The organism is Sphingobacterium sp. WM (assembly GCF_029542465.1).
GTDB classification, from domain to species: domain Bacteria; phylum Bacteroidota; class Bacteroidia; order Sphingobacteriales; family Sphingobacteriaceae; genus Sphingobacterium; species Sphingobacterium cellulitidis.
In genome coordinates this window covers 3,056,592-3,979,337 of record NZ_CP120709.1, presented here as the reverse complement: position 1 = coordinate 3,979,337, position 922,746 = coordinate 3,056,592, and the positions used below count along the sequence as shown (strand labels likewise).

The 922,746-nt window shown below is 37.7% G+C and carries 745 protein-coding genes, 10 tRNA genes, 6 rRNA genes, 5 pseudogenes and 3 riboswitches (2 of these 769 running past the window's edge); of the genes and pseudogenes, 472 read left to right on the top strand and 294 right to left on the bottom strand.

The genetic code is table 11. From position 1 onward, the window contains the following. The 13 genes in view from PZ892_RS16900 to PZ892_RS16840 are tightly spaced (at most 31 nt apart) and all read left to right on the top strand, a layout consistent with a single transcriptional unit that may run on beyond the window. Positions 1-317: the 3' portion of an NADH-quinone oxidoreductase subunit B gene (locus PZ892_RS16900; RefSeq protein WP_093099582.1), read on the top strand. Its footprint begins 238 nt before the window's first position; 317 of the gene's 555 nt are visible here — the last part of the coding sequence; its start codon lies beyond the left edge, outside the window; it ends in the stop codon at positions 315-317. Next, positions 310-813: an NADH-quinone oxidoreductase subunit C gene (locus PZ892_RS16895; RefSeq protein ID WP_277711654.1), complete on the top strand. Its 504-nt coding sequence runs from the start codon at positions 310-312 to the stop codon at positions 811-813. Before PZ892_RS16900 ends, PZ892_RS16895 begins: the two co-directional genes overlap by 8 nt. A gap of 11 nt (positions 814-824) precedes the next feature. Continuing rightward, positions 825-2,060, top strand: a complete 1,236-nt coding sequence (locus tag PZ892_RS16890; RefSeq protein WP_179221525.1) for an NADH-quinone oxidoreductase subunit D — start codon at positions 825-827, stop codon at positions 2,058-2,060. After that, complete coding sequence (locus PZ892_RS16885) at positions 2,053-2,580, top strand: NAD(P)H-dependent oxidoreductase subunit E (RefSeq protein WP_277711653.1); 528 nt, start codon at positions 2,053-2,055, stop codon at positions 2,578-2,580. The genes PZ892_RS16890 and PZ892_RS16885 overlap by 8 nt, the downstream gene beginning before the upstream one ends. 4 nt (positions 2,581-2,584) lie before the next feature. Then, entirely contained in the window at positions 2,585-3,940 is a 1,356-nt protein-coding gene (nuoF, locus tag PZ892_RS16880; protein WP_094282131.1) for an NADH-quinone oxidoreductase subunit NuoF, read from the top strand. 24 nt (positions 3,941-3,964) lie between these two features. Further along, positions 3,965-4,981: a 2Fe-2S iron-sulfur cluster-binding protein gene (locus PZ892_RS16875; RefSeq protein ID WP_094282132.1), complete on the top strand. Its 1,017-nt coding sequence runs from the start codon at positions 3,965-3,967 to the stop codon at positions 4,979-4,981. 10 nt (positions 4,982-4,991) lie between these two features. Next, entirely contained in the window at positions 4,992-6,029 is a 1,038-nt protein-coding gene (gene nuoH / locus PZ892_RS16870) for an NADH-quinone oxidoreductase subunit NuoH (RefSeq protein ID WP_094282133.1), read from the top strand. A gap of 12 nt (positions 6,030-6,041) precedes the next feature. Next, entirely contained in the window at positions 6,042-6,566 is a 525-nt protein-coding gene (locus PZ892_RS16865) for an NADH-quinone oxidoreductase subunit I (protein ID WP_094257428.1), read from the top strand. A gap of 3 nt (positions 6,567-6,569) precedes the next feature. Further along, entirely contained in the window at positions 6,570-7,076 is a 507-nt protein-coding gene (locus PZ892_RS16860) for an NADH-quinone oxidoreductase subunit J (RefSeq protein WP_094282134.1), read from the top strand. Next, the gene (gene nuoK / locus PZ892_RS16855; RefSeq protein WP_094282135.1) at positions 7,069-7,398 is read left to right on the top strand and encodes an NADH-quinone oxidoreductase subunit NuoK; all 330 of its coding nucleotides are present in this window, start codon (positions 7,069-7,071) and stop codon (positions 7,396-7,398) included. The genes PZ892_RS16860 and nuoK overlap by 8 nt, the downstream gene beginning before the upstream one ends. A 31-nt stretch (positions 7,399-7,429) precedes the next feature. Beyond that, positions 7,430-9,352 (top strand): NADH-quinone oxidoreductase subunit L, encoded by a 1,923-nt coding sequence (nuoL, locus tag PZ892_RS16850; RefSeq protein ID WP_277711651.1) that lies wholly within the window; start codon positions 7,430-7,432, stop codon positions 9,350-9,352. An 18-nt stretch (positions 9,353-9,370) separates the two neighbouring features. After that, positions 9,371-10,819, top strand: a complete 1,449-nt coding sequence (locus PZ892_RS16845) for an NADH-quinone oxidoreductase subunit M (protein WP_277711650.1) — start codon at positions 9,371-9,373, stop codon at positions 10,817-10,819. Positions 10,820-10,839: 20 nt separating this feature from the next. Next, positions 10,840-12,225 (top strand): NADH-quinone oxidoreductase subunit N, encoded by a 1,386-nt coding sequence (locus tag PZ892_RS16840; RefSeq protein ID WP_277711648.1) that lies wholly within the window; start codon positions 10,840-10,842, stop codon positions 12,223-12,225. 65 nt (positions 12,226-12,290) lie between these two features. On the opposite strand, the gene PZ892_RS16835 is transcribed toward PZ892_RS16840, so the two are convergent. Continuing rightward, positions 12,291-12,761 (bottom strand): hemerythrin domain-containing protein, encoded by a 471-nt coding sequence (locus PZ892_RS16835; RefSeq protein WP_277711647.1) that lies wholly within the window; start codon positions 12,759-12,761, stop codon positions 12,291-12,293. 74 nt (positions 12,762-12,835) lie between these two features. Continuing rightward, positions 12,836-14,044: an NO-inducible flavohemoprotein gene (hmpA, locus tag PZ892_RS16830; protein ID WP_277711645.1), complete on the bottom strand. Its 1,209-nt coding sequence runs from the start codon at positions 14,042-14,044 to the stop codon at positions 12,836-12,838. 154 nt (positions 14,045-14,198) lie between these two features. Between hmpA and PZ892_RS16825 the strand changes: the two genes are divergently transcribed. From PZ892_RS16825 to PZ892_RS16810, 4 genes are all read left to right on the top strand, one after another. Next, on the top strand, positions 14,199-14,648 hold the full coding sequence (locus tag PZ892_RS16825) for an Rrf2 family transcriptional regulator (protein WP_277711644.1): 450 nt from the start codon (positions 14,199-14,201) through the stop codon (positions 14,646-14,648). Between the two features lie 100 nt (positions 14,649-14,748). Continuing rightward, positions 14,749-17,268 (top strand): DUF5686 family protein, encoded by a 2,520-nt coding sequence (locus tag PZ892_RS16820; protein WP_277711643.1) that lies wholly within the window; start codon positions 14,749-14,751, stop codon positions 17,266-17,268. 1 nt (position 17,269) lies between these two features. Beyond that, the gene (locus PZ892_RS16815; protein ID WP_094282142.1) at positions 17,270-18,040 is read left to right on the top strand and encodes an enoyl-CoA hydratase-related protein; all 771 of its coding nucleotides are present in this window, start codon (positions 17,270-17,272) and stop codon (positions 18,038-18,040) included. A gap of 595 nt (positions 18,041-18,635) precedes the next feature. Continuing rightward, positions 18,636-19,715: a HAMP domain-containing sensor histidine kinase gene (locus PZ892_RS16810; RefSeq protein WP_277711642.1), complete on the top strand. Its 1,080-nt coding sequence runs from the start codon at positions 18,636-18,638 to the stop codon at positions 19,713-19,715. Between the two features lie 52 nt (positions 19,716-19,767). On the opposite strand, the gene PZ892_RS16805 is transcribed toward PZ892_RS16810, so the two are convergent. Then, entirely contained in the window at positions 19,768-20,502 is a 735-nt protein-coding gene (locus PZ892_RS16805; RefSeq protein WP_277711641.1) for a class I SAM-dependent methyltransferase, read from the bottom strand. A gap of 986 nt (positions 20,503-21,488) precedes the next feature. Between PZ892_RS16805 and PZ892_RS16800 the strand changes: the two genes are divergently transcribed. Next, positions 21,489-21,659 carry a hypothetical protein gene (locus tag PZ892_RS16800; RefSeq protein ID WP_277711640.1) on the top strand — a complete coding sequence of 57 codons (171 nt, stop codon included), beginning with the start codon at positions 21,489-21,491 and terminating at the stop codon, positions 21,657-21,659. Between the two features lie 573 nt (positions 21,660-22,232). Here the strand turns inward: PZ892_RS16800 and PZ892_RS16795 are convergent. Both PZ892_RS16795 and PZ892_RS16790 read right to left on the bottom strand, forming a co-directional pair. Then, entirely contained in the window at positions 22,233-23,828 is a 1,596-nt protein-coding gene (locus tag PZ892_RS16795) for a RagB/SusD family nutrient uptake outer membrane protein (RefSeq protein WP_094282394.1), read from the bottom strand. 17 nt (positions 23,829-23,845) lie between these two features. Then, the gene (locus PZ892_RS16790; RefSeq protein WP_094282395.1) at positions 23,846-26,797 is read right to left on the bottom strand and encodes a SusC/RagA family TonB-linked outer membrane protein; all 2,952 of its coding nucleotides are present in this window, start codon (positions 26,795-26,797) and stop codon (positions 23,846-23,848) included. Positions 26,798-27,207: 410 nt separating this feature from the next. Between PZ892_RS16790 and PZ892_RS16785 the strand changes: the two genes are divergently transcribed. Next, positions 27,208-28,257, top strand: coding sequence for an AI-2E family transporter (locus PZ892_RS16785; RefSeq protein WP_094282396.1), 1,050 nt, complete (start codon positions 27,208-27,210; stop codon positions 28,255-28,257). 22 nt (positions 28,258-28,279) lie between these two features. Here PZ892_RS16785 and PZ892_RS16780 read toward each other — a convergent pair whose 3' ends face one another. The 5 genes from PZ892_RS16780 to PZ892_RS16760 form a co-directional block, all read right to left on the bottom strand. Further along, positions 28,280-28,918, bottom strand: a complete 639-nt coding sequence (locus tag PZ892_RS16780; RefSeq protein ID WP_277711638.1) for a 4'-phosphopantetheinyl transferase superfamily protein — start codon at positions 28,916-28,918, stop codon at positions 28,280-28,282. A 190-nt stretch (positions 28,919-29,108) separates the two neighbouring features. Next, entirely contained in the window at positions 29,109-30,980 is a 1,872-nt protein-coding gene (locus PZ892_RS16775; protein ID WP_094282398.1) for a RagB/SusD family nutrient uptake outer membrane protein, read from the bottom strand. A gap of 11 nt (positions 30,981-30,991) precedes the next feature. Beyond that, positions 30,992-34,339 (bottom strand): SusC/RagA family TonB-linked outer membrane protein, encoded by a 3,348-nt coding sequence (locus tag PZ892_RS16770; RefSeq protein WP_277711637.1) that lies wholly within the window; start codon positions 34,337-34,339, stop codon positions 30,992-30,994. A gap of 53 nt (positions 34,340-34,392) precedes the next feature. Continuing rightward, positions 34,393-35,541, bottom strand: coding sequence for a FecR family protein (locus PZ892_RS16765; protein ID WP_277711636.1), 1,149 nt, complete (start codon positions 35,539-35,541; stop codon positions 34,393-34,395). Between the two features lie 47 nt (positions 35,542-35,588). Further along, positions 35,589-36,122, bottom strand: a complete 534-nt coding sequence (locus PZ892_RS16760; RefSeq protein ID WP_179221544.1) for a sigma-70 family RNA polymerase sigma factor — start codon at positions 36,120-36,122, stop codon at positions 35,589-35,591. A gap of 217 nt (positions 36,123-36,339) precedes the next feature. Between PZ892_RS16760 and dcd the strand changes: the two genes are divergently transcribed. After that, on the top strand, positions 36,340-36,876 hold the full coding sequence (gene dcd / locus PZ892_RS16755; protein ID WP_094282401.1) for a dCTP deaminase: 537 nt from the start codon (positions 36,340-36,342) through the stop codon (positions 36,874-36,876). Between the two features lie 124 nt (positions 36,877-37,000). On the opposite strand, the gene prfB is transcribed toward dcd, so the two are convergent. Beyond that, positions 37,001-38,084 (bottom strand): peptide chain release factor 2 gene (gene prfB / locus PZ892_RS16750; protein ID WP_144043765.1). Its coding sequence is split into 2 segments (ribosomal slippage): positions 37,001-38,023 and positions 38,025-38,084, totalling 1,083 coding nucleotides; the frame shifts between segments, so codons are not numbered across the junction. A 73-nt stretch (positions 38,085-38,157) separates the two neighbouring features. Here prfB and pgi point away from each other — a divergent pair. Continuing rightward, entirely contained in the window at positions 38,158-39,807 is a 1,650-nt protein-coding gene (pgi, locus tag PZ892_RS16745) for a glucose-6-phosphate isomerase (RefSeq protein WP_277711634.1), read from the top strand. 237 nt (positions 39,808-40,044) lie between these two features. Next, the gene (locus PZ892_RS16740; RefSeq protein ID WP_277711633.1) at positions 40,045-41,646 is read left to right on the top strand and encodes a M20/M25/M40 family metallo-hydrolase; all 1,602 of its coding nucleotides are present in this window, start codon (positions 40,045-40,047) and stop codon (positions 41,644-41,646) included. Positions 41,647-41,695: 49 nt separating this feature from the next. Here PZ892_RS16740 and PZ892_RS16735 read toward each other — a convergent pair whose 3' ends face one another. Then, positions 41,696-43,813: a carboxy terminal-processing peptidase gene (locus PZ892_RS16735; protein WP_277711632.1), complete on the bottom strand. Its 2,118-nt coding sequence runs from the start codon at positions 43,811-43,813 to the stop codon at positions 41,696-41,698. 201 nt (positions 43,814-44,014) lie between these two features. Further along, entirely contained in the window at positions 44,015-45,118 is a 1,104-nt protein-coding gene (locus PZ892_RS16730) for a tetratricopeptide repeat protein (RefSeq protein WP_277711630.1), read from the bottom strand. A 219-nt stretch (positions 45,119-45,337) separates the two neighbouring features. On the opposite strand from PZ892_RS16730, the gene PZ892_RS16725 reads away from it, so the two are divergent. The 4 genes from PZ892_RS16725 to PZ892_RS16710 all read left to right on the top strand — a co-directional run bounded on the left by PZ892_RS16725 (position 45,338) and on the right by PZ892_RS16710 (position 49,051). Beyond that, a complete protein-coding gene (locus PZ892_RS16725) occupies positions 45,338-46,618 on the top strand; it encodes a replication-associated recombination protein A (RefSeq protein ID WP_277711629.1) in 1,281 nt (426 codons plus the stop codon). A 24-nt stretch (positions 46,619-46,642) separates the two neighbouring features. Beyond that, the gene (locus PZ892_RS16720) at positions 46,643-47,167 is read left to right on the top strand and encodes an exonuclease domain-containing protein (RefSeq protein ID WP_277711628.1); all 525 of its coding nucleotides are present in this window, start codon (positions 46,643-46,645) and stop codon (positions 47,165-47,167) included. Between the two features lie 3 nt (positions 47,168-47,170). Further along, on the top strand, positions 47,171-48,160 hold the full coding sequence (locus PZ892_RS16715) for a sugar phosphate nucleotidyltransferase (protein WP_277711626.1): 990 nt from the start codon (positions 47,171-47,173) through the stop codon (positions 48,158-48,160). Between the two features lie 105 nt (positions 48,161-48,265). After that, complete coding sequence (locus PZ892_RS16710) at positions 48,266-49,051, top strand: CpsB/CapC family capsule biosynthesis tyrosine phosphatase (protein WP_277711625.1); 786 nt, start codon at positions 48,266-48,268, stop codon at positions 49,049-49,051. 637 nt (positions 49,052-49,688) lie between these two features. Here the strand turns inward: PZ892_RS16710 and PZ892_RS16705 are convergent. From PZ892_RS16705 to PZ892_RS16695, 3 genes are all read right to left on the bottom strand, one after another. Next, positions 49,689-49,883 carry a cold-shock protein gene (locus PZ892_RS16705; RefSeq protein ID WP_094257399.1) on the bottom strand — a complete coding sequence of 65 codons (195 nt, stop codon included), beginning with the start codon at positions 49,881-49,883 and terminating at the stop codon, positions 49,689-49,691. A 31-nt stretch (positions 49,884-49,914) separates the two neighbouring features. After that, positions 49,915-51,024, bottom strand: coding sequence for a DEAD/DEAH box helicase (locus PZ892_RS16700; RefSeq protein ID WP_277711623.1), 1,110 nt, complete (start codon positions 51,022-51,024; stop codon positions 49,915-49,917). A gap of 347 nt (positions 51,025-51,371) precedes the next feature. Next, positions 51,372-52,433: an acyl-CoA desaturase gene (locus tag PZ892_RS16695; RefSeq protein WP_277711622.1), complete on the bottom strand. Its 1,062-nt coding sequence runs from the start codon at positions 52,431-52,433 to the stop codon at positions 51,372-51,374. Positions 52,434-53,339: 906 nt separating this feature from the next. Here PZ892_RS16695 and rfbB point away from each other — a divergent pair. The 25 genes and pseudogenes from rfbB (at position 53,340) to PZ892_RS16570 (ending at position 80,590) form a co-directional block, all read left to right on the top strand. After that, a complete protein-coding gene (gene rfbB / locus PZ892_RS16690; RefSeq protein WP_277711621.1) occupies positions 53,340-54,395 on the top strand; it encodes a dTDP-glucose 4,6-dehydratase in 1,056 nt (351 codons plus the stop codon). A gap of 20 nt (positions 54,396-54,415) precedes the next feature. Further along, positions 54,416-54,970 carry a dTDP-4-dehydrorhamnose 3,5-epimerase gene (gene rfbC / locus PZ892_RS16685; protein ID WP_277711620.1) on the top strand — a complete coding sequence of 185 codons (555 nt, stop codon included), beginning with the start codon at positions 54,416-54,418 and terminating at the stop codon, positions 54,968-54,970. Positions 54,971-54,983: 13 nt separating this feature from the next. Further along, a complete protein-coding gene (gene rfbD, locus PZ892_RS16680; RefSeq protein WP_277711619.1) occupies positions 54,984-55,850 on the top strand; it encodes a dTDP-4-dehydrorhamnose reductase in 867 nt (288 codons plus the stop codon). 28 nt (positions 55,851-55,878) lie between these two features. Next, on the top strand, positions 55,879-56,748 hold the full coding sequence (gene rfbA / locus PZ892_RS16675) for a glucose-1-phosphate thymidylyltransferase RfbA (protein WP_277711618.1): 870 nt from the start codon (positions 55,879-55,881) through the stop codon (positions 56,746-56,748). 505 nt (positions 56,749-57,253) lie between these two features. Further along, positions 57,254-58,957 carry a hypothetical protein gene (locus PZ892_RS16670; protein ID WP_277711617.1) on the top strand — a complete coding sequence of 568 codons (1,704 nt, stop codon included), beginning with the start codon at positions 57,254-57,256 and terminating at the stop codon, positions 58,955-58,957. Between the two features lie 319 nt (positions 58,958-59,276). Continuing rightward, positions 59,277-59,789 carry a winged helix-turn-helix domain-containing protein gene (locus tag PZ892_RS16665; RefSeq protein ID WP_277711616.1) on the top strand — a complete coding sequence of 171 codons (513 nt, stop codon included), beginning with the start codon at positions 59,277-59,279 and terminating at the stop codon, positions 59,787-59,789. Positions 59,790-59,834: 45 nt separating this feature from the next. Beyond that, the gene (locus PZ892_RS16660; RefSeq protein ID WP_277711615.1) at positions 59,835-61,214 is read left to right on the top strand and encodes a nucleotide sugar dehydrogenase; all 1,380 of its coding nucleotides are present in this window, start codon (positions 59,835-59,837) and stop codon (positions 61,212-61,214) included. A 20-nt stretch (positions 61,215-61,234) separates the two neighbouring features. Next, positions 61,235-61,720 (top strand): adenylyltransferase/cytidyltransferase family protein, encoded by a 486-nt coding sequence (locus PZ892_RS16655; protein ID WP_277711614.1) that lies wholly within the window; start codon positions 61,235-61,237, stop codon positions 61,718-61,720. An 18-nt stretch (positions 61,721-61,738) separates the two neighbouring features. Continuing rightward, a complete protein-coding gene (locus PZ892_RS16650; protein WP_277711612.1) occupies positions 61,739-62,707 on the top strand; it encodes an SDR family oxidoreductase in 969 nt (322 codons plus the stop codon). A gap of 18 nt (positions 62,708-62,725) precedes the next feature. Further along, a complete protein-coding gene (locus PZ892_RS16645; protein WP_277711611.1) occupies positions 62,726-64,012 on the top strand; it encodes a nucleotide sugar dehydrogenase in 1,287 nt (428 codons plus the stop codon). A 5-nt stretch (positions 64,013-64,017) separates the two neighbouring features. Further along, the gene (locus PZ892_RS16640; protein ID WP_277711610.1) at positions 64,018-65,268 is read left to right on the top strand and encodes an oligosaccharide flippase family protein; all 1,251 of its coding nucleotides are present in this window, start codon (positions 64,018-64,020) and stop codon (positions 65,266-65,268) included. Beyond that, complete coding sequence (locus PZ892_RS16635; protein ID WP_277711609.1) at positions 65,255-66,712, top strand: asparagine synthase-related protein; 1,458 nt, start codon at positions 65,255-65,257, stop codon at positions 66,710-66,712. The genes PZ892_RS16640 and PZ892_RS16635 overlap by 14 nt, the downstream gene beginning before the upstream one ends. Continuing rightward, entirely contained in the window at positions 66,712-68,004 is a 1,293-nt protein-coding gene (locus PZ892_RS16630) for a hypothetical protein (RefSeq protein ID WP_277711608.1), read from the top strand. Before PZ892_RS16635 ends, PZ892_RS16630 begins: the two co-directional genes overlap by 1 nt. After that, the gene (locus tag PZ892_RS16625; RefSeq protein WP_277711607.1) at positions 68,001-69,356 is read left to right on the top strand and encodes a hypothetical protein; all 1,356 of its coding nucleotides are present in this window, start codon (positions 68,001-68,003) and stop codon (positions 69,354-69,356) included. The genes PZ892_RS16630 and PZ892_RS16625 overlap by 4 nt, the downstream gene beginning before the upstream one ends. 22 nt (positions 69,357-69,378) lie before the next feature. Further along, on the top strand, positions 69,379-70,470 hold the full coding sequence (locus PZ892_RS16620) for a glycosyltransferase (RefSeq protein WP_277711606.1): 1,092 nt from the start codon (positions 69,379-69,381) through the stop codon (positions 70,468-70,470). Position 70,471: 1 nt separating this feature from the next. Further along, positions 70,472-71,635: a glycosyltransferase gene (locus PZ892_RS16615; RefSeq protein ID WP_277711604.1), complete on the top strand. Its 1,164-nt coding sequence runs from the start codon at positions 70,472-70,474 to the stop codon at positions 71,633-71,635. After that, positions 71,636-72,958, top strand: coding sequence for a polysaccharide pyruvyl transferase family protein (locus PZ892_RS16610; protein WP_277711603.1), 1,323 nt, complete (start codon positions 71,636-71,638; stop codon positions 72,956-72,958). Between the two features lie 11 nt (positions 72,959-72,969). Further along, positions 72,970-74,091 (top strand): glycosyltransferase, encoded by a 1,122-nt coding sequence (locus PZ892_RS16605; RefSeq protein WP_277711602.1) that lies wholly within the window; start codon positions 72,970-72,972, stop codon positions 74,089-74,091. Positions 74,092-74,094: 3 nt separating this feature from the next. Then, on the top strand, positions 74,095-75,009 hold the full coding sequence (locus PZ892_RS16600) for an NAD-dependent epimerase/dehydratase family protein (RefSeq protein WP_277711601.1): 915 nt from the start codon (positions 74,095-74,097) through the stop codon (positions 75,007-75,009). A 3-nt stretch (positions 75,010-75,012) separates the two neighbouring features. Further along, positions 75,013-75,987, top strand: coding sequence for a UDP-GlcNAc--UDP-phosphate GlcNAc-1-phosphate transferase (locus PZ892_RS16595; RefSeq protein ID WP_277711600.1), 975 nt, complete (start codon positions 75,013-75,015; stop codon positions 75,985-75,987). Then, positions 75,980-76,405, top strand: coding sequence for a WxcM-like domain-containing protein (locus PZ892_RS16590; protein ID WP_277711599.1), 426 nt, complete (start codon positions 75,980-75,982; stop codon positions 76,403-76,405). Before PZ892_RS16595 ends, PZ892_RS16590 begins: the two co-directional genes overlap by 8 nt. A 132-nt stretch (positions 76,406-76,537) precedes the next feature. Further along, entirely contained in the window at positions 76,538-77,296 is a 759-nt protein-coding gene (locus PZ892_RS16585) for a polysaccharide biosynthesis/export family protein (RefSeq protein WP_277711598.1), read from the top strand. Between the two features lie 14 nt (positions 77,297-77,310). Continuing rightward, on the top strand, positions 77,311-79,707 hold the full coding sequence (locus tag PZ892_RS16580; RefSeq protein ID WP_277711597.1) for a tyrosine-protein kinase: 2,397 nt from the start codon (positions 77,311-77,313) through the stop codon (positions 79,705-79,707). Between the two features lie 241 nt (positions 79,708-79,948). Then, a pseudogene (locus PZ892_RS16575) lies at positions 79,949-80,278 on the top strand (transposase); the annotation flags it as partial. Positions 80,279-80,305: 27 nt separating this feature from the next. After that, complete coding sequence (locus PZ892_RS16570; RefSeq protein WP_182498347.1) at positions 80,306-80,590, top strand: IS66 family insertion sequence element accessory protein TnpB; 285 nt, start codon at positions 80,306-80,308, stop codon at positions 80,588-80,590. 915 nt (positions 80,591-81,505) lie between these two features. Here the strand turns inward: PZ892_RS16570 and PZ892_RS16565 are convergent. Both PZ892_RS16565 and PZ892_RS16560 read right to left on the bottom strand, forming a co-directional pair. Next, positions 81,506-81,985, bottom strand: a complete 480-nt coding sequence (locus PZ892_RS16565; RefSeq protein WP_277711596.1) for a hypothetical protein — start codon at positions 81,983-81,985, stop codon at positions 81,506-81,508. Between the two features lie 203 nt (positions 81,986-82,188). After that, the gene (locus tag PZ892_RS16560; protein ID WP_277711595.1) at positions 82,189-82,323 is read right to left on the bottom strand and encodes a hypothetical protein; all 135 of its coding nucleotides are present in this window, start codon (positions 82,321-82,323) and stop codon (positions 82,189-82,191) included. 496 nt (positions 82,324-82,819) lie between these two features. Here PZ892_RS16560 and PZ892_RS16555 point away from each other — a divergent pair, with 496 nt between their 5' ends. Genes PZ892_RS16555 through PZ892_RS16545 form a run of 3 tightly spaced genes read left to right on the top strand, consistent with a single transcriptional unit; the run spans position 82,820 to position 89,039 of the window. Further along, complete coding sequence (locus PZ892_RS16555) at positions 82,820-86,116, top strand: SusC/RagA family TonB-linked outer membrane protein (protein ID WP_277711594.1); 3,297 nt, start codon at positions 82,820-82,822, stop codon at positions 86,114-86,116. Between the two features lie 5 nt (positions 86,117-86,121). Next, a complete protein-coding gene (locus PZ892_RS16550; RefSeq protein ID WP_277711592.1) occupies positions 86,122-87,498 on the top strand; it encodes a RagB/SusD family nutrient uptake outer membrane protein in 1,377 nt (458 codons plus the stop codon). A 23-nt stretch (positions 87,499-87,521) separates the two neighbouring features. Then, positions 87,522-89,039, top strand: coding sequence for a TlpA disulfide reductase family protein (locus PZ892_RS16545; RefSeq protein ID WP_277711591.1), 1,518 nt, complete (start codon positions 87,522-87,524; stop codon positions 89,037-89,039). Positions 89,040-89,118: 79 nt separating this feature from the next. Here PZ892_RS16545 and PZ892_RS16540 read toward each other — a convergent pair whose 3' ends face one another. Next, the gene (locus PZ892_RS16540) at positions 89,119-89,454 is read right to left on the bottom strand and encodes a hypothetical protein (RefSeq protein WP_277711590.1); all 336 of its coding nucleotides are present in this window, start codon (positions 89,452-89,454) and stop codon (positions 89,119-89,121) included. A gap of 30 nt (positions 89,455-89,484) precedes the next feature. Then, entirely contained in the window at positions 89,485-89,964 is a 480-nt protein-coding gene (locus tag PZ892_RS16535) for a MauE/DoxX family redox-associated membrane protein (RefSeq protein ID WP_277711589.1), read from the bottom strand. A 714-nt stretch (positions 89,965-90,678) separates the two neighbouring features. On the opposite strand from PZ892_RS16535, the gene PZ892_RS16530 reads away from it, so the two are divergent. The 8 genes from PZ892_RS16530 (at position 90,679) to PZ892_RS16495 (ending at position 102,129) form a co-directional block, all read left to right on the top strand. Further along, entirely contained in the window at positions 90,679-90,906 is a 228-nt protein-coding gene (locus tag PZ892_RS16530) for a hypothetical protein (protein ID WP_277711588.1), read from the top strand. A 105-nt stretch (positions 90,907-91,011) separates the two neighbouring features. Next, entirely contained in the window at positions 91,012-91,968 is a 957-nt protein-coding gene (locus tag PZ892_RS16525) for a hypothetical protein (protein ID WP_277711587.1), read from the top strand. 107 nt (positions 91,969-92,075) lie between these two features. Beyond that, positions 92,076-93,101 carry a histidine kinase gene (locus PZ892_RS16520; protein WP_277711586.1) on the top strand — a complete coding sequence of 342 codons (1,026 nt, stop codon included), beginning with the start codon at positions 92,076-92,078 and terminating at the stop codon, positions 93,099-93,101. A gap of 19 nt (positions 93,102-93,120) precedes the next feature. Beyond that, a complete protein-coding gene (locus PZ892_RS16515) occupies positions 93,121-93,870 on the top strand; it encodes a LytTR family DNA-binding domain-containing protein (RefSeq protein ID WP_277711585.1) in 750 nt (249 codons plus the stop codon). A gap of 70 nt (positions 93,871-93,940) precedes the next feature. Further along, positions 93,941-95,110, top strand: a complete 1,170-nt coding sequence (locus tag PZ892_RS16510; protein ID WP_277711584.1) for a hypothetical protein — start codon at positions 93,941-93,943, stop codon at positions 95,108-95,110. A gap of 789 nt (positions 95,111-95,899) precedes the next feature. Next, positions 95,900-97,834 carry a nucleoside-diphosphate sugar epimerase/dehydratase gene (locus tag PZ892_RS16505; RefSeq protein ID WP_277711582.1) on the top strand — a complete coding sequence of 645 codons (1,935 nt, stop codon included), beginning with the start codon at positions 95,900-95,902 and terminating at the stop codon, positions 97,832-97,834. A 928-nt stretch (positions 97,835-98,762) separates the two neighbouring features. After that, complete coding sequence (gene dnaG / locus PZ892_RS16500; protein ID WP_094280744.1) at positions 98,763-100,745, top strand: DNA primase; 1,983 nt, start codon at positions 98,763-98,765, stop codon at positions 100,743-100,745. Positions 100,746-101,076: 331 nt separating this feature from the next. Beyond that, the gene (locus PZ892_RS16495; RefSeq protein WP_277711581.1) at positions 101,077-102,129 is read left to right on the top strand and encodes a glutaminyl-peptide cyclotransferase; all 1,053 of its coding nucleotides are present in this window, start codon (positions 101,077-101,079) and stop codon (positions 102,127-102,129) included. Here the strand turns inward: PZ892_RS16495 and PZ892_RS16490 are convergent. Both PZ892_RS16490 and def read right to left on the bottom strand, forming a co-directional pair. Then, positions 102,126-102,761, bottom strand: a complete 636-nt coding sequence (locus tag PZ892_RS16490; protein ID WP_094257349.1) for a response regulator transcription factor — start codon at positions 102,759-102,761, stop codon at positions 102,126-102,128. The two genes, PZ892_RS16495 and PZ892_RS16490, sit on opposite strands and share 4 nt — an antisense overlap. A gap of 107 nt (positions 102,762-102,868) precedes the next feature. Further along, positions 102,869-104,089 carry a peptide deformylase gene (gene def, locus PZ892_RS16485; protein ID WP_277711579.1) on the bottom strand — a complete coding sequence of 407 codons (1,221 nt, stop codon included), beginning with the start codon at positions 104,087-104,089 and terminating at the stop codon, positions 102,869-102,871. A gap of 97 nt (positions 104,090-104,186) precedes the next feature. On the opposite strand from def, the gene ruvX reads away from it, so the two are divergent. The 4 genes from ruvX (at position 104,187) to PZ892_RS16465 (ending at position 107,338) form a co-directional block, all read left to right on the top strand. Further along, the gene (gene ruvX / locus PZ892_RS16480) at positions 104,187-104,600 is read left to right on the top strand and encodes a Holliday junction resolvase RuvX (protein ID WP_094257347.1); all 414 of its coding nucleotides are present in this window, start codon (positions 104,187-104,189) and stop codon (positions 104,598-104,600) included. 1 nt (position 104,601) lies between these two features. Continuing rightward, positions 104,602-105,036, top strand: coding sequence for an rRNA maturation RNase YbeY (ybeY, locus tag PZ892_RS16475; RefSeq protein WP_179221463.1), 435 nt, complete (start codon positions 104,602-104,604; stop codon positions 105,034-105,036). Between the two features lie 249 nt (positions 105,037-105,285). Next, positions 105,286-105,516, top strand: coding sequence for a hypothetical protein (locus tag PZ892_RS16470; protein WP_277711578.1), 231 nt, complete (start codon positions 105,286-105,288; stop codon positions 105,514-105,516). Next, positions 105,506-107,338, top strand: coding sequence for a Xaa-Pro dipeptidyl-peptidase (locus PZ892_RS16465; protein ID WP_277711577.1), 1,833 nt, complete (start codon positions 105,506-105,508; stop codon positions 107,336-107,338). Before PZ892_RS16470 ends, PZ892_RS16465 begins: the two co-directional genes overlap by 11 nt. Positions 107,339-107,983: 645 nt before the next feature. Here the strand turns inward: PZ892_RS16465 and mobC are convergent. From mobC to PZ892_RS16445, 4 genes are read right to left on the bottom strand one after another with little or no spacing between them, the layout of a single operon-like run. Continuing rightward, positions 107,984-109,957, bottom strand: coding sequence for a conjugal transfer protein MobC (mobC, locus tag PZ892_RS16460; RefSeq protein WP_094257343.1), 1,974 nt, complete (start codon positions 109,955-109,957; stop codon positions 107,984-107,986). A 20-nt stretch (positions 109,958-109,977) separates the two neighbouring features. Beyond that, positions 109,978-111,069, bottom strand: a complete 1,092-nt coding sequence (locus tag PZ892_RS16455; protein WP_347176394.1) for a relaxase/mobilization nuclease domain-containing protein — start codon at positions 111,067-111,069, stop codon at positions 109,978-109,980. Continuing rightward, complete coding sequence (locus PZ892_RS16450) at positions 111,057-111,413, bottom strand: hypothetical protein (RefSeq protein WP_094257341.1); 357 nt, start codon at positions 111,411-111,413, stop codon at positions 111,057-111,059. Before PZ892_RS16450 ends, PZ892_RS16455 begins: the two co-directional genes overlap by 13 nt. A gap of 18 nt (positions 111,414-111,431) precedes the next feature. Then, complete coding sequence (locus PZ892_RS16445) at positions 111,432-112,340, bottom strand: toprim domain-containing protein (protein WP_094257485.1); 909 nt, start codon at positions 112,338-112,340, stop codon at positions 111,432-111,434. A gap of 329 nt (positions 112,341-112,669) precedes the next feature. Between PZ892_RS16445 and PZ892_RS16440 the strand changes: the two genes are divergently transcribed. From PZ892_RS16440 to PZ892_RS16375, 14 genes are all read left to right on the top strand, one after another. Further along, on the top strand, positions 112,670-113,095 hold the full coding sequence (locus PZ892_RS16440) for a hypothetical protein (protein ID WP_141202103.1): 426 nt from the start codon (positions 112,670-112,672) through the stop codon (positions 113,093-113,095). A 124-nt stretch (positions 113,096-113,219) separates the two neighbouring features. After that, the gene (locus tag PZ892_RS16435) at positions 113,220-113,567 is read left to right on the top strand and encodes a DUF4134 domain-containing protein (protein ID WP_094257339.1); all 348 of its coding nucleotides are present in this window, start codon (positions 113,220-113,222) and stop codon (positions 113,565-113,567) included. Between the two features lie 2 nt (positions 113,568-113,569). Next, on the top strand, positions 113,570-113,911 hold the full coding sequence (locus PZ892_RS16430; protein ID WP_094280737.1) for a DUF4133 domain-containing protein: 342 nt from the start codon (positions 113,570-113,572) through the stop codon (positions 113,909-113,911). Continuing rightward, positions 113,902-116,379, top strand: coding sequence for a TraG family conjugative transposon ATPase (locus PZ892_RS16425; protein WP_182499177.1), 2,478 nt, complete (start codon positions 113,902-113,904; stop codon positions 116,377-116,379). The genes PZ892_RS16430 and PZ892_RS16425 overlap by 10 nt, the downstream gene beginning before the upstream one ends. A gap of 38 nt (positions 116,380-116,417) precedes the next feature. Next, positions 116,418-117,077, top strand: a complete 660-nt coding sequence (locus PZ892_RS16420) for a conjugal transfer protein TraI (RefSeq protein WP_277711576.1) — start codon at positions 116,418-116,420, stop codon at positions 117,075-117,077. Continuing rightward, entirely contained in the window at positions 117,074-117,739 is a 666-nt protein-coding gene (locus PZ892_RS16415) for a hypothetical protein (RefSeq protein WP_094280734.1), read from the top strand. Before PZ892_RS16420 ends, PZ892_RS16415 begins: the two co-directional genes overlap by 4 nt. Next, positions 117,736-118,377, top strand: coding sequence for a hypothetical protein (locus tag PZ892_RS16410; protein WP_094280733.1), 642 nt, complete (start codon positions 117,736-117,738; stop codon positions 118,375-118,377). Before PZ892_RS16415 ends, PZ892_RS16410 begins: the two co-directional genes overlap by 4 nt. A gap of 21 nt (positions 118,378-118,398) precedes the next feature. Continuing rightward, positions 118,399-119,601, top strand: a complete 1,203-nt coding sequence (gene traJ / locus PZ892_RS16405) for a conjugative transposon protein TraJ (protein WP_094257333.1) — start codon at positions 118,399-118,401, stop codon at positions 119,599-119,601. A gap of 30 nt (positions 119,602-119,631) precedes the next feature. Further along, on the top strand, positions 119,632-120,240 hold the full coding sequence (gene traK, locus PZ892_RS16400) for a conjugative transposon protein TraK (RefSeq protein ID WP_229678319.1): 609 nt from the start codon (positions 119,632-119,634) through the stop codon (positions 120,238-120,240). 6 nt (positions 120,241-120,246) lie between these two features. After that, complete coding sequence (locus PZ892_RS16395; protein ID WP_277711574.1) at positions 120,247-120,609, top strand: hypothetical protein; 363 nt, start codon at positions 120,247-120,249, stop codon at positions 120,607-120,609. Between the two features lie 23 nt (positions 120,610-120,632). After that, on the top strand, positions 120,633-121,952 hold the full coding sequence (gene traM, locus PZ892_RS16390; protein WP_277711572.1) for a conjugative transposon protein TraM: 1,320 nt from the start codon (positions 120,633-120,635) through the stop codon (positions 121,950-121,952). 10 nt (positions 121,953-121,962) lie between these two features. Next, positions 121,963-122,799 (top strand): conjugative transposon protein TraN, encoded by an 837-nt coding sequence (traN, locus tag PZ892_RS16385; RefSeq protein ID WP_094257330.1) that lies wholly within the window; start codon positions 121,963-121,965, stop codon positions 122,797-122,799. A 14-nt stretch (positions 122,800-122,813) separates the two neighbouring features. Then, positions 122,814-123,578 carry a hypothetical protein gene (locus PZ892_RS16380; protein ID WP_182499174.1) on the top strand — a complete coding sequence of 255 codons (765 nt, stop codon included), beginning with the start codon at positions 122,814-122,816 and terminating at the stop codon, positions 123,576-123,578. Then, positions 123,575-123,934: a hypothetical protein gene (locus tag PZ892_RS16375; protein ID WP_094257328.1), complete on the top strand. Its 360-nt coding sequence runs from the start codon at positions 123,575-123,577 to the stop codon at positions 123,932-123,934. Before PZ892_RS16380 ends, PZ892_RS16375 begins: the two co-directional genes overlap by 4 nt. A 638-nt stretch (positions 123,935-124,572) precedes the next feature. Here PZ892_RS16375 and PZ892_RS16370 read toward each other — a convergent pair. After that, entirely contained in the window at positions 124,573-124,992 is a 420-nt protein-coding gene (locus PZ892_RS16370; protein ID WP_094257327.1) for a nucleoside-diphosphate kinase, read from the bottom strand. 785 nt (positions 124,993-125,777) lie between these two features. Between PZ892_RS16370 and PZ892_RS16365 the strand changes: the two genes are divergently transcribed. Then, positions 125,778-126,266, top strand: coding sequence for a nicotinamide-nucleotide amidohydrolase family protein (locus PZ892_RS16365; RefSeq protein ID WP_094257326.1), 489 nt, complete (start codon positions 125,778-125,780; stop codon positions 126,264-126,266). 219 nt (positions 126,267-126,485) lie between these two features. On the opposite strand, the gene PZ892_RS16360 is transcribed toward PZ892_RS16365, so the two are convergent. From PZ892_RS16360 to PZ892_RS16340, 5 genes are all read right to left on the bottom strand, one after another. Beyond that, positions 126,486-127,064, bottom strand: coding sequence for a DUF1801 domain-containing protein (locus PZ892_RS16360; RefSeq protein ID WP_094280763.1), 579 nt, complete (start codon positions 127,062-127,064; stop codon positions 126,486-126,488). A gap of 16 nt (positions 127,065-127,080) precedes the next feature. Then, positions 127,081-127,452: a DoxX family protein gene (locus tag PZ892_RS16355; protein ID WP_094280762.1), complete on the bottom strand. Its 372-nt coding sequence runs from the start codon at positions 127,450-127,452 to the stop codon at positions 127,081-127,083. Positions 127,453-127,856: 404 nt separating this feature from the next. After that, entirely contained in the window at positions 127,857-128,147 is a 291-nt protein-coding gene (locus PZ892_RS16350) for a winged helix-turn-helix domain-containing protein (protein ID WP_277711568.1), read from the bottom strand. Positions 128,148-128,314: 167 nt separating this feature from the next. Then, positions 128,315-128,692, bottom strand: a complete 378-nt coding sequence (locus PZ892_RS16345; RefSeq protein WP_277711567.1) for a response regulator — start codon at positions 128,690-128,692, stop codon at positions 128,315-128,317. Continuing rightward, on the bottom strand, positions 128,661-131,174 hold the full coding sequence (locus tag PZ892_RS16340) for a PAS domain-containing protein (RefSeq protein ID WP_277711566.1): 2,514 nt from the start codon (positions 131,172-131,174) through the stop codon (positions 128,661-128,663). Before PZ892_RS16340 ends, PZ892_RS16345 begins: the two co-directional genes overlap by 32 nt. Positions 131,175-131,883: 709 nt before the next feature. Between PZ892_RS16340 and PZ892_RS16335 the strand changes: the two genes are divergently transcribed. The 3 genes from PZ892_RS16335 (at position 131,884) to PZ892_RS16325 (ending at position 135,118) form a co-directional block, all read left to right on the top strand. Beyond that, on the top strand, positions 131,884-132,732 hold the full coding sequence (locus PZ892_RS16335) for a 4-hydroxy-3-methylbut-2-enyl diphosphate reductase (RefSeq protein WP_277711565.1): 849 nt from the start codon (positions 131,884-131,886) through the stop codon (positions 132,730-132,732). Between the two features lie 93 nt (positions 132,733-132,825). After that, positions 132,826-133,860, top strand: coding sequence for a ferrochelatase (gene hemH / locus PZ892_RS16330; protein ID WP_094280724.1), 1,035 nt, complete (start codon positions 132,826-132,828; stop codon positions 133,858-133,860). A 1-nt stretch (position 133,861) separates the two neighbouring features. Then, the gene (locus tag PZ892_RS16325) at positions 133,862-135,118 is read left to right on the top strand and encodes a metallophosphoesterase (RefSeq protein ID WP_277711564.1); all 1,257 of its coding nucleotides are present in this window, start codon (positions 133,862-133,864) and stop codon (positions 135,116-135,118) included. 11 nt (positions 135,119-135,129) lie between these two features. Here PZ892_RS16325 and PZ892_RS16320 read toward each other — a convergent pair whose 3' ends face one another. Continuing rightward, on the bottom strand, positions 135,130-135,840 hold the full coding sequence (locus tag PZ892_RS16320) for a FadR/GntR family transcriptional regulator (protein ID WP_277711563.1): 711 nt from the start codon (positions 135,838-135,840) through the stop codon (positions 135,130-135,132). A gap of 127 nt (positions 135,841-135,967) precedes the next feature. Between PZ892_RS16320 and PZ892_RS16315 the strand changes: the two genes are divergently transcribed. The 16 genes from PZ892_RS16315 to PZ892_RS16240 all read left to right on the top strand — a co-directional run bounded on the left by PZ892_RS16315 (position 135,968) and on the right by PZ892_RS16240 (position 159,976). Beyond that, positions 135,968-139,255 carry a SusC/RagA family TonB-linked outer membrane protein gene (locus PZ892_RS16315; protein ID WP_277711562.1) on the top strand — a complete coding sequence of 1,096 codons (3,288 nt, stop codon included), beginning with the start codon at positions 135,968-135,970 and terminating at the stop codon, positions 139,253-139,255. Positions 139,256-139,265: 10 nt separating this feature from the next. Then, entirely contained in the window at positions 139,266-140,837 is a 1,572-nt protein-coding gene (locus PZ892_RS16310; RefSeq protein WP_277711561.1) for a RagB/SusD family nutrient uptake outer membrane protein, read from the top strand. A 66-nt stretch (positions 140,838-140,903) separates the two neighbouring features. Further along, positions 140,904-141,827, top strand: coding sequence for a dihydrodipicolinate synthase family protein (locus tag PZ892_RS16305; RefSeq protein ID WP_094257317.1), 924 nt, complete (start codon positions 140,904-140,906; stop codon positions 141,825-141,827). Beyond that, positions 141,827-142,948 carry a hypothetical protein gene (locus tag PZ892_RS16300; protein ID WP_277711560.1) on the top strand — a complete coding sequence of 374 codons (1,122 nt, stop codon included), beginning with the start codon at positions 141,827-141,829 and terminating at the stop codon, positions 142,946-142,948. Before PZ892_RS16305 ends, PZ892_RS16300 begins: the two co-directional genes overlap by 1 nt. Positions 142,949-142,952: 4 nt before the next feature. Next, positions 142,953-144,179 (top strand): MFS transporter, encoded by a 1,227-nt coding sequence (locus tag PZ892_RS16295; protein ID WP_094257315.1) that lies wholly within the window; start codon positions 142,953-142,955, stop codon positions 144,177-144,179. Beyond that, a complete protein-coding gene (locus PZ892_RS16290) occupies positions 144,163-146,241 on the top strand; it encodes a GDSL-type esterase/lipase family protein (RefSeq protein WP_277711558.1) in 2,079 nt (692 codons plus the stop codon). Before PZ892_RS16295 ends, PZ892_RS16290 begins: the two co-directional genes overlap by 17 nt. A 6-nt stretch (positions 146,242-146,247) precedes the next feature. Further along, a complete protein-coding gene (locus tag PZ892_RS16285) occupies positions 146,248-147,441 on the top strand; it encodes an AGE family epimerase/isomerase (RefSeq protein ID WP_182499164.1) in 1,194 nt (397 codons plus the stop codon). Then, on the top strand, positions 147,434-149,377 hold the full coding sequence (locus tag PZ892_RS16280) for a family 20 glycosylhydrolase (protein WP_277711557.1): 1,944 nt from the start codon (positions 147,434-147,436) through the stop codon (positions 149,375-149,377). Before PZ892_RS16285 ends, PZ892_RS16280 begins: the two co-directional genes overlap by 8 nt. Positions 149,378-149,396: 19 nt before the next feature. After that, positions 149,397-150,554, top strand: a complete 1,158-nt coding sequence (locus tag PZ892_RS16275; protein ID WP_182499162.1) for a sialidase family protein — start codon at positions 149,397-149,399, stop codon at positions 150,552-150,554. A gap of 117 nt (positions 150,555-150,671) precedes the next feature. Beyond that, positions 150,672-151,778: a family 43 glycosylhydrolase gene (locus tag PZ892_RS16270; protein ID WP_229678321.1), complete on the top strand. Its 1,107-nt coding sequence runs from the start codon at positions 150,672-150,674 to the stop codon at positions 151,776-151,778. Positions 151,779-151,787: 9 nt separating this feature from the next. After that, a complete protein-coding gene (locus PZ892_RS16265) occupies positions 151,788-152,867 on the top strand; it encodes a glycoside hydrolase family 43 protein (RefSeq protein WP_277711556.1) in 1,080 nt (359 codons plus the stop codon). Between the two features lie 40 nt (positions 152,868-152,907). Next, positions 152,908-153,960 (top strand): UDP-glucose--hexose-1-phosphate uridylyltransferase, encoded by a 1,053-nt coding sequence (locus PZ892_RS16260; RefSeq protein ID WP_094280715.1) that lies wholly within the window; start codon positions 152,908-152,910, stop codon positions 153,958-153,960. Next, positions 153,957-155,114 (top strand): galactokinase, encoded by a 1,158-nt coding sequence (galK, locus tag PZ892_RS16255; protein WP_277711555.1) that lies wholly within the window; start codon positions 153,957-153,959, stop codon positions 155,112-155,114. Before PZ892_RS16260 ends, galK begins: the two co-directional genes overlap by 4 nt. Positions 155,115-155,133: 19 nt before the next feature. Then, entirely contained in the window at positions 155,134-156,306 is a 1,173-nt protein-coding gene (locus PZ892_RS16250) for a galactose-1-epimerase (protein ID WP_277711554.1), read from the top strand. Between the two features lie 5 nt (positions 156,307-156,311). After that, a complete protein-coding gene (locus PZ892_RS16245) occupies positions 156,312-157,970 on the top strand; it encodes a sodium/sugar symporter (protein WP_094280713.1) in 1,659 nt (552 codons plus the stop codon). A 68-nt stretch (positions 157,971-158,038) separates the two neighbouring features. Further along, positions 158,039-159,976 carry a beta-L-arabinofuranosidase domain-containing protein gene (locus tag PZ892_RS16240; protein ID WP_182499156.1) on the top strand — a complete coding sequence of 646 codons (1,938 nt, stop codon included), beginning with the start codon at positions 158,039-158,041 and terminating at the stop codon, positions 159,974-159,976. 57 nt (positions 159,977-160,033) lie between these two features. On the opposite strand, the gene PZ892_RS16235 is transcribed toward PZ892_RS16240, so the two are convergent. Continuing rightward, the gene (locus PZ892_RS16235; protein ID WP_277711553.1) at positions 160,034-161,230 is read right to left on the bottom strand and encodes an aminotransferase class I/II-fold pyridoxal phosphate-dependent enzyme; all 1,197 of its coding nucleotides are present in this window, start codon (positions 161,228-161,230) and stop codon (positions 160,034-160,036) included. Positions 161,231-161,343: 113 nt separating this feature from the next. Here PZ892_RS16235 and PZ892_RS16230 point away from each other — a divergent pair, with 113 nt between their 5' ends. After that, positions 161,344-163,839 (top strand): M14 metallopeptidase family protein, encoded by a 2,496-nt coding sequence (locus PZ892_RS16230; protein ID WP_277711552.1) that lies wholly within the window; start codon positions 161,344-161,346, stop codon positions 163,837-163,839. Between the two features lie 190 nt (positions 163,840-164,029). Here the strand turns inward: PZ892_RS16230 and mfd are convergent, their stop codons facing one another. After that, positions 164,030-167,365 (bottom strand): transcription-repair coupling factor, encoded by a 3,336-nt coding sequence (gene mfd / locus PZ892_RS16225; protein ID WP_277711551.1) that lies wholly within the window; start codon positions 167,363-167,365, stop codon positions 164,030-164,032. A gap of 59 nt (positions 167,366-167,424) precedes the next feature. Then, positions 167,425-167,979 (bottom strand): hypothetical protein, encoded by a 555-nt coding sequence (locus PZ892_RS16220; RefSeq protein WP_094257301.1) that lies wholly within the window; start codon positions 167,977-167,979, stop codon positions 167,425-167,427. A 172-nt stretch (positions 167,980-168,151) separates the two neighbouring features. On the opposite strand from PZ892_RS16220, the gene PZ892_RS16215 reads away from it, so the two are divergent. Both PZ892_RS16215 and PZ892_RS16210 read left to right on the top strand, forming a co-directional pair. After that, a complete protein-coding gene (locus PZ892_RS16215) occupies positions 168,152-169,012 on the top strand; it encodes a helix-turn-helix transcriptional regulator (RefSeq protein WP_182499152.1) in 861 nt (286 codons plus the stop codon). A 125-nt stretch (positions 169,013-169,137) separates the two neighbouring features. Beyond that, a complete protein-coding gene (locus tag PZ892_RS16210) occupies positions 169,138-169,440 on the top strand; it encodes a DUF983 domain-containing protein (protein WP_347176393.1) in 303 nt (100 codons plus the stop codon). Between the two features lie 110 nt (positions 169,441-169,550). Here PZ892_RS16210 and galE read toward each other — a convergent pair whose 3' ends face one another. Both galE and PZ892_RS16200 read right to left on the bottom strand, forming a co-directional pair. Beyond that, on the bottom strand, positions 169,551-170,579 hold the full coding sequence (galE, locus tag PZ892_RS16205) for a UDP-glucose 4-epimerase GalE (RefSeq protein ID WP_094257298.1): 1,029 nt from the start codon (positions 170,577-170,579) through the stop codon (positions 169,551-169,553). Between the two features lies 1 nt (position 170,580). Beyond that, entirely contained in the window at positions 170,581-171,555 is a 975-nt protein-coding gene (locus PZ892_RS16200; protein WP_094257297.1) for a UDP-glucuronic acid decarboxylase family protein, read from the bottom strand. Positions 171,556-171,611: 56 nt separating this feature from the next. On the opposite strand from PZ892_RS16200, the gene PZ892_RS16195 reads away from it, so the two are divergent. After that, on the top strand, positions 171,612-172,865 hold the full coding sequence (locus PZ892_RS16195) for a glycosyltransferase N-terminal domain-containing protein (RefSeq protein WP_308419488.1): 1,254 nt from the start codon (positions 171,612-171,614) through the stop codon (positions 172,863-172,865). 3 nt (positions 172,866-172,868) lie between these two features. Here PZ892_RS16195 and PZ892_RS16190 read toward each other — a convergent pair whose 3' ends face one another. The 4 genes from PZ892_RS16190 to PZ892_RS16175 form a co-directional block, all read right to left on the bottom strand. After that, positions 172,869-173,918, bottom strand: coding sequence for a ThuA domain-containing protein (locus PZ892_RS16190; protein WP_277711550.1), 1,050 nt, complete (start codon positions 173,916-173,918; stop codon positions 172,869-172,871). Positions 173,919-174,016: 98 nt separating this feature from the next. Beyond that, positions 174,017-175,276 (bottom strand): MFS transporter, encoded by a 1,260-nt coding sequence (locus PZ892_RS16185; RefSeq protein WP_182499150.1) that lies wholly within the window; start codon positions 175,274-175,276, stop codon positions 174,017-174,019. Between the two features lie 61 nt (positions 175,277-175,337). Then, complete coding sequence (locus tag PZ892_RS16180) at positions 175,338-176,192, bottom strand: sugar phosphate isomerase/epimerase family protein (RefSeq protein WP_182499149.1); 855 nt, start codon at positions 176,190-176,192, stop codon at positions 175,338-175,340. 28 nt (positions 176,193-176,220) lie between these two features. Further along, the gene (locus PZ892_RS16175; RefSeq protein ID WP_220476773.1) at positions 176,221-179,301 is read right to left on the bottom strand and encodes a PVC-type heme-binding CxxCH protein; all 3,081 of its coding nucleotides are present in this window, start codon (positions 179,299-179,301) and stop codon (positions 176,221-176,223) included. A 376-nt stretch (positions 179,302-179,677) separates the two neighbouring features. On the opposite strand from PZ892_RS16175, the gene PZ892_RS16170 reads away from it, so the two are divergent. Beyond that, complete coding sequence (locus tag PZ892_RS16170; RefSeq protein WP_094280701.1) at positions 179,678-180,343, top strand: hypothetical protein; 666 nt, start codon at positions 179,678-179,680, stop codon at positions 180,341-180,343. Between the two features lie 38 nt (positions 180,344-180,381). Here PZ892_RS16170 and PZ892_RS16165 read toward each other — a convergent pair whose 3' ends face one another. The 4 genes and pseudogenes from PZ892_RS16165 to PZ892_RS16150 all read right to left on the bottom strand — a co-directional run bounded on the left by PZ892_RS16165 (position 180,382) and on the right by PZ892_RS16150 (position 185,045). After that, a complete protein-coding gene (locus tag PZ892_RS16165) occupies positions 180,382-181,830 on the bottom strand; it encodes a glyceraldehyde-3-phosphate dehydrogenase (protein WP_094280700.1) in 1,449 nt (482 codons plus the stop codon). 197 nt (positions 181,831-182,027) lie between these two features. Further along, positions 182,028-183,155, bottom strand: a complete 1,128-nt coding sequence (gene hemW / locus PZ892_RS16160) for a radical SAM family heme chaperone HemW (RefSeq protein ID WP_182499147.1) — start codon at positions 183,153-183,155, stop codon at positions 182,028-182,030. Between the two features lie 56 nt (positions 183,156-183,211). After that, positions 183,212-183,907 (bottom strand): annotated as a pseudogene (locus tag PZ892_RS16155) (hypothetical protein); the annotation flags it as partial. 133 nt (positions 183,908-184,040) lie between these two features. Continuing rightward, on the bottom strand, positions 184,041-185,045 hold the full coding sequence (locus PZ892_RS16150) for a type IV toxin-antitoxin system AbiEi family antitoxin (protein ID WP_094280697.1): 1,005 nt from the start codon (positions 185,043-185,045) through the stop codon (positions 184,041-184,043). A gap of 590 nt (positions 185,046-185,635) precedes the next feature. Here PZ892_RS16150 and PZ892_RS16145 point away from each other — a divergent pair. Further along, a complete protein-coding gene (locus PZ892_RS16145; protein WP_277711547.1) occupies positions 185,636-186,721 on the top strand; it encodes a hypothetical protein in 1,086 nt (361 codons plus the stop codon). 69 nt (positions 186,722-186,790) lie between these two features. Here PZ892_RS16145 and PZ892_RS16140 read toward each other — a convergent pair whose 3' ends face one another. Then, complete coding sequence (locus PZ892_RS16140; protein WP_094257280.1) at positions 186,791-187,951, bottom strand: VCBS repeat-containing protein; 1,161 nt, start codon at positions 187,949-187,951, stop codon at positions 186,791-186,793. 163 nt (positions 187,952-188,114) lie between these two features. Here PZ892_RS16140 and PZ892_RS16135 point away from each other — a divergent pair, with 163 nt between their 5' ends. The 3 genes from PZ892_RS16135 to PZ892_RS16125 all read left to right on the top strand — a co-directional run bounded on the left by PZ892_RS16135 (position 188,115) and on the right by PZ892_RS16125 (position 189,279). After that, positions 188,115-188,273 carry a hypothetical protein gene (locus tag PZ892_RS16135; RefSeq protein WP_179221461.1) on the top strand — a complete coding sequence of 53 codons (159 nt, stop codon included), beginning with the start codon at positions 188,115-188,117 and terminating at the stop codon, positions 188,271-188,273. Between the two features lie 96 nt (positions 188,274-188,369). After that, a complete protein-coding gene (locus tag PZ892_RS16130) occupies positions 188,370-188,663 on the top strand; it encodes a hypothetical protein (protein WP_277711545.1) in 294 nt (97 codons plus the stop codon). Position 188,664: 1 nt separating this feature from the next. Continuing rightward, entirely contained in the window at positions 188,665-189,279 is a 615-nt protein-coding gene (locus PZ892_RS16125) for an OmpA family protein (protein WP_094257278.1), read from the top strand. Between the two features lie 43 nt (positions 189,280-189,322). On the opposite strand, the pseudogene PZ892_RS16120 reads toward PZ892_RS16125, so the two are convergent. Further along, a pseudogene (locus PZ892_RS16120) lies at positions 189,323-189,598 on the bottom strand (SusD/RagB family nutrient-binding outer membrane lipoprotein); the annotation flags it as partial. Positions 189,599-189,821: 223 nt separating this feature from the next. On the opposite strand from PZ892_RS16120, the gene PZ892_RS16115 reads away from it, so the two are divergent. The 6 genes from PZ892_RS16115 to PZ892_RS16090 all read left to right on the top strand — a co-directional run bounded on the left by PZ892_RS16115 (position 189,822) and on the right by PZ892_RS16090 (position 196,758). Continuing rightward, positions 189,822-190,310 (top strand): hypothetical protein, encoded by a 489-nt coding sequence (locus tag PZ892_RS16115; protein ID WP_094280692.1) that lies wholly within the window; start codon positions 189,822-189,824, stop codon positions 190,308-190,310. A gap of 209 nt (positions 190,311-190,519) precedes the next feature. Continuing rightward, a complete protein-coding gene (locus tag PZ892_RS16110; protein ID WP_094280691.1) occupies positions 190,520-190,939 on the top strand; it encodes a hypothetical protein in 420 nt (139 codons plus the stop codon). A 57-nt stretch (positions 190,940-190,996) separates the two neighbouring features. After that, a complete protein-coding gene (locus tag PZ892_RS16105) occupies positions 190,997-192,067 on the top strand; it encodes a hypothetical protein (RefSeq protein WP_277711543.1) in 1,071 nt (356 codons plus the stop codon). A gap of 35 nt (positions 192,068-192,102) precedes the next feature. Beyond that, entirely contained in the window at positions 192,103-192,657 is a 555-nt protein-coding gene (locus PZ892_RS16100; protein ID WP_182499137.1) for a GNAT family N-acetyltransferase, read from the top strand. Between the two features lie 220 nt (positions 192,658-192,877). Further along, complete coding sequence (locus PZ892_RS16095; protein WP_277711542.1) at positions 192,878-195,136, top strand: GH92 family glycosyl hydrolase; 2,259 nt, start codon at positions 192,878-192,880, stop codon at positions 195,134-195,136. 110 nt (positions 195,137-195,246) lie between these two features. Next, the gene (locus PZ892_RS16090) at positions 195,247-196,758 is read left to right on the top strand and encodes an arylsulfatase (protein ID WP_277711541.1); all 1,512 of its coding nucleotides are present in this window, start codon (positions 195,247-195,249) and stop codon (positions 196,756-196,758) included. Positions 196,759-196,869: 111 nt separating this feature from the next. Here the strand turns inward: PZ892_RS16090 and PZ892_RS16085 are convergent, their stop codons facing one another. The 3 genes from PZ892_RS16085 to PZ892_RS16075 are packed head-to-tail and all read right to left on the bottom strand — an operon-like array spanning position 196,870 to position 200,614. Beyond that, a complete protein-coding gene (locus tag PZ892_RS16085) occupies positions 196,870-198,738 on the bottom strand; it encodes a M1 family metallopeptidase (RefSeq protein ID WP_277711540.1) in 1,869 nt (622 codons plus the stop codon). Positions 198,739-198,779: 41 nt separating this feature from the next. Then, on the bottom strand, positions 198,780-199,208 hold the full coding sequence (locus tag PZ892_RS16080; RefSeq protein WP_277711539.1) for a hypothetical protein: 429 nt from the start codon (positions 199,206-199,208) through the stop codon (positions 198,780-198,782). Positions 199,209-199,216: 8 nt separating this feature from the next. Continuing rightward, entirely contained in the window at positions 199,217-200,614 is a 1,398-nt protein-coding gene (locus tag PZ892_RS16075) for a WG repeat-containing protein (RefSeq protein WP_277711538.1), read from the bottom strand. Positions 200,615-200,741: 127 nt separating this feature from the next. Here PZ892_RS16075 and PZ892_RS16070 point away from each other — a divergent pair, with 127 nt between their 5' ends. Together PZ892_RS16070 and PZ892_RS16065 are read left to right on the top strand one after the other, a co-directional pair. Continuing rightward, the gene (locus tag PZ892_RS16070; protein WP_182499133.1) at positions 200,742-202,265 is read left to right on the top strand and encodes a sulfatase; all 1,524 of its coding nucleotides are present in this window, start codon (positions 200,742-200,744) and stop codon (positions 202,263-202,265) included. Positions 202,266-202,279: 14 nt separating this feature from the next. Further along, on the top strand, positions 202,280-203,809 hold the full coding sequence (locus PZ892_RS16065) for a sulfatase (RefSeq protein WP_182499132.1): 1,530 nt from the start codon (positions 202,280-202,282) through the stop codon (positions 203,807-203,809). A 45-nt stretch (positions 203,810-203,854) separates the two neighbouring features. Here the strand turns inward: PZ892_RS16065 and PZ892_RS16060 are convergent, their stop codons facing one another. Further along, positions 203,855-204,715 (bottom strand): M23 family metallopeptidase, encoded by an 861-nt coding sequence (locus PZ892_RS16060; RefSeq protein ID WP_094257268.1) that lies wholly within the window; start codon positions 204,713-204,715, stop codon positions 203,855-203,857. 128 nt (positions 204,716-204,843) lie between these two features. Between PZ892_RS16060 and mutY the strand changes: the two genes are divergently transcribed. The 17 genes from mutY to PZ892_RS15975 all read left to right on the top strand — a co-directional run bounded on the left by mutY (position 204,844) and on the right by PZ892_RS15975 (position 220,798). Continuing rightward, a complete protein-coding gene (mutY, locus tag PZ892_RS16055) occupies positions 204,844-205,887 on the top strand; it encodes an A/G-specific adenine glycosylase (RefSeq protein ID WP_182499131.1) in 1,044 nt (347 codons plus the stop codon). A 25-nt stretch (positions 205,888-205,912) separates the two neighbouring features. Then, on the top strand, positions 205,913-206,365 hold the full coding sequence (locus PZ892_RS16050) for a single-stranded DNA-binding protein (RefSeq protein WP_094280683.1): 453 nt from the start codon (positions 205,913-205,915) through the stop codon (positions 206,363-206,365). A gap of 61 nt (positions 206,366-206,426) precedes the next feature. After that, on the top strand, positions 206,427-207,467 hold the full coding sequence (gene pheS / locus PZ892_RS16045) for a phenylalanine--tRNA ligase subunit alpha (protein WP_182499130.1): 1,041 nt from the start codon (positions 206,427-206,429) through the stop codon (positions 207,465-207,467). 91 nt (positions 207,468-207,558) lie between these two features. Beyond that, on the top strand, positions 207,559-208,140 hold the full coding sequence (locus PZ892_RS16040; RefSeq protein ID WP_094257478.1) for a TetR/AcrR family transcriptional regulator: 582 nt from the start codon (positions 207,559-207,561) through the stop codon (positions 208,138-208,140). A gap of 45 nt (positions 208,141-208,185) precedes the next feature. Further along, positions 208,186-209,595 (top strand): 23S rRNA (uracil(1939)-C(5))-methyltransferase RlmD, encoded by a 1,410-nt coding sequence (gene rlmD, locus PZ892_RS16035; RefSeq protein WP_182499129.1) that lies wholly within the window; start codon positions 208,186-208,188, stop codon positions 209,593-209,595. After that, complete coding sequence (locus tag PZ892_RS16030; protein ID WP_182499128.1) at positions 209,596-209,997, top strand: hypothetical protein; 402 nt, start codon at positions 209,596-209,598, stop codon at positions 209,995-209,997. 56 nt (positions 209,998-210,053) lie between these two features. Then, positions 210,054-210,809 (top strand): hypothetical protein, encoded by a 756-nt coding sequence (locus PZ892_RS16025; RefSeq protein ID WP_182499127.1) that lies wholly within the window; start codon positions 210,054-210,056, stop codon positions 210,807-210,809. Positions 210,810-210,931: 122 nt separating this feature from the next. Next, entirely contained in the window at positions 210,932-211,627 is a 696-nt protein-coding gene (locus PZ892_RS16020; RefSeq protein WP_094257261.1) for an OmpA family protein, read from the top strand. Positions 211,628-211,774: 147 nt separating this feature from the next. Continuing rightward, on the top strand, positions 211,775-213,208 hold the full coding sequence (gene miaB / locus PZ892_RS16015; RefSeq protein WP_094257260.1) for a tRNA (N6-isopentenyl adenosine(37)-C2)-methylthiotransferase MiaB: 1,434 nt from the start codon (positions 211,775-211,777) through the stop codon (positions 213,206-213,208). 27 nt (positions 213,209-213,235) lie between these two features. Continuing rightward, positions 213,236-214,504, top strand: coding sequence for a sigma 54-interacting transcriptional regulator (locus tag PZ892_RS16010; protein WP_094257259.1), 1,269 nt, complete (start codon positions 213,236-213,238; stop codon positions 214,502-214,504). Between the two features lies 1 nt (position 214,505). Continuing rightward, entirely contained in the window at positions 214,506-215,036 is a 531-nt protein-coding gene (locus PZ892_RS16005; RefSeq protein WP_182499126.1) for an LptE family protein, read from the top strand. A 22-nt stretch (positions 215,037-215,058) separates the two neighbouring features. Then, entirely contained in the window at positions 215,059-216,150 is a 1,092-nt protein-coding gene (locus PZ892_RS16000) for a hypothetical protein (protein WP_182499125.1), read from the top strand. Positions 216,151-216,164: 14 nt separating this feature from the next. Beyond that, entirely contained in the window at positions 216,165-216,545 is a 381-nt protein-coding gene (gene secG, locus PZ892_RS15995; RefSeq protein ID WP_094257256.1) for a preprotein translocase subunit SecG, read from the top strand. A gap of 221 nt (positions 216,546-216,766) precedes the next feature. After that, positions 216,767-217,042, top strand: a complete 276-nt coding sequence (locus PZ892_RS15990; RefSeq protein WP_094257255.1) for a co-chaperone GroES — start codon at positions 216,767-216,769, stop codon at positions 217,040-217,042. A gap of 96 nt (positions 217,043-217,138) precedes the next feature. Then, the gene (gene groL, locus PZ892_RS15985) at positions 217,139-218,776 is read left to right on the top strand and encodes a chaperonin GroEL (RefSeq protein ID WP_094280675.1); all 1,638 of its coding nucleotides are present in this window, start codon (positions 217,139-217,141) and stop codon (positions 218,774-218,776) included. 151 nt (positions 218,777-218,927) lie between these two features. After that, positions 218,928-219,725 (top strand): M90 family metallopeptidase, encoded by a 798-nt coding sequence (locus PZ892_RS15980; protein WP_182499124.1) that lies wholly within the window; start codon positions 218,928-218,930, stop codon positions 219,723-219,725. 89 nt (positions 219,726-219,814) lie between these two features. Beyond that, entirely contained in the window at positions 219,815-220,798 is a 984-nt protein-coding gene (locus PZ892_RS15975) for an aldo/keto reductase (protein ID WP_094280673.1), read from the top strand. A 51-nt stretch (positions 220,799-220,849) separates the two neighbouring features. Here PZ892_RS15975 and PZ892_RS15970 read toward each other — a convergent pair whose 3' ends face one another. Continuing rightward, on the bottom strand, positions 220,850-221,230 hold the full coding sequence (locus PZ892_RS15970; RefSeq protein WP_094280672.1) for a nuclear transport factor 2 family protein: 381 nt from the start codon (positions 221,228-221,230) through the stop codon (positions 220,850-220,852). Between the two features lie 213 nt (positions 221,231-221,443). Here PZ892_RS15970 and PZ892_RS15965 point away from each other — a divergent pair, with 213 nt between their 5' ends. The 3 genes from PZ892_RS15965 (at position 221,444) to PZ892_RS15955 (ending at position 226,494) form a co-directional block, all read left to right on the top strand. Continuing rightward, the gene (locus PZ892_RS15965) at positions 221,444-223,750 is read left to right on the top strand and encodes a tetratricopeptide repeat protein (RefSeq protein ID WP_094280671.1); all 2,307 of its coding nucleotides are present in this window, start codon (positions 221,444-221,446) and stop codon (positions 223,748-223,750) included. 188 nt (positions 223,751-223,938) lie between these two features. Next, positions 223,939-225,063, top strand: coding sequence for an acyltransferase (locus PZ892_RS15960; protein ID WP_182499123.1), 1,125 nt, complete (start codon positions 223,939-223,941; stop codon positions 225,061-225,063). Positions 225,064-225,366: 303 nt separating this feature from the next. Continuing rightward, positions 225,367-226,494 (top strand): acyltransferase, encoded by a 1,128-nt coding sequence (locus PZ892_RS15955; protein WP_182499122.1) that lies wholly within the window; start codon positions 225,367-225,369, stop codon positions 226,492-226,494. 20 nt (positions 226,495-226,514) lie between these two features. On the opposite strand, the gene PZ892_RS15950 is transcribed toward PZ892_RS15955, so the two are convergent. Next, positions 226,515-227,228, bottom strand: a complete 714-nt coding sequence (locus tag PZ892_RS15950) for an NUDIX domain-containing protein (RefSeq protein WP_277711532.1) — start codon at positions 227,226-227,228, stop codon at positions 226,515-226,517. Between the two features lie 332 nt (positions 227,229-227,560). On the opposite strand from PZ892_RS15950, the gene PZ892_RS15945 reads away from it, so the two are divergent. The 5 genes from PZ892_RS15945 (at position 227,561) to PZ892_RS15925 (ending at position 235,403) form a co-directional block, all read left to right on the top strand. Further along, on the top strand, positions 227,561-228,004 hold the full coding sequence (locus PZ892_RS15945; protein ID WP_182499121.1) for a c-type cytochrome: 444 nt from the start codon (positions 227,561-227,563) through the stop codon (positions 228,002-228,004). Between the two features lie 310 nt (positions 228,005-228,314). Then, positions 228,315-230,675, top strand: coding sequence for a PSD1 and planctomycete cytochrome C domain-containing protein (locus PZ892_RS15940; RefSeq protein ID WP_277711531.1), 2,361 nt, complete (start codon positions 228,315-228,317; stop codon positions 230,673-230,675). Between the two features lie 36 nt (positions 230,676-230,711). Continuing rightward, the gene (locus PZ892_RS15935; RefSeq protein WP_094280666.1) at positions 230,712-232,190 is read left to right on the top strand and encodes a DUF1501 domain-containing protein; all 1,479 of its coding nucleotides are present in this window, start codon (positions 230,712-230,714) and stop codon (positions 232,188-232,190) included. 13 nt (positions 232,191-232,203) lie between these two features. Next, positions 232,204-234,354 (top strand): c-type cytochrome domain-containing protein, encoded by a 2,151-nt coding sequence (locus PZ892_RS15930; RefSeq protein ID WP_277711530.1) that lies wholly within the window; start codon positions 232,204-232,206, stop codon positions 234,352-234,354. Positions 234,355-234,377: 23 nt separating this feature from the next. Further along, positions 234,378-235,403 (top strand): 6-bladed beta-propeller, encoded by a 1,026-nt coding sequence (locus tag PZ892_RS15925; RefSeq protein WP_182499119.1) that lies wholly within the window; start codon positions 234,378-234,380, stop codon positions 235,401-235,403. Positions 235,404-235,409: 6 nt separating this feature from the next. On the opposite strand, the gene PZ892_RS15920 is transcribed toward PZ892_RS15925, so the two are convergent. Beyond that, positions 235,410-235,712 carry a hypothetical protein gene (locus PZ892_RS15920; RefSeq protein WP_182499118.1) on the bottom strand — a complete coding sequence of 101 codons (303 nt, stop codon included), beginning with the start codon at positions 235,710-235,712 and terminating at the stop codon, positions 235,410-235,412. A gap of 449 nt (positions 235,713-236,161) precedes the next feature. On the opposite strand from PZ892_RS15920, the gene PZ892_RS15915 reads away from it, so the two are divergent. From PZ892_RS15915 to PZ892_RS15875, 9 genes are all read left to right on the top strand, one after another. Further along, complete coding sequence (locus tag PZ892_RS15915; RefSeq protein WP_277711528.1) at positions 236,162-239,320, top strand: TonB-dependent receptor; 3,159 nt, start codon at positions 236,162-236,164, stop codon at positions 239,318-239,320. 10 nt (positions 239,321-239,330) lie between these two features. Beyond that, positions 239,331-240,785 carry a RagB/SusD family nutrient uptake outer membrane protein gene (locus PZ892_RS15910; protein ID WP_277711527.1) on the top strand — a complete coding sequence of 485 codons (1,455 nt, stop codon included), beginning with the start codon at positions 239,331-239,333 and terminating at the stop codon, positions 240,783-240,785. 10 nt (positions 240,786-240,795) lie between these two features. Then, the gene (locus PZ892_RS15905; protein WP_094280654.1) at positions 240,796-242,451 is read left to right on the top strand and encodes a sialidase family protein; all 1,656 of its coding nucleotides are present in this window, start codon (positions 240,796-240,798) and stop codon (positions 242,449-242,451) included. Positions 242,452-242,479: 28 nt separating this feature from the next. Beyond that, positions 242,480-243,178, top strand: coding sequence for a GntR family transcriptional regulator (locus PZ892_RS15900; RefSeq protein ID WP_094257229.1), 699 nt, complete (start codon positions 242,480-242,482; stop codon positions 243,176-243,178). 4 nt (positions 243,179-243,182) lie between these two features. Further along, the gene (locus tag PZ892_RS15895) at positions 243,183-244,127 is read left to right on the top strand and encodes a dihydrodipicolinate synthase family protein (RefSeq protein ID WP_094257228.1); all 945 of its coding nucleotides are present in this window, start codon (positions 243,183-243,185) and stop codon (positions 244,125-244,127) included. Then, positions 244,103-245,170, top strand: a complete 1,068-nt coding sequence (locus tag PZ892_RS15890; protein ID WP_277711523.1) for a hypothetical protein — start codon at positions 244,103-244,105, stop codon at positions 245,168-245,170. The genes PZ892_RS15895 and PZ892_RS15890 overlap by 25 nt, the downstream gene beginning before the upstream one ends. Positions 245,171-245,183: 13 nt before the next feature. Next, positions 245,184-246,407 carry an MFS transporter gene (locus tag PZ892_RS15885; RefSeq protein WP_094257226.1) on the top strand — a complete coding sequence of 408 codons (1,224 nt, stop codon included), beginning with the start codon at positions 245,184-245,186 and terminating at the stop codon, positions 246,405-246,407. A gap of 112 nt (positions 246,408-246,519) precedes the next feature. Continuing rightward, positions 246,520-247,128, top strand: coding sequence for an outer membrane beta-barrel protein (locus PZ892_RS15880; protein WP_094257225.1), 609 nt, complete (start codon positions 246,520-246,522; stop codon positions 247,126-247,128). 119 nt (positions 247,129-247,247) lie between these two features. Continuing rightward, entirely contained in the window at positions 247,248-248,258 is a 1,011-nt protein-coding gene (locus PZ892_RS15875) for a LacI family DNA-binding transcriptional regulator (RefSeq protein WP_094257224.1), read from the top strand. Here the strand turns inward: PZ892_RS15875 and PZ892_RS15870 are convergent. The 4 genes from PZ892_RS15870 to PZ892_RS15855 all read right to left on the bottom strand — a co-directional run bounded on the left by PZ892_RS15870 (position 248,255) and on the right by PZ892_RS15855 (position 252,671). Continuing rightward, positions 248,255-249,544, bottom strand: a complete 1,290-nt coding sequence (locus tag PZ892_RS15870) for an MFS transporter (RefSeq protein WP_277711520.1) — start codon at positions 249,542-249,544, stop codon at positions 248,255-248,257. The two genes, PZ892_RS15875 and PZ892_RS15870, sit on opposite strands and share 4 nt — an antisense overlap. A gap of 84 nt (positions 249,545-249,628) precedes the next feature. Beyond that, entirely contained in the window at positions 249,629-250,423 is a 795-nt protein-coding gene (locus tag PZ892_RS15865; RefSeq protein ID WP_182499112.1) for an alpha/beta hydrolase-fold protein, read from the bottom strand. Positions 250,424-250,431: 8 nt separating this feature from the next. Continuing rightward, positions 250,432-251,547 (bottom strand): alcohol dehydrogenase catalytic domain-containing protein, encoded by a 1,116-nt coding sequence (locus PZ892_RS15860; RefSeq protein ID WP_277711518.1) that lies wholly within the window; start codon positions 251,545-251,547, stop codon positions 250,432-250,434. Beyond that, positions 251,544-252,671, bottom strand: a complete 1,128-nt coding sequence (locus tag PZ892_RS15855; RefSeq protein WP_277711515.1) for an alpha/beta hydrolase-fold protein — start codon at positions 252,669-252,671, stop codon at positions 251,544-251,546. The genes PZ892_RS15860 and PZ892_RS15855 overlap by 4 nt, the downstream gene beginning before the upstream one ends. A 122-nt stretch (positions 252,672-252,793) precedes the next feature. On the opposite strand from PZ892_RS15855, the gene PZ892_RS15850 reads away from it, so the two are divergent. Next, on the top strand, positions 252,794-253,639 hold the full coding sequence (locus PZ892_RS15850; RefSeq protein WP_094257219.1) for an AraC family transcriptional regulator: 846 nt from the start codon (positions 252,794-252,796) through the stop codon (positions 253,637-253,639). 4 nt (positions 253,640-253,643) lie between these two features. On the opposite strand, the gene PZ892_RS15845 is transcribed toward PZ892_RS15850, so the two are convergent. Continuing rightward, entirely contained in the window at positions 253,644-255,236 is a 1,593-nt protein-coding gene (locus PZ892_RS15845; protein ID WP_277711513.1) for an alpha-amylase family glycosyl hydrolase, read from the bottom strand. An 11-nt stretch (positions 255,237-255,247) separates the two neighbouring features. Further along, the gene (locus PZ892_RS15840) at positions 255,248-256,063 is read right to left on the bottom strand and encodes a phytanoyl-CoA dioxygenase family protein (RefSeq protein WP_094257217.1); all 816 of its coding nucleotides are present in this window, start codon (positions 256,061-256,063) and stop codon (positions 255,248-255,250) included. A gap of 429 nt (positions 256,064-256,492) precedes the next feature. Here PZ892_RS15840 and PZ892_RS15835 point away from each other — a divergent pair, with 429 nt between their 5' ends. The 6 genes from PZ892_RS15835 to PZ892_RS15810 are packed head-to-tail and all read left to right on the top strand — an operon-like array spanning position 256,493 to position 266,927. Beyond that, entirely contained in the window at positions 256,493-259,456 is a 2,964-nt protein-coding gene (locus PZ892_RS15835; RefSeq protein ID WP_277711511.1) for a SusC/RagA family TonB-linked outer membrane protein, read from the top strand. 17 nt (positions 259,457-259,473) lie between these two features. Beyond that, positions 259,474-261,054, top strand: a complete 1,581-nt coding sequence (locus tag PZ892_RS15830; RefSeq protein ID WP_277711510.1) for a RagB/SusD family nutrient uptake outer membrane protein — start codon at positions 259,474-259,476, stop codon at positions 261,052-261,054. A gap of 18 nt (positions 261,055-261,072) precedes the next feature. Further along, entirely contained in the window at positions 261,073-262,089 is a 1,017-nt protein-coding gene (locus tag PZ892_RS15825) for a SusE domain-containing protein (RefSeq protein ID WP_277711508.1), read from the top strand. Positions 262,090-262,102: 13 nt separating this feature from the next. Further along, positions 262,103-263,938, top strand: coding sequence for a glycoside hydrolase family 13 protein (locus PZ892_RS15820; RefSeq protein ID WP_277711506.1), 1,836 nt, complete (start codon positions 262,103-262,105; stop codon positions 263,936-263,938). A gap of 7 nt (positions 263,939-263,945) precedes the next feature. After that, positions 263,946-264,596 carry a beta-phosphoglucomutase gene (pgmB, locus tag PZ892_RS15815; RefSeq protein ID WP_094257212.1) on the top strand — a complete coding sequence of 217 codons (651 nt, stop codon included), beginning with the start codon at positions 263,946-263,948 and terminating at the stop codon, positions 264,594-264,596. A 21-nt stretch (positions 264,597-264,617) separates the two neighbouring features. After that, positions 264,618-266,927 carry a family 65 glycosyl hydrolase domain-containing protein gene (locus tag PZ892_RS15810; RefSeq protein WP_277711504.1) on the top strand — a complete coding sequence of 770 codons (2,310 nt, stop codon included), beginning with the start codon at positions 264,618-264,620 and terminating at the stop codon, positions 266,925-266,927. Between the two features lie 80 nt (positions 266,928-267,007). On the opposite strand, the gene PZ892_RS15805 is transcribed toward PZ892_RS15810, so the two are convergent. The 6 genes from PZ892_RS15805 to PZ892_RS15780 all read right to left on the bottom strand — a co-directional run bounded on the left by PZ892_RS15805 (position 267,008) and on the right by PZ892_RS15780 (position 278,818). Next, entirely contained in the window at positions 267,008-268,132 is a 1,125-nt protein-coding gene (locus PZ892_RS15805) for a DUF4998 domain-containing protein (RefSeq protein ID WP_094257210.1), read from the bottom strand. 5 nt (positions 268,133-268,137) lie between these two features. Next, positions 268,138-269,373 (bottom strand): DUF4959 domain-containing protein, encoded by a 1,236-nt coding sequence (locus PZ892_RS15800; RefSeq protein WP_169715189.1) that lies wholly within the window; start codon positions 269,371-269,373, stop codon positions 268,138-268,140. A gap of 20 nt (positions 269,374-269,393) precedes the next feature. Further along, positions 269,394-271,346, bottom strand: a complete 1,953-nt coding sequence (locus PZ892_RS15795; RefSeq protein WP_094257473.1) for a RagB/SusD family nutrient uptake outer membrane protein — start codon at positions 271,344-271,346, stop codon at positions 269,394-269,396. Between the two features lie 14 nt (positions 271,347-271,360). Further along, positions 271,361-274,471 (bottom strand): TonB-dependent receptor, encoded by a 3,111-nt coding sequence (locus PZ892_RS15790; RefSeq protein WP_277711501.1) that lies wholly within the window; start codon positions 274,469-274,471, stop codon positions 271,361-271,363. A 610-nt stretch (positions 274,472-275,081) separates the two neighbouring features. Then, positions 275,082-276,323, bottom strand: a complete 1,242-nt coding sequence (locus PZ892_RS15785) for a DUF4374 domain-containing protein (protein WP_277711500.1) — start codon at positions 276,321-276,323, stop codon at positions 275,082-275,084. A gap of 8 nt (positions 276,324-276,331) precedes the next feature. Then, entirely contained in the window at positions 276,332-278,818 is a 2,487-nt protein-coding gene (locus PZ892_RS15780) for a TonB-dependent receptor plug domain-containing protein (protein WP_277711498.1), read from the bottom strand. A gap of 126 nt (positions 278,819-278,944) precedes the next feature. Here PZ892_RS15780 and PZ892_RS15775 point away from each other — a divergent pair, with 126 nt between their 5' ends. Beyond that, positions 278,945-280,003, top strand: a complete 1,059-nt coding sequence (locus tag PZ892_RS15775) for an AraC family transcriptional regulator (protein WP_277711496.1) — start codon at positions 278,945-278,947, stop codon at positions 280,001-280,003. Here the strand turns inward: PZ892_RS15775 and PZ892_RS15770 are convergent. Next, positions 279,963-280,622: a hypothetical protein gene (locus PZ892_RS15770; protein ID WP_277711495.1), complete on the bottom strand. Its 660-nt coding sequence runs from the start codon at positions 280,620-280,622 to the stop codon at positions 279,963-279,965. The genes PZ892_RS15775 and PZ892_RS15770 overlap by 41 nt on opposite strands. Positions 280,623-280,908: 286 nt before the next feature. Between PZ892_RS15770 and PZ892_RS15765 the strand changes: the two genes are divergently transcribed. Beyond that, on the top strand, positions 280,909-281,934 hold the full coding sequence (locus PZ892_RS15765; protein ID WP_182499106.1) for a LacI family DNA-binding transcriptional regulator: 1,026 nt from the start codon (positions 280,909-280,911) through the stop codon (positions 281,932-281,934). Here the strand turns inward: PZ892_RS15765 and PZ892_RS15760 are convergent. After that, entirely contained in the window at positions 281,924-283,492 is a 1,569-nt protein-coding gene (locus PZ892_RS15760) for an MFS transporter (protein ID WP_182499105.1), read from the bottom strand. The genes PZ892_RS15765 and PZ892_RS15760 overlap by 11 nt on opposite strands. A 291-nt stretch (positions 283,493-283,783) precedes the next feature. Here PZ892_RS15760 and kduI point away from each other — a divergent pair, with 291 nt between their 5' ends. Genes kduI through PZ892_RS15745 form a run of 3 tightly spaced genes read left to right on the top strand, consistent with a single transcriptional unit; the run spans position 283,784 to position 286,523 of the window. Beyond that, complete coding sequence (gene kduI, locus PZ892_RS15755; protein ID WP_094280642.1) at positions 283,784-284,629, top strand: 5-dehydro-4-deoxy-D-glucuronate isomerase; 846 nt, start codon at positions 283,784-283,786, stop codon at positions 284,627-284,629. A gap of 1 nt (position 284,630) precedes the next feature. Next, entirely contained in the window at positions 284,631-285,746 is a 1,116-nt protein-coding gene (locus tag PZ892_RS15750; protein WP_277711493.1) for a DUF4861 family protein, read from the top strand. Between the two features lie 12 nt (positions 285,747-285,758). After that, entirely contained in the window at positions 285,759-286,523 is a 765-nt protein-coding gene (locus PZ892_RS15745; protein ID WP_179221466.1) for an SDR family oxidoreductase, read from the top strand. 58 nt (positions 286,524-286,581) lie between these two features. Here PZ892_RS15745 and PZ892_RS15740 read toward each other — a convergent pair whose 3' ends face one another. From PZ892_RS15740 to PZ892_RS15715, 6 genes are all read right to left on the bottom strand, one after another. Then, on the bottom strand, positions 286,582-287,823 hold the full coding sequence (locus PZ892_RS15740) for a glycoside hydrolase family 88 protein (protein ID WP_094257202.1): 1,242 nt from the start codon (positions 287,821-287,823) through the stop codon (positions 286,582-286,584). 11 nt (positions 287,824-287,834) lie between these two features. After that, positions 287,835-289,109, bottom strand: coding sequence for a DUF2264 domain-containing protein (locus tag PZ892_RS15735; RefSeq protein WP_094280640.1), 1,275 nt, complete (start codon positions 289,107-289,109; stop codon positions 287,835-287,837). 4 nt (positions 289,110-289,113) lie between these two features. After that, positions 289,114-291,030: a heparinase II/III family protein gene (locus PZ892_RS15730; protein ID WP_277711492.1), complete on the bottom strand. Its 1,917-nt coding sequence runs from the start codon at positions 291,028-291,030 to the stop codon at positions 289,114-289,116. Between the two features lies 1 nt (position 291,031). After that, positions 291,032-292,732, bottom strand: coding sequence for a RagB/SusD family nutrient uptake outer membrane protein (locus PZ892_RS15725; protein WP_094280638.1), 1,701 nt, complete (start codon positions 292,730-292,732; stop codon positions 291,032-291,034). A gap of 10 nt (positions 292,733-292,742) precedes the next feature. Beyond that, positions 292,743-295,949: a TonB-dependent receptor gene (locus tag PZ892_RS15720; RefSeq protein ID WP_277711490.1), complete on the bottom strand. Its 3,207-nt coding sequence runs from the start codon at positions 295,947-295,949 to the stop codon at positions 292,743-292,745. A gap of 323 nt (positions 295,950-296,272) precedes the next feature. Further along, positions 296,273-296,344, bottom strand: a tRNA-Glu gene (locus PZ892_RS15715). Positions 296,345-296,458: 114 nt separating this feature from the next. On the opposite strand from PZ892_RS15715, the gene PZ892_RS15710 reads away from it, so the two are divergent. Then, positions 296,459-298,945, top strand: a complete 2,487-nt coding sequence (locus PZ892_RS15710) for a family 20 glycosylhydrolase (RefSeq protein ID WP_277711489.1) — start codon at positions 296,459-296,461, stop codon at positions 298,943-298,945. Between the two features lie 66 nt (positions 298,946-299,011). Here PZ892_RS15710 and PZ892_RS15705 read toward each other — a convergent pair whose 3' ends face one another. Beyond that, positions 299,012-299,725: a class I SAM-dependent methyltransferase gene (locus PZ892_RS15705; protein ID WP_169715242.1), complete on the bottom strand. Its 714-nt coding sequence runs from the start codon at positions 299,723-299,725 to the stop codon at positions 299,012-299,014. 88 nt (positions 299,726-299,813) lie between these two features. Between PZ892_RS15705 and PZ892_RS15700 the strand changes: the two genes are divergently transcribed. Next, entirely contained in the window at positions 299,814-300,686 is an 873-nt protein-coding gene (locus tag PZ892_RS15700) for a LysR family transcriptional regulator (protein ID WP_094258451.1), read from the top strand. A gap of 48 nt (positions 300,687-300,734) precedes the next feature. Here the strand turns inward: PZ892_RS15700 and PZ892_RS15695 are convergent, their stop codons facing one another. The 4 genes from PZ892_RS15695 to PZ892_RS15680 all read right to left on the bottom strand — a co-directional run bounded on the left by PZ892_RS15695 (position 300,735) and on the right by PZ892_RS15680 (position 304,924). Next, positions 300,735-301,454 (bottom strand): hypothetical protein, encoded by a 720-nt coding sequence (locus PZ892_RS15695; protein WP_277711486.1) that lies wholly within the window; start codon positions 301,452-301,454, stop codon positions 300,735-300,737. A gap of 142 nt (positions 301,455-301,596) precedes the next feature. Further along, the gene (gene ribH, locus PZ892_RS15690; RefSeq protein WP_094258453.1) at positions 301,597-302,085 is read right to left on the bottom strand and encodes a 6,7-dimethyl-8-ribityllumazine synthase; all 489 of its coding nucleotides are present in this window, start codon (positions 302,083-302,085) and stop codon (positions 301,597-301,599) included. Between the two features lie 153 nt (positions 302,086-302,238). Further along, complete coding sequence (locus PZ892_RS15685) at positions 302,239-302,916, bottom strand: tetratricopeptide repeat protein (RefSeq protein WP_094258454.1); 678 nt, start codon at positions 302,914-302,916, stop codon at positions 302,239-302,241. Between the two features lie 82 nt (positions 302,917-302,998). After that, entirely contained in the window at positions 302,999-304,924 is a 1,926-nt protein-coding gene (locus PZ892_RS15680; RefSeq protein ID WP_094280597.1) for a nucleoside-diphosphate sugar epimerase/dehydratase, read from the bottom strand. 128 nt (positions 304,925-305,052) lie between these two features. Between PZ892_RS15680 and PZ892_RS15675 the strand changes: the two genes are divergently transcribed. Next, a complete protein-coding gene (locus tag PZ892_RS15675; protein ID WP_094280596.1) occupies positions 305,053-306,264 on the top strand; it encodes an alanine dehydrogenase in 1,212 nt (403 codons plus the stop codon). 2 nt (positions 306,265-306,266) lie between these two features. After that, on the top strand, positions 306,267-307,133 hold the full coding sequence (locus tag PZ892_RS15670) for an alpha/beta hydrolase (protein ID WP_094280595.1): 867 nt from the start codon (positions 306,267-306,269) through the stop codon (positions 307,131-307,133). A 4-nt stretch (positions 307,134-307,137) separates the two neighbouring features. Here PZ892_RS15670 and PZ892_RS15665 read toward each other — a convergent pair whose 3' ends face one another. The 6 genes from PZ892_RS15665 to PZ892_RS15640 all read right to left on the bottom strand — a co-directional run bounded on the left by PZ892_RS15665 (position 307,138) and on the right by PZ892_RS15640 (position 312,423). Then, the gene (locus tag PZ892_RS15665) at positions 307,138-308,184 is read right to left on the bottom strand and encodes an ABC transporter ATP-binding protein (protein WP_094280594.1); all 1,047 of its coding nucleotides are present in this window, start codon (positions 308,182-308,184) and stop codon (positions 307,138-307,140) included. 60 nt (positions 308,185-308,244) lie between these two features. Beyond that, the gene (locus tag PZ892_RS15660) at positions 308,245-309,045 is read right to left on the bottom strand and encodes an outer membrane beta-barrel protein (protein WP_220476769.1); all 801 of its coding nucleotides are present in this window, start codon (positions 309,043-309,045) and stop codon (positions 308,245-308,247) included. Position 309,046: 1 nt separating this feature from the next. Then, on the bottom strand, positions 309,047-309,835 hold the full coding sequence (locus PZ892_RS15655) for a hypothetical protein (RefSeq protein ID WP_094280593.1): 789 nt from the start codon (positions 309,833-309,835) through the stop codon (positions 309,047-309,049). Then, positions 309,832-310,380 carry an RNA polymerase sigma factor gene (locus PZ892_RS15650; protein ID WP_094280592.1) on the bottom strand — a complete coding sequence of 183 codons (549 nt, stop codon included), beginning with the start codon at positions 310,378-310,380 and terminating at the stop codon, positions 309,832-309,834. The genes PZ892_RS15655 and PZ892_RS15650 overlap by 4 nt, the downstream gene beginning before the upstream one ends. Positions 310,381-310,447: 67 nt before the next feature. Next, the gene (gene tsaE / locus PZ892_RS15645) at positions 310,448-310,858 is read right to left on the bottom strand and encodes a tRNA (adenosine(37)-N6)-threonylcarbamoyltransferase complex ATPase subunit type 1 TsaE (RefSeq protein ID WP_094280591.1); all 411 of its coding nucleotides are present in this window, start codon (positions 310,856-310,858) and stop codon (positions 310,448-310,450) included. Positions 310,859-310,869: 11 nt separating this feature from the next. Beyond that, a complete protein-coding gene (locus PZ892_RS15640) occupies positions 310,870-312,423 on the bottom strand; it encodes a response regulator (protein ID WP_094280590.1) in 1,554 nt (517 codons plus the stop codon). Positions 312,424-313,067: 644 nt separating this feature from the next. On the opposite strand from PZ892_RS15640, the gene PZ892_RS15635 reads away from it, so the two are divergent. The 7 genes from PZ892_RS15635 to PZ892_RS15605 all read left to right on the top strand — a co-directional run bounded on the left by PZ892_RS15635 (position 313,068) and on the right by PZ892_RS15605 (position 319,534). Then, the gene (locus tag PZ892_RS15635; RefSeq protein WP_182499098.1) at positions 313,068-314,330 is read left to right on the top strand and encodes an HD domain-containing protein; all 1,263 of its coding nucleotides are present in this window, start codon (positions 313,068-313,070) and stop codon (positions 314,328-314,330) included. 17 nt (positions 314,331-314,347) lie between these two features. Then, positions 314,348-315,385, top strand: a complete 1,038-nt coding sequence (lpxD, locus tag PZ892_RS15630; protein WP_094280588.1) for a UDP-3-O-(3-hydroxymyristoyl)glucosamine N-acyltransferase — start codon at positions 314,348-314,350, stop codon at positions 315,383-315,385. A gap of 39 nt (positions 315,386-315,424) precedes the next feature. Then, positions 315,425-316,819 (top strand): bifunctional UDP-3-O-[3-hydroxymyristoyl] N-acetylglucosamine deacetylase/3-hydroxyacyl-ACP dehydratase, encoded by a 1,395-nt coding sequence (locus PZ892_RS15625; RefSeq protein WP_179221451.1) that lies wholly within the window; start codon positions 315,425-315,427, stop codon positions 316,817-316,819. Between the two features lie 11 nt (positions 316,820-316,830). After that, a complete protein-coding gene (lpxA, locus tag PZ892_RS15620) occupies positions 316,831-317,625 on the top strand; it encodes an acyl-ACP--UDP-N-acetylglucosamine O-acyltransferase (protein ID WP_094258466.1) in 795 nt (264 codons plus the stop codon). Between the two features lie 19 nt (positions 317,626-317,644). Beyond that, positions 317,645-318,265: an ATP-binding cassette domain-containing protein gene (locus PZ892_RS15615; RefSeq protein WP_094280586.1), complete on the top strand. Its 621-nt coding sequence runs from the start codon at positions 317,645-317,647 to the stop codon at positions 318,263-318,265. Positions 318,266-318,331: 66 nt separating this feature from the next. Continuing rightward, entirely contained in the window at positions 318,332-318,892 is a 561-nt protein-coding gene (gene efp, locus PZ892_RS15610; RefSeq protein WP_094258468.1) for an elongation factor P, read from the top strand. Between the two features lie 72 nt (positions 318,893-318,964). Beyond that, entirely contained in the window at positions 318,965-319,534 is a 570-nt protein-coding gene (locus tag PZ892_RS15605) for a 5-formyltetrahydrofolate cyclo-ligase (RefSeq protein ID WP_094280585.1), read from the top strand. Between the two features lie 299 nt (positions 319,535-319,833). On the opposite strand, the gene PZ892_RS15600 is transcribed toward PZ892_RS15605, so the two are convergent. Continuing rightward, positions 319,834-321,129, bottom strand: a complete 1,296-nt coding sequence (locus PZ892_RS15600; protein WP_094258470.1) for an HAD-IB family phosphatase — start codon at positions 321,127-321,129, stop codon at positions 319,834-319,836. A 21-nt stretch (positions 321,130-321,150) separates the two neighbouring features. Further along, positions 321,151-322,119: an NAD-dependent epimerase/dehydratase family protein gene (locus PZ892_RS15595; RefSeq protein WP_094258471.1), complete on the bottom strand. Its 969-nt coding sequence runs from the start codon at positions 322,117-322,119 to the stop codon at positions 321,151-321,153. 111 nt (positions 322,120-322,230) lie between these two features. On the opposite strand from PZ892_RS15595, the gene PZ892_RS15590 reads away from it, so the two are divergent. The 4 genes from PZ892_RS15590 (at position 322,231) to cydB (ending at position 327,328) form a co-directional block, all read left to right on the top strand. Then, entirely contained in the window at positions 322,231-323,418 is a 1,188-nt protein-coding gene (locus tag PZ892_RS15590) for a formimidoylglutamase (RefSeq protein ID WP_094258472.1), read from the top strand. Positions 323,419-323,439: 21 nt separating this feature from the next. Beyond that, the gene (locus PZ892_RS15585) at positions 323,440-324,762 is read left to right on the top strand and encodes a DNA recombination protein RmuC (protein ID WP_094280582.1); all 1,323 of its coding nucleotides are present in this window, start codon (positions 323,440-323,442) and stop codon (positions 324,760-324,762) included. 151 nt (positions 324,763-324,913) lie between these two features. After that, the gene (locus PZ892_RS15580) at positions 324,914-326,254 is read left to right on the top strand and encodes a cytochrome ubiquinol oxidase subunit I (protein WP_094258474.1); all 1,341 of its coding nucleotides are present in this window, start codon (positions 324,914-324,916) and stop codon (positions 326,252-326,254) included. Positions 326,255-326,257: 3 nt separating this feature from the next. Then, entirely contained in the window at positions 326,258-327,328 is a 1,071-nt protein-coding gene (gene cydB, locus PZ892_RS15575) for a cytochrome d ubiquinol oxidase subunit II (protein WP_094258475.1), read from the top strand. 90 nt (positions 327,329-327,418) lie between these two features. Here cydB and ggt read toward each other — a convergent pair whose 3' ends face one another. Beyond that, a complete protein-coding gene (gene ggt, locus PZ892_RS15570) occupies positions 327,419-329,113 on the bottom strand; it encodes a gamma-glutamyltransferase (RefSeq protein ID WP_094258476.1) in 1,695 nt (564 codons plus the stop codon). A 64-nt stretch (positions 329,114-329,177) separates the two neighbouring features. Here ggt and PZ892_RS15565 point away from each other — a divergent pair, with 64 nt between their 5' ends. Further along, positions 329,178-329,933 carry an endonuclease/exonuclease/phosphatase family protein gene (locus PZ892_RS15565; protein ID WP_094258477.1) on the top strand — a complete coding sequence of 252 codons (756 nt, stop codon included), beginning with the start codon at positions 329,178-329,180 and terminating at the stop codon, positions 329,931-329,933. A 327-nt stretch (positions 329,934-330,260) separates the two neighbouring features. Here the strand turns inward: PZ892_RS15565 and PZ892_RS15560 are convergent, their stop codons facing one another. The 3 genes from PZ892_RS15560 to PZ892_RS15550 form a co-directional block, all read right to left on the bottom strand. Then, a complete protein-coding gene (locus tag PZ892_RS15560) occupies positions 330,261-330,596 on the bottom strand; it encodes a nucleotide pyrophosphohydrolase (protein ID WP_094258478.1) in 336 nt (111 codons plus the stop codon). Between the two features lie 11 nt (positions 330,597-330,607). Continuing rightward, positions 330,608-331,066, bottom strand: coding sequence for a D-aminoacyl-tRNA deacylase (dtd, locus tag PZ892_RS15555; RefSeq protein WP_094258479.1), 459 nt, complete (start codon positions 331,064-331,066; stop codon positions 330,608-330,610). 132 nt (positions 331,067-331,198) lie between these two features. Further along, positions 331,199-333,652 (bottom strand): TonB-dependent receptor, encoded by a 2,454-nt coding sequence (locus PZ892_RS15550; protein ID WP_277711472.1) that lies wholly within the window; start codon positions 333,650-333,652, stop codon positions 331,199-331,201. 57 nt (positions 333,653-333,709) lie between these two features. Further along, positions 333,710-333,840, bottom strand: a riboswitch (TPP riboswitch). Between the two features lie 167 nt (positions 333,841-334,007). On the opposite strand from PZ892_RS15550, the gene PZ892_RS15545 reads away from it, so the two are divergent. The 3 genes from PZ892_RS15545 to PZ892_RS15535 are packed head-to-tail and all read left to right on the top strand — an operon-like array spanning position 334,008 to position 336,978. Next, complete coding sequence (locus PZ892_RS15545; protein ID WP_094258481.1) at positions 334,008-335,171, top strand: amidohydrolase family protein; 1,164 nt, start codon at positions 334,008-334,010, stop codon at positions 335,169-335,171. A gap of 35 nt (positions 335,172-335,206) precedes the next feature. Further along, positions 335,207-335,488 carry an acylphosphatase gene (locus PZ892_RS15540; protein WP_094258482.1) on the top strand — a complete coding sequence of 94 codons (282 nt, stop codon included), beginning with the start codon at positions 335,207-335,209 and terminating at the stop codon, positions 335,486-335,488. A gap of 2 nt (positions 335,489-335,490) precedes the next feature. After that, the gene (locus PZ892_RS15535; protein WP_229678352.1) at positions 335,491-336,978 is read left to right on the top strand and encodes a polysaccharide biosynthesis C-terminal domain-containing protein; all 1,488 of its coding nucleotides are present in this window, start codon (positions 335,491-335,493) and stop codon (positions 336,976-336,978) included. Between the two features lie 32 nt (positions 336,979-337,010). Here the strand turns inward: PZ892_RS15535 and dusB are convergent, their stop codons facing one another. The 5 genes from dusB to trmD form a co-directional block, all read right to left on the bottom strand. After that, positions 337,011-338,006 carry a tRNA dihydrouridine synthase DusB gene (dusB, locus tag PZ892_RS15530; protein WP_094258484.1) on the bottom strand — a complete coding sequence of 332 codons (996 nt, stop codon included), beginning with the start codon at positions 338,004-338,006 and terminating at the stop codon, positions 337,011-337,013. A 220-nt stretch (positions 338,007-338,226) separates the two neighbouring features. Further along, positions 338,227-339,009, bottom strand: coding sequence for an indole-3-glycerol phosphate synthase TrpC (trpC, locus tag PZ892_RS15525; protein WP_277711471.1), 783 nt, complete (start codon positions 339,007-339,009; stop codon positions 338,227-338,229). 24 nt (positions 339,010-339,033) lie between these two features. Beyond that, entirely contained in the window at positions 339,034-339,612 is a 579-nt protein-coding gene (locus PZ892_RS15520) for an aminodeoxychorismate/anthranilate synthase component II (protein WP_094258486.1), read from the bottom strand. A gap of 1 nt (position 339,613) precedes the next feature. Continuing rightward, the gene (locus PZ892_RS15515) at positions 339,614-341,017 is read right to left on the bottom strand and encodes an anthranilate synthase component I family protein (RefSeq protein WP_277711470.1); all 1,404 of its coding nucleotides are present in this window, start codon (positions 341,015-341,017) and stop codon (positions 339,614-339,616) included. 246 nt (positions 341,018-341,263) lie between these two features. Beyond that, the gene (gene trmD / locus PZ892_RS15510; protein ID WP_094280576.1) at positions 341,264-341,941 is read right to left on the bottom strand and encodes a tRNA (guanosine(37)-N1)-methyltransferase TrmD; all 678 of its coding nucleotides are present in this window, start codon (positions 341,939-341,941) and stop codon (positions 341,264-341,266) included. 399 nt (positions 341,942-342,340) lie between these two features. Between trmD and PZ892_RS15505 the strand changes: the two genes are divergently transcribed. The 8 genes from PZ892_RS15505 to PZ892_RS15470 all read left to right on the top strand — a co-directional run bounded on the left by PZ892_RS15505 (position 342,341) and on the right by PZ892_RS15470 (position 358,866). Continuing rightward, positions 342,341-345,589, top strand: coding sequence for a SusC/RagA family TonB-linked outer membrane protein (locus tag PZ892_RS15505; RefSeq protein ID WP_277711469.1), 3,249 nt, complete (start codon positions 342,341-342,343; stop codon positions 345,587-345,589). Between the two features lie 11 nt (positions 345,590-345,600). After that, entirely contained in the window at positions 345,601-347,040 is a 1,440-nt protein-coding gene (locus PZ892_RS15500) for a SusD/RagB family nutrient-binding outer membrane lipoprotein (RefSeq protein WP_277711468.1), read from the top strand. A 10-nt stretch (positions 347,041-347,050) separates the two neighbouring features. Continuing rightward, positions 347,051-348,058, top strand: coding sequence for a DUF1735 domain-containing protein (locus PZ892_RS15495; RefSeq protein WP_277711467.1), 1,008 nt, complete (start codon positions 347,051-347,053; stop codon positions 348,056-348,058). A 135-nt stretch (positions 348,059-348,193) separates the two neighbouring features. Continuing rightward, positions 348,194-348,364 (top strand): hypothetical protein, encoded by a 171-nt coding sequence (locus PZ892_RS15490; RefSeq protein WP_277711466.1) that lies wholly within the window; start codon positions 348,194-348,196, stop codon positions 348,362-348,364. Positions 348,365-349,360: 996 nt separating this feature from the next. Next, positions 349,361-352,528, top strand: a complete 3,168-nt coding sequence (locus PZ892_RS15485) for a TonB-dependent receptor (protein WP_094258493.1) — start codon at positions 349,361-349,363, stop codon at positions 352,526-352,528. Positions 352,529-352,535: 7 nt separating this feature from the next. Further along, positions 352,536-353,930 carry a RagB/SusD family nutrient uptake outer membrane protein gene (locus PZ892_RS15480; protein WP_094258494.1) on the top strand — a complete coding sequence of 465 codons (1,395 nt, stop codon included), beginning with the start codon at positions 352,536-352,538 and terminating at the stop codon, positions 353,928-353,930. Between the two features lie 439 nt (positions 353,931-354,369). After that, positions 354,370-357,444: a TonB-dependent receptor gene (locus tag PZ892_RS15475; RefSeq protein WP_182499092.1), complete on the top strand. Its 3,075-nt coding sequence runs from the start codon at positions 354,370-354,372 to the stop codon at positions 357,442-357,444. 12 nt (positions 357,445-357,456) lie between these two features. Then, a complete protein-coding gene (locus tag PZ892_RS15470; protein ID WP_182499091.1) occupies positions 357,457-358,866 on the top strand; it encodes a RagB/SusD family nutrient uptake outer membrane protein in 1,410 nt (469 codons plus the stop codon). 56 nt (positions 358,867-358,922) lie between these two features. Here PZ892_RS15470 and PZ892_RS15465 read toward each other — a convergent pair whose 3' ends face one another. Next, positions 358,923-359,984 carry an Mrp/NBP35 family ATP-binding protein gene (locus PZ892_RS15465; protein WP_094258500.1) on the bottom strand — a complete coding sequence of 354 codons (1,062 nt, stop codon included), beginning with the start codon at positions 359,982-359,984 and terminating at the stop codon, positions 358,923-358,925. A 112-nt stretch (positions 359,985-360,096) separates the two neighbouring features. Here PZ892_RS15465 and PZ892_RS15460 point away from each other — a divergent pair, with 112 nt between their 5' ends. Then, complete coding sequence (locus PZ892_RS15460) at positions 360,097-362,175, top strand: transglycosylase domain-containing protein (protein ID WP_182499090.1); 2,079 nt, start codon at positions 360,097-360,099, stop codon at positions 362,173-362,175. Positions 362,176-362,178: 3 nt separating this feature from the next. Next, complete coding sequence (locus PZ892_RS15455) at positions 362,179-362,730, top strand: phosphoribosyltransferase family protein (RefSeq protein WP_094258502.1); 552 nt, start codon at positions 362,179-362,181, stop codon at positions 362,728-362,730. Here the strand turns inward: PZ892_RS15455 and PZ892_RS15450 are convergent. Continuing rightward, positions 362,723-363,289 (bottom strand): DNA-3-methyladenine glycosylase I, encoded by a 567-nt coding sequence (locus PZ892_RS15450; RefSeq protein WP_182499089.1) that lies wholly within the window; start codon positions 363,287-363,289, stop codon positions 362,723-362,725. The genes PZ892_RS15455 and PZ892_RS15450 overlap by 8 nt on opposite strands. Positions 363,290-363,336: 47 nt before the next feature. On the opposite strand from PZ892_RS15450, the gene PZ892_RS15445 reads away from it, so the two are divergent. The 3 genes from PZ892_RS15445 (at position 363,337) to PZ892_RS15435 (ending at position 366,211) form a co-directional block, all read left to right on the top strand. Then, positions 363,337-364,311, top strand: coding sequence for a DUF4271 domain-containing protein (locus PZ892_RS15445; protein WP_277711465.1), 975 nt, complete (start codon positions 363,337-363,339; stop codon positions 364,309-364,311). Between the two features lie 10 nt (positions 364,312-364,321). Next, positions 364,322-365,089, top strand: coding sequence for a uroporphyrinogen-III synthase (locus PZ892_RS15440; protein WP_094258505.1), 768 nt, complete (start codon positions 364,322-364,324; stop codon positions 365,087-365,089). A gap of 252 nt (positions 365,090-365,341) precedes the next feature. Continuing rightward, entirely contained in the window at positions 365,342-366,211 is an 870-nt protein-coding gene (locus PZ892_RS15435; protein WP_094258506.1) for a cupin-like domain-containing protein, read from the top strand. Positions 366,212-366,268: 57 nt separating this feature from the next. On the opposite strand, the gene PZ892_RS15430 is transcribed toward PZ892_RS15435, so the two are convergent. From PZ892_RS15430 to PZ892_RS15405, 6 genes are all read right to left on the bottom strand, one after another. Beyond that, positions 366,269-367,177, bottom strand: coding sequence for a substrate-binding domain-containing protein (locus PZ892_RS15430; protein ID WP_182499087.1), 909 nt, complete (start codon positions 367,175-367,177; stop codon positions 366,269-366,271). A 37-nt stretch (positions 367,178-367,214) separates the two neighbouring features. Beyond that, complete coding sequence (locus PZ892_RS15425; RefSeq protein ID WP_182499086.1) at positions 367,215-367,685, bottom strand: DsrE family protein; 471 nt, start codon at positions 367,683-367,685, stop codon at positions 367,215-367,217. A gap of 5 nt (positions 367,686-367,690) precedes the next feature. Continuing rightward, a complete protein-coding gene (locus PZ892_RS15420; RefSeq protein ID WP_182499085.1) occupies positions 367,691-368,734 on the bottom strand; it encodes a c-type cytochrome in 1,044 nt (347 codons plus the stop codon). A 72-nt stretch (positions 368,735-368,806) separates the two neighbouring features. After that, the gene (locus PZ892_RS15415; RefSeq protein WP_094258509.1) at positions 368,807-369,706 is read right to left on the bottom strand and encodes a LysR substrate-binding domain-containing protein; all 900 of its coding nucleotides are present in this window, start codon (positions 369,704-369,706) and stop codon (positions 368,807-368,809) included. A gap of 22 nt (positions 369,707-369,728) precedes the next feature. After that, positions 369,729-372,626, bottom strand: a complete 2,898-nt coding sequence (locus PZ892_RS15410; protein WP_182499084.1) for a PD-(D/E)XK nuclease family protein — start codon at positions 372,624-372,626, stop codon at positions 369,729-369,731. Between the two features lie 9 nt (positions 372,627-372,635). Next, a complete protein-coding gene (locus PZ892_RS15405) occupies positions 372,636-376,007 on the bottom strand; it encodes a UvrD-helicase domain-containing protein (RefSeq protein WP_182499083.1) in 3,372 nt (1,123 codons plus the stop codon). 232 nt (positions 376,008-376,239) lie between these two features. Here PZ892_RS15405 and PZ892_RS15400 point away from each other — a divergent pair, with 232 nt between their 5' ends. From PZ892_RS15400 to PZ892_RS15380, 5 genes are all read left to right on the top strand, one after another. Beyond that, positions 376,240-376,776: a 30S ribosomal protein S16 gene (locus PZ892_RS15400; RefSeq protein ID WP_094280570.1), complete on the top strand. Its 537-nt coding sequence runs from the start codon at positions 376,240-376,242 to the stop codon at positions 376,774-376,776. Positions 376,777-376,910: 134 nt separating this feature from the next. Then, positions 376,911-377,438, top strand: coding sequence for a ribosome maturation factor RimM (gene rimM, locus PZ892_RS15395; RefSeq protein WP_094280569.1), 528 nt, complete (start codon positions 376,911-376,913; stop codon positions 377,436-377,438). Positions 377,439-377,570: 132 nt separating this feature from the next. After that, positions 377,571-377,669, top strand: a riboswitch (SAM riboswitch). 47 nt (positions 377,670-377,716) lie between these two features. Beyond that, on the top strand, positions 377,717-378,673 hold the full coding sequence (gene metF, locus PZ892_RS15390) for a methylenetetrahydrofolate reductase [NAD(P)H] (protein WP_094258514.1): 957 nt from the start codon (positions 377,717-377,719) through the stop codon (positions 378,671-378,673). 136 nt (positions 378,674-378,809) lie between these two features. Further along, entirely contained in the window at positions 378,810-380,159 is a 1,350-nt protein-coding gene (locus PZ892_RS15385) for a DUF2723 domain-containing protein (RefSeq protein ID WP_277711464.1), read from the top strand. Beyond that, positions 380,108-381,826, top strand: coding sequence for a hypothetical protein (locus tag PZ892_RS15380; protein WP_277711463.1), 1,719 nt, complete (start codon positions 380,108-380,110; stop codon positions 381,824-381,826). The genes PZ892_RS15385 and PZ892_RS15380 overlap by 52 nt, the downstream gene beginning before the upstream one ends. Positions 381,827-381,888: 62 nt before the next feature. Here PZ892_RS15380 and PZ892_RS15375 read toward each other — a convergent pair whose 3' ends face one another. Continuing rightward, a complete protein-coding gene (locus tag PZ892_RS15375; RefSeq protein WP_182499082.1) occupies positions 381,889-383,559 on the bottom strand; it encodes a glutamine--tRNA ligase/YqeY domain fusion protein in 1,671 nt (556 codons plus the stop codon). A 93-nt stretch (positions 383,560-383,652) separates the two neighbouring features. Here PZ892_RS15375 and PZ892_RS15370 point away from each other — a divergent pair, with 93 nt between their 5' ends. Then, positions 383,653-384,987, top strand: a complete 1,335-nt coding sequence (locus tag PZ892_RS15370; protein ID WP_144043691.1) for a hypothetical protein — start codon at positions 383,653-383,655, stop codon at positions 384,985-384,987. Between the two features lie 84 nt (positions 384,988-385,071). Here the strand turns inward: PZ892_RS15370 and PZ892_RS15365 are convergent, their stop codons facing one another. From PZ892_RS15365 to PZ892_RS15355, 3 genes are all read right to left on the bottom strand, one after another. Next, positions 385,072-385,719 (bottom strand): carbonic anhydrase, encoded by a 648-nt coding sequence (locus PZ892_RS15365; RefSeq protein WP_094258518.1) that lies wholly within the window; start codon positions 385,717-385,719, stop codon positions 385,072-385,074. 66 nt (positions 385,720-385,785) lie between these two features. Then, entirely contained in the window at positions 385,786-387,366 is a 1,581-nt protein-coding gene (locus PZ892_RS15360; protein WP_094280565.1) for a SulP family inorganic anion transporter, read from the bottom strand. Between the two features lie 109 nt (positions 387,367-387,475). After that, a complete protein-coding gene (locus tag PZ892_RS15355) occupies positions 387,476-387,820 on the bottom strand; it encodes a hypothetical protein (protein WP_229678353.1) in 345 nt (114 codons plus the stop codon). Positions 387,821-388,026: 206 nt separating this feature from the next. On the opposite strand from PZ892_RS15355, the gene PZ892_RS15350 reads away from it, so the two are divergent. The 5 genes from PZ892_RS15350 to PZ892_RS15330 all read left to right on the top strand — a co-directional run bounded on the left by PZ892_RS15350 (position 388,027) and on the right by PZ892_RS15330 (position 392,066). Next, on the top strand, positions 388,027-389,574 hold the full coding sequence (locus tag PZ892_RS15350; protein ID WP_220476767.1) for a helicase HerA-like domain-containing protein: 1,548 nt from the start codon (positions 388,027-388,029) through the stop codon (positions 389,572-389,574). 56 nt (positions 389,575-389,630) lie between these two features. Next, positions 389,631-390,542 carry a sugar phosphate nucleotidyltransferase gene (locus tag PZ892_RS15345; protein ID WP_094280563.1) on the top strand — a complete coding sequence of 304 codons (912 nt, stop codon included), beginning with the start codon at positions 389,631-389,633 and terminating at the stop codon, positions 390,540-390,542. Positions 390,543-390,626: 84 nt separating this feature from the next. Next, the gene (locus PZ892_RS15340; RefSeq protein WP_094280562.1) at positions 390,627-391,313 is read left to right on the top strand and encodes a TIGR02117 family protein; all 687 of its coding nucleotides are present in this window, start codon (positions 390,627-390,629) and stop codon (positions 391,311-391,313) included. 89 nt (positions 391,314-391,402) lie between these two features. Beyond that, positions 391,403-391,864, top strand: coding sequence for a hypothetical protein (locus PZ892_RS15335; protein WP_094280561.1), 462 nt, complete (start codon positions 391,403-391,405; stop codon positions 391,862-391,864). A 1-nt stretch (position 391,865) separates the two neighbouring features. After that, complete coding sequence (locus PZ892_RS15330; protein ID WP_094280560.1) at positions 391,866-392,066, top strand: helix-turn-helix transcriptional regulator; 201 nt, start codon at positions 391,866-391,868, stop codon at positions 392,064-392,066. A 92-nt stretch (positions 392,067-392,158) separates the two neighbouring features. On the opposite strand, the gene dnaK is transcribed toward PZ892_RS15330, so the two are convergent. Further along, positions 392,159-394,081 (bottom strand): molecular chaperone DnaK, encoded by a 1,923-nt coding sequence (gene dnaK / locus PZ892_RS15325; RefSeq protein ID WP_094258525.1) that lies wholly within the window; start codon positions 394,079-394,081, stop codon positions 392,159-392,161. A 191-nt stretch (positions 394,082-394,272) separates the two neighbouring features. Here dnaK and PZ892_RS15320 point away from each other — a divergent pair, with 191 nt between their 5' ends. Further along, positions 394,273-394,830 (top strand): thioredoxin family protein, encoded by a 558-nt coding sequence (locus tag PZ892_RS15320; protein ID WP_094258526.1) that lies wholly within the window; start codon positions 394,273-394,275, stop codon positions 394,828-394,830. A 107-nt stretch (positions 394,831-394,937) separates the two neighbouring features. Further along, positions 394,938-395,297, top strand: a complete 360-nt coding sequence (locus tag PZ892_RS15315) for an MmcQ/YjbR family DNA-binding protein (RefSeq protein WP_094280558.1) — start codon at positions 394,938-394,940, stop codon at positions 395,295-395,297. Positions 395,298-395,300: 3 nt separating this feature from the next. Here the strand turns inward: PZ892_RS15315 and PZ892_RS15310 are convergent, their stop codons facing one another. From PZ892_RS15310 to PZ892_RS15300, 3 genes are read right to left on the bottom strand one after another with little or no spacing between them, the layout of a single operon-like run. After that, a complete protein-coding gene (locus PZ892_RS15310; protein ID WP_094258528.1) occupies positions 395,301-395,984 on the bottom strand; it encodes a response regulator transcription factor in 684 nt (227 codons plus the stop codon). Further along, the gene (locus PZ892_RS15305) at positions 395,977-397,047 is read right to left on the bottom strand and encodes a histidine kinase (RefSeq protein WP_094258529.1); all 1,071 of its coding nucleotides are present in this window, start codon (positions 397,045-397,047) and stop codon (positions 395,977-395,979) included. Before PZ892_RS15305 ends, PZ892_RS15310 begins: the two co-directional genes overlap by 8 nt. 41 nt (positions 397,048-397,088) lie before the next feature. Beyond that, positions 397,089-397,316 (bottom strand): hypothetical protein, encoded by a 228-nt coding sequence (locus PZ892_RS15300; protein ID WP_144043690.1) that lies wholly within the window; start codon positions 397,314-397,316, stop codon positions 397,089-397,091. Between the two features lie 228 nt (positions 397,317-397,544). On the opposite strand from PZ892_RS15300, the gene PZ892_RS15295 reads away from it, so the two are divergent. Beyond that, on the top strand, positions 397,545-398,675 hold the full coding sequence (locus PZ892_RS15295; RefSeq protein ID WP_094280556.1) for a PCMD domain-containing protein: 1,131 nt from the start codon (positions 397,545-397,547) through the stop codon (positions 398,673-398,675). After that, on the top strand, positions 398,675-399,442 hold the full coding sequence (locus PZ892_RS15290) for a porin family protein (RefSeq protein ID WP_229678354.1): 768 nt from the start codon (positions 398,675-398,677) through the stop codon (positions 399,440-399,442). The genes PZ892_RS15295 and PZ892_RS15290 overlap by 1 nt, the downstream gene beginning before the upstream one ends. Before the next feature lie 125 nt (positions 399,443-399,567). Here PZ892_RS15290 and PZ892_RS15285 read toward each other — a convergent pair whose 3' ends face one another. Further along, positions 399,568-400,530 (bottom strand): 2-oxoglutarate and iron-dependent oxygenase domain-containing protein, encoded by a 963-nt coding sequence (locus tag PZ892_RS15285; RefSeq protein ID WP_094280555.1) that lies wholly within the window; start codon positions 400,528-400,530, stop codon positions 399,568-399,570. Positions 400,531-400,795: 265 nt separating this feature from the next. On the opposite strand from PZ892_RS15285, the gene PZ892_RS15280 reads away from it, so the two are divergent. The 10 genes from PZ892_RS15280 (at position 400,796) to PZ892_RS15235 (ending at position 412,305) form a co-directional block, all read left to right on the top strand. Continuing rightward, positions 400,796-401,242 carry a MarR family winged helix-turn-helix transcriptional regulator gene (locus tag PZ892_RS15280; RefSeq protein WP_094258575.1) on the top strand — a complete coding sequence of 149 codons (447 nt, stop codon included), beginning with the start codon at positions 400,796-400,798 and terminating at the stop codon, positions 401,240-401,242. Positions 401,243-401,264: 22 nt separating this feature from the next. Beyond that, positions 401,265-403,691, top strand: a complete 2,427-nt coding sequence (locus PZ892_RS15275; protein WP_277711462.1) for a 3-hydroxyacyl-CoA dehydrogenase/enoyl-CoA hydratase family protein — start codon at positions 401,265-401,267, stop codon at positions 403,689-403,691. Positions 403,692-403,815: 124 nt separating this feature from the next. Then, a complete protein-coding gene (locus PZ892_RS15270) occupies positions 403,816-404,172 on the top strand; it encodes a four helix bundle protein (RefSeq protein WP_094280553.1) in 357 nt (118 codons plus the stop codon). A 37-nt stretch (positions 404,173-404,209) separates the two neighbouring features. Beyond that, positions 404,210-405,382 (top strand): acetyl-CoA C-acyltransferase, encoded by a 1,173-nt coding sequence (locus tag PZ892_RS15265; protein ID WP_094280552.1) that lies wholly within the window; start codon positions 404,210-404,212, stop codon positions 405,380-405,382. Positions 405,383-405,455: 73 nt separating this feature from the next. Next, positions 405,456-407,249: an acyl-CoA dehydrogenase family protein gene (locus tag PZ892_RS15260; RefSeq protein ID WP_094258537.1), complete on the top strand. Its 1,794-nt coding sequence runs from the start codon at positions 405,456-405,458 to the stop codon at positions 407,247-407,249. 113 nt (positions 407,250-407,362) lie between these two features. Beyond that, positions 407,363-408,790, top strand: a complete 1,428-nt coding sequence (locus PZ892_RS15255; protein WP_306427046.1) for an NAD(P)/FAD-dependent oxidoreductase — start codon at positions 407,363-407,365, stop codon at positions 408,788-408,790. 8 nt (positions 408,791-408,798) lie between these two features. Further along, positions 408,799-409,719: a TIGR01777 family oxidoreductase gene (locus PZ892_RS15250; RefSeq protein ID WP_094280550.1), complete on the top strand. Its 921-nt coding sequence runs from the start codon at positions 408,799-408,801 to the stop codon at positions 409,717-409,719. Positions 409,720-409,726: 7 nt separating this feature from the next. Further along, positions 409,727-410,980 carry a putative sulfate exporter family transporter gene (locus PZ892_RS15245; protein ID WP_094280549.1) on the top strand — a complete coding sequence of 418 codons (1,254 nt, stop codon included), beginning with the start codon at positions 409,727-409,729 and terminating at the stop codon, positions 410,978-410,980. A 156-nt stretch (positions 410,981-411,136) separates the two neighbouring features. Next, the gene (locus PZ892_RS15240; RefSeq protein ID WP_094258541.1) at positions 411,137-411,673 is read left to right on the top strand and encodes a sigma-70 family RNA polymerase sigma factor; all 537 of its coding nucleotides are present in this window, start codon (positions 411,137-411,139) and stop codon (positions 411,671-411,673) included. Next, positions 411,673-412,305: a hypothetical protein gene (locus PZ892_RS15235; protein ID WP_094280548.1), complete on the top strand. Its 633-nt coding sequence runs from the start codon at positions 411,673-411,675 to the stop codon at positions 412,303-412,305. The genes PZ892_RS15240 and PZ892_RS15235 overlap by 1 nt, the downstream gene beginning before the upstream one ends. A 55-nt stretch (positions 412,306-412,360) precedes the next feature. Here PZ892_RS15235 and PZ892_RS15230 read toward each other — a convergent pair whose 3' ends face one another. The 3 genes from PZ892_RS15230 to PZ892_RS15220 form a co-directional block, all read right to left on the bottom strand. Next, positions 412,361-412,927, bottom strand: coding sequence for a nitroreductase (locus PZ892_RS15230; RefSeq protein WP_094258543.1), 567 nt, complete (start codon positions 412,925-412,927; stop codon positions 412,361-412,363). Between the two features lie 28 nt (positions 412,928-412,955). Then, positions 412,956-414,209, bottom strand: coding sequence for a peptidase T (gene pepT, locus PZ892_RS15225; protein WP_094258544.1), 1,254 nt, complete (start codon positions 414,207-414,209; stop codon positions 412,956-412,958). Between the two features lie 127 nt (positions 414,210-414,336). Continuing rightward, positions 414,337-414,957, bottom strand: a complete 621-nt coding sequence (locus PZ892_RS15220) for a DUF4197 domain-containing protein (RefSeq protein WP_256962532.1) — start codon at positions 414,955-414,957, stop codon at positions 414,337-414,339. Between the two features lie 352 nt (positions 414,958-415,309). Between PZ892_RS15220 and PZ892_RS15215 the strand changes: the two genes are divergently transcribed. After that, positions 415,310-416,125, top strand: a complete 816-nt coding sequence (locus PZ892_RS15215; RefSeq protein WP_094258546.1) for a PKD domain-containing protein — start codon at positions 415,310-415,312, stop codon at positions 416,123-416,125. 74 nt (positions 416,126-416,199) lie between these two features. On the opposite strand, the gene PZ892_RS15210 is transcribed toward PZ892_RS15215, so the two are convergent. The 5 genes from PZ892_RS15210 to PZ892_RS15190 form a co-directional block, all read right to left on the bottom strand. Then, entirely contained in the window at positions 416,200-417,036 is an 837-nt protein-coding gene (locus PZ892_RS15210; protein WP_094258547.1) for an endonuclease/exonuclease/phosphatase family protein, read from the bottom strand. A gap of 1 nt (position 417,037) precedes the next feature. Continuing rightward, complete coding sequence (locus PZ892_RS15205) at positions 417,038-417,799, bottom strand: glycerophosphodiester phosphodiesterase family protein (protein WP_094258548.1); 762 nt, start codon at positions 417,797-417,799, stop codon at positions 417,038-417,040. Positions 417,800-417,814: 15 nt separating this feature from the next. Then, the gene (locus PZ892_RS15200) at positions 417,815-418,660 is read right to left on the bottom strand and encodes a phosphodiester glycosidase family protein (protein ID WP_169715245.1); all 846 of its coding nucleotides are present in this window, start codon (positions 418,658-418,660) and stop codon (positions 417,815-417,817) included. 63 nt (positions 418,661-418,723) lie between these two features. Then, positions 418,724-419,395: an HD domain-containing protein gene (locus tag PZ892_RS15195; protein ID WP_229678355.1), complete on the bottom strand. Its 672-nt coding sequence runs from the start codon at positions 419,393-419,395 to the stop codon at positions 418,724-418,726. Then, complete coding sequence (locus tag PZ892_RS15190; RefSeq protein WP_094258551.1) at positions 419,373-420,536, bottom strand: class I SAM-dependent RNA methyltransferase; 1,164 nt, start codon at positions 420,534-420,536, stop codon at positions 419,373-419,375. The genes PZ892_RS15195 and PZ892_RS15190 overlap by 23 nt, the downstream gene beginning before the upstream one ends. A 65-nt stretch (positions 420,537-420,601) precedes the next feature. Between PZ892_RS15190 and PZ892_RS15185 the strand changes: the two genes are divergently transcribed. Next, complete coding sequence (locus PZ892_RS15185; protein WP_094258552.1) at positions 420,602-420,976, top strand: DUF3127 domain-containing protein; 375 nt, start codon at positions 420,602-420,604, stop codon at positions 420,974-420,976. Positions 420,977-421,198: 222 nt separating this feature from the next. Here PZ892_RS15185 and PZ892_RS15180 read toward each other — a convergent pair whose 3' ends face one another. The 4 genes from PZ892_RS15180 to yiaA all read right to left on the bottom strand — a co-directional run bounded on the left by PZ892_RS15180 (position 421,199) and on the right by yiaA (position 424,243). Beyond that, complete coding sequence (locus tag PZ892_RS15180) at positions 421,199-421,684, bottom strand: GDYXXLXY domain-containing protein (RefSeq protein WP_094258553.1); 486 nt, start codon at positions 421,682-421,684, stop codon at positions 421,199-421,201. After that, positions 421,671-422,738, bottom strand: a complete 1,068-nt coding sequence (locus PZ892_RS15175; RefSeq protein WP_094258554.1) for a DUF4401 domain-containing protein — start codon at positions 422,736-422,738, stop codon at positions 421,671-421,673. Before PZ892_RS15175 ends, PZ892_RS15180 begins: the two co-directional genes overlap by 14 nt. Continuing rightward, entirely contained in the window at positions 422,728-423,681 is a 954-nt protein-coding gene (locus PZ892_RS15170; protein ID WP_094258555.1) for a DUF2157 domain-containing protein, read from the bottom strand. The genes PZ892_RS15175 and PZ892_RS15170 overlap by 11 nt, the downstream gene beginning before the upstream one ends. Positions 423,682-423,775: 94 nt before the next feature. Further along, entirely contained in the window at positions 423,776-424,243 is a 468-nt protein-coding gene (gene yiaA, locus PZ892_RS15165) for an inner membrane protein YiaA (protein ID WP_094258556.1), read from the bottom strand. Between the two features lie 131 nt (positions 424,244-424,374). Between yiaA and PZ892_RS15160 the strand changes: the two genes are divergently transcribed. The 3 genes from PZ892_RS15160 to PZ892_RS15150 all read left to right on the top strand — a co-directional run bounded on the left by PZ892_RS15160 (position 424,375) and on the right by PZ892_RS15150 (position 427,885). Next, complete coding sequence (locus PZ892_RS15160) at positions 424,375-425,892, top strand: hypothetical protein (protein ID WP_094258557.1); 1,518 nt, start codon at positions 424,375-424,377, stop codon at positions 425,890-425,892. A 99-nt stretch (positions 425,893-425,991) separates the two neighbouring features. Then, positions 425,992-426,777 (top strand): hypothetical protein, encoded by a 786-nt coding sequence (locus tag PZ892_RS15155; RefSeq protein WP_094258558.1) that lies wholly within the window; start codon positions 425,992-425,994, stop codon positions 426,775-426,777. Between the two features lies 1 nt (position 426,778). Continuing rightward, complete coding sequence (locus PZ892_RS15150) at positions 426,779-427,885, top strand: toxic anion resistance protein (RefSeq protein ID WP_094258559.1); 1,107 nt, start codon at positions 426,779-426,781, stop codon at positions 427,883-427,885. 55 nt (positions 427,886-427,940) lie between these two features. Here PZ892_RS15150 and PZ892_RS15145 read toward each other — a convergent pair whose 3' ends face one another. The 3 genes from PZ892_RS15145 to PZ892_RS15135 all read right to left on the bottom strand — a co-directional run bounded on the left by PZ892_RS15145 (position 427,941) and on the right by PZ892_RS15135 (position 430,573). Beyond that, entirely contained in the window at positions 427,941-428,474 is a 534-nt protein-coding gene (locus PZ892_RS15145) for a fumarate hydratase (RefSeq protein WP_277711461.1), read from the bottom strand. A gap of 4 nt (positions 428,475-428,478) precedes the next feature. Continuing rightward, entirely contained in the window at positions 428,479-429,876 is a 1,398-nt protein-coding gene (fumC, locus tag PZ892_RS15140) for a class II fumarate hydratase (RefSeq protein ID WP_094258561.1), read from the bottom strand. A 130-nt stretch (positions 429,877-430,006) separates the two neighbouring features. Beyond that, positions 430,007-430,573, bottom strand: a complete 567-nt coding sequence (locus PZ892_RS15135) for a hypothetical protein (protein ID WP_094258562.1) — start codon at positions 430,571-430,573, stop codon at positions 430,007-430,009. A gap of 137 nt (positions 430,574-430,710) precedes the next feature. Between PZ892_RS15135 and PZ892_RS15130 the strand changes: the two genes are divergently transcribed. Next, a complete protein-coding gene (locus tag PZ892_RS15130) occupies positions 430,711-432,315 on the top strand; it encodes a S41 family peptidase (RefSeq protein ID WP_094258563.1) in 1,605 nt (534 codons plus the stop codon). 6 nt (positions 432,316-432,321) lie between these two features. Here PZ892_RS15130 and PZ892_RS15125 read toward each other — a convergent pair whose 3' ends face one another. From PZ892_RS15125 to PZ892_RS15100, 6 genes are all read right to left on the bottom strand, one after another. Continuing rightward, positions 432,322-433,422, bottom strand: coding sequence for an endonuclease/exonuclease/phosphatase family protein (locus tag PZ892_RS15125; protein WP_094258564.1), 1,101 nt, complete (start codon positions 433,420-433,422; stop codon positions 432,322-432,324). Then, positions 433,422-434,297, bottom strand: coding sequence for a rhomboid family intramembrane serine protease (locus tag PZ892_RS15120; protein ID WP_094258565.1), 876 nt, complete (start codon positions 434,295-434,297; stop codon positions 433,422-433,424). Before PZ892_RS15120 ends, PZ892_RS15125 begins: the two co-directional genes overlap by 1 nt. A gap of 16 nt (positions 434,298-434,313) precedes the next feature. Beyond that, positions 434,314-435,030: a rhomboid family intramembrane serine protease gene (locus tag PZ892_RS15115; RefSeq protein WP_094258566.1), complete on the bottom strand. Its 717-nt coding sequence runs from the start codon at positions 435,028-435,030 to the stop codon at positions 434,314-434,316. A gap of 15 nt (positions 435,031-435,045) precedes the next feature. Then, entirely contained in the window at positions 435,046-436,911 is a 1,866-nt protein-coding gene (mutL, locus tag PZ892_RS15110; protein ID WP_094258567.1) for a DNA mismatch repair endonuclease MutL, read from the bottom strand. 229 nt (positions 436,912-437,140) lie between these two features. Further along, positions 437,141-438,433 carry an L-lysine 6-transaminase gene (gene lat, locus PZ892_RS15105; protein WP_094258568.1) on the bottom strand — a complete coding sequence of 431 codons (1,293 nt, stop codon included), beginning with the start codon at positions 438,431-438,433 and terminating at the stop codon, positions 437,141-437,143. A 23-nt stretch (positions 438,434-438,456) separates the two neighbouring features. Continuing rightward, positions 438,457-439,986, bottom strand: coding sequence for an aldehyde dehydrogenase family protein (locus tag PZ892_RS15100; protein WP_094258569.1), 1,530 nt, complete (start codon positions 439,984-439,986; stop codon positions 438,457-438,459). Between the two features lie 157 nt (positions 439,987-440,143). Between PZ892_RS15100 and PZ892_RS15095 the strand changes: the two genes are divergently transcribed. Continuing rightward, complete coding sequence (locus PZ892_RS15095; RefSeq protein WP_094258570.1) at positions 440,144-441,295, top strand: acyl-CoA dehydrogenase family protein; 1,152 nt, start codon at positions 440,144-440,146, stop codon at positions 441,293-441,295. On the opposite strand, the gene PZ892_RS15090 is transcribed toward PZ892_RS15095, so the two are convergent. Next, complete coding sequence (locus PZ892_RS15090; RefSeq protein WP_144043783.1) at positions 441,296-442,573, bottom strand: hypothetical protein; 1,278 nt, start codon at positions 442,571-442,573, stop codon at positions 441,296-441,298. A 1,342-nt stretch (positions 442,574-443,915) separates the two neighbouring features. Here PZ892_RS15090 and PZ892_RS15085 point away from each other — a divergent pair. The 11 genes from PZ892_RS15085 (at position 443,916) to PZ892_RS15035 (ending at position 459,147) form a co-directional block, all read left to right on the top strand. Further along, a 16S ribosomal RNA gene (locus PZ892_RS15085) occupies positions 443,916-445,445 on the top strand. A 114-nt stretch (positions 445,446-445,559) separates the two neighbouring features. After that, positions 445,560-445,636: transfer RNA gene (locus PZ892_RS15080), tRNA-Ile, on the top strand. Between the two features lie 6 nt (positions 445,637-445,642). Further along, positions 445,643-445,716: transfer RNA gene (locus tag PZ892_RS15075), tRNA-Ala, on the top strand. Positions 445,717-445,918: 202 nt separating this feature from the next. Further along, positions 445,919-448,807: ribosomal RNA gene (locus PZ892_RS15070) — 23S ribosomal RNA — on the top strand. Positions 448,808-448,952: 145 nt separating this feature from the next. Further along, a 5S ribosomal RNA gene (rrf, locus tag PZ892_RS15065) occupies positions 448,953-449,064 on the top strand. Together the 16S, 23S and 5S rRNA genes with 2 tRNA genes alongside form the textbook arrangement of a ribosomal RNA operon. A gap of 979 nt (positions 449,065-450,043) precedes the next feature. Beyond that, on the top strand, positions 450,044-450,661 hold the full coding sequence (locus tag PZ892_RS15060) for a response regulator transcription factor (protein ID WP_094257943.1): 618 nt from the start codon (positions 450,044-450,046) through the stop codon (positions 450,659-450,661). A 123-nt stretch (positions 450,662-450,784) separates the two neighbouring features. Further along, positions 450,785-451,846 (top strand): efflux RND transporter periplasmic adaptor subunit, encoded by a 1,062-nt coding sequence (locus tag PZ892_RS15055; protein ID WP_094257942.1) that lies wholly within the window; start codon positions 450,785-450,787, stop codon positions 451,844-451,846. A 10-nt stretch (positions 451,847-451,856) separates the two neighbouring features. Then, positions 451,857-454,952: an efflux RND transporter permease subunit gene (locus tag PZ892_RS15050; protein WP_094280921.1), complete on the top strand. Its 3,096-nt coding sequence runs from the start codon at positions 451,857-451,859 to the stop codon at positions 454,950-454,952. Between the two features lies 1 nt (position 454,953). Next, on the top strand, positions 454,954-456,258 hold the full coding sequence (locus PZ892_RS15045) for a TolC family protein (RefSeq protein ID WP_094257956.1): 1,305 nt from the start codon (positions 454,954-454,956) through the stop codon (positions 456,256-456,258). Between the two features lie 265 nt (positions 456,259-456,523). Continuing rightward, positions 456,524-457,933 (top strand): Gfo/Idh/MocA family oxidoreductase, encoded by a 1,410-nt coding sequence (locus PZ892_RS15040; RefSeq protein ID WP_094257940.1) that lies wholly within the window; start codon positions 456,524-456,526, stop codon positions 457,931-457,933. A 134-nt stretch (positions 457,934-458,067) separates the two neighbouring features. Further along, positions 458,068-459,147 carry a formylglycine-generating enzyme family protein gene (locus PZ892_RS15035; RefSeq protein ID WP_094257939.1) on the top strand — a complete coding sequence of 360 codons (1,080 nt, stop codon included), beginning with the start codon at positions 458,068-458,070 and terminating at the stop codon, positions 459,145-459,147. A gap of 152 nt (positions 459,148-459,299) precedes the next feature. On the opposite strand, the gene carB is transcribed toward PZ892_RS15035, so the two are convergent. After that, positions 459,300-462,119 (bottom strand): carbamoyl-phosphate synthase large subunit, encoded by a 2,820-nt coding sequence (gene carB, locus PZ892_RS15030; RefSeq protein ID WP_094257938.1) that lies wholly within the window; start codon positions 462,117-462,119, stop codon positions 459,300-459,302. Between the two features lie 274 nt (positions 462,120-462,393). Beyond that, on the bottom strand, positions 462,394-464,646 hold the full coding sequence (locus PZ892_RS15025; RefSeq protein ID WP_094257937.1) for a family 20 glycosylhydrolase: 2,253 nt from the start codon (positions 464,644-464,646) through the stop codon (positions 462,394-462,396). Positions 464,647-464,789: 143 nt separating this feature from the next. Between PZ892_RS15025 and lipA the strand changes: the two genes are divergently transcribed. Beyond that, positions 464,790-465,671 carry a lipoyl synthase gene (gene lipA / locus PZ892_RS15020; protein WP_094257936.1) on the top strand — a complete coding sequence of 294 codons (882 nt, stop codon included), beginning with the start codon at positions 464,790-464,792 and terminating at the stop codon, positions 465,669-465,671. A gap of 76 nt (positions 465,672-465,747) precedes the next feature. Then, on the top strand, positions 465,748-466,626 hold the full coding sequence (locus PZ892_RS15015; protein WP_094257935.1) for a hypothetical protein: 879 nt from the start codon (positions 465,748-465,750) through the stop codon (positions 466,624-466,626). 12 nt (positions 466,627-466,638) lie between these two features. Here the strand turns inward: PZ892_RS15015 and PZ892_RS15010 are convergent, their stop codons facing one another. Together PZ892_RS15010 and PZ892_RS15005 are read right to left on the bottom strand one after the other, a co-directional pair. Then, positions 466,639-468,285, bottom strand: a complete 1,647-nt coding sequence (locus PZ892_RS15010; protein ID WP_220476809.1) for an amidohydrolase — start codon at positions 468,283-468,285, stop codon at positions 466,639-466,641. 123 nt (positions 468,286-468,408) lie between these two features. Next, complete coding sequence (locus PZ892_RS15005; protein ID WP_094257934.1) at positions 468,409-468,819, bottom strand: BrxA/BrxB family bacilliredoxin; 411 nt, start codon at positions 468,817-468,819, stop codon at positions 468,409-468,411. A 162-nt stretch (positions 468,820-468,981) separates the two neighbouring features. On the opposite strand from PZ892_RS15005, the gene ahcY reads away from it, so the two are divergent. Further along, on the top strand, positions 468,982-470,298 hold the full coding sequence (gene ahcY / locus PZ892_RS15000) for an adenosylhomocysteinase (protein ID WP_094257933.1): 1,317 nt from the start codon (positions 468,982-468,984) through the stop codon (positions 470,296-470,298). Between the two features lie 137 nt (positions 470,299-470,435). On the opposite strand, the gene PZ892_RS14995 is transcribed toward ahcY, so the two are convergent. The 5 genes from PZ892_RS14995 to upp all read right to left on the bottom strand — a co-directional run bounded on the left by PZ892_RS14995 (position 470,436) and on the right by upp (position 474,326). Then, positions 470,436-470,969 (bottom strand): ATP-binding protein, encoded by a 534-nt coding sequence (locus PZ892_RS14995; protein WP_094257932.1) that lies wholly within the window; start codon positions 470,967-470,969, stop codon positions 470,436-470,438. A gap of 12 nt (positions 470,970-470,981) precedes the next feature. Beyond that, positions 470,982-471,584, bottom strand: coding sequence for a nicotinamide riboside transporter PnuC (pnuC, locus tag PZ892_RS14990; protein WP_277711460.1), 603 nt, complete (start codon positions 471,582-471,584; stop codon positions 470,982-470,984). A gap of 8 nt (positions 471,585-471,592) precedes the next feature. Next, a complete protein-coding gene (locus PZ892_RS14985; protein ID WP_277711459.1) occupies positions 471,593-472,876 on the bottom strand; it encodes an erythromycin esterase family protein in 1,284 nt (427 codons plus the stop codon). 229 nt (positions 472,877-473,105) lie between these two features. After that, positions 473,106-473,579 carry a ribonuclease H-like YkuK family protein gene (locus PZ892_RS14980; protein ID WP_277711458.1) on the bottom strand — a complete coding sequence of 158 codons (474 nt, stop codon included), beginning with the start codon at positions 473,577-473,579 and terminating at the stop codon, positions 473,106-473,108. Positions 473,580-473,681: 102 nt separating this feature from the next. Next, on the bottom strand, positions 473,682-474,326 hold the full coding sequence (gene upp, locus PZ892_RS14975; protein ID WP_094257928.1) for a uracil phosphoribosyltransferase: 645 nt from the start codon (positions 474,324-474,326) through the stop codon (positions 473,682-473,684). A 117-nt stretch (positions 474,327-474,443) separates the two neighbouring features. Between upp and uvrB the strand changes: the two genes are divergently transcribed. Further along, entirely contained in the window at positions 474,444-476,477 is a 2,034-nt protein-coding gene (gene uvrB, locus PZ892_RS14970) for an excinuclease ABC subunit UvrB (protein ID WP_094257927.1), read from the top strand. A 126-nt stretch (positions 476,478-476,603) separates the two neighbouring features. Here the strand turns inward: uvrB and PZ892_RS14965 are convergent, their stop codons facing one another. The 7 genes from PZ892_RS14965 to PZ892_RS14935 form a co-directional block, all read right to left on the bottom strand. Then, a complete protein-coding gene (locus PZ892_RS14965) occupies positions 476,604-478,622 on the bottom strand; it encodes a hypothetical protein (protein WP_094257926.1) in 2,019 nt (672 codons plus the stop codon). Positions 478,623-478,773: 151 nt separating this feature from the next. Continuing rightward, positions 478,774-479,937 carry an alpha-hydroxy acid oxidase gene (locus PZ892_RS14960; protein WP_094257925.1) on the bottom strand — a complete coding sequence of 388 codons (1,164 nt, stop codon included), beginning with the start codon at positions 479,935-479,937 and terminating at the stop codon, positions 478,774-478,776. Positions 479,938-480,049: 112 nt separating this feature from the next. Next, positions 480,050-480,574: a DUF4833 domain-containing protein gene (locus PZ892_RS14955; protein WP_094257924.1), complete on the bottom strand. Its 525-nt coding sequence runs from the start codon at positions 480,572-480,574 to the stop codon at positions 480,050-480,052. 65 nt (positions 480,575-480,639) lie between these two features. Then, entirely contained in the window at positions 480,640-480,822 is a 183-nt protein-coding gene (locus PZ892_RS14950; protein WP_094257923.1) for a hypothetical protein, read from the bottom strand. A 167-nt stretch (positions 480,823-480,989) separates the two neighbouring features. Further along, positions 480,990-483,299, bottom strand: a complete 2,310-nt coding sequence (gene metE / locus PZ892_RS14945) for a 5-methyltetrahydropteroyltriglutamate--homocysteine S-methyltransferase (RefSeq protein ID WP_094257922.1) — start codon at positions 483,297-483,299, stop codon at positions 480,990-480,992. 71 nt (positions 483,300-483,370) lie between these two features. Then, positions 483,371-483,469, bottom strand: a riboswitch (SAM riboswitch). 234 nt (positions 483,470-483,703) lie between these two features. Further along, positions 483,704-484,393, bottom strand: coding sequence for a response regulator transcription factor (locus PZ892_RS14940; RefSeq protein WP_094257921.1), 690 nt, complete (start codon positions 484,391-484,393; stop codon positions 483,704-483,706). A 15-nt stretch (positions 484,394-484,408) separates the two neighbouring features. Then, positions 484,409-486,280 (bottom strand): HAMP domain-containing sensor histidine kinase, encoded by a 1,872-nt coding sequence (locus PZ892_RS14935; RefSeq protein WP_094257920.1) that lies wholly within the window; start codon positions 486,278-486,280, stop codon positions 484,409-484,411. Positions 486,281-486,406: 126 nt separating this feature from the next. On the opposite strand from PZ892_RS14935, the gene PZ892_RS14930 reads away from it, so the two are divergent. Then, positions 486,407-486,823: a hypothetical protein gene (locus PZ892_RS14930; protein ID WP_094257919.1), complete on the top strand. Its 417-nt coding sequence runs from the start codon at positions 486,407-486,409 to the stop codon at positions 486,821-486,823. Positions 486,824-486,850: 27 nt separating this feature from the next. Here PZ892_RS14930 and pyk read toward each other — a convergent pair whose 3' ends face one another. Next, a complete protein-coding gene (gene pyk / locus PZ892_RS14925) occupies positions 486,851-488,284 on the bottom strand; it encodes a pyruvate kinase (protein ID WP_094257918.1) in 1,434 nt (477 codons plus the stop codon). 111 nt (positions 488,285-488,395) lie between these two features. After that, the gene (locus tag PZ892_RS14920; protein ID WP_094257917.1) at positions 488,396-488,896 is read right to left on the bottom strand and encodes an IPExxxVDY family protein; all 501 of its coding nucleotides are present in this window, start codon (positions 488,894-488,896) and stop codon (positions 488,396-488,398) included. A gap of 265 nt (positions 488,897-489,161) precedes the next feature. On the opposite strand from PZ892_RS14920, the gene PZ892_RS14915 reads away from it, so the two are divergent. From PZ892_RS14915 to PZ892_RS14700, 44 genes and pseudogenes are all read left to right on the top strand, one after another. Next, positions 489,162-489,398, top strand: coding sequence for an acyl carrier protein (locus PZ892_RS14915; protein WP_079643602.1), 237 nt, complete (start codon positions 489,162-489,164; stop codon positions 489,396-489,398). A gap of 27 nt (positions 489,399-489,425) precedes the next feature. Beyond that, positions 489,426-490,679 carry a beta-ketoacyl-ACP synthase II gene (fabF, locus tag PZ892_RS14910; protein WP_094257916.1) on the top strand — a complete coding sequence of 418 codons (1,254 nt, stop codon included), beginning with the start codon at positions 489,426-489,428 and terminating at the stop codon, positions 490,677-490,679. Positions 490,680-490,759: 80 nt separating this feature from the next. Then, on the top strand, positions 490,760-491,497 hold the full coding sequence (gene rnc, locus PZ892_RS14905) for a ribonuclease III (protein WP_094257915.1): 738 nt from the start codon (positions 490,760-490,762) through the stop codon (positions 491,495-491,497). 426 nt (positions 491,498-491,923) lie between these two features. Further along, a complete protein-coding gene (gene hisS / locus PZ892_RS14900) occupies positions 491,924-493,303 on the top strand; it encodes a histidine--tRNA ligase (protein ID WP_094257914.1) in 1,380 nt (459 codons plus the stop codon). A gap of 200 nt (positions 493,304-493,503) precedes the next feature. Next, positions 493,504-494,499, top strand: a complete 996-nt coding sequence (pdhA, locus tag PZ892_RS14895; protein ID WP_094257913.1) for a pyruvate dehydrogenase (acetyl-transferring) E1 component subunit alpha — start codon at positions 493,504-493,506, stop codon at positions 494,497-494,499. Between the two features lie 42 nt (positions 494,500-494,541). Further along, positions 494,542-496,188 carry a pyruvate dehydrogenase complex dihydrolipoamide acetyltransferase gene (locus tag PZ892_RS14890; protein WP_094257912.1) on the top strand — a complete coding sequence of 549 codons (1,647 nt, stop codon included), beginning with the start codon at positions 494,542-494,544 and terminating at the stop codon, positions 496,186-496,188. A gap of 310 nt (positions 496,189-496,498) precedes the next feature. Next, on the top strand, positions 496,499-497,683 hold the full coding sequence (locus PZ892_RS14885; RefSeq protein ID WP_306427048.1) for a serine hydrolase domain-containing protein: 1,185 nt from the start codon (positions 496,499-496,501) through the stop codon (positions 497,681-497,683). Positions 497,684-497,700: 17 nt separating this feature from the next. Next, the gene (locus tag PZ892_RS14880) at positions 497,701-498,060 is read left to right on the top strand and encodes a CoA-binding protein (RefSeq protein WP_094257910.1); all 360 of its coding nucleotides are present in this window, start codon (positions 497,701-497,703) and stop codon (positions 498,058-498,060) included. A 516-nt stretch (positions 498,061-498,576) separates the two neighbouring features. Continuing rightward, a complete protein-coding gene (locus tag PZ892_RS14875) occupies positions 498,577-499,809 on the top strand; it encodes a glycoside hydrolase family 88 protein (RefSeq protein WP_094257909.1) in 1,233 nt (410 codons plus the stop codon). Between the two features lie 179 nt (positions 499,810-499,988). Continuing rightward, positions 499,989-500,606: a 50S ribosomal protein L3 gene (gene rplC, locus PZ892_RS14870; protein ID WP_094257908.1), complete on the top strand. Its 618-nt coding sequence runs from the start codon at positions 499,989-499,991 to the stop codon at positions 500,604-500,606. Between the two features lie 5 nt (positions 500,607-500,611). Next, the gene (gene rplD / locus PZ892_RS14865) at positions 500,612-501,241 is read left to right on the top strand and encodes a 50S ribosomal protein L4 (RefSeq protein WP_094257907.1); all 630 of its coding nucleotides are present in this window, start codon (positions 500,612-500,614) and stop codon (positions 501,239-501,241) included. 1 nt (position 501,242) lies between these two features. After that, the gene (gene rplW, locus PZ892_RS14860; protein WP_094257906.1) at positions 501,243-501,533 is read left to right on the top strand and encodes a 50S ribosomal protein L23; all 291 of its coding nucleotides are present in this window, start codon (positions 501,243-501,245) and stop codon (positions 501,531-501,533) included. A 6-nt stretch (positions 501,534-501,539) separates the two neighbouring features. Next, entirely contained in the window at positions 501,540-502,364 is an 825-nt protein-coding gene (gene rplB / locus PZ892_RS14855) for a 50S ribosomal protein L2 (RefSeq protein WP_093100410.1), read from the top strand. Then, complete coding sequence (gene rpsS / locus PZ892_RS14850) at positions 502,364-502,630, top strand: 30S ribosomal protein S19 (protein WP_002997495.1); 267 nt, start codon at positions 502,364-502,366, stop codon at positions 502,628-502,630. The genes rplB and rpsS overlap by 1 nt, the downstream gene beginning before the upstream one ends. Positions 502,631-502,636: 6 nt before the next feature. Then, complete coding sequence (gene rplV / locus PZ892_RS14845; protein ID WP_094257905.1) at positions 502,637-503,068, top strand: 50S ribosomal protein L22; 432 nt, start codon at positions 502,637-502,639, stop codon at positions 503,066-503,068. A gap of 11 nt (positions 503,069-503,079) precedes the next feature. Beyond that, positions 503,080-503,862, top strand: a complete 783-nt coding sequence (gene rpsC, locus PZ892_RS14840) for a 30S ribosomal protein S3 (protein ID WP_094257904.1) — start codon at positions 503,080-503,082, stop codon at positions 503,860-503,862. A 51-nt stretch (positions 503,863-503,913) separates the two neighbouring features. Further along, positions 503,914-504,336, top strand: coding sequence for a 50S ribosomal protein L16 (gene rplP, locus PZ892_RS14835; RefSeq protein ID WP_094257903.1), 423 nt, complete (start codon positions 503,914-503,916; stop codon positions 504,334-504,336). A gap of 91 nt (positions 504,337-504,427) precedes the next feature. Next, positions 504,428-504,646, top strand: a complete 219-nt coding sequence (gene rpmC / locus PZ892_RS14830; protein ID WP_094257902.1) for a 50S ribosomal protein L29 — start codon at positions 504,428-504,430, stop codon at positions 504,644-504,646. A 13-nt stretch (positions 504,647-504,659) separates the two neighbouring features. Next, entirely contained in the window at positions 504,660-504,914 is a 255-nt protein-coding gene (rpsQ, locus tag PZ892_RS14825) for a 30S ribosomal protein S17 (protein WP_013665010.1), read from the top strand. After that, complete coding sequence (gene rplN, locus PZ892_RS14820) at positions 504,914-505,282, top strand: 50S ribosomal protein L14 (protein WP_037498951.1); 369 nt, start codon at positions 504,914-504,916, stop codon at positions 505,280-505,282. Before rpsQ ends, rplN begins: the two co-directional genes overlap by 1 nt. Positions 505,283-505,284: 2 nt before the next feature. Further along, entirely contained in the window at positions 505,285-505,629 is a 345-nt protein-coding gene (gene rplX / locus PZ892_RS14815; RefSeq protein ID WP_094257901.1) for a 50S ribosomal protein L24, read from the top strand. Next, on the top strand, positions 505,629-506,198 hold the full coding sequence (gene rplE / locus PZ892_RS14810; protein WP_094257900.1) for a 50S ribosomal protein L5: 570 nt from the start codon (positions 505,629-505,631) through the stop codon (positions 506,196-506,198). Before rplX ends, rplE begins: the two co-directional genes overlap by 1 nt. After that, positions 506,191-506,460: a 30S ribosomal protein S14 gene (gene rpsN / locus PZ892_RS14805; RefSeq protein WP_093100399.1), complete on the top strand. Its 270-nt coding sequence runs from the start codon at positions 506,191-506,193 to the stop codon at positions 506,458-506,460. The genes rplE and rpsN overlap by 8 nt, the downstream gene beginning before the upstream one ends. A gap of 139 nt (positions 506,461-506,599) precedes the next feature. Then, positions 506,600-507,001: a 30S ribosomal protein S8 gene (gene rpsH / locus PZ892_RS14800; RefSeq protein ID WP_229678329.1), complete on the top strand. Its 402-nt coding sequence runs from the start codon at positions 506,600-506,602 to the stop codon at positions 506,999-507,001. Between the two features lie 18 nt (positions 507,002-507,019). Next, positions 507,020-507,574 (top strand): 50S ribosomal protein L6, encoded by a 555-nt coding sequence (gene rplF / locus PZ892_RS14795; protein ID WP_094257899.1) that lies wholly within the window; start codon positions 507,020-507,022, stop codon positions 507,572-507,574. Positions 507,575-507,579: 5 nt separating this feature from the next. After that, a complete protein-coding gene (rplR, locus tag PZ892_RS14790) occupies positions 507,580-507,933 on the top strand; it encodes a 50S ribosomal protein L18 (RefSeq protein WP_094257898.1) in 354 nt (117 codons plus the stop codon). A 12-nt stretch (positions 507,934-507,945) separates the two neighbouring features. After that, the gene (gene rpsE, locus PZ892_RS14785) at positions 507,946-508,464 is read left to right on the top strand and encodes a 30S ribosomal protein S5 (protein WP_277711457.1); all 519 of its coding nucleotides are present in this window, start codon (positions 507,946-507,948) and stop codon (positions 508,462-508,464) included. A gap of 4 nt (positions 508,465-508,468) precedes the next feature. After that, complete coding sequence (gene rpmD / locus PZ892_RS14780; RefSeq protein ID WP_094257897.1) at positions 508,469-508,648, top strand: 50S ribosomal protein L30; 180 nt, start codon at positions 508,469-508,471, stop codon at positions 508,646-508,648. 109 nt (positions 508,649-508,757) lie between these two features. After that, positions 508,758-509,204 (top strand): 50S ribosomal protein L15, encoded by a 447-nt coding sequence (gene rplO, locus PZ892_RS14775; protein WP_094257896.1) that lies wholly within the window; start codon positions 508,758-508,760, stop codon positions 509,202-509,204. Between the two features lie 6 nt (positions 509,205-509,210). After that, the gene (gene secY / locus PZ892_RS14770; RefSeq protein ID WP_094257895.1) at positions 509,211-510,557 is read left to right on the top strand and encodes a preprotein translocase subunit SecY; all 1,347 of its coding nucleotides are present in this window, start codon (positions 509,211-509,213) and stop codon (positions 510,555-510,557) included. A gap of 6 nt (positions 510,558-510,563) precedes the next feature. Beyond that, complete coding sequence (map, locus tag PZ892_RS14765) at positions 510,564-511,346, top strand: type I methionyl aminopeptidase (protein WP_094257894.1); 783 nt, start codon at positions 510,564-510,566, stop codon at positions 511,344-511,346. Positions 511,347-511,419: 73 nt separating this feature from the next. Further along, a complete protein-coding gene (gene infA, locus PZ892_RS14760) occupies positions 511,420-511,638 on the top strand; it encodes a translation initiation factor IF-1 (RefSeq protein ID WP_021071231.1) in 219 nt (72 codons plus the stop codon). Positions 511,639-511,681: 43 nt separating this feature from the next. Beyond that, positions 511,682-511,798: a type B 50S ribosomal protein L36 gene (ykgO, locus tag PZ892_RS14755; RefSeq protein WP_013665024.1), complete on the top strand. Its 117-nt coding sequence runs from the start codon at positions 511,682-511,684 to the stop codon at positions 511,796-511,798. A gap of 26 nt (positions 511,799-511,824) precedes the next feature. Further along, the gene (rpsM, locus tag PZ892_RS14750) at positions 511,825-512,202 is read left to right on the top strand and encodes a 30S ribosomal protein S13 (protein ID WP_094257893.1); all 378 of its coding nucleotides are present in this window, start codon (positions 511,825-511,827) and stop codon (positions 512,200-512,202) included. 10 nt (positions 512,203-512,212) lie between these two features. Beyond that, positions 512,213-512,602, top strand: a complete 390-nt coding sequence (rpsK, locus tag PZ892_RS14745) for a 30S ribosomal protein S11 (protein ID WP_094257892.1) — start codon at positions 512,213-512,215, stop codon at positions 512,600-512,602. A gap of 66 nt (positions 512,603-512,668) precedes the next feature. Further along, positions 512,669-513,277, top strand: a complete 609-nt coding sequence (gene rpsD / locus PZ892_RS14740; protein ID WP_094257891.1) for a 30S ribosomal protein S4 — start codon at positions 512,669-512,671, stop codon at positions 513,275-513,277. Between the two features lie 77 nt (positions 513,278-513,354). Beyond that, positions 513,355-514,347: a DNA-directed RNA polymerase subunit alpha gene (locus tag PZ892_RS14735; protein WP_094257890.1), complete on the top strand. Its 993-nt coding sequence runs from the start codon at positions 513,355-513,357 to the stop codon at positions 514,345-514,347. 99 nt (positions 514,348-514,446) lie between these two features. After that, a pseudogene (rplQ, locus tag PZ892_RS14730) lies at positions 514,447-514,875 on the top strand (50S ribosomal protein L17); the annotation flags it as partial. A 57-nt stretch (positions 514,876-514,932) separates the two neighbouring features. After that, positions 514,933-515,178 carry a helix-hairpin-helix domain-containing protein gene (locus PZ892_RS14725; RefSeq protein ID WP_229678328.1) on the top strand — a complete coding sequence of 82 codons (246 nt, stop codon included), beginning with the start codon at positions 514,933-514,935 and terminating at the stop codon, positions 515,176-515,178. A gap of 133 nt (positions 515,179-515,311) precedes the next feature. Further along, on the top strand, positions 515,312-516,445 hold the full coding sequence (locus PZ892_RS14720) for an aminotransferase class III-fold pyridoxal phosphate-dependent enzyme (RefSeq protein ID WP_094257888.1): 1,134 nt from the start codon (positions 515,312-515,314) through the stop codon (positions 516,443-516,445). Between the two features lie 15 nt (positions 516,446-516,460). Beyond that, a complete protein-coding gene (locus PZ892_RS14715; protein ID WP_094257887.1) occupies positions 516,461-517,429 on the top strand; it encodes an acetylornithine carbamoyltransferase in 969 nt (322 codons plus the stop codon). Between the two features lie 6 nt (positions 517,430-517,435). After that, entirely contained in the window at positions 517,436-518,224 is a 789-nt protein-coding gene (gene argB / locus PZ892_RS14710; RefSeq protein WP_094257886.1) for an acetylglutamate kinase, read from the top strand. A 10-nt stretch (positions 518,225-518,234) separates the two neighbouring features. Then, a complete protein-coding gene (proC, locus tag PZ892_RS14705) occupies positions 518,235-519,035 on the top strand; it encodes a pyrroline-5-carboxylate reductase (RefSeq protein ID WP_094257885.1) in 801 nt (266 codons plus the stop codon). Further along, positions 519,028-520,092: a M20 family metallo-hydrolase gene (locus tag PZ892_RS14700; RefSeq protein ID WP_094257884.1), complete on the top strand. Its 1,065-nt coding sequence runs from the start codon at positions 519,028-519,030 to the stop codon at positions 520,090-520,092. The genes proC and PZ892_RS14700 overlap by 8 nt, the downstream gene beginning before the upstream one ends. 64 nt (positions 520,093-520,156) lie before the next feature. Here the strand turns inward: PZ892_RS14700 and PZ892_RS14695 are convergent, their stop codons facing one another. After that, positions 520,157-520,627 carry an Lrp/AsnC ligand binding domain-containing protein gene (locus PZ892_RS14695; protein ID WP_093100366.1) on the bottom strand — a complete coding sequence of 157 codons (471 nt, stop codon included), beginning with the start codon at positions 520,625-520,627 and terminating at the stop codon, positions 520,157-520,159. 378 nt (positions 520,628-521,005) lie between these two features. On the opposite strand from PZ892_RS14695, the gene PZ892_RS14690 reads away from it, so the two are divergent. After that, on the top strand, positions 521,006-522,049 hold the full coding sequence (locus tag PZ892_RS14690; protein WP_094257883.1) for a hypothetical protein: 1,044 nt from the start codon (positions 521,006-521,008) through the stop codon (positions 522,047-522,049). Here PZ892_RS14690 and ruvC read toward each other — a convergent pair. Continuing rightward, the gene (ruvC, locus tag PZ892_RS14685) at positions 522,046-522,609 is read right to left on the bottom strand and encodes a crossover junction endodeoxyribonuclease RuvC (RefSeq protein WP_094257882.1); all 564 of its coding nucleotides are present in this window, start codon (positions 522,607-522,609) and stop codon (positions 522,046-522,048) included. The genes PZ892_RS14690 and ruvC overlap by 4 nt on opposite strands. 87 nt (positions 522,610-522,696) lie before the next feature. On the opposite strand from ruvC, the gene PZ892_RS14680 reads away from it, so the two are divergent. Together PZ892_RS14680 and PZ892_RS14675 are read left to right on the top strand one after the other, a co-directional pair. Then, positions 522,697-523,671, top strand: coding sequence for a lysylphosphatidylglycerol synthase domain-containing protein (locus PZ892_RS14680; RefSeq protein ID WP_094257881.1), 975 nt, complete (start codon positions 522,697-522,699; stop codon positions 523,669-523,671). 16 nt (positions 523,672-523,687) lie between these two features. Next, entirely contained in the window at positions 523,688-524,788 is a 1,101-nt protein-coding gene (locus tag PZ892_RS14675; protein ID WP_094257880.1) for a glycosyltransferase, read from the top strand. Here the strand turns inward: PZ892_RS14675 and PZ892_RS14670 are convergent, their stop codons facing one another. After that, positions 524,789-525,535 (bottom strand): lysophospholipid acyltransferase family protein, encoded by a 747-nt coding sequence (locus PZ892_RS14670; protein WP_094257879.1) that lies wholly within the window; start codon positions 525,533-525,535, stop codon positions 524,789-524,791. Positions 525,536-525,670: 135 nt separating this feature from the next. On the opposite strand from PZ892_RS14670, the gene PZ892_RS14665 reads away from it, so the two are divergent. Genes PZ892_RS14665 through PZ892_RS14650 form a run of 4 tightly spaced genes read left to right on the top strand, consistent with a single transcriptional unit; the run spans position 525,671 to position 528,368 of the window. Then, positions 525,671-525,934: a DUF2089 family protein gene (locus PZ892_RS14665; RefSeq protein WP_094257878.1), complete on the top strand. Its 264-nt coding sequence runs from the start codon at positions 525,671-525,673 to the stop codon at positions 525,932-525,934. A 4-nt stretch (positions 525,935-525,938) separates the two neighbouring features. Beyond that, entirely contained in the window at positions 525,939-526,406 is a 468-nt protein-coding gene (locus tag PZ892_RS14660; RefSeq protein WP_182499417.1) for a hypothetical protein, read from the top strand. Further along, positions 526,396-526,995 (top strand): hypothetical protein, encoded by a 600-nt coding sequence (locus tag PZ892_RS14655; RefSeq protein WP_094257876.1) that lies wholly within the window; start codon positions 526,396-526,398, stop codon positions 526,993-526,995. The genes PZ892_RS14660 and PZ892_RS14655 overlap by 11 nt, the downstream gene beginning before the upstream one ends. Positions 526,996-527,003: 8 nt before the next feature. Next, a complete protein-coding gene (locus PZ892_RS14650) occupies positions 527,004-528,368 on the top strand; it encodes an alpha/beta hydrolase (protein ID WP_277711456.1) in 1,365 nt (454 codons plus the stop codon). Positions 528,369-528,441: 73 nt separating this feature from the next. Here PZ892_RS14650 and PZ892_RS14645 read toward each other — a convergent pair whose 3' ends face one another. From PZ892_RS14645 to PZ892_RS14625, 5 genes are all read right to left on the bottom strand, one after another. Beyond that, entirely contained in the window at positions 528,442-529,815 is a 1,374-nt protein-coding gene (locus tag PZ892_RS14645) for a RagB/SusD family nutrient uptake outer membrane protein (protein WP_094257874.1), read from the bottom strand. An 18-nt stretch (positions 529,816-529,833) separates the two neighbouring features. Continuing rightward, entirely contained in the window at positions 529,834-532,842 is a 3,009-nt protein-coding gene (locus tag PZ892_RS14640; protein WP_094257873.1) for a TonB-dependent receptor, read from the bottom strand. Positions 532,843-533,089: 247 nt separating this feature from the next. Continuing rightward, positions 533,090-533,800 carry an SDR family oxidoreductase gene (locus PZ892_RS14635; RefSeq protein WP_182499415.1) on the bottom strand — a complete coding sequence of 237 codons (711 nt, stop codon included), beginning with the start codon at positions 533,798-533,800 and terminating at the stop codon, positions 533,090-533,092. After that, the gene (locus PZ892_RS14630; RefSeq protein ID WP_094257871.1) at positions 533,800-534,720 is read right to left on the bottom strand and encodes a lysylphosphatidylglycerol synthase transmembrane domain-containing protein; all 921 of its coding nucleotides are present in this window, start codon (positions 534,718-534,720) and stop codon (positions 533,800-533,802) included. The genes PZ892_RS14635 and PZ892_RS14630 overlap by 1 nt, the downstream gene beginning before the upstream one ends. Before the next feature lie 17 nt (positions 534,721-534,737). Continuing rightward, positions 534,738-535,097, bottom strand: coding sequence for a hypothetical protein (locus tag PZ892_RS14625; protein WP_229678326.1), 360 nt, complete (start codon positions 535,095-535,097; stop codon positions 534,738-534,740). Between the two features lie 27 nt (positions 535,098-535,124). Between PZ892_RS14625 and PZ892_RS14620 the strand changes: the two genes are divergently transcribed. The 3 genes from PZ892_RS14620 (at position 535,125) to PZ892_RS14610 (ending at position 538,073) form a co-directional block, all read left to right on the top strand. Continuing rightward, the gene (locus tag PZ892_RS14620) at positions 535,125-535,691 is read left to right on the top strand and encodes a lipocalin family protein (protein WP_094257870.1); all 567 of its coding nucleotides are present in this window, start codon (positions 535,125-535,127) and stop codon (positions 535,689-535,691) included. Positions 535,692-535,872: 181 nt separating this feature from the next. Then, positions 535,873-537,024, top strand: a complete 1,152-nt coding sequence (gmd, locus tag PZ892_RS14615) for a GDP-mannose 4,6-dehydratase (RefSeq protein WP_094257869.1) — start codon at positions 535,873-535,875, stop codon at positions 537,022-537,024. A gap of 107 nt (positions 537,025-537,131) precedes the next feature. Continuing rightward, positions 537,132-538,073, top strand: coding sequence for a hypothetical protein (locus tag PZ892_RS14610; RefSeq protein ID WP_094257868.1), 942 nt, complete (start codon positions 537,132-537,134; stop codon positions 538,071-538,073). Between the two features lie 276 nt (positions 538,074-538,349). On the opposite strand, the gene PZ892_RS14605 is transcribed toward PZ892_RS14610, so the two are convergent. The 5 genes from PZ892_RS14605 to PZ892_RS14585 form a co-directional block, all read right to left on the bottom strand. After that, positions 538,350-542,108 carry an ATP-binding protein gene (locus tag PZ892_RS14605; protein WP_094257867.1) on the bottom strand — a complete coding sequence of 1,253 codons (3,759 nt, stop codon included), beginning with the start codon at positions 542,106-542,108 and terminating at the stop codon, positions 538,350-538,352. Positions 542,109-542,192: 84 nt separating this feature from the next. Continuing rightward, entirely contained in the window at positions 542,193-542,969 is a 777-nt protein-coding gene (locus tag PZ892_RS14600; protein WP_179221475.1) for a succinate dehydrogenase/fumarate reductase iron-sulfur subunit, read from the bottom strand. Positions 542,970-543,016: 47 nt separating this feature from the next. Then, on the bottom strand, positions 543,017-544,951 hold the full coding sequence (locus PZ892_RS14595) for a fumarate reductase/succinate dehydrogenase flavoprotein subunit (protein ID WP_094257866.1): 1,935 nt from the start codon (positions 544,949-544,951) through the stop codon (positions 543,017-543,019). Between the two features lie 49 nt (positions 544,952-545,000). Next, positions 545,001-545,780 (bottom strand): succinate dehydrogenase cytochrome b subunit, encoded by a 780-nt coding sequence (locus tag PZ892_RS14590; RefSeq protein ID WP_094257865.1) that lies wholly within the window; start codon positions 545,778-545,780, stop codon positions 545,001-545,003. Positions 545,781-545,941: 161 nt separating this feature from the next. Beyond that, complete coding sequence (locus tag PZ892_RS14585) at positions 545,942-546,526, bottom strand: porin family protein (RefSeq protein WP_094257864.1); 585 nt, start codon at positions 546,524-546,526, stop codon at positions 545,942-545,944. Positions 546,527-546,597: 71 nt separating this feature from the next. Here PZ892_RS14585 and PZ892_RS14580 point away from each other — a divergent pair, with 71 nt between their 5' ends. From PZ892_RS14580 to PZ892_RS14550, 7 genes are all read left to right on the top strand, one after another. Beyond that, positions 546,598-546,813 carry a hypothetical protein gene (locus tag PZ892_RS14580; protein WP_094257863.1) on the top strand — a complete coding sequence of 72 codons (216 nt, stop codon included), beginning with the start codon at positions 546,598-546,600 and terminating at the stop codon, positions 546,811-546,813. 9 nt (positions 546,814-546,822) lie between these two features. Further along, positions 546,823-547,164 (top strand): tRNA-binding protein, encoded by a 342-nt coding sequence (locus tag PZ892_RS14575; RefSeq protein ID WP_094257862.1) that lies wholly within the window; start codon positions 546,823-546,825, stop codon positions 547,162-547,164. Then, complete coding sequence (locus PZ892_RS14570; protein WP_094257861.1) at positions 547,164-547,640, top strand: nucleoside deaminase; 477 nt, start codon at positions 547,164-547,166, stop codon at positions 547,638-547,640. Before PZ892_RS14575 ends, PZ892_RS14570 begins: the two co-directional genes overlap by 1 nt. A gap of 91 nt (positions 547,641-547,731) precedes the next feature. Continuing rightward, positions 547,732-548,343: a superoxide dismutase gene (locus tag PZ892_RS14565; RefSeq protein WP_094257860.1), complete on the top strand. Its 612-nt coding sequence runs from the start codon at positions 547,732-547,734 to the stop codon at positions 548,341-548,343. Positions 548,344-548,810: 467 nt separating this feature from the next. After that, positions 548,811-550,445, top strand: coding sequence for an L-glutamate gamma-semialdehyde dehydrogenase (gene pruA, locus PZ892_RS14560; RefSeq protein WP_094257859.1), 1,635 nt, complete (start codon positions 548,811-548,813; stop codon positions 550,443-550,445). Between the two features lie 169 nt (positions 550,446-550,614). Further along, positions 550,615-552,096, top strand: coding sequence for a DUF5687 family protein (locus tag PZ892_RS14555; protein WP_094257858.1), 1,482 nt, complete (start codon positions 550,615-550,617; stop codon positions 552,094-552,096). Between the two features lie 26 nt (positions 552,097-552,122). After that, entirely contained in the window at positions 552,123-552,821 is a 699-nt protein-coding gene (locus PZ892_RS14550; RefSeq protein ID WP_094257857.1) for an ABC transporter ATP-binding protein, read from the top strand. 43 nt (positions 552,822-552,864) lie between these two features. Here PZ892_RS14550 and PZ892_RS14545 read toward each other — a convergent pair whose 3' ends face one another. The 5 genes from PZ892_RS14545 to PZ892_RS14525 all read right to left on the bottom strand — a co-directional run bounded on the left by PZ892_RS14545 (position 552,865) and on the right by PZ892_RS14525 (position 558,060). Beyond that, positions 552,865-554,052 carry a metallophosphoesterase gene (locus tag PZ892_RS14545; protein ID WP_094257856.1) on the bottom strand — a complete coding sequence of 396 codons (1,188 nt, stop codon included), beginning with the start codon at positions 554,050-554,052 and terminating at the stop codon, positions 552,865-552,867. Between the two features lie 199 nt (positions 554,053-554,251). After that, a complete protein-coding gene (gene recA / locus PZ892_RS14540; RefSeq protein WP_094257855.1) occupies positions 554,252-555,277 on the bottom strand; it encodes a recombinase RecA in 1,026 nt (341 codons plus the stop codon). 141 nt (positions 555,278-555,418) lie between these two features. Continuing rightward, entirely contained in the window at positions 555,419-556,081 is a 663-nt protein-coding gene (gene nth, locus PZ892_RS14535) for an endonuclease III (RefSeq protein WP_094257854.1), read from the bottom strand. Positions 556,082-556,180: 99 nt separating this feature from the next. Further along, positions 556,181-556,372: a hypothetical protein gene (locus PZ892_RS14530; RefSeq protein ID WP_144043707.1), complete on the bottom strand. Its 192-nt coding sequence runs from the start codon at positions 556,370-556,372 to the stop codon at positions 556,181-556,183. A gap of 65 nt (positions 556,373-556,437) precedes the next feature. After that, a complete protein-coding gene (locus PZ892_RS14525; RefSeq protein WP_094257852.1) occupies positions 556,438-558,060 on the bottom strand; it encodes a S8 family peptidase in 1,623 nt (540 codons plus the stop codon). A gap of 124 nt (positions 558,061-558,184) precedes the next feature. Between PZ892_RS14525 and PZ892_RS14520 the strand changes: the two genes are divergently transcribed. Then, on the top strand, positions 558,185-560,341 hold the full coding sequence (locus PZ892_RS14520; protein ID WP_094280936.1) for a S9 family peptidase: 2,157 nt from the start codon (positions 558,185-558,187) through the stop codon (positions 560,339-560,341). A 70-nt stretch (positions 560,342-560,411) separates the two neighbouring features. Here PZ892_RS14520 and PZ892_RS14515 read toward each other — a convergent pair whose 3' ends face one another. Further along, positions 560,412-560,603: a hypothetical protein gene (locus PZ892_RS14515; RefSeq protein ID WP_229678325.1), complete on the bottom strand. Its 192-nt coding sequence runs from the start codon at positions 560,601-560,603 to the stop codon at positions 560,412-560,414. Between the two features lie 563 nt (positions 560,604-561,166). Between PZ892_RS14515 and PZ892_RS14510 the strand changes: the two genes are divergently transcribed. The 3 genes from PZ892_RS14510 (at position 561,167) to argC (ending at position 564,225) form a co-directional block, all read left to right on the top strand. Continuing rightward, positions 561,167-561,883 (top strand): GNAT family N-acetyltransferase, encoded by a 717-nt coding sequence (locus tag PZ892_RS14510; protein WP_094257849.1) that lies wholly within the window; start codon positions 561,167-561,169, stop codon positions 561,881-561,883. A gap of 41 nt (positions 561,884-561,924) precedes the next feature. Next, positions 561,925-563,112, top strand: a complete 1,188-nt coding sequence (gene argG / locus PZ892_RS14505; protein ID WP_094257848.1) for an argininosuccinate synthase — start codon at positions 561,925-561,927, stop codon at positions 563,110-563,112. 93 nt (positions 563,113-563,205) lie between these two features. Further along, positions 563,206-564,225, top strand: coding sequence for an N-acetyl-gamma-glutamyl-phosphate reductase (argC, locus tag PZ892_RS14500; protein WP_094257847.1), 1,020 nt, complete (start codon positions 563,206-563,208; stop codon positions 564,223-564,225). A gap of 222 nt (positions 564,226-564,447) precedes the next feature. On the opposite strand, the gene PZ892_RS14495 is transcribed toward argC, so the two are convergent. The 3 genes from PZ892_RS14495 to sucC form a co-directional block, all read right to left on the bottom strand. Next, complete coding sequence (locus tag PZ892_RS14495; RefSeq protein WP_277711455.1) at positions 564,448-565,260, bottom strand: hypothetical protein; 813 nt, start codon at positions 565,258-565,260, stop codon at positions 564,448-564,450. A 68-nt stretch (positions 565,261-565,328) separates the two neighbouring features. Beyond that, the gene (hemL, locus tag PZ892_RS14490) at positions 565,329-566,642 is read right to left on the bottom strand and encodes a glutamate-1-semialdehyde 2,1-aminomutase (protein ID WP_094257845.1); all 1,314 of its coding nucleotides are present in this window, start codon (positions 566,640-566,642) and stop codon (positions 565,329-565,331) included. A 306-nt stretch (positions 566,643-566,948) separates the two neighbouring features. Continuing rightward, a complete protein-coding gene (sucC, locus tag PZ892_RS14485; protein WP_094257844.1) occupies positions 566,949-568,148 on the bottom strand; it encodes an ADP-forming succinate--CoA ligase subunit beta in 1,200 nt (399 codons plus the stop codon). Positions 568,149-568,293: 145 nt separating this feature from the next. On the opposite strand from sucC, the gene PZ892_RS14480 reads away from it, so the two are divergent. The 6 genes from PZ892_RS14480 (at position 568,294) to PZ892_RS14455 (ending at position 574,003) form a co-directional block, all read left to right on the top strand. After that, on the top strand, positions 568,294-568,947 hold the full coding sequence (locus PZ892_RS14480) for an ABC transporter ATP-binding protein (RefSeq protein WP_094257843.1): 654 nt from the start codon (positions 568,294-568,296) through the stop codon (positions 568,945-568,947). Between the two features lies 1 nt (position 568,948). Beyond that, positions 568,949-569,419: a hypothetical protein gene (locus tag PZ892_RS14475; RefSeq protein WP_094257842.1), complete on the top strand. Its 471-nt coding sequence runs from the start codon at positions 568,949-568,951 to the stop codon at positions 569,417-569,419. Then, positions 569,419-569,979, top strand: coding sequence for an HAD hydrolase-like protein (locus tag PZ892_RS14470; protein ID WP_094257841.1), 561 nt, complete (start codon positions 569,419-569,421; stop codon positions 569,977-569,979). Before PZ892_RS14475 ends, PZ892_RS14470 begins: the two co-directional genes overlap by 1 nt. Then, positions 569,976-571,457 carry a S41 family peptidase gene (locus tag PZ892_RS14465; RefSeq protein WP_094257840.1) on the top strand — a complete coding sequence of 494 codons (1,482 nt, stop codon included), beginning with the start codon at positions 569,976-569,978 and terminating at the stop codon, positions 571,455-571,457. Before PZ892_RS14470 ends, PZ892_RS14465 begins: the two co-directional genes overlap by 4 nt. Positions 571,458-571,527: 70 nt before the next feature. Continuing rightward, positions 571,528-572,961: a S41 family peptidase gene (locus tag PZ892_RS14460; RefSeq protein WP_277711454.1), complete on the top strand. Its 1,434-nt coding sequence runs from the start codon at positions 571,528-571,530 to the stop codon at positions 572,959-572,961. Between the two features lie 31 nt (positions 572,962-572,992). Further along, positions 572,993-574,003: a LacI family DNA-binding transcriptional regulator gene (locus PZ892_RS14455; protein WP_094257838.1), complete on the top strand. Its 1,011-nt coding sequence runs from the start codon at positions 572,993-572,995 to the stop codon at positions 574,001-574,003. Between the two features lie 4 nt (positions 574,004-574,007). Here PZ892_RS14455 and PZ892_RS14450 read toward each other — a convergent pair whose 3' ends face one another. The 3 genes from PZ892_RS14450 to PZ892_RS14440 all read right to left on the bottom strand — a co-directional run bounded on the left by PZ892_RS14450 (position 574,008) and on the right by PZ892_RS14440 (position 577,082). Next, positions 574,008-574,424: an OsmC family protein gene (locus PZ892_RS14450; RefSeq protein ID WP_094257837.1), complete on the bottom strand. Its 417-nt coding sequence runs from the start codon at positions 574,422-574,424 to the stop codon at positions 574,008-574,010. A 116-nt stretch (positions 574,425-574,540) separates the two neighbouring features. Continuing rightward, positions 574,541-575,842, bottom strand: a complete 1,302-nt coding sequence (locus PZ892_RS14445) for an SGNH/GDSL hydrolase family protein (RefSeq protein ID WP_094257952.1) — start codon at positions 575,840-575,842, stop codon at positions 574,541-574,543. 19 nt (positions 575,843-575,861) lie between these two features. Continuing rightward, positions 575,862-577,082 carry an outer membrane protein transport protein gene (locus PZ892_RS14440; protein WP_094257836.1) on the bottom strand — a complete coding sequence of 407 codons (1,221 nt, stop codon included), beginning with the start codon at positions 577,080-577,082 and terminating at the stop codon, positions 575,862-575,864. A gap of 194 nt (positions 577,083-577,276) precedes the next feature. On the opposite strand from PZ892_RS14440, the gene tpx reads away from it, so the two are divergent. Then, positions 577,277-577,774 carry a thiol peroxidase gene (gene tpx / locus PZ892_RS14435; RefSeq protein ID WP_094257835.1) on the top strand — a complete coding sequence of 166 codons (498 nt, stop codon included), beginning with the start codon at positions 577,277-577,279 and terminating at the stop codon, positions 577,772-577,774. 58 nt (positions 577,775-577,832) lie between these two features. Here the strand turns inward: tpx and PZ892_RS14430 are convergent, their stop codons facing one another. Then, positions 577,833-579,005 carry an aminotransferase class I/II-fold pyridoxal phosphate-dependent enzyme gene (locus PZ892_RS14430; protein ID WP_094257834.1) on the bottom strand — a complete coding sequence of 391 codons (1,173 nt, stop codon included), beginning with the start codon at positions 579,003-579,005 and terminating at the stop codon, positions 577,833-577,835. 324 nt (positions 579,006-579,329) lie between these two features. Between PZ892_RS14430 and PZ892_RS14425 the strand changes: the two genes are divergently transcribed. The 4 genes from PZ892_RS14425 (at position 579,330) to PZ892_RS14410 (ending at position 586,357) form a co-directional block, all read left to right on the top strand. After that, positions 579,330-581,210: an alpha-L-fucosidase gene (locus PZ892_RS14425; RefSeq protein ID WP_277711453.1), complete on the top strand. Its 1,881-nt coding sequence runs from the start codon at positions 579,330-579,332 to the stop codon at positions 581,208-581,210. Then, positions 581,211-583,538, top strand: a complete 2,328-nt coding sequence (locus PZ892_RS14420) for a glycoside hydrolase family 95 protein (RefSeq protein WP_277711452.1) — start codon at positions 581,211-581,213, stop codon at positions 583,536-583,538. A gap of 207 nt (positions 583,539-583,745) precedes the next feature. Further along, positions 583,746-585,182, top strand: a complete 1,437-nt coding sequence (locus tag PZ892_RS14415; protein ID WP_094257831.1) for a hypothetical protein — start codon at positions 583,746-583,748, stop codon at positions 585,180-585,182. A 77-nt stretch (positions 585,183-585,259) separates the two neighbouring features. Next, positions 585,260-586,357: a hypothetical protein gene (locus PZ892_RS14410; protein ID WP_094257830.1), complete on the top strand. Its 1,098-nt coding sequence runs from the start codon at positions 585,260-585,262 to the stop codon at positions 586,355-586,357. Between the two features lie 104 nt (positions 586,358-586,461). Here the strand turns inward: PZ892_RS14410 and PZ892_RS14405 are convergent, their stop codons facing one another. The 4 genes from PZ892_RS14405 to PZ892_RS14390 are packed head-to-tail and all read right to left on the bottom strand — an operon-like array spanning position 586,462 to position 590,771. After that, the gene (locus PZ892_RS14405) at positions 586,462-587,931 is read right to left on the bottom strand and encodes a glycine--tRNA ligase (RefSeq protein WP_094257829.1); all 1,470 of its coding nucleotides are present in this window, start codon (positions 587,929-587,931) and stop codon (positions 586,462-586,464) included. A gap of 32 nt (positions 587,932-587,963) precedes the next feature. After that, entirely contained in the window at positions 587,964-588,425 is a 462-nt protein-coding gene (gene bcp / locus PZ892_RS14400) for a thioredoxin-dependent thiol peroxidase (protein WP_094257828.1), read from the bottom strand. Between the two features lie 11 nt (positions 588,426-588,436). Further along, a complete protein-coding gene (locus PZ892_RS14395; RefSeq protein ID WP_094257827.1) occupies positions 588,437-590,158 on the bottom strand; it encodes a M23 family metallopeptidase in 1,722 nt (573 codons plus the stop codon). A 1-nt stretch (position 590,159) separates the two neighbouring features. Continuing rightward, complete coding sequence (locus tag PZ892_RS14390) at positions 590,160-590,771, bottom strand: fumarylacetoacetate hydrolase family protein (protein WP_094257826.1); 612 nt, start codon at positions 590,769-590,771, stop codon at positions 590,160-590,162. 496 nt (positions 590,772-591,267) lie between these two features. Here PZ892_RS14390 and PZ892_RS14385 point away from each other — a divergent pair, with 496 nt between their 5' ends. The 6 genes from PZ892_RS14385 to PZ892_RS14360 all read left to right on the top strand — a co-directional run bounded on the left by PZ892_RS14385 (position 591,268) and on the right by PZ892_RS14360 (position 600,423). Continuing rightward, the gene (locus PZ892_RS14385) at positions 591,268-591,927 is read left to right on the top strand and encodes an HAD family phosphatase (RefSeq protein ID WP_094257825.1); all 660 of its coding nucleotides are present in this window, start codon (positions 591,268-591,270) and stop codon (positions 591,925-591,927) included. 52 nt (positions 591,928-591,979) lie between these two features. Next, positions 591,980-592,459: a gluconate 2-dehydrogenase subunit 3 family protein gene (locus PZ892_RS14380; protein ID WP_277711451.1), complete on the top strand. Its 480-nt coding sequence runs from the start codon at positions 591,980-591,982 to the stop codon at positions 592,457-592,459. 3 nt (positions 592,460-592,462) lie between these two features. After that, entirely contained in the window at positions 592,463-594,178 is a 1,716-nt protein-coding gene (locus tag PZ892_RS14375; protein ID WP_094257823.1) for a GMC family oxidoreductase, read from the top strand. A gap of 137 nt (positions 594,179-594,315) precedes the next feature. Continuing rightward, positions 594,316-595,494, top strand: coding sequence for a glycoside hydrolase family 76 protein (locus PZ892_RS14370; protein WP_094257822.1), 1,179 nt, complete (start codon positions 594,316-594,318; stop codon positions 595,492-595,494). Positions 595,495-595,753: 259 nt separating this feature from the next. Then, positions 595,754-598,777: a TonB-dependent receptor gene (locus PZ892_RS14365; protein ID WP_277711450.1), complete on the top strand. Its 3,024-nt coding sequence runs from the start codon at positions 595,754-595,756 to the stop codon at positions 598,775-598,777. An 11-nt stretch (positions 598,778-598,788) separates the two neighbouring features. Next, entirely contained in the window at positions 598,789-600,423 is a 1,635-nt protein-coding gene (locus tag PZ892_RS14360; protein WP_094257951.1) for a RagB/SusD family nutrient uptake outer membrane protein, read from the top strand. Positions 600,424-600,662: 239 nt separating this feature from the next. On the opposite strand, the gene nrdF is transcribed toward PZ892_RS14360, so the two are convergent. The 4 genes from nrdF to PZ892_RS14340 all read right to left on the bottom strand — a co-directional run bounded on the left by nrdF (position 600,663) and on the right by PZ892_RS14340 (position 604,480). Beyond that, on the bottom strand, positions 600,663-601,649 hold the full coding sequence (gene nrdF / locus PZ892_RS14355) for a class 1b ribonucleoside-diphosphate reductase subunit beta (protein WP_094257820.1): 987 nt from the start codon (positions 601,647-601,649) through the stop codon (positions 600,663-600,665). Between the two features lie 103 nt (positions 601,650-601,752). Then, the gene (gene nrdE, locus PZ892_RS14350) at positions 601,753-603,858 is read right to left on the bottom strand and encodes a class 1b ribonucleoside-diphosphate reductase subunit alpha (protein ID WP_094257819.1); all 2,106 of its coding nucleotides are present in this window, start codon (positions 603,856-603,858) and stop codon (positions 601,753-601,755) included. Further along, the gene (gene nrdI / locus PZ892_RS14345) at positions 603,818-604,225 is read right to left on the bottom strand and encodes a class Ib ribonucleoside-diphosphate reductase assembly flavoprotein NrdI (protein ID WP_179221476.1); all 408 of its coding nucleotides are present in this window, start codon (positions 604,223-604,225) and stop codon (positions 603,818-603,820) included. The genes nrdE and nrdI overlap by 41 nt, the downstream gene beginning before the upstream one ends. A gap of 21 nt (positions 604,226-604,246) precedes the next feature. Then, on the bottom strand, positions 604,247-604,480 hold the full coding sequence (locus PZ892_RS14340; protein WP_094257818.1) for a glutaredoxin domain-containing protein: 234 nt from the start codon (positions 604,478-604,480) through the stop codon (positions 604,247-604,249). 471 nt (positions 604,481-604,951) lie between these two features. On the opposite strand from PZ892_RS14340, the gene PZ892_RS14335 reads away from it, so the two are divergent. Further along, entirely contained in the window at positions 604,952-607,354 is a 2,403-nt protein-coding gene (locus PZ892_RS14335; protein WP_277711449.1) for a prolyl oligopeptidase family serine peptidase, read from the top strand. 53 nt (positions 607,355-607,407) lie between these two features. Here the strand turns inward: PZ892_RS14335 and PZ892_RS14330 are convergent, their stop codons facing one another. The 16 genes from PZ892_RS14330 to atpD form a co-directional block, all read right to left on the bottom strand. Then, entirely contained in the window at positions 607,408-607,929 is a 522-nt protein-coding gene (locus PZ892_RS14330) for a DUF2911 domain-containing protein (RefSeq protein ID WP_094257817.1), read from the bottom strand. Between the two features lie 465 nt (positions 607,930-608,394). Beyond that, positions 608,395-609,648: a threonine ammonia-lyase IlvA gene (gene ilvA, locus PZ892_RS14325; RefSeq protein ID WP_094257816.1), complete on the bottom strand. Its 1,254-nt coding sequence runs from the start codon at positions 609,646-609,648 to the stop codon at positions 608,395-608,397. Between the two features lie 55 nt (positions 609,649-609,703). Then, positions 609,704-610,864 carry a 2-isopropylmalate synthase gene (locus PZ892_RS14320; protein ID WP_094257815.1) on the bottom strand — a complete coding sequence of 387 codons (1,161 nt, stop codon included), beginning with the start codon at positions 610,862-610,864 and terminating at the stop codon, positions 609,704-609,706. Between the two features lie 34 nt (positions 610,865-610,898). Next, entirely contained in the window at positions 610,899-611,972 is a 1,074-nt protein-coding gene (gene leuB / locus PZ892_RS14315) for a 3-isopropylmalate dehydrogenase (protein ID WP_094257814.1), read from the bottom strand. Positions 611,973-611,975: 3 nt separating this feature from the next. Continuing rightward, positions 611,976-613,439 carry an ATP-binding cassette domain-containing protein gene (locus PZ892_RS14310; RefSeq protein WP_179221477.1) on the bottom strand — a complete coding sequence of 488 codons (1,464 nt, stop codon included), beginning with the start codon at positions 613,437-613,439 and terminating at the stop codon, positions 611,976-611,978. After that, entirely contained in the window at positions 613,439-614,023 is a 585-nt protein-coding gene (gene leuD / locus PZ892_RS14305) for a 3-isopropylmalate dehydratase small subunit (protein ID WP_094257812.1), read from the bottom strand. Before leuD ends, PZ892_RS14310 begins: the two co-directional genes overlap by 1 nt. 12 nt (positions 614,024-614,035) lie before the next feature. Then, positions 614,036-615,433, bottom strand: coding sequence for a 3-isopropylmalate dehydratase large subunit (leuC, locus tag PZ892_RS14300; RefSeq protein WP_094257811.1), 1,398 nt, complete (start codon positions 615,431-615,433; stop codon positions 614,036-614,038). Between the two features lie 96 nt (positions 615,434-615,529). Then, positions 615,530-617,011 carry a ketol-acid reductoisomerase gene (gene ilvC, locus PZ892_RS14295; RefSeq protein ID WP_094257810.1) on the bottom strand — a complete coding sequence of 494 codons (1,482 nt, stop codon included), beginning with the start codon at positions 617,009-617,011 and terminating at the stop codon, positions 615,530-615,532. Between the two features lie 41 nt (positions 617,012-617,052). Next, positions 617,053-617,523: a DinB family protein gene (locus PZ892_RS14290; RefSeq protein WP_094257809.1), complete on the bottom strand. Its 471-nt coding sequence runs from the start codon at positions 617,521-617,523 to the stop codon at positions 617,053-617,055. Between the two features lie 5 nt (positions 617,524-617,528). Continuing rightward, positions 617,529-617,900 carry a glyoxalase superfamily protein gene (locus PZ892_RS14285; RefSeq protein ID WP_094257808.1) on the bottom strand — a complete coding sequence of 124 codons (372 nt, stop codon included), beginning with the start codon at positions 617,898-617,900 and terminating at the stop codon, positions 617,529-617,531. A gap of 9 nt (positions 617,901-617,909) precedes the next feature. Next, positions 617,910-618,500: an acetolactate synthase small subunit gene (gene ilvN, locus PZ892_RS14280; RefSeq protein ID WP_277711448.1), complete on the bottom strand. Its 591-nt coding sequence runs from the start codon at positions 618,498-618,500 to the stop codon at positions 617,910-617,912. A gap of 2 nt (positions 618,501-618,502) precedes the next feature. After that, positions 618,503-620,245 carry a biosynthetic-type acetolactate synthase large subunit gene (gene ilvB / locus PZ892_RS14275; RefSeq protein ID WP_182499412.1) on the bottom strand — a complete coding sequence of 581 codons (1,743 nt, stop codon included), beginning with the start codon at positions 620,243-620,245 and terminating at the stop codon, positions 618,503-618,505. 176 nt (positions 620,246-620,421) lie between these two features. Further along, positions 620,422-622,122 (bottom strand): dihydroxy-acid dehydratase, encoded by a 1,701-nt coding sequence (gene ilvD / locus PZ892_RS14270; protein WP_277711447.1) that lies wholly within the window; start codon positions 622,120-622,122, stop codon positions 620,422-620,424. Further along, on the bottom strand, positions 622,106-622,996 hold the full coding sequence (locus tag PZ892_RS14265; protein ID WP_094257804.1) for a branched-chain amino acid transaminase: 891 nt from the start codon (positions 622,994-622,996) through the stop codon (positions 622,106-622,108). Before PZ892_RS14265 ends, ilvD begins: the two co-directional genes overlap by 17 nt. Before the next feature lie 369 nt (positions 622,997-623,365). Beyond that, complete coding sequence (atpC, locus tag PZ892_RS14260) at positions 623,366-623,614, bottom strand: ATP synthase F1 subunit epsilon (RefSeq protein ID WP_094257803.1); 249 nt, start codon at positions 623,612-623,614, stop codon at positions 623,366-623,368. A gap of 170 nt (positions 623,615-623,784) precedes the next feature. Then, entirely contained in the window at positions 623,785-625,287 is a 1,503-nt protein-coding gene (gene atpD / locus PZ892_RS14255) for a F0F1 ATP synthase subunit beta (RefSeq protein WP_094257802.1), read from the bottom strand. 406 nt (positions 625,288-625,693) lie between these two features. Here atpD and PZ892_RS14250 point away from each other — a divergent pair, with 406 nt between their 5' ends. Then, positions 625,694-627,316, top strand: a complete 1,623-nt coding sequence (locus PZ892_RS14250) for a M14 family zinc carboxypeptidase (RefSeq protein WP_094257801.1) — start codon at positions 625,694-625,696, stop codon at positions 627,314-627,316. A 14-nt stretch (positions 627,317-627,330) separates the two neighbouring features. Beyond that, positions 627,331-629,112 carry a M14 family metallopeptidase gene (locus PZ892_RS14245; RefSeq protein ID WP_094257800.1) on the top strand — a complete coding sequence of 594 codons (1,782 nt, stop codon included), beginning with the start codon at positions 627,331-627,333 and terminating at the stop codon, positions 629,110-629,112. 612 nt (positions 629,113-629,724) lie between these two features. Here PZ892_RS14245 and PZ892_RS14240 read toward each other — a convergent pair. Beyond that, complete coding sequence (locus PZ892_RS14240; RefSeq protein ID WP_094257799.1) at positions 629,725-630,288, bottom strand: hypothetical protein; 564 nt, start codon at positions 630,286-630,288, stop codon at positions 629,725-629,727. Between the two features lie 478 nt (positions 630,289-630,766). Here PZ892_RS14240 and PZ892_RS14235 point away from each other — a divergent pair, with 478 nt between their 5' ends. The 13 genes from PZ892_RS14235 to PZ892_RS14175 all read left to right on the top strand — a co-directional run bounded on the left by PZ892_RS14235 (position 630,767) and on the right by PZ892_RS14175 (position 653,719). Beyond that, on the top strand, positions 630,767-631,489 hold the full coding sequence (locus tag PZ892_RS14235; RefSeq protein ID WP_094280946.1) for a CoA transferase subunit A: 723 nt from the start codon (positions 630,767-630,769) through the stop codon (positions 631,487-631,489). After that, positions 631,482-632,663: a thiolase family protein gene (locus PZ892_RS14230; protein WP_094257797.1), complete on the top strand. Its 1,182-nt coding sequence runs from the start codon at positions 631,482-631,484 to the stop codon at positions 632,661-632,663. Before PZ892_RS14235 ends, PZ892_RS14230 begins: the two co-directional genes overlap by 8 nt. 63 nt (positions 632,664-632,726) lie before the next feature. Next, positions 632,727-633,356: a 3-oxoacid CoA-transferase subunit B gene (locus tag PZ892_RS14225; protein ID WP_094280947.1), complete on the top strand. Its 630-nt coding sequence runs from the start codon at positions 632,727-632,729 to the stop codon at positions 633,354-633,356. Between the two features lie 370 nt (positions 633,357-633,726). Next, the gene (gene rhaT, locus PZ892_RS14220; RefSeq protein WP_094257795.1) at positions 633,727-634,803 is read left to right on the top strand and encodes an L-rhamnose/proton symporter RhaT; all 1,077 of its coding nucleotides are present in this window, start codon (positions 633,727-633,729) and stop codon (positions 634,801-634,803) included. A gap of 17 nt (positions 634,804-634,820) precedes the next feature. Next, positions 634,821-636,929 (top strand): bifunctional aldolase/short-chain dehydrogenase, encoded by a 2,109-nt coding sequence (locus PZ892_RS14215; RefSeq protein WP_094257794.1) that lies wholly within the window; start codon positions 634,821-634,823, stop codon positions 636,927-636,929. A gap of 29 nt (positions 636,930-636,958) precedes the next feature. Beyond that, positions 636,959-638,233: a TIM barrel protein gene (locus tag PZ892_RS14210; RefSeq protein WP_094257948.1), complete on the top strand. Its 1,275-nt coding sequence runs from the start codon at positions 636,959-636,961 to the stop codon at positions 638,231-638,233. A 9-nt stretch (positions 638,234-638,242) separates the two neighbouring features. After that, positions 638,243-639,598 (top strand): FGGY family carbohydrate kinase, encoded by a 1,356-nt coding sequence (locus PZ892_RS14205; protein WP_094280948.1) that lies wholly within the window; start codon positions 638,243-638,245, stop codon positions 639,596-639,598. Between the two features lie 430 nt (positions 639,599-640,028). Further along, positions 640,029-643,226: a TonB-dependent receptor gene (locus tag PZ892_RS14200; RefSeq protein ID WP_277711446.1), complete on the top strand. Its 3,198-nt coding sequence runs from the start codon at positions 640,029-640,031 to the stop codon at positions 643,224-643,226. 10 nt (positions 643,227-643,236) lie between these two features. Next, a complete protein-coding gene (locus PZ892_RS14195; protein ID WP_169715208.1) occupies positions 643,237-645,150 on the top strand; it encodes a RagB/SusD family nutrient uptake outer membrane protein in 1,914 nt (637 codons plus the stop codon). A gap of 19 nt (positions 645,151-645,169) precedes the next feature. Then, positions 645,170-648,295 carry a SusC/RagA family TonB-linked outer membrane protein gene (locus PZ892_RS14190; RefSeq protein WP_094257790.1) on the top strand — a complete coding sequence of 1,042 codons (3,126 nt, stop codon included), beginning with the start codon at positions 645,170-645,172 and terminating at the stop codon, positions 648,293-648,295. Between the two features lie 38 nt (positions 648,296-648,333). After that, positions 648,334-650,094: a RagB/SusD family nutrient uptake outer membrane protein gene (locus PZ892_RS14185; RefSeq protein WP_094257789.1), complete on the top strand. Its 1,761-nt coding sequence runs from the start codon at positions 648,334-648,336 to the stop codon at positions 650,092-650,094. 14 nt (positions 650,095-650,108) lie between these two features. After that, positions 650,109-651,917 (top strand): hypothetical protein, encoded by a 1,809-nt coding sequence (locus PZ892_RS14180; protein ID WP_218823971.1) that lies wholly within the window; start codon positions 650,109-650,111, stop codon positions 651,915-651,917. 41 nt (positions 651,918-651,958) lie between these two features. Beyond that, positions 651,959-653,719 carry a hypothetical protein gene (locus PZ892_RS14175; protein ID WP_144043708.1) on the top strand — a complete coding sequence of 587 codons (1,761 nt, stop codon included), beginning with the start codon at positions 651,959-651,961 and terminating at the stop codon, positions 653,717-653,719. Between the two features lie 83 nt (positions 653,720-653,802). On the opposite strand, the gene PZ892_RS14170 is transcribed toward PZ892_RS14175, so the two are convergent. Further along, positions 653,803-654,447 (bottom strand): outer membrane lipoprotein carrier protein LolA, encoded by a 645-nt coding sequence (locus PZ892_RS14170; RefSeq protein WP_094257787.1) that lies wholly within the window; start codon positions 654,445-654,447, stop codon positions 653,803-653,805. A gap of 3 nt (positions 654,448-654,450) precedes the next feature. Then, on the bottom strand, positions 654,451-657,054 hold the full coding sequence (locus PZ892_RS14165) for a DNA translocase FtsK (protein ID WP_094257786.1): 2,604 nt from the start codon (positions 657,052-657,054) through the stop codon (positions 654,451-654,453). A 219-nt stretch (positions 657,055-657,273) separates the two neighbouring features. On the opposite strand from PZ892_RS14165, the gene PZ892_RS14160 reads away from it, so the two are divergent. Then, complete coding sequence (locus PZ892_RS14160) at positions 657,274-657,963, top strand: DUF4397 domain-containing protein (RefSeq protein ID WP_094257785.1); 690 nt, start codon at positions 657,274-657,276, stop codon at positions 657,961-657,963. 64 nt (positions 657,964-658,027) lie between these two features. Here the strand turns inward: PZ892_RS14160 and tyrS are convergent, their stop codons facing one another. Beyond that, positions 658,028-659,311, bottom strand: a complete 1,284-nt coding sequence (gene tyrS / locus PZ892_RS14155; RefSeq protein ID WP_094257784.1) for a tyrosine--tRNA ligase — start codon at positions 659,309-659,311, stop codon at positions 658,028-658,030. Positions 659,312-659,396: 85 nt separating this feature from the next. On the opposite strand from tyrS, the gene PZ892_RS14150 reads away from it, so the two are divergent. After that, positions 659,397-660,080, top strand: a complete 684-nt coding sequence (locus PZ892_RS14150) for a hypothetical protein (RefSeq protein ID WP_094257783.1) — start codon at positions 659,397-659,399, stop codon at positions 660,078-660,080. A 41-nt stretch (positions 660,081-660,121) separates the two neighbouring features. Continuing rightward, positions 660,122-661,825 (top strand): amino acid permease, encoded by a 1,704-nt coding sequence (locus tag PZ892_RS14145; RefSeq protein ID WP_094257782.1) that lies wholly within the window; start codon positions 660,122-660,124, stop codon positions 661,823-661,825. A 34-nt stretch (positions 661,826-661,859) separates the two neighbouring features. On the opposite strand, the gene PZ892_RS14140 is transcribed toward PZ892_RS14145, so the two are convergent. After that, positions 661,860-663,800, bottom strand: coding sequence for a KUP/HAK/KT family potassium transporter (locus PZ892_RS14140; RefSeq protein ID WP_094257781.1), 1,941 nt, complete (start codon positions 663,798-663,800; stop codon positions 661,860-661,862). Positions 663,801-664,006: 206 nt separating this feature from the next. On the opposite strand from PZ892_RS14140, the gene PZ892_RS14135 reads away from it, so the two are divergent. Continuing rightward, entirely contained in the window at positions 664,007-664,450 is a 444-nt protein-coding gene (locus tag PZ892_RS14135; RefSeq protein ID WP_277711445.1) for a T9SS type A sorting domain-containing protein, read from the top strand. Positions 664,451-664,604: 154 nt separating this feature from the next. Here PZ892_RS14135 and PZ892_RS14130 read toward each other — a convergent pair whose 3' ends face one another. Then, positions 664,605-665,894, bottom strand: a complete 1,290-nt coding sequence (locus tag PZ892_RS14130) for a citrate synthase (RefSeq protein WP_094257779.1) — start codon at positions 665,892-665,894, stop codon at positions 664,605-664,607. Between the two features lie 313 nt (positions 665,895-666,207). Here PZ892_RS14130 and PZ892_RS14125 point away from each other — a divergent pair, with 313 nt between their 5' ends. Both PZ892_RS14125 and PZ892_RS14120 read left to right on the top strand, forming a co-directional pair. Beyond that, the gene (locus tag PZ892_RS14125; RefSeq protein WP_094257778.1) at positions 666,208-666,570 is read left to right on the top strand and encodes a BlaI/MecI/CopY family transcriptional regulator; all 363 of its coding nucleotides are present in this window, start codon (positions 666,208-666,210) and stop codon (positions 666,568-666,570) included. A gap of 4 nt (positions 666,571-666,574) precedes the next feature. Beyond that, on the top strand, positions 666,575-668,557 hold the full coding sequence (locus PZ892_RS14120; RefSeq protein WP_094257777.1) for a M56 family metallopeptidase: 1,983 nt from the start codon (positions 666,575-666,577) through the stop codon (positions 668,555-668,557). A gap of 90 nt (positions 668,558-668,647) precedes the next feature. On the opposite strand, the gene PZ892_RS14115 is transcribed toward PZ892_RS14120, so the two are convergent. The 3 genes from PZ892_RS14115 to pth form a co-directional block, all read right to left on the bottom strand. Beyond that, positions 668,648-669,433 (bottom strand): prohibitin family protein, encoded by a 786-nt coding sequence (locus PZ892_RS14115; RefSeq protein ID WP_094257776.1) that lies wholly within the window; start codon positions 669,431-669,433, stop codon positions 668,648-668,650. An 18-nt stretch (positions 669,434-669,451) separates the two neighbouring features. Further along, complete coding sequence (locus PZ892_RS14110) at positions 669,452-669,634, bottom strand: hypothetical protein (RefSeq protein ID WP_094257775.1); 183 nt, start codon at positions 669,632-669,634, stop codon at positions 669,452-669,454. Between the two features lie 71 nt (positions 669,635-669,705). Beyond that, on the bottom strand, positions 669,706-670,269 hold the full coding sequence (gene pth, locus PZ892_RS14105; protein WP_094257774.1) for an aminoacyl-tRNA hydrolase: 564 nt from the start codon (positions 670,267-670,269) through the stop codon (positions 669,706-669,708). A 241-nt stretch (positions 670,270-670,510) separates the two neighbouring features. Between pth and ric the strand changes: the two genes are divergently transcribed. Beyond that, positions 670,511-671,233: an iron-sulfur cluster repair di-iron protein gene (gene ric / locus PZ892_RS14100; protein ID WP_094257773.1), complete on the top strand. Its 723-nt coding sequence runs from the start codon at positions 670,511-670,513 to the stop codon at positions 671,231-671,233. Positions 671,234-671,288: 55 nt separating this feature from the next. Here the strand turns inward: ric and PZ892_RS14095 are convergent, their stop codons facing one another. The 3 genes from PZ892_RS14095 to PZ892_RS14085 form a co-directional block, all read right to left on the bottom strand. After that, positions 671,289-671,885, bottom strand: coding sequence for a 50S ribosomal protein L25/general stress protein Ctc (locus PZ892_RS14095; protein WP_094257772.1), 597 nt, complete (start codon positions 671,883-671,885; stop codon positions 671,289-671,291). Positions 671,886-672,056: 171 nt separating this feature from the next. Then, positions 672,057-673,013 carry a ribose-phosphate pyrophosphokinase gene (locus PZ892_RS14090; RefSeq protein ID WP_094257771.1) on the bottom strand — a complete coding sequence of 319 codons (957 nt, stop codon included), beginning with the start codon at positions 673,011-673,013 and terminating at the stop codon, positions 672,057-672,059. Between the two features lie 201 nt (positions 673,014-673,214). Beyond that, a complete protein-coding gene (locus PZ892_RS14085; RefSeq protein WP_094257770.1) occupies positions 673,215-673,847 on the bottom strand; it encodes a response regulator transcription factor in 633 nt (210 codons plus the stop codon). Between the two features lie 504 nt (positions 673,848-674,351). Between PZ892_RS14085 and PZ892_RS14080 the strand changes: the two genes are divergently transcribed. Both PZ892_RS14080 and PZ892_RS14075 read left to right on the top strand, forming a co-directional pair. Continuing rightward, the gene (locus PZ892_RS14080; protein WP_094258934.1) at positions 674,352-674,705 is read left to right on the top strand and encodes a transposase; all 354 of its coding nucleotides are present in this window, start codon (positions 674,352-674,354) and stop codon (positions 674,703-674,705) included. Next, positions 674,698-675,681 (top strand): transposase, encoded by a 984-nt coding sequence (locus PZ892_RS14075; RefSeq protein WP_233449869.1) that lies wholly within the window; start codon positions 674,698-674,700, stop codon positions 675,679-675,681. Before PZ892_RS14080 ends, PZ892_RS14075 begins: the two co-directional genes overlap by 8 nt. A gap of 98 nt (positions 675,682-675,779) precedes the next feature. Here the strand turns inward: PZ892_RS14075 and PZ892_RS14070 are convergent. Beyond that, positions 675,780-675,850 (bottom strand) — tRNA-Gln (locus PZ892_RS14070). A 264-nt stretch (positions 675,851-676,114) separates the two neighbouring features. Here PZ892_RS14070 and PZ892_RS14065 point away from each other — a divergent pair. The 11 genes from PZ892_RS14065 to PZ892_RS14015 all read left to right on the top strand — a co-directional run bounded on the left by PZ892_RS14065 (position 676,115) and on the right by PZ892_RS14015 (position 692,360). After that, on the top strand, positions 676,115-679,138 hold the full coding sequence (locus PZ892_RS14065) for a DUF2723 domain-containing protein (RefSeq protein WP_094257769.1): 3,024 nt from the start codon (positions 676,115-676,117) through the stop codon (positions 679,136-679,138). Positions 679,139-679,350: 212 nt separating this feature from the next. Then, positions 679,351-681,018, top strand: a complete 1,668-nt coding sequence (locus tag PZ892_RS14060; RefSeq protein ID WP_182499661.1) for an Ig-like domain-containing protein — start codon at positions 679,351-679,353, stop codon at positions 681,016-681,018. Positions 681,019-681,169: 151 nt separating this feature from the next. Continuing rightward, positions 681,170-681,715, top strand: coding sequence for a bifunctional pyr operon transcriptional regulator/uracil phosphoribosyltransferase PyrR (pyrR, locus tag PZ892_RS14055; protein ID WP_094257767.1), 546 nt, complete (start codon positions 681,170-681,172; stop codon positions 681,713-681,715). A gap of 20 nt (positions 681,716-681,735) precedes the next feature. After that, the gene (locus PZ892_RS14050; RefSeq protein WP_094257766.1) at positions 681,736-682,671 is read left to right on the top strand and encodes an aspartate carbamoyltransferase catalytic subunit; all 936 of its coding nucleotides are present in this window, start codon (positions 681,736-681,738) and stop codon (positions 682,669-682,671) included. Positions 682,672-683,143: 472 nt separating this feature from the next. After that, positions 683,144-686,173: a tetratricopeptide repeat protein gene (locus tag PZ892_RS14045; protein WP_094257946.1), complete on the top strand. Its 3,030-nt coding sequence runs from the start codon at positions 683,144-683,146 to the stop codon at positions 686,171-686,173. A gap of 12 nt (positions 686,174-686,185) precedes the next feature. Further along, a complete protein-coding gene (locus PZ892_RS14040) occupies positions 686,186-687,901 on the top strand; it encodes a TonB-dependent receptor (protein WP_094257765.1) in 1,716 nt (571 codons plus the stop codon). Between the two features lie 37 nt (positions 687,902-687,938). Beyond that, positions 687,939-688,997 carry a hypothetical protein gene (locus PZ892_RS14035; RefSeq protein WP_094257764.1) on the top strand — a complete coding sequence of 353 codons (1,059 nt, stop codon included), beginning with the start codon at positions 687,939-687,941 and terminating at the stop codon, positions 688,995-688,997. A gap of 38 nt (positions 688,998-689,035) precedes the next feature. Next, positions 689,036-689,734 (top strand): MotA/TolQ/ExbB proton channel family protein, encoded by a 699-nt coding sequence (locus PZ892_RS14030; RefSeq protein ID WP_094257763.1) that lies wholly within the window; start codon positions 689,036-689,038, stop codon positions 689,732-689,734. Between the two features lie 29 nt (positions 689,735-689,763). Beyond that, positions 689,764-690,171 (top strand): biopolymer transporter ExbD, encoded by a 408-nt coding sequence (locus PZ892_RS14025; RefSeq protein WP_094257762.1) that lies wholly within the window; start codon positions 689,764-689,766, stop codon positions 690,169-690,171. A 55-nt stretch (positions 690,172-690,226) separates the two neighbouring features. Then, positions 690,227-691,048, top strand: coding sequence for an energy transducer TonB (locus tag PZ892_RS14020; RefSeq protein WP_094257761.1), 822 nt, complete (start codon positions 690,227-690,229; stop codon positions 691,046-691,048). 10 nt (positions 691,049-691,058) lie between these two features. Beyond that, positions 691,059-692,360 (top strand): folylpolyglutamate synthase/dihydrofolate synthase family protein, encoded by a 1,302-nt coding sequence (locus tag PZ892_RS14015; protein ID WP_094257760.1) that lies wholly within the window; start codon positions 691,059-691,061, stop codon positions 692,358-692,360. Here the strand turns inward: PZ892_RS14015 and PZ892_RS14010 are convergent. The 5 genes from PZ892_RS14010 to PZ892_RS13990 all read right to left on the bottom strand — a co-directional run bounded on the left by PZ892_RS14010 (position 692,347) and on the right by PZ892_RS13990 (position 699,071). Then, the gene (locus PZ892_RS14010; RefSeq protein ID WP_094257759.1) at positions 692,347-693,369 is read right to left on the bottom strand and encodes a type I asparaginase; all 1,023 of its coding nucleotides are present in this window, start codon (positions 693,367-693,369) and stop codon (positions 692,347-692,349) included. The genes PZ892_RS14015 and PZ892_RS14010 overlap by 14 nt on opposite strands. Before the next feature lie 3 nt (positions 693,370-693,372). Further along, on the bottom strand, positions 693,373-694,167 hold the full coding sequence (locus PZ892_RS14005; RefSeq protein WP_094257758.1) for a TatD family hydrolase: 795 nt from the start codon (positions 694,165-694,167) through the stop codon (positions 693,373-693,375). 109 nt (positions 694,168-694,276) lie between these two features. Next, positions 694,277-695,269: an FKBP-type peptidyl-prolyl cis-trans isomerase gene (locus tag PZ892_RS14000; RefSeq protein WP_094257757.1), complete on the bottom strand. Its 993-nt coding sequence runs from the start codon at positions 695,267-695,269 to the stop codon at positions 694,277-694,279. 28 nt (positions 695,270-695,297) lie between these two features. Further along, on the bottom strand, positions 695,298-696,305 hold the full coding sequence (locus PZ892_RS13995; RefSeq protein ID WP_094257756.1) for a DHH family phosphoesterase: 1,008 nt from the start codon (positions 696,303-696,305) through the stop codon (positions 695,298-695,300). Positions 696,306-696,422: 117 nt separating this feature from the next. Then, positions 696,423-699,071, bottom strand: coding sequence for a PQQ-binding-like beta-propeller repeat protein (locus PZ892_RS13990; RefSeq protein WP_094257755.1), 2,649 nt, complete (start codon positions 699,069-699,071; stop codon positions 696,423-696,425). Positions 699,072-699,203: 132 nt separating this feature from the next. Between PZ892_RS13990 and PZ892_RS13985 the strand changes: the two genes are divergently transcribed. Then, positions 699,204-699,593, top strand: coding sequence for a DUF423 domain-containing protein (locus PZ892_RS13985; protein ID WP_094257945.1), 390 nt, complete (start codon positions 699,204-699,206; stop codon positions 699,591-699,593). Between the two features lie 181 nt (positions 699,594-699,774). After that, a complete protein-coding gene (priA, locus tag PZ892_RS13980) occupies positions 699,775-702,255 on the top strand; it encodes a primosomal protein N' (protein ID WP_094257754.1) in 2,481 nt (826 codons plus the stop codon). A 4-nt stretch (positions 702,256-702,259) separates the two neighbouring features. Here priA and PZ892_RS13975 read toward each other — a convergent pair whose 3' ends face one another. Together PZ892_RS13975 and PZ892_RS13970 are read right to left on the bottom strand one after the other, a co-directional pair. Continuing rightward, on the bottom strand, positions 702,260-702,910 hold the full coding sequence (locus tag PZ892_RS13975; protein ID WP_277711444.1) for a DUF6266 family protein: 651 nt from the start codon (positions 702,908-702,910) through the stop codon (positions 702,260-702,262). Between the two features lie 102 nt (positions 702,911-703,012). Further along, positions 703,013-703,870: a DUF4886 domain-containing protein gene (locus tag PZ892_RS13970; RefSeq protein WP_277711443.1), complete on the bottom strand. Its 858-nt coding sequence runs from the start codon at positions 703,868-703,870 to the stop codon at positions 703,013-703,015. A 177-nt stretch (positions 703,871-704,047) separates the two neighbouring features. On the opposite strand from PZ892_RS13970, the gene PZ892_RS13965 reads away from it, so the two are divergent. Genes PZ892_RS13965 through PZ892_RS13955 form a run of 3 tightly spaced genes read left to right on the top strand, consistent with a single transcriptional unit; the run spans position 704,048 to position 706,981 of the window. Beyond that, a complete protein-coding gene (locus tag PZ892_RS13965) occupies positions 704,048-704,704 on the top strand; it encodes a protein-L-isoaspartate(D-aspartate) O-methyltransferase (protein WP_094257751.1) in 657 nt (218 codons plus the stop codon). Positions 704,705-704,736: 32 nt separating this feature from the next. Further along, positions 704,737-706,557 (top strand): DNA mismatch repair protein MutS, encoded by a 1,821-nt coding sequence (locus tag PZ892_RS13960; protein ID WP_094257750.1) that lies wholly within the window; start codon positions 704,737-704,739, stop codon positions 706,555-706,557. A 22-nt stretch (positions 706,558-706,579) separates the two neighbouring features. Continuing rightward, a complete protein-coding gene (locus tag PZ892_RS13955) occupies positions 706,580-706,981 on the top strand; it encodes an acyl-CoA thioesterase (protein ID WP_094257749.1) in 402 nt (133 codons plus the stop codon). 4 nt (positions 706,982-706,985) lie between these two features. Here the strand turns inward: PZ892_RS13955 and PZ892_RS13950 are convergent, their stop codons facing one another. The 3 genes from PZ892_RS13950 to PZ892_RS13940 all read right to left on the bottom strand — a co-directional run bounded on the left by PZ892_RS13950 (position 706,986) and on the right by PZ892_RS13940 (position 710,136). After that, positions 706,986-708,062 carry an NADH:flavin oxidoreductase/NADH oxidase gene (locus tag PZ892_RS13950; RefSeq protein ID WP_094257748.1) on the bottom strand — a complete coding sequence of 359 codons (1,077 nt, stop codon included), beginning with the start codon at positions 708,060-708,062 and terminating at the stop codon, positions 706,986-706,988. 123 nt (positions 708,063-708,185) lie between these two features. Beyond that, complete coding sequence (locus PZ892_RS13945; protein WP_094257944.1) at positions 708,186-708,560, bottom strand: DUF779 domain-containing protein; 375 nt, start codon at positions 708,558-708,560, stop codon at positions 708,186-708,188. 73 nt (positions 708,561-708,633) lie between these two features. Next, on the bottom strand, positions 708,634-710,136 hold the full coding sequence (locus tag PZ892_RS13940; RefSeq protein ID WP_094257747.1) for an aldehyde dehydrogenase family protein: 1,503 nt from the start codon (positions 710,134-710,136) through the stop codon (positions 708,634-708,636). Between the two features lie 176 nt (positions 710,137-710,312). Here PZ892_RS13940 and PZ892_RS13935 point away from each other — a divergent pair, with 176 nt between their 5' ends. Further along, a complete protein-coding gene (locus tag PZ892_RS13935) occupies positions 710,313-711,236 on the top strand; it encodes an AraC family transcriptional regulator (RefSeq protein WP_094257746.1) in 924 nt (307 codons plus the stop codon). Here PZ892_RS13935 and smpB read toward each other — a convergent pair. After that, a complete protein-coding gene (gene smpB / locus PZ892_RS13930) occupies positions 711,223-711,678 on the bottom strand; it encodes an SsrA-binding protein SmpB (protein ID WP_094257745.1) in 456 nt (151 codons plus the stop codon). The two genes, PZ892_RS13935 and smpB, sit on opposite strands and share 14 nt — an antisense overlap. Before the next feature lie 298 nt (positions 711,679-711,976). Here smpB and PZ892_RS13925 point away from each other — a divergent pair, with 298 nt between their 5' ends. The 10 genes from PZ892_RS13925 to rrf (PZ892_RS13880) all read left to right on the top strand — a co-directional run bounded on the left by PZ892_RS13925 (position 711,977) and on the right by rrf (PZ892_RS13880) (position 722,515). Then, positions 711,977-713,188, top strand: a complete 1,212-nt coding sequence (locus PZ892_RS13925) for a pyridoxal phosphate-dependent aminotransferase family protein (protein ID WP_094257744.1) — start codon at positions 711,977-711,979, stop codon at positions 713,186-713,188. Between the two features lie 12 nt (positions 713,189-713,200). Then, positions 713,201-714,322, top strand: a complete 1,122-nt coding sequence (locus tag PZ892_RS13920; RefSeq protein ID WP_094257743.1) for a hypothetical protein — start codon at positions 713,201-713,203, stop codon at positions 714,320-714,322. Beyond that, positions 714,319-715,317 carry an NAD(P)-dependent oxidoreductase gene (locus PZ892_RS13915; protein WP_094257742.1) on the top strand — a complete coding sequence of 333 codons (999 nt, stop codon included), beginning with the start codon at positions 714,319-714,321 and terminating at the stop codon, positions 715,315-715,317. The genes PZ892_RS13920 and PZ892_RS13915 overlap by 4 nt, the downstream gene beginning before the upstream one ends. 13 nt (positions 715,318-715,330) lie before the next feature. Next, positions 715,331-716,029 carry a CDP-alcohol phosphatidyltransferase family protein gene (locus PZ892_RS13910; protein WP_094257741.1) on the top strand — a complete coding sequence of 233 codons (699 nt, stop codon included), beginning with the start codon at positions 715,331-715,333 and terminating at the stop codon, positions 716,027-716,029. A gap of 3 nt (positions 716,030-716,032) precedes the next feature. Beyond that, positions 716,033-716,419 (top strand): GtrA family protein, encoded by a 387-nt coding sequence (locus PZ892_RS13905; RefSeq protein ID WP_094257740.1) that lies wholly within the window; start codon positions 716,033-716,035, stop codon positions 716,417-716,419. A 960-nt stretch (positions 716,420-717,379) separates the two neighbouring features. Next, positions 717,380-718,909: ribosomal RNA gene (locus tag PZ892_RS13900) — 16S ribosomal RNA — on the top strand. A gap of 111 nt (positions 718,910-719,020) precedes the next feature. Next, positions 719,021-719,097 (top strand) — tRNA-Ile (locus tag PZ892_RS13895). Positions 719,098-719,103: 6 nt separating this feature from the next. Beyond that, positions 719,104-719,177 (top strand) — tRNA-Ala (locus tag PZ892_RS13890). A gap of 204 nt (positions 719,178-719,381) precedes the next feature. After that, positions 719,382-722,266 (top strand): 23S ribosomal RNA (locus PZ892_RS13885). 137 nt (positions 722,267-722,403) lie between these two features. Beyond that, positions 722,404-722,515 (top strand): 5S ribosomal RNA (gene rrf / locus PZ892_RS13880). A 439-nt stretch (positions 722,516-722,954) separates the two neighbouring features. On the opposite strand, the gene PZ892_RS13875 is transcribed toward rrf (PZ892_RS13880), so the two are convergent. After that, a complete protein-coding gene (locus tag PZ892_RS13875) occupies positions 722,955-723,095 on the bottom strand; it encodes a hypothetical protein (RefSeq protein ID WP_169715261.1) in 141 nt (46 codons plus the stop codon). A 992-nt stretch (positions 723,096-724,087) separates the two neighbouring features. Here PZ892_RS13875 and PZ892_RS13870 point away from each other — a divergent pair. From PZ892_RS13870 to putP, 5 genes are read left to right on the top strand one after another with little or no spacing between them, the layout of a single operon-like run. Beyond that, positions 724,088-727,327, top strand: a complete 3,240-nt coding sequence (locus PZ892_RS13870) for a SusC/RagA family TonB-linked outer membrane protein (RefSeq protein WP_277711442.1) — start codon at positions 724,088-724,090, stop codon at positions 727,325-727,327. 12 nt (positions 727,328-727,339) lie between these two features. Next, positions 727,340-728,863 carry a SusD/RagB family nutrient-binding outer membrane lipoprotein gene (locus tag PZ892_RS13865; RefSeq protein ID WP_094256250.1) on the top strand — a complete coding sequence of 508 codons (1,524 nt, stop codon included), beginning with the start codon at positions 727,340-727,342 and terminating at the stop codon, positions 728,861-728,863. Between the two features lie 43 nt (positions 728,864-728,906). Beyond that, positions 728,907-730,379, top strand: a complete 1,473-nt coding sequence (locus PZ892_RS13860) for a carboxypeptidase (protein WP_094256249.1) — start codon at positions 728,907-728,909, stop codon at positions 730,377-730,379. A gap of 52 nt (positions 730,380-730,431) precedes the next feature. Continuing rightward, the gene (locus PZ892_RS13855) at positions 730,432-733,305 is read left to right on the top strand and encodes a tetratricopeptide repeat protein (protein WP_094256248.1); all 2,874 of its coding nucleotides are present in this window, start codon (positions 730,432-730,434) and stop codon (positions 733,303-733,305) included. A 24-nt stretch (positions 733,306-733,329) separates the two neighbouring features. Then, positions 733,330-734,826 carry a sodium/proline symporter PutP gene (gene putP, locus PZ892_RS13850; protein ID WP_094256247.1) on the top strand — a complete coding sequence of 499 codons (1,497 nt, stop codon included), beginning with the start codon at positions 733,330-733,332 and terminating at the stop codon, positions 734,824-734,826. Positions 734,827-734,898: 72 nt separating this feature from the next. Here putP and PZ892_RS13845 read toward each other — a convergent pair whose 3' ends face one another. Next, positions 734,899-735,747, bottom strand: a complete 849-nt coding sequence (locus tag PZ892_RS13845; protein WP_094256246.1) for a TraB/GumN family protein — start codon at positions 735,745-735,747, stop codon at positions 734,899-734,901. Between the two features lie 120 nt (positions 735,748-735,867). Continuing rightward, entirely contained in the window at positions 735,868-737,751 is a 1,884-nt protein-coding gene (locus PZ892_RS13840; protein ID WP_094256245.1) for a CocE/NonD family hydrolase, read from the bottom strand. A gap of 83 nt (positions 737,752-737,834) precedes the next feature. On the opposite strand from PZ892_RS13840, the gene PZ892_RS13835 reads away from it, so the two are divergent. From PZ892_RS13835 to PZ892_RS13815, 5 genes are all read left to right on the top strand, one after another. After that, on the top strand, positions 737,835-738,329 hold the full coding sequence (locus tag PZ892_RS13835) for a DinB family protein (protein ID WP_094256244.1): 495 nt from the start codon (positions 737,835-737,837) through the stop codon (positions 738,327-738,329). A 221-nt stretch (positions 738,330-738,550) separates the two neighbouring features. After that, positions 738,551-739,057 carry an RNA polymerase sigma factor gene (locus tag PZ892_RS13830; RefSeq protein ID WP_218823938.1) on the top strand — a complete coding sequence of 169 codons (507 nt, stop codon included), beginning with the start codon at positions 738,551-738,553 and terminating at the stop codon, positions 739,055-739,057. Beyond that, complete coding sequence (locus tag PZ892_RS13825) at positions 739,035-739,694, top strand: hypothetical protein (RefSeq protein ID WP_094256242.1); 660 nt, start codon at positions 739,035-739,037, stop codon at positions 739,692-739,694. The genes PZ892_RS13830 and PZ892_RS13825 overlap by 23 nt, the downstream gene beginning before the upstream one ends. Positions 739,695-739,707: 13 nt before the next feature. Beyond that, positions 739,708-740,178: a DUF4252 domain-containing protein gene (locus tag PZ892_RS13820; RefSeq protein ID WP_094256288.1), complete on the top strand. Its 471-nt coding sequence runs from the start codon at positions 739,708-739,710 to the stop codon at positions 740,176-740,178. 26 nt (positions 740,179-740,204) lie between these two features. After that, a complete protein-coding gene (locus PZ892_RS13815; RefSeq protein WP_094256241.1) occupies positions 740,205-740,750 on the top strand; it encodes a DUF4252 domain-containing protein in 546 nt (181 codons plus the stop codon). A gap of 82 nt (positions 740,751-740,832) precedes the next feature. Here the strand turns inward: PZ892_RS13815 and sucD are convergent, their stop codons facing one another. Together sucD and PZ892_RS13805 are read right to left on the bottom strand one after the other, a co-directional pair. Beyond that, complete coding sequence (gene sucD, locus PZ892_RS13810) at positions 740,833-741,705, bottom strand: succinate--CoA ligase subunit alpha (protein ID WP_093098465.1); 873 nt, start codon at positions 741,703-741,705, stop codon at positions 740,833-740,835. 73 nt (positions 741,706-741,778) lie between these two features. After that, positions 741,779-742,318 carry an RNA methyltransferase gene (locus PZ892_RS13805; protein ID WP_094256240.1) on the bottom strand — a complete coding sequence of 180 codons (540 nt, stop codon included), beginning with the start codon at positions 742,316-742,318 and terminating at the stop codon, positions 741,779-741,781. A 118-nt stretch (positions 742,319-742,436) separates the two neighbouring features. Here PZ892_RS13805 and rpsT point away from each other — a divergent pair, with 118 nt between their 5' ends. After that, on the top strand, positions 742,437-742,691 hold the full coding sequence (gene rpsT, locus PZ892_RS13800; RefSeq protein WP_093098462.1) for a 30S ribosomal protein S20: 255 nt from the start codon (positions 742,437-742,439) through the stop codon (positions 742,689-742,691). A 167-nt stretch (positions 742,692-742,858) separates the two neighbouring features. Here the strand turns inward: rpsT and PZ892_RS13795 are convergent, their stop codons facing one another. Beyond that, the gene (locus tag PZ892_RS13795; protein ID WP_094256239.1) at positions 742,859-743,716 is read right to left on the bottom strand and encodes a DUF1080 domain-containing protein; all 858 of its coding nucleotides are present in this window, start codon (positions 743,714-743,716) and stop codon (positions 742,859-742,861) included. 10 nt (positions 743,717-743,726) lie between these two features. Beyond that, the gene (locus PZ892_RS13790) at positions 743,727-744,536 is read right to left on the bottom strand and encodes an AraC family transcriptional regulator (RefSeq protein ID WP_094256238.1); all 810 of its coding nucleotides are present in this window, start codon (positions 744,534-744,536) and stop codon (positions 743,727-743,729) included. 354 nt (positions 744,537-744,890) lie between these two features. Here PZ892_RS13790 and PZ892_RS13785 point away from each other — a divergent pair, with 354 nt between their 5' ends. Continuing rightward, on the top strand, positions 744,891-746,378 hold the full coding sequence (locus tag PZ892_RS13785) for a succinate CoA transferase (RefSeq protein WP_094256237.1): 1,488 nt from the start codon (positions 744,891-744,893) through the stop codon (positions 746,376-746,378). A gap of 99 nt (positions 746,379-746,477) precedes the next feature. Here PZ892_RS13785 and PZ892_RS13780 read toward each other — a convergent pair whose 3' ends face one another. The 5 genes from PZ892_RS13780 to PZ892_RS13760 all read right to left on the bottom strand — a co-directional run bounded on the left by PZ892_RS13780 (position 746,478) and on the right by PZ892_RS13760 (position 750,443). Continuing rightward, the gene (locus PZ892_RS13780; protein ID WP_094256236.1) at positions 746,478-747,065 is read right to left on the bottom strand and encodes a hypothetical protein; all 588 of its coding nucleotides are present in this window, start codon (positions 747,063-747,065) and stop codon (positions 746,478-746,480) included. Positions 747,066-747,220: 155 nt separating this feature from the next. Next, positions 747,221-748,174 (bottom strand): glycerophosphodiester phosphodiesterase family protein, encoded by a 954-nt coding sequence (locus PZ892_RS13775; protein WP_094256235.1) that lies wholly within the window; start codon positions 748,172-748,174, stop codon positions 747,221-747,223. After that, positions 748,164-748,694, bottom strand: coding sequence for a shikimate kinase (locus PZ892_RS13770; protein ID WP_220476827.1), 531 nt, complete (start codon positions 748,692-748,694; stop codon positions 748,164-748,166). Before PZ892_RS13770 ends, PZ892_RS13775 begins: the two co-directional genes overlap by 11 nt. Continuing rightward, positions 748,691-749,896, bottom strand: a complete 1,206-nt coding sequence (locus tag PZ892_RS13765; RefSeq protein ID WP_277711441.1) for a BT_3928 family protein — start codon at positions 749,894-749,896, stop codon at positions 748,691-748,693. The genes PZ892_RS13770 and PZ892_RS13765 overlap by 4 nt, the downstream gene beginning before the upstream one ends. A 7-nt stretch (positions 749,897-749,903) precedes the next feature. Continuing rightward, a complete protein-coding gene (locus PZ892_RS13760) occupies positions 749,904-750,443 on the bottom strand; it encodes a DUF1599 domain-containing protein (protein WP_094256286.1) in 540 nt (179 codons plus the stop codon). Positions 750,444-750,850: 407 nt separating this feature from the next. Between PZ892_RS13760 and PZ892_RS13755 the strand changes: the two genes are divergently transcribed. Genes PZ892_RS13755 through cysM form a run of 4 tightly spaced genes read left to right on the top strand, consistent with a single transcriptional unit; the run spans position 750,851 to position 753,718 of the window. Continuing rightward, the gene (locus PZ892_RS13755) at positions 750,851-751,636 is read left to right on the top strand and encodes a HipA family kinase (RefSeq protein ID WP_094256285.1); all 786 of its coding nucleotides are present in this window, start codon (positions 750,851-750,853) and stop codon (positions 751,634-751,636) included. Further along, a complete protein-coding gene (locus tag PZ892_RS13750) occupies positions 751,626-752,009 on the top strand; it encodes a DUF3037 domain-containing protein (protein WP_094256233.1) in 384 nt (127 codons plus the stop codon). Before PZ892_RS13755 ends, PZ892_RS13750 begins: the two co-directional genes overlap by 11 nt. 27 nt (positions 752,010-752,036) lie before the next feature. Continuing rightward, positions 752,037-752,846, top strand: coding sequence for a serine O-acetyltransferase (locus PZ892_RS13745; RefSeq protein ID WP_141202059.1), 810 nt, complete (start codon positions 752,037-752,039; stop codon positions 752,844-752,846). Then, on the top strand, positions 752,846-753,718 hold the full coding sequence (gene cysM / locus PZ892_RS13740; protein ID WP_182499651.1) for a cysteine synthase CysM: 873 nt from the start codon (positions 752,846-752,848) through the stop codon (positions 753,716-753,718). The genes PZ892_RS13745 and cysM overlap by 1 nt, the downstream gene beginning before the upstream one ends. Before the next feature lie 51 nt (positions 753,719-753,769). On the opposite strand, the gene PZ892_RS13735 is transcribed toward cysM, so the two are convergent. After that, the gene (locus PZ892_RS13735) at positions 753,770-754,459 is read right to left on the bottom strand and encodes a hypothetical protein (RefSeq protein WP_094256230.1); all 690 of its coding nucleotides are present in this window, start codon (positions 754,457-754,459) and stop codon (positions 753,770-753,772) included. A gap of 196 nt (positions 754,460-754,655) precedes the next feature. Between PZ892_RS13735 and PZ892_RS13730 the strand changes: the two genes are divergently transcribed. The 3 genes from PZ892_RS13730 to PZ892_RS13720 all read left to right on the top strand — a co-directional run bounded on the left by PZ892_RS13730 (position 754,656) and on the right by PZ892_RS13720 (position 757,550). After that, the gene (locus tag PZ892_RS13730) at positions 754,656-756,092 is read left to right on the top strand and encodes a DUF3943 domain-containing protein (protein WP_094256229.1); all 1,437 of its coding nucleotides are present in this window, start codon (positions 754,656-754,658) and stop codon (positions 756,090-756,092) included. A 97-nt stretch (positions 756,093-756,189) separates the two neighbouring features. Further along, on the top strand, positions 756,190-756,861 hold the full coding sequence (locus PZ892_RS13725) for a hypothetical protein (RefSeq protein WP_094279872.1): 672 nt from the start codon (positions 756,190-756,192) through the stop codon (positions 756,859-756,861). A gap of 50 nt (positions 756,862-756,911) precedes the next feature. After that, on the top strand, positions 756,912-757,550 hold the full coding sequence (locus PZ892_RS13720; protein ID WP_094256227.1) for a hypothetical protein: 639 nt from the start codon (positions 756,912-756,914) through the stop codon (positions 757,548-757,550). Between the two features lie 64 nt (positions 757,551-757,614). Here PZ892_RS13720 and PZ892_RS13715 read toward each other — a convergent pair whose 3' ends face one another. Further along, positions 757,615-758,949: a trigger factor gene (locus PZ892_RS13715; protein WP_094256226.1), complete on the bottom strand. Its 1,335-nt coding sequence runs from the start codon at positions 758,947-758,949 to the stop codon at positions 757,615-757,617. A 71-nt stretch (positions 758,950-759,020) separates the two neighbouring features. Next, positions 759,021-759,102 (bottom strand) — tRNA-Leu (locus PZ892_RS13710). Positions 759,103-759,487: 385 nt separating this feature from the next. On the opposite strand from PZ892_RS13710, the gene PZ892_RS13705 reads away from it, so the two are divergent. The 4 genes from PZ892_RS13705 to PZ892_RS13690 all read left to right on the top strand — a co-directional run bounded on the left by PZ892_RS13705 (position 759,488) and on the right by PZ892_RS13690 (position 764,263). Beyond that, positions 759,488-760,111 carry a hypothetical protein gene (locus PZ892_RS13705; protein WP_094256224.1) on the top strand — a complete coding sequence of 208 codons (624 nt, stop codon included), beginning with the start codon at positions 759,488-759,490 and terminating at the stop codon, positions 760,109-760,111. Continuing rightward, positions 760,108-760,410, top strand: a complete 303-nt coding sequence (locus PZ892_RS13700) for a transcriptional regulator (protein ID WP_094256223.1) — start codon at positions 760,108-760,110, stop codon at positions 760,408-760,410. Before PZ892_RS13705 ends, PZ892_RS13700 begins: the two co-directional genes overlap by 4 nt. A gap of 112 nt (positions 760,411-760,522) precedes the next feature. Beyond that, on the top strand, positions 760,523-762,016 hold the full coding sequence (gene creD, locus PZ892_RS13695; RefSeq protein ID WP_094256222.1) for a cell envelope integrity protein CreD: 1,494 nt from the start codon (positions 760,523-760,525) through the stop codon (positions 762,014-762,016). 138 nt (positions 762,017-762,154) lie between these two features. Further along, positions 762,155-764,263: a S9 family peptidase gene (locus tag PZ892_RS13690; RefSeq protein ID WP_094279875.1), complete on the top strand. Its 2,109-nt coding sequence runs from the start codon at positions 762,155-762,157 to the stop codon at positions 764,261-764,263. Positions 764,264-764,382: 119 nt separating this feature from the next. Here PZ892_RS13690 and PZ892_RS13685 read toward each other — a convergent pair whose 3' ends face one another. From PZ892_RS13685 to PZ892_RS13655, 7 genes and pseudogenes are all read right to left on the bottom strand, one after another. Continuing rightward, positions 764,383-765,627, bottom strand: coding sequence for a DUF255 domain-containing protein (locus tag PZ892_RS13685; RefSeq protein ID WP_182499652.1), 1,245 nt, complete (start codon positions 765,625-765,627; stop codon positions 764,383-764,385). A 3-nt stretch (positions 765,628-765,630) separates the two neighbouring features. After that, positions 765,631-765,855, bottom strand: a complete 225-nt coding sequence (locus PZ892_RS13680; RefSeq protein ID WP_141202058.1) for a trypsin-like peptidase domain-containing protein — start codon at positions 765,853-765,855, stop codon at positions 765,631-765,633. 245 nt (positions 765,856-766,100) lie between these two features. Then, positions 766,101-766,754 (bottom strand): annotated as a pseudogene (locus PZ892_RS13675) (IS3 family transposase); the annotation flags it as partial. A gap of 356 nt (positions 766,755-767,110) precedes the next feature. Further along, a complete protein-coding gene (locus PZ892_RS13670; protein WP_094279877.1) occupies positions 767,111-767,344 on the bottom strand; it encodes a helix-turn-helix domain-containing protein in 234 nt (77 codons plus the stop codon). An 86-nt stretch (positions 767,345-767,430) separates the two neighbouring features. After that, positions 767,431-768,378 carry an MlaD family protein gene (locus tag PZ892_RS13665; protein ID WP_094256217.1) on the bottom strand — a complete coding sequence of 316 codons (948 nt, stop codon included), beginning with the start codon at positions 768,376-768,378 and terminating at the stop codon, positions 767,431-767,433. A gap of 54 nt (positions 768,379-768,432) precedes the next feature. Then, a complete protein-coding gene (locus PZ892_RS13660) occupies positions 768,433-769,299 on the bottom strand; it encodes an N-acetylmuramoyl-L-alanine amidase (RefSeq protein ID WP_277711440.1) in 867 nt (288 codons plus the stop codon). Between the two features lie 48 nt (positions 769,300-769,347). Then, the gene (locus tag PZ892_RS13655; protein ID WP_094256216.1) at positions 769,348-770,241 is read right to left on the bottom strand and encodes an N-acetylmuramoyl-L-alanine amidase; all 894 of its coding nucleotides are present in this window, start codon (positions 770,239-770,241) and stop codon (positions 769,348-769,350) included. 208 nt (positions 770,242-770,449) lie between these two features. Between PZ892_RS13655 and PZ892_RS13650 the strand changes: the two genes are divergently transcribed. From PZ892_RS13650 to PZ892_RS13640, 3 genes are all read left to right on the top strand, one after another. Further along, positions 770,450-773,062, top strand: a complete 2,613-nt coding sequence (locus PZ892_RS13650; RefSeq protein ID WP_094256215.1) for a putative LPS assembly protein LptD — start codon at positions 770,450-770,452, stop codon at positions 773,060-773,062. A gap of 22 nt (positions 773,063-773,084) precedes the next feature. Beyond that, positions 773,085-774,335 carry a competence/damage-inducible protein A gene (locus PZ892_RS13645; RefSeq protein WP_094256214.1) on the top strand — a complete coding sequence of 417 codons (1,251 nt, stop codon included), beginning with the start codon at positions 773,085-773,087 and terminating at the stop codon, positions 774,333-774,335. Between the two features lie 107 nt (positions 774,336-774,442). Beyond that, a complete protein-coding gene (locus tag PZ892_RS13640) occupies positions 774,443-775,846 on the top strand; it encodes a dihydrolipoamide acetyltransferase family protein (protein WP_094256213.1) in 1,404 nt (467 codons plus the stop codon). Positions 775,847-775,891: 45 nt separating this feature from the next. Here PZ892_RS13640 and PZ892_RS13635 read toward each other — a convergent pair whose 3' ends face one another. Next, a complete protein-coding gene (locus PZ892_RS13635; protein ID WP_094256212.1) occupies positions 775,892-777,268 on the bottom strand; it encodes an MATE family efflux transporter in 1,377 nt (458 codons plus the stop codon). A 459-nt stretch (positions 777,269-777,727) separates the two neighbouring features. Between PZ892_RS13635 and PZ892_RS13630 the strand changes: the two genes are divergently transcribed. The 5 genes from PZ892_RS13630 to PZ892_RS13610 all read left to right on the top strand — a co-directional run bounded on the left by PZ892_RS13630 (position 777,728) and on the right by PZ892_RS13610 (position 783,268). Beyond that, a complete protein-coding gene (locus tag PZ892_RS13630) occupies positions 777,728-777,874 on the top strand; it encodes a hypothetical protein (protein WP_169715155.1) in 147 nt (48 codons plus the stop codon). Between the two features lie 15 nt (positions 777,875-777,889). Beyond that, positions 777,890-779,614, top strand: coding sequence for a fimbrillin family protein (locus PZ892_RS13625; RefSeq protein WP_094256211.1), 1,725 nt, complete (start codon positions 777,890-777,892; stop codon positions 779,612-779,614). A gap of 411 nt (positions 779,615-780,025) precedes the next feature. Next, a complete protein-coding gene (locus tag PZ892_RS13620) occupies positions 780,026-780,571 on the top strand; it encodes a twin-arginine translocase TatA/TatE family subunit (protein ID WP_094256210.1) in 546 nt (181 codons plus the stop codon). 75 nt (positions 780,572-780,646) lie between these two features. Further along, positions 780,647-782,899, top strand: coding sequence for a Tex family protein (locus tag PZ892_RS13615; protein WP_094256209.1), 2,253 nt, complete (start codon positions 780,647-780,649; stop codon positions 782,897-782,899). A gap of 81 nt (positions 782,900-782,980) precedes the next feature. After that, positions 782,981-783,268 (top strand): hypothetical protein, encoded by a 288-nt coding sequence (locus PZ892_RS13610; RefSeq protein WP_094256208.1) that lies wholly within the window; start codon positions 782,981-782,983, stop codon positions 783,266-783,268. On the opposite strand, the gene PZ892_RS13605 is transcribed toward PZ892_RS13610, so the two are convergent. Beyond that, positions 783,261-787,670, bottom strand: a complete 4,410-nt coding sequence (locus PZ892_RS13605; protein WP_229678359.1) for a translocation/assembly module TamB domain-containing protein — start codon at positions 787,668-787,670, stop codon at positions 783,261-783,263. The two genes, PZ892_RS13610 and PZ892_RS13605, sit on opposite strands and share 8 nt — an antisense overlap. A gap of 59 nt (positions 787,671-787,729) precedes the next feature. Between PZ892_RS13605 and tsaD the strand changes: the two genes are divergently transcribed. Beyond that, on the top strand, positions 787,730-788,731 hold the full coding sequence (tsaD, locus tag PZ892_RS13600) for a tRNA (adenosine(37)-N6)-threonylcarbamoyltransferase complex transferase subunit TsaD (protein ID WP_094256207.1): 1,002 nt from the start codon (positions 787,730-787,732) through the stop codon (positions 788,729-788,731). A 40-nt stretch (positions 788,732-788,771) separates the two neighbouring features. Here the strand turns inward: tsaD and PZ892_RS13595 are convergent, their stop codons facing one another. Both PZ892_RS13595 and PZ892_RS13590 read right to left on the bottom strand, forming a co-directional pair. After that, on the bottom strand, positions 788,772-790,070 hold the full coding sequence (locus PZ892_RS13595; protein WP_169715154.1) for a carboxypeptidase-like regulatory domain-containing protein: 1,299 nt from the start codon (positions 790,068-790,070) through the stop codon (positions 788,772-788,774). Next, positions 790,063-790,623, bottom strand: a complete 561-nt coding sequence (locus tag PZ892_RS13590; RefSeq protein ID WP_220476828.1) for a sigma-70 family RNA polymerase sigma factor — start codon at positions 790,621-790,623, stop codon at positions 790,063-790,065. The genes PZ892_RS13595 and PZ892_RS13590 overlap by 8 nt, the downstream gene beginning before the upstream one ends. Before the next feature lie 93 nt (positions 790,624-790,716). On the opposite strand from PZ892_RS13590, the gene PZ892_RS13585 reads away from it, so the two are divergent. Further along, positions 790,717-792,561 (top strand): von Willebrand factor type A domain-containing protein, encoded by a 1,845-nt coding sequence (locus PZ892_RS13585; RefSeq protein WP_094279880.1) that lies wholly within the window; start codon positions 790,717-790,719, stop codon positions 792,559-792,561. 94 nt (positions 792,562-792,655) lie between these two features. Here PZ892_RS13585 and PZ892_RS13580 read toward each other — a convergent pair whose 3' ends face one another. Then, on the bottom strand, positions 792,656-794,041 hold the full coding sequence (locus PZ892_RS13580; protein ID WP_094256203.1) for a LutB/LldF family L-lactate oxidation iron-sulfur protein: 1,386 nt from the start codon (positions 794,039-794,041) through the stop codon (positions 792,656-792,658). Positions 794,042-794,218: 177 nt separating this feature from the next. Then, complete coding sequence (gene aspS / locus PZ892_RS13575; protein WP_094256202.1) at positions 794,219-795,973, bottom strand: aspartate--tRNA ligase; 1,755 nt, start codon at positions 795,971-795,973, stop codon at positions 794,219-794,221. 411 nt (positions 795,974-796,384) lie between these two features. Here aspS and mraZ point away from each other — a divergent pair, with 411 nt between their 5' ends. The 15 genes from mraZ (at position 796,385) to PZ892_RS13500 (ending at position 813,712) form a co-directional block, all read left to right on the top strand. Further along, a complete protein-coding gene (mraZ, locus tag PZ892_RS13570; protein ID WP_094256201.1) occupies positions 796,385-796,858 on the top strand; it encodes a division/cell wall cluster transcriptional repressor MraZ in 474 nt (157 codons plus the stop codon). Then, the gene (gene rsmH / locus PZ892_RS13565) at positions 796,851-797,762 is read left to right on the top strand and encodes a 16S rRNA (cytosine(1402)-N(4))-methyltransferase RsmH (RefSeq protein WP_094256280.1); all 912 of its coding nucleotides are present in this window, start codon (positions 796,851-796,853) and stop codon (positions 797,760-797,762) included. The genes mraZ and rsmH overlap by 8 nt, the downstream gene beginning before the upstream one ends. A 12-nt stretch (positions 797,763-797,774) precedes the next feature. After that, complete coding sequence (locus tag PZ892_RS13560) at positions 797,775-798,185, top strand: FtsL-like putative cell division protein (RefSeq protein WP_094256200.1); 411 nt, start codon at positions 797,775-797,777, stop codon at positions 798,183-798,185. A 15-nt stretch (positions 798,186-798,200) separates the two neighbouring features. Beyond that, positions 798,201-800,327, top strand: a complete 2,127-nt coding sequence (locus PZ892_RS13555) for a penicillin-binding protein (RefSeq protein ID WP_094256199.1) — start codon at positions 798,201-798,203, stop codon at positions 800,325-800,327. Between the two features lies 1 nt (position 800,328). Next, entirely contained in the window at positions 800,329-801,786 is a 1,458-nt protein-coding gene (locus PZ892_RS13550) for a UDP-N-acetylmuramoyl-L-alanyl-D-glutamate--2,6-diaminopimelate ligase (protein ID WP_094256198.1), read from the top strand. A 5-nt stretch (positions 801,787-801,791) separates the two neighbouring features. After that, entirely contained in the window at positions 801,792-803,036 is a 1,245-nt protein-coding gene (gene mraY / locus PZ892_RS13545; protein WP_094256197.1) for a phospho-N-acetylmuramoyl-pentapeptide-transferase, read from the top strand. Positions 803,037-803,042: 6 nt separating this feature from the next. Further along, a complete protein-coding gene (gene murD / locus PZ892_RS13540) occupies positions 803,043-804,416 on the top strand; it encodes a UDP-N-acetylmuramoyl-L-alanine--D-glutamate ligase (protein WP_094256196.1) in 1,374 nt (457 codons plus the stop codon). 13 nt (positions 804,417-804,429) lie between these two features. Continuing rightward, positions 804,430-805,623, top strand: a complete 1,194-nt coding sequence (locus PZ892_RS13535; protein WP_094256195.1) for an FtsW/RodA/SpoVE family cell cycle protein — start codon at positions 804,430-804,432, stop codon at positions 805,621-805,623. Positions 805,624-805,635: 12 nt separating this feature from the next. Then, entirely contained in the window at positions 805,636-806,736 is a 1,101-nt protein-coding gene (gene murG / locus PZ892_RS13530) for an undecaprenyldiphospho-muramoylpentapeptide beta-N-acetylglucosaminyltransferase (RefSeq protein ID WP_094256194.1), read from the top strand. Positions 806,737-806,739: 3 nt separating this feature from the next. Then, positions 806,740-808,098 (top strand): UDP-N-acetylmuramate--L-alanine ligase, encoded by a 1,359-nt coding sequence (murC, locus tag PZ892_RS13525; protein WP_094256193.1) that lies wholly within the window; start codon positions 806,740-806,742, stop codon positions 808,096-808,098. After that, on the top strand, positions 808,088-808,918 hold the full coding sequence (locus PZ892_RS13520; protein WP_094256192.1) for a cell division protein FtsQ: 831 nt from the start codon (positions 808,088-808,090) through the stop codon (positions 808,916-808,918). Before murC ends, PZ892_RS13520 begins: the two co-directional genes overlap by 11 nt. A 33-nt stretch (positions 808,919-808,951) precedes the next feature. Continuing rightward, a complete protein-coding gene (gene ftsA, locus PZ892_RS13515; RefSeq protein ID WP_094256191.1) occupies positions 808,952-810,334 on the top strand; it encodes a cell division protein FtsA in 1,383 nt (460 codons plus the stop codon). 141 nt (positions 810,335-810,475) lie between these two features. After that, positions 810,476-812,182, top strand: coding sequence for a cell division protein FtsZ (ftsZ, locus tag PZ892_RS13510; RefSeq protein ID WP_094256190.1), 1,707 nt, complete (start codon positions 810,476-810,478; stop codon positions 812,180-812,182). Between the two features lie 131 nt (positions 812,183-812,313). Continuing rightward, positions 812,314-812,499 (top strand): histone H1, encoded by a 186-nt coding sequence (locus PZ892_RS13505; RefSeq protein ID WP_094256189.1) that lies wholly within the window; start codon positions 812,314-812,316, stop codon positions 812,497-812,499. Between the two features lie 76 nt (positions 812,500-812,575). Then, positions 812,576-813,712 (top strand): sugar phosphate isomerase/epimerase, encoded by a 1,137-nt coding sequence (locus PZ892_RS13500; protein ID WP_182499655.1) that lies wholly within the window; start codon positions 812,576-812,578, stop codon positions 813,710-813,712. Positions 813,713-813,751: 39 nt separating this feature from the next. Here PZ892_RS13500 and PZ892_RS13495 read toward each other — a convergent pair whose 3' ends face one another. Next, positions 813,752-814,396, bottom strand: a complete 645-nt coding sequence (locus PZ892_RS13495) for a response regulator transcription factor (RefSeq protein WP_094256187.1) — start codon at positions 814,394-814,396, stop codon at positions 813,752-813,754. 309 nt (positions 814,397-814,705) lie between these two features. On the opposite strand from PZ892_RS13495, the gene mscL reads away from it, so the two are divergent. From mscL to tsaB, 5 genes are all read left to right on the top strand, one after another. After that, positions 814,706-815,113 carry a large-conductance mechanosensitive channel protein MscL gene (gene mscL / locus PZ892_RS13490; RefSeq protein WP_094256186.1) on the top strand — a complete coding sequence of 136 codons (408 nt, stop codon included), beginning with the start codon at positions 814,706-814,708 and terminating at the stop codon, positions 815,111-815,113. A gap of 171 nt (positions 815,114-815,284) precedes the next feature. Next, a complete protein-coding gene (rpmH, locus tag PZ892_RS13485) occupies positions 815,285-815,443 on the top strand; it encodes a 50S ribosomal protein L34 (protein ID WP_093098370.1) in 159 nt (52 codons plus the stop codon). Positions 815,444-815,503: 60 nt separating this feature from the next. Then, positions 815,504-815,917 (top strand): ribonuclease P protein component, encoded by a 414-nt coding sequence (locus PZ892_RS13480; RefSeq protein ID WP_094256185.1) that lies wholly within the window; start codon positions 815,504-815,506, stop codon positions 815,915-815,917. Further along, positions 815,880-816,134 (top strand): membrane protein insertion efficiency factor YidD, encoded by a 255-nt coding sequence (gene yidD, locus PZ892_RS13475; protein ID WP_277711439.1) that lies wholly within the window; start codon positions 815,880-815,882, stop codon positions 816,132-816,134. Before PZ892_RS13480 ends, yidD begins: the two co-directional genes overlap by 38 nt. 5 nt (positions 816,135-816,139) lie before the next feature. Continuing rightward, positions 816,140-816,850: a tRNA (adenosine(37)-N6)-threonylcarbamoyltransferase complex dimerization subunit type 1 TsaB gene (gene tsaB / locus PZ892_RS13470; RefSeq protein ID WP_094256183.1), complete on the top strand. Its 711-nt coding sequence runs from the start codon at positions 816,140-816,142 to the stop codon at positions 816,848-816,850. On the opposite strand, the gene PZ892_RS13465 is transcribed toward tsaB, so the two are convergent. Then, entirely contained in the window at positions 816,845-817,750 is a 906-nt protein-coding gene (locus PZ892_RS13465; RefSeq protein WP_094256182.1) for a CorA family divalent cation transporter, read from the bottom strand. The two genes, tsaB and PZ892_RS13465, sit on opposite strands and share 6 nt — an antisense overlap. A 130-nt stretch (positions 817,751-817,880) precedes the next feature. After that, positions 817,881-818,492, bottom strand: coding sequence for an OmpH family outer membrane protein (locus PZ892_RS13460; protein ID WP_094256181.1), 612 nt, complete (start codon positions 818,490-818,492; stop codon positions 817,881-817,883). Positions 818,493-818,693: 201 nt separating this feature from the next. Between PZ892_RS13460 and gyrB the strand changes: the two genes are divergently transcribed. From gyrB to PZ892_RS13430, 6 genes are all read left to right on the top strand, one after another. Further along, a complete protein-coding gene (gyrB, locus tag PZ892_RS13455) occupies positions 818,694-820,652 on the top strand; it encodes a DNA topoisomerase (ATP-hydrolyzing) subunit B (protein ID WP_094256180.1) in 1,959 nt (652 codons plus the stop codon). Between the two features lie 188 nt (positions 820,653-820,840). Beyond that, positions 820,841-821,599 (top strand): helix-hairpin-helix domain-containing protein, encoded by a 759-nt coding sequence (locus PZ892_RS13450; RefSeq protein ID WP_277711438.1) that lies wholly within the window; start codon positions 820,841-820,843, stop codon positions 821,597-821,599. Positions 821,600-821,623: 24 nt separating this feature from the next. Continuing rightward, positions 821,624-822,901 (top strand): hypothetical protein, encoded by a 1,278-nt coding sequence (locus PZ892_RS13445; RefSeq protein WP_182499657.1) that lies wholly within the window; start codon positions 821,624-821,626, stop codon positions 822,899-822,901. Next, the gene (locus PZ892_RS13440; protein WP_182499658.1) at positions 822,901-824,946 is read left to right on the top strand and encodes a ComEC/Rec2 family competence protein; all 2,046 of its coding nucleotides are present in this window, start codon (positions 822,901-822,903) and stop codon (positions 824,944-824,946) included. The genes PZ892_RS13445 and PZ892_RS13440 overlap by 1 nt, the downstream gene beginning before the upstream one ends. A 2-nt stretch (positions 824,947-824,948) precedes the next feature. Further along, on the top strand, positions 824,949-826,847 hold the full coding sequence (locus PZ892_RS13435; protein WP_094256176.1) for an ATP-dependent DNA helicase RecQ: 1,899 nt from the start codon (positions 824,949-824,951) through the stop codon (positions 826,845-826,847). Between the two features lie 142 nt (positions 826,848-826,989). Then, the gene (locus PZ892_RS13430; RefSeq protein WP_094256175.1) at positions 826,990-829,236 is read left to right on the top strand and encodes a sodium-translocating pyrophosphatase; all 2,247 of its coding nucleotides are present in this window, start codon (positions 826,990-826,992) and stop codon (positions 829,234-829,236) included. A gap of 80 nt (positions 829,237-829,316) precedes the next feature. Here the strand turns inward: PZ892_RS13430 and PZ892_RS13425 are convergent, their stop codons facing one another. The 3 genes from PZ892_RS13425 to PZ892_RS13415 form a co-directional block, all read right to left on the bottom strand. Then, positions 829,317-835,022, bottom strand: a complete 5,706-nt coding sequence (locus PZ892_RS13425) for an alpha-2-macroglobulin family protein (RefSeq protein WP_277711437.1) — start codon at positions 835,020-835,022, stop codon at positions 829,317-829,319. Between the two features lie 160 nt (positions 835,023-835,182). Further along, on the bottom strand, positions 835,183-840,978 hold the full coding sequence (locus PZ892_RS13420) for an alpha-2-macroglobulin family protein (protein WP_094256173.1): 5,796 nt from the start codon (positions 840,976-840,978) through the stop codon (positions 835,183-835,185). Between the two features lie 146 nt (positions 840,979-841,124). After that, on the bottom strand, positions 841,125-842,024 hold the full coding sequence (locus PZ892_RS13415; protein WP_094256172.1) for a LysR family transcriptional regulator: 900 nt from the start codon (positions 842,022-842,024) through the stop codon (positions 841,125-841,127). A 78-nt stretch (positions 842,025-842,102) separates the two neighbouring features. Here PZ892_RS13415 and hutH point away from each other — a divergent pair, with 78 nt between their 5' ends. From hutH to PZ892_RS13390, 5 genes are read left to right on the top strand one after another with little or no spacing between them, the layout of a single operon-like run. Continuing rightward, complete coding sequence (hutH, locus tag PZ892_RS13410) at positions 842,103-843,671, top strand: histidine ammonia-lyase (protein ID WP_277711436.1); 1,569 nt, start codon at positions 842,103-842,105, stop codon at positions 843,669-843,671. 2 nt (positions 843,672-843,673) lie between these two features. Next, complete coding sequence (hutI, locus tag PZ892_RS13405) at positions 843,674-844,927, top strand: imidazolonepropionase (RefSeq protein WP_094256170.1); 1,254 nt, start codon at positions 843,674-843,676, stop codon at positions 844,925-844,927. Between the two features lie 4 nt (positions 844,928-844,931). Then, positions 844,932-846,950, top strand: coding sequence for a urocanate hydratase (locus PZ892_RS13400; protein ID WP_094256169.1), 2,019 nt, complete (start codon positions 844,932-844,934; stop codon positions 846,948-846,950). A 1-nt stretch (position 846,951) separates the two neighbouring features. Then, entirely contained in the window at positions 846,952-847,932 is a 981-nt protein-coding gene (gene hutG / locus PZ892_RS13395; RefSeq protein ID WP_277711435.1) for a formimidoylglutamase, read from the top strand. 38 nt (positions 847,933-847,970) lie between these two features. After that, complete coding sequence (locus PZ892_RS13390; RefSeq protein WP_094256167.1) at positions 847,971-848,843, top strand: pirin family protein; 873 nt, start codon at positions 847,971-847,973, stop codon at positions 848,841-848,843. 334 nt (positions 848,844-849,177) lie between these two features. Here the strand turns inward: PZ892_RS13390 and PZ892_RS13385 are convergent, their stop codons facing one another. The 7 genes from PZ892_RS13385 to PZ892_RS13355 all read right to left on the bottom strand — a co-directional run bounded on the left by PZ892_RS13385 (position 849,178) and on the right by PZ892_RS13355 (position 857,714). Beyond that, positions 849,178-849,993, bottom strand: coding sequence for a sulfurtransferase (locus PZ892_RS13385; RefSeq protein WP_094256166.1), 816 nt, complete (start codon positions 849,991-849,993; stop codon positions 849,178-849,180). A gap of 209 nt (positions 849,994-850,202) precedes the next feature. Then, entirely contained in the window at positions 850,203-852,137 is a 1,935-nt protein-coding gene (rpsA, locus tag PZ892_RS13380; protein WP_094256165.1) for a 30S ribosomal protein S1, read from the bottom strand. A 105-nt stretch (positions 852,138-852,242) separates the two neighbouring features. After that, entirely contained in the window at positions 852,243-854,402 is a 2,160-nt protein-coding gene (locus PZ892_RS13375; RefSeq protein WP_094256164.1) for an ATP-binding protein, read from the bottom strand. 82 nt (positions 854,403-854,484) lie between these two features. After that, complete coding sequence (locus PZ892_RS13370) at positions 854,485-855,456, bottom strand: YihY/virulence factor BrkB family protein (RefSeq protein WP_094256163.1); 972 nt, start codon at positions 855,454-855,456, stop codon at positions 854,485-854,487. After that, positions 855,457-855,867: a thioesterase family protein gene (locus PZ892_RS13365; protein WP_094256162.1), complete on the bottom strand. Its 411-nt coding sequence runs from the start codon at positions 855,865-855,867 to the stop codon at positions 855,457-855,459. Between the two features lies 1 nt (position 855,868). Next, positions 855,869-856,912 (bottom strand): endolytic transglycosylase MltG, encoded by a 1,044-nt coding sequence (mltG, locus tag PZ892_RS13360; RefSeq protein ID WP_094256161.1) that lies wholly within the window; start codon positions 856,910-856,912, stop codon positions 855,869-855,871. Between the two features lies 1 nt (position 856,913). Beyond that, complete coding sequence (locus PZ892_RS13355) at positions 856,914-857,714, bottom strand: PASTA domain-containing protein (RefSeq protein WP_094256160.1); 801 nt, start codon at positions 857,712-857,714, stop codon at positions 856,914-856,916. A gap of 140 nt (positions 857,715-857,854) precedes the next feature. On the opposite strand from PZ892_RS13355, the gene PZ892_RS13350 reads away from it, so the two are divergent. Next, complete coding sequence (locus tag PZ892_RS13350; RefSeq protein ID WP_094256159.1) at positions 857,855-858,859, top strand: D-alanine--D-alanine ligase; 1,005 nt, start codon at positions 857,855-857,857, stop codon at positions 858,857-858,859. Positions 858,860-859,173: 314 nt separating this feature from the next. Here the strand turns inward: PZ892_RS13350 and PZ892_RS13345 are convergent, their stop codons facing one another. Continuing rightward, a complete protein-coding gene (locus PZ892_RS13345; protein WP_094256158.1) occupies positions 859,174-861,837 on the bottom strand; it encodes a M14 metallopeptidase family protein in 2,664 nt (887 codons plus the stop codon). 185 nt (positions 861,838-862,022) lie between these two features. On the opposite strand from PZ892_RS13345, the gene PZ892_RS13340 reads away from it, so the two are divergent. After that, entirely contained in the window at positions 862,023-862,883 is an 861-nt protein-coding gene (locus tag PZ892_RS13340) for an N-acetylglucosamine kinase (RefSeq protein ID WP_094256157.1), read from the top strand. A 14-nt stretch (positions 862,884-862,897) separates the two neighbouring features. Then, positions 862,898-863,410, top strand: a complete 513-nt coding sequence (locus PZ892_RS13335) for a glutathione peroxidase (RefSeq protein WP_094256156.1) — start codon at positions 862,898-862,900, stop codon at positions 863,408-863,410. Positions 863,411-863,624: 214 nt separating this feature from the next. Here PZ892_RS13335 and PZ892_RS13330 read toward each other — a convergent pair whose 3' ends face one another. After that, complete coding sequence (locus PZ892_RS13330) at positions 863,625-864,200, bottom strand: thymidine kinase (protein WP_094256155.1); 576 nt, start codon at positions 864,198-864,200, stop codon at positions 863,625-863,627. A 211-nt stretch (positions 864,201-864,411) separates the two neighbouring features. On the opposite strand from PZ892_RS13330, the gene PZ892_RS13325 reads away from it, so the two are divergent. Further along, positions 864,412-865,503, top strand: coding sequence for a hypothetical protein (locus PZ892_RS13325; protein WP_094256154.1), 1,092 nt, complete (start codon positions 864,412-864,414; stop codon positions 865,501-865,503). 63 nt (positions 865,504-865,566) lie between these two features. Here PZ892_RS13325 and PZ892_RS13320 read toward each other — a convergent pair whose 3' ends face one another. Continuing rightward, positions 865,567-866,058 carry a hypothetical protein gene (locus tag PZ892_RS13320; protein ID WP_094256153.1) on the bottom strand — a complete coding sequence of 164 codons (492 nt, stop codon included), beginning with the start codon at positions 866,056-866,058 and terminating at the stop codon, positions 865,567-865,569. 111 nt (positions 866,059-866,169) lie between these two features. Between PZ892_RS13320 and PZ892_RS13315 the strand changes: the two genes are divergently transcribed. Both PZ892_RS13315 and PZ892_RS13310 read left to right on the top strand, forming a co-directional pair. After that, complete coding sequence (locus PZ892_RS13315; protein ID WP_094256152.1) at positions 866,170-866,484, top strand: YbaB/EbfC family nucleoid-associated protein; 315 nt, start codon at positions 866,170-866,172, stop codon at positions 866,482-866,484. Between the two features lie 13 nt (positions 866,485-866,497). Then, positions 866,498-867,181, top strand: a complete 684-nt coding sequence (locus tag PZ892_RS13310; RefSeq protein WP_094256279.1) for a metal-dependent hydrolase — start codon at positions 866,498-866,500, stop codon at positions 867,179-867,181. Positions 867,182-867,250: 69 nt separating this feature from the next. Here PZ892_RS13310 and PZ892_RS13305 read toward each other — a convergent pair whose 3' ends face one another. Further along, complete coding sequence (locus PZ892_RS13305) at positions 867,251-868,111, bottom strand: N-acetylglucosamine kinase (RefSeq protein ID WP_094256151.1); 861 nt, start codon at positions 868,109-868,111, stop codon at positions 867,251-867,253. Positions 868,112-868,355: 244 nt separating this feature from the next. Continuing rightward, the gene (locus PZ892_RS13300; RefSeq protein ID WP_094256150.1) at positions 868,356-870,071 is read right to left on the bottom strand and encodes an MFS transporter; all 1,716 of its coding nucleotides are present in this window, start codon (positions 870,069-870,071) and stop codon (positions 868,356-868,358) included. Positions 870,072-870,393: 322 nt separating this feature from the next. On the opposite strand from PZ892_RS13300, the gene rho reads away from it, so the two are divergent. Further along, positions 870,394-871,887: a transcription termination factor Rho gene (rho, locus tag PZ892_RS13295; RefSeq protein WP_094256149.1), complete on the top strand. Its 1,494-nt coding sequence runs from the start codon at positions 870,394-870,396 to the stop codon at positions 871,885-871,887. Between the two features lie 56 nt (positions 871,888-871,943). Continuing rightward, complete coding sequence (locus tag PZ892_RS13290) at positions 871,944-872,633, top strand: CDP-alcohol phosphatidyltransferase family protein (protein WP_229678369.1); 690 nt, start codon at positions 871,944-871,946, stop codon at positions 872,631-872,633. Here the strand turns inward: PZ892_RS13290 and PZ892_RS13285 are convergent. Continuing rightward, positions 872,620-872,976, bottom strand: coding sequence for an Hpt domain-containing protein (locus PZ892_RS13285; RefSeq protein WP_094256147.1), 357 nt, complete (start codon positions 872,974-872,976; stop codon positions 872,620-872,622). The two genes, PZ892_RS13290 and PZ892_RS13285, sit on opposite strands and share 14 nt — an antisense overlap. Positions 872,977-872,978: 2 nt before the next feature. Continuing rightward, entirely contained in the window at positions 872,979-873,458 is a 480-nt protein-coding gene (gene folK, locus PZ892_RS13280; protein ID WP_094256146.1) for a 2-amino-4-hydroxy-6-hydroxymethyldihydropteridine diphosphokinase, read from the bottom strand. 74 nt (positions 873,459-873,532) lie between these two features. On the opposite strand from folK, the gene sppA reads away from it, so the two are divergent. Both sppA and PZ892_RS13270 read left to right on the top strand, forming a co-directional pair. Continuing rightward, complete coding sequence (gene sppA / locus PZ892_RS13275) at positions 873,533-875,302, top strand: signal peptide peptidase SppA (protein ID WP_182499737.1); 1,770 nt, start codon at positions 873,533-873,535, stop codon at positions 875,300-875,302. A 179-nt stretch (positions 875,303-875,481) separates the two neighbouring features. Then, entirely contained in the window at positions 875,482-876,672 is a 1,191-nt protein-coding gene (locus PZ892_RS13270) for a phosphoglycerate kinase (protein WP_094256144.1), read from the top strand. A 57-nt stretch (positions 876,673-876,729) separates the two neighbouring features. Here PZ892_RS13270 and PZ892_RS13265 read toward each other — a convergent pair whose 3' ends face one another. Further along, positions 876,730-879,570 (bottom strand): hypothetical protein, encoded by a 2,841-nt coding sequence (locus PZ892_RS13265; protein ID WP_277711434.1) that lies wholly within the window; start codon positions 879,568-879,570, stop codon positions 876,730-876,732. Between the two features lie 606 nt (positions 879,571-880,176). On the opposite strand from PZ892_RS13265, the gene mgtE reads away from it, so the two are divergent. Together mgtE and PZ892_RS13255 are read left to right on the top strand one after the other, a co-directional pair. Continuing rightward, positions 880,177-881,553 carry a magnesium transporter gene (mgtE, locus tag PZ892_RS13260; protein ID WP_094256142.1) on the top strand — a complete coding sequence of 459 codons (1,377 nt, stop codon included), beginning with the start codon at positions 880,177-880,179 and terminating at the stop codon, positions 881,551-881,553. Positions 881,554-881,660: 107 nt separating this feature from the next. Continuing rightward, positions 881,661-881,734 (top strand) — tRNA-Asn (locus PZ892_RS13255). A 117-nt stretch (positions 881,735-881,851) separates the two neighbouring features. Here the strand turns inward: PZ892_RS13255 and PZ892_RS13250 are convergent. Continuing rightward, the gene (locus PZ892_RS13250) at positions 881,852-883,234 is read right to left on the bottom strand and encodes a DUF1080 domain-containing protein (protein WP_094256141.1); all 1,383 of its coding nucleotides are present in this window, start codon (positions 883,232-883,234) and stop codon (positions 881,852-881,854) included. A gap of 358 nt (positions 883,235-883,592) precedes the next feature. Between PZ892_RS13250 and PZ892_RS13245 the strand changes: the two genes are divergently transcribed. The 4 genes from PZ892_RS13245 (at position 883,593) to PZ892_RS13230 (ending at position 887,619) form a co-directional block, all read left to right on the top strand. Further along, positions 883,593-885,068 carry an FGGY family carbohydrate kinase gene (locus PZ892_RS13245; protein WP_094256140.1) on the top strand — a complete coding sequence of 492 codons (1,476 nt, stop codon included), beginning with the start codon at positions 883,593-883,595 and terminating at the stop codon, positions 885,066-885,068. A gap of 13 nt (positions 885,069-885,081) precedes the next feature. Continuing rightward, positions 885,082-886,410, top strand: coding sequence for a xylose isomerase (xylA, locus tag PZ892_RS13240; protein ID WP_094256278.1), 1,329 nt, complete (start codon positions 885,082-885,084; stop codon positions 886,408-886,410). Between the two features lie 157 nt (positions 886,411-886,567). Continuing rightward, positions 886,568-886,641: transfer RNA gene (locus PZ892_RS13235), tRNA-Asn, on the top strand. Between the two features lie 57 nt (positions 886,642-886,698). Then, a complete protein-coding gene (locus PZ892_RS13230) occupies positions 886,699-887,619 on the top strand; it encodes a PfkB family carbohydrate kinase (RefSeq protein ID WP_094279899.1) in 921 nt (306 codons plus the stop codon). Between the two features lie 109 nt (positions 887,620-887,728). On the opposite strand, the gene PZ892_RS13225 is transcribed toward PZ892_RS13230, so the two are convergent. Both PZ892_RS13225 and murB read right to left on the bottom strand, forming a co-directional pair. After that, complete coding sequence (locus PZ892_RS13225) at positions 887,729-888,244, bottom strand: sigma-70 family RNA polymerase sigma factor (protein ID WP_094256138.1); 516 nt, start codon at positions 888,242-888,244, stop codon at positions 887,729-887,731. 278 nt (positions 888,245-888,522) lie between these two features. Continuing rightward, positions 888,523-889,539, bottom strand: coding sequence for a UDP-N-acetylmuramate dehydrogenase (gene murB / locus PZ892_RS13220; RefSeq protein ID WP_094256137.1), 1,017 nt, complete (start codon positions 889,537-889,539; stop codon positions 888,523-888,525). Positions 889,540-889,641: 102 nt separating this feature from the next. On the opposite strand from murB, the gene PZ892_RS13215 reads away from it, so the two are divergent. Further along, on the top strand, positions 889,642-890,253 hold the full coding sequence (locus tag PZ892_RS13215) for a TetR/AcrR family transcriptional regulator (RefSeq protein WP_094256136.1): 612 nt from the start codon (positions 889,642-889,644) through the stop codon (positions 890,251-890,253). Here the strand turns inward: PZ892_RS13215 and PZ892_RS13210 are convergent. Together PZ892_RS13210 and PZ892_RS13205 are read right to left on the bottom strand one after the other, a co-directional pair. Continuing rightward, a complete protein-coding gene (locus PZ892_RS13210) occupies positions 890,250-891,218 on the bottom strand; it encodes a YpdA family putative bacillithiol disulfide reductase (RefSeq protein ID WP_182499689.1) in 969 nt (322 codons plus the stop codon). The two genes, PZ892_RS13215 and PZ892_RS13210, sit on opposite strands and share 4 nt — an antisense overlap. After that, positions 891,211-893,400 carry an FUSC family membrane protein gene (locus PZ892_RS13205; protein ID WP_094256134.1) on the bottom strand — a complete coding sequence of 730 codons (2,190 nt, stop codon included), beginning with the start codon at positions 893,398-893,400 and terminating at the stop codon, positions 891,211-891,213. The genes PZ892_RS13210 and PZ892_RS13205 overlap by 8 nt, the downstream gene beginning before the upstream one ends. A gap of 231 nt (positions 893,401-893,631) precedes the next feature. Here PZ892_RS13205 and PZ892_RS13200 point away from each other — a divergent pair, with 231 nt between their 5' ends. From PZ892_RS13200 to PZ892_RS13175, 6 genes are all read left to right on the top strand, one after another. Then, positions 893,632-896,208 carry a phosphoenolpyruvate carboxylase gene (locus PZ892_RS13200; protein WP_094256133.1) on the top strand — a complete coding sequence of 859 codons (2,577 nt, stop codon included), beginning with the start codon at positions 893,632-893,634 and terminating at the stop codon, positions 896,206-896,208. Positions 896,209-896,286: 78 nt separating this feature from the next. Continuing rightward, positions 896,287-896,907, top strand: coding sequence for a hypothetical protein (locus tag PZ892_RS13195; RefSeq protein WP_094256132.1), 621 nt, complete (start codon positions 896,287-896,289; stop codon positions 896,905-896,907). A 10-nt stretch (positions 896,908-896,917) separates the two neighbouring features. Continuing rightward, on the top strand, positions 896,918-897,940 hold the full coding sequence (locus PZ892_RS13190; RefSeq protein ID WP_182499688.1) for a Gfo/Idh/MocA family oxidoreductase: 1,023 nt from the start codon (positions 896,918-896,920) through the stop codon (positions 897,938-897,940). Positions 897,941-898,018: 78 nt separating this feature from the next. Then, a complete protein-coding gene (locus PZ892_RS13185; protein ID WP_094256130.1) occupies positions 898,019-898,906 on the top strand; it encodes an exopolyphosphatase in 888 nt (295 codons plus the stop codon). 45 nt (positions 898,907-898,951) lie between these two features. After that, positions 898,952-899,035: transfer RNA gene (locus tag PZ892_RS13180), tRNA-Leu, on the top strand. Between the two features lie 194 nt (positions 899,036-899,229). After that, positions 899,230-900,942: an FAD-dependent oxidoreductase gene (locus tag PZ892_RS13175; protein ID WP_094256129.1), complete on the top strand. Its 1,713-nt coding sequence runs from the start codon at positions 899,230-899,232 to the stop codon at positions 900,940-900,942. Between the two features lie 76 nt (positions 900,943-901,018). On the opposite strand, the gene PZ892_RS13170 is transcribed toward PZ892_RS13175, so the two are convergent. Together PZ892_RS13170 and PZ892_RS13165 are read right to left on the bottom strand one after the other, a co-directional pair. Beyond that, positions 901,019-901,813 carry a (Fe-S)-binding protein gene (locus tag PZ892_RS13170; RefSeq protein ID WP_094256128.1) on the bottom strand — a complete coding sequence of 265 codons (795 nt, stop codon included), beginning with the start codon at positions 901,811-901,813 and terminating at the stop codon, positions 901,019-901,021. A gap of 11 nt (positions 901,814-901,824) precedes the next feature. After that, positions 901,825-903,120: a (Fe-S)-binding protein gene (locus PZ892_RS13165; RefSeq protein WP_277711433.1), complete on the bottom strand. Its 1,296-nt coding sequence runs from the start codon at positions 903,118-903,120 to the stop codon at positions 901,825-901,827. Between the two features lie 290 nt (positions 903,121-903,410). Between PZ892_RS13165 and PZ892_RS13160 the strand changes: the two genes are divergently transcribed. Then, a complete protein-coding gene (locus tag PZ892_RS13160) occupies positions 903,411-905,102 on the top strand; it encodes a GMC family oxidoreductase (RefSeq protein ID WP_182499687.1) in 1,692 nt (563 codons plus the stop codon). A gap of 69 nt (positions 905,103-905,171) precedes the next feature. Here PZ892_RS13160 and PZ892_RS13155 read toward each other — a convergent pair whose 3' ends face one another. The 6 genes from PZ892_RS13155 to PZ892_RS13130 all read right to left on the bottom strand — a co-directional run bounded on the left by PZ892_RS13155 (position 905,172) and on the right by PZ892_RS13130 (position 911,781). After that, positions 905,172-905,723: an OmpH family outer membrane protein gene (locus PZ892_RS13155; protein ID WP_229678364.1), complete on the bottom strand. Its 552-nt coding sequence runs from the start codon at positions 905,721-905,723 to the stop codon at positions 905,172-905,174. 106 nt (positions 905,724-905,829) lie between these two features. Further along, positions 905,830-906,363: an OmpH family outer membrane protein gene (locus PZ892_RS13150; protein ID WP_094256277.1), complete on the bottom strand. Its 534-nt coding sequence runs from the start codon at positions 906,361-906,363 to the stop codon at positions 905,830-905,832. A 57-nt stretch (positions 906,364-906,420) separates the two neighbouring features. Then, a complete protein-coding gene (gene bamA, locus PZ892_RS13145; protein ID WP_094256124.1) occupies positions 906,421-908,994 on the bottom strand; it encodes an outer membrane protein assembly factor BamA in 2,574 nt (857 codons plus the stop codon). A gap of 120 nt (positions 908,995-909,114) precedes the next feature. Continuing rightward, complete coding sequence (locus tag PZ892_RS13140) at positions 909,115-909,852, bottom strand: isoprenyl transferase (RefSeq protein WP_094256123.1); 738 nt, start codon at positions 909,850-909,852, stop codon at positions 909,115-909,117. Positions 909,853-910,182: 330 nt separating this feature from the next. Continuing rightward, positions 910,183-911,088, bottom strand: coding sequence for an NAD kinase (locus tag PZ892_RS13135; RefSeq protein WP_229678363.1), 906 nt, complete (start codon positions 911,086-911,088; stop codon positions 910,183-910,185). A gap of 30 nt (positions 911,089-911,118) precedes the next feature. Further along, positions 911,119-911,781, bottom strand: a complete 663-nt coding sequence (locus PZ892_RS13130) for a CBS domain-containing protein (RefSeq protein WP_094256121.1) — start codon at positions 911,779-911,781, stop codon at positions 911,119-911,121. Between the two features lie 177 nt (positions 911,782-911,958). Between PZ892_RS13130 and PZ892_RS13125 the strand changes: the two genes are divergently transcribed. Together PZ892_RS13125 and PZ892_RS13120 are read left to right on the top strand one after the other, a co-directional pair. After that, entirely contained in the window at positions 911,959-912,792 is an 834-nt protein-coding gene (locus PZ892_RS13125) for a 1-acyl-sn-glycerol-3-phosphate acyltransferase (protein WP_094256120.1), read from the top strand. A gap of 3 nt (positions 912,793-912,795) precedes the next feature. Continuing rightward, entirely contained in the window at positions 912,796-913,761 is a 966-nt protein-coding gene (locus PZ892_RS13120) for a GNAT family N-acetyltransferase (protein WP_094256119.1), read from the top strand. 52 nt (positions 913,762-913,813) lie between these two features. On the opposite strand, the gene PZ892_RS13115 is transcribed toward PZ892_RS13120, so the two are convergent. Genes PZ892_RS13115 through PZ892_RS13105 form a run of 3 tightly spaced genes read right to left on the bottom strand, consistent with a single transcriptional unit; the run spans position 913,814 to position 915,490 of the window. Then, complete coding sequence (locus PZ892_RS13115) at positions 913,814-914,260, bottom strand: GNAT family N-acetyltransferase (RefSeq protein ID WP_094256118.1); 447 nt, start codon at positions 914,258-914,260, stop codon at positions 913,814-913,816. Between the two features lie 7 nt (positions 914,261-914,267). Beyond that, positions 914,268-914,717, bottom strand: coding sequence for a GatB/YqeY domain-containing protein (locus PZ892_RS13110; protein WP_094256117.1), 450 nt, complete (start codon positions 914,715-914,717; stop codon positions 914,268-914,270). An 11-nt stretch (positions 914,718-914,728) separates the two neighbouring features. Then, positions 914,729-915,490, bottom strand: coding sequence for an SDR family NAD(P)-dependent oxidoreductase (locus tag PZ892_RS13105; protein WP_094256116.1), 762 nt, complete (start codon positions 915,488-915,490; stop codon positions 914,729-914,731). Positions 915,491-915,974: 484 nt separating this feature from the next. On the opposite strand from PZ892_RS13105, the gene dnaB reads away from it, so the two are divergent. Next, positions 915,975-917,570, top strand: coding sequence for a replicative DNA helicase (gene dnaB / locus PZ892_RS13100; protein WP_182499685.1), 1,596 nt, complete (start codon positions 915,975-915,977; stop codon positions 917,568-917,570). Positions 917,571-917,632: 62 nt separating this feature from the next. On the opposite strand, the gene PZ892_RS13095 is transcribed toward dnaB, so the two are convergent. After that, the gene (locus PZ892_RS13095) at positions 917,633-918,316 is read right to left on the bottom strand and encodes a M15 family metallopeptidase (protein WP_277711432.1); all 684 of its coding nucleotides are present in this window, start codon (positions 918,314-918,316) and stop codon (positions 917,633-917,635) included. A 136-nt stretch (positions 918,317-918,452) separates the two neighbouring features. Here PZ892_RS13095 and PZ892_RS13090 point away from each other — a divergent pair, with 136 nt between their 5' ends. The 4 genes from PZ892_RS13090 to murA form a co-directional block, all read left to right on the top strand. After that, a complete protein-coding gene (locus tag PZ892_RS13090) occupies positions 918,453-919,082 on the top strand; it encodes a chloramphenicol acetyltransferase (protein ID WP_182499683.1) in 630 nt (209 codons plus the stop codon). Between the two features lie 114 nt (positions 919,083-919,196). After that, positions 919,197-921,485 (top strand): UvrD-helicase domain-containing protein, encoded by a 2,289-nt coding sequence (locus PZ892_RS13085; RefSeq protein WP_182499682.1) that lies wholly within the window; start codon positions 919,197-919,199, stop codon positions 921,483-921,485. A 57-nt stretch (positions 921,486-921,542) separates the two neighbouring features. Next, the gene (locus tag PZ892_RS13080; protein ID WP_094256111.1) at positions 921,543-922,265 is read left to right on the top strand and encodes a DUF4290 domain-containing protein; all 723 of its coding nucleotides are present in this window, start codon (positions 921,543-921,545) and stop codon (positions 922,263-922,265) included. Positions 922,266-922,384: 119 nt separating this feature from the next. Continuing rightward, positions 922,385-922,746, top strand: partial view of a UDP-N-acetylglucosamine 1-carboxyvinyltransferase gene (murA, locus tag PZ892_RS13075; RefSeq protein ID WP_094256110.1) — the 5' end (the start) only. It continues 964 nt past the right edge of the window; only the first 362 of its 1,326 coding nucleotides appear in the window; it begins with the start codon at positions 922,385-922,387; the stop codon falls past the right edge of the window.

The following is a 922,746-nucleotide window of genomic DNA, read 5'->3' as shown; positions in this document are numbered from 1 at the left end:
TGGGGACAATTGCCAAAAAGATGGCGCCGGTTTTAAAACAGGTGTATGTTCAGATGGCAGAACCCCGCTGGGTAATCGCCGTTGGTGCTTGTGCATCAAGTGGTGGGATTTTCGATACTTACTCCGTATTACAAGGTATTGATGAGATTATTCCTGTCGACGTCTATGTTCCAGGCTGTCCGCCACGTCCTGAAGCAATTCTGGATGGAGTATTGAGACTTCAGGATATTGTAAAGAACGAATCTTTGAACCGAAGAAATACGCCGGAGTATAAAGCCTTATTAGAAAAGTACGGAATTGCAACAGATAATGGATAAGTTGACTAATCAAACGGTTATTGATAAGCTGAAGTCACAATTTGGCGATCATCTAACCCATATATCAGAACCTAAAGGACTTTTAACAGTCGAAACCGATACGGAACATATCATTGACTTGCTATCCAGCATTAAGAATGATGAATTCATGCAGTTTATTTATTTGACTGATATTACTGCTGTTCATTATCCGGAGAAAGAAAAACCTTTCGCTGTTGTATATCATGTGCATAGCCTGGTTCATAATGTTCGTATTCGGGTTAAGGTTTTCTTAACAAAGGAGAATCCAAGTATTCCTAGCGCCACGGTATTGTGGAATGGGGCAAATTGGATGGAGCGTGAAACTTATGATTTCTTTGGGATACAATTTGAAGGCCATCCAGATTTAAGAAGGATTTTAAATATGGATGATCTAGGTGTTTTCCCGATGCGTAAGGAATATCCACTAGAAGATCCAAATCGTGTGGATAAGAAGGATTTTTATTTTGGACGATAAGAGCGGATATCATGAGTAAATCAATTTCAAGAATATCACATAATGCACCAGTCTTTGATGATAATGATCCTCAAGATGAATTGGTGACCTTAAATATTGGCCCTACTCACCCGGCAACACATGGTGTATTCCAGAATGTTGTACAGATTGATGGGGAGCGGATAGTCAATGCTGTTTCCACCATTGGCTATATCCACCGTGCTTTTGAGAAAATCGCAGAGCATAGACCTTTCTATCAAATTACCCCATTGACAGACCGATTGAATTATTGTTCCTCACCGATCAATAATATGGGTTGGCATATGACAGTGGAAAAGCTGTTGGATATTGAGATTCCAAAGCGGGTTCAATATATGCGCGTCATCGTCATGGAGCTTGCCAGAATTGCCGACCATATTATCTGTAATGGTATTTTGGGAGTAGATACCGGGGCGTTTTCAGGCTTCTTGTATGTGATGCAGGAGCGTGAATTCATCTATGAGATCTATGAGGAGATCTGTGGAGCACGATTAACGACTAATATTGGTCGTATTGGTGGTTTTGAACGTGATTTCAATGATGTAGCTTTTGAAAAGATCAGAGAATTCTTAAAGAGATTTCCTCCAGTATTGAAGGAGTTTCAAGAATTATTTGACAGAAATAGAATTTTTATCGAGCGTACCTCCAATGTCGCGGCAGTTACACCTGAGGAAGCTTTAAGTTATAGCTGGTCCGGACCGATTCTACGCGCCACTGGAGTGGATTATGACGTTAGGGCGCATTCACCATACTGTTCATACGAGGAATTTGATTTTGATATTCCAGTAGGGACAAATGGGGATGTTTATGACCGCTTTATGGTCAGAAATGAGGAGATGTGGCAATCCCTTCGCATCATTGAACAAGCGCTGGAGAAGATTGACAAGGAGCCAAAAGGCATTTTCCATGCAGATGTTCCTGATTTTTATCTTCCGCCAAAAGAACAAGTATATACAAGTATGGAGGCCTTAATCTATCATTTTAAAATTGTGATGGGAGAATGGGATGCTCCAAAAGCTGAGATTTATCATTCTGTTGAGGGGGCAAATGGGGAGTTAGGATTTTATTTGGTTCATGATGGAGGTAGAACTCCATATCGTCTACACTTCAGACGACCATCTTTCATCAACTACCAGATGTTTGCACCAATGACCAGTGGGATGTTAATTTCAGATGCGATTATCAATATGAGTAGTTTAAACGTAATAGCTGGTGAATTAGATGCTTAGTGTTAAAGAAAATATGATTGTCGAGTTTTCGACAGAGCTTTTGGGGAAATTCTCCGAAGTTGTAAGTCGTTATCCTGAAGGAAAGCAAAAATCAGCATTATTGCCCATCCTTCACTTGGTACAAGAGGAATATGGCTGGCTAAGTGTGGATGCTATGGAGAAAGTAGCAACCTTCCTGAGCATTGAGCCTATCGAAGTATTTGAGGTTGCAACTTTCTATTCCATGTATTTTTTACAGCCACAAGGAAAATATGTTCTTGAGGTATGCCGTACAGGTCCATGTTGTTTGGTAGGTGCGGAGAAAATCATGGCACATATTGAGGATAAATTAGGTGTGAAAGAAGGCGAAGTAACGGCTGATGGTCAATTTTCATGGCGTGGCGTGGAATGTTTGGCGGCATGTGGATTTGGACCAGTGCTTCAGATTGGTCCGAGTTATACTTTTTACGAGAACCTTACTCCAGAAAGTGTAGACCATTTGATCAGTGATTTAAAGAATAAAACAAAAAGCGAGGCTTAGTAATATGGGACGTAAGTTATTATTAGAACATATCAATGTGCCGGGTATCAATACCTTCGCTGTATATCGTGAGAAGGGTGGCTATCGTGCTGTAGAGAAGGCATTGAAGAGCATGTCACCTGAGGATGTTGTGGAAGAAGTGAAGAAATCAGGACTTCGAGGTCGTGGTGGAGCAGGATTTCCTACAGGAATGAAATGGAGTTTTCTGGCAAAGCCGGAAGGTGTTCCACGCTATTTAGTATGTAATGGTGACGAATCAGAGCCTGGGACGTTCAAGGATCGTTACTTGATGACTTATATTCCGCATGCTTTGATTGAAGGTATGATCGTTTCCAGCTATGCTTTGGGAGCAAATACATCTTATATCTACATCCGTGGAGAGATGATGCCACAAATCCGAATCATGGAGAAGGCGATCGAAGAAGCAAAAGCAGCTGGCTTTTTGGGTAAGAATATTCTAGGGACAGGATATGATCTAGAGATCTATGTGCAACCAGGTGGTGGTGCATATATCTGTGGTGAAGAGACTGCCTTATTGGAATCCCTGGAAGGAAAAAGAGGGAATCCAAGAATAAAACCTCCATTTCCTGCAGTGTCAGGGTTATATGGCTGCCCTACGGTAGTTAATAACGTGGAGTCCATTGCTGCAACAGTTCCTATTGTCAATGATGGTGGTGAGGAATATGCTAAAATTGGAATTGAAAGAAGTACAGGTACCAAATTGATTTCAGCATCTGGGAATATTGCAAAACCAGGGGTTTATGAAATTGAAATGGGAATTCCGGTAGAAGAGTTTATCTTTTCTGATGAATATTGTGGCGGAATGGCTAATGGAAAACGATTGAAGGCTGTTGTAGCTGGAGGTTCTTCTGTTCCTATATTACCAGCGAACCTGATTGTGAAGACCATTAAAGGAGATCCACGATTGATGACCTATGAGTCATTGGCAGACGGAGGCTTTGTGAGTGGTACGGCGATGGGTTCAGGTGGTTTCATTGTATTTGATGAAGATCAGTGTATTGTTCGCAATACCTATAATTATACCCGTTTCTATAGACATGAAAGTTGTGGACAATGTTCGCCATGTCGTGAAGGTACGGGTTGGATGGAGAAGATCTTGAATAAGATTGAAACAGGACATGGAGATATGTCGGATATTGAATTGTTGTGGCAGGTACAGCAAAAGATTGAAGGAAATACGATCTGTCCATTGGGAGATGCTGCAGCATGGCCTGTTGCCGCTGCGATTCGTCATTTTAGGGATGAATTTGAATGGCATATCCTACATCCCGAAGAAGCACAGAAGAGAAACTACGGTTTAGCACATTATGCAGATCCATTGGTTCCAGTAACCGAATAAGGATCATATTAATTAAGAGCAACGATGGCAGAAGAAGTTCAAAATTTTAAAGTAACGATAGACGGAATAACAATTGAAGTTGCTCCGGGTACTACGATATTAAATGCTGCTCGGCAGATTGGTGGAGAGATTGTTCCTCCGGCAATGTGCTATTATTCTAAGCTAGAAGGTACTGGTGGAAAATGCCGGACCTGTTTGGTGAAAGTAAGTAAGGGTTCTGAAAAAGACCCGAGACCAATGCCGAAGTTAGTAGCATCTTGTCGTACAACTGTAATGGACGGAATGGAGGTGTTAAATATCACCTCTCCGGAAGTAGTTGATGCAAGAAAGTCAGTGGTGGAGATGTTGTTGATCAATCATCCATTGGATTGTCCGATTTGTGATCAGGCAGGGGAGTGTAAGCTTCAGGATTTAAGCTATGAGCATGGAGCGGAGAAGACCAGATATGAATTTGACCGAAGAACATTTGAGAGAATTGATATAGGAGAGAAGATTCAATTGCATATGAATCGCTGTATACTATGCTATCGTTGTGTATATGTTGCGAATCAATTGACAAACAAGCGTGAACATGGAATATTATTCCGTGGAGATCATGCTGAGATTTCAACCTATATCCATGAGGCATTAGATCATGATTTCATAGGGAATGTCATTGATGTTTGTCCGGTTGGAGCATTGACAGACAAAACCTTTAGGTTTAAAAATAGGGTTTGGTTTACCAAGCCAGTAGATGCGCATCGGGATTGTCCAAAATGCTCAGGAAAGGTTACATTATGGTATAAAGGGCCAGATGTCATCCGTGTAACAGGCAGGAAAGATGAGTATAATGAAGTTGAAGAATTTATCTGTGATACCTGTAGATTCGAGACCAAGCGTACAGATGATTGGGTTTTAGAGGAGCCAACGAAGATCAGCGATCAATCGGTAATTGCTTCGAACCATTATCATCAATTTGATCCACCGAGTGTAATCCAAGATAATCCGGTATTACAGGAGGCGAATGTGGAGCAATTGGCAAGATCTGAAAAATTAAAATAGCAAAAGGAAGATGGAAACGACCTTTATTTTAGAGAAATTAATCTTAGTTGTCATCATATTTGTGGTTACATTGGTTATTGCCATGTATTCCACTTTAGCAGAACGTAAGATTGCAGGATTCATGCAGGACCGACATGGCCCTGATCGAGCTGGATTATTTGGGATCTTACAACCCTTATGTGATGGTGGAAAATTCTTTTTCAAGGAAGAGATTATTCCTGCAGGAGCTCACAAAACCTTATTTATTCTAGGACCTACCATAGCAATTATTACTGCCTGTATTAGTTCTGCGGTAATTCCTTGGGGGCAAACCTTAACGATTGGTGATAAAGCCATTAGTTTACAAGTTGCAGATGTGAATATCGGGGTTTTGTATATCTTCGGCGTTATTGCCTTGGGAGTTTATGGAATTATGTTAGGAGGCTGGGCTTCCAACAACAAGTTCTCCCTGATGGGGGCAATTCGTGCTGCTTCACAAAGTATCAGTTACGAAATTGCAATGGGTTTGTCGTTGATCGCTTTATTGATGGTTACTGGCACACTATCCATTGGTGAAATCGTGGCTCAACAGTCAGGCTTTGTAAACTGGAATATCTGGGTTCAACCTCTGGGATTCCTGATTTTTATGACCTGTGCATTTGCAGAATGTAATCGGGTTCCATTTGACTTACCAGAATGTGAAACCGAGTTAGTGGGTGGATATCATACAGAGTATTCTTCCATGAAATTAGGTTTATATATGTTCTCTGAGTATATCAATATGTTTGTTTCATCATCCTTGATGGCAGCATTATATTTCGGAGGATACAACTTCCCGTTCATGTATGACTTAGGTCTATCTGAGAATTGGATTACAATAATAGGGGTATTGGTATTTTTCCTTAAAATATTTGGGTTTATCTTTTTCTTTATGTGGGTAAGATGGACATTGCCACGATTCCGATATGACCAACTTATGAATTTAGGTTGGAAAATGTTGATTCCATTGGCGATTGCAAATATTGTACTGACGGGAATTATTACCATTGTTAAAGACACTTACTTTTAATCGGGAGAGGCCATGCAGTCGTTATCAAATAGAAAAAAAGTATTAGAACAAAAGCCGATGAACTTTTGGGAGCGCATTTACTTGCCTGCCATAGCAAAGGGTTTATCGATTACCATAAGACACTTCTTCAAGAAGATTCCAACGGTAAAATATCCAGAGGAAATTAGACCTTATTCGAAGAATTTTAGGGGTCAACATTCCTTAAAGCGTGATGAACAAGGTCGAGAGCGTTGTACTGCTTGTGGTCTATGTGCATTATCATGTCCAGCGGAAGCCATTACGATGACCGCCGGGGAGCGTAAAAAAGGAGAAGAGAACCTTTATAGAGAGGAAAAATATGCAGTAGTGTATGAGATCAATATGTTACGTTGTATATTTTGTGGTCTTTGTGAAGAGGCATGTCCGAAAGAAGCAATTTATTTGGATGGTACGCATGTTACCGCAGATTATTTACGTAAAGATTTCATATATGGGAAAGACAAATTGTTGGAACCAAAATTTGATATCACCAAATTATCTCAAAATCAGCAAGCATAACCTATGAGCATTTTTTATTTTGTAGCGTTTCTATCTATCTTTTTTGCGTTGATGACTATCTTCACGAAGAATCCAGTACATAGTGTACTCTACTTAGTCATTACTTTTTTCACCTTTACGGTTCATTATATTCTTTTGAATGCACAGTTCTTGGCGGTGGTGAATTTCATTGTATATATGGGTGCGATTATGGTTCTGTTCTTATTTGTATTGATGTTATTGAACCTCAATAAGGAGACGGAGCCAATGAAGTCCCATTTAGTGAAATTTATGGGCGTTATTGCGGGAATGTGTTTGTTGGTGACCTTTTTAGGGGCATTCCGAGTATTGGAAACAAACAATGAATTTGTAAAGAGTCAAGAGGAGATTGGTTTAGTGAAAAACTTAGGAAAAGTATTGTTCCGTGATTTTTTACTTCCATTTGAGTTATCATCCATTTTATTGTTAACAGCCATGGTAGGAGCAGTCTTATTGGCTAAGAAAGAAACACGAGCTAAACAACATGGGTAGTTTAATGGAATATATGCAGGGTATTCCCCTGAATCATTATTTGATCTTCTGTAGCATTATTTTTTCAATTGGTGTTATTGGAGTATTGATCCGTCGGAATGTCATTATTATTATGATGTCCATCGAGCTGATGCTTAATTCAGTGAATTTATTGTTGGCTGCATTTTCATCATACCGAGGCGATGCCAGCGGACAGGTTTTTGTATTTTTTATTATGGCTTTGGCCGCGGCAGAAGTTGCCGTTGGGTTGGCCATTATAATTATGGTTTATAGGAATACCAAATCAGTGGATATTGATTCCCTGAATAAGCTGAGGTGGTAAAAATAAATAAGAATTTAAGAGAGAATTGGATATGAAAGAATTCATTTGGATGCTCCCATTAATTCCGTTATTAGGATCTCTAATGATTGGATTGCTTAGAAAAAGCACACCAAAGCCATTGGTATCAATAATAGGTTGTGGAACGATCCTCATTTCATTTTTACTTAGCTGTGGTATTTTCAAGGAAGTTTATGATGCAAGACAAGCAGGGGGTGATGGCATAATTTTCCAAGAAGTTTACAATTGGTTTTCAGTAGGAAACTTTAGTTTCAATATTAGTTTTTTAGTCGATCCATTGAGTTCGATTATGCTATTAATCATTACCGGAGTAGGATTTCTGATCCATTTATATTCGGCTGGTTATATGTCCAATGATGAAGGGTTCGCGAAATACTTTTCATATTTGAACCTGTTTATCTTCTTTATGTTATTGTTGGTATTAGGTTCAAACTACCTAGTGATGTTTATCGGCTGGGAAGGTGTCGGATTATGTTCATACCTGTTGATTGGATTCTGGTTCAAGAACAGCAATTATGCAAAAGCTGCAAAAAAAGCTTTTGTAATGAACCGTATCGGGGATTTAGGATTCTTGATTGCGATGTTCTTTATCCTAGCAAACTTTGGCTCCTTGGAGTTTCAAACTGTATTCCCTGCAGCAGGTAAACTAGCGATGGGTGATACGAGTTTGTTGATTATAACTTTATTACTCTTTGTTGCTGCTACTGGTAAATCTGCTCAAATACCATTATTTACATGGTTGCCAGATGCAATGGCGGGTCCAACACCTGTTTCGGCATTAATTCACGCTGCAACGATGGTTACTGCAGGTATTTATATGATCGCTCGTTCGAACATCATGTTTACCCTATCGCCAGTTACCATGGAAATTATCGCAATTATTGGTATTGCAACCGCATTGATTGCAGCCTTTATTGCAATTACGCAAAATGATATTAAGAAAGTTCTGGCCTATTCCACTGTATCTCAATTAGGCTATATGTTTTTGGGATTAGGGGTTGGTGCTTTTACCGGAGCGTTTTTCCATGTATTAACACATGCATTTTTCAAAGCCTTATTATTCTTGGGAGCAGGTTCTGTGATTCATGCTATGAGTGAGGAACAAGATATGCGACAAATGGGGGGCTTGAAGAAATATCTTCCAATTACCTATGCAACGATGTTGATTGGCACCATTGCTATTTCTGGGATTCCGCCATTATCCGGGTTTTTCTCTAAAGATGAAATATTAGCACATGCCTTTGTTTCAAGTCCAGTGTTTTGGGTTCTAGGCTTTATTGGCGCATTATGCACAGCTTTCTATATGTTTAGATTGCTATATATGACCTTCTTTGGAGAATTTAGAGGAACAGAAAGTCAAAAGCATCATTTACATGAATCACCAACTTCCATGACGATTCCATTAATTGTCCTGGCTGTTTTATCTGTAATTGGTGGTGCTATTAATATTCCTGAAGCTTTACATGGAGGAGCATGGTTAGCGAACTTCCTGAGCCCAGTATTTGCTCAGACCAACCAAGTGGTTGAGCCATTTCATTTATCACACAGTACAGAGTTTATCCTGATGGGAGCTTCTGCCTTAGGTGCGATTATCATGGCATTTGTTGCTTACAATAAATACGTTAAGAAATCTGATATTCCACAAGCTGATGGTGCTACAAACCAAGGCGGATTATATAATCTTTCCTACCATAAAATGTATATTGATGAATTATATGATACAATAGTCGTACGTCCATTAAGTGGATTATCGAAATTTTTGCATCGTGTAGTTGATAAGACAGGAATTGATGGTTTGGTCAATGGAATCGGGGAATTGTTTGTTTCTTCTGGAAAGGGCATTCGTCAGATCCAGAGTGGAAACGTTGGGTTTTATATTTTTATGATGGTGATCGGAGTTATTGCTTTCATGCTTTATGGGTTATTTACAATCTAGATCAGAATTTAGGAATCAATGGACAACCTTTTTATACTGCTAATTTTACCTGTAATAAGTGCTATCATTTTAGCCTTTATCAAGAACAGCTCTGCGAAATGGGCTGCATTGGCCTTGTCACTTATTCAATTAGGCTTAACAATTCCTTTCATCTGTAATTTTGTGCCTGATGCAAGTGTTCAATTTTCACAAAGTTGGAATTGGATTTCTGCGTTAAGTATTCAATTTCATATTGGTTTAGATGGAATCAGCCTTCCTCTGTTAATTTTAACCAATGGATTGATTCCTTTGATTATCTTGGCCAGTTTTGGTCATGATCAAAAGGGAGGATTCTATGGTCTGGTTTCGTTTATGCAAGCCGGATTAGTTTTGGTTTTTATATCCCTAGATGCATTTTCATTTTATGTAGGTTGGGAAGCTGCTTTAATCCCAATTTATTTTATCTGTGCCCTATGGGGAGATGGAAACCGCATCAAAATAAATTTGAAATTCTTTGTTTACACCTTCTTTGGTAGTTTGTTGATGTTGATTGCTATCATTTACCTATACCAACAAACAGGAGAACGGGATATGTCCTGGACAGCATTAACGAATTTAGATTTAACAGCTGCTGCTCAAAATTGGATTTTCTGGGCTTTCTTTATTGCTTTTGCCATTAAGATTCCATTGTTTCCATTCCATTCTTGGCAGCCAGATACCTATACACATGCGGCGCCAGCTGGTACGATGTTGTTATCCGGAATTATGTTGAAAATGGGTCTTTTCGGCTTGCTGAGATGGTTATTGCCATTAGCACCAGATGCGGTTTCAAGATATGGGAATATCGCATTGATCATGGGGATTATCGGAGTTGTTTACGGTTCGATTATCGCATTTAAGATGAAAGATGCAAAACGTTTGGTAGCTTATTCATCTATTGCCCACGTAGGTTTGATTGCAGCAGGTATTTTTTCCTTAACTCAAGAAGGCTTACAAGGAGCAATCCTTCAAATGATCAACCATGGTATTTCTGTAGTAGGTCTATTTTTTGTGATTGATATTATTCAAAAAAGAACAGGGAGCAGAGATTTATCTGAATTAGGGGGGCTTGCTCAAAATATGCCGATTCTAGCCATTACGTTTTTGGTTATTATTATGGGAGCAATAGGTCTTCCGTTGACAAATGGTTTTATTGGCGAGTTCTTGTTATTAAAAGGAATCTTTGCAAGTCCTGAGAATGGCGTTTTATATGCTGTTCTGGGAGGTACAACTTTGATTTTTGGTGCAGTTTATATGCTAAGATTTTATCAAAATACCATGCTTGGTCAAATCAATGATAACCAAGTTCAAGTAAAAGATATTTCCGGATATGAGGTAGTCTTATTATCGATTATCATTATGCTCGTTATATTGATAGGTGTTCTTCCAAATGGATTGTTACATCTTTCAGAAGCTTCAGTTTCACAGTTATTACAACAAATTAAATAGTACAAGTTTAAGGATATATTATGGGTGCGATTATTACGCTTTCTTTGTTAGGTATTTTGATTTTGTACATAGGCTTGTACAAAGCGAAAAATGCATTATTACCTGTTAGTATATTAGGCTTGTTGATTGCCTTTGGTTTCGAAGCTTATTATTGGAATGTGGAGGCGGTGCCTATGTATAAGGGAATGGTTATTTTCGATCATTTTTCCCTATCCTTTTCCATGATATGTATTGCTCTGACCATATTGATTCTATTATTGTCGAAAGAGTATTTCAAGGCCATTTCAGATAATATTGCTGAATATTATACACTTATTTTATTCTCACTCACCGGAGCCTTAATTGTTTGTGCTTATCATAATTTCGCCATGTTATTTATTGGTTTGGAGATTATGTCGGTTGCACTCTATATTTTGGCCGGTATTAGAAGAACGGATAAAGTTTCCAATGAAGCCTCATTGAAATACTTTTTAATGGGAGCATTCTCCACAGGATTTCTATTATTTGGTATTACCTTGTTATATGGTTCTACGGGTTCTTTTGACCTAGCGGTAATCAAACAATATATCATAGAAAATCCAACTGGAGTTTCCTCTATGTTTTATGGAGGTATTCTACTTTTATTGGTTGGATTATGTTTCAAGGTCGGAGCAGCTCCGTTTCATTTCTGGACGCCAGATGTTTATGACGGATCTCCAATTTTGATCACAACTTTTATGAGTACTGTAGTCAAGATCGCTTCATTTGCAGGTTTCTTGAAATTGTTCAGTACCGTCTTGGTACCATTGAATGAGTTCTGGACTCCAGTTCTATTAACTGTTGTTATCATCACCTTATTTGTAGGAAACGTGACTGCCTTGATGCAGACCAGTTATAAAAGAATGCTTGCTTATTCAAGCATTTCACATGCTGGTTATATGCTTTTTGCAATTTTATCAATTGGTCCTAATTCAGCCTCCGGAATCCTTTTGTATTCAGCAGCCTATGGATTAGCATCTATTATTTCATTTGGAGCATTAATCCTTGTCAAACGTCAGGCAGGTTCTGATAGCTTTGAATCTTTCAATGGACTAGGGAAGAAAAATCCTTGGCTAGCATTCACTATCACCATATCAATGCTTTCATTAGCAGGCATTCCATTGACCGCAGGATTTATTGGTAAGTTTATGATGTTCTCAAATGTTATGAATGATTACCATACGGTCCTTTTGATCCTTGCCGCTATCAATGCTGCGGTGGGTATCTACTATTACTTACGCGTGGTAGTACATATGTATTTCATGAAGGCAAATGATGAGGAAAAAGTATTCATGCCAATCAACTTCCAGATTGTATTTGGTTTAGCAGTTATTTTAACCTTTGTTATTGGAGTATATCCAGATGTTTTATTACTATTCGGAATGTAATATGGCAAATTAATTACACAAGAAATTTAAGTCAGGCTAACAACCTGATTTTTTTTTAGATTGTTCTAGGATTTTCTGACCCAAAATTCATCTTCCCAAGGAAGTTCATCAATCGGTTGGTCATGTTTTAGTTTAATAAAATTCATTTGTTCAGGAGTAGCAATCTGTTGAATTATTGGAAAGAGCTTCCTCTCTTCCATCCTTATGTGCGCTTCCAATTTTTCTTCAATTCTATTAAGAGCTTTGATGGTACATGGACCAGATAATATTAATTTTTTAATTGTTTTATGGTCTAATAGAGCCTTTTTAATCAATTTGTCGTCTTGAGAGATAATTGTGAATACATAATTTTCTTCAATGTAAAAATGATATGAGAGTTGTTTTTCCCATGATCTAACTAGATAGTCTTTAATTCTTTTTGGATCGATTCCAAGTTCTAACCCTCTTCTTATTTTCCAACAGAGGAGCAAAGAATAATGATGTTCTTTGCTTAGGGGGATTAATGCTGGGTGTCTTGTCAATGCTTTGTTTAACATGTTGCCAATTTAATTGCTTATTTTTGCAATTTCAACATCCAGATGGTCTGGATGCTGAAATAAAAGTCTATGTATTAATTTAGTGACAAGGATGCTGGCCCAAATTCTTCGTAATAAATTGCTTCGATGTCAACTCCTGAATCTTTTAAGAATTCATAGTGCTTCCTTATAAACCCTGAAGGGCCACATATGTAATATTTTGCTTCATTTAGTATCACTTTATCTTGGATTTTTTCAAGATTAACCACTCCTGATGTTATTCCATGTTCTGCTTGTTCAAGTTGTTCATAGAATAAATGATTTTGTAGAACTGGGCTTATTATTGAAAGTTCCGTTAAACGATCTTTGAAAGCGTGGACCTGTTCATTTCTGCATCCATGAACCCAAATTATTGGCTGAGTGGGTTTGTTATTCAATATTAAATCTTCGAGCATTGCTAATAAGGGTGTCTGTCCAATCCCACCACTAATGAACACATGTGGTTTATTGTTTTCTTTCTGATTTAATACAAAGTTTCCTGATGGGGAGGTTAGTTCGATTCTGTCGCCTACTTGTATATGATCATGCAATCTATTGCTAATCATACCATCTGGGTGTTTCGTGTGTTTTTCCCTTTTAACAGAAATTCGGTAAAATGTTCCATTTGAGGAACTTGATATGCTGTATTGACGGGGTTGAATTAAGTTTAATTCTGGTAAAAATAACCTCACGCTTATGTATTGGCCAGGTAGATGAGAAGCAATGCTTCCGTGATCTATTGGGTATAAATAGAAAGATGTAATTTCTTCTGATTCTTTCACTTTTTCTCTAACTTCAAATGGTCTCCAGCCGGTCCACCCGCCAGGCTTATTGACTTTTGCATTGTATAATGAAGTTTCATGATTACTCATGATATCTGCCAGCTGATTATAAGCAATATTCCAAGCTTCTAATAATTCATTTGTCGCAGCCTCTGCCAATACTTCTTTAATTGAGGAAATTAGATGGTTGCCCACGATTTGATAATGTTCTGGCCGGATGTCTAAACTGGTATGTTTATGGCCAATGTGATCAACTACATTTAATAAAACCGAAGGGTTTTCAATATTTTCTGCATAAGCTAGTACGGCCATTGCTAAGGCAGTTTGTTGTTTTCCTGATTTTTGATTCCCCATGTTAAAGATATGTTTAAGTTCAGGATTGTGATTAAACATTCTGTCATAGAAATATTTCGTTAGTAATATTCCATTTTCTTTTAGAACTGGTATGGTACCTTTTATTAATTTAATTTGTTTTTCGGTCATTTTTGTGATTTTTATGTTGAAAAATTAAATAGTTACAAATGTAAAAATAATAAAAGATAAATATATCTTTTATTAGAAAGTTTGACTTCATGGTGTTCTTATCACTTCAATGTTATAGCAGATGATTGTCAAATTTTATAACTAATTTTGGGGGATGGGAATGTTTTCAAAATCAGCGGAATATGCGATTCGGGCGGTGTTTTATATAGCGAAGTCAACACAGCTGGGGCGGAAAGTAGGTATTAAGGAGATTGCTAGCAATATTCAATCTCCGGAGCCATTTTTGGGAAAGATATTGCAGGAATTGAGTAAAGGAGGCATTGTTAAGTCGATAAAAGGGCCTAATGGTGGTTTTTATTTAACGGAGGTCGAGATAAATAAACGGCTGTCTGAGGTTATAAAAGCCATAGATGGAGATGATATCTTTACTGGATGTGGAATGGGATTGCTACAATGTTCTGAGAAGTTTCCTTGTCCCCTGCATAATGATTTTAAAGCTATTAGATCGGAACTCAATCGAGTTCTTAATAGTATTACCCTTGGTCAGTTCAATGAAGAATTGATTTTAGGGAATTTAAAATTAAATAGGATTGAAAATAAATAACATAAAAATCATTATAAAGCAATATAATCGACAGACTTTTTTTATTAGATAATTTGAACTTTCACAACAAATTGTATCTTTATAAAGTTCTGGTTTAATTATGAGAAGTGTCCCTTTCTTCTATTCGTGCTGTGCATTAATTTTAGTTTTTAGCTTAACGGTAAGCTTTTCGTTGGCCCAATCATTTATTTCCGGTAAAGTCCTTGATCAGGAGAATAATCAAGGAATTGCAGGTGCTACGGTTGTAGACTTGTTTACCAAGAAGGCAACTTCGACTGATCGAAATGGACTCTTTAACCTTCAGCTTGACAGTTCTTCAAGAAGAATGGAAATTAGGGCTTTTGGGTTCAAGAGCCTAGTTGTTGATATACCGAAAGAAACCAGTAATTTAGTCTTTGAACTCTCCCATGAGTCCAATAAAATAGAGGCTGTTTCCATTAGCCATAAAGGCAAATATAGCAATCGGAATAATAAAGCAGTAGAACTTATAGACCTGGTCATCAGGAATAAGCATAAAAATAAATTGTCGGGTAAGGATAGCTTAGAGTTTGATCAATATGATAAGCTCAAATTTGGAATGTTGGATCCGGAAGTCTCCAATAAGCAAGGGATGCTAGGTTTGAATTTTCTTTTTAGGAATATCGATACGGTTAGTTATCCTGGTAAAAAGCTATTATCCCTATACTTAGAAGAGAGCAATTCCAAGGTTTACGGCAAAAGAGACCCATCGAAATTCAAGAAAATTATTACTTCGCAGAAGAAGACTGAGTTTGATAAGCGATATATTAATAACCCAAATATTCAGGAGTTCTTAAATTATATGTTTCAACAGGTAGATGTTTATGATGAAAGCATTTATATCCTGAATAAGCAGTTTTTAAGTCCTATCGCGGATAATGGAAAATTATTTTATAAATATTATATCACCGATACGATCTTCAATTCAGAAGGTTATTTTATCCAATTGAAATTTGAACCTCGGAATAATACAGATTTATTATTCACGGGTGTCCTGCAAGTCAGCATGGATGGAACTTATGCGGTTAAGAAAGCAGATCTAAAAATCAACAAAGAAACCAATTTGAATTGGGTCAAGGAAGGAAGTATCAATTTCCATTATAGCAAGGATAAAAGTGGAGTTATGTTGATGGATAGTACCCATACCTTTTTAACTTTTGGTATTCGGAAAGGGGAGTCTATTTTCGCGGATAGGGTCAGCGTCAATAGCAATTATGAATTAGGGACTAAGTTCTCTGGGGATATTTTTGTTGGTCCACCCACAGAGGTATTACCACATGCAGGGATAACCATTCCTAATCGTCCGATTGCCTTAAACGATGCCGAACAAAATACCTATAGCAATATTGAGACGCTCAATAATAAAAAAAGCTTTAAAACCATATTGGCTGTTGGATATCTTCTCTCTCAAGGATTTTATAATCTCGGTAAGTTTGAGATTGGACCGCTAGAATATTTATATAGCCAGAATAATATAGAGGGGAATCGATTTAGGATTGGTGGTAGGAGTACTCAAGCATTGACTGATAAGGCCTTTTTTGAAGGGTATATGGCCTATGGGACGGATGATTCGCATCTGAAGTATTATTTGAAGTCAGCGATTACTTTAAACGGAAAATCTGTTGTTACATTTCCGGCACACTATATAGAAGGATCCGTGCAGAGTGATATCATGGAGCCTGGTCAGCAAATTGGTTTTCTAAAAGGAGATAGTTTTTTTCGTTCTATCCGAAGAAATCGGCCCACTAAATGGTTCGACACGCAGGCCTACCAATTTCAACATGTTATTGAGTTTGGAAATCATTTGAGTGTTACCACCGGATTTACCCATAGGAATCAGAATACAGTGGGGGATCTTCGATTAATAAACTCAGGGGATCCTGATCAATTACTTACCCAAATTCAAAGTAATGAGGCACATATCGACTTCCGATGGGCTCCATTTGAGAAGTTTTACTATAGAAATCTGACACGAAAAACCATTATTGAGAAATATCCGGTTTTTAATGTTACCTATACCCACAGTCTTGATGGTTTTTGGAATACCACCTATGCCTATGAAAAATTGGCTGCTGCAGCTTCCAAGCGATTTTTCTTAAATCAACTGGGGTTTGCTGATGTCAGAGTGGTAGGAGGAAAGATTTGGGGGACTTTGCCTTATACGATGTTAGAGTTACCAAATGTAAAACAACGCGAAGATCGTCATAAGATTGATTTCGATATGATGAATCCAATGGAATTTGCAGCGGATCAATATGTAAAAGTTGGGTTTTATCACCAAATGCAAGGATTCTTATTCAATAAGATTCCATTGATCAATAAGTTGAATCTGCGTGAAGTTTGGGGTGCTCAAATGTTTTATGGCCACTTAAGTGTTCAAAATAACCCGTATATTAGTAATAATGTGGTTGAATTTGACAGAAATAAGGAAGGCGAAATCCTAACGTATGTTCTAAATAGGGAACCATATTGGGAAGGAACTGTAGGGATAGACAATATCCTCAATGTGTTGAAAGTTGAATATGTAAAAAGACTTTCTTACAAAAACCTCCCAAATGTTAGAGATGACCGTTTTCGATTTACCATAAACATTAATTTTTAATATGAGCTACCAGAATATAATCCTTGAAATCAAGAATCAAACTGCTTGGATAACTATTAATAGGGAGAGCAAACTGAATGCCTTGAACAAAGAAACCATTGGAGAATTAAAAGATGCAGTTAGTTCTATTGAATCTGATGATTCTGTTCGTGGAGTTATTCTTACCGGTGCTGGTCAAAAGGCATTTGTTGCTGGAGCGGATATTCAAGAGTTTTTAGGGAAAAGTAAAGAAGAGGCGATGGACCTATCCAAATTTGGACATGAACTGATGGATAAATTGGCTAATTTTCCTAAGCCTGTCATTGCTGCCATCAATGGTTTTGCATTAGGAGGAGGTCTTGAACTTGCATTAGCTTGTCATCTTCGAATTGCTGCCACTTCTGCAAAAATGGGATTGCCTGAAGTATCCTTAGGCTTGATTCCGGGATTCGGTGGAACGCAAAGATTAACAGATCTGGTTGGTAAAGGCAAGGCGCTGGAAATGATTCTTACTGGGGACATGGTTGATGCAGAAGATGCTTACCAATGGGGTTTGCTGAATAAGGTTGTTGAGCTTTACGAGCTTGAAGAAACTGCTCAATATATATTGGATAAAATTTATACTAGGTCTCGTTCGGCCGTTGCTGCTGCGATTGAAACCGTAAATAGTAGTTTTGATAGTAATACCAATGGCTATCAAATAGAGATTGAGAATTTTGGGGAATGCTTTGGATCAGACGATTTTGAAGAAGGTGTAATGGCTTTTATTGAAAAAAGGAAACCAAAATATTAATTTCAATCTTATAGATATAGATGATAAGTTCATTATTTTTTTATTAATGATTCTATTATAAAAATTTCACCAGTTCTTGAATTAAGTTAAAATTGAAGAAGAAATCTTATGGTCAGCCAGTTTAAGGATTTAGAAGCTTATGCTTTTTGTATGCATGAATTAAACCGCGGAATCTCGGTCAGATCGTCCCTTTAAGTCAGATGTTGAATTTTTTGAAAAGAAAGATAATTAAAGAGCTTGCGAAGAACAAATCAATTTGGATGGCACAAAGGACATAAACTTTCCGTTTTACTTGATCACCGTGAATGTTAGAAATGGAATACGATTGGATTCAAAAAGTGAATCAACTATTCGGGATGAGAAGAAATAGTTAAACCAAGAGATTATCCCCAATCCATTTTCAATATTAGTTTACGATGTTATAATATCCTTTTAAAGCAAGTTTTGAGTGTTATCTGAACAATATTCTGGCCATTGAGTAAGATTCCAAGTATTTCTGAATATCAACGATTACCTTTACCTTAGCTAGTAGTCTGTCGCCAATTAAAATTTTAAAATGGATATTTTGTAGAAGCAGATTTTATAAACTTTTCATATGGACAAAATTAATAATGCTCTGCGGGTATTATCAGAAAATTCTTTTTTAATGGTTTTCACTTTCGATCCTAAATCAGGAATTCTCGGGTATATGAATCATTCATTTAGATTTTTTTCGAAATTTCTTAAAAATTCGATTAATTTTTGGGAAATTTTAAAATATGCTGACACAGAAGAAAGCAACCTTCTGAGGCGGGATATTTTAAATATTTCGGAAAGCCCCATTGAGAAGCGGGTAATAAAGATTTCATTTGAAGGAAATATTAAATATTTAAAAATGTCTATTTATCAATATAATATTTCTAAAAATCAAATGAATGTTGGATATGCGGAAGATATTACAGATGAGATTGAATTTCAGCAAAATATTCTCTTACATAATGCCAAGAAAAATGCCATTTTAAATATTCTAAGTCATGATATTTCAGGTTCTCTTGCAACAGTTAAAAATCTAACGAAGCTTGCATCAGAGAAGGTCCAAAAAAATGACTTTAAATCAATTGAATTAGCTTTGGCTAGCATTAATGATATATGTTCAAGTAATATGTCACTAATTAGCAGTTTTCTTAAAAAGGAGTTTATTACATCTCTGTCCATCCCTCTTAATTTGGTCAGAACTGATCTGGTAGTTTGTTTGAAAAACTTAATAAAGCAGTATTCTGCAATGGAATCTTCTACTGGCATTAATTTTATCCTTCAATGTGAAAGCTCATCTCTTTTTTTATATGTGGACGAGGATAAATTTATTCAAATTATGAATAATTTGATTTCCAATTCTTTAAAGTTTACGCATAAAGGCGGATATGTAATAATTTCAGTAAGAGATTTAGGAGAGACGATAAATATTTCTGTAAAAGATACGGGAATTGGTATTCCACAAGAAATGAAATCCCAAATATTCAATAAATTCAGTAATTCCAAAAGACCTGGAATAAATGGGGAGTCTTCCAATGGTATTGGGTTATGGGTTGTAAAAACAGTTGTAGAGTGGATGGGAGGAGGAATCAAGTGCGAGAGTGTTGAAAATCAAGGTTGTGAATTTATTATTGATCTTCCTAAAAGGGGAGGCATTAGTTAAATCTTGAAGTTGAATAAATTTCAAATATAGATAATTCAAATTAGGAATAATTTTAGCTGTTAAATATACTTTTTTTATTAATATTGATGAATAAATAATCCCCCAAATCGCTTAGATATTGTTTTTTGATTCTTTCAAAATGACCACTTAATAAGTCTTGCTTCAAATTTATCAAACCACTATTTATTTCATTCAGGTTAGATAATGTGGAAAAGGATGATATACCATTGCGAATTGTTTTATCAAAATAAATTTCAGGATTATTTTTTCCAACATACAGAAAGCAATCTTTTAAATCCTCTTTAATGAAATATTTTACAGTTTCTTTGATTTGAAGATTTGTTCCTTTAAAGCTTTCTTGGATTTCAGTAATTGAAGGCATTTGAGAAATTGAATTATTCATCATATTTGGAAAATAGTTATTTAACCAATAACTTTTCATTTGATCTGGAGTCGATGTAAATAAAATCAGCCTTCCATTTTTACGGAGTACACGGTTGATTTCAGCAAAAGATTTTTTTAAGTTTGTCCAATGGTGAATCGTCAATGTGCCAATTATTCCATCAAAAGAACCATCTTCTGCAGGAATAGCCTCTGCAGCCCCTTGTCGCCAATTAACATTACTCTTTATTGATTTTGCTTCCATAAGCATTTTTTGAGAAGGGTCCACGCCTACAAAATTGAACCCTCTTTTTGCCAATGGAATGGTGTAATTACCTGTTCCACAGCCAATGTCAAGATATAATCGATCTTTTTTTGGGGCCAAAAAGTTAAGAAGCATTTCCATTAAGTATGGATCCGCTTTTCGGGTGGCATTATATCCAACCCCAATTTTGTCATATTTGTATTTCCCCATTTTCCCTGATTAATTCTCTTTTTTTTTCTAAAAAAGAATAGAATTTAAGCTATTTGTGTGTATGTGCTAGATAACATATACAATTATACAAAGCCCAATATGACTTTCAGAACCTAATTTATGAATTACGTAATTATACGGATAGACTTTCTAACTGTAAACCCTCTATTAAGGATTTGTCTTTCAGGTATTCTTTTAATTTTTCAGTGATATAGATAGTGTTATATTCTTAGGCAAGGTAATTTTTATCTATATATTTTACGATATAAAAGTTTTTAGACCCTTTCTAATATATTGTTAAACCGGCATTTTGATAGATTTACAATTAACTTAGATAATTCTAATTTTAACTTAATTGTTTAACAAATTACAGAACTACTGATTCCTATAAAGTAAAGTTTAAAAACCCAACTTAAAACTTTGGTCGTAGAACAGGATTTACTTGCTGCAATTTTATAATAGTTTATTTTAGTGCATTTTAGCTTGGTTAAAAGCATATGGTTATAAAATCTTGCCTATTTACTTCGAGATATAAGTGGGATTTGAATAAATTCATCCAAAAACATTGTTTTTATAGCATTTTTTAATTTCCATTTTTAAAAAGAAAGCTTTAATTTTTATTTTTAATGAGAGTAAATTTAGATGGTCAGATTAGACTTAGGATCGGATAAATAATTTATGGATTTTATTTCAATCCTTATTTTTAATTATGAAAAATATTTCTCCAAATATTAAACAGGAAATAGTTGAAAAAATACAAGCATGGAAAAAAAAGAAATCTTATTTAAGATCGGATTACTCTTTGAATGCTTTTTGTGGTGAAATCGGTTATAATTATAAGTATTTATCTTTTATAAATAAATCAAGAATTCAACTGTGATTTTCCTACATTTATTAATAATTTAAGATTCTTGAATATGATTGAAATAGTGGATGCTCTGGAAGAAAATCAGTTTTATAAACTCGAGGCTGTAGCAAAAGTATCTGGCTTCTCAACTTATGCGAAATTCGCACATTTTATTCGTACCAATATGGGATTAAGTCCTAAAGATTACTTTTTAATTCGGAAAAAAAAACTAAATTTCTAATAAGTCTTGGTTCTTTACCTTAAAATATTTTCCAAATTTTTTGACGCCTCCAAGCTATTTTAATTCTATTTTATAGGGAATAAAAATTGGGCCATTCTTTGGATAATGGCCCATGCTAACTATTAATTAAAACCCAATGATTTGGGTTTCTGAATGGTCATTTTAAACTTTAATTTTACAAGAGTCCCTTTTTTTAATCTTTTCTAGAAATAATCTGCCTTGAATATTCAAGATAAGTTTTTAATGAGAATGATATTTATGTAAGCTGTTAATATTAGATTGCACTCCATTTAACTTTTAATGTGTATAAGAATTGAATTTAAGAGATTCTATAGAAATTCGCAAATTTTATAGATTTATCTCAATCTTGCTTTATTTGATATACAAATAGAAAATCTTCATAATTTTAATTTCCATTTCCATACACGTTATTTACCGGTGATTATTGTTTGAAAAAGTGAAATTTTAGATGCTAATGTTTGCAAACATGCTCTATCTAATAATCTTAAAAAATATTGATCATTCATGATTTGAGGCTGTAAAATCAATTGATTTTACAGCCTCGTTTAATTTTTAGTAACCTTGATTTTGTATAAGATTTGGTTCAACCTTTAAGCTGCTTTCGTGGAAAGGCCATAAATATTGATTTTTAGTAAATCTACGATCTTCAATTTTCAGGGATTGAAGGCTGTTGTTTAATTTTCTGGTATGACCCATTGCTGGTTGGTTCAAAACCTGGTCAGCAATTTTCCAACGGATAATATCATCATATCTCAGACCTTCCCCTGCAAACTCTACTCTTCTTTCGTTACGAATCAGGTCAGTCCATTGTTGTTTAGTCTTTGTAACTAAGTTAACATCTGCAACAGTCATATCTAATCCAGCTCTTTTGCGAATATTGTTGATACAGTCTTTCGCTAGTTGATCAGGTTCTCCTGACATAATTTTGGCTTCAGCATAAGTTAACAATACTTCAGCATAACGAATTAACGGGAAGGTCATGTTTCCTCCAGATCTAAAGGCATCGGCTTCATCTACAAATTTTTTGAACCAATATCCAGATTTGCTTCCTCTTAACTGTTGATAGTACATGGGACTATTTACATTGTAGATATCAATTACCTCGCCCGAGAAGGTGTCCCCATGTCCAAAAATACTTTGAGCATAACGTGGGTCCCTATTTAGTTTAGGGTTCAATTCGTATTCTTCTTTAGTATGAAGCGGACAATTGTCAATACTTCTACCTTGTAAGGTCCAATAACTATCTACCAACGATTTGGTAGGAACCATGTACGATTGACCTTTGCCTGTTCTATAATGTGGTCCCAAGTGTTCAAAAGAAGCTGTTGCAGAATTGTCATGGCTTTCCATGTCAAATTTTATTATAAACTCTTTGTTGGTTTTATCCGCTTTGTAACCAAACATATCACCATATTTGGCATGTAATTGAAACCTTCCAGAGTCCATAATTTCCTTGGCTAATTTTGCTGCTAGATCATAGCGTTCATAGTATAGCGCATAGCGCATTATGATAGCCTTAAAAGAATATTTATTGAACATGTAAGCATTGGTGGTACCTTCGTCTTCAGGCAGTCTATTTGCAATTTCTTCCGCCATAGGGAATAATTTTTCCAGGATTTCCTTTTTAGGAGTTGAAGGTTGTTTTGCTGTTTCCAAATTTGCAGGTTCCAGTACGAAAGGGACATCCCCCCAATGGCCAACAATTCTGAAATAATGCCAAACCCGTAAGGCTTCCAGAACCCCTTTGTATTTTTGACGAACTGCTTCGTCCTCAACATATGGGATGTCGACATTTGCGATAAAAGTATTTAGACGACCAACATGTTTATTGAACAAGGTCCAATAATATTCAGCGGCTCTGGAATTACTATTATAATTTCCATTGGCCATAATGCCATGATGGTCAGTTTCAATTCGTGCATAACCATTATCAGATCTTCCATCCATCATGTAAAAAACCAATCGTCTCTCAGTGGGATGTGTAAATACGTCGCGGTAGGAACTGTAAACTACTCTTCTTAAGTCTTCCTCAGTATTGAAGAATTCTTGAAAATTAGTTGCTGTAGGATCTCTTTTGTCAAGGAACTTTTCACAGCTGGTAGTTCCTAGAGAGGTTATCAATGCTAATGCAAATATTGTTTTTTTCATTTCGGTAAAATCAAAGATTAATAGATGGTTGCTCTAATACCAAAGCTGTATGTTGCCATTCTAGGATATACACCATTTCCTTGGTTTTCAGTTTTGGATTTGTCCAAACCTCTTTCCGGCTCTAAACCTTCCCATTTTGTGAAAGTAAATGCGTCTTGAGCATTTACATAAAGTCTAATATTTTTAATGCTTTTTCCGATTCCTGGGAATGTATATCCTAATTGGATCATTTTAATCCGGAAGTAGGAAGCATCACTTAACCATACATCACTCAGGTAAGCATTGGAACTGTTTCCACTCCAAATTCTAGGAAAACGAGCATTAGGGTTCGATTCAGTCCAGCGGTTGTCTGCGTATTCCTGACGTGGAGTACCCAGTGAATTGCTGCCACCATCCACATATACAGGATATCCTTCCATTCCAACCAATCGACCATTCCTTTTACCAACACCTTGTCCCATAACTGAGAAATCCCATTTTTTATAGTTTAATCCTAGGTTAATGGAATAGTTCATATGCGGGAAAGGATCGCCTAAATAGATTCTGTCCTGATCATTGATGATACCATCAGCATTTTGATCTTTGTATTTAATATCACCTGGAAGGGTATTAGGTAGTTTTGCTGAAGTATTCTCAACTTCATCTGCGTTTTGGAAATAGCCATTACTTTCAAAGCCATAATAGTTGTCGATTGAAGAGCCGTTGTACCAAATTTTGTCACTGTCACCCTTAAAGATTAGGGTATCGTTCTTGCTATATCCAGCTTTTAATACCTTATTGACATTGTCGAAAAGCATCGCCCCAACATTGTAGGAAACATTTCCAATTTTGTCTGACCATTTCGCAGAAAGCTCCCAACCTTTATTTTGTACTTCACCGATATTTACAGCAGATTCCAAATTGTTTGACCCCGTTAATGGAGGGACAGGAAAGTTGTTGTAAATCAAATCATAGGAGAATTTGTCATAGACTTCTGCAGTTAATGAAAGTCTATTTTTCAATGCTGTTACATCGACACCGATATTCCATTGTTTTTGTTTTTCCCATGAGAAATCCGGATTTGGAACCCTAATAGTCCATCCCCAGTTATTGACAATTTCCTGCCATAAGTATGGGTCAACATTCTCATTTCCAATTAAACCATAAGAAGCACGGACTTTTAAGTTGGTTATTGCTCCACTTTCGCGAATAGAACTGAAGAAAGATTCATTGTGCAAATTCCAAGCTAGTGCGGCAGAAGGGAAGAATCCCCATTTATTACCTGGCGCAAATTTACTGCTACCGTCCGAACGTCCAGTTAACTCAATCAGATATCTGTTGTCAAAAGAGTAGTTTAATTTTCCAAAGAAAGAGGCTTTATTTTCTTCTCTATAGTCAGTGTATGTATAGCTCATCATCTCTGTACCTAAGGTCAAATAAAGTTTGTCTTTATTTGATCGTAAGTCTTTCGTGTAATTGGCTAATGCTCTGGCAGTCAATTGACTTGAGCTTACTCCTTGTTCAGCGGTTACGGAATTTTTCCAGATCGTCACGGGAGCTCCATCACCATCAAAGAATTTAAAAGTACTTCTTTGCTCTTTATTTGCTGATTTGTTGATCATATATGAGACATTACCTTCAATATTCAAGTTTTTATTGATGTTATATCTTGGTCTCAAGTTGATCGTACTTCTATCATACAAATAGTTTTTTGTTCCGCCTTTAGCAATTGAGGCCAATGGGTTCATATTATTATGCAAGATATAATGATCAGGAATATCCGTATTATCATAGAAGATTTGTTGGGTAGGGTTCATTCTCCAAGCGATCTGATAAAGGCCATGACCATTATCATTTGCCATTAGACGATCTACCTGAAGACGATGCGCATAAAAATCTGCCAATAGCACGAATTTATCGGCAATATTAATGTTAGTATTGAAGCGAGCAGAGAACTTTTCGGTTCCTTCAATATCATTTAGGCCTTTTTCTCCAATATGTCCAAGCATCAAATTGAACGTACCGACACCCCCACCACCGGAGATGCTGGCCGTAGTGTTATTAGCGAATGGTTTGCGAGTCATGATTTCATCCAGCCAATTTACACTTGGGGTTTCACCAGTTTCAGCTTTTCTAATATCCTCATCAGAGAATAAAAGGGTTTGATTTTGATGGGTTCTGGTTTCATTGTTCAACTTCATGTATTGCGCTGCATCCACCCAATTAGGAAGGTCAATAGGATTACTATAAGCACCCCATGCATTAAGGTCTACCTTGAATTTTCCAGTGTAACCACGTTCAGTTTCGACAATGATTACCCCGTTTGCACCTCTAGAGCCATACATGGAAGTTGAAGCTGCGTCTTTAAGAACGGTAATGCTTTTTATTTGATTGGGGTCTAAGTCCGTAATTGATTGCTCCATTCCATCGACGATAACCAATGCATCAGCATTTTGAAGGGTACTTATTCCGCGAATCGAAATAGTCCCAGGAACGGCGCCTGGAATATTGGATCCTTGAAGCATAGTTACACCTGGAATAGTTCCAGAGAATGCCTCTTGCATTTTGAAAATAGGCCTGGTCTTGGTGGACTCCATATCCATGCTTGCAACAGAGGAAGCAACGTGTTGTTTTTCTACTTGGGAATATCCCATTACAACTACTTCATCGATTGCTTTATCATCGGTTTCTAGGATAACATTGATATAATTTTTCCCTTTTATTTCAGTTTCTTGGGTTAAATAGCCGATACTTGAGAAAATCAAAATTCCATCATTGGGGACAGTAATTTGGAATTGACCATCATTGTTGGTTTGAGATCCGATGTTTGTTCCTTTAAGTAGGACCGAAACATTGGAGAGTGGAACATTGTCGGCGGTTCTTACTTTTCCACTAATTGTTCGTTGTTGACTAAAAGCTGAGATTGTCCAGAATACGCCGAAGAGCAATAAAAGGAAAGACCTCGCTGTAGTTTTCGAAGTTAAGTTCATGAATAATTAAGGTGTTTATAGATTATAAAATGTGTTAGATAAGAATTTTAACAAAGGTGTTTTGCATAAGGTTAAGTTTTAGATTTCGCACAAAGGTTGGTTTTTAATATTAAAAAAAGGTTAACAAATGGTTGCTAAGATATTAATAAAAGTTAAAATAGCTTTTGTTTATTTTTTAAAAACAGCTGTAATAATTTTGTTATGTTATTTTATATTGATTTTTACGTAATAAATATGTTTTTTATCAATTGCGAAAAATTTGAACTAAAAAGGGAATTATTGGCGGTTTTCATTAAAACAAGGGTGTTTTCAAAAGAGAATAAGGGCTATTGAGTTACGCTAATTTAAAATATTATTAAACTTTTTAAACCAAATTGGGTAAATGTTGTTATTTAGTTTTAAAATCAATTATGAGTAACAACGATGTTTTTTCGCAGAAGGAACGGAATATCATCATCCTAATTATCGTCATCATATTAGGGGGTATTATCCTTTATGCTACATCAGGGATATTTGGGGCGTTCCTGGGTACAATGGTCATGTATACCTTATTTCGGAATTTGAATATTTTTCTCATTGAAAAATGGCATTGGCCTAAACCGGTATCTTCGATTTTTATTATTATCCTCTCCGTATTTATTATCGTCTTACCCTTTGTAGGAATTGGTAAGATGTTGTTCAACAAAGCAATTGAACTTCAACAGAATCCGCATTGGATTAAGAAAATCATGGACGCGATCAACCATTTTGTCGGAGATAAGCTCGGTCAGCCAGACCTGATAGAAAAGCAGTTGGAAGCGAGTTCGACTTATCTAGGTGGATTATTAACATCCGCATTGAGTGGTGCCGCAAATGTTTTTCTGGAAATTACGGTGATGTACTTTTTGCTGTATTTCCTTTTTGTGAATTATAAAGGTTTTGAAGGAGGCCTGGTGCATTATTTACCTTTCGATGATGAAAATGCAGTTGCCTTTGGTGAGGAATTAAAGAATATTACTTATTCCAATATAATCGGGCAAACTATTATCGCCATTATTCAAGGTGCCTGCTTAGCACTGGGATTTTGGATGTTTGGAGCGAAAGATCCTTTGTTTTGGGGGGTAATATGTGCCATATTATCCTTTATTCCATTATTAGGCCCACCGCTGATATTTGTACCTGCAGCTGTTATTTTATTAGCGGATGGACACAATTGGCAGGGAATAGGAATGCTAATTTGGGGCTTCGGATTGGTCATCAATATAGACAATGTATTAAGACTTATCATTGCTAAAAAATTAGGGGATATTCACCCCATTATCACTGTGGTTGGGGTTATTATAGGATTGCCATTGTTCGGATTGATAGGTTTGGTCTATGGCCCTTTGTTATTGGCCTATTTTCTAATTGCTGTAAGAATCTATAAGTCTAATAAACGCTTGTCGTTGAAAGAAGGTACTAGGGTGGTAGTTGATGAATAGAGATAAAGTGAGTTAATTCAACCTAAATATTTACATAACCCAACATATATTCATTGAACCTTTCGTAAAATACATTGAAGGTCTGGATTTGGTTGTTCTTTATCAAATCAACCTTCATCACCCCTTGAGGACTGTAATGAAAAGGATGAATCGTCATGTTTTCATAAAAGGACACCCCTTTGTTTCCTTGTAATTTATAGACAGCCTCCTTGGCGCACCAACATGCATATAGCTGATCTACCATATTTTCTTCCTGCATGAATTCTAGTTCATTAGGCTTCAAAAACTTGTTCTTAATCCTCACGACCTTATCTTTTACAATCTCCAAGTCAATTCCGCAAAGGCCTGAGGAACTCAACATCACGCCAGCATAGTCATACGAATGGGTCAAAGAAATTTCATAAGGGAAGTCAGGCAGATAAGGCTTACCATTGGAATCAGAAGGACAGCTTATAAACTCGGGCGTTTGCAATAAATAACGCAATAATACACGCGTTGCCAGCCAATGTAAAGTTCTTTTTCCCTTAGTTAAACTTCCAAGCTTCGCTAATTCAGCTTCATCAAGCTGTAACATTGAAACCAATTGTTCCTCAGTTTCTTCGATTTTCCATAGCGCAATGCGACTCTGCGCATCCAATTCTTTGAGATAAGCTAATGACATAGTCAAATATAGTATTAATCTAGTATTTAGTAATTAGTATTTAGTATAGAGACGCCTGCAAAGCGGCTGTAGAACGTTGATTTTTTTATATGGAGTATGTCCGATAAGATTAGAAGATGTCAAAATTGTGCTGTTTGAAACACAAAAGCGGACATCTATAGTCCGCTTTTGTGTTTTAGCATATTATTAATTATTCCCAAAAAGGGTTTTGTCTTAGATTCGGGTTTTTATCAATTTCAGATTGAGGTACAGGGAACCAGTAGTTCTTCTGGTTGAATACTCTTCTTTGATAAGTTGATCTTTTGAAAAAAGCTTTAGGATTACTTTCAGTATCATCTTTTTCAGTTCCAGAGAAGTTCATTCCCGTAAAATTTCCATTAAGAGTTTGTTCTCCAATTTTCCATCTTCTGATATCTCTATAACGGATTCCTTCATTATTTAATTCTACCCTTCTTTCGCGATGAATAGCATCTCTCATTGCTTGTTGAGAAGCAGGAGCAGGAAGGGGGTTGGTTCCTTTTCCAAATTGGGGGATTCCCGCTCTTTCACGGATAAGGTTTAAATACTTAAGAATATCTGGATTATTTGGACTTGATTCATTCAAGGCTTCTGCGTAATTCAGATATGCTTCACCTAAGCGATAAAGAATACCAGGGCGATATGGATTGGTTCCATTTCTTGGATCATGGTCAGGGTGCACTTTTTTTCTCATTAGATACCCATTTTGGGGAGCATCATGCGTTGGACCACCGTCCCAGTTTCCATAATAGAATTCTGTAGTTCTGTTTTCGCGTTTAAACCAAGCCCCATTATACAAAACAGAAATATAGAATCTAGGCTCTCTATGTGTGTACATGTTATAAGTTCCTGCAAGAGTGACTTTCCCTCCACCTTTTGAGTCTACCCATTTTGTATTTCTTACTTCATCAGAAGTAGAGAAACCTTTTTCAACATAACCGGAGTTCGGGTCAGTGATTGGTAATCCATTTTCCATCATGAAGGCATCCACTAAAGATTGAGTCAGGCCTAGACCACCGTTTCCTCCAGTTCCTCTAGGTTGCGAATGTTTATCATACTCCCAAATATTACAATCCGGACGAGCGAATAGTATTTCATTGTTTCCATCTTGCGGTCTTCTAAACATCATGTATTGATAAGATAAGAAAGGATCTATGCTACCATCAGTATTATATTCATAATATAATTTATGGCCAGCTGCTTCTGCTCTATCAATTAATAGCTTAGAAGCATCTGCCGCTTTTTTCCATTTATTCGCATCAAAATTCGAATTGAATATTTTTTGATCTTTGTCATTTACAAAATTAGCATAGGCAGGATTCCCATTCACCAAAGGACTTGCAGCAAATAAGAGTAATCTTGCTCGTACTGCTAAGCACATAATAGATGTTGCACGACCATATTTTTGGGCGGCAGCATATTTATCGGGGAGCAATGTTGATACCTCCATTAGTTCTTTGTCTATCCAATCAACGATTTCATCAAATGGGGTTTGCCCAATCATCAACTCTTCTGTCGTGGCGTTTGGATCCGTCAATCCCAGATTGAAAGGGATTGCTCCATATGTATCTAAAAGCAAAGAGTAATAATACGCGATCATAAACCTTGCTTCAGCCTTCATTAGATTTACTTCTTCATCCGTTACAAGTTGGGATGCGTTTGGTTTAACATTATCAATGAAGATGTATGCTGATCTGATTCGTTTTGGGAGTTCCACCCAGTAATTAGGTCCCCAGCCTGTACTTGGGTTCCAATTTCCAGTTTGTTTGCCGATTACATCCCAGCCAAATTGTTCCCATCCAGTTGAAGGAGCCATATCGTCTGATAGCGCATCAAGACCTACATCTTTGGCAAAGCCAAAATAAGGGTCAGGAATATTGCTGTAAATTCCCGCTAGCCAATCCTCAGTTCTTGTTTTGTCTTCGAAGACCATTTCCAAGGTAAGTTGGTCATCAGGCATTTTATCTAAGAACTTGGAACAAGAACTTAATGATAAGATACCTATTAAGGAGGTTAAAAATATCTTGTTATATTTCGTTTTCATATTGGTCAATTTTATTTGAAGTTTAACTCTAAGCCCATCGATACTGATTTCATAATCGGGTATCTCATTCCATTATTTACTCCTAATTCAGGATCCCACAAATCGAATTTTGAAAATGTTAGAAGGTTATTGCCTCTTAAGAAAATTCTAACATTTTTTAATTGCATAGGGTCAATCCATTTCGAAGGCATACTAAATCCTAGTTCAACATTTCTTAAGCGGATGAAGCTCATGTCTCTGAGCCACCATGTTGAGGCTAAATTATTATTGGAACTTTGGTAATCTGACAATCTAGGATAGAACACGTCTTGGCTAGGGTTATCTACTGTCCATCTATCTGTGACATTGCTGAAAATATTTCCCATAGATCCATTTGCACTGCCTGGGATGAAATTAGATCCTCCAATAATTCGATAAGTATTCGTTAGACCTTGGAAGAAAAACCCGAAATCGATAGCTTTATATCTCATATTTGTTCCGAATCCAAAAACGACGGTTGGATCCTCGGTACCACCAATGGCCGTAACATCTAATGCATCCACAACGCCATCTTGGTTTAAATCCTGATACTTTATGTCACCTGGTCTGATTACTCCAAATGTATGTGTTGGGATGTCATCGATTAGAATTCCGTTTTCAACATCTTTAAAATCAGATTCTTTAAATAAACCATCCGCTATTAGTCCAAATTGTTGGCCTATTGGTTTACCTGTTGAAGACCTTGAGGTTCCAATAATAGCACTAGGTTCGTCTTGTTCCATGATTTGGTTTTTAGCATAGGTAAAAGTTCCCCGAAGTGATAAGAAGAAGTCTTGAGATAAGTTTTTGTTAAATTCTAAGGACATATCTATACCTTTATTCTTGACAGCACCATAGTTAGCCCAAGGAGCATTGGTGAAACCACTAGAGCCAGGGATTGATCTGCGTTGCATGAAAATATTTTTTCTATCTTCATGAAAGAAATCGATTTGGAAATCTAGCGCATTCCACAACCCTAATTCAAGTCCTATGTTTGATTTTGCTACGGTTTCCCAAGTAAGGTTGGAATTACCTTGGTCACCTTCGAAACGTCCGGCTCTATAGAAGTCATTGTTTAATCCCCATCTATAACCTCCAGTTTCATTGATAGTGGTGATATATGCAAATCTTCGTCCATCTAAGCGATCATTTCCAACAAGACCATAAGAACCTCTCAGTTTTAATTTAGATAAAGTTTCTTTGTAGTTTTCCATGAATTTTTCTTCCGAGATATACCATCCGAGAGCGAAAGAAGGGAAGAAGCCATATCTTTTACCTGGAGCAAAGTTCTCTGACCCATTATATCCAAAGTTGAATTCGGCGATATAGCGGTTATTGTAATTGTAAGAGAATCTAGCTGCCATACCTTGATTCCTGTAGGGAAGAAGATCACCATTATCATAATTTCGTTGATTATACAGCACCATTCCTTCCACATTGTGCTTGCCAAAGAATTTACTATAATTTAAAGCACCTTCTAGGTAGACGCTTTTATCACCCCAGTCAGACCCTTTAGAATATCCCAAGAAATCTTGACCGTATTTATCAATAACCAAAAGTAGATTACCTTGATCATCCCGTCCGATTGCAGGGTTAAAATAGTCAGGATCTTTACTCCTAACTACAGAGGTATTAGAATAACGGTCGAATGAAAATAAGCCTCTGGCTTTCAGTCCTGGCAGGAAAAATTTTAAATCTTGTTCCAGGGAAAATAAAGATTCAAGTTTACTGGCACTAATTCTTTCGTAGCCCCTTTGAGTTGCCAATGCCCAAGGGTTTGTTCTTTCAGGAGTTCTTGGAATTTCGCCAGAAGAATAAATGGTTGGGTGGACATAAGGAGGTATTGTAAAAGCTTGTTGGAATAAGTCGTCCACACTTTGAGGAGCACGACTACGATCCTGTAAATATCCACCAATATTTAATCTGAATAGAGTTGTAGGACTAATATTGATATCAACATTTGATCTTACGTTATATCTATTCAGTTTTGAGGAAGAATCCCAAGCTTGATTTTTATCTCTTTCGATAATTCCGCCTTCACCATAATATGAAGTCACCAATGAATATCTTAAAATATCCGTTCCTCCATTAACGCTAAGGTTTGCTCTGGAATTTCCGGCTTGATTTTTTAGGATAGCATCCAACCAATTTACATCAGGGTATAAATCAGGGTCAACATTGTTTCGGATGTTATCAATTCTTTCTTGAGAATATAGAGGAGCATCTCCACGTTCTTCTCTAATGCTATTCATTACTTCCAAATAATCGGCGGCACCTATGAAATCAGGTAATTGGATTGGGGAAGTAAACCCTTGTTCATATCTTGCAGATACGGTTGGTTTTCCGACTTTTCCTCTTTTGGTGTTAATTAGAATCACTCCATTCGCTCCTCTTACCCCATATACAGCACTCGCCGCTGCATCTTTTAAAATGGAAAAAGACTCAATCTCCTCAGGGTCCATATTATCAAGTGATCTTTCAACACCATCAACTAGAATCAATGGATTTCTATTTCCACCGAATGTACTGATACCACGAATCCAAAAGTTGGAGTTATCATATCCGGGTTCCCCAGATCTTTGTACAGCAATTACTCCGGCTAGTTGTCCAGCCAAATTATTACTCATTGATCTTGTCGTACCACTTTTTAATCTTTCCGGTTCGATACTGGAGATTGCCCCCACCACTGAAGCCTTTCTTTGTGTTCCAAAACCTACCACTACGACCTCGTCTAATGCATCAGTGCTATCTTTTAGGATAATTCTATAATCATTAGCCGATTTAATTTCAATTTGACGAGATACATAACCAATGGAGGTTACTGTAATATAAGTGTCTTGTGATTGAACATTAATTTCAAAATTTCCATTTTGATTAGTTGAAGTTGAACGATTCGAAAAGCTAGTTTGAATAGTGGAATTTGGAATAGGAGCATTACTTTCATTTAAGACCTGTCCTTTAATGGTTCGTTCCTGATTTAGCCTTCTTTCATTGGTCTTTTTGACAATAATTGTGTTGTCCTTAATTTCAAAAGGGACATTTATTGTCGAGAAAATCTCAGTAACAACAGTTTTAATGGGGCTGTTTATCAGTTTTAGTGTGATCCTTTTAGTTTCGTCCAAATCTTGATTGGAATAAATGAATTGAATTCCTGCTTCTTCATTTAAATTTTTGAAGACTTGCTTAAGGGGTGTGTTCTGATAATTAACAGTAATTGTTTTTTGAGGATCGATCAAGGATCCAAAAACCGTTTGACAAGTGAACATAATTCCGAGGATAGACCAATAAACAGGTCTATTTAGATGAACTTTGAGCGATTTAAAAAATAATTTAAGCATCATAAGTTTAGTTAGTTATTAAAATTGTTTTCAATACAATTTTGGTTAATTGATTATTAGTACTTTTTGTTAATATAGATTTTTCCATTCATAGTGTTTGATTTGACATTGTTAGTTAATTCTATTAATTCCAAGACTTTTTCTATTTTTTCAGAGCGTTTGATCATTGCTGTTATTTTCAAGGACTTTATTTCTGGAGAAATAATTACAGGTATTTCATACCATAAGGAGAGTTCCTTACCAATAGCTTGAAGGCTTTCTGAGTCAAAGTAAAAAAGACCTTTTCGCCAAGCTTTTGCCTTTTCTTCAGAATTTGAATTGGTTATTAATATTTTATTTGAGTTGTCTTTAAGAAATGCCTTTTGACCAGGAATAAGTAGCGTTTTAATCTTTGAGACATTATGAGAGAGTCGAATACTTCCTTCTAATAATTCAACATTCTCTTCGTCAGGAGAAGTTGTATTAACATTAAATTTAGTACCGAGAACTTCAATGGTTTGTAATCGGGTTTTTACTTCGAATGGGACACTAGAATCATTATTCGTTATTTTTTTAACATCGAAAAAAACTTCACCAATGATATTAGCCAGCCTGTGATTTTTTTGAATATCATATTCGAATTCAAGGCTGGAGTTAAAATTCAACCAAACTTGGGATCCATCATTTAATAAAACTGATATTGGTTCCTTACAGGGGTTAATAATTTTTATGCTTTTGGAGGTTTCATTTGAGGTTAATGCGGTTAAATCCAGAACTTTTTCATCATCAATGACTTGATATTTTGTTCCAGGAGGTGTTGTAATTTTAAGATTATAAAAGTTTTTATCATTTAATGAAATAGTGGGACTCTTAAGGGTAGTTTCGAGGTGATGTACAGTGGGATTGTCAAGGATGTTTGTATTTTCCTTAGAAGTTCGAAAAATATAGTATCCAAAAGCTAAGCATATAAGTATTGCAGCAGCTGAAGGATAGTACAATTTACGGAAAACACTGGAAGATTTTTTCTTTGAAATTTTATGGTCAATTGAAAACTTAATTTCATTTTTTATTCTTTCAAGGTCCTGATTGGTTTCTGGTTTTCCCAGATCGATAGAATCATATATTTTTTCTACTAATTCCCTTTCATTCTTGCCTGAAATTCCTTTGGAATACCGGGTAAAGAGAATTTTTATCAACTGTTGTATTTTATTTTTTCTATTAGACATTTTTAGGTTAATAGCTTTGGCTACCTATATAGTCGTAGAAAACACTCTTATGTCCTAAAGAAAAAAACAAAAAGAATAAAAAGAATTTTTTGAAGGACTCCTTTTAAAGATGATTTGCTGCTAATTAGCTGATTTTGAACGGTCTTGATTGAGAGTTGCAGGGTTTCACTGATTTCCTTTGTGGATTTATTTTCGAAATAATAGAGTTCAAAAATCTTCCTTCTTTTTAAAGGAAGACTCTTCATCCAATAATTAAGTATTGTGTTAAGCTCGCGTTCAATTAAATATTTATCAGAGCTTGTTGATTCGATTAGAATATTTTCAATATCATCCAGAGTTTCAAAATCAAGTTTTTTTGATCTATAGATATCAATAATTTTAAATCGAAGAGTTTGATTGAGGTAGGCTTTAACATCCTTAATTTCTCTAATATGTTTTTTGTCCCAAAAATCAATAAAGATATCCTGGATTAATTCCTTAGCTAGACCTTCATTATTCGTTTTTGCTCTAGCCGTAAGATATAGTTTTTGCCAAGTACGATCATATAATTCATTGAAAGCAGTTTCATCTGAATTTTTCATGAGAATAAAAAGTTCTTCTAAGCTATATGAACTATAACAGAGCATTTTTGAGAATTAGGTGTTGGTTAGTTTACAATTGTAAATGCAATATAAAAAATCTTGAATGAATATTCTAAGTTTACCCATGAATCCTCTGAATAAACTTAAATAGCTTGTAGTAGCGCAAAAAATATGTATTTTTGAATCCTGCTAATCAGCAGCATATTAGGTCCATACTATGATATTATCAGACAAGAGAATTTTAGAGGAAATCGATAAAGGAATGATCGTTATTGAGCCATTCGACCGTAAGTGTTTAGGGACGAATTCCTACGATGTACATTTAGGAAAGTACTTAGCACGTTATAAGGATGAGGTTTTAGATGCGAAGAAACATAATGAAATTGAGCATTTTGAGATTCCTTCCGAAGGCTATGTTCTTGAACCTGGGACTTTGTATTTAGGTGTAACTCTTGAATATACGGAGAGTCATGGTCATGTTCCGTTTTTGGAAGGGAAATCGAGTACGGGTCGTTTGGGTATCGATATCCATGCAACTGCCGGAAAAGGTGATGTTGGCTTTTGTAATACCTGGACTTTGGAAATTTCTGTAGCACAGCCTGTGCGTGTATATGCAGGAATGCCTATTGGACAGTTGATTTACTTTGTGGTGGAAGGTGATATTGAAACCATGTACAATAGTAAAGGCAATGCAAAATATAATAATAAAACCATCAGACCTGTGGAGAGTATGATGTGGAAAAATGCATTCTAGATAGAAGACTTGGATATTTGAAATTTCAAGTTTCAAATAGAAATGAAAAAAAATAGAAAAGGTCAGCTAATTATTAGCTGACCTTTCTTGTATAATGTTACTCTTAATACTTCATAGGATTATTTTATCCACCGAATTCCATCAGGTAAGATTTCAGGAATTCATCGAGATCACCATCCAATACGGCTTGGGTATTTGAAGTTTCCGTATTCGTACGGAGGTCCTTGATCAGTTTATAAGGATGTAGGACATAATTTCGGATTTGAGATCCCCATTCGATTTTTTTCTTGGAGCCTTCAATCGCAGCTGTTGCTTCCTGACGTTTTCTCATTTCAATCTCATACAATTGAGATTTCAATAGTCGTAAAGCATTTTCTTTATTCTGAAGCTGGGACCTAGATTCCTGGTTCTTTATAATAATGCCGGTTGGTTTGTGGTGTAAACGAACTGCGGTTTCGACCTTATTAACATTTTGTCCACCAGCACCACCAGCGCGGAAGGTATCCCATTCAATTTCTGAGTCCTTAACTTCAATTTCAATATTGTCATCCACCAATGGGTAAACATATACAGAGGCGAAGGAAGTATGCCTTTTAGCGTTTGAGTCAAATGGTGATATGCGTACTAAGCGATGAACTCCATTTTCACCCTTGAGATAACCATAGGAGAAATTTCCTGAGAATTGGAGGGTTACAGTTTTTATACCAGCGACATCGCCTTCTTGATAATCCTGTTCAGTTACTTTGCAACCATGTTTTTCTCCCCACATGATATACATTCGCATTAGCATTGCTGCCCAATCGCAAGATTCGGTACCACCTGCACCCGCAGTGATTTGAAGGATAGCGTCCAGCTGATCCTCTTCGGCACTCAGCATATTTTTGAATTCCAGTTCTTCAACAACATTCAAGGCGATTTGGTATTGCTCTTCAAGTTCTTTTTCAGAAGCATCCCCTGATTGGAAAAATTCATATAATACACCGGTATCTTCGACTGATGAATAGACTTCGTCGAATTGGTCGGTCCAGATTTTATGGTTTTTTATGGAGTGCAGGATTTTTTCTGCGGCTTTGGGGTCATCCCAAAAATCAGGTTGCAGTGTTATTTGGGTTTCACGTTCGATTTCAGCTTTTTTGACATCAATGTCAAAGATGCCTCCTCAGGGAAGTAATTCTGTCCCTCAAGTCTTGAATTTGTTCTTTGGTCATAAGAACAAAGATAATATAAAATTAAGGATTGATTTAGCTGTAATCCTTATATTTGAACAAAAGTAAAAAATATATGTTACCGAAAATTGATTTTACAACAACCCAAGCCTTCAAATATTTAGCCGATCATTTTATAACGATAAACCAATCCAGCATCAAGGATTTATTTGCAAAGGATGCGGAACGTTTCGATAAATTTTCCATTTATTTGGGCGATATCCTATTAGATTATTCAAAAAATAGGATTAACGAAGAGACTATTGCATTATTGATTCAATTGGCTCGCGAATGTCAATTAAAAGATGCCATTGATGCGATGTTCAATGGAGAAAAGATTAATGAGACAGAGGATCGTGCGGTTCTACATACTGCATTAAGAAATAGATCTGGAAAACCTGTACTTACCGAAGGTAAGGATGTTATGCCAGAGATTCAGGCTGTATTAGACAGAATGAAAGATTTCTCGAATCGTGTTATTTCTGGGGAGTGGAAAGGATTTACGGGCAAGGAGATTACTGATGTTGTGAATATAGGTATCGGAGGTTCTGACCTAGGTCCAGTTATGGTAACTGAAGGGTTAAAGGCCTATAAGACTCGGTTGAATATGCATTTTGTCTCCAATGTTGATGCGACTCAAATTGCGGAGACCTTGAAGACCTTAGATCCACAGACTACCTTGTTCTTAATTGCTTCGAAGACCTTTACTACACAAGAGACCATGGCAAATGCCAATAGTGCGAAAGAGTGGTTTTTAAAATCGGGAGCTAATCAAAGCGATGTAGCGAAGCATTTTGCTGCCTTGAGTACCAATGAATCCGGGGTATCCGCATTTGGGATTGACACAAAGAATATGTTTGAGTTCTGGGATTGGGTAGGTGGTCGATATTCATTATGGTCTGCAATTGGATTGTCAATATGTTTATCAGTAGGTTATGATCATTTCGAGGAGCTATTGACTGGCGCCTATGAAGCAGATGAGCATTTTAGAAATGCAGGATTTGAGGAGAATATTCCTGTTATCATGGCCTTATTAGGAATTTGGTATAACAATTTCTTCGAGGCAGAGAGTAGCGCGATATTACCGTATGATCAATATTTACATCGATTTGCGGCATATTTCCAACAAGGGGATATGGAGAGTAATGGAAAGTATATTGACAGAAATGGAAATAGGGTTGATTATGAAACAGGACCGATTATTTGGGGTGAACCTGGAACCAATGGTCAGCATGCATTTTACCAGTTGATTCACCAGGGGACTAAATTGATCCCATGTGATTTTATTGCTCCAGCGATTTCACATAATCCACTTGGAAAACATCATCAGATGTTACTTTCAAACTTTTTTGCACAAACTGAAGCATTGATGAATGGTAAATCGGAATCTGAAGTTGTTGCAGAATTGAAGAAAGCAGGAAAGTCGGAATCTGAGATCAAGGAATTGACGCCATTTAAAGTATTTGAAGGGAATAGACCCACGAATTCATTTTTGATCAAAGAAATTACTCCAAAGACCTTAGGTACTTTAATAGCCTTATATGAGCACAAGATTTTTGTTCAAGGTATCATTTGGAATATTTTCAGTTTTGATCAATGGGGTGTTGAGCTTGGCAAGCAGTTGGCTAATAAGATTCTACCGGAATTAGAAGGTAATAATTTGGTTGAGTCTCACGATTCATCAACAAATGGATTAATCAATCAGTATAAAAGCTGGAGAAGTTAAAGTTCGATATACTTCATTTAGGGAATAATGTTCTTGACTAAATGAAAATTTTAATAGCCTAGGTTTACGCCTAGGCTATTTTTTTTGAGTATAAGATAATCATAAAATCGGGGGTTTCGAGAGTCGGCAATAGCTGATATGGACAACGTTTGAATTTGAGTTATTAGGCTAAAAAAGCGGGATAATTGACAAATTTTGCCGACATTCGAGTTTACCTAAATAATAAAATATATTACTATGAAACTCAATGGAAACAGAATTTGTCAATTCAAGAAGATTGCTTTTTTGGTATTGGCAACAGGGATTTCTTATTCAACGGTTTATGCGCAGCGTATGGGAGGTGCGGCTTCAAAGCCTGTAGATCCTGTTGTTGAGCAGATTGTCAATGAGGCAAAGAATAATTCAGAGCTAGAGTTATTGGCTTTTGAATTGTTAGATGTTGTTGGACCACGTTTAGTAGGTACGCCTCAGATGACCCATGCGAATGAATGGGCATTAAAGACCTTTCAACGTTGGGGAATTTCCGCAAAGAATCAACAATTTGGAGAATGGCATGGCTGGGAACGCGGGATTTCTCATATTGATATGACCTATCCACGGCAGAAGACACTTGCCGGAACACAATTAGCATGGAGTCCGACTACCAAAGGAAAAGCAATTGAGGCAGAAGTTATTGCATTACCAGATATTAAGGATTCAGTATCGTTCCGTGCATGGTTGCCAAAAGTAAAAGGGAAATATGTGATGGTTTCTATGCCACAATTAACAGGACGCCCAGATGCCAATTGGAAAGAATATGGAACTCCGGAATCCTTTGCGAAGATGCAAAAACAGCGAGATTCCTTAGGAGCGGTATGGAATGAAAGAATCAAAGCAACTGGATTAGCTCCGAACTCTATTCCTTCTGTTCTAGAAGATGCAGGTGCAGTAGGTGTTTTGAGTAGTTATTGGTCAGGAGAATTTGGTGCCAACAAAATTTTTGGTGCAAGAACCCATAAAGCGCCATCATTAGATATTTCCCTAGAAGATTACGGGATTCTGTACAGACTAGCCGAGAAGGGTTATGCGCCAAAAATTAAAGTTGAGACTTCTTCCAAACATTTGGGCAATGTTCCATCGTTCAATACGATTGCAGAAATTAAAGGTTCTCAATTCCCAGATGAGTATGTGATATTATCTGCGCATTTGGATTCCTGGGAAGGTGGTTCTGGAGCAACAGATAATGGTACCGGTACGATTGCCATGATGGAGGTTGCGCGAGTTCTAAAGAAAGTTCTGCCTAATCCGAAGCGGACGATATTGGTGGGCTTATGGGGAAGTGAGGAGCAAGGCTTAAATGGTTCACGTTCCTTTGTCCTGGATAATCCAGAAGTTATTGAAAAGACACAGGCGGTATTCAATTTGGACAATGGAACCGGTCGTGTTGCAAATATCAATGGTTCCGGATTTGTTCATGCCTATGATTTTATGGGACGTTGGTTAGAAGCTGTTCCAAGTGAGATAACCAAGGATATCAAGACACAATTTCCAGGTTCACCTGGTGGCGGCGGATCAGACCATGCTTCATTTGTGGCTGCTGGCGTACCAGGGTTTATGTTCAGTTCCTTGTCTTGGGGTTATTTCAGCAATACATGGCATACCAACTTAGATACCTATGATAAAATAGTATTTGATGATTTGATGTCGAATGTAATATTAACAGCGATATTAACGTATAAGGCATCCGAGGAGCCAGGATTGGTGAATCGTGAGAAGCGTGTTTTACCAACGGATGCAAGTGGTAAGCCAGGAACCTGGCCAGCAATTCGTCAGCCGAGAAGAACCGGTGTAGGATATTAAGAGGGGTAGGAACAAAAAAAGGGGAATAATTAATTATTCCCCTTTTTTGTTATTTTTTCAACCGGATATAATCCGTTAGGACGTTAGCACTTTCATCGAGGACAAAATCGTAATCCAATTTTGGTTGCGGTTGTCCTTCTTTCCATAGGGGTTCACCTAGGAAAGCTAGTTGTTTATTGATGCGATCGCGTTGTTTTTGTCTGATTTTTTCGCGTTCAGCTTTCAATTTGGTTTCATTTAGAGAGATAGCAGGCATGGTTTCATTTTTATTGAAATCAGCGATGTCTTCTAAAAGGAATTGATAAGCTGGTGATTTTTGCATTCTTTTTTTGTGAATTTCTTCCAATTGAGCATTGATATCTTTCAAAGAAGAAACTATAGCAAATTTCGTTGGTTTAATCTGGTCCCAAGGCAGCGCAGAAGGTTCTGAACTTTCGCCAAATTTCTCCGCTGAATATTGGGTTGGGAATACTACATCAGGAGTTACACCCTTATGTTGTGTACTGCTACCAGTAACACGATAGAATTTTCCCATAGTAATATTGATTTGTCCGAATTCAGGAGCACCATTAGGAGTGTCAGGATCTGCTTCACCTGATGCTTTGATTAACAATTTGTTAGTTGCACTTATAAAGCGAGACATATCTACAGCATTCTGAACAGTTCCTTTACCATAACTAGTAGATCCCAGAATAATTCCACGGCCGTAATCTTGGATTGCACCAGCAAATATTTCAGATGCCGAAGCGGAGAAACGGTTGATCATGACGCCAAATGGGCCATCCCATGCTAATCCAGTTTCCTCATCACTATCAACCTGAACACGGTTTCTAGAATCTCTAACCTGAACTACCGGACCTTGGTCGATAAATAAACCTGTCAATTCGATAGCCTCTTGAAGAGAGCCACCACCATTATTTCTCAGGTCCATAAGTACAGCATCAACGCCATCTTGTTTTAAACTATCCAATAAAAGCCTAACATCTCTGGTTGTACTTTTGTAATCTTTATCACCACGTCGTACAGCTTCGAAGTCAATATAGAATTTAGGAAGGTTGATAACCCCTATTTTATAGTTTTTTCCATCTTCACCTTTGATGACCTTGGTTTCACGTTTCGCTGATTCTTCCGCCAATATAATTTTTTCGCGGGTTAATTTTACGATTTTAGGAGCTGCTGAAAGTTCAGCACCAGCAGGAAGGATTTTAAGTTTTACCACAGTTCCTTTTTTGCCTTTAATTTTTGCTACTGCAGCATCTAATCTCCAACCGATAATGTCTTCAAATTCACCATCATCACCTTGAGCCACCGCTACGATACGGTCATTGATGTGCAAAGATTTATCTTTGAACGCAGGCCCACCCGCGATGATCTGCTTGATGGTTACCATTTCATTTTCCATTTGAAGCTGAGCCCCAATACCTTCTAAGGTATTTGACATACTTTCATTAAAAGCTTGCGCAAATGAAGGATTGTAATAGGTTGTATGCGGATCAACAGCATCAGTTAATGCTGTCATAATCATTTGGAAAGCATCATTCGCATTGGTTTTCTTTGCTTGAGAAATTAGGTTGTTGTATCTATTTCTCAGGGTTTCCTTATTTTTCTCTTCATCAACTTTTGAAGAATCAGAAGCAGTTAATCGAAGGTTTAGCAGATCATATTTCACACGTTTTCTCCATTGATCTTTAAGTTCAGCTTCGGAAGTGAACCAATTTTCCTTTTCACGGAAGCTGGTATAAGATTCATCTTTTGTGAAATCATGTTTCGCGTCGATTTGTTCCAATGCAAAATTCATGCACTGCAAGTATCTATTCGTGTATTTATTGAAGATATAGAATGCGCTAGAAAGATCACCTTGTTTAAAGTCTTGACTAATCGTGTTTTTGAATTGTTGGAAATCGTCGACATCCGATTTCAACATGTAATTTTTTCCTTGGTCAACTCCTTCCAATAAATTATTAAAGACAATATTAGATAGGGAATCACTCATAGGGACTTTCTTATAGCTGAAGTTTTCCAAAAGATTGGCTACTTCCTTAGCTATGATTTCATGTTGCGTATTAGGTTTTAATTCAAGACCTTCTAGGTCTAGGTTGATGCGTGGTTTGGCACCACATGCTACAACAGAAACTACTGCAAGACAGAAAATGAGATGTTTAAACATATATGTATAGTTCTTGAATTTGTTCATTAATTATTCTACGGCGAATTAGATTTTGTTATTAAGTGAGCGCGCTTTATAATTAGCGCTAAATTTAGTTAAAAACTAAATCACTATATGATTGTGAACGTAAAATATTCATTTCAATTATGATTTAGTTGTTTATTAGCAGTTTCAAATTTTTCATTTATAGAAACCCTGGTATTAATTTATGGATGAAAACAGTTCGTTTCTAAGCCTCCAATAGTCAGATAATTCCTGTTCAGCATCTTTAAAATTTCCCATCATCAGATAAATATCACCAAGTTTATCATGAATGGCTAATTGCAAAACTTTATTGTTTTCAGAATCCGCCAATGTTCTGGCATTTTCAAATTCCAGTTGAGCAATTTTATAGTTTTGCTGAACATATTTAGAGAAAGCCAACATGTATTCAATTTCAGGGAGTTGATTTTGGACTCTATTGGCAGTAGCCAGATCTTTTGCCTGAATCAGGAACCATTGGGCCTCTGTATGTTTGTTTTGCAATTGATATATTTTTGCAAGGGAAATTAAGGCATTAACCTTGCCATAATGATTCTTTGTTTTATTAAATAAAGGGAATGCGCGTCTGATAATAGTGTTTTCAGCGGCTTTAAAGTTTTTTTCATGGGCTTGCACCAAGGCAATTCTTACCAAAGTATTTGCCTGGTCGACGGTTTCCTTATTATTGATTGCCGATTGTAGGAAAGTTTCTTGCATGGCAAAGGCATCTGAGAAGTTACCATTATATAGGTATGCATTTGCCAGATTGTATTCCATGATAAATTTTTCCTCAGATCCAGAATTTCTAGCGGCATTTAATCCGCGGATAAGCAGGGCTATGGATTTATTTATATCCCCTTGTTTCAACAGTTGGAAAGCATATTCATTAGAAAGACCAGCTGCAAGCGGGAAATTCTTATTGGCTTCTAGTTTAGAAATCAGGGTATTCCAATCCTGTTCGTTTGTTGGTAGGGGATTAAAATTTTGTTTTAGGTAAGCCGCATTGGAAGAAGGTTTATAATCTTCGATCAAGATTTGATAGTCCAATTGTCTGGCAATGGAGTCAAAGAATCCACTTTTCTCTTTATAGGAGTCCACCAATTCCTCCTCCTTTGTTCTGGGAGCAGGTAAAACGTATACCTTCGGTCCAATTCCAGCGAAGGAACTGTCGTATTTTGTAACAAACCCAGCTGGGTCTAGTAATTTATCATTGTTCTGCGCTTTTAAGCTTGATAATGGAAAAATTAGGCTTAAAGCGAATATAACACGCACTTTATCAATCATTCGCAAGTTCATTTTTTCAAAAGTATTAAATAATTTGAAATATAAGATAAATGAAAGGCCGTATAAAGCAGAATAAAATATTAAATAATGTTAAAATAAATTTTGTTGTAATTTTTATTTATTGAAAGAAGGGTTAATATATAGCGGAAATGCCACATTAGTATTACTAAACAATATTTACATTGGCTTTGCTATGAAAAATCGATAGCTTTGTGAATTATGGCAACACGAGTACCATTGGCAGAGCGCATGCGACCCAAGAGTCTAACAGAATATGTTGGTCAAAAGCATATTATTGGGGAAGGTGCAGTTTTATGGAATGCCATAGTTCAGAAGTCCATACCCTCGATGATCTTTTGGGGTCCTCCGGGAGTTGGCAAAACCACATTAGCTTTATTAATTGCAAAATCTTTAGATCGTCCATTTTATAGTTTAAGTGCTATTCAATCTGGGGTTAAGGATGTTCGTGAAGTGATCGATAAAGCGGAGCAAATGCGTCAATTTAATCAGGAACAGCCGATCTTATTTATTGATGAGATCCATCGATTTTCAAAGTCACAACAAGATTCGTTGTTGGGTGCCGTTGAAAGGGGAACTGTTACATTAATAGGTGCAACTACGGAGAATCCATCTTTTGAGGTGATATCAGCTTTATTATCTCGATGTCAAGTTTATGTTCTAGAGGGGCTAAGTAAGGACGAGTTGGTTTCAATAGTTGATCAAGCCTTACAAGAAGATGAGTTTTTGAAGTCTGAGAATATTGTCATCAAGGAATATGAGGCTTTATTACAACTTTCTGGTGGGGATGCTCGGAAGCTATTAAATATATTGGAATTAGTTAGTCAGGCTGCGGTCCATAGTGGTCAGGAGATTACGAATGAATTTGTTGCGAAGCATGTTCAACAGAGTAGGGTTCGATATGACAAGTCAGGAGAGCAGCACTATGATATTATTTCAGCCTTTATCAAGTCCATTCGGGGGAGTGACCCTAATGCGGCAGTATATTGGTTGGCAAGAATGATTGAAGGGGGTGAGGATCCAAAATTTATAGCAAGGAGATTATTGATTTTGGCTTCAGAGGATGTCGGAAATGCAAATCCAAATGCATTATTGTTGGCTAACAACTGTTTTCAAGCAGTGAATGTGATAGGCTGGCCGGAGTCGAGGATCATTTTGTCGCAAACAGTTGTCTATTTGGCTTGTTCTGCAAAGAGTAATGCTTCTTATGAGGCTATTAATAAGGCTCAGGCAATTGTTCACCGGACTGGGGACTTATCTGTTCCTCTACATTTGAGGAATGCTCCGACAAAATTAATGAAGGAGTTGAACTACGGAACGGAATATATGTATGCTCATGCCTACAGTGGAAATTTTGTTGAGCAGGAATATATGCCTTCGGAGTTGCAGTCAGAAAAAATTTATGAACCGGGGAAAAATTCGGCGGAAGAGAAGATGAGAGCTACGCTTCGAGAAAAGTGGCGAGGTAAATACGGATATTAAGTTTAGATAATACGATAATAGAAAATGTCGAAAACATTTACAACTATAGACTTTGAACTTGCAACCGCCAAATACAGCAGTGTTTGTGCAGTTGGAATAGTAGACGTTGTTAATGGGCAAATTGTTGATGAATTTTACAGTTTGGTTCAGCCACCGCAGAATAAATATATGTGGCAAACTTCCAGGGTTCATGGGATCAAGGCGAAACATACGGTAGATTCACCTACCTTTATCGATATTTTTCCGAAGATAAAAGAGTTAATCCGTTCCAAACATATGGTTGCACATGATGAGTTATTGGATCGTTCAGTATTAAAAGAAACGATGCAATTTTATAATTTGCCCTTTGAAGAATTGGGATTAGCACCGATGTGGGAATGTACAAGTAAGATCTATCGATCTTTAGGTTTTGAGCGCACGAAGTTGAGCATTTGTTGTGAGCTAATGAGTGTAGAGTTAAAGCATCATGATGCTTTATCCGATGCCCGTGCGACAGCAGAATTGTATTTAAAAGTAGACAATGCAATTGAAATGAAGAAATTAGGATAGGTCATGGGGAAAATAATAAATGTGATATTATCAGGCGGTGTTGGTTCAAGGTTATGGCCATTATCGCGGAAGTCCAAGCCGAAGCAGTATCTTCCTATCTTTGAGGGAAAAACCTTATTTGAATGGACTATTGCAAGGAATCAGGAGATTTCATCAAAAGTTATTTTGGTTGGATCTTCACAGAATAAAACGATTGCAGAGCCATATTTAAAAGGCCTGAATCATGATATAATTGCCGAGGCGGCACCAAGAAATACAGCGGCGGCAATTGCTTTTGCTGCCTTTCATGCTGATCCGGATGATATATTGATTGTAACTCCCTCTGACCACCTTATTGAAGGTCTTAGTAATTATAGAGAAGCTATAAATCAAGGTGTGATGTATGCCCAGGAGGGGTTTATTGCCACATTTGGAATAATTCCTACAAGGCCCGAAACCGGTTATGGATATATAGAGCATGATGGAAATACAGTTCTTTCCTTCCGGGAAAAGCCCAATGAAGATACAGCCAAGGATTTTCTAAAAAAGGGTAATTTTTTATGGAATTCTGGTATCTTCTGTTTCAAAGCTGGGGTATATCTTGAGGAGTTGATGCGATTTGAGCCTAAATTATACAATGCTGCGGAGGTCGCCTTTGAATATGCAGAAGATTTGGTACTGGATGAAGAGCATTCAAAATTAATTCCTTCAAAAAGTATTGATTACGCGGTCATGGAACGTAGTGATCTCATAAAGGTTGTTCCGGCACGATTTCAATGGTCCGATATGGGGGCGTTTGATTCATTATTTGAATATTTTAAGAGTAAGGGACATCCAGTTGATGAGAATGGCAATATTGTTGTAGGAACCAATAAACCTACTGTGTTTGTAGGATTAACTAACTGTATGCTAGTTAGTACTGAGGATGCGGTACTCGTGTTGGATCGTAGTAGAGCACAGGATGTCAAACAGGTTTATGAGCAGTTGGAGAAGGATAATTCGGCTTTAATATAAATTTTCTGTAGCAAATAAGGTTATTCACACGTATACATTAAACCTTATTGCGAATTAGGTTGTCTATTGAAATAGCTAACAACCTACTTAATAAAATTAAGAAATATGGGATTTTGGAGTAACTTATTTGGAGGGAAAAAAGAAGAGCAAGCGGCTTATCTTAATCGATTGGATTGGGTGGGTTGGGATATTCATAATCATATTCTTCCGGGAATTGATGACGGTAGTCCCGACCTTGAAGAATCACTAACGTTGATCAATGGATTAAAGTCATTAGGTATTCATAAGAGTGTTTCCACCCCGCATGTAATGGCAGGCGTTCACAATAATACCCCCGAAACAATTAAAGAGGCATATAATAAATTAAGTGATTATTTAAAATCCAATGCTGTTGATTTTAAATTGAACTATAGTGCAGAGTATATGATTGATGATCAGATAGAGCAGTGGATCCAAGCTGATAAACTATGTCTGATTGCTGATAAATATATGCTGATTGAAATGTCGTATCTTTCGGAATCCAGAGCATTGTTTAAAACAATCAAGGATATCCAAGATAGGGGTTATCAACCCATTTTAGCCCACCCAGAACGTTATAACTACTATCACAATAATTTTAAAATTTTCGAAGAGATTAAACAAGCTGGTTGTTATTTGCAGTTGAATCTACTATCAATAAGCAAATATTATGGTGAAAATGTAAAGACTTGCGCCTTGACTCTAATACGTGCTGGAATGTATGATTTTGTTGGGACAGATATGCATCACACACGTCACTTGGAGGCTTTAAAATCTGTTGTTTCAAAATATGATGTTAAAGAACTTTTGAAAGACAATCCCATTAAGAACTCAAAAATATTTGATGCACAAAAGGATAAAAAAATAGCATAATTATTTTTGTGTGGATTATCACAAATGCCTCCCGGGCAACATTCTTCAGATTGATGTTGCCAGATTTTAGTAAGATCGTAACCGGTTTCCTAGTTCTTCATAGCGATTAGTTGAAATTTATGCCTTCAGAGTTCCCTTAACTCAAGGATTTGTTGTGGAGATAACTGGTACTCTTTTATTTTAACGCAAAGGATGCTTGGTTAACCATTCGTTGATCTTGATCTTGCTTTATTGACCTGAAAATCTTTTGATTTGACTGGCCTTTCCCAATAAAATTTCAAATTAACCTGTCGAATATTTATGTAAAATGGTAGCTATTAGCTACTTGTGTGTCAATTGCACCTTTGTAATTGAATAGGCATTAAAGTCTACTATTAAATAAATGAATTAATTGTTTTTTGTTTTCATTACTTGTTAAAATAGAGAAATCTTTTAACTTTCTTAATTGATGAATATGGGGTTGTTCTTTCTGGAGATTAATTCTTTACAACAAATTTAAACGTAATGGATTTCTTTTATCTAAATTACGCTTATCACGCTTTACTATTTTAGAACTAATGATTGTGAGATAAAAAATGCGGATTAAATTAATTTAACCCGCTTTAATTAAATATGGAATTTTTTTAATGGCTATTTTTTATCGTACTACACGTACATTGGTCGCATTGAGACCTTTTTTTCCATTTTCAACATCAAATGTTACTGAATCATTTTCACGGATGTTGCTCATAAGTCCAGTTGAATGGACAAATATATCTGCACCGCCATTTGTGGGTGTGATAAATCCGAAACCTTTAGTTTCATTAAAGAATTTTACTGTACCTTCTTGCATTTTATTATTGTTTTATTAAAATTTATTTGATTTAATGAGCTATGGGTACTGAAAACCCTAAGAGTTTTTGGATTTTCAGTAGTATTGGTTTTTCCTCTTGGCTACAGAAAGAAATTGCTTTGCCTTCATTCCCAGCACGGCCTGTGCGCCCTATTCTATGTACATAGGTTTCAGAATCTGCAGGTAAATCGTAATTGATGACCTGGGGAAGTTCCTTAATATCTATACCGCGAGCTGCGATATCTGTTGCAATAAGAACATTAATCTGCCCGTTTTTAAAAGATAAGAGAGCCTTTTCTCGGGCATTTTGAGATTTATTTCCGTGGATACAAGCCGTTGGAACACCGCTTTTTCCTAGCGATTTTACTAATCGGTCGGCACCATGCTTTGTGCGTATAAATACCAGTGTCTGGGTGTTTTTTTCATTTAGTAATATGCTAGTCAATCGTTTTGCCTTTTGACCTTTTTCTACGAAGAAAACTGATTGTCTTATTTTTTTTGCGGTGGAAGAAACTGGTGTCACATAGAGTTCAACAGGTTGTTTCAAGATTTCTCCTGCAAATTTAAGTATCGGATTGGGCATTGTTGCAGAAAACAATAATGTTTGCCTTAAGTGGGATATCGATTTAAGAATTTTTTTTATATCGTTGACAAATCCCATATCAAGCATATTATCTGCTTCGTCCAATACTAACCGACGAACCAAACTTAGATCTAGTAGATTCTGATTTAAAAGGTCTAATAATCTTCCTGGAGTTGCGATAATTATATCCACACCTTTACGTAACCTTTCTAATTGTTTTACCTGGGAAACCCCTCCATATATAACTGCGTGAGTTATCGAGAGGTATTTACTATAATCCTCAATATTTTGTGCAATCTGTAATGCTAATTCCCGAGTAGGGACCATTATTAGTGCCCGAGGCTTTTTTTGGGAATAGCGCTCTGAAGTTAGTAATTGTAAAAGCGGAATAGTAAATGCTCCTGTTTTTCCTGTCCCAGTTTGTGCGCAAGCAATGATATCTTTTCCTTCAAGGATGAAAGGAATGGATTGTTTTTGTACTTCTGTAGGAGCAGTGTGTCCTAATTCCTCTATAGCTTTTAAAATTGGCGCTATAAGCCCGATGTTTTTAAAATTCATTTTTTCTGATTAACTCTCATCCTGATCTTTCATTTTTGAAAGCCAACAAGATTATTATTTACAAGGCATTTCTTGCCCTTTAGCAAGACAATTGTCTTTTTGTTAACAGAAATATAATGGAGACTTAAAATCGGAACTTCAATGTCGCTCAGCACGTATGCTGTATACCGTTGATAACTTAAATTGGCGCATAATTAACTGATCTGAAAATATTGTTTGACCAAACTGCTCAGAAAAAATATCCTTGCAACGCCTTGTTTATCAGCGAAGATACTATTAATTTTTTAGAAATAGTCTTTTATTTTTAACCTTTATCTGAATTATAACATGTTAATTATTATGTCTGATTATTTAGACATGGCATGAATCACTCTTACGTGAGACTTGAATGCGTTCCAAAATGACGTATATTCATTATATTGTATATTAAACTCTATACAAGTTTCTCGAACAATAAGATTTAGTGCAGGATAATGGACATGACTAACTTTGGGGAAAATATGGTGCTCCACTTGATAATTTAGTCCTCCAAGTAACCAGGTCAGAATTTTACTTTGAGTTGCGAAATTGGCAGTCGACTGTATCTGGTGGATCATCCATTCTTCTTCAATTCGAAACTCTTTTAAAGTTTTGAATTTAGTCCCATCCACCACGTGAGCAAGTTGAAAAACAGTAGCCAAACTCATTCCACAGACTATTCCGGAGATTGCTATACCTACAAGTGTCGGTATCAAACCGACAGTCCATACTGGTATGATTATAAAAAATAAAAAATGAAGGATTTTGGAAATCCAGAATATAAATTTTTCTTTTAAAGGAAAATGGAAAAGGTCTGATGTTTGTCCCATTCTCTTTCTAAAGTACTTTTCATAATCCTGGTAAAATATCCACGCTAAATAGGAAATTCCGTATAATATAGGGAAGTAAAATCGCTGGAAGTGATGATGCTTCTTTATTTTTTGGTCATGATGTATACGCATAAACTTGATCTCGATGTCATGATCTTCACCATCGATATTCGTATATGTGTGGTGTGCGATATTATGTTTTAGTTTCCAGAAGTATATATTGCCTCCTAGCAGATTAAGAGAATAGGAAAGTACATTGTTAAGCTGTTTGTTATCGGAAAATGAGTTGTGTCCTGCATCATGCATGATGTTAAAGCCGATTGCTGCAAGATTTACTCCAAATAATATACATAGGAATATTCCAACAGTCCAGTGTATAGGCACAAATACTAAAATAGAATATAATATAAAAAAGGTACTTAATAAGAGAACGGCTTTAAAAAAAAGCTTTCTATTGCCTGTTTTTTTCTGCGATGTATTTTTAAAGTAGTCTGAAGTTCTTTGTTTAAGGGATTTAGAAAACAATGTGTTTACATTGTTGAATTTGATAGAATGATTCATTAATTAAAAATTAAAAGGAGGGAGTGTTGTTTGAAAGGTGTTAAAATATTATTTTTTTTATAACCAGAATTTTAAACTCTAATATATAAATTATTTTATTTTTGCAGAACAATATTTTGTTAAAATATTGTTAATTCGATTAAGGGATGTTATTTTCAATATCAAAATCTATGATTTCTTTTTGTTCCAGCTTTAGGTACTATCATTCATAGTTAATATTGTACCCCCCGCCCCCCTGAAGATAGTTTGAAGATATCTATTTCAATTAATAAAACTGACTCCAACTTTCCGATCAAGGCCTGATTTAACAGCGTAAGAATTGTGACGACTTAACTTATGACAAATGTGGTTAAAATCACCTTCGAAATTTTTTTAAAATTTCTGGTCTATTTAAAAGGGTTCTTAGATTCTTTTGAATATTGTTTTGGTCATCTTCTAATTGGCTGCTCTTTCAATAATATTTTCAGTTGTTATCTTCTGTAGTGCTGCCAGAAGAGTTTTTATTGTTTTGGGGAAATGCCCGAGTTCATACTTGTAAAATTAGCACCCATTCTTAATAAACCATGTTTTTTCACAGTCTCTTATTAGATGCTACTGATTAAATGGAATCCAGTCCATGAGATAAATAGAACCTTACAGTTTTATAAATTATTCAGATTATCCTCATGTCAAATCTCTATTAAAGAAATTTTCCAGGGTAGTGAATTGAAGACTCATAATATTTCCGAATTTAATAACTATTTCTATGTTTAAAAATTGGGTTAATAGGTGCATATTTTGGAATATTTTTTTATCAATCCAAATATTAATAAAGTTAAAACCAGAATACTTAGATTTTCTACTACAAATTGGCTGAAAATAATCAGTTGATTTATTGGGTAAGGTTTAAATTGTTTATTTTGTGATATGAATAAAACAATTGTAATCACAGGAGGTGCAGGTTTTATAGGGTCACATGTTGTGAGACATTTCGTGTTGAAATATCCTGAATACCATATTTTGAATTTGGATGCATTGACCTATGCTGGAAATTTAGAGAATCTCACAGATATTGAAGCTTTACCGAATTATACTTTTGTGAAGGCAGATATTTGTGATTTGCAATCCATAGGATCTATTTTTTCAGATTTTCGTCCGGATGCTGTAGTTCATTTAGCTGCTGAATCACATGTGGATAGGTCCATTAAGGATCCCCTCGCTTTTGTGAATACGAATGTAATTGGAACAGTGAATCTATTAAATGCTGCAAAGGATTTATGGGGATCTGATTTTGAGGGGAAGCGGTTTCACCATATCTCTACCGACGAGGTTTTTGGCGCATTGGGGGATACTGGGCTTTTTACAGAAGAGACGAGTTATGATCCGCATTCACCTTATTCGGCCTCAAAAGCGGCCTCAGATCATTTTGTTCGTGCATATCATGATACCTATGGTCTACCTGTGGTAATTACAAATTGTTCAAATAATTATGGTCCAAACCATTTTCCTGAGAAATTAATTCCACTTTGTATCTTAAATATTATCAACAATAAATCGCTTCCTATATATGGAGATGGTAAATATACCCGAGATTGGTTGTATGTTATTGATCATGCAAGAGCAATAGATACAGTATTTCATGAGGGAAAAAATGGTCAATCCTATAATATTGGTGGATTTAATGAATGGAAAAATATAGATCTAGTTCGAGAGCTGTGTAAGCAAATGGATGAAAAGCTTGGTCGTGATCCAGGAACTTCAGAAAAATTAATCACCTTTGTAAAAGATAGACCTGGTCATGATCTAAGGTATGCCATTGATGCTAATAAAATAAAGAATGAATTAGGATGGACACCAAGTGTTACTTTTGAGCAAGGCCTTTCGCAAACTATTGATTGGTTTTTAGATAACCAAGATTGGTTAGAAAAAGTTGCTTCTGGGAACTATAGGAATTATTATGAAAAACATTATAATAATATTTAGGAGGTAGGTTTTAAAGATTTATGGAAGCCTTTTTTACAGGTCTAAAAGACTGTTTTATTTTGGAACCCCGGGTGTTTGGAGACAATCGCGGTTATTTTTTTGAGAGTTACAATGAATCTATTTTTAAGGATAAAACCGGGTTAGATGTGTCCTTTGTTCAGGACAATCAATCATTTTCATCAAAAGGCGTTTTACGAGGTTTACATGCGCAAGCTGGAGAATTTGCTCAGGCTAAATTGGTAAGAGTGATTCAAGGAGAGGTTTTGGATGTTGCAGTAGATGCCAGGGCAGGTTCTGAGACCTTTGGTCAACATGTTGCGGTTTTGTTATCCGCTGAAAACAAAAGGCAATTATTTGTTCCAAGGGGATTTTTACATGGTTTTATCGTTTTGTCAGATACAGCAGAGTTTTTTTATAAGTGCGATAACCTTTATAAAAAAGAAGCTGAATGGGGGGTTATATTTAATGATCAAGATCTGAATATAGATTGGAAATTGCCATATAATGAGCTTACAGTCTCTGAGAAAGATCAATCTCTTCCAACATTTAAGGAAGCCATAACTGCACTGAAATAAAGGAGATCCCATTTTGAAAACCACTCGGATATTAATAACAGGTAGTTCAGGACAATTAGGATCGGAACTTAAAGCGATATGGAAATCAGATTCCAGATTTGAATTGCTCTTTTTAGATCGTCAGGATTTAGATCTTTCCATGACCACTTTAATACAAAGTAAACTTGAGAGTTTACATCCAGATATCATCATTCATTCTGGGGCATATACATCGGTAGATCTTGCTGAGACGGAAATAGAACTAGCAGATAAAGTCAATCATTTGGCTACATTGGAGATTGCTAAATATTCGAGATCCAATTCTGTAAAGTTAATCTATATTTCAACTGATTATGTTTTTCAGGGGAATGTTGATAAGGCATTAGATGAGAATTGTCCCACAGATCCGATCAATGTATATGGCGCTACAAAGCGAAAAGGAGAATTGGCCGTCCTAGAGTATTGTCAGGATGCTATTATCATTCGTACAGCGTGGGTCTATTCAACTTTTGGGAAGAATTTTGTGAAGACGATGCTTTATTTAATGAGCAGTAGAGAGGAAATTAATGTTGTCTCAGATCAAATAGGTTCACCAACTTACGCACGTGATTTAGCTGGCTTAATTAAAGAAATTATTACAGAAGGAAAATGGGTGCCTGGCATCTATCATTATTCAAATGAGGGAAGAGTAAGTTGGTTTGATTTTGCCGTTGCGATACGTGATATATCGAAATTAGAGTGTAAAATAAATCCGATTCCAACCTCGAGTTTTCCAACAACTGCAAAGCGACCATCATATTCATTGCTAGATAAGAATAAGGTAAAAGCCACATTTGGAGCACATGTTTCCAATTGGCGGGATAGTCTTGAATTGATGTTAGGGAAACTTTCTAGAAATTAAATAGAACAATCAATAAGAACACAAAATTATGAAAGGAATAATTTTAGCTGGAGGATCAGGTACTAGACTACATCCATTGACACAGGTCGTTTCCAAACAATTGCTTCCAGTATATGACAAACCTATGATATATTATCCATTATCGGTATTAATGTTATCAGGAATTCGTGAAGTTTTAATTATTTCTACACCTCAAGATCTTCCAAACTTCCAAAGGTTATTTGGTAATGGCGAACAATTGGGCATATCGATAATTTATGCAGAGCAACCCTCACCAGATGGCTTAGCCCAAGCATTTATTATTGGGGAAGATTTTATTGGGGATGATGATGTTTGTTTAATTCTAGGGGATAATATTTTTTACGGTGCTGGTTTACAACAGCAGCTACTTGATGCCAGAAGGAAAGTTGAACAGGATAAACAAGCCGTTGTTTTCGGTTATTATGTGGATGATCCTGAGCGATATGGAGTTGCCGCGTTTGATGAGTCAGGTAAGGTTTATGATATAGAGGAGAAGCCAAAAAATCCGAAATCTAATTATGCCATTGTAGGACTTTATTATTATCCAAATTCGGTAATAGGAATTGCCAAAAATGTCCAACCCTCAGATCGTGGAGAATTAGAAATAACTACTGTGAATCATGAGTATTTAAATAAAGATATTCTTCAATTACAATTATTGGGAAGAGGTTTTGCCTGGTTAGATACGGGGACACATGAGTCTTTGTCTGAAGCCACGGAATTTATTAAGACGATTGAGAAAAGAACTTCTTTAAAGGTTGCTTGTTTGGAAGAGATTGCATTATCGAAAGGATATATTCAAAAGGCCGATTTATACAATCGAGTTAAGGATTTGAAGGGTGTATACTTCGAGTATTTAAAGAAAATAAGTAGTTAATGAATAATTCTTTAAATATTTACTAACCACTTCAGTAGTTATCGAATAGAGTTTTTCTGATTTTTTGTTGATTAACAAGATACTTTAGAAAAACTTGATTGATTCTTTGTCTAAAATAAATTGAGATTTAGATTGTAATACGATCTACTCATTAAAAATAAACGAGTTAACCTAATCCAAACATTTGGAGTTTAAAAAAAATGGATTGTCCCATATGATGTTTGGAAAAATATCGTTAATGAAAAATGGTAACATTGTTTATTATTGATAAATAATAAACAAAAAGACGTTTCTAATCTATTTTTTAGAATGCTTTGGTAAACAGGATATAGCATTATTTTTCCTTAAAAATATCCCTTCACTCTAATTTCCATGTTCAAATTAATTTACCATAGAGTTCATGAGTTCCTTGTAAAAATTTTGATTGATTTTTGTCTTTGAGGTTATTTGTTTGTTGGAACTTCTATTATGTCAATTTTTCCTGTAATTTAGGGAGAATATTATCATGCCAAACAATTTAACTTTATTCTCATTTGCGGTTCTTTTGGTTTTAAGTTCCTTTTTGAATCAATTAATGGGCCAAAACCAAATTAAAAATTCTCTTTTAGAATTAGAGAGGATATTAAAAATTGATGTAAATTTTCAAAGGGATACATCAGCATTAATTCTAAGATTAGATTCTGTAAAAAAAATTGCTGATGAGCGCCGTAGCATTCCTTTAAAATGGGCGTATTATATGCTGATGGCAGATGGTTTCTCTATTGCATTTGACAATGTAAATAAACGGAGCAATTTTTACTTCCAACAGGCTCATAACTTGGTTTCCATGGGAAATGAACAAGAACTGTATCATGTTGGTTTGATTAGACAAGGATACTATTACTTTGTTTATCGAAAGATGCGAGAAGCTTTTCCTTATTTTCTTCAAGCAGATGATTTAAGCCAATCGATTAATCTCAATAAAATACCAAGACTGACTTTGCATTATAGTTTTATTGCGAGTTTTTGCAGTTATATCGGTAATCAAAAAAAGGCGACCGAATATTTAGAAATTGCTCTACCCTATACTGTACCATTGAGCCGAAATCGTATAGACATGGTCAATGCCATGGGTGTTTATTCTAAAAAAGATTCTTTATACTCAAAGGCTACTGATTATTTTAATCAGGCCTTACATGTGGCTGGATTGGCCAAGGATTCTGTATGGATAGGTATTATTTCGGGAAATTTAGCTGATCTTTATTGGAAAGAGGGTAAAAGGTCCCATGCCATTGATTTGGTAAAGAAGAATATTGAATATTCAGTAAAATTTAATGAATCCTTAGATGCCATGCGTGCAAATTTAGCATTAGCTAGCATGTATATGGAGGAAAATGACTTAAAAGCCGCAGAAAATTGTGTTAATGAGGCTAATAAATTAATGCAAAATAAACCCTACTTTCTTGAATATCAAGTCGAAGCTTATCTACTATTATCTAAGATAGTTAGAGGAAAAGGAGAATATAATCAAGAGCTAAATTACCTTCGAAATTACATAGTTTTGAAGGATAGTTTGGATAAGAATGATGATTATGAGAAGCTAAATCGGGCATCTTGGAAATGGGAGGCTGAGAAATATCAGAAAAACCTTGAAAATTATGAGCTTAAAAGGAAACAAACAAACCAGACTTATATCTATTTTGTGATATTCTCTATCTTATTTTTTCTCATTATTTTGTTACTAGTAAACCATTCTAAAAACAAGATTCTATTTAAGAATGCCCAATTAGAAAAAGAACAAATGGAGCTCTCATATGAAAAACAAACTTTGGATAGAGAACTTCTTCTTTTGAATAATTCATTAAAGGAATTCACCTCTACAATTAAACAAAATGATTTGACCATCCAGCGATTACGGAATGAAGTTATAAATAATTTTGACCACTTTCCGGACCGTCAAGAAGAGGTTAATGAACGTTTGAATAAAATGCTCGAAAATCATGTGATGACAGAGGAGCGGTGGGTTAAATTTAGTAAAATATTTGAACGAGTTTATCCAGGTTATTTATCTACTCAAAAGGAATTGTACCCCAAGTTAACAGAATATGATTGTCGTCTATTATCCTTGATGAAATTAGGGTTAAATAATAGAAGTATTGCTGAATTATTGGGCATTTCCCTTGAAGGCGTTAAAAAAGCTAAACAAAGGTTAAAGAAGAAATTTGAGTAAAAAGACAAGTTGTTTCCTAGAAGTCGTTTTTGATTGATGAGATTGAGTTAGAATAAGCAATTCGAACCTCATTAATCCAAATGTTAGGCAATGTAATGTAAATAACTTTTTGTTAAATATTCTAGGGGCATTGGCATCTTATGCTTTTTTTCCTAAAAAACCTTCTTTAAACATTCAGTTTGAACAGCAAGAAAACCAATTATTCCTTGATGCTTAAACCGAACTCACGTTAAATTTAAGCATAGTTAATAATTTGTTAACAAAGATTTTTTGTTAATAATAAAAAAGTTGAGTACTTTTGTTGCTCACTTTTATTATTATGTTGGATTCATTGATAACATCCAAAACCCGGTTAAAGTTGTTGATCAAGTTTTTTGTAAACTCGAACAACAAGGGGTATTTGAGAGGTATCGCTGAAGAGTTCAATGAATCTACCAATTCTATCCGAAAAGAGTTGAACCAGTTGTCTGAAGCTGGTTACTTAATAAAATTTCAAAATAACAACAAAATTTATTATAGCGCTAACGTAAATCATCCGCTTTTTCAAAGTTTACAAAACTTAGTCCGTACTTTTTTGGGAATCGATCAAGCTGTTGATCATGTTCTTTCCCGAACTGGCGATGTGGATCAAGTGGTTTTATTGGGAGACTATGCTAAGGGCATAGATTCTGGAGTTATAGAGGTCTTAATACTTGGCAATACTATTGATTCGGCATATTTATTGCAACTAAGCGGAAAAACCGAGAAGTTGCTTGGAAAAAGGATTAAGATATACTTTGAAAAGCCTAATGAAGTGAATGGGCAGATTATTTTATATCAAAAAGAAAATTGAAAATTGTAAATTGGTGTTAAGCCAATTATTACTCGGTAAATCAAAATGGATATCACAAAGATTGCATGTATTGGAGCAGGATATGTTGGAGGGCCAACCATGTCTGTTATTGCTCAGAAAAATCCACATATTCAAGTTACTGTCGCAGATTTAAATGCTTCAAGGATAGAAGCTTGGAATTCAGATAATCTGGAGGAATTACCAGTTTATGAGCCAGGCTTAGATGCGGTTGTTGCTGAAGCGAGAGGGAGGAATTTGTTTTTTTCTACCGAAATTGAAAAGGCCATATCTGAGGCAGATATGATCTTTATCTCCGTGAATACACCGACCAAAACGTACGGAAAAGGCAAAGGGCAAGCTGCAGATTTGAAGTTTATTGAGTTATGTGCCCGTCAAATTGCGGATGTCGCGACTTCCTCGAAGATCATTGTTGAGAAATCTACCATTCCCGTAAGAACTGCCGCTACGATTAAAAGTATATTGGATCATACTGGTAGAGGGGTCCAATTCCATGTTTTATCCAATCCAGAGTTTCTAGCGGAAGGAACAGCAATTCCTGATTTACATAATCCAGATCGGATATTAATTGGAGGTGAAGATCCAGAAGCCATAAATGCGCTGAAGTCTATTTATGAGGCATGGGTTCCTTCGGAGCGTATCATAAGTACAAATTTATGGTCTTCTGAACTTTCCAAACTAGTTGCCAATGCATTTTTAGCACAGCGTGTTTCCTCGATAAATTCGATTTCTGAATTGTGTGAGGTAACAGGAGCGAATGTAGATGAGGTGGCACATGCGATTGGACAGGATTCAAGGATAGGTTCCAAGTTTCTAAAAGCATCTGTAGGATTTGGGGGATCATGTTTTCAAAAGGATTTACTAAATCTTGTATATATAGCCCGTTCCTATAATTTGAATGAGGTCGCTGATTATTGGGAGCAGGTAATTATAATTAATGATCATCAGAAGACCCGATTTGCTGAAAAGATCATCCGATCGATGTATAATACGGTTAATGGCAAGAAAATTGCTTTCATGGGATGGGCATTTAAGAAAAATACAAATGACACCAGAGAATCAGCCGCCATTTACGTTGCAGACCATTTGCTTGATGAACAAGCACAAGTTGTAGTTTATGATCCAAAAGTACAAGAGCATCAAATCTTTAAAGATTTGGATTACCTTGCTACAAGGACTGCAGATGAAAACAAGGAGCTACTAAGTGTTGTTGATAATCCATATAAAGCCGCAAAAGATGCGCATGGATTAGCCATACTAACTGAATGGGATGAGTTCAAAGATTTAGATTGGAAAAGAATCAAAGATTCTATGAAAAAACCAGCATTTGTGTTTGATGGTAGAAAGCTTTTGGATAGGGAAAAGATTGAGAATCTTGGTTTTATATATTATGCAATAGGGGAATAAGATTAAACTATTAACCATATATGAAAGAGAAAATTAAAGAGGTAAAAGAGTTCAAACATCAGGATTATAATCCTGGACCTCGAGTTGGTATAACATTTTCAACCTTTGACCTGCTACATGCCGGACATATCATGATGTTGGCTGAAGCTAAGCGTCAATGTGATTATTTAATCTGTGGTCTTCAGATGGATCCTACCTTGGACCGTCCTGAAAAAAATGCACCAACTCAAACCGTAGTTGAAAGATATATTCAGTTGAGGGGATGTGTATCCGTAGATGAGATCGTTCCTTACTCAACCGAACAAGACCTGGAAGATATTTTAAGATCCTTTAAGCTTGATGTAAGAATTGTGGGTGATGAGTATAAGGATAGGGATTTTACAGGAAGAAAATATTGTGAGGAGAAAGGGATTGAGCTATATTTTAATAGTAGAGATCATCGCTTTTCAAGCTCTGGCTTGAGGAAGATAGTGGCGGATAAAGAGAATCAAAAGAATATTAAGTAAAAATTATCAATAAATATAATGAGTAAAATTTTAATCACAGGCGGAGCAGGCTTTATTGGCTCTAACTTAACAGAGTATTTTTTAGGTAAAGGGCATCAAGTAGTAGTACTTGATAATTTTGCTACCGGCCATCGTCATAATCTTGCTCAACATGAGGGGAATCCTAATTTTACTTTGATTGAGGGGGATATTAGGAATACTAAAGATTGTGAAAAGGCAGTTCAAGGTGTAAATTATGTTTTACATCAGGCGGCATTAGGATCCGTTCCTAGATCAATTAAGGATCCTCAAACTTCCAATGAGGTAAATGTTTCAGGTTTTTTAAATATGTTAGTTGCTGCAAGAGATGCAAATGTGAAACGCTTTATCTATGCAGCTTCTTCATCGACTTATGGTGATTCAGAAAGTTTGCCTAAAGTTGAAGATAAAATTGGTAAACCTCTATCGCCATATGCAATTACGAAATATGTAAACGAATTATATGCGGAGATATTTTCCAAAACTTATGGAATGGAAACCATTGGTTTAAGATATTTCAATGTGTTTGGTAGAAGGCAAGACCCCAATGGAGCATATGCTGCTGTAATTCCATTATTTGTAAAGAAATTTATGAACCATGAGAGTCCAGTGATTAATGGTGCTGGAGATTATTCAAGAGATTTTACATACATAGATAATGTGATTCAAATGAATGAAAGTGCGATGTTGACTGATAATCCAGAGGCGGTCAATACCGTTTACAATACAGCAGTAGGTGATAGAACCACTTTGAATCAGTTGGTGGGATATTTGAAAGAATTTTTAACAGAATATGATTCAGAAATTGCCAATGTAGAAGTTGTACATGGTCCTAATAGACAAGGGGATATCCCTCATTCTCTTGCATCAGTTGAAAAAGCTAAAAGACTATTGGGTTATGAGCCGAGTCATGTGATCAAAGAAGGTTTAAAAGAAGCTACCAAGTGGTATTGGGATAATTTAAAATAAAATAGAAAATTACATAAAATGAAAAATATTGCAGTTATAGGTTTAGGTTACGTAGGATTACCCTTAGCAAGATTATTTGCTACAAAATATCCTGTTTTAGGATTCGATATCAATCAAAAAAGAATTGATGAATTAAGAAAAGGGAAGGATTTAACTTTAGAAGTAGAAGATGAGGTTCTTCAAAGTGTTTTAGTTTCTGAAAACCCATTTAATCAGGAAGGGTCTACAGGGTTATTCTGTTCCAATCAATTAACTGATATTGAAAACGCAAATTTTTATGTAGTTACAGTACCAACGCCAGTAGATAAAAATAACCGTCCTGATTTAACTCCTTTATACAAAGCATCTGAAACTGTAGGGAAGGTTTTAAAGAAAGGTGATATAGTGGTTTACGAATCAACAGTATACCCAGGAGTGACAGAAGAAGAATGTATTCCTGTTTTGGAAAAAGTTTCTGGCTTAAAATTTAATGTAGATTTCTATGCTGGGTATTCACCTGAGCGAATTAATCCAGGAGATAAACAGCATACTGTTGAGAAAATCCTTAAAGTAACCTCAGGTTCAACGCCAGAAATTGGGCAGGAAGTTGATGCAATTTATAAATCAGTAATAACAGCAGGTACACATTTAGCACCGGCAATTAAAGTTGCGGAGGCTGCAAAAGTTATTGAAAATTCTCAACGTGATATTAATATTGCATTTGTCAATGAACTAGCTAAGATATTTAATCTGCTAGAGATTGATACTCATGCGGTATTAGAAGCGGCTGGGACAAAATGGAATTTTCTTCCATTTAAACCTGGGTTAGTTGGAGGTCATTGTATTGGGGTTGATCCTTATTATTTAGCACAGAAGGCTCAAGAACATGGATACCATCCTGAAATTATTTTAGCAGGCAGACGATTAAATGATTCTATGGGGGAATATGTTGCCTCTCAGGTTGTAAAAACAATGATTAAAAAAGGCATAAATGTAAATGGAGCAGAGGTGTTAATGCTAGGAGTTACATTTAAAGAGAACTGCCCAGATGTTCGTAATACCAAAATTGTCGACGTTATTAAAGCATTGGAGGATTATGGAATAAAAGTTACCACCTTTGATCCTTGGGCTAACCCTTCTGAAGTTAAACATGAATATGAAATAGAAAGTGTTTCAGAATTACCAAATAAAAATTTCGATGCTATCGTATTAGGAGTGGCTCATAATGAGTTTCTAAATGTAGATTTTAAATCATTGCAGAAAGTTAAATCTGTTTTGTATGATGTTAAAGGCATTCTCCAAAATCAAGTAGATGGTAAGCTTTAAATCAAGTGATAAATAAAATAAAGAAAATTATTTCCACCAAAGATGGAAGGGCAATAGCTGAAAATTTAATTTCACTTTCTGCCCTTCAATTAGTTGGGATAATATTACCATTAATCACTTTGCCATATGTACTAAGGGTCATTGGGTTTGAAAATTATGGAGTAATAGTTTTGTCTGCATCATTAATAACTTATTTTCAGTCATTAACAGATTTTAGTTTTAGAATTACAGCAACAAGAGATGTAGCAATTAATAGAGATAATAGAAACAAATTGAGTGAGATTTACAGCAAAGTCATATCTGTAAAAATTATTTTTTTAATCATTTCTTATATAGTAATATTTTTTCTTATCAATTTCGTTCCAAAGTTTGAAACTAATAAAACGGTTTATTATTTAAGTAGTTTAATGTTATTTGGATATGCATTGTTTCCTGAATGGTTTTTTCAAGGAGTTGAGAAAATGAAATACATTACCATTTTAAATATTGGTGTGAAGGTTTTTTTTACGATTATGATATTTGTTTTTATTCGTTCAGAGGAAGACTATTGGAAATACCCATTATTGCAGGCCTTAGGATTTATTGGGGCAGGTGTAATTGGTCAATTTGTTTTGGTTAAGAAATACAATTTAAAGTTTAAGTTTATCTCGTTAATTGGGCTATTTACAACTATTAAGGAAAACACACCTATTTTTATTAATCAATTTATTCCAACTCTTTACAATAATTCTTCTGTATTTATTTTAGGGCTATTAACTAATAATACCTTGGTTGGTATATATAATGCGATTCTTGTTGTCATAAATTTAATAATTACAATTTTAGAGATTTTCTCAAGGGTATTTTTTCCATTTTTGAACAGACGAAAAGATAAATTTCCAGATTATTTAAGAATGACATTGACAATTACTATACTTATGTTAATAGTAATATTATTGTTGAATAAATTGGTGTTCTGGTATTTAAATGTTAATTATGATAATTCATTTTATATTTTATTAATTCTTTCAATCGGAGTAATCGGTTATTCAATGTATAATGTTTTTGGGACGAATTATTTTTTAGTTCATAGAAAAGATAAAATAGTTATGTGGAATACTATTTTCTCTTCAATAGTTGGTGTGTTAATAGTTTATCCTCTCATCCATTTTTTTGGAATTCTTGGGGCTGCCATAAATTTGACTTTCTGTAGGTTATTAATGGGGGGGGGATTGTTTATTAAATATTTAAGAATACAGAAAAGTGAAACAATTTAATTTTTACAATCATCTAGGATTTCATAATCCTTATTATATTTTTGAAGATGGACAATTAATTATTGAATCTGATTTTGAAAATATTCTTTCTAAGACGAGAGAGGATAAAGTTTTAGATTTTACTTCTTTAGTAGAGGTTTTTTCAACTGGTTTTTGTTTTGGAGATAGAACTTTAATAAAAGGGATTAATAAAACACCTTGGATGGCAAAACCTAATTCAGGTTTAAATAATTGGGATTTCTTTGAAGTTCCAACGCACGCAGAAAATCATCTACCTAAAATTGAAATAGTAAAAACTTTCTATTCGTTATTAGAGGAGGAATTATTAACATATATAACACCCTATAAAAGAATAGGTATTCTTTTAACAGGTGGGATGGATAGTCGTATCGTTGCATGTGTTCTAAATAATTTGAAATTAGATGGGAGGTTAGAAGATAAACAAGTTTTTGCATTTACTTGGGGGCTTGAAAATAGTCGAGATGTTGTATATGCAAGAAATATTGCAAAATTATTTAATTGGGATTGGACGCATTTAATGGTTGATGAAACACAAATGATTGAAAATTGTAATATAGCAATTGAAAATGGTTGTGAATTTACCCCAATCCATTTACATGCGATGTCACAAGTAAGTTTACACGAAAATATTGATTGTGTTTTGGCGGGTAGTTTTGGAGATAGTGTTGGAAGAGCAGAGTTTTCAGGTCGTAATGTTCAAGAATTAAAAAGTTTGGAAGGAAAAATTGGTAATATTGGAGGATTGTTAAGAGATGATTTTCTAGGGTTAGCTTTAGATGATATTAAATCAGATTTAAAGCATTATCATGAATTATTCCCTCAAAAATTTCTTTATCAACAATTTGAACAGGATCAACAATTGCATTATATGAGAAGAATGTTGAATTCATGTATGAATATCATTAATAAAAAGGTGCCGTTGTTTCAAATGTTCTCTTCTCCTTTGGTATTTGGATTTATGTGGTCTTTGGATCCAAAAATACGAGATAATTCTATCTATTTTGAGTTATTGAAAAATTATGGTCCTGAGTTGTTAGAAATTCCATGGGCGAGGACAGGGATTAAATATAATAGTTTAGAAGGAAATCCAGATAATTATTTAAAAAAACATCATGATTATGGAAAAATGATAAGAACGAATTTTTTAGAGTATGTAGAAGATTCCATTGAAAGTAACATTAATCTAGCTGATAAAATTTTTGATGTCAAAACTTGTAGAAGTCTAATAAATAATTTAAGAAATTATCCAATTAATGGAGGGATAGTTTTTGAAGACAGAGTTCTGTATATTGGACAAGTATTAAACTTCTTAAATAAATATAATGTAGAGGTGAAATTACCTAAAGTAAAAAGTTCTTTATTAAAAAATCTTAAAGATGATTTATACTATAAAGGTAAATTCCTGTATAAAAAATTAAAGTAATGCTATACTTTGTTTCTAACATATTACTATTCACTGTATCAATTTATAGTCTTTATTATATTATTAAGAGTTTTATTGTTAATTCAGTAAATGGATACTCCTTTTTTCTTCCAGTATTCTTAATTTTTTATGTTGGTCCGATTTTATTAGATAAACTTAGTGGTTTAGGATTCAACCCCGCTTATAGATACGTAGTAGAAGCGATAGAAGATGAGACAGTTAGCTTGTTCTATAATTATTATATTTCCATACTATTAATTTTTTTTATTTGGCATAGCAATAAGTTAATTACTAAAGGTGTTAAAGGGTACATAAAAAGAGATAATCAAACTGATGTTGTGATTTCTAAATTTATTAAATTTTATAATAAATATTTTAACTTAATTTTTTTGGTCTTAGTATTCCCAATTTTATTAGTTTTTATTATTGGAGACTTAGGTTATTATAGTTCCTACAATGATAGGAAAAATGCTTTTAATGATTTACCAGAGGCTCATTCACTGATAGTTAAATTTATTTTATTAGGTGTTGTTTTAATTGCATTCTTAATAACTTGTATTATTTTGGAAAAGAAATACAAAAATAAAGATCGGACCTTTTTAATACCTGTTTTAGTCATCGTTTTAGCGATCTATTTTTGGATTCATGGGAAAAGAAGTATAGTGGCAAATTATTTAATAATCCAATATTCCTTTTTTATTATTTCAAAGGCTATTTCTTCCAAAAATATTATTCGTCAACTTATCATTGCTATAATTGGTTTTATATTTTTTCTTATTGGTTATGGGAAGAATATAGCTGATGAGGCATTTAGAACATATTGGGGGCTAAGATTGGATTTTTCTAGAGATTACGGGTTGAAATTTGTTATTAATAATGATCTCCTTTTGAACAGACATATTTTACCATTTGATTTTGCCTCCTTCTTATTTAATATATTCTTCTATATTCCGAGAACTATATGGGAAGCAAAGCCTCAACCTTATGCTGTATATTTTACTAACTCTGCCTTTGGCGATTTTGGAAATGATGAACTTTATGGATGGGGGTTAACTACTTCAATTTTTTCTGAACATATTTCAAACATTGGTTGGATAGGGTTAATAACTGCTCCATTGTTTATTTACTTTATTTTTGAATATGAAAATAAAAGTACAAACCCTTTATTTAAATTACTATCAATCTTAATTGCAATTTTGTTAATTGTTTTACAGCCGATTTCTTTTATGGTATTAATATTGCTTTATTTGGTTATATTAATTAAAGGTGATAAAAAATATGTGTTTCGATGAAAAAATTCCTTACTATAATTTTAATGTTCTTTCCATTTTTGATTTTTGCGCAAAACAATCTTCAAGACATAATTAATCAAGCAAAATCTAAAGGTAATATTACTTTACCCCAAGGCAAAACATATACGTTGAATCATCCACTAATATTACCTTCAAATTTTATTTTGAATGGGAATGGATGTATAATTAAACCTAATTCAAATTGGAGAAATCAAAATTCTAAAGATTCACCCTTAATTGAAATAGTAGGTGGAAGTAAAATAAATATTTCTAATTTGACTTTAGATAATATGGCTTCAAGGGGTGTAAATGGAATGCCATCTTATTCGATTTTAATTTTAAAATCATCCGAAGTTAATATCTCCTCAGTTACCTTCAAAAATTTGGGTTTAAAAAAGACAAATCAAAATGTAGGAGGATTTCCTTTTATCTTAATAGCAGCTCAAGAAGCTCCAAATGACTTTACCTATCTACCTAAAAAATATAGTTCAACTTTAGGCTCTGTTAATGATGTTGTTATTACTAATTGTAAATTTGTAAATATTGATTATGTAAATTCTTTTGCCATTAGGTTGTTGACATTATGGACAAAACAACGAAAGAAGGAAAATATTAAAAATATGATAAATGGTGTCATATTAGAAGGTAATACTTTTCTAGGAGAGTATGACTGGAACACAATAGAAATGGCAGGTCCTGCTACAAAGAATATCAAAGTTTTAAATAACATTTTAGAGGGGCCTTCTATTAATAATATTGATGTAGATAAGGGAGCGAGTGAAATTGAAATTAAAAACAACATTATTAAAAATGCAGGATTGCCCTTTAGACACAGGTTAAATAAGAATGTTAGGGTTAGTCCGATTATGGTTCATGGAAGTAAAAATGGGTATATATCAGAAAATGTCGTTGTAATAAATAATGAAATTTCTGGCGTAACTAACCCGAATGCTAATAACTCTAGATATTTGTATTCATCTGGTATTGGAGTAGCGTATGCTAACAATGTTGTAATTAAAGGTAACAAACTAAATAGCATATTTCCTGATAAAAATTATGGGGCTGCTATATGCCTTGATCAATCAATAAAAAATATTGAAATAAATGGAAATTATGTGAGAAATGTAAATTGGGGAATAGTTATAACACCAAATACCCTGTCTTTTAATTCAGTGAATATTACTAATAATGATATACAATCAAAATCTGAATCTATGTTATTGTTAAATGGAAGTTCGGGAGAATTCAGAGGATTAACTTTAAAAGGAAATAAAATAGAGTCTAAAAAAAATATTAATAAAATAAAAGTCGGTTCAAAAATTAGAAGTATTGATTCTGATGTTAGGCAATAATTTCTAGCAATAAAAAAAAATAATGGGGAAGAATGTAATTTTTTTTGTTACAAGTTTACAAAGTGGTGGAATCGAGAATTATTTATTACGTTTCATTGAAGAAACTCATTTAAGATTTGATAATATTATAATATTTTGTAAAAGTGGTATCGGTGGGCAACTGGAAACTCAATATTTACGTTTTAAAAATTTACAAATAGTAAAACATAAAGTTGGAAATTTTTCAATTCGAGATTTAAAATTTATTGATAATTTTTTTAAAAATAATTCTTTTTCTGCTGTTTGTGATTTTACTGGTAATTTTTCTGGTTTAATTCTGTATTTAGCGAAAAGGAATAACATTGAAAAGCGGATTGTTTTTTATAGAAACTCTTCAGATAGATTTAATAAATCGTTTTTGAAAAGTTTATATAATAATTGGATTAAAGGCTTAACTTATAGAAGCTCTACTAGAATATTAGCTAACTCAAATGCAGGGTTTAGCTATTATTTTCCAGAAATTTCCAAAAATAATTCCAAATTTTCTGTAATTTATAATGGAGTTAACTCTAAGAAGATTAATTCAGTAAAAATGAATTTAAGAGCAGAATTTAATATTCCTTCTAATGCTTTTGTTGTAGGTCATACAGGTAGATTTAATCCCGCAAAAAATCATAAAACCATCCTTGAAGTTGCAAACAAATTAGTTAATAAATATCCTGATATTTATTTTATTTTTTGTGGAAATGGAGTCAAAAAAAATTTAAACAAATTTATTATAGAAAAAGGAATAGAAAACAGGGTCCTACTGTTTGAAAATAGGGAGGATATTCCAGCTTTTCTAAATACCATGAATTGTTATTATTTTCCCTCCCTCACTGAAGGACAACCTAATGCACTCTTAGAGGCAATGGTTAAAGGTTTGCCTATTATTGCTTCCAATATTGAACCAATCAAAGAGTCCGTCCCACAATATTTTCATAAAGAATTGTTAAATCCGCTAGATATAGACGGTGCTGTTGAAAAAATTTCAAATTTTTATTTGCAAAGAGAAAATTATGATGATTTAAAAGAATGGGCAATAGCAAAATTTAATGCTAAAAATCAATTTGAACAGTTTTATTTAGAATTATAAAATGAGTATTGTATTTATTAACGACCATCCTTTTTTCGTGGATAAAAATAATAATGTATTTACATCTGGAACATTAGATTCTTCCATTTGGTCAAGGTTTACTGATAATTTCGGGGATTTAACAGTTATTGGAAGAGGCATAAGTTTAGATGATAATAATCATAAACATAAAAGTTCTTCATGTCAACAAGTTTCATTTGATTTATTCATGCAGATTAAAGGTGGAATAGATTATTATAAATATCGAAGAGAAATAAGGGAAAAATTGACGCTTTATATTCAAAATTCGAAATATATTGTAATTAGGCTTCCGTCAAGTATTGGAGTTATGGCTGCTGAGATTTGTGTGACATTAGGTAAAAAATATTTTGTTGAAGTTGTTGGTTGTGCTTTTGATAGTTTATGGTATTATGGAGGTGCTTTAAGTAAGTTATTAGCTCCAATTAACGCTAATAAAAATAAGAAGGCCATAAAATCTGCAAATGCAGTAGTGTATGTTACAAAAGAATATTTACAAAGGAAATATCCGAATCAAAACGATCAAATAAATGCTTCAAATGTAATAATAGAGGATTTTCCTATATCTGTTTTGCAAAATCATATTAACTTTTTAAAGAGATCAACAACAAAAAAGATATTTGGAATGATTGGAAATGTTGAAATTCCATATAAAGGATACGAATATTTATTTAAGGCTTTAAGTACTATTCCTGATCCATTTGAATTGCATATTGTTGGAGGAGGCAAGCAAGATTGGATAAATACTTTAATCGTTAAATATAAATTGTTAGGAAAAGTAATTCTAAGAGGAAGAATAAATAATAAAGATGATATGTATAATTTCCTTGATGGATTAGATATTTATTTTCAACCATCTTTAACAGAGGGGTTACCTAGAGGAGTAATTGAAGCTATGTCCAGAGGTTGTCCAGTTATTGCTACTAATGTTGGCGGGATTCCAGAACTAATTCAATCTAATAAGACCTATAATTCTAAAGATTATATGAAATTAGGAAATTTAATTTCGGACAATATTAATAACATAAACGAATTGATTAGTATGAGTGTGATTAATTTTAACAAATCAAAAGAATATTCTTTTGAAAAAATTAACGCAAGAAGAAACACTTTTTTTAATAAAATAAAAGATAAAATAAAAAATTAGATGAAGGCAATTATTGTACCTGGAGTAACAGATTTAAATAAAGGTGATCAGGCTTTAGTATGGGAAAGTCATAGATTAGTTCAAGATACTGGTTTATTTAAGGAAATATTAATATTAAATTCTGGAGATACTCCAGAAGAAAGAAATTTACTATGTAAACAATCAATGGATCATGGATATAAAATGATTGAAAACATCTTACAACATCCTCGAAGGGGAAAACATAATAATGAAGAGCATATTAAGGAATCAAAGATTGAATTGTTTAAACAAGTAAAGAACGCAGGTTTTGATTTTCTAACAACTAAGTTGTTGTTAGAGGTATGCAATGACCTTAACTTGGTTAAAAAGTTATTTTCCCGTAAAATTTATGATACTGTTAAAGAGTTCTCTGAATCAGACGCGATTTTTGTAAAAGGTGGAGGATTTATTCATGCATATGGCGAAAGAACAGCACCCTATTTGATGTGGTACTTTTTATTCTATGTTCGGTTAGCTTTGAAATTGAATAAAAAGGTAGTTTTTTTTCCGAATTCTTATGGTCCTTTTGATGGCTTAACCGTGAAAAAGCAAGTCAAAACTGTATTTAATAAAATGGATTTGGTCTATGCTCGGGAACACGTTTCCGCAGAAAGTTTGAGTAAATTGTTAGAAAAAGAGATACCTCTTGAAATGGATTTAGGTTTTTTCTTACAAAAAGGAAATCAGGAAACAGCTGAAAATATTTTATTAAAATATAATCTAAATAAAAATGATAGGATTGTTGGAATAACAATTCGTCCATGGCGTTTCCCTGGCTTAAAGAATCCTGAACAATTATATAAAAAATATATTGATTCTGTTTGTGAGCTGACAGAATACATCTTAAGCAAAGGTTACAAAGTAGCGCTTTGCAATCAATCCTTAGGCCCAAACTCTCACGAAGATGATAGAAATGCAATCCGAGAAATTAGTAATAGAATTACACATTCAAACCTTGTTTGGATTAATGAAAATTTAACTTGTGACGTGTTAAAAGCAGTTTATTCTAATTTTTATTTTTTTGTAGGAACTAGGTTCCACTCTATTATTTTTTCTTTAACTTCTATTGTTCCATCAATTGCAATCGGTTATGGAGGGAACAAAGCAAAAGGAATTATGGGTGATTTTAATTTAAATGAATATGTAGTCCAGATCCATGAAGTAGATTTTTTAAAATTGAAATCAATGTTTGATTCTGCAATTAATAATTATGATGACATTCAAAATAAATTAAGATTAAGTATGCGTTTAGTTGATGAAAGTCGGAAAAGAATGATTCAAGACATTAAAACTCTTTATTAATCCAAGGTTAAATGAAGAAAAAAGCCTTACAAGTTGTAAATATTCCATTTGTTTTGCCGTATTATTTTGGTGATCAAATTTTATTCTTAAAACAAAATGAGATAGAAATTAGTATAGCCTGTTCGCCTGGACCAGAATTAAATAATTTCTGTTCAAAATATAATATAGCTGGATACCCTGTTGATATTTTGAGAAAAATCGACTTATTAACAGATATTTTGAGTCTATTTAAGTTAATTAAGATTATTAAAAAAGAAAAGTTTGATTATGTAATTGGACATACTCCAAAAGGAGCATTATTATCAATGTTGGCTGCGAAAATAACAGGAGTAAAAAATAGAATATATTTTAGGCATGGCATTGTGTATGAAACATCTTTTGGATTAAAAAGATCGTTGATGGTTTGTCTCGAAAAAGTTACAAGTTGGTGTTCTACTAAAATAATATCAGTTAGTAATTCCGTTCAGAAATATTCAGAAAAAGAAAGGATTAATTCAATTGACAAAAGCATTGTTTTAAACAAAGGAACTTGCAACGGAGTTAATTTAGATAGGTTTGATAAATCAGTACCTACAGATATTAATTTTGATTTAAGTTTAGAAGGTAGCTTTGTAGTTGGTTATGTTGGTAGATTAGTAAATGATAAAGGAATAAAAGAATTGATTGAAGCTTGGGACCTTGTGAAAAATAAGATACCAAAATCCAAATTATTATTAGTTGGACCATATGAAGAAAGAGACTCATTGCCTGATATGATTAAGGATAAAATAATAAATGATATTTCAATAATACATACAGATTTAGTAAATGACACGGTTCCATTTTATAAGGAAATGGATGTGTTTATTTTGCCTTCTTATAGAGAAGGCTTTCCTACTGTTGTATTAGAAGCTTCAGCAATGGAATTGCCTGTAATTACTACGAAATCTACAGGTTGTATAGATTCAATTATTGAGAATGAAACAGGTGTTTATGCAAATATAAATGCTCTATCTATTTCGGAGAAAATTCTTTATTATTTTAATAATCCTGCTGTAAGAAGCTTCCACGGGAGGAATGGACGGAAATGGGTAAAGGAAAACTTTGATCAGAATATTGTATGGCAATTTATCTTAAAAGATATATTTAATTAAAATATGGAAGTAATTCTGACAGGAGGTACAGGCTTTGTAGGAAAAAACCTAGAAGCTTATTTAAACAAAAATAAAATTCAAGTTCGATTACTCTCATTAAGGGATACTAAGTGGTATGAATATTATGATTCTTTTGATTCAGATGCCATTATACATTTGGCTGGAAAGGCTCATGATACTTCTAATAGTTCAAATCCAGAAGAGTATTTTATAGTCAATCGAGATTTGACTATTAAATTGTTTGATGTTTTTTTAAGAAGTAATGTTAAAGATTTTTTCTTTTTCAGTTCAGTAAAAGCAGTTGTTGATACAATTGATGGGAACTTAACTGAAGATTTTTTATCTAAACCATTAACTCCTTATGGTAAGTCGAAATTCGAAGCTGAACGATACTTATTATCTAAAAATTTACCAATTGGAAAGCGATTATTTATTATTAGACCTTGTATGATTCATGGCCCTGGAAATAAAGGAAATCTTAATTTGTTATATAATATTGTAAGAAAAAACATTCCTTGGCCATTAGGAGCATTTGTTAATAAACGGTCATTTTTGAGTATTGATAATCTCAGTTTTTTAATTATGGAGATGTTGAAAAAATCGGATTTAAAATCAGGTATTTATAATTTCTCTGATGATTTTCCGCTTTCTACAAATGAATTAGTCTCATTAATTTCAAAATCTCTTGGTAAAAAAAGAAGGATTTGGAAAATAAATAAAAAAATTGTTGAGAAATTTGCTCAAATTGGTGATTTTCTGTCATTACCTCTAAATTCAGAAAGATTAAAGAAGCTTACAGAATCTTATGTGGTTTCTAATCAAAAAATCAAAAGTAATCTAGGTATTAAAGAACTTCCGTTATCAGTTGAGGAAGGATTGGAAATAACTATTAAGTCCTTTAATAATGAAGAATTTTAATTTATGATTTATATACTATTATTAGTGACTTTATTTGGGTTGGAACTTTTGTATTTTAAAGTTGCAGATCATTTTAATATTGTTGATAAACCTAATTTAAGATCTTCACATAAAGATATTACATTAAGAGGTGGAGGAATAATATTTTATTTTGCTGCAGTAATATATTTTATTTATTCTGGGTTTGAATATCCATGGTTTTTTTTAGGATTAACCTTAATGGCTACTGTCTCTTTTTTGGATGATATTTGGACACTTTCTAATAAAATTAGATTGTTTGTGCATTTTGGTGCGGTCTTGTTAATGGCATTTCAATTAAATGTTTTTTCTTTTCCTTGGTATTATTTGTTTGTTACATTCATAGTGGTGGTTGGAGTTATTAATGCTTACAATTTCATGGATGGTATAAATGGAATTACTGCATTATATAGTTTAGTCGTTGGTTTATTATTGATGTTGGTTAACAATATTATCGGATTTATTGATCAAAACCTTTTAGCCTTTTCAATGATTGGCATATTAATTTTTACTTTTTTTAATTTCAGAACTAAAGCAAAAACTTTTGCAGGGGATGTAGGATCTGTTGCTATTGCATATATTTTATTATTTTGTTTAGGTTCATTAATTATTAAATCTGGTAATGTAATTTATATACTGTTTTTAATGGTATATGGCATTGATGCTATTTGGACTATTCTCCGACGTTTAAAATTAAGAGAAAATATTTTTGAAGCCCATAGATCTCATTTGTACCAGTATTTAGGTAATGAAGCTGGTTATAACAAATTGATTATTTCTTTCATTTATGGATTTATCCAATTGATTATTGGTTTATTAGTAATTTGGATTACTCAATTTAGTAGTAGTATCCAGATTATTTTTTCAATTAGTCTTCTTTTTACTTTTAGTCTTCTTTATCTAATAATCAAAAATAGGATAATTAAAAAATTTGTATTAAAACAACGTGGAGGTGTATAAATTTATTCAAGGCGGTATTGCCAAAGATTCAAGGGGACAGATTAGATTTGTCAATGACTTTGATATGAAGGATGTTAAACGATTTTATATAATAAAGAATTCTGATTTAGAGTTAATTAGAGGTTGGAGAGCCCATAAAATTGAACAAAGGTGGTTTTATGTTCTTTCAGGATCTTTTAAATTAAGTATTGTAAAAATAGATAATTGGGAAAATACTGATCCAAGATTAAATGTTGAAAATATCATAATTTCTTCAGGAGATAATAGGCTAATTCATCTTCCCGCGGGTTTTGGTACTGCTTTTAAGGCTCTAGAAAATAGTAGTGAATTACTTGTTTTTGCTGATCATTATTTAGAACATTCGGCATTTGACGATTATACCTATCCATTGGAGTATTTTGTTAATCTTTCCATTTAAGGAATCATCATTATACAAAAGGTATTGTATTATATTTAAATTATTAGAATATTAAGATTAATACATTATTTTTGTGGTCTATTGTAAAATTGGACTAGTTTTTGTTTAATCTGACCAAATAATTATTTTTTTATGAGAACATTTCTCGGGTTTTTAATTGCTTTTAGTTTATTAACTTCATGCGCATCAAGGAAGGATTTAGTATATTTTCAACCTGATTCTGCCGAATTAAATACTTCTTATGAGTTGAATGCACCAAAGCTTCAACCAGGAGATATTTTGGCTATTTCGGTCACTGCCGATGATGTTAGAGCCACTGAGCCATTTAACCAAATATCTCCATATAATAGTTCCGGAACACTTCAAAATACTAATCCGTTTATTCCAACTTATTCTATTGATGTTAATGGAAACATCGAATTTCCAAAACTAGGAAATGTCAAATTAGGTGGCAAAACTAGGACTCAAGCAATGGAATTTTTAAAAAGTCAAATTTCAAAATATATAGTTAATCCAGGGATTAGCATGGAGGTTAGGAATTTCCGTGTTACTGTTTTAGGGGAAGTAAAATCCCCTGGTTCTTTTCCTATTAATAATGATCGTATTACTATACTAGAAGCAATTGGCATGGCTGGAGACCTAACAATTAATGGAGTTAGGCACAATGTGATGGTAATAAGAGAACAAAACGGAAAGAAAGAAGAATATAGGGTAGACCTGACTAAAAGAAATGCTTTGAATTCACCTGTATATTACCTTTCGCAAAATGATGTAGTTTATGTAGAGCCAAATGGGGCAAGAATTCAGTCGTCAAAATACACTCAGAATACCTCAATTTTTGTTTCAATTGCAAGTTTAATTATTACTATCGTAGCAGTTGTTGTTAGGTAAATTAATTTTTTTTCATGGATAATTTTTCAAATACAGTTTCTACTGATAATAAAGAGCACGAGGTTAATATTAAGCAATATTTTGAACAATATGCCTATTATTGGAAATGGTTTATACTTTCTTTTATTTTATGTTTAATTTTTGCATTTATTTATTTAAGGTATACCAATAAGGTTTACAATATTTCTGCAAAAATTTTATTGCAAGATGAAAGTAAAGCCACTGGTGAATTATCAGGATTGTCAGAACTTGCGAGTTTAGGAGGTATAGGTGGTCCAACTTCTGCTTTTGTTTCTGACCAAATTGATGTCATGAAATCAAGAAGAATTTTTCAAAAAGTTGTAGAAATTAATAGATTAAATGTCACCTATCTTAATAAAGGAAATGTAAAATCTTCTGAATTATTGGAATCTCAATCCCCATTGAGACTTGTAGTTTTGGAGCCGAATAATTTAGCCTTAGATTCTGTTAAATATAATTTTTCGATTCGGAAAAAAAGCAACAAATATTTTTTGGAAGATGAAAATGGCTCTAGAGAATTTTTTTTAGGTCAGAAAACAATAAGTCCAATTGGAAATATTATGATTTTACCTCAAGGGAAAAAATCGTTTGATTCGGAATTGTCGATATCTTATCTTCCAATTGATTTATCAGTTGATGCATTGTTGAAATCAGTTCAAATTTCTCCAAATAAAGAGAAACAGTCCTATGTTGTTAGCTTTTCCATGAATTCTGGAAATGTTGACAAAGCCGAATTAATTTTAAATTCTTTAATAGACCAATATAATAAAGATGTTTCTGATGATAAATCCAAGTTAAGTAAAGCCACAATTGCTTTCATAGATTCTAGATTGGATTTAATTTCTAAAAATTTAGCAACTGCAGATTCAAAAGTTGCTGATTATAAGGATCAGAATAATCTTATAGATATGAGTTCTGAAGTTCAATTATATATGCAAAATGCTTCTGAAAACGAAAGAAAATTGGTTGAATTTCAAACGCAACTTAGACTTGCAGATTTGATGGTATCATCTGTAAATACAACTACAGGAGCTTTATTACCTACTAATATCGGATTACAAGATCAATCCATACAAACTACAATAAAAAGTTATAATGATTTGGTGCTGGAACGGGAGGATTTATTAAAATCTGCTACTCCTGACAACCCTATAGTTCAAAATTTAAATAAGAATATTAATGAATTAGGCTCTAATTTAAAAACATCTCTAAATAATTATAGACAAGTTTTGCAAAGCAATGTAAATGCCGTCGAAAATCAAAAAAATAAATTTGAAGGTAAGCTTAATCAATTACCCAATCAGGAGCGTGGATTTAAAGATATTAGCAGAGAACAACAAATTGTTGAATCTTTATATTTGTTTTTATTACAAAAAAGAGAAGAAACAGAAATTAAGGCTTCAGCGACTCCTGCTATTTTGAAGGTAATAGATAGTGCGTATGGATCAAAAACTCCGGTATCACCTAGAAGATCAATAATATTGTTGAGCGCAATAATTGCAGGTTTCTTTATACCTTTTGGAATTTTATATTTAAAGTTCTTAATGGATAACAAGGTTCACTCTCGCAAAGATATTGAGGAGAAATTTAATGCACCTATTTTGGGGGAAATACCTGCTTCTGATGATCCGGTTGTTAAAGACAATGATAGATCATCCTTGGCAGAAGCTTTTAGAATTTTGCGTACCAATATTGCCTTTATGTTGGGAGCAAAGAAGGATTCAGCAGTAATTTTTGTGACTTCAACCACCTCAGGTGAAGGTAAATCATTTGTTTCGACTAATCTTTCCAGAATTTTAGCGATGTCTGGTAAAAGAGTCTTATTAATCGGAGCGGATATTCGTTCTCCAAAAGTATTAGATTATTTAGGCTTATCCCATTTACAGCATACTAATATTGGTATTACCCAGTATTTGATCAATCCCGAGATGCCGGTCGATAATATTATTATTAGAAAACCAGCCCCATACGATTTTGATATTATTTATTCTGGTTACATTGCTCCGAATCCAGCTGAACTATTAATGAATGGTCATTTTAAGGAGGTGATTGAATACGGCCGTGAAAATTATGATTTTGTAATTATAGATACTGCTCCCGTAAGTTTGGTGACTGATACCTTATTAATTTCAGAATTTGCGGATTTAACGATGTATGTAACTCGGGCTAATTATCTTGATAAGCGATTGTTAAATGTTCCTAAGGAATTATATGAACAAGGTAAATTGCGTAATATGGCAGTAGTCTTAAATGATGTTGACTTCGCAAGAGGATATGGTTATGGCTACGGTTATGGCTATGGTTATGGCTATGTTGATGCGAGTTCTGTTTCGCTAAGGGCGAAGTTGAAAAAGCAATATCGAAAAATGTTCAAAAGTAAAAAGAAATAGATAAAAGGAGAGCGAAAGCTCTCTTTTTTTTTCTGAAAGTTATTATTGTTTTTTTTAAGTAATCCAATAAAATGTTAGACCAGTGATTATTCAAGGGTCTATTTTTTGTCCGGATAATTTTGTTTCTGTTTCTTATGTATGATTATTTATGATGAAATGACTTGATTAATAAAAACAAGAGTATAATTTTTTCTACGAGCTCTAAAGGCATCAACTGTTGGTTCTTAACGTCTGATACACACTTCCCAAAAGTCAGATCGGAAAAGCAATGGCTTATACCTATGCCAGATGGGATGCGCTATCAGCATACCTGAATGATGGAAATCTGCTTATTGATAATAATCTTGTCGAGAATGCCATTCGCCCGGTAGCGCTCGGCCGCAAAAACTACCTATTTGCCGGAAGTCATGAGGCTGCTCAGCGTGCAGCTATGATCTATTCTTTCTTTGCTATCTGTAAAAAGCCTGGTGTAAATCCTTTTGAGTGGTTAAAGCATACGCTCGAAAACATAATGTCGATCAATCATAAGAATCTAAAAGGTATCCGGCCTATCAAGTACATATTTAAATAACGTTTTTTAGGTTCTACATTTGCTTGCATGAATTTATCAATAAGTAAACGCGAGCGGATGCTTTCCTTAGTGGATCAGTGGCGCAGAAGTGGTCAGACACGGAAGGACTTTTGTTTATCTCATGGGCTCAAGGTATGCACTTTGGGTTATTGGATCATACGTAGTGATGAACAGAATAGCGACCCTGGGTTCAAGGAAGTTCTACCGGCTCCACAGCCTTCAGGGCGTATTGAAATTGTATATCCGAATGGAGTTAAAATCAATGCCGGTGGAGATCTTAATATGATTTCCAGACTTATCCATCTTTACTAAGGTGTTTTCACTAGGATCTTCTCATCGTTTCTATCTCTATGATGGTTTCTGCGACATGCGGAAATCATTTGATGGCCTCTGTGGACTGGTCAGCTCAGCTCTGCTATGAAACGGCAAGCTACCAGCGGAGAAGTGTTCGTGTTTTTGAACCGTAGCCGCAGGCACATGAAGCTACTGCACTGGGAAAAAGGGGGCTTTGTGTTATACTATAAACGTTTGGAAAAGCGGAACTTTTGTAGCACCCCATGTAAAAAACGGAGAGTTGTCCTGGAGTGATCTGGTACTCATAGTTGAAGGGATACAGGTTGTAAAAAGTATCTGCATAATCCGACACATATACACCCAAAATCCGGTGAATAATCCAACTTAAATGAGGTGTTATATCTGAGACATTCCGGCAGATGTACACCCAAAAACAGTATAAAAAGGGTTGTTTTTGAAACGATTTATGTCTAGATCCGTTGGAATTCCGGAACAATGCACCCATTCAAGTGGTTTCGTTAGGAACCAAGGCATATTCCGGGGCATATGCACCCAAAATGGGTAAGGAAAACTACATTGAGGCATGCTTGGATATTGATTCCGGAGTATATGCACCCAATGTTGTTGTGATATTTTCTGTGCTTTTTGTTTTTTTATTTCCTTTATTATGGAAAGCTTTCCATAAGGAGGGAGAAAGTCTAGGAAAAAAGAAGTAAATTTGTCAGGCCATTTGTAGGCAATCCTGAAAACCAAAAATCAGAGGGTCAATATTGCCAGAAAGGGGTCAACATGACCAGATTATCCAGATTTTTAACTAGTTCTAGTTTTTACAAATTTAATATAGGTTTGGATTCATTAATAAATTACAACTAATTATTTGTAATTAAATATTTTTATCAAATCTTCTTTTATGTCTATCAAAATCCAAGAATCCTATTGTTTTAACGTCGGAATTAAGTCTGCGTATAAATCTTTGAATACCAAAAGTGGATCTAATTCTAATCCTTCAGAAAACATTATTATTTCAACGGCTAATGCTCGTTTTGTAATATCCGAAAAATATTTGCTCAATTTACCATTTGCTATTCCAAGTTTATTTTCTATTTCGTTTTGTGGCAGGGTGTATTTTTTAAAAAACCTAGCTTCAATTGACAAATTTTTATACTCGTCAAGTAAGTCAATCTTCTCTCGATAAGGAAATACTTCTTCAATCGCAGTTTTGAATTGACATTCTTCAAGATTAGCAATGTTATGGGCAATAAAAATAATTTTGAAGAATTCTTCCGAATAAATTTTTGACTGAAAGTCATTACACAAATCACTTAACCTTGAGAGTTTAATATCTGTTCTGTCAGCAATAGTTGATTGACTAACTTTTAGTGTTTTAAGGTATTTTCCTAAAAAAGTACTCATTTAAATATTTATTTAAGTATTTCGGATAAAATATTTCCATATCCCTTTATTTTTTCTTATTTTTGTTATCAATTAATAAGCGACAAGAGTAATTAGGATATTATTTTTCCTAATAGATGTCACTTACGCACGAAAGCCGTCAATTTTCCACGTAAGTAGACATGAGGTTCGCTCTCCATTGAAAAATGTATCTTTACAAAATATCAATGGAGCGAGCTTCCTGTTAGACTTTGTGGAACTGCAATATTTTGTAGGGTTCTTGACGGCACCACGTGCAAAGCTTGGAGGCTCGTTTCATTGATTTTATTTCTCTCCTCAGGCTTCAGTGTCATCATCATAATTATAAATTGTAAATGATAACAATCGTGCAAGCTAACAATCCAAAAATGCGGTTCCAGGATCCGGATTATTGGTTTTCTGAAACAATTCTGTATATGAACATTTATTGTTCACCGGAATAGTTTTCATTCATATCAACAGGAAACAAATGGGCCCTTCGAATCGTAGTTTCAGGCAAAATCCCATTAGTTATCCAGTTTCCCAGTCATCCTTAAAAAAAGAACAAAGGTTCACTTCTACATTGTTAGGATTAGTAACAAGGTTTATTTCTAGACAATCTAAATCTAGGCTAATTTTTCTAAAGTGTCAAGTAACTCTTGTGAATTTACGGAAGTAAAAATCCGTGAGGCTGGCTGGTATTTTTTATTAAATCCTGAAAATCAATTAGTGTGAACCAATTATAAATCCTCTTTAAACCAAATTGATTTTTAAGAAATTTTTCACCCTAGGGATTCTCAAAGCCTTTTTAAAGAATTCTTGCATTTATCTTAACCAATGAAATCAAATTATCAAAACAGAACATCACCCCCATTTAGCCCCCACCCTATTTTTCTAAGTAAAACGGATATTCATGGACATTTAATAGAGTCAACAAAGAAATTCATAATCCTATTGTTTTTATGTTGTTTCAGTTTGTTTAATAATCAGTTAGAAGCCCAGGAGCCCCACAATAGTGGGGCAAAAGGGCAAACTGGAATAACCGGAACAGTCAAGGATTATTACACCAATACCCCCTTGGTAGGCACAAATCTCAAAATTGGCACCTTCAAGACCAAAACGGATAGCAAAGGGACTTTTATCCTATCAGAAAATTTTAAGGCAAAAAAACTAATTATTACGCATCAAGGATACCGGGATACCATAATCACCATTTCTTCCACCTCAGTCAATCTTGAAATCAAATTGAAACCTTCCCAAAATCAAATCCAGGAAGTTGAGGTGGTTAGTACAGGATACCAAGAGATACCAAGGGATAGGGCAACGGGTAGTTTTGCCTTTGTGGACTCCAAGACGATCCAGCGTTATCCTGGGATGAGCCTCCTATCTCGATTGAATGGAGTTACCAATGGATTGCTCCTTGACCGAAACACCGGCAATCCCGATGGATTGAGCGTCAGGGGTAGGAGCACCTTATTTTCCAGTACACGTCCTTTAATCGTTGTTGATAATTTTCCTTATGAGGGAGACTTAGACAACATCAATCCAAATGATATTCAGAGTGTCACAGTGTTAAAGGATGCGACAGCTGCTTCGATCTGGGGTGTTAGATCCGCCAACGGGGTGATCGTGGTCACTACCAAGAAAGCAAGGGACAAGTTCAATGCTGATTTTTCGTCTACTTTTTCAATTTCCAATCGTCCCGATGTTTTCTATCAGAAACAGATGAGTTCGGCAGAACTTGTGGAGGTGGAGAAGTTCCTTTTTGACAAAGGCGAGTACAACGGTGACATCACTCTTGGTTATCAGGATATATCACCCGTGGTGGAAATCCTCCAAAAGGTCAGATCTGGGAACCTCTCACAAAAAAGTGCACATGAATTGTTAGAGGAGTTTGCAAGGACCGATAACCGTAGTGATGTTTTGGAATATTTTTATCGCCCTAAACTAGAACACCAGCAATACCTTGGGATATCATCCTCATCAAATTCAGTGAACACTAGGGTGAGCATAGGTTACGATGAGTCCCTGAAGGAGGCAGTAGCCGCAAATCAGAAGAGACTGAACCTTAGGGTGTCCAGCCAGTGGAAAGGGCTCTCAGACCGCCTTGGCGCACAGATGAACTTGTGGTACTCAGGGAATAAAAACGCCAACGGTAATGCAAGGGGAGGCTCACCAAAGTTTCCTTATGAGCACCTAGCTGATCAAAATGGAGAGCCACTAGAGGTCTCAGGGTCAGGTACATTACGTAAATCTTACACGGATACTGCGGGTTCGGGGTACCTGCTTGACTGGAAGTATCGTCCATTGGAAGAACTTCGGGGAGGCTGGAACAGATATTCCAATGACAACCATCTGATGCGATATGAACTGGGTGCCAACGGCAGAATATACCGGTCATTCAACCTGAAACTGAACTATCTTTCCAGCATCGGATCGGATGACTGGAGCACATTATTTGATCAAAATTCTTTCTTTGTGAGGAACATGGTAAACCAGTTCTCAAGTATAGATCATGCTATTGGTATCGTCAATAGACCTGTGCCCTTGGGAGCTATCCTGGACAGGGGGACGGTTAGATCGGTATCCAGTTACGGCAAGGTTCAGCTCGATTGGAATGAGTCCTTTGGGAAAGATCATAACCTAAGTGGATTATTGGGAGCTGAATGGCGACAGGACCGCACGAATATTGATAATCCTGGATACCTTTATGGATATGATCCTGACTTGGAGAGCTACTCCGAGGTGGACATATTCAGTTTTTTTCCAATTTTCCACAACGGGGACTATCGGAGGATTGAACGATATGGAACTCGGCGCAGGCAAGTGGACAACAACAGGTCCTGGTTTGGACTTTTCTCATATACCTTCAGGGACAACCTGACCGTGACTGCAAGTGCAAGGAAAGACGCCTCGAACATTTTCGGTGTTTCGGCGAATCAGAAAGGGGTTCCATTATGGTCAGTTGGAACATCCTATTCATTCCAAAAGCTCCTGGGATGGGAAGCCTTAGATAGGCTAAAGGCTAGGTTGACCTATGGATACAACGGCAATGTGGACAAAAGCACCACGGCATTCCTCACCTCTAAACTCTACCAGAACAGGAATCTTTGGGGCAGCCCATCGGATCTGATTACCAATCCACCCAATAGCTCTCTGAGATGGGAAAGAGTCTCTAATCTTAATCTTGGAATCGATTTCCAAGCGCTGAGTGGTAAGGTGGGCGGATCAGTGGAATTTTACCTCAAAAGAGGTAAGGATTTGATGGGAAACAGTCCAATAGCGCCCCAGACTGGTAAGACAGAATTTTATGGAAACGTTGCCCAGACCTCCACAAGGGGCCTCGATATCCAATTGTGGTTCGATTGGCTCAAGGGTAGTGAGATTGGTTTTCGTACGGACTTCATCTTCAACCACAACAAAGATCGTATAGATCGCTATTATACACCCCTGCTTACCAATACTGATATAATCTCGGCATCGGGTATTTTTCCCATTGTTGGAAACCCGATCAATTCATTGGTTCTCTACCGATCGGCTGGGTTGGATCAGAAGGGAGACCCTTTGGGTTACCTGAACGGTGAGAGGTCAGATGATTACAGTGCGTTGATCAACGGGATTGACAGAGATGCCATTCAGGTCATGGGTTCCATGGTTCCTACGCAATTCGGTAGCTTGCGAAACACCTTTTCCTATAGGGGTTTTGAATTTTCCTTTCTAGTGTTCTATAGATTCGGAAACTATCTGCGAAGGGCCAATTCAATGAACTCCTTTCAGCTTATCGGTGGGAACTATAAGTTCTCTGATTACCACCTCCGTTGGCAGAATCCCGGCGACGAGGCTACAACCCAAGTGCCAAGGTTTGTATATCCAGGGGATATAAATAGGGAGGAGTTTTATCAATATTCCACTGCTCTGGCATACAGTGGAAGCTTGGTGAGACTCCAGGATGCAAAGCTAGCCTATTCCCTGAAACCTTTTTCTACCCACACGCAAACCGATCTGCAATTATTCATGCATGCTGGAAATCTGGGGATTCTTTGGAGAAAAAATAAAGAAGGGATTGACCCAGAAGTTGGCTTTGGTATTCCGTCGCCACTTGAACTCACATTTGGAGTAAAACTAAACTATTAAAAGACATGAAAAGAACTATTATATATATTATCGTATTGCTTGCTTTGGTGTCCTGTTCTAAGGAATTTTTGGAAGAAAGGTCAAGTAGCGACATCATTGTACCCCGCTCGGCTGAGGATTTTCAGCGTTTACTTGATAATTCAGCAGAGATCGGGTATACCAGCGTGCTCCCTCACCTGAGTGCCGACGAGTATTTCATTCAGAAAGAATCTGATTGGGTTTCAAGTAGAACGGCAACCGAACGGAATTCTTATATCTGGGATAAGGACGTCTTTGGCGGTGAGGTGGATATTCAAGATTGGAACGCTCCCTATAGGACGGTCTTCTATGCTAATAGCATCATCAAGGGGGTAGAGGATGCAGTTGGCAAGCCTCTTGCTGGAGACCAATTTTCTGAGGTGTATGGCCAGGCTCTCTTCCATAGAGCAAGGGCAAATTTCGATCTACTAAAAAACTTTTCGGTTCCTTTCGATCCTCTTACACAGGCTTCGGACCAAGGAATACCCCTTCGGATGGATCCCTCAATAGATGATCTACAGGGAAGGGCGAGCGTACAGCAAGGCTATATGGCCATCTTCGGTGATCTTAAGGCCTCCCTGCAATACCTCAGCCAAACAGGTCCAATCCCACAAAGGAATCGGCCCACTAGACTGGCAGTCTTTGCGCAGTTATCACGAATCCATCTTTACCGTGGGGAATATGATTTGGCAGAGGACTTTGCCGATAGTGTGCTGAACAGATATAACTCGCTGATTGATTACAACACGGTTTCCAAGGAATCGAACAGTCCGTTCTCCCTGACTAATGAGGAACTCATCATGTACGGTAGCACCACAAGTTACAACAATGCCTACCAACTCAATCAAGCTGGGGCCGTATACCTTGATACGGTGCTCATTTCCATTTATGATAATGACGACCTTCGCCTATCGGTTTATTTCAAAAAGCTATCACCTGGCAGGTATATCATGAAAAGGGGCTATAACGGTAGTGGTCTGGCACCTTTCAATGGACTTGCCGTTGACGAGGTCCTTCTTAATAAAATGGAATGTTTGGTTCGTCGGCAGCAGTTAGTTAAAGCCTCGGAACTCTATAACAGGCTTCGCCGTAATCGATACCGGACCGGGACATTTAAATCAGTCACCTTCTCCCAAAGGGCATCCGCCCTTGAGCTGGTCCTGTTGGAACGTAGAAAGGAATTGGTTTGGCGTAGTTTGCGGTGGGACGATATAAAACGACTGAATAGGGAAGGTGCCAACATCGTTCTCACCCGGATATTGAACGGCAAGGTCCACACCCTGGAACCTAATTCTAGCCGATATGTATTCAATATTCCTCAGGATGAGATAAATAGAAGCGGGATTTCTCAGAACCAACGATAAATAATTTAAAACCAATAAAAAACATGATAATATTAAGACTAAAAAAAGATCAGTTCCTATTAACGGTGCTATCTGTGATCTTCTCAACTTCGCTAGCATTCGGTCAGACGGTTTTCAAAGGCAAGGTGGAAGGTCCGATTCAACTTGATTCCATTGAATTCAAGTTTGCTGGAGATATCCTTGGAATGGGAAGGGTATTCTCACAGGCCAAAACCTACCAGGTTAAACTAGATTCTGGAAATTTCAGTTTTCAGCTTCCACAAACTTCTGATTTTTCCTATCTTCTGATCCTCAATCCAAATACATCATTGAATGTGACCAAATTGTTCATTCCGATTTCACAAAGACCATTTTTGATCGGAAAGGGGGATACATTGGACATCACTATCAGTCAGAATGGCGTCATCTCTAGTAACTCTTCGACACCTGCCATGCGACTCCAAATGGAGACACTGGCAATAAACGAGCGGTATGGGGAAAAAATGATTCAGTTGGCCAGGGACTTTAACCCTTTGGACACCGTAGGACTCGCAGCCCGAACGGCTCCCTACCTTTTAAAGAGAGGGGAACTCTATGGGCTTTGGGAGAAGGAGTTGATGGATAATGTTGATAATTATAGTAATCAAATGGATTCTGCTTACGCCCAATTGATAAAGTACGAACATATGGGCATGGTCCGTAATCATGAATTGTCGATGTTTCGATTTATGATGGATCTCGCGCCAGATGTTGTCCATCCCATCACTTCTCGTCAATACCTGGACCAGCTAATTGATACAGAAGATCGGCAGGCACGACTGTATGAGGGAGGCTCACCTGAATTTGCCTCTTATCTGAATATGAAGGTAGTGACCGATCTTCTTGCGGCTTTCAACTTGATCGAGGGCAAGGTGTCCATAGAGATCCCGACGGTCCTGGATATTATCGGAAGACGATACCAGGGAAAGACCTATGATGAAGTAGCCTTTTCGGCGTTCTTAGACCGTGGTTCCCGTAAGTATTTGGATCAGAAAACCTATTCCATCCTAACATCCAGGATTCAGGATCCTTTGCGTAAGGAATTCATCATCAAGCAATGGAGTAAAACAGCCTCAGAGCAGGAGTTTTTCAAATTTGAACTAATAAACCATGAAGGATCCAAGGTAACAAACTCAGACTTTGCTGGCAAGGTCGTAGTCTATGACTTTTGGTATACTGGCTGTATTGCTTGTGCACAACTCCACAGGGCAATGGCTCCGGTAAAGGAACGATTCAGGAATAACCCCAACGTGAAATTCGTAAATATATCCGTGGACCTCAGCCAACAAAGGTGGTTGGAATCCGTGCAAAGTGGCCTCTATTCGGATAAAGATGACGTGAGCCTTTGGGTGGGAAAGAATGGTGAACACCCTATCATAACAGAATTGGGAATCAACTCTTACCCCACTCAAGTGATTGTGGACGCTCGCAATAGGATCGTAATGATGAATCCCCCTGACGTGCGCATCAAAAGTGAGTTGGAGGGTTTTATTGGGGTTGTGGAAAGGGCAGTTAATCAATAATTGTTGAGAGGATTTTTATGGAATCGAAGAATTGTTCCAATAACAGGGACTCCGAAAATACCGGAGTCCCCATTGGATGTTATTGGACATAAAGTCCATGTTTGGAGTCCATCTCCACAATCAATCCTTGGGCTTTTAGATTAGCCGCCTGAGTTGAATTGAAATTACTGGGAACCGTACCTGTTTTGTCGGTTCTTTTCCAAGCGCAAGTGTTGGGACTGGTGTCCTGACAGTTGTTAGGGTCATAAGTTCCTAGGAGCTGCTCATATTCCCCAGAGGCATAATTGATGTAAACCTCTCCAGCAAACTTGTTCTTTGATGCCTTATTTTGAGTAAAGGCACTTGCCGAGAATGCCAATCCGATCACGGTCAAACCTAATAGGAATGATCCGGATAATTTTTTAATAAAATTCATGATGTTTTGTTTTATGTTTAAAAATCAGTTTTATTTCTTTCGAATGGTCCAAATTCCTAGGGCCAAAATAATCACATTCAATACGAGGTGTTCCCACCAACCAAGAGAACCGATCACTCCACCGCAGTGGCAAAGTTTCTCTCTCACCAGGCTGACCATCAATAAAAGGTACAGCGTAAAGATGCTCATCAGGATAACTGATAGCTTGAAAGAAGCTCGCTGGATACGTTCTTTTGGAACGATCATTCCTAAGGCCAGTGTCAGTTCCAGAATGGGTACGCCCCATCCCAGGAGTTCTGAAAAATGGCCCAAGACAGGAACTTTACTTAATCCCTTGGTGAAGGAAGCATGATCAAAAAGCTTGCTATAACCCGTGTAAGCAAACAAGAAGACGTATAGAATCCTGACCATTGCTTTAACCAGAGGGGAGGTTAAGGTAAGGGATCTTCCTGCTATGGAATGTTGGTCTTTATCCTGAGTTGAGTTGGTACTATCGGAACTGTGTTGCATGTTTGATGATTTTAGATTTTGAAATTTGATCCATTAATCGCTAAAACCCAAAGGATCTGATCCCTGGGTTCACATATCTTGATCTTTCCCCCAAACCGGGGGGAATACAGCATATTTTTTTGGTGATCGAATCATAGTTGATTTTTTTATTGCTCTTTGAATTAAATAATCTCAGGCTAAATAGCCAGGTGTTAAATCGAGATCCTGAAATCTTAGATAAGCTGGGATTTCTCTGGGCTATTAGTTATTATAAGGTCTATCTGGAAAGTATCGGCTCATAAAGGCTCCAAGCGTGCTTGAGAATCTTTCTGTACAAGGTCGGGTCTCCTTTTTCCAGTAGCATCAAGCATTTAAAATCGGTTATGTAAAATTCCAAAAATCGGTTGGAAATTTAAACTGAAATATCCTAGGATAGTACACTTGAGTATCTGGAAATAACTTTTGAGACCTCCAGTTGATGTTAACAAGGATCTGAGGATAAATAGTTGAACAGGAAACTAAAATGAAGGGTCAAATGATTTTGAAAAATGGCTTGAATATAGTTTTAGCCTGTTTTACAAACTTCTGTTTATCAGTCAGTTGTCGCTTTTTACTTGACCAAGCTGTAGGTTTTAATGTCCGAAATACATTTTTAAAGTATTTAATGTTGATTTTTAAATTCCAACCTCTCAAAGTCCCACTTCAAGCCTTTCTATTTGCAAACTTCCATAGGTAGTGTCAACTTTAGCTCCAGATAAACAAAAGTCTTCAAGTTCTGAAGCCGCTGATCTGGTGCGAGACCAGAGGAATGTTATAATTAATTCGGAGGACCCAACCATGGAATGTAACATGCGAGAATTTCACTTCGGTCAACCCTCAAACCTTCCCCTTTCCAAACAAGAAGTGAAGGAACTGACCGAAGTAAGAGGTGAAGACCCGAAATGCAACATTGTATTTCCTTAATCTCTTGAGTTTTGCGCGCGGCAGGCACCGCGCGCATTCTTTTAAATCAACCTATCTTCACTTTTAGCATTATTCCTCCTTGGATCCTAATGGGAAACCCTAAACATGGAAAAACAAATTCAACAATCAGACCAAAACAATTTCAATAACAGGCACCTTTCGCCCATCGGTAAAGAATTCGCCTATTTTACAGCAAACCTCGGACACATATTTCCGGGACTTGATCTCCAGGAACAGGTAATCCTCTACAAAAAGCTCAAAAACTACTCCTCTCGACAGGCTCATTTAAACCTTAGGGGTGGACTCAAACCATCTTCCTGCCCATCCCAATTGAGATATCTCGCCTCTGGGCGACCATGTATGTTCGTCAGCTTTCATTTTGGATCATACCGAAGTCTTCCACTTCAGATTTTGGCCCAAGGCCGTTCGGTATGCGTGCTGCTCTCAAAAGACGTTTTTGATCTTTACCAGAAATATTATTGCAGATTGTTAGGTAGTGGCCAGCCCAAGGAAAGCTGCCCTAGACTGTATTTATTAAGGGCAGAGGATTCTACCTTGTTTTTTAAACTGAGATCCATGCAGAAAGCTGGTGTACCACTATTTATATATGCAGATGGTGATCGAGGTGCACTAAAAGATCCTAGTGGGAAGGGGCTCAGCAAAATTCAGCTCGGTAGCGCTGAGATGATGGTCCGTTCGGGATATTTGGAAATTGCCCATTTATTGAATATGGAAGTACATCTGCTCCTAGACCACTCTCCTGACCCACTATCCCAGGACCAGCTTGATGCCAGGATATTTTGTTACAAATTAAAAAAATACGATTCCAAAAAAGATTTCGTTCAAAATGGCCTGAAGGGAATCTATGAAAAATTTCATGCTTCACTAAGGAAAGCTCCGGCACTTTGGGAGGCCTTATTATACCTACACCGCTATAACTTGCCAAAATCCTCGATTAATCAATGGAATACCAAGGAGAGGTTATTGGGTTTTACCTCAGATTCAAAGTCTTATGCTCTGGATAGATTCACTTATCGAAAGTACCCCTTGGGGGATTCATAAGGGACAGGAAATCTGGTCATTCCACCCTGGTTCTAAAATATGTTTTATAATTTAAAGGATTATCCAAGCTGGTACTGACCTGTTTGAATTAAAATAAACCTGCGATAATGAAACAAAAAAGATTCTTATGGCACGCTGGTGCATGGACATTATATGGTATTTATTTTTTTATCGTTAACGCACTTGGAAATAATGATCTCAGGGTAATAACCGTGCTGTATACCTTGCCTATTTTTATGCTAGTCTATTACGGGATATCCTTTGCCCTGAATAATTTACTCTTTAACAGAAAATATTTCTTCGCCTTACTGATGGCTATCGGAGTATATGTCCTGGTATGGGTATTGGTTTACCAGCTTACCCAACCACAATCCTTGTTTGCTTGGATATACAAAGATTATAGGACCTCCGCGAATGTTTTTGAGTTAAGGATGTTCATCCAGACTTATTTGAAGTTGGTAGGAAATTTTACCATTTTGGCACTACTCAAATACCAATTCAAACTTCGTGGAATTTGGGAGAAACGAGAATCTCAAGAAAGGTCCAATAGGAGAAAATATGAATATACCGCTCTAGCTCAGCAGATTCCTTCACATCTTCTTGCCAATGCCTTTCAGTCCCTTGAGGGTCAATTTGCCCTGGTCTTTCCACAAATGCGCCATGACCTGCTCCAAATGTATTCCCTGATGAACCATTTTATGATTTCAAATAATCCTCAAGGTCCAAAGACTATAATTCTTGCTGATGAGATCAAGGCAGCAAAACAGTTTATTGCCATCCAGAAAGGATTCTCGGGGTATTCAGATGAAATTATGTGGAAGATTAAAGGAGATACAGAAACGGTAACCATTCCATCAACGACCTTGATCACCTTGGTGAGCAATGTGTTCAAGCATGGAGGAGTTTCAGATGTCCAAAGTCATGCTCTAATTGATATTTGGGTGAGTAAAGATGAATATATTATCCAGGTAGAAAACCCCTTGCCAAAGCAGGGTGAATCAAAAACAAAAAGTCACGGTATTGGACTTGTGAACCTAAAGGCAAGGCTCGAATTCGTATTCGGAGATAATGTGGAGTTTAGCCATGGAGCCACTTGGGGAACTTACAGTGTATATATAAAAGTTAAATTATAAATTCTAAAAACCTAAAATTATGAGGAAATACCATGCCATCATTGTTGACGATCAGCAAGCTAGTATTGATTTACTTCTGAGTTATTTTGCAAAGACTGAACAGGTTCAGGTAGATGCTCACTTCACGGATCCCATTAAAGCACTTACTTACGTGAGAGAAAATGCCATAGATCTGGTGATCATTGATATCGATCTTGGTGGGAGAATGGATGGATTCGATTGGATGACGGCTTCCCCCAAACGTAAGATCAAATTTATTGTCTATACTGGCCTTCATAAATTCGAGGATAAGGGGTATCTGATGAATGCTGTCGATGTTTTATTAAAGCCTGTGAGCCAGCAGAGATTTGCAATCGCCCTGAATCGTCTTGATGATCGAATCCGCTTAGAGGATACCCCGGCCGGTGATTTTGATTCTCTGGAACACTGGTATGATTATATCAATATCAAAAAAGATGGAAAATTCTGTGGCCAATTGATCTGGTTTAAAAATATTCTATATATGGAATCGAGCAAAAAATATGTCTTGATCTATCAGGCTAACGATCCTGAGGTTCTTTTCAGCAATTCCACACTGGCCCATATTTATAGCAAATTGCCCAAAAACTGGTTTAAACAGTGTGCCAGAGGGACCATTGTTAACGTGAAGTTTTTCCATTCCTATACAGGCAAACAAGTGAAATTGATAAACCATAAGAAGCTTCTCCCGGTTGGAAATTTAGCGACTTTTTACGAATTCAAAAATTTTCTGATGTACAATCAGGTATAATGACGACGTTCCTAGTGGTATTGCGGAATACTACTTCTTCCAAAGGGTCCTCCACTAGAACACAAAAATAATGAAAAGATTAAATTTCAAAGAGTTAAGGTATATTGATGAATTATTAAATGGAAAAGAAAAAATTGAAGACATATTGATGAAAGGTTCAAAAGATCCAGCAGATTTAAACCGAGAAATTGTTTTGAAAACAAATCAATTTCTTGCTAAAATACGAAGGTATGCTATGAACAATCTTTTGGACCAAGAGTTTTCTAACAGTATAAATACCTGTTATCAGCAGGCAATGATCTTAATGGAAAGCTCGCAAGAAGAAACAATTAACGACAATCCTGATTTTAGGATAATCCAAAAAAACATTTTCTGTAGTATGGAATCTATTTTGAAAAATCTCGAATCAAACTATTCGAAAGTTCTGGAAGGGGATCAGGATCTTCCACTAAGCTTTAAAAGACATAAATTAGCTGATCTGCAGGAAAGATTCACAACATTAAAGAAAGAACTACCCCAAGAAAATATTTGTGAAATTTTTGTTCAAAAGGTTCTTGCCTTTACAAAACTTGAAAATGCTGTAAACCTTCCAATTACTCGCCGGTCAGTCGGTTATATGGAGGAACTTATCCGTAGACTGGGTGATTGGGATCTTCAGAGTGAACAAGGGTACTTCACGGCCTTGGAAAAGTTCTTGGTTTATGTGAATTTCAATAGTAAACAGTGCATGGATATCATTCTTTCAGGGATCGCCTTCAGGGTTAGGGGACTTCCTGAAGGAGGCAGAGAGGCCTTGATTTGTCTTCTGGACATTCAAAAAGATTTTATTAAGCTTCACCACCGATTAGACATTGCCTTGAATCCGGATTATACTTCCATTCATCAATTTTTACTTAACTTCTTGGAAAGTGAAATTTCCTTTTGTCTTACAGCAATTCAGAGCAGTAGTGATCCCTCATTACCGATTTACCAAAAGGCTCGTAATATCAAGAAGCTCACCTGCAATCTTTCGGTAGATCAAATTTCGATTATCCTTCGGCTTCTGGATGAGGAAAGAGTGGTTGATGCTCGCTCCTTAAATCAGGTCTATTCAACGATCATCCCTTATCTCAACACAACAAATAGAAATGAGTTATCTCCAAATTCAGTACGTATAAAATCCTACCATCCAGAAGAAAGGGATATTAAACGAGTGAAAGAGACCCTGCAAGGATTATTGGAAAGAGCCAACCGTTACTAATGCTGAAAATTATAAAAGGAGTTAATGATTGGATTGCCTATTTAATATGGAATTGATCCTCCAATTATATTCATACTATCGAAATTGAGGATTCAGATTAATTTCGCAACCCCAAATTCCTAGTAACTCCACAAATCTCAGGTCCTGTCGACATTTTTTATTATCTGCTAGAGGACTATTAATTTTTGTTAAATATGCTCTTTGAAGATAATTTTAACATAACATTCTGCTTTTTCAATGGTTATATTGCCCCTTATCCAAATGGCATGAGTTGAAATGAATTTTCCTATATTCAATTGTCCTGATCTGTTCATGTTTTATGGATGAACATTTTAAAAACAAAATGTTTGTATTTTATTTGGAAAAACAAGGGTAGAAATTTTGCTAAAATATCTTGATTCCATAAATCCATTCCATGCTATATAATCCCACCGCAATTTTTTCCCTCGTTTAGGACGCTACAGATTTTTAACAAAAAATTCACCTGATTTTTCTAAGAATTATATACTTATTTTGAATAGAAAGAATATTGTTATATTGTTAATTAGGTTTTATTAACGTGTTAACTTTGTGTAAATGGATTGTGACATGAGATTATTAATTATATATTTGCAATTGGAATCAATCTAACAAAATAATTAGTAAGTACCCTAGGACTAATCAAAGGAATCCTATTCTCAACATTTCAGGTCAAGTTATGGCACCAACTTTGTAGTTGGTGGTCATCAAAGAGGCATTCCTAAATCAAACCAAAAGTTTGGTGAATTATTTTAGAAAATATTATAGTAAATGAATATTCTGTTATTAAGGAAGTATTTTAAGAAAGATAGCCCTAGATGGGTAATCTTGTTGATAGATATGTTTATAGTGTTGTTTTGTTATTATTTATCAAACTTCGTTATTAACAGTTTTAAGGGGAGATTTGCTATAGATTTAATGGTTAAGAAGTCCGTTATTGTTTCCCTAGTATATTATGCGTCTTTCCTATATTATAAAACATATAGAGGAATTGTAAGGCAAACAGGATTTCGGGATGCTTGGGCTATTTTTAAGGCAGTTTTTGCTGCATGGGCTTGTTTGATGTTTATTTCTACCATTGTCAGGTTGAATTTTGAGCAAGGAGCATTAGTAAGTAATTATCTTAGACCTTCCTATGCTGTATTATTTACCCATGCATTCTTTACAACAGTTTGTTTGGTTGCCGCTCGGGTTTCATATCGCACCGTTTATGAGAATTTCTTTTTTGGGGGACGGGAAGTTGAGAATGTATTAATATTTGGCGCTGGAAATATGGGTAATATCACATTAAACCTTTTAAGAAATGATACCCGCAGGAAAGTAAAGATTGTGGCTTTTGCTGATGATAATCCCAACCGAATTGGAAAGTTAATTAATGGATATCAAATCATTAATTTGAACCAACTTAATTCTCAGTTTGTTGAAAAACTTAAGATTGATAGTATAATAATCGCATTAGATGATAACAATAAAGATCGCCTATCTAGGATATCCTCTATAATAGAACCATTACCTGTTAAATTGAAAATAATGCCCACCTCAGCAAAATTATTGAATGGAAAAGTCGCAACCAGACAATTGAGGACTTTGCAAATAGATGATTTATTGGGAAGAGAGGCAATAAAGCTGGAGAACCCAGTAATTCATGAGATGATGAGAGAAAAGGTAATTCTAATTACTGGAGGGGCTGGATCTATTGGTTCGGAATTAGTTCGTCAGATTAGTTTTACGGATTTTGATAAGTTAATTGTAATAGATCAAGCAGAATCTGCACTATATGATATCCAACAGGAATTAAAAGGTAATTGCCATAAAGATACAATGTTTATTGTAGGAAATGTTCGGGACAGGCAATTCATGGAATCTATTTTTGAGTATTATAAACCTCAGATAGTATTCCATGCAGCAGCATATAAACATGTACCTTTGATGGAACAGAATCCTTATGAATCTATTTTAACCAATGTTTGGGGGTCGAAGAATCTTGCGGATATGTCCGATAAATATGGCGTTGAAAAATTCGTCATGGTTTCAACGGATAAGGCAGTGAATCCCACCAATGTGATGGGGGCAACCAAAAGAGTTTCAGAAATATATGTATCTGCCTTAAATAAAATCAGTAATACAAATTTTATAGTTACACGTTTTGGAAATGTTCTTGGATCCAATGGTTCAGTGATTCCATTATTTGAAAAGCAATTGAAAAGAGGCGGCCCTTTAACGGTTACTCATCCAGATATTACACGTTATTTTATGACGATCCCTGAGGCCTGTCAATTGGTTCAAGAGGCAGCTGTAATGGGGCAAGGTGGAGAAATTTATGTCTTTGACATGGGGAAACCAGTGAAGATAATGGATCTTGCAATACGTATGATTAGGTTGAAGGGTTATAATTACCCTGATGATATAGGAATTGATGTGACTGGATTAAGGCCTGGGGAGAAGATATATGAAGAGTTATTGGCTGATAATGAAAACACTACTAAGACTCACCATGAAAAAATAATGATTGCAAGGGTTAGGACTGAAGATCTGGAACTGAATAAAAACAGGATCGATAACCTTTGCTCACAGGTTGCATCACAAAATTCTAATCACAGCCCTATGGCTCTTGTAGAATTGATCAAAGAGATTGTACCAGAGTACATTTCAAAAAATTCCGTATTTGAACAACTCGATGAAAAAAAAATATCAATTAATAGCTAATAGTTTAAAATTTAAATAAATTTAAGCAACTCCTTTATACAAAAATATTTCATAGCTCATTTTAGCAAATTAACCTGAAAGCAGATGCTGTCCTTGATGTTCTGGAAGGACGGTCTCAGGAAGTCCGAGAGTAAGAATAATATTAACATTCATTTTTTGACACTATTCGCCAGTTTAATTTCTTTAATGTCTAAGATTCTTTTAATAAATGAATTAAAGCTATTCATTGGATATTCCTTCAACTAGAACATAGCCTTGAACCATGAGAGAGGTGTTCCTTGGGGGCACCTCAAGACCTTGCTAGTAATTGTTTGCCTCAGGATCTTAAGCCCATGGTTATCCGGTATAATAGACCTGAAATCGCTCGTAGGCACTAAAATTTAAATCTTACTAGTTAACCCCAACCTTTTTGCACTCAATGTTCACTCATGCGTATGATCTGGAACTTTTAGGTAGCTTGTTCTTAAAGCATAAAAGCATCATTTTATTAGCAGCTCTGGCAACCTGATGAAAAAACAGGTCTTAATTAGGGTATAATAAAATAAGCATCCAATAAATGAAGCAGGCTGGGGGAAAGAGAAAAACACTAGGAGCTTGAGCTTTTAGTCAGATCAGATCACGAGATCTCCTTAATGGATCCAAATGTGGCTGTTCTTTGCATTTGAGCTAGAATTTCTTGAGGATTAGGAATGTTTTTTTATTTTTCATTCCCATATTAGTGATAGGTTATAGGGTTGAGGTCTTTCCATCAGATTGCCTACATATATGTTTGCTAATTTTTACCTATAAGGGTGTTGATCCACCTATTTTGATTCATTATCGAAAAATAGCAAAAACTTTTTAGGAACGTAGCAGCTCTTCTTTTTTTGTTGGTGTCATGATTTTGGATTGAGGATTAAGCCCGAGTATTAGTATATTTGTTGCTGGGATGATTAAAAATGAGACTATAGAGAAAGTACTGGATGCTGCTCGTATCGAGGAGGTGGTCGGCGACTTTGTGGATCTCAAAAAAAGAGGAACATCACTTATAGGAAACTGTCCTTTTCACAACGAGAAAACTCCTTCTTTCCATGTTTCGATATCTAAAGGAATCTATAAATGCTTCGGATGCGGAGCAGGGGGAGATTCCCTAAAATTCGTGATGGAGCATGAGAAGTATGCCTATCCTGAAGCCATCCGTTATCTTGCAGGAAAATATAATATTCCCATAGAGGAAGTAGAGCGAAGTCCCGCGCAGCTGGCAGCACAAGATAAAAGAGAAAGTCTATATGTGCTGAGTCAGTGGGCAGCAAGGTATTTCAAGAGCCAACTATGGGAAACCGACATGGGCAAGAGCATTGGCCTGAGCTATTTTCGGGAACGCGGATATCGGGAGGAAACCATCCAGAAGTTTGACCTAGGCTATTCCCCAGAAGCTTGGACAGGGCTGGTGGATGCAGCTTTGACCGAAGGGTTTAGCAAAGAATACCTTACAGAGGTAGGTCTTGCAGTAGGAAGAGATGATGGCTCACTTTATGATCGATTCAGAGGGAGGGTCATTTTTCCAATTCACAACCTGACTGGGCGAGTTATCGGTTTTGGTGGAAGGACCTTAAAAACCGATAAAAACGTCCCAAAGTACGTGAACTCCCCAGAATCTGAAATCTACCATAAATCAAATGTCCTTTACGGCCTTCATCAAGCGAAGAAAGCAATTTCTGAGAATGATTTATGTTATTTGGTAGAAGGTTATGCCGATGTACTATCTTGTCATCAAGCGGGCGTTGAAAACGTAGTATCTTCCTCAGGAACATCCCTTACAACTGGGCAGATTAAGCTGATATCACGTTATACCAAAAATGTCGTCATTCTTTACGATGGTGATGAGGCAGGCATAAAGGCTTCATTGCGTGGAACCGATATGTTATTGGAAGATGGACTGAACGTGAAGGTCCTTCTGTTTCCAGATGGTAATGACCCTGATTCTTATGTTCAGAAATATGGAGCCTCTGCTTTTAAGGATCACATAGCTAAACACCAAGAGGATTTTGTCTTTTACAAAACCAACATTCTATTGCGTGAGGCCAAAGAAGATCCCATCAAACGTGCAGAGGTAATTCGTGAAGTGGTAAACAGCATCGCTCTTATCCCTGATGAAATAAAAGTATCAGTTTACCTTCGGCAATGTAGCGGACTATTGGATATAGAGGAACGTGTCCTGCTAACCGAACTGAACAAGATCCGAATGGAGCGGGCTAAGGCCAAAGACCGGAAGGTTACTAGTGCTAATCCGGTTTCTAGCCAAGATTTTGCAACTGATGATTTTATCCCAGCGGAGATGCTGGCGGCTATGGCGGCCGAAGGAATAGCAATTCCGGAACCCCAAGAACAGCAGATGACATCCGAAATCCTGATGGAAAGAGAACTCGTGCGCGTTCTGTTAAACTATGGGCGTGAGCTAGTGGTTTGGGAAGGGGATGGCGATATCCCAGTAGCCCCGTACCTTTTGGCGAGTATGGATGATGTCAAATTTGAGGACAAAGCCAGCCTCAAGATAATTGAAGAGTTCAAAAAGCAGGCTGAGAATTTTGTAGTTCCTGAAGCAAAATCCTTTTTCTCCCATGAGGATGAAGAAGTTTCTAGGTTAGCTGTCGACAGTATCGCAACAAAATACGAGATCAGCCCTAATTGGAACGACGATAAGCGCAAGATTTTCGTTCCAGAAGAAAAAGATCAATTGAAAGACTTGGTCAATCAGTTGATTTTTAGGGTGAAGAAGAATAAGATTGAACAAGAAATGCATCGGATCCGGGAAGAACTTAAAACATGTAAGGACTCTGATGATATGTTAGTTCTGATCACTAAATACCAGAAGCTCAAAGAAGGTGAGAAGCTGTTGGGAGATTTTTTAGGAAATACTATTGTTAAATAGTAATAATGGACTTCAAGGCAACTTTTGGAGGAGGTTAAGAGTAGACCTTTAAGCATACATAACTGGTCTGCCACAATTTATTATAGGATTATATTGATGTTTTTTAGAATCAGCAGTCTACCTTATCTATTTAGTAGAGTAAGGTCTGGTTTTTGTAGTAGTAAAAAATAGGTCAACTACAACATTTATCCATAAAGTGACAGTACGCAAAGAAGAACTTGCCTAAGCCTTGTGTTGCCTAGTCAATCAATCTGGGGAACAGGTTAGTAGGTATTTACCTTTATTGATTGAAAATATATTTATGTAAAAGACTCATTTTGGAATTATACATATGAACAAAAAAATAAAGCTTAGCATTCAGGCATTGGCCATATTTACCATTTCATTGGTCATTGGCTGTAAGACCCAACAGAATAAAGTAGAATTTGTAAATCCAACCAATAATAGCAAGGTCCTCAAGGGGGAGAAAGTTCAAGTTAAGTTGAAATTTCCGGATGCCGGAATAGACTCCGTTGTCTACTCCGTTGATGGCAATGTATTTGGACGTATGACCGACACTACCGCTGTAATATTTGACACCGATTCTTATAACTATGGCAATAAGAGATTAAGTGCAAAGGTGTATTATCAAGGCAAAGAGGAGTTCGCATATAGCGAAGTTTTGGTTGTTCCGCCTGCTCCAAAACAATACGCTTTCGAGGTGATAGGTACCTATCCGCACGATCAGGGAGCTTTTACTCAAGGGCTATATTATGAAAACGGCACTTTATTCGAAACCACCGGCCAATTGGGTGAGTCCACCTTAAGGAAAGTGGAATTGGCATCGGGAAAGGTCCTGCAAAAAGCTGATCTCGCCGCTGATGAGTTTGGTGAAGGGATGACGGTAGTTGGAAATAATATGTACGTGTTGACCTGGCAGAACAATAAAGGCCATGTTTATGACAAGAACAGCTTTAAATTATTGAAGTCATTTAATTACCAAAACAGCAAAGAAGGTTGGGGTCTGACTTATGATGGTAAACAGTTCATTAAATCCGATGGTACCAATAATTTGTATTTCTTAGATCCGAAAACATTAGCTGAAACAGGCGTTATGCCCGTTTTTGACGATAACGGGCCTGTAGAAAAATTAAATGAGCTGGAATATATCGATGGTAAAGTCTATGCAAATCTCTATTATGGAGACAGGGATGAAATGGTAATCATCGATCCTAATACAGGAATTGTTGAAGGTAGAATCAATTTTGTAGGTCTTTATAGCGATAAACGCGCTCCTTATGATAATGAGATGAATGGTATTGCTTATAAAGCTGATTCTAAAACCTTATTGGTTACGGGAAAACATTGGACCAAATTATTTGAAGTCCGAATAAAAGAACGCTAGATTAATTTGTTCTCGGTCGTTATTTTAATCAACGACATCATATTTTTTGTTTTAAACTTACTCATCATCCTTTTCCTATGGGTTTCGATGGTGAGCGGGGATAGGAACAATTCCTCTGCAATCTGTATTGAAGTCTTACCTATAGCTATCAGCTTCAGGATCTCGATCTCTCTTTTGGTCAGTTTTGGTAACAATGGAAGATCTGTACTGATGGGATTCGCAATTATTTCCTGTACAGCCGAGCTGAATACCAACTGCTTGTTAACAGCCTGATCCAGGCATTTTTCCAACTCAAAGATATCTATGTTCTTGAGAAGATATCCTGATGCCCCATTCTGCATAAGCTGTAAGATAACACTTCGCTCCGTATGGTTGCTCAGGCCAAGGATGATAACATTGGGTGCAATACGCTTTATCTCCAGGCAAAGATCTATTCCGTTGATATCTGGAAGTGAAATATCCAAAAGAACAATGTCCACTTGATCCGTTTTAAGATATTTCAGTAATTCAGACCCCTTGGTGAAAGTTGCGGTAACCTCATAGGATTTTATGCGGTCCAAAAGGCTCACCAGCCCTTGTATGATTAATGAATGATCATCAACAATAGCTATGCTATAGGCTGAATTGTACATGGTTTTAAGGATAGTTGTCGAATAATAATAAAGATAACCAAGTTTTTAGAAAAAAAATGGTCAATGTGAAATATCCCTGTTTACAGGTACAGTGATCAGGCATCAATTTAAGGCCTAATACTATCTTTCTGAATAAAGAAATCTAATTCACCTTTCACAGGTATATACTCTTTCTTGTTTGCTTCCTCAATTCGATCAGGAAATAATATTCCGTAAAGATGGTCTACTTCATGTTGGAAAATAACAGCTGTAAAACCTTCTATCAACTCCTCCTTTACATTCCCTTTGCGATCGATGTGTTGTAATTTAATCGCATAACTACGTTTTACATTTTCTTTTAGATCTGGAATTGACAAACAACCCTCTGTCCCTTGGCGAGTTAGCTGTGAGCGCCAAATGATCTTGGGATTCAAATAGAATTCAAAAGGTTTATCATTCTTATCCAAACGCTGCACCCAAACAACATTTTTGTTGATGCCTACCTGTGGACCAGCTATTCCTACTCCTGGATGGTCAGGATCCCTGACCGTTTGCAACATCCTAGAGGCTAGTTTATCCAACAAAGGGTCATCAAATTTGATGTCCTCAGATGGTTTTTTCAGGACAGCCAGCTCCTTCTTATCTGTAATTTGGTATACATGCATCAATTTGTTTTCATCTCCGTCATTGATTAATGATCTCTCATGATCATTGAAATTCTTTGTTGTTTTCATATTAACCTTCCTTTGGTTTTTAGGGCCAATATATTTTTTCTCCCCAGCTTCTATGGCAGCACTCATTATATTGTTCTTCGGTGGTTGTGGGCACCGATATCCATTGCTGTAAGCACAATAAGGATTATAAGCCCTGTTGAAATCTATCCTGATTTTTCCATCTTTTATATCCGTAATGCTTAGATCCAGGTACCTCCCCCCTTCATAGGTCGTTTCTCCAGTCGTACTGTCCATAAAAGGCACAAAAAGATGGTTTTTATAGATCGCATTCTGAAATAGTGATACACTTTGGTAGGCAGTTAAACTATATATTTTTCCATCCAATTCAAATGTTAGTAATCCATACCTCTTGTATTCGTTAGAAGTTCCATCATAAGTGGGCATCCTGAAGGTCGGTTCATTGAAAACCAGCTCTATTGATGCTGTCACCACATAATCTTGCTTTGCAGGGTAGAAGGTCACATATTTGACCTGATCTTCTCGAAGTGGACCAAATTCATCCTTTACCATTTCATGGATCTGATTATCCCGATAGGATTGAATTTCCTGTTCCAAAGATTGGCCCATTATAATTAACGGTGCAAAGAAGCTGATTAAATAGATAAATGCCTTCATTTTTATAATTAATATCTATCAAATGTATAGATATTTTGCGATTTTCGGATAGGGCTAATCTAAAGTTTAATTGTAATTTTGTAAAAAATGCAGTGACATGAGATTAATGGCTTTTGATTATGGGACCAAGAGGATTGGAATAGCTGTTTCCGACAGCATGCAGATAATTGCAAGCCCATTGACTAACATCCATCCAGAAGAGATCTGGAAATTTCTTTCTGAATACCTTGTTGAAGAACAGGTAGAAACCTTCATCATTGGCAAACCAAAGAAATTAGATGGGACGGCTTCTGAATCCGATCAGCATGTGGTTGGTTTCAGCAGGAAGCTACGTAAAACTTATCCCCATATTCCAATAGAAGAGGTGGATGAAAGATTTACCTCCAAGATCGCCTCGCAGGCCATTTCAGTATCTGGAATGAAAAAGAGTAAAAAACAGGATAAGGGATTGATTGATAAAGTTTCAGCAGTATTGATTCTGCAGAGTTATATGGACAGCAAATCTTTTTAATATGGCATTGAAGGATATACAGTTTTTTTCCCAGGACATCGATTTTACACTCAAGGAAAAACAAAAGGTAAGGCAGTGGATTGGAAAAACCATCAAAGAAGAAGGTTACAGTCGCGTTGGAGAAATGAGTTTCGTTTTTTGTTCAGATGCCTACCTTCTTGATATTAACAAGCAATATCTTAACCATGATACATTCACGGATATCGTGACCTTTGATTCATCTGAAAAGGAGGATCTCATTGCTGGAGATATCTTTATTTCCGTAGAAAGAACCATGGAAAATGCTCAAAAATTCAATGTTTCCAATCGTGATGAGTTGCATCGAGTAATCATCCATGGTGTACTCCACCTTTGTGGCTATTATGACAAGACAAAAGAGGAAAAAACCTTAATGACACAAAAAGAGGATTACTATCTCGCTAAACGGGATTTCTAAAAATTCCTTTTTCTGCTTATGCTCATAAACTCTTGGTAAATTTTTGAAAGACGGCAATAGGATGACCTTCACGTAATTTTTCTCCAGAGCGGGAATGACTCATCAACAGGCAAGTGAAGGCTCTAATATCATCAGTAACCAATTATGGCTCTCTCCAGAAGGGACCAGTCTGGAAGACCGGAATCCATTGGCCGGTAGTTGTTATCGGAGCTAAAAACGGATCCCAAAACTATTGAAGAATTATATACTATGGGTTATTCCATTCAAGTAGGAGGTAGAACCAGTGGTCTTATCAATGCAATATACTTTGATCCCAGGCAGGTTAGCCCCTGGAGAGGGAGTAGAAACAATTGGGAAGACGAAGGTATTGCTGGTAGTTATACATTAAATGAGAAAATGTTTATTATTGTAGGGATTTTAAAAGTTAGGAAGGTTTTCCTAAAAATTAATTATGAAAATTATTATAACAATGATAAATAAAATAATTACTTCTGTACTTCTTTCAACTTGTTTTGTGGTCTGCTCAAATAATCTTTTTGCTCAGACACTGCCTGTCATCAAAGAAGGCGAAGCCCAGATAGTTGAGGGGTTCAATACCCCTGATAAATGGATACGGGAGGACCTTTGGGTGGAAACTGATTTTGATACTGACGGTGATGGAAAACCTGATAGGATGCATGTCGATGTAACTCGCCCTTTCCAAACACAAACCGAAAACCTTAAACTTCCAGTAATTTACGAGACTAGCCCATACTATGCTGGAACTGCTCAGATGGTCGATGGGATCATGTGGAACGTGAAACATGAAATTGGTGAAAAGGCCCCAAACCCAAGGATTCATCCAGAGGTTCAGAGAACAGGAAAAAGACCTGTTATTTCCAATAGCCTTATTCATGAATGGATAAAACGTGGATTCATAGTTGTTCACTCTTCTTCACCAGGTACTGGTCTTTCGGATGGTTCCCCAAGTATAGGTGGCCTTAATGAATCTCTTGCTCCTAAAGCAGTCATTGAATGGCTGTCTGGTAAGGACAATGGATATACCAGTCGGGAAGGGAATCAAAAGGTTAAAGCCTATTGGTCCACAGGAAAGGTAGGGATGACCGGAACATCTTTTAACGGTACCCTACCATTGGCCGCTGCCACAACTGGAGTTGAAGGCCTGAAAGCCATTATTCCCATTGCTCCCAATACTTCATACTATCATTATTATAGATCCAACGGTTTGGTTCGCAGTCCCGGTGGTTATTTGGGGGAAGATATCGATGTACTTTATGATTTTGTCCATAGTGGGGATGAAGCTAAACGTGCATACGGAAATAAGTTAATTCGCGATACCGAAATGGCAAAAGGGTTGGATCGTGAATCTGGTGATTATAATGATTTCTGGAAAGGTCGAGATTATCTAAACCAAATGTCAGGGATGAAAGCTGCCCTTTTGATGTCCCATGGGTTCAATGATTGGAATGTAATGCCTGAACATAGCTACAGAATTTATAAAGCTGCTAAAGAATTAGGTATTCCAACCCAGCTCTATTATCATCAAGATGGACACGGAGGTCCTCCTCCCATGAAAATGATGAATCGCTGGTTTACACGGTATTTATTTGGTGTCCAAAATGGAGTTGAAAATGAACCCAAAGCTTGGATCGTGCGTGAAAATGAAAGACAAATGAATCCTACTCCCTATGCAGATTACCCAAATCCGTCTGCACTGAATGTGAAACTTTTTTTAGTTGCAGGTGCCCCTAAACATGGTGCTCTATCAACTAAACAGAAATCAGTAAAGGCCCTTGAAACCTTGGTTGATGACGTATCCATCAGTGGAGATTCATTGGCCCAATTGGAAACGTCCAATCATAGGTTGCTTTATCTAAGTCCAAAACTGACAAAAGATCTTCATATATCCGGATTGCCCCGTATTAATCTGCGTTTGGCGAGCAGTAAACCTGCAGCAAACCTATCTGTTTGGTTAGTTGCATTGCCTTGGGAAAAGGGTAAAGATGTAAGAATCACTGATAATATCATTACCCGTGGGTGGGCTGATCCCCAAAACCATGAATCTTTGACCAAAAGCAATCCACTGAAACCAGGGAAGTTCTATGATTTAGCATTCGACCTTCAACCAGATGACCAAATTATTCCTGCAGGACAACAAATCGGACTGATGATATTCTCCTCTGATCAAGATTTTACCCTATGGCCAGAGCCCGGTACTGAACTGACGATTGATCTTGATGGATCTCATTTGACCTTACCGGTGGTTGGTGGACTTCAGGCATTTGATTCATCTTTAAAATAGATAAATCCCTAAAAATTTCACATAGTGCCTACTTGTGCAAGATCGGCAGTTTTGTATGTCTGGACAATTTCACTTGATTCTTACCAAAACTATTTGCGATATTGGGACATTGAATACCTGCCTAGGAATGATAATTTTGATCATATATCTTCCTTGTGTTGGATAAAGTGGAACTCCTAAAGATACTGGCCTGATAAACTAGGCAGGCCATTTTTAATTTTTCCTTCGTGGAATTCTCTTCCATTCCCTTAAAGTTGTAATTGAAAGTCCTTGTCATTTCTAGGAGTAATTCCTCATTTTACTGGCATTCTAGCATGAGGGGATATGAATAATACAATTGATTTTCATCTATCTCTAAAGCTCGAAGAGTTGCTCATGAACGTTAAACCTGTTTTGGCCAACATAAGTAAATATGAAGTTGAAAATAACGAAATGTTCTTAGCAATAGCCCTAATTGGGCAGAGCAGTAAGACGACCTTCACGAGCAGCTTTGTAGTTTATGGTCCTTTGATTTAGCGTGTTCTGACTAAGAGATTAATAACTTGGAAAGCCTTTCTGATATTGCCCTGCAATTAGGAGTTTGTTTGATATGAATGTCCACAAAGGAGGCCTATGGAATAAAAGGCAGCAGATCCGGTTAGAGCATCATTTTTTGGGGATGACTAGGTGCCGGGTAGATGGATCCGATATCAACTTGTCCATTTCAGAATAGGTGATGTCCTGGATGTCTCGCTTGATCTGTTGATAATTTCTGACTACCATCCCTTGTTGGGGTTGGGTGACCTCTTTGGGCTGCTGGTAACTGGACTGCTCCTTTGCGATCGCCCGATGGTTGTTTATCACCTTGCCATGGAATCCTTTCAGAGAGATAGGTAATTGAGGGTCATCAGCTACCATCCCCACGAATTCACCGGAGGATAGGCTTGAGATCACCGAGGGCGGAATTGCTGCGTCCAGTTGGCTCGATAAGCCAATGGAAGTGTCGCTGGAATTGATCGATAGGCTCTGCCTGTCTTGCATGATCTTCCCAAATCTCTCAGAAAGTTGTTTTGCTGTCTCTCCGGAAACCTGCCCGCTGATTACGTTTCCTACTATGTTCAGTATGACATCTGCCTGGTCTCTGCCATAATCCTTACGGAGTTGGGAAATGTCTTGCACGCAGAGGGTGGTGGCAACTTTGTTGCTTCTGGCAGTAGCAATCAGGCTATCAATGTTGTTTAAGTAGATCGTTGGAAACTCATCGAAGATCAGGCTGCATTTAAGCATATCCTTTTTGTTGACCTGTTTAATCAATCTGTTCACGAAAAGTGAGATCACGGCCCCATAGATCTGGATCTTCTGAGGATTATTGCCCATGCAAACAATCTTGGGTGATTTTGGGTTGTTGATGTCAAGGGTGAAATCATTTCCCGAAAGAACGTAGTAGAGTTGGGGTGAGGACAGGCGGGCCAGCGCTATCTTTGCCGATGCTACCTGACCTTCGAGCTGTTCCATTACATTGTTCAAATAGGCATTGACAAATGGATTGATCAAGACCTGTATTTCTTCCTGACTTCTAAGCAATGTGAAAAGTCGGTCATAATCCTGCTGCATAAGCTCAATCACGTGAGGTAAGGTACAGAATTCTCCGTCCTGGTAGCACCTTAGATACCAGATCACTGCAGTTAGGAGGTTAATTGCCGATTCCACGAAGAAGTCCCCCTGTCGCTTAACCCACTCCCTGTTTAGGCCCAATAGAATGGTCCTGGCTGATTCTGCAGCATCAGTGATGTCATCCATTGCCGAGGGCTCCAGGGGATTGCACCTGTGGGTCCTGGAAAGGTTGTCAAAATCTATCCTATAGAAATTCATTTTCCTTTCCCCCATCATCCAGTGATGGTATGCTATCTTTGAGAGATCATCGTACTTAAAGTCGTATACTAACATGGAGAAGCCTTTTTTTATGTGTTGGGAAATAATATGACGTATCACGTAATAAGATTTACCCGAGCCAGGGTTACCCAAGACCAGGGTTGCTCTAAATGGGTTGATGATGTTGATCCAACCAAATCGCTTTCGGTTTCTTAAACGGTACTCGAATGGAAGGTTTATCGAAAAATCGTTTTCCAGTAGGTCTTCCTGCTGTGGAAAGGTCTGGTTCTGAAGGTTGAATATGTCTTGGTCTGCTAGTTGGGTCCAAAGGATTCTGGATATAATCGTGGTTCCTTTGATGACAGCAAGCATGCCCCATGTACTCAGCGTATAATATACCAATAGTACCGAAGGTGAAGCTGGTAGCACATTAAAAATGAGCCCACTGGAAAAAAAGAGACCGAACCCCAGTAAAAACCAGACTAATGCTCTGTTCATATTGAATTTTCTTTCCTTTTTACCATTTATTCCAATCATGGAAATCAGCAGGAAAAGTAGACAAAACCACTTGCAGCGGTTAAAGGTGTTCAGGAGCCCAGTTCCTGAAATGGATTGGAGAATCCTATCGGTTAGTTGCCATGTCATACCCAGCTTAATGAACCAATGGTAGCCCACATGGTAATAATGCAAGGCCAATAGGAACACCGCTATAAGCCGTCCCATGTCGGATATTTTTTTCAGAGCTTGAGCATTTTCGGTATTGTTCATTTTCGTTCTGGTTTATGTTATCATAATTTAATGGTCCTATGTTCGGCTATCTGAAGATCCTTTCCCATTTTGCATTCGGCGCTATGGCCAAGCTTGAATGAATTGATATCAAAGCCTAGACCTAGCTTTCTTTCGTGTATTGCGCAATACAGCATGTGATCGATCACAACGGTTTCACTTGAAGCTTTTCCTTTTCCAGGCAATTGAATGAGTTCAATGCCCTGGAACAATAGTTGTTTGGCATCCCACCCCTGGTTTGAGGAACTCATTTTTTCTTGCTGAATGACGGTCCGGAGACGAGTGATGGAAGTCTTTTCCCTTTGTGCTACATGAAAAAAAGAGAGTGGAAATTGGCCTAAATCTGGGGAAAGATTGGCTTGAGGAATCCCTTTGGAAACGGTTCTGTAGGACTTGTCTGTCAAGTAATAGATCAGTCCTTTTTTTTGATCATTTGTATGGGCCTTTGGCCTTAGGGCCAATATATTGAAAGGTTTGAGCAGCGCATTCCATTCCTGTAAATCCGAAAATGAGTATGTACGCTGAAGGTAGAGTAGGATGTCACGGAGGCTTTTATTGAGAGGCTGAGCAGCCTGGATAAGTTCCCTTATAGGGGTTGGCCTTTCGTTTTCTCCAAGTAAATTTTCCTGTGCAGGAACCAGGTCAAAATCAGCCTCTAGTTTTTTTGCTGCAGGAATGGAAAGTCGCTGTCCCAGCCTGTGCGTGTAGATTTGGCTTCCATCACTCCGGATATTCGTTGATACGATGTGCATGTGCGGGTGGTAGGTATCTGAATGCCGGTAAACTAGAAATGGCTGTAGACCAAAACCGATCAGCTCCATGTAACATTCGGCGATCAAGCGGAATTGAGAATTGGACAGTCTTCCATCAAGAGGGTGGAAACCCAAAATGGAATGCAGACAGGGGAGCTTGATGTTTGCGTTTAGGGTACAGCGGTTGACCATGTATGAGGTCTTTTGTTGTATGCTAAGATCCTTAGATGATAGTGGCATGTTTCCCGCCATTAGACATTCCGCGATTCCAGAGGCAACCTTTTTCTCATGGTAGGCAATTATCCTAGAAACACTCGCCACGTCGTAAGTTAGTGCAACCATTCCTTGAGAAGCTTTTTTATTAATGAAGTCTGTATGTACATTTCCTGCTCGATACGCTTGAAGATCCCTAATAAGTCAGAACTCTCGCTTATGTCCCCTAATGCTTCAACCATATGGACCTTGGATCTCTCCATGCATTTTCTAGAACGGGAAAGTTCCTCTAGGACATCATCCTGTGAGCGATTCCTTATTGTTGTTACGATTTTTCGGGAAAACAATCTTTTTCTGAGATAAAGGGCCATGTTTGGGCATGTACTGTTTTCTTTTTCTGTCTTTAGCTGGGAATATTCCTTTTCCGTAAAATTAAGGGTGACGGCCTTATTTCTTAGTTTGTTGTTTTTCATGTTGAATTTTTTGAGTGATTATTTGGATATCCTGCGGGCAGGAAGAGGTATTTTCAATTTACCTATATTCATTGCCCAATCATTTAAATCTTTATGATTCTGGTACAATGCGCTCTGGTCTCGGTATCTATTGTCCAATGATAAGGCGTATCTGGTTAATTCTGTGCCGGCCCTGTCACGGTCAAGGTATAGGGAAATCTGCTGGTGAGACTCCATTTTTTCTCGTGCCCTTTCAAAGAAGGATACGGAGTTAAGGACCATGAAATCCACCTTTGATTCGTCTAAATTAGGATGGAGGGTTCTGAAGGTCAGGAAATCCATAAAGCCTTCAAAAACAAGGATTTCGTTGTGGCCTATTCCAACACTGGAGATGTCTTTTGGAGAATTACTCAACTTATAATGGGGTGTTCGGATTTCAAAACCTCCTCCGTCATTGGGAAAGCCAATTCCAAGATAGCTATTCCCAGAAATTTCATATTTGAGCTCTCTACAATATTGATCTGCCAAGTGCACAGAGATGCGACGTTCTTGAATGTATTTGATAAGATGGTCTGACCTCAGGGAGCTGTTCTGGATTAAGGTGATTTTGTTTTCATGCTGGTGTGATTTCTTGGGGAATGCCATTTTGGAGGATACCGTGACCGGTAATTCCATTCTAAATCCTTCAATGAATTCGGAAATGCTGCAACCTTGATAAAGAATTGCAAAATCGATGAGGTTGCCTCCCTTGCCTATGCCGTGGTCATACCAGCGGTTGATCCTGCGGTTTACCTTAAAGGAAGGTACGGTTTCTTTTCGAAATGGGGAAAGGTACCAAAAATCATTATTCCTGATTTTGGAGGGTTCATGGCCAAGATTCGCCAGGTAGCTTACCAGGTCCATTTCACGGATTTCCTGTAGGGAAATATTTCTATTGTTATTTTCCATATCCATGCTTTGAGTTATTAAAAAATTATCCTTCGATCCAAATTTAAAGAGGTGTGCTCCATTAAAACGAGCCTAAAAAAAATCGTATGTACCTCAAATCCTTAATGTTACTCCAGGATCGCTCTAGGGCAATAAGGTGAAAAGAGTCAAGTAACGTCCCATTGAGGGTACAACTTATTTACAGGTAATTGTTGTACTTGTAGTAAGAAAACCTTCCCTGTTTCTTTGTAAAACAATTGAACGGGTGACCATGCTGCTTTCCATAAGTATTCACCTGATTGTATTCAAAAGTAAAAAAGGAGAAAATAATGTTGCAAAATTTAACCTGGATGCAAATCTTACTACTACTAACCAGTGCCTTAGCGGTTTACTACGTATGGGCCCTATGGAGACTATATGGGAGGAAATTCCTGGATAACTTCAAAAACGTTGATTCCAATTCTGGTTTCGAATGGGAGAAAGGAAATAAGTCGTTCTTCGGCCCGCCTAGTGGGGCCCAGGAACATCCTACTCCCGTTTATGGGGGTGGACAGGAATTCCTTGATCAGTTGCGCCTATATCTTGTTCCCTACAGAAATGCCGGAGATAATCCGGTAATACAATGGGATACCCTCAAGGAATTATTGCAGAAGTACAATCCTTCAAATGACAGAAAACTCCAGAAAATCATGGTGGAAACCTTGGTAGTAGAGCTGGAAGATTTTGGAATTGATATTTCTTTTTCCACTATAAAGGAGAAAATTGGTTGCTCGTAGAATTGGTTGAAAGTTGGCCGGCGCTCCCGGATCCTACCTGGTGAGAGCACCTTGATAATACCTTTTTTCAGGTATCGCGGGACCGCAAGCCATCTATCCTTAAAAAATAAAATCCATTTGTTTTATGATAAATAATATAGATAAAGATCATCAGGCGACAGCTAGGTTGAAACTGCGCTCTGGAACGGTGATTTTAACGGTTTACTTTCTACTGCCTTTAATCTGCAATGGACAGGATGGAAATGCAGGAATAGAAGCGGCAAATACCCAGATAAGGAGTTATTTCAGTGCAGGGACACAGCTCATGTATGGAGTGGGAGCCCTATTGGGGCTCATTGGGGCTGTAAAGGTCTTCCAGAAATGGAACAATGGAGACCCCGACACCGGAAAGGTTGCCGCCGCTTGGTTCGGCAGCTGTGTTTTCTTAGTCGTGGTAACTACTGTAATTGAATCGTTCTTTGGAATACGTTGAATATGGCAAATTCAATTTATCGTATCCAACGTGACATCAACAGGCCTATTGAATTCTTTGGGCTCCAATCACAGTACATTTGGATGCTTGTTCTCGGGTTTGTTCTCTTGATGACGATTTTCCTGACACTATATTATTCAGGGATTTCAAGAATCTTTAGTCTTTCGGTTATGGTCGTTTCAGGAATTCTGTGGACAGTTGTAGTTCATGGATGGAATAGGCGATATGGTAAATATGGCTTTTTAAAGTCATATGCACGGGGAAAGCTGCCTAGTTCCCTTCGAATCAGGGACAGAAAACAATTTATTTACTTCAAGGATAGGGAGGTGAAAAAATGGATGTAGAATTCAATAAGATATTCCCTTTGTTGGACGTTGAACAAGATTGCATCCTTAGTAAAAGCGGTGATGTAACGCTTGTCTTTCGAGCCGATATACCCGAGATATTCAGTTTGTCGGATGCAGAGTTCGAAGCATTCCACCAGGGCTGGATCAGTGCCATAAAGGCCCTGCCACATGGGAGTATTATTCATAAACAGGACTGGTTCGAGAAGAAAAGATATCGTGCGGAGCTTTCCGACTTAGAAGTCGGTTTCCTTGAAAGGGCAAGCGAACTTCATTTTAACGAAAGGAGTTACCTTGAACATCATTGTTATGTGATGTTGACCAAATCTCCTAATTCCAGAAAAGGAGCAAGTAGCCTTTTCTCTACCTTGATACGAGGACAGCTGGTTCCCCACGAGACCATTGATCATGAAGGCTTCAAGGAGTTCTTTGTAGCCTGCGGACAGTTCCAGAGGATACTTGAGGACTCTGGTTTAATCCAACTCGTAAGATTAACCGACGATGAGTTAAAGAGCACAAGTGGCCGTCACGGACTCATTGAACGCTATTTTAGGCTAGGAGGGTCAGAAGAATGCCCATTGATAAGGGATATAGATTTTTCCAAGGGGATACAAGTTGGTAGCCGGCACTGCCAGTTGTTTACACTTAGCGATGCCAATGATCTCCCCAATCTTTGTGGTAGTAGGATTGATTACGAAAGATATTGTACTGAAAGAACACGCTTCAGTGTTGGATTCAGTTCCCCATTGGGACAACTTCTTAATTGTGACCACATCTATAACCAGTACATTTTGATCTCTGACCATCAGGAGGTGATTAAGCGGTTGGAACGTAAACGCCTGAGGTTACAATCGCTTTCTGCCTATAGTCGAGCAAACAAAATTTCCAGGGATGCCACGGAAAGTTTTCTGAATGAAGCCCTTGTCAATCAACGTTTGCCTGTAAGGGCTCATTTCAACGTGCTAACTTGGACGTGCGATCAAAAGGAAATAAATTCTATCAGGAATATGGTTTCCTCGGCCTTGTCCAAGATCGATGCACTTTGCAAGGAGGAAACCGTTGGTGCTCCCCAAATTTTCTGGGCAGGAGTCCCCGGAAATTCTGCAGACCTCCCACTAAATGAGACCTTTGAGACTTTTGCTGAACAAGCAAGCTGTTTTCTCAACCTAGAGAGCAATAGTGAAACTTCTGTGAGCCCAACAGGCATTCGCCTTGGGGATCGCCTTTCGGGAAGACCCCTCCATGTCGATATTTCTGATGAGCCAATCCTGAAAGGGATATGTACCAACCGTAACAAGTTTATTCTTGGCCCGACCGGTAGCGGCAAATCCTTCTTTACTAACCATATGCTCCGGAGCTACCATCAACAGGGTAGTCATGTTGTACTTGTGGATGTGGGGCATAGCTATAGAGGTTTGTGCCAATTGATTGGAGGGAAGTATTTTACCTATAGTGAAGAGGAACCGGTCAGTTTCAATCCATTTTTCATTAGTAAAGGGGATAGCCTTGATACCGAGAAAAAGGAAAGCATCAAGACCTTGCTACTTGCCCTGTGGAAAAGGGACGATGAGGTTTTCAGACGATCTGAATATGTTGGACTCTCCAATGCCATCTCCGGCTATTTTGCATTTCTCGGTTCACGGCCCCTGATATGGCCATGCTTTGATAGTTTTTATGAGTTTTTAAGGGAATTGTATGTTCCATCTCTTCAGAGGGATGGAGTCAGGCAGAGCGATTTTGATATTGAGAACTTCCTGTATGTGTTAAGGCCATTTTATAAAGGGGGCGAATTTGATTATCTGCTCAATTCTACTCAGGCGCTGGGCCTGCTGGAAGAGAGGTTTATAGTTTTTGAGCTGGACAGCATCAAGGAACATCCAATCCTGTTTCCGGTGGTTACCATAATTATCATGGAAGTCTTCATTGGAAAGATGAGAAAGCTTAAAGGAGTTCGTAAGATCATCTTGATAGAGGAGGCCTGGAAAGCCCTGATGAAGGAAGGTTTCGCCCAGTACATAAAGTATCTGTTCAAGACAGTGCGCAAATTTTTCGGAGAGGCAATTGTAGTTACTCAGGATATTGAGGACATCATTTCTTCGCCCGTAGTCAAACAGACAATTGTCAATAACAGCGATTGCAAGATCCTATTAGACCAGCGTAAATTCATGAATAAATTTGACGAGATACAGGCAATGTTAGGATTGACAGACAAGGAAAAGGCCATGGTGCTCTCGGTTAACCGAGACAACGATCCTACCCAGAAATACAAGGAGGTTTTCATTTCCCTAGGTGGGGTTCACTCTAGGGTCTACCGTACGCAGGTATCCCTGGAAGAATATCTATGCTATACCACAGAGGAATCAGAACGGGTTAAGTTATTGGAATATACCCGCAGCCACGGAGGAAACTTTTCAAGAGCAATTGTTGCGATGGCAAGGGACATCAAAAATGGATTGCTAAAAATATAAATAGTATGAAAAGAGATTTTAAGAGAAGGATCGCCCTTGTGGGACTTGTCCTTACATTGGGCAGCTGCCAGCTAGCACATGCACAAATCGGCATAGCAGAGGTAATTAAAGCAGGGATAAAAAGGGTGGTAAGAGCCGTAGATCTAAAAGTCCAGAGGTTACAAAACCGGACCATCTGGCTTCAAAACGCACAAAAAGTACTGGAGAATTCTCTCAGCAAGTTAAGGCTCCAAGAAATCTCTGAATGGACAAACAAGCATACGGAGCAATATAGAGAACATTATCAGCAATTTAGCCAGGTAAGGTCGGCGATCACAGGTTTCAGGAAAGTCCGCCAAGTTGTCCAAATCCAGCTGGATTTGGTCCAGGAATACAGCAAGGTTTGGGACCTATTGAAAGGTGATCCGGTATTTAGTCATGATGAGAGCGTCCACATGGAAAAGGTCTATGCATTGATCCTTGATAGAAGCCTTAAAAATCTTGAACAAGTTCAATCTATAGTAAGATCGTTCCACCTTGCGATGAGCGATCTGCAACGAATCCAACTGATAAATGAAACAATCAATGATCTATATGGGAATTACAGGGACCTTAAGGCCTTCAACCGGCAAAACTTAATCTTGAGGTTCCAACGGTTATCCCAGAAAGAACAGGTTGGAAAAGTAAGAGAACTTTATAATCTATCCAAGACACCATGAAAGCAAAACTGATTTCCCAATTCATCTTTTGTTTCGTTTTCCAACTGCCACAAGCCGGTCAATGCCAGATAGTGAAAGAATGGATCCGTCAAAAAAAGACCCAAAAAGAGTACCAAATCCAGCAAATTGCGGCTCAGAGTGTCTATTTAAATCTGGTGGATGAAGGAAAAGATCTTTTGCAGTCCGGACTGGGTTCAATTCAGGAAGCAAAGAAAGATGTATTTTCCTTACACCAACTTTTCTTCAAGTCCATGGGTATTGTCAACCCGCATCTGAAAGGAGACCCGATAGTGTCTATGATATTGGACATGCAGGCCATCGTTGTTAAGCATTGTATTTATGCCAAGGAACTACTAAAGTCGACTGATAAACTACCTGACAAAGAAGGGCAGTACATTAAGGATATCTCCTCAAACATCCTAGTGGTGAGTGTCGAACTGCTTGAAGGGCTTACATACATAATGAAGAACGATGAGGTACAGCTGGACGATGGTCAGCGATTGCAACGCCTTTGGGTGCTCCATAAAGAGATGGTTGAACTTTTGGCCGTCTCCAAGAGATTGATAGAGGATTCTTTCCAAATCTCCATTTTCAGGAAACGCGATCAAAGGGATCTGTGGGTACTTTTTGAAAAATCGGGAACAAAAAAAAGAATTAAATGAAGATATGCAGATTGTTGTTACTTACCGCCCTTTGGTTAGTGTTGCCTGGACAAAGGCTCTTGGGACAAAGCACTGAGATTTCCCAATTGATCTTAAACGTCGAGAAATTGGCACAAATGAAGAAAATCCTTTCTCAGATGAAGCAAACCTATTCCGTACTCAATAAAGGTTACGGTATAATCAGGGATCTTAGTAAAGGTAATTTTGACCTGCACAGGTTTTTTTTACATGGGTTGTTTGAGGCCAGTCCATCGGTTCGAAGGTACCACAAGGTAAAACTGGTTATTGACCTTCAATTACAGGTGGTTTCTCTGACCAAAAGGTCCATTCAGAGGTTTCGGAATTCAGGTCTCTTTTCATTAGAGGAACTTCAATATCTGTCCCTGTTCCAGGAAAAAGCCCTGGAGGAAAGCTTAATGATCCTACAGGAGTTGATCGTCTTGGTGGTGGACGGACAGTTAAAAATGAATGATGGGGAACGCCTGTTGGCCATTGACCTGCTTTACAGAAAAATGGAACGGTCAGTTGAATCCCTCCGCGCTATGGTGAACTCTACAGATATCCTCCGGTACCAACGGATGCGTGAGAGCAGGGACATCGACAGGGTGGAAGAGCTGATCCAGAAGGGACCAGATTAATGTTGATAAATATACAAGAACATGAAAACAATTATAAAATATGGATTAGCCTTGTTGTCCCTAATCGGACCAATACGAGCCTCCGCTCAGGATCTATCCGAGAACTTTAGCAATTTCCAACTTGTCTTAGAGCAACTCTATGATGAAATGATGCCGTTATGCTCCAACCTTATGGGGGTAGGCCAGGGTCTTGCAGGATTTGCAGCCCTGTGGTTCATTTCTTCAAGGGTATGGAAACATATTGCAGCGGCAGAACCCATAGACATTTTCCCACTCTTGCGCCCTTTTGCCATTGGTTTTTGCATTTCTATCTTCCCATCCGTAATGGGGCTTGTGAACGGAGTACTTTCTCCAACTGTCCGGGCTACCTCGGCAATGGTGGGTGATTCTAACCAGGCCATTTCGGAACTCCTCATGCAAAAGCGCAAAGCATTGGAGGGGACTGAACTCTTTCAGATGTACGTAGGTCTTAACGGGCAAGGTGACCGAGACAGGTGGTACCGATATACCAATCAGGGTGAAGATCCGCAATCAGAGGGGTTTTGGGAAGGCCTTGGCAATGATTACAAGTTCGCGATGGCCAAGGCGGCCTATAATTTTAGGAATTCCATTAAGGAATGGATGAGCGAAGTGTTGTCGCTATTGTTCCAGGCGGCGGCACTTTGCATCGACTGCTTGAGAACCTTCCAGTTGGTAGTCCTCTCTGTTTTGGGTCCGATTGTATTTGGTTTATCGGTCTTTGACGGATTTCAGCATAGCCTTGTCATTTGGTTGGCTAGGTACATAAATATATACCTATGGTTGCCAGTGGCCAATATTTTCGGAAGTCTAATCGGAAAAATCCAACAAAATATGCTCAGGTTGGATATATCCCAGATTGAGGAAAGTGGATATACCATGTTCTCTCCTTCAGACGGTGCTTATCTGATATTCCTGATCATAGGAATCGTTGGCTATTTTGCAGTCCCTACAATCGCCAATTACATTGTAAACGCCTCGGAAAGCGGTGCATTTGTAAGGAACGTTACCAACATTTTCCTCGGAACCACTACTAGTCTGCCAACCCGTATGATGCAAAATGTATCAATGTCAGGTGATGCAATGGGAGATTCAGCAGCAAGGAACTCTAGTAACATGGTCCAAAGATCCCAGAGTGAACCTTATTTCAAGGATTCAGCTCCCAATGACAACTATATGCAAGAGAAATTGAAGGGAAACCCATAAAGATAGAAAACAAAGAATATGTTCAGGAAAATGAAAAATATTGATTCGGCCTTTCGCCTTATTAGGGGGTTTACGGCGCTTGTTGTTGTTTTTAGCGGGGTGACCTGTTGTCTGTGCATTTACTGGAGCTTGGGGACAATCAGCCGACATCAGCAACAAATTTATGTACTGGCAAATGGACAGGCTTTCCTCGCCCGATCGTCTTCCCGACAAGACAACCTTTCGGCCGAAGCCAAGGAACATGTCAGGCGTTTCCACGAGCTATTCTTCACGCTTGACCCTGATGAGTCTTCCATCCGTGAGAAAACCACCATTGCACTTTACCTGGCGGATCAGAGCGCCAAGAAAGTTTATGACAATCTCCGAGAGAGGGATTTCTATTCACAGCTGGTCGCAGCCAATGTGAACCAACGCCTGATTGTGGATAGTATCCGTGTGGACCTGTCAGAATATCCCTACAGTTTCCACTTCTATGGCACTCAACTGATTACTAGGCCTACCACTCAGACCACGCGGAACTTAGTATGTCGTGGGATGCTTAGAGAGGTTTCCCGAAGCGAGAATAATTCCCATGGTTTGTTAATCGAAAGGTGGGAGATACTTGAAAATCGGGACATAAGGACTAGGAATCGTAAATAAATTACAATGGAAAAGAAAATAACAAATAAGCTACTGGAACACCACAAGATATGGAGATTCAAAGTAAAGGTTAGAAGAAGACGCTCTTCTAGGAGGATCCGGATAATCTGGCTCTCAATCTTTATAATATTGGCCGGATGTTGTTGCATTTTCCAGGTCTACAGTTCGATTTGGGGAGTCTCAGGATTAACCATATCAATGCCAACATCCATTAAATTACCTACTATTCAGCCTCCAGGCACTCATGAAGGTCAGGAGCCTGGTCAACCTCACCCAGATTTCCAAGGAGAATTAAATCAACAGAAACTTGAAGAAAAAAATCCCGGGATAGGGAAAGAAAAAAAACATTCATCGTGCAGAAAAAAATAATGGATCAATGAAAGATAATTGTCATGAAAACAAGTAAAATAATAAATAGGAAAAAATTTAGCCATAGGTTCCTTCTATTAGCTCCAGTGGTTGCCATACCCTTTTTAATTCTGATGTTCTGGAAAATGGGGGTAGGAAGTGGAACTCCACCCTACCTTAAGAATGTTGAACAATCTGGTTTTCCAGCCGAACTTCCACAGTTGGGTGAAACATTAGGGGAAAAGCTCAATAAGCTTCAGCTTTATGAAAAGGCGGATCGTGATTCTTTAAAGCTTAGAGAGCTCATCAGGAACGACCCTTATTACTTGGACCCACAGGAACCTGAGGGATTTTCTTGGAAGGATCTAAGGCAAGCAGAAGGAGAAGACGGCAATGATTTTGAGCCCGAGGAAAGTGAATCTGCAGAGGATCTTTCCAAAGAGATCCTTAGTAGACTCTCCGTGCTTCGAAAGGAGCTTGATGATACTGAGATCAATGATACTTCCCAGACCAACTCTCAGTATAGGAATTCAGTGGCAGAGGTCATGCCTATTATAGAAGGTAAAAAAAAGGGTAAGATTGAAACAGATTTCCTGGATGTATACAGATCACGCTTGGATTCGCTGACCCATGATCCAGAACAGGACCTAGAAATCTCTCAACTCAATGACATGCTCGACAAAGTTCTAGACATCCAGCACCCCGAGAGGTTAAGGTCCAGGATAGATAAGGATAAAAGCAAGGCAAGTGATAACGTGTTACACGTAGAACCCTCATTGGAGCATGGAGACATCTCAATTTTAGAAAACCATGGACAAAAGTTGGATTCCTTTAAACGAGCGGTCAGGTTCTATTCAACCATGGTGCAAGACGAACTTCCTATTGAGAAAGGATCTATCCTTGCCGCTGTGCATGATAGGCAAGAGGTTACGAACGGTTCGTCCATTAAACTTCACCTGCTACAAAACGTAACCATTGCTGGCAATGAGATCCCAAAGGGAACTTTGGTATTTGCAAGGGTAAACCTTACCTCCCAGAGGATGGACATCAATGTCAGCAACATTCGAGTAGGGAATGTGATTTTACCTGTCGATCTGCAGGTGCATGATCTTGATGGAATGCAAGGTGTCAATGTCCCCGGAAACGTTGTACAGCAAGGAATTCAGGAATCATCCAATAGGTCCATCCAAGAGTTAGGTTTTACTGCACTGGATCCCTCATGGGAAACCAAGGCTGCCACTATGGGGATACAGGCAGCAAAGAGTTTGATTTCTAAAAGGATAAAAGTGAAAAAAGTAATTATGCCCGCAGATTATCGCGTGCTCTTATTGGATAAAAAAGGATCAAAATTTACTCAACCTTAGATAAAAATTTATGATGGATAATCAAATACAAAGCTTTTTATTTTCGCTCTTTCTCCTTCTGGCTTGGACTGGTGCTCAAGGGCAGGCTGAAAACATGCCACAGCGATTAAATGTCAGTGAACAAATGACGACTAATCTTATATTTCCAAGCCCAATCCTTAGCGTAGACCTGGGAAGCTTGGAACTTCTTGCCCAGAAGGCTAACGGAGTACAGAACATCCTTCAGGTCAAAGCCGCAAAAAGAGAGCTAGAAAAAACAAACCTTACAGTAATAACTCAAGATGGAAAGTTATATACTTTCTTGGTTAGTTATGCGGAATTTGCAGATCCAATAAATCTTATGGTCAAAGATTTATTGGGGCCTCCTACAGTTCGCGCGATCGTGAATGGAAAGAATGTCCCTCCGCACAAGGTAAGAAAAGGAATGGATTGGGCATGTAGAACCGACCTTGTTCCCTTTCTTATAAGAAAGCATTCGTACGGGATCTCCTTTAGCCTCGATGGTGTCTTTATACAGGATGGTAGGATGTACTTTCGATTCAGATTCTACAATAATTCTAACGTACCATTTCAACCTGACCAACTCAGGTTCTTCATTAAAGATAACAAAACGACAAAAAGAACCCCTTCACAAGACCTTGAGGTCACCCCCGAGTTTGTGGTAGGAGAGCATGGTAAGCTCATTGAATATGTTATGCATACATTGGTTTTCAGCCTCCCAAGTTTTACCCTCCCTAAGGGTAAACATCTAAGAGTGGAACTTATGGAACTTTCTGGTGGTAGGAACCTCGTACTGAAGGTACGAAATAGGCATATCCTAAAGACCCTTCCAGTTCCAAATCTTTAATAAATATTACGATTATGAATATAAAAAACTATGAATACCTCAAAGAACAGCTGTTTTATTCTGGATTTGGTCACCATCTAGAAGATTCACTGAAATCAAAGATTGCAAAGGGTACCCAAGAATTCCAATTGCAGTTCAATACACAGATCGAATCTGAGCCGGTAAAGGCTGAACTTCAGTTCTCCAAAAGCAAACAGACAGAAATGTATTTCTTCAATTCCTTTCGAATCGATCTTCCGCAAAATGGTGCACGGTTAGCAGACTCAAGAAGATTCAATATCAATGGAAACTTCAAGTTTACGTTAAAGGAAGCTTATAACTTGCTCAATGGCAGGTCAGTGTTAAAAAAAGTGTCCACCCCACAAGGTGACCTCTATCGTGCATGGTTTCAGCTCGATTCTAAAACCCTAGACATAAATGGCAATCATAAGATGCTCCAGTTCCACGAGAACTATGGATATGACCTAGAAAAACAGTTAATGCGCTATCCTATTATGGAACTTAGGGATGAGCAAAACAAAAAGATACTGCTGGATTCACTAGGAAGAGGCAACCGCCACCTTGTCACCTTTGAGCTAGGTTCAGGTCCAGAGAAACTTTACCTGGAGGCTTTGCCAAGATTCAAAGCTGTTTGCATTTACAATGAGATGGGGATTCGGCAGGAATTTATAGATGATCGTTCAAAACTTCACCAGAAACCAAGCGCTAAAAAACAGGAACAACAGCGGCAAATTCAGATAAGGAGCAGTCGAGGGGGTAATGGAGGACACAATCTATGAGACCTGAAACCTTCTATGCCTTAGCAAAGGTGTTGCCCAACTTCTTTGAGGCCATGGACCGAGACCCCAGGCTTTCAAGTACACATGTTTCGCTCTATTTCTCCCTGATTAGGCAGTGGGCAAGCTCAGAATTTAGTGATTGTATAAGAATTTATGCCAGACAGGGCGCCTTGAAGGCCAAGATCTCGACAGTGAGCTATACCAGATGCCTTAAGGACCTACATGCATTTGGCTATCTACATTATGTACCTTCTTATAACAGTGCAATAGCAAGTTCTATTTATCTTTGCTTTGAAGGAAATTTTAGAACAAGTGGTTTGAAGGAAATACCTGCGGATGGATTAACCCTTGACTAAATTGAAACCTAACTGTTACACAGTGTAATATTGGGATTGGTCGTTGTATTTTTTAGTGAATATATTATTTAGATTGGCACCATTGAGTTTAACGCAAACATTTTGTATGGATAGCGATTTTTTATCAATTCATAGTCTCATGGGTTGGCTATGAGGAATAACCCCTTATTGGAAGCGCAAAACTCTGGTGCAATCTTTATTGATAGCATAAACGCTGTTACCATTTGAATAATTCCGATAGAGGGTAGGGGCAGAGTTCTCCTGGTGAAAAAGAACCAATATAAAGGCTCTTACATATTCTTTGTATAAATAGTTGGGTTAATTGGAATAATTAATTGATTTTCTCAATTACCTTTCATTTTCTATGCAGACCTTCTTTGACAATTTTTGAAGAGTCTATGATAATTGCTCCAATTGAATATTGCCCAAACCCATACCAGGAGAATTACCTTTGCCGGATTTTTTTAGATTTCATCACTACTTCTTGATTCTTATTAGGTCTTAACAAACGAATTAGTAATGTTAGATAAAAGAGGATGGCTCTATATTATTAAACAAAATCCTTGTCACTTTGCTCGCAACAAGGATTCGATGGAACTAATTGAGGAAATGCTATTTCCTAAAGCCAATTGAAGAATTTAATATCGCTCAAATTGAGAGAAGAAAAAGCTGCCCTCAATCTCCGCGTTTTCGTTAGAGTCAGAACCGTGGATAGCGTTAGCATCGATAGATTTAGCGTATTTGTTACGTATTGTTCCTTCAGCAGCTTTTGAAGGATCGGTAGCACCGATTAACGTACGGAAATCTTCAACAGCATTATCTTTTTCTAAGATAGCTGCGACGATTGGTCCTGATGTCATAAAATTAACCAAGTCTCCATAAAAAGGACGTTCTTTATGAACCTCGTAAAACTTGCCCGCATTTACTTCGCTTAGCTGAATGTATTTCATTGCAACGATCTTGAAGCCGCCATTTATGATGTCATTCAAGATGGCGCCAGTGTGACCATTTGCAACTGCATCTGGCTTGATCATTGTAAAAGTTCTGTTTGTTGCCATTATACTCTAAAATTTTTTGCAAAGTTAATAAAATTAAAACAACTTGAAAAAGTTTTGGACAGAGGTTACTTTTCTAAGATTAGCAATATAATTCTCTAATTTAATATTTATATCAGACACCTGTAAGAAAGTCGGGGTTTATGGAGGTCAGAAATAATTGTCTTTCATTGCCTACATCAAAACGTTTAGATCTGCATTCGAAATTGTTTTTATTCCTTTTAAAGTGTGCCAAAGTCTACTTTTTCTTGAGATTGGAATTTTTTAAGAATGTTTGATTCCTCTCCTTTTGAAAGAATAGAGGTAAGGTTTCTGAGTCCTTCCTTTCATCAGTTATTTTCCTTTTCTTATTAGCTCCCTTATCCCCTTAGAGCATTCTGTTTTTTTGTTATCCAATTTCTTATTTATAGAATTTGTTGTTTTCCCCTAAACAAACATATTTAAATAAGGCCCTTCATTATTATTTATAATAACAGTATATAAAATATATTAAACATGATATTCCAAATATCACTTTGGACTTAATTTCAATGGACGGAGTAGGTATACTTTCTGAGGTATAACTTTTGATGCTGGGATTTCATGTAGCCTTGGATGAAAAGAACTTTGCCACTAGCTAAACAGGATGTTAATCCATTTATTATTTGGGGATAGATGGGGGTAATTTAATAGGTTTATCTGTTCATATGGAAAGGAGAAAGGAATATTTTTATAGCAATATCACAGGCCTTTTTCAACAAAAAGTTTTATGGATTGTTCTAGGATTACAGCTATTTTAAAGAATCCTTATGAAAATAAATGAAAAGAAATTAAATCGAATTGGGGAACAGATAAAGCTAAAGGGGTATAAAATGTCGTTGGCAGAAAGCATGCCAGCAGGTTTTTTTACGAGTATATGGAGCTTGCAGACTGAATCTGGAAATTATTTGCATGGTTCAATAGTATGTTATGCTGAAAAAATTAAAAAAGAAGTCTTAAAGGTTCCAGGATCCTTGATTGACCAGTACTCTGCAGAGTCCAAGCAGGTGACCGAGGCAATGTTGGTAGGTTTGGCAAAAGTAATACCAGCTGATATTCATATAGCTGTGACGGGTAAGGCTTTTAGTGATTCAGAGGAGAATTCTAATTCCATTAGAGGTGACGTATTTCTCTGTATTTCTTGTAAGAATAAAGTGATATCGCAGAAGTTTCAATATTCCTCTCGTAATGCCGCACACATATTTATATCAGCATTTAACACGAGCCTCGATATCTTAGAGTCCCTTCTTTTCAAATAAACAGGGGTTACCATAATCTTAGGTCTCTCTACATTGATTAACCGAAGGTCTTGTCTTATAAATTCAAAAAACACCTAATTTTTTGATTACTTCCTATTTTATTATAGAAAATAGAAACCTTCAATTTGATCCATTTTAATTTTGCTTATTACCCATAATTCATTTTTGATCTCCTATGTTTCTAATTTATTTTTTGAATTAAAGTTTCTACAACCAAACCTATTTTTCATTGAACCCTTTTCCGTCAATGATTTTCTGATAATGTTTTTGAATTCTAGCTTCTCTAGTTGTGGATCGCTTAGCTTGATTAAAATAAAATAAATATCCATTTTGGCGTCCAGGTGTCAAGGAATAAAAAGCTTTTGTTAGCACTGGGTCTTCATTTAATACTTTGTAAAATTCCTCAGGTATGGGATAGTCGCATGGTTTCCTCAACACTACCTCTTTTCCTGAATTTTCAATTGCCTCTTCTATAAAATGCTTAATACTAACATGGAGCTCCTTGATCTGTTCAATATTCTTAAATCGAATCTGCCTTGCTGATTGTACGTTTTTAGTTTGCTGAATTAGAATGTTTTTCGGATCCTTAAGCAAGGAACCTTTGTGAAAAAGTAAGGCACAATAATCTTTGAATCCGTGGATTAGTACAATATTCTTCCCTTGAAAAGTATAACATGGGTGATTCCATTTGTAAGATTCTTCAAGTGAGTTGTTTTCACGAACAATCTCTCGAAGTAATTGAATTTCGGCTTTCCATCTAACAGCATTGGCAAAATAATCCTCTATTCTTTGTTTCATAGGAGTTTCTTTAGTTTTAATTGAGAACAATTTTTCTTTCGGGTGGCATGAGGAACCATGACAAAACCTTTGAAAAAATCAATATCAATAAAGGTACGGTTTCTGCGAATGAATGTCCAACTGCCAAATGTGAAATAAAAGCCCCGGACCTCGCAAAGAAGAATCCTACATAAGCCCATTCTTTCAATATCAGAAATTTCGGAATTAGTAATACCAAAACACCCAATAATTTCCAGGTTTCAAGGATGTTCAATAGATAAAAGGGATATCCCAAAGAGCTTACAATTGAATTATAGCCACCGATCTGTAACAATTGTTGAATACCTCCTGCAATCATCCCAATTGACAAGAATATAGTCGCTGTCCAATAAATAATCCTGTAATGCATTTTCAACAATTTTACTTCCTTAAGTAATTCTTGGAGTCTGTTATGCACGAAATTAAGGCCATTTGCAAACGGTGTTTGTATTAATTGGTTTCTGAATTCAACTTTCCTTAATATTATTTGCATGTTCAGCTTGCTAGTTTCGTGGGTAAGTTTTTTATTATCCAAAAATTCAAGTTGAATGGGAAATTTTGGTTTTCCCATTTCAAATGTTCGTGTGATTCTCTAGATGGGAATACACTCATGAATAGTTCCGTTGGCACGAAACACCACATTTCCGTTATACGAAGTTTCTAATGCATAAAATCCATGCTTCTTGATGTCCATTTTCAGAACTTAGGTACTCATCCAATGTTCAAAAAGATTTGGGTCTTCATATGCTTTAAAAAGCAGTTGCCAGAGGCAAATCAAAAATCTTTGAGGTGAAAAATGAATGAGAGCCCAGGTAGGCAGTTGCTTTGGTATTTTGTATCATTTTTATTGATTTTGTCCCACATTTGCCGGAATGGTTCTATAAAATATTCGACCTCCTTCATCTTGTCTGCACTAGCCAGATAATAAATCTCCCTCCCACGATGTTCTTGTGTAAACAATTTACATTCGACCAGGATTTGTAGATGTTTGGAAACTGGTGGTCTTGACGTGCCAAAGTTTGAAGCGATTGCACCTGCAGTCATTGCTTGTGTAGCTACCAACATTAAAATTGCTCACCTGGTTGGATCAGAAATGACTTGAAAAACGTCCCGCCTTAAATTCATTATGAGTAATTTAACTCAATATTTCTGCTTTTTTATTAAATAATCAAAATTAATACATTGTTTTTCAAGGCATTAACTTTTCGAAATAATAATAAAATTACTGGCCCTCACATTGATGACCTAAGGTTTAAAATAGTATCTCGATTAAGTGGTTTGGTCAGGTATGATTTAACGAGTTCATCTTTTGAGGACTTCTCTATGTCCCGAGAGTCAATTGAAGAGGTTAGGATGTGGATGGAAAGGTCGAACTTTTCCTTTTGGGACCTTATGGCATCCAAGAATTCCCACCCGTTCATAACGGGCATATTTATGTCTAGGAAGATTAGGTAAGAACTATTAGGATTATTCCTGATGTGTTCTATTGCCAACTCCCCGTTCTCCACAGCTATGATCTTGTTGTGAGAGAAAACACTTGAAATGATTGTTCTATGAATGAAGTTGATGACTGGATCGTCATCGACCAGAAGTATCGTTTTTTGTTCCATGTTGTGTTGAGTTTGACTTTTCTGTCATTGACCTAATAATTATGTCCAATTCCTCAGCTGATTCCTTGATGAGTTCCATGATCCGTACCTGAGATAGACCACCACCTCCATATTGTAGCGATACTTCCGCAAGTCCTAAAAGTCTTGTTAGAGGAGCCCTGAGTTCATGAGACTGAGCCCATGCAATCTCCCTTAGTAGCCGGTTCTGCTCCTCAATCATCTCCAGGTGCATACGGGATGTGGTCACGTCAAGCGCTGCACCGACTAATTGAATTGCATTTCCCTCGTCGTCTCGCAGTACTTGACACCTGTCCTCATAATGATGGAGGCAACCATCTGCTGAAACTCTTCGGTATTCGGCAGACCATGAACTCTTATATTTGTCGTCAATCACCTTCCAGAGAGAGTCCCATACCTTTTGTCTATCGTTAGGTAAAATGGTGGAAAACCATGAATTTGCTATGGTAAACTCTTCGGAATTCTCTGGCTCTAGTGGTTGCTGCCCCCCCTTTCCCATAGTGAAAGTATTGACTGAGAGGTCGACGTGCCAGATCATCTCATTGCTCGCTAGCATGGCGAGCCTAAAAATTTCATAACTTATATTTAACCTTTCCTCATAAGTTTTCCGTTCCGTAATGTCCTGGATAGTCCCCTCGACCTTCACAGGCGTTCCGTCATCTTTGGTGACCAACAGTACTTCCTGTCTTACCCATTTAATTCTTCCTGAAGGGGTAATGATTCTATGCTCAAATCCCCTAGCGACATTTGGTGAGAGTAGTAATTCAGGTTTTTTTTCGATCAGGTAACGGTCATCGGGCAAAAATGTTTGTTTTAGGTTTTCCATGGTGGGAAGGAAGTTGCTGGAGGAGCGTTCATAGATATTGTAAGTCTCTTCGCTCCATACAGAAATTTGAGTGTCGATTGGCCTATACCAATACCCCAATTTAGCGATCCTCTGAGCATTTTGGAGCCTGTGGAGCGCGCCATGGAGCTCTTGCTCTGCTTTGTCCTGTTCGGTAACATCTTTTCCCACAACGATGATTCGCATAGATTCCCGAGATACGGCTGCTGACCAGAGCAGCGTTCGCAAATTGCCCTCTACATTTGCTATCCTGCTGCGGAATGGACCAATGTTCCATCCGTTGACCATGGAAATAAAATCCCGAATTGCACGACTGATGTCCTCAGGGTGTACAATTTGGAGAATGGAAGTGTTTGGTGAAATTATACCATTTCTCGATACGAGTGCGGCAAATGCCCTATTGTATCTATCGATTTGACCGTCCCTGCCGAGGATACAGTGTGGGTCAGGAGAAATGTCGAAAAGCATGAGATATTCACTCTCTTTCATTTCGTGAGCAATCGGTGTTGCGATTTTTAAAGATACTCTCTCCAGAAATGAGGTAGTTGTATCCAGTTTGTCCAACGACTTTATTGAATAGCAAATGAAGCATCCTAGGAATTTTTCTGCGGCAATGATAGGGATTCCAAAGGCGAATCCAAGTTCTGGAGAATCCATTCTTGTAACGACAATGCCCCTTTCCATCCATACCTTTCCTGGAAGACCTTCACCCTTATTGCAAGTGAAGCGTGGTGAAAATCCCTTTAGCAGATTTTGACCATCCCGCTTGCTAGCCCTACCGCTAAGGCTAAGAGATGTAGAATCCATTGATGCAAGCCAGATCTCTGACGTTCTTATATCTTCGAGCCCCAGGATAACCTGGATGGCCTTTTCCACGAGTATCTCTAGTGATGGAGATTCAGCAATCACTTTCTCGATTTGCTGGAGGGCTTGGTCACAAAGATCCCTTTCGGTCATTTCAGTAACGTCACAAAGCCCAAGCCTGACTGCCTTTCCTTTTCCTTCGAGGGTCACAACTGAAAGATCAAAATCTAACCATCGTTTTTCACCGTTTTTACGGATGATGGCATATACCCCCTCAGAGAGGGTTTGCTCCCTCAGGGTTCTTTTCAGTAGGTTAGTGATTAGTTCCTTGTCCTTCCCTTGAACAAAATTGAAAATATTATTCTCGGATAGCTCCTCTGGCTCGCAACCTAATAAACTGCTGTGGAGCTGAGAAACGAAAATGAATTTGCCTTCCTCATCGAGGACCGAATAGTGGGCAAAGTCCATGTTTTGCCCTGTTCCTTGGATACTATCCTGTTCGAGCTCCACTGCGTTTACTAATAACGCTTTCCTACCAGAATATGTGATTGGGGTTATGAATAGTTTCACCAAAAAGCTACCTCCTCCAGCGTTCCGGTGCCTCTGGATTACTTTGTCGGCTATATCGACCATATGTTCTTCTATCCTATGTTTTGGATCAGCAAGAACATCCTCTAGGGTCATACCCATGAGCTGGGTTAATGAAAATCCGTAGATCCTTTGAGCACACTTGTTGATGGCAAGGAAAGAGTGGTCGGAACTATCTAGTACCATCATGGGGATGGGGGAAAGGTTAAAGATATCGTCATGTTCCATCTTTTATCGAAATAAGTGTCTGGCTTTTATTTTGCCCAATAGAACAATGACGCCTAAAGGGAACCGAATTTACGTTTTTTTTCTAAGTCCCATGACACCGAACTGGGATTTTGTGGTTTTAACAGAATGGAAATTTTAAGTGATGCGTCCCAAATAAATTTGCTTTATATTCTAAAATGTTAAAAAAGTTGAAGATTCTCATTCCTCCTATCTTAGCTACCCCGAGTGGGTTAGTAAGGTTATGGGTTGGGTTCTGAGTAAATAATCAGCAAAAGCTAATTTGCCCTTAGTAGGTGTTTTTGTACCAAATCAATCCATAAATGATTTCAAGTTATAGTTGCAGGGGCAGCTCAAAACATTGCGCCAGATGTAGTGCATTCGAACGGTATGGAAGGGGAAGTATTAAGGAAGATCTTTGGTAAGTGAAGAAATGTTGACAAGAAGCCAATAATTATTGTTCTCTTTCACTATTGGAGGATTGAGTGAGGTTTCTCTTGCTCTCCCTTTTTTTTATGACAGTTATCCATTTGTTCTTTCCATGGCTTGTAGAGTTACTTCATAGTGAGCTATCGGTGTAACAAACCCATGATACAAATCTCTAAAGAGCCATTAGTATTCCCATTTTGCTCGGGGAGAGTCCTTGTTGGGACTATGTAAAAACTGGCATTTAAAACAAACAGGGTTTAACAAAATTACCTAACTTTGTACTATGTCAAAGAACCTGCAAGTAACAATAGATAAGGACTCGGGCTTCTGCTTTGGGGTCGTTTATGCGATCGATATGGCAGAAGAAATCCTGGACAGGGATGGCTATCTGTATTGTCTTGGTGACATCGTGCACAATGATGAAGAGGTCGCCAGACTTAAAGCCAAGGGTTTACGCATTATTTCTCATGAAGAATTGCACGACCTCAAGGACGAAAAGGTGCTGATCCGTGCTCATGGCGAAGCTCCTGAGACTTATAGGACGGCATTAGAAAATAGTATTACGTTGATCGATGCTTCTTGTCCTGTTGTGTTGAAGTTACAGAACCGCATTAAAACTTCGCATGATGAAAATGAGAAGATATTGATATTCGGTAAGCATGGGCATGCTGAGGTCGTTGGTTTACAGGGACAGACCAACAATGAAGCCCTCGTGTTTCAAGATCTCCAAGAACTCGATGGAGCAAACTTGCCAGCGAAATTTACACTTTACAGTCAGACCACAAAAAGTGTCGATCGTTTTTATGCGATCAAGGAAGAGCTTATTAATAGAGGTTATGAGGTAAAAGCTAATGATACCATTTGTAGGCAAGTATCAAACAGGTACGAGGATTTAGGTTTATTTGCACAGCAATATGATAAGATCATATTTGTTTCGGGAAAGAAGTCTTCAAATGGGAAAGTTTTATTTGAAGTTTGTAAGCAGGTAAATCCTAATACTTATTTTATTTCCGATCCAGCAGAATTGGAGTCTGACATCTTTTCAGACAATGAAACTATTGGAATTTGCGGAGCTACCTCCACCCCGATGTGGTTAATGAAGAAAGTAAAGGAAACTATCGAATCTTATTAATCGTCATTTTAATTTAAAATTCATTGATTCAGGCCGTTGAAATAAACCATTGCGCCTGTTTTGCTATAAATATTGCCTAATTTTGTGTTTAGTATGAGTAAAAAAGCTAAAAAGGGTGTGTTGTTGGTTCAGTTGGGTACCCCTAATTCACCTACTACAGGTGAAGTGAAAAAATATCTAACTGAGTTTTTAATGGATCCAAGGGTAATGGACATTCCTTATGTATCTCGGACTTTGTTGGTAAAAGGGATTATTGTACCAAAAAGAGCTTCAAAATCAGCTCATACCTATTCCACTATCTGGAGTTCAGAGACCGGGTCTCCATTAATGTATTATAGCGTTCAACAGCAAAAAATGCTTCAGGAAGAACTTGGAGAAGAATATCATGTTGAATTAGCAATGCGGTATCAAGAGCCTTCTATTCCGAATGCTTTAAAAAATTTGGAAAGAATGTTTTTGGATTCGTTGATTGTCATTCCTTTATTTCCGCAATATGCATCTGCTACCACTGGTTCCGTTATCGATCGTGTAATGGAATTGATGCGTGGATGGCAATACTTTCCTAAGGTAAGTTTCGTTAGTAGTTATTGCGATAATCCTTTAATGGTTGATGTAATTGCGGAACATGCTCAAAAACATGATTTGAATGATTATGATCATTTTCTGTTCAGTTATCATGGACTACCTGTTCGTCAATTAGGTAAAGTCGATCCTACGGGGGAATTAAAGTGTCCAGATTTTGGTTGCGATTCTTGTAAGAAAGAAATTAATTCTTTTTGTTATTTATCGCAGTGTTATGCAACCACACGGGCTATTGTTGAAAAATTGAATATTCCAGAGGAGAAGTATACCGTTTGTTTTCAGTCAAGGTTAGGAAAAACCCCTTGGATTCAACCATATACTTCTGATACACTGCATGATTTGGCGAAGTCCGGAAAAAAGAAATTATTGGTGTTCAGTCCTGCTTTTGTTGCTGATTGTATTGAAACATTAGATGAGATACAAGTAGAATATGCAGATGAGTTTAAAGCGTTAGGAGGGGAAGAAGTTCATATGGTTGAGAGCTTGAATGAAAACCCGAAGTGGATTGAAGCATTGAAAAGAATGGTGTTGGAAAACGGAAATTAAGATGTTAAAATTAAATGCAGTAATATTATTTCTATTAGATTTTTATATATTCTTTGCCTTACGAGCAACTAATATTAAGTTTATTAAGACAAAATGGTTTAGCATCCTTTGGTGGGGTTATTCCTTGTCCTTGCTAATAGGCTTATTTATTTCATTTCAATATAGCATTCCATTATCTGTTCGTTCCATTATTTTAGTTGCATTCTTTCTGACAGCAGTCAGCAAATTTATATATGCAATTGTTTTGATCATCGATGATGTTCGTCGTGGCGGGATCTGGATTGGTCGATTATTTTCAAGCAAGAAAGGTGAGGATCTTGAGGATCGACTAGAAAGACTTGAAGAACCGTTGCCAGAAGTATCTAAAAAAGGAATATCTCGATCTGACTTTTTATTAAAATCAGGGATTATTGTAGCTGCCTTGCCAATGGTCCCATTAGCATGGGGGGTAATTTCCACGGCCTATGATTATCGAGTAAGACGTCAAAAATTAGTTTTGCCAAATTTACCCAAAGAATTTCATGGGATGACCATTGGTCAAATTTCTGATGTCCATTCAGGTTCGTTTTATAATAAAAAGGCCGTTATGGGCGGGGTTCAAATGTTATTGAACGAAAAGCCTGATGTCATCTTTTTCACGGGAGATTTAGTGAATAATGTGGCTTCTGAGATGAGAGATTACCAGGATATCTTTGCACACGTTAAAGCGGATCTAGGAGTTTACTCAACTTTAGGTAACCATGATTACGGGGATTATTATTTTGGTCCTGGTGATTCTCCAGCGAAAAGAAAAAATCTTCAAGACTTGATTGATACCCATAAAATCATGGGTTGGGATCTCTTAATGGATGAGAATCGCGTCTTGAAAATGGGTAATGAGGAAATCTCAATAGTGGGTGTACAGAACTGGGGAACTGGAAGATTTCCGAAAAAAGGAAATTTAGAGAAGGCATTGTTAGGTACCGAAGATAAAGCCGTTAAATTGTTGTTATCGCATGATCCATCACATTGGCGTGCCCAAGTACTAGATACTGATGTGGATGTTATGTTTGCGGGACACACCCATGGTATGCAATTTGGCGTAAGAGGAGAGAATTTCCAGTGGAGTCCAGCAAAATATATTTATAAAGAATGGGCTGGTTTATACAAAGCGGGTCCATCTCAATTGTATGTAAATACTGGATATGGGTTTTTAGGTTATCCTGGTAGGGTTGGTATTGCTCCTGAAATTACCATTTTTGAATTAGTAAAAGGATAATTTATCCTCTTCTAACCAATTATCCTTGCAAAATGATTGTTTAAATGCTTTCTGATTGCAGATCTATATGCTTCTGGATCTCTTAGTTTCAAAACCTGCACTAGTTCCTTGTGAGAAATAAAATCCCCCTTTATTATATCTTTTTCCAATAATCCGCTTTGATGAACATATTGAAATATTGGAAACAGCATCTCTTGTAATTCTAAAAGAATTCTGTTTTTGGATATTTTATATAATTTCCCATGAAATCTAATTTCATCTTCTACATGCCAAGGATTAGCAGTATCTCCGGATACAATCTCATTTGCAATTTTTCCCAATTCTGCTATATCTTCATCAGTAATATTATTGACAATGAAATCAGCCATTCCAACTTCCAAGGCTAACCTCATTTCAAACATATCTTTCAAAGTTTCATTATCTAGAATTGAGGGGTGAAATACCTTCCTGAGAGAACCAAGAACATCTGGATTTCTTAATACAGCTCCTTTATGCTTTATGGATTCAATTAATCCAATTGTTTTCAATCGAAGTAGTGCTTCTCTAACAACAGTCCTACTAACCCCAAAGCTTTCTGCCAAATCCAATTCTTTAGGCAATACATCGCCAATATTCAATTTATTTTCTTGAATAAATTGAATAATTCTTTCTTCTGCTTTATCTACAAGGCTGGAAGTATCAATACTGCCCAATTTTTCCATTGAAGGGGTATTCTGGTCCATAGGTTTTCTATGAAGGTTTAATTTAATGTTACAATAATATTAAAAAAATGTTTGGATGTAAAATATTATGTATTACATTTGATTAATTATTATGTATAACATAATCCAATTTAATTATTCATTTATTATGAAAAACCTTTATTATCATTCTTTGCGAAAGGTCCTATTAATGGCCTTTATATGCTGCCTGAGCCTAGCAGCGTATTCGCAAACCGCATTAAAAGGAACTGTTACTGACCCACAGGGAAGTCCACTTGAGGGAGTAACTGTAACTAATCAAACACAGGGTCAGGTTACAAAAACCGATGAACAAGGGGAATTTAGCATTCAAGCTAAAGTGTCGGATGTTATAGCATTTTCTTCATTGGGCTACCAATCCCACAAACTAACCTTAGAAAATTTGGGTTCATTAAGAATTTCATTGAATCCAACGGGAGAAGATTTAGAGGAGGTGGTTGTTTTAGGTTATGGTAGTATTAAGAAATCTAACTTAACAGGTTCAGTTTCCCGATTGGATAAAAGAGTACTAGAAACTGGGGTTCGATCAAATCCAGCATCTGCATTGGCAGGAACCATCCCTGGATTAAGAGTACAACAAACTTCAGGTCGTCCAGGTTCAGTTCCTAATATTGTTCTTCGTGGAGGAACAACTTATGGTGGCGGAGGTTCGCCATTGGTCATTGTTGATGGACTGATTCGCTCAGGTTTCTCAGATATTAATCAAGATGATATTGAATCGATTGATGTATTAAAAGATGCTTCTGCAACCGCAATTTATGGAGCTAGAGCTTCTAATGGTGTTGTATTAATCACCACAAAACGTGGTAAAGATGGAGTGTCCAATATCTCATTGAAGTCCAAAATTGGGGTCAATTCCTTGAATATCCCTTTTGAATTTCTGGATGCTAAGGACTATTTATATTGGTCAAGAAAGGGTGTGCAGACTTCCGGGATGTATCAACCCAACCAATTGAATCAATTGACTTCTGTTGGTCCATTCGGTACAGGTAATAAATATAAGGATGCTGATGGCAATATCTTGGATGGTAACAAAGTTAGTAATGCTGTTTGGAGTACCATGTTCTTAGATGATTCCAACAGAGAATTATTAAATCAAGGCTATCAAATTATGATAGATCCTGTAACAGGAAAAGAGTTAATCTATAAGGATTTTGATTATACAGACTATGCTTTGCGTAAGAATGCTATGACTCAAGACTATAACTTGGCTGTTCAAGGAGGAAATGAGAAAAGTAAGTATTATGCAAGTTTAGGGAAATACTATGAGCAAGGAGTTCCAATTGGAACCAACTATGACCGGTTAACCTTTATTCTTAATGGAGACTACAAAATAAAGCCATGGATTACATCTAATTCAGGGTTGAATTTCGCAAATACGAAATGGAGAGATGCCATCAATGGTGAAGGAAATTACATGACGCGTGCTTTGGGTGCTCCTCCAACCATGCGCGGATTTAATGCAAATGGGGATTTATTGGTAGGTCGTGATTGGCAGGATGGGAACCCAGCGGTTAATAATGACCGTTTTATCCGCAATAACCAGAATCAGAAATTTACGATGTCCCAAGCTTTTGTCATTGATTTATACAAAGGATTGAGTTTAAGGACAAGTGGTAACTGGTTTATCAACCAAACGAATAATGAATCATTCAACCGTGACTATTTAGCAAGTCCAGGCAACTGGGTTAGGACTCGTAATTCATCAGCTAGCTATGATAAGATATTAAATCAAACCTATAATGCCGTATTAAACTATAAAACTACAATTGCTGAAAAGCATAATGTTGATGCTATGGCGGGTTGGGAATTCTTTGATTCCTATAACACAGGGTTTTCTGCATCTGGATCAGGTGCCCCATCGGATGATTTTATGGATTTGGGCTTGACCAGTACAGAAGCTAACCGTCGTGGTATCGACTCTTACCATGTCCGTAACAGGATTACTTCCTTCTTCGGACGTCTTAACTATGATTATGACCAACGCTATTTAATGACTTTGACTTTGCGTCGTGATGGTTACTCGAATCTATTGAATAATCGTTGGGGAACATTTCCAGGAGTTTCATTAGGTTGGAATTTGCATAATGAGGAATTCTTTGCAAACAGCATAGGGGCAGACAATTTTATCAATACTTTAAAATTGAGAGCTAGTTACGGTGCGAACGGAAATATTGGAGGTATCGGAGCATATACCTTGCAAGGAACATATGGTACTTCAAAATATGATGGAAATGTTGGCTATGCTATGACTAGTTTAAGTATTCCTAATCTGAAATGGGAAAGTTTGATTACCAAAGAAGTAGGTTTAGAAACTAGGTTGTTTAACAGACTAGATCTATCCGTTGCATATTATCATAGAACGACTTCGGATAAAATTGCAACCTTATTATTGCCAGCCTCAGCAGGGTTTACTTCAATTACCACCAATAATGGTGATATGCAAAATCAAGGGGTTGAGATAGACTTAAATTATCAGGCAATCCGTGCTAATGACTTCACATTGAGTTTCAACTGGAATACTGCCTACAACAAGAACAAGATTTTAAAGCTGCCATATAACGGTGTTGAAAATAACCGTCAGAATGGTTTCCAAGTATATAATCCAAGTACAATGGAATTAGAATGGGTTGGAGGTTTACAAGAAGGGCAAGATCCTAATGTGGCTTATGCATATGAGGCATTAGGAATCATTCGCACCCAACAAGATTTGGATAATTATGCTCTTCAATTAAAGGATTTGATTGGGTTTAGAACATTAGTGCATCCAGATGTATTCAATGCAATGACCGCTTCAGAGAAAGCCTTGCATTATCCATTAGCCTTAGGAGATGTTATGTGGAAAGATGTTAATAATGATGGTATTATCAACTCTTATGATAGGGTTTATATGGGAAATACTGTTCCGCGTTGGACTGGTGGATTTGGATTGTATTCAACCTATAAGGATTTTTCATTAAGTGCAAGATTTGACTATGCACTTGGATATGTTGCTTATGATGGTCCGAGAGCTTGGTTTTTGGGTATGATGCAAGGAACATTCAATACTACAAAAGAAGTGTTGGATACTTACAGCCCTGAAAATACTAATGCGAAATACCCAACTTATTATTGGGCAGATCAATTGTTTAAAAACAATACAAGTCGTGAAAGCAGTATGTTCTACAATAAAGGTAATTATTTGGCATTCAGAGAGATTTCTTTAGCATATCGTTTACCAAGATCTTTGGCTAATAAAATGAAAATGGAAGATTTAAGTATTTCAGTAACAGGGCAAAACCTTCAGTATTGGACTGCCAACACCTTATTTTCTGCAGAAAGCGGATCGATAGGACAAGGTGGTGGTGGTTACCCATTGCCAAGAACGGTCATTTTTGGTCTTCAATTAACCTTTTAAAACTTAAGTCATGAAAAAGATATTAATAGCCTTAGCAATAGCGGCAACTAGCATAACCTTTTCCTCTTGCAGCAAGATGGAATTAGATTTAACCCCAGAAGATTATTTTGCAAGCGGGTCTTTTTGGAAAACTCCGGATCAGGTAAAAGGGGCAATGGTTGGTATCCATAGCCAATTAAGAAATGCACAGCAAACATTATGGAGTTTTGGAGAATTAAGAGGAGGAACGTTGAGAGACGGGACCAGTTTTACAGGTACAGCCTCTTTAAATTCAAGCTCAATTATTATTCAGGATATTCGGGAAAGCAGTCCAGGCTTTAGTAGCTGGGCGAATCTTTATGGGCAGATCTTTCAGATCAATAACTTTATATATCAGGTGGAATCTGCTACCTACCTTTCAGATTCTGAAAAAGGATATTATTTAGGTCAGGCTTATGGTCTGAGAGCATTTTACTACTTTAATCTTTTCAAAACTTGGGGGAGGGTTCCATTAGTAGCAGAAGCCAAGGTAGCGAATCAAGCGCCGAGCTCAGCAGAAGAGCTATATACAGCCCGCAGCAAAACAGAGAAAGAAACCTTAGATTTTATTAAAGCTGATTTAGAGAAATCGGTTTCAAGCTTCAATAATGATTATAATATTTTAAATCAGAAGGCACAGTGGTCATTAGCGGCTACCCAAATGCTGAAAACAGAAGTGTTCTTATGGTCAGCAAAGGTAAAAGTTGATGGTAATGCACCTGCAAGTACTTCACAAGATTTGCAAACGGCGAAAGCTGCGGTAGAAAGTATAATTCCAAAGTTCTCTTTAGTTGGTGATTTTGCAAATGTATTTGCTACAGCAAGTTCTGCCTCCAATAAAGGGAATTCTGAAACTATTTTTACCCTGAGGTATCAATATGGAGAGGCAACCAACTTCTTCAATAATTTTCTTTATGCGCAGAGTGATGATATTTCAGGCTATGTTGATGATAAAGGAAATGCAATTCCTGCGGATCCATTGAAGATTTCAAATACTGGAATTATTCGTTATGAATATAAGTATAACCTTTATCAATTATTTGATGCTGCGGATACAAGGGCAAATGCAACTTTTTTAAACTTTAATAAGGGCGATGTACATGCAGTGGTTTTCCGTAAATTCTTGGGATCCATCGTCGAAGGAGTGAGGAGTTATTCCGATGACTATCCGATTTATCGCTTAGCTGATGCTTATCTTTTATTGGCAGAAATAAAAAATAAATTAGGTCAAGATCCTACCAATGAAATTATGTTGGTGAGAAACCGTGCCTACAAAGGGTCAGCCCCACAATTTGTAAACGGTAGCTTTGAATCCAATGAGCTTGCTATTTTCTACGAAAGAACAAAAGAGTTTGTATCTGAAGGAAAACGTTGGTTTGACCTTCGACGTATGCAAGATGCCTCAGGAAATCCATTAGTTTTTCGAAAAGACTTGAATTTGGTTGGTGTATTGGATAACAACGATTCCCAAAAACATAAAATTCTTTGGCCTATTGATCTTGGAACCCTATCGGCGGATCCAAAGTTAAATGGAGACCAAAATCCTGGATATTCAGGAACTTAATGCTAAATTTAATATTAACCTATCCTGAACCACAGGATAGGTTATCTAGTTTTTAATAATTTGTATATGCTAAACAACAAAATAGAAGGATTAATTGCTGCTCCATTTACAGCTTTTGATCAGAATGGTGAACTGAACCTAGACCTTATTCCAACTTATTATCAGTCCCTAAAGAAAAATAATGTAAAAGGAGCTTTCATCTGTGGATCTACAGGAGAAGGTGTGTCCTTGACTTTTGACGAAAAAGTTCAAGTCTTGAAGGCTTGGACAGCATTGACCAAAGCAGATCCGGATTTCGCCTTGATTATGTTTTTAGGCGGTACGAATGTTAAAGAATGTAAGCAATTGGCGGTAATCTCGGAGCAGGAAGGAGCAGATGCTATTTCCTTTACTTCCCCATATTATTTTAAACCTGCAAATGTGCAGCAATTGGCTAAATGCTGTCAAGAAATAGCTGCCTCTGCACCAAATACTGCATTTTATTATTACCATATCCCGGTTTTGACAGGCGGGAACTACAATATGATTGACCTGTTGGAAGCAGTGGATGATTTGGTTCCGACCTTCAAAGGCATCAAATATACGCATGAAGATTTTATGGATTTCTTGTCTTGTTTGAATTATAAAAACAGGAAGTACGATATGCTTTGGGGACGTGATGAAAACATGTTGTCCTCTTTGGTATTAGGGACTAAAGGAGCTGTAGGAAGTACCTACAATTATGCTGCTCCATTATACAATGATTTAATGGCAGCCTATGAGCAGGGTAATTTTGAGGAAGCCAATAAATTGCAACAGAAATCCATTGATATGATCCGTTTGTTAGGCAAATATGGAGGTATTGCGACTGGAAAAGCTTATATGAAATTGGTGAACTTGGATTGTGGAGAATTTAGATTGCCAATAGCCAATATGTCAAAAGAGAATTTTGAGTTGTTCAAGGCTGATGTTGCGGCATTGGGTTTTGAATCCTTTAAATCAATCAATTAATGCGGATTAAGACAATATTATCTATGGCGGTTTTAGTGGTTGGTTGTTCTGGTTCGCAGAGCAAGTCTGGATTAGTATGGGAAGAAGCAAGTCAATTGCCTGCGATTTCTGGGTCAAAAAATATAGGTGTCGCAGGACCGATAGCCGGTATCATTCAAGATAAACTGATTGTGGCAGGAGGAGCTAATTTTCCAAATGGATTGCCTTGGGACGGAGGGAAAAAGTTTTATCAATCTCAAGGATTTATCTATTCCATTTCAGGGTCAAGAATAAAACTGGATACGATATTTAACCTTCAAGACAGGATTGCCTATCCCGCCAATTTGAGCTATCAAAATTCGATTTTTATTGCAGGTGGTGAAAATGAAAATGGGCCATTGAAACAAGTTTCAAAATTTGAAATAGCGGAGAATGGTGATATAATAAAAAAGAATTTTCAGCCTTTGCCGATAGCATTAACCAATGCTGGTTTAGCAGTAGGAAATAACGAATTGTTCTTCGTAGGCGGTGAAAATGCTGAATCTGTTTCTGACAAGGTTTATTCCCTGAAATTGGATGACTCGACCTCAAATTGGATTGAATATATTCAGTTGCCTTATCCAATTAGCAACGCAATTGTAGTTGGAAACCAAAAGGATAAAATCTACATAGTTGGTGGTAGGAAGAAGAACCTGAATAGTATTAGTGAAATCTATGATGGAGTACTGGAATTGGATATCCCATCAAAAAGCGTAAAAGAAATTTCTAATTTACCTAAACCTTTAGCTGCTGGAACTGGACTTTATAAAGATGGAAAGATTTATGTTTTCGGTGGCGATGATGGCGGGACATTTTCAAAGGTAGAGCAAGCAATTGTTGAAATTACCCAAGAAAATGATCCTGACATCAAAGGACAACTAATTTTAGCCAAGAATAAACTTCAAGAAAATCATCCAGGATTTTCTAAGGAGAACTGGGTTTATGACTTGAAGTCTGATTCATGGTCAAAATTGGAACCTATGCAAACTGAAAGTCCGGTAACAACAACAGCATTAATTAAAGAGAATCAATTTTTTATTCCATCAGGAGAGGTTCGAGCGGGGGTTCGTACTGGTCAAATTCTTGTTGGACAGATAAAATAAACCTATGAAAAACAGTAATAAATATCCTTGGATCGTTGTAGGCTTGTTATGGTTTGTGGCACTCCTAAATTATATGGATCGCCAGATTTTATCAACCATGCGACCTGCAATGGCCATCGATATTTTGGAATTGGAAAGTGCTGCGGTATTTGGTAACCTGATGGCTGTATTTCTGTGGATATATGGCTTTATGAGTCCAGTAGCCGGAATTGTGGCCGATAAATGGAACCGAAAATGGTTGATTGTAGGGAGTTTGTTTGTATGGTCTGCAGTTACTATGGCTATGGGTTATGCCAATACTTATGAACAGTTATACGCTCTAAGAGCAATTATGGGCGTAAGTGAAGCCTTGTATATTCCTGCAGGTCTTTCCTTGATTGCGGATTACCATTCGGATAAATCAAGGTCTTTAGCCGTTGGGGTACATATGACCGGGTTTTATTTTGGGCAGGCATTAGGTGGCTTTGGGGCTACTGTGGCTGCTTCTTACTCCTGGCATTATACCTTTATCTTGTTTGGATTGATCGGAATCATCTATTCCATTGTCCTTATTCTGTTTTTACATGAAACTGATCATCGATCTGATGCCAAGAAGTTGGTGGAAAACAAGGTTCCCTTATTAAAAGGGCTTTCCATCTTGTTCTCCAATATTGCATTCTGGGTCATCTTATTATATTTTGCTGTTCCTAGTTTGCCAGGCTGGGCAACCAAGAACTGGCTACCTACCTTATTCTCTGAAAACCTGCATATTCCTATGGAAAAGGCAGGTCCATTGGCGACTATTACCATTGCCCTTTCTTCATTCTTTGGAGTAATCCTAGGAGGAATTATTTCGGATAAATGGATACAAAAGAATGTCCGCGGAAGAATCTATACCAGTGCTATTGGCTTGGCATTGACCATTCCAGCGGTAATATTGATTGGATATGGGCACAGCGTCTTTGCAATCGTTGCTGCAGGCTTGATGTTTGGATTCGGTTTTGGGATGTTTGATGCAAATAATATGCCGATCCTGTGTCAGTTTGTGTCTTCAAAATACAGGGCTACAGCCTATGGTATCATGAATATGGTCGGTGTATTTGCGGGAGCATATATCACCAAGATCCTTGGTGCCTCTGCAGATGAAGGTCAATTGGGAAGTGATTTTGCTTTATTGGCGGGAATTGTGTTGATCGTTTTGATCATTCAATTGGCCGTTTTAAAACCGAAGGGGAATGAGGCTATCGATTAAAATACTTTTCTTATTTATTCTATCTATTAACTTTCTTTTTGCCCAACAAAAGAAGAAGGTAGCCTGTATTGGTGATTCAGTGACTAAAGGCTCTAATTTAGCCAAAGGGAAAACCTATCCTGAGCAATTGCAGCAATTGCTTGGCGATGGTTATGAAGTACGCAATTTTGGGAGAAATGGTGCAACGCTATTGGAAAAAGGGCATAACCCTTACCTGAAATCAGAAGAACTAGAGGCTGCGTTAGCCTTTAAACCTGATATGATTGTCATTTCCTTGGGCTTGAATGATACAGATCCAAGAAATTTGCCTAACTACCAAATTGACTTTCAAAGGGACTACAATAAACTAATTTCACTTTTTGAAAACGAAAATCCGAAAGTGGAGGTGTTTGTCTGTGAGATAAGCCCAATCTTTAGTGGTCATCCTCGGTTTCTATCCGGAACTCGGGATTGGTACTGGGATATCAAAAAGGAAATAGAGGCAGTAGCGGTGATACATTTCCACAAGCTCGTTGATCTCTATTCGCCTTTAGCTTTTCGTATCGATCTATTTGATGATTATTTACACCCTTCTGAACAAGGCGCCGAAATTATTGCAAAGACCATTTTTGATAGAATTGTTCCTGTAAGGCAGAAGCTTTCCGTACATGAAAGTATAGGTTCGCATATGGTATTGCAACGTAATCAAACTAATCGAATAAAAGGAAAGGCGAATGCTGGACAGACTGTATTTATTGAAATGAAGGGTGGAACTACCTTATCCAATGCTGATAAAGAAGGGGAATGGGCAATGGATGTGGATGCCATGCCCGCTGGTGGACCATATAGGATGAAAATCAGGACCGATCAGGATTCGATAATCTTAGAAGATATATTGTTCGGAGATGTGTTTTTAGCATCAGGACAGTCCAATATGGCTTTTCCATTAAAGGAGGCCAATGGATCAAAGGAATTGATTAAAGAGGCATCTAAACACAATAATATTCGAATTTTTAAGAACAAGGTCCTTAAGGAAACAAATAATGAAGAGTGGGATGAAGTTACTTTAAAGAAAGTAAATGATTTGGAATATTTCTCTGGAAACTGGGAAAAGTTAACAGCAGAAAATGCTGCCAACTTTTCCGCCATTGCTTTCAGTTTTGCAGAAGCATTGGAACAGGAAATGAAGGTTCCGATCGGTATCATTGAACTAGCCGTAGGTGGTTCGAATACTGAGTCTTGGATTCCGAGAAGAAGCTTGGAGGAAGACCCTCTTTTGGCGACCTATATCCACGGGTGGCGAAAATCTGATTTCATCCAGGATTTCTGCAGGAACAGAGCTGAGGTTAATCTGAAGAAATCTAAGGTCAAGAACCAAAGACATCCCTATGAACCGGCCTATAATTTTGAAGCTGGCTACAATAAGTGGAAGGATACTTCATTAAAAGGGGTACTGTGGTATCAGGGAGAAAGTAATGCACATAACGTTGAATTACACGAGCACTTATTCAAGACTTTAATAGATTCTTGGAGGGCGAATTATAAGCCTTTTTTGGGTAAACGGGAAAGGTTGCCATTCTATACGGTTCAACTTTCCAGTATAGATAGGCCATCTTGGCCAAAATTCAGGGATAGCCAAAGAAAGCTTAGCAATGAATTGAAGGATGTCTATATGGCAATCAGTTCTGATGTAGGTGATTCCTTGGATGTACATCCAAGGGAGAAGTTAATTATAGGAAATCGACTGGCAAATCTGGTCTTGAAGCATCAATTTGGGAAAGATAATAATGCGGACAGCCCGCAACCCATATATTCTTATCGCAAAGAAAGACAACATGAAATAAGGTTCAGTCATGCCAAGCAATTAAGGGCAGTGGGATCAAAAGAAGTTATAGGTTTTCAGGCTAAGGATGAAAACGGAAACTTGGTAGATCTCAGGGTGGTCGAAATAAAAGGGAATTCGGTTATCCTGGAAAATCCTAAAGGTTTAACAGAAATATATTATGGATATAAGCCTTTTTCAAGGGCTAATTTGGTGAATGAGGAGGGAGTTCCTGTTTCCACATTTTCGATTAAAAGATAAAAAAGAATGTACAATAACGAAGAGCTTACTGCATTAGCAGATTTTTATAAAGATCAATTGGTCAATGATACGGTTCCTTTTTGGTTTCCGAGATCATTTGATCATGAGTATGGCGGGTACCTATTAATGCGAGACCAAGATGGTTCGTTGATTGATACCGATAAGGCCGTTTGGATTCAAGGTCGTGCATGTTGGTTGCTTTCTACTCTTTACAACACAGTGGAGCCACGCGAAGAATGGTTGGCAGGTGCGCGTTTGGGCTATGAATTCTTAAAAAATAAATGCTTTAATGCAGAAGGGAAAATGTATTTCCATGTGGATCAGGAAGGCAATCCCATCCGTATGCGCCGTTATTTTTTCTCGGAAACCTTTGCTGTCATTGCCAGTGCTGCTTATGCAAAGGCTTCGGGTGATGAGGAAGCTGCTCAGTTGGCTCGTGATCTGTATGGGATTTGTTTGGAGTATGCCAGTGCTGAACGGAAAATGGAACCAAAATTTGAGAAAACTCGACCAAGCCGTGGAATAGGTATTCCAATGATTATGTGCAATACAGCCCAACAACTTCGGGAGACTATTGGGGACCCTCGATGTGATGAGGCAATTGCAAATTGGATTCAAGAGATAGAGCAGTATTTTGTGAAGGATGATATCCGCTGTGTGATGGAGCAAGTAGCTCCTGATGGCAGTATCATCGATCATATTGATGGACGGACGCTCAATCCTGGTCATGCTATTGAAGGAGCTTGGTTTATTCTCCATGAAGCTGTTCATAGAAATATGGATGAGAAATTGATCAACCTAGGATTACGGATGTTAGACTATATGTGGGAAAGAGGTTGGGACAAGGAATTTGGGGGTATTCTGTATTTTAGGGATGTTTATAATAAACCTGTTCAAGAGTATTGGCAAGATATGAAATTTTGGTGGCCGCAGAATGAAGCAATTATTGCAACCTTATTGGCTTATTTGATAACTAAGGATGAGAAATATGCTACAATGCATAAGTTGATCCATAAATATGCCTATTCTCATTTCCATGATAAAGAACATGGAGAATGGTTTGGTTATTTACATAGGGACGGGGGAAGAGCCCAGTCTGCTAAAGGGAATCTATTTAAAGGGCCTTTCCACTTGCCTAGACAAGAATGGTACTGTTGGTCTATTATCAACCAATTTAAGAACAAGGATAACCATGAATAGAATAGCTCAATATATTTTATTGTGTATCAGCTTTTTTGCTGTGAATAACCTGAGCGCTCAGGATGCTTTGATTCCAATGCCTCAAAATATACAGTGGTCGAAAGATAAACTGGACTTGTCTAAGGGGGTGCGTCTTGAAATTGGCAAAACAATTGAAAAGAATGAGGTTAATCTTTTAAGAAGTATTCTTCAAGAGCATTCTCTAGACATTAAAGAAAGGAGCAAAGGTCCAACCATTTCCTTGAATACTGTTTCAAGCCTAGAAAACATAGTTTCAGATGAAGGATATGAATTGAATATCGATTCTAAAGGTATCTATATTCAAGCCTTAGCTAGTAAAGGGATTTTCTATGCCCTTCAGACTTTAAGGCAAATGGACTATCATGATAAGCAAGTAGCCTTAGTGAACATAAAAGATCAACCTTCTTATTCCTTTAGAGGATTTTTGCTGGATGTGGGAAGGAATTACCAACCTATGTCCATGTTGAAGGAGCAGATCGATGTGATGGCAATGTATAAGCTCAATGTTCTGCATTTCCATTTTACCGTGGATATTGCCTGGCGTTTGGAAAGTAAAAAATATCCAGGGCTTACTGCTGCAGAGAACATGACCCGTTGGGCTGGGAAACATTATACGGTTGCTGAGTTTCAGGAGTTGATCGATTATTGTAGAGATAGGCATATCTTATTCTTGCCTGAGATTGACATGCCGGGGCATTCTGCTGCTTTTGAGCGGTTCTTTAAAGTCAATATGCAGAGTGAAGAAGGCATTGTTTACATCAAGGAACTGCTTAAGGAATTTGCAGATACCTTCCCAACTTTGAAGCATTTGCATATTGGAGGTGATGAAGTAAAGATTAGTAATAAGCAGTTTATGCCTGAAATCACAAAATATGTAGAATCCTTTGGCTTCAAAACATATGGTTGGGATCCGGGAAGTAATCTTGAGTCTTCCACTGTCCGTCAAATGTGGATGGGTGGTCCAAAAGCAATTGATCCAAATGCCAAACTTCAGTATTTAGATTCCAAGCATCTTTATATCAACCATATGGACCCTTTAGAGACGGTGACAACTTTGTTTTTCAGGAGGTTTGCAGAACAAGAAAAGGAAAGTTCACAATTGCCAGGAGCTATACTCTGTTCATGGCCAGACCGTGCAGTTGAAAAACCAGAAGACATGTTTCTTCAAAGTGCATTCTATCCAGGGATGATAACATTTGCTGAAAGAATATGGCGCGGTGGAGGTGAATTAGGATGGAAAGCCTTTTTACCTGATAGAAAATCGGAATCTTTTAGGCAGTTTGCTGATTTTGAAAAAAGGCTATTATCACATAAATCTAAATATTTTGCTAATCTACCATTTCCATATCAGCAACAAACTGAAATGTTTTGGGATATGATTGGTCCATATGATAATGCAGGCGATTTAACGAAGGGTTTTGCTATTGAAAAAGATCCTTTTGGAGAGCATTACCCCGTTTATAAGAACCAAGTAGGGGGGACCATTGTCTTAAGGCATTGGTGGGCAGACATTATTCCGGGAGTTATTGATGCTCCTAAACCCAACAGTACATTTTATGCGAGATCTAGGATCTGGACAGATAAAGCGGAGGAGAAGGCTTTTTGGATAGGTTTTGCAAACCTTTCCCGATCTTATGGCAGTGATTCACCAGCAGAAGGAGCTTGGGATGATCTGCACAGCCAGGTATTTGTAAATGGGGAGAAGATTCCTGCTCCAAAATGGAAACATCCAGGACAGAAAGGTGGTCTGGAATTGCCATTGACCGATGAAGGTTATTCTTTTAGGGAGCCAACTAAGATCCAGTTGAAAGAAGGTTGGAACGATATATTAATCAAATTGCCAGTCGGAGATTTTAAGGGTAAAGATTGGCAGAATCCGGTGAAATGGATGTTTACATTTATCCCTTATCAATAGAAATCAATACACACTATATATGAAAAAACTATTTTTATCAGTATTTGCCGCATGCTTATTGTCAGCAGTTTCAGCTCAGGAAACAGTTGTTTTTCGCTCTGGGGAGGATGGTTATGCTAGCTATCGTATTCCTGCACTTATTAAAAATAAAAATGGCGACTTAATCGCATTCTCTGAGGGTCGAGTAGATCATGCCGGTGATTATGGCAACGTAGATATTGTTTATAAGATCAGTAAAGACCAAGGCAAAACTTGGGGGAAGTTGAATGTTGCAGCCGATTATGATAAGCTGCAGGCAGGAAATGTTGCACCAGTAGTAGATTTAATGGATCCTGCTTATCCGGCCGGAAGGATATTTCTTTTCTATAATACCGGAAATAATCACGAAGGAGAAGTAAGGAAAGGCAAAGGATTACGTGAAGTATGGTACATAACTTCAACTGATGGCGCAAAGACCTGGTCCGAACCAGTGAATATCACGACCCAGACTCATAGGCCAAACCAGCCGGAGGCTAATTCTGCTTATACCTTTACAGAAGATTGGAGAACTTATGCCAATACTCCTGGACATGGATTTCAATTTGTTTCAGGACCTAAGAAGGGTAGGATTTATATCGCAGCGAACCATAGTGCCGGGGATCCTAATTCTCAAGGAAAGGATTGGAATGCACATGCTTTCTATTCAGATGACCATGGTAAAACATTTCAGTTGAGCCAAAATGTTCCTTATCCAGGAACTAATGAGTCTACAGCTGCTCAGGTTGGGGAAAATGAGGTGTATATGAGCTCCCGAAATCAGCAATTAAATCCTAAACAACGTGTTATTTCGATATCTAATGATGGCGGAGAAACTTGGCAGAGTTCAGCTCCAGACTCAAATTTGCCCGATCCTATAAACCAAGGTGCAGTTTTATCATGGAAGAAGGGAAAGAATTTCATTCTAGCGCATATTAATGCTGCTGATGAGAAAAATAGAGATAACCTAACTTTAAAACTTTCAAAGGATAAAGGCAAGACTTGGTATTTTACAAAACTGATTGCTAAGTCGCCTGAAGGTTATAAAGGGGCATATTCGGCCTATTCGGATATAGTCTTGATGAAACCTAAGCTAGTTGGTATCCTGTATGAAAAGGATAATTATAAAGACATCGTTTTTCTAACAGAAAAAATTAAATAGAGGTAAACCCTAAGTCTAATAAGCTTAGGGTTTTCTTTTTTAATCCCTTAATTCTCAGAAAATTCCTGTAAATTTAAATTTATCTACTTGTTTAACCTGTTTAAACTCAATCAAATTATGTTTCTGAAAAGTGTGGTCTATATAAAAACATTGATCTGTGTGCCTGCAGTTCGCAATTCAATGCTCATGTCTATTTTATTGCTGTCGGCTTCAGTTCTTGATTCCTGTGCAAGGAAAAATTCGGTGCTAACTACTTCATCTAGTCATATTTATCAGAACCCGGTTTTTGAACCAGTCCTCGCAGACCCTACGGTTATCCAAGATCCAAAAACGAAACTGTTCTATGCGTATGGCACTCAGGATAATTGGGATGATGGAAAAGGATCTCGCCTTGTGCCCATCCTTGAATCAAAGGATATGGTAAATTGGTCCTATGTTGGGCCAGCATTTCAAACGAAACCAAGTTGGAAGGAAGCCGGAGGAATATGGGCTCCCGATATTAATTTAGTTGATGGCAAATATTACCTTTATTATTCTTTTTCTACCTGGGGTGATAAAAATCCCGGATTAGGTCTGGCGATCTCTGATTCGCCCAAAGGACCATTTATTGATCAAGGAAAATTATTGGATTCCAAATCTGCTAATGTTCCAAATTCTATTGATCCCTTTTATATTGAAGAGAAAGGTAAAAAATATATTTTTTGGGGCAGTTTCTCAGATTCTCCCGAACAAGGAACATTTGCTTTGGAATTAACAGCAAATGGAAAAAATGTGCTAAATGGTCAAAAACATAAAATTGCCGCCGGTGATTTTGAAGCCGTTACTATCTTTAAAAAGAATGGATATTTTTATTTTCTAGGTTCAAAGGGGAGTTGTTGTGAAGGAGCTAATAGTAAATACCATGTATTAACAGCTCGCTCAAAAAACCTATTGGGTCCCTATCTAGATAAAGAAGGGCGTGATATTAAAGAAAGAAATTACGGCACTCTGGTTTTGGAGGGTTCAGATTCTATTGTTGGACCTGGTCATACCTCTGGAGTTATTACAGATAAAAAAGGGAAAGACTGGATATTATATCATGCAATTGATAAAAATAATGGTAAACTCAAAAATGGGACTAGTAGAAGGATGTTGATGTTGGATCCAATAAATTGGAAAGAGGGTTGGCCGTTGATTGGTTCGGGGAAACCGGAAAAAAATAACCTTCAAAAACCTATTATTTAATTTTTAGAAATGAACATACGATTTTTACTATTAGGTTTACTTTTCTTGTTCGGCATAGAAAGCATGGCACAAGAATTACCAGGAAACCCATTGTCAGTTGCATTGGGGGATCCATACATCATTTATGATGATCAGAGTGACCTCTATTACTTATATGGCACAGGTGGAACCAAGAATGGTTTTGTTGTTTATTCTTCAAAGGATTTGAAGGATTGGAAAAATGAAGGTGTAATCTATAATAACCAACAAGAAAAGTCATGGGGGACCAAAGATTTTTGGGCTCCAGAGGTTTATAAATGGGATAATAAGTTCTATTTATTTTACAGCGCCCATTGGAAAGAAAACCCAAATAATGAATTAGAAAACTATAAGATTGGGGTCGCTGTTGCAGATCAACCAACAGGACCATTTATGGATATAGATTCAGTGCCTTTATTTGATCCCGGCTACCCAATTATAGATGCGAATGTATATGTTGCTGATAATGGTAAGAAATTTCTCTATTACTCTAGGTGTTGTTACAAACATCCTGTTAAGTCAGAAATTGCAACTTGGGCAAAAAAGAATGGAATTTATGATGAGATAGAAGAAAGCTGGGTCTATGGAATTGAACTGAAATCTGATTTAAGTGGGGTTATTGGAAAGCCAAAATTATTGCTAAGGCCTCCTGTGAAAATGAATGACAAACAAGCAGAATGGGAAAGTAGGTCTGTCAACAATAAGGAGATTAATCGTCGCTGGACTGAAGGATCATATTTATTTAAACATAATGATCTGTACTACATGATGTATTCAGCTAATCATTATGCTGGGCCATTTTATGCTGTAGGTTATGCCACTGCAAAGAGCCCATTGGGTCCTTTTGTAAAATCCGAGTTTAATCCCGTTTTGCAAAAAAATACAGAAAGTGGAGGAGATGTAACAGGAACTGGCCATAACTCAATTTTTGTTGGTAAAGATGGTAAAATGTATTGTGTCTATCATGGTAGGACAACCAAAACAGAAAATGATAGAGTTGTTTTCATCGATCCTATTGAAATTGATTCTAAGGGTGTGTTAAAAGTACACGGACCCACTACAATTAATTGATGGAATTTGTATATTAGGTGAACTAATATAAACGCAACCTATGCCTAATTTTGCAATTAACGACGTGCCACACAGGCGTTTGAACCTCTTAACAGGCGAAAGTATTCTAGTTTCACCGCATAGGAGCAAGCGTCCATGGCAAGGTCAAGTAGAAGATTTGCCAGCAGATAATCGACCTCAATATGATCCTACCTGTTATTTATGCCCTGGAAATTCAAGAGCCGATGGAAGCGTAAATCCTGATTATAAGGATAGTTTTGTTTTTGTAAATGATTTTTCAGCTTTATTGAAAGATTCAGAAGAAGGGGAAATAAATGAGGAAGGTTTGTTGGTTGCTGAAACTGAACGAGGGATTTGTAAAGTAATAGCCTTTACACCTAGACATGATTTAACATTGCCCGAAATGGATATTCCTTCAATCAAAAATCTAGTTGATGTATGGCAAAATGAATTTATTTCCCTTTCTCAAAATGATTGGATAAAATACATCCAGATCTTTGAGAATAAAGGAGCAATTATGGGATGTAGTAACCCACATCCACATGGACAGATTTGGGCTGAAAGTAAAATCCCAATGGAAATCCAAAAAGAAGAAAAGCAACAAAAGGAATATTTTGAAAAAAATAAAAGATCCCTTCTTACTGATTACATAGCCCTTGAATTGAAGAAAAATGAAAGGATTATTGTTGATAATGAATATTTTGTTGCCCTAGTTCCTTTCTGGGCAGCATGGCCTTTCGAAACGTTAGTCATCAGTAAAAGACAAGTAAAGGACATCAGAGAATTTACCGAAGATGAAAAATTAGACCTAGCCAAAACTCTTCAAGAATTAACAATCCGTTACGATAATATTTTTTCCACTTCATTTCCATATTCTGCAGGAATGCATCAAGCGCCTGTAAACTCCAATGATCAAGATTTTTGGCATTGGCATATGCATTTTTATCCGCCATTATTGCGGTCGTCAACCGTGAAAAAGTTTATGGTTGGTTATGAAATGCTAGCCAATCCCCAAAGGGATATTACAGCAGAAAAAGCTGCGGAAATAATTAGAAATCAACCTACAACACATTATAAAGGAAATATCAAATGATTGATAAACATCAGATTAGTATTCGGTTTAAAGAATTGTATGGATCTGAGCCTACATTAATTTCGAAATCCCCGGGGCGAATTAATATTATCGGAGAACATACTGATTATAACGAGGGATTTGTTCTCCCTACTGCCATAGACAAGGCAGTTTATGTAGCCCTTTCTAAACGTGATGATTCTGAAATTCATCTTTTTGCTGAAGATTTTAATGAAAGCTTTAGCATTGACTTGAAAGATATAAAACCTACTGAAAAAGGTTGGCCGAACTATATTTTAGGCGTTGTTAACCAGATATTATCAAGAGGATTGAAGATTTCAGGTTTTAACCTGTATATAGATGGAGATATTCCCGTAGGTGCCGGACTTTCCTCCTCTGCTGCGGTAGAATGTGCAACTGGCTTTGGATTGAATGCCTTGTTCGACTTAGGGTTAGACAAAGTAAGCATAGCCAAAATAGGACAATTGGCAGAACATACTTATGCAGGAGTGAAATGTGGAATTATGGATCAATTCGCTTCAGTTTTAAGTAAAGAAAATCATGTGGTTCGCTTAGATTGTCGTGATTTGAGTTATACCTATGTACCCTTGGAATTAGGAGACTACGAAATTGTATTACTGAATACCAATGTTAAGCATTCTCTTGCTTCATCTGCTTATAATGATAGAAGGCATTCTTGTGAAAGAGCAGTTTCATTGGTTCAGGAAAAATATAAAGATGTCAATAGTTTAAGAGATGTAACCTTGGATATGCTTGTAGAATTGGTGAAACCTGTTGATGAAGACAGTTTTGTTAAGGCAAAATTCGTTGTTGAAGAAAATAAGAGACTTGAAAAAGCATGTTCAGCAATGGAAAGTGGCGATATAGCAGAAATGGGAAAGCAAATGTTTCAAGCACATAAAGGATTAAGTCAAGAATACGAAGTTAGCTGTAAAGAACTAGACTTCCTTGTCGATAAGGCAAAAGCCTTTCCTGAAGTTTTAGGTGCGAGGATGATGGGAGGTGGCTTCGGTGGTTGTACCATTAATATTGTGAAAAAGGGCTTTGGTCATGAATTAGTTGAGGCATTGGCTCCAGCTTATAAAAATGAATTTAATCTCGAATTAACGCCAATATTTGTAAAAACTGATAATGGCTCAGAATTAGTATATTAGAATCAATTATAAACAGAAAATGAAAAGATCAATTTTTAAACTAATGCTTGCCTTAGGCTTGTTGGCAGTTGTTGGCTGTCAGCAAAATTCTAAGCAGGAAAGCAGTCAAACCGCAGATTCTAGCATAAATAATACGCTTACTTTGGATTCAAATACTTTTACAGGTGATATTGATGGAAAAGTAGCAAAATTATATATGTTGAAGAATTCTTCGGGATCCAAAGCATACTTCACCAATTTCGGTGCCCGAGTAGTTTCACTTCAGGTTCCTGATAAAAATGGTACTTTGACTGATGTAGTTTTAGGCTTCAATAAAGCTTCTGACTATAATAACCCTAAAGAACCCTTCTTCGGGCCTATTGTTGGTCCATTTGGAAACCGAATTGCCAAAGGAAAATTTAGTTTAGATGGAGAGACTTTCACTTTACCAACTAATAATGGCCCTAATACCTTACATGGTGGCTTAAAAGGTGTGCATTTTGCAAATTGGGAGGTTAAATCTGCAAATGATAAGGCAATTACATTTGCTTATACTCTACCTGATAAGCAAGAAGGATTCCCAGGTCCAATCCATATGGAGGTAACCTATAGTTTGTCTGATAATAATGAACTTGGAATTTCGTATAAAGCGACTGCAGATAAAGCGACTGTAATTAATTTAACCAATCACGCATATTTCAATTTAAATGGGGAGGGAAGTGGTACTATCACTGATCATAGTTTACAACTGTATGCAGATAGGTTTACGCCAGTGGATAGCACTTTAATTCCAACGGGAGAATTAAAAGATGTAAAAGGGACTCCATTTGATTTCACTGTTCCTAAGGCTATTGGAAAGGAAATTGAAAACGATGATGAACAATTGAAATTTGGTAAAGGATATGACCACAATTGGGTGCTGAATGGAACTAAAGTTGATGGATTAAATCATGCTGCTACTTTAACGGGTGATAAATCAGGAATAGTAATGGATGTATATACCGAAGAGCCTGGTATCCAGTTTTATAGTGGTAATTTTATGGCTGAGAATGTAACGCTTAAGGGTGGAGTGAAAGATAGCTTCCGTACGGGTTTATGTTTAGAAACCCAACATTTCCCAGATTCCCCTAATCAACCGAGCTTCCCTACAACGAAGTTGAAACCTGGAGATACCTATACAAGCAAATCAATTTATAAGTTTACCGCTAAATAAAACCAATGGAAATCAAAGACTATATTGTATTCCTGTGTTACTTCGTCATTGTTGCAGGATATGGACTTTACATTTATTACAAAAAGAAATCTGCTTCCGGAGATTCTAAAGATTACTTCTTAGCGGAGGGGTCTTTAACTTGGTGGGCAATTGGAGCCTCTTTAATTGCCTCCAATATTTCTGCTGAGCAATTCATCGGAATGAGCGGATCTGGCTTTAAGATAGGTCTGGCAATTGCCACCTATGAATGGATGGCGGCAGTGACCTTAGTTGTCGTCGCGATATTCTTCCTTCCGGTATATCTTAAGAACAAGATATTTACCATGCCACAGTTTTTAAGTCAACGATATAATGGTACTGTAGCCATGATTATGGCTGTATTCTGGTTGTTATTATATATCGTTGTTAACTTGACCTCAATCTTATTCTTAGGAGCATTGGCAGTATCTAGTATTTCGGGATTGGACTTTCAGGCCTGTATGATTGGATTAGCCGTGTTTGCCATCTTTATCACCCTTGGTGGTATGAAAGTAATTGGTTACACCGATGTTATTCAAGTATTCTTCTTAATCTTAGGAGGTTTGGCTACAACCTATCTGGCTTTGAATTTAGTATCAGACCATTTCGGCGGAACTGGTGTACTGGACGGATTTGGAATCGTACATAATAAGGCTCAAGACCATTTCCATATGATTTTGAAACCTGATAATCCTAATTATATTGACCTTCCAGGCCTTTCAGTATTGATTGGTGGTATGTGGGTTATTAACTTAAATTATTGGGGTTGTAATCAATACATCACACAACGAGCATTAGGAGCAGATCTTCCAACAGCTAGAAATGGATTATTGTTCGCTGCTGGATTAAAATTATTAATGCCTCTAATTGTTGTATTGCCAGGTATTGCTGCCTTTGTACTCTATAATGATGGATTGTTTCAACAAGAGATGTTAGCTGGAGGGGAATTGAATCCGGATAGAGCCTATCCTGTATTATTGAACCTTTTACCAACTGGATTAAAAGGCTTATCCTTTGCAGCATTAACCGCTGCCGTAGTGGCTTCCTTAGCTGGAAAAGCAAACTCGGTTGCCACAATTTTCACCTTGGATATTTATAAAAAAATCTTTGATAAGGATGCTACTGAAAAGAAATTAGTAAATGTGGGTAAAATCACCATTATTGTTTCCATGATCTTAGCCATTATAATAGCACCTTACCTTGGAATTGATAAAAAAGGAGGATTCCAATATATCCAAGAATATACTGGATTTGTATCTCCTGGGGTATTTGCTATGTTTTTACTAGGTTTCTTCTGGAAGAAAACAACTTCCAATGCAGCCTTATTTGCAACAATAGGTGGATTTATCCTTTCCATTCTGTTGAAAGCCTTACCTAATTACATGGATCTTTCTTTCTTGGCTTCAACTGGTTTTTCAATACCTGTTGATGGCGTATATGAAATTCCATTTATTGACCGTATTGGCTTTGTCTTTATCTTCTGTGTTATTGGTATGTATATTATCAGTATGTATGAACATAAAAAAGGAGTTGTTACCAAAGGACTTGAAATTGATGCTACAATGTTCAAGACTAAAACAGGCTTTGCAGTTGGTGCCTTATTAATAATAGGTATTACTGCCGCATTATATACCATTTTCTGGTAAATAGAAAAGCTAGAAGGGTTAATTTACCCTTCTAGCTTTATTTTTTTCTCATCCTGAATCCCCAAATTATGAAAGGTTTATTTATCTGTTCCTTAGGGCTGTTGTTCTCTACACATCTCTTAGGACAATCTCCTTCTCAAAAGATTTTCCCGATTAATTTTTCTAAAGTTGCTATTGAAGATAATTTTTGGTCTCCTCAACTGGAAAAAGTTGCTACCTCTACTATTGATGCTTGTGTAAGTTATACTGAGGAAAAAACTGGTCGCATTAGAAATTTTGAAAAGGTTGCTAAAGGATCTGGTCAACATGAAGGGATTTATTATGATGATTCCGATGTTTATAAAGCTATCGAAGCAATAGCCTATTCCCTAAAGAATTATCCAAATCAGGAATTGGAAGCCAATACCGATCAATGGATTGATAAAATAGCCGCAGCTCAACAGCCTGATGGTTATTTGAACACCTATTATACTTTAAATGGACTCGAGAATCGTTGGAAAGATATGGAGCGGCATGAGGATTATTGTGCAGGTCATTTGATTGAAGCAGGCATTGCCTATTACAATACAACGGGTAAGGATAAACTTTTGAAAGTTGCAATTAAGTTTGCTGATCATATTGATAACTATTTTCGAATCCCCAATAAGCCTTGGGTAACTGGACATGAAGGAATTGAATTGGCTTTGATGAAATTATATCATCAAACAAATGAAAAACGATATTTACAGCTGGCAGATTGGTTTGTAGAGCAACGTGGTAAAGGTCATGGTGTTGGAAAGATATGGGATGAATGGAAAGCTCCTGAATATGCTCAGGATGATATTCCAGTACGTGATCAAAGAAAAATAACAGGTCATGCCGTCCGAGCGATGTATTTATATAGCGGAGTGGCGGATATTGCTTCTGAAACAAAAGATGTTGGTTATGTAAAAACAATGGATGCAATATGGGACGATGTAGTAAATAAACATTATTATATCACTGGTGGCATCGGGGCTCAAGGCTCCAATGAGGGCTTCGGAAAACCCTATGACCTCCCAAATGAATCTGCCTATTGCGAAACTTGTGCCTCGGTGGGTATGGTATTCTGGAACCAAAGAATGAATATGCTTTCCGCTCAATCGAAATATATCGATGTATTGGAAAGAACTTTGTACAATGCTGCAATAGATGGCATCAGTTTAACTGGAAACCGATTCTTCTATGGAAATCCTTTAGCTTCTGACGGGAATTATGAACGTAGTGAATGGTTTGGAACAGCTTGTTGTCCCTCTAATATTGCTAGACTAGTTTCTTCCTTAGGATCATATATTTACAGTCGCTCTGCAACAGATCTATATGTCAATTTATTTGTAGGTAGTGAAACTACAGTGGACCTGAATAAAAATGAAGTTTTTGTAAAACAATCAGGGAATTACCCTTGGAATGGAAATGTGTCTATTGAGATTAACCTTAAAAAAGCAAAAGCATTTGCTGTATTTCTTAGAATTCCAGGATGGTTAAAAGAACCAGTTCCAGGTTCATTGTACCACTATAAAAATAACAAAACCAATAATTATACAGTTACTGTAAATGGAAAACCAATCAAAGCTGCCCTTATTGATGGCTATTTAAAAATCAATAGAAAGTGGAAAAAAGGAGATAAAATCGATTTGAATATGGATATGGAAGTCCAAAGGATTGTCTCCTCGGATGCTATGAAGGCGAATAAAAATCGTGTTGCACTGCAATATGGTCCTATAGTTTACGCCGTTGAAGATATTGATAACCCTAATGCTAAAGATGGTTTAATTATCCCTGAAAACACGGAATTCAAGGTGAGTTATAAACCAGATTTATTGGGAGGAACAAATGTGATTCAATTTAGAGCTCCAATCATTTCTAATAACCTTCAGGAAGATAAAGAAATCACTGCGATTCCTTATTTTCTTTGGAATAATAGGGGTAAAAGTAAAATGCAGGTCTGGATACCAGAAGAAATCACAGATATAGGTAGGAACAAATAATATTCATAAACAAACATGCTTCGAGAGTTTCGAAGCATGTTTGTTTTAAGAGATTCTTCACTCAGTATGTTGTAATCCTTTTAGCGCATTGTCAAAATCTGCGATCAAATCGTCAATATGTTCAATTCCAACCGATATTCTTAGCATTCCTGTCGTAATTCCAGAAGTTGATTTTTGGGACTTATCATGGTGGCTCCCCCACATACTTGCAGGATGGACAACCAGAGATTCAACCCCACCTAGACTTGCTGCATTTGCAAAAATCTTTAATTTATTTAGAACTGATTGAGCATTCTTATAAGCTACATCTTCATTGTCACCAATAACCTCAATACATAACATCCCTGTTCCACCACGCATCTGTTTTTGGATGAGATCATATTGTGGATGTGATTTTAAACCAACATAAGCAACATGTTTGATGGCTGGATGATTCTCAAAAAACTCAGCTAATGTCAAAGCATTTTGGTTAATTTGATTCACCCGCATTGATAAAGTTTTTAATCCTCTCAGCAATAACCAGGAATCAAATGGACTAAGTGAACCTCCCAGCATCAAGGATCTTTTCCAAACTTTCTCAATATAATCTTTTGTCCCACAAACAACTCCAGCAGTAAGATCACTATGGCCGCCTAGATATTTTGTGGCTGAATGTACAATGACATCAATTCCAAAATCCTTAGGGTTTTGGTTCATCGGTGAAGCAAAAGTATTATCTGCCATGGTCGTCAAATTATATTTCCTACTAAGGCTTCCAATAAATTGTAAGTCGGTTACATCAAGATTTGGATTGGAAGGTGTCTCTACATAAATAAGTCTTGTGTTCTCTTTAATTGCATTCTCAAATGCCGCATTATCCTTTTGATCAACATGGGTTACTTCTACAGCATACTCCGTTAAAAAGTTCTTGAAGAAGAGCATTGCTCCTGAGTATAAAGAATTTTGCGTGATAATATGATCACCAGCTTTAACCACTGATAATATCGCTGTACTGATCGCAGCCATTCCAGTTGCAAATACCAAAGCATCCTCAGTTTTTTCTAAGCTTGCAACAATTGCCGCAACCTGAGAATTTGTTGGATTACCATGTCGATGATAGAAATTCGGGTTCTTCGTTTCCGTGGCAGCAATAATATATTCATGCAAATCCGCATCTGCAAAGTAGGTGGATGTTTGATAAATAGGGGTCACAACAGCTTTGCTGTTGTTGAATTCATGGCCTTTATGGATCAGGTCGGTTTCTAAATGAGACATATCAGGTTGTTTTAATAAAATAAAGGACTGAAAATTAAAAAAATAAGTTGTAAATCCTTAATTTCAGCATCGAAATAATTAAATGTAATAAATCCTAATTAACCTCATATACTATGAAAAAAATGCTTGCCATCTTGGCTTGTTTTATTTCTACACTTACCTTCGGACAAATTAAATCACCAGCTGAATTCCTGGGATATCAGGTCGGATCAAAAGTGACACCTCATTGGAAAGTATTGGAGTACTATCAATATCTGGCCAATCAGGTGCCTAATCAAATAAAAATGGAATCCTATGGTGAAACAACTGAAGGAAGGCCTCTTCGGGTTTTTTACATTTCCTCAGCCCAAAACATCGGAAATCTAGAAAATATCCGGACGAATAATTTAAAATTAGCTCATGCCTTAGAAGGTGAAGGAAATAGTAGCAGCCCTGCAATCGTGTGGATAAGTAATAATATCCATGGTAACGAGACTTCTTCCATTGAAGCATCCATGATGACATTATTCGAATTAGTTAATCCCAACAACTCTAAAAGTAAAACTTGGCTAGAAAATACCCTGGTAATTATTGATCCATGTTTAAATCCGGATGGAACAGAACGTTATAATAATTGGTATAATTCTGTAGTTGGAGTAAAATATAACCCTGAATTGTATGCTAGAGAACATCGTGAACCATGGCCGGGAGGACGATATAATCATTACTACTTCGATATGAATAGAGATTGGGCTTGGCAAACCCAACGTGAGAGCACTTTAAGAGCCGTAATTTATAATAAATGGTTGCCACATATTCATGTTGACTTCCATGAACAAGGAATTAATTCTCCTTATTATTTCCCCCCAGCTGCCGAGCCTCTACATGAAGTGATAACTCCATGGCAACGTGAGTTTCAAACCACAATTGGAAAGCATAATGCTAAATATTTTGATTCAAAAGGCTGGTTATATTTTACTAAAGAACGCTTCGATTTGTTCTACCCTTCATATGGAGATACCTATCCAATTTACTCGGGTGCCATTGGTATGACCTTTGAAAAAGCAGGAAATGGATCAGCTGGTTTAGGGGTTTATACAGATGATAAAGATACTTTAACCTTAGTAGATCGTGCTATTCAACATCATGCATCAGGATTGAATGTCATTGAAATAGTTTCTCAAAATGCCGCAAAAGTGGTCTCAGAGTTTAAAAAATTTGGAGATGAAGCCGCTTCAGGTAAATTGTCATCTTTCCAAAGCTATATCATTAAATATGATAATTCACGAGATAAAAGTATTCGCGCCTTATTAGAACTATTGGATAAGAATAAAATCAACTATTATTCTTCTTCTGGATCAGTGAAAGGCATGGATTATTTCTCCAAAAAAGAACAAAATCATTCACTTACAGATAAAGACGTTGTCATTCCTGGGAATCAATCGAAAGCAGCATTGATTAGAGTGTTATTTGAGCCTGAAGCAAAACTTACAGATTCAGTTACTTACGATATAACAGCTTGGTCTTTGCCTTATGTATATGGATTGCCAGCAATTGCTAGTCAATCTAAAATCTCAAATCTAAATCCTTATCAATTAGAAAAAATTAATAATACAACAGGCTCTAATTTTGGATATGCTATAAAATGGGATGGCTTTACATCCGCAAAATTATTAGCTGCCCTACTCCGCAATAAAATCACAGTAAAGGTATCGGATCAAAGTTTTAAGATAGGTTCTGAAGATTTTCCGAAAGGATCTATTCTGGTGATGAAGAACGGCAATAAGCAGACTAATACTGAAAAAATATTGAAAGAGGAAGCTGATAGGCTTCAAGTAAAGACCTATGCTATAGCATCTGGAATTGTAGAAGGCGGCAAGGATTTAGGTAGTTCTGATGTTAAGACCATCAAAGCTCCTAAGGTAATGATGATGGCGGGAGAAGGAATTCGTGCAACTAATGTAGGTGAGGTATGGCATTATTTTGATCAGCAATTAGAATATCCTATTGTATTAATTAATCCTACTGACTTTTCAAGGGTAGAGTGGGATGAAATTGATGTGTTTATTATGCCTAATGGTAGTTATTCCTTTTTGAAAGATAAGACACAAAGTGATGAATTTTTTAATTGGATAAAAAAAGGAGGAAAGGTAATTGCTTTGGAAAGTGCTGTTAGTCAATTGGCTGGTCAAACTTGGTCAGGCTTAAAAACTGTGAAGCAAGATAGCTCCTCTAAAACCAAACCTAGTCCGTTGAAAAAATATGGAGACAGAGAACGTGGAGCATTGGAAAATTATACTGCCGGCGCTATTTTTAGGGTAACATTTGATGCTTCCCACCCGTTGATGTTTGGGGTAAAAGATTATTTTACCTTAAAGCAAGATGAAAACTTATTTCAATACTTCGAACCTGGCAAAGGTTGGAATGTTGGATATATTACAGAAAACTCAAAAATGAGCGGTTTTGTCGGTCATAGCTTGGCAAAAAAATTAAAGAATGGATTGGTCTTTGGAACCGAAAATATTGGAAGAGGATCAGTTATTTACCTGACAGATAATGTGCTTTTCAGAAACTTCTGGGAAAGTGGTAAATTGATTATGGCCAATGCAACCTTCTTTGGAATAGAATAAATACCCAATTCTGGGGATTGATTTCAGTCCTAATGCTTATTAATTTTGATAATAAGTATTAGGACTTTTTTTATGCAGAGAAATATATCAGTAAATAAAAAGAAATCGAGGCGAATACGTCATTATATAAAGTTTTTCTTATGTTATTTTGTGTTTTTATACAATACAGCCATTAGACCCCAATATTAGATTAACGCATTTGTTTCAATAACTCAATAGCATATTCTATACTATTGACATTATTGATAGCAATTCTTAATTGACCTTTTACCTCTTTCATATTTGAATTGCTCGAATGCTGTTGGACAAAGGTTAATACCTTCCCAAAACTATCTGACTGATAATAACTGGACTTCGGATTATTAACAAAATAGCCCTTTAAAACATGCTTCTTGTAGGATATCTTCTCCAAGCCAATTTCTTTCCCAAGCCATTGTAGTCTAAGGGTATTAAACAATTCAAATACTTGTTCAGGAATGGGACCAAATCTATCAATTAATTCCTTTTCGAATTTTTGTAGTTGTCCCTCATCCTTTAACTTCGAAATATCGTTATATAGGTTATATCGCTCCGGAACATTGGTCACATATTCATCGGGAATCATGACCTCAAGGTCAGTGTCAATTTGTGTGAAGGTCACATATTTTCTGTTTTCCTCATCAGCGAATAACTCTCCAAATTCATCATCTTTTAACTCCTGAACCGCTTCATCGAGGATTTTATTATACATTTCAAAACCTATCTCAGCGATGAAACCGGATTGTTCTGCTCCTAATAAATTTCCAGATCCACGAATATCTAAATCACGCATGGCTACATTGAATCCAGATCCTAATTCAGAGAATTCCTCAATAGCAGAGAGACGTTTATAGGCCTCACTCGTCAGGGTAGATAATGGCGGACTTAGTAAATAACAGAAGGCCTTCTTGTTGGATCGACCAACACGTCCACGCATTTGGTGCAAATCACTTAATCCAAACATATGTGCCTGATTAATAATGATCGTATTTGCATTTGGAATGTCTAACCCTGCTTCAATAATAGTAGTAGCAATTAACACATCATATTCATGGTTAATAAACTTTAACATTACATCTTCTAGGTCATCACCTTCCAATTGACCATGCGCAATCCCAACTCTAACTCCAGGAACCAATTTTCGAATTAACATCCCTAATTGTGGAAGGTCAGCGACCCGATTGTGGATAAAGAAAACTTGACCCCCACGATCAACCTCAAAGCTAACTGCTTCTTTGATCAGGTTCTCATTGAAAACATGAAGTTCCGTTTGAACAGGTTGTCTGTTGGGTGGCGGAGTTGAAATAATACTCAAATCTCTCGCGCCCATTAGGGAAAAGTGTAATGTTCTTGGAATAGGTGTGGCTGTTAATGTTAAGGAGTCTACATTTGCTCGCATTACTTTTAATTTCTCCTTAACAGAAACCCCAAACTTTTGCTCCTCATCAATGATCATCAAGCCTAAGTCCTTAAACTTAACATCTTTACTTACCAACCGATGAGTTCCGATAATAATGTCGATTTTCCCCTCTTGGAGCCTTTTAAGGGTGTCCTTAATTTGTTTGGAAGTCTTGAAACGATTGATGTAGTCAATATTTACTGGCATCCCTTTTAAACGTTCAGAAAAGGTTCTGAAATGTTGAAGGGCTAAGATCGTCGTAGGAACTAATACCGCAACTTGCTTGCTGTCCGCCACGGCCTTAAAAGCAGCTCGAATCGCAACTTCTGTCTTGCCAAATCCCACATCTCCACAGACTAATCGATCCATTGGATGCGGTGACTCCATGTCTTTCTTAAAGTCTGCAGTAGCTTTTTCTTGATCAGGGGTGTCTTCATAAATAAATGAAGCCTCTAATTCTCGCTGTAAATATGTGTCAGGACTAAAAGCATTACCTGTCTGAGCCTTACGCTTCGCATAAAGCATAATCAAATCACGGGCAATATCCTTTACTTTTTTCTTTGTGGTTTTCTTTAGTTTTTCCCAAGCATCTGTTCCTAGTTTATTCATTTTAGGAACTGTACCCTCTTTTCCAGAGTATTTGGAAATTCTATTCAAGGAGTTGATATTGACATACAATAAATCATTGTCGGCATAAACCAACCTGATCATCTCCTGACTTTTTCCATTGACATCAACTTTCTCCAATCCCGCATACTTTCCAACTCCATGGTCAATATGGGTGATATAATCTCCCGGTTTAAGCTCACTTAACTCCTTTAAGGTAATCGCCTGTGAGCGTTCATAACCCTTTCGACGCTTATATTTATAATATCGATCAAAGATTTGATGGTCAGTATAACAAGCCACTTTAAGCTTATCATCCCTAAAACCTTCTCGTAAAGCCTTGTAAATAGGAGTAAAGGTGACAGTGTTGTCCAAATCCTCTAGAATAGCATAAATCCTTTCAATTTGCTTGGTAGAATCCGAAAAAATGTAATTATGTATCGCATGTTTTTCGTTTTCATTGAAATTGTGGATTAGCAAATTGAAATCCTTATTGAATGAGGGTTGAGGATGAGTATCAAAACTAAGTTCCAGATCCGGCTTATAGAAAAATTGTTTTCCAAATTCTACAAGCGGATACTCAAAAAGCATGGCGCTGAAGTTTTTATCATCCGTAAAAGTAAATCTGGGATCTACCCAATCAGGATTATCCTTAATATCTTTCTCAGTTAAGGCTTTCCAATATTTGGATGCCTTTTTATACCCCTCGCTAATAATGTCTAATGTGAATTGCACATCCTTGATCCATATAACAGAATCTTTATCGATGTATTCTAAAAGAGAGATATGATTGTTGGTCAAAAATTTCGCTTGAACATTCGGTACAATAGTAACCGAATTTATCTTATTCACAGAAAGCTGTGATTCAATATCAAAGGTTCGGATACTCTCAATTTCATCCCCAAAAAACTCAATCCTATACGGTAAATCATTCGAGAATGAAAAAATGTCCACAATACCACCACGGATGGCAAATTGTCCCGGTTCATAAACAAAATCTACTCGCTCAAAATCATATTCATAGAGAAACTCATTTATGAAATCAATGCTTAATTTTATGCCAACCCGAATTTCTAACGTGTTTTTCTCAAGATCTTGTTTATTGATTACTTTCTCTGCTATAGCCTCTGGATAGGTTACCACAATTTTTGGTAATTCTGAATTCCGATTTAAGGAACTCAACGTTTCAGCACGCTGTAGTACATTCGCACTATCCAATATCGTGAAATCAAATGCTTTTCGATAAGAGGAAGGGAAAAACAATATTTGAGTATCAAATAAACTCTCTAAATCGCTCAAGAAATACGATGCATCCTCATGAGTAGGCAAAATAAATACGTTTAATTTTTTCTCCTCTGCATAACAAGCAGCAGCAAACATAGCATCTGATGAACCTACTAATCCTTTTAAATGAATTTTTGGTTTCCCATCTTGAATACTGTTGCTAAAGCGCTTGACTTGTTCGGATTGGATGTATTTATTTAATATTTCTTGGATATTCACGTTAGTATATTTTTGCAAATTTACAAAAAATGCTTGGGGATTTTATTTAGTCTATAGACCTATAAACCTTGATCTAATTTGTGATTGTGAGCAAATTCTAAAACATAATCCATTTGATCTTTAAGGTCAAACTGAAAATCCTCATGTAAGGCATCAAAGATTTTAACAACGTTCTTTATTCGTGCACTGATATACTTATGTAATTTGAATGCAGGGGATAGAGCTGAGGGGCCAAAAAGAGAAGGGTATCGATCAAATGCCTCCTGAAGTATTAATAATCGACATTCTACAACTGAGAACTTATCTTTTGTGATTTTTTCATGTTCATTAATCATTCCACTGGCCTGCCTAAATGTACTATTCAAACTCTTATAGTTTGAATATTGAGGCAGATTTTTTGTCTTATTATTGTTTATCTCAAACAAGGACTCCAGATTCTTCTTTAAATCAAAAATTCGATCTTCAAGGTCAGTTTCGTCTTCAAGTAATTCATAATGCAATTGTTTCAATAGCATTTTATCCTTATTTATTAACCTTACGAGGAGTTTATCTTTTTCTTTTGAAGGTAGATTGAGGACAGCTTCCTTGAGTTCTTGATCTTTGTGTAATGACATGAATAAAGATAAGTATACATCTATAATAATACAATAAATACCATATACGTTCCTGGCAATGGTACTATTTCAATCAAAATTAAGTTGATTTAATTTGTTATAAGTAAAAAACACCATTGATAATGGGTATTATACCATTCCTCATGGTAGTTATTGTTTACCTTTGTATTGTATGCACAAGATACCTGTTTTAGAGCAATGTACAGTATCCTATAAAGAGGATAAACACTTTCTGGCGGATCGTCTTGAGGTTTATTTGGGAAAGAATAATAACCTAGTATTCCCTCATCGACACAATTTCTACCAAATGTTGTTATTCCTTTCAGGGGCGGGAATGCATGAAATAGATTTTAAGCAATATAAGATCGTGCCTGGTCAGGTTTATTTTATGGGACCTGGACAAGTTCATTCTTGGATGTTTGAAGGTGAAATGAAAGGCTATATAGTCAACTTTGATATTGATTATTTTAAATCTTTATTAATTCAACCTGATTACGTCGAAAATCTGGATCTATTTTCATCTTTGAATGATGGGGTATTTGTTTTAGAAGAGTATCAAGTGAAGGAAATTTCACAATTGTTTGATCAATTAATAGAAATTAACAGTCGAACCGTATCGATCGACTTAAAACGATCTCTATTATTATATATCTTGTTGAGATTTGATCAAGCATATATTCCGAATTTTCCGGCAAAATCAATTGATTATCACTTGGTTTTAATCAAGAACTTTATTTCATTGGTAGATCAGAGATATAAGGAATTGCATTTGCCAAAGGAATATGCAGAATTATTATTCGTAACTCCCAATCATTTAAATTCCGTATGTAAGGAATATTTGGGCTTACAAGCAGGGGAGGTAATTAGGAATAGAATCATGTTGGAAGCTAAGCGCTTATTGATATTGCCTGATTGGACAATATCTCAAGTAGCTTATGAGTTGAGCTTTAATGATAACTCCTATTTTACTAAGTTTTTTAAAAAAGTAGAGGGTAAAACACCCGAAGAATTCAGAAAATCACAATGGACGTAAATATTAATATGGAAACAAAATATACCATTCCTTCCGAATTGAAAAGCGCGATCGAAGGGAAATGCCCGAGGTGTAGAACAGGAAATATGTTCGCTGCTCCGCTATTAAGTTTTAAATCAAAAAAAATGTTGGAAAGATGTCCAGCATGTGATTTGAAATTTGAAAAGGAACCCGGTTATTTTTATGTCGCTATGTACGTTAGCTATGCATTAAGTGTGGCTGAGTTGGTTACAGCTTGTGTGGCTACCTATTTATTGTCAGGAAATCTAGAAAGTCCCTGGTTATACGTAATAGTGGCATTGGCCGTAACTTTGATTATGGCACCTTTTAATAATCGTTATTCTAGAATCATCCTATTGTATTTGATGACTCCTTCATTTAAGTTCAATCCGAAAATATTTGAAAGAGTAAAAGAAGAAGGAAAATAGAATCTGCAATCAAATAAAGAAGGCTCTTGAAATTATCAAGAGCCTTCTTTGTATTTAAAATGAGATATTAAAATTGACAGTCTTTCTATCTCTTTATTGATATCTAAAAATTACTGAATAGGATTTTCCTTCAAATATTTTTCCCATTCCCAAGCAGAGGACATCATTTCATCAATTCCTAATTCTGCTTTCCATCCTAGTTCCTTCGTAGATTTTGTAACATCTCCCCAAACCTTGATGATGTCTCCTTCACGACGTGGTCCAACCTCATAATTTAACTTTTGACCTGATGCTGATTCAAATGCTTTGATAGCTTCTAATACAGAATATCCATTGCCAGTACCAATGTTGAATACATCATAATTACCGTTTGGATTTCCTTTTTCTAACAATTTAATCGCAGCCACGTGCGCTTTTGCTAAATCTACAACATGGATATAATCCCTAACTGCTGATCCATCTTCTGTCTCATAATCATCCCCAAATACAGTTAATTTTTCGCGCTTCCCAATGGCCGTTTGAGTGATGAATGGTAATAGATTCTGAGGAATTCCAATAGGCAATTCTCCAATAAGTGCAGAACTATGAGCACCAACTGGATTGAAATAACGTAAGGCTACAAATTGATAGTTTTGATTTGCCTTGGCTGTTTCTTCAAGAATTTCTTCAGCAATCTGCTTCGTGTTGCCATATGGTGAGGTCGCCTTTTTTACTGGAGCACTTTCCGTTACAGGAAGCGCATCTGGCTCCCCATAAACCGTACAACTTGAGGAAAATACAAAGTTGATTGGTTTATCGCGATATGCCTCTAATAAATTGATTAATGAGAAGAAATTGTTATGATAGTATTTCAAAGGGTTCTGAACTGATTCTCCTACTGCCTTTGAAGCAGCAAAATGGATAATACCTGAAATATCTGGATTTGACTTTACAAATTCATTTACTTTCTCAGTGTCGCATAGGTCAAATTGATGAAATTCTGGCTTCACACCAATGATTTTTTCAATTTGATCCAAGATTTTAATATTTGAATTTGAAAGATTATCAACTAGAACAGGAGTATAGCCTGCATTGTGAAGTTCTACAACTGTATGTGATCCAATAAATCCGGTACCACCGGTAACTAGTATTTTACTCATTTTATTTCGATTTTATCGTTGCTTGTTCTTTAAATAATGTTTTATAGTATTTAATTGTTTTTTCAAGTCCTTCTAGCCTTGAAATCTTCGGCTCCCAATTTAGAATTTCCCTGGCCTTCGAAATATCAGGACGCCTTTTTTTAGGATCATCTACTGGAAGGGCCTCAAAAATAATATTTGAACTACTTTCCGTTAATTCAATGATCTCTTTTGCCATATCTATTAAAGTCATCTCATCAGGATTTCCTATGTTGATTGGAAATTGATAATCACTGAATAATAGCTTACAAATCCCTTCCACTTGGTCAGAGACATATATAAATGATCGGGTTTGTTGGCCATCTCCAAAAACAGTTACATCTTGGTTCTGTAAAGCTTGGGAAATAAAAGTCGGTAATGCTCGACCATCCTCAAGGCGCATCCGCGGGCCAAAGGTGTTGAAAATCCTGGCTATTCTAGTCTCAAGTCCATGAAAATTATGATAGGCCATGGTCATCGCTTCTTGGAACCGCTTCGCCTCATCATAAACCCCTCTTGGTCCTACAGGATTTACATTCCCCCAATATTCTTCATTTTGTGGTGAAACCAAAGGATCTCCATAAACTTCAGAGGTTGAGGCAACAAGGATTCTAGCGTTTTTACTTTTGGCTAACCCTAATAAATTATGTGTTCCCAATGAACCTACCTTTAAGGTTTGAATCGGAATCTTCAGATAATCAATGGGGCTTGCCGGTGAAGCAAAGTGTAGAATATAATGGAGTTCCCCCGGGACATGTACAAATTTGGAAACATCATGATGGTAAAACTCGAAATTCGGTAGATGGAAGAGATGTTCGATATTTCTAAGGTCTCCCGTCACTAAATTATCCATCCCTATGACATGAAATCCTAATTCAATAAAATGGTCACATAGATGGGATCCTAAAAATCCAGCCGCTCCAGTGATTAATATTCGTTTGCGCTTGTTTTCTTGCACAATAGTGAATTTGAAAAGGTTTAAATATCTTTGACGAATATAAGTAATATTTTAACATGATGCGTTTTCTTTACGACTTGGGGATTTTAATTTACGGCTTGTTGCTACGGGTCTTTGCTCTCTTTAATGCCAAAGCAAAGCTCCTCCTAAACGGTCGTAAGGATCTGCTCCAACGTATTGAACAAACGGTTGAAAAAGATCAAGAATACATTTGGTTCCACTTCGCATCCTTAGGAGAATTTGAACAGGGTAGAGCCGTAATGGAGCAAATCAAAATACGTTATCCTAACGAAAAAATAATTGTAACATTTTTCTCGCCCTCAGGTTATGAAATCAGAAAAAACACAGCCTTGGCAGATTATGTCTTCTATTTACCAGCAGATACTCCTAGGAATTCACGTAGATTTTTAGATTTGATAAACCCAAAATTTGCCGTGTTCACAAAATATGAATACTGGTACCATTACTTTAAGGAATTAAATAAGAGAAAAATTAGATTATTAATGATATCAGCGATCTTTAGAGAAGACCAGGTGTTCTTTAAGCAATACGGTGGTTTCTTTAGGTCTATTCTCAAAAATGTGTCCTTCTTTTTTACCCAGAATAACGAAAGTGTTCATATGTTAAAATGGATAGGAATAACGAATGCCGGATTAGCCGGTGATACTCGATTTGACCGTGTTGTCGAATTGCCAAAACAACATAAAGATATTCCAGAAGTTCAAAGATTTGTAGGTAAGGATTCTGTTCTAGTCGCTGGAAGTACATGGCAACCTGATGAAATCCTGCTAAAAGATTTATTGGAAAAAAATAAAGATTTGAAAGCAATTATTGCTCCTCATGAAATTCATCAAGAGCATATTGACCAAATCTTAAAGCTATTCCCGCATGCCTTATTGTTTTCAAAATTCAATACCTATACCGACCAACAAATTGCTGCATCCAGACAATTGATTATCGATAATATTGGCATGTTATCCTCCTTGTATTATTATGGAAGGATTGCTTATATCGGCGGTGGATTTGGGGTAGGGATTCATAATACCTTGGAAGCGGCTACTTATGGAATGCCTGTCATATTTGGTCCTAAATATGAGAAGTTTCAGGAAGCAATAGATTTATTGGAAATAGGTGCTGGATTCTCGATCGCAAATGAAAAAGAGCTTAATGAAGTCTACCAAGCTCTGTCAAATTCTGAGAAACTATTGAAAGCCAGTTTGGCTGCAAAAAACTATGTCCAACAACGTTCCGGTGCAACCCAAATTATTATGAAATATCTGGAAACTGAAAAATTGTTGAACAAAGTATAATTCTTATTGATAATCCTTAGGATATTTTCCCTTTTTATGAGTCCCAAATCCAAACATAATTGGTTGGTAATCTCCAATTGGGTCTACATTAAAATCTGCTTTAATTTCGTTTTCTAATCCTACTGCCCAATAACTCGCATTCACTATTAATCTTCTTAGATTTTGATCTAAAAGATCAATCGAAGATCCCATTGTGGTTGTAAAAACCTTTCCTTTTTTTCCACCTGGAATTTGATAATCTTTTGTCCAGGCAACCGGCATTATGGATTTCTTTCTATTTACAGGGCTTTCTGCAGTCATACCCAAAGTTGGTTGACCAAAGACAAGGATTTTTGCCTGTTGAAGATTATTCTTGATTCCATATACATCTGATGGAACCCAAATATCTTCAACCCCAATTAAAATAGGGTTTTTTGCATTTACTTGAAGACCATTGGTCAAACCTAATGAACCTTCTGTGCCATGGTCTCCATGATGGTTAATCCATGTTTCACCAAGTACAAAGCCTCCAAAACCACCTTTCCATTCACCCTCCTGATTGCTGAACCCATAATGCTTATAGGCACTTTTGGACTCCTTTGGGAAATTAAAGGCATGGGTCGCAGTGCGAAGCCCAATGACTGGTTTGCCCGCTTTTAGAAAATTGTCGACAAATTTCATTTGGTCATCAGGCAATTCCCTAAATCGACTTGCAATAATCATTAAATCCGCATTTTGTAGATTCTCCAAACCTGGAATGTTTTTCTGATATTCTGGGTCAATCTCCTTAGTGTCTGGATTTATGGCAAATAAAACAATAGTTTCAAAACCATGTTTTTGTGTCAAAATTTTCGCCAGCATGGGTAAACTCTCCTCAGACCGATATTCTTCATCCCCAGAAATAAGAACCACTTTTTTACCTTTGGAAATAGATTTTTCAGGGCTGTAGTGTAGCCAGTTTGACTGTTGAGCAATACAAATATGAAATCCGAAACTTATCGATAGAAAAGCTACCAATAAGATTTTTCGGCTCCAAAATGAAAGAATTCGGTTAGGTTTGAGTTGATTTTTCATTTTTGTGTTGGAAATTTTTGATATTAATTCAATAGAACTTTCATGGACTTTGGAGATTCCAAGATTTCATGAAAGTTCTATTACGATTTTTTGCTTAATTAAATGGTTTCTACTTGTGCGTCAGAAGTACCATATGCTGTTTCTTGATGACCTTTGTATGTTCTTTTTTGCCAGAAAAAGAAAAATAAGAATAGAACAATTAATATCCCTGGGAAAATAGCCAATTTAGCTAAGGTTATTTGTCCTACAACTAAATCTAAATTTTCAACAACCTCTCCCGTTTGTTGTACAGCTGCTTTAGATTGATCTATCCATCGGCCTATGATAGGTTGGAATATTGAAGTCGAAAACATTCCTACACCTCCAATTACTGACATACCTATTGCACCGCTCAAAGGTACTCGCTGAGCCGTAGTTGAAATCATTGTTGGCCAGAAATAACATACTCCAATTGCAAATAATATTGCCGCAACGTAGACCATGCCTCCTGTTGCAATCGAGAATAAATATACTCCAATGGTAGCAAAAATCGCTCCTCCGAGTAAAACCCCGGTTTGACCCAATGCTTTCACTACTGGTCCGGCAAAAAACCTTCCTACAGCCATTAATCCAGTGACTAATGCTAACACTAGCATCGGACTGGCACCGCTATTTGCCATAATAATCCCTACCCATTGTTGTGGGCCAAATTCTGAAATAGCTGTTAATGCCATACAACAGAATAAGAAGATAAAAATAGGGGAAAACATTGCCTTTACATTATTTGAAAGCGAAGTGGCACTTTCTTCCTTTGGCTTCGGAAATGCTTTGCCGTAAAATAGAATAGCATATAAAATGGTTGGAATCATAATTACCCACATCTGTGTTTGCCAAGATGCTCCCCATTTGGTCATTACTAAGGAAATCAAACTACCCAATACAATTCCTCCCGGAAACCACATATGGAATCTGTTTAGCATTTTGTCCATCTTCTTGCCGGAATATAAATCCGCAATAAGTGGATTACAGGCTGCCTCAGTACATCCATTGCCTAAACCAATAAATAAAGTGGAAATTAATAAAGTTGAATACCCGTTCGCAAAAATCGTCAACAAAATTCCAAGGGTATGGGAGATAAATGCAAAACGCATAATGTTGCTAGGCCCAATTTTGTAATAAAATATTCCCCCCAGAATCATCGAAATAGGGAATCCCAGAAACCACATGGAATTGATAAATCCCAATTGTTCTGCTGATAAATTAAAACTTTCACCTAGCTGAGGTAAAATCCCAGCACGAATGGAAAAGGTAAGACCTGTTGTAATTAGGGCTAAACAGCTTCCTAAAAACAAGGCACTAGGGTTAACTTGTTTACTCATAATGTGGTTTATTTGTGGTTAAATTATTATGTGTTGATTACAATTCAATCAACAAGATAACTTATTTTTTTTCAAATTTCGTTAGATTATTTTTGATAAAATGATAACCTTCTTCCGCAATCTCCCATGGATCAGAATATTCGCGCCAAACATTTATTGCATTTGCAAAGTCTGGATCCGCTCTAGAAAAGGATTCAATAGTATACCAACCTGAATAATCAATGTCACTCAATGTCTGAAAAACTTCGTCCCAATGCACTAAACCTTTCCCAGGTGTACCACGATCATTTTCACTGATGTGAACATGTGCTAATACTGGTGCTATCTTTTGAATTGAACCTTTTACACTTTTTTCTTCTATATGGGAATGATGGGTATCATACATCCCCCGAACATTCGGATGGTTCGTTAGCTCGATTAAATGCGAAAGATGGTCTATACAACTTGCTAAATAGTTCTCAAAACGATTTACAGCCTCTGGCGTAAGAATTATACCCGCTTGCTGCGCATGGTCACCAGCAATTCTCAATGCCTCAGCAGCCCACTCATATTCCTGTTCCGTAGGAGCTGCTCTTGAAAAATAACCATGTGCCGAATGAAAAGGCCCGCAAAGGATCTCTGAACCCATATCATGTGCCCTATCAATAACCCATTTAATACGGTCTATTCCTCGATTCCTAACCGATTTATCTGTTGAAATAGGACTTTCATTCTCTGCAAGAACAGTTACGGCATTTACCTCTAAACCCAAATCATGGGCATGTTTGGCTAAGGCCTTGTATTCTCCCTCATCTGGAGAACCTATGAAAACCTCAACACCATCATAGCCAATCTCTTTCAATCTATCCAGTAAAGGAAATGCCTTCGCCGAAACTCCGGCAGTCCATGGTAAAATGTTAAATCCTATTTTATTCATTCTATTTTCGTTATGTATTCTTTCTTTTTTATTTCTCCAATGGATGTGCTTTCAAAAGTTCCTCTGGCGAATAGAAGCCTTTCTTATCCTTAATGGATTCTCTAATTTCTTTCACTTTAGAAGCAGAAATCGGGCTGGCTTCATTCCCAAAGGTATTTCTTACATAAGTTAATACATCAGCTATTTCCTGATCATTTAACATCATGCCAAATGGTGTCATCGGTACTTGTCCTGGATATTTTTTACCATTAACCTCAATGGGTCCTAATAATCCATTTAATGTTAATTTAATTAATCTATCCTCATTCCCAGTTACCCATTTGCTAGCATGTAATGGTGGGAAGCCTGAAGCATCTAATCCTTTACCATTTGGTTGATGACAGGTAATACAAAATCCCTCTTTGGAGTAGATAACAGAGCCTCGCTTAAACTGATCTAATGCAGGTCCTGATAATTTACTAACCGTTTTACTTGTTTCCCTATTCTCTTTAACTGATTTATTATTTAAGTGAGCTAAAGAAGTTAAATATGCTGGTTTATTCCACTTGTCAAGACTACTTGTATCTATGGCATTCATCAAATCCAATCCTTCAGCTGGTTTCATCCATGATGCCGCAGCAATCAGTTCTAATTTTACTCGACCACTTTCATCCTTCGTCGCTTTGGTCATCATCTCCTTGTAGTTTTTGATCTTGTCAGTATTATAACGCAGGGCATGTATAGCAGCTGCTCTTGCATGATAGTCATTAGATTCCAAGAGCTTTTGTACTAAGTCCGCATTGATTTTATCTGCACCCCAAGTTACCCACATTGCCTCTACTAAATTGTGCAAATATTTAGGGTCTTTTTGATCTAGATTATTAGCCCACTCTGTTGCTTTTTTAGCAACTTCATTGTTGTCACGCATTCTTAATTCAGTACGTGTTCTATAGCGAGTTCTAATTTCATGCAATTTTAAATTCTCAAGCAATTCCTCAATTGATGCTCCATCTATCTTGGCAGGTTTTACCAATGGCCTTGAAGGATAGGTTACTCGATAAATACGACCATGAACATGGTCACGAAGTGGATCCCTAGCGTTATGCTGCATGTGGCCAATCAACATATTATGCCAATCAACAATATACAATGAACCATCGGGTGCAATTTCTGCATCTACGGGACGGAAGTTTTTGTCATCCGACCAAAATAAATCCTGACGATGTTTTGATTTATAACCAGTTCCATCATCTTCAAATGTATGTTGCTTACCTCCTAAAAATCCAATCGTATTATTTAATAAATAATCGCCTTGAACAGAGTCAGGGAAATGACTAGACGATATAAATTCCAGTCCTGAAGTAGGACGAACTCGGTGGTTTTCATCAACTAAACTGAAAGATTTATCATTTGATTCCCCATATCTAGGTTTTAAACTTCCTGGCAACATCCACCTTACATCTGGTCCTGATGTCTCTAAGTAAATAGTTTGTCCCCAGTCATCTGTTGCAATTCCCCATGGATTTGGAATAGAAACCTGTGCTACGCGCTCTAACTTTTTAGTTTGAGGTGCATATCTGTAAAATCCACCATTAACTCCTCTAACAGGGCCATATGAAGTCTCTACATTGGTATGAAGGAAAACTCCTTCTGCCATTAAAATAGCTCCCGACGGATCCATGCTGTAAGCACTATGTGCATGATGGGTATCATGATCATCAAATCCGCTGAGTATTACCTCTTTTTTATCTGCTTTGCCATCATTATCCGTGTCCTTTAACAGCACAAGATTCTTTCCTTGGGATAAATAAACCCCCTCAGGTGCAAATTCAAAACCAATTGGCAAGTGTAGATGATCGGCAAATATTGATTGTTTATCCGCCTTGCCATCACCATCAGTATCCTCAAGAATAATAATTTTATCATTTGGCTTACCATCTCCAGCTTTATAATGCGGATAACTAGGCATCGTTGCTACCCAAAGTCTTCCTTTTGAGTCAAAGGATATTTGAACAGGGTTGGCTAGGTCTGGAAACTCTTTCTCCGAGGCAAATAAATCAATTTTATATCCCGGAGCAGTATGAAATTTCGCAAGCGCTTCTTCCCCATATAAATACCTGGAATTAGGGTCTTGACCAAAATCAACATTGGTTTTTACTTCAGGAAGTGTCAATGTGTTCTTATCCATTGCCGCTAAATCGTAAGATTCCCCTTTCGCAGCCTTCCAAATTGCTGTATCTCGAATATAACCCATCTCACGAAGCTTTTTGATCTCAAATGGATAGTTCTCCGGACCGAATGGATTAAACCTACGACCGTAAGCATGTACGCCATTTGGAATTTTAAAATCCTGCGTCCAAATCCAGTCTTTCTCTAAAACTGCCTTTTTTATCTCTTCTTTATGACTCGAAGCTGCTCCCTCACCTTTACCAAAAATGCTAGTTACTAAGTAGTCAGCAAATTTCTCGTATGATTTTTCTGATAATTGAGAACCATCTATGGTGAGATAATCTGAGTTTTGATCATACCACTTCTTCGTAATATCAAAGACATCCAAAAATGTTGTGTTTTTCTCTTTCGCAACTTGCTCCATAGCATCAGCATATAATTGAATGTTCTTGTTGAATTCCTTGCCATCTGGCAGATCAAACTTGTCCGTAAGATCCTCAAAAGCAATAGGAGAGATCAAAACCAATTTGGTGCCTTTACCTCCATTATAGTCTGTGCTATTGGTATGATCGATGAATGCTGCGATTTCACCCTTGAAATCCTCAAGGCCCTCTTCTCCACGAAAGGATTCGTTGTAACCGAAAAACCCTAAGATAACATCAGGTTTTAATTCTGTTAACCATTCATCCTCGGTAGGAAAATGACCTTCACTACCCGTATTTATATCAAATTCCGGATTGAATTTCTCAGCACCCGGAAATGCCCATGGCGAATTCCTCGATGGGTGAGGCCTGAATCCAGCAGTGTTTCCCGGATTACAGATATTACGGATAAAAAGATTGTAATCTGGAAACCGAGTTTGGAGTTCAGTGTCAAAATCCCCATATTCCATCATTCTGGAACCCAGGTTATTCCCTATTAATACTATTCGTGAATCCTTTTGGATTTTTATTGGCTCCATGCTTGGTTTATGTGTACAACCAAATAGGAGTAGAACCAATGAAATTATAAAAAATTGCCTTAAGCGGTTCATAATTATTGTTGTAGGTTTAGATTAGATTTACGGAAACCGTGCGCATTGGTAATACGGCCCCATTAAACCAAATATAGGCTTATATTTTAGTGGAGGTATCCTGTACTGTCCTGAATAATAAAATTTTTACATTCAAGCCCTTACTATACTAATTCAATTACCAGATTCAACACTGATTGTCAACGATATTATTACAATATGTTCATTTAATCCGATAATTTTATCCAATCATAAACAAACAAGTATGCCAATCCAACAAACTTGTTTGCTCGGCCAGTAAAACATTATTAACCAACCAATCTTTATGAAAAATATAGCTGAAATTATTTTTGATAGCTCCTATCTGATATTAATAATTAGTATGGGAGTTGCAATGATAATAAAATCAAGAAATCGAAAGTTAGTCCTCTTGTTTGGAATTATGGCATTAGTTCTAGGAATTGGTGATTCTTTTCATTTGATTCCTAGAATTTATGCCTTAAGTAAAGATGGTCTTCAAAACCATAAACAACTACTGAGTATAGGTACATTCGTTGCCTCGATCTCAATGACGGTTTTTTATGTAATTCTATTTCATATTGCAAAAATCAGGTACTCATTCCAAGGAAAACAATTAGCCTTCTGGATTTATATCTTGGCAGCACTAAGGATTCTTCTTTGTTTATGCCCAGAAAATGGATGTCTGGATGAAAACCCGTCATATGAATGGGAGATTTATCGAAATATTCCTTTTCTAATACTAGGAATATTGATGATAATATTATTTGGTCAAGAAGCTAAAAGGTCTAACGATGTGGAATTTCGTTGGATGTGGCTAGCAATTACTTTAAGCTTTGCATTTTATTTGCCGGTCGTAATATGGTCGCGCTTCTATCCACAAATCGGATTTTTGATGATACCTAAAACTCTTGCTTATGTTTGGATCGTTTGGATGGGATTTAGATTGATTAAATCTGAAAAAGAAGTATAAATAAAAAGGGATTCGTTATTGAATCCCTTCTTATCTTATTAATAATAGGTATATCTCCTAACACCGGCGATATGTCTCGCTAATCGCATGACTTGGTGGGAATACCCGTATTCATTATCATACCATACATAAATAATTGCGGTTTTACCATCATCGGAAACAATATTGGCTGGTGAATCAATAACCGAGGCTGCCGAAGTTCCGATAATATCCGAAGATACCAATTCGGAGTTATTTGTATAAGCTATCTGTTCAACCAGATCCCCATTTAATGCTGCGGCCTTCAAGATATTATTTAAATCATTCAATGTAGTCTTTTTCTTTAATTCTACATTCAATATTGCTAAAGAACCATTTGGAACTGGCACGCGAATGGCATTGGAGGTCAGCTTTCCAGCTAATGATGGCAATACTTTGGCAACAGCAGAACCAGCTCCCGTTTCAGTTATTACCATATTTAAAGCCGCTGCACGTCCTCTTCTGGATTTCTTATGCATATTGTCTACCAAATTCTGATCATTCGTATAGGAGTGGATAGTTTCTATATGTCCTTTCTCAATTCCCAATTCTTTTTCCAATATGGCTAAAACTGGTGATATTGCATTGGTGGTACAGGAGGCCGCTGAAAAAATATTGTCCTTTTTAGGGTCAGCATCTAATTCATTTACTCCATAAACTATATTAGGAACTCCCTTTCCTGGAGCTGTTAATAATACCATCGTTGCTCCCTTTGAACTCAAATGTCTTGAAAGCTCCTTGTCATCTCTAAAAGCACCAGTGTTATCAATAACTAATGCATCTTCAATACCATACTTGCTGTAATCAATTTCCTCAGGGCCTTTCGCAGAAATTACATAAACAGGAATTCCATTGATAATTAATGCATCATGCTCGGTATCTACTAAGACTTCACCATCAAAATTTCCATGTATCGAATCTTGTCTCAATAAACTTGCTCTTTTCTCCAATGATTTTTCATCAACCAAGTCACGGGTGACAATCGCTCTTAATCTCAGCTGTTTCCCCGCACCAACCTTGCTGACAAGTTCTCGAGCTAATAACCTTCCAATCCTACCAAAACCATATAGAACAACATCTTTCGGTAAGAACGTTAAATGCTCCTTTGCAGGCTCTAATTCTTTCTGAACAAATTCTTGAATGTCTACAGCCTTAATTCCTTCATTACGGATATTCAAAGCTAATTTACCAATGTCAAGCCTAGATGGTTTGAAATCTAATGCATGAATGGCCTCTGCAACAAGCAAGGTCTCCTGAATGGTTAATTCAATACCCGCATATTCCTTCGACTGCTGATGTAAATTTAAAATAAAACTAACTCTGCGATCAATTAATTGATTCCTAAATAGCACAAGCTCAATCGATTGGTTGAACCATAAATCGCTAATCAGCTGGATAAGCTTAACGCAAGCATTTTGGTTTGATTTGTAACTTTTGATTTGGTCCTCAAAAGTAGAAGTGTGTATCATAATTATTGATTGTAGAAATTTGATGCAAACTTAGAGCTTTTGTATTGCTAAAAAAATAAAAATTGAAAATTTGATAAAACACGCCGCTAATTTTGGGGCTGAATTTTTATAATAATAATTCTTTAGCTGTATTGTTGATAATTTATCAAACGTTTAAAGAGTGCTAAACGCTTTTTGCTGATTTTTATCCCAATTTCTTATTCTACAATAAATAAATCGGCAGCAATCTGATCTGCCAATAATTTCCCTGAGGGGCTCAAAGTAATTATGCCTTCTTCTGAAATTAGGACCTCTTTGTTATAAACATATTGTTCAATTGTTTTTAGGATGCTGTTTAAGTAATCATCCCCAAACTCTTGTAGAACATATTTCTTGTCAACTCCCCATTTGGTTCTTAAGGAAGTCATGACATATTCATTAAATCGATCGTTTTTCCTTAGAAGCTCTGTTTTTAATGCTAACTCCTTTAAAAGTATACCCTTTATATACAAGGCATTATTTGCAATATTCCACGATCTCGAAGCTCCATTGAATGAATGTGCAGATGGTCCAATGCCTAAGTAGGATTTACCTTTCCAATAATTGCTATTATGCCTCGCATATCTGCCTGGTTTAGCAAAATTTGAAATTTCATAATGTTCATATCCTGATGATGTAAGAGTATCTATCAGCATGAGCATTTGTTCAGCACTTTGATCCTCATTAAGGGCTGCGGTTTTTCCTGTATTGATGAGATGAGCTAATGCTGTTTTCTTTTCAACTGTCATCGAATAAGATGAGATATGCGGAACCTCCAAATTGATCAATTCCTGCATATTTGATCTCCATTTATTATTGGTCAATAAAGGGTAGCCATAAATTAAATCACATGTAATGTTTTCAAAACCCGCATCTTGAACTCGCATAATAGAAGATTTAGCCTCCTCCGAATTATGTGCTCGATTCATCCATTTCAAATCCTCTTCGTAAAAAGATTGAATACCAATACTAAATCTGTTAATCTCAGTACCCTTTAATTCCTGAACCTTTTTTCTATCTAAATCATCTGGGTTAGCCTCTAAGGTAATTTCCGCATCTGAACTTATTTCAAAGTATTTGGCAACTTGCCCAATCAAAGAGTCTATTTCCTTCGCCTGAAGAATGGATGGAGTTCCACCACCAAAGTAAAGTGATTCTACCTTCTTGTTTTCAAGGTAAGATGCCCGAAGTTCAATCTCCGAAAGCATAGCCTGGAGCAACTCCTCCTTGTACTTTAAGGAAGTACTAAAGTGAAAGTCGCAATAGTGACATGCTTGTTTGCAAAATGGAATATGAAAGTAGAACATGGGTGCCCGTTGAGTTTTGAAAAAGTAAAGTTAAGGAATTAAGTATAAAAAGATATTTATATAGAATTATTAAAACCTTTATGTATATCTTTTAACGTGTCTACAACACTTTCAATAGTTGAATCATCATTTGATGGATTAACCATTAATCGTACAAATGCACTATTTTCACCCTCTTGTATATGCTTTTCTAAAATGTTATTAAGTCTTATTACTAAACCCACGTTGCTATTTGCAATTTTTCTCATTTCTCTCCCTAATACAATAGGCCCAATACTTTCGAAAACGATACCTTTTGTTTCATCAAATAAATCGTTATGATGTTCATATATCATTTCATCATTTAATGTAAAAAAATGGACAACCAGATTCGAGATATCAGTAGCATCTTTTTGACGCTGTTCTGGTCTATCATCGTAAGCAATGAACTTGAGTAAGGCTATTGCAGGTAATGTTGCTACTTTGAATGAATGTCCAGTCTCAAAATCTACATCTTCTATCCCATTATTATATACATCTATTAATCCATCTACACGAATACTGGTCATGCCTTGTCCTTTAACAGTGACACTTCCATCATCTTCAATTTCACCAAATGGTAATATGTCCACTTGCGTACCATCTGGGGCAATTAGAACAAATGCATTACCTCTATATGGTGTGAATTTTTCTGTATCTATTAGATACTCTCTGATCCGCTGGTATTCATCTTGATTACTCACCAATACAGCATAATCAACATCTTTTGTTGTTCTAAAACTTAAGTTACCTTTTTCGTACTATATCTGTCTAGCTAATGCACCTATTAAGTAAAAGTCTATATTTAATTGATTAAAGCTGCGCTCCAATACATCAAATATATGTTTAAGTTCTCCGTGTCTCATATTAGTAAAAATCAGTTTTTAAATAACTGTTAAAAATAAAATCTGCAACCTCTATATTTCTTGGATCTTGACTAAGGATTAAATCAGCATAAATTAATATTGGCGGAGCACAGTTTTTCTCTAAACTATCCGCTTCTTGCCAAAAATGCTGTATGATTTCAATATCTCCTTTAGAGTCCGGTACAAGCATCATTTTTGTCATAAGCTCCATCTTCGATAAATTGGTGTAAAGTATTTTTATTTCGGGTTCAATATAATTTGATATTATGTTCGCACCAGCTTCTCCTCCCCAAACATCACCAGGCGCAAGTTGTTGCTCTTTCCAATACTTGTTACTTTTTAAAAATCGATATCGCCCTACCTTTAGTTTTGGTTTTAAGGTCTCACCATAGCCTGTGATCCAGCGGTCTAGTAGCTCTCGTTTACGAGTTATTATATATTTATTTCTATTTTTGGCGATTAGATAACCGGCTTCTTGTAAGTTATTTATAACTAAAGGAACGTTGCCTAATGCTACATTTGCTCGATGAGCAATTTCCCTATAAGACAAATTTAAAGCATTCTTTTCAGTAAGCAATAAAAACACTATTTTCAGTCCTGTAGGAGTAAATGCTCTGTTAGGTTTTTCTTTTTCCACTGTTGGTATTTTGTTTCCCTCAATAAAAATATAGTAGTTCTCATTGCGGAAATAGAAATTTCCAGCTATATCTAAATACGCTATATTCTCATTTCTTAGCATTTCCTTAGCTTTAGGGAAAATATTTTTCGCCAAAAGCAAAAACATATCATTTACGTAAGCTCGAGTTCTAATTCGCTCTAAATGTGTATGGCGGATTTCGTTCTTAACGTCCGTTTTAAATTTAATTCGATTTTCGCCTAAAGTAATTGTCAATATTCCATCTATCTCTGTATTATCAGTATGTTCCCACTCTCCATGTATACCCGCTACATTTTCGAGATTGTTCAATGCTTTATTTACCGTCTTGATTTCCTGTTGAGTCACCATTTGTTCATTTTTTTAAACTGTTCACGTTACGTGAACAAACGAATTTAGTGAACATTGTTTAATAATCAAAGAGATATTATAATAATTAATAAAAAAATTGAATTAAATATATAAAAGTGTACCTAGTACATTGTAAAACAAATAATGGTTCTATTCTCCGGATATTATCTAGCGTTATATAATCCAAATGTCAAAAAACACAGATAAATCTATGTTTTCCATTTGTTACTTTAAAAATGCAACTATCTGATTTTTAAAGCAATTAAACATTCTGGGAACCGTTTTGAAAAGGCAAAGTTAAGGAATTAAGCATAAACGGTAATTAAAAAAAGAATTGATTCCTTTGATGTGATATTCCTAACTTCTTTAGACGATGTAATAATTTTAGGTGAGGCGTCCCGAAAAAAAATTGGACGACACTTTTAAAAAATCATCTTTGAGCATCTTGCGGAATCCAACAACCAGTTCGTTGGTTATTCTTTTAGCTACTTTCCTGCTTTCTATGCCTAAATTATATAATTCAGCCATTCCTAAGTTTTGTTCACTTTTCTATATTATGTTATTTCGGATATTCATTTAATTAAAAAATTATGAACAAGCGATTTAATATTACTATCCTATTCTTCCTTGCAGCATTGTTTGCCAGTCTTTTATCTTGTAAAAAAGAATCAAAGAACCCCGATTCAGAAACAGAATCAGGCTTTGAAGAATATGCTGGAACTGAAGTCTATGTTGCGGGGGATTTGAAGACTGATTCACCGGTGTTATGGAAAAATGGTATACCGAAATATATTTTAGATAACGGCAAACTTGGAATGGCTAACCATATTATTGGTTATGGAAATGATATCTATATCGCCGGAATGACCCAGGAATTTACCGATGCTAACCCTTCCAATTTTAGGTCTGCAATGTATTGGAAAAATGAGGAGAAAATCCTCGTCGATAAATCAAATGATACCGAGTTGGAACAGATCCATAGAGCCGAAAGTGGAGATATATACCTATATGGATATAGTTATGGCGTTGACCCAACATGGGATAGTATCTGGAAAAATGGAAAACCATATAAATTGGAACCCGTGGGGTCTCGATGGGGGATGGGTAATATGCTGACCATTGGAAATGATTTTTATATGGCAGGAAGTGCTTTGGCAAATAATAAATGGAATGGAATTGTGTGGAAAAATGGTAAGCTCTTTAAACGTTTTTCTTATAATTCATCGGTAGATATTGCAACTAATGGAACCGACTTGTTTTATTATGTCTATGCTACAGAAGATCCTCAAACAAAAAAGAAAAGTTTTAAAGTTTATAAAAATTCAAGCCTATTTTACAGTATTAATTTTGCGGAAAATGAATGGAGCTTTGCTGGAAATAGAAAAATATTTCATGAAGGGAATAATAGCTATGTCGCATGGATAACCAGTACAAATAATAATACGGAATTAAATAATGTCAAAGTTTGGAAAAACGGAAAGCAAATGAATATCAATATCAGAAATGTTTACACTGCAACAGCTTTGTTTGTGAAAGGAAATGATGTCTATTTGGCTACTCTAAAGGAAGATCCTGACTTTGATCTTAAACCTGAACTCTATAAAAATAATAAACTTATGCCAATGGACTACGAAAATAATAATAGAGCGAGATTCAATTCTATCTATGTGAAATAATTTAATTAACTCTAACCTAAGCAGTAAAACTTTACGAGTTATTGCTGAAATATTCTTGTTCTTTTATTCCTATTTCTGGCCCTCGTTGTAGAAAATATATAATCCATCTTTTCCAGCGACAATAACATCCTTCCTTCCGGTATTCCGAAGGTCGGTTACAGAAAAATATATCCCTGCCCCTTTACCTTCATCCAAGGGGCCATAGCTTATTATATTTTTCGTAAAAGACTCTCCATTCCATTTGAAATAATACAAACCCACTGGGTCATTCGCCCCAGGATCCTTTCCGTTATGAGCTCTATATCGCTTGCCCGTAACTAGCTCTTGTTCTCCATCAGCATCGATATCAACCCATTCCATAGTATGATATTGAGAATTGTTCAAATCTATGGGATGTTCTATCCACTCCCGTTTGCCTTGTGATGAAACCTTCTGTTCATACCAATGCAGCCCATAGGAATGCCCTTGCCCAACAATAAGATCGTTTTTCCCATCCTTATTGATATCGAAAACCAAAACTGGAATACTTGCATCTCCAAAATCAAATTCCTGATGTAAAATCCACTTCCCTTTTGCGTCTGAGGGAGCTTCCAACCAACCGTTGTTGACAATGATATCCATTCTTTTATCACCATTCACATCTCCAAAACCCATTCCATGACCTTGAGTTGCTGCTACATCTACCTTATCAAACTTCCCTGTTCCTTTGCCATTGCCATCCAAGACCAATTTATAGTACTTTAGGGGATGGCCTGGATTGTTTGGAATAATTTCTAGATGACCATCGCCATCCAAGTCAAATGCTCTGGCAGTTTCAATATTGCCCGTTGAATCAATACTATGTTTCTTCCAAGCACCATTGTCCCCAGGATTTTCCATCCAAAATAGCGTTCCAGCAAACCATCCGCCTGTTATATAATCCATCTTTCCGTCTCCATTGACATCCATCGGTATATGCATGAACTCGTCCCAGTATTCATCAACTCGCTTTACTTCTGCAATAAAATGTCTTTGAACATAGTCGGGACCTTCATACCAAAAAGCTCCAGAAACCAAGTCAGGCTTTCCATCCCCATTTACATCAAATACCCCTACAGATTCATAGGTCTCCGATGAAACTTTTACCTTCTTAAAGTGAACTGGACCAATGAATTTAGCTTGTTTCTGGTCCTGGCCAGAAGCGGAATAGGTTATCCCTAAGCTAATTAAAAGCAAAATGGTTAGACGCATAGTTCAAGTTAATAAACTCCTTTAGTTTATCCATCATGTGGTGTCATGTGCCCAAAAATTGATAAGTTCTGGATTCAATAGAATGCCCACAATGTTCTTTTGGTATAAAAATTGAGTATTCTTTCCTGAGACCAACTATAAATTTTATTTAAAAAAAACTACTATGAAACACAAATTAATTATTTCCTTTGGTATGGGTCTGGTATTAGCAACTTCTTGCTCTAATTCCAATAAGGAAAATACTAGCCAAAATGATACCGATACAATTGTAGAAGTTGTACCCGAAACTAAATTAATTGTAGAAGAAGTCGAAAAAAACTGATTCTGCCAAACCTGAAACCCCCGTTATTGCTACTAAACAAGTAAATGATGGTACTTTGAACGTAACTAAAGTAAGTGTCGTTGGCAGTATTTTGAAGTGGAATTAATCTTAGATAATTCCGAGAAAAACGCCATAAATATTAATTTCCCTCCCTCAACAATTTATTATATAGATGATGCAACAGCAAAGAAAAACAGCCTTCTGAAAGATGATGCCGGTCAATTTATGATTACTCCAACTAAAGCAGACGGTCAAAAATTATGGTATCTCGGATCGGATAAAATCGTTTTGATAAGTTTAAAATTTGCTGTCCCTGCTCTCGATTCAAAAACTATTAGCTTAACGCTAGGAGATTACGGAAGTTTTGACGCATTACCAATTACCAGATAGTATGAGGAAAATAGGTTTATGGAATGGACTCGCTCTAGTAATTCTGCTCGGAGCCTGTAATAATGATGGGAATAAAAAAAATGTTCAGCAGACTTCTGAAACTTTATCAACCAGTGACTCTGTCCAAATAACAGAAAAGTCGCCGGATTCTTTGTCTCAAGAACACAAAACCGTCAGCGTTGAAAGTAACACATTAACTACTACTGGTAGTAATTTATCTGCTGACCAAAGTAACCTTAATGTGGATGTGCAACTGGGAGCTGACCAATTGTTCGATTTCAATAAATCAACATTAAAACCTGAAGCCGAGCAAGTGTTAGGTAAATTAGCCGCAAATCTGGAAGCAATGGGAGGGGAGCCCGTGAAAATTACTGGACATACCGATTCTAAAGGGGAGGATAGCTACAATAAAAAACTATCCTTAGAACGGGCAAATTCCGTAAAAGACTGGCTGCTTAAACACGGTTTGGAAAATAAGTTTATTACGGAAGGTAAGGGTGAAGATGAACCGATTGCTGAGAATACCACAGCTGATGGTAAAGATTCTGAAGAAGGTAGAGCAAAAAATCGAAGAGTGGAAGTCAAATATCTTGGTACCCAAAGTATCAGTAAATAGAAATTATTATAAAATTAAAAGGTCGGAAAATCAATTTCCGACCTTACTCTAGATAATTTATTTGGTAATATTTTAACCACCAAGGTTTAGCCGTAATTACATCAGATCCAGAGTATTGACTTTGAATCGCTGCAGCAACATTGGTAGGATTTGTTAAATATTCCGATTGTGGATACATCCATCGGTATGCAACATGATTGGGATTGGTCTTTGCAAAACTTGGATATCCTGTTCTTAAATGACCATAATATGCTGACCATGCACCCTGATGAAAGGAACGAAGGTATTTCTGCATCAAGATTCTCTCAATCTTTTGATCCTTTGAACTTACAGCGGATAGTTTATTATTTTATTAGTTTATTTATGTTAAATAAATATAAAGTAAAAGTCGGTTTGTTTAATATTGTTTGTAAACTAAAAATCAGCTTTAATTATTTGTTTAAACAGGTTTTCTTGTGAGTGAAGAAGATTTTCTTTCTATTGAAATCATGGAACGGCTTTTGAAATATTTGTTAAAAATCAATCACATAAAACTATTTCACATGAAAAAATTATTATTTGCTGGAGCCATGCTACTATTTGGCTTAGGTGCCAATGCACAAAGCGCTGGACAATTTAAAATTGGAGCCAATGTGGGTCTTCCGCTAGGAGATATTAAAGATGCAACTTCTTTCTCAGCAGGGGTAGATGCTGCTTATCTATGGAATATTAGCGATAAATTCCAAGCTGGTGCAACCGTAGGCTTTCAAAATTTCTTCCTGAAAAAAGAATGGAAAGATGAAGGCTTTTCTGATTTTAACTATATCCCTGTCGCAGCTTCTGGACAATATTCTATCGTACCTGAATTCTTTATCGGTGCCGACTTAGGATATGCCATTACTACCTCTGGTGGTGAAGATGGCGGTGGCTTTTATTACTTGCCAAAAGTAGGTTATCAACAATCAAAATGGGAAGTCTTCGCTGGTTATCGTGGAGTGTCTAATGATGCAAATTTTGGCGCTGCTAACTTAGGTTTTAACTTCAAATTCTAAATACTAAGATTAATTTAAGACAGCAATTTTATTGCTGGCTTTTTTGTCTCCTAATCCTCTGATTATTTCTTTTTTACAGAATATTTTTCGCCTAATTCACTCAACTCTTTTAATAATTAGCTTGTTATATTATTGTTAAGTTATTGCCATTCCTGAAAATATTAATAAATTTAGTCTATATTTTATCCAAACTTATTAACATAAATACTATGAGTAATATCAAAGAAAGGGTGCTCCTAATTGCTGAATCTAAAGGAATCCATAAAGTGGAATTTTTTAAAGGGTTGGGTCTTTCCTATGCCAATTTCAAAGGAGTACAAAAGAACTCCGCCTTGGGTTCTGATGCAATAGCCACAATTTTATCTAGCTATGCCGATATATCGCCAGAATGGTTGATCTCTGGTGCTGGTGAAATGCGCCGTGAAGATAATCAAGAACTCCACGAAGTCGCAATAACACTCCCCTCTAAAATAGATAAACCCGTTGATAATGGCTCCCTAGCTGCAGCCCTCGAAAAAGTAATTAATGCTCAACAAGCAACAATACAATCTCAAGAAATAACTATTGCTGCTTTGACCGCCCGAATAGATCAACTTGAAAAGAAAAAGAAAAGTAAGAAAAAACGTTAATGCATTTTTAATAAAGTCCCTGTCATATAAAGCTGACTTTTTGCTAATCTTTAATGTATGAAACTACTATTAATTTTATGTGCTTTCTTGCTTCCTAACGTCCTTTTCTCGCAAACCAGTAGAAACCTAAAAGCATTCTATAATGCCGATTCGACTCAGGTCGGCTATCATGACCAACAAGGAAAAGTTATTATTCCTCTCTCCCTAAAACCAGTCTCCGGTATCCCCAGTTCTTTTGAGAATATCATTTCAGTAATAGAGCAAAACGATCAGGAAGATTTTGATTATTATTTCCTGACCAAGACCGGGAGAAAGCTTGGGTATGACAGCCTCTATTTTTTCGACAATGTTCCTGATTGCGAAAATGAAGGCTTTATCAGATTCTATGATCGTGAAAACGATATGGTAGGCATGCTAAACGCCAAAGGCGAAATCCAAATTCCAGCAATCTATAATGATCTCGGACATGTCAAAAATGGATTTATTAATGCACTAAAGGGAGCCCAAAGGAAAAGAGATACCCCAGATGATGAACACTCCTATTTTGTTGGTGGGAAAAGCATGTTGATCGATACAAATAATCAAATAATTATTGAGGATTTCCCTTACAATGATGACCTGAATTTTTACCAAGTGAGTATTAATGGTTCCATTCCTGAAGATAGCACATGGATAAAATTTAATGGAATAGATGGGAATACATATGGATTTATGGACTATAATAAAGAGTTTGAGCAGCTCTTCCCTAAACTTTTCCCCTTAGGAATAACAGCAGAACAGTTGATCGCCAATTCCTATGACAGCATCGCCTTTTGGGATGACGACCAAAGTAAATGGGTATTTGAGGAAAGCCCTAGATTTATCAACCGTCATGTTGATAAATTAAAGGAACTGTTCGAATCTGTTATAAACGGGTCGAAAAAATTCAGCATTTATAAATCCAGCTTAAATTATTTCATATTTGAGGGCGAGTCCTATGGAAGGTTCCTGGATCAATGTGGTGATTCATTAGATGTAAAGTATCCGGTCATTACCTTGTCTTTTTACGGTGAATTTCCTTTTGCAGCGGAATCATTTGAATTCCTGCGGACTGATGACGGATATAAACTCATCCTCGTCAATTTTTAGATTAATCTTTATCTTAGGGCAAAAAATTTATAACAATGATTATTAGAAGAGGATTAAAGGAGGATTCAGAACAGATCGCAGAATATTTATTATTGGCAATGGAAGAAATTGCTTACCGTTTTATCGGAAAGCAGGATAAACAACTTGCATTGGAATTTTTAACTGATCTGGTGAAGGAGGAAGGAAATCAATATTCTTATAACCACAATTGGGTGATTGAAGAAAATGGAACCGTGGTAGCAACTGCCCTTGTTTATGATGGTGCTAACCTTTACGAACTTAGAAAACCTGTGGCAGACTTAGTGGAAAACAAATATCAAAGGAGTTTTAACCCCGAAGATGAAACTCAAGCTGGTGAATTTTATATTGATTGCATTGCAGTAAATCCTAATCAACAAGGAAAGGGCTTGGGATCGATTATTATTAAATATTTAATTGATGAATATATCTTGAAAAAAAAGGCTGTCCTAGGTTTGTTGGTCGATGAAGATAATCCAAAAGCGAAAAAATTGTATGAAAGATTAGGTTTCAAAGTTGTTGGAATGAAAAGCCTAATGGGTAAGAACCTTGAACATATGCAATTGAAATAATTTAATATTTATATATACATCAAAATCCCATTTTCCTAATGGGATTTTTTTATGTGAAAATGTTACTTAAAATTATAGCTAAAACCTTTTTACCATGACTGTTATTAATAATTTTTTTTATTAAATTTGAGTGTTGCCCTATTGTAAACCGATAAGAAATCCCTTTCTATAAAAGTTTTTATAACGGTAATGCTAAATCTAAAATTTAAATCAAGATCAAATGCTGAAAATTAAGATCCCTCAGTTTACTAGGATTTGGAACAAAGGAAGAAACTTTGCAACCGTTGCTATGATTTTTATTTCTGTCGCTCAAGTTCAAGCACAAAAAACAGAAGTAGACTATGTAAACCCCTATATGGGAAATATCTCCCACCTATTGGTACCAACTTATCCAACAGTTCACTTGCCAAACTCATTATTGCGAGTTTATCCCGAAAGGTCAGATTATACTTCCGATAGATTGCGTGGTTTACCTTTGATTGTTACCAGTCATCGCGGAAGCTCTGCCTTCAATCTTAGCCCTTTAACTGCCGGTACTCGAGATTTAAAGCCGATCTTGAACTATAGCTATGACCAGGAAATCATAAATCCTTACAGCTATTCTGTTTTATTGGATGAGGATAACATTGATGTCAAATTTGCCGTATCGCATCAAGCAGCCATATATGAATTGGATTTTGAAAAATCAGGACAAAATCAATTAATCTTTAACAGCCGTCGGGGAGAGGTTAAATGGGATAACACTGGGATTTCAGGTAGCCAAGATATCGGCAATAATACTAAAGTGTATATCTATGCTGAAATTGATCAAAAACCTACTTCTGTTGAAAGTATCGTCAATGGCCAACTTAATAAAGCCTCTGATGCTACTGGTGAACAGGCTAACCTGATTTTGACTTTCCCTAATTCTGCACAGAAATTAAAGGTCCGCTATGGAATATCTTTTATTGATGCCGCACAAGCTAAGGCAAATCTTAATCGCGAAATTAAAAACTTTGACCTGGCAAAAGTTAAAGAAAATGGAAAAGCAATTTGGAATAAAGCTTTAGGAAAACTTAAAGTGGAAGGGAATAATGAAAATGATAAGAATATCTTTTATACCTCTCTTTATAGAACTTTTGAAAGACCTGTAAACATCTCTGAAGATGGCCGCTATTATAGCGCATTCGATGGGAAAATTCATACAGACGAAGGTGTCCCCTTCTTTACTGATGATTGGATTTGGGATTCTTATCGTGCTCATCACCCTTTGAATGTCCTTATTGATACCAAAAAGGAAGGAAATATTCTGCAGTCATTTGTCCGGATGTCTGAGCAAATGGATAATTTCTGGCTTCCCACTTTCCCTGAAATTACTGGTGACAGCCGTAGAATGAATTCTAATCATGGTGTAGCTGCAATCTTGGATGCATATGAAAAAGGAATCCGTTCCTTTAACATCGAAGAAGCTTACCGTGCTGCAAAAGGTGCTATAACAGAAAAAACATTAGCCCCATGGTCAGGAAAACCTGCCGGAAAACTAGATCAATTCTTCTATGAAAAGGGATACATTCCTGCCTTACATCCAGGTGAAAAAGAAACTATCCCCGAAGTAAATGATTTTGAAAAACGTCAGCCTGTAGCAGTTACACTAGGAACTTCCTATGATCTATGGTGTCTTGCGCAATTAGCAAAACAGCTTGGAAAAACTGAAGATTATGAGAAGTTTATCAAGCTTTCTCAGAACTATAGAAACCTGTTCAATCAGGAAACTAAGTTTTTCCACCCTAAGGATGAAAAAGGTAAGTTTATTGAACCTTTTGATTATGTTTTTTCCGGAGGTCAGGGTGCTAGAGAATATTATGGGGAAAACAATGCCTGGATTTATCGCTGGGATGTACAGCACAATATTCCGGATTTAATCCAATTAATGGGTGGAAATGAACAGTTCGTCAATTACTTGGATGAAATGTTTATTCAACCTTTGGGAAGATCGAAATTTGATTTTTATCAACAGTTGCCTGACCATACTGGTAATGTCGGCCAATTTTCAATGGCAAATGAACCTTCCTTACATATTCCTTATTTGTATAATTATGCAGGACAACCGTGGAAAACGCAAAAAAGAATCAAAACCCTCATAAAACAGTGGTTCAGAAATGATTTAATGGGTGTACCAGGTGATGAAGATGGAGGAGGCCTTTCTTCTTTCGTGGTTTTCTCCCAACTTGGTTTTTACCCTGTTACCCCTGGCTCTGCGCTTTATAGCATTGGTTCCCCTTTCTTTGATAAAGCAGTCATTCAATTGGAAAATGGTAAAACATTTACGGTAATCGCCAAAAATGCTTCTGATAGAAATAAATATATTCAATCCGCAAAATTAAATGGCAAACCTCTAAATAAAGCTGAAATATCACATAAGGATATATTAAATGGCGGAACCCTCGAATTTGAAATGGTCGATAAAGCCAATAAAAACTGGGGAATATCGTCCAAATAATCATTGGAATTTTCGAGAGCTATCAATTTGATAGCTCTCGTTTTTTATCCTTGATTTACTCTTTCAATAATTTCAGTATCTTCGAATAAAATCTAAACCCATTCAATTCTATGAAGATCAATTATTTTAAGCTGAAGGATGCTTTATTATTTCTGTTTTTGTTGCCTTTGATATCATTCGCACAAAATAAACCTAATGTAGTCATGATATATGCCGATGATTTAGGATATGGTGATTTAAGTGCTTATGGCGCAGATAAAATAAAAACTCCAAATATTGATGAACTTGCTAGTGCTGGAATTCGTTTCACCAATGGACACTCCTCGGCTGCAACTTGTACCCCTTCCCGTTATTCCTTGATGACCGGGAAATATCCCTTCAGAAAAACCGGAACAGGTGTTCTTCCTGGTGATGCTGCATTAATTATTGATACTGCCCAAATGACCTTGCCAAAACTTTTTAAACAACAGGGTTATCAAACCGCAATTATTGGAAAATGGCACCTTGGATTAGGGAGTCAGATAGAAAAAAATTGGAATCAGGAGGTCAAACCTGGACCTATAGAAGTGGGCTATGATTACTCCTATATTTTCCCGGCAACTGCTGATCGCGTTCCTACAGTATTTCTAGAAGGACACAAAGTAGTTGGAGTAGACCCAAATGACCCTATTCAAGTTTCATATAAACAAAAGATTGGTACTGAACCTACAGGACTTGAAAACCCTGAATTGTTGAAAATGAAAGCTAGTCCCAACCATGGACATAATCAAACCATTATTAATGGAATCGGTAGAATAGGATGGATGACAGGAGGATTACAAGCAAGATGGGTAGACGAAGAAGTCACCATGACTTTTGCGGATAAGGTTATCCAGTACATTCGCGAAAATAAAAATAAACCATTCTTCTTGAGCTATCATGCTACCGAACCCCATGTCCCGAGAATGCCTTCCACAATGTTTAAAGGAAAAAGCGGTTTGGGGTATCGTGGCGATGCAATCTTACAGTTGGACCATACCGTTGGTGAAATAATTCAGACCTTGAAGGATAATGGTCTCTTCGAAAATACAATAATAATTTTTACCAGTGATAATGGGGCCGTTTTGGATGATGGTTATGTCGATGGAGCAGTTACCCAGCTTAATGGTCATAACCCTTTCGGAATTTACCGGGGCGGGAAATACTCTGCATTTGAAGGTGGAACCAGAGTACCATTTATTATGAGCTGGCCTAAAGGAATTAAAAAGAATCAAGTTTCCGACGCATTGCTGTGCCAAATGGATTTGCTCTCTAGTTTTGCAAGTTTCTTCGGAAAACCTTTGCCAGCACAATTGGAATTAGATGGCGAAAATATTTGGTCGGCATTCATTGGAAAAGATAAAAAAGGAAGAGAGTACTTAGTTCAATCAGCTGGTACATTTTCAATTACCAGAGGTAATTATAAATACATCAAACCAAGTAAGGGGCAAGCCATGAGTAAGCTGACAAATACTGAACTCGGAAATAACCCTGAAGATCAACTTTACAACTTAGCATCAGACCCGTCTGAAAAAACAAATATCGCCAAACAAAACCCTGAATTGGTTGCCGAATTGAAAACTTTATTGGAAAGCATCATGTAACTATTTGATGTGATTCGAATTAATATTAATATCAGGATGACTCCTGAACAAGATATCAAAAAAAAGGCTATTCTCAACCGAGAATAGCCTTTTTCTTAAATCCTTACAATTCTATAATCCATATGAATTATCATCGTAATTAATATCTGCTAAACGTTGCGTAGGATCAATCCAAGCTTTTTTGACTTTCTTGCTCACAGGAACAGAGTAATTAGGTTTTGTCCAAAACCAATCCGTTAATACCGTTCTTTTTACCCCATTGTAAATCTCAAAATTCTCAACAGGTTTTTCTCCACGCATTTCACGTAATGGAATATAAAACAATTCCTTGCTTCCATCTTCATATTCTACCAATAAGTCAATTGGCATCGCAAAGTTGGACTTATTCAGAATTTCTATATTTTGATCAGTAACATTGCTGATTGCATAATCAATAGTTCTGGTCGTATTGATAAATAAATTAAAATACCATTTTAAATTCAGACCTGATGTTTCTTCCGCTACACGTTTAAAATCATTAGGAGTTGGATGTTTAAATTTCCAAATATCATAGAAGTTCAAAAAGGTCTTTTGTAAATTCTGCTTTCCAATTATATAGCCCATTTGTTCAGCTAATACGCCTCCTTTGCTATAAGCTTCTATGCTGTAGGCAAAGTTTGTGTTATAGTAATCCGCCAATAAGCTCATAGGTTCTTCTTTGCCTGATTTCGCTAGGCGATAATAGGAATTATATGCTGAACCAATTGGATTAAGGGCTCTGACATTTGGCTTCTCGAATAACTCCGTATAGGCTAATTCCTCAATATAACTTGTAAATCCTTCATCCATCCACTCATCAACGGTTTCATTGATGCCGAATAATTGTTGATACCAGGAATGCGCTGCCTCATGGAAAATAACCCCAACAAGTCCTTTTAAATTTCTTCCACCTGTAATAAGTGTTGCTGTACCATATTCCATTCCACCATCACCTCCTTGAACAATGGAATAGGTTTTCCAAGGATAGGCTCCGAAATTTTCACTGGTGAAATCAAAAAACTCAGTAGCTAGACCTAAGGCTGTTTTCCAGTTATCTGTAACCTCTTTGTCCGTAGGTAAGAAAATCGTATAAATACTGGTTCCATTTTTTGTTTTTGCTGAATCTACAACAAACTTAGGGTCTGCTGCCCATGCAAAATCATGGATGTTCTCAGCTTTATAATGCCATGAGGCCTTGTTGTTTTTGGACTTTATCTTCGCATTCTTTACATATCCTTTTACCTCAGAAGGGTTTTGTAATTTACCAGAAGAACCTATGACATAATCTTTGTTGATATGGATCGTAACATCAAAATTTCCAAATGGAGCAATAAATTCTCGACCAATATACTCATCTAAGTGCCATCCAAACTCATCAAATTGAGCCATCTTTGGATACCATTGCGTCATGGAAAAGGCTACACCCTCCTTAGAATTACGTCCGCTACGACGGATTTGCTCAGGTACCTGTGCCTGCCAAGTTAAATCAAATTCAACCGTGCTTGCATCTTTAATTGGAGTGGGTAAAATAACTTCCAAAACTGTCCCATCTTCCTTAAATGTTACCTCGCTGCCGTTGTACTTCACAGATTTGATCTTCTGAAATCCAATTTGATCGGGACTTAAAGCCGAAATCCGACTCTGACGAATGGGCTTTTCTTTTGTCCCAATATTGCTAACCATTCTCGCATCTGGGTCTGGAATATTCTTTAGACGTTCGTCCATCATACTTCCTGGTTGGAAAGCATTGAAATATAAATGAAAGTATACTTTGTTCAATTCCTGACCAGAATTATTGCTGTATTTAACTTTCATTTTGCCATCATATTGAAATGTCTTCTCGTTGACATCAATATCCATGGTATAATCGACTTTCTGATCCCAATAAGACTTGCGTTGTGCAAAGCTCGTCAAGGAACAAAATGCCAAGACTAATAAGCCAAGGGTGTTTTTTAGATTCATAATGCCAAATATATAAAATTTAACACTCGAAAATCATAGCCTTAGCCAATCACAATGTCGATGCCTAGTTCTTTTATGACTTGAATTAGATCATCAAATTGATCATTACTGGCAAATATCTTGTTCCGCCATACTCGAACTGTACCCGATTTTCCCTTTGTATGAAAAGCTAAAAGGTTTCCTCCTGAACGAATGTGATTTTTTAAATAAGAAATATCTGCTATGGGAATAGTCGTTGCCTTTCCAAATTTGGTAATGCTAATGTTACTATTGTCAACTTCCCAAGTGGAGATTTGTTTACTCAATTTAACCGCTGACCACATGATCGCCGGTATACAAAATAATAATATCAGAATTTTATAAATCTCCTGAAAATTGCTAATAGAAAGTAAATACCCTACAAAAAATAATGAACCTAATAGGATCCAGATGAACCTACCTCGGTGTAAGGTATTAATTTGAAATATCATGTCTGCCTTTATTTTTTTGGATCTATATGTATTGTCTTTACGTCCGTTTCTCCTGTTTTAACAACCGAAACTTGTCCATCCCCTGAAACATCAATTAATTCATATTCGAATGGTAAGATAATCTTTCCTGTTGAATTAATAAGTCCATAGGTTTCACCATCCGAAGATGCTAAAAACACATCGTCCATTTCAGTGGTAAATAAAAACTTGTAAGCATCTGTAACCAATTTATTTCCTATAATTTCATAGATGGCAGATTTGTTATTTTCCTCTACTACAAAATATTTACTATTGTTGGAACTAATACTACTGTAGGTCAACGGAACGATGATCTTTCCGGTTTTATCAACCAAGCCATATTTATCACCATTGCTCACAATAGCATATTGCGATGAAAATGGATTTATATTATCAAATTCAGTGGACCAGATGGTTTTTCCATGTTCATCCATCACAGTCATTTTATCTTCTTTTGAATAGATATAAGCGTTCAATTCTGAATCATATGTGATAAAATCGTAGATATATTCCGTTATGTTTTTCCCTTTTTTATTGATCAAGGCGGAGGTATTACTTTCATCTATCGCAATAGAAACTCCATCGTTAAAGGCTGTTAAGCTCAAAAAATTTGGTTCAGTAATGATATCTCCAGAAATAGTCTTCAAGCCATATAAAAAACTGATGGAATCGTAATAAGCGACCATGTCTTCCCCTAATTCAATGTTCTCAGGTCTGTAATCAATAGGATCTAGGTCTGCTACGATACTGTAGTTTTTTGGAACTTGAAAATAATCATTTGAAACCTTCAACTTCTCAATATTCTTGGCATAAAATGCAACCCCTTGCGTCGAAATCTTTAATGCTGCCCCAGGAATTTGATTCAGATATTGATAATTCCCCCAAAAAATTTGTGGTATCTTTTCAGTGTACCATATTTCTACCTTTCCAGATTCATCAGAAGAATCCTCTGAAAAAATTTCTATAACGGCCAATTTACATGGAAAGCCTAAGATAGTCGCACTCTCCTCAGATTTGAAGGTAATTGGATATTCCTCAATATTCTCTGGTAAATAGTCCATCTCAGAATAGCGTTTGGTAGTGGTATCTATTCGGAATAAGGTTTTTGCCTCTGTATCGCGCATATAAACCCAATCTTGAAATAAATTTGACTTAATTTTATTAGCGCTTTTTCCAATCCATGCTTCTAATACAATTTCACCCTCCATGTCTTCAAGGATTGTCCTGAATAAATCTGAAGGATCTGTCTCGTTAGCCTCTAATTCTTTTAATTTTTCCTTGAAGGATTCTTCGATTGAGATGCTGTAATCGATCTTATTAATCTCTTGTTGTGCAAATGAAATCTGGAATAAACAAGCTGTAAAAATGAAGGTGAAAATCTTTTTCATGTAATGAAATTATTACGCAAAAGTCCTCATTTTTATTGATTCCTCAAATATCAAGGGCTAATATTTTATGCTAATTTCCAATATTTTTTACCTACAAGTATTAAGGATGGATTTTGTATATTTATTTATGATTAAATACTTGACCTACTTCTTGTTATTCTGCATCGGGATTTCATCAGCACTGGGACAAAAATCCCCAAATATCATAATTATTGTTTCGGATGACCATTCTTTCCAAAGTATTTCTGCTTATGGATCTAAATATGGCCATACCCCAAATATCGATCGCATTGCGAATGAAGGACTGCTTTTCAACCGCTCCTACGTGAATAATTCCCTATGCGGGCCGAGTCGAGCAAGTTTATTGACTGGAAAGTATAGCCATAAAAATGGGTATAAGGAAAATGAAAACTCCCACTTCGACCATAGCCAAAATTCATTTATTAAAGAGTTGCATAAAGCCGGATATACTACATCCTGGATAGGAAAACAACATTTAGGGGATACCTTAGAAGGCTTTGATTACTACGATATTTTGATCAATCAAGGCCATTACTTCAACCCTGACTTCAAAAATCAAAATGGAACTATGATCCGTGAAAATGGCTATGTATCCGATATTGTAACCAATAAAGCCCTTAATTGGATGAATACCTTAAATAAGGAAAAACCTTTTTGTCTGATTCTTGGCCATAAAGCTACCCACCGAGAATGGGATCCTGACCCTCAGGATTTTGGTAAAAATGACCATAAAAAATTTAAAATACCTAAAAATTTCTATGATAATTACGTCGGAAGAGAAGCCGCAAAAATTCAAGAAATGCAGGTCAGTAAGGATATGTTGCTAACCTACGACCTTAAAATGTTTAAGAACGATGAAGAATGGATGAAAGAATCCAATTTCTTTAGAATGGATGAATCTGATCGTGAGAAATATAGAAATTACTACGCGAAAGTAAAGGAGGATTTTAATAGCAGAGACCTTTCTGATCCTAAAAAATTGGCAGAATGGAAATTTCAACGCTATATGACCGATTACCTCAATACCGCAGAGTCAATGGACCGAAACATTGGGAAAGTTCTGGACTATTTGGACCAAAACAACTTGACAGAAAATACCATCGTGATTTATATGTCTGATCAAGGGTTCTATATGGGAGAACATGGATGGTTTGATAAACGATTTATGTATGAAGAATCCTTTAGAACACCAATGATGATGAGGTTCCCAAAAGAAATTAAGAAATCAAGAAAAGTCAATGATCTATTGATGACTATAGATATTGCTCCAACTTTATTGGAGTTGGCAGGGGTATCTGTGCCTGAGGATGTTCAAGGTCAATCCTTTACTCCAATTATACATGGTCAGAAAGGTGTTCGAAAAGACCTTTATTACCATTATTATGAAGATGGGGTGCATAATGTAACTCCACATTTTGGAGTCAGCGACGGTCGTTATAAACTGTTCCGTTTCTATAATAAAGTGAACTCTTGGGAACTTTATGACCTGAGTAAAGATCCTCAAGAAATGAGAAACGTCTTCGACAATCCTAAATACGCCGAGAAACAAAAGGAAATGATGAAAATGTTGAAAGATGAAATTGTAAAACAAGATGATTCCGAAGCATTGCGTATATTTGAGGCTTCCTAAACTTAAATATTATCATGCGCATACTAACAATTATTTGTTTTTGCTTAATTAGCTTAATTTCTCAGGCTCAAAAGAAGCCAAACATTGTAGTCATTATTTCCGATGACCATTCCTATCAAACAATAGGTGCCTATGGTTCCAAAATTGCACATACTCCAAATCTGGACCGAATAGCCAAGGAAGGAGCCCTGTTTACCAAAGGTTATGTCACGAATTCTATTTGTGGACCAAGTCGGGCTAGTTTATTGACTGGAAAATACAGTAATAAGAATGGCTTTAAGGATAATGAAACCTCTAACTTTAACCATGGACAGAATTCATTTGTTAAAGAATTGCACAACAACGGATACAAAACAGCTTGGATCGGAAAAATTCATTTGGGAAGACAGTTGCAAGGTTTTGACTACTATAGCATCCTAACTGGTCAAGGACATTATTTTAATCCTGATTTTATTTCCAGTAAAGAAGGTGAAAAAGAAGTGGTAGCAAGAGAACAAGGTTATGTGGCAGATTTAGTTACTGATAAAGCTCTGAATTGGTTAAAGGATCAAAATAAAGAAGAACCTTTCTGTTTAATCATTGGCCATAAAAATACCCATAGAACCTGGATGCCTGCTATTGAAGATTTTGGTAAGAATGATAGTAAAACAATCCCACTGCCTGAAACATTCTTTGATGATTATGCCACGAGAAAAGCAGCAGCTCTGCAAGAAATGAGTATTGACAAGGATATGCAAATGGGCTATGATTTGAAGATGTTCGAAAATATCGAAAAAATGCGCGCTGATGGGAACTTCTCAAGAATGACCGACCAGCAATTTCAAGCTTACGTTGATTATTATAAACCAATTTATGAAGAATTAAAAAAATCTAACCTTTCTGGAAAAGCTTTAGCTGAATGGAAATACCACCGCTATATGGTTGATTACCTTAATACTGCTGAGTCAATGGATAGAAATATTGGAAAGTTATTGGATTATTTGAAAGAAAATAATTTAGAAGATAATACTTTGGTCCTTTACTTATCCGATCAAGGTTTCTATATGGGTGAACATGGATGGTTTGATAAAAGATTTATGTATGAAGAATCTTTCCGTACACCGATGTTGATGAAAATGCCAGGCTTGATCAAACCTAATTCTAAAATTAATGGAATGGTTTCCAACGTGGATATTGGACCAACGTTTTTAGAACTTAGTGGAATTAAAGTGCCACAAGATATGCAAGGTAAATCTTTCTTGAGCTTATTGAATGGAAAGAAAAAAGATATTCAAGACCAAATCTATTACCATTATTATGAAAACGGTGAACATGCCGTATCTCCACATTTTGGAGTAAGTGATGGTCGATATAAATTGATTCGTTTCTATAAAAGAGTAGATGGATGGGAGTTATTCGATATGAAAAAAGATCCTAGAGAATTAAAGAATATTTATGGAGAGCCCAAATACAAGAAAATTCAACAAAGATTAGAAAAAACTCTAAAGCAAGAAATAGACCGTTTAGAAGATGAAGATGCAAAAGCAATCTTAGCAAATCAGTAGACATAAAAAAACCTTTCTGTTTTCAGAAAGGTTTTTTTATTCTCTTTAGTTAAAGATCAATGTTTTTTCAGGATTGATCTTTCTACCATAGCTCAGTAATTCATAGTGCAAATGCGGGCCTGTAGATCTTCCGGTACTCCCTAGCTTTCCAACTAATTGTCCAGCTTCTACCTTCTGTCCCTTTTTTACTTTTGTGCTCGAAAGGTGAGCATATCTCGTTTCCCATCCATTGGTATGTTCTACAATCACAACTTTCCCGTACTGACCCTTATAACCTGAAAATACTACTTTTCCAGCTGCGGTTGCAGTAATAGGCTCGCCAGTTCTTCCGCTGATATCAATTCCTGAATGCATCTCAATACCTCTATTGGTAAATGGATTTCTGCGGTATCCAAATCTCGATGTGATCTTTCCACTATGCGGAGTGCCCAATGGAACACCTTCTAATTTTTTATCTAATCTCTTTACAGTTGCCTCATAGTATTTGATTAATTCAGGTAAATTAACCTCTTCCTCAACAGGTCCACCAGCATTTTTTAGCTTCGGTGCAAATTCTTTTAAACCTCTTTTGCGCATTTTGGCATTAATTTGGTTTACTGCACTATCAATAGCATCAAATGATTTTTGTATTTGAACAGTACTTAATTGGTTGGACGCCTCTTCTAAAGCTAGATTTTGTCTCGCTTCTTCCAATGCCTCAATCTTTTTTGTTAACTGTTCCTCGTAATGATCGCTTGTTGTTTTTGTAGCAACATAGACAATAGTTGCACATATTAAACAAATACAGAAGATCCCTCCAGCTAGGATATATTTCCAGTTCTTTAAAACAATAGTTGGAATTTGAATCTTCAAATTCGAATCGCCGTTTGAGTCTAGAATTTCAACGGCAGTCTTCTTTTTTGTCATAGTATTTTACTCTCCCACTTTATGTTAGCCGGGCGTAAAAATAGAAGATGTTAAAATAATTGCAAGAAAATTTAACATTTTATAACTATTTGAGAGTTGGAAAGCTACAAAATCATCATCTTTGTATTATGTCATTTTCGGAACGTATACTCAACTGGTATGCTGAGCATAAAAGAGCACTACCATGGCGTGAGACTAAGAATCCCTATGTAATTTGGTTATCAGAAATTATCCTTCAACAGACAAGAGTTGAACAAGGAATGCCTTATTTTTTTCGGTTTTTAGAAACTTACCCGAATGTAACAAAATTTGCAAATGCAGAAGAAGCTGAGATCTTGAGACTTTGGCAAGGACTGGGTTATTATTCCAGAGCCAGAAATATGCATAAGGCTAGTAAGCAAGTGTTAGAGCTGCATAATGCTAAGTTTCCTACTGATTATCAGTCGCTATTAAAGCTGCCGGGAGTAGGAGAGTATACTGCTGCTGCAATTTCATCCTTCTCTAGTAACCATGCCCATGCTGTTTTAGATGGTAATGTCTTCCGCGTTTTAGCCCGATATTTTGGCATTGAAGAACCTATTAATAGTTCCTCAGGTAAAAAGATCTTCTCCAAATTAGCGGAGGAAATGCTCGATCGGAATCAGCCCGCAGAATATAATCAGGCGATCATGGATTTTGGTTCTCTTCAATGTAAACCAAAAAATCCTAACTGCGCTGAATGTGTATTAAGGATAGACTGTAGAGCTTATGAAAGTGGTTTAGTCAATGTGCTCCCCGCAAAAATAAAAGGTAAAAAGAGTAAAGACCGATTCTTTCATTATTTTATAATTGAACATGATGGAGCCGTACTGATGTCCCAGCGTTCTGAAGGTGATGTGTGGGCAAATTTGTTCGAATTCCCAATGATCGAAAGTGATGCTGATTTGAATGTAGCGGAATTGGTACAAATGGAAGAATTTCAGAAAGACTTCGGATTATCTGTTCCAACGCAGATTAAAGGACAAATAAAGCATATTCTAAGCCATCAGAACATATATGCAAGGTTTTATAAGCTGGAAATCAACGCCTCTAAATTGCCCAAAAAATCCCATTGGAATTATTTTATATTAGAAAAATTAGATACATTAGCTAAACATAAACTGATTAGTTCCTTTGTGGAACATTATTTTTAGTGCTCACTAAATCCTAAATTATTGTATGTCAGGAGTAAATAAAGTTATTTTAGTTGGTCATCTTGGTAAGGATCCAGAAATCCGCTATTTAGAAGGAAATGTAAGTGTTGCCAGTTTTCCATTAGCAACATCGGAGACTTTCAACAAGGATGGACGTCGTGTAGAGCAAACTGAATGGCACAATATCGTGTTGTGGCGTGGTTTGGCAGATGTTGCTGTAAAATACCTCAGCAAAGGTAAATTGGTCTATATCGAAGGGAAATTGAGAACCCGTTCCTATGAAGATAAAGAGGGAATCCGTCGATATACCACCGAAATCGTAGCGGAAAGTTTTAATTTATTAGGGCGACGCTCGGATTTTGAGCCGCAAAATCCTCAACAAACGAATACTGCCGCAGGTCCTGTTAACCCGGATTCAAAAGAACAAACCGTCGACTTTACAGAAAACGATGACGATAATGATGGTCTACCTTTTTAATCTACCTAATTAAATACTGTACCATTTCATTTATTTTTTAAAATTGCTGTATCTTTGACACATGTTGCAAGATAAGATAACGCAGTATACTGAAGAGATTAAGGCATTTGCCCCAAGTTCAGCTCAAGAAGTTGAAGCATTTAGGTTGAAGTTTCTAGTGTCGAAAGGCATCTTGAAAAACCTTTTTGAAGAATTTAAAACCGTATCCTCTGATGAAAAGAGAGTACTAGGAAAAGTATTAAATGAATTTAAGCAGTTAGCTGAAAATACATTTAAAGATGCTTCTGAGAAATTCTCAAATCAAAATGAAGGTCAAACCGCTAATGCTGAAGGTGATTTAACATTGCCTGGACAAGGATTTTCCTTAGGCTCTAGACACCCTCTTTCGCTAGTTAGAAAAGAAATCGTTGAGATTTTTAAGAAATTAGGGTTTGTCGTGGCTGAAGGAAACGAAATCGAAGACGATTGGCATAACTTTTCAGCATTGAACTTTGCGCCTGAACATCCTGCAAGAGATATGCAAGATACCTTCTTTATCAAAAAACAAGATGGTAATGAAATGGTATTACGGACGCATACTTCTTCCGTACAAGTAAGATTAATGGAAGCCGGAAAACCGCCCTTCCGTGCGATTATGCCTGGAAGAGTATATCGTAACGAAGCTATTTCGGCTAGAGCCCATTGCTTCTTCCATCAGATTGAAGGTTTGTATGTGGATGAAAATGTTTCATTCGCTGACTTAAAACAAACCCTTTATCACTTCGTGAAAGAATTATATGGTGAAGATACTAAGGTAAGATTCCGCCCATCGTATTTCCCGTTTACTGAACCTTCCGCAGAAATGGATATTTCTTGTACAATCTGTAAAGGTGCAGGCTGTCAAATGTGTAAATACTCTGGATGGGTTGAAATTCTAGGTTGTGGTATGGTCGATCCTAACGTATTGGATAACTGTGGTATTGATAGTAAAAAATACTCCGGTTTTGCATTCGGAATGGGAATCGAAAGAATCACAAACCTTAAATATGAAATCCGTGACCTTCGTTTGTTCTCAGAAAACGATGTCCGATTCTTATCTCAGTTTGAAACAGAAATTATTTAAACCAATTGGTTAATATTCCACCCGAATACCAGATTATTTGGGTGGAATCTATAAATTACTAGTTGAATCCCAAATTCAAAACTTGCCTTGCATGGAAGATAAAATTGTCATAGCTATAAAGAAATCCGCAAGAGATCTATTTAGAAAATATGGCTATAATAAAACTAGCGTAAATGAGCTAGCAAAAAACGCTTCCATCGCCAAAGCTACCTTCTATAAACATTTTGCCAGTAAAGAATTAATATTACACGAAGTCCTGATGGATTATATCCAGGATAATGTATATGATATTCTGAATAAAAATGTTAAAGAAAAAGACCTGGCATTATTTCTCGCAAATACCATTCTTAGGGTCAGCCGCGTAACTTATACCGTCTGTAATGAATTTGTTGGCTGGGAATTTATCCGTGAATCTGTCAATGCGCAGGAATACTTAAAACTCCTTTCCGATGACCTGGAATTTCTTTTATTGCGCTCCTTTATGCAAAATGAAACCATTGCCAGCATGATTCCTGAAGAAAGATTAACCTTCCTTATTAAAACTTCCAAAAATATCGTTTTCTCATTCGCTTTCACCGCTGTCTCTGAGGCTGATGTCCGTAAAAATTTTATTTCCTTCCAAAAAGAAATGCTCCCTTATCTTGTGGAAGCAACTTTATTGGAGAGTAGATAGCATCTAGCTACCTTCTATTAATTTTTTCCGTATTTTTGCGCCAATATGGGAAGAAGAATACCTCAGGATAAGAAGTTTATTTCCAATGTCGAAGTGATTGACATCGCGGAAGAGGGCAAGGGAGTTGCCAAACATGATAACTTAGTGTTGTTTATCGAACGTGCTGTACCCGGCGATATCGTCGATGTGGAACTGATGCGTAAGAAGAAGAATTTTGCAGAAGGTAAAATTGCCGAAGTAAAAGTTGCTTCTGAATATCGCATCGATCCGTTCTGTGCTCACTTTGGAGTATGTGGAGGTTGTAAATGGCAACATATGACCTATGATTCCCAATTAAAATTTAAAGAACAGTATGTAGGTAATGCCTTGTCCCGTATTGGGAAAGTGGATGTATCTTCCATGGAACCAATTCTAGGTTCAGCACAAACTGAATATTATAGAAATAAATTAGAATATACCTTCTCTAATAAACGGTGGTTAACAAGTTTGGATGAAGTTGAACCCGGTGATTCCATGGATGCATTAGGCTTCCATGTTCCAGGTCGCTTTGATAAAATCCTGACGATTGACCATTGTTTCCTACAGCAAGCCCCATCAAACGATATTAGAAACAGTATTTTCGATTACGCTAAGGAAAACTTCATGTCCTTTTATGATTTGCGTGATCACGAAGGTGCCCTTCGTAATCTAATCATCAGAACCTCTTCAACAGGCGAATTGATGGTAATTGTCGTTTTTGCTTATCCTGAAGAAGGGCAAGTCGATTTGTTGATGTCCTATATTAAAGACAAATTCCCTGAAATTACATCCCTATTATATATTATCAATCAAAAAAGAAATGATACCATCTTTGATCAGGATATCCATGTTTATGCTGGTCGTGATTTTATCTATGAAGAGATGGAAGGCTTGAAGTTTAAAGTAGGTCCGAAGTCTTTCTATCAAACCAATTCAAAACAAGCTTATGAACTGTATAAGATTACTCGTGAATTTGCCGATCTGAAAGGGGATGAATTAGTATATGACTTATACACTGGGGCTGGTACAATTGCAAATTTCGTGGCTCGATCAGCTCGTGAAGTAATCGGAGTGGAGTATGTACCGACAGCAATTGAGGATGCCAAAATAAACTCCCAGACCAATAACATCCATAACACTAAATTTTATGCCGGTGATATGAAGGATGTATTAACAGCAGATTTTATCCAAGAACATGGAAAACCTGATGTGGTTATCACTGACCCTCCAAGAGCAGGTATGCACCCAGATGTTGTTCAGCGTATCTTGGAAATGGAAAGTGATAAAGTAGTCTATGTAAGTTGTAATGCTGCAACTCAGGCACGCGATTTGGAAAGTTTAACCACGAAGTATGAGGTAGTGAGGATTAAACCGGTAGACATGTTCCCGCATACTCAACACGTTGAAAATGTAGTACTATTAAAATTAAAGAAATAAATGGATTTACAAGAACTCTTAAATAAAGGACCCGAAGAAGAAGGAAAACAAGGTAAAGGACAAAGTCCATTAGTGAGTTTAAAAAAGGATCTAGATTTCTATAAGGAGTCCATTCAAGAAGTATCTTCAGAAATGATGGCTGAAGGTTATACCTTGTATCCAATTTTTGTCGCTCACCAATTAACAGTGGATTTGGGTGAAATGATCTTGGATAGAGATGAATTAAACACCCAGTGGAGCATTCAAGCAAGTTCTCTCGAAGAATTTGTGGAAAGAGGTATCATAAAAGAGGATAAAAAGGAGTTTTTTGAGAAAAATTTTAAACCCGCAAATGACTTCATGTGTCTATTTGTAGTCGTTCCGGAAGGAGCTAACTTCGTTTTTTATCCTTATAACAACTAGTGATTTAAAACTTTTTAACATTTCCTAGTCAAAAGTATTATTACCTTTAAAATTGGATGTATAATAAAGTAAAATATATTGCCCTACTATGTTCTTTCTTTTTCCTGACGCTTGCTGCACATGCTCAGGACCAAGATAATATAGTCTCTGGATTAGTTCTTGAGAAAGGGACAAGCACTAGGATTAGTGATGCGAATGTAGTCAACCAAAGGACTAAACAAACGGTGAGAACCAACTCTTATGGCGTATTTAATATCGAGGTAAATGTTGGTGATACCCTTTCTGTAAGTAAGGTCGGTTACGGACCAATCAAAACTAGAATCAATACTTTAGAAGATATTTTATTAGATCTTCAAGCTGGTAATAGGATTGAAACCGTCGTGGTAACCAGAAGTACCAAAGAAATGGAGATGAAGGAAATGTTGGAAGACTACGAAAGTAAAGGCGTATATAATGGGGGACAAAATAAGTTTGGAACCTATATCTCCAGCCCTGCAACAGCTCTTTACAATCTCTTTGGTAAGGAAGCAAAGAACGCAAAGCGCTTTGAAAAATTCATGAATCAGGAACTTGAAGAAACCAAGGTGGATCGAATTTTTAATAAAACCATTGTTTCTAAGATCACCAAACTCGAAGGTGAAGAATTGCAATCCTTTATGGATATCTATAGACCTTCTTATGCTACCGCAGAAAGATGGGGACAATATGATTTGATGAATTATATTAATTCCTCATATAAAACATGGAATGCCCAAGGACGCCCAAAATCACAACGTTTGCCGAAACTAGAAATTCCTCCGCAAGAAAAATAAACTGCTGATAATTAATTTGTTATAACTTGTATCGTAGCGGAAAAAGCTTTTGGCATTGGCTTTGCAAATAACAGTTCTATTAGTTAGACAATTAGTTAATATAAGAGTAAAAGATAAACAATTTGATTATGAAAATGAATAAAAGACTAGCGGTTTATGGATTGACAGTAGCAACATCAGCTATGTTATTTGCTAGCTGTTCAACCATTCAAAATACTAGTAACACAACAAAAGGTGCCGTAGTAGGTACTGCAGCTGGTGGTGCAATCGGTGCATTAATCGGTGGTAAAGCAGGTAATACTGCAGTAGGTGCTATCGCAGGTGCCGTAATTGGTGGCGCTGCAGGTACATTGATCGGTAAAAAAATGGATAAACAAGCCAAAGAAATTGAAAATACTGTAGCCGGTGCTGAAGTAGAGCAAGTAGGTGAAGGTATCTTGGTGAAATTCGATTCAGGAATTTTATTCGACTTCAATAGTACTGCTTTAAAACCTTCTGCGAAAGAAAATATCGCAAAATTGGTGGAAACATTAAATAAAGAACCAAATACTGATATCCTTGTATTGGGTCACACTGATAATATTGGTACTTTACAAGCTAACCAAAAAGTATCAGATGGTCGTGCAGCATCAGTAAAATCCTTCGCAGTTTCTAAAGGATTAGCAGGTAGCCGTATTAAAACCGAAGGTAAAAACTATTCTGAACCTATCGCATCTAATGATACTGACGCAGGTAGAGCAGAAAACCGTCGTGTAGAAATCGTTATTGTTGCTAACAAAAAAATGCAAGAAGAAGCGAAACAAGAAGCAGGTCAATAAGACTTCTAGAAATATTCGAATAGGGGTTCCAAATTTTTGGAACCCCTATTCTTTTTTCAAAAGTTTTGTTAAATTTTATACAACTGCTGACAAACTGTCATTTGTTTAATAGATAATTACTAACTTTGTAGTCTTTGAAAATTGACTATGTTAGAGTTATCGCATACAACAAAAACACACGATGAATCCCGTCAGGGTGAGGCACTGGATATGATTCCGACTGGACAATCTACCGGTCGTAAACTATATATTGAAAGTTACGGATGTCAGATGAACTTCTCCGATAGCGAGATTGTTGCTTCTATTCTGATTGAGAAAGGCTTTGAAACAACAAAGGATTATAAAGAAGCCGATGTGGTTTTTATTAATACTTGTTCCATCCGTGAAAATGCCGAACAGCGTGTTAGAAATAGATTGAAAGAATTTGAATCCGCAAAAGCCAAAAATCCAGGAATGGTCGTAGGCGTTTTGGGATGTATGGCAGAACGATTGAAAGCTAAGTTCTTGGAAGAAGAGAAGTTGGTAGATGTTGTTGTCGGACCAGATGCATACCGTGACCTTCCTAATCTGATTGATAAAGTAGATGAAGGTGGTCGTGCTGTGAATGTATTGCTATCCCGTGAAGAAACTTATGCAGATATTAGCCCTGTTAGATTAAATTCAAACGGTATCTCTGCATTTATTTCTATTATGCGCGGATGTGATAACATGTGTTCTTTCTGTGTTGTTCCTTTCACTCGTGGTAGAGAGAGAAGCCGTGATGCTGAATCCATCGTCAAAGAAGCACAAGACTTATTTAATGCTGGCTATAAGGAAGTAACCTTGTTAGGGCAAAATGTCGATTCATATAAATATTCAGCTCCCGTAGCTGAAGGAGAAGAACCTAAGCCTTCCATTAATTTCGCGCAATTACTAGCCTTAGTGGCTGAGGTGAGCCCTGAATTGAGAATTAGATTCTCTACTTCTCATCCGAAAGATATCACCGATGAAGTCCTTCATACTATGGCGAAATATGAAAATATCTGTAAATATATTCACCTACCGGTGCAATCGGGTAACTCCAGAGTATTGGAATTGATGAATAGAACTTACGATAGGGAATGGTATAAAGATCGCGTTGATGCAATTCGTCGTATTATTCCTGAATGTGGTATTTCTACAGATGTTATAACTGGATTCTGTACCGAAACAGAAGAAGAACATCAGGAAACATTATCCATGATGGATTATGTGAAATACGACTTCGCTTATATGTTCGCTTATTCAGAACGTCCAGGTACCCTTGCTGCCAAACGGTATGAAGATGATATTCCTGAAGAAGTAAAAAAACGTAGACTTACGGAAGTGGTAGATTTACAAAGAGAACATAGTCTATATAGAATTGAAAATTTTGTTGGTAAAGTTCATAAAGTATTAATTGAAGGAACTTCTAAACGTTCAGATAAGGACTTCTGTGGAAGAAATGACCAAAATACAATGGTTGTTTTCCCGGTAGACGAACGCTATAAAGTTGGAGATTATGTTAATGTACTTGGTGAAACTTGTACATCTGCAACATTAATCGGAAAGATAGTTGATTAATATTAATCATAACACTAAATATTAATAATGGATCATCAAGATATTAAGAGCAGGTTTGGGATTATTGGGAATTCTCCATTACTAAACCGTGCAATCGATATTGCACGTCAGGTAGCACCTACCGATATATCGGTTTTGATTCAAGGGGAAAGTGGTTCTGGAAAAGAGGTCTTCTCGCATATTATCCACCAACTCAGTGGACGTAAGCACGGACCTTTTATCGCTGTTAACTGCGGTGCCATTCCAGAAGGTACAATTGATTCTGAATTGTTCGGACATGAAAAAGGATCCTTTACGGGAGCTCACGAAGCTCGGAAAGGATATTTTGAAGTAGTGGATGGTGGAACCATTTTCTTGGATGAAGTGGGGGAGTTACCTCTGGGTACTCAAGCTCGCCTGTTGCGTGTCTTGGAATCCGGAGAATATATTCGAGTAGGATCATCCAAAGTGCAAAAAACAAATGTTCGCGTAGTTGCTGCAACCAATGTGGATGTGTATGAGGCCGTTAAAAAAGGAAAATTCAGAGAAGATCTTTACTATAGGTTGAATACCGTTCCTTTGAGAATTCCACCGCTTCGTGAAAGAAAAGAAGATATCGTTCTTTTGTTTAGAAAATTTGTGGTTGACTTCTCTGATAAATATCGTTCTCCAGGCATACAACTTACTGAAGATGCACAAGAACTGCTCAAGAATTACTCTTGGCCAGGAAATGTTCGTCAACTGAAAAATATTGCCGAACAAATCGCCGTTCTAGAAAAGGAAAGGCTGGTGAATGCCCAAATCTTAAGTCATTACCTTCCCGTGGAAACGCAAAGTACATTGCCGATGCCACTAAAAGAGCAAGCAAAGGATAATTTCTCGGAAAGAGATCTTTTGTATAAGGTACTCTTCGATATGAAAAAGGATATGGTAGATTTAAAGAAATTGGTCGTGGAATTGATGCAAAAGGGTTTCAATCAAGGAACAATGGAGCAAAACTCCCCATATATCAATCAATTGTACCAAGAGATCAGACCTAGTTCTGCTGCAATTGGTACAGAGGAATACCCTGTAAATACCAATCCAACCATTACAATTCATAATCCGAATCAGCCGAATGGAAATGCAAATGATTATTTGTATGACACCCAAGACGTAGAAGAGGTGGAAGAATCATTATCTTTACTCGACAAAGAGTCAGATTTGATTAAAAAAGCGTTGAAAAAGCATAAAGGAAAACGTAAAGCTGCTGCGCAGGAACTTGGAATTTCAGAGCGTACTCTTTATAGAAAGATTAAAGATTTGAACTTAGATTAATATGTCCAATTTTAAATATAAAAGCAATTTTATTACCTATATTATTGCGGCTTTCCTGCTTTTTACCTTCCACGGTTGTGGAGTAAAATACAGTTTAGGAGGTGGTACAATCCCAGAGAATATGAAAACATATTCAGTGGAAATCTTTGAAAACATATCACCATTTGTATCAGCAACTTTAAGCCAAACTTTTACAGAAGGATTAAAAGAACGCATCCGTACGCAATCAAAATTAAGTCAAGTCAATCAAGATGGTGATGCCATGTTCTCTGGTGTAATTACAAATTACGCCATTACTCCCGCAGCCGTTGAAGCAGGGACAGACATGGCTGCTTTAAACCGTTTGTCCATTACTGTTAAAGTGAAATATGTCAATAGAAAGGACGATACCGGAGAAAGCGATTTTGAAGACTCTTTTACTCAATTTAAGGAATTCAGAGGGCAAATTAGTGCGAACGAATCTCAATTAAATTCTGAAATTGTAAAGATGTTGACTGAAGATGTTTTTAACCGTGCATTTAATAACTGGTAAAATATAAGAGCCTTTGAATAACATGGATCAAGTATATATTTTTAGAAAAGCGTTAGAGAACCCTGTCGATGTAAGTTCAGCTGAATTTGAACAGCTCTTATCGAAATATCCCTATTCTCAGCCAATAATATATGCTTTTGAACGAAAGAAGTTTCTCGAAGGTCAGAATATTGATAAACAACGTACCTTAATTTACGCGAATAACCCTTTTTGGCTGCGTGATTATTTACAGAAACCTGTTGAAATTATTCCTGAATTGGAAGTGGATTCTGATGATTATATCTCTTATGAGGAAGTCGATGAACAAGTAGTAGCTGAAGATACTGAAGTGGAAGCAGTGGATGTGGAATCCATTCCTGACCTGGAAGAAATCATTCAGGAACCTGCAAATGACTTGGATGAAATCGTTGAAGAAACTGAAGATTTAGAATCAGAACCCATTGAGGAGGAACCTGCATTTGATTTTCCAAGTGGGTATAATATTGAAAAGGAATTCGCAGAAGAATCCATCGAAGAAACAATACAAGATACTACAGAGGTTGAGGTAAATGTTCCTGAAGAAGAAAGTCCGCGTAGTTCTGAAGAGGATATTAGTTTATATAATGATGAGCTAATGCCTTATAGTTTTAGATGGTGGTTGTACAAAACCAGATTGGAGCATGCAGAAACTTACCAACCTTTTTCTTCTCAAGTATTACCAAGACAACAAAAAGGTCAGTTTGATCCTAAAAAATTAGATGAAGCTATCTTGGATCAGCAAATCCGTGAAAACATCTTTCACTTGCAAGACCCATCGGATAAACTTAGTGATAAACATAAAAAAGAAACAGTGGAGTTTAAGTCTACTGAAAAAATGGATGAGGTAATTGAGAAATTTATCCGCGAAGAGCCGCAGATTCAACCTCCAAGTGCCGAAGCCATCAATACAGAAAACAAGGCTAGAAGTAGCTCTGAAGACCAATTACAGGTGGTTACAGAGACCTTAGCCAATATTTACGTGTCCCAAGGAATGTATGAAAAAGCGATATCTGTATTTAGAAAATTAATTTCGGATAATCCAGAAAAAAAATCGTACTTTGCGACCCGAATTAAAGAGATTGAACAAAAGTTATAATTGAAAATATAGAAATGGAAATTTTATTTATTATCCTAATTATTCTAGTAAGCTTATTATTAGCGTTTTTTGTATTGATTCAGAACCCTAAAGGAGGTGGTTTATCTTCTGGATTTTCTGGCGGTGCAAATTTAATTGGTGTGCAACGTACTGGGGATATCCTGGAAAAAGGAACTTGGATTTTTGCAATCGCCCTAATGGTATTTTGTATTGCAATAAATATTATTGGCCCATCAGCTTCAAATAGAGGCGGTCTAGGTGATCAAATTGAAGCACCTATTTCTGCTCCTAATTTGAATCTAAACCCGTCTGCAACTCCTGCACAAGGAAATCCTGCTGGAACAAATCAAACTCCTGCTACGCAAACCCCTGCAGCTACGGATTCTACAAAATAAGTAAGCTCAACAATCAAAAAATATAACCCTGTCTGAACAAGACAGGGTTTTTTGTTTTACAGCAACGCTGGTGTCATCATGACATTAAGATGATGGCCAACTGACATGAAAAATGACAGTTAATGCAAAAATGGCAAAAAAAAAATGCTTAATTTCAATTGGCATAGTTCGTGATACCTTTGAGGTACGTAATCGAAAAAAAATAAAATTCTTATACAATTATGGCATTAAGTATTAAACCTATCGGAGACAGAATAGTAGTTGAACCTGCTCCAGCAGAAGAAAAGACAGCATCAGGTATCTATATCCCTGATACAGCAAAAGAAAAACCATCCCAAGGAACAGTGGTAGCTGTTGGTGCTGGTAAACCAGATGAACCATTAACTGTAAAAGTAGGTGATAAAGTATTGTATGGTAAATACGCTGGAACTGAAATTACCTACGAAGGTAAAGAGTATTTAATTATGCGCGAAGCTGATATTTACGCAGTCCTGTAATTTATAATCAACAATAAAATTTAAAAAATACAGTAGGTTCTTGCTGTCCAATTATCGATTGAACAACCAAAACCGAAGATCCAATTTCATAATAAAATGGCAAAACAAGTAAAATATAATGTAGAAGCACGTGACGCCCTGAAAAAAGGTGTTGACACACTTGCAAACGCAGTAAAAGTAACTTTAGGCCCTAAAGGTCGTAATGTAATTATTGAGAAAAAATTTGGCTCCCCAGCGATTACTAAAGATGGTGTATCGGTGGCTAAAGAAATCGAATTGAAAGATGCTTTAGAAAATATGGGTGCACAAATGGTAAAAGAAGTAGCATCTAAAACTGCTGACCAAGCAGGTGATGGTACAACTACCGCTACTGTATTAGCGCAAGCAATCGTTGCTCCTGGTATTAAATCTGTAGCCGCTGGTGCTAACCCAATGGATTTAAAACGTGGTATTGATAAAGCTGTTGCAGCTGTGGTTGAGAACCTAAGATCTCAATCTCAAGTTGTAGGTGCTGACAATAATAAAATTAAACAAGTTGCTTCTATCTCTGCTAACAATGACGAAATTATCGGTTCATTGATCGCTGAAGCAATGGAAAAAGTAGGAAATGACGGTGTAATCACAGTTGAAGAAGCAAAAGGTACTGAAACTGAAGTGAAAACAGTAGAAGGTATGCAATTTGACAGAGGATACCTTTCTCCTTATTTCGTAACTAACTCTGATAAAATGGAAGCGGAACTTGAAAGCCCTTACATTTTAATCTATGATAAGAAAATCAGTAACATGAAAGAATTGTTGCCGATTTTAGAAAAACAAGTACAAACTGGTAAGCCTTTATTGATCATTGCTGAGGATTTAGACGGTGAAGCATTAGCTACGCTTGTTGTAAACAAAATCCGTGGATCATTGAAAGTGGCTGCAGTTAAAGCTCCAGGATTTGGGGACCGCCGTAAAGCGATGTTAGAAGATATCGCTATCCTAACTGGTGGTACTGTAATCTCTGAAGAAAGAGGTTTCAAATTGGAAAATGCAGAATTGTCTTACTTAGGACAAGCTGAAAAAGTAGTTGTTGATAAAGATAACACAACTATTATCAATGGTGCTGGTAATGGAGATGATATTAAAGCTCGCGTTGCTCAAATCCGTTCTCAAATTGAAACTACAACTTCTGACTACGATCGTGAAAAATTACAAGAGCGTCTAGCTAAATTATCAGGCGGTGTTGCTGTTCTTTACGTTGGTGCTGCTTCTGAAGTTGAAATGAAAGAGAAAAAAGACCGCGTAGATGATGCACTTCACGCAACTCGTGCTGCGGTAGAAGAAGGTATCGTTGCTGGTGGTGGTGTTGCTTTCATCCGTTCTACTGAGGCTTTAGTAAACCTGAAAGGTGAAAACGAAGACGAGCAAATCGGTATCGATATTATCAAACGTGCTATCGAAGAACCTCTTCGTCAAATCTGTGCTAACGCAGGTATCGAAGGTGCAGTAATCGTTCAAAAAGTGAAAGAAGGAACTGCTGATTATGGTTACAACGCACGTACTGATAAGTTCGAAAACCTGATCTCTGCTGGTGTTATTGACCCTACTAAAGTTTCTCGTGTTGCATTAGAAAATGCTGCATCTGTTGCTTCAATGTTATTAACTACAGAATGTGTTCTTGCTGATGAACTAGAAGATAATCCTGTAGGTGCTGGTGGCCCTCCAATGGGTGGCGGCATGGGCGGAATGATGTAAAATTTCCCCTCAAAATATTAAAAGAGCTATTCATGAGAATAGCTCTTTTTTTGTGTCTATTTTTTCTGAAATCTCTTTCGATTTCCTCTGATTTCACAAACATGCCCACTTAATTTGTATCTTAGTTTAAGAGCTAATCTATTCTGTGTATATGGACACTTACAACATCATCGTACTCCTCATTATATTTGTGCTAGGGATTATTTTAAGTATTTATATCTGGAAAAAGGTAGGCAACAAAAAGATTGTCAACAAAGTAATTCCTGATCCTCCTGAAATCAAAAATGTCCTTCTGGAAAAGGTGAATTTTTTCAAGCAATTGAACCCCGCTCAACAAGAAAAATTTATCAACCGTGTATCTTATTTTTTGTCGACCACTAAAATTTCTCCTGAAAAAGGTGCTGCCATAAACGATGAACATAGAATATTAATTGCCGCCAGTGCTACCATCCCTTTATTTCATTTCGAAAACTGGTCCTATGAAAATTTAGATGAGGTACTGGTCTACCCCGGGACTTTCAATGAAAAGTATAATACGGAAGATGAAAAAAGAAATATTTTGGGAATGGTAGGAGATGGGGCTATGCATCGAAAGATGATTTTATCTTTATCAGCACTTATGGCTGGCTTCAATCAAAATGGTGAAAGCAATACAGCAATTCATGAATTTGTCCATTTAATAGATAAAGCGGATGGGGATGTGGATGGTGTTCCAGAATATCTAATTCCTAAAAATTTAATACAGCCTTGGCTAGAAGAAATGCACGAAACCATTTCTGCTATCCGAAGGGATAAATCGGATATCCGTGATTATGCAGCTACAAATCCAGCTGAATTTCTAGCCGTTGTGTCCGAATATTTTTTTCAAAAACCTAAGCTTTTAGCTGAAGACCATCCAGAATTATATGCCATGCTCAATGAAATTTATAATGGCAATAAAAATGAATAATCTTAAACTTTTTTAGTTAATACACTGTTATTTAGAGTAATAAACATTTGAAAAAACAACCTTATAGGTTTCAATAAAATTTATTTATCATGGAATATAGATATTTAGGAGATAGTGAAATTAATGCTTCCGTCATAACTTTTGGTGCTTGGGCTGCAGGCGGTTGGATGTGGGGTTCTACAGATCGTAAAGATGCAGTCGAAGCGATTATTGCTGCTTATGAAGTTGGAGTAACTTCAATTGATACTGCCCCAATTTATGGACAAGGAACCAGTGAAGAGATTGTAGGGGAGGCTCTAAAAGACATACCTCGTGATAAAACCCAAATTCTGACAAAATTCGGAATGCGGTGGGATCTTGCTCAAGGTGATTTCGCCTTCCATAGTAAAATGAACAATGGTGAGGATATTGAAATCTTCAAATTCGCCGGTAAAGAAAGCATTATTCATGAATGTGAGCAAAGTTTAAAAAGATTAGGTACTGATTATATTGATTTATACCAAATTCACTGGCCAGATTCTACAACTCCTCTGGATGAAACTTTTGAAGCCGTAGCCCAACTTATTGAACAAGGAAAAATAAGATATGCAGGGGTATGTAATTATAATGCTCAATTGATGGCAGAAGCTGAAAAAACCTTGCCATTGGTTTCAAATCAAATTCCTTTTAGCATGGTTAATCGAGGCGTGGAAGAAGAAACTATTCCTTACTGTATAAAACATAATAAAGCAGTCTTAGCCTATAGCCCTTTAGAAAGAGGACTCTTAACAGGAAAAATTCATGTTGGACATCAATTTCAAGAAGGGGACCATCGAGCAAAACATCCCCATTTTCAACCGGACTTTATTGAACGTACGAATGTCCTTCTTGAAAGAATTAAACCTTTGGCAGATGATAAAGGGGTTACTCTCGCTCAATTAGTATTACGTTGGACCGTTGAAAGACCTGGTATTACCATTGCCCTTGCTGGTGCAAGAAATGCCGAGCAATCCGTGCAAAATGCCAAAGCAATGGATATTCTTCTAACTGAACAGGAAATAGAATTCATAAATGCTGTTGTAGATGCATTTTAAAGCATGGTTAAGATTGAAAGTTATTTCCAGAAAATGGAAATAACTTTCAATTTAACTGAAATCTTTAATCACTGTTATTTTATTTTCAGGACTAAATTCAAAGATTGAATGCCCCTTCATCCTAATCTTGTCTCCAATTTTTAATTCTTCTGAAAACTCGATGGCTAAGGTTGCCTCATAATCTATATTTACCTCCGAATAGTTTTCAAAATGTTCCATGGAGGTGATCGTTTGCTCTCGCTCCGAGAAAAAAGATTTTGCTTGCTCTGCCTGTTCTGAAAATGCATCCTTACCCTCAAGGGAGTCCGTAATCTTCCCGTTTGATATATTCTCAAAAATTAAATTATCATCCAAATCTGCAATCATCTGCTCAACATTAAACCGATTGTAACCTTCAATATAATTTTTAATTATTTCAGCTCTATCTTTCATTTTTTTGCAATAAATCTTATAAAACCTAATTTAATAAAATCCTGTTGGATATGAATGAGTTGTAATACTAATGTTGTTTATAAACTCTTCTTAACAAGAAAATTGATATTATTAAAATGTTAAGGTTATTACAAATGAACATTAACTTTTGTATTTTGCTGTAAGAATCAATTTTAAATTAAATTAAGTGCTGATAGCTTAAACTTATACTCGATGAAATACGAAGAATTAGAGCAATTGTTTTATGCAGGTGAATTGGATTTATGTATTAGTCAAGGCGAAGAATATCTGTTAGATCATCCTACCGACACAGATGTTTTATTTCTAATGGCTATTGCATATCATGACCGAGCTATTGAAGAAGGTCATGAATCTGCGTATGTTGCAATTCAAGAGTATGTCATCCCATATCTGAAGAGAGTATTAAAATATGAACCCAATAATCCTCGGGTTATGTACAATCTGTTGAATTATCAACTCGGTAATCAATATGTATTGGAAGAGATAGCAAAGCCCAAGAAACATCTCCGGGAAGATAATAAAGACGAATTCTTAGATTATGCCAATAGACTAAAAAACGATAACCTGAATAAGGTGTATGGTTTGGAGTTTGAAATTAAGATTTATGAAATCCTAAAGGATGATGAATCTTTATTAAGAAGTCTGGATGAAGCAATAGCTTTCTTCGAAGAGGAGTTTAAGGATAGTCGCGAGTTAAGGGATCGAAATGTCTCCATTTGTTGGGTCAAGAAGGTCTATTTGTTGGACAGAACGAATCTGGTGAGTAAGGTGGATCTAATCGAATTGATCGACAAGGGCATCTATAGATTTGTCAGTCCTTTGGATATTGATTACTTGAATTTGGCAGAAATTGCCTTCGATGGGGCTGCCCTTGATGTTTCCCTCAAGGTTCTCTTAAAGTTAATAAAAGGTGATAATCATGAACCTGAAATACTAGAAGGATTTATAAAATGGCATCATCGCTTTAAAGAACAAATTGATTTGGGCTATCAAAATGCCAGTGTCTTCTATTTTCAATTGATAATTGAACGGAATTATTTTGAAGCCTTAGGCCTTCCTGAAGATTATTATTATAAACATGGTCTTGAAATCAAGGAAAAGTATCCAAATAATTTTGCGGCACATCATTTTGCAGGTACTTACTTGTATGAAATGGGCGATTTTGATGAAGCATATTTGCTATTGAAACAAGCCGTGGCAATAAATCCAGATGTTACCTCTTGGAGACGTATGGTGGAATCCCAATTCCTATCAACAGGTCTCGTGGAACAAGATATTCCAGTATTTAATAGCTTGCCTCGAGACATATACAATGAAGGAGTGAATCTAGATGATTTTCTGAGAAATATGGCCGAAGATGCTATCAAAGATTCCTTGCGTAGTCTTGATGTTCGTTTGTACCAATATTCCTTCGATGCATTCCGAAGATATTTTGAAGATTTTGAATTTGAAAGTGATTTTTATGGGGATGAGCATTGTTGGGCCATGTGCTGTAATAATTTAGCAATTGTGTACTCAACTCTTGGGAATTATCCGATGGCCATCACTGTATGTGAAGAAGGTTTGCTTCATTCTGAGTTTCCGGAATTGCATCATACCCTAATTGATGCTTTGATAAAAAATGAAGACTTCTCGGCTGCGCAAAAAGCATTGGAAATCTACTTCGGAATCTACGATGAGTTTACGGCGTCATTCTATAGGCATTTACAGCATAAAGCAGATTTAGTCGTTGTAAATCATAAATTAGAACTCTCCGAGGATATCAAATCTGAAGCGCAGGAATTGTTGTTTGAAATCTATGAACATTATCAAGAGAACCCTGATATTTCGGATTATGATTTTAGGGACTTTGAAGCCGCCAAAAATACTGTTGAAGGAGTACTGTATCATGAGTATGAACATAAATCCCCATATGAACGCCGAGATTATTATTTAAGTCTTGCTTCAAAATATCCTGATGAGGCTAATCCTCAATATAACCTAATGCAGGCCTATAATGAATTGGAAGATTATGAACATGTGAATTCTGCTGCACGATTGTACCTCGAAAATAAACAGTCCTTCCTCCTGAATGATTTTGATAAGGCCAAGACCATCTATCTGATTGTGAAAAGCCATTATTTGACAACCCAATTCCGCGAAGGTGCTGCCATGTTTACGGAGTATAACCAATTCTGTTTTGAAGCGATGGAAGCCAGCGAATATGTGCTCTGGTTAAGCTATGGGGTTAAACTGTATGATAAATTAAATGACCTGCCACAAGTAAATGGGTTGGTAGCGCGTTTTCAAGAAATTTATGAACAGGAAGAATGGGCTTACGATAGTTTATCTGAAGAGGTTTTATTGGCAAAAGCCCATGTTAATTATCAACAAGGTTATCTCAAAGAAGCCCATAAGATTTTAGACTACATCCTTTCTTATGATGATCATAATCCTATTGCTGAGCAATTTAAACAAACCTGGAAGAAGCCTAGCATATTTTCTAAACTCGGATTTTAATTTTTGTATGATTTAATCGACAAATTCAACTTTATAATAAAAAGCCTAATTTATTATTCTAAAGAATTTTTTAATATTGACTCACTATTAGCGAAAGGCTTAGTAACGTGGGTGTTGTAAGTGATATCAAACCAATTTCTGCTATTATAGTATTTTTTATTTCACACAATTATTAGCAATTCTAATAAATGAATAATGAGAGGTTGTCGAAAGTAATCGACACAATGCGATTGCCATTAATCTTCTTGGTGGTTATTGCTCACATCGCCCCATTCTCATACCCACTGATTAAGTTTTCTTTTTCGGCGAATCACGTCTTTGTGTTGGTCTCTGAGATGTTTTCACACCATATTGCAAAATTTTCTGTACGATGTTATTTTCTGGTTTCTGGATTTTATTTCTTTAATAAGTATGCTGGAAGTTTGATGGAATTCTATAGAAAACAATTCAAAAGCCGTTTAAAAACAATCGTCCAGCCTTATATTATCTGGAATGTATTGGCGATTCTAGCCGTTCTCTCCAAAAATTACCTTTTCCAAAAATTAGGTGGCAATACGGATAATGATTATACCAATTTATTTAATGGAAATTTCATCAAACACTTTTGGTTAGTACCTATTAACTTCCCATTATGGTATTTAAGAGACTTAATCTGTATGATTCTTATCTCACCTTTAATTTTTTATGCCATCCGGTATTTGAAAATTTATAGTTTAATTGCCTTTGGGATTTTTTACTTCTCTTGTCTTGATGATCCATTGCCTGGATTCAGTAGTACAGCACTTTTCTTTTTTAGTTTTGGAGCATATTTCTCCCTGGAAAAGAAAGACCTCCTACAGTTTTTTAATAAAATAAAAATTCCAGCATTACTCATTACTTTGATTTTCTTGGCTCTTTCCCTTAAAGCCAGTGGCTCCGATATCCACGAATATTACCTTCGCGTTTTTATTATGTCTGGTGTCATTTCTGTATTTAATTTATTTGCCTTTCTGAACGATAAATTTAAGTCTATGAATCGACTTACTGGATTTAGTTCCCTGACCTTTTTTATCTATGTCGTCCATGAAATTTATATAATTGAATGGATAAAAGGATTCTTTTATAATCATCACTTATTTCAAACTGGTTGGGAACGCTTCTATGCCTATTTGATTATTCCTTTTCTATGTGTTTTGGTTTGCTGTGCACTCTATTATGCTTTAATGAAAGTGATCCCAAAGATATTTGTATTCTCATTAGGTGGAAGAACTCCAAAATTTAATAAAATTAATCAACCTCATGTAGTGGAAACCTTACATATTAAAACAGATTAATTCTCAATTTTCTCCTCTTTATTTGAATTGAATCAGCTATCATCTTGATTCTCAAGGGCTTGTGTTGCTATTTTAACTTCACAATATAATTTAATAAATAAAAAATAGTTTAATAATAAAATTTATATTGTTAACATTGTTTATAATAAATTTTGTAATTATTATACTAAATGTTGCTCTTAAGGCTTTATAACCAATAATTACAGATCGGAATTTGATTTAAGGCCTATCCTTGAATTAATTCATAATTAAAGTTAACAGTTTGTGAATCAAGATGCTAGGTTGTCGAAAGTAATCGACACAATGAGACTACCATTAATTTATTTGGTAGTGATTGCGCATTTAGTGCCATTTACCCTAGAAAAAGTTAATTTCAGCTTTATTGGGGATGATTTTTTTGTGTTGGTCTCTGAGATGTTCTCACATCATGTCGCCAAACTCTCTGTAAGATGCTACTTTTTAGTGTCCGGCTATTATTTTTTCAAACACTATGCTGGCAATTTGCGCTCCTTCTTGAAAAGGCAGTATAAAAGTCGTTTCAGAACATTGTTGAAACCTTATTTGATTTGGAATTCCATTGCATTCCTGGCCTTTATATTCAAAAATAAAATTTTTATTTCGATGGGTTTATCTGCTGAACCAGAATTTGCCACATTGAAAGAAAGCTCCCTTCTCTATATGTTTTGGTCAGGACCCTGGAACTTCCCCTTGTGGTTTGTCAGAGACCTGATTTGCATGATTCTTATTTCACCCTTGATATTGTATTTTATCAAATACTTGAAGCATTATGGAGTTATTTTGCTGGCAATTCTATATTTAACACAGATTGGTAAAGATATTCCTGGTTTCAGCTTGACCGCAATTTTCTTCTTTAGTTTAGGGGCATATTTCTCACTGGAGAAAAAAAATATGCTACAGTTATTTTATCAACTCAAAATTCCAGCTTTCATCCTTGCAATTGTTTTCCTTTTTACGGCACTAAAATATAATCCTGAACCTTCCCATGAATACTTTGTCAGGTTATTTATCTTATTTGGAGTAATTACAACATTTAACCTATTCGCATATTTGAATGATAATTATCCTTTTATGAATAAATTGACGGGGTTTAGTTCCTTATCATTTTTCATATATGTTATCCATGAGGTATATATCATTAATTGGTTAAAAGGCTTTTTCTATAATCTTTCACTCTATGATAATTTGTTGATGAAATATTTGGCTTATTGGACTATTCCTGTGATTTGTATTGCGATTATTGCGGCGATCTATTATTCCATGATGAAACTCACTCCAAGATTGTTTGTAAGCTCTTTGGGAGACCGTATACCTGAGTACAATAAGGTGGAAGAAGTTTTTAAGAATGAAAAAAATACCGTATTGGAAAGTACAGCTTTGAAGGAACCTCAAATGGAGAAAAGCAGAGTTTAAGGCTTTTTGCCTGCCTGAAATTATTTATCCAGATCTTGCTCGGACCAACTTGGTAAATATCTCAAGAAGGACATGATTTGATCTTTATAGATTTCTTTGTTTAATATGTAATAAAAAGCTCCTTTTTTCGAGTTTTCCTTATCCTTTTCATTGAGTTTAATCAACAGGTTTGATGATAATAGTTTACGGTTGAAATTTCTTTTATCAATCACTATATCATAAACTGCTTCATATAAACTTGAAATTTGTGGTAAGGTGAATTTTTCAGGTAATAATTCAAATAGGATGGGGTATAGGGCTGCTTTACTTCTTAATTGCCTTTTGGCAGTATTGATCATTTCAACATGATCAAAGATTAATTTCGGATAATCTGTGATCGGAAACCAATTTGCCTGATACTTATCTGAGAGAATTTGTTGGTATTTTTTGCTGTCAATCAAGGCAAAATAGGTAATACTGACCACCCGTCCATGTTTTTCCCTATTAGGTTTTCCAAAAACTGCTGATTGTTCCATATAGACATTCGCTAAACCAGTTAGGTTATTTAATATTCGGGCTGCTGCCTCATCAGGACTTTCCGATGGTTGAATAAAACCTCCCATTAAGCTCCATTTATTAATTTCTGGTTCAAAACCACGCTTAATTAGTAGGATCTGCAAAGATTCTCCATCAAACCCAAAAATTATACAATCTACGGCTAAAAGTAAGCTTGGTTCATCTTTATAATATTCCATTTTATGTTTTCTAAGTGCGTTTTTGAGGTTATTTTTAACAATATATCAAATTGATATTGATACAAAATACAAATTTTAATTAAAAATTAATATTCAATTGAAGAGTTATTTTCTTGCTTACTGTAAAAATGATTTTGTATGACTTTAAGCTTTATTTAACTGCGATTTATTTTAAATATCTTTTAAGAATTAAATTACCATTAAGCTGGCTTATTTGTGTTTTAAATTCTATTTGACGATATTTTTTTGTGGAATAAATCTTAAATTGGTTAACCAAATAAGCTAAACCGTATCCTTTGGGGATCCATTAATTTTTTTCTCAAATCATTTCGATGCAAAAATTATCAGTGTATATTTTATTATTGATTTCTGTTATATTATGCCTCACTGGCTGTAATCACAGAAATCCTAATACTGCCCAAAACCTTCCTGATATCGCCGAGAACTCCAAGGAAAGCTACATCCGTGCAATCCCAGGTGAGGATGAAGATGTTGATTCCGCTTTGATTGAAAAAGGTAAAGTGTTGCTTTCTGATTCTGATTGTTATACCTGTCATCGCCCTGATAAAAAAGTCCTTGGACCATCTTTTCATGATATTAACCGTAGGTATCCCCGCAAAGAAGTGTTTATTAAGATCTTGGCCCAAAGGGTTATTCTTGGCGGTAGTGGAGCCTGGGGTACTGTAATTATGAAACCGCATCCTAAATTATCTACGGCCGATGCTGAAGCCATGCTTACCTATATACTTTCCCTTTCTCCAGATAATCAGTCGTAATTTCTCCAGATTTCAAGAGGTATGTAACAGAATAATTACCCCGAAATTCCACTCATTTTACTTTAATCCTCAATTTGTAAAAAAAATATACTAACTTAATTCTTTAACCAGTTGATTTTGAGTTATTAGTTTGAACACTGAAAATTCAAAAGATACTTAAACCTTATACTACACCCTCAAAAAACTTATTCCCAAGGACGACTATTGTCAAGTTCTGGATATGGAGCATAATCAATACGGTTGAACGGTGATTCAAGTTTTGGATTTGTGCCTAGTTTATTAAAATAAATTTGACCTAACATAATTTAAGATGTGTAGAAATAACTCAAAACGGATTTTAAGCATTATCGCTGTATTTTCAACGCTCTGCCTGTTGATGGCCTTCTTCACGATGTGCAAATCTGGAAATGATTCTTCGGGTTCTGAGGGAGGGAATTTCGTTTTGCCGAAATACGTAGATTATAATTATGATATAAAACCCATTTTGTCGGATAAATGCTTTGCCTGTCATGGTCCTGATAATAATGCCAGGGAAGCTGGCCTACGATTGGATACCGAAGAGGGAGCTTACAAAGCATTGGCTGAAAGCCCGGGTAAGCATGCAGTCGTACCAGGAAAACCACATATTAGTGAAGCTTTTCTTCGAATTAAATCCGAGGATGAATCCATTCGGATGCCTCCGATTGCTTCAAATTTGCCACTAAGCAACTATGAAATCGACCTTATCGAACGCTGGATAGAGCAAGGAGCCGTTTATAAACCTCACTGGGCTTTTACAGCACCTGTAAAACCAGAAGTTCCACAACCAAAAGATAAAAGTTGGAGTAAAAATGATATTGACAAATTTGTCCTCGATAAAATGACCAAAGCGGGATTTAAACCAAATCCCGAAGCGGATAAAAATAGATTGTTACGTCGGGTAAGTTTAGATCTAACAGGATTGCCTCCTGATGAAAAGCTGATGGAGAAGTTTCTGAATGATACTTCTGCTCAAGCTTATGATCGACTAATTGATGAGCTCATGGCTTCCCCAGCTTATGGAGAACAAATGGCTCTGCATTGGATGGATGTAGCCCGGTATGCTGATTCTTACGGTTATCAAGATGATGATATCAGAACGCAATGGCCATGGAGAGATTGGGTGATACATGCCTTCAATGAAAATATGCCCTACGACCAATTTGTTACTTGGCAACTCGCAGGTGACTTATTGCCAAATCCCAATAAAGAACAGTTATTGGCAACTGCCTTTAATAGAAATCATAAGATTACTGAAGAAGGTGGTGTAGTGGAAGAAGAATATCGAGTAGCCTATGGATTGGATAAAACCAACACCTATGCAAAAGGTATTTTGGGGATTACCATGGAATGTGCGCAATGTCATGACCATAAATATGACCCCTTTACCCAGAAGAATTATTATGGGATGTATGCATTTTTTAATAACTCCTTGGAAAAGGGACTTGAAGGATTGGTAAATTCTGGACCTTCCAAGACCCCGCGACTAACCATTACGGCCGAAGATCGTCAAGGCATCTTGAACTTTATTAATAATACGGCTGATAATGCCGATGTCAGCGTTTCAGTAATGGGAGAGCGGGATAGTATTCGACCGACCTTTATTTTGGATCGTGGAGTCTATGAAGCTCCGACAGTGCGGGTATATCCGCAAACGCCTGAGTCGGTATTGCCTTTTGATAGTACGAAATATGCATCCAATCGACTGGGACTCGCTCAATGGACTTTTAGCAATAAAAACCCATTGACCGCAAGGGTCTTTGTGAATCAAATGTGGGCAATGGTATTTGGCCGTGGATTGGTGGCTTCGGTTGCAGATTTTGGTAATCAAGGGGATTTGCCAAGCCACCCTGAATTGTTGGATTGGTTGGCAGTTGATTTTCAGCAAAATGGCTGGAATATCAAACGCCTATTGAAACAACTGGTGAGTACTGCTACCTATAGGCAATCCTCAGAAATTAATACTAAACACCTCGAAAAGGATCCAGAGAATATTTATCTGGCAAGAACAAAACGCCTTAGATTACCAGCACAAATGATACGTGACCAGGTCTTGGCAACCAGTGGTTTGTTGAACCGGGACATTGGTGGACCAAGCATTAAGCCTTATCAACCCGATGGTATTTGGGAGGTAAGTAGTTCTGGGCGTGGAACACTCGCGCAATATGTACAAGACCATGGCGATGATCTCTATAGAAGAGGTTTGTATGTCTTCTTTAAGCTGACTCTACCACCTCCAAATATGTTGATTTTTGATTCCAGCAATCGAGATGCTTGTGAAGTGCAACGACAAAGAACAAATACTCCTTTGCAAGCCTTGGTCATGTTGAATGACCCCGCGATATTGGAAGCATCCCGGATTTACTCTACAAAACTTTTGCAGGAAGCTCCAAATCTAAAACAAACTGATTATATCAATAAAGTATTTAAAAGGGTGCTTTGTAGAAATGCTTCAGAAAAAGAATTGAAGTTATTGGCAGATTATTACCAGGATGAACTAACCCGTTTTACGAAGAAAAAAGAAGATGCAGCCGCCTTTTTAAAAGTCGGTGAAGCACCGACGGATAAATCCATTCCTCAAGAAAAACTAGCGGCATTAATGTCAGTGGTACATGCCATCTACAATCTGGAGGAAACCCTCAATAAAGGATAAGAATAGACTTTTAAGATTAATTTTTTGCTGATTAACATGAAAAAGAAGGTAGATAACAACTTAGATAAAGAAGTTAAAGAAGCGCAGTTGTTTCAGAATCGGAGACAATTTTTATCAAGTTTGAGTATTGGAATTGGAAGTATCGCTTTGGGTTCTTTATTGATTCCTGATTTGTTTTCTGGTAAACCGGGAAGTCAGGAAGCTTTTGAAAGGGCTTTGCCTCATTTCGCACCAAAAGCGAAACGGGTGATTTATCTGTTTCAATCCGGAGGTGTATCCCAGCTGGAGTCCTTTGACCATAAACCTAAATTAAGAGAAATGTTAGGCCAGGATCTCCCGGAATCTATCCGCGGTGGGCAACGTCTGACCGGAATGACCGCAGGTCAAGCTAATTTCCCTTTGGTGGGCTCTTATTTCGATTTTGCCCAATACGGACAAAGTAGAGCATGGGTAAGTAGTTTATTCCCACATATGGCAAAGGTTGTAGACGACCTTTGTATTATCAAATCCATGCATACGGATGCTATTAATCATGACCCTGCCATCACCTTTTTTCAAACCGGATCCCAACAAGGAAGCCGTGCGAGCATGGGTGCTTGGTTGAGCTATGGACTTGGTAGTGAAAATCAAAACCTCCCTGGATTCTGTGTTTTGGTATCCAAAGGCAGAGGGAATGGGCAAGGGGTATATTCTAAGTTATGGACCAATGGCTTCCTAGATTCAGTGCATCAAGGGGTTCAATTTATGGGTGGACCAGATCCAGTTCTCTATTTGAATAATCCAGACGGTACTGATAAAGTCAGCCGCCGGAAATTACTTGATAAGCTTGCCGAATTAAATAGCATGCAATTCGAAACCTTCAAAGATCCCGAAATTACAGCCAAGGTTCAACAATATGAAATGGCTTATCGCATGCAAACTTCGGTTCCTGAAGTTACTGACCTGTCCAAGGAACCTGATCATATCATCAAAATGTATGGCCCAGAATGTCTTGTCCCTGGTTCCTATGCCGCAAATTGTTTGTTGGCACGGAAGCTTTCTGAAAATGGAGTTCGCTTTGTGCAACTGTACCATCAAGGTTGGGACCAACATGGCGGATTACCCAATGAAATGGCATTACAAGCTAAAGATGTGGATCAAGCTTCCGCAGCGCTAATCTCCGATCTTAAACAAAGAGGATTGCTCGATGAAACGCTGGTAATTTGGGGCGGTGAATTCGGAAGAACTAATTATTGTCAAGGTGGATTGACCGTCGATAATTATGGTCGTGATCATCACCCTCGTTGTTTTAGCATCTGGATGGCAGGTGGTGGTATTAAGCCCGGAATGGTATATGGTGAAACCGATGAATTGGGTTATAATATTGTTAAGAACCCTGTCCATGTACATGACTTTCATGCAACCATTCTTCATACCCTTGGCTTAGATCATGAAAAGCTAACTTTTAAACACCTGGGTAGAAGATATCGCTTAACAGATGTAGCGGGAAATGTTGTTAAAGATATATTAGCATAAAGAGGATCGCTAAATGACCATCAAGAATTTTCATTTCAATATATTGATCGGGCTAAATAGCTTTATCATATTCTTCCTCTTATTTGAAGGTAGTATACAGATCCCAGCTTATTTACAAGTAGTCGGTAGAATGCACCCATTATTATTGCATTTTCCAATAGTTCTGCTGATTATTTCTTGGATCTTATTCCTATTTAGGAATAGATTGGAAAAGGATGTTCCTACATTACAATCCGTTGTTAATTCCCTATTATTTATTAGTTCCCTTCTTACTTCAATAACGGTCATAATGGGGCTCCTACTTTCAAAGGAAGGAGGATTCGAAGGTACTACCTACGAACTGCATAAGTATACTGGAGTGGGATTATCGTTGTTGACACTAGGATTAATGGCTTATATACGGTTTAATCCTGCCAAAAAATTTAAGAATCTGTTTGCTATAGGACTTAATATTTCAATTATTCTGCTTCTTCTGGTTGGGCATTTTGGGGCTTCATTAACCCATGGTGAGGATTTTATTATGGCACCAGTCATGCAGAAGGAATCCAAGGAGTTGGATCCTGAAAATACTTTGGTTTTCGAAGATGCGGTTTTACCTATCCTCAAGGCAAAGTGTGCAAGTTGTCATAATTCCGATAAAGCTAAAGGTGGTTTGATCTTAACGGATAGTTCTTCCATTTTAAAAGGTGGTGAAAACGGAAAGGTATTTACTGCTGGAAATGCCTTGACCAGTTTAATGATTGAACGAATTATGCTGGATATTGAACATGAGCATAAAATGCCACCTAAAGGTAAACCTCAATTGAGTATTGATGAAGTGGCCTTACTGAAATCTTGGATTCAGAGTGGTGGTAAGTTTGATGTACCATTGTCCTCATTTGCTGTTCAGGATACATTATACCAATCTGTGAAGTCCATTTATGGTTTTATTGGCGCCGAAACTTATGATTTCGCTAGCGCAGATGAATCGGAAATTAAAAAATTAAACACGGCATATCGTATAATTACTCCTCTGGATGCAGGCTCACCAGCATTGGACGTTAATTTTTACGGTAAAGACTTCTTTACTGATAAATCCCTGGAAGAACTTCAACCTATTGCAGAGCAGATTGTATCAGTCAATTTAAGTTCCATGCCTATTAGGAAAGAAGATATTCAGACCCTTAAAAAATTTAAAAACCTTAGAATTCTGAACTTAAATAATAGTAAGATCACGAATGAGGAATTAACGCAGTTGAATGATCTCCCAAATCTAAAAAGTATAAGTTTGATTGGTACTCAAATCACTAAGGACGGTTTGTCGAAATTGCTGAAGATGCCTAAGGTTCGAAAGGTTTTTGTTTGGAATACAGCATTAAAGCCTGCTGAAATCGAGGCTCTTCAAAAGGAATTTCCAAGCATTAAAATTGATCATGGATTTAAGACGGACGATTCACAAAAGTTGGCTCTCACCCCTCCAAAAATAGACCCTGGTAGAAGCTTTTTCCAAAAGGAAATTGACGTAGCGATTACCCATCCTATCAAGGGGGTACAATTCCGCTACACCTTGGACGGCACGAATCCGGACACCTCAACCGCTTTAACCTATAAAGCACCTTTTAAAGTTAATAAGAATGCTACCCTACGAGTAAAAGCAAGCAAAGAAGGATGGTTACCTAGTAATGAAGTTCGACAGAATTATTTCGCTACCATCTATACCCCGAAGAAAGTGACTTTGGACTATCAACCTAATCCACAATATAAGGGAAGAAAGGAACAAAGCTTCTTTGATCTGGAAAGTGGGGGTTCGAATAATGCTGATGGAAAATGGTTGGGCTTTCAAGGGAATGACCTCTCTACCAACATGTTTTTTGATCAACCTGTTCAACTGGATACGCTTGCCTTAAGTATCAAACAATCATACAATGAACATATCTATCCCCCTGAATTTATTGAAATCTGGGCAGGAACAGATTCTCTCAATATGAAACTAGTCAATAAGGTGAAACTGGATCTTGATGAGGTTGGTAAATCGAGGTATAAACGAATTATTGCCTGCCATGTCCCTAGTCAAAAATTTAGCTTTATTCGATTGAAAACAAAGCATTATTCTAAAATCCCGCAAGGATTCCCAGGTGAAGGCAACCCACCTTGGCTTTTTGTCGACGAGATTATTTTAAAATAAAATTACCCTACAACCATCAGACTATGAATAGAAAATCATTTATACAAAAATCAACGCTATTAACAGGAAGCTTATTGATCATGAAGGATCTATTTGCCAGACCCAAGCAAACGGTTTATGGACATAACAACATGAAATATAGTTTGGATACTTCCTGGGCTACGAAGCATTCCCCAAGTTTAACGGTAAATGATTGCCATGAGATGGTTCAAGATAAAAAGGGAAGATTGATATTGCTGACCAATGAGGTGAAAAACAATATTATTATTTTAAATAAAGATGGTAAAATCTTGGATAGCTGGGGCCATGATTTCCCGGGTGGACATGGTCTTACCTTGCATAATGAAAATGGAACTGAATTCCTATATATCACCGATACGGATAAACATCAGGTCTATAAAACGACACTTTCAGGTGAGGTACTATTGACTATTGACGCTCCTTTAGGCGTCGGACTCTACAATAAAAAAGAAGAATTCGTTCCAACGGAAACCGCCGTTGATGAAAATGGTGATATCTATATTGCTGATGGCTATGGTGCGCAGCATATCCTGAAGTATGATCAACAAGGTAAACTCATTGCACATTTTGGTGGGAGAGGTGAAGGAGATCCGCATTTAGATAATGCCCATGGCATAACCTTCGATACCCGCGACAAGAAAAAGACCTTACTGGTTACAGACAGGACCAGAAATTGCTTTAAGCGATTCGATACCTCAGGAAGACTGCTTGATATTATCCAACTTCCTGGAGCTTGTGTATGTAGGCCTGTTATCCATGGAAAACATATCTATGCAGCCGTCCTCCGATCTCCAAATATGGATCTTGCCGGCTCAGGATTTGTTACCATTCTCGATAAAAAGAATAAGGTAATCAGTAATGTAGGTGGTACCGAACCTATCTATACCAATGGCACTCTAGGAACAATGCAACAAATGGATAAAATCTTTGTCCACCCTCATGATGTATGCGTAGATGATGATGAAAATCTATATGTGGCTCAATGGGCTTCTGGAAAAGTTTTCCCTTATAAATTGAATAGAGTGTAAGATAAATCAATCCTTCTTATACATCTTTCTAAACTTGATTTTTTCGGCTTCTCTTTCTAACAATAACCTAGCTAAAGTATGTCCTGCTGATCTAATTCCAGCCTCCTCTGCCAATGACCTTCTAGCCTTATCTTCGGAAACATCAATTCTATAGAGGATACTAATCAGCTTATTGAAATCATGAGAAACCAAATAGTCTAGGTAATTCGCTAGCTTTTCGAATTGCTCCTTTTCGGATTGCTGTTTTAACACTTCCTCCAATTGAAGTTTATCTGCAATTATTCGAATGGGATAGTTCTTTTCCTCCATGTCTACCTATTAAGATTCCTGAAGTAAATGTAGTTCTTATTGTCTAGAATAATAGTATTCCAAGATTTTAAATCCATTGGCATTTAAAAGATATTATTCGAGTTTTGACTTTATTTAAAATAGCCTTCCAATACTATAGTCATTCGCAATTACTTAAGCCCAAATTTTACCCAACACCGCATCTTCGTCTGATTTCCTCCGGACCTTGTCAGAAAATTTTCGAACAAAATCCGACTGATGTCCGAAGAAGGTCCGGCGAAAGTCCGGTAAAATTGGGAACTTGAGTAGGGTTTTTATTGGTTTAAAGTAAAATTAGTTCTCTAAAGGTAAATTGCTGGCTTCTTCTAAGTTTTGAGAAAAAAGTATAAAATTAATTGGTAGATAATATAAAAGTTTTATATTTGTCTTTATGTAGTACATAAATACTAATCAATATAAACTCAATTATTATGAAAACCATGTTAATCAGTTGCTTAAGCTGCCTTATTTTGCTTCTTACTGGTTATCCATCTTATTCTCAATCAAAAATAACTGGGAAAATTTTGGATGATAAGGATCAAGCATTGATGGGAGTGACGATTGGGATAAAAGGTAGCCAAACACAAGTTACCTCCAATGATTTAGGGCTGTTTGAAATTGAAATTAATTCATTTCCGAGCACATTAATTTTTAGCAGTGTAGGATATGAAACTCTTGAGCAGCAAGTTTCCGCTGGTCAAAATAATTTAACGATTCAATTAAAGCCTTCAGATACTAATATAGATGAGATTGTAGTTGTTGGATATGGAACCCAAAGCAGGAGAACACTAACAACAGCTATATCCAAAGTAGATGGGAAAGTCCTAGAGAATATACCAATCAGCACAATTGGAGAAGGTCTTCGAGGTAAAGTTGCTGGAGCTCGAATTTATCAATCTAATAATACTCCTGGAGCAGATGCGGTTTTTAGAATCCGTGGAGGGTCGTCTATCAATAAAACTAATGATCCATTAGTGTTAGTAGACGGTGTTGAACGTGCATTTTCAGGAATTAATCCAAATGATGTTGAATCAATTGAAGTATTAAAAGATGCTGCTTCAACAGCAATTTATGGATCCAGAGCTTCCAATGGGGTTGTTTTAATTACCACAAAGAAGGGAAAAGATTCCGGTTCAGCTAGAATTACTTTTGATGCGAATTATGCATATCAGACACCTGAGTCATTGATAGATTTCATGAATTCAAGAGATTATATATCAACGGTAAGACCTGCTGTTGCATTAAGCCCAAATAAAAATTATAATTTTAATTCAGGTTATTCAGCAAGTTCTGGAAATGATCTTACTTCCATTTATTCAACACGATATTTAAAAGATGGAGAAAGTATTCCTGCAGGTTATCAGAGTATGGCTGATCCATTGGACCCCAGTAAAACCATAATTTTTCAAGATAATGATTTTCAATCCTTATTGTTTAGAAATACCAATTGGCAAAACTATTACATTGGTTTAGATGGCGGAAATCAGACTGTCCGATATGCAGGAAGTACAGGTTATACCAAAGATGATGGTGTTGCATTAGGAACAAATTTTGACCGTTTTACAGCACGAGGGAAAGTCGATGTCAGTATCAATAAAAAATTGACTTTTAACACCATGTTTGATTACTCAAATACTCTGTCATCGGCATTTGAAAATCAAATGAATGTTATCGCGAGAGGCTTAGCAACACCACCAACACAAAAAATATATTATGATAATGGAAAGCCTACTCCGGGATATAATGCTAGCTCGCCAAATCCAGTGTGGTGGGATGCTACAAGAGATATTGGTAATAAAGATAAAAGGTTTTCCCTGTCTGGGGGGCTAGATTATCAGGTATTGGAATCGTTAAAAGCCCAAGTTGTGGTTTCTAACTTTTCACATACCAACAACTATAGTTATTTTGAAAAAGCCCATGAATTTAGTGGTTTAAGAACAACAAGACAAAGCAATGGGCAATTAGATCGGTTGAAATTTGATGGATTATTAAATTACTCCAAAAACTTTGCTCAAAATCATGATTTGTCAGCTATGGTTGGTTATTCCTACCAACAAACGGATAATTCCAATTTTTCGGCTGCAGTAAATGGAGCTAGTTCAGATAAAGTACCTTCATTATCTGCAGGTCCGAATAAAACTGATGCGGATAGTGATAAATGGAGACAGGTTCTGATAGGTTATTTTGGCCGTGCAAACTACAGTTATAAGCAGCGGTATTTATTGATGGGTACATTTCGTTATGATGGTTCGTCTTTATTTGCTAAACAAAATAGATGGGGGTTTTTTCCGGGTGTATCAGCTGGATGGATTGTGTCTGAGGAGGATTTTTTCAAGAACCAAAATGCCATAAATTACATGAAATTAAGAAGTAGTTTTGGTCAAACAGGGAATAATTCCATTGGTCTGTATGATGCCTTAGGAAGGTATGTCGCTGATAATCGTTATGATGGTAATGCTGGAATAATGCCTTCCATTATGCCAAACCGAGATTTAACATGGGAAACCTCTACCCAATTCGATGCAGGAATTGATTTTACTGTATGGAATAACAGGTTAAGTTTCCAAGTTGATTACTTTAATAAAATAACAGATAACTTATTGTTCAGTATGGATTTACCCAATACATCTGGGTATTCTACAGTGCAAACGAATGTAGGCAAGGTGAAGTTTCATGGTTTTGATTTTGAGATTGGTTCCCAAAATATTAAAAGAGAGAATTTTAGTTGGGACTCTAAATTAACTTGGAGTTTTGTTAAAAATAAAGTTCTTAAGTTACCAACCAATGGTCGTGAAAATAACAGAATTGGAGGAATTCAATTGGCAGATGGATCGGCATTTGGTGGGACGGCTGAAGGAGAATCTCTATACAGATATTATGGTTATCAAGTTGATCATATCATTCAAACGAAAGAAGAGGCAGCCAATGCGCGATATGATGAATCAGCTAGAGGGTGGGATCCAGAAGATGGTAAAAGTATAAAAGGTAGAAAAATGCCCGGAGATTATGAATGGGTAGATCGAGATGGCGATGGAGTAATAACCAGTAAGGATCAATTTGAACTTGGGGTGACTGTTCCACATAGTACGGGAGGGCTTCAGAATACCTTTACTTATAAATCTTTTAGTTTAAACGTATTCGTTGATTGGGCACTTGGTCATAGTATAAACCACAATGCCTATATGCGCTATTTCATGAACACATTTGCAGATAATTATACTTTGGTTAATGATGTGAAAAACACATGGAAACAGCCGGGAGATAATGCTCAGTATGCTAGATTCTTTGCAAATGATCCTGATGTTGGAAATTCAAACTTTTCAAGGACTTCATCAGCATTTAACTATAAGGGAGATTACTTAGCAATAAGAGAGGTCACATTCCTTTATAACCTACCAGATAATTTGATTAAGAAAATTGGGGCATCAAATCTCCAAATAGCTTTGTCGGGTCAAAACTTAATGTATTTCTGGGAAGGTGCTGGTAAAGGAATTTCGCCAGAGGTGGGTACAAATTCAACTTATAGCGGTTCCTATTTTAACTACCCAGCGATTCGCAGATATTCTCTTGGGATTAAACTAACCCTTTAATTGATTGATTATGAAAACAAGATTTTTTTACAGCATATTATTTCTAACAACAAGTTTATTAATGCCTAGTTGTTCAGATAAATTAGAAGTGGATTTGGAAAGTGCTATTACAGCAAATTCAATGTGGAAAGACGAAAGTGATGCAAAAGCAGCAATTTATGGTGCTTATGTTAGGATGCGTTCTACCTTTTCAACAGCTTATATATTTTGGGGAGAATACCGAACTGGTCTATGGGGTAAAGGTTTAGAGACCAGTGCTGGATATAGCAATGCTTTCTCAAATCAAATTAACAGTACACATGCTCAAGCAAACTGGAAGGATTTATATACAACGATTAATGATTGTAATCTAATATTAAAATATGTTCCTGAAATTGCATTTACCTCTGATGAAGAAAAAAACAATGTCCTTGGACAAGCTCATTATATCCGAGCATTTTGTTATTATTGGATTGCTCGAATTTGGGGAGACGCACCTATTGTGTTGAGTGGATTTGAATCAAGTACTCAAGAAGATTTATATCCAACAAGAAGTCCGAAGCTAGAAGTATTTAGTCAAGTGGAGAAAGATTTAATTCTTGCAGAAGAATTGATTCCAGAAGGAAATAATAAAGCCCAAATAGCAACAAAATCAGCAGTACAAATTCTGAAGGCAGACTATTATCTATGGATAGCTAAAGTAAACAACGCTGGGCAGGACGCTTTGAACAAAGCGAAAGTTGCGGTAGATAAGGTTATCAGTAGTGGTAAATTTTCATTGTTGCCCAATTTTGCAAATGTTTTCAAAACAGAATTAAATCCTGAAATTATCTTTTGTTGGAGAATGGTAATGGATGAAGCAACGGGTGGATATCCAAGTAATTATTTGGTTCCACTTCAATATGTTTCAGCATCCGTTATAGAAAATCCGATTAAGGTTGGATCACATCAGCAATGGGTTTTCCTTACCAATGAATACAAAGAATTTCTAGCTGTAGAACCTACTGATCAACGGACGAAAGTTAGTTATGAAACGTATTTTGATGTTGGAAAACAGTCAACATTTCAATGGATTAATAAGTATTCTGGAACATGGGAAAATGGAACAAGGATTTTTGATTCTGATTTAGTCATTTACCGTTACGCTGACGCATTATTATTGAGTGCAGAAATAGAAAATGCATTAAATAATCCTACATTGGCACTGCAAAACCTGAATCTAATAGCAAGAAGAGCGTATGGTATTGAAAATAAATACGTTGGATTAGGTAAATTACAAATTGATCAGGCTATACTTTTGGAAAGAAAACGTGAGTTTGTAGCGGAAGGTAAATTATGGTGGGATTTTATTCGTATGGGTGTTGTCTTTACTGAGGTAGAATCTTTGAAATCGCAAAAGGATAAACCTAACGTACTTCTATGGCCAGTGCATGATAGTTCGATAAATACTAATCCAAATATTAAACAAACAGAAGGTTACAATTAATAGAAACATTATGAAAAGGTTAGGCATTTTTATTTTATTATTATTTGTTTGTAGTTCTGTATTTGTACATGCATCAGATATTGAAATACGGTATTATCAACTTCCACTTTTATTAGGAAAGAACAATAATCCGATTGCTAGAATTACTCTTGAAGCAAAGAAGGAGGATGTTGGAAAAGAAATTGGGAAACTATCAATTTCATTGGAAGGGAGTACAAACTTCAATGATTTAACAACTATCAGTTTGTATACATCTAAGATGGACTCTTCGATTAAACCAAACTTAAATAAATTAGACCAAATTGTTAGTATTGAGCCTACTAGTTCCAAAATTATTATTCCATTAAATTATAAAATCCAAATGGAGGGCAAACAATATTTTTGGATTAGCCTAGGTTTAAGACAGGATGTTGATTTGTTAAATAAAATAGTATTTCAGGTTAATTCAATTTCTACCAATAAAAATAGAATTGCTGGAAATTATAAAGAAAAAAAAGTTTTTAGACCTGCATTTTCAGTTCGCAACCATATGCAAGATGGGGTTCATACCTCTAGAATTCCTGGTTTAGCAACATCCAAGAAAGGTACGTTGTTAGCGATTTACGATGCAAGATATGAGAGTTCACGGGATTTGCAAGGGCACATGGATATAGCTGTCCAACGTAGTTTTGATAAAGGTCAAACTTGGGAACCAATTCAAATAGCATTAGATATGAAAACTTGGGGTAGTTTACCTGAAAAGTTTAATGGAGTATCAGATGCTTGTATTTTGGTAGATCAAAATTCTGGAGATATTTATATTGCAGGATTATGGATGTATGGTGTCAAAAATAAAGAAGGAGAGTGGGTTGAAGGTTTAACGGACACCAGTAAGACCTGGAATCATCAATGGCTTACAAAAGGTTCTCAACCTGGATTCGATGTTAAACAGACTGCCCAATTTTTAATTACCAAGAGTACTGATGATGGCAAAACATGGTCGGAGCCTGTGAACATTACTAAGCAAGGGAAAAAGGAAGAATGGTGGCTTTGGGCACCTGCACCAGGTCAAGGAATAACTATGGCTGATGGAACCTTAGTGTTTCCTACCCAAGGTAGAGATAAAAATGGTAATCCATTTTCAAATATCACCTATAGTAAGGATGCTGGAAAAACATGGCATAGTTCTTCCGAAGCAGTGTTAATAGAAAAGGGAACCACGGAATGTGCTGTAGTAGAATTAGAACCTGGTGTTTTAATGTTAAATATGCGAGCGAATCGGAATAGAGGGACTGCAATACCAAATAATGGAAGGGCAGTTGCTACTACAACCGACTTTGGAAAAACCTGGAAAACACATCCGACCTCACTTAATGCCTTAATTGAGCCTACTTGTATGGCTAGTTTACATAAGCATCAATTTAAAAATAGTGGCACAACAAAGGAAATTTTATTCTTTTGTAATCCACATTCTATTGCAAATAGAGACCATATTACTTTGCAAACAAGTTTTGATTATGGTAAAACTTGGCCTAATGAAAAACACATTTTGCTAGATGAATGGAGCGGCAGAGGATATTCTTGTATTACTTCGGTTGATGACAAAAGCATTGGGATTTTGTATGAAGGCAGTCAATCAGACATGGTTTTTCAGAGGATTCCTATAGGTGAGGTAATAAAAGATTAAATAGAAATTATTGCACTAATTGAAATAAATGAGCACAAAAGAAACAAGCATGGGCTTTAAGCCTATTGAAGCTACATCTTTAACAGATTTAGTAGAGCTTAAACTGAGAGATTTCCTTCAGGAGAAAAAACTCAAGGCTGGAGATAGTCTGCCAACAGAAATGGAGATTGCAGAGGCTTTAGGGGTAAGTAGAAATATTCTTAGGGAAGCCTTAAGTCGATTGAGAATGCTTGGAATAATAACTTCCAAAAAGAAAAGAGGAATGGTTCTTACGCATCCCGATGTATTGGGAAGCTTAGAGAAAGTTTTGCAGCCCCAGCTCGTAGATAAAAATACGCTACATGACATTTTTGAACTTAGACTTGTTTTAGAATTGGGGATGGCGGATTTGCTTTTTATGCGAATAGAGGAAAAACATTTGGAGGAATTAGATAAGATTGTTAAAAACGATGATTCCACCAATCCCTCATTTCGAATAAAAAATGAGATAGCCTTCCATGGGAAGTTATATGAAATTACAGGAAATCAAACCTTAAAGCGATTTCAATCTATGCTCATGCCTTTATTTGATTTTGTGCTAAAGACGGAGAAGCGGGTAGTAACACCTAAAGTTAGTCACGCAGATTTGGTTGAACTGATCCGAAAAGGCAATATTGACGAATTTAAAAAGGGAATGGAAGAACATTTAAGACCACATTTAGATGCTCTTGCCAATATAAATAAATAACAAAATGAGATTTCAATCTACCTACAAAGTTAAAGGACTATTAGCCGCGGCTTTTACAGCATATTATCCCACGAGAGAAGTTAATTATGAATACATTCCAAAGATAGTTGAACATTTAATTGATATTGGGATTTCAGGGATTTTTGTTTGTGGCACCAATGGAGAAGGTTTGAGCCTCACTATTGCAGAGCGAAAAAAAATTGCATCAGAATTTGTGCGAGCAGCTCAGGGGAGGGTTAAAATTATTGTCCATGTTGGACATAGCTCGATTGAAGAGGCTAAGCATTTGGCCAGTCATGCACAAGAAATAAATGCTGATGGTTTCTCTTCAGTTTGTGCATTTTATTTTAAGCCCGCCAATGAAACAGTGTTAATGAATAGTTTGGCGGAGATAGCAAATGCTGCTCCTAAATTACCATTCTATTACTATCATATACCACATATTACGGGTGTCAACATCAATCTTGAAAATTTTATTCCAAACTTTTCAAAGTTGGCAAATAATTTTGCCGGCATAAAATTTACATCTTCTGCCATTCACGAATATCAAGATGGAGTTCAAATTTGTGGTGATGATTTCGATATGTTATTTGGTTTTGATGAGTTATTGCTACCTGCATTATCAGTTGGGGCTAATGGAGCTATCGGAAGTACTTATAATTATGCTGCACCGATTTACTTGAAAGTCATAGACCTGTTTTCATCTGGCCAGATTGAATTAGCACAACAATTTCAATATGAAGCGGTCAAAATGATTAAGTTAATTATTAAATATGGACCAATTCCTTCCCAAAGGGCAATTATGCAAATGTTGGGATTTGAAATGGGACCTTCGAGACTGCCATTGCAAACTTTGTCAAATGAAGAATATGATGGATTGAAAAAGGATTTAGAGGATATTGGTTTCTTTAAAACATTGGAATCATGCAGAAACTCTGGAAAAGCTTAATCATTTTTTCACTTATGATGATTGGTTTAACAAGCAAAGGCCAGGAAAATCATTTGGAATTATTAGATACTATTCCGGATAAATTAGGGTTTGCAGGGTCTTTTGCCGGGAAATTAGGTAAAGGAATCGTTAGCGCAGGAGGAGCACAATTCCAAGACGGTATCCCACCTTGGGATTCGGGTGTAAAAATCTGGACAGATAAGCTGTTTTACCTTGAAAATGAAAAATCTAGATGGGTGGAAATAGGAAAACTTCCCTATAAAGTTGGATATGGAGCTTCAGCAAGCTTTAATGGTAAATTCTATATAGCTGGAGGAAGTAATCAGCAGGAGCACTTCAATAAGGTTCTTGAGATTTCAATTGATAATCAGAGAATTAAATTTATTGAATTGTCAAATCTGCCGATTACCCTTGCTAACTGTTCCTTTTCTCAATACGGGAGTTATTGGTATGTGGTAGGTGGACAAGAAAATGTTGATTCAAAAACTGCCTTAAATCGAGTTTTTAAACTTGATTTTGAAGATCTTGAATCAGGTTGGGTTGAGTTGCCTCCGATTCCGGGTAATGGTAGGATACTTTCTGCTTCTGCTGCAAATGAATTAGGTTTATATGTATTTTCTGGAGCTTCATTGAACGATGGGAAGAGAACATATTTAAAAGATGGTTTCATGTTCAATGGGAGTAAGTGGGTTGGGATTGAAAGTTGTCCAGTAGCTATAACTGCTGTCTCAAACCCTGGAGTTGAACTTCAAAAAAACCAATTTATATTTCTCTCCGGTGATAGTGGAGAATTGATTGATTCCGATTTAAGAGAAAATCATCCTGGATTTTCGAGAAAAGTATATACCTATACAGCCGATAAAAATTCTTGGGAAATTACATGTGAAATTCCTTCTCAAATAAAAACAGAAAGAGGAGAAATAAAAGAGATAATTGCACCCGTTACTGCTACAGCTATTCATTGGAATAATAGTGTTATTATTCCAGGAGGAGAAGCTCAGCCAGCTGTTAGAACCAATCAGGTGCTAAAGTTTAAGAAATAAATCAAAATAAATTATGAAAAACCAATTGAACAAATCATTTTATCCATGGTTGGTGGTTGCCTTATTGTGGGTAGTTGCTTTCTTAAATTACTTTGATAGGTTATTGATCACCTCTATGCGAGATCCAATAGTTGCGGATTTTGATATTAATGATGCTCAGTTTGGGTTATTAACGTCAGTATTTCTATGGTCTTACGGTTTGGTGAGTCCATTTGGGGGCTATTTAGCGGATAAGTATTCGCGAAGGATGGTCATAATTTTTTCAGTTGGTGTCTGGTCAGCAGTAACTCTTTGGACCGGATACACACAATCATTTTCAGAAATGCTATTTACTCGGGTACTTATGGGAGTTAGTGAGGCATGTTATATTCCAGCTGCATTAGCATTAATTACTGATTACCATTCTGGAAGAACACGTTCTCTTGCGACTGGTCTTCATATGTGCGGATTATATACAGGTTTAGCTTTAGGAGGGTTAGGAGGATATATTGCTGAATTATGGGGTTGGAGATATGGGTTTCATGTCTTTGGTGCTTTTGGGGTTCTGTATTCATTCTTGCTTCTGTTTTTATTGAAGGATAAAAAGAAAGAAGAACGGTTTGTACAGGAGGATATCAAGGATTCATTTAGTTTGAAAGAAGCTTTAGGATCATTGTTTAAAATTCCCTCATATTATATTATTTTAATATTCTTTTCGGTTCTAGGAATGGCAAACTGGTTAATTAATGGTTGGTTACCTACTTTCATAAAGGAGCAATTTCATCTTGGGTTAGGAAGTGCGGGGATTTCAGCCACTGGATATATGCAAGTTGGGTCATTCATTGGTGTAATAATTGGAGGGATCTTAGCAGATAAGTGGGTGCAAAAGAATCCAAAGGGAAGGATGAATGTTATTTTACTTGGTTTTTGTATTGGAACCCCATTTTTGTTTCTGTTATCTTCAACCACGGTTTTTGGTTTAGCTATTTGCGGAATGATAATTTTTGGCTTAGCAAGAGGTTTCAATGATGCAAATCTGATGCCTTTGCTGCGTCAAGTAATCAATCCTAAATACATTGCAACAGGATATGGATTTCTAAACTTCCTGAGTACAATTGTTGGAGGAATAATGGTCTATGTAGGTGGCGCATTGAAAGATGCGAATGTAAGTCTTGCAATAACTTTTCAAGTTGTTGCAGTTTTATTGCTTATTGCTACTTTGTCTCTTAGATTTATTAAAATTCAGAATAAAGATTAAGGATTTAACTTGAAATAATTTATTAATTTTTACTGAAAAGAAATCTGTAAAATCCTTAGCTTTATCCAACATTTGAATTAAATAACCAACCAATATTATTAACGAATTTAAGATGAAGAAATTCTTTTTCAGTTTTCTCTTTGTTATTGCTGGTGCCAGCATGTCATATTCACAAGATACCTTTGGTATTAAAGCCGGATTAAATTTGGCGAGTCAATTCATTCGGATTGATAACCAATCTGCGAAGACAAAAATTGCTCCTACCTTTCATGTATCAGCCTATTATGATGCACGTATTTCACCTGGTTTTTCAATTCAGCCGGGAATTTCATTGGAAGGAAAAGGAGGTCGATCAGAAATAGATGGTCAGAAATTAACGGATAGGTTTTTATACTTACAAGTTCCGGTCAACTTCTTGGGCAGGGTGCCTGTTGGGACTGGGGATTTCTTTTTTGGCGGAGGACCTTATGCTGCTTATGGGGTTGATGCGAGAGTAACTTCGGGAAGAGAGGCGATTCATTTGCAATGGGGTGATGGAATGGAACAGTTGAATCCTTGGGATGCTGGATTGACAGCTGTATTTGGCTATCGTCATATAAAAGGGTTTGTATTTTCTATTTCAAGTTCAGCAGGATTTATAAATATTTCTAATTCTAGTGAAGCAAAATATTTAAATCGAGTGTCCTCAATTGGTGTTGCGTACGAGTTTGGAGTAAGATAGATTCTCTTAATTGAATAATAACAAAATTGTTATATTAGTGACAGAAATTATAATTGTTTAAGCTCTGCAAAAGGAGTATTTCTTGGCTGAAATAGAACAAAAAAATTATAGACGCTGATATGGCAAAAGTTGATATTATCCAAATTGCAAAGGAGCTTAATATTTCAAAATCAACGGTATCTCGAGCATTTCGGGATAGCAGTGATATCAATCCGAAAACTAAAGAACGGATTCTGAAGTTAGCCAAAGAACTCAACTATCAGCCGAATTATTATGCTAGCAATCTAAAGGAACAAAAGAGTAAAACTATTGCGGTTGTACTTCCGGAGTTGGCCAATAACTACTTTACCCAGATTATTCAAGGTGCGGAGCGAGTGGCGAAGGAACAAGGCTATCACATTCTGATTTTTGTGACTGATGATGATATTACGAAGGAGCGAGAATTTATTCGCAGTTTGGCGAGCGGAAGGGTAGACGGAGTTATTATGTCTGCCTCTGGAGAATCAACTGACCATAGTTATTTGGAGTCCATAAATTATGAGCATCTTCCTATTGTTTTGTTTGATAGGATTTACGATGATATTGAATTACCAAAAATTGTCACGGATGACTATCAAAGTAGTTTCATGGCAACGGAACATTTGATTCAAAGTGGATGCCAGCGGATCGCCTATTTTGTAATCAATAAGGATCTTTCCATTGGTAAAACCCGTCTTCAGGGATATGAAGATGCTTTAAAGAAGTATAAAATCCCATTACGTAAGCGATTAATCGTAGATTGTTCAAACTCTTACGAAGAAAATAATGTGATTATAGAAACCGCTATTGAGAAACAAAAACCAGATGGAATTTTGGCTTCTGTGGAGCGTTTGGCTTTTTCGACCTATTACGTTTGCCAACGTATAGGGGTTAAGATTCCGGAAGACATTAAGATCATAGCCTTTTCAAGTCTTGAAATCGCAGGATTATTACAGCCTGGCTTATCGGTTGTCAGACAACCTGCCATTCAGATTGGGGAGAAAGCCGCATCGACATTATTGAAGCAGCTTTCAGGCGAAGAATTATTGGATGATGAAATGTTTGTGACCATGCAATCTGACCTTGTGATTCGGGACTCTTCCAAAGGTTAAGCTTTTTCAGTTTTGACCGACAAAACCGACAGTGCTGCCAACAGCATAAATACACCCGCCATTGTCAAGCAATAAACTGCCTGATGTTGAAAAACATATTTAACTAATACCGACCCAATTACTCCGTTGACCAATTGAGGGAGAGTAATAAAGAAATTAAATAAACCCATATAAAGCCCCATTTTTTTAGGAGGCACTACTCCAGATAGAATCGAATATGGTGTTGCAAGGATACTTGCCCAAGCAATTCCTACTGCAATCATCGGAATAAAAAGCAAATTCGGGTTTTGTATAAACAGAATAGATATTAGGCCAATTCCTGAGATTCCCAAGGCAAACATATGTGTTTTTCTTTTTCCAATGGCATTATAGAACTTTGGTAAAATCAAAGCAAAAAGCGTTGCTACCAAGTTGTATACACCGAATAGCACACCTGTAAGATTTCCAGCATCAGAATAGGCTACTGAGGAAGTGTCAGAAGGACTAAGATGATAAATATGCTGTGCAATGGCAGGAGTGGTGAAAACCCACATTGAAAATAGGGCGAACCAAGAGAAGAACTGAACCAAGCCAAGTTGTTTCATAGCCTTGGGCATGTTTTTGAAATCCTTGAATATTGAACTGAACTTAGTATTATGAACCTCCTGTTCATCGTCAGACTCTTCAAAAGATTTGAGTTCCTCATTGCTATATTCCTTAGTTGTGATGACGGTCCATAATAGGGAAAGTACCAAAACGATAGCACCAGCATAGAAAGACCAGATGACATTATCAGGGACATGACCTTGTTCAGCGACTTTACTCACCTGAAAATATTCTGAAAGCACATAAGGTAAGAATGAACCAACAATAGCACCAGCGCCAATCAGGAAGGTTTGAACGGCATATCCGTAGCCATGTTGTTCTTTAGGAAGATTATCGGCTACCAATGCGCGGAAAGGTTCCATGGATACATTAAAAGCAACATCCATGATCATTAACATTCCGGCACCAATCAACAATGGCGGGAGGAGTAAGGTGAGGACAGAGGCATTAGGCATCAATGCAAGAGCAGCAGCAGCAACTAATGCACCACCCAGGAAGAAAGGTCTTCGTCTTCCTAAACGAGTCCATGTCTTATCAGAAAAGTAACCAATGATAGGTTGTATCAACATGCCCGATAATGGAGCAACCAACCAGAATAAGGATAAATGCTCAACATCAGCACCAAATGTTTGGAGGATCCGTGAAGCATTGCCGGTTTGAAGAGCAAAACCAAATTGAATTCCAAAAAATCCAAAACTCATGTTAAATATTTGAGCACGAGTAAGCCTAGGCTTCATTCTTTTTGACGTTTGTTGCATGCTGTATAGATGTTAATAATTGGTTTTTCAAAGCTGTAAATTAAAAAATAATATTGTTTTCAAAATATTATTTTTCCAATAGTCCCAACTGTGGCCTCCCTCAAACTCCTCATAAGTGTGATTAATATTAGCTTCTAATAGCTGTGAGTGAAGTTTTCTATTGTATTCTATCAATATGTCATCTTTTCCACAATCAAATCTAAAAGGCTGTAAATTCTTTCTATTAGCAATAAAACTATCTATTAAAGCTAAATCTTTGTCCTCTTGATAGACTTCCAAATTTTCCTCGACAAAATGTTCAAATTCAGGTATGGATGTGATGCTTGATAGGCCAGAGAAAGCGGAGAATAATTCAGGATGTCGGATTCCAAGTCGCATGGCTCCATAGCCTCCCATGGATAATCCGGCAATAAAGAATTTTGATTTTCCTGTAATGTTCTCTGGCAAAACTTGCTTAGCTGCTTGAATACAATCTTCAACAATCCATTTTTCGAAATTTAATTCCTTGTGTTTTACATATCCAGAGCCATCCCCCCATAATCCGTCAGAAGGCATCAATAAAACCATGGGTTTGATTGTTCCAGCTTTAATCGCATTATCCACTTGTTCATGAACTCCTGAACTGAGTGGCCAGCTCCATGCACTACCATACACCCCATGAAGTAAAATTACAACAGGGACATCCACTGGACATTGCTCAGGGACATACATACAGATATCGCCACGACCTTTTAAGTTCTGGGATTTGACCGTGATAAACCTTAAGTTTTTAGTTCCAAATTCGGGGTTTGATTGTTCAATTGACCTAAATTTATTTTCCATTTTTCTTCTTAAAAAATTATGACCCCTTTTGCATTCTTACCAGTTAACATATCTTCAAATGCTTTGGGAAGATCATCTAAGGCATACCGTGCACTGATCATTTCATCTAATAGCAATTCTTTGTTTTGATAATGATGAATGATTTTATTGAAGTCTTCAAATGGGTTACATTTACCATATAAGGGGTTCAGATAGAGCTTGTCCCATTCGAACAAGTTCATATCGAAATTAATTTCCTGTTCAATTCCACTGATCTGAATAGCGGTTCCGGCATTTCTTACCATTGCCAATGGAGCTGCTCCCAATTCAGGTCGGGCAGTGCATTCAAAGGCATAATCAGCACCACGGCCAGCACAAAGGGCTTTTACCTGTTCTGCTATCCGTAATAATCCTTTATCCTGTGGGTCGGCCAATAAGCAATGGGTAGCACCAAATTGTTTTGCCATTTCCAATCGTTTAGGATTTATATCGATGGCAATAATCTTTTCTGCCTTGCTTATTTTGGCTCCTTGTATTACACTTAATCCTACACCTCCCGTTCCAAGGACAACAACAGAACTGCCTGGTGTAACTTTCCCTGCATTCACAACAGAACCGTAACCTGTCATTACTCCACAACCAATAATGGCTGCACATTCAAATGGGAGTTGATCCGTAGTGATTTTAGTAACTGCTGCAGCTTTAACAAGGGAATATTCAGAAATGGTCCCGATATTAAAGGAGCGTTCAATTTGCTGATTCTGCCATAGACAGCCTGCAGCATGGGCATGGCCCAAGTTTGTCTTATGGCCTTGACCTGTTACTGGCGATGATTTTTCACAGATATGATAGTTATGAAGGTTACATTGGAAGCAGGTCATACATGGGATTGCCCAATTCAGAAGTACTGCATCTCCCGGTTTGATATCTTTTACATCAGTACCAATTTTTTCGACTATTCCCGCTCCTTCATGACCAAGAACAAGGTTCTTATTCCAATTGAGAGAGTCATAATCAGTATGGCAAATTCCAGCGGCTTTAATCTTTACAAGAACCTCATCAGCTTGAGGTTCTCCCACTTGAATCTCATCAATAAAAAAATCGCCTTTGCCATTGGTTATGGCGGCTTTGCATGTTATCATCATTTTTTGGGAAATAGAAATTTAAAGGGGATATCCAATCTTTTTGACCAAGCGACCTCATTATGAGGGTCTTCAGGAAACTCCTTGTATAATACCTTCATCTGTTTATCTTTTTGCAATAATTCGTTAACCTGTTGATTGCTAGGTAGAAAGTCGTAATCAAGGTCTTTTCCACCACAATCTAAATAAACCATACTGTTATGTAAAGGTTTGAGGTCGGTTTTGATGCTATTCATGATATTGCCATCATCAAAGAAAAACCCACTTGAAAGACATGCTGCCTTTGAAAATATTTGCGGATAGTTATAGGCTGCGTAAAAGGAAATTAAGCCGCCCATGGAAGAACCAATAATCCCTGTATTGGCACGATCAGTTTTTGTGCGATAAGTTTTGTCAATAAAGGGTTTCAATTCGGTGACAATAAATTTCAGATAGTTTTCACCTTCAGGAGTACCATTGTATTCTATCCAGCGATCCTTTGTATTTGCCATGGCGACAATGATAAATTCTTCGATTTCACCTTTTCGCATGAGGCTATCTGCAATTTCATCCATTCTCCATTCACTTCCACTTAGATTGGTATGATCAAAAAGGTTTTGACCATCATGCGCATAGAGTACAGGATATTTCTTGTTTGTGTTTTCCAGATAGGAAGGTGGCAGCCAAACAACCACATTTCGGATACTTTTCAGATACGTACTTCCAAAATTATGATGGTATCGGACAGTTCCTACAATACTACGTTGGTAAATATCATTCCAATTACTAGGGTTCAACACGATGGTTGTATCTTTTGTGATCTTTAGTTTTATGGGCTGGGCACTTTGGCCATTTCCATTGTATAAGGCTTCTTTAAAATAAGATCCACGCGTAATTTTAAATTCCAGGTCGCTATTCAAAGGAAAAGAATAAGTGCTTTCCCAAACATTGTTTCCTAGGGATTTGAGGGCATTGCTCTTAGGATAAATCCAAAACCCCCAAATACCTTGATTTCCAATTGGGATAATTGAATCTTGCGCTGGGGTGGTAGCAGGGGCATTCACACGAATGGTAAGCTTTGCTTCTTGTGCAAATGCAGTCAATGAAATCGCTAGAAAAAGAGCTACTGCGATAATTTTATTCATCATATCGTTTATTAATTGGTACTACTAAGATATTAGTTTTTATAGCTTAGTCAGCGTGTTATTTTATTCTTAATATGGCTTATTTTGGATTTTTGTAGTAATTTAAAGCATAAAAAGTCCATATCATGCAAAAAGCAAAGCCAGAGATATTACAAAATGGGTTACAAGAGTCATTCTTGATTCGGACCTTCGGTCATGAGGCATTTTTGGCACCCTATCATTATCATCCGGAATATGAGCTGACCTATATCATACATGGTAAGGGCAAGCGATATATTGGAAATCGGCTAGATGATTTTAGTGATGGTGACTTTGTCCTTATTGGTCCTAATCAACCTCATTGCTGGAAGTTGGATCAGGAGGATTCCAAGGCAAGTGCTGTTGTAATCCAGTTTACCCATGAGTTTTTGGGTGCTGAATTCTTTGAAAAACCTGAGTTTTCAAATATTAATGCATTGCTTAAAGAAAGTCAGGCAGGTCTTTCCTTTCATCAGCCCAAAAAATTGACGAAGTACATCTTGCGCTTACGTAAATCCCAGGGGGTTGAAAGAATTCTGAATTTTCTGGAACTGTTGAATGAGCTTGCCAGACAGAAATATCATCCCATCCATGTAGGTGCTTTAGAAAATGGAAATAGCAGTCTGACTGATACTAATCGGATCAATGTCATCATGGCCTATATTGTCGAGAATTTTAAGAACGATATTAGTTTGGATGATGTTGCCAATGTAGCGAACCTGACACCCAATGCTTTTTGTAAATATTTTAAAAAGTTAACCCGAAAGACCTTTGTAGATATGGTGGTACAGTATAGAATGAATTATGCTGTTCAGCAATTATTGCATACAGATGAACCCATTAGCTCCATTGCTATGGCTTCCGGTTTTAATGATATGTCCTATTTTTATAAAACCTTCAAAGCCAAAATGGGCATGAGCCCATTGGCTTATCGAAAGAAATTTATGGATTAAGATTTCAATTCAAAATCCACACTTGGGTTCCATATCCTGGAACTGCAATCTGAAGATTATTTGCTGTTGATTGTCCTTTATTATCGCCAAATACCAATTTAGGTTTGCCTTGTTCCATAGGAAGATCTATTTTTTCTTCCTGTTCAGAGATGTTTATGAAGACCATGGCTTTTTCCTTGCCATTATCTCTATAAAAACTGACTATGTTTTTGCTTGTATTGGCCAAGGATTGGTATTTACCATTGATCAAGACAGGGAAATCAGATCTCAGTTTGATGAGTGTCTTATAGGTACTCAGCAAAGAGTTCGGGTCATTTTCTTGTTCCTCGACGGATATGCCATCGTTGCTTTTTACGGTGCTGGTATTCCACCATGGTCCAGAATCTCTGTACCAATAAGGCATTCCTGGGCTATCCTTGTCCTTTTTCCATTCGAAAGCTTCGCGATATGGAATTTCATTTGCATCCGTTATGCCGCCATATTTTCCAAAGAAACTATCGCCTAGCATTCCGATTTCCTGACCATAATAGATGGAAGGAACTCCAGCCATTAGTAGATTTAGGGCAGCACCAACTTTCTCTTTTCCTATATCCTGTTTTACGACACTTGAAAAACGTGGTATATCATGGTTTTCAATAAAAATGATTTGATTTCTACCTTCTGGCGTATCGCGGAAAGTAGTATCAGCGAAAGCCATGATCTTCTCTTTATTCATGGTGCGAATAGCCTGTTGGATTCGGAATCCAAATACCCAATCCACTTTTGCCTGGGTTAAATAATCTATTCCATAGGATCCCCAATCAGCTTGTTCAGCCATAATATGGATTTTGGGATTTACAGACTTTAAGGTATCAATCAATGGAACCCAGAAGTCTCCAAAAAGATTGGTTAATCTACCTTTATTATCTAGGTCGTCCATCATATGGTCTAATCGAAAGCCATCCACTCCATCATCAAAGTTGCCATCCTTATTTGGGTCTAGCCAATAGCTGAATAGATCTTTGTTGTATTTTATGACGTCTTTATTAAGCAGATTAACTGTGGTTATCTTTCTTCTTTGGCCATCGAAACCAAGTAAATCATAGATATCAAATACAATGGAGGAAGGTTTCAGTTGTTCCTTATCATCATACAGGATATAATCCGAATAAGGAGAAGACGGATTTCCATACGAATCTTTATACCAGAGATGGTCTTCAGTGACGTACTGCGTTTCCATATCCATATAAATTTTCATCCCTCTTTTATGGATATCTCTAACCAGGGATAGGTATTCCTCCTTAGTTCCATAAGTAGAATCAATTTTTTCAAAATCACTGGAATAGTAATTATGGTAATAAACCGATTCATATAATGGAGTCAATAAAATAGAAGTAACTCCTAGATCTTGCAGGTAATCCAATTTTTGTTGGAGTCCTGCGAGATCGCCATTTTGGTCAGCATTGCTATCATAGAAACTACGTTGAAAAACATGATAGATAATTTCATCTTTGACGATTTCCTTATCTGTTGGTTTTTCCTGACAACTGGTCAGCGCAAGTACACTATAACAGGCAATGAGCGAAAGATTGAATAATTTTCTTTTAAGCTTAGCCATACCTGTTTTGATTACAGTACAGGATTGATTTCAGAATCTGCCAATGTACCGGCTTCTTTTCCCATAAGCCATTGTTGGCGATCGTTCTCTTGCCATTTATGTTTGGGTTCAGTGACTTTAGCACCATCTGCGTAATAAATAATGGTCATTACTGAACGCATTTTATCTGAGGAGTTACCTGGAGCATTATGGATGGTATAGCCATAATGGAAGGTTGCATCGCCAGCATTCATGTACTCTGGACTAGAGATTTTAAAGTTGTTCTCCTTTACATATTCAGAGAATGTTTTTTCAGACTCATCAGAGATAATGATTTCGGAGACATTGTTTTGTTTATGAGAGCCCGTAGCGAAGGTCAACATTCCCATTTCAGGGTTAGGGATATCTACTAAAGGCATCCACATGGTGATGGTGTTATTGGTGTCCAAAGGCCAGTAATTTTGATCTTGATGCCAAGGAGTTGGACCACCGCCTGCTTCTTTGAATAATGCTTGGTCGTGGTACAATCTTACCTTTTCAACGCCTAATAGGTCGGCTGCGATTTTTGCGAATCGTTTTGCAAGGACAAAACGCTTTACTTCTTCGTCTACTCGCCATAGGTTCATGATTTGTAAGAAGGCTTTGCCATAGGTGTCACGATCTTCCAGTTTTCTTTTCTCTTCATTATGCTTATCTACAGCATTGCTGATTACTTGGCGGAAGTGCTCGACCGTGTCTTTGTCTAGTACTTCGCGGATTAAGATATGTCCATTGTTTTGGAATTCGGAAGATTCAGCTGCAGTAATAGGTTTTACCTGATCTAATATCTGATTCGATGATGTGCTCATGATTTATAAATTTGGTTTACATACAAAGTTAATAGAGAAAATCATCATACTTTCGGGGGAATATAGGCATCTATATGGTTTATTTTATCCTTAATGCAATTAGAGGTTCTTAAATTGATAAAATAAGCACTACAAATATTGGGTGATTAAATGTTAAGTTTTTTCTGTAAAAGGTAGGTTTTAAGAAGAAAAGGGGTGTTGAAATCGGGAACGGTTTCGGTAATTCGATAAATTATAGCAGGCTTTTAGTTCTTATTTTGTTTTATATATAATTGATATATAGGTTTTTAAATAAAAAATTGCTTGATTTTTTGCTAAAAATAAAAAAAGTGAAAAAGTATTTTTTTTATAACATTTCTATAATAATTTAGTAACAAACCAATAGGGGGGCAATGAATGCCTTGCCGATTATAAACAAAAAAACAAAATATGATTAGGGATTTTTACAATTGGCAGTTTCGGCTAATAATTATCTTCATCTTCAGTTTTCAAATTGTTTCGGGTCAGCAGAACTTACAACTTTCGGGTAAAGTAATGGATGAAGCTGGGAAGGAACTTGCTGGGGCTACGGTAAGGGTAAAGGGTACAAACAAGCAAGTTTCTACCAACGAGTCGGGACAGTATGTGTTGGACGGATTGTCAGCAGGGAGTATGGTAGTTGAAGCAACTTATGTAGGTTATGGCAGCTCCGAACAGAATGTGAACTTGACTTCATCACAGACATTAGATTTTACATTGAGTTCCAATGCGTCGGAGATCGGTGAAGTTGTAGTGATTGGATATGGATCGGTAGAGAAGAAGCATGTGACGGGAGCCGTATCGAATGTACAATCGAAGGATTTTCAAAAAGGAGCTATTACATCGCCGGATCAATTGATACAAGGTAAGGTTTCTGGGGTTTCCATTACTTCGAATGGAGGTTCTCCAGGTGCTGGAAGTACTATTCGCGTACGAGGAGGAGCATCATTATCAGCGAGTAATAATCCATTAATTGTAGTTGATGGAAACCCATTGAGTGGTGCCGGAATTACAGGGTCAGCCAACCCTCTTTCCCTAATCAACCCAAATGATATTGAGTCCATGACTATCCTGAAAGATGCGAATGCAACTGCAATTTATGGTTCCAGAGCATCAAACGGGGTAATTATCATCACGACTAAAACAGGTAAAATCGGAAGGCCAAAACTTACCTTATCTACCGTAAATTCCCTTTCTACCATAGCTAATCAAGTAGATGTGTTGACAGCAGATCAAGTTCGTTCATTTGTTAATGAAAGTGGAACAGCTGCTCAAAAAGGACTTTTAGGATCTGCAAATACCGATTGGCAAAGTCTAATTTATCAGAATGCATTTACCACCGATAATAATGTAACCTTAGCGGGAGGTTTAAAAAATATGCCATATCGTTTTTCTATTGGACATCTAGAGCAATCTGGTATTTTGAAGAATGATATGTTAAGAAGAGGAACATTAGGGGTGAATATTTCGCCACGTTTCTTTGATAACCACTTGAAATTAGATGTTAATTTCAAGGGAACATTGACCAATCAGGATTTTGCAAATACAGGTGCCATTGGTTCGGCGATTGTTTTTGATCCTACCCAAGAGGTATATGATTCATCTAGCCCTTATGGTGGATTCTTTGAATGGCAAGAAGGTGCAGTTCCAAATTCATTGTCACCAAGAAACCCAGTTTCATTATTGGAAAATTACGCCAATAGAGGTGATTCAAAAAGAAGTATCGGTAACGCACAATTGGATTATTCATTCCATTTCCTTCCTGAATTACATGCTAACGTAAATGTTGGTTATGATATCGCAGTAGGAAAAGGAGCGACAAGTATTCCTGATTTTGCAGCATCTAACTTTGCTAATAAAGGATTCTTCCAACGTTATAAAGGAAAGATGAACAATACTTTTATTGAGGGTTACCTGAGCTATGTAAAGGATATTGAAAGCATCAATAGTAATGTCAATGTAACTGCAGGTTATGGATATTACGATAATAAAGAAACCCAGTATAATTTCGAGTCCATGAATGCACATAACGATGTGTTGACAACTCCGAATTTTCCAGATAATGTACAGCAAAACAGATTGCTATCCTACTATGGAAGGTTGATTTATTCGTTCTCAGACCGTTACATCTTATCAGGTACTGTACGGGCGGATGGATCGTCTAAATTTAGTCCGGATGGACGTTGGGGAATTTTCCCATCTGCGGCATTTACCTGGCGTATTAAAGGTGAGAATTTCTTGAAAGACAATAACAGTATCTCAGACCTGAAACTTCGTTTGAGTTACGGTGAAACCGGAAATAAAGATGGTATTGCTAACTATGGATTTATTCCAAGCTATTATTACAGTACCAATGAGTCGCAGTACCAAGTTGGCAACCAATTTTACCATGTTTATTCACCAATTGCTTATGATGAAACTCTTCGTTGGGAATCTACAACAACTGCTAATATTGGTTTGGATTATGGTTTTTGGGGAGGTCGTATTTCTGGTAGCATCGATGCTTATCAGAAGAAAACAAAAGATCTATTGGCAACTATTGAAATTCCAGTAGGTACCAATTATAGTAATCAATTGTTGACCAACGTTGGTAACATGGAAAACAGAGGTGTTGAGGGTAGCATCAATATTCAGGCGATTAAATCAGAGAACTTCAATTGGGATTTAGGTTTCAATATGACCGTCAATGAGAGCAAGGTTACTAACCTGACTTTAAGTGATAACCCAGGTTATCAATTGGCGGCAGGCTGGATTACAGGAGGTACTGGGAATGTTATCCAATACCATACTGTAGGATTGGCTCCTTTCCAATATTTTGTTTACAAACAAGTTTATGATCAGCAAGGACAGCCTTTGGAGGCAGTTTATGAGGATTTAAATGGAGACGGTGCAGTTACACCTGCTGACCGTTATTATTATAAAAAACCAGCTCCGGATTATTTTATGGGTTTTACAACTTCCATAAACTACAAACGCTTGACCTTGAATACAGTATTGAGAGCAAGCTTCGGAAACTATGTGTATGATAATATTTCTTCAAATTTTGGAGTAGGACGTAATATTTTAAATCCATCAAGATTTATCAATAATGCGACTACAGATGTTTATAATACCAATTTCAACAACAATCAATATTATAGTGATTACTACATCAACAACGCTTCATTCTTAAGGATGGACAATTTAGGGTTGATTTATAATGTAGGTCATTTGGATAAGGAAAAGACTGTGACGATGACTGTAAATGCGAATGTTCAGAACGTTTTTATAGTTTCAAAATATAAGGGTGTTGATCCGGAATTATTCAATGGTATAGATTATACCTTGTATCCAAGACCGAGAGTGTATTCACTAGGTTTAAACTTTGGGTTTTAATATTAAATAGGAAATTCATGAAAAGATTAATAAAAAATACGATTTGGGGAAGCATGCTCATCTTATCCATTTCTTCATGTAGTGAGGACTTATTGGATTTGACCCCGAAGAATGATATTACAGCCGATCAGGTTTACAGTTCGGAGCAAGGATATAAAGAAGCCTTTCTAAAAATCTATGGAAGTTTATCGATGACTTCTGGTGGAGGTGAAGGAGCGAGTGACTTAGCGGGTATTGATGCGGGTCAGTCGGATTTCTTTCGCTTGTATTGGAATATTCAGCAATTGACTTCAGATGAGACTTTATGTGGTTGGAATGACCCGGGAGTTCCCGATATGGTTTATGGTACACCAGATGCGGATAATATTATGGTTAAGGGTTTATATACTCGTACGCTATATACCATTACGGTTGTCAATGAGTTCTTAAGAGAGAGTACTCCAGAGAAGCTTTCGGCACGAGGTATCAGTAATACTGCGGAAATCGAAGCTTATCGTGCGGAAGCGAGATTCGTAAGAGCCTATCAATATTGGGTATTATTAGATTTATTCGGTAATCCTCCATTTATTACTGAGGAAAATACCATTGGAAAGGTTTCTCCAAACCAGATTAAGCGTCCAGAATTATTCAGTTATATAGAGAAAGAATTATTGGCGATCGAACCGATTATCAAAGCAGCGAAAACCAATGAATATGGACGTGCAGATCAAGGCGCAGTTTGGACCTTATTGACCAGATTGTATTTGAATTCTCAAGTTTATACCGGTCAAGGAAAGTATACAGAAGCTATTACTTATGCCAATAAAATCATCAATGGCGGGTATACATTAGCAAGTAGCTATGCAAACTTGTTCTTGGAAGATAATTATGTAACCAGTAAAGATGAAATAATCTTTTCCATCAACTATGATGGTGTGAAAACCAGAAATTTTGGAGGAACAACCTTTTTGATCAATTCATTGATCAACGGAGATATGACACCAGCAAACTATGGAGTTCCTACAGGTGGCTGGGGTGGTAACCGTTCAACCAAAATGGTTCCATTAGCTTTCCCTGATTACAGTGGTAATACAGATAAGAGAGCGATGTTCTTTGGTGATAAAATTGAAAATGATGAGTTGGGTGAGTTCAAGGACGGATTACGGATTACGAAGTTCAAGAATATGAAATCTACAGGTACTCCGGGGGCATCACAAGGTGGAACGTTCAGCTCTTTGGATTTTCCATTATTCCGATTGGCAGATGTTTACTTGATGTATTCAGAAGCTGTATTGCGTGGAGGTGCTGGAGGTTCAACGGCTCAAGCGTTAAATTATTTTAACCAAGTTAGAAGAAGAGCCTATGGTAATACCAGTGGAAATGCTTCAGCAATTTCCTTAGATGATATCTTAAATGAAAGAGGGAGAGAATTATACTTCGAGGGATACCGCAGAACGGATTTAATTCGTTTCGGAAAATTCACTGGAAGTAATTATATATGGCCTTGGAAAGGTGGGGTTAAAGATGGAAGATCCATTGAAGACTTTAGAACATTGCTTCCATTGCCAGCATCAGATGTTATTGCCAATACGAATTTGACACAAAACCAAGGCTATTAACATTAATACTTAGAACTTATGAAATTATTAAATAAACTTTTGGTTTTATTTTGTCTGAGCAGCATCATGCTGACTTCATGCGAGAAGGATGAAGTAAGGACAATTGCAGGGGAAGGACAGTCGGGAAGCTTGAAAAGCACCGCGACTACCATCAACCTGACGAAAGAAACATTGAATAGTAAGGTTGTGGAATTTACCCATACGGAATCAGATTTCGGGTATAATGCTGGGATAACCTATTCCCTACAATTTGGATTGAAGGGTAGCAATTTTACTCCTGCGAGAGAAGTTGTTTTCGCAAATGGTGTAACGAGCAGAAGCTATACAGGATTAGAGTTAAATAATCTTTTATCAGCGATGAATCTTCCATTTGATGCGAATTCTGATGTTGAGGTAAGATTGAAATCCAGTATCTCACCTAATACTGCTGTCTACAGTAATGTTGTAAATATCAACACAAAACCAATTCCATTGACTTCTTGGATTTACCTTCCTGGAGATTATCAAGGTTGGGATCCGGGGACTGCCGATAGTTTAATTTCTCTTACTGGAAATGGAATTTATACGGGTGTTATCAACTTCCCAGAGGGCAAGTTTGGATTCAAGATTACGCCAGCTAAGAATTGGAATGTGAATTATGGTGATGGTGGAAGTGGTACAATCAGTCCAACTGGCGGTAATTTCCAAGCACCTGCTGCAGGGACCATGTTGTTGACCATGGATATGAATAGCAATACCTGGACCATTGAGCCAACTGCAATTTGGGGAATGATTGGCGATGCGGTTCCAAATTCAAATTGGTCTGTTGATGCCGATATGAAGTTTGTAAATGATGGTAAAGGGAATTGGGTGCTAAAAACGAACCTAAATACTGGGGAATTCAAATTCCGTAAGAACCATGATTGGGGAACCAATTTAGGTGGAAGTAATGGAACGCTATCCTTAGGAGGCGCAAATATCAAGGTGACTGAGGCTGGTGCTTATACCATCACGATGAACCCGACAGATTTAACATTCACCATAGTAAAGAACTAAACAATAAACAGATATGAGATACGTTATTGCCATAATTTTCATTTTTATAAATCTTGTTTCAAACGCTCAAGTAGAGAGAATTGAACCCTTAAACTGGTGGGTTGGAATGAAAAATCCAAATGTGCAATTATTGGTTTATGGCAATAATATCTCGAAGAAGACAGTTTCGGTAAACTATCCAGGGGTTGAAATCCTAAAGCAAAATCAAGTAGAAAACCCTAACTATCTGTTTTTGGATTTAAAGATTCATCCGGAAGCGAAAGCAGGAAAAGTATCCTTGATTTTCAAAGAAGCTGGTAAAAAAGACTTTACAAGGTTATATGATTTAAAGGAAAGAGATGCGGCTAAGCATACTCTCCAAGGGGTAAACTCTTCAGATTTCATATACTTGATTATGCCAGATCGCTTTGCCAATGGGGATACCTCCAATGATAGGATCAAAGGAATGGCGGACCAGACTTTGAACCGAGATAGTATGTATTATAGACATGGTGGAGATCTGCAAGGCATTATCAATAATCTGGATTATCTGCAAGAATTAGGAGTAACCGCATTATGGTTGAATCCGGTATTAACCAATGATCAGCCATTAACTTCCTACCATGGTTATGCCAATACTGAAAGTTATTATGTAGACCCTAGGTTCGGAGGGAATGATGCTTATAAGAAGTTGATCGAGGAATGTCATAAACGCGGAATCAAGATGGTTCAGGACTTGGTGCACAATCACTTTGGAACGGAACATTTTACAGTGAAAGACATGCCGATGAAGGATTGGGTGCATCAGTGGGACACATTTACCAAGACCAATTATCGGGAGCAAATACATATGGATCCCTATGCAACGAAATCGGATAAAGATATCATGATGAATGGTTGGTTCGATAAGCATATGCCGGATATGAACCAGAATAATCCGTTTGTGAAGAATTATATCACTCAAAGCCACATCTGGTGGATTGAGGAAATGGGGGTAGATGGATTTAGATTGGACACCTATGCCTATAATGATCTAGGATTTATGGCAGAGTGGGGCGAGGCAATTGACAGGGAGTATCCGAAGATGACCTATTTTGGGGAGACTTGGGTGCATGGAGTTCCAAATCAAGCTTATTTCACTAAGGGTGATAAAATCAATCAAGGCATCGACACCAAGTTACAAGGAGTTACTGATTTTCAAGCTTATTGGGGAATTATTGAGGCATTGAATGGTAAGTTCGGATGGATGGACGGTGTAGTTCGATTGTATAATACCTTCGCAAATGACTTTATGTATGAAGATCCGTATAAAAATGTAGTGTTTTTGGACAATCATGATTTAAGTCGCTTTTTGTCGGTTGTTGGAGAGGATATCAATAAGTTTAACTCAGGAATTGCCTGGTTATTTACGACCCGGGGAATACCGCAATTGTATTATGGTACAGAGATTCTGATGAAGAATTTTGCCAGCCCCGATGGTTTGGTGCGGGAGGATTTTCCAGGTGGATGGCCAAAAGATAAAGCGAATAAATTCACTGCTAAAGGGCGTACAGAAAAGGAGAATGAAGCCTTTAATCTGGTAAAAACCTTAGCCAATTATCGTAAGAATAATCCAGTATTACAAGATGGCAACATGTTGCAGTTTATTCCGGAGGATGGGGTTTATGTGTATTTCCGCTACAATCAGGACAAAAGGGTGATGGTGGTGATGAATAGTAAACAAGAAAGTATAAAGTTGAATACGAAACGATATCAGGAGGGATTTGGACCCCATAAACAAGCTTTGAATATTATTAGTGGAGCAACATTAAGCAATATTGAGGAGATTGAGATTCCGGGTATCAGTACACAAGTATTTGAATTAAAATAAATATTGAATGGGTTTAGAGGCGTGTTTATTTGATCTTGACGGTGTATTAGTGGATACTGCGAAATACCATTATTTAGCATGGAAGCAGTTGGCGAATACATTGGGTCTTGATTTTACAGAGAAGGAAAATGAGCAATTGAAAGGGATTAGTAGGGTGGAGAGTTTGCGTAAGATATTGAATTGGGCAGGCATGGAAATGCCGCAGGAGAAGCAGGATGAGCTAGCAAGTTTGAAGAATGGCTGGTATGTGGAAATGATTTCAGGGATGACGCAGAATGAAGTATTGCCGGGAGCCCTAAAGTTATTGGATGAATTAAAAGCGAACCATATCAAAATCGGATTGGGATCAGCGAGCAAGAATGCGAAGCTTATTCTAGACAATACAGGTTTGAAGCCTTATTTTGATGCTTTGGTGGATGGTAATATTGTGAGTAAATCAAAACCAGACCCTGAGGTTTTCTTAAGAGGAGCCGAATTGCTAGGCGTATCTCCGGAATATTGCGTCGTATTTGAAGATGCGAGTGCCGGCGTTGAAGCAGCCATAAAAGGAAATATGAAAGCTATAGGAATTGGCAATGAGGAGGAGTTGGGTGAAGCACAATTAGTGGTAGAAGATCTTACTGCGATTGATTTGAGGACTATTCAAAATCTATTTTAGCAACTAACTAACAATTATTTTATGAAAAATTATATCCAAGCCGATCCTTGGAATATTATCGAAGAAGGTTTTGATCCGAAACTTAACAAGATTTCTGAAAGTCTTTTCAGTATAGGGAATGGTAAGATGGGGCAGCGTGCCAACTTTGAAGAACATTACTCAGGAGAAACGCTTCAAGGGTCCTATGTTGCAGGGATTTATTTTCCGGATAAAACTAGAGTAGGCTGGTGGAAGAATGGTTATCCGCCAACATTTGATAAAGTAATTAATTCCACAAATTGGATTGGTATTGATATTTATATCAATGGTCAGTTACTTGATCTAGCGACTTGCGAGGTAAAGGATTTTAAACGGGTCCTGAATATGCAGGAAGGCTATTTACAAAGATCTTTTGTAGCAGTGCTGGCGGAAGGATCTGAGGTAAAAGTAGAAGCGCTTCGTTTTTGCAGTATTGCAGATGATGAAATCGGCGCCATAAAATATCAGATTACTCCTTTAAATTTTGATGCGGAACTCAAAATTGTATCCAAAGCGGATGGAGATATTGTCAATGAAGATAGTAATTATGATTTCAAGTTTTGGGAGGAAGTAGGAGATAAATTCTCGGATAAAGGGATCTTCCTACAGACTAAAACTTTAAAAACAGGTTTTGAGCTTTGTGTAGGGGCAAACACTAAAATTTACATTGCTGATCAGGAAGCAGAGCTTCTTAATCATCAGCTAGTTCAAGAAATAAAGTTCTGTGCAGAAGAGTTTCAAGTGGCTGCTCAAGCTGGAACGGAACTGACAATAATAAAAATTGTCTCGGTACAATCGTCTTTGAATTATCCTTCAAATGAGTTATTTGATAGTTGTGAGCATAAGTTGTGGTCAGCAGTAGAATTGGGATTCGATAAATTGTTAGAAGACCAAAAAAATGCATGGGCAAGAAAATGGGATCAGAGTGATATTCAGATTGACGGCGATGTAAAGGCGCAACAAGGAATTCGATTCAATATTTTTCAACTGTTTCAAACTTATACAGGAACTGATTCTAGATTGAATATTGGTCCGAAAGGTTTTACTGGGGAGAAATATGCAGGTGCTACCTATTGGGATACTGAAGCCTATTGTATTCCATTTTATCTTTCAACAGCAGAACAAGAAGTAGGAAGAAACCTGTTGGTTTATCGCTATAACCATTTGCAAAAAGCTATTGAGAATGCAGAGATGCTGGGCTTTAGAAATGGTGCGGCTTTATTTCCAATGGTAACCATGGATGGTACTGAGAGTCATAATGAATGGGAAATTACCTTTGAGGAGATTCATAGGAATGGAGCTATTGCTTATGCGATTTACAACTATATCAATTATACACAAGATTGGGATTACCTACCGCAATATGGCTTGGAAGTTCTAATTGGGATTGCTAGATTCTGGGCACAGCGGGTGAATTGGAGTGGGGAGCGGGAGAAATATGTGATTCTTGGTGTAACTGGTCCTAATGAGTACGAGAATAATGTGAACAATAATTGGTATACCAATTATTTAGCGGTTTGGTGTTTGAAATATGCCCAGGAAGCCATTGAATTTGTTAAAGACTCCAATCAAAGCAGATTGGATGATATTATTAACAATTTGGATTTGGAAACTGAGGAGTTGGAATTATGGAAAGAAATCGCTGAGAACATGTATTATCCTTACCATGAAAAGCTAAAAATATATCTACAGCAAGATGGTTATATGGATAAAGAGCAGTGGTTGGTAAAAGACCTACCAGCATCTGAGCGTCCATTGAATCAAAAATGGAGTTGGGATAGGATTTTAAGATCCTGTTTCATCAAGCAAGCAGATGTTTTGCAAGGCATGTATTTCTTTGAGGATGATTTTGAATTGGATGAAATCCGTCGGAATTTTGATTTTTATGAGCCGCGTACGGTTCACGAAAGTTCCCTTTCACCTTGTCTACATAGCATCATCGCTGCCAAACTTAATGATGAAGCGCGAGCTTATGAATTCTATCTGCGTACAGCAAGATTAGATCTTGATGATTATAATAATGATACGGAAGACGGACTTCATATTACCTCAATGGCAGGTACTTGGATGAGTATCGTCCAAGGTTTTGCCGGAATGCGCATAAAAGAAAATAAATTGTTTTTCAATCCATTCCTTCCAGAACAATGGGATTCCTTTACTTTCCGAATCGGATTTAGAGGGGTTATTTTATCCATAAAAATCAATAAAGGATTTATGGAAATTGAGAATAAGTCTGATAAAGGTATTGAGGTAATGGTTAAGGCTGAAGATTTTGGAATTGAAGGAGGCGAGAAAGTTAGAATAGAATTGTAATTAGGTTGATTATATTATTAGTGAAAAAAGCTACTCTTTGGAGTAGCTTTTGTTTTGAAGATATTTATGTTGTTTTTGTTTTAATAACCATATGCTTCTAATTCCATGAAACTGACATAGGTATTTCCGGAAGAGGAATCGAGGAAAACGATTGCGAGGTATCTTCCTTTTTTGACCGAGTCAAATTTAATTGTGAAAGCATCTTGCCCTGAATATGTTGCGGAAGCTATCGGTTTTCCCCAACTAGGAGAAGGCGCATCAGCAGGTAGTGGAGTGTCTGATAAGTAAATATCTACATTTTTAATATACCTCCAGTTAGTTTGTGCTGGTGGATAGATGATGATATTATCAAGTTCTAATGATTCATTAAAATCAGTGACTACCACCTGTGGTAGAGGTGCTCCAACAGATGAATGCCAGCCGGTTGCTTTATTTCCATCAAATAATAGAGCTGGTTGTCCGCCGCCACCATCACCCCATGGGTGATTTCCATTTCTTGCCGTTGCAACCCATTTTGTGGTAGGGAATTTATACATGAATGGTTTTTCAGAAGTTTGCCAATCCCTAGCAATAGAATCAATACCATTTCTTGGCAGAAAGACTGAACGATATTCAAAGAGTTCGCCAGGCTTAATATCAGGATAAGTCATTTTGTCCTGATCAAAATCAACTCTTACAGTTTTCTTTGTTCCAGAACTAGTGGTATATCGTACCTCTGTATATACTAAATCTGTGGTCTTTGGGCCCCAGGTAATAGTACCTTTTTTATCCGAATCCCTTGTTGCCAAAATGTATGTTCTATCAGTTGCACCCAATAGATAATTATCACCGTAAGGGGTTCCTGTTCCATCTACTGGTAGTGAGATGTTTCCAAATTCATCATAATTTTTGATGAAAAAGGTATAGGATGTTTCTGATAATTTCGGAATATCAACAATGATGCTATCCTGATTATCTTTCCACTCCACCTTCAACGAGTCATTGTAATTATTCCAATGGACCATAGCGTATTTGACAGTTGGCGATTTTGGTGTTCTCCAAACCAACCTCAATTTGTTGAATCCGGGATAAATTTTTAATGAATCAGCTCTTTGAGGGTATGTATAACCATTAGGGACGATAAAGTCTTTGTATTCACTATCCATTTCCTTACAAGAGGATAATGCAGATAGGATTAATATCAAATATAAAATATGTTTTTTCATGCTTATTATTTCTTTATTTGTCCCCAAAATGCTAATTGAGCAATGATAACTTGACTTCTACTGGTTTCAGTTCCATATGTTTGGAACGTCGAGGTTACTCTAATCCTGATATGTGTAACTGGTCGATATGGATCCGTAGCACTTTCAGTTGGCACCACATCAAACTCTGTTTTATTGTACCAATAATCTTCATCTTCAGCGGTTACTGGTCCTACCTCTCTACCTTCGCCGTATCCAGAAGGTTTGAATTGTTCAAACTCGCCAATCAAAAACCAGCTATTGTCGAAACTTCCATCTGGATTAGGATTGTCACTTCCCCAAACTTCAAAAGTTCTTGGTGCAGTACTGGAATACAATTCATATCCTTGGCGTGGCCACTTTTGTATCCTGCTTATAGAAACTTTTTGGCCGAGTTCAATGGTAAACCATTGAGGAATAGGAGCACTGTGAGAGGTTGCATAGAAATCCCCTGCTGTTGAAGCGTCAGCTCCTAACCACAGTTGCTCTAAACGATATCCGGAGTTATTTTCAGCCGTTAAGAAATAATCTGTTGGTAATGCAGCGTTTCTAAATAATTCACTAGGAATTCGGACTTCTTCAACTGGAGTAAGTGTACGGTAAATTGTGTCAGAAACATTATTCCATCGGTCTCTGAGGTACATTCCGAATTTTGTAGGTTTTATTTTTAATCCTCTTCGGGAGAATTTTATTTTTCCCGATTTAGTGTGGAAGGTTTGGATGTCTAAGAATGTTCCATTTCCCAAGGTGTCAGCTAAAAGGATCAAGGATAAATCTGCATTTGTTTTATTTTCATCAATACCTAATACAACACCACCAAATCCGGCTTCAACATCAAATTTTACAACTTGAACAGGTGGAGGAAGTGGGTTAATTGTGACTGAAACAGGCGCAGATAATTTTTCATTTCTGCCAATTCCAAATAGTTCAATTTTTTGTTCAGCAGAACTTCCAAACCCTTCAACCATTAAGGTGTCTACATATATTGAACCTTTGGTCTCCACGGTTTTTCCATTTCTGGTGTATACTGCTTTTACTCCCAAAAGATTGGGGTCTGCAGGCACCTTATAAGTGATTATTGCACCACCGGAAGTATTTCGGACAGCCTTGACTTCTACTGAAGATGGTGCAGCACCTTGACCATCAATAAAATCTAGTCTTCCTTCCTCTTTACATCCTATAAGTGCAAAAAGTATTATCATACTATATATTATTCTTTTCATAGCTTTAGAATTCAGATTAATTACCATCCAATGTTTTGAATTAGGTTAGGATTTTGTTCGATCAATGAAATTTGTATTGGCCAGAAGTAATCTCTGCTTGAGAATTTTTGTGTGGTCATCAAAATCTTTTGATAGTATTCTTCGGGCTTGCTGGCAGTAACCTTGAAACCATACATGCCTTTTTCATATTCAGCAGGAGCGGTTTTCCATCTTCTGATATCCCAATAGCGGTTGCTTTCGAAGGTTAACTCAATCAGTCTCTCTCTTTGAATAATTTCTCTCATATTTTGCTGATTGGCATATCTTCTAGGACTGTTTGAATATTTATCCCAAGCTTCTTTAACCCCAGGAAGACCTGCTCTTTCACGAACTAAATCTATGTATTTAAATAAGTCGCCACTATTTGCACCTGTTGGGCCTTCCGATTCATTAATTGCTTCTGCGTATAGTAAATATAAATCAGCTACTCTGAGCAATGGCCAAGGATAGGTAATTGCATCATATCCAGTTGCAGAGGATTGGCGATTTTGATAATGGATTACTTTTTTCAGGTAATAACCAGAGACAGGTCCCCAATCATGGCCTTTTTTCTGTTGATTTCCACCGACACGACTAGCTACCCAAAACATATCTGCAGGGACGGGGTCATTTACCTCTGGTTTTTGACCGTACCACTGTCCACCATCAAACCCTAACCATGCGTAAAACCTTGGTTCTCTGTTGTAATTCATTTCTGCCGTAACGTATCCTGGGCGTATGTACCAACGATCTTTTTCGGCACCTGCTCTTAGGGCTAACTGATTTTTTCTTAACCATTCCAAATCGTTTTGAATAGGAATACCATGGTTTGTATAGAATTGATCAACAATTTTTAAAGGGGGTTGGATATGATTGTACAAGCTTGGCATATCCGGATATTGTTCCCATTGTAAGTTGGGAGAGGATGCTAACTGTAAATTTCTGTTCGCTCCTAATGAGGTATGAACATTTGCCCAAATAACCTCTGAGTTCCATTTCTCCGTAATAGCATTTCTGATATCCAATTGAAGTTTGATGGTGTCATTTACACGTACTCTTCCTTGATGAGTGTAAAGGATATGGCTTGCCTCATCACAAATCTTAATTGCTTCTTTACAGGCAATTACCGCATCATCCCATCTTTTCTTTACCTCTGCAGGAGATTTGTCAGTTTTGAAGAGTTTGGTTCCATTTTTATCGATCAGGTTTGCTTGATCTTTATTGTTGTTGAATAATGGACTTGCAGCATAAACCATAATCTTTGCTTTCATTGAAGCAGCAATAGGTCTAGTAATTCTACCGAGTTCATCTCTACTTTGAACCTTTAATGGCAGATTAGGAATGGCCTCATTCATTAATTGAATGACATAATCAAAGCCTTCATCGATAGGTTGACGAAAAACCCTAATCTCATCCAAGCTAGCATTGATGGATAAATTTTCTTTAACCAACGGAATTGGTCCCCATTTTTTCAATAGATGAAAGTGGTAATAAGCTTTCAGGAATTTTGTCTCTCCAATCCATTGAATTTTTTCCCATTCAGGTAGATCAGGCACCTTATCAATGTTTTCAAGCATGATGTTACAAGCACGAATTCCTTCATATATACCTGACCAGTCATCACCATAAGGATTTGAGGCAGTTTGAAATCCTCGAGCCATGTTAAACATAATTCCATTCCAAATTCCTTGGCTTTCTCGACGATCAATTACTGACCACAACTCGTCACCAGACATATATCCATGGTCGCCATCAAGATTTCCTTCGGAAGTCATAAACCCATAGCATGTGTATAGGTACCTTATCGCTGTAGATCTTAAAGTAAATGCGCTTTCTAATGTTGCAAGACCATCGTCAGGTACAATGTCTAAGTATTTATTGCATGAGGTTGAAAGAGTTATCAATGAAATAAATAGCGCAAATTTTAATTTTATGTAGTTGTTAATAGTTTTCATATTCCAAAGTTTCATTAGTTAAAGGATAAGTTAATTCCTAGGTTAAATACCTTTTGCAAAGGATAACCTAATCCATTTCCACCCATTTCCACATCCCATAATTTGAATTTGCTGAACATGAGTAAGTTTGTTCCACTGAGGTATACCCTAAAATTATTGAGATGAATTCTTTCCTTCCATTTTCCTGGAATTGCATATCCAATTTCAGCTTGTTTTAGACGGAGGAAAGTTCCGTCACGCATAAACCAAGTACTGCTTTGGATATTATTGTTTACTAAATTGCTGCTCAATCTAGGCCATAAAGCATACATATTTTGGTTGTCTTCAGACCAATGCGAATCAGCATAAGCTTTTAATAATTGTGTTTGATTCTGAAAAGGTGATGTTTTTACAGGGTCTATCCAAAAGGATTCATTTGCTAATCCTTGGAAAAACACAGATAGGTCGAATCCCTTATATCCAACAGATGTACCAAATCCATAAATTATTTCTGGGGATGTAGGATTACCAATTGGCACCTGGTCAGCCGAGGTTATCTGTCCATCCTTATTTACATCTAAGTATTTGATGTCTCCACCGCCATATTGACCACCAAAAGTTTGAAGTGGTGAGTTGTTGGCTTCAGCATCATCGAGGAATAATCGCTCTGCAATATAACCCCAATTTTGGGTCAATGAATGACCAACCCTTGATCTATATGCTTCACTGTAATCAGGCTCTTCATAGATTTTGAATTTACTGGTGGAATAGGTGAAATTTGCTCTTGCGGATAACCATAAATGCTCATTTATGTTGTGAGTATAATCCGATTGTATATCAATTCCTTTGGCTGTTGCTTCACCAACATTTGCACGGATAGGTGCTTGTAATCCCATGGTTGAAGGGATGGCTGCTCTGGTCATTAAAATATCTCTACGATGTTCAGTAAAGTATTCCGCGATGATATTTGCCTTATTGAATAAACCCAGTTCTATTGCCACATTTTGTTTGGTGGAATTTTCCCAAGTAATAGCTTCATTTGCATATCTATTTATCCGGATACCTGGACCACCTTTGTCTAAGTTTTCCCCAAAATAACTCCCTCTACCACCGTCTTGCATATTCACTTGGGACAAATAGAAGAATCTGTCATAACGATCCCCAATTTGATCATTCCCTACTAATCCATAGGTATACCTAAGTTTTAAATTATGGATAGCAGATTTATATTTTTCAAAGAAGTTCTCGTTAGACACAACCCAGGCAACCCCTGCAGAAGGAAAGAAACCCCAGCGATTGTTTTTGGCAAAACGCTCGGAACCGTTGTAACCAAAGTTGAATTCAAAGAAGTATTTATTGTCGTAATTATAAGTCGAACGACCAGCTAAACCTACGTTTCTAGAAGGTAATGAAAGTTGTAGATTTCCTTGGTTTGCTGCAATCCATTGCCTAGTTGTAAATACCAATAGACCACTCACGCCGTGTTTTCCGAAAACATTATTATAGTTTAATCGGGATTCAGAATAGGTTGTTGCATCTACGGTTTTAGGACCTTCGCGATAATCTAGATATTCAGTTCCATCTTCATTAAAGCGTTCTAAGTGATATTCTCCTGTAAATGCATCATAGTTTCCACGCAGTTGATACCAATAAGGATTGTAAGCCCGATTTACGAAATACTCTGATAACCTGGATAAATTGAGCATGGTCATGAATTTTAAACCAGGGACAACAAAATCTAAATTCTGATTTAATTCTACACTTGCCAGCATTTGGGATCTGGTTCTATCTGTATATCCTCTCACCATCTCCGCATAAGGGTTTCTATAGTTTCCTTGGTAATTACCGAACATGATGTGTTTGACATAGTGAAAGTCTTCGTCAATAGGATAATATGCTGGGAACATCACAGGATTCGAATGCATGACATAGTTATACATGTCTTGACCAGAAATATTTGGACCGGTATAGTCATCAAAATTCCCTGAAAGCCTAACGGCTAATTGAGTTTTTTCAGTTATGTTGATATCAACATTGGCTCTTAGGGTATAGTTTTTAAAGTCGATGTTGTTGTTGAAACTATTTCTCTTGTCGACCTTTAGAATTCCGTTATCATTTGTAAAAGCCGTTGACACAAAGTATCGCGCTACTTTTCCACCACCCGTGACACTTAGGTTTCCTCTTTGAGAGGTAGCATAATCATTAAATAGCATTTTATACCAATCATTGGCGGGGTATATGTATTCATTAGAACCTGGTTTTAGTGTATTTTCTATCTTATCTTGACTATAGGGAAGATCTCCCAAGGGATTTCTTGTTAGAACCGACTCATTATGTAGTTTCATGTAAGTAATCGGGTCTGCTAATTCTATATTTTGAGTAGGTTGGTTCATGGACATTTCGGAGCGGAAGGAGATTTTTGCTGGCCCTTCGACCCCTCTTTTGGTGGTTACCAAAATAACACCATTTGCCCCCCGTGCTCCATAAAGTGCTGTAGCCGTGGCGTCTTTCATGATTGAGAAGCTTTCGATATCATCGGGTTGTAATCTTGCTAGATCTGTTGTTGTTAGTTCGATGTTGTCAATCAGGATTAATGGCCTTGTGTTAGCACCGAAGGTGGTAATTCCCCTAACGAAGAAATCAGCATTATCAGCACCGGGCTCACCGCTTCTTTGGTAAGCGATCATACCTGCCACATTACCTGCGAATGCAGCTGTAAGATTACTGGCAGGTATTTTTAAGTCTTTCGGTTTTACTGATGTGACGGATCCAACAACTTCGGTTTTCTTTTGGGTTCCATATCCTACCACAACTACCTCCTCCAAGGAACTTGAATCTACCTGCATCTGAATGTTTAAGGACAAGGCATCCTGAACGAGTACCTCCTGACGCAAGTAGCCCACCATACTAAATACAAGCGTATTGGGGATCTTGTCCAATTCAATAATGAAATTTCCGTTGGGGTCAGTTTGGGTTCCTCGTGCAGTAACTCCCTTCACTTGGATCGAAACTCCGGATAAATTTTCATCACCATCTTTGACATTTCCCGTCACTTTGGTGGTCTGACCATATACCATGGTCTGAAGAGCTAAGGAAAAGCAAATAAAAAGCGTGATCTTCAAAAAATGAAACTTAGTTTTTGCCATAATTTATTTTTTTATTGGTTTTAAAAACAGGTTTAATTGGAGATTATTAATAAAAGGGTTTATTAATAATCGACGCTAAAATTTATCAATAGAAAAATATATTGAACAATTGTTAACAAATAGTCAATATGGATTCAATGCACAAATAATTGTGCAGGGATGATTTTTTTTGAAAAATCTTAATGATTATTCGGTTGAAATTTGATTAGTTAGTTTTGGTTAATTGTGTTGTCTTTTTCTTCTAAAATTTAATGGTTAGAGTTTAATTTAGTTTGATTAGTTATATGGTTAATTGTGATATACAATTAAAGATATAGGTAATAAAAAGTTAATGCATCCTGTGCTGTCCTGTAGTTTTCAAAAAGATATATGGTTGATTATTAGTAGGTAATTAATTTTTGTTGGTTTATTCTTAATAGTATTTCCTTGTATAATTTGGCGAAATGAAGTTCATGTTTTGGGTGTATACAGGTTCGTTTATGGGTAATAAATTTGTGGTTTTTAGGGAAGGATTAGTAAGGGTTCATACAAAAATTAGGTGAAGTAATTACACAAAAAAGCCAAGTCAGATCTTCATCCAACTTGGCTATTAAAAAGCGAATAAGAATACTTATTTCTTTTCTACAAATGTAGCTGCTTCGATCTGACTAGCATTTTTTACTACCAAACCTTTTTTAGCATTACCTGTATTTGGATCTACCACGTAGAATTGAGGGAATTTATCCAATGCTGTAATTCCGAGGTAAGCTTTTCCTCCGAAAACATATGGCCAAGATACGCCATTAGGGATATCTCCTTTGGCAGGAATTCCGTTGATCCAATTGAATTTTTTGCTTTGCATATGAACGACTGCATATTGTGTTGAACCATCAAGTCCTGGTTGTTCATTAGCTGCATATTTTTTGTTATAGAATTCGATTAGGAATACATCGTCTTTCAAGTGCCATACTTTTTTGAAACGGTAACCTCTTGATGCGGTTTCAAGGTCATAGGTATAGCTTTTGTCGAATGTTGTAGCACCTTTTTTAATCACTAAAGCACCTGGTTTCTTGGTTCCGAAGTTATTTCCAGAGAACACATAGATATCGCCATTTGAAGCGGCACCAATTTGCGAGTAACGTGCAGAACGATAAAATGCTCCAGAGATTGACAAACGCGAGTCTGAGAATACAGCTTCAGTTTTTAGAGTTCTTGCATTAATCTTAGCGACAACAACATCGTCAATTTCCTTGTTTTCATGGAAGTGAAGACTGGTATAGAATGAACCATCTTGTCCATCTGCAAGTCCAATCAAGGCTGCATTTTTACCTTCATATCCTTTGAATTCGTTTACCTTGAAGGTTAAGAATTGGGGTTCGCCCGCTGATAAACCGATGCGGTTCATGGTACCGACTGTTTTATCAGCAGCTCTATAACCACTCATGATTGTATAGGCGTAATCACCTACTGTACCTGCTGTTACAAAACCATTTTGAATTTCAAATTGGTTTCCAATGGTTGTTGCAGCCCCAGCTGGATTAATCGTGAACCGTTGTCCAACGTGAGCATCTCCACGACCATATTTGATAGCCACAAATCCTTCGTAACCATAAGACATATACTGAGAGAATGTATTGGTGAACTCTAATCCAGCGCCCTTTGGTGAAATACTGTCTTTTTCATTTTCCAATGAAGCGGCAGTCAAATAGTATGTTGCATTGTTTACATCAGGGACCAAGGTCGCAATAATGAAATTACCTTTCGGGTTTTTCTCTACCGGAACTGTAGGAATTGGGTTTTCATCTTTACAGGCAACCATTGCGCATGCTCCCAATACTAAAATCCATGATTTTTTAATGAATTGATTTCTCATGTTAATTATTATTTGTTGTTAATATGTTTGTTTGTGTTTCGCTTAATGATGTAGTATCTCAGTTTTACAGAGAAACTTCTTCCAGGTTTTTGAAGGCTGAAATTGTCATATAACATTGCATTCGTCAGGTTTCTTGATTCTATGCTGATGTTATACTTTCCGTTTTCCAGCATATAGGTTGCTGAGAAATCCGAATACCATTGTTCTGGAACGATAGCTTTCGATGCTTTATCAGCATAGGCATAGGAGTGTAGATAAATCTGATCGACATAGTTTAAAGACCAGTTTAAATTCAGGGTATTACCTTTTCCTAACAGGTTGTGGAAATAATAAGAAGCATCAGCATTCCAGAAGAAATATGGAAGGTTAGGCATTCTATATCCATAATTTCCATTTACTTGAGTTTGGGCAAGATTCGAAAATGGGGCCTTATCTCTAATATTCATGTAAGTAAAGGTTCCACCAAGAGTAGCCTTGTTTTTATAGTAAATTCGAGCTTCAAGGTCAATACCCCATCTAGTTACTCGACCATGATTTTTGTTTAGAAAAACGGTCTCTCCATTTAATGCATCACCTCTTCTGCCTGCCATGCGTTGAATAAAATTGTAAGTATCACGGTGATAACCTGACCAATCAATATAGAGGTTGAAGGTTGGGTTTAACTCCTTGTTAAAGGTAATTCCGAGGTTGTAATTGTTTGATTCTTCTGGTTTTAAAGCAATATTTCCTTCGTCAAGAATTTCATCTCCGAATAGTTCTCTATCGTTAGGAAGTCGATAGGCTTTCTCTGCGGATGCTTTAAATTGCAGGTTTTTCAGAAAGTAGGTTGTCGCTATTCCGTATCCTGTTTTAGAGGCATCTTCATTTCTTCGGAAAGTAATATTCTCTTCATTGGTATATGGGCCACTCGCTTTGTTGAGATAATGTTTTGCAAATACAATGGTGTTCCATTTTCTATTGAAAGTATAGCGATATTCGAGTCCTAGACTGTTTTTTAAACTTGTGCGGGACATGCTATCTGAGGCTGCAGGTAATTCTGGATAAAGACCATTGGCGATACTTTCCAAATTTGGCTTACGCACGTAATAAGACATGTTGTTGTTCAGGTTGATGGAATGATTTTTATTGATTCGATAGCCTATGCCCAGGGATGCAGATTGATTGCTGTTCGAGTATTCTGACATCCCCAAACTAGCCTCTCCATAAGATGCATTGACTCCACGTAGATCGGCCATTAATTTCCTTGTGCCATCCCAACTATATTTATATGCTGAAGTATCCACGCTGCCTGCCCTTTCATAATTGTAGTTTCCTGTAGCTCGAACACTCAATCCCTCCACAAATAAATTCCGTTTGTCATAGACAAATGATGGTAATATCGATTTACTAAAAGCCGTTCTTTCGCCAAATACATATCTCATTTCAGATCCATTCTGTATATCGCGATGTACTTGTCCCATAGTCAGACCCAATAGCATTCGGTCTGCCCATTTCTTACCAACTATACCGACTTTGGCAATTACAGTTTCATTCCGGTAATTATCATGGAATCTTCTAAACCAAGACGAATCAGACGACCATGAAGAACCTGATTGCCAGTTATCACCTTCCTCTGTTGAGTTTCTATCCTTAGCAAAAACTCTATATGAAGTTTTAACCTTATAATCGTTGTCTGAATAATTCTGGAAGGCATTTAATTGGAATGAAATGCCGGATTTGAAGGTATGGTTAAGACTAATATTGCTTTTATGCGTGTTGAATGAACCGTAGGAATAAGAGGCGTCAATGGAGCTATTGGCGGATTGGTTGGTTACAATATTGATTACACCTCCTAATGCATCGGCACCAAATTCGATAGGAACCACCCCTTTGTAGATTTCAATCCTTTCCGCAGCATTCACTGGAATATTATTCAATTGGAAGGCTGATCCCATTCCTTCCATGGGAACACCATCCATAAATACGCGGATATTCCGACCAGTAAAACCATTCAACGTAATGTTCATATCAGAACCAATACCACCAGTCTCTCTAATTTTTACCCCTGATGCTTTATCCAATAGGTGGGCAAGGTCCAATGTAGAATTGTATTGAGATTTTGCATCCAAGGCAACCACATTGAATGGAGTTTCTCTGACTTTTTGAATCGCATTTTTCCCTTTTACAACGACTTGGTCTATATTTGTTCTGGGATCAATTTTCAAATGATAGTTTCGAATGATTTTATAATTTGCCTTGATTTGTATTCTTTCATATCGGCTGATGTAACCGACAGCTGAGATAATAATTTCGTATTCCCCCGGATGAACATTGAAAGAGAAATCTCCATTTTTATCGACTTCACAATGACTATTGGAATGCTTGATTCTTGCTGTTGCGTGTTCAATGATATGATGGTTTAAATCTTCGATATGTCCATTAATTTTTGCTGTTTGCGAAAGTGCGTAAGAAGAAAATAAACCAATGAGAGTAAATAGTAATAAATATTTTTTCATTTATGATTAAAAAAATTGATGTCATTATTAAAGAATGCCCTTATTGCTATTTAGAATAATTATAAATAACTTTGCAAAGTTATAGTTACAAACAGAAGTATTTAGCGAAATCTGGGACAAAAAGTAATGAAAAAAGGTATGTGGGTTAGGTCAGAAATTCCCGAAATAAATAGGGTGATTTACGATCAAACAGTGGAGGATAATACATCGAAAGATGATAAAATAGTTAACGATAAAGAGTTTTTATATAACGGAAATGGGGTATCAGTTAGTTGTAAAACGCAATATGCGCAAGGACTTCATATTGCAGAAGTCCAAATGGATACTACAAAAGAATTAACCAATACTTGGATGACTGAAAAACCGCATGTAAGGTTTTTCTTTTATTTGAAAGGGCATTCACGAGTAAGGAATGGGGCAGGCGATGAAAGTTATGACCATCAGATCGGAATGTTGCAGAGAAATTTCTTAGATAACAATGGTGCTGGTGGGATCATAAATATTGACCCAAATGACTCGATTCATTATGTAATCATTAAAATGACTCATTCTTTTTATTTAGACTTGGTGAAGGATGAAGAATGGATTTCATCGGACAGTTTTCATCAATATATTTTGAAGGGGATTCCTGAAAATCGACCCAATGAAACGCGTTATATGGATGTCAATATTTTCAGAGTTTTAAAGGAGATTATTGGCAATGAGAATCTGGTTCAGCATCGGTATCATTTTCTCAGAATCAAGCTTAAGGAACTGTTATTTGTTCTATTCCAAAATACTAATTACGGGACTTCCATACCTGAAAAGGCTTCTATAGAAAGTGTAAGCTTAGAAAAGGTGAAATCTTATCTTTTTCTACATCTTGAAAACCCACCTAGCAGCTCCGAATTGGCTAAGATATTTATGCTTAATGAACGCAAATTAAAACAGGATTTTCAATTACAATATGGCACTACGATTTATGGAATGGTAATCCAAATGCGGATGCAAAAAGCGAAAGATCTGCTGTATGAACAACATAATGTCAATGAGATCGCCTGCATTCTAGGATATAGTAGTGTCCCACATTTTATTAAGGTTTTTAAATCTTATTTTGGGGACACTCCAAAGCAGTTTATGTTAGAAATTCAGCATTTAACAGCTGCTACTCCTGTGACCAAGCCTTTACATAGTCATATTCAATAACAGTAGTTTGGCTATTGTTGCTGTCATAATTGGCAGCCCCTAGACCAATTCTGTCCAAGGTGGTAATCCCACTATTCTTCCAAGAATATATGTTTGTATTATTTATAAAGAATTCAATGTTTCCATTTTCATTTTCTAATCGTAGGATATTAGTTTTATCGATGGGCTGGATGGCTGAGTTTTCCTTCCAGTTTTGAATTATTTCCAATTCTCCATCTTCATGATTGAAGATGGTAAAATGTCCAGATTGTTCAATAACTATCCAAGATTTATTATCAGAATCCCTGCGGTCAAAAATAATTCCTGCATCACCTTTTCCCCCTGTTTGTTTAAAACTAATTTCAAGAATTTGTTTTTTTCCTTGTCCAAATATATTTACGGGACAATTAAAGCCATTTACAAAGGTCCCATTGATGCTATAATTAAGGATATACTTACCATTATTTATTTCACTCCTTAATAGGTTGTCTGTACCGACAAACCATTTGCTATCGTCATTGAAATTCTCCTCATAGACAAGAGTTCCATGCTTTTCACCTTCATCCTTACTACATGAAACCAATAGTAAGATGCTCAAAATTGCCAGGAATATATTCCCATTTAATGATATTCTTTTCATAGATAAGTGTTTTTAAAAATTGAAATGTTGTTACTAAAATTTATTCCTTCAAATTGATTTAATGTTGATAGGATAAAGTTAGGAGAGGTTGTTTTTCAATACAATACTAGAAAACCATTATATTTTTGGTCTTCAAAGAATCGTTTGCAGTTATCCAAATCCAATAATTAAGTCAGATTATTGGCCTAATCCTACAATTATTAGTCTTAAAATCCTTTATTATTAAATTAATGCTATTTTAGTAGGGTTACTTTTTTGAACCACAGCATCATTATTTCCATTCATCATGAGCAACATTACATTAAAAGAATTAGCTTCAAAATTGGGGTTATCGGTATCTACTGTATCGAAGGCCTTGAATAATAGCTTTGAAATTAGTGATGAGACTAAGCTTCGAGTGAGGAAAATGGCTCAGAAATATAATTATAGGCCGAATATATTAGCTAAAAGCCTAAAAACTGGGCGTAGTAATTCCATTGCAGTAATTATTCCATATTTAGGAAATCCATTTCAATCCCAGCTTTTGGAGGGTGCCCATAAAGCAGCTTATGAAAGAAATTATAAGTTAGTATTTATGCAAAGCCATGAAAATGCTAAACTAGAACAGGAATCCCTAAAAACCCTACAACAGCAGAATGTGGATGGTGTTATCATCACCCCATCTGCTAATAGTAACCTGAAATATTTAAAACAGTTCCATCAAATTTGCCCGCTTGTACTGGTAGATCGTATTGATTTTGATCTCCCAACTTTTAAAATTGGGGTTAATAGTGAAAAAGGAGCTTTTGATGCTACCCAACATTTGATAAAGTCTGGTCGAAAAAATATTCTGGTTTTATGTGGAATGAACATTGGTATCAACCAAAAGAGGATTTCAGGTTACAATAAGGCGCTCATGGCCAATTTTATCCCTGAAAATAAAGACAATATTATCCAGGTAGACTATGGCCAATCCAGAGAAGATTTAATCGAGAACCTCACACATATCTTGAAGGATAAATTGAGTAAAACTTCCGAGCCAATGGGAATCTTGGGGACCACTGATACCCTGACAGTTTCAACCTTGGGGATTCTTTCTAATTTAGGAATAAAAGTGCCTGAGCAAGTTTCTGTAATTGGTTTTGCCAACACTGAAATTGCAGAGTCCTTAAACCCTTCCTTATCTACGATTATTCAACCTGCCTTTGAAATAGGAGTAAAGGGTGTAGAAAAACTAATACAATTAATAGAGTCTAAGGATAGGTTCAAAATGGATTATGACACAACTATCCTTGACACATTTATTGTTCCTCGCAATTCAACTAAAGTTTAACTGGTTTCATTTTAGGAACCAAAATCTTCATAATTATCCAAGCAACCAAATAGGCGAGTGCACAAAAGGTAAATACGATCATATATCCTTGGTCAATCCCATTTGCAACAGTATCCCCTTTTGAAGCAAGTTGTTTTAAAAACTCCTCAATATTTGCAACACCATGCTGTTCGAAGAACGCTTTTTTAGAGTCTATATTGGCAATTTCTGGAAATCTATTTAGTACATTCTCTCCATTGACAGTACTCCAATTTGTCTCTGCATAATCAAATAATTTACCTGAATATATATTGATAAAAAAGGATCCCAATCCACCTGCTAATCCGCCAATACCAGTCACTGTTGCAATCGCTTTCTTAGGAAACATATCACCAACAGTTGAAAAGATATTTGCCGACCATGATTGATGTGCTGCAGCGCCAATACCAATCAATATAGTAGGAATCCAGAAGGAATAATGTCCAAATGGTTGTGCCAATAGAACCAATAATGGGAAAAATGCAAAGATTAGCATGGCTCTCATTCTGCCAGCATAAGGATTCATGCCTTTGTTGATAAAATAGGTTGGCAACCAACCTCCAATCAAGGAGAACATCGTGATGCTATATAAAACAAACAGAGCTAATTGCCCATTCAAATCCGATGATTTTACCCCATAAACAGAACTTAAATAAGCCGGCATCCAGAATAAATAAAACCACCAAACCCCATCGGTCATAAATTTTCCAATGGCGAAAGCCCATGTTTGATTATGTCTCAAACAATTTAGGATACTAACTTTCCCTTGTACTACAGGAGGGTTTAATTCATTTTGTTGAGCTTCAAGGACATCGTCTTGCTGAATATATTCCAATTCGGCTTCATTCACTTTTGGGTGTACCTCAGGCTTATCATACATGAAGATCCAATAGCCCATCCATATAAATCCCAATGCCCCAATTATGATAAATGACATTTCCCAACCCCAGTATTTTGCGATAACAGGGATACATAAAGGTGCAATCAAGGCACCAATGGTAGATCCTGCATTAAATATACTGGTAGCAAAAGCTCGGTCTTTTTTAGGGAAATATTCGGCTGTTGTTTTGATGGCTGCAGGGAAGTTCCCAGCTTCACCAATTGCCAAGACAAAACGCGCAAAAATAAATAAGACTACACTGACATTGATGACCCTTGAAAAATCATGAACATTTCTTATAGCTTCTTTAGCACCTTCAAACCCTACGAACCATTCGCCGGCAACAATACCAGAAGTCGCGATTCCACAGAATGCATGGAGAATAGCACCAACAGACCATACCGCAATAGCCCATAAGAACCCTTTTTTGGTGTCCATCCAATCAATGAACCGACCTGCAAACAACATCCCAACCGCATAGAATATAGAGAATAAAGCAGTGATTAGTCCGTAATCATTATTGGTCCAATGAAACTCCGGTGAAATAAAATCTTTCCAAGTAAGGGAAAGCACCTGCCTGTCTAAATAATTTATGGTGGTGGCGAAAAATAAGAGGGCACAAATGGTCCATCTGTATTTACTAGCTTTTTGGTCGGTCATAAAATCGTTTATTGGTTGTTTTGCCTCAATTCGATAAAAATATTGCCAAAGGTTTTTTCCTTATCCAATGATGATGTGCTAAATTGAGATTAACGGTTTACAATTATTTATAAGTATCCTAATAATTGGTAGGAAATAAAAGAAATTTTTACTTAAACGTTTTCGAAGATTTTGAAATTAACTCTTGGATAATTGAATTATTAATGTCGAAAAGTCGAAATCGATTTCGCAGATATTAAACTTTTTCTTCTCAAACTTGTGTTACCTTATGATTTCTAAAAAAATAAAAAAATGAATTTAACCTTTGAAAATCGATACGCTATCGGACCTAATGAAACAAAAAACCTAGATACCGAAGGTTTGAGAAAGAACTTTCTTATCGAAAAGTTATTTGGAGAAGATAATATTCACTTTACTTACAGTCATTATGATCGTTATATGGCAGGTGGAGCAATGCCTGTCAACCAAAAGTTAAAGCTTGAAACAATTGAAGCTCTATTGAAAGAAGAATATTTTTTAAGCAGGAGAGAGTTGGGGATTATCAATGTCGGCGGAGATGGCAAGGTTGAAGCCGATGGAGAACTCATTGATCTTAATTATAAGGAAGCATTATATATTGGCAAGGGAACTATGGAAGTGTACTTCATCAGTAATGACCCAGCGAAACCTGCAAAATTCTATCTGAATTCTACACCTGCTCACCATTCATATCCAACAAAAAAAGTAACTAAAGAACAGGCTAATAAAATTGAATTGGGATCCTTGGAAACTTCAAATCATAGGGTTATCAATCAAATGCTATTGCATACGGTTATTCAAACTTGTCAGTTGCAAATGGGCATGACTGAATTGCAAGTAGGTTCCGTATGGAATACCATGCCTGCGCATACCCATGACAGACGTATGGAAGTTTATTTTTATTTTGATCTTCCTGAAGGACAGTCAGTTTCTCATTTTATGGGACCTGTAAATGAAACCCGTCATATCTGGATGCAAAATGAACAAGCAGTAATTTCTCCACCTTGGTCTATTCATGCTGGTGCAGGAACTAGTAACTATACTTTTATCTGGGGAATGGCCGGTGAAAATATGAATTATGATGATATGGACAAATGTCCAATTACAGAATTGAAATAATATGAAAAAGATTTGGCTTTGTGTATTCACAATTGCAGTAGCCGTTCAGGCATATGGACAGAAATATATCCAAGTAACGAACGCTTCAGGAAATAGCAGGAATGAATTGATATCCATTCCTTATGATAAGTTTACTTCACACTTTGCCCTTGATAGCATATTCACGGTAAAAGATGAAAATGGAAATATCATTCCTCATCAATTGGAAAAGCTTGGTGCAGATCAACCTATCAATGTGCTTTTACAAGTAAAGTTGGAGCCAAAATCAAAAATAAGGCTTTCGGTTGTTAATACTGCGAGTCCAGCTATTGCCAGGAAAACCTTTGCCAGATATGTTCCTGAAAGATTTGATGATTTCGCGTGGGAAAATGATGTTCTAGCTTTTAGAATGTATGGGAAAGCATTGGAAGGTAGGGCGGATGATGCGCAAGGTTTAGATGTCTGGGCTAAGAGAACCGATCAATTAATTATTGATAAATGGTATAAGACCGAAGATTACCATAAAGATCACGGTGAAGGTCTTGATTATTATTCTGTGGGGCAAACACTGGGTGCAGGTGATATCGGACTTTATCTCAATGGAAACTTACAGTTTACCAAGCATTTTAGAAGATATAAGGTATTGGATAATGGTCCATTAAGAACCACTTTTCAGTTGGAGTTTGATCCGGAGAATGTAGAAGGACAAAATATTACTTTCAGTAAAACATATCGTTTAGATGCTGGAAGTAACTTTAATAAAGTCACTTTACAATTTGAAAATCAAAAGGAGGCGACTACGCCAATCGCTATTGGAGTGGTAAAAAGAAAAGAGGAGAACCCTAAGTTAACTTATTCACAAAAACCAAGCTCTTTGGCTTATTGGGAGCCAGAAATTAATTCAAGTGGTCATATTGGGGTTGCTGTTATTGTTCCCGAAAAAGGCGTACAGTTTGTGAATGATAGACCTGAACAAGCATTATTAATCACTCAGGTTAAAAATGATAAAGACTTTGTTTACTATAATGGAGCTGCCTGGAATAGAGCTGGTAAAATAACAGATGATAAGGAGTGGAATAAGGCAGTGGAAACCTATAAGGAAAATTTAAAGAAACCTCTGAAAACAGTATTAAAATAAAAAATGATGTCAATTTTAAGTTCATTTGATCTAAAAGGGAAATTGGCCTTAGTAACGGGCTGTAAACGTGGAATAGGGAAAGCTATGGCTGAAGGCTTAGCAGAGGCTGGAGCCGATATTATTGGGGTTTCAGCTAGCTTGGAATTAGAAGGTTCTGATGTTGAAAAATCAATCCAAGGATTGGGTAGAAAATTCTATCCATACCAATGTGATTTTTCTAAGCGTGAAGAACTCTATGCCTTTATTGAAAAGGTAAAATCCGAACATCCTCAAATCGATATCCTGTTCAATAATGCCGGTAATATTTTGAGGAAACCTGCTGTTGAACATCCCGACGAATATTGGGATCAGATTATAGAAATCAACCAAAACTCTCAATTTATCTTAACCAGAGAAATAGGGAAGGAGATGGTAGCTCGAGGATCCGGAAAGATAATCTTTACCGCTTCATTGCTATCTTTTCAGGGCGGGGTAAATGTACCTGGATATGCAGCGTCTAAAGGGGCAATTGCTTCATTGACCAAAGCATTTGCTAATGAATGGGCAAGCAAAGGAGTAAATGTCAATGCCATTGCTCCTGGTTATATTGCAACCGATAATACCGAAGCATTAAGGAACGATCCTAATCGTTCTGCATCTATCTTGGATAGAATTCCTGCAGGAAGATGGGGAGAAGCTGAAGACTTTAAAGGACCGGCTGTATTCCTTGCTTCTCAAGCCTCCAATTATGTACATGGAACCATTCTTACCGTCGATGGCGGTTGGATGGGAAGATAATAAAATAGGGGTTATCAACCGATAACCCCTAAATCTATTTACTTGTACTATCAACTTTTTATTTTAGTTCCTTAAGTCTGGTTAAAGCCTCCAGGTAATAATAATCAGCATATGTTAGCGGCCCATCCACTTCTGAGTTATGTGGTAAACTCCCTACGCTATGTTTCAAAAGGAATCCTCCATTTGTTTTATAATCTGCAAAATAGGCTGGACTTGATAAAGATTTTAAACTTTCTTTCGCAAAGTCCAAAAACTGCTTTTTATCCTTGCCTTCCGAAAATTGAGAAAGCTCTATAAGCGCTGAAGCTACAATTGCAGCAGCAGATGCATCTCTAGGAATTGGAGAAATATTTCTACCTGTAAAGTCTACATCCGAATTATATCCTTTTTGATGGGCATTAAAATCCCAGTAAGGAATTTTATCCTTCGGTAAGTTGGAATTGTTCATGTAGAACTTCGCGGCCTTTTGAGCAGTTGCTAGATAATCAGCTTTCTTGGTTTCTCGGTACATCATGGTAAATCCATAGATCGCCCAAGCCTGTCCGCGAGACCAAGTAGAATTATCCGCAAATCCTTGATTGGTTTGTTGGTGAATAGCTTTTCCATTGGCATCATAATCCACCACATGGTAAGTGCTATAATCAGAACGGAAATGATTTTTCATCGTTTGATCTGCATGGCTGATCGCTACTTCCTTATACTTTGGATCACCAGTAATGTCAGAAGTATAACAAAGCATTTCCAGGTTCATCATATTATCAATAATAACAGGGTATTTCCAAACCGTTTTGTTGTCCCAAGATTTCTTCTCGTTCCATGATTTGATCACACCTACCTTGGCATCATAGCGCTTCAAGGCAGTATTGGATGAATGAATAATAAGGTCTTTATATTCCTTTACTTTCGCAGGATCATTCAGGTATTTGATTGCATTTCCATAAGAACAGTACATCACAAAGCCAATATCATGGTGTTGGTCCAAGTCCTTTGCTTTTTCCAGTTTTTCAGTCCATTTAATTGCTTCTGCTTTAGTTTCTTCATTGGCGGTTTGATGATAGATATACCATAAAGATCCCGGGAAGAATCCCCCGGTCCAATCCCATTCATCTGTACCAATCAGTTTGCCGTCTTTGGTCGTTCGAGGGAACTTATTTAAAACATCGGCTTCTTTGGCGAGATACTGATATTGCTTGTCTGCTTTCTTAAAAATTGCCGGAATAAAATCTTGTTGCTGCGGTTTCATGCTAATAAATAAAACTGATGCTGCTGCAGCAAACAAGGATGTAATCTTGATTTTCATATATAGGTGTTCTAATAAGTTACGTAATAATCTTTAGGAAATTTCTCTCCCGAAAATGCTTTTTGTGAAGTCCATGGTTCAGGTTTACTGCTCCAAAATTCATCGCTCTCAGGCAATCCCAATGCAATAAAGGATAATGATGCCTCATAAAGGGATCCGGTATTCGTGTAAGAGTCTGCAATGTTTCCCTGTTTTGCAGAAGTTAATCCCAATACCAACCAGCCATATTTATCATAAATATCATGAACATAAATCTTCTTGAGCATAGCTGTCATGGCTGCGCGAACCTGTCCTGGTTTTAACGTTTCTGGTAATTTCTTGTCCAGGGCAACAGCTGCCAAGGGTTGAAAACCTCCATTTCTATAAGTAGAACTTCGACCAATAACTGGGTAATATCCTTCCGGAGAAATCATCCTCTCCTGATGCTCGGCATACCTTTGCATCCGCTTATAGGCGCGCTTGTATTTTTCTTCATAGTCAGCTGAAACTTTCGCATTATGCTTTAATGTTTCAACCAGCATACAATGAATCACATACCCATTATAATAATCAAAACTGAATCGAGCTCCATCACTATACCAACCATCCCCAACATACCAATCCTTATCAAATTTTTCGATGGCATGATCAATCTTCTGTCTTTCAGGTTCAACCCCAACACTGAATAAAAATGTTTCAGTCATAGAAGCGAATAGAAGCCAGTTGCTTTCATTTGGAACTATCCACCTGATATGCATAAATTCGGCTATCACCTGCTTCTTGGTTTCCTCGGGAAGTGGTTCCCATAACGCTTTAGGAGCACGTAAAAAGCCTAAAGCCAGGTGTGCCGCATCAACCAAGGTTTGTTTGGAATTATCTCGCCAAGCAAAATAATCCGGAGAATCTGGATTTACGCCATTTTGAATACCCAATAAAGCTTGCTTAAGGAATTTCTCCCTTAACTTACCTTCTGAACTTCCATCGGAGGGAAGGGCTAGCCATGGCGCAATTCCAGCCAATAAACGTCCAAATGCCTCCAAATATCCTACCTTAGGATTTCTTCCATCAAAGGATTCTGAAACCACCATGGGCATGTTTTTTTGAAAAGTTCCCTTACTGATATTCTCCAAGATTGGCGAAGCCATTTTACTGATGACCTCCACCCAATAAGCTCTGTCGTTCAAAGACTCTTTATCCAAGACTGCTGTATCTTGTGGTTTTAAATCAGAAGCTTCCACATTGGTTTTTGCCAAAGTCATTCCCCCAATGAATAGCCCTGCTTTTTGAATCCACGCTCTCCTTTTCATAATTTTAGTTTATCGTAAATGTATAACTGCCCTTTGAAGCCAAAACTTTTGCTTTTAGATTAAGCCTGTAGATTTTTGCGCCCCAGACATTGCTTAATCTAGTATCATCCTGTTCAATCACATCAATGGATGGCTCAAATAACTTTGCATCAAATGTTAGCGTATGTGTTCCATTGTTTAATGAAATCTTACCGTTTTCAATTTTAGGTTCTGATGCCAATAAGAAATGTACAATGTTTTCCTTATTAGGATTCTCAATATTGAAATCATCCGTAATGATTAATGCCTTATTGTTAATCTTGTATTTTCTGACCCATGTTTTAATCTTTGCTTCTGCAGGATATGCACCTGCGATATCCAATTTGAACTCATTTTTCTTAGCGTCAAATGATGCATCTCTTGATTTATACTTGGCTCCATAAGGTTGGTCAAACCCATTTATCTGAGGCAAGTTATGGTATGCACTCTGCATGGTCCAGATATCATAACGTTCATTACTGAATGTTTTCTTGTTATAGGTTCCTACCCCTGCATCAATAAATATAGGTTTTTCATCCATGTATAAGATGAAAGTACCAACATCGCTATGATTGTGACTTTCATTGTTGAATCCTCCTTTGGCAGCAAAGAATAAATCAGGAGTCCTGATATATAAAAACTCTGTCTCAGGGTACCATTTGTATGGATTGTTAGGCAATTGAGCAATTTCTCCATGGATTCCTTCTAAGGTTCTTAAATCTTCAAGACTTCTAAATGCATCCCGAGTTATAGAAACCTTATTTGGCTTTTTCTCCATAAGGTATTTTGCAAATTGCTTCATTTCTTTACTGTCAACGGATTCTCCATAACGATAGATCAATAATGGATCTCCACCACCTTTGGCAGATGCATCTGCAAAGTTTACCACCCATGAATCACCTCCAATATAGGATTGAGAAATATATTCCCCCATATCCTTGATAACTTTCTGGTCAAATAAGTTAATCTTATTGCCAGTGGAAAGCGCTAAGATTTCAAGGTAATCATACAACTTACCTGCTGCGTGTCCCCAATAAGATGGCCCTTCTTCACAAGCACCGTCTTTTTTAACATAATTGATAAATTTATCCACCGATCTCATGGTCTTGTAGATGCCTTCAATTTTAGCATTCTCATTATCTTCAATCAGTAATAAGGAGGTCAATACATTGAAATTACACCAAGGATTCCAGTTGTTGACAATAGCATTGTCTTTCAGTTCCAAAGCCTGCCACCACATATCATTCCTTTGCATATAGGGCTCAATAATTCGTGAATGAATATGACTCTTTAGTCTGCTGCTAATCTCAGGATTGACTTTGTTCATCTCGTCTTTTAAGAAATAATGAATCCAAGAAAGAAATGATCCCATATCTCCAGCCATTAAATCCACAACATGAACGCCCGACTGGGGTAATGTCCTTTTTGAAGATTGATAAGCTGGTACATGAGCTGATAATGACCAGGTGCTCATCTCTGTGAAATACCAAACACCATTGATGATCTGATCCATAAATCTGCCTTTTCCTTCCGCCAATTCTGCAAAAAATAAACTACTCAAAGCTGTGGCATTTTCATTCATCGGTTTCTCCATAATCACCCTTGAGCCATCTCGTTCATAGGCTAAGTAATCAGTTGCTTTGACGACCTTCCATTGATATGTTAATGCCTGTTCACCTTTTTCAATAATATTTGCATAAACTGGTGCCGTTAGCTGTTTCCAACCTTCACGGTCTGAATAGCTAGGATATGGAACCCATTTCTGATTGTCCAACAGACTGCTTTTCACTTCTGTCTGACTGAAATTCTTGCATAATAAATCTAAAGAGGGATCAGTTTTTCCGCTCGATAGAGCAGAAAAACTGATAAAGATTAAGAATGTAAAACCGATTAAATGCTTCATGTTACCAATCTTGATTTTGTGTTAAACTTGGATTCATTTCTATTTCAGCACCCGGGATAGGCCAAATGGTATGGCGGGTTTGATAGCCACGGGTCAATAGATTATCTCCAACAATACTTTTTTCAATAAAATTATTCGAAACTTCTGTAAGCTGGTTCCATCTTTTTAAATCAAAATATCTATGACCTTCAGCTGCCAATTCAACTTTTCGCTCATGTGAAATTCGCTTTTGCATATCCTGTTTGCTGGAAACCGCTAAAAATGCGGCACCCGAATTGATACCTGGCATGTTGGAACGTGTTCTAACTTTGTTCAATTCCGTAATCGCCTTATTTAATTCTCCATTCTCATTATAGGCCTCCGACAACATTAATAGGACATCAGCAAATCGAATCAATGGGAAGTTGATCGGTGTATGTGCGCGGTCTGTAAGAGCACCTTTTAAATTGCCCTCAGGAACAAATTTACGCCACATATAGGTTAACCATCCTCTGTTGTTTCTGATCTGACCGAAGTTTTCATTTACACCAGTTGCTAGAACTAGTTTCATGTTTCTTTCCTGATTGGCATTCCAACCTAGGTAGTCCGAATAGGGAACTATCAAGGATTGATTCATTCGAGGATCCCTGCCAGCATATATTTTTCTGATTTTTGCTGTATCTGGAAGATGAGTGTAATTACCATTGTTATGGGTTGCCATCATAGCTTCTTTTTTAACCGCATTGTCAGCATTATAATTCGCATAGTGATCATCCCAATTAAATGGAGACCCATCCTTGTTCTCGTAACTATCCGCAAACCTCGTGCTTGGCATTACATTGTTCCAGCAGCTTCCAAAGGTAGATCTTGATCCCATATAGAATGCCATCGGCATACCGTATGGGAAGCCTGTTCCGCCCATGTTCTGAATAGAAAAGATGGACTCAGCACTGTTGTCGCCTTCCATTTTAAATAATGAACTGTAATCCGCACTTAACGAATAGTTGTAGGCATTGGTTTTATTGTAAACAATATCCTCAAAATCCTTGATCGCATTTGCCCAATTCTTTTGATATAAATACACTTTTCCACGCAAGGCTACAGCTGCTCCCTTCGTCACTCGTCCTAGATATTTATCGTCATATTTGACTGGTAAATTTTGAATAGCAAAATTTAAATCCTCAATAATGAATTTTTGAACATCTTCAACCGATGACCTCGGATTTTTTAAATCAGCAAAATCCTTGTTTAGATCAACCTGCTCATCGTAAATTGGCAATCCTCCAAATAAATTACTTAGCTGGAAGTACATCAGACTACGTAAAAATTTAGCCTCCGAAATCATGATGTTTTTCTTTTCAGCATCAATTTCCATCTTTTGAATATTGCTGATGGCATGATTTGCTCGTTGAATTAAATCATAACCGCTTTTCCAACGACCAGTCACTGTTCCAGATCTATCCGTGAATGCACCGGAGATAATATCTCCAAAGCCAATATCATAGCCAATCCCTACATCCGTTAAGTCATCATAAGCGAACTGAAGCCCAAATGTGTTTTCCTTTTTTAGGTCATTATATACGCCTAGAACACCAGCCAAGGCTTGATCTTCTGTTTGCCAAAAAGTGTTGCCACTAACTTGGCTATATGGTACAGTATCCAACTTATAGCAAGAACTAAATGCCAAACAAGCCGAAATACATATTAAAGTTATCTTTTTCATTTTAAAATAATTAGAAGGTTAATCCTATTCCAAATACAACTTGTTTCATGGTAGGGTAGTTGGTTCCACTTACCTCTGGGTCAAAGCCTTTATATTTGGTAAAAGTCCAGAAGTTTTCCATCGACCCAAATACACGTAAATTTTGAACAGCGATTTTTTGAGTTAATGCATTCGGGAAGGTATAGCCTAACTGAATGTTTTTAATACGCATGTATGCTTTATTCTGTAACCAGAAATCACTGTTGATTACATTTCGTGTATTGTTATAAGGTAATAACCTTGGATAGGATGCATCTGTTCTTCCTTCTGTCCATCGTCCATCTATGATTTCTTGGTTCAATTGGTATCCCCATCTCACTGTTGGAGTATAATGTAAATCTGTATACACTAACTTGTTTCCAGCACTTCCTTGTAGAAAGACATTGAAGTCAAAGCCTAAATAATCAAAACCTAAGTTGAATCCATACGTAATTCTTGGCGCAGTACCATGTCCCATGGCTACTCGGTCCAAATCATTGATGATACCATCATTATTCGTGTCAACATATAAGATATCGCCTTTCTCAGGTTTTCCGTATGCCGCAAATGGATTTACTTGCTGATTGGTTTCAGGATTAATAGGAGCATTTTTGATCATATCTTCCACCAATTGTAGGTCAGCATCCGTTTGGATAATCCGGTCTGCTTTTAAAATGAATTGTGTATTGATGGCATAACCCTCTTGTAGTAAGTTGGCTCCTGAAATTGAACGATCCTCACCTTTGAATTTGATTACCTTATTGTCAATAAAAGTGAAGTTTCCACTAACGTTAAATTTAAAGTTCTCACCAATTTGACCGCGATAAGCTAAGTTGGTTTCAATACCTCTATTTCTAACTTTTGCCGCATTAGTTCTTGGAATTGATGCATCTCCAACCACCATTGGCGCAGGTAAGTTGATCAGAATGTTATTTGTAGTCTTATCAAATACATCCACACTTCCACTTAATTTGTAGTTCAATAAATCAAAATCCAAACCTAGGTTGAGAACATTGGTGCTCTCCCAGGTCAGTAGGCTATTGCTCAATCCTGTTTGTGCAAATCCTACATACAACTGGTTGTTTAAGATGTAGTTCGCAGAAGAATATAGGGTTTGATATTCATAGTTGTTAATACCTGAACTGTAGAAAAATACATCATCTACCGTTCCGTTATTTCCTAATGAACCATAAGAGGCTCTGAATTTTAAAGTTGGCATCCAACTTACGTCATAGAATTCCTCTGAAGAGATTTTCCAACCCACTGATGCTGAAGGAAATGTTCCCCATCTACTCTTGCCACTCATGAACCTTGATGAACCATCCGTTCTTAAGTTTGCCTCCAATAGATACTTATCATCCCAAGACAAATTCAAACGACCGAAATAAGAACGCATAGTCCAGTCTGTAATGTTTCCAGAAGCGGAAGCATCCAGCGTGGCAGCATTTAATACGCTCAAGGATGGGTCAATTAAATCTAATTTAGACGCAGCGAACCAGCCATCTTTTAGATATTCCTGGCTGGCACCCACCATTACTTCATATTTTAGACGATTATCAGCGGCGGAGTTTTCATACTTGGCAATACCATCCATGTAATAACGATAGGTTTTTACAGATTGATTGGTCACCGAGCTTCTTCCTGTTCCTGCTGTAGCAACCGAATTGGTCAAGAAATTCCAACGATCGTTAAATACGGGTTGTCGATAAATAAAGTCATCATTGTAGGTATAGGTATAAGATCCTTCAATGCTTAGTCCTTTGATAGGTTTTAATTTGGCAAAGAATCTACTAACAAATCTATTCTTGTTGATATCGCCTTTTTGAGCATATAATCGATGTAGGATATTGTTAGATTGAGGATCGTCTTCCGGGTTGTTTGGAGATCCAAATCTGCCGTCAGGTGCACGAAGAACCATGCCTGGTGTGCTTGCTGCAGCATATAAAAACACATCGTTGATCACATTTGTACCTATCATGGTTTTCGAAACAACTCCATTGATGTTTGTCCCTAAAGTCAACCAAGGCTTGATGTCAGCTTCTAAATTAATCCGACCTGTATGCCTATTGTAAGTCGCCTGTTCAACGATTCCTGGATTATCTAATAAACCATAGGAACCGAAAAACTTAATTTTTTCACTTCCTCCAGTAAAGGATAAATTATGGTTTTGTGATATTTTGTTTTGGAACAGCGATTCCACCCAATCTACATTGGGATACATTAATGGATCGCCGTTTTCATTGGCACGCCATAGATCTATTTTCTCTTGAGAAAAGATAGGTTTTGCATTGGCATCCCCATTTTTATAACCTTCATTCACCAATTCCATGTAATCCGCATAATTGGAAATCATGGTCATGACATTTGATGGCTTTTGAGATGAAAAGTAATTGTTATAGATTACTTTGAAATCATCGTTTTTACCCTTTTTTGTCGTAATTAAAATGACTCCATTTGCCGCTCGAGATCCATAAATGGATGCCGAAGCCGCGTCTTTTAATACCGAAATACTCTCCACATCTTGTGGGTTGATTAGGTTCATATCCCCAACAACACCATCGATTACAACCAAAGGATTGGCATTATTCAGTGTTCCTTGTCCCCGCACTCGTAAAGAGCCACCATCAGCACCCGGACGACCTGAACCCTGTGTAACGGATAAACCAGGGGCTTGACCTGCTAATCCTGATGACAAAGAGGTAATCGGTCGGCTACCTACAACATCTGACATTTGAATCGATGATACCGCTCCAGTAAGGTTCTCCTTCCTTTGAGTACCAAATCCGACTACGACAACTTCCTCAACATCTGTAGATGAGGCCTGCAATGTGATTGTTAAAAACCCAGTCCCTTGGAGCGCAACATCCTTGGTCCCATAGCCTACAGAACTAACCTGAAGGACAGAATTAGCCGGAACACTCGCTAATTCAAAATTTCCATCAGCATCTGATTTGGTGCCAATATTTGTTCCTTTCAGTTGGATGGTCGCCGATGAAATTGGATTCCCATTCTCATCAACAACCTTTCCCTTTATGCTTTCCTGGGATTTGGTAATTACTGATTCAAGAACATCATATTTAATTTCATGAGCCTGGATTTGTTGGACTGAAGCCAAACAAATGGATAGCAATAGGGGCCAGCTCACCTTTGGCTTGAGCTGCCATACTCCCTTTTGCAAAAGAGTAAAATTACGTTTCATTTCGTTGATAGTTTATATATGGTTATCTTAATAAATTGGATATAAAATCCAAGATAATCCACTCTATAGCCTATTCAATAAAAATTTCACGAAAACGATTTCTTGAAATCAATCGAAATCCAATAAAAAGCCAAAAGAAAAAGATATTAAAAGAATAAGAATACTTCCCCCACATCACGACAAGAAATTCATTCTGAGTGGCTAAAAAAAAGAGAAAAAAATTGGTAAACTTTATTTAGGAATGGACAGCCCCCATAGGTCTTAATACTAAATACTAACTACTAAATACTAAAAAAGCGACTTATTTGAGTCGCTTTTTTCTGTAGCCCGTAGGGGAATCGAACCCCTGTTTCAAGAATGAAAATCTTGCGTCCTAACCCCTAGACGAACGGGCCGGTTTGTTTTCCGGTGTGCAAATATAGAATTTACTTTTTGTAACACAAAATATTTTTTATAAAAATTGCTCATTCCCATTTAAGATGCTATTTTTAAGCTGTAAATAACAACTTATGAAACTAATTAAAACCCTAAGTATCTGTGCTATTCTTTTGGCGTCCTTCCATGCGAAGGCCCAACAGAAAAACCTGGAAGTAAAATGGGATTTCAATGAAAATTATAACCCAAAGGATAATCTCGCCCTGAAAATCATCGTTAAAAACAATGATTCGCAGACTTTGAACCTGAAAGGAAAAAACCTTTGGTTCAATTCCATGTATCCTATTGAAGAGAAAAATACCGGCGATTATTCCATTCACAACCGAAATGGTAATTTATATTCCATTGATTTCACAGATCAATTTAGCATAAAGGGCAATGATTCCTTAGTCATTGACTATAAATCACCCTATCCAATTACACACACTTCCTTTACTCCAAATGGTTTCTATTTACAGGACCGTAACAATCCTAAGGAAGTAATCAATATTGGACATCCTCAAGTTTTGCCTTTGCAACTTTCCGTGGAAGAGCAAAACAAATTCCTCAATGAGTTATTCGAGAAGAATGCATCCAGAATTTCGAAGGGATCTCAATTGATTCTGCCTACACCTGCTCATATAAAAGTTGGAAAAGGACAATATAAATTCGATACGCAGGCAACTTATTATGTACATGAACATTTCAATTTTGCATTGCAGCCATTCCAGGAATTAGCTGGACAATTAAGTCAGTTGACATTTGTTGGCGGAAATGAGAAAGATGCAAACATTAAAGTTCTTTATAAGGAAGGGTTAGGGGCAGAGGAGTATAGCTTAAAAATCGATGCCAAGGGCATTAGCATTGAAGCTACGGAAGCAGCAGGAGCATTCTATGCCTTACAGTCAATCAAGTCCTTATTGACGGCTGATCAACTCAGAGCCAATGGAGCGGTGAGTCTCCCATATTTGGAGGTTCATGATAAACCAAGGTTTGAGTACCGTGGATTCATGATGGACATTGCCAGAAACTTTAAGGGTGTCGAAACTATCAAGAAATACATTGATGTGATGGCACAATATAAGGTTAACAAGTTACATCTGCATTTTATTGATGACGAAGGCTGGCGATTGGAAATTCCTTCACTGCCAGAACTTACGGAAATAGGTTCTAAGCGATCTCCTTTCTATCAGGATGGTTCGAGCATTCAACCTGCCTATGGTTCTGGAACTGAGGTTACAGAGGGTCACTTCTTAACCAAGGCTCAATTTCAGGACTTGCTGAAATATGCGGCATCAAAATATATTACCATTATCCCAGAGATTGAAACGCCTGGACATGCTCGGGCAGCGATCAAATCCATGGAGACACGATATAATCGCTTGATGAAAGCGGGCAAAACTAAAGAAGCGGAAGAGTTTTTATTGTATGAAGCAGCTGATAAATCTGAATATAGCTCGGCCCAATATTGGGATGACAATGTGATGAATCCAGCTTTACCTTCTGTTTACCACTTTTTAGATGTAGTCCTGGACGATATTAAAAAGATGTATGATGAAGTCGGCTTGAAGCTTGAGGTAGTTTCGTTGGGTGGTGATGAAGTACCTGCTGGTTCTTGGGAAAAGTCTCCAGCAATACAAGCCTTGATGCAGAAAGAAGGTTTCAAATCTGTTTATGAAGTATGGCCATATTACGTGAAGAAAATCAATGCGATTTGTGCTTCTAAAGGCCTGACCATGGCTGGATGGGAAGAATTCGGAATGGTAAACAAAGGCTCAGGAATGGTTGTGAATGATGAATTGGCTCATTTAGGAATGCACTTGGATGTCTGGAATAATGTGATTGGAGGAGGGCATGAAGATCTAGTTTATAAATTAGCTAATGCTGGATATAAAACTATCTTTATCAGCGCCGCCAATTTTTATCTTGATATGGTTTGGGATCGTGATTTTAGAGAACCTGGCTTGAAATGGGCAGCAATTTCTGATCTGTACCATTCTTTCTCCTTATTGCCAGAGAACTTCTTCTCCAATATGGTAATCACAGAACCTGGAAAGAAATTAGAACCTAAATATATAGCTTCCAAAGTGCGATTGACAGAAAAGGGAAAATCCAACTTGTTAGGAGTTAAAGCTGCATTATGGGCAGAAACCGTCTTAACACCTGAGCGAATGGACTATATGCTATTCCCTAGGATGTATGCACTTTCAGAACGCGCTTGGGCACCCAAAAGAACCTGGGAGGATGATTCTAAATTCAATAAAAAAGCATTCGCAAAAAGCTATTCTGATTTTGTAAATAAAGTCGGGTTATTGGAACTTCCTAAACTTGACTTGATTGCTGATGGCTTCAATTATAGATTGCCTTCAGTAGGTGTGGCTCAACAAGGGAATCTACTGAAAGCAAATATTGAATATCCTGGTTTTGATATCTATTATACCTTGGATAGTTCAACCCCATCGGCCTCTTCTCAAAAATTCCCAATCAAGGGATTGAAACTAAAGAAAGGCGACAAGATCAATCTTGCAGTAGTGGATGATAAGGGTAGAGTAGGAAGAGTATCCAGCTATCTGGTTCAATAAAATTAAATCTAAAGAATCCAGTTTTTTCGCGGAAAAACTGGATTCTTTATTTCAATCATCTTCATTCTATTTAAATCCTATAAATGAAGCAAAACACAGGTGTTTATGTAGAACATCCACCATCTTAAACCCAACTTTCTCCAATAATTGCAATTGGTAAACTAGGGGTCTGGGTGAATCCTCTTTTTCTATATATGCAAAAACATGTTTTTGGTATTCTTGATCCTTCAAGTTAATCAGAAAGTCCCCATAAAGATCTTGATAAATAAACTTTTGTATCGCGGGGCTATTTTGTTCAACCATATCAAAAATCCAGATACTTCCACCGGGGCCTAACAGCTTATATAGCCTCGCAAATGATGTTTCCCAATCGGCATCATCTCGTAAATGGTGTAAAACCATGGTCGCAATAATTACATCATATTTTCCTTCTGTAAGTTCAACCGTTCTAAAATCACCCTTGAAAATTTCTACTTTGCCTTCAGTATGTTCCTCCACTCTTTGTTTTGCTCTTTCCAACATGGGCAAACTCAAGTCTACAAGGTCTACATTCACTTTCGAATTGGTCTTCATTAAGGTTTTTACTGCATAATTCCCCGCGCCACAACCAATATCCAATATATACTCTAAATCAGGGTAAAGGTTCTTTATTCCGTCTGTAATCAGCTCCATATTTAATACAGCATCGATCGTATTGGCTTGACTCGTCTCTAAATTGGAAAATCGTTCTACATCCGCATCAAATCGTTGTTCAATCTCTTCTAAACTTGATTTATTCATGATCTATTTGTTTGATACTCAAATTTATCTCTTTCAGTTATACCTGAAAAATACTATTTTTATCATAAGATAATACCTTACAGGTATCATGGAACTAAGACATTTACATTATTTTAAGACCCTAGCCGAAGAATTGCATTTCGGGCATGCTGCGAAAAGATTATTTATTTCACAGCCACCTCTAAGTCGACAAATCAAGGAACTTGAACTCGAGCTTAAAGCTGAACTCTTTATTAGAAATAATAAAAAAGTGGAACTCACTGAAGCTGGAAAGTATTTCTATGCTCAGGTTGATGCCATGATCAGTCATTTGGAGCTAGTCAAGAATACAACCCGGTTGATTCATGAACAGGTTTCTGGAGAAATCCGCCTTGGTTATATTAGTTCCACACCAAAGCAATTTATCGCCAATATTCTAGAGGATCTAAAAATTACCTTTCCCTTGCTTCAGGTAAATCTGATTGAAGCTTCAAGTATGGTTCAGGTAAAATCTTTGCTTAATGGTAAGCTGGATCTAGCCATCATTCGTGGCAAGATCCCTGAAAATAATATTCAAATGAAATTATTGTTTAAGGATGAATTATGTGTGGTTGCTCCATTGAAAAACTTTGGAAAATTCGCCCTTGATGAAATTAAATCCATGGATTACATTTCATTTAATAATGACTATGCACCAGATTATTTTAAGTTGAGTGAGGAACTTAGCCAAAAGCTGAATTTTGAACCTAAAATAAAGCATCAATGCAATAATATGAATGCTATCCTGGAGCTGGTGCGGTTAAAGGTAGGCTATGCTATTGCCCCATTTAGTATTGTTCAATCCAATAAGGATTTAACGATTATCAAATCTTCCGAAATTCAGAAAAAAATTGAAAGTAATGTTTATCTGGCTTATCATGCGGATAATTCCAGCATGGGGATGAGGCAAATCCTGGATAGGATAGGCAAACTACAAAAATAAAGGTCTCCCAAATTTTGAGAGACCTTTAATATTTATCTATATTTTACCTTAGAACGTTTTAAATTTCTCAGGTTCCATTTCCGTAAATGAGGCTACTTTTTGATAATTGATACTGTCTGCATTCGCCTTAAAGGTAGTAGGAAGGATCAATCCATTCCCGATATCCTTATAGCCATTTACTAAATAACTTTTATTATCCATATCCAAACGTTTTACCAATCCAGATTCTTCGCTGACATAGAAACTTCCAGAATTACCCAAGAAATTTGAAAAATCTAATTTTTGAAGCTTCTCCGCATTGATAATCTTATTGCTGGACTGGGAACTGATATTGGAGGAAAGAATACTGATAGGTAAGGATAATACCTTTAAATCAATATTATATTGTCCAATCAAATCCTGTAAAACATTTCTAAAGTCTTGAGCTGATATTTCAGCACCATTTTCATTATAGATATGATTTAACTTCTGGCTTTGAACATTCAACAAGGCAACTACATTTTCATTGTTCAGGGTGCCTTCAAAACGTACATTCCCAGATTGTTTGTCCAATAAGAACGTCCTGTTCCCGCTAATGGATGGATATTTACTATTTCCAGAAACGGTAAACATAATATATTTGGTGCTTTCCCATTTCGATTTGCCCCCAACACCATTCCAGATCTTGTCCATGATATTGTCAGACTGTGCTGAAAGCATTGCTGGCGAAATTGTAAGTGCAGCAAATATTAAATAGATATAGAAAACTATATTCTTCTGTTGTTTCATAATACTGAATTTTGTGATAATATGAGAGGAATTCACTACGTGCATAATTCTGCAACCCCAAAATCAAATTGGGAATGATTGAGTTGCTTTGTTCGTATGTGTATTTTGTATCATAACCTCCTAGTTATCAAAAACAATACCATTAATGATTTTTGTGGATTAGGCCCATTTGAATTGCCGTAATGGCAGCTTCTTCACCTTTATTTCCATGTTTACCTCCAGCTCTATCCAAGGCTTGTTGCTCATTGTCTGTGGTCAACACCCCAAAGATTACCGGTTTATTGTATTTTATCCCTACTTGCGCAATCCCGTTTGCTACCGCATCACAGATAAAGTCAAAATGACGGGTCTCCCCTTGAATAACACAACCTAATGTGATCACGGCATCTAATTCTTTATTGCGTAAGGCAATATCACTGCCTGAAATCAATTCATAGCTTCCAGGTACTTCAATCAATTCAATGTTCTCTTCCTTCGCACCATGGTTCAATAAACCTTGATATGCTCCATTTAATAAGGCTCCTGTAATTTGTGCATTCCATTGCGATACTACAATCGCAAACTTTAAATTTTCAGCATTACCCACTGCTAAGTGCGAAAAGTCAGAGAGATTCTTTAAGGAACTTGACATACGTATATAATAAAAATAAAGGGCTACCTTTTGGTAGCCCTCAAAGATAATTAAAATATTTTTGGTATCTGTTGAAGCTTGATTGGTTGTAGACCAACCTTGTCAATTTCTTCAATAAGGTCAAACCTAAATCCTAATTCCTAAATCCTGAATCTATTGTTGCTTTGCTTGAACGCGTGCAAGAAAGCTGTCAATTGTAGTGGATTCAGCACTCTCAGGAAATTCATCTCTGATACGTTGGTATGAGATTTCAGCATTTTTGTAATCCTGTAATTCTTCATATACCAAACCTAATTTCTTTAAGAAAATTGGAGTTGTGTAAGCGTTGCTGCTCTTGTCAGCTGCTTTCTTATAATAGTTTGAAGCTTTATCGTAGATCTTCTCTTCCGAATAAGCATCGCCTAATAATCCAATTACCAATGGATCTAATACTTCACTTCCTGTTTCAGTATATTGTTCCAAATATTTGATTGCCTCTTTGAAGTTTTTCTGACGTAAGTATAAACCTCCTAGATAAGCATTCGCAATGTTCGCTGATTTTGTGTTTGAATACTCATCAGCAATTTCTTTAAATCCTGGGAATGAACCATCACCATCGATTGCTTTCTTCTGTAATGAATCAATCGTAGCATAGTGTTCTGCTTGGTACATTTGGTTAGCTGCCTTCTCTGCTCTTGGCGCTAGATAAAAATTCTTGTATCCGAAATAAAGGAGGATCAATACAATGATACCTGCAACTATAAAGATGATACTCTTTTGATTTTCTTCGAAAAATGATTTCTTCGGCCCTGTTTTAATCGCTGAAGAACCGTTTTGATTATTTTGTGACATTCTTAGTTTTAATAGATTACGGAACGCAAAAATACACTTTTAAAGAATACTTGCAATAATTTAGGAAAAATATTTAACAGCATTAGGAGTTCGCATTCACCATGTTTTCTTTATCCAATTGTTCATAAATCGAGTTCTGGCTTTTGAATTCCGGAACCATAACCTTCATCTGACGAACAATATTCAGATTATTATTGCCTTCCAACTGTTTGGAAAGAACTTGGATTTCATTTTTAACCAAATTGAAATCGTTCTCGCGCACCTTCGCAATCATGATTTTTTCATGGTGCGTAGGCATTGTGTTCTCCAAGTCATTCAATAATTCTTCGTATAATTTTTCACCTGGTCTTAAACCCGTGAACTTAATATCAATATCTTTGAATGGGGTGAAACCAGATAAGCGGATCATTTTCTTGGCCAGATCCACAATCTTAACAGATTTACCCATGTCAAATACGAAGATCTCACCGCCATTCCCCATATTACCAGCTTCAATCACGAGTTGACAAGCCTCTGGAATAGTCATGAAATATCGGGTGATATCTGGATGGGTAACCGTTACTGGACCTCCCTTTTCAATCTGATCCTTAAACCTCGGAATAACCGATCCATTCGAACCCAAGACATTCCCAAATCGCGTGGTAATAAAACGTGTCGCTTTGATTCCATTTACTGAGGATAAGTATTTGTTCAAGGATTGAACATACTTCTCCGCAATTCGCTTCGTCGCCCCCATAACATTCGTAGGGTTGACCGCCTTATCTGTAGATACAAATACAAATTTTTGAACCTCAAACTCTACAGCTAAATTCGATAGGAGATAGGTGCCGAATACATTCGTCTTAACACCCTCACTTGGGTGATTCTCCATCATTGGAACATGCTTATAGGCCGCCGCATGATAAACATAATGCGGTTTGAAGGTCTCGAAAAGCAAACGCATCCGCTCCTCACTACGAATATCAGCAATATAAGTATGGTAGATCTGATTCTTGAATTGATCTTGAAGATCTAGCTGTAGATTATGTAATGGTGATTCCGCCTGATCACATAAGATGATCATCTGCGGTTCGTATTTACCCAACTGTTTTGAGATCTCACTCCCAATTGAGCCTGCCGCTCCTGTCACCAATACCCTTTTGCCACGCAATTGATCCATTAATTTCTCATTCGAAATCTGAATTGGAGCACGCTCCAGTAAATCCTCAATTTTGATTTGCTTGATCTGTGCTGGAGATAAATCCCCGTTGATGATTTTACTTACCGGCGGCAAGGTCAATACCGTAATATTATGCTCTAAGGCTTGGTCGATTATATTGTTTTTAACATCAATATCAATATTGGAGGAAGCAATGATCAATTCATCCACCCCGAATTTATGGGCGGCACGAGAGAAATCCTTGGAACCATAGATTTTTAAACCATCGATGGATTTTCCAATTTTCTCCTCATTATCATCGATATATGCTACAATAGTTTTCTCTGAACGAAAGTCATGCTCAAAGGTTCTTTTTACTGCGATTCCTAAATCCCCAGCACCATATACAATTGCATTCTTACGACCGTTCCGGGTTGATTTCGTGTATTGAAAGAAAATCTTGATACAGGTTCTATAAGTGGTCAATCCGGTGAATGCAAATAAGGCATAAATAATAATCAGGTTTGTAGGAATATTGATATGTATTTGTAACGCAATAAAAATCAATTTCGCAATAAACATGATGATGGAAGTAAAGACAATCGTCGATAAAATCCGAATGGAATCTACCGCAGAAGTGTACCTCACAATACCACTATAAAGCTTGAAAACCAAAAATGAAATGGCGGTCAAAGTCATGCAAAATAAGAACTCAATAGAGAAGTCCGTTTTAGAGAAAGAATCAACATTAAAGTTGTTGTAGAGGGTAAATGCCAATAAAAAGGCACAAGCGGAAACTGCTATGTCGAACATGAAGATAATCCATCTAGGAACAATCTTGATGTGATTCAACGGCTTAATTATTCTCATCCTAACGGGTTAGTTTGTAAACGTACGATTAATATAGTTTATATATTTAATTTTAACCAAATATAATCCTTAACCTTTATTTGTTGAAATATAATTACGTATTTTTAACATGCATTATATTTACATAAATGATAAATGTATCAAAATTAGCGCAAGAAGGCATTTTACAACCTAAGGAAGCATTGCTGTCAAAAGACAGAAAGAAGGGAAGTCTAACAATTGGTATACCTAAGGAAAATACATTCCAAGAAAATCGTATTGCATTAACTCCACTTTCTGTTGGCCTATTGGTTGAAAATGGTCATGATATCTTAATTGAATCGGGAGCAGGGGATGCATCCAATTTCTTGGATCATCATTACAGTGAACAAGGGGCACGTATTGTTTACGACATAAAGGAAGTCTATAAAGCAGACTTGATCATCAAAATATCAAGCCCAACCCTCAAAGAGGTGGAATTGATGAAAAACAGGCAAGTCCTGTTTAGCTCGCAACAACCTTCCTTGATGAAACTGGAAGTGTTGAAGGCATTGATGAAAAAACAAATCACCGCTTTATCCTTTGAATATTTACAGGATGAGGGTGGACATTTGTCGGTGGTTCGTGCCATGAGTGAAATCGTTGGGGCTACTTCCGTCCTTATTGCTGCCGAATACCTGTCGAATGTATTTGATGGTAAAGGCCTGATGTTAGGTGGGGTGACGGGTGTTCCGCCAACTGAAATGGTAATTATTGGTGCGGGTACTGTCGGTGAGTTTGCCGCCCGAACGGCTATCGCATTGGGAGCCCAGGTAAAGGTATTTGATAGTTCAGTATATCGCCTGCGTCGCTTGCAGAGTAATGTCGGAAGCCGAGTATTTACTTCCGTCGTCCAACCTATTGTCCTCAATAAAGCCGTTCGAACCTGTGATGTGGTCATCGGTGCCGTAAGAGCTCGTAATGGTCGGACGCCATGTTTAATCTCTGAAGATACGGTCTCCAAAATGAAACCTAATTCCGTGCTGATTGATGTCAGTATTGACCAAGGTGGTGTTTTTGAAACCTCTGAAGTGACCAACCATGATAAACCTACCTTCAGAAAATACGATGTCATTCATTATTGTGTTCCCAATATCGCCTCTCGGGTGGCTCGAACAGCAACCTATGCGCTGACCAATATCTTTACGCCGATCTTGATCGAGATTGGTGAAGCAGGTGGAATGAATAATATGATCTGGGCTAATCAAGGTATTCGAAGTGCTATTTATTTGTATCACGGTAATCTAACTAATAAAGACATGAGTGATAAATTCCAAATCCCTTGTAAGGATCTGAATCTTATCGTCATGGCGAATCTCTAATTATGAAAAAATTTGTATTCCTTTTTATTCTAAGCATGATTGCATGGCATTCGAAAGCCCAAGATACTGGGCAAATGAGGTATTTATATGGCAAGGCCGAAATACCTAAATCTACGGTGAAGTTTGATTCCCTTGATGAATTTGATAAACCTAAAATTTATGTTCATAAAGCAGAACATGAAAAAAATGACTTGGTATTTTTGGTAATTCCAGGTGGTGGATACGCTGGCGTGGCCATCAATCACGAAGGTCATGATGTCGCCAAACGCTTGAATGACATCGGCTATTCGGCTTATGTTCTTTTTTACAGACTTCCTAAAGCTGAATTTATGGAAGACAAACGCTTTGGTCCTTTACAGGATGCTCAATACGCACTAGCACAAATCCGAGCAGAAAATCCTAAAAAGAAAGTCGTGGTTATTGGATTCTCTGCGGGAGGACACCTCGCTGCAACCCTTTCTAATTTGTATGATCGTCCGCAAACCGATGAACTAAAGAAGTCAAACCTTAAACCTGATTTCTCAGTGCTTTGTTACCCGGTAATCTCCATGGACGCTGCAATTACCCACCAAGGTTCTAAAAACAACCTTATTGGTCCGGATTTTAAAGATGAAGATGTGGAGTTGTTTTCTTTGGAAAAACAGGTCGATAAAAATAATCAACCTACTTTCTTAATGAGTGCCAAGGATGATAAAGCAGTTCCGATTGAAAATAGCTATAACTATAAGAAGGCTTTGGATCAGTATAAAATTCCAAATATGATCTTTACCTATGAAGAAGGTGGTCATGGATTTGGCTTGATCAATAAAACTGACTCTAGAGATTGGTTTGCAGCCATGATGGATTGGCTAAAAACCGTCAATAAATAATTTATTACTGAAATGAATGGTAGGAAGATACGAGAATGTTTATTCTCGTATTTTTTTTGACCTGAGCTTTTGGAAATTGAATCATATGCATGGTCAATTCCTCATCACCCAAGATAATTTCATTATAAAATCCTCGGAACTTAACATCTTTTATCCAAAATGGACCGTTTGGATCTTCCTCATAGCTGACATGTTCTTGTAAAATGGAAATAATGTTATTACTCTCGATGTTAATTCGTTTTGCCAATTCTGGGGTCAAAACATTACTCTTTGCCAAAAGTCTTGCAGTATAGGCCGTATGTGGCGTATTATATAACTCTTTAGGATTGCCGAAGTCCGCGATTTCACCAGCTTTCATCACCAATAAATAATCTGCCATAGCCAAAACTTCTGCCGGATCATGGGATACCAAGATCACTGTTAAACCAGTGTTGCTAACAATATTTTGGATGTCCTGCTGTAGTTCATCCCTGAATGCCGCATCAACCTGATTAAAGGGCTCGTCCATTAACAAAACCTCCGGATCATTGATCAAGGCTCTTGATATAGCAACCCGCTGTTTTTCACCTCCACTCAGATCCGCAACGCGTTTCTGAGCTAAATGATCAATCCGCAATTGCTCCAAGACCTCCTGGGTTCTTCTTGCTTTCAATTCCAGATTGGTATTGGATAATTGAGAAGCCACATTATCCCAAACCTTGGCATATAAGTTTAAATCATCAAAGCCCTGGGATACTAATTTCATGGCATCATGCCCCGGAATCAATTTGTCCTTCCGCGTCGGAACCAACCAGCCTCTATATCTTATTTCACCTGAATTCGGTTCCAATAAACCATAGATCAATTTCAATAAGGTACTTTTTCCACTTCCTGACTCCCCAATAATGGCCGTAATTTTTCCTTCCTCAATCCCAAAATTGACATGCTTTACAGCCGTAACCGTTAAATTGCCCTCAAAAATTGCGGATACATCCTCTCCATGGATCAAGGGAAGATCAGGCTTTTGGACATCAGAAAATATATATTGACAAGAGTTAGATTGTTGAGCCATAAAAAATGTCGGGCTTTTTGAACCCGACACAAAAATACAGTTTACGAATCTATTTTTCTATTAAAAACCTAGAGTCAAGCCAAAAGCCAAGTTTCTTACACCTTCTTGAGCGGGACTTTTCTCGAATAAATCGTTGACATAATACTTCGCAAATAATCCGAAATCATCATATCCTATCCGAATAAATGGACCATATTGAAAGGTTTGTAAGTTATAAGTGTCCTTGAATTTTTGTTTTCCATTATTATCACTTTTCAAACGTTGGGTTCCCTTTAATAAAACCCCAGTCATCGCTCCAAAAGCTAGTTTTAAGCGCTTGCCATTATGCAATTCTCTACTTCTTAACTCAAATGATAAAGGTAGGCGAAGGTAGGTCGATGTAAAAACATTCTTGGAATAATTCGCATCCGGATCCAATGGTTCATAGGTCAATGGCGATACATTCTCCTGCAAAAGTACATTCTGTTTCAATCTCCAATAATTCCATTCAAAGCCGGCAGAAAGATAAACTTTAAAATTATCATTAAAGCGAACCCCAAATTGGGCAATATCAAAACCAAAATTGGATGCTTTTTTATAACTCAGAAACTGGTTTTCCTCCGATAAGGTAAAACTTCCATTGTCAGATAGTCTCGAAAGTCCCCAATCTATACGGGTGAAAGTTATTCCACCGTAAGTGCGTGGATAATGGATTTCTTTTCCATCATCCTCCTTGTTCTCGTCTTCTTTACCAATGGTAATCGAGTAGCTTGAACGTTTGCTGGAATCCCTTTGTTCTTTTTCCTCAACCTCTTGAGCAAATCCTGTTTGGCTAAAATAACCTACAGCTAAAATTAGTAGTGAAATAGTTTTTATATTCATGTTATCTTCTGGTTTTTGCAATGCTATTAAATAAATCTACGGTAATCGAGCCTTCTTCATCGGAATTGAATTTCACCGGTTTGGTCGAAGGATTCAAATTTTCCGAAAGGGTATTTAAGATATTTGTTAAAATGGTTTGCTTTTTCTTGGGTTGTTTTTTAGCCTCCGCATACATTAGCTCTTCCTGCTCGATAATGTTTACCAAAGGTTGAATCGGAGCCACCTCAGCGGCAGCCATTTCCACCTGCTTCTCTTGATCCACTTCCTCTAATTGGATATTCGATAAAACCTTCATCTCTTCCATTGGTGTTAAGACCAGAATAGGTTCATCTTTCTTTGAAGACGTTTTTTCTTGATCTACGGCTTTGATGTTGCCTTCTATATCTGATTTTACCTGAATTGGAGTCTTGCTGGACGCAATTTGATTCTGCGGTTTAACGGTATTCGAAGCCTCTGAATTTGATTCTACTTTCGAAATTTCAGCCGAAGCTTGTTCTTGTTGCGATTCTATAGGTTCTTCCGGGATGATAGCTGGTTTATGTTCTGCTATGATACTTGGTTGAGCTGAATCTTCATTTTCTTGAAATAAGAATAACTTGCTGCTGATTCCTAGGGCAAGCAGAACACTCGCCGCGATAAACCAAACTTGTAGGTTGTTCTTCTTTTTCAAAGACACAATTTTTTCCGCCTCCAGATTGTTTTCTATGCCTTGCCAAACTGATGCTGGGGGAGTAATTTCCTGATCTTTGAGACCGTCTGAAAATAACTTGTCTACTTCTTGACCTTTCATATTCCTAATTCCTCCATTTTTTGAATTCGTTCTTTTAACCAGGATCTCGCTCTTGATAGTTGAGACTTGGAACTGCCTTCACTGATTTCTAGCATCTCCGCAATTTCCTTATGGTTATACCCTTCGATCGCATAGAGATTAAATACTGTACGATATCCCATCGGGAGTTTCTTTATTAATGCCAATAAATCTTTGTAGTCTAAATGGGTTAAGGAAAAGCTACCCGCTTGTTCGATTTCATGACCTGTCAATTCTTCCGTTGACAAGAAACGAACCTTGTTTTTGCGATGACTTTCAATGGCCGTATTGACCATCACCTTGCGAATCCATCCTTCCAAAGACCCTTTACCTTCAAAGAGCTCACATTTTTTGAAAACCTTTATAAAACCATTCTGAAGTATATCTGCAGCATCGTCCTGGTCTTTTGCGTATCGGATACATAAAGCATACATTTTAGCTGAAAAGTATTGGTACAGCTCGGATTGAGCCTGCCGATCCTGCGACTTGCATCTTTCCCATATTTGTATAACTTTATTAGGCTCCAATTTAATGTGATCTGGTTTTAATGTAAAGACGCCAACCAGCCTAAAAGGGTTGCAATAGAAATATAAATTATTTTAAAATTATTGTTCTACTCTGATCATCAGAGACTTCTATTTTTACCAAGGCGGCATCTTCGGGAATCAAATTAGGGATTTTCTCCGGCCATTCTATAAAACAATAGTCCCCTGAGTAAAAATATTCTTCATATCCTAAATCAAAGGCCTCCTGTTCTTGCTTCAGCCTATAAAAATCAAAATGATAAATAGGTCCATGTTCAGAACGGTATTCATTGACAATGGAAAAGGTAGGACTGGAAGTGCTGTCCTCAACCTGAAGATGTTCGCAAATTGCTTTTATAAATGTAGTTTTTCCAGCTCCCATAGGCGCTTGGAAAACAAAAACTCTCTTGTTGCCCGCTTGGTCAATCAGCCATTTCGCAGCATCTGCCAAACCCTCTGGATTCGCAACTTTAAACTCCATCTCTTAATCTATTATTTTGGACTGTATGTAATAAAAGGAATAATCATCTCCTCCAAGGAAATACCCCCATGCTGAAAGGTGCCATTGAAGTAATGGACGAACTTATTGTAATTGTTCGGATAAACAAAATAAGTATCCTCCTTCGCAAAAACATAGGTAGAACTCATGTGTACACGTGGTAATTGGGCATCTACAGGGTTCTTGATTACAAAAACTTCCTTGTCGATATAATTCAGGTTCTTTCCTTGTTTATAGCGTAAGTTGGTATTGGTGTTTCGGTCACCAATGATCTTACTAGGTTTTTTAACGCGGATAGTCCCGTGGTCGGTAGTCATAATGACCCTTACATTTTTTTGCGACAACCACTTCAACACATCCAGAAGTGGGGAATGTTCAAACCAAGATAAGGTCAAAGAACGGTAGGCTGCTTCATCGTTCGCCAGCTCCCTGATCATGGCCATGTCGGTCCGTGCATGGGATAACATATCCACAAAATTGTAAACCAGAATATTCAGGTCATTCATCATGAACTTATTGATGTTTTCCAAAACATCCTTCCCTTGTTCCATGGTTATAATCTTACTGTAGCTATGCTTGATATCTCGGCGGTAAACTCTTTTAATTTGGTCGGCCAGGAATACATCTTCGTAAAGATTCTTGCCACCCTCATCGTCATCATTCTGCCACTCATTAGGAAATCGTTTTTCCATTTCCAAAGGCGTTAATCCGCTAAAGATTGCATTTCGTGCATATTGAGTTGCCGTTGGCAAAATACTATAGTAGCTGTCCTCTTCCTCTACCCGATAATAATCGGTCATCACTTCATTGATGACTTTCCATTGATCATATCTTAAGTTATCAATCAAAAAGAAAAAGGTTGGTTTATCAGCTTCCATCTTCGGGAAGACTTTTTTCTTAAATAATTGATGGGATAGGGTAGGACCATCTTCAGGGTTCTTGATCCAGTGTAAATATTCTTTTTCTATGAATTTTGAGAATAACAAATTGGCTTCTGATTTTTGCATGGTCAGAATTTCATGCATTCCGGCATCTTCCAATTTCTCCAATGATAATTCCCAATAAAGGAGTTTCTTGTAGGCATCTACCCATTGTTGGAAATTGAGGTTATCGTTCATGCGCATACCCAATTCCCGGAAATCTTGTTGATAGGCCATTGAGGTACGTTCGGAAACCAATCTTTTGTTTTCAGTGAACTTTTTAATGGTCAGCAAAATTTGCTTAGGATTAACGGGTTTGATTAGGTAATCATCAATTTTGGCACCGATTGCATCTTCCATCAAGTGTTCCTCTTCATTTTTGGTCACCAAAACGGTGGGAATGGAAGGATTGATGGCTTTAAGCTTGTCAAGAGTTTCCAAACCTGTTAATCCAGGCATATTCTCGTCTAAAAATACCAGGTCAAAAGGTTCGTTCTGAAATGCTTCAACAGCATCAGAACCATTATTTACCGTTTTTACCTTATAGTCTTTTTGTTCTAGGAGGAGGATATGAGGTTTTAAAAACTCAATTTCATCATCAGCCCAAAGTATGTGAATTTTCTGCATGCTTTATTCCTTAGGAAAGCTAATTTACGGCTTTTCAAAGGATTTGTCCTGCTCTTTTCGTTTTAATGTTGATGGTTTGAGGAAATATTTCACAATAATTCTGTTCTCGATTCGATAAGGATATAAAGTAGGTGAAAATTTTAATCAAGTTATGGGATACGCCGGACAAGAATCGGATCTTCCTCGGACCTTCTTCGGACCTTAGTCGGGTAAATTCGAACAAGGTCCGGAGTAGGTCCGATGTAATTTTGAATTAAGTCCTTATTTAACACGATTTTTAAATAAAACGTAGGTTAAAATGTTGTTTTGTGACAAAATTTGTCAATTTCTTTAATATCGATACTGGTTTATGTTTAAACGTGAAATAAAAATACTGTGATTCGATATTAATGCTTGATAATCTGGTTGTTGTGTGGGGTTTAGTGGGGTTTTCGATTGGGTATTAGGGCTAGGTTTTAATGGATAAGTGGAATAAAATTAAAAATGTTGTAACTGATTGTCGGTATTTAGGTTCAATTTCAACCTTTTTGGTTTTTTTTTAACATTAATTAAGTACCATGTATGTATCTTTGCCCGTATCTTAGCCATAATATACAATGTAGTACATATGGATTAGGCTGGGTTTTTAACTCTATTTTAGGCATTTGAACAAGAAGAAAATAATAAATGATCCTGTTTACGGTTTTGTTACGATCCCGTCGGGGTTTATTTATGACCTCATCCAACATCCATTCTTGCAAAGACTTCGCTACATCAAGCAGGTCAGCATGACTCATTTGGTTTATCCCGGAGCATTACATACTCGATTTCAACATGTTGTAGGTGCAATGCATCTGATGAGCTTAGCCATTGAAACTCTGCGTGGAAAGGATGTGCCGATTTCCGAAGTGGAAGAAGAAGCTGCTTTAGCGGCTATTCTCCTGCACGATGTAGGGCATGGTCCGTTCTCACATTCCTTGGAACACACCCTGGTGGAAGGCGTTTCGCATGAGCTTATCTCTGAATTATTAATGGATAAGTTGAATGAGGAGTTTGCAGGGAAATTAAATCTGGCAATTACCATATTTAACGATCAATATCCCCGTAAATTCTTGCACCAACTGGTATCGAGTCAATTAGATACAGATCGGATGGATTATTTGAATAGGGATAGTTTTTTTACTGGTGTTTCCGAAGGAGTGATATCCTTTGATCGGATTATCAAGATGCTGAATGTGAAGGATGATGAACTGGTCGTTGAAGCGAAAGGGATTTATTCGGTAGAGAAATTTTTGATTGCCCGGCGATTGATGTATTGGCAGGTTTATCTTCATAAGACAGTGATTACTGCCGAACAGATGTTGATTAAAGCATTAGCCAGAGCCAAGGAGTTGAGTAATAGAGGGGTTAAGTTGTTTGCAACACCTGCCTTGGATCATTTTTTGAATAATAAAATAGATAAGCAAACTTTTCTTTTAGATGAGTCGCATTTGGAATGGTTTACTCGTTTAGACGACACGGATATTTTATCGGCAATAAAAATTTGGGCCAACCATGACGATCAGATATTGAGTATGTTATGTTCCAAATTAGTGCGACGAGAGCTATTCCGAACTGAATTAAGCAATACGCCATTTTCAGAAGAATATGTGTCAGACTTGAAAGCAAAAGTGAAGTTGAGATTTAATCTTTCTGAAAATGAATTGGATTATTTATTTTATCAACAGGTGATTGGAAATAATGCATACGACTCTTCGGTCAGTAAGATTTGTGTCTTGATGAAAGATGGGCAACTGCTGGATATTGCAGAAGCTTCTGATTTATCAAACATCGAGTCTTTATCTAGACGCGTTGAAAAATATGCCATTACCTACCCTAAGGAAATAGGGTTGATTTCTTCGAGCCCACAAATGATTATTAACAATTAAAATACAAGTATTACTTAATGCAATTTACCGCGGAACAAATAGCGACATTATTAAAAGGAAAAGTAGAAGGGAATCCTGAGACCTTAGTGGACCAGCTGTCTAAGATTGAAGAGGCTGGTGCTAAGAGTTTGACTTTTTTGGCGAATCCGAAGTATGAACACTATATATATGATTCAGGTGCAGGGATTATAGTTATCAATGAGGATCTTCCCTTGCAGAAGCCTGTAAAATCAACCTTAATTCGTGTAAAGAATGCTTATTCGGCCTTTACAGAGTTGTTGAAATTATATGATGCCATGAGAAATGAAAGAAGTGGCATCGATGAACAAGTTTATATCCATGAAAGTTCTAGTATTGGTCAAGAACCATATATTGGAGCATTCAGTTATATCGGAAAGAATGTGGTTATCGGTAACCATGTGAAAATCTATCCTCAAGTTTATATTGGGGATGATGTGAAAATTGGAGACAATACGGTTTTGTTGCCGGGTGTTAAGGTATACAAAGATTGTGTTGTAGGAAATCGCGTGATTATTCATGCCGGTTCAGTGATTGGAAGTGATGGATTTGGGTTTGCTCCAAAAGAAGATGGTTCCTATGATAAAATCCCACAGATTGGGAATGTTATTATTGAGGACGATGTTGAAATTGGTGCTAACACTGTGATTGACAGGGCGACCTTAGGTTCGACTCGCATTTTGAAAGGGGTTAAGTTAGATAACCTTATACAGATTGCACATAATGTTGAGATCGGGGCGAATACAGTAATTGCGGCACAGACCGGAGTTTCAGGTAGTACCAAAATTGGTGAGAATGTGGTGTTAGGTGGTCAGGTTGGTGTTGTTGGCCATATTAATATTGCCAAAGGAAGTCAGGTGCAAGCACAGTCAGGTATTAATCGTTCCATCTTGGAAGAGAACAAGAAATGGGGAGGCAGTCCGGCATTTCCATACAACAATGAGCTTCGTTCCCAGGTGTTATATTCCAAGCTTCCTGAGCTTGAAAAACGCATTGCGGAGTTAGAAAGGCAATTAAATGATAAAAATAATAGCTAACTTTACAGGATAATTTTTTGCAAAACACGAATGTTAGATATGAATGTAAAACAGAGAACCATTAAATCTGATGTCCATTTTTCGGGCGTGGGTCTTCACACGGGTAAACAAGTAAATGTGACGTTAAAACCTGCTGCTGAAAACCACTGGTACAAGTTTAAACGAGTAGATTTAGAGGGTCAACCAATTGTAAATGTGGATGTTGATAATGTGAGCAACACCGCAAGGGGAACTACAATTTCTCAAAACGGCGCTTCTGTAAGTACCATCGAACATTTGATGGCAGCATTGGTAGGTTTGCAATTGGATAATATATTAATTGAAATTGACGCTCCTGAGGTTCCAATATTGGACGGGAGTTCCGCAATATTTATTGAGAAAATCCAAGAAGTTGGATTTCAAGATCAGGATGCAGATCGTGATTTTTTTGAAGTAACAGATAATATCCACTATACCGATCCTGAAAATAAGGTTGAGATCGTAGCGATGCCAGTTGATGGCTATCGCATTACCTGTATGATTGATTTTAATTCCCCAGTATTGGGAAGTCAACATGCTTCCATTAGTGATTTGGATGAGTTCAGCAAGGAAATTGCAGGCTCACGTACCTTCTGTTTCTTGCATGAACTAGAAGCTTTGGTTAGTCAAAATTTAATCAAAGGTGGCGATTTGTCGAATGCGATCGTTATAGTAGATAAGGAAGTGTCTGAAGGCGAACTGGATAAGCTACAGGATTTGTTCCATAAACGTGTTGAGGTTGCTCAGGAGGGGATTTTGAATAATATCTCCTTACGTTATCAGAACGAGCCTGCACGACATAAGTTGTTGGACATGATTGGTGACTTGGCCTTGGTAGGAAAGCCAATAAAAGGACATATCATGGCAGCGCGTCCTGGGCATGCAGCGAATGTTGCCTTTGCGAAACGCATCAAAGGACAAATCAAACGTGAAAAGAATAAAAAGAACGTAAAGGTATATGATCCGAATACACCTCCGGTTTATGATACTGTTCAAATCATGAATATACTTCCACATCGTCAACCATTTTTGATGATTGATAAGATTTTGGAATTATCGCAGACCCATGTGGTTGGTTTGAAGAATGTCACCATGAACGAGGATTTGTTTATGGGTCATTTCCCAGGAGCACCATTGTTTCCGGGTGTCTTGCAGATTGAAGCAATGGCACAAACAGGCGGTATTTTGGTGTTAAATACAGTCCCTGACCCAGAAAACTGGTTGACTTTATTCTTAAAGATTGAGAATGCAAGATTTAAGAATCAAGTGGTGCCAGGAGATACCGTAATCTTCACTTGTGAGTTGTTGGAGCCAATCCGTAGGGGGATTGCCAGAATGAAAGGCGTTGGTATGGTAGGCGACAAGGTGGTAAGTGAAGCAGAATTAATGGCCCAGATTGTAAAGGTCAAAGGATAATTTAATAAAGAATGATTCAACCATTATCATACATACATCCTGAGGCAAAGATTGCACAGAATGTGGTTATTGAACCCTTCTCAACCATTCATAAAGATGTAGAGATTGGTGAAGGAACTTGGATAGGCTCGAATGTAACCATTATGAATGGTGCACGAATCGGGAAAAATTGTAAGATTTTTCCAGGAGCTGTTATTTCAGGAGAACCTCAGGATCTTAAATTCGAAGGTGAAATCACAACCGCGGAAATCGGTGATAATACCACCATCCGTGAATGTGTTACCATCAATAGAGGTACAAAAGACAGATACCGCACAGTAATTGGTAAAAACTGCTTGATTCAAGCTTATAGCCATATAGCACATGATTGCTTTATTGGTGATAATTGTATTTTCTCCAACTCCAGTACCTTAGCAGGGCATATTACAGTAGGTGATTATGTCGTGTTGGCGGGAATGGTTGCGGTACATCAGTTTTGTAAGATTGGATCACATGCTTTTGTAACCGGTGGTACATTGGTTAGAAAAGATGTTCCTCCATATATCAAAGCAGCTAGAGAGCCTATTTCCTATGCAGGTATTAACTCCGTAGGGTTAAGAAGGAGAGGTTTCTCGAATGAGCAAATCAACGAAATCCAGAATATTTATCGGGTTTTGTTTGTTCAACATAGTAACTTAGGAAAAGCCTTGGATATTGTGGAAGCTGAATTTGAGGCAACAGAATTAAGAGATGAAATCCTAGGATTCGTTCGAGCATCAAATCGAGGAGTAGTCAAAGGATTCGGACAAGGTAAATCGAGTATATAACAATAAATTATTCGACTATTTGAATATAATTTTACAAGATATTGGTAGGAGGTATAATAGAGAATGGATTTTTAGACATCTCGATTATACCTTTTCTTTTGGAAACAGCTATGCTATCCTTGGTCCAAATGGATCTGGAAAATCCACCCTCATCAAAGTATTAACAGGTGCCCTGACCGCAAGCGAAGGAAATCTTCGGTATGAGGAGAATGGAAACGAACTAGCCATAGAACAAGTATTCCAAAAGATGAGCCTTGCTGCGCCTTATGTTGAATTGATTGAAGAGTATTCCTTGAATGAAATGTTGGCATTTCATTTTAAATTCAAATCCTATTTGGGAGGTTTTGACTTGGAACGAGTGAAGGAAACCCTAGGATTTGCCAAGAATACCTTCGAAAAGGATATCCGACATTTTTCATCAGGCATGAAACAACGGGTAAAATTGATTTTAGCTTGTTGTTCTCAAAGTAATTTGTTATTCTTGGATGAACCTACAAGCAATTTGGATCGAGAAGGAGAAAAATGGTATCGGGATTTATTGAAACTTACCAATAGTGAACGGATTTTGATCATTGGATCCAACCAAGAACATGAATATAGTTTCTGTAATGAACAATTGCAGATTCTTGATTATAAGTAATGGGCAAGGGCATGTTTCAGGTGAAACATGATTTTTTTATATTTGCGAAAGAAATAAAATAATAATATGGCAAAGGCTTCAGACGTAAAGAGTGGAAATATACTTCGTTTTAATGGGGAGTTAGTATCGGTAGAGGAATATATTCATCGTACCCCAGGAAACTTACGTGCATTTTATCAAGCTAGAATGCGTAACGTAAAGACTGGAAAATTAGTAGAATACAGATTCAGAACAGATGAAGAGGTAGAAATTGCTCGTGTAGAGACTAATGACTATCAGTATTTATATGAGGATGGCGAATTTTTCGTAGTGATGGATAATGAAACTTACGAGCAATTCAATATTCCAAAAGCACTTTTCGGAGATTCAGCAAGATTCTTGAAAGAAGGAATGAATGTTATTGTTGCTTTTGAAAGTGAAGAAGCAATTATGGCACAAACTCCTGCAAGTGTGGAATTAGAAATTACGTATACCGAACCTGCAGTAAAAGGTGATACTTCAACGAATGCATTGAAGAGCGCGACTGTGGAAACTGGTGTAGAAATTCGCGTTCCGTTATTTATTAATCAAGGTGATCGTGTAAAAGTAGATACACGTACTGGTGATTATATGGAGCGTGTAAAATAAGATCTTAGGTTTAGGTTGATTATTCGGTCTTGTTAGCTCCCAAGCTTCAAGGCCGATTTTTTTTATCTGCAGATGAATAAAACAACATTAAGGACCCTCTATAAACAGAAACGCAATGATCTGGATCTGGAGGAGGTGATTTCATTAGATAAATTGATTTTTGAAGAACTAATCCGATATGATTGGTCCTCCATTCAATTCTTGCATTGCTATTTGGCCATAGCAAAGTTTAAGGAGTATGATACGTTAAAGTTTATTCATTGGATCTGGGCTAAGCATCCCCATATTAAAATTGTGATCTCCCGATCCGATTTTGAGACGCATGAACTCAAACACTTTATCTTTGATAAAGAAACCGAGTTAGCTTGTAATGCTTGGGGAATTCCAGAGCCTGCAAATGCCCTAGAAGTAGATGTAGAAGCCATTGATGCGGTATTGACACCATTGTTGGTGCTGGACAAGTCTGGTAATAGAGTCGGCTATGGCAAAGGATTCTACGATCGTTTTTTTGCAAGCTGCAAGTCTACGGTAATGAAGGCTGGTATTTCTTACTTTCAACCTGTGGATAAGATTGATGATATATCAGAATGGGATGTGCCAATTGACATGGTTTTTACTCCCGGAAAAACTTTTTACCTGTAGGGGTTTAAACTATTCTTAATAGAAAAATTAGCCAAAAAAATACAATTTATTAGATATTAAAGGCGTTAGTTATTTAGTATCCTATGATTGGTTTCAAAAACTGGTTAAGGATAAACCGGAAATGGAGTAAACAGATTTCCAATTTGAGAGGTTGGAAATTTCAAAAATAAAAGAAAGTTTGTCTAAAAAGCTAAATAAACAATTTTCGTTATTTACTCCCTATACATGCTATTGTCGGCATAGGTTTTGGCTCAAACCAAAACATTAGTTTATCCATGCTTTTTAGACAAAAACTTTCTTTACTTATATAGTATTCTGAATTTAATGGTATGATCTACCTGTTTTAACTGCTTTAACATTTGTTTATCATATGCAGCATCGATATCGGTGACCGCATAACCTATTTCTCCACGAGTCATTAAGAACTGCGAGAAGATATTGATATTGTTTTCTGCGTAGATTTTGTTGATCTGAGCCATAATCCCAGGGACATTATTATGGATATGCAACAATCTATGGGCGCGAGTTAAGTTTGGTAAAGTTAGATTAGGGAAATTCCTGCTTTGATCGGTGTCGCCATTATTGATGAAATTTGCCATCCGACGAGGAATATATTCTGCATTTCTCTTTTTATTCTTTTTATCGTCAAAAACCACGATTCCCTTTTCATTACAGATGGCTTTAGAAAGATGTCCTTTCACATCACCTAGATAACCAATGGTTTTCAATTTATCAGCACGCGCAAGAACCTCGTCAGAAATTGTCTCTCCATGTCCTAGCAAAAGCATACCAACATCCTTTACATATTTTTCTTCCAAGGTCTCCTTGATGCGGATTGAAAAACCATCTCTTTTAAGGATGTGTGCTGCAATTTCAGGAACATCCCCTACAATAAGACAAAGAATTCTGTTTTTAGGATAGGAGATTGCGCGAGGAAGGTCATTCACATACAGGAACTCATCAAAGCTAGGTGCAATATGATCGGCTTTATCCGTAACAGACTGTCTTGAGATGTTTTCAGTAAAAGCATAGAACTTCTCAATCAGGCCGGATTCTTTTAATTGGAAGTCTGAGTAACCATCCCCAATGCCGAAGATTTTGCCGTTGATATTCAGTTGTTTTAAGAGCTTTACTTTTCCACCTTCGTCCGATAAAGGATTTTCTTCATCGTAACCGATAATATTTCCTTCAGTATCGAATTTAAAGGTGTTTGCATAGATGTTTTCCTTTCTAATATGATAAGGACTTACTACGGGTGTAATAAACTCTTTAAAACCGCCAGAAACGATCCATGCAGTGTCTGAGTGTTCTCTGAAGAACTCTTTATTTCTACTAAATGATTTAGAGACTTTCTTTTTTAAATGGGTAATTAATTTATCCAAATGTTCCCGATTCGCCTGTAAAAGACTTACGCGTCCAGCAAGACTTTCACGGAAAGAGATCTTTCCTTCCATGGCAAGATTGGTGAAACGCTCAATTTCTTTATATATTTTCTCCTGATCGGGATGATTTTCTAAAGAAATCCTGGCTAATTCGTCTAGGGCTTCGACTTGGGTGAAAGTGCTATCGAAGTCTATGATGTAATAATTTTTCACTGTATGATTTTGTTTAGATTGTTACTTTATATAATATGCTTCACAGACTTCCTTTAAGGTTTGATCCAATGGTTTAAAAGTATAACCCAGTTTTTCCCTTATTTTGGAGTTGTCATATTGTAATTTACTATTTGCTGCACGAGCAGATTCTGCGGTCAAAGTAGGTTTTTTACCACTTAACAAAGAACCGATTTTGGATAGTCGCCAAGCAAGGGACAACATCAATGGGGTGGCTTTGATATGTGGAGCCGGCTTTTGCAAATACCCGCTGATCTTGGTCAGTAAATCCTGATTGCTGATGTTTTCCGCATTCAGGATGTATCGCTCTGCCGTAATGTCGCTGTTCATCAACTGAATCATGATCTTTGCGACATCGCTTACATCTACGATTCCAACCGATCCTAATGGATAGATTTTATTCCCTTTATTTACCAGATTGAAAATTGCTCTTGAACCCTTTTCACCCCAACCAATTCCCATGATGACAGAAGGATTTACAATTACGGCATCCAAGCCTTCTGCAATTCCCCGCCATACCTCCATTTCGCTTTCATGTTTCGCTAATGAATATTTGGAAATTTTGGGATTGTATTCCCATTTATCTTTTTCCGTAACAGCTAGTCCTTTTTTACTAAATCCCAATGCTGCAATGGAACTCACATGCAGGAGTCTCTTTTGATGTTCAAGACATAGATTGACAATATGCTTGGTACCTTCAACGTTGGTTTTTATGATCTCTGCGGCATCTTCTTTTTGGTAAGATACTTTTGCGGCGCAGTGATAAACCTGATCGACTTTAGGGATAATTTCTTCCAAGCTGAAGTAATCAGTGATTTCGGCATCAACCCATTGGATGAGCGATGAAGATTTTAAGGGGTCGGGAATAACAGAGCTTGTTCTTTTTAATGCAATAACACTATGCCCATCATCAATGAGATACTGCAATAACGTAGACCCTAAAAAACCTGTTCCTCCAGTTACTAAAATCACTTCCTAACTTATTGTTGAAAAATTATGTAGCTCAAAAGTAAGTTAATAAATGCATATTTGCTAAATACAATAGGATAAACTCAATAAAATTTGAGGATTTAGACAATCAATATGACTTTAGCTGATTTTTTATCACCCATTTCTCTTCAAGAATTAGGACTTCCGACAGATTATTATAATTCACAATTTGGTCATTCCATTCAAAAATATATAGATGATTTTCCAGTTTGGGATGATGAAACAGGATATCCTCAAATTGCGATTTTCGGTATTGAAGAGGGAAGGGCTGCAGTTAATAACAATGGCACGCAAAAAGGGCCTAATCTAGTCAGAAAGCACTTGTATGATCTTTATCAAGGGGATTATACCGTGAAGATTGCCGATTTGGGTAATATTAAAGCTGGAGCAACAGTAAAGGATACTTATGTTGCGGTGAAAATGGTCATGGAGGAATTAATGAAAAAGGATATTCTTCCCATATTGATTGGTGGTGGTCAGGATTTAACCTATGCGCAGTATACCGCATATGAAAATCTAGAGCAGAGGGTTGATGTTGCCATCATCGATTCCAGGTTTGACTTGGACCAGGACAATGCAGAAGATATGGCCTTGAATTCCCAGACTTATCTAAATCATTTAATCCTTCATCAACCGGATTACTTATTCAATCTTAGCAATATTGGCTATCAAACTTACCTGGTGAGTAAGGAATCTATCAATATGTACGATAAATTATTCTTTAACGCCTTGCGATTGGGTAGTTTTTCGGGGAAATTAGATCAAGCAGAACCTATTATCAGATCGGCGGATATGGTAAGTTTTGATATCGGTGCGATTCGTGCTTCGGAGGCCTGTGGAAATGCAAATGCCGGACCGAATGGTTTATATGGTGATGAGGCTTGTCAGTTAGCGCGGTATGCGGGGATGTCAGATAAGTGTAGTTCCTTTGGAATTTATGAGTATAACCCAACTTTTGATCCAATGGGTCAGACAGGGATGTTGATTGCTCAAATGATCTGGTGTTTTATAGATGGCTATTATAGTCGTAAAAAGGATGCTCCTATGTATCCGAAATCAAATTATATTATTTACCGGACCACCTTGGAGGCCGAAGATTATGAGCTTGTATTCGTAAAAAGTAAGAAATCTGACCGATGGTGGATGCAAGTCCCTTATTTTGGGTCTAAATCGGTGAATGAACGTTTTTATCTTGTACCATGCCGATATGAAGATTATCAATTAGCAGTGGCCGGAGAAATGCCTGATCTATGGTGGAAAACACACCAAAAACTACAATAATTTTCTAAAAATCTCAACATAGTGGAAATTATCTACCTCGTATTATTAGTACTCAGTATTGTTGGTTGTGCCTTCTTGATTTGGCGCAATGCCAGTTCTGTTTCACGTGAAGAGTTTAATAGGTTACAGGGTAGTTCCAAAGATTTACAGGTTGAATTTGCTAAAATTCAAGAACGGGAGAAGCTATTGATTGCAGATCGGGAACGGTTAACTCGAGAGCTTCGGGAAGAAAGCTTGGCTAGACAGGCGGTTGAACGGAATTTAGAAGGTTCAAATGCTTATTTGAATGCGCAACAGGAACGGCTAAAGGAACAAAAGATTGAAATGGAGAATATGAAGACCCAATTCAATAATGAGTTCCAGGTCATGGCCAATAAAATTTTAGAGGAGAAATCCTTTAAATTCACCCAACTTAACCAACAGAATATTTCTCAGGTCTTGGATCCTTTGAAGGAGAAGATCAAGATGTTTGAGGAAAAAGTTGATAAATCCTACCAACAAGAATCAGCTGAAAGAAATGTGCTCAAAGGAGTCGTTGAGCAATTGATGCAACAAAGTATTCAGATTAAGGATGAAGCCAATAATTTGGCCAAAGCCTTAAAGGGAGATAATAAGAAGCAAGGAAATTGGGGCGAGGTAATTCTTGAACGTGTCTTGGAACGTTCGGGATTGATTAAGGATCAGGAATATAAGCTGCAAGCCTCCGTTGTTGAAGCCGATGGGAAAAGATTTCAACCCGATGCAGTTATTTATCTTCCCGATGAGAAACACTTGATTGTAGATGCCAAATTATCCTTGGTAGCTTATGAACGTGCCGTGAATGCTGATACAGAGGAGGATAGATTACTCTTTGTCAAACAACATGTTCAGTCCATTGAAAACCATGTCCGTGAGCTATCCGCAAAGGATTACCATTCTCTTTATGGGATTCAATCCCCAGATTTTGTGCTATTATTTATTCCCATAGAATCCTCCTTAAGCTTAGCTGTTAATTATAAAGCAGAATTATTCAGTGAGGCTTGGGATCGACGCGTAGTTATTGTGAGTCCATCGACCTTGTTAGCTACACTAAGAACGATTGCAAGTGTTTGGAAACAAGAGCGGCAGAATCGTAATGTGTTGGAAATAGCGAAGGAAGCCGGACTGTTATATGATAAGTTTGTGGGTTTCTTGCAAGACATGGATCAGCTGCAGGGCATTATTCAGAAAGCTTCGGACAAGCACGAAGATGCCATGAAGAAGCTAAGTATGGGGCCTGGGAATGTAATTCGCAAAATTGAACAACTCAAAACCTTGGGTGCCAAAGCCAATAAACAACTCGGAGATAAATATTTGGATGAATAAGCTTCCAAACACCTAATTTACCCACGGCGATATCAAATTTTCATCATTAAGCCTTATTTCAGTTAAATATGGTAAAATATCTTTATTAGTTTGATTTTCAGTTGCAATGACCTAATTTTAAGGAAAGTTCGACCACAAAACAAAATGTCTTATGGAAGATATGATCCTCTACAACCGCTTGCAGTTCGCCTTTACCATTACCTTTCATTACCTTTTTCCGCAATTGACCATGGGCTTATCGCTGATGATTGTCTATTTTAAGTGGAAATTTCTGCGCAGTAATAATATCATTTACAATGATGCCGCCAAATTTTGGATGAAGATCTTCGCCCTGAACTTTGCCATGGGCGTGGTTACAGGAATTCCCATGGAATTTCAATTTGGTACCAACTGGGCAAAGTTTTCGGAATTGACCGGAGGGATTATTGGTCAAACTTTGGCTATGGAGGGGATGTTTTCCTTTTTTTTGGAGTCTTCATTTTTAGGCATGTTTATTTTCGGGGAGAAGCTCCTGGGGCACAAGCTCCATTTTGTGGCCGGTCTGCTCGTGTTTATAGGTTCCTGGGCATCGGGATATTTGATTCTCGCGACGCATTCCTGGATGCAACATCCTGTAGGCTATGAGATCTTGGAAAATGGTAAGTTCGTTTTGAATAACTTCTCTGCACTATTTAGCAACCCTTGGCTGTTGCCTTCATATTTACATAATCAAGCAGGGTCCTTAGTGACAGCCTCCTTTTTTGTTTCCGCCGTCGGCGCCTTTTATATGCTGAGCAATCAACATACTAATTATGGAAAAGTATTCCTGAAGACCGGTGTTGTATTCGGATTGATTGCATCCATTGCTGTAGCCTTTCCGACTGGCGATATGTTAGCCAAGAATGTGGTAAAACATCAACCAGTAACCTTTGCTGCCATGGAAGGGATTTTTGAAACAGAAACCGGTGGATCTGAAATTGTGTTGATCGGTCAGCCTGATATGGAAAACAAGAAACTGGATAATAAAATTGCAGTTCCTAAATTATTAAGCTTTTTAACCCATCAACGTTGGGATGCGACCATTCAGGGGTTAAACGAATTTGATGAAGATATACATCCTACCAATGTTCCTGGATTATATTATAGCTACCATATTATGGCAGGATTGGGAACCATCTTTATAGGTATAATGATCCTTGCTGCATTTTTCTTATGGAAAGATAAGTTGTATCGAATTAAATGGATTTTGTGGGTTCTGATGTTTATGATTCCCTTTCCCTACATTGCCAATACAGCAGGCTGGTATACGGCAGAATTAGGTCGCCAACCTTGGTTGGTTTATAATCTGATGCGAATGGTTGATGGGGTTTCGCCGACCGTTTCTTCCGGAAATACTTTGTTTACACTATTAGGTTTTGTGGGCCTCTATATTTTACTCGGATTATTATTCTTGATGTTGGTATTGAAAATGATTAGAAAAGGACCAGCAACTAGTTTAGCACTAAATTCATAGCTTATGGAAATGTTTTGGTATATCGTTTTGGTTTTTATGTTAGGCATGTATGTGGTGTTGGATGGATATGACTTTGGGGCTGGTATTGTGCATCTATTATTTGCAAAAACTGATGTTGAGAAGAGTGCCATCCGAAATGCAATAGGTCCATTTTGGGATGCCAATGAAGTATGGTTGATTGCTTCAGGAGGGGTTTTGTTCTTTGCCTTTCCAACCCTATACGCTTCTGCCTTTAGTGGCTTTTACCTACCCTTGATGTTGGTATTGTGGTTCCTGATTTTCCGCGCCGTTGGCTTGGAATTGAGAGGTCAAATCCACAATAAATTATGGGAAACCTTTTGGGAAAAAGCATTTGGTATTGCCAGCTTATTCCTAGCTATATTTTTTGGTGCAGCATTGGGAAATGTTGTTCGTGGAGTTAATCTAGGGATGGTGGAAAATGGTGTATCCACCCAAGAACCACATTATTTCTTTTTACAATTATGGAATCCTACGCTAGACCCCATGTCTGAAGTTCATGGTATTATCGATTGGTTCACCATATTACTAGGAGTAGTTTCGGTTATTACTTTAACCATTCATGGTGGGAACTGGATTATCTTGAAGACCTCCACTAGCCTGAACGATAGGCTGAAAGGTATTATCTTCAAGTTGAATATCGCACTTTCCATTTTGGTGCTGGTTACTGCTGGCTTATGGCAATATGTTAAACCTTTTCCATTAAATAGCCTGATGGGACATGCCTGGCTATGGATCTTTCCCCTGATTGCCGGCATTGGATTGGTAGGACAATTCTGGATTAAGAAATTCAAGAAAGATGGAATGGGATTCCTTTTCTCAACCATGTTTATCCTGGGAAGCTTCGCCACTACAGTAGCCTCCTTATTCCCTAATGTATTACCTTCCACCAATAGCATCAACCCTTCTCTGACGATATATAACGTCGCCGCACATGAATACGGCCTCTCAGTAGGCTTATATTGGTTTATAGTAGCCTTTATCCTAGTCGTAATCTACTTTATTATCCAGTTCAGAGTATTTAAAGGAAAGTTGGATGATGTGGGGTATCATTAGGGGAGATAGGAGAAATCAAATTTGATAAAAATGAATAAAAAAATATGAGATTTATAATAGTCTGACTATCACAAATCTCATATCTACTATTTAGTAGCCCACCGCTTTATCATCGCCTCTTGGGTCGGCTCCGGTTTGGAGTTTGCCGTTTTTGAGGATGACGATATTTTCTACGCGGCCGATAGGGCCTCTTTTATTGATTTTGAAGCCATCTTCTTCCAGGCTAATTCGTGTTGTTGAGTCGATAGCTTTTGCTTCTACGTCGATTACGTCAGGTTTCCATTGGTGGTGGAAGCGGGCCGCTGATACGGATTCTTGAGCCGTCATGTCGAATTCCAATACATTTAAGATGGTTTGGAATACCGATGTGATAATAGTTGAACCTCCCGGGGTACCAACAACCATTTTCAATTTTCCATCTTCCTCAATAATGGTTGGCGTCATAGCGCTCAACATTCTTTTTCCAGGCTCAATGGAATTTGCTTTACCACCAAGAAGGCCATACATGTTCGGTGAACCAGGTTTTACAGAGAAGTCATCCATTTCATTGTTCAATAGGAATCCTGCACCAGCTACCCAAACACAAGATCCATAAGAACCATTAATGGTAGTAGTTAAGGAAACAGCATTTCCGTCTTTATCTACAATGCTATAATGCGTGGTTTCTTCTGATTCATAGCCTGGGAACTTTGCCGCTTTTACCTGATCACTAGGAGTTGCCTTGTCCAAACTTACCATTGCCATTCTCTCTTGATTGAATTTAGCATCTGTTAAGTTGGCTACAGGTACCCGGTAATAATCAGGATCTCCTAAATGGGTCGCTCTGTCAGCGTAAATGCGGCGTTCCGCTTCGACCATCGCACGAACAGTGCTATCATGTTGAAAGCCCCATTTTGCTAAAGGATATTTTTCTACAGATTGAAGTAATGCCATTAATGCCACACCACCACTGGATGGAGGCGGCATTGAAATTACTTTATAGTTTTTATACATGCCTACGATTGGATCTCTCCATGAAGCTTGATAATCTTCTAGGTCCTTTAAACTCATGATCCCATTGCCTTTTTTCATTTCAGCAACGATAAATTCTGCCGTTTTACCTTTGTAGAATCCATCTCTACCTTGTTCTGCAATACGTTTTAGGGTTTCAGCGAGTTCTGCTTGTATAAAGTTATCACCGGTTTTCCATTCTGCATCACGAATGATGGCAGCACCCTCCGGATTGAATTTTTGAAAGCGTGCTTTGTAACGGTTGAATTCACCAGCTTGTTGTTCAGTAATTGGGAACCCTTTTTCAGCAAGTTCAATAGCTGGTTGTACAAGGTTTTTCCACGGTAAACTACCATATTTTTTGTAGGCTTCATCCATTCCGGCAACCGATCCTGGTACGCCTGATGCCAATTGGCCATATAAGCTTAAATCTGTAATAGGGTTACCATCTTTATCGAGGTACATGTCACGGGAAGCTTTTGCTGGCGCTTTTTCACGGAAGTCTAAAGAGGCTACTTGGCCATCTTTACCACGGTATACCATAAATCCACCGCCCCCAAGGTTTCCTGCATTCGGATAGACTACTGCCAACGCAAATTTTACAGCAATTGCTGCATCAACAGCATTTCCGCCCTTTTTTAAAATCTCTACTCCCACCTCGGATGCTATCGGGTGAGCCGTCACAACTGCGCCATTCTCAAACTCTGTTTGATCGGTTGCAGTTTGTTGTTTTACTGAGCATGAACCCAGAAAAAAGACGATTAAGAATAAATAAATCAAATTAGGTTTTTTCATGCCGCTAAGATAATAAATTGGTATTATTAGATGAATTATATTAACTTGACTCAAAATTAATATTATGCGATTTTTAAGCCTATGCCTATTGCTTTTTGTTGCAGTTCAATTAAAAGCACAAACCGTTAAGATTCTTACCTATAATATCCATCACGCCAATCCACCATCAAAACCAAATACGATTGATATCGAGGCTATTGCCAAGGTGGTGAATGACTCTAAAGCTGATATCATTGGTATTCAGGAGGTGGACATCAATGTGTCCCGTTCTGAACTCATGAATCAAGCTGAAAAGCTTGCTGAACTTACTGGAACGGAATATTTTTTCTCTAAAGGTATTGATTTGGAGAAAGGATACTACGGGATTCTCATTTTAAGCAAACATAAAATTGTTGGAAAAAGACGCTATGACTTGCCAATGCCTGTGAAAAGTGAAAATCGTTCTCTGGCAATCGTAGATGTGGAACTTCCAGGGGGTAAAACTGTTTCCCTTGCCAATACACATTTGGACCTTAAAGAGGAGAACCGAATTGCGCAAGCTGAATTTATTAATGAACTCGGGGAGTTGTATAGTAAGCCATTGATTCTAGTGGGAGACCTTAATGCTAAGCCGGAATCAAAACCTATTCAGATCCTAGAAAAGTATTTCGTAAGAAATACCAAAACTAATCAACCTACTTCGCCAAATGTGAATACCAAGAATGAGATTGATTATATCATGGTGTTGAATAATAGGAAATTCAAGTGGAAAACTTATCATGTGATCAAAGAGGAATATGCTTCTGATCATTTACCGCTGTATGCGGAGATTGAGTTTTAATAGGATAGATGTGAGATATGAGATGGGAGATGTGAGATAGTAAATGGGATAGACCGCTGACGGAGTGGGGGTGAAGATGGGCTATGGTTAGTTCTATTAGGTTTTTGTAGGGGGTAATTTGGTTGAATACGAGCTTGCTTTTTGTATCGGATTATAAATGTAGATATTGGAGGGGCAGGGAATAAACTCCAGAGGAGTTTATTTGTAGAAGGATATGTAATATGAAATAAGCCCGGAGCAATTGCAATCGCTAAAGCGATTGCAATTGCTCCGGGCTGTTTGTTACTAATATTGAACCCCTCTGGGATTCTTGAGAACATTGTTGATTTATTCCTTTCCTTTGAGTTTTTCGTTGTTTTTATGGCGGTCTGCGTCGCGTATATTTTTCTTATCGAGGTTTTTCTCCAAGGCGCTGGTGAGGTCGATGCCTGTTTGATTTGCCAAGCAAATCAAGACGAATAATACATCTGCCATTTCATCGCCGAGGTTGACCTCTTCATCTGATTTTTTGAAGGATTGTTCGCCGTATTTTCTGGCCATAATACGCGCAACTTCACCAACTTCTTCCATTAGCATGGCGGTGTTGGTTAATTCATTAAAGTATCGAACACCTGTTGTTGTTATCCATTGGTCTACGGTTTCTTGAGCTTCCTTGATAGTCATGTGTATTGGGTCTAGAAGTTGTCTTTGTCTTTGGTATTCATGATGATGGTCACGGGGCCATCGTTGCGAAGGTCAATCTTCATGTCTGCGCCGAAAATTCCCATTTGAACCGTCTTACCCAATCCATCGGATAGGAATTTTCCCATTTCTTCATACATAGGCTTTGCCTTGTCTGGTTTTCCCGCACGAAGAAAGGAGGGACGATTCCCCTTTTTTGTTTGTGCAAAAAGTGTGAATTGAGAAATCAATAGGATATTGCCCTGAATGTCTTGAATCGACTTGTTTATTAAGCCCTGCTCGTCTGAAAAGATTCTCAGATTGATTAATTTTTGACCCAACCATTGAAGGTCCTCAGAGGTGTCTTCTTCTTCAACACCTAACAAAACTAGTAAGCCATGTTCTATCTTTCCAGTGATATGATCGTCAACTGTGCAAGAAGCATGAGTTACCCTTTGGATTACTGCTCGCATGGATTAAAAGTATTAAGTTAAATTGATTTTGACAAAAATGAATCTGGAATTATCAGTTCTAAAAGGTCATAAATGGAAAATGCCCTTCCGAATGAACGGAAGGACATCTTCTTATTGAGGGGTTTGGTACTATTAAAAACGGATATTCAAGCCCAACATAGCATTGGTTTCTGCCTGTGGGTAATAGAAATTGAAATAGTCTCTCTTTCCTACAGATTGCATGATCGAGCTATAGGTAAATCCTGATGTTGCATATTTCTCATTGAAGATATTGTTCACCATCAAGTTTAAATCAATATTCTTCACTCCGAAAATGGAGAAAGAATAGATCGCCTGGAAGTTGTTTACAAATGAAGGATCAATACTTCTCTTAACTTCATTCGTGTTATCCAAATAAATTCTAGAAATGTACTTGGTCAAGAAACTAAAGCTTAAAGACTCGATTGGCTTATACGTGAAATTGTTTGATAAAACTGTTGATGGAGATTTCGCGATTTCAGTTAATTTATGAGTGATTTTTTCGTATTTATCTACTTCAAAGTTATCGTCGTAAATAGGGATGTTTTCTATAAAATTCTTGATTCTATTTTGGCTTAAAGCAGCGGTTGCTGACCAAGTAAATTTAGGATGTATTCTCCAGCTGGCATCCATTTCAAGACCCATTCTATAACTATTATCCACATTAATACGAACTGCGCTACCTACATCATTTAATGCGCCTGTAGGAATTAGCTGGTCCTTGTACAACATCGCATAAGCATTCGCTCCAATAGTTAGGAATTCATTTCTAAAACGATATCCTGTTTCGATGTCCTGCATTTTTTCAGTCTTAGGAAATGCTCCAATTGGGTTCTCAACATAATCATTCCGAGTCGGCTCTTTACTTGCAAAAGCATATGAAGCGTAGATGTTGGAATTATTATTTAGAAAATAGGTAATACCAGCCTTAGGATTTACGAAATTATGGTTGTCTTCAAAGGAGAAGTCTTTTATCTTGTCATCATCACCTTTTCCATTGTAGATATTATTTCTATACTGAACATCTAGATTAAAGAGAAAGTTGTCCATTCTATAATCTGCTTTTGCATAGAAATTAAAGTCATTCTTATTGGCATGACTGAAGTAATATTTATCCTTTATTTGGCTTTGAGGAACTAGGTTAGCCCAGATGACTTCACCATAATGGTCACCTTTATATTGATTATATGCACCTCCGAAAGTGAAATTCAAATTTGTTGACGGCTTGTACAACAAGGAGTAAGTTAAGCCATAGAAATGGTTATCCAACCATCTTCTTCTAATTAAATCGGTGTCTTCAATAGGTTTACCATCGGATTGAACTGGGGCAATTCCATAGTGCTCCAGATTGTCCATTGGTTTGAATTCTTCATAATAACCTGCTCCACGAGTGTAATGTAAAGCTGTATTAAATATCATCTTCTCAGATTGACGATAAGAATAATTTAAATGAGCATGTGTTTGGGTATAGTTATCAGTCTGATTATCGTAAGTATAGTAATTGTATTTACGATTGCCATTTAAGAATCTATCGCGTTCAGTACCGGAGAGCCAAAGGTTTTCAGCATATTCTTCGATTCGGTAACCATTTTCTTTGAATAAAGGTTCAGCTACGCCATACCAAGCTTGATAGGTCTTCTCTTTACCTGAGAAAACAGTCGCTTTTAGGCTGTGTTTGTCAGTGTAAAGGCCCGCATCAACATACATGGATTTCAGGTTTGAAGAAGCGCGTTCCACATAGCCGTCTGATGAGATCCTGGAGAGTCTGGCATTAAAAGCGAATTTATTGTTAATTAAGCCAGACCCAGCCTTAATAGTGTTTTTCCAAGAGTTGTATGATCCAAATGAGTTATTCAGTTCCAGATAAGGCTTAGTTTCCAAAGCGTCGGTTTGAATATTTAGGGATGCTCCAAATGCGGAGGGGCCATTTGTAGAGGTTCCAATACCACGTTGAATCTGAATACTTTCCGTGCTGGATGCAAAGTCAGGCAGGTTAACAAAGAAAGAGCCCATAGATTCCGGGTTATTCAACGGAATACCATTGAGGGTGACATTGATACGTTCGCTATCAGACCCCCGGATCGTCATACTGGTATACCCGATACCAGCACCTGCATCGGATCCAATAACCACTCCAGGTGTTTGATCCAGTAAATAGGGGATATCCTGACCTAGATTATTTTTATTGATATCTTCCTTGGTTATGGTTTTATATGTTGTTGCAGAATTCTCCTTAGCGCGGGTTGCTGAAACGTAAACTTCTTCAAATTGGAGGACTTGGTCTTTTAATTGAATGGAAAAATTAGCTTGATTTACGGGATTAATTCTTGAAATCTCGGATTTATAACCAATAAAAGAAATTTTTAAGTTATAGAATTGGTTGTTTAAGTTGTCAAAAACGGCGATTCCGTCCTGATTTGTGGATTTAGCCTGGCCATCAATAGCGACGGTTGCACCATTTGCAGAGGCTCCAGATTTGTCTAAAACCCTTACAGTTAACTTTTGTTGAGCAAAGCTCATTAATACAATCAAACATAAGGCTAAAGATGCCCAAAGCTTGTTAAACATAATAAAAAAAATGTTTTAAAGAGTTAAACTTTCTTGTTGAAAGGGGTTACAACAAGTTCTATTTAACCGCCCTATCCCTACGCTGGCATTATCCAGATCAGGTATGTATTTCATGTAAGTTATTGAAATACAGGGTATAATCTCAGCCTGTTTTTGTGTTTATTAACAAGGCACCCCTAATCGATAGGGCAAACATAGGCTTTTGGCTAAATAAAACAAAATTTAAATATATTTGTAACAAATTCGTAATTATTATTTTATTAGTTAAACTCCTAGTATTTTTTTGTAAATTGCCAACATTGCCTCCAAGAGGCTAATTACGCTAACTTTTAAAAAACGGAACTATTAATTTCTTATGAAGTATTACGCTGCTGATGTCGTGTTTCCTGTTGCAGGTCCTGCCATTAAAAAGGGGGTTGTTGCGATGGATGATCAAGGAGTTGTGAAAGGTGTTTTCAATCCTGGTGAAATTGATGAAAATTTGGTAGAGCAATTCAAAGGAGCATTAATCCCTGGGTTTGTGAATGCACATTGTCATCTTGAATTATCCCATATGCTTGGTGTAGTGCCTCGAAATACGGGTTTACCTACTTTTCTTTCTACGGTTATCAATGAACGTGGAAACCATGAAGAGAAGGTTGAAGCTGCGATGGAAGAAGCAGATAAGTTGATGTATGAGAATGGAATTCAAGCCGTTGGAGACCATGTAAACTCAGCCGTAACAGCAAAGATCAAAGAAACAAGTCCTATTAAGTATCATACTTTTGTGGAAGTAATGGCAACGAATAAAGAAGATGTTGTTACTCGAATCGATAATGCCAAAGAAATTGAGTTTCATTTTGATTATAAACACTCCTCAATTACTCCACACGCGCCGTATTCAGGTTCAAAATTCTTATTTAAGACCTTAAAGAAAGCTATTAGTGAAGATAATATCATCAGTATCCATAATCAGGAGAGTGATGAAGAAAATAAATTGTTCCGCTATAATAAAGGAGAGTTTTTAGAATTCTTTAAGAAAATGAATTTAGCAATGGAGGACTTTAGAGCGCAAGCTAGAAATTCATTGCAATCCTTTCTACCTTATATTCCTAGTAAAAACAAATTAATTTTAGTTCATAATACTTATACTTCGATTAAGGATTTGGATTTTGTGGATAGAATGGGTAGGTCCGTATATTTCTGTTTTTGTCCGAAAGCCAATTTATATATTGAAGATAGAATTCCAAAAATTGACAACTTCCTATTAGGTGGTCATGATATCGTTATCGGTACAGATAGTTTGGCATCTAATGATACCTTGGATATTTTAGAGGAATTGAAAGTGATTCATCAGGAGTATCCGGATTTGGATTTCAATGAAACCATCAAATGGGCAACTTTAAATGGGGCTAAGGCATTAAACTTAGAGCATGAGTTAGGTTCATTAGAAGTGGGTAAGAAACCCGGTTTGGTGTTATTAGAAGGTATGGATACTTTCAAATTAAATCCAAAAGTTAAGGTTAGAAGAATTAGATAGTTTCTAATTCTATTTCTTCTTTTACCTTTGTATCCATGAAACATTGGAATATAAGGGTTCGAGGGAAAGTTCAAGGGGTCTTTTTCAGGGCTTCCACGAAGGCCGTTGCTGATCAATTAGGGGTAAAAGGTTTTGTTCTGAACGAATCGGACGGATCTGTCTATATTGAAGCAGAAGGAGATTCCTTTGGTTTAGAGTCCTTACTTGGGTTTTGTCAAGAAGGGTCTGAACATGCCGAGGTCAGCCAAGTTGAGTATCAGGAATCTGATGAAATCAAAGGGTTCCGGAATTTTGAAGTCAAAAAGAAAATCAAATAAGCGTGTCGGTAGTTAAGAAATTTGTCAGCGATACGATGATTTATGGTTTCTCAACCATCTTATCACGAATGCTTGGGTTCTTGATGACCCCTTTCTTTACAGCAAGATTCAACACCTCCATTTACGGAGTTTTCACTAATCTTTTTTCTTATGCGTCCATGCTGAATGCTATTATTGCATTTGGGATGGAGACGACATTTTTTCGGTATCTCCAAAAGGAAGATGTCGATAAAGATCGGGTATTCGACAATAGTTTCTTTATTACCTTAATTACGACAGCCATATTTTTGTTGTCCGTATTTACCTTTACAGAGCCTATAGCATCCTTCATCAGTACGGGTGACAATATTCCAGATTACATATTATACGTCAAGTTTTTTGCCTTAATAATTGCTGCGGATGCCATTGCGGTGGTACCTTTTGCGAAATTGCGAGCAGGGGGGCGGCCAATTCGGTATGGACTGGTGAAATTGATCAATATCTTGGTGTTTATAGCTGTCAATTTTATTTTATTGGCATGGTTGCCGGAATGGAACAAAAACTCTGAATTTTTTAGAGAAATCAGTTCGGGATGGTTTCGTGAAGGTTGGTTAGGCAATGTTTTTATAGCCAATTTAACAGCAAGTTTGGTTACTCTACTCTTGTTGATCCCTCAAATAATAGGCTTTCGATTCCGTTTGGATAACAAGTTGATTAAGAGTATGCTAAGCTATTCTTTTCCAATTTTAATTGCCAATATTTCCTATATCATCAATGAAAATCTGGATAAGATCATGTTTCCGAGGTTGCTTCCGGGTGAACAAGGTGATATGGATCTTGGAGTCTATGGAGCAGTTGCGAAAATTGCCATATTTTTAAATCTTTTTGTTACTGCATTTAGATTAGGGGCTGAACCATTTTTCTTTTCATATTCCAAAAATGAAAATGCAAGAAAAACATATGCCATGATCATGGAGTATTTTGTGATAGTAATGGTTATCGTTATGATAGGAATTTGTGCCAATTTGGATTGGTTAAAAGGCTTTATTCGTGGCGGTGCATTAAATCCAGAGGCTTATTGGTCGGGATTATATATTGTCCCAATTTTACTTTTCAATTACGTGTTATTAGGGGTGTATATGAATCTATCGATCTGGTACAAGCTTTCCGATCAAACCCGATATGGTCTTTATATTTCCGGAGTAGGTGCCATCATAACCATTATTCTGAATCTAATTTTGATTCCCAGGTATTCGTATGTTGGAGCAGCCTTATCCACTACAAGTGCTTATTTGGTGATGGTAGTCCTTTCCTATTTCTGGGGGCAGCAAAACTATTCTATTCCTTATAATTCCAAGAAAATTACAGCTTATTTATTGATGGGACTGATTGTATCCTGGTTTGCCTATTTCGGGCATTTTTGGATAGGAAATTTGGTATTTCTACTGTTTTTGGGAGTAGCATTTTATTTGGAGAAAAATTCCCTTTTAAAAATCCTAAAAAGGAAATAATCAATATCCTGAGGCATAAAAAAGTCGCTTATTTAAGCGACTTCTTCTGCAAAATTAAATCTTATTTCCTCTAGTACTTCCAGGATTTCATTGACATCCTGAAGGCTTACTAGTTTCATTCTATATTCTTTAAAATTCGGGATACCTTTGAAATAGTTGGCGTAATGACGACGCATTTCAAATATTCCGGTTTTCTCGCCTTTCCATTCGATAGATTTGGTCAGGTGAGTGTAGCAAACATCGACACGTTCTGAAACCGTAGGTCCCTCTAAACGTTCCCCCGTATTAAAGAAGTGTTTCACTTCTCTAAAGATCCAAGGATATCCAATGGACGCTCTACCAATCATGATTCCATCGACTTCATATTCTTGTCTCCAAGCAGCTGCTTTTTCCACGGAATCGACATCTCCATTTCCGAAAATCGGAATTTTGATTCTTGGGTTTCTTTTTACATCCTTGATCATTGACCAATCTGCTTGGCCTTTATACATTTGAGCACGCGTACGACCGTGAATCGCTAAAGCCTTAATGCCAATATCCTGCAAGCGCTCAGCTACCTCATATACATTTTTCGTGTTGTCATCCCAGCCTAAGCGAGTTTTTACTGTCACAGGTAAATGAGTTGCTTCTACGACTGCTTTCGTCATAGCCACCATCTTGTCGATATCTTGCAATAAGCTTGCACCAGCACCCCGACATGCCACATTCTTGACAGGACAGCCGTAGTTGATATCAATCAAGTTTGGATTTGCTGCGGTACAGATTTCAGCAGATTGACGCATATGTTCAATGTCAGATCCAAAAATCTGAATACCAATGGGTCTTTCGTACTCAAAAATATCAAGCTTTTGGCGTGATTTAGCAGCATCACGAATTAATCCTTCGGAAGAAATAAATTCAGTATACATCATATCCACTCCATTTTGTTTACATACGTAACGAAATGGTGGATCACTGACATCTTCCATTGGAGCCAACAATAACGGAAACTCCCCTAAATCAATATGTTCGCCTATCTTTACCGACATTTTGTTGAAATTTTTACAAAGATAGCGATTTAGTATTTAGTAGTTAGTATTTAGTAGTTAGACCTATGGCGAGCTAACCGTTTCAAAGCCTAAACTCGATAAACAAAGCGCTCTAAATACTAAATACTCTATACTAAATACTACAAAACGAAGCGTTCTAAATACTCTATACTAATTACTTACTACAAAACAACGCGCTCTAAATACTCTCTACTAAATACTAAATACTACCAGAGAATTTTTTGATGGCTTCCATTGGGTTTTGGGTTTTCATAAAGTTTTCGCCGATTAGGAACGCATTAAAACCAGCTTTTTTGAGTGCTTTAATGGTTTCTGGGTCGGAGATTCCACTTTCAGAAACTTTAATATACTGGCTTGGTATTTTGTTGACCAGATCATAGGAGTGGTCCAATGAAACGCCGAAATCCTTTAGATTTCTATTGTTTACTCCGATTGCGTCAATGCTAGGGAATATGCTTTTATTTAATTCCTCTTCATTGTGTACTTCTAACAATACGTTAAGTCCCAAAGATTTGGCGTATTCAGAAAGCGATTTAATTTCTTCCTTTTCCAAACAAGCAGCAATCAAGAGGATGATGTCAGCTCCATAAGCTTTAGCTTCTGCTATTTGATAAGAATCAACAATAAATTCCTTTCGTAATAGTGGGATTTGAAGAACGTTTCTGGCAGCTGTCAAATCCTCCAATGAACCTTGAAAAAAATCATGGTCGGTCAAGACCGAAATAGCGGAAGCACCAGCGTCTTGATAGCCTGCGACTACCTCTTCTACTGTTGAAGTGCCATTTATCAAGCCTTTTGAAGGAGATGCTCTTTTATACTCAGCGATAATCCCCGTTTTATTAGGATCCAGGATGCTTTCCCTCAGGTTGTAACAAGTCCTTTGAAACAAAGGCATTGCTTCCAATTCCGCCAAGCTAACTTTTGTCTTGGCCGCTGCGACTTCCTCCTTTTTCCTGATTACTATTTTATCTAAAATGGTCATAATACTAAAAGCTGTTGATGAATTTTATTGAGTTCCTTTAATCCAGTTAGCAATTAATGTTTTTCCATTATCCGTTAGAATGGATTCAGGGTGGAACTGCATGCCCTTGACATCATATTTACTATGTGTTAAAGCCATAATAACACCATTAGGGTCTACAGCAGTAACCTTCAGGTCCTCAGGTAAGGTATTCGGGTCAACCGCCCATGAATGGTATCTACCGATTTTAGAGTCCTCTGGGAAGTTTTGAAACAAAGGTTCGCTTGGATCCGTGATATGGATTGAAGTTGCCACGCCATGTAAGGGTTTAGGCATGTTGAACAATTTTCCGCCAAAAACCTCCGCAATCGCTTGTTGTCCTAAGCAAATACCTAGAATGCTTTTAGTAGGAGCATAGGTTCGGATGACATCGAGTAATAAACCGGCTTCTTCAGGAATCCCTGGTCCAGGAGACAGGAGGATCTTATCGTATTTATCTACGTCTTCCAGATTGAATTTATCATTTCTAACGACTACATAGCTTTCCTTCAATTCTTGAAGGAGATGTACCAGATTATAGGTAAAGGAGTCGTAATTATCGATTACTAATATGGGTTTGCTCATTTTATAATGTTTCCGCTAATTCTAAAGCCCTGCGAAGAGCTGATATTTTATTGTTTACTTCTTGTAATTCTTTTTCAGGATCGGAATCTAATACGATTCCTGCTCCAGCTTGATAATGGAGGAAGTTTTGTTTACTCAGGAAAGAACGAATCATAATGGCATGATTAAAATCGCCATTGAATCCCATGAATCCTATTGCTCCAGAATAGAAAGAGCGTTGCAGTCCTTCATAACGATCAATTAAGTTGATTGCCATGTGTTTAGGTGCTCCAGAGAGCGTTCCAGCAGGGAAGGTATCACCGACTACATCAAATGGGTTTGTGTTTGGGTTCAATGTACCGCCGACCTTGGATACTAAATGGATAACATGGGAATAATATTGTGCCTCCTTGTAGGATTTTACCTGAACATGATTGCAATGTCTACTCAGGTCATTTCTAGCTAAGTCTACAAGCATGACGTGTTCGGCACTTTCTTTTGGGTCGTTTTTCAAGTCTTCGGCAATCTTTTCGTCCAGATCCATGTCCCCCGTTCGTTTAAAAGTCCCGGCGATAGGATAGATGGTAGCTTGATCTTTTTTAATGGTCAATTGAGCTTCAGGCGAAGATCCAAAGAGTTTGAAATCTCCATAATCAAAATAGAAGAGATAAGGAGAAGGATTTATGGAGCGTAATGCCCGATAAACGTTGAATTCATCACCTGAGAATGGGGTTTCAAAGGCACGAGAAGGCACAATTTGGAAAACATCACCACGTTGGATATGTTCTTTCATTTTGTTTACCAATGCTTTGAAATCCTCGTCTTTCATATTCGAAGATTCTTCACCTTTTAATTGAAAGCTGTATTCCGGAAAGTTTTTATTCTGAATCAAGAACTGCATTCTTTCTAGGTCAGAGGTTTCTTTTTCCAATAAATTTTCAAAAATGAAGAGTTGGTTTCTGAAATGATCTATGGCGATCACATATTTGTATATATGATATTGAAGAATAGGGATGTTTCTTCTATTATCCCTTTTGGCAGTTAGTTGAATATCCTCATAATATTCAACTGCTTCGAAGGTGAAATATCCGAATAAACCATTTGTAATGACCTTAACATCCGGGATTGGGTCAGAATGAAAAGATTGCCTAAAATTGGAAACTTCCTCTCGGAGGTTTATTTCTGAGGCTTTTTTAGTGATTTTCTTTTCATTGGGAAGACTAATCTGAAGTTCATCATTTTCAAGGATGATACTTGCGACAGGTTGACAACAGATATAGCTGATGTTATTGTCGCGACTATGGTATTCGGAACTTTCAAGCAGCAAGCTATTTGGGAAGGTGTCCCTTAGCCTTAAGTAGATACTTACAGGGGTAGTGGTATCAGCTAAGATTTTCTTATAGTTAGTATTAAATTTATAGTTCATATGTGTTTAATAATCATATGTAAAAGTATAAAAAAAGCCCGACGAAATTCGTCGGGCTACCATTCTGTGGTTTTGGTTGATTATGAAAAAATTTTTATCTAAAATATACCACGCTCCCGACTTATTTAGTCAGAAGCCACCAACGGTTGGTATATTGAATTATAGTCTTCATTATCTCACAAAATTAATAGAAAAATTGAATATTCAAACTTTATTTGTGAAAAAAGCAAAGATTAGGCAAGATTTTTAGTCATTTAGCAAATCTGGTCTTCTTTGTTTTGTTCGGATTAGTTGTTGTTCATGACGCCATTCAGTTATTTTGGCTTCATGTCCACTTAATAAGATATCAGGCACTTTGTGTCCATTCCAATCGACGGGGCGGGTATAAATTGGGGCATCCAACAGGCCATCTTGAAAGGAATCGGAAAGGGCTGAGGTTTCGTCGGATAGCACTCCGGGAATTATTCTGACGATTGCATCGACTAAAATTGCAGCGGGTAATTCACCACCAGACAGGACATAATCACCAATTGAAATTTCTCGGGTTACATAAATATCCCGGATCCGTTGGTCAATACCTTTATAGTGACCACATAAGATGATGATATTTTCTGCAGAACTGAGTCCATTAGCAATTTCCTGATTGAGGGTCTCTCCATCAGGGGTCATATAAATTATTTCATCGTAATTTCTTTCAGCCTTTAATTTTTCGATGCATGCTGCAAATGGAGCGATTTGCATGACCATTCCGGAGCCACCCCCATAGGGATAGTCGTCTACTGATTTTTGTTTGTTTACTGCATAATCTCTAAGGCTATGTATATGAATAGATGTTAGGCCCTTTTTCTGCGCTCTTTGTAGAATAGAGTGGGCAAAAGGGCTATCCAATAACTGAGGTAAAACAGTAATAATATCAAATCGCATATGCAAATGTACGGGATTCTAGTCTATTTCTTGTCCAAAAAATGAGATAGAAATGTGAATAAGTAAAGGTTAAAAAATTATAATGAGATTGTTATTGTGTCAAATTTGTGACATTAAATTTAATTACAGCAAATAAGTCTAAAGTAATTTAATTTTTAAAACTATAAGATGTTGCCCAAGGGTTAAATAAACACAAAATTAGCGAGCTGAATATTATCCTTTTCGATAATAATTAAAAGATTATTATTTATTCCTAATACAGGTAGAAATAAATGAAAATAAAATGGGCTTTTTTTGCTAAAAATGTTGTGTAATAATAGATTTGGCGCTAGTTTAACAATTACTAACTTTTAGCCAATAAAGATTAGAACCAAATTTATTTAACTAAAAACAACAAACATGAAACAAAGATTACTCAGTGTTCTGCTGCTGTGTACTATGCTAATTGGTGTAGTCTATGCGCAAAATCGGCAGGTGAGGGGGAAAGTTACGTCTGCTGCTGACGGGAGCCCAATCGGTGGAGTTTCCGTTCTCGTTCAAGGAACGAATGCAGGCACGCAAACAGATGGTAGTGGAAATTACTCTGTTCAGGTGGGCGACAATGCTACTTTAACTTTCAGGTATATAGGATATGCCTCACAAACCATTTCCGTTGGTTCACAATCTGTGATCAACGTTCAGTTGATTGGTGATGATAATGCCCTTGAAGAAGTTATTGTAACTGGTGCTTACGGTATTAGAGAAAATACCAGGGCATCCGTTTCCTCAGCCCAGACATTGACTGCTGAAAAAGTAAATGTCACCAGACAGCCAAATTTAAACAATTCTCTTGCTGGCCAAATTAATGGTCTACAGGTTAGGTCTCAATCGGCGGCAGCTTTGGGAAGACAAACAGAGATACGATTAAGGGGAGCTTCGGGCTTTTCAAGTGGAGCAGGTGCAATTTACGTTGTAGATGGAACTATTTTGCCCAACTCTGATGACATAAATATTGATGATGTTGAATCGGTTTCAGTTCTTCAAGGACCTGCAGCATCTGCTCAATTTGGATCTCAAGGTGCCAACGGTGCTGTAGTCATAACTTTGAAAAAGGCTTATAGAGGAGATTATCTCGGTGTAGATGTAAATGTTGGTGCAAACTTTGATAATGCCTATATAATGCCGAATTACCAAAATTCATATGCAGGTGGTTCTTCACAAGCAATGACTCAATATGTTTGGCAGTCTAATCATCCCGCGGAATGGAAGGCTCTTGATGGTAAATATTACCATGATTATTCCGACGATGCTTCATGGGGTCCTAGAATGGTAGGTCAGGAATATATTCCATGGTATGCTTGGTACGGAGGCCATGACAGATCCTTTAAGACAGCTTCTTTGACACCGCAACCTGACAATGCTCGCGATTATTTCGAAACTGGGGTGGTGTTAAATAATGGAATTTCAATCTCCAAAGGAGGTGATAATTATGCAACAAGGTTTTCATACAATAATCAAAACGTTAACGGTTTAATCCCTACATCTGGACTAGATCGCCATCTATTGAATTTTTCTGGAGAATTGGACTTAAATGAGAAGTTCAAGGTTGGTGCGAATATTAATTATATTTACCAAAACCTTAAGGGTGAGATTGACGATGCCTATTCCAATCAGTCAACTGGTTCATTCAGTCAGTGGTTTCATAGAGACCTAGATATAAACATTCTTGAGGAATTAAGAGGACTGACTACCCCGGATGGAATCTATGCATCTTGGAACAAAGCAAATCCAACCGCCTATAATCCAGCTAATGAGAGAGGTTTTTATGCAGCAAATTATTGGTACAATCCATATACCTATTACGATTTGATAAATAGGTTCAATCAAAGAGACAGAGTATATGGAAATGTTTTTGCTAGATATCAAATTTATAGCGATTTGAGTATACAGGCTACCTATAGAAAGCAACAGAATACAACTTTTTGGGAAACGAAATATAGCTCAGACCTGAATAAAAGCGGTCTCCAAACAACAGGTAACAATGCTCTAGCAAAAGGTTATTATGGTACTGGGAATACGTATTCCAATAGGAGAAATATTGAGTTTTTGTTAAACTATCGCAAGGAAATTAACGACTTTAGTGTAGATGCTAACTTAATTGCTGATTTTTACCGTTCTAAAAACAATGAAAACTCAGGGAATACTGTTGACGGTTTAACTGTTGATAATCTTTATACCTTGGCCAACTCAGTAAGTCAGGCTAACCAGTATAACTGGCGTGAACAGGAGGCATATAATGCTTTGATGTTCAGGGGAACTTTTGGATACAAGAACTATTTATTTGCGAACCTAACTTTAAGGAACGATTGGTTCTCTACATTACCCCAAGACAACAATTCAGTTCTGTCTAAATCATTCGGAGCATCTTTTGTGTTTTCTGACCTTATTAAGGAGTCTACGCCTTGGTTAAGTTACGGAAAGTTACGCTTCGCATGGGGAGAAATACCTAAGGCTTTGGGTGTCAATTCAACTACATTTGGAGCTTACAGATACCCAGGTTCTGAATATGGTGTTGGCCAGTTTAAATGGAACGGGAATTCCTTGACCTCTACACCTGATGTAATCGTGGATCCTGATATAAAAGGATCAGTTGTTACACAAAAGGATCTAGGATTGGAATTACGTTTCCTTAAAGATCGCATTGGAGCCGAATTCACATATTTTGACGGTACAGAAATTGGGTTTCCTCAATCCATCACCATCAATGGCGCAACAGGCTATTCAACGTTGTTAACCAATGTTGGAGAAATCGTTAAACAAGGGGTTGAATTTAGGGTTTTTGGTGAGCCTGTCCAAACCCAAGATTTTAATTGGAGGATTGGAGCAACTTATTCAAACCTTGTCAAAAACGATGTAAAGGAGATTAGTGCCAAATATGATATTAATAGGCTGAATGTGGCCGGGGTTTGGGGTTCTACAATGCCATACTTGGTTCACAAAGAAGGGATGAGATGGGGTCAAATCTACGGAAACGGAATCAAACGGAATGACCAAGGGGTTCCTATATTGAACGCTGAAGGTCTTTATGAAAATGATCCAGCCGTATTTTTTGGTTCAGTTCTACCTAAACATACAGGCGGGGTTCAGAATACTTTTCGCTATAAAGACTTTTCTCTTTCTGCAAATATTGACTGGTCGATCGGTGGAAAGTTTGTTTCCCTTTCAAATATGTTTGGGTCATATTCAGGACTAACGGCAAGAACTGCTACAGTTAATGATAAGGGTAATCCAATTCGAGATGATGTTAATGACGGAGGAGGTGTCCGTGTTGACGGTGTTGATAAGGATAACAATCCTGTTACCCACTATGTTGGTGCTCAAGATTATTACCACTGGTTGAACGACAATAAAACTTATGATGATTTCATTTATGATCTAACATTTGTAAAACTGAGAGCGGTTTCTATAGGTTATAATATACCTGTTAATAAATTAGGTTGGAATAAGGTTCTTCGAACTGCTAGCATTTCAATCGTTGCTAATAACCCATTGTTGCTATATGCAAAAACCAAGGATTTTGATCCTTCAGAAGTTTCAGCTCTTCAAGGTGAAACTGGTCAGTTGCCAGGTACTAGGGGGTTCGGTTTTAACCTACGTTTTGGCTTTTAATTGTAGAAAACATGAAAAAGAGAATTTTATATATTTTATTATCTGTTAGCGTTTTAGCTACCAGTTGTGATTCGTTATCTGATTTCGGAGATACCAATGTTAACCCCAATGCGACGACTGATCCTAAATCAGAGGCTCTGTTGACAAATGTGCTGGCGGGGATGGGAGGTTATGCATCAAATACCCACTATCAGCCTGGGCTCTATGCTCAGTATATTTCAGAAACCCAATACACTGATGCGTCTATGTATTCACTTGCGCAGAATGCATTTGTAGGGTTCTATTCTGGACATTTAAATGATTTAAAGGATTACGCTACAAGGAATCCCGACAATGTGAATGCAAATGCTGTTGCTACAATTCTGCAGCAGTACATATTTCAGTACTTGACCGATTGCTGGGGTGATCTACCTTATTCTGAATCTTTGAAAGCAATGGAGATTGTCACGCCGAAATACGATACCCAGGAACAGATTTATAAAGGAATGATTGCTGCTCTAAAAGATGCCGAGGGCAAACTGTCCTCCAATGCTGGTGCAATCGTGGGAGACATTGCGTATGGTGGGAATGTAGGTTCTTGGAAGAAATTTGCCAATTCTCTCCGCATGACAATGGCAATTCAACTGTCAAAAAGGTATCCTGGTGCTACTGATTATGCAGCAACTGAATTTAAGGCAGCATTAGGTGATTCTGATGGATATATCAAAACTAACGCAGACAACTTCAAGTTGAGCTATCCTGGAGGCAATTTCAAGAACCCTTGGCGAAATACATATGACGGTCGTAAGGATTATGCAGAAAGCAAGACTATGACTGATATCATGGCTTCCTTAAATGATAGTAGACAGAACGCTTTTGGCGGTGCGAACGACGATTTAACAGCTTCAGATGCCTTTACGACTTCAAATGTTGGTTTTCCCTATGGTTTGCAACGGCCGGATGCTGAAGCGTTTGCAAGTGCTAATACAAACTTTGCAAGAGTTTTGAGGGGAGATTTCAGGACCGAAACTGCACCCTACGTAATCCTTAGCGCCGGCCAAGTTTCCTTGGCTAGGGCAGAGGCAGCAGCAAGGGGATGGACCAATGAAAATGTCAACACAGTATACCGTGAAGGGATTACACTGAGCTTCCAACAATGGGGAGTTTCTGTGCCATCTTCTTATTTTAACCAGAGTTCTGTAGCACTTTCTGGAGGAGCATCGGATTTGAATAAAGTTATTCTTCAACGTTATATTTCTCATTATCCAGATGGAAGGATGGGATGGAATATTTGGAGAAAATCTGCTGTGCCTACACTGACACCAGCTCCGGGGGCACCGGCCGGGACAACAATTCCTAGAAGGTTTGTGTTTACAACTTTAGAATACTCTACAAATCCCAATGTTAATGAGGCAGTTTCGCGTCTAGACGGAGGTGATAAGATGTCTTCTAGAATATGGTGGGATAAATAATCGTAAAGAAATGAAAAAATCAATTTTTAACTATATAATTTTCATTCTTGGAATAGTATTACTATTTCAAGGATGTGTGAAAGAATCCTTTGAAGGTGATGATTTGGGTGATAAGGGTACAACATTCCTTAAGACACCAGATGGTGAAGTGGTTGTTCATTGGTTGTCCCCCTTCTCGGGTAAGAAAAAAGTGAACCTCTTCAACCTATTCAAAGATGCTCATAATTCAGCAGAATTAAATGCTTCGAATACAGTGAAATTACTTGTTAATCCTAATATCATTGAAAAATATAATGAGGAGAATGAAAGTGATTTCGAGGTTCTTCCCGCTTCATTTTATACATGGGCCCCCACAGAAATAGTTACGTATTCTGGAAACAATGTAAGTATAGCTTTTGGGAATGGCCAATTGTATGGAGATATTGCGATTAATTTAGATGGATCCAAATGGACCAATTTAGCCCAGAAATATGCCTTAGCATTTGAAGTCAAAGAGACAGGGGGAATTTCTGCAAGTTCTGCGATGGCAGATACAATTGTTGTTGAACTAGGTCTTAAGAATAACTGGGATGGTGTTTACCGTTGGACTGGCACATTAAATGATAACGTTAGTGCAACTATTACCCATATTTCTGGTCCTTACGGTGAGCAGTATGGTGATTATGAAATTGAATTGCAAACAGTAGGTGAAACCAAAGTTGCAATGTTTGACCCAATATTATGGGGAGATTTCATGTATCCGATGTATTCTGGCGGTTGGTCGGGATATGGGTCTTTTGCACCTGTTTTTGAATTTGACAAGGTAACTAATAAAATTATTTCTGTCACCAATTACTATGGACAGCCGGCTGGAAATACTCGGTCAGCTCAGTTAGACCCATCTGGGGAGAACTTCTATGATCCACAGACTAAAACCATTAAAGTTAAATACTTTATGATTCAACCATCAGTGGTTCCTGCCGCTCCCCACATTCGTTCGGTAATTGACGAGGAATTTGTGTTTGTGAAAGGTAGATAGATTAATTGTATTTTACTTTTCTTTTCATATTATCCGGTCATTTAATGACCGGATATTTTTGCTACACGATTGTAGCTTTGTTGGCTTTGTTTTTTTGATGAAATTATTAGATTGATAAATGGTCCAACAATAGAGATGCTGAATTTGATTTATGGAGATCCGACAAATATCAAGCTAGAGGACGATCCGGGTTATGAACTTGCTGATGCTGCTATTCGAGCATTACGAAGAGCAGGAAAGTGGAATCCGGCAAAAGATGTTGATGGGAAGGATTTAAATAATAGGACTACCTATAATTCACTTTAAGCATTAAGGAGTTTAGGACTCGGATTTTCTAAGATTAGGAAATTAATAAGAATTTTTTGTGTTTGTAAATAGGTAGTTATTGCTTAGCCCTAAGCTAATTCTACCTTTAATATTGCTAGGGGATTGAACGTTGTTCAATCCCTTTTTTAATGCTAATTAATTCAAAAGAACACTTCTGGTCCTGCGGTATTCGTTAGCAGGAATTCTGAATTATAGCAGTGATTTTAAGAAGATATTTGGTCCTATTATAATAAATAGAATATTTCTATCGCAATTGATTTTCAGTCTATTATAGTTTTTATTTCATTGCTATTGAAATGACAATATATTTCTTGTGAAGAAATAGTTTGAAAGTTTCATAATTTCTTTCATTTTTCTGTTTAAACATAGATTTCATGTTGGTTTATCAAATAGTAACGTTTGTGTATCATTTATTTTACATTAAGTAAATACTAGAACAATTTGCTGACATGTTATGCAGGCTGTTTGTTAAGAAATGTTTGATTTATTGTGAATGATTCGAAATAATATTCTGACAAATGCTGTTAGGTGTTTGTGTTGTTTTGAATAGGTCTATTATTATATTTTAAAGTTCTGTTTTTGGGGATAGTTTTTAAGATAGTGGTTTAAGTAGGGTAATATTCCATTTCAATTAAAAGGTGTTTAAACAAGGAATGAGATAGAAATATTAAGAAAATTGCAATAGAATGTTCTAAATAACTGTAATATAATAATATAAAGGAAAAATTATCTCTGTTTTAGTAATAAAATCTTATTCATTTACGTCATTTTTATATTAAAAAACCACACTTTACTAAATAATATTGCTATCAATTATAAATTAGTTGAATAACTAACTTATTTGTTATTTATTTGATAAAAATTGGATGTTTCATGAATATGTTTGTGAAATATTTAAGGGAAATATATATTTGTCAACTGTTTAACAATTTTTAACAGACTCTGTTTTAAAACTTTTAATTAATAGCAAAATTTATGAAACACAAATTACTCAGCTTAATTTTTGTGTTAACCTGCATTGTTGGTGTAGCGTTTGCGCAAAATCGTCAAGTGAGTGGTAAAGTAACTTCGGTTACCGATGGAGCCCCGCTTGGTGGCGTGTCAGTATTAGTTGTGGGTACAAGTTCAGCTACTCAGACTGATGGATCAGGGAATTATAGTATCTCTGTTGAAGGCAACGCTACATTAAACTTCTCTTTTGTAGGCTATGCATCAAAGAGAGTTAGTGTTGGAAGCAACACAACCGTAAATGTTCAGTTAGAAACTGATGAGACTTCTTTAGAGGAGGTTGTTGTTACAGGTTATGGTGTTCGTTTAATCAAAGATTTAACAGGATCTCAAAGTAGAGTTTCTGGGGATAAATTAGCGAAAGAGCCAAGTTTGAGTTTTGACCAAGCACTATCAGGAAAAATGGCTGGTGTTCAAGTAGGATCATCAGGTGGTACCTTAGGAGATGGTGTATCCGTTCGTATCCGTGGTATCAACTCCATTTCATCAAGTTCATTGCCATTATACATTATTGATGGAGTTCCAATGAATACAGTTGAGAACACCAACGTATTTAACTCAGGAAACGGAACACGTTTTAACCCATTAGCGATGATCAATAGCAATGATATTGAATCTATTGAGGTGTTAAAAGATGCGAGTGCTGCAGTTCTTTACGGTTCACGTGCTGCGAATGGTGTAATTTTAATTAACACAAAACGTGGTAAAAAAGGAACTACAAACATTGCATTTGATTCCAAAACAACGTTTAGCCGTCCAGCGAAGATGTTGGATATGTTAGGTGCTGAGGACTTCATGAAAATCAGTAATGAGAAGATTTCCAATGCTTCTAAGTATTTTTCTGGTGTAACAGAAATTGCGAAAGAATCAGATGTTGATGGTGATGGAGTAAATGATAGAACAAATTGGTTAGATGAGGTTTACAGAAATGGTATTGGATATGATAACTCTGTATCGATTTCAGGTGGACAAGAGAAAGCTAACTACTTTGGATCGGTTCGTTACTTAGATCAAAAAGGTATTCTAGAGAACAACTCATTAAAAACTGGACAGGTTCGTTTAAATACAGACATCAATCCACTTAAATGGTTGAAGACTGGAATTTCCCTTTCATACTCAAAAACTTTAAATAATGGTGTATTAACTGACCGTTATGTAAATGGTGTTACTGTTTCTGCATTACAAGCATTCCCTACAATGGCCTTTTCAAATCCTGCAACTTCTACAGGATATAACTTAGGATCAAACGGATACTTAACATACGGAAATAATACACGTGTAGTAAATGGAACAAACTTAGTTGGTGGAAACATCGCGCATCCATATGCTGCATCTGCATTACAATTTAACCAAAATACACCTGAGCAATTATTAGGTAATGTTTATGCTGAGATTTCTCCAATCCAAGGATTGAAAATTTCGACAAAATATGGTATTGACTACTTAAATAACTACGAGCATCAATATGCTCATCCATTAATTGGTGGATTAGGTATGTCATACAATGGTATGGTTCAGGACAATATTCGTTACAGAAATCAATGGGTTTGGCAAAACTACGCGAACTACGATAGACAATTTGGGGTTCACCGTATTTCTGCAACCTTAGGTATGGAATCACAGTTCACGAAAGAGAAACAAGTATATGCTGGTGGTAATGACTTCAGTGATACATTCTTTACTGATTTGATTGATGGAACTTATACTGGTTCAGTACCAGGAACATCAGATGTAATGTTATGGTCAGGTGGTACATTATTCTCAACAGGTTTACAGTCATATTTTGGACGTGTTGGATATGTATTCAATGATAAATACTTAGCTGAAGTTGCTTTCCGTTCAGATGCATTCTCAGGTTTTGGATTGAACTCAAGATGGGGTAGTTTCCCTTCAATGTCATTAGGATGGGTTGCTTCAAATGAAGACTTCTTAAAAGATGTTGAGTGGTTGAACTATTTAAAAGTAAGAGGATCATACGGTAAAGTAGGTAACTCTCGTGGAGTTGGAGCATACGCTGCGCGTACATTATACGGTGGTGGAGCATATACTACATTAAATGGTTTCTCTGCTTCACAAATGGGTAATGCTGATTTAAGATGGGAATCATCAACAAAATTAGATGTTGGTGTTGATTTCACTATTTTGAATGACCGTTTGAATTTCGTTGTTGATTATTACAAGAATGATATTTCAGGTTTAATCTTGAATGCTAACCCACCATCAACTGTTGGTGTACCGGGTGGTGCAATTGAGACGAACATTGGTTCAATGAAAAATAGTGGTATTGAATTCTCAGTAAATGCTAAAACCATGACTCGTGAAAACTTCACTTGGAATACATCTTTGAACTTTACAACAGTTAACAACGAAGTAACTTCATTAGTTACAGAAGGTGCTGACATGGTTGATGGATTCTCAGTTGCAAGCGTTGGAAGAAGATTAGGTACTTACAAGTTGATCAAATGGAGAGGTGTTGATAGCCAAACTGGAGATCCAATGTGGTACACTGCTGATGGTGGTTACAAAACTTACAATCAGGCAGATAAATCATGGACTTATACAAATACTGATGGAGTTACAACAGCTGCAGGTTCAGGCGTTGGAGGTGGAGATGCTCAATATTTAGATGAGTCAGGTTTACCTAAATACTATGGTGGTTTAGATAACAACTTTACTTACAAAAATATTGATTTTGGATTCTCAATGGTCTATACTGGCGGATTCAGCATCTATAACTCAACAAGAGCATCTTTATTGTCAAACTACTTTGTAAACAACGGATCAGAAATTTTAGACAGATGGACTACACCAGGTCAACAAACTGACGTTCCGAAATTATATATGACAGAAACTACTGCTAACCAAGCGTCAACTCGTTTCTTGGAAAAAGGTGATTTCTTGCGTATGCGTACGATCAGTTTAGGGTATACATTCAATGATTTATCTAGATGGGGTATCAGTAGCTTAAGATTGTATGGTCAAGTTTACAATGCATTTGTAATTACTGGCTATACAGGTCAAGATCCAGAGGTTAGTTTGAACAGAAATAACTCAAACATCGCGATTGGTGTTGATAACAGATCTGTTCCACAACCTAGAACTTATACACTTGGTTTAAACATTTCATTACAATAAGAACAAGATGAAAAACATTAAGAAATATTTTGCATGTATCTTAGTTGCTTCAGCGACATTTGTATCATGTGAAAAGCAAATATTTGAAGAACCATATGCAAACTTGTCACCAACTGAGATCTTCAAAGATCCAAGTCGTGTTGAGAAAGCTGCTGTGGGTATGTATGATGCATTGCAAAATGCAGAGTACTTAGGTGGACGCGTATTGATTTATGCTGATATCAGAGGAATTGACTGTGGGAACCCAACATATTTTGGTGATATCCCTAGCTTTACCGCCTTAAATTCCAGCAATGGTATAGTAGGATTAGCATGGACAGCAGGATATAGAACAATTAACGAAGCAAACTTGTTCGTTAAGAATATTACTGCAAATCCAGGTGTAGTAACTGCGGATAAAGAGAAGCAATTTATTGCTGAGGCTAAGTTTATCAGATCCTTATCTTACTTCTATTTGGTTAACCTTTGGGCTCAACCTTATGGATTTACATCTGGAGCTACACATTTAGGAGTTCCATTGGTGTTAACAGCTACTGATGCGCCATTCGCACCAGAGAACCAAGTGCCAAGAAACACTGTAAAAGAGGTTTATGATCAAATGATCAAGGATCTTGAAGAAGCGGCTGTAGATTTGCCTAATTCAGGTGGTACTCCATCGATCAATAATGTTGGTCGTGCAACAAAAGGAGCGGCTTACGGATTGTTAGCAAGAATTAACTTGTATAAGAAAGATTATGCTAAAGCCTTAGAATATGCTAATAAGGTAGAGGCGTTAAAAGTATATAAATTAAATGCTTCACCATTAGAAGGTTTTGATACCTACATTACTCCTGAGAACATTTTCTCAGTAGCTCATAATGGTGGTGATAACCCGAATACGAATAATGCATTAGGTCAACATTACGGTCCAACACAAAGAGCGGATATCCAAATCGATCCTAAATATGTTGCATTAATGAGTGCTACCGATTTAAGACGTACTGAATTAATTACAGAAGCAAACGGTGCATTTTGGACTGCGAAATATACGAAAGTATCTGATTGGGCTCCAATCTTACGTTACTCTGAGATTTTATTAATCAAAGCAGAAGCTTTAGCAAATATTGCTTCAGGAGTTGATGCGAATGCTATTGCATTAGTTAACCAAGTTCGTACAAGATCAAAAGCTACAGCAGTTGCTCCAGCAAGCAAATCTGATTTAATTGCTGCGATCTTAAATGAGAGAAGAATTGAGTTAGCATTTGAAGGACAAGGATTATTCGAATTCCTACGTACTGGTAGAAACCTACCTGCGCATAGTGTTGTTCCAGAATACAAATGGGGTAACGGAAGATTGGTATTCCCATTACCTTTGAATGATATTCAAAGAAACCCTCAGTTAGTTCAAAACGACGGATACTAGTCTTGAATAAAATATAGACTCTGACGAATTAGTCAGTCACAAAGGTCTAAATAGGCGACCGAAGAATTTTTCTTCGGTCGCTTTTTTTGTGTACAATTGTTAACCTCCTTGATTTTTGGAAGCTCTCCGTTCAGATTTATTTTATTTGAAGTTCAGGAAAAAAATCTCCAAAAATTATTCTTCTGTTTTTATTAAATTTTATTTGAATACCAGTAAAACTATATAGGGCTAAAACCTTTTTCTTTATGATTTTTATGTTGCCTATTGATATATAAAGTATAATCAAAAATTAATAAATTATTGACAATCACTTTGAAATATTAAATAAATTAATCAAATTTATAATAATATAATCTAAAGCGGATTTAGGAGCCAATTTAACTTCGCTTACTTAACATTTGTTAAGTATATATAAAGAAATTTACTAAACAATTAAATTATGAAACAAAGATTACTCAAGTTTATTTTTGTGTTTGTCTGCCTGTTAGGGGTGGCCTATGCGCAAAATCGGGAGGTTACTGGGAGGGTAACATCTGCGAGCGATGGAAGTCCTATTGCTGGGGTTTCAGTGGTTTTGGTTGGCACAACCGTAGCTACTCAAACCGATGGGAATGGAGATTACTCAATTTCAGTAAGCAATCAATCTATTTTAGCTTTTTCATTTGTTGGCTATGCGAGTCAGCGATTAAATGTAGGGACAAGGACCAGGATTGATGTTCAATTAATTAAAGATGTTACAGCCTTGGATGAGGTCGTTGTTACCGGTTATGGTACGACTACGCGTCTAAAGCAAACTGGGTCGAGTACCGTTGTGAGTTCAAAAGAAATTGCACAAACGCCATTTCCATCTTTAGATAGAGCTATGCAGGGAAAGGTTGCGGGTTTACAATCGACAGGTGGTTCGGGCCAGCCAGGTTCGATGCAGAATATCCGAATTCGTGGATTGGGTTCCATTAGTGGCTCTTCACTTCCTTTGTATGTGATTGATGGGGTTCCAGTGAATTCGGGGGATCTTTCCCGTGCTACCCCAACTGCCAATGTTTTAGCAGGTATCAATCCGAATGATGTGGCGAATGTGACGGTATTAAAAGATGCGGCCTCTACCGCAATTTATGGTTCTCGGGGGAGTAATGGTGTTATTTTGATTACGACGAAGTCAGGTCTATCGGGAAAAACAAGGATTTCTCTGGATGCAGATTATGGTTCAGTGCAACCGGGAGTTAGTCCGGGACGCGCTAGACCTCTTACCACAGAGGAAAACATCATGCTAATTGGGGAGGCTTTATTAAACAATGCTGGGATGGCGGCAAATTATGGCTTAAACCAAGGAAATATTCGTGAATTCGTGACTGGGGAAAATGGTTTTGGCATCGATCCGAATGTGAATACGAATTGGTATGATGTCGTTACACGTAGAGGGAATCAACAACAATATAATTTGGCTGCTGATGGTGGGAATGATAAGACGACATTTAGTGTAAGTGGGGGATATTTTAAACAAGAAGGAACCATTCCAAAGTCTGATTTTACAAGGTATTCTGGGAAAATCAATTTGAAACATAAGGCAAGTGATAAATTCACTTTTGGGGCTAATATTTTGGGTTCCAGTTCAAATTTAAGAGGACTATTAAATAGTGGAGCATTCGGGAATCCAGTTTTGACGAGTTTTTTCTTAATGCCTAATTTTCGGGCAAGAAATGATGATGGATCTAATTTTATTTCCGGTCCCTTAGCTGCGGGCGCCGGACTTTATAATCCCTTAGAGATTTTGGACAAGGATAGCCGTAATAATAATACGCAAAAAGCTATTGGTAGTTTCTATGGAGAATATAATATCCTACCGAATTTAAAAATTTCCAGCAAGTACGGTATAGACTATAATAATATCGAAGAGGACTATTATAATAATCCAAATTATGGTGATGGTCGTAACGTTGGAGGTCGTAGTTATCGGGATTATACTCGATATTTCAATTGGGTTTGGACAAACTTAATTGATTATAGATGGGATATAGATCAAGCAAAGGATTGGGTAGCTAATGTTAAAGTGGGTTATGAGGCTCAAAAATCTCAATCCTACTATTCTTCGGTTGCTGTTTATAAAGTTCCATTAAACCCGAAATACACTGTTCCATCCGTTGGAGCTACTCCAATTGGCGCTTCGGGTTCCAATGATGATTATTCCTTTGCTTCATTTTTAGCTTTAGGGGACTTTTCATATAAAAACAAGTACGTTCTCTCTTGGAGTTATCGTAATGATGGTTCTTCTAGGTTTGGTGAAGAAAAGCAATTTGGTAATTTCTGGTCCGCTGCAGGTAGCTGGAATATGGAACAGGAAGATTTTATCAAGGATATATCCTTTATAAATGCTTTGAAGTTACGTGGTTCCTATGGTGTCACAGGTAATGCTGGTATTGGTAATAATACTTGGAGAACCTTATATGGGTACACCCGTACAACCTACAATTTTGTTTATAATGGCAATATTGGTAGTGGTCCTATCCAATATGGATTACGAGATTTGACATGGGAAAGAACGAATTCATTTGATGTAGGTTTGGATGCGACATTTTTAGATAATCGATTATCTGTCGTATTTGATTTCTATAATAGAGAATCGAAGGGCTTATTATACCGGGTTCCAATTCCTTTATCGACCGGATTTCCGGATTATGTTTCAAACTTTGCTGGTTTAAGAAACAGGGGTATTGAGTTTACTGCCAATGGTACTCCGGTTCGTACTGATGATTTCAGGTTGGATTTAAGTTTCAATATATCTGCGAATAAAAATACAACGACGAGTTTGGTTCGAGATGATTTAGTTGAGAGTCCATATCGTAGAAAAGTTGGGGAGGATTATTTCTCATTTTTCTTACCACAATGGGCAGGTGCTGATCCAGAGAATGGAGATCCAAAATGGTATATCGACGAATCAAGAACGGAAACTACGAATGACTATCGGTTAGCGAAGCGGGTTGATTTAGGAAAATCTTCAATGCCTAAATATTTTGGAAGTTTTGGAACGAACATGAATTATAAAGGCATTGGTCTAGATGCATTTTTCTATTACAATTTTGGAAATCATATTTATCAAGGATTTTATAGCTATCAGAATAGTGGTGGAGCCTATTATGGTAGTTATAACCAAAGTGCGATGGAATTAGAGAGATGGCAAAAGCCAGGGGATCAGTCGAATGTTCCGAAGCCTGTTTTTGGAGGGAATAGGAACTCGTTTGCTGCATCTGACCGTTTGCTTAAAGATGGAAGTTTTATTCGTTTAAGAGATATTACATTGAGTTATTCCTTGCCGTCATCTATTATTAACAATTGGAAGGTCAGTAATTTACGGGTTTATTTCCGTGGTTCTAATCTATGGACATGGGTTAAGGATGACACTTTACCATTTGACCCGGAATCAGGAAGTTCGGAAGTTGCTGGAGGAACACAAGGTATTACCAATTTTGATGTATTTATTCCAAAGACATACACATTTGGTATTAATGTAGGATTTTAAAAATGTAAAGACATGAAACTAAATATAAAATCTAGTTTATTAATCGGATTCCTTTGTTTGACCATATTAGGCTCATGTAAGAAGGAGTTCTTAAATCTGCCTCCCTATACTGCGGTGGATGAAAAGGAGGCATTATTGACGGATACAGATTTATTATCTGCCGTTACGGGAACTTACGCTGGGATGAGGGTATTTGATTTATATGGTCGCAGTATTCCATTGATGGGAGATCTTTGGGCAGATAATGTGACTTTATCGACTCGGAATGCAGGACGATATACGGAAATTTTCAATTTGAATTTTGTCATTAACAACCAGTGGTATACGGGTATATGGACTAACGCCTATCGCGTCATCAACCGTGCGAATAATATTATTCATTCAACACCCACTGGTAATGAGGTAAATATAAACCAATACAAGGGAGAAGCCTATGCCATTCGGGCATTAATGTATTTTGAATTGGTTAGGTTTTTCGCTAGGCCCTATACGGATAATCCAAATGGCATGGGAGTTCCCTTGGTATTGAAGTTTGATATTGAAGGAATGCCTGCTCGGAATACTGTTGATGAAGTTTATAAGCAAGTTTTAGCAGACCTAGGGCAGGCCTATACTTTAATTACGACAGGAACAAATACCAGTAGATTTACGAAATATGCTGTTCGAGCGTTAGAAGCAAGGGTTAATTTACATAAAGGCAACAATGCGGCATATCAATTGGCTTTGAATGAAGCAAAGGAGGTTATTGATAATTCAAAGGTGACTTTGGTTCCTGCCTCAGGCCTAGGTGCCTATTGGAATGCCACAGGATCAAATACGCTAAGAACCGAGACTCTCTTTGAACTCGTTTCCGATCAAATTGACAATGCAGGCTTTGATGAACTTGCTTATTTCTTTGGCCAGCAGGGTTATGGAGATGGTTTAGCTTATAAATCATTGTATGACTTATATTCAGCTACCGATGAGCGAAAAAAATTAATTGAGGTAGGAGTTAGGGCAAATGCGGAGAATCCAGCTTTTATCATCAAAAAATATCCAGATTTGGAAAAATACGGAACTAAGAAAATCTTAAGGATTTCCGAGATGTATTTAACTGCTGCGGAGGCGGCTTATAATTTGGGTCAAGAAGGAGTTGCGAGAGATTATTTAGCAGCCTTATTAAAGGAACGTGATGCAGCAGCAACAGTTACAGAATCAGGTGCGGCATTATTTGAAAGAATAATATTGGAAAGAAGGAAAGAATTGGCATTTGAAGGTGACAGGTATCATACTTTAAACCGACTAAAACGCGAAGTTACTGGCCGTGAAAGAAGTCAAGCGCCAACTATTCCTTATAGCAACTTTAGGAGAATAGCCCCAATTCCACAAACTGAGTTAGATCGAAATCCGGAGCTAAAGCAGAATGATGGCTGGGAACAATAAATTAAAAAGAGAATGGTCAACATATAGTTGACCATTTCTTTTTTATATCTTTAATATTAAGCCTTTGCGGCCAATATACTCAGTTCTTGTGCTACGCGGCCAGCGATTTCTGCAAATGCTGCTGCCACAGGCTCGTCCTGATCCAAGGCGATTGGAAACCCATTATCACCAGCATCAGCAACTGACTTCACCAAAGGAATTTCCCCTAAGAAAGGTACATTATTATCTGTCGCCAATCTTTTTCCACCATCCTTACCAAAAATATAGTATTTGTTATCAGGTAATTCAGCAGGGGTAAAGTAGGACATATTTTCAATAACACCGACAATAGGAACTTTTACACCTTCCATCTGATACATGGCCATCCCCTTAATTGCATCTGCCAGAGCGACCTGTTGAGGGGTTGTTACAATTACTGCTCCTGAAATAGGGTAGCCTTGCGCCGTTGTAATATGGATATCACCAGTACCAGGAGGCATGTCTACGATCAAATAATCGAGATCACCCCAATCCGTGTCTCCAAATAATTGTTTAATGGCAGAAGTTGCCATTGGCCCTCTCCAAGGAATCGGTTGGTTAGGGTCCGTAAAGAATCCTATTGATAATAGTTTTAATCCGAATCTTTCAATCGGGATGATTCTATTTTTTCCATCAGGACCTTGAGAAGATTGTGGTTTAGCGTCTTCCACTCCGAACATTAATGGCACCGAAGGGCCATAAATATCTGCGTCAAGAAGACCAGTTTTAGCACCTGTATTTGCCAATGCTAATGCTAAATTTGCTGCCACCGTAGACTTACCAACACCACCTTTACCAGAAGACACCAAGATAATATTCTTGATATTCTTCAATTGGGATGTTTCTACGGCACGAACTCTCGCGGTCATATTAATTTCCACTTCAACTTCTTTGGAAATAAAAAGTGCAATTGCATTCCGACAAGCATGTTCAATATGGCCCTTCATTGGGCAGGCAGGAGTGGTCAAGACCACATCGAATTTGATTTTATTGGGTAATATTTCGATGTTTTCGATCATATTGAGGGTTACCAGGTCTTTTTTTAAATCTGGTTCTTCAACATTCCCTAAAGCATCTAAAATCTGTTCTTTAGTAATCATGGATTTAAATTAATTTAACAAAATTAAAGAAAGAAGCTCAATATCTTGTCATAATGATGTTTTTAATGATTTTTGCATATTTTTACTTTAATCATCGGATTTCTATTCATATATGTTAGATAAAAAAAGATTCAAGGTTCCCGATTTCAGTTTCGTAAAGAAAAGATGGTTCATAATTTCTGCTGCTTCGGTATTGGCTGTGTTGTTGATTGGTTTTATTTGGGCGATGTCGATTCGCGGAGATATGTTGAACAAGGCTGTTGCCAAAGTTCAAAAAAAGCTGAAAGAGGATTATCAATTGAATTTCGAGGTTCAGAAGTATGAATTTGCGGGTCTGACGACAGTAGATTTCCAAAAAGTTAAGATTTATCCAGACAGTGCGGAGCAGTTAGCTGCAATCGACCAGTTTAAAGTTTCAGTAAAGCTTTTTCCCTTATTGTCAGGGACTGTTCAATTGGATGAGTTAGATCTTAAAAATGCTGATATCACTCTTGTCAAGCATGATAGTACCTCCAATTATGATTTTTTATTCCGCAAACGGGTTGAACAGGATAGTACTGAAACGAAACAGGAGGCCAAGACTTTAGCAGAAACGATAGATAATCTCTTAAAGCGTGCCTTTCAAGCCGTTCCAGACAATTTAAATCTTGAAAATGTGAGTCTTTCTTTTCAGGATTCAGCCTCCACACAGGTGGTTAGAATTCCAGAAGGATTGATTGATGATGGGGATTATGATATTGATGTTTTCCTAAATGAGCAGGAGGCGAAGTGGAACTTTAAAGGAAATATCAATTCCAGCAGACAGACGATGAATGTCATTATCTCCTCAGATAATAAGGAGGCAAAAATTCCTTTTATAGGCCGGAGGTTTGGATTGAATGTAAGTTTTGATGAATTAAGTTTTCATCTGGATAATGTGTCTAGAAAGGGCAAGGAGAGTTTGGAGATGTTGGGAGGGGTTAGTGCTAAAAACCTACGGGTAAATCACAAGCGATTATCATTGGAAACCATAGTGTTGCCGGGTGGTTCTGCAAATGGTGGGTTTTTAGTGTCTGAGAATACAATTGAACTGGTGCAAGGAACCAAAGTGGAGGTCAAGGATTTTTCATTCGAGCCGAAGTTAAAGTTCAGTCGTAAACCAAAGAAAATATTAGAGATGGCCGTTCATACCGGCATGTTTAAGGCTCAGGATTTCTTTGATGCCCTTCCGGTAGGGTTATTCGAAACCTTGGATGGAATTCAGGTTGAAGGAGATATCCAATATGATATGAATTTTAATGTGGATTTAGATGATCCTGATGAATTGAAGTTTTCCTCCAAGATCAATGATCAAAATTTAAAAATTAAGAAATGGGGTAAGGCCAATATTGCGGATTTAAATGGTCCTTTTGTCTATGAAGCCTATGAGGACACCTTAAAGATGCGCGATATTAGGTTGGATGCAACTAATCCTAATTTTGCGCCATTGGGTCAGATTGCGCCAATTTTAAAGAAAACGGTATTAAATACGGAAGATCCATTTTTCTATAAGCATAATGGCTTTGAATTAGAGGCTTTTGAGTTGTCTATTGTGACGAATATCAAGGAAAAGAAATTCAAACGCGGTGCCAGTACCATTTCCATGCAATTGATCAAGAATCTTTACCTCAACAGGAACAAGACGATGATGCGGAAGTTCGAGGAAATCCTATTGGTTTGGTTGATGGAACAGTCTAAGCAGGTGAGCAAGGATCGTTTATTGGAGATATATTTGAATATCATTGAATGGGGCAAGAATGTATATGGGATTTCAGAAGCTTCAAAGTATTACTTTGGTAAAAAACCATCTGAGCTTACGATTGGGGAGAGTCTTTATCTATCAAGTATTATCCCTAGGCCAAAAACTGGGCTTTCTTCTTTTGATTATACAGGACATTTAAAACCTTGGGTATTGAAGCATTTTAATACATACGGTTATATCATGAATAAACTGAATCAGTTGGAAGGGGAGAATGTTCCTGCGAATTACGGTTTTTATCAAGTTGAGTTGCAATCAAGCCTAAGACCACCAAGACCGAAAGGAATTCCAGATTCCATGATGACGCATGACGATATTAAGGATATTGTGGATGAAATCGATAAGGAAGAACAGATTCGGAAGACACTATTGGAGAAATTGTTTGGTAAGAGCAAAGAAGAAGAAAATAATTAAGTCATGAGGAATATATTAATAGATGGTTTGGAATTTGAACTTATGATTGATTATGAGCAAATTCAGAAAAGGATCCGTTTGATAGGGATTGACATTAATTTGAGGTATGAAGATAAGCATCCGGTATTTGTAGGAGTGTTAAATGGATGTTTTATGTTTATGGCTGATTTGATGAAGCAAGTCCATATTCCGTGTGAAATGTCCTTTGTAAAGTTAGCTTCCTATGCGGGTACCAATCAGGGTGAAATACATGAGTTGATAGGGGTGGGGATGTCGCTGGAAGGTCGACATGTTGTTATTGTCGAGGATGTTGTGGATTCTGGTAGATCCTTGGTTCATACGATTGAGGCTTTGGAAAGATTGGGTGTGGCAAGTATTTCTGTTGCCACCTTATTACTTAAGCCAGAATGTTTACTTTATTCGTTTGATAATATCATGTATGTTGGGTTTGAGATTGAACGGGAGTTTGTTGTAGGCTACGGATTGGATTACAATGGACAATGCCGTAACCTACAGAATATCTATAAAAATATCCCCCTTACAAGTTCTATCTAAAACTACAGGAGACCAAATGGTCATTCACCATTCCGATTGCCTGCATATAGGCGTAACAGGTTGTAGAGCCAAAAAACTTAATCCCCCGTTTTTTAAGGTCTTTTGCGATTTTATCCGAGAGTTCAGTTTTGGCAGGAGCATCTTTTAAGTCTTCTAAAAAGTTGACAATAGGTTTTTGATCAGGCAGGAAGCTGTAAAGATAATTATAGAAACTGCCGAATTCCTTTTGAATTTCCATGAATATCTTAGCATTATGAATGCTGCTTGCTATTTTTAATCTATTTCTTACAATTCCGGTATCCTCCAATAAGCGGTCCACATCTGCGTCAGAATATTTTGCTATTTTTTTATAGTCGAAGTTGGAGAACGCTTTTCTATATCCTTCCCTTTTTTTGAGGATGGTAATCCAACTTAAGCCAGCTTGGGCAGATTCCAGGATTAGAAACTCAAACAAGATTTTATCATCATTAGTAGGTTTACCCCATTCCTTGTCATGATAGTCTTGGTACAATTTATCAGTTCCACACCAGCCGCATCTTACTATTTCTTTTTTACTCATTTTTTCAATTTATAAAGCGATTAAATTATTCTAACTTTACGACTTTCATGAAGCATAAAATTACTATTGGGTTTTTCTTATTACTTGTTTTCAGCAGCATATTTATTGCTCCTAAAAGTTATGGGCAAAATTTGCCAGTAGATTCTGTTTCTGTTGTTGATTCAGTAGCAGTTAGAGACTCATTAGCTCGAGTTGCTTTATTCGAATCCTTGGACAACAATCTTAAAAATAGTCAAATTATTCTTTCTCCCTACAAAGAGTTGAACTATTTAAAAATAGAATTTGATTCTACCCTAAAAAGAGGGAGTCAGGATTTATATTTTGGAATTGATGATATTGGCTACCAACAGAAGCAATCCTTGCTTCAGGATGGGTTAGAGAAGGATAATCGGCCAGCTTGGGTATTATTGATTGTATTTTTGTTGTTTCTGGTATTAGGTGTTCTCAGGATTGTCTTTCCGGTAGAATTAAAGATAATTGTTGATGCCTATTATAAGGAGCGATTGCTCTTACAGGTGAGTAAGGAAGATAACCTTGCGACGTCTTGGCCCTATATATTTTTATATGCCGTATTCAGTCTTTCCTTAGGATTGTTTGTGGTTGTGATTGTGTCAAGTTTCGGCGACAAAAATTATCTTACTTTCGAAAATTTTCTAAAAAATTCTGGCCTCATTGCTTTACTATTTATAGCGAAAATTTTACTGATTCGATTTGTGTCATTTGTTTTTCAATTGGACAAAATTGTACGGGAATATATTGCAATTCTTTACCTAGTATATTTTAACAGCATGTTTTTCCTCATGCCATTTTTACTAGCAGTTGTCTTTATTCCGGCAAATTATTTTCAATTGATCTCAATCATCTACATTGTTATTGTAATTATTTTATTCTCGTATAGGTTTATTCGAACTGCATTTCATCTATTCGGACATTTCAAATTTTCTATTTTTTATTTAATTCTTTATCTTTGCAGTCTCGAATTAGCACCAATTTTGATATTAGTGAGGTCACTAAGTAATTAAGAAAGAGTATATGCAGATTGATGTAGAAAGATCCAAAAAAGTAAAGAGCATTTTAGTTACTTTACCAAAACCTGAAAACGATAAATCTCCCTATTTCACACTAGCAGAGAAGTATAATTTAAAATTAGACTTTAGAGGATTTATACATGTAGAAGGCGTTTCGGCAAAAGACGTCAGAAAAGAGAAGGTAAATTTTGCAGATTATTCTGCGGTCATTTTCACGAGTAAGAATGCGGTTGATCATTTCTTTAGAGTATGTGAGGAAATGCGTTTTGAAGTATCGGCGGAGCTCAAGTACTTTTGTATTTCAGAAACGATTGCACTGTATCTTCAAAAATATATTCAATATCGCAAGCGCAAAATTTTCTTTGGAAAACAAACAGCGCAGGATTTAGAAGATGTTTTGAAGAAACATAATAAGGAGAAATTTTTATTTCCTTGTTCTGATGTTGCCAATGAAGAAACACAGCGATGGTTGCAAGAGAATGGATATGATTTCACGCCTGCAGTTCTATTCAGGACAGTGATTTCAGATATTAAGGATCTGAAGGATGTTTTTTACGATATCATTGTGTTCTTTAGTCCATCTAGTGTTCAGTCCTTATATGAAAACTTCCCAGATTTTGTTCAGAACAATACTCGCGTAGCAGCTTTTGGTGCTACAACTCAGCAAGCCTTACTTGAACATGGATTGATACTGGATATTCCAGCACCGACTCCAAATGCCCCAAGTATGACGATGGCGATCGAGCAATATATTAAACAAGTCAATAAATAGGCATTGTCCTAAAAAATATAAAGACTATCCCAAACAGGATAGTCTTTTTTTTGTTGTTTTTAGTGAGAATTTACTGCGAAAGAAATCGAAATAATCAGAACATCGACAAATTTGATTTTTATCATTTTTTAATAAATTATTTCTCCCTAAATTTCGGAAAATAAGACATAAAATTAACACTGTATTGGGTTAGGTATATTTATTGTAGAAATATTTTTTTTATGTTTGCATTAACTCAAAAATGGGAATATTGTGAAATTAAAACCTGTTAATAGTATATCTGGAATAGCTACAAAGGACTTTATTAAGGACTATCTTAATAAGGGTCAGCCGGTTATCATCAAGGATTTTATCAGTAAAGATAGCCCTTGTTGGTCCAAGTGGAGCTACGACTATTTCAAGGAAATAGCGGGTAATGAGAAAATCGACGTTTATGGTCGGGAAGAGGAATCACAAAACCATGCTGCCAGCCCTCCTGTGGGTAAAATGACCTTTGGAGAGTATTTAGACACTATACAGAAAGAGCCTACAGAGCTACGATTATTCTTGTTTAATCTAATGAAAATACGTCCTGAATTAAAGAAGGATGTTATTTTCAATGATGTAACAGGCGGAAAAGTAATTCAATGGTTACCTTATATGTTTTTTGGAGGCGAAGGTTCCGCTACGAGGAACCATTTTGATATCGATATGTCGCACGTCTTCATTTCTCAGTTTCAAGGATCAAAACGTATTTGGTTGTTTCCGAACAATCAATCGGACTTAATGTATAAGTTGCCATATAACTTTCATAGCATCGCTAATCTGAAGAAGAGTGATGTCAAGGATTATCCAGGTTTGGAATTCCTTGATGGATACGAAGCCGTAATCAATCCAGGCGAGACTTTATATATGCCTGCTGGATGGTGGCATTATATCCAATATGAAACAGAAGGTTACTCCATTTCTGTTCGCGCATTGGCGAACTCTTTGAGCGAGAAATTAAAAGGTGCAAGGAATTTATTCGTGACTCGTCATTTCGACGATACCATGCGAAAGATATTTAAAGATAAATGGCTAGATTATAAAATCAACACGGCTACCAAAAGAGCTAACAAGGCCATCAAGAAAATAAAAAAGTAAATTAAAAAAGGGATCCAAATCAAGACTTGGATCCCTTTTCAATTTTAATTAAACAAACTATGGTGTTTCAAAACCATATTTCTTATAAATTGCTTTTGCTTCCGCCGACTTCATGAAATCTACAAAATCCTTGGCAGCTTGTGCTCTAGGTGCATCCTTCATTTCAGCAATCATGTAAGTAGCTTTGATATTTTCATTATTAGGTATTTCTACCATTTCTACCGGATGCTTTAATAGTTGTTGGTAAACTACTTCTGAATACCAAACAGGTGCAGCATCGACTTCTTGATAAAGAATCTTCATCGGACTTTCCCTATGGTGAATTTTGGTCAAATAGGTTGAGCCATTATCTACTTTTTCCTTCATGATGCTATTTTCTAATTCAGCACCACCCAGTTTTTTATATACTGAGACGATTTGCCTTCCGATTCCTTCCCATGCAGGATTAGGCATTGCTATCTTCACATCCTTACGGGCAAGGTCTTGGACTTTCTTTACTGATTTAGGGTTTCCCTTAGGAACCATAATAGCCAATTTATTGTATGCATAGACCTCAGTTCTGGCAAATAGGTTTTGCATACTGTCAATTCTATTTTTACCAGCGGCATATACATCGGGTTTATGGGTTATTTTCATATTCCCAATCGTAATTGATCCGCCTTCAATTTGTTTGGCTAAAATTCCAGGCGGCAAGGTTTCAACGAATATTCGTTCGTAATTCGGATGTTTCTTTTTAAAAGCTTCCAGCAGATCATCCATCACCATAAACTGATTTCCAGCAAAGAAAACAACGAGTTGCGGATCTACAATATCTCCAAATAAATCCGGGACATTATCAATTCCAGGAACTGTAAAGTTCACTGCAGATTGTGGAGGAGTATTCCAAGGTGGATCATATTGATATTTGTCCTGTGCATTTACTTTATTCATCATCAATATAACAGCTAGTAATAGTAATCGTTTCATGTTCTTCATTATATATCAATATTTTTTTAATGGGAAATTAAGGTTTGACAATCACCCAACCTTCAGATGCGCGAATAACCAATTCTCCATTTCCACTAGGAACATAGCCTATGAAATCAAAAAGTTGTTCTTTTTTCAGATTACGTTCATGTAAGGAATTGGTGCATTGTGCTACTCTAACACCTTTGGCTATCAATTCTTTTAGGGCATCCTCATATCCTGAGTCTTTTAACATGACTTCAGTGCCTCCAGAGAATGTAATCAGTTCTACCTCGATTTTTCCTTCCAACCTAGGGTCATTAAGGACATTCTTTATGTTTCTAAATGCCTTTTTAATGATATCAGGGTTGTTGGAATCTAATTGATAAATAGCTTTGTAATGTTTGTTGTGAGCTACAGCACCAGTAAACTGGGCGTTTTCTTTGAGTTTGTTTTCCATATTGTTGCTTTGTGCCTTAAGGCTAGTGCTTAATAAGATGATACTACAAATTAGAATGATATTTTTCATGGGTATTAAAAATTAAATGGTCCGTATTTATGTTGTTCTTCTGGTATATTATCGGCGAAAGGAGGGTAAGGACTATCCTTAGGTTTCTTGCTTAAATCGGGGTAGTCTTCTTCCTTATTCGCTTTTGAAGGCCTTTCAAAGGAGTTTATATAAGCTGCGACATCATAGGCTTCCTCATCGGATAAAATTGGTGATTCAGCGCTTGCGCCTAATGGCATGTTTCCTTTAATAAATTTGGCTGCGGTTAGCATTCTGCCCATTCCGGCGCCATCGTTAAAAGAATCTGATCCCCATAATGGCGGATACATATAACCTTCATCTGGTGCATCAGCTTTTTTAGGTAATCCCAAGCCATTCGGTTGATGACAACTTACGCATTGGGTTTTAAAGACAGATTCACCATGTTGCAAGTCGGCTCTTCTGTCTGGCGCTTTTAATTCGACAAAGCCTTGGCCTTCGATTCTGCCGCCAACTTTTACATCCTTGCTGAGGTGTTTGATATAACTCACAATAGCAATCATTTCAGTGCTTTCAAATGGGAGTTTTTTGCCGTTCATGCTACGTTCAAAGCATCCGTTGATTCTTTCTTCCAAGGTTGCCACCTTGCCTTCACGTCCGCTGTAAATCGGGAATAGAGCACTCAAGCCAATATAGGGCGCGGCATATTCCTTTGTTCCGCCATTCAAATGACAACTTCCACAAGCTAGATTATTACCTGTAAAAACTGCGCCATGTTTGTTGTTCGGGCCTAGGTATTTCGGAGTTTCAATGATCAGCTTTTCTCCTAAAGCTGCCATTTTACCTTCCTCTGTATCTGGGAATGGAGCAACTTTAAAATCCTTTATATGAATTAAGGAATTAGAGTCCGCTTTGTTTTCAGTTTTATTTTCATCAGCCTTAACATGGAATATTTTAGTATTTACTCCCAGCGCTTGTAATATTATTAAAGCTACAATGAAAACAAATAAAGCCGCCACAATTTTTGTTTGTTTGGCGATCTTATTTACTTCCTTGAGAAGGTTCTTAGATTGGTTTAAATTGTTTTCCATATGAACAAACTTAAGCTTGTTAATGGACTTGCTAAAACGGTAAAATGTTATAGCCTATAACCTCAGGTTATGCTAGTTTATAAGTGCTTGATTAATAAAGCGTATAAACTGTTTGGGGAGGCCTGAAAGCTCGCCATGCAGGTGAACTAAATAGAGTTCCCGATTGATTTCAAAGTTTTCTACGTCAATTTGTTTCAATATTCCGTTTTCAATTTCAGTTTGAACAGCATATTTAGACAATATTCCAATACTATTACTATAGCGGATATATTGCTTGATAGATTCAGAACTCGACATTTGAACCCGATTGATTAAATCTCGGGCCGTAATGTTATTTTCGCCGAATTTTTGAAATACAATATCATTGGTTCCAGACCCATGTTCCCTGAAAATAAATTCTTGTTTTTTGAGCTCGTCCAAACCAATGCTCGTCTGTTTAAATAATGGATGGTCATGTCGTGCAACCCAGATTAGCTGATCATCGAGGATCTTGTTGTATTTTAAGGATTGATCCACTGCAATTCCTTCCACAAAGCCTAAACCAATCTTTCTTTCATATAACCAACGGTCCACTTGTGCGGTATTCCCGGTAAATAACTTAATATTTATCAAAGGGTTTTCTTCCGAAAATTGGGCAATAAGTTTAGGAAGGATATATTGGGCCAAGGTGGTACTGGCTCCGATAACTAAATTACCACGGATCTGATTATTTAGTAGTCCAAGTTTATAATCAGCCAATTCATATTCATGGATTATCACCTTGACCGACTCCATTAATGTAGCGCCAGCTTCAGTCAATAAAATTCGACTACCATTTCTTAAAAATAATGCCTGGCCAATTGTGTTTTCAAGTTCTTGAATATGTTTAGATACCGCAGGCTGGCTGATATTTAGTTCACGGGAGGCCTTAGTGAAACTTAAATCCCGCGCTGCATGATAAAATACCTTGACCCTAAAACTAACTTCTAACATGAGTAAAATTGATTTCTATTTGTTAAACTTCTTCTTCTGCCTTTTCAGAAATACTGTACCGGTAAAATAATCCATAAGGATCAGAAGGATAGACTTGTGCGTCCGGATTATGTTTAAATGGTATTTCCGGATTAAATAATTCTTCCAATTTTTCTCTTAAGAATTCAACGAACACCTTTTTTTGATCTTCAAGTATCAAATCCTCAAAAACCATACTACCACTTTTATTTCTGAATAAGGTTCCGTCTTCCCGCATCCTTCTCGCAACATATAGATGAGGTTCCAAGCCTTGAATTCCTGACTTTTCCTCATATACATAAGCATAGAACAAGGTTTGTAGCAAGGCTTTGTTCTCTGTGTTTTCAGCGAATACCTTTTCAAGGTTACCAAAAATTACTTGGTCAGAACCTGTTTTATAATCGACAATTCGAAGCTTACGGATTCCCTGCTTCGTGATAACCTCATCCACACGGTCAATAATTCCATATAATTTCACTTTTTCAGGTTTGCCATTCACTTCGATTTCAAAGTCCAATAGGTAGTCCTTATCATTTTCCAGTTCAACAATTTTTATCGATTCATATTGATCCATATCATATTGAAGGTACATCCTGATATATTCTGAGGAGATCTTATGCATAATCCGTTGAAGACTGTTGAGGTCTTCCAATTTCTGGAGTTCGGATTCGTATTGCTTCGCGATTTCATCAATGACCACAGAGTCTACAAGATCAAGCGCAGATTGAAGTTCTGAAGTTGGCACAAAATCATTTTTGGATAATAGAGGCGTTAGCAGGCGTTCCATGCATTCGTGAATCACTGTTCCCAACTTATTCATTTCAAATTCCTGGGAAATTGTTGGTGGCTCCTTAATCTCGGCCACATATTTTAAGAAAAATTGCAGCGGTGACATCAGGTAGCTTGTAAATGCGGAAGCGGAGATAGGCTTTTGAGAGCCAATATAGGAGTTGAATAGTTTATCCCATATTTCGCCTTTTTTCTCAATTAGTAATTCTTGCGGTTGTACTGGAAATAAAAGTGGTTGAACCTGAGCATGCTGGACAAAATTGAAATTTGTTTCATAATCCAATTGCTTGATAAACCTACTTTCTTCACCTGAGCTGCTTTCATCCACAATGCCGTTGAAAAACAGATGGATATCATCGCTATATTGGAAATGTCTGTAGAATAAGTATGCGGAGAGCGCATCTTGATTTTCAAGAACTGGAAGTCCATATGCTTTTCTCAGGTTATTTGGGAGAAATGTTGCTGAGCTTGATGTTTTAGGAAGAATGCCTTCATTTGCACCCAAGATGTAAACATGGTCAAAGTTAAGACAACGACTTTCTAATAGTCCCATAATCTGAATTCCGTAAAGCTGATCACCTTCAATTGCTGAATTGATCGGTGACAAGGCTTTTTTGATCAATCCACTTTGGAACAAAACACTCAAGTTACCTAGTTTTTCAAAACCTAGATGCAATTGATTAAGGACCTTCTTTGCCTCAATCAATAGGTTCGATTCGATAAGTCGGGTTCTTCCTTCCAAGGTCAAGCTACTAAGCAGATCATCAATCAAGCCAATCATCTTAGGGATAAGATCTTGAGGGTTTTGCAACGGTTTAAAGAAACTTCCTAAGACGGAGCTACTGACATTAATCTCAGCTACAGGAATCTCGAAGAGTTGTTTTTTTGAAGATTCAAGTTGAATTTCCTGTTTTTGCTTCCAACTTACCTTGGTCATTGGATGGCTCAAAAAGGTTTCCAATAACTGGTAAGGAATTTTATCTTTTTTCTGTTGCGATACTAAAAGTTGAACTTCAAGCCATAAATCTAGTATTCCATAAATTGGAGATTGAATTAATGGGTAGCCGGTTGTGATATTGAGATCAATTGGAGGCAAACTTTGCAATAAAGGAACCAATAGACTTTCATCGGCTAATAAGATAGCTGCAGTTTCATTCTTGAAATCGAATTCATGTTTTTGTAAAACATTATGAAGCAATTTTGCTTCACTGTTTTTACCCAAGGATTTATATAAATTGACTTCATCATTCCGGTTGCCAATAATGTTAGGGGATTCCCCCAATGCATTCTGAAGTCCTGTTTGGAATAGGTTTCTTCTAAGGAATAAACCAGCTTCTTGAAGGTTATCATCCAGATAATGGGCATCAACGTCAAAGTAAAATAATGCTAGATCTTCATCCTGCCATTTTTTAAATAGTGTGGCTTCAGCTCTATTTAGGGCGTTGAATCCAACAAACAGGACTTTTTTATATTTTTTGATGAAACTTTGGATCTCTGATTTACCTTCAGCAAGTTCGCGGTAGATCGTTGGAAAGTTTGTTTGTTTCTCTTGTTTCAGCTTTTCTTTGAAAGCGTTGTATAGGACAGGTAGTCTTTTCCAAAGCGCAAGGAACCGCTGTTGAACCGCCGTATGGCCTTTCATGCTGAATGATTTCCAGAATTGTTTGATAAAAGACTGTTGTTCTTCAGTGAAGTGCTGAAAAGTGATGTCAATTTCTGTTGTGTCAAACAACTCCATGTAGAGTTGGTCCACTGGTACCAAGTCATAATCTATCTGACCAAAATCACTCAAGATGATTTCCGCGATTGGATAAAATTCCTCTAAGGATTCAGGATCTCGACCTTCTTTAATCAAAAGCTCATTGTGCAATTCAAATAAATAAAAGAACTGGCTCAATGGGGTTGCTTGTAACTCATTGCTCGATTGACCAAAGAATTCCTGAATGGTATAAAATTGAGGTGACCAGATTGCCTTTCCATAAACATCTACCAAATGTTTCTTCAAATAGGTAATTGGTCTTTTATTGTTGAAAACAATGGCGATATCTGATATTTCCTGTCCAAACCTCGTTTGGATATCTTCTGCTACTAATCTTAAGAATGCTTTTTCCATAAAATCTAATTATTTCACCTCTACTAATTCCTTGGATTTCGCATAATATAAATATCCTTTGATATTGCTGTAGCCAACATTGCTTAATGCGTTCATATATCGTCCTACCTGTGTTTTATGATTGATATAATCTCCTTGTGTGAATTTAAAATCCAAGACAATAGTCTCGTTATCCTTTGTAAATACTTTATCAGGTCGCTGTGTGCTTCCGTCTTCAAGGATAATGCTGGATTCATTCCATATTTTATAATCTCCGGTTAACCATTGATTGATTACAGGATGGTTCCAGATCTGTTGAATTTCTTCTAATAACAGGTCTTTCTCATCGACAGCCAAAATGCCCTCTGCTATGTATTGATTGACCAGAGGATCAATCTCGGACTCCTCTTTAACCAGCGAGATGATCTCATGAGCTAAAACCCCATATTGAGCGGCTTTTTCCAACATCAGTATTGTGTTGATGGTTCTGGAAGTAGATTTCTCAAGGGCACTTTCTAAAGCCAAGGATTGCGGATAATAATCAAGGGAGATTTTTTTGATTTCCTGATCAGAATCTTTCTTGGACTTCACCTTTGCTTTTCCCTCAGGATCAATGAGGGAAAGTGAATTATTCTCTAATTGAAATGAAGAATGGGTATCCGATAAAGCCTGAATCAGCAAGTCACTAATAAATTCATTTTTAACTTCTGCGCCTAAGATTTCTCCTGTTTTTTTATCCACAGTTTCTTTGAACTGAGGTGCGGAAATATATAGGTGACTTTTGGCACGTGTGGTCGCTACATAGAATGTATTTAAGGCATCCATATAATTGAAAAGCATCTCCTCAAAGTATTGCTTGTAGAAGATGGATTTTCCTAAGGTCTGGGTATATTTTACAGGTATTTTTCCGAGGTCTGAAAATGGACTCTCTAGAACATTGATCCAGAAATCGCCGTTTGTCAATCCATCCAATTTCCATGATGAAAATGGAATCATAACCACCTCGTAGGCTAAGCCCTTTGATTTATGAATAGTGCTGACCTCAATAGCATCGACCTTATCATTGGAAGGTAGGACAGCTTTTTCGCCATCTTCATCCCAGTACTCCAAGAATTGAATAATACCTCTTTCACCTTGTGTTGAAAAAGCAGTAACCTGGTCTTTAAATGCTAACAAATAGGGAAGATGAATACTACCAGCATCGCCTAAATGATAGGTTTCAATTAGTTTTTCTACTAAATGAACCAAAGGCATTTTCTGCAGCTGACTCCAGTTTTCGATTAATGCTGTTGGTAATACGGACGAAAGTTCATTCAGTTTATTATTCTTGAATTTTAGCCAGTTAGACTCTTCAAAAAAGGATTTGCCTTGAGCCAACTGATACAGGTAAGCCATATTTGCATGGTGCAAAACATGTTTTTCAGATTGAAAAACTAATGCTCTCAAGGTTTCAATAATCAGCCCAACCGCATGGTTGGAGATTAAACTCAGGGCATCACCGGAAATAACTTCAAAATCTAAGTTTTCCGAATTTTTATAGCGCATAAGTTCTTGGATGACCAATTTCGCCTGCGCATTACTTCTTACCAAGATGCCTAAATCGGCTGGTTTATATTTTCCAGAACGGATCCACTCGGCAATCTTTTGACAAAGTGCTTCCACCGATTCTTCCATCACCTGGTTGTTTCTCGCTCGACCATCACTAACCGGGAAGAAATTGATTTCAATATTCCCTTGTGGTAGTCCCGTTTCAAGTTTTTCTTGAGGAATTAGTTGTTTGCTGTTTTCGTAGGCTTTAATCAGTAAGTTGTTGTTGCCTGTTTCATTCCACCATATCAAACCCTCTTCATTCAAGCTTTCAGCAACCTTGTCGTTCAGTACTTGTTGAAGGAGAGAAGGGATTTTTTCAAATAAGTAATTATTGAAATTAATAATGTTGGGGAGGCTGCGGAAATTAGTGTCCAAAGTTCCGTTTTCAATAAACTCCTTGACATTCTGAGCATCAAGATGGAAATTACTAGAAACCTGCTGGTCTATTTGTTGCAATAAAATCCGCCAATCACCATTTCTCCAGCGGTAAATACTTTGTTTCACATCACCTACAACGAGGTGCTCTGATATTTTTCCAGTAGCATCCGCCAAGGCATTCAGCAGGAGCGGGCTGTAATTTTTCCATTGTATCCTGGAAGTATCTTGAAATTCATCGAATAGGAAGTAATTGTACTTATTGCCGATTTTTTCCCAGATAAAAGTGGGGTCGCTATGTTCATCGAGTCCTAATTTATTTAATAGAATTTGAGCATCAGATATCAGTTGGGCCGAGTTGTCTTTTCTCCACTGACTCAGGAGGTCACTCATTTCTTTTAATAAACGAAGGAAATATAAGTTGGTCTGTACCGATTGGTAGGCAATATAGAGTGCGAAATGCTGTTCTAATGCCAGAATAGCATCTATCGCCGGACGAATTCCCTGCATATAATCATATCGTACCTCTTTATTCCCATCGGTAAAGGCATCTTCATTATCTATTAGTTCAGCGAACTTATCGAAAATCCTGCCCTGAATGTCGGAGATTGATATTTTTCGGAGATCTACATTGATCTTACTCGCAGACACCAGTTTGTTTCTGGATTTGCCCTTCATTTCCGATTCATCGATATTCAGACTTCGATAAACTGCTTTAAAAGCTTCTAGGCCTTGATTCAATGCATCCAGAAAAGTCTTTGTTTTTTCTTCAATCTCACTATTCAACAGGTTGAAGATTTTGTGAGTATCTGCAGAAATCATATAGCTGTCAAACTCTTGGAAGTTCTCCGAAAATATGAGACTTGCCAAGCTCATCAATTGATGCCTGTAATTCCAGTTTTCATTGTTATTTATCTTTTGCTCGGCATAGTTGATAATCCATTCAAGCAAATCTGGTCGTTCATCCAACAATTGGTTTAGCATGACGGTTAAATCACGTTTTACCTTGTTGCTATTCATTTCTATTGCATAAGCTGAATCCAGATTCAGTTCGTAAGTAAAGCTGCGGATTACCTTTTGGGAGAATCCATCGATTGTGCTTACAGAGAAGTGGCTATAATCATGCAGGATTCTGCGATAAATGCGATTGGCTTTTTCTTGAATCAGTTGTGGATTCCAATTAGCGTTTTGTGCTAATAGTTGCTTCCTATATTGTTCGATTTCTTTTTTGGGATCAGCAATAGCAAGTCCATGCAATACGGTCATTATTCTACCTTTCATTTCGGCAGTAGCCTTATTGGTAAACGTAACGGCGAGAATTTCACGGTAACTACTTTCTTTAGATAGCAATAAAGTCAGATAGTGAACAGTCAGACTAAATGTTTTTCCGGATCCAGCAGAAGCCTTTACAATCTTTAAGGGAGCAATTCTTTGCATAAGATGTCAATGGTTTGAAGTATTTGAATATCGGTATTCTATTGAGATTACTAAAATATTTTAATGAATTAGTCGGTTTTGGGGTGGTTTTTAAGTTGATAGCTAGTTTGTTTTTGGAGAGAAAAAGGCTATTAATTATTCTATTGTATTAATTAATAATACTTTGTATCTTTGCGTCCCCTCCTGCATGTAGCAACGGGGGATATGTTGAATACATAAATAAAGAAAAAACATGGCAACTAAAATCAGATTGCAAAGACATGGTAAAAAAGGAAAACCTTTTTTCCACGTAGTAGTAGCAGATGCACGTGCTCCACGTGATGGTAAATTCATCGAGCGTTTAGGTTCTTACAACCCAAACACTAATCCAGCAACTATCGTTTTGGATTTTGAAAAATCATTAGACTGGATAAACAAAGGTGCTCAACCTACTGACACTGTTCGTGCTATCCTTTCTTACAAAGGTGTTTTATACAAAAAACACTTACAAGGTGGTGTGAAAAAAGGTGCTTTCGATGAGGCTAAAGCTGAAGAACTTTTCGCTACTTGGGCTGAAGGTAAAGATGCTCAAATCGAAGGTAAAAAATCAGGCTTAGCAAAATCTAAAGAAGAAACTAAGAAAGCTGCTTTAGCTGCTGAAGCTAAGAAAAAAGAAGACAGAGCTGCTGCTATCGCTGCTAAAAATGCTCCTGTTGCTGAAGAAACAGCTACAGAAGAGGCAGAAGAAGCTGCTGAAGCTACTGAAAACACTGAAGAAACTGAAGGATAATCTCTTCATAAAGTATTCAAATTGGCCGGACCATTCTATGTTCCGGCTTTTTTGTGCCTGAGGAGCAAATAATATCTATTCCCAAACCGATGAAAGGAAAAGTTTTCCGTATTTTTGACGATTAATTTTATAGTATGACAAAGGATCAATGTTTTTATATCGGTTATGTCAGTAAAACCCGAGGATTGAAGGGCGAGCTGCAATTGTTTTTTGAATTTGATAACTATATGGACCTTGATCTGGATGTAGTTTTCTTGGAAATGGACAAGAAATTGGTTCCTTTCTTTGTGGAGAAAATTAAAATGCAGAATAACAGTACTGCCTATGTCAACTTTGAGGATATTGACCATATTGACAAAGCTCAACCTTTGTTAAGAAAGCAAATCTATCTTCCTAACGATAAAATGCCAGTTCGTGACCCGGATGATTTTACCTATCATGATTTAGTGGGTTATCTGGCGATCGAAGAGGATGAAGGTGAGTTGGGGGAAATTACCCATGTTCAAGAGATGCCGCAGCAGTTTATTGCAACCGTCAATATTGATGGACAAGATGCGATGTTTCCTTTAAATGAGGATTTTATCGTTGGAATAGATCCTGAAGAAAAGATCATAGTCTTGAATTTGCCAGAAGGCTTGATTGATATGTACTTGGAGCAATAAGGATTATTATGACTAAAATATTATTGAAAAAGGATGCTGAAAAGCGTCCTTTTTCTGTTTATCATCAGGCTGTTCAAGAAAGTTTTTTGGTAAAGATTTTGAGATTAACTTGCTATTCACGATATTAGCCCTCGCTTATAGAGAAAGGCAGAGGGACTAGACCCGCTGAAGCCTTAGCAACCTGACACCAGTCAAGGTGCTACATTCTACCCCAAATGGGAAAGATAAGCCAAAGAATCAGTATTCACTGTGTTCTCTCTAAGCCTTAATATATTTTTATGAAAATCGTAGATCATATCAAAAACGCTAAAGGCAGAACCTTATATTCTTTTGAGCTGTTACCACCTGCAAAGGGACAGGGAATTCAAAGTATCTTCAAAACCATGGATGAACTAATGGAATTCAAACCGCCCTTTATTGATGTGACCTATCATCGTGAAGATTACTTGTATAAACAACATGCCAGTGGTCTATTAGAAAGGGTTGCTTACCGTAAAAGACCTGGAACCGTTGCTATTTGTGCCGCAATCATGAGTAAGTATAAAGTGGATGCTGTTCCACATTTAATCTGTGGTGGCTTTACGAAAGAAGAAACAGAAAATGCTTTAATCGACCTGAATTTCTTGGGAATTGATAATGTTTTGGTGCTTAGAGGGGATGCTAGAAAAGGGGATGCAGATTTTATTCCTACGGTTGGTGGTCATGCATATGCTACGGACTTATTGCAACAAGTTGTGGATATGAATCAAGGGAGTTACCTGCATGAGGATATTGGTTCTTCGGAAAAAACGGATTTCTGTATCGGTGTTGCTGGCTATCCTGAGAAGCATTTTGAGTCACCAAACTTTAATACCGACTTTAAATGGTTGAAAAAGAAGGTGGAAATGGGTGCAGAGTTCATTGTAACCCAGATGTTTTTTAATGTTGAGAAATATAAGGAGTTTGTGAACAAATGCCGTGAAAATGATATTCATGTTCCGATTATTCCGGGATTGAAACCACTGACCAGCAAAAAGCAGTTAATTACCTTGCCACGTATTTTCCATTTGGATATCCCAGAAGATTTAAGTGATGCGGTTGAGGCTTGTAAAACCAATGCTGATGTTCGTCAAGTTGGGGAAGAGTGGTTGGTTCAGCAATGTAAAGAATTGATTGATTTTGGTGTGCCGGTATTGCATTTTTATACCATGAGTAATCCTGGACCCACAAAAAATATCGTAGAAAAACTAGTTTAATAGACTATAAAACTTAGAAATTAAAAGACGAATGCAAAGCATTCGTCTTTTTTATTGCCCTGTGTTAAAATATGTTAACGGCAATTTTTACTGTTTCTAGTTTCTTATTTTTAAGTATCTATTTATACCTATTTCTATGAATTATAATAAAATCAACAATCTTCTAGGCTGGCTTTGTGGATTCATTGCTTTTCTCGTTTATTTTATGACGGTAGACCAAACGACAAGCTGGTGGGATACGGGTGAATTTATCGCGGCATCGGATAAGCTTGAAATTGTCCATCAGCCTGGGGCACCTTTATTTCTTTTGATTCAAAACATCTTTTCAAATTTGGCTTTTGGGAATAAGGAATTGGTTGCTTATTGGATGAATATTGGAGCGGCCATTTGTTCTGCCCTGACTATTGTCTTTCTATTTTGGACCATTACTGCTTTGGCCAGAAAATTACTGATTGGGAAGAATGAAGGAAATAAACTTCAATTTATTCAGATCTTTGCAGCAGGAATCGTAGGCTCATTGGCCTACAGTTTTACCGATTCATTTTGGTATTCAGCCGTAGAGTCCGAGGTATATGCCATGTCTTCTTTATGTACCGCGATCGTATTTTGGTTAGCGCTGAAGTGGGAGAGAAGGGCAGATGAACCGGATTCAAATAAATGGTTGTTATTGATCGCCTATGTAATGGGACTTTCAATTGGGGTTCATCTACTGAATTTATTGACCATTCCTGCATTGGCATTGTTGGTTTACTTCCGAAAATCTAAGCAGGTTACCTGGGGTGGTGCTGCCAAAACATTAGGTTGGGGAGTGTTAATTCTAGCATTTATCCTTTGGGGAGTTATCCAATATTCCGTAAAAATTGCCTCTCAATTTGACCTTTTCTTTGTCAATTCACTAGGATTGCCATTTGGTTCGGGAATAATATTCTTTGTGTTATTGTTGGTTACAGGCGCTGTTTTTGGGATTGTATACTCCATTAAAAGAAATAAACCGATTTTGAACCTCCTAATCCTTGGAACTTGTCTTGTGTTTTTTGGGTTTACCTCCTTTAGCATGTTATTAATTCGTTCACAAACGAATATTACATTGAATAATAATGATCCTGATAATGTTTTTTCTTTTTTAGGCTACCTGAGCCGGGAGCAATATCAATCAGAACCTCTTTTTAAAGGTCCGACCTTTAATTCTCAAATTACTGATGTGATTCCCTCTGTAGGATACAGAAAAGATGAAACAAAATATAGTAAGTTTGAGAATTTTAAAGGGTATGAATATAATAAGGAAGTCCTATTTCCAAGGTTGTATAGTTCCAAGCACGCATCTTTCTACAAGCAATATCTGCATTTAGCGGATGGGGAAGATCCGACTTTCCTGGATAATATGAAGTTCTTTTTCAATTATCAGGTGGGACATATGTACTCGCGATACTTCATGTGGAATTTTGTAGGAAGACAGAGAATGATGTACCTAGTCAAGGTGAATTGACCGCAGGAAATTGGATCTCGGGAATTAATTTTATGGATGAATTGCGACTTCCCGGTGTGAATTCCATTTCCGACAGCATGCGGAAAGACCCAAGTAGAAATACCTATTTCTTTTTACCCTTATTGTTGGGGATTGCAGGCCTGATCTGGCAAGCAAAACGGAATCAGCAAGATGCAACCATTGTGGGGCTTCTGTTCTTCTTTACTGGTCTTGCCATAGTTTTATATTTAAACCAGACGCCATTGCAACCAAGAGAACGAGATTACTCTTATGCGGGTTCATTCCATGTTTTTGCTATTTGGATAGGCTTGGGTGTTCTCGGTATCATTGATTTCTTGAAGAAAAGATGTAAGGCTTCAATGAAAGTAATAACCTATTCATCGGTTGCATTTTCAATGTTTGCTGGACCGGTCTTGTTGATCAAGGAAAATTGGAATGATCATGACCGTTCTGGTCGAAGAATGTCAAGGGAAGTCGCTCTGAACACCTTGAACTCATGTGAACCCAATGCTATACTTTTCACCTATGCCGATAATGATACCTTTCCTTTATGGTATTTACAAGAGGTAGAAGGAGTTCGGACTGATGTTAGAGTACTCAATTATGGCTATTTAGCCTCTGATTGGTATGTCAAACAAGCTTTGGAAGATGTCAATCAATCTAAGGCCTTGCCGATTGGATTTGATTTTGATAAGGTGAAGAAGGGAGTTCGGGATGTGATTCAAGTGGTGGATTTGGGCATTGAAGGCTATTCGGATGTTGAAGAATTATTGGCTGTTATGCTTTCGGATGATAATAAAAATAAATTGCAAACCAATTCAGGGGAGTTTATTAATGTAATGCCTAATAAAAAGTTGCAACTCAAGATCAATAAGGAGAAGGCTCTTGAAAATGCTAACATACCTGCAGAATGGCAAGAATATATTCCTGAATATATACAATGGGAATTGAAGGATAATATGGTCACGAGAGCGGATCTAAGTTTAATGTCCATTCTGGTAAATAATGAATGGAAGAGACCCGTATATTTTGTTTCCATTAGTGCGCCAATAATTTCAATGGGAATGGAAAAATATCTGGCATCAGAAGGTTTGGTCAGCAAATTAATGCCGGTCGACATGGGGCAATCATCAAATGGCTCAGGGTTAATCAATGCCGATAAGATTTATGATAATGCAATCAATAAATTCCAATGGTCGAATATAAATAGTTTAGAACATTTTGATGTAGACTCCAACCAGTATTATGAAAATTGGATTTTTCCAAATGTGTATACGGACGGAATGCAGGCCTTACTAAATCAAGGCAAGATGAAGGAGGCAAAGGCATTGGCATTGCAAGCCTATGATTTCCAACCTAAAGAAACCAAAAGCATGCGCCAAGCCTACTACAACTCTGTCCTTTTGGATACACTGGTCAAAGTAAAAGAAGTGGATAGAGCAAAATTATTGGCAGGTAAGCAATTGAAGGCGATCCAAGAAAATTTGGATTATCAATTAGCGATATATGAAAAGGTATCTTCCGGTTATGATCAGATAGCGATTCAACTCGGTTTGTTTGCTTTGGATCAATATGTACCAATCCTAAAAGAATTGGGGGATGAGAAACTCCTTGCTGAAGCCAGCAGAATGGATAAAAAGTATAAGAGCATTTGGATGAAGAGTTAATCCAAAAACATAAAAAGGTCGGAAGAGAATTCTTCCGACCTTTTTTGTAAGCGAATGCTTTATTATTTTTTAGATTCTTTAGCCCAAGAATCTTTTAATGTTACTGTTCTGTTGAATACTAACTTATCTGCTGTCGTATTTCTACTATCCAAATTAAAGTATCCTAATCGGATAAATTGATAACCTTTCCCAAGTTCTGCATTTGCTAAATCTGGTTCAACATAGGCTTTCTCAATAATCTGCAAACTGTTTGGATTAATGGAGGCTTTGAAGTCCTCAGCAGCAGCTGGATTTTCATCTTGGAATAAACGATCGTAAAGACGTACTTCAACTTCTTTGGCATGAGGTACAGAAACCCAATGGATGGTTCCTTTTACCTTCATTCCCGAGGTATCCTCACCTGATTTAGAATTAGGAACATATTCACAATGTACTTCAGTGATATTTCCATTTTCATCCTTTTTGAAATCGGTACATGTCACGATATAACCATGTTTCAAGCGAACTGAAAGCCCAGGTCCTAATCTGAAGAATTTTTTAGGAGCATCTTCCATAAAGTCATCGCGCTCAATCCATAATTCATTGGAGAATGGAATTACTCTATTGCCTTCACCTCCTTCAACCTCTGGATTATTCTCGCCAACTAATTCCTCAACCTTGCCTTCAGGATAATTTGTGATAATCAATTTGATTGGATCCAAAACTGCCATTCTACGCCAAGCGGTTTTGTTTAAATCCTCGCGAATACAGAATTCCAATAAGCTGACATCGATCATGTTTTCACGCTTTTGAATACCGATGCGCTCACAGAAATTGCGAATACTCTCTGGAGTATAACCACGTCTGCGCAGACCTGAAATTGTAGGCATTCTAGGATCATCCCAACCTTCAACAAACTTCTCGTTTACTAATTGCAATAATTTACGCTTGCTCATCACTGTATAGTTCAGATTCAAACGAGCAAATTCATATTGCTTTGAAGGGAAAATTTCCAATCGGTCAATCAACCAATCATATAATGGACGGTGTGGAATAAATTCTAATGTACATACTGAATGTGTGATTTTCTCAATGGAATCAGATTGACCATGAGCAAAGTCATACATTGGATAGATGCACCATTTATCGCCAGTACGGTGGTGATGCGCATGTTTGATACGATAGATAATCGGATCACGCATATGCATATTTGGACTAGCCAAATCTATCTTAGCACGTAATACCTTTTCTCCATCCTTATATTTACCATCGCGCATTTCTTCGAATAATCTTAAGTTTTCTTCGATGGAACGACTGCGATAAATGGTTGGAGTTCCAGGAACGGTAGGTGTGCCTTTAGATGCTGCAATCTCTTCAGAGGTACTGTCATCTACATAGGCCAATTCCTTTTTGATCAATTCTACAGCATAAGCGTATAAAGTGTCAAAATAGTCTGAAGTATATAATTCATCAGCCCACTGGAATCCTAACCATTGAATATCTTTCTTGATGCTATCTACGTATTCCACATCCTCAGTAACAGGATTGGTGTCGTCAAAACGTAGGTTTGTCTTGCCATTGTATTTCTGTGCTAAAGAAAAATTTAGACAGATTGACTTAGCATGTCCAATATGAAGATAGCCGTTGGGCTCAGGTGGGAAACGGGTTAACACACGCCCATCATTTTTCCCATTACGAAGATCCTCTTCGATAATCTCTTCAATAAAATTCAATGATTTTTCTTCTTCTACCATGTAGCAAAGTTAGCTATTTCATCGATATTATGGATAATAGCATAACGAATACTTAATTGATTTTACTTATTTTCGAATTAAAATTATGAAACAATGAATTTGAGAGTTATAACCCTCCTCTGTCTGCTATTTCCTCTAATAGTTTTCGGACAGAAAAAGGAAAAACCAAGGATGTTGATTTATGGGGATAATTATGTCGCCCGGAAGATCGCAGATCAAGCAATCCTCTCTAATATCCCCGTGCTAGTAGTTTTAAGTGGGAAAGATGAAATGAGTGATTTAGAAAAAGAACTGCAACAAAATTCAAAAATTGACAACAATCCATTAAATGAAAATAAACCAATTAATGAACTTGGTTCTTTGGAAGCAGGTGCAAGAGTGATTCAAAATCATATGCAATTGAAAAGTAATTTATTAACGCTATTTGAAAATACACAGGTCAACAAGATTACGAAGGGAAAGAGAAATTGGGAAGTGGTTTTAAGCAATAAGCAGAAATTCTCTGTAATCTCAGTTTTAGACGCGAGTTCTGATGCTGCATTAACTAAATTGAGCAATATTAAGTTTGATTCCCCTGAAATAAAAGAATACACCGCCGCGAAAGACATGAAATTGGCTGAGAGTCGAACAACTTTAGCCAGCATGGAAATGCATGGTCAAATGTCTGTAGTCTTTTTAAAAGATATTCTACAGTTTGAAAAGGATAATTTCTTTGATTTAGGATCTGCTCGTTCTGTTGTATTTAATGAGAAAGATACCCTTAATCAATCTTTTGAATTATGTCAGGCTTTAGCTGCAACAGTTGGGTACTTAGCATTTTTTAAAACAGATTCTAAGAAAATTGATATTCGAAAATTGCAAGCTGAACTACTTAGTTTATTTAGCGATATAATTCCTTATCAGGATATCCTTCTGAATATAAATGAGGAGGTAGAAACTGAAGGCGGAGTGATACTTCCTGAGAAAACTGCGGATTCAGTAAAGACAACTTCAAATGTAATTGCGAATACAAAGCCTTTTAAAGCAAATCCTCATTATAAAGCTATTCAAAAATGTTATTTAACAGGGTTTTTCTTGGGCAAATCTGATGGGAATAGATATATATTCGATAAAGATTCTCCAGTTAGATTTGCGGAAATTAAAGATGTTTTAAACAATATCTATACACGGAGTCAACTTTGGTTTTTGGATAATTACAGGGATGAGGAGCTTACTTGGAAAGACATGATTAGTTTAATAAAATTTATATCCTTTAAAGGTGATGAGGTTGAAAAGTACATTGCAAAAGAATGGTCCAATAAATTGAAATTTGAGGGTGAATACAAACCTGAAAATAAAGTGACCAGAGAACAGTTTGCCGTGGTTACGGATTTGTTTTCAACAGCCTTTTCAAAAGCAATAAATCTGGATGGAAGCTTTGTGAAATAAGCATAATGTCATATCATAAAAAGGCCCACCAACAATTTGTTGATGGGCTTTTTTGTATTTATGGTAATTGTCCTTAGGGAACTATTATTTATAAGCAAAGACTTTAGCCATTCCTTCGTTGTTCGTGAAGGTAGTATCCAGGTCGATCAATTGACCTGTACCAATATTGATTACCATTCCATGGATTGCTAAGTCAGCACCGTTTTTCCAAGCATTCTGAACAATCGAAGTGGATGTCAAGTTGAATACTTGTTCTTTAACATTCAATTCAACCAACTTATTAGCTTTCTCTTCTACATCCTGGATTTGATCGATTTCTTCAGCATGCAAACGATAAACGTCTTTGATATGGCACAACCAGTTGTCGATGATTCCATATTGTTGTGAACTCAATGATGCCGCAACACCTCCGCAACCATAGTGACCAGCAACAATAATATGTTTAACTTTTAATACATTGACTGCATAGTCCAAAACTGCAAGCATGCTCATGTCCGAGTGAACACACATGTTCGCAATGTTACGGTGTACAAAAACCTCCCCAGGTTTTTTTCCAGTCAATTCATTTGCAGGAACACGACTATCAGCACACCCTATCCATAAGATTTCCGGACTTTGACCCTTTGATAATTGTTGAAATCTACCGGTAGTATCTTTCTCAACAAAGTTCATCCAATCCTTGTTACCTTCTAAAATCTGATTAAATCCTGTTTCTAATTCTTTTTGTCCCATTATATGTGATTTTATGTATGGTCTCCTGAAAGACCATACAAGTTTCTGTATTATTTTTTAATTTATTTAAACTACTTTTTTAAGTTTTTGTTTTTTTACAAAACCATTTCTTTTGTATGTAACATCATTTAGCTCAATTTCCAAGCCTTTGCTGATCGCATTTTGCTCGAAATCCTTGATCACATCAATTACATCCTTATCAATAAACTTACTCTTTTGCCCATTGATAATAATGGATTTTACACTTTTCGGTAAGTTGTAAAGCTTTTGCTGAATAGGTGCCTTATTTAAAAATGTTACCTCCTCAGCCAATGTGATCACCGCAGTTTCATTCTCGGAATGATCATTTGAATTGATCTTCAAATGGTATGCATTGTGCATGTTTGCACGTAGGATGTAGAATGTCGCAACCAAGATTCCTATTCCCACACCTGTTAACAAATCAGTAAATACAATCGCTACAACCGTAACTACGAATGGAATAAATTGATCTAAACCTTTTCTTAGCATTTGTTGGAATAAAGCTGGTTTTGCCAATTTATAACCTGTGTGCAATAGAATTGCTGCTAAACCTGCCAAAGGAATTAAATTGATGATACTTGGAATTGCTAATAAGGCTACCAATAACCATAAACCGTGTAAAATAGCGGATTGTCTTGTCTTACCACCTGCATTTGCATTTGCAGATGAACGTACAATTACGGAGGTCATTGGTAAACCACCTAAGAAACCACTCGTAATATTACCAATACCCTGAGCAACTAATTCTCGGTTTGTTGGTGAATTACGCTTTAATGGATCTAACTTATCAACAGCTTCAATGCTTAATAAGGTCTCCAAACTTGCAATAATAGCAATGGTGATTGCTACGATCCAAACTTCCTTATTCAGGATTTGGGTGAAATCAGGGAAAATAAATAAGCCTTTGAACTCCGCAATGGATGAAACCACTGGAATGCTTACAAAATGATCCGGGTTAAGCGCAAATGAGGTGCCTTGGAATAAAAATCCCAATCCTACTCCCAATAACACAACTACTAAGGGAGCCGGTATTTTATTAAGTTTCTTGATGTTGGGCCAAAAAATTAATACCGCCAAGGAAAGGAAACAGATTATCGTAGCACCCCAATTGACACTTGTTATTATGGTGTTTGTAAATGCAGTAATACCACCTCCGTTTTCAAAATCAAACGCATTTGTTTCTGATAATCCGAAGGCTAAAGGAATTTGTTTCAAAATAATTGTAATACCGATAGCAGCTAACATTCCTAAGATTACAGCCGATGGAAAATAATTTCCAATCATACCAGCCTTGATAATTCCTAAGATTAATTGGATAGCTCCCGCGATAAGTACAGCTAAAATAAAGGTCTCGTATGCACCTAATTTCTCAATGGCTCCTAATACAATTACAGTTAGTCCAGCTGCTGGACCACTGACAGATAAGGGTGATCCTGAGATGGATGCAACCACAATTCCCCCAATAATTCCGGTTAATATACCGGCAAATAATGGCGCCCCTGACGCCATGGCAATTCCCAAACATAATGGTAATGCAACTAAAAAGACTACAATACTAGAAGGGAAATCATATTTTAAGTCCCTTTTTGAAAGTTTCAAAAAAGCGGACGTTCGTGTACCAAACATAAACTTACGTTTTAAATTTTTTAATTCAACAATTGATAATAAAGCTCAATTCGCCTATTAAGACAGCATTATTTGCCGTCAGAACAGAACAATTTCTCGGAATGTTGAATTAACAGTTTGGAGGTGGAGTCGGAACGGAAGCATGAAAGGCACAAATACTCTTTTCGTTTTTCAGGTAGTGTTTGATGCCTGCACTATTTTCTACAGTGGGGTTGTAAAGCTTGAAATCGAGATCTCCAGGTCTAAAGATCTTTATCCCCGTCTCGTGCAAATCCTCATTATTGCTGTTCGCACCTTTCGCAGTATTCTCGATTTCTAATTGCATGACTACTTGAAGGACTGTACCTTGGTCCAGTACATCCACAAACATAGGGGTAATGGAAATTAGCATCTTCGTGAAGAAGATAAAGAAGCAAAGCTTTGCCGCTAAAATCCTATATGCCTTTGTAAACATGTGGGTCCTATTAATCATAAACTGAACAAAAATAAAATTTAATTTCAAAAAAAATGCTTTTTTGAAATTTTATTATGAAAAAATTACAAAACTCGCCTCTTTAATCTGAATTCTTAATATTGTGTTAACATCAAATTGTTGAAAATCTTAAATTGAATAATTATATCTTTATTCATAAATTCAATTAGCGCTTTAATGCTATAAATATGAAGGAACAATTTATCGCAAAAATAACCTCTTCTTATAACCCGAAGGGGCCATTTATACAATTGGGTTCTGGAATTCTTGCCGGAGAAATTGTAACGGATGCCAAAGTGAATTTGGCCCTTAAAATGATGAACCGCCATGGTTTGATCGCCGGTGCTACCGGAACTGGTAAAACAAGAACCCTACAGCTAACTGCTGAACAACTCTCCGATGCGGGAGTACCAGTTTTTATGCTCGATGTCAAAGGTGACCTCTCCGGACTCGCAGAACCTGGGAAAACAAACGATGCCCTGATAGAACGTGGAAATGCCGTCGGAATCCCTTTTGAACCCGCTAGCTTCCCAATCGAGCTGTTCTCCCTCTCTGGAAATCTCGGCGCCCCAATGCGGGTTACTGTTGAAGATTTTGGACCTGTTCTCCTGGCGCGGATCCTTGATCTAAATGATACCCAGGCAGGCGTACTAAGCGCAATCTTTAAATATGCCGATGATAGCCAACTCCCAATCGTTGATTTCTCCGACCTTAAAAAACTATTAAGCTATTTGTCGGATGGTCCCGGAGCTGAAGAAATAAAAAGCGATTATGGGAAAATTTCTACCGCAAGTGCCAATACTATCCTACGTAAAATCGTTGCCATCGAGCAACAAGGTTTAGCACATATTTTCGGTGAAAAAGAATTTGATATCCAAGATCTGTTTTCTAAAGTCGATGGAAAAGGAGTCATCACGCTTTTGAATATTTCTGATATTCAGGATCAACCGCTTCTTTTTTCTACCTTCTTATTAAGTCTTCTTGCGCAACTTTTCAAAAAATTACCGGAGGTAGGCGATTTAGATAAGCCTAAATTGGTGTTTTTCTTTGATGAGGCACACTTATTGTTTAATGGTGCATCTAAAGCCTTTCTTACGCAGATTGAACAAATCGTTCGTCTGATTCGTTCTAAGGGCGTAGGGGTGTTCTTCTGTACGCAGGCGGCGAACGATATTCCTGAATCTGTTTTGGGGCAACTGGGAAATAGGGTGCAACATGCCCTGAGAGCTTTTACACCTAATGATGCAGATAACCTGAGAAAGACAGTGAAAACTTATCCGACTTCGGAATTCTACGAAATTGATAAGGTGCTGACTTCCTTGGGTACTGGACAAGCTTTGGTGACCGTCTTAAATGATAAAGGTATTCCTACGGAAGTGGTTGCCACACATTTAGTTCCCGCAAGAGCTGTTATGGGGCCATGTTCTGCAGATTTATATCAGGAACTTATACAGAATTCTGATTTTCGAGCGAAGTACCAAGAGCGTGTAGAAAGACAGACTGCTTCTGAAATCTTGGAAGAACGTCAGCGTACTTTTGAAGCTAAGCAGGAAGCCGAAGTAGCTAAAAAAGAAGCCGAAAAAGCAGCTTCCAGATCAAAAACGACAAGCTCCCGCAGACAAACTCCTATGGAAGCCGCACAAACGCAGGCAAGCAGAACGCTGGCAAGAGAAGGAGCGAAGTTATTGGGTAAGATCGCTAATGGGATTCTTAACTCCATCTTCAAAAAGAGATAATATTAAAATACTATATTTGCAAACGAAAAATCGAGTACTAAACAAAAATTTACATTATGGGAAAACCAACTTTGGTGGTTCTAGCAGCTGGTATGGCTAGCCGTTACGGTGCATTAAAACAAGTGGATGGTTTTGGTCCACACGGCGAAACAATTATTGATTATTCCATCTTTGATGCTATCCGTGCTGGTTTTGGAAAAGTAGTTTTCATTATCCGTGAAGAATTTGAACAAGTAATGCGCGAGAAATTTGATGCTAAACTTGCTGGAAAAATTGATGTAGCCTATGCTTTTCAAGATTTTAACCTTAGAAAATTTGGAGTAGATAGAGATATTGAACGTGTTAAACCTTGGGGTACAGCACATGCTGTGATGAGTGCAAAAGATGAAGTAGATGGTCCTTTTTGTGTGATCAACGCCGATGACTTCTACGGTTATGACGCCTTCAAAAAAATGGCAGACTTCTTAACAAATGAAGCTGACGAAAAACATATGTCTTTGATGGGTTTTGCTCTTGGAAATACAATGTCTGATTATGGCTATGTTTCCCGTGGGGTGTGTGAAGTAACTGAAGAAGGACATATGGCCTCAGTGACTGAAAGAACAAATATTTATTACGATAAAGAAACTGCAGATAATAAAATCGTATTCGAAGAAAATGGGGTGAAAAATGAATTGCCGGCAGATGCTCGTGTTTCCATGAACTTCTGGGGTTTCACGCCGAAGATCTTTGACGTAGCATTGGAAATGTTCCCTAAATTTGTGGAGGAAAATGCTGATAATCCTAAATCTGAATTCTTTATCCCTTCTGTTCCAGATTATATGGTGAAGAATGGTTTAGCTGATTTCAAAGTAATTCCCACTTCTTCGAAATGGTTCGGGGTAACCTATATGGAAGATAAACCAATCGTACAGGAAAGTATTTCTAAATTGGTAGAATCTGGAGAATACCCACAAAAGTTATTCTAAGAAATAATTTACAAATGATAATAATGGCAGGTCTTGACCTGCCATTTGTTTTTTCTGTATATTGATACTTTTATTTGTCGATCTATGATGAAAAAACTTATGATAGGCCTTCTCTATATATTTATCGGACTAATTGTATTTGCAGGGCTTTATTTCGGTTCAGATTATATTCTGTCTAGAATAAATGCAGATTCACCAGAAAATGTAAAAGGCCCAAAAAATATCACAGCCTACATCCTTTCCAATGATGTACATACCGATATTGTATTGCCAATTAAAAATGACCTCCAAGATTGGACCCAAATCTTCCCAATTGATAACACCAAAGGCAGGAATCCTGATCAAAATTATGTTTCAATAGGTTGGGGGGATAAAGGCTTTTATCTTAATACCCCTGAATGGAAGGACTTAACCTTAAAAACAGCTTTGGTGGCTGGTCTAGGCATTGGCGAAACTGCCTTGCATGTGACTTATTATAAAAATATGATGGAAAATGAACTTTGTTATAAAGTTCAAATCGACTCCTCTCAATACCTAAGTTTAAAAAATTATATCCTCAATGCCTTAGACAAAGATGAGGAAGGAAATCCAATCTTAGTTCAAACTGATGCCCAATACGGTATGGATGATGCTTTTTATGAAGCTAAAGGTGCATACAGTCTCTTTTACTCTTGTAATACCTGGACGAATGCTGCCTTAAAAAATGCTAATATGCCTTCCGGAGTTTGGACCGTCTTTGATAAAGGTGTTTTAAGACATTATAAAGAATAGAAATGACAAATATTTCTTACATAATGTAAAATATACTTGTCATTTTGTAAAACATGTTTTACATTTGATTTGCTAATTTGTAAATCAAAATGAAAACTATTCCATTATTACCTCGTCATTTTATTTGGATTGGAACCATTTTGTGTGTTCTGAGTCTAATTGCTTACTTCTATCAAAGCATTGTTCATTTGGATGGGATTTTTATTAAGACCTTTGTTTTAATCAAGGATGTTCCATTTGAAGAAAAAGGAGTTTTGAAGTGGATGGAAACTGATATCTTGCTCACAGTTCTATTAATAACCTTTTTAATTGGTCTTTCCTTTATAGCTTTTTCTAAAACAAAAATTGAAGACGAAATGATAAGTTCTTTGCGATTATACAGCTGGATGTGGGCAATAATTATCATGTTAATCATTAGTCTATTCTTTACATTGTTTGTTTATGGGATGACATTCTTAGCTTTCTCTTGTCTTTTCGCTCATCTGCTTTTGGCGATTTATTTAATAATTTTTTACATTAATTTCTTGAAGTTGAATAGGAGGGAAGGTTAGCATGAAAAATAACATTAAGGTTCATCGGGTAATAAAAGGCCTTTCTCAAGACCAACTTGCTGGCTTGGTCAACGTCAGTAGGCAAACTATTAATGCTCTGGAAGCAAGCAAATATGTTCCCTCTACGGTTCTTGCTTTGAAAATAGCCAAGGTCCTTGAAAAAAATATGGAAGATTTATTTGAACTGGAAGCTGAGGATTAATAGATTGATCCCTTCAGATTGAACGTAAATAAAAAGAGCTGCTTAATTAAAAGCAGCTCTTTTTTTTGATATAAGGGGGTAAACTTATGTTTTTATTTTACCTCTTCGAAATCTACGTCTTGAACATCATCAGCTCCACCGCCTTGGTTTCCGCCGTTGTTGTTTGCTTGACCTGCATCACCTTGTGCTTGTTGTTGACCTGCACCTTGTTGTGACGCTGCGTACATCTCTTCTGAAGCAGCAGTCCATGCATTGTTTAATTCAGTAGATGCTGTTTCAATTTCTGCAAAGTTCTTATCAGCATGTGCTTTTTTCAATTTCTCTAATCCTGATTCGATTGGAGCTTTTTTATCAGCTGAAATTTTATCGCCATATTCTTTCAATTGTTTTTCAGTTGAGAAGATTAAGGCATCTGCAGAGTTTAATTTATCTACTTCCTCTTTTACTTTTTTATCAGCTTCAGCATTTGCTTCTGCCTCTTGTTTCATTTTCTTAACTTCTTCGTCAGATAAACCTGAAGAAGCCTCGATACGAATGTTTTGCTCTTTTCCTGTAGCCTTATCGATCGCTGATACCTTGATGATACCATTGGCATCGATATCAAATACTACCTCAATTTGAGGAATACCACGAGGTGCCGGTGGAATGTCTGTCAATTGGAAACGTCCTAATGTACGGTTCTGCGCAGCCATTGGGCGCTCTCCTTGTAATACATGGATCTCAACAGATGGCTGATTGTCCGATGCAGTAGAGAAAACCTCCGATTTACGGGTTGGAATAGTTGTGTTGGCCTCAATTAATTTGGTCATCACACCTCCCATAGTTTCGATACCTAATGAAAGTGGAGTAACGTCTAATAATAATACGTCTTTAACCTCTCCTGTTAATACACCACCTTGGATCGCAGCACCTAATGCTACTACCTCATCAGGGTTAACTCCTTTTGAAGGCTCTTTTCCAAAGAATTTCTTAACAGCGTCTTGGATCGCTGGAATACGGGTTGAACCACCTACTAAGATTACTTCATCAATATCTGAAGTGCTAAATCCTGCATTTTTCAATGCTGTACGGCATGGCTCAATGGTACGCTCAATAAGTGGACCTACTAAGCTCTCAAATTTAGCACGTGATAATGAACGTACTAAGTGTTTTGGACCAGATCCGTCTGCAGTAATATATGGTAAGTTGATTTCTGTTGATGTAGTGCTCGATAATTCAATTTTCGCTTTCTCAGCAGCATCCTTCAAACGTTGTAAGGCCATTGGATCTTTTCTTAAATCCAATCCTCCGTTTTCATCAGCAAACTCATCTGCTAACCAGTTGATAATCGCGTTGTCAAAGTCATCACCACCTAAGTGAGTATCACCGTCAGTAGATTTAACCTCAAATACGCCATCTCCTAATTCTAAAACTGAAACGTCATGAGTACCACCACCACAGTCAAAAACAACGATTTTCATGTCTTTGTCTGCTTTCTCTAAACCATATGCTAATGCTGCTGCAGTTGGTTCGTTGATGATACGTTCTACTTTTAATCCTGCGATTTCTCCAGCTTCTTTCGTAGCTTGACGTTGTGCATCATTAAAGTATGCCGGTACAGTAATTACTGCACGTGATACTTCTTGACCTAAGTAATCCTCAGCTGTTTTCTTCATCTTTTGAAGAATCATCGCCGAAATTTCTTGTGGAGTATATTTACGGTCGCCAATTTCTACTCTAGGAGTGTCATTGTCGCCTTTTACTACTTTATAAGGAACTTTATCAATCTCGCCTTTCGCCTCATTGTACGTTACCCCCATAAAACGCTTGATCGAATAGATCGTGTTTTGAGGATTAGTGATGGCTTGACGTTTTGCTGGATCTCCAACCTTGCGTTCCCCGCCTGCTACAAATGCAACAACTGAAGGTGTAGTACGCTTTCCTTCGTTATTTGCAATAACTACCGGCTCATTACCTTCCATAACGGCTACACATGAGTTGGTAGTTCCTAAGTCGATTCCTATAATTTTTGACATATCTTGTTGTGTTATTCTATTAATGTTTAAATGATTTCTTATTCTATTAACAACGCTTATGCCAAACGGTTTTTCCTGCCTTTGTCATTCCAAAGTCGGAAATACTTGCAAGGAATTGTCATTTGAACGTGACAATCTGTCATTTTTTCTCAAATATTGGAATAATATGTATTTTTGAAAAAAAATCCAACATGACTTTTGACGAATACCTGAGTTACTTCGAGGATATCTTAAACAATACTGAGAAACACGAAGCATACTCAACAAACACTGACTACTTAAGTTATACTAAACTCAATTGGTCCAGAATGAACAGATGGTTGAAAAAATTTGAACCTTCTCAAGAAATGAAAGTATGCATCGAAAACATCAAAGATCCTCAACATTGGATCCTGATTACTGAACCTTGGTGTGGTGATGCAGCGCACTCCGTGGCGCAAATCTATCAAATTGTGAAAGATAACTCCTTCATCGATTTAGATATTCAATTGCGTGATACCGAGCCTTTCCTAATCGATGACTACCTAACCAATGGAGGGAAATCAATCCCTAAATTGATCATCAGAAATGATGTAGGTCACGATAAAGTAGTGTGGGGACCAAGACCTGCTGCCTTACAGGAAATCTTTGAACAACAAAAAGCTGATGGCGCATCAATGGAAGAAATTAAAGAACTTATCCAAAGATGGTATAACGAAGATAAAGGCCATGAAATCCAAAAAGAATTGATAAAACTTTTATCTGAATAATAAAAAGCTGCATTTGCAGCTTTTTTTATGCTTAATATCCTATCCCTAAAACTATTTCATCCCCAAAATGGTTAATTTGCATGAATTCATACTAAAAATCACTCCAAATGAATATTGAAGAACTCCGTGATTATTGCATCTCCAAACATTTAAGTACCGAAGAAACACCCTTTGGACCCGATACATTAGTGTTTAAAGTCCTTGGGAAAGTCTTTTTGCTCGTGGGATTGGACCAAGTTGATCAACTTACTTTTAACGTGAAATGTGATCCTGAATATGCCGTAGAACTCAGAGAAAAATATGAACATACCGTCCTTCCGGGCTATCACATGAATAAAAAACATTGGAATACCGTACATGCTAATCGCCAGCTCCCTGACCAAAAACTAAAGGAATTGATTGATCATAGCTTTGATTTAGTGGTACAATCTCTGCCAAAAAAAGAACGTGAAAAAATCCAGAACTAATGATTAAACCCTGAATCTTTCCTTCACCTCCTCCAAATAGCTACCACCAATAGGGATTTCCATATCCTCCACCCAGATCGTATGCCGATCAATCTTATTAATCCGATTGATATTGATTATATAGGATCGATGAACCTGAAGAAAGGTATGATCCGCCCATTCCGACAAGAATTCCTTGATCGTCATCCTCGCTAAAACTTCCCTTCCCTGAAAAATAAACCGAATGTAATTTCCCAATGCCTGTAACGCTAGAACTTCCTTTAAATCCACTTTGATCATTTGATAGCCATCCTTGACAAATAGGGTAGGGTTATTGTCTAAGATCCCCTTTAATTCCAACAACTCCTTGGCCTTTAAAACGGCCTTCTCAAATCGCTCAAACGTATAGGGTTTCAAAAGATAATCTAGCGCATCTAACTCAAAGCCTGATAATGCATATTCCGAATATGCTGTTGAGAATATCACCAGAGGCTTTTCTTCCAAATCTTTGAACAAATCAATCCCATTGATATCGGGCATCCGAACATCCAGAAATAATAGCTGAACTTCATTGTCCTTCAAATATTCCTTCGCCTCAAGTCCGTTGAGGAATTGCTTCTCTAAATTTAAATAGGGTATCCTTTCAGCAAATCTTTTGATGATATCCAATGCAATTGGTTCATCATCAATGGCAATGGCTTTAATCATGGTTTTGCTCGTTTGTTTCAAATTCTGAATGAGGACTGCTATCTAATTCAATCGTTAAAAAGACAAAATACTCCTGTTGATTCTGTTCCATAACCAACATATAACGATCTGGATAACTCAAATCAAGCCTTGATTTCACATTTTCTAATCCTATTCCCGATTTTGTCCTTTCAAGATCTGTCCCGGTGCTTTTATGAATACTATTGTAAACAGAAAATTTTAATTGACCATCCACAACATCCGCATTGACCTTGATCCATGACGGTTTATTCATACTGATACCATGTTTGAAGGCATTTTCAACAAATGGAATCAATAACATGGGGGCTATAAATAAATTATCAATGCTATCAACGATATCTTGCTCGATCTTGACATTCTCAACATTCTCTGTTCTCAAACTCTGAATTGTGATATATTCTTTCAAATAACTCAGATCCCGAGATAGCGGAATCTGATCTTGTTGGTTTTCAAAGATTAAAAAACGCATCATCTGACTCAACCGCTGAACCGAATCCGCTGTACGGTTCGCATTTTCTTGAAGTGCTAAACCATAGATGCTATTCATTACATTAAACAAAAAATGTGGATTTACTTGCGATTGCATCAACTTGTATTCAGCTGCAGTCTTCCCTAAATCTTTCTTAAGAAAATCAATGGTTCTTTTATTGGCTTTGAAACGGAAAAAATATAAATAAGTGATAGGTAAAACGATAATGGCGCAGATAATGCCCAACCATATTATTTTATTGCTATACCTTCCATGAATTGCTTGAATCATGAAAAAAAACGGAATAAAGAGTAAAACCGCACTTAATAATGCAACCAAAATATACTCTATCATGGATATGGTCCTTTTAATCAATAATTCTAGGAAGAAGTATTGATTTACCGCAAACAATAAATATGCATAAGGAACATATAATATAAGGATACCAAAATGTCTATGAATATTAATGCCTATTATAAAGCATATAAAGGAAAGCCCAAGGATTAAAGCAAATTCTGCAAAGAACCTACGAAAGTTGCTGGGTGGGTTAATTTCTTTAGTTTCTGATTTCATGTGTCTTCTATAAAATTATAAAAAAGGCTAAGAGTTTGGGTTTAAATTGATATAAAATGATTTTCTATTTGCGAATAGTTGCCAAAATTATCCTTCGAGACCTTTGCAGCAGATCCGATCTGGGAGTTCAACTGAATAAAACTTCCTGGATACTGCTCCTGAAATGAATAATAGGATTCCCAGGAACTGCTAATCTGACTTTGTTCTTTGTGAACCAAATTGTCCTCTAATTGGCAACTCAATAAACGAATGAAAAAATAAAATATCATAACCTTACTGTTTATTCTTAAGGCAATATTATTCAAGAATTTATTGCTGAATAAATTTTTGTGATGAACCCTAGGAAGGAAATGATGAATACTGGTTTGATTGTAAAAAAGCTGAATCAAAAGCAATATTAGCTGGCAGAATTAGTCGTTTTGCTTCTAATAATTCTATCTTTGCCAATTCTTTGGAGTTCTACCCTCCTGATTAACATTTTTATTAAGATATTTTAAATGTCACACACGAAACTATTATGGTCCCTTCTGGGACTTGTGTTCTTTATTTCAAGTTGTATTAAAGACGAAGCGAAAAACATGGAAGCTGATATTACGCAGGTTTCAATCGCCGATAGTTTGATTAATGTCAAACCTATCATCAACAACAGAAATGTTGTTATCTATGTCAAACCTGGAATGGTCAACCTTAAGGAGTTTGCCCTAGATTTTGACCTAACCCCCGGAGCTTCTTCTGTGCCCGCTGCTGGTTCTGTACAGGATTTTTCTGCCCCTGTATTCTATGAAATCACTTCCGAAGACGGACAATTCAAAAAGCAGTATTCCGTTACGCTACTGGAATCTTCAGTTCCTGAAACATTTGACTTCGAATTGTTTAAACAGGATGAAAAAAAGAAATGGATCTATTATTATGAAGATGTGGAAGGGGTTCATCAAGAACTTTGGGCTTCCGGAAACTCTGGTTTCGCATTGACCGCCGGATCCAACCCAACTGAAAAATCTTACCCTACTCAAGCTACTGATGATCCTGCCTATGTGAAATCTGGAAAATATGCCGCTTATCTGGAAACGAAATCTACCGGATTCCTAGGTTCCTTGGTGAAAAAACCTATCGCTGCAGGAAATCTATTCATCGGCTCTATGTACACCAAGAGTATCATCGATATTCAAACTAGATTCGGACTTCCTTTCAATAAAATCCCAATGTCCATGACAGGCTATTACATGTATGAACCTGGAGCTAAGGTAATCGATATGAATGGTAAAGAGGTGAAGGTAACAGATGAATGTGATATCTATGCGGTGCTGTTTGACCGCGTGGCTTTAATGAAAGGTACTGCCAATGATGAGGTGGATCCAGGAAGAACTTGGTTGAACGATAAGGATGTTCTGACCAGCCCTTATATCATAGCTCTCGCTCAGTTAAAGGATACGGGTGCCACCAAAGGCGAAGGATTAGTGAAATTTGACCTCCCATTTGTTTATAAGAAAGAATACAATCAGATCGATGCCGATGCTTATCGCTATAGCATTGCCTTGGTTCTTTCTTCAAGTAAGAACGGTGCAATTTTCCAAGGTGCTGTAGGTAGTAAATTAATTGTGGACGAAGTGAAAATCAACGTAAGATAATGAGATTAAATATTAACATGATAAAATATGCTGTTCTTAGTGCAATGGCTTTATTTTTTACCTTAAATCTAAATGCTCAAGCACTGGAACAAGGTAAATTTAGAATCGATGCTGAATTAGGAACAAAAATCGGTGGAGCATCTCCGCTTGGCCTACCGGTCGAAATTAGAGAAATAAAAAGCTTTAAACCCGCACTTCCATTTTTTGTGGGGGCAAAGGTTTCCTATGGAATTGATAATAAATGGGGAGTCCGCTCAGGTTTGATCCTTGAAGGTAAAGGAATGAAAACTGAAGCCAATGTAAAAGCTTATAAAACGACTTTTAATGCAGACGAAGATCCTTCCCAAAATGTTAGAGGATACTATTATGGCGATATTACAACCAACGTAGAAAACTTGTACTTGACAATTCCTGTCTTGGCAACCTATCAACTAAGCCCTGCGTGGAGCCTTCAAGCTGGTCCTTATGTCTCTATGGCGCTTCAACGTAAGTTTTATGGACTGGCTACCGATGGATATATCCGTGATGAAGAACCAACAGGTGAAAAGGTTGGAATTGTCGATGCAGCCTATGATTTTAAAAGCCAGATCAGAAAAGTTGATGTAGGAATGACTGTGGCTGGAAAATATGATTTTGCAAAGAGATACTATGCAACGGCACAATTTGACTATGGCTTCAATAGCATAATGAAAACTGGTTTTGAAAGCATCAGTTTCGATATGCACAACATATTTATGAATGTAGGGGTAGGAATAAGGCTGTTTTAGAAGAGATTAATAGATATGAGATGTGAGATGTGAGATATGAGATATGAGAAATTTGAAATGTGCCCATCCCTAAATGGGATAGGCCGTTTTCTATCTCAATACTCATATCTCAAAAATATCTCTCCTTACATCTTAAGACCGATTTCTCTCAATCGTTCATCCAAATATTCTCCTGCTGTATAATCTTCATACGCCTTTGGATGTTCCGCATCAATACAAGAATCTAGGGAAGCCAGGCTCATGCTTGATTTCGGATGTAGAAAAAACGGTACTGAATATCTTGAAGTTTTCATTAACTCCCTTGGTGGATTGACAACTCTATGCGTGGTAGACTTCAACTTATTGTTGGTCAATCGTTGCAACATATCACCTACATTGACAACAATATCTTCACCTTTTGCCTTGATCGCAAACCATTCGCCATCTTTTGTCAATACTTCTAGGCCATCAGCACTTGCGCCAATCAATAAAGTAATTAAATTGATGTCTTCATGTGCTCCCGCTCGTACCGCATCCGCTGGAATGGAATCCGGATTTTCAATCGGGAAATAATGGATAGCACGTAAAATCGAATTTCCATTGATCACAAATTGCTCAAAATAATCCTCTGGTAACTCTAGATAAGTGGCAATAGCCTTCAATAAATTACGTCCTGCATCTTCCAATTTTTTATAGATCTCAGCAGTAACCGCATTAAATCTTGGTAATTCACTCACTTGTGGATTGTCCGGGAAATCAGCTTTCGAGTATTCTTCGCCGACAATCGTCTGGCCTCTTTGCCAAAACTCCTTTAAATCTGGGGTCTTTGAATCTTTTGCCTTTTCCTTACCCTTGGAAGTATAGCCTCTTTGTCCTGCTAATTCAGGAAATTCGTACTTATCCTTGGTCTCTGCAGGAAGATCAAAAAACTCCTTCACAACTTTATATAACTCATCTATAAGCTCATGTGAAAGCCCGTGATTCGAAATAGTAACGAATCCAGTCTCATTAAATGCCTTACCTATATCCGCTACGAATTGCCCCCGTAGCTCAGCACTACCCTCAGTATAGTGCGTCAAGTCTAATCTTGGAATATTTACTAATGCCATGTTATTTTAGTTTGATGCAAAGTTAATGTAATAATAATATGCAAGACTAAAAAGTGTTTATAACCTCAAATTTTTCCAATGCAATCCGCTGATTGTCAGTTTTTAAAAGTTTTCCACAATTTTATTTTTGAGATTTCTCGCCTTTTTATTGAATAATAATCTATTTGTGTCAACTATTTATTAAAAATTCACAAAACAGTTTGATTTATCAATTCAATAATTTAAATTTGTTATGCTTGCATAATAAATGTTAGAAGACCCGAATATGAGCCAAGATAATACCATCGACTATTTCTTAAAAACGGCATGGCAAACTGTTGCCAATAAATATAATGTGATTGCCTCACAACACGGTTTTACTCAGGCCGCTGGATATATATTGATCAATATTCACCGAGATGGAACGCCCGTCTCCCAAATTGCAAATTCTACCGGCGTAAAAACAACTTCTTTGTCCAGGGTCCTAAACAATTTAGAAACCCTAGGCTTTATATATAGAGAAACCAGTGATACCGACAAACGTTCCGTCAAAGTGTATCTCACAGAACTCGGTCACGAAAAAAGAAAAATCGCTAAAGATGTAGTCAGAGAATTTAATGATTATCTCAATACTTCTTTCTCTGAAAAAGAAAAAGCAACCCTCGTCAAATTCCTAAAGAAAATAAACGAAGTTGCCACGAATTACACTCCTGTTATTCAAATAGAACCATAGAAAATTAGAAAATATACGTGATATGAATAGAAATATTAAAAAAGTAGCTGTATTGGGATCCGGAGTAATGGGTTCTCGAATTGCTTGCCACTTTGCTAATATAGGTTTAGAGGTGTTGCTTTTGGATATTGTTCCAAAAGAATTATTGCCCGCAGAACAAGCCAAAGGCTTAACCCTGGAAAGTCCAGCTGTCCGTAATAGAATTGTGAACCAATCCTTGGATACGGCAATTAAATCTAACCCCGCGCCTTTATATAGCAAATCCTTCGCAACGCGTATTTCAACAGGTAACTTCGATGATGATATGAACAAAATCGCTCAGGCTGATTGGGTAATCGAAGTCGTAGTTGAACGCTTGGATATTAAAAAATCTGTTTTTGATAAAGTTGAACAATTCCGTAAACCTGGAACTTTAATAACAACTAATACCTCTGGTATTCCAATCCACCTGATGGAAGAAGGTAGATCTCAGGATTTTAAAGAAAATTTCTGTGGTACACACTTCTTTAATCCTCCGCGATATCTCCCTTTATTGGAAATTATCCCTACGAAAGACACCAAAAAAGAGGTGGTGGATTTCTTAGTAGCATACGGTGATAAAATGCTGGGTAAAACAGTCGTGTTATGTAAGGATACTCCTGCCTTTATCGGTAATAGAATCGGTGTTTATTCTATGTTAGCTGTAACCCACCTGGTGGAACAACTTGGTCTAACAGTAGAAGAAGTCGACAAATATACAGGACCGGCAATGGGACACCCTAAATCGGCAACATTCCGTACTGCGGATGTAGTAGGTTTGGATACCCTAGTTAATGTCGCAAAAGGTCTTGAACAAAATGCTCCTGATGATGAAGCTAAAGGTGTTTTTGTCCTGCCAGCTTTCATCAGCAAAATGGTGGAAAATAAATGGTTGGGTGAAAAAACTAAAAAAGGCTTTTATGAAAAGGTAAAGGATGATAAAGGAAACTCTGAAATTCTTTCCTTAAATCTGAAAGACCTGACTTATGGTCCTCAACAAAAAGTGAAATCTTCAACCTTGGAAGCAACTAAACCTGTTGAAGATATTCGTAAGAGAATGAAAGTATATGAACAAGGAACAGATAAAGCCGCTGAGCTTTTCCGTGCGATGCACTATCCTTTGTTCGAATATGTTTCTAACCGTGTCCCGGAAATTACAGATGATTTCTTCCGTATCGATGATGCTATGCGTGCTGGATTCGGTTGGGAAATTGGTCCTTTCGAAGTATGGGATGCCTTAGGGGTGAAAGAAACTTTAGAGAAAATCAAAAACGAAGAAAAGCGTCTTCCAGGTCAGACTGGTGAAGTTGCCCAATGGGTTAAAGATATGTTGGAGGCTGGTTTTGATAGCTTCTATAAAATTGAAAACGGAGTGCGTCATTATTATGACATCGCTTCGAAATCCTATAAACCAATTCCTGGAACAGAGGATTTAATCGTTCTTGACCATATTCGTGAATCAAAAACCATCTGGAAAAACTCTGGTGTATCTATCATTGATTTAGGTGATGGAATTATCAACTGTGAGTTCCATACAAAGATGAACACCATTGGTGGTGATGTGATTCAAGGTTTGAATAAAGCTATTGACCTTGCAGAAAAAAAATACCGTGGATTGGTGATTTCTAATGATGGGAAGAACTTCTCTGCAGGTGCAAATATCGGAATGATCTTTATGATGGCTGTCGAGCAGGATTATGATGAGTTGAACATGGCAGTGAAGATGTTCCAAGATACATCGATGCGCTTGAGATATTCGGCAATACCTGTAGTTGCAGCACCATTCCAATTGACATTAGGTGGTGGTTGTGAGTTCTCCATGCATGCTGACTTTGTGCAGCTCCATGCAGAAACTTATATGGGATTAGTAGAATTTGGTGTTGGTGTTATCCCTGGTGGAGGTGGTTCTAAAGAGTTTGCGTTGAGAGCATCGGATGATTTCCGTCCAGATCAAATCGACCAAAACTTCTTGAAAGATCGTTTCTTGACCATCGGTCAAGCCAAAGTATCGACTTCAGCGGTGGAAGCCTTTGAATTAGGTTATCTACAAGAAGGAAAATACGCAATCAGCATGAATCGCGCGCGTCTATTGGCAGATGCTAAAGCTAAAGCATTAGAATTGGCAAATGCAGGTTATGTACAACCAGCACACCGGAAAAATATCAAGGTACTAGGAAATCAAGGATTAGGAATTGTCTATGTCGGAGCATCCTCAATGGAAGCCGGACATTACATCTCCGAACACGATAAACTAATTTCCGAAAAACTAGGCTGGGTAATGTGCGGCGGGGATCTTTCCGCACCATCCGAAGTCGACGAGCAATACCTTCTAGACATGGAACGCAAAGCTTTCTTAGAGCTCTGCGCAACCCGCAAAACCCTAGAAAGAATTCAAGCAATGTTGACAACAGGAAAGCCGTTGCGAAATTAGTATTTAGTATTTAGTATTTAGACAGGCGAGCGACTTTATTTAAGGTTAACAATATCGTAAAATACAGGTTAACCTCCTTATAGAAAAGTTCAATACCTTTTTTAAGTACCAATACTTAATACAAATGCATAATTATAAAGAGTTGAAGCTTTGGATGAAAGCAATTGAATTAGTTTCAGATATATATAAAATTACATCTGACTTCCCCGATAAAGAGAAGTTCAATTTAGTTAATCAGATTCAAAGAGCAGCAATTTCAATTCCTTCAAATATTGCTGAAGGAGCTGGAAGAAACACCAATAAATCATTTGTTCAATTTTTGGCAATTGCCCATGGTTCAACATATGAATTGGAAACACAATTAATAATATCAAAAAATTTAGGTTATTTATTAGATAGCGATTTAGACAGATTAAGCAACAAAATATATGAAGTCCAAAAAATGAGTTTTGTCCTTCAGAAGAAATTGTCACAGGTCTAGGTCTAACTACTAAATACTAACTACTAAATACTAGAAAATGGAAGCATACATTGTAGCAGGATTTCGTTCAGCAGTGGGAAAAGCTCCGAGAGGAGGATTCCGATTTACGCGTGCTGATGACTTGGCGGCGGATGTGATTAAACATTTAATGGCATCGGTCCCAAATGTAAATAAAGAAGATATTGACGACGTCATCGTTGGTAATGCAATGCCTGAAGCAGAGCAAGGACTAAATGTCGGTCGTTTTATTTCCCTAATGGGATTAGATACAGATAAGGTGCCGGGACTGACCGTAAACCGATACTGTGCCTCTGGATTGGAAACTATTGCAACTGCAGTAGCAAAAATTAAAACCGGAATGGCTGATATCATTATCGCCGGCGGAGTAGAGGTGATGTCTGGAATGCCTTTCGGTGGATGGAAAATCGTACCGAACCCCGTAGTCGCTAAAAACCACCCCGATTGGTATTGGGGAATGGGACTTACAGCAGAAGCCGTAGCTAAAGATTACAACGTTTCTAGAGAAGACCAGGATAAATTTGCCCTAAAATCCAATGAGAAAGCCGTAGCAGCAATCAAGGAAGGTAAATTCAAAGATGAAATCGTGCCTATTACCATAAAAGATAATTATATCAAGGATGGCAAGATGGCTACGAAAGAATATGTGGTAGATACGGATGAAGGTCCTCGTGCCGATACTTCTTTGGAAGCATTGGCTAAACTGAGACCAGTGTTTGATGCCAAAGGTTCAGTAACTGCAGGTAACTCTTCACAAACTTCCGATGGAGCAGCATTTGTGTTGGTGATGTCGGAACAGAAAATGAAAGAGCTAAACCTAAAGCCAATTGCAAAATTGGTAAGTTATGCGGTAGCGGGTGTACCACCAAGAATCATGGGTATTGGTCCTATTTATGCCATTCCTAAAGCACTTAAGCAAGCTGGACTAAAACAAGAAGATATCGACCTATTTGAATTGAATGAAGCTTTCGCTTCTCAATCTTTGGCCGTAATCCGTGAACTGGGATTGGATGAAGAAAAAGTCAATGTGAATGGTGGAGCAATTGCATTGGGACATCCACTGGGATGTACCGGCGCAAAACTAACTGTACAAGTCTTGCACGAACTGAAACGTCGTGGTAAGAAATATGGAATGGTAACCATGTGTGTGGGTACTGGACAAGGAGCAGCAGGAATTTTCGAACTCCTGTAAATAAAATTGAACTAACAAAATATAAAATCAGAAGAAGGTGCTTGTTCACTTATTCTAAATATTAAAGAATATCATGAGCGAATCAGTAAAAAATAAAGCAATTAAAGGTGGTGAATTTGTAATTCGCGAAACTCATTACAATGATATCTTCATCCCTGAAGAGTTTGATGAGGAAGCAAGAATGATCCGCCAGACCTGTATCGATTTCTTGGATACAGAGGTGTTGAATAAACTCGATAGAATTGATGGACAGGAGGAAGGCCTCATGCAAAGTTTAATGGATAAATCCGGTGAACTAGGCATGTTGGGAGTTTCTATTCCTGAACAATATGGTGGTTTTGGAAAAAATTTCAATACCTCGATGTTGGTTGCTGATGCAGTAGGTGGAGGATTCTCCTTCGCAGTGGCTTTATCTGCGCATACTGGAATCGGAACCTTGCCAATTCTATACTATGGAAATGATGCCCAAAAAGATAAATATATCCCAAAATTGGCTACAGGGGAATGGAAAGCAGCTTACTGTTTAACTGAACCTAACTCTGGATCTGATGCAAACTCCGGACGTACTTCTGCAAAATTAAATGCTGAAGGAACCCATTACTTGATCAATGGCCAGAAAATGTGGATTACCAATGGTGGTTTTGCAGATGTATTTATTGTCTTTGCAAAAATCGATGACGATAAAAATCTGACTGCATTTATCGTTGAAAAAGACTTTGGCGGAATTACCATGAATCCTGAAGAACATAAATTAGGTATCAAAGGATCTTCAACTCGTCAGATTTTCTTCAATGATTGCCCGGTTCCTGTTGAAAACATGCTTTCTGATAGAGAAAACGGTTTTAAAATAGCAGTGAACATCTTAAATATCGGACGTATAAAACTTGGCGCCGCTACAATTGGTTCTTCACGTGCTGTTTTAAGCACAGCAATCAATTATGCGAATGAACGCGTACAGTTTAACTTGCCAATCTCTAAATTTGGAGCTATTCGCTATAAATTAGCGGAAATGGCAACTCGCCTTTTTGCTAATGAATCCGCAGCTTACCGTGCTGGACAAAATATTGATGATGCCTATGAAGCTTTAATCGCTTCCGGAATGGATGAAGCGAAAGCTAAATTGAAATCCGTGGAATTATTCGCCATTGAATGTGCCATCATCAAAGTTTGGTGTTCTGAAATGTTGGATTATGTCGTGGATGAAGGTGTTCAGATCTACGGTGGAATGGGATACTCCGCAGAAGCTCCAATGGAAAGAGCTTACCGCGATTCCCGTATCAATAGAATTTTTGAAGGAACCAATGAAGTCAACCGACTATTGGTGGTGGATATGCTTTTGAAACGTGCGATGAAAGGTGAATTAGATTTAATGGGCCCTGCTCAAGCGGTAGCGGGCGAGTTAATGTCTATTCCTGACTTCGGACCAGAGGATGAAACACCTTTCGCAGCAGAAAAGAAGATTGTTGCCAATTTAAAAAAAGCTGGTTTGATGATCGCAGGTGCTGCGGTTCAAAAACTAATGATGTCATTAGCTAAAGAACAAGAAATATTGATGAATATTGCTGACATTATCGGTTATGTATATGTTGCTGAATCTGTATTGTTACGTGCTGAGAAATTACAGCATACCCAACCAGGTGAACATGCAGACTACGCAGCAGACATGGCGAAAGTATATTTATACGGCGCGATTGATAAAGTCAATGCTGCTGGTAAAGAAGCCATATATTCTTTCGCTGAAGGGGATGAGTTGAATATGATGTTGGTTGGTTTACGTCGTTTTACAAAGGCGCAACCGTTCAACCTGAAAGATGCTCGCCAAAGAATCGCGAAAAAATTAATAGAAGAAAATAAATACTGTTTCTAAGTATTAAGGTTGATTATGAGTAAAAGCCCCATTTTTGGGGCTTTTTCGTTTTTAATCCCTTCCCTTCGCTATTCAGCGACCTTATGCTTAACTTTAAGTCTCATTCACGGAATTTGAAAAGTTACGACGCAATAATTATAGGGTCTGGCCCAAATGGGCTGGCAGCAGCCATAACCATGCAACAGCAAGGACTCAGCACCTTATTGATTGAAGGCGCTGATACAATAGGAGGTGGTATGAGAACCAAGGAACTCACGCTTCCCGGATTTAAACACGATGTCTGCTCTGCAATTCATCCTATGGCGTTGGGATCCCCATTTATGCGGTCACTGCCTCTGGAGCAATATGGATTATCATTTGAATTCGCCGATTATCAAGTGTCTCAACCGCTCGATAATGGCAAATCTGTAAATCTCCATCAGGATATTCAATATATGAAAGAGGAATTAGGAGTGGATTTCAATAAATACCAATCGCTCCTTGAACCTTTTGTTAAAAATTGGGATCAGCTTTCCAACGATATTCTTGGCCCCTTGAAATTTCCCAACCATCCACTGCTGATGGCAAAATTCGGATTGTCAGGACTACGCAGTGCTCAAGCTATCGCCTCGGAATTTCAAACCGTAGAAGCTAAGGCATTATGGGCAGGAATGGCAGCACATGGAATAATGTCCTTTAATAAACTCTCAACCGCTGCTATTGGATTGGTTTTGGCAACTCTTGGACACAAAGTGGGCTGGCCCATTCCAAAAGGTGGATCTCAGGCAATCGCCAATGCAATGGCTGCTTATTATGAATCCCTAGATGGTGAAATTCAACTTAATTACTGGTTTGAAGACCTGCAAGATCTTCCGAAACATAAGGTTCTCATTCTGGATATGACCCCGCAACAGATTCTTAAATTGAAAGGCCTCCAATTGAATGAAAATTATAAAAAGCAACTTGAGGAATATCGCTATGGAATGGGAGTGTTTAAGATAGATTGGGCTCTTTCTGAGCCAACTCCGTTCTTAGACAAAAGAAGCCAGCTGGCAGCAACTGTACACTTAGGAAATACTTTCGAAGAAATCGCACAAACGGAGTTGGATACCTTCAATGGTAAATTGGTTGATAACCCCTTTGTATTATTTGCGCAACAAAGTAGATTTGATTCTTCCAGAACTCCAGAAGGAAAACATACAGGTTGGGCTTATTGCCATGTCCCGCATGGTTCATTTGCAGACCGTACTTCTGCTATTGAAAATCAAATCGAAAGGTTTGCACCTGGATTCAAAGATACCATATTGGCAAGATCTAGCATGAACAGTCAACAACTTGAACAGTATAATCCAAACTATATAGGTGGAGATATTAATGCCGGTCAAATGGATATTTTTCAACTATTCACAAGGCCAACAAGGTCTTTTACCCCATATCGGACTTCTAATCCCAATGTATATATCGGTTCTTCTTCCACACCTCCCGCTGGTGGGGTACATGGAATGTGTGGTTTTCACGCAGCTAGAATTGCATTAAAGGACCATTACAATATCAAAATTTAATCTCAACTATGGCAAAGATCGTATTAGCAGGTGGAACAGGTAATTTAGGTAACTTATTGATCAGCCTATTTAGGGAACAAGGCCATGAAATTATTGTATTGAGCAGGCAACGCATGGTCAAATCTCATCCCAAAATTGAATTTGTGTTATGGGATGCTGAAAACCTGGATACATGGCAGAAGAAATTGGAAGATGCCGATGTATTGATCAATCTCTGCGGATTATCCATCAATCGAAGATTCACCAAAGAAAACCAAAAATTGCTGCGTAGTTCTCGATTGACCCCAACTAGATTGTTGGGTGAGGCTATTGCTCAATTAGAATCTCCAGTTAAACTTTGGATTAATTTCTCAGGTGTTTCTATTTTTAATGGCCAAACTGGCCTACAAGACGAAACCTCACATCTATATGCAAATGATTTCCTCGGACAACTCGCTCAGGATTGGGAAAAGATCTTTCTGGAGGCCAAAACTCCGCAAACCGAAAAGGTAATCCTCCGGATGAGTCCCTTGTTAAGTAAGAAATCGGGGATGTTTGCTGAACTCTATCCATTGACAAAAATGGGTTTGGGCGGAAAAGTAGGAACTGGAAAGCAAATGGTTTCTTGGATTCATGAAACAGATTTCGTCCGATTAATGGATTGGATCATACAATCCCAAAATAGGGAAGGAGTCTATCACGCTTGTAGTCCTAATCCTGTGAATAATAGTGAATTTATGAAGGCATTGAGAAAGGAAGCCGGAGTTTCGATAGGTTTACCCCTACCAACGTTTATGGCAAAAATTGGGGCCTACGTAAAAAATGTGGATCCGGTACTCTTACTGGAATCGGTTCCCGTAACAACTTTATTAACGATAAAAAATGGCTTTCAATTTAATTTTCCCTATATTCAGCCCGCATTTAATCAGTTAATTAAATCATCAACTTAAACATTTTATGTCTGCCAAATCACTTGTACTTTCTGAGGACTGGGTCGTTGTTATTCTTGGTCTTGGGATTATTGCTCTAGCTTTATTCGGAATTGTAGCTCCTGTTCCATCCTTTGGATGGTCTGATACCAATGAACTTTCTTCAAAAGTTTTATCCCTAGGAAACCTCGGTGCAATGGGACTTCAGTTTATTTTAGTATATGTAACAGCGATTATCGGTGCAATATTGCTCGGTAAAAATCTCAAAGCCTTACTTGTTGTATTTCCCTTGGTTTATTTTCTAACCCTATTTGCACTAGTTCTCGCAGGAAATGCAGGGGTGAAAAGCTTTAACCTGGAAGCCGTAATATTCAGTTTAGTAATCGGTTTGGTCATTAGTAATTTCTTCAAATTACCCGCTTGGTTCAAAGAAGCTTTAAATACTGAAATGTATGTCAAAATCGGATTAGTCCTCTTAGGAACTACCGTAATTTTTGGAGATATCTTGAAAGCAGGTTCGCTTGGATTGATACAAGCATTGGTGGTTGTTGTATCGGTTTGGTATTTCGCATTCTGGATCTGTAAGAAATTGAAAATAGATAAAGAAATGTCTTTAATGCTTTCCAGTGCGGTGTCAATATGTGGTGTTTCTGCTGCTATTGCAACCTCTGGTGCGATTGAAGGGGATAATAAAAAACTATCTTATGTAATATCCTTGGTCCTGGTTACAGCCGTCCCAATGATGATCTTCATGCCTTATCTAGCAGAACTTATGGGTTTATCCCAAGAAGTAACTGGAGCTTGGTTGGGGGGAAGTATCGATACGAGTGGTGCTGTTGCCGCTTCGGGAACCTTAGTAGGAGAGGAAGCCCTAAAAATTAGTACCATCGTCAAGTTTTCCCAAAATGTACTTCTAGGTATTGCAGCATTCTTCATCAGTATTTATTGGACTTACTCTAAATCTGTAGATGATCAAACTAAAAAGGATAAACCTACCTTGAAACTAATCTGGGAAAGATTCCCGAAATTTGTTGTGGGTTTTGTGTTCGTCTCATTGATGTTCTCCTTTGTAGTTCCTGCTGAAACTACGGCTCAAATCAAAGATAGCCTGAAAAGCTTACAAGGCCTGTGGTTTGCACTCGCATTTACCTCCATCGGATTAGAAACAAATTTTAAAGACCTCTTCAAACAGGATAATAAAAAACCTTTATATGCTTTCCTGATTGCTCAAACATTTAATATTATCGTGACTTTGATCCTCGCAATTACCTTATTTGGTTAATTAATAGGTCATATCCAGAGATATCTTAACGTATTTTTTTGAACCTTGCCTCGAATATATCATTCGAGGCTTTTTTGTGTCCTCTTTATCTAAATTATTGAAATAATTTATGCAATTTGAGAATTGAATTCATCTTATATATGAAGAGAAAATAGCATGGACGAAAAACAATTGTTGCAATACTATAAACAATCAGGAAATCTGGATGCACTTGGAAAAATCTATGCTCCTTATATGTCCTTGCTTTATGGGGTATGCTATAAATATCTTCAGGATGCTGAACACAGCCAAGATGCAGTGATGCAAATTTTTGATGAACTCATCGAGAAACTGCGAATTTATGAAGTTGATAATTTCAAAAGTTGGGTATATGTCTATGCACGTAACTTTTGTTTGATGCAACTCCGTAAAAACAAACAAGTCACCAAAGTCGATATCGAAGATAATCTCTTTGAATCTGAAAAAGTGCTCAATCTGGAAGATGAAAAAAAATGGAATGAGCAGGATTTTGAAAAACTTGAAAGCTGTATCGCCGGCTTAAATGCCGAACAGGAACAATGCATCCGAATGTTTTATTTAGAACAGAAATGTTATAAAGATATCGCTGACATCACAGGCTATGACATCGCTAAAGTCAAAAGTTATATCCAAAATGGACGCCGAAATCTGAAAATTTGTATGGAGAAAAAGTAATGGAAAATAATTATCAATTAACGCGAATTCACAATTACGTCATGGGACTTATGAGTAAGGAGGAAATGTATCAGATGGAACGTGAAGCCTTAAATGATCCTTTCTTACAAGATGCTATCGATGGCTACAAGCTACAAAAAGGTGTAGACTCGCAACAACTGAGTATTCTTCAACAACGCTTGGCTAAAAAAATTGCCGCGAAAGCCGAAGATAAAAAACGAAGATTCTACAGCTGGCATAGGTTGACCATCGCTTTGGTAGCCGCTGTATTGTTCCTAGTAGCTTGTTCGTTAATCTTCTTCAAATACATGACTAACCATAAAACTGAAAGAAATAATGAGGTTATTTTGATGGAACAGCATATGCATGTGCAATCCTCAAAATTGGAACAAACGGATGCGGAACCTTTAGTGGGTTGGGAACAATTTAATGAAGAACTAAATTCTGAACTAAGAGATATTGATGGAAAAGGAACTGTTCAGGTAATTTTTAAGGTGTCGGATGGGAAACCTCAAAATATTCAATTCTTAGAATCCAGCAATACAGAGTTAAATGCGATTATCTCTACTTTTATTGAGCAAAAAATAAGTTGGAAAGGTGAAAAGGGGGGAGTCTCAATTGTCGTAGAGTAATAAGTATAATTGGGTAGAAGTAAAAAGGTCTGAGAGATTTCTCAGACCTTTTGTTTTATTCTTCCCAACGGATTTTATCCTCGATTGGACTCCTAACAGGTTCTCTAGGTTCTGAATCATGATGACCCATATAGAAAAATCCTATACAACGTTGATTCTCTTTTAGGTTTAGGAATGGACCAATATGATTGATTAATCCCGGTGTAGCCCAATACCCACCAATACCAAGTGAGGCACTCGCTAACCACATGTTTTCAACAGCACATGCTGTCGCTGCTAATTCTTCCCATTCAGGTAGATCACCAGAATAGTCCACAATAATAGCTAAAGCAGCCTTAGATTGGGTTGCCTTTTTCGCCATGTTCTGCTCTGTAACCTCAGTGTATTTCTCCGCTGGAGTAACTGACTTATAAATCCTTGCTAACTCATCACCTAAGCGAATTAATCCCTCATTGCGGAAAATAACAAAACGCCAAGGTTGTGTGCGTTTATGTGTTGGAGCAGCATTTGCCGCCTCCAAAATAGTCATAATGTCTTCGCGACTAACTTCCTGATCCGTGTAATTCGCCTGGAATACCGCTCTTCTGTATTGAATGTTCTTTAAAACTTCGTTCTCTTGCATATGGTCTAAATTTCTTGTTAATGTACTTTTATGATAGTTCCTCCCAAAGGGCTGAAATGTGTAAAATGGTCAATACTGCCTTTTGCATATCCTGAATAGAAACCCATTCTTGCTTGCCATGGAAGGCATGGCCGCCGGCAAAGATGTTTGGACATGGTAATCCCATAAAGGATAATCTCGACCCGTCGGTTCCGCCACGGATACTGCGCTTCTCAACCTTCATCCCTGCTCGCTCAATACCCATCATCGCGATCTCAACTACTTTTGAATGTTGATCCAATATCTCTTTCATATTACGGTATTGTTCGCTGACCTCAAATGTGTAGCTTGCACCCTCATACTTCGAAAGGACAGTCTTTACAATCGATTCTAATTCCGCTTCATGCTCTGCCAATTTCTTCGTGTCATGATCGCGGATTATAAAATTCAAGGTCGCTGCCTCTACTGTACCCTCAATATTCGTCGGGTGAACAAAACCTTCCTTAGCATAGGTAGTTTCTGGGGATAAGCGATCTTTAGGTAAATGCTCGATAATATCAGAAGCTACTTTGATGGCATTGATCATTTTTCCCTTTGCATAACCTGGGTGAATAGAGATTCCATCAATTTTAATCTTTACGCCATCCGCAGAAAAGGTCTCATCCTCAATCGTGCCTGCACGTTCCCCATCCATTGTATAAGCATAGGTGGCTCCTAATTTCTGTAAATCAACATGGTCTACTCCGCGGCCAATCTCTTCATCCGGAGTAAATAAAATCTTAATGTCGCCATGCTTAATCTCTGGATTACTCATCAAAATACGAGCAGCATCCATGATTTCAGCAACTCCTGCTTTATCATCCGCACCTAACAAGGTCTTCCCACTAGCCGTTACGATGTCATTTCCGATCTGTTCTTTAAGATCCGGATGCTCAGACATGCGAATTACGATCTTGGAATCGTCTGGAAGAATCAAATCCTGACCTTGGTAATTCTGATGAACAATAGGCTTAACATTCGTTCCAGATGAATCTGGCGAAGTATCCACATGGGAACAGAAACAAATAACAGGAACTTGTTTATCTGTATTGGAAGGTATTGTGGCATAAACATAGCCTAGATCATCCAAATGTGCATCCGCAATACCAATAGACTTCAACTCTTCGACCAAAATTCTACTTAGATCCTTTTGGTTCTCTGTGGATGGTACGGTGCTAGATTGTACATCAGATTGGGTATCAACCTGAACATATTTGATAAAATTCTCAGCTACCTGAAAATCTTGTATTTGATTAATTTCCATCCGACAAAACTACAAATTAATTACTCGCTTCCCCTAAAAAAGACAGCCATTTATTCGTAATAAATGGCCGTTATATTCTAATTGAAAATTTTTACCGTATCGCACTCATCCCTCATCTCATTGTTATTTACTGTTTGTCAACCCAGCCAAATACCTTGTCCAAGATGCCTGAATTACGAGCACCACCAATATTTTTACGAATTTTAAGCTCTTGATCCGCAACCTTTACAAATAACCCGTCAATAGCCTTTTGAGTAACATAAGCCGTTAGGTCAGTTTCAATTTTATTCCCTAATGGTAAGTTGTTATAGGCTGTGGTTAATTGATTCCAATATGTTGAAACATTGTTTTTCCCCATCGCAGTTTGAATAATTGGACTAAATTTAGTCGTCAGTTCTGCCGAAGTAGATCTCTTGAAAAAATTGGTTGCCGCATCCTGCTGACCACTCAATAAAATATTGAAAGCATCATTAACCGTCATTCTGGATAATGAATTGATAAATACTGATGAAGCTTCTTTAACAGCAGATTCTGCAGCATGGTTCATGCTGGCAATAAATTGATCACATAATTTATTCATTCCTACCGCTCGTAATGCTGATTCCACCTTCTTCGCTTCTTCAGGCATCAAAATCTTGACCGCTGCATCCCCTAAAAAACCATTCTTTACCGAAAGCGTTTTGATACTTTCTTGAAGTCCATTATTCAAGGCTTGTTTAATCCCTGTATTGGCTTCTGCTTGGGTAATGGTTCCAGAGCTAGACTGACCAGTTCCTGAACCACCAGTATTGCTCCCCGTTGTCCCTGTCCCTTGCGGCGGAAGGGTGATTCCGGCTTGATTTAAGGTTCACAACTGCTGAAAAATAAGCTGGAACCAATTAAACCAACTAGGGCTATGCTTTTGATTTGTTTCATAAATCAAAATTAAGAATTTCATTTAAGTAATTGTTCAAACGACCATAACTGATTTAATGTTAATTTAATGTGAAATAATTTATTTCTACATTAAATACCTATGCTTATTTTGTAAATTTAACCACAGTTAGAGATCAAACTCTAATTATGACTAATTATTATTTTCTGTTTAACATTTATAGCTCATGAAAAAGTTGTTTTATCTGTTGATTGCATTTCAATTCGTGCTAACCTCTTGTGAAAATAAAGACCTATTACCAGTTGCACCCGGTGAATTTAAATCCGAAATAAAGGTTAAGGATAAAGAATTGGTTGATGGAATGAAAATTCCAACAAATTATCCTATTTATGGCCAGGCCAAAACATTGGATTATTATTTCTTTGAATGGGATTTTGGAAATGGAAAGAAATTCCGAGATGAGAATTTTTCCTATGCTTATGATAAACCCGGAAAATATACCATCAAACTCCGTTATAAAGGTGCCGACCAAAAAGAACATCTTCAAAGCTGGAACGTAGAGGTATTTGATTCTTATATATTTAAAGCCGAAATCGAAACCTTGTATCCGGTGTATTTTGTTCCTTCCTTAAAACAAGGTGATGAAAGAGAAATCGAAGGTTTCTTCTTAAGAATATATGAATTTGTACCTCCGATAAATAAGTTTGATGAAAAGTCAATGACATACAATGGAAAACTTTTGTATGAAAGTAAACCGGTCCTTAGAGGAACGAATCCAAATGTTGACTTTACTAAGAGTACACTGGACTTTTCAGACACCAAAGTGCCAACACCGGCAAACTTCTTTAAAGATCCTTATGCAAAAGATAATGTCTATGCCATATATGCAATTTATAAAGGAAAAAATTATTTGATTTCTTCCAATTTATTAACTCAGCAATATTCCGCCAATGTTTTAAAAGTTACTGATAAAGTGGATCGTTTGGAGTTCTCTTCTACTTCTAGCTTGGTAAACTATTTCTTCTTTAATACTCCACAATAAGGATCAATCAAAATATAAAAAAATGCCCCTTCATTTTTGAAGGGGCATTTTTTTTAACCTTGTGTATGATATCGTTATTTCCAGCTCAATTCTGCTAATACCGGAAAATGATCTGACGGGAATTTACCCATGTAGGTGTCCGTTAAAATACCATATTTTCTAACCTTAAAGGGTTTGGTGATAAAGATATGATCAATCCTTGCCTTTTCTACTAAGGATTTGCCCCAGCCATTGAAAGATGAATTTGGCTCATATTTAATCTTTGCCAAATCATAAACATCCTGCACAACACCGCTCTTTGCTAAAGTAAAGTAGGCTTCATTGGTCTCATCAATGTTAAAATCTCCTGTTAAAATCAGTGGAAGATCCTTTGCAAATTCCTTGGCCTTGGCCAAAATCAACTTAGCACTCTCACGACGGGCCTCAACTCCAATATGGTCAAAATGTGTATTCATAAAGATAAATTTCTTTCCATTGGATTTATCCTTGAAAATACCCCAGGTACAAATTCTCGGTAAGGCTGCATCCCAGCCTTTATTAGGTTTCTCAGTATCCGTAGGGGATAACCAAAATGTACCATTTTTGCTCACCTCAAATCGCTTAGTGTCATAAAAAATAGCTGAATGCTCACCCTTATCCGCGCCATCATCCCGACCCACTCCAATATATTTGAAATCAACCAGCTTCGAAGACATGTCGTTCAACTGCTCCTTAAAGGCCTCCTGAACACCAAAAATCTCAAACTCATGGTATTTGATTAAATCCGTTAAATGAGTATAACGATCTGCCCATAGATTACCAACATCACTATTGGTTTTCATACGGATATTAAAGGTCGCTACATTCATCTTTTGTGCATAGCTAAATACCATGCATAATAATAAACTTAAACTGACTAGTAGTTTCTTCATATTATTTTTTCAATACTGTTTTTAATAATTCTGGCTCATCGGTGGTGATAAAGTCAATCTTTTGATCAATCAAGAATTTCATGTCTTCTTCCTTATTCACAGTCCAAGCATTCGTTTTTAACTTTAAAGCCTTAAATTCTTGGATTAACGATGGATTCTTTTGGAAGATACTAAAGTGATAATCAACTCCTGATAATTTCGCAGCCTTTACCTCTGCAGGAGATTTGTCGCCATTCAAATAGTGAACTTTGACCTTCTTGTCCAATTCCCTGAATTTTAAACAGGCATCCCAATCAAAGGCTATAAACTCAACCAATTTCTCTGCTTTTAGTTTTTTGACCATGGCTAAGGAAAGCTCCACAGTTTTCAAAGTTCTCTCTTTTCCTAATTTACTAGTCTTAAGTTCATAAATTAACTTGGTGCCTTTTTGTTTTAGGCCTGCTTTCAAATATTCCTCAACGGTAGGAATTGACTCACCATTATCGTGTTTCTTCGCCAGTAACTCCTGATACGTTAATTCCTCAATTTCTAATCCATGAAAATCATGATCGTGATTTACTACTAATATATCATCTTTCGTGAGATGAACATCAAACTCACTCCCCCAAACTCCTTGTGAAATTGCTGAATCTAAAGATGCAATCGAGTTTTGTGGAACTTTGCTGTTCTTCCATGCACCACGATGCGCAATAATGGAAGTTTGAGCAAATAATCCTGCATGAATCATCATTGTAAATACTATTAATAATACCTGTTTTTTCATTTTATTTGATTCTTATTATTTTAAATATATAATATTTGCAACAGATCGTTGACCTTCATGGTCAAATTTCTTGTTGTCTGATGGATAGTTTATGATTGAATTGGAACTACCATCTTTTACATAAAGGGTGCTACTGCCCCCTCCATCTAGGTTCATCGCATCTTTCGCACCAATCCATTTTAATACCTGGCTCAATTCCTTCAAATTCATCCCGTTGGCTTGATTACTTCTTCCATCGATCACCATGAAAATCAATTTATGCTTGCTGCTGATGGCAACTGCGGTACGTGGATGACGGTTATCATTGAAAGCGTTTTTTGACAACTCATAATAGGAGTGGTCTTTCAGCAACAAGGGGCCTGCAACCAAAATGGAATGCGCATTGGAATTTTCTACATGTTCAGGCGTATTTTCTAAAATACTTACCTTCTTTTTTGAAATACTAAATGCTGCATTTGCTCGGGAATTAGGTTTTTCTTTTGCTCTGCTCATGACCTGCTGGTCAACCTTAAGGTAATCTACTGATCCTCCATTTTTCATATCAAAAAAGGAAGCATTGATCGCAACTAAGGCTTGGTATTGTTCTGCAAAATCCGAGGTCGTTAATAATTTATTGGCCTCTGCAGCAATATGAATGTCTTTGCGGTATTTTTTCAAATCAATTTCTACCCAATTGATTTCTTGAACAGAATTAAATAGATTTTCGAAATGACCCTGATGCGTGGTTACTCCCTTTTTAACCTCTCTTGAGTTCCACTTGGCTTGTACAATTTGAAGTGAATCCTGGTCTTGTGAAAAGACTAAGTTTGGTAGGAAGAATAGGCAGAATAAACTAATTGGAATTAGTCGGTTGTTTTTCATTGAGAACATGTTTTTGTGAAACATGTCCCCAATTTACCCAAATAATATTAAGATATTATTAATTTATCGCTCCCCATTCCATTCTCCATAAAATTGTTGCAAAAAAGACTCCATAAATTGATGGCGTCCAGTAGCAATTTTTTGAGCAGTCTTACTATTCATTTTATCTTTTAATAATAACAGCTTCTCATAGAAATGGTTGATAGTAGGAGCAGTGGTATTTTTGTAAGCTTCCTTGCTTTGATTCTCTACGAATGGAATCTCTGGATTGTAAATTTCTCGGTTTTTATAGCCACCATAATTAAAGGCCCGTGCAACTCCTATTGCACCAATAGCATCTAATCGGTCCGCATCCTGAACAATTTCCAATTCCTTGGAATGAAAAGTCAACTCGCCTAAGGATGCTTTAAAGGACATGTTCAAAATGATTTGTTGAACATGAGCTATGACTTCCGGGTCTACTGCAATACTCGTTAAGAATTCTGCAGCAACCCTGGGACCTATGCTCTCATCACCGCCATGAAATTTACTATCTGCAATATCATGTAATAGGGCAGTAAGCTCACAAACAAATGCGTCACCTTCTTCTTCCTGAAGAATCAGCTTGGTATTATTCCACACGCGAAGAATATGCCACCAATCATGACCTGATTCTGCGTCCTTCAATCTTTCTTCCACAAAAGCTGCAGTCTGCTGTATTTGTTCTTCTTGCTTATTTGTCTTTTGACCCATCATATAACTCATATTGCAATAACCTACAATCCAACTTCCCATTGAAAAACTCAAACCTTCTAGAAGCGCGTAATCCAATTTTCTTCGCTAGATCCGGGTTTCCCGTAAAGATATAGCCGCGATATCCTTTACAATCTTTCTTCATGAAGTCTCCAATGCGGGAATAGGTAATCTCCAATTTGCTGTGAGTTCCTAGGCGTTCTCCATACTCTGGGTTAAACATAATCACACCATCGCCTTCCGGAACGGTGGTTTCGGCAAAATCACAGGTCTCAAACTCGATTAAATGTTCTACTCCAGCCGTACGTGCGTTCAACCTTGCAATCTCAACTGCATCCCCAGAGATATCTGATGCTATGATATGAGGTAAATTTGTTTTGTCGGTAATATCCTTTAATATTCGGCGCTCCTCAAAGAAGACCTCTTCATTATAGCCTATAAAGTGCATAAAAGAATAGTTCATCCTTTGCAAACCTGGTTTCCGGTTTTGACACATCAGGGCAGCCTCGATTGCCAAAGTTCCTGAACCACACATCGGATTAATAAATGGACTCTTGCCATCCCATTGGGTCGCCATGATGGTGGCTGATGCTAATGCTTCCAACATTGGCGCTTTCCCCGGATGTTTTCTATAGCCATGTTTGGCCAAAGTCTCCCCAGAAGTGTCCAGGAAAATCTCCGCACGCTCATCAATCCAATGCAGATGGATAACCGCACGATTTAAATCCGGACCTGAATTCGGACGCATTCCTTTCTTGTCTTTAATACGATCTACAATCGCATCCTTAACTTTTACATTCGCAAATAAAGGCGTTGTAATCGTCTCATTATGTACATTCGATGTTACTGAAAAATAACCATCGATCGGAATCAAATCTTCCCAGGCAATACCCAGTAATTGCTTATATAATTCATCAGCATTCCGAGCCTTAAATGATTTTAATTCATATAAAACCTGACTCGCAATACGTAAGTTTAAGTTTAACTTGATGCATTCATTTACAGAGGCTTGTAGTTCTACACCTGTATTAAATGCACGCTTGATATCAAATCCCAATTCACGGATCTCTTGTTCCAAATAAGGTGACAACCGACGGTTGCATGTAACGATTACCTTATTCTGTTTGTTGAAAACTTCTGCCATATTTGTGCAAAGTTACTTATTCTCTTAGCAAAAAATGTTTAATTTTACGGTTTAATAGATAAGTTATGGAAATAAGAGGAAAAGTTCATGAAATAGGGGCGACACAAAATGTAACTGATACTTTCAAAAAGAGAGATTTGATCGTTGCCTATGCTGAAAACCCACAATTTGTAGAGTATATTCGTTTTGAAGCAACTCAAGACCGCGTGACTATTTTTGATAATTTAGCAGTTGGTGATGAAGTAGAAGTTTCATTCAACCTTCGTGGTCGTCCGTGGACGAATAAAGATGGTGTAACAACTTATTTTAACTCCCTTGTGGCGTGGAGAGTAACAAAAGTAGCAAATACTGCTCAAGCAGCTCCAGCACCAGGTTATGCAGATATGCCGCCAGTCGATATATCAGCAAACTCATCCGATGATGACGACTTACCATTCTAGTCATAAAAAAAGGGTTTCATTTTGAAACCCTTTTTTTATGACTAGCCCTCGCACATCCCTTTCTACAAATATGCCGCCCCGCTGGGGCTGAACTCCTTCATATCAACCTTTCTACAAATATGCCGCCCCGCTGGGGCTGAACTCCTTCATATCAACCTTGCTACAAATATGCCGCCCCGCTTTCTATCTCAAATCTCACATCTCAAATCTCACATCTCCCTTCTAAATCTCTTTCCGCTCCCCATCATACAATCCAATCAACAGGCTATTTCCGTGCTCATCAATCTTCAAGCCTCCATATTTCGCTTTCTCATATCGTTCACCGGTTCCTTCCTCAAAAAAGAAAGATTCAGCTCCAATATTAAGTTGCCAACTATTGGGACTGGTATATTCAATTAAGAACTCCCCAGAATTTAATGGCTCTCGATGTTGTTGGTAACGAACTGGATGACCCACTTGGTTTTTATCCAAGGTCAAGACGATAAAACCACGCTTTGGAATGCTGTCTACTGGAAAGTTTTGAGCAATCTGGTAGGAAAGGTTCATATAATCTCCTTGCATCAATGAACGTGGATCCACTGGTGCTAAATCCAATAAAACCAAGGTGCCATCTTTTAAAATTCTTTCCTTTTGACGGATACTATAATTGAAATATATCAATAACCCAATCAGGTTAATAACGATAATGACTATACTAAACTTTTTCATGGGAATTCGATTTTTTGAAGATCACGAAATACAAAAGCAAAAAGAAAACTCCGGAAACAAACATCGCAATGGATTTCTTTAATAAGCTTAAATCAAGGTCATAATAAAATAGACCTATGAAGTATATAAATGCTAGCACCCCTAGGGAAATTCCAGTTTTATAATTCACTTTGAAACTAATCAAAAGCAAGAATAGCGATCCTGATATCGCAGGATTCATTGCCGTAAATCCTAGGCAGATTAGGATTAGCAAAGAGATGAATATCTTTTTCCCGGTTTCTTCACATAGAAAGCGATTTAATAAACAATTGATTAACCAAAGAATCATTCCTATGAATATGCCAGAAGTAATCCAATCAATTAACCAAGCGTCAATAATAAAGGTAGGCTCACTGGTATAGTAAAGACAGATCATAAATGAAAATACAAGTCCAGTGCGCAAGGCTAAGTATCTCTTGCCTTGAAGACTTTTGATCTTCATTAATTTTCCTTCATTGAAAGTGAAATAAATAATTATGGCAGCAAGGGAAACTAAAAGAACATGGTTGAGCTCTGCTAATTCCTTGGTGAAAAATATCGCCAAAAGGCTCCCCGTTGTAATTAATGTCGCAACAAAAGTTAAGATATAGCTTCTACTGATTAGAATGGTGAGCAATGCTAATCCTAAAAAACAGAAATAAGGAATAGTCGAAGATCTATTCAATTCATCAAAGACAATACCTAATGAAGCAAAACTCAATAAGTACATACAAACTGAAATTGTATCCAAAATTACCTTATCAAATCTTTTGTTCATCGCGATGGAGGTTACGAAAAATAACCCCGACAGGATCGACATAAAGATTGAATTAGCATTGAGTCTCGTGATGAAAATAAATCCAACAAATGCTACTGAAGCCAAGATCCCTCCGAGAATCGATAATACCTTTATGGTCATCGATTGTTCTTGACGATCATTAAAATAATCCTTCTTTAGAGCTTCCTGATCTACTTGTAGTTCCCTTCCTATGTTCGTTTGAACAGATTGAAGTGCTTCATGAAAGTTATTTTCCATGTTTGTACCTCCTTTGCATTTTGACAAGGTTCCAGATCACTAAACTGACAGAGACCACAATAAATAAACTGACTGCTAAAAACATGGACCCTTCTTCGTTAATTTTTAACAATCCGCCCACAATAATGATAATCATGCTGAATGGAATCACACCCAAATAAAATAGATTCCGTCGCTCGTATCCATACCAAAGGCCTAAACCATAAAAGAGGAGGGTAGAAGAGAGGATAATTGGCATATCCTGATAATGATTATTAAAGATCCAATTGATATTACTAAATATGGACCAAACAGCAGCCCCTAATGCAATAATGTTAGTGAAATAAGTAGGTACCTTCCCTTTTCCTTTTTCATTGATCCAAATACAAGCCAAAAGAAATGCTGCGTTCAGAATAAACAAACCTGAACTCAAATAAATAAAGTCCCAATGTCGAACAACTTGCTCATAGTATAGGAAAATAGTTAAGTTCCATAAACCAAGGTAGAGGAGCCACAAAGGTGGAAACTTGGAAATCCAAATCCATAAACTGATAAAAATCGTCCATGCCAGGAAAAAATCATAGGCATTGGCACCTGTTTGATAGACTTGGCCGAATACGGCAAACATAACCCCGACGAGCAAAGAAGCTGCCGTTAAAATAATGTCTTTGAATAATTTATTGGTCTTTAAAGTTAAACTTAGGACTGTTGCGAGTACTACTAAACCTTGGACGATACCTAGCTTGACAAATTTGTCTAGGTTGTCCCAGTTGTAGGCAAAGAAAAATACGATTCCCGCAGCCATAAATCCAACACCAAATGTCAGGAGGGTAATCTGAATAAATTTTGCCCAAGTATCTTGATTAGGATAGATATATTCTTCCAAGGATTGCTGAAGTTCTTTTTCGTTGATATCCGAATGAATCGATAGCAATTCAAGGTCTTTTCTTTCTAGATCTTTCATGCGAAATGATTTAAGATGTTTTTCACGAGAGAATAAATTAGCAAAAATCCCTGCAGGCCCAAAATTTAGAGAGCACTGCAGGGTAACCGCTAAGTTATATGTTTTCTTCCTTAAATAATTTAGCGTCACGGGTGTTTTTCTGCACGGCAATTGCAGAGAAAACGCTTAGTATAAATGACATTCCGTAAAATCCTTTTTCACTTAGAAATAAATCAGCATTCCAAAGTCCGATGATCAATAAAATGATGGATGCCATACTGGCAAACCAGCTGATACCATAATAGAGTTCAGTGACTGCCAAGCCTTCAGCTCGATCTCGAACGCTTTTTTGAACTGATATTACTGCGAACAGTCCAAATAAGAGGATGACAAAGTAATATCCTTTTTCATTGAGCTCCATGCTGGCATTCCATAAACCAACACAATAGCCTACGATACCTGTTAACAAGGCGATCCATGATGCGCCTACAAAGGCAGCAGTAGGTTTGAATGAATTCTTGTTTTCTTCATTTTGTTTTACTGGAGTTAGAATCTCCTCTGTTTTTTTATTTAGCGGTTCCATATTTTTTTGTTTTAATGATTAATACTAATCCAAAGATCGCTCAGAAAATCTAGCCAGCAAACCAAAAAAATGTTGAATACTGATGATATAAAATGTAAATTTATATTGGTAATTGATAAAATATAGGTCCTATGGATTCCATAAGTGAATTGATAAAACTGCTTAATGATCAAGATAAAAATGATTTTAAGCTATTCCTTTCCAAGAAAAATAAACGAAATGATGTGAAAAATATCAAATTGTTCAATTTGCTAGAAACTGACGATATAAAATCAATAAATTCCTTATATAAAAACTCCAAAAATAAAGATGCTTACCATGCTTTAAGGAAAAGATTGCATGATAACCTCTTACTTTTTCTTTCCCAAAAGACTTTTGAAAGCAGTACCGATGCTTCTTATGATATATTGAGAAACTTTGTGGTCGCCAGATACCTGCTGGAAAATAATTTGGAGAAAATTGGTTTTAGAACCCTGGAAAAGGCAGAGAAAGTTGCGGTAGTTCAAGAGCAATTCAGCTTATTGAATGAGATCTTTCTCCTGAAACTCCAATATTCCCATTTGGACCCCCAAATATCCTTGGATGACCTGACTGAAAAGTTTCGTATCAATCAGAATCATATGCAAAGGGAGGCCAAATTAAGACTTGCTTATGCTGCCTTAAGGAAGGAGTTGAATGAAATCCACCTCAAGGCAAAGGTGATTAACCTCACCGAGTTGATTGAAAAAACAATTAAGCAGTATCAAATTAATATGTTGGATCTGATGAACTACAAGTCGCTTTATCAAATCCTCTTTATTGCCAATGAATATGCTGCAATCAATCAAAATTATTCATTGGTCGAAAAGTATCTGGTGAAAAGCCATAAATTCATTGAAAGTCAAAAATTATTTCAACCTTCTCAGACTTTTTATCACATCCATATCCTTTATTATTTGGCAAATTTCAGTTTGCGGAACAAAGCATTTGAAGAAAGTCTAAAGTATTTGAATGAGATGGAAGAACTGCTGGAAAAGAATAAACAGTATAAAGGGACTATTTGGAATCGAATCCTCTTGTTGTATAGCCTAAACTTTTTCTTTTCTGGTCAGGCTGATAGGGCAATCCAGGTAGTGGATGATGCCTTGCTGAATCTTTCCAAACACAGTTCCCAAGTTGATATTGATGATTTATTGTTAAGTAAAACCATGTTTTTGGGCCAATTGAACGATAGTAAAGCCATTCGTTCGCTTTCGAAACTGACACATTCGGATGCTTGGTATGAAAAAAAATTAGGCATGCTGTGGACGATCCGGAAGAACCTGATGGAAATCATTTTACATGCCCAATTCGATAATATCGAACTGGCATTGTCGCGATTGAAATCCTTTAAAAGAAGATATAAGCAGTATTTACTGCAGGTAAATGAAAAACGTGTATTGGATTTTACGGCTATGCTGGAAAAATATTTCGCTATTCCGGATATAGTTTATCAACAAAGCTTCCAACAAACTGTTTATTCTATGTTGGAAATTGACGAGAATAAAGATATTTTCAATCTGAGTTTCATCGCTTGGATGATTTCCAGATGGGAAAAGAAGATTCCCTATGCCATAACATTGAAATTAATCAAAACTGGGTTGGAACATTCACCGACAAAAATGACGTAATGGCAGGCGTTTTTACGCCAATTACCTAATACTAAGGTGCAATCCTTACATTGGAATAAGAATTGGTGTATTTTTACAAATAATAATTAAATTTATAGAATGGGCTGGGCAACGAAAAAAAGTAGACCTTGGGAGGTTAAACAATTAGTATGGACTTTTCTCTCCATCTTAATGTTTCTTCCTTTGCCGATACATGTACACCCTTTGGTGATGATGTCGCAGGCAAAGAAAGCTAAGGTAAGGTCTTGGATGGTTACGGCTTGGTTGCTATTGGCAATCGAGATCGGTCTCCTTGTTTCTTTCGTCGTGTTTTTTGGAACCTTAAGTCAGGCGATGCTATTGACTCTTGGTGGTTCCGTATTATCATATGTCGTTGGAAATGCAATTCTTTTGAATCAAGTGAAACCTTATCTGCAACGATTGGAACTCGCTGAAGTCCGCGATTTATACTGGATTTCTAATGTCAATTCTCAAAAACGTCTTGAATTAGCAGCTCCAACAATTGATACCCCACAGCTTTTTGTGGAAAGACTCTTACACTGGCGCAAGGAAATTGATAATAATAACATCCATAAAGACATTGATAAAATCCTAAGGTTGTTTCAACTTTTGGAGAAAAAGGATAAAAGAGAAGCTGAAAAATTCTTGGTAAGACATTCAACTATTGTAAATGTATTAATGCAGTATGATGAATTGGAAAATGCCAATCTGAATAATTCGGTAACCTACGAGTCCAAAAGAAAACTCGAAGATGTAATCCGACAAGCGGCAGTCGCGGTAGAACAAGAAGTAACGAATCAATTTAAAATGGGAATGTTGGATGTATCCGCAGAAACTGATGTATATATTCAGACCCTGAAAAGTAGAAACCTTTTAAAAGAATAATATGGCAAATTTAGATTTGACAAATCTGGATGACGATCAAAACCAGAATAAACCCTCGGAAGTGAAAGTCAATTTCTCGGAAGAGGAAAAACAAGTAATCAAGCAATACAAAGATAAAATCAACCTGACATCAACTACTGATATTATTCAATTTGGTGTGGGCGCTCAAAGCAATGTAAGCAATTTCTCCAATGAAATTCTGAAACAAGTGCGTACAAAAGATTTAGGCGGGGCAGAGGATATATTAGTAAACTTGAGATCTGAAATCCGTGAATTTGATGATAAAGTCAATAAAAAACCGCTAATTCCTTTCTTTGATAATATCAAAAAGAAAATCGGAAGAATGCGCACGGAGTATGCTTCGGTTGAAAAGAATATTCATTCGATTGAATTGAAATTAGAAGGTCATTATAAAAATCTGGCCAAGGATGTTAATATTTTTGACAAGCTTTTTGTTCAGAACCAACAATATTTCAAAGACCTTTCCTTACATATTCAGGCAGGAGAGGAGAAGCTTCAAGAGGTATTGACGACTACCTTGCCAGCATTGAAGGCAGAGGCTGAAGCAACTGGCGACCAACATAAAGTTCAAGAGTATAAAGACATGGAACAACATGTCGTTCGTTTTGAACGTAAGGTTCATGATTTGAAACTTACTCGGATGGTGGTGCTACAAACTGCGCCTCAAATTAGAATGATCCAAAGCAATAGTAGTTCACTTATGGAAAAAATTCAATCCAGTATCGTGAATACACTACCATTATGGAAAAATCAAATGGTCTTGACTTTGGGGATTGCGCATGCACAAAGTGCATTGGAAGCTCAAAGAGCAATTACGGATGCAACCAATGAATTGCTGAAAAGAAATTCTGAAATGCTAAAAGATGCTACGATTAATGTAGCGAAGGAAACAGAGCGCGGAATTATTGATATGGATACCATCAAAAAAGCAAATACCGATATTATCACAACCATTGAAGAGGTATTGCGTATCCAACGTGAAGGTCGTGAAAAACGTAAGGTTGCTGAAGGTGAATTGCTCCAAGCAGAAACTGAACTGAAAAATCATATCCTAAAATCGTCTGATGATACTAGGTTGATCAATTAAGATTTATATAAAGCATAAAAAAGCGCCAAGGATTTCCTTGGCGCTTTTTTGTATTTTATAATTCCCAACGTTTCTTTGGTACACAGGTCACGTCCATGACTTTGCGAAGGACGATAGGTCTGCTGTCAAATTTGTTCTCTAGGACCAAGCTATCCTTACTTTTGGATTTGATTAAATACCTAGGAACATAAGGGCCATGTTTGTAACAACCTGATATTTTCTGCTTGCCGTTTTCTCGGGTATAAACTCCTTCTACGATCATGCTATCAGCGCGTATGGAATAAACAGCCTTCGCGTATTCCTTCCACTTTCCTCCTTGATAACAACTATCCGGAATACTTTGAACGGAGTTCTTAACATCCATCTCCACATAAACTGAATCACAGATGAATCGTACTTTATGTAAAGTATAGTTCAACATTTGTTCTTGTCCAGGAATACTGTCCTGAACCCAAACTCCCTGTAAATATGCCGCCCCTTCGCCTTGCATGTCCGAATGTCGTTGACAAGCAGGTAAAAGAAAAAGCATACCTAGCAATATCGGTAGGCATGCTTTTAATTGAAAATATGTTTTATTCTTTTCGTTCACTATCTTATTTTAAGCTACCAACCATTTCCTCAGGTTTAACCCATTCGTCAAACTCTTCAGCAGTCACATATCCTAATCTGATAGCGGTTTCTTTCAATGTTGAATTGGTCTTATGTGCTGTTTGAGCAATTTCTGCAGCCTTGTAATATCCAATTTTTGTGTTTAATGCCGTAACTAACATTAATGAGTTATCAACTAATTGTTTGATACGATCATAGTTTGGCTCAATACCAATTGCACAATGTTCTTCAAACGAAATACATGCATCTCCAATCAATCTTGCAGATTGTAAGAAGTTAGCAGCCATCACTGGTTTGAATACATTTAATTCGTAGTGTCCTTGTGTACCACCAATCGTAATAGCAACATCATTCCCCATTACTTGAGCAGCAACCATTGTTAATGCTTCACATTGTGTTGGGTTTACTTTTCCTGGCATAATCGATGATCCTGGCTCATTTTCAGGAATCAAAATTTCTCCAATACCTGAACGTGGTCCTGAAGCTAGCATACGGATGTCATTTGCAATTTTATTTAAGGAAACTGCCAGTTGCTTTAATGCACCATGAGTCTCAACAATCGCATCGTGAGCCGCTAATGCCTCAAATTTATTCTCAGCAGTGACAAATGGTAATCCTGTGAATTCAGCGATATATTTAGCAACTAATACATCATATCCTTTCGGAGTATTTAATCCAGTACCTACTGCTGTACCGCCTAATGCTAATTCTGAAAGATGGGCCAACGTGTTTTTTACAGCTTTGATACCATAGTTCAATTGTGCCACATATCCTGATAATTCCTGACCTAAAGTAAGTGGTGTCGCATCCATTAAGTGAGTACGTCCAATCTTTACTACATTCATGAACTCCTCAGATTTTTTCTTCAAAGTATCACGTAATTTCTCTACCCCAGGGATAGTCACCTCAACAACAGCTTTGTAAGCTGCAATATGCATTCCTGTAGGGAATGTATCATTGGAAGACTGTGATTTGTTTACATCATCATTTGCTTTCAACACAGGTTCTCCTTCACCAATCTTGCCACCAGCCAATACCTGAGCACGGTTGGCAACAACCTCATTAACATTCATGTTGGATTGCGTTCCTGAACCTGTTTGCCAGATTACCAATGGAAATTGATCATCAAGCTTACCCGCTAAGATCTCATCGCAAACTGCTGCAATGGCATCGCGTTTCTCTTGTGATAAAACACCCAATTCACAGTTCGCATAAGCAGCTGCTTTCTTTAAATAAGCAAAGCCCTCAACGATTTCATGTGGCATAGATGCTGCCGGACCAATTTTAAAGTTGTTTCTTGAACGTTCAGTTTGTGCACCCCAGTATTTATCTGCTGGTACCTGAACTTCACCCATAGTATCTTTTTCTATTCTGAATGACATAATTACAAATTTTGTGATAGGCAAATTTAGGACTGTTGCCTATGATAAGCAAATCTTTTCCATCCCTATCTGAAATTAGATGGAATTATTGCATTAATTCTACGCAAAGACGCTACAATAATTAATAGATTTAGGACAATCTCCGTTGAAGGTGTTCTTCAATATGATGATAAACTTGTTTGGGCTTTAGGGTTCGCCAAGGAAAATTATTCAGATACTCCCCAAAATTGATATAATAGTCAATATGATTGTCCTGGAATTCTTTCACAACATGGTCCCGAAAGTTAATTCCAGCTATCCAGCCGTCCTCTATATCATGAAACCACTCCTCATAATAAGAGTCATCAGAGGAATGGAAATTTAAGATATTCTCGCCAATCAAGATGAATTTATTGATTCCCTCATCAATCAATAAGTCTATCAGTTCCCTCTTCAGGACCATGATGTCATTATAAATGGCATCGTTCCATTCTCCAATAAATTCAATAATGCAAAAACCCTTATCATAATCTGCATAGATAATTTTCAAATAAAGAGTCTGTGATCCAAAGTAGTCCCACTGTGGATGAAGCAGATAATTATAGATCTTTTTATCGTATTCAAACTCACTGTAGATGGTCCCAAAAAATGGACTCCGCTCATCTTCTGAGGCGATATAATAGTCTCGCCAGTTGTAATATGGTTCTAATTCATGCATCTAACTGTAAAATTATTGAAAATTGCGGAATTATTACCCTTGACCCGCTCTTTTGGACTGTTAATTGTTATAAAATATTTATTATAAATTTCTTTTAAACAATTGGTTATTCATTAATTTTGCGGACCAGACCGTAAATGCAAAAAGGTAGAAAACGAAATATTTTTGTCGCAGCAACGTATGCTGCCACACTTCTTTTGGGATTAATCCTCGGACAGAACTACTCTGACCAAACAGGATTCAATTCCGGAGGATCCTTGGTGCCTATTGGTTTGTCGGATAATTCCTATAAAATCCAACAGGTCGTCGACTTGATCTCCAATAGGTATGTGGATAGTATCAATATGGACTCCGTCCAAAATGGAGCTATTAACCATATTATTTCTCACCTCGACCCTTATTCTACTTTTTTGAGCCCCAATGAATCCAAAAGTCAAACCGAAGTATTGGAAGGTACTTTTGAGGGAATTGGAATGGAATACTTCAGCCTGAACGATACACTTCTTGTCGTTGGCGTTATCACTAATGGTCCTGCCGATAAAGCCGGCTTTAAAGTTGGTGACCGAATCCTGAAAATTGGTAAAAGAGATGTTTCAGGAACCTCAATTAGCAAAGATGAGGTGGAAAAACTGATGCGTGGAAAAAGAGGATCTACAGTTTCGATGATTGTAGAAAGAGATTCCATGAAAATGCCAGGACCTTTAAAAGCCATTCGTGATCAAATCAATGTCAGTTCTCTCGATGTTGCTTACCTGATCAAACCTACCATTGGCTTTGTCCGGATTAGACGATTCTCCTTAAAAACAGCGGAAGAATTTAAAAATGCTGTCATCGACCTGAAAAAACAAGGCGCGAAAAGCCTGATATTGGATTTAAGGGATAATGGTGGCGGATATTTCCATATTGCCATAAAAATGGCCAGTGAGTTCTTTCCTGACCAACGCTTGATGGTGTATACCGAAGGTGCGCATGAAGCTAGACAAGACTACCTTTCTGAAGGAAAAGGTAGCTACAATCATGGTAAATTGGTGATTCTGGTAAATGAAAGGACAGCTTCTGCCAGCGAAGTAGTCTCTGGAGCCGTTCAAGACTGGGATAGGGGAACGATCATTGGTCGTAGAACTTATGGGAAAGCAACGGTACAAGAACTGTTTGACTTTTCGGATGGTTCGACCATCAACCTGAGTATCGCTAGATATTATACTCCGCTAGGTCGTAGTATTCAACGAAAATATAGTCCGAATTGGACCATCATGAATGATTATGTAAATATGTATAAAGGATTATGGTCCTTGGATACAACTTATGCACATGCTCAATCTTATCAGACCAAATTAGGAAAGAAATTATTCAGTGGTGGTGGAATTGTGCCTGATGTCATCATTCCTGTCGATTCCAATGAAGTGAGTTTGCTCTATAAAGATCTGGTGCAATCCAGCCTTATTGAACAATTCGTGTACAGCCGTTTTACCAAGAAATTACCAGCATACTCCATAGAAAACTTCTTGCAAGGATATAACCTTCCAGATTCAGAATATAATAGCTTTATTAAATACCTGACCGACTTGGGTTGGAATATCTCCCCTCGGAAACAAAGGGATTTGCATGACTTGATTCAAAGTGATATTGAAGCTCTATTAGGACGATATTATTTTGGAAGAGAAGCCTATTTTAAAGTAAAAAATAGATACGACGCATTTGTTGAGGCTGCCCTCAATCAATTCGGTGAAAATAATTCCTGATAATTGTTAGTTGATGCGGAGATCCGCATAAATAGGATAGTGGTCTGAAAGCTTTCTCTTCAAAACTTGATAGTTATTGACCGCGAAATTCTTTTCACAAAAGATATAATCAATCTGTAAAATTGGTAGAAGTTCAAAATGTGTCACACCCCAACCATTCCCTCTTTCCTGAAATGCATTTTTCATATCCTTTCCGATTAGATTAACCGAATAAGACATTGGCGTATCATTAAAATCTCCCATCACAATCTTAGGGATTTTGGTCTCCTGCATATGGGCAAACAAGGATTCTGCTTGATCACTGCGTTGTTCAAATGCCCATTTTAGCTTGCGGCCAACACGTTTTGTTTTGGTTTCCTCACTACCATCATTCGTTTTTGGGTTCTGAATAAATTCCTTGTCCTCATTCTGTAGCCCAAAGGAACGAAGGTGGACATTATAAACCCTAACCGTATCCTCATTCTTTACGATATCAACATAGATGATGCGGTTGATGCCATATTCATTCTTCTTGATTAAGCCTGAATTGATGATGGGGAACTTGGAAAAGATAACCTGACCATACGCATTATATTCATTCTGTTGAGAAGGGGCAAAGTAATAACTGTCAAAATTTATCTTTGATTTTATCTTTTCGCTGAATTTTTTATTTCCCTTAATGGTACTGCTAAATTCCTGAAGGCATAACACATCGGGATCTACCTCCTTGATAATATCGGTGAATTCATCCTTAGCCGGTTTGTCGGTTTTTTCAACGGGCTCCAACATATGGACATTGTAGGTCATTACCCGCAAAGATGAATCATTCCTTGCATGTGTTTGTTCACTGTTGAAAGTCACATGTTTGGTCATCAGATTCCAACCAATCAAAATGGCAATTAAAGAAAATAAGGAGTACTTGGGTTTGCGTAAGATCCAATAAAAGATAAAGCCCAGGTTGATCAATAAGATTGGAAGGTAGCCTAGGCCTAAAAATGAAATGGGCCAGAAGGATTTCGGATTGATAATTGAGGCAGAATAACATAAAAAAAGAGCAACGATGGCCGCCAAGTTGGCCAACATAACGGTCTTGCTAAAAAAACCTAAATTCTTTTTCTTAATTAACATTATTCTTGCTCTTCTCTACTTACCCTAAACAGGATTTCTTTTTCCCGTGAAGATAGACTTTCATAACCATTTTGAGAAATTTTATCCAAAATTTCATCGATTACCTCTTGATTTGGTAAATCCCCTTTATAGCTTTTATAAGTAGGTGCTTTCTTGACCGTATGGACCACACGGAGCTTCTTTTTCGGGCTGAATACAAATAGCTTGCTCAAGTCTCTTCCAGCTTGTAATTGATACATAAATGTTATACCCCACAAGATGGCCAATGGGAAGGCTGCAGCAGCTGCCCGGTTGGCAAATACATAAAATAACAATTGCAGCGCAAAGAATATGATTGCTATTGTCCGAAACTTGACGATCCCAAAAAGAAATAACCTGATTTCCATCTTGGGAATCAAAACCAATAAGCTTGCCACCACGGCAGCTAAACCCATGGAGTTAGAAAATAAATAGGGAATCGGACCTACAGCCAAAAAATTTAATTCGGATAATGCCAAAAAGCTAATTCCTGATATTACAAATGCACCCAGAAAGACAGTCAGAAATTGTCTTTTATTCAAGAAGTTTAAAAAAGTGCTGCCCATCCAATATAACCAGAGGCAATCAAAAACAAAATTGAACAAGCCTATGTAAACAAAGGGATAGGTTATCAGTGTCCATGGCCTCACAATAAAATCTGAAAAATTATTGGGTAGGGTAAGGTTGGTCAGCATCCAATCATAAAGCGGAAATTTAATAACCTCAAGGTCTACTAATAAATCCGCAATATGGATGAGTATAAATAAAAAGATTTGAATGGATAGAATATAAGGAATAGGAGAACCTGTTTGATAGGTAGTCCTTAAGAACGTCTTTATTCCGTTTTCCTTTTTCATATTCTAGGATACAATCTTAATAATAATTTGTTCGTTTAATCCCCCACATTTTTAACAGGATAAATCCAAATAATGCACCTCCAACGTGTGCTAGATGGGCAATGGATCCACCTGTATTGGAGAAGCCTAAAAACAATTCAATAACAATTAAAATCGGAATAAAATATTTCGCTTTAATTGGAATTGGTAAAAAGATCAACATCAATTCTGCATTAGGGAATAAGAAACCATACGCTAATAATAACCCATAAATTGCTCCAGATGCTCCAACCATTGGCGTTCCATAAATCGAAAGCAAAGTTCCTAATTGATCTTGCGTAATTGGCAAGTTGGTAGAAACCATTCCAGTGGTATAATTAAAGTTTAAGAATTGGGAGGCCTTGATGGTTCCTGCAATATTGTATACTTCGAAGGCTTGGATTCCATATTGTAAAATCAAAGCTCCTAATCCACAAATGATATAATAATTTAAAAAGCGTTTTGGCCCCAATATTCTTTCTATTACAGAACCAAACATCACTAAGGCAAACATATTAAAGAAAATATGACCAAAGCCGCCATGCATAAACATGTAAGTAATAACTTGCCAAATCTTGAAAAATGGGGAGTCCGGATAAAATACACCAAAGAATCGTGTGGCATTATCAAAAATCATGGTCCCAATAAAACAGACGATATTGATGATCAAAAGGTTTTTGGTGACTGTTGGTAAATTTCCAAAGAGGTTATTCATATATTTTTCTCAATCTTAAATAATTCTGCTAAAGCGTTCTGCAAGCTCCTGCAAGGTGTATGTTATAATGACAGGTCTTCCTGATAGGGAAATGTTTGGCGATTCACAAGCAAACAGCCTATCAATCAAATCTGCCATCCCTTCATTCTCTAATTTCGTGCCCGGTTTTATAGCCGCATTCTTCGCTAAACTTTTTGCCAATCGTTCGCGTTTATTCAAGCGTAAATCGCTCTGATTCTTGAAATCTTCCAACAACTTCTCAATAATCTGCCCCTCATTGATGTTTTCTAAATCCGCAGGAATTCCATCTACAATATACGTAGTTTTCCCAAATGCTCGCAACTGAAATCCTAAGGCATGAATCTCCGGTAGAATTTCTTGAACCAAAGCAAAGTCGGCTGAGTTTAATTCCACTGTTTGTGGGAATAAACTCTGTTGACTGGACCCTTGATTCTGTTGCAATTGTTGCTGAAACTGCTCAAATAAAATTCGCTCATGAGCTGCCTGCTGATCAATCAACATATATCCCGAATGAATTTGGGACACTATATAACGATTATGAAGCTGAAAAAATTGCTTCTTCGGCTGGTCTGAGGCCTGTATAATTGGGGACTCTGCCCTCGCTTCAGGCTCTTCTGGCAATAAACTCAGTTGTTCTGAATCCTCTGATTCTGTGATTTCGTACAAGCTATCCCAATTTTGTGGAATACTGGTCTTGCGTTCGATCTGCTCCGGGAAGTTGTATTTCCGCGGTTGCTTCGGCATGCCATCATCAAAGGGATTGAAATTCGGATTGAAATTAATGGTCGGAGCCTGAATTTCATCCAATGGCTTCGGCGTAATCAAATCATTAAAACCAGTTTCTTGTTCAAAGTCCAAGGATGGCGCAATATTATATCGACCAATACTACGCTTTACGGCTGAACGTAAAATAGCATAGATGGCTTTATCATCTTCATATTTGATTTCCGTCTTGGTAGGGTGCACGTTGATATCTATCTTGGAAGGATCGATGTCAATGAACAATACATAGAGTGGGAAGGTATCTGCCGGTAGAATTTCCTCATAGGCATTCATGACCGCATGATTCAAATAGGGGTCCTTGATATATCGGTTGTTGACGAAGAAAAACTGTTCTCCGCGGGTTTTCTTGGCAAACTCTGGCTTCCCAATAAATCCCTTGATATTAATGATCGTCGTGGTTTCTTCGACTGGAACCAAGCGTTGGTTGTAATTATTGCCAAATAGATGAACAATGCGTTGTTTCAAGGTTTCCTTTGGAAGATGAAACAGTTCATTGCCATCACTATGGAATGTGAAGAAAATTTCGGGATGCGCTAAGGCTATTCGTTGAAACTCGTCAATGATATGTCTTAACTCAACGGAATTGCTTTTTAAAAAGTTCCTTCGCGCTGGGATATTATAAAATAGGTTCTTCACGGAAATGCTGGTGCCAGCAGGTGCCTGATCTGGATATTGTTGAATCACTTCCGATCCTTCGATCTCAATCACTGTACCGAGCTCATCCTCAATCCTTCTGGTCTTAAGTTCCACGTGGGCGATTGCCGCAATGGAAGCCATGGCCTCCCCACGAAATCCCATCGTTCGAATGGCAAATAAGTCTTCTGCTTTCCGAATTTTAGAGGTAGCATGGCGCTCAAAGCATAGTCGAGCATCCGTCACACTCATTCCACAGCCGTTATCAATAACTTGAATCAACGACTTTCCAGCATCCTTTATAATTAATTTTATATGATCCGCTCCCGCATCAATAGCGTTCTCCATTAACTCCTTAATTGCTGATGCAGGGCGTTGAACAACCTCACCCGCCGCAATCTGATTTGCTACTGAATCTGGAAGCAATTGAATAATATCCGACATAATCTACAAAGGTACAAAAATGACTCCAATCGACCGGATTTTCAGTGCCACTCTTTACCCAATTTTTTGTTAAAAGTTGCATGATTTTGAATTGTCTAAAAGATATAATTATAACCTGTTGGAAATAAGGTCGGAAGAAATGTTATGGGAACATTTTTTATCTCCCCCGCAAGGGAATCAGCTTAAAAAATAAAATCCCGACCTTTCGACCGGGATTTTATTTCTTTTATTAATCAACCACTTTGTCTACGATAGAAATCGCTTTATCTAAGTCTTCTTTGCTCACGGTCAGGTGTGGTCTGAAACGAATACTACGCTCTCCACATCCTAAAATCAACATATTTTCTTTCATCGCTGCATCCACAAATTTATCTCTTGCCTCTGGCGTTGGTAAATCAAATGCTACTAATAAACCTTTTCCTCTGACATTGCTGATGGATGGATGTTTTTCGGATAATTCCAACAATTTTACCTGTAAGTATTCTCCTAATGTTTCAGCTTTATTCACCAAGCCTTCTTTTTCAATAATTTCCAAGATGAGTTTAAAACGGATCATATCCACTAAATTCCCACCGAAGGTCGAATTAATACGGCTGGATTCTTGGAAAACATTCTTTTCTACACGATCAAACTTCGTCTTGTTTGCCAAAATACCACAAACCTGAGTTTTCTTGCCAAAGGAAATCACATCCGGAACAATGCCATAATGTTGATAACACCACATTTTTCCAGTCATGGCAATTCCTGTTTGGACTTCATCCAATATTAAGATAATATCATTTTTATCACAAATCTCTCTTAATTTAACAAAGAACTCCTTGCGGAAATGATTGTCACCACCTTCGGCTTGAATAGGTTCAAGGATCAAGCAGGCAATATCATTAGGGTTGTTGGCAATTGCAGTTTCAATTTCTTGGATCGCTTGTTTCTCTAATTCAATGGTGTTGGCAACCGACTCTTCCGTTAATGGGAAGGTTAATTTCGGATTGCTGATTCTTGGCCAATTGAATTTTGGGAAGTACATATACTTCCTTGGATCTTTCGTGTTTGTTAAGGATAGGGTATAACCTGTTCTTCCGTGGAATGCTTGTTTGAAGTGAATCACCTGGCTTGCCTCTTGTTCGATTCCTTTTGAAAGATTTAAGCGGGTCTTCCAATCAAAAGCTGCTTTTAGTGCGTTTTCAACTGCCAATCCACCACCATCAATGAAAAAACAATAGCTTAATTCCTGTGGAATGCCCACGCGTTCAAAAACATCCATGAAATCTGCATACTCATCTGGATAGATATCCGATAAAGCTAATTTATTAATGGATACTTTCTCCAATTGCTTCTCATTGGCTAGTATATAAGGATGGTTGTATCCTACTGGTGATGATGCGAACATGCTGAACATGTCCAAATATTCCTTGCCATCAATGTCAACAATGTATGAACCATGAGATTTCTCTAGGTCCATAACCACTGGAAGTCCATCGGCTAAGATATGTTTTGCTAATCTTTTATGTGTTTCTCTTATCATAATCGTTTATAATTCAATTCTGTTTATAGGTCAAATTTAATTCCTTGCGCCAACGGTAGGCTCGTCGTATAATTAATGGTATTGGTTTGCCTACGCATATACACTTTCCACGCATCCGATCCGGATTCACGGCCACCGCCAGTATCTTTTTCTCCTCCGAAAGCGCCACCAATTTCAGCACCTGAAGTTCCGATATTGACATTGGCAATACCACAATCCGAACCATTCTGGCTCAGGAATAATTCAGCCTCACGAAGACTGTTCGTCATGATCGCTGAAGAAAGCCCTTGTTTAACGCCATTTTGTAAGCTGATGGCTGCATCAACTTCACCACTGTATTTTATTAAATATAAAATCGGGGCAAAGGTCTCATGTTGAACGATTTCATAGTGGTTCTCCACTTCAGCAATCACCGGAGTAACATAACATCCGCTTTCATAGCCTTCGCCTTTTAATAACTCGCCTTTGGTTAATAATTTACCACCTTCTGCTTTGATCTTATCCAAGGCATCCAAGTACATGTCTACTGCCGCGGTGTCAATCAAAGGTCCCATGTGATTTTTGCTATCCAAGGGATCTCCAATCTTGATTTGCTTATAGGCATCAACCAATGATTTTTTCACTTTATCGTAAATACTTTCATGGATAATTAAGCGTCTGGTACTGGTACAGCGTTGACCTGCAGTTCCTACCGCGCCAAATACAGCACCAATAATGGTCATTTTAAGATCCGCACTAGGACTCACAATGATGGCATTATTTCCACCTAGCTCCAATAAGGATTTTCCTAAACGCTTCGCAACTACTGTCGCTACTTCCTTGCCCATTCGGGTTGAACCCGTTGCGGAAATTAATGGAAGTCGCTCATCCTCGGATAACCATTTGCCAACCTCAGCATCACCAACAACCAAAGAAGAGATTCCTTCTGGTAATTTGTTTGCTTTTAAAATCTCAGCAATAATATGTTGACATGCTACGGCACATAAAGGTGTTTTTTCGCTCGGTTTCCATACCACAACATCTCCACAAACTAAAGCTAAAGCCGCATTCCAGGACCAAACGGCTACTGGAAAGTTAAATGCAGTAATGATTCCTACGATTCCTAGTGGATGATATTGATCATACATCCGATGGCCTGGACGCTCCGAATGGATGGTATTCCCGTATAATTGTCTTGATAGTCCTACTGCAAAATCACAGATGTCAATCATTTCCTGAACCTCGCCCATTCCTTCCTGATAGGATTTCCCCATTTCATAGGAAACTAATTTCCCAAGGACTGGCTTTAATTCACGTAATTTATCACCTAATTGACGGACAATCTCACCACGCTTTGGTGCCGGAATATCCCTCCATAATAATTTTGCCTTTTCAGCCTCTTGTATAACTTTTTCGTATTCTTTCTCTGTTGTGCTCCTAACCTTTGCGATTAGCTTCCCATTCGTTGGAGAATAGGATTCAATCAACTCACCCTTTGCAAACCATTTGTTACCCGTAGAGGTTCCTAGGTTCTCTGCTTCGATTCCAAGTGCTTTTAATTCTTTTGATGTCATAATATGGTTTATATTATTCGAAATTTTTATAAATATAGAGAATATCTTTTGTTTTCGAATGGATTTGGTCGAATTTATTTTGTAATTTGGGACTGTATAAAAAGTTAATAAATAACCATTAAATTTATTTTCTCAAACCTCAATTTCAAATCTAGTTATGGACTATTATCAAATAGACGAATTACTAACACCTGAACAAATTCTTGTTCGGGATTCCATCCGTAATTATGTGAAGGCGGAATTTGTTCCCAAGATGGATTATTATGCGCAGGAGCATCAGGAGATTCCTGATTTAATGCGAAAGTTGGGGAGTATGGGTGCTTTGGGGACCTTTATTCCTGAAAACTATGGGGGCTTAGGATTGGATCAAATGACCTATGGCCTGATCATGCAGGAGCTTGAATTTGCAGATTCGGCAATCCGTTCTGCAGCATCTGTTCAATCTTCATTGGTGATGTTCCCGATTTATAAATTCGGCTCCGAAGAACAAAAACAAAAATTCTTACCCCGATTAGCAACAGGGGAATTAATAGGAGCTTTTGGTCTAACGGAACCAAATCACGGATCCGATCCTGCCAGTATGGAAACCAAACTTGTTAAGGATGGCAATGGCTATCGTTTATCGGGTTCTAAAATGTGGATCACGAATGCGCCTATCTGTGATATTGCTGTTGTTTGGGCTCGGGATGAAGAGAAGAAAATCCGTGGCGTTATTGTCGAACGTGCTTTTGAAGGCTTTACTAGCCCCGAAACTTTAAACAAATGGTCTCTTCGGGCATCTAAAACTGGCGAGCTTGTCTTCGACCAGGTATTTATTCCTGCGGAAAATGTTTTGCCAGAAGTCAGTTCGATGAAAGGACCCTTGTCCTGCCTGAATTCAGCAAGGTTTGGAATTTCTTGGGGAGCCATTGGGGCGGCGATGGACTGTTATCAAACGGCATTGAATTATGCCAAGGAAAGAAAACAATTTGGGAAACCCATTGCTTCCTTTCAATTGCAGCAGAAGAAATTGGCGGAAATGATTACTGAAATCACCAAGGCGCAGCTGCTTTCATGGCGATTGGGACTCTTGAAAAATGAAGATCGGGCAACACCTGCCCAGATTTCCATGGCGAAGAGGAATAATGTGAACATGGCTTTGCAGGTAGCCCGCGAGGCTAGGCAGATTCTTGGCGCCATGGGAATCGTCGGTGATTACTCCATTATGCGCCACATGATGAACCTGGAATCGGTGATAACCTATGAAGGAACACACGATGTTCATTTATTGATCACGGGAAATGATATCACCGGATTCAACGCATTTTAACTACCTATTATGAGGATATTCATTTATCCAGCGGAATGTTCGGGTTTTTAAATCAATATTATCCATATCTATCTTCTCCAGGAAGATAGATGTGGAATCCGGAGAATGGATATTGCGTAGGGTAATTCCCGTATTTTCGAGGTGATATTTCATTTCAAGTACTACACTCTTGTCTGAATCTATTATTTTGATCTCCTTTTTCTTCGGATCCTTGATGTATTCATATCGAATAACATCCATTTCCTCATTTCTAATGTTCAACGTTTTTTCAGTTGTAATGATAAGCTGATGCCATTCATCAGGGATATTGTTCTTCGCACGGTTTTTATATTCCCTATTAGGTATATAATAGGCACCATAAAGTTCGGCTTCTGGATCAAAGTACGGTTTGAAGTAATCAATTGGTGAGATTAATTGCCGAATATGCCCCGAGAATACCAAGAGTAGGAGTAGAACCTTAATGCTGATCATGGTGATTTTTTTCCAACGTTTATTGTATATCGGTGCAGGGAGCGGAATTAGTTTAACTGTTTTCTGCGCAATTAATAAGCCCATCAATCTTTGGATATTCGGTGCCAGTAGAAATAAACTCAATAAGGCTAGTGCTGTAGAAACCAATTTTACAGGTACATCAAAGAAATAATTGGTTGCCATGATATTCACGCTGACGGCAAAGGTGATGATGGCACCCAGGGTGGTGGTTTTTCGGAATAATAATAGTATACCCATTACTTCAGCAATACCCATGAATATATTATAAGGATTGGAGGCGCCATAAAATGTCCATGCCAGCCCCATTGGTGAAAACTTGTAGAGCGGTTCTGTTAATCGTAGTAAAGTGGGAAATGGAAATTGACTATGTGTCAATTTTACCATACCATAATTCAGCAACATAAAGGCTATATAATAACGTAACATGACGGTAAGCCAATAATATAATCTTGGATAGCTTTTGTTTTTACGGTCTAATAAGCTCCAGATCAATGTGCCAACAGCTGAGAATATCAATATTAATAAGAGTTGTATCCATTGCATGGCTGTGTCTCCACTTCCATTTATGTAACTGGCATTGGAGCTCAAATCAAAAAAAGTTTTACCAAAGGTTCTAATCAGATCAATCAAAAATGGTCGGATGAGAACTAATAGATGTTGGAGGAAAAAGAAGGTTCCATTATTGGCCAGTAGTATAAATGTCAGGATGAAGATGAAACAAAAACGGAAAAGGATTGGATTTTCTGGGTAGCTATAGTTTTGGTCTTGCGTATCGTTCAATTTCATAGGTCTTTTATTGGATTTCATTAAATATAGTCAATTCTAATCTTATGTCCTCTCTATTGTAGCTTTTGAGTATTGTTAAATTTAAAGCATATGAATATTGTAATAGTGTAGGTATTTAAATATTGGAATAAAGTTGATTTTGATTTCAGTAATAATGTGGATTTTGAATACTATAATAATGTAGGTTCTATATACTGTAATAAGGTAGGTTTTATATATAGTAATCAAGGTAGCCTTTATATCCTGTATAAAGTTCGATTTTGAATTTAGTATTTATGCAGTTTTGATTGAAGCAATAATGCTGTTTCGAATTCACTAATTGCACAGTTTTGAATTCCACAAGAAAGTCGATTTTGAATACAGTAATACTGCCGTTTCGAATACAGTAATACTGCCGTTTCGAATACAGTAATACTGCAGTTTCGAATACAGTATTACTACAGTTTCTAATTCAGCGATAATTCTGTCCATCTTTTGGACAAATCAGGAGCTCCTCCGCACCTTGGTCGGACCTTCTTCGGATCTTTTCCTGACCTCGGTCGAAAAAATTCGGCCGAGGTCCGGCGGATCTGCGGGGGATCTGCGGTACTGATGCGCCGGAATGTCGAATTTTGTATGGCCTGCTCCCAAAGTATTTCCGATAATGATTGGGTAAATAGATAGCCTTTGAAAAGGAACGACAAGGAATCCCCTCCAAAAAACACACATCCATGATCCCAACCTGTCCATATCGCCCGACCTCCCTTTTCTACCGTTCATGCCCCCGGAATACCTCCTGGGCAATGAAAATGCAACCTTCCTGAAAATTTATCGTGCAATGTGCTAGCGAGTTACGGTATGCTGCCAAAAAATGTTGCTGTGATGTCTTGGAAGTATGGATGTTTTGTCCCTATCTTTGCACCACTCCGCAAGGGAGGGACGGCTGAAAGGCCACTGACAACAGGGAATGGAACACGGTAAAAAAGGGGTCACACCCGATGCGCCGTATCTTTTGAAAAAAGCGCCTCAAAATTATTTTAAAATAAATTTTGCGGAATCAAAAAAGGTTTCTACCTTTGCAGTCCCAACCGAGGGAAACAGCAATGAGCGCGATGCTCGGAGCGACAAGAAAATGACAGATTGTAGCCTTCAGCGATGAGGGATCCACAACATAAAAAGCCGAAGCGAGATGCCCAGGCGATAAAGTTCTTTAAATGATCATGTAGCGCAGCGACTCGTACGAGAGTACGATAGCTGAACAAAGATTTCAAGAAATCAATTCAGATATCCCGGAGCGGGAGGAAAACATTAAAACAAGACAATTCTATTTATTATAAATAGTCTTGATCTTACACTTCATTTTACAATGGAGAGTTTGATCCTGGCTCAGGATGAACGCTAGCGGCAGGCCTAATACATGCAAGTCGGACGGGATCCAGCTGGTAGCTTGCTACCGGTTGGTGAGAGTGGCGCACGGGTGCGTAACGCGTGAGCAACCTACCCATATCAGGGGGATAGCCCGAAGAAATTCGGATTAACACCGCATGACACAAATTGACCGCATGGTCGATTTGTCAAATATTCATAGGATATGGATGGGCTCGCGTGACATTAGCTAGTTGGTGGGGTAACGGCCCACCAAGGCGACGATGTCTAGGGGCTCTGAGAGGAGAATCCCCCACACTGGTACTGAGACACGGACCAGACTCCTACGGGAGGCAGCAGTAAGGAATATTGGTCAATGGGGGCAACCCTGAACCAGCCATGCCGCGTGCAGGATGACTGCCCTATGGGTTGTAAACTGCTTTTGTTAGGGAATAAACCCCACTACGTGTAGTGGGCTGAATGTACCTAAAGAATAAGGATCGGCTAACTCCGTGCCAGCAGCCGCGGTAATACGGAGGATCCGAGCGTTATCCGGATTTATTGGGTTTAAAGGGTGCGTAGGCGGCACTTTAAGTCAGGGGTGAAAGACGGCAGCTCAACTGTCGCAGTGCCCTTGATACTGAAGTGCTTGAATGCGGTTGAAGACGGCGGAATGAGACAAGTAGCGGTGAAATGCATAGATATGTCTCAGAACACCGATTGCGAAGGCAGCTGTCTAAGCCGTTATTGACGCTGATGCACGAAAGCGTGGGGATCGAACAGGATTAGATACCCTGGTAGTCCACGCCCTAAACGATGATGACTCGATGTTTGCGATATACCGTAAGCGTCCAAGCGAAAGCGTTAAGTCATCCACCTGGGGAGTACGCCCGCAAGGGTGAAACTCAAAGGAATTGACGGGGGCCCGCACAAGCGGAGGAGCATGTGGTTTAATTCGATGATACGCGAGGAACCTTACCCGGGCTTGAAAGTTACTGAAGGATGCAGAGACGCATCCGTCCTTCGGGACAGGAAACTAGGTGCTGCATGGCTGTCGTCAGCTCGTGCCGTGAGGTGTTGGGTTAAGTCCCGCAACGAGCGCAACCCCTATGTTTAGTTGCCAGCACGTCAAGGTGGGGACTCTAAACAGACTGCCTGCGCAAGCAGAGAGGAAGGCGGGGACGACGTCAAGTCATCATGGCCCTTACGTCCGGGGCTACACACGTGCTACAATGGATGGTACAGCGGGCAGCTACACAGCAATGTGATGCCAATCTCGAAAAGCCATTCACAGTTCGGATCGGGGTCTGCAACTCGACCCCGTGAAGTTGGATTCGCTAGTAATCGCGTATCAGCAATGACGCGGTGAATACGTTCCCGGGCCTTGTACACACCGCCCGTCAAGCCATGAAAGCTGGGGGTACCTAAAGCATGTAACCGCAAGGAGCGTGTTAGGGTAAAACCGGTAATTGGGGCTAAGTCGTAACAAGGTAGCCGTACCGGAAGGTGCGGCTGGAATACCTCCTTTCTAGAGCCCGCTCTGGGATCGCTGCGCGACATACATGATCGTATAGAAAAAAAAAGACATTCAGAAGAAAGTGCCCACACCCTGTGGGGGCCTGAGAGATGAGAGAGATAAGCTAGTCCCGTAGCTCAGTTGGTTAGAGCACTACACTGATAATGTAGGGGTCAGCAGTTCAAATCTGCTCGGGACTACCATCACACGGGGAATTAGCTCAGCTGGCTAGAGCACCTGCCTTGCACGCAGGGGGTCAACGGTTCGAATCCGTTATTCTCCACAGGTCCGAGTCCTTATAGAAGGTTTTAGCTTAGAGCAATGGTTCTAAATACTAACTACTAACTACTAGGTACTCAGATAAAGAGTTCTTTGACATATTGGAAGAAAAGAGATTAACAAGAGAAGACAACAGAGGCATGTCGTCCATTTATGGATGGCGGCCAATAAGCAACCTATCACTTAGCAAAAGGGGTGATAGCGTGAAGAAAGTAAACAAGGGCACACGGGGGATGCCTAGGCTCTCAGAGGCGATGAAGGACGTGATAAGCTGCGATAAGCCACGGGGATCGGCAAATGCGACTCGATCCGTGGATTTCCGAATGGGGCAACCCGGCATGTTGAAGACATGCCATCAAATGAAGCGAACGCGCTGAACTGAAACATCTAAGTAGGCGTAGGAGGAGAAAATAACAATGATTTCCCAAGTAGTGGCGAGCGAACGGGAAAGAGCCCAAACCAGTATTGTTACGGCAATACTGGGGTTGTAGGACCACGCCATTGGACTGTGCTATGAACTGGAAGCAGGTGGGAAACTGCGCGATAAGGGTGAGAGCCCCGTACAGGTAAAGAATGCAGCCATAGTGGTATCCTGAGTACCGCGGGACCGGAGAAATCCTGTGGGAATCCGCCAGCACCATCTGGCAAGGCTAAATACTCCTGAGAGACCGATAGTGAACCAGTACCGTGAGGGAAAGGTGAAAAGAACCCCGAACAGGGGAGTGAAAAGAACCTGAAACCGTGTGCTTACAAGCGGTCGGAGCGGAGTGATTCCGTGACGGCGTGCCTTTTGCATAATGAGCCTACGAGTTACTCTTGTCCGGCAAGGTTAATGGCTTAAGGCCAGGAGCCGAAGCGAAAGCGAGTCTGAACAGGGCGTATAGTCGGACGAGGTAGACGCGAAACCTTGTGATCTACCCTTGGGCAGGTTGAAGGTGCGGTAACACGTACTGGAGGACCGAACCGATAAACGTTGAAAAGTTTCCGGATGACCTGAGGGTAGGGGTGAAAGGCCAATCAAACTGGGAAATAGCTCGTACTCCCCGAAATGTTTTTAGGAACAGCGTCGGCATATGAGTCTAGCAGAGGTAGAGCTACCGATTGGGTGCGGGGGAGTCAAATCCTACCAAATCCAGACGAACTCCGAATGCTGCTAGATATGGCCGGCAGTGAGGCTTTGGGTGCTAAGGTCCAAGGCCGAGAGGGAAAGAACCCAGACCATCAGCTAAGGTCCCCAAATTCGTTCTAAGTTGAACTAACGAGGTCCGGTTGCCCAGACAGCTAGGATGTTGGCTTGGAAGCAGCCATTCATTTAAAGAGTGCGTAACAGCTCACTAGTCGAGCGGCCGGGCGTGGATAATAAACGGGCATCAAGAACGATACCGAAGCTATGGATTGCAATTTATTGCACTGGTAGGGGAGCATTCCATCGGGGGTGAATCCGCGGGGTGACCCGTGGTGGACCTGATGGAAAAGCAAATGTAGGCATAAGTAACGATAAGGCGGGTGAGAAACCCGCCCACCGAAAGACTAAGGTTTCCTGATCAACGCTAATCGGATCAGGGTTAGTCGGGACCTAAGGCGCATCCGAAGGGAGGCAGCCGATGGCCAACGGGTTAATAATCCCGTACTATTGATAACTGCGATGTGGTGACGGAGTAGTGACACTGCCGCGAACTGACGGAATAGTTCGTTGAAGGGCAAAGGTATTGGACCGGTAGGCAAATCCGCTGGTACAGCTGAAGCCCGATAGTACAGCAAACCCTCGGGGGCGCTGATAGCGCAGGTAAGCAGACTTCCAAGAAAACCCGCTAAGCTCCAGGTTATCAATACCCGTACCGTAAACCGACACAGGTAGTCGAGGAGAGGATCCTAAGGTGCTCGAGTGAATCATGGCTAAGGAACTCGGCAAAATGGCCCTGTAACTTCGGGAGAAGGGGCGCTTCCTCCACCTTCGGGTGGAGAAGCCGCAGTGAAAAGGCCCAGGCGACTGTTTAGCAAAAACATATGGCTTTGCGAAATCGAAAGATGAGGTATAAGGCCTGACACCTGCCCGGTGCTGGAAGGTTAAGAGGGGATGTCATCCGCAAGGAGAAGCATTGAATCGAAGCCCCAGTAAACGGCGGCCGTAACTATAACGGTCCTAAGGTAGCGAAATTCCTTGTCGGGTAAGTTCCGACCTGCACGAATGGTGTAACGATCTGGGCGCTGTCTCAGCCATGAGCTCGGTGAAATTGTGGTATCGGTGAAGACGCCGGTTACCCGCAACGGGACGGAAAGACCCCATGAACCTTCACTATAGCTTAACATTGAAATTGGGTACAGGATGTGTAGGATAGGCGGGAGTAATTGAAGCGGTTTCGCCAGGAATCGTGGATACGACCTTGAAATACCGCCCTTTCTGTATTCGGTTTCTAATCCCGCTAAGCGGGAGACATTGTTTGGTGGGTAGTTTGACTGGGGTGGTCGCCTCCAAAAAGGTAACGGAGGCTTTCAAAGGTAAGCTCAGTACGCTTGGTAACCGTACGAGGAGTGCAATGGCATAAGCTTGCTTGACTGTGAGACCTACAAGTCGACCAGGGTCGAAAGACGGACATAGTGATCCGGTGGTTCTGTATGGAAGGGCCATCGCTCAAAGGATAAAAGGTACTCTGGGGATAACAGGCTGATCTCCCCCAAGAGCTCATATCGACGGGGAGGTTTGGCACCTCGATGTCGGCTCGTCACATCCTGGGGCTGGAGAAGGTCCCAAGGGTTGGGCTGTTCGCCCATTAAAGTGGCACGCGAGCTGGGTTCAGAACGTCGCGAGACAGTTCGGTCCCTATCTGTTGTGGGCGCTGGAAGTTTGAGTGGATCTGACCTTAGTACGAGAGGACCGGGTTGGACGGACCGCTGGTGAACCTGTTATGCCGCCAGGTGTACGGCAGGGTAGCTACGTCCGGGATAGATAAGCGCTGAAAGCATCTAAGTGCGAAACTAGCCACGAGATGAGACTTCCTCATAAGGGTCGTTGAAGATGACAACGTTGATAGGTCACAGGTGTAAAGGTTGAAAGACCAAAGCCGAGTGATACTAATAGCCCGAAGCTTTCCAATGCGGATAGTTCTGTTGTCCTCTCTCTTTTTAACATCCTTTCTTCCAATAACATGTCAATATGGAGTACGAAGTACGCCGTGTTTGGTGGCAGGCCCCGGGTCTAACTGCTAAATACTAACTACTAACTACTACCAAAAAAGATATTCAGGTGCCTATATCGGCGGTGTCCACCTCTTCCCATTCCGAACAGAGAAGTTAAGCCCGCCAGAGCCGATGGTATTGCCGTAACAGGTGGGAGAGTAGGTCGGTGCCTAATTTTATACGGAAGCCCGTTGTCAGATGACAACGGGCTTTTTGTGTTTTCTGGGGCCTGGGTGAATGGAACGGATGGACCGGTCGGTAGGGGCGTATCGCATATGCCCTTTTGTATTGTTGTTGGGTCATGGTTTGACAAATATGTCGCCCCTACGGGGCTTTATCTTGTAATATGATTCTTTCTATAAACATGCCGCCCCTATGGGGCTTTATCTTGTTTAATGTCTTTTTCTACATATATGTCGCCCCGATGCGGCTTGATCATCCAGGTCGCGAAATGGCTATCGGATAAATGAAACGCATTGTACGGGCGTATCGCATACGCCCTTTTATTTATTATTTGGTCATGGTTGGACAAATATGTCGCCCCTACAGGGCTGTATCTTCTTATACGTCCCTTGCTACAAACATGTCGCGCCTCTGGGGCTTACTAATTATCATCATACCAATTTTGACCTATGCGTAATAGTTTTATGGAATATATATCTTGTTACAAAAATGGAGCTAATAAAAAATAGTTACATTTCTAAAGAGTTAAAATTATATATGCGTTATTACGCTAATCTTTCCGTCTTGGATTAATCTTTATCTTTAAGAATACTTAATATTATCTTAATGTAGTTCTGAAACGGTTTTGTTATTTTTTTTATAGATTGAGTGGAAGCAATGGCTGAAATTCAGCCAATTTATTGAATTTCAATCTTTAATTTCTAAATTTTACCTATAACTTAAGAGTTGTAGTCTATTTTTGTCAGCATTTGACGTTGTTTTCACTTTTAGTGGGGGTATTTGGGGATATTGTTTTTATGGAAAAAAATTATCCATTGTTTTTATAAATTAATTAATCTATAAAATACATTCCTACTTTTATATATAGTTTCTTTCTGATTTTCAATACATATTGTATATTTATACTGAAACAAGGATGTTTTAATGCTTGATTATCCCATGATCAAGGGTGTGAATTTAAGATAATAGTTATGGATTGCATTAAATTAGGAATAATTGATGATAGTGTCTTTTGCAGGAACTTGACTAAATTTCAGTTATTGAATATGAAATCAATTTGTTTTGATTTTGTAATCGAGGCGGAATCCATAGTTGATTTTCAAAAGAAAGCCAATTCATCGGTTAATCCAGAAGTGATTCTTCTAGATATTATGATGCCAGATATTGATGGTATTAGTGGTATTCCTATTATTAAGGAACGATACCCTGATGTGCATATTATTATGCTTTCTGATGTGGATAATCCTGCTATTATCCGACAAAGTATTCTTGCTGGTGCTTATGCCTTTGTGAAAAAAGGTACCAAAGCTTCTGATTTATTAAAGATTATTCGTGATGTCCTTGCTGGATCTTCCTATGCAAGTCCTGAATTGACGAAATCCTTATTCATGGGTATCCAACAACCACCACAATCGAGAAGGAAACTTTCCCGTAGGGAATTAACCATTGTTCACCGCTTGTTAGAGGGTTTTAGTTTGGATCGAATTGCTACTTCCTGCGAAATTACCGTGGATAAATTGTGGGAACTTATTCGCGGAATCATTAAAAAACTAAATATTGCCGCACAAATAAAAATCAAAGCGCACTAGTAAACTTATAGTTTAAGCATTGCTAATAATAGTATAATAACATTATTACACTATCCTATTCCTTTTTTTTCTATTTTTCAGGATAATTAAACTTGATTGATTTAAGCAATTTGCTAACCTGAAATGAAGAGAAAATCCATTATTATATTATTAGTTGGGGTCCTACTTGTAGGCGGAATGGTCTATTATAGGATTACCAAGAACAAAGAAAAAGCGGAAGCTCAGAATGGTCCTAGGGGAAGTCGGAGTGCTGCCAAGGTATATGGGGTGATAGTTAAGGGGCAACCTTTTTCGGATTTCCTATCTCTTTCAGGCGCGATTGAAGCAGATGAGCAGATCGAAATTCATACTGAGGTTTCCGGGATTGTAGAATCCATTAATTTCTCTGAAGGCGGACGTGTTAGTCAGGGGCAACCTTTGTTAACGATCAATGATGCAGAGTTACAGGCACAATTAGCACAGGCGCAAACCCGTAATAACTTAGCTGCTGAAAATGAGCGTAGAGCTAAATTACTATTAGAAAAAGAAGCCATATCACAAGAAGAGTATGATATCGCGAGTGCCGACTTTCGAACAGCACAATCGCAGATCCAATTGATAAAGGCACAACTGAGTAAAACCGTGATCCGAGCGCCTTTTTCTGGCCGGATAGGATTAAGAAGTATTTCAAAAGGGAGTTATGTTACTCCAACAACAAATATCGCACAACTAGTTAATACCAATAGACTTAAAGTATCATTCTCTATTCCTGAAAAATATGCGAACAAAGTTCGTGTTAATAATCAGATTAAATTTTCGGTTCAGGGCGTAGAAGGTGAATTTACGGCAAAGATTTATGCAACGGAGCCAGCTGTAGAAGCAAATACCAGGACCTTATTGGTAAAAGCCATCACCTCGAATAGTTCTGATAATATTATTCCGGGGACTTTTGCCAACATTGTGTTTCCATTAGAGACCTTGGAAGAAGGATTATTGGTGCCAGCAGAGGCATTGATTCCAGTTCAGAACGGTAAGAAACTATTTGTATTAAAAGGAGGGAAGGCAAATGAAGTTATGGTGGAGACTGGTGCACGCACGGATGAGGATGTATTGATCACGAGCGGTATCGTGGCTGGGGATACCGTATTAACTTCTGGAGTAATGTCCTTACGGAATGGTTCAACAGTACAGGTTGTCCTGCAATAATTCAGAATAGATGAGTTTATCAACACTAAGTATTAAACGTCCGGTTCTAACGATCGTCATGAACCTTATCCTGATTCTCTTTGGAATCATAGGATATACATTTTTGGGCGTGCGAGAATATCCTTCTATCGACCCGGCACAGATTTCTGTGCGAACGAATTATGCAGGCGCAAATGCCGATATCATCGAATCGCAGATTACTGAACCCTTGGAGAAATCGATCAACTCCATTGATGGCATTCGGAATATTTCCTCTTCATCCAATCAGGGATCCAGTAATATTACCATAGAATTTAACCTGAGTAAGAACTTAGAAGAAGCTGCAAATGATGTTCGGGACAAAGTCTCCCAGGCTTTAAGAAGTTTACCCCAAGATATTGATGCTCCACCGGTGGTGTCGAAAGCAGATGCTGATTCCGAGCCTATTCTGACCATGACCATGCAAAGTGCTACAAAGAATGTGTTGGAATTGTCTGATTATGCAGAGAATGTGATCGCACAACGGTTACAAACCATTCCGGGAGTAAGTTCTGTTCAAATCTGGGGGCAGCGGAAATATGCCATGCGTTTATGGATAGATCCGGTCAAACTAGCCTCTTATGGGTTGACGGTGTTGGATGTTCGGACTGCATTAACCACGCAGAATGTGGAACTTCCTTCAGGAAAGCTGACTGGTGCAAATACGGAGTTAGCTATTAAAACCATTGGTAATCTAGCCACAGAAGAAGAGTTTAGTAATATCATTATCCGTTCTGACAATAATCGTATCGTAAGGTTTTCAGATGTTGGAAAGGCAGCATTGGAGGCGGAGAATTTTGAAACCAAGATGTCAGATTCGGGATATCCGATGGTGAGTTTGGCGATTATTCCACAACCGGGAACCAATTATTTAGATATTGCGAATCAGTTTTACAAAGAATATGACCGTTTACAAAACGAATTACCAGATGGTTTTGAATTAAACATTGCCATTGATAATACGATGTTTGTGAAAAAAGCTGTCTTTGAGGTTGTGGAAACTTTATTGATTGCGATTGTATTGGTCGTTTTGATTATTTACCTATTCTTTAGAAACTGGTCGATAGCCTTTCGTCCATTGATTGATATTCCAGTTTCATTGATTGCCACCTTCTTTATCATGTATTTATGTGGATTCTCGATCAATGTATTAACGCTTTTAGCCATTGTATTGGCAACCGGCTTGGTAGTGGATGATGGTATCGTCGTGACGGAGAATATTTTCAAGAAGGTAGAAGAAGGAATGCCACCTATCCAGGCGGCGATTAAAGGTTCCAATGAGATTTTCTTTGCGGTAATCTCGATTTCCGTAACCTTGGCGGCAGTATTCTTACCTGTTATTTTTTTGGAGGGATTCGTTGGTCGATTATTTCGAGAGTTTGGAGTCGTCATTGGAGCAGCAGTATTGATTTCTGCATTTGTATCCTTGACCTTGACGCCAATGTTAAATGCCTATTTAATGAAAGGTGGGGAGCAGAAAAGGTCTAAGTTCTATATGCGCACAGAGCGCTATTTTGAGATGATGAATTCAGGTTATGCCGATTCCCTAAAAAGCTTTCTAAATGTGAAGTGGTTAAGTTTTGTGACCATTTTGGCATGTTTTGCCTTGATCTATTTCTTCTATCAATTATTACCAAAAGAGACAGCGCCTTATGACGATCGTAGTTATATCAGTTTAAGAGCAACAGCTCCGGAAGGGGTGTCCTATGATTATATGGATAGGTTTATGACTGATCTAACCATGTTAATCAATGATTCCGTTCCAGAGAAGAAAGTTAGTTTGGTGATCACTTCACCAGGATTTGGGTCTGCATCTTCCAATTCAGGTTTTGTCCGATTGGGTTTGGTACAACCGGATGAAAGAGAGAGATCGCAGCAAGAAATTGCAGATGATCTTTCCAGATTAACCAGTGGATATTCGGAAGGTCGGGTTTCAGTTTCTCAGCAACCTACGATTTCAGTAAATAGAAGAGGTGGATTGCCAATTCAATATATTATTCAGGCCCCAAATTTCCAGAAATTGGAAGAAAAGATTCCCGAATTCATGGATGAGTTGGCGAAGGATAATACCTTCTCCATTACGGACGTGAATCTGAAATTCAATAAGCCAGAAGTATATGTAAGCATAGATCGTGAAAAAGCACAATCCTTGGGAGTATCCGTTCTGGATGTTGCCCAAACTTTGCAGATGTCGCTTTCAGGACAGCGATTCGGTTATTTCATGATGAATGGAAAGCAATATCAGGTGATGGGTCAGTTTGATCGTAAGGATCGTTCCACACCGATGGATTTAGCTTCGATCTTTGTGAAGAATAGTCAAGGGCAATTGATTCAACTAGACAATATTGTAGAAATAGAAGAACGCAGCAGTCCGCCGCAATTGTTTCATAACAATCGGTATATGGCGGCAACAGTATCTGCAGGTTTAGCACCGGGAAGAAGTATGGGAGATGGGATTGCAGCGATGGAGGCTATTAAAGAACGAGTTTTGGATGATACGTTTACCACAGACCTAGGTGGTGAGTCCAGAGACTTTGTGGAGAGTGGATCCAATACCATGTTTGCATTTGGATTAGCTGTATTACTGATCTTCTTGATCCTTGCGGCCCAATTCGAAAGTTTCATCGACCCGATTATTATTATCATTACTGTTCCGATGGCGGTTGCCGGGGCGATGTTCTCACTCTGGTTATTTGGACAATCATGGAATATCTTTTCCCAGATTGGTACCATTATGTTGATTGGTTTAGTGACGAAGAACGGTATTTTGATTGTGGAATTTGCCAACCAGCTCCGAGAGGAGGGATACAACAAATATGATGCTGTAGTAACGGCTTCGGAGGCACGTTTAAGACCAATTTTAATGACCTCCTTAGCAATTGCTTTAGGAGCATTACCAATTGCCTTGTCTTTAGGAGCGGCATCTACAAGTAGGATAGGTATGGGGGTTGTAATTGTAGGCGGAACCATTTTCGCATTGATATTGACACTATTCGTGATACCTGCCTTCTACCTGATGATGTCAAGAAAGAAAAATCTTCATCCTGAATTGGAAGAAATAAAAAAGCTTGAAGAAATTGAACAATAAAATGAAGAAACTAGTCTTAGTAGGCTTTTTAATCCTGTACACAGGGATAAATTTATTTGCACAGGGCTTATTGACGGCAAAAGATGCTGTTCAGATTGCACTTGAGAATAATTTTGAAATCAAATTATCACAGAACGATCTACGGGTTGCCAAAGAGAATTTGACCTATGGGAATGCCGGAATGCTTCCGAATGTGACGGGAAATTTTACGCAGAACAATAGTGTGATGAATTCCTCGCAGGTTCAAGCGAATGGGGATAAAAGATCCTTAAGCAATGCGAAGAATAATAATATGAGTTATGGAGTCAGTATTGGTTGGACGATATTTGACGGTTTTGCCATGTTTTCAAGGTATGAGCAATTAAAGGAATTACAGAAGCAAGGCGAATTTGAATTAAAGAAAACAATCTTGGCGAAGGTTTCGGATGTTATATCCACCTACTATACGATAGTAGAACAACAGAATCTATTAAATGCCATTGATTCCAGTATCAATATATCGATGGAGAGATTGCGCACTGCTGAGAATCGCTTTATGATTGGGAAAGCTTCCAGATTGGAAGTATTGAATGTTCAGGTGAACTTAAATGAAGATGAATCGAGTCGGTTAAGACAGGCCAATGTAGTTAAGAATTTGAAAATTTCCTTGAATAGTTTAATGGCTCGAGAATTAAATATTGAGTTTGATGTTGAAAGGGAGGTGGAGTATGATGACTCCTTAATTTACGATGATTTGTTATCCAAGGCCAAGGAATATAATCCAGATCTTCAAATTATTGCGATCAATAAAAGAATGGCAGAATTGGAGGTCAAGCGAATAAAAGGGAATAGGTATCCAGTTGTTCGATTGAATACGGGCTATAATTTTTCAGAATCAGAATCTAGTTTAGGCTTCGTGTCCAGTTCCAACTCCCGAGGTTTGAATTATGGGATAACTGCATCCATCAACCTTTTTGATGGATTCAATCAACGCCGGAACGAACGTGTGGCTAAAATACAATTGGAGAATTCTGGAATTATGATAGACCAGCAGAACTTATTCATTAAGACAGCGATGTCTACAGCTTATGAATCCTACCAGACGAATCTCTCGTTAGCCCGTTTGGAGGAGAACAACGCGGATATTGCACGTCAGAATTTAAATATCACTTTAGAGAAATATAAGATCGGAACGATATCGGCGGTTGAGTTTCGGGATGCCCAAGAAAACTTTATCAATGCGGTTTCTCGATTCAATTCATCGCGTTTACAGGCGAAATTATCTGAATTGGCTTTGAAGGAAATGATTGGAAACATCAATTTATAACCCTATTGTCTCAATATTTTGACATAAAACAAACGGTTGTGCAAATTGGACAAACGTTTGCGTTCTTAAATAGTTTTTGTTTTATCAAAAATCGTATTATAATTGTATTAGTGGTTTGATAATCAAGCCCCTTGACCAAATTATTCCTTCCCATAATTTGTGATAAATCGAATTTAGACTGTTTAGTTTGTTTTAAAATAGGTGATTTATAGGGGGACAAAGTCCCCCTTGATTTTGTAACTTAGTTAAGTAATAAATTTATACTATGAATAACTCACGTAGAGATTTTTTAAAGAAGGCAGGATTGTTATCGAGTGTTGCGATTACATTACCGTCTTTGCAGAATGAAGTGTTTGCAAGTTCTGCAATCAATATGTCCGGATTTGCTGCGCCGAAAATAGATAAAGTAAAAATTGCCGTTATTGGATTAGGAATGCGTGGTCCAGGTGCTGTAGATCGTCTTTCTTATATTGAAGGAGCAGAGATCGTGGCATTATGTGATAAACATGCTGACCGTGTTGCTAAGGCTCAAACGATCCTTACTAAAAAAGGATTGAAAGAAGCAAAAGCTTATTCAGGTGAAGATGGTTGGAAGTCTATGTTGAAAAATGAAGAACTAGACTTAGTATATATAACTACACCTTGGGAATACCATGCTCCAATGGCCATTGAAGCAATGAAATCTGGTGCTCACGCAGCAACAGAAGTACCAATGGGATTAACAGTTTCAGAAATCTGGGAAGTTGTTAAAACATCAGAAGCAACGAAAAAACATTGTATGATGTTGGAGAACTGTTGTTATGATTTCTTCGAAATGTTAACCTTGAATATGGTTCGCCAAGGGTTATTCGGCGAATTAGTACATGCTGAAGGTGCATATATCCACGATTTATTGAGTTTGAACTTCGCTAAGAACGGATATGATAATATGTGGAGATTACGTGAGAACATTAAAATGAATGGTAACTTATACCCAACTCACGGAATTGGCCCAATTGCTCAATGTATGAACATCAACTGTGGGGATAAAATGAACCACTTAGTAGCGATGCAATCCAACGATTTTATGATGGCTGATAAAGCTAGGGAGTTAGCAGCTACTGATGACTTCTACAAAGAGTTTGTTGGCAAGCGCTTCAGAGGAAACATGGATACTACCTTGATCAAAACTGAAAAAGGAAAAACCTTGATGGTACAACATGATGTTACTTCTCCGCGTCCTTATTCACGTATTCACTTATTAAGTGGTACTAAAGGATTCGCTCAGAAATATCCAGAAGAAGGAATTGCATTTGGACACAGTTTCATTAAACCAGAAGAGTTAAAGCAATTATATACTCAATATACCCCTGATTTAGTTAAGTTCATTGGTGAGCAAGCTAAAGAAGTAGGTGGTCATGGTGGTATGGACTTTATGATGGACTGGAGATTAATTGACTGTCTACGTAATGGTTTACCATTGGATCAAACAGTTTATGATGGCGCGGTATGGAGTGCAATTGTTCCATTAAGTGTTGAATCTGTATCTAAAAACAGTAGAACTGTTGATATTCCAGATTTTACAAGAGGAAACTGGAAAACGAACAAACCTCATGATATGACTTTGAATGGTGGTGGTAACACGAAGATCCGTCCAAAAGTTAATGCTAAGGATGTTCAATTAGACGTGAAATAATAAAATTCCAATAATTTCATAGAAAGCTGCCCTTCATGGGGCAGCTTTTATTTTTTCTGCAGCTGAGTAGCATGGATTTTCAATTTTAAATTACTCTGTTATCTTTGTAATAAGAGATATCACAACCCTAGACCATGAACGTTTTCAAATATATTCCCTATACCTTATTATTTCTTATAGCCTGTCAATCTTCTTCCAAGCCTAAAACAGAGGTTGGTTTTTCAGATTCTGTGGCAGTATGTAATACTTCTTCAATTCCTTCACGTTTTGCGAATTTAAAAAAGGATTCGACATCCGTGGATAAGATCGGGGAGGATAAGGCAGAAATGGTCAAGATAGAAGGAGGGAGTTTTGAGATGGGGAGCAATAGTTTCCCAGATGCTCAACCTATCCACAAGGTGACGGTGAATTCTTTTTACATGGATGTTCATGAAGTTACGAATGCGCAGTTTGCGGCTTTTGTAAAAGCTACGGGATATGTAACGGTTGCAGAACGACCTTTGGATCCGAAGGACTTTCCTGGTGCAGACCCGGCATTGCTGGTTCCTGGTTCGGCAGTCTTCACTACGCCAAAGCAAGTTCAGGGATTACAGAATCACCTGCAATGGTGGGAATATGTCCCAGACGCAAATTGGAGGCATCCTGAAGGTCCTAATAGCTCCATAAAAGGGAAAGAGAATCACCCTGTGACTCAGTTGGCTTATGAAGATGCGGCAGCCTATGCGAAGTGGGCAGGAAAGCGCTTACCAACGGAGGCAGAGTGGGAATATGCAGCAAAGGCAGGGAAACATCAGTCTGAAACCTATTATTGGGGAACCGAGAAATTGGAGAATGGCAAATGGTTAGCCAATATTTACCAAGGAGAATTTCCGACCAAGAATAGCATGGAGGATGGCTTTGAAACTACAGCACCTGTAAAATCATATCCTGCGAATGCCTATGGTTTATACGATATGGAAGGAAATGTGTGGGAATGGTGTTCAGATTATTACCGTCCTGATTATTATCAGCAGAGTCCAAAGGACAATCCGAAAGGACCAGCCGATTCATATGATCCGCAAGAGCCAGGTACGGTGAAGCGAGTACAACGTGGAGGATCCTTTTTATGTAATGATGAATATTGCGAACGCTATAAAGCGGGTAGCCGCGGGAAAGGTGAAATTAACTCACCAACCAATAATGTTGGATTTCGATGCGTTAAAGATGCTGTCTAGTATCTAGTATCTAGTATTTAGTAGTTAGTATAGAGTATTTAGACTTTGGGGTCTGATAAAAAAAGGTCTGAGAATTAATTCTCAGACCTTTTACTTATGTTAGTATTTAGTATCAACCATAGGTCTAAATACTAAATACTCTCTACTAAATACTACTGCGCATTTAAGAACATAGATTTTTTGCTATAAAGTTCTCTGAAGTGAGGATCATTTAAGTCTTTGATAAAGCGGATAGCTTCACCAGTAGATTTCATTTCAGGGCCTAATTGTTTATCAACTTCTGGGAATTTTGAGAAGGAGAATACAGGTTCTTTAATCGCATAACCATTTAATTTACGTGTGATGGTGAAATCTTTCAATTTGTTTTCACCTAACATCACTTTAGTAGCGATATTGATATAAGGAACATCATAAGCTTTTGCGATGAAAGGCACAGTACGTGAAGCACGAGGGTTGGCCTCGATTACAAATACATTTTCATCTTTAATTGCGAACTGGATGTTCAATAGACCAATTACGTTCAATGCTTTTGCCAATTTAATGGTGTATTCTTCCATTTTCTTCTGAACAGTCTCAGATAAGCTAAATGGAGGCAATACTGCTGATGAGTCACCAGAGTGGATACCTGCAGGCTCAATATGCTCCATCATTCCGATGATGTGAACATCTTCGCCATCACAGATTGAATCTGATTCTGCTTCTTCAGCTCTATCCAAGAAGTGGTCAATCAGGATATGATTTCCAGGAAGGTTTTTCAATAGGTTCACTACTGCTTTTTCCAAGTCTTCATCGTTGATCACAATACTCATTCCTTGTCCACCCAATACATATGAAGGACGAACTAATACAGGGTATCCAACTTCATTCGCTACTTTGATAGCTTCTTCTGCTGAAGTAGCAACACCATATTTAGGGTAAGGAATATCTAGGTCTTTCAATAAATCAGAGAAACTTCCACGGTCTTCAGCTAAGTCCATGTTTGAGAAGTTTGTTCCGATAATTTTAACACCTTCAGCCTCTAAACGTTCTGCCATTTTTAGGGCAGTTTGACCACCTAACTGAACGATTACACCTTCAGGTTTTTCAAGTTCGATGATTTCACGAACATGTTCCCAGAATACAGGCTCGAAGTAAAGTTTATCAGCCATGTTAAAGTCAGTAGATACCGTTTCAGGGTTACAATTCACCATGATAGCCTCGTAGCCACATTCTTTAGCTGCTAATAATCCGTGTACACAAGAGTAGTCAAATTCAATACCTTGACCGATACGGTTTGGTCCTGAACCTAGCACGATAATTTTTTTGCGGTCAGATGCTGTGGACTCGTTTTCATCCTCGAAAGTCGAGTAGTAGTATGGAGTTTGAGCAGGGAATTCAGCAGCACAAGTGTCTACCATCTTGTAAACACGACGGATGCCTAATTCTTTACGACGCGCATAAACTTCATCTTCCGTTGTATTACCCAATAACCAAGCGATTTGAATATCAGAATAACCTTTTTGTTTCAAGGTCATGAAGAAGTCGCGAGGGATATTATTTAATTGGTATCTGCGTAATTCACCTTCTAATTGAACAAGTTCTTGAATTTGTACTAAGAACCATTTGTCGATTAAGGTTGCTTTACGAATGGATTCCAAAGGAACGCCTAATTCAAAAGCATCTTTGATATGGAAAAGACGATCAGCACTTGGATGCTCCAAGCTGTGCATGATTTCCTCTAAGTTTCTAGATTGACGGCCATCTGCACCAAGACCAGCGCGGCCAGTTTCTAATGATTGAGCTGCTTTCTGAAGTGCTTCGATGAAAGTACGGCCGATTGCCATTACTTCACCTACAGCTTTCATCTGTAAGCCTAATTCTTTATTTGCACCTTTGAATTTATCAAAGTTAAAGCGTGGAACTTTAACGATGACATAGTCTAAAGTAGGTTCAAAGTATGCAGAAGTATTTTTAGTGATTTGATTTTGTAATTCATCAAGGTTGTATCCGATTGCTAATTTCGCAGCGATTTTTGCAATTGGGTAACCTGTAGCTTTAGATGCTAAAGCAGATGAACGAGATACACGAGGGTTGATCTCGATAGCGATAATTTCTTCGTTTTCTGGGTTAACAGAGAACTGAACATTACAACCACCTGCAAAGTTACCGATAGAGCGCATCATTTTAATCGCTTGATTACGCATGTCTTGATAACATTTATCAGAAAGCGTCATTCCTGGAGCAACTGTAATCGAGTCACCCGTATGAATACCCATTGGGTCAAAGTTCTCAATGGTACAGATGATAATTACGTTGTCATTGGTATCACGTAATAATTCTAATTCAAATTCTTTCCAACCCAATACTGCTTGTTCAACCAATACTTCGTGAGTAGGGGATGCATGTAAACCTCTGTTTAATGCCGCATCGAATTCTTCTTTTTTATGCACAAAACCACCTCCGGTTCCTGCTAATGTATAAGAAGGACGAATTACTAATGGGAATCCGATTAACTGAGCTGCCTCTTTACCTTCTAAGAAGGAGTTTGCGATTTTGGAGTTAGCTACTCCAACACCGATATCAATCATTAATTGACGGAACTCTTCACGGTTTTCTGTTTTTTCGATAGCAGCTACATCAACTCCTATCACTTTAACATTGTATTTGTCCCAAATACCACGGTTAGAAGCTTCAATACAAAGGTTTAAAGCTGTTTGACCACCCATTGTTGGAAGGACAGCATCGATTTGACGTTCTTGTAAAATCTGTTCAATGCTTTCGCAAGTCAATGGAAGTAAATACACGTGATCTGCTACAACACTATCGGTCATGATTGTAGCTGGGTTTGAATTAATGATGGATACTGAAATTCCTTCTTCTTTTAGAGACAATGCGGCTTGTGATCCTGAATAGTCAAATTCACAGGCTTGTCCAATAACAATAGGTCCAGATCCAATGATTAATACCGAATTGATGGAGGTGTTTCTAGGCATTATTTTTTATTTCAATTGTTAAATACAAATAATTAAGTGGACTGTTGCAGACAGAAGTTGCCTTAATGGGAGGTGATATTCCGACTGCTTTGTCGGAGTGCAAAGTTACATTTTTATTTTATAAATGAACGAATTATTTCATTGAAAAATTAGTGACAACTTTGTACCCTAATTAAATATTCTTCAAACCTTCCATCCCATTAACATCAGGACGCTTCAAGAGGTTTTCTGTTTAATAAAAAAGGGAACTCGATAATTTGAATTCCCTTCATTGTTAATATATTACAATCTCGTCAGCAAATAAATACCCTTTCATGGGGTTGGTTGCCTTTATTTGAACATACCTCGCCATAACCGGTTTGTCCAGCTTGATTTCAAATTTTTGGAACTTTAATGCAGGGTCAGTCGTACTGACTTGGTTTTTAACTGTTCCTAATTCCCGATAACTTTTTCCATTGTCAGATACCAGAACGGTAAATTCACCAGGGAAATAGACTCCTGGTGCTGGGATTTGCATAAAGTCTAAGGCAACAGATTTTATTTCCTCGCGACGTTCAAAATCCACAATTACATCTACTCCCTTCGTAAAGCCTTGCCATTGTCCATCTTGGTAGGTTAAGGTTCCTTTGATTCCGTTGGTCAAGGTTCTATTTCCTTGAGCAGGATAACCTTCCCATTCTGTTTTATAAATGACTTCTTTGCCAATGGCTTTATGGATATCCAGTTCAATGGTTTCAACAGGGCTTACCCTAGCGGAATCCAAGAATGAAGCAGCTTTAATAACGGCCGATTTGGATAATTCAACAGGCAAATTATATATCGTAGAGGTTCTATTCGGGTCAGATCCATCAATGGTATAGCGAATATTAGGTTCGTACTGTTCTGAAGTTAGAACCACGGTATTTTTCACATTTGTAGAATCAAAATTGACTTTACTGATAACATTATAGGAAGGACGATAATAATTCACTTCCATTTTTTGCAGAATTTTATAATGTTGTTGAAGTCTTTTTTGAAAATCCTTCCATGATTTACTTTCTTGATCGGTCCAAACGACTTCCGAAAGTGCTAATGCCCTTGGGAAAGCCATATATTCCACATGTTGATAAGTCGGGATATGCTCGGTCCATAAGTTTGCTTGTGCTCCTAGGATATGTTTCTTTTTATCTTCTTGGATGCCTTCTGGGATAGGATTATAGCTATATACTTTTTCCAATGGCAAAAATCCACCGAGTGCTTCAGGTTGGGTTCTAGGGTCAGTCTGATAGCCGTCAAAATAAAGATAAGCCCCTGGAGTCATAATTACATCATGGCCAGCATTTGCTGATTTAATTCCGCCTTCTTCGCCTCTCCAGCTCATCACCGTCGCACCTGGACTTAATCCACCTTCCAATATTTCATCCCATCCAATTAACTTTCTGCCTTTGGACTGCAGATACTCATCCATTTGTTTGATGGCATAGGCCTGCAGTTCATCCTCAGATTTTAAACTGTCCCTTTCCATCAATGCTTGACATTTAGGGCAATTTTTCCAATGTGATTTATCCGCTTCATCCCCACCAATATGGATATATTGAGAAGGGAAAATAGTCAATACCTCATCCAAAACATTCTTTAGGAATTTGTAGGTATCTTCATTGCCTAAACAAAATTCACCTTGAGTGTATGGTTTTCCGGTACATGATAATTCAGGGAATACCGCCAATACCTCTTCGGAGTGTCCTGGCATCTCAATTTCAGGGATAATGGTAATTCCGCGTTGCGCAGCATAGGCCACTAATTCCCTTGCCTGATCCTGCGTATAATAACCACCGCTAGCATTTGGAGTTCCTTCATCAACATATTGTCGCCCATTATTCCACCAGTCTTTCCATAAAGTATGGGTTCTCCAAGCCGCCTTTTTCGTTAGTTCAGGATATTGTTTAATCTCTAATCGCCAACCAGCTCCATCCGTCAGATGCCAATGAAAGTAATTGAACTTATATAGTGCCAACAAATCAATATATTTTTTGAGAAATGAAAAGGGCATAAAGTTTCTGGAGACATCCAAATGCATACCGCGGTATTGGAATCGGGCTTTATCCTCGATTCGGACATAGGGCAGTGCATTTGAATTATTCAGGTAAGCCAATTGAACCAAGCTATAGATTCCAGGGATCATGGCCTGTGGTGTATGCGCTTTTAATAAAATTCCTTTATCATCGATTTCGATAAGATAGCCATTGGGGTCCACACGATCGAACTCAGTTGCCTTAAATAATCGGACACCTATCTGGTTTTGTTTTTTAACTTTTTTGACCAATTCAGAATTTCCGACTTGTAAACCTGGGATTTCGTTTAATAGTGGGAGTATTTGTGAAAAATCTTCAGTGTAGAAAAGGTCGAATTTTTGGTTTAGAATTAATTCGCCTTCATGGCTGATGACTTTTGAAGGGCGAGGTATGATTGCTATTTCCTTGTCTTGCGCTTGTGTCAAGAGGGGAAAAAAACAAAGGAGTACCAAGAGTTTTTGCAGATGATTAACCATATTGGGGAATAAGGGTTTGATTTAAAAACAAATATCCTTAAAAAAATATTATTTAAATAACAATAAATTACAGTCATAGTTTTTATGAGATTATCCTAACATTCATTTCTAAGAAATAATGTAAATATGATTAACTTTGTAGCATGATTGAACTTCCTGTAATTCCAGTAAATCAAACTCAGCGCAAACCAGACTGGTTACGCGTGAAGCTACCAGTTGGAAAAGAATACCGACATGTTAGGAGTTTGGTTGATGAACATAAGTTGCATACCATTTGTGAGAGTGGTAATTGTCCAAATATGGGAGAGTGTTGGGGAGCAGGTACTGCGACCTTTATGATCCTAGGAAATATCTGTACGCGTTCATGCTCATTTTGTGCAGTTGCGACGGGTCGCCCATTGCCGGTAGACCTGGATGAGCCAAACCGTGTAGCGAATTCAGTGAAGTTGATGCAGGTTAAACACTGTGTGATTACCTCTGTTGACCGTGATGATCAGAAAGATGGAGGTTCGCAGATTTGGGCTGAAACTATTTTAGCGATCCGCAGAGAGAGTCCAGAAACTACTTTGGAAACTTTAATTCCTGATTTCAAAGGACAATGGGAGAATTTAGATCGTGTATTAGCGGTTCGTCCGGAGGTTGTTTCGCATAATATTGAAACAGTGAGGAGGTTGACACGTGAAGTTCGTATTCAAGCGAAGTATGATCGTTCATTGGAATGTTTAAGAAGAATTTCAGAAGCTGGATTGCGTACTAAGTCAGGGATTATGCTTGGATTGGGAGAGACAGAAGAGGATGTAATTGAAACAATGCAAGACTTATTCAATGTAGGTGTTGATATATTAACCATTGGTCAGTATTTACAACCAACCAAAGCGCATCACCCGGTAATTGATTGGGTTACTCCTGAGCAATTTGAAAAATATAAAGAAATTGGTTTAAAAATGGGATTCAAATATGTTGAATCTGGACCATTGGTAAGATCCTCTTACCATGCAGAAAAACATTTATTCGATATGCAATAAAATTAAATCCTTAGAATTTCTAAGGATTTTTTTTTGAAATACATTATTTTTAGGTTGAAACTAGAGGTGAAGAATTATGTTTTTCAAAAGGATTTTTTTTCCATTATTTATTTTAGAGCTTATTCTGCTTCTAGTTTGCAGCTTATTTTACTACCTCATCATTTCCAGTTGGAATATAAATCCTCCCGAGTGGTTAGCTTGGGTCATACCAGTCATTACTAGTATTGCTGCGGTCCTTCTGATCCGCAAGCCATTATTCGAAAGATTCTATTCTGATATATCCGAGATAAACTATGCTCCACTGATTGTTTGTCTGATCATCCTTCCTGTGCTTACAGCCATCTTATTTCCTCCCTTATCCAAATCAATACGTTATAATTTTGGAAGTGTCATTAGGCTGAATAGTGTCAATCAAGTCAAGCCCCATAAGAGTTCAATTTTTTTAGAATTAGATGATTGGTATGTGGATCGCTTGCAAGTAATTCCATTGCGGACCATTAGTGAACCCAATATATTCAGCTTTGGGAAGTATAAGGTGAGTATTTTATTTATTGTCCCAATCTTTGCTAGTGCAGATCCCTATAGGTCGCATGCGAAAGCTTGGTTAGCTTTTGATTATCATAAAGTATTCAGTAGGGAGGAGCTGAATAATCATTTGGATGATGAATTTGCAAATAATACGCTAATTCATTTTAAAAGGATGGATGTTCGAGCGTTTAAATATTTAGAAGCCTTTCCCAGAGGTCAAGAATACAATGTACTTATTCAAATGGCACAAGCGCATTCCTATTTTAAATCTGGTTTCAGTACTGTTTATAAAGGGCAGGATGTAGACCGGGATCTTTTAGCAATCCATTCGTTGCAGTATTTTCTATTTTTGCAGGTCATCTTTGGAATTCCAATGTTGCTGCTGGCAGCAGGATTATTGACCTATTTCAGACCCATCCAATATTAAGTGCTATAGGATTTATTTTCGCAAGTATTCTGTTTGACCAGCAATAACGGTTCTCAGGGTTTTGATATCGCGCAATTTTTCATTTTCTGCGGTCATAATATCATCTTCGAGAATAACGAAATCGGCATCTTTTCCTTTTTCAATGCTACCACGTTTCTTTTCCTGGAAGCAGGAATATGCTGCCCAAATGGTCATTCCTTTCAGGGCTTGTTCTCTGGAGATAGCATTTTCCATTTGGAAGCCACCTTTAGGGAATCCGACTTTGTCTACCCTTGCCACAGCGGCATGAAACCCATAAAGCGGATTATAATGTTCCACGGGGAAATCACTTCCAAGTGCCAGTAAACCATATTCTTCCAATAGTTTTTTGTAAGCATAGGCACCTTTGATTCTTTCCGGTCCGATCCGATCTTCTGCCCAGTACATATCTGAGGTAGCATGTGTAGGTTGAACGGAAGGAATAATCTGAAAGTCTTTGAATTTAGCGAAGTCATTAGGGGCAATGATTTGCGCATGTTCAATCCGCCAGCGACGATTCTTGCCATCTTTTAAATATTTTCCATAGGTATCCAGAATTATTCGGTTGGCTGAGTCACCAATAGCATGGGTGTTCACCTGGAAATTGCTGTTGGCTAATTTTTTAATGGTCTTATCGAATTCCTCAGGGCTTTTTAATAAAAATCCACTGGTTGGGGCATCATGGTAAGGATGTAAGAGACAAGCACCACGAGAACCCAAAGCACCGTCTGCCATTAATTTAAAAGAACGAACGGTTAATCTGTCAGATTCAAAAGTTCCTGAACGAAGGTATTCTTTAATGCTTTCGTCAGTTGCCATCACCATGGCATAATCGCGGATAGCCAATGAGTCTTCATTATAAAAGATTTTCAATGATTCAATCTGGTCTTTATTCAGTCCTGCATCGACAATGCTGGTCAAGCCCACCGATAATAGAGAATCCTGTGCTCTTCTTAGAATTTTTAATAATGCCGAGTTCTGTTCTTTTGGGATATGGCTCTGCACTAATCCCATGGCATTATCAATTAGAATACCATCAGGCAATCCTTCTTTATTCACAGAAATTACGCCTCCTTCAACAAAGTAAGCACTATCCAAGGCTGCTTTTTCAAGTGCTTTGCCATTGGCTAGAGCGGCATGATAATCTACTCTCGTTAAATAAATGGGAATATTGGGGAAGTACTTGTCTAATGAATCACGGGTAGGGAAATTTTTGTCTTCCCAAAGGTTTTGGTCCCAGCCATTACCAACTATCCATTTCTTATTGGGGTTCGCTTCAACATAAGTCTTTAGGCGTTGGATAACCTCCTCATACGATTTTGAGCCGACTAAATTGACTTCATCCATTGCTTCGGCAAGCATAAAGAAATGAGCATGAGCGTCGTAAAATCCTGGATAGATGAATTTACCTTGTACATCGATTTTTTCTTTAGCATCATACTTATTCAATAGGCTTTGGGATTCGCCGGTTTCAACGATGACACCATTATTCACAGCAAATGCTTCCACTGTTGAGAACAAGGAGTCCACGGTATAAACTTTAGCGTTGTAAACGATTAGGTCTATCTGTTTGTTGGTGGTGCAGCTAAAGAATAAGCTAATAAAAAATAGAAATATCAGGTTTGTTTTAATATTCATCATATTGTTAGGATGATACAAAAACAAATGTACTAAGAAAAAGCCGAAAAAGGCTTGAAATGAAAAAGCTTCTTTTACGGATAAAAGAAGCTTTTTCGATATTCAAAAATCAAAATATAATGAATGTTAGCAGTACTCGTCGAAAGCAGCAACTAGGTTGTCCGCGATCATTTGAGCAGGTCTGCCTTCAATCATATGTCTTTCTATCATGTGAACCAATTTACCATCTTTGAATAGGGCCATTGCAGGCGAAGATGGAGGGTAAGGCAACATATACTGACGAGCTTTATCTACTGCATCTTTTTCCATTCCGGCAAAAACAGTAACTAATTTGTCAGGATGTTTTTCATTTTTCACTGCGAATTTGGCAGCAGGGCGAGCATTTGCAGCCGCACAGCCACATACAGAGTTTACTACCACAAATACAGTTCCTTCAGAAGGAATTGCAGAATCCACTTCAGCTGCGGATTTAAGTTCTTGAAATCCAGCATCAACTAGTTCTTGACGCATTGGAGCTACTAAATATTCTGGATACATAGTTTTATTCTTAATGATTTATGCAAATATACTTTTAAAAGAGGCGATAGTCAAGATGATATCCTCAAGAAAATGTCAATTTATGCCGAATAATGTCACAATGTTTTGAATTGATTTGACTATCAAGTAATTTTGTGCTTCGAAAAAACAAAAAGGAAAACTATGTCATCATTAGAAACTACTTACGTTCCATACAAAGTGAAAGATATTTCTTTAGCTGAGTGGGGTCGTAAAGAAATAGAATTAGCGGAGGCTGAAATGCCAGGTTTAATGTCCTTACGCGCTGAATTTGGAGCTACAAAACCTTTAAAAGGAGCACGTATTGCAGGATGTTTACACATGACCATTCAAACTGCGGTATTGATTGAAACTCTTGTAGAGCTTGGTGCTGATGTATCTTGGTCTTCATGTAATATCTTCTCGACTCAGGATCATGCTGCTGCTGCAATTGCTGCTGCAGGAATCCCAGTTTATGCTTGGAAAGGTATGAATGAGGAAGAGTTTAACTGGTGTATAGAACAAACTTTATTTTTTGGTGAAGATCGTCAGCCATTAAACATGATCTTGGATGATGGTGGTGATTTAACAAATATGGTGTTTGACCAATTCCCTGAATTAATTGATGGAATCAAAGGTCTTTCCGAAGAAACTACAACAGGTGTTCACCGTTTATACGAGCGTATGAAGAATGGAACACTACATTTACCAGCAATCAATGTGAATGACTCTGTTACAAAGTCAAAATTTGATAATAAATACGGATGTCGTGAATCTTTGGTAGATGCTATTCGTCGTGCTACTGATTTAATGTTAGCAGGTAAAGTAGCAGTTGTTGCAGGTTACGGAGATGTAGGTAAAGGATCTGCAGAGTCATTGCGTTCTGCTGGTGTTCGTGTTCTTGTTACAGAAATTGATCCTATCTGTGCATTGCAAGCTGCAATGGAAGGATATGAGGTTAAGAAAATGTCTGATGCTATTAAAGAAGCAAACATTGTAGTAACAACTACAGGTAATAAAGATATCATCCGCCCTGAACATTTCAAAGCGATGAAAGATAAAACGGTGGTTTGTAATATCGGTCACTTCGATAATGAAATCGATGTTGCTTGGTTAAATGGAAACTACGGTGATTCTAAAGTTGAAATTAAACCGCAGGTTGATAAATACACTATCGATGGTAAGGATATCATTTTATTAGCTGAAGGTCGTTTAGTAAACTTAGGATGTGCTACTGGTCACCCATCATTTGTAATGTCGAATTCATTTACAAACCAAACTTTAGCGCAATTGGAACTTTGGACAAATACTGATCAGTACAAGAAAGAAGTTTACACTCTACCTAAGCATTTGGATGAGAAGGTTGCTCGCTTACACCTTGCACATATCGGTGTGGAATTGGATGAATTGACTCCGGAGCAAGCTGAATATATCGGTGTGACAGTGGAAGGTCCTTATAAGCCAGAAGCTTACCGTTACTAATAGTAGTATTTAGTAGAGAGTATTTAGTATTTAGTAGAGAGTATTTAGTATTTAGACCTATGGCTATTAGACTTTATACCTTGCTGAATGCTGAAAATATAAATAAGAAAGCCGAGAAATTTTTCTCGGCTTTCTTATTATAGATATTTTTTTACGGCTTGAAGACCGTTATGTAGTCGTTGTTGATCCAGTCCGGAGATGACTTCATAATTCGCCTTTAGGTTGGCTAATTCATCTTTCCAGACTTGCATAAAATGGGTTCTTTCGGTTGGGAAATCTCGTAAAGGATCATCCTCCCATGGAAGGTCAATGTCCATCAGTAAATAGAGGTCATATTTCCTCGTTTTAATGTCCTCAGTTACTTCATTTGGGGTATGTCCGAACAAATGGTCAGACCATATTTTTACGGTCAGTATGGTTGTATCACAAATTAAAACTCCATTCTTCGCAGTAGGTGTTAATGCTTCCTCCAAAGCAATCTGTCCGTAGTACATATTGACTTCGTCCTGCAAGGTATATTGATTGTTTAAGTTTTTACAATAAAATCGAGCGTATTCAGGAACACAAACTGTTCCTAATTCTTTTGCTAAATAGTTTGCCATGGTTGATTTACCCGTTGATTCAGGTCCAACTACAGCAACTTTAAGCAACTTACCACTTTCCTTTTCCATAGATTGGCAATATTACTGAAATTTTTGATAGGTTTTTTTCCAATCTCGGTATCCATTCCAGGCAATTATTGCCAAGGCCAAGTACAGTACTGCTGTTAGAATAAGGTTTTTATGTAAGTAAAGTGGGATATAGCATATGTCGACAAAGACCCATAATAACCAGTTTTGTAATACCTTTCGCGTCATTAAAAACTGGGCAACAAAACTTGTTGCGGTACAGAAACCATCAGCATAAGGAACATCGGTATCAGTAAATCTATCCAATAATAATCCAATTATGCCTGCCAGTACTGCGATTGCCAAAATGGTGATCAACATTTCTTTCGTCTTAAATGAGCTGATTGGTTTTTCATCCGAATGAGCTCTTTTATTCCAATAATACCAACCGTAAATGGCTGTACTCAAGAAATAAATCTGTAGAATAGAGTCACCGTAAAGTTTATTGTGGTAGAAAATATACAGATAGGTGAGGACCGAAATAATACTGATTGGCCAGTTCCAGATATTCTGTTTAGCCGCTAGATAAACACATAAGAAGCCTGTAATGGTAGCTAGCCACTCAAGGCCTGAAGTAAGAAGAAATTGTTGATATAATTCCTGAAGATATTCCTGCATCCTTTGACCTACTTGACTTTAAATAAATTTACTCTTCCCATCTCATTATTAAATATGACTGCATCAAAGATATCAGTCCAGTTTTTATTTTGCTCCATATAACCAAATGGACGCATGTCTAAATTATTATTGAGCCATTTTCCTTTTTTTGTTTTCTTAAAAGATTTGAAATCCAGGAAGAAATTTGGCACCTCTGTTTTGGAGAAAAGGTATTCCAATGTATTTTCCTTTGCCGGTTCTATGGGCCTGCTATTTTGCATCTGAACGGTGCCCATTTCACCTTTGTTGGCGACAAAACCTATGGAATATAGCTCATCTTTATATTTTCTGTAAATATAATCACCCATTGTGGTTTTATATGGAGAACCTGCATTTCTTGCATTATGTAAATTTGCTGCCCAAATGATTATTTTTTGATTCGGGTATCTTTTTTCTTTTAGCCAGATAATATTTTCGGCCATAACGGAATCACGAGTATATTCATTGAATCGGGAATCATTAACTTTTCTATATACCGCATTCGTCGCAACAGCTAGTTTGTTCCTCATACTTTGTGTAAGCAGTTCCATATCCTTTCCTTCCAACTTTTCCAGATCAGCAAGGATTCTTGCACCGGCATTGTTAAATGTAGACAAAAAGTAGTTTAAGGAATCAAGAGTTAGGTTTTCATTCCTTCCATAGAATTGGCTAGATAAAAGAGCATAAAATTTGAAAAAAGCATTTTGTTCCTCTTGGTCTTTAAAATTAATGTTCTCTTTCTCCATGCTGTTGTATAATTCAAATGGAAAAGTCTCTCGATCTGTTTGGGAGATTTCTTGATGATCAAAACCTGATACAATTAGCGGATGGGTAGATTGTTTTTGCTCATCTATATAGTTGATCAATGGTTGAACTTCAACTGCCCATCCCCATAAAGGAGTAATCGAACGTCTCAGTTCCAGCTTTGCATCTTCCTTATTTTGGATATTTTGAAATGATTTCTCCGCTAAGTACATGCTACTTTCAAATGCAATAACATTAAAACCTAGCTCTTGATGAAGAAACTTGACCAATTCAGATTTCGTCTTAAAGGCAGTGCCATCACCATGGGATTCCTCACCGAGTAGGACAATACTTGCATCAGCTATGTACTGCTTTAGTTTTTTCTTGTTTTGAATGAACTCAGAATTCTCATTAAGGTTCAAAGGAATGATTTCAGATTTTAAAGATTTTATCTTAGAAAGTTCTTCTTTGTTTTGAGCAAACAGACCAGAGCAAATTAAGAGAGAGGTTAGAATCAAATATATCTTCATAATTGGTTCAATACGATTGGTTTTAATGAATTTACTAAAAAATTAGCAAGGAGATAAAAAGGAGGTTGAATAAATTAAATAATTGAATGTAGAATATGGATAAATTAGGGGAGAAGATTTTTAGAGACCTAAGGAATTAGATCCTAAATGAGAGAGTGAGTTTTACAACCTTCAGTTTTTGGGGTTAACTAAAGATGGTATTTAAAGGGAAATAGAACTTTTGTAGGACTTATTGAACCAGTTTATTGGCGCAATTTGTACTAGCAAAAGATTCGGGTTTAGCCTTAAAAATAAAACCCATACCTAGGATATAGCCCATGGCTTCCTTAAGTGCAGTATTGGATTGAAAATTAGGGTTTGTATTGATGTCGGCATGGACTTCTAGATCGATTTGATATTGATCTAACAAGGGGCAAAGTTCATAAGCTGTTTCGATGGAATGCTGAACTTCTAAAAGCATTCTTTCTTTGATGGTCATGTTGTGGTTTTTTCTATCCTTATGGATAAACATGAATCCACTGCGGTGTTCCCTGAGGAAGACCACTACGGTTGCAAACTCGACAGTTCCACGTTTTACTTGAGAATCTGTACCAATGTAGACTTTAAGTTTGTTACCTGCGTTCTTCTCCTTGATGATGGTCTCCTCAACTGCAGACCATAAAGGAAGTTTTATTATCTCTCCGTTGTATTTTTGCCATTCCATAGTATGAAAATTTGTTTATTAAATTTACGGATATGTGTTTCATTATCTTTGTGTTATATATTAAGTAATTGCTAAGTATTTGTTTCTTTTTATTCTTTTAACCTATTCTTTATTTCCAAATGCAAGGTCTCCGGCATCACCTAAGCCAGGAACAATGTAGGATTTACTGGTCAATTCATTATCTACAGCACCGACCCAAATTTGTACTTCAGGAAGAAATGCACGTACATGTTGCAAGCCTTCCTCGGAAGCTATCACTGTTGCAATATGCAACTCCTTGATATCATAATCGCTCAATAAATCCTTGCAGCAAAGCACCAAACTACGTCCTGTCGCTAACATAGGATCAGCCATTATCACGATTTTGCCATCTAAGTTTGGCGTGTTTTGATACTTCTTATGGATTTCAAACTCCCCACTCTTTTTGGTATGTCTGAATGCCGCAATAAAGGCGCTATCAGCTGAATCAAAATAATTCAAAAAGCCTTGATGAAAAGGTAAGCCCGCACGAATTATGGTGGCAATAACAGGTTGATTGCTCATCAAATGCGTGTTGGCAACACCAAGAGGGGTGTCTACCTCGGAATATTTATATTCGAAAGTTTTAGATATTTCATAGGCCATAATCTCGCCCAGGCGTTCCAGATTTCTCCTGAATCGCATTCTATCTGTTTGAACCCCAACATCCCTTAGTTCCGCTAAGAAATGGTTTGCAATGCTGTTTTGCTTCGTTAGAATTGTGACCATGACAAAAAGTCTTGTTAACTACCAAAATAATAATAATTTTTTGGATTCTTTTGTTTGTAGCTCAGATATCTAGAAAGGGAATAAAATTTGATAACTTAGGTTAACGAAAGGCAATCTATGAAATTTCAGTTAACATCAGAATATAAACCCACAGGTGATCAACCGGGAGCAATCGAACAATTGGTAGCCGGCGTTGATCAAGGTGAAACCTATCAAACTTTATTAGGGGTAACAGGGTCCGGAAAGACATTTACCGTTGCGAATGTTATTCAGGAAACGCAAAAACCTACGCTTATTCTAAGTCATAATAAAACCTTGGCTGCCCAATTATATGGAGAATTCAAACAGTTTTTCCCAAATAATGCGGTGAATTATTTTGTATCCTATTACGATTACTACCAACCCGAAGCTTTTATCGCTCATACCAATACTTATATCGAGAAGGATTTGGCCATCAACGAAGAAATTGAAAAGTTGCGTCTGGCAACTACCTCTTCATTGATGTCGGGTAGAAGGGATGTAATTGTTGTTTCTTCAGTATCCTGTATTTATGGAATGGGAAATCCAGAAGATTTTTCTAGATCTATTTTTCGTTTTGGAGTAGGGACTACCATCAGTAGGAATGCTTTTTTACATAAGCTTGTTGAGATTTTATATGCACGAACCACCGCTGAATTTAAGCGTGGTACTTTCCGGGTGAAAGGGGATACCATTGATGTTTATCCTGCATATTTGGATGTTGCTTATCGGGTTTCTTTCTTTGGAGATGAAATTGATGAATTGAGTGAGATTGATCCTGTATCTGGAAGGACCCTAGAAAAGCATGAAACCCTTGCTTTATTTCCTGCCAATCTATTCGTTACACCGAAAGATAAGTTTACTCAATCGATTTGGTCTATTCAGGATGAATTAATGGCCAGAAAGGTGCAATTGGAGGATGAAGGCAAGATGTTGGAAGCAAAGCGCCTGGAAGAAAGGGTAAACTATGATCTGGAGATGATGCGTGAATTGGGATATTGTTCAGGAATTGAGAATTACTCCAGATTCTTTGATGGTCGAGATCCAGGAATGCGTCCCTTCTGTTTGTTAGATTACTTTCCAGAAGATTATCTGTTGGTTATCGATGAAAGTCACGTGACCATTCCACAATTGCGTGCGATGTATGGTGGTGACCGTTCTAGAAAGATCTCCTTGGTAGAACACGGTTTCCGATTGCCTGCCGCATTGGATAATAGGCCTTTGAATTTCCCAGAGTTTGAATCGCTGACTAATCAAACTATTTATGTATCTGCAACACCTGGAGATTATGAATTGCAACAAACTGAAGGTGTTGTTGTTGAGCAGGTTATTCGTCCGACAGGCTTATTGGATCCTGTGGTAGAAGTTAAGCCAGCTATCAATCAGGTGGATGACTTCCTTGAAGAAGTGGATAAAACCATTAAAGAAGGAGGAAGAATCCTGGCGACAACATTAACCAAACGTATGGCTGAAGAGCTAACGAAATATATGACCCGACTGAATATTAAAGTAAGATATATCCATTCAGAAGTAAAAACTTTAGAACGGGTGGAGATTCTTAGAGGTTTGCGATTAGGGGAGTTTGATGTCTTGGTAGGGGTGAACTTGTTGAGGGAAGGATTGGATTTACCAGAGGTCACTTTGGTAGCTATCTTGGACGCTGATAAGGAGGGATTCTTACGCTCTGAGAGATCCTTGATCCAGACCATCGGTCGTGCGGCAAGAAATGATAAAGGCCGGGTGATCATGTATGCCGATAAGATGACAGATAGTATGCGGGTGACCATCGAAGAAACCAATCGAAGAAGAGATAAGCAAATTGCGTATAATTTGGAACATGGTATTACACCAAGAACCGTAGGCAAAACGAAAGAAGAGATTTTGGAACAAACCTCTGTTGCTGACTTCAAAGGTGAACCTAAGGCTTATATTGAACCAGAGGCCGGTGCATCTGTAGCCGCTGATCCTTTAATCGAATACATGAGTGAGAAGGAAATGAAGAAAGCCATTGAGACTGTTAGAAAACGCATGGAAAAAGCTGCTAAGGAAATGGAATTCTTGGAAGCTGCTAAATTGCGTGACGAAATGTTCTCCTTAGAGAAAGCATTTGAAGAGAAATTCGGAGGAAAATAAGCATATGTTTAAATCTGGGGGATTTTTGTAGGTCTAAATACAAAATCCTCCAGTATGAAATTGATTAGGCAATTAGTCATATTCGCAACATTTAATACTCTTTCACTACGAGTCTAAAGGCCAATATTAATCCAATTTGAATATTTTCGCGCCTATGCCTTCAAATTCTATATTGATAGTTGTTTCCACATTACTTTCTTGATTATTCAGCATATCGGTCATTTTACTAAACCTTTTCAATTCTAAGTTCTTAGGGTCTATTTGAAAGCTGCTAGGCTCCTCTTTAAAATTAAAGCTTATCAAATAACTGTTATCCCCATCTTGCTTGAAATACACATTGCTGGTCTTATTATCCTTCATAATCGGCAATGGGCGAAAGCTTTTCCCATTTTTAATAACTTTTAATATCTCCTTGTTTTGAAGGATTGGTTCCATTTCAGTGTGCCATTCTTCTTTTATGGAAAAATCATCACCTAAAATGATTGGTCCAGCAACCACACCAGATAAAAACCTAGCCAAATTGGTAGGGTGGGATTCTCCAATAAAGACCAAATGATCGGCGTCGATGTAATCGTATAGATAAGTTTGCCACCAGCCAAAGGTTACTGAGTTTAAAGTGTATGCTGTTTGGTCAATTGTTTTCCAAGCATCACAAGCAATTCTACGCATATGGCTGTATTTGTAAGTCGCGATGGAAGGGGAGATAGCCGCATAAATTAGCATTTGGTTATCCAAGATATCATTGAGAAGTTTCATGCCAACAGCATAAGCTTGCATGCCGGTTTTAACATTTGGATTGTAGAACTTACTAGATTCAATTGCTCCATGCGAAAGGAAATCAATTTTTATCATCTTGAATCCACATTCTTTCAGTTTTCCAAGAATAAACTTCATCCTTGCCTGAGTACCCGGGTGAGTAGGGTCCAATGCACGCCCACCATCTAAATCATGATAGCCGGCTGCGGTTTTAGTCCACATCTCCCCAAAAGTATAATCTGAACCTTCTGCCTTACGATCAGGACCTGATCCATGCCCCCAATCAGTAAAAGGCGCCCAATATACCCCTGGTTCTAATCCAGCCGCCTTACAGTAAGCTACAAATTCTTTCAACTTGCTGTAATCACCAGACATACCTCCTGGAACCATATTGTCCCAAAAAGAATCCAAATCAATATAAGCCTTGCCATTTTCGTTTCTAAATTCTGGAATGTTATTCTTGAAATAATCAACTGTTTTTGTCGCATTTTCCCAGGATAATTTTGTTTGAATGACGCCCCAACTATTCCAACCCACTGGAGTTCCCTGATTCCAAGCTTTCAAATGGGGTTGATTCAGCTTTCTTTGGAACTTCGCGTATTCCTCCAAACCTTCTTGCCAATTTTTATGATAGGAGATTAATACCTTGGATGAGCGGATTTCATTTCCCGACAGATAACCATGCTCCATAGAATCGCGTGTAATGCCCACATTGGTATATCCATTTTTTAACGAAAGGTCAGTCTGTTTATTCTCTTGTTTGGCCAGGATACCAGACTTCCAGTTTGATTGATCGATGGAAGCGAGGATAAATCCAGATTGATCTTGTTTGTCATATAATATTCCGACCTCAGAACTCTGATAAAGGTTACTATCAAGGTCTTTCTGCTCATAAGAAATGAATGTATCATTATCAAAAGGCACAAAAACAGAGCTAAGGCTTTTATTTGATAGAAATGACCCATTGCTTAAGAGGAATGGAGTAATTGAATTAGAGCTGATATTTCGGCCTTTTAAAACCACTTCCATGACGATGAAGGAACTGCCTTCATAAAAATAAAAGTTTTGAATTGCCTTCGTCCCATTTATTGCAGGATGTTCGATGGAATAACATATTCCTATTCCAGCAGAATCTTTGAATTTTTGTTTTAGTGCCCTTCCGTTCTTGGATGTAATGGATAGCTGATCGACACCCTTTAATTGATAAGCAGATATGGCGTTCTCAAAAACAGGACGTTTGTCTTCAAACAAGGAGAAACTTCCTTTTTTCAAGTCATATTTGAATTCCTGATGTTCATTTAGTTTTACAGCGATTTGGGCGTGTAGAGTAAGGTTTGATAAGATAAATAGGCAAATGAGCCATAATTGATTTAGGTTTTTGAATAACATGATGATTAGGTTGATACAGCAAAATTTAAGAATAGGTCAATTCCTGAATTTCGGAACAATTTACAAGAATAAATTGACATCGATGAAAATATTACATAAAAAAATGAGGATTAAAAACCTCTTTAATCCTCATTTCTAATAACTTATCGAATTACAATAACCTCGAAGGAAATTGATGGATGTTTTCAATACTTAGTTGTTGCATCACTTGATATAATTGGGCTTTGAACATATTAATGGTATGATCAGCACCTTCATCACCTAATGCACCCACTCCATACATAAAAGGTCTACCCATAAAGTTAAAATCAGATCCAACTGCGTAGGCTCTTCCTAGATCAACTCCTGAGCGAATACCACCATCCAACATAATTTTTAATTTACTAGCATAACTGCTGTTCTGAGTCAAACGAATCAAAGAATGAATGGATGACTCGCCAGCATCAATCTGTCTACCGCCATGATTCGAAACAATAATCCCATCGACACCAATGGATATTGCGGCTTCCATATCCTCCTGAGTAGTGATTCCTTTCAAAACTAAAGGTCCTTTCCAAATATCACGGATGGCCTTTACCTTTTGGATATTCACTTTTCCGGTGAAAGTCTTATTCATAAATTGACCTAGTTGGGAAAGATCAAGTCCTTTTTCCATATATGGCTTCAAGGTTGCAAAATTAGGAATACCATGTTGCAATGTTTTTATTCCCCATTCTGGACATACCAGTGCCTGTAGGATGTTGCTGATATTCATCTTTGGCGGCATGGAAAGACCACTCTTGATTTCCCGATAACGTAGTCCAAAGGATGGAACATCCACTAGGACAACCAATACTGGGCATTCCACAGCTTTTAATCGATTTAATATATCATCACGCAGACGGTCTTCCGTAGGGTGATACAATTGAAACCAGGCTTCGCCTTCAGAAACTTCAGCAATCCGTTCAATACTACTGGTCGAAACTGTACTTAAGATATAAGGAACATTGTTTTTCGCAGCTGATTTAGCTAATATCTCTGGTGCATTTGGCCACATTAATCCTTGCAATCCGATTGGTGAAATCCCAAACGGTGCAGAATATCGCTTTCCAAAAAGTTCAACAGACATGTCTATTTCTCCAGAAACGTGGAGGTATTGAGGTTTTAGAAGAATGTCATCAAAATCACTTTCGTTTCTAGCCAAATTGAGTTCTTCATTACATCCACCTTCCAGATAATCAAAAGCAAACTTCGGAATTCGCCATTTTGCTTTGCGTTTTAAATCTGCGACTGATGGATAGCCTGATTTATAAGGATATTTTATCTTAACACTCATTTTTTTAAGATTTAGGTTGTGTTGGCGAAAGTACGGTTAAAAAAATGAAAAACCCATCCTGTGCTATATGCCTTTGAAGGAATTATCGCTTAGAAAAGTAAAATTTTAGTTATTAATCGATGAGCAGCTTTTGAACAACCGCACCGTTTTTCGATGTGCCATAAAAAAGAATGTAATCTACCTTCGTATTCAAGCCTGAAGTCCCGTCCCTTTGTTGGATGAAGATTCGATTGACTTTAAGTTGAACCCCATTAACCGTGGTTTCCACATAAGGATTGCCCTTACTGGGAATATTGAGATAAAATTTTTGACTAGGTAGGGATACTATGGATGCCTCATATCGATTCTTGTTGACAGGAATTGATTCAATACCATAGGCAAAGTTCTTTTGAATAACCGATAGAGGCTTGATTTCCCCATTCTTATCAAATATTTGGCGGTAAACTTTAATAGGATTATCCTCATCCAGTTTATTGTTCTCCAAACGGTTTAATGCATAGATAAAGGTGTTTTTTCCGCGATTATGCTGAATGTAGAATAAAAGGCCAGTTTTGTCGGTTGGCTTTGGATACCCTTCTTGGGCAAAAGCAATGTGGGTACTAACGAATATCAGTAATATCAAAATGAACTTGGTCATCCTAGTAATTTTGATGGGAAGTTACTGATATTCGCATTAATTGATAATGAAATTTAAGTTAAGGATTAATTTGTTCCTCCACGTCCTCCGAATAGTTTTGAAATTAACCAAATCACCAAAACGACTGCCCCTACAACTAATATAATTCCCCACCACATTCCGGCTTTAAAAATCCCTTCTATCAATGAACAACTACTAAAAAGTGATGTTGTCAATGCGAGTGCTAAAAATCCAATATATCTGTTCATAGTTCTTTTTATTTTACTAAACAATAAGAAGTCATAAAAGTTTGGTTTATCCTAACTCCAGATAAGATTTTTGCAGATTTTATCCCTTTTTTGGAAAGAGTTGATTCGATAAAATGAGAAGGCCGAGCTAATTTAGCTCGGCCTTCGTAGTTTATATTTTATAATACTTATTCAGCTCTTAAAATTTTGGCAGCTTCTACCATTGATTCTAATGCTGCTTTAGTTTCTGGCCAAGCACGAGTTTTCAAACCACAGTCAGGGTTTACCCATAATTGCTCTGCAGGAACTACAGCTTTAGCTTTACGTAATAAGTTAACCATTTCTTCTGTGCTAGGAACACGAGGAGAGTGGATATCATATACCCCAGGACCGATATCGTTAGGATATTTAAAGTCAGCAAATGCATCTAATAATTCCATTTGAGAACGTGAAGTCTCAATGGTAATTACATCGGCATCCATTGCTGCGATATCTTGGATAATATCGTTGAATTCAGAGTAACACATGTGTGTGTGGATCTGCGTATCATCATCAACATTTGAAGAAGAAACACGGAATGCACGAACTGCCCAATCCAAGTATTCTTGCTGATCAGCTTTACGTAATGGAAGACCCTCACGAATTGCCGGCTCATCAATTTGGATGATTTTGATACCTGCTTTTTCCAATGCTTGAACTTCATCCAAGATTGCTAATGCAATTTGGTAAGTTGTTGTTGAACGAGGTTGGTCGTTACGTACGAATGACCATTGTAAAATCGTAACTGGACCTGTCAACATTCCTTTTACAGGACGGTTAGTCAATGATTGCGCATATGCAGACCAACGAACAGTCATGTCTTCAGGACGGTAAACATCACCAAAAATAATTGGAGGTTTTACACAACGAGAACCGTATGATTGAACCCATCCATTTTGCGTGAATGCGTATCCAGCTAATTGCTCACCGAAATACTCAACCATGTCATTACGTTCGAACTCACCATGTACTAATACATCGATGTCTAGATCTTCTTGTAAACGAATAGTTCTTTCAGTTTCAGCAGCGATTTCTTTATCGTATTCCTCTTGAGAAATAGCACCTTTTTTCAAGTCAGCTCTCCATTTACGAACATCTTTCGTTTGTGGGAATGAACCGATTGTTGTAGTTGCAAATCCAGGAAGGTTGAATTTAGCTTGTTGAGCTTCTTTACGAGCATTGAAAGTAGAAGTACGTTTAGCATCTTCATCAGTGATGTTGCTAACTCTGTTTTTTACTTCTGGTTTGTGGATCAATGGAGAAGTACGACGGCTTTCAGCAGCATCTTTGTTTGCTTCAAAACGTTTTTGAGTTTCCGCATCTACTTCACCCTCAGCTAATACTGCTAAGTCTTTTACTTCAGCTAATTTTTGTTTAGCGAATGCTAACCAGTTTTTCACTTCAGCAGGTAAAGATTCTTCATTGTTTTCATTGTCTAAATCAAATGGAACATGCAATAATGATGAAGAAGGAGCAACCCAAACACGGTCTTTTCCTAAAGCATCAACGGCTTGTTTGATTTTTTTCAATGAGTTTTCATAGTCATTTTTCCAAATGTTACGGCCTTCAACAACTCCTAATGAAAGAGTTAATGATGCAGGAACTTTGGATAATATAGTGTCAAGTTGGTTTTCACCACGAACTAAGTCAAGGTGTAACGCATGCACAGGAAGGTTTACAGCGATATCTTCGTTGTTTCCTAATGCCTCGAAGTAAGTAGCAACGATTAATTTGATGCCTTTAGCAGCTGCAGCTAACTTTTCGAATACTTTTCCGTAAAGTGCTTTTGTAGCATCATCGATATCTAATGCCAAGAAAGGCTCATCGATTTGTACATATTGTGCGCCAGCATCAGCAAGTTTTCCAAGGATCTCTTCGTATACAGGAAGTAATTTGTCGATAAGATCGATGCGGTTAAAACCAGCTTCTTTTTCTTTACCTAATAATAAGTAAGAAATTGGACCAATCAGAACAGGTTTTGTTTCAATGCCTGATTGTTTTGCTTCATTGTATTCACTTAAGAATTTCTCTGAAGTAAGTTTGAATTCTTGATCTTTTACGAATTCAGGAACGATATAGTGGTAGTTGGTATCAAACCACTTTGTCATTTCCATAGCAGTTACATCAACACCATCTTCTTGGAAACCACGTGCCATCGCGAAATATAAATCTAAGTTATATTGGCGATCGATTTTGTTTAAAAGGGAGTTGTAACGAGCAGGAATTGCTCCAACAGTTAATGATAAGTCAAGGACTTGGTCATAAAAAGAAAAATCATTTGATGGGATCAATTCGATACCAGCATCCTTTTGAGTCTTCCAATTGCTTTCACGGATTTTCAGTCCAGCCTGCAATAATTCTTCCGCGCTGATTTTCTTTGCCCAGTAAGCTTCATTAGCTTTCTTCAGTTCACGGAATGCACCCACACGTGGGTAGCCTAAATTGTTTGTTAATAGCATATAGATCTCTACTAAATTAAAATGTTTCAAAAAGTCTTTGCTAAGAGAAGGCTACTAAGGTACCTGTAACCAGCTTATCTTTCCCAATCGGGGTAGAATGTAGCACCTTGTCAAGGGACAGGTTGCTAAGGCTTCATCGGGTCTAGTCCCTCTGCCTTTCTCTATAAGCGGTGGCTAAGTTATGGATAAGATTTATATTTTGCAAAAAAAAGATTTGTGACCAGAGATTTCTCCCCAGTAAAAACAAATTATTAGCCATTTTAATATGTCTCCATTCTATAATAATCTGGCCTAAAGCAATAGTGTAGAGGGAATACCAAAAAAATAGGGACAAAATTAATTTTGTCCCTATTCATTTTATTTTTGTAATCATTCTGAGAAGAACTCTTCCCAAAAATCTGATATTAACTCACTAATAATTTATATCCTTTACCATGGACATTCACAATCTCTACATTCGGATCTTCCTTCAAATATTTTCTTAACTTACTTAAAAAAACATCCATACTTCTTCCGGTAAAGTAATTGTCATCATGCCAGATCTTGATCAATGCTTCCTCTCGGGTCAATACATCGTTCTTTTTCAAACATAAAAGACGTAGTAATTCGGCTTCTTTGGTTGAAAGCTTTTGCTGTTGTCCCTTGAATGAAATAATCTGACTTGTATAATCGAAGAAGTAATCACCGATTTCAAATTTATCAGAAACTTCTTCTTCTTTATCTTTCGATGCTCTTTTGAGCAAGGCATTTATTCGTAGCAATAATTCCTCCACACGGAAGGGTTTGGTGATATAATCATCACCTCCCAATTCAAATGCCTGGGTTTTATCTTCCATCATTCCCTTTGCTGTCGCGTAGATGATAGGAACTGTTTGATTTATTTTTCGAATATCCTTTCCTAATGAAAAGCCGTCTTTCTTGGGCATCATGACGTCTAGGATACAAAGATCAAATTCCTCTTTTCTGAAGGCATCCATACCTTCTTGACCATCCTTACATAATACCACATCGAATTTACCCTTTAGTTCTAGGTAATCCTTTAATAACTCGCCCAAATTAGGATCATCTTCTGCTAATAATATCTTTTGATTCATAATTTCTTTTATTTATTATGCTACTTCCTTGGAGGCGTCCTTCAAAGGAAGAGTTACTTCAAATTGTGTGCCTTTATCTTTTTCGCTTTTAACTGATATTTTGCCGTTTAGTCTTTTGATGATATCATTGACATAACTTAGGCCTAGTCCAAAGCCTTTTACGTTGTGAATATTTCCCGTAGGAATCCTATAAAATTGATCAAAAATCTTTTCTTGTTGATCCTTGGTCATCCCCATTCCTTTATCTGCAACGGAGATTACAATGTTGTTCCCTCTATTAAAAGTCTTGAAAGTGATTTCTGGTTTTTCTTGAGAGTATTTAATTGCGTTATCAACCAAATTAAACATGACATTGGATAGGTGAAGTTCATCTCCAACCACCAAGTCATTAACTGCAGCCAAGTCGATATTCAAGGTTCCTTCTGCCTTATCCATTTGCAGGCGCATACTCTCCAAAACGGCATTCGCCAGAGAGTTGATATAAACATTGACGCGTTCAATTTTCAAGTTTTCCTTTTCTAAACGCGCAATATTCAAAACCCTTTCAATATGAGAACCCAATCTGACATTCTCATCATAAATGATATTTGCGAGTTTATTTACCCTTTTGCCATCAGCCGAAATTTCCGGATCCCGCAAGGACTCACTCGCGATCATAATAGTAGCCACCGGAGTTTTAAACTCATGCGTCATATTGTTGATGAAATCCGTTTTCATTTCGGAAATCTTCTTTTGCTTGAAGATAATGCTCAGGGTATAAGCGAAACATCCAATCAATAGAGCAAGCAAGGCCAAGATGGTCGGGAATAACCAATATCCCATGGTTTCCGCAATAATCCCGCCTTTATTTGGGAAGTGAATACTTAATTCACCCGGCGCATTGCCTCGGTCTCCTTGGAATAATCTTGCTGTATAGATCAATGGGTTGCTAACCTCCTTTAACTCTTCGTTATTGAATTGATACACCCCCTGAAATACCGGCATCTTATTGAAATCCTTGATTTCCATGACGAAGGATGATTTTATCCCGCGCTCAGAAAGCTCATGAATCAATAATTTCACCGTCTTTTTTCCATTGATACGTTCTGCCAAGGGTCTTTTGGATAATTCCATACCCATGGCCACATCAGCAATGACAGAGCTTTTTTTGCCACCTAAAATAGCAATCGTATCGTATAGGGTAGCAGCTTCTGTTAACTTCTGATTTCTTAAATTATTTAGTTTGATCTCCAATTCCTCAATTTTCCCAATGGATCTCGAGTCAATTCTTGGAGGTAATGTTCGGATTTGATAGGCAATGGCTTCCGTAGCTGGAGGTGAAAATACTGGAATTAAATACCGAGTACTATCATCCTTCTGAGCCACCCTTGGAATAACTTTTATGGCCTCAACATTCGTGAATTCACCAATGGTGTTATCAGATGTAAGCCCCTGTTCTAGAGTGATTCTGACTAAATGTTTATAATCTTTCCTTCGTAAATAGGTCTCGTAGAACTCATTACTAATGGGGACAGCTGGGAATTGCTGATTTAATTGACGCTCTAGATAATTGAAGTGGGTCGTATGTGCAAAAGCTCTTCTTTGCAAGGTTTTGATACTATCCTGATAACTTAACTGAAGCGCTAGTATTTTTTCATTCTTCTGAATTCTTTCCTGATCAATTCTAAACTTCTCCTGATTCAGACGTTCTTGTTCCCTAGCAAAATCATAGATCTCTTGGCGTTCGATTTTGTTGGCTACTGCTGATAGGGAGGCTTTAACCTCCTCATCGAATAATTTTGACTCCTTGATAAAGGACTCCCGCACAAAATAATATTGCATAGCCATTACACCTATAAGCGCAATGGACATCAGCCAAATAATCAATGCAATACTTCTTTTCTTCATTTGTTACAAAAGTAATAAGGGAAAACAGCTAATTTTCTCATTTAACACATTTTAACAGCGAAATTTTAGCTTTTTTAGCAGAAATGGATTTGTTTTGTTATAGAATTATGACTTAAGATACTGATTATGAAAAATTTCATCCTAATTTCCATGCTGCTTTTGATTTGGGTACTTCCTTCTTCTGCTCAAAATAATCAAAATTTTCAAAAAATGAAACCATTGGAACTCAAGTTGGATAAATCCAAGCAGGATAGTTTAAAGGCTTTCAAAATACCATTATTTGATTCTCTAAGTTCTACCATAGAGATCCCAAATGCATACAAAGGAAAGAAATTAAATCTGCAGCAAACACCAAATCAAGGGGCTATGGATGACAGTGTAATTCTAGAAAAGAAATTGACTGGCTCGGAGAGTGTAATGATGCCAGGAACCAAAAAACTGGGCAATAATTCCCAAAAGGATAAGTTTGAGTCCAAAGACGTTTTAAACTCCCTTATTCAGAAGTTGTTTCAAAAATATATAAACAAGAAAGCCTCATGTTAAATGAGGCTTTCTTGTTTTATTTCGTAATTATCTTACTTCTGAAACACGGATTGTATTTGTTCTACCTTTTTCATGTAATGGGGTAGAAGAGGTGTTGATAACAATCTGACCTGGTTCAACCAAGTGACGCTCTCTTAATAAGCCGTTTACATCTTGGATTGTACCATCTGTAGATTCGTATTTTTCGTAGATAAATGCTTTCACACCCCAGCATAAGCTAAGCGTACGCAATAAAGTTTTATTACCAGTGAAAACATAGATATCTGCATCCGGACGGTAACTAGAAATTTCCATGGCAGTATATCCTGAAGAAGTCATTACTGCGATTGCAGATGCATGAGTTTTTTCAGCCAAGAAAATAGAAGAACTACAAATAGCATCTGGAATTCGGGTTACAGGTACTGTTCCTAATTGTTCTTTGTCACTATAGTATGGATAAGAAGTCGCTTCAACATGAGTAATAACTTTTGCCATTGTTTCGATAACGATCTCAGGGAATTCACCAACTGAAGTTTCGCCACTTAACATCACAGCATCCGCACCATCAATTACCGAGTTCGCAACGTCATTAACCTCTGCACGTGTTGGACGTGGAGTAGTAATCATACTTTCCAACATTTGGGTAGCAATAATTACTGGTTTTGATAGGTTACGACATTTTTGAGCAATAATCTTTTGAAGGCCTGGTACTTCTTCCATAGGAAGTTCAACACCTAGGTCACCACGAGCAACCATGATCGCGTCTGTTGCTTCAATAATGCTGTCGATATTATCAATCGCTTCAGGCTTCTCGATTTTTGCAATCACTTTTGCGTGAGAACCTTTTTGCTTGATGATTTCTTTACATTGCTTGATGTCTTCTGCTGAACGTACGAATGACATCGCGATCCAGTCAGCACCATGGTCAAGAGCAAAGTTTAAATTATCTAAATCTTCTTCCGTTAATGAAGGAATTGAAACTTTGGTGTTTGGAAGATTAACTCCTTTTCTAGAGGTTAAAATACCACCATGAACAACTTCACAAGTAACTGTGTCTAAGTGGTTTGTTGATAAAACGCGCAATTGAAGTTTACCGTCATCCAATAAGATGATTTCATCTTCTTTTACGTCATTCGGAAAGTTGTCATATGTGATGTAGATTTTCTTTTCGTCACCAATTAATTCGTGCGTAGTCATCTCTACAGTACTTCCATTTACAAGAATGGCACCACCTTCTTTCATTTTTCCGATACGAATTTTCGGACCTTGTAAGTCAGCTAAAATACCTACGTTGAAAGGGTGTTCTTGGTTGATTTCGTTGATAGTGTTGATCACTTTTAGGTGATCTTCCTGAGAACCGTGTGAGAAGTTAAGGCGACAAACGTCAACTCCTTTAGCAATCATACGGGTTAAAACATCTTTTTTTGAAGAAGCCGGACCTAATGTGGCAACAATTTTGGTCCGCTTTTTTAGTTTATCCATTTAAATTAAATTTTAAATTTATATTCTTTTTTAAGTCATTTTCTGCTTTATTCTCCCCTTAAAGCAGTCGATTAGGTTTATGTGTATTAGTTACACTATCTTAATAATCCGCTAAAATATCAGATTTTCTTTAGATTTCAATATTGTTGGGTCTATTTCTTTTACCAAGAGTACTTCAGGAATAGACTTGATGTTTTCTAATAATGCGTCCAGATCTTCCTCATCGATATAATGTTTGATCATCAGGAAGTAATCAAAACTACTAATTTCAGGGATTAGGGCTGCGCCTTCCACCGACCGATTGCTCAATAAATAAAATTCAAACTCGAAAGTTTGATTATGGTACCTGAAAATATTAAAGTGATTCCGAAGGACGGGTTTATTTTTTTTTGATTCAAATATGATGTGATAGTCCAATTCATCCTTGGGTTTTTCTTTACTATTTCCATTATGGTCCAAATAATCTTCTTTCCCATAAACGAATTGCAAGCCGGTATGTTTGTTGATGAAATGGCAAAGTCGATAATCTCGCAGGACAGAACTGATGCCAATAAGGATAAAATCCAGTTCAAGGTCAAAGTCAGTTTCGAGTTTAAAGGTTATTTTGCTCAAGCCAATTTTATTTGATGATTTACAAAATTACGTTTTTGGTTCATTTAAGTTTGATGATTAAGTAAAAATATCATTAAATATGCATTAAGTTTGTAAAACTTTATTTGTTTTAGTATTATTGAATTAAGGTTAATTAATAAGGTGTTAAAACTTTATTTAGGATAACTTTGTTCTTTATTTAGTTTCAAAAGTCAAAAAGATTTGATTTTTGGGAATATTTATTTTTTCTTTGCACAGATTTATTAAACAATTAAACTAGAAAATCATGTCAGATATCGCATCAAGAGTAAAAGCAATTATCGTAGAAAAGTTAGGTGTAGACGAAAATGAAGTGACACCAGAGGCTTCTTTCACGAATGATTTAGGTGCAGACTCACTTGATACAGTTGAGTTGATCATGGAATTCGAGAAAGAATTCAACGTTGCAATTCCTGATGACCAAGCTGAAAACATCAGTACTGTAGGACAAGCAATCGCTTACTTAGAAAAAAACGTTAACTAACTAATTTTATTAGGCCAAAAATCATAAATGGAGCTTAAGAGAGTAGTTGTAACAGGATTAGGCGCACTTACACCTATTGGTAATTCCGTATCAGAATACTGGGAGGGATTAGTAAATGGTGTAAGTGGAGCCGCTCCTATCACGCATTTTGATGCGTCAAAATTCAAGACACAGTTCGCCTGTGAAGTCAAAGGTTTTGATCCGCACGTCTATATGGACCGTAAAGAGGCCCGTAAGATGGATCCTTTTGTGCAATACGCCATAGCATCTACCGATGAAGCCGTAAAAGACGCAGGTTTAGATTTCGATAAATTAGACAGAACGCGAATCGGTGTAATTTGGGGGTCTGGAATTGGAGGATTAACAACTTTCACTGAGGAAGTTGCTCAATACTCTAAAGGAGATGGTACTCCTAGGTTCAATCCTTTCTTTATTCCTAAAATGCTTATCGACTTAGCACCTGGACATATTTCTATGCGCCATGGCTTGCAAGGTCCTAACTTTTCTTCTGTTTCTGCTTGTGCATCGGCTACCAACGCAATGATCGATGCCTTTACGTATATCCGTACGGGAAGGTCCGACATTATTATTACTGGTGGCTCTGAAGCAACAATCAATGAAGCTGGAATCGGTGGATTTAATGCAATGCATGCCCTTTCAACGCGTAACGATGACCCTAAAACAGCCTCAAGACCATTCGATAAAGATCGGGATGGATTTGTATCTGGTGAAGGTTCTGGTGCCATCGTGTTGGAAAGCTTGGAACATGCCTTAGCGCGCGGAGCAAAAATTTACGCGGAAGTTGTCGGTGGTGGAATGAGTGCTGATGCGTATCATATTACTGCATCCCATCCTGAAGGATTAGGCGCTAAGTTAGCCATGACTATGGCGATCAAAGATGCCGGAATGGATTTCTCCGATATTGATTATATCAATGTTCATGGAACTTCAACGCCTGTAGGAGATGTGAGTGAAACAAAAGCTATCGTTGACCTTTTTGGTGAACACGCTTATAATTTAAATATCAGTTCTACAAAATCCATGACTGGTCACCTGCTAGGTGCTGCTGGTGCTGTAGAAGCTATTGCCTCTATTTTGGCAGTTAAAAATGATATTGTTCCTCCAACGATCAATCATTTCACTGATGACCCTGAAATTGATAGCAAATTGAACTTTACGTTCAATACTGCACAAAAAAGGGTTGTAAACGCTGCTTTGAGTAATACTTTCGGGTTCGGAGGTCACAACGCAACAATTATTGTGAAAAAGTATAATGGTTAAGATGTATTCATTTTTTCCATGCTAAACATTTAGAATAGGTAGTTGCATTTTCCAACTACCTATTGTTATTTAAAGTAATTATGCCCATCACACAGGTTTATAATCTTTATCTGTCCCCTAATCGCAATTACGTTCGGAAACTAAAGAACTTGCTTGGTTTCGTACCTGGCAATGTACGCCTTTACCAAATGGCATTCCGCCATAAGTCCGTAGCTGTCCTCATCAAAGATGGGGTCAAAAATAGCAATGAACGATTGGAATTTCTGGGCGATGCAGTATTGGGGTCGGTGGTCGCTGAATTACTTTTTAAACTTTATCCCTACAAGGATGAAGGCTTCTTGACCGAAATGCGATCTAAAATCGTATCTCGTGCCAACTTGAACCAGCTTTCCCGTAAGCTTGGATTTAATGAGATGATTGAGTTCGATGCTCGAATGATCAGTTATCCCAACAAACAAGGTTCTCTACTCGGAGATGCCTTTGAAGCTTTGGTTGGAGCGGTCTATCTGGATAAGGGATATACCTTCACCCGAGAGTTTCTTCTTTCCCGAATTATTAAACCCCATGTCGATATTCAAACCCTTGAAGTAACAGAAACAAACTTTAAGAGCCGCTTGATCGAATGGTGCCAGCACAACAACAAAGAAATTAGTTTTGTTCAGGTTGATAACCCAGAAGGGGAGTCCAACAAAATGTTTTCTGTAGTTGCCGTGGTCGATGGTGAAGAATGTGGCTTAGGTCGCGATTTCAATAAGAAAAGCGCGGAAAAAATAGCTGCAGAAAGAGCCTGCGAATTCTTGAAGATATTTGAAGAGTAGATTTGAAGAGTAGATTTGGGATATGAGATATGAGATTTGAGAAATTTAGTCTCAAAAGCATGATTATTAATCATATTTTTCATTCCAATTCCTCAATTCTTATTTCTAAAATTTCAAAATTCACATCCCAATATCACAGCAAATTTCTCCCATTTCCACACACCTTTACTTTTCCGTTTTCTATCTCAATTGTCACATCTATTTCTAATATCCCACATCTCACATCTAATCTAGCCCATTTCTTTACACCTATACTTTTCCGTTTTCTATCTCAATTCTCACATCCCACATCTCACATCTATTTCTAATATCCCACATCTCACTTCTCACATCAAATCTAGGCCATTTCTTCACACCTATACTTTTCCGTTTTCTATCTCAAATCTCACATCTCACTTCTCACATCTAATCCCTATCTTTGCGGCTATGGCATCAATAAAACCATCATTAGCTAAGGGTACTCGTGATTTTTCTCCATTGGAAATGGATAAGCGTAATTTTATTTTTAATACGTTAAAATCTATTTTCAGAAAATTTGGATATGCCGAGATCCAAACCCCTTCATTTGAAAACCTTTCAACCTTAACTGGAAAATATGGTGATGAAGGTGATAAATTAATTTTCAAAATCTTAAACTCCGGAGATTATTTGAGCAAGGCTCCAGCAGATTTGTTGGAAAGCAAAAGCTCGAATCCCTTAATTTCTCATATTTCAGAGAAAGCATTGCGTTATGATTTGACAGTTCCATTTGCGCGCTATGTGGTGATGCATCAAAATGATATAGCCCTACCTTTTAAGAGATTTCAGATTCAGCCAGTATGGCGAGCTGACCGTCCTCAGCGAGGAAGATATAGAGAATTTTACCAATGTGATGTAGACGTGGTAGGTTCAAGCTCATTATTGAATGAAGCTGAGTTTATTCTGATCTACAATGAAGCCTTGCTGAAATTAGGATTGAAGGATTTTAATATCAAACTGAACAATAGAAAAATCTTATCAGGAATTGCGGAAGTTGTGGGTAAGCCAGAGTTGATCGTGGATATGACAGTTGCTATTGATAAGCTTGACAAAATTGGTTTGGATGGAGTCAATAAGGAATTGTTGGAAAGAGGTTTTACGGAGGCTGATTTAGCAACCCTAAAACCAATCATCGAGCTTCAGGGTTCTAATTTGGATAAAATAGCATCCATGAAAACAGTCCTTTCAGATTCTACAGTTGGGATGCAAGGGATTGCAGAGATTGAAGAAGTTTTTGCTTACGTTGAAAAGTTCGGTCGTGCGGACCTATTAGAAAAAGTGGTTGAAGTAGATATCACTTTAGCGAGAGGTTTGAATTATTATACAGGATGTATTTTTGAGGTGAAGACCAATGAGGTTCAGATGGGAAGTATTGGTGGTGGTGGTCGCTATGATGACCTGACAGGAATGTTTGGGTTGAAGGACCTGACAGGTGTGGGGGTTTCATTTGGAGCAGATCGTATCTATGATGTCTTGGAGGAGTTGAATCTATTCCCACAAGGAGGTTCAGAAAGAACAAAATTACTGATTGTCAACTTTGATTCTGCGATTGAGGATTTCACTTTGCCATTGATGTATAGATTGCGTGAGGCCGGGGTTGCTGTCGAATTGTATCCTTCGGCGGTTAAGCTCAAAAAACAAATGAGTTATGCTGACTCCAAAGCAATACCTTATGTTCTTTTGGTTGGGGATGAGGAAGTGAGTTCTGGACAATTATCCTTGAAGAACATGGAGACTGGGGAGCAGGAAAAATTGAACATGGATGAATTAATCGAAAAATTGAAATAAGTAAAGCGACCTTTTTAGGTCGCTTTTTTTTATTGGGACAGATTTTAAAGGAGCAAGGGAAAGGATAAGAAGGGAATTGAGCGACGATAATTTTACATAAACCATATAAAACCGAGAAATGTAAGCTAAAAATTATCCGAAATCTCGTTAAAATTGATTAAATTTGTGGTCAGTTTAGTAAAGAAATTCAATACTTAGAAATGAGTTCAACACCTATAACAAAAGAAACCTACCTAGAGTGGTATGAATCCATGCTGCTCATGCGCAAATTTGAAGAGAAATCTGGACAGCTTTATGGACAGCAAAAAATTCGTGGATTTTGTCACTTATACATTGGACAAGAGGCCGTAGTTGCTGGTACAATGTCTGTGATTAAACCTGAAGATTCTTTGATTACAGCCTACCGTGATCACGCCCATGCATTAGCAAAAGGGGTATCGGCGGATGCTTGTATGGCAGAATTATTTGGTAAAGTTACGGGTTGTTCAAAAGGTAAAGGAGGCTCTATGCACTTCTTTTCCAAAGAGCATAAGTTCATGGGTGGTCACGGTATCGTAGGAGGTCAAATTCCTTTAGGTGCTGGTATTGCTTTTGCTGAGAAATATTTGGGAACAGATAATGTAAATATCTGTTACATGGGTGACGGTGCTGTACGTCAAGGTGCTTTCAATGAAACTTTGAATATGGCGATGTTATGGAAATTACCGGTAATCTTTGTTTGTGAAAACAACGGCTATGCAATGGGTACTTCTGTAAAACGTACGACTAACATGCAAGATATCTATAAAATGGGTCTTGGATTTGATATGCCAAGTGCACCTGTAGATGGAATGGATGTTGTTGCTGTTCACAATGCAATGGATGAGGCGGTACAACGTGCTCGTGCTGGTGAAGGTCCTACTTTCTTAGAAATTCGTACTTACCGTTATAAAGGTCACTCCATGTCCGATCCTGCAAAATACCGTACAAAAGAGGAATTGGAAGAGTACAAAGAAAGAGATCCAATAATCGCTGTGAAACACGCTATTGTTGAAAATAAATATGCAGATCAAGCTTGGTTTGATGAAGTAGAAGCGAAGGTTAAGAAAATCGTTGATGATTCAGTGAAATTTGCTGAAGAGTCTCCATACCCTGATGCCGCGGATATCTACAAAGATGTTTATGTTCAAGAGGACTATCCTTTTGTCATGGATTAATTAATGATAATTACTTTAACTTAAATAGAAGAATCCTAAACGATGGCTGAAGTAGTAAAAATGCCAAAAATGAGCGACACCATGACTGAAGGTGTGATCGCTAAATGGCACAAAAAAGTTGGTGATAAAGTAAATTCAGGAGACCTTATTGCAGAGGTTGAAACTGATAAAGCTACAATGGACTTTGAATCTTATCAAGAAGGTACATTGTTATATATTGGACCGAAAGAAGGCGAAGCAGTTCCAATTGATTCAGTAATCGCGGTGTTGGGTGAAGAAGGCGAAGATTACGAAGCATTATTGAAAGGTGATGCAGCTGGCTCTTCGGAGGATAAGAAAGAAACTAAAACTGAAGAAAAAGCTGAAAAATCTACTGAAGAAGCTCCTGCAGCGGATTCAGGAAGTAATGTAACTGCTGAAGATCTTGGCGTTACAGTGATTACCATGCCTTTATTGTCTGATACAATGACTGAAGGGGTGATTGCACAATGGAATTTTAAAGTTGGAGATACCATCAAATCGGATGATGCTATTGCGGATGTAGAAACTGATAAAGCGACTATGGAAGTGACAGCTTATGCTGATGGTACTTTATTATATGTAGGTGTTGAAGCTGGTCAAGCTGCAAAAGTTAATGATATTATTGCGATCGTTGGCCCTGCAGGAACAGATGTTACACCTCTATTAAATCAAAAACCTGCTGCTGCAAAAGCTGAATCTAAAAAAGAAGAAGAAAAACCAGCGGTTCAGGAAAGTAAATCTGATGCTCCAGTTGCTGCATCAACTTCTAGCGACGCTAGAATCAAAGCTTCTCCTTTGGCAAAGAAAATTGCTAAAGAAAAAGGTATTGATTTAAGCCAAGTGAAAGGTTCAGCAGAAAATGGTCGTATCGTAAGAAAAGACGTTGAAAACTTCACTCCGTCTGCAGCTCCTGCAGCAGCAGCGGCTTCTGCACCTGCGGCAGCGTCTGAAGCGAAAACAATCAGTTTACCTCAATTTGTTGGTGAAGAGCGTTTCACTGAAAAACCGGTGAACCAAATGCGTAAGACGATCGCTCGTAGATTGTCTGAGTCATTATTCACTGCACCACATTTCTACTTGACAATCAGTGTAGATATGGACAATGCAATGGCTGCTCGTGCTCAAATCAATGAGGTAGCTCCAGTTAAAGTTTCTTTCAACGATATCGTTGTGAAAGCTGTAGCTGTTGCTTTGAAACAACATCCTAATGTAAACTCTTCTTGGTTAGGCGACAAAATCCGTTATAATGAACATACAAATATCGGTGTTGCAATGGCTGTTGAAGATGGTTTACTAGTTCCGGTTGTTCGTTTTGCTGATGGTAAATCTTTATCACACATCTCTGCGGAGGTTAAAGATTTCGCTCAAAAAGCTAAAGCTAAGAAATTACAACCTTCTGATTGGGAAGGATCAACTTTCACTGTTTCTAACTTGGGTATGTTTGGTATTGATGAATTTACATCTATTATCAACTCACCTGATGGAGCGATCTTGTCAGTTGGTGCTATCCAACAAGTTCCTGTTGTGAAAAATGGAGCAGTTGTTCCTGGAAACATCATGAAATTAACCCTAGGTTGTGACCACCGTGTGGTGGATGGTGCTACTGGTGCTCAATTCTTACAAACATTAAAAGGATTAATCGAAGCTCCGATTCGCTTATTAGCATAATCTGAGTATTCCATAAAATACCAAAAGCCAGCATTATTGCTGGCTTTTGTTGTTTGATATAGTTTCTATTGAATGGATTATTTGCTTCCTCAAGATTTAGATCTTAATATTTTTGTTGAATCGCAATAAGTGGATTTCTGAACCGTTTTCTAAATGTCGAGATATTCTTGGGAATTATGCGGAATAGCTAATTTGTAACTATAGTTTTATCAAAAGAAAGCTAATATTTATTGTAATTTGTCACAATATATAGTAATTTGTCAAGAATTCATCAGACATAATTAGTAAGAAAAAGATTCAGATTAGAAGCGTGTCAATAAAAAAATTATTATTCGTATTGGGGTTAGGGACATTTACGATGTTCTCTTGTTCTTCGCCAGAAGCAAAACAAAAAGAAATTAAGATAGATCAAGCAAAGAAAGATAGTGTTGCATTGATTTATGATTCTACGAAAGCCGATAAACAGATCGATGCTTTTATGCAGAATCTTCATAAAAAATCAGCCTTTAATGGGAATGTTTTAGTCGCCAAAAAAGGAAAGATCCTGTATCAAAATGCCTTTGGATGGGCTGATTATCTTTTAAAAGATAGTTTGAATATCAATTCGCAATTTGAACTTGCCTCTGCCTCCAAGCCTATCACAGCCTTGGCCGTCATGAAACTGGTTCAAGAGGGGAAATTGAAAATGGATAATACCGTGAACGACTTTTATCCTAATTTCCCGTATCCTGGAATTAGTATCGCGCAATTGCTATCCCACCGTTCCGGATTGCCCAATTATGTTTATTTCTCTGAAGAAGCATGGCCAGACCGCAAAAAACCGATGTCCAATCAGGATGCAATGAACTTGTTGATAGAAAAACATCCGAATCGCTATGGCGCACCGGATGGTCGGTTCCATTATAACAATTCCAACTTTATGGTCTTAGCTTCCATCATTGAAAAAGTGACCGGCCAGGATTTTGCTGTTTACATGAAGGAAAATATTTTCGATCCTGCAGGCATGAAACATACTGCGGTATATTCTACAGCCGTGTATGAAAAAACGCCTTCCAATGTTATGGGGCATGATAAAGTTTGGCGCCGTTCGGTCGTTCGCAACTACCTGGATGGACCAGTTGGTGATAAAGGTATCTACAGTACCGTACAGGATATGTATTTATTGGACCTAGCTATCAAGGAAGGTCGTATCGTGAGTCAGACTTCTTTGGACTCGATGTATATGCCAAGAAGCGATGCGAAAAGAAGCTTATTCAGTTATGCTTATGGCTGGCGGACATTTAGTCCTCCGGGCAATCCTATCGTATATCATACCGGATGGTGGCACGGCTTTAAAAGCTTATATGTCCGCGATTTGAAAAACGATGTCACGATTGTTTTGTTGACAAATATGGCAAATGGGAGTTTGAATCATTTAGATGATTTGTATAAAATCTTAGAAATGCCTATTTTGAGACAAAATGCATATAATGCAAGTGGTGAATTAGTAAATTAAAATCCTAATAACAATATATGAAAAAGACCTTGATTTTAGGTGCGAGTACCAATCCGGCAAGATATTCGTATTTGGTAGCCAATAAATTGGTTAGAAAAGGCCATCCCATCGTCAATGTAGGGCGTAAGGTTGGCAAAGTAGCTGGAGCAGAAATCGAACCTGCAGAGGAGATTCATACCGATATAGATACAATGACCTTGTATGTAGGTCCTCAGAACCAGCCTCAATATTATGACTATATTTTAAAGACAAAGCCGAAACGTATTATTTTTAATCCTGGAGCTGAAAATGCTGAACTTGCTGAAAAGGCAAGAGAAAATGGGATTGAAGTCGTTGAAGCATGTACTTTAGTTATGCTTAATACAGGACAATTTTAATAATCCATTCACAAGATTTTCTGAAGGAGCTGTCAAATGACAGCTCCTTTTTTTATTGCCTGAATTTTTTCAGGTTTAATGAGCATGCTTAAGCTGGTATAAATTCAAGAATCGGATGCCTTGTTATGGAAATTGAGGCAGGGGTTGAATTCGGGTTTTGACCAAAAAATCTTTTGTTCAAACTAACTGTTCTACCGGACTTTCTCCGGACTTTCGCCGGACCTTCTTCGGACCTTCTTCGGATTTTGTTCGAATTTTTTCGAACAAGGTCCGACGCAAATCCGATACAGCTGAGGCAGAATGTAAAATTTGATTCCTATTATTCCAAAGTTAATATTGAATTAGAAACAGGATTAAATGAGAATTATGAATGTGCACTTTATTCAGGACCTCATGTCAATTTATTCTGGGAATGGAAATTTACTGAAAACGATATCGTAGATTTTTGTATTGTTTTTCTTTTTATATCCTTATTTTGTTTATTCCTAAATTTTATCAATTTAAAAAACCACAACAATGAGGCGAATTTATTCTACCATCACCCTTTGTCTGATTTCATTGCAGATTTCATTTGGCCAGAAACAGGACCTAAAATTAAGTTCTGATTTTATCAATGGTCAATTGGAAGCATCGGCAAAACAGTATCAACATTTAGTATCAGTAGTTCCTGCCAATAAATTTCCAAAAACCTTTGAAGCTGGGGAACAGAAGTTTTCCAATTCTTCGTGGTGGTGTTCTGGATTTTATCCGGGCACTTTATTGTATTTATCCGAAGGAACCGGGAATTCAACCTTAAAACAGGCTGGCCTGGATAAATTAAAGGAATTGGAAAAGGAACAATTTAATAAAGGAACACATGACTTGGGTTTTATGTTGTTTTGTAGTTTCGGGAATGCCCTGCGTTTGACCGGTGATAGCAGCCAATATCAACCTATATTAAAAACAGGTGCAGAATCACTTACAAGTCGTTTTAACCCAACTACGAAAACCATTCGTTCATGGGATCATAATGTTTGGAAATTTCCAGTAATCATCGATAATATGATGAACTTGGAGTTTTTAATGGAATTATCAAAAACGACAGGGGATAAGAAGTATGCTGATGTTGCCATTACGCATGCCAATACCACGATGAAAAATCATTTTAGAGCAGATAATAGTTCTTTTCACGTGATTGATTATGATCCAAAAACGGGGGAAGTATTGGCTAAGCAAACCGCTCAAGGGGCGGCAGATGAATCTGCATGGGCTCGAGGACAAGCTTGGGGCTTATACGGCTATACCATGATGTACCGAGAAACCAAGGATAAGGCTTATTTGAAACAGGCGCAAAAAATTGCCGATTATATTTTGAAGAATCCGAATTTACCGGCTGATTTGATTCCATATTGGGATTTTGACAAGGATAAGATTCCATCGGATAGTAAGACTTATTCGCGTAGGAGCTTGCGGGATGCTTCGGCGGGAGCAATTATTGCATCGGCCTTATTGGAGTTGTCGCAATATAGCAAGGGCAAAGTAGGGAAGGAATACCTGCGAAAAGCGGAGGAAATGCTTAAGAGTTTGTCTTCAGAGACTTATTTCGTGAAGGATGGAAGTAATGGTGGATATTTGTTGGCTCATAGTGTTGGGGCATTGCCATTGAACTCGGAAGTAGATGTTCCATTAACCTATGCGGACTACTATTATGTGGAGGCTTTGATTAGGTATCAGCGGATGTTGGCGGGGGAGCCGATAATAAAAATTTAGACACATATTTTGATCTATAGGAAAGCCTCGAAAAAAATCGGGGCTATTTTTTTAAAAATAATTGACTAACTATTTGATAGTTATAAAATTGTTTGTACTTTTGCAGTCCCTAAATGGGGAATTGTGTCTTGAGCGAAGCCCTACTGCTTCGATGGACGTTTAATTAATTAATTTATAACATGTCAGGAATTATTGGTAAAAAAGTAGGAATGACCAGCCTGTTCAATGCTGAAGGGAAGAATATCCCTTGTACAGTAATCGAGGCTGGGCCGTGCGTGGTTACGCAGATACGTACGGAAGAGAAGGATGGTTATTCGGCAGTTCAACTTGGCTATGATGATGCTAAGGAAAAGAACACGAGCGCTCCTCTAAAAGGACATTTTGCAAAAGCAGGAGTTAGTCCTAAGCGTAAACTAGTTGAATTCAAAACTTTTACAGATGCGAAAGAACTAGGAGACATCGTTGATGTTACTTTATTTGAAGAAGGCGAGTACGTAGATGTAGTTGGTACTTCCAAAGGTAAAGGATTTCAAGGTGTAATGAAGCGTCATGGCTTTGGTGGTGTAGGTGGTGCGACTCACGGTCAGCACAACAGACTACGTGCACCGGGTTCATTGGGAGCTTCATCTTGGCCTTCAAGAGTATTCAAAGGAATGCGTATGGCGGGTCGTACAGGTGGCGAGCGTGTAAAAGTTCAGAATTTACAGATTTTGAAAGTTTACCCAGAGCAAAACCTAATTGTTGTTAGTGGTTCCGTACCAGGAGCTAAGGGTTCATATGTAATCGTAGACAAATAGTAGAGATGGAAGTTAAAGTATTAAATTTATCAGGAAAAGAAACAGGTGCCAAGGTGCAGCTTCCTGAGTCGGTATTCGGTGTTACACCAAGCGACCACGCAATCTATTTGGATGTGAAACAATACTTAGCGAACCAACGCCAAGGTACACACAAATCAAAACAACGTAATGAGATTGCGGGTTCAACTCGTAAATTACACAAACAAAAAGGAACAGGTGGTGCTCGTGCGGGTTCTATCAAATCTCCATTGTTTAATGGTGGTGGTCGTGTATTCGGTCCTCAACCTCGTGACTATAGCTTCAAATTGAACAAAAAATTAAAGCAATTAGCACGTAAATCAGCATTATCTTACAAAGCACAAGAGAACAATGTTGTTGTATTGGATGAAGTTAACTTTGATTCAATCAAAACTAAAAACTACTTAGCTTTTGTTAATGCATTAAACCTTGCTGACGAGAAAACTTTATTAGTATTGCCAGCATACAATAACAATGTTTATTTATCAAGCAGAAACTTGAAGAAAGCAAAAGTTATCGTAGCATCAGATTTAAATACATATGATGTATTGAACGCTACGAAATTATTGTTAACTGCAGATTCTGTTAAAACTTTGGAGGAAGCATTCGCTAAATAATATGGAAATTATTAAAAAACCTATTTTAACTGAGAAAGCTTCATTATTAACGGAAAAATTAAACCGTTATGCTTTCAAAGTAGATCATAGAGCAAACAAGATTCAAATCAAAACAGCGGTTGAGCAAATGTTTGGTGTGACTGTAGTTGCAGTTAACACAGCAGTTGTTGCAGGTAAGGCGAAAAGCCGTTACACTAAAGCTGGATTTGTATCAGGCAGAAGCCCTAAATATAAGAAGGCCATCATTACAGTTAAAGATGGTGAAACTATTGACTTTTACAGTACACTATAATAAGAAATGGCAGTTAAAAGATTCAAACCGGTTACCCCTGGTACTCGCTTCAGAGTAGGTGCTGATTATTCAGACGTTACAACTAACGTTCCTGAGAAATCATTAGTAGTTAGCATCAAGAAGTCAGGTGGTCGTAATAACTCCGGTAAAATGACTATGCGTTACATCGGTGGGGGACACAAAAAATCATACCGATTAATAGATTTCAAACGCGATAAAAAAGATATCCCTGCAAAAGTTGCTACCATTGAGTATGATCCAAATCGTACTGCACGTATTGCATTATTGCACTACGCAGATGGAGAGAAACGTTATATCATTGCTCCAGCTGGATTAACAGTTGGTCAAACAGTGATTGCAGGCGAATCAGTAGCCCCAGAAGTAGGTAATACTATGCCATTGGCAAACATCCCATTGGGTTCTATCATTCACAACATTGAATTGAATCCAGGACAAGGTGGTTCCATTGCACGTTCAGCAGGTACATATGCACAATTGTCTGCACGTGATGGTAAGTATGCTATTATCAAATTGCCTTCAGGCGAGACTCGTATGATTTTATTGACATGTGTTGCTACCATCGGTTCCGTATCGAACGCAGAGAAAGCAAACCAAGTATTAGGTAAAGCAGGTCGTAAACGTTGGTTAGGTCGTCGTCCTAGAGTTCGTGGTGTTGCGATGAACCCGGTTGATCACCCTATGGGAGGTGGTGAAGGACGTTCATCTGGAGGTCACCCACGCTCACGCACAGGTGTATTAGCTAAAGGCTACAAAACACGCTACAAGAAGAAAACATCGAATCGTTACATCATTGAGAGAAGGAAAAAATAATGGCTCGTTCAATTAAAAAAGGTCCTTATATCGATCACAACTTAGAAAGAAAAGTTCTTTCTATGAATGAAACAAACAAGAAATCAGTAATCAAGACTTGGTCACGCAGATCAATGATTTCACCTGATTTTGTTGGTCATACCTTCGCAGTGCACAACGGGAATAAATTTATTCCAGTTTATGTAACAGAAAATATGGTTGGTCACAAGCTTGGTGAATTTGCGCCTACGCGTACTTTCAGAGGCCACGCAGAAAAGAAAAAATAATAGGTAATGGAAGCAACAAAAAAACTCAAAAAGTCTGTTTTAATTAAGCAGCGCAAAGAGCAGGAAAAAGCTCAAGTAGGAGGAGCTTCTACTGCCAAGTTATTGAATTGCCCTACTTCACCACGTAAGATGCGTCTAGTAGTGGATCTTATCCGTGGACAGAAAGTAGAGAACGCACTTTACATTCTAAAACATACAGGTAAAGAAGCTGCCATTCGTGTTGAGAAATTATTATTATCAGCAATCAAGAATTGGGAGTCTAAAAACGAAGGTTCTTCAGTAGAAGACGGCGGATTGTATGTTAAAGAAGTATCTGTAGGTGGAGGTCGTCAATTAAAGAGATTACGTCCAGCACCACAAGGTCGTGGTTATAGAATTCGTAAGCGTTCAAACCATGTAACTTTGGTAGTAGATAGTATTAATAACGTTAACAACTAATAATATTAAGAATGGGACAAAAAGCAAATCCAATAGGTAGCAGATTAGGAATCATCAAAGGATGGGATTCTAATTGGTTCGGAGGCAACAACTATTCTGATAAGTTAGTTGAGGACGAAAAAATAAGAAAATATCTTTCGGTACGTATCGCAAAAGGCGGTGTAGCAAAAGTTGTTATTGAGAGAACGTTAAAACGTATCACTGTAACAATCCACACAGCACGTCCAGGAATCGTAATTGGTAAAGGTGGTCAGGAAGTTGATAAGATCAAAGAAGAGTTAAAGAAATTAACTAAGAAAGATGTTCAGATCAACATTTTCGAGATCAAACGTCCAGAGTTAGATGCGAAACTAGTTGCAGAAGGTATTGCTAAGCAATTAGAGGCACGTATTTCATTCCGTCGTGCAATGAAAACTGCGATTGCATCTACAATGCGTATGGGAGCAGAAGGTATCAAGGTAATGTGTTCAGGTCGTTTAGGTGGCGCTGAGATGGCTCGTACAGAGCAATACAAAGAAGGAAGAACTCCTCTACACACATTGCGTGCTGATATTGATTATGCATTAGCAGAAGCATTGACAACTTACGGTAAGATTGGCGTAAAAGTTTGGATCTGTAAAGGTGAAGTTTACGGTAAGAGAGATTTATCTCCAAACATTGGTCAAGCGTCAGGCGTTAAATCACGTGGTGGCAACGAAGGTGGTGACAACAACAACCGTCGTGACAACCGCGGAGGTCGTGGTGGAAACCGTGGCGGACGTCGTGATAACAACCGTGGAGGTAAAAGAGATTAATTAATAACAAGATTTAGATTATCTGTTTAACAGATTTAAAAAAATACGAACATGTTACAGCCAAAAAGAACGAAGTTCAGAAAGATGCAGAAAGGCCGTATGAAGGGTAATGCCACTCGTGGAGCGGAATTAGCTTTCGGATCTTTCGGTATCAAATCAATGGAACCAGCATGGATCACAAGCCGTCAGATTGAGGCAGCTCGTATTGCGGTTACTCGTTATATGAAGCGTGAAGGACAAGTTTGGATCCGCATTTTCCCTGACAAACCTGTTACGAAGAAACCTGCAGAGGTACGTATGGGTAAAGGTAAAGGTGCTCCAGAATATTGGGTAGCGGTAGTGCGCCCAGGCCGTATGTTATTTGAAGCAGAAGGCGTTCCATTGGAAATCGCGAAAGAAGCATTACGCTTAGCTGCGCAAAAATTACCGGTTCAAACGAAATTTGTGATACGTAGAGATTACGTTGAAGCATAATAATCGTCGGTAATGTCAAGAGATAAGCCTTACTGCCGTTACCAGTAAGGCGGTTTTAACCTCGCGATAACCCGGCACAACAAATTGAAAAATGAAAAATTCAGAAATCGTAGAATTATCAACTGAGGATTTAACAGCACGTCTTGTAGAAGAGAAAGCTGCCTTAAACAAATTGAAATTTGCACATGCTGTTTCTGCTATTGAGAATCCAAACGTGATCAAAGCAGCTCGCAGAACTATCGCTCGTATCTCTACGGAGATTTCTAAGCGTACTAATGCAGCAAAATCTGAAACAGCCTCTGAGGCATAAAATTAAAGTCGAAATGGAAAGAAATTTAAGAAAAACAAGAATCGGCTTAGTAGTTAGCAACAAGATGGACAAATCTATCGTAGTGGCTGTTGAACGTAAAGTAAAACACCCAATTTACGGTAAATTCGTTAAGAAAACTACTAAATTTAAAGCTCATGACGAACAAAATACCTGCGGTATCGGCGATACGGTATTAATTATGGAGACACGTCCGCTGAGTAAAACTAAGAACTGGAGATTAGTAGAAATTTTAGAAAGGGCTAAATAATGGTACAACAGGAATCAAGACTAAATGTAGCTGACAACAGCGGAGCTAAAGAAGTTTTAGTAATCCGTGTGTTAGGCGGAACGCGCAAGCGTTATGCATCTATCGGTGATAAAATTGTTGTTACCGTAAAGAGCGCTATCCCTTCAGGAAACGTGAAAAAAGGATCAGTTTCTAAAGCAGTAGTCGTACGTACGAAGAAAGAAATCCGTCGTAAAGATGGTTCTTACATTCGTTTTGATGACAATGCTGCAGTATTATTAAATAATAATGATGAGCCACGTGGAACACGTATCTTTGGCCCAGTTGCTAGAGAGTTGCGTGAGAAACAGTTCATGAAAATTGTATCATTAGCACCGGAGGTTTTATAATTATGGCACAAAAAACAAACAAAACTACTCCCAAGATTAAAATCAAGAGAGGAGATTTAGTGAAAGTTATCGCTGGTAACTCTAAAGGTAAGCAAGGTACAGTATTAGAAGTTATTGCTGATACTAACAGAGCGATTGTTGAAGGCGCTAACAAAGTGAAAAAACACACTAAACCAAGTGCAGCAAATCCTAACGGTGGTATCATCGAGAAAGAAGCTGCAATTAACATCTCAAATTTAGCTTTAATCGATCCTAAGACTGGTAATCCTACTCGTGTTGGACGTAAAGTTAATGCAGATGGCAAAATAGTTCGTTACGCAAAAAAATCAGGGGAGGAAATTAAATAATGACTTACGTACCAAGATTAAAAGCGAAATATGCGGAAGAGATCCGTACAGCGCTTAAGGAAAAATTCCAGTATAAGAGTGTTATGCAAGTTCCTAAGCTAGAGAAAATCGTAGTATCTCAAGGTATTGGAGCAGCTACAGCAGACAAGAAATTAATTGATAACTCAATCACTGAGTTAACAACAATTACAGGTCAACAAGCTGTATCTACAAAATCTAAGAAAGATATTTCGAACTTCAAATTGCGTAAAGGAATGCCTATTGGTGCTCGCGTAACATTACGAGACAACAATATGTTTGAATTCTTAGATCGTTTAATCGCGGTTTCTTTACCACGTATTCGTGACTTCCGTGGAATCAACGATAAAGGATTTGACGGACATGGTAACTACAACTTAGGTATTACTGAGCAGATTATCTTCCCAGAGATCAACATTGACAAGATCAACAAGATCCAAGGTATGGATATCACTTTCGTAACTTCAGCTAAGAATGATATCGAAGCTTTAGAATTATTGAAACAATTCGGTTTACCATTCAAAAACCAAAATTCGAATAACAATGGCTAAAGAAGGATTAAAAGCACGCGAAGTTAAGCGTCAAAAATTAGTGGCTAAATTTGCTGAAAAACGTGCGGCATTAAAAGCAGCAGGTGACTACGCAGCCCTAGATAAATTACCAAAAAATGCATCGCCAGTAAGATTGCACAATCGTTGTAAATTAACTGGTCGTCCAAAAGGATATATGCGTCAATTTGGTATCTCACGTGTAACATTCCGTGAGATGGCCTTAGACGGAAAAATCCCGGGAGTGAAAAAAGCTTCTTGGTAATCAAAAAAATATAATTACTTTTGCCCGGATAAACCACGAACAGTGGTTTATCGGGTTTTTTTTGCATTGCAATATTTTAACCGATAAAAGGTCTGTGGCTTCGGTTAGTCATAGAAACCATTATCATAATTTTTATACAATAATGAATACAGATCCAATAGCGGATTACCTTACCCGAGTAAGGAATGCCATTAAGGCCAACCACAGGGTTGTTGAAATTCCTGCATCGAACCTTAAAAAAGAAATCACAAAAGTTCTTTTCGACAAAGGTTACATTGCTAACTACAAATTTATTGAAGAAGGTCCTCAAGGTTCAATCAAGATTGCTTTGAAATACCACCCAATTAGCAAAGTACCGGCTATTCGCACATTGACACGTGTGAGTAAACCTGGTTTAAGAAAGTATGCAAGTGTTGACAGCATCCCTCGTGTATTAAACGGTTTAGGAATTGCGATTTTGTCTACTTCGAAAGGAGTAATGTCAGACAAAGAAGCTGCCGTTCAAAACGTTGGTGGAGAGGTTTTATGTTACATTTATTAATCTAGGAGAAAGCACAGAATGTCAAGAATTGGAAAAGCGCCTATCGCTATACCTTCTGGTGTAACGGTAACAGTTTCAGATAAGAATCTGGTAACTGTTAAAGGCCCTAAAGGTGAATTAACACAACAAGTAGACCGCGACATTACCGTTTCACAAGAAGAAGGTAATATCGTTGTGTCACGTTCAACAGAACAAAAGAAACACAAAGCATTACATGGTTTATACCGCGCCCTATTGAACAATATGGTTGTAGGTGTAACCGAGGGATACAAAACTACCCAAGAATTAGTTGGTGTTGGTTACCGTGCTGCAAACAACGGTAATACGCTAGAGCTAACCTTAGGTTTCTCTCACCAGATTGTATTCGTATTGCCAGAGGAAATTAAAGTAACAACAACTGCTGATAAGGGTAAAAACCCAACTATCACTTTAGAATCTATCGACAAACAATTGATCGGTCAAGTAGCGGCGAAAATCCGTAGCTTCCGTAAGCCAGAGCCATACAAAGGTAAAGGTATCAAGTTTGCAGGTGAAGTATTAAGAAGAAAAGCAGGTAAATCAGCTAAAAAATAATAACCATGGCAGGAATTAAATCAACTCGCAGAGAGCGAATCAAAAAAGGAATTAGAAAACACCTGGCTGGATCAACTGAACGTCCTCGTTTGACGGTTTTTAGAAGTAACAAAGGTATCTACGCTCAGATTATTGACGATACTACTGGTAAAACATTAGCATCAGCATCAACTTTATCAAAAGAATTTGCTGGTTCAGGTAACAAAGTAGATCAATCGAAAGAAGTAGGTAAATTAGTTGCTGAGAAAGCGGTTGCAGCAGGAATTAGCAAAGTAGTTTTTGACCGTAATGGGTACTTATACCATGGCCGTATCAAATCATTGGCTGAAGGTGCTCGCGAAGGCGGTTTAGACTTTTAATTAAAGAAAAAAATGGCATTAAGCAATATTAAAAGAGTAAAATCAAGCGAAATTGAAGTAAAAGATCGCTTAGTAAGCATCCAACGCGTAGCCAAGGTGACCAAAGGTGGTCGTACTTTCAGTTTTTCAGCTATTGTAGTAGTTGGAGACGAAAATGGTATCGTAGGATACGGATTAGGAAAAGCTAAAGAGGTTACTGAAGCTATCACTAAAGGTATCGATGATGCAAAGAAAAACTTAGTAAAAGTTCCTATTATCAAAGGTACAGTACCTCATGAGCAATACGGTAAATATTCAGGTGGTTCAGTTTTAATTAAACCAGCTGTAAGTGGTACCGGAGTATTAGCAGGTGGTGCTATGCGTGCGGTATTGGAGTCTGCAGGCATTACAGACGTATTAGCAAAATCATTAGGTTCTTCTAACCCACACAACGTGGTAAAAGCAACGATTGATGCATTAGCTAATATGCGTGACGCTTATACAGTAGCACAAACACGTGGTGTCGATTTAAACAAAGTATTTAACGGTTAATATCATGGCAAAAATTAAAATCACCCAGATAAAGAGCGTTATCGACAGAAGCGAGCGCCAAAAGAAAACTATCGAAGCATTAGGTTTGAAAAAAATCAATCATTCGGTAGAAGTTGAAGCTACAGCAGCCATCATTGGTATGGTTCGTAAAGTGAACCACTTAGTCGCTGTAGAGACTATTTAATAAAATAGATGGAAAGGATGCTCACTTCCTTTCCATTCTTTGTTAATAAATTTATGGAATGCTATGGCCTGTTTAGTGAGAGCGAAGGCGTAGCACAATTTGATTAAAAATGAACTTAAGTAATCTAAAACCAGCATCTGGTTCAATTAAAACTAAAAAACGTATTGGTCGTGGACAAGGATCTGGCCGTGGTGGTACCTCTACTCGTGGTCACAAAGGAGCAGGATCTCGTTCAGGAAACTCTACGAAAATCGGTTTCGAAGGTGGTCAAATGCCTCTTCAACGTCGTGTACCTAAATTTGGTTTTAAGAACATCAACCGTGTAGAATATGTAGGTGTTAACTTAGATGTTTTACAAGCTATCGTTGAGAAATTCAGCTTAACCACTGTAGATTTCGATACTTTGAAAGAGCACGGATTAGTTTCAAAAAATGACTTAATCAAGATCTTAGGTCGTGGTGAGTTCACCGCAAAAGTAGAAGTAAAGGCCCATGCATTTTCAGCTTCAGCACAAAAAGCAATTGAAGCAGCAGGTGGTTCTATCGTTAAATTGTAATAATACATGAAGAAACTAATCACAACCTTAACCAATATATGGAAGATAGAAGAATTACGTAATCGTATTCTTAATACGATTCTATTTCTTTTAATATACCGCGTTGGTTGTCACGTGGTTTTACCAGGTGTCAATCCAGAAGCGTTGGTAATAAACAGAGAAGGTGGTAATGACATCATGAACTTGATCAATATGTTTGCGGGAGGTTCCTTCTCGCGTGCTGCGATCTTTGCTCTTGGTGTAATGCCTTATATCTCGGCATCTATCGTAGTTCAGCTATTGGGGATTGCTGTTCCTGCTTTTCAAAAGATGCAGAAAGAGGGAGAATCTGGCCGTAAGAAAATGAACAACATTACTCGTTACTTAACCGTTGCGATTACTTTAGTTCAGGCAGTAGCTTATGTTAAGACCCAAATTGGTCCAGAAGCGAAAACCATTGCGGATCCGATGTTCTCTATCCTATCTGCGGTCGTATTGACAGCGGGTACATTGTTTGTGATGTGGCTAGGTGAAAAGATTACCGATAAAGGAATTGGTAATGGTATTTCATTAATCATTATGGCTGGTATTATTGCTCAGCTTCCTGCAGGTATTACTGCAGAATGGGCATCCAGAATGAGCCCAAGTGGTGGTGGTCCTATTCCATTGTTATTGGAGTTTGTTGCCTTATTCTTCGTTGTGATCTTCACGATTTTAGTTGTACAAGGTGTTCGTAAGATCCCTGTACAGTATGCGAAGAAAATTGTAGGAAACAAACAGATTGGTGGTGTGCGTCAATACATTCCTTTAAAGGTAAATGCGGCGGGTGTAATGCCAATCATTTTCGCGCAGGCGATTATGTTTTTACCGATGTCGTTGACACAATTCTTCCCGAATGTTCAATCTGACTTTCTGAATTCATTGAGTAACTATACTTCCGTAACGTATAATGTTGTATTCGCATTATTGATTATTGCGTTTACTTTCTTCTATACGGCGATCATGGTTAACCCTCAACAGATGTCAGAGGACATGAAGAAGAACGGTGGTTTTATTCCAGGTATCAAACCAGGTTATGAGACCAACATGTTTATCGACAACGTAATATCACATATTACCTTCCCTGGTGCTGTATTTGTGGCGATCATTGCGATTTTGCCAGCAATTGCAACATTATTTGGAGTAAATAATCAATTTGCACATTTCTATGGTGGTACCTCTTTATTAATTTTAGTAGGTGTTGTTCTAGATACAATTCAGCAAATTGAGAGTCATTTGTTAATGCGTCATTATGATGGATTGATGAAAACAGGTCGTGTAAAAGGTAGAAGCACTGCTACTACTGTTGAAGGCTATGATCAATCCGCATTATAATTTTGAATGTCTAAAGTATATTATAAAACAGCAGATGAAATTGAGCAAGTGCGAGAGTCAGCAAATGTACTCTCGCAATTACTTGCTGAAATTGCAGGATTAGTAAAGCCGGGGATTACGACTTTATCATTAGATAAATTTGCCTTCGACTTTATTAAGGACCATAAAGGAACCCCAGCATTTTTAAATTACCAAGGATTCCCATATTCATTATGTATTTCAGTGAATGACCAAGTTGTTCATGGATTTCCAAGTGATTATGTTTTGAAAGATGGGGATATCGTTACGGTAGATGGTGGTGTGAATTTGAATGGTTTTATTAGTGATTCTGCATATACGTTTGCTGTCGGTGAGATTTCTGAAGAAGCGAAACAATTGTTAGAAGTAACAAAAGGATCTTTACAAGCAGGAATCGAACAAGCAATCGCGGGCAAGCGAATAGGAGATATCTCGGCTGCCGTTCAAGAATATGTAGCACCATATCGTTATGGTATTGTTCGGGAACTGGTTGGTCATGGAGTTGGATTTCATTTACACGAGAAACCGGAGGTTCCGAATTACGGCAAACGTGGTTCAGGGCCGAAGTTGGAAGAAGGATTGGTGATCTGTATTGAGCCAATGATCAATGCCGGCAAGGCAGGGGTTAAGTTTTGGGATGACGGATGGACAGTGAGTACAGTTGATGGAAAGCTTTCAGCACATTTCGAACAGATGGTTTCGATTCAGAAAGGTACTCCGGATGTGTTATTGAATTTTGACGCGATTGAGAAAGTTTTAAATAAAAAGTAGTTGGTATTCAATTATTTTATTTATCTTTGCACTCCTGTTTGCGGGTATATCATCATTTAAAATACGAGATTATATGGCTAAACAAGCCTCGATTGAACAAGACGGCATAATCAAAGAAGCGTTATCTAACGCGATGTTTCGCGTAGAATTAGAGAATGGGCATGAAATTATTGCACATATTTCTGGTAAGATGCGCATGCATTATATCAAGATATTACCAGGTGACAAAGTGAAGTTAGAAATGTCACCATATGATTTAACAAAAGGAAGAATTACATACCGCTATAAATAAACGTAAGTTTCTTCAATAAAATAGCTTTTAAAAAATTACTGTAATGAAAGTTAGAGCATCAATAAAAAAACGTAGTGCGGATTGTAAGATTATCCGTCGTAAAGGAAAAGTATTTGTAATCAATAAAAAGAACCCGAAGTTTAAACAACGTCAAGGTTAATTTTAAATAATCGCTTAAAATATTATATGGCAAGGATCTCAGGTATAGATTTACCTAAAAACAAAAGAGGCATCATTGGCCTTACCTATATTTTTGGTATTGGTCGTTCTACTGCTGCTTACATCCTAGAAAAAGCAGGCATCAGTCAAGATGTTAAAGTACAAGAATGGAATGATGATCAATTAGCAGCTATCCGTACAATCATCAATGATGAGATTAAGGTAGAAGGCGCTTTGCGTTCAGAGGTTCAATTGAACATTAAACGTTTAATGGACATCGGATGTTACCGTGGCCTACGTCACCGTAAGCATTTACCAGTTCGTGGACAACGTACGAAGAACAATTCACGTACAAGAAAAGGTAAACGTAAAACAGTTGCAAACAAGAAAAAAGCTACTAAATAATAAGTAAGAAATGGCTAAAAGTAAAAAAGTTACTAAAAAACGTATCGTAGTTATCGAGCCTGTAGGACAAGCTCATATCAACGCTACTTTTAACAACATTATCGTAACTTTGACTAACAATCAAGGTCAAACAATTTCATGGTCATCAGCTGGTAAAATGGGCTTTAAAGGTTCTAAAAAGAACACTCCATACGCTGCATCACAAGCTGCATCAGACTGTGGTAAAGTTGCACATGATTTAGGATTGCGTAAAGTTGAAGTATTCGTAAAAGGTCCGGGAGCAGGTCGTGAATCCGCTATCCGTTCATTGCAAACAATTGGTATCGACGTAACTACCATTAAGGATATCACTCCACTTCCACACAATGGTTGTCGTCCTCCAAAACGCAGAAGAGTTTAATAACAAATTTGTTTAAGATAAGATTCATCAGTTATAGGCTGATAGATACTTCAAACAGAATCAGAAATGGCAAGATATACAGGACCTAAGTCCAAAATAGCTCGTAAATTTAGAGAGCCAATTTTCGGCCCAGATAAGGCATTAGAAAAAAAGAATTATCCTCCTGGTCAACATGGACCATCAAAAAGAAGAGGAAAACAATCTGAATACGCAATTCAGTTGTTAGAAAAGCAAAAAGCAAAATACACTTACGGTGTATTAGAGCGTCAATTCGCTAACTTATTTGCTAAGGCTGCAGCAAAACAAGGTGTTACAGGTGAAAACTTCTTGAAATTATTAGAAGCACGTTTAGATAACATCGTTTACCGTTTAGGCATTGCTCCTACACGTTCATCTGCACGTCAATTAGTTTCGCACAAGCATATTACTGTTAACGGACAAGTAGTTAACATCCCATCATACAGTATCCGTCCAGGCGATGTAATTTCAGTTCGTGAGCGTTCTCAGTCGTTAGAAGCGATTGTAACTTCAGTAGCTGGAAGAAAAATCAACAAATTCAGCTGGTTGGATTGGGATTCAGACAAACTAACAGGAACTTTCGTAAGTTACCCTGAGCGTGCTGATATTCCAGAAAACATTAAAGAGAACTTAATTGTAGAGTTGTACTCTAAATAATAATTAATAACAACATGCATTGTCATAGATGCATGTTGTTGTTTTCATAAATAGTAAATAAACTTAAAAGAACATAAATGGCAATTTTAGCATTTCAAAGACCGGATAAAGTTATCATGCAGAAATCAACTGATTTTGATGGTACCTTTGAATTTCGTCCACTAGAGCCAGGTTTTGGAGTTACTATTGGTAATGCTTTACGCCGTATTTTATTGTCCTCTTTAGAAGGATATGCAATTACGTCGGTAAGATTTTCAGGCGTTTCGCACGAATTCTCTACGATTAAAGGCGTGGTAGAAGACGTTACTGAAATCATCTTGAACTTGAAACAAGTTCGTTTTAAGAAATCAGGTGAGCAAGGCGATAGCGAGAAGATCTTTGTAGTTATCAATGGTCAAGATCAATTTACAGCTGGTGATATAACGAAATTTTCCAATAATTTTACTGTATTGAATCCTGATTTGGTGATCTGTAACATGGATAGTTCAGTGACTGTAGAAGTTGAATTATCAGTTGCAAAAGGCCGTGGATACGTAAATGCAGAAGAAAATAAAGTGGTTGATGGTCCTGTTGGAGTAATCGCGATTGATTCAATCTATACTCCAATCAAGAATGTAAAATATACCATTGAGAACTACCGTGTAGAACAAAAAACTGACTACGAGAAATTGTTGTTAGATATTTCTACTGATGGTTCTATTCATCCAGAAGATGCTTTGAAAGAAGCAGCTAAGATTTTGATTCAACACTTCATGTTGTTCTCAGATGAGAATATGTTGTTAGAGTCACAAACTAAAGAAGAAACTAAAGTTGTTGATGAAGAGATTTTACACATGCGTAAGATCTTGAAAACAGAATTAGTGGATTTAGATCTTTCAGTTCGTGCATTGAACTGTTTGAAAGCTGCTGACATTCGTACATTAGCTGAATTAGTTACATACGATGTAGCTGATATGTTGAAATTCCGCAACTTTGGTAAAAAATCATTGAGCGAAATTCAAGAGTTAGTGAAATCAAAAGGTTTATCATTTGGAATGAACTTGTCTAAATACAAGTTGGACGAAGAATAATAATTAAATAATAATAAGCGACCTGTTGCGTAATTCCTCCGAAGTATATGACATTCGGTCACTAGAAAAAGAACGGTACGCACAAAATCAAATTAAAAAATGAGACACGGAAAAAAAGTAAATCACTTAGGCCGCACTGACAGTCACCGTAAGGCGATGTTAGCTAATATGGCGACTTCATTGATCAAACACAAACGTATTACAACGACTTTAGCGAAAGCAAAAGCATTGCGTACTTATGTGGAGCCTTTGATTACAAAATCTAAAAACGACACTACACACTCACGTCGTACGGTATTCGCTTACTTGAAAGACAAAGATGCAGTGACAATCTTGTTCCGCGAGATTTCAGAAAAAGTTGCATCACGTCCAGGAGGTTACACTCGTATCATTAAATTAGAGAATCGTTTGGGTGATAACGCAGAAATGGCATTTATCGAATTAGTTGATTACAACGAAATCTACGGTAAAACTGCTCAAACTGAGAAAAAATCTACTCGACGTCGTGGTTCATCTAAGAAAAAAGCTACTACAACAACTGAATCAAAAGAGGCAAAAGCTGAGAAAGCTGGCGATGATTTAACTATTGTTGAAGGTGTTGGTCCTAAGATTGCAGAAGTATTAGCAGCTGCTGGTATTGCAACTTACGCTGACTTAGCTAAAACTGATGCTGAGAAAGTTAAAGAAATCTTAACTGAAGCTGGTTCTAACTTTAACACTGCAGATCCAACTACTTGGGCTGAACAAGCACAATTAGCTGCAGATGGTAAATTTGAAGAATTAGAAAAACTTAAAGCCGAATTAGACGGTGGAAAAAAAGTTGATGAATAATCTTTAAACGAATCATAGAAAAGTCCTCTTATCCAAGAGGACTTTTTTATTTTATAGCGTTTTTAAGTAAGTTCAGCTCTTTATTTATTTGTACATTTGAAAAACTAAACTTTAGCATAATTATTTTCATTACATGGAACTGTTTAATGTATATCCTGTAACCCCAATCAATATCGTGAAAGCGCTAGGCTCCACCGTTTGGGACGAACAAGGAACAGAATATCTAGATTTATACGGAGGGCATGCTGTAATTTCTATTGGTCATACACATCCCCACTATGTTAAGAGTCTTACCGAGCAATTGAACAAGATTGGATTTTATTCCAACTCGGTATTAATTCCAATTCAACAACAATTAGCAAAACAATTAGGGGAAGTATCTGGAAAGGCCGATTACACCCTTTTTCTTTGTAATTCAGGTGCTGAGGCAAATGAAAATGCCTTAAAATTAGCATCCTTTCATACGGGTCGTAAAAAAATAATTGCCTTTTCAAAAGCCTTCCATGGTAGAACCTCTTTGGCAGTTGCTGCTACAGATAATCCTAGTATCGTAGCTCCAGTGAATGAGACAGACAATGTGATCTTCCTTCCATTCAATGATGAAGAAGCCCTGGAGAAAGCTTTCAAAGAATATGCTGAAGAAATCGCGGCTGTCATCATTGAAGGTGTTCAAGGTGTTGGTGGTATTCGTGAGGCTTCCATTCCATTCTTGAAGTTGATCCGTAGTTTGTGTGATCAATATGGCTCTGTATTTATTGCAGACTCGGTTCAATGTGGATATGGTCGTACCGGAAGTTTTTACTCACATGACTATTCAGGAGTAGAAGCAGATATCTATTCCATGGCAAAGGGTATGGGGAATGGTTTTCCAATTGGAGGAATTGCTATTTCGCCTAAGTTCAAGGCATCCTTTGGATTATTAGGGACCACCTTTGGTGGAAACCATTTAGCATGTGCTGCTGCAGTTTCAGTTTTAGATATTATCAAACAAGATAATCTTATGGAAAATGCTGCAAAAGTTGGAAATTATTTGATTCAAGAGTTGAACAAATTTGATCAAGTTTTGGAGGTGAGAGGAAGAGGGTTAATGATCGGGATTGAATTGCCTACCGAATTAGCGCATGTTAAGAAAGATTTATTGTTAAAAAATAAGATATTTACAGGAGAGGCTAAGCCAAATGTTATTCGTTTGTTGCCGGCCTTGAATATAACACAAAAGATTGCTGATCAATTTTTAACAGCTTTTGAAGAGAGATTAAAAGCATAAAAATCATAAGATTAAATGAAGAAGTTTTTTTCCGTAGCAGACGTAGATAATCTGAAGGGTATTGTGTCCGAGGCATTAACGTTAAAGGCAGATCCCCATGCTCATGAATCATTAGGAAAACATAAAATGCTGGGATTAGTATTTTTGAATCCTAGTTTACGAACTCGTTTGAGTACGCAAAAGGCAGGTATGAATCTTGGCATGAATGTCATGGTGATGAATATGGATAAGGATGGTTGGGCATTAGAGACCAGAGATGGTGTGATAATGAATGGTACCACTGTAGAACATATTCGTGAAGCTGCCGCTGTAATGGGAGAGTATTGTGATATTTTAGGATTACGTTCCTTTCCAACGTTAAAAGACAAGGAAGCGGACTACTCTGAAGATCTATTCAATAAGTTCATCAAATATTGTGCAGTTCCAGTAGTATCCTTGGAAAGTGCAACCAGGCATCCATTACAAAGTTTGACGGATTTGATTACGATCAGCGAATATAAAAAGACTGAAAAGCCAAAAGTGGTATTGGCATGGGCACCGCATGTAAAAGCTTTGCCTCAAGCGGTTCCTAATTCATTTGCAGAGTGGATGAGTCGTGCTCAAGCAGAAGGCTTGGTTGATTTTACAATTGCTCAGCCGGCAGGATATGAGTTATCTGAAGAATTTACTGAAGGCGCACAAATCACAACAAATTTGGATGAAGCCTTGCAGGGGGCGGATTTTGTATATGTCAAAAACTGGTCTTCCTATAAGGAGTATGGCGCAGTTTATCCAGTACAGGAGAATTGGTTGATGGACAATGAAAAACTTAAATTGACCAATGATGCAAAGGTGATGCACTGTCTTCCAGTTCGTAGAGATCTGGAGTTATCATCGGAGATTTTGGATGGACCAAATTCACTAGTTATTAAAGAGGCTAGTAATCGAGTTTGGGCAGCCCAAGTAGTATTAAAAAGAATGTTAGAAGAGCTGAGGGATAGTTAAGGACATATGTCGGTATTAAATATTATTAAGATTGGCGGGAATGTAATAGACAACCCGGAGCAGTTAGAGGAGTTTTTAGAGAAATTTTCAGCCTTGCCTGGTCGAAAGATCCTGGTGCATGGTGGCGGCAAGATTGCTACCCGTATCGCTTCTGATATGGGCATCGAAGCAAAGATGGTTGAAGGACGTCGGATTACCGATGCAGCAATGCTGGATGTGGTAACCATGGTATATGCTGGATTAACCAATAAAAACATCGTTGCCTCACTTCAAAAACATAACTGCAATGCTATTGGATTATGTGGAGCGGATGCGAATGTTATCAAAGCTATCAAGAGACCTGTCAAGGAAATTGACTATGGTTTTGTAGGTGATATCCTTGCGGATTCAATTGATTCATTAGCAATCAAAAAATTGTTGGAAGCAGAGTTTATCCCTGTATTTTCAGCAATTACCCATAATGGAAGTGGTCAGCTATTGAATACCAATGCAGATACGATTGCTTCGTCCCTAGCCGTGGCTTTGACCAAGTTATATGAGGTGTCTCTAATTTACTGTTTTGATAAGAATGGGGTTTTATTGGATGTGAATGACGATCAATCGGTAATTGAAACCATCCGAGCAGGAGAATTTGAGCGTTTGAAAGAAAGTAAGACCATTCATGATGGTATGATTCCTAAATTATACAATGCTTTTGAGGCAATTTCAAGAGGTGTAAGCAATGTTTATATTGGACATGCAAGCAACCTTCATTTGTTTCAACAGCGTAAATTTGGGACTTGTTTAATAGCCTAAACGAAATACAATGAATAAGATAACAATTATTGGAGGCGGGAATATAGGTTTGTCACTAGCAAAAGGCTTGGTGCAAACTTCATATTGTAAGTCTAATGAAATAACCATTACACGGAGAAACCTAGCATCTCTGACTTCAGAGAAAGAAACAGGTTATAATGTAAGTGATTCCAATCCTGATGCTATTCAGGGAGCGGAATTTATTGTTTTGGCTATTTTGCCACAACAGATCCGTAAAGTTATGGATGAGCTTGCTCCCGTTTTGTCTCCAGAACAGACTATTATTTCGGTTGTATCCGGGGTTTCTTGCCAGGATATCAAAGATGTATTAGGTCAAGATAAAATTGTTATCCGTGCCATGCCAAACACTGCCATTGCGATTGGTCAATCTATGACTTGTATTGCAAGTGACAATGCACCCGAGGATAAGGTTCAGGAGGTTTCGGTCATCTTTGAATCCGTTGGTTCGGTCGTTGTTATCAATGAAGATCTGATGACTTCAGCAACTGCCTTATGTGCTTGTGGAATAGCCTTTTTTCTGAGAAGCATTCGTGCAGCCTCACAAGGAGGCGTAGAAATTGGGTTTCATGCGCATGATGCCTTAAAAATGGCGATCCAAACCGCTAAGGGTGCTGCAGACCTTTTATTGCAGATGGAAACACATCCAGAAAGTGAAATAGATAAAGTAACCTCTCCAAAAGGATGCACCATTGCCGGATTAAATGAGATGGAGCATAATGGCTTTAGTTCTGCATTTATCAAAGGCATCAAGTTATCAGCGAAAAAAGCTGGAGGTTTATATAATGACTAATATTGAGCAATTGATAGAGGAGAGTACCTCCTTATTGAAGAGTTTGATTGAAACCCAGTCTTTCAGTCGGGAAGAAGATCAAACGGCTCTATTATTATCCATTTTTTTACAGGACCATGGTATAAGTACCGAGCGAGTAGGGAATAATGTGATTGCCTATAATTGTTTTTCGGACCCTTCCAAGCCTTATGTTCTGTTAAATTCCCATCATGATACCGTTAAGCCTAATCCAGGCTATAGCAAGAATCCATTTGAGGCTGTTGTCGAGGATGGAAAATTGTATGGCTTAGGGAGTAACGATGCTGGCGGTTGTTTAGTTTCCTTAATTGCTGCCTTTCGCTATTTCTATGAAGAACAAGATCTTCCGTTCAATCTCTGTCTGGTAGCATCTTCTGAAGAGGAAGTATCAGGTAAAGGAGGGTTAGAAGAGGCATATAAACATATCCAACCTTGTGATTTCGCTATCATCGGCGAACCCACTTTGTTGAATCTGGCCGTTGCTGAAAAGGGGTTGATGGTTTTGGATTGCGAAGCGATCGGAATATCGGGACATGCAGCTCGTGAAGAAGGAGAGAACGCTATTTATAAGGCAATCAGTGATATCAATTGGTTTCAGACTTTTCAATTTCCAAAACAATCTGAGTTTCTTGGACCAGTGAAAATGAGTGTAACCATGATAGAAGCTGGTTCCCAACATAATGTAGTTCCAGCAAGTTGTAAATATGTGGTTGATGTTCGGACTACGGATGTTTATCAAAATCTGGAGGTTTTGGCGATCATTCGTGAGCATGTAAGGTCAAGTGTGGAGCCTCGATCCACACGTTTGAATCCATCCTCGATTTCGGTTGAGCATCCTATTGTACAATCGGGCATTCGATTGGGTAAGGAGTTATATGGAAGTCCAACGATGAGTGATCAGGCGATATTATCCATTCCATCGATAAAAACAGGTCCCGGTGATTCAGCAAGGTCACATACGGCTGATGAATTTATATATTTAGATGAAATAGATGCTGGAATTCGGTATTATATTGATTTATTAAAAGGTATTATATAAAAAAAGCGGGTTAAACCCGCTTTTTTTATGTTTAATTCGTTGTTTTAAAATAGATCGACTTTTATTATAAAGTGATCTGTCTTTTGATGCTCTCTTCTAGTGAAATAATGGTTTCCGTACGTTGGATACCTTTCAATCCTTGGATGTCTTCATTCAAAACCTTACGTAAGTGAGAAGTGTCTTTACAGATGATTTTAGCAAACATACTATATTGACCAGTACAATAGTGTAATTCTACTACCTCTTTTACTTGTTTTAGTTGTTCCACGGCATCTGCATACTGAGAACCCTTCTCTAAATAGATTCCTAAGAAGGCTGTGATGTCAAAACCCACCTTTTGAGGGTTAATTATTAGGTTTGAACCTCTAATTATCCCCAATTCTTCCATCTTTTTCATGCGAACATGAATGGTTCCGCCAGAAACTATAAGTTTTTTAGCGATTTCGGTGTATGGAATTGAAGCATCTTCCATTAAAATGGATAAAATTTGAACATCAAGGTTGTCTAAATCGTAATTTGAATAGTTTTTTTCCATAAAAATGGTATTAATGTATTAATTTGTGTTATGATTTTTAAAAATATCTAAAAAAATCAAATAAATTTCTATTTATTTCCAATAAAAATTAAATTTGTTTTAACAAACGAAGTAAAAAACAATAAAATTTGCAAATTACTTCCCTCAAAATAACATAGGTTTATAATTGGTTAGCGTTGAAGTTCCTCGCCCGGGGAACTTCTTCCATTTATAAGCCTTTCAAATAAAATATTCTATTTTCTAATTTTTCAAAAATAACAACAATTATTGTTAAATTAATAATCAAATGGTAAAATTACGTCATTTTTTTTAACATTTTATCATTGATGTATAGAACGAGTATTTTTCGTACTTTAGATTTCGAACAGAAAGCATGTTATGAAAGAAGAAGATGTAAAGATTTCCCGTAAGAAGCCTATATTTCCAGTGGGTCCGGGATTGCTGAAATATTTAAAAGCTTATCAACGTGATGGCAAATTGCCTTTGGCGTACTCCGATCTTTTAAGTTTTCAGGAAACTATCCCATCTTTAGATAAATTTGGCAATGATACCCTTTGGGAAATACCATTGTATCCACCACATGTTCAGGATACCTTGTATGATCAGTTGAAAATAGTATATGCCCAGTTAAAAGCATCTGGAAATACGAGGATTGTTCAGCATAAAGTCATTGAGAAAATCGAGTTTTGTGCTTTTGGGAATACACACCCCTTTCGAATCAAGATTGTCAATCGCTTAAATGATGTTTATGATTATTTCTATATCAAGCAAGCGGATGCCTCTCGAATCTATGGATTGGAGTTGGAGGAGATTCTATCACCCAATCAGGTAAATTATTTATATGACCGAGAAACACTAGTAGAGGAACATATTGTTGGTATTCCAGGGGATACCTTCGCCAAGACCAGAATGGATACGGAGGATTATAATCAAACGCGTATAGCCAAGGAATTTGTGAAATTTAACGAACGCTGTGTTATCTCGATGTTGGGGGATATGCGAGCTTATAATTTTGTAATGCAAATCACCCCGGATTTTGATGATTTCCAATTTAGGATCCGTGCCATTGATTTTGACCAACAATTTTATGAAGGAAATATCAAAGTTTATCTTCCTCAGTTCTTTAAGGAGAATTTTCCTTACGTCAAGCTTTCGATGGAATATTTAAATGAAAAGACGGTCTTACAATATCAACAGGAGGAACGTTCATCCATTGTACATCGAGTAAGAAGTGAAAGACATCGGATTAAGGATCTTCGGGATGCCTCCAGTACGCAACAATTATCTACTCCAGAGAATATCGACCGATTAAAAGATGGTTATGCAAAATATTATGAAAACGATTTGTATTATAAATGCAAGAGCATGACCGATATCATAGAGTTGAATGTGAAGAATGTAATTCGTCAGGTTCAGCTTTAACGGATTCTTTTTTGGTTATCTTTTACAAAAGCTTCCCATCCGGAGTAACTTTTTCCGGCTGCCGCAAGGTTTTGTTGAAAGGCATGACAAACAGCAACGGCTAATCCGTCGGTTGCATCTAAAAATTCAGGAGTTTCTTTGAATTTTAGGAGGCTTTGTAACATGGCCGCCACTTGTTCCTTACTTGCGTTACCATTTCCTGTTACAGATTGTTTAATTTTTCGAGGCGAATATTCAAAGATTGGAATATCGGCATTCAATGCTGCGGCCATGGCCACACCTTGTGCACGACCTAGTTTTAGCATGACCTGAATGTTTTTTCCATAGAAAGGTGCCTCCAACGCCACACAGTCGGGCTTGTATTCCTCAATCAGGGCAGAAGTTTTTTTGAAAATCCGTTGAAGTTTCAAAGCATGATCATCCAAGTGCCCCATTTTTATTACGCCCATACTGATCAAAGAGATTTTTTTATTTACCTCCTTTAAAATTCCATACCCTAAAACGACGGTTCCGGGGTCTATTCCCAAAATAATTCTCTCTTTTACAGCTTCCTTTTGCATACTGCAATAATACGATTTTCTAAACATTGCATCGTAAAAACGGTTATTTATTAAAAAATTATTAAAATTGTGCTTTCTTAAATAAAATTGACGAAGACACAACGAAAATATCTCAATTTACTGATCAAGGTAGCCATTGTTGCACTAGCGATGTGGTTCGTAGTCAGCAAGGTTAATAATCAAAAGAATTTATTAGAATTTGAACATCTTATCAAGGAGATTGATCCTTTGGTAATGCGTTTGGTTTTGGCTTTGGTGGTATTTCTTATGTTTGTCAATTGGTTTTTAGAAGTTAAGAAGTGGCAGTACCTCAGTCGACGGATTGAACCCTTAGGGTTATGGAAGGCTACGAAATCGGTTTTTTGCGGATTGACCTGGGCTATTTTCACGCCTAATAGGATTGGAGAGTATGGGGGTAGGGTGATGCTCCTGAAGCCAAAAAATCGGGCTACCGGAGCGGTTGCCATGGGTGTAGGTTTATTTGCTCAATTGGTTTTGACCAGTATATTCGGGTCATTGAGTATTGCATGGTTTGTCACAACCTTTCTAGAAACACCAGCTTCGGTAGATTTTGGGGTTTGGTTGATTGCCATAATATATGCCATCGCGTTTTTAGTCCTCTATTTCAATGTTTCCTGGGTGGATTATTTGGTTGGCAAGGTCAAGTTCTTAAGGAAAATTAAGCCATTTTTTGCTGTTTTGGAAGACTTTTCTGCTAAAGAGTTGGGCTATGTTCTATTATTGGCAGCATTTCGCTTTGCGATTTTTACTTCACAATATATCATCCTGATGTTGGTCATCTTACCTGAATTACCTTTTGTTTCCATGGTATTGATGATTTTCATTATGTTTTTTGTTCAATCTGCCGTTCCTACCTTAGATATTTTTGACTTTAGTGTTCGTAGCTTTGTAGCTAGCAATTTGTATGCGTATATTACGACCCAAGAAATTGCAGTGATGGCTATTGTATCCTGTGTTTGGTTTGTTAATATCATATTCCCAGCCATCATCGGGTCGATTTTTGTATTTAATGTGAATTATATCAGTGATAATAAATCTTAGTTTTTTTCTTTTCATAATGACCATTATCTATGTGGTATTGGTTCTTTATATGCGGAATGGTTGGATGAAGCTACCTACCATTCACTTGGATTCTGTAATGCCGGTTTCCAAAGTCACCGTTATAATTGCAGCTAGAAATGAAGCAAACAATATTTCAAGAACATTAAACTGCCTTGTAGATCAAGAATATCCAAAGGAACTATTAGAAGTAATAGTTGTCGATGACCACTCTACTGATAGAACGGGAGAGATCGTAGCGAGCTATTTTGATCAAGGCGTGAAGCTGATCACCTTGAACGAGGGGAATAAGTTGAATTCCTATAAGAAATTTGCGATTAATAAGGCGATTCACGCTTCTTCAGGAGATATTATTATTACCACGGATGCGGATTGCAGAATGGGATCCAAATGGATTTTGAGCATTGTTCAATATATGGAAAGTCAGGATAAGCTGATGGTGTCCTCACCAGTTTGTTATGACGAGGAGAAATCTTATTTCGAAAGGTTACAAACTTTGGAATTTCTTTATTTAATAGGACTTGGTGCAGCGGGAATTGGGAATGGGAATCCTACAACCTGTAATGGTGCGAATTTGGCCTATCGGAAATCCTTATTCTTTGAAATGGGAGGGTTTAAAGGGATTGATGAGTTAGCTTCTGGAGATGATGAACTATTATTGCATAAAGTAGCTGAGCAATATGCTGACCGAATAGGATTTTGTAAATCCAGGGAAGCAATCGTGTATACCGATGCCAAGGAGAATTTAAAATCATTTCTGAGCCAAAGAAAAAGGTGGGCTTCAAAAAGTACGAAATACAAGGATAAGAAAGTTGTGGTATTAGGGGTGTGCATCTGGTTATTCAATCTTTCATTTTTCTTAAGCATTTTATTCCTATTTGTGGGAATCTATGATGCCAGCGAGTTAGTGATTACCTCGTTTATGATGAAATTTTTAGTGGAATTAGCTTTTCTATCTCCCATAATGAGCTTTGTCAATCGCAAGGAATTACTGTGGAGTCTACCTTTGTTGACCATAGTCCATTCGCTATATTTTGTCTATATAGGTGTGGTTGGGAATATTGGTAAATATGACTGGAAGGGCAGAACGGTAAAATAATTACAGGTTTTCTTCTTTCACCTTTGCGCGGATCATATCTTCCGCTTTCTTTACAATTTCTTCTGCATTTAAACCAGTAGTGTCAATAGGATCCAGTACTTCCCAGGACATATGCGTAAATGGTCTTAGTGGAAACATTCCCCATTCCACCATTTTATAAGAGCCATTAATAGCAATTGGAACAACTAACGCTTCAGGATTCTTTTTCAATAAAGTTGCTATTCCCCCCACAGAGAATGTTTTCATTTTGCCTGTTTTAGTTCGAGTACCCTCAGGGAAAATAAAAGCAGACCAATTATTAGTTTTCATGTTATTCGCAAGTTTCAGAATTTCAGCAATGGATTGCTTTGGATCCTTGCGGTCAATATTGGCTGCTCCACCGTGTTTCAGGTTAAAGGAAATAGATGGAATATTAGCGGTCATTAATTCGATCTTGGAAATAAACTTACCGTGAAATCTTCTTAAGAAGTAAATCAAAGGCGGGATATCGTATGTACTCTGATGGTTTGCAATAAAGACTACAGGTTTTCCAACCGGGATGTTTTTGTTGTCTATGAATTGAGTCCTGTTGAATAAGGTATAGTTACAAGCAACCAAAAGACCATTCAACATATCCACGCTTTTTTTATGTGCTGCATATCCGCCCAATTTTAAGCATAGCCACTGAATAGGATGGAATATCAATAATGATAATGCAAAACAGATATAAAATATTGGGGTAAGGATAATTCCTAATAACTTTCTCATGTGTAAATTAAAATTGAGCAAATATACGAATTAGTATATTCTGAAAGTTTTTGCAGAAAATAAATAATAAAAATTCATTTTTATTTTAATAATATTAAAATTGTATTTAACTTTATTAATAAACTTATTTAATATATGAAATTTCCGATTCAATGTCCGGCCTGTGATACAGAGATGACCGTTGTAAAATTACACTGCAGCAACTGTGAAACGGAGGTAGCAGGAAAATTTAATTTTCCCTTATTGATGCGATTGGAACCCGAGGAACAGGAGTTTATTATTGAATTCTTACTGAACTCAGGGAGTTTGAAAGAAATGGCCAATAAAATGGGTAAAAGTTATCCAACGGTACGGAATAAGTTAGATGAATTAATAGAAAAAGTTAAATCCTATCAGTAATAAAATGAGAAATTTTAAGGAAAGTCAAAACATGGTTGCCAATTGGATGTTGCTCATTGTTTTAGTTATTATTGGATATAATCTTTATCGCGTAAGTCCGGACTATAAGGCCATCTTAGAAATCACAGATTTATGGATTTTCTTAGGGTTGGTTGTTATTCTTTGGTTAATACGATTAAAAACAAGATATAATAAAGATGGAATTCAAATAGTATTTATTCCATTTATATGGAAGAAATTTATTTCATGGGAAGATATAGGCTATGCTTATGTTCGATCCTATTCGATGATGGATTTTGGAGGTTGGGGTTATAGATTTGGAAAGAAACAAGGGAAAGCTTATACAACCAAAGGCGATCAAGGGCTTCAATTAGTTCTCAAAGACGGTAGTATGCTTATGATTGGAACTCAAGAACCTGATGAGATCCAGAAAATATTAAACCAATATAAACCTTATAAAGATGAGTTCTAAAGATTTTGTGAGTTTTATTCTAAATCCCTTTGAGGATTTAACAACCCGTAATCAATTAATAATTGGTATCGTTGGGTTTATTCTTTTATGTGTATTAAGCTATTTTTTCCATTTTATCAATGATGGGATCATTTCCCTTCACTTTAGGGAGCAACAAGCATTTTGGACTTATTTGGTTAATGGATTGATCAACACTGGCAGTTTGACCATTTTGATGTTTTGTTATGGGAAATTCAACTATTCGAAGACCAGGTTTTTGGATGTTTTAATAACCGTATTAATAGCACAGTGTGTTCTGGTTTTGATGGGATTGTTATTACTGAATCCGTATTTAATGCGTGTCATGGAAGACTTACAAGTTCAGATTGAGAGTGGAAATATCAATAAACTTAAGCTTTCACCATTATCCTTGGGAATTATCACGTTAGCAGGCATTTTCAGCATTTTTGCGATATACTATTTTTTCCATTTATTGGTAAAAGGAATGAAAATTGCCATCAACAGTAATAAGTTGTACCATACGATTGCGATTGTATTGTTGACTTTAATTTTAAACAGCGTTTTGAGCGCTTTTAAACCTTATTTTTAAAAATGTGTATGAAGAATTATTTTTTGATTTTGGTTTTATTCTGCTCCTGCTCATTAGGGTTTTCACAATCCTTTGAGGGGAATTGGAAAGGGAGCCTGCAAGTTTCAGGAATGGAATTGCCATTGATATTTGAGTTTAAATACAATGGGGGTTGGGAAGGAAGCATGCAAAGTCCTAAACAAAGCACGAACCGATTTCCATTGAGCAGTATTACAGCTTCGGGAGATTCTATTTATGTAGAATTAAAGAATATGGGAGTTAAATACCATGGAAAGATTGGTTCTGATCGTAATGAGATCCATGGGACCTTTCAGCAAGGTGCAATGAAGACTAACTTAGTTTTACAGCGATTAACGGCGGATGAAGCTTCAAAAGAAGGAACTTATAAACGTAGTCAACGTGTTAATCCTCCATATTCCTATGATACGGTTGATGTAACATTTGAAAACTCAATTGATAAGGTAACTTTAGCCGGTACGATTACCAAGCCGAAAGAGCCAGGAAAATATCCTGCAGTAGTTTTGGTTAGTGGAAGTGGACCTCAGGATCGAAATGAGACCTTGATGGGACATGAACCCTTCAAGGTATTGTCCGATTACCTTACAAAAAATAATATTATTGTATTGCGCTATGATGATCGAGGAGTAGGAAAATCCACTGGTAATTACAGCAAAGCAACCACGGGAGATTTTGGAAAAGATGTTCTGGCCGCTTTAGGATTTTTAAGAAAACAAGCTCAAGTAGATCCTAACAAAGTAGGTATTATTGGACACAGTGAAGGGGGCTTGATCGCGAGTATCTTGGCTGGCCAGCAAACGAGTGGATTAAATTTTATTGTGACTTTGGCTGGTCCAACGATTCCGATGGATTCCTTAATGTTATTGCAAAATGCTGCGGTGATGAAATCACTAGGGAAGACTATTTCTCCTGATGAATTGGCCATGATAAAAAGGAATTATGAGATTATGGCTTCTGATTTACCGAGTGACCAAGCCTTTGATGCGATTCGTAATAATTTAAAATCGGTGAATGGTAGTCAGAATATGGAAGGTGCAGACCAAATCGGAGCATTGGTTACTCCATGGTTTCGACATTTTATCAAAATAGATCCTGTTCCATTTATCCAGAAAATAAAGATTCCAGTATTTGCTGCTTTTGGGGGCAAGGATATTCAGGTTCCGGCAACAGAGAATATGGAAAGTTTGAACAAGAACCTTCCAAAAAATAAAAAGGACCACTTGAAGATTTACCCAAGTTTCAACCATTTATTCCAAAATGCTAAAACTGGAGCAGTAGGGGAATATTCAGAAATTGAAGAAACAATAAACAGTGAATTAATGAAAGATTTGGCAAGCTGGATTAAATCATTGTAAAAGCATACTTAGAATTAAACAGAAACGGCATCGATTCTTATCGATGCCGTTTTATTTTTAATGGCTATTTTGATTAATATCCAGGGTTTTGCGTCAATGCAGAGTTCACAGAAATCTCGCGATATGGGATAGGATATACCAGTTTTGGAGAATTATATGGCATGCTACCAATATTTCTCTTCGTTCTTTTTAGATCATGCAATCTATATCCTTCGAAAGCTAACTCCTTGTCTCTTTCAGCAAGAACACTAGTGATATTTACCGATGTTAGATCCTCTAATCCGGCTCTTTCGCGAATAGTATTGATATCGTTTAAAGGAGTGTCTCCAATTGCTGTTCCTAATCTCACATTACATTCTGCTCTCATCAAGTATAAATCTGTCAAACGAACCACTGGGATATTATCGAAGTAATTATACCATTTTCTTGTGAACCATCCAGATTTTGCACCATCTCCTTTGTAGATCATTTCCGTTCTACGTTTATCATTTTCATCAAAGCTTAAGTAATAAGAGTTTAAGACACTCAAGTCACCACGACCAACATCACCACCTGTCTTATTGACATAGCTAGAATAGAAGGTTGCTAAACCATCGTTTGAAGAACCAGCGTTACTTTGTTCACTTTGTTGAATTTCAAATACCCCTTCTGATGAATTTGGGGTTCTGAAAGGTTCTTCAAGGGTTGCGGTCAGTTCGAAGTCACCACTTTCGATGATGTCATTTGCTAAATCGCGGGCTTTGTCATATTTACCTTGCTGTAGGTATAATCTGGCTAGCATGGCTTTAGAAGCTGCGAGATCCGAAGGGTAGTCTGCTAATTTAGAAATGGAAGCCAAGAGGTCTTTTTCTGCTTGTGCATAGCTATCCGCTACGGAGCTTCTGGTTATTCCTTTGATAAGGTCGTCAAATTTAGTAACCGCTTTTAAGGCGATTGGAACACCTGGGCTAGAATTTGCTGCACCGGCTTCATACGGTAGTCCGTAGAGTCTGACCAATTCAAAGTACATGATTCCACGGATGAAAAGGGCTTTCCCTTCGATTTCCGATTTCATATCTTCATCAGTAATAATGGGTAGAGCTTCCAATACCGTATTGGCGGCATTAATAGCTTGGTATGCTGTGGTCCAGGTCCGGGTTACATCTTCATTAGTTGAAATAATATTTTGATTGGAGATGTCTCTATAGGTAGAGAAAGTACCGGTCCAATTCAAATAGCCAGGGCTAGCATATAAATCAGGAACCATCACTAGGTTAGTTCCGTATAAAGCACCTTTGGCAATGATGGTATATGCGCCAGTTAAGGCATTGTTTACATCTGATGGCGTTGAGAGCGCTTTTTCTGCTGAAATATCGTCAACAGGCTCAATATTTAATTTATTTGCGCAGGATCCTAAGGTCAATACGACTGCTACTGCGGGAATACTTATATATTTAATAAAGTTCATGATAATTCGCTTATTGGATTAAAAACCTAAATTGATTCCGAATGTGATTGTTCTTGGTTGAGGCGATGTATAGAAATCTGTCCCCAATTGGTAACTTCCAGCGAAAGTGGTGTTGATTTCCGGATCATAGCCATTGTATTTTGTGAAAGTGAACAAGTTAGTAGCGGAAACATAAATACGAGCATTTTGCATATAAGCTTTGTTAGCAATGCTATGAGGTAAGTTGTAACCAAGAATCACATTTTTCACACGGAAGTAAGAACCATCCTGAATATAACGAGAAGAAGGACGAGTACCATTTCCTTCATCAAAACGAGGTTGAGGAATCATCGTAACATCACCTGGATTTTTCCAATAATTCATTTGATCCAGGGTTTGGTTATCAAAATAATCACCGTTAGTAGATTGGAATCCTCCGGCAGCATTATAGATATCATTTCCGTAGACAAATTGAGTCTGAATAGCTAAGTCAAAGCTTTTGTAGGAGAAGTTATTCCCAAAGCCACCATAAAACTTAGGATTCGGGTCACCAAGCCATTGGTTTTCAGCTTCAGCATAGTCATTTGTTGTTGCCGTTCTGCTATCATCCTTATAGTACAATGCATCTCCATTTTCAGTATCTACCCCAGCATAAGCTTTACCATAAAAGAATCCATAAGGCATTCCTTCTTCAATTCTACCTAAGTATCGACCACCTGGATAAATTGGTTGACCATCTACCAATTTCAAGATTTTGTTTTTGTTGAAAGAAATATTGAAAGATGTGCTCCATTTGAATTCGCCGACAAAGTTTCTAGAGTTTAATGAAATTTCCATACCTCGGTTTTGCATATCGCCGACATTTTGTAGGATAGAAGTGAAACCATTGGTAGATTCAATTGGAACATTCAATAACAGGTCTGTTGTTTTTTTGAAATAGGCATCTACAGTACCGGATAAGCGATCATTAAAGAACCCGAAATCGAGACCAAAGTTACTGGAAGCTGTATTTTCCCAGGTTAATTTTTCATCACCTAATCTCAAAGGAACGGTACCTGGTACTCCAGCATAGTTAGCACCAGTGTACAAAGTTCTAGATCCGAAGTTATCAATTTCAGCATTACCCGTACGGCCATAACTTGCTCTTAGTTTTAAGAAGGAAAGCGTAGGATTTCCTTTTAGGAAGTCTTCTTCAGAAATTACCCATCCAATTGAACCTGCAGGGAAAGTTCCATAACGTCTGTCTTTACCAAATCTAGACGAACCATCTGTACGTACGGTGGCTTCCAACAAGTACTTGTTTTTGAATTTGTAATTTACCCTCGCAAAATAAGACAAGAAGGAGAAGCGAGATTCCGAAGAACTAGCGTCAGATTTCAAGGCTGCCGAGATGATCTTAGTAAATTGATCCGAAGGGAATCCTTTACCTTCAGCCATGGTATACCTAAATTGGCCTTCTTGATAAGCCATACCTAGCATTGCACTGAAGTCATGGACTTCATTAAATGTCTTGTTATAGTTTAAGGTATTGTTTGTATTAAAGTTTATTGAACGGGCTTGGTAATTCCATCCATATCCACCTACATCACCACCATCTTGCGTTCTAGAACCTAAAAATATTTCTTCTTCAAGGTTTTGGAAATCCATACCATATTCCGAACGGAAGCTTAGGTTTGGAGTGATTTTCGCGGCTGCATAAGCTGTTGCGAACGTACGGTAGGTGTTAGAAAGATTTTTTCCGTTTTCAAGGTCGATCAAGTTGTTATAATAAACGGTGTATTTATTTAATTCACCATTTTCATCTCTAATCGGTTGAATCGGAGGAAGAGCATTTAGTTGAAGAGGGTTTGAGAAGGCATTATCACTACTTACACGATAGTTGTCAGTTTTGTTGATATTGATTGTACCACCTAAGTCTAACCATGAATTAGCAGTATGATCTAAGCCTAAGCGACCCGATGTTCTTACGAAGCGGTTTCCTACGATAATACCTTTATTATCATTGTAACTACCCGATGCAATAAATCTGGTTTTAGCATCACCGCCTGATGCAGTTAAGTTTATTTGTTGGATGCTACCTCTCTTTAAGCCTTCATTTACCCAGTTACTATTGTAGTTTTTATCCCAGTCATCCGTCCCGGTCCAGTCTTGCCAGAATTCAGAAAGAGTTGGGTATTGGTCTGGTCCATTTCCAATATATCCACCGTTGTTAAGTGCAGTACCAAGGAGTTCTTTGTACTGATCCGCATTAAGGAATTCACCTTTTTTTGTTGCATCACTAAATCCAGCAAAATATCCGAGGTCAAAATTAGTACGGCCAGCTTTACCTTTTTTGGTTGTAATAATAACTACACCATTAGAACCGCGAGCACCATAAATAGCTGTAGCGGCAGCATCTTTTAAGACATCCAATGATTCGATGTCTTCAGGGCTAATTGCAGCTAATGGGTTATCAGGTTCATCATAAGTTCCCATAGCAGTAGAAATAATAGGAATCCCATCAATAACATAAAGTGGTTGAGTTCCTGCAGATATAGAAGAAATACCTCGTACTCTAATTTGAAGGGCCTGGCCTAATTTACCAGAGCTTGAATTTACAAATACCCCGGGTGCTCGACCTTGGAGAGCACTTTCCACAGTTTGCAAAGGCACATCTTCCAGATCAGACATCTTAACGGTGGCCACAGATCCAGTCATATCTTTTTTTACCTGTGTACCATAACCAACAACGACAATTTCATCCAAGTCAGCAGCAGCTTGCGATAATTGGATGTTGATTACGGAGTTTCCCTGAATATTTACTTGTTGGGAGCTATAGCCTACATAGGAAAAATGTAGGGCTTTAATGGCGGAGTTTACACCGATTTCATATTTACCATCCGCGTCGGATTGAGCGGCAGAATTACTGCCTACAGCACGAATTGTTACTCCTGAAATCGGTTGATTGGTTACAGCATCGGTTACTGTACCTGTAATAACTTGATTTTGTCCGAAGGCCACAATGTGGAGGAGACAAAATGTTATGAAAAATAGTACTTTTCTTTTCATAATTTGTTTAGTTTCAGTTAGATTAAATATTCAATCAAAGAGGAGTTGTTCGAGCTCCTTTAGGCTTTTTTAGTTAATTAAATATAGAAAAATTTCATTATCTATATGATTTATTTCATATATTTTTAGTGAATCTCGATAAGATGGATGGAAAAATTTAATAATCTTTAGGAAAGGTTTAAAAAAATAAACGGCTAACCTATTTCAATAGTTTAGCCGTTTTCTTGAATAAAATTTTTATTATTTATTAAGGGGTTGTATTAGCTACCGGTAAAATTTTGCCATTGTAATATTTGTGTCCATTTTGTGCAAACTCTGCGATATATCTTCCCATCTCAAAAGCCAGAGTTCCGGCTTGAGCACCAGGGAAAGCGGCTTCAAACATTTCAGTTTGTGAAGATCCAAGAGCAAGGCAATTGACTTTGATATTTTTATCTTTTAACTCTTCCGCCAAGCATTCTGTCAAAATCGCTAATGCGCCTTTACTGGCTGAATAAGCAGATAAACCAGGGAACTTAGAAGATCCTTGGAATCCACCCATGCTGCTGATATTAACAATATGTCCGGACTCCTTCATTAAAGGGACGATATGTTGGATCATTTGAACATGGCCTAGGAAATTAGACTGAAACATTTGAGAAACATCCTCTAGGCTGGTTTCCATAAAGGGTTTGTTGATCAATGCCCCTGCATTATTTATCAGGATATCAACTTTGTCAAATCTAGATTGAATGAAAGGGACTAATGATTCAGGATAATTATCAAATACGATATCAAATTGCGCTGGATATAAGGTGCCACCATCATGGTTTAATGAAGATGCGATCTCATGTAATTTTCTAAGTTTATCAGCTGATCTAGCCAATGCGATAACCTTATTCTCTTTATTTGCTGTTAAGTCTAGTACAGCTTCAAATCCTATTCCGCTGCTAGCTCCTGTAATGATGATATTAGCCATTATTCTTCCTCTTCTTTTTCGATTTCTTCTTCCACTTCTTTTGCTGAAGGTAATTTATCTGCTCCGAGACGTTGCGGTCTAAAGATGTAATAAATTCCGCTTGATGCTACTAACAAAGAAATGATATAGAAGATCAAGCTGATTGTAACAGCTATATGTGGGTCTAATTTTAAATAGGTTGCCAAGCTGAATATAACGGATTCTCTCAGTCCAATTGCTCCACCGATAGAAGGGACAATGGCTACGAGAGAGGATACCATAAATATCAATAAGAAAGGTGCGAATTTGCCGTCAAAATTCATGGCATATAGAATGCATATTGCGGTCAGGGTTTGAAAACCTTGAACACATAAAGCCTTAAAATGTGTTGTGATAAAATTCTTCAGGAATTGCTTAAAAAAGAGGCGCAAGACATAGAGATAACTGATTGTTCCAATCAATAGAGTGGCAATTGTTACGGCATTAGGAATTGCTAAACGGGGCATAAAGATAATCAGCGCACCGATGATAATACAAAGAGCCCATAAACCTGAAAGTCGGTCAAAAAATACGGCACCCAAGACTTTTCTTCTAGAGATTTGAAAATTCTTTTTGAGGAAGAATATTTTATAACCATCACCACCAATTCCACCTGGCAAAAAGAAGTTATACAAGAGTCCCAGCTGGTAAAGTCTAAAATTATAGCGTTCTGTCAATTGCAGACCAATAGCTTTAAAGAAGGAATTTAGGCGTGATGAAGCGACCAAGATGGATCCAATATACGCTAATAGGGCAAAGAATAAGTATAGAGGATTGCTATTTTTAAGTACTTCAGTAAGTTCCTTGAAGGATATTTTTGTGGAAACCCAGTACAGTGCAGCGACAGTGATGAGTACTTTAAAAATATTTTTAATGATTTCCCAAATCTTTGATTTTTCCATTTAAATATTGCTGTAAATTATAGCATTGGATATATGCGGGAGTAGAATAAAATCAGATAGATCAGTAAGAACCCACCACATAAGCTAAACAACCAATTAAAATCAATTCTGTTGTATTTTTCCTTTAACATCATGAACATCAAAATGATAAAGATGATAAACAAGGAAATGGGGGCAAATATAGCCCATTTGTTTGGAAAATTTAAGGAAATATTCTCTAGTATTTTAGCATCTTTGCTAAAAGCGAAAACGATTCCAACGATTAGAATGATCAATACAAGTCTAAGAATAGCTTTGGCTACGATTTTGCTTATGGTATGATTTTTGGAAGTATTGTTCATCAATGAAAATTGAGTTTTTTGTTTACTAATATACATTTATTATACTATTTTAAAATTTGTAATATGCATAAACGTATTATTTCGTTTTTATCTTTATTAACAGCATTGTTAGTATTAGGTAGTTGTGGAGCTCCTAGAAAAGGAACTTCAGGGGGTACAGAATCAACAGGTACGACTTCTGCTGAAGGTCCGTCTGCATCGCAGTGGCGTTCTGGAGTTAAGGGTACATGGATTTTAAATTCCGTAACTCGCGAAAATATTCCGAGCAGCTATACGGTGAAAAATATGTTTGATGAGGCACCAGTAGATTGTTTCATTGGTTCACAATGGGATTTACCGGGTGGCAACCAACGTGGTAGCATTACATTTAATGCCGAAGGAAATCTATGTGCAAGTGGAACCGTTCGTACAATTGTTTGGTCAATTTTCAATCCTGGAAAAACAGGTGGTCAACCATCTTTCCAATTCAAGAAGATCTACGCAGGAGATAAAGCATCTAACGTAACTAGTGGTTACCGTTTGGATTTGTCGTATGCTGATGAAAACTCATTGGAAATGCGTTTACCAGTTGCTTTAAATGATGGTAAGAATGGGAATTTGGTGTTGAAATTTAGCAGAGCTGGGGAGTAATTCCATTAAAGAATTTTTGAATGCAAGCCGTGGAGAAATCCATGGCTTTTTTTGTTTGGAATTTTAAGCTCCAAGAAAACTCAATAAATTGAGGATTACCGTATTTAAAATAGGATTTGCATACGGATTTTATTAATGGTTTGTTTGAAATCTATATATTTGTCCTGTTATAACATTTAGAATGAGTCAAGAAAACAATAAAGTTGCTCTAATTACCGGGATAACGGGTCAAGACGGAGCATATTTAGCGGAATTTTTATTAAAAAAAGGCTATATCGTGCATGGGTTGAAAAGAAGAAGTTCTTTATTTAATACCGACCGTATCGACCATTTATATCAAGACCCACACCAATTGGGTCGGAATTTTGTCCTTCATTATGGTGATTTGACCGATTCCACGAATTTGATTCGTATCATTCAAGAGACGAAGCCCCATGAAATCTATAATTTGGCGGCACAATCCCATGTAAAAGTAAGTTTTGATACCCCTGAATATACTGCTAATGCAGATGGATTAGGAACTTTAAGGATATTAGAAGCTGTAAGGTTATTGGGATTAGCAGAGCATACCCGAATCTACCAAGCATCTACATCAGAATTATATGGTTTGGTACAAGCTGTTCCGCAGAGTGAAACCACTCCATTTTATCCACGTAGCCCATATGCAGTTGCTAAATTGTATGGATATTGGATTACCGTGAATTATAGAGAAGCCTATGGCATGTACGCTTGTAATGGTATTTTATTCAACCATGAAAGTCCTGTCCGTGGTGAAACATTCGTAACTAGGAAGATCACAAGAGCCGCTGCGAAAATTGCATTGGGACTTCAGGATAAATTATATTTAGGTAACCTTTCTGCACAAAGAGATTGGGGGCATGCGAAGGATTATGTAGAGGCGATGTGGTTGATATTACAACAAGAGACCGCTGAAGACTTTGTGATTGCGACAGGTGTGACGACTACCGTAAGGGAGTTTGTAAGAATGTCTTTTGCTGAATTAGGAATCGAAGTAGAGTTCTCGGGGAAAGGCGAGGCAGAAAAAGGAGTCATCATCGACCGGGATGATGAAAGAATAAAAGCGTTAGGTCTTGATCCTGAAAAGATTAAGCTTGGTCAAACGATTGTCAAAGTAGATCCAAGTTATTATCGACCTACAGAAGTTGATTTACTAATCGGAGATCCGAGTAAAGCGAATACAAAACTAGGTTGGAAACCCAAATACGACTTAGAAATGCTTGTTAACGAGATGGTATTGTGTGACCTGAAGTTAATGCAGCGGGAGGAATATTTAAAAAAGGGAGGCTTTGATATTCTAAATTATTTTGAATAACAGTAAGTTGGAACAATTTTTGCTTTCAAAGATTAATTAAATATTAAATATTCATTTTGAAATTGTTTAGTAAATATTACTAATCAATTATTTGGAGAAAAAACGGAATGAAAACAGACGTTAATAAGATAGATTCACAAGAAGCGCAAGTCGCCCCGGTAGTAAAACGGGATAATTCTAAGATCTACTTTTTCGTGATTGCAATAGCAGCATTACTAGCAACCAACATATATTTTTATGTGAAGTATAAGTCTTCTGGAGAGAAGCTTTATACCGTGACTTTGCAGAAAGAGAATTTACAGATTGAGATTGATCGTATCGAGGCAGAACTTGATAACATCAAATCAGAAGGTATTTCGAGCACTGCTGCCTTAGTATCAGCTGAACAGTCAGCAAGACAGAAAATTGAGGAATTGCGAAAAGGACTGGAAAACAATGAGATTTCAGGTCCTCAAATTGAGACAGCTAAATTAGAAGTTTCCCAATTGAAGGATCAGGTTTCAAAAATGAAGGATGATGTCACGGCCTTAAAAATCAAGAATCAATTGCTGGCAGAAACTAATTCCCAGCTGGATAAGCAGGTAAAGGAATCTGAGATTAAGACTAATCATCTCATCTCTGAGAGGAATGAGCTAACTGATAAGATTGCGAAAGCATCTTCAATCAAAGTTTCTAATGTGCATATCAATGGTATCGAAGAGAAGAGAAATGGTTCACTGGAGAATGAGAATAAGGCTAAACGCATTGATAGATTACAAATAGACTTTACGATTGCTGACAATCCACTTGCTAGCATGGGTAAGAAAGAAATCTATGTAAGAATCATTAATCCTAAAGGCAATTTGATTGCGAATTCTGAGGATTTATTCCTAGTTCATGGTGAGAAACTTCAGTATACTTTCAAAGAAAGTATTGAGTTCAATAACAATGGTCAGGAATATCAATTTATGTGGTCAGATCCTAATCATAAGTTCCAAAAAGGAGCCTATACGATTTTACTATATGCAGATGACGCCATTATGGGTAGATCTTCTGTGGTTTTAAAATAAAAAGGTTATTATTTTTAAACGAGGAAGGAGTTGATTTATTCAGCTCCTTTTTTTTGTGGGTTTAAGTGGGAGCTGAAGTTTCTATACTCAAATAAGAACACATTCATATTGATCAGCAGGTTCAAAGAATCTTGGTATCATTAATGAAGGCAACTTGGATTCTACATCTCCAGAGAATGATGACTAAGGTAAGTTTTGCTGACCGGGAGTGAATACTTTGGAGATAACAGATATTATCTAAATTGTTTCGTAAATAAGTTCTATTTACGAAACAATTTATTTTTCTAAGTCACTCTCTTTAAACTTAGGTAGGGTAATCGTAAAGGTTGTCCCTATGCCTTCGAAGGTGACGAAGGTAATATCTCCATGCATAGATTCGACTGTTTTCTTCACAAATGCTAATCCTAGACCAGTTCCAGAGCTCTTCGTAGTGAAGTTAGGCTGGAAGATTTTCGGGATAACGTTTGCTGGGATTCCCATTCCATTGTCTTTGACAATGATTTTTATCTTGTCTTCATCAACATACTCGATTAGAATGCTGATAAGGTGTTTTTTACGCCCTATAGAGGCTTCAATTGAGTTTTTTATCAGGTTGTTGAATGTTCGCAAGAGCTGGTCTCTATCGCCTAATACATAGACATTTTCATCATCTGTATTGTTGATGATCTTAATATAGGTATTATGGTTATTGTGATAAACATTCGCTGATTTATTGATTTTTTCAATCAGATTGATCTTAGCAAGATTGGTATCCGGCAGCTTGGCAAAGTTTGAAAATTCCGTTGCAATCTTACTCAAACTATTGATCTGTTCAATAAATGAATTCGATATTCTAAAGAAACGTTCTTCAAAACGGGGGTCATTCTCGGTATAACTTCTTGTTAATTGCTGTATACCCAATTTCATTGGAGTCAATGGATTTTTGATCTCGTGGGCAATTTGCTTGGCCATTTCACGCCATGCATATTCCCTTTCCGCATTCATCAACTGTTTTGCATTTTCTTCCAACTTAACAATCATGAAATTGTATTCCTTGACCAATGCTCCTATCTCATCATCACGTTCCCAATAAAGTGGCTCATTGGGTTTATTACTAAAAATAGTCTGGGATAGTTTTCTTCCGATTAGATTTAAAGGTTTGGTAATGGAATTTGCAACCATAACCGTTAAGAATCCCAGTCCTAGGATAATGATGGTATAGATATTTAATAAAGTGTTCAATAATAAATTCTGACTCTCATTTTCCTCTTCTACGGAAGTAAAATAAGGAATGTTCAGAAAGAGGATATTATTGTATTCATTATTCTTAATGGTGGCATAACTTGAATTATACTCAAATGAGACCACATTTTCCTTGATAAATGAATCCGATTTTTTAAGCACATTCAGGTTATTGAATGCTATGGGATTGATAAACTTGGAAACCAATGCCATATCATAGATTTTGGGTTGGGAAGTGAAGATCAACTTACCGTTTTTGTTATATAGGTTGATATCCGTAACGGAAGTTTCAGAAAATTCCTTTACAAAATCTTGGATCTGCGATTCTGTTAGATTATCTGATGACTGGATCTTGCTTTCAATCTTTTTCACCACATCCATGATGTAAGTCAGGCGTTGTTGGACTTTTGTTTTTTCAAGTTGGCCCGAAATACTGATAAAGGAGATGAATCCGGAGATTACAATGGCAAATATCACCACCCCGATAATCATGGTTTGGATACGAGTACTATATTGGATGCGGTTTAATAATAATTTAAAGTGGTATTTAATACTTCTGAAATTAAATGATTTCTGGGTGATGGTACTGAAGAAGTACTTGATACTATCAAAAATCAAGAAGTAAATGTAAAGACAGAGGAACAGGAATGAGAATACAGCCACCGATTGCCACAAACTCAGTTGCGGTGTACTGACGACGAGGGTTGTATTTGCATCTGGTTTATAAACCACATTGAAATAGCCATTGTAATCATCCAGGTTGACATATTGTTGGACCTTGCCACCGAAGGCATCATCCTTATTGGGATAGGTGAAAGAGCCATTCTGCGTAACTAAAGAGCCATCGCGATATAGGGCAAAGGAGGTTGAATTACTTTGGTATCCACGGATAAACTCCACCTTGCTATCAGACAATATTTCAGGATATGGCATTGCAGTACCATAAGCCCTATTTTTTAAGTTCAAGAAAACTTGTACTACTTTGTCCTCAGCTGTATCAATAGGAATATCGAATTGGAGGAAATATTCATGCGTTCCTAAATCACTTCTAACTCTATAGAAATGTTCAGTCTGTTGAACCTTGGTTGATTTATTGATTACTTTTTCCCGATATTCATCAATTTTATTGTTATCGTAATTTCCTAAAGGAATATCATTGTAATAATAAAAGCCGCTATACTCAAACTTGGATAAATAGCCTGCGAAATAAGTATTCTTGATATAATCATTAATGATATCAATTTGAGTATTCGGTAGGCTTATTGCGAATGATTGTCTCAGTCCTTCATCAGCAATTATCTTTTTTTCCAGCTCCACGAATAATGCGGTAGCATTCAAGTCATCCTCTGCTTCCAATTGATTCACCGTTACCCGCATGTCCCTTTCAACTTTGGCTTCAAGGCTTCGGGTGTAAACCGAAGTAGTCATAAAGGCAAGGAAGATCAAGGTTAGAATAAAGGTCGACATGGCAAGATTCACCTTGAGCTTGCTATATGCCCTAAGCATAATAATACCGGCCAGGAAGATGTTAAAAAAGGTATTGTCGCCAACTAATATGGCATTCAAGATTATCGCCGATACTAAAGCGATCAATTGAATGTTGAGGAATGAAGTTGTATTAGGAAGAATGGACTTTAAGATATTAACCAGCGTATCGATAAAATACAGGAGAATGACCATATTGATACACATGATCAATATATTCAACCAACTGTAGGAGTTGAAAGATAGTAGGTTTGTTAAATCTAGAGTGACTTCTGTACTATTCGTAATCAGGGTCGATAAGTGGAAAAATAGGAGATTACTAATAAAATATATTCCTAATATCGAAGTTAAACCAATTATGGTGGCCACATTAGGTGACAGCTTTCTTAGATTGATTTTCAAATAAGGTTGAATTGCTCTAAAATAGAATACCAACCAACCTACAAGGAGGGTGGTCATAAAGAAGCCCCACAGGTTTGGTAGGAGAGGACTATAGGCATAATACTTCGGGTCGAACAACCCAATACTGGACGAAGAAGCCAGCCAGTTGGTATTGAGGTCGACATATCGGGTCAGGACCAAGGTAAAAGCAAAGAATGCGAGTGAAAACCAAGGTTTTCCGTTTTTGGCAATCATCAAACAAATGTTGTTTACCAAAATCAGGAAGCATATCGAAGCGAAGATCCAACAGATAAATTGGATATCCATAAAGATATTATCATGCTTGCCTGGATTAAGTTTTACAGAGAAGAGGTAGGAACCGTTCTTACTGTAAATGTTCTTAATATTTTCCGTATCTGTATAATCTGCAATTGTAAGGTTATTGGTTGAAAGCAATTCGGTGAAGAATTGATTGACCAAGTATTCATTACTGATTGAGAAATGGGTTTTTATGGGGATCAGGGCAAGAACGGAAGTGTTTGAGGTTAAAGCTTTCCGTTTGATTATAAAAGATCTATTGTCCTCGCGGACAAATACAACATCGGATTGGATTCCGCTATCGGTTAGAGGGACATAGATGTTATTACTCCAAAATATTGGTTTATGATCTTTATAGATATAAAAGAATATCTTGTATTTATCGCCATATTTCTTTGTGACATCGAGTACCTGGGAGGGGTAGACTTCAACATTCACAAAAGCCTTCATAAGGTTAGAATCCGCATAAATGTGGTCTACTATTTCCTCATAATCATGAATGTTATTTGAAAGTGTTCTGGTATCCAATTCTAACATATCATCCTTGGTTACCATTTTATTAATCATGATGGCTGTAGCAAGGAAAGATACGGTCAGGATAAGTAAGAGTATTCTTATTTTGTTACCCATTTATCTACAGTTACTAATGGGTAAATATAAATAAAAAACTCCTCGCAAATAATTTTACGAGGAGTTTTATAGAGAAATTCGACCTTAGTGTTGGTGAACGTCTTCTTGACGGAAGAATTTGGCCGTAAAATACTCACGGTTCATTCTTGCGATGTTAGTTAATTTAATTCCTTTAGGACATTCTGCTTCACAAGCTCCTGTGTTTGTACAGTTACCAAAGCCTTCAGCGTCCATTTGGTCTACCATTGCTTGCGCACGTTCGTAGCGTTCAGTTTGACCTTGAGGTAAAAGGGCAAATTGAGAAATCTTAGCCGATACGAATAGCATAGCAGAAGCATTTTTACATGCTGCTACACATGCTCCACATCCGATACAAGTAGCTGATTCGAAAGCTTCGTCAGCAATTCTTTTCGGAATTAAGATGTTGTTAGCATCTTGAGGACCACCTGTATTGATATTGATATAACCACCAGCTTGTTGAATTCTATCGAAAGAAGTTCTATCTACAGCTAAATCTTTCAATACTGGGAATGCAGAAGCTCTCCAAGGTTCAATTACGATTGTTTGTCCATCGTGGAAAGAACGCATATGTAACTGACAAGTAGTGATACCATATTTAGGTCCGTGCGGACGTCCATTGATCACTAGGGAGCACATTCCACAAATACCTTCACGACAGTCATGATCAAAATAGATAGGGTCTTCCCCATTACGAGTTAGGTCTTCGTTTACAACGTCAAGCATTTCTAAGAAAGACATATCATCAGCGATGTCTTTAGCTTGGATAGTCACGAATTGACCTTTGTCATTTGAGTTTTTTTGACGCCAAACTTTTAGCGTTAAATTCATATGTGCACTCATGATATTAATTTTGAGTATCAAATGGCCTCACAAGAAGCCATTTGGCATTATTTATAACTTCTTTGTGTTAACTTAACGTTTTCGAATACTAAAGGCTCTTTGTGCAAGATCTCCGGTTGGTTATCACCATTGTATTGCCAAGCCGCAACATATGTGTATTCATCATCATTACGTTTTGCTTCTCCTTCTTCGGTTTGTGATTCCACTCTAAAGTGACCACCACAAGACTCATTTCTGTTCAAAGCATCGTCAACCATTAATTCTCCTAATTCTAAAAAGTCTGCAACACGACCAGCTTTTTCCAAAGACATGTTCAACTCTTCATTTTGTCCCAATACTTTTGTATCAGTCCAGAATTCTTTGCGAAGATCTTGGATTAATCCTTTTGCTTTTTGCAGTCCTTCAGCTGTACGAGCCATTCCACAGTATTCCCACATGATGTGGCCTAATTTTTTGTGGATATCATCAACAGTTTTACTTCCTTTAAGGGATAATAATTTGTTAACTCTTTCTTCAACTTCTTTACGAGTTTGCTCAAAAGCAGGATTGTTTTTATCTACTGGTTTGAAGTTTCCGATTTTCGCTAAGTAATCACCTACAGTGTATGGAATTACGAAGTAACCATCAGAAAGACCTTGCATTAATGCAGATGCACCAAGACGGTTAGCACCGTGGTCAGAGAAGTTAGCTTCTCCAAGACAGTATAAACCAGGTACAGTAGTCATCAAGTTGTAGTCAACCCATACACCACCCATTGTATAGTGAACAGCAGGGTAGATACGCATTGGTTGTTCATAAGGATTTTCGTCCGTGATTTGGTAATACATGTCGAACAAGTTACCATATTTCGCTTCAACTACATCTTTACCAAGACGTTGGATAGCTTCTGCGAAATCCAAGAATACTGCAACACCTGTTTTACCAACACCGCGTCCTTCGTCTACCATTTCTTTGGCGTTACGAGAAGCTACGTCACGAGGTACTAAGTTACCAAATGAAGGATATTTTCTTTCCAAGAAGTAATCTCGATCATCTTCTTTGATATCCTTTGGCTTCAATTCTCCTTTACGAAGTTTTTCAGCTAATTCAATTGTCTTAGGAACCCATACACGACCATCATTACGTAAAGACTCTGACATCAAAGTCAATTTAGATTGGTGGTCACCTGTTACAGGGATACAAGTAGGGTGAATTTGCGTATAACAAGGGTTAGCGAAGTAAGCACCACGTTTATGAGCTCTCCAAGCAGCAGTAACATTACATCCCATTGCGTTTGTAGAAAGGAAAAACACGTTTCCATATCCTCCAGTACACAATAATACAGCATGTCCTTCGTGTGCTTCGATTTCGCCAGTTACTAGGTCACGAGTAATAATACCTCTAGCTTCGCCATCGATTTTTACTAGATCTAGCATTTCGTGACGCGTATAGGATTTTACTTTACCAGTTTCGATTTGACGGTTAAGTGCGGAGTAAGCACCTAACAATAATTGTTGTCCAGTTTGACCACGAGCGTAGAATGTACGGGATACCTGAGCACCACCGAAAGAACGGTTGTCTAAAAGACCACCATATTCACGAGCGAAAGGAACACCTTGCGCCACACATTGGTCGATAATATTAACTGAAACTTCCGCTAAACGGTAAACGTTTGCTTCACGAGCGCGGTAGTCACCACCTTTGATGGTGTCATAGAATAAACGGAACACCGAGTCACCGTCATTTTGGTAGTTTTTCGCTGCGTTGATACCCCCTTGAGCTGCGATTGAGTGTGCGCGTCTTGGAGAATCTTGGTAGCAGAAAGTTTTAACATTGTAGCCTAATTCTGCTAATGCAGCGGCAGCAGATGCACCTGCTAACCCTGTACCAACAACGATAATAGTGAATTTACGTTTGTTGGCTGGGTTAACCAGCTTCATCTCAAATTTATGTTTTGACCATTTTTCGGCCAAAGGGCCAGAAGGTACTTTTGAATCTAACATATCCTTTATTTATTTATAAGATCTTGCTATTGCTTAATCTGTAAATAACCTATTTAACAAAATAAAAATACAATGGCATTGATGCGAATAGGATAGGGATAATAATTCCGAATACCCATACACCGATGGTTCTGATAATTCCATTGTAACGTCTGTGATTGAATCCAATGGTTTGGAATGCTGATTGGAAACCATGGATTAAGTGGAATGCTAAAGCAGCCATTCCTAAGATATACAAACCAACTAGTAAAGGATTTTTGAAAGTCACTTCTACTTGTCTGTATAAGTCTTTAGATTTTATCACTTCATAAGCACCATCCTGATATTCAGTATATCCAACGTAGTCCGAAGGCATATCATCAAGTTTAAGAACTTCCTGATTACCAGTCGCTACTTCTGTACGATACTCTACATACGGCGTTGTTCCGAATTTGTATTGGAACCAGAAGTTTTGCATGTGCGTAACAATGAAAATTAATAGAACAGTACCTAAGATTCCCATGTTACGAGAATTCCACGCGCTGTTCGCTTTTCCGTCGTACTGATTGTAGCCAATTGGACGTGCTGCCTTGTTTTTCATCGTTAAGATCAAGGCGTAAACTGCATGGACAATGATTGAAAGATAAAGTAAGTAAGAGACTACTTTAATTGGGGTAAAGTGGGTCATGAAATAAGCGTACTTGTTGAACGCATACCCCGCATCATCTTTAAATAGTTGTAAGTTACCAATCAAGTGAACAATTAAGAAAGTACATAAGAACAATCCCGTCAAGCTCATGATTAGTTTCTTCCCTAATGAAGATGTTAATACTGGCTTTGATTTACTCATTATTACTATGAATTTAATTTAAGTACGCAAATCTATCTATTTGATGACATATAAATGAGATTTATGTATAAAATAGGGCTAATTTAGAATGGTTCTAATGTGAGACAAAAAAATAGGCCTGATTTTTATCAAATCAGGCCTAAAATTTTTATTAAAGTCTCTTATAAAAAGGCGTATCCAACACCGATTGACCACATGCTAATTTTTTGAGATTGAGAGCTTTCCTTGCTGATATTATTCAAGCCATGCTCATATCTTAAGTCAATTGTGAATTTACTGATGTCAGCACCTACACCACCAATAATACCTGTTGAAGATTTTTTATAGCTATCTGCGTCAGTTACAGAATTGAATGTTACTTTTCCATCTTGTGCAAATGAAAACACTGGACCTGCTTGGATGCGAACTCCAACTGGACCTAATCCTATTTTAGTACCCAAAAGGATAGGTAAGTCTAAACTTTTGAAAGTTGCTTCACCATTTCCGCCGTCTTCAGTTTCATATCCTGCTTTCTTTTGTGCATAATATAATTCTGGTTGAACGTGGAAACCAGCTACACCAACACGACCCCAAAGACCTGCTTGGAATCCAGCTTTAGTATCTGAATTCAACCATTTACCTTCTGACTTTAAGCTCGAGAAGTTTACTGCGCCTTTAATACCTAGTTTAAAGCTTGGTAATAATTGTGCTTGCGTGGCCTGAACGCAAAAGAATAAGGCAGCTAATCCAAGTAAGATTTTTTTCATATCAAAAATTTATATATTTACTAATTGCAAACACTAAATTAGGAGTTTTTATTCAATAAGCGCATATTAATATGTATAATTTCAAGATCAGTGCCACTGAATGGCCTATACTAAAACTTAAACTTAAGAGAAAATATAACCATCTTTCCGAAGAAGATTTACAATATAGCCCTGGACAAGAGGAAGAACTATTGGAACGCTTAGCCAAAAGGTTACATCGTAATAAGGACTATGTGATTTTTACCCTTTCAAAAGAGTTGGCAGATTTGGAATCAAACAGCTTATAACTTGTAAACATGGAGAAATTGATTAGCTGGGACGAATTTGAACAAGTAGATCTGCGTGTTGGTACCATTCTAGAAGTCGCTGACTTTCCAAAAGCCAAACGACCTGCCTATCAGATTTTAGTAGATTTTGGGCCTGAGATTGGAACGCGGAAATCATCTGCACAAATAACAAAGCATTATTCCAAAGAGGAACTCCTTGGTAAACAGGTGGTCGCAGTTGTTAATTTTCCAAAGAAACAAATCGCCAATTTTATGTCCGAATGTCTTGTAACAGGGTTTGAGGATGAGAATGGAGATATTATATTAACAACTGTAGAACGTGGGGTGCCAAATGGCGCAAAATTAAAATAATGAAGGTTTATAATTTTGAAGATGATCCAAAGCAACCTCTAGCTAATATTGATGAGCAATATATGCAGGAGGCCTTAAAATTAGCAAGAAAGGCTTTTGAGGAAGATGAAATTCCAATTGGGGCAATTATAGTATCCAATGGGAAAATCATTGGCAAGGGATATAATATGACAGAGCGTTTAAATGACGTTACAGCACATGCTGAAATGCAAGCTTTTACTGCAGCGGCCAACTATCTAGGCGGGAAGTATTTGAAGGATTGTACGCTGTATGTCACCGTAGAACCCTGTGTCATGTGTGCCGGAGCGAGTTATTGGACTCAAATCAGTAAAATAGTGTATGGGGCAAGGGATGAGAAGCGTGGTTATTCCAGTATCCATGAAAAAATCATTCATCCTAAGACCATTATACAATCAGGGGTCCTGGAAAAAGACTGTGCAGAACTGATGATGTCTTTTTTTCGTAATAAACGTTGAGTTATCCACAAATTGGAGCTGAATCCAAACAAAAACGGTCATAAATTGTTATATTCGTATATTGATAATTAATAAATAAAATATAAACGTTATGGCATTTGAATTAGAGGCGTTACCTTACCCAGCAGACGCATTAGAACCATCTATCGATAAAGAAACAATGATCATTCACCATGATCGCCATCACCAAGCATATGTAGACAATTTAAATAAAGCTATTGCCGGCACGGATGCTGAAAACCTTAGTTTAGAAGAAATTCTTAAAAACGTAAGTAAATATCCTGCAGCAGTAAGAAACAATGCTGGTGGTGTTTGGAACCATGATTTGTTCTGGAAAGTATTAGGTCCAAATGCAGGTGGTGAACCTACAGGAGATCTAGCAAACGATATTAATGCAACTTTCGGTTCATTCGCAGACTTGAAAAAGAAACTTCAAGAAGCAGGTGCTGGAAGATTTGGATCAGGTTGGTCTTGGTTAATCGTTGGTGAAGACGGTAAATTGGCAGTTGTATCAACTCCTAATCAAGATAACCCATTGATGGATGTTGCTGAAGCTAAAGGTACTCCAATCTTTGGTATTGATGTATGGGAGCATGCTTATTATTTGAAATATCAAAATAAGCGCCCAGCCTACTTAGAAGAGATCTTCAATGTAGTAAATTGGGATGATGTTGCTAAACGTTATCAAGCTGCTAAAGGTTAATCCCAATAAGATTGAAAATATTGAGCGGTGGTCAGATTCTGACCACCGCTTTTTTATTTTACTGAAATTTGGATTGATCTCCTTTTGTAAGAATGAACAAAAGTTAAGTAGCCGTGTTTATTCAAAAATAAATTAGAGGTCTGTTTTAGAAGTTGTTGTTGATGAGTGATTGCCTGGAAAATATGCTTTAATGATATTGTTTTAACTGTTTTGAGCCTAATTTAGGTCAAAATAGGTAAACGTTTATTTGGTTACTTTTTTATAATTATTTTAAAACTGGACAAAATATGTTTACAATCGGTTGAGATATGTTGTAATAATCCATACAATATTGATTAACTTCGAAAGAAATAAATTAGTTGAAGTATCTGCCTTAAAACCTATTTTAAGGAGTATTTTACTAAAAATTTATAGCTATACTGTTTGAGTTTAGCGTATTATATGAATCAAAAAAATAATTTTTAATTATGTTAAAAGGATTTTTTAATGTTCCAACGCCAACAAATGAGCCAGTTTACTCATATGCACCTGGAACAAAAGAGAGAAGTTTGTTAAAAGAAGCTATTGCTGCTGCAAGGGCAACAGAGCTAGATATTCCAATGTACATTGGTGGAGAAGAAGTTCGTACGAACAAGAAAGTGAAAATTACACCTCCTCACGATCATAAACATGTATTGGGATATTTCAACCAAGGTTCAAAGTCTGATATTAAAGACGCAATCAATGCTGCTTTAGCTGCTAAGAATGATTGGGAAAACCTTCCTTGGGAGCAAAGAGCTGCTATCTTCTTGAAAGCTGCAGAATTGATTTCTACGAAATATCGTTACAAGTTGAATGCTGCGACTATGTTAGGTCAATCGAAAAACCCTTATCAGGCAGAGATAGATTCAGCATGTGAAATCGCAGATTTCTTACGCTTTAATGTTAAATACATGAGCGAGATCTATCAACAACAACCTCCTATTAGCCCTAAAAATGTTTGGAATAGAGTAGAACAACGTCCGTTAGAAGGATTTGTATTCGCTTTAACTCCTTTCAATTTTACAGCGATTGCGGGTAATTTACCAACAAGTGCTGCTATGATGGGAAATGTGGTTGTTTGGAAACCAGCCAATACACAGATTTATTCTGCAAATGTATTGATGGAGATTTTCAGAGAAGCTGGTGTTCCTGCCGGTGTAATCAACTTGGTATATGTATCAGGTCCAGATGCTGGTGATGTTATCTTTAAACACCCAGATTTTGCTGGTATCCACTTTACAGGTTCTACAGGTGTATTCCAAGATATCTGGAAAACTATCGGAGAAAATATCCATGTTTATAAAACATATCCTCGTATCGTAGGTGAAACAGGTGGTAAAGACTTTATCTTAGCTCACCCATCTGCTGATATCGAAGTATTGAACACAGCATTAGTTCGTGGAGCATTTGAGTTCCAAGGACAAAAATGTTCAGCTGCTTCTCGTGCTTACATTCCAAAATCATTATGGAAAGAGTTGAAGCCAATGATGGAACGTGATATCAAATCATTCAAGATTGGTGGAACTGAAGATTTCAGCAACTTTATCAATGCTGTAATCGATGAAAAAGCTTTCGATAAAATCACTAAATATATCGATAGAGCAAAAGAATCTAAAGATGCAGAGGTTGTAATCGGTGGTGATTATGATAAATCTAAAGGATATTTCATTAACCCTACTGTAATCGTTGCTAAAAAAGGTGATTACGAAACTTTATCAGAAGAATTGTTCGGTCCAGTATTGACAATTTATGTATATGATGATAAGAAATGGGAAGAAACCTTAAAACTAGTAGATACAACTTCAATCTATGCATTGACAGGATCTATCATTGCTCAAGATCGTTATGCTATTGAAGAAGCTACTCATTACTTACGTAATGCAGCTGGTAATTTCTATATCAATGATAAATGTACTGGTGCAGTAGTAGGTCAACAACCTTTTGGTGGAGCTAGAGGTTCTGGTACGAATGATAAAGCAGGTTCAATGATTAACTTATTACGTTGGGTGTCTCCAAGAACAATCAAGGAAACATTCAATCCAGATGTAGATTATCGTTATCCATTCTTATCTGAAGAATAATCTTCGGATATAATAAAAACTTAAAACGCCTTAGGGATTTCCTAAGGCGTTTTTCTTTTTATTTTTTCTTCATTGCTGAAAATTTTATTAATTTAAAGAAGCATAGAAAGTTGTATTTAACTTGAAAGCTAACCAAAAATGTAAACTTTTTCATTCCTCATACTAGTATATGTTTAAAAGATTGTTTGTTTTAGAATGGAGGTCCTTTTTTAGATCAGCTAATTTAGGAAAAGGATTATCCGTTAAGATTTTGCTGGGATTTCTAGGATTATATTGCCTCGTATCCTTTCTTACCCTTGGGATCTCTTTGCATTTTATGGTAAAAGAATTGTACCCAAATGAAGAACCTATTTATTTTGTCAACAAATTTCTCTTAGTCTGGTTCTGCTTCAGTTTTTTTATCAGACTGATGTTTCAGAAATTACCGCTATTAAACATCAAGCCGTTATTGATTCAAAATATCCCTAGAAGCAACATTGTAAATTATACTTTATTAAAAGCTTCTTACTCTTTTTGTAATTGGTTGTTGTTGATAAGTAGTGTTCCTTTTTTGATCATTACTTCCAGGGTAACTGATTTTTCAAATACGCAACTTTTTGCATGGTTTATTGCCGCACAAGGATTTGAATATTTTGTCAACTATTTTAACCTATATATCCAGAAAAACTTTAGCACGAATTTCAAGAAGGTCATACCTTTTTTGATCGTTGTCCTCATATTATTTGGATTAGACTATTTCAAGATTTTCTCAATAACAGATCTCTTTGGCCAACTCTTTAATAGTATTCTGGATTATCCAATCCTTTGCATTATTCCGGTTATTATTGCTGTACTGAGTTATTTTCTCCTGTATTTTGATGTTAAGAAAAATCTATTTTTAGACGCTTACCTTCAGCAGGAAAAAACTGTTTACAAGGAATATGATCTATCCTGGACCAACCGCTTTGGCGCATTAGCTCCATTCCTTCAATTGGACTTGAAGTTAATTTGGAGAGCTAAAAGAGCGCGTAAAGTGACTCTGGTTTGTTTGATCTTCCTGGCTTATGGTATTATTTTTTATCCCAACCCTCAATTTGAGAATTCCTCCATGCTAGTTTTCGTTGGGATCTTTATCAGTGGAATCTTTATCATCAATTTTGGACAATTTGTTCCTGCTTGGGATAGTAGTTATTATTCCATGTTGATGACCCAGGATATGCCGATTAAACTCTACTTAGAATCTAAGGCCTTGTTAATGATGATATCAGTAGCCATATTATCGATATTGAGTACGCCATATCTTTATTTTGGATGGACTATATTTTGGATTAATATTTCATGTGCGATTTATAATATTGGAATTAATATTCCCATTATTTTATATTTCGGGTCCATGAATAAGAAGAGAATAGATCTTGACAATGGGAACTATTTCAATTACCAAGGGACTGGAGCAGCCCAGTGGTTAGTGGGCTTACCCTTGTTGTTTATCCCGATTATTATTTGGGCTGTAGTCAAAACATTTGCAGGAATCCCTGCAGCCAATATTGTACTCGTTGTACTTGGCTTAGTGGGTTTTGCATTAAGAAATGTTTTTCTTAACTGGATTGCTCAAAAATACCGTGATAATAAGTATAAGATGCTTATTGGCTTTAAGGAAGTAAATAATTAATTGTTAGAATTGAAATCATAAATTACATGATCGAAATAAAAGATATTGTTAAAAGCTATAATGGAGTTCAGGTATTGAATATTCCACATTTGCAAATTGGAAAAGGTGAAAGTATAGGTTTGGTTGGAAACAATGGTGCTGGGAAAACCACCTTATTCAGCTTGATCCTTGACTTGATTCAACCTGATTCAGGAATGATAGCCTTGAATGGGATTCCAGTTCATGGCCATGATGGATGGAAGAAGTTTACCACAGCTTTTGTCGATGAAACCTTCTTGATTGGATATTTGACTCCTGAAGAATATTTTTATTTTCTAGGCGAGTTGAGAGGAATGAATAAGAATGATGTTGACTCCACCATTGAAGAATATGTAGAATTCTTTAATGAGGAGGTGTTGGACAAGAAAGTTTATGTTCGGGATTTATCTAAAGGAAATCAGAAAAAGGTAGGAATTGTGGGGGCTTTGATTGGGAATCCAGAGCTCATTATTTTGGACGAACCTTTCGCTAATCTGGATCCCAGCACGCAGTTTAGACTCAAAAAGCTTATCAATAAACTAAAGGATGAAAAGGATGTCACAATCTTAATTTCCAGTCATGATTTATCTCATACTGTCGAAACTGCCGATCGAATTATAGCTTTAAATAAAGGACTCATTGTTAAGGATAGCCTTAAAACAGAGGAAACCTTAAGCGAATTAAACGCATTTTTTTCAATCGAATAATAACAAAAGCGGGCGGTCATTTTAAGACCGCCCGCTTTTGTTATTATCCATTCTTCGAAAATCTATTGATTGTACTTCCATCATCAAGATTTAAGGAAACTAACAGATTTTTTCCAGTAGCAGAGATATCCACATAAGTTCTATTGCCAGCCTTAGGTCCTCCACCAATAATAACATAATAATTATGGGTATTATCGGGTGGATGGAAGCTGTATTTATGTGTATGTCCCGAGATAACAGCGTCAACCTTGTTATTATTCAATATTTCATGAAAACATTCAAAGTTATGTTTCGTTCCATGCCAATCATCTGAATGGTGAAAAGGGATATGTGTTACCACTAAGGTATGTTTAGCCTCTCTTCGTTCTTTTGAATTCAGAACCTTGATTAACCAGTCTTTCTGTTCTAATCGATAATTATCGTAATCTACCGTTCCACCATAAACCTCATGGTCGTCAGGTTTGTCTTCACCACTATCCAATACCACCCAAAAGATGGGGCCCATACGGAAAGCTTGATAATACTTATTCTCAGGATAATCAAAATACTTTTTATAATCCCTTGCGAAACTACCTCTGGTTTCATGATTCCCACGAACCATGACAAATGGAGTCTTACTTGCAAACTTATTACCAACTGGCTTCAATAATTTCTCAGTTAGATCTGCTTGATTGGTTACATAGTGAAAGGAGTCACCATTCAGAAAAACCAAATCATTTTTGCTTAGCTGACTTTTATCGTACAGATAGGCATAACTGTCTTTATCCTCATGAATATCATTTAGAATTAGACATTGGATACTATCCTGTTTTGGTTGAGGCACTGCAATTTGAATAGGATCCGATTGAATGGTTCCAGCGTATTCAATTTTATAAGGTTCAAATTTTGTGATTTCCTTGGCTACCACCTTATAATTTAATTCACCATCTGGTATACCCACCTTGAACTTGAAAAGTTCCGTATTGGCATTTCGCATTCCATCTTCAACCTGATAAATGGATTTTACTGTATTGTTATTTGCATCCAAAACTTCCACCCATGCTAAACATGGTTTATTGAATATAGCACAAACTGTAATGGAATTGGCGCTAAGGTTTTGTAAGTAGGGGGGACAAGCAAATGAAAAAGCTTCATTTTGATTAATCAGCACCTTTTCAGCATAAGCTGGGGTACTTGCGCCCAATCCGATTAATCCCAGGCCTTTTAGAAAATTTCTTCTGTTAAAACTCATGGTAACATTTGGTTAGATGTAGTTGATAGGTAAATTTATGAAAAATCATCCTTCTATTCATTAAGATTCTGGATTGTACAGCCATTTTTACATTGCTTGAATTGAAGGCACAAAAAAACAGCAACCCTTTGGGGTTACTGTTTCAATATGTACTCCTTTTTTTGAAACCTAGAGGAGTTATTGTAAAAAATGATTCTAATTAATCTTCGTCTTTGATAGCTGCCTGATCTAAATCAACCCCACTAACTTCAGCTCTGATTTTTGTCTCTAATTCATCCATTAAATCAGGGTTATCCAACAATAAAGTTTTTACAGCATCACGGCCTTGACCTAATTTAGTGTCACCATAGCTAAACCAAGAACCTGATTTTTTAATGATGTTATATTCCACACCAAGGTCAATGATTTCTCCAACTTTAGAAATACCTTCACCGAACATGATATCAAATTCTGCAATACGGAATGGAGGTGCTACTTTGTTTTTAACAATCTTCACTTTCACACGGTTACCAGATACCTCATCAGAATCTTTGATTTGTGATGTACGACGAATATCTAAACGCACCGAAGCGTAGAATTTTAATGCATTACCACCAGTAGTTGTTTCTGGGTTACCAAACATTACACCGATTTTCTCACGTAATTGGTTGATGAAAATACAACAACAGTTTGTTTTTGCAATAGTACCTGTCAATTTACGTAAGGCTTGAGACATCAAACGAGCTTGAAGACCCATTTTAGATTCTCCCATTTCACCTTCAATCTCGCCCTTAGGAACCAATGCTGCTACCGAGTCAATTACAATAACATCAATTGCTCCTGAACGGATTAGGTTATCTGCAATTTCTAAGGCCTGTTCACCGTTGTCAGGTTGTGAAATCAATAGATTTTCAATATCAACCCCTAGTTTTTGCGCATAATATTTATCAAAAGCATGTTCAGCATCGATAATTGCTGCAATACCACCTTTTTTCTGAGCCTCAGCTACGATATGAGTAGCCAAAGTAGTTTTACCAGAAGATTCTGGACCATAGATTTCAATGATACGACCCTTTGGAACACCACCAATACCTAATGCGATATCTAAACCTAATGAACCAGTAGAAATAGCTTCAATTGGTTCTACAGCAGAATCACCTAACTTCATGATGGTTCCCTTTCCGTAGCTCTTTTCTAATTTATCTAAAGTAAGCTGTAATGCTTTTAATTTGTCTGAGTTGCTCATATTTTTAGTATAACGTTGTCAAAAATAATTTATAATATTGAAATCTACAAATAAAATGCTAAAAAAATTAGTTATAATATTTTAATCTCTAAAAATAATAGTTTTTATGGGCTATTGAATCTAAAGTGTGAATTGATTATGTTAATTTTTTAGGATTGCTTTTGCTTTTTTGTTCTTTTCAAAGTATTTGCAGAAGTAGCTGATAGGGCAGATGTCACATTTAGGACTTCTAGCTAAACAAATATAACGACCATGCAGGATCAGCCAATGATGCGCAACAGCTATCGTATCTTTTGGCAAATGTTTTACCAATTGTTTTTCTGCAGCCAAAGGCGTCGTTGCTCGACTTGTTAAACCAATGCGGTCCGCAACACGAAACACATGAGTATCAACCGCCATCGCTGGATTATGAAATACAACCGATGAGATAACATTGGCAGTTTTTCTTCCAACTCCAGGAAGCTTGACTAAATCTTCCACCTTTTCAGGGATTTCACCATTAAATTCACTTAATAGCTTTTGAGCCATTCCAACCAAATGCTTCGCTTTGTTATTTGGATAACTAACCGATCGAATGTAAGTAAATACCTCGTCGGGTGAACTAGCAGCCAATGATTCCGGATCTGGATATCTTTCGAAAAGGGCAGGAGTGACCTGGTTGATTCTCTTATCAGTACATTGTGCCGATAAAATTACTGCAATCAGTAATTCAAAGGGATTACCGTAATTCAGTTCAGTTTGTGCATCCGGATTATGGGTAGAAAAATATTCAACAAAAGCCTTGTAACGTTCTTTTATTAGCATAAACAAAGATACTAATATTCCAAGTACAGGCGAAAGGTTTAAAGCTGAAGAATGCTGGAAAAGAGACGAAGCCACTCTTTTCTAAGAATGGCTTCGTTATTATAAGTTACGTAAGGTCTTTGAATAATTGAGGATATTTTCTATTGTTCTGTCTTCTGGATCTTTAGACAACTGCTGTATGCAACTTTTGATTTTTTCCTCGAATGATAACTCAAGATTTGCGTCTTGCATGATACCTGAAATTTGACCTTCGTAATTTACTTCTTTTGTTTTAGTAGAGTTTTCGACCATAAGCATCTTGTTTTTCTAATTAAACGCAAGATACTTAGCAATATTGTGAAAAATTTAACATTTTTTTACTTTTTTTTCGAAACTAATTTATTAGCCTCTACAATTGCATTATAAGCATTCACAATACCACCACTAACACTAATCTCATCCAGATAAACACGCTTAGTAGCACCGTCTTTTTTAACTTTTACTTTTTGGTCTACCTTAGTCACGCTCTTCATAATCACCTCTTTAACTTGTTCTGCAGTCAAAGATGGATAATAAGCACGAATCATGGCAGCTAAACCAGCAACAACTGGTGCAGCCATACTTGTACCTTGATTCTCTTTGTATTTAGACTCAGGAATAGTTGAATTGATTTTTACACCAGGTGCAAAAACATCAACACTGCGGTAACCATAGTTTGAAAAATCTGCTAATAAATCAGCGTCTTGTTTCAAACCTGTAGCACCAACTGTAATCCAGTTTTTTGCTTCACCAACTACTGCATCTACACTATCGGTAAAGTATTTGGTTGGGAAATTCTTCTCAATATCATTGTCTTGTGAGTCATTTCCTGCCGCATGTACTAATAATACATCTTTAGATTCTGCATACTTAACAGCCTCATCAACAGCTTTCTTATTGTAAGCATAACCTTTACCAAAGCTCATATTAATAACTCTAGCACCGTTATCCACTGCATAACGAATACCATTTGCAACATCTTTATCGCGCTCATCGCCATTAGGTACCAAACGAACTGCCATAATTTGAACATTATCAGCAACCCCATTTACACCAAGGTTATTATTACGTTTTGCACCAATTATACCTGCAACGTGCGTACCGTGCTCAGCATCCGGTCCTTTTACATCTGGATTTCCATAATTACGTTCGTTCGCATTTTCATAATCATCTCCAACAATACCTCTTGGATCAAATTCTTTGTTTAAATGAAAATCTGCTTGATCAGTGAAATATTTAACAGCATCAGAGATGTCTGTATAGAATTTTTCAAATGTTCCAGTGTCAAGTTCTTTCTTCGCAATCCGAATCGCCATTTTCTGACGATCACCTTCTGGTTGGAAAGCATCTAAATCTGCTTTGTTGATATCCTTTGGTTCTTTACCAATTTTCTTAACCACTGCATCAACTTCTTCTTTCAGCTTTCCATAGTTTAACTTTCCGAAGGAGGCTTCTTCCATTTTGGAGGTATAGTCAGTAATCATTTTTTGATATGCCACAAACTCTCTTCTTTCTTTTTCTGAAAGTGGGGTAGTAGGTAATACAGAAATGTATTTCGGCTCATAGATGCGAATTAACCGAGTTACCTCTAAATTATCTTGATCCACATTTTTTCCGTCTTTACCGCCGATAAAGTTCCAACCATGTACGTCGTCGATGTAGCCATTGCCATCATCATCCTTTCCATTTCCAGGGATTTCTTTTGGATTGGTCCATAATACATCTTTAAGATCTTCATGTTGAATATCGACACCGCCGTCCAACACGGCTACCACTACTGGACTTGCTTTCCGACCTTTTAAAAGCTCTTGTGCTTTTTCGGTACTAATCCCCATATATCCATCTTTTTGAAAATCTAGATTATACCAGTTTGCAGGTGGGGGAGTTTTATCTTGGCTAAATCCAAGGGTTGGAAGAATTCCTAACGCCAAATAGCACAGAAATTTGTTTGTTCCTATCATACTTTTATAGATTATAATTCGACAAATTTAATATTTTCAACTAGATGCTTTTGTTAATTAATCTAAAATCACAAAAATTTTATCTTATTTTGAGTCAATTATTAACCGTCATTAACTAAATTATATGAAAGATAAAATTGTAATTGGTTTAATATTGTCTATCATGATTTCTTCTTGTTCTTCAGATAACAAAACAACAAAAGAGGCTGTGAAGTGGCCTGATGCTACGGCACCCGTAGCTGAATTAATTCCCCATAATCGTATTATCCATGGTGACACTGTTTCTGACCCCTATTATTGGATGATAGATTATTTCAAAAAAGGACCTGACTCTTCAAAGGTTATATCTTATTTGGATGCAGAAAATAAGTATTACGAAGCGATGATGAAGGATACTGAACCTTTCCAAGATCTACTTTTTAAAGAAATGAAGGGTCGTATTAAAGAAGCTGATGAAAGTGTGCCTTATTTAAAGAATGGATATTATTATTACCAAAGAACAGATGAAGGAAAGCAATATTATAAGCTCTGCCGTAAAAAAGGAAGCTTGGAAGCTCCTGAAGAAATTCTATTGGATGTCGATAAATTAGCTGAAGGTTTCCCTTATTATGCTCTTGGCGGAGCATCAGTCAGTCCAGATAATAAATTGCTGGCATATTCGGTTGATACCGTTTCTAGAAGAGAGTATGTGATCCATATCAAGAACCTGGAAACAGGTGAATTGTTAAAAGATAAAATCATTCGTACTTCTGGTCCGGCGGTGTGGGCATCGGACAATAAAACAATCTTCTATACCTCGAAGAATCCTGTAACCTTATTGAGTGAAAAAATAAAGCGTCATACCCTTGGTACTGCAAGTGAGTCAGATGCTGTGGTGTATGAGGAAAAAGATAATACCAATTACATTGGTGTTTCAAAGTCCAAGAATGATAAATACATATTAATTTATTCCGGTGGAACATTAAGTTCGGAGACTAGATATATTAAAGCTGATGAACCTAATACTGATTTCAAAGTATTTCAGCCGCGGATGAAAAATGTATTATATGATGTAACTCCTTTGGAAGATAAATTCCTCATAGTTACAAATGATAATGCGCAGAATTTCAAAGTGATGGAGACTCCTTTGGATAAGACCGGAAAGGAAAATTGGAAAGAATTTATTCCGCACAGAGCCGATGTCTTGGTTGAAGGAATTGATGAATTTGCAAATTATATTGCAATTGCTGAGAGGAAACAAGGCTTAACCCAATTGGCAATCCGTAATCTAAAAGATAATTCTCAACATTATTTAGATTTTGGCGAAGCAGCTTATACCGTTTACCCAAGTACCAATGCAGAATATAATACGGATACCTTGCGCTATGGATATACCTCATTGGTAACTCCTTCTTCCACTTTTGCTTATAATATGAAGACCAAGGACAAAAATCTTCTAAAACAGCAAGAGGTTGTAGGTGGTTATGATCAGGAAAATTATGTGACAGAAAGGGTAATGGCAAAGGTTACGGATGGAACAGAGGTTCCAATTTCCATCGTGTATAAAAAAGGAATCAAGAAAGATGGTTCAGCGCCATTGCTATTGTATGCTTATGGGTCTTACGGTAGCTCTATGGATCCTAGCTTTAGCTCCTCGCGTTTATCTTTATTGGATCGTGGGTTTATTTATGCGATAGCGCATATTCGTGGTGGTGAAGAAATGGGAAGACAATGGTATGAAGATGGTAAAATGATGAAAAAGATAAATACTTTTACCGACTTTATCGATTGTGGTAAGTATCTGATTGCTAAGAATTTTACAGCCAAAGAGCATCTTTATGCAAATGGTGGTAGTGCTGGAGGTTTATTGATGGGTGCAGTGATAAATATGGCTCCTGAAATTTGGAATGGTGTTATTGCACAAGTACCTTTTGTAGATGTTGTAAATACCATGTTGGATGAAAGCATACCTTTGACAACGAATGAATACGATGAATGGGGGAATCCTAATAATAAGGATGCTTATGATTATATGAAATCTTATTCTCCGTATGAAAATATTGAAGCCAAAGAATATCCAAACTTATTGGTTACAACAGGTCTTCATGATAGTCAGGTGCAATATTTTGAACCAGCGAAATGGGTGGCTAAATTGAGAGCTACCAAAAAGGGAAGCAATGTTATCCTTTTGAAAACAGATATGGATTATGGCCATGGTGGTGCATCTGGTAGGTTCGACTTTCTGAAGGATGTTGCCTTAAACTATGCTTTCTTATTTAAATTGGAAGGTATTACCAAATAAGAAATTTAGGTATAAAGTAAAAGGGCAATAGAATTTCTATTGCCCTTTTACTTTATATTCGAAAAATGAATTATTTCTGTTTTAAGCTATCTGCTCTTTCTTCAGCTTCGATTTCACGTGCATCGATCTGATGTTGTTTATAGTTTTCTACAGCAATCTTGCTCGCACGTTGAGAAACTACCAAACCAAAAATAGCAACAACTGTAATCACAATAACTCCCCATATGTATTTCTTCTTATCCTGCTTCACTAGCCAATACATAAAAAGGATATACGGAATAACAAATAATGCGTAAAAAAAGATACTTGGACCAACCATGATTTTTTAATTTGATGCAAAATTACGCTTTTATTTAAATATTGTAGCAAATACCTCATGCTCAATTCAAATCTTACAAAACAATGAAAGATTTTAAACGTTTCAATAATTGGAAAGTCTGATTGAAAGGTTTTCAATGAAGTTTGGACCTATTTGTTTTATAAATAAAAAAACTACAATCATATTGCATAAAAGAAAAAAATAATTGTTTACTTTTGCGCAGTCTGATCACTAAGTATATAAAGACAAAAAAGAGATGTATTGTAACAAGTTATATATGAATTCTATGGTTCAAGCTTGCATAAAGCTTGGCATCAGAACATATTGTGCAATGCGCCGCTTTAATTGTCCAGTTCTTCGATTCCGACGACCTATTCTGCCTCGAGCTTGATAACGAGGCAGGCAAACTTCCCATTTTGTCATTCATCCAGCTCGGTGAGTGATATTCAATTTAGATTAGTTAGTTCAAATACTTTGGTATTTATTTTTTAGGTCGACATTATTAAATGACAATCTCAGATTTTTTAATTATTCCAGCAACGGCAAACCATGTGAAGTATGCCGAAGAGGTTTGTAATGAAATGTTCGAGTCTGCAAAGGCTCGTGGAACGGGTATCGCACGTAGAAAACCAGAATATGTGGCGCGTAAGATGGAAGAAGGCAAGGCTGTAATCGCTTTACATAAAGACGGTACTTGGGCTGGATTCTGTTATATCGAAACCTGGAGCCATGGTGATTATGTTGCTAACTCTGGCTTGATCGTGAGCCCAACTTACCGTAAAGTTGGTTTAGCTAAAGCTATTAAGAAAAGAGTTTTCGAATTGTCGAGAGAGAAATATCCAAATGCCAAAATATTTGGCCTTACTACCGGATTAGCTGTCATGAAAATTAATTCAGACCTGGGTTATGAACCTGTAACCTATTCTGAATTGACCCAAGATGAAGAGTTCTGGAAAGGTTGTCAATCTTGTGTTAACTTTGACATCTTAGTCTCCAAAGATCGTAAAAACTGTATGTGTACAGCGATGCTTTGGGATCCAGTAGAAAAAGAAAAAGAATTGAAAGAAAAAATCCTGCGTAAAGCCGAAGCTAAAGAACGCCTGGATAGAATCTCCAAAAAACAATCCCTGCTTAAAAGAATTGAAGCTAAGCTTTGGAGATCAACTAAAAAAATGGTCGCTGCGGTAATTCCTGTCGGGATTAAACCAGTGAAAGGTTTTTAATTTATTATTTTTGTTGTCATCAGCATATTAATCGTTATAAAATGAAAAAAGTAGTTTTAGCATTCAGTGGAGGTTTAGATACATCATTCTGTTGTATTTATCTTTCACGTGATTTAGGATTAGAAGTACATTCCGTAATTGTAAATACAGGTGGTTTTTCCGAAGAAGAATTAAAAAATATTGAAAAAAGAGCCTATGAATTAGGCGTTAAATCGCATACTACGATTGATGAAACTGAAGACTATTACCAAGATACTATCAAATACTTAATCTTTGGTAATGTATTGAAAAATGCAACCTATCCACTTTCAGTTTCTGCTGAACGTGTTTGTCAAGCTACTGCTATCGCAAACTACGCAAAGAAAATAGGTGCTGAATGTGTAGCACATGGTTCAACTGGTGCTGGAAATGATCAAGTTCGTTTTGATATGATCTTCCAAACTTTGATTCCTGGTGTGGAAATTATTACTCCAATCCGCGATTTACAACTATCTCGTGAAGCGGAAATCGATTACTTAAATTCACACGGAGTAGAGTATTCAGCAGATAAAGCAAAATATTCAATCAATAAAGGTTTATGGGGTACTTCCGTTGGTGGTGCTGAAACATTAACCTCCAATGAATACTTACCTGAGTCAGCTTGGCCAACCCCTGTTACCTCGACTGAACCTCGTAAAATCACTGTTGATTTTGAACAAGGTCAGCCAGTAGCATTGGATGGAGTTAAAATGGATCCGGTGAAAGTGATTCAAGAACTTCAAGCTATTGCTCAACCTTATGGAATCGGGCGCGATATCCACGTAGGTGATACTATTATTGGTATTAAAGGTCGTGTTGGTTTTGAAGCTGCAGGTCCTGTGATTCTAATCAAAGCTCACCATGCATTGGAAAAACATACCTTAACCAAATGGCAACTTTCTTGGAAAGATCAATTGGCCGCTTTCTATGGTAACTATATGCACGAAGGTCAAATGCATGACCCTGTTATGCGTGACATGGAAGCTTTCTTACAAAGCTCTCAAGATACAGTTTCTGGACGCGTTTTCATTGAACTACACCCATACCGCTTCACGATCCTAGGTATCGAATCTGAACATGATTTGATGTCCAATAAGTTCGGATCTTACGGTGAAATGAACAAAGGCTATACTGGTGATGATGTAAAAGGTTTCTCAAAAATATTCGGTAACCAAACCATCATTTGGCACAAAGTAAATAACAAAGGCTAATCGCCCTTTACATATTTAAAAATCTTTTTGCAAACCAAGGTAGCATCACTAGGCTCCTTGGTTTTTTGTTTAATATTGACTGATTATATCATAATGGAAAAAATTAAAGTTGGAATTATTGGTTCAGCAGGTTATACCGGAGGTGAATTGCTTCGGATTTTAATCTATCATCCAAACGTGGATATTATTTTCGCTAATAGTGCCTCTAATGCAGGTAACAAACTATCAGATGTACATAATGATTTATTCGGAGATACTGATTTAACTTTCTCTTCCGATTTTCATTCGGATATCGATGTTTTATTTTTATGTGTTGGACATGGCGATGCACGCAAGTTTTTGGATGCAAACCCAATTGATTCTGCTGTCAAGATTATCGATTTGTCCCAAGACTATCGCTTAAAAGCTAATACAGAATACCAAGGTAAGAATTTTGTCTACGGACTGCCAGAATTGAATAAATCTGAAATAGTTTCTGCTCAATATATCGCCAATCCAGGATGCTTTGCAACCAATATTCAATTGGCTTTATTGCCATTGGCTAGTAAAGGATTGTTGCCAAATCAAATTCATGTAAATGCAACTACGGGGTCTACAGGAGCAGGTCAAAAACCGTCTGCAACCTCTCATTTCTCTTGGAGAAATAATAACTTGTCAGCGTATAAATCATTCGAGCATCAACACCTTCAAGAGATCTCTGAATCCTTGAATCAATTGCAGTCGGATTTTCTTCCTGCTGGCACTGGCTCATTGCTTGAAAGAGCAGCACAGAAGATTAATTTTATCCCGCAAAGAGGAGCATTTCCAAGAGGAATATTCTCGGCTATCTACGTGGATTCTGATCTGACGGAGGAGGAAGCTTATGAGCTTTACGAGTCTTATTATGCCGGACATCCTTTTACCCATGTATCAAAAGCAAATATTGATATCAAACAAATCGTTAATACCAATAAAAGTATCATCCATTTGGAAAAACATGGAGATAAATTACTTATTCTAAATATTACAGACAACTTACTAAAAGGAGCATCCGGCCAAGCAGTTCAAAATATGAACCTAATGTTCGGACTCGACGAAAAAGCAGGTTTAAACCTGAAATCCGTAGGCTTCTAGTGAAATAGATTTGAGATATGAGAGTATAGATTTGAGATGTGAGATATGAGAAGTTAGATAGTAACCATCAGACCTAACAAGTCGAATATCCTGAGAAATCAATAATAGGTTTCAATGTCTTTCTAATATCTCAAATCTCATATCTCAATACTCAAATCTATCATACAAAAAAGGGGATAAATCTTAATTTATCCCCTTTTTTGTATGATATGGTATCTTCAACTATTTTTCAAGTAAGTTGATTTTTCTTTCTACTGAAACATTATCTCCAGTTACTGCATTACCATCTTTATCAACTAAAGTTAATTTAACAGTAGCTTCACCTAGAGGTAAGTTAAGGATTTCATAAGGAACCCATTGATCCAAAGTGAAATCTTGACCGTTGATGTTTGCTTTAACTTTGTAGTTGTCAGCACCTAATGTTGCATTAGAAACAAAGAAGTCTAACAATAAAGATTTAGTTTCTTCACCTTTATAGTCACCTTTTGGTCTGCTATAGAAAATTGATGGTTCAGTTGGATCAGGAAGTTCCGTGATCTTACCATCAGCTTCAACTTTAAATTTAACCAATTTAGAAGCATCTGCAGTTTTCAATGACTCATGGAATGAACGAGACAAGAAAGACATTAAATAATGCTCAGAATTTACAGGAACTGTAAATGTATGTTCTGGTTTATATAAAGCTACATAAGGTGTGTTATCCAAAATAAAGTGGATATGTTGACCATCATGTGAATTAGCCATGTGGTGAGTATGCTCTGTTTGCTCTGTCAATTTGAAGTTTTGAACATCATATTTAACTGTGATCTTCGCAGAGTCTGTTCCCAATTTTTCAGAAGTCAATGAAGAAATTTTCAAGGTAGCACCAGGAAAATCTTTCGCATGTTGAAGTGGGTTTACTGCAATTGCACCAACTGAATCCGCTAATGCTGTTGAGTCTTTAACTTCTCCTTCTTGATTTTTTGTAGGAGTATTACATGATGCAAGTACCGCTGTTGCAGCTAATACTGCCAATGCTGATTTGATTGTTCTCATCTCTTAATTAATATTTAGTCGAATTTGTTATAATATTTAAACAAATATAAAGGTAAATTGTTTAGCTTTTATTGAAAAACAATCTGTAACGCTTCTTTTATAGCAACTAAAGTTTTTTTAATGTCATCTTCTGTATGTGCAGCAGAAATAAAGCCTACCTCGTATCCTGAAGGTCCAAAATAAATCCCTCTATTCAATAATTCTCTGTGCATGACTTTATATTTTTCCATTGAGGCTGGATCGATTTCATCCGCTCTTTGGATTTTTTCCTTAGCTGTAAATGCGAACCAGAAAATGGAACCTATCGTGGTTATGCTTACTTCAAATCCATTCTCTTCAATGAATGAACGTAACTCATTCACAAAAGCTTGAGTTGTTTTTTCTAATTTCTCATAGAACCCTGGTTGAGCTAGAATTTGTAAGGCTGCAATACCAGCTGCCATAGCAACAGGATTACCAGATAAAGTTCCAGCTTGATAAACAGAACCATCTGGAGAGATACATCCCATTAATTCTTTAGAAGCTCCATAAGCACCTACTGGCATTCCGCCACCGATAATTTTTCCATAAGTCAAAATATCCGGTTGAATGTCATAATACTTGGATGCTCCTTCAAAGCCTAAACGGAAACCGGTGATCACTTCATCCATAATCAATAAAGTTCCGTTCACCTTGGTAATATCTCTTAGGAAATGAATGTAATCCTTATCTTGAATTAATAACCCGTTATTGGCAGGTACTCCTTCAATAATTACAGCTGCAATTTGATCTTTAAAGTCTGCAAAAACTTTCTTTAAAGCTTCCTTATCATTTAATGCAATTACAATGGTTTCATCAGCAAATGCCTTTGGAACCCCTGCAGATGAGGTTTCGCCAAAGGTTACTAATCCTGATCCTGCCTTCACCAATAGGGAATCGGAGTGACCATGGTAACAACCTTCAAATTTTACGATTTTATCTCTTTTGGTATATCCACGCGCTAAACGAATCGCAGACATCACCGCCTCTGTTCCTGAACTTACAAAACGAATTTTCTCAATCTTTTTATTATTGCTCAAGATCAATTCTGCTAAATCATTTTCCAGGGCAGTAGGGGCTCCAAAACTTAAGCCTTTACCTAATTGCTCTTGAACGGCTTCACGAATCTCCGGAGTGTTATGCCCTAGGATCAATGGACCCCATGAACAACAGTAATCAATAAATTCATTCCCATCAGCATCCCATAAATGTGCCTTATCACCACGCTCGATAAACAATGGCGTTCCATAAACAGATTTGAATGCGCGTACGGGAGAGTTTACACCGCCAGGAAAATATTCCTTAGCCTTTTCAAATAACTTGCCCGACTTCTCCCGAGAAATATCTGAAGTAGATGTTGTCATAATCATTTCTTTTTGTCTGTTACAAAAGTAGTATTTACTGGGTAGTATTTAGTATTTAGTATAGAGTATTTAGACCTATGACGGAAAAATGATAGTTGAAGAAACTATATTAAAGTCTAATAATCTAAATAGTATTTAGTATTTAGTATAGAGTATTTAGACCTATGACGGAAAAATGATAGTTTAAGAAACTATATAATAGCCTAATAATCAACTATAGGAAAGTCTAACTACTAACTACTAACTACTAAAAAAAAGAGCGGGCTTCCTTTTGAAAAGCCCGCTCTTTTTTTTGTGTGGAAAGAATTATTTTCCTTCTTCTAATACTTTAGTTACAAGTTCTGCAGCTTCTTTCAATAAGATTGCAGAGTACACTTGCAAGCCTGAATTATCGATTAATTCTTTAGCTTCTTTAGCATTTGTACCTTGTAAACGAACGATAATTGGAACTGGAATATTTCCGATTTCGTTATATGCATCGATAACACCTTGAGCAACACGGTCACAACGAACGATACCACCGAAGATGTTAATCAAAATAGCTTTTACGTTAGGGTCTTTTAAGATAATGTTGAAACCAGCTTTTACTGTTTCAGCATTTGCAGTACCACCAACATCTAAGAAGTTTGCAGGCTCACCACCAGCGATTTTAATGATGTCCATAGTAGCCATCGCTAAACCAGCACCGTTTACCATACATCCTACGTTTCCATCAAGTTTAACGTAGTTTAAGTTGAATTCTCCAGCTTCTACTTCTGTAGGATCCTCTTCTGTAATATCACGTAATGCAGCAATTTCTGGATGACGGTATAATGCGTTCTCATCCAAGTTTACTTTCGCATCTACTGCAAGAATTTTATCGTCTGAAGTTTTTAATACTGGGTTGATCTCAAACATGGAAGCATCAATTGAATCGTATGCTTTGTATAAGGCAGCAACAAACTTAACCATATCCTTGTGCGCAGCACCTGATAAACCTAAGTTGAATGCAATCTTACGTGCTTGGAATCCTTGAAGTCCTACTTTAGGATCAATCTCTTCCTTGAAAATTAAATGTGGAGTTTTCTCAGCAACTTCCTCGATATCCATACCACCTTCTGTAGAGTACATAATGATGTTACGACCTGTTGCACGGTCTAATAAAACAGACATGTAGAATTCTTTAGTCTCACTGTCTCCAGGATAGTAAACATCCTGCGCAATTAAAACCTTATTAACTTTTTTACCTTCTGGACCAGTCTGTGGAGTCACTAACTGCATGCCAATGATGTCTGTTGCACGTTGCAATACCTCATCTTGGTTTTTAGCTAATTTAACACCACCACCTTTACCACGGCCACCCGCATGGATCTGTGCTTTTACCACAACCCAATCCGAGTTGAATTCTTCTTTCATTCTCTTTGCAGCCTCAACAGCTTGCTCTGGGGTTTCAGCAACAATACCTTCTTGTACTCTTACACCGAAACTCTTAAGTATTTCTTTTCCTTGATATTCGTGAATGTTCATTGATAAAAAAATTTGCTGTAAAAATAGCGTATTTATTCGGAAGGGACAAGTTATTATTACGATTAAATTGTCATCTCTTTTTTGATTCCCCGATATTATCTGCCCTTTGCAACCACATGTTTTTGTTTTTTATTATTTTCGCATTATGATCTTAAAGGCAAATAATATTTTTAAGTCCTATGGCGACCTCGAAATCCTAAAAGGCGTTAGTATTTCTGTCCGTAAAGGCGAAATCGTTTCCATCGTAGGAGCCTCCGGCGCCGGAAAAAGTACCTTACTCCATATTATCGGAACCCTCGACAAACCTGATCAAGGAACCGTCCTGATCGAAGGAGAAGATGTATTTGCCCTCAATGAAAAAAAACTAAGTGATTTTAGAAACCAACATATAGGCTTTGTGTTTCAATTCCACCATCTGCTACCTGAATTTACGGCTCTGGAAAATGTGTCTATCCCAGGATTCATCGCTGGTCAGGATAAAAAAAATGTCGAAAAAAGAGCCATGGAACTTCTCGATATTTTAGGAGTAGCACATCGCGCAAATCATAAGCCAGCAGCGATGTCTGGTGGTGAGCAACAAAGAGTATCAGTCGCAAGAGCACTTATTAATAATCCTACACTGATTTTAGCTGATGAACCTTCGGGAAACCTGGACTCTGAAAATGCTACAGCACTACACCAGCTGTTCTTTGACCTGCGAGATAAAATGCAGCAAACCTTTATCATTGTAACCCATAACGAAGAATTAGCAAGAATTTCCGACCGTACCATTCATATGCGCGACGGACTAATCTATTAATATGCAAAAGATGTTAATCACTTTTGGAACCAGACCTTTGGCACAAAGGCTGTCCAAAATCTTGAATACCCATTTTGAAATTATTTTCGCAACCTCTGAAGAGGTGCCAAGTTTCCTTGCCGCAAATTACAATACCATTCCAACGGCAGCTAATCCAACTTTTGCCCATGAACTATTGAAGTTATGCCTTGATAAACAAATTGACTTTCTATTACCTCTTGGCCTTGCAGAAATCAATGCTTTAACCGAAGCTAAAATCCTTCTGGAAGAGTATGGTACAAAATTATTAAGCCCAAGCAAGGAAGAACTAGAAGAATTATTTGTTCTGGAAAATCCACCTTCAAATATCGATTTAATTCTATGTGAAAAAGGCGTAAACCTTATCTCTGACTCTAAATTGGAGATAGAAATGACCGGTCTTTTCGCTGTTTCTGATGAAGGTGATGATTTAGCGCTTTGTACAATTAAATAATGATGGATTTCGCAAATATTCCCACTGATAAAAAACTTTATTTATTTGAAGTAGATGACGTCCTTTTTCCTAAAAAGGACTATTTATTACAGATTTATTATCTGTTTTCTCAATTCGTGGAATTTACCGAAGGTAGACCAATTGCTACTGAAATGGTGAATTTTATGAAGGAAACCTATATGGAAAGTGCTGAGGAAAATCTTTACAATCTAACAGCCAAGAAATTCAATTTTAAAAATGACTACAAGGAGAATTTTGAAAGACTGATGGTCAATGGACACCTTCCATTGAAACTGTTTCTTTTTAATGAAACCAAGCTATTATTTGCCTCTATTCTCGAAAAAGGAGGACAGATAGGAATTTTGACCAAAGGGAACCCTGCATTGCAATTAAATAAAGTCAAACACATTGATTGGCAGGGCTTTGATAGAAATGTAAAAATTTATTTTATCGACGAGTTAAATTTCCGAAATATTGATCCATTTACCTATATTGCTTCTGAAAATCAAGTCCAAAAAAGCGACTTATTTTTCATTGAAGACAATATAGCTAAATTATGAAAAGAAAATTTTTACTCCCATTCTTATTGTTTTCGTTGCTCCTAGGGGCAAGCTGTAAGAAAGATGCCGTTAATCCTGATACGGATAAAGAAAATTTACTTAAAGATTCAACGTATTATTATTCCCTGGCAGTTTCTCTTTGGGAAGATAAAATCCCTCAACCCAAGGCAGGCTCCGATGGAAAACTAGATTTACGATCCTTCACCAAATCCTATTCTAATGCCGAATCGGTATTAGAAGCCATAAAAAAGTACACCGTAGTGGACCGTTATAGCTTTATTGATAGGGAAGGGGTAGTGAGTGAAGAAATTCAAGAAGGTGTACATAAGGAAACTGGTTTGACTCCAATTTTCATTAGCACTGTCGATCCGAATAAAAACAGAGTTACCAATCTTTATGTAAAGATTGTTCAGAAAAATTCCCCAGCAGAAAAAGCTGGGTTAAAACGGGGAATGCAGATCGTTAGTGTTAATGGAGATACTAAATTCAATTACGACACCGATCAGAAAAAAGCAATCGCTATATACTATAAGCTAATTGAAGGTAAAGAACCGATGAACCTGGTCGTTAAACCCGTAGGTGAATCTCAAACAAAAACAATTGCGTTAAATGGTGCAGCCTATAGTATCGACCCTATTTTGATCAATAAGGTATTCACAATCAATAATAAAAAAATAGGCTACTTTTTCTATACTTCCTTTGTGAATGTATATGGCAAGTCTGGGCCAAATGAATACTATGAAGCAATGGTCAACGCTTTCAAAGAATTTGAAACCGCTAATATTGATGAATTGATCGTTGATTTAAGATATAATAGCGGTGGTTCTACAGCTTCTGCCGAATTATTGGCTAACCTTATTGTTCCGACTGCAGGGGCTAAGGGAAAGATGTATGACTATAAGGTCAATAAATACTTCGAACAAGAAGGCTACACCGATAATAATAATCCTAAAGCTCCATTTAAATCCGTTTTTTACAACAAAAAGAATACTTTAAATATTCCTAGGGTTTACTTCTTGGGAACTCCTGGTACAGCTTCTGCCAGTGAATTGGTCATGAATGTTCTGAAACCTTATATGGATGTTGAAATTATCACCATCAATGGTAAAGGAACTTACGGCAAACCAGTAGGTTTTTTTGGGTTACCAGTTGTCAATGGCTTTGCTGATTTATATATCACCTCTTTCCAGACCATCAATAAAGATGGTTATGGGGACTATTTCAACGGCTTAACTGGCCGAATTACCAATGCCTCCGATGGGTTCTTTTCTGAACTAGGAAATACGGATGAAGCATTCTTGAACACTGCAATCAATGATATCATGAAACCGAACGACTGGGCGAAAGCTAGCAGCCGTAAAACAAAAGATGGATTGAACCGCTTGGAAGAGATGGATATACCTGAGAAAAAAGGCTATCGTAATAACATGTATAAGTTCTTAGATCAGAATTTTAATACATTGCCACCGTTGGATTAATCTTTTTAAAGAAATCACTGTCAATAAATGGAATCACTTTTGCATGTGGTGATTTTACTTAATTATGCTAATGAGAAATACTTTAATTGGAAAACTACTGATCTTATTGACCTTAGTTTCCTTGTTCGGATGTAAAAAGGATACTACCAAAATAACTCCTCCACCAAGACCTGGAGGGGATACTAGAACCGTTGCTCAACAAGTCCTGGATAGTGTATATTCAAAATATAAGTATTTATCTTATTGGGAATCTTCTATTGAAGTAGCAAATCCTATTTCCAAATTAACAGATAGGTTTAAGGATTCTGATGACCTCTTATCTTATTTGATGAACCAGACTCCGCGTAAAACTGATTATAAATTCCATCCCGATTATGATGGACCAATGGATCGATTTTCATGGTTGGAGGATATCAGCTCGGATGCAAAAGCATTCGCCAAGGCTGATTTAGCTGATGGCTATGGCCTGTACATGGCTTTTGATGGTAACCGTGGTGATAGTTTGTTTGTTTATTTCGTTGAAGGTGGTTCACCAGGCCAGGTTGCTGGAATAAAAAGAGGGGATAAAGTAATCGAAATGGAAGGGGATAAAAAGATGGTCTTTAGCAATAAAACCAGAATTGACCAGTACATTGAAGGACAAACCTTAAGTATTACTGTTGAAAACCCAAGGAAGGTGAAAACCTCTTACAATTTAGAATACAGCTCCTATGATATCCAACCATTTCAAATCGGTCGTGTATTTACAGAAAATGGTAAAAAAGCCGGTTATATTGCTCTTTCTTCCTTTGAAGAACTTTCCAATAGAGGGGTGGATTCTAAAATGAAAAAAGGAATTGATTCTACTTTCGCTGCATTTGGTAGAGATAATATTAGCAACTTAATCGTTGATTTAAGATATAACGGTGGTGGATATGTTAGTTCTGCCATTTATCTCCTGAATAAAATCATTAATTCCTCTGGGGATGGAAAGGTAATGTTTAAATATGATTTGAATAAAAACCTGAAAAAAGAACGCGATCAGGGTAGCAATGATTTTATCGATGAAGTTTTTGTAAAAAGCAATACTACTGAAATTAAAAACGTTGTTTTCTTGGTCAGTGATTATACCGCATCGGCAAGTGAAATCGTGATTGCCGCACTTAAACCGTATATGAACGTGAAAATCGTTGGATACGATGCAGCAACTTATGGTAAACCGGTAGGCTTCTTTAGAGAGGATATCTTGGAGGATGTGGGGCTTTGGGCTGCTTCCTTTAAAATTATAAATGCGGCAAACTATACGGATTATTGGGATGGTATCCCTGCAGATTATCCTTTTATAAATGATAATTTTTACAAACAATTTGGCGATGCATCCGAAGACATGACCCGAAAGGGTTTGGATCTCTTGTTGGGGTCAAATGCTAAAACCTCGAGTAGAATGTCAGTAAGCCGTAGCTCTTCTACTAGAACTACGAAAGAACTGAATAAAATCCCTCGTCGGAATATGCTAAAGGACTAATTTATCATTATTAAATTATTAACTTTGAAGTATGGCAGGAAATAAACCAACTACTATCAAAGAAATTGCAAGGAAATTAAAAATTTCTCCTTCTACTGTTTCGCGTGCATTGAATGACCATCCTAGTATCGGATTGGTAACAACTATGCGTGTTAAAAAGATGGCAGAAGAAATGGAATATGAACCTAATCAAACTGCAATATTCTTTAAACAACGTAAAACTTTTACGATTGGGGTGATTCTGCCTAAACTATCTGAACCATTTTTCTCTGAAGCTATCAGCGCTATTGAAAACGTGGCCGAGGATAAGAAATATACAGTGCTCCTTGGGCAGTCCCTAGATGATGAAAATAGAGAATTAAATATTATTCAAACCTTTAAAAAACATCGGGTGGATGGTATTTTGATCTCCATGAGTAAAAATACGGGTGATACTGATTTCTTTGAATTACTCGCAAAAACAGAGATTCCTATTGTCTTCTTTGACTGTGTTCCTGATCTTCCCCATGTCCATAAAGTATATAGCGATCTTGCCTCTGGGATGATCGAAGCTATGGCAGCTTTTGTGGACCGAGGACATCGAAATATTGCTTTGATTAATGGTCCTGAAGGCTTATTGGCGTCGAAAGAAAGGGCAGAAGCATTCCAAAGTGCTTTGGATAAATATGGTATCCCTGCAGATGCTAGTTCTATTGTCAATACGGACCTGACGGAACAAGGTAATGAAGAAGCAATGGAAAAGATTTGCTCACTTCCTAACCGCCCTTCTGCAGTCGTATCCTTTAATGACTTCGTTACATTAGACCTTATCCGCTATGCTAAACAACGCGGAATTGTCTTGAATCAAGATATGTTCTTTATTAGCTATGCGAATTATCCGCTTTGGAAATACATGGATAATCCGCCGATGGGAAGTATCGAACAATATCCTGATAAACAAGCTCAGAAAGCCGCTGAGATATTGTTCGATTGTATAGATAAGAAAGAATATACCGAAACACCGCAAGATGTGGTATTCCCTTCTAAATTAGTACTCAAATAATAAATTAATTGATCTGTAGGCTGTAGGTAATTTCAATACCGCCATTCGCAAGCATATCATGTACTGAACAGTATTTCTTTACTGCTAATTCGGCTGCTTTTTGTGCTTTGGCCTCGTCAATGTTGCCCTTTAGTTTAAAGGAAATGTGAATCTTGGTGAAGATATTGGGTACTTCCTCACGACGCTCCCCTTCAACCTCTACATCCATATCCTGAAGATCCTGACGTTGTTTCTGTAAAATTGTAGTCAAATCAAATGCACTGCAAGAACCTAAGGCCATTAAAACCAATTCCATAGGTCTTACTCCTTTCCCTTCTCCTCCAATTGACTCTGGTCCATCCACATTTACTTTTACTGAACTCAATTCGCTTGATCCTTCGAAATGTACTGCTTGATTCTGTCTTTTAATATGTACTTTCATGTTATTTGATTTATAGGTTTAAAGTTAACTAAAATACATGCAATAAGTCGGTCATACCACGGTAGAAAATATAATCCATAAAAAAAGCCCTCAACTTGAGGGCTTTTTTTATATGATTAATTCGGGTATTTGACACCTCGATATTTACTGATATCTACTTTAGTCACATTTGCATCATACTTGGAGTTGATGGCATCTATAAATAGATTCGCAACAATCGCATTTCCCATAGGAGTCAAGTGAACCCCATCTAATGAAAATGCATTCCCAGTGATAAAGGCTGCTGAAATATGAACACCATTATAGTTATAACCAGCTTTCACTTTATTCAAGAATGAATACACATCCGCAACGGCTAATTGCTTCGCTTCTGCAATTGATTTAATCCTTTCGTTAAATGCTTTTACTCTTCCGGAGACTTCAGCAATCTCGGCCTTATCCAAAACAAACTGATCATCAATTGGATTCAATGGATGAACTCCGTAAGGAATTTGCTGAGCATTTGGTTTTCCCAATAAAGAAGTAGGGAAGGTCAGGATAAATAAATCTGCATCTGTAGCTACTCTAGGTCCAGTTTTGGTTGCTATGTAAACATTTTTTGCCTCTCCTCCTGTTTCTGCTTCAACTGCTGCATTTAATCTGGCAGTTGTAACTGTGTTAAAGAATGGAATAGTCGTCACATCTGGAATTGTTGCCACAACTCCTTTTGATCCACCTTTTGTTAATTCATTAATAAATGTATTATAGGTGAATTCAAATGTTGGAATATCCAATAATTTCTTGGTTGGATCGTCTGATGGAGCCGCACCATTTGTGGCATAGCCCAATACGTCATTGTTTCCTAACCAAAAAGTGAAAAAGGTATGCTCATGAGAAACAGCGTATTCGATATATTTCAACTTAGCAGGCGTACCTTCTGGTAATAACCTTTCGAAATAAGGGTTTCCATATACGGTTCCAATATTTTCAGCAAAAGCCATGTCTAAACGCATGCCCGGAACTCCTAAGTTTTGAATAGGATCTGTATGTTTAGTGTATAAAGGTTTGCCTAGTGGATTTGCTCCTCTAATGGCTAAATTCGTAGTTACTGGCTCCATTACGGGGTTGCCATCAATTAAGGATTTTAATTGAATATAGCCCGATCCATTCGCTTGTGCCTCTGTAAAGAATGGGGAAGTGAATTCACCACCGCCTACAGCTTTTAATTGCTCCGCGATTAAATTTGGAAATGCTACTTTTTGACCTTCTAAATATAGCCCATTGTCCGCGTACCCTGAGGTTAACGAATTACCTACAGCAATAAACTTGGAGAAATCCGCGGATCCCTTACTGGTCTCCATTTCATCCAAGGAAGGTGCACATGAACTTGCAAATCCTAAGATGGCAAGTCCGATATATAGTTTGAAATTCTTTTTCATTGTTTTCATAATTTAAAGCCTACCAATAATAAGAAACTGAAATTCCAGGAGCATGAATGTTGGTCTCATAGGTTCCTCTTAATTGTGTTTCTGCATTTGTGGTTGTTCTCTTTAATATTTTTTGGAAAACATATGCAGCTGACATCTGCCAGTTTGGTGAGAATTTATAAGTTAATCCTCCTGCTGCCATCACACGGTTATTATCTGGAGTCTCTGGATAAACATATTTACCTTGAACCGGTGTGTAAACATAACCAGCTCCCAAACGTAAATCTAATTTATCATTTACCTCATAATTCAAACCTGCTTTTCCTGAAAATGCATTTTGGTATCTCTTCTCTGAGCGGGTGTCTTGTAACACTGGAGTGTTGTTTTCGTAATCAAATACCAATTCTTTGTATATACTGTAATTGATAATGGATCCGTCAATCGCTGCATCAATTTTCTCAGATAATGGGAAAGTGATGCCCAAGTTGAAGGATGCTGGTAATGGTAATTCAGCATCAAACTTTCCGTTAGGGAAATTCGCCGCCAAGGAACCAGGGACCTCAAATGTAGCATCTCCATCTTTTAACTTCGTAATAACTTTTGAACGGTAATTTAATGATAATGCAAATGTTTCATCAAGTCTGTAATGAACACCTAGGTTATATCCCATCCCTGTTCCAGTACCTTTCAAGGTAGCTTGTCCAGTACTTCCGTCTGGATAAAATACAGGAAGTGCTCTGCCTAAATCTACTAAACCAATGTTGTAAACAAATCCACCACCAACACTAAATTGATCAGTCAGTTTAAAACTTACTGTTGGTTGGATATAGATAGCACGCATGGATAGGTGAGTTAAAGAGAATTTTCCAGGCCAATCTGTGCCCCAGTCTACACCACCACCAAATGGAGTGTAAACACCGATACCCGCTTTCCACCAAGCCCCTTTAGGACCAAAAGTCGCGTATGCTCCGAAGGGAGGGGATACTTGGAATTTTGTATGATGAACATCTGGACTGCCCGCTTCTCGAAAGGCAGATCTGTACATGATGGCGCTACCACCTATCTGTACCCCATTATTCTCCATCTTTACTAATGCTCCAGGGTTATAAACAATGGATGATTCATCAATAAATAAGGCCGATCCGGCACCGGCCATACCCACAGCTTTTTGACTTTGGGTATTAACTTGAGAACCCTGTGCAAACAGCAGGGTAGGGGAAGCTAATAACAAACTGAGTAATAATCGTTTCATAGTAATTATTGATTAGCGTTTTTCAAATTTAATTTGATATGCTAACATAGTAAAATTCTGTTAATAATTATAAATTTATTGATAATTAATTATAAAATAATTGTCAAGATTGGATAAAAGAGCAGCAATCGTTTTTATTCAAAACATAAATAAGGTATATTGGTTTTCAATATAAACAGATAAAAATTTTATTTATGGCTCAAGTATCATTTAAAGGGAATGCAGTGCATACCAGTGGAGATCTACCTAGAGTAGGTGATGTAGCTCCTGATTTTACACTTACAGCTGGGGATTTATCCCAAAAATCACTGAAAGATTTTCAAGGTAAGAAAGTTATCCTTAATATATTTCCAAGTATTGATACCGGAACTTGTGCAATGTCAGTACGTCAATTTAATGAAAAAGCTTCCGGATTAGATAATACTGTCGTTTTATGTATTTCTAAAGATCTTCCTTTTGCTCAAAGTCGTTTTTGTGCTGCAGAGGGTCTTGAAAATGTCGTAACACTTTCGGATTTTAAAGATGATAACTTCAATAATGCTTATCACGTGAAATTTACAGACGGACCGCTTCAAGGTTTATTGAGCCGTTCGGTTGTGGTGTTGGATGAAGATGGAAAAGTGAAATATACCGAACAAGTTGCTGAAACAACGGAAGAACCTAATTACGAAGCTGCTTTAGCTGCGGTATAAGCTGAAAAAGATATTAAATCAATAAAAAAATGGGCTTAACAAGCCCATTTTTTATTCCTTATTTCGAAGCTTCTAAAGCTTGTAAGATATCTTCAATGATATCTTTTTGATCCTCAATTCCAATTGATAATCTGACAGTACCTGGTCGGATTCCCAGTTTTTCTCTTTCTTCCTCCGTTAATTTTGAATGTGTTGTCGATGCCGGATGCGTAGCAATACTTCTTGAATCTCCTAAATTGGAAGTATAAAGAATCATCTTTAATGCGTCCAGAAATTGAAAAGCTCTTTCTTTTCCACCTTTTACCTCGATAGTCACAATTCCTCCTCCTGCTTTCATTTGTTTTTTGGCAAGTTCATATTGCGGATGAGAAGATAAGAATGGGTATTTCACATCCAATACTTCCTCGTTTTTCTCCAACTCTTCAGCTAATGCCAACGCATTTGAACAGTGTCTGTCCATCCGTAATCCCAAGGTCTCGATACTCTTCGAAAGAATCCAAGCGTTAAATGCAGACATTGCAGGTCCAGTATGACGAATTAAAAACATCATCTTATCAATTAACTCCTGTTTTCCTACAACTACACCTCCAAGGACACGACCTTGACCATCCATATATTTCGTCGCAGAATGGATGGATAAATCAAAACCATAAGGAAGAGGTTTTTGTAAATATGGGGTGGCAAAACAATTGTCAATGGCAAAAATAATATTCGGATATTTCTTCTTTAATCCGCCAAGCCATTCCAGATCTACTAATTCCAAACCTGGGTTAGATGGCGACTCCAAGAATATAAACTTAGTGTTCGGTTGAATAGCTTTTTCCCATTCCTCTGGGTTTATGGCATCTACATACGTTGTCGTCACTCCCCAACGTGGGAATAATTGAGTAAACAATTGATGGGTTGAACCAAATATGGCTCTGGATGATACAATATGATCTCCTTGTTCAATAAATCCGGCGAAGGTCGCAAAAATTGCCCCCATTCCTGATGCAAATGCTAATCCGGCTTCCGCCTCCTCCATCAAACAAACCTTATTGATAAATTCCGTTGTATTCGGATTTGCATACCTCGAATAGACCATCGCCTCTTCTTCATCTGCAAATACCGCTCGGCCTTGCTCAGCACTGTCAAAAATAAAACTAGAAGTTAAATATAAAGGTACAGAGTGCTCTCTTAAAGAAGAACGTTTGGCCTGCTCGCGTATGATTTTGGATTGTTCGTTGTTCATGATGAACAAATTTATTCACTTTTCAATAAAAAGCACTAATTCAATAAGATAATTTTAAGCTTATTTTGAAAATATATTTATGCAAACCTTTGATTTGACTCTTTTATTACATCTTTAGCTTTTTACCCGATCCTTCTCGGTGTAGCGGAATTGACAGCACTTTCTGGCTACATAACAATTTTACGAAATCGATTGATTCGCCTTAAATTGAATATTTTTCAGGGTTTTTCCCCCTAATCCTCAATTTCATTCCTGAATATTTATGCTTTTCTGTATCTTAAGAATTTATTAATACTCTTTATGAAAAGATCTAAACTACTAAGCATGGCATTATTATGCCCTCTGTTGTCATTTGCTCAATCTGAGCCAAAACCATTTGGCGCATTACCCAGCGAAAGACAATTGAAATGGCATGAAATGGAAATGTATACCTTGATTCATTTTACACCTACTACCTTTCAAAATAAAGAATGGGGATTCGGAGATGCTGACCCCAAAATATTTAACCCCACAAAATTCGATGCCAACCAGATTGCTAAAGCGGCAGCTGCAGGTGGATTCAAAGGATTGATCTCTGTCGCTAAACATCATGATGGATTTTGCCTTTGGACCACTAAGACCACCGATTATAGCGTGAAAAGCTCACCTTGGCGTGATGGAAAAGGAGATATGGTAAAAGAATTTATGCAGGCTTCCCATGATAATGGGCTTGAATTTGGGGTTTACCTTTCTGCATGGGATAGAAATGATACGCGCTATGGTTCCAAAGCTTATGCAGATGCCTATCGTGAGCAATTGACCGAACTGATGTCCAACTATGGTCCTTTATTTACATCCTGGCATGATGGAGCAAATGGTGGAGATGGTTATTATGGGGGTAAGAATGAAAAACGAACCATTGACCGTACAACCTATTATGAATGGACCGAAAAAACTTGGCCAATCGTACGAAAATTGCAGCCAATGGCGATGATTTTTTCTGATGTTGGTCCCGATATGCGTTGGGTTGGCAATGAGCATGGCTTCGCAGCTGAAACGAGCTGGGCAACCCTGACTCCGAAAAGTAAAACCCCAGGTAAACCAGCAGTACCAGGGGAGGTCGATGATTCAAATCTCCCAGGTGGTGATCGCAATGGTGAATTCTGGATTCCGGCTGAGTGTGATGTTCCGCAAAGACCCGGATGGTTTTATCATGAAGACCAAAATGCAAAAGTTAAAACTCCAAATGAGCTATTTGAAATTTATATGAAGTCTGTAGGTCGTGGTGGAAATATGAACCTTGGACTTGCACCTATGCCGAATGGATTACTCCATGATAATGATGTTAAATCATTGGCCGCTTTTGGTGAAAAAATTAAAGCTACTTTTTCCGATAATTTAGCCGCGGGTGCAAAAGCTAAAGCAACTAACGTTCGGGCTAATAGTGCTAAATTCTCTGAAAATAACCTTTTCGACGCAGACCGCTACTCTTATTATGCTTCTGACGATAATGTCTTGAACCCAGCAATTGAAATTAATCTTGCTCATGATCAGGAATTTGACCTTATCAGATTACGCGAAAATATCAAATTGGGGCAAAGAATTGATAGTGTGCAGGTTGAAGTTTGGTCTGATGGAAATTGGCAACCATTGGCAAAAGCTACCAGTATTGGAGCTAATCGCTTGATTAAACTGGATAAACCTATTCGTGCTAGTAAATTAAAAGTAAAACTATTTGCTCCAGTAGCGCCCACACTTAGCGATTTTGCTTTATTCAAGGAAGCAAAATCTGATTTTAAATTTAATAGTGCTGATCGCAACAAAATTGCCAAAGATCAAATTATAATAACCAGTGCTGATAAAAATGTTAAAAAAGCTTCAGATAATGACGATAATACAATTTGGGAAACCATCTTGAGTAATCAAAAGTTTGTCGAAATCAGATTGCCTAAAACTGAAAGTGTCGTAGGATTGGGATACATGCCACGACAAGATCGCCAGCTTAAAGGAGTTCCAACCAAATATGAAATCCAGGTTAGTAAAGATGGTAAGGAATGGAAGACCGTAGCAATGGGAGAGTTCTCTAATATTAAAGCGAATGCCACAGAACAAAATATCAATTTCGATATCGCCCATGATGCGCACTATATAAGGTTTATTCCAAAGGAAATTCTAAGTAATGATAAAGAGTTTTCAGTTGCTGAGTTTGATGTTTATTTAAAATAGATGAAGAAGTTAATCGTAATTATGGTTGGCCTGTGTACTGCAGGAAACCTCCTGGCGCAGGATTTAAAATTGTGGTACAAAAACCCAGCAAAGATTTGGGAAGAAACTTTACCCCTTGGCAATGGCTTGATTGGGATGATGCCAGATGGAAAGATCAATGATGAATCTATTGTTCTGAATGAGATTTCAATGTGGTCTGGATCACCTCAGGATGCAAATAATTATCAAGCATTTAATTCAGTCGGAGATATTCAAAAATTATTATTTGAAGGCAAAAATGATCTTGCTGAAGCTCTTGTCAATAAAAATTTCGTTTGTGTGGGTGCAGGGTCTGGTCAGGGAAATGGCGCTGAAGCTCCTTATGGATGTTTCCAGAACTTTGGCTATCTGAACTTTTTGTTTTTCCACCAAGGTGAGACAACGGATTATAAACGCTGGTTGGATATTGGAGAAGCAAAGGCTGTAACCAGTTTCAAAAACTCCGGTATCAACTTCAAAAGAGAGTATTTTACTTCTTTTGATAAGAATGTAGGGGTCGTTCGCTTATCTGCCGATAAAAAGAAATCCATTGAATTTGCAATGCATTTCTATAGAGATCAAAATATTGAGAATTATAAAGTCAATGGAAATGAAATTACCATAAATGGTAGTCTTCCTGATGGAAAAGGTGGTCGTGGAATAAAATTCGCGGCTAAGTTCATGGTCATTGCCAAAGGTGGAACATTAAAGGATCATGATAATCAAATCATCGTGAAAGGTGCAGATGAAGCCTTGGTTCTATTCTCTGCCTCCACAAGTTACTATGATCATAACCCTGAAGAAAATGTAAATTCTGAAATTTCAAAGGTCGAAAGAAGTAGTTATGCTAAGTTGTGGAAAGCTCATGCCGCTAAATATGAGCCTGTATTTAACCGAGTATCTTTGCAAATTGCTGACCAAGAATCTAAAGCATCCGTACCTACGGATGAGCGATTAAAAGCTTTTTTTAATGACCCAAGTCAAGATAATGGTTTGGCATCTTTATATTATCAATTTGGTCGATACCTGACTATTTCAAGCAGTTCTCCAAATACTCCTAAGGCCCTACCGCCTAATTTACAAGGTTTATGGGCACATCAGATCCAAACTCCTTGGAATGGCGATTATCATTTAAATATCAATGCGCAAATGAATCATTGGGGGGTGGAAGTGAGTAACCTTTCGGAATATCATAACCCATTTATTGAAATGATTAAGAATATTGCGAAAGAGGGGACAAAAACAGCAAAAGCATATTATAATGCACCAGGTTGGGTAGTTTATATGATGACTAATATTTGGGGATACTCTGCTCCAGGGGAGCATGCTTCTTGGGGATCAAGTACAGCCTCTGGTTGGTTATGTAACCATCTTTGGGAACATTATCAATTTACAAAAGATGAGGCCTATTTAAAGGAAATCTATCCCGTATTAAAAGAGGCTGCTGTATTCTACAAGGCTACCATGGTGAAAGATCCTAAAACTGGATGGTTGGTGACCTCTCCATCGGTTTCTCCTGAAAATGGTTTTAAACTCCCTAATGGAAAGAGAGCTGCCGTGGTAATGGGGCCTACAATTGATAATCAAATTGTTAGAGAACTGTATGAATCTGTAATCAAGAGTAATGAAATATTAAACCTCAATGATGAGTTTGCTGTTCAGCTTCAATCTGATATCAAACAATTAGCTCCAGCGGTAGTTGTAAGCAAATCTGGACGCGTGATGGAATGGTTAGAGGATTATGAAGAAACTGAACCTAAACATCGCCATGTTTCACATTTATATGGCTTGTACCCGGCGAATTTTATTTCACCAATTACAAGTCCTGAATGGGCAGATGCCGCAAAGAAAACATTAGAAGTACGTGGTGATGAAGGAACGGGTTGGTCTAGGGCTTGGAAGATTCTTTTCTGGGCAAGGCTTCATGATGGAGACCATTCCTTAGAAATATTAAGACAGCTTTTGCAACCTGCATTCGGGAATAGTACAACCTATCAAGGTGCTGGGGCTGGAACTTACCCTAACCTGTTCTGTGCTCATCCTCCATTTCAAATTGATGGCAATTTTGGAGGGTCAGCAGGTATTGCTGAAATGTTAATCCAAAGCCATGATGGCTACATTCACCTATTACCTGCCTTACCGTCAGCATGGAAAGATGGGAAAGTGACTGGATTAAAAGCCCGCGGTAACTTCACTGTTGATTTTGAATGGAAGGATGGAAAAGTTACAAATCTCAAAATTAAAGGGAAAAAGGGTACTGAGGTGCCATTGATTAAAAATGGTGAAAAAATTAACTTTAAAGTTTCATAAAAAGTTTTTTTCGATCGTTAAAGCAATTGTAGCAAGTTAGCATTTTGGCCATTCAATAGGAGCGGGGATTATTAATTTTTTAATGATCCCCTTTTTCTTTTCTGTTAATCTTTAAAAATTAAATTGAAGGAAAAATAATTTTATTCACTTTAATTTTTAACTATTATGAGTTTATTTATTTGCCGATCAAAAATTCTGTTCATTTTTATGCTAGTTGCTGCATTTTACTTCTCTTGTAAAAAAAAAGAAGTAGCGATGCCATTTGAAGAAGGTCCTTTGAAAAAAGTGACTTTTAATTTTACTAATTTTCAATCTGAAATCAAGCCCTTTCATTCTTCCATAAAAACCAGATCAGGAAATGTATCTGATGAACAGAAGGTGCATCCTGAACAACCTGAGTTACTCGTATTATATGACTTCAATAAGAAGGACTTGTATGCTAAAATATCCCGATATTTTACATACTTAAATATTATTGCAATAATAAAAACATCTGATGTTGTGAAATTTATAAATAATCCATTTTCTCGACAGAAAGATGATCACATTCTGGAAATTAAAGGCCAAACCTATTTTGGGATTGCGTTTAATCCTTCAGACGAGATCCATATGGAGCGGATTGAAATGGATATTAGCACCAAAAGCCCTCAAAAATCCTTCTCTACATATATAGAAAAAGACGAAGCTATAATGGGAGAATCAATTCAAAAATTTAAACAAAAAACTGATGATTCAAATAATAGTAGATTTGAGACTATTACTTATAATTTCCCAAATTCAGCTCAAGGAAATAATATGTTAAGATTATACGTGGATACACGCGAACAATTAGGAAAAGGAGAGAAATTTGTGGAGGGTGTAGAAATTAAAGTTGACAATATTAGGTTTTATGGTAAGCCCAAAAAGAAAGCAGAAATTAAATCTAAGTTAAATCAAATGCCTTATTTCATATTTGATAAGAAAAAAGGAGATTTAGTGAATAAAGGAACCTTTAGTCCAAAAACTGATAATGAACAATTGATGGTTGAACTTCCGTTAGGTAATTACTATAATATTATGCTTTATCATGAGTCTAATGAACCTTTAGTACTTCCAGAAACCATCAAGAATAAAGATGACTTTTATACTGCTACTTCATTTTCGGATAAATTTGCTCGTTCCTTCGGTGTCGTGGATTCCTTTGAGCTGAAGGAAAATATGTCCAAACCAATTACTCTGAAACGCTTATATAGTTTAGTAACCTTCAATTTTAGAGATATAAGAGATCTATCAGACGTTAGTAAAATTAAAATAAAACCAATTTCTCCGAATTATTTTTGGAAACCTTTTAACCCTAAGTTAGAAGGTAAGTTCCCTATTGGTAATTCAAATGAAATAGAATTTGAACAAGATTTTAATGTGGATAAAGAGGTGGTATTTAGTCATTTCTTAGGACATACCGATGTGGAATTGCCTGTAAACTACGAAGTCGAGGTGTGGAGCAAAACAAGAATTCTTCGAAAATTTAAGTTATTCTCCAAAGTTAAAAATAATATCAAGTTAAATTTTGTCGGAAACCTGTATCCAACTGGTTTTTCCAATCGAGTATTTGAAGTTATCATTGATGAAAAATGGGCTGGAACAAAAACAATACTGTTTAATTAACTAAATCCTAGTGGTTAAAAAATTAAACTTAACGAGACCTTTTTAATTTCTTAATAATAGTGTCTTATTATTGTTATATGGCTTATTTGCTAGCGCTAACTGTTATTCAGGTACTGATTATCCTTCTTTATCTTCAGATAAGAACTATCCGAGATGAACGAGGCGAAATACTTCGTATCCTCACCTGTACTTCAATCGTAGTATTATTAATTAAATATTGGGTATCCCCATTTGAAGTGCATGTTAATCAGTTGTTTACCGCCACTAGCAGCCTTTGCCTTGTATCATTGTCCTCATTGTATTTAAGAAATATTGTCTTAGAAGTTCGGACCTCAGGATATTTGATTTTGTTGGCATTTTTTCCCTTTCTCCTGTTCTATGTCTTTTATGTATTGCTCAATATTTATTCCGCGCAAATTCAAGAAGGAATGATTTATGATTACCTAGACTTCTTTAATCAAAGATCTAGAACAATCCTATTTACCATTACTTTAGTGTATGATGTTTATCTTTTATGGCCACTGCGAAAAAAAATATCCCATCTCTGCAATTCGATTGATGGTCAGTTGGCAGTCTTTCTATGGGCTTCTAAAGTAATTCTTTTTGTTTTTATCCTTTTTCGAGGATTAATAGTTGAAAAAGGACTCTTATTGGAATTTCCAGACGGAATTTTCACCTTCTTTGTCCTTTTTATCGTGGTATATTTCAGATATTTTAATTCTATCCATTTGTGTCTTTCCTATTTATTCAGAACAAATGCAGTGATTAGAATTCATGAAACTGAGTATATTCAAAAGAAAAGTGAAGATCTGATGTTTTATGTGACAGCAATTGACCAATTGCTGGACCAAGAAAAATTATTTAAAAACCCGGAATTAAAACTGGAGGACCTTCGCAAATTTCTAAGCCTGACAGACAAAGACCTGAAAGAAATAAATCGAAAATTTTGGAATTACAATTTCGAAGAATATCTCAACACTAAACGATTCCATTATTTTATTGATCATCTAAATATTGAAAATGAAGAACCAGCTCAAATTAATAAATTAATCTATGAATCTGGATTTAGAAATGAATGTGAATTTAATAGAGCATTCTACAAGGAAATGGGATGTACGCTCTGGAAGTATATGGAGAATAAATCAATATCCATCCTTCATTCAAGATTTAGCTAGATAAAACAAATACCCAAGAGGATTTCGCAGAAACTAACCCTTTTCATATCAATAAAAAAACCTGCCTTTTCGAAGGCAGGTTTAATTTTTTATGGAATATAATCCTAGATGAGCTGTTTTAATAATTTACTCATACTTACTAAGTCTCCAATAATATTCTCTAATTCATCAATTTTAACACGCTCTTGTTGCATGCTGTCACGATGACGAATAGTTACCATATTATCTTCCAAGGTTTGATGATCTACAGTGATACAGAATGGTGTACCAATAGCATCTTGACGACGATAGCGTTTACCAATTGAATCCTTCTCATCATATTGGATATTATAGTCCAATTTCAATTTCGACATGATTTCTCTAGCCTTCTCTGGTAAACCATCTTTTTTGGTTAAAGGAAGGATAGCTGCTTTCACTGGTGCAATGGCAGGGTGGAATTTTAATACCACACGAGAATCTTGTTTTTCCTCAGTAGATAGATCTTCCTGAACCAGGCTGTTCGCTAATACTGTTAGGAATAAACGATCTAGACCAATGGATGTCTCAATGACATATGGAATATAACTTTGATTAATTTCTGGATCAAAGTATTGCATTTTCTTTCCAGAGAATTGTTGATGTTGTTTTAAGTCAAAATCAGTACGGGAGTGGATCCCTTCTACCTCTTTGAATCCAAATGGAAATTGATACTCAATATCAACTGCCGCATTCGCATAATGAGCCAATTTAACATGGTCATGATAGCGATACTTGTTTTGATCTGCACCAAGTGCTAAGTGCCATTTTAAACGGTTCTCCTTCCATTTTTGGTACCACTCTTGGTCTGAACCTGGACGAACAAAAAATTGCATTTCCATTTGTTCAAACTCACGCATACGCATGATAAATTGGCGAGCAATAACTTCGTTACGGAATGCTTTACCAATTTGAGCAATTCCAAAAGGAATTTTCATTCTTCCTGTTTTTTGAACATTAAGGAAGTTTACAAAAATACCTTGTGCAGTCTCTGGACGTAAATATACCTGCTCAGCTCCATCAGCCATCGCACCCATTTGCGTAGCAAACATTAAGTTGAACTGACGTACATCCGTCCAATTTTTTGTGCCTGAAATCGGACAAACAATATTGTGCTCTTCGATAATAACTTTTAAACGCACTAAATCATCCGCATTTAAGGCATCATCTAAATCTTTTTGTAGTTGTGCAGCTTTATCGGTCTTGCCGTCCTTCTCATAACGATCGATTTTATCCTCAATCAATTGATCCGCACGGTAACGCTTTTTAGAATCTTTATTGTCAATCATCGGGTCATTAAACCCATCCACGTGACCGGATGCTTTCCAGGTCGTAGGATGCATGAAAATTGCAGCATCAATGCCCACAATATTCTCATTTAACTGTACCATGGATTTCCACCAATAGGTCTTCAGGTTGTTCTTTAACTCCGAACCTAATTGACCATAATCATAAACGGCACTTAATCCGTCATAGATTTCACTTGAAGGAAAAACAAATCCATATTCCTTCGCATGCGAAATAATATTCTTGAAAAAATCGTCTGTTTGCTTGCTCATAAGGGGCAAATATAATGTATTCGTTTGATTTATTATGCCAATAAATCTCTTATTTGTTGACTCGCGTTTTTATTGTCAACTTTTTTAATAATATGTTGAATTGTACCTTTTTCGTCAATGATGAAGGTCCTTCGGGCAGTTCCCATATATTTCTTCCCATACATGTTTTTTTCTACCCAAACTCCGTAGGATTCCACTATCTTTTTGTCCTCATCCGAAACCAGGTTAAACGGCAACTCAAACTTCGAAATAAACTTCTGATGGGATTGCTCACTATCAATACTCACCCCTATAACCTCAAACCCATCCTTCAATAAACTTTGGTAATTATCACGGAAATTACACGCCTCCGTCGTACATCCAGGGGTATTGTCTTTCGGATAAAAATATAAAATCACTTTTTTCCCTTTGAAATCCGATAAACTTAACTCTTCTCCGTTTTGATTCTTCGCCTTGAAGTTTGGGGCTTTATCCCCAACTTTTAATTCTGCCATAATCTTCCTTTTTATCTAATAAATGTTGCCTGGTATACCTTTTCATTATCCTTCCAATCCTTTACAACAAACTTAAAAGTATGTTGCCCTTTGCTCAGGGATGGGTCAAAACGATGCCAGACATGTCTGTTCTTGGAGTCATACTCCATCAAAACCCACTTGTCATCAATATAGGCATTAAAGGACTGAATACCCGAGAAATTGTCCGAAATCGTAAAATCAATTTTCGATTGGCCACTAACGTTTTTCCCATTACTGAAATTCCTCGCTACAATAGTTGGTGCAATTGTATCCACCGTCACATAAAAAGAACCAAATATTTTAGTGTTCACCGAAACCCATCCGTTCTCAAATTTACCACCCACAGATCCGCCTTCAACAGAGGCTATGATAGCCTTACTTTCTAGATTTTTTGGCAATGAAGTCGGTTTAATACTTAGTTTATAAGTCGAAAATAATGGTGTTAAATTATTCTGAACATGATGAACTGCTGAATAACTATTTGGCCGCTCCGCACTATTGGAGTAAATAAAATCTAGATCCGTATATAATGCTCCCTTTGGAATCTCCACCTTTACTGCATCTGTTGTAAAGGTATTATCCTTAGTGTAAGGAAATAACTCGCCTTTATTTGGGTTTTTCTTTGCCACATAGGATGGGTTATTTCGCACCTTGAAATCAAGTTCACTACAATTTCCATGAACATCCTTAACGACATATTTAACATCGTGAACAGCATCATCCTTCAGTTCTATTGTTCCATCTTTATCGAGGTATTTAAAGATCTCAATCGGATTCCCTGGATCCTTAAAGCTCTTTTGAACCTTTACCTTGGTTCTTTTGAATTGAGGAAAGTCTAAATAGGAATGTATGGCGCTGGAAGTATTGAAATCCAGTTCCTCGAACAATACGGTGGATACTGCTTTTCCATCCAGGAATAATTCAATGGAATATACTCCATTTTGGAAACCTCCAGCACGGTGCCTGTCAATCGTATTGATCCCTAGACCGAATTTTCCATTCACTGAAATTGGAGCAGCAGAAGCTAATGTATAACGCCCTGAACCCAATGCTTTCAGTTGTTGATATCTGCGACCCGTGTTTTCATTGAATAAAGGGTCTGCTAAGTCATAGACCATAATTCCATTGATGGTTGGTGCGAAGTTATCCGTAAAACGTAAGCCAAATAATTGCGGATTCAAAGGATGTTGTGATTTTGTATCCCGGATTTCCAAGTGCAGATGCGGTCCTGCTGAACCACCCGTATTCCCAGCATTCCCAATAAACTGACCTTTAGTTAATTTTACTTGTCCAGGCTTTAGCTCCATATCCACATCAAAACGTTGTTGTTTATATTGTTCTGCGCGGATAATATTGGTCAGAGCATCATTAAAACTGTCCATATGTAAATATACCGTAGTAAAGCCGTTGGGATGTGCAATATAAACGGAGTTTCCTCCGCCACCAATTTGCACCCGTACACGTGAAACATATCCTTCTGCTGCTGCATGTAAAGGGAGCCCAATGCGTTGCTGGGTCCTATAATCATCCCCTGCATGGAAATGGGTAGACCTTAATTCTCCAAATGTTCCCGAGGCATCAGGAATGATATTCAAAGGGTTCCGGAAATACCCTTGTGGGTAAGTCCTGGATTTAATAATATTTTTGCTTTGTGCAGAAAGATTTCCCGCAATAGATACTGCTAATAAAAGGGATAGCGTTAGTTTCTTCATATTATTTTATTTGGCATGTGAACATGCTTTTGTCCTCCAAAAATCCTTCCAATTTGTCCCCAATTTGTATCGGACCGACTCCAGCTGGAGTACCTGTATAAATCAAATCTCCTTTCCTTAGCGTAATATATTTGGATACAAATGTGATTAAGCTGTCAAAGTCGAAAATCATATCTGCACTATTTCCTTGCTGCACTGTTTCTTCATTTTTTAACAACGAAAAGTTTATGTTCTCCAAGTTCTCAATGTTTTCCTTTGGAATGAATTCACCAACAACTGCAGAATGATCAAAAGCTTTGGCAAGTTCCCATGGTAAGCCTTTGGACTTTAACTCAGACTGTAGGTCGCGAGCAGTAAAATCAATGCCTAGGCCAATCGCATCATAATATTTATGCGCAAACTTTTTTGATACATGCTTGCCTTCATTACAAACCCTGAGGACCAATTCAACCTCAAAATGAACATCCTTACTAAATTCAGGATAATAGAAATCCTTGTTGTCTTTTAAAACTGCAGTATCTGGTTTAAGAAAGATAACTGGTTTTTCTGGGACCGGATTGTTTAACTCTTTGGCGTGGTCAATATAGTTTCTGCCGACTGCAATTATTTTCATATAATTCTGAAGTTTTATGGTAGTTTAATTCTTGCTTCAATAATTTCTAATCACCCTATCAACTCATTTAAGGATCAATCATACTAACATTGATCCGAATGCTGAATAAGGGACAAAGCAAACTTAAGAAAAGCCAAAAGGTCTAGCAAATTATGCTGAATAATCCACAATGAATTTACATTGACTTTTAGAATGGGTATCCATTTTGTTTCAATAGTACTTATCCCTTAATATGGACCTAATTAATAATTCATTCACACTTTACCCGGAGCATCGTCGGACCTTGTTCGAAATTTTACGACCAAGATCCGACTGATGTCCGGAGGAGGTCCGAAGAAGGTGCGGCAATAAGCATAATTTGACCTAAAGTATTTATGAATGAATATGGAGAAAGCTCCTGTAAATGCGATTGAGAAAAATTCTCTTTCAGGATAACTTTATTGTTAAGCCAATGCTATTTAACATTGGCTTAATGTTAATTGGTTAAATTTGTAGCATGAAAAATATAAATGCAGTTCTATTTGATTTGGATGGAACATTAATTGATTCCGAATTTTTTTATTTCAGTACTTGGGCTCCAATTTTGGAGAATGATTATGGTTTGAAAATTGACTTTGATGAGTGGATCAGCAATTTTGCAGGCCATACCTTGAACCATAATGTTCAAATGCTGAATCAAGAATATAAATTGAATGTGGATGAGGAGGATATGTGGTTTGCTACACGTGCAGGATATAGCAAAGCGAATATGTCTAATATTCGGTTGATGCCGCATGCTAAAGAGATTTTAGAAGCCATCCAAGCTTCAGGAAAAAAAATAGGTTTAGTGACTTCGAGTTATCAAACTACCGTAGACATTGTCTTGGGTGAACATCAACTATTGGATTACTTTGAGTTTTTTGTAACCCGAGAACAAGTTGAAAATCCTAAGCCCGATGCTGAACCCTATCTGTTGGCAGTCAATAAATTATCCATTCCAAAGGAAGAGATTGTAGTTGTTGAGGATACCAGTACGGGCTGTACGGCGGCAAAAAATGCGGGTTTATACTGTATAGCGGTCACTAAACAAGAGGTTGAGAAAAGTCGTTTGAAACATGCCGATGAGTTATTAAACGATTTAGCAGAAGTAAAAAAATCGTTGCTTTCCTTAAATTAAGCGGTTTTCTATCCCTTAAATTTGTAATTTAGGAATCTAGATTATGAATCTTATGGACAGACGGACCGCATTAAAACATATGTTTATCGTTGCAGGAGGTATGATGATTGCTACTTCCTGTGATTTTAGTTCGAAATCTCCTTCCATTCAGTTGAATAATGTGAAGCTCGATTTAGAGGATGAACAATTGTTAGCTGAATTGGTAGAGGCTATTATTCCTAAAACGGATAGCCCTGGAGCCAAAGAATTGAACCTACATCTTTTTGTAATGAAAATGCTGGACGATTGCACAAGTCCGGAAGATCAAAAGAAATTTATAGATGGCTTAGCAGCAGCGGCCAAATTAAAAGGTAAACCGCTGGAAGAACAGCAGGCTTACCTTTTGGTATTACCTGAAGGTGATGTTTTCTTCCGAGTTCTGAAAGGAAGGACTATTCAAGGGTATAAAAACTCGGAATATGTTATGAAAAATAAATTGGTTTACGAATTGGTTCCAGGAAGATACAACGGAGCTTTAAAAATGAATGCATAATCAATGGCAAACTTAAATATTGATTCAGAAAAAAATCGTAGTTACGATGCCATTGTGATTGGCTCAGGTATTTCTGGTGGCTGGTCCGCTAAGGAATTATGTGAAAAAGGATTAAAAACATTGGTTTTGGAGCGTGGTCGCGATGTGCAACATGTGAAAGATTATCCTACAACCAATCTTTATCCTTGGGAATTTGAGCATCGTGGCGAAATGCCATATGCGGTTAAACAGGATAATCCTATTGTGAACAGATGCTATGCTTTTCATGAAGATGCAGCGCATTTCTTTGTAAAGGATAAGGAACATCCCTACGTTCAGGAAAAACCATTTGACTGGATTCGAGGCTATCAGGTTGGCGGGAAGTCATTGCTATGGGCGCGACAAACGCAACGTTGGTCGGATTTTGATTTCGATGGCCCTGCAAGGGATGGTTTTGCCGTGGATTGGCCAATTAGATATCAAGATCTGAAACCTTGGTATGACCATGTGGAGCGATTCGCAGGGATTGCAGGTGATAAAGATGGTTTGGCGGAGCTTCCGGATGGTGAGTTTTTGCCTGGTTACCCATTAAACGTGGTTGAAAAATACTTCAAGCAACAAGTAGAAGGGAAATATCCAGGTAGGAAAGTAATTTCTGCTCGTTGTGCGCACCTTTCAAAACCGAATCAAATTCATTTGGATCAAGGCCGGGTGCAATGTCAAAATCGTACCTTATGCCAAAGAGGCTGTCCTTTTGGAGGATATTTCAGTTCAAATGCCTCAACCTTACCTTGGGCTGCCAAAACTGGAAACTTGACGGTAAGACCAAATTCAGTGGTGCATTCTATTCTGTACGATGAAAATAAAGGAAAGGCCGTAGGAGTGAAGGTTATTGATCGCGAAACCAAAGAAGAGATGGATTTTTATGCCAAAGTCATCTTTGTAAATGCAGCTGCCTTGAACTCGACCTTATTATTGTTGAACTCTAAATCCAATAGGTTCCAGAATGGATTAGGAAATGATTCAGGAACATTGGGTAAATATGTAGCTTTTCATAATTATAGCGCCAGAATCAGTGGAGAATACGAAGGGATGCTGGAATATAAAACGGATGGTCGAAACCCTGCGGGTGGTGGATATATTCCAAGATTCCGGAATCTTCATAAGCAAGAAATGGATTTCTTAAGAGGCTATGCTGCTGGCTTTGGAGCATATCGTTCTTCTTGGTCGGATGAATCGGGTATGGGCACGGATTTAAAAAATTCTATTTTAACCCCGAAATATGGGAATTGGGGAGTAGGCTCGCATATGATGGGGGAAACTATTCCAAAGGAATCAAATTATGTGGCATTAGATAGCCAACAAAAAGACGAATGGGGAATTCCATTGCTGAAGATATCAGTTGATTACGACGATAACGATGCAAAAATGAAGAAGGATTATCTGGATACCATGGAGGAGATGTTTACAGCAGCTGGTTTTAAAAATATCCAGCGGAATGAAAGTTCGCAAGCTCCAGGATTGGATATCCATGAAATGGGTGGTGCACGAATGGGGAAAGATCCGAAAACTTCTGTTCTTAATAGTTGGAATCAGATTCATGCCTGTCCGAATGTGTATGTCACGGATGGGGCATGTATGACTTCGACATCCACACAAAATCCTTCCTTGACCTATATGGCATTCTCCGCAAGAGCTGTGGATCATGCAGTCAATGAATTGAAAAAAGGAAATATATAATATCTTTATTCATTGCGGGTCAACTTCGCGGTTGCCCCACAATGAATTTCTAAACCTTTCAGGATTTTACCTGAATTAATCAACCTATGGAAACCTAGTTTTCCGATTGCTTTTTTATTGTTAATATATCTTAGGCCATGAAGAAATCATTCATTCTAACTGTAATTTGTCTATTGGGGATCATTGGAGTTTATGCTCAGAAAAAGAAAATAGAACCTACATTCTCGGCGCAAGCTTCCATAACATTGGATTCGATTTACAAGCATTATGGAATCAAGAATGAGGTTTTGCTCAGGGAAAATTACCCTTATGATGATTCATATGAGGCTAGTTACCTAGCCAATCCGAGTCAAGGTAGAAAAGGGAATGCTTATTCCTATTTATGGCCGTTTTCAGGATCATTATCTGCTCAGGTGGCGAGGTATGAGGAAGACAAAAATCCAAAAATCCTAAAAGATATTAAAACGAAGGTATTGCCTGGCTTGGAACATTATTTCGATAAAAGAAGCCCCGTAGGTTATGCTTCTTATGTTAATTCTGCTGCTCTGTCAGATCGGTTCTACGATGATAATGTGTGGCTAGGGATCGATTTTGCGGATTTGTATCTGACGACCAAGGATAAGTCTTTTCTAAATAAATCGGAAGAAATCTGGCGTTTTGTGGAAAGTGGAATGGATGACAAACTTGGTGGAGGTATATATTGGTGTGAACAGAAAAAAGAATCTAAAAATACCTGTTCTAATGCTCCGGCGGTCGTTTATTTATTGAAACTTTATCAAGGGACAAAAAATAAAGAGTATTTAGAAAAGGCTATAAATCTTTATCAGTGGACCAAAGAAAATTTGGAAGACCCGACGGACCATCTTTACTATGATAATATTTCACTTACGGGGAAAGTGAACAAAACAAAATTTCCATATAATTCGGGGCAGATGTTACAATCGGCTGCCTTGTTATTTAAAATCACAAAGGATCAAAAATTCCTTCAAGATGCGCAATTGATTGCCGCATCGGCACATGATTATTTCTTCCATTCCAAAGCCCAACATGGAGGGAAGGAATTTCGACTTCTAAAGAACTCTGATGCCTGGTTTATTGCGGTCATGTTAAGGGGTTTTGCAGAGTTGTATCCATTGGATAAAAACCCTGTTTATCTGAATTCATTCAAGGATAATCTGACTTACGCATGGTCTAATCTTCGGGACGAAAATGGTCTTTTCAACAAAGATTGGAAAGGGGAGCGTAAGAGCTCGAAAAAATGGCTTTTGGACCAATTAGCGATGGTGGAAATGTATGCGCGTATAGCTTCCTTCTAACTTTTTGAATTGCCTAAATGTTTTAGCTTATTATATTATAAGTTTTACTAAAATCATGGTTTAATTTTCATTTATTAAACTTAAAATTCCTATTTTTCCTTAATATCAATAATCGCATTGACAATATTTAACTAATTTTTACGTTATTACTATTGTGTCAATTGGGATTATTCTGATTCAACACGTGTACTAAAACGTTTTAGTATTTTATTTTGTTTGTAAACCTTTTTAAATTATTTAATCATTAACGTTAATTAACATGCCAAACATTTACAGTTCAAAAATGTATCGGAAAGGCTTTGTCAGAGGGAGCATATTGTGCTTTGTTTTGCTGGCCAGCAGTTATGGAAATGCTGCGACGATGCCGTATTCGGAAGCGACTAGAATGGAGAAGGTTGAATTTCAACAGACAGTGACAGGAACCGTTAAGAATGCAAGCACAGGGGATGTACTCTCAGGAGTAACCGTTCGTGTCAAAGGAAAAGAGGCTGCCGTCCAAACCGATGATGCCGGTAATTTTAGCATCGCCGCAGAGAATGGAGATGTCCTTCAGATTACCTACCTAGGTTATAAATCGCAAGAATTTCCCGTAACCTCTGCAATAGCCAATGTAAACTTAAGCCCCGATGAAGAAGCACTTGATGAAGTCGTTGTAGTCGGTTATGGAACGCAAAAACGTAAGGAGATTACTTCTGCCGTGGCATCTGTAAAAGAAAAGGACTTTAACAGAGGGGGAATGCGAAACCCAATGGAATTGGTACAAGGTAAAGTTGCTGGTCTGAATGTTACCAGGACTCAAGGAAGTAACCCGAACTCGGGAACCAATATCCAATTACGTGGTATGGCATCCCTAAAAGGATCCAATAGTCCATTGGTGGTAATCGATGGTATCCCTGGTGGTAGCCTGGACCTGATCAAACAAGGGGACATCGAGTCCATCGACGTTTTGAAAGATGGTTCTGCTGCGGCAATCTATGGTACGCGAGGAAATGGTGGGGTAATCTTGGTTACAACGAAAAAAGGTAAGGCTGGAACTCCTCAGTTTGAATACTTGACCTATGGACAGACTGAAATCGTAAACCGCAGACCAAGCATGTTGGACGCGGCTCAGTTTAGAGATAAAGTTGTCGTAGGTTTGAATAGACCAAAATCTGATTTGGGTGCTACAACTGACCTATATGATGAATTGATCAATAAGGATAACTTTTCGCATTTCCATAACTTCATTGCTAGTGGCGGTGGAGAAAACTCAACATACCGTGCTTCCTTCAACTATGAACAGGCAAAAGGTGTGGCGAAGGAAAATGGTAAAGAGCAATTTGGTGGCCGTATCAACTTCAGTCAAACAGGATTGAAGGATCGTTTGACCTTGTCAGCTAACATTGCTGCCAACTTTAATAAAGCTAATCTATTGGGTGGACAAACAGGTGATTTTGAACAAGCCATTCAACGTAACCCGACTGCGCCCTTGGTGAATTCTGATGGAACTTTCTTCCAAACCCAGGAATACAATAACTATAACCCGATGAGCCGATTGGCTTATAGGATAAATGAGCGAAACCAACAGACATTCTCTGGAGATGCTCGTTTGAAGTTCAAGATCTTGGACGAATTGAGCGTTTCGGCATTCGGATCTTATGTAAGAGACAACTGGAATGGTCGTGAATTCCGTTCTAAATTAGATTGGGACCAAAGAGAAGACTCAAACTACCAAGGAATGGGATATGCGTATAAGCGCAATGAACTGAACTGGACAAAAACCTTTGAAAGTACGATTGACTATAACAAAACCTTCAACGAGAAACATACCGTTACGGGCTTATTAGGCTATAGTTATCAATACTCAACTTTGGAGTGGTTTGACATGAACAATAATGGTTTTACCACCGACGGATTCCTAGATTGGGATTTTAACTCCGGTACTGCCATTACTAATGATAAATTACCTAGACCAGGATTGAATTCATTTAAAGAAGACAACACCCTGATTGCATTCTTTGGACGTGTAAACTACAATTATGCGGATAAGTACTTTGTTACTGCAATTTTGCGTCGTGAAGGATCTTCAAGATTTGGTGCCAACAACAAATGGGGTAATTTCCCAGCGGTTTCAGCAGGTTGGAATATTTCAAACGAAGACTTCTTTAGCAACAAAGAAGTGGTTAATGACCTGAAATTACGTGCTGGTTATGGGGTTACTGGTAACCAAGGTATCCCTAACTACCTATCGTTAGTTACCTTAGGTACTGGTGGTGTATATCCGCAGAACGGAATCTATTACCAAACTTACGGTATCTCCACAAACCCGAATCCAGATTTGAAATGGGAGCAAAAAGCAGAAACCAATATCGGGGTTGACTTTGGTATGTTCAATAATCGATTGACGGGTGCTATCGATGTGTACCACAGAAAGACTACCGATTTATTGTATGAATACAATGCGCAGTTGCCTGCTTACGTACAGCCATCGATTTGGTACAACGTAGGTGAAGTGGTGAACAAAGGTATCGAGATCCAATTGACCGGTACACCGATCGCCAATGATAACTTTACATGGCAAGTTGATTTTGCCGGAAACTACCAAAAGAACAAGTTGACCAAACTATCCAGTGATATCTTCAAGAGTAACTGGTTAGAGTTCGGAGGTTTGCCTTCGCCAGGAAACTTGGGTAATGCTATCCGTCTGGAAGAAGGTGGCGAGGTAGGGTCATTCTACGGCAAGAGATTCGCTGGATTTGACGATGCTGGAAAATGGTTATTCTACAAAGCTGATGGTTCTACAGCGCATGCTGGCGAAATCAACAATGATGACCTGTCCTATATCGGGAATGGTATTCCAAAATTCCAGGCTTCCCTAGGAAACCGATTCAGTTATAAAGGATTTGACCTGACCGTATTCTTAAGAGGTAAATTCAAATATGACATCTTGAACACTGCAGATATGTATTTTGGAAACCAAAAATGGTTGCCGAACAACGTATTAGAGTCTGCATTCGGCAAACATGCTGCCTTGAAAGATGACCCGCAGTACTCAGACTACTATTTGGAAAACGGTTCATTTGTTAAGATCGACAATATTACCCTTGGATATACTTTCAACCTTAAGAATGACTATTTGAGGAATTTATATGTGTATATGACCGCAAGAAATCTTGCAACCATTACTTCTTATTCTGGAATTGATCCAGAATTGCAAGATACTGGATTTGATGGAGGTATCGATTCTAGAGGATTCTACCCTAGAACACAATCATGGTCATTGGGATTAAATATTGGTTTTTAAAGAAGCAAATTATGAGATTATTAAATAAACGTACGATACGATTTGCAGCTGTTGCAGTAATAGCGACAGCTGGACTTTCCGCTTGCACCAATTTAGATGAGAATCTATATAGCAAATTAGAACAGGAAAGTTTCTATAAGAATAAATTGGAAGTAGAGCAGGCCGTATTAAGACCATTCACGCACATGCAGGCTTGGTTGGCCCCTACAGGAGGTTCTGGATTTTATTATCATTCCGAATTGGCAGCTGATCAAGTAGCTTGGCCACAAAAAGGTCGCCATGGTTATGATGGGGGAGACCACTTCCGTATGCACTACCATACCTGGACAGTAAATGAAAATAGACTGAAGAATGCGTGGGATTTGATGTGGACCGGTGTAGGTTTTATCAATAATGCCATTGGGGATATCGAGAAATTGGATTTTGCAAGCATCGGGATGACCCAAGAAGAGATTAATACCGCTGTTGCACAATTGAAAGTATTAAGAGCATACCACTACATGCGCATAATCGATATGTGGGGTAATGTTCCGATTGCAGTTGAGGTGGCTGATAAGCCATTGAACCCAGAGACCAAGACCAGAAAAGAGGTTTTTGATTTTATCAAGACCGAATTGGAGGCTGAGGTTCCGAAGTTGCCAGACCTGACTGCTGAATCAGTGGGTAAAGTAAACCGAGCAGCGGGTTATGCCATGCTTTCGGAGTTATATCTGAATGCACAGAAATGGTCGGGCACTGCCATGTGGGATCAAGCAATTGCTGCATCGGATAAAGTTATTTCAGGTGCTGGCGGCGGAATCGGTGGTACACCCAAGCTTTCTGCTGACATCAATGCTGCCTTCAGCAATACGAACTCGGCAAATCCAGAGGCGCTATTCCAATTCCAGTTCAGCCGTAAAGGTGGTTGGGCTTTTGATTGGGGCGGATTCTATTTCGGATATGATTATATGAAAGAGTCCTTAAACGTAGGTTACGGAGGTTGGAATGCATTCGTGGTTATTCCTACTGCGTTTGACGCTTACAATGCCAAAGACTTAAGAAAGAAAGATTGGTTCTTGTTCGGTCCTCAATATAAATATGGCACTAAAACCCCTGTTTTGGGAACAGAAGAGTATTCTGAACAACCTTTAGTATTCGTTAATTCCATTCGTCGCGAGAGTGAAGGAGATAAAACTTCACAGGGATCGATGTCAGAAGGAGAAGAAAACTCAGGAGCAAGGTTTAACAAGTATAAATCAGGTCGCTTATCGGATGATAACTACCAGGAGAATGATTACCTGATCTACCGTCTGAGCGAGGTTTACTTTAACAAGGCTGAAGCCATCATGCGCAAGAATGGTGGAACGGCAAACCAAGAGGCTGTGAAGTTAATCAATGAGTCTAAGAAGCGCTCATTCGCAGCAGCAGATTGGGCTGCCAACCAATATACTACAGCTACCTTGACCCTAGATGAACTATTGGCTGAACGTGGCCGTGAGTTTATCTTTGAAGGTAAGCGCAGAACCGATCTTATCCGCTTCGGAAAATACACAACCGGAGCATGGTGGGATCATAAAGCAACCAACGATGTCAACAAGGAATTGTTCCCAATTCCACAACAACATATGGCCATCAACCCTAACCTGAAACAAAACCCAGGTTACTAGGAGAGATATGAGATGTGAGATATGAGAGAGTGGAAAGGAAAAATCGTGGCTATTAATACCTTATAGGTATATTTCAAATATATCCCGGTTGATATCCCAATACTCATATCTCATTACTCATATCTAAAAAAAGACATTTCACGGTTGATATCTCAAATCTCACATCTCAATACTCATATCTATAAAAAAAACTCCCCTCAGTTCAATACTGAGGGGAGTTTTTTTTATAACAAAGAATATTAAATCTCTACGGTAGCATCTAGAATGAAATCTTCATTTTTTAAATGCACGATTTCAGTTGCTTTTTCGTAGTTAGTTGATTTTTTGGAGAAGAAGTCGTGTTGTGTTGTTTCTGTGTTCAGACCGTTCAACACGATTGGGTTTACTTGTTTTACTTCGAAGATTGGATCAAAGCCTAAGTTCATTAGGGCCTTGTTTCCGTTGTAACGCACGTATTCTTTCACCTCAGCGGTTAATCCTACTACAGTGTACAATTCTTCGGTGTATTTAATTTCGTTCTCATACAGCTCGTTTAACAAGTCTAAGAAGCGTTGTTTAACTTCTGCTTTGTTCTGTAATCTTGCGAATACTTCTTGTCCGATCAATCCTACGAAAACACCGTGGATAGATTCATCAGCAATAATCTTTTTGATGATATCGGCAGAAGCTACCATTTGTCCTTGACCACATAACCAAAGAGGAAGGAAGAATCCAGAATAGAACAAGAAAGATTCCAACAATACAGACGCACCAAGAGCCATAAACAATTCCTCATCCGATACATTTTCTTTATCGATTGCACGGTAGTATTTATCGATTGTTGAGGCTTTATATTGTAAGAATTTATTTTGAGATACCCATCCGAATACATCGTTGATTTCATTGGTTGTAGAAACCGTTGTAAAGATGGTAGAATATGATTTTGCGTGGATTGCTTCCATCATACACATGTATGAAAGAACTGCTTTGTTTTGCAATGAGTCGATATGATCGATAATTTTCGGCATACCGGTGTGGCTTTGCAAGGTGTCTAAAAGAGTTAGTCCGCCCAATGCTTTCTTATAACACTCTTTCATGTCCCAACTTAGGCCTTTCCAGCTGTCAATATCTTTGGAAGGGATATATTCTGTATCAATCCAGAATTGTCTGATATTCTGTTCCCAGAACATCAAGGCATAATCGTTGTCTGGTGTATTCCAGTTTACCGCTGTAAATTGTTTGCTCATTGCTATTCTTGTATCTTTTAGTTAAAGAAGCTGAACTGGTTTTATTTCAATTTCCAGTTCAGCTTCTTTGAATTTATAGGTCTTATTTCTTAAGGATTCTGTATTATGCTGAACATGAAATACATTCCTCGATAGTTGATTTACGCGTACGAGTGTAGTATAGAGATTTCAATCCTAACTTGTGCGCGTAGATATAATATTTCGCCAGGTCACGAGTGGAGTCTTTAGAATTGGTGTGAAGGATGGTCGATACACCTTGGTCAATATGACGTTGGATAACCGAGATCAGTTTCAACACTTTCATCTGATCCATATCATAAGCTGATTTGAAATAGAAGTAGTTGTCATTTGTCAAGTACGGCATTGGGTAGTACGTTGTACTATCTCCGTACTCTCTCACTTCGATAATGTCTACAATAGGCATTACAGATGCGGTTGCATTCATAATGTAAGAAGTAGATTGGTTCGGAGCGATAGCCAAACGGTAAGCGTGGTAAACACCATGCTCAGCAACTTGTGCTTTTAGGTTTTCCCAATCTTCTTTTGTAGGGATATGAATTCCTTCGAATAATTCCTTTACTTTTTCAGTTTTCGGACTGTATTCTTGAGAAAGATATTTATCGAAATAAGTTCCATCAGCGTAAGCTGATTTCTCAAATCCTACGAATGTTTGCTGACGTTCTTTTGCGATTTCCATGGAAGCTTCGATCGAGTAGTAGTTCATTGCCATAAAGAAAATGTTGGCAAAATCTAATGCTTCAGTCGATTCGTACATGATAAAGCTTTTCGCTAAATAACCATGTAAGTTCATTGCGCCCAATCCTACAGAGTGTAACTCGCGGTTTGCTTTTGCAATGGAAGGAACCATTTCAATATTGGTCACATCAGATACTACAGTTAAAGCACGCATAGCGGTTTTAACAGTTTCTTTGATGCGTTTGTTGTCCATTACAGTTGCAATATTCAAGGAACCTAGGTTACAAGAAATTCCGTAACGGATGGTATCTTCTTTACCGTAGATATTGATATCAGAAACTTCTGATACTTGCATGATCTCAGTACAAAGGTTAGAGAATTTCACTTTACCGATTCCATTTAATGCATGGGCACGGTTGGTGTTCTCCTTGAAGAAGATATAAGGGTATCCCGACTCTTTTTGTGTTTGAGCAATTTTCACCAATAGGTGACGGGCATTGATTTTTTTCTTTTTAACGTTTGGATTCGTGATTAACTCATCGTACATCGCATCCATATCGATTTCGTCAAGATACTGACCATACTCTTGCATTACTGTATGCGGGTAGATCAAGTAGCATGGCTCATCTTTCTCAGCAAGCTCCATGAATTTATCAGGAACGATAATACCGATTGAAAGTGATTTGATACGCACTTTCTCATCTACGTTGATTTTCTTACAATCCAAGAATTCTTCGATATCCGAGTGGAAGATGTTTAAATATACAGCACCAGCACCTGGGCGTTGACCCAATTGGTTTGCATAGGAGAAAGTATCCTCCATGATTTTCATGATTGGTAATACTCCTCCAGCACGTCCTTCTACACCTTTAATCGCTTCACCACGAGCACGGATTTTAGAGATATTGAATGATACCCCACCACCGATAGAAGAAAGCTTCATCGCTGAGTCAACCGCATAACCAATCCCGTTTAGGTTGTCACCAATTTCATCTAAGAAACATGATACCAATTCACCGGAACGTTTTTTTCCAGCGTTCAAGAAAGTCGGGGTAGCGGGCTGATATTCTTGATTGATCATGATTTCGGCATACTCGATAGCTTTTTGCACACCTTCTTCTCTAGCTAGGAATAAGGAAACAGCAACAACGCGGTCTTCATAGCGTTCCAAGAACTTCTCACCAGAGTCATCACGTAGTGCGTAACTTTGGAAGAATTTGAATGCAGCCATAAAAGATTGGAAACGGAATTTTTTGGCGAATACATAATTGTATACCTCCTCCATTTGCTCGAACGTAAACCATTGATAGAAATCGATGTAATAATTGTTTTCTATCAAATAGTCGATTTTTTCCTTTAATGTGTAAAAGAACACCGTGTTCTTATTTACATATTCCAGGAAATAGGCGCGTACAGCCTCCTTGTCTTTATGCAAGCTGAACTCGTCATCATGTTTGATCATGATTTCGTTGTTAAGCAATATCCAGTTTTTCGCTACCTCGTTTGCTATCATAGTACTGATTTTTTATGATGTCAATAAATTGATTAATATCTTCCATTGTGCCTGAAAGTTCGAATTTCATCGCCGTAGGGATGTCGAACAATTCAGATAATTTGTCTGCAGCAATTGCAAAGTTTCTTCCCCAGTTTCGGTTTCCGCTAGAAGTAACTGAGCTAATCAGATGATTTTTATCTTTCATAAAAGCATCTGTTTTCTCAGGAACTTTACCAAAATTAGTGGTATACGTAATTAAATGTCCAGCTTCTTTAATTTCCACACCTTCTTGGATGCGGATGGCTGTCCATCCGGTAATTTGAACCACTTTGTTAATAAAGCGCTCCACATTACCTGTTCGAGAATCATAGTATAAATAAATCATAATTCCTCCGGTTTATGATTACTATAATGCGATTTGATCTAATTCAACAGGATTAAACCCGATAATACGATTTTTGATTTCATCGTTCTCCAATACGATCACAGTAGGTACGGTACGAACTTTAAACTTAACTGCTAATTCAGGCTCGTCGAAAGGGTTAATGGTTTCATAGGCTATACCTTTACTGTCTAGGTATGCCGATACTTGTGCGCATGGCGCACAGTCATTTTTTTCGAATTTAATGATTCTTGCCATGATATATTAAGTTTAAAAGAATTTTAGCTATTTTAAGCTTTGGTCCTTTGATAAATAAAAAAACGTTGATACTTAAGAAGGTTATTTTCTTAAGTAGAACAAATATCCCTTATTTTTCCTCGGTTCGTTAACGATACTTTTCCACATTGATTTTTAAAATCAGGTTAAAACAGGCTTGGTAACATTCGCTTTTTAGTAAAGTGTTGTTTTACAGCGCTGTAGCTATGTTGATAACTTATGATGGATAATTTTTTCCTTTAAATCGTTCCTCTTTTTATTGTCAAATTAGCCCTCATTTTTTGTTAATATTAACCAAAATCGTTATATATTTTTAAAACTAAATTAATAAATAATATATTGTTAGTTTTGTGTAAATCTTAAGCTTGACTTTATTAACAATTGTTAAGAAGTAAGCCCCCGAACCAAGGGTGCCCAATACGAATTATTAAAAATGTTTATGAAATTATGATTATGAAATGTAGATTTTTAGTTCCATTTCTCTTGTTGTTTTCAAGTGTGTCTGCCCAAGAGAATGTGACCTTCCAAAAACCATCCGCCGAAATACTTCAATTGGCTGACTTCAAAAGACCTCCCAGTATTCAAATGAGTAGCGACAAAAAATGGGTGCTTTCCATGTATCGTCCTACTTATAAAACCTTATCTGAATTAGGCCTTGAAGAGACTAAATTGGCCGGATTAAGGATCAATGCTAAAGCTCATATCTCCAGTACGGAGACTTATTTCGATGCTTTAAGCCTTAGTCCAGCAGGGTCAAAAGAGGTAATCGAAATTGCGCTGCCTGAAAATCCACAGATTTCGAATGTCTCATTCTCACCCGATTCTAAGAAATTAGCTTTTACAAACACCCAAGAGACTGGAGTAGCCTTGTTTGTCTATGATCTTGAAAAAAGAGAATTGAAAAAGTTAACCGATTATAACTTGAATGCTGTCATGCATCAGCCATTTATGTGGTATAAGAACTCTGATCGTTTATTGCTGAGTGTCATTGAGGGTTCTGCGGAAGATAAAGTAAGAAACCCAGATGAATTACCAACTGGTCCGGTGGTTTCCAGTTCTTCTGGACAGGTCTCTCAATTGCGTACCTATCAGGATTTATTAAAAAACCCACAGGATGAACGTCAATTTGAGAATTTGGTGAATTCAAAACTTGTGTGGTTAAGTTTGGATGGAAGTCAAGATCCGTTTAGAAATGCTGATCTCCACATGTGGTCTTCGGTTTCTCCTGATGGTCAGTATGTTTTGGTTACGACCTTGAAGAAGCCATTTTCATATGTGGTTACCTATGGTAGCTTCCCAAGTGAAACCAATGTTTATGATTTGAAAGGAAATCTGATTAAACAGGTGAATGCTACTCCATTGATGGAAGTTATGCCTAAAGGATTCTCTTCGACTCGTCCGGGCAAACGTTCTTTATCATGGCGTACGGATAAACCAGCTACCTTGGCTTTTGTTCAGGCATTGGACGGGGGAGATGCGAACAAGCCTGCAGAATTCAGGGATGAATTATTTGTTTGGGATGCACCATTTAACGCCGAACCTAAATCTTTGATTAAGATCAAGGACCGTTATGCTGGAACGCTTTGGGGTAATGATCAATATGCATTAGTCTATAGCCAATGGTATGACACCAGAAATGGAAAAACCTACTTGTTGGATCCTAGTACGGGTAAAAACCAAGTGATTTATGATTTGAATGTACAGGATATTTATTCTGATCCAGGAACTCCTTACCGTGATAAAAATCAATATGGTGCTTACAGCATGTATATTAAAAATGGTAAGTCCTATTGGATCGGTGATGGATATACTAAAGAGGGAGAATTTCCATTTATTGATGAATATGATTTCAAGACACAGAAGAAAAAACGTATTTATACGGCTAAGGAATCGAATATGCAGGAACGAATTTCATCGGTTATCGACATAGATAAAGGTGATATATTGGTTTCCTTGCAGTCACCTACGGATTTCCCGAATTATTATTCCAAGAATATCAAATCTGGAAAGCAGAAGGCTGTTACTGAAATTGCTAATCCTTTTCAATCCTTGGATAAAGTTCATAAGGAGGTGTTGAATTATAAGCGTAAGGATGGTGTAGATCTTTCTGGAACTTTGTATTTGCCTGCTGGTTATGATATGAATAAGAAGGAGAAATTGCCGCTATTAATCTGGGCATATCCTAGAGAATATAAGGACAAGAACACCGCTGGTCAAAGCACCAATAATCCGAAGTTATTTACATTCCCAAGTTATGGGTCATTTATTTATTGGGTAGCAAAAGGATATGCAGTATTGGATAATGCGGCTTTCCCGATCGTAGGCGAGGGGACACAGGAACCAAATGACAACTTTATCGAGCAATTGGTTGGTAATGCTGAAGCAGCAATCAATGCGGTAGATGAACTAGGATATGTTGATAAAAATAAGGTTGCGGTTGGAGGCCACTCCTATGGTGCCTTTATGACGGCGCATCTTTTAAGTAATTCGAAGTTATTCGCTGCGGGGATCGCTCGTTCTGGCGCATACAATCGTACTTTAACACCATTTGGTTTCCAGAGTGAGCAAAGGAATTTATGGGATGATCCTAACTTATATATAACGATGTCTCCATTCTTCAGTGCTGATAAGATGAAAACGCCAATGTTATTGGTGCATGGTGCTGCTGATAATAACCCTGGAACATTTACTCTTCAAACAGAGCGTTATTTCCAGGCTTTAAAGAACCTTGGAGCGCCTGTGAGAATGGTATTATTGCCTCGTGAATCTCATGGCTATGCTGCAAAAGAGAATATCTTCCATTTGCTTTGGGAACAAGATCAGTTCTTGGAAAAGTATGTGAAGAACAAACAATAGGTTACTATTGATTTAAAAAGAAGGAGTCCTTTGTTGAAAAGGACTCCTTTTGTTTATTTATCTGCTTTGACATTCATCGACAAGGCATAATTACCCCAAGCCAGATGGATTTTTCCATCTTTATCGGCAGTGATTTTTAGACGTTCCAAATTATCGGCGTTCTCTTCATTGTCGACAACAATTCGCAATGCGTCGTCTTTTTGGTCATATTGGGTTCCCCATTGCTTCCAGGTTTTATTAAAGATAACTGTAGTTTGCTCCTCTCCGGGAATAGAATAAAGACTATATTTTCCGGCAGGAAGCTTTTGACCATTTACCTGAACATTTTTATCAAATTCAACAGTAGTTGCTTCATTAGCGCCGGTTCTCCATACTTCGCCGATTTTGGCAAGGTCTACACCTAATTTTCTGCCCTTAAGGGAAGGGCTGCTGTAGTTGATAGCAATATTTACTCCATCCGAAGTGGTGACTATTGCGCTATCGGGAGGACTTGCTTTTGGTTTTTTTTCTTGTGCTTGCGTTAATGAAAAACTGCAAAGCAAGGTGAAAATTAATAAGATAGTTGATGCTTTCATTGTGTGTGTGATTTTGGTTTATAATATTATAATAAACTGAAAATAAGCAATTTTGTTGTGAGTTGGGCTGAGAAAAAACGCTTGAAAAGTGTTAGAATTAAGAATTTAAGAAAACATTAGGATTTGTTTACACTTCTTAACAGTTAATCTTTATAATATTGAGAATACTTTGCAAGTTATGGAGTATGTTTTTAGTTAGTTTATTAAGTAAGATTAACAATCTTTTTTAGAACATCAGTTTGAATGGCGCAACGGGAAATATGCTTTCAAATTGATGTTCTAATCTTTTATGGAAATAGGATGGTAGGAATTCCAAACTTTTAACAGTCCAGTTGACTAAATATTTATTTCTTGTTTTGTAACAAATAAGTCAAAAAATTGATAATATCTGTAAAATAAAAAAGCAACGACCATAAGATATAATAGCCGTTGCATCTACTTTATTTTGGAGGGTTAGTTGCGTTTTTAGACCAAATACTCAAATAATGTCTGGTCTTTATTCACTTCGATAAAGTCAAATTTGTAAGACTTTAATCGTTCTATAAAGGTAATATAGTCATTTGGATCATTTAATTCAATACCAATTAACGCAGGACCTCTTTCTCTTTCTGTTTTTTTAATGTACTCAAAACGAGTGATATCATCCTTCGGACCTAATACCTCAGTTACCAATAACTTCAATGCCCCTGGTCTTTGTGGGAAACGAACGATAAAATAATGTTTGAAACCTTCATATAATAAGGAAAGTTCCTTGATTTCACTCATTCTATCGATATCATTGTTTCCTCCGGAAACAATACAAACGACCTTTTTACCTTTGATTTCCTCTTTATGGAAATCCAAAGCAGCAATGGATAGAGCACCAGCAGGTTCTGCAACTATCGCATCCTTGTTGTATAATTCTAGGATAGTTGTACAGATTTTACCTTCAGGAATGGATTTAACGCTATCCAGCAATTGCGAACTGATATCAAATGTAATTGCACCAATCTTTTTTACCGCAGCACCATCTACAAACTTATTGATATGCTCTAGTTCGATAGGTCCTCCGTTTTCTAATGCAGCTTGCATCGAAGGAGCTCCTTCAGGTTCTACCCCATAGCATTTTACATTTGGAGCATACTTACGCATATGATAGCTTACTCCGGAGGATAATCCTCCGCCTCCTATTGGAATGAAAACAGCATCCACATCTGGAAGGTCTTCTAAAATCTCTACTGCAACAGTCCCTTGGCCTTCAATAACCTTCAAGTCATCAAAAGGAGGGATAAAGGTCATGTTATGTTCCTTGGTAAACTCTAATGCTGCTCTTTGACAGTCATCAAAAGTATCACCAGTAAGAACAATCTGAATATTTCCATTTCCCCACATCTCAGTTTGTGTGATTTTCTGTCTTGGGGTAGGACCAGGCATAAAGATTACGCCTTTAATATCTAATTTTTTGCAAGATAGAGCCACGCCTTGCGCGTGATTCCCAGCACTAGCACATACAACACCTCTTTCTCTTTCTTCTTGTGAAAGACTGCAGATTTTGTTGAATGCACCACGAAGTTTATAAGATCTTACAACTTGTAAGTCCTCTCTTTTTAGATAGACTTCTGCTCCGTATTTTTCAGAAAGGTGAAGGTTGTACTGTAATGGAGTACGGGTAACCACATCCTTGATCTGCTCTTTAGCCGCTATCGAGTCTATGGTCAATGTTGATAAATCCAAGCTCATTCTATTCCGTTCGTTTGTTTAGGTGGTTAAAAAGGCTGGTTAACCAGCCTTTTTATTAATTTTCTTTTACTAATATCAACAAATCATCATCGCAGATTTCCTTTTTAGCATCCGCTAATACTAGGAATCTTTGATAGCAATCCGCTAATTTATCTTTGTCTAGATTATATCCTAGACGTTCTAAGTGATGTTTTAAAGCATGTCTTCCTGAGCGAGCTGTCAAAATGATATCCGCTTCCGCTAAGCCTACGTCCTCAGGACGGATGATCTCGTAGTTCTCACGATGTTTTAAGAATCCATCCTGATGGATACCTGAGCTGTGTGCAAAGGCATTACGACCAACGATAGCCTTATTCGGTTGAACAGGCATATTCATCATCTCGCTTACTTTTCTAGATAGATAAGTAAACATGGTGCTGTCAATGTTTGAAGATAATCCTCCGAATGCTTGCTTGTGAACTTTCAAGATCATGGCAACTTCCTCTAAAGAGGTATTCCCAGCACGTTCACCAATACCATTGATGGTACATTCTACCTGACGAGCTCCATTTTGAATCGCTGCAATAGAATTCGCAGTAGCCAAGCCTAGGTCATTATGACAGTGGGCAGAGATGATTGCTTGATCAATATTCTTAACATTCTCTTTAAGATATTTAATCTTTGAACCGTATTGATCTGGTAAGCAATAGCCATTTGTATCAGGAATATTGACTACAGTAGCACCTGCAGCAATTACACCTTCAATCATTTTCGCTAAGAATTCTAAATCCGCTCGGCCAGCATCTTCAGCGTAAAACTCTACATCTTCAACATAAGATTTAGCATGTTTTACAGCAGCAACAGCACGTTCTAGGATTTCTTCACGAGTACTATTGAATTTATATTTAATGTGCATGTCTGAAGAACCGATTCCAGTATGGATACGCGGTCTTTTCGCATATTGTAATGCTTCAGCGGCCACATCGATATCGTTCATGTTAGCACGGGTAAGCGCACAGATGATCACATCATTAACAGCCTTAGATAGTTCGACTACCGATTGGAAATCTCCAGGGCTAGAAACAGGGAATCCTGCCTCAATAATATCAACCCCTAAGCGTTCCAAATCTTTGGCAATTTCGATTTTCTCAGGAGTTGTCAATTGGCAACCCGGTACTTGCTCACCGTCACGTAATGTCGTATCGAAAATGTATAAGTGATTAGGATCGTGTAACATATTGTTTCAATTTATGTTTATACCTTGATTAATTCTATTTTAAAAATTCTAAAACTTTAGCACCCATTTCTTTGGTGCCTAAGATCTTGTCAGATGGAGTATTCGCATTCGCGATATCGCCAGTTCTCCAGCCTGCCTTTAAGGTCTCCGCAACAGCATTGGTTACCTCTTTTGCTTCTTCTTGTAAGCCGAACGCAATGTCCAACATCAATGCTGCAGAAAGAATAGACGCCAATGGGTTTGCTTTATTTTGTCCAGCAATGTCATGTGCAGATCCGTGAATTGGTTCAAAGAAGCCAGTACCATCACCTACAGATGCAGAAGCTAACATTCCCATTGATCCAGCAATTTGAGAGGCCTCATCCGTTAGAATGTCACCAAATAAGTTTGCTGTCAATACAACATCAAATTTCTTCGGATTCTTTACCAATTGCATTGCTGCATTGTCGATAAACATATGTTCTGTTTCAACATCTGGATATTCCTTGGCAATTTCCTGAACGACCTCTCTCCAAAGTCTTGAGGTTTCCAAAACATTGGCTTTATCCACCGAACATAACTTCTTACTTCTCGTTCTAGCCGCATCAAATGCTTTGCGAGCAATTCTATCAACTTCATAACGATTGTAATTCATCAAGTCTGAAGCGAAAGTATTATCCTCATTACGTTTCTTCTCACCAAAATAAACATCACCAGTCAACTCGCGGAAGAATAGAATATCCGTTCCACGCAATACTTCTGGTTTTAAGCTAGAAGCATCCAATAACTCATCGAATAATAGGATAGGACGAAGGTTTGCATATAAACCTAATTCCTTACGGATCTTCAATAAGCCTTGTTCAGGACGTACCTTTGCCGAAGGATCATTGTCATACTTGGCATGACCAATCGCACCAAATAGAATCGCATCAGAAGCCTTAGCTTTTTCTAATGTTTCATCCGGAAGTGGATTTCCAGTTGCTTCGATAGCAGTATGGCCCATGATTGCCTCGTCGAAAATAAATTCGTGATTATATTTCTCAGCAATTGTATTTAGAACTTCTTTTCCCCAGCTGGTAACTTCTTGTCCGATACCATCACCGGGAATAATAAGAATGTTTTTCTTCATGTGTTATAAAACGTTTTCTATTATGTTTTCTAAGGCAATTACTTCGCCTTTTTCTAATATTATTCTTTTTTCGATGCAGCTTGGAAGCTGACTTTCATAATGACCGACATAGATTAATGTTTTGCCGTGCTGGCAAAGTTCATCAACTACATCATTGAAATATTTAGCTTGTTGAGCATCTAATCCTTGACAAGGTTCATCCAGCACCAATAATGGTGGATTCTTGATAATACTCCTTGCAAGCATTGCCAAGCGTTGTTTCCCTAATGGCAAAGTATGTAGCAATTGGTCCTTATGTTCTGTGAGATCAAAAAATGCCATCAGCTCCTCAATCTGTTTCTTCTCCTGAAATTTTACGTCAATAAACCAACCTATACTGTCGTAAAATCCGGAAGCCAAGGTATGCCAAACTGTTGCATTCTGATCAAAGTACCAATGCATCTCAGGTGATATCATTCCAATTTTTTGTTTGATATCCCAGATGCTTTCCCCTGAGCCACGTTTGTTTCCGAACAACTCAATGTCCAAGCCATAAGATTGCGGGTGGTCACCATTTATTAAACTCAATAATGTTGATTTCCCCGACCCATTAGGCCCTTGCAACAACCATTTTTCCCCTACATCTACGCGCCATGATACTTTATTTAACACCACCTTGTCACCATATCTGATAATGATATCTTTTAGGTTCGCAACGGTGTCATAATTCGTTACAGGCACTTTATGCAAAAAGGAAGGTAATTCCTTTTTTATTCTTTTTTCATCTTGAATGATTTCATCAAAGGAACCTAAGGTTTCAATTTGACCATCTACTATATGAGCGTATCTATTGATAGACTTTGGTAGTTGTTTATCATTCGAAATGATGATCAACTGCACTCCCTCTTCAACAAGCTCATCCAACCAGATGTTCAATTCCACTCTTGACTGCTTATCCAAACCCGTATAAGGTTCATCAATAATCAAAAGCTGCGGTTTCAACCAAAGGAATTTCAATAATTGAAGCTTCTTATGCTCACCACTTGACAATTCAATCAATTGCGAATCCATGTTATGTGCAAAGCCCATGGCTACAATCTTGTCTTGAATATCTTCAAGGTTTAATGCTTCTTTATTTGCGAAATGAAGTAATTCAGCCTTAACAGTAAGCGTATCATTTCCTTGATGACGATTATAGCGTTGTTGGTAATAAAAGTTTCTATCGCCTTCCAAATTGGTAAACTGGTACCAGTTGGATACGTAGATTACTTTTTCCAACAGGGGCGAGTTTCCATCAAATATTACCTTAATGTCGCCAGAACCACTGATTAAACCAGCAATTGCTTTTGCCAAGGTCGTTTTTCCAGAACCACTTTTCCCTGCTAACACATAATTCTCAGATGCGGATATAGTCCAAGACAAATCGTTCAACACGGTGGTTAGACCGTATGAAACTGATAGATTTGATATTAGGACCTGAGTTGCCATTATCTGTTAAGTTCGAAAGCTTCGATATCACTTTTTTGACTCAAGATATAATCGATATCATCATAGCCATTGATTAAGCATGATTTTTTATAAGGATTAATCTCAAATGAATAAGTCTCATCCGTACCTTCAATCGTAATGGTTTGTGCTTCTAAATCCACTTGTAATTCAGTATCTGGATTAGCAAATACCTTATCAAAGATTTTTTCCAAAAAGCTTTCCGGTACAGTGATTGGCAATACTCCATTATTTAATGCATTGCCTTTGAAGATATCTGCGAAGAATGAACTCACTACTACATCAAATCCATAATCCTGAATAGCCCAAGCAGCGTGTTCACGTGATGAACCACAACCGAAGTTCTTACCAGCAACTAAGATTTTCCCTTTATAAGTAGGGTTATTCATAACGAAGTCCGCTTTCGGATGGTCTTCACTATCGAAGCGCCAATCACGGAATAAGTTGTTTCCAAATCCTTCACGGGTTGTTGCCTTTAGGAAACGCGCCGGGATAATCTGGTCGGTATCAATATTTTCAATCGGTAGAGGAACTACACGAGAGGATAATTTTTCAAATTTTTTCATGATTCTAATTCTTTACACTAATTCTCTAACGTCTACAATTTTACCAGTTACAGCGGCTGCTGCTGCGGTAAGCGGGCTTACCAGCATTGTGCGTGCATTTGGTCCTTGTCTTCCCTCAAAGTTTCTGTTCGAAGTAGAAACACAATATTTACCAGCAGGGATTTTATCTTCATTCATACCTAAACATGCCGAGCAGCCAGGTTCACGAAGCATAAATCCAGCTTCTTCAAAAATCTTGTCTATTCCTTCTTGTTTCGCTTGTGCTTCCACCTGTTTTGATCCTGGAACAATCCATACCTCTACATTATCAGCTTTATGCTTACCTTGTACAAAGGCAGCAACCTGACGTAGGTCTTCAATACGTGAGTTCGTACAGCTTCCGATAAATACATAATCCACCGGTTTGCCGATTATTGACTCCCCATCCTCAAAGCCCATATATCCTAAAGCTTTTTGATAAGATGGACGTTCATTCTCAGGCTGAGAACTAGTCGTAGGAATAGATTCTGTAATGCCGATACCCATTCCTGGATTCGTACCATAGGTAATCATCGGTTGGATATCCGCAGCATCAAATGTTAATACCTCATCAAATTGAGCATCTTCATCTGAATATAATGTTTGCCAATAAGCTAAAGCTTTATCCCATTCTTCACCTTTCGGAGCAAACTCTCTGCCTTTGATATAATCAAATGTAGTTTGGTCAGGAGCGATTAAACCACCACGAGCACCCATTTCAATACTCATATTACAGATGGTCATACGACCTTCCATACTTAAAGAACGAATTGCAGATCCTGCGTATTCAACGAAATAACCAGTCCCACCTGCAGCAGAAATCTTAGAGATAATGTATAGGATAATATCTTTCGCTCCCACACCTTTCCCTAATTCACCATTCACTTCAATTTTCATGGTTTTAGGTTTTTGCTGCAATAAACATTGAGTAGCAAATACCTGTTCTACCTGAGAAGTACCAATACCGAACGCAATGGCACCAAATGCACCATGAGTGGAGGTATGGCTATCACCACATACCATTGTTTTTCCTGGCAAAGTGATTCCTAATTCAGGACCTATCACATGCACGATCCCTTGGTAAGGATGTCCTAGACCATAAAGTTCAATACCGAATTCCTTACAGTTTTTGGTCAGCATGTCTACTTGGTAGCGAGAAAGTTCTTCTTTGATTGGCAAATGCTGATTTAATGTTGGGACATTATGATCGGCAGTTGCTACAGTTTGATTTGGACGGAATACAGGCAATCCTCTTTTGCGCAATCCATCAAAGGCCTGTGGAGAGGTCACTTCATGAATTAAGTGGGTGTCGATATATATAATATCAGGGAACCCTTCTTGACGCTTGACGACGTGTGCATCCCAAATTTTTTCTACTAATGTTTTTCCCATTTTTCTCTTTATCTCTTGTTGGTTTGAAATTTTAAAGGGGGTAAAATCAAAATTTGACAATTTTACCCCGAATAAAGCTATCTAATTTACGAAAAATTAAACAGTTTGAATAGCTTTCATTGCAGTCATCGCTTTACGTAATCTCTTACCCACGATTTCTACTTCATGATTTCTTAAAATTTCATTTACCTGTACTAATTTGATGTTATCTACTGACCCATCTTTTCCTTCATTGAAGTTCTTTCCAACAACATCTGTGTCGATTTTCTTCATGAAATCTTGTAATAATGGCTTACATGCCTGATCAAATAAATAACAACCATATTCAGCTGTATCAGAAATTACACGATTCATTTCAAATAATTTCTTACGAGCAATAGTATTTGCAATTAATGGAGTTTCGTGCAATGATTCATAGTAAGCAGACTCTGGTTTAATACCAGCTTCAACCATGGTTTCAAAAGCTAGTTCAACACCTGCTCTAACGAAAGCAACCATTAATAAATAGTTGTCAAAATATTCTTGTTCTGAGATTTTTACATCACCAGCTGGAGTTTTCTCAAATGCTGTTTCACCTGTCTCTGCTCTCCATTTCAAAAGGTTTGCATCGCCATTTGCCCAGTCTTCCATCATCGTCTTGCTAAATTCACCTGACATGATATCGTCTTGGTGTTTTTGGAATAATGGACGCATGATATCTTTCAATTCTTCTGACAATTCAAAAGCTTTGATTTTTGCAGGATTGCTCAAACGATCCATCATACCGCTTACACCACCATGTTTCAACGCTTCTGTAATTACTTCAACACCATATTGAACCAATTTAGAAGCATAACCTGCATCAATTCCTTTTTCTACCATTTTATCAAATGAAAGAATCGATCCTGTTTGCAACAAACCACAAAGGATAGTTTGCTCACCCATTAAGTCAGATTTAACCTCTGCTACGAATGATGATTTCAATACCCCAGCACGGTCACCACCTGTTCCAGCACAGTATGCTTTTGCTTCTGCCCATCCTTTACCTTGAGGGTCATTCTCTGGGTGAACCGCGATTAAGGTCGGAACACCAAATCCTCTTAGGTATTCTGCACGAACCTCAGAACCTGGACATTTTGGAGCTACCATGATAACGGTAATATCCGGACGGATTTGCATACCTTCTTCCACAATGTTGAATCCATGTGAATAGGATAGGGTAGCACCTTCTTTCATCAATGGCATAACGGCATTGATTACTGAAGTATGTTGTTTATCTGGTGTCAAGTTGATAACAAGATCTGCCGAAGGAATTAACTCTTCGTAAGTTCCAACTTTGAAATTGTTGTCAGTTGCATTTTTCCAAGAATCTCTTTTTTGTTCAATAGCTTCTTTACGTAATGCATAAGATACGTCCAATCCGCTATCTCTCAAGTTTAAACCTTGGTTCAAGCCCTGCGCTCCACAACCTACGACTACGATTTTTTTACCTTTTAGAGCTTCAACGCCTTCATTGAATTCCGATGAATCCATGAATTCTGCAACGCCTAATTGATCTAATTGCTCTCTAAGAGGTAATGTGTTGAAATAATTTGCCATTGTAATACTGATTAAATATTTTTTTCGATTAAGGTTTCTTACTATTTGTTGTTGATTATTCTTTTTTGTGCTGTGGCATAGCCGTAGTGCAGGTTATCATGACCTACTGAGGTAATCAATACGTCCTCGATGCTGTTCAGGCTTGCTCCGTAGGTAGCCGTTTCATACGGAGTTGTGATTTTAAAGACACCCGCATTGTAATCTGCTTCAATTGCTTGAATCGAACGCAAAGCGATTTCCTTTAAATCATCAACTTCCTCTTGGCTAACATAATATGTTGGCTTTGTGCCTTTCGCATAGGCATCAACATATTTTACCCAACTTACTCCTTCGCGGATTCCTGTACGGGTATAGCTCAATGTTTGAGTACTCACTACGATATGACCAAAATTCCAAATGATGTTATTATTGAATCCTTCTGGAATTTCGTTCAATTGGTCCAGCGACAATTCATCAATTAATCTGATAAAGGCTTTACGACCGTCGATAATGAATTTGAAGACTTTCTCCATTTGTATTATCCTTCTTTTATAGGCTCATTGAAAGAAATTCTATTGCCAAAGGGGTCAATTACTTGAACGCAATAGCAATTATAGAATGTTTCCTCAAAGCCGGGTTTATTGTATTTATAATTCTTTTGAATCAATTCCTCATGATAGCCTTTTAACTCTTTGCAATACACAAAAGCTTGGCTACCTGGAGTGGCATCGCCATGGTGTTCACTCAAGTGGAGGGTCAATCCCTTCCCAGATACTTGCATGTAGATCGGTGCATGATCATCAAATCGATGTTCCCAATCAATTTGTAAACCAAGCCAATCGATGTAAAACTCGACTGCCTTGTTATAATCAAATATTCTGAAAATCGGGATAACCTGTTCTACTTGCATGCATTTGAATTACATGGTGAAAACATCGTCGCGTTGATCCAAATACTCGTTCTCTACGATATCTGGAGCAGGCTCATTGATCTCAAATTGTTTCAGTTTCGTATGGAAACCAGCACTGTCTTTAATGATAGCAATGCGGGCACCACGCACAAACTCGATTAAGCTGTACTTGCTCAACTCTTCAGTCAGTCTGTCGATTTCTTCACGATGACCAGCTGTTTCAAAAACAATATAATCATTCCGGATCACAACCACATTTGCTCCGTATTGACGCAATAGGCGCTCAACCAATACTTTCTCTGCGATAGCCTCTGCTGGCACCTTGTACAAGGCTTGTTCTTGCCAGATCAACTCTTCATTTGTGTTGAAATATGCTTTTAAAACTTCTACTTGTTTTTCTACCTGACGGCATAATTTGCGCACTACTTCTTCTGATTCTGTAATCAAAATCGTGAAGCGGTGAATTCCATCTACCTCAGAAGGAGAGGTGTTTAAACTTTCGATGTTGATTTTACGTCTTGAAAATATCCCAGATATACGGCCTATCATCCCGATAGAATTCTCTGTATAGATGGTTATGGTATATTCTTGTTTTTCCATGATTACTTCAATCTAATTTCTGACACACTAGTTCCTTGCGCTACCATTGGGAATACATTGTTCTCTTTACCTACCATTACTTCCAATAGGTATGAGCCATCATGATCCAACATGGTCTGAAGAGCATTTTTCAAATCCTTACGCTCTGAGATTTTATTTCCATCGATATAATATCCTTTCGCCACCGCCACGAAGTCAGGGCTGGTGATATTTACGAAGGAATATCTTCTGTCGTGGAATAATTGTTGCCATTGGCGAACCATTCCCAAGAACTCATTGTTCAGGATCAAGATTTTTACTTTCGCGCCGAACTGCATGATGGTTCCCAACTCCTGGATGGTCATCTGAATTCCGCCATCTCCAATAATGGCTACGACATCACGGTGTGGAGCACCATACCAAGCACCAATTGCTGCTGGTAAACCAAATCCCATCGTTCCTAATCCACCTGATGTTACACTTGATTTGGAACTGTTGAACTTCGCATAGCGACAAGTTACCATCTGATGTTGACCAACATCCGTTACGATTACTGCATCGCCTCCTGTAAGCTCATTTAATACCTTGATCACCTCACCCATGGTCATGATATCAGTTGTAGGGTTCAGCTCATCTTGAATTACTTCTTTGATTTCCTCTTTTTCCAATTCTCTGAATTGTCCCAACCATTCAGCATGGTCTCCTTTTTCGATCAATTCAGTAAGCATTGGAAGAGTTTCCTTACAGTCTCCCCAAACAGGGAAATGTGCTTTGACATTCTTGTCGATTTCCGCAGGGTCAATGTCCAGGTGAACAACCTGAGCTTGTTTCGCATATTTGTCCAAACGTCCAGTCACGCGGTCATCGAAACGCATTCCGATTGCGATCAAGACATCACATTCATTGGTCATCACGTTTGGTGCATAGTTACCATGCATTCCTAGCATCCCTACATGTAGCGGATGGTTGGTTTCCAAAGCGCTTAATCCCATAACAGTGGATGCAGATGGAATTCCCGCTTTCTCAATAAAAGTTTTGAATTCCTCTTCAGCCTTACCTAAAATAACACCTTGACCAAATAAGATAAATGGCTTCTTAGCCCCATTGATTGCTTTGGCAGCAGCTTCGATATATTCCTTACGGATGATCGGAGCAGGACGATAACTACGAACATGCTTACAAGATTCATATCCATGGTAATCGAATAATTGAAGCTGGGCATTTTTGGTAATATCAATTAATACTGGCCCCGGTCTTCCGGTGCTAGCGATATAAAAAGCTTTAGCTAATACACTTGGAATTTCATTGGCATCAGTTACCTGGTAGTTCCATTTGGTTACTGGGGTTGTGATGTTAATGACATCGGTTTCTTGAAAAGCGTCGGTTCCCAGAAGTGAAGCAAAGACCTGTCCGGTAATACAGACAATAGGGTTACTATCAATCATCGCGTCAGCCAAACCTGTGACTAGGTTTGTAGCACCCGGACCGCTTGTTGCAAAAGCCACACCCACACGTCCTGATGTACGTGCGTATCCTTGTGCAGCATGAATTCCACCCTGTTCGTGACGTACTAAAATATGCTTCAACTGATCAGTGTAATCATACAATGCATCATAAATCGGCATAATAGCACCCCCTGGATACCCGAATACGGTATCCACTCCCTCGTGGATTAAGGCCTCCATCACAGCCTGCGAACCGCTAATCTGCGTTCCAGCTGCCTTAGTCGTGGTTTCCTTTGTTTCCGTTTTTTCAAGTGTACTCATTATTAATAGTATTTAGTATTAAGTATTTAGTATTTAGACCGCTGGTCTAATCCTAGTATTTAATGTTCATGATTTATAGTACTTAGTATTTAGTATTTAGTATTTAGACCTGGAACTCTGCTATAATTAACAGGTTTAACTGTCTAAATACTAAATACTACCTACTTAATACTTTTCTACATATCCGTCACACATCCTTGCGATGCGTTGGCTACGGATTTTGCGTATTTGTAAAGAACTCCTTTGCTTACTTTAAGAGCTGGTTGTTGCCATGCTGCTTTGCGGTTTGCGATTTCTTCTTCGGAGACCTGGAGGTTGATGTTGTTGTTGACAGCGTCGATTTCGATGATATCATCGTCCTGTACCAGTCCGATTAAGCCACCTTCATATGCTTCCGGTGTGATGTGGCCTACTACGAAGCCGTGAGTTCCTCCGGAGAAACGACCGTCTGTAATCAAGGCTACAGAACTACCTAAACCTGCACCAATGATCAATGAGGTAGGTTTCAACATTTCAGGCATTCCTGGAGCTCCTTTAGGACCTTCATTCTTGATAACAACGACATCACCTCTCTTGATTCTTCCAGTTTCAAGGCCTTTTACCAAATCATGCTCTCCATCGAAAACACGCGCAGGACCTGTGAATTTCTCACCTTCCTTACCTGAAATCTTCGCCACAGAACCTTGCTCTGCTAAATTTCCATAAAGGATCTGAAGGTGTCCAGTCGCTTTGATTGGATCATCCAACTTGTGGATGATAGGTTGATTGTAGTCAATGATAGATTTTACATTCGCTAGGTTCTCAGCAACAGTCTTACCAGTTACTGTGATACAGTCGCCATGTAACAATCCTTCATCCAATAAATATTTCATTACTGCAGGAATACCACCATACTGATGTAAGTCTTGCATTAAGAATTTGCCCGAAGGCTTAAAGTCTGCCAATACTGGAGTTTCATCCGACATACGTTGGAAGTCATCTGGCGTAACATCGACGTCAACAGATTTTCCCATGGCAATAAAATGCAATACTGCATTTGTAGAACCCCCTAAGATTACGATGATACGCATCGCATTTTCGAAGGCTTTACGAGTCATGATATCGGAAGGCTTAATGTCGTTTTCCAAAAGGATACGCATGTATTTACCAACCTCTAAACATTCCTCTTGTTTTTCTTTAGAAACAGCAGGGTTTGAAGAGGAGTAAGGTAAGCTCATTCCCATTGCTTCAATTGCCGAAGCCATGGTATTTGCAGTATACATACCACCACATGCACCTGCTCCCGGACAGGTATGACGAATCACGCCATCATAATCCTCGTCAGATATTGTTCCGGCGATTTTCTTACCTAGGGCTTCAAATGCGGATACAATATTTAATTCTTCACCTTTATAATGACCTGGCGCAATTGTTCCGCCATAAACCATAATTGCAGGACGGTTTAATCTTCCCATCGCCATAATAGCGCCTGGCATGTTTTTATCACAACCTGGAATGGCAACTACTCCATCATAATATTGACCACCACAAATGGTTTCAATACTATCCGCAATCACGTCACGGGATACCAAGGAATAACGCATTCCATCAGTACCATTGCTCATTCCATCACTAACACCAATAGTTCCAAAAGTTAATCCCACTAAGTCACTGTTCCAAATACCTTTTTTGACGACCTGTGCTAGGTCATTCAGGTGCATGTTACAGGTGTTACCGTCGTAGCCCATGCTCGCGATACCCACTTGCGCCTTTTCCATATCTGCATCGGTCAAACCGATACCATATAACATGGCTTTTGCAGCTGGTTGTGTCTCATCTTGTGTAAAGATGCGGCTGTACTTGTTGATTCCCTTTTGGTTATCAGATGATGACTTCATAATTCTCTTGCTCTAATACTAAGTTTTTATATTTTCTTTGGATAGATGCGCCGATACTGTCTTCCCATTCTTCAGGGAATACAACATCGTCGATTTGTTTGATTCCTATAATTCCTGCAGCAGTCCCGCTTAAAAAGGCGCTGTCAGCTTGATAAATATCTTTGATGCTAATTCTCTTTTCGATGATCTCGAAATTCAAACGCTTACAGATGTCAATTACTGTTGCCCGTGTAATCCCTGGGAAGATGTTTCCCAATGGCGGGGTGTAAATTTTAAAATCCTTTTCGATAAATAAATTCTCACTTGAAGCTTGTGCAACAAACCCATCTTGGTCTAATAGCAAAGCCTCATCAAATCCTTTTTGGATAGCATCGCTTGTCGCCAGGATAGAATTGATATACTGTCCTGAAACCTTCGCATCGATAGGGAAGGACTTCGGATTAGGGCGTTCAATTCTGGAGATATTCACCTTTAATAGGTTTTGACCTAAATAAGGTCCCCATTCCCAGGCAGCGATCATAATATTTGCAGATTCTGATGCTGTCAAGTGCATATTGGATCCCGAATAGATTAAAGGACGGATATAGGCAGATCTCAAATTATTTGCTTCCAGGAGTTCATACGTCTTTTCGATCAACTCTCTGTTGTCCCATCGATAGGGAAGACCAATTGCTTTACAAGAATGCTGTAAGCGGTCGAAATGTTCTTCAGCCTTAAAGATCCGAGTTCCATTGTGCGTGCTGTATGCACGAAGACCTTCGAAGGCACCATAGCCATAGTGTAATGACTGTCCGAACATATCAACGCCAGCATTATTTGCTTTCACAAATTCTCCATTTAAATAGATAAGTGTGTTTTGATTGTAATACTGCATAATATCCTGCTGAATTTGTTGTAATACTTGTTCGAAAAAATATCGTTTAGGATTCCCTTCTTTCTGTTTTGTTAAGTTAGCTCGAATTAAAATTCTTTACAATAGCCCCAGAATTTTTTTTGATAAAGTTTTTTATTTCGAATAATTGCAATGGTAAAAATTTTATTTTGTAACAATGCGTAATTTTAGTGTTTATATTTTGTGGTCAGTAGACTAAAATTAAAATTGGTATATTCTCATAATTTTCAAATTTTTAGTGAACTGTCCAAATTTCTTCTTAAAATGGGCTTTTATCACAAATAAGTTGCAAAAAAATAGCCCTTAGAACTTGAAGTTTTAAGGGCTACTTTATCGTAATATTTTGTTTATCTATTCTTCCGCAATTCCTTCTGCTAAAACGATGATATTGTTGTCCTTTACTTCTACTACACCACCTTTAATAATAATGACATGTTCATCATTATTATTTTTAATAATGACTTTACCATCTTCTAGCGTAGACACAATAGCCGCGTGGTCTTTCAGAATCTGAAAAGAACCCGCCGATCCCGGAACTGTAACTGCTGTTACATCACCTTCGTAAGCTAATTTGTCTGGAGTTATGATTGTTAATTTCATTCTTTTTTCTAAGTATTTAGTAGTTAGTATTGAGTATTTAGAACTTTCTAAAGCCTAATTAGTAGGTGTTCTAATAAAACTACTAAACTAATTATGTATTCAGAATCTAATATTTTGTAATTAGTAGTCAGTGTCTAATTACTAACTACTAATTACTAAATACTAATATTTTAAACTGCTTCTGCTAATAGTTTTTTACCTTTCTCGATAGCGTCTTCGATTGAACCTACCAAGTTGAAAGATGCTTCTGGGTATTCATCTACTTCACCATCGATGATCATGTTGAATCCTTTGATAGTGTCTTTGATGTCTACTAAACAACCTTTCAAACCTGTAAATTGCTCTGCTACGTGGAATGGTTGTGATAAGAAACGTTGTACACGACGTGCGCGGTGTACTGTTAACTTATCTTCTTCAGATAATTCGTCCATACCTAAGATGGCGATGATATCTTGAAGTTCTTTATAACGTTGAAGAATTTCTTTTACGCGTTGTGCTGTATTGTAGTGCTCATCACCTAATACTGTTGGAGAAAGGATACGTGAAGTAGAATCCAATGGATCCACTGCAGGATAGATACCTAACTCAGAGATTTTACGTGATAATACTGTTGTTGCATCTAAGTGGGCGAAAGTTGTTGCCGGCGCAGGGTCAGTCAAGTCATCCGCAGGTACGTATACCGCTTGTACTGATGTGATTGATCCATTCTTTGTTGAAGTAATACGCTCTTGCATTAAACCCATCTCTGTTGCTAGAGTAGGTTGGTAACCTACTGCTGAAGGCATACGACCTAATAATGCCGATACTTCAGAACCCGCTTGTGTAAAACGGAAGATGTTATCAATAAAGAATAAGATATCACGACCTTGTCCTTCACCATCTCCATCACGGAAGTATTCTGCAATTGTTAATCCAGATAACGCAACACGAGCACGTGCACCTGGAGGCTCATTCATCTGTCCGAAAACGAATGTACATTTAGACTCTTTCATTAACTCTAAATCTACAGTGTCCAAAGGCCATTGACCTTTTTCCATTTCTTCCATGAATTTATCACCGTATTTGATAATGCCTGACTCCAACATCTCACGAAGTAAATCGTTTCCTTCACGAGTACGCTCGCCAACACCAGCAAATACAGAAAGACCACCGTGTCCTTTTGCAATGTTGTTGATTAATTCCTGAATCAATACCGTCTTACCAACACCAGCACCACCGAATAATCCAATTTTACCACCTTTTGCATAAGGCTCTAATAAATCGATTACTTTGATACCTGTAAATAATACCTCAGTTTCAGTCGATAAGTCTTCAAATTTTGGAGGTACGTTGTGAATAGGACGACCATTCTCCTTGTTTAAAGCTTGAATACCGTCAATTGGATCTCCAACAACGTTAAATACACGACCTTTGATCTCTTCACCAATAGGCATTTTGATCGGAGCACCAGTATCAACTACCTTCATGCCACGAACTAAACCTTCGGTAGCATCCATTGCAATCGTACGAACTCGTTCCTCACCTAAGTGCTGTTGAACCTCTAATATAACGCGTTGTCCATTGTCTTTCTCAATGATCAAGGCATCATAAATCTTAGGAAGATTTTCATTGTCGGCAAAGTTGACGTCAACCACTGGGCCGATAATCTGCGCTATTTTACCAATATTGGGCATATTATAGGGACTAAAATTTATTAATCAATTTAAATACAGACCGTTTTACTACCTGTATTTTGGAATGCAAAAATAAGTTTTATCTTATTAAAACCAAAAAGGATATGCATATTTAATTTTAATTTTTTTTAATAGCCTCAATTTCCCCGAAATTCCTTATTTATTTCCGCCTCCTATTTATCTCCTATTCCCTATGTAAACATTCTTATTCGCTACATCTGAACATATTAACCCCCAGATAATGAAACGTTCTAAAAATTGTTGAATTCCCTATACCTTATTATTATGTAATAGTCAAAACTTCCGATTTTAAGGAATTTCCGATTTTCAGTGAGTTTATCTGTTTATTACCTTTCAATTATTAACCTAATTCATTAGTTTCGTGACAGACTAAATACCTAATTATATGAAATACTGGATCATGATGCTGCTCCTTGGCGGCATGCCATTCTTTGTGCATGCGCAATGGAATTATCCGAAATTCGACGCCTTATCTAAACAAATTCAAGAGGTATCTTCCAACAAACTCGTAGAAAGATCTTCCATCGGCAAATCCTTTGGAAATGAAGATATCCCCCTGATAAAAATTCAAAATGGTAAAACAGCAAAACCTACCTTATTAATTGTTGCTGGTGCAGATGGGAAACATCCTGCCGGAGTGATTAATTCCATCAATGTAGCCAAGCAAATCCTAGCACTACCTGCTGATCAGTTAAATGATCTATTGGCCAATAAATCTATTTGGATTGTTCCTGTTCTGAATGTAGATGCCTATATAAGGAATTCAAATTCGGCGAATTTAAATTCTGGAAATGGTAGAACTATCGATAATGACCGTGATGGTCGCGTTGATGAGGACCCTGATGTGGATTTAAATAATGATGGCATCATTTCTCAAATGCGTATCAAGACTCCAGCAGGACCTTATAAAACCCATGCCATCAATCCTGATTATCTATTGCTGGCGGAAAGAAACAAAGGTGAATCGGGAACTTATGAATTATATACGGAAGGTCGGGATGCTGATCAGGATGGCGCAATTTCCGAAGATGGTAAATCTGGGGTGAATATCGATCGGAATTTTACTTTCGATTATCCGTTTTTCGAACCAGAATCGGGCGACTATGCTGCTTCAGAACCTGAAACCAGAGCCTTGATTGACCTGATCTTTAACAATCCACAAATTGCTGCGGTACTACATTTTGGTCTTCAAAACAACCTTTCTGTAGCAGAACAATTTGACCAAAATAAAGCTTCTCAAAGAATTACCAGGTCCTGGACCAATAATGACGCTCAAGTATCTGCTTTCGTCAGTAAAATCTACAATGATGCGGTGAAGCCATTGGGGGAAGCTCCTAAAATGGCAGCAGGAAAAGGAAACCTAAGTCCGACTATCTATTATCATACTGGTAAATTTAGTTTTGTAACTCCATCATGGTGGATTCCAAGTATTTCAGATACAACCAAAAATAATAATGTAAAAGTGCCAGCCACAAATGGGGCCGACCGATTCGTGAACTGGGTAAGAAATCAAGGAATCCAAGGTGCAATCCTACCATGGACAAAAGTGAATCATCCTGATTTTCCAAATCAAGAGGTGGAAGTTGGAGGAGTGGTAGACCGTTTCGTGAATAATCCTCCAGTTGCACTGTTGGAAAATTCAGCCAAACTGCATAGCAATTTTGTGGTTGAATTAACACGCTCCTTAGCCAGCCTCGAATTCTCAAATCCTAAAGTGACCAATTTGGGTGATGATATTTATCGCATTGAAGTCAAGGTTTTCAATACGGGAGCAATGCCGGTTTACCCTGAAATTGCCGATAAAATCAAGCATGTTTCGAAAATGAAATCTATTATGGAATTGCAGAAAGGGCAATCATTTTTAAGTGGTAAACGCTTGCAGCTTTACCCAACCTTGCAAGCCGGAGCATCCAATACCTTCTCTTGGTTAGTAAAAGGGAAAGGTAAAGTACAATTGACTGTTGGATGTCCTACAGCCGGAGAGAAAACACTTGATATTAACCTTTAAAAACCTGCTAAGAAATGAGATTATCTTATAAAATATTATCGCTTGCCTTAGCACTAAGTGTTACGGCAGCATTTGCCCAAAAGAAAAATGAAGAAGTCGGCAAAGAGATTGCTGGGCTTCGTGCCATCGGCTCACCTTCCAATCCGAAAGTTCAAATGAACTGGAGCCGCTACCATGACCTGAAACAAATGGAGCAGTTCTACAAGGATTTGCAAAAAGCATATCCTAACCTGATTAAATATGAATCCATTGGAAAGAGCTTTGAAGGTCGGGATATATTCGTTTTAACCGTGACTGATTTTAACTCAGGAAAACCTGAGCGTAAACCAGCCATGTGGATTGATGGAAATATTCATGCCAACGAACTCCAAGGTTCTGAAATCTCCATGTACACCGCGTGGTATTTATTGGAAAACTATAATACGGTGCCTTTTATTAAGGAATTGCTGAAAGATAAGGTGTTCTATATTGCACCTACCATCAATCCGGATTCTCGAGAATATTTTATTTATCAGCCGAATACCATGCACTCTTCTCGTACTGGTCGTCGACCGTTTGATAATGATGGTGACGGTTTAGTGGCTGAGGATTTATATGATGATTTGGACGGAGATGGCGAAATCGTCATGATGCGTCGTAAGTCCAAAACTGGCAGGTACAAGGTAGACCCGGAAAACCCAAACCGTATGCTGATGGTCAAACCCGGTGAAGTAGGTGAATATGAGATGTTAGGTTTTGAAGGAATAGATAATGATGGCGACGGATTGGTGAATGAAGATATTACGGGAACCTATGATCCAAACCGTGATTGGGGATGGAACTGGCAACCAAACTATGTGCAAGGAGGCGCTTTATATTATCCAGGCACCTTGCCGGAGACGCAGGCCGTAAAGAAATTTGTCTATGCCCATCCTAATATTGCTGGGGCACAATCCTATCATAATTATGGCGGAATGATCCTTCGAGGTCCAGGGGCTGCCGATGATGAAAGGTTCTATTCGAGAAAAGATGTTCAGGTATATGATGCCTTGGGTAAGACTGGTGAAAAGATGTTGCCAGGCTATGATTACATCGTCATCCATAAAGATCTATACACCGTTTTTGGAGGCGAAATTGACTTTTTAGCCCTAACCCGTGGGATTTTTACCTTTTCCAATGAGTTGATGACGACCTATAAATTGTTCAATGATAAAGGGGAAGGTGGATTACGGAATAGCGATGAATATTATGAGTTTGATAAATTGCTGATGTTTGGAGATGCTTATGTGCCATGGAAAGAATTCGATCATCCTCAATATGGAAAAATCGAAATTGGTGGAGCCAAGAAAAACTATACCCGAAACCATCCTGGTTTCTTATTAATGGAGGATGCTCACCGAAATGCAGCATTTACCATTTATCATGCCTACCACATGCCTAAACTGGAGGTGATGGAATCCAGTATCAAGCCTTTGGGCGGAAACCTATATGAGGTGAATGCCACCATTTGGAATACTAGGATTGTCCCAACACACTCGGATCATGATGTAAGACATAAGATCGAACGTCCAAATCATATCCGATTGGAAGGTGCTCAGGTGGTAACCGGCATGCAAGTCCTGAATTCGGACTTCAATGAAACCGTCGAACAGAAATATCAACCACAGACGATAGAAGTTCCAACCATTGATGGCATGAGCTCGGTGAAGGTACGCTGGATTGTAAAAGGAAATCCTAATTCAGCGAAGCTTATTGTAGATAGCCCTAAAGGAGGGTATCTGGAATATAGCCTGAAAGATGCGGCTGGAAAATCTTAAACCGCTATCGGGTTTTTAAAACGAATTGTAGGGGCATATTGCATATGCCCCTTTATTATTTTGTGGTTTTTATTGGTCTTATTGGGTGTTGGAATTGCATGGAGGGCGTATGCGATACGCCCCTACCTTTTGGCTGAATAGAAAATGCTCCTTGCTACAAATATGTCACCCCCATGGGGTTTGATAATGCAGGGCGAAATGCCGATCGGATAGATGAAACGTATTGTAGGGGCATATTGCATATGCCCTTTTATTATTTTGTGGGTTTAATCGGTGGTATTGGGCATTGAGGTTGTAAGAAAGGCATATCGCATACGCCCTTTATATTATATTTTATTCTAATACAAGAGTAGTTTTGGATTAACTCTGCATTCTACCCTATTTTCATCGGATCTCCTTCTCAGATCTCTCGGACCTTGTTCGGATTTTTTCGGCTGATGTCCGAAGGAGGTCCGGGGAAAGTGCGATAGTAGGCATAATTATTACCATATTAATTAGGGTGGAAGGTAGAATATGTTCCCCAAAAAAAAGAGGCTGTACTTTCAAGTACAGCCTCGCTAGGATTTATCTTTTTGATACAATAAATAGGATATCTATTGCATGCTTATTTTATTAAGAATTTCTTTTCAATTGCTCGTCCAATAATTGGCGTTTCAATTGTTGTTCACGTTCCATAGATTTTTTTCTCAGGCTTTGTAACTCTTCCTGAAGTTCATCTACGGTATGTTTACTTTCATCGGTATCCACTTTAGCTTTTCTAAATGCTGCTAAAATTCCAAATAATGCAACGGCAAGGACGATGATAATCACCCATACCATGGTATGGTAGGAGCTTTTTGAAAATTGAATGCCTAGAAAAGAGATGCTATCCGTTTTCTGTTGTTCAGTTTCTAAAGCGGTACTTAGGTTTTTTACCGAATCTTGAAGGCTTTGAATACTACCTTCGGAGGAAGAAGCGTCACCTTTTAATCCCGAGATTTGTTTTTTGTAAATGCTCAATGAATCTTTAACATTTTGACGAATAATATCCAGGTTCGTTTTGCGGATAATTTTGAAGTCTTTGTCCTGATTTCGTGATTGCAGGTTCAAGTAGACGAACTGGCTGTCTAGTGGAGCTGTTTTTAATTTTTGTTGTAGGGTTTGTCCAAATAGTGAGGTGCTAAATACCCAACACATTAGAATAAGTGATAATAATCGCATAGTATAAGGTGTGTTTCTTGCTTTTCATGTCAAGTTTAGCAATTTAATTAGAATTACAAAAGAAATTCTAAAAATTGATTGCAGAATATCGGAATCGCTTTATTTGATTAACCTTAAGTTAATAATTATTTATTCTTCCACTCCAGTTCGGGATAGAATTTTATAATATCCACGTTCAAAAGTTCAAACTCTTTCATCATTTGTAAAATACTTAGGGTTTTACTAAAAAGGTTGAAACATTCCTGAATTCTTGTTTCAAGATTGGTAAAAGTTGTTAGGAATTAGAGGATTAAGATAATTTCGTTAATTTTATCTTGATTATAAACTTAAGGGCATAGCGAAAATTATTACCAAAAGATATTTTATCAAAGTGATGATTTCAAGTTGATTATTTGGTTGTCCTTAATTCTAAGAATTTATTTATTCCCAATAGGGAGCTAATGCAAAAAAAGATATGATTGATAAGACAGTATCTAATGCGCAAGAGGCAATTTCCGGAATCGAAGATGGCATGTGTATTTCTTTGGGTGGCTTTGGATTGTGTGGAATTCCTGAGAATTTAATTGCAGCATTACTGGAAAAAGGGGTCAAGAATTTGACCTGTATTAGTAATAATGCGGGTGTTGATGATTTTGGGTTGGGTTTGTTATTGCAGAAGAAGCAGATCAAGAAAATGATTGCTTCCTACGTTGGTGAGAATGCGGAGTTTGAACGGCAAATGTTAAGTGGGGAGTTGGAGGTTGATTTGGTTCCTCAGGGCACATTGGCGACGCGTTTGATGGCTGGTGGATACGGTTTACCGGTAATTTTCACACCTGCTGGTGTGGGGACTGAGGTAGCTGAAGGCAAGGAAGTACGCAAGTTTACTTTCCATGGCGTTGAAAAGGATTATTTGATGGAATATGCCTTTGAGCCAGATTATGCTTTTGTGAAGGCTTGGAAAGGCGATACAGCTGGGAATCTGGTTTATCGCGGGACCGCTCAGAATTTTAACCATGCGGTTGCGATGTGTGGAAAAATCACCATTGCCGAGGTGGAAGAGTTGGTTGAAGTTGGGGAGTTGGATCCCAATTATATCCATACTCCGGGGATTTTTGTGAATAAAATCTTCCAAGGCGAGAAATATGAAAAAAGAATCGAACAAAGAACAGTAAGAAATAGAGAAGAAAATGAATAAAAAAGTATATATCGTTGCTGCAAAGAGAACCCCAATGGGGAGTTTTGGATCTTCCTTGGCTACCGTGTCAGCAACAGATTTAGGAGCTACCGTAATAAAAGCATTATTAGCAGATATTAAATTGGAACTGCACCATATTGACGAGGTTTATATGGGCTCAGTTCTACAAGCCAATTTAGGTCAAGCTCCGGCGAGACAAGCTTCTAAAAAATCAGGTATTCCGGATCGCGTACCAGCGACCACTATCAATAAGGTATGTGCCAGTGGGATGAAAGCAATTTCCATTGGGGTACAACAAATTCTTTTGGGAGATGCCCATGTTGTTGTAGCTGGGGGTATGGAAAACATGAGTCAGGTACCATACTATGATGCAGCTGCAAGATGGGGGGCCAAATATGGCGATCAGAAATTGACAGATGGAATTCAGAAAGACGGATTGACTGATGTTTATTCAGATCAAGCGATGGGTAATTGTGGTGAGTTATGTGCTGAAAAGTATGAGATCAGCCGTGCTGATCAGGATGAATATGCGATTCAATCCTATACCCGAAGTAAAATCGCTTGGGAAAGTGGAAAATTTAAAAATGAGGTTATTCCTGTGGAGGTAAAATCTCGCAAAGGGACGGTGGTCGTTGATGAGGATGAGGAATACAAAAACATCAATTTTGAAAAGGTTTCTCAATTAAGGGCATCGTTCAAAACTGATGGAACCATTACAGCTGCCAATGCATCCACCTTGAGTGATGGTGCTGCTGCTGTGATCCTGATGAGTGAAGAAAAGGTCAATGAATTAGGCATAAAACCATTGGCGGAAATTATTGCGTATGCAGATGCGGAACAATCTCCAGAATGGTTTACGACGACTCCTGCTGCTGCAACTCAAAAGGTATTGCAGAAAGCTGGGATGACCATTGATGAAATTGATTATTTTGAGTTCAATGAGGCTTTTTCGGTAGTAGCATTGGCCAATGCTAAACTATTGGATATTTCTTCGGAGCAAATGAATATATATGGTGGAGCGGTAGCCTTGGGACATCCTCTAGGTTGTTCTGGTGCGAGAATCATCGTGACATTAAATAGTGTTTTACATCAAGAAGGCGGACAATTGGGACTTGCAGCAATATGTAATGGTGGGGGTGGAGCAAGTGCCATGATTCTGAGGAAAATGCCATAAGGCTTTTCTGATGGATTCAGGTATTCTTGATATCATAGAATTACTTTCAATAAATTTTGATATATGTTAGATAAATATGGCATAGCAAAAAGGATTGCTAAAGAAATTAAAGATGGCTATTATGTTAATCTAGGAATCGGGATTCCCACTTTGGTGGCGAATTATATTCCGGATAATATCAATGTTGTCTTACAGAGTGAGAATGGATTATTAGGAATGGGGCCTTTTCCCTATGATGGGGAGGAGGATGCTGATTATATTAATGCTGGTAAGCAAACGATAACCACATTGCCGGGTTCCGCATTTTTTGATTCAGCGATGAGCTTTGGCATGATTCGTTCTCGAAAGATTGACTTGACCATTTTAGGTGCGATGGAAGTTTCGGAGAATGGGGATATTGCAAACTGGAAGATTCCTGGGAAAATGGTAAAAGGCATGGGTGGTGCAATGGATTTGGTGGCAAGTGCAGAGAATATTATTGTTGCGATGCAGCATGTGAATAAAGCTGGAGAATCCAAATTATTGCCGAGTTGTACCTTGCCCTTAACAGGGGTAAAATGTGTTAAGAAAATCGTCACTGAACTTGGTGTTTTTGAGGTAATGCCAACAGGAGGTTTCAAAGTCTTGGAGCTTCATGATGGAGTATCCTTGGATATGGTAAAACAGAGTACGGCAGGAAAACTATTTTACTAGGGCAGTGAAAAAGAAATGAAATATATGCATCAAAAGAAGCGGACTCCTGGTCCGCTTTTTTTATTTTTTTATTAAAAATATGGAGGTCAAATAAAAATTATATTTCGTGCTATTTCAGGTCGCGAATTGATTTATATTTTTTGATTGATTCCTGTGAAATTGGCTTTATTATCCCTAGAAAGAAGTTTTTGTTAATAGATTTTTCCTTTCCAAAATGAAGAATGTTTAAACTTATTTTTCTAAATTATGGAGGAATATTAACTGTTATGTGACATAAGTTACAAACAGCATGACAGTCCATAACAGTTGAATGAAAGAATTAAAATATCTTCGAAATAACTTATAACCTAAATCAATTTTAAGATCACGTATGAATGCACTAGCAGGAGTAATATTTCATTTTATTGGTGGCTTTGCGTCGGGTAGTTTTTACGTTCCATATAAGAAAGTAAAGGGCTGGTCATGGGAGGCGATGTGGATTTTAGGGGGATTATTTTCATGGATAATCGTTCCACCTATTGCAGCCTGGCTGACCATTCCTAATTTTTGGGACATCATTGGCAATACCGATTCAAGCATCTTGGGTTATACCTTTTTATTTGGGATTCTTTGGGGAATTGGAGGCTTAACCTATGGTTTAGGGGTACGTTATCTAGGGGTGTCCTTAGGTAGTAGTGTGATACTTGGCTTAAGTATGGTCTTTGGATCATTGATGCCCGCCATCTATTATTTTTTCAATAAAACCGCAGGTAAACATGGGATAGATTATTTCTTTACAGACAAGGCTGGGATTTGTGTGATGATAGGCTTAATTGTTTGTATAGTAGGGATTTACCTTTGTGGAAAAGCAGGGGTTTTAAAAGAAAAGAATCTAGGTCAATTATCTAGCGAAGCGAAGGCTGATTATAATTTTGGGCTTGGAATCGTGGTAGCCATAGTTTCAGGAGTATTGAGTGCTTGCTTCAATTTTGGTATTGAATCCGGGAAACCGATGGCAGAAGTTGCAAACCAACTTTGGAAATCTGCCAATCCAGGGCAAGGGGAGTTTTTATACCAAAATAATGTCACCTATATCGTGATTTTATGGGGAGGATTTACCACCAACTTTATCTGGTGTCTATACTTGTTGATGAAGCATAAAACCTTTGGAGATTATAGTAAGTCGGAAGCTCCATTAGCCAAGAACTTCTTGTTATGTGCTATAGCCGGCACGACCTGGTATTTACAATTCTTTTTCTATGGGATGGGCGAGAGCCGTTTAGGAAATGGTGCAAGTTCATGGATTCTACACATGGCATTTATCATTTTGATATCAAATGCATGGGGGATCGCATTGAAGGAATGGAAGGGAGTAAGTAAACCAACATATACAGCAATTATTGCTGGGATAGTCACAATCATATTGTCGATATGTATTGTGGGATTTGCAAAAACATTAGAATCATAAACTAAATTCATATAACTGTGAGAACATACAAACACGTTAATTATTTATGGGACGATGAGTACGCTCAACAGCTTGCGGGTGATGAGGTAGCTCTATTATTATACCGTTCTAACATTTTAGGTTCGGATTTAAGGATTACCAATTATGGTGGTGGAAATACCTCCTGCAAGGTAATTGACAAAGATCCCTTGACAGGAGAAGAGGTAGAAGTTATGTGGATCAAGGGTTCTGGAGGAGATATTGGGACTTTGAAGAAGTCGGGTTTAGCGGCATTATATGTCGATAGGCTTCGAGATCTGGAAAAGGTTTACCGTGGGATTGAGCATGAGGATGAAATGGTGGAATTGTTCAACCATTGTATCTTTGATCTTGCTTCCAAGGCTCCGTCCATTGATACGCCATTACATGGGTTTTTACCATTTAAACATATAGATCATTTGCACCCAGATGCAGCCATTGCCATTGCTGCGGCCAAGGATGGAAAGAAAATTACACAAGAACTTTTCAATGGAACCATTGGCTGGGTAGAATGGCAAAAACCAGGTTTCGATTTAGGTTTGCAATTGCGCGAATGCTTGGAGCAAAATCCAGGAATCCGTGGCATCATGCTTGGATCACATGGTTTATTTACCTGGGCTGATAATGCTAAAGATTGTTATATCAATTCTTTGGATGTCATTGAAGCTTGTGCAAATTACCTTGAGGAAAATTATGGAAAAAACAGAGCTGTTTTTGGTGGTCAGAAACTAGAAAGTTTAGACCCAAAAGGCAGACAAAGCCAAGCAGCGAAGATTGCTCCAATTTTGAGAGGGTTTTGTTCCAGTGAACGACATATGATCGGACATTTTACGGATGATCATCGTGTTTTGGAATATATCAATTCCAATGATCTAGAGAAATTGGCTCCTTTGGGAACAAGTTGTCCTGACCACTTCTTGAGAACCAAGATTCAACCTTTGATTTTGAACCTGGACAAAAATGAGGATCTAAGTGATGTAAAAGCATTAAAGGAAAAATTAGCACCGCTATTTGAAGATTACAGACAGATGTATACGGAATATTATGAAGCCTGTAAACATCCAAATAGTCCAGCAATCCGAGATCGTAATCCGGTAATCATAATTTATCCGGGAGTAGGGATGTTTGCTTTTGCAAAAGATAAACAAACTGCTCGAGTGGCGGCAGAGTTCTATACGAATGCCATCAATGTGATGAAAGGCTCCGAGGCGGTAAGTGAATACACTTCATTGCCTAGACAAGAAGCATTTAATATTGAGTATTGGTTATTGGAGGAGGCGAAGCTGCAAAGGATGCCGAAGCCGAAATCATTATCTGGCAAGATTGCCTTGATAACAGGTAGTGCTGGTGGAATTGGAAAAGCTATAGCGAAGAAATTTGCTGAAGAAGGAGCCGTCATCGTATTGAATGATTTAAATGCCGAACGATTAGCAGGAGCGAAGAAGGAGTTTGAGGCAGCATTTGGAATGGACAATGTGATTTCAGTACCTTTAGATGTAACCAATGAAGATCAAATCAAGGTCGCATTTGAAAAAGCATGTTTGAACTATGCAGGTATTGATATTGTTGTCAATAATGCGGGACTATCTATCTCCAAGTCAATCGAGGATCATACCGAAAAAGATATAGACTTGTTGTACGATGTTTTGGTGAAAGGGCAGTTATATGTTACCCAGCAAGCGGTTCATGTGATGAAATCACAAGGAGTTGCTGGCGATATCATTAACATCGTAAGCAAGAATGCCTTGGTTAGTGGTCCAAACAATGCCGGATACGGAAGTGCAAAAGCTGCTCAATTACATTTAAGTCGTTTGAATGCTGCAGAACTGGGACCGGATAAAATCCGTGTCAATGTTGTGAATCCGGATGCGGTCATTTCCGATAGTAATATCTGGGCAGGTGGCTGGGCAGAAGGTCGCGCAAAAGCTTACGGCGTAAAAGTAGAAGAATTACCTGCTTATTATGCAAAACGCACTTTATTAAATGAAGTCATCTTACCAGAAGATATAGCCAATGCATGTTTTGCATTTGTTGGCGGATTATTGAATAAATCAACTGGAAATGTATTGAATGTGGATGGCGGTGTTGCTATGGCCTTTGTTAGATAAGTTGGTTGCAAACAAAAAATGCAGATACGATGAGATTAGAGAGAGAACAGATTAACAAGCATAACAGTAAGTTGGAAAGTAAGCATCAGCGAGCTTTCCAATTCTTAAGAGAAGATTTACCAGGAATAGAGTCGGTAGTTTCGAAGCTGGAGAAATTTCAAATTGCGATTCCTAGTTGGGCATTAGGCACAGGTGGGACTCGTTTTGGAAGGTTTTCTGGCCGTGGAGAACCGGGGACTTTAGAAGAGAAAATTGAAGATGTAGGCTTATTGCATGCCTTGAACAGATCAAGTGGTGCTATATCCTTACATATTCCTTGGGATATCCCTCAAGATGCCCAAAAAATAAAAGACTTAGCAGCTTCATTCGATTTAAAATTTGATGCAGTAAATTCAAATACCTTTCAAGATCAGAAAGATCAAGAGCTAAGTTATAAGCATGGATCATTGCATCATGTGGATCCAAAGGTTCGAAAACAAGCTGTAGAACATAATAAGGAAGTGATAGATCATGGGATTGCCTTAGGCTCCAAGGCTTTGACAGTCTGGTTAGCTGATGGATCATCCTTTCCGGGGCAACTTAACTTCCGAGAAGCTTTTCAGAATACTTTGGAGAGTTTGAAAGAAATTTATGCCCATCTTCCAGAGGATTGGAAGCTATTTGTTGAATACAAAGCCTTTGAACCTTTTTTCTACTCCATGACGATTGGAGATTGGGGGCAATCCTTATTATTGGCAAGTAAATTAGGACCGAAAGCTTATACCTTGGTAGACTTAGGGCATCATTTACCCAATGCAAATATTGAGCAGATTGTTTCTTTGTTATTGATGGAGGGCAAATTAGGCGGTTTTCATTTTAACGATAGCAAATATGCCGATGATGATCTAACTGCCGGTGCGATCAAACCTTATCAATTATTTTTGATTTTTAATGAATTGGTAGAAGGAATGGATGCTCGGGGAATGGACCATGTCAGTGATTTAGGTTGGATGATTGATGCATCGCATAATCTAAAGGATCCTTTGGTCGACTTATTACAATCGGTAGAAGCGATTATGATCGCTTATGCACAGGCATTATTGGTAGATCGGGAAGCATTAAAGGCAGCGCAAAAGCAAAATGATATTGTCAAAGCGCAGAATATTTTACAAAATGCTTTTCGGACAGATGTTCGACCGATTGTTGCCGAGGCAAGACTTCGTGCCGGTGCAGCCTTAGATCCATTGCAGTTGTTTGAGGATTTATCAGTTCGTGATCAATTAGTAAAAGAAAGAGGAGAGAATTCAGTGGCTACTGGATTATAGCTTAAATAAATGGGACAAAAAAAGCGTATATCTGTTGTTGCCATTTTTGATGTTGGCAAAACCAATAAGAAGTTGTTTCTATTTGATGAGCACTACCAAATTGTATTTGAGAAATCGGCTCGCTTTTTAGAAACAGTGGATGAGGATGGTGATCCCTGTGAGAATATTGAGAGCCTTCGGCTTTCCGTATTTGATTCCCTACATGAGATTTTCAGGAAAACGGAGTATGAGGTTAAGGCAATCAATTTTACGGCCTATGGCGCTAGTTTTGTCCTAATCCGGGAAGATGGCCAACCCTTGACGCCATTATATAATTATCTCAAGGAATATCCACAGGCATTGAAAGATGAGCTGCATAATCAGTATGGTGGATTAGAGCAATTTAGCTTGGATACGGCCTCTCCAGATTTAGGGAGTTTGAATTCTGGCTTACAACTATATCGCGTAAAAAAAGAAAGACCATCGGTATTTGCCGAAATACATAGTGCCTTACATTTGCCCCAATATTTAAGTTTCTTATTATCGGGAAAATTATATTCGGATCAAACGAGTATAGGATGTCATACGGCACTTTGGGATTATAATAAACAGGCTTATCATCAATGGGTGAAAGATACGGGGGTTGAAGAAAAGTTGGCTCCAATAGTACAGGCCGATGAGGTATTTGCGGCAAATTTTCCTGGCAGTACATTTCTGATAGGATCTGGTTTACATGACAGTTCCTCCGCTCTGATTCCCTATTTGTTGAATTTTCATGAACCATTTGTTCTAATTTCAACAGGAACCTGGTGTATCTCCTTAAATCCATTCAACCATGATTCTTTAACCAAATCTGAATTGGAGCAGGATTGTTTGTTTTACCTTTCTTATGCGGGGGATCCAGTGAAGGCATCCCGATTATTCGCAGGGAATGAGCATGATGTACAGACCAAAAGGATTGCTGATCACTTTGGGGTGACGACGGCGAAGTTCCGGAATATGGAAATTGATTGGAGCATGATTGATACATTAAGTAAGGATGTTCTATCCGATGAGTTATCTGCATTTTCAAAAATTGATTTGAGCAGATTTGCGGATTATAAAGAAGCCTATCATTCGTTTATGTTGCATCTAGTGAAATCACAGGTCAAATCGACCAATTTGATTATGAAGTCAGGATCGGTCAGTAGAGTTTTTGTGGATGGAGGATTTAGTAAGAATTCTATCTACATGAATTTATTAGCAAGGGAATATCCGGAAGTGGAGGTTTATGCTGCTTCGATGGCCCAAGCGACGGCTGTAGGTGCGGCCTTAGTCATCCATAAACATTGGAATTCCTTACCTGTTCCGAATAACCTGATTGAACTCCGATTTTATAGAGCATAGAAGAATTTTCAATTTCATATTTAGTTAATAATAAAAATAAAAAAGTTACACAACAGTGTAGCTTTTTTTTGTGTGCTAAAATCCCGAGAAATTGAATTTTGGTTAATTGATTTAGCAAGGCTGAATGGATGATTTTGTTCAAGAAATTTAGTCAACAAACCTAGTCAGGATAGTGCAGGACGCATATTAATAAGGTTAAGTCTATTTTTGATATTGAAAAACAAATTAATAAACCATAGCAATCAGAAGGATTTGAAAGTTATTTAGGAATGATAATATTTCCTTTTTTTCAATTGCTAGTCGTTAAAAACAACTTGAATCACTTCAACTTAATCCTTCCCCAAAACATCTCAGGAAATTAAGTATTTCTTTTCATTTTGTTTTAACGAGAAATTATATACTACACCTATAACTAACTAACCTTTACAAGATGAAAGGAACGGCTTTTCGAAAAAGATCTTTTATCAGATCATTGGGTATTTTGCTTTTCTTGTTTATTCAAGGAAACCAACTCTACGCCCAAACCAGCATTCAAATTGAAGGTACTATCCGGGACACTGAAACAAAAGAAGTTTTAGTGGGAGTAACTATTCGATTTTTAAACAGCAATATCGCTACTTCCACAGATGATCAAGGGAAATTTTCCATTGAGGTTCCTAAGGCGGGCACTTTGACCTTTTCCCTATTAGGGTATCAGAATCAACGTGTTGCAGTAGATGAGTCCAAGAGTATTGATGTTGAATTATTAAAACAAGGAGAGGCCATTGATGAAGTTGTGGTCGTTGCCTACGGACAACAGAAGAAGTTATCCGTAACTGGGGCGGTGTCGAGTGTTAGCAGTGAAGAGCTGAAGAAAACACCTTCTGCAAGTTTAGCGGTAGCATTAGCAGGTCGCTTACCGGGCTTATCGGCGATGCAACGTGGTGGTGGACAACCCGGTCGGGATGATGCAACCATGTTTTTACGTGGTGCTGCAACCACCAATGGGCAGACTCCATTAATCTTAATCGATGGAGTTCCGAGGGACAATATCCGGACCTTAGATGCCAACGAGGTCGAGACTGTAACTGTTTTGAAAGATGCCTCTGCAACGGCGGTTTTTGGGGTTCGCGGAGCGAACGGCGTTGTATTGATTACGACGAAAAGAGGAAAAATAGGAAAAATGGATCTGAATGCGAGTTTAGACCAAAGTTGGACCTCCTTTACGCGTGAGCCAGAAAGATTAACTTCCTTGGAATACCTAAATCTTAGAAACCAAGCCTCCATCAATGATGGACTAGAACCTGCTTTTACGCAGGAGATTATTGACCGCTACAGCAATCCTTTAGCAGGTTTGGATCGCAATGATCCCGATTATGAGCAAAAGGCTTTGGTTTTAAATTACATGTATCCGGATCATGATTATTACCGAGAGTTTATTTCAAAAAATACGCCTCAGACGAGATTAAATATCAATGGTTCTGGAGGTACAGAAAAGGTGAATTATTTTGTCAATGGAGCATTTTTAAGACAGGGTGGGAATCTGAATACGGAGCCCAAGGATCAATTAGGCTATGATCCTTCTTCTTGGTTAAGACGGTATAACTTCCGCTCGAATCTAGACTATAACATCAGTCAGTATGTCAAATCCTTTTTAAATATCGGAACTTATATAGAGCAGGTGAATATGCCATCTGCAGGTTTATACGGTGGAGATACCAATTGGATGATGCGGGATTTAATTTATCAGGCCCAATCTATTTTGCCTATTACACCGGGACCAGTGACCATTGATGGTTTCGGGGTTGCGCCGGGACAAATTGTTGATCCAGGATATATGGACCGATCTGCCTTCGAGATCATGAATAGAATGGGGTATAGAAATGAGGTAAGGTCGAATTTGAATTCATCCTTAGGGATTGATATCTCCTTGGACAAGTTTGTGAAAGGCTTGAGTGTAAAGGGGATGGTTTCCTACGATACGAAGGCCACCACTGCTGCACAAGGTTATAAAAGAGAGCGTCTTTACTTAGCGGAGATTGTTCCAGAGAGCAATTCTATGACTTATGCTGTGAAGCGTTCGGAAGAAGAGTTATTGAGTTTGGCGAAAGGTGCAGATTCAAGGTATAATATCAATCTTCAGGGAACCATTAACTACAACCGGACTTTTTCGGAAAAACATGATGTTGGCGCGATGATTTTGGCTCAACGGGATTATTGGGAAACAACGGCAGGAGATTTCCCATTCAATGTGATTGGTGTAGCGGGGCGTTTTACCTATGGATATGATAATCGATACTTAGCTGAGGTTAATATGGGTTATAATGGATCCGAACAATTTTCACCAACGAAGCGCTTTGGTTTTTTTCCAGCATTTTCAGTTGGTTGGATTGTGAGCAACGAGAGTTTTATGCCTAAAACGGATTGGTTGAACAATTTGAAACTAAGGGCATCCTATGGAGAAGTTGGAAATGATCAAATGGGGGGCACGCGATTCCTTTATCAAACCAAGAATTATTTAGGAGCTGGTCCTTTGGGTAGTTTGGCGACTATTCCGGGAAGTAACTCAACCGCAGGCCAAGGGATTATTCAGGGATTGATTGGTAATCCTTACGTCACTTGGGAGCTAGCGAAAAAGCAAAACTATGGGGTAGACCTAAGTTTATTCAATGATCTGAATGTTGCTTTTGATTATTACATCGAAGATCGCAGTCAAATTCTGATTCAGCGTCAATCTGTACCATCTTTTCAAGGGGTTCCTTTAGGAAATATTCCAAGGGTAAATATGGGAATAGTAAATAATAAAGGATTTGAAGTTGAGCTAAGTTATAAGAAAACTCTTACAGATAAGCTTCATTTGACTTTCAATGGTAATTATGGTGAAAACAAGAACATGGTTAAGTTTATGGATGAGCCCATCCGGGATGAAAGCTATATTCATCGCTATAGACAAACTGGATTTCCACTAGGCCAATCATTCGGATATAAGATTGATTATAGTAATGGAAATGGAATGTTCAATAGTCAGCAGGAGTTAGATGACTATTTAGCTACAACCAGTTATGGATTTGGGGTTCCACGTGTAGGATATTTTAAATATACGGATTTGAATGAGGATGGTGTTGTGGATGATAAGGATCAAGTACCCTTACATGCTTCATCGATTCCTGGAATAACCTATGGATTTGGATTGACTGTTTCTTATGCGGGCTTTGATGCTTCGGTATTTTTCCAAGGAGTTGGTCGCTATGCGAGTCCTTGGGGAGGTACACAAGGGGTTTATGAAAACACTTATCGCGGGACCTATTTTGGCTACCATAAAACGGCATGGACCGCAGAGCGTTTCGCAAATGGGGAGGAAATTACCTATCCAGCATTAAGTACACAGAGCAATACGAACCATGTAAATAATGATTTCTTCATTATGAATAGATCCTATTTACGACTACGAAATATTGAGCTTGCCTATACCTTACCTGCAAGGTTACTACAACCAATTGGAGTAAATGCATTTCGGGTTTATGTGAGTGGTCACAATCTTTTCTTATGGGATAAACTTCCGATGGACCATTTGGATCCGGAGAATGTTGATCCGATTGGATATCCGGTGACCAAGATGTTGAATATGGGCGTCAATGTTTCATTTTAATTTTTGGGTTATGAAATTTAGAATCAAAAGATATATAAGTAGGATTATTCTTGCCAGCGCATTGGTTGCGGGAGTAAGTTCATGTAATAAGGAGCTAGATATGGCTCCGGATGGATATTTTTCTATCGATGAGATCTTTCAGGATAATCTGAAGGTAGCGGCATTTCTGAATAGCTGTTATAATCAGATTCCAGTGAAGGGGACTCGATATTTTTTCTGGATGCGGGGTCCGGTGGTATGGAGTGATGAAGCCTGGGATACGGACGCGGAGTCTGAACCCACCTTGATGTCAGGCAGGCTTTATAATGGAGATGCATCCTCTGCCAATCATCCAATTGTGAATGTTCATGAAGATGGGGGCAATGGTAATTATTGGAATCGCTATTGGTCAGGCATCAGAAATTGTGCAGTGATGATCAAGAATATTGATGCAGCACAAGTAAATAGTGAAAGCGATCGCAAGAGATGGAAAGCAGAAGCACACCTGTTAAGAGCCTATTATTATCATGAATTATTGAAATGGTATGGAGCATCTTTGCCGATTATGCGTGAACCGATGGAGTTCGATGCTGATTTTTCTGGAACAGAAAAGCCGACCTATTATGAATTGGTAAAATTCATCATTGAGGATTGTGATGCTGCGCTGGCAACCGCAGAATTACCTTGGACCATTACCGATGCTGGAGAACAACATCGGATTACGAAATCCGTGGCTGAGGCAATAAAATCCAAGATGATCTTATTTGCTGCCAGTCCATTGAACAATGATGGGAAAAACTTGTGGGAAGAAGCCTATCAGATCAATAAAAAATCCTTAGAGAATCTTCGCAGCCATGGCTATGAGCTGTACAATAAGGTCAACTATCCGCAGACCTATCTTTCAGATATCTCCTTTATTGGTCCTGAAAATAATGAAAAAGCATCTTTATATAACGAATACTTTACCCAAGGAATGCAATTTTCAGGTACTCGGATTGATAAGGAAACGATTTGGCAAAGTCGGGAAGGTCAGGGTAATATTTGGAATATTGATGGGATAGGTTCTCAAGATGGTTATAAAACAGGTACCTGTCCAACCCAAGAAATGGTTGATGCTTATGAAACCATTGATGGGCAAACAGTATTGGATTTAAGTAATCCATATCTGGATGAAAAGCATCTTCAGCCGAATTATAATAAGAATAATAAGACCTACAATCCCAATGACCCCTATGCTAACCGAGATCCACGATTTTATGCGAGCATATATTATAACGGATCGAAGCGCTATGCATTTTGGAATTTTGCGGAGGTGAAGGAATCCCCGGAGAATTATCCGGCAGCTATTGGTGCGAGGACTCGGATCATTGCAACGTACGAAGGAGAGCCGCAAACGGGGATTAATCGAACCGTTCGTAAAGCTACGCGTACGGGGTATTATCAAAGAAAATTTTTACACCCGAATTCGGCAACGAATAATCCGGTAGGAGGAGCGAATACGAAGTTATTTCGTTTAGGCGAGGTGATTTTAAATTTTGCGGAGGCAGCAGCGGAGGCAGGTCATTTGGATGAAGCCCGTGCGGCGGTCAATGAAATCAGGAAACGTGTTGGCATGCCGGATATTCCAGCCGGCTTGAATAAGGAGCAATTAATTCTCAGAGTACGTCATGAACGAAGAGTGGAATTGGCCTTTGAGGAGAACCGATATTTTGATGTTCGCAGATGGGCAAGTCCTCAAGCAGACCTTTCAAAAACGGATCGTTGGTTAACAGCTGCGAATATTAGTAGAAAGGCAGATGGTACTTATACCTATGCTCGTCGTCTGATTCGTGATGTGGAAAGACGTAATTATACCAATAGATTTCTTTGGTTGCCTATTCCATTGGAAGAGGCCAACCGATTGAAATCAATTACTGGTGAAAATTGGCAAAACCCTGGATGGTAGAATTTAGAAATCAGAAAAAATGAAGACAATTCAAAAATATTGGAAAATAAACCTCTTGCTGATTTTCCTGATGTCAATCAATATTTACGTCAAAGCACAAGAGCAGAATGCAGAAATAATAGGGATTGTGGTTGATGAATTTCAAAAGCCATTAAAGGATGTCATAATTACTTCCGTTGCAACAAAGAACGGAACATCCAGTGATTTTGATGGCAATTTTGTTTTGAAAACATATAGTTCCAAGCAAAAGGTACGCTTCGAGCTAGAGGGATACCATAGTATAGAGGTAGATCTTGAACCTGAGCGGGAGGATTTGGTTATTTTACTCTTGAAGGATAACCATGAGTTGGATAAGGTCATTGACCTGGGCTATACCACGACCACTTTTAGAAACCTGACAGGAGCAGTATCATCGGTTAGTGGTTCAGAGTTGGAACGACATCCGGTGGCCAATTTAAGTCAAACCTTTGCTGGAAGATTAGCAGGATTAACGACTCAGGAGACCTTTTCAGAATTATCCAGAGTGAATACCGACTTGTTCATTCGGGGGGTATCAGCAGCGAGAAAAGGTGACCCATTAGTGATTATCGATGGAATTCCGACTTCCTATAACAGTGGTCAATCTTTAGAATATATCTCACCCAATGAAATTGAGTCCATCAATATATTAAAAGATGCCTCAACCCAAGCAATTTATGGGATTCAAGGGGCCAACGGTGTAATCGTTGTTAAAACAAAACGAGGAAAGAAAGGAGATGTTGAAATAAAAGCGAGATTAGATCAATCCTTTCAACAAGTTACAACAAAGCCTTTGATGCTAAATTCTCTACAGTATGCAGAATTAAGCAACCAGGCTGGAGTAAATGACGGATTAGGAGCTTTTAGTCAATTTTCAGAAAACACGATCAATCATTATCGATCTGGGGATTCCCCGGAATTATACCCAAGCAATAACTGGTATGATAAGTATTTTAAGGACTTTGCTTCCATGCAAAGGGTAGGGGTGAATGTGACTGGAGGAAATGATAAGATCACTTATTTTTCAAATCTAAACTTTATGCATCAGGGGGGATACTTCAATACAGATACCAAGGAGTATAATCCTAATCCGAAGAATGTATGGGTAAATTATCGCTCTAATGTTGATGTACAATTCAATAATTACCTGAGTGGATATTTAAGGTTGAGCGGAAATGTGAAACGGGAAAGAGTTCCTGGCGGAGGATCCAATGAAGGGGTTTATGGTAGTATGTTTTTGATGCCGCCAACAACATATGGTCCACTGACGCCAGAGATACTGGATCCGCAAACTGGGGAAGTTATGATTCCTGGGGGACAAGTGGTAACTACTGATCGGATCAATAATCCAACCTATGGAATATTAAATCGGTCTGGTTATATCAATCATACCGTAACGAATATCAGTTCTCAATTTGGGCTGAATCTAGACATGAGTTTTTTAACGGAAGGGCTTAAATTATCGGGTGTTTTTGCCTATCAAACGAATTCTGTAGGAAGCTTAAGTAATACGCAGAGTTTTGAACGGTATATGCGATCCGAAAATTGGGATAAATTGGAATTCACCAAAAAAGGAGAGGAGCAGAATTCACCTCTAGGGTTTAATAAAGGTCATTCCTATTATTATCATTTAACTTATAAAGGTCAATTGGATTATTCCAGAAGTTTCGGAAAGCATAATATTCTTGCTTCTGCCTATGGATTGTTTCAAGACCTGACCAAGGCCAATACCAATGCGCCAGAATTATTGCCTTATAAAAGATTAAGTACGGGAGCACAAGCTGAGTACAATTACGATAACCGATATATGCTGAAAGCAGTATTTGGATATTCAGGATCGGAACAATATTCCAGAGCCCATCGGTATTTATTTACGCCAGCATTTGGAGCAAGTTGGATTGCGTCCAATGAATCCTTTTTGGAAGGAAGCAAGGATTGGTTAAGTCTGTTGAAGTTCAGGGGTTCATGGGGTAAAACTGCTAATGATCAAAGTGGATTGCAACGGTATGCCTATTTAGATCAGATTGTGGTGCATTCGGGTGGACCATTGGGTTATTTACAGTATCTGGTAGTTGAAAATCAAACCGGAAATCCGAATATCCAAGCAGAGGTTTCCACGAAAACGAATTTCGGTGTTGATTTAGGATTATTTAATTCGATCACCTTTAGTGGCGATATTTTCAAGGAACGAATGGAAAACATGATTGTTGGAGCAGTTTCAACAATTCCATCCTACCAGGGAATTCCATTGAGTAATTACCCAAGGATCAATGAGGGCATATTTGATAATAAGGGCTATGAATTGAGTTTGAGATATGATCGAATTATCAATGCAAAGACTTCATTTTATGTTCAAGGGATGTTCTCCAAGAATGACAATAAAATTGTGAGTTGGAATGAGGCAGAGCGGACGGCGGATTTTGCCTACAGAAAGCGTGAGGAAGGATATTCGCTTGGGCAGGAGTTTGGTTATTTAGTAGACTACAGTCAGGGTAATGGTTTCTTTAATTCGCAAGCAGAGATTGATGCTTCTGGTCTGACCTATGGATTTGGTGAAATCAGACCTGGGGATCTACGATACCAAGATTTGAATTCAGATGGTACTATTGATGAGCGCGATTTAGGTCCTATAGGAAGTGGTGTCATTCCGAAGGTGACTTATTCATTTGCCGGAGGGATTAAATATGCAGCCTTTGATATGAATTTTATTTTCCAAGGAATAGGGAAATATTCGGGGATCATGACTGGTAATGGGATATGGGAGACTTCCAATGGAGGGCTATATTCATCCTTGCATCAGCATGCCTGGACCGCAGAGCGCTATGCAAATAATGAAGAGATTACTTGGCCAGCCTTATCGACTGAGAAATCTGTCAATCATGAGGGAAGTGACTTTGTGAATTTTAATAAAACCTATTTGAGACTACGCAATGTAGAATTAGGGTACACCTTACAAAGGGACAAAACTAGGTTTATTGGTTTTGATCAAATTCGGATCGTTCTTTCTGGACAGAACCTATTTACCTGGGACAAGATGAAGACGAAGGATTTTGGTCCAGAGGGACCAGGCTATATGGGCTTCCCAGTTTACCGTGTGTACAGCTTTGGTGTTAATTTAATGCTATAGCGATCTAATAAAATATCAATCAATAAGAGCGAATTATTATGAAACTACATAAGAAAATATTTTACTCACTGGTTCTAATTGCGGGAATGAGTTCCTGTAACAAGCAATTGGATCTGCCTAGTGATGGTAGGATCAGCATGGACCAGGTCTTTAGTGATTATAATCGGACCCGTGGGTATTTAAATTCATGTTATGGTCATGCGCCATTACCCAAAATTACTCGATCATCCTTTACCGATGAAGCACAGGATGCCGATGATGTTATCGATGGTTCTCAATATATCATGTGGTATGGAGGAAATATCACGACCAATTCCTTTGGGACCTATTCTCCTGATGGTAATCCTTGGACTCAATTATATGAAGGCATACGCAAGTGTAATGTGTTCCTAAAAGAAATCCAGACTGCTACGGTTTATGTGGGCGACGAAGAGAAAAATGGGTGGATTGCGCAAGCAAGAACATTGAGAGCATTTTATTATTTGCAACTGATCAAAAGATTTAATTCAGTGCCCATTTTTGAAGAGCCATTGGCGATCGACCATGATTTTTCTAAAGATAAGAAATCAAGCTTTTCTGAGGTTGTCACCTTTATCCTTAAAGACTGTGATGAAGCATTAAAAGTTCCCAATACGAGAGATGGATTTCCATGGGCAATTTATGATAATCAATTTGGGAAGATGACGCGTGCAATAGCCTATGCGATCAAATCCCAAGCGGTGACCTATGCTGCAAGTCCATTATTTTCGGATGGGTCCTATACCTGGGCGGATGCTACCAAAATTACCGCCGAAGCTTTGGCCACCTGTTTGGCAAATGATTATAAATTATTTGATATAAAACCAGATGCAGATATAGCGATGAATCCCTATGACCTATATTTTATCACCTCTTCGAATGATAAGCGAGCGGTAGATAAAGAAACCATTTATCAGTTAGGGAATCAGCTTCAGGTCTGGAGAACTGCAGGCTTGCCTACGAATCCAGGTATGGAAAGAGCAGGGCCGAATCCATCGCAGGAATTAGTAGACAGTTATGAGATGGCGAATGGGGAACCTGCAATTCTGGGTTATTCAGATGCCGATCATTTACAGCCGATCATCAATACCGCTTCAGGATACGATCCTAAAGATCCTTACAAAAATCGAGATCCACGGTTCTATTCTTCCATTTATTTTAATGGTTCCCTGAGGGATTTACAAGCTGAACAGGTGGAAACATTTGTAGGTGGTAAACAAGGGATTTCGACCACTGATAGACGGTTCACCCGAACTGGCTACTACCTGAGGAAATACAATAACTATAGATCAGGAACTAGTAATAATTCTGATGGTGCAGTACGTATCTTCCGATTGGCAGAGTTGTATTTGAATTTTGCAGAGGCAGCCTACCAATCTGTGGGTGCTGATGTAAAAGTCAATGATTCGAATTTAGGATTAAGTGCGCGAGAAGCCTTAAATATAATTCGGAAGCGAGTAGATATGCCAGAGATAAAAGCAGGTTTGAGCAAGGAAGCCTTTGAATTAAAATATAGAAATGAACGAAGGATAGAATTGGCATTTGAAGAACATCGATTCTTTGATGTTCGCAGATGGAAGATCTTAGCTCAAACGGATAGGTTTATTACAGGAATGCGAATTGTCAAGAATGCTGATGGATTGCAATATAATCGGTTCAAATTCAGAAATCGAGGAAGTTCAGTGGATAAATTTTTATTGTATCCCATAGAGCAAATTGAGGTTAATAAAATTTTTCAATTGACCGGTGAAAACTGGCAGAATCCAGGTTGGTTAGATTAATTACAAGATGAAACATGATTAAATTAAAAAACATAATACCAGCAGCATTTTTATTTCTGAGTGTGGGTGTTCATGCGCAACAAGTTCCCTTTATCAGTAGCGACCAATGGGCATTCACAGATGCCTTGGGTCGAAAAGCAGTAGATCAAAAAGAAGCTGGAACAAAGAAAGATAAAACAGTTGCCATGTTCTATTGGACCTGGCATCAAGGGAATGATGATGTAAATTATGGGGTCAAGAATATCACGAATATAGTTCGTCAATACCCTGAATCGATGAAGGATTACAATCATTTTGCTTGGGGAGATAAAAAGCCCGGCTTTTTTTTCTGGGAGGAGCCATTATTTGGATACTATAAAACTACCGATCCCTGGGTTCTTCGAAAGCATGCGGAGATGTTGGCTGATGCAGGGGTAGATGTTGTATTTTTTGATTGTACCAATGGTAGTTTAACCTGGCAGGAATCTTATGAAGCATTATTAAAAACCTGGTCACAGGCGAAGGCAGATGGGGTTAATGTTCCAAAGATTGCCTTTTTGTTACCATTTGGACCTGTTCCACATTCGGCAGTTTCATTAAGACAACTTTATAAGGATGTCTATCAGCCGGGTCGATACCAAGATTTATGGTTTATGTGGAAAGGGAAACCCTGTATTATGGCATACCCTGATAATCTAGAGAAAACTGGTATTGATGCAGAGATAGCTTCCTTTTTCACCTTCCGACCGGGGCAGCCTGACTATGTAGATGGTCCAACACGAAAAGATCAATGGGGCTGGTTGGAAAATTATCCGCAGCATGGCTATATTTCGAATGGGAATGGTCAATTCGAACAAGTAACAGTTGGAGTAGCCCAAAATGCTGGTCCTTCTACAGATGGACATTGCAGTGCTTTTAATTTAGAAGGAACCTACGGCAGAAGCTATAGCAAAAGAAATGGATTTGATCCTCGGGTCGATGGTTATTTATATGGTTGGAATTTTCAAGAACAATGGGATCGGGCATTTGAATTGGATCCGGAATTAGTTTTTGTAACTGGCTGGAATGAATATATCGCTGGACAGTGGTTGCCGAAAGATAGCTGGACTGGGGATCCATTTTCTTTTGTAGATCAATTTGACTGGGAACATAGTCGGGATATTGAACCCAACAAAGGTTGGGGTGATAAAGGAGATGTTTATTATCTGCAGTTAATTGATAATGTGCGAAAGTTTAAAGGTATGGAACCTATGCAACAAGTATCAGCGGCAAAATCCATCAAATTAGGTCAAAAAGCAGATTGGAATGATGTTTTGCCTGTATTCAAACATTATAAGGGGAATACTATGCATCGAGATCATCGTGGAAGATATAGTGAATACTATACCAATACTACCGGTAGGAATGATATTGTTGAAGCAAAAGTCGCTAGGGATAATAATCAGCTATATTTTTATGTAGAAACCGCTGCGGCATTGACAAAATCAAGTGATCCCAATTGGATGATGTTGTTCATCGATATCGATCGGGATAAAAGCACGGGATGGAATGGATATGATTATATCATAAACCGACAAAGCCCAAGGAGTAATAAGGTTATTGTAGAAAAGAATGTTGGAGGAAGATGGGAATGGCAGGAAGTTCATCAAGCGCCATTCAAGCTGTCATCCAAACAATTGGTGATTGGCATTCCTAGGGAAGTACTTGGACTTTCAGGGAAACCGGTGGATATGGAATTTAAATGGAATGATAATATGCAGGAAAACGGCAATATTATGGATTTCTATGTAAATGGAGATACAGCTCCATCGGGTCGTTTTAATTTTGTTTATACGGCAAAATAATGTTTGCATTTATTCAGTCTATCAATTTAAACCTAAATCAAATGCGTTTTAAATACGTTAATATACTTTATTCGGCAATTTTATTATTTGGGGTTCAGCAAAGCCTACAGGGGCAAAGTTTTTCAGGTACAGATGATCTTGGTCGTAAATTACCACTTCAGGATGCGGTTGGAGCTAAGAAAGAGGGAAAACAGGTAGGGATATTTTATTTTTTATGGCAGGGTGATTCAGGGTCACCAACATCAGAAACACATTGGGACCTGACAAAATTATATCAGGATCATCCCGAGGTTTATCATGATTTTCATCATAAAAACTGGGGTGGAGGCTCTGCTGGTGCTGGTCGATACTATTTTTGGGGAGAACCAATTTATGGATATTATAGAGGAGATGATCAATGGGTTCACCTGAAGAACATGCAGTTATTGGCAGATGCCGATGTGGATTTTCTGGTCATCGATGCAACGAACAGGTTGACTTACACAAAACAAGTAAAATCGTTATTAGGTGCCATGAAGACCTTAATGGATCAAGGTAAAAAGGCTCCGAAAATTGTTTTTTATACGAATACAAAATCCGGGGATGCGATGCAGGAAATCTATGATACCTTTTATTCTCCGGCGGTTTCAGATCCTCAAAAAGATAGTTGGTACTTTCTGGATGGAAAGCCTTTGATTATTGGCTTATCCAAGGAGGCGAAAGGTCGGGATTATGAGAGTTTTTTTACAATTCGCGAGTCCCAGTGGCCCAATGAACCGGAGAAGGTTGATGGTTGGCCCTGGATAGAGTTTCAAAGACCGCAGAAGGTATATAAGAACAATCGTGGGGAAAAAGAAATCGTGAATGTTTCGGCTTCACAGCATCCTAATTTAGATGCGTCCATGGGTGGATCAGCTTTCTATGGAAAATCTGGAAACTGGGGGCGTAGTTATCGAAATAATTCAGCAGGTAATCCAGATAAGGATATTTTTTATGGCTATAACATTCAAGAGCAATGGGATTTTGCATTGAAGCAAGATGTTCCATTTGTATTTATTACCGGTTGGAATGAGTGGATAGCTGGAAAATGGCAAAGAACAGATGAACATAAAGATCAAGCGCATTTTGTGGATCAGGCGAGTCCGGAGTATAGTCGGGATATAGAGCCTACCTGGACATCGGGCTTAAAGGATAATTATTATATGCAGATGATTTCCAACATTCGTCGATACAAGGGAACCGATGAAGTCCCTGTTATTGAAAAAACGAAGGAAATACCGGCAATACATTCCTGGAACAAAGTAAAAGATCTGTATGTGGATTATGTGGGAGATGTTCTCCATAGAAACCATCCTGGAGCACAGACCGAGCCAAAGGTTCAATATGTCAATGAATCAGGTCGGAATGATATTAAGAATATAAAGGTAAGTGCCACCGATCGAGTTTTAGGATTCTATGTGGAGACAGTTAATCCATTGTCTACGACAAAAACAGATAATTGGATGACGCTATGGTTAAATTCGGACAATAATAATAAAACAGGATGGCATGGATATGATTATCGAGTAATTCGAGGGAATCAATTGCAGAAGTGTGTTGATGGATTTTGGGAGGATGATAAATTGCTGGAATTTGAAGAAAAGGGGAATGCCCTATTGATCAAAGTTCCGGTTTCAGATATAGGCATGTCCAAGGAGGGCTATTCAATGGAATTTAAGTGGTCCGATAATATGATGAAGGACGATCCACTGGATTGGTATGTAAATGGAGATGCAGCACCTGGAGGGCGATTAAACTTGCTTATTCAGGTACAAAAAAGATAGTCTTTGGTTTAAATTAGGTTTATTAAAAAAGGCGAGCATCATCCACGATGACTCGCCTTTTACTTATATGATATTTTGGTTTTTTAACGTAAGTCCACCACTTCAAATCCAGGATATTTTCCTTTATTGAATTGGAAGGTAGATCCGGCAATTGGATTATTCACATACAATGCGTTGATTGTATAAGTGTATTTTGCACCGGATTTGTCAAAAATAGTCACATCATGGATATGTTTATTTTTGTTAATTCTCACCTGAATTTTCGAGTAGTTGCTCTTTGTGTCTTCTGGGGTAAGATCTACAGCCGTTAATTTTCCTGCAGCACCGTCAGAATCATTTGAAGAGCTTACATACTTGTATCCAGATTTATAGAAAGTAAAAATATTGTTGGGACCGATAGCTTGACCAGAATTGTCAGCTTCTGACACTTGCACTTCTTTATCTTCTTTCAGTACCGACCAAGTAGATTTACCATCAGAAATTAAATCCTGAGTAGGGAGGGCGATTTTATACTGATTAGCGGGTTTATTTAAAAACAATTGACCTTTATCTGTATAGTTTTCACCGTTTGCCTGAGCTGCCTTAAAGGTAAAATCAGACTGGATGGTTTGGTAACCATCGTATTTTTTTGATACCTCGTCCAAAATTTTTTTGGCGGAGTTATTTTGTCCAAAAGTAAGTGTTGCACTAAAAAGGGCAACAAATAAAAGCATAGATCTCATCATCATTTATTAATCTTTTCTTAATGTTTCCAAAAACTGTTCCAATGAATATTCATCGGGGTATAGCACCTCGCGTGCTTTACTACCTTCAAAAGGACCTACAATACCTGCAGCTTCCAATTGATCGATGATTCTTCCAGCGCGGTTATAACCAAGTTTTAGTTTACGCTGAATTAATGATGTTGAGCCTTGTTGATGCATGACAATAAGCCTTGCAGCGTCTTCGAATAGCTGATCCCTATCGTCCATGTCGAAATCCGCTAATCCTGATCCATCGCCATTTTCATCAATGTATTCTGGCAATAGGAATGCAGATGGGTAACCCCTTTGCGAACCAATGAAATCAGAGATTTCGTCTACTTCCGGAGTATCGACAAAAGCACATTGAATACGGATCAAGTCGCTACCTGTTGCGAGCAACATATCCCCGCGACCAATCAATTGGTCGGCACCACCGCTATCCAAAATTGTTCTTGAGTCGGTTTTAGAAAGTACTCTAAATGCAAGTCGAGCTGGGAAGTTAGCTTTGATTGTACCCGTAATAATATTTACGGAAGGTCTTTGTGTAGCAATGACCAAGTGAATACCTACGGCACGGGCTAACTGAGCAAGACGAGCGATAGGAGTTTCTACTTCCTTACCGGCAGTCATGATCAAATCGGCAAACTCATCAATTATAAGAACTATAAATGGTAAGAATCGATGACCCTCCTCAGGGTTTAATCGACGATTGATAAATTTTACATTATATTCCTTTAAATTCCTTACTTGGGCATTTTTTAACAAATCATAACGTTGATCCATTTCAATACACAAGGAATTTAAGGTGTTGATTACTTTCTTTGTATCGGTAATAATTGGCTCATCTTCGTTTGGAAGTTTAGCCAAGAAATGTCTTTCAATTTTTTTGAACAGCGATAATTCGACTTTTTTCGGATCGACCAAGACGAATTTTAATTCTGCGGGGTGCTTTTTATAAAGCAAAGAAGTTAAAATGGCATTGATACCAACTGATTTACCTTGACCTGTCGCACCTGCTACCAATAAGTGTGGCATTTTAGCCAAATCTGCAATATAAACCTCATTGGAAATGGTTTTTCCAAGTGCAATAGGAAGGTCCATATCTGATTTCTGATATTTTTCAGTTGCCAGGATTGAACGCATGGATACCATTTCAGGGGAGGAGTTTGGTACTTCAATACCAATTGTCCCTTTTCCAGGCATTGGGGCAATAATACGAATACCCAAAGCTGCTAAACTCAAGGCGATATCATCCTCAAGATTTTTGATTTTAGAGATACGAACACCCGGTTTCGGGATAATTTCATATAAGGTCACTGTTGGACCAATAGTCGCTTTAATATGTTCAATCTCGATACTATAGTTTCTTAAGGTTTCAACAATTCTATTTTTGTTGGCCTCTAATTCTTGTTGGTTAATGGTGATTTTACCAGTTCCATAGTCTTTCAATAAATCCAGGCTAGGATATTTATAACCTGATAGATCCAATTTTGGGTCATATTCACCGAATTTCTCGACTAAATCATTTGCTGAGATTGGTTTTTCTTCGATTACCCGTTCCACAGTTAATTCAGGTTCAACCGGCTCTTCAGGTTTTTTGACCTTGGCAGGAGGTGGATCAATACTGAGTTCGATTTCCTGTTCCTGATTGACAAAATCAGTATTTGGTTTTATAGTATTAACGTTCAGCGGCAAAGATACCGGGCTGTCCTCTTTAGATTCTGTTTTAAAATCAACACTTCCAATTTCATCTTCTTCCTCTTCATCAGGCAATGCATAAGTGTCAGAAGCAACATTTTGTTGTTTATTTACCTTTAGGGTATTGTTTACAGTAGTATAATTGCTTTCATCACCTTCAAATTCCTCTTCTTCATCCTCCAATTGTTTTTTAGAAGATTGGAAGGAGAACCTTAGGTCATAATTATAGAGTAATACAAGTGCTGTTAAGAATATAAATACGAGAAGACCACCAGTTCCTACTGTACCGATTTGATTCTTTAAGATTTGGTTGGTCCAGAATCCAAATTTACCTTCAAGGATGTGCGGTGTATTTGAGATAAAATCCTGCGCAAATCCAAGGGTTATTGATAGGATTATTATAGCAATCAAGGAGTATAATACGGTTTTCCAAACAGGAAGGATAGATCTTTTGTACAAGAATTTATAACCGATAATGAACAAGACCAAAATAAATAAGAAAGAGGCTACTCCAAACCATTCATAAATAAATTGATTAGCGAGTAAAGCTCCAAATTTTCCTAATTTATTTTGAACGATAGGGGTATCAATTGTTTCGTCGTGAATTTCTTCGGAAGTTTGCAATAGCGTACTCCATCCGCCATTGCTTTGTGCGATATAACTTTGATCCGATTGCCAAGTGAACAAATAAGAAACAAATGCAACGGTGAAGAGTCCAGCGAGCAATAAGAGGAATAAGCCTACTATTTTAAGAGCTTTTCTTTGACCTTCAGAAAAGTTGAATTGGTCAAAAGATTTGGTTTTTGCTCTTTTTTGATAAGAAATGGTAGTGTTCTTCGTCTTCTTGGTCCCAGTGCTACTACTACCGTTTTTAAAAGTATTTAATTTAGCCATTAATTAATTATGACGTGATTTACGTTAGTACAAACTTAAAAAAAAACTTTCAGGAATCCATTGAATGAGATTAGCCCTGCGTTTCATAACCCATAAAAATTTAGCCTTTCTCAATCCTTTCAAAGAAGAGCAAGTTTTCATTGGATTGAAATCTAATGAGCTGTAGCAATAAGCTCTCCAATTTCGTTGTATGTTTGAATATAAAGAATTTTATGAAGTATGTTTCGAAGAAATAAAAATTTACTAGGAATATTAGCGATTTGTATAGGACTAATCTTTCAAGGATGTTCGAAAGATGACGATTCGTTATCCAATCTTGAATCTACGCATGATTTTTCTGGGCTTGCGGCCTTTAATGCAATTGAAGGTCCTGATAATTTGCAATTCTTTGTTGATGGAAAATTAATCAATAAGACGAATGAGGATTTCAGTATCGGCGGCTATTTAAATCATCGTACGGTCTTTCCAGGTAATCGAAAACTAGAGTTAAAGAATTTAGATAATCAGGTCTTTTTTTCGGCAGATAAAAAATTTGAAAGCACTAAAATTTATACATATTTCTTTTTTGGAAAGAATAACCAGCCAGTAGTTACCGAAGATGATATGATAAAGCCTGATGCTGGTTTAATGAGAGTTCGGATTATCAATTTAGTGACAGATTCAAAGTTAAAACTGGATTTTGATTACTTATCAACCAAGTACACATCAAACTTTGATAATCGTGTTTTTGGGTCGAACGAATTTTCATCAAAAGTAAATTTTAAGTTTAGGGTGTCCTCTCCTGATAAGAAATATGAAAGCATAGAAATCCCGTTGGATGGAAAAGACCGCTCCGTTTATTCGATAGTAATATATTCTAGCCAAGAGGATGAAGGAAGGGTATTGAAGTATCGCAAATTGGAAATGTAAAATATCATAGTAAGAAGAAAGCCCGTAACATTGTTACGGGCTTTCCTTTTTATTTATTACTGCTTTATGCTACTGTAATCAGGTAGTAATTCTTTTTACCGCGTTGAGCGATAAGGTACTTGCCGTTGATTAGCTGGTCAGTATTGATAAGCAATTCAATATCATTTAATTTTTCGCGGTTCAATGAAACGCCACCACCTTGAAGCATTTTTCTAGCTTCACCTTTCGAAGAGAATACTTGCGTATCTACAGCTAATAGGTCAAGGATATTGATTCCTTCAGCTAATTTAGCTTTGTCTAAATTAAATTGAGGTACACCATCAAACACTTCCAATACAGCATCATGGTCTAAATTAGCCAAGAAAGACAGGTCCCCATTTCCGAAAAGGAATTCGGAGGTTTTTACAGCCGTATCGTAATCTAATTCAGAGTGCGTACGCGTAGTAATGTCTTTTGCTAAAGCTTTTTGGACGATTCTTAAATGAGGAGCTGCATCATGTTCAGCGATGATCGCATCAATTTCTTCCTTAGGTTTTAAGGTGAAGATTTTGATCCAGTTTTTCGCGTCATCATCCGTAGCATTCAACCAGAATTGATAATATTTATACGGAGAAGTTTTCTTAGCGTCCAACCATACGGCACCAGATTCGGTTTTACCGAATTTTTGGCCATCTGATTTTTTGATTAATTGAGTTGTTAACCCGAAAACATTTCCTTGTTCAAGTCTTCTTACGATTTCACTTCCAGTCACGATGTTACCCCATTGGTCCGAACCACCCATTTGGATTTTACAGTTCTGGTTTTTCCAAAGATAATAGAAGTCATACCCTTGAATTAATTGATAGGAGAACTCAGTGAAGGAAAGCCCATTTTCGCCTTCCAAACGTTTCTTTACAGAATCTTTGGCCATCATATAATTCACGGTAATCAGCTTACCAACATCGCGGATAAAGTCCAAGAAACTAAATTCTTTGAACCAATCGAAGTTGTTCACCATTTTCGCATCTGTTTCACCTTCGCCAAAAGTTAAGAATTTGGTCAGTTGGTGTTTTAAAGAAGCGACATTGTGAGCTAACGTAGCTTCATCAAGAAGATTACGTTCAGCTGATTTGAATGAAGGGTCTCCGATCATACCTGTAGCACCACCAACTAACGCGATAGGTTTGTGACCCGCGTGTTGAAAGTGGATTAAAGTCATGATTTGAGTTAAATGACCAACATGTAGAGAATCGCCTGTCGGGTCGAAGCCGATATAACCCGCTACTTGTTCTTTGTTTAACAATTCTTCTGTTCCTGGCATGATGTCTTGAAGCATGCCTCTCCAGCGTAGTTCTTCTACAAAGTTCATAATATACCCTTAAGATTTTTATTTAAGTTGCAAAGATACGAGATTAAACTGTATCTTTCAGATAATTATTGTTTAGATCTAGCGGATGAATTTTCTCTCACATTTCTATTTTGAAAGGTTTGCAACTATCCCTGAGCGCGTTCTCGGTTCCTTGCTGCCGGACTTATTGAAAAATGTAGATAAGTCCTATATTTTTCATCCCCAGAAGTTTGAGGAACAATTGTTTATCCATCCATTGAGTATGGAGATTTCGGAGGGTTGGTACCGACATGTGGAGGTTGATAAGATCTTCCATAGCAGTGAGTTTTTTCTGAAACATTGCCATCAATTGAAACGGAAGATCGATCCTGTTCTAGTGGGCACTCCCATCCGTGGGACATTTATGGCACATATTGCAGTCGAGCTCATGCTGGATCACCTGCTGATCAAACATCAATTATTGAATGTTTCCAGGTTATATGAACATCTGGAAAATGTAAACAGACCAATTTTGAAAAATTACCTCAAGACGATCGGCGTCGAGGATGTTGATGGATTTTTCACTTTTTATGATAAGTTTTTGGAATGGCGATATATCGAAAATTATAAGGATCTGGATCAGATTTCGAAGCCATTGATCAATATTTCCAAGCGAATTTGGACATTTGATACCCCAGAAGGGATACATTCTGGATTGACTCAGGTATTGATGTCCTATTGTGATGAAGAATTGAAGGATTTCAAAGATATATACACATATATTCAGGATAATTTGACGTATTTGTCATAATTTTTTTCACTTTTGTTACTTGTCCAATAAATTAACTTAATATGGCTAACAGACTTTTCAGAAAGAAAAGCGTAGATCAAATACTTTCAGACGCAGAACATGGTGGTTCTGGATTAGCAAAAATTTTAGGAGTTCGGGATTTGGTATCCCTAGGGATTGCGGCCATTGTAGGTGCCGGTATTTTTAGTACCATTGGTCTGGCGAGTTACAATGGAGGACCTGCTGTGTCCTTATTGTTCGTATTCGTGGCCTTTGCCTGTGTTTTTACAGCGCTTTCCTATGCTCAATTTGCGAGTACTGTTCCAGTGTCAGGAAGTGCATATACGTATGCGTATGTAGCATTTGGAGAACTCTTTGCCTGGATAATAGGCTGGGCTTTGGTTCTTGAATATGCAGTTTCCAATATGGTTGTGGCCATTTCCTGGTCGCAATATTTTGTTTCCATGCTTGAAGGTTTTGGAATCCATCTCCCCAAATGGATGACCATGGCTCCGGGCTATGCCTTGGATGCCCATCAAAAGTTCCTGGAGGTAGGGATTGAAAACATGGAGAAGATTGATAAGGTTGCCCTGCAAGCTTATGATACGGCTCCAAGAATTTTAGATATTCCAATTATTCTGGATATTCCGGCAGGATTAATCACGTTTCTAGTGACCTGGTTGGTGTATATCGGGATTAAGGAATCTCGGAAAGCCAGTAATATCATGGTGTTGATCAAGATCGGTATCATCCTAGCGGTAATATTAGGGGGTATCTTTTTTGTTAAGCCTGAAAACTGGGTTCCATTTGCTCCAAATGGAATGGGGGGAGTGATGAGTGGGGTAGCTGCGGTTTTCTTTGCCTTTATTGGTTTTGACTCCATCTCAACCACAGCAGAGGAGTGTAAGAACCCTCAAAGGGATCTTCCAAAGGCGATGATTTATTGTTTATTAATCTGTGCGGTGCTTTATGTAGCCATTACTTTAGTGCTTACCGGAATGGTAAATTATAAAGAATTGAATGTAAAGGATCCATTGGCCTATGTTTTTGAATATGTCGGATTTGACCATATGGCGGGAATTATCTCCGTAACATCGGTAATTGCGATTACGAGTGCCTTATTGGTATTTCAGTTGGCTCAACCAAGAATCTGGATGACAATGAGTCGCGATGGATTATTGTGGAAGAAATTTGCAACCATACACCCAAAATATAAAACTCCATCATTCGCTACGATTGTAACAGGTATTGTTGTTGCAATTCCAGCCTTGTTTTTCAAAATGGATTTCTTTGTGGATTTAACATCCGTAGGGACTTTCTTTGCTTTTATCTTGGTGTGTTGCGGCGTATTGTATATGGATCATTCAGGCTTATCCAAACGTTCTAAATTCAAAGTTCCTTATATCAATGGTAAATACCTGGTAGGAATTGGATTGATCATAGGAATTATCTTAGCCCTTAAATTCAGTGGGGAATCCATTTCAGATTGGATGAGCATGGGATCAACGGCGATCTTATTGCATAAATCCTTGGTGATTGTGTTTTGGTTAGTTTGGATTGTGTTAAGTGTATTGAGCTTTAAATATAATTTTTCATTACTTCCAGTAACCGGGATATTGATTAACCTGTATTTGATGTCAGAACTAGGGGCCAGTAACTGGATAATCTTTATTCTATGGTTAGTCGCAGGATTGGTGATTTATTTTGGTTATGGTTATCGAAATTCGAAATTGCGAAACTTAGATGCTAAAGAAGAAATTAAATAACAAAAAAGAGGCTGCAATTGCAGCCTCTTTTTTGTTATAGTCTTGTTAGTTTAACTTCTTCGGTATTCGGTATTGTTAGTGGTACTCGTTCCAATGTTACGAAACTACTATCCAGGCCAAAGCCTTTTTCTTCAGAAAGGCTAAACTTCTTAAGGATCTTATAGATTTCCAGAATAATCTTTTCATTCCACTTCAAGAAGTGAGTTTTTGAGATTACTTTTTCTAGGACTACGAAGTTGAAGTCACCTGGGATATTGTATTTTTTCAGGGTGTCGTAGTTGCTGGTAATATCGATTTCACCTTTGTTGACCATGTCTTCAACCACCTTACGGAAGAGTAAGCTGATTTTTTGTTCTTCACGGAATCCTAAGTGGAAATCAATACGAATCAATTTACCCGGGATAAGCTGAGTTACCTTGTATTCTCGTGTATGCGGGTTGTCCATAACATCAACGTGGACTAACCAGTACACATCGGCCCGTTTGGGCTTTTTGTTGATGATGGAGTAGGTAATCTTTGCTTCCACCTCCGTCAAGTTATTGGCGCTGGTTAAATACACCAAGTGTGAGGAGAATTGAGGGACCGTTTTATCTTCACTCAGTTCAGATAGGATAGGGTAGTAGTCTTTGATATGAACAAATTTGACGAACCTATTCTTGATTTTACGAGCACCAAACCAACTGTACATGACGATGAACAAGGTTAAGGCAAGAAATAGGGTCAACCAACCGCCATGCGCTATTTTACTGATATTTCCGACTAAGAATGCAATTTCAATAATAGTATAAACGACAGCGAATAAGCCGACCAATATCGGGTTGATTCGTTTCCGAATCATAAAGACCGTCATTAAGATGGTGGTCATGATAAAGGTCAGGTTGATCGCCAGTCCATAGGCTGCTTCCATATTGCTGGATTCTCTAAAGATTAGAATAATCAACATACAGCCCAGATATAGGATCAAGTTTACCGAAGGGACATAGATTTGTCCTTTATGGTCACTTGGATAACGAATGGCAACCTTTGGCCAGATATTCAATCGTACAGCTTCAGCGATCAGCGTAAATGATCCAGAGATCATTGCCTGGCTGGCAATAACGGCTGCGATTGTAGCTATGGTTACCCCCCAGATAATAAACCAATCTGGCATGATGGCGTAGAAAGGGTTTATTTCACCCATTTGGGTTCCAACATGTTCCAATAACCAAGCGCCTTGGCCAAAATAGTTGAAAATCAACATGAGTTTCACATAAATCCAGCTAATGCGGATATTGGATTTTCCACAGTGTCCCATGTCAGAATATAAGGCTTCAGCCCCCGTTGTACATAGAAATATGGCACCGATAATAAACCAGGCATTAGGGTAAGTTGCCAATAGTTCGTAGGCGTAATAAGGGTTTAATGCTTTCCAGATTTCAGGAGAGTGATCCAGATAGGAAAATCCTAATACCCCAATGGTGGTGAACCAGATAAACATCAAAGGACCGAATACACGGCCTACAATATTGGTTCCGAATCGTTGGATTACAAAGAGCAATGAAATAATCAATACCACAACGGGAATTGTTGGGAATCCAGGCATTTTGATGGCCAAACCTTCCACGGCAGATGAAATTGTAATTGCAGGGGTTATCATACCATCGGCCAATAGGGTACTACCCCCAATAATTGCGGGGATAATCAGCCACTTGGCTCTTTTGCGGACTAAGGAATAAAGGGATAAAATACCACCTTCACCTTTGTTGTCTGCGTTTAAGGTAATGATTACATACTTAACCGTAGTTTGCAGGGTTAGGGTCCAGAAAATACAAGAAAGACCACCATAGATCATGATTTCTTGGATTTCACCTTTGTTAAAAATTGCTTTGAAAACGTAGAGGGGAGATGTACCGATATCACCGAAAATGATACCTAGACTGATTAATAAACCTGTCCAGCTTAGGCGCTGCAGGTTTTGCTTATGGTCTCCTGACATATAATTATTTATATTAGATATATTGTCTTAATTTGGTGCGAAATTACAACTTTTAAAGCGACAACGTATTTTCTTGTTAAAAATTGTTAAAGGCTTTAAAAAATCCCCAGAAAAATCTCAAAATTAATTACTTTTGTATTAGGAATTATCGAATAAATGTTTACATTTGATTAAACCATAGCCTTATTCGAATATCTAACTGAAACATGAAATTAGAATTTAGAAAAATATCACACCTTGCTATCTGCTCACTATGCCTTTTAATAGGGATGGGAGGCATCGCACAGGCTTCTAATTCGAATGTTTCTCTATCTTCACAAAACAGTTCCGTATCTGAAATTTCTGCTTTTGATAAATTAAAATTGAAAGAAGAAGACAACGATAAACTGATCAACAACGTGAAAGTTTTCTACAATCCTATCTCAGAACAAATTTCTGTAAATTTCAAACTTGCGAAAGGAAGTAATATTACGATTAAGGTAATGGATGCCTTAGGGAATGAGGTTTTGAGTTTACACAATGGAAATTTAGACTCCGGCATGCAAAACTTGAGTTTTGATACGCAACAGAAATTATCACAAGGATTTTATTTTGTTAGAGTGTCTGGTGGTTCTGATACCATTGTAAAACGTATTTCGATCAAACAATAATTAGATTTATATAAGAATATTTTAGGCTCCCCATAAAGGAGCCTTTTTTATTTGTACAGTTTCCATGGGAGGGTTTAATAGAAATAAAGAGTAACGAAATAAAAAAAGTCCCGACTAGTTTACTAATCGGGACTTTTCAATTATTTGGAATAACTTATTTTCTATTTGAAATTTCTACATATGGACGAAGTGTTTCGCCGATGTATACTTGTCTAGGACGGCCAATAGGCTCTTTGTTGTCACGCATTTCTTTCCATTGCGCAATCCATCCTGGTAAACGACCTAAAGCAAACAATACAGTAAACATATCGGAGTTGAAACCTAACGCACGGTAGATAATACCAGAATAGAAGTCAACGTTTGGATATAATTTACGGTCGATGAAGTACTGATCGTTAAGTGCAGCTTCTTCAAGGCGCTTAGCGATATCCAATACTGGGTCTTGAACACCTAATTTTTCTAAGACATCGTCACATGCTTTTTTAATGATTTTAGCACGAGGGTCGAAGTTTTTGTAAACACGGTGACCAAATCCCATTAAACGGAAAGGATCGTTTTTATCTTTAGCTTTTGCAAGGTATTTATCAGCATCACCACCATCTTCTTTGATCGCTTCTAGCATTTCAATCACTGCTTGGTTAGCACCACCGTGCAATGGACCCCAAAGGGCATTGATACCAGCAGAGATAGAAGCATACATGTTTGCATTTGAAGAACCTACCATTCTTACCGTTGAAGTAGAACAGTTTTGTTCGTGGTCAGCATGTAAGATTAATAATTTATGCATCGCATCAATTACCAATGGATCGAAGGTTTTATCCTGATTAACTTCACCAAAGATCATGTTCAAGAAGTTCTCGATATATCCGTAGTTATTTTTAGGATATACTACTGGATGACCTAATGATTTCTTTTGAATCCATGATACAATCGTTGGCATTTTCGCCAATAAATTGATGATGGTTTTATTTTCTTCCTCTTCAGTTTGATTTGGGTTTAAGGATTCTGGATAGAAAGATGACAAAGCACCTACTAAACAAGACAATTGACCCATTGGATGCGACTTGGAAGGAAAACCTGCGAAGAAGTTTTTCATGTCCTCGTGGATCATCATTTGCGCTCTGATATCGGAACGGAATTTTTCTAATACGTCTTTTGTAGGTAGTTCTCCGTAAATTAATAGATAAGCTACTTCAAGGAAAGTTGATTTTTCTGCTAAATCTTCAATCGCATATCCTCTATATTGAAGGATACCTTTTTCACCATCTAAGAATGTGATGGCACTTTTTGTAGAACCTGTGTTTTTGAATCCTGGATCTAGGGTAATGTATCCAGTTGAATCTCTTAATTTTGAAATATCTAGGGCCTTCTCGTTCTCAGTTCCTGTTATAACAGGCATCTCAAATGTAGACCCATTTAAGTTAATAGATGCAGTTTCAGACATAATCAAATTTCTTGTATTATTTGTGTTTTATACTTTTATCGTATTCTTACAAATGTATAAAATTGATTTCTATTTTCAGATGTATAATATGAATAATTATGACACAAAATAGTCATTTTAAGACAATTTAAGTGTATTAATTAGATTACTTGTCGATTCGAGCCAAATCTTTGTTCTCCATTACCTAATAATCATATTTGGGATATAATTATCTTTTAAAGTCTTCATATTCAGTAGTCCAAATTGATAAAATATGTTAAAATGTTTTTGTATCTACGAATAATTCGTAATTTAGTGATAAATACGTAGACCAATGGAAAAACTAACGATACAAGAAGAGGAAGCAATGTTGTCAATTTGGCAATTGGATGGTGGTTTTATTCGTGAAATATTGGATAACCTAAAGGATAAAGAAATGCCTTATACAACCTTGGCTTCAACCATTCGGAATTTGGAGAAGAAGGGTTATGTAAAGGCTGTTAAATATGCCAATGCTAAGCGGTACGAGCCAATCTTGAAGGAAGAGGAATATAAGGCGACTTTTATGAATTCTTTTGTGGGAGATTACTTCAAAAACTCATATAAGGAAATGGTTTCTTTTTTTGTTAAAGAAGAGAAGTTAAGTCAGAAGGAGTTAGAAGAAATCATGGATATGATTAAGCATAATAAATCCTAACGTTATGGAAAGCCTACTGACCTATATCATCCAGATAAATTTATTACTAGCGTTATTGTATCTAGGATACCAGTTATTGCTTAAGAATTTGACCTTTTATAGGTTGAATAGGATCTATTTAATGTTAGGTACCTTGTATGCATTTATTTATCCTTTTTTGGATATTAATTCCTGGTTTGCCAAAAAGATTGAGTTGCCCCAAGGCATTATTATGGAATATTTTCCGATGGTGTTTGAGCCGAAGGAGGAGGTCTTCAGTTTAAGTGATTTATTGGTGTATTTGACTGGGATAGGTGTAATAGTCCTATTCGTGAAACTAGCTATTCAATTGGGGAGTTTGATTCGGATTCATTGGTACTCCAGGCCTTCTCAATGGCGTGAGTATTTCTTTAGGAATGTGGTGTTTCCGATTACGCCATTTTCATTTTTCAATAAAATTTATGTGCACAAAGAACAGCACCAAGATTTGGAGCTACAAGATATTTTCAAGCATGAATATGTACATGTGAAAGGCCATCACAGTATCGATGTTTTATTGTTTGAAATAGTATTGGTTTGTTGTTGGTATAATCCCTTCGTATGGTATATGCGCAAAGCCGTACGTGAAAATCTAGAATTCTTGACTGATCAACAAGTTCTAGATAAGGGTGTGGACCGACAAAGTTATCAATACTCGTTGCTGCATGTGACCAAGCAAGGAGCTTCGGTTGGTATCAGCAATCAGTTTAATTTTAAAACTTTAAAAAAGCGCATTATGATGATGAACAAAAAACGGTCATCCAAATTGGAACTTGGGAAATATGTTTTCCTATTACCGATCCTGATCATTGCTGGTATAACCTTTACGGTGAACCAAGCAGAAGCAAAAATTGAAAATGTGGTAATCAAACTTCAGGAAACAGATCTTAAACAAAAAATAAAAAAGGCGATCAGCATAGAGCTTCAAAATGATACGACCAAGAGAGATTCGGGTGAGGTAATCGATACCAAGGAGTATTTCGATATGGTAAGTCCTGGAGTGTCCGGAGATGGAAGTAAAAGGCCAGGGAAATCAGTCTCCATGGTAAATGTGGTTCCATTGGATACCAATAAAAATCCTCTGTACGTTTTGGATGGAGAGAAATTGCCTAAGAATTTCAAGAGTGGAATTCTTAACCCCATATTTTTCGAATCCATGGAAGTGCTGAAAGGTGAATCAGCGACTGCACTTTATGGAGAAGAAGGAAAAAACGGCGTTATCCTCATCACAACCAAGAAAGAAGCGGCAACGAAAGGTTTTCTAGGTGATAATTTAAGGGGAAAAGTGAGTGGGATAGTTACTAGAAAAAGAATCAGCTCAGATTCATTAGCAAATAAAACATTTTCAAAAATGTCATTGAAGGAATTTCCTGAAGGCACCAAGTTTTTTATTAATGGTAAGGAGTCTGTTCTTGAGAGATTTAATGAGATAAATCCTAATGATCTGGAGAGCATAGAGATTATAAAGGATGCAAACGGTATTAAGAAACCAAGCGTTAAAATAATCACGAAAGAATTTGCCAAGGAGAATGGTAATGAGCCAGTAGTCGTTGCGGGAAAACCAGTCAGTGGAGCTGCAAGGATAACCTTAAAAGGAGAGCCTGCCTCTGAGCCAGCTCGAATAATCTTAAAAGGAGAGCCTTCTCGAATAACAGTCGCTGGTCAAGCTAATACGGATGAAGGTCAAACAGACCAGGCCCAGAAAGCGACAAGAGTTCCTCCGATGAGGTCACAGTATAGAACCTGGTCTTTTTCAGATTCTAATTCTACGGAAAAACTGTTGACAAGTCAAAACATTCAAAAAGCTTACTTTCTAATCAATGGAAAAAAATCAAGCTATAAAGATTTGAAAAAATTAGATGTCAAAAAGATCAAATTTCTACAGCATTTACCTCCTTCAGAGGCATTGAAATCAGAGTATGGAAAGAAAGGGGCTCAACATGGAGTTGTTATTGTTAGAACTCAATAAATAAACAGGACAAAAATCTTTATTAAATATTATTTATTTACTAAATCAATTCAGGCAAGAAAGGCAACCCGAGGGCTGCCTTTTTATTATTTATTTCAATTCCTTAAAGATGACTGGACTATTCCCGTAAAGAGGAGTTGATCCATCCCATTTCTCAATGAATTGTTGTTGAATAATCAATGGTGACAAGGTTTGCTGTCTCAATTGGTTTGCTTTGGATTCAGCCTCCGCCTGCACGATCATCTTTCTGGCATCAGCTTCTACCACCTTCAATTCGTTTTCAGCTTGCTGAGCCTTCTGAATCGCTGCATTTTTAGCATTGATCGCTTGGGTGATTGACTCTGGGTATTGAATTCCGGAGGTCAATTGTTCAAGGATGAATCCTTCACCTTCCAGAAATTTAACCATCTTATCCTGAACACCATTTTCAAATTTCTCGCGATTACTGATGATGGAGTCTGTGGAATATTTATTGAATTCGATCCGGTATACATCTTTGATATGGTTTACTAGGGTCATGTTCAAAATTTCATCTACAGGTCTACGGTACTTAGTAAAGATTTTAGGTGTACTTCCTGTTGAAACTCGAAGAGATAGGGTAGGGTCTACTGTAAAAACTGAACCATCCTTTGCATTTACTGTGAAGTTATCATAATTGACCGTTTGGACATAAGTTGGGAATTCATAGATCGACTCGGTAATAGGGTTATACCATACCCTACCAGTTACCAGGCTTACATCCTGAACTCCTTTTTCAGATCCATAAAGTTTTACTTTGATACCTTCATAGCCGGCGTCGATTCTTTCAGTGCAAATGAGCCAAACTAATAAAGCAATAAATAGGGTAGCTCCTAAAGCAATTAGATTTCTTTTCATACATTAATATTGGTTGGTTTATTTTTTTAAGATATAAATAATGAATTTATAGAGGATGGCAATCAGAAGAAGTGCCAAACATACACCCACAAATACATCCCAGTCAGAAGCAGCACTCAATAAATGGAATGCTTGAGTCGATCCCCAGATAAAGAAGATCAAAATGATTGGAATGGTAATAAATGGTCGTATTCTATCCATGTATTTATAGCAAGTTATTTGCGATAATATACAAAATATTAAGGAAATATTAAATAGAAATCGTGTTGAAATTACTTAGTATTCAAGTTTGTCATCGTTAGTTCTATTCCGATGTTGATGAAACTATTTACCATTTTTACTGAGTGCTCGATTAAAGCAGGTAATTCTCTTTGTTCCTCTTTATCAAATGGACCTAATACATAGTCTACTTGTCTACCTTTGGGGTAGTTGTCGCCAATCCCAAAGCGTAAGCGGGCATAATGTTGTCCACCAACAGAGCCTTCGATAGATTTTAGGCCATTGTGTCCAGCGGCAGAACCCTTAGGTTTGATGCGTAAGGATCCAAAAGGAATCGCAAGGTCATCCACGATAACCAATACATTCTGGATTGGAACTTTAAGCTCTTGCATCCAATAGTTAACGGCTTTACCACTTAAGTTCATAAAGGTGGTTGGTTTAATCACAAAAACATTGTGTCCGCGTTGTTTATATTCGGTGTAATAGGCGTGTTTTAATGTCGACCAAGTAGTTCCAGCTTGATTTGCCAATTCGTCAGCCACCATAAAACCTATATTATGCCTTGTGTCAGCATACTCTCTTCCGATATTCCCTAAACCTACTATTAGATAATTCATGCTTGCAAAAGTAAGGTTTATCTATGATATGTTAAATAGAAGAACCATGTTCTTATCCGTTCTCCGTGAAGTGCAAATGAGAAAATATAACGGTTATCATTTTTATAAATAGGGAGGATTATTTTTTAATAAATATAAAAGCGACAAATTTGTCTTAAATAAAAAATTAGTGTAAATTTACTCACAGATTAACCTGGGATAAGTTCTTAAGGTTACTGTAAAAAAAGAAATTGCAGAAATCATGGAAAATTTAAAAGAAGAAAAAATAGGAGATATAGTTGCCAAGAACTTTAAGGCAGCGGCCATATTTTCCAAGTATGGTTTAGATTTTTGTTGTGGGGGTCAGATAACCGTTGAGGAGGCGGTAAAAAAGAAAGGATTGCAATCGGACAAGTTAATAGCTGAGTTGGAAGAGGTATTGGAACAGAAATCAGCGAATGATATTGATTTTAATTCATGGCCATCGGATCTATTAGCGTCCTATATTGTGAAGACCCACCATCGTTACGTTCGGGAGAAAGTTCCGGTATTACAAACGTATTTAGATAAGATTTGCAGGGTTCATGGCGAGAGACATCCTGAATTATTTGAGATCAATAAATTATTTGTTGAGAGTAGTTCAGATTTGTTTCATCACCTAGAAAAAGAGGAAAAGATTCTATTTCCATTTATTGAGAAATTAGAAGAGGCTCAAAATTCGAAGGGAGATTACAATCAACCTGGATTTGGTTCTGTTCAGAATCCGATCAGTATGATGATTCATGAGCATGAACAAGAGGGTGACAGATTTGCGAAGATTGCAGATTTAAGTGATCAGTACACGGCGCCAGTCGATGCGTGCAGTACCTATCAGGTAGCTTTTGAGATGCTCAGGGAGTTTGAGCAAGATTTACACAAGCATATTCATTTAGAGAATAATATTCTTTTTCCAAAGTCTATTCAGTTAGAGGCAAGTTTAGGGTAAATAAGAAAGGCATCGAGTGATCGATGCCTTTAATTTTTTATACTATTGCTAGTACTTATTTTTTACCACCTTTAGCAGCTTTAGCAGCTTCTTGCTCAGCTTGACGAAGAGCACGTGACATTGTTACTGAAACGATAGTATCGTCAGCATTGTTTAATACTTTAGCATCAGTTAAAGAAACTTGACCAACGCGGAAAGATTTACCTACTTCTAGGCCTTCCATAGGAACCTCGATTTCTTGAGGTAAGTTGTTAGGAAGAGCTTTAACGCGAAGGCTACGTAATTTTTGAACTAATTTACCCCCCATTTTAACACCTGGAGAAGTACCAACTAATTTGATTGGAATGTTTACAGAAACTTCTTTGTCATCAAATAATTGTAAGAAGTCAACGTGAGTAACTTCGTCAGTTAATGGATGGAATTGAGCTTCTTGAACGATAGCTTTCGATTTTTTGCCACCGATTTCCAATTCTACGAAGATAACTTCTGGAGTGTAAAGAACTGGCTTCAAATCAGCTGCGGATACTGAGAAATGTGTTTGTTCTTTACCACCGTAAAGAACTGCAGGGATATTTCCCTCGTAACGCAACTCCTTAGCATCTCTTTTCCCTACGTTCTGTCTTGCAGAACCGCTAATAGCAATTGATTTCATGTTTTAAATATTAAATTTGAGGTGCAAAGATAATGAATAAATTGAATTGATGAAAGATTTTTTGGTAGTAAAGGGAAAATAAATCTCTGTTACTTAGGGAGTAAGCGGCGTGCAAAAAGAAAGGATACCCTGAAAGAGTATCCTTATCTAATATTATTAACGAATAATGGTTTATTTCACGTCGAATAAATCCGAGATAGAACCATGTTCATTTACATTTTTAATAGCATTTGCAAAAAGATCTGCAGTTGATAAAACTTTGATTTTTGAGCATTGAGCTGCTTTCTCAGGGTTTAACTGAATAGTATCTGTTACGATCATTTCTGTTAATACTGAGTTTTGAATAGTTTCATATGCTTTTCCAGACAATACAGCATGAGTACAAACTGCGCGTACAGATCTAGCACCATTTTCCATGATAAGCGCTGCTGCTTTAGAAAGAGTACCAGCAGTATCACAGATATCATCGATCAACACTACGTCTTGACCTTTCACATCCCCAATGATAGACATGGATTCGATTTCGTTAGCACGTTTTCTGCGTTTATCACAGATAACAACTTCAGCATTGAAGAATTTAGCGAACGTACGAGCGCGGTATGAACCACCCATATCCGGAGAAGCGATCATTAGATTTTCTAATTTCAACGATTTGATATAAGGGACGAAGATAATCGCACCATCCAAGTGATCTACAGGGATATCAAAAAATCCTTGAATCTGAGCAGCATGCAGGTCCATCGTCATGATACGGTGAGCACCAGCTGCAGTAATTAAATTAGCAATCATTTTTGCTCCGATAGCCACACGCGGTTTGTCTTTACGATCTTGACGTGCATAACCGAAATAAGGAACAACAACCGTGATGTAATGCGCAGAAGCACGCTTTGCAGCATCAATCATCAACAATAATTCTAAAAGATTGTCTGTAGGTTGGTTAGTAGATTGAATTAAGAAAATATCACTTCCACGAACAGATTCGTTGTAGAAAGGTTGAATTTCGCCGTCTGAAAACTTTGACAATGTCATGTCTCCAAGAGGTTTTCCGTATGATTTAGAAATCTTGTCTGCTAATTCTAAAGTTCCTGAACCAGCAAATAATTTTACGGTGTTAAATTGCAAAGGCATGGTGAAATGATTTATTGGGGTTTTTTATTATGAAATTTCGTTTTTTGCAGCATTGTTGAGCTTATTTTAAGCCTGTTAACTTAATGTAGCCGCAAAGTTAGATAAATGTTTCAGATTATAAAATATGAATACTCATGTATGTTGTATTTCCAGTACGATAATAATGCTGTCTTTATATCATAAAAGTCCCAAAATGATGGCTTAAATCATTTTATTTTCAATCAGAAGAACCAATAATTCGCTGCTATTTTTAACATTGAATTTTTGTAATAAATTCTTCCGATAGGTATCCACTGTAAATTTACTTAGGGATAATTCCTCTGCAATTATATGTGTTGTTTTTCCTTGTGCCAATAACTGAATCAATTGTTTCTCTCGTTTGGTTAAGGAAGGGAGTTTTTGTTTCTGATTGCATTGGTTGGCTAGAATATTTTTCACTTCCTCACTCAATGCTGTTTCTCCAGCCATTACCTGATCTAATCCGCGGATAATTTCGTTTGCTGGAACTTCTTTTAATAGAAATCCTGAGGCGCCATTTTCGAGCATAATGGATATCACACTAAACTCAGCTTGATTGCTCAGGCCGACAACCTTGGTTCTTGGATTTTCCGTGGTAATGATCTTGCATACCTCCAAGCCATTGATGTCTGGTAGAGAAATATCCAATAAGACTATATCTATATGGTTGTCATGGATATAGGAAAGCACAGATTTCCCATTGGAAAAACATATCAAATCATATTGTTTGTTCCATTTCGATAATACCGATTTTAATCCCTCAATCACAATAGGGTGGTCATCAACTAACGCAAGAATTTTCCTTCCTTCTGACATGTAATGTTATGTTATTCGTTGTTTCTTCGACTTCTATTATGTCAAATAATAGAAAGCTTGCATTAATTCAATTCAATCTTTTGAATCCCGCTCTAAATCCACTATGTCAAAACCATTCTATATTACTGTATCAACCCATACTTAAAACTTAAGTTTTTGCTGAGGCCAGATAAATAAACAGAAAGTAAGAAGAAAGCTTATTTCTTAAATATACTACCTGTAAAGGGTATTTATTTGACTATTTAATAAAATTTAAATACATCCAGATGTTGACCTCGACTGAGTAACAAGTTGGAGGTTTTTGAATAGGGTCAGGCAGAGCTTCATTTTTATAGTATTACTTCAAATATCTTTAAATATATAGCAGGAAAAAATACCTATAAATAGGAGGGTATTGAAGTTTTTAGGAAAGCATCAGATTAATCTGGTTTTGGAGGATCAAGCTGAATTCTTGGGGGGAGTGTTAGAAATTTCTTAGTTTAGCGTCTTTAATACAGATATCCCTTGCAAGAAGCCGAACGTAAATTACTATCCTTATTGATGCCCGAAGGGCTTTTGGAATACTTCCAGATCTTAGAAGTCGATCAGGTCGACAATCAACTCCATATTTATTTAGATGAACTTAATATTGCTCCGACAGGTTATGAGAACAGCAAGTTGGAGTCAAAGGGTTTTATGCCTTCCACCGAGATTTCAGACTTTCCCATTCGAGGCCAGAAAGTTACGCTACATATCCGTCGCCGTCGCTGGACGGTACTGGATACCGGAGATATCATCACAAGAGATTGGAACCTAGTGCGTGAGGGCGCTCGAATGACTACGGAATTCGGGCTTTTTTTAAAGAAGATATTTGGATAGCTATCCTGTAAGCGCCCAATTGGTAGGTCTGTTCTTCCAGATGGACGGCAAGCAACTACAGGATCAATACAAGAATCACCTCAGTGATTTCCATGATTGGGACCAAAAGCCGCATGCAGAGAGCTGGACATTGTTCCCTGAAAACATCTCGGAACACCTGAGCATCGATGAGACCAGCTTTAGCAACGGTGAATTATATACCATTGTTAGCAGTAAATCGGCAAAAGGGCGTAAAGGAACGATCCTAGCAACTATTAAAGGCACAAAGGCTGAGGATATCATAGCTGTTCTTGAGCGAATACCCTTGCGATCAAGGAATAAGGTAAAGGAGGTGACCATGGATATGGCTCCCAACATGGCCAAGGCTATCCGTAGATGTTTCAGGAACGCTAGACGTGTGGTCGATCGGTTCCATGTCCAAAAGTTAGCCTATGATGCCGTACAGGAACTCCGTATCAAATATCGTTGGGAGGTGTTGGATGCAGAAAGCAAGAAGATAATGGAGTCGCGAAAGCGAGGAATCCCATATGAACCGGAATTATTGCCTAATGGTGATACGCTCAAACAGCTGTTGGCTAGATCCAGATACCTTTTGTTCAAGCATCCCAGCCGATGGTCAGAAAGCCAAAAAAACCGGGCTGAATTGCTGTTCATGCGGTTTCCTAAGCTAAAACAGGCTTATGATCTTGGAATTGCCTTAGGAGACATCTTCAACAAATGCCGGGACAAAAAGGTCGCATTTACCAAACTAGGCCTGTGGCATAATCAGGTTGAGAATGCGGGCATTGCTTCCTTTGAGAGCGTAGCAAGATCAATTGCAGCTCATCATCAATACATTCTCCATTACTTCGACAACAGAAGTACTAATGCATCGGCAGAATCATTCAATGCAAAACTCAAAGCTTTCAGGAGCGTCTTCCGTGGCGTTAGGGACACAACATTCTTCCTGTACAGAGTGATGAAATTGTATGCTTAAAAATCTTAACCCCCCAAACTTTCGGTATGATCCGTTTTGGAGTAGATGGTATAATAAATAAAAAAAGGCTTGAAACATTGTTTCAAGCCTTTTTTCTGTTGCCCAACCTGGATTCGAACCAAGACAAACGGCACCAAAAACCGTCGTACTACCATTATACTATTGGGCAATCCTTTTTGGTTTTGTCATCAGGTTGTTCCCTTTTGACGATGCAAATATACGCCGACTTTTCTATTCTGCAAATAAAAAATCACGTTAATTATTAAATATACTGATTTTCAGAGCAATATTTTTTCAAAGAATCTTTCTTGCAGGAGCAGTCAAGGATGTTTCTCAGTTTTTACTGGCATAAATTCGAAACTATTTGTCTAATTATAATTTGTATTCCTTATTTTCGAAGCATATTTTTTAGAAAAACCTTCTATATTTTAGTATGAACTATAAAAAAATCAATAACCTGTTAGGTTGGTTAGTGGGGATTATTGCTACTATTACCTACATATTGACGCTTGAAAAAACAACAAGCTGGTGGGATACAGGTGAATTTATTGCCTCGGCGTACAAACTTCAAATTGTGCATCAGCCTGGTGCTCCGTTATTCTTAATGATCCAAAATTTATTTTCCAATCTTGCAATGGGTGACAATTCCCGAATTGCTTATTGGATGAACGTGGGTTCGGCAGTTTGTAGTGGATTAACCATTACATTTCTATTCTGGACCATTACAGCACTTTCAAAAAAGGCCTTTACAAGCTTATCAAAATCTGAAAAACTATCAGAAGGTAATTTAATCAAAATCATGGGAGCTGGGGTAGTAGGTGCATTAGCCTATACTTTCTCAGACACTTTTTGGTTCTCAGCAGTAGAATCAGAGGTATATGCCATGTCTTCATTGTGTACTGCAGTGGTATTTTGGGGAATTCTAAAATGGGAAGAACATGCCGATGAGCCAGGTGCAGACCGTTGGTTGATCCTGATTGCCTATGTGATGGGACTTTCAATCGGAGTTCACTTATTGAACTTACTAGTAATTCCAGCAATTGCATTGGTCATTTATTTCAGAAGAACTTCAAAAATCACGGGTGCAGGTATTGCAAAAGCATTGATTATCGGGGTAATTGTCCTTGCCATCGTTCTATGGGGAGTGATTCAATACCTGATCAAGTTCGCAGCATTCTCTGATTTATTCTTTGTAAACCAATTGGGCTTAGGCTTTGGAACCGGAGCTACTTTCTTTGCTCTATTGGTTGTTGGCTTATTGATCTTCGGAATTTGGTATTCATGGAAACATGTAAAACCTATCCTTAATATTTCTTTGTTAAGTCTTGCATTTATCATCTTTGGATACAGTTCCTTTACCATGATTTTGGTAAGAGCGAAAGCAAATCCTACCTTGAATAACTCAGATCCAGATAACGTTTTTACCTTCTTGAGCTATCTTAACCGTGAGCAATACGGAGATGAGCCATTGATAAAAGGTAGATATTTTGATGCTAAGCCAACGGATGTATTTGAAACTGGAAATATTTACCGCAAGGATGGAGATAAATATGTTGTAGCGAAAAAGAAATTTGATTATTCATGGAGTCACAGCACTTTATTCCCTCGGATTTATTCTGATAAACATGAATCATACTATCGGGAATTTTTGAACCTTGGGCCAGGTGAGTCACCGACGATGGTTGACAACCTAAAGTTTTTCTTTGGGTATCAAATCGGTCAGATGTATAGCCGGTACTTCATGTGGAACTTTGTTGGCCGTCAAAATGACCAGCAGGGGCAAGGATCCTTTACAGAAGGAAACTGGATTTCCGGAATTAAACCAATCGATAATGTTCGCTTAGGCGGTCAATACGCATTACCAACTTCCGAAAAGGAAAATGCAGGTAGAAATACTTATTTCTTCTTGCCATTGATTTTAGGGATTGTCGGTGCAATATGGCAGTTTAAGAATCAGCAACGTGACGCTTCGGTAGTTACCTTGTTGTTCTTCTTTACGGGTCTAGCTATCGTTTTATACTTGAATCAAACCCCATTACAGCCACGTGAACGGGATTATGCCTATGCAGGATCATTCTATGCTTTCTGTATTTGGGTCGGCATGGGAGTGATTTGGATTGCTGATCTGCTTTCTAAAAAGCTGAATGCTAAAAATGCTGCTATTGGTGCTACTGCGCTTTCCATGCTTTGTGGACCAATTTTGCTAGCGAGCCAGAACTGGGATGATCACGATCGTTCGCAGAAATTCCTTGCTCGTGATATGGCAAAGAATTACCTGGAATCATGTGCTCCAAATGCTATTTTGTTCAGTTATGGAGATAATGATACTTACCCATTATGGTACGTTCAAGAGGTAGAAGGTTTTCGTACAGATGTCCGTGTGGTGAACTTAAGTTTATTGAGTGCGGATTGGTATATGAAACAAATGATGCATAAGGTTAATGATGCTGATGCATTGCCAATTAATATCGACCCAGAGAAAATTAAGGATGGTGTTCGTGATGTTATTTACTTCAGCGACATGAATATCCCTGGACATGTTGATATCGAAGATCTATTGCAAATTATGCTTTCTGATAAACAAGAGTATAAGGTTCAGTTGCAAAGTGGAGAATATGCAAACATTCTTCCTACCAAGAAAATGCAATATAAGGTGAACAAAAACTCTGTGATCTCGAATAAAGTGGTTCCTAAAGAATGGGAAGATGCAATTGTGGATACCATGCAATGGACATTCAATGGTGGTATCATCAGCCGTGCTGACCTTTCGATAATGGCTATTTTGGCTAATAACGATTGGAAACGTCCTGTATATTTTACGACCACAACTCCTGAAGATAATATGATCGGACTGGATAAATACTTAGTTTCTGAAGGTTTCGCAATGCGATTAATGCCAGTTGCATTGGCTGCTGAAGGTCAAGTGTCAGGTCCAATTACAGATGTTGAAGGTACTTACAACAATATCATCAATAAATTTACTTGGGGTAATATTGCTCATTCCAAATATTTAGACCCAGATTCATACCGTTATATCAGTATGTATGCTGGTAATATCTTTGGTGAAACTGCGCAGAACTTACTCTCAATGGGTAAAAATGTGGAAGCTAAGAAACTGGTGAATAATGCTTACGAAAACTTACCTAAGCGTACTTACTTAATGTCGGAAGCATTCTCCTATACCTCATTGGTTGATGCAATGTATAAAACTGGTGAAACTGCGAAAGCGAATGAAATTGTTCAACGTAACTTGAAGTTCATTCGTGAGAATATGGAATATTATATGAAAATCGCGGAAACAAAACCAAATTTAGAATTTAGAAATATGCGTTTTGGTTTAGCAGCTATCCAAAATTACCAACAGGTATTAACAGATGCTAAACAACAAGATTTGTTGAAGGAAGTCAATCAAATCTTCGAAACTTATAGACCATTATACGAAGCCGCTAATCAATAAGATTGTTGCTTTTCGAAAAAGGGTTGCCAGAAATGGCAACCCTTTTTTTATGGAGAATATTGTCGGATTGTGGTATTCTTGAATGCGATTATCACCTACAGCAAGGAAGTACTCTTGATTTCAGGGAAGTTTTATTGATTTACGGTAAGCCGTAGTCAAAATAATTATTCCTTTTCTACTTTTGTGCCCAATCAAACTAATTTATCATCTCTATGAAATCTAATTTCCTATTTGCTAAGTACAGCTTAGTGCTAATGGCATTTGTTTTTATTTTTATTTCCTGTAGTAAAGACAAAGAAGAAGCTGTTCCTGAAAAGATCACAAAAATTGAATTTATTGAAAATGAAGTTCAATTGTTAATTGGTAAGTCCGATACTTTGCATCTTGCCCACTACTCTCAAAAATTACCAAAACCAAAATATAAACTTACCAGTTCAAATCCAGACGTTGTTTCTGTGAATGACTTGGGCATAATCAAGGCCTTAAAAGAAGGGAAGTCTGAAATTACAGCAACTTTAGCAGAGGAAAATCTCAAAGCGAGGGTCATAGTAAATGTTCTACCTATAGTACCTGAAAAATTAAAATTGGAGCTGCCTAATACGAATGTTTTTGTAGGAGATTCTGTCATCGTAAAATATTCTATAGATCCACCTAATACTACAAATATTACTAGTTATTCAATAGATTGGACTTCAAGTGACCCTACAATATTTACAGTTAAGGATGCGAAAATTAAAGGTCTGAAAGCTGGTAAAGCGAAATTGACCGCTAATATCCGTGGTACTAATGTTTCATCAGAAATAGAAATTAATGTTAAGGATGTATTGGCAAAGACAATTGAGTTGAATAGTGCAACAGGTGAGGTTAAAGTCGGAGAAATCTTTAAATTAATAGCAACTGTAAAACCAGAAAATACAACTAATAAGGAATTAGTATGGGAATCTTCAAATAAAACCATTGCAACTGTAGTTGATGGTGAAGTGAAAGGGTTAAAAGAAGGGGAAGTTGTTATTACTGTAAAACCTAAAGATGGATCTGTATCTGCAACTGCGAAAATTAAAGTTGTAACTATTAAAGTTTCAAAAATAACATTGAATGAAACTCAAGGGACTATGGAGGTTGGACAATCTTTTAGCCTTATCGCGAATGTTGGCCCGGCAGATGCTCATAACAAAGCTGTTATTTGGACTTCAAATAATACAACTATTGCTACAGTAGACCAAAACGGAAATGTCTTTTCCAAAAAAGAAGGAACTGTGGTAATAACTGTAAAATCCGCAGAAAATCCTAGTATTCTTGCTACTTGCACCTTCAAAATTACACCTGCTAGAGTTGTTTTGATAAGCCTGAGTGAAAGTTATAAAGAATTGAATTTAGGGGATAAATTTACACTTTATGCAAGTGTTGATCCTTCTAATGCGCAGAATAAGACTATAATTTGGAGCTCAAGCAACCCTCAAATTGCAACGGTTGATCAAAATGGAATAATTACAGCCAAATCTCCAGGAAGGGTTGATATTGTTGCGACTTCCCAGGATAATCCTATTATTAATAACAATTGTACGATTGTTGTAAAAGGTCTTGATTCAGATGTCAAAGTTGGAAGGTCTTCTTCTTCAATTACTAATATTAATGGATTCTATACGGCAGTTATTACTCATTATATTTCAAACCTAGGCGATAAGAAAGTGACAATTAAAAAAATGGAAGTAGTTGATGGATTCGGGCAAGTAAAATCTGCTAACACTGAACAGTTTGAACTTTTTAAGAATGATCAAATAAATTATACTTCACGGTTTAGTAATGTCTATAAACCACAATTTCATTACTATTTTGAAATAGACGGTAAGCAATTTAAGAGAGTTTTGACATTAGATTAGGCTTAACTCTATACGGAGTTATGAATTTAATTCATAACAGTTTAATAATAAAGCAGCTTATTCATAGGCTGCTTTATTATTTCCAATCCAATCTGGCTTTAATTACGAATTTTGGAAAAAATGCCTTATTTTTGCCTAAATAAATCCATAGATGAAACAATCGATATTATTAGATGGACCGAAGTTTCAGATTACGCTCAAGCGATTGTCTCAACAATTAATTGAAAATCACGGAGATTTCTCCAACGCCGTAATCATTGGAATTCAACCCCGCGGAACCTATTTAGCCGAAAGATTAGTACAGGAAATCAAATCAATGACTGGAGTTCAAGTGCCACTAGGTATTTTGGATATCACCTTCTATAGAGATGATTTCAGAATGAAAGGAGCCAGCCCATTAGCTGCCAACAGTACCGTAATCGACTTTATTATTGAAGGTAAAGATGTCATCCTCGTGGATGATGTACTTTGGACTGGAAGAACAATCCGCTCTGCGATGGATGCTATCCAGGCTTTTGGACGTGCCAACAGAATTGAACTTATGGTCTTGGTAGATCGTCGTTTCTCCAGACAAATTCCTATTCAACCTGATTACATAGGAATACAAGTGGATTCTATCGATTCCCAAAAAGTAATTGTGAGCTGGAAAGAGGTCGACGATAATGATAGTATTGTCTTGATCACCGAGAAAAAATAAAAGATTTTATTGATTAACAAATGTCAACATCTGAACAACTTAGTACCCGCCATTTATTAGGTATCAAGGATTTAAATAGCAACGATATCCAATTGATCTTGGATACGGCAGCAAACTTTAAAGAAGTATTGAATCGCCCTATTAAAAAGGTACCCTCATTAAGAGATATTACCATTGCAAATGTGTTCTTCGAAAACTCTACGCGTACGCGTCTTTCCTTTGAGTTGGCTGAAAAACGCTTGTCTGCTGATATCGTGAATTTTGCAGCTTCATCTTCTTCAGTTAGTAAAGGTGAAACCTTAATTGATACAGTCAATAATATCCTTGCCATGAAGGTGGATATGATCGTGATGAGACATCCTTATGCTGGAGCAGGTGTATTCTTAAGTAAACATGTAGATGCACAAATCGTCAATGCTGGCGATGGTGCCCATGAACATCCCACTCAAGCTTTACTGGATTCTTTTTCTATCCGTGAAAGATTAGGAGAAGTCGCTGGTAAAAAGATCGCCATCATTGGTGATATTCTTCACTCCAGAGTTGCATTGTCCAATATTTTATGCTTACAAAAACAAGGAGCAGAGGTAATGGTATGTGGCCCAACAACATTGATTCCTAAATACATTACTTCGTTAGGAGTAAAGGTTGAACATGACTTAATGAAAGCATTGAATTGGTGTGATGTTGCCAATATGTTGAGAATACAGTTGGAACGCCAGGATATCGCTTATTTTCCTTCATTAAGGGAATATTCCATGTTGTATGGATTGAATAAGCAAATCTTAGATTCTTTGGATAAGGAAATTGTGATTATGCACCCAGGTCCAATCAATCGTGGTGTCGAAATTACTTCTGATGTGGCGGATAGCAACCATTCCATTATTCTGGATCAAGTAGAAAATGGAGTAGCAGTTCGTATGGCTGTGTTATATCTCCTGGCTGGTAAAAGAGGATAAGTAAATCTCAACCCAATTTATTCAATTTGGGTTGACAATAAATACGAATTGCAAATCTGTAATTCATCAAAAAATTAGAGCTCGAAATCTATGGTTTCGGGCTTTTTTTATTCAAAAATTATGTTAGCAACTTTATTGAAACATTAGCTATAATGGAACAGACTTTGAGCCTAAAATCATAACTAATGGTTAAGGAAATTAAGTTCAAAAAACAGGACAGAAATATGAAGGATATGACGTGTAGAAATCTGAAAAATTTAGCATTCTTGTCAATGCTCAACAAACCAATACTTAATGTTAAATAACGTTAAAACCACTGGGTTATCCACAGGTGTTAACAACTTTTGAGGAAAACATTCAAGTTATCCATTAATTTCGTAAGTTGAAGGAATTGTATCATTTATCCAAGGTGTTTCCCTTCAAAAAATCGTTAAAACTACAGAAGCATTCATTAAAAGGAGTATTCAATCATATGTATAAAAAAATTTACCAGTTAGGTGTGGCGATGAGCTTATTGAGTACACCGGTATTGGCACAACATTCTGCATGGCAAGAGGTAAATAAGGCCTACAAGGACGGCCTCGAGCTATACGAAAGAGGGAAGTTTAGTTCGGCAGCAAAGCAATTCGATAAGTTTGAGGAGATCAGAACCAAGTCATCTCTTCAATTGGATGAAACTAAGGAACTAAGCCTACTGAAAGAGAATGTTAGATTTTATCAGGCCGTATGTGCTTTAGAATTAGGAGAGTCTGATGCTGAAAATCGCTTTTTAAAATACATTAAAGATTATCCAGCAAGTGCAAATTCAAAAGCCGCATACTTCCAAATCGGAAAATCCTACTATGCTCAAAAGGATTATCCTAAAGCCATTGAATGGTTTGAAAAAATTGATAGCAAAAATTTAGCCGGCGCAGAAAATACTGAGTATAGATTCAAATTAGCTTATGCTAAATTTATGACCGGCGATTATGAATCCTCCAGACCAGTATTCAACGAATTAAAAGACCAAAAAGGCCAGTACCAAGAGGCCTCAATTTATTACTCAGCTTACCTGAGCTATTTAAACCAAGAATATAAAACTGCATTGAATGAGTTTGAAAGACTGGAAGGTTCTAAAACTTATGAAAACAGTTATCCATATTACATCACAGCCCTTTACTTCTTAGATAAACGCTATGATGATGTATTAGCTTATGCACTTCCTAAACTTGAAACTACCAAGCAAGAAAGTGAAACGGAGATGTTTCGAATTATTGCAGCAACGTATTTCATTAAAGGAGACTTAGCAAAATCAAAAGATTACTACGATAGATTCCAGGCTCAAGATCAAGGTAAAACTCAAAATAATCAAGATAGCTACCAAATCGGTTACATCAATTACAAATTGGGTGAATACGAAAAAGCAATTTCTGAATTAGAAAAACTTGAGGAACCGGATGCATACTTCCAAAGTGCCATGATCACTTTAGGGGATGCTTTCTTGAAAACAGGAAATAAACAAAGCGCAAGAAATGCTTTCTTCAGAGCTTCAAAACTAGATTTTGATCCGCAATTAAAGGAAGAAGGTTTGTTTAACTATGCGAAATTATCCTACGACTTGGAATTCCACCAAGTTGCCTTAGATGCGATCAATGAATATATGCAAACGTATCCAAGGTCGAAGCGTCAGGAAGAAGCGAAGACTTTATTGGCTGAGGTATTGTTGAGTACTAAAAATTATCGTGCTGCGGTAGATGTATTGGAAGATCTTCCGAATAGAGGAAAAGACGCAAATGCCGCTTACCAAAAGGTAACTTATTACCGTGGTTTGGAATATTATAATGAACGTGCATTTGAAAATGGTATTTCCATGTTCATGCGTTCTGAAGCAAATCGTTACGATGAAGAAATCTATGCTTTAGCGACCTATTGGAAAGCTGAAGCGATGTACGAAGTACGTAAATACAAAGAGGCAGTCGCTGCCTTCAATAAATTCTTGCAATTACCGGCAGCTAGGAAAACAGATGTTTACAACTATGCAAATTACGCATTGGCATATGCCGCTTTCAGAGCTGACAACTACAGTACTGCAGCGAACTACTTTGAACGCTTCCTAGCAGGTGGTGGTAAAGATGGTATTGACTTGAATACAAGAAATGATGCTATGGCTCGTGCCGCTGACTCTTACTTGGCAATCAAGAATTATAGCAAAGCAGCAAATTACTACGATCGCTTGATCTCTTCTGGAGCACAAAGTCAAGACTACGCTTTATTCCAAAAAGGTATTCTATTAGGGCTTCAAGGAGATAACAATGGTAAGATTGCCACCTTGAATTCTGTAATGGCGAAGTATCCGAAATCCAATTATGCGGATGATGTGGCATTCGAAGTTCCTTATACTTACTTCTTGATGGGTGACCACGACCAAGCAATTGCTGGTTTACAAAAAATGGTAGAACAATACCCAAGAAGTTCTTACGTACCTAGAGCATTGACGACTATTGGTCTTGTTCAATACAATAAGGATGATAATGATGCTGCTTTAGCAACATTCCAAAGGGTAGTAAATCAATACCCAACGACGGATGAAGCTAAACAAGCATTGGCATCCATTGAAAATATCTACTTGGATAAAGGTGATGCTTCCGGTTATATCCGTTATGCAACAAGCACCAATATCGGTGACTTGAGTACTGCTGAACAGGATGCTCATACCTTCTCTATCGCACGTACTTTATTTGATCGCGGAAACTGGCAGCCAGCTATTGAGGCGGTGAATGCTTATTTCGATAAGTTCCCTAAACCAATTCATGAAAAACATGCTCGTTTTATCCGTGCTGAAAGTAATGCCAATCTAGGGAAAGATTCTGAAGCTATGCATGACTTCAATATCATTATGAATGACTGGACTTCAGCATATACCGAACGTACATTGATCTCCGTTTCGAAATTGCATTTAAGAAATAAGGCATACAACGAAGCAGTTCAGGTATTGAAGAAACTAGAATTAACTTCTGAATATAAAGAGAATTACGGTTGGGCAGTAAATAACCTATTGGTAAGTTATTTCAATATGGGTGATTATGCTGAAACTTTGAACTATGCGAATATCATTAAGAAGTATGAAAAATCTTCAGAAGAGGATATCGCAAAAGCTCACTTGTATGCAGCCAAAGCTTACTTGTCAACATCCAAAGGTTCTGAGGGCATGAAAGAATTAAACTTGGCAGCGTTGAAGTCTAAAACTGAAACCGGTGCTGAAGCAAGATTCTTGGTTGCTGAACAACAATTGAAAAATAAAAATTACGATGGTGCTATTAAATCAGCACTAGATATATCTGATTCCTTCTCTTCGTACGATTATTGGGTAGCAAAAGGATTTATCGTGATGGCACAAGCTTATCAAGGTAAAGGCGATAAATTCCAAGCTAAATCAACTCTGGAAAGCGTAATTGATAATTACGAAAACAAAGAGGATGGTATATTGAATGAAGCGAAACAACTATTAGAAAATATTAAATAAGAATAGGAAAAGATGAAGTTGAATACTGTTTTTAAACAATCTGCTATATTAACCTTATTGTTGGGGATGGGGGTAGGTGCTTATGCTCAAAAAAGAGATACCACAGACCGTCCTGTAACATTGGATTCATTTGATATCGTTCGTGATTATAGACCTATTCTTGCTGATGCAGTAAAAATCCGTCGTAGTCCGGATATGTCAAATAAAAGGGAATACATGCCTAAGTTGAACTATGGCAATGTTCCTGATAAAAAATTGGATATCAATACGGGTCTAAGTGAATTGCAAATAATGGAAACCCCATTTTCAAAAATCTTGGATCACAAAAGTAACTATGTAAAATTCGGTGCTGGTAACTTCAATACCATTTTAGGCGAAGCTTACTTCGCAGTAGAAGATTATGAAGATATTCGTTTCGGTGGATTTGTAAAACACCTAAGCCAAAAAGGTAATCTTGAAGACCAAAAATTCTCTAGACAGGAAGTTGGAATCTTTGGACGCCGGATTCTCCCAATGTTCACCGTAGATGGTGTAATTGGATATAATGGCTTTGGAACTCGTTTCTACGGCATTCCAACAGATTCTGATGGAAATACCTTGAACCCAACCAGGGAAGCACAAAGATTTAATGATATCTATTTTACAGGTGAATTGACCAGTAATTATGATCCTGCAAATGAAGATGCTTTGAGCTACTCAGTAAAAGCTGATGCCTATACCTATAATGATAAGTATGATGCTAGAGAGAGTTCTATTGCTCTTTCTGGTTACTTAAATAAACGTTATCGTGCTTTCAACGCAGGTGCCAACCTAGCATTGGACTATAATGGCATCCAAGGCGTGAATACAGATAATGGAAAGTTGAATAACTCTATAGCTTCAATCAATCCTTACATCCGCTTTAAAGGTGATAATTATAACATTACTTTAGGAGCAAATATCGTTTCTGAATTCGGTGATAATTCTAGATTCAATGTTTTCCCTGAAGCAGAAATTGATTTCGCATTAGCGCCTGAGTACTTCTATATTTTTGGAGGTGTAACAGGTAATGTTGAAAAAGGATCTTTCCGCGATTTTACTCGTATCAACCCTTACTTGGGTCCTAAAGCAAATATTCAAAACACGATTGAGCGTATGAATATTTACGGAGGTATCAAAGGTAATGCAGGAGCTACTTTCGGATATAAGGTGAAAGGTTTCTATAGAAAGGTTGAAGGATTGGCGATGTTCATTAATAACCCTGAAACGCCTTTCAACTTTGACTTGATTTATGATGGTAATGGTGATGATGCCGTAAAACATATCGGTATTGAAGGTGAAATCAATGTGAGATTATCAGCTTTGGTAAATTTAGGTGGTCGTCTTAACATTGACCAATACACTATGGCTGAGCAAGAAGAAGCTTGGCATTTACCAAAAATGAGATTAGCAGCAAATGCAAGATTCAATATTTCTGAAAAGTTATTTATTGATGCTGAAGCGCTTTTCCATGGTAATGCTATTGCTCGTGAACCTATCTTTGGGCAAACCACAACTGATATTTTACCTTATAATAAGCAAACAATACCTTCGTTCTTTGATTTAAGTGCAGGCGCAGAATACAAAGCCACTCAATATTTAGGAGTATTTGTGAAAGCCAATAATATGCTGAACACAGAATATTCTCGTTATTTATATTATCCGAAATTAGGATTTAATATATTAGGTGGTTTAAATTTTTCGTTTTAATCTAACAAACTTTAAATTTGCAGCAGCAAAGAAATAAATGGATTTAGGAAGATACATTCATCAGCTATTAAAGCATAGAAACGAAGTGTATGTGAAAGGTTTGGGCGTATTCAAACGAATTCATACACCATCTGTTTATGATGACCGAAGAGGAGTGTATTTACCTCCAGTAACATATTTGGAATTTGACGGTAAGTCTACCGATGGGGTTGACTTCATTGATTACATTCAACAATCTAAACAAATCTCCAGACAAGCTGCCGATGCAGATGTTCATGATGCGGTTCTTAACCTCCTTGAAAATATTAAGGAAAATGGATCTGCTTCTTTGAACCATTTAGGTCAATTGATAAAACATGGTCCATCCTTGGTATTCAAAGCTGAGGATTTAAGTGGTTTTCAATTGCAACCAATCGAAGGGGCTGCAAGCCCAGTTCCTGAAACTATGCCGGTGGAAGAACCGGTAGTAGCCGAGGAACCAGAAGAAGAGAAGCTGGTTGAAGTACCTCAAGAGGAAGTCATGGTCGAACAAGCTCCTGTTCAGGAATATGGACAAGAGATTCTGGAGGAACCTCAAAATACAGGTAAACAAAAATGGTATATTTGGGCCGCGGTGATAGCAATCATTATTATTGCAGGCTTATTTTATATGAATCATACTAATAATGCACGTCTTGCTGCCAAACGTGCTGATAGTATTCTTAACTCGCAGATTATTGAACCCGAAGAAACGAAAGAACCTTCTCAGGATTCTACTGCATTGAATACCGTCGATAGTACCAATTCAGCAATTGCGACAAATAATGATAGTGTTGCTACAACAACAGGAAAAAAGGTTTATAACCCTTTGATTCCAGCAAATCACACTTATCAGATTGTCATTGGAACACATGGAACGCTGGCTCAAGCTTATGAACAAGCTGAGTCATTTAATAAAGCGGGAATTGAATCCGTTCGTGTAATTCCTAGTAACCTCGCTCATAATAAGAAAAAGGTAATTTGGGATTCCTACGAAACAAAAGAACAAGCTGATTCAGCACTCAAATATGTGCGGAAACATTATGTTGCGGATGCTTGGCATCAAAAAATTAAATAAGTAAATCAATCAAACAGCAAAAAATACGTTATTAAACTATGTCATTAGTACAAAACCCGGCAATCGTTGATACATTGAATCAAGTTCAACAACAACCTGTAGCTTTAGCTACGACAGACAATCTTAACCTACTTGAACTTCTGATGAAGGGTGGGTGGATTATGGTTCCTATTCTATTGTTATTCTTCTTAGGATTGGTAATTTTCTTTGAACGTTATTTTACCATTCGTAAAGCAAGTAAATCTGAAGGTGGATTATTAGCATCTGTAAAAAGTAGTGTCCTTTCTGGAAAGATCGATGCTGCAATGGCTGCTTGTCGTTCTAACAATTCTGCTTTATCAAGAATGTTGCAAAAGGGATTAACCCGTGTTGGTCGCCCAATTAAAGACATCGAAGGTGCCATTGAAAACCAAGGTAAGCTTGAGGTTTCTCGCCTTGAAAAGAATATCAATATCCTAGGAATTATCGCTGGTATTGCACCAATGCTTGGTTTCGTAGGTACGATCTTCGGAGTAATCCAAATCTTCCGTGATGTAGAGATGGCTGGTGGTATCGATATCGGTTCTGTATCCGGTGGTCTTTATGTAAAAATGATTGCTTCCGCATCTGGTCTTACCATTGGTATCTTAGCTTATATTGGTTACCATATCTTGAATATGATGGTAGAGCGCTTAATCTTGCGCATTGAAACGGATGCTATTGAATTTATCGATTTATTGGATGAGCCTAGCATGTAAGCTGGATTAATCCTTTATTGAAACTTAACATGAATTTACGTAATAGAAGAAATAAACCCGCTGCAGAAGTTCATACAGCTGCCCTGAATGACATCATGTTCTTCTTGATGTTGTTCTTCCTGTTGGCTTCAGCAGTATCTAACCCACAAGTGGTAAAATTACTTTTACCTAAATCCAGTGCTGGTGAACAGTCGGTCGCTAAAAAAACAATGACCATTTCCATCACAAGTGATTTAGTATACCATGTGGACAAACAAGCCGTGCCTTTAGAAAACTTGGAATCTTATATCCAATCCAATATTGCAACTGGTGAAGAACTAACTGTTATGCTTTATGCTGATAGTACCGTGCCAATCCAAAATGTAATCTCGGTAATGGATATTGCAAATAGACTAAAAGTGAAAATGGTATTGGCAACAGAGCCTAAGAAAGATTAATATTTTATTAAACGTTTCTGGCTTTTTATGGTCGAATTAGAAGAGACTAAGGAAAATGTACTACAATCAATATCGTGAAGATAACAATCTTCCTAAAGCATTAGGGATTTCTACACTGGTCATGGCAGGTCTAGCTGTCATTGGCTTTTTTATTGTATTTGGTCAAAATCTTCCAGAATATGGTATGGGTGGTATCATTGTAAACTATGGTACTTCGCCGGAAGGTATGGGAGAGGATTACATGAGTGTGGATGAACCATCTATGGATGAGAATGCCAACAATGTAAAACCAGATAAAATAGATCCTAATTCTACACCTATTCCTACGCCTTCTCAGCAAGTCGCTGATAAAGTCGTAGCAACTCAGGATGTAGAAGAAGCCCCTGTTGTCCCTAAGTCAGAAAAACCTGTTAAAGCAAATGCTGAACAGGCAACTACTGAAAAGAAAAACGCAACTCCAGCGGTAAATCCTAACGCTTTATATAAAGGTAAAAAGAATAACGCGCAAGGAACTGGTGATGGTACTGGATCTACTCCAGGAAACCAAGGTTCTAAACTTGGGGACCCATTGGCAAGTAACTATGGCGAAGGTGGCTCTGGTTTCGGAGATGCAATGCTTTCTCTAGAAAACAGAAGGTTTACTGTGCCTCCAAAAATTGATGACAATGGCCAACAAACTGGGATTGTTAAAATTGAATTTACTGTCGATAAAAGTGGTAATATCATCCGGGCCAGACAGGCTAAGGGTACTACCATTGCCGACTATAGATTAATCGAGAAGTGTATCCGTGCCGTTGAACAAGCACGTTTAAACTCTCTACCAAATGCCCCTCAAACCCAAACAGGGCTTATTACATTCAGATTTAGAGTAAGATAATTCTTATAATATGAAAACATTTGCAGAGGTAATCGAGTATTTATTTGCTCGATTACCTATGTTTACACGTGATGGCGCTTCTGCCATCAACCCTGATGTCGATAAAACACTTTTATTCTGCCAAGCATTAGGAAACCCTCAAGATCAATTCAAATCAATACATATTGCCGGAACTAACGGAAAGGGATCAACATCTCATATGCTGGCCTCGGTACTGGCTGCTTCGAACCTGAAGACTGGCCTCTATACCTCTCCACATTTAGTGGACTTTCGGGAAAGGATACGAATCAATGGCGAAATGATTCCTCAACAATGGGTGGTGGATTTCGTGAATACTCATTTGGATTTTATTGAAAAAGAGAAACCTTCTTTCTTTGAAGTAACCGTGGCTATGGCCTTTGATTACTTCGCAAAAGAAAAAGTGGATATCGCTGTTATAGAAGTGGGATTAGGAGGTAGATTGGACAGCACCAATATCATCAATCCTGAATTATGCGTCATTACCAATATTGGAATGGACCATATGAATCTGCTAGGAGATACCTTAGTGGAAATTGCTGGAGAGAAGGCAGGAATTATCAAACCAAATGTGCCGGTTGTTATCTCTGAAAAGCAACCTGAAATTGAACATGTATTTCTTGAAAAGGCAAAGCAAGGGCATAGTCCTATCTTCTTTGCAGAAGATTATTATGAAGTTCATCAGGTGGAGAAGAGGCAAACAGGAATGGATATTACCGTAGAGAATAGACAAGATCAAGAATGTCATACCTGGCATTTAGACTTGGCAGGTTCTTATCAGAAAAAGAATATTCTCGGCGTTTTGACTGCTATCGACCAACTCAAATTGAAGGGCTATGCGTTGTCCGAGGAAAATATACAGAAAGGCTTGGCAAATGTTCAGGAATCAACGGGATTGAGAGGCCGTTGGCAAACACTATCTACTGACCCTTGGATTATTTGTGATACTGGCCATAATGAGGATGGAATCAAAGCCGTGGTTAGAAACCTGAGTACTTTAAATTTCAATAACCTACATTTTGTGATTGGAGCAATGAAGGATAAGGACCTTTCCCATATCTTACCATTATTACCAAAGCAAGCTACGTATTATTTTGGTGCCCCTAATATGCCTCGTGCCATGAAAGCTGCTGATTTAGCAGAAATGGCCCGTTCCTTTGGACTTAAGGGTGATGATTATCCTTCTATTGATGCCGCTTATGAAGCCGCACGCAATAGCTATCAAGAAAATGACCTTATTTTTATCGGTGGAAGTACTTTTGTCGTGGCGGAGGTTTTAACTAATCATTTTTAGTTAATTCCCCGCGTAAACTTTGCTGTATCCAATGCGCAACCTCTTCCTGGCTCTCTATTTCGCCCTGAAGATACATTAGCTTGGTTACAGCAGTTTCAAAGGTCATATCATAACCATTGAGCACTCCAATGCATTGAAGACCCTGAGAAGTCTCATATCGGCCAAGTTCCACGGAACCCACCTTGCACTGTGAAATATCCAGAATATTTTTACCCGATTTTATTGCCCCTTCCAATAACTCCAAGAACCATGAATCCGTCATCGTATTGCCACTTCCAAAAGTCTCCATGACGATACTTCTAACATCGGAATTCAATACTGCCTTGATGGTTTCTACACTAATCCCTGGAAATAATTTCAAAACCCCAACACGATTGTCGATATGGTAATGACAGATAAAATCTTTACCCTCATTATTCGCTAAAACCTCATCATTATAGCGGATGTGGATTCCCGCTTCTGCCAATACTGGATAATTCGGCGAACGAAAAGCCTCAAACTTATCCGAATTGTATTTGAATGATCTATTGCCGCGGAAAAGCTTATTGTCAAATAATATACAAACCTCTTGAATAATAGATTTTCCATCTTTTTTTGCCGATGCAATCTCTAAGGCAGTCATTAAATTCTCTCTGGCATCCGTACGTATTTCTCCGATGGGTAATTGTGACCCTGAGAAGATAACAGGCTTTTGTAAACCTTCCAATAAGAAGCTAAGCATTGATGCTGAATAGGCCATCGTATCGGAACCATGAAGGATGACAAAGCCATCATATAATTCATAGTTGTCCTTAATGATCTTGGCCATTTCTAGCCAGATGCTAGGACGCATATTCGATGAGTCAATAATAGGATCAAAGGAATGTACAGTCAGTTTATAATTTAAACGGCTTAGGTCCGGTAGATTTTTTTCTATCAATTTAAAATCGAATGGAATAAAAGTCCCTGTTTCGGAATCCTTAACCATACCAATGGTTCCACCTGTATAAATAATAAATATATTGTACATTAATTAAATCTTAAATATTTGTTTCGAATTATGGGTTGTTACTTCAGCTACTTTATCAAGGCCGGTTTCATGAATGTCTGCTACTTTTTGCGCGATATGCAATAAATAGCTGCTTTCATTTTCCTTGCCTCTGAAAGGTACCGGTGCTAAATATGGTGAATCGGTTTCTAGTACAATATGCTCTAAGCTGATTTCCTTGACAACAGCGTCAAGACCAGCTTTTTTATAGGTTACAACTCCACCGATTCCAAGTTTGAAGCCTAAGTTAATCGCTCTATGGGCTTGCTCTAGGCTCCCTGTAAAGCAATGGAATATGCCGAATAACCGCTCATCTGCCATCTCATCCAATACGGCAAAAACTTCATCGAAGGCTTCTCTACAATGAATAGAAATGGGTAGTCCCAAATCCTTCGCCCATTGAATCTGCTTGCGGAAGGCATCCTGCTGAATCTCTAAAGTCGATTGATCCCAGTAAAGGTCAATCCCTATTTCGCCAATGGCATAGATCTTCGATTCCTGAATCCGGGCATAAATTTCATTTAATTGCTGTGCATAATCCTCTTTCACATCACATGGATGCAAACCAAGCATAGGGAAACAGTTTTCTGGATAGGCGGCAACCGTTTCAAAAACTTTATCCATGGACGATACATCAACGTTTGGAAGAAATAATCTTTTTACACCATTGGCAAAACAACGTTCCATTTGTTCCTCCAATTTCTCGCTCCCCGCCTGATAATAAATATGAGTATGGGTGTCAGTTAATGTCTGATTTTTTAAATCAAATTGCTCTTCCATGGTCGCAAAGTTAATATATTGTCAGTGAATCTTATTCTGTTGTATAAAAAAACGCAGTTCTCATAATGAAAACTGCGTTTTATTGTGAATTTTGTAAAATTATTCCTTATTAGTTGATAGGTGTTTCCAATGGAGAACCTGCTTGTGGGGTTACTTGTGGAGTATCTCCTTTTGGACCCGCAATAATATCAATAACTTCCACATCAAATACCAATGGTGCATATGGAGGAATTAAGTTGCTTTGCTGACGTTCGCCATATCCTAATGATGATGGAATAATGAACGTAGCTTTGCTGCCTTTTTTCAATAACTGAAGACCTTCAGTCCATCCTTGAATAACTGGTGTATGACCAATACGTACGCGTAATGGCTCGTATTGCTTCATTGGATGTGAAATTTTTTCTTTCTCTGCTACTGCTTTAAGACTTGTATCGAAAACTTTATCATTTGTTAATCCTCCAGTGTAGTTGATTACAACTGTATCTCCAACAACTGGATTTGCACCTGTACCTTCTTCTTTAATTACATATTGTAAGCCTGAAGCAGTTTTCTTAGGTTGCAACTTGTTTTTCTCTACGTATTTAGCAATTTTACCTTCCTCAGTTTTTTTCAAACCTTCCATCTCAGCTAAATAATATTTGTTTACTTGGTCAAATAATGCTGAATCAGTTAAACTACCTTTTTTGAAAAGTTTCTTAACCTTGATAGTGAATTGGATGTATTTATCTGCAAAATCAGGTTTTGGTTGTCCTGTTCTTGCTGCCATAGTATCTAAGTTCAATTTGAATGTAGCACTATCACCTTCACCTAACATCTTTAAAATGGAGTTGTTATCTCCTGGGTAACCGCCTTGAACCAATGAATCAGGAATTACTGGTGCAATTTGCGGTAATCCTAAATCATAAGTGCTTGCTAATAATGAGTCACGGTCAGTCTTTACAATAATGTCCATCGCAAGAACATCTCCACCTACAGCCTTATCGCCGCCTTTATCCTCGAAAAACTTATATTCTAAACCACCTTCTCCTTTTTTGAAGCTTTGGCATGATGAGGCTAGAAAAAGACCAGCTAATGCTGTTAATACTAAAATCGATTTTTTCATTTTTTTATTTATAACGCTTATTATATTCTTATGTTAAATAATTCTTATACTCCGGAAGTATGGACTTGAACTTCGCTACTACATCCTCCAACTTATCCGTTGAATTCCCACCAGCTGCATTCAAATGCCCCCCTCCATTAAAATATTTCCTGCAAATCTCATTGCATGGGATTTCCCCAATCGAACGCAAAGATAATTTAATTAATTCAGTTCTATCAACAAATAAACCTGCTAATCGAATCCCTTTGATCGATAAGGCATAGTTCACTAATCCTTCTGTATCACCTGTACTCACATTGAACTTGGAAAGGTCTTCTTTCGTCAAGGAAAATAAGGCTGTATTATACTCCGGTATAACCTCTAAACAGTTCAGTAGACTATAGCCTAAGAACTTTAAACGGTTTTCTGTGGCACTATTGTATATGTTTTCGTGAATTTCCCAATTCTTCGCACCCGCATCTATCAGGTTAGCAATAATGTGGTGGACCGCAGAAGTGGTCGACCTAAACCGGAACGAACCCGTATCAGTCATGATTCCTGCATAAAGACAAGCCGCAATTTCAGCATTGATTGATGCCTTATCCTGATAAACATCCGCAATAAAGGTATATACCAATTGCGCAGTTGCTGCAGCACTCGAATCCCAATATTCTACAGTCGCAAAATCCTCAGGATCTAAATGATGGTCAATCATCCATTTTTGACCCTTCGCCTCTCGAATAACTGGCTCCAAAATACTGGTCCTTGATAATGCGCTGTAATCTAAACAAAAAATAATCTCCGCCGTATCAAATAGCTGTTGAGAATATTCCGTCTGACTAGGATAGTATATCAAGTCTTCAAAACCTGGCATCCAATCTAAAAAGTTTGGAAAATCTGAAGATAATACCACATGAACATCATGACCCTTTCCTTTTAGCCAATGATATAACCCCAGCGATGATCCTAATGCATCCCCGTCAGGTTTATGATGTGTTGTGATAATAATCTTTTTAGGTCTAGATAGCTCTTGTAAATATTCTTCTCCTTGTAGCATACTTTTTTTGTGAATGCAAACCTAATGAAAAAAAGTCTGCAAATAAAAAATTTTAAAGCTTAAAATAAATTCTGTATTGAAAAATTTATCCGCCCAAATCAATTGAAAATTAATCGGTTAATGCTTGAATGCATAGATTTTGAAATCTCGTTTAGTCGTCAATAAGTAATTGCCTGAATTATAATTGATCTTACCGTAATAAAATAACGGCAAACCTTCAACTGGAAAGCCATCTGCTAAAGTTCCATTCTCATTGAATAAATAAACCAGATTCTCCTGATCCGCAATCCCTAATTGAAACATACTGCTCGAAACCGGATAAAATACCGGCTCGGAATCAATATCTTGAGTGAATGTATAATCAAAAACCTGTCTTGGAGTCTCTCCCAATTCAAAAACCTGAAGATAGGACCCATCAATAATTATCAATTCTGGCGCTGTGGTGCCATTAATGTTTTCAAAATAAGCTGAATAGCCCTTTTTCCACTCCCCATTTAAGACAACCTTACTGCTACCGTCTGATTTTATTTGGTATAATTTGCCTTCATTATCAGTGGCATAAAATTCCTGTCCATTTTCCTTCTGAACAACTCCTAAGGACCCTTCAAAAGTAACATCTCCAGGTAAGTCAATTTCTTTGGTTTTATTACCTTCTTGATCAAAGAAGTAAACTCTTCCAAAACTACTAGCCACAACCACTTGTTGATCAACAACCTGGATTTTCCCTAAAATATCACCTTCAATATTCGCATTATCCCAACCGCGAACTGGTCCTCCATCCATATCATAAGCCATGATCTTGTTTTTGGAAGGAATAAACATTACTTGCTGTCCCCCAAATTCGGCAACCGTAGGAGCCTCACTTGGCTCTGAACTAACACTTGTAGAAAATCCTTGCAAGGTTTTCCCATTGCTGTCAAAACGATATAACCTCCTCCGATCTGTTACCAATACTAAACTTCGATCTGCAAGTTGACTTACTTTGCCAACAATTCTTCCCGAAAACACGGTTGACCACAGTTTATTGCCTGAAGGGTGAATCGCATGAACCGTATGATCTTGTTCCTGAACCAAAATAAATTCTGAAGTGTCTGAATGCTCAAATACATATGGCCCGTTGATTAATCGGCTACCCATCGAATAGGTCCAATCCGGAGTGACACCCAAACGATTCTTGCTCTTGTAAATCGCATAAAACCGACTTAAGAAATTCCCGCCATTTCCCGATAGTTGGAGAGACCAAGAATAAAAGTCTTTAAATCCATACTCTTTATCATCCCTAAACTTGCGACTGTATTCTGATTTTAAAGTGTTATTAATAAAATTCTCACCGTTCTTGGTGTTGATAAAGAAGGTAACATTCGCCTCATTCCCCTGAATTTGTTCATAATTTTTAAACCCTAGACTTCCAATTAGAAAATCCTTGTTCTTCCATTTACGAACATATTCTTGTACGGTTGATAGCTGGTTTGCCATTACTAACATATCATTGATCCGCACAAAATAAGGCCGAGAGAAAGCCTTCATCCCATCGCCAAAATAACGATATGGGATATTCGCATATCTGAATCTATAGGTGCTATCACTAATGTTCTCAGCAATATTATTGATAATATCATCTAATTTAGAGCTGTCCTGAATGGTGACAAAACCCAAATAATCCGAGTTACTTTGTTCTGCAACCGCAAAATTCCCCGCTAAACTTGCTTGGAAATCTGCCAATAGACCTTCTCGGTTATTGTTGATTTCGGTAGCTTGGCCCTGTAACTGCTTGAAATTATCCTGTTTCGACTGCCATATCGCCAAATCCTCAAACCAAGTCTTCGAATCACTAAAAGAATACTCCACATACATCATGGTATTGGATGGAAAATAATTATATAAACGCTGGCTGGTCTTACTTTGATTAGCAAATAATGAAATATACTCTTGCTCCTTATCACGAAGCTGGCTTTCTCCGGTCAACATCAAGGCATCCTGCTTAAAGTTGATATTCCATACCGTTTCTCCCTTCAAATTCACAAATTGCCTCAAGAAATCCCCAGGACGATTATCCTTGAATACAGATATCAAAGCTGGGATATTTTGCTGCGGAATATAAACAGTAAAGGGAGCATTTCGATTATTATGCTCATTGAAAAAGGTGACTTGGTCTTCTTTTAGTTTTTCTACCTTTTTATCATTGACCTTGACCAGCAAACCTTTATTGAAACTGGAGAAAAAAGTGTTTTCCTGATAAGCCACATAAAAAATAGAATCCAATTTCTTGTCATCCTTGAATGTGCTGTCAGGTTCTAGGTTTTTGAATTCATAGATCCGGATCCCCGCAGTATCCTGAGTGCTAACCTTGTATTTTTTACTTAATGTTAGAAAGGTTTGATCCAGTTGGGCCTGGTCAACCTTGTCTAAACTATGAATACTAAATAAAGTGCTGATTCCTTTTTTTTCGGGGTGAAAAGACATTAAAATCTCTGCACCGCCGACTAATGGCGATAATTCTTTGTTACGAAGTAGGTTTTGTTTCAACTGTTTGAGCTCATGCATGGCATGTTTCCCTAACATGGCTTCAAAAATCTCGAAATCCTTAAAGATATTGTCTGTCGTGGCATCATTTAAAAATGAAGCAATGAGGTAGGTGTCCTCAGGCAAATGTTGTACTGGTCCTACGTATTCTTGCTGTTCCTTGTTTAAATCCCCAAAGTAAAATACCGACGCTACCACCACCGCAATAAATAGAAGGATTGAAACAATTATTGTATTTCTCATGAACGAAAAGTCTTCCTTTTGTTTGTTTAAATATTCAATATAGACAAAATTGCAAAATTAGAAGTGCTTTTTAAGAAGTTATTTTATACATTTATAAACGAAAAATCATATGCGATTATTTTAGCTTTCTTTATGAATAAACAAATTATCCTAACTGCTGCTTTTTTTGGTTTGTTAGCTGTAATACTTGGCGCATTCGGTGCTCATGGACTTGAAGGTAAAATCTCTGATAAACAACTAGAAACATGGGGAACGGCTAATCAATACCATTTTTATCACACCCTAGCCCTTCTTTTTCTGTCCACTTTCTCTAGAGCGAAAAGTCAATCCATTAAAGTTTCTTACATCATGTTTACCCTAGGTATCATCCTTTTCTCAGGATCTATTTACCTGTTAAGCACTAGAACCCTACTTGGAATCGAAAATATTTCCATTATTGGACCAATTACTCCACTCGGTGGACTTTGTTTTATGGTCGGATGGATCGCCTTATTTATTGCGGCAATGAAAAATAGAGCATAATATTAAATACATTTAGTTTCCAATACTTAGAAACAAACAAAATACCATAAAAGGCACTCCTAAGTGCCTTTTTTATTTCCTCCCAGCTGAGAAAATAGATCTAAATACTAAATACTAACAACTAAGTACTAACTACTAAATACTAAATACTAAATACTAACTACTATTATTACCTTTGTTTATGTCTCAACTGGATTTATCATCTTCAAATCGCATAACTTATTTTGTAGAGGTCGTATTACCATTGGCAATTGCTAAATCTTATACCTATAGAGTACCTCAGGAATTAAACGATAAGATTCAGGTCGGCTTAAGGGTAATTGTACAGTTTGGTAAGAATAAAATTTATTCTGCCATCATAAAGGCAATTTCTACCGATGCTCCGCAGCAATATGAGGCTAAATACATCCTTGATGTTGTTGATAATGATCCTATAGTGAATGAAACCCAGTTGCAAATGTGGGACTGGATTGCTGAATATTATATGTGTTATGTGGGTGATGTTATGCAGGCAGCTCTTCCAGCGGCATTAAAAATGGCATCCGAAACTAAGATTGTCGCCTCAGACGACCCTAACCTCGATCGTTCCCAACTTTCTGATAAAGGTTATATGATCATGGAAGCGCTTGACCTCGCAACGGAACTTACCGTCAACGACGTCATTAAAATCCTTGGTCAGAAAACAGTATTCCCACTTTTACGTAGCTTATTTGAACATGGTTATATTTTGATTTCTGAAGAAATTAAGCAGAAATATAAAGCCAAAACCAAAGCATTCTTACGTTTAGCCTCTGAATTTAACGATCCTGATGGCAGAAGAGAATTGTTGGATAGCTTAAACCGAGCTCCCAAACAACAAGATGCTGTGATTGCATTCCTGCAGTTGTTAAAGACCAAAAACGAAATCAGTAGACAAGATTTGATGGAAGCTTCAGGTGCTGGCTCCAATGCCATTACGGCATTAATTGAGAAGGCAGTCTTTACAGTAGAGGAAAAAGTCGTTAGCCGATTTGAGGGAACCGATGTCCTGCTGAACCCTGATTTTAACTTTAGCCCTGCACAGCAAAAAGCTTTTGATGAAATCAAATCCTCCTTTCAAGAGAAGGATGTGGCTTTATTACATGGAGTCACAGCCTCCGGAAAAACCCAGTTATATATTCGATTAATTGAGGAAACACTGAATAAAGGTAGATCGGCACTCTATCTATTACCAGAAATTGCTTTAACCGCGCAGATTACTGAGCGCCTGAAATTGCATTTCGGAAATGAACTCGGTGTTTACCACTCCAAATTTAATGATAATGAACGTGCCGAGGTATGGCATAAAGTCAATAAAGGTGAATATAAAGTGGTTATCGGTGCTAGATCTTCTGTATTTCTACCTTTTCATAATTTGGGATTGATCATTGTCGATGAGGAACATGAAACCTCCTACAAACAATACGATCCTGCCCCTCGCTATCATGCTCGTGATACCGCAATTTATTTGGCGCATCAGCATCAGGCTAAAGTCCTTCTGGGATCTGCAACCCCTTCGGTGGAGAGTTATTATAATGCTAAGGCTGGAAAATATGGGTTAATCGAATTGTTGGAACGCTATGGTGAAGCAAAATTGCCATGCATAGAAATTGTTGACCTCGCTGAAGCAGCTCGAAAAGAAGAAATGTTCTCCTATTTTAGTGCTAAGCTTTTGACAGCTATTAAAGAAACGGTAGAGAAAAAAGAACAGGTGATTCTGTTTCAAAATAGGAGAGGGCATACCCCATTCCTTCAATGTGGTACCTGTGGTTATGTTGCTAAATGTGTCAATTGTGATGTGAGTCTAACCTACCACAAAACCAGCAATCTTATGCATTGCCATTATTGTGGCTTTTCTGAACAGCTCGTGGAAACTTGCCCTGCTTGTGGATTGCCAAATATGCAAAGCAAAGGTTTTGGTACGGAAAGGGTGGAAGAGGAACTGGAAATTCAATTACCAGAACTCCGAATCGGTAGATTGGACCTAGATTCTACCAAAGGCAAATATGGATTTGATCGCGTAATATCAGCTTTTGATAACCAGGAATTTGATGTCTTAATCGGAACCCAAATGATTACCAAAGGACTGGATTTTGGAAATGTAACCTTGATTGGTATTATCAATGCTGATGGTATGATCAATTTCCCTGACTTTAGAGCCTATGAAAGAGCATTTTCTTTATTCTCTCAGGTTTCTGGCCGTGCCGGAAGAAGACAGACCGAAGGAAAAGTAATTATCCAAACTAATACCGCCAATCATCGAATATTGGAACAGGTAACAAACCATGACTTTATGGCTATGTTTACCGCTGAAATTACCGAACGTAAAAATTACTTATACCCTCCATTCTATAGGCTCATAAAACTGGATGTTAAACATACCGATCAGGACTTAGTGCATGATGCTGCCAAAAGATTGGCTAGTCTGTTGAGACAACAATTAGCTGAAAGGGTTTTGGGACCTGAACCACCATTGGTTGCTCGGGTTAGAAATAACTTTATTCAAACCATTACCTTGAAAATTGAAAGAAAAAATATCTCTATTGCTAAAGTGAAGGAACTTATCAAACAAGCTTTACTTCATTTTGAATTGGATAAGAAAAATAAAGGTGTGCGAGTACAAATTGATGTAGATCCTTACTAGTTTATCATATTTTCCCTAGATATTTACTATCTGTGCATTGATAACTGCCATCATTCGAAAGAAAAGCTAAATAAACATGATAAATATCTTGAGGAGTTAATTTATCGAAATATATCTCTTGGGACTCTTCACTGATTAAATTCCCATTGACAAGTCCAAAAACCTTATTTATTTCCGTGTTTTCAGGTTGTAGCAAAAGCATGCAACGGTAATTCTCCATATCAAATGCTTTTACTATTTCTTCATCATAAGTCCACAAAACTTTTAATGAAGTGGATTCCAAATTCATTTCTATGTTAAATGTAGTGATAGGATTGATTAATCCTCTACTGATTGATAGGGAAGACCAATTTATATTGTTATTTTTGCTATGCTCATCAAAGGCATTTTTTAAATTATATGACATTGCCGAATTGTGACTCGACCATTCAGGATGGTAATTCTTGAACCCTAATCGGATATATGGAAGAATTTTAGATAATAATTCCTGTAATTGCTTGAACTTAGAATTATTCCCCAATTGAAGGGTTGATTTGGTCCTTTTCCTGGATTCTGGTGCAGACCGTACATAGGTCTGGCCCTTCCAATTACAAAATACTAGATTTCCAATCTTACCCTTAAAAGAAAATATACTCCCATTATTCATAATAGCCATATCTCATATCTATTTGATTCTTCTTAAAGATACTGAGAATGGCTATTGATAATTTGATTTAAGAAATTAAATTTCGTTGAAATTAATGTTAATTAAATTTGTCTATTTCCTGATTTTCGAAACTTTAAATGGCTTTCTGACCGCTTTTTTTGCAGCTTCCTTTACTATTTTTGCCTGTTCTTCGGTTACTTTCTCTGGTTTATAGTTGGATTTTGTAGGGTCTAAATTGAATAATTTAGCATACCAAGTCAATGCGGCAGCAAAACGACCATAATCCAAATTTAAATGATAACCATCTCTGGTGAAGTTATCTCCAATACTACTTGTTCTGGCATTTTGGATCGTGGTTCCATCGGGTACAATAAATGCATAGTCTCCTGTCTTTTCCAACCTTGAGGTTACACTCATGATGCTGTCATACATGTTTTTCTGATTCCGGTCATAGTTCGCAAAACCATCATGCTTCGAATCTTGTTGATATGCCCATGTTTGATGATATACCAATTTGGTATCTGGATGAACATGTGCAAAAACATAAGTCCATAAATCCCCCAAAGTTTGCATCACCACATTATACTTCCCAGAGAGTGGACTCGCCTGCTGTAAGCTGATATAATCCCAATTATCATCGGCCAAAGCTTCTTCAATACTCGTCTGTTCCGTCGTGTTTTTATTCCCCTCCAAGTCAATTTTCCGATAACTATATGCCTTCAGATTATTATGCGCATTTTTTAAATGTAAATCCAATGGCGCTCCACCAATGTATAAATTGCCAATTACTATCTTTTTACCAGCAGCTGCCGCCAACTCATGCAGATAGTTCTCTAAAGCATCCTCAGAAAAACTATTTCCTATTGCTAATACTTTAATAATGTCGTCATCATTTGGCGAGGTCTCTTGACCAAATACAACCTGAACCTGTAAAAAAATAATAAATAGATAAATAGATAGCTTCTTCATAGTGCCCATTTTTATTTGTAAAATCGAGTTTATTCGGATAATACCCTCGTCAATATAAAAGTACAAAAAATAAAGCGGAGAGATATTTTCTTTCCTAAAATTCAGAACAGTTCTGACCTTGAATGTTTTGCATTTTAAGCTTAATAATATGGTAAATTAAGGCTAATTTTGAGACTTATGGCGTATAAGTTTATAGATAATTACAGGGAACAAGGAGCAAGAAAGCAATTAGTGAAGCATCTTGAGAAGCGGGGAATTGAGGATAAGAAGGTGTTGCAGGCTATTGCAAAAGTTCCGCGCCATTTCTTTTTCGACGAAACTTTCTGGAATCAAGCTTATCGTGATATCGCTTTCCCAATCGGGGATGGACAAACTATATCTCAACCTTATACGGTCGCTTACCAAAGTCAATTGCTCCATATCAAAAAAGGAGATAAGGTGCTCGAAATCGGAACAGGTTCGGGATACCAAACCTGTATTCTCCTTGAACTTGGTGCGGATGTCTATACCATTGAAAGACAAGAAAACCTATATAACAGAACGATTCAGGTTCTGCCCTATATGGGCTATAAACCTAATTTCTTCTTAGGGGATGGCTCAAAAGGTATTCCTGAAAAAGCCCCGTATGATAAGATTATCGTAACTGCTGGAGCTCCATTTGTCCCTGAAAAAATGCTGAAGCAACTCCGACTAGGAGGACTCCTGGTTATTCCGGTAGGGGATGAGAAATTCCAAAAAATGGTCACTATCCTCCGCGTTGGTGAAAATGACTTCGAAAGAATCGAACTCGATACTTTTAGATTTGTCCCACTGGTTGGTGATCAAGCCTGGTAATTTTTGCAGATTTTATCCCTACCTTAGCACCCATGAGTGCAGAATTTTACCAAAATAATGTCGGGAAAACCCAAGGGGAAATAAAGTCTTTAGAAAAACAAATCAATAAAAATGCTTTTTTACGATTAGGATTGATGATTGCTGGTGCCATAGGTATTTGGCAATTATTCTCCTTCAATAATATTTTCTTTGTCCTTCTGGCAATGATCCTGTTGATTTTTCTGTTCGCCTTTCTTGTGTTCAGACAAGCTAAGGTAGATCGTAAACTGCAAGAAGCTAAGGTATTTCTCAGTATCAATGAGAATGAACTTAATATCAATAACCGAAAAAAGAACATGTATGATGATGGTCAGGAATTTGAAGATCCTAAGCATCCTTATACCTCTGACCTCGATATTTTTGGTCCAAACTCCTTATTTGAACTGGTAAATCGTTGCGCAACCAAAGACGGTGTAGCGGTCCTGCAATCCTGGATGAAATCCCCTTCCTCAAAAGATGAAATTACGCAGCGACAAGAAGCAGTGGAAGAATTGAAGTCAGATCCTGAACATTTGCAAGCATTCCAAACCAAAATGTTGTTTAACCTGGGTTCAAAAATAAACCTGAGATCCTACATTTATAGTTATTTCCATGATAAATCCTTCCAGTTTGGCAATGCATTCTATAGATCCTATGTCCCATTGGTACCTTGGATATTTCTAGCTGGAATCTTATTCTCCATTTTCGTGTTTAATATCGGGGGATATTTGTTTGGCTTAGCTTTAATCCATTTATTATGGACGATTGCTATGGCAGGTAAAGTCAGTCAATTCTCCAATAAAGTGGATAAAATAGGCGTTTCATTGATTGGTTTCGCGGATGCCATCAAATTGATGGAAGATAAAAAGTATCAGGCAAAGCTAAACCTTGAACTGCAAAGTAAAATCCAGATTGAAACTCAGCAGAAAAAACTTTCAGGAATAATCCATGAACTAGGAAAATTGATTGACAAACTGGATGTACGCAATAATATGCTGGTTGGTGCAATCTTAAATATGTTATTCCTTTGGGATTTCAAACAAATTATGTCCATCAGTAAATGGAAAGACCAATATGAAGATTCTATTCTTTCTGGATTTGATGCCGTTGCTAAATATGAAAGTCTAGTATCCTTGTCTTTATTGGCTTATAACCATGCTGATTGGCAACAGCCTAAAATTTTGAACGATTTCGAAAAGGATTCTCTCCTCGCAGATGAGGTGAATCACCCTTTAATCCCAGAGAATAAATCGGTCGGAAATGATTACAATGCCAATGACCATAAAATTGCGCTAATTACGGGTTCAAATATGGCCGGTAAAAGTACTTTTTTGAGAACAATCGGGATTAATGCCGTACTGGCTTATACCGGAGCTGTAGTCTGTGCTAAAAGATTTGAATTGCCAATTTATCAATTGGTCACCTATATGCGTATCAAAGATTCCCTGAATGAAAGTACATCCACTTTTAAAGCCGAATTGGACCGTATGAAGTTTATCTTGGATAGAGTGAAGGATATCCCCTCTAGTTTTTTCTTGATTGATGAAATGCTACGCGGAACAAATTCGGTAGATAAGTACCTAGGGTCTAAAGCGATCATAAAAAAATTGATTGATCTCCGAGGTCGCGGTATGTTGGCAACCCATGATTTGCAACTCTCAGAACTAATCAATGACTATCCCGGTTATTTGAAAAATTATCATTTCGATATACAGGTGCAAGGGTCTGAAATGTTGTTTGATTACAAATTAAAAAATGGTGCTTGTACTATTTTTAATGCTTCCATGCTGTTGAAAGGTATTGGAATAGTCGTAGAAAGCGAAAAAGTTAATTAACTTTGCGGCTTCAATATTAAAAATGACTGTTCTAGAACGTATCGATCAAAGTGAAACACGAATTACCATGACAGTGTTTCCTTCCCTTACCAATCACCATGACACCCTTTTTGGCGGTAAAGCCATGGCGATTATGGATGAGGTTTCCTTTATGTGCGCAACCCGTTTTTGTAGAAAATCTTTGGTGACCGTTTCTACCGATAAAATTGATTTCCATAAAGCTATCCCTTCAGGAAGTATTGTGGAAGCGATTGCTAGAGTAGAAAGTGTAGGAAGGACTAGCTTAAAAGTCCACGTAGAAATTTACCTGGAAAGCATGTATGCCGATGGTCGCGAACTTGCCATCCAAGGCCGATTTACTTTTGTTGCCTTAGGTGACGATAAGAAACCAATTCCTGTATTGGAAGGTTTGGATGTAGAATAATTCCTTATTCTATTTTTGCCCTTGCATATTGAGCTGCCCAGTCGATGTCTACTCCCAGGTCTTGTGCCCAATCGTAGACCAAATGCGGATGTCGTAAAAACTCCCGCCCAAGAATAATAAAGTCTGCCGCAGCTCGATCCAGGATGTCCTGTGCCTGTTTGGCACTGGTTATGAGCCCAACTGCTCCCGTAATAATATGACATTGTTCCCGAATTGCATCAGCAAATGGAACTTGATATCCTGCCTCTACCGGTATCTGTTGATGATGTACCGCACCCCCTGAGGAAATATCCACTACTTCAACTCCTTTATCTTTTAGAATCTTTACTAGTTCAATGCACTCTTCCAGATCCCAGCCACCTTCAGCCCAATCCGTCGCCGAAAGCCGAACCCATAAGGATTGCTCGGAAGTCAAAACCTCTTGAATAGACGCTGTTATTTCTAGTAAAAGCCGAATTCTATTTTCAAAATCTCCTCCATATTCATCAATTCGAGTGTTGACTAATGGCGATAAAAATTGATGGATTAAATATCCATGCGCTGCATGAATCTCGATTATTTGATAGCCTGCTTGAACAGCTCTTTGGGCTGCATCCTTAAATTTTAAAACAAGGGTTTCTATTTCCGAAATTGATAATGCTTTTGCTGGAAATTCGTCTTCATGATAGGGTAGGGTAGCAGGGCCTACAGTTTGCCAGCCATGTTCTTCCGTTGGAGAGAACTGCTTGCGACCCAACCAGGGCTTTTCTGTACTTGCTTTGCGTCCTGCATGTGCCAATTGAATCCCTGCAATACTGCCTTGACTTTTTATGAATTCAGTAATCTGTCTGTATTTTTCGATTTGCCCATCTTCCCAGATTCCTAAATCACCATAGGTGATCCGACCTTCGGGACTTACCGAGGTTGCCTCTTGAATAACTGCTCCAGCAGCACCAATGGCAAACTGACCTAAATGAACCAAATGCCAATCTGTTGCAAATCCTTGCTCGGCACTGTACTGACACATCGGCGAAACGACGATCCTATTTTTTAAACTGAAGTTTTTAAGTACTAATGGGGAATATAATGAAGGGTTGGCCATGAACTTTTTTTTATTAATCCTAATTACTCGTTTGGACTAAATTTACTGAGGATTTCACAAAATAGGGCCATAATGACAATAAGAATTGCCATTCCTGGGTAATTAATTTGAAAGGAATCGGATTTAAGCGTTACGGATTACCTCCGGTAAATCCTTCAACTCTTCTTTCGTAAATAAGCGATAATGAATCTTAAAGGTTTTCCCCATCGGTGTCTCTAATGAAAATCCACCCGGACCAAATCCTTCTAAAACATCTAATGTGAAATGAGAGAATTTCCAGTACTCAAATAAATCCCGATCTACCCAAAATTCAAACCCTTCAACCAATCCAATCATCGCATCATTCATCCGCGGATAAAACCCGCCCTTTTCAAAACATTGTGGCTGTGTTCCTTCACAACATCCACCAGCCTGGTAAAACATTAAAGGACCATGTTTTTCCACTAACTCTTGGATCACCGCTTTGGCATTGTCCGTAACATCAATTCTTGAGATCATATCTTTAGCTTTTGATAAGAAAGGGGTTATAGAACATAACCCCTTATCACACATTTAACTATTAACTAATCTATTAGAAAAAACCAAGCTTTTCTTTGCTGTATGAGATAAGCATGTTTTTCGCTTGGCGGTAATAGGCTAACATCATTTTGTGGTTCTCACGACCGATACCCGATTGTTTATAACCACCGAATGGAGCTCCCGCAGGATAACTATGGTACTGATTTACCCAAACTCGGCCTGCTTGAATGGCTCTAGGCACCATGTATAACTCATGGGCATCCCGTGTCCAAACTCCAGCTCCTAATCCGTAAATCGTATCATTTGCAATGGCAATAGCCTCATCCACATCTTTGAAAGTCGTTACGGCTAAGACTGGTCCAAAAATCTCTTCCTGGAAAATACGCATCTTGTTGTTTCCTTTGAATAGGGTAGGCTTGATATAATAACCATTGTCAATATCTCCACCTAAATTATTCTCATCGCCACCAGTTAATACTTCGGCACCTTCTTCCTTACCCAATTTGATATAAGACATGATTTTGTCCTTCTGGATCTTGGACGCTTGGGCCCCCATCATCACAGTTGGATCCAATGGATTACCGACTTTGATTTGGTTTACTCTTTCGACAACTCTTTCAATAAACTTGTCGTAAATAGATTCTTGAATTAATAATCGAGATGGACAGGTACAAATTTCACCTTGATTCAATGCAAATAAGACTGCACCTTCAATGGCTTTGTCCAAAAATGAATCGTCTTCTGCCATAACGGATTCGAAGAAAATGTTCGGTGATTTACCACCCAGTTCTAATGTTACTGGAATAATATTCTCCGTTGCATATTGCATAACCATACGGCCAGTCGCGGTAGAACCTGTAAAGGCAGCTTTGGCAACCTTTGGATGGGTCACTAAATGACGACCTAACTCTGATCCAAATCCATTAACTACATTGATTACTCCCGGAGGAAGTAAATCTCCAATGATTTCCATTAAAACCATCATGGAAGTTGGTGTGCTTTCTGCTGGTTTCAATACAACAGTACAGCCTGCAGCCAATGCTGGTGCCAATTTCCAAACGGCCATTAAAATTGGGAAATTCCAAGGAATTATTTGTGCAACTACTCCTATTGGTTCATTGACAATCAAGGAAACCGTATTGCTGTCCAATTCAGATAATGAACCTTCCTCCGCACGAATTACCCCTCCAAAATATCTGAAATGGTCTATAGCCAATGGAATATCTGCATTGAGTGTTTCTCTAACGGCTTTACCATTATCTATCGTTTCCACAATTGCAACCTGCTCCAAATGTTGTTCGATACGGTCCGCAATTTTGAATAAGATATTACTTCGTTCGGTCGATGAGGTCTTGCTCCATGTTTCGAATGCTTTGCTTGCTGCTTCTACAGCCTTATCTATATCTTCTTTGGTCGAATGGGCCACTTGTGTAAATGGCTTGCCATCGATCGGTGAAATATTGTCAAAATACTTGCCTTGGGTAGGTGGAACAAAAGTTCCATTGATGTAATTATCATAGCGATCTTTGAACGCCGGTCTTTTTAATTCGCTCATAGTATTATGTTTTTCTTAGTTTATATTTGGACTCTTTCTCAAATTTACCAAGAGGCAAATTTTTTATATAGCATTATTCTATCTTTTGATAGCATAATAATTTCAAAGACCTAATGTTTTGATTTTATTTACTTTTTTTTATTTTTGGTTAACAACCAATTATAAATTTTTATCGTATGGGAAAGAATAATTTAGTCCATGAGCTTCCTTATTCGTCGGAGCGGGAATTGAGTACCTTGGTTGAAAATAGAAGAGCGTTCACATTAAATAATTTTGAACTAAATGTCTATGAAACTTACCAACCTAGCCAGTTGGTGCCCTTAAAATTTAATGATATGGTAATCATTAATATGTTAAAAGGGAAAAAAGTTATGCACCTAGATAACATTCCAGCTTTTGATTATCTGCCGGGTGAAACCCTGGTTTTACCAGCGCATAGACCTATGAAAATAGATTTCCCAGAAGCGCAGATTCAAGACCCAACCCAATGCACGGCCCTGTTGATATCGGCCGAAAAAATCGAAGAAACCATCGATTTTCTCAATGCTACTTATCCTAAAATGGATAATAAATTGTCGTGGAATTTTTCTTGGAATAGATTTCATCTGGTGAATACCGATGAACTTGCGAGCTTGACCAATAAGCTGTTTAGCAATATGATAAGTGATAACCCTTTGAAGGATGTTCTTGCTGATATGTTGTTCAAAGAGCTGTTGGTTCGGATAATTCAACAACAACAATTTGATGAATTTATTGAACCTTCCCCTCAAGGAAATGATGCCATCTCCAGCCTCCGAAAATACATCCGGGAAAACCTAAGTGAAAAATTGTCGGTTGATGATCTGAGTCGAAAAGCGAATATGAGTAAAGCCAGTTTATTCAGGCTTTTTAAAGAAGAGTTTGGAATAACCCCAATGGAATTGGTGATACTGGAAAGACTACGGAAGGCCAAGGAAATGCTGAGTGCACAAATGTCGATTAAAGAAGTTTGTTACGCTTGTGGATTCTCAGATGTCAATTATTTCAGCCGTCTCTTCAAGGCTAGAGAACATATGACCCCAACCAATTATCAACGAAAGCCCGGAATTATCGTTTCATAGCACGATCCAATTCCCGTTTGCTTTCTCGTTCCTTGATGGTTTCACGTTTGTCAAAGTCCTTCTTACCTTGTGCCAAGGCTATCTCTACTTTTGCAAAACCTCTTTCATTAATAAAAATTCGAAGTGGAACTATCGTAAATCCCTTTTCTTCCCCCTTCTCACGCAATTTTTTTAATTCCTTTTTTGTCAATAATAACTTCCTGTCACGTTTGGATTCATGATTATAAAAGGAACCAAAGGAGTATTCAGCAATATGCATATTGCGGATATAAAGCCCATCTTCAAAAAAAGCACAGAAACTATCGTTGATATTTGCCTTCCCTTCGCGTATGGATTTGATCTCGGTACCTAGTAATGCTAAACCCGCAACATACGTGTCAAGTAGGTGATACTCAAAGGATGCACGCTTGTTTTTAATATTTACCGTTGATGAAATTGCCATTTTTATTAATTATATTGAGCACAAATGTAAGAATTTATGAATTTTTGCAAAATTTCCAAGTAATATACTGTAAACATTCTCTTAATATTAATTTAATTTTATGATATTTATATGTCAAATGAAACATGATTTGAGGTTTAAGTTTTGTATGTTTGCGTCGATTTTTTGTAAAGAAAGGTAATATAAACATGATTTATTTTATGTTAATAAAACTAGTTTAGTACCTTTGTGGGATTTTTGACGATTTTTGTTAAAAGTTCAAAAAGTAAATATTATTGAGAAAATAGATACCTGACGAATGAGCAAGGGAAAATTAAACGAAAGAACTGCGCGGTTTTTAAATGGCGAGTTAGGAGATATAAAGTCAAAAAACTTATATGCTTATTTTAGACCTATCCAATCTAAACAGGATACCGAAGTAAAAATTGACGGTCGCAGAGTTTTAATGTTTGGTTCAAATTCTTATTTAGGATTAACCACTGATCCTCGTATTATCAAAGCTTCACAAGATGCTCTTGAAAAATATGGTACAGGATGTGCCGGTTCTCGTTTCTTAAACGGAACCCTTGATATACACGTTGAATTAGAGGAAAAATTAGCGGATTACGTAGGTAAAGAATCTGCAATCTTGTTCAGCACTGGTTTTCAATCTAACCTAGGACCTCTTTCTTGTTTGACAGGTCGCCATGACTATATCTTATTGGATGAGCGTGACCACGCATCGATTATCGATGGATCCCGCCTTTCATTCTCTAAAGTGATCAAATACGCACATAATAATATTGATGACCTTCGTGATAAAATTTCTCGCCTTCCTGAGGAAAGCTTTAAATTAATCGCTACTGATGGTATCTTCAGTATGGAAGGGGATATCGTGAAATTACCTGAACTCGTTCAAGTAGCTAACGAATTTGACGCTGCAATATTGTGTGATGATGCCCATAGCTTGGGAGTAATCGGTGATAAAGGTGCTGGTACAGCTAGCCACTTCGGACTAACTGACCAAGTCGACCTAATCATGGGTACTTTCAGTAAATCATTGGCTTCCCTAGGTGGCTTCGTGGCTGCTGATAGAGATACCATCGAATTCTTGAAACACCGTGCTAGATCTTTGATGTTTAGTGCAAGTATGACCCCTGCTTCTGTTGCTTCTACTTTGAAAGCATTGGAAATCATCCAAACAGAACCTGAGCATATCGAGAAATTGTGGGCTAATACTAATTATGCCAAAAAATTGTTGTTGGATAATGGATTTGACCTAGGTGCTACCGAAAGCCCAATTCTTCCTGTATTCGTAAGAAACAACGAAAAAACGTATATCGTAACTAAAATGCTTCAAGATGATGGAGTATTTGTAAACCCTGTCGTTGCTCCAGCCGTGCCTGCTGAAGAATCATTAATCCGTTTCTCCCTGATGGCTACGCATACCTTCGATCAAATAGATGAAGCTGTGGAAAAAATGACTAAGGTTTTCAAAACTTTGGAAGTCGAAAGTTTTATTAGTGAATAAAATTAGATCAAAGTGATTACTATAGTTCCTGTTGATAGCAAAAAACTAAGAGCAAAATTTATTGATTTTCCTCATGACCTTTATGAAGGAGACCCAAATTATGTTCCAGAACTTTTTGTTGCTCAGGATGATATGTTGAATCCCGCTAAACACCCGTTCTATAAACATTCAACCGTGCAATTATTCTTGGCTTATCAAGATGAGAAGATTGTCGGAAGAATCGCCGCAATTTATAATACAAACCACAATAAGTTCAATAATGTCAATGAAGGTCAATTTGGCTTCTTTGACTGTATTAATGACCAAGAGGTGGCTAATAAATTGTTTCAGGAAGCTGAAGCATGGGTGAAAAATAAGGGTGCAAACAATATTGTTGGTCCAATCAACTTATCCACCAATGATAGCGTTGGCTTATTGGTGGAAGGCTTTGATAGACCCCCAATGGCAATGATGCCTTATAACTACCCGTATTATCAAGATTTAATCGTTAATGCTGGTTTTGCTAAAAAAGTAGACCTTAGGGCTTACTTGGTGAACAAAGAAAACTCCAACAAACGCTCCGTATTGTTGTTGGATAAATTGGAAGCTAGACTGGAACGTTCTGGAATCCGTCTTCGGGAAATCAATATGAAGGATTTTGCCAATGAAGCGGAAAAGATTAAGAAAGTCTATAATAAAGCTTGGGATAAAAACCTCGGCTTTGTTCCAATGACGGATGATGAATTCATGCATACTGCCAAGGACTTGAAGATGATTGTCGATCCTAGATACTGCTTAGTTGCTGAAAAGGATAACGAACTCGTTGGTTTTGCCCTAGGTATTCCAAATATTAATGAAATCCAAATCAAAATTAAGCGTGGTAGACTTCTGCCAACCGGAATTTTCAAACTCCTATTCGGAAAGAAAAAAATCAAAACCATTCGGGTTCTGATGCTTGGTGTTCTGGATAATTATAGAAAATTAGGAATTGAAGCTTGCTTATATGGTCGGATTATCAAAAATGCAATTCCTTCAGGTATTGTCGAAGCAGAATGCTCATGGATGTTAGATCACAACTATTTGATGAATCACGCTATCGAACAAATCAATGCCGATTTCTATAAGCGGTATCGTCTTTTTGAAAAAGCGGTATGAAAAAAAAGATTTTCATAACTGGTGCGAGTGGATTTGTCGGCTCTCACCTTGTTGAGGCTGCCCATAATCTTGGGTTGGAAGTGCATGCTGCGGTCCGGAAATCGAGTCAGATTCAAGATATTAAGCCCTTCATCAGTAAGTTTGTCTATCCCAACCTCGGGAACGCTGAGGAACTAAAATCCCTTTTTGAGAAAGAACAATATCAGTATATCATCCATGCTGCGGCAATGACCAAAGCCAAGGATGAAAAGCTGATGCGGGATGTCAATGTCGGTTATACAGATGCAATTCTGGATGCCGCAACAGCTGACATCATGCCCCTGGAAAGAATAACCTATGTCAGTAGCTTGGCTGCTGTCGGTCCTATTCCCTATACGAGCAATCAGCTGATCACCGAAGAAACTCCTTATAACCCGCTGACGGTGTATGGTAGGAGTAAGGAAGCTTCAGAATTAATGATTCAGGATAAATATGCTGATTCGCCAATTTCCATATTCCGGCCAACTGCCGTATATGGTCCCCGCGAAAAAGATATCTTTATCCTCTTCGATACAATGAATAAAGGATTGGATCCCTATATCGGGAAAAATCCGCAAAAATTGAGTTTTATATATGTCAAAGACCTAGTCGATGTGCTATTGAAAGGATGTATCATAAAACAAGATGGACTGCAAATCTATAATATCAGCGATGGTGAAGTGTATTCACGATATGCTATGGCTGAAATTTTTAAAGAAGTCCTCCATAAAAAGTTATTTAGAATGCATGTGCCTCTTCGTCTTGTGAAAAGTGTTGCCGAACTCTCACAAAGACTTTATCGCAATTCCGCAAAAACTCCCGTCATCTACCCTGAAAGACTTAGAGAGCTAACCGCAGAAAATTGGGGTTGTGATATTACGCATGCAGTTCAAAACTTAGATTTTAACCCCCAATACAAGTTGGAAAAAGGGCTAAAGGAAAGTTTGATTTGGTATAAAGAAAATAAGTGGCTCTAATTTTTCAATTGAAATGAGTGAACAAAAAATTAATAAAAAGCTTTTTCAAGATAGAAAGCGTACAAATATTTTAAGTAATCCGGAACAAAGGTTGATTTCCTATCTGGTTCCGAAAATCCCTAACTGGATTTCTTCTGATGGCTTGACAGCCATCGGTCTATTTGGGTCTTTTATGATCCTTGGTAGTTTCCTCTTGGCTGAATATGTCAATATCTATTTCCTTTTATTGGGAATCGTAGGCTTCTTTGTGCAATGGTTCGGTGATTCATTGGATGGTAGAATTGCATTCTATCGGAATAAATCCCGGAAATGGTATGGCTTTGCCCTGGATATTGTGATGGACTGGGTTTCCACCGTCATGATTGGTCTGGGATATGTACTATATGCAACAGGAGATTTTAAATACCTAGGCTTTACCTTGGTGTCCCTATACGGATGGGCAATGATCATTTCCCAATTGAGATATCGTATTACCGATAAATATACCATCGATGCAGGTCTATTAGGACCCACTGAGATTCGCGTAATCATTAGTTTGGTGCTTGTTCTGGAAGTCATTATTCCAGGATCGATTAACTATTCGGTTTTATTGATCTGTATTATCTTGTTCTTCATCAATATTGGAGATACCAAGAAATTACTGGACATGGGGGATGCGAAAGACCTTGAGGAAAAAGCAAATAAACTGAAAGAAACGGAAGTTAATTCATAAAGCATGTCTGAACGGTTAAAGGTATTTCTTAAAGCTCAGTTGTCCGCATTTATTGGCGGACTTTCTGATTTTGGGATTTATACCTTTTGTTATACCGTCTTAAAATTTACAGCGCCTTTCTCCAATGTTATCAGCGGAAGCTTGGGTGCCATAGTTAACTTTACGATCAACCGCTATTGGTCTTTCGATAATACCGAAACTTCCTTAGGTAGCCAATTATGGAAATTTATTTTGGTAGTTATTGGAAGTATTACCCTAAAGTCATTAGGCATACATCTTCTTGTTGATATCTGGCATGTACATTTTCTTATTTCCAAGGCTATCGTTGAAATCATAGTTTCCTTAGGATTCAATTATACCCTGCAACGTTTCTGGGTATTCAGAAAATAACTCACAAAACAAAAACATATAAGCCATCTTGAATATTTCAAGATGGCTTTTTTAATGGGATAAGACATACGGCAATAATTCTGTCCATTTTTTGGACAAATCAGGACCTCTACCGCACGTTGGTCGGACCTTCTTCGGATCTTTTCCTGACCTTGTTCGAAAAAATTCGGCCGAGGTCCGGCGGACCTGCGGGGGATCTGCGCTAGTGAAGCGCCGGAATATCGAACTTTGTAGGGCCTGCTCCCGAAGTATTTCCGATAATGCCGGGGTAAATAAATAACAATGGAAATCAAATGCAAATGAAACTACGCTAATAATCGGCCCAAATGTATCCCAAACCTATAAGAGCTCCCGACCTCCCTTTTCTACCGTTCATGCCCCCGGAATACCTCCTGGTCAAATAAAATGCCACCTTCCTGAAAATTTATCGTGCAATGTGCTAGCGAGTTACGCTTTGCTGCCAAAAAATGTTGCTGGGATGTCTTGGAAGTATGGATGTTTTGTCCCTATCTTTGCACCACTCCGCAAGGGAGGGACGGCTGAAAGGCCACTGACAACAGGGAATGGAACACGGCGAAAAAGGGGTCAAACCCGGATGCTCCGTATCTTTTGAAAAAGCGCCTCAAAATTATTTTAAAATAAATTTTGCGGAATCAAAAAAGGTTTCTACCTTTGCAGTCCCAACCGAGGGAAACAGCAAGGAGCGCGATGCTCGGAGCGACAAGAAAATGACAGATTGTAGCCTTCAGCGATGAGGGATCCACAACATAAAAAAGCCGAAGCGAGATGCCCAGGCGATAAAGTTCTTTAAATGATCATGTAGCGCAGCGACTCGTACGAGAGTACGATAGCTGAACAAAGATTTTAAGAAATCAATTCAGATATCCCGGAGCGGGAGGAAAACATTAAAACAAGACAATTCTATTTATTATAAATAGTCTTGATCTTACACTTCATTTTACAATGGAGAGTTTGATCCTGGCTCAGGATGAACGCTAGCGGCAGGCCTAATACATGCAAGTCGGACGGGATCCAGCTGGTAGCTTGCTACCGGTTGGTGAGAGTGGCGCACGGGTGCGTAACGCGTGAGCAACCTACCCATATCAGGGGGATAGCCCGAAGAAATTCGGATTAACACCGCATGACACAAATTGACCGCATGGTCGATTTGTCAAATATTCATAGGATATGGATGGGCTCGCGTGACATTAGCTAGTTGGTGGGGTAACGGCCCACCAAGGCGACGATGTCTAGGGGCTCTGAGAGGAGAATCCCCCACACTGGTACTGAGACACGGACCAGACTCCTACGGGAGGCAGCAGTAAGGAATATTGGTCAATGGGGGCAACCCTGAACCAGCCATGCCGCGTGCAGGATGACTGCCCTATGGGTTGTAAACTGCTTTTGTTAGGGAATAAACCCCACTACGTGTAGTGGGCTGAATGTACCTAAAGAATAAGGATCGGCTAACTCCGTGCCAGCAGCCGCGGTAATACGGAGGATCCGAGCGTTATCCGGATTTATTGGGTTTAAAGGGTGCGTAGGCGGCACTTTAAGTCAGGGGTGAAAGACGGCAGCTCAACTGTCGCAGTGCCCTTGATACTGAAGTGCTTGAATGCGGTTGAAGACGGCGGAATGAGACAAGTAGCGGTGAAATGCATAGATATGTCTCAGAACACCGATTGCGAAGGCAGCTGTCTAAGCCGTTATTGACGCTGATGCACGAAAGCGTGGGGATCGAACAGGATTAGATACCCTGGTAGTCCACGCCCTAAACGATGATGACTCGATGTTTGCGATATACCGTAAGCGTCCAAGCGAAAGCGTTAAGTCATCCACCTGGGGAGTACGCCCGCAAGGGTGAAACTCAAAGGAATTGACGGGGGCCCGCACAAGCGGAGGAGCATGTGGTTTAATTCGATGATACGCGAGGAACCTTACCCGGGCTTGAAAGTTACTGAAGGATGCAGAGACGCATCCGTCCTTCGGGACAGGAAACTAGGTGCTGCATGGCTGTCGTCAGCTCGTGCCGTGAGGTGTTGGGTTAAGTCCCGCAACGAGCGCAACCCCTATGTTTAGTTGCCAGCACGTCAAGGTGGGGACTCTAAACAGACTGCCTGCGCAAGCAGAGAGGAAGGCGGGGACGACGTCAAGTCATCATGGCCCTTACGTCCGGGGCTACACACGTGCTACAATGGATGGTACAGCGGGCAGCTACACAGCAATGTGATGCCAATCTCGAAAAGCCATTCACAGTTCGGATCGGGGTCTGCAACTCGACCCCGTGAAGTTGGATTCGCTAGTAATCGCGTATCAGCAATGACGCGGTGAATACGTTCCCGGGCCTTGTACACACCGCCCGTCAAGCCATGAAAGCTGGGGGTACCTAAAGCATGTAACCGCAAGGAGCGTGTTAGGGTAAAACCGGTAATTGGGGCTAAGTCGTAACAAGGTAGCCGTACCGGAAGGTGCGGCTGGAATACCTCCTTTCTAGAGCCCGCTCTGGGATCGCTGCGCGACATACATGATCGTATAGAAAAAAAAGACATTCAGAAGAAAGTGCCCACCCTGTGGGGGCCTGAGAGATGAGAGAGATAAGCTAGTCCCGTAGCTCAGTTGGTTAGAGCACTACACTGATAATGTAGGGGTCAGCAGTTCAAATCTGCTCGGGACTACCATCACACGGGGAATTAGCTCAGCTGGCTAGAGCACCTGCCTTGCACGCAGGGGGTCAACGGTTCGAATCCGTTATTCTCCACAGGTCTGAGCCTGGTTGCATGGTATTTTTATCGGACCGTCATGGTCTAGGTACTAAATACTAACTACTAGATACTCAGATAAAGAGTTCTTTGACATATTGGAAGAAAAGAGATTAACAAGAGAAGACAACAGAGGCATGTCGTCCAGCGATGGATGACGGCCAATAAGCAACCTATCACTTAGCAAAAGGGGTGATAGCGTGAAGAAAGTAAACAAGGGCACACGGGGGATGCCTAGGCTCTCAGAGGCGATGAAGGACGTGATAAGCTGCGATAAGCCACGGGGATCGGCAAATGCGACTCGATCCGTGGATTTCCGAATGGGGCAACCCGGCATGTTGAAGACATGCCATCAAATGAAGCGAACGCGCTGAACTGAAACATCTAAGTAGGCGTAGGAGGAGAAAATAACAATGATTTCCCAAGTAGTGGCGAGCGAACGGGAAAGAGCCCAAACCAGTATTGTTACGGCAATACTGGGGTTGTAGGACCACGCCATTGGACTGTGCTATGAACTGGAAGCAGGTGGGAAACTGCGCGATAAGGGTGAGAGCCCCGTACAGGTAAAGAATGCAGCCATAGTGGTATCCTGAGTACCGCGGGACCGGAGAAATCCTGTGGGAATCCGCCAGCACCATCTGGCAAGGCTAAATACTCCTGAGAGACCGATAGTGAACCAGTACCGTGAGGGAAAGGTGAAAAGAACCCCGAACAGGGGAGTGAAAAGAACCTGAAACCGTGTGCTTACAAGCGGTCGGAGCGGAGTGATTCCGTGACGGCGTGCCTTTTGCATAATGAGCCTACGAGTTACTCTTGTCCGGCAAGGTTAATGGCTTAAGGCCAGGAGCCGAAGCGAAAGCGAGTCTGAACAGGGCGTATAGTCGGACGAGGTAGACGCGAAACCTTGTGATCTACCCTTGGGCAGGTTGAAGGTGCGGTAACACGTACTGGAGGACCGAACCGATAAACGTTGAAAAGTTTCCGGATGACCTGAGGGTAGGGGTGAAAGGCCAATCAAACTGGGAAATAGCTCGTACTCCCCGAAATGTTTTTAGGAACAGCGTCGGCATATGAGTCTAGCAGAGGTAGAGCTACCGATTGGGTGCGGGGGAGTCAAATCCTACCAAATCCAGACGAACTCCGAATGCTGCTAGATATGGCCGGCAGTGAGGCTTTGGGTGCTAAGGTCCAAGGCCGAGAGGGAAAGAACCCAGACCATCAGCTAAGGTCCCCAAATTCGTTCTAAGTTGAACTAACGAGGTCCGGTTGCCCAGACAGCTAGGATGTTGGCTTGGAAGCAGCCATTCATTTAAAGAGTGCGTAACAGCTCACTAGTCGAGCGGCCGGGCGTGGATAATAAACGGGCATCAAGAACGATACCGAAGCTATGGATTGCAATTTATTGCACTGGTAGGGGAGCATTCCATCGGGGGTGAATCCGCGGGGTGACCCGTGGTGGACCTGATGGAAAAGCAAATGTAGGCATAAGTAACGATAAGGCGGGTGAGAAACCCGCCCACCGAAAGACTAAGGTTTCCTGATCAACGCTAATCGGATCAGGGTTAGTCGGGACCTAAGGCGCATCCGAAGGGAGGCAGCCGATGGCCAACGGGTTAATAATCCCGTACTATTGATAACTGCGATGTGGTGACGGAGTAGTGACACTGCCGCGAACTGACGGAATAGTTCGTTGAAGGGCAAAGGTATTGGACCGGTAGGCAAATCCGCTGGTACAGCTGAAGCCCGATAGTACAGCAAACCCTCGGGGGCGCTGATAGCGCAGGTAAGCAGACTTCCAAGAAAACCCGCTAAGCTCCAGGTTATCAATACCCGTACCGTAAACCGACACAGGTAGTCGAGGAGAGGATCCTAAGGTGCTCGAGTGAATCATGGCTAAGGAACTCGGCAAAATGGCCCTGTAACTTCGGGAGAAGGGGCGCTTCCTCCAGCGATGGAGAAGCCGCAGTGAAAAGGCCCAGGCGACTGTTTAGCAAAAACATATGGCTTTGCGAAATCGAAAGATGAGGTATAAGGCCTGACACCTGCCCGGTGCTGGAAGGTTAAGAGGGGATGTCATCCGCAAGGAGAAGCATTGAATCGAAGCCCCAGTAAACGGCGGCCGTAACTATAACGGTCCTAAGGTAGCGAAATTCCTTGTCGGGTAAGTTCCGACCTGCACGAATGGTGTAACGATCTGGGCGCTGTCTCAGCCATGAGCTCGGTGAAATTGTGGTATCGGTGAAGACGCCGGTTACCCGCAACGGGACGGAAAGACCCCATGAACCTTCACTATAGCTTAACATTGAAATTGGGTACAGGATGTGTAGGATAGGCGGGAGTAATTGAAGCGGTTTCGCCAGGAATCGTGGATACGACCTTGAAATACCGCCCTTTCTGTATTCGGTTTCTAATCCCGCTGTGCGGGAGACATTGTTTGGTGGGTAGTTTGACTGGGGTGGTCGCCTCCAAAAAGGTAACGGAGGCTTTCAAAGGTAAGCTCAGTACGCTTGGTAACCGTACGAGGAGTGCAATGGCATAAGCTTGCTTGACTGTGAGACCTACAAGTCGACCAGGGTCGAAAGACGGACATAGTGATCCGGTGGTTCTGTATGGAAGGGCCATCGCTCAAAGGATAAAAGGTACTCTGGGGATAACAGGCTGATCTCCCCCAAGAGCTCATATCGACGGGGAGGTTTGGCACCTCGATGTCGGCTCGTCACATCCTGGGGCTGGAGAAGGTCCCAAGGGTTGGGCTGTTCGCCCATTAAAGTGGCACGCGAGCTGGGTTCAGAACGTCGCGAGACAGTTCGGTCCCTATCTGTTGTGGGCGCTGGAAGTTTGAGTGGATCTGACCTTAGTACGAGAGGACCGGGTTGGACGGACCGCTGGTGAACCTGTTATGCCGCCAGGTGTACGGCAGGGTAGCTACGTCCGGGATAGATAAGCGCTGAAAGCATCTAAGTGCGAAACTAGCCACGAGATGAGACTTCCTCATAAGGGTCGTTGAAGATGACAACGTTGATAGGTCACAGGTGTAAAGGTTGAAAGACCAAAGCCGAGTGATACTAATAGCCCGAAGCTTTCCAATGCGGATAGTTCTGTTGTCCTCTCTCTTTTTAACATCCTTTCTTCCAATAACATGTCAATTAGTATTTAGTAGTTAGTATTTAGTAGTTAGACCTTTGGTCTGCTATCAAGGAAAGCTCGATAGTACTTAAAAGATATTCAGGTGCCTATATCGGCGGTGTCCACCTCTTCCCATTCCGAACAGAGAAGTTAAGCCCGCCAGAGCCGATGGTATTGCCGTAACAGGTGGGAGAGTAGGTCGGTGCCTAATTTTATACGAAAGCCCGTTGTCAGAAGACAACGGGCTTTTTGTGTTTTCAGGGGCCTGGGTGAATGCAACGGATGGACCGGTCGGTAGGGGCGTATCGCATACGCCCTTTTGTATTGTTGTTTGGTCATGGGTTGACAAACATGCCGCCCCGCTGGGGCTTGACCATCCAGGCCGCGAAATGCCTATCGGATAAATGAAACGCATTGTACGGGTTATATTGAAAGGAGGGCGTATGCGATACGCCCCTACGATTGGCGGGCTAGAAATGGATTCTTCGCTTCGCTCAGAATGACAGATAAATTGTGTCAGGGTCATGGGATGTCATTGTCATTCCGCATCTTCGATGCGGAATCCATTTTAGGCGATATGTAGGCGAACTTGACGTCCCTCGAGGCTTGAACCTCGTCAGCGGTGCAAGAAACTCCAGAGGAGTTTAATGTTAGTAGAAAGGAACGGTAGCATGAAATAAGCCCGTCCGCAGAACTGCAATCGCTGAAGCGATTGCAGTTCTGCGGACGGGCTCTTTGTTTTCTACCTTCGTGTTACTAATATTGAACCCCTCTGGGGTTCCGACAAACATGCCACCCCGCTGGGGCTGTACCTTGTTATATGTCCCTTGCTACAAATATGCCGCCCCTACAGGGCTGTGTCTTGTTAAATGATCCTTGCTACAAACATGTCGCCCCTACAGGGCTGTGTCTTGTTAAATGATCCTTGCTACAAACATGTCGCCCCTACAGGGCTGTGTCTTGTTAAATGATCCTTGCTACAAACATGTCGCCCCTACAGGGCTGTGTCTTGTTAAATGATCCTTGCTACAAACATGTCGCCCCGCTGGGGCTGTACCTTGTTATATGTCCGTGTCTACAAAGATGTCACCCCTACGGGGTTTGACCATCCAGGCCGCGAAATGCCTATCGGATAAATGAAACGCATTGTACGGGCGTATTGCATACGCCCTCTTTCTATTTTATCAACCTCCGACAGCATTATCTTTCCTCATCTCTAATTCAGCCTCTATTTTTAATTTTAGGTTGGATTCCTATATCTCCCCAACCGTAATAACTTCATAAAATTAGCCTTGAAAAACTACTTTCCCTACAGTTCATATTTATTGGTTTAACTCAATTTGTTCTTTTGTTGGTAAATATTGATTTGGCAATAAATGTATGTTTGACCAATAATAATAGGTATTTACCGCAATTCGATTAATCGAAATTCTATCTTTTTGATAGAATTTTTAAGATTCGCTATCAATCTTAGTTCAAACAGTAAACATATTTTGTCCATTCGTTTACTTATCTAAGCAACTAGCTTATTTTCGTATACAGGTCTATTTCATGGAATCGTTTTTTTTATATCTTGAAATCATATTAAGCCGATATCTCAATATTACCTTTTTAAGGAAAACGATTATTAATTAACCTGATAGGACTAACCACCTAATAATTATCTCATTTTTTTATTGAATTCACCAAATTATTGAAATTATGGAAAAGCACGAATTACCACCCTAACTTCCCAAATGATTAATCGTTAATTCTACTAATCATCTAATTAAAACCCTGTATTATGAAATCTAAAATTAAAAGTTGGAGTATTCCCCAAAATATTCATAACATAAATTACTTAAGACCAAAAAAATTATTGAGCCTCATGCTTTGCTCGGGCTCAATGCTGCTGTGTTCAGCAGTAGAGGCTAGTCCGCATCATTTGTGGAAGGCTGATAAAATAGAAACAAATTACCTGATTCCTGTTCATTTTGAACAACAAACAACCGTAACAGGTACGGTCGTGAATGACCAAGGAAATCCAATCGCAAATGCCTCCATTCGAGTAAAAGGTTCAAATGAAGGTTCACAAACCAATGAGCGTGGTGAGTTTTCATTTGAAACTGCCCAATCTCGAGGTACTTTGGTTATAAGTCACATGAGCTACCAAACCCTTGAGGTGCCCATTAATGCTACTTCTGCCATGCGAATTGTATTGCAGGATGATGCTGCCAACCTGGAGGAAGTAGTTGTTACTTCATTTGGTATTCAAAGAGATCGTAAAACCTTAGGTTATGGTGTTGGAGAGGTTAAAGCCGATGATCTGGCAAAGGCACCAACCACTGACGTTACGAATGCATTGGCCGGAAGATTGGCCGGAGTGCAGGTAAGTGGTGCTGGTGGTGGATTTGCAGGTTCCAATATCACTATTCGCGGATTTTCAACCTTTACTGGAAGTAATCAACCCTTATATGTGGTAGATGGAATTCCATTGGATAATTCCGGAGGGGGTAACTCGGTGAATACAGGAGTAGTCAACTCCAGCCGGATCTCCGATATCAACCCTCAGGATATTGAATCAATGAGCGTATTGAAAGGTGCTGCTGCAACTGTTCTATATGGATCTCGAGCTGCTTCTGGGGTAATATTAATTACCACCAAGAAAGCTAAGAAAGGATCAAGAAACCAGATTTCAGTTGGAACCAATACTGCAGTAGGAATGGTATCTCAGATGCCTGAATTCCAAAATGAATATGCACAAGGTAGTAATGGTAATTATAATAACTCCGTGACCGGTTCATGGGGGCCAAAAATCGCTGGTCAGGAAGTGACCAACTGGTTTGGTGAAAAAGAAAACCTGCAAGCATTCCCAGATAATATCAAAGATATCTTGAAGAATTCTGTAAGCTCAGTAAATGATTTGAGCTTTACAGGTTCAGGTGAGAAATTTGACTACCGTGTATCTTATGGCTATACCTTGGAAACAGGCTTATTACCTAGCAATGAGCTGAAGCGGAATAATATTTCGGTAAATGCATCTACCCAACTGACTGACAAGTTTAAGATTGGATCTTCCTTTTCATATGTGAATAATGTTTCAGAGCGTACGCAAGGAGGTAACCAAGGTGCCAATCCATTATGGAGAGGGATCTATGCTCCGCGGAGTTATGACTTGACCAATATGCCTTTTGAAAATGCGGAGGGAAATCAATTGTGGTTTGCGCCGGAAGATCATCCTTACTGGTCCATTAAAAATGTAAGAAACAATAATGAGGTCAACCGTTTCTATGGAAATATCAATTTGAAATATGATATCCTTCCTTGGTTGGCGGCAGACCTAAAAGTAGGTGCCGACGTCTTTAGCTTGACTTCAAAGGGATTTGATAACAAGGGAATCCGTAGTAATGGAAATACAAGTTCTGCAGGAGCAGGTGGTGTTCAAGATAGAAGTGTGTCCATGAAAAATATCAACTCCTATTTTACCTTGACGGCTAATAGAGCAATTTCTGAGAATTGGAATTTAATAGCAACGGTCGGTAATGAGGTAATTGCCAATAATAGAAATACCTTGCAATCTACAGGCTTAGGCATTGTATTGCCAAATTTTGATAACCAGAATAACTTTTTGACTTTTAATACGCTCGGTACCATTACCGAGAACAGACAAATTGGAGTTTTCGCCGATGTGGTATTGGATTACAAATCCTATTTATCCCTGAACGTGAAAGCCAGAAACGACTTTTCATCCACCTTGTCCAAAGGGAATCGTTCCATTTTCTATCCTGCTGCTGCAGTGAGCTTTGTGTTGACCGAAGCTTTTCCTGAGTTAAAATCCAATGTATTAACCATGGCGAAGATCAGAGCCAATGTTGGTGAAGTAGGTAAAGGAACAGATCCATATGCAACGAATACCTATTTCGGTCGTTCGAGTGCTTCAGATGGATTTGTGTCCACATTAGTCAGTTTTCCATTCAATGGCCTGGCAGGATATACCTTGAATAACAGTGCCGGAAATGAAAAACTACAGCCAGAGTTTACTCGCGAATATGAGTTAGGAGCAGAACTATCCCTATATAGTGGTAGAATCAGCTTTGAAGGATCGGTCTATAAAAGAGATACTCGGAATTTGATTTTTGCTGTTCCAGCGCCATCATCTTCAGGTTTTACTTCTGTAGTCACCAATGCGGGTAGTCTATCGACCAAAGGTATTGAGTTGATGTTGAATCTAGTTCCTTTAAAAAGTGAAAATTTCAATTGGAGATCGGGATTTACCTTCACCAAGTTTAAATCCATTGTCGAGGAGTTAGCACCAGGTGTGAATAATATTTCTATTGGAGGGTTTACTTCACCTAACGTACGTTTAGTTGCGGGAGAGGAATATGGACAATTATGGTCGAATGCGTATCAACGCGATAATCAAGGAAGAATGATCGTCAATGCGAATGGTCTTCCAAAGCCAACAACCAACGTTCAGAAGGTCGGAAACCCAAATCCGAAGTTCAATTTAGGTTGGAGCAATGATTTCAGCTATAAAGACTTTTCATTGTCATTCTTATTTGACTTCAAATATAAGGGGGATATTATGTCCAGAACCATTGGAGATTTACGGATTCAAGGGGTTGCCAAAGAAACTGCTGAATTTGAACGTATCGATGGTTCAGGTGCAGTAACTACACCTTATCTTTTTGAAGGAGTATATGAAGATGGTAGTCCGAATACCACCCAAGTTACTGCCCAGCAATATTATAGCTTACAAGGGAAATATGTGGCATGGGAAGGATATGTATTGGATGCCACTTTTGTAAAACTAAGAGAGGCAAATCTATCATACCGTTTGCCAGCACGACTATTCGAAGGTCAGAAGTTCATCAAAGGAATCAATATATCAGTTTATGGTAGAAACCTATTTACTTATGCACCGAACTTCCCGCATCTTGACCCAGAGCAAAATCTATTGGGGATTAGTAATGCTAGAGGATTAGAATTTGGATTTAGCCCAACCCCAAGAACAATTGGCGGAAGTGTAAGATTTAGCCTATAAAATTGAAATAACATGAAAAAGATATTTAGTTTATTAACAGTTGCCACCCTATTGGGAGCGGCTTCATGTAGTTCCTTTCTGGATGTTAATGACGACCCTAATAATGTAACCAAGGTTGCTGTCAACCAATTATTACCCTCCATTACTGTCAATGTTGGTTATTTTGGTGCGAGTGATTTATTGCGTGTTGGGGGAGTTTTTGTTCAGCAATTCAGTGGTCAAGGACCTGTTCAAGGACACGTAGCGTTCAAGGAATACGAGCGATATAATGTGAATGACTCCGACATCAACAATCAATGGGTAGCGATTTTTGGAACTACCTTGAGTGATATTGCTGTTTTGATCAAGCAGGCAACAGATGAAGGAAGTCCACATTATGCGGGTGTTGCAAAGTTATTGAAAGCATTTGTCTATCAAGTTACGGTGGATACCTGGGGGGATGTGCCTTACTTTAATGCGATGCAATTTGGAGAAAACCTTAAACCAGAGGTTGATGATGATGAAGCAATTTATACAGACCTGATTCGATTGATTGATGAAGGAATTGCGGATATCAATGCTGGTACTTCCACCTTATCGCCAAATGCTTTTTCCTCGATTTATGCATCCACGAATTGGGCTGGCTCCAAAGAGAAATGGGAAAAGTTTGGAAATACATTGAAATTGAGAATTTACCTGCATTATTCAGCTAAGGATCCAAATTTCACGAGACAAAAAATCAATGAGTTGATCAATTCGGGGGCAAAATTCTTCAGCAGTAATGAAGATGGATTCGTGATGAATTTCCTTAATGCACCCCAGCGACAAAATCCAATTTACAGTATTGAATTAGGCCAATTCAGGAATCAATTCCTGCCTAACAAATATATTGTGGATTTAATGAATACGAATAATGATCCTCGTAGAGAGCGTTATTTTACGCCGTTTCCATATTTCTCAAGTCCTAAAACCTATAAAGGAGCAAGTGTAATGGATGCGAATGCTTCGAGTGAATATTCGAGGTTGCATGAGTATTTATATGGAACAGTTACTTCCTTTAATTCAAGTTTGGTAGATCCAAAGGGAGCCCTTCAAACTGGGGCAATCTTATATGGAGGCGAAGCGCCAGCTAGGTTATTAACCTTTGCGGAATATAATTTTATCCGTGCGGAGGCTGCATTATTATATGGAGCTGCTGGTGATGCACAAGCATTCTTTAGTGCAGGAATTAAGGCTTCCTTTGAGGACAATAAATTGCCGGCAGCAACTTTGAATGCCTATCTAGCAGATAAGGGAACCTTATCCGGAACAAACCAACAGAAGTTGGAGCAAATCATAACGGAGAAGTATATCGCAAATTTTGGAGTTTTGGTTGAGCCATGGACGGATTACCGCAGAACAGGCTATCCCGCATTGACCCCATTGAAGAAACCAACTGCAATTTATGATGAGGTTCCGAGGACATTATTTTACTCCCAATCGGAGGCCAATAATAACCCAAATATTACACAAAAAACCAGTTTATTGGAAAGGGTGTTTTGGGATACCAGACAATAATTTATAAATTTCAGATGTAATCAACTATTAACATAAAAAGACGATGAAAAGATACATTTTATTATTATCAGCACTAATTTTTGCCGTTTCCGTCCAAGCTCAGCGCATTCCATTTGCGGATAGCACTATTGTTACAAAACATTCTATTGCAGCCAATGGGCAGAAATTTGGATATACAGCGAAGACCGGAACGCAGCCAGTTTGGGATGCCAATGGAAAAGTTTTGGCAACGGTACATTATACCTATTATACCCGCGATGACATTAGCAATAGAGACAAGCGTCCATTGGTAATTTCCTTCAACGGAGGCCCAGGTTCAGGTTCAGTATGGATGCATTTGGCCTATACTGGTCCGCGTTTATTAAACATTGATGATGAAGGCTATCCTTTACAACCTTATGGGGTAAAGGAAAATCCATACACCATCTTAGATGTGGCGGATATCGTTTATATCGACCCCATCAATACTGGTTATTCCAGAATTCTTGATGAGAAAGCAGATCGTTCCTTATTCTTTGGAATCAATGCCGATATCAAATATTTAGCAGAATGGATCAACACCTTTGTAACCAGAAATAACCGTTGGTCATCACCAAAATATCTGATTGGTGAAAGTTATGGAACAACCCGTGTTTCAGGATTGGCTTTGGAATTACAGAATGCACAGTGGATGTACTTGAATGGTGTTATTTTGGTGTCTCCAACAGATTTAGGAATTAAGCGTGAGGGAGCAGTTGCGCAAGCTAATATTTGGCCATATTATGCTGCTACAGCATGGTTCCACAAACGTTTAACACCTGAATTACAAAACAAAGATTTAGATGCTATTCTTCCGGAGGTAGAGAAATTTACTTTAGACGAGTTATTACCTGCGATTGCAAAAGGCTCTAGCTTAAGTGCAACGGATAAGGCTGCAGTTGTTAAAAAAATGGCTAAATATTCAGGCTTGTCTGAAACAGTAATTGCACAAAATAACTTGAATATCCCTACTTCTTTATTTTGGAAGGAATTAATGCGTGATAAGGGCCAAACAGTTGGACGTTTAGATTCCAGATATATTGGTCTAGATTTTCGTGATGGTGGTGAGCGTCCAGATTATAACTCCGAGTTGACGTCTTGGCTACACTCATTCACACCAGCGATCAATTACTACTATGCCAATGAATTGAAATACAAAGCAGATGTAAAATACAATATGTTTGGACCAGTTCATCCTTGGGATAGAAGTAATGACAATACAGGTTATAATCTGAGACAGGCGATGGCAGCGAATCCATTCCTGCATTTAATGGTACAGTCAGGTTATTATGATGGAGCATGTGATTACTTCAATGCGAAATACAATATGTGGCAAATGGACCCATCTGGCAAACTATCTTCAAGGATGAGTTTCGTTGGATACCGAAGCGGTCACATGATGTATTTGCGTAAAGAAGATCTTATTAAAGCGAATGAAGATATTCGTCAGTTTATTAAGAAATCCTTACCTGCTGCAGATCAAGCTGCAAAATACTAGTGTTTTTTTACTCAGCCAGTCCTAAAGGACTGGCTTTTATTTCTTTCGTATTATGCAATTAAAAAGTCTTATTTTTTTCCTTTTCGTCGGGTTAGGTACTGCAAATGCCCAAGATTATATCAACGACACGCAAGCAGTAAAGACCTATCTGAATCAAGAGAAAAGCAAGTATATACAAGAGCTAAAGTCTAATTCCAAGTCAACCTATGAAACATTGAATCATCTGTTGGATTTAGGTGAGTGGCAATTGGTAAATACGGAATTGAGCAAAAATAAAAGTATCAATCCAAATGATGCTGCCGTATTACGATTTAAATATCAATGGTTGAATAATGATTTCAAAGCCGCAGAAAAGGAATTGTCCAAGATTCCGAGCAAAGGGCAATCTGATCTTAAGGTACAAAGAGCTTTAGCATTACTAAAAATTGAAGCTTGGGAATTGGAATCTGCAGAAAAGATGAGTTCAGAACTGCTACGCAAAAATCCTAATGATATCGAGACCAGTTTAGTTTTAGGAAGGGCTTTGATGTTGCAAAAGAAATACCCTGAAGCACTAGCCTTGGCTAATGATTTGATTGCGAAACAACCAAATGAAGCCGCAGGATATTTTCTAAAAGCAGATGTTTTTTTCTGGGATCAGAAACCTAAAGAAGCAGAGGAGGTATTAAAAAAAGGACTTCAATTAAATCCCTTGAATGCTGATGCCAGATTCTACTATGGATATGCCATTTGGAGAAGGATTGATGCTACTCAATTAAATGATATGGTGGCACAATGGGAAGTTGCCTTGGCTTTAAACCCATTACATTTTCAATCCCACTGGCATTTGGGGAATGGTCATACTAACCTGACTTTTGCTGATTATGTGGATGAAAATGAGAAGGAAATTCGTCAGGAATTAGAGACAGCAGATGAGTTGTTCAGTAGCAATAAAATTGAAGCAGCATTAGCGAAGGTTGATCAAATAGAATCGGAACATAAAGGTTCTGTGTTACCTGGAATGCATAAAGCATCTTTATTGTATAGTGACTTTGATGCTACAGATAGAATGCAGCGTTTGACAAAAGCAGAGAATATTTTTCTCGATATTTTAAAGCGTAAAACGCATTATGGCCCTGCACACAATGGTTTAGCTGCAGTGATTAAATCCAAGCGGATTCCATATCTGAAAACCTATGCGAGTATCATGGAGTCATTAAGAAATCCTAAGATCAGCAATATGGATGATTTTCTGGAAATATTCCCTGATGTGGCCTATTATCCAGGAAGTGTGGCAAAGGGTATGGCATGGAACCAATTATATACCTCAACAGTTTATTTTCCATTTTTGGTCAAACAACATAGGCTTTTTGTGATTCCACCCTTACATGTGGATCTAGCATTAGCGATGAAAGCGCCTTATTTCCGGTTTAATTCCACCTTCGATAATCGTCAATGGATGGATATCCGAGGAGTAGGATCAGGCGCAGCAGCCATTGAATATGTTGAGCGTGGAGCTTTTGAAGAACGTAATGTCCTCCTGCATGAATATGTACATCTTTTCCATGGTCAGGTTCTTACAGATCAACAAAATCGCAAGATTAAGTCCTTATATTATAATGCCATGGAAAATGGACTCACCTTGGACTATTATTCTCAAAATAATGAATCTGAATATCTAGCTCAAACTTATCCTGCCTATTTTGAGAAGGTGAAAGTTCATCCCTTGGATTTTAAATCCATGAATACCTTAAACGATCTGAAAACTAAAGATCCGGAGATGTATGCCTTCCTGGATGAAATGATTAGCAAGGAGAAGGCTTACCTAGCGGGAGATAAACAAGCGATGGCTTCAAATTGGTCTCAAGTATATGTAAATCTGGCGAGAAATTCTGCAAAGAATGATCTGAAGGAAGCCTATTCCTATCTGGATACGGCCTTGCAATATGATCAGAAATATTTGCCAGCTTATATCTCCTATGCTGAAAATCTATTAGCTGAGGGCAAGTACTCCGAAGCAAGCCAACAATTAGATAAGGCCAAGGAAGTTGATGTTAATTATGCGCCGATCTATTCAGTGGAGGGGAACTTGTTCATGGCTACGAATCCACAAGACTTAGAGGGCCAGTCAAGTCTCCTTAAAAAAGCCTATGATATTGAGACCGATTATATGGAGAAGGCCAGGAATTCAGGAATCCTTCGTAATTTTTACTTTCAACGGGGGATGTTAAAACAAGCTATTGAAGTCGCTGACGAATATGTGCAGAATGGTTCTGAAATTTCCACTTATTTACGAGATAGGAAAGATGATTCCAAAGCCTTTAAGGCATGGCAAACTTCCTTGTTAGGTAATCAGGATCAAATTAATGTATTGGCGCACCTTGCCGCTCAAAAGCCGCAGAATTATAGCATTCGTACGCAGCATATTGAATCCTTAATTGCGAATAAGCGATACGATGAGGCATTGAAAAACCTACAGCAGATCTATAGAACCTTACAAGCTTCGCAGGTAAACAGACCCGAATTTGAGTTATTATTTGCTGAAGTCTATTCAAAGCAAGGGAATCAAAAAAATCTGAATGAATTCTTGGATAAATTGATGGTAAGAGATGGAGACCCTTCACGTTTAGAACCCTTATATAATCAAAGATTGATTCGATTATTAGCTGAAAATAATAGAATAGCGGATGCGAAGGCGTTTCAGGCCAAAATTAAGCCTATGAATTCTATTTTTTACCGATCTTCTGATTTGGTAAGCCAGGCTTTGATAAATAGCAAAGCAAATAAAATAGATGAGGCTATTAAGCAATTGGATGAGGCACTTTCAATCTATCCTTATGAATTGGATGGACTAAAACTGTTGAAGGAATTGAGTAAAACCAACACAAAAGCGGATAATATTTTAACTAATCGTTTAAAAAAGATGGAAATTCCAGCAATTTTATAGCATCTTTACAAACAAATTTTTTACATGAATACATACGAATTAATTTCCATTGGTCTTTACATGCTGTTGATGATCCTGATAGGATTATACTCTTGGCGAAAATCAACGAGCAACTCGGAGGAGTTTTTGATTGGTGGTCGCAAAATGGGAGCTGCAGTAACGGCCTTATCAGCGGGAGCTGCTGATATGAGTGGATGGTTACTAATGGGTTTACCCGGCGCCATGTATGCAGCAGGTTTATCCAGTTCATGGATTGCCATAGGATTAACGATTGGAGCCTTCCTGAACTATGTTTTGGTCGCACCAAGATTAAGGGTGTATACGGAAGTTGCCAAGAACTCCATTACCATTCCAGTTTTTTTTGAGAACAGATTTCACGATAAGACCCAATTATTAAAAATTGCTTCATCGATTTTTATTCTGGTGTTTTTTACGCTTTATACCTCGGCCGGTATGGTTTCTGGGGGTCGATTATTTGAGTCTGCCTTCCATATGGATTATTATACAGGTTTATATGTGACAACCTTTGTGGTCGTATTGTACACCTTTTTGGGAGGTTTCTTAGCCGTGAGTTTAACGGACTTTGTTCAGGGTACCATTATGGTCACAGCCTTAGTTATTCTACCAATAGTGATGGTAACGCAGATAGGTGGAATAGGAGAAACCATGAGCATCATTGAAAACAAAGGTCCTGACTATCTAAATCTGTTTACAGGAACTACAACCATTTCGATTATTTCCTTGATGGCCTGGGGCTTGGGATATTTTGGACAACCCCATATATTAGTTCGTTTTATGGCGATTGATAGCGTGAAAGACATTCCAAAAGCCAGAAATATCGGTATTACCTGGATGATTTTTACAGTAGGTGGTGCGATGTTGGTTGGATTATTTGGAATTGCCTATTTGGTAAAATTTGATCCGGAAACTATGGTCAAATTTGATGGCTCCAAAGAGATGGCAGAAACTATCTTTATCTATACTTCAAGAGTTTTGTTTCATCCATTGATAGGAGGGTTCCTCTTATCAGCAATTTTAGCAGCTGTAATGAGTACGATTTCTTCGCAATTATTGGTGACTTCAAGTTCAATGACCGAAGATATCTATAGAACCTTTTTCAATAAACAAGCTTCGGCCAAAACGATGCTAATGGTCAGCAGGTTATCGGTATTGATCGTTGCTGTCATCGCCTTATTGTTATCGTTGAATCCTAAGGATAGTATTCTAAACTTAGTTGGTAATGCTTGGGCAGGATTTGGTGCAGCATTTGGTCCCTTGGTGCTTTTATCCTTATTATGGAAAAGAACAACAGCAACAGCTGGCTTTTTAGGGATGATTGTAGGTGGAGCCGTTGTATTATTATGGGTATATGTCCCACACAATTATAAGGATGTTTATGAAATGATCCCAGGCTTTATTCTAAGCTTCCTGACGATTGTCATAGTTTCCTTATTATCAAAACCAGTATCCAAAGAAATTCAAGATGAATTTGATGAAGTAAAACGCATCGTAAAATCATAAGTTGATAAGAACAAGAAAAGCCTTGGTCCATGGACCAAGGCTTTTCTTGTTCTATACCAGAATTCCTAAGGATTAATAGATAGGAGTCAGGGTATAACCTTTATCTTTTAGTAATTGGATTACTCCATTTTTTCCTAACAAGTGTGCTGCACCAACAGCAAAGAATGTAGCGTTGTTATTCATCATCTCAGGCATCTTTTCAATCCAAGCCTTATTTCTTTTGGTCAACATCATTTCTTCTTTTTCAGGAGTAAAAGTTGAAGTTTTCACCAATAAATCCTCCAAGGCAGTTACTTCATTATTGAAATATGCACTTACCAATTTTTTGGTTTCAGCTTTCATCTTATCCAGATCTTTCAAGTAAGTGTAAAGATCTTCAGCTTTGAAAAACTCATTCATCAATTTGATTTGAAAATCAGCGGTTTCAAGTTCATCTACAGGTTTGCCTGCTGCTTCTTCCAGTTTTAACAACTCCAATTCCATGGCTTTCATATCCTGAGGATTTTGACATTCAAATGCCTGCATTGATAAAATTGAAAGTAATACTGCGGGACCGAATTGGTCCAACATTGCCGGATTTAAGTTTTTTGCAGTAAGGACACTATCAATTAATTGTTTTTTTTCAGGAGCCATTCCATCAAAGAATCCAGGTACTGGTCCCACATTTTCCTGCATAACTTTTACAGTTTCCGGATTAGAGGCATTTAATTCCAAAGCCACCCGATCGGTTGTTTTTAAAGCCGTCTTAATTTTGTCCTCAATTTTAAAATCAGGACCACAAGCCATATGTAAGGTGCCTAATACATAAGAGTCTTTTTTTAATCCATTACCTGAAACTTTCCATAAAAATGTTTCCTTGTTTTGAGCAAATAATGCAATAGTCATCATAAATGCTACTGCTGTTAGAAATAGTTTTTTCATGTTTTTCTAGTGTATTTTCAAATAGTAAGTATGTAATTTACCGTAATCGTTACAAAAAATATGCAAAATATTTGAAAACAGGTAAAATAAATGGGGACAAATTTAATCCGTCCCCATTTATTATTTCTTTAAGATAAAATCTCCAAGTGCTTGAAATACTATTTTACTTGGATGCTCCTTATCAAAATAGAGCTTATGTGTATTCTTGATATAATCTTCGGCTTTGGCTTTGTATATATCCATAAATTGATTAGGATTTCTATCGGCCAATGGGAACCAAGTATGTTGGATTTGAACCATTAATTTATGACCTTCCTTAAAGGTATGAGCTACATCAGGAAGAACTACTCTTACGGTGGTTATTTCATTCGGTTTAAAAGGTTCAGGCTTGCTGAAACTATTACGGAATTTTCCACGAAGAATTTCCCCTCTAACCAGCATTTGATAGTTTGGCATAACTACAGTTTCATTTTTTGCAGATGTTGCGGAAGATGAATCCGGATAGACATCGATAATTTTAACGATAAAGTCAGCATCCGTCCCTGTCATGGAAACATTTAAATCTGCTACAACAGGTCCAGCCAAGGTCAGGTCAGAAGCTAGAGGTTTAGTCTCGAAAACTAAAACATCAGGCCGATTGGCGACAAATCTTTGATCAGCAATCATATATTCACGAGTTCTATCGACGATTATTCCTTCTTGAAAAGGAACTGGTTTGTTAGGGTCGCTGATATACTCTACAGAAGCTCCTGTATTTTCATCGGGCTTAGTAGAGATCTCTCCATTTGCTGTTAAGAACAATTCACTTTTAAAAGCATCTTTAGGTGGCCATTGGTCAAAATTTTTCCATTCATTGGCACCCGAAAAGAAGATATTAGCTTCCGCTGGTTTAAAGGAACCTTCGTCTTTTAAGTAGTATTCAAAGAAAGGTAATTCGAAGTTATTCTGATAATCTAAACTGGTCTTTTTCCCAAAGCGAATATCTCCAAAAGAATCCCCTTCGGAGCGAACCCATCCACCATGGAACCAAGGTCCCATCACCAAAATCGAATTATTCTTTTTATTACGTTTTTCAATCTGCTTATAGGTTTCGAAAGCACCATACGTATCTTCAGCATCATACAGACCACCCACGACCATTACGGCAGGTTTTACCTCATTCAGATGGTTGGTAATGGTTCTAGCCACCCAGAAACTATCCAATGTGCTATGTTTAGCAAGATTGTCCCAAAATTTAACAGTATGATTGAGGTAATTCTGTTTTAACTCAGCAAGAGTAGGATTGTCCAAAAAGAATTTATATAAATCTTTAGAAGGTAACTTAAATCCTTGTGGTCCATGTTCATTGGTAATAGGTTTAGGTCTTGGCGCATCGAAGGTATACATAAATCGAAATGCATCTGTTAAGAACAAAGCACCGCCATGATGAAAATCATCGCCAATAAACCAATCAGTTACAGGTGCTTGTGGGGATACAGCTTTCAATGCGGGGTGACTTCCAACCAGACTTACTGTAGAATAAAATCCAGGATAAGAAATCCCATACATGCCGACTTTTCCATTATTCCCCTTCAGATTTTTTACTAACCAATCAATAGTGTCGTAAGTATCGGTACTTTCATCAATGGTTTGTTTGTTTTCTTTGGTCTTTGTGGGGCGGATATCTTCAAAAGTTCCTTCACTCATCCATTTTCCACGGACATCTTGATAGACAAAAATATAGCCCTTTTTCATCATTTCCGGGAAGTTTCCAAGACTAGATTTGTACTTTCCTTCACCATAGGGAGCAACAGTATAGGGCGTACGATTCAAAAGAATAGGGTATTTCTTAGATTTATCTTTTGGGGTATAAATAGAGGTGAAAAGCCGAGTACCATCTCGCATGGTAATATACTGTTCGATTTTATCATAATGCGATTTGACATATTCTGCATTCGCATCCTGACCTTTACTTTGAATTCCCAATAGGAGAAAAAGGAAACAAAGTATCAATAATTTTTTCATTTGGATAGGTTTTTTATTTGAGTTTAATAAGGTTAAAGTTATGCTTTTTTGATAACTTAGACTAACTTAAATACAATAAAAATATGAGCATTAAGGACGGGTTTTTAGTAGAAATGGAACGCGAAACCAATAGTACAAGGAGAATATTGGATCGATTAAAAGATGAAGATTTATCTTTTAGACCACATGAGAAATCCATGTCCCTTGGAGCATTGGCAGGTCATGTTGTGGAATTGCACAATTGGGTATCAGATGCCCTAACAAAGAATGATTTTAACTTAGCGACAGATTATAAACCATTCAGACCATCAACAGTTGCTGAACTCAAGGAAGCATTGGATTCGGGATATAAGAAAAACGAACAAACATTGGATGCTTTTCCTGAGGAGGAATGGTTCAACCAATGGACCATGCGTGTAGATTCTTATGTCATTGGTGAGATGCCTAAAATTGCGGCATTACGTTATGTGATCAATAATCATTTAATTCACCACCGTGGACAGTTAACCGTTTATTTAAGATTATTAGATATTCCGGTACCGGGTTTATACGGCCCATCCGCAGATGAGCAGAAATAAGGGGTATAAAAGATCCAAGGATTGCCAGAAGGAAAAAACTTCTGGCATTCTTTTTTAAATGAAATTGCTGCAATTAAATAAGTTTAGTTATACTATTTTTGATAAGTAATTGAATTTTATCGGCTCATAATTAAGGGTTTATAAAATATTTCAATTTTTTTTAAGATTTCATGTAATAGATGGATGGTATAATCTGTCTTGTTATTAAATAAGCGATAATAATGATGAACCAAGAAACCTTTAAGAATACGGTATTTGTCTTGAAAGACAAGCTTTACCGTTTTGCAAATAGGTTTTTAGAAGAATCGGATGACGCTTATGATTTGGTACAGGAGGTGATGCTCAAATTGTGGGAACAGCGGGGTCAATTGACACAATTAAACAGCATTGAAGCTTTTGCCATGCAAATGGTGAGGAACATGGCCTACAATAAGATTGATAAATTGGGAAGACAGGCCAAGTACTTACAGCAATTGCCAGGGGATATTCAACAGGAACAATATCCTTCCTTAACAAAGGAATTAATTCTGAAGATGATTGATCAACTTCCAGAAAAACAGAGATTGGTGATGTATCTCCGGGATATTGAGGAGTATGAAATAGTAGATATTGCTGAGGTTGCTGGATTAGAGGAAAATGCTGTTCGGGTCAATTTATCAAGAGCAAGAACGACAGTGCGGTTAAACTTAACAAAGGTTTTTGATTATGAAAAAAGAAGAATTGGATAAGCTTAAGGCCAAATACCTAGCAGGAAACACTTCACTTGAGGAAGAACGCAAGTTGAAGGAGTTAGGTTCGGATGAATTCTTCGGAATGCTGCAACAACCTGAAGAAAAGATGGATTGGGATTTTGAAGATTTTATGCAGGAGCTGGAAGAAAAGCCATTGACTGAGAAGAAAGTTGTTCCAATAAACCGCCGGATAATTGCCTTGACTAGTATTGCTGCTTCCTTGCTGCTTGGAATTTTTATCATTCATCAGCTCATGGATAGTAAAAACCCAGAAGTTGAGCCTAGAATTGCATCGACAAGTGTCATTGATTCAGTAATGGACGTTGAGCGGCCTGCAAGTAGTCCTAATGAATCATCAAGTGCTAACTCTCACCAACATCTAGTTACTGAAGAAATTGTCTCTAATGGCTTTCAAATAGCTGCTGTCAAGAAATCAGTTAAGAAGCAAGAAAAACCGGCAGAAGTATCGAATGCTTTGGATGATGAATTTTACGTTGAAATCAATGGTGTTCGAATTTATGATGAAGAGAAGGCACTTGAAGTTACGGAGACCGCACTCCACCTGGCTACCACCAATCTAAAAAAGGGAATGGAAGGGGTAGAGCACATTAAGTATTTAAAAATTGAAATCTAATAAAATGAAAATTATGAAAACGTTCATGTTAATAATCAGCCTTTTTGTGGTAAGCATGGCACAAGCTCAGATCTCAAAATTGGATCAAATATTTGAGCAATATAAAGAACAAAAAGGGGTGACATCGATCAAGATTGGCAAGCCTATGTTCAAGATGTTGAACAAGATGAAAATCAATGATTCGGATGTAGAAACCATCAAGCCCTTATTAAGTAAGATCAACTCGATAAAGATGTTGGTATTTGAAAATGCAGGTTCTGCAATCCAGGAAGAGGTAAATTCAGCGATCGGAAAATTGAAATATGAAGAGCTTCTGGTTATTAATTCGGATGGGGACAAAATTCGCTTCTTAGCTGAAAACACAGGAGGAGATTTTCTGAGCAACCTTTTGCTAAGTATTAATTCGGATGGGGAAACTGTTTTCATGATCTTGGATGGATCATTAAAATATGATGATATCAATGCGCTTGTCAACAATAACTAATAATAAACCTTAAATACACTAAAATTATGAAACGCTATATTGGAATTATTTGTATTGCACTATTAATTTTCGGCATGCAGAGTTGCATGATCAAGAAAGGGGCAAACATGGAGTTTGCGAAAGGATTGGATATGCCTGGGGATGCAGAGATTGTCTCGATAAAAGTTCCAGGGATCTTGATGAAAGCCTTTATTCGCGGAGAGATCAGGGAATTGAAGGAGGATGATCCGGTATTGGCGATGGCATTAAAAAAGATTAAAAATATCAAATTGATGGCTGTTTCGGGTGGTTCCCAAAAGGTTGCTTTATATGACCACTTTAGCAAGTATTTGGAAAGAAATGATTTCGAGGAATTGATGAGTATCAATAGTGATGGGGCAAAAATCAGTATCAATACCAGAACCAAGAGAAATCGGATCAAGAATATCATGTTAGGTATTACTGATGAAGGGGATCATGTTTTTGTAGACTTGAAATCAGACCTTGACCTGGATGAATTGAATGAGTTGATTGAGCATTATGAAAATACACATCAGAGTAAAAAGGGTCAATCAGAAGAGAAATCGGAGTAATCCTAAAGTTTCGTTGTTTAGTTAATAAAAAAGCCTGTCTCGAAAGAGACAGGCTTTAATTTTTGATATTTTTAGGGAAGAATTATTTAGCTAATTCTTCAGCGATAGCTTTTCCGATTTCAGCTGGTGATTCCACAACGCGGATACCACATTCTTCCATGATTTTCATTTTAGCAGCAGCAGTATCATCAGCACCACCTACGATAGCACCTGCGTGACCCATACGACGTCCTGGAGGCGCTGTTTGACCAGCGATGAAACCAACTACTGGTTTTGTACCGTTTTCTTTGATCCAACGAGCAGCTTCAGCTTCCATTCCACCACCGATTTCACCAATCATGATGATACCTTTAGTTTCAGGGTCGTTCATCAATAATTCAACAGCTTCTTTAGTCGTAGTACCAATAATCGGGTCACCACCAATACCGATAGCAGTTGTAATTCCTAAGCCAGCTTTTACAGTTTGGTCAACAGCTTCGTAAGTTAAAGTACCTGATTTAGATACGACACCTACAGAGCCTTTTTTGAAGATAAATCCTGGCATAATACCAATTTTAGCTTCTTCAGCAGTAATGATACCTGGACAGTTAGGACCAATTAAACGAGAGTTCTTGTCGCTCAAGTAAGATTTTACTTGGATCATGTCTTTTGTAGGAATACCTTCGGTAATACAAACAATTAAAGCGATACCAGCAGCAGCAGCTTCCATGATAGCGTCAGCAGCAAATGCAGGTGGAACAAAAATAATTGAAACATTTGCACCTGTAGCATCAACAGCATCTTGAACTGTATTGAATACTGGGCGATCTAAGTGAGTTTGTCCACCTTTACCTGGAGTCACACCACCTACTACGTTTGTTCCGTACTCAATCATTTGAGACGCATGATAAGTACCTTCGTTTCCGGTAAAACCTTGAACGATTACTTTGGAATCTTTATTTACTAATACACTCATTTTGTCTTATTTTTTGCAACGCAAATCTACTATTTTGATATGACTTCTAAAAATCAGAGAGGTAGGTATTTTGTTATTTTTTAAGAAACTTCGTTTTATTGATTAAATCCCATAGGACTATACCTATGGTAACAGAAACATTAAAGGAATGTTTTGTTCCAAATTGAGGAATTTCGAGAGTGCCATCCGCCAGTGCAATAATTTCTTCTTCCACCCCATGGACTTCATTTCCAAAAACCACGGCATATTTTTTATCAGGCAGGGGTTCAAAGGTTTCTAGGGAGATACTGTTGTTGGTTTGTTCGATGGCATAGATTTCAAAACCTTCCTCTTTAAGGTTTTTTATGGCATCGATACTGCTTTTTTCGTAGGTCCATGTTACAGACTGTGTTGCTCCGAGGGCAGTTTTTTCGATTTCACGATGCGGAGGGGTTGCGGTTATACCACATAAAACGATGCGGTCGATTGCAAAAGCATCGGCCGTACGAAAGGCCGAACCAACATTATGCATGCTGCGAACATTGTCTAAAACAATAACTACAGGGGTTTTTTCCTGAGATTTAAAGGTGTCAACATCGACTCTGTTGAGCTGATCCATAGATAATTTCTGCATTTTGCAAAGATAAGGAATTCGAAAAATTAAAAATGATTTTGAATATTAGTTTTTCTGTGCTATTTTTGCAGTCCGAAATAAAGTATAAAAGATTTAAAATATTATATAGCTAAGAGAAATGGCAAATCATAAATCGTCGATCAAAAGAATTAGAGCTAACGCTGCGAAGCGTTTAAGAAACCGTTACCAAGCGAAAACTACACGTAACGCAATCAAGAAATTACGTAACACTACTTCAGCAGAAGAAGCTAAAGAATTATTGCCACGCGTGGTATCTATGCTTGATCGTCTTGCTAAGAAGAATGTTATCCACAAGAAAAAAGCTTCTAACAACAAGTCTAAATTGACTAAATTCGTTAATAAACTAGCGTAAGTTTAGCTTTTTTATAAAATATTGTAGGGATGTTTTACAACATCCCTTTTCTTGTTTGTGGATTATTAGGATTCCATTCCCAAAAGTAAAAGCTTGGAGGGCAAGGGAAAAAATAAAAGGTTGGATAGTTTTCCTATCCAACCTTTCTTATTCAGTTTTATGAAGATTTATTTTTCCAAGATAGCCTTAACTACCTGATCTAATTTTTGTTTATCAGCTTTGTAAGCATCCAGGTCGTAAAGCTCTACTTTACGGAAATCAATAGGATGGGATTCACTTTGTAAGTAGATAAATCCATTATCCAAAAGTTTTCCTTGTTGATTTACCTTTGGGTCTACTGGGGAAGCACTGCCACCTCCAATTTGTGGTTTATTGTATTCCAATACCACTTTGCCGTCTAAAACGTGTTGAATAATGGAGTCTCCAAGAACTACGAATTCTGCGGTTACCCATTGGTCACCATGGTAAGTTTTAGAGGTAGAGCTCAGACAGTGCGGAGTAAACAATTTATCATTGATTACAACATTGGTTCCTGGCGTACAAAGATTGGAAGTTGTTCTTTCATCTTTTCCATTGCCACCTAACAATTGACCTTCAATTGAAATTGGGAAATCCTGGTCTTTCAACATTGTTTTAGGGTCTTGACCATGGAGCATTGCTCCACTATTGGCCCATGCCCAGCCTTCACCACCTTTGGTTTGTTCGCCTACAAACCGGTATTCTAGTTTTAATACATAATAACCAAATGGTTTATTATATGCGAGATGTCCATACTGTTGATTGAAATCGTCATACCCATCATAACGAACTTTCAAAAGCCCATCTTCTACTCTAAAAGTATTAGCATAGTTGTCGCCTACATCATGTAATCTAATTTTTGGAGTCCAATTTTTGATATCCTTGCCATTAAATAATTGAATAGGTTTAGGGGTTTTTACGGTTGTTTTGTGGTTGACTTGTGAGGTTGCTGAACAGGAAACTAATGTACCTACTAGCAAACCGGCGATAATGGTTTTAAGATTCATTTATTATGGGTTATAAAAGTAAATTTCTATTTTTTACATATTCACTAGGTCTTACACCGATTACCTTATTAAAGGTATTACTAAAGGTAGGTAAGCTATTATATCCCACTCGTAAAGCAACTTCGTTGACACTTAATTTGTCATCCAAAAGAAGTTTTAGGGAAGTTAGCATTCTTAAGATCGTGAAATATTGAATATAGGACATCGCAAGTTCTTTTTGGAATAAGCGAGCTAATGTTCTTTCGGAGATGTCAAAATGTTCAGCTAAGCTTTTGAAGCTAATATTTTCGGCTATATTTTGTTCGAGGTAACTAATGATCTGCTTAAGTTTATCATTTTTTGGATATGGCAAAGCCAAAGGTAATTCCGTTTGTGATAATTCAGGGAGGATTAATTTAAATGCTTTTGCAATGGAATACCGTGGCTCTTCTTCCGGAAATATATTGCCATTCCAGCGATTAGTAAACATGATGAGTTCGATTAGTAAATCGTTTACCGGGTAAATATTTACCTTATCGAAAAATTCAGTATCAGTTTCATATTTCGGGAAGTAAAGATTTCTCATGACAACTTCTGAACTACTCGGGTGAATGCTATGTTTTACATTTGCCGGAATCCAGATATAATGTCTAGCAGGTAGGAAATATGATTTTTCCGCAGTTTTTAAAAATACGACTCCACCTTCAGTATAAAGGAATTGACCTTTTTTGTGTGAGTGCTCAGTAACCGAATCTCCCATTACTGCATGATGACAATAGATACTATTATCGTAAGTATCTACTTCGGTCATATAATATTTATCAATATATTCCTTTTGCATTAAAAACTAGGGATTAATGAGCTATAAATTTCTTGTTTTTATTTGAGAAAACCAAAATCAGGGCATATTAGGGGCAATTGTTTTGGCAGTAAGAAGGAAGGGGAAAACAAAATTTCAAAAAATATGAGGACATCTTTTGAATATTAGGGGTTTTCCCATAAATTAACAGTATCTAAAACATCCTATGGCTATTTTATTTTCCAGTTGAAATTTTAGCGCTTGTGAAAGGGTATGTAAGTAACTGCTTACTTTTAATTTTTATTAAAAAAGTAAGTGGCTATAATGGATAATTTTATAAATAAAATATTGATTAATATTGCCTCACTCTTTTGAGGAGTACATAAATGAATTGATATGTTGGATAGAATACGTCTAGAAAGACTTAAAGAAAAAGTGACTACCGCCGAGGAAGCCGTTAAATTAATTGAAGACGGTATGGTTGTCGGCTCCAGTGGATTTACGAAAGCTGGAGATAGTAAGGTAATCTTACCAGCTTTAGCAGAGCGTGCGAAGAAAGAAAACATAAAAATCACCTTAATGACAGGAGCCTCCTTAGGTCATGGTACCGATGGGAAATTAGCTGAGGCAGGAGCTTTGAAGAAGCGTATGCCATTTCAGGTAGATCCAGTCTTAAGAAGCAAGATCAATAGTGGCGAAGTACTTTTTATAGACCAACATCTAAGTGAAAGTGCCGAGCTTCTACATAATAAGAATTTACCAGATGTAGATATCGCTATCTTGGAAGTGGCCTATATCGATAGAGATGGCAGTATTGTACCAACCACATCGGTTGGTAATTCAGTAACCTTTGCCTCCTTAGCCAAAAAAGTCATTTTGGAGGTAAATACATCCATTCATGAGAATGTTTATGGGATCCATGATATCTATCAAGCGGAGGATTATCCCCATAGGAATGTTATTCCGATTGTTGCGCCCTGGAATAAAATAGGTCGGAAATCGATTCCGTTGAATCCGGATAAGGTTGCAGCCATTGTCTTTACGAGTGAGTTGGACTCTCCGGCGGATATTGCTCCACCAGATGAAAAAACAACCAATATAGCGAAGCATATATTAGAATTTTTTGAAGAAGAGGTGAATTTAGGCCACCTGACTGATCGTTTATTACCGATTCAGGCGGGGATTGGAAAAGTAGCCAATGCGGTATTGACTGGGTTTTTACATAGTAATTTCTATGATTTAACCATGTTTTCGGAGGTACTGCAAGATTCAGCATTTGATTTAATGGATGCAGGAAAATTAAGCTTTGCTTCGGCATCATCGGTTACAGTTTCCAAAGAATGTTATAGCCGTGTGTTTGATAACCTTCAAAAATATCGGGATAAATTTGTCCTTCGCCCACAAAATATTTCCAATACCCCGGGATTAATTCGTCGATTAGGAATCATTGCGATCAATACAGCAATTGAGTTTGATATTTATGGCAATGTGAATTCTACGCATCTAGGGGGTACAAAGATTATGAATGGAATAGGAGGTTCAGGCGATTTTGCAAGGAATGCTTACCTAAGTATTTTTGTTACCCAAGCGGCTTCTAAAGACAATAAGATATCCCATATTTTACCAATGGTATCCCATACAGATCATACGGAGCATGATGTGGATATCTTAGTAACAGATATAGGATTAGCGGACTTGCGAGGATTAGCACCTAGAGAGCGTGCTCAAAAAATAATTGATAACTGTGTTCATCCAGATTATAAAGAAGAATTACAATCCTATTTTGATCGCGCTTGTGAACGAGGAGGGCATACCCCACATTTATTGGAAGAAGCCTTTAGCTGGCATATCCGATTCAATGAGACTGGCAGCATGAAAAAATAATTTTAAACTCAGGTTTTATTTATTGCAAAAAGCTTAGGAAGATTTTCCTAAGCTTTTTTTATCCATTAAAAATGGACTAATGGAAACTAAATTCGAGAATTATCTATTTCTTCCAGGTAAGTAAATTTGGAAACCAACTGACAAACCTAGACCATTCTGAGTTCCAGAAGCATTAATATTGGCTTTGGAATAATTATATCCTGCCATTACTTCCAATGCTACAGTTTGGGTAATAAAGTGCGCGTATCCTACGTTTGCACCTAAGTTTAATGAAACATTATCACCTGCGGAGCTACCTCCGATACCTACATCCCCTTGACCAAAGAAACGTCCTGTTGCACTTGCGCCACCCGGGAAGTAATACCTTACGAAAGGAGAAATTCCATATCCCCAAACATTTGGATTGTCATCTTTTCCAGAGGTAAATCCCAGATTAGCTTGAGCACCAACCGCTATTCCGTCCGAAATAAAGTAACCTGCTCTAGGGTTTAACTGAATGTTGAATGACTCTCCTTCAAAGCTATAACCTAAGCTACCTACAGAACCACCAATCATCCAGTTTCCTTGTTTAATTGGAGCCATACCAACATCAGCTGATGATTGTGGTACGGTTTTCACTTCTACCTGTGCTGAGCTATAAGTTAAGCAGCCAACTGATAAGGCTAATGTTAGTAGTAAATTTTTCATAATAATTTTATTTTCTTTTTAATTATTCAACAATATGCGATTAATAATGTTTTCGTTCAGATAAAAAAATATCTGTTGTGGATGATTACTGACATAAAAAGCGCCCTGAAAATCGAATCCTTCAGGGCGCAAATAAATATTATATTACCAAATTATCAATTGATAAAAGGGGATTCTATATTTCTCTTTTTTATGTAGAAATCCAAGGCTTTCCATGCTTCAAAAGGTCTGTCTGTAGAAAGTACATCAGCCCCTCTAACAATAAAATCAGCATACATTTGATAACCCGATTTTTCTGCAGATCGGTCTAAGTTTCCGATAGTTCCTAAAATGGATTTAATGCCGTGTTGTCTAAGCAAGCTATACAAGGTTGAGTCAGGTTCGGAAGTGCCGACAAAAGCGATTAAGCGGGTATCTGGGATGCTAAGTTCACTTAGGCGAGTTAGGTCATCTCTGTTTTTGATCGTAGCAGAAATCATTATATCCGGAGCTAGACGGTTGACTACTTCTGCTTGATTGGCCGAATAAGTAATAATAATACTGTTGGCTTCCGATTTAGTTTTGCGAATCAATTCAATAACCTTTTCATAAGGAACTGATTTTTTAACATCCAAAGTGTAGATAACACGACCTATTCCCCAATTTAGGGCATCTTCCAAAGTTGGGATGCGGAAATTTGTCAGATTTCCATTGTTATCCTTTAACTGTAGTTGGCTCAGTTCTTCATATGTTTTCTTCGACAATTTACCTTTTCCATTCGTGGTACGGTCTAGAGTTTCATCATGCATCAATACCAATACTGAATCTTTGGACATACTGATATCACATTCGATGATGGCCGGCATTTTATTGGCGACTTCAGCAAAAGTTGGGATAGCATTTTCTGGAAAACCATCAGAAGGTCCACCGCGATGTGCACTAACCAAAGGGTAGGAGTTTTCATTGTAGGTCAGGAAATGATAGAGATCATCGACTGTTCTCAGATTAAATACTTGGTCAACATGCGGCATGTTGTTCACATTTGCAGAACTGTTTGTCCTGAAACAAGATGTTGACAGCAAGGCAATAAAAATACTAAATGAGATGAATGAGAAAATCCTATTGCTCATATAATTCAATATTTGCTTTTACAAGTGAAACTAACTCTTCTAAGTTTGTATTTAACTGGTCAACTAATATATGGGCACGATCATAGAATGGTGCTCTTTCTTCCAATTTACTTTCAATGAATTGAAGTAAATGATCTCCAGTCATTCCCTTTAATGCAGGTCTTTTATTGATGTCAGACTGGTTAAGTCTATTCCAAAGCGACTTTGGGCTATGTTTAAGATAGAGAACAATTCCATTATCCAGCAGCCAATCCATATTTTGGAAATAGCATGGAGTACCTCCGCCGGTAGAAATAATTCCGGATTTATTTTGTTGGGCGATCAAGACTTCTCTTTCCAATTCACGGAATTTTTCTTCACCATATTTTGAAAAGTATTCGGGAATGCTCATTCCGATTTGTTCGACGATTTCATGATCTAAATCCACAAATGGAACCTGCAAAGCATTAGCCAATTTTTTTCCCCAAGTGGTCTTACCACTTCCCATGAATCCAATCAGGAAAACTGGTTTTTGAATCATTCTACTTTATCTAGATATTTAGTTATTAACTCATGTTTGCTTGAAAAATTGTATTGGGACCATTTTTTTACCACTACACCATTCAACATCAACATTACCCCAGGGTTAGCACGGACCATACTTTTCAATGGAACAGCATCCACGTAGAATGTTTCCAATACTAAGTCCATTTGGTCATTGATATAATTAACTTCATCAGAAGAAGATGCAGTTGCTAGGATAGCTCTGATATTATAGTCGACGGATAGGTCTCTAATAGTGGAGTTAATTCGATCCAAGGCAGCAATGTCAAAAGGAGTCATCTTCTTTAAATCTGTGCTCACTACGATAAAATTATAATAAGGGTTATTGATAATTTCTTCAGTTCTATCCGTACCATCCATATCGCTGATGATCAAATCAGGGATTTTTACTTCATAACCTTTTTTGACCAATCTACTTTGAGGGTCACCAACGACCTCCCAGTTTTCATCTTCCCAAATTTTCTGCCCCATGTATTCCTTGTCTGTTACCTTTTTGGTTTCGTTGCTGGTTTTATTCTTTAATTCATAAATATGTTCAAAGACATCAGGTTCGGCACCTTCAGGTACTTTCATAAGTTCAGGAAGGTTATTTCCTTCTTTATAAGGCAAGAAGTCAATAAAAGGCAGAAAGTAATAGGTATAGATTCCTATTCCAAAAGAGGCTAGGATAATTAATGCAGTAAGCAGGTTTCTAGTGAATAAACTTCGGATGAATGGTCGGATTTTGTTCCTTTTTATGAAGATATATACGATCAGTAATAATAGGACCAAATCTTTAAAAAAGGATTGCCAAGGGGTTAATGGAATGGCATCACCAAAACATCCACAAGATTTAACGACTTCGAAAAAAGCGGAATAGAAGGTTAAGAAGGTAAAGAAAATAATGAGCAACAAAAGTCCCCAAGCGACTTTCTTACCAGCAACACCGAGTATCAATAATCCGCCAAGGATAATTTCCAAGGCGCATAAAAATATGGCTATCCATGTAGCATAATCATTTAGAAAGCCCAGGTTCAACACATGGAAATATTCCTGCAGTTTATAACCAAAGCCCATAGGGTCATTGGCCTTTATTAATCCTGAGAAAATAAATAATAGACCGACCAGAATTCTAGCGATCCATAATAAAACATTAGATTCAGGTTGTTTTGATTGGGAATAGCTTTGTGTATAAGTCATATAGTTTTTATTTTGCCAGACCAAGTTTAATCAGGGCGAACACGGAATAGTTTAGCATATCTTGATAGTTCGCTTGTAATCCTTCAGAAACTAGGGTTTGACCGTCATTATCTTCGATTTGTTTTACACGATGCAATTTCATTAAAATTAAGTCAGTCATAGAAGAAACTCTCATATCTCTCCAAGCTTCGCCGTAGTCATGATTTTTGGCAAACATGAGGTCCCGGGTTTCATTTACTTTTTCAGTATATTTTTGTTCTACGATGTTAGGGTCCAAGTTTTCATTTAGCGTATTTCCAAATTCTAATTGCATTAGCGCAATTACACAGTAATTAATAATACCAATAAATTCCTCGGCTACACCTTCACCGACCTTAGATTCTTTCTTTTCCTCCAGCGAACGGATACGAGCAGCTTTGATATAGATTTGATCGGTCAAAGAACTTAATCGTAAAATTCGCCAAGCGGTACCATAGTCTTTGGTTTTTTTAATAAATAATTCCTGGCAGATGCTGATTATACGATTGTATTCTGTATTTGTATCCATAAATAAATTGTTCATTATAGTATGAGTCTCACAAATATAGCTAGAATATCATTAACCTTAGAGTCACATTGATGTCCAATTTCGTCGATAAACAATAATTATTAGTGTATTCAGTTAACTTTGATGTCAAGATAATTCAGGGTTTAGGAGTCTAAGATGCCTCTTCGGGATTCGTTCAATTTTTTAGAATTGCGATGAACTGTTGGTAAATGCTAATGTATTAGATGTTTTAAGTGGAATTATTGCATGAAAAAAAATGGAATTGTTAACTTTAAAATTGCATGAATGCGGTTTCCTTTTATGGGGAATTTCAAGTAGTTGGATAATTATTGCGCTATCTGAAATTAGTTTTTAAAGATAAAGGGAACTGAATTTAGGGTTTATTGAAATATTAAATAGAATGAATGATGGAATTAAAACGTCCGGAAATTAGAGAGGTAAATATTATCCGATATATACAGCCATTTCGCGAGGGAGGTTCACTACCTGGATTGGTAGATGCGGATGATGGTTTTAGTTATGTCATTAAATTTCGTGGTGCTGGACAAGGGAAGAAGGCCTTGGTTGCAGAGTTTATAGGAGGGGAGTTGGCGAGATTTTTAGGATTGCGTGTTCCGGAAATGGTTTATGCGAATTTAGATGAAGGATTTGGCAGGACTGAGCCCGATGAGGAAATTCAGGATTTATTGAAATTTTCTGTGGGAAAGAATCTTGGAGTGAGTTATTTGAATGGAGCCATCACATTTGATGCGAATGTGGATGAGATTTCTTCGGAGGAGGCTTCGAAAATTGTTTGGTTGGATGCTTTATTAATGAATGTAGATCGTACTGTGAAGAACACCAATATGTTGATCTGGCATAAGGAATTATGGTTGATCGATCATGGTGCCGCGCTTTACTTTCATCATAATTGGGATAACTGGGAAGATACCGTTGGAAAGCCATTTGTGCAGATCAAAGATCATGTTTTGCTTTCAAAAGCAAAACATGTTGTTGAAGTGGATCAGGAATATAAAGGTCTGTTCAGTAAGGAAAATATCAGAAAAATATTGGAGGTAATTCCCGATGAATGGTTAATTGATGAGGTTCGTAATCTTAGTGCAGATCAAGTTAGGGAGGTATATGTGGAGTTTATTGCAAGAAGAGCGGCCCATTCAGAAATTTTTGTAAATCAGATTCAACATGCAGGATAGGACTTTATATGAATATGCCGTAGTTCGGTTGGTACCTCGAGTTGAGCGTGAAGAATTTGTCAATGTCGGAGTTCTATTATATTGTCGAAAGCAGCGATATGCAGATATACTATTTGAATTGGATGAAGAACGATGTTGTCTGTTGTCGAAGGATATTGATTTCGATCAGATTCGTGCTCATTTAGAATCGATGAAGCAAGTATGTTTGGGGAGTAAAGCAGGAGGAGCCTTGGCTCAATTGGATCAAACCGAACGATTCAGATGGTTGACCGCAAAGCGGAGTACGATGATTCAATGTTCAGCAGTACACCCTGGATTGTGTATTGATGCAGCAGAAACGCATCAGGAATTATTTAAAAAATTAGTACAGTAAAATAAAAAACTCAACCTAACCATGATCATGGATGATTTTTATCAACATATATATGAGAAACAACAGGCTGTTCAAGATATGCCAAGCAATAAGGCGATTGCCCAATGGGCAGTAGAGCTTTTGCATTTGTTGTTTCCAGAGCGCAATTCAAAACCTTTTAATACTGTTCAAGAGATTGAAGCAGCTTTCAAACAAGCAGAAGCTGATTTGTATTTGTTGTTGTTTAAGACAAAAGCTTGTTCAAGTTGCAATATTAAAAAGATTAGTGAGAAGTTCTTTATTAACCTTCCTTCGATTTATGAACGAATGTTGACCGATGCGGAGGCCATATTGGAAGGCGATCCAGCTGCACAGAGTTTGAATGAGGTCATAAGGACCTATCCTGGTTTTTTGGCTATCAGTATCTATCGATTAGCAAATGAGCTTTGGATTCAAGGGATTCCATTAATTCCACGGATATTGACCGAGTATGCACATTCTAAAACAGGAATAGATATTCATCCGGGGGCATTTATTGATGAATACCTTCATATTGACCATGGAACGGGTATCGTTATCGGCGAGACCTGTAGGATAGGTAAGCATGTGAAATTATATCAAGGAGTAACTTTAGGCGCATTAAGTGTTGAGAAAAACATGGCCAATACACAAAGACATCCTATTATTGAAGATCATGTTATTATTTATGCAGGTGCAACCATCCTGGGGGGAGAAACTATCGTTGGTCACCATTCCGTAATTGGAGGAAATGTTTGGTTAACTAATAGTGTAGATCCCTACACCACAGTTTACCATCAGCCTAATTCTAAATTTATTGACTCAAAACCTATTCTATAATGGCAACTATCATTGATTTAATTGGAAATACACCTATGGTTGAAATCAAGGGATTTCATAATAACCCCAAGGTAAAAATATATGCGAAATTAGAAGGGAATAACCCTGGTGGTTCGGTAAAAGACAGAGCCGCATTAAATATGATCCGTTCAGCCATGGAACGGGGAGAGATCAACAAAGACAGCAAGTTGATAGAGGCTACCAGCGGAAATACAGGAATAGCCTTGGCAATGATTGCGAGCATGTTTGGTCTGGAAATCGAACTGGTTATGCCTTCAACTTCCACAAGAGAAAGGACATTGACGATGGAAGCCTTTGGGGGAAAAGTGACCTTGTTGGAAAACATGGAAGTTAGTCGGGATTATGCCGAGGAAAAAGCAGCAACTGGCGAATATTTTATTTTGAATCAATTTTCAAATCCGGATAACTACGAGGCACATGTGAAAACTACGGGTCCTGAGATATGGAGAGATACGGAAGGAAAGATTACCCATTTTGTGAGTGCTATGGGTACAACCGGTACAATCATGGGTTGTTCAATTTTCCTAAAGGGTCAAAACCCAGATGTTCAGATTGTAGGTTGTCAACCTAATGATGAATCTTCAATTCCTGGGATTCGGAAATGGCCAAAGGAGTATTTACCAAAGATATTTGATGCTTCACGTGTAGATCGTGTTATTGAAATAGACCAGAAGGATGCGGTACAGAGGGCAAGGGAATTAGCGAAAAAAGAAGGGGTTTTTGGGGGGATGAGTTCAGGGGGAGCCTTCCATGCAGCCTTGAAAGTTGCAAATGAGCTTGAAGAAGGCGTGATTGTGTTTATTGTTTGTGATCGCGGAGATCGATATCTGAGTTCGGATCTTTTTGGATAAGAAATAAAAAAGCGGGTTATTTTTAAAAATAACCCGCTTTTTTAAAAATATTTATTTATTGTCTCTCGACCAGATTTCATGAATTGGATCCCCCTTAGAACTAAGACCACTATGATGCCAAGCGCCATCTTTGATTTCTCCATCGAAGGATAGAGAGGCTCCAACGCGGCTATTATCTCTTGAAAAGAATAGGATATTCTCTGTATACTTTTTCCCTTTAAAAGAATAAGTGCCTCCACCAGTTCCGTAAAATCCTTTTTCAGCTGGATTAATGGCTATCCATTGGAAATATCCATCGACTAAAATTTTGATGGTTTTCCGATCTCCACGAGGAATGGTAGACATCTTTTCTTTTTCCATTCTTCCGGTAATTCTCCATAAACCGTCAAGGTCTTGTTTTTTGGCTTTTTGTTTCTGAAAGGTAAGATTGCCCATGCTAATATTTTGGGCATTCAATTGGGCTTCCGTATTCTTTTCTGTTCCCACCTCAGCCGGATTGGCATCATTGTATTCCACCTTTACTTGTATTCCATTGGCATCAGTGCTAAAAGGTCCACCCCAAGTAGAAATGTATTTATTATCCTCATATTGAATATAAGAGCTATAGCCATCCACGAATAGCCATAAATGATTGATATTTCCATCTTTTGCGAGGTATGCTCCATGTAGGGGCTGCTTGGGTTGGGCAATGACTGCAAAGCCCATCAGCAGAATGGCAAAACTTAAAATTAGTCTTTTCATGTTGTGATTCTGTTGGTTAATCCTAAATATAAATAAAACCATTTAAAGGCAAAACTGTTTTTCCAAGGTTGCGGCAATTGTCATAAGGGGGTAGGAATCCCTATTAGAGTTTAAGAATACGGGTTAAAGATTTATTTTTACGCCAAATTAAAATTTTACAGAATTGCAATTAAATCACAGGACACTATTTCTTTTGATGTGGGTTTTTCTTTTATCCATTATCAATTCATTTGGACAGGTTGAAAAGGAGGTTGTTAGAGATACCATTAAGTTTCGGAATGACAGTTTATCCGTTCTTACGGAATCTCCTGATTTTATTAAAGATACCCTGAAATGGGATCTGAATCCAAAAAGAGAAAAGAAGTTTTGGCGAGCAGGAACGCAATGGTTTCTGGCGCAGGCTTTACCTGCCTCCTTTAATAGATTCATCACCAAAGACCCTTATTCATACATAAGCTTTCAGAACTTCTTGGACCATCAACGTTTTAGTGCCTGGGATTGGGATGATAACCAATTTACGACGAATCAGATTGATCACCCATTTCATGGACAGATATATTTCAATGCATTTCGGAGTAATGGATATAACTTTTATCAATCCAGTTTGGCGACGGTAGCAGGAAGCTATATATGGGAGACCGCCGGAGAAACACAACATCCATCGATCAATGATTTGGTGAATACTACCTTTGGGGGGATTTTGATGGGGGAGATGATGCATCGGGTTTCAAGAAATATCTTGGCTAGAAATCGTACGGATCATAACCGGATTGGGAATGAAATTGTGGCTACACTAGTGAATCCAATCAATGGGTTGAATCGATTATTGGATGGGAAGTGGGGAAAGCCGATTGATGATTATTATGGAGCGGATTCATCAAATATTAAAGCGGAGGTTGATTTGGGAATACGAAGGTTTGATGCCAAGGAAGGAGACTTTCTAAATGAAGGGAAAAATGCTTTTTATGGACGATTACGGTTTATCTATAGCAATGGTGAGCATAATTATAAAAGACCATTTGATCAATTCTCGGTCAACCTTGAATTGGGAAATGGGGATAGCTCCTTTATCAATGGGGTGCATGTTCATGCTCTTTTATATGGGGCTAAATTCTTCAAGTCTAAAAAAGGGGATCACTATGGTACCCTGAATGCCCATTATGACTTTTATAATAACGATGCTTTTTTCTATGGTGGGCAGAGCTTGAATTACAATTGGTTGTCTGAGTTCCGGTATAAAAAAGGGAATCGGTTAAATTTAACTGTTGGTGCTGGAGCGGTGATATTGGCTGCGGTACCAGATCCATATTTGTTGTATGGCGCTAGTAGGAACTATAATTATGGCCCAGGTGCATCGTATAGATTTCGTGGGGATTTGATGCTTTTAGATCGATTTATTTTAAGTGCCGATTATAATGGAGGGGTGTTTTTTACTATTTCAGGTACAGATTCATATTATGTTTTGCATGGCTTGAATGTGGAAGCCAGCCTGCGTTTATATAAGCGTTGGTCCATCAATTTGAGTTCAGGATATTTCAATCTTCAGGGGCATTTTTATGATCAGCAATACCCAGATTTCAATAGAGAATACCCTTATGGACGATTGTCGGTGGGTTATAATATTTTCTTTTAGATGAATAAATAATAGTTAAAAAAATTCACAAACAACTATTTTTTTGTTATGAATATTGATTTAATAGTAATATTTTTGCGCTAAAATCAATATCTGTATGAGTAAACAATTACTTAACACTTTAAAAAGAATTGCGGTCTTATTATGTCTAATTCTAAGCAATTCTGTCAATATTTTTGCTCAAGAGCAAGATTCCGTTATTTCCGAAATAACTGAGTTTGAGGGAGACTTTGTCACTCCCACGATGAGCTTGAATTTATCGATTTTGGCACCCTTTTTACACTTTCAATATGAAACACCGTTAGGTCCAAAAACGGTACTAGATGCCAAAGTCGGAATGTTGGCTGGATTTGAATTTGGAAAAGGATCAATTACAATTGATATTAATGAAAATTATCAAAGTGATAGAAATTCATTTCTTCTTGCACCATTAGTATCCGTTGGGGTGAAGCATTTTTATAATATTGAAAAAAGGTATGCAAAAGGAAGAGATATTAGCAATAATGGGGCTAATTATTTTGGTGGAAGGCTTTATGGTTTTTTGCATGGTTGGGAAAGTGAAAGTGTCAACATAAATGGTGTTGTGAGTAAATCGTCAAGATTTAATAATGATGGTGGAGTAGCTTTGGTTGGACTGTGGGGAATGAATAGGCATTTAGGAAGGAATTTCAATTTTAACTTGGAGTTAGGTCCAAGTGTAATTTATGCTTCTAATTCAGGATTATCTCCTTCATTTTGGCTGACAGTAGGATTTTCAAAAACATTTTGACGATTTATGCTGACTAACTCCTTAAATTTTAAGGAGTTTTATTATTCTATATGAGAACTTCTTTATTAATTAACCTGCTTTTTCTACTTGGTTTATCCTTCATTCAAGCGCAAGAAGTTAATTCCAGTGTGATAGACTCTAGCAAATCTTTTGTGGTTGAAAATCATAGCATCCGAGCGAATATCGTAAAGCCTATGTTAGCTTATCAATTTGAAAGGCCCATTTTCTTAAATGGAGTCTTTGAATTACAGGCTGGACTTACCATGGGGGGATTAAGCCGGTTTCATGCTCTTCCTATCGGTGATAAGGACCGTTGGAATCAATATCATAAAACAAGCGTTTTGATGCCAACATGGTCCCTTGCTGTAAAAAAATATTACGGATTCAAGGTTCGCTCGAGGGATGGTTTGTCGATTAAGCGTAATTCAGCAAATTTCATTGCACTACGCTATTTAGGCTTAATGTCTGGTTGGACATTTGATGTTAGACAAGGAGACTATATAGCCAAAGAAAAGACCTATTTTGATAAAGGAATTGCGACAGGATTTGCTGCTACTTGGGGAATCAATCGGGATATAGGTAAGGAATTTAGTTTCAATTATGAAATGGGACCTATAAGTATGAAAGCTCCTGAAGGGAATTGGGGGTTAGGGCTCTATATAAAAGTTGGATTTTCAAAAAACTTGTAATTAAAAAAGGTTAACGAAGTATTCCGTTAACCTTTTTTAATTTTATAACTAATTCTTGTAATGCTTATTTATCAAGCTTTTCGAATTTGTCGAAGTCAATCTTTTTAGATTTGATTTTCACAGAATCTTTCAATTGATCGAAAACTTTTAAAGCTTTCACTTCTTCGAACAAACGGTTAGCTTGTTCTCTGTCGCCTAATAATTGCATTGCAAATTGTTGCAATTGCTCATCAGTAGGTTCTTCATTGATGTTGTACATTTTGATTTGCGCGTAGATACGTTCTTTTGCTAAATCAACTACTTCATCATATTTAACTTCTAAGTTGTTTGCTGTTACGATACGGTTTTCGATGATCGTCCATTTCAAGTTGTTCAAGAAATCTTCGAAACCTTCTTCGATTTCAGTAGCATCCAAATTAGGGTTAGTTGCTTTTAACCATTTTTTCAAGAAATCCTCAGGGAATTTAGCATCAACTTTATCCATACCGAAAGTATACATATCGTTGCGTAATTTTTGAGCAGAGTTTTGTTTGAATAAGTTTTCAACTTCTTCTCTCACTTTTTCATTGAATTGTTCTTCTGTAGTAACTTCACCAGCAGGGAACAATTTATCGAAAAACTCTTGGTTCAAGTCAGACTCTTCTAATCTATTGATGTTTTTAACAGTCAATTCGAATTTAGTAACGTCTAAGTTTTCAGCTTCATCTTCAGTGATACCTAGAATACGAGCAAGGTCAGCGGTATTAAATGCTTTTTTAACATCTACTTTTACAGCATCATCTTTTTTCAATCCTACCAATGCTTTTTTGATTTTAGCATCTTCAACGATATCCGTACGGATAGAAGTTGTTTTTTCGATACCATCTTCTTTATCTTGTTTCAAAGTAGCGTAAAGTACGTCACCTTCTTCAGAAACTTCAGGATTAGTCATTTTACCATAGCTACGGCGAAGGTTTTTGATACGTTCAGCTAGGGTTGCATCATCTGCTTTAATATCGTATTCCGTGAATTCAGTTTCAGCAGAGAAAGGGATTTCGAATTGAGGGGCAAGGCCGATCTCATAATCGAATTTGAAAGTATCTTTAAAGTCCCAGTTGTATTGTCCGTCTTTATCCTCTTCTTTAGGAAGGGGTTGACCTAATACTTCTAGTTTTTGCTCACCGATGTATTCAGCAATTTTATCATTGATAATTTTGTTGATTTCATCAAATAAGATTGCTTTACCATACATACGTTTAATATGTGCGGTAGGTACCATTCCTGGGCGGAAACCTGGTAATTTAGCTTGTTTTGCTTGGTCTTTAATTGCTTTATCAACCTGTGGATTATAGTCCTCAGGCGCTATTTCCACTTGGATATTAGCGTTGATGTCATCAATGTTTTGGTGTGAAATATTCATACTCTTTTTTTAGCTTTTCGCAATTAATAAAAAAAGTCCTCCTGATTTTTCGTTTTCAGGAGGACATCAAGTGCGGAAGAAGGGACTCGAACCCCCACGCCTCGCGGCGCCAGATCCTAAGTCTGGTGCGGCTACCAATTACGCCACTTCCGCAGTTAGGATTTTATTGAGCCACAAAGATAGAAACCAAACCTATATATGTCAAGTGTTTTCTTTTAATTTTTAATACTTTTTATGTAACTGTTTGTTTTTTAACTGCCTAATTTTTTAAATAAGCTAATTGAGGGGACTTTAAATGGGGATTTGGGGCTGATATTGGTCAAAATGGAAGGATTTTGAGCTGGGTTAGGTTTATTTTTCAGGAAAGAATTATTACTACAACGTGTAAAAATGTACTTATTAATTTGGTTATTATCGGGGATGGAGGGTATTTGGAGAATAATTAGGTTAGAATAAGGACCATTGAGGAGAAAAAAAATAAAAAAAATATTTGTTTGGATACTTTTTTCTTCTTTACTTTGAAACACAAAGTACTTTTATGGAGCAGAAAGATATCTTAAAGGAAATAGGTCAAATCCGTTCGATGATGGAGAAATCATCGAAGTTTATGTCTATTAGTGGACTATCGGGAGTTTTGATAGGTTGTTTAGCCTTATTGGGTTCAGTTGCCGCTTGTTTTGTCGTATATGGGACTAAGAGTGAATTTGGCTACCGTGATTACTACGTTCTGGATGAGGCCATATTATGGAAATTAATCATCATTGCATTTTTGGTTTTGTTTATTTCAATTGCGGTAGGAGTGAGCATGGCTAAGTCCAAGGCTAAGAAATCAGGGCAAAGTATCTGGAATCCAACAAGCAAAGCCTTATTAAAGGCAATGGCTATTCCGTTGGTTACTGGAGGATTATTTTCCATTATATTACTTAGCAAGGGAATTTTTGGATTAATCGCCTCTACCTTACTGATTTTTTATGGATTGTCATTAGCGGCAGCGAGTGTTTTTACCTTTCGAGAAGTAAGGGTACTTGGGATTTTGGAAATTGTATTAGGCTTGTTAGCTTTGGCCTTCCCTGGATATGGCGTTGTTTTTTGGGCATTAGGCTTTGGCGTACTACATATCATTTACGGGTTAATTGTCCATAAAAAGTACGAAAGAAAGTGAGTTTGGATTTAACATTATATGATAAGGTTTTTGAAAATCGGGTAAGGCTTCAGATCATGAGTATCTTGATGGCCAACGAGTCCTATGATTTCAATTCATTGAAGGAATTGTTGGAAGTTACAGATGGTAATCTAGCCTCAAATTTAAAGAATCTTGAAAAGGAGGGCTATATTTTGGTCACGAAGACCTTTATAGATCGAAAACCGAATACAAGTTATAGTAAAACAGATGTAGGCGCTAAAGCATTTGAAAATCATATCATTGCCTTGGAAAGTTTAATCAAGCAACAGTATAAATAATATTTTTTTTGCGCCTCCACTTTGAAACACAAAGTACTTTATGGATAAATAAATTAAATCAACAATCATTAGATAAAAAAATAACAAAAACTACAAGTAAACACTATTAAACATGGAAAATAATTCAATTAACGAAGGCAAGGAGAACAGTTCTCAAAAGACCTTTATGGAAAAAGTTGGGTCATCCCTAATTGTCAAGATCTTTATCATTTTCTTTTTAATGTTGATCCTATTGATTCCTTTGGGATTAATTGGGGATTTGATTTCGGAGCGTAATACGAGAGAGGAGAGTGTTTCTACAGAGATAGCGAGAAAATGGGGGATGGATCAAGTTGTAGCAAGTCCCATCATTGCTGTACCGTATGAAGTCGTTAGAGAGCGGATGAAAAGTAACGATGATGGTTCGGGTGTTAGTACCTTAGTGACGACTGTTGTCACAGAATATGCATTCTTAATGGCAGACCAAGCACAGATTTCTGCGACAGTTGAGCCCCAACCATTAAAGCGAGGAATTTATCAAGCTATTGTTTATAATTCCAAGATTAATATAAAAGGGAACTTTAGGTCATTTGATTTAAGTAAGTTAAAAGTTGAACCTAATGAATTGAAATGGAATCAGGCTAAATTGATTTTTGGGATACAGGACTTAAAAGGATTATCCGCGAGTCCAACCTTTAAATGGGATGGGAAGAGCATTGAAATGGGGAAGTATGATTTAGAAATTGATTTATTCCCCCAAAATTTAACAGTTGACATCCCATTGGAAGGGAATGAATCCTTGAACAAGCCATTTGAAATAAATTTTGATCTAAAAGGTTCTAAATCTTTGAACTTCTTACCATTGGCAAAAAACACCAAGATCAATGCCTCAGGTAATTGGGCTAACCCAAGTTTTAATGGTAATTTTTTACCAGATGAGCGCGAGGTAAATTCCACATTCAAGGCAAGTTGGAATATTCCAGACTTTAGCAGGAAACAAGCTCAACAATGGACAGGAGAACCTTATAGTATTTATACATATCAAGGGATCGATCTATCGGGTGAAGATGCGCATCCTAGGGATTATGTTGGTCCAGGTATGCCAGAGCCAAGGGTTGCCGGCACTGGCAATCAGCTGACCTCCACCGATTATGATATGGTTCAGGTAAATTTCTTACCACAGGTTGATAACTATCAGAAAACAACCCGAGTGACTAAGTATGGCGCTTTGGTGATCGCGTTGACCTTTGTATCACTTGTTTTCATGGAGATTATCAAAAAACAACGAGTACACATCATTCAATATGTATTAATAGGTTTTGCTATGGTTCTATTCTATGCGTTATTATTGGCAATTTCGGAGCATATTGGATTTAATTTTGCATATTTAATTGCAGCTATCGCAACAATTGTCTTGATTTCATCGTTTATTAAAGCAATTACCAAGGATTTGAAATCAGCCTTGAATTTTGCAGCCATATTAGCCCTATTCTATAGTTTTATTTTCGTACTGCTTCAACTTCGCGACTATTCGTTAATTGTAGGAACCATTGGTTTATTCATCATCTTGGCGGTATTAATGAAAATCTCAACAAAAATTAACTGGTATCAATTTGAAAAGCAATGATAAGGTTAAATAGAACATCAATAAGAATGTATCTCACCAGCATCTGGCTATTATTTTGGAAAGTCAGTCGTGGAAATTAGGTATTGATTTCGATTTGCCTGTCAACTTTAGTAAATTGGCGGGCAAATCGTTTTTAATATGCATAAGATATCATGGATTGGAGCACTCTTATTGATCAATAATATGGTTATTGCACAAGAAGGAAAAGAAGTTCCCCAAAAGGTGGAGCGACCAAAAGTAGAGAATCGAGTTAGACGTTCGGGAAATGTGGAACCTTTGAGTCCTAAAATGCTTTGGGAATTGGGTAGAGTAAGTGGAGAAGGGCTATCAGCAGATGGAACTCAATTAATTTACGGAGTATCGAATTATGAATTCGACGCAAACAAATCGGAGAAGAACCTTTTTGTTATTCCTGTAAAAGGAGGAGTTGCCAAACAATTCACTTCCGAAGCTGGTGGAGAATCTGTTTTAAAGGTTGAGGGAGATGATGTGCTGTATATGTTCAGTGGACAAATCTGGAAGAAAAACCTAAAAGATGGAAACTCTGTACAGTTAACGAATTATGAAGGTGGTTTAGAAAATGTAAAAATTTCACCTGATGGGAAACACATTCTGTTTAGCAAGCAAGTCTTGGTGAAAGATTACCATAGCACTGATAAATATAAGGATTTACCTAAATCAAATGTATATATCTACGATAATTTGGATTATAGACATTGGGATACCTGGAATGATGGCAAATTCAATCATCCATTTGTTGCCAGTTATGAGAATGGGAAAATAGGAGAGGCTAAAGACCTGTTGGGTGCTGAGCCATTTTATTCTCCTACGATGCCATTTGGTGGGGCTGAGGACTTTGCATGGACGCCAGATAGCAAGGCTGTTCTATATGTATGTAAGAAGAAATTTGGGACAGAGTATGCTCAGAGTACCAATACGGATATTTACCGATATGAATTAGCTTCGGGTCAAACCAGTAATCTTACTGAAGGAATGAATGGGTATGACAATAACCCGAATTTCAGTCCGGATGGAAAATTGATGAGCTGGATGAGTATGAAAACTGAAGGCTATGAATCGGATAAAAACGATATCTATATCAGCGAACCATCAACTGGAATCAAATTGAATATGACTGCTCATTGGGATGGTACAATCAATTCCTATACTTGGAGCAAGGATAATAAGAAAATTTACTTTTTAGCACCTACTGAAGGTACAGTTCAGATTTTTGAATTGCTTATTCCTAGTAATCTTAAAAATAGAGCATTGCCAATCATCAATAAGATATCAAATGGTGAATTCGATATCAATGGGATTGTAGGTGAAACTAAGGATGGATTGGTTGTTACTTTATCTAAAATGACTCGTGCAAATGAGGTTTATCATTATGCATTTAAGTCCAAAAAATTAAATCCGATAACGACTGTGAATGATCAATTGTACAGTAAGGTCGCTGATACCAAAGTAGAAAGTAGAGTAACGAAAGCTACCGACGGTGAGGATTTATTTTCATGGGTTATTTATCCCCCTAATTTTGATCCAAGCAAAAAGTATCCAACCCTTTTGTTTTGTCAAGGAGGTCCACAAGGAGCAGTTACTCAATCGTATTCCTTCCGTTGGAACTTTCAATTATTGGCATCGCAAGGCTATATAGTCATTGCACCAAACCGACGTGGTATGCCAGGATGGGGCGTAAAGTGGAATGAGCAAATCTCTAAGGATTGGGGAGGCCAAGCGATCAACGATTATCTATCGGCGATTGATGATCTTTCCAAGGAATCTTATGTTGATAAAGAAAAGATTGGAGCTGTTGGAGCAAGTTATGGAGGATATTCTGTATTTCAATTAGCAGGAGTACATGAAGGAAGGTTTAAATCATTTATCTCCCATTGTGGCTTATTTGATATGAAGTCTTGGTATGGAACTACAGAAGAGTTGTTTTTTGCAAACTATGAATTGGGTGGACCTTATTGGGATAAAGCGAATGAAAAGACCTATACTCAATTCAATCCGAGTACTTTAGTTGAGAAATGGGATACTCCTATTTTGATATTTCAAGGAGGGAAAGATTATAGAGTTCCGATAGGACAAGGTTTAGAGGCCTTCCAAGCTGCTCAAATTAGAGGGGTTAAAAGTAGGCTAGTTTATTTACCAGACGAGAACCATTGGGTTCTTTCGGGCCATAACGCACAAGTGTGGCAACGAGAATTTTTCGGATGGTTAAATGAAACCTTGAATAAATAATAAAAAACTAAAAAAATAAAGAAGCCGATTCAATTGAATCGGCTTTTTGAATGTATAGGAACAAGATTTTATTTTGGGTCTTATATCTTGTTTTACATTCTTTACTTAATAAACAACATTTAAAGAATATCGTCACCTTTCTTCATCAGGTCCAATTTTTCATTGAAATTGAATAATTGACCTTCATCTGCAGATTCAATTGCTTTTTTGATTATTTCAATCCCTTTATCATGCTCCCCGATTTTATAAGTTAGGAGGGCATAATTATAGAGGTGTTGCGAATTGTCGGTTTGCTCAAAAGCATCTTTTGACCAATTCAGCATGTTTTTGATAAAATCGATGTCTGTGAAGTTTTTAGCTAGTACACCCACATATTCCATTTTCATTTTGTTACTGATGGTTCCATCATATTTTTTGATGTAATTTTTCAATGCTGGGATATAATCTTCCATCAGGAAACCATTTTTATAGAAGTTCAACTTGATGAAGTCGAGGATTTCGGTTTTATGTTCGGGGTATTTGGTTGCCAAAGAGTCTTCAAAGACAGACCAGTCTTGTTTATTATTCAGGATATAATATCCCATTGGAGATTTGCGGCCGAGCTTGTTTTCGGCATCTTCAAAATTTATTATTCCTCGGTATAGATCCTCGGCCACTACTTCTCCTAAAAGATTATTTATTTTTTTAGCTTGGTTTAACAAGATTGGAAATCCAGAATCTTTCGAAGAACGCGTTACATCCATGATAACTTTTGCTTCGGCATTAGATTGTACATCTGGGTTCATTGCCAAATAAGCTTGAATAAGTTCTTGTTTATCTTCAGGCTCAGCTTCCATGGAAGCGTTCAATAATAATTTAAGGACCTGGACATCAATTTTATTCTCCTTATATCGTTCTCTCAACGTATAATATTGAGAGTCTGGATCCTGAATTTTCTTCAACAGGTTTAGAAAATTTGGGATATCTCTTTTACCATAAGCTTTGTGAACAATTTCGCCTTGAGGGCTAAAGAATAAATAGCAAGGATAACCATCTACCTCATATTTTTTGGCGAATTCCTTACTTAAGTTCATCCAATCTTTTTTGATTTTATTTGCTTTAGGATCATCATCAAATTGAACCTGAACTGTTACAAAATGTTGGTTGCTATATTCACCAATCTTGCTGTCTGTAAATACCTGTTGTTCCATAATTTTACAAGGAACACACCAAGAGGTATAGCAATCGATCATGATGTATTTGTTTTCAGCCTTAGCTTTGGCTTTAACTTCTTGCCAATTGAGGTTATTATTAAATGAAATTCCTTTTTCTTGGGCACATAATAGAGTAGGGAGTAAGCATAAAAGAAGAATGATCTGTCTCATAAGTTATTGGATTAATTGTTGCAAAGCACGTACGGAAATAGCATTTTTCATGACCATTTGTTGTTTATTATCTGCATTTCCAGAAGAAGGAATGGTTTGGGTTGATGATACGACACCAGCAAGATTTCCATTTTGGGAAAGGATAGGGGCGCCACTTGATCCAACCGCATAATCCGCACTTACAGTCATTCTGTATTGGCGTATTCCGGGCATTCTAGGATTTAACATCAGGCTATTTTTATTGACAATGCCTTCGCTTAGATAATAGTATATATGGTCAGGATGTGAAATTATTAAAACATGTTCTCCAGGAAGTAATACTGGACCCAAAAGATTGACATGACCCCAAAAAGTTGGACGGATTAACAAAATTAAGTTTTTTCTAGCAGAGCTCGGTATTCCACCGGGCTCTTTCCATTTAATCTGTTTTTTATTCTTTTATTGTTGTAATAGTAGAAGTATTCTTTTACTGATTAGATAAACTCGTCGGCTGTCTCAAGGCTTTGTGAGTATAGTAATTCTGTCTTTAAGATTGCAAAAAAGTTTTCGGCCACGGCATTATCTAAACAATTCCCTTTTCTGGACATGCTCTGTATAATACCTTGTTTTTCTAAAGCCTTTCTGTATCCATAATGCTGATATTGCCAGCCTTGATCAGAGTGAAAAATAAGCCCCTTTGTATCTTTAGTTTTATCAAAAGCCTTATTTAACATCTCTTCTATCATCATCATGTTCGGGCTTTTTGAGATACTATAGGAGATTACTTCTCCATTGAACATGTCAAGTATCGGAGATAGGTAGATCTTCTGGCCTTTGATGTTTACCTCAGTAACATCTGTAGCCCATTTCTGATTGGGCGAACTTGCCTTGAAATTCCTTTCCTGTATATTGGGAGCAATTTTACCAACTTCCCCTTTGTATGAGCGATAGCGGACTTTCCTGATTTTACATTTCAGGTCCAATGTTCCCATTAGTCTTTGAACAGTCTTATGGTTTATATGATAATCCAAGTTCTTCATGTCGGCTGTTACCCGTCGATATCCATATCTACCTTTGTGCAGGTGATATATGCGTATGACCTCTTCCTTTTCTTTCTTGTATTTATCTCTACTATTCAGGCGTTTGAGATGATAATAAAATACCTAACGAGCCATCTGTTTACAATCCAATAGAATTGAAATATCATGTTCAGACCTTAGTTCTTCGATGGCTTTTGCCCATTCATGCGTTCGCGGGCTTCTCTTTCCTTGACTAAGGCCGTGACTTTTTTTTATAATGCAATCTCGGCTCGTAAACGAGTGTTCTCCGCCTGGAGCTTCTCTAGTTCTGTTTCAGGCTCATGCTTCTTTGATTTACTCATATCTTTAGGCGGTCCTCCACGATTTTTTTGTTGATGTAATACAGCATACCCATGGACCCGTACCAATTTCACCCAGCTCTCTAAAGCACTCTTGCTTACTCCATACTGTAGAACAACCTGTACTTAAGGTACTTCTTTTTCTAGAATAGTCCTTACAATTTCTTCTTTGAAATCAGCCGTGGCTGGGACATTAGGCTGCTTGAGTAGCCCTCTTTCACCATAAAGATTATACTTCCGAACCCATTCCAATATCATGACTTTGCTGATACGGAGTTCGCGGGATATGCGCAGTATCGACTTCCCGCTTTCCACTTGAGAAACGATTTCTAGTTTCTCCTCAAAGGTGTGATTTGACATAAATAATGAACCCCAAAAGTTTTTGTATAACTTTTGGGGTTCACTTCACACATATTGGAGCCTTTAATATTTTGTCTAAATATTTTTTATTTGGTGTCTTTTTTGCCAAATATGGAGATTTTAAGGTATTTACCTGGGTTTTCTTTAAGATCTTTCACCAATTGATCTAAGTTTTCAGATGCATTAGTTAAATTATTATATAATTTTTCATCATGTATCAATTGGCTCAATGAACCATCTCCAGTATTTATTTTATTGGTGATTTCAAGGACATCTTTCATTGCTTTATTGGCGTTGTCAACCGTTGCTTTGATTTCAGTTTTTGACAGGTCATCAGAAAGAGTATCCAAGTTATTCAAGATGGAATTGATCTTCGCATTATTGTTTTTGAAGTTCATGGTGATAGATTCCATATTGGAAAGGATATTACTCAAGCGATTTTTCTCAGCACCCATCAAACCATCTACATCACCTGTAATTTTTTCAAGGTTTTTCAAGGATACAGAAATACTATGAACGGAGCTTTTGAAATCACGTTGGAAGTTATCATCCAATACGCTGTTTACACCAGAAAGAACTGAATCTAGTTTTACAACTAAATTTTCTATTTTCTTTTGGAGGGGTTCGACTTTCTCCATCAGGTTTGCTTGAACATCTGATAGGAGGGGGTCACCATTTCTGGCCATGGTGGTGCTGTTTCCTAATTCAAAAACGATAGCTTTACTTCCCAAGAGGTCAGCACTTACAATTCGGGCTACCGTATTTGAGGGGATATCATAATCATTTTTGATTTTGAATTCGGTTCTTATTTTACCGTTAGGTTGTAACGTTAGTTTGGATACACGGCCAATTTGAAATCCACTGACAAGAACAGGCTTGGATACGGCAAGACCATCAACATTGTCGTATTCGGTATAAAAAGTATTTTCGCTGCTGAAAACGTTGTTCCCTTTGAGGAAACTGTAACCAATAAATAAAATGGCAATAGCAATACTTGTTAGTGCCCCGACCTTAGTTTCATTAGATATCTTCAAAATTTCCCGATTTAAGTATTTTTACTTTGTTCTTAGCGCCAATTTAATAAAATTTTATTTTTCTATGCTTTTTCTGTAGGTATTTATAGCATTAAATAAATCGGTGACAATTGATTCCTGACCAGCCGATGACATCATGAATCTTTCTTCGTCAGGATTGGAAATAAATCCAATTTCTGTTAATACTGCTGGCATCCCTGCTGTTGCAAGTACTGCCAAAGATTGTTCTTTCACTCCACGGTCAGTACGACTAGAACCAGCAAACTGATCTTGCATATAGGAAGCAAGTCGGATACTTTGCTCTCTAAATTTTCTTTTCATCAAAGAGAATACGATATAGGTTGAAGGATCCTTAGGATCAAAACCACCATAGTTCTCCTTATAGTTTTCCTCCATTAGGATTGATGCGTTTTCACGAATTGCGACATCTTGGTCACCCGTACGGCTAAAACCCAATACTAGGGTTTCAGTACCTTTAGCAGAAGTATTCAAGACACGCTGCGTAACATAACGTCCTCTACTGTTTTTTACTCTTCTACTCGTGGCACCACCAGAATTACAGTGAATAGAGATAAATAAGTCAGCATGATGCTTATTGGCTAGAGCAGGACGCTCATAAAGCTTAGGATAAACATCTGTTTTTCTGGTATAAACAACTTTAATCCCTGGGAATTCCTTTTCGATTTTCTTACCCAGCTTCAACGCCACTTGTAATGCGATATCTTTTTCTTTTGATTGCCGACCAACGGCTCCGGAGTCATGTCCACCATGTCCAGGGTCTAAGACGATAGTTTTTAATTTTCTAGGACTCCCACCTTGATCATTCTGTAAATCTACAGGCTTGAAACTTGCTAAAACTACTACTGATACGCAAGTCAACCCCAGTCCAATCCTCCCAAAAATCGTTTTACTTTTAATCAAATTCTTCAATTTCTCTTTTCGTTTCAATTATCCTAACAAATTCTATTCCTATTGTAAGCCGGAATTCGCTTTATACGATTTTATGGCATCCACAAGGTTACCCACAATCTGGTTTTGTCCTTCATCTGAAACCATGAATTTTTCCTCATCAGGATTAGAGATAAATCCGATTTCAGTTAATACCGCAGGCATTGCAGCAGATGCTAACACGGCAAGTGAAAGTTCCTGAACCCCTCTGTTTTGACGACCTTTTTTTACATACTCATCTTGAATATAAGTTGCAAATCGAATGCTTTTATCGCGATAAGTTCTTTTCATCAAGGAGAAAATAATATAAGTAGAGGGGTCATTAGGGTCGAAACCGCCATAATTCTCTTGATAATTTTCTTCAAATAAAATATCGGCATTTTCACGAACAGCGACTTCCGATTCACCTCTTTGTAAACGATTGAAACCACATACGAATGTTTCAGTACCACTAACGCCAGGATTTCTCACGGTTTGGGTTACATATCGTCCATTCTTTCCTTTCACCCGACGGTCTACATCAGCAGAGTTACAGTGGATAGATATAAATAAATCAGCATGGTTTTTATTTGCAAGAGCTGTCCTTTCATGAAAAGGAACATCGACATCCGTTTCGCGGGTCAGTAAGGCTTTTACACCAGGCATCTCTTTTTCAATTGCTTCTTTCAATCGTTTTCCGACTTGAAGGGTAATATCTTTTTCAACCGATATTCTTCCCCTTGCTCCAGGCAGGTTTCCACCATGTCCAGGATCTATAACGACCAACTTAAATGTTTTATTCTTTTGGGTTTGTTGAGAGGGTTCCGTTTCTTGATTTTTCTTTTCAGTAGATTGAACCATACCGCTTAAGAAAAACAAGGGTAGGAATATAGCTACTAATGAAATAGAATTTTTTATGGATTTATTGAAATTCATAGTTAACGTTATTATTTTAGTCCCGTCAATAGCATAGTTAAAGTAAACTGTTAAATATGATTAACTTTATGAAAAACCTAATCTTTGTTATTGTTTTTTGACTATTTTTGCCAACAAGAGTTTAAAATTAGCACAAAAATAACATTCATATTTCATTTTGAAGGCCTTAAGTTGTTTTTTCCTTTCCTTTCTGTTTTTTTTTATTGGGATGTCTGTGCTTCAGGCACAGGTGGAGAGTAATTCACGCAATCAAAATGTTACAATAGACACCCTACAGCGGGATACTATTCCAACAGATACCAGTAAGAATAATTTCAAGGATGTAAACGGTCAGGATACTGTTCATATGAAGGATCAGGGTGGATTAGAGACTGTAGTAACCATTACAGCGAATGATTCATCATGGAATCAGGTGAGCAAGAATATTTTGCACCTATTCAAAGGGGCCAAGGTGAAATATGAAGGTTTTGAATTAGCTGCAGATTATATTCGCTTAGACCGAAATACCAATGTATTATTTGCTTCCGGTGTGATTGATCATAATGGCAAATACGTAGGTCGACCCGTCGTAATCATGCCTGGGGAATCCCCCATAGCAGTCGATTCCTTAATATATAATTATAAGACTCAGGTTCCAAAAACCTTTGGGGTCATGACGGAAGTTGATGGTGGGTATATCCAGGCGCGGGAAGTTCGAAAGAATATTTATGATGAGATGTCCCTTTATAAAGGGCTGTATTCAACCTGTAATCTTCCATATCCTCATACCCACTTTGGGATTCAAATTACCAAAGGAGTAATCACTCAAAAGCAAATTATCGCAGGACCATCTTATCTTGTCGTTCAAAATATTCCCATCAAGTTTCTAGCAATTCCTTTTGGATTTTTTCCAAAACAGGATAAGAAAAGTTCAGGTTTCTTATTTCCTTCCTTTGGAGAAGATGCCTCTAGAGGATTTGCAATGCGAGATCTTGGATGGTATTTGACTTTTAATGATTATTGGGATTCAGAAATTCGAGGTTCAATTTTTTCCAAAGGAACTTGGGAAGCGAATGTAAGAACACAATATTTAGTGAACTATAAATTCAACGGTAACTTTGCTTTGAATTATGGTTCTTATGTTCAAGGGATTGAAGGGACAGAGAGTTTTGGTCGTTCAAAGGAATTTAGATTTACCTGGAATCACTCCCAACGGCAAGAGGCTAATCCTGGGACTTCATTTTCAGCCTCAGTAAACTTTGGTACTCGGAATGCGTATAGAAGTCAGGCAACCACCAGTGGTTATAATCCAATGCAAGCGGTAAATAACAGTATGCGTTCATCGATTGCCTATGGAAAAGTTTTCGCAGATGGCAAGGTGAATTTCACAGCGAATATGTCACATGATCAGAACCTGACCAATGGCGATATCAATATTGACTTACCAACCATTAGTTTAAACGTTGCTACCTTTAACCCATTTGATTCCAAGGATAGGATAGGGGAACAAAAATGGTATCAAAGAATCACTGTGGGGTATAGCCTACAAGGACAAAATAGGATTGCTACAAAAGACAGTTTGCTATTCCAAAAAGGTTCATTGAATAAATTTACCAACGGTGTTCAACACAATATCCCTGTCAGCTTGAGTTTAAATGTGATGAAGTATTTTCAATTTAATACATCCCTCAATTATACAGAGCGTTGGTATCTTCAGTCCGTTAGAAACCGCTTAGTTAACCGTCCTTATGGATTTGAAAGTATAAGGGATACTGTTCAAGGCTTTAAACGTGCCTACGATTATTCGGTATCTTCAGGTTTATCGACGAAGATTTACGGTAATATGCAGAAGAAGATTGGTAAGATTGAGGCGATGCGTCATACGATTACACCATCCATTAATGTGAATTATCGACCAGATTTCTCAGATGCACGTTATGGTTTTTATCGTGATTTCACGGATGCAAATGGGATTTATAAAAGGTATTCTATTTTTGAAAATGCACTTTATGGTTCTCCTTCCGAAGGTAAATCCTTTGGTATTGGCTTCTCGGTAGATAATAACTTGGAAGCGAAGATTCGAGATGATAAGGATACTACGGGAAAAGGTGTCAAGAAAATACCAATCATCCAAGGGCTTACCTTTAGTGGTAATTATAATGTTGCGGCAGATTCACTGAAACTGTCACCAATTAGTTTTTCAGGAAGAACAGCATTATTTGACAAAAAAATAAATGTGAACTTTAATGGTACCTTCGATCCTTATTCTTACGATAAGTATACTGGTAATCGTATTGATCGTTATGCTATTAAAGACGGGAAATTAGCTAGGCTTACTAATTTTGGTTTATCCTTTGATTACAGTTTAAATCCGAAGGCAAATCAAAACCGGAGTGATAATATTGACTCCTTAAGAAGTGCTATGCCTAATTTGACACCAGAGCAAGCACAAGCATTGGCAAGAATCAGTACCGACCCAAATGCCTTCGTGGATTTTAATATTCCATGGAATTTAGCAGGATCCTTTAGTATGAACTATACTCGTGTTTTCAATCGAGAAAAGCTTGACATGGAAACACGTTTAACCAGTACAGTTAACTTGCATGGAGATTTCAATGTAACTCCTAAGTGGAAAGTTCAATTTAATACAGGGTATGACTTTGTTCAGAAAGAAGCTTCCATGACGCAAATCAGTATCTATAGAGATTTACACTGTTGGGATATGTCAGTAGGTTGGGTTCCATTTGGAACATATAAGAGTTATAATATTACCATACGTGCTAAAGCATCAATATTACAAGATTTAAAATTAACCAAAAGACAGAGTCATTATACCTATTAACGGTTATGTAAACACTATATCTATGAAAGCTGAAATTATTACCATTGGTGATGAAATCTTGCTCGGACAGATTGTGGATACCAATTCTGCTTGGATCGCCCAAGAGCTTTTTGCCCAGCAAATCCAAATTCAACAAATAACATCAATTACTGATCAGGAAAGTCATATTCTAAAGGCATTAGCTGATGCTGGAAGTCGGGCAGATATTATTATCTGTACAGGCGGTTTAGGTCCTACCAAGGATGATGTAACTAAATTCACGGCGGCTAAGTTTTTTAATACTTCCCTGATCCATAATCCAGAGGTGTTGAGTCATGTGCAACAGATCTTTCGCCAATTCGGTCGGACAATGCCTGAAATAAACAAGGGTCAAGCGGAAGTTTTGGCCAATGCAGATGTTCTTTTTAACGATTGGGGAACTGCGCCAGGCATGTGGGTTGAGGACAAAGGAAAGGTTTATGTTTTTCTTCCAGGGGTTCCATTTGAGATGAAGAATTTAATGACCTTCCGAGTGCTACCAAAGCTGAAGGATTATAAAACCGAAGAAAAGGTGGTAAATAAATATATCCTTACAGTAGGAATCGGTGAATCCCATCTTGCAGAACATATCGCAGATATTGAAGATCAGTTTCCGAGCCATATTCACTTAGCCTATCTTCCAAAGATTGGATTGGTAAGGCTGCGGTTGACAGCGGTAGGAAATGATTTGAACTCCTTGGAATTTGAAGCAGAGCAGTGGAAAGAAAAGTTGGTTTCGCGGATTGGAGGAGCAGTTGTTGCCACTGAAGATGTGAGTTTTGAGGAGGTTATCGTGAAATCATTTTCAGATTCCCAATTAACACTGTCCACTGCTGAGAGCTGTACAGGGGGGAATATTGCCAGATTAATAACTGAGATTCCTGGATCGAGTAAAATGTTCCAAGGTGGAATTGTGGCCTATGCAAATGAGGTTAAAGAGCATATCCTAGGTGTTGAGAAGGAAACCTTGATTCAGCATGGCGCCGTTAGTGAGGAAACAGTAGTTCAAATGGCTAAAGGAGTACAACAAAGATTAAATACGGATTATGCTATAGCAACCAGTGGTATTGCAGGTCCAGATGGAGGAACTGATGAAAAGCCAGTAGGTACTGTTTGGGTTGCAATTGCAGGCAAAAATGATGTAAAAACTAAGCTGTTTCATTTTCATCATGACCGCTTAATCAACATAGAAAGGACTACTGCTCAGGCATTACTCATGCTCTGGAACTTATTTCAACAAGAAACAAAGAATTAACAGAACGATATTTTGTTTACAATGTAGGATAAAATATTTAATTTTGTTCACTTGTCAAGTAAGTATTAATATTTAACTTAGTAATCTAACAATCGAAATAAAAATAGATGGCTATATATAAACTTTTGTTACCTAAAATGGGGGAGAGTGTTTCCGAAGCGACGCTTACCAAATGGGTAAAGCAGGTTGGGGAACGAATTGAAGAAGATGATGCGGTAGTAGAACTTGCTACCGATAAGGTCGATTCTGAAGTTCCATCGCCAGTATCTGGAGTTCTAAAAGAAAGATTGTTTGAGGAAAATCAAGTAGTTCAGGTTGGGGATGTAATTGCATTAATTGAGGTTGAAGGTCCTGAAGTTGAGGAACAAGAAAAACCTACTATCCAACAAGAAGAAAAAGTCGAACCTGTTGTTGAACAAGAAATTCCTGCTGAAGATCAGGATGGAAAAATTGAGGATACAGCAGTTATCGAAGAAGCTGAAATTCCGGGGATGGATCAAATCCAGGAAAAACCTATTCAAGTAGAATCAAATCATCAAGAAATCCATTCTGGCATTCGTTTCTATTCTCCATTGGTTAGAAATATCGCGCAACAAGAAGGAATATCACAACAGGAATTGGACAGTATTCCAGGCACTGGTGGTGAAGGAAGAGTAACTAAGAAAGATGTTTTAAACTACCTTCAAAAAAATAAAGGAATTGAAATTCCAAAACCTAGTCAACCGATAATAGAAGAAGTATCCCAGCCCCTTGTTCAAGAGGTTAAAACTCCAGCAGCGCAAGTTGTAAAGACTAGTACAGGGGATTCGGAAATCATTGAGATGGACCGCATGAGAAGGCTGATAGCTGATCATATGGTTAATAGTGTAAAAACATCACCACATGTATTCTCAGTTGTTGAAGCTGATGTTACAAATTTGGTGAATTGGAGAAACAAGGTTAAGGATGGCTATAAAAAATCCGAAGGAGAGAATATTACTTTTACCCCTTTGTTTATCGAGGCAATTGCCAAAGCTATTAAGGACTTTCCGATGATTAATGTCTCTGTAGATGGATACAATATCATTCGTAAGAAAAATATCAATATTGGAATGGCCACAGCATTGCCATCCGGCAACTTAATTGTTCCGGTAATAAAAAATGTGGATCAATTAAGTTTAACAGGAATTTCAAGATCGGTTAATGATTTGGCAACGCGTTCCAGAGGGAACAAATTAAAGCCAGATGATACCCAAGGAGGTACATTTACCTTTACTAATATAGGGGCATTTGGAAATATTTTTGGAATGCCAATTATTAATCAGCCGCAAGCGGCAATCCTGGCTGTTGGGACCATTAAAAAGAAGCCAGCAGTATTGGAAACTGAGTTTGGAGATGTCATCGCTGTTCGTCATATGATGTATATTTCCATGTCTTATGACCATCGAGTTATTGATGGCGCACTAGGCGGACAATTTATTCGTCGAGTAGCTGATTATTTAGAGAATTGGGACTCTGAGCGAGTTATCTAAAAAATAAAACAAAAACGGTCAAGAAAACTCTTGACCGTTTTTGTTTTATCCATTTACCAAGATTTGGTTTCGTGGTAATTTCTTTTGAATCATATACCGATATCTAAAATAGAGTAGGATCGAAGAAGTCAACAACCCAAGGGTTAATCCATACCAAATCCCTTTTACTCCTATTTTCATTTCGATGCCTAAATAGTAAGCAACTGGAAGTCCAATAATCCAATATGCAAAGAAGGTAATGAAAGTAGGGATATTTACATCGCCCATTCCTCTTAAAGTTCCTAATCCCACCACTTGTGTTCCATCGAATAATTGAAACATACCAGCAATGATCAATAACTGAGAGGCCATCATAACCACTTCTTGATCTTTAGTGATGATATACGGCAAATATTGATTAAACAAGGCAAAAATAATAGCACACACAATCATAAATACTAAAACCAGGTGATAGGATACAGTGGCAAATTTTTGTAACCTAAAGAAGTTTTTATTTCCATAAGCATTCCCGACTTTAATTGTAGCAGCCGATGCAATTCCACTGGCCATCATATAAGTCATTGCAGCCAATGTAATAGCAGTTTGATGGGAAGCTTGTTCAACGGCTCCGATCTTTCCCGCAATCAATGCGGCTCCTGCAAATGCGCCAATTTCAAACACATATTGCATCGCGACAGGACCTCCAATTTTAAGAATCTTTTTAACTCTGGAAAAATCAATGAATTTAATGGAGAAGTGATCGATATAAAGTTTAAAGTTTTTGGAACTTAAAACGTACCATGCCATGACGATCATCATTAAGATACGATCTATCAAAGTTGCAATACCCACACCACGAACCCCCATAGGTTCAATCCCAAACATTCCCTTAACCAAGATTACCGCAATAACAACATTCAGCACATTTCCCCAAATTGTAATATTCATAGCCTGTTTGGTGAACCCTAAGCCTTCTGCGAATTGCTTAAAAGTATTGAAAACCATGAGAGGCAAGATGGATAAGCTAAGTATTAATAAATAAGGTTTAGCCGTTTCTACGACTTCAGGGTCTTGATCAGCATGCTGCATAGCATACATAGAACCATAAAACACAAAGAGAAAGAGAAGAATGGCGGAGACAATATTCAACCAAAAACTATTGGAAAGTAGTTTCGCACATTCTTTAATATTATGCCTTCCATTTTCTTGAGCTATTAAAGGGGTTAGTCCATAAGCAATACCAATTCCAATGATCAAAACCACCATAAAAACTGAGTGTACCAATGATACAGCTGCTAACGGAATAGTACCAGCAAAGTGCCCCACGATCATAGTGTCGGCAGTTTGTACAAGCGTATGACCAAGTTGTGAAATAACAACTGGTCCGGCTAATGCCATTGTACTGAGATAATACTTTTTGTTGGATTTGAAGTTCTGCAGCATATAAAAAATAGTAAAGAGCACAAAGGTACAAGTAAAAAATTGCTTCTCGAATCGTGGTGTAAAAGAACTTAATATTTCTAAAATAGAAACAAGATGTTGTAACATGAAATACTAGTCATATAGGTGTTTTGCTTAAACTCTATTTTGATTGCTGTCCTGATTATGTCAAAAATTTCTCGGAAAGAAAAAACTAATTCAATCAGGTGGTGTTTTAGATAAACTATGTTGTTGCAGTTATAAGTATTATAGGGCTGGTTATTAGATAGAGTAGGAAATATATGTTGTCGTAGATGGGCTACAAATAATATTTTTGAGCTAAATACCGCATTATCAGTATAATTTAATCTTAATTTTTCAAAATTACAATAGAGTCACACTAAAATTATCTATAATGAAAAACCAATCTTTATCCGGTAAGAGGGACTATACCTCGCCGCGGATAGAAATTATATCAAAGTCATGATGGAACATTCCATCGCGGCGGGATCAGCTACTGCCACATTTAAGGGGCCAGGAAATGATTCACCATTTGTTGATTCATGGAATTCCACTCTTAATGATGGAACTTCTGACGACGTATTCAAAACACATAAAGAGAACTGGTAATTTTTTGAATATCACATGAAAAAGATCTTTTTTAGTTTAGTAATTGTCGGTTCAATTCTAAATTTTAGTTGCAGTAAAAATACTGATCAACCCAATACTACTATTACCTCAGGGGTTTCCTTTATCGTTGATGGAGAAACTGCTCTTCAGGAGTCTGATAGTAAAAGTACTTCTGCTGATATTTCGCCTAGTAACGGGAGTAGGTTAAATAAAACGGTAGTTGTAAATTCTGCTCAAAAAGCTGATAAAGAATTTATTTATATTAAGGAAGAATTAGGTTCAGCGGAAGCATTAATGGCTAATTCTGGCAATTCTACTTCAGGAGATAATAAAGCCGTTGCTCCAGTTTATCCTGATAATTATATCCCTGGTTCTCCAGTTAATGGGGGAAGACCACTTACCAATGGAGTTACATTCCGAGTTTTGGTCTATGATATGGCAGGGAAATTTGTGGAACAAGTTGACGGTAAAGTCGGTAGTACTCCTCCAGTAGCAAAAGAATTAAAACAAGGAACTCAGTATAAATGGTATGCGTATTCATATTATAGTACAGAAGCCTTGCCTGCTATTTCAAATAATTTAAAACCTACTTTTAATGTATCAAATGAAGATTTCTTGTTTGCATCAGGAAATTTTACAACTGGAAAATCTTCAAATTCCTCAATTCCTAATATTGATGTTTCCATCACATTTAAACATGCGATGGCGATGGTAGAGGTTGGGGTCTTGGTAACAGGATTCAGTGCAAAGGCAGACTTAAATGCTTTTTTAGGAAACTCTACGGACAGACCTTATATTAGAGCGAACTCCAATGTATTAGAACAAGGTGTATTTGATCTATTAACTGGGAAATTTATTTCAAAATCGAAGATAGCGAGCGCAGTTAATATCAACGCTAGAAGGAACTATGCGGCTGATATTCAATTTCCAAACACATCATATCATGGATATTTCTTTACTGTACCAGGTGGAGATAATGAATATAATAGCAATTTTGTTTACAGCATTCATCCATGGGCATTACTTGATAGACCAGCAAATCCACTGAAATTCAGCAAATCTTATAATGACAAAATAAGAATTGGTAGAGGGAAATATACCAGAATCACGATTATTCCATTGGATAATGGAATTCAAGTTCCGGCAACTTCTAGTGTAGTAGCCACAAATTGGTCTAGGGGAGACTTGTATTACGATGCTGGTACGCAGGGTTTTACTGGGCCATCTGAAGGTCCGACTAGGTTTCAACATAGAAATCATGAACCAAACTCTATCTTTTATGCTAGTACATTCCAACCTAATGGTTATCCAAATCCTATAATGTCATATGGGCAATCGGAAGCAAAATATGGTAGTACATATTATTTATCAGGGAAAATGTGGCCTTTAGGTATTACTCCTGTTATTGATGGTGACCCATGTCATGATCTTAGGCCTAATGGAAATGACCTTAATGATCAATGGAGAACACCTACCGTTGATCAGGCAAAAGGATTGGCAGCTTATATTAATTCATATTCAGGTACAGGAAGAATTAGTGCAACAAGAAATGATGGGAAGAAATCTGTGTTACTTACAGTGAATGTCAATGAACAGAATTCGCCGGATGAATGGTCACAAAGAATTACCTTTGAACTGAAAAGATTTACAGAACCTAATGGAAATACTCATCAGATGAACGCGGCAAGTTACCTTCAATTAGTTCGACAAAGACTACAGGTTATGCTTATTTCTGGTTAAAAAAGCCATATGCAAATTCTTATGCTTATTTGGAATTGTATTATGATAGCAGCATACAAAATAAATTAAGAGCAAAAGTTTATAGTTCGAAGGTTACATCAGCTGCAAATGATGTTTATCCCGCAACACTTAAAGCTACGAACGGAATGAATGTAAGATGTGTGCGGAATTTTAATTAAGGGTTCATTTGAGATCTCTGAAATTTTAAGTTTCAATAATTCAAATATTAAATAATTTCAATAAACGAAGCCGAGGAAGAAATTTCCTCGGCTTCGTTTATTGAAAGGCGATTGGTCTATTGCCAGTAGGGATTGATTTTCCTTGGATTTTGTTTCTAAATATTTACATGAAAAAATTGCTGAAAAAAAATAATAGACTTACCTTAGCTTATTATCAAATAATAAAGTAGAGATGAATTTAGCGTTTTTGAACATTGGTACCCAGGAGATGATGCTTATTATTTTAGTAGCATTATTACTGTTTGGTGGCAAGAAATTACCAGAATTGGCGCGAGGACTGGGACGTGGTATCCGGGAATTTAAAGATGCTTCTGAAGGGATAAAAAGAGAGATTTCAGATCAGATAAATAACTTTGAAAAGGAAATTGACGATATCAAAACGGATATTGAAAAAGAACCTGAGGAAAAGAAAGCTGAATCTACAATTGATCAAAACTTGGAGCAAGTAAATGCGGCCAATGAAACAGAGGAACAATCAGAGGAAGGCGTTATTGAGAAAAAAGTACCACAATTTACTGCACCTGCAGGAACTTATGAGCATCAGCCTTATACTACTCCTACAAAAGACGATTATTACAGCTATGGTTATAATGATCATTTTGCAAGTAATGATGTTCCAAATGCAGAAGAAACTTCGACAGAGGGAGAACCCAAAGAAAGTTCTGCACCTGATGTTGAAGAAAATCCTTTATCGGATAATAACTCAAAAAAAGCCTAAAACAATTAAGAATTCTATATCGATAAGCTGTTGGAATCCATTCAACAGCTTTGTTTTTTCATTTTAATATTTTTTATGATTACTTCCCACGAGATTATCGTTTCGAAAGAATTGTCGATCAACGAGAAACAAGTGATTACAACCATTTCCCTTTTAGACGAAGGGGCAACGGTTCCATTTATTGCAAGATACCGTAAAGAATTAACCGGAAGTTTGGATGAAGTTCAGATTACTGCCATTCGCGATCGTATTCAACAATTAAGGGATTTGGATAAACGCAAAGAAGCGGTATTAAAATCCATCTCAGAGCAAGGTAAGCTGAGCCCGGAGCTTGAGGTTCAAGTGAAATCTGCTGAAAGTATGTCAGCCTTAGAAGATATTTATTTACCATATAAGCCAAAGAGAAAAACCAGAGCTTCTGCTGCTCGTGAGAAAGGTCTGCAGCCTTTAGCTGATTTGCTGTTATCACAAGATAAAATTGATGTGGAGTCTAATGCCAGTTCCTATATTGATGAGGAAAAAGGTGTTCAGACTGTAGAGGAAGCATTAGCAGGAGCGAGGGATATCATTGCCGAACAGATTGCAGAAGATGCTGATGTTCGTGCTCATGCTCGTAAAACCTTGTTGAACAAAGGGAAATTTGTTTCGCGTGTTGTTCCTGGAAAAGAGGAAGCAGCTTTGAAATATAAGGACTATTTCGAATGGGCAGAATCCTTGAAAGATGCTCCATCACACCGTGTTCTCGCGATGCGAAGAGGGGAGAAAGAAGAACTTTTATATCTAGATATTGATATTGATGAATCAGAAGTAATTCCAGGAATTGAAAAGCAATTCATTAAAGGGAATAATGATGCTAGTAATCAGGTATCCTTGGCTTTGCTAGATAGTTACAAGCGACTTCTGAAACCATCGATGGAAACCGAGATTCGTGTCTTAACCAGACAAAAAGCGGATGAAGAAGCAATCAAGGTTTTTGCTGATAATGTTCGTCAATTGTTGTTGGCAGCACCACTGGGTCAAAAAAGATTGCTAGCAATCGACCCAGGATTCAGAACAGGATGTAAAACGGTGGTTTTGGATGCACAAGGGAATTTGCTTGAGAATACAGCTATTTTCCCACATAATGGAGCTGCAGGTCAAGCTGAAGCTGAACGTGTCATTAAGCGTTTGATTTCTGCGCATGATATCGAAGCTATTGCTATTGGTAATGGAACAGCAGGAAGAGAAACCGAAGACTTTGTTCGTAAAATGAATATGCCAGGAGCAACCATTGTTATGGTAAATGAAAGTGGAGCCTCCATTTATTCAGCTTCGGAAGTTGCAAGGGAAGAATTTCCAGATTACGATGTGACTGTTAGAGGAGCAGTTTCCATTGGTAGAAGATTAATGGATCCCTTAGCTGAATTGGTAAAAATCGATCCTAAATCTATTGGTGTTGGTCAATACCAACATGATGTCGATCAGAACAAACTCCAGTCGGCATTGGATGATACCGTTATGTCCTGTGTAAACTCTGTTGGGGTTGAATTGAATACAGCGTCTAAACAGATTCTAGCTTATATTTCAGGTTTGGGACCTGCATTGGCGCAGCAAATCGTAAATTATAGAAAAGAAAACGGTCCTTTTAGTTCTCGGAGAGAATTGAAAAAAGTTCCTCGTTTAGGGGATAAGGCTTTTGAACAGGCAGCAGGATTCCTGCGTATCCGGAATGCAGACCATCCGCTAGATGCTTCTGCAGTGCACCCAGAGCGTTATGCCTTAGTGGAAAAAATGGCTAAGGATATCAATATATCGATCCAAGATTTGATGAAGGATGAACAAGCAAGAAAACGTGTTGATCTTAAAAAATATATTTCAGACGAGGTTGGTTTGCCGACATTAAATGATATTATGTTGGAATTAGCAAAACCCGGTTTAGACCCTCGTGAGAAATTTGAAGCCTTTTCATTTACGGATGGCGTCAATAAGATTTCTGATTTGAAAGTTGGAATGAAATTGCCAGGAATCGTTACGAATATTACCAATTTCGGTGCATTTGTAGATATTGGTGTTCATCAGGATGGATTAGTTCACTTAAGCCAATTGGCAAATCATTTTGTCTCTGATCCTCATGAAGTTGTCAAAGTGCAGCAGCAAGTTATGGTAACTGTTACTGAGGTTGATGAAAAAAGGAATCGAATTAGTTTAACAATGAAAACTGAGGACAAAGCGCCTCGAAAATCGAATGATAAACGTTCTTCTGACAAGCGAAATGACAAGCGTCAAGAGCGAGCCCCAGAAACAGATATGGCTGTAAAATTAGCAGCATTAGCGAGCAAATTTAAATAAAAAAAAGACGATCAACATTGATCGTCTTTTTTTTGAGCATTTATCCGCCATATTATCTCAAAATTTTAATAACTTAAATCCATGATACTAGATGAATTTAAATCAACCCTAAAAGACTCTCAACCTAATTCCTCTTGGGATGTTTCAATTCAAGCCTTATGGTATGATGCTAAAGGCGAATGGAAAAAGGCACATGATCTTATCGATCATTTAAATGATAAGGTTTCAGCACATATTCATGCTTATTTACATAGGGTGGAAGGTGACTTATGGAATGCGAGATATTGGTATAACCGCGCGAAACAACCTGAATTCATTGGAAGTTTGGAGGAAGAAAGAGAGCATCTTCTTCAACTTTACCTTAATTAACCTTTTGACTCGTATCTGAGGAGTTCTTAATGCTATCCTGAGGAATATTAGGAATGGTTAAAAGACTGTCTTTTTTAGGTTTCCAAGTCCACATTTTTCTCCAAAACTCTCCTAAAGTGTTGAATTCTTGTCGATAAACCAAGCCGACAGCATTGATGTAATCATCCGTTGGGGTAAATAAGATATTTCTAGTATTTAACCTGTTGTAGGCTCTGAACATTAAACTTCCATCTCTACGAATTTTATAGGTCAGTTCAGCGTCGGTGGCTACTTGATTGGAAAAAAATGTTAAATCGGTCGTTTGAATATTTCTACGGTCAACAATTCCTCCCGTTAATACCAGGCGATCATCAAAGAATCTAAAACTTGCGGATGCATCGTTCAAAGATCGGATATTAAAGTCCAGGAAATTAATATTCAAGGATTGTGCAAGGATATTATTAAGCTGGTTAAATGCTATTTCAGTTCCTGCAGATAATAAAGTATTGTTTACCTCGCGTCCAATCTCGCCAGAATTACCTGTTGTAAAACTTCTTCGAATGATCAAGCTCAAGGCTTGTTGGTTGACATTGTTCGCATCACTAAAATAAGCTTGCAATTCATCCTTGACATAAGGAGTTTGCGGAAAATTTAGATCAAAGGAGACGTCAGGCTGGCTTAAAGTCCCTTTGATTATCATATCCGCTTGTGCCAGTACGCGTTCATCTGTTCCCGCCCGCCCGGCAGCATTGTATAAATCACCTATGGATGTTCTTTGCTGATAGACGGCAGTAATATTAACTGTAGCCCCAGAAGGCGAACCTGTCCATCTGATAGTGCCTCCTTGTTTGATATCGAAGTATTTATTGATAAAGTCCTGTGCTGTAAAGTGAAATTTTCCAGAATTAATGGCATAGTCACCAAACATTTCAAAGTCTCCCAAACTGGAAATCTTTAAGCTAATTTCCCCTGTTCCTGTTCCCTTCAATGAACCAATATCAGTCTGAAGATTTACCTCCGCACTAGGAGTTAATTCTAGATCCATATTCATCGTCATTCCCTTCAGAAAATATCGACTTGCATTTTCTTTATTGATAGTGGAATCCTTACTGACAAAATAAATGAAATCACTTTCTGAAACAGTCATTGCAGAATTGAAAGGAATACTTATGGTGGTGTTATCTTCAGATCTAGCTTTGATATTAATGTCAATAGCTGATGTATATCCTTTAAACTGATAGGTGCCTGTAGCATAAGCAGTACCATAATACAAATTGTTGTCCTTGTATGTGGTGTTTAAGATCATGACATTATTCGTTGCCACATCCACATCAATAAATGGATTGCTTAGATTGGATAGATTGACCACTCCGCCTGCATTTGCTTGATGCCCTTTGGAATCTGTAAAAACCAGGTTGTTCATCATCACCGCATTCTTGTCAATCATGACAGATTGATTGTTCAGGTTATAAACGGTCTTTAGGTAATTGACCTTGAAGGAGGCTGATTCTATACTGGCCGAGCCATTGATCTGCGGGTTCTTTAATGTCCCAGAAATATGTAAATCAGCGTCCATCTTGCCTTGTAAATCCGAGGCAAGTGTTCTGATAAATGGTTGGAATAATATAAGCTCAGCCTGATTTAGCTTTCCTTTTAAATTTATGGCCTGCTCACCCGAAGCGACTTGATATGTGCCATTGAGGGTCAGACCTCTTTTGCGATCATCTAATAATTGGAAATCCAGATTCGCAACTTTTTTATCTGGATCAAAATCAGCTAATAGAACTAATTGTCCAATTGGAATCTGATTCCAAACCAATGGAGTAGTTGTAACATTGGCAGAAAGATAGGGCTTTTTGAAAATCGAGTGTAACTCGATATTTCCATTCAGTTCTCCATCCAAATGAATACCCATAGGTTTTGTCACAGTTTCCATGGAGTGAAGATTAAAACGCTCGAATTGAATATTCAGTTTATCATCCTCATTCGAAAGAACTCCATTAAATTCCACTTTCTGATTTCCTTGGCTGGCAATTAGATTATTTAAATAGAATTTACCCTTGGATACACGCATTTCAGCATCCTTATTGAATGCCCATGGTTCATGATTCACTACAATTGTCGATTCATCAAATCGAATATAGGCAGGTTTATTATGGGCAAAATGGATATTTCCATTCAACCGCATATAGTTTTGCTCCGTTTCCTCAGCGCCTTTTATATTGAATAATAGGCTATCCTTTGCTAGGATATTGTTAATCTCAATATTATTGACAAAAATACTATCTGTAAGAAAGATTTTATCGGCCTTTAGATTGAGTGAAAAAGCTTTTTCGTCAGCATTCTCCTGAATATTTAGATTTTGAAGACTAATCCCTTGATACTTTACAAATGGACTAAATGCACTGAATTGAGCCGTATAATCTTCGGAAGAGAAATGGGCTTCTAATGTTGCCCCATCCTCTAAGGTTAAAGTCGGATCAAGGAATGCTGAAACTGGTTCAAAAGATTTAATGTTCAATTCTAAATCAAATATCTGTGGATTGAATGGTTCTGTTTCTAATCCAATGGCAGGAGCATATCTCATGGCAATTGCCTTGAAGTAGGGAACTAGCGTGTTCAAATCTATTACTCCCTTCATCTCAGCGTCCAAAACATTAGATTTTAAGGTTAGTAGCCTATCTGTTTCATTCCCTTCGGCCTCAAAAAAGACATCCTCAATGCTGAACTTACCCTTGCTAGTTTCAATTGATATTTGGTTAGCACGTAGATCTCCATTCAGGTTGTTTAGGTTATTTCCCGTTAAATGTGTGCTTATATTTGAATCGTAAATAATTATGCTGTCCTTCTTGACAAAACCCAGATTCTTTAGGTTGATTTGGTCAATCTGAGTGTCTACATTATAAATACTTTGGTCACCTTGAAGGTGGATCTTAGAATCATAGGCTAAGGCAACATTTCTATCGCTAATATGTCCATTGACTTCAATTTGTTCCTCAAATAAAAAGGCGTCCACTGAAATACTATCATATTGATAATTATTTAGCTGAAACCTTCTTAAATCCCCAATAACATTAAGTTGGATTTCCTTGAAATCTAAGTTTTGACCGTCAAACTCTAAATTGAAGGCAGTATTTTTTATAGAATTCGAATTTATTAGATTTCCAATTTGGAACTCATCAGAACGTACTGTTCCAGCGTAAAGAATATTCTTTTGAATATCAATTTTACTTTTTGTTGCTAATTTTCCAAGATCTGTTTGAAAAGATCCATCCACATCAAATAAATTGTACAGACCATTAAATGAACCTGAAAATTTTATTTTACCCATGCGGTGCAATTGTTCAGGTAAAGTAAATTCAGACCTGTTTGAAAGCTCAGGTACCAATTTTTCTACGTCTTCAGCAGTAGTCAGTAGTTGATCTGCCTTAAAATCAAATATAGTTTTATTAATATCAGGTAACCCTTTAATGCTGAAATCTCCGACTAATCTGGTTTCATCTCCGGTTTGAATATCCGCATTTCTAACCCTCATATTGGCAACTGTTCCAAGAACATCTCCTTGGTTAACCTTTGCTTTGAATCGCACAAATTTCATGTCCGGAGCAAAGTATTCAATGTCTTTTGAGTCCACAAATACGTTTGCCATACTTGCTTGAATATGGACCTTCTCAATAAAATCTGAAAAGTCACCAAATTCCTTGTAACTGAATTTTAAGTGTTTTCCTACGACAGAGTTATTCGTTAGGAGTTTCAAATCGTTAAAATCCATAGAATGATCGCTGACCAGGGCGTCAGCACTCAATTCGCGCAGAATAAATCCTGACTTTTCCTGGAAAGTTAATTTTTTGATTTTTGTTGTCAATGAACTGCTATCCTGTTGGATATTGCTTAAGTTGCCCGACAGATGTACTAATTCAATATCTGAAAAATCGATTCCTTTGCTATGGTGCTTTTGGGTGTGATTTAAGATTTTTATATGATTATCAACTAAATTGACTTCATATAATTTGAGCTCCATCTTCTTTTTTGGAGCAGTTTGTTTTTTCTTTTTGGGACTAAAATAATCGATGAGGAACTTAATGTTTGAACTGTCCTTGTAAACTTGAAAATCTACATAGGCTTTTTCAATATTTAAACGTTCTATAACTATTTTATTTTGAAAGAAATCAGTTAAAATAAGATCTGCGTTTAACTTCTTAGCGGAAATAATTTGATTTCCTTGCTGATCAGATAAACTGAAATCATGAAGGTTAAGTTCTGAGAAAGGTTTAAAGTAAATGCTTCCAATTTCAACTTTGGCATTAAGTTCTTTGGAAAGATATTTGGCTACTTTTTTACTGACAAAAGTCTGAACAGAGGAAAATTGTAGAGAGAATAACAAGATCGACAGCAAAGCAAGGATACTGAGCAGACTAATCAACGTTATTTTAAGTATTTTTTTGATACTTTTGTAAATTAAATTTTTATACTTCTCTCAAAATGGCCATTATTCTAGGAATAGAATCTTCATGTGATGAAACTTCGGCCTCTATATGTATAGACGGCGAAATTAAGTCAAATATTATTGCTAGTCAAGCAATTCACGCTAAATATGGGGGTGTGGTTCCTGAGTTAGCATCTCGCGCTCATCAACAAAACATCATTCCTACGGTAGACCAGGCTATCGCCGCTGCTAAAATACACAAAAATGAGATAGATGCAGTAGCTTTTACGCGAGGTCCAGGACTTTTAGGTGCTTTATTAGTTGGGACTTCCTTTGCAAAGTCTTTCGCTTTGGCAATGAATGTTCCCTTGATTGATGTAAATCATATGCAAGCGCATATACTAGCGCATTTTATTGATAATCCTAAGCCAAACTTTCCTTTTTTATGTTTAACCGTATCTGGTGGACATACTCAAATCGTTCTGGTGAAAGATTACTTCGAAATGGAATTGTTGGGAGAAACACTCGATGATGCTGCTGGGGAAGCATTCGATAAAACCGCAAAAATTTTGGATTTACCGTATCCTGGTGGACCTTTGATTGATAAACACGCTCAGAACGGAAATCCTGATACTTTTAAATTGCCCGAACCTCAAATTCCAGATTTAAACTTTAGTTTTTCAGGTCTTAAAACAGCGATTCTATATTTGGTTCAGGCGGAAGTGAAGAAAAATCCTAATTTCTTGAATGAGCAAATGGATGATCTTTGTGCATCCGTGCAAAGTCGAATTGTCTCCATCTTGTTGAATAAGCTGAAAAAAGCCGCTAAACAAACCGGTGTAAAGGATATTGCAATTGCAGGTGGGGTGTCAGCCAATTCAGGTCTTAGAAATGGACTCATTGAAATGGGAAAGAAATATAAGTGGAATGTATTTATTCCAAAATTTGAATATTGTACCGACAATGCCGCTATGATCGCTATTGCTGGATACCAAAAATATTTAAAACAAGATTTTATAGGGCAGGAGATAGGCCCTTTAGCAAGATTAGGTGTATAATACCATATTTAGAACCCGTTCAGGGTTCTAAATACTTGAGTTATCGAAAGGAAATTTTTACTTCGATCTTCTTCCCGTCATTTCCCTTCCTCCAATCTGGACCATTCTGGATAATTTGAATTGCCTTCTGATTTAGTTCTGGGTTGCTGGTCTTTTTAACAGAAATATCGATAGGTCTTCCAAAGGTGGAAATGTCGAATACAAGGGTGACTGTTCCTTTTCCTAATAAGGTTTGATACGAATTGTCATTGATGTATTTTTTATAGGCGACCCAACCTACCAATGGTTCTGATTTTACCTTCTCGGTTTTATTTCCATATCCTACTACTACCACTTCTTCCAAATTGTTAAAGTTTGGCTTTAATTGGACAATTTTATTATTACTCGCTGTAATCAATTCCTTTTCATAGCCAAGGGATAATATCTCGAGTTTTTGATTGTCAGAAGTTAACGGCAATACATATTGTCCAGATGAATCTGTCATAACTAAATCGTTGGTTTTGATATCTCTGACAGATGCACTGATAATAGGTCTACCTGATTGTTGATCCAAGACTCTTCCTGTCGCCAGTTTTTTCACATCTTGTAATGAACTAACCCTATCTGCAGCAACTCCTGCTACTCGGCCAGCTAATTTAGAATTTAATGGATTCTTGCCATTCATTAAAACAACATTGGAATTATCCACTTTTTTTGATGTTTCAAATTGATTGGAGGCAATTCTATTATCATACTTGTTTTGAAATATACTGGTATCAGCTCTCGGGACTTCCTTCACAAAAACATCCTGGTTCCCTGCAATTATTTCCTTAACTCTGTCCTCTTGGGAATGACTTGGCTTTTTAGAATTGCTGGCCCGATTTTCTGCTGCAGAACTCTCCTCAATTTGATTGTTAGGGGTTGCTAATGCAATTAAACTCTCTTCCTCCGATTTCCCGTCTAAACTATCCAAATGAATACTATTTAGAGTAGTATCCGTTGGTGCTTCTTTCGAATCCATGGCAACCATATCCATAGTTTCTACTTTTTCGTTTTGATCCCGATTCAAATACCAGATGGTCCCAATTCCTAAAACCAATAATATGGATGCGGCAATTGAAAGGTACTTATAAAAGCGCATCGGAGTTACTTTTACTGGATGGGTTCTTTCAAAGATGGCAGAATGTAAATCAGAAATTTCAAGTGGTTGTTTCAGTTTTTTTTCTTCCTCCAAGCCTGTAATCAAGTCCATTAGGAATTCATCCTCATGAGAAGCTTTCTCAATAGCATACATCTCGGAGCTGCTTAATTCTCCGTTCACGTATTTACGTAAATATGCTATGTCAAAATTCTTATTCATGTCCATTCCTTTCCATACAGTTCTTCAGGTTCCGCTTACCATTTTGGATATAACTTTTTACATCATTCATGCTATAACCCGTAAGCTCTACAACCTCCTTATAGCATTTTTGCTCAATGAAAAACAATTGAATACTCTTCTTTTGCTTCTCAATCAATGTATCCAAACAGCTTTCCAATCTCAATAACTGTTCTTCTTTTTCTTGATAGTTTTCCTCCTGATGCAGGTTCATGGAAAATTCCACAAAATTATCTGTAACAATTTCAACCTTATTTTTAGCAGACCGTAAGGCCATCAAACAATGGTTTTTGCTGACTACATAGAGCCATCGCGGGAAATCTTGAATATCTTGCTTTTTTACTTTGTCGATGAGTTCCTCAAAGATCTGCATAACCGCATCCTTACTGCGTTCAGGCTCCTTGAAATAACGTAAACACACATAATAGACCATTTCGCTATGCTTTTGATAGAGATCACCAAGATAGCTGAGGTCGCCATCTTGCAAGTATAGCTTTAGTAATTCTTCATCTGTTTGATTCTTCTGTTTTGACAAGGTCCTTGTGCTTATTTATGCCGAAAATTAATTTTTTTTTCTCGTTTATGGAAATTTGATTTTTTCTGCATCCCTTGGCAAAACTTACTAGTCATGAATAAAATATTTGCATTATTAGTCTTTTTGCTTACTCTAGGTAGTAGCGGACTAGCTCAAGAAAGAACAATTACAGGAATTGTGAAAGATGAAAATACTCAGCAAGTGATTGCAGGTGTTGTAGTTAACGTCGAAGGTAAATCCCAAACTGCCCGAACAAACCAAAATGGAGAATTTTCAATCCAAGCAGATAACAAAGATGTTTTGTTGTTCAATTACCTTGGATATGAAACACAAAAAGTAAAAGTGGGAAAAAGAAATAATTTCAAAATAATGCTCAAAGCGAGTGCTCATAACCTTGAAGAAGTAACCGTCATTGGATATGATACTCAACAAAAAAGAGCCGCAACAGCAATGAATACCAATGTTCTCTCTGGTCGAGTATCTGGATTATACATTCATCCTGCACCGCAAAATACAGAAAGCTACGCTCGATTAGATGAAAATGGATTTATTTCTCCTGCAAGAGAAGCTTTGTCTACGTTCGCTGTAGATGTAGATGCCGCTTCATATAGTAATGTTAGAAGAATGATCAAATCTGGTAATATGCCTCCTAAAGATGCTGTAAGGGTAGAAGAGATGATCAATTATTTTCAATATGATTTAAAAGGTCCGACAAATGCTGATCCTGTAAGAATCTATACAGAACTTACAACCTCCCCTTGGAATAAAGAGCATCAATTGATGCGCATAGCCCTTAAAGCAAAGGATATCCCTAAAGAAAATTTAAAAGCCTCAAACTTGGTGTTTCTGATCGATGTTTCTGGTTCAATGATGGGAGCAAATCGCCTCCCATTGGTACAATCTTCTTTAAAACTATTGGTGGATCAATTAAGACCAGAGGATAAAGTAGCAATTGTAACTTATGCAGGTTCTGCAGGTGTAAAACTTGAAAGCACGTCTGGTGATCAGAAAATGAAAATCAAAACCGTAATCGATGAATTGACTGCTGGTGGTTCTACCGCAGGAGGTGCCGGAATTAAGAAGGCTTACCAAATAGCACGTCAGAATTTTATCAAAGATGGAAATAACAGAATTATCTTGGCCTCAGATGGTGATTTTAATGTAGGTGAATCTAGTGATGAAGCAATGGAAGATTTGATTGCCAAAGAAAGAGAAAGTGGAGTGAATCTTACTGTCCTTGGCTTTGGGATGGGGAATCTGAAAGATAGTAAAATGGAAACCCTTGCTGACAAAGGAAGAGGAAACTACGCATATATCGATAATATCTCTGAAGCTCGTAAGGCTATGGTTACCGAATTTGGAGCCACCTTATTCACCGTCGCTAAGGATGTGAAAATTCAGGTTGAATTTAACCCTGCCTATGTACAAGCATACCGATTAGTAGGTTATGAAAATAGATTATTAGAAGCTGAGGATTTTAATAATGATGCAAAAATTGGAGGAGATATGGGGGTAGGACATACGGTGACTGCCATTTATGAAATCATTCCGGTAGGAGTGAAAAGCTCAATAATTGGAACGGTAGACCCTCTTAAATATCAAAAGAACGATAAACCCAATATTGGTGAAAAAAATGGAGAATTAGCAACCGTGAAATTCCGCTATAAAGATCCTAAATCTGAAAAAAGCGAATTGCAGCAAACAGTTGTTAAAAATGAGGTACAGGCTATGTCGGCAGTCAGTGAAGATTTTCGATTCGCCACAGCAGTTGCAGAATTCGGAATGTTAATCCGTAACTCCGATTATAAGCAGAATTCAAGTTTTGAAAGTTTAATCGCTAGAGCAAAAGCAGCAAAAGGAAAAGATGATGAAGGCTATCGTGCCGAATTCATTCGGTTGGCAGAAGATAGTAAGTCAATTCTAGATACAGAAAAGTAATAATGCAAACTGAAAATTAAAGGTTATTAAAAAAAGAGATCAGCTTTTTGGGCTGATCTCTTCTTTAATATGTTCTTGTTTCTTTGTATTCTTTTTATTTTTCCTTCTGCTTTTCCTTCCATTGTTGAGTGAAAGATTTATCTGCAATCTTTGGAAGTTCCCTTTGACTTCCCCAGGCTTTTTTGAAGAAATTCCTGACAAAAAAGTTTTTTGTTTTTCCAGAGAAGAAATCAATGATTTTTCTTTTTTGAATAGCCCAAGTAAACATGCTCCATCCTTTCTTCTCTACTGAAGAAACCAGGTCTTGTTGTACCGAGTCCCGACGGTTTACCAGCAGCATTTTCTGAATATCTATTCCAACAGGACAGACTTCTGTACACTTACCGCATAGGGAAGAGGCATAGCTCAGATGCTTGAACTCTTTCATCCCATTGAGATGCGGTGAAATCAATGAACCTATCGGCCCTTGGTAAGTGGTTTCATAAGTATGTCCACCAATGTTTTGGTAGATAGGACATACATTTAAACATGCACCACAACGAATGCAATATAATCCTTGCCTTTGATCTTTCTGTTCTAAAACATTGCTACGGCCATTGTCCAATAATATCACATACATTTCCTCAGGGCCATCATATTCCGTGTTCTTACGGGGACCAGAAAGGACTGTGTTGTATACTGTTAAATTTTGTCCGGTACCATGGGTAGCTAATAAAGGCCAGAATAAATCAAGATCCCCCATGCTAGGGATTACTTTCTCAATTCCAACAACGGCAATATGTACCTTAGGAAATGTAGTTGTCAACCTGGCGTTTCCTTCATTTTCCGTAATAGCAATTGCACCTGTATCAGCAATCAGAAAGTTAGCTCCGGTAATTCCAATATCTGCTTGAGTATATTTTTCTCGTAGTATTTCCCTGGCTTTCATTGTTAACTCCTCAGCACTAGCCTCCAAAGGAGTGTCGAACTTCTCATGAAATAATTTTGCAATTTCCTCCAAGCTCAAATGCATGGCCGGAGTAACAAAGTGATAAGGTTTTTGACCAAGTAACTGAATGATAAACTCTCCTAAATCACTTTCTATGGTTTCAATGTTTTTCTTTTCCAGGAAATGATTGAGCTCAATCTCCTCGGTCGCCATGGATTTCGATTTTACAACCGATTTCGCATTGTGCTGCTCCATGATCTTCCAAATCTCCTCCCGAGCCTCTTCCGCATCATTTGCCCAGATAACCTTGCCACCTCTATTAGTAAAGTTCGATTCAAAATCTAATAAATATCGATCCAGATTCTCAATAACTTTCCACTTAATAAGATTCGCTTTGGTCTTTGAATTTTCCAAATCGAAAAACTTACTTTTCCCTTTTTCGAAAGCATGCTCATACTTATCAATATTGTTATTGATAATTTGCCTATGCTGTAAATCAAAGGATTTTGAAGCACTATCTTTCAGGAATTTCTCAGCTACTGTCTGTGCCATAGGGATGTTCTGTTGCTTGATGCAAAAATAAAAGTTGATAATGAAAATCAACCAATGTTAAAGATAAAAAATTATCTGCGATTGACAGTATAATGTTTATAACTACAAGGCTGTTTAAAAGTTAATGAATTGGAGCTAAAAAAAGCGGCCAATTTTTGTTGACCGCTCTTTAAAGTTTTATTTTTTAGGCTCAATTAAATTGATGCTTAATTCATCTAACTGTTCTTTAGCGATTTCCGCTGGCGCATCAATCATCACATCACGCCCCGAGTTGTTTTTAGGGAATGCAATGAAATCGCGGATTGTTTCCTGACCACCTAAGATTGCTGTCAATCGGTCTAATCCAAATGCCAAGCCACCATGTGGAGGAGCTCCGTATTGGAAAGCATTCATTAGAAAACCAAACTGTGCCTGAGCTTGCTCTGGCGTAAATCCTAAATGCTTAAACATCAAGGCTTGCATATCTTTGTCATGGATACGAATTGAACCACCGCCAATCTCATTACCGTTCAATACCAAGTCATATGCATTTGCACGCACCTTACCTGGATCAGTATCTAATAATGGCATGTCCTCAATTTTTGGAGAGGTGAATGGATGGTGCATAGCATGATATCTCTCAGTTTCCTCATCCCATTCCAATAGTGGGAAATCTACAACCCATAATGGCGCAAATTCATTGGACTTACGCAATCCCATACGATTTCCTAATTCCATACGCAAAGCACTTAACTGTGCTCTGGTTTTATTTGCAGGACCTGAAAGAATTAAAATCAAATCGCCAGTTTGAGCGCCAGTAGCTTCTGCCCATTTAGCAAGATCTTCCTGGTCATAAAATTTGTCTACCGATGATTTATAACTTCCATCAGCTTCGCATTTTACATAAACCATTCCTGAAGCACCTACCTGAGGACGTTTAACCCAATCAACCAACTCATCAATTTGCTTTCTTGTATATGACGCTGCTCCAGGGACTGCAATACCAACAACCAATTCTGAATTGTTGAAAATTGCAAAATCCTTATGCTGGGAAACTGCATTCAACTCTGCAAACTTCATCCCAAAACGAATATCTGGCTTGTCATTTCCATATGTACGAATGGCCTCTTCAAAAGTCATTCTTGGAAATTGATCAACTTCAATTCCATGAATGGTTTTTAATAGGTGACGAGTCATTCCTTCAAATACATTTAAAATATCTTCCTGCTCAACGAAGGACATCTCACAGTCAATCTGGGTAAACTCAGGCTGTCTATCTGCACGTAAATCCTCATCCCGAAAACATTTTACGATTTGGAAATATTTATCCATACCCCCAACCATCAATAACTGTTTGAAAGTTTGAGGTGATTGTGGTAATGCATAAAATTGTCCTGGGTTCATTCGTGATGGAACAATAAAATCACGCGCACCTTCCGGTGTAGACTTTATTAAGTAAGGAGTCTCGATTTCACAAAAATCTAATCCTGATAAATAATTCCGTACTTCTTGGGTAACCTTATGACGAAACAATAAACTGTTCTTAACGGGGTTTCTACGAATATCCAAATAACGATATTTCATTCTGATATCTTCACCGCCATCAGTTTCGTCTTCTATAGTAAATGGTGGCAACTTAGATTCATTTAGAACTTCCAAATTGCTCACTTTAATTTCAATTTCTCCCGTTGGAATTTTATTATTCTTGCTGGAACGCTCGATAACTGTTCCTGTTACTTTAATAACATACTCTCTTCCCAATTCGCGGGCTTGGCTTCTCAAGGATTCATTATCATCACTGTTGAAAGTTAACTGAGTAATACCATATCGATCTCGAACATCGATGAATGTCATTCCTCCTAAGTCACGTGATTTTTGAACCCATCCACTAAGGGTTACTGTTTTTCCTAAATCTTCAATTCTTAATTCGCCACAAGTATGTGTTCTGTGCATGATTATCTCAATTTTTATTGACCAACAAAATTATTGCATTTATCCGAGAATAAAGAATATTAATATCATAACAAAATCAGGAAAAACTGATGCCAATTTGATTCGGTTATACCACTTTCTCCCACTTCACCCATCTATTTGTTTTAAACCCTCCACTTTACCCCACTTTTGACGTTTTTGGTACTTCCAATTCCTTAAAAACAAGAGTTTTGTCCAAGAATTAGCACATATTCTTTCAATATTTTACAATTCCTAATTTATTGTGTTTCAATATTATTATTTGTTTTTGACCCTTCTGAGGCCTTTTTTGTAGTGGATATACTATGTGGAAAACTTTTTTGTGGGGCATAGTGGGGGATTGTGGGAGAAAGTGTATACTTTTACATTAAAATTAGAGTAGAACTAGAGTAAATGGATCAATTAATCGGCGAATTCGACTGCAAGCTAGACACCAAAGGAAGAATGGTGGTTCCCGCTGCGCTCAAAAGGCAACTGCCTGATGTAGAGCGTGTGGGGCTTGTTATGAATCGTGGTTTTGAGAAAAATTTAGTCATCTACACCAGAGAAGAATGGAGTAAAAAGATGAATCAACTTGCCAAGTTGAACCAGTATAACGAGAAGACCAGGATTTTTATCCGTCAGTTTATGCGCGGTGCAACCGAGTTGACTTTAGACTCTGCCGGAAGAGTGCTTTTGCCAAAATCATTGCTGGAATATGCAAACATTAAAGGTGAGGTTTTTCTGCAATGTCAATTTGATAAAATCGAATTGTGGGCAAAAGATGAATATGAAAAAATGATGGACAGTGGTTCTGAGGAAGATTTTTCTGCATTGGCTGAGGAAGTAATGGGTGGATTTAACTTTGCAGGAGATGGCAATGAATAATGAAATCGGATATCATGTTCCTGTAATGTTGCAGGAATGTATAGACGCACTAGCGATTAAACCAAACGGGATTTATGTAGACGTGACTTTTGGAGGTGGTGGACATTCGAAAGAAATCCTGAAACATTTAGGACCTAATGGACGATTGATCGCATTTGATCAAGATCCAGATGCAATTAAAAACACACTTCCTGATGAACGATTTACGCTGATTCATCAGAATTTTAAGTTCTTAAAAAATTATTTACGACTAGAAGGCGTGAAACAAGTGGATGGGATATTGGCGGATTTAGGAGTTTCATCCCATCAATTTGATGCTGCCGACCGTGGCTTCTCGATCCGCTTTGATGCTGATCTGGATATGCGAATGGATCAAGTAGCTGATTTGGATGCTAGAAAAGTACTCAATACATATCCTGAAGAAGATTTACATCGGATTTTTGGAATGTATGGGGAAATTCAAAATGCAAAGTCTTTGGCAAAAACAATTGTGACTAGCCGCTTGACTACGCCGATTCAAACAGTAGCTGAATTAAAGCAGGTGATTCAAAAGTTAGTGCCTAAAGGAAAAGAGCATAAATATCATGCTCAGGTATTTCAGGCTTTGCGAATTGAAGTTAACAAGGAGTTGGAAGCTTTGCAGGAATTTTTAGAGCAAACTTCTCTGGTCTTAAAACCTGAAGGTCGATTGGTAGTAATGTCTTATCATTCCTTGGAAGATCGCTTAGTGAAGAATTTCATCGCTAAAGGAAAGTTTAAAGGTGAAGTGGAGAAGGACTTCTTTGGTAATGAAATTAAACCATTTAAAGTAATAAGTAGAAAAGCGATCACAGCTTCAGAGGATGAGTTGAAACAAAACAATAGAGCGCGTAGTGCGAAATTGAGGATTGCAGAAAAAATATAGTAGAGTAGGTATATGGCAAAGAGAAATACTATAAAGCAAAATGAGTTAAGTGAGGAAGTGCAAGAGGAGATGTCTGATGCGCTGGAGGAAAAAGTCGAAGAGACCCAAGACTTCCTGAAAAACTTCTTCTCTCAAAAAAAGCTGTCTACTTATTTAGTTGCCAAGAATTTACCCTTCGTGGCTTTTCTTGCCTTATTAGGTTTGCTCTATATTTCAAACCGACATCTGGCGGAAAATACAGTCAGAAGAATTGATAAGTTGGGGCGTGAGGTAAAGGAGTTAAGTTGGGATTATAAATCTTTGAATGCGGAGTTGATGAAGTTAACAACCCAAACAGAGATTGCAAAAAGAGCGGATACTTTAGGGTTGAAAGAAAGAACCGAACCGCCTATTAAGTTGGAAATTGTTAGAGAAGTAAAATAATATAAAGACCAAAACATGAATATTAGGAAGTCCATATTGATTCGGGTGTACCTGGCATTTGGCCTGATGGTTTTTGGTGCTTTAATGGTGTTTGGAAAGTTATTGCACTTGCAATATGTGGATGGTGATAAGTGGCGTGAAATTGCGGATAGCTTGACTATTCGTGAAAGAGTGATTGAAGCTGCAAGAGGAAATATTTATTCCAATGACGGAAGTTTACTGGCTACTTCTGTTCCGGAATATGAAATACGGTTTGATGCGATGGCCATTCCATCCGAGCAAAATCAAGTATTTAATGCTCGGGTGGATTCTTTGGCCAATAAGCTTGCCGCTTATTTCAAAGATAAATCAGCCCGACAATACCTGACTCAGTTAAAAGAGGCAAGGGCTAAAAAACACCGTTATGTTTTATTGAAACGTAATGTAACGCATCAACAATTGAAAGTCCTTAAGACTTTTCCGTTGTTGAAAAACTTTAAAGAAGAGAAAGAAAGGTTCTCTAGTTCTTTGATAGCAGTAAGAGAAAACAAACGTATTCTGCCTTTTACCAATCTAGCTGCCCGTACAATTGGGTATAAAAATAGTAAAGGGGATACCGTTCGTGTTGGATTGGAAGGTGCATATGGCGATTATATCGAAGGTAAAAGTGGTGTGCAATTGATGCAACGTATTGCTGGTGGGGTTTGGATTCCTGTTAATCGTGAAATGGAAGTAGCTCCAACGGATGGATCGGATATCATTGCAACTATCGATGTGAATATGCAGGATATGGCACAACGCGCTTTGGAAAAACAATTGATCGCAAGTAATGCTGATAATGGATGCGTGGTATTGATGGAAGTGGAAACTGGAGAAGTACGTGCGATTGCAAACTTTACCAGAGATAGCGAAGGTGTTTATAGAGAAAAATTCAATTATGCAATTGCGCAAGGTGCTGACCCTGGATCTACTTTTAAAGTAGCTTCTTATTTGGTTGCCTTGGACGATAATAAAGTTGATACCAATACGGTGATTGATATCGGTAACGGAACATGGAAAGTTCCTGGTCATACAATCAAAGATTCACATCCACCTAAAAAATCTAAAGTTACCATCAAGGAAGCTTTCGAAGAGTCTTCAAATGTTGGGGTAGCTAAAACTATTGGTACTCATTATGGCAAAAACCCAGAAAAGTTCACTGGAAAATTGCATGAGTGGGGAATGGCGAAACCTTTAGGATTACAAATTCCTGGTGAGGCAAATCCATGGGTGAAAATGCCTGATAGCAGATCTTGGAGTAAACTTTCATTGGTTCAAATGGCTTATGGCTATGAATTGAAATTAACACCATTGCAAACATTGACCATTTTTAATGCAGTTGCAAACGATGGAAAAATGCTAGCTCCATTATTCGTAAAAGAAATTCAGCACTTAGGAACTACAGTTAAGAAGTTTGAAGCTCGTGTGATCAATAAGCAAATTGCATCGAAGGAAGCTATCGGTAAGATGCAGAAGATGATGGAAGGGGTAATGGTTGAAGGAACAGGTAAAAGATTAAGAAGCCCGCTATATTCTTCAGCAGGTAAAACTGGTACTGCACAAATGGCTGATGGTTCTAGAGGCTATGGTGCTAGAAGATACCAATCCTCATTTGCTGGTTACTTCCCTGCGGAACATCCGAAATATTCGATGATCGTGGTAATCCGTAATCCTAGAAATGGTTATTACGGTGGTTCAGTAGCAGGTCCAGTATTCCGGGAATTGGCAGATATGGTTTATGCAAATGACCTTTCATTGCATAAGACCTTCAATAATAGAAAAGTAAATGTCGCTGGAAATAAAGTTCCATATACTTTGAAAGGATCTAAGGATGCAACTGCAAAAGTTTACCAAATGCTAGGTGTACAATCTGTAAACTGGAATTCTATCGTGGCGGCTGATAAAGATTCATCTAAAAACACAGCTGAAGCTTTTACAGTTGCTGAATTCAAAGAAGGAGTAGTGCCGAATGTAAAAGGTATGGGATTAGTGGATGCAATTTATGCAATGGAAAATGCAGGATTCAAAACTACAGTGAGAGGTAAAGGAAGAGTAATAAATCAATCATTAGCTGCTGGACAGAAATTGAAGCCAGGAACTAATGTGCTAATAGAATTGAATTAATATGTTATTAAAGGAGTTGCTACATGCTATACCGGTAATTGATTACCGTGGCTCTCTGGAAACAGAGGTTAGCTCGCTTTGCCTGGACTCTAGAAAAGCAGTTCAAGGCAGTGCATTTGTGGCAGTTCGTGGACATCAAACTGATGGTCACCTCTTTGTAGCGAAAGCTATTGAATTAGGAGCTTCAGTAGTGGTTCTGGAAGAATTACCAGAGGAAATTAAGGAGGATGTAGTTTATGTAGTTGTAGGAGATTCATCCTATACATTGGGAGTGATGGCATCTACATTCTACGGAAACCCTTCCTCAAAATTGAAATTAGTGGGTGTGACTGGTACAAATGGAAAAACAACCGTTGCTACTCTGCTATTCAACTTGTTCAGCAAACTGGGTTTTCATGTAGGACTATTGTCTACAGTGCAAAATCAAATCGCTGAACGCGTTATTGCTGCAACACACACAACTCCAGATCCGATTTCCTTGAATTCATTATTGAAGGAAATGGTGGAAGACGGATGTGATTATTGTTTTATGGAAGTAAGCTCCCATGCTATCGTTCAACAACGTATTGCTGGACTAAAATTCGCTGGAGGCATCTTTACTAACATCACCCATGATCACTTAGATTTCCACGGAACATTTGCCAATTACATTAAGGCAAAGAAAAAGTTCTTTGACGATTTAGATCGATATGCTTTCGCATTGACGAATATTGATGATAAAAATGGATCAGTAATGCTCCAAAACACCTTCGCTCATAAAAAGACCTATGGTTTACACCAGATGGCAGATTTTAAGGCGAAAATCCTTGAAAGTCATTTCGACGGGATGTTATTGCAAGTGGATGGCCAAGAGGTATGGGTAAAATTAGTAGGCGACTTCAATGCCTATAACTTATTGGCAGTATATGGAGCAGCTATTTTATTGGAACAGGAGACTGTTAAAGTATTAATGGCATTAAGTGAAATTACAGGTGCAGAAGGCCGCTTTGAAACCTTGAAATCTGCAACTGGAGTAGTTGCGATTGTGGATTATGCCCATACACCAGATGCGGTTGAAAATGTCTTGGAAACTATCGGAAGCTTAAGAAAAACTGGTCAACAGATATTTACGGTGCTTGGATGCGGCGGTGATCGTGATAAAACCAAACGTCCAGAAATGGCAGAAGTTGCTTCACGGCTTAGTGATAAGGTTGTGCTTACTTCAGATAACCCTAGAACAGAAGATCCGGGTACAATCATCAAAGAAATGGAAGTGGGAGTGCCGGCTGATAAGAAAAAAAATGTGTTCTCAATTACCGATAGAAGAGAGGCTATTCGTGCCGCTTTTCATCTTGCTCAACCCGGAGATGTTATCCTGGTAGCTGGAAAAGGTCATGAGAAATACCAAGATATCAATGGGGTGAAAAACCACTTTGACGATAAAGAAGAATTAATAAAGATTTTTAACGAACATAATTAAACTGCATGCTTTACTATTTATTCACTTGGCTTAACGAGCACGTACATATTCCAGGTGCTGGATTATTCCAATATATCTCGTTTCGTACAGCCATGGCAGTGATTCTTTCGTTAATTATCACAACAGCATTCGGTAGCAGATTAATTCGTTTGCTACATCAAAAACAAGTTGGAGAAACTATTCGTGACCTTGGATTAGAAGGTGAAAAGAAAAAACAAGGAACTCCAACAATGGGTGGTTTAATCATCATCGCAGGTATTTTAATACCAACATTGCTCTTTGCAAAATTGGATAATATCTATATCATCCTAATGATTATTACAACCGTTTGGATGGGTGCAATTGGATTTTTGGATGACTATATCAAAGTCTTCCGCAAAAATAAAGAAGGACTAGCCGGAAAATTTAAAGTAATTGGACAGGTTGGTTTAGGAATTCTAATCGCTATCACCATGTATTTTCATCCTGAAATCGTGGCTAGACAGCAAGTAGCAAATCCTACATCTTCTAAACCAGTTGAAGTAATTATTAATCCTTCAACAGGTGAAAAAACTTACGCTGAGAATGTAAAGTCTACAAAGACTAACATTCCTTTTTATAAAAATAATGAATTTGACTACGCTAAAGTGTTGGACGTATTCGGCGTCAATAGCCCTTTGGCAACGTTCTTTGTTTTCTTGGTCGTCGTAGTATTTATTATTACTGCTGTATCGAATGGAGCAAACATCACTGATGGGATAGATGGACTCGCCACTGGAACCTCCGCAATTATGGGGATTACCTTGGCAATTCTAGCCTATGTATCTGGTAACATCATCTTTGCTGATTACCTCAATATCATGTTTATCCCCAATTCGGGTGAACTCGTGATTTTTGCCGGAGCATTTGTAGGGGCTTGTACAGGTTTCTTATGGTACAATGCTTACCCCGCGCAAGTGTTTATGGGGGATACAGGAAGTTTGGCAATCGGCGGTATCATTGCAGCCTTTGCTATTCTAATCCGTAAAGAATTATTGATTCCGGTATTGTGTGGGATTTTCCTGATCGAGAATCTTTCCGTAATTCTTCAGGTGTCTTACTTTAAGTATACGAAGAAGAAATATGGTGAAGGTAGAAGGATTTTCCTGATGTCACCTTTGCACCACCATTATCAGAAAAAAGGTTATCATGAGTCTAAAATCGTGACACGATTTGTTATTGTGTCCATTATGTTAGCCATTTTAACCATTGTAACATTGAAAGTTAGATAGTAGAAGATGTCGAATATAGCACATACATATTACCCACAATCTGGCCGCTTAGTAATTCTTGGCGCAGGTGAGAGTGGGGTTGGTGCAGCAATCTTAGGGAAAGATAAAGGATTCGATGTATTTGTGTCAGATATGGGAACCATTGCTGATGCTTATAAATCGAGCCTTGAAAAAGAAGGAATTGCATTTGAAGAAGGACAACATACAAATGAGTTGATTGTCAATGCAGATTTAATCGTTAAAAGTCCTGGGATTCCAGAAAAGGCTCCTTTGATAAAAGAATTAAGAGGCTTAGGTCTACCGATAATTTCGGAAATAGAATTCGCCGCCCAATATACCGATGCCAAATTATTGTGTATCACAGGGTCAAATGGTAAAACTACAACTACGATGTTGACTTACCATATGTTGAAACATGCTGGTCTAAATGTTGGATTAGCTGGGAATATTGGAAATAGCTTCGCCTTGCAGGTAGCTAGAGAGCAACATGATGCTTATGTGTTGGAAATATCCAGTTTTATGCTGGATGACATGTACCACTTTAGAGCAGATGTAGCCGTGATTTTAAATATCACACCCGATCATTTAGATCGATATGATTATAAGATGGAAAACTATGTGGCTTCAAAATTCCGCATGGTTCAAAATCAAAAACCTTCGGATTTCTTTATCTATTGTAAGGATGATCCGGAAACAATGGCAGCACTGGAAAAACATCCTACAGCAGCAATGCATCTGCCATTTACACAAGAAGGGAAAGTAGATACCGGAGCGTATCTTGACGACGAGAAGAATTTGAAAATTTTAACACCAAATAGAGAAGCTTTTATCATGAATATTGAAGAATTATCACTGCAAGGCAAGCACAATGTTTACAACAACATGGCTTCAGGACTGATTGCAAAGGTTCAAGAATTGAGGAACCAAACGATGAAAGAAAGCATGGGGTCGTTTGTGAATGTGGAGCACAGATTGGAGCATGTCGCTTGTATCGGTGGTGTAAATTATATTAATGACTCTAAAGCTACAAACGTAAATTCCGTGTGGTATGCATTGGAAAGTTTCTCTACAGACATCGTCTTGATCATGGGGGGTGTGGATAAAGGAAACGACTATGAAATGCTGAAAGATTTAGTGAAATCTAAAGTGAAAGCGATTATCTGTATTGGTAAAGATACAGGACGTATTCACGAAGCTTTCGAAGATGATACCGAAGTAATCGTAAATAGTGCGTCTATGGGTGATGCTGTACAAATTGCATCCCACTTAGCAAAAAAAGGAGATACAGTATTACTATCTCCAGCTTGTGCCAGCTTTGACTGGTTCAAAAACTACGAAGATCGTGGTGACAAATTTAAGGAAGCTGTAATGACTTTATAATTAAGGAGGAACAATGGAATACATTTTTTCTAAACTAAAAGGCGATAAATGGATCTGGATCATTGTGATCTTGTTGTCTATTTGGTCACTATTGGCTGTATATAGCTCAGTAGGAACTTTAGCCTACAAAGAAGGAAAAGGTACTGAACTTTATTTATTCAAACACCTATTTATCGTTGTAGCTGGTTTAGTTATGATGTATTTATCACATAAATTGGATTACCGGTATTATGCTGGAATCTCCAAATTATTGATGGTGATTACAATCCCTTTGTTGTTATACACGTTGCTGTTTGGAAGTAAGGTAAATGAGGCTAGCCGTTGGTTGACCATACCTGTAATCAACCAAACATTCCAAACTTCCGATTTAGCAAAATTAGCGCTGATTACCTTTTTAGCTAGAATGTTGTCTAGAAAACAAGAGGAAATCAAGGATGTTAAAAAGTCTTTTATCCCAATTATGGGAGCCGTTTGTTTTGTTTTCGTTTTGATTGCATGGGCTAACTTATCAACCGCATTGATGCTTTTCGGAGTTAGTGTATTGTTGTTGTTAATCGGACGAATCAGTTTCAAGCAAATCGCAGTGGTATGTTTAGGTGGGGGAGTGCTGTTGATGCTTGTGATTTTCTTAGGACCGAGACGCGCAACATATATGAGCCGGGTTCAAGGATTCTTCACTACAGAAGAAGTTCATGATGGTAAAACATCTTTCCAGGATGATAAGAATTACCAAGCTAACAATGCGAAAATTGCAATCGCTACTGGTGAAATGTTTGGTAAAGGAGTTGGTAATTCGGTGCAACGAAATGTATTGCCGCATCCATACTCTGACTTTATTTTCGCCATTATTATTGAAGAATACGGAACAATAGGAGGAGCCGTTTTACTCTTCCTCTATATAGCATTGATGTATCGATGTATCCGGATCGTCACGCTCAGTCCGCGAGCCTTCGGGGCGTTCCTGGCTGCTGGATTAGGCTTTAGCTTGACCATTCAAGCCTTGGCGAATATGGCAGTGGCTGTAGGTCTCGGACCAGTAACAGGGGTACCACTTCCATTGGTGAGTATGGGGGGGACATCTATTTTATTTACGAGTGTGGCCTTGGGAATTATCCTAAGTGTGAGCCGTAATGTTGAAGAATTAAAAGTGAAAGAAGATAAAGTAGTTGAAAAAGCTCCACGCAAAGTGGTAGTTGGAACTATCTAATTGAAATATTGAATGGCGCATAAAGTTATCATAAGTGGTGGTGGAACCGGTGGACATATCTTCCCGGCGATTGCGATAGCCAATGCGTTAAAAAACCTGTCTCCAGATATTGAAATCCTATTCGTAGGAGCAAATGGAAAAATGGAGATGGAACGTGTTCCTGCAGCTGGATATGAAATTGTAGGATTGGATATTGCCGGAATAAACCGTCAATCGCCATTGAAAAATATTAGTCTTCCTTTTAAGATGATAAAAAGCTTATGGAAGGCAAGAAAAGTTCTTAAAGATTTTAAAGCAGAAGCAGCGATTGGTGTTGGAGGCTATGCATCTGGTCCATTATTGATGATGGCCAATATGATGGGACTCCCAACAGTAATTCAAGAGCAGAATTCTTATGCTGGTGTGACTAATAAAAAGTTAGGTGCCAAAGCAAAAAAAATCTGTGTGGCCTATGAAGGAATGGAAAGATTTTTTCCAGCAGATAGAGTACTGATGACAGGAAATCCTATCCGGAAATCCTCAGTCGCTATTGAAGGCAAAAGAGAAGAAGCAATTCATGCCTTTGGATTAGACCTCGATAAGAAAACCTTATTGGTCACTGGGGGAAGTCTTGGCGCATTGACCTTGAATGATAGTATTAAAGCTGGCTTGGATAAATTGGTTGCTGCAGGAATTCAAGTGATATGGCAATGTGGTAGTTATTATTACGAAAAGCTTAATGCTGAATTAGCTGATAAGTTACCTGATTCCATCAAACTAATGCCATTCCTGGAGCGTATGGATTATGCTTATGCTGCCGCGGATGTCATTATCGCTAGAGCAGGTGCTGGCACAATCTCTGAATTATGCGTGATTGGTAAACCAGTGGTATTGGTGCCATCGCCAAATGTGGCAGATGACCATCAAACAAAAAACGCAAATGCATTGGTGGTGAAAAATGCTGCTTTAATGGTTAAAGACAATGTTGCTAGGGAAGAATTGGTCAACACTGTGTTGGACCTTTTTAAGGATGATGCCAAGCAAAAAGCATTAAGTGAGCATATCTTAAAGTTGGCACTTGCTGATGCTGATGAGGTTATTGCACAAGAAGTATTGAGTATTATAGAAAAATAGAAAATGAATATCGACAAAATAAAAAGAGTTTATCTACTGGGTATCGGCGGAATCGGCATGAGCGGATTGGCTCGTTATTTTAGTCGTCTGGGCTGTGAGGTTGCTGGTTATGACCGTACCTCGACTGAACTTACTAGAACCTTGGAAGAGGAAGGAATGACAATCAGCTATGCTGACGATATTGATTCTATTCCGGAAGCTTTCAAAGTGGCAAGTGAGGAAACCCTTATCATTTTCACCCCAGCAGTGCCAAAAGACTTGAAATTGAAAGCTTTCTTTCAAGACAATGGTCATGAACTATTTAAGCGTTCTCAGGTGTTAGGTTTTATTTCTGAAAGTAGGTTTACTATTGCTGTTGCTGGAACCCATGGAAAAACTACTACCTCTACAATGGTAGCCCATGTATTGAAACATAGTGGATTTGACTGCTCAGCGTTTTTAGGTGGTATCAGTACAAATTATCAAAATAATGTGTTATTCGGCGATAATGATGTTGTAGTGGTGGAAGCAGATGAATATGATCGTTCTTTCTTGACTCTTCATCCTAATATCGCAATCGTGACTTCAGCAGATGCTGATCACTTGGATATCTATGGCGACCCGCAGGAATTAATCAATTCTTTTGAAATGTTCTTGGATCGAGTGGTTGATGGTGGTAAAAGCATCTTGAAAGTGGGTCTTCCATTTTCTGGAGATATCTCTTACGCTCGTGAACAAGTTTGTGATGCCTATGCTGAAAATGTAAGAGTGGAAAATGGTGAATTCTATTTTGATTATCATTCTGCTGATTTAACCATCAAAGATATTCACCTGGGAATCCCAGGATTGCATAATGTTGAAAATGCCGTTGCCGCAATTACAGTTGCTCATCTATTGGAAATTTCAGCTGATAAAATTGTCGCTGCATTATCCGATTTCCAAGGTGTTAAACGTCGCTTTGAATTTATCGTAAAAACAGATAAAAATATTTATATCGATGACTATGCGCATCACCCGGAAGAGTTGAGAGCATTTTTGACCTCAATGAAAAAATTATATCCGGAGAAAAAATTAACGGTGGTATTCCAACCTCACCTGTTCAGCAGAACTAGAGATTTTGTGGATGGATTCGCTGAAGTATTGGCAATGGCTGATGAATTACTATTGATGGAAATTTATCCCGCTAGAGAATTGCCAATTGAAGGAGTTGATTCAACATGGCTTCTGAATAAAATCAATTTGGAGAACAAAAGATTGGTATCTCCTGAAGAAGTGTTGGAAATAGCAAAAACTGAAAACCCAGAATTATTGGTGACCGTTGGAGCTGGAGATATTGATAAACTGGTTAAACCTTTAAAAGAAGAATTGAACCATGTTAAATAGAATAAGAAATATACAATGGCGTCAAGTTGGCTATTTTTTCTTAGGATTAGTGGCGATTGTAGGTGTGGGAATGTTGATGAGCTTGATCAATAAAAAAGACCAAGTTCAGGAATGTACCGCCTTAAAGGTAATGGTTGAAGGTAAAGAAACTTTCATTGATCAAAATGATATTTCATCCATGATCAAAGAGAAGTTTGGAAATGTAGTAGGAAAGCAATTGAATGATTTGCCCCTGCATAAAATTGAAACTGAGCTAAAAAGATCTCCTTACGTATCCAGTGCTGATGTTCATATGGATATGGATGGTACCATGCGAGTGGCAGTACAACAACGCGAGGTTGTCGTGAGAATCATCAATCAAGGAGGTCAGGAGTATTATGTGGACTCCAAAGGGAATAAAATTCCTGTAACCTTAAAATATGTGCCGCATGTTATGGTGGCAAACGGAAATATTAAGGAAGGTTATAAAAAATCCCTGGAACCTGTTCAAAGCCAATTGGTGAAAGACTTGGTGAGAATTGTGGAAGAAACCAAAGGGGATGAACTTTGGAGTAATCAAATTGTACAACTATTCGTAAATGATGAAAGAGATATTGAAATAGTGCCTCGAGTAGGAAGTCAACAATTGATTATTGGGAATGCAGATTCTTTAAACTATAAATTGGACCGTTTGAAGAAATTCTATACCCATATTTTACCTAGGGTAGGAGCAGATGCCTACAGTAAGGTAAATGTAAAGTACAGCGGACAAATTGTCTGCGAACGCAAAGGCGATTGGTTTATCGATAGCCTACAAATGAAAATGAACAAGAAGATTTAAGAAACAAATTACATACAGCATCAAACACAGCATATGAAACCTAGAATTGTAGAAAATGAAAAAGAAAATCCAATTATTGTAGGATTGGATATCGGTACGACAAAGATCTGCGTGACTGTAGGTCGTCGTAGTGGATCAAACAAGGTTGAGTTATTAGGTGTAGGAAAAGCGGAATCTGCCGGCGTAAATCGTGGAGTTGTTGCCAACATCCAGAAAACCGTCACTAGTATCCGAGAAGCTGTTGCTGTGGCTGAAGGTCAATCCAACGTTGACATCAAAGTGGTCAATGTAGGTATTGCTGGTCAGCACATCAAGAGTATCCAACACCGTGGTATTTTAACCAAGAATGACGATGATGAAATCGGACGTCTTGATATCGAACGTTTGATTTCTGATATGTACAAATTAGTACTTCCTCCAGGAGAAGAAATCATTCATGTTTTACCACAAGAATTTACTATTGACAACGAGCCTGGTATCAAAGAACCTATCGGAATGGCTGGTAGAAGAGTGGAAGCCAATTTCCATATCATCTCCGGACGCGTTACTGATATCAAAAACATCAAGAGATGTGTGGATAACTCCGACCTTGAAGTTTCTGAATTGATCCTTGAACCTCTTGCATCATCCGAAGCTGTGTTGGATGAAGAGGAAAAAACTGCAGGTGTTGTGCTAGTAGATATCGGTGGTGGTACTACAGATGTGGCTATCTTCCACGAAGGTATTATTCGTCATACTGCGGTAATCCCTTTGGGTGGAAATATCGTAACTGAAGATATTCGTCAAGGTTGTGCCGTATTGCGTAATCAAGCTGAACAATTGAAAGTTAGATACGGATCCGCTTTGGCAGATGAAAATAAAGAAAATGAAGTTATCTGTGTCCCTGGAATCAGAGGCAGAGAAGCAAAAGAAATTTCTGTAAAAAACTTAGCTTATATCATCCAAGCCAGAATGGAAGAAATCATCGAACATGTGTTCTATGAAATCAAATCTTCTGGATATGAAGATAAATTAATTGCTGGAATCGTAATCACTGGTGGTGGTGCACAATTGAAACACTTAGTACAATTGGTGGAATATATCACTGGAATCGATTGCCGTATTGGATATCCAAATGAATACTTGGCAAAAACTGATATGCTGAACAAACAAGCTTTCGACGAATTGAAAAGCCCATTGTATGCTACAGGTATTGGTCTATTGATTAAAGGTATTCAATCGCTGGAAGAAGAAGAGAAAAGAAACGAGGAGAAAAGCATTAAAAGTGGCACTCCAGCGAAGGATAAAAAAGAAACTAAAATCCAAGATATAGCCGACGGACAAAATAAAAAGGATGGTTGGTTAGCGCGTTTTTTGAACGATTGGATCAAAGATGGAGCCGATATAGACAATGATACTTACATTGGGAAAAAATAATTATCAACATCAGCTAGTTTTTTCCACATTTTAACAAATGTGGAAAACTCTTGTTAAGATTTTGGTAATATTACATTAGAATTGTTGACTTGCGTTGTGTTAACGTAAAGGCTTGATGAAGAATTAAATAGGATAAAATATATGTCGATACAATTTGAAATGTTAAAGGAGAACTCATCAATTATCAAGGTAATTGGTGTGGGTGGTGGCGGCGGAAACGCAGTCAATCACATGTATAAGCAAGGAATTAGTGGTGTGGATTTCATCGTGTGCAATACAGATGCACAAGCATTGGAATTAAGCCCTATTCCAAACAAGGTGCAGTTGGGTGCAAGTCTTACCGAAGGTATGGGTGCTGGTGCTGATCCTGATGTTGGTGAAAATTCAGCAATCGAAAGTATTGAAGATATCAAACGTATGTTAGGTACTAATACCAAGATGCTTTTCATTACTGCAGGAATGGGTGGTGGTACTGGTACTGGTGCAAGTCCTGTGCTGGCTAAAGCAGCAAAGGAGTTGGGTATCTTGACCGTTGCAATCGTTACTACTCCTTTCACTTTCGAAGGTAAACGCCGTCGTATGCAAGCTGAAGATGGTCTAGGTGAGCTTCGCAAATACGTAGACTCTTATTTAGTGATTTCTAATGACCGCCTGCGTGAAATCTTTGGAAACTTGACAATGACAGCTGCATTTGCTAAAGCAGATGATATCTTGACCACTGCGGCTAAAGGTATAGCTGAAATCATTACTATCCCAGGATATGTAAACGTCGATTTTAAAGATGTTCGGACCGTAATGAACGATTCTGGTGTTGCGATTATGGGTAATGCCGTGGCAACAGGTGAACAACGTGCTCTAGATGCTGTAACTGGCGCGTTGGCTTCTCCACTATTAAAAGATAATGAAATTGAAGGTGCTCGCTATATCCTGTTAAATATTACTTCCGGTACTCGCGAAGTAACAATGGATGAAGTAGCTATCATTACTGATTATATCCAAGAAAAAGCTGGCCTATCAGCTGACTTAATCTGGGGTAACTGTATTGATGCAAACTACGAAGAAGAACTTTCTGTAACTATAATCGCAACTGGTTTTCAAACTGCTGAAGAACGTGTGAAGGAAAAGGAAATGGAAAAAATCGCCATCCCTTTGACTCCGGAGGTTTCAACTTCTGCATTCGTTAAACCCGTAGCAACCAATCAATTTGTAGATAGAGCGAATACTGAAGCAAGTGCCTTCGTAAAACCAAGTACCCCAGTTGACTCTCCATCTAACCAAGCGCCGCAAACAGATTTGTTCTCCAACAAAACTGCTGTAGCTGCGCAACAAGCTAATGCTGTAGAAAAAAACGATTCCCAAATTGTGCGTCACACTTTGGAATTGGATGATAATTCTGATGCTGAAGAAGTACAAGAAGATCCAAATCCACACGGATTTGAATTGAAAACTTCTCCTTCTTTGTTTGAGTTTAAATTACCTACTGTTTTTGATGCATACAACCCTGCTGATGAAAAAGAAGAGGTTAAACCTGAACCAGTGAAAGAAACAGTTCAGCCTAAAGCTGAAATCGAACTGGAAGAAGCTAAAAAAGAAGAAAGTAATTTCGAAGATCAATTGTTGAAAACAAAGGAACGTATCCTGCGCCTTAAGGAGTTGAGCATGAAATTGAAATCTTCTAACGGTCTTCAAGAACTTGAAAATGAACCTGCTTATAAAAGAAAGCAAAAAACATTAGATGATGTTCCACATTCATCTGAATCTCAAGTCTCTCGTTTTACCCTGTCATTTGATGATGGTGAAACTGAAATCAGACCAAACAACTCTTTCCTACACGATAACGTAGATTAATCTTATCCTATTTAATAAATAAAGGGTGGCTTGAAAAGGTCACCTTTTTTGTGTTTTAGGTTTTGTTTATAGAAAAAAGATGCTAATTTTAAGTGAGTTACTATAAATAATTATAAATAAATCTAAAAGTTATGGCAAGTATTGATAAATTCAAGGAATTAAAGTCTTTAATTGACGGATTAGAAAACGATGCAGACAAATTTTTTGCAAAAGGTAATAGTGCAGCCGGCACACGTGTAAGAAAAGGTCTACAGGATATTAAAACTTTAGCCCAAGATTTACGCTTAGGAATTCAAGATCTTAAGAACAAAAAATAATGAAGCTCCTTCATTAATGTACAAAGCCCATTTATGGGCTTTTTTTATGCTTATATTTGAATAAATTAGATCAATAATGAAACAAATCCAAAACCCAATCTGGCTCATGAGCTCCGCTTATGATAAACTAAATCAAGCTGAACTCCTCGAAACTGCTGCAAACCTTGGCGCTCAAGGTATCGATTTATGCGCCTTTAGAAAAGATGGTGCTCGAGCAGATCATACCGCAACACATATCGATTATGACCATTTTGGACCTGATCAAGCTAAGGCAATTCTAGAGAACTTTAATTCTAAAGGCTTAAGACTGTCTTTAGGAGCTTTTGAGAACATGATTGGCGGCGATGAGGCAGAAAGACGGCAAAATCAAAACCACCTCTTAAAACTCATTAGAATAGCTCACCTGCTTGGTGCCGATGAAAATGATGTAATGGTGGGAACCTTTGTAGGCTATAACCATGAACTAGGAAATCAAATCGATGGATTTCAGAAAAACTTGGAGGAATATAAACGAGTATTTGAACCTATTATCCGATATGCTGAAGATTTAGGCGTAACTGTGGTCTATGAAAACTGCCCAATGGAAGGTTGGAGATCATCCCGATATAGTAGCACATTTAATAACTTGCCAGGGGTCTTGGCAGCTAGAAAACTTATGTATGCCATGATTCCTAGTCCTGCACATGGTGAAATCTATGACCCTTCTCATGATATCTGGCAAAACACAGACCCTGTCGAAGTAATTGAAGAAATGGATATTTCTAGATTGAAACGCGTGCATGTCAAAACGACCAGAATGCTGAGTAGCAAAGCTAGGGTAGAGTGGGGTGGAATGTATCCCATGCAACAGGTAAATGCTGACCTGGCAAAATTAGCCGGGGTTTCTATTCCTCAAAATGATTGGGATCGACATCATTATACAGCCATGTTGCCCGGGTTCGGTGGAACGGATGATATGGATTGGAACAGCTTCGTAGAAGTTCTTCATGATAGAGGCTTTTCAGGGCCTTTTGAAATCGAAAATGAAGCGAAAAACTCCAAAGATACCCAGAACCTCGCTGCCATCAACCAAGGAGCCAAAGCCTGTATTAGCTTCTTATCCCCATTGTTATGGATACTAGGTGACAATGGGTACCAATATACCGAGCAAAGCAAGCTAAAGGAAATCTCCAGAAAAGATATTCCTGTACGTAGCATAGAAGAATTATCCTAACCATAGGAAAGGATAAAAAAATAAGGAATAGCCATTTGGTTATTCCTTATCTGCATTCATCTTGAATAGCGATATTAAATCTGGAATGTTGTGTACACCCAGTTTTTCGAAAATTCTACTCTTGTACGTACTTACAGTTGATGAGCTCAGATTCAACCTGTTTGAAACCTCAATAATTCCTAATCCTTCAATAAGGTGTCTTGCAACATCCATTTCACGATTCGATAGCTTATATAGTGGGTTTAAACTGTCAACCTTTGATTTGCTGGTAGTCAACTTCTGAACATACAGATCCTTGATTGCTTCAGACATATAACGACCGCGTTCGAAAATGCTGTTAATGGCATTTGTGAACTCAGTCATGCTTGTGGTCTTATTCACATACCCCGCTGCTCCAGCTTCAATATAACGAAGAGCATATAAGGTCTCATCGTAGGATGAGAATACTAGAATCTTTAAATCAGGCTGAATATCCAACAACTCTTTAATTACTTTAATATTATTTCCACCCGGCATATTAATGTCTAGTAGAAGTAAGTCGAAGCTAGTCGTTTTTAATTGTACAAATACCTCATCATATGTTTGAGCATGAACAATTTCAACCGTTTTTAAAGTTTCCTTAATCGCGGTAGAAACACCCAAGCGCACAATGATATGGTCGTCGGCTATTAATATTTTTTTCATAAAGATTTTTACACAAATTACCTAGATTCACCATTTGTACGAATTTTTCAACTTTAGGATTGGTTTGAAAAATTGTATTTAGTAGTTAATTTGTTTCCTCAAATATAATAATTTTAAATGTATTCAATTAATTTTAAAATTATTTTAAACTTTTAAATCGAGCACTCAATAAAATTACTCATTTATTTTGAAATTAATTTTAGTTTCTGATTGTAAACAGCTTTTTTTGTAAGATTATCACATGCTCAACTATTTACAAGTTAAAACTATTTAAATACATTATATTCACTTTTTAGACAATTTAAACTTATGGGATTTTTAAAAGAATTTAAAGAATTCGCTATGCGCGGAAGCGTTATTGACCTTGCTGTCGGTGTGGTTATTGGTGGTGCTTTCGGAAAAATCGTTACTTCCTTAGTAGATGATATCATTATGCCGCCAATTGGATTTATTACCGGTGGTGTCGATTTTTCTAGCATGAAATATATCATTAAAGAAGGTAATGAAGCTGCAGGAGTAGCCGAAGTAGCCGTAACTTATGGTAATTTCATCAATGTCCTAATTCAATTCTTAATTATCGCCTTCTGTATTTTCTTGGTCATTAAAGGCATTAACTCCTTGAAAAGAGAAGAACCTAAAGAACCTGAAGCAGCTCCTGCTCCAACTAAAGAAGAAACACTTCTTACAGAAATTCGCGATATCTTAAAAAATAAATAAGTAGCAAATTCTCGCTCCAAAGCAAATTATGAGGGTTATTAGCCCAAATAATTTGCTTTTTTTTATTTATTAGATTCAGAGTGTTGCGGAATTGTGAAATAAACTTTATTTTTGCATTCCTCTTTTGAGGGATAATTTGGTAAAAAGTATAAAAACAAGCATAATAGCGTCATGAAGAGAACATTTCAACCTTCGCAAAGAAAAAGAAGAAATAAACACGGATTCAGAGAGCGTATGAGCTCTGCAAATGGTAGAAGAGTACTTGCTGCTCGTAGAGCAAAAGGAAGAAAACGCCTTTCAGTTTCTGACGAAAGCCGTCACAAAGGTTAATTTTACTCTCGCCGGTGATATAGGGACCGCGCTGTTTTAGCCGGCTTTATGGTCATCGTGATGAAAAAATATACATTTAAAAAAGAAGAACGATTATGTAGCAAAAGATCTATTGACGATCTTTTCCATAATGGTTCTTCTTTTGTTGTATATCCTTTTCGAATAGTTTGCCTCATAAAACCCGCAAACCCTGAACAAAATTTCCCCGCACAAGTCATTACATCCGTCCCTAAAAAACGATTCAAAAAAGCCGTCGATAGGAATGCCCTGAAAAGACTGATGCGCGAATGTTATAGACTCGAGAAACCTCAACTCTATTCCTTTTTACAAGAGCATTCTGTAAATTTGTTCCTGGCTATTCAGTATGTAAGCAATGATAAATTGCCCTATGAAACTTTGAAAAATAAACTGAAGCTGGTAATCGCAAAACTGGAAAATGAAATATCTAAATCTGATCTGGGAAAAAGTAATTAAGCTGCCTCTAAAGTGGCTTTTCCTCCTTATTATCAAGATTTACCAATTTTTTCTATCCCCACTTTTAGGCGCTAGTTGCCGATATTCCCCAACTTGCTCCCAATACGGTAAAGAAGCTATCCTAAAACACGGCCCCTTCAAAGGTGGCTGGTTAACTATTAAACGTATCGTCCGCTGTAACCCTTGGGGGGGACATGGACATGATCCTGTACCTTAATCCTTATGTCAAATTCCTATATCCTCGCTATTGAAACAGCAACAAATCTTTGCTCCGTATCCTTGTCGAACCACGGAAAACAGATATGCGCAGTTTTTGGTAATGAACCTAATCTTCACGCCACAAAGCTGACAGTTTTCATTCAGGAATTAATGGAAAAAACGAAGGTTTCCCTGAACCAATTGGCTGCAGTAGCAGTAAGTATGGGGCCTGGATCTTATACAGGACTTAGGATTGGCGTATCTACCGCAAAAGGACTCTGCTACGCATTGGATATCCCTTTAATCGCTAATAATACCTTAGAAGCTTTGTGCAGCGGGTTTATAGCGAAATATCAGGACCTGAATAGCAAAACTCTGCTGTTGCCTATGATCGATGCCAGAAGGAGAGAGGTCTATACCGCAGTTTTTAATGCTGATGGTTCCTGGATGAAGGAAACTGAAGCCCTGATTGTAGATGAAAATACTTTCGACCATTATCTGGATCAAGGCTATGATTTGATTTTATTTGGATCTGGTGCTGATAAGTTTATTCCTACTTTTGAAAATAATCCCCAGATTCAAGTGGTTCCGAATTTTGATTCTATCGCTTCCTTCCAAGATCAAAAATCATTCGAAAAATTCCAGAATCAGCAATTTGAAGATGTAGCCTACTTCGAACCGTTCTACTTAAAAGATTTTGTCGCTACAACCCCTAAAAAATCCCCTTTACTATAACCATCTCTTTCTTTTGAACCAGATGTAGATCATCACGGAAACTGACAACATCAAGATCCAAACAGCTGGATAGCCATGTAGCCATTCCAATTCTGGCATATATTTGAAGTTCATTCCATAAACTCCAACTATAAAAGTTAATGGCATGAAAAATACCGAGATAATCGTTAGAATACGCATGATCTCATTGGTATGATTGGACTCAATATTAAAGTAAACCGAAAGTAACTGGGCCGTGTTTTCCCCGATGTTCCTGAACAAAGTATTTGTCCTGGAGTAGATATCCCGCAAATCTTGTGTGTAAATATTTTGATATTCAGGCATATGGAAGTAATCCACTATATCTTTATATAAGGTCAGGATAATTTTGATTAAATCTACCTGTCTTTTTAAATAATACAGCTTCATTAAAAATGGCTTCCTTTTACGATGTAAAAACACGATCTCTTCATAGTCATCGAGTTTCTCTGCAAGATCATTGATGACCAAATTCTCAAATGTTTTTAAGGATTGCGAAACCAAGCTGTTAACCAAGCTCTTGCTGGATTTTAGTTTCTTATTGCTCTTATCCAGTTCAATCAACTCGTTCAGAAGCTTGATCTCATTTCTATGCACAGTGATAATAAAATCCTCATCATAAAAAACGGAAATGCGTAAGGTGATATCTGCTAGGGTATCTGAATTCTCAGGAAAGGATTCCGCAATGGAACGTAAAATTAAAAAATGATAATTTTCAAATTCCTCAATCTTAGGTAAATGGCCAATTTCTAAACAGTCTTTTATCGACGCATCATTCAAATTGTATTTTGCCTTCAGCTCCGTAAAATCCTCTAATGTAGGATCTAGGATCTCGTACCAATCATAACCGTTTTCTTCCTTACTGAGAATATGTCGTACCATGTATATCGATTTAAGATGAAATTTACAGAGTTTATAGCAAATTACAAATTTGATTTGGTAGCCAAGGCAATCTTTGGACATAAAAAAAGCCTCGACGAATCGAGGCTTTTCTTATGTGTTTCCGTTCTGCTTACTTTTTAGCAGCAGCGTTTTTGTCACTATATTCTTTGTTTAAAGCTCCTAATACTTCATTAGTGATGTCCATTTTAGGATCTGCATATAAAACAGCTGGATTAGTCTTTGAATAGGTAAGAACTAATTTATATCCTTTCTCTTCGGAATGCTTTTTCAAATGATCTGTGATCGTTGTATAAACCTTCGTGAATTCTGTTTGCTCCTCTTGTGCAATTGATGAAGAAGCATTTTGATCCATACGGCCTAAGTCATTTTGATGTCTAACCAAACGCTCCTCTGTAGCTTGACGCTCAGATGCACTCATCGATGCCGCTTTTTGTTGGTATTCTGCTAATTCACGTTGATAAGCTTGTCCTTTTGCTTGTAGATCGCTCTGTGCTTTCTTTACTTTCGCCTCTAATTTCGTGCGAACATCTTTAAAATATTGGTATTTCTCAGATAAAGTATCTGAATTTACATAGGCAATTTTGTCAATAGGATCAGCTGCTGTTACCGTAGTGGTAGGAGCTGCACTCGTTTTTTCAGGTTGGTTACTCGCTTGTTGATTACAAGATACGATGGCTGCTGTAGCAACTAAACCTAAGGTGATTTTTAATAGTTTATTCATTCTCTGTTTTATATTTCGATTTTCTTAAGGACAAACCTAATATAAAATTTTCAATTATTCTAAAATCAACTCCATTTCCTATCCATTTTAAATCCCTAAATAATGTTAATTTTGCTCGTTCACGTTGCCTTTTTTATTTGATAATTAGGGGAATTTTTCGTATTTTTGAAAGTTAATCAACAGTAATTTTAAAGGATTTTCATGAGCGAAGAAAACAAAAATGCATCTACGTATTCAGCGGATAATATCCAGGTATTAGAAGGATTAGAAGCTGTACGTAAGCGCCCTTCCATGTACATCGGTGATACAGGCGTAAAAGGCCTACATCACTTGGTTTATGAAGTAGTCGATAACTCTATCGATGAAGCTGTTGCCGGTTATTGTGACGATATCGTAGTAACCATTCTTAAATCCAACGGTATATCGGTACGTGATAATGGACGTGGTATTCCAACTGGAATCAATAAAAAAGAAAAAAAATCTGCTTTAGAGCTTGTAATGACCGTATTGCACGCCGGTGGTAAATTCGATAAAGATACTTATAAAGTATCTGGAGGTTTACACGGTGTCGGGGTATCCTGTGTGAATGCCCTTTCTACCCATTTAAAAGCTGAAGTGCATAGAGAAGGTAAAATCTTCGTTCAGGAATATGAACAAGGTAAACCACAAGCGGATGTAAAAGAAATCGGTGTCAGTGATGTAACTGGAACCATTGTTACATTTCAACCGGATCCCGAAATTTTCACAACAACCTTAATCTTTAATTACGATACGCTTGCCAACCGATTAAGAGAACTTTCCTTCCTAAATAAAGGAATTACTTTAACCTTAATCGATGAAAGAGAAATCCTTGATAATGGTGAGTTCCGGAAAAATGTCTATCTATCTGAAGGTGGTCTTCAAGAGTTTGTGAAATTCTTGGATGGCAATAGAACGCCTTTAATTTCTGAACCTATCTATGTAGAAGGTATTAAACAAGGTGTTCCTGTGGAACTAGCCCTTCAATACAATGATACCTACTCTGAAAATGTACATTCCTACGTTAATAATATCAATACTATCGAAGGTGGATCTCATGTTGCTGGTTTCCGTAGAGGATTAACCCGTACCTTGAAAAAATACGCCGATGATTCTGGTTTATTGAAAAACTTAAAAGTAGAAATTGTAGGGGATGACTTCCGTGAAGGATTGACTGCTGTAATTTCTGTTAAAGTCGCTGAACCTCAATTTGAAGGCCAGACGAAAACAAAATTAGGAAACTCCGAGGTAATGGGGGCTGTAGATGTGGCTGTAGGTGAAATCTTAAGTTCTTACCTTGAAGAAAATCCTAGGGAAGCTAAATTAATCGTTCAAAAGGTAATCGTTGCGGCTCAGGCTCGTGCTGCTGCCCGTAAAGCTAGGGAACTCGTGCAACGTAAAACCGTAATGGGTGGCTCTGGCCTGCCTGGTAAACTTGCCGATTGTTCGGATCGTGACCCTGAAAAATGTGAAATCTTCTTCGTCGAGGGAGACTCCGCTGGTGGTACAGCAAAACAAGGTCGTGACCGTGCTACACAAGCAATTATGCCTTTGAGAGGTAAAATCCTCAACGTGGAAAAAGCAATGGAACATAAGATCTATGAAAATGAAGAGATCAAAAATATGTTCACTGCACTTGGAGTAAGTATTGGTACTGCCGAAGATTCTAAAGCATTAAACGTTGAAAAACTTCGCTACCATAAGATTATCATCATGACGGATGCCGATGTCGATGGTTCGCACATCGCAACTTTGTTGTTGACATTCTACTTCCGATACATGAAAGAATTGATCGAAAATGGTTATGTCTATATTGCAACTCCGCCATTGTACCTTGTGAAAAAAGGTAAGGACTTTGAATATGCTTGGACCGAAGACCAACGATTGGCGGCAATCCAACGCTTAAAAGGTGCAGGTAAAGAAGATAGTGTTCATGTTCAACGATATAAAGGTCTTGGTGAAATGAATGCTGAGCAGCTTTGGGATACTACAATGGACCCTGAAAGACGTACATTACGCCAAGTAACAATTGAAAATGCTGCCGAATGTGACCGTATTTTCTCAATGTTAATGGGTGATGAAGTAGCTCCTCGTCGTGAATTTATCGAAGCGAATGCTCGTTATGCTAAAATTGATATCTAATTCTTTTTAGAAATTAACATATTGAAAAGCTGCCATTTGGCAGCTTTTTTTTATTTCCTATTCAACCTTTACCTAAAATTCTTTTACAGGCTCGTACCCTTTCAATTTGTTTAAAGATCCTTTGACCTTAAGGTAATAGTCTTATCCGATATTTATTTCCATACGCAATCAATAATTCGCTCCGTAGTATGGTCCTATTAAAATACCCCATTACTTTACTATTAACTCTTATTATTACTTTCCATTTTTCAACTACCCTCTACGCCCAATCTCAACATGATATCGATGATATTCTAGCCAGCCAAATCCTCGATGAAACTGAATCATCCCACAATATTTCTGAGTATGCTGAAATCCTGACTCAGTTAAAAAGAAGGCCCCTGGACTTGAATAAAGCTACTGAGCAGGACTTTAGACAATTAATCTTTCTTTCTGAATTACAAATCCAACAAATTCTATCCCATCGAAATAAAATCAAATCCTTTATCTCAACCCTGGAACTTCAAGTAATACCAGGTATCAATGCCGAAGTATATGATCAATTGCTTCCCTTTATAAAGGTCAAAGATGATCTTCTGGAAGCAAAATCAACTATTCCTAAAATGATGAAAGAATCATCAGGTTCCTGGATGCTGACCTATAGTCGAGGTCTACAAGTTCCTAGAGGCTATGAAATATCAGACCCCAAACGATCCCGATATTTAGGAAGCCCAGATAGATTGATCAACAGATTGAGGTGGAACTGGTCTGAAAGAGTCAAATTTGCGCTTAATATGAAAAAGGACCCCGGTGAACCCTTTTTTAATGAAAAGCAAACCCAAGGCTTTGACCCTTATTCAGGATCAATCAGCATCCGTAAAATTGGGAGGTTCGAAAATATTATCCTCGGAGATTACTTACTGCAATTTGGACAAGGCCTTGCTCTCTGGAATGGCCCTGTCTTTTGAAAAGGTGCTTCAGTAGCTCATATTATGCAAAATGGATTGGGGCTTAAGCCACATACAGGTCTGATGGAAAGCAAGTATATGCGTGGAATGGCGGCTCAACTCAGAATAAAGAACTTGAGTTTTACTCCTTTTCTCGCTTATAATCACTTGTCCGCTAGTATCAATGCAAAAGGACATCGCTCCTTTGTCAGTAGTATTAATTATTCTGGATTACACCGGACACCTTCTGAATTAAAGAACCGACATAGCTTACAGCAGTTAGTATATGGTGTAAATGTGGGATTTCAACCAGAAAAATTTAAGGTTGGTTTCAACTTTCTTACCACTCGATTTGATAGGTACCTGAAGTTGAATAACCGCGATTATAGTCGATACAGGTTCGAAGGAAATATCCTCCATAATGTCTCCCTGTATTACCAATACAACCTTTATAATCTGTTAGCATTTGGTGAATCGGCATATTCAATAGGAGCGGGTTGGGCGAATAACCAGGGTTTAATCGCCGGACTCGGTAGAAAGTTCTCTGCCTCGCTCGCATATCGAAATTATGGAAAAGATTATCATAGTTTCTTTGGACAATCCTTTCAGGAGCAATCAAACCTCGCCAATGAAATTGGATGGTCTGCCAGTATTGCATATCATCCTAATCGTAATATCGAATGGATTAATAAATTAGATTATGTTCAATTTCCTTGGTTAAAGTTCAGAACCAGTAGTCCTTCTAATTCAGTACATGGTCAAAGTCAATTGAGCTATATCTGGTATAAAAAAGGTCATCTGAAACTTCGATACCAATATAAATTTTATCAGGAAAATTATCCTAGCCATATTAAAACGGTCAATCCAATTGCCGACCTGGCAAGACAACAAGCCAGAATTAGCTTCTTCTACAAATTAAATCGAAATCTTCAGATTGGAAATCAAGTTGAAGGAAAACAATTTCATAAGTCTATGTTTACCAAACAATATGGCTTTCTTGTTTTTCAGGACCTGATATGGAATAAACCATCATGGAAAATGGGCGGCAACTTACGATTCGCTTATTTCAATGCTGATTCGTATGATGCCCGATTATTTGCCTATGAACGGGATGTACTGTATTCTTTTTCATTTCCTTCTTATTTCAGAAATGGATTTCGGTTTTACCTCAATCAAAAAATAAAACCTATTAAAGGGATTGATATTTGGTTCAGGTATGCTATTACGACTTATAGAAACCTGAAAGAATTCGGCTCGGGGCTCGATAAAATTATTGGAAATAATAAATCAGACCTCAGGTTTCAAATTCGATATGCTTGGTAATGCATGAAATCCAATTTCTAAAATTAAACCAAGTCCCCTTTTTTCGAATATTGTTGTTTTTCTCCTCTGGCATCTTAACTGCATTTGCCATTTCTTGGACATATTCTGGTTTCGTAATCCTAATTTTTAGCATATTCTTTTTACTACTTCTTTGCTCCTTATGTTGTATCACAAATAAAAGATCTTACCTTATTTTATTGTTATACATTAGTTTGTTTTGTTTAGGAATGCTAACTATGGCAAGTAAGATTTCTAGAGAAACACCTCCTCTGGACAAAATGTGCCAATGCACCGCTAGACTTTTAGAAAACCCAATCCGAAATGGAGAAATTCTGCGTGCAAAAATTGAAATCCTTAATATTAATCATCCCTCAGGTAAAAGACAATTTAGCATTTTGGCAATGGCCAATATCTGGGATAAAGATTCGACCATCAATTCAATTAAAAAAGGCGACTTTTTGCAATTTCATTCTCAAATCCAAAAACTAAGACCTGCATTTAATCCTACTCAATTCGACTATTCGAAATACCTCAAAACGAAAGCTGTAAACTATCAGGTATTTATTCCAATTAACCATTTAATCATCCATAGCAGCGAAAATGAAAACAAACTAGAAAATTGGCTGCTGGAATTGCAAGTGCATCTTCAAAAGAAATTTAAAAGATTTATTAATGATCAGGCGGCCTTCCAAATTGGAAGCGCCATTAGTTTCGGCTATCGATCTGAAATATCTGATGAAATAATGGAGATTTTTTCAAATACCGGAACAATCCATGTACTGAGTGTATCGGGATTCCATGTAAGTATGATGTTCTGGTTTTTGACCTTACTTTTAAAGCCTACTGACCTTCTTTTTAAAAATAGAAACTTCCGTCTTGGTTTTATCTTTTGTTTTATTTGGTTCTATGCAACGATTTGTGGATTCGTACCAGCTGTTTTAAGAGCCACGGTCATGTTTAGTCTATTCTTGCTAGGCTATTGGAGATATCAGGTCCCCGTTTCATTAAATGCCGTCTATTCCTCCGCATTCCTACTTTTGCTTTATGATCCTTATATGTTGTTCGATATTGGTTTCCAATTATCCTATCTCGCTGTCATTGGAATCCTCGTTTTTCAACCTATTTTGAAAAGCCTTTTTTACACAAAACATAAAATAGCTAATTCGATACTGGATCTTGTCTATGTGTCTCTTTCTGCTCAAATCACAACAACAGCCTTAGCTATTTATTATTTCCACCAATTTCCAACCTCATTCCTGATCTCTAATATCTTAATTACTTTTCCTTCTACCTTAATTCTGATTATTGCTGCCCTTCTCGCAATTTCTCCTTTCGAATATTTAAATATTTTCTTTGGACAGTGCCTTAGCCTATGTATCAAGGCCTCTTTTCAATTCTTGAAACTAATTGATGCTATTCCCTTTTCAAGCATCAAGGGGATTCCCTTAAACTCTACACTCACTTTGATGGCTTATGTATGTATCCTCCTCTACTTTTTCGCATTTCGGTTTAAACGAAAAGTAATAATCTACCTTTCACTGGTCTTATTCATCTTTACTTTGGCTTCTGTTTTATTATGGCGATTAGAAAATAAATCTTTCAAGGGAATTAAATTCTATAATACCAGAAAGGATTTTAGCCTTGCAATCATTCAATCTGGTTCTGTCCATCTAATTAGTTCCTGTGATTCCATTAACCATAAAACCTTGAAATTCAATATATGGCCTGATTTGAAAAATTATTCTGAACTTAAAAATATTCGTTTTACAAAACTAAACATGGATAAAGAAAATCAATATATTCAGTTAATGGACAGTGTCGATTTATTTATCCAAAATTCGAAGACTAGTCATCCCTCCAAATCTAAAATCTTATTGCTCAGAAAAAACGCAACCTTAGCAAGAGATATTAAAGCCGATTTTATCCTAATTGACGGTTCAAATTCTTACCCATATATAAATAGGATAAAAGACCGTTTGGATCTTGAAAACAGGCCATATTACATATTGAAGGATAATTTTGCGTATGTTTGGGATAGCGAATAACAATGGAAAAAACAAGCTTATCTGTTTTAAAAGAATATTGGGGATATGATAAATTCCGACCATTACAGGAAGAAATTATCCACGAAATTCTAATCGGAAATGACACCTTAGCGTTAATGCCTACAGGTGGAGGTAAGTCTATTTGTTTTCAGGTTCCTGCCTTGCTTAATGATGGAATCTGTATCGTCATCAGTCCCTTGATCGCCTTGATGAAGGACCAGGTTGAAAATCTACGTAAAAGAAATATTCCAGCGATTGCCATCTTTTCCGGCATGTCTCATCGAGAGGTAGATATTGCCTTGGATAATTGCATCTTTGGAAATATTAAATTCCTTTACCTAGCCCCTGAAAGGTTATACAATGACATGGTGCAGGAAAGAATCCGCCACATGAAGGTGAACCTATTCGCTATCGATGAGGCTCACTGTATTTCCCAATGGGGTTATGATTTCCGACCTTCTTACTTAGAACTCATCAAACTTCGGGAGCTACAACCAAAAGTCCCTATCCTCGCATTAACCGCTACAGCAACACCAAAAGTGGTTGCTGACATTCAGGAGAAACTCGGATTCAAATCTGAAAATGTCCTTTCCAAGAGCTTTCGAAGGGAAAATCTTGCCTATATGGTTTTCAATGAAGAAAATAAGATGGGCAGGATGTTAAAGGTAATATCCAAAATTGGCGGAACAGGAATCGTATATGTCAGGAACCGACGCGAAACCCAAGAAGTAGCACGCTATCTGCTGAATCATGGAATTCCAGCTGATTTTTATCATGCTGGTTTAGATATCAATACCCGCTCTAAAAAACAAGAAGCCTGGACTAATAACCAAATTCGGGTAATCGTTGCTACCAATGCTTTTGGAATGGGAATAGATAAACCGGATGTCAGATTTGTTATCCACCTCGATATTCCAGACTCCTTGGAAGCGTATTATCAAGAAGCAGGTCGGGCGGGTCGAGATGGTAAAAAAGCTTATCCAGTTCTATTATATCAACAAGCCGATCGAAATGAACTCTGGGAAAATATTGATCTTAACTTCCCGGACTTCCAATATATCCAGCAAGTATACCATCACCTTTGCAATTACTTCCAGATTGCCTACGGTGCTGGAAAAGGATTGAGCTTTGATTTTGATGTGCTGGATTTTGCCAAGCGTTATAAACTTGAGGTTCTAAAAACATTGAGTGCCTTCAAATTCCTTGAAAGAGATAAATGGCTGACCTTAAGTGAAGCGGTATATATTCCTGCAAGATTAAAGTTTGAAGTGGATTTCCAAGAACTCTATAAATTTCAAGTGCAAAGTGCGGCCTATGATCCTTTGATTAAGACCATATTACGATTGTACGGTGGGGTTTTTGATTATTATGTCCCAATTAATGAATTTGAAATCGCTAAGAAAATATCCAAACCCCTTGAGGAAGTACAGCGGATGCTTAAATATCTCCAGCAACAGGAATTGGTTACCTATATTGCTAAAACCGATTCACCCCAACTTCAGTTCCTGCAAGGTCGTGTAGACTATAAAAACCTCTATATTGATACCCAATTTATTGAAGAAAGAAAGGTTATCAAAGAAGAACAAATCAAAGCTATTTATCAATATTTGGATAGCAAAGATTGCCGTAGTTTGAGCTTACAGCATTATTTTGGTGAAGAAGCAACTGAACCCTGTGGCGTTTGTGATCTCTGTGTGGTAAGAGAGCATAAGGTTGGAATGTCCGAATCTATTGAGAAGAAAATCCAATTCTTGCTCCTTGATAAACCTCGATTATTACATGATTTGATAGAAGAAATAGAAATTGGAAAAGATGAAGATCGCCTCCGAGTTCTTCGAAATTTGTTGGATACTGAAAAGGTCAAGCTAGAAAACGACCTTTACCATTGGAATGCCCTTTAGGCCATATTTAATTTCTTTGCCTTTCCTAAGTTATTGTATTTCCAAGCTTTAACGTTTCATGCCCATTAAAAAACTAGTTTTTGGAGGTTTGTATATTGATAAAAAAATATGTTATCTTTAATACTAACCAAATAAACTTTGTATGGAACAATTTATCATCTATTTACCAGCAGCACTCGCTGTATTGGGGTTATTATTTATGTTTGTCAAAGCAGGATGGGTTCGTAAGCAGGATGCTGGTGACGGCAAGATGCAATCCATTTCCAAGAGTATTCAAGAGGGGGCTATGGCTTTCCTTAAGGCTGAATACCGAATCCTCCTTATTTTTGTTGTAATCGCTTCGATTGCACTTTTCATCGTTTCTACCCTGGTAGAAACTTCCCATTGGATTATCGTGGTTGCATTTATCTGTGGTGCCTTTTTCTCCGCTTTGGCAGGAAATATTGGTATGCGGATCGCAACAAGTGCCAATGTCAGAACAACCCAAGCAGCTAGAACCAGTCTTCCTCAAGCCCTGAAAGTTTCCTTCTCTGGAGGAACGGTAATGGGATTAGGTGTAGCTGGATTAGCGGTATTGGGATTGAGTATTTTCTTTCTTTTGTTCCTGAAAATGTTTTTGACCGAAGGTGGAAATTTCTATTTGGAAATGACCGTCGTTCTGGAAGCCCTGGCAGGCTTTTCCCTAGGTGCTGAATCCATTGCCCTTTTCGCTAGGGTAGGTGGTGGTATCTACACCAAAGCAGCTGATGTTGGAGCAGATTTAGTGGGTAAAGTGGAAGCTGGAATCCCTGAAGATGATCCTCGAAACCCAGCAACAATTGCAGATAACGTAGGTGATAATGTGGGAGATGTCGCAGGAATGGGAGCCGACCTATTTGGTTCTTATGTGGCTACCGTATTGGCTTCAATGGTATTGGGGAATTATATCATCAAGGATATGTCTGAAGTGAATGGATCACAATTCACCGATGCATTCCATGGAATGGGACCGATTCTTCTTCCAATCGTAATTGCAGGTGTTGGTATTCTAGCATCTATTATCGGAACTTTCTTAGTGAAAGTAACCTCAAATGATGCAAGAGAAAATCAAGTTCAAAAAGCCTTGAATATGGGCAACTGGGCATCGATCTTATTAACGGTCATTGCTTGCTTCTTTTTGATCCAATATATGCTACCTGAAGTAATCCAAATGAAGTTCTTTGGCGAAGGTTATCAAGATGTTCCGCGAATGAATATTTTCTATTCTACTATCGTGGGATTGGCAGTGGGTGGTTTAATTTCATCTTTTACAGAATACTATACTGGTCTTGGTAAAAAACCAGTTTTAAATATCGTTCAAAACTCATCTACAGGTGCAGCAACTAATATTATTGCTGGTTTGGCTACAGGAATGAAATCGACAGCTTCTTCCGTAATCCTATTTGCTTTGGCAATTTGGGGTTCCTACGAATTGGCTGGATTTTATGGTGTAGCTATTGCTGCTTCTGCCATGATGGCGACCACAGCCATGCAATTGGCAATCGATGCTTTCGGACCAATTGCTGATAATGCCGGTGGTATCGCAGAAATGAGTGAACTTCCTAAGGAAGTGCGTCAGCGTACGGATGTATTGGATTCCGTTGGGAATACAACTGCTGCGGTAGGAAAAGGATTTGCAATCGCTTCTGCTGCATTGACAGCGCTTGCCTTATTTGCAGCTTATGTGACTTTTACTGGAATCGATGGAATTAATATTTTCAAAGCCGATGTACTGGCAGCATTGTTTATCGGTGGTATGATTCCTGTCGTATTCTCAGCTTTAGCCATGCAATCTGTTGGTAAAGCAGCAATGGATATGGTAAACGAAGTAAGAAGACAATTCCGTGAAATTCCTGGAATATTAGAAGGAACAGGAAAGCCTGATTATGGTAGATGTGTGGATATTTCCACTAAAGCAGCATTACGTGAAATGATGTTGCCTGGAGCGATTACTATCATTACACCAATCATTGTTGGGTTTGTAATGGGACCTGAGGCTCTAGGAGCTTATATGGCCGGTGTTGCGGTATCTGGTGTAATGTGGGCTATATTTCAAAATAATGCCGGTGGAGCATGGGATAATGCCAAAAAATCCTTCGAAGCTGGGGTTATGATCAATGGTGAAATGACCTTCAAAGGTTCTGATGCACATAAAGCAGCAGTAACTGGTGATACAGTAGGAGACCCTTTCAAAGATACTTCTGGACCTTCCATGAATATCTTAATCAAGTTGACTTGTTTGGTTGGGTTGGTGATTGCCCCAATTCTGGGTGGTCATACAATTGCTGAAAATGCCAAAAAAGAAAAGCTAGAAACAAAAGAAAAAGTGGTAGTGGTAGATCATAAACCACTTATCACTAAAAATAAATAAGCATTAAACCTTTCTAAAAATAAAAGCCCTCTATAGCAATTTACGCTTTAGAGGGCTTTACATTTTCAACCTATTATTCCCTACTTCACAATCTTGATCACCTTATTAGCTGACCTTGCATTAACCGTCGGGTCATACATGCTTTCAATACCTGTAATCCCAGAATTGAATACACCAATATTATTTGCTTTGACCTCATATTCGAACGTTCTTTTTCCTTTAGGCAAGGAATTGAAGAAATAGTTGGTCGATGCATCCTTTAAGGTAAAATAGAAGTTGTTTCTCCAATTGTAACCTGAAGGGACGTATACGGGCTCAACACCCGCCGGACGACTATCCTTCAAGTGCACATACTCCAGGTCCTGATCGTTGATGACCGTTATGACCACCTTGATCCTTTCTCCGAGTTTTGCCTCTTCGCTCTCCATCCATTTCCCATTCCGCTCTACCATGTACTGTTTGCTGACCTTGATGTCATTGGTTGAACTTTTTACCTCTGATACCGGCAAGAAATATTGGTGGAAAACCCCTCCGAACACTGTCCGGTCATTGTCGTTCTGTAATTGTATAGTTCTATTTTTCTGCAGGTCCTCTTTGGTAAAGGTTTTGGATACCTGTCCCAGAACAACGCTGTCCAACTGTGTCTTCTGTCCATCAGCCAATACCTTCACCGTGTTTTCTAAGCTAAAGTCCTTCGGATTATTGGTCAACAGGAGACTGTAGACAGCATCCACCGTCATCCAGGTGCTGCGCCAATAATTGGCTTCCTTCTTGAAGAAAATCCACTGACTGATGGCATTCAACTTGCTCGGGTCATATAATTTATAGGCCTCCAGCATATAGCTCTGTAAGCTGATATCATTGTAATGTTTACTGTTGCTTTCCCAGTACATTCCCTTTTCAGGATCCAGGATCACCTCTTGTTGAATCCTGTTCTTGATTTCATTGGACTCTTTTGATACGCCAAACAATTGGTTTACCACCCATGCCTTTGCGGCATAGCCGGCAGGACCCTTGGCGGTAATGATCGGAGCCTTGGCAATCTTGGCCTTGAGGATCTCACTGTTCTTCTGCGGAACCTTGACCTCTGAATTCCAGAAATGACGGGCATATAGATAATCCAGGGCAATGCTCGCAGATGCTTTCTCCCTGGTGATGCTGCTGTCCTGATCCAGATAGTTTGCCAACCTGCGCATGCTACCGTTCATCTGCGGATTGACAAGGTTGTGATCGAGGTAGAATACCTTTCCGACCACCTCCAATATTCTCATGGAGATATGGGTATCTGTTTTTCCGCCCTCAAACCATGGGAAAGAACCGTTGTCCAGTTGACCACGCAATATCTTTTGTTCGATTCCCTTGAGCTCGGTTTCGATATTGGAATTGAACAGTTCCGCTATGGCCTCCAATCTCTTGCTGTCATGCTGTATGTCGCGAAGCCAAGGCATCTCCTGTAACTTCAATTCGCTGAGCTGCGCATTCTCCTCCAGTCGGCTCTTGGTATCCTTTGCCTTGATCGATTTAAAATAATCGGAAATGGCCGGATAGTGCTTGCCGATATATTGTACCATCTTATAGCCGAACCATTTGCTGGTAGACTGTTCGGTACATTCATATGGATAGTTCTTGAGGTAATCGATGGCAGAGATAATCTCCAGGATCGGGTTGCTTTGAACCTGAACCTTGGCCTGTAGGTTGTTCTTTCCAGCTGATTCGATATTGAAATCTTTCTTTTCACCAGCTTTCAAGGCGATCTTTTGGGTCTCAGCTATCAATACCTTGTTGGATAAGACCGGCAGTTCCATAATCTCCCCATCGGAGTTTTCCGAGCTTGCGGCGACGATTTTGACCTGCACTGCAGGATATCCCTCCGGAATCTTGAGCTTCCAGGACACCGTTTGGTTATTGTTCTTCTCGACAGTAAAATCCCGCGAGATAGCACTGACCACAAACTTGTCGCTGATGTCGGCATTATCCACTGGATTGATGATCTCAATCTTTGCTTTTCCTTTTTGGGCCTTCTCACTTAGGTTCTGTACCTGCGCGATGATCTCGATCTCATCGGACTCCCGGAAATACCTTGGCAGGTTTGGACGTATCATCAATTGTTTCTGCGTCTGGGTAAAGAACTGTGCTGACCCTACTTCTAGGTTCTTGCCATGGGCGAACAGCATGAGCTTCCACTTGGTCAGGGCTTCGGGACTGTCGAACTCGAAACTGATGTTGCCATCCTTATCGGTGTACAGGTTAGGGTAGAAGAAGGCTGTTTCCTGAAGGTTCTTGCGCGCTTGGACGTTAGAAAGGTTTACGGATAATTCCCAAGAATTTATCTCAGACATACCAGAACCTTCTATTTTTGAATCGAATTCTCCTATTGGAGGTTCATCAACTTGATTTAAATATGCTGGAGACCATATCGCCTCAAAATCATAAGACCTGTTGTAATTTTCTAAATAAGAAATATCACCTTGATTTAATATTGAGGAATCCCACAAAGCGAAATTATTTATTTCATGGAAATTTAAAACATTCCTTGGAATGTAAAGATTGATATAATCTCCTTCATCACGCGCTTTCATCAAAGTATAAAAGGCATTATGTCTAATCGGGTATGTTCTTAAATCGAAATTAAAATCCCAACGTATTGAGTAGTTTGTTTTATAAAATTCATCCAAGGATAAATCATACATAGTTACTAATACATTGGTTGGGATTGGTTTATCTTTCAGGGATATATTAAAACTCCATTTTTCCTTGGTACCAGGGTGTATTTTACTTCTAAAAGTATTTGCCTTTATTTTTAGTTGATTATTTTCCTGATATAAAGGTATTGTTATGCCAAGGTTTTGTGTCTTATTTTCATTGATTAATGTAGCTTGAAACTGATAGTAATTACTGATTTTTAAACTGTCCAGTAAAAAAGAATATGAAGAATGACCATTCTTAATAGGAAGAATAATGGTTTCAAGTCTTTGTTGGTTATCAAATGGAACTAAAAGAACCTCCTTAGCATTTATAAAATCAGTGTAAAAGTCAATTGTTACCCGATCGTTTATAAGATAGCGTTCCTTATCAAATTTGTATACTAAAAAGTTTTTGTTACCCTTTCTGCCTGTTTTGCTATCTTCTAACTGAAACCATTTATTTCCTAAAATGGTAGAATCAGTGCCATCAATGGCTTTAATGTAATAACTCCCTGAAGGAAATAATTTTGGATCGATCTTGATAGTCTGTGAAAGTCTGGTGTCAAAAGGGTAGGTTACTATAAGACTGTCTTTTGGAATTTCAAAGTCTTTTTTCGTTACTAGTGTTGGGAAATACTTAATGTACTCCTCGGGGGTAAAAATATGAAATCCTTTCTCATCGAGAAATTTAGTGGAAGAATACCAGCTGGAAACTGAGATCGTGCTTGGTTCTGGTCTTTTAAAAATTTGAATTTTTCCAGAAATATTTACATTCTCTTGGTTTTCATTTTTACCAGCTATTTCGATTTCATCAAATTTGCTGGTAAATAATTTTTTATTATCTATATCTATTATTGCGTTTCCGGGAATATCCGAATAAATATAATGGGTATATGCCTCTTGGGATTCGCCGGTTGGGCCTGTTGCAAAAGTATTCAATAAAATACTATAGCCTTTGAAATCTGCAAAAAGACTATCATTTAGTGGAACCTTAATTTTAAAAGTTCCATCTTTTTCAGTTTGTAAAGTTCCTGAAGGAAGTTTGAAATATTCAGAGCTCGGGTCATGTGTAATTACATTTATTGTATAAGAAACCGTTGTTCCACTTAATTTTACTCCAGAAAATGTCTCTACCCATCCTGTGAACTCCGCTGTATCTTTGGACGTATAAGTATCTTTAATTTTATTGAGATAAATCTTGAATGTCGGTCTCTTATATTCATCTACTCGGAAACTTGAAGAGCTAATAAAATGATTTCCTTCTTTGACAATGATCTGGTAAATGTCAAGTTCTGTTTTTTCTGGTAGAACAAATTCTCCATGTATTGATCCAAAACTATCTGTAGTTTGGACCAACGAGTCTAATAATTGGTTATTGTTAGTTTTTATTAGCACTTTCAATTTTTTTCCCGCTAATGTTTTCCTGTCAAAAGTATTGTTTTGATAACTGATTACCTTGAAGTGAACTTTCTGACCCGGTCTAAAAATATTACGATCAAGTAGAATTTTTGCATCGTAATCCAATTGATTCTTATAAGCCCGATCCCCTTCATAAAAATTGTTGGTCCTACTATAAACTAGATGTTGGTTTTCTTCTGGGAGGAAAATACCGATATCTTCAGCATAAAATTTAACTGAATCTGTAGGGATAGGAAACGATATTTCTCCGGCATGATTAGTGTTTGTTACTTTTAAAATAGTATCTCTAGTATTTATCTTAACGATTTTCAGCTTTTTCTCTTTGTAAGTCTCGCCATTTTTCCGATTGGCAAGGAATGTATAAAATATATTACCTCCATCGGCAGCTTTTTCAATCGAAGTCTTAAAAAAATAGTCAGTCACTTCAAACTTGGATTCTGCTACTATTTTATTGATATCATTATTTTGAAATTCAGAATTGTTTGAAATCAAGATTCGATATTTTCCAGCAGTTAATGGGTTTATTTTGAAGTAAGTAGTATGGATTTGGAAATCATCGAATGGTTTCAATGCAACTTCTTCAGAATAGATTTCTTTTGAATTGCTAATTAAATCGCTGAATCCAGCTGTTGAATTTGAATAATAATCTATATCGTTTTGGAACTTGAAAACTTTCACGTATATCTTTTCAATATGCCTTACTGAAAGAACTATGGGAACATATTCGTTGGTAGGTATGGAGGAATTATGCTTGAGATTTAATTTTACATCATTAAAGGTATGAATCAATGAATCTAATTTCGGTGCCCAAACTGAGTTTGGATATAGTTTTTTTCCCTTCTTTAAATACCTTACCTGTAATTTAGGATTCATAAAACTAAGTCTTTCTGCCAACATTAAATAGATTTGAGCATTAAATTGACTATTAGTTTTTTGAATAATTCCTTCGTAAGCTTCTATTATACCCGATGTATCTCGGTCTTCTATATATAGGTACTTAGCCAGGAGGTTGGCGGATGCATCCTCAAACCCCATCTTCTTATTATAGGCAAGAATATCTGTTAATAGTTTATTGGCATGATCCAAATTGTTCTTTCTGTCCATAAGTAAAAACTTTAAATAGGTGTCAAGATTGAAATGATATAAACTAGGTTGAATAGAAAGATTGTTGGAATCTTGAATTAATGGTTGCCATTTTTCCATAGGTTGTTTTAGAAGAAAATTTTTATTGGCAATAGTTTTTTTGAAGAGACTATCTATGATTTTTAATTTCCTTTCCCTGGTTGATCCCAGAAATTCATTATTAGTTTTGGATGGACTCTTTTTAATATTATTAAGAAGAAATAAGGCATAAGCTTGATATAGTACAGCTCTTTGAACTTTATTTTTTCCCTTAATGTTTTGAATAAAATGTTGTTCTATTTTTTCGAATAAGTCTGCATTAGTAACATTTTCCCTGAGTCCCATGGTTTCCGCGAGAATTATCCTAACCTCTAGGGCATCATCCTTTCTTCCTTTAGAAGACTTCTTTATTTCATTTAAAATTGGGATGGTTTCTTTGTAATTTCTAACACTTTGTAAATGGTTGATTTCTTTCCATTTTTCTCCAATATCTTGTCCACCTGTCTGTGCGAAGGCTAAAAACGGGAGGATAAACAATAATATTTGTAGGATTATTTTCATGAATTAATAATTGGCTTTCTTAATTTAAGATGCATCCAAATATTGTTTTTCATAAAATTATTTTAAATAAGCTTGACTTGACAGTAGAAAGGGAAGTCTTTAATAAAATGAGAAGGGCAATTGATATCAATTGCCCTTCTCATTTTATTTCTATTATTCCCTACTTCACAATCCTGATCACCTTATTATCTGACCTTGCATTAACCGTTGGGTCATACATGCTCTCAATACCTGTAATCCCAGAGTTGAATAGGCCAATATTATTTGCTTTGACCTCATATTCGAACGTCCTTTTCCCTTTAGGCAAGGAATTGAAGAAATAGTTGGTCGATGCATCCTTCAAGGTAAAATAGAAGTTGTTTCTCCAATTGTAACCTGAAGGGACATATACAGGCTCAACACCCGCCGGACGACTATCCTTCAAGTGCACATACTCCAGGTCCTGATCGTTGATGACCGTTATGACCACCTTGATCCTTTCTCCGAGTTTTGCCTCTTCGCTCTCCATCCATTTACCATTCCGCTCTACCATGTACTGTTTGCTGACCTTGATGTCATTGGTTGAACTTTTTACCTCTGATACCGGCAAGAAATATTGGTGGAAAACCCCTCCGAACACTGTCCGGTCATTGTCGTTCTGTAATTGTATAGTTCTATTTTTCTGCAGGTCCTCTTTGGTAAAGGTTTTGGATACCTGTCCCAGAACAACGCTGTCCAACTGTGTCTTCTGTCCATCAGCCAATACCTTCACCGTGTTTTCTAAGCTAAAGTCCTTCGGATTATTGGTCAACAGGAGACTGTAGACAGCATCCACCGTCATCCAGGTGCTGCGCCAATAATTGGCTTCATTCTTGAAGAAAATCCACTGACTGATGGCATTCAACTTGCTCGGGTCATATAATTTATAGGCCTCCAGCATATAGCTCTGTAAGCTGATATCATTGTAATGTTTACTGTTGCTTTCCCAGTACATTCCCTTTTCAGGATCCAGGATCACCTCTTGTTGAATCCTGTTCTTGATTTCATTGGACTCTTTTGATACGCCAAACAATTGGTTTACCACCCATGCCTTTGCGGCATAGCCGGCAGGACCCTTGGCGGTAATGATCGGAGCCTTGGCAATCTTGGCCTTGAGGATCTCACTGTTCTTCTGCGGAACCTTGACCTCTGAATTCCAGAAATGACGGGCATATAGATAATCCAGGGCAATGCTCGCAGATGCTTTCTCCCTGGTGATGCTGCTGTCCTGATCCAGATAGTTTGCCAACCTGCGCATGCTACCGTTCATCTGCGGATTGACAAGGTTGTGATCGAGGTAGAATACCTTTCCGACCACCTCCAATATTCTCATGGAGATATGGGTATCTGTTTTTCCGCCCTCAAACCATGGGAAAGAACCGTTGTCCAGTTGACCACGCAATATCTTTTGTTCGATTCCCTTGAGCTCGGTTTCGATATTGGAATTGAACAGTTCCGCTATGGCCTCCAATCTCTTGCTGTCATGCTGTATGTCGCGAAGCCAAGGCATCTCCTGTAACTTCAATTCGCTCAGCTGCGCATTCTCCTCCAGTCGGCTCTTGGTATCCTTTGCCTTGATCGATTTAAAATAATCGGAAATGGCCGGATAGTGCTTGCCGATATATTGTACCATCTTATAGCCGAACCATTTGCTGGTAGACTGTTCGGTACATTCATATGGATAGTTCTTGAGGTAATCGATGGCAGAGATAATCTCCAGGATCGGGTTGCTTTGAACCTGAACCTTGGCCTGTAGGTTGTTCTTTCCAGCTGATTCGATATTGAAATCTTTCTTTTCGCCAGCTTTCAATGCGATCTTCTGGGTCTCTGCTATCAATACCTTGTTGGATAATACCGGCAGTTCCATAATCTCTCCATCGGAGTATTCTGCACTTGCAGCTACGATTTTGACCTGCACTGCAGGATATCCCTCCGGGATCTTAAGCTTCCAGGACACCGTTTGGTTATTGCTCTTTTCGATAGTAAAATCCGGCGAGATAGCACTGACCACAAACTTGTCGCTGATGTCGGCATTATCCACTGGATTGATGATCTCAATCTTCGCTTTTCCTTTTTGTGCCTTCTCACTTAGGTTCTGTACCTGCGCGATGATCTCGATCTCATCGGACTCCCGGAAGTACCTTGGCAGGTTTGGACGTATCATCAATTGTTTCTGCGTCTGGGTAAAGAACTGCGCAGACCCTACTTCTAGGTTCTTGCCATGGGCGAACAGCATGAGCTTCCATTTGGTCAAGGCCTCAGGACTATCGAACTCGAAACTGATGTTGCCATCCTTGTCGGTGTATAGGTTAGGGTAGAAGAAGGCTGTTTCCTGAAGGTTCTTGCGTGCTTGGACTTGAGAGAGGTCTACTCCTTGTTTCTTATTCTTTAATTCTTCAACTTGTGCCCTAAGATTAGGGTCTTTTAGTTCATCATATAATTGTACAGTTTCTTCCGTTACTTCATGTACATCGGCTGCTGCTTCAAGATTGATTCCAGCTACTTTGCCTTGAAGAATTCTTTGTGCTCCTTTTACTGCAAGGGCGGAACCAGCTCTATTTAGAACTGGACCATCATAATAGTTATGCAGGTTATTGACACCGCGATTTAACCAATAATCATCCCAAAGGCCATAATTGTTGACTAAAGGTAATTCATTGCCTACTGCATTGATAATTTGTTCATTGAAGCCAAAAGGACTTGAAGCTGATGAAGCATAGAATAAATTTGTGAAATTATATCGCCTGTAATAGGATGGGCTATATCTGTCAAAAAAGGTTGGGAAATAATTGGCTCCAAAAACGTCTAATGACATGTCATACATTGTCGCCAATACCTCTGAAGGAATAACCTTGTCCTTTTGCAAGATGCTAAAGCTCCATTTCTCTTTTGTTCCCGGCGTAATTTTATCTCTAAAACTGCTGATTTTAATTTTTAAATCTTGGTCATCAGTTCGCTTAGGTGCGCTGATGAATTTATTTTCAATCTGGTTGTCTACAATTAATACAGCGTCTAATTGATAACCTCGAGCAAACTTTTCCCTATCAAATTTGAATTCATGGATTGCTCGACCATTCTTTACAGGAATGGTAAAGGTCTCTTGTTTACCAAAGGAGTTACTTGGGAAAAGAATTATTTCCTTTGCATTAGGGACATCTGTATAGAAATTTAATTTGACCTGTTCATCCAGACCATAATTTGGTTTATCAAAACTGTAGGTGAGGAAGTCATGATCGCTGCTCTTTTTGGTAACAGGGTCGAAAATGCTCACATCAGCTTGGCTTCTTATGGTATCCTTTCCTTGGATTGAAATGACTTCAACGTAATACTTTCCTTTTGGGAACAGGGTGGAATCTATTTTCACAAGACTTGTGTCCCTTGTGTCAAAGGAATAGGTTTTCAGTAATTCTGATGGTTTCTTGATGATTAAAGACTCATCAAATGAAGTTGGGAATAGTTTTTTGTATTCTGCATTACTGAAAATATGGTAATCCACATCTTTAAATATATTGTCATATTGATCCGGTAAAGCAATATTAGGCTCAGGATACTTATAGATTTTTATCTCACCGGTCAAGGGCAAGGGCTGGTTATTTTTATTCACGGTACTGATGAATAATTTATTCCATTTACCCGCTTCTTCTATTCTTGGACCTAGAATATTGATTACCCAAGGCTTATCCGAATAGGTGTAAAAAACAGATGCTTGCTGCATTTCTCCGGTCTGATTTACCACCTCAGCAGTTACACTGATGTTGAAATCTTCCAATTTATTTAATGCGGTATCTTCTAATGGAATCCTGATGGTAAATTTTCCTTGCTCATCAGCGATAATTGAGCTATCCGCTAAGGTGAAACTGGTATAATTTCGACCATAGGAGTTTATTTGTACTTTATAATTCACCGATGAACCTACTAGGGGTACACCGGAATAGGATTCCACTTTTCCTATGAACTCGGCTATATCAGAGCGTTTATAGGTTTCCTTATTGGTTTCAAAACTAACACTAAAGGTAGGACGCTTATACTCTTCCACACTTAGGTAGTGGTAGCCAATTTGGGCTCCTTTATCCATAATCAGGATATTGAATCCACCCGCCAAGGTATTGACTGGGATTTGAAGTTCTCCGTTTACAGAACCAAATGCATTACTGGTCAAAGACAAGGAGTCTACTTTCTGTCCGTTGGCATCCTGAAGGATAACATCTAGTTTTTTACCTTCTATCACTTTTCCACTTAATGAACTGTTGTTATAAACAATTCCTTTGAAGAAAAGCTTTTGACCGGGTCTATAAATCCTTCTATCGGTTAAGATCTTAGTGTTGAACCTTTCTCTAGCTTCTTCTTTCTCGATTTGCGAAAAGCTATAATTTAAAGGGGCAGCCATATCGATGATTTGCTTTTCCTCTGCAAGGTAAAGCATCGCCCCAGATTGATAGCGATAATAAGAATCCTTATTGATATCTACTGAAAACTCTCCGTTCTGATTAGTTTTCATTTTATGAACCAGCTTTGGTGCTTTTCCTGAGTTTACATCATAGATCTCCAGCGATTTACCAGCATAAGGCAAACCAGTCTTTCGATTGATCAGTAAACCACTGAAAAGATATGCTGTATTCTTCCCTGTCTCTAGTTCTGTGTAGTTAAATAAATCCGAAACAATAAATCTTGATGAGGATACGGTATTGAATAAACCATCAGCTTTGAATTCAGGATTGTTTGAAATGAGGGCTACATAATTGCCAAAAGGGAGGGCATTTATCTTGTAAATGGTTGAATGTCTTTTATAATCATCAAATGATTTTATTGGGATTTCTTCTGCATACACTTCCGACGCATTTACCCCTACTTTTTTCGTGATGCTATCCAACTTTACTTCAAATTTCTTATAGTTTGTTGGGGTATTGGTCACATTGAAAACTTTCAAGTAGAGCTTTTCCGCATTTTTAAAGGATAGCTGGACAGGACTGTTGACATTGGAAGGGTTAATCTGAGGATTATAAAACTGAATTTCAACACTTTTTAATTGTTGATCCATGAGCTCAACATCCTTGATCCAAGGTGATGTTGGGTACTCTTGTTTTGCTTTGGCTAGGGATTCGACTGCCTTTTTTGTTTCATTGTTGCTGTTCAAGGTCTCTGCAATGATGGCATAGATGAACGCGTTATAATCGCTCTTGTTTTGGGCTATTACATTTTTCAAAGCATCAACATAGCTGTCTTTTTTTTGGTAGCTAGGGGAAATATTGTTCACCAATAAATAGGAGGTCGCATCAGCGTATCCTGCTTTTTTATTGATACTGAGCAAATCTTCTGATAACTTTTTGATTTTTGCTGTATTCTTTTCCCTATCCCTTCGCAAGAAAGCGAGGTATGGATTACTATTGAAGTGGTAAAGCGTAGGACTGAGGCTTAGATTTTTGCTAGATGCAAAGAGCGATTTCCAATTTTCAATAGGTTGCTTCAAAAGAAGTTCTTTGTTCTCTAAGGATTTATTGAATAGGGAGTCCAAGATTTTATCCTTGGTTTCTTCATCTGCCGCTAAAAATTTATTCTTGCTTTCGCTGTAGTAATCGATATTGCTTCCTAAAAACTGGGCATAAAAACTATAGAGTAGGCTTCTTTGAACCCCCTCTGTTTGGTTGATGTTGGTTTGGAAGTGTTTGTCTACTTTATCGAACAAGTCTTCTTGCGTGGTATTGACTTGAAGCAATTGGCTTTCTGCTAAGATAGCACGAAGCTCCATTGGTCCATTTTTAGATTTTTTGGCGTAAGTTTTTATTTCATTCAGAAGAGGGGCAGTCTGTTCATAATTCCCAATGGAAATTAGTCTGTCCACTTCTTTCCATTTTTCTTCTATCATGGTTGCTGTTTTAGTTTCCTGACTGAATAGTAGGAGAGGTGTAAGGGCGAATAATAGGATGAATAATTGTTTCATATAACATAAACCTTAAAGTTCATAACCTTGTTTTTGCGATGGATGCAGAAAAGGAGGTGATTCCATAAAGCTAGAAAAAAAATAATGGAGAAAAGCTGACATTTCTTAATTGAAAGAAATCTCTTTTGGGGAATTTTTTTTTAAAATTATTGCTTCTTTTTTAACCCTTCGACAATCTCTATCATAAGAGGTATGCCTGGATTTCGGTTCTTCTTACTCCAGATAAGGGATAAGGTGGTTCGTTGGGGGAGGTGATTCAACTCTAAAAAGTCTACATGCGTATGATAACCTTTTTTTAAGGAGGTCGGAACAATGGCAACACCCAAGCCTTGACTCACTAGGTTGAAAATACTTAATGCATTCACAGTCCTCAGTGCTACATGTGGAACAAAATTATGATCCTCAAAAATGCTCATCACCAATTCGTAATAAGAATTGCTATACTCTTTGGAAAAGAGAATAAAGGACTCCTCCTTGAAGTCATTTAGATTGACTTTTTCTTTTGATTTTGAAACCGTATTCTTGGGTACTACCAATGAAAAATGCTCAGTTAAGATAGGGATAGATTTTAGTCCTATGGGGCTGTCTTTTAATCGTACAAAACCAAAATCCAATTCCTGCTTGTTGATCATGTCAATCTGAACCTCATTGGACAATTCATTGAGAGTAATGTCGATTAATGGCTGCTTCTGTTTTAACTCTACTAATAACTGTGGTAACATCGCCTGCACGGCTGATCCTATAAATCCTAATTTCAAGGAGGTAATCTTTCCCTCTGAAATTTTCTCAATATGGTCTTTGATGTTATCCAACTGATTAAAAATCAATTCAACCTCCTTCTTAAGATAAACCCCCGCTTCCGTTAAAGCCACATTTCTTTTATCTCGAATAAATAAGGAAGTGCCATAATACTCTTCCAATTGCTTGATTTGTCGGGATAATCCTGGCTGTGCAATGAATAACCTTTCTGCAGCCCTCCTGAAGTGTAATTCCTCGGCAACTACTTTGAAATAGAGGAGATGTCTAAGTTCGATTTGATAATTCATAGTTATCAGTTATTGCTAAAATTGATATTGCCAATTATCAAATATAGCAGGTAAATTTGGATAACACAGCGAAATAACATGAAAACATTTAAATACGGAGAAGATTATTTGACCAGTTCTATTGCTATTGCTATTGCAAAATCTGAATGTCAAGGTCTATTAACTGATGAAACCATCAGTAAAATAAATCAAAGCGCCCAATATGTTCAAGAGATTGTGGATGCTGGAAAAGTGGTCTATGGAATCAATACAGGTTTCGGACCATTATGCACCACTTTGATCAGTCCGCAGGATACTAAAAAATTACAGGAAAATATTCTTAAAAGCCATGCCGTTGGGATAGGGGAACCAATTGATAAGGAATTGAGTAAACTCATGCTTATTTTGAAAGTGCATGCCTTATCCAAAGGTTTTTCCGGTGTTCAATTAAGTACAGTGGAACGGATTATCTGGCATATTCAAAATGATGTCATTCCTGTCGTACCAAAGCAAGGATCTGTTGGTGCTTCTGGTGACCTAGCACCATTATCACATTTATTTTTGCCGCTTATCGGTCTTGGGAAGCTCTGGAAAGATGGCCAAATAGTGGATACTGCATCGGTGCTTAAGGAACATCAAATTGAACCTATTCATCTTGGAGCAAAGGAAGGATTAGCATTAATCAACGGAACACAATTTATGGCTGCCCATGGTGTCAAAGCCGTTGTAGAAATGAATAGATTAATGAATAATGCTGACTTGATTGCAACCCTGATGATCGAAGGTTTGAATGGTTCTATCAAACCATTTTTCTCAGAACTTCATCAATTGAGACCTTATAAAGGAAATACTTTCGTTGCTTCTACCATATTCAACCTCCTGAAGGATTCAGAGATTCTGGAATCTCATAAAAATTGCTCCCGTGTTCAGGATCCTTATTCCTTGCGTTGTATTCCTCAGGTTCATGGTGCATCCCGGAATGCTTGGTTACACTTTAAAGAAATCATTGAAACTGAAATCAATTCCGTTACAGATAACCCAATAATTATTAATAGTGAACTAACTATTTCTGGAGGTTCATTCCATGGTCAACCTATTGCATTACCACTCGATTATGCCACGCTAGCAGTATCTGAATTGGGGAATATCTCCGATCGTAGGGTCTATTTGTCCCTGGAAGGGGAAACTAATGGGGTGCCTAAATTGTTGATGAAAGCAACTGGTTTAAATTCTGGATTTATGATCCTTCAATACAGTACTGCAGCCATTGCTAGTGAAAACAAAGGGCTTTGTTTTCCGGCATCAGCAGATAGTATTCCTACATCATTGGGTCAAGAAGACCATGTGAGCATGGGATCTATTTCCGGAAGAAAACTCCTACAGGTACTGGATAATGTTGATAAAATCTTAAGTATTGAAATGCTTTGTGCGGCGCAAGCTAAAGATTTCCATAATCCTAAACAATCTACAGCAGTGGTGGAAGCAATTCATCAACATATTAGAACGAAAATTCCTCATATTGAAGAGGATCAACCAATGCAGGATATCTTGGATAATGCCCTATCCATTATCAAATCTGGTGAATTGATTGAAATCGCAAAAAAAGCCGCGAAGGATAGTAATAAGCCATATTTTGGTGATGCTGTTGAATATTTTGAAAACTATTGATCATGAAAGAGAACGGAAAGTTAATAGGTCCCTTCAAACAAGTGTTGACTATGCAGCACTTGCCACTGAAAGGGGCATTAAAAGACGAACAACTGGAAATCATAGAACAGGCTGGTATTAATATTGTCGATGGCAAAATTAAGGTTGTAGGAGATTTTGAAGGATTAAAGGCTGCCTTGCCTGATGATATTGAAATCGTGGAACTGAAGGGTGATTTTGTGGCTCTACCGGGATATATTGACTGCCATACGCATATTGCCTTTGGTGGTAACCGAGCTAACGATTTTGCAATGCGCAATGCAGGTAGTTCCTACCTTGAAATTGCAGAAGCGGGCGGCGGAATTTGGAGTACTGTAAAGCATACTCGTGAATGTTCGCAGGATGAACTTAAATTCTTGACCCTTAAACGTGCTGATAACTTGTTGAGACAAGGGATAACAACCGTTGAGGTAAAGAGTGGCTATGGACTCAATGTCGAAGAGGAGCTCAAGACCTTACGCGCAATCAAGGAAGCCAATCAGGCATCTTTTGTGGATTTGATTTCAACCTGCCTTGCAGCACATATGCATCCTAAGGATTATGAAGGTAATGCTGAAGATTACTTATACGAAATTGGCGAAAAGCTTTTCCCATTATTGAGGGCAGAAGAGCTGACCAACAGAATTGACGCCTTCGTAGAGAAGAGTGCCTTTTCTGCTGAACAAATACTTCCATACTATAAAAAAGCCAAGGAAATGGGCTTTGACTTAACAGTACATGCTGATCAATTTAGTACCTCAGGTTCTAAGTTGGCTGTTGAACTTGCTGCAGTTTCAGCTGACCATCTGGAAGCTTCTACTGAAAATGAAATTAGTTTATTGGCAGGATCCGATGTGATTCCAGTGGCTTTACCGGCTGCATCTCTCGGAATTGGTTGTGAGTTTACACCTGCTAGAAAGCTATTGGATGCTGGTGCTAGTTTGGCCATTGCAACCGATTGGAATCCTGGGTCTGCACCAATGGGTAAATTGATCGAAAGTGCCAGTATTCTTGCAACCATGCAAAAGCTGAGTAATGCCGAACTCTTCGCAGGAATTACCTTCCGTGCAGCGAAAGCCCTGAACCTACAGGATAGAGGCCGTTTAATGGAAGGAATGTTAGCGGATTTGGTGATCTATGATACTGATAATTATCAAAACATCACCTATCTGCAAGGCGGTCTTCAACCTAAGGCGGTCTGGAAAAATGGAACTGAAGTATTTGTAAGAAAAGACTAATAGGATGATTGATAAAGATTTTAAAGAAGCAATTGCAAAAGGTATTCCAACAGAATTACCAGCAAAAGCTCAATTAGATAATAGGGTGAGCCATGCCCCAAAACGTAAGGCTATTTTAAGTAAAGAGGAAGAAAAACTTGCTGTTCGGAATGCTTTGAGGTATTTTCCAAGGGAATGGCATCAGGAATTGGCTGCAGAGTTTTTGGAGGAACTCCGGGAATATGGTCGAATTTATATGTATCGATTCAGACCTCAATATGAAATGTATGCTAGACCAATTTCTGCATATCCTGCAAAAAGTCAACAGGCTGCTGCCATTATGCTGATGATTCAGAATAACCTGGATCCTGCTGTTGCTCAACATCCGCATGAGTTGATTACCTATGGTGGCAATGGAGCCGTATTTCAAAACTGGGCGCAATACCTACTGACCATGAAATACCTTTCGCAAATGTCTAATCAACAAACTTTGCATATGTATTCAGGACATCCAATGGGGCTTTTTCCTTCTTCTGAAAATGCACCACGTGTGGTTGTGACCAATGGAATGATGATTCCTAATTATTCCAAACCCGATGATTGGGAAAAATTCAATGCTTTGGGTGTTACTCAATATGGGCAAATGACTGCAGGTTCATATATGTATATCGGACCCCAGGGTATTGTCCATGGAACAACAATCACCGTTATGAATGCTTTCAGGAAACATCTTCCTGAAGGTGAATCTATTCAAGGGAAAGTCTTTGTAACCTCCGGACTTGGGGGAATGAGTGGAGCTCAACCTAAAGCTGGAAATATTGCGGGGTGTATCACTGTTTGTGCAGAAGTAAACCCTGCCGCTGCTAGAAAAAGACATGAACAAGGTTGGGTAGATATATTAGTAGAGGATATCGAAGGATTGATTCTTGCCGTAAAAGCTGCTATTGCTAAAAAGGAGGTGATCTCTATCGCATATATTGGAAATATTGTCGATGTATGGGAACAGTTTGATAGACAAAATATTAAAGTGACCGTCGGATCTGATCAAACTTCTTTGCATAACCCGTGGTCAGGGGGTTATTACCCCGTGGATTTAAGTTTTGAAGAATCTAATGAACTTATTGCCAATGATCCGGAAAGGTTCAAAAAAGAGGTACAACTTACATTGATCCGCCATGCGAATGCCATCAATAAACATGTGGCCAAAGGAACATACTTTTTTGATTATGGAAATGCTTTCCTTTTGGAAGCTAGCCGAGCTGGCGCTGATATCATGGCTGAAGATGGAATTAATTTCAGATATCCTTCTTACGTTCAGGATATCCTAGGACCTATGTGTTTTGATTATGGTTTCGGTCCATTTAGATGGGTATGTACTTCTGGAAAACCTGAAGATTTAAGATTGACTGATAACATCGCCCTTGAGGTGATGAAAGACCTTCAAAAGAATGCTTCTGAAGAAATATACCCGCAGATGGAAGATAATATTAAATGGATTTCTGAAGCTGAAAGCAATAAACTGGTGGTTGGTTCTCAGGCAAGGATTTTATATGCTGATGCCTTGGGAAGAATGAAAATCGCCGAAGCTTTCAATAAGGCAGTCGCTGATGGAAAGTTATCTGCTCCCGTAGTATTGGGTCGGGACCATCATGATGTCAGCGGAACAGATTCACCATACCGTGAAACCAGTAATATCTATGATGGTAGTAAGTTTACCGCTGATATGGCCATTCACAATGTTATTGGAGATAGTTTCCGAGGAGCAACTTGGGTTTCTATCCATAACGGCGGCGGAGTAGGATGGGGGGAAGTAATAAATGGTGGTTTCGGAATGGTCCTTGATGGATCCGAGGATAGCGACCGCAAATTAAAGCAAATGCTTTTCTTTGACGTGAATAACGGAATTGCAAGAAGGGCATGGGCAAGAAATAAAGAAGCAATCAGCGCCATTGAAACCGAATTGGAAAGATCTTCTACACTGAAAGTAACTAAAGCGGAACTGGTGGATAATCACATAATTGATAACCTTTTTGGAAATAACTAACATGGAAGCTTTTGGAAATGTCCTCTACAGACCTACAGAACAGCAGCTATGGACAGGCAGAACCGACGGAACTAGTGCTGAGTACCTTCGTTGGCATCAAATTATGGAATGTATCAACTTAGATAGCATTTCAAATACACTGGAAAATAGCTTTGTATTTTTAGGTTTTTGCTGTGATGAAGGGGTAAGAAGGAATCAAGGTCGTATTGGTGCCAAAGATGCCCCTGAAGCCCTTCGCAAGGTTTTGGCTGGTTTACCGAATCATATGTCCTCAGAAACAAGGATTTTCGATGCCGGTGATGTCATTTGCGTGGCCGAGGATATGGAAGCTGCGCAGAAGGAACTGGCAAAACGTGTAAGCCAAATTTTGGAAAATAGAGGCCTGCCAATTGTCCTTGGTGGTGGCCATGAAGTTACTTATGGGCATTTCAATGGACTGAAAAAATATAGTAAAACAAAAAGAATTGGGATTATTAATTTAGATGCCCATTTCGATATAAGGGCGGTTAATGATAACCAAGGAAATTCTGGTACAGGTTTCTATCAAATCTTTACCGATGCAGAAATTGAAAACTTTGAAGTTCAATATCTCGCGATAGGAATCCAAGACATCAGCAACACGCAGGCTTTATTCAATTATGCTAAGGAAAAAGCCGTTCAGGTGATTAAAGGCAATGAAATCTATGCCGAAAATATCAATAAGGTGATTTCCCAAATTGATCAATTTTCGCAGAATGTAGATGATATTTACCTCACGATAGATATGGATGTGTTTGCAGCGGCCTATGCTCCAGGTGTAAGTGCCCCTGCTTTCAATGGGCTAATCCCGGATCCAACTTTTGCGAAATTATTCCATGAACTCATTCAGCTGCCCAAGCTGAAATCTGTCGACTTCGCCGAAGTCAACCCGCTATATGATATTGACAATAGAACGACAAAGTTAACCGCAGATCTCATTTTTCGCCTAGTGAATAATAAGTGATAATATGTAACTTTAAGGAAATATAATACAGGAGATATATGTCGAATATAGATTTCATCAGAGAAGAAACAGCAGCAAACATCGGGAACTTTATGGTAGGAAGGTTATTGCCATTTCGCCAGAAACGTTCCATTGGCCCCTTTGTTTTTATTGATCACATGGGACCTGCTTGTTTGGCAGACCATGAAAATTTAGATGTGGGTCCACATCCTCATATTGGTTTGTCTACATTGACCTACTTATTTGAAGGTTCTATTTTCCATAGAGATAGCCTTGGTACTGCCATGGAGATTAAACCCGGAGCCGTGAACTGGATGACTGCTGGAAAAGGTGTGGTGCATTCCGAAAGAACCCCAGAATATTTAAGGCAAAAAGATAAATTCCTGCATGGACTTCAAATCTGGGTGGCATTACCTAAAAACCTTGAGTTTATGGAGCCTGAATTCCATCATACGGAAGCACATGATATCCCAACTTGGAAGGATGGCGATGTATCCTTTAAACTGATTGCGGGTGAAGCATTTGGTAAAAAATCCCCCGTTCCCGTTTATAGTAAATTGTATATGATTGAAGTTAAGGCTGAAAAAGATGCCTTAATTGATATTCGCGGTGAATTATATGGCGAAAGCGGTCTCTATATATTAGAAGGAGAAATCGATAGCAATGGCTTTACTTATGGTCCTAAGCAGATCTTGATCACCTTGGATGCTCACCTATGTAGCTTTGAGATGAAAGCAGGATCTACGGTCTATATCTTCGGTGGCGAACCATTTCCTGAAGAACGCTTTATCTCCTGGAACTTCGTCGCAAGTGAAAAACAAACAATCGATGAAGCCAAAGAAAAATGGATCAACCATGAATTCCCTAAAGTACCAGGCGATGATGGCTATGTTCCACTTCCGGGGAAGTAGTATTTAGTATATAGTATTTAGTATTTAGAGCGCTCGCGATAATTCTGAGCGGTTAATAAAAGGAGACTAGTAAGAGTTTTTATATGCGTAAATCGAAGTATCCTTCAATTGAAATATGCTTAAATCGGAATAATGGCAATCTAATCAAATAGCAATTTGGATTTCTAGATTTTAAGAGATTCAGGTTTCAAAACATGAAAGATCCAAGAAATATAGATTTCAAGAGTTTCAGTTTTCAAGAAATGTAAGATACAAGGCATGCGGGTTTCAAGATATATAGATTTTCAGATAGGCAGGTGTCTAAATACTAAATACTAACTACTAAATACTATGATTAAATACTACTAGACCCCCATTCCGCCCAGGAACCATCATATATCGTTACATAGTCGTTTCCGAGTTCGTATGCTGCCAGTGCGATGATGGCTGCTGATATTCCCGAGCCACAGGTGAAGATATTCTGTTTGCTGGCATCAATTTTCCCTTCGAAAAGTCTTTCAAGTTCTTCTTTATCCTGATAGGTAGTTCCATCCAGTACTTGGTCAAAAGGTAGGTTTTTGGAACCAGGTATATGACCTGATTTTAATCCTTCTCGCGGTTCTGGGGCAGTTCCATTGAACCGACCAGATGATCTCGCATCGGTAATACTGATATCATCATCTCCCAATCGCTCTACCAGTTCTTCCTTACTGATAAACCATTCATAATTAGGTTTAGCCTTGAAATTACCCGTTGCTTGAGGTTCTGAGTATTGATCTTCAATAGGAAGTCCTGCAGCTTTCCAAGCGGGGAGGCCTCCATTTAATACATAAACCTTCTCTAATCCCATATATCGGAACATCCACCAAGCCCTAGGACTTGAATATACTCCCCAACGATCATAAATTACCAACGTAGAATCCTGATTGACACCTAATTTTTGCGCTTCTTTCGTGAATTGTTGTGCCGATATCATCGTATGTGGAAAAGGACTGCCATGATCCGAAAAAGCACCTTCTATATCCAAAAACAAACTGTTTGGAAGCAATTCCATCTTACTATTGTCCATCTTCTGATTGACTTTGTCAATAGTAGCGTCAAAAACTATAGCATTCTCCTCATTGATTAATTTGAGGGCTTCGTCGGTACTGATAAGTGCAGCTGTTCTCATGGCGAAAGAGATATGAGATTTTAGATATGAGATTTGAGATATTAAGCTTGTTAGTTTAAAGATATATAAAAAAGTAGAAAATCTAACATCTCAATACTCATATCTCCCTTTCCCTTTCCACTATCTCACATCTCACATCTCAAATCTATAAAACCGCAAAAGCCCCGATTTTTCAATCGGGGCTTTGAAGTATTTAGAGAAATCTAAACTTATTTAGATTTTTTCTCGTCGTCTTCCATTTGCTCTTTCAATTGAGCTAATACGTCAAGATCACCTAGAGTTGATTTTTCAACTGAATCTTTAACTTTTTTCACTGCTGCATTAGCAGTTTTAGCTTCTTTTTTACGAGCGTTGAACTCTTCGATACGAGCTTCAGCTTTAGCATCTTCCCAAATACGAGAGTGAGAGATAACTAGACGTTTGTTTTCTTTGTTGAATTCGATGATTTTGAATTCAGCAACTTCGTCTACTTTCAATGCTGATCCGTCTTCTTTTACAGAGTGTTTGTTAGGGCAGAAACCTTCAACACCATATTGTAAAGCAACGATATCACCTTTGTCACCAACTTTGATTACAGTACCTTCGTGAACTGAACCTTCAGTGAAGATAGTTTCGAAAGTATCCCAAGGGTTTTCCTCTAATTGTTTGTGACCTAAAGAAAGTTTGCGGTTTTCTTCGTCTAATTCTAATACCACAACGTCTAATCTTTCACCAACTTTAGTGAATTCGTTAGGGTGGTTAACTTTCTTAGACCATGAAAGGTCAGAAATGTGAATTAAACCGTCGATTCCGTCTTCTAACTCAACGAATACACCGAAGTTAGTCATGTTCTTAACAACTGCTGATTGTTTTGAACCAACTGGGTAACGTTCAGTGATGTTTTGCCAAGGATCTGGAGTCAATTGTTTGATACCTAAGCTCATTTTACGCTCTTCACGATCTAATGTTAAGATTTCAGCTTCGATTTCGTCACCTACTTTCAAGAACTCTTGTGGAGAACGTAAGTTTTGAGACCAAGACATTTCAGAAACGTGGATTAATCCTTCTACTCCTGGGATGATTTCTAAGAATGCACCGTAGTCAGCTACAGTAACGATCTTACCTTTCACTTTAGAACCGATTTCTAAGTTCTTGTCTAAAGATTCCCAAGGGTGCTCTGAAAGTTGTTTCAAACCTAATGCAATACGTTTTTTCTCATCATCAAAGTCAAGAACAACAACGTTGATTGTTTGGTCTAATGCCAATACCTCTTTTGGATGCTCGATACGGCCCCAAGAGATATCTGTAATGTGAAGTAATCCGTCAACACCACCTAAGTCGATGAACACACCGAAGTCAGTGATATTTTTAACAGTACCTTCCAATACTTGTCCTTTTTCTAATTTCGCAACGATTTCTGATTTTTGGTTCTCTAAATCGTCCTCAATTAATACTTTGTGAGAAACTACTACGTTTTTGAATTCGTGGTTGATTTTTACAACTTTGAATTCCATTGTTTTACCTACGTAAACATCATAGTCACGAATAGGCTTAATATCAATTTGTGATCCTGGTAAGAATGCCTCAACACCTTTGATGTCTACAATTAAACCACCTTTTGTACGTGATTTAACGAAACCATCAATAACTTTGTCATTTTCCAAAGCCTCGTTGATTTCTTCCCAAGATTTCTGTGTTTTAGCACGTTTGCGTGATAATACTAATTGACCATTTGCATCCTCTTGCGATTCTACAAATACGTCTACCGTATCACCGATTTTTAAGTCAGGTAAGTCACGGAACTCAGATAATGCTACTAGACCGTCTGATTTGAAACCGATGTTTAAAACAACGTCTTTGTTATTGATCGATACAACAATACCTTCAATAATCTCACCTTGATTAATTTGGTTGAATGTGCCAGCGTACTGCTCTTCTAATTTAGTACGTTCTGCATCACTGTAGTTACCAAAAGCTTTTTCATCAAGATCCCAGTCGAAGTCTCCTGCTGGAGTGCTCCAAGTGTTTGATTTAATCTCATCGATTAAATTTGAATCTGCTTCAGACTCAATCTTTTCAGTGTCCTTCACAACTTTTGTGTCAGCACCTTGTAGCTCTGCGTTTTTCGCCGCTAACTCTTTTTCTGCTTCTTGTTTTTTTGCCATTAATTAATTATCTCCTTTTCCCTACGATGTAGGGATTGCAAAGATACGAAAAACTTTTATTTACAAGAGTTTAGATGTAAAAAAGTTGAAAAAGTTTTAATTAACCTAGCTTTCTTGTCGTAACTCATCACTATCCTCGAAGATCGGATAGATCGTTTTTACAATAACCTCCGTCAATTTCCGCTCATTAAATGGCTTTATTAAAATACCATCAAATAAAACCTTCCTTTCTTTTTCAAGATTCTTAACTTGCTCATTATCAGATGATGTAGCAATAATCTTGACGTTGTCGTACGCTGGGTTCGCACGAACAGTCGCCAGTAATTCATCCCCTGTCATAATTGGCATATTGATGTCTGTAACAACCACATCAATCGGAAATCTACTTAAAACCTCCAAGGCCTCTTTTCCGTGTGTTGCGGTCTTTACATGGGTGTGTAACGAGAAAAACTGCTTTAAATAAAGCAAATTCAAGGCATTATCATCCACGATTAACCAACTTAAATCCTTCGAGAAATCACTGATCTTCTCAATATTTAAACTGGTCTTCCTGCGGAATTTTGGCTTCGGAACTGGTATTTCTACCCTAAAAGTAGTTCCCTGTCCTGAATTCGTCTTGAAATTAATCCTACCTTTTAAGGTACTGACAATATTTTTAGTGATATATAAGCCTAAACCAACCCCGCCTTCTACTTTATTGGACTTATTAACCGTATAATACTTTTTGAAAATGTTCTTTTTTAACCCCTCAGGAATTCCTAATCCTTGGTCAGATACCTTGAATATTAAATTGCTCTGATCATCTACATCTACGCTGGCAACCACAGTTCCCGCATTGGAGTACTTGATGGCATTGCTCACCAAATTACTCATGACTTGACGGATCTTGAATTCATCAGAAAAAATTACCGTTGGTTTGCTTTTATTGATCTGATACTCCAACTCAATCCCCTTCATCTCCGCTTGATTTCGATGAGTTTCTATAACATCTAATAGCAAATCCGTAAAGTCAAAATGTATAGACTCTATATTATTCTGCTGATCAATCTTACTTAAATTCAAGATGTCATTGATCGTTTTTGATGTTGCGGTAATATTGGTATAGGCTGATTCCAATAAATGAATATCCTTGGCTTGATATAAATCCTTTCTACTCTTTAATAGATCCACAATACCAATCAAGGAATTGATTGGGGTTCTGATTTCATGGGTGATTTCGGCTAGAATATCCGTTTTCTGCTCAGCTAATTTAGAAGCATAAACCCGTTCATCCAGTAATTTTCGTTCGTAATAACTGGTAAAGAATTGGTAATAAACCAAAATGCAGATCACGATAAATACAAAGGTCAGGGATACTATGATCTGCCATTTGAAAGTATCGGTTTTTGCTATTAATATATTTAATTCGTGATCGGTTTTATCACGCTGAATTTGAATCCTTTCCTCATGAATAATACGGATCAGCTGGTTGGCACTATGTAATAATGTAAAGTTATCTGCCAATAAAGAGCGTTCGCTTTTTCGGATATTGGTCAAGGTTTTCTTGAGCTCATTCAGTTTGTTCTCTGTCTGATTATTTCTTTGACGGATAATATTTTTTAGGTTCGCGTTTTGTTGAACGACCTGCTGATCTTGTGTCGGAGCATTCGCTTCAACTGTAATGGTATCATCGCCTTTTTGGAAAATCCGTTTTAGTAAAGATTTTTTCTTGACTACGACTTTCTTGGGTTCTGCGGGAACAATGGTAGCTGGAACCTTTTGAGGAGGTAAGGTAAATATTGACTCGTTACCATGCTCGATATTGAAAGATTTCAGAGCTTCTGAAGCCACCAAAATGGAATCTAATTTATTTGTCAATAGGGCATACTTCGGCAATAAATCCTCCAGAGTTTTACCCTTATAATCACTTCTACCTTTGATCTTTGATTCCTCACTTCGAATTAATGTCAAGGAATCGACAGCTGATTTTAAAACGACCAACTTGGTCCGGTAGGCATTGTAATCCTTAATATTATAGGTGATAGAAAATACTCGGAAATGATCCTCAGCATCACTGAAAATATTCAATAACTCCGTGAAATTATTTTGATCGCTATTTACAGAGGTATAAATGTTTTGAATCTTATTTTGGATACTCTTATATTGGATATAAGAGAAAATAAAGAACACGACAAAGGTTATGAATAATACGATTATAGAACTTAATAGTATATTCCTAACGTTTTGATTACGCTTATTCCGCTTTTGTAATTCTTTGTCTTCCATTCGTAAATGTGTCCGTCCCCAAAATCAATTTGTATCAACAAATCAATGAATCAGAATACAATAATAATAAATTTATAATAAATTAAATTTTGTTTGGTTTAAACGAATTGTATACACGAGGCTTAACAATTTTAATACTTTGCTTTGAAAGAGCAATACTTGCATTCAATTCAAAGCCTATGATAAGAATAAGGGCATTTATGTACATCCAAATCATCACGACGATCAGGGTTCCAATCGAGCCATATAGCTTATTATAAGCCCCAAAATTATTGATATAGAATGTAAAAAAAGAAAAAGATAGCATGGCTAAAATGGTTGCTAAGGTCGCTCCCGGCGTAAAAAGTTTCCATTTTTTTGTAGAGCTTGGTCCAAATTTGTAGATCAAACTCACCGTAAAGAAATAAACCCCAAACAAAATAATCCATTGGGCTAATTTGATCGAAAAAGCCCAAAACCACTTTAAATCGTAATCTATGTGGGTTTTTAGGTAGTTGATTAAGTAGTTGGAGCCTGCATAAAGAGCTATGCCGACCGCTAAGGCTAATACAATCGCCAAGGAAAGAGCAAGGGCAACGATCCTTCTTTGAAACCAAGTCCTCGATTCTTTGGATAATGAGGCTTTATTGAAGCTCATCATTAAAGTTGTTATTCCATTTGTAGCGAAAAATGTACAAAGAACAAATCCGGCAGATAATAATCCTCCATTTTGTCTTTTGATAATATCTTCCAAGGTAGTTTCCAGGATTTCATATGCATTATTGGGGAGCGCTAATTGTATCAATTCCATCAATTGCGTTTGAAAATTATCAACCGGAATATACGGGATTAAGGTAAAGAGGAAAATGATACCCGGAAAAACTGCCAACATAAAATTGTAGGCTAGGGAAGAGGCTTTATTGATTATGGATTCACGAGCAATCTCCTGAAAGAAGAAAACCATAACAGTATAGAGTGGTAATTTCCCAAATCCTGGCAAAGTTGCTGATTTAGTCCACTCAATAAATCTGTCATACGGCTTAACGTACAGAAGATGTTGATGAATTTTTTTCATTTATTCTCCAAAAAATGGAGCCATCTTATCTATAAAAATCTGGGGAGGTTTGCAAGGTCGATTTTTGACCATATCGACAAATACCAATTGGGTAGACCCTGTATTCAATAGCTCACCAGATTCATTAAACAGCTCATATTCAAATTTTATCCTTATTCCTGGTTTTTCTCGAATATAAGTATTTATCGTTACTAAATCATCATATTTTGCTGCCTTATTGAATTTACAGCTCAATTCGATCACAGGAAGCATTACACCCATTTCCTCTAATTCTTTATAGGAAATTCCAGTGCTTCGAAGCATTTCTGTCCGTGCAACTTCATAATAGGTCGCATAGTTACCATAGTAAACATAACCCATATTATCTGTCTCGGCGTATCGAACCCTAACCTGATGCTGATATAAGAACATATTATTTTTTAATATTTCTTTCGTCTAAAGCTTTTTGGAATTTTCTCGCATTGACCAAGTGCTCTGCAACAGTTTGTGCATATAGATGGTAACCCGAAAAATCGTCCTTCGCACACATGTAGATATATGGATGATGCTCATAATTTAACACCGCATCAATGGAGGCAATACTAGGCATCATAATCGGTCCCGGAGGCAATCCTTTAAAACGGTAAGTATTATATGGGTTGTCAATGGTCAAATGTCTATTCAAAACGCGACGAATTGTAAAATCATTATTCGCAAAAATGACAGTCGGATCTGCCTGAAGTAACATCCCTTTCTTAAGTCGATTCAAATAAAGTCCAGCAATTTTCGGCATCTCATCCACGTGTAAAGCTTCCCCTTTAACAATGGATGCCAAGGTGCTTACTTCTTGAATGGTTAATCCCAATGAATCTGCCTTCGCTTTACGATCTGCAGTCCAGAATTTTTCATATTCCTTCGAAAAACGATCTATTATTTCTTCAGGTTTAGTGTTCCAATAGATTTCATAGGTGTTAGGAATAAACATCGAGAAGAAGTTCTCTTTGTTGAATCCGTATTTCTCAGCTAATTTCTCATCATTCAACAGATTGATAAAGGTTAAGGAGTCAGCCTCAAAGTCTCTTCCCAATAAACCTGCAAAATCTTGTCTCAATCGCACATTTTGGAATCTAAACTTCACTGCATCTTGGTATCCGCCACGAAGGTTGCCGATAAACCTACGGTTGTTCATGGATTTATCAATTTTGTAGCGACCAGCCTTGATGCCGGTACTCTCCAAATCCATTGCCTTGGCAACATAATTAAAGTAAGTAGGATTCTTGACAATGCCTTCAGATTCAATTCTGGAAATAACACTGCTATAAGGTTCATCCGTTTTTACGAAAAAGTATTCCTCATCTGAAGCAATGGAAGGCGCCATAAATGCTTGATAACCTACCCATGCCACTCCAAGGACAAGAAATAAAATAATAAAGAGTATGATTCCTAATCCTTTTCTTTTTTTAGTGTTCTGCGCCATATTATGGATTTATAGGGGTAGTTTCTGGAGTCGGAGTCGGTGCTACGGGTTTTCCTAATGTAACATGAATCGCATTTCCAATGGAAATAATTTTAGCACTGGTATCTGGGTTCTGTTTAATGACTACAGAACCTAATGTATCGTTGGAATTATCATTAAATGATACAGAACCCAAGGTTAATCCTTTACCAGCAAGCGCAAATTTGGCTTCTGTAAGGTTCAATCCTAATAGAACTGGGATTTCAACTTCATCATCGCCGCGACCATTTCCTAATATCAGACTGATTTTAGATCCTTTCGGCACCATACGTCCCGGACGAATAGGCTGTCCTGCAAATTTTACATCCAAGACCACATCTCTAGCGATATCATTTTTATAGACCGTATCAGCAATTTTTAAGGAATGGTTCTTTAAAATTGCGGAAGCCTCGATGAAAGTTTTGTCGATAACTTCTGGAAAAGCAATTTCCGGAGCAGATTGCGTAATGATCGTTAAATAAATGGTACGACCACCTTTAACATGCGATTTTGGGTCAGGATCCTGATCTATTACCAGTCCAGGTTTCGCATCCATTTGATAAATGGAGTCGATTTCTACTTCCAACCCTGCTTTATCTAGCACATTGAGAGCTTCACTAATGTTTAATCCTTTTAATAAAGGAACTTCTTGAGAGTCACCGTGTTTCGTGTAGACCTTCAAGCCGAAATAAACCAAAATAAAAAGAATGACAATGAAAATGAGCCCAGCAATCAAGTTTTTTCTGAAAGTACTCGTTCTCAAGTATAAAAAGAACTTAGACATCTATTAATGTGTTTTTTTGAATATCCTATTAACAATATTAATTCCAATTTTCCGAATTCCTGCAATCGAACTTAATATAAAGGCAAAAATATTCGTTTTTCCTCGTATCTCAAATTATATTTGCTTCTCGATTATTACATATGAAAACTAAAGTAGCATTAATTACGGGCGGGTATACTGGAGAAGCTGAAATTTCTTACAAAAGTTCAGCTTTTGTCTATTCCCAAATTGATAAAGAAAAATATGATGTTTATCCAATCGATATTACCCTAGAGAGTTGGGCATATACCGATGAGAATGGACAAAAACATGAAATCAATCGTCAAGATTTTTCCTTGACCATTCATAATGAAACCTTACATTTTGATGTCGCATTTATAATTCTCCATGGAACCCCAGGGGAAGATGGCCGTCTTCAAGGGTATTTGGATATGATCGGTTTACCATATACTTCTTGTGGAGCCTTAACCTCCTCTTTAACCATGAATAAAGGCTATACCAAAGCCATTATCCAAGATATTCCACAGTTAAAAGTGGCTAAATCAGTTCTTTTATTTGATATCGATAGAGCAAATGCTTTTGAATTGGTGAAAAGTAAACTCAACTTGCCACTATTTGTAAAACCAAATGCTGGTGGAAGTAGCATTGGAATGAATAAGGTAAATACTTGGGAAGAACTTCCTAAAGCATTAGATGAAGCATATGATGCTGAAGGAACGGGCATGCAAGTGTTGGTGGAAGAGTTTGTTAAGGGTAGAGAGTTTTCCCAAGGAATTTTCAGGGATTCCAAGGGCAATCTGCAGGTATTACCAGCAACGGAGGTGATTACAACGCGCGAATTCTTTGATTTCGAAGCAAAATACACCCCAGGTTTGACCCAGGAAATTACACCTGCTGATTTAACAGCAGAGCAGAAAAGTAAAGCTGACGAGATAATTAAAGAAGTATATGTACGGTTGAATTGTAAAGGAATGGTTCGAGTAGATTTCTTTATTCAAAATGAAACTGATGAATTTTATTTCATTGAAATTAATACCATTCCAGGACAAACCGCGCAAAGTTTTATTCCACAACAAGTACGTGCTGATGGTAGGACAGAAACTAAGTTCTATGGAGAGCTAATTGAAGCAGCCAAAAATCATTAAGCATCTAAATAGATTAAGATTTATTAAGAGGATTTTTCCAAGGAAGGGTCCTCTTTTTTTATGTCCCTCCATTTTATTTTCTCCCAATTTAATAAGTGTCAAATTAAGGATTCCTTCGGAGGTTCTTCGGACCTTGTCCGAATTTTTTCGAACAAGATCCGCGAAACCTCCGAAGAAGGTCCGAAGAAAGTCCGATAAAGCTGCGAGTTTGAGGTTTATTTTTGCCTAATAAATTTCCTATGTGACGTAAAGCCAAATCACAAAAAAAGGCCATACCCTATTGTGGTATGACCTGATAAATTAGAAGGTTTTATTTATTGCAATTGATTAAATAATAACTTGAATGTTCCGTGAGTTTGAGCCCTGAAATTGATGTCATTTCCAAAGGAAACCAACTTACCTTTACCAACAGGTGCTTCAAATGCCAAAACTCCGTCTTTTAAATATTTCTGTCCCCATGACCAGCCGCTTTTTAGGACCTTTTCAGAATCGAACCAAAGTAAAGGTTTGATGTTTGAATTGCTGATTTTATAGAGGTTGTCATTGCTATAATAAACATCAATTTGATCATTATAACCCCAAGTACTTGCGGTATTCGGAGCTACTTTCGCTGTTAATACCGACCCTGGAGTATAGAAATCAGTTCTTTTTAATGCTTCCTTATTACTATCGACAAGGTGATTTTCTACCCCTAAGCCTAGATGTTCAGCTAGATCAGAGCTGCTTCCAATGGTGATGATCTTTCCCGAGTTTTCAAGGAAAGTTTTTAAAGCAGGAATTGATTTCTGCTCTGTTAAACGACCCCACCGTTCTTTGTAAGGAGATGGAATGTTTTCAGGGGCCTCCATAGCCGATCTTCCATAAGAAGATGTCGAGTTCGGATTAATGTTAAATCTAGGAATTGAATTTCCTGGGAAAATGATGATATCATACTTCGCATTCAAATTACCCTTATCGATGTCATTTGCATAGATCAGCTCAAAGTTATAATGATATTTTTCCATTAAGAACCTTAACCAACCTGAAGGCATGCTTCCACCATAGGTATCCCATAAAGCAATGCGTAATGGTTTAACTTTTTTATATTGTTTTGGAAGGTTGTTTATGCCTTCTGCTTGAAATACCAAGTTGATATCTGGTTTATTTTCAATGTAAAAATCACCATTGATTTCATCTCTCCATACATTCTTGCCATTTTTCAAAAGGTCATTGCTGATCCGGAAAGACTCATTGATTGTTGCCGGGAGTTTGATATACTTTCCTTTAGGTTTTGCCATTTCAGCAAGTTTAATAACCTCTCCATTTGTTAATGCTTGAAATGGTCCATTGAAATCATCTAATATCCTGTCAAATTTCACATCCATTAAGTAAGCTAAGGTCCAGCCTGCAGCGTCATAAGGTGGAATAGGAGGGCCTCCAGGATATTGGAAATCATCAGGGTGGTCCTGTGGTTCAAACATATCCAGGATATGCGGTCTGAAAGCCTGATTAGTTTTTATGATATAGGAATTCTTGGCGTATTGCTTACCATTCACTGTAAAATCAGCATTTGCCTGTTGGACATCTATTCCGTTTTGGATCAAGGCATTGATAAAATCAGTTGCCTTTACAAAGTCAGGTTGGTCAGCTGGGATAATAAACCCTCTAGGATCTCTTAAATCTTTGTTTTCAAAGAGGCTTCCCAGTAACTTGCGCTCTTCAGCACGATTGTTGGTGATTTTAGGGTCTTTCCTTTTGGCTTGTTGTAAGGCTGTATCGATGATGGCAACCTTGCTAGGTGATAAAGGCCAAAAGTCTTTAGAACCTCGGTCGATAGAGTTTTTCCCCATTCTATACATGTTGTAAAGAACTTCATCCTTATAGCGACTGGCATAATTTAATATGGCATAGTTTAATGAAACCGAATAATCGATGGATTTTTGGAAATGCCATACCTGAGGAACGACAGGGTTTTGCGTATCATTATTAGGTACCAAGCGATTCGGTACCAATGGAATTTCAAAAGGAGTGGGGTTTCCGATCATTTCGGTCAATAAGCCCATGATGTTGTGGAAATAAGTTGTGGTTCTTAATCCACCATTGTACCAGGTGGAGAAAACAGATCCATCTTTAGCGGTATATCCAGGTTTATTTTCGGCATTAAGTCGGGAAGACATGGCAGCTCCTAATGCATCAATTCCTGACATGAGGAGAGGGTCAAATACATAGTTAAAAGGGTCCCGATAAGGAGCTCCAGCCACTACGGCACCTGCTGGCGCTGTTTGATGGTGGTTGTACATAATTTGAGGGATCCACTCCACAAATAGCTGTCGGGCCATGTTCTGAGATTCCTTCAGGTTCAGCATAAAGAAATCCCGGTTGTTATCATGACCAGCATATTTTTGGTAAAGCACTGGAACATAATTTCCAGATCTTTTTTCAGGTGTCTTTTCACGCATATACCAATTAGATACCAGTTCATGACCATCAGGATTTGCATGTACCATCAGGATAATGGTATTCTCAAGAATATTTTTTGTTTCAAGGTCATTGGAAGAAGCCAATAAGTAAGCGGTTTGAATCAATTGACTAGTTCCAACCACTTCTGTCGAGTGCAATCCGCCATCAATCCAAACGATACTTTTTCCTTTTTGCGCCAATGACCGAGCTTCTGTTTCAGAAAGATTTGCATGGGCCAGTTTGTTGGAAATGTTTTTATATTCATTTAGATTTTTCAGGTTATCAGGAGAGCTGATAATAAGCATGCATTGGTCTCGTCCTTCCTCGGTTTTTCCGATCACCGTATATTGAAGTCGGTCAGATTGCTGATCTAATTTCTTAAAATACTTTTCAGTCTCGGTAAAGGTTGCCAATTGGTAATCGTCGCCAATATTGAATCCAAAATGCTCCTTAGGGCTACTAATTTGCTGCGCATAAAGCGTTTGGAAAAAGGCGAATGATAACAACATTAACCGGATAAGGCTAAATGAGTTCTTCATAATTTTATTAGGTAATAATTTATTGGCTAAAGATAAGAATCGCACGTTGATAAGGCGAAGTTTGCTGTTAATTGTCAGGATAATTCACAACAATATTACAGTTTTGAGAGATTTCGGTTTATATTGACAAATGAGTTTTAATTGTGATGGAATTTGTATATTTGGATGAAGACATTGAGTAGCATATGATATTAGTTGCAGATAGTGGATCCTCCCAATCCGATTGGATGCTTCATCTTCCAGATAGCAAACCATTACGTTTCAGCACCAAAGGGTTAAATCCTTTTTTTGTAAGTGAGAAAGAAATAGCATCGATATTAACGGAGGTTCCCGAAATTATTCCATACATCAAAGAAGTCCATGAGGTTTACTTTTTTGGGGCAGGATGTTCAACACCAGACCGTCGGGAATTGGTGTCGAATGCATTGACCCAGATTTTTCCATCTTCCTTTATTTCCGTTGAAAGTGATTTATTAGGTTCTGCCTATGCGACCTTTGCTGCGGGTAAGGGATTGATTTCAAACCTAGGGACTGGTTCAGATATCAGTTTTTATGATGGAGAGAAGCTCTCAGCTAGTTTACATGGCAATGGTTATGTATTAGGTGATGAAGGTTCAGGGGCTTGGTTTGGCAAACAATTAATTACAGCCTATCTGTATGAATCCATGCCAAGAGATCTGGCTAGGAAATTTAAAGAAGTCCATCCCATTACCAAGGATATCATCATAAAAAATGTCTACCAGAAAGACCGTCCGAATGCCTATTTAGCATCCTTCGCGAAATTCATGGCCGACAATAGACAACATCCATATATTGACAATTTGCTTCGTAACGGATTTGATGAGTTTGTTCGAACCAATATCATGACTTATCCTAACTTTTGGGATTATGAATGTCATTTTGTTGGAAGGATTGCCTATTATTTTGATATTCATTTAAGAGAGGTATGTTCTTTGCATGGAGTACGTGTAGGAAAAATATTAAGCAGTCCTATCGAAGAGTTATTTCACTATGTAGTGGATAGAGAGCTGAATGTTCAACTGTAAATAAAGATAAGATTATGATAATGACGATGATTATGATTTGTACCATGTTGTTTCAACAGCCAACGGTATATGATTTCTCTTTCACATCGATTGATGGAAAGAAGATAGATTTTTCAGAATTCAAAGGAAAGCAATTGTTAATTGTGAATACGGCTTCAAAATGTGGGTTTACAAAGCAATATAAAGAGCTTCAGGAATTACATGAGCAGTACGGTGATAAATTGGTTGTAATTGGTTTCCCATCTGATAATTTTGGTAATCAAGAATATGCAGATAACAAGGCAATTGCCCAATTCTGTGAGAAGAATTTTGGTGTTAATTTCATTCTATCTGAAAAGGTAGATGTTAAAGGAGATGAACAAACAGCTTTGTTTAAATACCTTACCGAAACTGATAATCCTGATTTCACAGGAGATATCAAATGGAATTTCGAGAAATTCCTAATTGGAAAAGACGGAAAATTAGCACATCGCTATCGTTCAAAGGTTACACCTTTAGACGAGGTGATTACCAAACAGATCTTGTAAGAAACTAAGGCCTGTCTATTGGCTGATTAAAAATAGATTCTTCGCTGCGCTCAGAATGACAAAAAATTTGTGAGTGGGGTTGAGATAAAAAAAGCTTCTTCGGCAACGCCGAAAAAGCTTTTTTTATCTCAACCCAATATATTTATGTGACTGTCATTCCGCATCGAAGATGCGGAAACTATTTTTAGGAGATATTTTAGACAACATATCTCCCCTACAAATCATAATAGCATGATCTGCAACGGGGTTCGTAGCTTTCTTTTTCGCCTAGAAGGACACGGGATTCATTTTGTAGAATACGGTAGGAATAATTTGCAGGTGCGCCACATTGTACGCATACTGCATGGACTTTGGTGACTTCTTCGGCGATAGCCATAAGGTTGGGCATTGGGCCGAAAGGTTTTCCAAGGTAGTCCATATCCAGGCCAGCAACGATGACACGAATGCCTCGGTTTGCTAATTCAACACAGACATTAGGGAGGTCATCATCGAAAAACTGGGCTTCGTCAATTCCTACGACTTTCGTATCAGAACTTAAAAGCAGGATCGCTGAGGAATGGCTAACCGGTGTTGATGGAATGGAGTTGCTATCATGTGATACCACCTCATTGACACCGTATCGTACATCAATTTCAGGTTTGAAGATTTCTACCGGAAGCTTGGCGAATTGTGCCCTTTTCATCCTACGGATCAACTCCTCTGTTTTTCCTGAAAACATGGACCCACAAATAACCTCGATACTACCGATAGGACCTCTTCTATTTGGGAAATTATGTTCAGAAAACAACATCATTTTTGAAAAAATTTATACTAAAAACCTGATTTAAGATGTTTCATATTATATGAAATTCTTAGCTAATATAGCTTACGAATATCGAAATTTAATCTTATTTTTGGTTTAAGGAGATAGGATTTAAAAGTAAACGAGGTGTCAATCAGTTTGTTTATTTTTTTATTACAGACAAATAATTAGAATTAATTTCAATCTATACATAAAAAACATGGCTTATTCAGATCAGGATATTTTAGGGAAAATTGGAGATCTTTTGGTAGAAATCAATGAGCAGTATGCGAGCTTAGAGAAAGATAATGTTGGGAGTAGAAAAGCGGAGATATTATTATTGGCGGCACAAGCGAAATATTTGGCAGCCCATATTGAAGCATTAGCAAGTTTGCAAGCACAACCGACTCATTTATTAGGTTCAGCATCTATTGTGGAAGGGGAACAGAGCTTTACACCAGCAGTGGAGCATGATGATCACGAAGCGGATGAGCAGCCTGTAGAAGAAGAAATTCAAGAAGTGGAACCTGTAAAAACTGAGGAAGAAAGGAAGCCATTGATTGAAGAGTACGATGAGGAGATGCCTGAAACTACAACTTACGGAGAGGAGTCAAATCAAGAGAATGAAGAAGTTAAGGAAGAGGAGCAAGAAGAATTGGTAAAAGAACCAATTGAGGATGAGACTCAAGAAGAAGAGAAAAAAGAAGCTGAACCAGTTGAAGAGGTAAGTGATTTTAAAGATTTTAATATTTCCTCCAACCCAGTTCATACTGCATCTTCGGATTATACTTCAGTGACCACTGCACATGAAGCTGCTCAAGAAGAGGAGAAAAAAGAACAAGCTACAGAAGTTCAACCCGAGAAACCCGTGGAAGAACCTACTGTTAATGAGGTGATAGTTGAAGAAAAGAAAGTTGAAATTCGTGAAGAACCGGAGGTTTCGTTGAATGATTTGGCTAAGCAAGCAGAAAAGCCTTCGCGTCCATTAACTTTAAACGAGTTGATCCAGCAACAAAAGAAAGCTGGAATGACCAATGCGAGCCAGTTTAATACTTCTCAGGATCGTAATCCGGATAAGATTGCAGATTTAAAGGTAGCCGTAAGCTTAAATGATAAATTGTTATTCATTAAGGATTTGTTCAATGGCTATAGCTTAGCGTATTCAGAAGCGATTGAGTTGTTAAATAGGTTTGATAATTTTGCAGAGGCAGATGCCTTTTTACAATCGAATTATTCCTTGAAGAATAATTGGGCTTCAAAACCGCAAACTGTAGATAAGCTATATGCTATTCTAAGAAAGAAATACATTTAACATATTAGATATAACAAAAAAGGTCGCTTTGTTCAAAGCGACCTTTTTTGTTATATCCTTATTTTAGAGGTCAAATTTGACCCAATATTGGCCTTCATGGCCATATACGAAATATTTCGATTGAATGATTTCAGCGAATATTTCAGTATCTACTAGGTAGTTTTCTTTATTTTTCGCGAAATCAGCCTTTTGTATGATAAATACATTGTTGTTTTTAACGGCTTTGTAGTCGCTGTACTGATTGTTAAGTAGTTCAGGTAGTTTTCCTAAGAAAGCAGGGTTATCGTTGATAAAAATGAGGATTTCGATATTTTCAGCTTCTTTAACCAAGGGGTTGTTTTGTGCGCCTGCTATTTCGCTTAATTCTTCGATATAGGTTGGGTCGTTAGCCGGGGTAGAAAGGTCAATAATTTCTACCATGGGTCTATTTTCGATTGCGATAAATTTGAGTTTATGGATGATAATATTTAATTCTTCTTCCAGTAATTCGAACTTTTCGGGGTTTGATTTTTGTAAATCGTTTGATATTGCAGAATAATGTTTTAGTTGAATCATTATGATAGACTATTATTGTGCAAAGGTAATCAAGCTGTTTAAAAGACCCAAGCAATTGTCAAGATTCGTAAATTATTTGTAATTTGGGGTTTAAAATTTAAGGAATAAGATATGTTTGATAAGTTATTTGAAGCACAACAGAAGGCTCAGGAGATCAAAGCGAGGTTAGATCATATTTCAGTATCTGGGGAGGCAGAAGGCGGTAAGGTACGAGTGATATCAACGGCGAATAAGGAGATTAAAGAAGTTCAGATTGATCCTGATTTTTTCAAGGAGGCTGATAAGGAGGAGATTGAGGAACTGTTGGTTGTAGCCTTAAATAAAGCGTTGGTTCAAGCGGAAAGTATTAGCCAAACGGAGATGCAAGCTGCCTCACAGGATTTGTTAGGCGGATTGGGCGGATTAGGAAACTTATTTGGTAAATAAAAAGGAAAGAGATATGAAAGCGACTTATTATGGTCAGTCATGTGTGGAGTTTGATTTTGATGGGGTCAAGGTATTGCTGGACCCATTTATTAGCTATAATCCTTTGGCTAAGGATGTTGATATTTCCAAGATCAATCCGGATTATATTTTCTTAAGCCATGGTCATCAGGACCATGTTGCGGACATGTTTAGTATTCAACAACAAAGTGGGGCTACTGTTGCGACGATTGTTGAGACAGCAGCTTGGGTTCGCAAGCAAGGAGTTCCGGAGGATAAGGTAATTGAATATAACTTAGGAGGGACCTTGAATCTTCCATTTGGAAGGGTTAAGATGGTTTATGCTGCGCATAGTAATAGTACACCGGATGGGGCTTACGCAGGCTTTCCGGTAGGTTATATTTTCTTTTTAAAAGATAAAACCATCTATTTTGCTGGAGATACGGCTTTGACGATGGAGATGAAATTGTTGGAGCGTTATAAGATTGATTGGGCATTGTTGCCAATCGGTGGACATTATACGATGGATATGGATGATGCGGTAATAGCTGCAGAATTTGTGAATTGCCAGAATGTTATAGGGATACATTACGATTCGTTTCCGCCGATTACGATCAATCATGAGGAAGCGAAGAAGAAATTTAATGAAGCAGAGGTTTACTTGGCCTTGCCAGGGATTGGGGAGTCTGTGGAATTATAAAGGAAAAATAAGAAAAAGAAAAGCCGCATTGTTATCAATGCGGCTTTATTATTTTTGAGAATGCTTTACTTAAGCAATACTTCTTGATCTATTGATATGGAATTGTACCAAGTCATCAATTGGGGAGCGTAAGATTTTACCTACTTTCATACCATATTGACTCGCTTTATCTTCAAGGACGTTTCTGAAGTTATAACCTACAGAACCTATACAATTGAAGGTGTAAGATTGGTAATCTGGGTATTTGCTCACAAGGTTGTTAAAGAAAGCTTCGAAAGCATCATCAACGATTTTGCGAGTATATTCAATATTTACGTTATTATCATACACGAATTTACTGAAGCTAGCACAGAATCTGTTCGCTAAAGGTTTAGTGTATACATTGTCCATGATTTCATCAGGAGTAAGTTTGTAGGTATTGAAGAAAACTTCAGCTACATCTTTTGGCATTAAGCCACGGATAAAATCTACTAAAAGTTTTTTACCGATAAAACTACCAGAACCTTCGTCACCTAGAATATAAGCGGCAGAGTCGATATTATGGGTAATATCTTTTCCGTCATAAATACAAGTATTGGTACCAGTACCTAGAATTGCAGCAAAACCAGCATTAGTGCCTAATAATGCACGTGCAGCAGCCAATAAGTCATGCCCAACTTCTACTTTAGAATTTGGGAAAACTGCTTGGATAGCGTCTTCAACAATCTTAGCCTTTTCCTCATTATGTACACCAGCACCATAATAATTTACCTCGCTGATTTTATCAAATGGAATATCTTGAGGTAGTCCTTTTTTAAGGGATGCAATAATGTATTCGCTATCTACAAAATATGGGTTGTAACCCTCGGTGTTGAAGTAAATCTTCTTGTTGTTATCATCTAACAAACACCAGTTTGTTTTTGTAGACCCTCCATCTGCAATTATTATCATTATTTATAAATTTAGTTTTAAAGTAACTTGTTTTGTCGTTTTACAATGGTATTGTTCTATGTTTAAATCCCAAAATACGGTATTTATTAATAAAAATAAGAATTTTTATTTGATATATTGAAATAATTTAGGAAGGTAGAAGGCTTATTAAAAAATAAAAACCTTATAATTTATTGATTATAAGGTTTTTATAATTTTATTTTTACTTAAAATACTTAGTGTATTTTTTACAATTAGTTTGGGTTTAATGTGCTCCTTCAGCCTCAATCTCATCAATCGCAATTCCTTGTTTAGACAAGAATTTACGGACTAATACCGCAAATACGATAATGTAAATGAAACCGATTGCAGGCACTAAATAAGAATTGTGAATTCCAATAATATCGGACAATTTTCCTTGGATAGGAGGGATAATACCACCACCTAAGATCATCATTACCAAAAATGCAGAACCTTGTTCGGTATATTTTCCTAATCCAACAATTGAAAGACTGAAAATGGATCCCCACATGATTGAACATGCTAAACCACCCGCCAGGAAAGAATAGATTGCCACTGTACCGGAAGTTAATAAACCAACGATCATGGCTATCAATCCAAAAGTTCCGAAGATAATCAACGTACGTACAGGTTTTTCTTTACTAAGGAAGAATGCAGCAATCTGGAGAGCTACACAGATAATAAAGTAATATAATACCGACATGTCAAATCCAGCTAGGGAATTTACACCTATGATAATGGTAAATGCAATAATTGGGACAATAATAGTAAGGAGACTTTTTTTCGATTTAGATAATTTAAATGCAGTGATTGCCCCTGCCCAACGTCCAATCATCATACCACCCCAATACATGGATACATAAGGTGTGATCTGTGAGGATTGCAGGTTTCCAAATTCCTCCAATGTTAATAGTTCACCCAGGTTACTACCGATAGCAACTTCGATACCTACATATATAAATAAGGCTAACATCCCTAATACCAATTGCGGGTATTTCATGGCACCCCAACCTTCAGGGTTTTTCTTAGCGCTATTGTAAGAGAATAAAAGGCCGAACACAACAACCGCAAGAGCAACCAATAACCAAAGCATACGTTTGATTTCAAGGCCGTGACTAAGCTCTTTAATCTGGGTCAGAAGATCTTGATCGTTAGAGGTTGCGGCTTGGTTTTTAAGGTCTAGAATATGTAAGGCAGTTTCAGATTTATAACTTGTAAATACCGGTATAAAGGCACATAACAAGAGGATAGTCATAATAATAAGAGTTGTTCTAGCTTTATTAGCTGGTTCCATTTGTTCCAGGTTAAAACCTGCGGGCACTTTTTTGGAGAAATGGAATAGACCGGCTGCTAGTACAAATAACAAACCCACACCTATATATAGGTAGACGACTTTATTTAGGGGAAGGTTAGCAATTTCGGCATCAGAAATGGTTTCGAAGGTACCGAACAAGGCAAATCCAACGATTAGGGGTCCAATTGTAGTACCGAAAGAGTTGACACCACCACCAAGATTCACGCGAGAAGCTCCAGTTTTTGGGTCTCCTAATAATACCGCGAAGGGATTTGCTGCGGTTTGTTGTAAGGAGAATCCTAATGCCACGATAAACAATCCGATTAACATTCCGGTATATACATTGACTTCAACAGCTACAATCATTGCTGCGGCGCCTAGAGCGGAGAAAAGGAGTCCATAGACGATACTTCTTTTATAGCCCCATTTACCGACAAGGTCTTTTCCGGAAATAGTACCGAAGATAAACAGGAGCAAAGCCCCGATGTAATAGGCTGAATAAAATGCAAAATCGATAAGTTGAGATTGAAATTGATCTAAGTGGAAATAATTTTTACAAAAAGGAATAAATACACTGTTTCCAGCTGCGATAAATCCCCAGAAGAAGAACACCACGATTAAGGTGTAAAGCGCTGGGTAGTTGGTGTTTGTTTGTTGGTTATTCATGAAAAAAATGTCTAACTTGATGATTTAATCGTACAAATAAAGAATTTTTTTTTGATTTATAAAGATTTTCGATTGCTGCTAAAACAATTTACCGATATTAAGCGTTACATAATAAACTATAAATAAAAAAAAAGTATTGATTTTCTTTTGAATTTACAATAGTTCTTTTTTTCTTTGTGGCGGTTCTTAAATTATCTTTCGGGATGCTAATATAAAATCTATATGATTTAGTTACCCAATAAGACATATGAAATTGATGTATTAGCAGAGAGATATTTTTCAAAAAAAGTAAAAATCCTTAAAAAATCATATTTTATTATTAATGGATATTAATGAATTGAATACGAAGCTCGTGTCTGAATTGCGCGAGATTGCGAAAGTTCTAGGCATTGTAGACTCTGAGAAGCTCAGAAAACAAGAGTTAATTGACCGTATTTCTGAGATAGCCAAGGAATCACAACAAGAACAGCCTGTAGAAGTTGCTGAGGGAGATTCAGACAAAGCGAATGCAGAGCGAACAAGAAAAAGAGTGCGTACCGTAAAAGTTGCCGAGCCGGTAGCAGTAGGCAGAAATAGAGTTGGCACAGAAGATGAACAACCAAAGATTGAATTTGCGAGCAAATCGCCAGAATCTAGTGCATCAGAAACAGCAGTAACCCCTTCTCCTGAACCAGCTCCAAAAACTTCCACTCCAACAGATTTTGATAATGTAATTGTTAATGAAGGTGTATTAGAAATTATGGCCGATGGTTATGGATTCTTAAGATCTTCAGATTATAATTATTTAACCTCTCCTGACGATATTTATGTGTCACAATCCCAGATTAAGTTATTTGGATTAAAGACAGGTGATAATGTAAGAGGTTGTATTCGTCCTCCGAAAGAGGGGGAGAAGTATTTTCCACTAGTACGTGTTGAAGCGATCAATGGTCAGGATCCTGCAGAGGTTAGAGACCGGGTTCCATTTGACTATTTGACACCTTTGTTTCCGGATGAGAAGTTGAACTTGGATTTAGGTCCTGGGAATTATTCAACTCGTATCATGGATTTATTTACACCAATTGGTAAAGGTCAGCGTGGATTAATCGTTGCTCAACCAAAAACGGGTAAGACAAACTTGTTAAAAGAAGTTGCGAATGCGATTGCGAAAAACCATCCTGAAGTTTACTTGATTATTTTATTGATCGATGAGCGTCCGGAAGAGGTTACGGATATGGCAAGAAGTGTACGTGCGGAAGTAGTGTCATCAACTTTTGATGAGCCTGCAGATCGTCATGTGAAGATTGCTAATATTGTTTTAGAGAAAGCAAAACGTATGGTTGAATGTGGTCATGATGTAGTAATCTTATTGGATTCGATTACAAGATTGGCTCGTGCTTACAATACGGTTGCTCCAGCATCAGGAAAGATCTTATCCGGTGGTGTTGATGCGAATGCATTACACAAGCCAAAAAGATTCTTTGGTGCGGCAAGAAATATTGAAAATGGAGGTTCATTAACTATTTTAGCGACAGCTTTAACTGAAACTGGTTCGAAAATGGACGAAGTTATCTTTGAAGAATTTAAAGGTACTGGTAATATGGAACTTCAATTAGATCGTAAATTATCTAATAAACGTATTTTCCCTGCGATTGACCTTACAGCATCAAGTACAAGACGTGATGATCTATTGGTTGACCGTGATGAGTTACAACGTTTATGGGTTTTGAGAAACCACTTGGCAGATATGAACTCACAAGAAGCAATGGAGTTTTTATTAACTCAAATGCGTGGTACAAAATCTAATTCTGAATTTTTAATTAGCATGAATGGCTAAAAAGCCATCATAAATTGATATTTTTAAGCCATCTTTGCGAGAAGATGGCTTTTTTTATGAAGAAATACATTCCAAATACAATTACCTCCCTAAACTTGTTTAGCGGTTGTATCGGTGTAGTCATGGTTTTGAATCAGGAGTATTTGTTGGCATTTTATTGTGTGTTGGCATCTGGTATATTTGATTTTTTTGATGGAATGTCCGCACGGGCATTACATGTAAAATCATTGATTGGTAAAGAGTTGGATTCATTAGCCGATGTCATAAGTTTTGGCTTTCTTCCGGGTGCCATTATCTTTACTTTATTGAAAGATATTAGTACGAGTCCATACCTTCCTTACTTAGGATTTATAATTACGGTATTTTCAGCTTTGCGATTGGCAAAATTTAACATTGACACTCGACAAACGACCGATTTTATTGGTGTGAATACCCCCATGAATACTTTTTTCATTGTTTCATTACCATTTATCCTGTTAGATTATCCCATGCTGAAAAATGCTTGGTTATTATTAGGCATAGCCATAGTAAGTAGCTTGTTATTAGTATCTGAGATTAAGCTTTTCTCCATGAAGCTAAGTACCTTAAGTTGGGCTGTTAATAAATACAAATATCTATTTCTGCTTACCAGCATTATCCTGCTGATAACCTTAAAATTTCTAGCATTACCTATAATACTTGTATTATATATTATATTCTCGAAACTACATTTTGCTTTTGAAAAGACTGAAGTTAATCAAGCTTAGTTTGGTAATCTTCAAGTTCTTGCATTGCTAAATGAAAATCATTTTTTATTTCCTGAAATAGCGTGTTGATACCCGAGATAGGCTCTTTATTAGCGGCTTGATCTTCAAGGTCTTGGAATTTCATTCTTAAATTGCTTGCACCGAGATATTGCATGGTTGGTTTAATATGATGTGCTTTAGATTTGATATCGCTGTGATCTTGAGAATCAATAGCAGCCTCCAAAGCTTTGAAATCTTCTACACCTTGCCCAAGATATAAGGGAATCATTTGTTTAATGATTTCCGTGTTATTCATCATGTTTTCTTGGATCGCGTCTGGGTTAATAATTTGATAAGGATTCATGTTTACGTTGTTTTTACTTTAAGTATATCAGTTGATTCTTCAAGTAATTCCTTATTTGATTTTTTGAAAATGGGATGGATGTAGTCAGCGGCGATTTCAACGAGAGGAATTAAAGTAAAGTTACGTTCTTGTATATAAGGATGCGGTACTTGAAGTTCATCTGTATGAATAATATCACTATTATAATAAAGAATATCAATATCAATAATCCTGGATCCCCAACGTTGGCCTCTTATTCTTCCGAGGAGGAGTTCGATTTTAAGGATGTCATTCAACACTTTATTTGCGGAGAGTTCCGTTTCAACTTGTATTACTTGGTTGAGGAATACGGGTTGATTTTCTACCCCCCAAGCTTCAGATTCATAGATAGATGAAGAGGATGTAATTTTACCTATTCTATCTTCTATTTCAATCTTAGCGTCATCCAATTGTTTGTTAGGATTGCCAATATTTGCCCCCAAAAGTAGGTAAACTATATTCATGAGTTTAATATATGAATTGTTTATGATAATCGGAATAATAGCTTAAATTTACGGACACTACTAAAATAAAATATATGAGATCATTTTTCAAATATGTGCTAGCAACGGTTACCGGGATCATTATCTGTAGTATTTTGATGTTTTTTATTCTGATGGGTATCATTGGGGTGATGGTAAGTTCCGTTGGGAGCAAAAGTGAGACTGTAACGGCAAGTAACTCAGTTTTAATGATTGATTTAGCACATGCCATTACAGAAAAGACAGAGCCAAATCCATTTGAAGGCTTAGATATTCCGGGATATGCTGGTTCGAAGTCTATAGGTTTGAATGATATCGTTTCAAGAATCAAGGCAGCAAAAACTGATTCAAATATCAAAGGTATTTATTTAAATGTTTCAAGTGTTGGGACTGGTTTTGCGACGATGAAGGCGATTCGGGAAGCGCTTTTAGATTTTAAGACTTCAGATAAATTTATCCTAGCCTATAGTGATGTGATGAGCCAAAAAGGGTATTACCTGAATTCGGTTGCTGATGAAATCTATTTGCATCCACAAGGTACCTTAGATTTCCGAGGATTGGCGACATCTGTTATGTTTTATAAGGAAGCTTTGGATAAGTTGGGAATTGACATGCAGGTATTAAAAGTTGGTACTTATAAAAGTGCGGTTGAGCCATTTATCCTGAATAGTATGAGCGAGGCGAATAAGGAGCAGGTTAATTCTTATTTAAACAGTATTTACAGTACCTTTTTAACGGATATTTCCTCCGATAAGAAGATTTCTACGGATAGTCTGCAAAGTATTGCGAATGGTTATATGATTCGTGAGCCAGAGGATGCTAAAAAATTAGGATTTGTAAATGACCTATTATATAAGGACCAGGTTATTAGCAAAATCAAGGATAAATTAGGGATCGATGCGAAGAAAGATATTCCTGTTGTATCTCTATTGGATTATAAGAATAAAGTAGATGCGGGCGAGCCAGGAGGAGATAGGATTGCAGTACTTTATGCCTATGGTGAGATTATAGATGGAGAAGGAATTGAAGGACAGATTGGTGGCGATAAATTGTCCAGAGACTTGAGAGAGTTGCGTGAAGATGACAAGGTGAAAGCGATTGTAATGCGTGTAAACTCACCTGGAGGATCGGCTATGGCATCAGAATCAATTTGGAGAGAGGTTGAATTAACGAAAAAAGTAAAACCAATTGTGGTTTCTATGGGCGATTATGCTGCATCAGGCGGTTATTATATCTCTGCAGCTGCGGATTCAATATTTGCAGATCCTACCACTTTAACAGGTTCCATTGGTGTATTTGGTTTGATTCCGAGTTTCCAGAAGTTATTTAATGATAAATTAGGGATTCATTTTGATGCGGTAAAGACTTCGAAGTTTGCGGATATGGATGTTGATATGGATAGACCATTATCGGAGGAAGAGAAGGGAATTATTCAAGGTGGAGTAAATAAGATTTACCAGGTTTTCTTGCAAAGAGTTGCCGAGGGAAGGAAAATTGATGTTGCACAGGTAGATAGTATCGGGCAAGGTCGTGTTTGGACAGGAGAGCAAGCTGTAAAATTAAAGTTAGTGGACCGCGTAGGGACATTAGATCAAGCGATTGCTGCAGCGGCGAAGAAGGCGAAATTAGAAAAATATAGAATTTCAGAATACCCAAGAATGAAGGATCCATTTGCTTCCATTTGGTCAACTTCAAAAGATAAGATCAAGATGTGGATGTTGGAGGATGAAATGGGAGATTACGTGAAATATCTAAGGGAACTAAAGCGTATAAGCCAACAATCTGGTATTCAAGCAAGGATTCCTTATTTGGTAGAAATCTATTAAGACTTAACATGAAAAAAGCGTTGATATACTGATCAACGCTTTTTTTATGTCTTGATTTGAGCGAGCTAAAAGGTGAAAACCTATGTTTTTACTGATTCTACAAGAATTTTCAGATTAGGTGTAAAACTGAAACTTTTTTATATCTTTAAACTCTAAAATCAACCGGAAATATATAAAATATGAAAACTATCGACGATTTAAATTTCAACGGAAAGAAAGCTTTAATCAGAGTTGATTTCAACGTTCCATTAGACGAGAATTTCAACATTACTGATGATAACCGTATTCAAGGCGCATTACCAACGATTAAGAAGATTTTAAAGGACGGAGGGTCAGTTATTTTGATGTCCCATTTGGGAAGACCGAAAGAAGGTCCAACGGATAAATATTCACTAAAGCATATTGTAAATTATCTTTCAGAGGTATTAGGGGTTGATGTTCAATTTGCGAATGATTGTATTGGGGAAGAGGCGATTGAAAAGGCTAAGGCGTTACAACCGGGTCAAGTTTTATTATTAGAGAACTTGAGATTCCATAAAGAGGAAGAGAAAGGAGATCGTGATTTTGCTAAGAAACTAGCGGATTTAGGAGATGTTTATGTGAATGATGCCTTTGGTACAGCGCATAGAGCACATGCTTCGACAGCAATTATTGCAGAATTTTTCCCTAACAATAAGTTCTTTGGCTATTTAATGGCTAAGGAAATTGAGAATGCGGAGAAGGTTATGAATAAGCCTGAGCGTCCATTTACAGCGATTATGGGGGGTGCGAAAGTTTCTGATAAGCTTGAATTAATTGAAGCATTATTGGACAAGGTTGATAATTTGATTATTGGAGGAGGTATGGCTTATACCTTTGTGAAAGCTCGTGGTGGTGAAATTGGTAAATCATTAGTAGAATTGGATAAGCTTGACTTGGCGAATGCATTAGTCAAGAAAGCGGATGAAAAAGGGGTGAATTTGGTATTGCCTACGGACGCACAAATTGCGGATCGTTTTGCCAATGATGCGAATGTTTATGATGGTCCAAATGATGAAATTCCAGCAGAGATGCAGGGATTAGATATTGGTCCGGAATCTTCAGAACATTTTAAAGATGTGATTATGGCATCCAATACCTTATTATGGAATGGTCCAATGGGCGTATTTGAGATGGATACTTTTGCTAAAGGTACGCGTGCAGTTGCGAATGCGGTAGTTGCAGCAACAGAGCGAGGTGCTTTTTCCTTAATTGGGGGTGGTGACTCAGCTGCTGCGGTATCAAAATTTGGAATGACAGAGCATGTAAGCTATGTTAGTACAGGTGGCGGTGCTTTATTAGAATACATGGAAGGCAAGACCTTGCCTGGTGTAAAAGCAATTTTAGATTAATTTTTAAGGTAATATATATAAAAGGGAGCCATTGGCTCCCTTTTTTTGTATTATTTATTAATAAGAATAGCTGAAGCTGAAGCTTGGCACCAATTTTTCTTTTGGACTAAACTGGTTGATATAGGTCAGTTTTGCACCGACCCCAAAGTCTGGAAGGACATATTTAAACAGGTTGAAATCGGCGGAAAGACCGATTCCGAAGGATGTAGGTTCGGCCTTACTGCTTTGGATATTTTGATAATCAGCGAAGAAATACCCATGGAAACGCTTGATATATGCTAGCTGCCCGATAGCCCAATCTGGATAAGCGATAGGGAAACGATAATTCATCAGTAAGGTGTTTTCGACCTTTGGAGAGTTGAAATGTGCATATCCACTAACCATTGGAATATCATAGGATACATTATATCTTCCGTCGGCTTTTTGATAAGATAATCTAGCCTGAAAGCCATGGTTTTTGAAGAATCCGGGGAAATAGAAGTTTGTTCTAACGGCGAATAGAGTACCCTCCAGGGCCTTTTCAAATGGCACATGTCTATATATAATATTGAAATTTTGCCCCCATCGAGGGATTAAATCCATTTGACTTCTCCTTTGATTTCGATTGAAATAGACTTGATAATTTAGTGGAAATGCGATTTCATCGTGGAAACCATTGAGGGTAGAGATGCTCAAATTGTACCTTTTTTGATAAGAAGTACCGATGTTTAATCCATAGCCATAGGAAGTTTTTCCACGATAAATGCTGAGTGGGATCTGCATATCCAGGCTATAAACATGTTCTCGGAAGTCGAATTTTGTGAATTCATTTTCGGTATTTTGCTTTTTAGCATAGCCGATTTGGCCTCTATTCTGGTATGATAAATTAAATTTTGGGTAGTATTTTTGGTATAAAACCTCGGCGGAATAGATGCTTTTTTCCATATCCAAGTCGTATTCATAGCCCACTTTTAGTTGGGAAGTATTCAATAAATCATTGGCAATCCAGAATATTCCAGGGCGGTAATTATCAAAATTTTCAAAGTTATTACCACTTAGACTAAGACTATGAAAGTTGAAAAAATGACTTAAGGGGTTGTAGTTGCTAGTCTCAAATTCTTGATTATTACCATTTGAATTTCCTTGAAATGGGCTATTTATGTGCAGGTCGAGGACAGGATTGACCTCAAATTTCGGGTCAATTTGTTTGCCATACAATTGTGAAGAATCCAGTTCAGCAGCTTTATATCCGTTGTATTTATACTCGTTGAAGAGAAGGTTTTGATCATTTCCTAGGCTAGGGTAGAAGGCTCCGAAGTCTGAATTCGACAGCTGATAGAACTTATTTTCAGTGGGAGAATAGCGGTATAAGTTGTCGATATTTTGAAACTGAGCTTTAAAAACAAGGTCATTTCCCCAGTAAATTGGGCGTTGATATTCTTGATTTGCCCAAGGAAAAAGTGCTTTGAATTGTTTAGATTCAAGGTCGATTTCGACAATATTGGTCCCATTTGGGGAGATGGCGATGGCGGCAATTTTGGTTTCATCCTTGTTTAAACTTGGCTGTTGGAGGAGGATTCCTTGGGGAAAATCGATGATTTTTTGGGTTTCTTTCGATAAACGGTCGATATATAAGAGGCTAGAGACGTTGTTTTGATCCACTTGGATAACATATACCTTTTCAGAATTATCGCTTAATATGGGGCTGTAAAATCGAGAATTTTTCGAGAGATCCTCAGTTTTGCCTGTTTTTAGGTCTAAAATTCGGACTATATTATAGGTTTGTTTTCCAAAACGAGCATCCTTTCTGAGTTCATCCCAGATTAAAAAATCATCATTAACATGAAAATATGGGCTAAGTTGATAGCCGATTTTTATGATTCCTTCCTCAGAATTTGCGGTCCTTTTTCGGATTTCAGGAATTGATTGAGGGGATTGAACCAGGCTAAAAATAGCCTTAGAACTATTGGATTGGGGTAGGTAATAATGGGTGGGATATCGATTATTATCTTCAAAAATGAGGTCGGAATTTGAGGAAATTTTTGAAGAATCCCAATCATTTTTCAAGCTTGTCATTGTAGCTTCATAGAGTTTTTTACTACTCAGTTTTGAGTACTTTTTTAGGGCAATATTAAAGTTAAAAGGTCGCCATAAATTAGCTCTCATATCCTCCATGATTTTCTCCTTAATCGAGTAGCCAAACTGGTTCGTTAGGTAGCTGTTCATGCTGTATCCAGTCAGGTAATAGGAGGGGGTGATATCTTTGAAAGAGCCTAGGATATTCTTACTAAAAGAGTAGTCTTTTCCGGAGAGCAGGTTGGTTCGGAGAGGCATGAACCAAGCCGAATTTCTGCCTCGACCACCGGAGGAATATTGGGTTTCGATGGAGACTGCATCGCCTTCGAAGTACCAAGCTGGTAGGTGTAAACCATATAAAGCAAGGGCAAGTTGTTGGAAAAATGGTCCTTGAATTTTGCCTGTCAACTTGTCAAATTGGGCAACATGACGGAGCTCATGTTGGATTAGATTTGGGAGCCATTCGGTGTTGTCACTAGCCGGCCCAGGGGTGGAAAAAGCTTCAACTTTTCGGGGTGCAAGTTGAGCAAATCCATTTTGTTCAATATGATTTTCGTGAAGAATTATTGAAATTTTCTTGGGATGTCTGTTTAAATCCTGACTCGCAAATACAATCATGCTGTCTATCTGTTGGGCGAGGAGGGAGGCTGAGTTTTGGAATTCCTGAGGGAATATAAGCTGGAAATTTTTAGTATTTATCTGCTTCCATTTTACCTTAGAAGAGGCTTGTTCGTTGTCAATTATTTGAGAAAAACTTGTTTGTGTATTTATGATTAATATAAATAAGTATAAAGTACTGATAAATAATTGTCTATATCGTAAAAATAAGCCTAAAAACCTCATTTGCTAAATATATTAGTAAGAATTATTGATTTTAATTGAATTAAATATTTTGGTAATAATTGTAAATGATTGAAAATAAGAAATATAAAACTTATAAATACTTTGCTGTTTTTGTTCTTATTTTGCATGTTTTATATGTATTAATCTCAGTTATGTGATTAATTATTGATTCCCTGATCAGCTCTGTAAATGTAGGTTAATTTGTTAATATATTCAATAGTGTAGGCTTTCAAATTTGTTTTTGAGAGGTTTTGGAATTTTATTGAATGGCTTGGAAAAATTGAGTTTGAAAATCGAACTGCCGAAGGCGGATGTTTTTAGGTATTTGGAACGAAAGAATTTTGATGGCTTTATTTAAGGCTTTTTATACTTACGATTTTTCGGTTTGATTTTGGGGATGAAAAAATGGTTGAGGATTGTCTAGTTTTTGGATTTTCCTAAGGCTGACAAAATGTCTTGATTTATTGTTTTTATGTTAGTGGTTTAGGGGAGGTATGGGAGGTGATATTTATTGATTAAAAATTAATTATATTATTATGGTAAAAAAAACGACTTTTGCACAAACGATTTTTGGACCAATGTAGGATAATAAAATAAAGGAGGCGTATGGAAGAATTAGCAATGCTTGTAGCACATGTTGAGGAATTGATTGAACGTGGAGATCAGACCGAGCTTGCGGATTATTTGAACGAACTAAATATTTCGGATGTTGAAGAATTGATCGACGAACTTCCCGAATACGGTCCCTTGTTTTTAGAAACATTAAGTCTTAAAAGAGCGGTAAATGTATTCCGTATTTTAGACTTCCCCACCCAAGAAAGAATCCTTAAAAAATTACCGGCTAGTAAGATTCGAGAGCTTCTCAATGAGATGCCTCCGGATGACCGTACATCTTTCTTTTCAGAGTTGAAAGGAGATGTTGTAAAGCGGTTGATTATTCTCCTTACACCGGAGGAGCGAAAGGAAGCTTTGTCGTTGTTGGGATACCCTGAAGATTCGGTTGGCCGTTTGATGACACCGGACTACATCACGGTGAAGGAACATTGGACCATGCCAAGAGTTTTGGATCACATTCGTCGATATGGTTCAGCATCTGAAACCATTGATGTTTTATATGTGATTGATGCGGAAGGGAAATTAGTGGATGACGTTCGGATTAAGGATATCTTATTGGCGGAACCCGAGAAGGTCGTTGCTGATTTAATTGATAATCGTTTAATCTCTTTGCATGCGGACGATCCGCAAGAAGAAGCGGTGACGATTTTCCGGATGAACAATCGGGTGGCACTTCCAGTAGTTGACGAGCAAGACATCATGTTAGGTATTGTGACGATCGATGATATCTTGTGGGTTGCGAATGAAGAGTACACCGAGGACATGCAGCGTATCGGGGGTACGGAGGCTTTAGATGAGCCGTACCTGGATGTTTCGATATGGCACTTAGTGAAGAAAAGGGCGGGATGGCTTATTGTGCTATTTTTAGGCCAGCTGTTGACTTTTAATGTTCTTCAGCACTACGAGGCTAAGTTCACCACTATTCTTGTCTTGTTGATGCCTGTAATCATGTCCAGCGGGGGGAACTCGGGTTCTCAAGCATCGACTTTGATTATTCAGGCGATGGCGATGGGCGAAGTGACTCTTCGGGATTGGTGGTTAGTTATGAAGCGAGAGATTTTATCCGGATTGCTTTTGGGAATTATCTTGGGCGTATTAGGATTTTTTAGGATTGCTGTTGAGGAGGTATTCAAATCAACTTATGGAGATACTTGGTATTTGTATGGAGCGGCCATTGGGAGTTCGTTGGTAGGTGTAGTGTTGTGGGGATCCTTGGTAGGTTCGATGTTACCATTTATTTTGCGGAGGTTTGGGGCAGACCCAGCGAGTTCATCCGCTCCATTTGTATCGACGATTGTCGATGTAACGGGCTTAGTGATTTACTTTAGTTTCGCAACTTATATCTTGCGGGATGTACTATTTAAATAATTCTAATTGGTTTTGAATAACTTGCGATAAAACGCGAAAAAATATTTGCACTTCTCGGTTAAACTTCCGATAATTGCATCACCGAAAACGAAAGGGACGGTTTAAACTCCTGAATAGCTCAGTTGGTTAGAGCATCTGACTGTTAATCAGAGGGTCGCTGGTTCGAGCCCAGCTTCAGGAGCTGAAAGCAAAAAGATCTGCAAATTATTGCAGATCTTTTTTCGTTTCTAGCCGTTGAGAAATTGAGGAAGGGGATTTATTCATTGCCTATTCCATCCCTAATCCCAATATTGAATTTTTAGTTTTTGATTTTTATGGATCGGAAGGAAACCTCGTCACCATGATCTTGTAATAAAATGTGGCCTTCAGTGGCTTCACCGAATTTATCCCAGTCTTTATACTTACTGATTGCAACAAGGTCTTTGAACTCTTTCGAGCCACGGACATAGGATAGGACTTTTACCCCATTGAGGAAGTAAGTTACATTATTGTCTTTATCTACGACAACCCGGCCACGGTTCCATTGGCCAATAGGTCTAGTTGCGCCCCGGCTTTTATCAGAAGTAATTAAATCATAAAGAGAGGCGATGGTGCGATTTCCATCCCGACCAAGTTTAGCATCTGGATGTTTTTCATCATCCAGGATTTGATATTCCAAGCCGATTGCAGAACCGGAAGTTTTTTCGGCCAGGGTGACAAAGTATTTAACACCACTGTTTGCGCCCGGAGTTAATTTGAATTCAAAGGAAAGATCAAAAACACCATACTTATCCTTTGTGATGATATCCCCTCCATTGGTAGACTCGCCGCCATCAGATTTTTGTACTTTGATAATTCCATCTTTTATGGACCAACCATTAGCAGGGAAATTATCACCTTTAACACTTCTCCAACCTTCGGAGTCCTTTCCATTGAACAAAAGCTTGGTGCCATATTTTTGTTCCGTTGGACTGATGCTGTTTGGCGTCAGGTTGACAATGTATTGATCGATTGGGTAAGGACTAGGTTTTAGATTTTCTGTTTTGATCTTAATATTCTTGAAATAGACTTTTTTTCCATCGAGATCATCGGGGATGCTGTGGACCTGTAAACCAATAAATCCTGATGCATCCAAAGTATCCACGACATAGGCAGCAGGGACTCCATTGATCCAAGATCTCAATTCATTTCCTATGGCCTCGATTCGGATATGATTGTATTCATTTTTTTTATAAACGGCTTTGGCCGGTTCATTGAGGTCAAGGGGGTAAAGCCATCCGCGTCTTCCTTCGTCATAGACTCCACCTGCCCAGGCACGAGTAGAAGGGTCGATTTCAATCTGTCTTCCATAAACGCGACCTTTTCCATTATTTGCTTGCGGATCGATATGGCTTCGGGTTTGGATTCCTGAATTAGTCTTATCACCTTCCAGCTTTACATCTAGTTCCAGGATAAAGTCGCCATATTCCTTTTCAGTGATCAAAAAAGAATTTGGAGTGCCTTTGGTCATTCTTCCGACTATAGCTCCGTCTTCTACGCTATATGGAGCTGCACCACCGGCAGATTTCCATCCAGCCAGGGTCTTGCCATCAAATAAGGGTTTGAAGTCTTTGCTGGAAGCAGATTGAGCTAATACTTGTGTAGAGCACAAAAGGGCTAGACCTAAGGAACTGATGGAATAAATAAGCTTGTTTCTTTTCATAATAAAATCGTGATCGTTTAAGTTTTAGAGTATGTCCAGCTTTCAAGCCATTTAGAATGGGCAAGGAAGGTGAGGATAGAGGGGCTAAAATTTATTTTTTTGAGGTTTATACTACAATAATAACCATTAAAAGTGATTGATAGCTAAAACGTTATATCTTTTTTTTACGAAAACGTTATAGTGTTCAGAACATTTTGATTGTTAGTGTTTTAGTCTGAAAATCAATTGGTTGGGTTAATAAATTGAACTCAAAGGAAGAAAAGGATAAAAACGATTTGATATGAATTCATAAATCATTCATAGTCTTCTGTTAAAATTAATTATATTGTGGAATCAACTTATCCAATATAAACATTCTATGCTATTACTAGGGATTGACTTAGGCACATCATTTATCAAGGTTTCTGTGGTAGATTCTCAAACAGGGAAGCGGATTGTATCTGCACAATATCCTGAGACGGAGTCTGCGATTGTTTCACAAAAGAAAGGTTGGGCGGAACAGGATCCGTTGCTATGGTGGGAAAATACCAAAAAAGCGATTTTGAAGGCGAATGCCAGTGGTCAATATAATCCTAAAGATATTGGGGCTATTGGAATTGCCTATCAGATGCATGGTTTGGTAATCGTTGATAAAGATCAACAGCCATTAAGGAATTCGATTATATGGTGTGATAGCCGAGCGGTTGAGATAGGGAATGCAGCATTTGAGGGATTGGGTGGCAAAGGCTTCTTAAAGTCACATTTAAATTCACCTGGAAATTTTACGGCTTCGAAATTGGCTTGGGTCAAAGAGCATGAGCCGGAAGTTTATGAGCGTATTTCAAAATTTATGCTTCCTGGAGATTATCTATGTATGTGTTTGACAAAGCAAATCAATTCAAATCCAAGTTCTATTTCAGAAGGGATTTTATGGGATTTTGAGAAAGATACCTTGTCAGACAGCTTGTTGGATTATTATGGTATTGACAAGACATTGGTTCCGGATATACAGCCAATATTTTCGAACTATGGTTCCTTGGACAAGGAAGTGGCTTTAGAGTTAGGCTTGTCTGAACAAGCGATTGTGAGTTATAAAGCCGGAGATCAGCCCAACAACGCCTTGTCCTTAGGGGTTATTGATGCAGGCGAAGTTGCAGCGACGGCAGGTACTTCGGGGGTGATTTATGCGGTCAGCGATCAATTAATATTTGATAAAGAATCTAGGGTAAACAGTTTTGCGCACGTCAACCATACGAAGGAACAGAGTAATATCGGAGTTTTGCTTTGTATCAATGGTACAGGCATCCAGAATAGCTGGATTAAGAAGTTAACAGCGAAGGGTTTGGATTACGATCAAATCAATCAGAAGGCGGCAGAAATAGAGATCGGCTCTGAAGGGATTGTGGTATTACCATTTGGGAATGGTGCTGAGCGGATGTTGAACAATAAAACCGTTCAGGGTCATCTTGAGAATTTAGATTTTGTACGACATGATCAAGCCCATTTGTGGAGAGCAGTGCAGGAGGGGATTGCTTCCTCCTTTCGTTACGGGTTAGATATTATCCGGGAGAATGAAATATTTCCTTCAGTGATCAAGGCGGGCTATGCGAATATGTTCTTAAGTGAGGTATTCCAGGAGTCTTTTGCTGGTCTGACTAATGTTCCGGTGGAGTTATATGAGAATGATGGAAGTGTAGGGGCTGCCTTGGGTGCAGGAATAGGAGCTCAGCTGTTCAAAGATAAGCAAGAGGCATTTTCAGGCTTAAAGCGAATTAAGATCATTGAGCCGAAGCATACCGATCGATATGAGGAATTGTATTCAGGTTGGAAAAAAAGTTTGTTACAGAAATTATAATCAACTAAAGTATATGAAAGTATTAACAGGATCAAAAGAGTATTTTAAGAACATCGGGCAGATTCAATATGAAGGATTAGATTCCGATAATCCATTGGCGTTTCGTTGGTATGATGCGAAGAGAGTGGTTGGAGGGAAGACGATGGAAGATCATTTTAAGTTTGCTTGTGCCTATTGGCATTCATTTAACGGCAATGGTGCGGACCCATTCGGAGGTCAGACCCATTTTTTTCCATGGGATGAGAAGGCAAAGGCTTTAGATCGCGCCAAGGATAAGATGGATGCAGCATTTGAGTTTATGACGAAATTACAAATGCCATATTATTGTTTTCATGATGTTGATTTGATAGACTATGGAAATGACGTCAAGGAGAATGATTCGAATTTAGAGGCTATTGTTGAATATGCCAAAGGGAAGCAAAAGGAGAGCGGTATCAAGTTATTATGGGGTACAGCGAATCTTTTCAGTCATCATCGTTATATGAATGGAGCGTCTACGAATCCGGATTTTCATGTTTTGGCGCATGCGGGAGCACAGGTAAAAGCAGCCTTAGATGCGACCATCGCATTGAAAGGTGAGAATTATGTGTTTTGGGGCGGTAGAGAGGGATATATGACCTTATTGAACACGAATATGAAGCGTGAGCAGGAGCATTTGGCGAAGTTTTTACATATGTCCAAGGACTACGCGCGTAGTCAAGGATTTAAGGGTACATTTTTTATTGAGCCGAAGCCATGTGAACCAACAAAGCATCAGTATGATTATGACTCAGCTACGGTGATTAGCTTTTTAAGGCAATATGATCTAATGGATGATTTCAAATTAAATATTGAAGTTAATCATGCTACATTGGCTGGGCATACGTTTCAGCATGAGTTGCAGGTTGCTGCGGATGCGGGATTATTGGGTTCGATTGATGCCAATCGTGGAGATTATCAGAATGGATGGGATACGGATCAATTTCCTTATGATTTAAATGAATTGACGGAGTCCATGTTAATTATTTTAGAGGCTGGTGGATTGCAAGGAGGTGGAGTTAATTTTGATGCAAAGATCAGAAGGAATTCTACGGATCCTGCAGACTTATTTTATGCACATATTGGGGGGATGGATGCTTTTGCGAGAGCTTTGGTTACTGCGGATGCGATTTTACAGAAGTCGGATTATAAAAAGATTAGAAAAGACCGATATTCAAGCTTTGACAGTGGGAAGGGTTTGGATTTTGAGCAGGGTAAATTGAGTTTAGAAGATTTACGTTCCTACGCTATTGAGCATGGCGAGCCCGAGATGAGAAGCGGAAGGCAGGAATTTTTAGAGAATTTAGTAAACCGATATATTTAATTGGTTGGGTGGATAAAGTAATTTTCATTGGATATGAGTGGATTATAAATTAAAAGCAGTTTTTTGATAAATTTTTCAATTTTTTGTTTGGGAATTAATTATTAAAAACCTATTTTTGTACCACTTTGAAGATGAGGGCAACCTTATCCATTCAAATTCCTGAATAGCTCAGTTGGTTAGAGCATCTGACTGTTAATCAGAGGGTCGCTGGTTCGAGCCCAGCTTCAGGAGCAAGAATAAAACAAGCCGGCCAATCGCCGGCATTTTTTTTATATCAAAATTATATCCATGAGTTTAGTAATCGTTGGAACCGTTGCGTTTGATGCCATTGAAACCCCATTTGGCAAGACTGATAAAATTGTTGGCGGTGCAGCTACCTTTGCTGGTTTAGCCGCGTCCTATTTATTTCCTGATGTAAAATTAATTTCTGTTATCGGTGAGGACTTTGGCGATGATAATTTAAATATTATCAAATCAAAAGGGATCAATGTTGAGGGTGTAGAAATTATTCCTGGCGGGAAGTCATTTTTTTGGTCTGGAAAATATCATAATGATATGAACAGTCGTGATACTTTAATCACGGAGTTAAATGTATTGGCGGATTTTGATCCAAAAATTCCGGCATCTTATCAAGATTGTGAATATTTATTGTTGGGTAACCTAACACCAGCGGTTCAGATGGCGACCTTAAGTCGTTTGGAGAATAAGCCGAAGTTAGTTGTTTTGGATACGATGAATTTCTGGATGGATGTAGCGTTGGATGAGTTGAAAGAAGTTTTGAAGAAAGTTGATGTATTGACGATCAATGATGCTGAGGCGAGACAATTGTCCGGCGAGTATTCATTGGTTAAGGCTGCGGAGAAGATTCTTCAAATGGGTCCACAATATTTGATTATCAAAAAAGGAGAGCACGGTGCTTTATTATTTGGTGAAGGTCAGATTTTTTCGGCACCAGCATTACCACTAGCGGATGTATTTGATCCAACAGGGGCAGGGGATTCCTTTGCAGGTGGATTTATAGGATATTTAGCCAAATTACAGTCCATTAACTTCACGAACATGAAGAACGCGATTATTTTTGGATCCGCGTTAGCATCATTCTGTGTTGAGAAATTTGGTACAGAACGGTTACAGAATTTAAGTCCAGAGGACATTAGTAACCGTATTCAAGAGTTTGTTAAACTTTCAAAATTCGAGATAAGCGAATAAGCTTATCTCGAATTTGTTTTAGGACAGCCTTTATTTTGGGAGATTCCAGAATAAAGGGTTCCCTGGCTTAATAAATAAACCTAATATTTTAAGGATATTTTTTAGAGAATTAATTCTCTTTGAATTTGTACGCTGTTAGGGTCTTTTTCATGGACTTTCTAGCAACGTGGATTCTCGTTTTTACGGTTCCTATTGGAATTTTCAGGTGTTCTGAAATTTCATGGTATTTATACCCTTCAAAATACATGGTGAATGGGACATAATACTCATCGGAAAGTTTGGAAAGCGCATAGTTAATGTCTTCCATGATGAATTTGTTTTCACCATTGTTTTTTGTTGCGGAAACCACGAGATTAATTTGGGAAATTTCTTCTTCCTTCGTGATGAAGGAATTGGTTTTTACCACACGACGGTAGTTGTTGATAAAGGTATTCTTCATGATCGTGTAAAGCCACCCTTTTAAATTTGTACCGTCTCTAAAGTTTTTGAAGTACGTGACAGCCTTCAGTAAGGTGTCTTGTACTAAGTCGTTAGCATCTTCATGATCACGGGTGAAGTTTCTGGCATAACTTCGAAGTGATTCAGAGTGCTTAACAACTAGTGAGTTAAATTCGATCTTGTTCATACAATTAGCGATTATAGTATAGTTAAATGATGCGATAAATTCAGGCAAGTGCCTGATTAGCTGAACAACCGAAACAATTATTAAGCTATAAATGTATACAAGCTTCTGCAATTCTTGTGCAGTAAATTAATAAAATTGTGGATTTTGATATTTTAGTAAAGGGTATTTTCTTTATACGAAAGGACAAGGAATGGGGGTATCGCCTTTTATTGTATTATAATCAATGATTATTGTTTTATAATAAAAAAATGTATAGTGAGGGAAAATGTGGAAAACTTTTATAATATATTTACTTCACGTTCTAAAAGTACTCCAAACTGTGTATTAACATCGTCCACAATAGTAGACGATACGTTAAAGATTTCATTTCCAGTGGCATTTCCAACATTTGTAAGGACCAAAGCTTGATTTTTCCACACGGCTACTTGACCTACGGACTTTCCTTTCCAGCCGCATTGTTCAATCAACCAACCGGCGGCAAGTTTCTCTTGATCTGGGTCAATGCTATAATGAACAATTTGGGGAAATTGTTTTAGCAGTTCTAAAAATTTTGATTTTGAGATGATTGGGTTTTTGAAAAAGCTACCTGCGTTTCCAACTGTGGAAGGGTCTGGTAATTTTTCGACGCGGATAAAAGATACTACTTCAGCGACATCCTTGATCGTCGGGTTTTGGATACCCCTGTTTTGGAGTTCGCTCTCAATAGCTCCATAGCTAGTGTTTATTTTTCCGAACAGTTCTAACTTGTAAGTAACACTACAAATGATAAAACGGCCTCTATATTCCCGCTTAAAGATGCTATCCCGATAGGAGAATTGGCAATCTTCATTGGTAAAGGTGACAAACTCACCCGTTAGTGTATCAAATGCTCTACAGGAATAGAAGATATGCATGAGTTCCTGACCATAAGCTCCAATGTTTTGGATAGGGGATGCTCCGACAGTTCCAGGGATTAGCGCCATGTTTTCAAGACCTGGGAAATCATGTTCTATACAATACCAAACTAAATCATTCCAAACTTCCCCAGCTGCTGCAGTGACGAAGACATTATTTCCTTCGATAAAATGTTGTTTGCCTTTGTTCGCAATATGAATCAATAATCCGGGGTAGTCTTTGGTAAATAGAACATTACTTCCACCTCCTAAGATAAAGAATTCTTTTTCGAATAATTTTTCGTTGAATAGATCATTCAATACGGTTTCATCCTCAACTTTAATATATTGATTAGCGATTGCCTCAATAGCGAAAGTATTCAGGTTTTTAAGGGATTTATGACTGATAATTGCGTTTTTCATTTTTTTGACCGAATCCTTTAAAAGTTCGAAAAATTAATCTATCTTAGTTTACAAGGCTGTAAAGATAGTTAATCATCAAAATATAAACTAATTTTATTGTGTATGGCAAAAAATGCGGATGCGAAAAGGGGAAAGATATTGGAGGCTGCAAAACGTAGATTTGCACATTATGGATTAGCTAAGACCACCATGGCTGAGATTGCTCAGGATCTCTCTTTTTCTAAGGCCTTATTATATTATTATTTTCCGGACAAGAATAGATTGTATGCTGCTGTTTTCGAGATGGCGGTAGATGAAATTATTACGGAGACAAATCAGAATATCTCCATTGCAAAGAACGTCAGTGATGCGATGGATGCATTCCTAGGTGCAAGGTTAAAGATCATCAAGGATAACTTCAATATTTTTGAATTCACCTATACATTAAGAAACGAAATTCCCACCGATATAGAAGCTATTTTACCATCCTTATTTGAGAAGGAGAAGCATTTGGTGAGTTTGATTTTGAAAAAGGGAATCGATACAGGTGAGATTGAGGTAGATGATGTTGATTTGACGGCAAAGATATTGCTGATTAGCTTATTAGGAATGCGAATAGGGATTCTACAAGAGTTCAAGAATTTGTTTTTACCTCCAACGAAGGAGGAGTTTGATTATATCTTAAATCTTCAGAAAAAACTAGCCAATATTTTTATTAACGGTTTGAGAATTTAATTTTTATCAAGGATATTTTTCACGATTAAATGGGCATGAATTCTTGAGTTTTCGATAAACCAAAGATGGGTATTTAATCCGCCACATACTACACCAGCCAGATAGAGGTTTTCAATATTTGTTTCCATGGTTTCAGGATTGTGGTCTGGGATACATGGTTCTTCAGCAGGGATATTTACACCGATTTTTTCAAGGAATTCGAAGTTTGGCCTATAACCCGTCAATGCCAGGACAAAATCGTTTTCTATTTCTACCAGTCCATCAGGAGTTTTGATTTGTACTTCTTTCTCGCCTATTCTCACAATATTTGATTCATAAAATACATTCACCTCGTTATTGGCGATTCTATTTTCGATATCAGGTCTTACCCAATATTTAACTCTAGGGCTGACCTCTTTTCCGCGGATTACCAAGGTGACATCGGCCCCTTTTCGGTAAGTTTCCAATGCAGCATCAATTGAGGAGTTACTAGCACCGACGACTATTACTTTTTGGTTTGCATAATAATGGGGATCCTTGTAATAATGGCGGACTTTGTTCAATTCTTCACCAGGTACTCCTAAATACATGGGGATATCATAGAAGCCCGTTGCAACAATTACATTTTTTGCACGATAAATTGATTTATTGGTAGTGACCTGAAAGGTGCCATCAATTTTATGGATACTGATTACTTCTTCGAAGAGACGGGTGTTGAGATCAAATTTCTTTTCAACCCGTCGGTAGTATTCTAGGGCTTCGGCACGTCTTGGTTTTGGGTTTGTGGTAACAAAAGGACAATCTCCAATTTCAAGTCTTTCCGATGTAGAGAAGAAAGTCATATTGATGGGATAATTGTATAGGGAGTTTGTTAAACAGCCTTTTTCAATAATGATATGGCTTAAGTTATTTTTTTTAGCTTCAATACCACAAGCGATCCCAATGGGTCCGGCTCCCACAATCAAAATATCGATTAAGTTATCCATTTGCTAATTCAATTTTTTCAGGCTGGATGGATAATTCTTTTTCCATCACATCCAGGGTAGATTTGTATAAATCTGAGGAAATTTTATTTAAAAACTGCAATTGTTCTGTAATTAATTTGGACTCTTCAGGGTCCAAAGTTTCCGGTGTAATCTCGGGGAAATCCGTTACCGGAATAAATTCTTCAGCATCTTTCAATGGGACGGCCTCAATTGACTTGCTAATATTCATTAGAATCTTTTTCAATAGAATCAAGTGTTCCTTGGTATAGTTTGTATCGGTTGCCTCCGTTAATTGCGTCAGTAAAGTTGCCCCATATGAGGAAAGAATATGATTCAATATGACGAGACGGTTGACTTCTTTGGTGCTTTTTTGTCTCCATTTAGGCTCAGAGAGCATTCTTTGGAAAGTGGATCCCATATTGGCGGAAGCGATATAGAGTTCTTTTCTGGAGAGTTTATAGCTTGTTACGGTTATTTCATCGCCGGAAAGGATTCTAACAGCTTGAGCCAAGTATTTATAGTTTGCAATAAGCAGTTGTCGGACACTGGTTTTGATTTGAAAACTTTCCCAGTTTGGGAAAATAATATAGCTTGAAAGAAAGGCGATCATACCGCCAAGAAAAGTGTCAAAGATTCTTTCCTTCGCCACTTCGAAAGTATTCAATCCAGAGAAGCTGAGCATAATCAGGACGTATGGAGTCATAAACATTACCGCCATAATATAATTCACCCTAAATAAGCTGTAAGCAATCAAGAAGAAGAAGATAAGGATGATAAACCTGGCGATTTCGGAATGTACTGTCATCAGGATGATTGCACCGATGATACCACCGATTATGGTTCCTAGGAGGCGTTGGAAATTACGTTCCTTGGTTAATCCAAACCCTGGTTTCAAGATTACCATAATGGTCAACAAAATCCAAAAACTACCCATTGTACCAATGTTGAAGTAGTTGAGGTTGAAGACGAAGTAGGTAATGGTCATAACGATTGCCATCCGAAGGGCATGGCGGAAGATACTTGAATTGAAAGATAAGTTATCTTTTAATTTTCGAGGGTCAATATGTTCAGTTTGTATAAACTTTGATGCTTCTTCAATCTCTTGTTTCTTAATGTTATTAGGACGAATTACGGTGTAATTGTAGATGTTATGAATAAAGATGCTGATGTTACGAATACTGATCAGAATCTTTTTCAAGGGTCTGGTATTAATATTTTCCTTTTTCTCAATGGCATCGATAGATCGGAGAATATTTTCAATGTCTTCTTTAAAGTTGTAAAGTGGTTTAGGGACTCTATTCGCATTTAATTGGTAGGCGAGATGGTCCAATTCATTGGCTATTTTAAAGAGGATATGTTTGAAATCTTTTAGAATGCCGGTATGTCCATATTCCTTTCGGATTAATTCATAATCATAATGGGTGGTCATGGATTGCTCAAAAAGATCGACAATATCATTAAATGTCAAGGTTAGATAGCGTCCGATTTTGGTCGTATCCTTAATGTTTCGTTTACTTTGGAATAGGAGGTCACGAACATTTTCTTGATGTTCATGAACTTCAATTTGTTTATCAATGAGTTTAGTATAGTTGTCATCGATAGACTTTTTGCTGTCATAAAAATTGGCTCTCAGTCGGATAAAGTCACCCACATGGCGGACAGTTTCTGAGAGTTCCTGTTGTGCGAGGCGATAAGGTCTGGCTTGGGTAATGGAGAAGCTAATCAACATATACCATACTGCACCGATGGTAAAGTAGAGTAGGAGCATCATTTCTTCCTGGAAGGTTTTGACATCATCCACATTGATCAACATGATTAATATTCCCATTGAACCAACTGTTGCTGCCCGTGCATTGAACACAGCAAACATGGAATATAAAAAACAGAGGAATCCAATAGCGATGGACATCATCCAGATGTTTCCATTGGCCAGGAATGTAATTACCTGGGTTAGGATACAGACAATCAGGCAGGCAATCATGCCAGTACGGCGGTGAGCTGGAGCGCCAGGAGTATCAGAGAGGCCAACCAAAAGAGCGCCTAAGGAGATATAGGTTCCTAGTAAGAATTTGCCTAAAGAAGCACAAATCAATATAGGAACAATACAGCCAATAGTGATCCGAAGGCCATCTGCAAAATACTGGCTATAAAAGAAATTACTTAGTTCTTTGGTTTTTTTCATGTTTTTGTCGAAACAAAGATACAGAAGCAGTAGTTAATTAAAGGGGTTTGCTACATGAAAATCGATAAAAATTACATTATTTTAGATTTTTAATTCCTTAATAACATTATTAAAATGTTAATTTTTCTGTTTAGTTAGTGTAAATAATACAATTAGTTGCTTAAAAATGTATTAAAATGATATATTTGTATGGATTCACTAAACTAAATCTTCAAAAACAAGATACTTACTATGAGATTAAGCCAAAAGACATTAGCTTTCCAAAATGAGGTTCTCACGCGGTTCGATTTATATAAGAGTTTGTTCTTAACCTTGCCATTTCAACGTGTCAAGCATACGGGGACGATTTTGCCATTTTTTACGACGCATTGTGAGAAGGGAGTTGAGGAACATTTATCCCCAGAAGTTATTATCGATAGTTTCTTTGGGCAATATGAGCAATATGTTCAAGAGGATGACCGCTTAGATTTATTGTTTCGAATAGTTCAATATATTGAGCGTCAGGTGGTATTGTTTGATGCGGTTGAGGATTCGGCATTCAAGGCAGTCGGGAAGAGCGATGAGACCGGCGGTTTAGATTCAATTTTTAATTTGGCTCAGACGAACCCTCAATTGAAGAAACAAGTGATTTCAAGGTTGAAGGATATGTCAGTTAGATTGGTTTTAACTGCGCATCCGACGCAATTTTATCCAGGACCTGTATTATCAATTATCAATGATTTGATTGATGAATTGAAAAAGAATGATATTCCAAAGATTCATTTGTTGCTTCAGCAGTTAGGGAAGACGCCGTTTATCAATAAACAGAGTCCGACGCCAGTTGATGAGGCGATCAGTTTAGCTTGGTTTTTAGAGAATGTATTTTATTCTGTTGCATCAGGGATTGAGGCGAAGATTGAGGATGAGTTAGAGATCAATCCAAAGGATGTGGATCATCTGATCGAGCTTGGCTTCTGGCCAGGAGGAGACCGTGATGGTAATCCAAATGTAACTTGGGAGAGCACGAAAAAAGTAGCTACACTTTTGAGAACTATTCTATTTCGTTGTTATTATCGTGATTTCAGGATAGTAAAGCGCAGAATTACATTTAGAGGTGTGGAGCAATATATGGATGAGTTGCAGGATTTATTCTATGAGAATAGCTTTAATCCAGTTGACAATCCGGTGGATGAGACCGAGCGTATTTTACATAACCTGACTGAGATTATTCGAGTGTTAAGGGAGAATCATGATGGTTTATTCGTGGAGATTGTAGAAGACCTTCGTAGAAAGGTACAAACCTTTGGTTGTTACTTTACAACTTTGGATATTCGTCAAGATAGCAGTGCTTTAAGGTCGACTTTTGATTGGTTGGTAAAAACTTATCCGAAAGAGACAGGGATAAAGTTTGAGGAGATAGAAGGCTCAGAAGAGGAGAAGGAAAATCATATTAAATTTACGGAAGCAGAACTTGATTTTACGGAGGACATTGATCCATTGGTTATTGATACGATTCGTGTAATTCGATTGATCAAGGAGATTCAGGCTTCGGGAAGTGAGCGTGCGGTTCAACGATTTATTATTTCCAATTGTCAGCAGGCATCAGATATTTTAGGATTGATGCAGTTGTTTTTATGGGAGGGATGGACGAAAAAGGATTTGACGATGGATTTCGTGCCGCTTTTTGAAACGGTTGATGATTTAAAACATGCTGCGGATGTAATGCGTAGTTTATATTCAAATCCAACCTATGCTTCTCACTTAAAAAAACGCGGCAACAAACAAACGATCATGTTAGGTTTTTCAGATAGCACGAAAGATGGTGGTTACTTGATGGCGAACTGGTCGATTTATAAGGCGAAGATTGAATTGACGGCGATTTCCAGGGAGTTTGATGTTGATTTGGTATTTTTTGATGGTCGTGGAGGACCTCCTGCACGTGGTGGTGGTAAAACACAGCGTTTTTATGCTTCCATGGGTAAGGAGATTGAGAACAATCATATTCAATTGACGATTCAAGGGCAGACCATTAGTAGCCAATATGGTTCATTGGACTCTGCGAAATACAATATTGAGCAATTATTACATGCTGGTCTGATATCGGATTTGCAACAACGCGTAGGCGATACGCTGACGGACAAGCAGAAGGATGTCATCGATCGGATGGCTGCCGAGAGCCATGAGAAATTCTTGGAGTTGAGGCATCATCCATTGTTCTTGAAATATTTAGAGACATTAAGTCCATTGAAATCACTTTCCAACATGAATATTTCGAGTAGACCGATGAAGCGTAATTCGGGTCGAGAGTTACGATTAGAGGATTTGCGTGCGATTAGTTTTGTGACTTCATGGAGTCAATTGAAGCAAAATATACCAGGTTTTTTTGGAGTAGGTACAGCCTTGCAATGGGCGGAGGATAATAACCTCTGGTCTTATGTAAAGAATTTATATGAAACTTCAGGGATGTTTAATACCGTCATTGATAACTGTATGATGTCGATGACGAAGTCGAATTTTGAATTAACTTCCTACATGAAGGATGATCCACGATTTGGGGAATTCTGGAAGATGTTGAAGGCGGAGTTTGATTTGACGAAGAAATACTTGTTGAAATTGACGGGGATGAAGGAGTTGATGGAAAATTATCCAGTGGAGCGGGCTTCGATTTTGGAGCGGGAGAAAATAATTCTTCCATTGTTAATTATTCAGCATTATGCTATTCGTTTGCTTGAGAAGCAAGAAATGGAAGAGTCTAAGGCAGAGATTTATCGTAAATTAATTGGCCGTACCATCTATGGAGTGGTGAATGCGGGAAGAAATTTAGCTTAGATTGATTTTGAATTAAATAGAAATAGGCATAAATAGGGATATTTTCTTATTTTTGTGTGTTTTTAAAATAATAAAGCGATGAAATTAAATACATTATTAGTTGCAGGAGTTCTTGCAAGTGCTACTTTATCTTCTTGTGTTTTCAAAACAGCTGAAGAAAACCAATTGAAATACACACATACGACATTAGTAGATGGGGATGCGTATGCTTTTTTCAGACAAGTAGGGTCCATCGCACCTTATGAGGTTTCCTACGCAGAGCATGTTTCGCAAGTAGGAAATGCACAAGCAAAGGATGCAGCAGCAAAAGTGTCGAAATTTTTTGGGGATGTTCTACCACAGATGGATTCATTGGCGACTAAGTATCATGTAGATTTTCCGATTTTAGGTACAGAGAAGTACACAGGATCAGGTTCAGAGAATATTGCTGTTGAGCCCAATGCTGCGCCAGTAGTAGTTGAGGATTCAACGATTGCAGACTCAGTTGCACCAGTGGTATTACAACATGCTGCGGTTTATTCTGATCAAGCCTATTTAACCCACATTCAACATCAGGTTGCGTTGGTTAAGGAGCAATTCAGAAGATTATCTCGTAATACAAACAAAGATTTAAGAGATTTTGCACAAGCTCAAACAGAAACTGTTGCTGAGTTGTTTACTGCCGTAGGTGGTAAAGCAGATGCGCATGCGCATCACTAAGCAAATATAAATGACAGAAACTAAAATAGTTACAGGAATAATGTCGTATGGAATGTCCGGAAGGGTGTTCCATGCGCCGTTTATAGAGGTTAACCCCAACTTCGAATTGCGGGGTATTGTTGAGCGTTCAAAGAAGGTTGCACAATCCAAATATCCTGATATTATCAGTTATGATACGGTAGAGGAGTTATTAGAGGATCCAGCAATAGAGTTGGTGATTGTGAATACTCCGAATGACACCCATGTGGAATATGCGCTTCGTGCGTTAAAGGCAGGGAAGCATGTTTTGATTGAGAAGCCATTTGCGCCAACAGCTGCGGAGGCAAATGTCTTATTTCAAGTTGCAGAAGAAATGGGGCGATATATTTTGCCATTTCATAACCGTCGATTCGATGCGGACTTTCTATCGTTGAAAAAAGTCATTGAAAATAATGAGGTTGGACGACCAATAGAATTGCATCTTCGTTTTGATCGATTTAAGCTGTCTTTGGGTGCAAAACTGTTTAAGGAAACAAAAATACCTGCATCAGGAGTAATTTATGATTTAGGATCACATTTAGTGGATCAATGTATTTCATTGTTTGGAAAGCCCAAAGCCATGACGAAGGTTCGTGGGGTGTACCGTCCTGATTCGATTGTTGATGATTACGGCTGTATAATCTTGAATTATAAGTCGGGATTAAATGTTTATATCACGACGAGTTTATTGGTCGCGAATCCGCAGGCCAGTTTTGTGCTTCATGGGGCGAACGGCAGTTTTATCAAGAATAGAACCGATGTGCAGGAGGCGCAATTAATCGATGGAATGATGCCGAATAATCCAGCATTCGGAATTGAACCTGAGGACATGGAGGGTATTTTAACGAATCCAGACGAAGAAGGTAATTTACTATCGAAGTTAGTTCCTGCCGAATTAGGTTATTATATGGGTGTGTTTGATGCTGTATATGAGACTATTCGGGAGGATAAGCCATATTTTGTAACAAAGGATCAGATTTTATGGCAGCTGGAGATCTTGGAGCCAAATAAATAAATATCTATTTAATATTAAGTTTACATTTAATTAATTTTGGATTTTTAACATTGTTAAACTTTTCAAATCAAATATAACGTGAGATATGCCGCTATTGATATCGGGTCAAATGCAGTTCGCCTTCTGATTGCCGATATTATTGTAAGAGAGAACGAAATCACATTTAACAAGAACACACTACTACGCGTACCTCTACGTCTAGGGGATGATGCGTTCATTCACCATCATATTTCAGAAGGTAAATTTGAGAGCATGGTTAAGACCATGAGTGCTTTCAGAAATCTTATGGATGTTTATAAGGTTACGGACTATATGGCCTGTGCCACTTCTGCGATGCGTGATGCTGATAATGGTAAAGATGTTGTTAAAGCCTGTTCAGAAGCAGGAGTTAATATAGATATTATAGATGGTTCTATAGAAGCCCAGATTATCTACAATGTTCACAGCCATACCAGTATGGATAAGAACAAGGTTTATTTATATATCGATGTAGGTGGAGGTAGTACAGAGATCTCATTATTTGCGAATGGAGATTTAGTTGCTTCACGATCTTTTAATTTGGGTACAATTCGTATACTAGATAATCAAGATAGTCCTGAGACTTGGGATGACATGAAATTGTGGGTTAAGAATATCACGAAGGGCTATAAGAATATTTATGGCATCGGGAGTGGTGGTAACATCAATAAACTTTCACGGTTAGCGAACGAGAAGGCAGACAAGCCAATTTCTTATGCTAAGTTAAAAGCATTATATGTTTATTTGAACTCTTATTCATTGAAGGATAGGATCAATGTGCTGGAATTGAAGCAAGACCGTGCGGATGTTATTATTCCTGCATCTGAGATCTTCTTGACAATCATGAAAGTAGGGCATTTGAAGAATATCATGGCGCCAAGAATTGGATTAGCCGATGGTATTATTCAGACTTTGATTAACAAAAATCTTAAGAAGGAAAAGGTTTAAAATCGTTGCAAAAATCAAAATAAAGATTATTTTTGCGATGTCTAAGCCCAGGTGGCGAAATTGGTAGACGCACCATCTTGAGGGGGTGGCGCCTGTATGGGTGTGGCAGTTCGAATCTGCTCCTGGGCACCCTGAAAATATTAAAGGTCGAGGATTTTCCTCGACCTTTTTTTATGGACTAATCCCATTATTCTGAATTCTAATCCTCTTCAACCATGAATATTCATTATATTTAAGTAAAGTATACCTATGCCTGATTTTTAAACTGTAATTATCGAATTGCAAGATTAAGAATCTACACACAACATAACAACCTTATCAAGATGAAAAGACGTGGATTTATAGGAGCATTAGCTTTAGGAACAGGGCTATCACTAAGTTCTTCGAGTGTTGCTTCAGGATTTGGCTTAGTTCCCCATGCGGAAGCTGATCAATATGAAGGGCAGGAATTGAAGGCTGATTTGGTGATTATAGGTGCTGGTTTGGGAGGTTTTGCGGCAGCCTTAGCGGCATTGAGAAATGGTGAAACTGTTGTCCTGACGGAGGAGACGGATTGGATCGGAGGACAATTGACTCAACAAGGAGTGCCTCCTGATGAGCATCAATGGATTGAAACCCATGGTGCACCAGTTTCCTATCGTGATTTTCGAAATGCTGTTCGGTCCTATTATAAAGCATATTATCCTTTGACTGCTGAAGCGAAGTCAAGGGAGAATTTAAATCCAGGGGATGGGGCAGTTTCGCGATTGTGCCATGAGCCAAAGGTTGCCTTGGCCATTTTGGAAAGTTGGCTACAGCCTTATATTAGTTCAGGGAGATTGACTCTGCTGTTAAATTATTTCCCCTTTCGGGCAAATGTGAGTGGAAATCAAGTTGAAGAGGTAAGTGTCAAGCATGGAAAAACCGGTCAAATCATTGCGTTAAAATCCAATTATTTTGTGGATGCCACTGAACTCGGGGATTTATTGCCATTGACAAAAACCGAATATAGAACCGGGACAGAATCAAAGGCTGAGTTCAATGAATTGCATGCCCCAGAACAAGCAGATACGCAAGATTATCAATCTTTTACCGTTTGTTTTGCCATGGATTATGTTCCGGGAGAAAACCATACCATACCCAAGCCAAAGGATTATGATTTTTGGAGAAATTATATTCCGAATATCAAGCCAGCCTGGTCAGGGAAGCTATTATCCTTATCCTATTCCAATCCGCAAACCCTAGAACCGAAGACCTTGGGATTTCATCCAGAAGGAAAATCGACTGGAGATCAATTAAACCTTTGGAATTATCGCAGAATTATCCATAAACACAATTTTGATAAGGGGTTTTATGCTGGTGATATCAGCATAGTGAATTGGCCGCAGAATGATTATATGTTAGGGAACTTGATTGATGTACCTAGGAAAGAATTTGACAAGCATGTTGCTGCTGCCAAGCAATTGAGTTTATCGCTATTGTATTGGCTACAGACGGAGGTTGAAAATGAAGAAGGAGGAAAAGGATGGCCAGGAATCCGGCTGAGGAAGGATATTATGGGGACGGAGGATGGAATGGCGAAATATCCCTATATACGTGAGTCTAGGCGGATCAAGGCTGAATTTACAGTTACCGAACAGCATGTTGGGAAAGAAAATCGGAAGATAAGTGCACAGGCAAATGAAGATTCTGAGAGGGCTGCATATTTTGAGGATTCCGTTGGAATCGGATATTATCATATAGACTTGCACCCTACGCAAAGAAGAAATTATGTAGACTTTCCTTCCTTGCCCTTTCAGATTCCGCTAGGGGCATTAATCCCTATCCGAATGGATAATTTACTTCCGGCCAATAAAAATATCGGGACAACACATATTACGAACGGCTGTTACCGACTACATCCGGTAGAATGGAGTATTGGAGAAGCGGTTGGATTATTGGTGCATTTTGCAAAAAAGAAAGCTGTGACCCCACGACAGGTTCGGTCTGATAAAACATTATTGAGAGAATTTCAAGATTTTATCCGAAGTCAAGGAGTTGAAACGGAATGGAAATAAGGATTGTACTGATGCAAAAAACCTTTGCTTTCCGATAGGAAGGCAAAGGTTTTTTTATGGGGTTCAAATTGAAATGTTATAGTTTATTGGCTTTTACCGTGATTTCCGCGATGTCCAAAACTTTGATTTCATTTTCCAATTCTTTCACTTTAACACCATCGCTAAGCATGGTCATACAGAAAGGACAAGCTGCTGCGACGATTTTCGCTTCAGATTCAATAACGTCTTCAATCCGCTCCACATTGATATCTTTATTACCTTTTTCAGGTTCTTTGAACATCTGCGCACCACCAGCGCCACAGCATAGACCATTGGATTTACAGCGTTTTAATTCCACAAGGTCGGCATCTAAAACCTCTAGAACCTTACGAGGAGCTTCATAAACATCATTGCCACGACCTAAATAACAAGGATCATGATAAGTGATTTTTTTGCCTTTGAATTCATTTCCATCGGCAGGTTTTAATTTGCCTTCATCGATTAGGGATTGGATCAGTTGGCTGTGGTGGATTACTTCGTAATTCCCACCTAAGCTAGGATATTCATTCTTAATCGTATTGAAGCAATGCGGACAAGCCGTCACGATTTTTTTTATTTCATAGCCATCCAATACCTGGATGTTCATCATGGCTTGCATCTGGAATAGGAATTCATTTCCAGCCCTTTTCGCAGGGTCTCCAGTACAGCTTTCTTCAGTTCCTAAAATGGCATATTTAATTCCTACATGCTGTAGGATTTTGCAGATATCTCTAGTTATGCGTTGCGCACGCTCATCGAAGCTACCAGCACAACCTACCCAAAACAATAAATCTGGACTTTCGCCTTTTGCTACAAGTTCTGCTACGGTAGGTATATGTAATTGATTTTCCATGTTAATACAATTTATTGATTTGTCCAATTTGCTCTATCAGCTTGGGAATATTTCCAAGGAGCACCATTGTTTTCAAGGTTAGAAAACATATTGTTGATACTTGATGGAGCTTGAGATTCCTCCATTACAGCAAATTGTCTAAGTCCGATAATAATTTCTAAAGGGTTGATGTTGACTGGGCATTGCTCCACACAAGCATTACAGCTTGTACAAGCCCAGATTTCCTCGCGAGTGATGTAAGTGTCCAATAATGACTTTCCATCATCTACAAAGCTTCCGTTCTTGTCTATATTTTTACCAACTTCATCGATGCGGTCCCTGGTATCCATCATGATTTTACGTGGAGACAAGAGTTTACCTGTGATATTAGCTGGACATGAAGAGGTACAACGACCACATTCGGTACAGGTATAGGCGTCCAATAGGTTTTTCCAAGTCAGGTCCTGAACATCTTTCACACCAAAACGACTAGGTTCGCCGGATGGAGAAGGTAGGCTGGGATCTAACATTACTTTTACCTCATCCGTTACAGATTGCATATTGTTAAGTTCACCTTTTGGTTCCAGGTTCGAGAAATAAGTATTTGGGAATGCCAGCAGGATATGTAAATGCTTGGAGATTGGTAGATAGTTAAGAAATGCCAAGACCCCAATGATATGGAACCACCAACTGAATCTTTCTATCGCTATCAAGTAAGATGCTGAATCTGGCAATATTCCTACTAAATAAGAACTGATGGGGAATGATCCAACGGCATGGTATCCTTCAACATTTAATAATTGAAGCTTAAAATCTGCAGCATTCATGGTTAAGAAAGCCGCCATCAATAAGATTTCTGCGGTTAAGATTAAATTAGCATCTGTTTTTGGCCAATTGTTAAGTTCAGATTGGTTGAGGCGTTTTACTTTGACAATGTTTCTACGAATTGCAAAGACAACACAACCTAATAACACCAAGAATGCCAATATTTCAAATGAGAAAATTAGGAAGTCATAAAATCCGCCAAGGACATCCGCAAGCACCCGATGGGTTCCAAAAAGACCATCTATAACGATTTCAAGCATTTCGATATTGATGATTACGAATCCTACATAAACAAAAAGATGCAGTAGGGCAGGGATGGGTCTTTTGAACATTTTCTTTTGACCGAAGGCGACCAAAAGCATAATTTTCAATCTTTCAGCGGGACGGTCAGAGCGGTCAGTCGCTTTTCCTAGTTTGATATTTCTATAAATCTTACTTGCGTTTTTATAGAAAAGAACGAGGGCAGCTATGAAGATAATACCAAAAATGAGTTGACTTATCATAGTTTAATACTTAGGTTAACAAATATAATTAATCCCATTATACTATGCATGCATAATAAATTATTTAGACAGATTAAAAATAAATGACGGGAACAAATAAGCTTTAAATCCCTAAAAATCAAGTTAAGTATAATAATTGATACAACAAAAGGCGTTAAAAATTAGGGGTGGTTTTGTATATTGCATGTTCTATCAACCTAGTGAAAACATTGGTGCCTGTATTCCTTATTGACGATTGATTGATCGGATTATTCATGGATACAGGTTAGTAAACAACAATAAAAATAGAGATGGCAAATAGTTCGAACACCTATGATGTAATTGTCATTGGTTCAGGTATTTCAGGGGGCTGGGCGGCAAAGGAATTCTGTGAGAAGGGTTTTAAGACCTTGGTCTTGGAGCGTGGGTTTGACGTTCAGCATGTTAAGGATTATCCGACGGCGTATATGGATCCATGGCAGTTTGATCACCATAATAAAGTTTCCTTAAAGATTCGAGAAGAGAATCCGATTACGGCGAAATGTTATGCTTTCAATGAGGATGCCATGCATTTTTTCACGAAGGATAAGGATCAGGAGTATGTTCAGGAGAAGCCATTTGATTGGATCCGTGGATATCATGTTGGTGGGAAGTCCTTATTGTGGGCGCGTCAGGTTCAACGTTGGAGTGACTATGACTTTGAAGGACCGGCCCGAGATGGCTTTGCGGTAGATTGGCCGATTCGATACGCTGATATTGCACCTTGGTACAGTTATGTAGAGAAATTTATTGGGGTTTCCGGAAATAGGGATGGAAATTCGGCAATGCCGGACGGGGAGTTTCTGCCAGCATTTGATTTAAATGCGGTGGAGCAAATGATTCAGAAGAAGATTCCATTGAAATATTCTGATCGGCAAGTTATAGCAGGGCGATGTGCGCATATTACAGATCCCCAACCCATTCATATTGAACAAGGACGTACTAAGTGTCAGAACCGGACGATGTGTCAAAGAGGCTGTCCTTTTGGGGGCTATTTCAGCTCAAATGCATCAACCTTGCCTTGGGCGGCAAAGACTGGGAATTTGACCATGAGACCCAATTCTATCGTTGAATCCATTATATATGATGAGGATAAACAGCGTGCTTCAGGGGTTAGAATAATTGATGCAGAGTCTGGGAAAACTTCCGAGTATTTTGCGAAGGTAATATTTGTAAATGCTTCAGCAATTGCTAGTAATCAGATCCTGTTAAACTCTACATCCAAACGCTTTCCGAATGGTTTAGGAAATGATTCAGGTGTATTAGGGAAATATATTGCCTTTCATAATTACTTGGGATCTATTTCGGCGAGTATTGAGGGCTTTGAGGATATGTATTATTATGGTCGGAGACCTACGCAGCCGATTATTCCGAATTTCCGGAACGTAAAGAAACAAGAGATGGATTTTCTACGTGGATATGCATCGTTTTTTGGAGCTTATCGTGGTAGGGGTGGAAATAGTGAGATGCAAGTTGGCGGAAGTTTTAAGGATAGTTTATCTGAAGTCGGCGGCTGGGGAATCGGGATGATGATGCAAGGAGAAACCATTCCTAAGGAAGAAAACCATGTACGCTTAAGTTCGGACTTAAAAGATAAGTTTGGAATGGCTCAGATGGTCTTTAATGTGGGTTATGATGATAATGATCAGAAGAGTATGCAGGATTTCCTGGATCAAGGTTCAGAGATGCTGGAATATATTGGAGCAAAGAATATCAGTCAACATAATAGTCAACAAAATCCAGGCTTAGATATCCACGAAATGGGGGGAGCGAGGATGGGCTTAGACCCGAAGACGTCCATTTTGAACAAATGGAATCAAATGCATCTCTGTAAGAATGTATTTGTGACAGACGGAGCTAGCATGACTTCCACCGGAACGCAAAACCCTTCATTGACCTATATGGCGATGACAGCTCGATCTGCCAACTATGCCATGGAAGAAATGAAAAAAGGAAATCTATAAATCAGTATAAGACATAAAAAAAGGATCAACTCATCGTTGATCCTTTTTTTATGTCTTGCTTTCTAAGAATTATTTCTTTGGAGCAGCAGCTGGTGCAGCAGCAGAAACACCTAATTTAGCTTTGATGTCTGCAGTTAAGTCGTCACCACCTTGGAAGTAAGGAACACCACCACTAGAGATGTCTAATACGTAAGCATAACCTTTATCTTTAGCCACGGTATTGATAGCTGTCATTACTTTTTGCTCGATAGGAGCATATAACTCTTGTTGTTTTTTACCGATTTCTTCTTGTGCAGCTTGTTGAACACTTTGGATACGAGTTTCCATTTCACGCATTTTGTTAGCGATCGCTTGAACTTCAGCATCTACAGTTTCTTTATTTGCTTCACTGCGGTTTCTGATTTTTTCGTTAGCGTTGTTTTGCTCTTTTTGGTACTCACTGATCATCCCTTGAATTTCTTTTTGTTTAGTTTCTTGCAAGGTTTTCATTTGAGTTTCAGCAGCTTTGAACTCGTTAGTAGACTGAACAATTTCAGCTGTGTTGATGTGTCCAATTTTTTGTTGTGCATTGACAGTATTTCCTGCCAATAAAATTCCTGATGCTAATACTACACTTTTCAATAAATTTTTCATGCTTTTTTTGTTAGTCTTATATTTTACTGATATAAGGAAATTTTCTTGTTTTATGTTAAATAATAAAATTAGTTTGCAATTATAATAAAAATTATTAGTTCGCTAAAGAAGGATTAGGTTTCAAACCTAATTTAGTGATAACATCGTTACTTTTATCCAAGTTTGGGTTGGCATAAAGGAAAGTATTTTCACTTCTTTTATCCATAATGAAATCAAACTGACCAGCAGCAGCCACATCTTTGATAGCTTTATCTACTCTAGCCTGAATAGGTTTCATCAAGTTTTCACGTTGTTTAAAAAGGTCTCCTTCGAAACCGAATTTAGTACGTTGGAACTCTTTTACGGCTTTTTCTTTATTTACGATTTCATCTTCACGACGTCTGCGCATATCTTGGTTCAAGTTAGCTTGATCCTTTTGATAAGCTTGATACATACGTTCAATTTCATCGAATTGTTTATCTACTTCAGCTTGCCATTGCTTAGACTGGTCATCTAGTTGTTTTTGCGCTGAATTATATTCTGGAATATGTTTCATTACATATTCTGAATCCACATATGCTAATTTTTGGGCAAAAGAAACTGAACCCAACATGGTTAACATCACGATTAATATTCCTATTCTTTTCATCGACATATTATTTTTTAAATTCTATGTTTAAGACAATTCAAATGTTAAAAAGTTTAATTAGAAACCTCCCATATTTTGGATAATACTGAAGGTGAAGTTTTGTTTCCAACGATCAGTAGTTAAGCCTGGGATTGGATCTAATGCATGTCCGTAGTCAATTCCTAGCATACCAAAGATAGGTAAGAAGATACGAGCACCCACACCAACCGAACGGCGAACTTTAAATGGATTCACTTCATCAAATTTGTTCCAAGTGTTACCTGCCTCTGCGAATGCTAAAGCGAATACTGTCGCTTGCTCATTCAACATAATCGGGTGACGAAGTTCAATTTGATATTTTGCATAGATTGGGCTACCTGATTGGATCGCAATATTTTGTAGATTACTACCAGTTGATGCAGGAATTAAAGCACCATTTGAGTATCCACGCATTGCAATAATCTCAGAACCTTGTAAGAAGTCGAAGCCTTGCATACCATCACCTCCTAATTTAAAACGCTCAAATGGAGAAATTGGTGTCTCATTACCATAACTTCCTAAGTAACCAAATTGAGCTTGTGCCTTGAATACAAGTTTACCAGCGATTTTGGTGTACCATTGAGAATCGAATTTCCATTTATGGTATTCCGTGAATTTGTATTTCTCGTTATCTGGAGCAGTAGCGTAGTTGATATTGTTCCATAATGAATATGGAGGAGTCAACTGCACACTAAACTTGATATGAGATCCTGAAGTAGGGTAGATAGGCGCGTCAATTGAGTTACGGCTAATCTCTTGCGTAAAGTTAATGTTATAAGCTGTACCATCCGCGAATACGAAGATACCACCATAGTTATCCAAGAAATAGCGTTGGTAAGACAATGAGCTATTAATTTGGAAATAGTTGTCTGGCCATTGCAAACGCTTACCTAAGGTAGCAGTTACCCCGTGCATTTGGATTTTAGGAATTCCTTCATAATCCTCATAACGGTTATTTTGCCAGTTATAACGTTGGTATTGTGAGTTTGAAATGTAAGCACTCAATCCAAAGTAAATAGGTTTTTTACCACCTAACCAAGGCTCAGAAAAGGAGAAGCTATACGATTGGTATCTCTTTCCGGAAGTTTGCCCACGGATACTTAATTTTTGACCATCACCTCTAGGAAGTGGTTTCCAAGATTCTTTCTTAAAGAAGTTACTTGTAGAGAAGTTATTGAAGGTCAAACCTAATGTACCAATCACCTGACCAGCACCATAACCTCCGGATAATTCTACTTGGTCAGAAGGTTTTTCAGCTACTGAGAATTCAATATCTGTTGTTCCTTCTTCATAGTTTAAGTTTGTTGGCATAGGTTGAACCTTTTGCTCATCAAACATACCTAACTGAGAAATCTCACGAACACTTCTTACCAATAACTCACGAGAATACTTTTGACCTGGTTTTGTATAGATAGAACGAAGAACAACACGGTCATTGGTCACATCATTACCTTTTAAGATAACATTGTTAATGGTGTATTGTTTACCTTCAAACATCTGGATTTCCAAGTCTACAGTATCTTGATAAATTCTTCTGATTACAGGTTGTACACTGAATGTTAAGTAACCATCATTTTGATAAATGGCTGCGATGTCATCCGAATTTCTAGTCGGACCACTTAATTTTGAATTCAGTTTTTCTTCACTATAAACATCACCATGTTGAATACCTAATAAGATATTTAAAGTAGAATCCTTGAATTTAGAGTTTCCAGACCATGTAATATTACCTACGTAGTATTTAGGACCTTCATAAACATCGATATCAATCGCTACTTCATTATTATCATGACGTCTTACAGTATCTTTTAGGATTTGCGCATCGCGGAAACCTTTGTCTTGCATTTTAGCAATCAAATTGGTTTTCGCCTCTTCGTACTTTTCGTCTTTGAACTTACCAGGTCCAAATACGCGGAACCATGCTCTAGGACGAACTCCCTTCATGAATTTAGTCAACTGTCTGTTGCTAAATTCTTCGTTTCCAGTGAAGTTAATGCTGTTTACCTTGATTTTTTTATTTCTATCAACATCCACTACCAAGATTTCATTGTTCGCTTGCGATGAATCTGGTTTTGTAGTGATTTTTATCTCTGGGAATAAGTAAGATTTTTCTCTTAAATATTTTTCGATAGTTGTTTTAGTGGTCATCAACAAGTTGTCATTTACAATCTTGCCGGAGTTAGTGTTTAGTCTTTTACGAACTTCCTCGGTTTGAGTTTTACTTAGACCGTTAATATCAACGCGGGTTAAACGAGGTCTTTCAACAACTCTAATTTCAAGGTAGATAGTTTCATCTTCAATTTTAGTAGCATATAATTGAACATCTTCAAAAAGGTTTTGATCCATCAAGGCTTTGATTACGCTTGATGTTTGTTCACTTGGAACTTCGATATACTGACCAACGGATAATTTGGAAATGGTGATAAGGACTTCCGCATCCAGATATTGTGCTCCAGTTACGGTTACTCCACCAATTACATAGTTTTTTGGATCCAAATAAGAGATATCATCTGGACTGTTCAAATTCAAAGGCCTATTTCCTGTTATCTGAGCCTGCGCGAAATTGCAAATTAAGAAGGTGAGTAAAATAGAAAGTTTAATTATACGCTTCATCTACTTTTTATTATGTCTGCTAAAGTACAGCAAAGTCTTGTTAATTTTTGTTAAAAGAAATATTACGAAGTTCTGACAGTATCGCTGTCAAAATTAAAATGATGCAAAAGTAATGATTTCTTATAATTGTTCACTAGTTTTCCCAAATCTTCTTTCTCTATTCTGAAATAAATAAATACACTCGAATAAAGTTTCTCTAGAAAATTCAGGCCACATAATAGGTAAGAAAAACAGCTCAGAATAAGCTATTTGCCACAACATATAGTTGCTGATGCGTTCTTCACCACTAGTTCTGATTAAAAGATCGGGGTCTGGAATGTTGTTAGTGTAAAGATTTTGGCTAAAAAGATCCTCGTTAATTTCATCGATAGAAATTTCACCTTTTTTAACTTTTTCAGCGATCGCTTTTGTAGCATCCAGGATCTCTTGACGGGATCCATAGCTCAATGCAAGCGTCAAAGTACAGCCAGTATTGTTCTTGGTTTGGTCTATTGTGGATTGAAGAGTGACTTGGCAATGGTCTGGTAAGTCCGACATTCTGCCAATACTATTCACCCGAATATTGTTTTCTTGGAAGGTAGGTAATTCTTGGTTTAATGAGTTTACTAATAGCTCCATGAGTGCATCCACTTCAAATTGTGGTCTATTCCAGTTTTCAGTGGAGAAGGCATAAAGGGTAAGATATTTTAATCCGATTTCTACGGACGCTTCTAAGGCTTCACGTACCGCAGTTACACCATTTTTATGGCCAAAGACGCGAAGTTCGCCTTTTTCCTTTGCCCAACGGCCATTACCGTCCATGATGATAGCGATATGCTGTGGTAAATTGTTTTTATCTATTTTATCTTTAAAACTCATTAGATAATCTACGTTAATTCTTTGTATAGTTTTTGATCAAGCTTAAAGTTTTGGGACCTTCCTTAATCTCAGAGAATAAGAAGAAAATTGAAGAGAAAGGGTAAAAGTTAAGTTGATAGTGTTTATTGAATAATCCCAAAAATGAGCCAATCAATTTTGTTCCTAAATTTTCCAAAGTAGGAAGTAGCGCAAATAAATTAATTACCGAAATTGATTCGCTTTTCATCTTGATTTTTGGCCCCAATATTTAAAGATTTTCAAGTAAAGATACAGGTTTTAAGATAATCCTTAAATAATTTTTATGGATTATGGAAGTTTAGACAATTAATCTTAATAATTGCGGACATCAATACCCCACAATAGTTTCTCTCTTAATATTCCAAAATACTGATCGTTTGGCAGTCTGATTAAGTTGATACTAAATGGAGCCTTGGTAATCAATAAACTAGTTTTAGTGCTGAGGGTATGACTCTTAGAGTCGCAACTCAAGATGTATTTTTCTGTTCGGCTTTCGATTTCAAGGCGCAGTTGCATATTCTCATTAACAACTATTGGCCTTACATTAAGGTTATGTGGCGAAATAGGAGTGATCACAAAATTTCCACTTCCAGGCATGATAATCGGTCCGCCGCAGCTTAAGGAATATGCTGTAGAACCCGTTGGAGTAGCAATGATTAATCCATCTGCCCAATAGGAGTTCAATAATTCATTATCCAATACTGCATGAACGGTTATCATTGCTGAAGAATCGGATCTGAATACGGTAATATCATTCAAAGCGAAATCTTCCCCTTTAATAAAGGTCCCGTCGGAACTTTCAACTTGCAGCAATGCTCTTTTCTGAATTTGGTAGTTATTGGAGAGAATCTGATCCAAGGCAGCCTCCATATGATTTTTGGAGATGTTTGCCAAGAAACCTAATCGACCAAAATTAATCCCAGCTAATGGAATCCCCGAATCCTTGATTAAGGTCGCTGCAGAAAGCATCGTACCGTCACCACCTAAACTAAGCATAAAGGCGATGTCGCTCGGAAGATCATGGTGGGATTTAAATTTCTTAAAGGTGAAATCTAATTTGCATAGGCGCTTCAGGAAACTATGAAAGTCGTGGTGGATATATACTTTCACATTTTTTTCACGCAGATAAGTGAAAAGTTCAATGACATATCCAATCACGGACTGGTTAAACTCTCTACCGTATACTGCTATGGACAGCTCTTTCATGCTTTTGCTCATATTATTCGCAAAGATGGAAAATTCTAAGAATTAAATATTCAAATAGTTCATTAAAAGATTATATCGCTCTTGGATATCATTTTGATCTGACCCATCATTAAATGTTGCCTTCACCACATAATCATGTCTCCACAAGGAAGCTAATACCGAAGAAATATTGTTTTTATTAACCTTAATAGTCAATTCTACCTTCGAAGAATTTTCAATAGGTCTAATCCCAGTATTTAAGATTTTGGTGTTTTCAGATTCAATAATATGCGAAACATGAGTTAAACTATTGTCTCGATCTTCCATTTCAAGAACAATGATAGCTCCCTTATCCTGATTGGATATGGTTTGGTTGACTGCTCTCAATAAATCTTTTTGCGTAATAACACCTACATATTCCTTCTGTTTATTTACAATTGGCAATAAATCAAACTGATAGGTTTCCAAATATTGCAATGCATCATAGATGTGTTGATAATCGTAAAGATAAATGAAAGGAAAGGATAGTTTAAGTTCCTTAATTAAGGTATCTTCATCTTCCAGGGATAAAAGGTCTTCTTCAGTGATTAATCCGAGATATTCCTTACCTTTTACGATGGGAAGTTGATGAAAATGAAGCTCATTAATCTTGTCTAAAGAAAAAGCTACCGTGTCATTTGGATGAACTTCGGTATAGAGCGTAGATATGTTTTCACCGATATACATGAAACCTTTTATATGATTAAACTAAAAAAAAAGAAAAACGTTTAATTTTAGTTTAATTCTGCGTTTATTGCTAAGGTAGTGAAAATATTAAATTGATATAAAATAAAAAGATGTTTTAGTCATCTTAAAACTAATTATGTAATTTTACACAACTTTTATAAAAGAGTATTATAGTATATGAGCTTAGAAAAGCAAGAGAAGTTTATTGAAATCAGGGAGGTAATACGCAAGAAAAGTCCAGGCTTAGCCAAATGGATACCCAAGCCATTATTAAGTTATTTAGTAAAAACGATCCATGAAGACGAGATAAATTATATCATGACTACCTATCATGATGATATGGGTTTAGATTTTGTGGACTCATTACTGAAAGAACTTAAGGTGAATGTGCATTTGGAAGGTGCTGAAAATATTCCTTTAGATGAAAGTGTAATCTTTGCTTCGAACCATCCTCTAGGTGGTTTGGATGGTGTGGCATTTATGCAAGTCATAGGCAAGTATAGAAAAGATGTGAAATTCTTGGTAAATGATATTCTGATGAATGTCCGAAACCTTGAACCTTTATTCGTTCCTGTAAATAAAGTCGGTGGTCAGAGTAAATCAGCTATTGCAGCGATAGAAAATGCCTATGCATCCGATCATGCGCTGTTGGTATTCCCAGCCGGACTAGTTTCTCGGAAAATAAAAGGCGAAATCGTTGACCTAGAATGGAAAAAAAGCTTTATAAGTAAAGCAAAAAAATATAAAAAAGACATTGTTCCTGTTTATATTGAAGGACGAAACTCGAATTTCTTTTACAACCTATCGAGAATAAGACATAAAATAGGATTAAAAGCAAATATTGAAATGTTATATTTACCTGATGAGATGTTTTCCCAAAGAGGGAAGGATATCACCATCAGAATCGGGAAGAAAATTCCTTATACCCATTTTGACACCAGCAAGAATGAACGTCAATGGGCAGCAGAAGTAAAAGAAGTGGTTTATGCCATGGCTCATGGTAAAAAATAATGTATGCAAGAAATAATTCAACCGGTAGATAGAGATCTAATTAAAAGTGAACTTACGAAAGAAGCCTTCGTTCGCTATACCAATAATGGAAGTAACGAAGTCTATTTAGTAAATTATCATACCGCACCTAATATTATGCGTGAAATCGGAAGATTGCGCGAACTTACCTTTCGTGGTGCCGGCGGTGGTACCGGATTACCTTTAGATATTGATGAAAATGATACCTCAGATCATAATTATGATCAATTAATCGCCTGGAATCCAGAAGATGAAGAAATCATCGCTGGTTACCGTGTGATAAAATGCGATCAAGCAACCGATTCTAATGGGGAAATTCATCTCTCAACCGCACATTACTTTGATTTTTCTGAAAAATTCAAAAAGGATTTCTTACCCTATACTATTGAATTAGGAAGATCTTGGGTTCAACCTAAATATCAACCTGCAATCGATAATAGAAAAGGTATCTTCTCATTAGATAACTTATGGGACGGACTAGGAGCACTGGTTCTTATTAATCCTGATGTTAAATATCTTTTTGGAAAGGTCACCATGTATCCGCATTATAACGCTGAAGCAAGAGATCTTCTGATCTATTTTATGGAACACTATTTCCCTGATAAGGATAATTTAGTGGAACCTGTTCAGGATCTTTACCTGGGCTATAAAACGGATATCTCGAAGTATATAGGAATTTTTGATGGATTGGATTATAAAGAAGGGTATAAGGTGTTGAATGCAAGGATTCGCGAATTAGATGAAAACATTCCGCCTTTGATCAATACCTATATGAATCTTTCGCCAACCATGCGTGTATTTGGAACTGCCAGAAATAACGAATTCGGGGAAGTGGAAGAAACAGGTATCATGATCACTTTGGATGATATCTATCCAGCGAAAAAAGAACGACATATGTCGACCTTTGAAAGAGATAAACATTTCGGTGAAAGACCAGTAAAAACAAGATAAAAAGAACCCCCAATGTGATTAAACATTGGGGGTTTTGTTTTTATTTTTCTCTTTATGGATAGAGGGCCATTTCCAGGTGTGGGATGTTGTCTTCTAAATAGACCTCACTTTCAATCTGAAATCCTAGTCCAGTATAAAATCGCATCAGGTATTCCTGAGCACTAATCCGGATTGGGACCGATGGAAATTCCTGCTTTAACTCTTCGATAGCCTTATTCATCAGAACTTGACCATATTGATGCTTTCTGTAGTCAGCATGAACCACTACTCTGCCAATGGAGCTACAATTAGGGTAGGAGATATCTGGTGGTAATAATCTCGCATAAGCGATACAGATATCATTATCCATTGCAAAAAGGTGGTTGCCTTTTAAATCCTTGTCATCACATTCTGGATAAAGACAATCCTGTTCCAGCATAAAAACATTGATACGAAGCTGTAAAATTTTATAGAGCTCTAAGGAGCTTAATTCTGAAAAGGATTTTAATCTCCATTCCATAAATTTCTTAGCTTAATAGCGATTTAACAACTTCTGAAATCGTGCGCCCATCAGCTTGTCCCGCAAGTTTTTGGTTGGCAGCACCCATTACTTTTCCCATGTCCTTGATGGAGGTAGCACCTGTTTCAGCAATAATTCCTTTTACTACATTTTCAACTGCATCACGGTCCAACTGTTTTGGAAGAAATTCTTCGATTACTTCCAATTCCTCAATTTCAATGGTATATAAGTCTTTTCTATCTTGTTGTTGGTAGATTTCTGCTGACTCCTTACGTTGCTTAGCAAGTTTTTGCAATACTTTGATTTCACCTTCTTCTGTCAATGCTTCAGCATGTCCCTTCTCTGTATTTGCTAATAAAATGGCTGCTTTAATTGCACGCAATCCACGTAATCTTACATTGTCCTTAGCGATCATTGCCGCTTTGATATCTTGTGTGATTTTTGCTTCTAATGACATATATGTTTTATTTATTTTCTAATTACTATTGTTCCATTTGCTTGAGCTGTTGGCATCACCAACAAATCATTGATATTCACATGTTTTGGTCTGGAGAGTACAAAAGATACAATCTCAGCTATATCCTGTCCTGATAGTGCTGTCAAGCCTGTATACACGTTTTTCGCACGTTCTTTATCGCCGTGGAATCTTACTTCTGAGAATTCAGTTTCTACCATTCCTGGGTCGATACTGGTGACTTTGATGCCCTTCGCCAAAAGATCAATGCGCATGGCTTTTGTAAGTGCATCTACCGCATGTTTTGTTGCGCAGTACACATTGCCATTCGGATAAACTTCTTTACCAGCTATCGAGCCTAAATTGATGATATGTGCCTGATCACTTCCTTCCATCATCGGGATTACATACTTGGTCACATATAATAATCCTTTTACATTGGTGTCGATCATGCGGTCCCAATCCCCAATCTTGCCATCTTGGATGGAATCCAATCCTTGACTCAATCCCGCATTATTAATTAGGATATCAACTTTTTTCCATTCCTCTGGAAGGTTGGATAAAGTCGTTTCTACCTCATCCGAATTGCGAACGTCCAGTTTAAAACTATGGGTTTCCGTATTAGGATTGATGGTTTTGATTTTTTGGATTAATTCCTCCAGTTTTTCAACTCTTCTGGCGCATAATAGAAATCTATATTTATTTTCCTTTGCCAATTCAAGAGCACAAGCTTCTCCAATTCCAGAGCTTGCTCCCGTGATTAAAACTGTCCTCATTTTTTTTAATTTTTTAATATTATTAGCATTTCTTCCTGATTTAAATCTTTTTCCAGGATTTTAGGAGTTGCTAAGTTGACATACACAAAGATACAACAAACTGACTAAAATATTGGGACTTTCAAAGGGTCATTCTAAACTTAAAGAAGACTTAAACATACCTAACTCGCTGACTATGAATAGAAGAGAGAATAGTACTTCAAATTAACTGTTTTTTGTAGGCTGTTAGGAGGTTATTCACAAAGCTTAATCTTATCTACATTCCTATAAAATGTTGATTTATAATGCGTAAATTTAGTTATTAACAGGTTCTTCACAATTGATGTTAATTATTAGTCCCTGTTTTACAACTCCTATTGCATGATTGTTGAAGCACCTATTTTTTACTGTTCAAAACTTGATGGTAGGGCATCTCTTATTTTTCTTACATTTGTTACCCTATCATTGAAAGCAGGGTGAATCAAGCCGAGAAATATTTTATAGTATGTCTTTAGAAAACGAATTTACAAACAGTGCGTCAGGACAATCTAGCCGCGCAAACTTCAACAAAAAAAGAACGAGCTTAAATAACTTAGTCTCTGGATTAGGTAAGCTCCCTCCACAGGCATTGGACCTGGAAGAGGCGGTATTAGGTGCGCTTATGTTGGAGAAAAATGCGCTTAGTGAAGTGATCGATATCTTAAAGCCTGATTCATTCTATAAAGAAGCTCACCAAAAGATTTTCCAAGCGATCTACAATCTCTTCCAAAAGACTTCCCCAATCGATATTCTTACCGTGGTGGCTGAATTGCGCCAAATGGGAGCTTTGGAAATGGTAGGTGGTGCATACTATATCACTCAGCTGACTGACCGTGTCGTTTCAGCTGCTAATATTGAATACCATGCTCGTATTATCTCCCAAAAATATATTCAACGTGAATTAATCAAGGTATCTACCGAAATTATTAACTCATCCTACGATGAGACTTCCGATATCTTTGATTTATTGGATCACGCTGAAAAATCACTTTTCGATATCGCCCAAAACAACTTAAGGAGAGACTCCAGAAAAATGGATGATATCATGCGTGAGGCCATTTCTTCGTTGGAATCCTTACGTGAGAAAACGGATGGATTAACAGGTATTCCTTCCGGATTGACAGCATTGGATAGAATGACCTCGGGTTGGCAGCCTTCTGACTTAGTGATTATTGCGGCTCGTCCAGCGATGGGTAAAACGGCCTTCGTATTGTCTGTTGCTAGAAACGCAGCAGTCGATCATAATCGTGCCGTTGCAGTATTCTCCCTAGAGATGTCATCGGTGCAGTTAGTGAATCGTCTGATTGCCGGAGAAACCGAAATTGAACAAGAAAAACTTAAAAAAGGAAACCTTGCGGACCATGAATGGCAACAATTGCACTCTAGAATTGGCCGCTTGACAGAAGCTCCTTTAATTATTGATGATACCCCAGCATTAAACGTATTTGAATTCCGTGCGAAGTGTAGACGTTTGAAAGCGCAGTACGATATCCAAATGGTAATCGTCGATTACTTGCAGTTGATGCATGGTAAAGCCGATGGAAAGGGCGGTGGTAACCGTGAGCAAGAGATCGGTAGTATCTCTCGTGCATTAAAATCCGTTGCTAAGGAATTGAATATCCCTGTATTAGCCTTGTCGCAGTTAAGCCGTGCAGTGGAATCCAGACCAGGAAACAGTAAGCGTCCAATGCTATCCGACTTACGTGAGTCCGGATCTATTGAGCAGGATGCCGATATGGTACTTTTCCTTTACCGTCCTGAATACTATGGTTTGTTGGAGGATGAAGAAGGAAGATCGACAGTAGGTGTAGGAGAAGTTATTATCTCAAAACACCGTAACGGTGAGACCGGTATTGTTCCTTTACGCTTCGTAGGTAAATATGTGAAGTTCGTCGATTTAGAAGATGATTTCTCAGGAATGGGTCCTGATGGAGGTAGTTTCAATGATTTCAATGCAGGAATGGGAAGTGCAATTCAACCTTCTGGTAACTTTGGTGATTTCGGTGGTGGAATCACAATGCCTTCTCGAATGAATGATATGCCTGATGATGCTCCATTTTAATCAGAAATAAAAAAATATTTAAAAAAGCGCAGAACTAATCTTCAGCGCTTTTTTTGTGCCTTTTATTTGATGGCAAAATTGAAATATTGATCCTTGAAAGGTTCATTTTTTAAGGTATAATGCCACCATTCTTCTTCAATTGCCTTGAAACCATATTTCTCCATAATGCCTCTCAATAATTTTCTATTCGCCTTTTGAGCATCTGAAATTTCACTGTAATCATGGTGGGAGGGTTCTCCGAAAAAGTCGAATCCTGTACCCATATCCAGTTCCTTCTTGTCCGTGAGATTAATGATGGTCAAGTCAATCGTGCTACCGCGGCTATGTCCAGACTTCTCCGCGATATATCCGAGTTTAAAAAGGTCTCGCTTGTCAACATCTGGATAAAACTCTTGTTTTGCGGTGCTATCAGCGATATCCAATGCCCATTCCTTGAAATTATCCACTGCCTGCTGCGGTCGGTAGGCATCAAAAACCTTTATTCCCAATCCCATTTGATTCAATTCTTTATGAATCAAAACCAAGGATTTCGCAGCTTCCTTACTGATATAAACTTTGTTTGCTTCATAGCCTTTCACCCGCCTCCCCATGAAATTGTGATTTCCAAAATATCGCAATTCGATTTCAATATTGGGAACCATTCTCTTCAACTCTATAAAGCTGTTGGGAATTTCTTTTTGAGCCGCACAAGCAACAAAGAGGATCGCAAAAATCAAGGAATGTATAGCAATTTGTATTTTTTTCATAAGTCAGATTTTGATCTTGTAAGAACAAATTTATAAAACCAGATACAAGTTTGAAACATTCCCAGCGTTTCGGGGTATTAGTGGAATGCAGTTCTTCATTTTTAGATCTGTGATGATTTATTAGTTTTGTGCTCATATGAGAAAGAAAGTCGATTTTGATAGCTGGTCAAGAAAGGAACATTTTGAGTTCTTTTCCAAATTTACCGAACCCTTCCATGGAATAACTGCAGAATTGGACCTTACTATTGCTTATCAACAGGCAAAGTTGAAGTCTCAGTCTTTCTTTCTGTACTACCTGTACCGTGCTATTAAAGCAATGAATGAAATTGAGAACTTCAGGTTAAGGATCGATAATTCAGAACTTTATTTATATGATGAGGTCCATATCTCGACCACCGTGCTTCGGGATGATAATACTTTCGGGTTTTCCTATATTGATTTTCAAGAGGATGAAGAGCTGTTTTTGAAAGGAGCCAATCAGGCAGTAGAAAAAGTTAAAAGTTCTTCGGGATTAGATTTAACAGGAGCTAAGTTAAATGAAGTACATTGCTCCGCATTGCCTTGGGTCAATTTTACATCCCTTTCCCATGCTCGAAACTTCGATTATCCGGATTCATGCCCTAAAATTTCCTTCGCAAAATTAATGGATGTCGACGGGAAAAAGACCATGGCGATATCCCTACATGTTCACCACGCATTGCTGGATGGCTACCATGTTGGATTATTTATGGAACGATTTCAAGAGTTGCTCAATCAAATCGATTGATTTTTTCCTATCTTCTTGTGCCTGTGGATAATTTTCTAGAATAGTACGGCTATTTTTATTAAATTTGAGTCCCCATTTTTGAGGCATTACATTAGATAAATTTAGGAGAGTATTTTGGATTTTTTAGCAGGATTGAACCCCTCACAACGAGACGCCGTTGAAACTATTAAAGGTCCAGTGATGATTGTTGCTGGTGCTGGATCTGGAAAAACGCGTGTAATTACCTATAGAGTAGCCCATCTGATACAGCAAGGTGTAGACCCTTTCAATGTACTTGTGTTGACTTTTACTAATAAAGCAGCCAAGGAAATGCGTGAGCGTATTATGAAAGTGGTAGGCTCCGAAGCCAAAAACATCTGGATGGGAACATTCCACTCTGTTTTTGCCCGTATATTACGTGTTGAAGCCGAACTCTTGGGCTATCCCAAAAACTTTACGATCTATGATACAGACGATACCAAAAGTCTGTTGAGAACCATCTTGAAAGAGATGAACCTCGATGATAAACTATACAATGTCAACCATGTGTATGGTCGTATATCATCCGCAAAGAATAATTTAATTTCCCCACAAGAATATAATAAGAACGAAGCTATTCTAGCCGAGGATCAGTCAAATGGTCGTGGTCAGCTAGGACAGATCTATATGACCTATGCGCAGCGCTGTTACCGCGCTGGAGCAATGGATTTTGACGATTTATTGTTCAAAACCAACGTCTTATTGAATAAATATCCAGATGTTCTGCATAAATATCAGCATCAATTTAAATATCTGATGGTGGATGAGTATCAGGATACCAACTTTTCTCAATACCTGATTGTGAAAAGATTGGCCGCAGTAAATGAAAATATCTGTGTCGTTGGAGATGATGCTCAGAGTATCTATGCCTTCCGGGGTGCAAATATTCAGAATATCTTAAATTTCCAAAAAGACTATCCTGATGTTAAGGTGTTTAAACTGGAGCAAAATTACCGATCTACAAAAATGATCGTAAATGCTGCAAACAGTATCATTGCCAATAACAAGAATCAATTAGAAAAAAATGTATTCTCTGATAATGAGGATGGAGAGAAAATCAAAGTAAGTCGTGCCTTCTCAGATAATGAGGAAGGTAAGATCGTTGCAGAAGCAATCTCTCAGGAAAAATCATTGAAGAGTTTAAAGTATAAAGATTTTGCAATCCTATACAGAACTAATGCGCAATCGCGTTCATTAGAGGAGGCTTTGCGAAAACTGAATATTCCTTATAAGCTTTACGGAGGAACATCGTTCTACCAAAGGAAAGAAATTAAGGATTTAATTGCCTATTTCAGACTGACCTTTAATCCAAATGATGAAGAGGCATTGAAACGTGTGATTAACTATCCGCGAAGAGGGATCGGTGATACAACAGTGGAGAAAATTATGGTAGCAGCTGACCAGCAACAATTACGTTTGTGGGATGTGGTTGCCAATGCTCAAATGTTCTTGGACGGTCGTAGTGCTGCTTCAGTTTCCAATTTCGGACTGATGATTCAAAGCTTTCAGGCGACTTCAAAAACAAATACTGCATTTGACACTGCAATGCATATTGCTCAACACTCTGGAATACTGAAAGATCTTTACGAGGATAAATCTGTTGAGGGTTTAGCACGATATGAAAATATCCAAGAACTCTTGAACGGTATTAAAGAATTCTCAGAAAGGGAAGATCTGGAAGAAAAAGGACTGGATGTCTTCATGCAGGATATCGCCTTACTGACAAATGATGATAACGATAAGGATCCAAATGCAGATACTGTATCTTTAATGACGATTCACGCCTCCAAAGGACTTGAATTCCCTGTAGTTCACATCGTTGGATTAGAAGAAAATTTGTTTCCATCACAATTATCTCTAAATTCAAGGTCAGAACTGGAAGAAGAACGAAGATTATTCTATGTCGCAGTGACACGTGCAGAAAAAAAGCTACATTTGTCCTATGCAACTTCCAGATACCGTTGGGGAACATTAAATAACTGTGAACCAAGTCGGTTTCTAGATGAATTAAATCCAAGTTGTTTGGATCTTGACTTTAAGCCACGCTCATCGCCAATGATGGATGATGACTTCGGGTCAGAACGCGTACAATGGCAACGCAAAGAAGGCGGTAATGCTTCAGGTGATGTGTTTTCTAAACCAAAACCTAAGGTAATAAAGACAACCTCCATATTGCCAAAAGCACATAAACCAAGTCCTGATTTTGCCCCTTCAGATACTTCAGGTCTGCAGGTTGGTATGGAAGTTGAACATGAACGCTTCGGATTTGGTAAGGTTATTAACCTCGAAGGAAATAAACCGGATATCAAAGCAACTATTTTCTTCAAAGAGTTGGGACAGAAGCAATTGTTGCTTAAATTTGCCAAGCTTAGAATAGTAAATTGATACCCAATTTAGAATTACATATTTAACACCTATAGAGGGTTAAAGCAAAATAAACATATGATTTTTGATTATAACAGCACTAGACCAAAATTAATTTTGGCAGAATATGGCCGAAACGTACAGAATATGGTGGACTATATCTGCACGCTGTCAGATAGGGAAGAAAGAAACCGTTTAGCGCAGGTGGTCATCGATATGATGGGGGTGTTAAACCCGCATCTTCGTGATGTATCTGACTTTAAACATAAACTTTGGGACCATTTATACATTATTTCGGACTTTAAAATTGATGTGGATTCTCCTTACCCAATCCCGACCAAGGAAAATATTCACCATAAACCAGAGACTCTTAAATATCCTAACCATAATATCAAGTTTAAACATTATGGCCACACCGTAGAAGAGATGATCAAGAAAACCTTGAATATCTCAAACCCGGAAGCCAGACAAAAAATGACCTTAAGCGTAGCCAATTTCATGAAAATGGCTTACTTAACATGGAATAAAGATTCAGTCTCTGATGACCAGATCCTTCAAGATTTAAGTACGCTATCGCATGGTGAATTACAATTGCCAGCAGATACCGTACTGACGAAACTTGATTTCAAAACTCCTCCTCCAGGGAATCGTGTTAAAACCTCAGGAAGTAATACCGGCCAACAACAACAAAATAAGCCGCAAAATAATTACAACAACAAGAGGAATAGTAACAACAACAATAATAACAAGAGACCCTCGAACAACAATAACAACAACAGACAGAAGAAGAATTATAAATAAGACCTTTTGAAAAAAGCAATTGGTACTCTTTGTCCAATTGCTTTTTTCATCTAGGTATGATATGAATTGAACAATCCTTTATTTTTTCAAGCTGAAGGATTGGTTGATATGAAGAAACTATGAATGCATTTGAAATTTACGGTGGTAAACCATTAAAAGGAGAAATCGTTCCTCAAGGAGCTAAAAACGAAGCATTACAAATTATCTCTGCAGTCTTATTGACCGCTGAGAAAATGACCATTAGCAATATCCCTGATATTAAAGATGTAAATAAATTGATCGATTTATTGGCAGCAATGGGAGTAGATGTCAATAGAGTGAATGAGGATACATACGAATTTGAAGCAAAAAACATCAATATAGATTATTTCCAATCTGAAGAATTCAAGAAAAAAGGAGGGAGCCTTCGTGGATCTATTATGATCGTAGGTCCTTTGTTGGCAAGATTCGGAAAAGCAGCTATCCCTAAACCAGGTGGCGA

What these genes read in the sequence shown, in the direction of transcription:
- PZ892_RS16895 (WP_277711654.1), top strand. Translation starts at nt 310, where the DNA reads ATGGATAAGTTGACTAATCAAACGGTTATTGATAAGCTGAAGTCACAA.
- PZ892_RS16890 (WP_179221525.1), top strand. Translation starts at nt 825, where the DNA reads ATGAGTAAATCAATTTCAAGAATATCACATAATGCACCAGTCTTTGAT.
- PZ892_RS16885 (WP_277711653.1), top strand. Translation starts at nt 2,053, where the DNA reads ATGCTTAGTGTTAAAGAAAATATGATTGTCGAGTTTTCGACAGAGCTT.
- nuoF (WP_094282131.1), top strand. Translation starts at nt 2,585, where the DNA reads ATGGGACGTAAGTTATTATTAGAACATATCAATGTGCCGGGTATCAAT.
- PZ892_RS16875 (WP_094282132.1), top strand. Translation starts at nt 3,965, where the DNA reads ATGGCAGAAGAAGTTCAAAATTTTAAAGTAACGATAGACGGAATAACA.
- nuoH (WP_094282133.1), top strand. Translation starts at nt 4,992, where the DNA reads ATGGAAACGACCTTTATTTTAGAGAAATTAATCTTAGTTGTCATCATA.
- PZ892_RS16865 (WP_094257428.1), top strand. Translation starts at nt 6,042, where the DNA reads ATGCAGTCGTTATCAAATAGAAAAAAAGTATTAGAACAAAAGCCGATG.
- PZ892_RS16860 (WP_094282134.1), top strand. Translation starts at nt 6,570, where the DNA reads ATGAGCATTTTTTATTTTGTAGCGTTTCTATCTATCTTTTTTGCGTTG.
- nuoK (WP_094282135.1), top strand. Translation starts at nt 7,069, where the DNA reads ATGGGTAGTTTAATGGAATATATGCAGGGTATTCCCCTGAATCATTAT.
- nuoL (WP_277711651.1), top strand. Translation starts at nt 7,430, where the DNA reads ATGAAAGAATTCATTTGGATGCTCCCATTAATTCCGTTATTAGGATCT.
- PZ892_RS16845 (WP_277711650.1), top strand. Translation starts at nt 9,371, where the DNA reads ATGGACAACCTTTTTATACTGCTAATTTTACCTGTAATAAGTGCTATC.
- PZ892_RS16840 (WP_277711648.1), top strand. Translation starts at nt 10,840, where the DNA reads ATGGGTGCGATTATTACGCTTTCTTTGTTAGGTATTTTGATTTTGTAC.
- PZ892_RS16835 (WP_277711647.1), bottom strand. Translation starts at nt 12,761, where the DNA reads ATGTTAAACAAAGCATTGACAAGACACCCAGCATTAATCCCCCTAAGC.
- hmpA (WP_277711645.1), bottom strand. Translation starts at nt 14,044, where the DNA reads ATGACCGAAAAACAAATTAAATTAATAAAAGGTACCATACCAGTTCTA.
- PZ892_RS16825 (WP_277711644.1), top strand. Translation starts at nt 14,199, where the DNA reads ATGGGAATGTTTTCAAAATCAGCGGAATATGCGATTCGGGCGGTGTTT.
- PZ892_RS16820 (WP_277711643.1), top strand. Translation starts at nt 14,749, where the DNA reads ATGAGAAGTGTCCCTTTCTTCTATTCGTGCTGTGCATTAATTTTAGTT.
- PZ892_RS16815 (WP_094282142.1), top strand. Translation starts at nt 17,270, where the DNA reads ATGAGCTACCAGAATATAATCCTTGAAATCAAGAATCAAACTGCTTGG.
- PZ892_RS16810 (WP_277711642.1), top strand. Translation starts at nt 18,636, where the DNA reads ATGGACAAAATTAATAATGCTCTGCGGGTATTATCAGAAAATTCTTTT.
- PZ892_RS16805 (WP_277711641.1), bottom strand. Translation starts at nt 20,502, where the DNA reads ATGGAAATGCTTCTTAACTTTTTGGCCCCAAAAAAAGATCGATTATAT.
- PZ892_RS16800 (WP_277711640.1), top strand. Translation starts at nt 21,489, where the DNA reads ATGATTGAAATAGTGGATGCTCTGGAAGAAAATCAGTTTTATAAACTC.
- PZ892_RS16795 (WP_094282394.1), bottom strand. Translation starts at nt 23,828, where the DNA reads ATGAAAAAAACAATATTTGCATTAGCATTGATAACCTCTCTAGGAACT.
- PZ892_RS16790 (WP_094282395.1), bottom strand. Translation starts at nt 26,797, where the DNA reads ATGAACTTAACTTCGAAAACTACAGCGAGGTCTTTCCTTTTATTGCTC.
- PZ892_RS16785 (WP_094282396.1), top strand. Translation starts at nt 27,208, where the DNA reads ATGAGTAACAACGATGTTTTTTCGCAGAAGGAACGGAATATCATCATC.
- PZ892_RS16780 (WP_277711638.1), bottom strand. Translation starts at nt 28,918, where the DNA reads ATGTCATTAGCTTATCTCAAAGAATTGGATGCGCAGAGTCGCATTGCG.
- PZ892_RS16775 (WP_094282398.1), bottom strand. Translation starts at nt 30,980, where the DNA reads ATGAAAACGAAATATAACAAGATATTTTTAACCTCCTTAATAGGTATC.
- PZ892_RS16770 (WP_277711637.1), bottom strand. Translation starts at nt 34,339, where the DNA reads ATGATGCTTAAATTATTTTTTAAATCGCTCAAAGTTCATCTAAATAGA.
- PZ892_RS16765 (WP_277711636.1), bottom strand. Translation starts at nt 35,541, where the DNA reads ATGTCTAATAGAAAAAATAAAATACAACAGTTGATAAAAATTCTCTTT.
- PZ892_RS16760 (WP_179221544.1), bottom strand. Translation starts at nt 36,122, where the DNA reads ATGAAAAATTCAGATGAAACTGCTTTCAATGAATTATATGATCGTACT.
- dcd (WP_094282401.1), top strand. Translation starts at nt 36,340, where the DNA reads ATGATATTATCAGACAAGAGAATTTTAGAGGAAATCGATAAAGGAATG.
- pgi (WP_277711634.1), top strand. Translation starts at nt 38,158, where the DNA reads ATGTTACCGAAAATTGATTTTACAACAACCCAAGCCTTCAAATATTTA.
- PZ892_RS16740 (WP_277711633.1), top strand. Translation starts at nt 40,045, where the DNA reads ATGAAACTCAATGGAAACAGAATTTGTCAATTCAAGAAGATTGCTTTT.
- PZ892_RS16735 (WP_277711632.1), bottom strand. Translation starts at nt 43,813, where the DNA reads ATGTTTAAACATCTCATTTTCTGTCTTGCAGTAGTTTCTGTTGTAGCA.
- PZ892_RS16730 (WP_277711630.1), bottom strand. Translation starts at nt 45,118, where the DNA reads ATGATTGATAAAGTGCGTGTTATATTCGCTTTAAGCCTAATTTTTCCA.
- PZ892_RS16725 (WP_277711629.1), top strand. Translation starts at nt 45,338, where the DNA reads ATGGCAACACGAGTACCATTGGCAGAGCGCATGCGACCCAAGAGTCTA.
- PZ892_RS16720 (WP_277711628.1), top strand. Translation starts at nt 46,643, where the DNA reads ATGTCGAAAACATTTACAACTATAGACTTTGAACTTGCAACCGCCAAA.
- PZ892_RS16715 (WP_277711626.1), top strand. Translation starts at nt 47,171, where the DNA reads ATGGGGAAAATAATAAATGTGATATTATCAGGCGGTGTTGGTTCAAGG.
- PZ892_RS16710 (WP_277711625.1), top strand. Translation starts at nt 48,266, where the DNA reads ATGGGATTTTGGAGTAACTTATTTGGAGGGAAAAAAGAAGAGCAAGCG.
- PZ892_RS16705 (WP_094257399.1), bottom strand. Translation starts at nt 49,883, where the DNA reads ATGCAAGAAGGTACAGTAAAATTCTTTAATGAAACTAAAGGTTTCGGA.
- PZ892_RS16700 (WP_277711623.1), bottom strand. Translation starts at nt 51,024, where the DNA reads ATGAATTTTAAAAACATCGGGCTTATAGCGCCAATTTTAAAAGCTATA.
- PZ892_RS16695 (WP_277711622.1), bottom strand. Translation starts at nt 52,433, where the DNA reads ATGAATCATTCTATCAAATTCAACAATGTAAACACATTGTTTTCTAAA.
- rfbB (WP_277711621.1), top strand. Translation starts at nt 53,340, where the DNA reads ATGAATAAAACAATTGTAATCACAGGAGGTGCAGGTTTTATAGGGTCA.
- rfbC (WP_277711620.1), top strand. Translation starts at nt 54,416, where the DNA reads ATGGAAGCCTTTTTTACAGGTCTAAAAGACTGTTTTATTTTGGAACCC.
- rfbA (WP_277711618.1), top strand. Translation starts at nt 55,879, where the DNA reads ATGAAAGGAATAATTTTAGCTGGAGGATCAGGTACTAGACTACATCCA.
- PZ892_RS16670 (WP_277711617.1), top strand. Translation starts at nt 57,254, where the DNA reads ATGCCAAACAATTTAACTTTATTCTCATTTGCGGTTCTTTTGGTTTTA.
- PZ892_RS16665 (WP_277711616.1), top strand. Translation starts at nt 59,277, where the DNA reads ATGTTGGATTCATTGATAACATCCAAAACCCGGTTAAAGTTGTTGATC.
- PZ892_RS16660 (WP_277711615.1), top strand. Translation starts at nt 59,835, where the DNA reads ATGGATATCACAAAGATTGCATGTATTGGAGCAGGATATGTTGGAGGG.
- PZ892_RS16655 (WP_277711614.1), top strand. Translation starts at nt 61,235, where the DNA reads ATGAAAGAGAAAATTAAAGAGGTAAAAGAGTTCAAACATCAGGATTAT.
- PZ892_RS16650 (WP_277711612.1), top strand. Translation starts at nt 61,739, where the DNA reads ATGAGTAAAATTTTAATCACAGGCGGAGCAGGCTTTATTGGCTCTAAC.
- PZ892_RS16645 (WP_277711611.1), top strand. Translation starts at nt 62,726, where the DNA reads ATGAAAAATATTGCAGTTATAGGTTTAGGTTACGTAGGATTACCCTTA.
- PZ892_RS16630 (WP_277711608.1), top strand. Translation starts at nt 66,712, where the DNA reads ATGCTATACTTTGTTTCTAACATATTACTATTCACTGTATCAATTTAT.
- PZ892_RS16625 (WP_277711607.1), top strand. Translation starts at nt 68,001, where the DNA reads ATGAAAAAATTCCTTACTATAATTTTAATGTTCTTTCCATTTTTGATT.
- PZ892_RS16620 (WP_277711606.1), top strand. Translation starts at nt 69,379, where the DNA reads ATGGGGAAGAATGTAATTTTTTTTGTTACAAGTTTACAAAGTGGTGGA.
- PZ892_RS16615 (WP_277711604.1), top strand. Translation starts at nt 70,472, where the DNA reads ATGAGTATTGTATTTATTAACGACCATCCTTTTTTCGTGGATAAAAAT.
- PZ892_RS16610 (WP_277711603.1), top strand. Translation starts at nt 71,636, where the DNA reads ATGAAGGCAATTATTGTACCTGGAGTAACAGATTTAAATAAAGGTGAT.
- PZ892_RS16605 (WP_277711602.1), top strand. Translation starts at nt 72,970, where the DNA reads ATGAAGAAAAAAGCCTTACAAGTTGTAAATATTCCATTTGTTTTGCCG.
- PZ892_RS16600 (WP_277711601.1), top strand. Translation starts at nt 74,095, where the DNA reads ATGGAAGTAATTCTGACAGGAGGTACAGGCTTTGTAGGAAAAAACCTA.
- PZ892_RS16595 (WP_277711600.1), top strand. Translation starts at nt 75,013, where the DNA reads ATGATTTATATACTATTATTAGTGACTTTATTTGGGTTGGAACTTTTG.
- PZ892_RS16585 (WP_277711598.1), top strand. Translation starts at nt 76,538, where the DNA reads ATGAGAACATTTCTCGGGTTTTTAATTGCTTTTAGTTTATTAACTTCA.
- PZ892_RS16580 (WP_277711597.1), top strand. Translation starts at nt 77,311, where the DNA reads ATGGATAATTTTTCAAATACAGTTTCTACTGATAATAAAGAGCACGAG.
- PZ892_RS16570 (WP_182498347.1), top strand. Translation starts at nt 80,306, where the DNA reads ATGAATTTATCAATAAGTAAACGCGAGCGGATGCTTTCCTTAGTGGAT.
- PZ892_RS16565 (WP_277711596.1), bottom strand. Translation starts at nt 81,985, where the DNA reads ATGAGTACTTTTTTAGGAAAATACCTTAAAACACTAAAAGTTAGTCAA.
- PZ892_RS16560 (WP_277711595.1), bottom strand. Translation starts at nt 82,323, where the DNA reads ATGATGATGACACTGAAGCCTGAGGAGAGAAATAAAATCAATGAAACG.
- PZ892_RS16555 (WP_277711594.1), top strand. Translation starts at nt 82,820, where the DNA reads ATGAAATCAAATTATCAAAACAGAACATCACCCCCATTTAGCCCCCAC.
- PZ892_RS16550 (WP_277711592.1), top strand. Translation starts at nt 86,122, where the DNA reads ATGAAAAGAACTATTATATATATTATCGTATTGCTTGCTTTGGTGTCC.
- PZ892_RS16545 (WP_277711591.1), top strand. Translation starts at nt 87,522, where the DNA reads ATGATAATATTAAGACTAAAAAAAGATCAGTTCCTATTAACGGTGCTA.
- PZ892_RS16540 (WP_277711590.1), bottom strand. Translation starts at nt 89,454, where the DNA reads ATGAATTTTATTAAAAAATTATCCGGATCATTCCTATTAGGTTTGACC.
- PZ892_RS16535 (WP_277711589.1), bottom strand. Translation starts at nt 89,964, where the DNA reads ATGCAACACAGTTCCGATAGTACCAACTCAACTCAGGATAAAGACCAA.
- PZ892_RS16525 (WP_277711587.1), top strand. Translation starts at nt 91,012, where the DNA reads ATGGAAAAACAAATTCAACAATCAGACCAAAACAATTTCAATAACAGG.
- PZ892_RS16520 (WP_277711586.1), top strand. Translation starts at nt 92,076, where the DNA reads ATGAAACAAAAAAGATTCTTATGGCACGCTGGTGCATGGACATTATAT.
- PZ892_RS16515 (WP_277711585.1), top strand. Translation starts at nt 93,121, where the DNA reads ATGAGGAAATACCATGCCATCATTGTTGACGATCAGCAAGCTAGTATT.
- PZ892_RS16510 (WP_277711584.1), top strand. Translation starts at nt 93,941, where the DNA reads ATGAAAAGATTAAATTTCAAAGAGTTAAGGTATATTGATGAATTATTA.
- PZ892_RS16505 (WP_277711582.1), top strand. Translation starts at nt 95,900, where the DNA reads ATGAATATTCTGTTATTAAGGAAGTATTTTAAGAAAGATAGCCCTAGA.
- dnaG (WP_094280744.1), top strand. Translation starts at nt 98,763, where the DNA reads ATGATTAAAAATGAGACTATAGAGAAAGTACTGGATGCTGCTCGTATC.
- PZ892_RS16495 (WP_277711581.1), top strand. Translation starts at nt 101,077, where the DNA reads ATGAACAAAAAAATAAAGCTTAGCATTCAGGCATTGGCCATATTTACC.
- PZ892_RS16490 (WP_094257349.1), bottom strand. Translation starts at nt 102,761, where the DNA reads ATGTACAATTCAGCCTATAGCATAGCTATTGTTGATGATCATTCATTA.
- def (WP_277711579.1), bottom strand. Translation starts at nt 104,089, where the DNA reads ATGAAGGCATTTATCTATTTAATCAGCTTCTTTGCACCGTTAATTATA.
- ruvX (WP_094257347.1), top strand. Translation starts at nt 104,187, where the DNA reads ATGAGATTAATGGCTTTTGATTATGGGACCAAGAGGATTGGAATAGCT.
- ybeY (WP_179221463.1), top strand. Translation starts at nt 104,602, where the DNA reads ATGGCATTGAAGGATATACAGTTTTTTTCCCAGGACATCGATTTTACA.
- PZ892_RS16470 (WP_277711578.1), top strand. Translation starts at nt 105,286, where the DNA reads ATGGGTTATTCCATTCAAGTAGGAGGTAGAACCAGTGGTCTTATCAAT.
- PZ892_RS16465 (WP_277711577.1), top strand. Translation starts at nt 105,506, where the DNA reads ATGATAAATAAAATAATTACTTCTGTACTTCTTTCAACTTGTTTTGTG.
- mobC (WP_094257343.1), bottom strand. Translation starts at nt 109,957, where the DNA reads ATGAACAATACCGAAAATGCTCAAGCTCTGAAAAAAATATCCGACATG.
- PZ892_RS16455 (WP_347176394.1), bottom strand. Translation starts at nt 111,069, where the DNA reads ATGGTTGCACTAACTTACGACGTGGCGAGTGTTTCTAGGATAATTGCC.
- PZ892_RS16450 (WP_094257341.1), bottom strand. Translation starts at nt 111,413, where the DNA reads ATGAAAAACAACAAACTAAGAAATAAGGCCGTCACCCTTAATTTTACG.
- PZ892_RS16445 (WP_094257485.1), bottom strand. Translation starts at nt 112,340, where the DNA reads ATGGAAAATAACAATAGAAATATTTCCCTACAGGAAATCCGTGAAATG.
- PZ892_RS16440 (WP_141202103.1), top strand. Translation starts at nt 112,670, where the DNA reads ATGCAAATCTTACTACTACTAACCAGTGCCTTAGCGGTTTACTACGTA.
- PZ892_RS16435 (WP_094257339.1), top strand. Translation starts at nt 113,220, where the DNA reads ATGATAAATAATATAGATAAAGATCATCAGGCGACAGCTAGGTTGAAA.
- PZ892_RS16430 (WP_094280737.1), top strand. Translation starts at nt 113,570, where the DNA reads ATGGCAAATTCAATTTATCGTATCCAACGTGACATCAACAGGCCTATT.
- PZ892_RS16425 (WP_182499177.1), top strand. Translation starts at nt 113,902, where the DNA reads ATGGATGTAGAATTCAATAAGATATTCCCTTTGTTGGACGTTGAACAA.
- PZ892_RS16415 (WP_094280734.1), top strand. Translation starts at nt 117,074, where the DNA reads ATGAAAGCAAAACTGATTTCCCAATTCATCTTTTGTTTCGTTTTCCAA.
- PZ892_RS16410 (WP_094280733.1), top strand. Translation starts at nt 117,736, where the DNA reads ATGAAGATATGCAGATTGTTGTTACTTACCGCCCTTTGGTTAGTGTTG.
- traJ (WP_094257333.1), top strand. Translation starts at nt 118,399, where the DNA reads ATGAAAACAATTATAAAATATGGATTAGCCTTGTTGTCCCTAATCGGA.
- traK (WP_229678319.1), top strand. Translation starts at nt 119,632, where the DNA reads ATGAAAAATATTGATTCGGCCTTTCGCCTTATTAGGGGGTTTACGGCG.
- PZ892_RS16395 (WP_277711574.1), top strand. Translation starts at nt 120,247, where the DNA reads ATGGAAAAGAAAATAACAAATAAGCTACTGGAACACCACAAGATATGG.
- traM (WP_277711572.1), top strand. Translation starts at nt 120,633, where the DNA reads ATGAAAACAAGTAAAATAATAAATAGGAAAAAATTTAGCCATAGGTTC.
- traN (WP_094257330.1), top strand. Translation starts at nt 121,963, where the DNA reads ATGATGGATAATCAAATACAAAGCTTTTTATTTTCGCTCTTTCTCCTT.
- PZ892_RS16380 (WP_182499174.1), top strand. Translation starts at nt 122,814, where the DNA reads ATGAATATAAAAAACTATGAATACCTCAAAGAACAGCTGTTTTATTCT.
- PZ892_RS16375 (WP_094257328.1), top strand. Translation starts at nt 123,575, where the DNA reads ATGAGACCTGAAACCTTCTATGCCTTAGCAAAGGTGTTGCCCAACTTC.
- PZ892_RS16370 (WP_094257327.1), bottom strand. Translation starts at nt 124,992, where the DNA reads ATGGCAACAAACAGAACTTTTACAATGATCAAGCCAGATGCAGTTGCA.
- PZ892_RS16365 (WP_094257326.1), top strand. Translation starts at nt 125,778, where the DNA reads ATGAAAATAAATGAAAAGAAATTAAATCGAATTGGGGAACAGATAAAG.
- PZ892_RS16360 (WP_094280763.1), bottom strand. Translation starts at nt 127,064, where the DNA reads ATGAAACAAAGAATAGAGGATTATTTTGCCAATGCTGTTAGATGGAAA.
- PZ892_RS16355 (WP_094280762.1), bottom strand. Translation starts at nt 127,452, where the DNA reads ATGCATTACAGGATTATTTATTGGACAGCGACTATATTCTTGTCAATT.
- PZ892_RS16350 (WP_277711568.1), bottom strand. Translation starts at nt 128,147, where the DNA reads ATGTTGGTAGCTACACAAGCAATGACTGCAGGTGCAATCGCTTCAAAC.
- PZ892_RS16345 (WP_277711567.1), bottom strand. Translation starts at nt 128,692, where the DNA reads ATGGAACAAAAAACGATACTTCTGGTCGATGACGATCCAGTCATCAAC.
- PZ892_RS16340 (WP_277711566.1), bottom strand. Translation starts at nt 131,174, where the DNA reads ATGGAACATGACGATATCTTTAACCTTTCCCCCATCCCCATGATGGTA.
- PZ892_RS16335 (WP_277711565.1), top strand. Translation starts at nt 131,884, where the DNA reads ATGTCAAAGAACCTGCAAGTAACAATAGATAAGGACTCGGGCTTCTGC.
- hemH (WP_094280724.1), top strand. Translation starts at nt 132,826, where the DNA reads ATGAGTAAAAAAGCTAAAAAGGGTGTGTTGTTGGTTCAGTTGGGTACC.
- PZ892_RS16325 (WP_277711564.1), top strand. Translation starts at nt 133,862, where the DNA reads ATGTTAAAATTAAATGCAGTAATATTATTTCTATTAGATTTTTATATA.
- PZ892_RS16320 (WP_277711563.1), bottom strand. Translation starts at nt 135,840, where the DNA reads ATGGACCAGAATACCCCTTCAATGGAAAAATTGGGCAGTATTGATACT.
- PZ892_RS16315 (WP_277711562.1), top strand. Translation starts at nt 135,968, where the DNA reads ATGAAAAACCTTTATTATCATTCTTTGCGAAAGGTCCTATTAATGGCC.
- PZ892_RS16310 (WP_277711561.1), top strand. Translation starts at nt 139,266, where the DNA reads ATGAAAAAGATATTAATAGCCTTAGCAATAGCGGCAACTAGCATAACC.
- PZ892_RS16305 (WP_094257317.1), top strand. Translation starts at nt 140,904, where the DNA reads ATGCTAAACAACAAAATAGAAGGATTAATTGCTGCTCCATTTACAGCT.
- PZ892_RS16300 (WP_277711560.1), top strand. Translation starts at nt 141,827, where the DNA reads ATGCGGATTAAGACAATATTATCTATGGCGGTTTTAGTGGTTGGTTGT.
- PZ892_RS16295 (WP_094257315.1), top strand. Translation starts at nt 142,953, where the DNA reads ATGAAAAACAGTAATAAATATCCTTGGATCGTTGTAGGCTTGTTATGG.
- PZ892_RS16290 (WP_277711558.1), top strand. Translation starts at nt 144,163, where the DNA reads ATGAGGCTATCGATTAAAATACTTTTCTTATTTATTCTATCTATTAAC.
- PZ892_RS16285 (WP_182499164.1), top strand. Translation starts at nt 146,248, where the DNA reads ATGTACAATAACGAAGAGCTTACTGCATTAGCAGATTTTTATAAAGAT.
- PZ892_RS16280 (WP_277711557.1), top strand. Translation starts at nt 147,434, where the DNA reads ATGAATAGAATAGCTCAATATATTTTATTGTGTATCAGCTTTTTTGCT.
- PZ892_RS16275 (WP_182499162.1), top strand. Translation starts at nt 149,397, where the DNA reads ATGAAAAAACTATTTTTATCAGTATTTGCCGCATGCTTATTGTCAGCA.
- PZ892_RS16270 (WP_229678321.1), top strand. Translation starts at nt 150,672, where the DNA reads ATGTTTCTGAAAAGTGTGGTCTATATAAAAACATTGATCTGTGTGCCT.
- PZ892_RS16265 (WP_277711556.1), top strand. Translation starts at nt 151,788, where the DNA reads ATGAACATACGATTTTTACTATTAGGTTTACTTTTCTTGTTCGGCATA.
- PZ892_RS16260 (WP_094280715.1), top strand. Translation starts at nt 152,908, where the DNA reads ATGCCTAATTTTGCAATTAACGACGTGCCACACAGGCGTTTGAACCTC.
- galK (WP_277711555.1), top strand. Translation starts at nt 153,957, where the DNA reads ATGATTGATAAACATCAGATTAGTATTCGGTTTAAAGAATTGTATGGA.
- PZ892_RS16250 (WP_277711554.1), top strand. Translation starts at nt 155,134, where the DNA reads ATGAAAAGATCAATTTTTAAACTAATGCTTGCCTTAGGCTTGTTGGCA.
- PZ892_RS16245 (WP_094280713.1), top strand. Translation starts at nt 156,312, where the DNA reads ATGGAAATCAAAGACTATATTGTATTCCTGTGTTACTTCGTCATTGTT.
- PZ892_RS16240 (WP_182499156.1), top strand. Translation starts at nt 158,039, where the DNA reads ATGAAAGGTTTATTTATCTGTTCCTTAGGGCTGTTGTTCTCTACACAT.
- PZ892_RS16235 (WP_277711553.1), bottom strand. Translation starts at nt 161,230, where the DNA reads ATGTCTCATTTAGAAACCGACCTGATCCATAAAGGCCATGAATTCAAC.
- PZ892_RS16230 (WP_277711552.1), top strand. Translation starts at nt 161,344, where the DNA reads ATGAAAAAAATGCTTGCCATCTTGGCTTGTTTTATTTCTACACTTACC.
- PZ892_RS16220 (WP_094257301.1), bottom strand. Translation starts at nt 167,979, where the DNA reads ATGTCATTACACAAAGATCAAGAACTCAAGGAAGCTGTCCTCAATCTA.
- PZ892_RS16215 (WP_182499152.1), top strand. Translation starts at nt 168,152, where the DNA reads ATGCACAAGATACCTGTTTTAGAGCAATGTACAGTATCCTATAAAGAG.
- PZ892_RS16210 (WP_347176393.1), top strand. Translation starts at nt 169,138, where the DNA reads ATGTTGGAAAGATGTCCAGCATGTGATTTGAAATTTGAAAAGGAACCC.
- galE (WP_094257298.1), bottom strand. Translation starts at nt 170,579, where the DNA reads ATGAGTAAAATACTAGTTACCGGTGGTACCGGATTTATTGGATCACAT.
- PZ892_RS16195 (WP_308419488.1), top strand. Translation starts at nt 171,612, where the DNA reads ATGATGCGTTTTCTTTACGACTTGGGGATTTTAATTTACGGCTTGTTG.
- PZ892_RS16190 (WP_277711550.1), bottom strand. Translation starts at nt 173,918, where the DNA reads ATGAAAAATCAACTCAAACCTAACCGAATTCTTTCATTTTGGAGCCGA.
- PZ892_RS16185 (WP_182499150.1), bottom strand. Translation starts at nt 175,276, where the DNA reads ATGAGTAAACAAGTTAACCCTAGTGCCTTGTTTTTAGGAAGCTGTTTA.
- PZ892_RS16180 (WP_182499149.1), bottom strand. Translation starts at nt 176,192, where the DNA reads ATGAATAAAATAGGATTTAACATTTTACCATGGACTGCCGGAGTTTCG.
- PZ892_RS16175 (WP_220476773.1), bottom strand. Translation starts at nt 179,301, where the DNA reads ATGGAGCCAATAAAAATCCAAAAGGATTCACGAATAGTATTAATAGGG.
- PZ892_RS16170 (WP_094280701.1), top strand. Translation starts at nt 179,678, where the DNA reads ATGAAAAATATAGCTGAAATTATTTTTGATAGCTCCTATCTGATATTA.
- PZ892_RS16165 (WP_094280700.1), bottom strand. Translation starts at nt 181,830, where the DNA reads ATGATACACACTTCTACTTTTGAGGACCAAATCAAAAGTTACAAATCA.
- hemW (WP_182499147.1), bottom strand. Translation starts at nt 183,155, where the DNA reads ATGTTCTACTTTCATATTCCATTTTGCAAACAAGCATGTCACTATTGC.
- PZ892_RS16150 (WP_094280697.1), bottom strand. Translation starts at nt 185,045, where the DNA reads ATGGTGACTCAACAGGAAATCAAGACGGTAAATAAAGCATTGAACAAT.
- PZ892_RS16145 (WP_277711547.1), top strand. Translation starts at nt 185,636, where the DNA reads ATGAACAAGCGATTTAATATTACTATCCTATTCTTCCTTGCAGCATTG.
- PZ892_RS16140 (WP_094257280.1), bottom strand. Translation starts at nt 187,951, where the DNA reads ATGCGTCTAACCATTTTGCTTTTAATTAGCTTAGGGATAACCTATTCC.
- PZ892_RS16135 (WP_179221461.1), top strand. Translation starts at nt 188,115, where the DNA reads ATGAAACACAAATTAATTATTTCCTTTGGTATGGGTCTGGTATTAGCA.
- PZ892_RS16125 (WP_094257278.1), top strand. Translation starts at nt 188,665, where the DNA reads ATGAGGAAAATAGGTTTATGGAATGGACTCGCTCTAGTAATTCTGCTC.
- PZ892_RS16115 (WP_094280692.1), top strand. Translation starts at nt 189,822, where the DNA reads ATGAAAAAATTATTATTTGCTGGAGCCATGCTACTATTTGGCTTAGGT.
- PZ892_RS16110 (WP_094280691.1), top strand. Translation starts at nt 190,520, where the DNA reads ATGAGTAATATCAAAGAAAGGGTGCTCCTAATTGCTGAATCTAAAGGA.
- PZ892_RS16105 (WP_277711543.1), top strand. Translation starts at nt 190,997, where the DNA reads ATGAAACTACTATTAATTTTATGTGCTTTCTTGCTTCCTAACGTCCTT.
- PZ892_RS16100 (WP_182499137.1), top strand. Translation starts at nt 192,103, where the DNA reads ATGATTATTAGAAGAGGATTAAAGGAGGATTCAGAACAGATCGCAGAA.
- PZ892_RS16095 (WP_277711542.1), top strand. Translation starts at nt 192,878, where the DNA reads ATGCTGAAAATTAAGATCCCTCAGTTTACTAGGATTTGGAACAAAGGA.
- PZ892_RS16090 (WP_277711541.1), top strand. Translation starts at nt 195,247, where the DNA reads ATGAAGATCAATTATTTTAAGCTGAAGGATGCTTTATTATTTCTGTTT.
- PZ892_RS16085 (WP_277711540.1), bottom strand. Translation starts at nt 198,738, where the DNA reads ATGAATCTAAAAAACACCCTTGGCTTATTAGTCTTGGCATTTTGTTCC.
- PZ892_RS16080 (WP_277711539.1), bottom strand. Translation starts at nt 199,208, where the DNA reads ATGATATTTCAAATTAATACCTTACACCGAGGTAGGTTCATCTGGATC.
- PZ892_RS16075 (WP_277711538.1), bottom strand. Translation starts at nt 200,614, where the DNA reads ATGAAAAAGATTTTCACCTTCATTTTTACAGCTTGTTTATTCCAGATT.
- PZ892_RS16070 (WP_182499133.1), top strand. Translation starts at nt 200,742, where the DNA reads ATGATTAAATACTTGACCTACTTCTTGTTATTCTGCATCGGGATTTCA.
- PZ892_RS16065 (WP_182499132.1), top strand. Translation starts at nt 202,280, where the DNA reads ATGCGCATACTAACAATTATTTGTTTTTGCTTAATTAGCTTAATTTCT.
- PZ892_RS16060 (WP_094257268.1), bottom strand. Translation starts at nt 204,715, where the DNA reads ATGACAAAAAAGAAGACTGCCGTTGAAATTCTAGACTCAAACGGCGAT.
- mutY (WP_182499131.1), top strand. Translation starts at nt 204,844, where the DNA reads ATGTCATTTTCGGAACGTATACTCAACTGGTATGCTGAGCATAAAAGA.
- PZ892_RS16050 (WP_094280683.1), top strand. Translation starts at nt 205,913, where the DNA reads ATGTCAGGAGTAAATAAAGTTATTTTAGTTGGTCATCTTGGTAAGGAT.
- pheS (WP_182499130.1), top strand. Translation starts at nt 206,427, where the DNA reads ATGTTGCAAGATAAGATAACGCAGTATACTGAAGAGATTAAGGCATTT.
- PZ892_RS16040 (WP_094257478.1), top strand. Translation starts at nt 207,559, where the DNA reads ATGGAAGATAAAATTGTCATAGCTATAAAGAAATCCGCAAGAGATCTA.
- rlmD (WP_182499129.1), top strand. Translation starts at nt 208,186, where the DNA reads ATGGGAAGAAGAATACCTCAGGATAAGAAGTTTATTTCCAATGTCGAA.
- PZ892_RS16030 (WP_182499128.1), top strand. Translation starts at nt 209,596, where the DNA reads ATGGATTTACAAGAACTCTTAAATAAAGGACCCGAAGAAGAAGGAAAA.
- PZ892_RS16025 (WP_182499127.1), top strand. Translation starts at nt 210,054, where the DNA reads ATGTATAATAAAGTAAAATATATTGCCCTACTATGTTCTTTCTTTTTC.
- miaB (WP_094257260.1), top strand. Translation starts at nt 211,775, where the DNA reads ATGTTAGAGTTATCGCATACAACAAAAACACACGATGAATCCCGTCAG.
- PZ892_RS16010 (WP_094257259.1), top strand. Translation starts at nt 213,236, where the DNA reads ATGGATCATCAAGATATTAAGAGCAGGTTTGGGATTATTGGGAATTCT.
- PZ892_RS16005 (WP_182499126.1), top strand. Translation starts at nt 214,506, where the DNA reads ATGTCCAATTTTAAATATAAAAGCAATTTTATTACCTATATTATTGCG.
- PZ892_RS16000 (WP_182499125.1), top strand. Translation starts at nt 215,059, where the DNA reads ATGGATCAAGTATATATTTTTAGAAAAGCGTTAGAGAACCCTGTCGAT.
- secG (WP_094257256.1), top strand. Translation starts at nt 216,165, where the DNA reads ATGGAAATTTTATTTATTATCCTAATTATTCTAGTAAGCTTATTATTA.
- PZ892_RS15990 (WP_094257255.1), top strand. Translation starts at nt 216,767, where the DNA reads ATGGCATTAAGTATTAAACCTATCGGAGACAGAATAGTAGTTGAACCT.
- groL (WP_094280675.1), top strand. Translation starts at nt 217,139, where the DNA reads ATGGCAAAACAAGTAAAATATAATGTAGAAGCACGTGACGCCCTGAAA.
- PZ892_RS15980 (WP_182499124.1), top strand. Translation starts at nt 218,928, where the DNA reads ATGGACACTTACAACATCATCGTACTCCTCATTATATTTGTGCTAGGG.
- PZ892_RS15975 (WP_094280673.1), top strand. Translation starts at nt 219,815, where the DNA reads ATGGAATATAGATATTTAGGAGATAGTGAAATTAATGCTTCCGTCATA.
- PZ892_RS15970 (WP_094280672.1), bottom strand. Translation starts at nt 221,230, where the DNA reads ATGAAAGATAGAGCTGAAATAATTAAAAATTATATTGAAGGTTACAAT.
- PZ892_RS15965 (WP_094280671.1), top strand. Translation starts at nt 221,444, where the DNA reads ATGAAATACGAAGAATTAGAGCAATTGTTTTATGCAGGTGAATTGGAT.
- PZ892_RS15960 (WP_182499123.1), top strand. Translation starts at nt 223,939, where the DNA reads ATGAATAATGAGAGGTTGTCGAAAGTAATCGACACAATGCGATTGCCA.
- PZ892_RS15955 (WP_182499122.1), top strand. Translation starts at nt 225,367, where the DNA reads ATGAGACTACCATTAATTTATTTGGTAGTGATTGCGCATTTAGTGCCA.
- PZ892_RS15950 (WP_277711532.1), bottom strand. Translation starts at nt 227,228, where the DNA reads ATGGAATATTATAAAGATGAACCAAGCTTACTTTTAGCCGTAGATTGT.
- PZ892_RS15945 (WP_182499121.1), top strand. Translation starts at nt 227,561, where the DNA reads ATGCAAAAATTATCAGTGTATATTTTATTATTGATTTCTGTTATATTA.
- PZ892_RS15940 (WP_277711531.1), top strand. Translation starts at nt 228,315, where the DNA reads ATGTGTAGAAATAACTCAAAACGGATTTTAAGCATTATCGCTGTATTT.
- PZ892_RS15935 (WP_094280666.1), top strand. Translation starts at nt 230,712, where the DNA reads ATGAAAAAGAAGGTAGATAACAACTTAGATAAAGAAGTTAAAGAAGCG.
- PZ892_RS15930 (WP_277711530.1), top strand. Translation starts at nt 232,204, where the DNA reads ATGACCATCAAGAATTTTCATTTCAATATATTGATCGGGCTAAATAGC.
- PZ892_RS15925 (WP_182499119.1), top strand. Translation starts at nt 234,378, where the DNA reads ATGAATAGAAAATCATTTATACAAAAATCAACGCTATTAACAGGAAGC.
- PZ892_RS15920 (WP_182499118.1), bottom strand. Translation starts at nt 235,712, where the DNA reads ATGGAGGAAAAGAACTATCCCATTCGAATAATTGCAGATAAACTTCAA.
- PZ892_RS15915 (WP_277711528.1), top strand. Translation starts at nt 236,162, where the DNA reads ATGAAAACCATGTTAATCAGTTGCTTAAGCTGCCTTATTTTGCTTCTT.
- PZ892_RS15910 (WP_277711527.1), top strand. Translation starts at nt 239,331, where the DNA reads ATGAAAACAAGATTTTTTTACAGCATATTATTTCTAACAACAAGTTTA.
- PZ892_RS15905 (WP_094280654.1), top strand. Translation starts at nt 240,796, where the DNA reads ATGAAAAGGTTAGGCATTTTTATTTTATTATTATTTGTTTGTAGTTCT.
- PZ892_RS15900 (WP_094257229.1), top strand. Translation starts at nt 242,480, where the DNA reads ATGAGCACAAAAGAAACAAGCATGGGCTTTAAGCCTATTGAAGCTACA.
- PZ892_RS15895 (WP_094257228.1), top strand. Translation starts at nt 243,183, where the DNA reads ATGAGATTTCAATCTACCTACAAAGTTAAAGGACTATTAGCCGCGGCT.
- PZ892_RS15890 (WP_277711523.1), top strand. Translation starts at nt 244,103, where the DNA reads ATGCAGAAACTCTGGAAAAGCTTAATCATTTTTTCACTTATGATGATT.
- PZ892_RS15885 (WP_094257226.1), top strand. Translation starts at nt 245,184, where the DNA reads ATGAAAAACCAATTGAACAAATCATTTTATCCATGGTTGGTGGTTGCC.
- PZ892_RS15880 (WP_094257225.1), top strand. Translation starts at nt 246,520, where the DNA reads ATGAAGAAATTCTTTTTCAGTTTTCTCTTTGTTATTGCTGGTGCCAGC.
- PZ892_RS15875 (WP_094257224.1), top strand. Translation starts at nt 247,248, where the DNA reads ATGGCAAAAGTTGATATTATCCAAATTGCAAAGGAGCTTAATATTTCA.
- PZ892_RS15870 (WP_277711520.1), bottom strand. Translation starts at nt 249,544, where the DNA reads ATGAGTTTTGGATTTTTTGGAATTCAATTTGGTTTTGCTCTTCAAACC.
- PZ892_RS15865 (WP_182499112.1), bottom strand. Translation starts at nt 250,423, where the DNA reads ATGGAAAATAAATTTAGGTCAATTGAACAATCAAACCCCGAATTTGGA.
- PZ892_RS15860 (WP_277711518.1), bottom strand. Translation starts at nt 251,547, where the DNA reads ATGATGATAACATGCAAAGCCGCCATAACCAATGGCAAAGGCGATTTT.
- PZ892_RS15855 (WP_277711515.1), bottom strand. Translation starts at nt 252,671, where the DNA reads ATGATGAATAAAATTATCGCAGTAGCTCTTTTTCTAGCGATTTCATTG.
- PZ892_RS15850 (WP_094257219.1), top strand. Translation starts at nt 252,794, where the DNA reads ATGCAAAAAGCAAAGCCAGAGATATTACAAAATGGGTTACAAGAGTCA.
- PZ892_RS15845 (WP_277711513.1), bottom strand. Translation starts at nt 255,236, where the DNA reads ATGGCTAAGCTTAAAAGAAAATTATTCAATCTTTCGCTCATTGCCTGT.
- PZ892_RS15840 (WP_094257217.1), bottom strand. Translation starts at nt 256,063, where the DNA reads ATGAGCACATCATCGAATCAGATATTAGATCAGGTAAAACCTATTACT.
- PZ892_RS15835 (WP_277711511.1), top strand. Translation starts at nt 256,493, where the DNA reads ATGATTAGGGATTTTTACAATTGGCAGTTTCGGCTAATAATTATCTTC.
- PZ892_RS15830 (WP_277711510.1), top strand. Translation starts at nt 259,474, where the DNA reads ATGAAAAGATTAATAAAAAATACGATTTGGGGAAGCATGCTCATCTTA.
- PZ892_RS15825 (WP_277711508.1), top strand. Translation starts at nt 261,073, where the DNA reads ATGAAATTATTAAATAAACTTTTGGTTTTATTTTGTCTGAGCAGCATC.
- PZ892_RS15820 (WP_277711506.1), top strand. Translation starts at nt 262,103, where the DNA reads ATGAGATACGTTATTGCCATAATTTTCATTTTTATAAATCTTGTTTCA.
- pgmB (WP_094257212.1), top strand. Translation starts at nt 263,946, where the DNA reads ATGGGTTTAGAGGCGTGTTTATTTGATCTTGACGGTGTATTAGTGGAT.
- PZ892_RS15810 (WP_277711504.1), top strand. Translation starts at nt 264,618, where the DNA reads ATGAAAAATTATATCCAAGCCGATCCTTGGAATATTATCGAAGAAGGT.
- PZ892_RS15805 (WP_094257210.1), bottom strand. Translation starts at nt 268,132, where the DNA reads ATGAAAAAACATATTTTATATTTGATATTAATCCTATCTGCATTATCC.
- PZ892_RS15800 (WP_169715189.1), bottom strand. Translation starts at nt 269,373, where the DNA reads ATGAAAAGAATAATATATAGTATGATAATACTTTTTGCACTTATAGGA.
- PZ892_RS15795 (WP_094257473.1), bottom strand. Translation starts at nt 271,346, where the DNA reads ATGAAAACTATTAACAACTACATAAAATTAAAATTTGCGCTATTTATT.
- PZ892_RS15790 (WP_277711501.1), bottom strand. Translation starts at nt 274,471, where the DNA reads ATGGCAAAAACTAAGTTTCATTTTTTGAAGATCACGCTTTTTATTTGC.
- PZ892_RS15785 (WP_277711500.1), bottom strand. Translation starts at nt 276,323, where the DNA reads ATGAGAAATCAATTCATTAAAAAATCATGGATTTTAGTATTGGGAGCA.
- PZ892_RS15780 (WP_277711498.1), bottom strand. Translation starts at nt 278,818, where the DNA reads ATGAAAAAATATTTATTACTATTTACTCTCATTGGTTTATTTTCTTCT.
- PZ892_RS15775 (WP_277711496.1), top strand. Translation starts at nt 278,945, where the DNA reads ATGAAAAAAGGTATGTGGGTTAGGTCAGAAATTCCCGAAATAAATAGG.
- PZ892_RS15770 (WP_277711495.1), bottom strand. Translation starts at nt 280,622, where the DNA reads ATGAAAAGAATATCATTAAATGGGAATATATTCCTGGCAATTTTGAGC.
- PZ892_RS15765 (WP_182499106.1), top strand. Translation starts at nt 280,909, where the DNA reads ATGAGCAACATTACATTAAAAGAATTAGCTTCAAAATTGGGGTTATCG.
- PZ892_RS15760 (WP_182499105.1), bottom strand. Translation starts at nt 283,492, where the DNA reads ATGACCGACCAAAAAGCTAGTAAATACAGATGGACCATTTGTGCCCTC.
- kduI (WP_094280642.1), top strand. Translation starts at nt 283,784, where the DNA reads ATGAATTTAACCTTTGAAAATCGATACGCTATCGGACCTAATGAAACA.
- PZ892_RS15750 (WP_277711493.1), top strand. Translation starts at nt 284,631, where the DNA reads ATGAAAAAGATTTGGCTTTGTGTATTCACAATTGCAGTAGCCGTTCAG.
- PZ892_RS15740 (WP_094257202.1), bottom strand. Translation starts at nt 287,823, where the DNA reads ATGAAAATCAAGATTACATCCTTGTTTGCTGCAGCAGCATCAGTTTTA.
- PZ892_RS15735 (WP_094280640.1), bottom strand. Translation starts at nt 289,109, where the DNA reads ATGAAAAGGAGAGCGTGGATTCAAAAAGCAGGGCTATTCATTGGGGGA.
- PZ892_RS15730 (WP_277711492.1), bottom strand. Translation starts at nt 291,030, where the DNA reads ATGAAGCATTTAATCGGTTTTACATTCTTAATCTTTATCAGTTTTTCT.
- PZ892_RS15725 (WP_094280638.1), bottom strand. Translation starts at nt 292,732, where the DNA reads ATGAAAAAGATAACTTTAATATGTATTTCGGCTTGTTTGGCATTTAGT.
- PZ892_RS15720 (WP_277711490.1), bottom strand. Translation starts at nt 295,949, where the DNA reads ATGAAACGTAATTTTACTCTTTTGCAAAAGGGAGTATGGCAGCTCAAG.
- PZ892_RS15710 (WP_277711489.1), top strand. Translation starts at nt 296,459, where the DNA reads ATGAAACTAATTAAAACCCTAAGTATCTGTGCTATTCTTTTGGCGTCC.
- PZ892_RS15705 (WP_169715242.1), bottom strand. Translation starts at nt 299,725, where the DNA reads ATGAATAAATCAAGTTTAGAAGAGATTGAACAACGATTTGATGCGGAT.
- PZ892_RS15700 (WP_094258451.1), top strand. Translation starts at nt 299,814, where the DNA reads ATGGAACTAAGACATTTACATTATTTTAAGACCCTAGCCGAAGAATTG.
- PZ892_RS15695 (WP_277711486.1), bottom strand. Translation starts at nt 301,454, where the DNA reads ATGAAACAACAGAAGAATATAGTTTTCTATATCTATTTAATATTTGCT.
- ribH (WP_094258453.1), bottom strand. Translation starts at nt 302,085, where the DNA reads ATGTCAAGTTCCTTAAAGAATCTCTCTGACTTTTCGCACTTAGCAGTG.
- PZ892_RS15685 (WP_094258454.1), bottom strand. Translation starts at nt 302,916, where the DNA reads ATGTCACAAAATAATCAAAACGGTTCTTCAGCGATTAAAACAGGGCCG.
- PZ892_RS15680 (WP_094280597.1), bottom strand. Translation starts at nt 304,924, where the DNA reads ATGAGAATAATTAAGCCGTTGAATCACATCAAGATTGTTCCTAGATGG.
- PZ892_RS15675 (WP_094280596.1), top strand. Translation starts at nt 305,053, where the DNA reads ATGATAAATGTATCAAAATTAGCGCAAGAAGGCATTTTACAACCTAAG.
- PZ892_RS15670 (WP_094280595.1), top strand. Translation starts at nt 306,267, where the DNA reads ATGAAAAAATTTGTATTCCTTTTTATTCTAAGCATGATTGCATGGCAT.
- PZ892_RS15665 (WP_094280594.1), bottom strand. Translation starts at nt 308,184, where the DNA reads ATGGCTCAACAATCTAACTCTTGTCAATATATATTTTCTGATGTCCAA.
- PZ892_RS15660 (WP_220476769.1), bottom strand. Translation starts at nt 309,045, where the DNA reads ATGAATATAAAAACTATTTCACTACTAATTTTAGCTGTAGGTTATTTT.
- PZ892_RS15655 (WP_094280593.1), bottom strand. Translation starts at nt 309,835, where the DNA reads ATGAAAGGTCAAGAAGTAGACAAGTTATTTTCAGACGGTCTCAAAGAT.
- tsaE (WP_094280591.1), bottom strand. Translation starts at nt 310,858, where the DNA reads ATGGAGTTTAAAGTTGCGAATCCAGAGGGTTTGGCAGATGCTGCGAAA.
- PZ892_RS15640 (WP_094280590.1), bottom strand. Translation starts at nt 312,423, where the DNA reads ATGCAGAAAATTCACATACTTTGGGCTGATGATGAAATTGAGTTTTTA.
- lpxD (WP_094280588.1), top strand. Translation starts at nt 314,348, where the DNA reads ATGCAATTTACCGCGGAACAAATAGCGACATTATTAAAAGGAAAAGTA.
- PZ892_RS15625 (WP_179221451.1), top strand. Translation starts at nt 315,425, where the DNA reads ATGAATGTAAAACAGAGAACCATTAAATCTGATGTCCATTTTTCGGGC.
- lpxA (WP_094258466.1), top strand. Translation starts at nt 316,831, where the DNA reads ATGATTCAACCATTATCATACATACATCCTGAGGCAAAGATTGCACAG.
- efp (WP_094258468.1), top strand. Translation starts at nt 318,332, where the DNA reads ATGGCAAAGGCTTCAGACGTAAAGAGTGGAAATATACTTCGTTTTAAT.
- PZ892_RS15605 (WP_094280585.1), top strand. Translation starts at nt 318,965, where the DNA reads ATGAATAAAACAACATTAAGGACCCTCTATAAACAGAAACGCAATGAT.
- PZ892_RS15590 (WP_094258472.1), top strand. Translation starts at nt 322,231, where the DNA reads ATGACTTTAGCTGATTTTTTATCACCCATTTCTCTTCAAGAATTAGGA.
- PZ892_RS15580 (WP_094258474.1), top strand. Translation starts at nt 324,914, where the DNA reads ATGGAAGATATGATCCTCTACAACCGCTTGCAGTTCGCCTTTACCATT.
- cydB (WP_094258475.1), top strand. Translation starts at nt 326,258, where the DNA reads ATGGAAATGTTTTGGTATATCGTTTTGGTTTTTATGTTAGGCATGTAT.
- ggt (WP_094258476.1), bottom strand. Translation starts at nt 329,113, where the DNA reads ATGAAAAAACCTAATTTGATTTATTTATTCTTAATCGTCTTTTTTCTG.
- PZ892_RS15565 (WP_094258477.1), top strand. Translation starts at nt 329,178, where the DNA reads ATGCGATTTTTAAGCCTATGCCTATTGCTTTTTGTTGCAGTTCAATTA.
- PZ892_RS15560 (WP_094258478.1), bottom strand. Translation starts at nt 330,596, where the DNA reads ATGACTATCAAGGAAGCTCAAGAAACCGTAGACCAATGGATAACAACA.
- dtd (WP_094258479.1), bottom strand. Translation starts at nt 331,066, where the DNA reads ATGCGAGCAGTAATCCAAAGGGTAACTCATGCTTCTTGCACAGTTGAC.
- PZ892_RS15550 (WP_277711472.1), bottom strand. Translation starts at nt 333,652, where the DNA reads ATGTTTAACAAGCTTTGGGCATCTTTAGCCTTATGTTTGATTGTATTA.
- PZ892_RS15545 (WP_094258481.1), top strand. Translation starts at nt 334,008, where the DNA reads ATGAAGTATTACGCTGCTGATGTCGTGTTTCCTGTTGCAGGTCCTGCC.
- PZ892_RS15540 (WP_094258482.1), top strand. Translation starts at nt 335,207, where the DNA reads ATGAAACATTGGAATATAAGGGTTCGAGGGAAAGTTCAAGGGGTCTTT.
- dusB (WP_094258484.1), bottom strand. Translation starts at nt 338,006, where the DNA reads ATGTCGGTAAAGATAGGCGAACATATTGATTTAGGGGAGTTTCCGTTA.
- trpC (WP_277711471.1), bottom strand. Translation starts at nt 339,009, where the DNA reads ATGACCATTTTAGATAAAATAGTAATCAGGAAAAAGGAGGAAGTCGCA.
- PZ892_RS15520 (WP_094258486.1), bottom strand. Translation starts at nt 339,612, where the DNA reads ATGAGCAAACCCATATTAGTAATCGATAATTACGACTCCTTTACCTAT.
- PZ892_RS15515 (WP_277711470.1), bottom strand. Translation starts at nt 341,017, where the DNA reads ATGAACTATAAATTTAATACTAACTATAAGAAAATCTTAGCTGATACC.
- trmD (WP_094280576.1), bottom strand. Translation starts at nt 341,941, where the DNA reads ATGCGATTTGATATTATTACTGTTTTACCTCAGTTATTGGATAGCCCT.
- PZ892_RS15505 (WP_277711469.1), top strand. Translation starts at nt 342,341, where the DNA reads ATGAAACAAAGATTACTCAGTGTTCTGCTGCTGTGTACTATGCTAATT.
- PZ892_RS15500 (WP_277711468.1), top strand. Translation starts at nt 345,601, where the DNA reads ATGAAAAAGAGAATTTTATATATTTTATTATCTGTTAGCGTTTTAGCT.
- PZ892_RS15495 (WP_277711467.1), top strand. Translation starts at nt 347,051, where the DNA reads ATGAAAAAATCAATTTTTAACTATATAATTTTCATTCTTGGAATAGTA.
- PZ892_RS15490 (WP_277711466.1), top strand. Translation starts at nt 348,194, where the DNA reads ATGCTGAATTTGATTTATGGAGATCCGACAAATATCAAGCTAGAGGAC.
- PZ892_RS15485 (WP_094258493.1), top strand. Translation starts at nt 349,361, where the DNA reads ATGAAACACAAATTACTCAGCTTAATTTTTGTGTTAACCTGCATTGTT.
- PZ892_RS15480 (WP_094258494.1), top strand. Translation starts at nt 352,536, where the DNA reads ATGAAAAACATTAAGAAATATTTTGCATGTATCTTAGTTGCTTCAGCG.
- PZ892_RS15475 (WP_182499092.1), top strand. Translation starts at nt 354,370, where the DNA reads ATGAAACAAAGATTACTCAAGTTTATTTTTGTGTTTGTCTGCCTGTTA.
- PZ892_RS15470 (WP_182499091.1), top strand. Translation starts at nt 357,457, where the DNA reads ATGAAACTAAATATAAAATCTAGTTTATTAATCGGATTCCTTTGTTTG.
- PZ892_RS15465 (WP_094258500.1), bottom strand. Translation starts at nt 359,984, where the DNA reads ATGATTACTAAAGAACAGATTTTAGATGCTTTAGGGAATGTTGAAGAA.
- PZ892_RS15460 (WP_182499090.1), top strand. Translation starts at nt 360,097, where the DNA reads ATGTTAGATAAAAAAAGATTCAAGGTTCCCGATTTCAGTTTCGTAAAG.
- PZ892_RS15455 (WP_094258502.1), top strand. Translation starts at nt 362,179, where the DNA reads ATGAGGAATATATTAATAGATGGTTTGGAATTTGAACTTATGATTGAT.
- PZ892_RS15450 (WP_182499089.1), bottom strand. Translation starts at nt 363,289, where the DNA reads ATGAGTAAAAAAGAAATAGTAAGATGCGGCTGGTGTGGAACTGATAAA.
- PZ892_RS15445 (WP_277711465.1), top strand. Translation starts at nt 363,337, where the DNA reads ATGAAGCATAAAATTACTATTGGGTTTTTCTTATTACTTGTTTTCAGC.
- PZ892_RS15440 (WP_094258505.1), top strand. Translation starts at nt 364,322, where the DNA reads ATGCAGATTGATGTAGAAAGATCCAAAAAAGTAAAGAGCATTTTAGTT.
- PZ892_RS15430 (WP_182499087.1), bottom strand. Translation starts at nt 367,177, where the DNA reads ATGAAACGATTACTATTACTAGCTGTTATATTGATGATGAATAAAGTA.
- PZ892_RS15425 (WP_182499086.1), bottom strand. Translation starts at nt 367,685, where the DNA reads ATGAAAAATATCATTCTAATTTGTAGTATCATCTTATTAAGCACTAGC.
- PZ892_RS15420 (WP_182499085.1), bottom strand. Translation starts at nt 368,734, where the DNA reads ATGGAAAACAATTTAAACCAATCTAAGAACCTTCTCAAGGAAGTAAAT.
- PZ892_RS15415 (WP_094258509.1), bottom strand. Translation starts at nt 369,706, where the DNA reads ATGTTAGAAGTTAGTTTTAGGGTCAAGGTATTTTATCATGCAGCGCGG.
- PZ892_RS15410 (WP_182499084.1), bottom strand. Translation starts at nt 372,626, where the DNA reads ATGGAAAAAGCATTCTTAAGATTAGTAGCAGAAGATATCCAAACGAGG.
- PZ892_RS15405 (WP_182499083.1), bottom strand. Translation starts at nt 376,007, where the DNA reads ATGCAAAGAATTGCTCCCTTAAAGATTGTAAAGGCTTCTGCTGGATCC.
- PZ892_RS15400 (WP_094280570.1), top strand. Translation starts at nt 376,240, where the DNA reads ATGGCAACTAAAATCAGATTGCAAAGACATGGTAAAAAAGGAAAACCT.
- rimM (WP_094280569.1), top strand. Translation starts at nt 376,911, where the DNA reads ATGACAAAGGATCAATGTTTTTATATCGGTTATGTCAGTAAAACCCGA.
- metF (WP_094258514.1), top strand. Translation starts at nt 377,717, where the DNA reads ATGAAAATCGTAGATCATATCAAAAACGCTAAAGGCAGAACCTTATAT.
- PZ892_RS15385 (WP_277711464.1), top strand. Translation starts at nt 378,810, where the DNA reads ATGAATTATAATAAAATCAACAATCTTCTAGGCTGGCTTTGTGGATTC.
- PZ892_RS15375 (WP_182499082.1), bottom strand. Translation starts at nt 383,559, where the DNA reads ATGGTAGAAGAAGAAAAATCATTGAATTTTATTGAAGAGATTATCGAA.
- PZ892_RS15370 (WP_144043691.1), top strand. Translation starts at nt 383,653, where the DNA reads ATGAATTTGAGAGTTATAACCCTCCTCTGTCTGCTATTTCCTCTAATA.
- PZ892_RS15365 (WP_094258518.1), bottom strand. Translation starts at nt 385,719, where the DNA reads ATGGGACAAAAAGAATTAGAAACAGGATTTAATCAGATTTTAGAAGGT.
- PZ892_RS15360 (WP_094280565.1), bottom strand. Translation starts at nt 387,366, where the DNA reads ATGTTTGGTACACGAACGTCCGCTTTTTTGAAACTTTCAAAAAGGGAC.
- PZ892_RS15355 (WP_229678353.1), bottom strand. Translation starts at nt 387,820, where the DNA reads ATGTTTACAAAGGCATATAGGATTTTAGCGGCAAAGCTTTGCTTCTTT.
- PZ892_RS15350 (WP_220476767.1), top strand. Translation starts at nt 388,027, where the DNA reads ATGAAGGAACAATTTATCGCAAAAATAACCTCTTCTTATAACCCGAAG.
- PZ892_RS15345 (WP_094280563.1), top strand. Translation starts at nt 389,631, where the DNA reads ATGGGAAAACCAACTTTGGTGGTTCTAGCAGCTGGTATGGCTAGCCGT.
- PZ892_RS15340 (WP_094280562.1), top strand. Translation starts at nt 390,627, where the DNA reads ATGATGAAAAAACTTATGATAGGCCTTCTCTATATATTTATCGGACTA.
- PZ892_RS15335 (WP_094280561.1), top strand. Translation starts at nt 391,403, where the DNA reads ATGAAAACTATTCCATTATTACCTCGTCATTTTATTTGGATTGGAACC.
- PZ892_RS15330 (WP_094280560.1), top strand. Translation starts at nt 391,866, where the DNA reads ATGAAAAATAACATTAAGGTTCATCGGGTAATAAAAGGCCTTTCTCAA.
- dnaK (WP_094258525.1), bottom strand. Translation starts at nt 394,081, where the DNA reads ATGTCAAAAATTATAGGAATCGACTTAGGAACTACCAACTCATGTGTA.
- PZ892_RS15320 (WP_094258526.1), top strand. Translation starts at nt 394,273, where the DNA reads ATGACTTTTGACGAATACCTGAGTTACTTCGAGGATATCTTAAACAAT.
- PZ892_RS15315 (WP_094280558.1), top strand. Translation starts at nt 394,938, where the DNA reads ATGAATATTGAAGAACTCCGTGATTATTGCATCTCCAAACATTTAAGT.
- PZ892_RS15310 (WP_094258528.1), bottom strand. Translation starts at nt 395,984, where the DNA reads ATGATTAAAGCCATTGCCATTGATGATGAACCAATTGCATTGGATATC.
- PZ892_RS15305 (WP_094258529.1), bottom strand. Translation starts at nt 397,047, where the DNA reads ATGAAATCAGAAACTAAAGAAATTAACCCACCCAGCAACTTTCGTAGG.
- PZ892_RS15300 (WP_144043690.1), bottom strand. Translation starts at nt 397,316, where the DNA reads ATGATATTTTATTTTTTCATTCGTTTATTGAGTTGCCAATTAGAGGAC.
- PZ892_RS15295 (WP_094280556.1), top strand. Translation starts at nt 397,545, where the DNA reads ATGTCACACACGAAACTATTATGGTCCCTTCTGGGACTTGTGTTCTTT.
- PZ892_RS15290 (WP_229678354.1), top strand. Translation starts at nt 398,675, where the DNA reads ATGAGATTAAATATTAACATGATAAAATATGCTGTTCTTAGTGCAATG.
- PZ892_RS15285 (WP_094280555.1), bottom strand. Translation starts at nt 400,530, where the DNA reads ATGGCATTAGTAAATATTCCAAGATTAGACTTGACGCACTATACTGAG.
- PZ892_RS15280 (WP_094258575.1), top strand. Translation starts at nt 400,796, where the DNA reads ATGAGCCAAGATAATACCATCGACTATTTCTTAAAAACGGCATGGCAA.
- PZ892_RS15275 (WP_277711462.1), top strand. Translation starts at nt 401,265, where the DNA reads ATGAATAGAAATATTAAAAAAGTAGCTGTATTGGGATCCGGAGTAATG.
- PZ892_RS15270 (WP_094280553.1), top strand. Translation starts at nt 403,816, where the DNA reads ATGCATAATTATAAAGAGTTGAAGCTTTGGATGAAAGCAATTGAATTA.
- PZ892_RS15265 (WP_094280552.1), top strand. Translation starts at nt 404,210, where the DNA reads ATGGAAGCATACATTGTAGCAGGATTTCGTTCAGCAGTGGGAAAAGCT.
- PZ892_RS15260 (WP_094258537.1), top strand. Translation starts at nt 405,456, where the DNA reads ATGAGCGAATCAGTAAAAAATAAAGCAATTAAAGGTGGTGAATTTGTA.
- PZ892_RS15250 (WP_094280550.1), top strand. Translation starts at nt 408,799, where the DNA reads ATGGCAAAGATCGTATTAGCAGGTGGAACAGGTAATTTAGGTAACTTA.
- PZ892_RS15245 (WP_094280549.1), top strand. Translation starts at nt 409,727, where the DNA reads ATGTCTGCCAAATCACTTGTACTTTCTGAGGACTGGGTCGTTGTTATT.
- PZ892_RS15240 (WP_094258541.1), top strand. Translation starts at nt 411,137, where the DNA reads ATGGACGAAAAACAATTGTTGCAATACTATAAACAATCAGGAAATCTG.
- PZ892_RS15235 (WP_094280548.1), top strand. Translation starts at nt 411,673, where the DNA reads ATGGAAAATAATTATCAATTAACGCGAATTCACAATTACGTCATGGGA.
- PZ892_RS15230 (WP_094258543.1), bottom strand. Translation starts at nt 412,927, where the DNA reads ATGCAAGAGAACGAAGTTTTAAAGAACATTCAATACAGAAGAGCGGTA.
- pepT (WP_094258544.1), bottom strand. Translation starts at nt 414,209, where the DNA reads ATGGAAATTAATCAAATACAAGATTTTCAGGTAGCTGAGAATTTTATC.
- PZ892_RS15215 (WP_094258546.1), top strand. Translation starts at nt 415,310, where the DNA reads ATGAAAAAGTTGTTTTATCTGTTGATTGCATTTCAATTCGTGCTAACC.
- PZ892_RS15210 (WP_094258547.1), bottom strand. Translation starts at nt 417,036, where the DNA reads ATGAAGAAACTACTAGTCAGTTTAAGTTTATTATTATGCATGGTATTT.
- PZ892_RS15205 (WP_094258548.1), bottom strand. Translation starts at nt 417,799, where the DNA reads ATGAAAAAACAGGTATTATTAATAGTATTTACAATGATGATTCATGCA.
- PZ892_RS15200 (WP_169715245.1), bottom strand. Translation starts at nt 418,660, where the DNA reads ATGAAAAACAACCGACTAATTCCAATTAGTTTATTCTGCCTATTCTTC.
- PZ892_RS15195 (WP_229678355.1), bottom strand. Translation starts at nt 419,395, where the DNA reads ATGATGGGTCAAAAGACAAATAAGCAAGAAGAACAAATACAGCAGACT.
- PZ892_RS15190 (WP_094258551.1), bottom strand. Translation starts at nt 420,536, where the DNA reads ATGGCAGAAGTTTTCAACAAACAGAATAAGGTAATCGTTACATGCAAC.
- PZ892_RS15185 (WP_094258552.1), top strand. Translation starts at nt 420,602, where the DNA reads ATGGAAATAAGAGGAAAAGTTCATGAAATAGGGGCGACACAAAATGTA.
- PZ892_RS15180 (WP_094258553.1), bottom strand. Translation starts at nt 421,684, where the DNA reads ATGAAAAAGTTTAGTATAGTCATTATCGTTATTAACCTGATTGGGTTA.
- PZ892_RS15175 (WP_094258554.1), bottom strand. Translation starts at nt 422,738, where the DNA reads ATGGAAAATAACTTTCATGAAGCACTTCAATCTGTTCAAACGAACATA.
- PZ892_RS15170 (WP_094258555.1), bottom strand. Translation starts at nt 423,681, where the DNA reads ATGAAAGATCTAGAAAGAAAAGACCTTGAATTGCTATCGATTCATTCG.
- yiaA (WP_094258556.1), bottom strand. Translation starts at nt 424,243, where the DNA reads ATGGAACCGCTAAATAAAAAAACAGAGGAGATTCTAACTCCAGTAAAA.
- PZ892_RS15160 (WP_094258557.1), top strand. Translation starts at nt 424,375, where the DNA reads ATGGATTCCATAAGTGAATTGATAAAACTGCTTAATGATCAAGATAAA.
- PZ892_RS15155 (WP_094258558.1), top strand. Translation starts at nt 425,992, where the DNA reads ATGGGCTGGGCAACGAAAAAAAGTAGACCTTGGGAGGTTAAACAATTA.
- PZ892_RS15150 (WP_094258559.1), top strand. Translation starts at nt 426,779, where the DNA reads ATGGCAAATTTAGATTTGACAAATCTGGATGACGATCAAAACCAGAAT.
- fumC (WP_094258561.1), bottom strand. Translation starts at nt 429,876, where the DNA reads ATGTCATTCAGAATAGAAAAAGATACTATGGGTGAAGTTCAGGTACCA.
- PZ892_RS15135 (WP_094258562.1), bottom strand. Translation starts at nt 430,573, where the DNA reads ATGCATGAATTAGAACCATATTACAACTGGCGAGACTATTATATCGCC.
- PZ892_RS15130 (WP_094258563.1), top strand. Translation starts at nt 430,711, where the DNA reads ATGCAAAAAGGTAGAAAACGAAATATTTTTGTCGCAGCAACGTATGCT.
- PZ892_RS15125 (WP_094258564.1), bottom strand. Translation starts at nt 433,422, where the DNA reads ATGTTAATTAAGAAAAAGAATTTAGGTTTTTTTAGCAAGACCGTTATG.
- PZ892_RS15120 (WP_094258565.1), bottom strand. Translation starts at nt 434,297, where the DNA reads ATGAAAAAGGAAAACGGAATAAAGACGTTCTTAAGGACTACCTATCAA.
- PZ892_RS15115 (WP_094258566.1), bottom strand. Translation starts at nt 435,030, where the DNA reads ATGAATAACCTCTTTGGAAATTTACCAACAGTCACCAAAAACCTTTTG.
- mutL (WP_094258567.1), bottom strand. Translation starts at nt 436,911, where the DNA reads ATGTCGGATATTATTCAATTGCTTCCAGATTCAGTAGCAAATCAGATT.
- lat (WP_094258568.1), bottom strand. Translation starts at nt 438,433, where the DNA reads ATGATAAGAGAAACACATAAAAGATTAGCAAAACATATCTTAGCCGAT.
- PZ892_RS15100 (WP_094258569.1), bottom strand. Translation starts at nt 439,986, where the DNA reads ATGACATCAAAAGAATTAAAAGCACTTGGAATCGAAGCAGAGAACCTA.
- PZ892_RS15095 (WP_094258570.1), top strand. Translation starts at nt 440,144, where the DNA reads ATGGACTATTATCAAATAGACGAATTACTAACACCTGAACAAATTCTT.
- PZ892_RS15090 (WP_144043783.1), bottom strand. Translation starts at nt 442,573, where the DNA reads ATGAAATTGAACGATACGCAAGACCAAAACTATAGCTACCCAGAAAAT.
- PZ892_RS15060 (WP_094257943.1), top strand. Translation starts at nt 450,044, where the DNA reads ATGGATTGCATTAAATTAGGAATAATTGATGATAGTGTCTTTTGCAGG.
- PZ892_RS15055 (WP_094257942.1), top strand. Translation starts at nt 450,785, where the DNA reads ATGAAGAGAAAATCCATTATTATATTATTAGTTGGGGTCCTACTTGTA.
- PZ892_RS15050 (WP_094280921.1), top strand. Translation starts at nt 451,857, where the DNA reads ATGAGTTTATCAACACTAAGTATTAAACGTCCGGTTCTAACGATCGTC.
- PZ892_RS15045 (WP_094257956.1), top strand. Translation starts at nt 454,954, where the DNA reads ATGAAGAAACTAGTCTTAGTAGGCTTTTTAATCCTGTACACAGGGATA.
- PZ892_RS15040 (WP_094257940.1), top strand. Translation starts at nt 456,524, where the DNA reads ATGAATAACTCACGTAGAGATTTTTTAAAGAAGGCAGGATTGTTATCG.
- PZ892_RS15035 (WP_094257939.1), top strand. Translation starts at nt 458,068, where the DNA reads ATGAACGTTTTCAAATATATTCCCTATACCTTATTATTTCTTATAGCC.
- carB (WP_094257938.1), bottom strand. Translation starts at nt 462,119, where the DNA reads ATGCCTAGAAACACCTCCATCAATTCGGTATTAATCATTGGATCTGGA.
- PZ892_RS15025 (WP_094257937.1), bottom strand. Translation starts at nt 464,646, where the DNA reads ATGGTTAATCATCTGCAAAAACTCTTGGTACTCCTTTGTTTTTTTCCC.
- lipA (WP_094257936.1), top strand. Translation starts at nt 464,790, where the DNA reads ATGATTGAACTTCCTGTAATTCCAGTAAATCAAACTCAGCGCAAACCA.
- PZ892_RS15015 (WP_094257935.1), top strand. Translation starts at nt 465,748, where the DNA reads ATGTTTTTCAAAAGGATTTTTTTTCCATTATTTATTTTAGAGCTTATT.
- PZ892_RS15010 (WP_220476809.1), bottom strand. Translation starts at nt 468,285, where the DNA reads ATGATGAATATTAAAACAAACCTGATATTTCTATTTTTTATTAGCTTA.
- PZ892_RS15005 (WP_094257934.1), bottom strand. Translation starts at nt 468,819, where the DNA reads ATGTATCCAGAATATTTAGTAGCTCCAATGCGTCAAGAACTAGTTGAT.
- ahcY (WP_094257933.1), top strand. Translation starts at nt 468,982, where the DNA reads ATGTCATCATTAGAAACTACTTACGTTCCATACAAAGTGAAAGATATT.
- PZ892_RS14995 (WP_094257932.1), bottom strand. Translation starts at nt 470,969, where the DNA reads ATGGAAAAGGAAAGTGGTAAGTTGCTTAAAGTTGCTGTAGTTGGACCT.
- pnuC (WP_277711460.1), bottom strand. Translation starts at nt 471,584, where the DNA reads ATGCAGGAATATCTTCAGGAATTATATCAACAATTTCTTCTTACTTCA.
- PZ892_RS14985 (WP_277711459.1), bottom strand. Translation starts at nt 472,876, where the DNA reads ATGAAGATATATTTGATTCTAACCTCTCTCTTAATTTGCTCTGGTCTG.
- PZ892_RS14980 (WP_277711458.1), bottom strand. Translation starts at nt 473,579, where the DNA reads ATGGAATGGCAAAAATACAACGGAGAGATAATAAAACTTCCTTTATGG.
- upp (WP_094257928.1), bottom strand. Translation starts at nt 474,326, where the DNA reads ATGGTCACAATTCTAACGAAGCAAAACAGCATTGCAAACCATTTCTTA.
- uvrB (WP_094257927.1), top strand. Translation starts at nt 474,444, where the DNA reads ATGAAATTTCAGTTAACATCAGAATATAAACCCACAGGTGATCAACCG.
- PZ892_RS14965 (WP_094257926.1), bottom strand. Translation starts at nt 478,622, where the DNA reads ATGTTATTCAAAAACCTAAATCAATTATGGCTCATTTGCCTATTTATC.
- PZ892_RS14960 (WP_094257925.1), bottom strand. Translation starts at nt 479,937, where the DNA reads ATGAGTGTTAAGATAAAATATCCTTATAAATCAGGCTATCCATCAGTC.
- PZ892_RS14955 (WP_094257924.1), bottom strand. Translation starts at nt 480,574, where the DNA reads ATGACCAAGTTCATTTTGATATTACTGATATTCGTTAGTACCCACATT.
- PZ892_RS14950 (WP_094257923.1), bottom strand. Translation starts at nt 480,822, where the DNA reads ATGAACAGATATATTGGATTTTTAGCACTCGCATTGACAACATCACTT.
- metE (WP_094257922.1), bottom strand. Translation starts at nt 483,299, where the DNA reads ATGCTATTAACAAACAATTTAGGCTACCCACGTGTGGGTGCATTCCGT.
- PZ892_RS14940 (WP_094257921.1), bottom strand. Translation starts at nt 484,393, where the DNA reads ATGAATCAAAAGATATTATTAGCAGAAGATGATCCTAATTTGGGCGAG.
- PZ892_RS14935 (WP_094257920.1), bottom strand. Translation starts at nt 486,280, where the DNA reads ATGAAGAAAAGAAGTATTGCATTGATTATTTGGCTGATGTCCATTGCG.
- PZ892_RS14930 (WP_094257919.1), top strand. Translation starts at nt 486,407, where the DNA reads ATGAAAAATTTCATCCTAATTTCCATGCTGCTTTTGATTTGGGTACTT.
- pyk (WP_094257918.1), bottom strand. Translation starts at nt 488,284, where the DNA reads ATGGATAAACTAAAAAAGCGGACCAAAATTGTTGCCACATTAGGTCCG.
- PZ892_RS14915 (WP_079643602.1), top strand. Translation starts at nt 489,162, where the DNA reads ATGTCAGATATCGCATCAAGAGTAAAAGCAATTATCGTAGAAAAGTTA.
- fabF (WP_094257916.1), top strand. Translation starts at nt 489,426, where the DNA reads ATGGAGCTTAAGAGAGTAGTTGTAACAGGATTAGGCGCACTTACACCT.
- rnc (WP_094257915.1), top strand. Translation starts at nt 490,760, where the DNA reads ATGCCCATCACACAGGTTTATAATCTTTATCTGTCCCCTAATCGCAAT.
- hisS (WP_094257914.1), top strand. Translation starts at nt 491,924, where the DNA reads ATGGCATCAATAAAACCATCATTAGCTAAGGGTACTCGTGATTTTTCT.
- pdhA (WP_094257913.1), top strand. Translation starts at nt 493,504, where the DNA reads ATGAGTTCAACACCTATAACAAAAGAAACCTACCTAGAGTGGTATGAA.
- PZ892_RS14890 (WP_094257912.1), top strand. Translation starts at nt 494,542, where the DNA reads ATGGCTGAAGTAGTAAAAATGCCAAAAATGAGCGACACCATGACTGAA.
- PZ892_RS14880 (WP_094257910.1), top strand. Translation starts at nt 497,701, where the DNA reads ATGAAAAAGACCTTGATTTTAGGTGCGAGTACCAATCCGGCAAGATAT.
- PZ892_RS14875 (WP_094257909.1), top strand. Translation starts at nt 498,577, where the DNA reads ATGAGGCGAATTTATTCTACCATCACCCTTTGTCTGATTTCATTGCAG.
- rplC (WP_094257908.1), top strand. Translation starts at nt 499,989, where the DNA reads ATGTCAGGAATTATTGGTAAAAAAGTAGGAATGACCAGCCTGTTCAAT.
- rplD (WP_094257907.1), top strand. Translation starts at nt 500,612, where the DNA reads ATGGAAGTTAAAGTATTAAATTTATCAGGAAAAGAAACAGGTGCCAAG.
- rplW (WP_094257906.1), top strand. Translation starts at nt 501,243, where the DNA reads ATGGAAATTATTAAAAAACCTATTTTAACTGAGAAAGCTTCATTATTA.
- rplB (WP_093100410.1), top strand. Translation starts at nt 501,540, where the DNA reads ATGGCAGTTAAAAGATTCAAACCGGTTACCCCTGGTACTCGCTTCAGA.
- rpsS (WP_002997495.1), top strand. Translation starts at nt 502,364, where the DNA reads ATGGCTCGTTCAATTAAAAAAGGTCCTTATATCGATCACAACTTAGAA.
- rplV (WP_094257905.1), top strand. Translation starts at nt 502,637, where the DNA reads ATGGAAGCAACAAAAAAACTCAAAAAGTCTGTTTTAATTAAGCAGCGC.
- rpsC (WP_094257904.1), top strand. Translation starts at nt 503,080, where the DNA reads ATGGGACAAAAAGCAAATCCAATAGGTAGCAGATTAGGAATCATCAAA.
- rplP (WP_094257903.1), top strand. Translation starts at nt 503,914, where the DNA reads ATGTTACAGCCAAAAAGAACGAAGTTCAGAAAGATGCAGAAAGGCCGT.
- rpmC (WP_094257902.1), top strand. Translation starts at nt 504,428, where the DNA reads ATGAAAAATTCAGAAATCGTAGAATTATCAACTGAGGATTTAACAGCA.
- rpsQ (WP_013665010.1), top strand. Translation starts at nt 504,660, where the DNA reads ATGGAAAGAAATTTAAGAAAAACAAGAATCGGCTTAGTAGTTAGCAAC.
- rplN (WP_037498951.1), top strand. Translation starts at nt 504,914, where the DNA reads ATGGTACAACAGGAATCAAGACTAAATGTAGCTGACAACAGCGGAGCT.
- rplX (WP_094257901.1), top strand. Translation starts at nt 505,285, where the DNA reads ATGGCACAAAAAACAAACAAAACTACTCCCAAGATTAAAATCAAGAGA.
- rplE (WP_094257900.1), top strand. Translation starts at nt 505,629, where the DNA reads ATGACTTACGTACCAAGATTAAAAGCGAAATATGCGGAAGAGATCCGT.
- rpsN (WP_093100399.1), top strand. Translation starts at nt 506,191, where the DNA reads ATGGCTAAAGAAGGATTAAAAGCACGCGAAGTTAAGCGTCAAAAATTA.
- rplF (WP_094257899.1), top strand. Translation starts at nt 507,020, where the DNA reads ATGTCAAGAATTGGAAAAGCGCCTATCGCTATACCTTCTGGTGTAACG.
- rplR (WP_094257898.1), top strand. Translation starts at nt 507,580, where the DNA reads ATGGCAGGAATTAAATCAACTCGCAGAGAGCGAATCAAAAAAGGAATT.
- rpsE (WP_277711457.1), top strand. Translation starts at nt 507,946, where the DNA reads ATGGCATTAAGCAATATTAAAAGAGTAAAATCAAGCGAAATTGAAGTA.
- rpmD (WP_094257897.1), top strand. Translation starts at nt 508,469, where the DNA reads ATGGCAAAAATTAAAATCACCCAGATAAAGAGCGTTATCGACAGAAGC.
- rplO (WP_094257896.1), top strand. Translation starts at nt 508,758, where the DNA reads ATGAACTTAAGTAATCTAAAACCAGCATCTGGTTCAATTAAAACTAAA.
- secY (WP_094257895.1), top strand. Translation starts at nt 509,211, where the DNA reads ATGAAGAAACTAATCACAACCTTAACCAATATATGGAAGATAGAAGAA.
- map (WP_094257894.1), top strand. Translation starts at nt 510,564, where the DNA reads ATGTCTAAAGTATATTATAAAACAGCAGATGAAATTGAGCAAGTGCGA.
- infA (WP_021071231.1), top strand. Translation starts at nt 511,420, where the DNA reads ATGGCTAAACAAGCCTCGATTGAACAAGACGGCATAATCAAAGAAGCG.
- ykgO (WP_013665024.1), top strand. Translation starts at nt 511,682, where the DNA reads ATGAAAGTTAGAGCATCAATAAAAAAACGTAGTGCGGATTGTAAGATT.
- rpsM (WP_094257893.1), top strand. Translation starts at nt 511,825, where the DNA reads ATGGCAAGGATCTCAGGTATAGATTTACCTAAAAACAAAAGAGGCATC.
- rpsK (WP_094257892.1), top strand. Translation starts at nt 512,213, where the DNA reads ATGGCTAAAAGTAAAAAAGTTACTAAAAAACGTATCGTAGTTATCGAG.
- rpsD (WP_094257891.1), top strand. Translation starts at nt 512,669, where the DNA reads ATGGCAAGATATACAGGACCTAAGTCCAAAATAGCTCGTAAATTTAGA.
- PZ892_RS14735 (WP_094257890.1), top strand. Translation starts at nt 513,355, where the DNA reads ATGGCAATTTTAGCATTTCAAAGACCGGATAAAGTTATCATGCAGAAA.
- PZ892_RS14720 (WP_094257888.1), top strand. Translation starts at nt 515,312, where the DNA reads ATGGAACTGTTTAATGTATATCCTGTAACCCCAATCAATATCGTGAAA.
- PZ892_RS14715 (WP_094257887.1), top strand. Translation starts at nt 516,461, where the DNA reads ATGAAGAAGTTTTTTTCCGTAGCAGACGTAGATAATCTGAAGGGTATT.
- argB (WP_094257886.1), top strand. Translation starts at nt 517,436, where the DNA reads ATGTCGGTATTAAATATTATTAAGATTGGCGGGAATGTAATAGACAAC.
- proC (WP_094257885.1), top strand. Translation starts at nt 518,235, where the DNA reads ATGAATAAGATAACAATTATTGGAGGCGGGAATATAGGTTTGTCACTA.
- PZ892_RS14700 (WP_094257884.1), top strand. Translation starts at nt 519,028, where the DNA reads ATGACTAATATTGAGCAATTGATAGAGGAGAGTACCTCCTTATTGAAG.
- PZ892_RS14695 (WP_093100366.1), bottom strand. Translation starts at nt 520,627, where the DNA reads ATGGAAAAAAACTATTCAAATTACGATTTAGACAACCTTGATGTTCAA.
- PZ892_RS14690 (WP_094257883.1), top strand. Translation starts at nt 521,006, where the DNA reads ATGAAAGAAGAAGATGTAAAGATTTCCCGTAAGAAGCCTATATTTCCA.
- ruvC (WP_094257882.1), bottom strand. Translation starts at nt 522,609, where the DNA reads ATGCAAAAGGAAGCTGTAAAAGAGAGAATTATTTTGGGAATAGACCCC.
- PZ892_RS14675 (WP_094257880.1), top strand. Translation starts at nt 523,688, where the DNA reads ATGACCATTATCTATGTGGTATTGGTTCTTTATATGCGGAATGGTTGG.
- PZ892_RS14670 (WP_094257879.1), bottom strand. Translation starts at nt 525,535, where the DNA reads ATGAGAAAGTTATTAGGAATTATCCTTACCCCAATATTTTATATCTGT.
- PZ892_RS14665 (WP_094257878.1), top strand. Translation starts at nt 525,671, where the DNA reads ATGAAATTTCCGATTCAATGTCCGGCCTGTGATACAGAGATGACCGTT.
- PZ892_RS14660 (WP_182499417.1), top strand. Translation starts at nt 525,939, where the DNA reads ATGAGAAATTTTAAGGAAAGTCAAAACATGGTTGCCAATTGGATGTTG.
- PZ892_RS14655 (WP_094257876.1), top strand. Translation starts at nt 526,396, where the DNA reads ATGAGTTCTAAAGATTTTGTGAGTTTTATTCTAAATCCCTTTGAGGAT.
- PZ892_RS14650 (WP_277711456.1), top strand. Translation starts at nt 527,004, where the DNA reads ATGAAGAATTATTTTTTGATTTTGGTTTTATTCTGCTCCTGCTCATTA.
- PZ892_RS14645 (WP_094257874.1), bottom strand. Translation starts at nt 529,815, where the DNA reads ATGAACTTTATTAAATATATAAGTATTCCCGCAGTAGCAGTCGTATTG.
- PZ892_RS14640 (WP_094257873.1), bottom strand. Translation starts at nt 532,842, where the DNA reads ATGAAAAGAAAAGTACTATTTTTCATAACATTTTGTCTCCTCCACATT.
- PZ892_RS14635 (WP_182499415.1), bottom strand. Translation starts at nt 533,800, where the DNA reads ATGGCTAATATCATCATTACAGGAGCTAGCAGCGGAATAGGATTTGAA.
- PZ892_RS14630 (WP_094257871.1), bottom strand. Translation starts at nt 534,720, where the DNA reads ATGGAAAAATCAAAGATTTGGGAAATCATTAAAAATATTTTTAAAGTA.
- PZ892_RS14625 (WP_229678326.1), bottom strand. Translation starts at nt 535,097, where the DNA reads ATGTATATTAGTAAACAAAAAACTCAATTTTCATTGATGAACAATACT.
- PZ892_RS14620 (WP_094257870.1), top strand. Translation starts at nt 535,125, where the DNA reads ATGCATAAACGTATTATTTCGTTTTTATCTTTATTAACAGCATTGTTA.
- gmd (WP_094257869.1), top strand. Translation starts at nt 535,873, where the DNA reads ATGAGTCAAGAAAACAATAAAGTTGCTCTAATTACCGGGATAACGGGT.
- PZ892_RS14610 (WP_094257868.1), top strand. Translation starts at nt 537,132, where the DNA reads ATGAAAACAGACGTTAATAAGATAGATTCACAAGAAGCGCAAGTCGCC.
- PZ892_RS14605 (WP_094257867.1), bottom strand. Translation starts at nt 542,108, where the DNA reads ATGGGTAACAAAATAAGAATACTCTTACTTATCCTGACCGTATCTTTC.
- PZ892_RS14600 (WP_179221475.1), bottom strand. Translation starts at nt 542,969, where the DNA reads ATGAGTGCACATATGAATTTAACGCTAAAAGTTTGGCGTCAAAAAAAC.
- PZ892_RS14595 (WP_094257866.1), bottom strand. Translation starts at nt 544,951, where the DNA reads ATGTTAGATTCAAAAGTACCTTCTGGCCCTTTGGCCGAAAAATGGTCA.
- PZ892_RS14590 (WP_094257865.1), bottom strand. Translation starts at nt 545,780, where the DNA reads ATGAGTAAATCAAAGCCAGTATTAACATCTTCATTAGGGAAGAAACTA.
- PZ892_RS14585 (WP_094257864.1), bottom strand. Translation starts at nt 546,526, where the DNA reads ATGAAAAAAATCTTACTTGGATTAGCTGCCTTATTCTTTTGCGTTCAG.
- PZ892_RS14580 (WP_094257863.1), top strand. Translation starts at nt 546,598, where the DNA reads ATGTATAATTTCAAGATCAGTGCCACTGAATGGCCTATACTAAAACTT.
- PZ892_RS14575 (WP_094257862.1), top strand. Translation starts at nt 546,823, where the DNA reads ATGGAGAAATTGATTAGCTGGGACGAATTTGAACAAGTAGATCTGCGT.
- PZ892_RS14570 (WP_094257861.1), top strand. Translation starts at nt 547,164, where the DNA reads ATGAAGGTTTATAATTTTGAAGATGATCCAAAGCAACCTCTAGCTAAT.
- PZ892_RS14565 (WP_094257860.1), top strand. Translation starts at nt 547,732, where the DNA reads ATGGCATTTGAATTAGAGGCGTTACCTTACCCAGCAGACGCATTAGAA.
- pruA (WP_094257859.1), top strand. Translation starts at nt 548,811, where the DNA reads ATGTTAAAAGGATTTTTTAATGTTCCAACGCCAACAAATGAGCCAGTT.
- PZ892_RS14555 (WP_094257858.1), top strand. Translation starts at nt 550,615, where the DNA reads ATGTTTAAAAGATTGTTTGTTTTAGAATGGAGGTCCTTTTTTAGATCA.
- PZ892_RS14550 (WP_094257857.1), top strand. Translation starts at nt 552,123, where the DNA reads ATGATCGAAATAAAAGATATTGTTAAAAGCTATAATGGAGTTCAGGTA.
- PZ892_RS14545 (WP_094257856.1), bottom strand. Translation starts at nt 554,052, where the DNA reads ATGAGTTTTAACAGAAGAAATTTTCTAAAAGGCCTGGGATTAATCGGA.
- recA (WP_094257855.1), bottom strand. Translation starts at nt 555,277, where the DNA reads ATGAGCAACTCAGACAAATTAAAAGCATTACAGCTTACTTTAGATAAA.
- nth (WP_094257854.1), bottom strand. Translation starts at nt 556,081, where the DNA reads ATGCTAATAAAAGAACGTTACAAGGCTTTTGTTGAATATTTTTCTACC.
- PZ892_RS14530 (WP_144043707.1), bottom strand. Translation starts at nt 556,372, where the DNA reads ATGGTCGAAAACTCTACTAAAACAAAAGAAGTAAATTACGAAGGTCAA.
- PZ892_RS14525 (WP_094257852.1), bottom strand. Translation starts at nt 558,060, where the DNA reads ATGATAGGAACAAACAAATTTCTGTGCTATTTGGCGTTAGGAATTCTT.
- PZ892_RS14520 (WP_094280936.1), top strand. Translation starts at nt 558,185, where the DNA reads ATGAAAGATAAAATTGTAATTGGTTTAATATTGTCTATCATGATTTCT.
- PZ892_RS14515 (WP_229678325.1), bottom strand. Translation starts at nt 560,603, where the DNA reads ATGTATTGGCTAGTGAAGCAGGATAAGAAGAAATACATATGGGGAGTT.
- PZ892_RS14510 (WP_094257849.1), top strand. Translation starts at nt 561,167, where the DNA reads ATGACAATCTCAGATTTTTTAATTATTCCAGCAACGGCAAACCATGTG.
- argG (WP_094257848.1), top strand. Translation starts at nt 561,925, where the DNA reads ATGAAAAAAGTAGTTTTAGCATTCAGTGGAGGTTTAGATACATCATTC.
- argC (WP_094257847.1), top strand. Translation starts at nt 563,206, where the DNA reads ATGGAAAAAATTAAAGTTGGAATTATTGGTTCAGCAGGTTATACCGGA.
- PZ892_RS14495 (WP_277711455.1), bottom strand. Translation starts at nt 565,260, where the DNA reads ATGAGAACAATCAAATCAGCATTGGCAGTATTAGCTGCAACAGCGGTA.
- hemL (WP_094257845.1), bottom strand. Translation starts at nt 566,642, where the DNA reads ATGACAACATCTACTTCAGATATTTCTCGGGAGAAGTCGGGCAAGTTA.
- sucC (WP_094257844.1), bottom strand. Translation starts at nt 568,148, where the DNA reads ATGAACATTCACGAATATCAAGGAAAAGAAATACTTAAGAGTTTCGGT.
- PZ892_RS14480 (WP_094257843.1), top strand. Translation starts at nt 568,294, where the DNA reads ATGATCTTAAAGGCAAATAATATTTTTAAGTCCTATGGCGACCTCGAA.
- PZ892_RS14475 (WP_094257842.1), top strand. Translation starts at nt 568,949, where the DNA reads ATGCAAAAGATGTTAATCACTTTTGGAACCAGACCTTTGGCACAAAGG.
- PZ892_RS14470 (WP_094257841.1), top strand. Translation starts at nt 569,419, where the DNA reads ATGATGGATTTCGCAAATATTCCCACTGATAAAAAACTTTATTTATTT.
- PZ892_RS14465 (WP_094257840.1), top strand. Translation starts at nt 569,976, where the DNA reads ATGAAAAGAAAATTTTTACTCCCATTCTTATTGTTTTCGTTGCTCCTA.
- PZ892_RS14460 (WP_277711454.1), top strand. Translation starts at nt 571,528, where the DNA reads ATGAGAAATACTTTAATTGGAAAACTACTGATCTTATTGACCTTAGTT.
- PZ892_RS14455 (WP_094257838.1), top strand. Translation starts at nt 572,993, where the DNA reads ATGGCAGGAAATAAACCAACTACTATCAAAGAAATTGCAAGGAAATTA.
- PZ892_RS14450 (WP_094257837.1), bottom strand. Translation starts at nt 574,424, where the DNA reads ATGAAAGTACATATTAAAAGACAGAATCAAGCAGTACATTTCGAAGGA.
- PZ892_RS14445 (WP_094257952.1), bottom strand. Translation starts at nt 575,842, where the DNA reads ATGAAAAAGAATTTCAAACTATATATCGGACTTGCCATCTTAGGATTT.
- PZ892_RS14440 (WP_094257836.1), bottom strand. Translation starts at nt 577,082, where the DNA reads ATGAAACGATTATTACTCAGTTTGTTATTAGCTTCCCCTACCCTGCTG.
- tpx (WP_094257835.1), top strand. Translation starts at nt 577,277, where the DNA reads ATGGCTCAAGTATCATTTAAAGGGAATGCAGTGCATACCAGTGGAGAT.
- PZ892_RS14430 (WP_094257834.1), bottom strand. Translation starts at nt 579,005, where the DNA reads ATGAACAACGAACAATCCAAAATCATACGCGAGCAGGCCAAACGTTCT.
- PZ892_RS14425 (WP_277711453.1), top strand. Translation starts at nt 579,330, where the DNA reads ATGGCATTATTATGCCCTCTGTTGTCATTTGCTCAATCTGAGCCAAAA.
- PZ892_RS14420 (WP_277711452.1), top strand. Translation starts at nt 581,211, where the DNA reads ATGAAGAAGTTAATCGTAATTATGGTTGGCCTGTGTACTGCAGGAAAC.
- PZ892_RS14415 (WP_094257831.1), top strand. Translation starts at nt 583,746, where the DNA reads ATGCTAGTTGCTGCATTTTACTTCTCTTGTAAAAAAAAAGAAGTAGCG.
- PZ892_RS14410 (WP_094257830.1), top strand. Translation starts at nt 585,260, where the DNA reads ATGGCTTATTTGCTAGCGCTAACTGTTATTCAGGTACTGATTATCCTT.
- PZ892_RS14405 (WP_094257829.1), bottom strand. Translation starts at nt 587,931, where the DNA reads ATGAGCAAGCAAACAGACGATTTTTTCAAGAATATTATTTCGCATGCG.
- bcp (WP_094257828.1), bottom strand. Translation starts at nt 588,425, where the DNA reads ATGGCAGAATTAAAAGTTGGGGATAAAGCCCCAAACTTCAAGGCGAAG.
- PZ892_RS14395 (WP_094257827.1), bottom strand. Translation starts at nt 590,158, where the DNA reads ATGAAGAAACTAACGCTATCCCTTTTATTAGCAGTATCTATTGCGGGA.
- PZ892_RS14390 (WP_094257826.1), bottom strand. Translation starts at nt 590,771, where the DNA reads ATGAAAATAATTGCAGTCGGCAGAAACTATATTGACCACGCCAAAGAG.
- PZ892_RS14385 (WP_094257825.1), top strand. Translation starts at nt 591,268, where the DNA reads ATGAAAAATATAAATGCAGTTCTATTTGATTTGGATGGAACATTAATT.
- PZ892_RS14380 (WP_277711451.1), top strand. Translation starts at nt 591,980, where the DNA reads ATGGACAGACGGACCGCATTAAAACATATGTTTATCGTTGCAGGAGGT.
- PZ892_RS14375 (WP_094257823.1), top strand. Translation starts at nt 592,463, where the DNA reads ATGGCAAACTTAAATATTGATTCAGAAAAAAATCGTAGTTACGATGCC.
- PZ892_RS14370 (WP_094257822.1), top strand. Translation starts at nt 594,316, where the DNA reads ATGAAGAAATCATTCATTCTAACTGTAATTTGTCTATTGGGGATCATT.
- PZ892_RS14365 (WP_277711450.1), top strand. Translation starts at nt 595,754, where the DNA reads ATGCCAAACATTTACAGTTCAAAAATGTATCGGAAAGGCTTTGTCAGA.
- PZ892_RS14360 (WP_094257951.1), top strand. Translation starts at nt 598,789, where the DNA reads ATGAGATTATTAAATAAACGTACGATACGATTTGCAGCTGTTGCAGTA.
- nrdF (WP_094257820.1), bottom strand. Translation starts at nt 601,649, where the DNA reads ATGAGCAAACAATTTACAGCGGTAAACTGGAATACACCAGACAACGAT.
- nrdE (WP_094257819.1), bottom strand. Translation starts at nt 603,858, where the DNA reads ATGATAGCAAACGAGGTAGCGAAAAACTGGATATTGCTTAACAACGAA.
- nrdI (WP_179221476.1), bottom strand. Translation starts at nt 604,225, where the DNA reads ATGATTTATTTATACTATGATTCTCGAACAGGTAATGTGGAGCGCTTT.
- PZ892_RS14340 (WP_094257818.1), bottom strand. Translation starts at nt 604,480, where the DNA reads ATGGCAAGAATCATTAAATTCGAAAAAAATGACTGTGCGCCATGCGCA.
- PZ892_RS14335 (WP_277711449.1), top strand. Translation starts at nt 604,952, where the DNA reads ATGAAATGTAGATTTTTAGTTCCATTTCTCTTGTTGTTTTCAAGTGTG.
- PZ892_RS14330 (WP_094257817.1), bottom strand. Translation starts at nt 607,929, where the DNA reads ATGAAAGCATCAACTATCTTATTAATTTTCACCTTGCTTTGCAGTTTT.
- ilvA (WP_094257816.1), bottom strand. Translation starts at nt 609,648, where the DNA reads ATGAGCTTGGATTTATCAACATTGACCATAGACTCGATAGCGGCTAAA.
- PZ892_RS14320 (WP_094257815.1), bottom strand. Translation starts at nt 610,864, where the DNA reads ATGTTACACGATCCTAATCACTTATACATTTTCGATACGACATTACGT.
- leuB (WP_094257814.1), bottom strand. Translation starts at nt 611,972, where the DNA reads ATGAAGAAAAACATTCTTATTATTCCCGGTGATGGTATCGGACAAGAA.
- PZ892_RS14310 (WP_179221477.1), bottom strand. Translation starts at nt 613,439, where the DNA reads ATGGCAACTCAGGTCCTAATATCAAATCTATCAGTTTCATACGGTCTA.
- leuD (WP_094257812.1), bottom strand. Translation starts at nt 614,023, where the DNA reads ATGAAAAAATTTGAAAAATTATCCTCTCGTGTAGTTCCTCTACCGATT.
- leuC (WP_094257811.1), bottom strand. Translation starts at nt 615,433, where the DNA reads ATGGGAAAAACATTAGTAGAAAAAATTTGGGATGCACACGTCGTCAAG.
- ilvC (WP_094257810.1), bottom strand. Translation starts at nt 617,011, where the DNA reads ATGGCAAATTATTTCAACACATTACCTCTTAGAGAGCAATTAGATCAA.
- PZ892_RS14290 (WP_094257809.1), bottom strand. Translation starts at nt 617,523, where the DNA reads ATGGAGAAAGTCTTCAAATTCATTATCGACGGTCGTAAAGCCTTTATC.
- PZ892_RS14285 (WP_094257808.1), bottom strand. Translation starts at nt 617,900, where the DNA reads ATGCAAGTAGAACAGGTTATCCCGATTTTCAGAATATTTGATTATAAC.
- ilvN (WP_277711448.1), bottom strand. Translation starts at nt 618,500, where the DNA reads ATGGAAAAACAAGAATATACCATAACCATCTATACAGAGAATTCTATC.
- ilvB (WP_182499412.1), bottom strand. Translation starts at nt 620,245, where the DNA reads ATGAGTACACTTGAAAAAACGGAAACAAAGGAAACCACGACTAAGGCA.
- ilvD (WP_277711447.1), bottom strand. Translation starts at nt 622,122, where the DNA reads ATGAAGTCATCATCTGATAACCAAAAGGGAATCAACAAGTACAGCCGC.
- PZ892_RS14265 (WP_094257804.1), bottom strand. Translation starts at nt 622,996, where the DNA reads ATGCAGTATTACAATCAAAACACACTTATCTATTTAAATGGAGAATTT.
- atpC (WP_094257803.1), bottom strand. Translation starts at nt 623,614, where the DNA reads ATGAAATTAACAATCATAACTCCAGACAAATTAGCTTACGAAGGTGAT.
- atpD (WP_094257802.1), bottom strand. Translation starts at nt 625,287, where the DNA reads ATGCCCAATATTGGTAAAATAGCGCAGATTATCGGCCCAGTGGTTGAC.
- PZ892_RS14250 (WP_094257801.1), top strand. Translation starts at nt 625,694, where the DNA reads ATGAAATACTGGATCATGATGCTGCTCCTTGGCGGCATGCCATTCTTT.
- PZ892_RS14245 (WP_094257800.1), top strand. Translation starts at nt 627,331, where the DNA reads ATGAGATTATCTTATAAAATATTATCGCTTGCCTTAGCACTAAGTGTT.
- PZ892_RS14240 (WP_094257799.1), bottom strand. Translation starts at nt 630,288, where the DNA reads ATGTGTTGGGTATTTAGCACCTCACTATTTGGACAAACCCTACAACAA.
- PZ892_RS14235 (WP_094280946.1), top strand. Translation starts at nt 630,767, where the DNA reads ATGATTGATAAGACAGTATCTAATGCGCAAGAGGCAATTTCCGGAATC.
- PZ892_RS14230 (WP_094257797.1), top strand. Translation starts at nt 631,482, where the DNA reads ATGAATAAAAAAGTATATATCGTTGCTGCAAAGAGAACCCCAATGGGG.
- PZ892_RS14225 (WP_094280947.1), top strand. Translation starts at nt 632,727, where the DNA reads ATGTTAGATAAATATGGCATAGCAAAAAGGATTGCTAAAGAAATTAAA.
- rhaT (WP_094257795.1), top strand. Translation starts at nt 633,727, where the DNA reads ATGAATGCACTAGCAGGAGTAATATTTCATTTTATTGGTGGCTTTGCG.
- PZ892_RS14210 (WP_094257948.1), top strand. Translation starts at nt 636,959, where the DNA reads ATGAGATTAGAGAGAGAACAGATTAACAAGCATAACAGTAAGTTGGAA.
- PZ892_RS14205 (WP_094280948.1), top strand. Translation starts at nt 638,243, where the DNA reads ATGGGACAAAAAAAGCGTATATCTGTTGTTGCCATTTTTGATGTTGGC.
- PZ892_RS14200 (WP_277711446.1), top strand. Translation starts at nt 640,029, where the DNA reads ATGAAAGGAACGGCTTTTCGAAAAAGATCTTTTATCAGATCATTGGGT.
- PZ892_RS14195 (WP_169715208.1), top strand. Translation starts at nt 643,237, where the DNA reads ATGAAATTTAGAATCAAAAGATATATAAGTAGGATTATTCTTGCCAGC.
- PZ892_RS14190 (WP_094257790.1), top strand. Translation starts at nt 645,170, where the DNA reads ATGAAGACAATTCAAAAATATTGGAAAATAAACCTCTTGCTGATTTTC.
- PZ892_RS14185 (WP_094257789.1), top strand. Translation starts at nt 648,334, where the DNA reads ATGAAACTACATAAGAAAATATTTTACTCACTGGTTCTAATTGCGGGA.
- PZ892_RS14180 (WP_218823971.1), top strand. Translation starts at nt 650,109, where the DNA reads ATGATTAAATTAAAAAACATAATACCAGCAGCATTTTTATTTCTGAGT.
- PZ892_RS14175 (WP_144043708.1), top strand. Translation starts at nt 651,959, where the DNA reads ATGCGTTTTAAATACGTTAATATACTTTATTCGGCAATTTTATTATTT.
- PZ892_RS14170 (WP_094257787.1), bottom strand. Translation starts at nt 654,447, where the DNA reads ATGATGATGAGATCTATGCTTTTATTTGTTGCCCTTTTTAGTGCAACA.
- PZ892_RS14165 (WP_094257786.1), bottom strand. Translation starts at nt 657,054, where the DNA reads ATGGCTAAATTAAATACTTTTAAAAACGGTAGTAGTAGCACTGGGACC.
- PZ892_RS14160 (WP_094257785.1), top strand. Translation starts at nt 657,274, where the DNA reads ATGTTTCGAAGAAATAAAAATTTACTAGGAATATTAGCGATTTGTATA.
- tyrS (WP_094257784.1), bottom strand. Translation starts at nt 659,311, where the DNA reads ATGAACTTTGTAGAAGAACTACGCTGGAGAGGCATGCTTCAAGACATC.
- PZ892_RS14150 (WP_094257783.1), top strand. Translation starts at nt 659,397, where the DNA reads ATGAATTTTCTCTCACATTTCTATTTTGAAAGGTTTGCAACTATCCCT.
- PZ892_RS14145 (WP_094257782.1), top strand. Translation starts at nt 660,122, where the DNA reads ATGGCTAACAGACTTTTCAGAAAGAAAAGCGTAGATCAAATACTTTCA.
- PZ892_RS14140 (WP_094257781.1), bottom strand. Translation starts at nt 663,800, where the DNA reads ATGTCAGGAGACCATAAGCAAAACCTGCAGCGCCTAAGCTGGACAGGT.
- PZ892_RS14135 (WP_277711445.1), top strand. Translation starts at nt 664,007, where the DNA reads ATGAAATTAGAATTTAGAAAAATATCACACCTTGCTATCTGCTCACTA.
- PZ892_RS14130 (WP_094257779.1), bottom strand. Translation starts at nt 665,894, where the DNA reads ATGTCTGAAACTGCATCTATTAACTTAAATGGGTCTACATTTGAGATG.
- PZ892_RS14125 (WP_094257778.1), top strand. Translation starts at nt 666,208, where the DNA reads ATGGAAAAACTAACGATACAAGAAGAGGAAGCAATGTTGTCAATTTGG.
- PZ892_RS14120 (WP_094257777.1), top strand. Translation starts at nt 666,575, where the DNA reads ATGGAAAGCCTACTGACCTATATCATCCAGATAAATTTATTACTAGCG.
- PZ892_RS14115 (WP_094257776.1), bottom strand. Translation starts at nt 669,433, where the DNA reads ATGAAAAGAAATCTAATTGCTTTAGGAGCTACCCTATTTATTGCTTTA.
- PZ892_RS14110 (WP_094257775.1), bottom strand. Translation starts at nt 669,634, where the DNA reads ATGGATAGAATACGACCATTTATTACCATTCCAATCATTTTGATCTTC.
- pth (WP_094257774.1), bottom strand. Translation starts at nt 670,269, where the DNA reads ATGAATTATCTAATAGTAGGTTTAGGGAATATCGGAAGAGAGTATGCT.
- ric (WP_094257773.1), top strand. Translation starts at nt 670,511, where the DNA reads ATGGAAAATTTAAAAGAAGAAAAAATAGGAGATATAGTTGCCAAGAAC.
- PZ892_RS14095 (WP_094257772.1), bottom strand. Translation starts at nt 671,885, where the DNA reads ATGAAATCAATTGCTATTAGCGGTTCTGCAAGACAGAACGTAGGGAAA.
- PZ892_RS14090 (WP_094257771.1), bottom strand. Translation starts at nt 673,013, where the DNA reads ATGCCTTTGCAATTTAACACCGTAAAATTATTTGCTGGTTCAGGAACT.
- PZ892_RS14085 (WP_094257770.1), bottom strand. Translation starts at nt 673,847, where the DNA reads ATGTCAGAAGGAAGGAAAATTCTTGCGTTAGTTGATGACCACCCTATT.
- PZ892_RS14065 (WP_094257769.1), top strand. Translation starts at nt 676,115, where the DNA reads ATGAACTATAAAAAAATCAATAACCTGTTAGGTTGGTTAGTGGGGATT.
- PZ892_RS14060 (WP_182499661.1), top strand. Translation starts at nt 679,351, where the DNA reads ATGAAATCTAATTTCCTATTTGCTAAGTACAGCTTAGTGCTAATGGCA.
- pyrR (WP_094257767.1), top strand. Translation starts at nt 681,170, where the DNA reads ATGAAACAATCGATATTATTAGATGGACCGAAGTTTCAGATTACGCTC.
- PZ892_RS14050 (WP_094257766.1), top strand. Translation starts at nt 681,736, where the DNA reads ATGTCAACATCTGAACAACTTAGTACCCGCCATTTATTAGGTATCAAG.
- PZ892_RS14045 (WP_094257946.1), top strand. Translation starts at nt 683,144, where the DNA reads ATGTATAAAAAAATTTACCAGTTAGGTGTGGCGATGAGCTTATTGAGT.
- PZ892_RS14040 (WP_094257765.1), top strand. Translation starts at nt 686,186, where the DNA reads ATGAAGTTGAATACTGTTTTTAAACAATCTGCTATATTAACCTTATTG.
- PZ892_RS14035 (WP_094257764.1), top strand. Translation starts at nt 687,939, where the DNA reads ATGGATTTAGGAAGATACATTCATCAGCTATTAAAGCATAGAAACGAA.
- PZ892_RS14030 (WP_094257763.1), top strand. Translation starts at nt 689,036, where the DNA reads ATGTCATTAGTACAAAACCCGGCAATCGTTGATACATTGAATCAAGTT.
- PZ892_RS14025 (WP_094257762.1), top strand. Translation starts at nt 689,764, where the DNA reads ATGAATTTACGTAATAGAAGAAATAAACCCGCTGCAGAAGTTCATACA.
- PZ892_RS14020 (WP_094257761.1), top strand. Translation starts at nt 690,227, where the DNA reads ATGTACTACAATCAATATCGTGAAGATAACAATCTTCCTAAAGCATTA.
- PZ892_RS14015 (WP_094257760.1), top strand. Translation starts at nt 691,059, where the DNA reads ATGAAAACATTTGCAGAGGTAATCGAGTATTTATTTGCTCGATTACCT.
- PZ892_RS14010 (WP_094257759.1), bottom strand. Translation starts at nt 693,369, where the DNA reads ATGTACAATATATTTATTATTTATACAGGTGGAACCATTGGTATGGTT.
- PZ892_RS14005 (WP_094257758.1), bottom strand. Translation starts at nt 694,167, where the DNA reads ATGGAAGAGCAATTTGATTTAAAAAATCAGACATTAACTGACACCCAT.
- PZ892_RS14000 (WP_094257757.1), bottom strand. Translation starts at nt 695,269, where the DNA reads ATGAAAAAATCGATTTTAGTATTAACAGCATTAGCTGGTCTTTTTCTA.
- PZ892_RS13995 (WP_094257756.1), bottom strand. Translation starts at nt 696,305, where the DNA reads ATGCTACAAGGAGAAGAATATTTACAAGAGCTATCTAGACCTAAAAAG.
- PZ892_RS13990 (WP_094257755.1), bottom strand. Translation starts at nt 699,071, where the DNA reads ATGAGAAATACAATAATTGTTTCAATCCTTCTATTTATTGCGGTGGTG.
- PZ892_RS13985 (WP_094257945.1), top strand. Translation starts at nt 699,204, where the DNA reads ATGAATAAACAAATTATCCTAACTGCTGCTTTTTTTGGTTTGTTAGCT.
- priA (WP_094257754.1), top strand. Translation starts at nt 699,775, where the DNA reads ATGTCTCAACTGGATTTATCATCTTCAAATCGCATAACTTATTTTGTA.
- PZ892_RS13975 (WP_277711444.1), bottom strand. Translation starts at nt 702,910, where the DNA reads ATGGCTATTATGAATAATGGGAGTATATTTTCTTTTAAGGGTAAGATT.
- PZ892_RS13970 (WP_277711443.1), bottom strand. Translation starts at nt 703,870, where the DNA reads ATGAAGAAGCTATCTATTTATCTATTTATTATTTTTTTACAGGTTCAG.
- PZ892_RS13965 (WP_094257751.1), top strand. Translation starts at nt 704,048, where the DNA reads ATGGCGTATAAGTTTATAGATAATTACAGGGAACAAGGAGCAAGAAAG.
- PZ892_RS13960 (WP_094257750.1), top strand. Translation starts at nt 704,737, where the DNA reads ATGAGTGCAGAATTTTACCAAAATAATGTCGGGAAAACCCAAGGGGAA.
- PZ892_RS13955 (WP_094257749.1), top strand. Translation starts at nt 706,580, where the DNA reads ATGACTGTTCTAGAACGTATCGATCAAAGTGAAACACGAATTACCATG.
- PZ892_RS13950 (WP_094257748.1), bottom strand. Translation starts at nt 708,062, where the DNA reads ATGGCCAACCCTTCATTATATTCCCCATTAGTACTTAAAAACTTCAGT.
- PZ892_RS13945 (WP_094257944.1), bottom strand. Translation starts at nt 708,560, where the DNA reads ATGATCTCAAGAATTGATGTTACGGACAATGCCAAAGCGGTGATCCAA.
- PZ892_RS13940 (WP_094257747.1), bottom strand. Translation starts at nt 710,136, where the DNA reads ATGAGCGAATTAAAAAGACCGGCGTTCAAAGATCGCTATGATAATTAC.
- PZ892_RS13935 (WP_094257746.1), top strand. Translation starts at nt 710,313, where the DNA reads ATGGGAAAGAATAATTTAGTCCATGAGCTTCCTTATTCGTCGGAGCGG.
- smpB (WP_094257745.1), bottom strand. Translation starts at nt 711,678, where the DNA reads ATGGCAATTTCATCAACGGTAAATATTAAAAACAAGCGTGCATCCTTT.
- PZ892_RS13925 (WP_094257744.1), top strand. Translation starts at nt 711,977, where the DNA reads ATGAGCAAGGGAAAATTAAACGAAAGAACTGCGCGGTTTTTAAATGGC.
- PZ892_RS13915 (WP_094257742.1), top strand. Translation starts at nt 714,319, where the DNA reads ATGAAAAAAAAGATTTTCATAACTGGTGCGAGTGGATTTGTCGGCTCT.
- PZ892_RS13910 (WP_094257741.1), top strand. Translation starts at nt 715,331, where the DNA reads ATGAGTGAACAAAAAATTAATAAAAAGCTTTTTCAAGATAGAAAGCGT.
- PZ892_RS13905 (WP_094257740.1), top strand. Translation starts at nt 716,033, where the DNA reads ATGTCTGAACGGTTAAAGGTATTTCTTAAAGCTCAGTTGTCCGCATTT.
- PZ892_RS13875 (WP_169715261.1), bottom strand. Translation starts at nt 723,095, where the DNA reads ATGTTTGTCGGAACCCCAGAGGGGTTCAATATTAGTAACACGAAGGTA.
- PZ892_RS13870 (WP_277711442.1), top strand. Translation starts at nt 724,088, where the DNA reads ATGAAATCTAAAATTAAAAGTTGGAGTATTCCCCAAAATATTCATAAC.
- PZ892_RS13865 (WP_094256250.1), top strand. Translation starts at nt 727,340, where the DNA reads ATGAAAAAGATATTTAGTTTATTAACAGTTGCCACCCTATTGGGAGCG.
- PZ892_RS13860 (WP_094256249.1), top strand. Translation starts at nt 728,907, where the DNA reads ATGAAAAGATACATTTTATTATTATCAGCACTAATTTTTGCCGTTTCC.
- PZ892_RS13855 (WP_094256248.1), top strand. Translation starts at nt 730,432, where the DNA reads ATGCAATTAAAAAGTCTTATTTTTTTCCTTTTCGTCGGGTTAGGTACT.
- putP (WP_094256247.1), top strand. Translation starts at nt 733,330, where the DNA reads ATGAATACATACGAATTAATTTCCATTGGTCTTTACATGCTGTTGATG.
- PZ892_RS13845 (WP_094256246.1), bottom strand. Translation starts at nt 735,747, where the DNA reads ATGAAAAAACTATTTCTAACAGCAGTAGCATTTATGATGACTATTGCA.
- PZ892_RS13840 (WP_094256245.1), bottom strand. Translation starts at nt 737,751, where the DNA reads ATGAAAAAATTATTGATACTTTGTTTCCTTTTTCTCCTATTGGGAATT.
- PZ892_RS13835 (WP_094256244.1), top strand. Translation starts at nt 737,835, where the DNA reads ATGAGCATTAAGGACGGGTTTTTAGTAGAAATGGAACGCGAAACCAAT.
- PZ892_RS13830 (WP_218823938.1), top strand. Translation starts at nt 738,551, where the DNA reads ATGATGAACCAAGAAACCTTTAAGAATACGGTATTTGTCTTGAAAGAC.
- PZ892_RS13825 (WP_094256242.1), top strand. Translation starts at nt 739,035, where the DNA reads ATGAAAAAAGAAGAATTGGATAAGCTTAAGGCCAAATACCTAGCAGGA.
- PZ892_RS13820 (WP_094256288.1), top strand. Translation starts at nt 739,708, where the DNA reads ATGAAAACGTTCATGTTAATAATCAGCCTTTTTGTGGTAAGCATGGCA.
- PZ892_RS13815 (WP_094256241.1), top strand. Translation starts at nt 740,205, where the DNA reads ATGAAACGCTATATTGGAATTATTTGTATTGCACTATTAATTTTCGGC.
- sucD (WP_093098465.1), bottom strand. Translation starts at nt 741,705, where the DNA reads ATGAGTGTATTAGTAAATAAAGATTCCAAAGTAATCGTTCAAGGTTTT.
- PZ892_RS13805 (WP_094256240.1), bottom strand. Translation starts at nt 742,318, where the DNA reads ATGCAGAAATTATCTATGGATCAGCTCAACAGAGTCGATGTTGACACC.
- rpsT (WP_093098462.1), top strand. Translation starts at nt 742,437, where the DNA reads ATGGCAAATCATAAATCGTCGATCAAAAGAATTAGAGCTAACGCTGCG.
- PZ892_RS13795 (WP_094256239.1), bottom strand. Translation starts at nt 743,716, where the DNA reads ATGAATCTTAAAACCATTATCGCCGGTTTGCTAGTAGGTACATTAGTT.
- PZ892_RS13790 (WP_094256238.1), bottom strand. Translation starts at nt 744,536, where the DNA reads ATGCAAAAGGAATATATTGATAAATATTATATGACCGAAGTAGATACT.
- PZ892_RS13785 (WP_094256237.1), top strand. Translation starts at nt 744,891, where the DNA reads ATGTTGGATAGAATACGTCTAGAAAGACTTAAAGAAAAAGTGACTACC.
- PZ892_RS13780 (WP_094256236.1), bottom strand. Translation starts at nt 747,065, where the DNA reads ATGAAAAATTTACTACTAACATTAGCCTTATCAGTTGGCTGCTTAACT.
- PZ892_RS13775 (WP_094256235.1), bottom strand. Translation starts at nt 748,174, where the DNA reads ATGAGCAATAGGATTTTCTCATTCATCTCATTTAGTATTTTTATTGCC.
- PZ892_RS13770 (WP_220476827.1), bottom strand. Translation starts at nt 748,694, where the DNA reads ATGATTCAAAAACCAGTTTTCCTGATTGGATTCATGGGAAGTGGTAAG.
- PZ892_RS13765 (WP_277711441.1), bottom strand. Translation starts at nt 749,896, where the DNA reads ATGACTTATACACAAAGCTATTCCCAATCAAAACAACCTGAATCTAAT.
- PZ892_RS13760 (WP_094256286.1), bottom strand. Translation starts at nt 750,443, where the DNA reads ATGGATACAAATACAGAATACAATCGTATAATCAGCATCTGCCAGGAA.
- PZ892_RS13755 (WP_094256285.1), top strand. Translation starts at nt 750,851, where the DNA reads ATGGAATTAAAACGTCCGGAAATTAGAGAGGTAAATATTATCCGATAT.
- PZ892_RS13750 (WP_094256233.1), top strand. Translation starts at nt 751,626, where the DNA reads ATGCAGGATAGGACTTTATATGAATATGCCGTAGTTCGGTTGGTACCT.
- PZ892_RS13745 (WP_141202059.1), top strand. Translation starts at nt 752,037, where the DNA reads ATGGATGATTTTTATCAACATATATATGAGAAACAACAGGCTGTTCAA.
- cysM (WP_182499651.1), top strand. Translation starts at nt 752,846, where the DNA reads ATGGCAACTATCATTGATTTAATTGGAAATACACCTATGGTTGAAATC.
- PZ892_RS13735 (WP_094256230.1), bottom strand. Translation starts at nt 754,459, where the DNA reads ATGAAAAGACTAATTTTAAGTTTTGCCATTCTGCTGATGGGCTTTGCA.
- PZ892_RS13730 (WP_094256229.1), top strand. Translation starts at nt 754,656, where the DNA reads ATGTGGGTTTTTCTTTTATCCATTATCAATTCATTTGGACAGGTTGAA.
- PZ892_RS13725 (WP_094279872.1), top strand. Translation starts at nt 756,190, where the DNA reads ATGAGTAAACAATTACTTAACACTTTAAAAAGAATTGCGGTCTTATTA.
- PZ892_RS13720 (WP_094256227.1), top strand. Translation starts at nt 756,912, where the DNA reads ATGAGAACTTCTTTATTAATTAACCTGCTTTTTCTACTTGGTTTATCC.
- PZ892_RS13715 (WP_094256226.1), bottom strand. Translation starts at nt 758,949, where the DNA reads ATGAATATTTCACACCAAAACATTGATGACATCAACGCTAATATCCAA.
- PZ892_RS13705 (WP_094256224.1), top strand. Translation starts at nt 759,488, where the DNA reads ATGGAGCAGAAAGATATCTTAAAGGAAATAGGTCAAATCCGTTCGATG.
- creD (WP_094256222.1), top strand. Translation starts at nt 760,523, where the DNA reads ATGGAAAATAATTCAATTAACGAAGGCAAGGAGAACAGTTCTCAAAAG.
- PZ892_RS13690 (WP_094279875.1), top strand. Translation starts at nt 762,155, where the DNA reads ATGCATAAGATATCATGGATTGGAGCACTCTTATTGATCAATAATATG.
- PZ892_RS13685 (WP_182499652.1), bottom strand. Translation starts at nt 765,627, where the DNA reads ATGAGACAGATCATTCTTCTTTTATGCTTACTCCCTACTCTATTATGT.
- PZ892_RS13680 (WP_141202058.1), bottom strand. Translation starts at nt 765,855, where the DNA reads ATGTTAAATCCTAGAATGCCCGGAATACGCCAATACAGAATGACTGTA.
- PZ892_RS13670 (WP_094279877.1), bottom strand. Translation starts at nt 767,344, where the DNA reads ATGTCAAATCACACCTTTGAGGAGAAACTAGAAATCGTTTCTCAAGTG.
- PZ892_RS13655 (WP_094256216.1), bottom strand. Translation starts at nt 770,241, where the DNA reads ATGAATTTCAATAAATCCATAAAAAATTCTATTTCATTAGTAGCTATA.
- PZ892_RS13650 (WP_094256215.1), top strand. Translation starts at nt 770,450, where the DNA reads ATGTCTGTGCTTCAGGCACAGGTGGAGAGTAATTCACGCAATCAAAAT.
- PZ892_RS13645 (WP_094256214.1), top strand. Translation starts at nt 773,085, where the DNA reads ATGAAAGCTGAAATTATTACCATTGGTGATGAAATCTTGCTCGGACAG.
- PZ892_RS13640 (WP_094256213.1), top strand. Translation starts at nt 774,443, where the DNA reads ATGGCTATATATAAACTTTTGTTACCTAAAATGGGGGAGAGTGTTTCC.
- PZ892_RS13635 (WP_094256212.1), bottom strand. Translation starts at nt 777,268, where the DNA reads ATGCTGCAGAACTTCAAATCCAACAAAAAGTATTATCTCAGTACAATG.
- PZ892_RS13630 (WP_169715155.1), top strand. Translation starts at nt 777,728, where the DNA reads ATGATGGAACATTCCATCGCGGCGGGATCAGCTACTGCCACATTTAAG.
- PZ892_RS13625 (WP_094256211.1), top strand. Translation starts at nt 777,890, where the DNA reads ATGAAAAAGATCTTTTTTAGTTTAGTAATTGTCGGTTCAATTCTAAAT.
- PZ892_RS13620 (WP_094256210.1), top strand. Translation starts at nt 780,026, where the DNA reads ATGAATTTAGCGTTTTTGAACATTGGTACCCAGGAGATGATGCTTATT.
- PZ892_RS13615 (WP_094256209.1), top strand. Translation starts at nt 780,647, where the DNA reads ATGATTACTTCCCACGAGATTATCGTTTCGAAAGAATTGTCGATCAAC.
- PZ892_RS13610 (WP_094256208.1), top strand. Translation starts at nt 782,981, where the DNA reads ATGATACTAGATGAATTTAAATCAACCCTAAAAGACTCTCAACCTAAT.
- tsaD (WP_094256207.1), top strand. Translation starts at nt 787,730, where the DNA reads ATGGCCATTATTCTAGGAATAGAATCTTCATGTGATGAAACTTCGGCC.
- PZ892_RS13595 (WP_169715154.1), bottom strand. Translation starts at nt 790,070, where the DNA reads ATGAATAAGAATTTTGACATAGCATATTTACGTAAATACGTGAACGGA.
- PZ892_RS13585 (WP_094279880.1), top strand. Translation starts at nt 790,717, where the DNA reads ATGAATAAAATATTTGCATTATTAGTCTTTTTGCTTACTCTAGGTAGT.
- PZ892_RS13580 (WP_094256203.1), bottom strand. Translation starts at nt 794,041, where the DNA reads ATGGCACAGACAGTAGCTGAGAAATTCCTGAAAGATAGTGCTTCAAAA.
- aspS (WP_094256202.1), bottom strand. Translation starts at nt 795,973, where the DNA reads ATGCACAGAACACATACTTGTGGCGAATTAAGAATTGAAGATTTAGGA.
- mraZ (WP_094256201.1), top strand. Translation starts at nt 796,385, where the DNA reads ATGGATCAATTAATCGGCGAATTCGACTGCAAGCTAGACACCAAAGGA.
- rsmH (WP_094256280.1), top strand. Translation starts at nt 796,851, where the DNA reads ATGAATAATGAAATCGGATATCATGTTCCTGTAATGTTGCAGGAATGT.
- PZ892_RS13560 (WP_094256200.1), top strand. Translation starts at nt 797,775, where the DNA reads ATGGCAAAGAGAAATACTATAAAGCAAAATGAGTTAAGTGAGGAAGTG.
- PZ892_RS13555 (WP_094256199.1), top strand. Translation starts at nt 798,201, where the DNA reads ATGAATATTAGGAAGTCCATATTGATTCGGGTGTACCTGGCATTTGGC.
- PZ892_RS13550 (WP_094256198.1), top strand. Translation starts at nt 800,329, where the DNA reads ATGTTATTAAAGGAGTTGCTACATGCTATACCGGTAATTGATTACCGT.
- mraY (WP_094256197.1), top strand. Translation starts at nt 801,792, where the DNA reads ATGCTTTACTATTTATTCACTTGGCTTAACGAGCACGTACATATTCCA.
- murD (WP_094256196.1), top strand. Translation starts at nt 803,043, where the DNA reads ATGTCGAATATAGCACATACATATTACCCACAATCTGGCCGCTTAGTA.
- PZ892_RS13535 (WP_094256195.1), top strand. Translation starts at nt 804,430, where the DNA reads ATGGAATACATTTTTTCTAAACTAAAAGGCGATAAATGGATCTGGATC.
- murG (WP_094256194.1), top strand. Translation starts at nt 805,636, where the DNA reads ATGGCGCATAAAGTTATCATAAGTGGTGGTGGAACCGGTGGACATATC.
- murC (WP_094256193.1), top strand. Translation starts at nt 806,740, where the DNA reads ATGAATATCGACAAAATAAAAAGAGTTTATCTACTGGGTATCGGCGGA.
- PZ892_RS13520 (WP_094256192.1), top strand. Translation starts at nt 808,088, where the DNA reads ATGTTAAATAGAATAAGAAATATACAATGGCGTCAAGTTGGCTATTTT.
- ftsA (WP_094256191.1), top strand. Translation starts at nt 808,952, where the DNA reads ATGAAACCTAGAATTGTAGAAAATGAAAAAGAAAATCCAATTATTGTA.
- ftsZ (WP_094256190.1), top strand. Translation starts at nt 810,476, where the DNA reads ATGTCGATACAATTTGAAATGTTAAAGGAGAACTCATCAATTATCAAG.
- PZ892_RS13505 (WP_094256189.1), top strand. Translation starts at nt 812,314, where the DNA reads ATGGCAAGTATTGATAAATTCAAGGAATTAAAGTCTTTAATTGACGGA.
- PZ892_RS13500 (WP_182499655.1), top strand. Translation starts at nt 812,576, where the DNA reads ATGAAACAAATCCAAAACCCAATCTGGCTCATGAGCTCCGCTTATGAT.
- PZ892_RS13495 (WP_094256187.1), bottom strand. Translation starts at nt 814,396, where the DNA reads ATGAAAAAAATATTAATAGCCGACGACCATATCATTGTGCGCTTGGGT.
- mscL (WP_094256186.1), top strand. Translation starts at nt 814,706, where the DNA reads ATGGGATTTTTAAAAGAATTTAAAGAATTCGCTATGCGCGGAAGCGTT.
- rpmH (WP_093098370.1), top strand. Translation starts at nt 815,285, where the DNA reads ATGAAGAGAACATTTCAACCTTCGCAAAGAAAAAGAAGAAATAAACAC.
- PZ892_RS13480 (WP_094256185.1), top strand. Translation starts at nt 815,504, where the DNA reads ATGAAAAAATATACATTTAAAAAAGAAGAACGATTATGTAGCAAAAGA.
- yidD (WP_277711439.1), top strand. Translation starts at nt 815,880, where the DNA reads ATGAAATATCTAAATCTGATCTGGGAAAAAGTAATTAAGCTGCCTCTA.
- tsaB (WP_094256183.1), top strand. Translation starts at nt 816,140, where the DNA reads ATGTCAAATTCCTATATCCTCGCTATTGAAACAGCAACAAATCTTTGC.
- PZ892_RS13465 (WP_094256182.1), bottom strand. Translation starts at nt 817,750, where the DNA reads ATGGTACGACATATTCTCAGTAAGGAAGAAAACGGTTATGATTGGTAC.
- PZ892_RS13460 (WP_094256181.1), bottom strand. Translation starts at nt 818,492, where the DNA reads ATGAATAAACTATTAAAAATCACCTTAGGTTTAGTTGCTACAGCAGCC.
- gyrB (WP_094256180.1), top strand. Translation starts at nt 818,694, where the DNA reads ATGAGCGAAGAAAACAAAAATGCATCTACGTATTCAGCGGATAATATC.
- PZ892_RS13450 (WP_277711438.1), top strand. Translation starts at nt 820,841, where the DNA reads ATGGTCCTATTAAAATACCCCATTACTTTACTATTAACTCTTATTATT.
- PZ892_RS13445 (WP_182499657.1), top strand. Translation starts at nt 821,624, where the DNA reads ATGCAAAATGGATTGGGGCTTAAGCCACATACAGGTCTGATGGAAAGC.
- PZ892_RS13440 (WP_182499658.1), top strand. Translation starts at nt 822,901, where the DNA reads ATGCATGAAATCCAATTTCTAAAATTAAACCAAGTCCCCTTTTTTCGA.
- PZ892_RS13435 (WP_094256176.1), top strand. Translation starts at nt 824,949, where the DNA reads ATGGAAAAAACAAGCTTATCTGTTTTAAAAGAATATTGGGGATATGAT.
- PZ892_RS13430 (WP_094256175.1), top strand. Translation starts at nt 826,990, where the DNA reads ATGGAACAATTTATCATCTATTTACCAGCAGCACTCGCTGTATTGGGG.
- PZ892_RS13425 (WP_277711437.1), bottom strand. Translation starts at nt 835,022, where the DNA reads ATGAAAATAATCCTACAAATATTATTGTTTATCCTCCCGTTTTTAGCC.
- PZ892_RS13420 (WP_094256173.1), bottom strand. Translation starts at nt 840,978, where the DNA reads ATGAAACAATTATTCATCCTATTATTCGCCCTTACACCTCTCCTACTA.
- PZ892_RS13415 (WP_094256172.1), bottom strand. Translation starts at nt 842,024, where the DNA reads ATGAATTATCAAATCGAACTTAGACATCTCCTCTATTTCAAAGTAGTT.
- hutH (WP_277711436.1), top strand. Translation starts at nt 842,103, where the DNA reads ATGAAAACATTTAAATACGGAGAAGATTATTTGACCAGTTCTATTGCT.
- hutI (WP_094256170.1), top strand. Translation starts at nt 843,674, where the DNA reads ATGAAAGAGAACGGAAAGTTAATAGGTCCCTTCAAACAAGTGTTGACT.
- PZ892_RS13400 (WP_094256169.1), top strand. Translation starts at nt 844,932, where the DNA reads ATGATTGATAAAGATTTTAAAGAAGCAATTGCAAAAGGTATTCCAACA.
- hutG (WP_277711435.1), top strand. Translation starts at nt 846,952, where the DNA reads ATGGAAGCTTTTGGAAATGTCCTCTACAGACCTACAGAACAGCAGCTA.
- PZ892_RS13390 (WP_094256167.1), top strand. Translation starts at nt 847,971, where the DNA reads ATGTCGAATATAGATTTCATCAGAGAAGAAACAGCAGCAAACATCGGG.
- PZ892_RS13385 (WP_094256166.1), bottom strand. Translation starts at nt 849,993, where the DNA reads ATGAGAACAGCTGCACTTATCAGTACCGACGAAGCCCTCAAATTAATC.
- rpsA (WP_094256165.1), bottom strand. Translation starts at nt 852,137, where the DNA reads ATGGCAAAAAAACAAGAAGCAGAAAAAGAGTTAGCGGCGAAAAACGCA.
- PZ892_RS13375 (WP_094256164.1), bottom strand. Translation starts at nt 854,402, where the DNA reads ATGGAAGACAAAGAATTACAAAAGCGGAATAAGCGTAATCAAAACGTT.
- PZ892_RS13370 (WP_094256163.1), bottom strand. Translation starts at nt 855,456, where the DNA reads ATGAAAAAAATTCATCAACATCTTCTGTACGTTAAGCCGTATGACAGA.
- PZ892_RS13365 (WP_094256162.1), bottom strand. Translation starts at nt 855,867, where the DNA reads ATGTTCTTATATCAGCATCAGGTTAGGGTTCGATACGCCGAGACAGAT.
- mltG (WP_094256161.1), bottom strand. Translation starts at nt 856,912, where the DNA reads ATGGCGCAGAACACTAAAAAAAGAAAAGGATTAGGAATCATACTCTTT.
- PZ892_RS13355 (WP_094256160.1), bottom strand. Translation starts at nt 857,714, where the DNA reads ATGTCTAAGTTCTTTTTATACTTGAGAACGAGTACTTTCAGAAAAAAC.
- PZ892_RS13350 (WP_094256159.1), top strand. Translation starts at nt 857,855, where the DNA reads ATGAAAACTAAAGTAGCATTAATTACGGGCGGGTATACTGGAGAAGCT.
- PZ892_RS13345 (WP_094256158.1), bottom strand. Translation starts at nt 861,837, where the DNA reads ATGAAGAACTCATTTAGCCTTATCCGGTTAATGTTGTTATCATTCGCC.
- PZ892_RS13340 (WP_094256157.1), top strand. Translation starts at nt 862,023, where the DNA reads ATGATATTAGTTGCAGATAGTGGATCCTCCCAATCCGATTGGATGCTT.
- PZ892_RS13335 (WP_094256156.1), top strand. Translation starts at nt 862,898, where the DNA reads ATGATAATGACGATGATTATGATTTGTACCATGTTGTTTCAACAGCCA.
- PZ892_RS13330 (WP_094256155.1), bottom strand. Translation starts at nt 864,200, where the DNA reads ATGTTGTTTTCTGAACATAATTTCCCAAATAGAAGAGGTCCTATCGGT.
- PZ892_RS13325 (WP_094256154.1), top strand. Translation starts at nt 864,412, where the DNA reads ATGGCTTATTCAGATCAGGATATTTTAGGGAAAATTGGAGATCTTTTG.
- PZ892_RS13320 (WP_094256153.1), bottom strand. Translation starts at nt 866,058, where the DNA reads ATGATTCAACTAAAACATTATTCTGCAATATCAAACGATTTACAAAAA.
- PZ892_RS13315 (WP_094256152.1), top strand. Translation starts at nt 866,170, where the DNA reads ATGTTTGATAAGTTATTTGAAGCACAACAGAAGGCTCAGGAGATCAAA.
- PZ892_RS13310 (WP_094256279.1), top strand. Translation starts at nt 866,498, where the DNA reads ATGAAAGCGACTTATTATGGTCAGTCATGTGTGGAGTTTGATTTTGAT.
- PZ892_RS13305 (WP_094256151.1), bottom strand. Translation starts at nt 868,111, where the DNA reads ATGATAATAATTGCAGATGGAGGGTCTACAAAAACAAACTGGTGTTTG.
- PZ892_RS13300 (WP_094256150.1), bottom strand. Translation starts at nt 870,071, where the DNA reads ATGAATAACCAACAAACAAACACCAACTACCCAGCGCTTTACACCTTA.
- rho (WP_094256149.1), top strand. Translation starts at nt 870,394, where the DNA reads ATGGATATTAATGAATTGAATACGAAGCTCGTGTCTGAATTGCGCGAG.
- PZ892_RS13290 (WP_229678369.1), top strand. Translation starts at nt 871,944, where the DNA reads ATGAAGAAATACATTCCAAATACAATTACCTCCCTAAACTTGTTTAGC.
- PZ892_RS13285 (WP_094256147.1), bottom strand. Translation starts at nt 872,976, where the DNA reads ATGAATCCTTATCAAATTATTAACCCAGACGCGATCCAAGAAAACATG.
- folK (WP_094256146.1), bottom strand. Translation starts at nt 873,458, where the DNA reads ATGAATATAGTTTACCTACTTTTGGGGGCAAATATTGGCAATCCTAAC.
- sppA (WP_182499737.1), top strand. Translation starts at nt 873,533, where the DNA reads ATGAGATCATTTTTCAAATATGTGCTAGCAACGGTTACCGGGATCATT.
- PZ892_RS13270 (WP_094256144.1), top strand. Translation starts at nt 875,482, where the DNA reads ATGAAAACTATCGACGATTTAAATTTCAACGGAAAGAAAGCTTTAATC.
- PZ892_RS13265 (WP_277711434.1), bottom strand. Translation starts at nt 879,570, where the DNA reads ATGAGGTTTTTAGGCTTATTTTTACGATATAGACAATTATTTATCAGT.
- mgtE (WP_094256142.1), top strand. Translation starts at nt 880,177, where the DNA reads ATGGAAGAATTAGCAATGCTTGTAGCACATGTTGAGGAATTGATTGAA.
- PZ892_RS13250 (WP_094256141.1), bottom strand. Translation starts at nt 883,234, where the DNA reads ATGAAAAGAAACAAGCTTATTTATTCCATCAGTTCCTTAGGTCTAGCC.
- PZ892_RS13245 (WP_094256140.1), top strand. Translation starts at nt 883,593, where the DNA reads ATGCTATTACTAGGGATTGACTTAGGCACATCATTTATCAAGGTTTCT.
- xylA (WP_094256278.1), top strand. Translation starts at nt 885,082, where the DNA reads ATGAAAGTATTAACAGGATCAAAAGAGTATTTTAAGAACATCGGGCAG.
- PZ892_RS13230 (WP_094279899.1), top strand. Translation starts at nt 886,699, where the DNA reads ATGAGTTTAGTAATCGTTGGAACCGTTGCGTTTGATGCCATTGAAACC.
- PZ892_RS13225 (WP_094256138.1), bottom strand. Translation starts at nt 888,244, where the DNA reads ATGAACAAGATCGAATTTAACTCACTAGTTGTTAAGCACTCTGAATCA.
- murB (WP_094256137.1), bottom strand. Translation starts at nt 889,539, where the DNA reads ATGAAAAACGCAATTATCAGTCATAAATCCCTTAAAAACCTGAATACT.
- PZ892_RS13215 (WP_094256136.1), top strand. Translation starts at nt 889,642, where the DNA reads ATGGCAAAAAATGCGGATGCGAAAAGGGGAAAGATATTGGAGGCTGCA.
- PZ892_RS13210 (WP_182499689.1), bottom strand. Translation starts at nt 891,218, where the DNA reads ATGGATAACTTAATCGATATTTTGATTGTGGGAGCCGGACCCATTGGG.
- PZ892_RS13205 (WP_094256134.1), bottom strand. Translation starts at nt 893,400, where the DNA reads ATGAAAAAAACCAAAGAACTAAGTAATTTCTTTTATAGCCAGTATTTT.
- PZ892_RS13200 (WP_094256133.1), top strand. Translation starts at nt 893,632, where the DNA reads ATGAGATTAAGCCAAAAGACATTAGCTTTCCAAAATGAGGTTCTCACG.
- PZ892_RS13195 (WP_094256132.1), top strand. Translation starts at nt 896,287, where the DNA reads ATGAAATTAAATACATTATTAGTTGCAGGAGTTCTTGCAAGTGCTACT.
- PZ892_RS13190 (WP_182499688.1), top strand. Translation starts at nt 896,918, where the DNA reads ATGACAGAAACTAAAATAGTTACAGGAATAATGTCGTATGGAATGTCC.
- PZ892_RS13175 (WP_094256129.1), top strand. Translation starts at nt 899,230, where the DNA reads ATGAAAAGACGTGGATTTATAGGAGCATTAGCTTTAGGAACAGGGCTA.
- PZ892_RS13170 (WP_094256128.1), bottom strand. Translation starts at nt 901,813, where the DNA reads ATGGAAAATCAATTACATATACCTACCGTAGCAGAACTTGTAGCAAAA.
- PZ892_RS13165 (WP_277711433.1), bottom strand. Translation starts at nt 903,120, where the DNA reads ATGATAAGTCAACTCATTTTTGGTATTATCTTCATAGCTGCCCTCGTT.
- PZ892_RS13160 (WP_182499687.1), top strand. Translation starts at nt 903,411, where the DNA reads ATGGCAAATAGTTCGAACACCTATGATGTAATTGTCATTGGTTCAGGT.
- PZ892_RS13150 (WP_094256277.1), bottom strand. Translation starts at nt 906,363, where the DNA reads ATGAAAAGAATAGGAATATTAATCGTGATGTTAACCATGTTGGGTTCA.
- bamA (WP_094256124.1), bottom strand. Translation starts at nt 908,994, where the DNA reads ATGAAGCGTATAATTAAACTTTCTATTTTACTCACCTTCTTAATTTGC.
- PZ892_RS13140 (WP_094256123.1), bottom strand. Translation starts at nt 909,852, where the DNA reads ATGAGTTTTAAAGATAAAATAGATAAAAACAATTTACCACAGCATATC.
- PZ892_RS13135 (WP_229678363.1), bottom strand. Translation starts at nt 911,088, where the DNA reads ATGAGCAAAAGCATGAAAGAGCTGTCCATAGCAGTATACGGTAGAGAG.
- PZ892_RS13130 (WP_094256121.1), bottom strand. Translation starts at nt 911,781, where the DNA reads ATGTATATCGGTGAAAACATATCTACGCTCTATACCGAAGTTCATCCA.
- PZ892_RS13125 (WP_094256120.1), top strand. Translation starts at nt 911,959, where the DNA reads ATGAGCTTAGAAAAGCAAGAGAAGTTTATTGAAATCAGGGAGGTAATA.
- PZ892_RS13120 (WP_094256119.1), top strand. Translation starts at nt 912,796, where the DNA reads ATGCAAGAAATAATTCAACCGGTAGATAGAGATCTAATTAAAAGTGAA.
- PZ892_RS13115 (WP_094256118.1), bottom strand. Translation starts at nt 914,260, where the DNA reads ATGGAATGGAGATTAAAATCCTTTTCAGAATTAAGCTCCTTAGAGCTC.
- PZ892_RS13110 (WP_094256117.1), bottom strand. Translation starts at nt 914,717, where the DNA reads ATGTCATTAGAAGCAAAAATCACACAAGATATCAAAGCGGCAATGATC.
- PZ892_RS13105 (WP_094256116.1), bottom strand. Translation starts at nt 915,490, where the DNA reads ATGAGGACAGTTTTAATCACGGGAGCAAGCTCTGGAATTGGAGAAGCT.
- dnaB (WP_182499685.1), top strand. Translation starts at nt 915,975, where the DNA reads ATGTCTTTAGAAAACGAATTTACAAACAGTGCGTCAGGACAATCTAGC.
- PZ892_RS13095 (WP_277711432.1), bottom strand. Translation starts at nt 918,316, where the DNA reads ATGAAAAAAATACAAATTGCTATACATTCCTTGATTTTTGCGATCCTC.
- PZ892_RS13090 (WP_182499683.1), top strand. Translation starts at nt 918,453, where the DNA reads ATGAGAAAGAAAGTCGATTTTGATAGCTGGTCAAGAAAGGAACATTTT.
- PZ892_RS13080 (WP_094256111.1), top strand. Translation starts at nt 921,543, where the DNA reads ATGATTTTTGATTATAACAGCACTAGACCAAAATTAATTTTGGCAGAA.